The organism is Hymenobacter sp. DG25B, assembly GCF_000801315.1.
GTDB lineage: Bacteria > Bacteroidota > Bacteroidia > Cytophagales > Hymenobacteraceae > Hymenobacter.
The window spans coordinates 2869151-3791896 of the sequence record NZ_CP010054.1 but is presented as its reverse complement, the minus strand read 5'-3'; the positions used below and the strand labels follow the sequence as shown (position 1 = coordinate 3791896).

At 57.2% G+C, this 922746-nt stretch carries 777 protein-coding genes, 10 tRNA genes, 3 rRNA genes, 5 pseudogenes and 3 riboswitches (2 of these 798 only partly in view); of the genes and pseudogenes, 419 read left to right on the top strand and 376 right to left on the bottom strand.

What is annotated here, in order from left to right; all coding sequences use genetic code 11:
- From PK28_RS16285 to PK28_RS16275, 3 genes are all read left to right on the top strand, one after another.
- Positions 1-1336, top strand: partial view of a beta-helix domain-containing protein gene (locus tag PK28_RS16285; RefSeq protein ID WP_044515734.1) — the 3' portion only. It extends 86 nt beyond the left edge of the window; the window shows 1336 of its 1422 coding nt (coding positions 87-1422); the start codon falls outside the window, past its left edge; it ends in the stop codon at positions 1334-1336.
- Positions 1337-1489: 153 nt separating this feature from the next.
- Positions 1490-2383, top strand: coding sequence for a YicC/YloC family endoribonuclease (locus PK28_RS16280; RefSeq protein ID WP_044515731.1), 894 nt, complete (start codon positions 1490-1492; stop codon positions 2381-2383).
- Positions 2384-2716: 333 nt separating this feature from the next.
- A complete protein-coding gene (locus tag PK28_RS16275; RefSeq protein ID WP_044515729.1) occupies positions 2717-3259 on the top strand; it encodes a hypothetical protein in 543 nt (180 codons plus the stop codon).
- Positions 3260-3370: 111 nt separating this feature from the next.
- Here the strand turns inward: PK28_RS16275 and PK28_RS19600 are convergent, their stop codons facing one another.
- From PK28_RS19600 to PK28_RS16225, 10 genes are all read right to left on the bottom strand, one after another.
- On the bottom strand, positions 3371-4678 hold the full coding sequence (locus tag PK28_RS19600) for a M28 family metallopeptidase (protein WP_052430582.1): 1308 nt from the start codon (positions 4676-4678) through the stop codon (positions 3371-3373).
- A gap of 16 nt (positions 4679-4694) precedes the next feature.
- Positions 4695-5099 (bottom strand): VanZ family protein, encoded by a 405-nt coding sequence (locus PK28_RS16265; protein ID WP_044515727.1) that lies wholly within the window; start codon positions 5097-5099, stop codon positions 4695-4697.
- Between the two features lie 11 nt (positions 5100-5110).
- On the bottom strand, positions 5111-5491 hold the full coding sequence (gene gcvH / locus PK28_RS16260; protein WP_044515725.1) for a glycine cleavage system protein GcvH: 381 nt from the start codon (positions 5489-5491) through the stop codon (positions 5111-5113).
- A gap of 183 nt (positions 5492-5674) precedes the next feature.
- Positions 5675-13003, bottom strand: a complete 7329-nt coding sequence (sov, locus tag PK28_RS16255) for a T9SS outer membrane translocon Sov/SprA (RefSeq protein ID WP_044515723.1) — start codon at positions 13001-13003, stop codon at positions 5675-5677.
- A 24-nt stretch (positions 13004-13027) separates the two neighbouring features.
- A complete protein-coding gene (gene ruvA / locus PK28_RS16250) occupies positions 13028-13633 on the bottom strand; it encodes a Holliday junction branch migration protein RuvA (protein ID WP_044515721.1) in 606 nt (201 codons plus the stop codon).
- A 170-nt stretch (positions 13634-13803) separates the two neighbouring features.
- Positions 13804-16077: an NADP-dependent malic enzyme gene (locus PK28_RS16245; protein ID WP_197070433.1), complete on the bottom strand. Its 2274-nt coding sequence runs from the start codon at positions 16075-16077 to the stop codon at positions 13804-13806.
- A 346-nt stretch (positions 16078-16423) separates the two neighbouring features.
- The gene (locus tag PK28_RS19595; RefSeq protein WP_052430581.1) at positions 16424-18451 is read right to left on the bottom strand and encodes a LysM peptidoglycan-binding domain-containing protein; all 2028 of its coding nucleotides are present in this window, start codon (positions 18449-18451) and stop codon (positions 16424-16426) included.
- Positions 18451-19890 carry an Asp-tRNA(Asn)/Glu-tRNA(Gln) amidotransferase subunit GatA gene (gatA, locus tag PK28_RS16235; protein WP_044515719.1) on the bottom strand — a complete coding sequence of 480 codons (1440 nt, stop codon included), beginning with the start codon at positions 19888-19890 and terminating at the stop codon, positions 18451-18453. Before gatA ends, PK28_RS19595 begins: the two co-directional genes overlap by 1 nt.
- Before the next feature lie 10 nt (positions 19891-19900).
- A complete protein-coding gene (tatA, locus tag PK28_RS21240) occupies positions 19901-20251 on the bottom strand; it encodes a twin-arginine translocase TatA/TatE family subunit (protein WP_082017169.1) in 351 nt (116 codons plus the stop codon).
- Positions 20252-20260: 9 nt separating this feature from the next.
- Complete coding sequence (locus tag PK28_RS16225; protein ID WP_121235933.1) at positions 20261-20485, bottom strand: Sec-independent protein translocase subunit TatA/TatB; 225 nt, start codon at positions 20483-20485, stop codon at positions 20261-20263.
- Positions 20486-20761: 276 nt separating this feature from the next.
- Here PK28_RS16225 and PK28_RS19590 point away from each other — a divergent pair, with 276 nt between their 5' ends.
- Entirely contained in the window at positions 20762-21709 is a 948-nt protein-coding gene (locus PK28_RS19590; protein ID WP_052430580.1) for a GAF domain-containing DNA-binding protein, read from the top strand.
- A gap of 259 nt (positions 21710-21968) precedes the next feature.
- Here PK28_RS19590 and PK28_RS16215 read toward each other — a convergent pair whose 3' ends face one another.
- The 7 genes from PK28_RS16215 to PK28_RS16185 all read right to left on the bottom strand — a co-directional run bounded on the left by PK28_RS16215 (position 21969) and on the right by PK28_RS16185 (position 29889).
- Positions 21969-23267: a murein hydrolase activator EnvC family protein gene (locus tag PK28_RS16215; RefSeq protein WP_044515717.1), complete on the bottom strand. Its 1299-nt coding sequence runs from the start codon at positions 23265-23267 to the stop codon at positions 21969-21971.
- A 22-nt stretch (positions 23268-23289) separates the two neighbouring features.
- Positions 23290-24069: a lipoprotein insertase outer membrane protein LolB1 gene (lolB1, locus tag PK28_RS16210; protein ID WP_156126438.1), complete on the bottom strand. Its 780-nt coding sequence runs from the start codon at positions 24067-24069 to the stop codon at positions 23290-23292.
- Positions 24062-25873, bottom strand: a complete 1812-nt coding sequence (locus PK28_RS16205) for a tetratricopeptide repeat protein (protein WP_082017168.1) — start codon at positions 25871-25873, stop codon at positions 24062-24064. The genes lolB1 and PK28_RS16205 overlap by 8 nt, the downstream gene beginning before the upstream one ends.
- Before the next feature lie 89 nt (positions 25874-25962).
- Positions 25963-26973, bottom strand: a complete 1011-nt coding sequence (locus PK28_RS16200) for a sugar nucleotidyltransferase (RefSeq protein ID WP_044515711.1) — start codon at positions 26971-26973, stop codon at positions 25963-25965.
- A 60-nt stretch (positions 26974-27033) separates the two neighbouring features.
- Positions 27034-27468, bottom strand: a complete 435-nt coding sequence (dut, locus tag PK28_RS16195) for a dUTP diphosphatase (protein WP_044515709.1) — start codon at positions 27466-27468, stop codon at positions 27034-27036.
- 48 nt (positions 27469-27516) lie between these two features.
- Positions 27517-29025 (bottom strand): lipopolysaccharide biosynthesis protein, encoded by a 1509-nt coding sequence (locus tag PK28_RS16190; protein ID WP_044515706.1) that lies wholly within the window; start codon positions 29023-29025, stop codon positions 27517-27519.
- Between the two features lie 75 nt (positions 29026-29100).
- A complete protein-coding gene (locus tag PK28_RS16185) occupies positions 29101-29889 on the bottom strand; it encodes an enoyl-CoA hydratase/isomerase family protein (RefSeq protein ID WP_044515704.1) in 789 nt (262 codons plus the stop codon).
- A 222-nt stretch (positions 29890-30111) separates the two neighbouring features.
- Here PK28_RS16185 and mscL point away from each other — a divergent pair, with 222 nt between their 5' ends.
- The 3 genes from mscL (at position 30112) to PK28_RS16170 (ending at position 32155) form a co-directional block, all read left to right on the top strand.
- Entirely contained in the window at positions 30112-30534 is a 423-nt protein-coding gene (gene mscL / locus PK28_RS16180; RefSeq protein ID WP_044515701.1) for a large conductance mechanosensitive channel protein MscL, read from the top strand.
- An 88-nt stretch (positions 30535-30622) separates the two neighbouring features.
- A complete protein-coding gene (locus tag PK28_RS16175; RefSeq protein ID WP_156126437.1) occupies positions 30623-31615 on the top strand; it encodes a DUF3078 domain-containing protein in 993 nt (330 codons plus the stop codon).
- Positions 31616-31720: 105 nt separating this feature from the next.
- Positions 31721-32155, top strand: coding sequence for a hypothetical protein (locus PK28_RS16170; RefSeq protein WP_156126436.1), 435 nt, complete (start codon positions 31721-31723; stop codon positions 32153-32155).
- Positions 32156-32413: 258 nt separating this feature from the next.
- Here the strand turns inward: PK28_RS16170 and PK28_RS19265 are convergent, their stop codons facing one another.
- From PK28_RS19265 to PK28_RS19255, 7 genes are all read right to left on the bottom strand, one after another.
- A complete protein-coding gene (locus PK28_RS19265; protein WP_048826174.1) occupies positions 32414-32968 on the bottom strand; it encodes an OmpA family protein in 555 nt (184 codons plus the stop codon).
- Positions 32969-33062: 94 nt separating this feature from the next.
- A complete protein-coding gene (locus PK28_RS16160; protein ID WP_044515697.1) occupies positions 33063-33536 on the bottom strand; it encodes a lipocalin-like domain-containing protein in 474 nt (157 codons plus the stop codon).
- Positions 33537-33583: 47 nt separating this feature from the next.
- Positions 33584-34327: a hypothetical protein gene (locus PK28_RS19260; protein ID WP_048826172.1), complete on the bottom strand. Its 744-nt coding sequence runs from the start codon at positions 34325-34327 to the stop codon at positions 33584-33586.
- Between the two features lie 612 nt (positions 34328-34939).
- The gene (gene infB, locus PK28_RS16150) at positions 34940-37975 is read right to left on the bottom strand and encodes a translation initiation factor IF-2 (RefSeq protein ID WP_044515694.1); all 3036 of its coding nucleotides are present in this window, start codon (positions 37973-37975) and stop codon (positions 34940-34942) included.
- Between the two features lie 121 nt (positions 37976-38096).
- Positions 38097-39377: a transcription termination factor NusA gene (gene nusA / locus PK28_RS16145; protein WP_044515691.1), complete on the bottom strand. Its 1281-nt coding sequence runs from the start codon at positions 39375-39377 to the stop codon at positions 38097-38099.
- Positions 39378-39503: 126 nt separating this feature from the next.
- Entirely contained in the window at positions 39504-39974 is a 471-nt protein-coding gene (gene rimP, locus PK28_RS16140; protein WP_231576184.1) for a ribosome maturation factor RimP, read from the bottom strand.
- A gap of 124 nt (positions 39975-40098) precedes the next feature.
- A complete protein-coding gene (locus PK28_RS19255; protein ID WP_156126435.1) occupies positions 40099-43584 on the bottom strand; it encodes a DUF7948 domain-containing protein in 3486 nt (1161 codons plus the stop codon).
- Positions 43585-43701: 117 nt separating this feature from the next.
- On the opposite strand from PK28_RS19255, the gene PK28_RS16130 reads away from it, so the two are divergent.
- From PK28_RS16130 to PK28_RS19250, 4 genes are all read left to right on the top strand, one after another.
- Entirely contained in the window at positions 43702-44814 is a 1113-nt protein-coding gene (locus PK28_RS16130; RefSeq protein WP_197070432.1) for an endonuclease/exonuclease/phosphatase family protein, read from the top strand.
- A 102-nt stretch (positions 44815-44916) separates the two neighbouring features.
- On the top strand, positions 44917-46422 hold the full coding sequence (cysS, locus tag PK28_RS16125; RefSeq protein WP_044515685.1) for a cysteine--tRNA ligase: 1506 nt from the start codon (positions 44917-44919) through the stop codon (positions 46420-46422).
- A 44-nt stretch (positions 46423-46466) separates the two neighbouring features.
- Positions 46467-47489, top strand: a complete 1023-nt coding sequence (locus PK28_RS16120) for a M28 family peptidase (protein WP_044515682.1) — start codon at positions 46467-46469, stop codon at positions 47487-47489.
- A gap of 105 nt (positions 47490-47594) precedes the next feature.
- Positions 47595-48902 (top strand): alpha/beta fold hydrolase, encoded by a 1308-nt coding sequence (locus PK28_RS19250; RefSeq protein WP_082017165.1) that lies wholly within the window; start codon positions 47595-47597, stop codon positions 48900-48902.
- 3 nt (positions 48903-48905) lie between these two features.
- Here PK28_RS19250 and PK28_RS16110 read toward each other — a convergent pair whose 3' ends face one another.
- The 6 genes from PK28_RS16110 to PK28_RS16085 form a co-directional block, all read right to left on the bottom strand.
- Positions 48906-49808 carry a S66 peptidase family protein gene (locus PK28_RS16110; protein ID WP_044515679.1) on the bottom strand — a complete coding sequence of 301 codons (903 nt, stop codon included), beginning with the start codon at positions 49806-49808 and terminating at the stop codon, positions 48906-48908.
- Between the two features lie 123 nt (positions 49809-49931).
- Positions 49932-50813: a Cif family virulence factor gene (locus PK28_RS16105; protein WP_156126434.1), complete on the bottom strand. Its 882-nt coding sequence runs from the start codon at positions 50811-50813 to the stop codon at positions 49932-49934.
- A 153-nt stretch (positions 50814-50966) separates the two neighbouring features.
- Positions 50967-52238 (bottom strand): homoserine dehydrogenase, encoded by a 1272-nt coding sequence (locus tag PK28_RS16100; RefSeq protein ID WP_044515673.1) that lies wholly within the window; start codon positions 52236-52238, stop codon positions 50967-50969.
- Positions 52216-53247 (bottom strand): homoserine O-acetyltransferase MetX, encoded by a 1032-nt coding sequence (metX, locus tag PK28_RS16095; protein WP_044515672.1) that lies wholly within the window; start codon positions 53245-53247, stop codon positions 52216-52218. The genes PK28_RS16100 and metX overlap by 23 nt, the downstream gene beginning before the upstream one ends.
- 207 nt (positions 53248-53454) lie before the next feature.
- A complete protein-coding gene (locus PK28_RS16090; protein WP_044515671.1) occupies positions 53455-54837 on the bottom strand; it encodes an O-acetylhomoserine aminocarboxypropyltransferase/cysteine synthase family protein in 1383 nt (460 codons plus the stop codon).
- Between the two features lie 381 nt (positions 54838-55218).
- Positions 55219-55332: riboswitch (SAM riboswitch) on the bottom strand.
- Positions 55333-55532: 200 nt separating this feature from the next.
- The gene (locus PK28_RS16085; RefSeq protein WP_044515670.1) at positions 55533-55820 is read right to left on the bottom strand and encodes a LysM peptidoglycan-binding domain-containing protein; all 288 of its coding nucleotides are present in this window, start codon (positions 55818-55820) and stop codon (positions 55533-55535) included.
- A gap of 239 nt (positions 55821-56059) precedes the next feature.
- Between PK28_RS16085 and PK28_RS16080 the strand changes: the two genes are divergently transcribed.
- Positions 56060-56473 carry a hypothetical protein gene (locus PK28_RS16080; protein ID WP_048826162.1) on the top strand — a complete coding sequence of 138 codons (414 nt, stop codon included), beginning with the start codon at positions 56060-56062 and terminating at the stop codon, positions 56471-56473.
- Between the two features lie 92 nt (positions 56474-56565).
- Here PK28_RS16080 and PK28_RS16075 read toward each other — a convergent pair whose 3' ends face one another.
- Complete coding sequence (locus PK28_RS16075) at positions 56566-57645, bottom strand: lysylphosphatidylglycerol synthase transmembrane domain-containing protein (RefSeq protein WP_044515667.1); 1080 nt, start codon at positions 57643-57645, stop codon at positions 56566-56568.
- Between the two features lie 213 nt (positions 57646-57858).
- Here PK28_RS16075 and dxs point away from each other — a divergent pair, with 213 nt between their 5' ends.
- The 3 genes from dxs (at position 57859) to PK28_RS16060 (ending at position 64204) form a co-directional block, all read left to right on the top strand.
- Positions 57859-59802 (top strand): 1-deoxy-D-xylulose-5-phosphate synthase, encoded by a 1944-nt coding sequence (gene dxs / locus PK28_RS16070; RefSeq protein ID WP_044515664.1) that lies wholly within the window; start codon positions 57859-57861, stop codon positions 59800-59802.
- 263 nt (positions 59803-60065) lie between these two features.
- Positions 60066-61556 carry a T9SS type A sorting domain-containing protein gene (locus PK28_RS20190; protein ID WP_082017164.1) on the top strand — a complete coding sequence of 497 codons (1491 nt, stop codon included), beginning with the start codon at positions 60066-60068 and terminating at the stop codon, positions 61554-61556.
- Positions 61557-61996: 440 nt separating this feature from the next.
- Positions 61997-64204, top strand: coding sequence for an Ig-like domain-containing protein (locus PK28_RS16060; protein ID WP_082017163.1), 2208 nt, complete (start codon positions 61997-61999; stop codon positions 64202-64204).
- A gap of 1096 nt (positions 64205-65300) precedes the next feature.
- Here PK28_RS16060 and PK28_RS20780 read toward each other — a convergent pair.
- Both PK28_RS20780 and PK28_RS21160 read right to left on the bottom strand, forming a co-directional pair.
- The gene (locus PK28_RS20780; protein ID WP_197070431.1) at positions 65301-65513 is read right to left on the bottom strand and encodes a hypothetical protein; all 213 of its coding nucleotides are present in this window, start codon (positions 65511-65513) and stop codon (positions 65301-65303) included.
- Positions 65514-65783: 270 nt separating this feature from the next.
- On the bottom strand, positions 65784-65909 hold the full coding sequence (locus PK28_RS21160) for a hypothetical protein (protein ID WP_262489740.1): 126 nt from the start codon (positions 65907-65909) through the stop codon (positions 65784-65786).
- 247 nt (positions 65910-66156) lie between these two features.
- On the opposite strand from PK28_RS21160, the gene PK28_RS20775 reads away from it, so the two are divergent.
- Positions 66157-68664: an Ig-like domain-containing protein gene (locus PK28_RS20775; protein WP_197070430.1), complete on the top strand. Its 2508-nt coding sequence runs from the start codon at positions 66157-66159 to the stop codon at positions 68662-68664.
- A 139-nt stretch (positions 68665-68803) separates the two neighbouring features.
- On the top strand, positions 68804-69559 hold the full coding sequence (locus PK28_RS16045) for an alpha/beta fold hydrolase (protein ID WP_044515653.1): 756 nt from the start codon (positions 68804-68806) through the stop codon (positions 69557-69559).
- 37 nt (positions 69560-69596) lie between these two features.
- Here PK28_RS16045 and PK28_RS16040 read toward each other — a convergent pair whose 3' ends face one another.
- Both PK28_RS16040 and PK28_RS16035 read right to left on the bottom strand, forming a co-directional pair.
- Positions 69597-70088: an energy transducer TonB gene (locus PK28_RS16040; protein WP_082017161.1), complete on the bottom strand. Its 492-nt coding sequence runs from the start codon at positions 70086-70088 to the stop codon at positions 69597-69599.
- 39 nt (positions 70089-70127) lie between these two features.
- On the bottom strand, positions 70128-71123 hold the full coding sequence (locus PK28_RS16035; RefSeq protein ID WP_044517386.1) for an aspartate-semialdehyde dehydrogenase: 996 nt from the start codon (positions 71121-71123) through the stop codon (positions 70128-70130).
- A gap of 120 nt (positions 71124-71243) precedes the next feature.
- Here PK28_RS16035 and PK28_RS16030 point away from each other — a divergent pair, with 120 nt between their 5' ends.
- Positions 71244-73910 (top strand): lamin tail domain-containing protein, encoded by a 2667-nt coding sequence (locus PK28_RS16030; RefSeq protein ID WP_044515650.1) that lies wholly within the window; start codon positions 71244-71246, stop codon positions 73908-73910.
- Positions 73911-73983: 73 nt separating this feature from the next.
- On the opposite strand, the gene PK28_RS16025 is transcribed toward PK28_RS16030, so the two are convergent.
- Both PK28_RS16025 and PK28_RS16020 read right to left on the bottom strand, forming a co-directional pair.
- Complete coding sequence (locus PK28_RS16025; protein WP_044515648.1) at positions 73984-74859, bottom strand: transporter; 876 nt, start codon at positions 74857-74859, stop codon at positions 73984-73986.
- A gap of 15 nt (positions 74860-74874) precedes the next feature.
- On the bottom strand, positions 74875-76245 hold the full coding sequence (locus tag PK28_RS16020; RefSeq protein ID WP_044515646.1) for an Nramp family divalent metal transporter: 1371 nt from the start codon (positions 76243-76245) through the stop codon (positions 74875-74877).
- A gap of 152 nt (positions 76246-76397) precedes the next feature.
- Between PK28_RS16020 and PK28_RS16015 the strand changes: the two genes are divergently transcribed.
- Positions 76398-77393 (top strand): cation diffusion facilitator family transporter, encoded by a 996-nt coding sequence (locus PK28_RS16015; RefSeq protein WP_044515643.1) that lies wholly within the window; start codon positions 76398-76400, stop codon positions 77391-77393.
- Positions 77394-77414: 21 nt separating this feature from the next.
- On the opposite strand, the gene PK28_RS16010 is transcribed toward PK28_RS16015, so the two are convergent.
- The gene (locus PK28_RS16010) at positions 77415-79037 is read right to left on the bottom strand and encodes a T9SS type B sorting domain-containing protein (RefSeq protein WP_044515640.1); all 1623 of its coding nucleotides are present in this window, start codon (positions 79035-79037) and stop codon (positions 77415-77417) included.
- Between the two features lie 149 nt (positions 79038-79186).
- The gene (locus PK28_RS16005) at positions 79187-80584 is read right to left on the bottom strand and encodes a PQQ-dependent sugar dehydrogenase (RefSeq protein ID WP_052430576.1); all 1398 of its coding nucleotides are present in this window, start codon (positions 80582-80584) and stop codon (positions 79187-79189) included.
- Positions 80585-80715: 131 nt separating this feature from the next.
- Between PK28_RS16005 and PK28_RS16000 the strand changes: the two genes are divergently transcribed.
- From PK28_RS16000 to PK28_RS15990, 3 genes are all read left to right on the top strand, one after another.
- Complete coding sequence (locus tag PK28_RS16000; protein WP_044515637.1) at positions 80716-82392, top strand: amidase; 1677 nt, start codon at positions 80716-80718, stop codon at positions 82390-82392.
- 12 nt (positions 82393-82404) lie between these two features.
- Positions 82405-82869, top strand: a complete 465-nt coding sequence (locus PK28_RS15995) for a GNAT family N-acetyltransferase (RefSeq protein ID WP_044515634.1) — start codon at positions 82405-82407, stop codon at positions 82867-82869.
- A 92-nt stretch (positions 82870-82961) separates the two neighbouring features.
- A complete protein-coding gene (locus PK28_RS15990; RefSeq protein WP_044515631.1) occupies positions 82962-85412 on the top strand; it encodes a S9 family peptidase in 2451 nt (816 codons plus the stop codon).
- Positions 85413-85490: 78 nt separating this feature from the next.
- Here the strand turns inward: PK28_RS15990 and PK28_RS15985 are convergent, their stop codons facing one another.
- Complete coding sequence (locus tag PK28_RS15985) at positions 85491-86867, bottom strand: hypothetical protein (RefSeq protein WP_156126433.1); 1377 nt, start codon at positions 86865-86867, stop codon at positions 85491-85493.
- Positions 86868-87177: 310 nt separating this feature from the next.
- Here PK28_RS15985 and metK point away from each other — a divergent pair, with 310 nt between their 5' ends.
- A complete protein-coding gene (gene metK / locus PK28_RS15980; protein ID WP_044515628.1) occupies positions 87178-88440 on the top strand; it encodes a methionine adenosyltransferase in 1263 nt (420 codons plus the stop codon).
- A gap of 81 nt (positions 88441-88521) precedes the next feature.
- Here the strand turns inward: metK and hpf are convergent, their stop codons facing one another.
- The 4 genes from hpf to PK28_RS15960 all read right to left on the bottom strand — a co-directional run bounded on the left by hpf (position 88522) and on the right by PK28_RS15960 (position 91386).
- Entirely contained in the window at positions 88522-88821 is a 300-nt protein-coding gene (hpf, locus tag PK28_RS15975) for a ribosome hibernation-promoting factor, HPF/YfiA family (protein WP_044515627.1), read from the bottom strand.
- Positions 88822-88858: 37 nt separating this feature from the next.
- Positions 88859-89689: a tyrosine-type recombinase/integrase gene (locus PK28_RS15970; protein ID WP_316931944.1), complete on the bottom strand. Its 831-nt coding sequence runs from the start codon at positions 89687-89689 to the stop codon at positions 88859-88861.
- A 199-nt stretch (positions 89690-89888) separates the two neighbouring features.
- Positions 89889-90086 (bottom strand): 30S ribosomal protein S21, encoded by a 198-nt coding sequence (gene rpsU, locus PK28_RS15965; RefSeq protein ID WP_044517381.1) that lies wholly within the window; start codon positions 90084-90086, stop codon positions 89889-89891.
- 160 nt (positions 90087-90246) lie between these two features.
- Positions 90247-91386, bottom strand: coding sequence for an acyl-CoA dehydrogenase family protein (locus tag PK28_RS15960; RefSeq protein WP_044515624.1), 1140 nt, complete (start codon positions 91384-91386; stop codon positions 90247-90249).
- A 335-nt stretch (positions 91387-91721) separates the two neighbouring features.
- Between PK28_RS15960 and PK28_RS15955 the strand changes: the two genes are divergently transcribed.
- The 10 genes from PK28_RS15955 to PK28_RS15910 all read left to right on the top strand — a co-directional run bounded on the left by PK28_RS15955 (position 91722) and on the right by PK28_RS15910 (position 102769).
- A complete protein-coding gene (locus tag PK28_RS15955; protein WP_048826160.1) occupies positions 91722-92558 on the top strand; it encodes a polysaccharide biosynthesis/export family protein in 837 nt (278 codons plus the stop codon).
- Positions 92559-92619: 61 nt separating this feature from the next.
- Positions 92620-95097: a GumC family protein gene (locus tag PK28_RS15950; protein WP_048826159.1), complete on the top strand. Its 2478-nt coding sequence runs from the start codon at positions 92620-92622 to the stop codon at positions 95095-95097.
- Positions 95098-95187: 90 nt separating this feature from the next.
- Positions 95188-95871: a tyrosine-protein phosphatase gene (locus tag PK28_RS15945; protein ID WP_231576183.1), complete on the top strand. Its 684-nt coding sequence runs from the start codon at positions 95188-95190 to the stop codon at positions 95869-95871.
- Between the two features lies 1 nt (position 95872).
- Positions 95873-96892 carry an NAD-dependent epimerase/dehydratase family protein gene (locus PK28_RS15940; RefSeq protein ID WP_044515617.1) on the top strand — a complete coding sequence of 340 codons (1020 nt, stop codon included), beginning with the start codon at positions 95873-95875 and terminating at the stop codon, positions 96890-96892.
- 91 nt (positions 96893-96983) lie between these two features.
- A complete protein-coding gene (locus PK28_RS15935; protein WP_044515615.1) occupies positions 96984-98381 on the top strand; it encodes a tetratricopeptide repeat protein in 1398 nt (465 codons plus the stop codon).
- Between the two features lie 199 nt (positions 98382-98580).
- A complete protein-coding gene (locus PK28_RS15930; RefSeq protein WP_044515612.1) occupies positions 98581-99414 on the top strand; it encodes a phosphosulfolactate synthase in 834 nt (277 codons plus the stop codon).
- Between the two features lie 104 nt (positions 99415-99518).
- Positions 99519-100373 carry an alpha/beta hydrolase gene (locus PK28_RS15925; protein WP_197070429.1) on the top strand — a complete coding sequence of 285 codons (855 nt, stop codon included), beginning with the start codon at positions 99519-99521 and terminating at the stop codon, positions 100371-100373.
- Between the two features lie 136 nt (positions 100374-100509).
- Positions 100510-101157, top strand: a complete 648-nt coding sequence (locus PK28_RS15920) for a spermidine synthase (protein WP_044515609.1) — start codon at positions 100510-100512, stop codon at positions 101155-101157.
- A gap of 101 nt (positions 101158-101258) precedes the next feature.
- The gene (locus PK28_RS15915) at positions 101259-101933 is read left to right on the top strand and encodes a DedA family protein (protein ID WP_044515606.1); all 675 of its coding nucleotides are present in this window, start codon (positions 101259-101261) and stop codon (positions 101931-101933) included.
- A 95-nt stretch (positions 101934-102028) separates the two neighbouring features.
- A complete protein-coding gene (locus PK28_RS15910) occupies positions 102029-102769 on the top strand; it encodes a shikimate dehydrogenase family protein (RefSeq protein ID WP_044515604.1) in 741 nt (246 codons plus the stop codon).
- 197 nt (positions 102770-102966) lie between these two features.
- Here PK28_RS15910 and PK28_RS15905 read toward each other — a convergent pair whose 3' ends face one another.
- Entirely contained in the window at positions 102967-105534 is a 2568-nt protein-coding gene (locus tag PK28_RS15905; RefSeq protein WP_048826158.1) for a TonB-dependent receptor, read from the bottom strand.
- Positions 105535-106529: 995 nt separating this feature from the next.
- Between PK28_RS15905 and PK28_RS15900 the strand changes: the two genes are divergently transcribed.
- The 4 genes from PK28_RS15900 to PK28_RS15885 all read left to right on the top strand — a co-directional run bounded on the left by PK28_RS15900 (position 106530) and on the right by PK28_RS15885 (position 111700).
- Complete coding sequence (locus PK28_RS15900) at positions 106530-107111, top strand: RNA polymerase sigma factor (protein WP_044517375.1); 582 nt, start codon at positions 106530-106532, stop codon at positions 107109-107111.
- Positions 107092-108939: a hypothetical protein gene (locus PK28_RS15895; protein ID WP_044515602.1), complete on the top strand. Its 1848-nt coding sequence runs from the start codon at positions 107092-107094 to the stop codon at positions 108937-108939. Before PK28_RS15900 ends, PK28_RS15895 begins: the two co-directional genes overlap by 20 nt.
- A 186-nt stretch (positions 108940-109125) precedes the next feature.
- Positions 109126-111162 carry an excinuclease ABC subunit UvrB gene (gene uvrB / locus PK28_RS15890; RefSeq protein WP_044515599.1) on the top strand — a complete coding sequence of 679 codons (2037 nt, stop codon included), beginning with the start codon at positions 109126-109128 and terminating at the stop codon, positions 111160-111162.
- Between the two features lie 55 nt (positions 111163-111217).
- On the top strand, positions 111218-111700 hold the full coding sequence (locus PK28_RS15885) for a hypothetical protein (RefSeq protein WP_156126432.1): 483 nt from the start codon (positions 111218-111220) through the stop codon (positions 111698-111700).
- Between the two features lie 36 nt (positions 111701-111736).
- On the opposite strand, the gene PK28_RS15880 is transcribed toward PK28_RS15885, so the two are convergent.
- Together PK28_RS15880 and PK28_RS15875 are read right to left on the bottom strand one after the other, a co-directional pair.
- Positions 111737-112270: a DUF421 domain-containing protein gene (locus PK28_RS15880; protein WP_044517372.1), complete on the bottom strand. Its 534-nt coding sequence runs from the start codon at positions 112268-112270 to the stop codon at positions 111737-111739.
- A gap of 303 nt (positions 112271-112573) precedes the next feature.
- Positions 112574-113578, bottom strand: coding sequence for a chemotaxis protein CheB (locus tag PK28_RS15875; protein ID WP_071885162.1), 1005 nt, complete (start codon positions 113576-113578; stop codon positions 112574-112576).
- A 208-nt stretch (positions 113579-113786) separates the two neighbouring features.
- On the opposite strand from PK28_RS15875, the gene PK28_RS15870 reads away from it, so the two are divergent.
- The 3 genes from PK28_RS15870 (at position 113787) to PK28_RS19240 (ending at position 122779) form a co-directional block, all read left to right on the top strand.
- Positions 113787-116813 carry a CheR family methyltransferase gene (locus tag PK28_RS15870; protein ID WP_082017155.1) on the top strand — a complete coding sequence of 1009 codons (3027 nt, stop codon included), beginning with the start codon at positions 113787-113789 and terminating at the stop codon, positions 116811-116813.
- Between the two features lie 86 nt (positions 116814-116899).
- Positions 116900-119647: a PAS domain S-box protein gene (locus PK28_RS19245; RefSeq protein ID WP_048826155.1), complete on the top strand. Its 2748-nt coding sequence runs from the start codon at positions 116900-116902 to the stop codon at positions 119645-119647.
- A 111-nt stretch (positions 119648-119758) separates the two neighbouring features.
- A complete protein-coding gene (locus PK28_RS19240) occupies positions 119759-122779 on the top strand; it encodes a PAS domain-containing sensor histidine kinase (RefSeq protein ID WP_082017154.1) in 3021 nt (1006 codons plus the stop codon).
- Between the two features lie 101 nt (positions 122780-122880).
- Here the strand turns inward: PK28_RS19240 and PK28_RS15855 are convergent, their stop codons facing one another.
- Positions 122881-123078 carry a hypothetical protein gene (locus PK28_RS15855; protein WP_044515588.1) on the bottom strand — a complete coding sequence of 66 codons (198 nt, stop codon included), beginning with the start codon at positions 123076-123078 and terminating at the stop codon, positions 122881-122883.
- A 213-nt stretch (positions 123079-123291) separates the two neighbouring features.
- Positions 123292-123364 (bottom strand) — tRNA-Gly (locus PK28_RS15850).
- 178 nt (positions 123365-123542) lie between these two features.
- Here PK28_RS15850 and PK28_RS15845 point away from each other — a divergent pair.
- Genes PK28_RS15845 through PK28_RS15835 form a run of 3 tightly spaced genes read left to right on the top strand, consistent with a single transcriptional unit; the run spans position 123543 to position 125569 of the window.
- Positions 123543-123827 carry a hypothetical protein gene (locus tag PK28_RS15845; RefSeq protein WP_156126431.1) on the top strand — a complete coding sequence of 95 codons (285 nt, stop codon included), beginning with the start codon at positions 123543-123545 and terminating at the stop codon, positions 123825-123827.
- Between the two features lie 29 nt (positions 123828-123856).
- Entirely contained in the window at positions 123857-124393 is a 537-nt protein-coding gene (locus PK28_RS15840) for a GNAT family N-acetyltransferase (RefSeq protein ID WP_044515580.1), read from the top strand.
- 60 nt (positions 124394-124453) lie between these two features.
- Positions 124454-125569 (top strand): alpha/beta hydrolase family protein, encoded by a 1116-nt coding sequence (locus tag PK28_RS15835; protein ID WP_156126430.1) that lies wholly within the window; start codon positions 124454-124456, stop codon positions 125567-125569.
- Between the two features lie 9 nt (positions 125570-125578).
- Here PK28_RS15835 and PK28_RS15830 read toward each other — a convergent pair whose 3' ends face one another.
- Positions 125579-127849 carry a B12-binding domain-containing radical SAM protein gene (locus PK28_RS15830; protein ID WP_044515573.1) on the bottom strand — a complete coding sequence of 757 codons (2271 nt, stop codon included), beginning with the start codon at positions 127847-127849 and terminating at the stop codon, positions 125579-125581.
- Between the two features lie 104 nt (positions 127850-127953).
- On the opposite strand from PK28_RS15830, the gene PK28_RS15825 reads away from it, so the two are divergent.
- Positions 127954-128355 (top strand): hypothetical protein, encoded by a 402-nt coding sequence (locus PK28_RS15825; RefSeq protein WP_044515570.1) that lies wholly within the window; start codon positions 127954-127956, stop codon positions 128353-128355.
- Positions 128356-128367: 12 nt separating this feature from the next.
- Here PK28_RS15825 and PK28_RS15820 read toward each other — a convergent pair whose 3' ends face one another.
- A complete protein-coding gene (locus tag PK28_RS15820; RefSeq protein WP_044515568.1) occupies positions 128368-129870 on the bottom strand; it encodes a hypothetical protein in 1503 nt (500 codons plus the stop codon).
- A 106-nt stretch (positions 129871-129976) separates the two neighbouring features.
- Positions 129977-130549 carry an AraC family transcriptional regulator gene (locus PK28_RS15815; RefSeq protein WP_121235863.1) on the bottom strand — a complete coding sequence of 191 codons (573 nt, stop codon included), beginning with the start codon at positions 130547-130549 and terminating at the stop codon, positions 129977-129979.
- A 593-nt stretch (positions 130550-131142) separates the two neighbouring features.
- Between PK28_RS15815 and PK28_RS15810 the strand changes: the two genes are divergently transcribed.
- Positions 131143-131415: a hypothetical protein gene (locus tag PK28_RS15810; RefSeq protein WP_044515565.1), complete on the top strand. Its 273-nt coding sequence runs from the start codon at positions 131143-131145 to the stop codon at positions 131413-131415.
- 77 nt (positions 131416-131492) lie between these two features.
- Here PK28_RS15810 and PK28_RS15805 read toward each other — a convergent pair whose 3' ends face one another.
- Together PK28_RS15805 and PK28_RS15800 are read right to left on the bottom strand one after the other, a co-directional pair.
- Positions 131493-132581, bottom strand: a complete 1089-nt coding sequence (locus PK28_RS15805; RefSeq protein ID WP_044515562.1) for a YncE family protein — start codon at positions 132579-132581, stop codon at positions 131493-131495.
- A 24-nt stretch (positions 132582-132605) separates the two neighbouring features.
- Positions 132606-134552 carry a TonB-dependent receptor gene (locus PK28_RS15800; protein ID WP_044515560.1) on the bottom strand — a complete coding sequence of 649 codons (1947 nt, stop codon included), beginning with the start codon at positions 134550-134552 and terminating at the stop codon, positions 132606-132608.
- 159 nt (positions 134553-134711) lie between these two features.
- A riboswitch (cobalamin riboswitch) is annotated at positions 134712-134938 on the bottom strand.
- Positions 134939-135025: 87 nt separating this feature from the next.
- On the opposite strand from PK28_RS15800, the gene PK28_RS15795 reads away from it, so the two are divergent.
- Positions 135026-135625, top strand: a complete 600-nt coding sequence (locus tag PK28_RS15795; RefSeq protein ID WP_044515557.1) for a DNA-3-methyladenine glycosylase — start codon at positions 135026-135028, stop codon at positions 135623-135625.
- Positions 135626-135679: 54 nt separating this feature from the next.
- Here the strand turns inward: PK28_RS15795 and PK28_RS15790 are convergent, their stop codons facing one another.
- Entirely contained in the window at positions 135680-136870 is a 1191-nt protein-coding gene (locus PK28_RS15790; RefSeq protein ID WP_048826149.1) for a class I SAM-dependent methyltransferase, read from the bottom strand.
- 87 nt (positions 136871-136957) lie between these two features.
- The gene (locus PK28_RS15785) at positions 136958-137497 is read right to left on the bottom strand and encodes a hypothetical protein (RefSeq protein ID WP_044515554.1); all 540 of its coding nucleotides are present in this window, start codon (positions 137495-137497) and stop codon (positions 136958-136960) included.
- A 193-nt stretch (positions 137498-137690) separates the two neighbouring features.
- Between PK28_RS15785 and PK28_RS15780 the strand changes: the two genes are divergently transcribed.
- Positions 137691-138413: a DUF4397 domain-containing protein gene (locus tag PK28_RS15780; RefSeq protein WP_044515552.1), complete on the top strand. Its 723-nt coding sequence runs from the start codon at positions 137691-137693 to the stop codon at positions 138411-138413.
- A 112-nt stretch (positions 138414-138525) separates the two neighbouring features.
- Positions 138526-139836, top strand: coding sequence for an adenosylhomocysteinase (ahcY, locus tag PK28_RS15775; protein WP_044515548.1), 1311 nt, complete (start codon positions 138526-138528; stop codon positions 139834-139836).
- A gap of 63 nt (positions 139837-139899) precedes the next feature.
- On the opposite strand, the gene PK28_RS15770 is transcribed toward ahcY, so the two are convergent.
- Positions 139900-140460, bottom strand: a complete 561-nt coding sequence (locus PK28_RS15770) for a hypothetical protein (RefSeq protein WP_044515546.1) — start codon at positions 140458-140460, stop codon at positions 139900-139902.
- A 117-nt stretch (positions 140461-140577) separates the two neighbouring features.
- Here PK28_RS15770 and PK28_RS15765 point away from each other — a divergent pair, with 117 nt between their 5' ends.
- From PK28_RS15765 to nadD, 7 genes are all read left to right on the top strand, one after another.
- Positions 140578-141348 carry a glycosyltransferase family 2 protein gene (locus PK28_RS15765; RefSeq protein WP_044515540.1) on the top strand — a complete coding sequence of 257 codons (771 nt, stop codon included), beginning with the start codon at positions 140578-140580 and terminating at the stop codon, positions 141346-141348.
- A complete protein-coding gene (locus PK28_RS15760; RefSeq protein ID WP_044515539.1) occupies positions 141345-142385 on the top strand; it encodes a glycosyltransferase family 9 protein in 1041 nt (346 codons plus the stop codon). The genes PK28_RS15765 and PK28_RS15760 overlap by 4 nt, the downstream gene beginning before the upstream one ends.
- Positions 142386-142413: 28 nt before the next feature.
- Positions 142414-143712 (top strand): O-antigen ligase family protein, encoded by a 1299-nt coding sequence (locus PK28_RS15755; protein ID WP_044515537.1) that lies wholly within the window; start codon positions 142414-142416, stop codon positions 143710-143712.
- Between the two features lie 64 nt (positions 143713-143776).
- Positions 143777-144430, top strand: coding sequence for a sigma-70 family RNA polymerase sigma factor (locus tag PK28_RS15750; protein ID WP_044515535.1), 654 nt, complete (start codon positions 143777-143779; stop codon positions 144428-144430).
- Positions 144431-144448: 18 nt separating this feature from the next.
- The gene (locus tag PK28_RS15745; protein ID WP_044515533.1) at positions 144449-144739 is read left to right on the top strand and encodes a hypothetical protein; all 291 of its coding nucleotides are present in this window, start codon (positions 144449-144451) and stop codon (positions 144737-144739) included.
- Positions 144740-144748: 9 nt separating this feature from the next.
- On the top strand, positions 144749-145333 hold the full coding sequence (gmk, locus tag PK28_RS15740) for a guanylate kinase (protein WP_044515532.1): 585 nt from the start codon (positions 144749-144751) through the stop codon (positions 145331-145333).
- Positions 145330-145914: a nicotinate (nicotinamide) nucleotide adenylyltransferase gene (nadD, locus tag PK28_RS15735; RefSeq protein WP_044515531.1), complete on the top strand. Its 585-nt coding sequence runs from the start codon at positions 145330-145332 to the stop codon at positions 145912-145914. Before gmk ends, nadD begins: the two co-directional genes overlap by 4 nt.
- Before the next feature lie 83 nt (positions 145915-145997).
- Here the strand turns inward: nadD and frr are convergent, their stop codons facing one another.
- The 3 genes from frr to PK28_RS15720 form a co-directional block, all read right to left on the bottom strand.
- A complete protein-coding gene (gene frr, locus PK28_RS15730; RefSeq protein WP_044515529.1) occupies positions 145998-146561 on the bottom strand; it encodes a ribosome recycling factor in 564 nt (187 codons plus the stop codon).
- Between the two features lie 108 nt (positions 146562-146669).
- Positions 146670-147467: a UMP kinase gene (pyrH, locus tag PK28_RS15725; RefSeq protein ID WP_044515527.1), complete on the bottom strand. Its 798-nt coding sequence runs from the start codon at positions 147465-147467 to the stop codon at positions 146670-146672.
- A 62-nt stretch (positions 147468-147529) separates the two neighbouring features.
- Positions 147530-148030 carry an acyl-CoA carboxylase biotin carboxyl carrier protein subunit gene (locus tag PK28_RS15720; RefSeq protein WP_044515524.1) on the bottom strand — a complete coding sequence of 167 codons (501 nt, stop codon included), beginning with the start codon at positions 148028-148030 and terminating at the stop codon, positions 147530-147532.
- A gap of 96 nt (positions 148031-148126) precedes the next feature.
- Between PK28_RS15720 and PK28_RS15715 the strand changes: the two genes are divergently transcribed.
- From PK28_RS15715 to PK28_RS15455, 54 genes and pseudogenes are all read left to right on the top strand, one after another.
- A complete protein-coding gene (locus PK28_RS15715) occupies positions 148127-150718 on the top strand; it encodes a M1 family aminopeptidase (protein ID WP_044515520.1) in 2592 nt (863 codons plus the stop codon).
- Between the two features lie 254 nt (positions 150719-150972).
- Positions 150973-151055, top strand: a tRNA-Tyr gene (locus tag PK28_RS15710).
- A 76-nt stretch (positions 151056-151131) separates the two neighbouring features.
- A tRNA-Gly gene (locus PK28_RS15705) sits at positions 151132-151204 on the top strand.
- An 82-nt stretch (positions 151205-151286) separates the two neighbouring features.
- Positions 151287-151358, top strand: a tRNA-Thr gene (locus PK28_RS15700).
- Positions 151359-151522: 164 nt separating this feature from the next.
- A complete protein-coding gene (gene tuf / locus PK28_RS15695; protein WP_044515515.1) occupies positions 151523-152713 on the top strand; it encodes an elongation factor Tu in 1191 nt (396 codons plus the stop codon).
- A 116-nt stretch (positions 152714-152829) separates the two neighbouring features.
- Positions 152830-152903 (top strand) — tRNA-Trp (locus tag PK28_RS15690).
- Between the two features lie 50 nt (positions 152904-152953).
- Positions 152954-153148: a preprotein translocase subunit SecE gene (gene secE / locus PK28_RS15685; RefSeq protein WP_044515509.1), complete on the top strand. Its 195-nt coding sequence runs from the start codon at positions 152954-152956 to the stop codon at positions 153146-153148.
- A 12-nt stretch (positions 153149-153160) separates the two neighbouring features.
- Entirely contained in the window at positions 153161-153727 is a 567-nt protein-coding gene (gene nusG, locus PK28_RS15680; RefSeq protein WP_044515507.1) for a transcription termination/antitermination protein NusG, read from the top strand.
- 117 nt (positions 153728-153844) lie between these two features.
- Positions 153845-154288 carry a 50S ribosomal protein L11 gene (gene rplK / locus PK28_RS15675; RefSeq protein WP_044515505.1) on the top strand — a complete coding sequence of 148 codons (444 nt, stop codon included), beginning with the start codon at positions 153845-153847 and terminating at the stop codon, positions 154286-154288.
- 20 nt (positions 154289-154308) lie between these two features.
- Positions 154309-155004, top strand: a complete 696-nt coding sequence (rplA, locus tag PK28_RS15670; RefSeq protein WP_044515503.1) for a 50S ribosomal protein L1 — start codon at positions 154309-154311, stop codon at positions 155002-155004.
- A 20-nt stretch (positions 155005-155024) separates the two neighbouring features.
- Complete coding sequence (rplJ, locus tag PK28_RS15665; RefSeq protein ID WP_044515497.1) at positions 155025-155579, top strand: 50S ribosomal protein L10; 555 nt, start codon at positions 155025-155027, stop codon at positions 155577-155579.
- Between the two features lie 64 nt (positions 155580-155643).
- Entirely contained in the window at positions 155644-156021 is a 378-nt protein-coding gene (rplL, locus tag PK28_RS15660) for a 50S ribosomal protein L7/L12 (protein WP_044515496.1), read from the top strand.
- A gap of 224 nt (positions 156022-156245) precedes the next feature.
- A complete protein-coding gene (gene rpoB, locus PK28_RS15655; RefSeq protein ID WP_071885178.1) occupies positions 156246-160121 on the top strand; it encodes a DNA-directed RNA polymerase subunit beta in 3876 nt (1291 codons plus the stop codon).
- A 336-nt stretch (positions 160122-160457) separates the two neighbouring features.
- A complete protein-coding gene (gene rpoC, locus PK28_RS15650) occupies positions 160458-164810 on the top strand; it encodes a DNA-directed RNA polymerase subunit beta' (RefSeq protein ID WP_044515492.1) in 4353 nt (1450 codons plus the stop codon).
- A gap of 117 nt (positions 164811-164927) precedes the next feature.
- The gene (locus PK28_RS15645) at positions 164928-165263 is read left to right on the top strand and encodes a DUF3467 domain-containing protein (protein WP_044517358.1); all 336 of its coding nucleotides are present in this window, start codon (positions 164928-164930) and stop codon (positions 165261-165263) included.
- Positions 165264-165344: 81 nt separating this feature from the next.
- Positions 165345-166268 carry a putative nucleotide-diphospho-sugar transferase gene (locus PK28_RS15640; RefSeq protein ID WP_156126429.1) on the top strand — a complete coding sequence of 308 codons (924 nt, stop codon included), beginning with the start codon at positions 165345-165347 and terminating at the stop codon, positions 166266-166268.
- Between the two features lie 228 nt (positions 166269-166496).
- A complete protein-coding gene (rpsL, locus tag PK28_RS15635; protein ID WP_044515487.1) occupies positions 166497-166922 on the top strand; it encodes a 30S ribosomal protein S12 in 426 nt (141 codons plus the stop codon).
- Between the two features lie 84 nt (positions 166923-167006).
- Positions 167007-167474 (top strand): 30S ribosomal protein S7, encoded by a 468-nt coding sequence (gene rpsG, locus PK28_RS15630; protein ID WP_044515484.1) that lies wholly within the window; start codon positions 167007-167009, stop codon positions 167472-167474.
- 93 nt (positions 167475-167567) lie between these two features.
- Positions 167568-169712 (top strand): elongation factor G, encoded by a 2145-nt coding sequence (fusA, locus tag PK28_RS15625; protein WP_044515482.1) that lies wholly within the window; start codon positions 167568-167570, stop codon positions 169710-169712.
- 20 nt (positions 169713-169732) lie between these two features.
- Positions 169733-170038: a 30S ribosomal protein S10 gene (gene rpsJ / locus PK28_RS15620; protein ID WP_044515480.1), complete on the top strand. Its 306-nt coding sequence runs from the start codon at positions 169733-169735 to the stop codon at positions 170036-170038.
- A gap of 163 nt (positions 170039-170201) precedes the next feature.
- Entirely contained in the window at positions 170202-171482 is a 1281-nt protein-coding gene (locus PK28_RS15615; protein WP_197070428.1) for an O-antigen ligase family protein, read from the top strand.
- Between the two features lie 216 nt (positions 171483-171698).
- Positions 171699-172319, top strand: coding sequence for a 50S ribosomal protein L3 (gene rplC, locus PK28_RS15610; RefSeq protein WP_044515475.1), 621 nt, complete (start codon positions 171699-171701; stop codon positions 172317-172319).
- Positions 172320-172325: 6 nt separating this feature from the next.
- Positions 172326-172964: a 50S ribosomal protein L4 gene (gene rplD / locus PK28_RS15605; protein WP_044515469.1), complete on the top strand. Its 639-nt coding sequence runs from the start codon at positions 172326-172328 to the stop codon at positions 172962-172964.
- On the top strand, positions 172964-173251 hold the full coding sequence (gene rplW, locus PK28_RS15600) for a 50S ribosomal protein L23 (protein WP_044515468.1): 288 nt from the start codon (positions 172964-172966) through the stop codon (positions 173249-173251). Before rplD ends, rplW begins: the two co-directional genes overlap by 1 nt.
- A 40-nt stretch (positions 173252-173291) precedes the next feature.
- Positions 173292-174119, top strand: coding sequence for a 50S ribosomal protein L2 (gene rplB, locus PK28_RS15595; protein WP_044515466.1), 828 nt, complete (start codon positions 173292-173294; stop codon positions 174117-174119).
- A gap of 3 nt (positions 174120-174122) precedes the next feature.
- Positions 174123-174401: a 30S ribosomal protein S19 gene (gene rpsS / locus PK28_RS15590; protein ID WP_044515463.1), complete on the top strand. Its 279-nt coding sequence runs from the start codon at positions 174123-174125 to the stop codon at positions 174399-174401.
- Position 174402: 1 nt separating this feature from the next.
- Positions 174403-174738, top strand: a pseudogene (gene rplV, locus PK28_RS15585) (50S ribosomal protein L22); the annotation flags it as partial.
- A gap of 155 nt (positions 174739-174893) precedes the next feature.
- Positions 174894-175766, top strand: coding sequence for a 30S ribosomal protein S3 (gene rpsC, locus PK28_RS15580; RefSeq protein ID WP_044515460.1), 873 nt, complete (start codon positions 174894-174896; stop codon positions 175764-175766).
- A 39-nt stretch (positions 175767-175805) separates the two neighbouring features.
- Positions 175806-176231, top strand: a complete 426-nt coding sequence (gene rplP, locus PK28_RS15575; protein WP_044515458.1) for a 50S ribosomal protein L16 — start codon at positions 175806-175808, stop codon at positions 176229-176231.
- A 1-nt stretch (position 176232) separates the two neighbouring features.
- Positions 176233-176445: a 50S ribosomal protein L29 gene (gene rpmC, locus PK28_RS15570; protein WP_044515457.1), complete on the top strand. Its 213-nt coding sequence runs from the start codon at positions 176233-176235 to the stop codon at positions 176443-176445.
- A 2-nt stretch (positions 176446-176447) separates the two neighbouring features.
- Positions 176448-176741, top strand: coding sequence for a 30S ribosomal protein S17 (gene rpsQ, locus PK28_RS15565; protein ID WP_044515456.1), 294 nt, complete (start codon positions 176448-176450; stop codon positions 176739-176741).
- Position 176742: 1 nt separating this feature from the next.
- Entirely contained in the window at positions 176743-177111 is a 369-nt protein-coding gene (gene rplN / locus PK28_RS15560) for a 50S ribosomal protein L14 (RefSeq protein ID WP_044515455.1), read from the top strand.
- Positions 177112-177114: 3 nt separating this feature from the next.
- Positions 177115-177369 (top strand): annotated as a pseudogene (rplX, locus tag PK28_RS20180) (50S ribosomal protein L24); the annotation flags it as partial.
- 24 nt (positions 177370-177393) lie between these two features.
- Positions 177394-177954, top strand: coding sequence for a 50S ribosomal protein L5 (gene rplE, locus PK28_RS15550; RefSeq protein WP_044515450.1), 561 nt, complete (start codon positions 177394-177396; stop codon positions 177952-177954).
- Positions 177947-178216, top strand: coding sequence for a 30S ribosomal protein S14 (gene rpsN, locus PK28_RS15545; protein ID WP_044515448.1), 270 nt, complete (start codon positions 177947-177949; stop codon positions 178214-178216). The genes rplE and rpsN overlap by 8 nt, the downstream gene beginning before the upstream one ends.
- Positions 178217-178410: 194 nt before the next feature.
- Positions 178411-178809 carry a 30S ribosomal protein S8 gene (gene rpsH, locus PK28_RS15540; protein WP_044515446.1) on the top strand — a complete coding sequence of 133 codons (399 nt, stop codon included), beginning with the start codon at positions 178411-178413 and terminating at the stop codon, positions 178807-178809.
- Between the two features lie 20 nt (positions 178810-178829).
- Positions 178830-179384, top strand: coding sequence for a 50S ribosomal protein L6 (rplF, locus tag PK28_RS20175; protein WP_044515441.1), 555 nt, complete (start codon positions 178830-178832; stop codon positions 179382-179384).
- Positions 179385-179393: 9 nt separating this feature from the next.
- Positions 179394-179744 carry a 50S ribosomal protein L18 gene (gene rplR / locus PK28_RS20170; protein WP_044515439.1) on the top strand — a complete coding sequence of 117 codons (351 nt, stop codon included), beginning with the start codon at positions 179394-179396 and terminating at the stop codon, positions 179742-179744.
- A 6-nt stretch (positions 179745-179750) separates the two neighbouring features.
- Positions 179751-180359 (top strand): 30S ribosomal protein S5, encoded by a 609-nt coding sequence (gene rpsE, locus PK28_RS15525; RefSeq protein WP_071885161.1) that lies wholly within the window; start codon positions 179751-179753, stop codon positions 180357-180359.
- Between the two features lie 4 nt (positions 180360-180363).
- Positions 180364-180543, top strand: a complete 180-nt coding sequence (rpmD, locus tag PK28_RS15520) for a 50S ribosomal protein L30 (RefSeq protein WP_044515432.1) — start codon at positions 180364-180366, stop codon at positions 180541-180543.
- Positions 180544-180556: 13 nt separating this feature from the next.
- Entirely contained in the window at positions 180557-181003 is a 447-nt protein-coding gene (gene rplO / locus PK28_RS15515) for a 50S ribosomal protein L15 (RefSeq protein ID WP_044515424.1), read from the top strand.
- A gap of 12 nt (positions 181004-181015) precedes the next feature.
- Positions 181016-182332, top strand: a complete 1317-nt coding sequence (secY, locus tag PK28_RS15510) for a preprotein translocase subunit SecY (RefSeq protein WP_044515423.1) — start codon at positions 181016-181018, stop codon at positions 182330-182332.
- A 7-nt stretch (positions 182333-182339) separates the two neighbouring features.
- A complete protein-coding gene (gene map / locus PK28_RS15505; RefSeq protein ID WP_044515419.1) occupies positions 182340-183110 on the top strand; it encodes a type I methionyl aminopeptidase in 771 nt (256 codons plus the stop codon).
- A gap of 4 nt (positions 183111-183114) precedes the next feature.
- Positions 183115-183333, top strand: coding sequence for a translation initiation factor IF-1 (gene infA / locus PK28_RS15500; RefSeq protein WP_022822146.1), 219 nt, complete (start codon positions 183115-183117; stop codon positions 183331-183333).
- A 9-nt stretch (positions 183334-183342) separates the two neighbouring features.
- Positions 183343-183459, top strand: coding sequence for a 50S ribosomal protein L36 (gene rpmJ / locus PK28_RS19965; RefSeq protein ID WP_045688470.1), 117 nt, complete (start codon positions 183343-183345; stop codon positions 183457-183459).
- Between the two features lie 28 nt (positions 183460-183487).
- On the top strand, positions 183488-183865 hold the full coding sequence (rpsM, locus tag PK28_RS15495; protein ID WP_044515408.1) for a 30S ribosomal protein S13: 378 nt from the start codon (positions 183488-183490) through the stop codon (positions 183863-183865).
- 76 nt (positions 183866-183941) lie between these two features.
- Entirely contained in the window at positions 183942-184334 is a 393-nt protein-coding gene (rpsK, locus tag PK28_RS15490; RefSeq protein ID WP_044515404.1) for a 30S ribosomal protein S11, read from the top strand.
- A gap of 131 nt (positions 184335-184465) precedes the next feature.
- Positions 184466-185071 (top strand): 30S ribosomal protein S4, encoded by a 606-nt coding sequence (gene rpsD / locus PK28_RS15485; protein ID WP_044515402.1) that lies wholly within the window; start codon positions 184466-184468, stop codon positions 185069-185071.
- Between the two features lie 68 nt (positions 185072-185139).
- Positions 185140-186129: a DNA-directed RNA polymerase subunit alpha gene (locus PK28_RS15480; RefSeq protein WP_044515401.1), complete on the top strand. Its 990-nt coding sequence runs from the start codon at positions 185140-185142 to the stop codon at positions 186127-186129.
- A gap of 212 nt (positions 186130-186341) precedes the next feature.
- A complete protein-coding gene (gene rplQ / locus PK28_RS15475) occupies positions 186342-186899 on the top strand; it encodes a 50S ribosomal protein L17 (RefSeq protein WP_044515400.1) in 558 nt (185 codons plus the stop codon).
- Between the two features lie 552 nt (positions 186900-187451).
- The gene (gene eno, locus PK28_RS15470; RefSeq protein ID WP_044515392.1) at positions 187452-188723 is read left to right on the top strand and encodes a phosphopyruvate hydratase; all 1272 of its coding nucleotides are present in this window, start codon (positions 187452-187454) and stop codon (positions 188721-188723) included.
- Between the two features lie 78 nt (positions 188724-188801).
- On the top strand, positions 188802-189116 hold the full coding sequence (locus PK28_RS15465) for an FtsB family cell division protein (protein ID WP_044515381.1): 315 nt from the start codon (positions 188802-188804) through the stop codon (positions 189114-189116).
- A gap of 109 nt (positions 189117-189225) precedes the next feature.
- Positions 189226-193260 carry a CARDB domain-containing protein gene (locus PK28_RS15460; protein WP_044515377.1) on the top strand — a complete coding sequence of 1345 codons (4035 nt, stop codon included), beginning with the start codon at positions 189226-189228 and terminating at the stop codon, positions 193258-193260.
- Positions 193261-193429: 169 nt separating this feature from the next.
- Positions 193430-193855, top strand: coding sequence for a hypothetical protein (locus PK28_RS15455; RefSeq protein WP_156126428.1), 426 nt, complete (start codon positions 193430-193432; stop codon positions 193853-193855).
- On the opposite strand, the gene PK28_RS15450 is transcribed toward PK28_RS15455, so the two are convergent.
- Positions 193852-195054: an anhydro-N-acetylmuramic acid kinase gene (locus PK28_RS15450; RefSeq protein ID WP_044515372.1), complete on the bottom strand. Its 1203-nt coding sequence runs from the start codon at positions 195052-195054 to the stop codon at positions 193852-193854. The genes PK28_RS15455 and PK28_RS15450 overlap by 4 nt on opposite strands.
- A gap of 182 nt (positions 195055-195236) precedes the next feature.
- Positions 195237-197096: a Fe-S protein assembly chaperone HscA gene (gene hscA / locus PK28_RS15445; RefSeq protein ID WP_044515369.1), complete on the bottom strand. Its 1860-nt coding sequence runs from the start codon at positions 197094-197096 to the stop codon at positions 195237-195239.
- A gap of 422 nt (positions 197097-197518) precedes the next feature.
- Between hscA and PK28_RS15440 the strand changes: the two genes are divergently transcribed.
- The 3 genes from PK28_RS15440 to PK28_RS15430 all read left to right on the top strand — a co-directional run bounded on the left by PK28_RS15440 (position 197519) and on the right by PK28_RS15430 (position 201726).
- Positions 197519-199567: a DUF4331 family protein gene (locus tag PK28_RS15440; RefSeq protein WP_044515367.1), complete on the top strand. Its 2049-nt coding sequence runs from the start codon at positions 197519-197521 to the stop codon at positions 199565-199567.
- Between the two features lie 135 nt (positions 199568-199702).
- Positions 199703-201004, top strand: a complete 1302-nt coding sequence (locus tag PK28_RS15435) for a tetratricopeptide repeat protein (protein ID WP_044515365.1) — start codon at positions 199703-199705, stop codon at positions 201002-201004.
- Between the two features lie 32 nt (positions 201005-201036).
- Entirely contained in the window at positions 201037-201726 is a 690-nt protein-coding gene (locus PK28_RS15430) for a HupE/UreJ family protein (RefSeq protein ID WP_044515362.1), read from the top strand.
- Between the two features lie 71 nt (positions 201727-201797).
- Here PK28_RS15430 and PK28_RS15425 read toward each other — a convergent pair whose 3' ends face one another.
- Positions 201798-204170 carry a T9SS type A sorting domain-containing protein gene (locus tag PK28_RS15425; RefSeq protein ID WP_044515360.1) on the bottom strand — a complete coding sequence of 791 codons (2373 nt, stop codon included), beginning with the start codon at positions 204168-204170 and terminating at the stop codon, positions 201798-201800.
- A 385-nt stretch (positions 204171-204555) separates the two neighbouring features.
- Here PK28_RS15425 and PK28_RS15420 point away from each other — a divergent pair, with 385 nt between their 5' ends.
- Positions 204556-205296, top strand: a complete 741-nt coding sequence (locus PK28_RS15420; RefSeq protein ID WP_071885160.1) for a murein L,D-transpeptidase catalytic domain family protein — start codon at positions 204556-204558, stop codon at positions 205294-205296.
- Between the two features lie 66 nt (positions 205297-205362).
- Here the strand turns inward: PK28_RS15420 and PK28_RS15415 are convergent, their stop codons facing one another.
- The 3 genes from PK28_RS15415 to PK28_RS15405 form a co-directional block, all read right to left on the bottom strand.
- Entirely contained in the window at positions 205363-206430 is a 1068-nt protein-coding gene (locus tag PK28_RS15415; protein ID WP_044515356.1) for an Ldh family oxidoreductase, read from the bottom strand.
- Between the two features lie 186 nt (positions 206431-206616).
- Positions 206617-207573: a Ppx/GppA phosphatase family protein gene (locus tag PK28_RS15410; RefSeq protein ID WP_044515352.1), complete on the bottom strand. Its 957-nt coding sequence runs from the start codon at positions 207571-207573 to the stop codon at positions 206617-206619.
- 87 nt (positions 207574-207660) lie between these two features.
- Positions 207661-208548, bottom strand: coding sequence for a class I SAM-dependent methyltransferase (locus PK28_RS15405; protein WP_044517353.1), 888 nt, complete (start codon positions 208546-208548; stop codon positions 207661-207663).
- Positions 208549-208835: 287 nt separating this feature from the next.
- On the opposite strand from PK28_RS15405, the gene dapF reads away from it, so the two are divergent.
- The 23 genes from dapF to PK28_RS15290 all read left to right on the top strand — a co-directional run bounded on the left by dapF (position 208836) and on the right by PK28_RS15290 (position 235476).
- Positions 208836-209630, top strand: a complete 795-nt coding sequence (gene dapF, locus PK28_RS15400) for a diaminopimelate epimerase (protein WP_044515349.1) — start codon at positions 208836-208838, stop codon at positions 209628-209630.
- Positions 209631-209825: 195 nt separating this feature from the next.
- Positions 209826-210347, top strand: coding sequence for a GNAT family N-acetyltransferase (locus tag PK28_RS15395; protein WP_044515346.1), 522 nt, complete (start codon positions 209826-209828; stop codon positions 210345-210347).
- A gap of 104 nt (positions 210348-210451) precedes the next feature.
- Positions 210452-211675 (top strand): glycosyltransferase family 1 protein, encoded by a 1224-nt coding sequence (locus PK28_RS15390; protein ID WP_082017151.1) that lies wholly within the window; start codon positions 210452-210454, stop codon positions 211673-211675.
- Positions 211676-211730: 55 nt separating this feature from the next.
- Complete coding sequence (gene glf / locus PK28_RS15385; RefSeq protein WP_044515343.1) at positions 211731-212912, top strand: UDP-galactopyranose mutase; 1182 nt, start codon at positions 211731-211733, stop codon at positions 212910-212912.
- Positions 212913-213204: 292 nt separating this feature from the next.
- Positions 213205-214248, top strand: a complete 1044-nt coding sequence (locus tag PK28_RS15380; RefSeq protein WP_044515340.1) for an acyltransferase family protein — start codon at positions 213205-213207, stop codon at positions 214246-214248.
- Positions 214249-214413: 165 nt separating this feature from the next.
- The gene (secA, locus tag PK28_RS15375; protein WP_044515337.1) at positions 214414-217812 is read left to right on the top strand and encodes a preprotein translocase subunit SecA; all 3399 of its coding nucleotides are present in this window, start codon (positions 214414-214416) and stop codon (positions 217810-217812) included.
- A gap of 102 nt (positions 217813-217914) precedes the next feature.
- Positions 217915-218595: a deoxyribose-phosphate aldolase gene (gene deoC / locus PK28_RS15370; RefSeq protein WP_044517349.1), complete on the top strand. Its 681-nt coding sequence runs from the start codon at positions 217915-217917 to the stop codon at positions 218593-218595.
- A complete protein-coding gene (locus PK28_RS15365; RefSeq protein ID WP_156126427.1) occupies positions 218573-219121 on the top strand; it encodes a sporulation protein in 549 nt (182 codons plus the stop codon). Before deoC ends, PK28_RS15365 begins: the two co-directional genes overlap by 23 nt.
- A 9-nt stretch (positions 219122-219130) precedes the next feature.
- The gene (locus tag PK28_RS15360) at positions 219131-219526 is read left to right on the top strand and encodes a hypothetical protein (protein WP_044515334.1); all 396 of its coding nucleotides are present in this window, start codon (positions 219131-219133) and stop codon (positions 219524-219526) included.
- 46 nt (positions 219527-219572) lie between these two features.
- A complete protein-coding gene (locus PK28_RS15355) occupies positions 219573-220805 on the top strand; it encodes a M20 metallopeptidase family protein (protein ID WP_044515332.1) in 1233 nt (410 codons plus the stop codon).
- Positions 220798-221586, top strand: coding sequence for a porin family protein (locus PK28_RS15350; RefSeq protein WP_044515328.1), 789 nt, complete (start codon positions 220798-220800; stop codon positions 221584-221586). The genes PK28_RS15355 and PK28_RS15350 overlap by 8 nt, the downstream gene beginning before the upstream one ends.
- A 242-nt stretch (positions 221587-221828) precedes the next feature.
- Positions 221829-222272 (top strand): Hsp20/alpha crystallin family protein, encoded by a 444-nt coding sequence (locus tag PK28_RS15345; RefSeq protein ID WP_044515325.1) that lies wholly within the window; start codon positions 221829-221831, stop codon positions 222270-222272.
- A gap of 184 nt (positions 222273-222456) precedes the next feature.
- On the top strand, positions 222457-223959 hold the full coding sequence (locus PK28_RS15340) for a Do family serine endopeptidase (RefSeq protein WP_044515322.1): 1503 nt from the start codon (positions 222457-222459) through the stop codon (positions 223957-223959).
- A 179-nt stretch (positions 223960-224138) separates the two neighbouring features.
- On the top strand, positions 224139-225737 hold the full coding sequence (gene amaB, locus PK28_RS15335) for an L-piperidine-6-carboxylate dehydrogenase (RefSeq protein ID WP_082017150.1): 1599 nt from the start codon (positions 224139-224141) through the stop codon (positions 225735-225737).
- Positions 225738-226068: 331 nt separating this feature from the next.
- Positions 226069-226632: an RNA polymerase sigma factor gene (locus tag PK28_RS15330; protein ID WP_044515319.1), complete on the top strand. Its 564-nt coding sequence runs from the start codon at positions 226069-226071 to the stop codon at positions 226630-226632.
- 95 nt (positions 226633-226727) lie between these two features.
- Positions 226728-227483 carry a hypothetical protein gene (locus PK28_RS15325; RefSeq protein WP_044515316.1) on the top strand — a complete coding sequence of 252 codons (756 nt, stop codon included), beginning with the start codon at positions 226728-226730 and terminating at the stop codon, positions 227481-227483.
- The gene (locus tag PK28_RS19235) at positions 227480-228745 is read left to right on the top strand and encodes a hypothetical protein (RefSeq protein WP_048826139.1); all 1266 of its coding nucleotides are present in this window, start codon (positions 227480-227482) and stop codon (positions 228743-228745) included. Before PK28_RS15325 ends, PK28_RS19235 begins: the two co-directional genes overlap by 4 nt.
- Before the next feature lie 195 nt (positions 228746-228940).
- Positions 228941-229402 (top strand): PPC domain-containing DNA-binding protein, encoded by a 462-nt coding sequence (locus PK28_RS15315; RefSeq protein ID WP_231576182.1) that lies wholly within the window; start codon positions 228941-228943, stop codon positions 229400-229402.
- 118 nt (positions 229403-229520) lie between these two features.
- Positions 229521-230234 carry a DUF3857 domain-containing protein gene (locus PK28_RS15310; protein WP_044515312.1) on the top strand — a complete coding sequence of 238 codons (714 nt, stop codon included), beginning with the start codon at positions 229521-229523 and terminating at the stop codon, positions 230232-230234.
- Positions 230234-231466 carry a transglutaminase domain-containing protein gene (locus PK28_RS15305; RefSeq protein WP_044515309.1) on the top strand — a complete coding sequence of 411 codons (1233 nt, stop codon included), beginning with the start codon at positions 230234-230236 and terminating at the stop codon, positions 231464-231466. The genes PK28_RS15310 and PK28_RS15305 overlap by 1 nt, the downstream gene beginning before the upstream one ends.
- Positions 231467-231522: 56 nt before the next feature.
- Positions 231523-233517, top strand: a complete 1995-nt coding sequence (locus tag PK28_RS15300; RefSeq protein ID WP_044515307.1) for a DUF3857 domain-containing protein — start codon at positions 231523-231525, stop codon at positions 233515-233517.
- Positions 233518-233727: 210 nt separating this feature from the next.
- Positions 233728-234231: a PaaI family thioesterase gene (locus tag PK28_RS15295; protein ID WP_044515304.1), complete on the top strand. Its 504-nt coding sequence runs from the start codon at positions 233728-233730 to the stop codon at positions 234229-234231.
- Between the two features lie 153 nt (positions 234232-234384).
- The gene (locus tag PK28_RS15290) at positions 234385-235476 is read left to right on the top strand and encodes a 3-oxoacyl-ACP synthase III family protein (protein WP_044515302.1); all 1092 of its coding nucleotides are present in this window, start codon (positions 234385-234387) and stop codon (positions 235474-235476) included.
- A gap of 119 nt (positions 235477-235595) precedes the next feature.
- Here the strand turns inward: PK28_RS15290 and PK28_RS15285 are convergent, their stop codons facing one another.
- The 3 genes from PK28_RS15285 to PK28_RS15275 all read right to left on the bottom strand — a co-directional run bounded on the left by PK28_RS15285 (position 235596) and on the right by PK28_RS15275 (position 238783).
- Positions 235596-235949, bottom strand: coding sequence for a rhodanese-like domain-containing protein (locus PK28_RS15285; protein ID WP_044515300.1), 354 nt, complete (start codon positions 235947-235949; stop codon positions 235596-235598).
- A gap of 421 nt (positions 235950-236370) precedes the next feature.
- Positions 236371-237927, bottom strand: a complete 1557-nt coding sequence (locus PK28_RS15280; protein WP_048826135.1) for a DNA integrity scanning protein DisA nucleotide-binding domain protein — start codon at positions 237925-237927, stop codon at positions 236371-236373.
- A gap of 28 nt (positions 237928-237955) precedes the next feature.
- Entirely contained in the window at positions 237956-238783 is an 828-nt protein-coding gene (locus PK28_RS15275) for an energy transducer TonB (RefSeq protein ID WP_044515297.1), read from the bottom strand.
- A 117-nt stretch (positions 238784-238900) separates the two neighbouring features.
- Here PK28_RS15275 and PK28_RS15270 point away from each other — a divergent pair, with 117 nt between their 5' ends.
- From PK28_RS15270 to PK28_RS20545, 5 genes are all read left to right on the top strand, one after another.
- A complete protein-coding gene (locus tag PK28_RS15270) occupies positions 238901-239332 on the top strand; it encodes a RidA family protein (protein ID WP_044515295.1) in 432 nt (143 codons plus the stop codon).
- A gap of 27 nt (positions 239333-239359) precedes the next feature.
- Positions 239360-239860, top strand: a complete 501-nt coding sequence (locus PK28_RS15265) for a (4Fe-4S)-binding protein (protein WP_044515292.1) — start codon at positions 239360-239362, stop codon at positions 239858-239860.
- Positions 239861-239910: 50 nt separating this feature from the next.
- Positions 239911-241764, top strand: coding sequence for a MutS-related protein (locus PK28_RS15260; protein ID WP_231576181.1), 1854 nt, complete (start codon positions 239911-239913; stop codon positions 241762-241764).
- Between the two features lie 124 nt (positions 241765-241888).
- Positions 241889-242857 (top strand): bestrophin family protein, encoded by a 969-nt coding sequence (locus PK28_RS15255; protein ID WP_044517335.1) that lies wholly within the window; start codon positions 241889-241891, stop codon positions 242855-242857.
- A gap of 467 nt (positions 242858-243324) precedes the next feature.
- Positions 243325-243693: an STAS domain-containing protein gene (locus PK28_RS20545; RefSeq protein ID WP_156126426.1), complete on the top strand. Its 369-nt coding sequence runs from the start codon at positions 243325-243327 to the stop codon at positions 243691-243693.
- 125 nt (positions 243694-243818) lie between these two features.
- On the opposite strand, the gene PK28_RS15245 is transcribed toward PK28_RS20545, so the two are convergent.
- Entirely contained in the window at positions 243819-245882 is a 2064-nt protein-coding gene (locus PK28_RS15245) for a S9 family peptidase (RefSeq protein ID WP_044515288.1), read from the bottom strand.
- A gap of 108 nt (positions 245883-245990) precedes the next feature.
- Here PK28_RS15245 and PK28_RS15240 point away from each other — a divergent pair, with 108 nt between their 5' ends.
- A complete protein-coding gene (locus PK28_RS15240) occupies positions 245991-246890 on the top strand; it encodes a LysR substrate-binding domain-containing protein (RefSeq protein WP_044515286.1) in 900 nt (299 codons plus the stop codon).
- An 87-nt stretch (positions 246891-246977) separates the two neighbouring features.
- The gene (locus PK28_RS15235) at positions 246978-248006 is read left to right on the top strand and encodes a YeiH family protein (protein ID WP_082017148.1); all 1029 of its coding nucleotides are present in this window, start codon (positions 246978-246980) and stop codon (positions 248004-248006) included.
- An 82-nt stretch (positions 248007-248088) separates the two neighbouring features.
- Here PK28_RS15235 and PK28_RS19960 read toward each other — a convergent pair whose 3' ends face one another.
- A complete protein-coding gene (locus tag PK28_RS19960; protein ID WP_071885158.1) occupies positions 248089-248268 on the bottom strand; it encodes a hypothetical protein in 180 nt (59 codons plus the stop codon).
- A gap of 135 nt (positions 248269-248403) precedes the next feature.
- On the opposite strand from PK28_RS19960, the gene PK28_RS15230 reads away from it, so the two are divergent.
- Genes PK28_RS15230 through PK28_RS15215 form a run of 4 tightly spaced genes read left to right on the top strand, consistent with a single transcriptional unit; the run spans position 248404 to position 251672 of the window.
- Positions 248404-248649, top strand: a complete 246-nt coding sequence (locus tag PK28_RS15230; RefSeq protein WP_044515285.1) for a hypothetical protein — start codon at positions 248404-248406, stop codon at positions 248647-248649.
- A 48-nt stretch (positions 248650-248697) separates the two neighbouring features.
- A complete protein-coding gene (locus tag PK28_RS15225; RefSeq protein ID WP_044515284.1) occupies positions 248698-249432 on the top strand; it encodes a coiled-coil domain-containing protein in 735 nt (244 codons plus the stop codon).
- 53 nt (positions 249433-249485) lie between these two features.
- Complete coding sequence (locus PK28_RS15220) at positions 249486-250592, top strand: SHOCT domain-containing protein (RefSeq protein ID WP_044515277.1); 1107 nt, start codon at positions 249486-249488, stop codon at positions 250590-250592.
- 27 nt (positions 250593-250619) lie between these two features.
- Positions 250620-251672 (top strand): DUF3089 domain-containing protein, encoded by a 1053-nt coding sequence (locus tag PK28_RS15215; protein ID WP_044517329.1) that lies wholly within the window; start codon positions 250620-250622, stop codon positions 251670-251672.
- Between the two features lie 179 nt (positions 251673-251851).
- Here PK28_RS15215 and tsf read toward each other — a convergent pair whose 3' ends face one another.
- From tsf to recA, 11 genes are all read right to left on the bottom strand, one after another.
- The gene (gene tsf / locus PK28_RS15210; RefSeq protein ID WP_044515274.1) at positions 251852-252688 is read right to left on the bottom strand and encodes a translation elongation factor Ts; all 837 of its coding nucleotides are present in this window, start codon (positions 252686-252688) and stop codon (positions 251852-251854) included.
- Between the two features lie 150 nt (positions 252689-252838).
- Complete coding sequence (rpsB, locus tag PK28_RS15205) at positions 252839-253606, bottom strand: 30S ribosomal protein S2 (RefSeq protein ID WP_044515271.1); 768 nt, start codon at positions 253604-253606, stop codon at positions 252839-252841.
- A gap of 21 nt (positions 253607-253627) precedes the next feature.
- Positions 253628-254014, bottom strand: coding sequence for a 30S ribosomal protein S9 (rpsI, locus tag PK28_RS15200; protein ID WP_044515269.1), 387 nt, complete (start codon positions 254012-254014; stop codon positions 253628-253630).
- Between the two features lie 40 nt (positions 254015-254054).
- On the bottom strand, positions 254055-254507 hold the full coding sequence (rplM, locus tag PK28_RS15195) for a 50S ribosomal protein L13 (protein WP_044515266.1): 453 nt from the start codon (positions 254505-254507) through the stop codon (positions 254055-254057).
- A 106-nt stretch (positions 254508-254613) separates the two neighbouring features.
- On the bottom strand, positions 254614-254862 hold the full coding sequence (locus PK28_RS15190; protein ID WP_044515265.1) for a hypothetical protein: 249 nt from the start codon (positions 254860-254862) through the stop codon (positions 254614-254616).
- On the bottom strand, positions 254859-256079 hold the full coding sequence (locus PK28_RS15185) for a hypothetical protein (RefSeq protein ID WP_156126425.1): 1221 nt from the start codon (positions 256077-256079) through the stop codon (positions 254859-254861). Before PK28_RS15185 ends, PK28_RS15190 begins: the two co-directional genes overlap by 4 nt.
- A gap of 67 nt (positions 256080-256146) precedes the next feature.
- On the bottom strand, positions 256147-256860 hold the full coding sequence (locus PK28_RS15180) for an RluA family pseudouridine synthase (protein ID WP_044515263.1): 714 nt from the start codon (positions 256858-256860) through the stop codon (positions 256147-256149).
- A 61-nt stretch (positions 256861-256921) separates the two neighbouring features.
- Positions 256922-257992, bottom strand: a complete 1071-nt coding sequence (locus PK28_RS15175) for a sensor histidine kinase (protein ID WP_044515262.1) — start codon at positions 257990-257992, stop codon at positions 256922-256924.
- 136 nt (positions 257993-258128) lie between these two features.
- The gene (locus PK28_RS15170) at positions 258129-258827 is read right to left on the bottom strand and encodes a response regulator transcription factor (protein WP_044515260.1); all 699 of its coding nucleotides are present in this window, start codon (positions 258825-258827) and stop codon (positions 258129-258131) included.
- 140 nt (positions 258828-258967) lie between these two features.
- Positions 258968-259795 carry a DUF3108 domain-containing protein gene (locus PK28_RS15165; protein ID WP_048826128.1) on the bottom strand — a complete coding sequence of 276 codons (828 nt, stop codon included), beginning with the start codon at positions 259793-259795 and terminating at the stop codon, positions 258968-258970.
- A gap of 281 nt (positions 259796-260076) precedes the next feature.
- Positions 260077-261183 (bottom strand): recombinase RecA, encoded by a 1107-nt coding sequence (gene recA, locus PK28_RS15160; protein WP_044515257.1) that lies wholly within the window; start codon positions 261181-261183, stop codon positions 260077-260079.
- A 301-nt stretch (positions 261184-261484) separates the two neighbouring features.
- Between recA and PK28_RS15155 the strand changes: the two genes are divergently transcribed.
- Positions 261485-262537 carry a lipid A deacylase gene (locus tag PK28_RS15155; protein WP_156126424.1) on the top strand — a complete coding sequence of 351 codons (1053 nt, stop codon included), beginning with the start codon at positions 261485-261487 and terminating at the stop codon, positions 262535-262537.
- Here the strand turns inward: PK28_RS15155 and PK28_RS15150 are convergent.
- Positions 262534-263094, bottom strand: coding sequence for a GNAT family N-acetyltransferase (locus tag PK28_RS15150; RefSeq protein WP_044515256.1), 561 nt, complete (start codon positions 263092-263094; stop codon positions 262534-262536). The two genes, PK28_RS15155 and PK28_RS15150, sit on opposite strands and share 4 nt — an antisense overlap.
- 231 nt (positions 263095-263325) lie before the next feature.
- On the opposite strand from PK28_RS15150, the gene PK28_RS15145 reads away from it, so the two are divergent.
- Positions 263326-264216 (top strand): SDR family NAD(P)-dependent oxidoreductase, encoded by an 891-nt coding sequence (locus PK28_RS15145; RefSeq protein WP_044515255.1) that lies wholly within the window; start codon positions 263326-263328, stop codon positions 264214-264216.
- Between the two features lie 94 nt (positions 264217-264310).
- Here the strand turns inward: PK28_RS15145 and PK28_RS15140 are convergent, their stop codons facing one another.
- The 10 genes from PK28_RS15140 to PK28_RS15095 form a co-directional block, all read right to left on the bottom strand.
- Entirely contained in the window at positions 264311-264745 is a 435-nt protein-coding gene (locus PK28_RS15140; protein ID WP_044515254.1) for a hypothetical protein, read from the bottom strand.
- 72 nt (positions 264746-264817) lie between these two features.
- Positions 264818-265780 (bottom strand): AAA family ATPase, encoded by a 963-nt coding sequence (locus PK28_RS15135; protein WP_044515253.1) that lies wholly within the window; start codon positions 265778-265780, stop codon positions 264818-264820.
- A 94-nt stretch (positions 265781-265874) separates the two neighbouring features.
- The gene (locus PK28_RS15130) at positions 265875-267266 is read right to left on the bottom strand and encodes a peptidylprolyl isomerase (protein ID WP_071885157.1); all 1392 of its coding nucleotides are present in this window, start codon (positions 267264-267266) and stop codon (positions 265875-265877) included.
- Between the two features lie 218 nt (positions 267267-267484).
- Entirely contained in the window at positions 267485-269776 is a 2292-nt protein-coding gene (locus PK28_RS15125; protein ID WP_044515250.1) for a peptidylprolyl isomerase, read from the bottom strand.
- A 153-nt stretch (positions 269777-269929) separates the two neighbouring features.
- Entirely contained in the window at positions 269930-270340 is a 411-nt protein-coding gene (locus PK28_RS15120) for an ATP-binding protein (protein WP_044515248.1), read from the bottom strand.
- 24 nt (positions 270341-270364) lie between these two features.
- Positions 270365-270694 carry an STAS domain-containing protein gene (locus PK28_RS15115; protein ID WP_044515245.1) on the bottom strand — a complete coding sequence of 110 codons (330 nt, stop codon included), beginning with the start codon at positions 270692-270694 and terminating at the stop codon, positions 270365-270367.
- 14 nt (positions 270695-270708) lie between these two features.
- On the bottom strand, positions 270709-272799 hold the full coding sequence (locus tag PK28_RS15110; RefSeq protein ID WP_082017146.1) for a PP2C family protein-serine/threonine phosphatase: 2091 nt from the start codon (positions 272797-272799) through the stop codon (positions 270709-270711).
- A 257-nt stretch (positions 272800-273056) separates the two neighbouring features.
- On the bottom strand, positions 273057-274529 hold the full coding sequence (guaB, locus tag PK28_RS15105; RefSeq protein WP_044515243.1) for an IMP dehydrogenase: 1473 nt from the start codon (positions 274527-274529) through the stop codon (positions 273057-273059).
- A gap of 224 nt (positions 274530-274753) precedes the next feature.
- Entirely contained in the window at positions 274754-277291 is a 2538-nt protein-coding gene (hrpB, locus tag PK28_RS15100; RefSeq protein WP_044515240.1) for an ATP-dependent helicase HrpB, read from the bottom strand.
- 18 nt (positions 277292-277309) lie between these two features.
- The gene (locus PK28_RS15095; protein ID WP_044515237.1) at positions 277310-277633 is read right to left on the bottom strand and encodes a rhodanese-like domain-containing protein; all 324 of its coding nucleotides are present in this window, start codon (positions 277631-277633) and stop codon (positions 277310-277312) included.
- A 109-nt stretch (positions 277634-277742) separates the two neighbouring features.
- Between PK28_RS15095 and pnuC the strand changes: the two genes are divergently transcribed.
- The 4 genes from pnuC to PK28_RS15075 are packed head-to-tail and all read left to right on the top strand — an operon-like array spanning position 277743 to position 280213.
- Positions 277743-278366, top strand: a complete 624-nt coding sequence (gene pnuC / locus PK28_RS15090) for a nicotinamide riboside transporter PnuC (RefSeq protein ID WP_044515234.1) — start codon at positions 277743-277745, stop codon at positions 278364-278366.
- Positions 278363-278914: an AAA family ATPase gene (locus PK28_RS15085; protein ID WP_044515232.1), complete on the top strand. Its 552-nt coding sequence runs from the start codon at positions 278363-278365 to the stop codon at positions 278912-278914. The genes pnuC and PK28_RS15085 overlap by 4 nt, the downstream gene beginning before the upstream one ends.
- A gap of 2 nt (positions 278915-278916) precedes the next feature.
- Positions 278917-279789 carry an aldose 1-epimerase family protein gene (locus PK28_RS15080; RefSeq protein ID WP_044515231.1) on the top strand — a complete coding sequence of 291 codons (873 nt, stop codon included), beginning with the start codon at positions 278917-278919 and terminating at the stop codon, positions 279787-279789.
- Positions 279782-280213: a GNAT family N-acetyltransferase gene (locus PK28_RS15075; RefSeq protein WP_044515230.1), complete on the top strand. Its 432-nt coding sequence runs from the start codon at positions 279782-279784 to the stop codon at positions 280211-280213. Before PK28_RS15080 ends, PK28_RS15075 begins: the two co-directional genes overlap by 8 nt.
- Before the next feature lie 112 nt (positions 280214-280325).
- Here PK28_RS15075 and PK28_RS15070 read toward each other — a convergent pair whose 3' ends face one another.
- A complete protein-coding gene (locus PK28_RS15070; protein ID WP_044515229.1) occupies positions 280326-280571 on the bottom strand; it encodes a hypothetical protein in 246 nt (81 codons plus the stop codon).
- 207 nt (positions 280572-280778) lie between these two features.
- A riboswitch (TPP riboswitch) is annotated at positions 280779-280886 on the top strand.
- Positions 280887-280945: 59 nt separating this feature from the next.
- On the opposite strand from PK28_RS15070, the gene PK28_RS15065 reads away from it, so the two are divergent.
- Positions 280946-283384: a TonB-dependent receptor gene (locus PK28_RS15065; protein WP_048826120.1), complete on the top strand. Its 2439-nt coding sequence runs from the start codon at positions 280946-280948 to the stop codon at positions 283382-283384.
- Between the two features lie 159 nt (positions 283385-283543).
- Here PK28_RS15065 and PK28_RS15060 read toward each other — a convergent pair whose 3' ends face one another.
- On the bottom strand, positions 283544-285280 hold the full coding sequence (locus PK28_RS15060; protein ID WP_044515227.1) for an APC family permease: 1737 nt from the start codon (positions 285278-285280) through the stop codon (positions 283544-283546).
- Between the two features lie 202 nt (positions 285281-285482).
- Between PK28_RS15060 and PK28_RS15055 the strand changes: the two genes are divergently transcribed.
- Entirely contained in the window at positions 285483-286715 is a 1233-nt protein-coding gene (locus PK28_RS15055; protein WP_044515225.1) for an acyl-CoA dehydrogenase family protein, read from the top strand.
- Positions 286716-286789: 74 nt separating this feature from the next.
- Here the strand turns inward: PK28_RS15055 and PK28_RS15050 are convergent, their stop codons facing one another.
- The 3 genes from PK28_RS15050 to PK28_RS15040 form a co-directional block, all read right to left on the bottom strand.
- Complete coding sequence (locus tag PK28_RS15050; protein WP_044515222.1) at positions 286790-287152, bottom strand: hypothetical protein; 363 nt, start codon at positions 287150-287152, stop codon at positions 286790-286792.
- 132 nt (positions 287153-287284) lie between these two features.
- Positions 287285-287515 (bottom strand): hypothetical protein, encoded by a 231-nt coding sequence (locus PK28_RS15045; RefSeq protein ID WP_044515221.1) that lies wholly within the window; start codon positions 287513-287515, stop codon positions 287285-287287.
- A 71-nt stretch (positions 287516-287586) separates the two neighbouring features.
- Positions 287587-288048 (bottom strand): DUF4268 domain-containing protein, encoded by a 462-nt coding sequence (locus PK28_RS15040; protein WP_044515219.1) that lies wholly within the window; start codon positions 288046-288048, stop codon positions 287587-287589.
- Between the two features lie 143 nt (positions 288049-288191).
- Here PK28_RS15040 and PK28_RS15035 point away from each other — a divergent pair, with 143 nt between their 5' ends.
- Positions 288192-288494 (top strand): HIRAN domain-containing protein, encoded by a 303-nt coding sequence (locus PK28_RS15035; RefSeq protein WP_044515217.1) that lies wholly within the window; start codon positions 288192-288194, stop codon positions 288492-288494.
- A 159-nt stretch (positions 288495-288653) separates the two neighbouring features.
- Here the strand turns inward: PK28_RS15035 and PK28_RS15030 are convergent, their stop codons facing one another.
- Positions 288654-289640, bottom strand: coding sequence for a hypothetical protein (locus PK28_RS15030; protein WP_044515214.1), 987 nt, complete (start codon positions 289638-289640; stop codon positions 288654-288656).
- Positions 289641-290188: 548 nt separating this feature from the next.
- Here PK28_RS15030 and ruvB point away from each other — a divergent pair.
- From ruvB to queG, 6 genes are all read left to right on the top strand, one after another.
- Positions 290189-291235: a Holliday junction branch migration DNA helicase RuvB gene (gene ruvB / locus PK28_RS15025; RefSeq protein WP_044515211.1), complete on the top strand. Its 1047-nt coding sequence runs from the start codon at positions 290189-290191 to the stop codon at positions 291233-291235.
- A 123-nt stretch (positions 291236-291358) separates the two neighbouring features.
- Positions 291359-291916: a YdcF family protein gene (locus PK28_RS15020; RefSeq protein WP_044515209.1), complete on the top strand. Its 558-nt coding sequence runs from the start codon at positions 291359-291361 to the stop codon at positions 291914-291916.
- Between the two features lie 250 nt (positions 291917-292166).
- On the top strand, positions 292167-292796 hold the full coding sequence (locus PK28_RS15015) for a DUF4386 domain-containing protein (protein WP_231576180.1): 630 nt from the start codon (positions 292167-292169) through the stop codon (positions 292794-292796).
- A 64-nt stretch (positions 292797-292860) separates the two neighbouring features.
- Positions 292861-293265 (top strand): DoxX family protein, encoded by a 405-nt coding sequence (locus PK28_RS15010; RefSeq protein WP_082017144.1) that lies wholly within the window; start codon positions 292861-292863, stop codon positions 293263-293265.
- A 16-nt stretch (positions 293266-293281) separates the two neighbouring features.
- A complete protein-coding gene (locus PK28_RS15005) occupies positions 293282-293812 on the top strand; it encodes a GNAT family N-acetyltransferase (RefSeq protein ID WP_044515204.1) in 531 nt (176 codons plus the stop codon).
- A gap of 84 nt (positions 293813-293896) precedes the next feature.
- The gene (queG, locus tag PK28_RS15000; protein WP_044515202.1) at positions 293897-294856 is read left to right on the top strand and encodes a tRNA epoxyqueuosine(34) reductase QueG; all 960 of its coding nucleotides are present in this window, start codon (positions 293897-293899) and stop codon (positions 294854-294856) included.
- A 4-nt stretch (positions 294857-294860) separates the two neighbouring features.
- Here queG and PK28_RS14995 read toward each other — a convergent pair whose 3' ends face one another.
- The 5 genes from PK28_RS14995 to PK28_RS14975 all read right to left on the bottom strand — a co-directional run bounded on the left by PK28_RS14995 (position 294861) and on the right by PK28_RS14975 (position 298679).
- On the bottom strand, positions 294861-295058 hold the full coding sequence (locus PK28_RS14995; RefSeq protein WP_044515201.1) for a hypothetical protein: 198 nt from the start codon (positions 295056-295058) through the stop codon (positions 294861-294863).
- Between the two features lie 213 nt (positions 295059-295271).
- Positions 295272-296195 (bottom strand): ferritin-like domain-containing protein, encoded by a 924-nt coding sequence (locus PK28_RS14990; RefSeq protein ID WP_156126423.1) that lies wholly within the window; start codon positions 296193-296195, stop codon positions 295272-295274.
- A gap of 27 nt (positions 296196-296222) precedes the next feature.
- A complete protein-coding gene (locus PK28_RS14985; RefSeq protein WP_048826116.1) occupies positions 296223-296888 on the bottom strand; it encodes a ferritin-like domain-containing protein in 666 nt (221 codons plus the stop codon).
- A gap of 235 nt (positions 296889-297123) precedes the next feature.
- Positions 297124-297939, bottom strand: coding sequence for a ferritin-like domain-containing protein (locus PK28_RS14980; protein WP_044515199.1), 816 nt, complete (start codon positions 297937-297939; stop codon positions 297124-297126).
- 23 nt (positions 297940-297962) lie between these two features.
- Positions 297963-298679: a ferritin-like domain-containing protein gene (locus tag PK28_RS14975; RefSeq protein ID WP_044515197.1), complete on the bottom strand. Its 717-nt coding sequence runs from the start codon at positions 298677-298679 to the stop codon at positions 297963-297965.
- Positions 298680-298961: 282 nt separating this feature from the next.
- Between PK28_RS14975 and PK28_RS14970 the strand changes: the two genes are divergently transcribed.
- From PK28_RS14970 to PK28_RS14960, 3 genes are all read left to right on the top strand, one after another.
- Complete coding sequence (locus tag PK28_RS14970) at positions 298962-300494, top strand: BatD family protein (RefSeq protein WP_082017143.1); 1533 nt, start codon at positions 298962-298964, stop codon at positions 300492-300494.
- Positions 300495-300668: 174 nt separating this feature from the next.
- A complete protein-coding gene (gene aroC / locus PK28_RS14965; RefSeq protein ID WP_044515193.1) occupies positions 300669-301745 on the top strand; it encodes a chorismate synthase in 1077 nt (358 codons plus the stop codon).
- Positions 301746-301840: 95 nt separating this feature from the next.
- Positions 301841-302461 (top strand): NifU family protein, encoded by a 621-nt coding sequence (locus PK28_RS14960; RefSeq protein WP_044515191.1) that lies wholly within the window; start codon positions 301841-301843, stop codon positions 302459-302461.
- A gap of 76 nt (positions 302462-302537) precedes the next feature.
- Here the strand turns inward: PK28_RS14960 and PK28_RS14955 are convergent, their stop codons facing one another.
- The 10 genes from PK28_RS14955 to PK28_RS14905 all read right to left on the bottom strand — a co-directional run bounded on the left by PK28_RS14955 (position 302538) and on the right by PK28_RS14905 (position 312158).
- Positions 302538-302984: a CHRD domain-containing protein gene (locus PK28_RS14955; protein ID WP_044515189.1), complete on the bottom strand. Its 447-nt coding sequence runs from the start codon at positions 302982-302984 to the stop codon at positions 302538-302540.
- A gap of 104 nt (positions 302985-303088) precedes the next feature.
- On the bottom strand, positions 303089-304003 hold the full coding sequence (locus tag PK28_RS14950; protein WP_044515187.1) for a DUF5777 family beta-barrel protein: 915 nt from the start codon (positions 304001-304003) through the stop codon (positions 303089-303091).
- An 11-nt stretch (positions 304004-304014) separates the two neighbouring features.
- On the bottom strand, positions 304015-304572 hold the full coding sequence (locus tag PK28_RS14945) for a YceI family protein (protein ID WP_044515185.1): 558 nt from the start codon (positions 304570-304572) through the stop codon (positions 304015-304017).
- A gap of 24 nt (positions 304573-304596) precedes the next feature.
- The gene (locus tag PK28_RS14940) at positions 304597-304959 is read right to left on the bottom strand and encodes a c-type cytochrome (RefSeq protein WP_044515182.1); all 363 of its coding nucleotides are present in this window, start codon (positions 304957-304959) and stop codon (positions 304597-304599) included.
- Positions 304960-304989: 30 nt separating this feature from the next.
- The gene (locus PK28_RS20540) at positions 304990-306423 is read right to left on the bottom strand and encodes a porin family protein (RefSeq protein ID WP_156126422.1); all 1434 of its coding nucleotides are present in this window, start codon (positions 306421-306423) and stop codon (positions 304990-304992) included.
- On the bottom strand, positions 306398-306997 hold the full coding sequence (locus tag PK28_RS14925; RefSeq protein ID WP_231576179.1) for an RNA polymerase sigma factor: 600 nt from the start codon (positions 306995-306997) through the stop codon (positions 306398-306400). The genes PK28_RS20540 and PK28_RS14925 overlap by 26 nt, the downstream gene beginning before the upstream one ends.
- A gap of 159 nt (positions 306998-307156) precedes the next feature.
- Positions 307157-310147, bottom strand: a complete 2991-nt coding sequence (gene secDF / locus PK28_RS14920) for a protein translocase subunit SecDF (protein WP_044515177.1) — start codon at positions 310145-310147, stop codon at positions 307157-307159.
- Positions 310148-310255: 108 nt separating this feature from the next.
- Complete coding sequence (locus tag PK28_RS14915) at positions 310256-310633, bottom strand: hypothetical protein (RefSeq protein ID WP_044515175.1); 378 nt, start codon at positions 310631-310633, stop codon at positions 310256-310258.
- 180 nt (positions 310634-310813) lie between these two features.
- The gene (udk, locus tag PK28_RS14910; RefSeq protein ID WP_044515173.1) at positions 310814-311449 is read right to left on the bottom strand and encodes a uridine kinase; all 636 of its coding nucleotides are present in this window, start codon (positions 311447-311449) and stop codon (positions 310814-310816) included.
- Positions 311450-311576: 127 nt separating this feature from the next.
- On the bottom strand, positions 311577-312158 hold the full coding sequence (locus PK28_RS14905; protein ID WP_044515171.1) for a non-canonical purine NTP diphosphatase: 582 nt from the start codon (positions 312156-312158) through the stop codon (positions 311577-311579).
- 290 nt (positions 312159-312448) lie between these two features.
- Between PK28_RS14905 and PK28_RS14900 the strand changes: the two genes are divergently transcribed.
- The 5 genes from PK28_RS14900 to hemC all read left to right on the top strand — a co-directional run bounded on the left by PK28_RS14900 (position 312449) and on the right by hemC (position 316912).
- The gene (locus tag PK28_RS14900) at positions 312449-312697 is read left to right on the top strand and encodes a type B 50S ribosomal protein L31 (RefSeq protein WP_044515169.1); all 249 of its coding nucleotides are present in this window, start codon (positions 312449-312451) and stop codon (positions 312695-312697) included.
- Between the two features lie 184 nt (positions 312698-312881).
- A complete protein-coding gene (locus tag PK28_RS14895) occupies positions 312882-314126 on the top strand; it encodes a GlmU family protein (protein WP_044515168.1) in 1245 nt (414 codons plus the stop codon).
- 162 nt (positions 314127-314288) lie between these two features.
- The gene (locus tag PK28_RS14890; protein ID WP_156126421.1) at positions 314289-314597 is read left to right on the top strand and encodes a hypothetical protein; all 309 of its coding nucleotides are present in this window, start codon (positions 314289-314291) and stop codon (positions 314595-314597) included.
- A gap of 22 nt (positions 314598-314619) precedes the next feature.
- On the top strand, positions 314620-315750 hold the full coding sequence (locus PK28_RS14885) for a DNA polymerase III subunit (RefSeq protein WP_044515166.1): 1131 nt from the start codon (positions 314620-314622) through the stop codon (positions 315748-315750).
- Between the two features lie 223 nt (positions 315751-315973).
- Positions 315974-316912: a hydroxymethylbilane synthase gene (gene hemC, locus PK28_RS14880; protein ID WP_044515163.1), complete on the top strand. Its 939-nt coding sequence runs from the start codon at positions 315974-315976 to the stop codon at positions 316910-316912.
- A 56-nt stretch (positions 316913-316968) separates the two neighbouring features.
- On the opposite strand, the gene PK28_RS14875 is transcribed toward hemC, so the two are convergent.
- Positions 316969-317598 carry a DUF2238 domain-containing protein gene (locus tag PK28_RS14875; protein ID WP_044515161.1) on the bottom strand — a complete coding sequence of 210 codons (630 nt, stop codon included), beginning with the start codon at positions 317596-317598 and terminating at the stop codon, positions 316969-316971.
- A 177-nt stretch (positions 317599-317775) separates the two neighbouring features.
- Between PK28_RS14875 and PK28_RS14870 the strand changes: the two genes are divergently transcribed.
- The 5 genes from PK28_RS14870 (at position 317776) to PK28_RS14850 (ending at position 322635) form a co-directional block, all read left to right on the top strand.
- Positions 317776-318420 (top strand): peptidylprolyl isomerase, encoded by a 645-nt coding sequence (locus PK28_RS14870; RefSeq protein WP_044517302.1) that lies wholly within the window; start codon positions 317776-317778, stop codon positions 318418-318420.
- Between the two features lie 20 nt (positions 318421-318440).
- Positions 318441-319340 (top strand): SDR family oxidoreductase, encoded by a 900-nt coding sequence (locus PK28_RS14865; RefSeq protein ID WP_044515160.1) that lies wholly within the window; start codon positions 318441-318443, stop codon positions 319338-319340.
- Positions 319341-319502: 162 nt separating this feature from the next.
- Positions 319503-320510 carry a ComEA family DNA-binding protein gene (locus PK28_RS14860; RefSeq protein ID WP_048826113.1) on the top strand — a complete coding sequence of 336 codons (1008 nt, stop codon included), beginning with the start codon at positions 319503-319505 and terminating at the stop codon, positions 320508-320510.
- A 256-nt stretch (positions 320511-320766) separates the two neighbouring features.
- Entirely contained in the window at positions 320767-321654 is an 888-nt protein-coding gene (locus tag PK28_RS14855; RefSeq protein WP_048826111.1) for a hypothetical protein, read from the top strand.
- Positions 321655-321744: 90 nt separating this feature from the next.
- Entirely contained in the window at positions 321745-322635 is an 891-nt protein-coding gene (locus PK28_RS14850; RefSeq protein WP_044515158.1) for an SDR family oxidoreductase, read from the top strand.
- 73 nt (positions 322636-322708) lie between these two features.
- On the opposite strand, the gene PK28_RS14845 is transcribed toward PK28_RS14850, so the two are convergent.
- Positions 322709-324151 carry a hypothetical protein gene (locus PK28_RS14845; protein WP_156126420.1) on the bottom strand — a complete coding sequence of 481 codons (1443 nt, stop codon included), beginning with the start codon at positions 324149-324151 and terminating at the stop codon, positions 322709-322711.
- A 391-nt stretch (positions 324152-324542) separates the two neighbouring features.
- Here PK28_RS14845 and PK28_RS14840 point away from each other — a divergent pair, with 391 nt between their 5' ends.
- Entirely contained in the window at positions 324543-324734 is a 192-nt protein-coding gene (locus tag PK28_RS14840; protein ID WP_044515154.1) for a cold-shock protein, read from the top strand.
- A gap of 165 nt (positions 324735-324899) precedes the next feature.
- On the opposite strand, the gene PK28_RS14835 is transcribed toward PK28_RS14840, so the two are convergent.
- Together PK28_RS14835 and PK28_RS14830 are read right to left on the bottom strand one after the other, a co-directional pair.
- Positions 324900-325403: a gliding motility lipoprotein GldH gene (locus tag PK28_RS14835; RefSeq protein ID WP_044515152.1), complete on the bottom strand. Its 504-nt coding sequence runs from the start codon at positions 325401-325403 to the stop codon at positions 324900-324902.
- Complete coding sequence (locus PK28_RS14830) at positions 325400-326920, bottom strand: PSP1 domain-containing protein (RefSeq protein WP_044515150.1); 1521 nt, start codon at positions 326918-326920, stop codon at positions 325400-325402. The genes PK28_RS14835 and PK28_RS14830 overlap by 4 nt, the downstream gene beginning before the upstream one ends.
- Positions 326921-327229: 309 nt before the next feature.
- On the opposite strand from PK28_RS14830, the gene PK28_RS14825 reads away from it, so the two are divergent.
- The gene (locus tag PK28_RS14825) at positions 327230-328033 is read left to right on the top strand and encodes a M57 family metalloprotease (protein WP_044517292.1); all 804 of its coding nucleotides are present in this window, start codon (positions 327230-327232) and stop codon (positions 328031-328033) included.
- 228 nt (positions 328034-328261) lie between these two features.
- The gene (locus tag PK28_RS14820; protein ID WP_044515148.1) at positions 328262-329065 is read left to right on the top strand and encodes a M57 family metalloprotease; all 804 of its coding nucleotides are present in this window, start codon (positions 328262-328264) and stop codon (positions 329063-329065) included.
- A 64-nt stretch (positions 329066-329129) separates the two neighbouring features.
- Here PK28_RS14820 and PK28_RS14815 read toward each other — a convergent pair whose 3' ends face one another.
- From PK28_RS14815 to PK28_RS14790, 6 genes and pseudogenes are all read right to left on the bottom strand, one after another.
- On the bottom strand, positions 329130-330566 hold the full coding sequence (locus PK28_RS14815; RefSeq protein WP_156126419.1) for a T9SS type A sorting domain-containing protein: 1437 nt from the start codon (positions 330564-330566) through the stop codon (positions 329130-329132).
- A complete protein-coding gene (locus tag PK28_RS14810) occupies positions 330464-331777 on the bottom strand; it encodes a S8 family serine peptidase (RefSeq protein ID WP_082017142.1) in 1314 nt (437 codons plus the stop codon). Before PK28_RS14810 ends, PK28_RS14815 begins: the two co-directional genes overlap by 103 nt.
- A gap of 190 nt (positions 331778-331967) precedes the next feature.
- Positions 331968-333127, bottom strand: a pseudogene (locus PK28_RS14805) (zinc-dependent alcohol dehydrogenase).
- A gap of 217 nt (positions 333128-333344) precedes the next feature.
- Complete coding sequence (locus PK28_RS14800; RefSeq protein WP_156126418.1) at positions 333345-334301, bottom strand: hypothetical protein; 957 nt, start codon at positions 334299-334301, stop codon at positions 333345-333347.
- Entirely contained in the window at positions 334258-335043 is a 786-nt protein-coding gene (locus tag PK28_RS14795) for a UDP-2,3-diacylglucosamine diphosphatase (protein WP_044515142.1), read from the bottom strand. The genes PK28_RS14800 and PK28_RS14795 overlap by 44 nt, the downstream gene beginning before the upstream one ends.
- A complete protein-coding gene (locus tag PK28_RS14790) occupies positions 335018-335674 on the bottom strand; it encodes a LutC/YkgG family protein (RefSeq protein ID WP_044515139.1) in 657 nt (218 codons plus the stop codon). Before PK28_RS14790 ends, PK28_RS14795 begins: the two co-directional genes overlap by 26 nt.
- A gap of 161 nt (positions 335675-335835) precedes the next feature.
- Here PK28_RS14790 and PK28_RS14785 point away from each other — a divergent pair, with 161 nt between their 5' ends.
- From PK28_RS14785 to PK28_RS14775, 3 genes are all read left to right on the top strand, one after another.
- Positions 335836-336834 carry an alkaline phosphatase family protein gene (locus tag PK28_RS14785; protein ID WP_052430573.1) on the top strand — a complete coding sequence of 333 codons (999 nt, stop codon included), beginning with the start codon at positions 335836-335838 and terminating at the stop codon, positions 336832-336834.
- Between the two features lie 101 nt (positions 336835-336935).
- On the top strand, positions 336936-338042 hold the full coding sequence (locus tag PK28_RS14780) for a hypothetical protein (RefSeq protein WP_156126417.1): 1107 nt from the start codon (positions 336936-336938) through the stop codon (positions 338040-338042).
- Between the two features lie 139 nt (positions 338043-338181).
- Positions 338182-338616 (top strand): hypothetical protein, encoded by a 435-nt coding sequence (locus PK28_RS14775; protein ID WP_156126416.1) that lies wholly within the window; start codon positions 338182-338184, stop codon positions 338614-338616.
- 93 nt (positions 338617-338709) lie between these two features.
- Here the strand turns inward: PK28_RS14775 and ftsH are convergent, their stop codons facing one another.
- Positions 338710-340827, bottom strand: coding sequence for an ATP-dependent zinc metalloprotease FtsH (ftsH, locus tag PK28_RS14770; protein ID WP_044515134.1), 2118 nt, complete (start codon positions 340825-340827; stop codon positions 338710-338712).
- Between the two features lie 88 nt (positions 340828-340915).
- The gene (gene rsfS, locus PK28_RS14765; protein WP_044515131.1) at positions 340916-341302 is read right to left on the bottom strand and encodes a ribosome silencing factor; all 387 of its coding nucleotides are present in this window, start codon (positions 341300-341302) and stop codon (positions 340916-340918) included.
- A 15-nt stretch (positions 341303-341317) separates the two neighbouring features.
- Here rsfS and PK28_RS14760 point away from each other — a divergent pair, with 15 nt between their 5' ends.
- The 4 genes from PK28_RS14760 (at position 341318) to rlmB (ending at position 347236) form a co-directional block, all read left to right on the top strand.
- A complete protein-coding gene (locus PK28_RS14760; RefSeq protein WP_082017141.1) occupies positions 341318-342109 on the top strand; it encodes a biotin--[acetyl-CoA-carboxylase] ligase in 792 nt (263 codons plus the stop codon).
- A gap of 242 nt (positions 342110-342351) precedes the next feature.
- Positions 342352-342966, top strand: coding sequence for a T9SS type A sorting domain-containing protein (locus PK28_RS19230; protein ID WP_048826107.1), 615 nt, complete (start codon positions 342352-342354; stop codon positions 342964-342966).
- Positions 342967-343112: 146 nt separating this feature from the next.
- On the top strand, positions 343113-346109 hold the full coding sequence (locus PK28_RS14745) for a protein O-mannosyl-transferase family (RefSeq protein WP_044515128.1): 2997 nt from the start codon (positions 343113-343115) through the stop codon (positions 346107-346109).
- A 197-nt stretch (positions 346110-346306) separates the two neighbouring features.
- Positions 346307-347236, top strand: a complete 930-nt coding sequence (gene rlmB / locus PK28_RS14740; RefSeq protein WP_082017140.1) for a 23S rRNA (guanosine(2251)-2'-O)-methyltransferase RlmB — start codon at positions 346307-346309, stop codon at positions 347234-347236.
- Positions 347237-347437: 201 nt separating this feature from the next.
- On the opposite strand, the gene PK28_RS14735 is transcribed toward rlmB, so the two are convergent.
- Entirely contained in the window at positions 347438-348523 is a 1086-nt protein-coding gene (locus PK28_RS14735; protein WP_044515126.1) for a mannose-1-phosphate guanylyltransferase, read from the bottom strand.
- Between the two features lie 128 nt (positions 348524-348651).
- A complete protein-coding gene (locus PK28_RS14730; RefSeq protein ID WP_044515123.1) occupies positions 348652-349632 on the bottom strand; it encodes a KpsF/GutQ family sugar-phosphate isomerase in 981 nt (326 codons plus the stop codon).
- An 83-nt stretch (positions 349633-349715) separates the two neighbouring features.
- Here PK28_RS14730 and recQ point away from each other — a divergent pair, with 83 nt between their 5' ends.
- The gene (recQ, locus tag PK28_RS14725; RefSeq protein ID WP_044515121.1) at positions 349716-351917 is read left to right on the top strand and encodes a DNA helicase RecQ; all 2202 of its coding nucleotides are present in this window, start codon (positions 349716-349718) and stop codon (positions 351915-351917) included.
- A gap of 53 nt (positions 351918-351970) precedes the next feature.
- On the opposite strand, the gene PK28_RS14720 is transcribed toward recQ, so the two are convergent.
- Both PK28_RS14720 and PK28_RS14715 read right to left on the bottom strand, forming a co-directional pair.
- A complete protein-coding gene (locus tag PK28_RS14720; protein ID WP_044515118.1) occupies positions 351971-352708 on the bottom strand; it encodes a GNAT family N-acetyltransferase in 738 nt (245 codons plus the stop codon).
- A 123-nt stretch (positions 352709-352831) separates the two neighbouring features.
- Positions 352832-353254: a BrxA/BrxB family bacilliredoxin gene (locus PK28_RS14715; protein WP_044515115.1), complete on the bottom strand. Its 423-nt coding sequence runs from the start codon at positions 353252-353254 to the stop codon at positions 352832-352834.
- 311 nt (positions 353255-353565) lie between these two features.
- Between PK28_RS14715 and PK28_RS14710 the strand changes: the two genes are divergently transcribed.
- The 3 genes from PK28_RS14710 (at position 353566) to PK28_RS14700 (ending at position 357416) form a co-directional block, all read left to right on the top strand.
- Positions 353566-354594, top strand: a complete 1029-nt coding sequence (locus tag PK28_RS14710) for a tetratricopeptide repeat protein (protein ID WP_048826105.1) — start codon at positions 353566-353568, stop codon at positions 354592-354594.
- A 22-nt stretch (positions 354595-354616) separates the two neighbouring features.
- The gene (locus PK28_RS14705; protein ID WP_197070425.1) at positions 354617-356725 is read left to right on the top strand and encodes an OmpA family protein; all 2109 of its coding nucleotides are present in this window, start codon (positions 354617-354619) and stop codon (positions 356723-356725) included.
- Positions 356726-357098: 373 nt separating this feature from the next.
- Positions 357099-357416, top strand: a complete 318-nt coding sequence (locus PK28_RS14700; RefSeq protein ID WP_044515113.1) for a hypothetical protein — start codon at positions 357099-357101, stop codon at positions 357414-357416.
- A gap of 31 nt (positions 357417-357447) precedes the next feature.
- Here the strand turns inward: PK28_RS14700 and PK28_RS19225 are convergent, their stop codons facing one another.
- From PK28_RS19225 to PK28_RS20535, 4 genes are all read right to left on the bottom strand, one after another.
- Entirely contained in the window at positions 357448-358476 is a 1029-nt protein-coding gene (locus PK28_RS19225; protein WP_048826101.1) for an ABC transporter permease, read from the bottom strand.
- Complete coding sequence (locus tag PK28_RS14690) at positions 358473-359540, bottom strand: ABC transporter permease (RefSeq protein WP_082017137.1); 1068 nt, start codon at positions 359538-359540, stop codon at positions 358473-358475. Before PK28_RS14690 ends, PK28_RS19225 begins: the two co-directional genes overlap by 4 nt.
- Before the next feature lie 3 nt (positions 359541-359543).
- On the bottom strand, positions 359544-361268 hold the full coding sequence (locus tag PK28_RS14685; protein WP_082017136.1) for an ABC transporter substrate-binding protein: 1725 nt from the start codon (positions 361266-361268) through the stop codon (positions 359544-359546).
- A gap of 89 nt (positions 361269-361357) precedes the next feature.
- Complete coding sequence (locus PK28_RS20535) at positions 361358-361522, bottom strand: hypothetical protein (RefSeq protein WP_156126414.1); 165 nt, start codon at positions 361520-361522, stop codon at positions 361358-361360.
- Between the two features lie 579 nt (positions 361523-362101).
- Between PK28_RS20535 and PK28_RS14680 the strand changes: the two genes are divergently transcribed.
- Positions 362102-363373: a hypothetical protein gene (locus tag PK28_RS14680; RefSeq protein ID WP_156126413.1), complete on the top strand. Its 1272-nt coding sequence runs from the start codon at positions 362102-362104 to the stop codon at positions 363371-363373.
- Here the strand turns inward: PK28_RS14680 and PK28_RS14675 are convergent.
- Positions 363370-363732: a hypothetical protein gene (locus PK28_RS14675; RefSeq protein ID WP_044515105.1), complete on the bottom strand. Its 363-nt coding sequence runs from the start codon at positions 363730-363732 to the stop codon at positions 363370-363372. The genes PK28_RS14680 and PK28_RS14675 overlap by 4 nt on opposite strands.
- Positions 363733-363939: 207 nt before the next feature.
- Positions 363940-364653, bottom strand: a complete 714-nt coding sequence (locus tag PK28_RS19220) for a LytR/AlgR family response regulator transcription factor (RefSeq protein WP_082017135.1) — start codon at positions 364651-364653, stop codon at positions 363940-363942.
- A gap of 175 nt (positions 364654-364828) precedes the next feature.
- Here PK28_RS19220 and PK28_RS14665 point away from each other — a divergent pair, with 175 nt between their 5' ends.
- The 3 genes from PK28_RS14665 (at position 364829) to PK28_RS14655 (ending at position 372524) form a co-directional block, all read left to right on the top strand.
- Entirely contained in the window at positions 364829-365440 is a 612-nt protein-coding gene (locus PK28_RS14665) for a DinB family protein (protein ID WP_044515102.1), read from the top strand.
- Between the two features lie 260 nt (positions 365441-365700).
- Complete coding sequence (locus PK28_RS14660) at positions 365701-371886, top strand: alpha-2-macroglobulin family protein (protein ID WP_044515100.1); 6186 nt, start codon at positions 365701-365703, stop codon at positions 371884-371886.
- Positions 371887-372026: 140 nt separating this feature from the next.
- The gene (locus PK28_RS14655; protein ID WP_156126412.1) at positions 372027-372524 is read left to right on the top strand and encodes a hypothetical protein; all 498 of its coding nucleotides are present in this window, start codon (positions 372027-372029) and stop codon (positions 372522-372524) included.
- A 74-nt stretch (positions 372525-372598) separates the two neighbouring features.
- Here PK28_RS14655 and PK28_RS14650 read toward each other — a convergent pair whose 3' ends face one another.
- The 5 genes from PK28_RS14650 to PK28_RS14630 all read right to left on the bottom strand — a co-directional run bounded on the left by PK28_RS14650 (position 372599) and on the right by PK28_RS14630 (position 376197).
- A complete protein-coding gene (locus PK28_RS14650; protein WP_065814142.1) occupies positions 372599-372934 on the bottom strand; it encodes a 2Fe-2S iron-sulfur cluster-binding protein in 336 nt (111 codons plus the stop codon).
- A 121-nt stretch (positions 372935-373055) separates the two neighbouring features.
- Positions 373056-374069 (bottom strand): NAD(P)/FAD-dependent oxidoreductase, encoded by a 1014-nt coding sequence (locus PK28_RS14645; protein WP_044515095.1) that lies wholly within the window; start codon positions 374067-374069, stop codon positions 373056-373058.
- Positions 374070-374284: 215 nt separating this feature from the next.
- Positions 374285-374358, bottom strand: a tRNA-Arg gene (locus PK28_RS14640).
- A gap of 114 nt (positions 374359-374472) precedes the next feature.
- Complete coding sequence (locus PK28_RS14635) at positions 374473-375192, bottom strand: TVP38/TMEM64 family protein (protein ID WP_044515092.1); 720 nt, start codon at positions 375190-375192, stop codon at positions 374473-374475.
- 72 nt (positions 375193-375264) lie between these two features.
- Entirely contained in the window at positions 375265-376197 is a 933-nt protein-coding gene (locus PK28_RS14630) for a DUF2167 domain-containing protein (RefSeq protein WP_197070424.1), read from the bottom strand.
- 181 nt (positions 376198-376378) lie between these two features.
- On the opposite strand from PK28_RS14630, the gene PK28_RS14625 reads away from it, so the two are divergent.
- The 3 genes from PK28_RS14625 (at position 376379) to PK28_RS14615 (ending at position 379520) form a co-directional block, all read left to right on the top strand.
- On the top strand, positions 376379-377518 hold the full coding sequence (locus PK28_RS14625) for a cystathionine gamma-synthase (RefSeq protein ID WP_044515089.1): 1140 nt from the start codon (positions 376379-376381) through the stop codon (positions 377516-377518).
- Between the two features lie 131 nt (positions 377519-377649).
- Entirely contained in the window at positions 377650-378645 is a 996-nt protein-coding gene (locus PK28_RS14620) for an MBL fold metallo-hydrolase (RefSeq protein ID WP_044515087.1), read from the top strand.
- Positions 378646-378803: 158 nt separating this feature from the next.
- Positions 378804-379520, top strand: coding sequence for an SGNH/GDSL hydrolase family protein (locus PK28_RS14615; RefSeq protein ID WP_052430571.1), 717 nt, complete (start codon positions 378804-378806; stop codon positions 379518-379520).
- Positions 379521-379805: 285 nt separating this feature from the next.
- Here PK28_RS14615 and PK28_RS14610 read toward each other — a convergent pair whose 3' ends face one another.
- A complete protein-coding gene (locus tag PK28_RS14610) occupies positions 379806-380813 on the bottom strand; it encodes an OmpA/MotB family protein (RefSeq protein ID WP_231576178.1) in 1008 nt (335 codons plus the stop codon).
- Between the two features lie 175 nt (positions 380814-380988).
- Between PK28_RS14610 and PK28_RS14605 the strand changes: the two genes are divergently transcribed.
- From PK28_RS14605 to PK28_RS14585, 5 genes are all read left to right on the top strand, one after another.
- Complete coding sequence (locus tag PK28_RS14605) at positions 380989-382038, top strand: class I fructose-bisphosphate aldolase (protein WP_044515085.1); 1050 nt, start codon at positions 380989-380991, stop codon at positions 382036-382038.
- A gap of 148 nt (positions 382039-382186) precedes the next feature.
- Entirely contained in the window at positions 382187-383080 is an 894-nt protein-coding gene (gene accD / locus PK28_RS14600) for an acetyl-CoA carboxylase, carboxyltransferase subunit beta (RefSeq protein WP_044515083.1), read from the top strand.
- A 278-nt stretch (positions 383081-383358) separates the two neighbouring features.
- A complete protein-coding gene (locus PK28_RS14595) occupies positions 383359-384054 on the top strand; it encodes a YiaD family glycine zipper/OmpA-like lipoprotein (RefSeq protein ID WP_044517248.1) in 696 nt (231 codons plus the stop codon).
- A 262-nt stretch (positions 384055-384316) separates the two neighbouring features.
- Complete coding sequence (locus tag PK28_RS14590) at positions 384317-385024, top strand: YiaD family glycine zipper/OmpA-like lipoprotein (RefSeq protein ID WP_044515078.1); 708 nt, start codon at positions 384317-384319, stop codon at positions 385022-385024.
- A 133-nt stretch (positions 385025-385157) separates the two neighbouring features.
- Positions 385158-385922: an endonuclease III domain-containing protein gene (locus PK28_RS14585; protein ID WP_044515075.1), complete on the top strand. Its 765-nt coding sequence runs from the start codon at positions 385158-385160 to the stop codon at positions 385920-385922.
- Between the two features lie 36 nt (positions 385923-385958).
- Here the strand turns inward: PK28_RS14585 and PK28_RS14580 are convergent, their stop codons facing one another.
- Positions 385959-386447: a hypothetical protein gene (locus tag PK28_RS14580; RefSeq protein WP_044515073.1), complete on the bottom strand. Its 489-nt coding sequence runs from the start codon at positions 386445-386447 to the stop codon at positions 385959-385961.
- 114 nt (positions 386448-386561) lie between these two features.
- Here PK28_RS14580 and PK28_RS14575 point away from each other — a divergent pair, with 114 nt between their 5' ends.
- The 3 genes from PK28_RS14575 to PK28_RS20530 all read left to right on the top strand — a co-directional run bounded on the left by PK28_RS14575 (position 386562) and on the right by PK28_RS20530 (position 388715).
- A complete protein-coding gene (locus tag PK28_RS14575) occupies positions 386562-387545 on the top strand; it encodes a radical SAM protein (RefSeq protein WP_044515071.1) in 984 nt (327 codons plus the stop codon).
- A gap of 86 nt (positions 387546-387631) precedes the next feature.
- The gene (locus PK28_RS14570; protein ID WP_044515068.1) at positions 387632-388156 is read left to right on the top strand and encodes a gamma carbonic anhydrase family protein; all 525 of its coding nucleotides are present in this window, start codon (positions 387632-387634) and stop codon (positions 388154-388156) included.
- 106 nt (positions 388157-388262) lie between these two features.
- Positions 388263-388715, top strand: coding sequence for a hypothetical protein (locus PK28_RS20530; RefSeq protein ID WP_156126410.1), 453 nt, complete (start codon positions 388263-388265; stop codon positions 388713-388715).
- 72 nt (positions 388716-388787) lie between these two features.
- Here the strand turns inward: PK28_RS20530 and PK28_RS14560 are convergent, their stop codons facing one another.
- Positions 388788-390125 carry a hemolysin family protein gene (locus PK28_RS14560; RefSeq protein WP_044515058.1) on the bottom strand — a complete coding sequence of 446 codons (1338 nt, stop codon included), beginning with the start codon at positions 390123-390125 and terminating at the stop codon, positions 388788-388790.
- A 236-nt stretch (positions 390126-390361) separates the two neighbouring features.
- Between PK28_RS14560 and PK28_RS14555 the strand changes: the two genes are divergently transcribed.
- The 5 genes from PK28_RS14555 to PK28_RS19210 all read left to right on the top strand — a co-directional run bounded on the left by PK28_RS14555 (position 390362) and on the right by PK28_RS19210 (position 399050).
- Positions 390362-392575, top strand: a complete 2214-nt coding sequence (locus PK28_RS14555; RefSeq protein ID WP_044515055.1) for a protein-disulfide reductase DsbD family protein — start codon at positions 390362-390364, stop codon at positions 392573-392575.
- Positions 392576-392624: 49 nt separating this feature from the next.
- Positions 392625-393734 carry an isoaspartyl peptidase/L-asparaginase family protein gene (locus PK28_RS14550; RefSeq protein ID WP_052430569.1) on the top strand — a complete coding sequence of 370 codons (1110 nt, stop codon included), beginning with the start codon at positions 392625-392627 and terminating at the stop codon, positions 393732-393734.
- 509 nt (positions 393735-394243) lie between these two features.
- Positions 394244-394708, top strand: a complete 465-nt coding sequence (locus tag PK28_RS14545) for an Lrp/AsnC ligand binding domain-containing protein (protein WP_044515053.1) — start codon at positions 394244-394246, stop codon at positions 394706-394708.
- A gap of 288 nt (positions 394709-394996) precedes the next feature.
- The gene (locus tag PK28_RS19215) at positions 394997-397966 is read left to right on the top strand and encodes a T9SS type A sorting domain-containing protein (RefSeq protein ID WP_082017133.1); all 2970 of its coding nucleotides are present in this window, start codon (positions 394997-394999) and stop codon (positions 397964-397966) included.
- Between the two features lie 130 nt (positions 397967-398096).
- Positions 398097-399050 carry an energy transducer TonB gene (locus PK28_RS19210; protein ID WP_082017132.1) on the top strand — a complete coding sequence of 318 codons (954 nt, stop codon included), beginning with the start codon at positions 398097-398099 and terminating at the stop codon, positions 399048-399050.
- An 85-nt stretch (positions 399051-399135) separates the two neighbouring features.
- Here the strand turns inward: PK28_RS19210 and trxA are convergent, their stop codons facing one another.
- From trxA to dnaE, 4 genes are all read right to left on the bottom strand, one after another.
- Positions 399136-399465, bottom strand: a complete 330-nt coding sequence (trxA, locus tag PK28_RS14530; RefSeq protein ID WP_044515051.1) for a thioredoxin — start codon at positions 399463-399465, stop codon at positions 399136-399138.
- 234 nt (positions 399466-399699) lie between these two features.
- Positions 399700-399879 carry a hypothetical protein gene (locus tag PK28_RS21000; protein WP_231576176.1) on the bottom strand — a complete coding sequence of 60 codons (180 nt, stop codon included), beginning with the start codon at positions 399877-399879 and terminating at the stop codon, positions 399700-399702.
- A gap of 538 nt (positions 399880-400417) precedes the next feature.
- A complete protein-coding gene (locus PK28_RS14525) occupies positions 400418-401818 on the bottom strand; it encodes a hypothetical protein (RefSeq protein WP_044515049.1) in 1401 nt (466 codons plus the stop codon).
- Positions 401819-401995: 177 nt separating this feature from the next.
- Positions 401996-405718 carry a DNA polymerase III subunit alpha gene (dnaE, locus tag PK28_RS14520; RefSeq protein ID WP_410471229.1) on the bottom strand — a complete coding sequence of 1241 codons (3723 nt, stop codon included), beginning with the start codon at positions 405716-405718 and terminating at the stop codon, positions 401996-401998.
- A gap of 233 nt (positions 405719-405951) precedes the next feature.
- On the opposite strand from dnaE, the gene PK28_RS14515 reads away from it, so the two are divergent.
- Positions 405952-407073: a DUF4249 domain-containing protein gene (locus tag PK28_RS14515; protein ID WP_197070423.1), complete on the top strand. Its 1122-nt coding sequence runs from the start codon at positions 405952-405954 to the stop codon at positions 407071-407073.
- 83 nt (positions 407074-407156) lie between these two features.
- On the opposite strand, the gene PK28_RS19205 is transcribed toward PK28_RS14515, so the two are convergent.
- From PK28_RS19205 to PK28_RS14485, 7 genes are all read right to left on the bottom strand, one after another.
- A complete protein-coding gene (locus tag PK28_RS19205) occupies positions 407157-408116 on the bottom strand; it encodes a LysM peptidoglycan-binding domain-containing protein (protein WP_048826088.1) in 960 nt (319 codons plus the stop codon).
- Between the two features lie 29 nt (positions 408117-408145).
- Entirely contained in the window at positions 408146-410374 is a 2229-nt protein-coding gene (locus tag PK28_RS14505) for a LysM peptidoglycan-binding domain-containing protein (protein WP_044515044.1), read from the bottom strand.
- 140 nt (positions 410375-410514) lie between these two features.
- Positions 410515-413334 carry a TonB-dependent receptor gene (locus PK28_RS14500; RefSeq protein ID WP_044515042.1) on the bottom strand — a complete coding sequence of 940 codons (2820 nt, stop codon included), beginning with the start codon at positions 413332-413334 and terminating at the stop codon, positions 410515-410517.
- 104 nt (positions 413335-413438) lie between these two features.
- The gene (locus PK28_RS14495) at positions 413439-414086 is read right to left on the bottom strand and encodes an O-methyltransferase (protein ID WP_044515041.1); all 648 of its coding nucleotides are present in this window, start codon (positions 414084-414086) and stop codon (positions 413439-413441) included.
- 10 nt (positions 414087-414096) lie between these two features.
- Positions 414097-415329 carry a M16 family metallopeptidase gene (locus tag PK28_RS14490; protein ID WP_044515039.1) on the bottom strand — a complete coding sequence of 411 codons (1233 nt, stop codon included), beginning with the start codon at positions 415327-415329 and terminating at the stop codon, positions 414097-414099.
- A gap of 79 nt (positions 415330-415408) precedes the next feature.
- The gene (locus tag PK28_RS20520) at positions 415409-416800 is read right to left on the bottom strand and encodes a hypothetical protein (RefSeq protein ID WP_156126408.1); all 1392 of its coding nucleotides are present in this window, start codon (positions 416798-416800) and stop codon (positions 415409-415411) included.
- Positions 416801-416835: 35 nt separating this feature from the next.
- Positions 416836-417894 (bottom strand): glycosyltransferase family 9 protein, encoded by a 1059-nt coding sequence (locus tag PK28_RS14485; protein WP_044515036.1) that lies wholly within the window; start codon positions 417892-417894, stop codon positions 416836-416838.
- Between the two features lie 162 nt (positions 417895-418056).
- Here PK28_RS14485 and PK28_RS14480 point away from each other — a divergent pair, with 162 nt between their 5' ends.
- Together PK28_RS14480 and PK28_RS21235 are read left to right on the top strand one after the other, a co-directional pair.
- Positions 418057-419346 carry an aminopeptidase P N-terminal domain-containing protein gene (locus PK28_RS14480; protein ID WP_044515033.1) on the top strand — a complete coding sequence of 430 codons (1290 nt, stop codon included), beginning with the start codon at positions 418057-418059 and terminating at the stop codon, positions 419344-419346.
- Positions 419347-419685: 339 nt separating this feature from the next.
- Positions 419686-421164, top strand: a complete 1479-nt coding sequence (locus PK28_RS21235) for an OmpA family protein (protein ID WP_082017130.1) — start codon at positions 419686-419688, stop codon at positions 421162-421164.
- Positions 421165-421245: 81 nt separating this feature from the next.
- On the opposite strand, the gene PK28_RS14470 is transcribed toward PK28_RS21235, so the two are convergent.
- The 4 genes from PK28_RS14470 to PK28_RS14455 form a co-directional block, all read right to left on the bottom strand.
- Positions 421246-421818, bottom strand: a complete 573-nt coding sequence (locus tag PK28_RS14470) for a DUF4252 domain-containing protein (RefSeq protein ID WP_082017129.1) — start codon at positions 421816-421818, stop codon at positions 421246-421248.
- A gap of 56 nt (positions 421819-421874) precedes the next feature.
- Positions 421875-423389, bottom strand: a complete 1515-nt coding sequence (locus PK28_RS14465; protein WP_044515028.1) for a hypothetical protein — start codon at positions 423387-423389, stop codon at positions 421875-421877.
- A 94-nt stretch (positions 423390-423483) separates the two neighbouring features.
- The gene (locus PK28_RS14460; protein ID WP_316931939.1) at positions 423484-423894 is read right to left on the bottom strand and encodes an EVE domain-containing protein; all 411 of its coding nucleotides are present in this window, start codon (positions 423892-423894) and stop codon (positions 423484-423486) included.
- 552 nt (positions 423895-424446) lie between these two features.
- Positions 424447-424842 carry a hypothetical protein gene (locus tag PK28_RS14455; protein ID WP_044515026.1) on the bottom strand — a complete coding sequence of 132 codons (396 nt, stop codon included), beginning with the start codon at positions 424840-424842 and terminating at the stop codon, positions 424447-424449.
- Between the two features lie 127 nt (positions 424843-424969).
- On the opposite strand from PK28_RS14455, the gene polX reads away from it, so the two are divergent.
- The 5 genes from polX (at position 424970) to PK28_RS14430 (ending at position 428918) form a co-directional block, all read left to right on the top strand.
- Complete coding sequence (gene polX / locus PK28_RS14450) at positions 424970-426721, top strand: DNA polymerase/3'-5' exonuclease PolX (RefSeq protein WP_044515023.1); 1752 nt, start codon at positions 424970-424972, stop codon at positions 426719-426721.
- 4 nt (positions 426722-426725) lie between these two features.
- Positions 426726-427748 carry a glycosyltransferase family 9 protein gene (locus tag PK28_RS14445; protein WP_044515021.1) on the top strand — a complete coding sequence of 341 codons (1023 nt, stop codon included), beginning with the start codon at positions 426726-426728 and terminating at the stop codon, positions 427746-427748.
- Between the two features lie 68 nt (positions 427749-427816).
- Positions 427817-428128 carry a hypothetical protein gene (locus PK28_RS14440; protein WP_044515019.1) on the top strand — a complete coding sequence of 104 codons (312 nt, stop codon included), beginning with the start codon at positions 427817-427819 and terminating at the stop codon, positions 428126-428128.
- Entirely contained in the window at positions 428121-428642 is a 522-nt protein-coding gene (locus PK28_RS14435) for an OsmC family protein (protein WP_065814140.1), read from the top strand. Before PK28_RS14440 ends, PK28_RS14435 begins: the two co-directional genes overlap by 8 nt.
- Before the next feature lie 12 nt (positions 428643-428654).
- The gene (locus tag PK28_RS14430) at positions 428655-428918 is read left to right on the top strand and encodes a UBP-type zinc finger domain-containing protein (RefSeq protein WP_044515016.1); all 264 of its coding nucleotides are present in this window, start codon (positions 428655-428657) and stop codon (positions 428916-428918) included.
- A 72-nt stretch (positions 428919-428990) separates the two neighbouring features.
- Here the strand turns inward: PK28_RS14430 and serS are convergent, their stop codons facing one another.
- A complete protein-coding gene (gene serS, locus PK28_RS14425; protein ID WP_044515015.1) occupies positions 428991-430265 on the bottom strand; it encodes a serine--tRNA ligase in 1275 nt (424 codons plus the stop codon).
- A gap of 404 nt (positions 430266-430669) precedes the next feature.
- On the opposite strand from serS, the gene rho reads away from it, so the two are divergent.
- On the top strand, positions 430670-432700 hold the full coding sequence (gene rho, locus PK28_RS14420; RefSeq protein ID WP_044515013.1) for a transcription termination factor Rho: 2031 nt from the start codon (positions 430670-430672) through the stop codon (positions 432698-432700).
- A gap of 136 nt (positions 432701-432836) precedes the next feature.
- Positions 432837-433511, top strand: a complete 675-nt coding sequence (locus tag PK28_RS14415) for a DsbA family protein (RefSeq protein ID WP_071885156.1) — start codon at positions 432837-432839, stop codon at positions 433509-433511.
- A gap of 15 nt (positions 433512-433526) precedes the next feature.
- Here the strand turns inward: PK28_RS14415 and PK28_RS14410 are convergent, their stop codons facing one another.
- The 3 genes from PK28_RS14410 to PK28_RS14400 form a co-directional block, all read right to left on the bottom strand.
- Entirely contained in the window at positions 433527-434036 is a 510-nt protein-coding gene (locus PK28_RS14410; protein ID WP_044515009.1) for a hypothetical protein, read from the bottom strand.
- 198 nt (positions 434037-434234) lie between these two features.
- The gene (locus PK28_RS14405; protein ID WP_044515007.1) at positions 434235-435131 is read right to left on the bottom strand and encodes a UbiA family prenyltransferase; all 897 of its coding nucleotides are present in this window, start codon (positions 435129-435131) and stop codon (positions 434235-434237) included.
- 29 nt (positions 435132-435160) lie between these two features.
- Positions 435161-435946 (bottom strand): class I SAM-dependent methyltransferase, encoded by a 786-nt coding sequence (locus tag PK28_RS14400; protein WP_156126406.1) that lies wholly within the window; start codon positions 435944-435946, stop codon positions 435161-435163.
- 169 nt (positions 435947-436115) lie between these two features.
- Between PK28_RS14400 and PK28_RS14395 the strand changes: the two genes are divergently transcribed.
- The gene (locus PK28_RS14395) at positions 436116-438488 is read left to right on the top strand and encodes a transglycosylase domain-containing protein (protein ID WP_082017128.1); all 2373 of its coding nucleotides are present in this window, start codon (positions 436116-436118) and stop codon (positions 438486-438488) included.
- 22 nt (positions 438489-438510) lie between these two features.
- Here the strand turns inward: PK28_RS14395 and PK28_RS20515 are convergent, their stop codons facing one another.
- From PK28_RS20515 to PK28_RS14380, 4 genes are all read right to left on the bottom strand, one after another.
- Positions 438511-438957, bottom strand: coding sequence for a hypothetical protein (locus PK28_RS20515; protein WP_156126405.1), 447 nt, complete (start codon positions 438955-438957; stop codon positions 438511-438513).
- Positions 438958-439056: 99 nt separating this feature from the next.
- Positions 439057-439995 carry a TIGR01777 family oxidoreductase gene (locus tag PK28_RS14390; protein WP_044515002.1) on the bottom strand — a complete coding sequence of 313 codons (939 nt, stop codon included), beginning with the start codon at positions 439993-439995 and terminating at the stop codon, positions 439057-439059.
- Between the two features lie 65 nt (positions 439996-440060).
- The gene (gene folE / locus PK28_RS14385; RefSeq protein ID WP_044515000.1) at positions 440061-440717 is read right to left on the bottom strand and encodes a GTP cyclohydrolase I FolE; all 657 of its coding nucleotides are present in this window, start codon (positions 440715-440717) and stop codon (positions 440061-440063) included.
- Positions 440710-441117 (bottom strand): 6-pyruvoyl trahydropterin synthase family protein, encoded by a 408-nt coding sequence (locus PK28_RS14380; protein ID WP_044514997.1) that lies wholly within the window; start codon positions 441115-441117, stop codon positions 440710-440712. Before PK28_RS14380 ends, folE begins: the two co-directional genes overlap by 8 nt.
- 260 nt (positions 441118-441377) lie before the next feature.
- Here PK28_RS14380 and PK28_RS14375 point away from each other — a divergent pair, with 260 nt between their 5' ends.
- Positions 441378-442085, top strand: coding sequence for a nitrogenase component 1 family protein (locus PK28_RS14375; RefSeq protein ID WP_156126404.1), 708 nt, complete (start codon positions 441378-441380; stop codon positions 442083-442085).
- A gap of 86 nt (positions 442086-442171) precedes the next feature.
- Here the strand turns inward: PK28_RS14375 and PK28_RS14370 are convergent, their stop codons facing one another.
- The 11 genes from PK28_RS14370 to PK28_RS14320 form a co-directional block, all read right to left on the bottom strand.
- A complete protein-coding gene (locus tag PK28_RS14370; RefSeq protein WP_082017127.1) occupies positions 442172-442783 on the bottom strand; it encodes an inorganic diphosphatase in 612 nt (203 codons plus the stop codon).
- The gene (locus PK28_RS19200) at positions 442764-445775 is read right to left on the bottom strand and encodes a M1 family metallopeptidase (RefSeq protein ID WP_048826081.1); all 3012 of its coding nucleotides are present in this window, start codon (positions 445773-445775) and stop codon (positions 442764-442766) included. The genes PK28_RS14370 and PK28_RS19200 overlap by 20 nt, the downstream gene beginning before the upstream one ends.
- 162 nt (positions 445776-445937) lie before the next feature.
- Positions 445938-446309 (bottom strand): 50S ribosomal protein L19, encoded by a 372-nt coding sequence (rplS, locus tag PK28_RS14360; RefSeq protein ID WP_044514989.1) that lies wholly within the window; start codon positions 446307-446309, stop codon positions 445938-445940.
- Between the two features lie 94 nt (positions 446310-446403).
- Positions 446404-447144, bottom strand: a complete 741-nt coding sequence (gene trmD / locus PK28_RS14355) for a tRNA (guanosine(37)-N1)-methyltransferase TrmD (protein WP_044514986.1) — start codon at positions 447142-447144, stop codon at positions 446404-446406.
- A 3-nt stretch (positions 447145-447147) separates the two neighbouring features.
- Positions 447148-447729 (bottom strand): ribosome maturation factor RimM, encoded by a 582-nt coding sequence (gene rimM / locus PK28_RS14350; RefSeq protein WP_044514984.1) that lies wholly within the window; start codon positions 447727-447729, stop codon positions 447148-447150.
- A 111-nt stretch (positions 447730-447840) separates the two neighbouring features.
- Positions 447841-448386 (bottom strand): 30S ribosomal protein S16, encoded by a 546-nt coding sequence (locus PK28_RS14345; protein WP_044514981.1) that lies wholly within the window; start codon positions 448384-448386, stop codon positions 447841-447843.
- Positions 448387-448742: 356 nt separating this feature from the next.
- Positions 448743-449498 carry an acyl-CoA desaturase gene (locus PK28_RS14340; protein ID WP_044514979.1) on the bottom strand — a complete coding sequence of 252 codons (756 nt, stop codon included), beginning with the start codon at positions 449496-449498 and terminating at the stop codon, positions 448743-448745.
- 188 nt (positions 449499-449686) lie between these two features.
- On the bottom strand, positions 449687-450397 hold the full coding sequence (locus PK28_RS14335) for an RluA family pseudouridine synthase (protein WP_044514976.1): 711 nt from the start codon (positions 450395-450397) through the stop codon (positions 449687-449689).
- A 9-nt stretch (positions 450398-450406) separates the two neighbouring features.
- Entirely contained in the window at positions 450407-451873 is a 1467-nt protein-coding gene (gene creD, locus PK28_RS14330) for a cell envelope integrity protein CreD (RefSeq protein ID WP_044514974.1), read from the bottom strand.
- Positions 451874-451984: 111 nt separating this feature from the next.
- The gene (gene panB / locus PK28_RS14325) at positions 451985-452800 is read right to left on the bottom strand and encodes a 3-methyl-2-oxobutanoate hydroxymethyltransferase (RefSeq protein WP_044514972.1); all 816 of its coding nucleotides are present in this window, start codon (positions 452798-452800) and stop codon (positions 451985-451987) included.
- 124 nt (positions 452801-452924) lie between these two features.
- Complete coding sequence (locus PK28_RS14320; RefSeq protein WP_156126403.1) at positions 452925-455597, bottom strand: putative LPS assembly protein LptD; 2673 nt, start codon at positions 455595-455597, stop codon at positions 452925-452927.
- 197 nt (positions 455598-455794) lie between these two features.
- Here PK28_RS14320 and PK28_RS14315 point away from each other — a divergent pair, with 197 nt between their 5' ends.
- From PK28_RS14315 to PK28_RS14295, 6 genes are all read left to right on the top strand, one after another.
- A complete protein-coding gene (locus PK28_RS14315) occupies positions 455795-456613 on the top strand; it encodes an N-acetylmuramoyl-L-alanine amidase family protein (RefSeq protein ID WP_071885155.1) in 819 nt (272 codons plus the stop codon).
- Between the two features lie 64 nt (positions 456614-456677).
- Positions 456678-457721 (top strand): MlaD family protein, encoded by a 1044-nt coding sequence (locus PK28_RS14310; RefSeq protein WP_048826079.1) that lies wholly within the window; start codon positions 456678-456680, stop codon positions 457719-457721.
- Between the two features lie 104 nt (positions 457722-457825).
- A complete protein-coding gene (locus PK28_RS14305) occupies positions 457826-459454 on the top strand; it encodes an acyl-CoA carboxylase subunit beta (RefSeq protein ID WP_044514964.1) in 1629 nt (542 codons plus the stop codon).
- Between the two features lie 33 nt (positions 459455-459487).
- Positions 459488-459802, top strand: a complete 315-nt coding sequence (locus PK28_RS20510; RefSeq protein WP_156126402.1) for a hypothetical protein — start codon at positions 459488-459490, stop codon at positions 459800-459802.
- 454 nt (positions 459803-460256) lie between these two features.
- Positions 460257-460658 (top strand): hypothetical protein, encoded by a 402-nt coding sequence (locus tag PK28_RS14300; protein ID WP_044514961.1) that lies wholly within the window; start codon positions 460257-460259, stop codon positions 460656-460658.
- 22 nt (positions 460659-460680) lie between these two features.
- The gene (locus PK28_RS14295; RefSeq protein WP_044514958.1) at positions 460681-461145 is read left to right on the top strand and encodes a GNAT family N-acetyltransferase; all 465 of its coding nucleotides are present in this window, start codon (positions 460681-460683) and stop codon (positions 461143-461145) included.
- 38 nt (positions 461146-461183) lie between these two features.
- Here PK28_RS14295 and PK28_RS14290 read toward each other — a convergent pair whose 3' ends face one another.
- A complete protein-coding gene (locus PK28_RS14290) occupies positions 461184-461543 on the bottom strand; it encodes a DUF3703 domain-containing protein (RefSeq protein WP_044514956.1) in 360 nt (119 codons plus the stop codon).
- A gap of 256 nt (positions 461544-461799) precedes the next feature.
- Here PK28_RS14290 and PK28_RS14285 point away from each other — a divergent pair, with 256 nt between their 5' ends.
- Positions 461800-462684, top strand: a complete 885-nt coding sequence (locus PK28_RS14285) for a transglutaminase-like domain-containing protein (protein WP_044514953.1) — start codon at positions 461800-461802, stop codon at positions 462682-462684.
- Between the two features lie 218 nt (positions 462685-462902).
- On the opposite strand, the gene PK28_RS14280 is transcribed toward PK28_RS14285, so the two are convergent.
- Entirely contained in the window at positions 462903-463493 is a 591-nt protein-coding gene (locus PK28_RS14280; protein WP_197070422.1) for a redoxin domain-containing protein, read from the bottom strand.
- A 10-nt stretch (positions 463494-463503) separates the two neighbouring features.
- Complete coding sequence (locus PK28_RS14275; protein ID WP_044517217.1) at positions 463504-464166, bottom strand: 4'-phosphopantetheinyl transferase superfamily protein; 663 nt, start codon at positions 464164-464166, stop codon at positions 463504-463506.
- A 104-nt stretch (positions 464167-464270) separates the two neighbouring features.
- Here PK28_RS14275 and PK28_RS14270 point away from each other — a divergent pair, with 104 nt between their 5' ends.
- The 7 genes from PK28_RS14270 (at position 464271) to PK28_RS14235 (ending at position 475071) form a co-directional block, all read left to right on the top strand.
- Entirely contained in the window at positions 464271-465206 is a 936-nt protein-coding gene (locus PK28_RS14270; protein ID WP_044514950.1) for a WD40 repeat domain-containing protein, read from the top strand.
- Between the two features lie 84 nt (positions 465207-465290).
- Positions 465291-466307 (top strand): DivIVA domain-containing protein, encoded by a 1017-nt coding sequence (locus PK28_RS19585; protein ID WP_044514947.1) that lies wholly within the window; start codon positions 465291-465293, stop codon positions 466305-466307.
- Between the two features lie 460 nt (positions 466308-466767).
- Positions 466768-467136, top strand: coding sequence for a dihydroneopterin aldolase (gene folB, locus PK28_RS14255; RefSeq protein WP_044514941.1), 369 nt, complete (start codon positions 466768-466770; stop codon positions 467134-467136).
- Between the two features lie 213 nt (positions 467137-467349).
- Positions 467350-467694, top strand: a complete 345-nt coding sequence (locus tag PK28_RS14250) for a BlaI/MecI/CopY family transcriptional regulator (RefSeq protein ID WP_231576174.1) — start codon at positions 467350-467352, stop codon at positions 467692-467694.
- Positions 467691-470351 (top strand): M56 family metallopeptidase, encoded by a 2661-nt coding sequence (locus PK28_RS19190; RefSeq protein WP_048826075.1) that lies wholly within the window; start codon positions 467691-467693, stop codon positions 470349-470351. Before PK28_RS14250 ends, PK28_RS19190 begins: the two co-directional genes overlap by 4 nt.
- Positions 470352-470556: 205 nt before the next feature.
- Positions 470557-473181 (top strand): DUF5916 domain-containing protein, encoded by a 2625-nt coding sequence (locus PK28_RS14240; protein WP_197070421.1) that lies wholly within the window; start codon positions 470557-470559, stop codon positions 473179-473181.
- 84 nt (positions 473182-473265) lie between these two features.
- Positions 473266-475071 (top strand): M61 family metallopeptidase, encoded by a 1806-nt coding sequence (locus PK28_RS14235; protein ID WP_231576173.1) that lies wholly within the window; start codon positions 473266-473268, stop codon positions 475069-475071.
- 152 nt (positions 475072-475223) lie between these two features.
- Here PK28_RS14235 and meaB read toward each other — a convergent pair whose 3' ends face one another.
- The 3 genes from meaB to PK28_RS14220 all read right to left on the bottom strand — a co-directional run bounded on the left by meaB (position 475224) and on the right by PK28_RS14220 (position 478051).
- Positions 475224-476204, bottom strand: coding sequence for a methylmalonyl Co-A mutase-associated GTPase MeaB (gene meaB / locus PK28_RS14230; protein ID WP_044514932.1), 981 nt, complete (start codon positions 476202-476204; stop codon positions 475224-475226).
- A gap of 125 nt (positions 476205-476329) precedes the next feature.
- Entirely contained in the window at positions 476330-477412 is a 1083-nt protein-coding gene (locus tag PK28_RS14225) for a WD40 repeat domain-containing protein (protein ID WP_044514929.1), read from the bottom strand.
- 93 nt (positions 477413-477505) lie between these two features.
- The gene (locus PK28_RS14220; RefSeq protein WP_044514926.1) at positions 477506-478051 is read right to left on the bottom strand and encodes an NUDIX hydrolase; all 546 of its coding nucleotides are present in this window, start codon (positions 478049-478051) and stop codon (positions 477506-477508) included.
- Between the two features lie 141 nt (positions 478052-478192).
- Here PK28_RS14220 and PK28_RS14215 point away from each other — a divergent pair, with 141 nt between their 5' ends.
- Complete coding sequence (locus tag PK28_RS14215; protein ID WP_156126401.1) at positions 478193-478588, top strand: hypothetical protein; 396 nt, start codon at positions 478193-478195, stop codon at positions 478586-478588.
- A 297-nt stretch (positions 478589-478885) separates the two neighbouring features.
- Positions 478886-479710: a YitT family protein gene (locus PK28_RS14210; RefSeq protein ID WP_231576172.1), complete on the top strand. Its 825-nt coding sequence runs from the start codon at positions 478886-478888 to the stop codon at positions 479708-479710.
- A 90-nt stretch (positions 479711-479800) separates the two neighbouring features.
- Here the strand turns inward: PK28_RS14210 and PK28_RS14205 are convergent, their stop codons facing one another.
- Complete coding sequence (locus tag PK28_RS14205) at positions 479801-480610, bottom strand: M57 family metalloprotease (RefSeq protein WP_044514920.1); 810 nt, start codon at positions 480608-480610, stop codon at positions 479801-479803.
- Between the two features lie 572 nt (positions 480611-481182).
- Between PK28_RS14205 and PK28_RS14200 the strand changes: the two genes are divergently transcribed.
- On the top strand, positions 481183-481671 hold the full coding sequence (locus tag PK28_RS14200) for an ankyrin repeat domain-containing protein (RefSeq protein ID WP_044514917.1): 489 nt from the start codon (positions 481183-481185) through the stop codon (positions 481669-481671).
- 8 nt (positions 481672-481679) lie between these two features.
- Here PK28_RS14200 and PK28_RS14195 read toward each other — a convergent pair whose 3' ends face one another.
- From PK28_RS14195 to PK28_RS14170, 7 genes are all read right to left on the bottom strand, one after another.
- A complete protein-coding gene (locus PK28_RS14195) occupies positions 481680-483314 on the bottom strand; it encodes a T9SS type A sorting domain-containing protein (RefSeq protein ID WP_044514914.1) in 1635 nt (544 codons plus the stop codon).
- A gap of 418 nt (positions 483315-483732) precedes the next feature.
- A complete protein-coding gene (locus PK28_RS14190; RefSeq protein ID WP_044514911.1) occupies positions 483733-484470 on the bottom strand; it encodes a metal-dependent hydrolase in 738 nt (245 codons plus the stop codon).
- 55 nt (positions 484471-484525) lie between these two features.
- On the bottom strand, positions 484526-484969 hold the full coding sequence (locus PK28_RS14185; protein ID WP_044514907.1) for a hypothetical protein: 444 nt from the start codon (positions 484967-484969) through the stop codon (positions 484526-484528).
- 156 nt (positions 484970-485125) lie between these two features.
- On the bottom strand, positions 485126-485713 hold the full coding sequence (locus PK28_RS14180) for a hypothetical protein (protein ID WP_156126400.1): 588 nt from the start codon (positions 485711-485713) through the stop codon (positions 485126-485128).
- A 325-nt stretch (positions 485714-486038) separates the two neighbouring features.
- Positions 486039-486674: a DUF4145 domain-containing protein gene (locus PK28_RS19955; RefSeq protein WP_071885154.1), complete on the bottom strand. Its 636-nt coding sequence runs from the start codon at positions 486672-486674 to the stop codon at positions 486039-486041.
- 37 nt (positions 486675-486711) lie between these two features.
- On the bottom strand, positions 486712-488847 hold the full coding sequence (gene scpA, locus PK28_RS14175) for a methylmalonyl-CoA mutase (protein WP_044514897.1): 2136 nt from the start codon (positions 488845-488847) through the stop codon (positions 486712-486714).
- Positions 488848-488972: 125 nt separating this feature from the next.
- On the bottom strand, positions 488973-490754 hold the full coding sequence (locus PK28_RS14170) for a methylmalonyl-CoA mutase family protein (RefSeq protein ID WP_044514895.1): 1782 nt from the start codon (positions 490752-490754) through the stop codon (positions 488973-488975).
- A 154-nt stretch (positions 490755-490908) separates the two neighbouring features.
- On the opposite strand from PK28_RS14170, the gene PK28_RS14165 reads away from it, so the two are divergent.
- The 4 genes from PK28_RS14165 to dnaA all read left to right on the top strand — a co-directional run bounded on the left by PK28_RS14165 (position 490909) and on the right by dnaA (position 495831).
- Positions 490909-492198, top strand: a complete 1290-nt coding sequence (locus tag PK28_RS14165) for a hypothetical protein (protein WP_044514894.1) — start codon at positions 490909-490911, stop codon at positions 492196-492198.
- Positions 492199-492422: 224 nt separating this feature from the next.
- Entirely contained in the window at positions 492423-493175 is a 753-nt protein-coding gene (locus PK28_RS14160; protein WP_044514889.1) for a 5'-nucleotidase C-terminal domain-containing protein, read from the top strand.
- Between the two features lie 91 nt (positions 493176-493266).
- Positions 493267-494187: a bifunctional metallophosphatase/5'-nucleotidase gene (locus PK28_RS14155; RefSeq protein WP_044514887.1), complete on the top strand. Its 921-nt coding sequence runs from the start codon at positions 493267-493269 to the stop codon at positions 494185-494187.
- Positions 494188-494328: 141 nt separating this feature from the next.
- Positions 494329-495831, top strand: coding sequence for a chromosomal replication initiator protein DnaA (gene dnaA / locus PK28_RS14150; RefSeq protein ID WP_044514885.1), 1503 nt, complete (start codon positions 494329-494331; stop codon positions 495829-495831).
- A gap of 72 nt (positions 495832-495903) precedes the next feature.
- On the opposite strand, the gene PK28_RS14145 is transcribed toward dnaA, so the two are convergent.
- Both PK28_RS14145 and PK28_RS14140 read right to left on the bottom strand, forming a co-directional pair.
- A complete protein-coding gene (locus PK28_RS14145) occupies positions 495904-496392 on the bottom strand; it encodes a hypothetical protein (RefSeq protein WP_044514883.1) in 489 nt (162 codons plus the stop codon).
- A 101-nt stretch (positions 496393-496493) separates the two neighbouring features.
- Positions 496494-496925: an OsmC family peroxiredoxin gene (locus tag PK28_RS14140; RefSeq protein ID WP_044514882.1), complete on the bottom strand. Its 432-nt coding sequence runs from the start codon at positions 496923-496925 to the stop codon at positions 496494-496496.
- 178 nt (positions 496926-497103) lie between these two features.
- On the opposite strand from PK28_RS14140, the gene PK28_RS14135 reads away from it, so the two are divergent.
- From PK28_RS14135 to PK28_RS14110, 6 genes are all read left to right on the top strand, one after another.
- Complete coding sequence (locus tag PK28_RS14135) at positions 497104-498606, top strand: GH3 auxin-responsive promoter family protein (protein WP_044514881.1); 1503 nt, start codon at positions 497104-497106, stop codon at positions 498604-498606.
- 70 nt (positions 498607-498676) lie between these two features.
- Entirely contained in the window at positions 498677-499534 is an 858-nt protein-coding gene (locus PK28_RS14130; protein WP_044514879.1) for an endonuclease/exonuclease/phosphatase family protein, read from the top strand.
- Between the two features lie 8 nt (positions 499535-499542).
- Entirely contained in the window at positions 499543-499992 is a 450-nt protein-coding gene (locus PK28_RS14125; RefSeq protein WP_044514878.1) for a hypothetical protein, read from the top strand.
- 39 nt (positions 499993-500031) lie between these two features.
- Positions 500032-501201, top strand: a complete 1170-nt coding sequence (locus PK28_RS14120; protein WP_044514876.1) for a 1-deoxy-D-xylulose-5-phosphate reductoisomerase — start codon at positions 500032-500034, stop codon at positions 501199-501201.
- Between the two features lie 167 nt (positions 501202-501368).
- Positions 501369-502679 (top strand): RIP metalloprotease RseP, encoded by a 1311-nt coding sequence (gene rseP, locus PK28_RS14115; protein WP_044514875.1) that lies wholly within the window; start codon positions 501369-501371, stop codon positions 502677-502679.
- A 222-nt stretch (positions 502680-502901) separates the two neighbouring features.
- Positions 502902-503396, top strand: a complete 495-nt coding sequence (locus PK28_RS14110; protein ID WP_156126399.1) for a DUF6702 family protein — start codon at positions 502902-502904, stop codon at positions 503394-503396.
- Between the two features lie 175 nt (positions 503397-503571).
- Here PK28_RS14110 and PK28_RS14105 read toward each other — a convergent pair whose 3' ends face one another.
- Positions 503572-505569, bottom strand: a complete 1998-nt coding sequence (locus tag PK28_RS14105) for an OmpA family protein (RefSeq protein ID WP_052430604.1) — start codon at positions 505567-505569, stop codon at positions 503572-503574.
- 379 nt (positions 505570-505948) lie between these two features.
- On the opposite strand from PK28_RS14105, the gene lon reads away from it, so the two are divergent.
- The 6 genes from lon to PK28_RS14075 all read left to right on the top strand — a co-directional run bounded on the left by lon (position 505949) and on the right by PK28_RS14075 (position 517449).
- On the top strand, positions 505949-508348 hold the full coding sequence (lon, locus tag PK28_RS14100) for an endopeptidase La (protein ID WP_231576252.1): 2400 nt from the start codon (positions 505949-505951) through the stop codon (positions 508346-508348).
- 70 nt (positions 508349-508418) lie between these two features.
- Entirely contained in the window at positions 508419-509483 is a 1065-nt protein-coding gene (gene porQ / locus PK28_RS14095) for a type IX secretion system protein PorQ (protein WP_044514871.1), read from the top strand.
- A gap of 148 nt (positions 509484-509631) precedes the next feature.
- Positions 509632-511047 carry an ATP-dependent protease ATPase subunit HslU gene (hslU, locus tag PK28_RS14090; RefSeq protein WP_044514869.1) on the top strand — a complete coding sequence of 472 codons (1416 nt, stop codon included), beginning with the start codon at positions 509632-509634 and terminating at the stop codon, positions 511045-511047.
- A gap of 111 nt (positions 511048-511158) precedes the next feature.
- On the top strand, positions 511159-511887 hold the full coding sequence (locus PK28_RS14085) for an SDR family NAD(P)-dependent oxidoreductase (protein WP_044514868.1): 729 nt from the start codon (positions 511159-511161) through the stop codon (positions 511885-511887).
- Between the two features lie 720 nt (positions 511888-512607).
- Positions 512608-515883 carry a SusC/RagA family TonB-linked outer membrane protein gene (locus tag PK28_RS14080; RefSeq protein ID WP_044514866.1) on the top strand — a complete coding sequence of 1092 codons (3276 nt, stop codon included), beginning with the start codon at positions 512608-512610 and terminating at the stop codon, positions 515881-515883.
- A gap of 12 nt (positions 515884-515895) precedes the next feature.
- Positions 515896-517449: a SusD/RagB family nutrient-binding outer membrane lipoprotein gene (locus PK28_RS14075; protein WP_044514865.1), complete on the top strand. Its 1554-nt coding sequence runs from the start codon at positions 515896-515898 to the stop codon at positions 517447-517449.
- A 505-nt stretch (positions 517450-517954) separates the two neighbouring features.
- On the opposite strand, the gene prfB is transcribed toward PK28_RS14075, so the two are convergent.
- From prfB to PK28_RS14035, 8 genes are all read right to left on the bottom strand, one after another.
- A protein-coding gene (gene prfB, locus PK28_RS14070) for a peptide chain release factor 2 (RefSeq protein ID WP_156126398.1) occupies positions 517955-519032 on the bottom strand; the annotation gives its coding sequence in 2 pieces (ribosomal slippage) (positions 517955-518971 and positions 518973-519032; 1077 coding nt in all).
- Positions 519033-519143: 111 nt separating this feature from the next.
- Positions 519144-520208, bottom strand: coding sequence for a branched-chain amino acid aminotransferase (locus PK28_RS14065; RefSeq protein ID WP_044514861.1), 1065 nt, complete (start codon positions 520206-520208; stop codon positions 519144-519146).
- A gap of 53 nt (positions 520209-520261) precedes the next feature.
- Complete coding sequence (locus PK28_RS14060; RefSeq protein WP_044514859.1) at positions 520262-520810, bottom strand: cob(I)yrinic acid a,c-diamide adenosyltransferase; 549 nt, start codon at positions 520808-520810, stop codon at positions 520262-520264.
- A gap of 98 nt (positions 520811-520908) precedes the next feature.
- Positions 520909-521631, bottom strand: a complete 723-nt coding sequence (locus PK28_RS14055; RefSeq protein WP_044514857.1) for an ABC transporter ATP-binding protein — start codon at positions 521629-521631, stop codon at positions 520909-520911.
- Between the two features lie 11 nt (positions 521632-521642).
- A complete protein-coding gene (locus PK28_RS14050) occupies positions 521643-524702 on the bottom strand; it encodes a tetratricopeptide repeat protein (protein WP_156126397.1) in 3060 nt (1019 codons plus the stop codon).
- Positions 524703-524705: 3 nt separating this feature from the next.
- The gene (gatC, locus tag PK28_RS14045) at positions 524706-524993 is read right to left on the bottom strand and encodes an Asp-tRNA(Asn)/Glu-tRNA(Gln) amidotransferase subunit GatC (RefSeq protein ID WP_044514854.1); all 288 of its coding nucleotides are present in this window, start codon (positions 524991-524993) and stop codon (positions 524706-524708) included.
- A 28-nt stretch (positions 524994-525021) separates the two neighbouring features.
- A complete protein-coding gene (locus tag PK28_RS14040) occupies positions 525022-525879 on the bottom strand; it encodes a lysophospholipid acyltransferase family protein (RefSeq protein WP_082017121.1) in 858 nt (285 codons plus the stop codon).
- A gap of 79 nt (positions 525880-525958) precedes the next feature.
- Positions 525959-526537, bottom strand: coding sequence for an NUDIX domain-containing protein (locus PK28_RS14035; protein WP_044514852.1), 579 nt, complete (start codon positions 526535-526537; stop codon positions 525959-525961).
- 257 nt (positions 526538-526794) lie between these two features.
- Between PK28_RS14035 and PK28_RS14030 the strand changes: the two genes are divergently transcribed.
- Together PK28_RS14030 and rnhB are read left to right on the top strand one after the other, a co-directional pair.
- Positions 526795-527037, top strand: coding sequence for a hypothetical protein (locus PK28_RS14030; RefSeq protein ID WP_044514851.1), 243 nt, complete (start codon positions 526795-526797; stop codon positions 527035-527037).
- A 134-nt stretch (positions 527038-527171) separates the two neighbouring features.
- The gene (gene rnhB, locus PK28_RS14025; protein WP_044514848.1) at positions 527172-527747 is read left to right on the top strand and encodes a ribonuclease HII; all 576 of its coding nucleotides are present in this window, start codon (positions 527172-527174) and stop codon (positions 527745-527747) included.
- Between the two features lie 57 nt (positions 527748-527804).
- On the opposite strand, the gene PK28_RS14020 is transcribed toward rnhB, so the two are convergent.
- The 3 genes from PK28_RS14020 to PK28_RS14010 are packed head-to-tail and all read right to left on the bottom strand — an operon-like array spanning position 527805 to position 530253.
- Positions 527805-528254 (bottom strand): response regulator, encoded by a 450-nt coding sequence (locus PK28_RS14020; protein ID WP_044517195.1) that lies wholly within the window; start codon positions 528252-528254, stop codon positions 527805-527807.
- Positions 528255-528309: 55 nt separating this feature from the next.
- Positions 528310-529848: a sensor histidine kinase gene (locus PK28_RS14015; RefSeq protein ID WP_044514846.1), complete on the bottom strand. Its 1539-nt coding sequence runs from the start codon at positions 529846-529848 to the stop codon at positions 528310-528312.
- Between the two features lie 39 nt (positions 529849-529887).
- Positions 529888-530253 (bottom strand): CZB domain-containing protein, encoded by a 366-nt coding sequence (locus tag PK28_RS14010; RefSeq protein ID WP_044514843.1) that lies wholly within the window; start codon positions 530251-530253, stop codon positions 529888-529890.
- A gap of 262 nt (positions 530254-530515) precedes the next feature.
- On the opposite strand from PK28_RS14010, the gene gcvT reads away from it, so the two are divergent.
- Together gcvT and PK28_RS14000 are read left to right on the top strand one after the other, a co-directional pair.
- A complete protein-coding gene (gcvT, locus tag PK28_RS14005) occupies positions 530516-531622 on the top strand; it encodes a glycine cleavage system aminomethyltransferase GcvT (protein WP_044517192.1) in 1107 nt (368 codons plus the stop codon).
- A gap of 133 nt (positions 531623-531755) precedes the next feature.
- Complete coding sequence (locus PK28_RS14000) at positions 531756-532469, top strand: 2-phosphosulfolactate phosphatase (protein WP_044514841.1); 714 nt, start codon at positions 531756-531758, stop codon at positions 532467-532469.
- 21 nt (positions 532470-532490) lie between these two features.
- Here PK28_RS14000 and PK28_RS13995 read toward each other — a convergent pair whose 3' ends face one another.
- Positions 532491-532817: a nucleotide pyrophosphohydrolase gene (locus PK28_RS13995; protein WP_044514839.1), complete on the bottom strand. Its 327-nt coding sequence runs from the start codon at positions 532815-532817 to the stop codon at positions 532491-532493.
- Positions 532818-533039: 222 nt separating this feature from the next.
- Positions 533040-533492, bottom strand: a complete 453-nt coding sequence (dtd, locus tag PK28_RS13990; protein ID WP_044514836.1) for a D-aminoacyl-tRNA deacylase — start codon at positions 533490-533492, stop codon at positions 533040-533042.
- 59 nt (positions 533493-533551) lie between these two features.
- Here dtd and PK28_RS13985 point away from each other — a divergent pair, with 59 nt between their 5' ends.
- On the top strand, positions 533552-535096 hold the full coding sequence (locus PK28_RS13985) for a glycosyltransferase family protein (protein ID WP_156126396.1): 1545 nt from the start codon (positions 533552-533554) through the stop codon (positions 535094-535096).
- A gap of 7 nt (positions 535097-535103) precedes the next feature.
- Here PK28_RS13985 and mltG read toward each other — a convergent pair whose 3' ends face one another.
- Together mltG and PK28_RS13975 are read right to left on the bottom strand one after the other, a co-directional pair.
- The gene (mltG, locus tag PK28_RS13980) at positions 535104-536138 is read right to left on the bottom strand and encodes an endolytic transglycosylase MltG (protein ID WP_197070420.1); all 1035 of its coding nucleotides are present in this window, start codon (positions 536136-536138) and stop codon (positions 535104-535106) included.
- 62 nt (positions 536139-536200) lie between these two features.
- Entirely contained in the window at positions 536201-537685 is a 1485-nt protein-coding gene (locus PK28_RS13975; RefSeq protein ID WP_044514828.1) for a helix-turn-helix domain-containing protein, read from the bottom strand.
- Between the two features lie 209 nt (positions 537686-537894).
- Here PK28_RS13975 and aceB point away from each other — a divergent pair, with 209 nt between their 5' ends.
- Together aceB and aceA are read left to right on the top strand one after the other, a co-directional pair.
- Positions 537895-539526, top strand: coding sequence for a malate synthase A (gene aceB / locus PK28_RS13970; protein ID WP_044514825.1), 1632 nt, complete (start codon positions 537895-537897; stop codon positions 539524-539526).
- Positions 539527-539920: 394 nt separating this feature from the next.
- On the top strand, positions 539921-541201 hold the full coding sequence (gene aceA, locus PK28_RS13965; protein WP_044514823.1) for an isocitrate lyase: 1281 nt from the start codon (positions 539921-539923) through the stop codon (positions 541199-541201).
- 154 nt (positions 541202-541355) lie between these two features.
- Here aceA and PK28_RS13960 read toward each other — a convergent pair whose 3' ends face one another.
- A complete protein-coding gene (locus PK28_RS13960) occupies positions 541356-542525 on the bottom strand; it encodes a ribonuclease D (protein WP_048826065.1) in 1170 nt (389 codons plus the stop codon).
- A 203-nt stretch (positions 542526-542728) separates the two neighbouring features.
- Between PK28_RS13960 and PK28_RS13955 the strand changes: the two genes are divergently transcribed.
- A complete protein-coding gene (locus tag PK28_RS13955) occupies positions 542729-545752 on the top strand; it encodes a SusC/RagA family TonB-linked outer membrane protein (protein WP_044514821.1) in 3024 nt (1007 codons plus the stop codon).
- Positions 545753-545776: 24 nt separating this feature from the next.
- Entirely contained in the window at positions 545777-547228 is a 1452-nt protein-coding gene (locus PK28_RS13950; RefSeq protein WP_044514820.1) for a RagB/SusD family nutrient uptake outer membrane protein, read from the top strand.
- Between the two features lie 80 nt (positions 547229-547308).
- Here the strand turns inward: PK28_RS13950 and PK28_RS13945 are convergent, their stop codons facing one another.
- Both PK28_RS13945 and PK28_RS13940 read right to left on the bottom strand, forming a co-directional pair.
- Positions 547309-548220 carry a prohibitin family protein gene (locus PK28_RS13945; RefSeq protein WP_044514818.1) on the bottom strand — a complete coding sequence of 304 codons (912 nt, stop codon included), beginning with the start codon at positions 548218-548220 and terminating at the stop codon, positions 547309-547311.
- 106 nt (positions 548221-548326) lie between these two features.
- Positions 548327-548809 (bottom strand): hypothetical protein, encoded by a 483-nt coding sequence (locus tag PK28_RS13940; RefSeq protein ID WP_044514817.1) that lies wholly within the window; start codon positions 548807-548809, stop codon positions 548327-548329.
- Positions 548810-548999: 190 nt separating this feature from the next.
- Here PK28_RS13940 and PK28_RS19580 point away from each other — a divergent pair, with 190 nt between their 5' ends.
- From PK28_RS19580 to PK28_RS13930, 3 genes are all read left to right on the top strand, one after another.
- A complete protein-coding gene (locus tag PK28_RS19580) occupies positions 549000-549284 on the top strand; it encodes a hypothetical protein (protein WP_044514815.1) in 285 nt (94 codons plus the stop codon).
- A 112-nt stretch (positions 549285-549396) separates the two neighbouring features.
- Complete coding sequence (locus PK28_RS20990; protein WP_231576171.1) at positions 549397-549564, top strand: hypothetical protein; 168 nt, start codon at positions 549397-549399, stop codon at positions 549562-549564.
- Positions 549549-551954: a M14 family metallopeptidase gene (locus PK28_RS13930; protein ID WP_231576170.1), complete on the top strand. Its 2406-nt coding sequence runs from the start codon at positions 549549-549551 to the stop codon at positions 551952-551954. Before PK28_RS20990 ends, PK28_RS13930 begins: the two co-directional genes overlap by 16 nt.
- Before the next feature lie 71 nt (positions 551955-552025).
- Here PK28_RS13930 and PK28_RS13925 read toward each other — a convergent pair whose 3' ends face one another.
- The 4 genes from PK28_RS13925 to PK28_RS13915 form a co-directional block, all read right to left on the bottom strand.
- Positions 552026-552391, bottom strand: a complete 366-nt coding sequence (locus tag PK28_RS13925) for a hypothetical protein (RefSeq protein ID WP_044514814.1) — start codon at positions 552389-552391, stop codon at positions 552026-552028.
- 94 nt (positions 552392-552485) lie between these two features.
- Entirely contained in the window at positions 552486-553712 is a 1227-nt protein-coding gene (locus PK28_RS13920; protein ID WP_044514813.1) for an S-adenosylmethionine:tRNA ribosyltransferase-isomerase, read from the bottom strand.
- 37 nt (positions 553713-553749) lie between these two features.
- Positions 553750-553962: a hypothetical protein gene (locus PK28_RS20985; protein ID WP_231576169.1), complete on the bottom strand. Its 213-nt coding sequence runs from the start codon at positions 553960-553962 to the stop codon at positions 553750-553752.
- Positions 553959-554525 (bottom strand): class I SAM-dependent methyltransferase, encoded by a 567-nt coding sequence (locus PK28_RS13915; RefSeq protein ID WP_231576168.1) that lies wholly within the window; start codon positions 554523-554525, stop codon positions 553959-553961. Before PK28_RS13915 ends, PK28_RS20985 begins: the two co-directional genes overlap by 4 nt.
- A 558-nt stretch (positions 554526-555083) precedes the next feature.
- Here PK28_RS13915 and PK28_RS19180 point away from each other — a divergent pair.
- On the top strand, positions 555084-555650 hold the full coding sequence (locus PK28_RS19180; protein WP_048826063.1) for a hypothetical protein: 567 nt from the start codon (positions 555084-555086) through the stop codon (positions 555648-555650).
- 82 nt (positions 555651-555732) lie between these two features.
- On the opposite strand, the gene priA is transcribed toward PK28_RS19180, so the two are convergent.
- The 6 genes from priA to rpsF all read right to left on the bottom strand — a co-directional run bounded on the left by priA (position 555733) and on the right by rpsF (position 563825).
- A complete protein-coding gene (gene priA, locus PK28_RS13905; RefSeq protein ID WP_044514811.1) occupies positions 555733-558273 on the bottom strand; it encodes a replication restart helicase PriA in 2541 nt (846 codons plus the stop codon).
- Between the two features lie 220 nt (positions 558274-558493).
- Entirely contained in the window at positions 558494-560527 is a 2034-nt protein-coding gene (locus tag PK28_RS13900) for a thioredoxin domain-containing protein (protein WP_044517184.1), read from the bottom strand.
- Positions 560528-560587: 60 nt separating this feature from the next.
- Positions 560588-562507: a GSCFA domain-containing protein gene (locus PK28_RS19175; RefSeq protein WP_048826061.1), complete on the bottom strand. Its 1920-nt coding sequence runs from the start codon at positions 562505-562507 to the stop codon at positions 560588-560590.
- Positions 562508-562745: 238 nt separating this feature from the next.
- On the bottom strand, positions 562746-563189 hold the full coding sequence (gene rplI / locus PK28_RS13890; protein WP_044514809.1) for a 50S ribosomal protein L9: 444 nt from the start codon (positions 563187-563189) through the stop codon (positions 562746-562748).
- A gap of 2 nt (positions 563190-563191) precedes the next feature.
- On the bottom strand, positions 563192-563443 hold the full coding sequence (rpsR, locus tag PK28_RS13885) for a 30S ribosomal protein S18 (protein ID WP_044514807.1): 252 nt from the start codon (positions 563441-563443) through the stop codon (positions 563192-563194).
- A gap of 4 nt (positions 563444-563447) precedes the next feature.
- The gene (rpsF, locus tag PK28_RS13880) at positions 563448-563825 is read right to left on the bottom strand and encodes a 30S ribosomal protein S6 (protein ID WP_044514803.1); all 378 of its coding nucleotides are present in this window, start codon (positions 563823-563825) and stop codon (positions 563448-563450) included.
- A gap of 413 nt (positions 563826-564238) precedes the next feature.
- Here rpsF and PK28_RS13875 point away from each other — a divergent pair, with 413 nt between their 5' ends.
- From PK28_RS13875 to PK28_RS13785, 19 genes are all read left to right on the top strand, one after another.
- A complete protein-coding gene (locus PK28_RS13875) occupies positions 564239-565549 on the top strand; it encodes a cytochrome c3 family protein (RefSeq protein ID WP_231576167.1) in 1311 nt (436 codons plus the stop codon).
- Positions 565550-565652: 103 nt separating this feature from the next.
- Positions 565653-568685, top strand: coding sequence for a TAT-variant-translocated molybdopterin oxidoreductase (locus tag PK28_RS13870; RefSeq protein WP_044514801.1), 3033 nt, complete (start codon positions 565653-565655; stop codon positions 568683-568685).
- 73 nt (positions 568686-568758) lie between these two features.
- Complete coding sequence (gene nrfD / locus PK28_RS13865) at positions 568759-570213, top strand: NrfD/PsrC family molybdoenzyme membrane anchor subunit (protein ID WP_231576166.1); 1455 nt, start codon at positions 568759-568761, stop codon at positions 570211-570213.
- Positions 570206-570730, top strand: coding sequence for a DUF3341 domain-containing protein (locus PK28_RS13860; protein ID WP_044514800.1), 525 nt, complete (start codon positions 570206-570208; stop codon positions 570728-570730). The genes nrfD and PK28_RS13860 overlap by 8 nt, the downstream gene beginning before the upstream one ends.
- Positions 570730-571473: a c-type cytochrome gene (locus PK28_RS13855; protein ID WP_044514798.1), complete on the top strand. Its 744-nt coding sequence runs from the start codon at positions 570730-570732 to the stop codon at positions 571471-571473. The genes PK28_RS13860 and PK28_RS13855 overlap by 1 nt, the downstream gene beginning before the upstream one ends.
- Before the next feature lie 6 nt (positions 571474-571479).
- Positions 571480-572784 (top strand): hypothetical protein, encoded by a 1305-nt coding sequence (locus PK28_RS13850; RefSeq protein ID WP_044514795.1) that lies wholly within the window; start codon positions 571480-571482, stop codon positions 572782-572784.
- An 80-nt stretch (positions 572785-572864) separates the two neighbouring features.
- Positions 572865-573932 carry a cytochrome c oxidase subunit II gene (locus tag PK28_RS13845; RefSeq protein ID WP_044514792.1) on the top strand — a complete coding sequence of 356 codons (1068 nt, stop codon included), beginning with the start codon at positions 572865-572867 and terminating at the stop codon, positions 573930-573932.
- A 22-nt stretch (positions 573933-573954) separates the two neighbouring features.
- Entirely contained in the window at positions 573955-575814 is a 1860-nt protein-coding gene (locus PK28_RS13840) for a cytochrome c oxidase subunit I (protein WP_231576165.1), read from the top strand.
- A gap of 153 nt (positions 575815-575967) precedes the next feature.
- The gene (locus PK28_RS13835; RefSeq protein WP_044514791.1) at positions 575968-577044 is read left to right on the top strand and encodes a COX15/CtaA family protein; all 1077 of its coding nucleotides are present in this window, start codon (positions 575968-575970) and stop codon (positions 577042-577044) included.
- Positions 577045-577097: 53 nt separating this feature from the next.
- Positions 577098-577955: a heme o synthase gene (gene cyoE, locus PK28_RS13830; protein WP_044514789.1), complete on the top strand. Its 858-nt coding sequence runs from the start codon at positions 577098-577100 to the stop codon at positions 577953-577955.
- Between the two features lie 88 nt (positions 577956-578043).
- Positions 578044-578634: a cytochrome c oxidase subunit 3 gene (locus PK28_RS13825; protein ID WP_044514787.1), complete on the top strand. Its 591-nt coding sequence runs from the start codon at positions 578044-578046 to the stop codon at positions 578632-578634.
- A gap of 21 nt (positions 578635-578655) precedes the next feature.
- Positions 578656-579426 carry a cytochrome c oxidase subunit 3 gene (locus PK28_RS13820; protein WP_044514786.1) on the top strand — a complete coding sequence of 257 codons (771 nt, stop codon included), beginning with the start codon at positions 578656-578658 and terminating at the stop codon, positions 579424-579426.
- Between the two features lie 99 nt (positions 579427-579525).
- Positions 579526-579870, top strand: coding sequence for a cytochrome C oxidase subunit IV family protein (locus PK28_RS13815; RefSeq protein ID WP_044514784.1), 345 nt, complete (start codon positions 579526-579528; stop codon positions 579868-579870).
- Between the two features lie 3 nt (positions 579871-579873).
- On the top strand, positions 579874-580551 hold the full coding sequence (locus PK28_RS13810; RefSeq protein WP_044514782.1) for an SCO family protein: 678 nt from the start codon (positions 579874-579876) through the stop codon (positions 580549-580551).
- Positions 580526-581080 (top strand): DUF420 domain-containing protein, encoded by a 555-nt coding sequence (locus tag PK28_RS13805; RefSeq protein WP_044514781.1) that lies wholly within the window; start codon positions 580526-580528, stop codon positions 581078-581080. The genes PK28_RS13810 and PK28_RS13805 overlap by 26 nt, the downstream gene beginning before the upstream one ends.
- A gap of 52 nt (positions 581081-581132) precedes the next feature.
- Positions 581133-581390, top strand: coding sequence for a CAMCR motif-containing small membrane protein (locus PK28_RS13800; RefSeq protein ID WP_044514775.1), 258 nt, complete (start codon positions 581133-581135; stop codon positions 581388-581390).
- Between the two features lie 71 nt (positions 581391-581461).
- A complete protein-coding gene (locus PK28_RS13795; RefSeq protein WP_231576164.1) occupies positions 581462-581803 on the top strand; it encodes a DUF983 domain-containing protein in 342 nt (113 codons plus the stop codon).
- An 81-nt stretch (positions 581804-581884) separates the two neighbouring features.
- Positions 581885-585616 carry a sensor histidine kinase gene (locus PK28_RS13790; RefSeq protein ID WP_197070419.1) on the top strand — a complete coding sequence of 1244 codons (3732 nt, stop codon included), beginning with the start codon at positions 581885-581887 and terminating at the stop codon, positions 585614-585616.
- An 87-nt stretch (positions 585617-585703) separates the two neighbouring features.
- Positions 585704-589378: a DUF8818 domain-containing protein gene (locus PK28_RS13785; protein WP_044514770.1), complete on the top strand. Its 3675-nt coding sequence runs from the start codon at positions 585704-585706 to the stop codon at positions 589376-589378.
- An 81-nt stretch (positions 589379-589459) separates the two neighbouring features.
- On the opposite strand, the gene PK28_RS13780 is transcribed toward PK28_RS13785, so the two are convergent.
- The 7 genes from PK28_RS13780 to PK28_RS13750 all read right to left on the bottom strand — a co-directional run bounded on the left by PK28_RS13780 (position 589460) and on the right by PK28_RS13750 (position 598184).
- Positions 589460-591550: a beta-N-acetylhexosaminidase gene (locus tag PK28_RS13780; RefSeq protein ID WP_048826058.1), complete on the bottom strand. Its 2091-nt coding sequence runs from the start codon at positions 591548-591550 to the stop codon at positions 589460-589462.
- 88 nt (positions 591551-591638) lie between these two features.
- Complete coding sequence (locus PK28_RS13775; protein ID WP_156126395.1) at positions 591639-592991, bottom strand: DUF58 domain-containing protein; 1353 nt, start codon at positions 592989-592991, stop codon at positions 591639-591641.
- A gap of 48 nt (positions 592992-593039) precedes the next feature.
- The gene (locus tag PK28_RS13770; protein ID WP_082017119.1) at positions 593040-594098 is read right to left on the bottom strand and encodes an AAA family ATPase; all 1059 of its coding nucleotides are present in this window, start codon (positions 594096-594098) and stop codon (positions 593040-593042) included.
- A gap of 13 nt (positions 594099-594111) precedes the next feature.
- Entirely contained in the window at positions 594112-595392 is a 1281-nt protein-coding gene (locus PK28_RS13765; protein WP_044514768.1) for a DUF4350 domain-containing protein, read from the bottom strand.
- On the bottom strand, positions 595389-596195 hold the full coding sequence (locus tag PK28_RS13760) for a DUF4129 domain-containing protein (protein WP_082017118.1): 807 nt from the start codon (positions 596193-596195) through the stop codon (positions 595389-595391). Before PK28_RS13760 ends, PK28_RS13765 begins: the two co-directional genes overlap by 4 nt.
- Positions 596161-597198 carry a hypothetical protein gene (locus PK28_RS13755; protein ID WP_044514765.1) on the bottom strand — a complete coding sequence of 346 codons (1038 nt, stop codon included), beginning with the start codon at positions 597196-597198 and terminating at the stop codon, positions 596161-596163. Before PK28_RS13755 ends, PK28_RS13760 begins: the two co-directional genes overlap by 35 nt.
- A gap of 23 nt (positions 597199-597221) precedes the next feature.
- Positions 597222-598184 carry a stage II sporulation protein M gene (locus PK28_RS13750; RefSeq protein WP_044514762.1) on the bottom strand — a complete coding sequence of 321 codons (963 nt, stop codon included), beginning with the start codon at positions 598182-598184 and terminating at the stop codon, positions 597222-597224.
- Positions 598185-598317: 133 nt separating this feature from the next.
- On the opposite strand from PK28_RS13750, the gene PK28_RS13745 reads away from it, so the two are divergent.
- Positions 598318-599040 (top strand): RDD family protein, encoded by a 723-nt coding sequence (locus PK28_RS13745; RefSeq protein ID WP_044514760.1) that lies wholly within the window; start codon positions 598318-598320, stop codon positions 599038-599040.
- 92 nt (positions 599041-599132) lie between these two features.
- Here PK28_RS13745 and PK28_RS13740 read toward each other — a convergent pair whose 3' ends face one another.
- The 11 genes from PK28_RS13740 to PK28_RS13690 all read right to left on the bottom strand — a co-directional run bounded on the left by PK28_RS13740 (position 599133) and on the right by PK28_RS13690 (position 612501).
- Positions 599133-599855 (bottom strand): SDR family oxidoreductase, encoded by a 723-nt coding sequence (locus PK28_RS13740; protein WP_044514759.1) that lies wholly within the window; start codon positions 599853-599855, stop codon positions 599133-599135.
- A gap of 146 nt (positions 599856-600001) precedes the next feature.
- Positions 600002-601645 carry a bifunctional GNAT family N-acetyltransferase/carbon-nitrogen hydrolase family protein gene (locus tag PK28_RS13735; protein ID WP_082017219.1) on the bottom strand — a complete coding sequence of 548 codons (1644 nt, stop codon included), beginning with the start codon at positions 601643-601645 and terminating at the stop codon, positions 600002-600004.
- Between the two features lie 204 nt (positions 601646-601849).
- On the bottom strand, positions 601850-602506 hold the full coding sequence (locus PK28_RS13730) for a 3-oxoacid CoA-transferase subunit B (RefSeq protein ID WP_044514757.1): 657 nt from the start codon (positions 602504-602506) through the stop codon (positions 601850-601852).
- 24 nt (positions 602507-602530) lie between these two features.
- Entirely contained in the window at positions 602531-602911 is a 381-nt protein-coding gene (locus tag PK28_RS13725) for a four helix bundle protein (RefSeq protein ID WP_044514755.1), read from the bottom strand.
- Between the two features lie 95 nt (positions 602912-603006).
- Positions 603007-603702, bottom strand: a complete 696-nt coding sequence (locus PK28_RS13720) for a CoA transferase subunit A (RefSeq protein WP_044514754.1) — start codon at positions 603700-603702, stop codon at positions 603007-603009.
- A gap of 232 nt (positions 603703-603934) precedes the next feature.
- A complete protein-coding gene (locus tag PK28_RS13715) occupies positions 603935-604888 on the bottom strand; it encodes a bifunctional riboflavin kinase/FAD synthetase (RefSeq protein WP_044514752.1) in 954 nt (317 codons plus the stop codon).
- Positions 604889-604892: 4 nt separating this feature from the next.
- The gene (truB, locus tag PK28_RS13710) at positions 604893-605750 is read right to left on the bottom strand and encodes a tRNA pseudouridine(55) synthase TruB (RefSeq protein ID WP_044514750.1); all 858 of its coding nucleotides are present in this window, start codon (positions 605748-605750) and stop codon (positions 604893-604895) included.
- The gene (locus tag PK28_RS13705; RefSeq protein WP_044514748.1) at positions 605747-606538 is read right to left on the bottom strand and encodes an undecaprenyl-diphosphate phosphatase; all 792 of its coding nucleotides are present in this window, start codon (positions 606536-606538) and stop codon (positions 605747-605749) included. Before PK28_RS13705 ends, truB begins: the two co-directional genes overlap by 4 nt.
- Positions 606539-606844 (bottom strand): DUF3098 domain-containing protein, encoded by a 306-nt coding sequence (locus PK28_RS19740; protein ID WP_082017117.1) that lies wholly within the window; start codon positions 606842-606844, stop codon positions 606539-606541.
- Between the two features lie 93 nt (positions 606845-606937).
- Positions 606938-607831 (bottom strand): cell division protein FtsX, encoded by an 894-nt coding sequence (locus tag PK28_RS13695; RefSeq protein ID WP_044514745.1) that lies wholly within the window; start codon positions 607829-607831, stop codon positions 606938-606940.
- A 101-nt stretch (positions 607832-607932) separates the two neighbouring features.
- Positions 607933-612501 carry a translocation/assembly module TamB domain-containing protein gene (locus tag PK28_RS13690; protein WP_044514743.1) on the bottom strand — a complete coding sequence of 1523 codons (4569 nt, stop codon included), beginning with the start codon at positions 612499-612501 and terminating at the stop codon, positions 607933-607935.
- A 295-nt stretch (positions 612502-612796) separates the two neighbouring features.
- Between PK28_RS13690 and tsaD the strand changes: the two genes are divergently transcribed.
- The 4 genes from tsaD to PK28_RS13670 all read left to right on the top strand — a co-directional run bounded on the left by tsaD (position 612797) and on the right by PK28_RS13670 (position 615811).
- Positions 612797-613807, top strand: coding sequence for a tRNA (adenosine(37)-N6)-threonylcarbamoyltransferase complex transferase subunit TsaD (gene tsaD, locus PK28_RS13685; protein ID WP_044514741.1), 1011 nt, complete (start codon positions 612797-612799; stop codon positions 613805-613807).
- Between the two features lie 72 nt (positions 613808-613879).
- A complete protein-coding gene (locus PK28_RS13680) occupies positions 613880-614284 on the top strand; it encodes a thioesterase family protein (protein ID WP_044514738.1) in 405 nt (134 codons plus the stop codon).
- A gap of 90 nt (positions 614285-614374) precedes the next feature.
- Positions 614375-614848: an SsrA-binding protein SmpB gene (gene smpB, locus PK28_RS13675; RefSeq protein WP_044514736.1), complete on the top strand. Its 474-nt coding sequence runs from the start codon at positions 614375-614377 to the stop codon at positions 614846-614848.
- A 159-nt stretch (positions 614849-615007) separates the two neighbouring features.
- Positions 615008-615811 carry a C40 family peptidase gene (locus tag PK28_RS13670; RefSeq protein WP_044514733.1) on the top strand — a complete coding sequence of 268 codons (804 nt, stop codon included), beginning with the start codon at positions 615008-615010 and terminating at the stop codon, positions 615809-615811.
- Positions 615812-615937: 126 nt separating this feature from the next.
- Here PK28_RS13670 and PK28_RS13665 read toward each other — a convergent pair whose 3' ends face one another.
- A complete protein-coding gene (locus PK28_RS13665; RefSeq protein WP_044514729.1) occupies positions 615938-616357 on the bottom strand; it encodes a hypothetical protein in 420 nt (139 codons plus the stop codon).
- A 326-nt stretch (positions 616358-616683) separates the two neighbouring features.
- Between PK28_RS13665 and PK28_RS13660 the strand changes: the two genes are divergently transcribed.
- Positions 616684-617178, top strand: a complete 495-nt coding sequence (locus PK28_RS13660; protein ID WP_044517148.1) for an HNH endonuclease — start codon at positions 616684-616686, stop codon at positions 617176-617178.
- 164 nt (positions 617179-617342) lie between these two features.
- Here PK28_RS13660 and PK28_RS13655 read toward each other — a convergent pair whose 3' ends face one another.
- A complete protein-coding gene (locus tag PK28_RS13655; RefSeq protein WP_044514727.1) occupies positions 617343-618185 on the bottom strand; it encodes an alpha/beta fold hydrolase in 843 nt (280 codons plus the stop codon).
- A gap of 389 nt (positions 618186-618574) precedes the next feature.
- Here PK28_RS13655 and PK28_RS13650 point away from each other — a divergent pair, with 389 nt between their 5' ends.
- The 6 genes from PK28_RS13650 (at position 618575) to cphA (ending at position 626251) form a co-directional block, all read left to right on the top strand.
- A complete protein-coding gene (locus tag PK28_RS13650) occupies positions 618575-619639 on the top strand; it encodes a fatty acid desaturase family protein (protein ID WP_044514725.1) in 1065 nt (354 codons plus the stop codon).
- Between the two features lie 71 nt (positions 619640-619710).
- Positions 619711-620244, top strand: coding sequence for a hypothetical protein (locus PK28_RS20505; RefSeq protein WP_044514723.1), 534 nt, complete (start codon positions 619711-619713; stop codon positions 620242-620244).
- 67 nt (positions 620245-620311) lie between these two features.
- Positions 620312-620785, top strand: coding sequence for a carboxypeptidase-like regulatory domain-containing protein (locus tag PK28_RS19950; RefSeq protein WP_197070418.1), 474 nt, complete (start codon positions 620312-620314; stop codon positions 620783-620785).
- A gap of 159 nt (positions 620786-620944) precedes the next feature.
- Positions 620945-623068, top strand: coding sequence for a 30S ribosomal protein S1 (gene rpsA, locus PK28_RS13640; RefSeq protein WP_231576163.1), 2124 nt, complete (start codon positions 620945-620947; stop codon positions 623066-623068).
- A 219-nt stretch (positions 623069-623287) separates the two neighbouring features.
- A tRNA-Cys gene (locus PK28_RS13635) sits at positions 623288-623358 on the top strand.
- 253 nt (positions 623359-623611) lie between these two features.
- The gene (cphA, locus tag PK28_RS13630) at positions 623612-626251 is read left to right on the top strand and encodes a cyanophycin synthetase (RefSeq protein ID WP_044514720.1); all 2640 of its coding nucleotides are present in this window, start codon (positions 623612-623614) and stop codon (positions 626249-626251) included.
- Between the two features lie 110 nt (positions 626252-626361).
- Here the strand turns inward: cphA and PK28_RS13625 are convergent, their stop codons facing one another.
- Complete coding sequence (locus tag PK28_RS13625; protein WP_044514717.1) at positions 626362-627309, bottom strand: DUF8428 domain-containing protein; 948 nt, start codon at positions 627307-627309, stop codon at positions 626362-626364.
- A gap of 111 nt (positions 627310-627420) precedes the next feature.
- Here PK28_RS13625 and PK28_RS13620 point away from each other — a divergent pair, with 111 nt between their 5' ends.
- Together PK28_RS13620 and kdsA are read left to right on the top strand one after the other, a co-directional pair.
- Entirely contained in the window at positions 627421-628032 is a 612-nt protein-coding gene (locus PK28_RS13620) for a methyltransferase domain-containing protein (RefSeq protein ID WP_044514714.1), read from the top strand.
- Positions 628033-628049: 17 nt separating this feature from the next.
- Positions 628050-628874 (top strand): 3-deoxy-8-phosphooctulonate synthase, encoded by an 825-nt coding sequence (kdsA, locus tag PK28_RS13615; protein WP_044514711.1) that lies wholly within the window; start codon positions 628050-628052, stop codon positions 628872-628874.
- A gap of 95 nt (positions 628875-628969) precedes the next feature.
- On the opposite strand, the gene PK28_RS13610 is transcribed toward kdsA, so the two are convergent.
- The 3 genes from PK28_RS13610 to apaG all read right to left on the bottom strand — a co-directional run bounded on the left by PK28_RS13610 (position 628970) and on the right by apaG (position 631416).
- Positions 628970-629953 (bottom strand): hypothetical protein, encoded by a 984-nt coding sequence (locus PK28_RS13610; RefSeq protein ID WP_044514709.1) that lies wholly within the window; start codon positions 629951-629953, stop codon positions 628970-628972.
- Positions 629954-630147: 194 nt separating this feature from the next.
- Positions 630148-630978, bottom strand: a complete 831-nt coding sequence (locus tag PK28_RS13605) for an O-methyltransferase (protein ID WP_044514707.1) — start codon at positions 630976-630978, stop codon at positions 630148-630150.
- A 51-nt stretch (positions 630979-631029) separates the two neighbouring features.
- A complete protein-coding gene (apaG, locus tag PK28_RS13600; RefSeq protein WP_044514704.1) occupies positions 631030-631416 on the bottom strand; it encodes a Co2+/Mg2+ efflux facilitator ApaG/CorD in 387 nt (128 codons plus the stop codon).
- Positions 631417-631527: 111 nt separating this feature from the next.
- On the opposite strand from apaG, the gene PK28_RS13595 reads away from it, so the two are divergent.
- On the top strand, positions 631528-632193 hold the full coding sequence (locus tag PK28_RS13595; RefSeq protein ID WP_044514701.1) for a uracil-DNA glycosylase: 666 nt from the start codon (positions 631528-631530) through the stop codon (positions 632191-632193).
- 162 nt (positions 632194-632355) lie between these two features.
- Here the strand turns inward: PK28_RS13595 and lepB are convergent, their stop codons facing one another.
- From lepB to PK28_RS13560, 7 genes are all read right to left on the bottom strand, one after another.
- Positions 632356-633522, bottom strand: coding sequence for a signal peptidase I (gene lepB, locus PK28_RS13590; protein ID WP_044514697.1), 1167 nt, complete (start codon positions 633520-633522; stop codon positions 632356-632358).
- A gap of 112 nt (positions 633523-633634) precedes the next feature.
- Positions 633635-634354 (bottom strand): 4-hydroxy-tetrahydrodipicolinate reductase, encoded by a 720-nt coding sequence (gene dapB / locus PK28_RS13585; protein ID WP_044514695.1) that lies wholly within the window; start codon positions 634352-634354, stop codon positions 633635-633637.
- Positions 634355-634960 carry a DUF5683 domain-containing protein gene (locus PK28_RS13580; protein ID WP_048826050.1) on the bottom strand — a complete coding sequence of 202 codons (606 nt, stop codon included), beginning with the start codon at positions 634958-634960 and terminating at the stop codon, positions 634355-634357.
- A 114-nt stretch (positions 634961-635074) separates the two neighbouring features.
- On the bottom strand, positions 635075-635686 hold the full coding sequence (locus tag PK28_RS13575; protein WP_048826048.1) for a DUF5683 domain-containing protein: 612 nt from the start codon (positions 635684-635686) through the stop codon (positions 635075-635077).
- A gap of 10 nt (positions 635687-635696) precedes the next feature.
- Entirely contained in the window at positions 635697-636647 is a 951-nt protein-coding gene (locus tag PK28_RS13570) for a ParB/RepB/Spo0J family partition protein (protein ID WP_044514694.1), read from the bottom strand.
- Between the two features lie 202 nt (positions 636648-636849).
- Complete coding sequence (locus tag PK28_RS13565) at positions 636850-638592, bottom strand: PA14 domain-containing protein (RefSeq protein ID WP_082017116.1); 1743 nt, start codon at positions 638590-638592, stop codon at positions 636850-636852.
- Positions 638593-638844: 252 nt separating this feature from the next.
- Complete coding sequence (locus PK28_RS13560) at positions 638845-639651, bottom strand: ParA family protein (RefSeq protein WP_044514688.1); 807 nt, start codon at positions 639649-639651, stop codon at positions 638845-638847.
- 284 nt (positions 639652-639935) lie between these two features.
- Here PK28_RS13560 and PK28_RS13555 point away from each other — a divergent pair, with 284 nt between their 5' ends.
- On the top strand, positions 639936-641573 hold the full coding sequence (locus PK28_RS13555; RefSeq protein WP_082017115.1) for an ABC transporter substrate-binding protein: 1638 nt from the start codon (positions 639936-639938) through the stop codon (positions 641571-641573).
- Between the two features lie 207 nt (positions 641574-641780).
- Here PK28_RS13555 and PK28_RS13550 read toward each other — a convergent pair whose 3' ends face one another.
- From PK28_RS13550 to pyrG, 3 genes are all read right to left on the bottom strand, one after another.
- Entirely contained in the window at positions 641781-642338 is a 558-nt protein-coding gene (locus PK28_RS13550; RefSeq protein ID WP_156126394.1) for a DUF6438 domain-containing protein, read from the bottom strand.
- 114 nt (positions 642339-642452) lie between these two features.
- Entirely contained in the window at positions 642453-644276 is a 1824-nt protein-coding gene (yidC, locus tag PK28_RS13545; RefSeq protein ID WP_044514681.1) for a membrane protein insertase YidC, read from the bottom strand.
- Between the two features lie 314 nt (positions 644277-644590).
- Positions 644591-646240, bottom strand: a complete 1650-nt coding sequence (pyrG, locus tag PK28_RS13540) for a CTP synthase (protein WP_044514680.1) — start codon at positions 646238-646240, stop codon at positions 644591-644593.
- A 379-nt stretch (positions 646241-646619) separates the two neighbouring features.
- Between pyrG and PK28_RS13535 the strand changes: the two genes are divergently transcribed.
- The gene (locus tag PK28_RS13535) at positions 646620-647975 is read left to right on the top strand and encodes a D-alanyl-D-alanine carboxypeptidase/D-alanyl-D-alanine-endopeptidase (RefSeq protein WP_048826046.1); all 1356 of its coding nucleotides are present in this window, start codon (positions 646620-646622) and stop codon (positions 647973-647975) included.
- A gap of 47 nt (positions 647976-648022) precedes the next feature.
- Here PK28_RS13535 and PK28_RS13530 read toward each other — a convergent pair whose 3' ends face one another.
- From PK28_RS13530 to PK28_RS13520, 3 genes are all read right to left on the bottom strand, one after another.
- Positions 648023-648604: a hypothetical protein gene (locus PK28_RS13530; protein WP_044514676.1), complete on the bottom strand. Its 582-nt coding sequence runs from the start codon at positions 648602-648604 to the stop codon at positions 648023-648025.
- Positions 648605-648621: 17 nt separating this feature from the next.
- Positions 648622-650523 carry a phosphoglycerate dehydrogenase gene (serA, locus tag PK28_RS13525; protein WP_044514674.1) on the bottom strand — a complete coding sequence of 634 codons (1902 nt, stop codon included), beginning with the start codon at positions 650521-650523 and terminating at the stop codon, positions 648622-648624.
- Between the two features lie 344 nt (positions 650524-650867).
- On the bottom strand, positions 650868-651257 hold the full coding sequence (locus PK28_RS13520) for a VOC family protein (protein ID WP_044514671.1): 390 nt from the start codon (positions 651255-651257) through the stop codon (positions 650868-650870).
- Between the two features lie 177 nt (positions 651258-651434).
- Between PK28_RS13520 and PK28_RS13515 the strand changes: the two genes are divergently transcribed.
- The 3 genes from PK28_RS13515 to PK28_RS13505 all read left to right on the top strand — a co-directional run bounded on the left by PK28_RS13515 (position 651435) and on the right by PK28_RS13505 (position 655726).
- Positions 651435-652502, top strand: a complete 1068-nt coding sequence (locus PK28_RS13515; protein ID WP_231576162.1) for a transglutaminase-like domain-containing protein — start codon at positions 651435-651437, stop codon at positions 652500-652502.
- Positions 652503-652611: 109 nt separating this feature from the next.
- Complete coding sequence (locus tag PK28_RS13510; RefSeq protein ID WP_044514669.1) at positions 652612-654762, top strand: FUSC family membrane protein; 2151 nt, start codon at positions 652612-652614, stop codon at positions 654760-654762.
- 196 nt (positions 654763-654958) lie between these two features.
- Positions 654959-655726 carry a manganese catalase family protein gene (locus PK28_RS13505; protein ID WP_082017114.1) on the top strand — a complete coding sequence of 256 codons (768 nt, stop codon included), beginning with the start codon at positions 654959-654961 and terminating at the stop codon, positions 655724-655726.
- A 107-nt stretch (positions 655727-655833) separates the two neighbouring features.
- Here the strand turns inward: PK28_RS13505 and PK28_RS13500 are convergent, their stop codons facing one another.
- The 5 genes from PK28_RS13500 to PK28_RS13480 form a co-directional block, all read right to left on the bottom strand.
- Positions 655834-656784 carry an aldo/keto reductase gene (locus PK28_RS13500; RefSeq protein ID WP_044514666.1) on the bottom strand — a complete coding sequence of 317 codons (951 nt, stop codon included), beginning with the start codon at positions 656782-656784 and terminating at the stop codon, positions 655834-655836.
- A 112-nt stretch (positions 656785-656896) separates the two neighbouring features.
- A complete protein-coding gene (locus PK28_RS13495) occupies positions 656897-658243 on the bottom strand; it encodes an alpha-amylase family glycosyl hydrolase (RefSeq protein WP_052430565.1) in 1347 nt (448 codons plus the stop codon).
- Between the two features lie 108 nt (positions 658244-658351).
- Positions 658352-659794, bottom strand: a complete 1443-nt coding sequence (locus tag PK28_RS13490) for an alpha-amylase family glycosyl hydrolase (protein ID WP_044514660.1) — start codon at positions 659792-659794, stop codon at positions 658352-658354.
- Positions 659795-659923: 129 nt separating this feature from the next.
- Positions 659924-660337, bottom strand: coding sequence for a DUF983 domain-containing protein (locus tag PK28_RS13485; protein ID WP_044514657.1), 414 nt, complete (start codon positions 660335-660337; stop codon positions 659924-659926).
- Positions 660338-660428: 91 nt separating this feature from the next.
- Positions 660429-661325 (bottom strand): AraC family transcriptional regulator, encoded by an 897-nt coding sequence (locus tag PK28_RS13480; protein ID WP_044514654.1) that lies wholly within the window; start codon positions 661323-661325, stop codon positions 660429-660431.
- A 114-nt stretch (positions 661326-661439) separates the two neighbouring features.
- On the opposite strand from PK28_RS13480, the gene PK28_RS13475 reads away from it, so the two are divergent.
- Positions 661440-662171 (top strand): phosphatase PAP2 family protein, encoded by a 732-nt coding sequence (locus PK28_RS13475; RefSeq protein WP_048826044.1) that lies wholly within the window; start codon positions 661440-661442, stop codon positions 662169-662171.
- Here PK28_RS13475 and PK28_RS19170 read toward each other — a convergent pair.
- On the bottom strand, positions 662168-665254 hold the full coding sequence (locus PK28_RS19170) for a TIM-barrel domain-containing protein (RefSeq protein ID WP_082017113.1): 3087 nt from the start codon (positions 665252-665254) through the stop codon (positions 662168-662170). The genes PK28_RS13475 and PK28_RS19170 overlap by 4 nt on opposite strands.
- A gap of 152 nt (positions 665255-665406) precedes the next feature.
- Here PK28_RS19170 and PK28_RS13465 point away from each other — a divergent pair, with 152 nt between their 5' ends.
- Complete coding sequence (locus PK28_RS13465; protein WP_044514651.1) at positions 665407-665754, top strand: hypothetical protein; 348 nt, start codon at positions 665407-665409, stop codon at positions 665752-665754.
- Between the two features lie 68 nt (positions 665755-665822).
- Here the strand turns inward: PK28_RS13465 and PK28_RS13460 are convergent, their stop codons facing one another.
- Both PK28_RS13460 and ggt read right to left on the bottom strand, forming a co-directional pair.
- Positions 665823-666242, bottom strand: a complete 420-nt coding sequence (locus tag PK28_RS13460) for a hypothetical protein (RefSeq protein ID WP_044514647.1) — start codon at positions 666240-666242, stop codon at positions 665823-665825.
- Positions 666243-666259: 17 nt separating this feature from the next.
- The gene (gene ggt / locus PK28_RS13455; protein WP_231576161.1) at positions 666260-667996 is read right to left on the bottom strand and encodes a gamma-glutamyltransferase; all 1737 of its coding nucleotides are present in this window, start codon (positions 667994-667996) and stop codon (positions 666260-666262) included.
- Positions 667997-668135: 139 nt separating this feature from the next.
- Here ggt and PK28_RS13450 point away from each other — a divergent pair, with 139 nt between their 5' ends.
- Positions 668136-670184, top strand: a complete 2049-nt coding sequence (locus PK28_RS13450) for an alpha amylase C-terminal domain-containing protein (RefSeq protein WP_044514644.1) — start codon at positions 668136-668138, stop codon at positions 670182-670184.
- Between the two features lie 255 nt (positions 670185-670439).
- Here PK28_RS13450 and PK28_RS13445 read toward each other — a convergent pair whose 3' ends face one another.
- Positions 670440-670904, bottom strand: coding sequence for a YdeI/OmpD-associated family protein (locus PK28_RS13445; RefSeq protein WP_044514642.1), 465 nt, complete (start codon positions 670902-670904; stop codon positions 670440-670442).
- A 51-nt stretch (positions 670905-670955) separates the two neighbouring features.
- The gene (locus PK28_RS13440) at positions 670956-671924 is read right to left on the bottom strand and encodes a glycosyltransferase (RefSeq protein WP_044514638.1); all 969 of its coding nucleotides are present in this window, start codon (positions 671922-671924) and stop codon (positions 670956-670958) included.
- 180 nt (positions 671925-672104) lie between these two features.
- On the opposite strand from PK28_RS13440, the gene PK28_RS13435 reads away from it, so the two are divergent.
- Together PK28_RS13435 and PK28_RS13430 are read left to right on the top strand one after the other, a co-directional pair.
- Positions 672105-674531, top strand: coding sequence for a glycoside hydrolase family 31 protein (locus tag PK28_RS13435; RefSeq protein ID WP_231576160.1), 2427 nt, complete (start codon positions 672105-672107; stop codon positions 674529-674531).
- Positions 674532-674548: 17 nt separating this feature from the next.
- Positions 674549-675355: an outer membrane beta-barrel protein gene (locus PK28_RS13430; RefSeq protein WP_156126393.1), complete on the top strand. Its 807-nt coding sequence runs from the start codon at positions 674549-674551 to the stop codon at positions 675353-675355.
- Between the two features lie 58 nt (positions 675356-675413).
- Here the strand turns inward: PK28_RS13430 and PK28_RS13425 are convergent, their stop codons facing one another.
- The 3 genes from PK28_RS13425 to PK28_RS13415 are packed head-to-tail and all read right to left on the bottom strand — an operon-like array spanning position 675414 to position 678318.
- Positions 675414-676538 (bottom strand): esterase/lipase family protein, encoded by a 1125-nt coding sequence (locus PK28_RS13425; RefSeq protein WP_156126392.1) that lies wholly within the window; start codon positions 676536-676538, stop codon positions 675414-675416.
- A gap of 59 nt (positions 676539-676597) precedes the next feature.
- Entirely contained in the window at positions 676598-677446 is an 849-nt protein-coding gene (locus PK28_RS13420; protein ID WP_048826038.1) for a rhomboid family intramembrane serine protease, read from the bottom strand.
- Between the two features lie 56 nt (positions 677447-677502).
- Positions 677503-678318, bottom strand: coding sequence for a hypothetical protein (locus PK28_RS13415; protein ID WP_044514632.1), 816 nt, complete (start codon positions 678316-678318; stop codon positions 677503-677505).
- 128 nt (positions 678319-678446) lie between these two features.
- On the opposite strand from PK28_RS13415, the gene PK28_RS13410 reads away from it, so the two are divergent.
- The 3 genes from PK28_RS13410 (at position 678447) to PK28_RS13400 (ending at position 681009) form a co-directional block, all read left to right on the top strand.
- Positions 678447-678752, top strand: a complete 306-nt coding sequence (locus PK28_RS13410; protein ID WP_044514629.1) for a hypothetical protein — start codon at positions 678447-678449, stop codon at positions 678750-678752.
- A 29-nt stretch (positions 678753-678781) separates the two neighbouring features.
- Positions 678782-679021 carry a hypothetical protein gene (locus PK28_RS13405; RefSeq protein WP_044514626.1) on the top strand — a complete coding sequence of 80 codons (240 nt, stop codon included), beginning with the start codon at positions 678782-678784 and terminating at the stop codon, positions 679019-679021.
- Between the two features lie 188 nt (positions 679022-679209).
- On the top strand, positions 679210-681009 hold the full coding sequence (locus tag PK28_RS13400; protein WP_082017218.1) for a glycoside hydrolase family 10-like protein: 1800 nt from the start codon (positions 679210-679212) through the stop codon (positions 681007-681009).
- 1 nt (position 681010) lies between these two features.
- Here the strand turns inward: PK28_RS13400 and PK28_RS13395 are convergent, their stop codons facing one another.
- Positions 681011-681745 carry a hypothetical protein gene (locus PK28_RS13395; protein WP_156126391.1) on the bottom strand — a complete coding sequence of 245 codons (735 nt, stop codon included), beginning with the start codon at positions 681743-681745 and terminating at the stop codon, positions 681011-681013.
- Between the two features lie 113 nt (positions 681746-681858).
- On the opposite strand from PK28_RS13395, the gene PK28_RS13390 reads away from it, so the two are divergent.
- On the top strand, positions 681859-683040 hold the full coding sequence (locus PK28_RS13390; protein ID WP_082017111.1) for an acyltransferase family protein: 1182 nt from the start codon (positions 681859-681861) through the stop codon (positions 683038-683040).
- Between the two features lie 70 nt (positions 683041-683110).
- Positions 683111-683629, top strand: coding sequence for a DUF2059 domain-containing protein (locus PK28_RS13385; protein WP_048826036.1), 519 nt, complete (start codon positions 683111-683113; stop codon positions 683627-683629).
- Positions 683630-683710: 81 nt separating this feature from the next.
- Here PK28_RS13385 and PK28_RS13380 read toward each other — a convergent pair whose 3' ends face one another.
- The 4 genes from PK28_RS13380 to PK28_RS13365 form a co-directional block, all read right to left on the bottom strand.
- Positions 683711-685342, bottom strand: coding sequence for a 3-(methylthio)propionyl-CoA ligase (locus PK28_RS13380; RefSeq protein WP_044514616.1), 1632 nt, complete (start codon positions 685340-685342; stop codon positions 683711-683713).
- A gap of 252 nt (positions 685343-685594) precedes the next feature.
- Entirely contained in the window at positions 685595-686272 is a 678-nt protein-coding gene (locus tag PK28_RS13375; RefSeq protein WP_044514613.1) for a hypothetical protein, read from the bottom strand.
- 94 nt (positions 686273-686366) lie between these two features.
- Complete coding sequence (locus tag PK28_RS13370) at positions 686367-689537, bottom strand: glycoside hydrolase family 3 N-terminal domain-containing protein (RefSeq protein ID WP_231576159.1); 3171 nt, start codon at positions 689535-689537, stop codon at positions 686367-686369.
- An 86-nt stretch (positions 689538-689623) separates the two neighbouring features.
- Positions 689624-690640, bottom strand: a complete 1017-nt coding sequence (locus PK28_RS13365; RefSeq protein ID WP_044514608.1) for an alkaline phosphatase D family protein — start codon at positions 690638-690640, stop codon at positions 689624-689626.
- A gap of 224 nt (positions 690641-690864) precedes the next feature.
- On the opposite strand from PK28_RS13365, the gene PK28_RS13360 reads away from it, so the two are divergent.
- The 4 genes from PK28_RS13360 (at position 690865) to PK28_RS13340 (ending at position 697362) form a co-directional block, all read left to right on the top strand.
- Complete coding sequence (locus tag PK28_RS13360; protein WP_044514605.1) at positions 690865-692082, top strand: carboxypeptidase-like regulatory domain-containing protein; 1218 nt, start codon at positions 690865-690867, stop codon at positions 692080-692082.
- A gap of 641 nt (positions 692083-692723) precedes the next feature.
- Complete coding sequence (locus PK28_RS19165) at positions 692724-693755, top strand: hypothetical protein (RefSeq protein WP_156126390.1); 1032 nt, start codon at positions 692724-692726, stop codon at positions 693753-693755.
- A 356-nt stretch (positions 693756-694111) separates the two neighbouring features.
- Positions 694112-695392: a T9SS type A sorting domain-containing protein gene (locus PK28_RS19575; protein ID WP_052430564.1), complete on the top strand. Its 1281-nt coding sequence runs from the start codon at positions 694112-694114 to the stop codon at positions 695390-695392.
- Between the two features lie 167 nt (positions 695393-695559).
- Positions 695560-697362 (top strand): DUF885 domain-containing protein, encoded by a 1803-nt coding sequence (locus tag PK28_RS13340; protein ID WP_044514600.1) that lies wholly within the window; start codon positions 695560-695562, stop codon positions 697360-697362.
- Positions 697363-697442: 80 nt separating this feature from the next.
- On the opposite strand, the gene PK28_RS13335 is transcribed toward PK28_RS13340, so the two are convergent.
- The 3 genes from PK28_RS13335 to PK28_RS20500 form a co-directional block, all read right to left on the bottom strand.
- Positions 697443-697763 (bottom strand): hypothetical protein, encoded by a 321-nt coding sequence (locus tag PK28_RS13335; protein WP_044514597.1) that lies wholly within the window; start codon positions 697761-697763, stop codon positions 697443-697445.
- A 118-nt stretch (positions 697764-697881) separates the two neighbouring features.
- Positions 697882-699420 (bottom strand): HTTM domain-containing protein, encoded by a 1539-nt coding sequence (locus PK28_RS13330; RefSeq protein ID WP_044517103.1) that lies wholly within the window; start codon positions 699418-699420, stop codon positions 697882-697884.
- A 126-nt stretch (positions 699421-699546) separates the two neighbouring features.
- On the bottom strand, positions 699547-699897 hold the full coding sequence (locus PK28_RS20500; protein ID WP_052430563.1) for a hypothetical protein: 351 nt from the start codon (positions 699895-699897) through the stop codon (positions 699547-699549).
- A gap of 341 nt (positions 699898-700238) precedes the next feature.
- Here PK28_RS20500 and PK28_RS13320 point away from each other — a divergent pair, with 341 nt between their 5' ends.
- The 3 genes from PK28_RS13320 (at position 700239) to PK28_RS13310 (ending at position 702150) form a co-directional block, all read left to right on the top strand.
- Positions 700239-700652, top strand: coding sequence for a thiol-disulfide oxidoreductase DCC family protein (locus PK28_RS13320; RefSeq protein ID WP_044514594.1), 414 nt, complete (start codon positions 700239-700241; stop codon positions 700650-700652).
- 84 nt (positions 700653-700736) lie between these two features.
- Positions 700737-701744: a zinc-binding dehydrogenase gene (locus PK28_RS13315; RefSeq protein WP_044514591.1), complete on the top strand. Its 1008-nt coding sequence runs from the start codon at positions 700737-700739 to the stop codon at positions 701742-701744.
- Between the two features lie 154 nt (positions 701745-701898).
- Complete coding sequence (locus PK28_RS13310) at positions 701899-702150, top strand: hypothetical protein (RefSeq protein ID WP_044514589.1); 252 nt, start codon at positions 701899-701901, stop codon at positions 702148-702150.
- Between the two features lie 72 nt (positions 702151-702222).
- On the opposite strand, the gene PK28_RS19160 is transcribed toward PK28_RS13310, so the two are convergent.
- Together PK28_RS19160 and rfaD are read right to left on the bottom strand one after the other, a co-directional pair.
- Positions 702223-703587, bottom strand: a complete 1365-nt coding sequence (locus PK28_RS19160) for an FAD/NAD(P)-binding protein (RefSeq protein WP_231576158.1) — start codon at positions 703585-703587, stop codon at positions 702223-702225.
- A 251-nt stretch (positions 703588-703838) separates the two neighbouring features.
- Positions 703839-704807 carry an ADP-glyceromanno-heptose 6-epimerase gene (gene rfaD / locus PK28_RS13295; protein ID WP_044514581.1) on the bottom strand — a complete coding sequence of 323 codons (969 nt, stop codon included), beginning with the start codon at positions 704805-704807 and terminating at the stop codon, positions 703839-703841.
- Positions 704808-704897: 90 nt separating this feature from the next.
- Here rfaD and PK28_RS13290 point away from each other — a divergent pair, with 90 nt between their 5' ends.
- The 5 genes from PK28_RS13290 to PK28_RS20495 all read left to right on the top strand — a co-directional run bounded on the left by PK28_RS13290 (position 704898) and on the right by PK28_RS20495 (position 708999).
- Positions 704898-705815 (top strand): ABC transporter substrate-binding protein, encoded by a 918-nt coding sequence (locus PK28_RS13290; RefSeq protein ID WP_044514578.1) that lies wholly within the window; start codon positions 704898-704900, stop codon positions 705813-705815.
- 27 nt (positions 705816-705842) lie between these two features.
- Complete coding sequence (locus PK28_RS13285; RefSeq protein WP_044514575.1) at positions 705843-706853, top strand: FecCD family ABC transporter permease; 1011 nt, start codon at positions 705843-705845, stop codon at positions 706851-706853.
- 113 nt (positions 706854-706966) lie between these two features.
- A complete protein-coding gene (locus PK28_RS13280) occupies positions 706967-707386 on the top strand; it encodes a 6-pyruvoyl trahydropterin synthase family protein (RefSeq protein WP_044514572.1) in 420 nt (139 codons plus the stop codon).
- A gap of 64 nt (positions 707387-707450) precedes the next feature.
- A complete protein-coding gene (lpxB, locus tag PK28_RS13275) occupies positions 707451-708560 on the top strand; it encodes a lipid-A-disaccharide synthase (RefSeq protein WP_044514568.1) in 1110 nt (369 codons plus the stop codon).
- Positions 708561-708606: 46 nt separating this feature from the next.
- A complete protein-coding gene (locus PK28_RS20495; protein ID WP_156126388.1) occupies positions 708607-708999 on the top strand; it encodes a hypothetical protein in 393 nt (130 codons plus the stop codon).
- A gap of 127 nt (positions 709000-709126) precedes the next feature.
- On the opposite strand, the gene PK28_RS13270 is transcribed toward PK28_RS20495, so the two are convergent.
- From PK28_RS13270 to PK28_RS13240, 7 genes are all read right to left on the bottom strand, one after another.
- Positions 709127-710026, bottom strand: a complete 900-nt coding sequence (locus tag PK28_RS13270; protein ID WP_048826028.1) for a sensor histidine kinase — start codon at positions 710024-710026, stop codon at positions 709127-709129.
- A gap of 3 nt (positions 710027-710029) precedes the next feature.
- Positions 710030-710710 (bottom strand): response regulator transcription factor, encoded by a 681-nt coding sequence (locus tag PK28_RS13265; protein ID WP_044514565.1) that lies wholly within the window; start codon positions 710708-710710, stop codon positions 710030-710032.
- 57 nt (positions 710711-710767) lie between these two features.
- Positions 710768-713143, bottom strand: a complete 2376-nt coding sequence (locus PK28_RS20980; protein ID WP_052430562.1) for a SulP family inorganic anion transporter — start codon at positions 713141-713143, stop codon at positions 710768-710770.
- Positions 713144-713617: 474 nt separating this feature from the next.
- Positions 713618-714841, bottom strand: coding sequence for an ATP-dependent Clp protease ATP-binding subunit ClpX (gene clpX, locus PK28_RS13255; protein ID WP_044514563.1), 1224 nt, complete (start codon positions 714839-714841; stop codon positions 713618-713620).
- 233 nt (positions 714842-715074) lie between these two features.
- Positions 715075-715785 (bottom strand): ATP-dependent Clp protease proteolytic subunit, encoded by a 711-nt coding sequence (locus tag PK28_RS13250; protein ID WP_262489780.1) that lies wholly within the window; start codon positions 715783-715785, stop codon positions 715075-715077.
- 109 nt (positions 715786-715894) lie between these two features.
- Entirely contained in the window at positions 715895-717226 is a 1332-nt protein-coding gene (tig, locus tag PK28_RS13245) for a trigger factor (RefSeq protein WP_044514562.1), read from the bottom strand.
- Between the two features lie 146 nt (positions 717227-717372).
- Positions 717373-717454, bottom strand: a tRNA-Leu gene (locus PK28_RS13240).
- A 199-nt stretch (positions 717455-717653) separates the two neighbouring features.
- Here PK28_RS13240 and PK28_RS13235 point away from each other — a divergent pair.
- From PK28_RS13235 to PK28_RS13170, 15 genes are all read left to right on the top strand, one after another.
- Positions 717654-719861, top strand: coding sequence for a RelA/SpoT family protein (locus tag PK28_RS13235; RefSeq protein WP_044514559.1), 2208 nt, complete (start codon positions 717654-717656; stop codon positions 719859-719861).
- 138 nt (positions 719862-719999) lie between these two features.
- Positions 720000-720473: a Fur family transcriptional regulator gene (locus tag PK28_RS13230; protein WP_044514557.1), complete on the top strand. Its 474-nt coding sequence runs from the start codon at positions 720000-720002 to the stop codon at positions 720471-720473.
- Positions 720470-720817 carry an STAS domain-containing protein gene (locus PK28_RS13225; protein ID WP_044514554.1) on the top strand — a complete coding sequence of 116 codons (348 nt, stop codon included), beginning with the start codon at positions 720470-720472 and terminating at the stop codon, positions 720815-720817. Before PK28_RS13230 ends, PK28_RS13225 begins: the two co-directional genes overlap by 4 nt.
- Positions 720817-722088 (top strand): adenylosuccinate synthase, encoded by a 1272-nt coding sequence (locus PK28_RS13220; protein ID WP_044514552.1) that lies wholly within the window; start codon positions 720817-720819, stop codon positions 722086-722088. The genes PK28_RS13225 and PK28_RS13220 overlap by 1 nt, the downstream gene beginning before the upstream one ends.
- Before the next feature lie 540 nt (positions 722089-722628).
- The gene (locus PK28_RS20490; protein ID WP_156126387.1) at positions 722629-723063 is read left to right on the top strand and encodes a hypothetical protein; all 435 of its coding nucleotides are present in this window, start codon (positions 722629-722631) and stop codon (positions 723061-723063) included.
- 208 nt (positions 723064-723271) lie between these two features.
- A 16S ribosomal RNA gene (locus PK28_RS13215) occupies positions 723272-724784 on the top strand.
- Positions 724785-724891: 107 nt separating this feature from the next.
- Positions 724892-724965 (top strand) — tRNA-Ile (locus PK28_RS13210).
- Positions 724966-725002: 37 nt separating this feature from the next.
- A tRNA-Ala gene (locus tag PK28_RS13205) sits at positions 725003-725079 on the top strand.
- Positions 725080-725278: 199 nt separating this feature from the next.
- Positions 725279-728185: ribosomal RNA gene (locus PK28_RS13200) — 23S ribosomal RNA — on the top strand.
- An 80-nt stretch (positions 728186-728265) separates the two neighbouring features.
- A 5S ribosomal RNA gene (rrf, locus tag PK28_RS13195) occupies positions 728266-728377 on the top strand.
- Together the 16S, 23S and 5S rRNA genes with 2 tRNA genes alongside form the textbook arrangement of a ribosomal RNA operon.
- Positions 728378-728813: 436 nt before the next feature.
- Complete coding sequence (locus tag PK28_RS13190; protein ID WP_071885151.1) at positions 728814-730880, top strand: BatA domain-containing protein; 2067 nt, start codon at positions 728814-728816, stop codon at positions 730878-730880.
- Positions 730881-730930: 50 nt separating this feature from the next.
- Complete coding sequence (locus PK28_RS20760) at positions 730931-731464, top strand: DUF4199 domain-containing protein (RefSeq protein WP_197070416.1); 534 nt, start codon at positions 730931-730933, stop codon at positions 731462-731464.
- A 40-nt stretch (positions 731465-731504) separates the two neighbouring features.
- Complete coding sequence (locus tag PK28_RS13180; RefSeq protein ID WP_044514545.1) at positions 731505-732032, top strand: DUF4199 domain-containing protein; 528 nt, start codon at positions 731505-731507, stop codon at positions 732030-732032.
- A 4-nt stretch (positions 732033-732036) separates the two neighbouring features.
- Positions 732037-733011 (top strand): glycosyltransferase family 2 protein, encoded by a 975-nt coding sequence (locus PK28_RS13175; RefSeq protein ID WP_231576157.1) that lies wholly within the window; start codon positions 732037-732039, stop codon positions 733009-733011.
- Between the two features lie 37 nt (positions 733012-733048).
- The gene (locus PK28_RS13170) at positions 733049-734188 is read left to right on the top strand and encodes a glycosyltransferase (RefSeq protein ID WP_044514539.1); all 1140 of its coding nucleotides are present in this window, start codon (positions 733049-733051) and stop codon (positions 734186-734188) included.
- A 6-nt stretch (positions 734189-734194) separates the two neighbouring features.
- Here the strand turns inward: PK28_RS13170 and PK28_RS20485 are convergent, their stop codons facing one another.
- From PK28_RS20485 to purB, 3 genes are all read right to left on the bottom strand, one after another.
- Complete coding sequence (locus tag PK28_RS20485) at positions 734195-734503, bottom strand: glycosyltransferase family 9 protein (RefSeq protein WP_231576156.1); 309 nt, start codon at positions 734501-734503, stop codon at positions 734195-734197.
- Positions 734443-735303, bottom strand: coding sequence for a glycosyltransferase family 9 protein (locus PK28_RS20975; protein WP_048826023.1), 861 nt, complete (start codon positions 735301-735303; stop codon positions 734443-734445). Before PK28_RS20975 ends, PK28_RS20485 begins: the two co-directional genes overlap by 61 nt.
- A 70-nt stretch (positions 735304-735373) precedes the next feature.
- Positions 735374-736738, bottom strand: coding sequence for an adenylosuccinate lyase (gene purB, locus PK28_RS13160; protein ID WP_044514537.1), 1365 nt, complete (start codon positions 736736-736738; stop codon positions 735374-735376).
- 157 nt (positions 736739-736895) lie between these two features.
- On the opposite strand from purB, the gene PK28_RS13155 reads away from it, so the two are divergent.
- Positions 736896-739025 carry a biosynthetic peptidoglycan transglycosylase gene (locus PK28_RS13155; protein ID WP_156126385.1) on the top strand — a complete coding sequence of 710 codons (2130 nt, stop codon included), beginning with the start codon at positions 736896-736898 and terminating at the stop codon, positions 739023-739025.
- A 73-nt stretch (positions 739026-739098) separates the two neighbouring features.
- On the opposite strand, the gene PK28_RS13150 is transcribed toward PK28_RS13155, so the two are convergent.
- From PK28_RS13150 to hemG, 3 genes are read right to left on the bottom strand one after another with little or no spacing between them, the layout of a single operon-like run.
- Positions 739099-740067 carry a TerC family protein gene (locus PK28_RS13150; RefSeq protein ID WP_044514535.1) on the bottom strand — a complete coding sequence of 323 codons (969 nt, stop codon included), beginning with the start codon at positions 740065-740067 and terminating at the stop codon, positions 739099-739101.
- Between the two features lie 56 nt (positions 740068-740123).
- Positions 740124-740915, bottom strand: coding sequence for a polyprenol monophosphomannose synthase (locus PK28_RS13145; protein WP_044514532.1), 792 nt, complete (start codon positions 740913-740915; stop codon positions 740124-740126).
- A 19-nt stretch (positions 740916-740934) separates the two neighbouring features.
- Positions 740935-742272, bottom strand: a complete 1338-nt coding sequence (gene hemG, locus PK28_RS13140; RefSeq protein ID WP_044514529.1) for a protoporphyrinogen oxidase — start codon at positions 742270-742272, stop codon at positions 740935-740937.
- A gap of 73 nt (positions 742273-742345) precedes the next feature.
- Between hemG and PK28_RS13135 the strand changes: the two genes are divergently transcribed.
- The gene (locus tag PK28_RS13135) at positions 742346-742882 is read left to right on the top strand and encodes a D-glycero-alpha-D-manno-heptose-1,7-bisphosphate 7-phosphatase (protein ID WP_231576155.1); all 537 of its coding nucleotides are present in this window, start codon (positions 742346-742348) and stop codon (positions 742880-742882) included.
- A gap of 428 nt (positions 742883-743310) precedes the next feature.
- On the opposite strand, the gene PK28_RS20480 is transcribed toward PK28_RS13135, so the two are convergent.
- Both PK28_RS20480 and PK28_RS13130 read right to left on the bottom strand, forming a co-directional pair.
- Entirely contained in the window at positions 743311-743463 is a 153-nt protein-coding gene (locus tag PK28_RS20480) for a hypothetical protein (protein ID WP_156126384.1), read from the bottom strand.
- A gap of 91 nt (positions 743464-743554) precedes the next feature.
- Positions 743555-744955 (bottom strand): type III PLP-dependent enzyme domain-containing protein, encoded by a 1401-nt coding sequence (locus PK28_RS13130; protein ID WP_044514527.1) that lies wholly within the window; start codon positions 744953-744955, stop codon positions 743555-743557.
- A 360-nt stretch (positions 744956-745315) separates the two neighbouring features.
- Between PK28_RS13130 and PK28_RS13125 the strand changes: the two genes are divergently transcribed.
- The 16 genes from PK28_RS13125 to PK28_RS13050 all read left to right on the top strand — a co-directional run bounded on the left by PK28_RS13125 (position 745316) and on the right by PK28_RS13050 (position 769642).
- Positions 745316-746290, top strand: a complete 975-nt coding sequence (locus PK28_RS13125; protein ID WP_044514524.1) for an arginase — start codon at positions 745316-745318, stop codon at positions 746288-746290.
- 361 nt (positions 746291-746651) lie between these two features.
- Positions 746652-748445: an arginine--tRNA ligase gene (gene argS / locus PK28_RS13120; RefSeq protein ID WP_044514522.1), complete on the top strand. Its 1794-nt coding sequence runs from the start codon at positions 746652-746654 to the stop codon at positions 748443-748445.
- A 69-nt stretch (positions 748446-748514) separates the two neighbouring features.
- The gene (locus PK28_RS13115) at positions 748515-749096 is read left to right on the top strand and encodes an LOG family protein (protein ID WP_044514519.1); all 582 of its coding nucleotides are present in this window, start codon (positions 748515-748517) and stop codon (positions 749094-749096) included.
- Positions 749097-749215: 119 nt separating this feature from the next.
- Complete coding sequence (locus PK28_RS13110; protein ID WP_044514516.1) at positions 749216-749806, top strand: glutathione peroxidase; 591 nt, start codon at positions 749216-749218, stop codon at positions 749804-749806.
- Positions 749807-749944: 138 nt separating this feature from the next.
- The gene (locus PK28_RS13105) at positions 749945-750865 is read left to right on the top strand and encodes a 1,4-dihydroxy-2-naphthoate polyprenyltransferase (RefSeq protein ID WP_044514513.1); all 921 of its coding nucleotides are present in this window, start codon (positions 749945-749947) and stop codon (positions 750863-750865) included.
- A gap of 483 nt (positions 750866-751348) precedes the next feature.
- A complete protein-coding gene (locus PK28_RS19150) occupies positions 751349-753151 on the top strand; it encodes a cellulase family glycosylhydrolase (protein ID WP_048826019.1) in 1803 nt (600 codons plus the stop codon).
- A gap of 32 nt (positions 753152-753183) precedes the next feature.
- Entirely contained in the window at positions 753184-755160 is a 1977-nt protein-coding gene (locus tag PK28_RS13095) for a 7TM diverse intracellular signaling domain-containing protein (protein WP_044514510.1), read from the top strand.
- Positions 755161-755442: 282 nt separating this feature from the next.
- Positions 755443-757923 carry a beta-glucosidase family protein gene (locus tag PK28_RS13090; protein ID WP_082017106.1) on the top strand — a complete coding sequence of 827 codons (2481 nt, stop codon included), beginning with the start codon at positions 755443-755445 and terminating at the stop codon, positions 757921-757923.
- Between the two features lie 77 nt (positions 757924-758000).
- Positions 758001-761150: a SusC/RagA family TonB-linked outer membrane protein gene (locus tag PK28_RS13085; protein WP_082017105.1), complete on the top strand. Its 3150-nt coding sequence runs from the start codon at positions 758001-758003 to the stop codon at positions 761148-761150.
- A 61-nt stretch (positions 761151-761211) separates the two neighbouring features.
- Entirely contained in the window at positions 761212-762705 is a 1494-nt protein-coding gene (locus PK28_RS13080) for a RagB/SusD family nutrient uptake outer membrane protein (RefSeq protein ID WP_044514505.1), read from the top strand.
- 19 nt (positions 762706-762724) lie between these two features.
- Complete coding sequence (locus PK28_RS13075; protein WP_044514503.1) at positions 762725-763993, top strand: PKD domain-containing protein; 1269 nt, start codon at positions 762725-762727, stop codon at positions 763991-763993.
- Between the two features lie 28 nt (positions 763994-764021).
- Complete coding sequence (locus tag PK28_RS13070; RefSeq protein WP_052430561.1) at positions 764022-764897, top strand: glycoside hydrolase family 16 protein; 876 nt, start codon at positions 764022-764024, stop codon at positions 764895-764897.
- Positions 764898-764910: 13 nt separating this feature from the next.
- Entirely contained in the window at positions 764911-765729 is an 819-nt protein-coding gene (locus PK28_RS13065) for a sugar-binding protein (RefSeq protein WP_231576154.1), read from the top strand.
- Between the two features lie 8 nt (positions 765730-765737).
- Positions 765738-766634: a glycoside hydrolase family 16 protein gene (locus PK28_RS13060; RefSeq protein WP_082017216.1), complete on the top strand. Its 897-nt coding sequence runs from the start codon at positions 765738-765740 to the stop codon at positions 766632-766634.
- Positions 766635-766815: 181 nt separating this feature from the next.
- Entirely contained in the window at positions 766816-768261 is a 1446-nt protein-coding gene (locus tag PK28_RS13055; RefSeq protein ID WP_044514498.1) for a T9SS type A sorting domain-containing protein, read from the top strand.
- 118 nt (positions 768262-768379) lie between these two features.
- Positions 768380-769642 carry a sugar MFS transporter gene (locus tag PK28_RS13050; protein ID WP_044514495.1) on the top strand — a complete coding sequence of 421 codons (1263 nt, stop codon included), beginning with the start codon at positions 768380-768382 and terminating at the stop codon, positions 769640-769642.
- A gap of 81 nt (positions 769643-769723) precedes the next feature.
- Here the strand turns inward: PK28_RS13050 and PK28_RS13045 are convergent, their stop codons facing one another.
- Positions 769724-771298, bottom strand: coding sequence for a DEAD/DEAH box helicase (locus PK28_RS13045; protein ID WP_044517078.1), 1575 nt, complete (start codon positions 771296-771298; stop codon positions 769724-769726).
- 256 nt (positions 771299-771554) lie between these two features.
- On the opposite strand from PK28_RS13045, the gene PK28_RS13040 reads away from it, so the two are divergent.
- The 5 genes from PK28_RS13040 (at position 771555) to PK28_RS13020 (ending at position 781686) form a co-directional block, all read left to right on the top strand.
- Positions 771555-772295 (top strand): class I SAM-dependent methyltransferase, encoded by a 741-nt coding sequence (locus tag PK28_RS13040; RefSeq protein ID WP_044514493.1) that lies wholly within the window; start codon positions 771555-771557, stop codon positions 772293-772295.
- Positions 772296-772432: 137 nt separating this feature from the next.
- The gene (locus PK28_RS19140; RefSeq protein WP_048826011.1) at positions 772433-773209 is read left to right on the top strand and encodes a DUF3108 domain-containing protein; all 777 of its coding nucleotides are present in this window, start codon (positions 772433-772435) and stop codon (positions 773207-773209) included.
- Positions 773210-773234: 25 nt separating this feature from the next.
- On the top strand, positions 773235-774371 hold the full coding sequence (locus PK28_RS13030) for a CaiB/BaiF CoA transferase family protein (protein ID WP_044514490.1): 1137 nt from the start codon (positions 773235-773237) through the stop codon (positions 774369-774371).
- 448 nt (positions 774372-774819) lie between these two features.
- A complete protein-coding gene (locus tag PK28_RS19135; protein WP_048826009.1) occupies positions 774820-780540 on the top strand; it encodes a PKD domain-containing protein in 5721 nt (1906 codons plus the stop codon).
- Positions 780541-780804: 264 nt separating this feature from the next.
- Positions 780805-781686 carry a hypothetical protein gene (locus PK28_RS13020; protein ID WP_231576153.1) on the top strand — a complete coding sequence of 294 codons (882 nt, stop codon included), beginning with the start codon at positions 780805-780807 and terminating at the stop codon, positions 781684-781686.
- Positions 781687-781760: 74 nt separating this feature from the next.
- On the opposite strand, the gene trpS is transcribed toward PK28_RS13020, so the two are convergent.
- The 6 genes from trpS to PK28_RS19130 form a co-directional block, all read right to left on the bottom strand.
- Complete coding sequence (gene trpS / locus PK28_RS13015; RefSeq protein ID WP_044514488.1) at positions 781761-782738, bottom strand: tryptophan--tRNA ligase; 978 nt, start codon at positions 782736-782738, stop codon at positions 781761-781763.
- Between the two features lie 16 nt (positions 782739-782754).
- Positions 782755-783384, bottom strand: a complete 630-nt coding sequence (locus PK28_RS13010; RefSeq protein WP_156126382.1) for a hypothetical protein — start codon at positions 783382-783384, stop codon at positions 782755-782757.
- Between the two features lie 37 nt (positions 783385-783421).
- Entirely contained in the window at positions 783422-784189 is a 768-nt protein-coding gene (locus PK28_RS13005; RefSeq protein ID WP_044514483.1) for a queuosine precursor transporter, read from the bottom strand.
- A 94-nt stretch (positions 784190-784283) separates the two neighbouring features.
- Positions 784284-785219 (bottom strand): ribonuclease Z, encoded by a 936-nt coding sequence (locus PK28_RS13000; protein ID WP_044514481.1) that lies wholly within the window; start codon positions 785217-785219, stop codon positions 784284-784286.
- 161 nt (positions 785220-785380) lie between these two features.
- A complete protein-coding gene (locus PK28_RS12995) occupies positions 785381-785755 on the bottom strand; it encodes an STAS domain-containing protein (protein ID WP_044517066.1) in 375 nt (124 codons plus the stop codon).
- 71 nt (positions 785756-785826) lie between these two features.
- Positions 785827-786636, bottom strand: a complete 810-nt coding sequence (locus PK28_RS19130; protein WP_048826007.1) for a DUF4198 domain-containing protein — start codon at positions 786634-786636, stop codon at positions 785827-785829.
- Between the two features lie 182 nt (positions 786637-786818).
- Here PK28_RS19130 and PK28_RS12985 point away from each other — a divergent pair, with 182 nt between their 5' ends.
- Positions 786819-787847 (top strand): fasciclin domain-containing protein, encoded by a 1029-nt coding sequence (locus tag PK28_RS12985; protein WP_044517061.1) that lies wholly within the window; start codon positions 786819-786821, stop codon positions 787845-787847.
- Positions 787848-788017: 170 nt separating this feature from the next.
- Here the strand turns inward: PK28_RS12985 and PK28_RS12980 are convergent.
- Positions 788018-789846, bottom strand: a pseudogene (locus PK28_RS12980) (glycogen/starch synthase).
- A gap of 164 nt (positions 789847-790010) precedes the next feature.
- Positions 790011-791831: an alpha-amylase family glycosyl hydrolase gene (locus tag PK28_RS12975; RefSeq protein ID WP_044514479.1), complete on the bottom strand. Its 1821-nt coding sequence runs from the start codon at positions 791829-791831 to the stop codon at positions 790011-790013.
- Positions 791832-792095: 264 nt separating this feature from the next.
- Between PK28_RS12975 and PK28_RS12970 the strand changes: the two genes are divergently transcribed.
- Positions 792096-792497, top strand: a complete 402-nt coding sequence (locus tag PK28_RS12970; RefSeq protein WP_156126380.1) for a DUF6960 family protein — start codon at positions 792096-792098, stop codon at positions 792495-792497.
- 139 nt (positions 792498-792636) lie between these two features.
- Here the strand turns inward: PK28_RS12970 and PK28_RS12965 are convergent, their stop codons facing one another.
- On the bottom strand, positions 792637-793977 hold the full coding sequence (locus tag PK28_RS12965) for a YfcC family protein (RefSeq protein WP_044514473.1): 1341 nt from the start codon (positions 793975-793977) through the stop codon (positions 792637-792639).
- Positions 793978-794105: 128 nt separating this feature from the next.
- Between PK28_RS12965 and PK28_RS12960 the strand changes: the two genes are divergently transcribed.
- The gene (locus PK28_RS12960) at positions 794106-794318 is read left to right on the top strand and encodes a hypothetical protein (RefSeq protein WP_044514471.1); all 213 of its coding nucleotides are present in this window, start codon (positions 794106-794108) and stop codon (positions 794316-794318) included.
- A gap of 39 nt (positions 794319-794357) precedes the next feature.
- Here the strand turns inward: PK28_RS12960 and PK28_RS12955 are convergent, their stop codons facing one another.
- From PK28_RS12955 to PK28_RS12945, 3 genes are all read right to left on the bottom strand, one after another.
- A complete protein-coding gene (locus PK28_RS12955) occupies positions 794358-794714 on the bottom strand; it encodes a CZB domain-containing protein (RefSeq protein WP_044514468.1) in 357 nt (118 codons plus the stop codon).
- A 42-nt stretch (positions 794715-794756) separates the two neighbouring features.
- Positions 794757-796061 (bottom strand): PAS domain-containing protein, encoded by a 1305-nt coding sequence (locus tag PK28_RS12950; RefSeq protein WP_044514465.1) that lies wholly within the window; start codon positions 796059-796061, stop codon positions 794757-794759.
- Positions 796062-796178: 117 nt separating this feature from the next.
- Positions 796179-796640, bottom strand: coding sequence for a GNAT family N-acetyltransferase (locus tag PK28_RS12945; protein WP_044514463.1), 462 nt, complete (start codon positions 796638-796640; stop codon positions 796179-796181).
- A 155-nt stretch (positions 796641-796795) separates the two neighbouring features.
- On the opposite strand from PK28_RS12945, the gene PK28_RS12940 reads away from it, so the two are divergent.
- The 4 genes from PK28_RS12940 to PK28_RS12925 all read left to right on the top strand — a co-directional run bounded on the left by PK28_RS12940 (position 796796) and on the right by PK28_RS12925 (position 802073).
- A complete protein-coding gene (locus PK28_RS12940; RefSeq protein WP_044514461.1) occupies positions 796796-799018 on the top strand; it encodes a TonB-dependent receptor in 2223 nt (740 codons plus the stop codon).
- A 139-nt stretch (positions 799019-799157) separates the two neighbouring features.
- Entirely contained in the window at positions 799158-799868 is a 711-nt protein-coding gene (locus tag PK28_RS12935; protein ID WP_156126379.1) for a hypothetical protein, read from the top strand.
- 224 nt (positions 799869-800092) lie between these two features.
- Positions 800093-801184: a sensor histidine kinase gene (locus PK28_RS12930; protein WP_156126378.1), complete on the top strand. Its 1092-nt coding sequence runs from the start codon at positions 800093-800095 to the stop codon at positions 801182-801184.
- A 100-nt stretch (positions 801185-801284) separates the two neighbouring features.
- Entirely contained in the window at positions 801285-802073 is a 789-nt protein-coding gene (locus PK28_RS12925; RefSeq protein WP_044514456.1) for a LytR/AlgR family response regulator transcription factor, read from the top strand.
- 90 nt (positions 802074-802163) lie between these two features.
- On the opposite strand, the gene PK28_RS12920 is transcribed toward PK28_RS12925, so the two are convergent.
- A complete protein-coding gene (locus tag PK28_RS12920) occupies positions 802164-802799 on the bottom strand; it encodes a chloramphenicol acetyltransferase (protein WP_044514454.1) in 636 nt (211 codons plus the stop codon).
- 87 nt (positions 802800-802886) lie between these two features.
- On the opposite strand from PK28_RS12920, the gene PK28_RS12915 reads away from it, so the two are divergent.
- Positions 802887-803582, top strand: a complete 696-nt coding sequence (locus PK28_RS12915) for an HAD family hydrolase (RefSeq protein WP_044514451.1) — start codon at positions 802887-802889, stop codon at positions 803580-803582.
- 18 nt (positions 803583-803600) lie between these two features.
- Here the strand turns inward: PK28_RS12915 and PK28_RS12910 are convergent, their stop codons facing one another.
- The 4 genes from PK28_RS12910 to PK28_RS12895 form a co-directional block, all read right to left on the bottom strand.
- Positions 803601-804359 carry a LytR/AlgR family response regulator transcription factor gene (locus PK28_RS12910; protein WP_044514448.1) on the bottom strand — a complete coding sequence of 253 codons (759 nt, stop codon included), beginning with the start codon at positions 804357-804359 and terminating at the stop codon, positions 803601-803603.
- Positions 804360-804364: 5 nt separating this feature from the next.
- A complete protein-coding gene (locus PK28_RS12905; protein WP_044514446.1) occupies positions 804365-805399 on the bottom strand; it encodes a sensor histidine kinase in 1035 nt (344 codons plus the stop codon).
- 99 nt (positions 805400-805498) lie between these two features.
- Positions 805499-806443, bottom strand: a complete 945-nt coding sequence (locus PK28_RS12900; protein WP_048825998.1) for an alpha/beta fold hydrolase — start codon at positions 806441-806443, stop codon at positions 805499-805501.
- 43 nt (positions 806444-806486) lie between these two features.
- On the bottom strand, positions 806487-807332 hold the full coding sequence (locus PK28_RS12895; RefSeq protein WP_044514444.1) for a hypothetical protein: 846 nt from the start codon (positions 807330-807332) through the stop codon (positions 806487-806489).
- A gap of 182 nt (positions 807333-807514) precedes the next feature.
- On the opposite strand from PK28_RS12895, the gene PK28_RS12890 reads away from it, so the two are divergent.
- Entirely contained in the window at positions 807515-808186 is a 672-nt protein-coding gene (locus tag PK28_RS12890; RefSeq protein ID WP_044514442.1) for a hypothetical protein, read from the top strand.
- A 246-nt stretch (positions 808187-808432) separates the two neighbouring features.
- On the opposite strand, the gene PK28_RS12885 is transcribed toward PK28_RS12890, so the two are convergent.
- From PK28_RS12885 to PK28_RS12845, 9 genes are all read right to left on the bottom strand, one after another.
- On the bottom strand, positions 808433-808807 hold the full coding sequence (locus PK28_RS12885; protein WP_044514439.1) for a hypothetical protein: 375 nt from the start codon (positions 808805-808807) through the stop codon (positions 808433-808435).
- A gap of 68 nt (positions 808808-808875) precedes the next feature.
- Positions 808876-811017: a dipeptidyl-peptidase 3 family protein gene (locus tag PK28_RS12880; protein ID WP_044514437.1), complete on the bottom strand. Its 2142-nt coding sequence runs from the start codon at positions 811015-811017 to the stop codon at positions 808876-808878.
- Between the two features lie 92 nt (positions 811018-811109).
- Positions 811110-812240 carry an AMP-binding protein gene (locus tag PK28_RS12875; protein WP_048825996.1) on the bottom strand — a complete coding sequence of 377 codons (1131 nt, stop codon included), beginning with the start codon at positions 812238-812240 and terminating at the stop codon, positions 811110-811112.
- 46 nt (positions 812241-812286) lie between these two features.
- Positions 812287-812871, bottom strand: a complete 585-nt coding sequence (locus tag PK28_RS12870; RefSeq protein WP_044514434.1) for a hypothetical protein — start codon at positions 812869-812871, stop codon at positions 812287-812289.
- A 106-nt stretch (positions 812872-812977) separates the two neighbouring features.
- Positions 812978-813343, bottom strand: coding sequence for a DUF6370 family protein (locus PK28_RS12865; RefSeq protein ID WP_197070415.1), 366 nt, complete (start codon positions 813341-813343; stop codon positions 812978-812980).
- 124 nt (positions 813344-813467) lie between these two features.
- Entirely contained in the window at positions 813468-814292 is an 825-nt protein-coding gene (menB, locus tag PK28_RS12860) for a 1,4-dihydroxy-2-naphthoyl-CoA synthase (RefSeq protein WP_044514432.1), read from the bottom strand.
- A 146-nt stretch (positions 814293-814438) separates the two neighbouring features.
- Entirely contained in the window at positions 814439-816316 is a 1878-nt protein-coding gene (gene menD, locus PK28_RS12855) for a 2-succinyl-5-enolpyruvyl-6-hydroxy-3-cyclohexene-1-carboxylic-acid synthase (RefSeq protein ID WP_044514430.1), read from the bottom strand.
- A gap of 86 nt (positions 816317-816402) precedes the next feature.
- Positions 816403-817644 (bottom strand): chorismate-binding protein, encoded by a 1242-nt coding sequence (locus PK28_RS12850; protein WP_231576152.1) that lies wholly within the window; start codon positions 817642-817644, stop codon positions 816403-816405.
- Between the two features lie 8 nt (positions 817645-817652).
- Positions 817653-818096: a hotdog fold thioesterase gene (locus PK28_RS12845; protein ID WP_044514429.1), complete on the bottom strand. Its 444-nt coding sequence runs from the start codon at positions 818094-818096 to the stop codon at positions 817653-817655.
- 79 nt (positions 818097-818175) lie between these two features.
- On the opposite strand from PK28_RS12845, the gene PK28_RS12840 reads away from it, so the two are divergent.
- The 6 genes from PK28_RS12840 (at position 818176) to PK28_RS12815 (ending at position 823791) form a co-directional block, all read left to right on the top strand.
- The gene (locus PK28_RS12840) at positions 818176-818796 is read left to right on the top strand and encodes a histidine phosphatase family protein (RefSeq protein ID WP_044517049.1); all 621 of its coding nucleotides are present in this window, start codon (positions 818176-818178) and stop codon (positions 818794-818796) included.
- A gap of 144 nt (positions 818797-818940) precedes the next feature.
- On the top strand, positions 818941-820695 hold the full coding sequence (locus tag PK28_RS12835; protein ID WP_044514425.1) for a pyruvate dehydrogenase complex dihydrolipoamide acetyltransferase: 1755 nt from the start codon (positions 818941-818943) through the stop codon (positions 820693-820695).
- Positions 820696-820801: 106 nt separating this feature from the next.
- Positions 820802-821338: an ATP-dependent protease subunit HslV gene (hslV, locus tag PK28_RS12830; protein WP_044514423.1), complete on the top strand. Its 537-nt coding sequence runs from the start codon at positions 820802-820804 to the stop codon at positions 821336-821338.
- A gap of 134 nt (positions 821339-821472) precedes the next feature.
- The gene (locus PK28_RS12825; RefSeq protein ID WP_044514421.1) at positions 821473-822444 is read left to right on the top strand and encodes a deoxyhypusine synthase family protein; all 972 of its coding nucleotides are present in this window, start codon (positions 821473-821475) and stop codon (positions 822442-822444) included.
- A gap of 98 nt (positions 822445-822542) precedes the next feature.
- Complete coding sequence (locus tag PK28_RS12820) at positions 822543-822959, top strand: helix-turn-helix domain-containing protein (RefSeq protein ID WP_044514418.1); 417 nt, start codon at positions 822543-822545, stop codon at positions 822957-822959.
- A 70-nt stretch (positions 822960-823029) separates the two neighbouring features.
- Complete coding sequence (locus PK28_RS12815) at positions 823030-823791, top strand: SDR family NAD(P)-dependent oxidoreductase (RefSeq protein ID WP_044514416.1); 762 nt, start codon at positions 823030-823032, stop codon at positions 823789-823791.
- A gap of 492 nt (positions 823792-824283) precedes the next feature.
- Here PK28_RS12815 and PK28_RS12805 read toward each other — a convergent pair whose 3' ends face one another.
- Both PK28_RS12805 and PK28_RS12800 read right to left on the bottom strand, forming a co-directional pair.
- The gene (locus tag PK28_RS12805; RefSeq protein WP_044514410.1) at positions 824284-824742 is read right to left on the bottom strand and encodes a hypothetical protein; all 459 of its coding nucleotides are present in this window, start codon (positions 824740-824742) and stop codon (positions 824284-824286) included.
- A gap of 93 nt (positions 824743-824835) precedes the next feature.
- A complete protein-coding gene (locus PK28_RS12800) occupies positions 824836-825402 on the bottom strand; it encodes a 2'-5' RNA ligase family protein (RefSeq protein WP_044514407.1) in 567 nt (188 codons plus the stop codon).
- Positions 825403-825952: 550 nt separating this feature from the next.
- Between PK28_RS12800 and PK28_RS12795 the strand changes: the two genes are divergently transcribed.
- The 4 genes from PK28_RS12795 to PK28_RS12780 all read left to right on the top strand — a co-directional run bounded on the left by PK28_RS12795 (position 825953) and on the right by PK28_RS12780 (position 830870).
- On the top strand, positions 825953-828214 hold the full coding sequence (locus PK28_RS12795) for a hypothetical protein (protein WP_044514404.1): 2262 nt from the start codon (positions 825953-825955) through the stop codon (positions 828212-828214).
- Positions 828215-828216: 2 nt separating this feature from the next.
- Entirely contained in the window at positions 828217-828405 is a 189-nt protein-coding gene (locus tag PK28_RS21345; protein ID WP_044514401.1) for a DUF2256 domain-containing protein, read from the top strand.
- A gap of 99 nt (positions 828406-828504) precedes the next feature.
- On the top strand, positions 828505-830136 hold the full coding sequence (locus PK28_RS12785; protein ID WP_044514398.1) for an amidase: 1632 nt from the start codon (positions 828505-828507) through the stop codon (positions 830134-830136).
- A 158-nt stretch (positions 830137-830294) separates the two neighbouring features.
- Positions 830295-830870 (top strand): Riean_0653 family protein, encoded by a 576-nt coding sequence (locus PK28_RS12780; RefSeq protein WP_044514395.1) that lies wholly within the window; start codon positions 830295-830297, stop codon positions 830868-830870.
- A gap of 6 nt (positions 830871-830876) precedes the next feature.
- Here the strand turns inward: PK28_RS12780 and PK28_RS12775 are convergent, their stop codons facing one another.
- Complete coding sequence (locus PK28_RS12775; protein WP_044514392.1) at positions 830877-831416, bottom strand: hypothetical protein; 540 nt, start codon at positions 831414-831416, stop codon at positions 830877-830879.
- Between the two features lie 102 nt (positions 831417-831518).
- A complete protein-coding gene (locus PK28_RS20475) occupies positions 831519-831794 on the bottom strand; it encodes a hypothetical protein (RefSeq protein ID WP_156126377.1) in 276 nt (91 codons plus the stop codon).
- A 149-nt stretch (positions 831795-831943) separates the two neighbouring features.
- Between PK28_RS20475 and PK28_RS12770 the strand changes: the two genes are divergently transcribed.
- Complete coding sequence (locus tag PK28_RS12770) at positions 831944-833851, top strand: ABC-F family ATP-binding cassette domain-containing protein (protein ID WP_044514388.1); 1908 nt, start codon at positions 831944-831946, stop codon at positions 833849-833851.
- Between the two features lie 139 nt (positions 833852-833990).
- On the opposite strand, the gene PK28_RS19735 is transcribed toward PK28_RS12770, so the two are convergent.
- Entirely contained in the window at positions 833991-834488 is a 498-nt protein-coding gene (locus PK28_RS19735) for an REP-associated tyrosine transposase (protein WP_197070414.1), read from the bottom strand.
- A gap of 268 nt (positions 834489-834756) precedes the next feature.
- Here PK28_RS19735 and PK28_RS12760 point away from each other — a divergent pair, with 268 nt between their 5' ends.
- On the top strand, positions 834757-836088 hold the full coding sequence (locus PK28_RS12760) for a type IX secretion system plug protein (protein WP_071885150.1): 1332 nt from the start codon (positions 834757-834759) through the stop codon (positions 836086-836088).
- A gap of 34 nt (positions 836089-836122) precedes the next feature.
- Here PK28_RS12760 and PK28_RS12755 read toward each other — a convergent pair whose 3' ends face one another.
- The gene (locus tag PK28_RS12755; protein ID WP_044514383.1) at positions 836123-837340 is read right to left on the bottom strand and encodes a hypothetical protein; all 1218 of its coding nucleotides are present in this window, start codon (positions 837338-837340) and stop codon (positions 836123-836125) included.
- Positions 837321-838313: a DUF2157 domain-containing protein gene (locus PK28_RS12750; protein ID WP_044514380.1), complete on the bottom strand. Its 993-nt coding sequence runs from the start codon at positions 838311-838313 to the stop codon at positions 837321-837323. Before PK28_RS12750 ends, PK28_RS12755 begins: the two co-directional genes overlap by 20 nt.
- A 181-nt stretch (positions 838314-838494) precedes the next feature.
- Between PK28_RS12750 and PK28_RS12745 the strand changes: the two genes are divergently transcribed.
- The 3 genes from PK28_RS12745 to PK28_RS12735 all read left to right on the top strand — a co-directional run bounded on the left by PK28_RS12745 (position 838495) and on the right by PK28_RS12735 (position 842961).
- Positions 838495-839823, top strand: a complete 1329-nt coding sequence (locus PK28_RS12745; RefSeq protein WP_044514377.1) for a cation:proton antiporter — start codon at positions 838495-838497, stop codon at positions 839821-839823.
- A 127-nt stretch (positions 839824-839950) separates the two neighbouring features.
- Positions 839951-841414, top strand: a complete 1464-nt coding sequence (locus PK28_RS12740) for a M48 family metalloprotease (RefSeq protein ID WP_044514375.1) — start codon at positions 839951-839953, stop codon at positions 841412-841414.
- Positions 841415-841533: 119 nt separating this feature from the next.
- On the top strand, positions 841534-842961 hold the full coding sequence (locus PK28_RS12735) for a M48 family metalloprotease (RefSeq protein WP_048825989.1): 1428 nt from the start codon (positions 841534-841536) through the stop codon (positions 842959-842961).
- A 101-nt stretch (positions 842962-843062) separates the two neighbouring features.
- Here PK28_RS12735 and PK28_RS12730 read toward each other — a convergent pair whose 3' ends face one another.
- The 3 genes from PK28_RS12730 to PK28_RS12720 form a co-directional block, all read right to left on the bottom strand.
- Positions 843063-843827 carry an MlaE family ABC transporter permease gene (locus PK28_RS12730; RefSeq protein WP_044514373.1) on the bottom strand — a complete coding sequence of 255 codons (765 nt, stop codon included), beginning with the start codon at positions 843825-843827 and terminating at the stop codon, positions 843063-843065.
- Between the two features lie 224 nt (positions 843828-844051).
- Entirely contained in the window at positions 844052-845152 is a 1101-nt protein-coding gene (ychF, locus tag PK28_RS12725; RefSeq protein WP_044514371.1) for a redox-regulated ATPase YchF, read from the bottom strand.
- Between the two features lie 227 nt (positions 845153-845379).
- Complete coding sequence (locus tag PK28_RS12720; protein ID WP_044514368.1) at positions 845380-845712, bottom strand: DUF3276 family protein; 333 nt, start codon at positions 845710-845712, stop codon at positions 845380-845382.
- A gap of 264 nt (positions 845713-845976) precedes the next feature.
- On the opposite strand from PK28_RS12720, the gene PK28_RS12715 reads away from it, so the two are divergent.
- On the top strand, positions 845977-846891 hold the full coding sequence (locus PK28_RS12715; RefSeq protein ID WP_044514366.1) for a DUF58 domain-containing protein: 915 nt from the start codon (positions 845977-845979) through the stop codon (positions 846889-846891).
- A 103-nt stretch (positions 846892-846994) separates the two neighbouring features.
- Here PK28_RS12715 and PK28_RS12710 read toward each other — a convergent pair whose 3' ends face one another.
- The gene (locus PK28_RS12710) at positions 846995-847603 is read right to left on the bottom strand and encodes a DNA-3-methyladenine glycosylase family protein (RefSeq protein ID WP_044514364.1); all 609 of its coding nucleotides are present in this window, start codon (positions 847601-847603) and stop codon (positions 846995-846997) included.
- A 15-nt stretch (positions 847604-847618) separates the two neighbouring features.
- The gene (locus tag PK28_RS12705; protein ID WP_044514363.1) at positions 847619-848269 is read right to left on the bottom strand and encodes a metallophosphoesterase family protein; all 651 of its coding nucleotides are present in this window, start codon (positions 848267-848269) and stop codon (positions 847619-847621) included.
- Between the two features lie 117 nt (positions 848270-848386).
- Here PK28_RS12705 and nhaA point away from each other — a divergent pair, with 117 nt between their 5' ends.
- Positions 848387-849559 carry a Na+/H+ antiporter NhaA gene (nhaA, locus tag PK28_RS12700; RefSeq protein ID WP_044514362.1) on the top strand — a complete coding sequence of 391 codons (1173 nt, stop codon included), beginning with the start codon at positions 848387-848389 and terminating at the stop codon, positions 849557-849559.
- 16 nt (positions 849560-849575) lie between these two features.
- Here the strand turns inward: nhaA and ltaE are convergent, their stop codons facing one another.
- Entirely contained in the window at positions 849576-850595 is a 1020-nt protein-coding gene (gene ltaE / locus PK28_RS12695) for a low-specificity L-threonine aldolase (protein WP_044514359.1), read from the bottom strand.
- Between the two features lie 97 nt (positions 850596-850692).
- Between ltaE and PK28_RS12690 the strand changes: the two genes are divergently transcribed.
- Positions 850693-850989 (top strand): hypothetical protein, encoded by a 297-nt coding sequence (locus PK28_RS12690; RefSeq protein ID WP_044514357.1) that lies wholly within the window; start codon positions 850693-850695, stop codon positions 850987-850989.
- 83 nt (positions 850990-851072) lie between these two features.
- Here PK28_RS12690 and PK28_RS12685 read toward each other — a convergent pair whose 3' ends face one another.
- The gene (locus PK28_RS12685; protein ID WP_044514354.1) at positions 851073-851579 is read right to left on the bottom strand and encodes a metallophosphoesterase family protein; all 507 of its coding nucleotides are present in this window, start codon (positions 851577-851579) and stop codon (positions 851073-851075) included.
- A gap of 163 nt (positions 851580-851742) precedes the next feature.
- Between PK28_RS12685 and PK28_RS12680 the strand changes: the two genes are divergently transcribed.
- On the top strand, positions 851743-852444 hold the full coding sequence (locus PK28_RS12680; protein ID WP_044514352.1) for an NUDIX hydrolase: 702 nt from the start codon (positions 851743-851745) through the stop codon (positions 852442-852444).
- 17 nt (positions 852445-852461) lie between these two features.
- Complete coding sequence (locus tag PK28_RS12675) at positions 852462-852962, top strand: hypothetical protein (RefSeq protein WP_156126376.1); 501 nt, start codon at positions 852462-852464, stop codon at positions 852960-852962.
- A gap of 37 nt (positions 852963-852999) precedes the next feature.
- On the opposite strand, the gene coaD is transcribed toward PK28_RS12675, so the two are convergent.
- From coaD to PK28_RS12655, 5 genes are all read right to left on the bottom strand, one after another.
- Positions 853000-853470, bottom strand: coding sequence for a pantetheine-phosphate adenylyltransferase (gene coaD, locus PK28_RS12670; RefSeq protein ID WP_044514349.1), 471 nt, complete (start codon positions 853468-853470; stop codon positions 853000-853002).
- A 90-nt stretch (positions 853471-853560) separates the two neighbouring features.
- Positions 853561-854457 carry a DUF3822 family protein gene (locus PK28_RS12665; protein WP_048825986.1) on the bottom strand — a complete coding sequence of 299 codons (897 nt, stop codon included), beginning with the start codon at positions 854455-854457 and terminating at the stop codon, positions 853561-853563.
- Between the two features lie 166 nt (positions 854458-854623).
- Positions 854624-854752: a hypothetical protein gene (locus PK28_RS21155; protein WP_262489738.1), complete on the bottom strand. Its 129-nt coding sequence runs from the start codon at positions 854750-854752 to the stop codon at positions 854624-854626.
- Complete coding sequence (locus tag PK28_RS12660) at positions 854746-855129, bottom strand: NUDIX domain-containing protein (RefSeq protein WP_048825984.1); 384 nt, start codon at positions 855127-855129, stop codon at positions 854746-854748. Before PK28_RS12660 ends, PK28_RS21155 begins: the two co-directional genes overlap by 7 nt.
- 15 nt (positions 855130-855144) lie before the next feature.
- The gene (locus tag PK28_RS12655; RefSeq protein ID WP_044514348.1) at positions 855145-855747 is read right to left on the bottom strand and encodes a DUF4126 domain-containing protein; all 603 of its coding nucleotides are present in this window, start codon (positions 855745-855747) and stop codon (positions 855145-855147) included.
- 100 nt (positions 855748-855847) lie between these two features.
- Between PK28_RS12655 and PK28_RS12650 the strand changes: the two genes are divergently transcribed.
- From PK28_RS12650 to PK28_RS12615, 8 genes are all read left to right on the top strand, one after another.
- Positions 855848-856294, top strand: coding sequence for a PaaI family thioesterase (locus PK28_RS12650; protein ID WP_048825982.1), 447 nt, complete (start codon positions 855848-855850; stop codon positions 856292-856294).
- A gap of 522 nt (positions 856295-856816) precedes the next feature.
- On the top strand, positions 856817-860701 hold the full coding sequence (locus PK28_RS19115) for a M36 family metallopeptidase (RefSeq protein ID WP_082017097.1): 3885 nt from the start codon (positions 856817-856819) through the stop codon (positions 860699-860701).
- 216 nt (positions 860702-860917) lie between these two features.
- Positions 860918-862351 (top strand): ATP-dependent DNA helicase, encoded by a 1434-nt coding sequence (locus tag PK28_RS12640; protein WP_231576151.1) that lies wholly within the window; start codon positions 860918-860920, stop codon positions 862349-862351.
- A 190-nt stretch (positions 862352-862541) separates the two neighbouring features.
- Positions 862542-863081, top strand: a complete 540-nt coding sequence (locus PK28_RS12635) for a DUF1573 domain-containing protein (protein WP_065814138.1) — start codon at positions 862542-862544, stop codon at positions 863079-863081.
- A 262-nt stretch (positions 863082-863343) separates the two neighbouring features.
- On the top strand, positions 863344-865890 hold the full coding sequence (locus PK28_RS12630) for a type IA DNA topoisomerase (RefSeq protein WP_044514344.1): 2547 nt from the start codon (positions 863344-863346) through the stop codon (positions 865888-865890).
- A 10-nt stretch (positions 865891-865900) separates the two neighbouring features.
- Positions 865901-866173: a hypothetical protein gene (locus PK28_RS12625; protein ID WP_044514342.1), complete on the top strand. Its 273-nt coding sequence runs from the start codon at positions 865901-865903 to the stop codon at positions 866171-866173.
- 120 nt (positions 866174-866293) lie between these two features.
- Entirely contained in the window at positions 866294-867403 is a 1110-nt protein-coding gene (locus tag PK28_RS12620; protein WP_044514341.1) for a transglutaminase domain-containing protein, read from the top strand.
- Between the two features lie 93 nt (positions 867404-867496).
- Positions 867497-867727, top strand: a complete 231-nt coding sequence (locus PK28_RS12615) for a DUF2905 domain-containing protein (RefSeq protein ID WP_044514338.1) — start codon at positions 867497-867499, stop codon at positions 867725-867727.
- A gap of 3 nt (positions 867728-867730) precedes the next feature.
- Here PK28_RS12615 and PK28_RS19110 read toward each other — a convergent pair whose 3' ends face one another.
- The 3 genes from PK28_RS19110 to PK28_RS19105 all read right to left on the bottom strand — a co-directional run bounded on the left by PK28_RS19110 (position 867731) and on the right by PK28_RS19105 (position 872002).
- Positions 867731-869563: a prolipoprotein diacylglyceryl transferase family protein gene (locus tag PK28_RS19110; RefSeq protein ID WP_048825978.1), complete on the bottom strand. Its 1833-nt coding sequence runs from the start codon at positions 869561-869563 to the stop codon at positions 867731-867733.
- 261 nt (positions 869564-869824) lie between these two features.
- Positions 869825-871333: an SDR family oxidoreductase gene (locus tag PK28_RS12605; protein WP_044514336.1), complete on the bottom strand. Its 1509-nt coding sequence runs from the start codon at positions 871331-871333 to the stop codon at positions 869825-869827.
- 51 nt (positions 871334-871384) lie between these two features.
- Positions 871385-872002: a sce7726 family protein gene (locus PK28_RS19105; RefSeq protein WP_048825975.1), complete on the bottom strand. Its 618-nt coding sequence runs from the start codon at positions 872000-872002 to the stop codon at positions 871385-871387.
- Positions 872003-872812: 810 nt separating this feature from the next.
- Here PK28_RS19105 and PK28_RS12595 point away from each other — a divergent pair.
- Both PK28_RS12595 and PK28_RS12590 read left to right on the top strand, forming a co-directional pair.
- Positions 872813-873547: a putative nucleotide-diphospho-sugar transferase gene (locus PK28_RS12595; protein ID WP_156126374.1), complete on the top strand. Its 735-nt coding sequence runs from the start codon at positions 872813-872815 to the stop codon at positions 873545-873547.
- A 245-nt stretch (positions 873548-873792) separates the two neighbouring features.
- Positions 873793-875445 (top strand): ArnT family glycosyltransferase, encoded by a 1653-nt coding sequence (locus PK28_RS12590; RefSeq protein WP_044514332.1) that lies wholly within the window; start codon positions 873793-873795, stop codon positions 875443-875445.
- 208 nt (positions 875446-875653) lie between these two features.
- On the opposite strand, the gene lysA is transcribed toward PK28_RS12590, so the two are convergent.
- The 8 genes from lysA to PK28_RS12550 all read right to left on the bottom strand — a co-directional run bounded on the left by lysA (position 875654) and on the right by PK28_RS12550 (position 884700).
- Positions 875654-876799 carry a diaminopimelate decarboxylase gene (gene lysA / locus PK28_RS12585; RefSeq protein WP_044514331.1) on the bottom strand — a complete coding sequence of 382 codons (1146 nt, stop codon included), beginning with the start codon at positions 876797-876799 and terminating at the stop codon, positions 875654-875656.
- Positions 876800-877016: 217 nt separating this feature from the next.
- Positions 877017-878354 carry an aspartate kinase gene (locus tag PK28_RS12580; RefSeq protein ID WP_044514329.1) on the bottom strand — a complete coding sequence of 446 codons (1338 nt, stop codon included), beginning with the start codon at positions 878352-878354 and terminating at the stop codon, positions 877017-877019.
- A gap of 467 nt (positions 878355-878821) precedes the next feature.
- Positions 878822-879676: a mechanosensitive ion channel family protein gene (locus PK28_RS12575; RefSeq protein WP_044514327.1), complete on the bottom strand. Its 855-nt coding sequence runs from the start codon at positions 879674-879676 to the stop codon at positions 878822-878824.
- Positions 879677-879795: 119 nt separating this feature from the next.
- A complete protein-coding gene (locus PK28_RS12570; protein WP_044514325.1) occupies positions 879796-880206 on the bottom strand; it encodes a hypothetical protein in 411 nt (136 codons plus the stop codon).
- A 387-nt stretch (positions 880207-880593) separates the two neighbouring features.
- Complete coding sequence (locus tag PK28_RS12565) at positions 880594-882708, bottom strand: glycoside hydrolase family 97 protein (RefSeq protein WP_197070412.1); 2115 nt, start codon at positions 882706-882708, stop codon at positions 880594-880596.
- A 22-nt stretch (positions 882709-882730) separates the two neighbouring features.
- Positions 882731-883177 carry a DUF2750 domain-containing protein gene (locus PK28_RS12560; protein WP_044514321.1) on the bottom strand — a complete coding sequence of 149 codons (447 nt, stop codon included), beginning with the start codon at positions 883175-883177 and terminating at the stop codon, positions 882731-882733.
- 103 nt (positions 883178-883280) lie between these two features.
- Entirely contained in the window at positions 883281-884243 is a 963-nt protein-coding gene (locus tag PK28_RS12555; protein ID WP_044517028.1) for an MBL fold metallo-hydrolase, read from the bottom strand.
- A 19-nt stretch (positions 884244-884262) separates the two neighbouring features.
- Complete coding sequence (locus PK28_RS12550; RefSeq protein WP_044514319.1) at positions 884263-884700, bottom strand: GNAT family N-acetyltransferase; 438 nt, start codon at positions 884698-884700, stop codon at positions 884263-884265.
- A gap of 501 nt (positions 884701-885201) precedes the next feature.
- On the opposite strand from PK28_RS12550, the gene PK28_RS12545 reads away from it, so the two are divergent.
- Positions 885202-886377, top strand: coding sequence for an MFS transporter (locus PK28_RS12545; RefSeq protein WP_044514317.1), 1176 nt, complete (start codon positions 885202-885204; stop codon positions 886375-886377).
- Between the two features lie 177 nt (positions 886378-886554).
- Here the strand turns inward: PK28_RS12545 and PK28_RS12540 are convergent, their stop codons facing one another.
- The 8 genes and pseudogenes from PK28_RS12540 to bioB form a co-directional block, all read right to left on the bottom strand.
- Positions 886555-887919: a M28 family peptidase gene (locus PK28_RS12540; RefSeq protein ID WP_044514316.1), complete on the bottom strand. Its 1365-nt coding sequence runs from the start codon at positions 887917-887919 to the stop codon at positions 886555-886557.
- Positions 887920-888054: 135 nt separating this feature from the next.
- Positions 888055-889227, bottom strand: a complete 1173-nt coding sequence (locus PK28_RS12535; protein WP_044514314.1) for a beta-ketoacyl synthase N-terminal-like domain-containing protein — start codon at positions 889225-889227, stop codon at positions 888055-888057.
- Positions 889220-890542 (bottom strand): adenosylmethionine--8-amino-7-oxononanoate transaminase, encoded by a 1323-nt coding sequence (bioA, locus tag PK28_RS12530; RefSeq protein WP_044517026.1) that lies wholly within the window; start codon positions 890540-890542, stop codon positions 889220-889222. Before bioA ends, PK28_RS12535 begins: the two co-directional genes overlap by 8 nt.
- Before the next feature lie 200 nt (positions 890543-890742).
- Positions 890743-891363 (bottom strand): dethiobiotin synthase, encoded by a 621-nt coding sequence (gene bioD / locus PK28_RS12525; RefSeq protein WP_044517024.1) that lies wholly within the window; start codon positions 891361-891363, stop codon positions 890743-890745.
- A gap of 162 nt (positions 891364-891525) precedes the next feature.
- Positions 891526-892662: an aminotransferase class I/II-fold pyridoxal phosphate-dependent enzyme gene (locus PK28_RS12520; protein ID WP_044514312.1), complete on the bottom strand. Its 1137-nt coding sequence runs from the start codon at positions 892660-892662 to the stop codon at positions 891526-891528.
- A 135-nt stretch (positions 892663-892797) separates the two neighbouring features.
- On the bottom strand, positions 892798-893679 hold the full coding sequence (locus PK28_RS12515; RefSeq protein ID WP_044514310.1) for an alpha/beta hydrolase: 882 nt from the start codon (positions 893677-893679) through the stop codon (positions 892798-892800).
- A gap of 25 nt (positions 893680-893704) precedes the next feature.
- On the bottom strand, positions 893705-894004 hold the full coding sequence (locus PK28_RS12510) for a hypothetical protein (protein ID WP_044514309.1): 300 nt from the start codon (positions 894002-894004) through the stop codon (positions 893705-893707).
- A 225-nt stretch (positions 894005-894229) separates the two neighbouring features.
- Positions 894230-895233, bottom strand: a pseudogene (gene bioB / locus PK28_RS12505) (biotin synthase BioB).
- A gap of 413 nt (positions 895234-895646) precedes the next feature.
- Here bioB and PK28_RS12500 point away from each other — a divergent pair.
- A complete protein-coding gene (locus tag PK28_RS12500) occupies positions 895647-898379 on the top strand; it encodes a TonB-dependent receptor (protein WP_044514307.1) in 2733 nt (910 codons plus the stop codon).
- 100 nt (positions 898380-898479) lie between these two features.
- Here PK28_RS12500 and PK28_RS12495 read toward each other — a convergent pair whose 3' ends face one another.
- The 9 genes from PK28_RS12495 to PK28_RS12450 form a co-directional block, all read right to left on the bottom strand.
- The gene (locus tag PK28_RS12495) at positions 898480-898998 is read right to left on the bottom strand and encodes a GNAT family N-acetyltransferase (protein WP_044514305.1); all 519 of its coding nucleotides are present in this window, start codon (positions 898996-898998) and stop codon (positions 898480-898482) included.
- A gap of 100 nt (positions 898999-899098) precedes the next feature.
- The gene (gene rluF / locus PK28_RS12490) at positions 899099-900220 is read right to left on the bottom strand and encodes a 23S rRNA pseudouridine(2604) synthase RluF (RefSeq protein WP_044514304.1); all 1122 of its coding nucleotides are present in this window, start codon (positions 900218-900220) and stop codon (positions 899099-899101) included.
- A 117-nt stretch (positions 900221-900337) separates the two neighbouring features.
- Positions 900338-900685, bottom strand: coding sequence for a hypothetical protein (locus PK28_RS12485; RefSeq protein WP_044514302.1), 348 nt, complete (start codon positions 900683-900685; stop codon positions 900338-900340).
- Between the two features lie 85 nt (positions 900686-900770).
- Complete coding sequence (locus PK28_RS12480) at positions 900771-901553, bottom strand: hypothetical protein (protein ID WP_044514300.1); 783 nt, start codon at positions 901551-901553, stop codon at positions 900771-900773.
- A gap of 71 nt (positions 901554-901624) precedes the next feature.
- A complete protein-coding gene (locus PK28_RS12475; RefSeq protein WP_044514298.1) occupies positions 901625-902683 on the bottom strand; it encodes a proline iminopeptidase-family hydrolase in 1059 nt (352 codons plus the stop codon).
- A gap of 498 nt (positions 902684-903181) precedes the next feature.
- Positions 903182-904255: a serine hydrolase domain-containing protein gene (locus PK28_RS12465; RefSeq protein ID WP_048825973.1), complete on the bottom strand. Its 1074-nt coding sequence runs from the start codon at positions 904253-904255 to the stop codon at positions 903182-903184.
- Positions 904256-904458: 203 nt separating this feature from the next.
- Positions 904459-905193 (bottom strand): YebC/PmpR family DNA-binding transcriptional regulator, encoded by a 735-nt coding sequence (locus PK28_RS12460; RefSeq protein ID WP_044514296.1) that lies wholly within the window; start codon positions 905191-905193, stop codon positions 904459-904461.
- Between the two features lie 106 nt (positions 905194-905299).
- The gene (locus PK28_RS12455) at positions 905300-906163 is read right to left on the bottom strand and encodes an SDR family NAD(P)-dependent oxidoreductase (RefSeq protein ID WP_044514293.1); all 864 of its coding nucleotides are present in this window, start codon (positions 906161-906163) and stop codon (positions 905300-905302) included.
- A 44-nt stretch (positions 906164-906207) separates the two neighbouring features.
- A complete protein-coding gene (locus PK28_RS12450) occupies positions 906208-906639 on the bottom strand; it encodes a hypothetical protein (protein ID WP_156126373.1) in 432 nt (143 codons plus the stop codon).
- 92 nt (positions 906640-906731) lie between these two features.
- Here PK28_RS12450 and PK28_RS12445 point away from each other — a divergent pair, with 92 nt between their 5' ends.
- Both PK28_RS12445 and PK28_RS12440 read left to right on the top strand, forming a co-directional pair.
- The gene (locus tag PK28_RS12445) at positions 906732-907649 is read left to right on the top strand and encodes an arginase family protein (protein ID WP_044514289.1); all 918 of its coding nucleotides are present in this window, start codon (positions 906732-906734) and stop codon (positions 907647-907649) included.
- Positions 907650-907811: 162 nt separating this feature from the next.
- Entirely contained in the window at positions 907812-908615 is an 804-nt protein-coding gene (locus tag PK28_RS12440; protein WP_044514286.1) for a DUF4097 family beta strand repeat-containing protein, read from the top strand.
- Between the two features lie 270 nt (positions 908616-908885).
- Here PK28_RS12440 and PK28_RS12435 read toward each other — a convergent pair whose 3' ends face one another.
- Entirely contained in the window at positions 908886-909830 is a 945-nt protein-coding gene (locus PK28_RS12435) for an MBL fold metallo-hydrolase (protein WP_044514284.1), read from the bottom strand.
- 463 nt (positions 909831-910293) lie between these two features.
- Between PK28_RS12435 and hutU the strand changes: the two genes are divergently transcribed.
- The 7 genes from hutU (at position 910294) to PK28_RS12400 (ending at position 917013) form a co-directional block, all read left to right on the top strand.
- Positions 910294-912057: a urocanate hydratase gene (gene hutU, locus PK28_RS12430; protein ID WP_082017094.1), complete on the top strand. Its 1764-nt coding sequence runs from the start codon at positions 910294-910296 to the stop codon at positions 912055-912057.
- 419 nt (positions 912058-912476) lie between these two features.
- Positions 912477-913025, top strand: a complete 549-nt coding sequence (locus tag PK28_RS12425; protein ID WP_044514281.1) for an REP-associated tyrosine transposase — start codon at positions 912477-912479, stop codon at positions 913023-913025.
- Between the two features lie 216 nt (positions 913026-913241).
- Entirely contained in the window at positions 913242-913967 is a 726-nt protein-coding gene (locus tag PK28_RS12420) for an NADPH-dependent F420 reductase (protein ID WP_044514279.1), read from the top strand.
- A gap of 403 nt (positions 913968-914370) precedes the next feature.
- Positions 914371-914976 (top strand): cupin domain-containing protein, encoded by a 606-nt coding sequence (locus PK28_RS19570; protein WP_082017093.1) that lies wholly within the window; start codon positions 914371-914373, stop codon positions 914974-914976.
- A 179-nt stretch (positions 914977-915155) separates the two neighbouring features.
- Complete coding sequence (locus PK28_RS12410; RefSeq protein WP_156126372.1) at positions 915156-915506, top strand: hypothetical protein; 351 nt, start codon at positions 915156-915158, stop codon at positions 915504-915506.
- 138 nt (positions 915507-915644) lie between these two features.
- Positions 915645-916442 carry a helix-turn-helix domain-containing protein gene (locus PK28_RS12405; protein WP_044514277.1) on the top strand — a complete coding sequence of 266 codons (798 nt, stop codon included), beginning with the start codon at positions 915645-915647 and terminating at the stop codon, positions 916440-916442.
- A 76-nt stretch (positions 916443-916518) separates the two neighbouring features.
- Positions 916519-917013, top strand: coding sequence for an anthrone oxygenase family protein (locus PK28_RS12400; RefSeq protein WP_044514274.1), 495 nt, complete (start codon positions 916519-916521; stop codon positions 917011-917013).
- A gap of 110 nt (positions 917014-917123) precedes the next feature.
- Here the strand turns inward: PK28_RS12400 and PK28_RS12395 are convergent, their stop codons facing one another.
- Positions 917124-918245 (bottom strand): TlpA disulfide reductase family protein, encoded by a 1122-nt coding sequence (locus PK28_RS12395; RefSeq protein WP_044517017.1) that lies wholly within the window; start codon positions 918243-918245, stop codon positions 917124-917126.
- 275 nt (positions 918246-918520) lie between these two features.
- On the opposite strand from PK28_RS12395, the gene PK28_RS12390 reads away from it, so the two are divergent.
- A complete protein-coding gene (locus tag PK28_RS12390) occupies positions 918521-919600 on the top strand; it encodes a DUF5694 domain-containing protein (RefSeq protein WP_156126371.1) in 1080 nt (359 codons plus the stop codon).
- 144 nt (positions 919601-919744) lie between these two features.
- Here the strand turns inward: PK28_RS12390 and PK28_RS12385 are convergent, their stop codons facing one another.
- Complete coding sequence (locus PK28_RS12385) at positions 919745-920689, bottom strand: NmrA family NAD(P)-binding protein (RefSeq protein ID WP_231576150.1); 945 nt, start codon at positions 920687-920689, stop codon at positions 919745-919747.
- A 228-nt stretch (positions 920690-920917) separates the two neighbouring features.
- Between PK28_RS12385 and PK28_RS12380 the strand changes: the two genes are divergently transcribed.
- Both PK28_RS12380 and PK28_RS12375 read left to right on the top strand, forming a co-directional pair.
- Positions 920918-921283, top strand: a complete 366-nt coding sequence (locus PK28_RS12380) for a glyoxalase superfamily protein (RefSeq protein ID WP_044514269.1) — start codon at positions 920918-920920, stop codon at positions 921281-921283.
- A gap of 311 nt (positions 921284-921594) precedes the next feature.
- Positions 921595-922149: a GAF domain-containing protein gene (locus PK28_RS12375; protein ID WP_044514267.1), complete on the top strand. Its 555-nt coding sequence runs from the start codon at positions 921595-921597 to the stop codon at positions 922147-922149.
- Here PK28_RS12375 and PK28_RS12370 read toward each other — a convergent pair.
- Positions 922146-922746, bottom strand: the 3' portion of a protein-coding gene (locus tag PK28_RS12370; protein WP_044514265.1) for an ion transporter. 230 nt of this gene lie beyond the right edge of the window; the window shows 601 of its 831 coding nt (coding positions 231-831); its start codon lies off the right edge, out of view; it ends in the stop codon at positions 922146-922148. The genes PK28_RS12375 and PK28_RS12370 overlap by 4 nt on opposite strands.

Here is a 922746-nt window from a genome sequence, read left to right as displayed (position 1 = left end):
GGTGGTAGTAGACAATGGTACCCGCGACCCCCAGGGCCGGGTGGTGCTGGAAGGCGAAATCAAGACCAGCCGCACATTGCTGGCTACGGAGAAGTACCTGCTGAAAGGCTTTGTGTATGTGACCGAAGGCGTGACGCTGGAAATTCAGCCGGGCACGGTCATCTTCGGCGACAAAGACACGAAAGGCTCCCTGATTATTGAGCGCGGCGCCAAGCTGATTGCCAATGGCACGGCCGCCAAGCCCATTGTGTTTACCTCAGCCCAGGCTAAAGGCAGCCGCAAGTACGGCGACTGGGGTGGGGTGGTACTGGTAGGCCGGGCGCCTATGAACCAGCCATCGTCTACCAAGCTGGAAGGCGGTATTCGGGGCGAGTTCGGGGGCTCTGATGCCGCTGATAACTCCGGCAGCCTGCAGTATGTACGCATTGAGTTTGCCGGTGTGCCCCTCTCAGCCGCCGCCAACAGCGAAATCAACGGCCTGACTATGTACGGCGTGGGCTCCGGCACCAAGCTCGACTACATTCAGGTTTCCTACTCCGGCGACGACTCCTACGAGTGGTTCGGCGGCACCGTAAATGCCAAGCACCTGGTGGCTTACCGGGGCTGGGATGATGATTTTGATACCGACTTTGGCTACACCGGCAAGGTGCAGTACGCCGTTTCCCTGCGCGACCCGCAGATTGCGGACCAGTCGGGCTCCAACGCTTTTGAGTCAGATAACTTCAACCCCGGCACCAAGGCCGACGGCACCATTGGCGCCAACGAAGGCATGCCCCTCACGGCACCGGTGTTCAGCAACGTCAGTGCTTTTGTTACGGCAGGCACGCCTTCCAACGCCCAGCAGTCGGGCAGCGGCGCGTACCAGTCGGGTATGCACCTTCGCCGCAACACGTCTACCAGCATCTATAACACGGTAGTGGTAGGTTATCCGGAAGGGCTGCGCCTGGATGGCGGCCCTACCTGGGCCAATGCCCAGGCGGGTGGCCTCACTCTGAGCGGGGTAGTACTGGCCAATACCACCACGGCGCTGGTGGCCAAAAACAACACCGATGCCTTCACACTGGATCAGCTCACGGCTTGGTTTAAGGAAACCGGGAAAGGCAATTCCACGGTACTGGGGGCGGAGCTGAGCACGCTGGGCCTCAACCCGGCCACGTTCAACCTGTCGGCGCCCAACTTCCTGCCCGAGGCCAGCTCGCCGCTGCTCACCGGTGCTGGTTTCGAAGGCAAAGCGGCTGATAGCTTCTTCGATAAAGTGACCTACAAAGGTGCCTTTGGCACCGAAAACTGGGTGCAGGGCTGGACCAACTTCACCCCCGAAACGACCGATTACTAATAAGCTGGCCCCTAGGGCAGTTTGGCGAAAAGCCGGAGCTTAGGCTCCGGCTTTTTTATTATACCAAGGTGTGTCCGTAAGGCGGCGTACTAGTGCGGGTTGTTTGCCGATGCCGTACTTTTAGGGCCACTCACCCTTTGATGTGTCTGCCCCATGCTCCAATCCATGACCGGCTACGGTACCGCCACCCGCGAAACCGACCAGTATTCTCTCGTTGTTGAAGCCAAATCCCTGAACTCAAAAGGCCTGGACCTGAGCCTGCGCCTGCCGCGCTTTCTCAATGATAAGGAGCTGGAAATCCGCAACATGGTCACCCGGGCGCTGGGCCGCGGCAAAATCAACCTGAGCGTTGACTTCAGCCGCCCCCGTACCACGGCCTCCGTGCAGTTTGCCCTCAACCAGGAAGCCCTGGTGGCCGCTTATGAGGAGTTATCCCGCGCGGCGGAGCTGGTAGGCGCGCCCAAAACTGACCTGTTTGCTTTGGCCCTGAAGATGCCCGGCATTATTCAAAGCCCGTCTGAAGCCGCCCGCCCCGACGAGACCGAGGCCTTGTCCTGGGAGGAATTGCAGCCCGTGGTACAGGAAGCGCTGGATAAGCTTAATCAGTTCCGGCAGGATGAAGGCCAGACCCTGACCACCGAAATCCTGAGCTACATTGACCGGATCCGCATTCTGCTGGCCGATGTAGACCGCCACGACCCGGTGCGGGTAGACACCATCCGGGAAAAGCTACGGGCTCATCTGGCCGATTTAAGCACCTCTGAGCAGTTCAATGCCAACCGTTTTGAGCAGGAACTGCTCTACTACATCGAGAAGCTGGACATTGCCGAAGAAAAGGTCCGGTTGATCAGTCATTTGCATTATTTTAACGAAACAGTATTTCTGCCCGAACCCACGGGCAAAAAGCTGGCTTTTATCTCGCAGGAGATTGGGCGGGAAATAAATACTATCGGTTCCAAGGCCAACGACCCTGTGATTCAGCACTTAGTAGTGGAAATGAAGGAAGAGCTGGAGAAAATAAAAGAGCAAATCAACAATATTCTCTAAATCCAACTTGGCCCCAATTTCCGTAGATAGAGCACGCTAATAGAATTAATCCGATAACGAATGGGATATTAATTTTTAGTGAAAAATTGAACAATTTTAGGCTTGCCTATTTAAATCGTTCTTATATTTGCTCATCCAAAACGCTGAGTATCTCACTCATTGGTCTTTTCTACCACAAGTAGAGAGAATTGGTATCGGTGTCGCTAAAATATTTTTTGCGAAATACTTGCGACTCCGGATATTGTAAGTAAATTGTGTTATCCGAACAGTTGGATTTTTCTGCTGATACGGTCCTTTCCATAGATTGATTCCATCTTTTTTCTGCCTACGACTATGAAAAAAGCTCTACTCTTCCCAGTATTCAGCCTGATGCTTCTGCTCATGGCTGCCCGTCCTGCCGCAGAAGTTGAACTTATCAAGAAGCGCGTTCTAAGTGAGCGGGTTGAGATTCTTATCCCCAAAGGTTTTGAGGTGATGAGCGAGCAGCAGATGGACTTCATCTATGCCAAAGCCCAGAGCCGCCCCAGCGTTATTTATACCAACAGCAAGGAGGCCAGCATTTCCTTCACCTATACCGATAACACGGCGGATCAGGATATGATCCAAATGTACACGGACAACTTCATCAAGACCTACTCCAAGCAGTTTCCCGAAGCCAAGTGGTTTGGGAAAGGCATGAAGGACGTAAGCGGCCGCCACGTAGGCTACCTGGAGCTGATGAAGCCTGAGTTGGGCCACGAGGTATACAACCTGATTTTCTTCACCGATGTGGAAGGCAAACTGCTCATGTGCACTTTCACCTGCGCTGACCGTCAGAAGCCCGAGTGGGAAATGGTAGCCAAGCAAATCATGAACTCCCTGAAGTCGAACGGCTAAGCTTTCCCGCTTTTCGCTCTACCAGTAAACAATACGACTACCCCGGAATACGCTGACCTTAGGGCTGGCTGTTCCGGGGTAGTTTCGTTTTGTATTAGTCGGAGTGGTTTTTTAGTGCGCTAAACGGGTAAGGAATTGACTTAACAGCTGGAAAAGTGCTGCGTAGCGCGTCAGGGGCAGGGTTGCCGCTTTGTCATTCACATCGTGATAAGCAGCAATGCCGCCCCGGGTGTAGAGAAAGAAGGCTGGCACGCCTGCTTCGGAAAACGGAAAATGGTCGGAGTTGGCCGCTTTGCCGCGGGCGTTGATGGACCCCACGCCTGCCGGGCCACTGTTTAGTTGCTGTAGCAATTGAAATTCCAGTGGATGCAGCGTGCCGTTCACTACCGTGGCGCCGGTATCGCCGGTGCCCACTAAATCCAGGTTCAGCAGAAACCGGACTTTATCTAACGGAAATAGCGGATGCGCCGTGAAATAGCGGGAACCCAACAGGCCTGCTTCTTCCGCACTAAAACCAATAAATACCACGGTATAGCGCAACCGGTGGGCCGGTTGGCTGAGGTACCGGGCCAGCTGGAGCAGCATACTGGTACCGCTGGTATTATCATTGGCACCGGGGAAATAGTGGTGCCGGCCCAATTCGCCCAAGTGGTCGTAGTGCGCAGTTACTACCAGTAAAGAATCGGGGCGGGAGGTGCCGGGAAGGTACCCCAGCACGTTCTGCGTACGGTAGTTCTGCTGCAGGCGTGCGTCCAGCTTGAGCGTCACTTGTTTTGCTGCGGTTGGCCAGGCGGAAGTGGCTACCCGCAACCGGGACTGTGTTATTTGCTGCGAGGCGAGAGACGCCGTAAGCTTATCGGGAACAAGCGCAATCAGGGCGCGGGCTTCACCTAGTTTGTGCGCCAGCGCGGGCTGGGTTAGCACACGCCGGTAAATAGCCTGTGGCAGAACTAGGGCAGCCGTTTGCAGTGGCTGCGCTAGAAACTGCTGCCGGGCTGCGTCCTGCGCTAAGGCCAGCGAATCAAAATACACAACCGGAGCTGTGAAGCGGCCGCCGCCTGACTCAGGCGCCAGGATAAAATCCTGCCCAGGCTGCAGCTTGTGGCCATCAACGGCGAAGGCCAGCCGGCCCGGAAAGGTGTTGACGGTAAGCGGGAATGGCTGGGTATAGGTTGCGGCAGCGTCAAAAGGCAATAAGCCTAGGCGCTTAAAACTTTTCGCCAGGAAAGCAGCGGCGCGCTGGTCTCCCTGGTGCGTATAGCCGCGTCCGTGCAGGTGCCGGGAGGTGAGGTAACGCAACGTGCGGCGCACCTCGCGCATGTCCTGGCTTTGTGCCGGTTCAGCCGCAAGCGTGAGCAGGCAGGCGCTCAGGCCCAGCCATTGCAGGGGCCGCCGGGTTAGCTTCCAGAGTGCAAGCATAAGCTAACGGGTAAAATCAGGCGAAACGGCGCAGGGCCAGTTGGGCCATCAGCAGACCGGCCAGCGTGCCCAGGGCATCACTTAATATATCCGTCCACTCCGCATAGCGGCCCAGGTCCATCACCAGCTGGGCCAGTTCGATAAAAGAACCGAACAGCGTGCAGCCTACAAACAGCACGCTGATGGCGTGGGTGCGCAGCCAGGGGGAACGGGTTTGCCGCTGGGCCGAGAAATAGCAGAGGATAGCCAGCACCCAGAAAACAAAGGCATGTGCTGCCGTGTAAAAAGAGAACAGCTGCCATTGGGGCTCATGCGGCATATGGTCCTTGGGCGTGAGGGTAAGGACCAGAATGACCACCGCCCACGTTGCGGGCAGCGCAACATAGGCGCGGCGGCGAGACGTGGGCGGGGCCGGATACATCAGCAGAAAGTTTATGCGCCGATCAGCTCGCCGTAGGCTTCGGCCTTGAGCAGGTCTGCCAGCTCCGCCTGGTTGCCAATCGACATTTTGATCATCCAGCCGTCGCCGTAGGGGTCAGAGTTTACCAGCTCGGGGCTGCCGTCCAGCTTCTCGTTTACTTCCAGCACGGTGCCGGAAATAGGGCTGAACAGGTCCGATACAGTTTTTACGGCCTCTACGGTGCCAAATACGTCGTTCTGGGCTACCTCTTTGTCGAGGGTGTCAATGTCAACATACACAATGTCGCCGAGCTCTCTCTGCGCGTGGTCGGTGATGCCGATGTAGGCAACGTCACCTTCTACGCGAATCCACTCGTGCTCTTTGGTGTACTGCAGGTTGGCGGGCAAGTTCATAGTGCTGGGGAAAAGGGAAACGGATGGTGTTAGGCTAATTCAGCCTGTGTTCAAAAGTAAGATATAATGCTTGCAACGCCAGCCCCGGCGCAGAATATGCTGCCGGACATGGACCTTGGTAATCTGAAATCAGCTGCTGGCTCCTAGCTATACAAAGAACCGGGCGGCTGGTTTTCAAAAACCTTACTCCGAGAGGCTGTAGCGCAGCTGCAGGCCGCCTTCGGTGGCGGCGTTGCGGTAGCCGGAGTTACCACGCGGCTCGGAAATGAGACGCGTAAAGTAAAACTGCAGATTCAGCCGTTGGTTTAGAACGTAGTCGATGGTGGGGCGCAGCTGCACCTGGCGGCCGCCGTTGGTGGTGGTGCTGTTGGGCTGGCCGCGGTCAGTGTCCGATACATTATTAATGCGGCGCTGAATGGTGCTGTTGTCCCGAATAGACAAATCCAGGCGGGCCGTCAGCTCGTTGCGTAGTATCCGCTGCTCGCCGCCAATGCGGAACGGTAGCTTCAGCTGGTTGGTCACGTAGCCAAAGCCAATGACCATTTCCTCGGTGTGCACTTCCGTTACCTCGGCGTTGGTGGTGTTCAGGGAGAGGTTGCGCTCGGTGCGGTATTCTACGCGGCCGGTTACTTTCTCCAGGGTCTGGAAGTTGAGCCCCAGCAGCGGCGACATCCGCTCCAGAATACTCACCTGTCCCAGCACGAAGTAAGGAATAAAGTCTCCGTTGATATTCACTTCCGAGGCCAGCCCCTTTGGTTCCGCATCATACTGGGCCGAGGTAGAGTAGCTGCCTATGTTATAAGTAGAGGCGTAGGCGTGGGTGAGGGAAACCGAGCGGAAGAACCGCTGCATAAAGGGCAGCTCGCCCAGGCCATTATAATCAATGCGCCAGTTGGGCAGCGGCAGCATAGCAAACGGGTCAAACTTCTTGGATTTGTACCCATCAGAAGAACGGCCGCGGTAGGCATCCAGGAAAGCCGGAATCAATACATCCTGGGAGTTAAAGCCATAGTTGCCTGCGTTGGTATTGTCCGCACTTAGCCGTTCCCGAATAATCTGCCGGTTGGCTACGTACCGGTCAAAGGCTTTCGACTCGGTGCCGCCCCGGCTTTGGTCGCCGAACAGGGTTTGGATGGAAATGAAAGAGGTGCTGAACGAGCCCGTGCCCAGCGGCAGCTTATTGGCCAGCTGGAAGTTGCCATTACCGTCGCGGTAGCGCTCCAGCGTGAGGGAGTCTATTTTCCAACGGTAGAACTCCTCGCGGTTGCGCACCGTCAGGCGGGTAGCATCCAGCTGAATGTTGAAGTCGCGGAAGGGCTCCAGCGCGGTGCGCAGGTTCAGGTTAGTGGTTTCCAGGGAGCTGAGCGGCGTGTTCAGGTATTCACTGCGTTCAGTGTACCAGTTATTGCTCTGCGCCCGGTTGTAAAGCTCATTGAGCCCGTACTGCTGCCCCAGAATAAAGGGCAGGCCTGGCGCATCAAAATCACTGTTCATGCCCAGAAAACGGGTTTTGGGCAGATAGCCCGGCAGCAGCGTGCCCGCCGTGCGGGTATAAGTGAAATTGAGGCTCCGCGCCGTCATCAGGGAGCGAAGTACGCCTTTCAGCACGCGCAGCTCGGGCCCGGCCGTGGTATCGGCGGGGGCCTGGGCTACCGGGGCCTGTGGGTTGCGCTTGGCTTCCTCCGCGGTGGGGCGGCGCGGGGGCGGCGGGGCATTGTTGATGATGTTCAGAAAGCGCACTTTGTTGTAGAGCTTCACCAGGTCAATGCGGCCGTTGGCACTCAGCTCGGCGTTATTCTGAATGGTATTGCCCAGCTTTAGCTGTTGCGTGGTGGTATCCGACTCTGCCAGCGGGTTGAGCGGCACGCGCAGGGCCGTAGAGGCAGCCTGCCAGGAGTAGTTGGCGGCGTAGCGGGTATCGGCGCTCAGCCAGTCCGTGAGCGGGAACTTGTCCAGCGGCAGCCGGTAAGTAAACGCTATGGTCTGGTTGAAGTTGGTGGTGCGGCCCCCGCGCTTCAGGTTTTCCCACAGTTGCGCCCGGTTGCGGCGGGAAATATCATCGTCGCCGATGGTGCGGCCGGGACCTTCATCAATGGTACCGCGGTTGGCAGCCGTATAGTCAATGGCCAGACTCTTGGTCAGGTCCCACTTCAAATCATAAATCCGGTTGAAGAAGAAGCTTTTCTGGAACACGCCCGGAATACCCTCGGCCGAAGGCACCTGCCCCGGCAGTGTGGTGCGCTGCAGGAACCGCTCGTTGTAGCGACGGTCCAGGTCGGCGCGGAAGGCAAAGCGGCTGGGCAGGGGCGTGAAGTTCAGCTCCTGCAGCATCTTCAGGTACGGCGACTCCAGCGCCTTTACGCCCGCCAAGGGGGTGTAGCTTTTGGGCGTGGTCTGGTAGGTGTAGGCCAGCGCGGCATTAAAGGTTTTAGTGAAGTCCCGGTCCGTGCGGATATCGGTGTGCAGCTGCTCATTCAGGGAGTAGCTCAGCGCAAAGTTCTCGATATCATAGGGGCGCACTTTCTTTTCCGGGTTCACACGCTCCTTGCGCAGGTTCAGTACGCTGATGCTGCGGCTGCGCGTCTGGTCCGTTACCTCGCGGCGGTAAGCCGCCCGCTCACCATCGGTTTCAAACTTCTCCAAAGACTGTTTCAGCTCCACATCGGGGTCCAGCGGGTCGTAGCGGGGCGAGCGGGACTCCGTGCCGGCCTGCAGCAGCACCGGAATGCGCAGGCCCAGCTTGCTGGGCAGCAGCTTTTCGGCTGCCACGGTGGCATTCAGGTCGCCGCGGGCTACATCGTCCAGGGAACGTTGCTGCACCTTGTCCTGCAGGCCGCCAAAGCCCACCGTGAGGTAGCTGCCCGTGGCCGTTACATTAGCCAAGTCTGCCAGCTGCGTATTGAAGCGGGCCGTAGCGGCCCAGCCGGCGGTGCGGTCAAAGTCATCCACGCGCAGCTCATCGGCCCAAATACACACCGACTGCTCGGCGCCGTCATTAGTAGGGTTGAACACGCCAATCAGCACGCCCTGCACCTCCGAGAAATCGGGGTTGCCGACAATGGTAATGGTGCGGCCATCGGCCAGCTGCTTTACATACGGCACCTGTAGATTAGCACCACCCAGCACTTTGTAGCGCTCCATTTTGGCATCTACAAACTCCTGGAAAGCAATGTCAATGTTGTTGGCCGGGTCCCAGATTTCGGATTCGTTGATGCTGCCCTGCGGCGTAATTTTCAGCGGCAGCGAGTACTCATAGTAGTTCTGGGTATAGTCGGTGCCAATGCGCACGAAGGCGCGCACCTGGTCATTGCGCGTACCAGTTTCGCTTTCGGCGTGCAGGAACATGCGCAGGCGCTTGTAGCGCAGCATATTTATGCTCACGTTCTTGTAAGCGGCTTTGCCGTAGCCTTCGCGCAGGCCTTCCACGCACAGGCGCAGACTTTGTTCGTTCTGCTCCCGGTTTACGGTGCTGGAGCCAAACTCCCGGTCGCGGCGGATGCCGGGCGGCAGCACGTAAGGAATAGCATCCGTTACGGCATTGGTGCTGGAGCGGCCGTTTTCTTCCAGGCTCACCGTCGATACGGCAAAGGCGTCAGCGTCAGCGTCCGTATTCACGTTGGGCTTGCCGGGCTCCGCCACAGTACCCAGGAAACGGCGCCACTGGTTAGCCACAAACTGCATCTGCACAAAGCGCAGCACGGCAGGTTGCTGCCACTGCGTGAGATACAGCCGCATAAACCGGATAGACTTAAAGCCGAAGGGCTGACCATCAGGGGTGCCGCGCACGGCCGTGGGCTGGCGCACTGGCACCCGGAACTGGTACCAGGTTACGGCGTCGCCATTCACATTTTTGGAGACTTTGTCTACAATGAAGTTCTCGCCCACGCGCAGTTGCCCGGGCTTCAGCGAAATCTTGTATTCGTAGTAGCGCTCCGTGTCGGAAATAACGTTGTCGCGGTTCAGATCTTCCTTATCGGGCAGGGGCGTGGAGCTCTGCTGGCTGTTCTCGGGCGAGTTAGCCTCCATGCCATTATACTCCTTGTAGCGGCCCAGAATCTTTATGTCGCGGCCGTTGGAGTTGTAGTAGTCGTTCAGGTGGTGGCGGAAGTTATCCGCCGAGGGGTCATCCAGGGTGCTGTAAACGCCTTGAAAGAAGCTTTTTTCCTCTGAATCGTTCAGGCCATCCAGACCGATGTCCTGGCGGTTGCGGCCGCCGGGGGCGGTAGAGAAGGCATCGGTCAGGAATTGCTGGGTGCTCACGCGGCCCCACGCCGTACGCTCCGTGTCCCGGTCGGGGTTGGCTTCATCATCCGATAGGCCATTCTCAAACTCGTAGCGGCTCTGGTCCTTCAGCACATCTTCTGACACGGCCCCCAGGTTGAGGTACAGCTCGCCGCCAGTGGTATTGTTCACGGCCGGGTGCTCACTGTCGTCAATCAGGCCATTTTTGCCTTTAATGAAGGGGTCCATCAGCCAGAACTCCAAGTACTCCACGTTGGCGTTGTCGAAGTCCGTATCAAAGGTGATTTCGCGGCTGATGCCGGCGTAGTTTTTATCCGGTGTGGGCAGCGTTTTGCCATCGGCGCCTACGGCCGGGTTGTAGTTGTAGGGGCCACGCTCGGCGGGAAAATACGCTAGGTCCAGCGGGTACTCGTAGCCGTTGCCCAGGGTGCCGTTGTCGCGGTTGGGGAAGATTTCCGTGCGCGCAATGCCGCGGGTGTAGTGGTTCAGCAGGTCGGCGGCCCGGATGTTGTTGGGCTTGCTGGAGCCGTTGTTGTAGTACGACTGGTCAATGGTGTACCAGGCCAGTTTGGCGCGGTTGTAGGCCGTTTCCCGGTCGGTACCCTGCAGCAGCGGCAGGGGCGTGGCCGCCAGCCGCCAGGAGGTAATGGAGCTGATGCCGCTGAGCGTGTACGGCGTGCGGGCTCCTTCAAAGTCATCCAAGTAGGATACCCCGTTTTCGCCGCGGCCCAGCTTGGTTTTGCCCGGCACCAGCTGCGCAAACTCCCCGCTAAAGGCCACCGACGAAGGCGCCTTGGTTTCAATCAGCGGCAGCATATCCAGGTACTTGGTCAGTACCCGGGACTCGCGCCGCATATTCACGTCCAGCCCGTACATGGTGTTGTTGCCGGGCTCGTCGCCAATATTCACGCGGTTGATGCCCGGGGCCTGATTTTCCACCAGGTGCAGCACCGTGCCGCCAAAATTGATGTCATCGGTGAGGCGGTAATCAAAGCGCGCGCCCAGCAGGCGGCGGGGCTGCACCTGCACCAAGGCATCCTTCTCAAAGGCTACCCGCAACTCATTGGCCGCATTCAGATAAGCCGGGTTCAGAATTTTCACCTTGGCCTGATCATAAAACACCTGATAATCGGTGCCTTCCTGCAGCAGTGTGCTACCGGAATATACCCGCACGGAGCCCTCCGCCACCCGGATACCGGGCAGGCTGATTTCGTCGGTGGAGGTAGCCTGATAGCGGCCCTGCAGGTAGAATTTGTCTTTCTCCTGCCGCTGCTGCGCATCGCTCTGGGTCTGCTCGTAAAGCTCCTGGTACACGTATTTGTCTACCAGGTCTTTCTCGCTTACCGTATCAAACTTGCTCTTCAGGTAAGAGCCAAAGGGCTCCACTTCCGGGAATATGATGCGGCCCTGTTCGGGGTCCACGGTAATGCCGGAGAGAAAGTCGAAGTTGCCGTCGGCGGGCCGGTCGTTATTAGCGTTTACGTTGTCGAGGTTGAAAACCTGCACCAACGGAATGTTCTGTACTTTCTCGCCCTCCTTCAGCGAAATCAGGTCGATGCCCGACGCATCATCTTTGTAGATAATATCGAGGCGGAAATTGTCGCGGTTCAGCTGGTTGGCATTCAGGGAGTAGATGTTTTTCATCATCAAATCCCAGGTAGGGAACTGCAGCGCCGGGTTAGTGCTCTTCAGCATCTTCAGGAAAACCACTTCATCCTGCTGCACATCGGGGCCGTACTCATTTACGGTTTCGCCCACCTGATACACGCGGCCATTGTAGGTGTACTCGTAGGAAACGGCCAATACCTGCTCCGGCAGCAGAGAGGTGTTCAGGGAGAGGTAGCCTAACTGGGCATTAAAAGTATACTCGCGTGGGTCCAGGCGGCGGGCCCGCACGTGCTCATAGTCCACGGATTTTGAGAGGCCAATGGAGTTAAGGAAGTTATCCGTAGTGAGGTTGCTGCGGGCAGCCTGACCGCCCCCTAATACTGTCTGAAATTCCTTGTTGGCATCATTGGCAGCCGGGGTACGGGGGGGCAGCTGCTTGCTGAACAGTTCATTGCGGTATATCACGCGGGGCTCGCCCAGGTCCATGAGGCTGACCACGTTGCGCAGGTTGTCGGTGGCGCGGTTGTCGTTGGTCACGTACACCTCCAGGCGCCGGATTTCAATGCCCGACTGAATGGTGGGCAGGTTGCGCAGGGCAGCATCGTACCGGTCGCGGAAAAACTGCGACAGGAAGAAGTGCCGGTCCCGCTCGTACTGGCTGGCTTTAATCTCAAAGGGCCGGCTCTGGCCGCCGTTCTGCACGCGCACCTCATCGGCCTGGCCGCGCAGGGTAGCGGCCACGGCCGTTACGGCCAGCTTGCCAAACTGCAGCTGGGTTTTCACGCCAAACAGATTCTGCCCGCCCTGAATAAGCGAGTTATTGAGCGGCAGACTCACGTTGCCCAACTCAATCTTGCGGATGATATCGGTATCGAAGCCCGTGAAATCGAGCTTCATATTATTCTCAAAGTCGAAAGCCGCCTTCGTATCGTAGTTGAGCGTCACCCGCAGCTTCTCACCAATCTGGCCGGCGAGGTTCAGATTCATTTGCTGCTCAAAGTTGAAGTCGCCGGTTTTCTGCTGGCGCAGCGTGAGCGTGGGGTTGCGGTTGCGGTTGAACTTGGCGCCCGCGCGCACGGTAACCGAACCATTGGGGCGGATATCCACAAAGCTGCCGCCAAAAATACGGTCAGCGGCCGGGCCCAGGTAGATTTTGGGAATCAGGCGCTGGGCAACGGCCGGCGTGTTAGCCTCGCCGGCTACGCCACCAGCCGCCCTATTGCGGAAGTAGTTGCGGATGGTTTGCTGTTCCTGCCAGCGGGAATACTCCTCAAACGTCATCCGCGTGGGGTCGCGGTAGTTGATGCTGTCCCCCACAGTTTCCGACAGATCCACGCCCTGCAGGCTGTCGTCCACGGTCACGTTCAGGTTCACGTTGGAGGGCAGGTCCAGCAGCAGCGGCGACTCGCGGCGCTGCGGGCTCAGGCGGTTGCCCACCCGGTCGGCCGGGGCTACTTTGGGGCGGCGGCTGGGCCGGTAGCGGCTGGTATCGGCTGGCAACACCGTGCGCGGGGTATCCACGGCCAGCATTAACCGGCCTGCTGACCATAGGTCCTGAAATGCAAAAGCGCCGGCTCCGGTGGCCTCAGCCTGCGACCACCAAGCCAGTAGTGACGCAAAAACGACGGATACGGCGGTGAAGGAGTGCTTACCGGTATTCAATTGTCAGCAGGGACAGGGGGATTCCTAATGGGACTTAAGGGCAAATTTAATTAATTCTTCCACGCTCAGATCGTTGCCATGGCGGTGCTGGATCTGGTCTAATTGTTTCTCGGCCGCCGCCCGGGCAAAGCCCAGGGTAACCAAAGCTGCTAACGCTTCCGAGCGGTTGGTATTGTGCTGCCGGGCCAAAGGCACCGTATCATAACCGGCTTTAGCCAAAAGCTCTTCCTTCCGGAATTTATCTTTCAACTCCAGCACCACGCGCTGGGCCGTTTTGGGCCCCACGCCTTTAATACTCTGAATAGAGCGTACATCTTCCTGCACAATAGCCTGCCGGATTTCCCCCACCGACATGGAAGATACCATCACAATACCCGTGCCCGGCCCAATGCCCGACACAGAAATCAGCTGCATAAACAGCGACTTTTCGTTGGGGTCCAGGAAGCCGTACAGGGCCTGCGCGTCTTCCTTAATATGCTGATAAGTGTAAAGTTTCGCTTTTTCACCCTCGGCCGGCAGCTTTGAATAGGTGGCCAGGGATATTTTTACTTCATAACCCAGGCCGTTAAGGTCGATAATGGCCAGGGTAGGATCTTTATAGGCTAGTTTACCGTCGAGGTAGGCAATCATGCAGGGGTGGGTAGATTTAGAGAATCAGAGGAAGTAGGCTTTGAGCCCAGAAGGTACGCAACTAACACCAGAAAGCCGGTTTTCTATCCTGCAAACTGCACTTTAGGGCAATAAAATGGCCGTAACGCAACCCTCCGAAAAGCGTTGCGCTACGGCCATCAGTTGGTATACTACAGGCGGTCCTGCGGCTGTTGGGCATCTACCACCGCAATGGCGGCCATGTTCACGATTTCCCGCACGGAGGCGCCCAGCTGCAGAATGTGCACCGGCTTGCGCATACCCATCAGCACCGGCCCAATTACCTCGGCCCCGCCAATTTCCTGGATTACCTTGTAGGCAATGTTGCCGCTGATAACGTTGGGGAAAATGAGGGTGTTGGCGCCGCCTTTTTCGGCCAGCTCGGAGAAGGGATACTGCTCGCGCAGCAGCTCTGGGTTCAGGGCGGTGTTGGCCTGCATTTCGCCGTCGATAATCAACTCTGGATAGCGCTTCTTGGCCAGCTCGGTGGCCTTGCGGGCTTTGTCGGGCAGCTCGCCGGGGTTGGAGCCGAAGTTGGAGTAGCTGATAACCGCCACCCGGGGCTCGGCATCAAAAAAGCGCACGGCACGGGCCGTGAGGCCAATGATGTCCACCATCTCCTCAGCCGTGGGGTCGATGTTCACAGTGGTATCGGCAAAGAAGAATGGGCCTTTCTTGTGCTGAATGATGTACATAGACGCCACACGCTGCACGCCGGCTTCCACCCCAATCACCTGCAGAGAAGGCACAATAGACTTGCCGTAGTCCTTGCTGAGGCCGGTAATGAAGGCATCGGCCTCGCCGGTTTCCAGCATCATGGAGCCGTAATAGTTTCGCTCCCGCAGCAGGCGGCGGCCTTCATACAGTGTAATGCCCCGGCGCTGGCGCTTCTGGTAGAGCAGGTTGGCATACTCTTCCCGCTTCGCTTCCTGCTGCAGAATATCAATGATTTCGCACCCTTCCAGGTCCAGGCTGTTTTCGGCAGCCAGGCGCGCAATTTTGTTGCGGTTGCCCAGCAGAATAGGCTTGGCAATACCTTCTTCGCTGAGAATCTGGGCGGCTTTAAGGGTTTTGTAGCTGTCGCCATCGGCAAACACCACGCGCTTGGGGTTGCTGCGGGCGGCCTGCGTAATGCGGTTCATCAGCTTCTGATTGACGCCCAGGCGGCTGCGCAGCTCGTCTTCGTAGGCCAGGAAATCATCAATCTGAATACGGGCCACGCCGCTTTCCATGGCGGCTTTGGCCACGGCCGGGCTTACGGTGGTAATCAGGCGGGGGTCCAGCGGCTTCGGAATGAGGTAGGTGCGGCCAAAAGCCAGCGTGTTGTCCCCGTAGGCGCGGTTTACCATATCCGGCACGGCTTCCTTCGCCAGCTCGGACAAGGCTTTTACCGCCGCCAGCTTCATTTCCTCATTGATTTCCGTAGCGCGCACGTCCAAGGCTCCCCGGAAAATGTAAGGGAAGCCCAGCACGTTGTTCACCTGGTTGGGGTGGTCGGAGCGGCCGGTAGCCATTATAATGTCCGGGCGGGTAGCCATGGCCAGCTCGTAGGCAATTTCCGGGTCGGGGTTAGCCAGGGCAAACACAATGGGGTTGTCGGCCATCAGCAGGAGCAGCTCGGCGGGCAGCACATTGGCCGCTGAAAGACCCAGGAACACGTCGGCGCCTTCCATGGCCTCGGCCAGTTTGGTGATGGGGCGCTGGGTGGCAAACTGGAACTGCAGTGGGTCGAGCTCCGTGCGGCTGGAGTTGATAACGCCGTCCTTATCGAACACCACTACGTTTTCCAGCTTCAAACCCAGCGCCAGGTACAGGCGCAGGCAGGAAATGGCCGCCGCCCCGGCGCCGCTTACTACCAGCTTAATATCCTCAATGCGCTTGCCCACAACTTCCAGCCCGTTAAGCAGCGCCGCCGAGGAAATAATGGCGGTGCCGTGCTGGTCGTCGTGCATCAGCGGAATGTTCATCTTCTCCCGCAGCTCGGTTTCAATGCGGAAGCACTCCGGTGCTTTAATGTCTTCCAGGTTGATGCCGCCGAAGGTGGGCTCCAGGGCCTTTACAATCTTGATGAACTCGTCGGGGTCGGTGGCATCAATTTCAATATCAAAGCAGTCGATGCCGGCAAACTTCTTGAACAGTACGCCTTTACCTTCCATCACGGGCTTGGAGGCATCGGGGCCAATGTTGCCCAGGCCCAGCACCGCCGTGCCGTTGCTGATAACGGCGACCAGGTTTCCCTTGGCGGTGTACTTATAAACGGCGTCCTTATCGGCGGCAATTTCCTTACAGGGCTCGGCAACTCCCGGGGAGTAAGCCAGCGCCAGATCCAGCTGGGTACTGACGGGCTTGGTGGGAACAACTTCAATCTTGCCGGCGGGTGTGCGGGAGTGATAATCCAGCGCTTCCTGTTTATTTATTTTCAGCATGCGTGCAATGGTAGGGTGGTTCCTCGGGTGTGAGGCAAGAAGCAAGTTGGGGCGAATTTGCCCGGAATCAAAGTTTAGGCGGCATGCAGCGTAAACAGAGTCGCTCCGGAAAGAGGTGCGCCGGTGCCGGAAAATGCCTCAAAAACCAGTGCACTACTGGCACTTTAAATAGGAGAATGTGTCAGGCAAAAACTGACTGCTGTACCCTTTGTTGGAGTGGTTTAAACGCTTCGGAAATATGCCTTATTTGTCCGGGCGGGTTGTTAATTGAATCTGTGTAAACTGTAAAATAAAAAGGGAGCACCACAGTAGCGGTGCTCCCTTTTCATGCAGTACTAACTGAAAGTTAGCTCTGTACTATCAGCTTCTGGCCGGGCTTCACTTCATCGGAAGTAAGATGGTTGAGCTTGCGCAGCTGCTCCACCGTTACTCCCTGATAGCGCCGGGAGATATTATAGAGCGTGTCGCCGGGCTGTACTAAATGTACGCGGGCTGGCATGGGGGTAGGGCGGCCGGCCGTTTTAGTGCCTGCTGTAGCACGAGGCTCCTGGATTTTGGGACGAGCTTCGGCTACGACTTCTTCCGGGGCCGGCGCGTGCAGTACCAGCTTCTGCCCTGGCACCACCTGGCTTGATTCCAGGCGGTTCCAGGCGGTTAGCTGGGCAACAGTTACGCCTTGCTCGCGGGCTACTTTAGTCAGATAGTCGCCGGGGCGGACTACATATTCCGCGGGCAGGCTGTCATCGTCGGAGCTGGTAGCCGGGCGGGCTACGGGAGGCTCCGAAGTATTTTTCTCCGTGGCAACGGCAGCCACTGTGCGCGCCGGTGCCGGGCGTGGCGAAGGCTTCTCCGTAACCTTGCGGGTTAGAACGGCTACTTCCGGAGTCTTGGCTTGCATAAGCTCCTCCGCCGCTACCGGGGCCGGGACAGCAATTTGAGCTACTACCGTGGCCGTATCGGCGTCGTTTTTCGCCACTACCACCGGCAGCTTAGCTGGTGCGGTCCGTTTGGGCTTTACCGCTACCACCGCTTCGGGTTTCTCAACGGCTACCGGCACATATACATACAGTTGCTGCCTGGCCACCAATTTTTGTCCTTTCCGCAGCTTGTTCCACCGCCGAATCTGGCTGGGGTCTACGTCGTAGCGGTTGGCTACGCTGGCTACGGTTTCTCCCCGGCGCACCGTGTGGCGGGCCCGGCGGTAGCGGGGCTTCTCTGCCGGAATGGCTGGCTCGCTGGCGGCCACCATTGTATCGGTGGAATCAGCCCCGTTCAGCAAGGGATTAAGCGGGACGATGGGCGCCGGTGGGAGCAGCGTTACTTTGCAGTAGTCCAGCAGCGTGTTGCGGTCCTGGGCTACCAGCTCGGTACGCACGCAGCTGGGTACCTGCAGCGGGTAGTTGCGAAATGTCTCGGGGATGTAATGCTTGCGCAGCTCCGGGTTATAGCTGAGAATCGTGGTGGAGTCCAGCCCCATCGACTTCGCCAGCTTGTACAAATCCAGCGAGCGGCCGGAAATCAGCAGCGTATCCGTTGGCTCCGGGTAGCGGTAGTTCAGCGTTTCGGAATGCAGGCCGTGCTCTTTGGCGTAGTTGAGGGTGTAGAGCGTGGCCGTGAAAGTGGGTACGTAGTTGCGCGTTTCCTTGGGCAGGTAGTTGTAAATAGCCCAGAAGCTACGCTGCCCACCGGCCCGCCGGATAGCCTTGTTGATGTTGCCGCTGCCGTAATTATAGGCGGCCAGCACCAATTCCCAGTCGCCGAAGTAGCGGTACAAATCCCGCAGGTACTTGCAGGCTGCCTCCGTCGATTTCTCCGGGTTCATGCGCTCATCCACAAACTCATCGCGGCGCAGGCGCAGGTCGCCAGCGGTGGGGCCCATAAACTGCCACAGGCCCACCGCCCCGGCATGGGAGCGGGCCTGGGGCAAGAGTGCCGATTCCACTACCGCCAGATATTTCAAATCCTGCGGCAGATGGTACTTGGCCAGATACTTCTCAAACAGCGGGAAGTATAAGTTCTGGCGCTCCAGCACCCGCTGGGTATACGTGCGGTTGCGCACCGTGAAGTAATTCACGAAAGCCATCACCGTGTTATTGAACACCAGCGGCATGTCGGACTCGTAGCACGCAATCCGGTCGGCCACCAGGTCGCGCACAGCCGGTGGAGTTTGCCGCCACACCAGCAGGGCAGAGTCCGGCGAAAACACCGGCTCAGCTACCAGCGAGTCAGCGCGCAGCAGCTGTTGCTGGGCGCGCAGGGTATCGTCCGCACGGAGGGCGTCCGGTTTCAGTTCGGGCAGGGTTTGCCCCAAAGTAGGGCGCGCCACGGTGGCCAGGAAGAGAAGCAGGGCGGAGGTGCGGAACGATGGACTCATCAAGTAGCGGCCGGGGTTAAGGTTTCCGTGACGGACTTGGAAAAGGCAAACAGGTGCTCTTCGCGGAAGGCGCCGCTCAGAATCTGCAAGCCAATAGGCAGCCCGGCCGCGTCCTGACCAAAAGGAACAGAAACAGCTGGTACGCCTGCCAAAGAAGCCTGAACAGTAAAGATATCAGCAAGATACATTGCTAAAGTATCTTTTTTATTCTCCCCGATGCGGAAAGCAGTAGTGGGGGTAGTAGGCAGCACCAGGAAATCGTACTGGCGCAGCAGCTCATCGGTAGTTTCCTTGATGAGGCGGCGTACGCGCTGCGCTTTGGTATAGTAAGCGTCGTAGTAGCTGGCCGAAAGCACGAAGGTGCCCAGCAGAATGCGCCGCTGTACCTCGGGGCCGAAGCCCTGGGAGCGGGTTTTCTTGTAGAGCGACTCCAGATCAGTAGCGTCGGGGGCGCGGTAGCCAAATTTCACCCCGTCGTAGCGGCTCAGGTTGGAGCTGGCTTCGGCGGTGGTCAGGATGTAGTAAGTGGGCACGATGTAGTCGAGGTAGGGGAATTCTACCGCTTCCACCACGTGGCCCTGGCTGCGCAGCTGCTCCAGGGCATCTTCCGTGGCCGCTTTAATTTCCGGGTTCAGGCCCGGGCGCTCCATACAATCCCGAATGTAGGCAATGCGGTAGTGTGGGGCAGGCTCCAGCAACTGGCTGTAAGCCGGCACCTCGCGCTGGCTACCGGTGCTGTCGAAATTATCGGGGCCAGCCATCAGCTCCAGCAGCAGCGCCGCATCTTCCACGGAGCGGGTGAGGGTACCTACCTGGTCAAAAGAAGAAGCATAAGCAGAAAGTCCGTAGCGTGAGATGCGCGAATACGTAGGCTTGAAGCCAATAATACCGCAGAAAGCAGCCGGCTGCCGCACGGAACCGCCCGTATCCGTACCCAGCGAAGCCAGGCACATATCGGCCTGTACGGCCACGGCCGAGCCGCCCGAGGAGCCCCCGGACACCCGCTCCGGGTCGGCCTCGTTGCGCACGGGGCCAAAATAGGACGTCTCATTGGAGGCACCCATGGCAAATTCGTCACAGTTCTGGCGGCCGATGATGATAACATCTTCATCAAGGAGGCGCTGCACGGCCGTGGCCGTGTACAGCGACTTGAAGCCGTCCAGGATATGGCTGCTGCTTTGCAGGGCGTGGTCCTTGTAAGCCAGCACGTCCTTAATGCCTAGTACCATACCCGCCAGGCGGCCGGCAGTACCGGCCGCCAGCTTGGCGTCCACGGCATCGGCCTGGGCCAGGGCTTCATCAGTAAATACTTCCAGAAAAGCATTCAGGTCACTTTTCTGCCGGATATTATCCAGATAATACTCCACGAGCTGACGACAGGTCATGGTGCCTGCCGTCAGCTCGTGGCGAACTTCCGTGAGGGAGTTAAAGCGTCTCAAAGTCAGAGAATCAGTTGGTCGGTTGATCGAGGCGGGTTTGTTCTTCCGGCGTAGGCGGGGTAATGCCCCCATCCATGGGCGGTGCTACGTGCGTGGGTGCCACCGGAGGGGCCACCGGCTGCTGCGGCGCGGCATACTGCTGGTTGAATTGCTGCTGGTACGGCTGCTGCGGCTGCCCGGAGTTCTCAATCTCACTGCGGATTTCCCGCGAAGCATCCTTGAACTCCCGAATGCCTTTGCCCAGGCCCCGCGCCAGCTCCGGAATCTTGTTGGCGCCAAAGAAGATCAGGATAACCACCATGATCAGCATCAGCTCACCACCGCCTAGGTCACCCAGAAAAAGAAGAAATGGAGTATTCATGACAGAAAATTACTGACGTGGTTGCGTAGGATTGTTGGGGTTGGAAGGACCGTCCCGGTACTCGGGCTTTTCCTCCTTGGAGGCATCCTTAAACTCGCGGATACCCTGGCCCATGCCCCGGAATAGCTCCGGAATACGCTTAGCCCCAAAAAGCAGAATAATGGCCAGGCCGATAAGCAGAAGCTCAGTGCCTCCGAAGTTACCGATACCCAGTAGAAGTGTGGCGAATGTCATGGCACAAGGCCCTTGAGGGCCGGTTTTGAAGTTGAAATCTTGTATACGCACTTCGTGCAGCTACAGGATTGGCAAAGGTACCCTATAATTTCCAAATGCAGATTGAATGGCCAGGCTTGCTGTGCACATTTTGACAATCTGAATGGTGCGGTAACTACGTAGGTATTCGCCAATTAAACCAAGTCCTATGGGTTTACAACGGTTGAAATCCCACCTTCACCCAGTACTTTTGTTAAGAGCTTACTCTAAAGTAGTGGGCCAGTTGAACTTCCTGTTATGATTCCTTACAAAGCTTCCGCCTCCGAAACTGGTCTGCCAGCGGCTCCTACCATGAAAGTAGTGAGTGAAGAAGAGCGGTTAGAGGCTCTGCATAGCTATCAGGTGCTGGATACGCCACCCGAGCCTTCACTGGATGCCTTAACCCGGCTGGCTGCTATCATCTGCGGAACGCCAATTTCACTGGTTTCGCTAGTAGATGCCGAGCGGCAGTGGTTTAAATCTAACCTGGGCCTGGAAGCCACGCCGGAAACGCCGCGTAATATGGCGTTCTGCCAACACGCCATGTTCACTGAAAAGGGCGTTTACGAAGTGAATAATGCCACCGAAGACCCCCTGTTTCAGAACAACCCCCTGGTAACCGACGAGCCCAGCATCCGGTTTTATGCTGGGGCGCCGCTGCTCACGCCGGAAGGCATACCACTAGGTACGCTGTGTACACTGCATACTGAACCACACGCCCTTTCTGTTCAACAACGGGAGGCCCTCACTATTCTGGCCCGGGAAGTATCCATGCATTTGGAACTGCGGCGCACTCAGCTGTTGCTGGAGCAGGAGAAGCAGAAGCTGGAAGGGCTGTTGAAAATGGCCAACGACTCGGCGCAGGCTCTGTACATGAGCAGCCGCAATGAGATTTTCGTAAAGCACGAGCAGAAGCTGCAGCGCGTAAAAATCACCGATATCAATTTCATCGAAGCGCTGGGCGACTACGTGAACATTCACACCATCACTGAGCGCCTGACGATTTATACCACCATGAAGGATATTGAGTCCAAGCTACCGACGCGCACCTTTCTGCGGGTACACCGCAAGTACATTGTGCAGCTGGATAAAATTAACTCTATCGAAGCTGATGCGGTGATAATAGATGGTCCGAAAGGAGGCCTGGAGATACCCATTGGCCAGTCTTACCGGGCAGGTCTTATGGGACGCCTAAATCTTATTTGATAAATCCCAAAACTATGAAATGTCCTTTATCGTAAAATAAGGGAATACACCGAGAAAAAATACAGATTCGACGAAAAACCGCTGTTATAAACGACGGAATTTTCCTATCTTTCGCCTGTTATCGGGGGCATTCTCTGCCACTCGCTGCCGCCAGCGGTAGAGAATAGACTGATAGCTAAGTTTGTTTTCATAGCTCAGAAAGGCACCGTGCGCTGTACGGTGTTTTTTTTGTGCTATTTCCGGCCGGTTTCAGGGTACCTTATTTGCGGCCCAGCCAGTTTTCCGGATTCAGATTCGCGCTGTTGCGCCATACTTGGAATTGTACCTCACTGGTGCCCTCCGAGTCCGTGTACACGGTGCCAATGGCCTGCCGGGCCTCTACATGCTGGCCCTCGCTCACGCTCACGCTGCGCAGCTTAGCATACACCGTGAAGTATTCCCCATGCTGAATCATGACAATGTTGTTCATGCCCGCAATGCTGGCCACCGTCAGCACTTTGCCCTCAAACACGGAGCGCACCGTCTCGCCGGAGTTAGTTTGAATATCTACGCCCCGGTTTTCTACTACCACGTGCTTTAACACGGGGTGCGGGTGCTTCCCAAAGCGCTGGGCAATAAAGCCCCGGCCCACGGGCCAGAGCAAACGGCCCCGGTTATCCGCAAAGGAAGAAGAGAGCACCGCTGTTTCGGGGGTCAGCGTTACGCGGTCCGTGCGTTCCACCTCGGCCTCGGCCGGCGCGTTACGGGCCGTGCTGCCGGGGCTGCGCACCGGCGCATTGCCCCGGCTGGCCGCTGCTGCCCGCGCGGCTGCTTTGGCGGCCGCGGCGCGGGCAGCCCGGGCAATTTCCTCCCGCACGCGCTGCGCAATCAGGTTATCCAAGCGGCTCACGGCTTTCTGGCGGGTGGCCAGCTTCTGACGCAGGGTTTGCTCCTGGCGGCTGAGCTGCGTGACAACCTGGTCCTGCTGGGTTTTAATGGTCAGCAGGTTGCGGTTTTCAGTTAGCTGGGAAGAGAGCAGGCTCGATTTCTCCTGCCGTTTGGCGTGCAGCCCGGTTAGCTGCCGGTTCAGCTTTTCCTGGGTGTCGGTAATCTGGGCGGCCTGGGCCTTGCGTACCTCCGAGTACTGGCGCACGTACTGCAGGCGCCGCAGCATCTGGTTGAACGACTCCGAGGCGAACAGGAACATGATGCGGTTGTAGCTGTTAGCTGTTTTGGCCGAGGCATAAATCAGCCGGGAATATTCCTCCTTTAGCTGCTGCAGGGTATGCTGGGTCTGCTGCACCTGGGTTTCCGTCTGGCGCACGTCGGAGTCCAGGTATTTCAGCTCGCTGGAAATATTATTGATGACGTTCTGCTGGCCCGCAATTTTCTCTTTCAGCGCGTTCAGTTGGCCAATGGTGGCTTCCTTGCGCTGCTGGGTTTGCTGCAGAATACGGCTGGTCTCGCGAATATCGCGCAGGGCGTTGCGCTTCTCGCGCTCCAGCTGGGCCTTGGTGCGCCCCGTACGGCTGGTGCGCCGCGTCTGAGACATGCCGGAGAAGGCCAGCAGCACCAGCATCAGTAAAATGGCAAAACGTGCCCTACTTTTTCCGCACATAATCTGAGGGCACCGAGAACGGGAACGATAGACGCTCCTTATCCACGTCGATGTTACGGAAATTAATGGAAGCAGTGGAGGCCGGGCCGTTGGGTGGCTGAATCATGACCAGCAGCGCATTGGCGAACTGCTGCGGCTGGGGCAGCAGGGGCTTAAAATCGGAATAGTCTACCGTGAAGTTGGTTTTGCTGTTCTGGTCTTTTACGGCCAGCTTCTGCACCCGCTGCCGGGTTTGCTCAATCAGCTGCTCCACAAACAGCGAGGACTGCTGGTACTGCACTTTCTGCAGCGGCCCCTCAGTGCTTACCGTAGGCGGGGTATTCACATCAGAGGAAGGCACGTAGTTGCCCACCACCAGGGCCTGAATCTGCTGGAAAGTGACGGGCAGGTTGAAGCGCTGCCGCAGATACTCGAAGTTACCGGCGTAGTACTCCCGGTGCAGCTTATCCAGAATCTGCACGGAATCGGGGGTGAGGTGAGCACGCAGCACTTCCACACCTACCACCGAGACGGATACCCAAATAATGCTGTCTTTCCGCATGCGCAAGGACAGGTTAGCATTGGGCATTTTCTCGCCGTTGGTTTCAATCTGAGCTTTTCCCTTGGCCGAGAGAAACTTGAAATCCAGGTTATCGGCGTGTACCAGATCCACCACTTTGGGCACTTCCGTGGCGGCCGGGCGGGTAGGTACGGCTTTGCGGGTGCAGGCACCCAACAGCATCAGAATCAGCCCAAGCACCAAGGGTGCGAAGCGTCTATTCATACAATTTACGGTCTTTGAGCTTCCGGTCGAGGAGTTTGGAGGCCCCGCCCAGGCGCTTGGCTTGCTGCCATTGCGTATATGCGCCGGCAATATCGCCAAGCTGGAACAGAACGTCGCCGTAATGTTCGGTTACGGTGCCGTCTTTGGAGGACTTCAGCGCCTTCTCCAGGTACTGCCGGGCACCGGTATAGTCTTTCATTTTGTACAGCACCCAGGCATACGTGTCCAGGTAGGTGCCATTGTCGGGAAACTGCTTCACCAGTTTGCCCGACATTTCCTTGGCCTTGTCCAGCTTCTCACCGCGCAACGACAGGAAGTAGCTGTAGTTATTCAGCGCCTGAGCATTGTTGGCGTCAAACACCAAGGCCGCATCATAAGCCGCGTCTGACTTGGGGTAGTCCTTCAGCTCGTGGTAAGCATCGCCCAGCTGAATATCAAACTGTGCCTGCAGCTCGGGGTTGTCGGCGGCCAGCTTTTTGCCGTATTCCAGGGCCTTCACGCCCTTGGAGGCGCTTTTGTTCAGCAGATGCGCCGTGCCGTTATAAAACCAGAAAACGGCCTGGTTGGGGAACAGCTCCAGGGCGCGGTTGGAATGCACCAACAGAGAATCCGTCTGGTTCAGCTCGGCGTCAATTAAAACCACCTGCTGCCAGATCTGAAATTTGGAGTTATCCAGCTTCAGGGCTTTCAGGTAAGAAGTGCGGGCCTCTTTCTTGTGCTCCGTGATGGACTGAATATCGCCGGCCACGGCAAACGCCTTGGCTTCTTTGGGGTGAGCCCGCATAGTAAGGTCGGCCAGCTCCAGGGCGGGCTTTTCCAGCGCGGGGTTGGGCAGCTGCTTGATGTAGTCTACCAGAATCCGGACTTTCTGATCAATATCCAGGCCGGGGCTGCTGAAGGCCTGCTTTAAATGTACCTGCGACTCCGCGGGGTTGTTCTGCTGGCGGTATACGTCGGCCAGAATCATGTGCGCCTGGGGGTTGTCGGGGTCCTGCGCCAGCGCCTGGTTGGCCACCCGAATGGCATCGGGCAGGCGGTTGTTGGCGGCGTACATTTCGGCCTGGGCCAGCACGTAGCGCACTTCGTTAGGGTTAGCCGTAATCAGGGCCTCGCCTTCCTGCAGGGCTTTGTCGAGGTTGTTCTGGCGCAGGTAGATCTGCTGCTTCTTGAAGGATACCTCATCCAGCGGGCCAAACTGCTTTTCGGCCTGCTCCAGGGTAGCCAGGGCTTCCGGCAGCTTGTTTTGCGCCAGGTACAGGTCGGCCAGGTTAAAGAGGTAGTAGCCCGAGTCGGGCACGTCCTTAATGAGGGAGGTATACACCTGCGCTGCCTCATCAAACTGCTTTTGGGAGGCGTAAATCTGGGCCAGCAACAGGTAGTAGTAGGGGTTCTTGCCGTCCAGCTTCAGGGCTGCCGTAGCAAAGTTGGTGGCATCCTTCAGGTTGCCGGTCAGCAGGTTGGTTTCCGCAATCTTGTAGTTGATGGCGGCATTATTGGGGTTGATGCGGTAGGCGGCCAGCAGCCGTTCCAGAGACTTGGTGTAGTCCTCCAGCAGGGCATACTTCACGCCCTCCACAAAGTAAGACTCGCTGAGCTCCCGCTCTTTTTCCGTCAGCTCGTGCACCTGCTGGCGGGCCTGCTCTACGGCCGCGCGGTGCTTCAGCTCGCGCTTTTCTTTGCGCGTGAGCTTTTGGCGCTTGGCCGGTTTCTCCGTTTTGGCCGCGGGCTGCTGTGCCATAACCGGCCCAGCCCCCAGCCCTAATGCCAGAAGTAGCAGAACAACAAAAGCGGAAGAACGAGGCATAAACGGAAAACGGGGAGCAAACAAGATAATCGGCCGCGGCGTGCCACTGGTAATGCCAGAACAACGCCGCGGCCGAAAAGTGCCTTTTATCAAACGCGCACCACGTTGTAGTCGCCCAGGCTCAGGTCGTCGGGCTTGCCCGTTACCGTGGCGTGGTTGCCAATCATGGAGTTGGTCACGTTGGCGTGCAGTACCGTAGCCGACTGCTGCACGATGGTGTTGGAAAGCACGGAGTCGCGCACGGCGGTATTGTTGCCGATGGAAACGTGCGGACCCACCACGGAATTGTTGATGATGGCATTTTCGCCGATATACACCGGCGGAATTACCACACTGTTGGTGAGCTGGGCCGAGGAGGCAACCAGGTTTTCGCCGCGCTCCTGCAGGTATTCCAGGTAGCGCTGGTTAGTGTATACGGTGGCATCCTTGTTGCCGCAGTCCAGCCACTCGGTTACGCGGCCGGGCACGAACACGGTGCCTTTGTTTTTCATGTTCTCCAGGGCATTAGTGAGCTGGTACTCGCCTTTGTCCTTGATGTCGTTATCCAGCAGGTACTGCAGCTCGTCGCGCAGGTAGTCACCGTCCTGGAAGTAGTAAATGCCGATGATGGCCAGATCGGAAACAAACTCCTGAGGCTTCTCCACGAAATCCGTGATGTGGCCCTGCTCGTCCAGCTTCACCACGCCAAACGGCTTGGGGTCGTCCACGCGCTGCACCCAGATGGTGCCGGGCACGGAGGAATCCAGGGTAAAATCTGCTTTAAACAGCGTATCGGCGAAAGCCACTACTACCGGGCCGGTCAGAGATTCTTTGGCGCAGAGAATAGCGTGGGCCGTGCCCAGCGGCTCGTCCTGATAGTAGATGGAGCCTTTGGCGCCCACTGACTCGGCAATCTGCACGAGGCTTTTCTCTACTTCCGCCCCGAAACGACCCACAATAAAGGCTACTTCCTCTACCTGCTCGCCGCATACTTTAGCAATATCCTCTACCAGGCGTTGCACAATCGGCTTGCCGGCAATCGGAATCAGGGGTTTGGGAACAGTAAGCGTGTGGGGGCGCATGCGTTTGCCCATGCCGGCCATCGGGACAATGATTCTCATATCAGAAGGTCAGTTTTGGTATGGATGTGTAAGTAGTTAAATCAGCTATAAAAACCAGGGCTAGTGGACGCCGGTACTGCCGTAGCCACCCGCACCCCGACCCGTTTCGCTTAGCTCTGCTACCGGCTCCCACACAATAGTTTCGTGCCGGGCTACGATGAGCTGCGCAATTCGTTCCCCATCTTCCACCACAAACTCCTGGTCAGAAAGGTTAACCAGCAGCACCTTCAGCTCGCCCCGGTAATCGGCATCAATGGTGCCGGGGCTGTTTACGATGCCGATGCCATGCTTGTAGGCCAGCCCGCTGCGGGGCCGGATCTGGGCCTCATAGCCCACCGGAATTTCCAGGAAAAGACCCGTGGAAATCAGGGCGCGTTGCAAAGGTTTCAGCGTAACGCTTTCCGTCAGGTTGGCGCGCAGGTCGAGGCCGGCGGCGTGGGCCGTCTGGTAAGCAGGCAAAGGATGATGAGAACGGTTGATGATGGGAATCTGCATCGGAAACGGGAAGAACGCGGAGAAGTTGTGCGCAGGCACCAAACAAAGCTACGAAACCAGGGCGGCCCGCCGCCCCCGGATTTCCACCAGGTACACCAGCCCGGCAAAAGCCGCGCACAAAACCAGGTGGAACAAGTGGCGCAGCCAGTACCCTGCTACCGGCGTGTACCAGGAAACGGCTACCAGCCCAATGGCCAGCGCCAGCCAAAGCCCCAGGCGGAAAATAGGGTAAGGCACCGGGAAATGCCGGTTGCCCAGCCACCAGCAAATGGCTGCCATGGAGAAATAACAGGCCAGCGTGGTGAGGGCGCTACCCATATAGCCCAGCAGCGGAATCAGCAGGAAGTTAAGGGCAATGGTAAGCAAAGCACCGCCAAAACCAATGTACGTCCCGAAATACGTTTTATCGGTGAGCTTAAACCATACCGAAAGGTTGTAGTACATGCCCAGAAAGAGGTTGGCCAGCAGCAATACCGGCACCACCACAATACCCTCGCGGTACTCCGGCCGGCGCAGGAACAGCAGAGAGAAGTCCTCAATATTCACGCTGATGAGCACGAAAATCAGCGCGCAGCAGATGGTAAACCACTTCAGAATAAGGGCAAAAGTGGCCGGAGAGTTCTTGTTGGTGCTTTGCGAAAAGAAGAAAGGCTCGGCCGCGTAGCGGAAGGCCTGAATAACCAGGGACATGAAGATGCTGAGCTTGTAGCAGGCCCCGTAAATACCCACTGCCGCCAGGTTGGTCTTGCCCGGGTAAAAGCCTTGGGGTAGCCAGGAGCCCAGCAGAATCCGGTCCAGGGTTTCGTTTACCATGCCCGCCAGGCCCATGAGCATGAGAGGGTAGGCATAGCGCAGCATGGGTTTGAGTGCAGGCAAATCCAGGCGGAAGCGGAAGTCCGTCAGCTCACGCCACAGCAGGAGCAGCGTGAGGGCGCTGGCCGCCAGGTTAGAAAGGAACACGTAGCCCACGCCAATGCTGGGGTCATACAGCGGCGCGAGGATGGACTGTAGGCCAGGGAGGTATTTGCCGGCCAGCACATCGGGGCACAGCACCAGGAAAAACAGGTTCAGGCCTACTGTGAGCAGGATATTGACCAGCCGGATGGTGGCAAACTTACGGGCCTTGTTTTCCAGGCGCAGGCGCGCAAACGGAATGGCAGCCATGGCATCCAGGCCCAGAATCAGCGCAATCCAGACGGCGTAACGCTCATGGCCGGGCGGCAGGTGCATCAGGTTCATGAGCGGCGTGGCCAGCAGGGCCAGCAGACCGCTCAGCACCACGCTGCTAATCAGCAGCAGACTGAGTACCTGGCTGTACAGCGCTTTCCGGTCGGTATCGGGGCGGTTGGCGAAGCGGAAGTAGGCCGTTTCCATCCCGTAGGTGAACACCACGTTCAGAAACGAAACGTAGGCATACAGCGCCGTTACTATACCGTACTCGGCGGCCGCAAACCGGCTGGTATAAATGGGCACCAGCAGGTAGGACAGCACCCGCCCTACAATGCTACTAATGCCATACACGGCCGTTTGCCCAGCCAGTTTTTTCGCTACACTCAAAAGGTGAAGTGGTGAAATGGTGAAGTGATGAGTTAAATAGGCTAAGAACCAGTATTCAACTCAAGGTCAGGTTGCTTAGCGGCCCGTGAAAACGGCCGGGCGCTTCTCCAGGAAAGCCTGCGTGCCTTCATGGAAATCCTCGGAAGCGCAGCAGCGGCTGAAGGCATTGGCCTCCGTCTGGTAGCCGTGGCGCTCGGAGTCGTAGCCCGCGTTTACGCAGTCGATGATGAGGCCCACGGCCAGCGGCGCTTTCGTTAAGATGCGGCTCAGCAGCTGTCGGCAAAAGTCCAGCAGCTCGGTGCGGGTTACTACGTGGTTGACTAGGCCCAGCTGCAGGGCTTCCTCAGCATTCACCAGGTCAGCCGTCATGAGGAGCTCCAGGGCTTTGCCTTTGCCAATGAGCTGGGCCAGGCGCTGGGTGCCACCGTAGCCGGGCACCAGGCCCAGGTTTACCTCGGGCTGGCCAAAGCGGGCGTTTTCCGAAGCTACCCGCAGGTGGCAGGCCATGGCCAGCTCGCAGCCGCCGCCCAGCGCAAAGCCATTCACGGCCGCAATAACGGGCTTGGTGCTTTCCTCAATAGAGCAGAAAGCCTCCTGGCCGTACTCGGCCACGCGGCGGCCGGTTATTTCGGTCATCTGAGCCAGCTCGGCAATATCGGCGCCGGCCACAAAGGCCTTCTCGCCGCTGCCTGTCAGAATAATGCCGCGCACCTGGGCATCGTCCTGGGCCTGCTGCATGGCCGCTTTAATGTCGGTAATGGTAGCGGCATTCAGCGCATTCAGCTTGGTAGGCCGGTTGATGGTAATTGTCAGAATGCCGGAGGCGGGGTCCAGCTCATACAGCAGGTTGTCGAAAGAAGGCATAGGGCGTGGGTAGGTTGGGAACGGCGGCAAAGATAACGCAAAAGCCCTGCGCGGCGGGTGGTATTCCAGGCGGCCATTTTGCTGAATACAAGCCGGGGAAGTTGCCCACCACGCTGGTTAACGCCACAGGTATGAAAATACTGCTGTGATAGGATATAATAACGGTAATTGTATATTTACCCAGCTATACTTTCACTCTCCACCAACTTACCAGCACCGCTTATGGGTTTTGTATCCGAATTCAAGGAGTTCATCTCCAAAGGGAATGTGCTTGACCTGGCCGTCGGCGTTATCATTGGGGCCTCCTTTGGCAAAATTGTAGGTTCCCTGACCGATGATATCCTGATGCCTATTCTGGGCCTTATAACCGGCGGAGTCGATTTTAAGAACTGGTTTGTTTCGCTGGATGGCAAATCGTACCCCACCATAGAAGCCGCCAAAACGGCCGGGGCCGCTACCCTCAACTATGGCAACCTCATCAATGCCATTTTCTACTTCATCATCATTGCCTTCGCCATTTTCTGGCTGGTAAAGCTGGCTAACCGCTTTAAGAAGCCGGCTGAGGTAGTGGTTACGGACCCGCTGCCCACCAAAGACCAGGTATTGCTGATGGAAATTCGGGACTCGCTGCGTAGCCGCGTGTAACCAAACTTTCGTTTCAGGCTTCCAGGCCAGCTTTTTCTCCGGTAGTGAGCAAGAGCTGGCCTTTCTGCTTCTTCACCACTTCACTCTTATGAAACAGCTTTTACTTTCCGCTCTTACTTCCTGCGCACTAGTTCTGCTGCTCATGCTGCGGCCAGTCACTACTTTGGCACAAGTGCCCAACCGGGCCCCGGTACCGGCCGAGGCCTATAAAGTATCGGCGGAGGTAGATACCATGCAGGGCTGGCACCGTGGTGGGGCCGGCACGCTCAATTTTAGCCAGGTGAGCTTAAGCAACTGGGCCGCGGGCGGACAAAGCTCCCTCTCGCTGCTGGCCATCGGGAATGCCTATACGCACTATAAAGAGGGAGTGCACAGCTTCGATGCCGCCGCCGACCTGGTATATGGCCTGCTGAAGCCCGGCAAGTCGCGCCTGCGCAAAAACGACGACCGGCTGGAGCTGAACAGCCGCTACGGCCGGCAGTTTACTAACGTGCTTTCCTACGCCGCCCAGCTTAACCTGAAAACCCAGCTCACGCCCACCACTGATATAGAAAAGCCGGATTCGCTGCTGTCCCGCTTTTTCGCGCCGGCTTTTATACTGGCTTCGGTGGGTATTGAGTATAAGCCCACGGAACGGTTTTCCCTGTTCCTTTCGCCCGCCACGGGCAAGTTCACCATTGTAGGCGACCAGACGCTGGCCGATGCCGGCGCCTTTGGTGTGCGCGCCGCGCGCCGCGGCCCCGATGGCCTGCCCATTGCCGGCACCGGTGAGCGGCTGCGCGAGGAGATGGGCGCCTACCTGAATGCGCGCCTGCGGCAGCCCATCATGGAAAACGTAACGTATCAGTCCCGCCTGGAGCTGTTCAGTAACTACTTCCACAACCCCCAGAATGTCGATGTCAACTGGGAGAACCTGCTCGATTTCAAGATCAACAAGTTTTTTAGTGCCAACGTAGCCGCCACCCTGGTGTATGATGACGACATTCTGGTGCCCATTCGCCACACCGACCAGCCCGACACGCGCGGCAAGCGCATTCAATTCAAGGAAACCCTGGGTTTAGGGCTTACCTACAAATTTTAGAAAATGAACTACCTTAGCTAACCAGCCGTTTCGGCACCATAACCCCAGGAGTGTGGCACGGCATGTGCTTCAGAGGTGGCTACAGGTATTTTGCTTTTGATGGATATGAAGAAGTATATAATAGCCGCTGTATTGCTGGCGGTTACACTGGTTTCCACGGCCGCCGTAGCGCAAACGGCCCCGGCTGGTCCGGCCGGCCCCGTATTTGAAGCTCCTAAAAAGCAGGCAACGCCACGTAAGAAGAAAGCTTCTGCTGCGGACATTGCGCGCATGCAGCGCCGCATGAGCATGAACCCCAACGAAGTAAAGCGCGACCAGCAGATTGAAGTGCTGGAAGCCCGCGGCGGCGGAAACTCCAGCTACGGCAGCGGCTCGCGGGCGTTTGAGCGCGGCTCCGGCGGGTTTGTGGTAAAGCGCTTCCGCGATAAGCGCGGCAGTGCCATGCAGAAACGCGGCATGGCGCGCGCCGCCCGCGGCATCGACCCTGAAGGCAAGCCGCTGGTGCGCAAAACCAAGCGAGGATTTATCTACTCCAAGTAAACAGCCATAAAAAAGCCCCGGAACAGTGTTCCGGGGCTTTTTGCTTCTTCAGTAAAACCAGAGCCACCGTTCGCCTCCGGTTCGGCCAAAGAAGAAGCCTAGATATCATCTTTCATCTGAGGGTTCCGCCGGGGTGCCCGGCAGCCGGCACCAAGGCTGTGGCCCTGATGTAAAACGAAGGTACTAAGTTCAGCGTCAGCCTGTTGTTGCATCTTTAGAGGGGCGTTGACCTCTGCCGGTGCTTTATTATGGTTATATCTATATCTTAACGAGTTCCAGGCGCTGGTTCAGGCTGTCCAGTCCCGTGGTGGTGTCTGGTTCCAGCGGCCGAGTCTCGCCCAGTCCTTTGGTGGTCAGGCGCGCCGCCTCTACGCCACCCCGCACCAGCGCTACCCGTACTGCTTCTGCTTGCCGCTGCGAGAGTTTGAGGTTAGTGGCCGCGTCGCCTTCCAGCGCCGTATGCCCTTCAATGCGCACGCGCAGCTCCGGGTTATCAGTCAGCGCCCGCACCAGTGCATCAATCACGGGCTGAGACTCCGCCGTCATGGTGGCGGTGCCGGGCTCAAACTGAATACCGTGACAAACGATTTTGCCATCGGCCAGCAAAGAGCTGTAGTACTCCGAACCAGCCTCCGCCACCCGACGCTCTATGGCCGCCTCGGCTTTCTTATCCAATTTGTTCACGATTTTCTGAGCGGCTTTGTCCGCCAGCTTGTCCTCTACTCGCCACAGCAGCCCAAGCTGGGCCTGCGCGCCCAGTGGTAAAAAAATGACCAGCACCAGCGCCCAACGAAGATGATATAAGGTTTTCATAGAAGCGAATAGCCTAAAATGAGTTAAAGAATAAAACAGCTTGCCAGACAAAGCGCCCCGCCGTTTGCCAAAACTGCGGGGCGCTTTGCTAGCTTTATTTCTTGCGGAAAGTGGTAACCAGCGTGTAGGTTACGCCTTCTTCGGTTTCCTGCAGGCTAAGCTTCAGCTCCTCTTTGCTGAGGTTGACCACCGTGAAAGTCTGCGGCTCGCCGTCTTCCACTATCGTCAGTTTCTTATTGCCATCGGTCAGCGTCCAGGTGCCGGAGCTGGTGGTCTGTGGGTCCTCGTCTTCGCACTTGCTGGAACCCTCGTCGCCCTTAAAGGTGCCGTTCTTTTCAAAGCGCAGAAAGTCGTCTTTGGAGCAGCCGGGCATCCAGGCATACAGGTCGGATATGGGGCCGGCCTCCGTTTCCATAGCGGGGCTAATCTGCATAGCCGACATCTGCCAGTTTTTATCGACCAGTTGGTTTTCCGAAGCCGCTGGATTGGGGGAGGAGTCCTTGTCTTTATCACAGGCAGTAAGGGCAAGCAATAGCGCGGCAGCAACAAATTTCAGGTTGGTTTTCATAGGTCAGAAAGGAAGGAGGGAGTAGAAAGAATGAATTAGGGGTGTTATTAGAATTTGGCTGTCAGGCCCAGCTTCAGGTAAGACATATCATAGCCGGCTTCCGCAAAGGCGCCTACCTTATCAGAGAAGTAGTAGCGGCCCCCCACGAAAATGCCGGAGTGAGCATAAGCGCCACCGTAGCTGCTATTGTAATCGTTGCCGTAGTAAGTATCCTTCCAGCTTTCCAGGCGCAGGCCCAGGCTAATGCCGGCGTAGGTATCTACTTTGGGGTTTTCGGTGAGATTGTAGTGGTAAATGCCCCGGGCGGCCACATAGATATCCGTCCAGGTAGCTTTATAATCGGTGCCGGGGTAGTTGTAGCGGTAAGCTTTGTAGCCCACCAGGCCACCCACCGAAATAGTGCCGGGTCCGATGCCCTCGATAATGCCCCGCTCCACCGACAGGTTAAGCGCTGGTAAGTTGGCGTTGCCCAGGTAGTCATAACCCAACCCCAAGCCAACGCCCAGGTTTACGGCCATGGAGCCTTTGCCAAAGCCGGCAGTACCGGCAGTTGCTTTGGGTGCCACGGCTACCACGGTCTTGGCGGCGGGTGCTGGTGCCGCCGGGGCAACCTGCGCCACGGCCGCCGCTTTCACCGGGGCCGCTCCCTTGGCCGCTGGCTGAGCCGTGGTAACCCGGGCTGTAGCATTGCCGACTTTGCCAGCAGGACGTGGGGATGATTTAGTTTGCGCTTCCGCCGCACCGCTCAGGAGCAGCGCGCTAAAGCATAAAGAGGTAGCCAGCGTTTTCATAGCAGGTAGTAAGTAGGTTGGTTTAGGTTAGTGGGAACTGTTTGGCGTAAGAAGATTCAATTCCTTCAAGGCATGATGCAAAACTAGTTCAGGCGGGCAACAGGGTCAATCGCATGATGATGTGACCAAATCATCATACCACGCACTAAAGCCTACTTCCAATGCGGATCTTAGAGTTGGAGCCACCAGGAATGCTATTCCTGCCGGTTGCTGCTGTTGGGCGAGAGTGAAGTGTGTTCTACAACAAGTACAAGCCTCGTGTCAGAATACAATAGCTCTATGAAAACCCGCGCTAATAGCTTGTAAGGCGTTAAAGGGCCTCAGTTTTTTTCTGCAGCAGTAAGGCTGGCTACACTTGGTATCAGCTGGCTTTACTAAAGGAACAGCACGAAATCGGCTGGCTTATCTACCATGCAACCGCTCTGCCACAGGAATAAGCAGCCGCAATAGGTTACCCAATGATGTGAGAGCCGGCTAAGGGGAAATTGTTGATTTAGAACTTTCGTCTGAAATGTTTGCCTGAAAAGTGGCCTGACTGTTGGCAGGCCCTAAACGCACAACGCCCCGGCCTTTGCAGACCGGGGCGTTGTGTATTCGCTATTTGCTGGGCGCTTACAGCGTCCGTTTTACTTCCTGCTCTTCGAAGCCCTCAATGTTGTCGCCTTCGCGCAGGTCATTGAAGCCCTTAACCGAAATACCGCATTCGTAACCCTGGCGTACTTCCGACACATCGTCTTTGTAACGCTTGAGGTCCTGCACTTCGCCGGCGTACACCACAATACCGTTGCGTACCACGCGTACTTTGGTTTTGCGGGTGAAGCTGCCGTCCGTTACCATACAGCCGGCAATGGTGCCCACCTTGGTAATATTGAACACCTGACGAACTTCGGCGTTGGCCACCACTACTTCCTTCACCGTTGGAGCCAGCATGCCTTCCATGGCATCCTTTACCTCGTTGATGGCATTGTAGATGATGGAGTACAGACGAATATCGATCTGCTCCTGCTCCGCCAGCTTGCGGGCACTCTGCGAGGGCCGCACCTGGAAACCAATGATGATGGCATCCGAGGCCGAGGCCAGCAGAACGTCGCCTTCCGAAATGGCACCCACCCCTTTGTTGAGGATGTTTACGGCTACTTCCGGCGTGCTCAGCTTCAACAGAGAGTCGGCCAGTGCTTCCACTGAGCCGTCCACGTCACCTTTTACAATAACGTTCAGCTCTTTGAACGAACCGATTGCCAGACGACGACCAATTTCATCCAAGGTAATGTGCTTCTTGGTGCGCAGGCTCTGCTCACGCGAGAGCTGCTGCCGCTGCGTAGCCAGCTCCCGGGCTTCGCGCTCGGTCTCCATCACCTGAATCTTGTCGCCGGCCTGTGGCGCGCCGGTCAGACCAAGCACCTGTACCGGAGTAGCAGGACCAGCCGACTTCATCTTCTTACCGCGGTGGTCGGTCATGGCCTTCACGCGGCCGTAGTGCGGACCAGCCAGCACAATATCGCCCACGTTCATGGTACCGGTTTGCACCAGAATGGTAGTTACGTAGCCCCGGCCTTTGTCCAGCGAGGCTTCAATAACGGCACCCACAGCGTTGCGGTCCGGGTTGGCTTTCAGCTCGAGAATCTCGGCTTCCAGCAATACTTTTTCCAGCAGGTCGTCAATACCCAGGCCAGTTTTAGCCGATACTTCCTGCGACTGGTACTTACCACCCCATTCTTCTACCAGAATGTTGATGGCCGACAGCTCCTCACGGACCTTATCGGGGTTAGCACCAGGCTTGTCAATCTTGTTCAGCGCAATTACGATAGGTACCCCAGCCGCTTGTGCGTGGTTGATGGCTTCCTTCGTCTGCGGCATCACCGAGTCGTCGGCGGCTACCACAATAATGGCAATGTCCGTAATCTTGGCACCACGGGCACGCATGGCGGTAAACGCTTCGTGACCAGGAGTATCCAGGAAAGTAACGCGCTTACCCGACTGGGTCATTACATCGTAGGCACCAATGTGCTGCGTAATACCGCCGGCTTCGCCTTTGGCCACGCTGGCATTCCGGATATAGTCAAGCAGCGAGGTTTTACCGTGGTCAACGTGACCCATGATGGTCACGATAGGCGCGCGGGGCTGCAGGTCTTCTTCGTTGTCTTCGATGCCGAGGTCCGTTTCCTCTTCCTCCGCCGACAGGAACTCCACGTCATAACCGAACTCATCGGCAATAACGGTAATGGCTTCCGCATCGAGGCGCTGGTTGATGGATACAAACATGCCCATCGTGAGGCAAACCTTGATAACCTCGTTCACAGAAACGTTCATGAACGACGCCAGGTCGTTGGCCGAGATAAACTCGGTTACCTTCAGGATCTTGGCATCCAGCTCGTTTTGCTGGCGTACGGCTTCCCGATCTTCGGCAGCACCGGCCCGCTTGTCGCGGCGGTACTTGGCGCGGTTGGTCTGGTTGCCACCACGGCCGCCGCTGAGCTTAGCCAGCGTGGCTTTGATCTGCTCCTGAATCTGCTTGTCGTTCTGCTCAGGCGTAGCGGGCGTTACTGGGCGCTGGGCACCGCCCTGGCCGGGCCGCTGACCTGCATGCATGGAACGCTGCACCGGGCGGCTGTTCTGATCCGGACGGTTGTTCTGGCCGGGACCGGGGCGGTTGCCTTGCTGGGCACCACCCGGACCACCCTGACCGGTACCGGGCGTGGGAATACGCTGACGCTTTTTCTTGTTATCGGGCGCCAGACCGCTTTTCCGAACATCAGAAGAAGCAACCGGGCGGGCACCGCGGCCTCCCCGGCGCGAGGAATCCGTGGGCAGCTCAATCTTACCCAGAACCGTCAGGCCTTTCAGCTGGTCGGCTTTGGCAACGATGGTACCGGCGGGTTCTTCTGTGGAAGGAGTGCCTGCTTCAGATGCCGGGGCGGCGGCGGCCGGAACTTCCGGGGCCGCAGCAGCGGGTGATGCTGGGGCCTGTGCTGCCGGAGCAGGAGCAGGCGTGGGGGCCGGCGCTACGGGAGCAGGGGCTGGTTCTCCTTTAGGAACAGGCGGCGTTACCGGCGCTGCGGCCACGGGGGCCGGGGCGGGCTCTGCTTTAGGTGCCGGGGCCGGAGCGGGCGCAGGCTTTTCCTCCGCTTTGGGAGCGGGCGCAGGTGCCGGGGCTGGCGCCGCGGCTGCCGGAGCAGGCCGGGGTGGTACCGGACGACCTTTGGCATCCAGCTCAATTTTCCCCATCACCTTCAGGCCGGGTACTTTAGGCGCTTCTTCCGTAATGGCGGGGGCGGGAGCAGCGGCGGGATTAGCAGCAACAGGTGCCGGAGCGGGAGCAGCCGGAGCTGCTGGCTTGGGCTCCTCGGCTGGCTTGGGAGCCGGGGCAGGAGCGGCCACCTCTGCTTTCGGAGCGGTAGGCTCCGGACGCGGGTGTGCCTCCAACTCACTCTGGCGCTTGGCCTGGCTGAGTTTGGCTGCCTCGATCTTATCCTGCGCCGACGACTCAAACGCTTTGTTGAGCAGGGATACCTGCTCCGCCGTCAGCTTAGTCGTCGGTTTATTGTCGATCTGAATCCCTTTTTCCGCCAGAAAATCCACAATCGTGGACAATCCAACGTTCAGGTCTTTGGCTGCCTGATTCAGCCTCTTGGTTGCTGCTTCCGCCATTCTATGCTCGCGAACGATACTCTTATCCAGTTGCAAAGGTACTATATTAAATCTTGCCGGGCGGCGTTAAATCCAGCCCGGGGCCCGATTTAACGCCTTTGCCGTACCGGCCGCCACGCACTCATTGCGCGTCGCCGGTATTCGGTACTTCTTGTTCTTCTTCGTCTTCAAACTCCTGGCGAATCACGCGGAAGACATCTTCCACCGTTTCTTCCTCCAGTTCCGTCCGACGAACCAGGTCTTCCTTGCTGACAGCCAATACGGCGCGGCCCGTGTCGAGGCCGATTTTTTTCAGCTCGGCAATAACCCAGTCTTCAATTTCATCCTGGAATTCATCCAGGGCAATGTCCTCTTCGTAGTCGCCGGCTTCCCGGAATACGTCGATTTCCATGCCTACCAACCGCGAGGCCAGCTTGATGTTGGCACCACCACGGCCAATGGCCAGTGATACCTGGTCGGGTTTCAGGAACACCGAAACACGACCGGTTTGTTCGTTTATTTTCATTGAGCCGATTTTAGCCGGCGACAAAGCACGCTGAATGTAGAGCTCGAGGTTATCGGTGTAGTTGATGACGTCGATGTTCTCATTCTCCAGCTCGCGCACCACGGCGTGGATACGGGAGCCTTTCATACCTACGCAGGCACCCACCGGATCGATACGGTCGTCGTAGCTTTCTACGGCTACTTTGGCCCGCTCGCCGGGTTCGCGCACAATGTTCTTGATGGTGATGAGGCCATCATAGATTTCAGGTACTTCCTGCTCAAATAACCGCTCCAGGAAAGCCGGAGCAGCGCGGGAGAGGATGATTTTGGGCGTACCGTTGATGATTTCCACGCGGTGTACCACGGCGCGCACGGTGTCGCCCTTGCGGTAGCGGTCCTTGGGAATCTGCTCGGATTTGGGCAGTACCAACTCGTTTTCGTCCTTGTCCAGAATCAGAGCCTCGCGGCTCCAAACCTGGTACACTTCACCGGCAATGATTTCGCCTACCTGATCCTTATAGGTCTGGTAGAGGTTATCCCGCTCCAGGTCCTTCACGCGCTGAATCAGCGTTTGACGGGCCATGAGCACGGCGCGGCGGCCGAAATCTTCCAGCTTTACTTCTTCGGCTACCTGTTCGCCTACTTCAAAGTCGGCCTCAATTTTCTGCGCTTCGGCCAGCGGAATTTTGTCGAAATCCCAGATATCCTCTGAGTTATCGTCCACGATTTCGCGGTTGCGCCAGATTTCCAGGTCGCCCTTGTCCACGTTGATGATGACGTCGAAGTTCTCATCCGTCGTGTACTTTTTGCGAATCATCGTCCGGAACACGTCTTCCAGGATGCTCATCATCGTGGGACGGTCGATGTTCTTGCTCCGAGCAAACTCGGCGAACGATTCGATCAGAACGTGGCTGTTCATATTTTTTGAGCTTTTGACTGTGCGCTGCCGGCGGTTGGCTTACGTGGGGAAATTAGCCAGCAGACGAGACAGATGAAAGGTGAGCAGAACGAAAAAGCGGATGACCCGGGGCCATTCGCTAGTAAGTTATTTGAAAGAAATGACGACCCGGGCTTCCTTGATGTCCGTGAACGGAATAGAAACGGCGGGCAATACTTTCTTTTTGGTTTTCTCTTTAATGACTTCGGCCAGTTGAATGCCTTCGGCTTCGAGGGCTTCCAGCGTACCGGTTTTCTCGGTGCCGTCGGCCAGCTTCAGATTCAGGTCGCGGCCTACGTGGCGGGTGTACTGGCGCGGGTCGAGGAGAGGTTGGTCGGCGCCGGGGGAGGTAACTTCCAGCGTGTAGCTGGCATCTTCTCCGTAGGCTTCATCGATGCGGTGGGCCAGCCGGCGGCTAACTTTTGCGCATTCATCAATGCCCAATCCCTGCTCTCCGTCCAGAATAACCGTCACTTTAGGGCGGATAGCATCAGAGATAGTCAGGCCGACAACGAACAGCTCTGTGCCAGGCAGGCTGTCCTGTAGCATTTCGGCAATTCGTTCACGGTCAAATCTCATACGGCTGAACCTAGGGGATAAAAGAAAGAGGGGACTGCACGTCCCCTCCTCTTAACTTGTAGTTTGCAGGTGCAAAGATAGGACATATTCCGCCTAAATGCAATACCCCTTCTGGTATAGGCGCTTAGCGGCGCACCTCCACCCACCCTTTATATTGCTTGCCGTCGGTATCGCGCAGCAGAAAATAATAAATGCCATCAGCAAGCTTGTCGCCGGTCCAGTCATTATGGTAGTCGGCGGTGCTGTACACCTCATTGCCCCAGCGCGAGAATATCTTCAAAGAAACCGGCAGGCAGGTGAAGTGCTGCACAAAGGTGTCGTTGCGCTTGTCGTTGTTAGGGGTGAAAATGTTGGGCACGCTGGCCTTGCCTACTTCCACGGTCATAAAACGGGTGTCTACCTGGCAGCTACTATTATAGTAAGCAATACAGGTGACCGGGTAAGAGCCTGGGTTGGTGTACACGTGGGTGGGGTCGGGGTCGGTGCTATGAGGGCTACCGTCGCCGAAATCCCAGTCGTAGCTGGTAGCGTAGCGGGCGGGGGAGGTGAAGTGTACCGTGAGTGGGGCCAGGCCGGTTTTGCCGGGGTAGGCAGCACATTCAGGGATGAGGAGTGGCTCCTTATTCGTGTTGAGGGGCGCTATGACCACCTTTCGGAAGGCGGATTCGCTGCAGCCTTCGGCTCCTTGAAAAGTATAGGTAAGGCGAATGACCTGCGCCGTATCTACGGCAGGTGGAGGAGTAAACAAGCCACCCGGCGTAACGCCTACGCCGCTCCAGACCCCACCGGGCGGAGTAGCGCCCAAAAGCTGATAGGGCGTCAGTTGAAAGCTGCAAAGCGCTGAGTCAGGCCCGGCTTTTACGGTGGGTGCGGTTAGTACGGTAATGTTTTGGCTGGCCTGACCGCACTGCCCGGCGGGCAGGGTGTAGGTGATAGTATGAGTGCCGGTACCGGCCTGGTTCGGATTAAACTGATTGCCACTGACGCCGGGGCCGGAAAAAGTGCCCCCTGCGGGTGTAGCCGTCAGGATGATGCTGGATTGATTGGTACAGGCGCCTGTAACAGCGGGGAAGTCAACCGGTACCACCGGGTTTACCGTGAGGCTCAGCACGCTAGTGGTGATGCAGACTCCGGTAGAGGCTACGGAGTAAGTCAGCTTTTGCTCGCCTACTAAAGTGGCGCTGGGCGTGAAAAGGTAGCTACCATCTGCCCGTAGGGTTACGCCGGGGCCGGTCCAGGTGCCGCCGGCCGGGCTGCCGCCCAGCACAAAGGCATCATCATCGGCGCACACAATTCGGGCGGGGCCGGCCTGCGCAAAGTTCAGCCCGAAATCAATTTTAAACGCCGCGTTATTGCAGTTGCGGCTATTGTTACGGCTGGAGTAGGTATTGGCCCCGGGCGGCACCGGAAAGCCGGAGGTGCCGCCGCAGCCGCCGCACACGGCCTGGTACACGACGCCGCGCTTATCAAAGCGGCTGGTGCCACCGTCTACATGCTCGCCCCGGCCGCCATTCTCCCCAAAGAAAGTGGCGTACTCTACGCTCTTTGCGCCGGCCCCAAACTGAATCAGGTAGAAATCGGAACCATCGGTAGTGGGCTGGATGGCGTTGGAGGTTACCGGCAGCCCATCGGTGGAACCGCCTGTGTAGCCTTGGTTGACCCGGCCGCCCCAGCCACAGGCGTAAATCCGCTCACAGGCATCTACCAGGAAAGCCGTCAGAGACAGGTCCACGCCATTGCGGCCACTGCCGAAAACCACCGAGTACACCCGCGTGGCCAGCCGCGGGTCCATCTTCTGAATAAACTGCCCGCCGCGCTGCTTATTATTATTGTACAGGCCGGATGTTACGGGATACGCGCCAAACGTTTGCCCCAGCAGATACACATTGTCCAGCTCATCCAGCTGCAGGAAATAGGCCTGATCATACTGCGCGGTGCCCAGGTAAGAGGCCTGCACCAGGCTCGTGCCATCGGCGGAAATATGCGCCACAAATCCATCGGCATTGCCGGCCTTGCCGGGCTGATAGGAGCCGGTGGTGGTGGGGAAATCGGTGCTGTTGGTGCCGCCGGCCAGGTAAACGGAGCCATCTTTAGCCAGCTGAATGGAGTAGGCCGCATCGGCTCCGCGTCCGCCCAGGTAGCTGGACCACAACAGGCTGCTGAGGTCGGCGGGGAGCTTGGTCACTATGGCGTCGCTGCCACCACCGCCGTAAGTGCGGCCCAGACCATTGCGCACCGGAAAATCGGTGCTGATGGTATTGGAAGTGAGGTACACGTTGTCGGCGGCATCTACCGCAATATCACCCCGGAACGAGTCGCCGTAGTTCCGGGAGAGATAATCGTCCCCGGCTTTATCCGTATTGAGGCCGTCGTTGCCGTTGCCACCCAAAAAAGTGGAGGCCAACAACTGGCTGCCATCCGTTGATAAAGTGCTGACAATAATATCAGAGCCTTGGGTATAGTTGGAGCCGCTGAGGGGCGTGATAGAAGCGCCTCCGTTAAATTTCCGGTCGAAGGCGGTAGTGCTGGTCGGAAAGTCAGCGGAAGATGTAGTGCCCATAATCAGCAGCTCGCCCTTAGAGTTTACTACTAAGCTATGGGGCGTTTCTACGCTTTTGCCGCCCAGAAATGTTGCGTACAGGCGGGCGCCAGGTCCATTAACGCTGGTGTTATATTTAATGATGGCAATATCAATTACCTGATTAAAGCTCTGGTCGAAAGCCCCTGGGGAAACCGGATAGCCTGGACCGAAGGCCGTGCCGCCGGAATACAGGTGGCCTTCCTCATCATAAGTAGCCGTGTTGCCCCAGTTATCATCGGTAGCGCCGGTGAAGGAGGAAAAGATAACCGTGGGGTCAATAACGAGCGGGTATTTCCGCTGATAGCCCTGGGGCAGGCTGAAGGATACTTCCTGGCCGCGCAGCACAAAGGCGCAGGGCACGGGTACGCGGCGGCCATTAATATTCTGCCAGGCCCGCGGGGCTGTTTCCGTCACCTGGCCCACCGAGGTGCGCACTACCAGCACCCCTTCCTGCAGCGTGAGGCTTTCCTGCCCCTCGTAGCGCAGCCGGATGGCATCGGGCTTGCCGCCCGGCGCTACCAGGAAATCATACTCCAGCTGGCCGCCCACGTTTTCATACAGCTGCACATCGGTATTGGGGTACACCTTTTCATAGCGCAGCTGGCGGAAGCCGCGCACGTGGCGGGCCCATTGGCGGGAATCTTTCCCCAGAAAATAATTGCGCATACCGTCAGTGGGTTCCTGCGAGCTGATAGTGGCCGCGGCCCGCCCGCCCACAAAGGAGACGGTATAGGCGTGGCCGCGCAGGCGCTCCGGCGGAACGGTGGTGGTTTCGCTGCGGTCGTCGTGATGGTTATGCGCGCTCAGGTCCTGGGGCGAGTACAGCGTGTAGGTAAAGCCGGCAGGCTGCAAAAACAGGCGCCCGCCCGGAATATCAGCTGCAAAGCGTACCGGCTGAGGCCATTGGCCGCGGTTTTCCACAAACTCCAGGCTGCGCGTGGTAGGAGCCGCAGCATAGGTGGATTGTCCTGGCCCTAATAACAATGAAATAAAGCCCAGAAACAGGCAATAGTAGAGCCTTTGGTTCATAATAGCATAGCCGGCGAAATACAACCCTGAAATATAGTCTAAAGTAGGCACCGATTAATGCCATTGGCATCTAAACAGGCAGGATGTCGTAATTTGCCGCTGTCTTTCTTTGTATCTGTGCGACGTTCCTTTGCTTTTAAATGCACCCTGCTGGTGTTGGGATGGGTGTTGGTGGCTATTGCCGCTCTGCAGGTGCCGGCGCATCAGTTCTGGCCCGCCGCCTTTCTGGGGCTTTCTTTGCCCGTGGCGCTGGTGCTAACCGGCGGGCTGGCGGTATATTGGCTGCTGCGCAACTGGCGGGTAGCGCTACTCCCTATTCTGATGCTGGTGCTCATGTGGCCCCACGTGCAGCGGGGCTTTGCGCTGCACCCTTTGCATCTGGTGCCTTCAGGCGAAAAAGCGGCCGGCCAGAAAGTACAGCTCTTGAGTGCCAACGTGCGCATTTTCAACGTGTACGCACAGCTGCGAGACAAGAACTTTTCGTCATCCCGTAAGCTGATTAAGTGGTTGGCCGAGCAGCCGGCCGATGTTATCTGCCTGCAGGAGTTCTACAATGAGCCCCGGCCATCCCGCACAAATAAAGACGTATTCCAGTCCGTAAGGCGCATTGGGCCCGAGGCCCACCGCACGCCTTTCGTGTCCGTAACCCTGCGTAATGCCATTGGGGCGGAGTTTGGGCTGGCTATTTTCTCAAAGTTTCCAATTGTACACCGGGGCACCATTCACTTTGGCAAGCTCACGCAGAACCACGCCATGTTTGCCGACCTGCGCCTGCCCAGCGGCGACACCATCCGGGTGTACAACGCCCACCTGCAAAGCATGAGCATGGATGAGCGCGACATCGTGGACAGCTACTCCAGCAAGGACGGGCTGAAGGCGAAAGGCGTGGGGCTGCTGCGCCGGTTTAAGCGCGGGCTGGTGGCGCGCAGCCGGCAGGTAGATGAGCTGGTGCAGCACATGCAACAGTGCCGCTACCCCATTCTTTTTTGTGCCGATTTAAATGACCTGCCCTACAGCTATACCTACGACCAGCTGGCCGACCACCTGCAGAATGCCCACGCTACCATCGGCAATGGAATTGGCACCACCTACAACGGCCGCCTGCCTTTTCTGCGCATCGACCAGCAGTTTGCCAGCTCCCAGTGGGCCATTGATGACTTTGGCGTGCACTACGAAATTCCGTATTCTGACCACTTCCCTCTCACCGGCACGTATCGGCTTAAAAAATGAAATATGAAGAATAAAGAAGAGGGAATGAGCCCCGGCGACTGACAACATCCAGGCAATTCCTCCTGCTTCCTTCCTCATACTTCATTATTCTATCTTTGCTCCATGCACCACCCGCTCTCGCTCTACAACACCCTTACCCGCAAGAAGGAATCCTTCGAACCCCTGCACGCACCCTTTGTGGGGGTGTACCTGTGCGGCCCCACCGTGTACAGCGAAGCCCACGTGGGCAACGCCCGCGGCCCGGTGGTGTTCGATGTACTCACGCGCTACCTGCGCTATCTGGGCTACACCGTGCGCTACGTGCGCAACATTACCGATGTGGGCCACCTGGAAAGTGACGCCGACGAAGGGGAGGACAAAATCAGCAAAATGGCCCGCGCCCGGCAGCTGGAGCCCATGCAGGTGGCCGAGCAGTTTGCCAACCTCTACCAGCGCCACGTAGAGGTGCTGGGTTGCCTGCCGCCCGATATTCAGCCCCGCGCCAGCGGCCACATCACCGAGCAGATTGAGCTGATTCAGGAAATCATCAGCAACAAGTTTGCTTACGAGGTGAATGGCTCCGTGTACTTTGATGTGCCCGCTTATAACGCCGCCGGCCGCGGCTATGGCAAGCTTTCCAACCGGGTAGTAGATGAGCTGCTGGCCGGCTCGCGCGACAACCTGGCCGGGCAGGAAGAAAAACGCAGCCCCCTGGATTTTGCCCTCTGGAAAAAGGCCGATGCGCGTCATCTTATGCAGTGGCCCTCGCCCTGGGGCCAGGGTTTCCCCGGCTGGCACCTGGAGTGCTCGGCCATGAGCCGCAAGTATCTGGGGCAGATGTCGGACATCCACGGCGGTGGCCTGGATCTGATGTTTCCGCACCACGAGTGCGAAATTGCGCAGAGCCAGGGCAGCCACAGCCATACCGATGAGGCCCGGGTGTGGGTGCACCACAACATGATTACGGTGAATGGCGCCAAAATGAGCAAGTCGCTCGGTAACTTCATTACCATTTCCGAGCTGTTTGCGGGCACCAATGCTACGTTGTCGCAGGCGTACTCGCCCATGGTGGCACGCTTCTTCCTACTGCAGGCGCACTACCGCAGCCCCATTGATATTTCGGACGATGCCATGCAGGCCGCCCGCAAAGGCTACCGCAAGCTCATGAACGGGCTGCGCGTGCTGGATAAGCTGGTGTTGCCGGAAGGCACCGAGCGCGCCGCCGACACCACGGCCGCCAATGCCGAGCTGCGCAAGCTCACGCAGGACTGCTTCACCGGCCTGAACGACGACCTGAACACGGCCCGCTGCATTGCTTCCTTGTTTAACCTGCTGCGCAAGTTTAATGGCTACGCTGCCAACCTGGCCACGCTGGGCCAGGTGAGCGAAGCTGCTTTGCTGGAAGCTGCTACCACTTTCCGCACGCTGGTGCAGGAAGTACTGGGTCTGCAGGACGAGCCGCGGGCCAATGCCGAAGACCTGCTGGGCCTCACGCTGAGCTTTTATCAGGAAGCCAAAGCGGCTAAAGATTACGCCAAAGTAGATGTAATTCGGGCGGCGCTGAAAGAGCAGGGCATTGTGGTAAAAGACACTAAATCCGGTATCGATTGGGCTTACAGCGAAGAATAAGCAACCTCCGTTTCCTGACCGGCATACTCCCTCTTCCTGACTCTATGAACCTCCGCCTCTCTCATCTTAGCTCCGTTGCGCTGGCTGCCCTGTTGCTGGCTGCTGGCTGTACAGAGAAGAAAACCACCACCGAAACCACCGCCACGCAGGCCGAGGTGTCGCTGCCGAAAGCACCCGTCTTCAACGCCGACTCGGCCTATGCCTACACGGCCCGGCAGGTAGCCTTTGGCCCCCGCGTGCCCAACTCCGCCGCGCACGTAAAAACCGGCGACTGGATTGTGCGCACCTTCAAAAGCCTGGGCCTGGCGGTAAAGGAACAGCCGTTTGAGGCCATGGCCTTTGATGGCAAAATGCTCCGCTCGCGCAACATCGTAGCGCAGTATCAGCCCCAAGCCGCGCGGCGCATTGCCATCTTCACGCACTGGGACACCCGCCCCTTCGCCGACAAAGACAAAACCAGGAAAAATGCCCCTCTGGATGGTGCCGTAGATGGTGCCAGCGGCGTAGGCATAGCCCTGGAAATGGCCCGCGTGCTGGCCGCCCAGCCCGACAGCCTCCGTCCCAACGTGGGTATCGATTTTATTTTGTTTGATGCCGAAGACTACGGCTACGACGAATCGACGCAGAGCGAGTTGCGCAACCAACTGCCCGATACCGACAGCTGGTGCCTGGGCTCCCAGTATTGGGCCGAGCATATACTGCCCGCCGGCTACAAGCCCAGCTACGGCATTTTGCTGGATATGGTAGGCGCGAAAAATGCCAAGTTCAGCCGCGAAGGCGAGTCGCGCCAGATGGCCGCCGATGTGGTGGAAAAAGTGTGGAATACGGCGGCTAAAATCGGTTTCTCCGATTTCTTCCTGTTCCGCGACGGCCCCGCCCTCACCGATGACCACGTGTATACCAACAAGGCGGGGGTGCGCACCATTGACATCATTGACACGCTCCCCTTCGGCGAAGAAGTATTTCCCGCCTACCACCATACCACTGAGGATAATATGAACATCGTTGACCGGCGCACGCTCAAAGCCGTGGGCCAGACGGTGCTGCAGGTGATATACGGGGAGTAGCTTTCTTGCTCCATAACCCCGAAGAGCCCCGACCCTAGTATAGGGCCGGGGCTTTTTTTATGGGTTGATGCCACCTCTGCTGGAAGAGCAGGCTCTAACAGGCATATGCGAACTTCTCTCCTCATGTTGGTAGCCCTATTGCTGCCCCAAATGGCCTGGGCTCAGGCTGCTAAAGAATCTGTGGCTGACGGCCTGTTCCAGCGCGTGAGTGTGCGGGCTCATGCTGGTCGGCCTTACCGTTTATCGGCCCGGGCTATGGTAGATACTACCCGCTCGGATAAAGCTGATGCCTGGATTGCGGCCTCGGTGCTGGGACCGAAGGATAAGTTTTTAGGCGCGGCGCGCCTGCCCAAAAACATTGTGGAGAAGCAGTGGCGCACGTATACGGTGCAGGGCAAGCTCCCAAAAAACGCCGATACGCTGCAGGTAGTGCTGGGCTACTACATGAATGGCCGCTTTGCCTTTGATGATTTTAAGCTGGAAATAGAGCAGGCCAAAAACCAGTGGATAACGGTCCCGCTGCAAAATGCTGACTTTGAAACTTCTTTGCCACTGCTGGCGGGCAACCAAGGTTGGCGGGAGTTTCAGCAGGTTACGGGCTTCTCCCGGGAAATAGCCACGGATGCTGCGGGCAACCACTATTTGGCAGCCGCCGGGCAGCAGATTGTGCCCTATGGGCGGAACAGCCGCGCTGGCCACTATGCTACGGTGAATGGCGTGAAACTCTACTATGAAACCTACGGGCAGGGCCAGCCGCTGCTATTGCTGCACGGCAACGGCGAGTCCATCAGCAGCTTCCGGCAGCAGATAAAAACCCTGGCTCAGACTTATCAGGTTATTGCCGTGGATACCCGCGACCAAGGCAAATCGGCCACCACCCACGGGCGCCTAAGCTACGACTTGTTTGCTGATGACATGCACGCGCTGTTGCAGCACTTACAGATACCCGCCACCCACATTGTGGGCTGGAGCGACGGCGGCAACACGGGTCTAAGCATGGCCCTGCGCTATCCGGCCCAGGTGAAAAGCCTGGTAACCATGGGTGCTAACCTTTACGCTGATACCACCGCCGTAGATGCTAACCTCTTGAAAGAGATACGCCAGACCAAGCGGATCCTGACGGTGCTAAGGCCTTTCAAGAAACAGTGGCACAAGGGCTACCGCCTCAGTACCCTGCTGCTGAAATACCCCAATATGAAACCCGTTGAACTGCACGCCATAACGGCGCCGGTACTAGTGCTGGCCGGCGAAAAAGATGTAATTAAGGAAGCCCACACCCGCCTTATTGCACAGCACATTACCGGCAGCCAACTGGTTATCCTGCCCGGCCTCACGCACTACGCACCCCAGGAAAATGGCCCGCTATTTAATGAAACGGTGCTCAGTTTCCTGCGGCAGCACTCCGCAAACTAGCGGCTACACATATTCCACTCGTGCCCCGTTCGCATCCACCGTCAGGCTGGCCCGCCGGCCGCAAATCAAGGCCATATTCTCGGGCTCGTGGCCCACGGGAAAGCCGTAGGCTACCGGAAAATTATACCGCCGGGCATAGGTGTCAATGATTTCGTAGGGCGTTTGGCCGAAGGGCACCAGGTTGTCCTGGGGGTTGGAGAAGTGGCCCACCAGCAGCCCGGCCAGCCCGGCCAGCTTGCCGGTGCGGTCCAGGTGTACCAGCATCCGGTCAATGGCGTAGAGGTACTCATCGGTGTCTTCCAGAAACAGGATGCGCCCGGCGGTGGGGCAATCGGAGGCCGTGCCCGTCAGATTTTGGAGCAGGCTGAGGTTGCCGCCAATCAATTCTCCTTCCGCCCGCCCGAAACGGTTGAGGGGTTGGGGTGCTACGGTATACGTTATAGGTTCACCAAATAAAGCGCTGCGCAGGCTTTCCAGAGCGGCCTCGCCACCGGGCTGGTGGAAGAGCAGCGGCATCACACCATGAATACTCTCGTGGCCCAGGCGCAGCAGGTGGCAGTTGAGCGTGGTGATATCCGAGAAGCCGGCTATCCATTTGGGGTCCTCGGTGAAGTGGGAGAAATTCAGCTGGTCGATGATACGCGGGGTGCCGTAGCCGCCGCGCGCAATCAGAATAGCCCGAATGCCGGGGTCATCCAGCTGGCGCTGGAAGTCGCGGCGCCGTACTTCATCGTCGCCACCAAACTGGTGATGGGCAATGTTCGTGCTTTCACCCAGTACCACTTGCAGGCCCCAACCAGTGAGCGTAGCTACGGCGGCGGAAAGTTCTTCGTGCGAAGCTTTCCGGGCAGTACAGACAATGGCAACCCGGTCTTGCGGGCGAAGCGGAGCAGGAGCAGTAGGCATAGCGCAGCAAAAAGTACGAGCGTAAACCTACGGAACAAAACCCGGAGCACTGGCAGCAAACGGGTGCAAAAAGCCCCGGCAAAGGCCAGGGCTACGCTATTATACCTTTTGTAGCTAGATGGGTCAGATTACCCGCAAGCTGAGGACTTCCATGGTTAACTTCCACTGACCATCGGTGCGGCGCCATACGTGCAGGAACTGGCCGCGCTCGGGTAGCTGCCCAATATAGCCGATGGTGTAGCCCCAATCACCGGCCGCCGATACCTCCGTTTTTACAGGCTGCATGTGCAGCGGCTGAGTAGAGGTTTTAGTTAAGGCCCAGGCAGCTGTATTCAGGAATGGCGGCTCGCCTTCGCGCAGCAAGCGCAGCTCGGCCGTGGGCCCCAATACTGGCTGGTAGGCCTGGCGCAGACATTTGCTGGCCCGGCTGGCAAATTCTGCTTCTACCTGCCCCAACTCGGCCCGGCGGCTAGCCGTATCGGCCGGCGCTGAATCCTGCTTGAGGCCATATTTGGCCGGCCGAAGCTGCTGGGCGGCGGGTTTGGCGGGGGCTGCGTGGCTTATGCCTCCATCGTATACTGCCTCCCAGTCGCCGGCCGCTGTTTTGCGCCAGATGGTAGCAAAATTACCGAAACGTGTAGGCGCATCGGCCAGGGTATTGGGCCGAAACTCCCAGGGGCCGGTGGTAACGCCCAAGTCGCCGGAGGCGGCTATATCTGCAAACACCGGCCGCCAGACCAGGCGGCCGGGCTGCTCCGGGGCCTGAGCATAAATGTCACGGCCGCGCATAAACTGTCCCTTGTGCAGCAGAAAGGCATTGCTAAGGTATTTGCCGAAGGCATTTTGCACGGAATGCTCCTGACCGTAGGCAGCAAAGGTTCGCTCGGCTTCTACCAAGGTTTCCAGGTCGTTGCGTACGGTTTTATCGGGCCGTGCGGCCGGGACTGGCTGCGCGTACCAGCCAGTTAAGAGGCTGAAGAGGGGCAAAAGTAGAGCGGCAAGCATAGGGCAAGGCGGTAAAAACAAACAACACCTTTTGGGCCGAGGGAAATGCCTGAGCCATCTGGTTTTTCCATGATGAAAAACCTGGCCCGATTCCATACTGGAATATACACATTCCTAAGCTGGAATAAGTGCCCGCCTTACCTTTTGTCTGCCTTATTGCGCCAGCGCCGATTCAGTAACCTCCTGCGCTGCCTCCGTTACGCGCATAGCGCCAGTACGCACTATCAGGGCGCCGGCTTGCCGTAGGTTTTCCCGTTGCTCCAGTAAGGTAGCCAAGGTGGTGTAGCCTACGGCGAAATATCCCTCCGGCCCGTTGCCTTCCACTGAAATATCCGTTAGCGCCAAGTCGGCCAGCCCATTTTCCTCCGGCGTGCGCAAATAGATTTCTACCGCCAGTTGATTGGTGAAGGCCGGTGCTGCCTGCCGGAGCTTGGTATAAGTGTAAGTCTGTTGGCGTTGCAAAGCGGCCAGATCGGATAAAACGGCCGAACCCGTGGGGTGTCCGCCGGCTCCGCGCCCGCGCAGGAACTGCGCACCGGCAAATGCCGCTTCTACAGATACCCCATTAAACTCATGCTCAACGGTGTACAAGGGGGATTCGGCCGACACAAAGGTGGGCGCCACCAACGCCGTTACGCGGCCGTCGGGCAGCTGCTCCAGCGTGGCTACTACCTTTATTTTATAGCCTTGGGCCTGCGCATAAGCAATATCCGTGGGCGTTATGGCTTCAATGCCCAAGTGCAGTACCTGTTCCGGCTGGAGGAGGAGGCCGTAGGCATGAGCGGCCAGAATAACGGCTTTGGAACGCGGGTCGAAAGCGGCCATATCCAGGGTAGGGTCGGTTTCAGCGAAACCCAGGAGTTGCGCTTCGGCCAGGGCGGCGGCGTAATCGGTTCCTTCCTGCGTCATGCGCGTGAGCACATAGTTGGAGGAGCCATTCAGAATGCCACTAACTGAGCGCAGTGGTTCACTGCTGAAGTGAGCATCCAGGGTGCGCAGAATGGGGATACTGCCACACACGGCGGCTTCGTACAAAAGCGTGCCGCCAAACTGCTGCTGAAGCTGCACCAATTCCGGCAGATGGCGGGCCAGCATGGCTTTATTAGCCGTTATTACCCGACGGCCCTGCAGCAGGGCCGCCTTCACCAGGCGGAAGGCTTCGGCAGCATCATCAATTACTTCAACCAGCACGTCCAGATACGGGTCAGCCAGTAGGTCCTCGGCATGGTATTCAAAACGATGAGCGGGCAGGGAGCGGGGTTTGGCGGGGTTCTTTACCGCAATACGCCGCACCTCGGCCCCAAATTCCGGCAGCTGCTGCAGAATATCATACAGGCCCTGGCCTACGCAGCCAAAGCCTATCAGGCCAATACGCAGGGGAGAAGGAACGGGGCGCGGCAGGCTAATGTGCGAAGGTCTGGGCATGAAAACGTTCGAGAAAATGCGTGATTTGGTCGGTTTCAATCAGGAAGCCATCATGGCCAAAGCGGGACTCCATCTCAGCGTACATGGCTCCCGGAATATGGCGCGCCAGCAGGCGCTGCTCAGTTGGCGGAAACAGTACATCGGAACTGATGCCGATGATAAGCGTGCGGGCTTTAATGCGGCTTAAAGCCGTTTCAATAGTACCGCGGCCGCGGCCCAGGTGATGCGAGTCCATGGCTTTGGAAAGCACCACGTAGGTATAGGCATTGAAGCGGGCTACCAATTTTTCGCCCTGATACTGCTGATAAGCACTGGCCCGGAAGTATTCCAGCGTATCATCGCCCGGCTCGGCCTGGGTTTGGTGGTAAGCCTCGTAGCTGCGGTAGCTGAGCAGGGCCATGGCCCGGGCCGCTTTCAGTCCGCGCTGCCCACCCGAAGGTGTAGCCTGATGGTAGGTTTCATCGGCCAGAATAGCCAGCCGTTGAGCCTCGTTAAAGGCAATGCCCCAGGGAGAGTGCCGGGCATTCGTAGCCAGCACCACCAGATGCGCAAACACGCCGGGCTGCTCTACGGCCCACTCCAGTGCCTGCTGACCGCCCAGCGAGCCGCCAATAAGGGTATGAATCCGGGTTAAACCCAAATGCTGCCGCAACTGCTCATGGGCCGCCACCAAGTCCCGGATAGTAAGCAGGGGAAACGCCTGATACCAGGGCCGGCCGGTTTCTGGGTTCTCCGTGAGCGGGCCAGTAGAGCCGTAGCAAGAGCCCAGCACGTTGGCACACACAATAAACCAGTCGGCAGGGTCGAAATAGCAGTTCTCGCCAAACAACCCGGGCCACCAGGCCAGCACCTCGGCGTTGGCCGTGAGAGCGTGGCACACCCAGATGACGTTGTCGCGGGCTTCATTCAAGGTGCCGTAGGTGCGGTAGGCCACCTGAGCTCCGGGCAGCACGCCGCCACCTTCCAGCGGCAACGGTTTAGGGAGCGTAAAAACCAAGTCTTCGGGCATGATGTATTCGGCAGGGAATTCCTAATCGGCGCTGCCCAGGCGGGCAGCGCCGTGATAGAAAGGGTTGAGCCCAAAGGCCGGCGAGTCCTAGTCCCACCCAATAGACTCTTATAGTGCCGACGGAGCTCAACCCAGGTGTTGAGTTGCCGGTTGCCAGGATGGTTTTAAACGAATGGGCAACCGGCAACTCACAACTGGCAACTGAAATTAAACCTCCAGCGGCTGGGCATGCTCAGGCTTGGGCTCCAGCAGGGTAGTTTCTGTCTCCCCAAACTGAGGCACATCCTCGCGCACGGCTTCAAAAGCCTGTGCCAGGTCGGCGCGGATGTCTTCGAAGTGCTCGATGCCCACGGAGAGGCGCAGGAGGGTAGGCAGTACGCCGGCGGCCTGCTGCTCCTGCTCCGAAAGCTGTTGGTGCGTAGTAGCCGAAGGCTGAATAATCAGGGTTTTAGCGTCGCCTACATTGGCCAAGTGGCTGACCAGCTTCAGGTTATCAATAAAGCGCGTGGCCGTATCCTTGGAGCCCCGAATGCTGAAGGTGAGTACGCCGCCCGCGCCCTTGGTCAGGTATTTCTGCGCCAGCGCGTAGTAAGGGCTGCTTCTTAAGCCCGGGTAGTTTACCCGCTCTACCTGCGGGTGTTGCTCCAGCCAGGTAGCAATACGTTGCGTGTTTTCCACAGTGCGCTCCAGGCGCAGACTCAGGGTTTCCAGGCCCTGCAGCAGCAGGAAAGAGTTGAATGGGCTTTGCGAAGGGCCAAAGTCCCGCAGGCCTTCTACCCGGGCGCGAAGGATGAAAGCAATGTTGCCAAACGGCCCGTTCTTGCCGAAAACATCATTAAACACCAGCCCGTGGTAACCCTCGGATGGCTCCGTGAACTGCGGAAACTTACCGTTGCCGAAGTCATAGGTGCCGCCATCCACAATCACGCCGCCAATGCTGGTGCCGTGCCCGCCAATCCACTTGGTAGCCGACTCCACCACAATGTGCGCGCCGTGCTCCAGGGGGCGGAACAGGTAGCCACCGGCCCCAAAGGTATTGTCCACAATCAACGGTAGGTCATACTTGTTGGCAATGGCGGCAATACGCTCAAAATCCGGCACGCTAAAGCTGGGGTTGCCAATGGTTTCCAGGTACAGGGCCTTGGTATTGTCATCAATCAGGGCCTCAAAGCTCTCGGGGTTGTCGCCATCGGCGAAGCGCGCATCAATGCCCAGGCGCTTAAAGGCTACTTTAAACTGATTATAGGTGCCACCATACAGGAAGGAGGTAGAAACGAAATTGTCGCCGGCCTGCAGAATGTTGTTTAGGGCAATGAACTGTGCCGCCTGTCCCGAGGAAACGGCCAAGGCTGCTACGCCACCTTCTAATGCGGCAATGCGCTGCTCAAACACGTCGGTGGTGGGGTTCATGAGCCGGGTATAGATATTGCCGAACTCCTTTAGGGCAAACAAGTTAGCGCCGTGTTCGGCATTTTTAAATACGTAGCTGGTCGTTTGATAAAGCGGTACGGCGCGGGAGCCGGTTACGGGGTCGGGCTGCTGGCCGGCGTGCAACTGAAGGGTTTCGAAGTGCAGGTTCTGAGTAGACATAATAGGTCTGTATTTAAAGAAGAAGTTTTTGACTGGGGAAAGCGCAAAGCGCGCAAAATGGCCACGACGAAGCGTAGCGGAAACCCTCCTGAAACCGGCAAAAGCAAGCAAATTGCGGCGGTTAGGATGCGGCTTAGCCCACGGAATGCCAGCGGGCATTGCCAGTTAGGACCAAACAGGAAATGGGAGGAGGGGTGCTGGAGGGAGCCGGCTTTAAGCGGCTAGCAACAGCAACAACACGCGCTGCAACAGCAGCGCATTCGCATTCGCGTAGTGACGAAGGCGGAAACACAGACATCTGTTGAGGGGCCGGGACGCAGCAAGGCGGCCGGGGCAAGCGGATTTGAGCAGGCGAAAGCGAGGGTGTTTTCCATGGCACTCAACTTATATCTCCCGCCAGCAACAGCTGGTCTGGGCAGGAATTGGCACCTTTCGCGCGGTCGAAGGTTGCCAGCGGGTCACGGAGCCTGTTCTCTCGCCGCTTCTATATAAATCCTATGAAAACTGCCCCGCCGCGAGCGGGGGAGTACCGGGTTGGTGAGGGCAAATGTAAGCGCCAGATTCAGAACTCAAAATTTTAAGCGCAATTTTTTAACCGCTTTAGCTTAAAATGAAACAAGCTATACGCAGGTAAATGCACAAAAAAACGCCGCCCTGCGGAGCAGAGCGGCGTTTGGAGGAAGTAGCGTCGGAGACTAAATTTTTGGCAAATTCAATACCTGGCCTACTTCAATATGGTCGGGGTTGGAGCCAATGGTGGCTTTGTTGGCGTCGTAAATCTGGTGCCACTTGCTGGCGTCGCCGTAGTGGTGCTTGGCAATTTTAGACAGCGAATCACCGGATACTACGGTGTACGAATCGCCCTGCGTGGTAGCGGCCGGCTGGTTGGTATTGCCGAAGAAATCGGTGTTGCCGGTGGCGGGCTTATTGGCGGGCTGAACGGGTTTTTGTTCGCCTTTATTCAGAAAATCGAAGAGTCCCATGGGAGTGGTTAATTAGGAGTAGGAGAGGAGTGGAAGTACCGCATCGGCCTGATAGCCATGGTTATGTACTGCTGATCTTACGTGGCCTGCCGGATTTAGTTGTTATTCCGGGAGAGCATAGACTTATCCCAACTCTTTGTGCCGCCTAGCGTAAGAAGTGGCTATCTGCCGGAAAAAGCATGGCTCAACCGGCGGGTAGTTCACCTTGCAAGTTTCTCCCAACTTCTCATCCTTTCCCTATGAAACTGATGCCTTTCCCATTTCGCTATCTGGCCAGCCTGTTGGTGCTGGTGGCCCTGTTTGCTACCTCCTGTAACCAGGAAAATAAAGTAGGCGAAACCAATATGCTCTACGGTACCGACAGCAAAGTCTGGAAGACCGATAAGGAAACCACCGCCACCGGCGACAAAGTAGACCAGAGCAGCGCTGATAAGAAAACCGAGCTGCGCTTCTTCGCCAACGGCAATTTCAACATGACGTCGCCCTCCCAGACCATGCAGGGAACCTACACGTTCGACCAGACGGCTAAAAAAATTACGCTCACGCCCACCGGCAGCAGCAACACTTTGACGTTTGATGTCGTAAACCTCACCAAAGATGAAATTACCCTGCGCGCCCCCGATGGCTCGCAAATGATGCTGGAGGCCGACTAAGCTCCGGTTGAGAATTCGAAGTCTGAAAAAACACAAAAAAGCCTTTCTGCCAGCGGTAGAAAGGCTTTTTTGTGTTGATACAAGCTGGATATCTAGGAATGCATCAGTTTCTCGGCGGTGCGCCGGCCGTATATGCGGGCCACCCAGCGGGGTAGGAACACGGCGCCCAGCACCAGATACAGGTAGTACGTTACCATGCGGTAGAGCAGCACCATGAAGCTGGTCATGGTAGCCGTACCGATAAACTTGCCGAAAAACGTGGGGAAAGCGCCTTCCGCAATGCCCGCACCACCCGGCGTAATAGCTACCAGCAGAATGACTTTGTAAGTAATGTTGCGGGCAAACATCATGGTAAATTCCTGGGCTGATACGTTCACGAAAGCCGCAATCAGGCAGCCAATGACGAGGTAGCGCGCCGTCCAGACAAAGGCGGTGCTGAGGGCCGCCCGCAGCCAGTAGCCCGCGCCATTGCCGCGCAGCTGCGCTGAGGCCCACACTACTTCATTGCCGTGCTGATAGGCTTTGGCACGCCAGCGCCGCAGGCCGCGCAGGGAAAACAGCCGTACCAGCAGCCGCTTTACCGACATGGGGTTGATAAACAGCGCATACAGCATGAGACCGGAATACAGCGAAACCATCACGTAGCTCAGCCCAAAGGCTATTTTGAGCGTAGTCATGAATCCGCTCTGCAAGGATTCGGCCGGGTACAGCCCCTCGTGCGCCAGCCAGACCACCAGCGGTACCATCACCACATAATACAGGTTATCCAGCAGGGCCGTGACCATCACATACGCCACCGATTTGCCCAGCGTAATACCTTCCTTATGCAGCAGTATGGGCGCTACCGAGGTGCCACCCACGGCCGAGGGCAGAATGCAGGAAGCAAACTCCCAGATCATAATAATATCCAAGGAAGCGCGCCAGCTCAGCACCCGCTCCGATATTTCCCGGATTCTATAGACATAGCCAGCGTCGCGGGCTACCAATACCAGCAGGGAAATAAGGAGCCACATGGGGCTGGCGTTACTCAGGGGAGCCAGGTCGCCGGGCTTGTAGCTGCGCCAGAACATGAAGCCCACCACGCCCAGGCCAATAAGCACAGGCAGCACAATGCGCGAGGGCCGAAGCTTATCGAGCAGTTGCTGTTCCTCGGAGTCCTGGGTAAGCGGCATAAGCAAGCGGTGTGGTAGTGGCAAAAGTAGCCATTATTCGGCCAGAGCTGCGTAGGGAAGATACGAAGCGGAAAACCTGTACGACAGGGATAAACCGCTGCCCCGGAAAACTCGTACCTTTGCCCACTATGGGATGCTATCTGGTAGCGGCCCTTAACCTTTTCTAAGGTTATCTGTTGCCCTCTTAGTTCCTGCTATTTGTCCTGACCCAAGATGATTGTTGAACCCGGTGCCCTGCTGGCAGCTATTGACTCGCCTGACGACCTGAAAAAGCTCAGCCCGGACCAATTGGTTCAGCTAAGCCAGGAGCTGCGGCAATTCATCATTGATTCCGTGTCCATCTACGGCGGCCATTTTGGCGCCTCCCTGGGCGTGGTAGAGCTGACGGTAGCCCTGCATTATGTTTTCAACACCCCCTACGACCAGTTGGTGTGGGACGTAGGCCACCAGGCTTACGGCCACAAAATCCTGACTGGCCGGCGGGAGCAGTTTCCCACAAACCGCCGCTACGGCGGCATGTCGGGCTTTCCCAAGCGCAAGGAAAGTGAGTACGATGCCTTTGGCGTGGGCCACAGCTCCACCAGCATTGGCGCGGCGCTGGGCATGGCCGTGGCCTCCGACTATAAAGGCGAATTCGACCGGCAACACATTGCCGTTATTGGCGATGGTGCCATGACGGCCGGTATGGCCTTTGAAGCCCTGAACCACGCCGGCGTGGAGAAATCCAACCTGCTGGTTATTCTGAATGATAACTGCATGAGCATCGACCCCAACGTGGGCGCGCTCAAAGAATACCTGACGGACATCACCACCTCCCGTACCTATAACAAAGTGCGCGACGAGCTGTGGAATGTACTAGGCAAGCTTTCTAAGTTTGGCCCTAATCCGCAGCAGATTGCCAAGCGTGTGGAGCAGGCCATGAAAGCTACCTTGCTCAAGCAGGGCAACCTGTTTGAGGCCCTCAACTTCCGCTACTTCGGCCCGGTAGATGGCCACGATGTGCAGCATCTGGCTACCATCCTGCACGACCTCAAGAGCATTCCCGGCCCCAAGCTGCTGCACTGCGTTACGGTGAAGGGCAAAGGCTATGCGCTGGCCGAAAAAGACCAGACCCTGTGGCACGCTCCCGGCCTGTTTGATAAGGTAACGGGCGAAATTCATAAGAAAACCTACGCCACGCCGCAGCCGCCCAAGTATCAGGACGTGTTTGGGCACACCTTGGTAGAGCTGGCCGAGAAGAACGACAAGATCATGGGCGTGACGCCGGCCATGCCTTCGGGCTCGTCGCTGAACATCATGATGGAAGCCATGCCCGACCGCGCCTTCGACGTGGGAATTGCCGAGCAGCATGCGGTGGTTTTCTCTGCCGGGCTGGCCACGCAGGGCCTGGTGCCTTTCTGCAACATCTACTCCTCCTTCATGCAGCGCGCCTACGACCAGGTGGTGCATGATGTAGCCCTGCAGAACCTGCACGTAGTATTTTGCCTGGACCGCGCCGGTTTTGCCGGCGCCGACGGCCCCACGCACCACGGCTGCTACGACCTGGCCTATATGCGCTGCATCCCCAACATGGTGGTTTCGGCGCCTATGAATGAGGAAGAGCTCCGCAACCTGATGTACACGGCCTCCTTGCCCGAAAACGCCGGTCCGTTCAGCATCCGCTACCCGCGCGGCGAAGGCGTGATGCCAGAGTGGCGCAAGCCGCTCAAAAAGCTGGCAATTGGTACCGGCCGGGTTGTGCGCGAAGGAGAAGGTGTGGCGGTGCTCAGCATTGGCCATATCGGTAATTACGCTGTGAAAGCCACCCAAAAGCTTTTAGCTGAGGGCCTGAACCCCGGGCACTACGATATGCGCTTCTGTAAGCCGCTGGATGAGGAAATGCTCCATAACATCCTGCGCCAGTACAAAGCCATTGTAACCGTGGAAGATGGCTGCCTGCAAGGCGGCTTCGGGGCGGCCGTGCTGGAATTTATGGCCGACCACGGCTATAGCCTGCCCGTAAAGCGCCTCGGTATCCCGGACCGCGTGGTGGAACACGGCACTCAGGACGAGCTGTATAAAGAATGTGGTTTTGATGCTGATGGAATTGCCGCTGCTCTGCGCGAAATGAGTGGCAAGGTGGCAGCGACAGAACCCAGGACTACGGTATTGCTGTAAGATTCTTCAGCAATGGTTTTTAGAGCCAAAGTAGCGTTAGCTGCTTTGGCTTTTTTCTTTTTATAGCATGCTATAGAGTCTGAAATTTTTATCAAATAATGGAATCATTTTCAAAGTTGTGCCTACTGTTTTAATATATAGATCTTATATATATAGTTATATATGAGGTAAATAATATATTTTCTTCTATTGTACAGTCATTAGATGTAGAGCTTGCGTATTGCAGGAAATTCAGTTTTCGACCTCTTTGAAAAACCTGCAACATGAAAAATAAATACGCGTTTTTGACCTTCTTCCTGTTTTTAGTTGGTACCGTAACATCTGGCTACAGTCAGGGCCAGGGCCAAGCACCCGGAACCAGTGAAAACTGCTCTGGCCAATTTGATCTGACCTACCCTTCTGGTGCCGGAGTTACTACCAGGACCTTCAACAATGGTAATAGTAATCCGGTGGTAACGTATTGCCCAGATGGTACTGGTAGTATTGCTTTAACGGTAACGGAAACCTCTACTGGTGGATCGTTCACCGTTAAAAATGCTGCCGGTACTACTTTGTATACCAATGTTTTCCCAACTGCCCCGGCAACATTTACCTTTTCTTTACCAATATCGTCTCAAACAACTTACACGTTTATAAACACTATCAATTGTAATAATCCGAAAACAATTTCTGTTGAGTTAACCTTAGCCCCTTCGCTTGCTATTACTTCCAGTGCAGGTAATAATGCTGTTTGTCCGCTCACTGCTGTTACACTTACTGCTACCGGTGGTACTGGTACCTATACTTTAAGAGATGCTAACGGAGCAATTCTGGGAACTAATAACTCGGGTATCTTCACGGTATATCCAGGAACAACTACTTCATATACTATAGAAAACACCACTGCTGATTGTGGTGCAAACACAGTTACACAGCGCATCACGGTTGCTACCAATAATCTGACCCTAACCTCAAATGATGCCGATAATACGGTATCGTCAGGCACAGCGGTTATCCTTACAGCAGGCGGTGGTACTGCTGGTGGATACACTTGGACTGCCAGTGATGGTACTGCTATTACTTCAACTGGCTCCCAGGTAACGGTTAACCCAAGAGTAACTACTCAATATACCGTAAGTGGTCGGACTGCCATTGGTAACTGTCCAACTTCAGCTTCTTTGACTATCACCGTAAATGCAGTGATTCTGCCGGTAGAGTTTGCGAGCTTCACGGCAGTATGGGCCGGTAAAGCCCCACAGCTGAGCTGGGCCACGGCCTCAGAGAAGAACAGCGCCTCTTTTGTGATAGAGCGCAGTTTGGACGGGCTGACCTTTGCCGCCATTGGCCAGCGCGCCGGGGCTGGCAGCACCACCACCCGCAATGAGTACCAGTATTCAGATCTTAGCCTTTCTTCCTCGGTTGCGGGTACAGTGTACTACCGCTTGCGACAGGTAAACACCGATGGCACTTTCAGCTACTCGGCGGTGAAAACACTCCTGATTCCTACAGGAAAGGCCGGTTTCAAAGCTACGGCATTCCCCAACCCTTTTGAAACCAGTGTTTCAGTAGAAGTAGAGGCGCTGGGTGCCGGTGCCATTACCTATACAGTGCACGATGTGCTGGGCAAGCAGTTGCTGCTACGCACAGTGGCAGCCTCGGGCGTTGGCCTGCAGAAAATCAACTTACCACAAAGCGCTACTCCACGGGCGGGTGTGTACTACCTCACGGTGCACCAGGGTAATCAGCAGCAAGTGCTCAGGATCAGCCGCAAATAGATAAACTAACAAACCCCGAATTTGTAAAAAGCCCAGGCCGATGTCGGTCTGGGCTTTTTGTTGGTAGTTATCTGGCAGCGCAGCCAAATTTCAGTTGTAAGAGTCATTATATAGAAGGCTCTAAATCTATAGGGGTATCGGTTGGTAAAGACCTGATCTATCGGACAAAATCCTTTAAGGTAGGATTACGGGCAGCTAAGAGTAGTGGGGCCCATAGTGAAAACCTGCATCCCAATTTAAGAGCAATATCAGATCAAATTTACGGAGGATTTTATTGTACTTATTAAGTGCAAGTAAAATTGGTATTATTTGTATAGTGCTTATTAATAGCATTATATAGTATATTAAAAGATAAATAATGCTATTTAATTTGAAAGTTTCCGCTAAATGGTAAGTTTGTGCTGAATCGTGATGTTGTCACTAAACCTCTTCCTACCACTATGAAAACACTCTACAGTTTCTTAGCATGCCTGCTCATGCTTTTGGGTATTCCTTTAAAGGATTACGCGCAGTGTTCCAACCAGATTAACGTAACGTACTACAACTCTGCCGGGACTGCTACTACCCAAACAATTAACAATGGTCAGTCGGGGGGCGTTATTCCAGTCTGTCCTACGGCTGGGACCAACTTTGTTCTGAAAGCAACGTCTACTTCCGATGCCAACCTGTACTGGTATAAGGTAGTTGGTACTACGGAGACGTTGCTCACTACTGGAGCAAGGGCGGCGGGTTCAGAATTAATTCTGTCAACGCCCTTGAATACGACGACGGTGTTCCGTATTCGTTCACTGACCACAAAATGCGGTGGTAGCGGCACTTCCAGCAACTATGCCGACATTACGTTGCAGCCCTCGTTGACGCTTACTTCCAATGCTGCCAGCGTATGTACGGGCGGTACGGTCACGCTTACGGCCAGCGGCTCTTCGGGTACCTATACGTGGTATCAGGATGGGGTTCTGCAAAGCGAAACCGGCGCCACCATTATCCGCACAAATCTGTTGGCCACGACCACCTTTTTGGTAAGTGCTCCTACTACTTCCTGCGGTACCAGCTCCCAGGAGTTGGTGGTTCCGGTAAACAGCTTAACGCTGACACCAACCACGGCTACGGTCTGCTCCGGCGGATCGGCCACGTTTACGGCTGCATACACAGGAAGCAACGCCACTTTTAACTGGTACAACGCGGCGAATACGTTGGTGTATACTTCTATCGGAACTACTTCCTCTTATACGGATACCAACGTTGCGGGCAATACTTCCTACCGGGTAGATGCCGTAACTGCTGATTGTGGTACTACCCTTTCGCAGACAGCAAGTGTTACCATTGGCGCTCTTACGGCCGCTATTTCGCCCAGCGCCCCCACGGTGTGTGCGGGTAGTGCCGTTACCTTAACAGCGTCTTCGAATAACCCGAACGTAACCTATCAGTGGCAGTCACAGGGTGCTAACGGTAACTATTCCAACATTGCGGGTGCTACCAGCTCCACTTACTCGGTATTTACCGCTAGTAATAATACCAACCCTGAAAACTATCAGGTTGTGGTTTCCTCTACTAACTGTTCTGCCGTTTCTGTTCCTGTAACAGTAACCAAAGTTGCGGCGGCTATTAATTCGCTCAGTACCAGCCCCAGTTCGGCTACGGTCTGCGCTGGTTCTCCCGTAACCTTAACGGCCGCTTCCAATATTTCCAATGCCCGCTTTGTATGGTATACTACTGCCGGGCAGTCGCTTTCTACTTCCGCTACCTATTCACCCAGCCCCACTACTACTACTACCTATCAGGTAGATATTATCAGTGGCTGTGGTACGCAAACGCTGAGCTCAACCATAACGGTGAATCCCAAGCCTACCATTATGGTTACGCCGGGTAGTGCTTTTGTTCAGCCAGGTGGCTCAGCCGTTCTTACGGCCAGCGGCGCTACCGCGTACAGCTGGTCACCGGCAACGGGCCTGAATACCACTTCGGGAGCTAGCGTAACGGCTACGCCTTCTGCCACCACCACCTATACCGTGACCGGCACTAATGCCAATGGCTGCGTGAATACTTCTACGGTAACGGTAACAGTGGCGTCAGTTATCCTGCCGGTAGAGCTCGTAGAATTCAAGGCGGTTTGGCATGGTCAGTCACCCAAATTGACCTGGGCAACTGCTTTTGAGAAGGAAAATGCTATGTTCCTGATTGAACGGAGCTATGATGGTATTACATTCGAGGTAATTGGCCAGCAGCAAGGCGCTGGCAATTCCCAGAACCGTACCAGCTACCGCTACACCGATGGAGCCTTGCCAGTTTCTGCTTCTGGAACAGTATATTATCGGTTGCGGCAGGTAGATGTTACCGGCAGCTTTAGCTACTCCGATGTTAAAACGGTGCAGGTGCCTACCAAGCGTCGGAATTTCGCGGCTTCCGTTTACCCTAACCCATATGAGAAAGCCCTAACGGTTGAGGTAGAAACATTGGGCACCAATGATATTATCTGCACGGTGTATGATGTAGTTGGCAAGCGCCTGATAACCCGTAAAGTAGCTGCCAAGGGTACTATTACCCAAGAAATTGATTTCCCGGAAGCAGCTTCACTCCACACGGGTATGTACTACCTGCGTGTACAGCAAGGTGGTCAGTCCCAGGTGATTCGCCTGAATCGTAAGTAATAAGCCAGCTTATTATGGTCAATGGAAAGACCAGGTCCGTCAGGGGCCTGGTCTTTTTTGGTTTTAGCTAGCTTAATTCAGGGTCAGTACCGCCGGGCTACAGGCCTTATTTGTAACTCTACCTTGTATTCGTAAGCTAATTTGATAGGACAATTCCTTTATTTACTGTTTGCCATACAACTGTATAGCTTCCTTTTTCCGTGGATAAACAGTCCTATTTCCAGCTTATCTAAAACCACGTAAGCCTTAAGTACAGCGGCTGCATACGATTAAGGGTTATAAAAAGTTACATTTTTGGTTGTTTTTATATTTAAAATAATTATATAAAATAATGTTTTAATAATAATTATATATAAAAATTCCAATATGACATTATCAATAAAGCCCCTGATATGTTAATTGAATAATAATATTTTAATATATATTTCAGGGTTTCGTAGTACCTTTGAGTGTTGATTAAGGTGTTATTCACAAACTAAGGGTTCCTGTATATGAGGACATTGTACAAATTGCTGGGCAGTTTCGCGCTGTTCTTCTTCCTTCTGCCAACTGTGGCTTGGTCTTTACCAACGTGGGCCGGTTGTTCAGGACAGTACAGACTGGTTTATCCATCCGGAACCGGTACTGCTTTTACAGATATTAATAACGGTTCCGGTGCAGTAACCGCTACTTATTGTCCTAATGGTTCAGGTACGACCACTATTACGGTTACACCGGAATCTGAAAGTACTGTTTCGCTGATCCGTCAGTCTGATGGGGCTGTATTGGGCAGTCGCTATTTCACGGATGCAGAAGTGAATGCTAATACGTCCTATACGTTTACAGTAGCTGCGACTTCTCAAACTAACTATACAATCAATAGTGTTATTAATTGTAATAACACGAAGAGCTCCAATATCACATTCACATTAGCTCCTACCTTATCATTAACTGCCAGCTCTTTGGTAGTTTGTGCAAATGGTACGGTAAATCTGACGGCTAATGGGGCTACATCAACTACTGGATATACTTGGACGCAAACAGTAAATGGTGTTACTACCACTATTGCTGGCGCAACCGGGAGCACCCTCACGAGGACGGTAACTGCTACTACCGTTTACACAGTTAGTGCTGCCACCACTGGCTGCGGTAATGCTACACAGAGCATTACGGTAACGGTGCCTACTTTAGCTGTAACCCCTACAGCGGCCACAATCTGCTCAGGCGCTTCTACCACGCTAACCGCTACTTCCAATATCCCTGGTACTTCGTATACGATAACCAACAACGTAAATACTACTACTACTACGAACACTACAGGGGTTTTCACAGTAGCACCAACGGCCAATACCGCATACACCATAACAGCCTCAAACTCATCAGGCTGCTCAGGACAAACGGTAGCAGTTCCTATAACAGTAGCTACGCCCATTATTACGATTACGCCAGCTGCTCCTGTTATTTGCGCGGGTAGCTCTACTTCGCTTACGGCCAGCACTAATATTACTTCTGGTACTACAACCTACTCTTGGTCGCCCAGTACTGGCCTCAGTGGCGCTACTGGTGCTACTGTTACCGCTAACCCCACCACTACCACCACCTATACCGTAACTGCTACTAACTCAACTTGTGGCAGCAGTGCTACAAAAACGGTTACCGTTACGGTGGCCCCACTAGCCGTTACCGTTACTCCGGCCTCGGCCACTATCTGCTCTGGTGGTTCCACCTCTTTAGTTGCCAGTAGCAATATTACGGTCGGTACTATTACCTACAGCTGGTCTCCTGCAACAGGCCTGAACACACCCACTGGCGCAACTGTAACGGCTAATCCTACAGTTACTACAACATATACTGTCACCGCGACTAGTTCCTCTTGCGGTACGGCTACTAAGCAGGTTACCGTTACGGTAAATCCAACACCGGTAGTGTCGGCCCTGACGGGCACACCCAGTCCGATTTGCTCGGGCAACACTGTGACGCTGACGGCCACGGCCAGCAACGCGGCCAACTACACCTGGACGCGTACGCTTAACGGCACGACCACCACGCTGGCTACGACCACGACCAACACGTATAGCACCACCGCTCCTTCGGTTACCAGCCAGACCATCTATACTTATGGGGTGGTAGCCAGCAATACTAACTGCTCTTCCACCCAGCGTACGGTTGATGTGACGGTGAATCCGCTGCCCACTATTACGGCCATTACGTCTAATCCGGCTTCGCCTATTTGCCTTGGCACAGAAGTTACCCTCACTACCACTGGTACTAATGTTTCTGGGTATCGCTGGAGCTCACGTCCTGCAGGTAGCACTGGTAGCTATTTCATTATAACCGGGGAGACCTCTGCTTCGCTGACGGTTACTCCAGGTGAGAGCACCCAATACCAAGTTGTGGGACTCAGCAGCTTTGGCTGTGCTAATAGTGCAGTCCGAACACTCACCATTACGGTGAATCCACTGCCTACAGTTGTGGTGACGCCTGCTGCCCCGGCCATTTGTGCGGGTAGCTCGACGAGCCTGACGGCCAGCGGCGCTTCCACCTACACTTGGTCGCCGACCACGGGCCTGAGCGCCGCGACGGGCGCCACGGTAACGGCTAACCCGACCACCACCACTACCTACACGGTGACGGGTACCAGTGCCAGCGGTTGCACCAACACGACTACCGTTACGGTAACCGTCAATCCACTGCCCACGGTTGTGGTGACGCCTGCTGCCCCGGCCATTTGTGCGGGTAGCTCGACGAGTCTGACGGCCAGCGGCGCTTCCACCTACACTTGGTCGCCGACCACGGGCCTGAGCGCCGCGACGGGCGCCACGGTAACAGCTAACCCGACCACCACCACTACCTACACGGTGACGGGTACCAGTGCCAGCGGTTGCAGCAGCACGACCAGCGTTACGGTAACCGTCAACCCGCTGCCCACTATCATAATATCACCAGCTTCGCCCTCTGTTTGTGCAGGCGTAAATCGCCAGCTAACGGCTAGCGGTGCTACCACCTACAGCTGGTTACCGGCCACGAACCTCAGTGATGCGACCATTGCCAACCCCGTATTTAATTCTACTACGCCTGGCGACTATACCTATACGGTAACTGGCACAAACGCCAACGGCTGCACAAGCACGGCTACAGTAACAGTGACGGTGAACCCACTGCCCACGATTACGGCCATCACCTCAAATCCTGGTTCACCTGTTTGCAGTGGAACGCAGATTACACTCACTACCACTGGCACAGACGTGTCTAGTTACCGGTGGCGTAGCAGACTGGGGACTACAGGTGCCTTTACTACATTAACTGGAGAAACCTCTGCTTCGTTGACCGTGACCCCAAGCGCCACTACGCAATATGAGGTAGTGGGAATCAGCAGCTTCGGATGTAATCAAACTAATCCTCGGGTAATCACAATTACTGTGAATTCCTTGCCGGTAGTATCGGCAACTCCAGCTTCAGCCTCCATATGTGAGGGTAACTCTAATACCCTTACGGCTTCTAGCACAGGTGCTAACCCAGCTACTTCCTACACTTGGTCGCCGGCTGCGGGCCTGAACACAACGACGGGTGCCACAGTAATTGCTTCACCCACTACCACAACGGACTATACGGTTACGGGTACCAATGCCAACGGCTGCCAGAGCACCTTTACCGTAACAGTAACCGTAAATCCCAAGCCTGCTATTGAGGTAACGCCTGCGGATGCTACTATCAATAAAGGGTCATCTACTACTCTTACAGCTAGTGGTGCTGCTTCCTACTCCTGGTCGCCGGCAGATGGGTTGGACGTTACAACGGGCGCTACTGTAAATGCTAGCCCCACCGCTACAACTACCTACACCGTAACGGGCACTAGTGCTTCCGGCTGCCTCAACACACAGCAAGTAACGGTAACTGTATCGGCGCCTCTGCCAGTTGAGTTGACGAGCTTCACGGCTACCTGGACAGGTAAACACCCCACCCTCAACTGGGCTACGGCTTCTGAGCGGAACAGTGCCTACTTTGATGTAGAGCGCAGCCTGGATGGCGGCCGCACTTTTAAAGTTGTAGGTCAGGTGACCGGCGCTGGTACAGCAACTACCCGCACGGACTATAAGTATGATGACATGACGCTAACCCAAGCTACGGTGGGTACTGTCTTCTACCGCTTGCGCCAAGTTGATCTGGATAAGAAATCTGCCACCTCGGTTGTGCGTTCCGTGCAGGTTCCTGCAGCAGCGCATACCTTCCAGGCCGGTGTGTTCCCGAACCCGTACGAGAATACGGTAACGGTGCAGTTCAACACCCTGGGTGCGGGCCCGGTGTCCATCACCGTGCATGATGTACTGGGGCAGCGCCTGCTGCAGAAAACCATGACCTACAACGCGGCCGGTGAGCAGGAGCTGAAGCTACCGCAGGCCACCAGCTGGCCAGTAGGCGTGTACTACCTGACCATCCGCCAGGGGAATCAGCAAAAAGTAGTGAAGATGAGCCACCGCTAAACCAGCGCCTTATCTAAGCCAGAATAAAAGCCAGGGCCAGTAAGGTCCTGGTTTTTTTGTTTGCGGAAACCCACCATTACGGTCTCCCTAGATTGCCTACTTTTGGCTTCCACTATTATTACTACAAGGCCAGCAGTACATGTCTGATTTACATCCCACGTTGCTCTTCCTCCACGGCTTCGGCGAATCGCGCGAGGTCTGGACGGACTTTACCCGCGGCTTTCCGGACGAGTATCGTTTGCTCACCCTGAACCTGCTGGGCCACGGCACTAACGTGCACGATATTCGGGACTATTCCATGGAAGCGCAGGCCCGCTATGTGGCGGAGCAGCTGCGCCAGAAAAATGTGGAGAAAGCCCTGCTGGTGTGCCACAGCATGGGCGGCTACGTGGCGCTGGCCTTTGCTGAGCGCTACCCGGAAATGGTAGCCGGTTTGGTGCTGTTCCACTCCACCGCCCTGCCCGACCCGGACGAGAAGAAAGCTAACCGCAACAAGAACATGGACTTTGTGCGCCGCAATGGGGTGGAGAAATTTATGGAGTCCTTTATCCGGCCGCTGTTTGCGCCCGTGAACCGGGAACGGCTGCTGGAGCGCCGCGAGTTTCTGGAGGATATCGGCAAAGCCACTCCGCAGGAAACCGTACTAGGCGCCCTGCAAGCCATGCGGGACCGGCCCGACCGGACGCACGTGCTGCGCAATGCCCGGTTCCCGGTGCTGTTTATTGTAGGAAAAGAGGACGTGGCCGTATCGGTAGAGAGTATTCTGCCGCAACTGGCGCTGCCCGCCCAAAGCCATGCACTACTGCTTAGTAATGTAGGCCACCTGGGCTACTTTGAAGAACCCGAAGTGACCTGCCGGGCGGTAGTGGATTTTGCGGGCGGTGTGTTTAGTTGATTCATACCCAGCAACTCTGAGCTCAGGGAACAGATTTTTACTTATTGCCTGGCACTAAAGGAACTTGCTTTTGGGCACTCTCTACACTATCCCGGTACGCCAAAATCTGATCCAGATTAGGTGGCAGCACAAAACGAATGGGGATAGTGAAAGCAACCGGAACGGGGCGGCCCACTTGCTTGCCCGGAATAAAAGCCGGTAGGCTACTCACGGCTCTTACCGCTTCCGCATCAAGCAAAGGGTTATTGGCCTTGTTAACTTTAATGTTCGACGGCATACCAGTAGTGGCCACTACAAAAGTAACAAATACAGTTCCTGCTACACGCTGCCGCAAGGCCTCTGTGGGGTAAACTAACGTCTGGCCCAGGGTCTGAAATAAAGCCTGTTGCCCGCCGGGAAATACGGGCATCTGCTCAACATACGTATACACTGCATTCCCATCAGGGCCATTCTGACTTTGAGCTTGCAGCTGGGACGAACTTGCAAGAATAACGGCGCTCCATAGTAGCGCCCGGAATCCACGTAGCATAGTAAAGACGGCAATAGTTATTTAAATAAAAAAATGGGGCTACTTCAGTAGCCCCATTTTCAGCATTTTCTCCGCTATCTGCACGGCATTGGTAGCGGCACCTTTCCGCAGGTTATCAGCCACTACCCACAGGTTCAGGGTGCGGGGTTGGGACTCGTCGCGGCGGATGCGGCCTACCAGCACGGCATCTTTGCCGTGAGCATCTTTGGGCATGGGGTAGCGGTTCTGCGCTGGGTCATCTACTACTTCCACGCCTTCGGTTTTGGCCAGGATTTTATAGACGTCGGCCAGTTCGAATTCCTGCTCAAACTCCACGTTCACAGACTCTGAGTGGCCACCCATTACGGGGATGCGCACGGTGGTGGCCGTTACCTGAATGGAGTCGTCGCCCATGATTTTCTTGGTTTCCTTCACCATCTTCATCTCCTCCTTGGTGTAGCCGTTGTCCTCGAATACATCAATGTGGGGCAGCACGTTCAGGTCGATGCGGTGCGGATAAGCGGGGTTGGTTACCTCAGTGCCGGCGCGCTCCTGCATAAGCTGGTCCACGGCTTTTTTTCCGGTGCCCGTCACGCTCTGGTAGGTGCTTACCACAATGCGCCGGATGCGGTAGGCATCGTGCAGGGTGTGCAGGGCCAGCACCATCTGAATGGTGGAGCAGTTGGGGTTGGCAATGATTTTATCTTCGGGGGTGAGGGCTTTGGCGTTGATTTCGGGCACTACCAGTTTTTTGGTGGGGTCCATGCGCCAGGCCGAGGAGTTGTCAATTACCACGGTGCCCACTGCCGCAAACCGGGGCGCCTGCTCTTTGGACACGGAGCCGCCCGCCGAGAAAATGGCTACGTCCGGCCGGGCCGCAATGGCGTCGTCCATGCTCACTACTTTGAATTTCCGGCCCTGAAATTCGATTTCCTGACCCACTGATTTTTCCGAGGCAACGGGCAGTAGCTCGGTAACGGGAAACCGGCGTTCGGCCAGCACTTTCAGCATTTCGCCCCCAACCAGGCCGGTGGCACCTACAATTGCGACTTTCATAAAATCGTGCAGCAAAAAATGAAGCTTCGGGCAAAGCCCAAAACGTGGCAAATGTCGGGAAAAGCCAGTTACTTAGATGCATGATCCGGCATGTGCCCGGCCGGGTTGCCCCTTTCTTTTTTGTCAGTTTCCCTCGTGAACCACGTTTCCTCCGCGTTGGCGCCCCGTTTTGCGCATCTTTCTCTCCTTGCCGGCCTTCTTCTTTTTCTTATAGCAGGCGCTGTTCCAGCCCAGGCACAGTTAAGTGAGTCTTTCACCGATGGAAATTTCGTCGAAAATCCTGCCTGGACGGGAGACGTTGCCAGCTTTGAAGTAAACACCGCGCTGCAGCTGCAAAGCAACGGCCCCGCCGTAACGGGCACCAGCCTGCAGCTGGTCACGCCCAGCCTGGCTGTCTCCGGCACTACGTGGGAGTTCTACGCCAACCTGAAGCTGGCCACCAGCAGCGGGAACCTGGCCGATGTGTGGCTGCTCTCCGACCAAAACGACCTGCGGGCCACCACCAACCACGGCTACTATGTGCGCCTGGGCGGCACGCCCGATGAAATAAGCCTGTTTCGCAAAGATGCCTCCACCAGCGCGGCCTACGTGATAAACGGCCGCGACCAGTCCCTGAACTCCAGCAACAACAACGTGGTGCGCGTGCGGGTAACCCGCGCCGCCAATGATACCTGGACCCTGGAAACCGACCTGACCGGCACCGGCCAGAGCTATACCACCGAGGGTACTGCTACCGATGCCACCTACCACACCAGCAACTACTTGGGCATTGCTCTCACGTATTCCTCTTCTAACAGCCGCAGTTTTTACTTCGATGATTTCCGCGTCAGCGACCAGCAGGCGCCCCAGCCACTAACCGTAACGCCCACAGCGGCCCGACAGCTCGATGTGCAATTCTCCGAAGCCGTAACCGAAACCCAGCTGGCTTCCAATTATCAGCTAAAAAACAGCACTCCCTCTGTAAGTGCTGCCGTGCGCGACGCCACCGATAATACTCTGGTGCACCTGACCCTGGCCACCGACCTGCCACTGGGCACCAATACCCTAACGGTGCAGCAGGTAGCCGACCTGTTTGGCAATACGCTGGCCACGCCCGCGCAGGTGGAGTTTGTAAACAGCGGCTTTGCCGTGCAACCCGGCGTCAATCAGGTGCTCATCACTGAAATTCTGGCCGATGAGTCGCCGGTGGTTGGTTTGCCGGCCTCGGAGTATCTGGAGATTTTCAACCCAACCACCCAGGTTATCAGTCTGGCGGGCATCCGGTTGCTGAAGCTGGGCAGCAGCACAGTAGCCGTATTCCCGGCCGGTGCTTCCCTGCAGCCCGGCGAGTATGCGGTGGTATGCGGCAGCACCCGAGGCAGTTTGTTTGCCAGCTACGGAAAAGTATTTGCCCTGAGTAACTTCCCCAGCCTCAACAACAGCGGCGACCAGCTGGTGCTGCGTGCCCGCGACGGCAAAACCCTGTTTTCCGTCAGCTATTCGGATACTTGGTACAAGGATGGTGGAAAGAAAGAGGGCGGCTGGGCACTGGAAATGGTAGATACCACCAACCCGTGCGCCGGCATCGAGAACTGGACGGCCAGCAACGACGCCAGTGGCGGCACCCCCGGCAAGGCCAACTCCGTGCAGGCCACCAACGGCGACCATACCGCCCCGGTGCTGCAGAAAGCAGTGGCCATTAATGCCACCACCGTTCGGCTGTACTTTGCTGAGAAGCTGGATAGCGTAGCCGCTGCCAACCCGGTGCTGTACACGCTAACGGGCGGCCCCACCATTACGAAGGTAGTGGTAGCCTCGCCCGGTTTTCAGACGGTAGATCTGGAACTGAATACGGCCCTGCAGCCCAGCCAGCAGGTAACGGTGCAGGTGCAAAGCGCCACCGACTGCGTGGGCAATGCGGCCGGCCCGGCTACCTCTGCCACTTTTGCGTTACCCTCGGTAGCGGAGGTGGGAGATATAGTCATCAATGAAATCCTGTTTAACCCTCGCACCGGCGGCGTTGATTTTGTGGAGCTGCTGAACCGCTCCGGCAAATACCTGGACCTGCAGGAGGCTCAGCTAGGCAATATCATGGCCGATGGCGGTCTGGATGCCGAAACCATTAGCGAGGACACGTACGTGCTGGCTCCCGGCCAGCTGCTGGTGCTCACCACCCGCCCCGATATCGTGCAGGCGCATTACCCCACCCACGACCCCGCCGCCTTCCTGTTAATGACTTCCCTGCCGTCATTCCCCGATGATGCCGGCCAGGTAGTAGTGAAAACGGCACAGGGCGTGGTGCTGGATCAGGTAGCGTATAGTGCCAAGCAGCACCTGGCGGTGCTTTCTGATGTGAATGGCGTGTCGTTGGAGCGTATTCGGCCGGAGGGGCCCAGCACGGCGGCTAACTTCCACTCGGCCGCCGGCAGCGTGGGCTATGCCACGCCGGGGCGCCGCAACTCGCAGTATCAGGAGGACCCTAATGGCAGCAAGCTCTTTACGCTGGAGCCCGAAGTGTTTACCCCGGATGGAGACGGAGAGAAAGATTTTACCACTCTCAACTACACCCTCAATGAGCCCGGCAACCTGGCCAGCGTTACCATTTATGATGCCCAGGGCCGGTTGGTGCGCCGCCTGGTGCGCAACGAAACCCTGGCTACCAAGGGCTTTGTGCAGTGGGACGGCCTCACGGACCAGGGGCGAAAAGCTACCGTTGGGTATTACCTGCTCCATATTCAGCTGTTGCAGCCCAAGGGCGGCACGAAGCGGGAGTATAAGCGCACCGTAGTAGTAGGGGCTCGCCTGTAAGCAACTCATCGTTTGCCATTAAAAAAGCCTGCCTTTACATAAAAGGCAGGCTTTTTTATGGATTGTCCCGTGGTTAGCGTCGGAAGCTCAGGCCCAGAAACCAGCTGGCCGCGGTGGCATGGGTTAGCGGCAGATAGGTGCCGGCATCCAGCTGGGCATTTTCCCCCAGGCCCAGCGTGAGGCCGGTATCAAAGGTGGCCTGCCAGCTGGCGCTGCGGGTATCCCAGGTGGAGGAGACTTCGGCAAAGCCAGCCAGGCTTCTGTATATATCGTGGCCGGCCGTGATGCTGGGCGCCAGCTCCAGGAAATGCTCTTTGGCGTCCTCATCGTGCAGCAGGGACGCTTTTAGCTGCGAGCCCAGGGTCCAGTCGGCGGGAAGCTGCCAGACAAAGGGCGTAGCCAGGCCGCCTTCTACGGCTTTATCCCCTACCTCCTGGCCCATAGGCAGCGTAATAAAGGGCAGCAGTGCCAGGGCGGTAGTGCCGCCTTCATTGCCCCACACGTTGCGCTTGAGACGCAGGGTCAGGTCGCCGAAGCCTTGCCTGCGCTGCACCTCGCCGATGCTTTTATCTTTCTGCCAGGTGTAGGTTTCAATAACGGCCTCTATATCTGTTGTGCGGCTCAAACCCATTTTTAGGTTGATGTGGTTGAGGGCTATTTCCTGCTCCTGCAACCGGCCGTTCTCGCGCTGGCGGGTAAAGCGCAGTAGTTCGGATTCCAGCTGAAAATGCCCCGCATCCAGGGTATAGGCACTTTCCGTAACGTCGGGCCGGTCGGTGCTGAGGGGGCGCAGCAGGGCCGTGGGCGTGGGCCGCAGCAGGGTATAGCCGCGTTTCAGCTGGTGCAGGGAATCCGCCTCGGGTTTATTGGGCATGGTTTGGGCGGCCAGGGCAGGCGCAACCAGCAGGCCTGCCAGCAGAAGCGGCCAGGCTGAGAAGAATACAGACATAGCAGGTGGTGAAGCCTAGCCCCAGAAAGTCTGGACCAGCAGGTACACGTTGAGTAGAATAATAATGGCTGAAATAAGCCACGCCACGACCTGCACCCAGGGTTTGTTGACGAACACGCCCATTTTGGCTTTACTGCCCGTGAACAGCACCAGCGGCACTACGGCAAAGCTGAGCTGGAAGGAGAGAATAACCTGGCTGAGGACCAGCAGCTCGCCGGTGCCTTTTTCTCCGTACAGCAGCGTTACAATGAAGGCCGGTACCACCGCAATGCCGCGGGTAATTAACCGCCGCAACCAGAGCTTTAACTTCAGATCCAGAAAGCCTTCCATCACAATTTGCCCGGCCAGGGTACCCGTGAGGGTGGAGTTCTGACCGGAGGCCAGCAGCGCCACGGCAAATACCATACTGGCCGCGCCGGCGCCCAGTACCGGGCTCAGGAGCTGATGCGCTTCATTGATATCGGCCACGTTTTGGTTGCCTGTATTATGGAAGGCCGCCGCGGCCATAATCAGGATGGCGGCATTCACGAAAAAGGCCAGAAACAAGGCTAAAGTAGAGTCAATAGTAGCAAACTTGATAGCCATGCGCCGGCCGGCTTCGTTCTGCTCAATGGCGCGCGTCTGCACAATGCTGGAGTGCAGGTAGAGGTTGTGCGGCATTACGGTAGCCCCCAGAATACCAATGGCTACATACAGCATCTGGGGGTTGGTTACCACCTCTGGCTGAGGCACCAGGCCCTGCAGCAGGGCAAAATAATCAGGGTTTGAAACGATGATTTCGTACAGGAAACACCCGAAAATCAGCATAATCAGGCCGCCTACAATGCTTTCCAGCACCCGGAAGCCACGGCTTTGCAGCATCAGCACTACCAGCACGTCCAGGATAGTGAGCACTACGCCCCAGGTCAGCGGCAAGCCAAACAGCAGATTCAGGGCAATGGCTGAGCCGATGACCTCCGCCAGGTCGCAGGCGGCAATAGCAATTTCGCAGAGTACCCACAGCACCATGGCCACGGGTTTGGAGTAATGGTCGCGGCAGGCCTGGGCCAGGTCCCGGCCGGTTACAATGCCCAGCTTGGCTGCCAGGTGCTGGAGCAGCATGGCAAACAAATTCGAAATCAGAATAACGGAAAGCAGCGTATAGCCGTAGCGGGAACCGCCGGCCAGGTCGGTGGCCCAGTTGCCGGGGTCCATATACCCCACGGCCACCATCAGGCCCGGCCCCCAGAAAGCAAACAGCTTGCGCCAGAAGGAAGCGCTGGCCGGGGGCACTTTCACCGAGCCAAAAATTTCACCCAGCGAAGGCGCATGCCGGGGCCGCCGCCACCCGGTTAGCGGCGCTTCCTGAGGTGGTGCCGGAACAGGCGGCGGAACGGTGACTGGCATAGGGGCAGAGGAACTGGTTTCCACAAAGAACGGAATTTTAGATCAATCTAAAAATATTTTTAAGCCAGTATAAATACCCTGAATAAAGCAAAAGGTTTTAGCGGACCGGTTTCTTTCCGGACTTTTACACTTTAGCTCCCATTTTCTGCTTTATGTTGTCGTCGGTGAAGTTGCGGTTTGGTCTTTTGTCGCTGGTGGTAAGTCTGGCATTGGTGGGGGTGAAGTTTTATGCCTACTTCCTCACCCGCTCACAGGCGGTACTGACCGATGCCCTGGAGTCTATTATTAACGTGGCGACTAGCGGCTTTGCACTCTATAGTATTTACCTGGCCAGCCTGCCCAAAGACGAAAACCACCCCTACGGCCACGGCAAGATTGAGTATTTGTCTATCGGGTTTGAGGGGGCACTGATTCTCTCGGCCGGCTTTTACATCTTCCATTCGGCCATTCAAAGCCTGATGCACCCGCATGCGCTGGCCCGGCCCGACTGGGGCATGGCGCTGCTGAGCTTCACGGCCCTGGTAAACTTAGTAGTAGGCTTTTTGCTGATTAGGGCCGGAAAAAAGCACCATTCCGTGGCCTTAATTGGCGATGGACAGCACCTGTACCTGGATTCGGTCAGCACGCTGGTTTCGGTGGTGGCTCTGCTGCTGGTAGTGCTTACGGGCAATGTTCTTTTTGACTCTATTGCGGCCCTGATTCTGGGCGTTATCATTGTGGTGAATGGCTACCGTATGGTGCGCCGCTCGGTGTCGGGGCTGATGGATGAGTCGGATGTGACGACGGTGGAACAGGTTATTTCCGAGCTGAGCGCGCACCGGCAGCCCGCCTGGATAGACGTGCACAACCTGCGGGTGCTGCGCTACGGCGCCAATCTGCACATCGACTGCCACTTTACGCTGCCCTACTATTTCAGCCTAGAAGAAACCCACACCGAGCTGCACAATATAGAGCAGGTAGTGCGCGGCCGCTTTGATGTGGAAGTGGAAATGTTTGTGCACCCGGACCCCTGCACCTTTGCCGCCTGCTCTCACTGCCGCATGCCCGACTGCCCCGTGCGCCAGCACGCCTTCGACCGGGAAATTCCCTGGGTGATTTCCAACGTGGTGAAAAATGAGCGGCACCGCCTGGAGCAGGAGGCCGGCTAGGTTCTTATCAGCCTTTTGAGCTTACCGGATTAACTGCACCCAGCCTTTAGTAGCCGGGCCGGTGGGCGGCGTGAGAATGTAGTAATAAAGGCCAGTGGGCTGGCCGTCGCCATTCCAGTTGTTCTGGTAGCGGGTGTACCGGCGCACCAGGCGGCCCCAGCGGTTAAAAATCTGCAGCTGGCAGTCGTCGGGCAGGCTGTCAAACGCAAAGGTTTCGTTGCGGGCGTCGCCGTTGGGCGTGAATACATTGTAGCTGCCAAAGGGCTTAACCACTAAGGCGGGCACCACGCGCACCACTACCACTCGGTTTTGCACGGCCCGGGTAGGGCAGGCATTGTCTTGAATGCGCAGCGGAATCCGGAAAGTCTGGCCGATATAGCGGGCATCGGGCTGCAGCCGCAGCTGACCGATGGGGTGGCTGGTGTTGTTATCGGAAAGCGCCAGGGTGCCTACGGCCGAGGGCAGGAACTCCGGGTTGGAGAGGGTGGGGGAGCCGGGCGCCAGCTCGGGCATGGTTACCGTAAGCTGGTCGGTGGGGTTGGGGTCAGAGAAGTCAATGCGCGCCGTGGTCAGGCGGCCGGCGGGTACTTCTATCAGGGTAGAGTCGGTGTTGAGTATGCGGACGTCCGGGGCAGCCGGCGCACTGACGATGGGCGGGTTAGGCACCCGGTTTTCCTGGCAGTCCTGTACAATCACCAGCATGTCGCGCCGCACCAGACCAATCATTACCCATTCCCCCTCCAGGTAGCGGTACTCTTTAATCTGCACCACCAGCACATACTTATTCTGGGCCTGCTGGGCCGTCTCGGTTCCCGGGGTATATAGCGCCGGCCGGAAGGTAACGCTGCGGTTAAAATCGTTGATGCGGAAATCGGGCACTGCCAGGCTATTGCCGCCGGCGCAGGTGCCCGGCCGGAAGGACGGAATAGGAAAGCGGGCTGAGTACTTTCCGCCGGGGTCGATAACGCGGCACTGCGGGTTGGTATCATCAATGCTGCCGGGGTAGGTGCCCCAGCGCAGCGTCTCGCTGCAGCCATTCATTGCGTCGGCCAGGTCATACACCAGCGAGTCGCCGTCGGGCTCCGTAGCCGAGAAGGTAAGCGTGGTGGGCTGGCGCCAGCACACAAACGGCACCGGAATATCCTGTTCCAGAAACTGGGGCGAGGTATTCTGCAGGTCCGTAGTGCCCACCCGGGTGCGCAGAATAGCTTCAAAGTGCAGCGGCTCCACCTCCGAAAGGCCACCGGGCAGGTTGGCTACTTGCGGCCGGGAGGCAATGGTTACAAACAGGCGCCACTCCGCATTGGGCGGGAGGGTAAGCGTGGTCTGGTACTGCGCCGTTTGATAGTTAGTAGCCTGGCGGGGGCCGCAGGGCGGCTGCGTGCCCAGGGCCGTGCAGTAGGGGTTGCCCAGCGTAACAGCACCGGTTCGGGGTATCATCAGATAGCCACTCAGCGGGTCCAGATCCACGCAGCCGGTGCCGCTGGCGCGGTAGTCCAGCCGGACTTCATCGGGTAGCTTTTCGCCGGAGCAGTCCCGGAAAAAGCGGCACGTAATACGGTACTCATTGTTGCCGAGGGCCTCATAGGTAAGCTGTCCGCCCTGGGCGTGCGAGGCCCGGAGAGCCTGGGGCAGCAGGAACAAAATCAGAAGCAGCCATAATTTACCTGATGCGTGTAACGCTTTACCCATATAGCCGCTGCTGAAGTATCGAAAATGCCTCTTATACATTATAAGTCAGAAGACCAAAAGTACACGAGAAGCAGCGGAAGATAAACACCGGCCGAGGAGGGCTATTGAATGGTAAGGCGAACCACAGCTTTCTGTTGCGGGCTCTGTACCTGCACCGTGTACCACCCGGCACGCAGGTGGTGCAAGGGCAGCACCGCATGTGCCTGGCCCGCCGGTAGCATGGTGTGGCCTACTGGCCGCCCCAGCGCATCGTGCACAGTAACCTGGGCCGCTACCGGCAAGGGGGCCGCCAGGTGCAGCTCTACCTGGCTGGTAGCGGGGTTAGGCCAAACTGAAACTGCTAAAGGCAATGTTCCTGGAGTAGTGGCAGTAGGTACATAGGCTTTGTTCTGCAGCATCAGAATCTGGTCATCATTGGCAGTGCCTGCCCCGGAGCCGTCCCGGTTGCTGGTGCCCAAAAACACGCGGCCATCGGGGGCTACGCAAATAGCCCGCAGGCGCCCAAACTGCCGGTTGAAAATCAGGACCGGCTGGCTTTGCAGGCTAGCCCCATCGGCCTGCAATGGCAGTTGTAGTAGTTGACCGGCTTTCAGGCTATTCAGCAGCAAAGAGTTGCGCCACTCCGGAATGGCTGGGTGGTTATAATAAGCCAGCCCCGATACTGCCAGCGTGGGTGACCAGGCAAACAACGGCTCTTTCACGTTTTTATCAGTGCAGAAGGCTTTTTCAGCGGGCTCATCACAGAAGCCCTTCACCGTAGGCCAGCCATAATTCCGGCCCGCTTCTATCAGGTTAACCTCGTCATTGGAATCGGGGCCGTGCTCAGAGCTGTAGATGCGGCCATTAGGCCCCAGCGCCAGGCCCTGCGGGTTGCGGTGGCCCAAAGTGTACTGGTACTGGCCGGGCTGCGGGTTATCGGCGGGTACGCTGCCATCGGGGGCCAAGCGTAGCGTCTTCCCATTCAGACTGACGGTATTTTGTGGAGTGCTTTGGTCGGCGGCATCCCCCGTCGACATTAACAAATTACCATCGGGCAGGAACAGCAGGCGGGAGCCGCTATGAATGCGGGCGGCGGGTATTTCCGCAATCAGGGAAACCGGGGAGTTGAGCGTGCCGCCAGTATAAGTGTAGCGCACCAGCTTTTCCCTGATCTGGCCACTGGCTAAGTAGGTGTACACCACATACACGTAGGGTGAGGTAGCAAAGGCCGGGTGCAGAGCCATACCTAACAAACCGCCTTCGCCTTCCTCCGCCACCTCGGGCACCGTGAGTAACAAAGCTACTTCTCCCGTTGTCGGGTTTATCCGGCTGATGCGACCGGGGCGCTCCGTCAGCCAAAGAAAGTTATCAGGCCCCCAAAGCAGTTCCCAGGGCGTATCCAGCTGGGTGGCCAAAGTGGTTACCGTAACGGTGGTGTTGCCTACCTGCACAGTGCTGGGCTGCGCTATAGCCACCACTGCCAGCAGCCACAGCCAACCAAGGAGCAGGAAGCTTTTCATAGGGCCAGAAGTAAAGATGAATAAATGGCACCTGGTTAAGTTGGAAGATAACACTTTCGGGCAAGAAAGTGCCCCGGCTAATTTATAATCCTGTGTGCGGCGGCTGCCTGCTTGTCAGTATATTCACGCTGATGAAGAAGCTGTTACCCGCCTTGCTCCTGGGCTTTACTGGTCTGTTGGCTGGCGCCATGCTGCCCCGCCCCGCCGAGCTGCCGGACATTACTGTGCCCATGGTGCGCGCCGCCCAGCAGCTGATTGGGCTGAACTTTCCGGATGCGCAGCTGGACTCCGCCCGCCGCGACCTGCTAGACTACCGAAACAACTATCTGGCCGTGCGCCAGGTACAGTTGCCCAACAGCGTCATTCCGGCCGTCAGCTTCGACCCCCGCCCGCTGCGCCTGCGGGCCAGTTCTTCTGCCCCGCCCACGGACTTCCGGCGTCTGCCAAAAATGGGTAAAGTGGTGCTGCCCACCAACCGCGACGAGCTGGCCTATTACTCTGTGCGCCAGCTGGGCGAGCTGCTCCGCACCCGCCAAATCACCTCCGAAGAGCTGACCACATTCTTCCTGGCCCGCCTCCGGCGCTACAACCAGAAGCTGTTCTGCGTTACCTCGTTCACGGAGGAGCTGGCCCTGCAGCAGGCCCGCACCGCCGATGCCGAAATAAAGCGTGGGCGCTACCGGGGGCCACTGCACGGCGTGCCTTATGGTATTAAGGACTTGTTCAGCACCAAAACCTACCGCACCACCTGGGGCTCGGTGCCCTATAAAGAGCAGGTGCTGCAGGAAGATGCGGCCGTAGTTATCCGCCTGCAGGAAGCCGGCGCCGTGCTGGTGGCCAAATTTACTTTGGGCGAGCTGGCCATGGGCGACGTATGGTATGGGGGCAAAACCCGCACCCCCTGGGATATTACCAAAGGCTCCAGCGGTTCCTCGGCCGGCTCCGCGGCGGCTGTTTCCGCTGGCCTGGTGCCCTTTGCCATTGGTACTGAGACTTTGGGGTCTATTGTGAGCCCCAGCACCGCCTGCGGGGTAACGGGCCTGCGCCCATCCTTCGGGCGCATCAGCCGCTACGGCGCCATGGCCCTGAGCTGGACCATGGACAAGCCCGGCCCCATTGCCCGCTCCGCCGAGGATTGCGCCACCGTGCTGGGCGCCCTCACCGGACCCGACCCGCGCGACCCGGCTACCTTGCTGGCTCCCGCCGGCTTCCAATATGCGTTTGAGGGCAGCGTGAAAAAGCTGCGGGTTGGCTATCTGAAGACTGATTTCGCCCAGCTTTACTCCAACCAGGCCCACGACCAAACTACGCTAACAGTGCTGCGCCAGCTGGGCGTGGAGCTGGTGCCCCTGGAGCTGCCCGATTTACCCGCTGTAGACCTCACGTTTGGTCTCACGGCCGAGGCGGCGGCGGCGTTTGATGAGCTCACGCGCTCTGGCCAGGACCGCCTGATGGTGCAGCAAAGCCGCGACGCCTGGCCCAGTATTTTTCGTTCGTCGCGGTTTATTCCGGCCGTGGAGTATCTGCAGGCCCAGCGTGTGCGCACCCTGCTCATTGAGGAAATGGATAAGCGTCTGCTGGGGCTGGATGCCTACGTGGCGCCTTCGTTTGCGGGCGCTAACCTTATTCTCACCAACCTCACCGGGCACCCGGCCGTGGCCGTGCCCAATGGTTTTAATGCCAGTGGCCTACCCACCAGCATTACGTTCTGTGCACCGCTGTACGGCGAGGCCCGCCTGCTGGCGCTGGTGAAAGCCTACCAGGACGCCACGGACTTCGATGAAAAGCATCCGCCCCTTACTTTTTAATTTTTACGCGCAGTGACTCCCTATCAGGCCCAACATCCTTCCGGCTTTACCATCAGTACCGACGCCTCGCAGCTGGATGTACACGCCATTCACCGCTACCTGAGCGAGGATTCCTACTGGGCCAAGGACATTCCGTACGCTACCGTGGAGCGGGCCATTGCTAACTCCCTCAATTTTGGCTTGTATGCGCCCGATGGCCGCCTGGCTGGGTTTGCCCGCATCATCACCGACTACGCCACTTTTGCCTGGCTGTGTGATGTCTTCGTGCTGCCGGAATTCAGAGGGCAGGGCCTTTCTAAGTGGCTGATGGAAGTAGTGTGGGCGCACCCGGAGCTACAGGGCCTGCGCCGCCGGATATTGGCCACGCTGGACGCGCACGGCCTGTACACCCAGTTTGGGTTCGCGCCGCTGGCCGCCCCGGATCGGTTTCTGGAAATCCGGCAGCATAATCCCTACGGGGCACCCACCGCCAACTAAACGCCGGCCGTTTTTGCAACGCCGGGCGGCCGGGCCTTGTCATTGGCGCCCGAGGGTGTAGTTTGCAGTCTGTCTTTGCTTTTACCTGGTCTATGCGTTTTTCTGTTTTTTCGCTGCTGAGCCTGCTGCCTTTGGCCGGCCTGGCGCAAACTGCCCCTACAACCGGGCTGGCCCCGCTTACCGTTGAGAAAATCATGCGCGACCCAGCGCAGTGGCTGGGTAGCTCGCCTACCAATGTGTATTGGAGTGAGGACGGCCGCCGCATCTATTTCAACTGGAACCCGGAGAAAGCCCGCCGCGATTCCCTTTACGCAGTAGCGCCGGGCGGCGGCATGCCCCGCAAGGTCAGCTTGCGGGAGCAGCGCGAGCTGCCGGCGGCCACTGGCGCCTACAACCAGAACTACACGCGCAAAGTGTATGAAAAGGAGGGAGATATTTATCTACTGGAGCTGAAATCGATGAAGAGCCGCCGCGTGACGAACACGGCGGAGCGGGAAACAGAGCCCCGCTTTGCCCTGCAGGGCCAGCTGGTGAGCTACACGCGCAACGGCAACCTGTTTACCTGGGACCCCGCCACCGGCGAAACCACCCAGCGCACCGACTTCCGCCGCGGTACCAAGCCACCCGGCGCCCAGCCCACCGATAAATCGGAGAAATTCCTAAAGGCCCAGCAGCTGGCCTTGTTTGAGGTGCTGCAGCAGCGGGAGCAGGACGCCAAAGCCCGCGAGCGGCAGCAGAAGGCCCTAGCCCGTCTGCGCCCCAAAGCCATCTATCTCGGTACCAAAACCGTGGAGAATCTGCAGCTCAGTCCCGATGGCCGTTTTGTAACCTACACCCTGGTCCAGGAACCCGCCAGCAGCAAAGTGGCCGTGGTGCCCAGCTTCGTGACCACCTCTGGCTTTACGGAGGACTTATCCACCCGCACCAAAGTGGGCTCGGCCCAAACGGCCTACGAATTGGGGCTGTATGATATTGGGCGCGACACTACGTTTGTGTTGGGCTACCGCGACCTGCAGGGCCTGGACGAGCAGCCGGCTTACCGCAAGGAATACCAGCTTACTGCCAAAGCCCCGCAGCCTGCCGATTCCAGCAAAACCAAAAAAGAAAAGCCCGCCACCGAGCTGCGCCGCGTAATACCCTATGGGCCTTTCTGGTCGGAGAACGGGAAGCACGCATTCCTGGTCATTCGCTCCACCGATAACAAGGACCGCTGGATTGTAGCTCTGGACGCGCCCACCCAGAAAATAAAGCTACTGGACCGCCAGCATGATGATGCCTGGATAAATGGCCCCGGCATTGGCTACGAGGCCGGCGCCGTGGGCTGGCTGCCGGATAATCAGCATATCTGGTTTCAGAGCGAGGAAACCGGCTATTCGCACCTTTACACAATGGATGTTACCAGCGGCCAGAAAAAGGCCCTGACCAGCGGGACGTTTGAAATTCAGAATGCCCGCCTGAGCCGCGACAAGAAAACCTGGTACCTCACGGCCAACAAAACGGCCCCCGGCGAGCAGCAGGCTTACCGCATGCCCGTGCAGGGTGGCCCGCTTATCCAGCTCACCACGCGCCCCGGGGCCAGCGAAATTTTCCTCTCCCCCGATGAGAAAACCCTGGCCGTACGCTACAGCTACACCAACAAGCCCTGGGAGCTGTATGTGATGCCCAACAAGCCCGGTGCCTCCATGCGCCAGCTCACGCACTCTACCACTCCGGAGTTTGAAAGTTACGCCTGGCGCGACCCGGAGGTAATTACCATTCCCACCCGCGACGGCCAGCAGGTGTATGCCCGCCTGTACCGTCCGGCGTCACCGCAGGCGCAGGGGCCGGCCGTGGTGTTTGTGCACGGCGCGGGCTACCTGCAGAACGCCCACAAGTGGTGGAGCCTGTATTTCCGGGAGTACATGTTCCATAACCTGCTGGCCGACCAGGGCTACACCGTGCTGGATATTGACTACCGGGGCTCCGCCGGCTACGGCCGCGACGTGCGCACGGGCATTTACCGCTATATGGGTGGCAAAGACCTCACCGACCAGGTAGACGGGGCCAAGCTGCTGACGGAAAAGTACGGCGTCAGCCCCCAGCGCATTGGTATTTATGGCGGCAGCTACGGCGGCTTCATTACTCTCATGGCCATGTTCACCCAGCCCGAAGTATTTAAAGCCGGGGCCGCCCTGCGCTCCGTTACCGATTGGGCCCACTACAACCACGCCTACACCGATAATATCCTCAACGAGCCCTATTCCGATAGCCTGGCCTACGTGCGCTCTTCGCCTATTTACTACGCCAGCGGCCTGAAAGGTGCCCTGCTCATGTGCCACGGCATGGTAGATACCAACGTGCACTTCCAGGATATTGTCCGCCTCACGCAGCGCCTCATTGAGCTGAAAAAGGAAAACTGGGAGCTGGCCGTGTACCCTGTGGAAGACCACGGTTTTGTAGAGCCCAGTTCGTGGACCGATGAGTACAAGCGCATTTTAAAGCTTTTTGACACCAATCTGAAGCCTGCCGCCACGGCACCCCCGGCCGGGCAAACCAGCCGCTAAAATCATTGCTTTCTTTACAAAAACACCCCGGCGCCAGTAGGCGCCGGGGTGTTTGCTTTGGCATCTATACCAGGTTTCTCAATCGGTGTTTTTATTCAGCCGAAAGCCAAGGCTAAACACTGCCAGGTGGCTGCGCAGGTTGTATTCCCGGGTGCGGTACAAACTAAGGGCATTGGTCGACTTTTCTACCACTACTGACTCAATAGCCGTGCGGTCGTCCAGCAGGCCTTCCTGGTAGCGCCAGCTGAGCAGGGCAGTGAGGCGCTGCCACCGGTAGCCAATTTCCGCGTACAGGCCCACCTGCTCGTGCGGGTAGTCCAGCTGCACGCTTCTGCGCAGGGGTGTGCCGTTGTACGTGAGGTCGGTAGCACCCGGGTAGGCGCTTTCGTTTTCCTTTAGGGCATTAAAGCTCATGGCCAGGCCCAGGCCCGCCAAAAACTGCCCGGTTGGCAGGGGCCGCAGGGCCCGAATGCCTATCTGCAGGTTTGTCTGTGAGCCGCTCAACCGATAGGTCTTGGTTGGGTAGCCCGCTTTGCCCGTGGCAAACTCCTGTTGATAGTCCTGCATTTTCCGAAAGCTGGCGTCGGTGTGCAGGGCCAGGCGCCGGCCGGGAAACAGCACATCGGCATAAATGCCCACCACCGGGCGCAGCCCCTGTTCCAGCTTGGCATCAGACAGGTAGCGCTTCTCCAGGGGCAGTACCTCGTACTGCTGCGGTCCGGTTACGGAGGCGTACTGGTTATCGGCGGTTTTGCCATCCTTGGCGGTGGTGCTGGTATAGGCGGCGCCGGCCTGCACGCCCCAGTCCAGCCGCACGCGGTTCTGGCCTTTGGGCTTATCCCCGGTGTTTGGCGTAGCGGCTATGGTCTGGCCCAGGCAGGTGGTATTATACTGCTGCACCAGCCGGATTATGGCTTTCTCATCGTAGGGCAGTCTGCTGATACGGGGAGCTACCTCCGGGCAGGTGGGCAGGAAGCCCCGGAGCTGTTCACGGTAGTCATTCACCCGGCTGAGGTAGCGCCGCCCATCCGGGCCGGTGTACTGGTAGCGGCGGTCTACCAGCTCCAGGGGCTTCTGCCCGTCGCGCAGCAAAAAATAGTGCGGGGTAGTTCCCCGGAAAGCCGCCAGCAGCGTGATGGGGCCTTGCACCAGCACTTCCGTCACCAAGGTGTCCGTCACGAAGCGGGTGCGGGGCGCATCGGTTTGCAGGTAGGAGGGGTTGCTTTCCGCGGCGGCATCATACGTCAGGTATTGGGTGCGCCAGTGGCGCACGCCGCTCAGCCCAAATGCCTGTAAGGAGCGGGTAGACAGTGTTTGCAGGGCTGTTTGCCCCTGGTTTCGGAACCGGATAGTAGCGGGGGCATCCTGCCAGTAAGCGTTTTCCAGCTCTCCGCGCACGGTATCACCCGCGGCGCGTACCAAATATCCCGGCTGAAAGGTTTGGGCCCGGGCCATAGGCATTGAAATACCGAAGGCCAATAAGGTGATACAAGCTAAATAATAGAAGTGCCGGAGCATTGGGAAAGAAAGAATAAAGAAGGGAAAGGAATAAAGGGCGGAAGATACACGGATAATCAGGGAAGATACTATCCGGCAAACAGCCGGCTGGGGCCGCCAAGAGCAGGGAATATGCCGGCCCGGGCCTTTCTGATGTTTCTACATGCTTCCTGCCTTGCATAAAACTCGTAGCTTTGCGGCCCGCCCACCAGTGCTTTGGGCAGGGCAGGGGCTACCGGCCTCTCGCGCACTTCTATCTCATAAGCTGATGTCGTACCTGTTTACTTCCGAGTCCGTTTCGGAAGGTCATCCCGATAAAGTAGCCGACCAGATTTCTGATGCTATCCTTGACGAGTATTTGCGTCAGGACCCTGCGTCCAAGGTTGCCTGCGAAACCCTCGTTACCACGGATTTTGTGCTGGTAGCCGGCGAAATCAAATCCAAAGCGCACGTAGACGCCGAGCCCATTGCCCGCGAGGTAATCCGCCGCATTGGCTACAACAAGCCGGAATACCTGTTTAACGCCGATACCTGCGAGGTGATGAACCGCCTGCACGAGCAGTCGCCGGACATTAACCAGGGTGTGGAGCGCGCCAAAGACGAAGAGCAGGGCGCCGGCGACCAGGGCATGATGTTCGGGTACGCTACCAACGAGACGGAAAACTACATGCCGCTGGCCCTGGACCTTTCCCACCGCTTGCTGGAAGAGTTGGCGCGTATCCGCAAAGCCGGGCAGGAAATGACTTACCTGCGCCCTGATGCCAAATCGCAGGTGACTATTCGCTACGCCGATGATAACACGCCGCAGGCCATTGAAACCATTGTGGTGAGTACCCAGCACGATGAGTTTGATGCCTCGGAGGAGAAAATGCTGAAGCAGATATCCGAAGATATCCGCCACATCCTCATTCCCCGCGTGAAAGCCGGCCTCGGCGCGGAAGTGCAGCGCCTCTTCACCGACCAGATTACCTACCACATCAACCCCACCGGCAAGTTCGTCATCGGTGGCCCGCACGGCGACACCGGCCTGACCGGCCGCAAAATCATTGTGGATACCTATGGCGGCAAAGGTGCCCACGGTGGCGGGGCTTTCTCCGGCAAGGACTCTTCCAAAGTAGACCGCTCCGCGGCTTACGCTACCCGCCACATTGCCAAAAACCTGGTGGCGGCCGGCGTAGCTGACCAAGTTCTGGTGCAGGTGGCCTACGCCATTGGCGTAGCCCAGCCCGTGGGCCTCTATGTAACTACCTACGGCACTACCAAAGTGAAAGGCGCCAATGGCCAGCCCCTCACCGATGGGGAAATTGCCGAGAAGGTGAACAAGCTGTTCGATATGCGCCCCTATGCTATTGTGAAGCGCTTCGGCCTGCAGAACCCCATCTTTGGCGATACTGCCGCTTATGGCCATTTGGGTCGTCGCCCCGGCACCAAGCAGGTAACTATGCGCAACGGGGAGGTGAAGACGTTCGAAACCTTTACCTGGGAAAAGCTCGACTACGTGGATAAAATTAAAGCTGAGTTTGGGCTGTAATACTCGCCGTCTCCAGCAAATGAAAAGCCCCGCCTGAGCTATCAGACGGGGCTTTTTTTATGGCCAAATGGCAAGGGTGGGCTAGTGGCTCACCATTTTGTCTTTGTACCGGGTAATCTGCCGTTTCAGGCTATCGGCGGCAGCATCAGCGGCTGCTTCAAACGTACCCGCATCTTCCTGGGCAAACAACGTAGTGCCCGGCACGTGAACCTTAATTTCGACGGTCTTATTAGAAATACCATCCTTGTTATTCAGGCGCAGAATAACTTCACCTTCGGTCACACGGTCGTAGAAGGTTTCGAGCTTGTCGAGGCGCTTCTGGATGAAATCGAGCAGTTTCTGGTCGGCGTTAAAGTGCACCGATTGCGTCTGTACTTTCATCGATTGTGGGGTTTGGGAGTAAGAAAAAAGGAACAACTCAGGCCTTTGGATGGGCCTTTTCAAAAACCGCTTTCAGCTTATCAATAGACAAGTGCGTGTATACCTGCGTGGCCGCCAGATTGGCGTGTCCCAGCAACTCCTTAATAGCATTTAGGTCGGCTCCTTTCCCCAGCAGATGCGTGGCAAAGGAATGCCGCAGCACGTGTGGGTGCTGTTGCGAGGAAGCCGTGGTAATCTGCCCCAAATAGTGCTTTACGGTACGGTACACGAACTTTTCATAGAGCGGTTCTTGCTTATTGGTAACGAGCAGGACGCCGCGGGCGTTGTCGCCGCTGCCAAATTCGTGTTGCTTTAACGCTATATAGCGCTCCAGTACTTGTAACAGGGTAGGGTTGAGCGGCACCACCCGCTGCTTGTTGCCTTTGCCGGTTACGCGCACCGTGCGGGCCGGCAGACTTACATCATCGTGCCGGATGCCTAGTAGCTCAGAAAGGCGGATGCCTGTACCGTAGAGCAGCTCCATTATCAGCTGGTCGCGCACGCCTACAAAGGTGTCCGGAAACGCAAAGGAGTTGAGCAGGCCATTGAGCGAGTCTTCTGGCAGAAAATCGGGCAGCTTCTTGCCCACTTTGGGTGAGGTGATGCGCAGCATGGGGTTTTTGCTGATGACCCCGGTACGCAGCAAAAACTTATAGTAGGAGCGCAGGCAGGCTATTTTGCGGTTTACCGTGCGCGGGTCGCGCTGCTGCTCCATTAAAGTCACAATCCACGAGCGAATCAGGGTATGATCTGCCTGTGCGGGTTTTTCCAGCTCATAGGTGGTGTGCAGATATTCGGCAAACTGCCGCAAATCTGTTTGATAAGACACCAGCGTATGGGGACTGAAGCGTCGCTCGAACCGTAAATAGTCAAAAAATAATTCCATACGCGGGCTACTGCCAGCCAACGGGGCCGGACAACCAATGTATGGAATTATTTCGAAAAGTACGAACGCGAAAAAACCGTCTGATTCGCTCCAGAGAGCAAATCAGACGGTTTTTATGTTCCGTTCAACAGGGGCGGTTAGTTTAGTTAGCCGCCTCGTTGCCGTACATCGTCTGCTTATAGGCAGCCTTAATCTTCTGCTTGCGCTTCGTGATAGAAGGCTTCTGGAAGAACGTGCGACGACGCAGCTCTTTCAGCACGCCGGTGCGCTCAAACTTCTTCTTAAAACGCTTAAGTGCACGGTCAACCGACTCGTTCTCCTTGATTTGGACGATGATCATATATTCAGTGAGCTTGAAAACTATTCCTGGATTGAGGGGGGCAAAGATAAGCAGAGATTTCAATGATTTGAAATGATTCCACAGAATTTCCTGCGTGGTAAGTCGCGCTAGGGCTGTGCCAATCAGTGAAATCCGGCTAAAACTGGCCCAATCAAGGTTTCTACTTTAGCAAGGTGCGGGCAATTACCAGCTTCTGAATCTCAGAAGTGCCCTCGCCAATGGTGCAAAGCTTAGAGTCACGGTAGTACTTCTCGGCCGGATAATCCTTTGTATAGCCGTAGCCACCAAAGATCTGTACGCCTTCATTAGCCGCCCGCACACATACTTCCGAAGCATACAGCTTCGCCATGGCCGACTCACGATTCACGTTGAGGCCCCGGTCCTTCATATCAGCGGCGCGGTACGTGAGCAGCGCAGCGGCTTCAATTTCAGTAGCCATATCCGCCAGCTTAAAGGAGATACCCTGGAAACTGGAAATAGGCTGGTTGAACTGGTAGCGCTCTTTGGAATACTGTAGCGCGGCCTCGTAGGCACCCTGCGCAATGCCCAGGCTCAGGGCCGCAATGCTGATGCGGCCACCGTCCAGCACTTTCAGCGCCTGCACGAAGCCGTCGCCTACTGTGCCAATGATGTTTTCCTTGGGTACACGGCAATCAGTGAAAATCAGCTCCGTGGTTTCGGAAGCGCGCATGCCCAGTTTATCTTCTTTGCGGCCAGCCGCAAAGCCGGGCGTGCCACGCTCAATGATGAAAGCCGTCATGGCGCGGGAGTCGCCTACCTCACCGGTGCGGGCAATTACCACGGCTACATTGCCGCTTTTGCCGTGGGTAATGAAGTTTTTGGCGCCGTTCAGCACGTAATGGTCACCATCCTCAATGGCTACGGTACGCATATTGCCGGCATCAGAACCGGTGTTGGGCTCTGTGAGGCCCCAGGCACCAATCCATTCGCCGGAGGCCAGCTTGGGCAAATACTTGCGTTTCTGCTCCTCGGAGGCATGCTGCAGAATGTGGCCCGTGCACAGCGAGTTATGCGCGGCCATGGACAAGCCAATGCTGCCATCAATTTTTGATAACTCCGCAATGGCCGTTACGTACTCGGTGTAGCCAAAGCCGGAGCCGCCGTATTCCTGCGGTACCAGCACGCCCATCAGACCTAGCTCACCCAGTTTGTGAAACACCTCCACCGGGAATTCCTGGCTTTCGTCCCACTTCATCATGTGCGGCTTGATGTGGGTGGCACCAAAGTCGCGCACCATCTGGGCAATCATTGTCTGGTTTTCAGTAGCTACCAGTTCCATGTAGTAAATCGTTTGGGTGGGAAGTAAGGGGATAACCGAAAAAGGCCGGTTTTGGGTTTGCGAAAGTAGCTTTTTTACAGCAGCTATACTTGCCTCTGCCAAACCTGATCAAGCCTCTGATTTTGAAAGGGGCCGCAATTTCGGTAACTTTGAAGGTTTTTTAGGTGAAATTGCCTCTTTATTAGCTGCTTTCGGCATACGTTTCTATTCTTTCTTCACCGGCTTATCCAGCCTACATGCGCATAGCTTCTCTACGTTTTCTTGTTTGGGTTCTGTTGGTGCAAGGCGCTATACTCAGCTCCTGCTCTACCTCCAAGTCTTACAGGCAAAATATTATGTTCCGAACTACCGGCAGCAATGCTGTGGTGGACACCAGCCGCTTGCGTAACTTGGTAGGGCAGCTGAGCCGAAACTACGTTATCCGTCCCAACGACTACATTCAGGTAAGTGTGTATACCAACCGGGGTGAGCGGTTGCTGGACCCCAACGGCGAGCTGCGTTTTGGCACGCCCGGCAGCCAGTCGGTACAAGGAGGCAGCACATCGGGTAGCAGCGGTAACCAGACTGGCAGTAGTGGCGGTATTTCCCGCGGTGGGGAACTGGGCAGCCAGCCCGCCGGTGCCGCCCAGTTTCTGGTGCAGGCCGATGGCCGCGTGAAATTACCTATGGTAGACTATGTGAAGGTGAGCGGGGCTACGCTGCTACAGGCGGATAGTATTCTGCAACTAAAATATAATACCTATTATAAAGAGTCCTTTGTAAGTACCCGGGTCACGAACAGCCGTGTATTTGTGTTAGGAACGCCAGGCGGGCGGATTGTACCCATGTACAACGATAATATGAATCTGCTGGAGGTATTGGCTGCTGCAGGTGGCATTGATGGCGGCGGCGGCGCTAGCGGCGGTGGCGGGAGTAATGGCCGGCTAGGGAAAGCTTTCAACATCCGGCTGATCAGAGGTGACCTACACAATCCGCAGGTGCAGGTAATAGACCTTTCTACTATTGAAGGTATGCGCCGGGCCGACTTGCAGGTGCAGCCTAATGATGTGATTTATATTGAGCCGGTACGCCGGCCTTTCAAAGAAGCATTGGCGGACATAACGCCTGTTTTATCAACGCTCACGGCTGTTATAACCACCGTCTTTCTAATAGCCAACCTGAATAACAACTGAGCAGTGGATTTAACGTCAGTATTGCAAAAGATGGGCTTTCCTTTTTACCGCTAAAGCTGGAATGGCAAGTAACGAAAACGCTGAACTGGAAGACCTGATTCGCAATAGTTTAGGGAATCAACCTGCTGCAACTGCTATTGAACCTGATGCGGAAGCAGAAGGCGGCGGGCTGGATCTGGCTACGCTGGTCATGGTGGTTCGCAAGAGCCTACCCTGGATGCTCTTGTTCGTCCTGTTGGGTCTGCTGGCTTCCTGGACTTATCTGCGGTACACTAAGCCCGTCTATCGTTCTTCCTCTATTCTGAAAATAGATGAAAAACAAGAGGCAGGCTCATTGGGTCTGGGTGCCAATATAGCGGGTGGCGAGTCCGGTCTTACCCTTAACAAACTGTCGGGCGAGGTGGAACTGATTAAGTCCAACCTCATTTACCGCCAACTGCGCGATTCACTGGAGTTGGACGTGAACTACTACGCACAGGGAACGGTCCTGGAAAGTGAGCTTTATAAGACCTCACCCTTCCATGTGGAATATGTTATTGCTGATCCGAGTCTTTATGGAATTCGGTTTAATGTGCAATTTGTTGACAAGAATAGATTTACTCTTTCTTACGCGCTGAGGGGAGAGGAATTTGCCGGAGAATATACGGTAGGCACCAGTATCGCAAAGCCGGGTATTTCATTAACGCTTACTGTTAATCCTCAGGGAGGGACAGATATTATAGGTGGTAAATACCATTTTGTTATCAATAATAACGGAGCAATTAATCAGTACATTGATCAAAACCTGACGGTTGAAATCATCAATCCTGATGCCAGTACCATTGGTATTTCGTTTGCTGATCACAACCCGCGCAAAGCCCAGGATATCGTCAACCGGATTGATACAGTTTATCTGGTAGAGAAACTAGCCAAAAACTCTCTGGGGCAGCAGCAGACGCTTCAGTATCTGGACGAGCAGCTGGAAGTAACCCGGGATAGTTTGCAGAAGGCCGAGTTAGCGCTGCAGCGCTTTGTGAAGGCAAATAAAACCTATGACGTAAAATCCGATGTCGGTACGCTGACGGGCAAGTTGGACGAGCAGGAAAAGGAGCGCCTGGCCCTGCAACAGCGACTGGACTTACTAAATGGCGTGTCCCGTTTAGTACAGCGTGAGCAGCTTACCCGGGATGAAAATACCACCGTTGAGCAAAGTATCCCGGGCTTGGTAACGCTGCAGGATCCAGTGCTGACGCAGCAGATAAACGAGTTGAATATGGCGCAACAGGATTTGCGCCGCGTCCTGAGGTCTAATACCGAGGCCACAGAAGCCGTGCAGCAACGAAAGGCAGCTGTAGAATACGCGCAACGGAACGTGCAGGATGCGCTCCAGCAAAGCCTGCGGGTAGTCCGCGACCAGATGGCCGTCATTAATCAACAGCGCGGTCAGTTTAATGCCGCGTTGCAGGTATTACCTCAACGCGAAACAGAGTTGGCGCGCCTACGTCGTCCTTTCGAGCTATTCGAGAAAACTTATCTGATGTTGATGGATAAGAAGGTGGAGTTCAGCATTGCCAAAGCTGGAACCACGCCTGATTTCCAGATTCTTTCCCCGGCATCTGCGCCTTTGGAGCCTATATCTCCCGTGCGGATGATAGTGTATGCTATTGGCCTAGCTGGTGGTATTGTACTAGGGCTGGGCTTAGTAGCGGTGCGCTATTTTATGCACAATACTATTACCAGCAGCCGGGAGCTGGAAAACAATTGTATTGCCCCGGTTCTGGGTATCATTCCAACCTACGATAAAGAGAAGCTGGCAGTGTCCAAGCTGATTGTCGATAAAAACCCTAAGTCAGCCATTTCAGAGTCCATTCGCTCTATCCGGACTAACCTGGAGTTTATGGCGTCTTCAAAGAAGAAACGCCTGATTTCCATTACCTCTACGGTCAGCGGAGAAGGAAAAACGTTTGTGGCAGTAAACCTGGGGGGCATTATTGCACTATCGGAGCAGCGGGTAGTTATCCTGGATCTGGATATGCGCAAGCCAAAAGTCAATCTGGCTTTTGGGGCTGAGAATATCAAAGGCATCAGCACCATTCTGATTGAGCGGCATAGCTGGGAAGAATGTATACAGCACACTTCTATCCCAACGCTCGATTTCATTTCGGCGGGACCCACGCCGCCTAACCCTTCTGAGCTTATTCTGAGTCCCAAGTTTGACGAGTTGCTCGCCAACCTACATCAGCAATATGATGTCATTATGATTGATACCCCGCCGGTAGGATTAGTGACGGATGGTATCCTCATTATGCGCAAAGCCGACCTGCCGATTTACATTGTGCGGGCTAATTACTCGAAGAAAGCATTCCTGAAAAATATCAATAAGCTGATTCGGACGAATGGCTTTACCCGGCTGGCCACCATTCTGAATGATGCTCAGGCTTCTGGAATGTATGGCTATGGCTACGGCTACGGCTATGGCCAAGGCTACGGGCAGGGCTACTATGAAGAAGTGCAGCCAAAACTCAGCGTATGGCGGCGCTTGCGGCAGCGCTTTGCGTAACTTTCGAGTATGGCATCGTTCCTAAGTAAATTGTTTGGCAGCCGGGCCGCAGCGGTGGAGGCGGTCTCTTTAGGAGCGTTGGAAGTAGATATGCATTCCCATCTGCTACCGGGGCTGGACGATGGGGCCGAAACCCTGGAGCATGCCGTAGAGCTTCTGCGCGAGATGCAGACCCTGGGTTACCGAAAGCTGGTGATGACGCCCCACATTATGGGCGACTTCTACAAAAACACCCCGGAAGGCGTCCGCACTGCGCTTAACAACTTACAGCAGGCTGCTCAGGAGGCCGGTATTACCGGTCTGGAGCTGGAATGTGCTGCTGAGTATTATCTGGATGAGTGGTTTGCCCAAAAGCTGGAAGCTACTGAACCACTGCTAAGTTTTGGCGGCAACCAGAAGTATCTGCTTTTTGAGACTTCTTACATCAACGAGCCGTTCAACCTGCAGGAAACCATCTTCAACCTCAAGGCAGCCGGTTACCAGCCCGTAATGGCCCATCCAGAGCGGTATACTTACCTCTACGGGCGCTTTCAGGAGCTGGAAAAGATTCGGGAATCCGGAGTTCTGCTGCAGGTGAATCTGAACTCCTTGTCAGGATATTATTCGTCTGGAGCCAAGCACGTGGCGGAGAAGCTTATTGACGCGGGTATGGTAGATATGCTGGGCACGGATGCGCATCATCGGAAACACACCGAAACCCTCCGCACCAAAGTCCTTATGGCAGAGTATCTGCAGAAAGCACTGGCGCTGCCTTTGCTCAATAAATACCTGTAAAATGGTCTTCGTTACAGGTGGCAGCGGGCTTATTGGCAGTTTCCTGATTCCGGCGTTGGTGGCGCGTGGTCTGTCAGTGCGCGCCCTCTACCGTAGTCAGATTCCGGCCATCCCGATGGCTGAGCAGGTAGAATGGGTGGAAGGCGACCTGCGCGATTCGCTGGCTATGCAGCAGGCATTGGAGGGAATAACCCACGTATTTCACTGTGCAGGCTTAGTCTCTTATGCACCGCAGGATGAAGACGCCTTGCTGCAAGTGAATGTAGAAGGCACAGCGGTACTGGTGGATGCTTGTCTGATGCAGCCCGAAATTCGCTTGTGCCATGTATCCTCAGTCGCTGCATTAGGGGAGGCAGCGGCTGCCTCACCGGCGGTACTTGGAAGCCTGCAGGTGGTTACGGAAGAGGCCAAGTGGGATTTAGGAGCCAGCCACTCAGCGTACGCGGCGTCTAAATACCTGGGCGAGCTGGAAGTATGGCGCGGTATTTCCGAAGGATTGTCGGCGGTGATTGTGAATCCATCCGTAATCTTAGGCCCCGCCGACTGGAACCGCAGCAGTACCCGGCTGTTTCAGTATGCTTACAATGAACATCTTTTTTACACGCCCGGCAACATTAACGTGGTGGATGTGCGCGACGTGGTAGCCGCTATGCTGCGTCTTACGCTGGACCTGACGGTAAGCGGGGAACGGTTTGTGCTGAGTGCGGCCGCCCTGCCCCTGCATGACTTCCTGACGCAGGCCGCTAAATGCTTCGGCAAAAAGCCACCTACTACGGCTGTGCCGGACTGGGCCGCCGAAGCCATCTGGCGGGTAGAGCATGTGCGTTCCGTACTCACCGGCGCCCGGCCGCTCATCACTAAAGATACTGCCCGGGCGGGCCGCCGTTCCTTGGTGTATGAGGCCACCAAAGTGCAGCAGGCAACCGGTCTTATTTTCCGGCCGGTAGCCGAGACGATTGCCTGGTGCTGCACGGAATTACAACGGAACGTGCACGCCTCCGGTGCGGTTGTTGTATCTTAGTATACCCATTCTCTTTTCCCAGTAAAAGAAGAGAATCTGACCGCAAATGCTGCCGTTTTGGCGGCGCCCTGCTGATAGTAGTAGCATGAGAATGAACGAAAATTTTGAGGACCGGGACGAAGTGCTGGATACCGTGCGCCGCTTTGAGCGCATGCTGACCAACAACGAGCCGGTGTTTTTTGATCTGGGCGATTTTGAGAACATCATCGACCATTATACCACCCATACCCAGTACGATAAAGCCCTGCGGGCCTGTGAGGCCGCTATTGCCCAATATCCTTTCAGCACGGAACTGCTCATCGACCGGTCACAGGTGCTGGCCATGAAAGGCGAGTACGTGGAGGCTGCCGCGCAGATTGAAGACGTCGCCCTGCTCGATCCGGACAATCCGGACGTGGCTGTGACGCGCGGTATCATTGCTACGCAGAAAGGAGATTTCTCGGAGGCCGTAGCTTACTTCCTGAGTGCGCTGGAGCGCGCGCCCGACCGCGACGATATCCACTTCAACCTGGGCCTGGCTTACCAAAGCTGGCAGAAGTTTAAGAGCGCGGCCAAATACTACAAGCAAAGCCTGCGCCTGAACCTGGATAATGAGGTGGCCGTGCAGGAACTGCTGTATTGCCTGGAAGTATCAGAGCGCCTAGAAACGAACCTGGAGTTTTTCCGCCGCTTCACCGATGACGACCCATATTCGGCTTTAGCCTGGTACAACCTGGGGCAGGCCTACTTCCGCCTGGGCCGCTACGATGATGCCGTGGCCGCTTTTGAGTACGCTATTCTCATTGATGGCAAGTTTTACGATGCGCACGGCTACCTGGCCAGCACGTACGTAAACCAGGAGCTTTACCGCAAGGCCATTCTGGAGTTTCAGCTGAGCTACGAGAAGGACAAGCCAACAGCCGAGGCGCTCTGTAACATTGGCGAGTGCCACGAGAAGCTGGCTGAGTGGGACCAGGCGCGCCGCTACTACCAGAAGTCCATCGACCTGGATGAAACCATGGACGAGGCTTGGTTTGGTATCGGTATTGTACTGAGCGCGCAGGACCGCAACTTCGAGGCTATTCACTTTTTCCGGCGGGCGGTAAACCTGTACGAGGAAAGCGTGGAGTACTGGATGGCGCTGGCCACGGCCGAGTACCAGGTAGGCAACATCGTCAGCGCCATTGAGTGCTACGACAAAGCTACCCAGGTAGCGCCGGACAATAAAGACGCCTGGCTGAACTGGAGCATTATTCTCTACGAGCAGGGTAACTATGACGGCGCTATTGACTTGATGCGCAACGCCGTGGAAATTCAGCCCGCCGAGGCCGAGCTGCATTACCGCTTGTGCGCCTACCTGCTGGCCGCCGGCCGCTACCGTGAGGCTTATGAGTGCTTGGAAAATGCTTTGGTACTAGATTTCGACAAGCACCGCCTGCTGTTTGACTATTTCCCCGAGCTGGAGTCGCAGCGCGCCCTGGCCCGGCTGATTGATCAGTACCGCAAGTAAGCGGCTTCAACAGCCATTTAATACAAAGAGCCCGGGAGGTTTGGCTATAGGCCAGCTTCCCGGGCTTCTTTCTTTGCGGCCAATATTAAAACTGAACAGTACTTTTGCGGATCGGATTTACTTTTTCCGGGTGGCGGCCCCTGTATTGCCAGCGGCCCGCTTTTCACACCTTTCACACCTAAGTGCTTATTTCCTTCTGATGAACTACGACCTGAACCAAATTCCTGAGCGCACCGCCAAACCCCGCGAACAAGGCTTTACCATGGTAATGGACAAAGGCCTGAGCGTGCGCGAAGTAGAGGACTTTCTGGAAGTAGGCGCCTCCTACACCGATATTGTAAAGCTGGGCTGGGCTACCTCGTACGTCACGCCTAACCTCAAGCGCAAGCTGGAAGTGTACAAAGAAGCCGGTATTCCGGTGTATTTCGGTGGTACCCTGTTCGAGGCCTTCATCATTCGCAATCAGTTTGATGACTACCGCCGCCTGCTGGATACCATGGGCATGGAATACGCCGAGGTATCCGACGGTTCCATTGATCTGGACCACGAGCGGAAGCTGGAGTTCATTCAGACGCTGTCGAAGGATGTGCGCGTGCTGTCGGAAGTAGGCTCCAAGGATGCTGAGAAGATCATTCCGCCCTACAAGTGGATTCAGCAGATGCGCACGGAGCTGGAAGCCGGTGCCGAAAAGGTAATTGGCGAAGCCCGCGAGGCCGGCAACGTGGGTCTGTTCCGCAGCACCGGCGAGGTGCGCTCCGGTCTGGTAGAAGAAATTCTGACCCAGATTCCCTTCGAGAAAATCATCTGGGAAGCTCCCCAGAAAGCGCAGCAGGTATGGTTTATCAAGATGCTGGGCGCCAACGTGAACCTGGGCAATATTGCCCCCAATGAAATTATCTCGCTGGAAACCATTCGGCTGGGTTTGCGCGGCGATACTTTCACGCACTTCCTGGATATGGATAATGTGGCCGAAATGTTCAAGCCCGAAGCAAAGGCCCCCGGCAAGCCCGGAACCTCCATGCCAAGAGGCTAAATCAGACTTTCAAAAACCCGCTTCCCTGGCCGGAAGCGGGTTTTTTCTTGCCCATCTGTTTTCTAAGAGCTATGATTTTTCGCTTGATTCTTTCTGGGTGGCTAATGCTACTTTCGGCAGTAGCCATGGCGCAGGCTACGGGCCGCGTGGAGCACCTACCGGATTTCCCCTCCAAGTTTGTGCAGCCGCGTAATGTGGATGTCTGGCTACCCGAGGGCTACGCGCCCGGCAAAAAATACCCGGTGCTGTACATGCATGATGGCCAGAATCTGTTCAGCCCCAAAACGTCTTACGGCGGCGTGGCCTGGGAGGTGGATAGTGTGCTCACGCAGCTGCAGCGGGATAAAAAAGTTCCGGCATGCATCGTAGTAGGCATCTGGAACTCGCCCAAACGCTTTGCCGAGTACACGCCCGAAAAGGCGTTCAATCTTATGTCGGCCGAGCGGCAGGCGGCCATAAAGCAGGAACGGCAGTCAGAGTCGTTGGCCGATGCTTATCTGCGCTTCGTGGTAGAAGAGTTAAAGCCCTATATCGACCAGCATTATCAAACCCGGCCCGACCGGAAGCACACCTTCGTGATGGGCAGCAGCATGGGCGGGCTCATTTCCCTGTATGCCGCGCTGGAATACCCACGGGTATTTGGTGGAGCAGGCTGCGTTTCCACGCACTGGCCGCTGAGTTTGAAATCGAATACGCCGGACTTTACCGAGGCAATGGTGCAGTATCTGGCGCAGAAGCTGCCGCGTCGGCACAAGCCCCGTCTGTACTTCGATTATGGTACCGCCACGCTGGATAGCTGGTACGAGCCCCACCAGCAGCGCATTGATTCCGTGCTGCGCGCCCATGGCTACGATGCCCGCCACTGGCAAACCCGCCGCTTTGAAGGCGCTGCGCACAACGAAGCCTCCTGGCAGCAGCGCCTGGCAGTGCCGCTGGAATTCCTGCTGGGGAAGAAATAACAGTAGCGCGAAGCTCCGGCTTCGCGGACGAGCGCAGCGAGTAGCAGGCGTATGCTCAACGCGTAGGAACTCGCGTTGCTCGTACACGAAGCGGGAGCTTCGCGCTACTTTTTGCATTCCCGTTACCTTGCAGGCTATGAAGAAGGCATTGAGCTATCTGTACCCGTTCACGCGCAAAGTGCCCTCCACTTATAATGGCGAGCTGGAAATTAGCCTGTACCAGGGGCGCAAGGTGCTGGACTCGCGCACGGCCAACTACTCTTATGGCTCTTTGCAGCGGGTGCTGCGCTTTGGCTTGCAGCAGATTTCGCTGGGCGGCTGCCGGCGCGTACTGCTCCTGGGGCTGGGCGGGGGCTCCGTTATCCAAACGCTGCGGGAAGACTTCGATTACCAGTACCACATTACCGCCGTCGATTTTGACCCGGTAGTGATAGAGCTGGCGGCGCAGGAGTTTGGTATAGCGCCCGGCCCGCGCCTGCAGATTGTGTGCGCCGATGCCTTTGCCTACGTGCAGGATGCGCATCCGCCCTTTGACCTGGTCCTGGTGGATCTGTTTGTGGATAGCGCCATTCAGGAAGGCGTTTTTGCGCCGGCTTTCTGGCAAAATGTATTCCGGCTGGTGCGCCCCGGCGGCCACGTTCTGCTGAATACCCTGCAGGCCGCCGTGCCAGCCGGCGCGCTGCAGCAATTGCAGAATGCTGTGCAAGCTTTGGGCGGTACCGTCAGGCTGTTTCCGAAGGTGGAAAAGCTGAACCTGCTGGTGCTGGTGCAGAAGCCCGCATAAGCTGCGCGCTGGCCCGGCCGGAAATACTTTTCCTGCACTTTAGCGGCAGCCTGTTTTCTTTGTAGAAATTATTCCGCCGCTTTTTCAGTCGTTTGCGCCCTATGGAGATTATCAAAGACTTTTTTGACCTGGTTCTGCACCTGGATGTGCACCTCAAGGCCATGGTGCTGGACTATGGGAACCTCACGTATCTGATTCTGTTCCTGATTATATTCACTGAAACCGGCGTAATTGTTTTTCCCTTCCTGCCCGGCGATTCGCTGCTGTTTGTGGCGGGCACGCTAGCCGCACAGCCGATAGCTGCCGGCTCGCCGGAAACCTTGCTAAACGTGTGGTATCTAATGCCGCTGCTGTTTGCGGCGGCTTTCCTGGGCGACAACCTGAATTATTTTGTGGGCGACTACCTAGGCCCGCGCGTGTTCCGCGAGAACTATAAACTGCTCAACCGCAAGTATCTAGATCAGACGCAGGCATTCTATGCCAAGCACGGAGGCAAAACCATCATTATGGCCCGCTTTATTCCCATTGTGCGCACGTTTGCGCCCTTTGTAGCCGGCGTAGGCACCATGAAATACAGCTACTTCATCAGCTACAGCGTTGCCGGCGCACTGCTGTGGGTGGTTTCTCTCACCATGGCCGGCTATCTGTTTGGCAATATCCCGGTGGTGCGCGACAACTTTACGCTGGTCATTTACGGCATCATTCTGTTTTCTATTTTGCCGCCGCTCTTTCAATTCCTGAAAAGCAAGTTTGCTGCCCGGCCTACCAGTGCCTAGAAAAATAGGATTTACTAAAAAAACCGCCCGGCCGTCATAGGTACCGGGCGGTTTTTTTGTTGCTTTGGAAGTGCTTAGCTAGAAAAGCACTGCCTATGAGGGAATTTGGATTGATTGGTCGCTCCTTGGAGCATTCTTTTTCGCAGACGTACTTCACCCAGAAGTTTGAAAACCTGGGCCTGAGCGACCATCGTTACGAGCTGTTTGAGCTGTATTCTATTACGGAGCTGCCCCGGCTGTTGGCGCAGCATCCGGAGCTGTGCGGCCTCAACGTAACCATTCCCTATAAAGAGCAGGTGTGGACGTATCTGGATGAAATGTCACCCATTGCGGCGCGCATTGGGGCCGTAAATGTTATTGAGTTTGCTGCCGATGGCCGCCGCATTGGTCACAATACCGACTATATCGGGTTTCAGGAATCGATGCGGCGCTTTTACCCCACGCGCGGCGACGATGCCGGCGCGCTGATTCTGGGCACGGGCGGCGCGGCCAAAGCCGTAGAAACCGCCCTGCGCGACCTGGGCATCCGGTGCTGGCTGGTCTCGCGCAACCCCCTGGCTGCCGGCCTTACCTACGCCGACCTTTCGCCCTCCCTGCTGCAGGCGCATTCGCTCATCATCAATACCACCCCGCTGGGCACGTACCCCAACGTAGCGGAGTGCCCCAGCATCCCCTACGAGCACCTCACGGAGCGCCACTACCTCTACGACCTGATTTATAACCCCGGCGAAACCCTCTTCATGCAGAAAGGCCGCGAAATGGGTGCTCACACCAAAAACGGCTTCGAAATGCTCTGCCTGCAGGCCGAAGCCGCATGGGCTATCTGGAATAAGTAAGTTGCAGAAGCACAGTATAACAGTATAAAAAGAACTGTCATCCTGAGCAAAGCGAAGGACCTTATCACGCTAGAACAGTGGTCGAAACAACGACTCGTTTTAACGTGATAAGGTCCTTCGCTTTGCTCAGGATGACAGCTTTTTTATTTAACAGGTATAGTAAACAGGTATACTAAGCTGTTTTAAGCTTGAAGCTGCTACTGCTGCCCGTTGCCGCCGCTTTCGCCCTGCTTCTGGTCGTCGTTGCGGATGCTGCGGGCGGGGCGCTTGGGCTTGTTCTCCAGCTTGCCGAAGCGGTAGCTGAAGGCGGCGCGCACGCCCCGGTTATACACGTAAGTGGTATTGGTGGAGCGGGAACGGCCGTTGTCGAAGTCGTTATCCAGCTTGATGTAGCGGGAGAAGGGGTTGTCGGCGTTCAGCGTCAGATCGGCCTTGCCTTTCAGCATTTCCTTGCGCAGGCCAATGGAGTACATCTGCCAGGGCGAGTTTTTGCCTTGCAGCTGAATACGCGGCGAGTTCAGCATGCCGAAGAACTGTAGGCTGAAGCCCTTCTCAAACTTGTAGCCGGAGTTGATGTTGGCCGAATACACAAAACCCGAGTTGCTGGTGTTCAGCGCCTGGCTTTTCAGGAAAACGTAAAACAGGCTAATGTTGCCGCTGATGTCCCATTTGGGCAAGGGCTTTACTGAGCCGAACAGGTTGGTGCCGTAGGTCTGGTTGCGGGCTACGTTGCCGAAGGTGGAAACCACCCGGCCCTGATTATCGGTGCGATAAATGCGCTCAATGGCGTTGTTGGTCTGGCGGGAATAGGCCGAGATGTTGATGACGGAGCCCTTCACGAAGGTGTTCCAGTTCACCTCGTAATTGTCGGTGAATTCGGCGTCCAGCTCCGGGTTGCCCTCCGAAATGTTGCGCGGGTCGGTTTCGTTGCGGTAAGGGTTCAGATAGAAAATGCTGGGGCGCTGAATGCGACGCGAGTAGCTCAGGCGGATGGTGGAGCCTTGCTGCTTGAGGTTGCGCGTAAGGGCCACGTTGGGCAGCAGATTGGTAAACGTGAGGCTGAACGGACGGTCCTGACTGGCAAAGTCACCCTCCAGATCGGTGCGCTCCACGCGGGCCCCCAGGCGCACGTTGTACTTCTTACCCAGGCTGGTAGCGTAGGTAGCGTAGCCGGCCATTACATCCTGATCATAGGTGTATTGGTTGGTCAGGCTGGGCACTTCGGCAAACTCGCCGGTATTCAGATCGGTGCGGCTCACGCGGAAGTCACTTTCCACCCGCCGCTGAATCAGCTTACCCCCAAACTCCACCGTTTGCTTTTCGCCAATGGGGTGCACGTAGTCGGTTTGCAGGGTGTTTTCCTGGTTGCTGGCTACGTTGGGGCTATATTCCTGGAACGTAGGCGTGCTGCCCGTGTAGTCCAGGGGAAACTGGTCTACATCGTAGAAGCGGTTGTTGTTATTGCGGTTGTGCTGCGCCAGCACCGACCACTCGCGGCGGCTGCCCGGCCCGAAGGTGCGGGTGTAGGTGCCGGTCAGGTCGTAGCTCCGGATTTTAAACTCCTGATTATAGTCGCGGGTGTAGTTACCGAACAGCGGGTTGCTGTTATCCGGCTCGCCGGCATCCAGGGTGTAGGTGTTATAGATATCCGCGTTGTTGCGGTGCTGGAACATGTTGCCGTTCAGCGACAGGCTGAAGGTGTGGTTGGTAGCTGGCTCATATTCCAACCCGATGCGGGCATTGCCGCCACCACCGTTGGAGCGGCCTTCGTTGCGCTGCATCAGGCGGCCCGTGGTGGTAATGCCGTCGGCGCTTACCACGCCCCGGTCTTCGCGGTCTACTTCCTGCACGCCAGGGGAGTAGTGCATCCAGCCATTGGCCGAGGAGGAAAACCCAAACTTACCTTTGCGGGCGTTCAGGCTCAGGTTACCGTTGGAGTTGCGGGTACCCACGGCCAGGCCCACGTTGCCATTCACCCCCTGCAGGTTATTTTCCTTCAGGACAATGTTGATGATACCGGCTGAGCCTTCCGCATCATACTTAGCCGAAGGGGAGGTAATCACCTCCACGTTTTTAATCTGGTCGGCGGGCAGCTGCTTGAGGGCTTCGGCAATGTCGCCGGCCATTACGGAGGATGGTTTGCCGTTGATGAGCACGCGCACGTTGCCGGAGCCGCGCAGCTGCAGGTTGCCATCGGGGTCCACGCTCACCATAGGGGCTTTGCGCAGCACGTCGGCGGCGGTGCCGCCTTTGTTGGTGTTGTCCTGGGCGGCGTTGTACACCAGGCGGTCAGGCTTGCTTTCCACCACGGGCCGCTCACCCGTCACGGTTACTTCATTCAGCTGCTTCACTTGGGAGGTCAGGTTTACCGTGCCCAGGTCGAGGCTCATTTTGCCTTCTGCCAGGGAAATAGCCTGCACCTGGCTGCCGTAGCCAATAAAGCTGATGGACAAGCGGTAAGACCCGGCTGCCAGGCCTTTCAGCACGAAACGGCCTTTCTCATCCGCAACAGTGCCATCCAGGGGCTGCTCGCCCACAGGAGGCAGCACCGTAATGGTGGCAAACTCCACCGGCTGCTTGGTAGTGGCATCTAACACAGTGCCGCTGATGCGGCCGGTGCCTTTTGCGGCCGGAGCCAGCGTAATAGCCGGGGCTGTGCCCGCCGGGCGCGTTGCGCCGGTAGCTGCCGGGGGCGTGCTTTGCGCCGCAGCCATATGAGTAATGAACGTAGTGCCGACCAGCAGCAACGCGGAAAGGTGTTTCATAGCATGTTAGGTGTAAGCGCAGTTAGAGCAAGTGGCCTGCAGTGTATCTCCCGGATAATCTCAACAACTCCTGCACAGATGGCAAAACGCAGCTGTGGGTTGCATTCCACGGCTTTTATTTTGTGCTTCCTTCTTAACCGATGAGTTTAATTTTTTTCCGGGTGCAAAGGTACCGTTCTGGCTACCCGCTGCCTACTATCCCGCTAACTTTATCTTCCTAAGGGCCACCCAACTGCGGGCTGCCGGAAACCGGCCGCAGCATACCAACTCGGCCAGAGAGAACCCGCCACCAAAAAGAACAGCCCCCCGAAACCGGGCGGCTGTGTTGCAGGAGGTGTGCAGGTTATGAATAGGAAATGTAGCATTTCGCGCTTGATTTCCTAGCGGTTTAACCGGAATGTTTTCTCGGAAAACCGACACGCTGGTAGCCCCTTATTCATTCCTGTCAGCTCGCCTCAGCAGAAAATTAACCGAAAGTTTACAGGCACTTTTATCGAATGCTATAGGAAGCCGGCGACGCTGGCATAGCGCTTGGTTCCTTCGTAGATTATATCAAGAACACAGCCTTACCATAACCTAACTAATACACCTCAGCCTACCCGCGCCTGCATTTAATTGAATTACGCCAGGTTACTTAGATTATAAGCTGAATTTTGTAAATATATAGTTGGTAATAAGGTAAATAGCGCCTTCTTAATATATTTCTGCAAACGGCATGCAACGCTTGGCTAACCCGCTGTACTCTTCAGAATACAGGGCGGGAGTCAATTCCCTTTTATTCACTTTTTCCAGTAGCCCCAGCGTATGCCCCAGCCTAGCACCCGGAGCAATTTTAGTGGCTTTATACCTTCTATCTACCCAGTGAAGGGAGGCAGCCGTAGTGGTTGGTTAGTAGCATGAGCGCGCTATTACCTACCTTCGGCGGGTCGGTTCTGGACAACCTGCTTGCGCCGGTGGCCATTGCCGAGCCGATTCTCCGCCCTGCCACTGCCCCTGTGCGTCCTCTCTCCTCACCACACACCCTGAGCGAGTCTGAACTGCTTGATGCTTGCCTGGCTGGTAGCCGCCTGGCACAAAAGCAGCTTTACGACCGATATTCTGCCAGGATGATGGCCGTTTGCATGCGGTATGCCCAAACCACGTTTGAGGCCGAAGACGTACTGCAGGAAGGCTTTCTGACGGTGTTTAAAAATCTGCCAAAATTCAGGCGGGAATGCCCACTGGAATTCTGGATTCGCCGTATCATGGTGAATGCTGCCCTGCGCCAGCACCGGCGCAACGCGCACCTGGTAGCAGTAAGCGAAGGCGAATACCCCGAAGACCTGGCCGATGAAGAATTTACCTTAGCCAATTATGGCTTTGAGGAGCTTCTGACCCTGATTCAGGAGCTGGCCCCGCGCTACCGGATGGTGTTCAACCTATTTGCTATTGAAGGCTATAGCCACAAAGAAATTGGGGAGCTGATGGGCATTTCCGAAGGCACCAGCAAGTCGCAGTACGCCCGGGCACGGGTTATTTTGAAAAACAAACTAGAGCGCCTCGACGCTCACCGGACCAATGGAACCTTCAGCCGATAAGCCCACCTCCCCCCAGAAGGGCGACCTGGAGTACCTGTTTCGCCAAAAATTTGAGGAAGCTGAACTGCAGCCCCGGGCCAACCTGTGGGAGCAGCTGGACCATGAGCTGGTAGTACAGCAAAATGAAACCTTCCGCGAGCGGCTCCGGGTACACCGCTGGGTAGCGGCTGCCTGCGTGCTCTTTATGCTGGGTATGGGGGGCTGGTTTGCCCTGCACTTCACCAGCAACCACGAAGCCGAGCTGGCTGCCGGCCTGCAGAATTTTCAGGAATCATCTGAGAATGCAAACGGCAACTCTGGCCGCAAGCTGCAACTGGCCGCCCAGGCACCTGCTGCCAACAGCGCCCGCCCATCGGTATCCAGCAATGCAGCTGCTGCATCCGGTAATACAACTTCTGCCCGGCAAGCCGGCGCCACGGTAGCGGCTTCCGGTAGCTCCTCGCAACCTCTAATTATCAATGGTACCCCGAATGCAGCAGGCAAGGAAAGCTTAGCGGATGCCGGTGCGCCTAAGCGTACTGCTACGGCGGCCGTAACCGCCAGCAGCAACCGCGAACTGCCAACTAATACGCAGGCGGCCAACACGGCCTCCGGAACCACCACTGCACCTCAAACCGAAACGAATAGCCAGTCTGTCCAGGGTCGCAACTCCTTCCTGGGCTATGCTGCTAACGGCACCACCCGCCCCCAGGCTGAAGTGACCGGACAGCAAAATTCTGCTGCAGCCACTAATGCGGTACCGGCTACTGGTGCTGCGCTGGCTACTCTTAACCCGAATACGTCTGCGCCAACGGTGGCGTCAGTAACTGCACCAGCAGCGGCCAATTCCGCAGCCACCACCCCGGCCACCACTACGGCTATGCAAGCAACCGCTACGGAGCAGGTAAATGCATTGGCCCCCCGCCCGGCGGCGCTGGATAATGCTTTGGCGGCGCTGCCTGCTTCCCTGGAGCAAACCTACACGCCTACTGCCTTGGCCTGGGCCGATGAGCTGGCCGCGAAGGACGAAAAGAAAATAGCGCAAAAAGGTGGCTGGAGCTTTGGTGGTGGCCACAACCTGTCTTCCTTCAACCCTAACGTTAATTTCTCCCGGGGTCCGCTCAGCACGCCTACTTTTCAGAAAACTTCGGCTACGGCCCGCGTAAATGCCCAGACGTATGAAGAGGCTGCCACCGAGTATCGCCATAACTTACAGGCTGGCCTGGGGCAGCGGGTTGCTTTAATGGCCCGCAAGCGGCTGGCTGGCCGCTGGAGTGCCACGGCCGGGGTAGAGGCCGCCGAATACCGCGCTTCTTCCCAGACCTCCTATGCAGCCCTTGCACCTAATATGCCCGCCACTTTTACCGGTGACTTGCAGCAGAAGACCCGCATCCGGACCCAGATGGCTACGGACCTGACGGCGCTGGCAGAACCGCAGACAACGCATTACCGCTACCGCACGGCAGGCCTGCCGGTGTCGCTGCAATATAGCGCGGCCGATAAAATGGGCTGGTCGTTATATGCCCGCATGGGGGCGGCGGTAAACCTGCTGTTTAATAGCCGGCTGACCCCTGAAAACACCAACCTGATTGGTGAGAAAGCATATAAGCTGAGCTCCCCGGACTCGCCTTATCGGCATGTGCTGGCCTCGTTGCGGGGTGGCGCTGGAATGCAGTACCGCCCGGTGGGTGCTACCTGGCTGGTAGCCCTGGGGCCGGCCGCCGAAACCGGCCTGAACACCCTGAACAATGAGCCTACCCAATCTTACTGGCATCAGAACCGGCCTTACTCTGTGGGGCTGGAGGCCAGCGTAGAGTTTGGCTTGAAACCGGTGGTTGCCGCCCACTAGTACCAGCAGTTGCGTCAAGCCGTTTGCGCCGGCAGTTATTCTACTGAAAGGACATTCCAATCGAATTTTGCTTTTAACTATTCCCCGGCAGGTCAAATAGCCGGGGAATTTTTATGTTCGTAGAAACCCAAAACGCAGTTGCCGGGTTATTCCAGGCTATCCTTTTGCATTCCTCTCTCTTTCTGCATGAAGTACCAGCTTACCTCGGAGTTTGAACCCACCGGCGACCAGCCCCAGGCCATTGCCCAACTGGTGCAGGGCATTAATAGTGGCGAGCATGTACAGGTGTTGCTGGGGGCCACGGGCACCGGCAAAACGTTTACCATGGCCAACGTTATTGCCGAAACCGGCAAGCCGGCCCTGGTGCTCTGCCACAACAAAACCCTGGCCGCCCAGCTCTACGGCGAGTTTAAAACGTTTTTTCCCAACAATGCCGTCGAGTACTACATCAGCTACTACGACTACTACCAGCCCGAGGCCTACATTGCCAGCACCGATGTCTTCATCGAGAAAGACCTGGCCATTAACCAGGAAATTGAAAAGCTGCGGCTGCACTGCACGTCTTCTCTGCTGAGCGGGCGGCGCGACATCATCGTTATTGCCTCCGTTTCCTGCATCTATGGCATCGGCAACCCCGAGGAATTCGCTAAAAACGTCATCTACCTGGCACCTGGCCTGCGCTACTCGCGCAATAACCTGCTCTACCAGTTTGTGCAGATTCTGTACTCCCGTACCGAGGCCGAATTCACGCGCGGCTCCTTCCGCGTGAAGGGCGACACGGTGGACGTATTCCCGGCCTACGCCGACTATGCCTACCGCATTTATTTCTACGGGGATGAAATCGAAAGCATTCAGAAGATAGATCCGCAGAGCGGCAAGAAGCTTTCCGATGAGAAAGACGTGACGCTGTACCCGGCCAACCTGTTCGTAACCGGCAAAGACACGCTGAATCAGGCCATCAAGGAAATTCAGTTTGACATGATGCAGCAGCACGCTTACTTCGAGAAGGAGGGGCGTGATTCTGAAGCCAAGCGCATTATGGAGCGCACCGAGTTCGACCTGGAAATGATTCGGGAGCTGGGTTACTGCTCCGGCATTGAGAACTACTCGCGCTATTTTGATGGCCGGGAGCCCGGCTCACGGCCCTTCTGCCTGCTGGATTACTTCCCCAAAGATTTCCTGCTGGTGGTAGACGAAAGCCACGTCACCATGCCCCAGATCCGGGCCATGTGGGGCGGCGACCGGAGCCGGAAAGCAGCCCTGATTGAGTATGGCTTCCGGCTGCCTTCTGCCTTTGATAACCGTCCGCTCACTTTCAATGAGTTTGAGAGCATGTTCCGGCAGGCGGTGTACGTTTCGGCCACCCCTGCCGACTATGAGCTGACCCAGGCCAATGGCGTAGTAGTAGAGCAGATTATCCGGCCCACCGGCCTGCTGGACCCCGTTATTGACGTGCGCCCATCCGTTAATCAGATTGATGACCTGCTGGATGAGGTAGACAACCGTGTGAAAATGGGCGACCGGGTGCTGGTAACCACGCTCACCAAGCGCATGGCCGAGGAGCTGCAAAAATACATGGAGCGCCTGGGCATCAAGTCCAGCTACGTGCACTCCGATGTGAAGAGCCTGGACCGGGTAGAAATCCTGCGCCAGCTTCGCCTGGGAGAAATTGATGTACTCATCGGGGTAAACCTGCTGCGCGAAGGCCTTGACCTGCCCGAAGTAAGTTTGGTAGCCATTCTGGATGCTGATAAGGAAGGCTTCCTGCGCGACCAGCGCAGCCTCATCCAGACTATGGGCCGCGCCGCCCGTAACGACCGGGGCAAGGTAATTATGTACGCCGACCGGATTACGGGCTCTATGCAGCGGGCCATGGATGAAACCAACCGCCGCCGCGCCACCCAAATGGCCTACAACGAGAAGCACGGCATTACCCCGCAAACCGTGAAAAAGTCCAGGGAGGCTATTATGGGCCAAACGTCGTTGTCGGACTACCGCGTTATCGAGCCCAAAGCCTATGTAGGGCCCAGCGAGGAAACGGCCATGTCCCTGGCTGCCGAGCCCGTGGTGGCTATGATGACGAAAGTGGACTTGGAAAAGCTCATCAAGCAAACCGAAAAGCAGATGGAAGCCGCCGCCAAAGAGCTGGACTTCCTGCAGGCCGCCAAATACCGCGACGAGCTAGCGGCGCTGAAGCAAATGCTGAAGATGAAGCGGGATTAAGGAGACTGTCAGATAAATGGATAGGTTTGCTTATTCTAACCTATCCATTTATCTGATGAAATTGTCCGGCTCCCGTATTCTACTGGCTGTTATGTTATTGGTAGGCGCTTTCTCTGGCCGCCCCGCTCTGGCGCAGAAAGCCGGTACGCAGTACATGCAAATCTTTTATTCGGGCGCGCAAAACCCTATGGGGCCTGTTATCCGGTTTAGCCCAGAATTTAAAGGGCAGAAGGAAGTGAGTTTGGCTCAGCCGGATGAGTACATGAAAATGTTTTTTGGGGAAAGTGAGTACGTGGGTAAAGTGCAGGAAACCCGCGCCGATGGGAGTGTTTACATTGATGGGATAAAGCAGAAAGAGACTACCAGCCAGGAAAAGCAAGACAATGTCATGCGCATCATGTCAGAGCACATGGATAACGTTACTGGCTTGCTGAGCAAAGCGCTGAATGAGGCTGCCGCTGATGGCTGGGAAGTAGTGGAAATGGCTGCCCAGGAGAAGGGAGCCATGGTGTACCTGTTGCGCAAAGGCCGAAAGTAATTTCCCTGACCTCAAAATTCTTTCTGAATGTACGGGCTATGACTCCGGCGCCGAGCCGGTCTTGTCCGGGCTGTGCTTGCGCTTAATTACGCTGATGCGGCCGTTGCGCTCCAGCACCACCTTTTTGGCCTGTGCCACTACCTCCACGCCACCACTGTCGCGCAGACCTTCGGCCAGGTCGTTGCGGGAAATATTGGTGCGCCGCAGGTTTTGCTGATGTAGCTCCCCGTCTTCCACCAGTACCTGCGCTTTGCCTTTGATGAGCAGGCCAACAAAGTCGGAGTAGTAGGCGGCAATGGCCAGCAGCCGGTGCAGCACCACAAATGCGGTGGCCGCTGCAATGGTGGGCCAGAAGGGCGAGGCCGCTACAATGGCCCGGCTGAGCACGGCCCCCAGGATTATCTTCAGGACCATATCAAAAGCGCTACCGCTGCTGAAAGCGCGCGTGCCCGCCAGCCGGAGCAGGGCCAGGGCTACAAAAAAGATAACCACCGCCCGCATCGACATTTGCAGCGCCGTGATATCATCCGAATGCACGTGTAAGCCTAAAAGCTCATTTAGCTCTTCCATCAGGTAGAGGAAAGAAAAAATCAGAAAGGGTGCGGCCTTTGCCAAGGCTGGTTGCTGCCGCCAGCAGTAGGGCCGGGTAGGCTTATATACCCCAAAGCCAACTTGGGAGTTACCGCCCGCAGCGGCTGTTGTCCGGAATACCGGGTTCAGCCTAACTGAGCCTTTAAGCCAAGTAACGCAGCCGGAACCCACGGGCATTTGTCAACATCAAAAGGCCGGTCTGCAGAGCCGGTCGGCCTTTTGATGTTGGGTAGCTTGTAAGGATAAACCGGTGGCCCTTGCGCTGTGGGCACTGCGGGGCCATCAGCTGGCCTGCTCAGTGGCGGGGTTAAGCTCCTGGCCGGAGAGCAGGAACTCCCGCAGCCGGTTGATATGCAGCTTCATTTCCTGAATACGTTCTTCCTGGCGCAGGCTCAGGTTGCCCTGGCCCCGGCCCGCCATGCTGATGAGTAGGTTTTTGCGCTCCTCCATCATGCGCATGGCCACCCATAGGGTTTCTTCCAGGCCTTGCTGGCTGCTTTCCAGCAGGGCTTCCGCAGCATAGGCGTGGCCCGTATGGCACCGGAAGCGCAGTACCTTGCTTTGGTTCACCTTCCATAACGAGCCGCCGCAGTCCGGGCAGGTAAGGGGCACAGGGGTGCCTAAAAGGGCAATTGCTTCCGTATCTCCCACAATACGCTCCGCAATAGCGGCCTCCATTTTAATGTCCTGAGGAATAACGGTGGTCCCGGTACCGGGCATCTGTACCAGGCGCGTCAGTAAATGCCCCATTTCGGAGAGGGGCACCACGTAATCAATGGCTACGTTGCTGAGGGCACTTTCCGGCATACTGGAAAACTCGGCCTCCTGAGGGTCCTGCACCACGGCCTGCCCGCCGGCGCGCTTAATCTGTTCCAGGCCGGCGGTGCCATCGTGCAGCATGCCGGTAAGGATAACGCCAATAGTGGCCGCCCCGTAATGGGCTGCGGCCGAGCGGAAGAGGGCATCGGCGGCGGGCCGGTAATTGTTTTCCCGGGGGCCTTTGGTGACCAGCAGCTTCCCGTCCCGCACCAGCAGGTGCCGGTCGGGTGGGGCCAGGTACAGCGTGCCGGCTTCCAGCGCCTGGCCGTGCGTGGGCAGCACACAGCGCAACTGGGTGTGTTTAGATAGTCGCTCTACGAGGTGCTGGCCGGAAGAATCGGGGTCAAAGTGCTGCACCACCAACACGGCGGCTGGTAGCGTGCCGGGCAGGTTGCTGACTACGCGCGTAAGCGCCGGCATACCACCCGCTGAAGCACCAATGACAATAATATAAGCTGGGTCTTCCACGGGGTAGTCAGCAAAAGCGTGTCAAAAGGAGGACCAACAGCTTCAGGCCCCATCTTTTAACCCTACGCGGCACTTCTGATTCGGTTTAACTTTTGCGCGGGCTGCCCCAAAGCACTAAATCCATCTTAGTCGGACTAAAACGGGGTTTATGTGTACTTTTGAATAGAGGCGCTACTCCTTTTTACCGGGTAGCCCTCTGCCTGCTGCTATGCCTACTACCAACCCTGCCTCTCCGGAAGAGAGACTTCCTGCTGAGCCGGTTTCAGCCTCGCCACCACCCATTGATACCCAGGTGTCGCAGGCGCAGCTACGCCGGGTGCAGGCCCAGGAAGATAGCCGGGAGACGTTTCCGATTGTAGGTATGGGCGGCTCGGCGGGCTCTTTGGGGGCCTTTGAGCAGTTTTTTCGGCACATGCCCCCCCACAGCGGTATTGCCTTTGTCGTGGTGATGCACCTGGCCCCTAATCCAAACGGCGAGCTGGCCCAAGTAATGCAGCGCTTTACCGACATGCCCGTGCTGGAAGCGGCCGATGGCATGAAGGTGCTGCCCAACCACGTGTATGTGATTCCGCCGGACCGCGACATGAGCATTCTGCACGGTACGCTGCTGCTGTTTCCGCCCACGCAGCCCCGCGGCAAGCGCCTGCCTATTGATTTGTTTTACCAAAGCCTGGCCAAAGATGCCCGGGAGCGGGCCGTGTGCATCATTTTCTCCGGCATGGGTGCCGATGGCACGCTAGGGCTGAAGATGGTGATGGAAAACTTTGGAATGGTGATGGTGCAAACCCCGGAAACGGCCGAGTACGATTCTATGCCCCGCTCCGCCATTGCCACCGAGTTTGTGGACTATATTCTCCCGGCCGATCAGCTGCCGAATAAGCTCCTGGAATACCTGCACAAGCCCATCATGGAGCGGCCCCGCCGGGAACGGCCCGAGTCGGTTTCGCGCCCGGCTCATGCGCTGCAGAAAATCTTTCTGCTCATCCGGACCCAAACCGGGCACGACTTCAGCTATTATAAGCGCAACACCGTGTTCCGGCGCATTGAGCGCCGCATGAATTCGCATCAGATTAAGGAGTTCACGCAATATGTGCGCTACCTGCAGGAAAACCCCTCGGAGGTAGATGCCCTGTTTAAGGAGCTGCTGATTGGCGTAACCAAGTTTTTCCGGGATCAGGAGGCCTATGATTCGCTGAAAACGCAGCTGATTCCCATGCTGCGCCAAAAGCCCATTAACAGTGTTTTTCGGGTGTGGGCGCCGGGCTGTTCTACCGGCGAGGAAGCCTACTCACTGGCTATGCTGCTGCAGGAGTGTCTGGAGCAGATAGAGCCCGGCCACTACCTCAAAATTCAGATTTTTGCTACCGATATCAATCCTCAGGGTATTGATTTTGCCCGGGCCGGGCTGTACCAGGATAACATTGTGGCTGATGTATCCCCGGAGCGGCTGGAACGCTTTTTCATCAAACAGGAAATCGGCTACCAGATTCGGAAAGAGGTGCGGGATGCCGTCATCTTTGCCCTCCACGATATCAACAAGGATGCGCCGTTTACCCGGCTAGACCTGCTTTGCTGCCGCAACCTGCTCATCTATCTATCGGCGGAACTGCAGCGCAACCTGCTGCCTGTGTTCCATTACGCCCTGAACCCGGGCGGCCTGCTGTTCCTGGGGCCCAGCGAAAATATGACGGGCTTTCATGAACTGTTTAAGCCCCTGGACATTAAATGGAAAATTTTCCGCCGCAACGATGCGTCCTCGTCCGTAACCCGTCTTGCCAATTTCCCATTCGCTCTTACCCGTCAGCAAACGTCGGTGCCAGTGGCAGCCAGTAGTATGAATACTTCCTCTCCCCGCAAAGACGGGACCTTTGCCTCCCTGGTGCAGAGAGTTATGCTGCGCGCCTTCACGCCGCCGGCCGTGCTTATCAATGCCAAGGGCGAAATCCTGTATGTGAATGGCCGCACGGGCCGCTACCTGGAGCCGGCGCCCGGGCTGGGCGGCCTGAACATCTTCGAAATGGCCCGCGAAGACTTAAACTACGAAATCAGTGCCGTAGTACACAAGGCCAGTACCGCCAGGGAAAGTGTGGTGGCCGAAAATGTAAAGGTGAAAACCGATGCCGGCTATCAGCTGCTGCGCATCAGCGTTACTTACCTCACCGAGCCCGATGCGCTGGCTGGCCTGATGCTGGTGGCCTTTGAAGACCAACCCACGCCGCGCCGGGTGCGCACCGGCAAAGCCAGCCCGGGCTCTGATCTGAGCCGCGACACCGTAGTGGCCGCGCTGGAAAAAGAGCTGCAATACACCAAGCACCGCCTGCAAACCACCATTGAGGAAATGGAAAGCAGCGTGGAAGAGCTCAAAAGCACCAACGAGGAGCTGCAGTCGGCCAACGAGGAGCTACAAAGCACCAACGAGGAGGCCATGACCAACAAGGAGGAAATGCAGAGCCTGAACGAGGAGCTCATGACGCTGAACATGCAGTATCTGAGCAAGACGGAAGAGCTAAGCCAGGCCGCCAACGACATGAAAAACCTGTTGGACGCCACCGAAATAGCTACGGTATTTCTGGATAATGATATGATTATCCGACGCTTTACGCCTTCCGTGGGCCGCATTATGCACCTGCAGCCAGCCGATGTGGGCCGGCCTATTACGCACTTCGCCAGCAACCTGCGCTACGCCAGCCTAATTCAGGACATCAACCAGGTGCTGGAGCGCCTGGTGAGTACGGAATCCATTATTCAGACCACCACCAATGAGTGGTACGCCATGCGGATTCTGCCCTACCGCACCCTGGATAACTACATCAGCGGGGCTGTTATCACCTTCACGGATATCTCCGGCCTGAAGCACCTGGAAGAGGAGCTGCAAAGCAGCCGCCGCTACGCCGAAAGTATTGTAGAAACCGTGCGCGAGCCCATGCTGGTGTTGGACCACGAGCTGCGCGTGCTAACCGTTAGCCAGGCATTTACGGAAGCCTTTGGGCAGGAGCCGGCCAAAGGCCAGCCCCTGGCCGAACTCAATAACGGCGTGTGGCGGCAGCCCATTCTGCGCGACAACCTGATGGACCTGCTCAACGGCGTCAGCGTCGGTTTCGATGACCTGCCGCTTGCACTTTCTTCCTTGAACCGGGATGAGCCGCCCCGCCATGTGCTGGTGTATGGCCGCCGCATCCACAGCGAGGGCCACCCCACCGACCGTATCCTGATGGGCGTTAGATTCGTCTATTAGAATTCCAGGCCGCGCCCTTTGCCTGGCTTTTTATTGATATTGATACCAAGTGTTTACGTAAAAACAGAATCTATCCCAGCAAGGCTATGGAAGCTCCCGGCTTTTTGTCCTCCGCACCCCTCGACACACAGGCTGCCCTGCGGGAGTTGCGGCTGCGCGCCGAGCGCCGGCAGCTGGCTACGCAGAGCCTAGCGCCTGATACCGCGCCAGAGGTGCAGCGGCTGGTGCAGGAGCTCCAGGTGCATCAGATAGAGCTGGAAATGCAGTATGAGGAGCTGCTGCTGGCCCAGGCCGAAGCCCAAAGCTCCCGTGCGCAGTACGTAGACCTCTATGATTTTGCCCCGGTAGGCTACTGCACCCTGGCCGCCGATAGCACCATCCTGCGGCTGAACCTGCAGGCCGCTCAGCAGCTGGGTACCGTGCGCCAGCAGCTGCAAGGTCGCCGGCTGGCCTTGTTTGTAGCCCAGGAGTGCCGGCTGGCTTTCAGTCACTTTGTAGAGCAGGTGCTGGCTTCTGATTTCCGCCAGACCACCACGATGGAAATGTGCCGGGAAAATGGCACTGCCCTGTTTGTGCGCCTGGAAGGCAATGCCATTACTAATGCACTGGGCGAGCGGCACTGCCTCCTGGCTATGATAGATGTAACGGAGCAGCACCAGGCCACCCGGGCGCTGGAGCTGAGTGAGCGGCGCTTCCGCACTCTGTTTGAGCAAAACCACGACGGCATGCTGCTGCTGCGCGACAACCGGTTTGTGGACTGCAACCCCGCCACCCTGCACCTGCTGGGCCTCACCGATAAAAAACAATTGCTGGGACAGCATGCCTCGGCCTTCTCGCCTAAGTACCAGCCCAACGGTCGGATATCCACGGTGTGGGCCGATGAGCTGTGGGAGCAGGCCCTGCGGCGGGGCTACTGCCGCTTTGAGTGGTGCCGCTACCGCCACGGCACGGAAGAGTTCTGGGGCGACATCCTGCTCACGGCCATTCCGGACAACGGCGGCACCCTGGTGCATGCGGCCTGGCGGGATATTACGGAGGAAAAGCAAGCGGCGCACCGGCTGCGCGAAAACGAGGCCCGGCTGCAGGAAGCCCTCACGGCCACGGCCATGGGCATTACCGACTGGAACCTGACCGATGACCAGTTATACTGGGATGACCGGGCGCAGGAAATATTCGGCCACGTCTTCGATGCCAACCCTGTGCCTTCCAGCGTAGCGCTTAGCTGCATTCACCCCGAAGACCGGCCCCGTCTGCTGGAGAATATCCGGAAGCTGCGCCAGGGAAAGCTGGCCCTGGATACTGAGTACCGCATCATCAAGCCCGACGGGACGGTGAGCTATGTAGCCATGGTGGGCCGCGTGTTTACCGAGGAAGACCACTCGCACGGGCGCCTGCTGGGGCTGGTGCGGGACATAACCTCCCGCAAGGAGGCTGCTGAGGAGCTGAGCTACAAAAACCGCCTGCTGGAGCATATTCTGGCTAACCTACCGGTAATGTTAGGCCGTCTTTCGCCGGAAGGCCATTTCCTGGAGCTGGTGGGAGCTGGCCTGCACCGCCTGGGGCTGCAGGATAATGAGCTGGTAGGCAAGAGCGTGTTTGAGGAGTTTCCGGCCCTCACGGAACCGATGAAAAAATTACTGACCGGGGAACCGCTCATATTTTTGGAGTATGCGGAGTACCAGGGCGAGCCGGTCTATTTTCAGAACTACGGCTTCTTTGAGGCCCAGCGGCAGCAGGGTATTGTGTTTGCCATTGATGTGACAGACTCGGAGCGGATGAAGCAGGAAATTCAGCGGGAGCAGGAGTTCACCAAAAGCCTGCTCGATAATAGCGTGGACGTAATTATGGCCCTGGATGCCGACCTGCGCGTAACAGCCTGGAACCAGCGCGCCACCCGCCTCACCAATATAGCAGAGGCAGCGGCACTGGGCCGTCTGCTGCCGGAGCTGCTCCCGCAACTGGACGCTAACCCCGAGTTTCAGGCGGTACTGCACACTGCCCTGGCCGGCGAAGCCGGCCATCTGCTGAACTGGGCTGGTTTTTTGCCCCAGGGTGCCTTCGACCTGCACATACGGCCCTTGCACCAAAGCACCGGCACGGGCGTGCTCATTCTGGCCCGCGACGTAACGGAGCGCAATGCCTTAATGACGGAAACCACTCATTTAAAGCTGCGCCAGCAGCAGATAGTGCTTTCCGCCATTCTCAACACGCAGGAAGAGGAGCGCCGCCGCATTGCCGAGAGCCTGCACAATGGCGTAGGCCAACTGCTGTATGCCACCAAGCTAAACCTGGATATGCTGCCGGAGTCGGCCCAGAAGCTGGCGGCCCAAAATCTGCTGGGCGAGGCTATCCGGGCTACGCGTACCATTTCCTACGAGCTAACGCCCAGCGTGCTGGAAAACTTTGGCCTGAAGGTGGCGCTGCAGGAGTTGGTAAAGCTGATTCCCCGCAGCCTGCCGGTAGATCTGAACCTGACTGGCCTGGATGAGCCCCTGCCCCGGCAGCTGCAAACGGCCATTTACCGCATGGTGCAGGAGCTGCTCAACAACATTATGAAACATGCGCAGGCCCGCGAGGCCTTTGTCTCGGTAGCCCGGGAAGATAACTATGTGTATGTGAGCGTGGAGGATGATGGGGTGGGTTTTGATACCAGTACGCCCCGGGCGGACCACGGTATTGGGCTGGCCGGCATACGTACCCGCGTGGCGCTGCTGGGCGGCACGCTCAACATTCATTCCCGCCTGGGTCAGGGCACCACCATTTCGCTCACCCTGCCGGTATTGGAAGCTCTGCCTTTGCCAGCTGACCTTGATTCGATAGAAAAAAAGTCCTGAGCCGGCATGGTGGCCTTTCCGGTTCGGGAAGCTCATCGGCCCCCGGGCGAACTTTCCGCCGCTGGCTTATCTTACACGTGCTAGCCCGCCTGCATTCCGCCGCTCCCGTTTATGCCTGAATCCTCTGCCGCCTTGTCTATACCTTATTCCTCCCCCCAGGAACTGCTTCATACCGTACTGGAAGTCTCTTTAACGGCTATTCACCTGCTGCGCCCCCTTTATGGGCCGGCCGGCGAGCTAACCGACTTTGCGTTGGAGTACCTGAACCCGGCCGGCCAGCGCATGACGCAGTTGCCCGAGCAGCCAGGCGGCACTGTGCGTACCCGCTTTCCCGGTACGGTGCCTAATGGCGTGTATGATTTCTACTGCCGGGTATTTGAAACGGGCGAGGCTGGCCAATACGAGGTAAACTGTCAGGCAGATGAGCTGGATAACTACTTTCGAATAGCGGCACAGCGCAGCGGCCAATGGCTTGTCGTCAGCTTTACCGATACTTCTGATCATGAGCGCAGCCCCATAGAACAAGCCCTGCGCGAGAGCCAGGCCCGGGAAAAGACAGCCCGCGCCGAGACGGAAGAGCAGCGTGAGCAGCTGCGTACCATTCTGCATCAGGCGCCGGTGGCTTTCAGCTACGTGCAAGGCCCCGAGTTTACTATCATGAACATCAACCCCCTGGCCTGTACTGTGTGGGGGCGCACCGAAGAACAGTTGCTGGGGTTACCCTTGCTGCAGGCTCTACCCGAGCTGCAGGGGCAAGGCTTTGAGCAGATTCTGCAGGAGGTAATGGACACCGGCAAGCCTTATGTAGGAAAGGAGCAGGCCATTTATATGTGGCGAAACGGGCGCCTGCAGGAAACCTATTTTGATTTTGTGTACCAACCCCTGCACAACCAGCACGGCTCAGTAACTGGCGTTGTAGTAGTAGGAGTAGACGTAACCGAGCAGGTGCATACGCGCCGGAAGGTGCAGAGCCTGAACGCCGACTTGGCCATAGCAAACGAGGAGCTGGCGGCTACCAACGAAGAGCTGCACGCTTCCAATGAGGAGTTTCTGGCCAATAATATAGACCTGTTGAGCGCTCAGCTGCAGCTGCAGCTGCTAAATCGGGAGCTGGAGTCGCGGGTGGAAGAGCGTACCAGCCTTCTCCTGGTGGCCCAGGCCGAAGCCGAGCGGCAGAAGGAACGCCTGGAGAGCCTCTTCATGCAGGCCCCGGCCGCTATTTGCATCCTCAATGGGCCAGATCTGGTGTATGAGCTGGTCAATCCTAGTTATCAGCAGCTTTTTCTTAATCGGGAGCTACTAGGCAAGCCGCTGCTGGAGGCCCTGCCCGAGGTAAAAGACCACTCGGTATATCATACCTTCCGGCAGGTGTACGATACGGGCAAAACGCACGAGGAGACAGGGATTCTTATTCCTTTGGTGCGGGCGGATAATGGAGTACTGGAAGACCGCTACTTCAGTTTCATTCAGCAGGCGCGTTATAATGCCAGCGGCCAGATTGATGGCGTGCTGGTGTTTGCCTTTGAAGTAACCCAGCAGGAGCAAAGCCGGCAGCGCGCCGACCAGCTCCAGGCGGAGGCGCTGGCAGCCGCGCAGCAGGTAGTGCGTCAGCGCGAAATCTTCTTTCAGGTATTTGAGCAGACCCCGGCCAGCGTAGCCATTCTGCACGGCCCGGAGCACCGCTTCGATTACGTCAACCCCGGCTATCAGGGCCTTTTCCCGGGCCGCCAGCTGCTGGGCCTGCCCCTGGCTGAGGCCCTGCCTGAAACCGTAGACTATGGGTTCTTAGCCCTCCTGGACCAGGTGTATGCCACCGGCGAGCCATTTTTTGGTACAGAATTGCCACTGCAGGTGCGCGACCTGGAGGGCAATTTGCTGCCGGAGAAGTACTATACCTTTACCTATCAGGCCTACCAGGAAGAAGGCGTTACGATAGGCGTCTCCATTTTTGCGTTTGATGTAACGGAGCAAGTGCTGGCCCGCCAGCAGCGGGCCGCCCAGCAGGCCCAGCTGCAGGCCCTGTTTGAGCAGGCACCGGTGGCCGTAGCCATTTTTCGGGGGCCGGAGTATCTGGTGGAAGTAGCTAACCCCCGCGTCACGGCTATCTGGGGGCGCACCCCGGAACAGGTAATAGGCCGACCAATTTTTGAGGCGCTGCCCGAAGTACGGGACCAGGGCTATAAGGAATTGCTGGACCAGGTGGTGGCTTCTGGGGAGGCCTTTGTCGCACAGGAAGTTACTACCCTACTGGAGCGACAGGGGCAGCTGGAAACCGTGTACCTGAACTTTGTTTACCAACCGCTGCGCGATGCGGATGGCGCTATTACCAGCATAGCGGCGGTTGCTACGGAGGTAAGTGAGCAGGTGGCTGCCCGCCAGCAGGTGGCACAGGCCAACCAGCAGCTGCTGACTGCTAACGTCGCGCTGGATAACCTCAACCAGCAGCTCACGCGCACCAACGTAGACTTGGATAACTTCATTTACACCGCCTCCCACGATTTAAAAGCCCCTATTACCAATATTGAAGGGCTGCTGCAAACCTTGCAGGATGAGCTAACAGAGTCTACCCGAACCCGGGAAGTAAGCTACATTCTGGAGCTGATGCATGATTCTGTGAACCGTTTCACGCGCACCATTGAGCACCTGACCGATGTCTCCCGCCTGCAGAAGGAACATGAGCAGGCTCCCACCCAAGTGCAGCTGGCCGAGGTAGTAGAAGATGTGCTCCTGGATCTGGCCCCGCTTATTCAGGAAGTAGGTGCCCGCCTGCAGGTAGATGTGCAGGACTGCCCCTCCATTGCCTTCTCGGCCAAAAACCTCCGCTCCGTGGTCTTCAACCTCGTCAGTAACGCTCTCAAGTATCATAACCCGGAGCGCGACCCGCTGGTGATCCTTCGGTGCTTCCCGGTAGAAAAATATATGGTTCTGGAAGTGAAGGACAACGGTCTGGGCATCGAACTTGACCGTGAGCGGCAGCCTTTCCAGATGTTTCAGCGCTTCCACACGCATGTGGAAGGCTCCGGCGTAGGACTATATATGGTGAAGAAGATGGTGGAAAATGCCGGCGGCAGCGTAGCGGTAGTCAGCCAAGTAGGGGAAGGCTCTACCTTTACCGTGTACTTCCCTAAATAATGCTTTGAACCTGCCTATGACAGCAGTATTGCGGCTGATTTACAACAAGCAGGGCCGCATTTGTGGCCCCGTTTGCATGAGGTGAGATTTATGCCCGGCAGCTAGTACCAATCCGGGCTGCCCAGCTCCGCCGTGCGGCCTTGCTGCTGGCCCCGCACCTGGGGAGGAAGGTAGTTCTGGTCCTGCTCGCTGGGCAGGGGAAGCAAATCCTCGGAGTAATTATTGGGGTTGCGGACTATATCTGTGCTTTTCCAATCCTGCTGCCGCACACTGGTTTTGGAAGTGTTTTTACTCTTCATGGTAACGTCTCAGGAAAAGAAAGGAACCGTGGGAGGGAGTCGCTCTTCTTCAAACGTGTAATGCCATTCTGAGGATGGAAATATCGGCCCAGAATGCTGATTTTAAGTAGTTTTTGCCCCTGCTGCGAAAACCACTTACTCCTTCTAAAGCAACCCATGCCGCACGAAAAAACGCCACCTATCTGAGTCAGATAAATGGCGTTCTTCGAAATGAGCGAGAAACGAGGTTCGAACTCGCGACCCTCAGCTTGGGAAGCTGATGCTCTACCAACTGAGCTACTCTCGCAAAGAATGTGGTAAGGCAAAATTACACAGGTGAAATCAATTTGCAACTCGGCGTGTGACTGCCGGGAAAACGGAGGGGCCGAAGGTTTGCAGCCTGGGTTCCCGAAATTTCGTAGGAGAGCAGGAGTAACAGGCTGTTTTGCCGCAAAAGCTGTTTCTTGCACCAAAATCCTTCTGCTATGGCTTCTCCTGCCGGCCGGCGCCAATTCGGGTTACTATTGATGATTCTGGGTGGTATTGGGGCTGCCCTGATGCTGGTGCGTACCGTGACGCAACTCTATCTGAGCGGCCTGATTACGGGCGTCGGCGTGTTGCCGGATCAGCCTAATCAGCTGGTACCCGTGCAGGACTGGTTACTTACCCTGGCTACCTTTGCCGCTTTTATCATCATTATCCGCTACGGGCGCCGCATGCGGCGTGACGCGCGGATATCTGACGAGCCCGGCGACCATTCCATTTCCTGATATCTCCCGCGCCCCGGCGCTTTTTTTCTATGTCTTCCCCCCTGCAAATTGTAGTGGCCAAGCGCACCGCGGCCGTAGCAGCGCAGCTGGCCGAACTAGGCCGCCAGACGTTTCACGAAACCTTTGCCGCTGATAACAAGCCCGAAGACATGGTGGCTTACCTGGAAGCCAACTTTGGCCCGGAGCAGCAAATGGCCGAGCTGCAGAACCCAGCGGTGGTGTTCCTGCTGGCTTATATGCAGCAGGTGCCCGTAGGCTATGCTAAGCTGCTCATCGGCTCCGAGCTGGGTATTGCCGAAGGTAAATCCCCCGCCGACCGCCTGGAAATTGAGCGGCTGTACGTGCTTGAAGACTGGATTGGCACAGGCTTGGGTGCCACGCTGATGCGCCGCGCCATTGAAGAAGCCCGCCAGCAAAACTGCCGGAGCGTGGTGCTGGGCGTATGGGAGAAAAACGAGCGGGCTATTGAGTTTTACCGCCGCTTCGGTTTTAAAACTATTGGCGAGCATGCCTTCCAGGTAGGGACTGATATCCAGAACGACCTGATTCTGCGCAAAGGCCTGTAAAAGCGCTGCATGGCGCGCAAGCCGTACATTTGCCGTATTGTTTCCCTTTTTCTCTTCCTCGTGCCCGTAAACGGCTTTGTCTCTTTCCCTCGTCTGCTGTCCTGGGCTGCCCAGGGCCGGGCATTGGCGGTTGGCTGTCTGCTGCTGACGGCCTGCTCCGGAAAATCCGGCAAGCCGGCGCTGCCGCTACCCACCGGCCACTTTGAAGGACCGGTTACTATTCAGGGAACTGAGCTGCGGGCCGCTCTGGACTTGCGGGAGGTAGCGCCCGGCAAACTGCAGGCCGAGCTGTCATTTCCGGCCGTGCCCGGTATGGAAGTTCCGCTGAACGAGGTGCATTACACCGAGCCGCAGCTGCATTTCGAACAGCAGGGCGGTTTTCCGGGCCACGTTACCGTAAATGCTATACGGGAAGGTGACTTCCTGCGGGGCTCTTTCCTGCTGGATAGCCTGCGGGCCGAGTTTGTATGGGTGCGCCGTGGGCCCGCCGCGCCCCGCCAATACCAGGAGCAGGCCGTGCGGCTGCAAGCGGGCAATCAGCGCCAGATAGCTACCCTGTATTTGCCCGAAGACACTGTGGCCCGGCATCCGGTTATGGTAGTGCTGCCGGATTCGGTTACTTCTGCCGTTGGCCCGGCCCGTGCCGCCTGGCTGGCCCGCCAGGGCGTGGCTTCCCTGCTGCTGGCACCGGCAGCATCAAAAAATGCCCCTACTGATTCCTCGGCCCGGCAATGGGTAGAAGCAGCCTTTTCCGCCCTGCGCACAACCCCAACCATTGATACCGCCCGGGTGGCCCTGTGGGTGCGGGGCACCGCCGCCACGCAGGTAGTAAAAAGTGTTGCCCGGCCCCGGCCGGTAGGTATTATTCTGGAAGCCGTTCCGCTGGCCAGTGCCGCAGAGGCGCAAGCTTATAAAGCCCTGAGCCGCCAGCGGATTCCTACGCTGGCTCTGTATGCCGGCGCCGATGATGCAGTAGACGCCCGGCAGAGCGCACGCCGCCTGCGGAATGCCATTGGCTACGGGCGCGGCAACGCCGTGCAGGTGTACCTCAAGGCCAATGCGTATTTCCTGTTGCCTGGCAGCACCAATACGGCCGGCTTGTGGAGTTGGCCCTACTTTGCCCCCGGCTACGTGCAGGACGTGGAGCAGTGGCTGCAGCAGCGACTTATCAAGTAAGGGTAAAGGCTACAACACCAGTAGCCCTTTTTCGCGCAACGTAAGCCAGCCGGCGCTCAGCAGAAATTGCTCCCACTTCTGCCCACCCGCAGTAGGGAAGCTTTGGGCGGCATCTTTCAACAGCACTTTTGTGTCGTAATCTGAGGCCAAGCTGGTAAGCAACGTCTGCAGCCAGGGCCCAAGCGGCGCCGGTACTTTCACTTCGAAATCCTCCGCCTGCTCAAAAAAGGTCAGTACGGCTTGTTGCCCCTTCTTGCCTGCTTCGTAGCGTAGCTCCGGGGTGTTGCCCAGCCAGAACAGGCGGTTGTTGGGCCGGGCGGCATCCGGCTTGCCGGGTTCCTGCAGTGCCTGCTGAATGAGGTGGCGCGGTACCGTGGCGCGGGGCGTTTTGAAATCGAACCAGAAGCTGAGCGGCTCCTGCAGGGCCACGCCGTGCAGGTAGTTATATAGGGCTTTGGCCAGGCCGGGTCCGAAAGCTTCGTGGTCGGTGCCGGTGGGGTCTTCGTGCCAGAGGTCGTTCCAGGCAAAGGGGCCGGGCTCGGGGCCAACGGGAGCTACCTGATACTTGGCCGGGTTCTTACCCACGGGCGAGTGCGCCGTCATGGAGAAACGGTGCCAGTAGCCGCTTTGCACAATACCAGCGGCAAACAGCTGGCGCACTACCTCCAGGCTGTCTACCGTTTCCTGGGCGGTTTCGGTGGGGAAACCATACATGAGGTAGGCGTGCACCATAATGCCGGCCTGGGTGAAGCCATCCGTCACGCGGGCTACCTGGGCAATGGTGACGCCTTTTTCCATAAGAGCCAGCAGGCGGTCAGAAGCTACTTCCAGCCCGCCGCTTACGGCAATGCAGCCGGAGGCTGCCAGCAGCCGGCACAGGTCGGGCGTAAAGGTTTTCTCGAAGCGAATATTGCCCCACCACGTAATGGTTACGCGCCGCTTGAGGAGCTCAATGGCCAGGTCGCGCAAGGCCAGGGGCGGGGCAGCTTCGTCTACAAAGTGAAAGCCGGTTTGCCCGGTTTGCGCTATAATCTGCTCGATGCGGTCTACCAGCAGGGTGCTGGGCGCAGTTTCGTAGCGCGAGATATAGTCCAGCGTTACATCACAGAAGGAGCAGCGCTTCCAGTAGCAGCCATGGGCCACGGTCAGCTTGTTCCAGCGCCCGTCACTCCACAGCCGGTGCATGGGGTTCAGTACCTCAATCACGGAGAGGTATTCCGTCAGCGGCAAATCGGAGTAGTCCGGCGTGCCTACTTCGGCGTGGGGTATGTCTGGCTGGGGCGAGTTGTGGTATTCCACCTCACCCAAGGCATTGCGCAGGAAGGTGCGCTGCAATTGATGAGTTGCCAGTTGCCGGTTGCCAGTTGCCAGGTTGTTCTGGACTACATCTGCTAACTGTTCATTCTGGCAACTGGCAACCGGCAACTGGCAACTGATGGCCTCAAGCAGCCGTAGCCAGGGGCCTTCGCCATCGTCCAGGGTCAGGAAATCGATGTAGTCGAAAAAGCGGGGCTCCTGAATGGTGCGCAGCTCGGTGTTGGGGTAGCCGCCGCCCATCAGGGTTTTGGTGGCCGGGCTGATTTGTTTGATGCGGCCCGCCAGCCGCAGCGCGCCGTACAGGTTACCGGGGAAGGGGACGGAAAAGCCCACTACATCTGGCTGCACTTTGGCCATTAGCGCGTCTGCCAGCTCCAGCAGCATCTGGTCCAGCAGGTTAGGTGCGGCTTGCAGGGCTTCGTGCAGGGCATCAAACGTGGTAGCCGACATAGCCAGCTTCTCGGCGTAGCGTGAAAAGCCAAACTGTGGGCCCACGGTTTCTTTAATCAGGTCAGCCAGGTCTTCCAGGTAGAGCGTGGCCAGGTGGCGGGCCTGGTCGCTGAGGCCCATGGTGCCGAAGGCCGTTTCCAGATCGGCCACGTTATCAAAGCGGCTGGCTTCAGGCAGAAACCGGGAGTGACAGATGCGCGACGCCAAGGTGTTGTCCTTGTTTTGCAGGAAGCGGATAACGGGCTCAACAGTGTTCAGGTAGCTTTGCTTTAGGCGCAGCATGCGGCGGGCGTTGTCGCTCAGTTGATAAGGGCCGGCTTCAATTTCCGCAAATACCCGCCTGAGGCCTTCCTTCGAAAACAGCTTCAGCACCAGCTCCAGCCCCAGATCTGCCTGCGTAACGGTGTAGCCGCGCCCGCCCAAAAAGCCTTTTATATAGGCCGTAGCCGGGTAGGGCGTGTTCAGCTGCGTAAGCGGCGGCGTAATGAGCAGAATATGGGGCGAAGTAGACACGGCAACACGAAAGCAAAACGAACCGCAAAGATACAATGGCTGTTTGGCTATCCGGGCGAAACGCTGGTTACCCCACTCTACCTCCTGCCTTGATTTTCTTCTGTATGAGCGCCGGTGCCCTGCAACGTATTGGTATGTACCTGGCCCGCGGCTCCTGGCCCCGGCAGGCTGCCTATGTGCAGGAGTTTTGCCGCAAGGTGCAAATCCATTTTGCCTACGGCCATACGCCCGAGGCCGAAGAAATAGCCGAGGCACTAGCCTTTATTCACCAGTACCGCTCCCAGTCAGCGCGCCTGATTTTTGGCGAAGACAGCCCCCGGGAACTGGCCAGCCGTATTCGGGAACAGCGCACCCGCGCCCATCTGGCCCGCCTGCGCGAACGGCCTACTGATATCAGCCGTCCTTACCCGCAGTTCCGCCCCACGCGCCGCAACTGCTCCCATCAGGACTGCGGCTCCGCGGCCATGTATCATTCCGATTACTGCTACGACCACAACCCGGAGTAAGGCCGCCGGGCGCTACATTTTTCCCATCTTCATCAGCGAAGGATTCAGGCGCAGATACACCTGCGCCGAAACGGGCGTTTTGCCATACAAAGGCCGGATGAGCTCTTCCGGACGATACACGGTGCCCTGGGCGCCCAGCGTAAGGTCAGTATTGGCTACCTGCGCTACCCGGTAAGTAGCCCCCAACGTGAGGGCATGAATGTTGAACGGTCCTTCCTCAGGAGCGTCATTCGGTTGGAAGATTATGGTTTCCGTCTGCAGTTCCTCCGCCGACTTCTGCACAAACTCATAGCGCGCATACACGGCCGGCTTACCCAGCTGCACGTTGGTTTCGGCCAGCACGGAGTGGGAAGTGTGCGTGTGCTCATCCGAAATATTCTGGTTCATCCCCCACACCAGCGCCGAGGCTATATAGCGTCCGTTGCCCCATTGGTTGCTTTGTATAATGGAGGCCGTGGTGCGTTTCACGTCCTCGTTGGGGTGCAGCTCTTCCGGCTGCTTAAGAAAGGCCCGGCTTACCTGCAGGGCCAGGTTGCTGGTGGGATTCCAGTTCAGGCGCCCGGCCCAGGAGTCGGCGCGGGGCTTGTCGAAGCCGTAGCGGTGTTCGTCGGGCTCCCGGCCGGTGAAGTTGGAGCCTTCCAGCTTGAACTGTTTGTAACGCAGGCCCAGCGTGGCTACGCCAAAGGTGATGTGCGTGGCATCCTGCCAGTGGTGGCCCAGGGCGGCATCGGGGTTGGGCATGGCCGAAATGCGGTGCATGAAAGCTACCGGGCCAATGGCCGGCTCACCGGGGTAGCCCACGTAAGCAGTCAAGTCCACATCCTCCGAAAACGCGTGGGTGTAGCCGATGCTCAGGGCCGAGAATAAATCGTGGGGGTGCTGGCGGTCTACCAGCGGCCGGCCCTGGTACGCCTCGCCGCTCTGGAACAGCAGGGGGTAGCCGTTGCCGCCTTCCGTTAGGGGGTCAAGGGAAAACATGGCCGTCAGGTTCAGGAGACCTTTCTCGCCTACTTCCCGCTGGGCCATGGTCATAAACCAGTTGGGGGCATCAAAGGTGCTGCCGCCGCGCTGGCCGCCACTGCGCCCTATGTTCTGGTTGGTGTAGCGCAGGTTAATGGCGCCGTGGTTCATCACCATCCATTTGCCGTGGTGGCTCATCCACATGTACATGGGGGTTTGGTCGGGATTCCAGGCAGTGCCGGAACCGTTCCGGCTCATGGGTAGCTGGCGCGAGTAGGCGTGCGGCATAGCGTCCATATCCATACTGCCGTGGTCCATGCCCTGCATACCGCTCATATCATGACCCATGTGGTTCATGGGCATGGCGGGCTTTGCGGTATCAGCGGGGGCCATGCCGGGCATTTGGTGCTGGCTGTGGTCCATGGTAGCGGCCGCCGGGCGCCGGGTGGTATCGGTGGCAGCGGGCTGCTTCATTTGGTGCTGCTCGTGCTGGGCATAGCCGGGCGCGGCGCTTAGTAGCAGCAGGCTGAAGGCAAAGGGAAGGGAAGAGGCCATAAAAAAACAGGGTATCAGAGGAATTACCTCTAATACCCTGAATGGGGCCCGCCGGTTATACAGAATTCCGGCGGTGTAAGTACGATACTGTGGCTTGCGGCGGCCGTTACGCTATTTTATCCAGCGCCATGCGCTTGGGCATCAGGTCGCGGCGGAATTCGCTGACGGAGCGGCCGGTTACCTGGCGGAACTGGTTGCTCAGGTGCTGGCCGCTGCTGTAGCGCATTTGCTCGGCTATTTCGCCCAGGGTCAACTCGCCATAGCTGAGCAGCTCCTTCACCCGCTCAATCTTCATGCGAATCAGATACTTCTCAATGGTAAGATTAGCCGTGCGCGAAAACACCTTGCTCAAGTGAGAATAGGTGGCCGCAAAACGGTCCGTGAGAAAGGCTGAGGTGGTAAGGGGCATGCGCGCCGTACGCAAATGCTCCAGGTACTCGGCCAGGGCGGTCTTGATTTGTTCGGTGAGCTGTTCCGCCCGGTCCATTAATACATCGAAGCCTGCTTCGCGAAGCAGCGGTGCTACTTCTTTGGGGTCGGCAGGCGTGTCTTTCGCCAATACTGCTTCTCCGAGTGTTACCTGAGCCGGCCGATAGCCAGCCTGCTCCAGGAGGTGGCGCACGGCACTAACGCAACGTGGGCAAACCATGTTCTTGATGTGCAAGCGGGTTGTTTTCACAGTGTAGAAGGTAAGTTGGGCGTTAATGATTTTAAGGAGCCAACCGCGAACGGCTGGGTGTTTGTTTCCGCGGGGCAGCGGAAACAGTAGGGCGGCTACGGCGTGTAGGTGCAATTGGGGTTTTCTGCCAGCCCGCACCAAACCAGTTGCTGGCAGCCCAATTCACGAATGGCACAACAACGAGGAACGTTACGGCCAGGAGACAGAAAAGTACGAAAAAAGCAGCAGAAGTTCTGAACAAGAACGCATTACGAAAGCCAAAAACATACGCTACCAGTAGTACGGCTAAGAAAAGACTTATACCAGCTACCAAGGCGGCGTGTCGCAGCAAGGGGGAAGCAGGGCGGAACCTGGAAAGAGAGGAGCGGTGCTTCGGCATGAAACAAATATACCAGATTTGCCAAAGTCGGGTTGCATGGGTGTACGCACCACGGCCCACCAACGACTAAAAATGTGGGTGGTAATTGGCAGAAAACATTAGGTGGCTACCTCCGTTTTCCCCGGGCAACGGGCGCCACGTAAACCCGGCCAACAGGCAGCCGTAGGAAGCACTATACTTGCCTGTCTCACAACCCGCCTTACTATTTCGCCCTATGACTTTCTCCCTCCCATTCCTGCGCACGGCTGCCGGCGCGTTTCTGTTTGCCTTTACCCTGGTGGCCTGCGGCACCGGCAATAATACCGGCGACACCAACGTAGAACGCGGCGTAGATAAAAGCCACGACCCCACGGAGGCAAACCCCACTTCTACCGCCGCTTCTACCAACGGCACCAGCCAGGACACCACCCGCCGCCTTACCGGCAAAGAAATATACGACCGCGCTGGCCAGGCTAAAGACCGTAACAACGACGGTATCGCCGATTAACGCTTCAGTATCTTATAAACAAAGCGCCCTTCTATTTGCTATGGAAGGGCGCTTTGTTTGTTGGGCTATACCAGCGGCTACTGCCGGTAAAACACGAAGCTGTTAGCGCCCACGCCCACCGCAAAGGAGTCAATAGGCGTGCCGGTGCTTTGGTAGCGAATGAACTTGGTAGGCCCGCTGAAATTCTCCAGCGACCCATACAACGTATTGTCGCGCGGGTCCAGCCCTAGCCCATAAAACCGGCGCCGTATAATGGGCGTGGTGGGCAAAGCAGCATCGGTGGTATTCATGCGGAACACTGCCGCGCCATTGCTGAAATACAAGGTGGTGCCAGTAAAATCAATCAGCAGCTTTTGGGGCCGCACCTGGTTAGAGGCAAACGTACGGCGGGTCTGCGCAGTCGGGCTCTGCGGGTCAAAACTCACCAGAGAGCCGGGCGTGGTATGTTCATAGTCCTCGGTGTAATCGGGGTTGTAGGCAACCATACCGCTGTTTAAAACCCATACCCGGCCGGTGCGGTCCTGCACCAGGCTGGTAGGGGAGTCGCCCACGGTTACGGTGGCCGCCACCTCATCAGTCAGGGTATTAATGATGGTGAGGGTGTTTTCGCCGTTGTTGGCTACATACAGCTTGTTGCCTACCAGCAGCATAGTTTCCGGGGTAATGCCCGTGGTAATGGTTTTCAGAATGGTATTGGTTTTCAAATCGATGACGGCCACGCGGCCCGACACCCCAAAATCCACCCACTCTGTTACGTAGCCCTTATCGGCCGAGGCCGCTACAAAATACCGGGGTAGCTGCAGGCCCGTAACCGTAGCAACTTCCTTTAGATCAGGCATGGAGACTACCTCCAGCTTGTTGCTATTATTGACTACAATGTAGCCCCGGGTGCCCACAACCGTCATCGACTGTGCCACATCACCCAGCGGCCGGTTATTGGCCGTTTGAAACTGGTTTACATTCATCAGCTGCCGGCTGGCGGTGCTGAAGCTGCTGATGCCGGCATTGCCTTTATTGAAGCCGCCTTCATTCACAATAAATACATCGGCTGGCTGCGTGGGGTCGGGGGTATCCGTATCCGGGTCGCAGGCCGTTACAGCCATCAGACTTAGAAAAGCCAGCGCCGAGCGGGTAATGTAGGGAGGGAAGCGGGGAGAAGAGTACATAGAATATAGAAACAGGGAAAGAAGTTAGCGCCACGCCACCCGCAGACTAAGCTGCCCGTTGCGGGGCGGCATGGCCTGGGCGGCATAGCTGCGGTAAGACACATTGGTGAGGTTGTAGCCCTGCGCCAGCACTGTAAGGGCCCAGTTTTGGTGAGCTTTGATGGTGTAGCCCAAAGTGGCATTGGCCAGCAGGTAGGAGGGCAGAAAGTCTCTGGCGCCGGAATCGGTGTAGCGGAAGCCGGTGAAAGTGGCCGCGGTACCCAGCTGCCAGGCCCGCCACTGCTGGTTGGTAGTGAAGGCCACCGTATGCCGGGGCACATAGGGCAGCTGGCGGTAGGTGGGGTCCGCGTCATCGGCGTAGCCCCGCACTTTTTCCGAGCGGGTATAGGCATAAGCGGCCTGCACCTGTAGCTGGTAGTGCCGGGTTTTCCAGGCAAGCTGGCTGCTGGTTTCCTGGCCCCAGGCCCGTACGGTGCGCAGGTTGCGCGGGGAATAGTAGCCCGCATCAGCAGCAGGCAGCCATTGCACCCAGTTCTCTACCACCTGCCGGTAAAGGGTTGCTTCCGATTGCAGGCGCAGCTGGGAAGTGAGCTGCCAGCTGTGCTGCAGGCCACCTTCGTAGCCAAAACCCTGCTCTGGCAGGAGAGCCGGGTTGCCGCCTGGCCGCCAGTAACGCTCATTCAGCGTGGGCGCCCGGTAGCTGCGGGAGACGGATGCTTTCACCACCAGCTGCTGTTGAGCCCACGTGCCGGCCTGCCACTCCGCCCCAACCGTGGGCGCCAGGGGAGCCTTGCGGCCGGGAAGCACTGCCTGCCGCAGGTTGGCCGTAAGCCGGAGCCGGGGCTGTGGGTCATAGCGCACCAGGGCAAAGCCACTGAAGCGGTTTTCCGCTACCGGTCGGGCGTACCCGTCTACTTCGGCTGCAAAGTGCTGCGCTTCGGCGCCTACCTGCACGCTGGCGTGGGGGGCGAAGTTGAACGTGTGCTGCGCCTGCGTCTGCGTGGTGCGGACCCTTGAGTTGCTCTGAACTCCCGCAGCCTGGTAATCTAACACATCCTCAAACCAAGCCACCCGCCCCACCGATTCGTGGCGGGCGGCTACGTGGCGGTAGCCGGCCAGCAGGCGGCGGCTTTGGTCCCGCTCGCGGGCGTGGTTATTCACGGCTCCTATGGCCGGCTGAATGCCCCGGTCGGCATCGGTCAGCCAAGCGGCCAGCATGACTTCGCCTCGTTGGCCGGTGCGCACCGTTAAATCCTGGCTCATGCTCCACTGCGCCACATCGGCATTCGGCTGGCGGCGGGTTACGAGGCCCTGCAACTCCGGCGAAGAATAGGGGAAATCATTGCGGGCCGTGCGGGCCGAGGCCGCCACCCTGACGGCTACTTTCTGGTTGCTGAAACTGCTTTCGAGACTAGGTGCCCACAGATTGTAGCTGCCGTAGTTTAACTGGGCGCTGGCCTGCAGGCCAGCACCCCAGCGTACGGGGGCTGCCAGCAGAACCGTGCCGCCCACTGCCCCGGTGCCGTAGGTAGCGCCGGCCGGGCCGGGCTGCACCGTTACGCGGGTGGCCCCGCTGGTGGGCAGCAGGGCAAAGTCAGCCTCGCCTAAAGTGGGTAAGTTGATGTTCAGGCCATTCCACAAAACGGCCGTATGCCGCGCCGAGGTGCCACGCATAGCCATGGAAGCCAGCTGCCCGGGGCCATAGTTCTTCAGGTAGATACTGGTTTGGGCGCCCAATGCATCGGCCAGGGTCTGGCCCCGGTAAAGGGCCAGGGCAGCGGAGTCCAGCACCTGCAGGCGGCTGCCCACGGCAAACCGCTCCGGGCGGGTGGCTTCTACCCGCACGGCGGGCAACAGCAAGGCCGTATCCGGGGCAGCCGCGGCCACTGGCTGCTGGGCATGCGCGGCCAGCCCGGGGAGCACCCAAACAGCCAGCAAAAGCAGCAAAAAGTGAAAAGCACCGGTACGCATTCGATGAACCAAATTTTCAAAGCTGAAAATTCAGTTCAGAACTTCTGGGAGAACTGCCAAAAGCAGACCGCCACGAAGCCGAGGCCGAAAACAGGGTAAAAGACGGCCCTTTACAGGCCGCCACTGTATTCATTCTCCGCCCTTCCTCCGAAGGCGCTGAACTTAGGATGCGTAGGGGCAGGTCTCCTGGCTTGCTTCGGGCACGCCGCCTTCCCATCTCTCGGGTTTTCCAGTGGGAAAACCTTCTGCGAAACAGTGGCCGGGGGATTGGCGTGCCTGGTTATATGAAGCGTACAGTTGCGGGGACAGCTCCGGATTTTAACCGGATTCCCTTTTCAGCCGCGCCCCGCAATTGGGGTCTGGCCACCTCTACGGGGGTAAAGGTAAAGCATTTCTCCGGCAACTGGTAAGCCCGGGCAACCAGCTGCCTTAATTACGTATGGGTCTTTTCTGATTCAATGCTTTTCTGAACAATGAAACTTCCCGCTTCCTTTTACCAGCGCCCCGATGTAGTACAAATAGCCCGTGAGCTGATTGGTAAGCATCTTTTCACCCATTTTGATGGCGTGCTGACCGGGGGGCGCATTGTAGAAACCGAGGCCTACGCCCACATAAACGACCAGGCCTGCCACTCCCACCTGGGCCGCTACACCGCCCGCACCCGCATTATGTACGAGGCCGGCGGCGTGGCTTATGCCTACCTGATTTATGGCCGATACACACTCTTCAACGTCATTACCAATGAAGCCGGCAAAGCCGATGCCGTGCTCATTCGGGGCCTGGAGCCGCTGGTGGGCCTGGAGGAAATGATGCTGCGCCGGGGCCTGAGCACCCCCGCCCGCAACCTCACCGGCGGCCCCGGCTTGCTCACCCAGGCCTTGGGCATTGGCACCCGCCATTATGGTACTGATTTAGCCGGGCCGGATATCTGGCTGGAAGATCAGGGCGACGCAATTCCGCCCACGCAGATTATTGCCTCCCCGCGGGTAGGCATTGATTATGCCGGCGCAGATGCCGCGCTACCTTGGCGCTTTCGTCTGCAAGGCAGCCCCTGGACCAGCCCGGCTAAGTAGTCTTCAATAAAAAGCTCAGGATGACAGCTTTTTTATTGAAAGCCTTATTCTGGTTTACAGCTTCTCACATACCAGCACCATCAAACGGCCGCGCAAATCGGTGGTAGCAAACAGGTATAGCTCCCCACCTTCCCGAATCCCGGTGCGGTGGCGGAAGTCGGCTACGGAGTCGGGGAAGTTGCGGGTGGTGACGTGGGCGCGCACCTCCGGGCCCAGGTGGGCACGCAGAGCATCCCGGTCGTAGCGCTCGGCGGCCCTGATGCGGAAAATACGGCCGGGAAAGTCGGCCCGAAGTGTATCGGAGGTATATAGGTGGCTGTGCTGGTGCAGCTTCAGCAGCTCAAAAGCGGTGCCAATGCTACGGAACCCGCCTGCTTTCAGAATGGCGCTGTTGGGCTCGTAGAGGTATTGCTGAGCCTCAGCGTAGCGCGGAATGGCGCGAGCTTCCCGGGCGCGGTTGAGGCGGAATTCCTGCTGGGTGCCATCTCGCTTCATGTTAATGGTGAAGCGCTCCGGGTCAACGGCAGGCTCCTGACCCAGCTCGTATAATACCTCCTTACACTCATTATCCACGGCCACCACCCAGAGCCGCCGCACGTGCGCCAGCTCCTCCAGGGCCTGCTCAATATCCAGCATGGGTGAGGTTTTGAGCAGCACCCGGTCGGCTTTGTGCAGCAGCAGGGGCATCATGCGCAGAATATCCGGCTCACAATCCTGCAGCCGGAAGATTTTGCGGGCGGCGGTATCGCGGCGGGCCGGGTCCAGGTAGAGCCAGTCGAAGTGCTGGTCCGTGTTCCTTAAAAACTGAACGGCATCAGTAGCGTGGCACACCACGTTCTGAATGCCCAGCTGCTGCAGGTTGTACTGCACTACGGCTACCAGCTCGGGGTTGCGCTCTACGTAATGTACCTGCGTTACCTGGCTGGCAAAAAAGCTGCTGTCCACGCCAAAGCCGCCGGTGAGGTCGGCCAGGAGCGTAGCGCCGCTTACCAGGCTGGCTTTGAAAGCAGCCGTGCGGTCGGAAGAAGCCTGCTCTACCGAGAGGGCAGGCGGAAAGATTAAATCAGGGTTGGCGGCCCAGGCGGGGAGCTTGGTGCGCGCTTTCTGGCGGGCCTGAATCTGTCGGACCAGCTCCGGTACCGGCAAGTCCGGGTAGCGGCGGGCCTGCAAAGCCAGCTTGGCGGGGTCTTCGTGCAGGTTATCGGCTACGTATTGACGCGCCGCTTCAGGCAGCGGGAATTCCATAAATCGGGGCTAACATACAGAAAAAAGCCCATCCTTACGCAGGACGGGCCCTTTTGAAAGAAGGACGTATTAAATGCAGCGCTTAAACTAGCGCACCGACCAGCGCAAGGCCAGCTGCGGGTGCGTGCCTACTGCCGTAAGGCCTACGCCACTGGGAGCCAGCCGTTGCAAGGCACCCGTGCGGGCCGCCGGCTGGCCGGCATTATAGGCTTCTACCGTCCGCCGAAAATGCTCGTTGGTATTGCGGCTAATCAGCACATTGGCCAGCAGACTAAAGGCCGCCATGCCAATGGCGCCGCGCTGGGCCTGGCTGAAATACTGCTTCTCATCCTTGGCCAATACCTGCTGGCTATATAAGCTCAGGGAGCCTAAAAACACCAGCCGCTCGCCCAGATACAGCCATTTCTGCCGGCGGTAATGGTTCAGGTTTTTCAGCGCCTCCGGGTTAGCAGCCACGTAGGGGCGCAGCTTTTGACCAAAGAAACCAGCGTTCTGATATTCTTTTTCACTACCGGTAGCAAAGTAGAAATTTTTCTGGGGGCCGTTAAAGCCCCGGTCCTGATCTTCCGGGCTCAGCCGTATAACAGCCGGTGCCTGCTGCGCCCGAAGTGGAGCGGCAAACAGCACAAAAAGAAGAGCAAATAGGAAGGTTGCAGGCCGGTGCAGGCCAAGGCGTGTTAAGAGCATAATGCAAATCTAACGGTCTGCTCGACAATATATTGCCCACAGCAGATCAAAAAAATTTTATTTCTCAACTCAACAAAACGCAGCATGCTTACGTTTTGAGCACAAATCATTTCTTATCCTGATTGGTTCCCTTATGAAAACTACACTTCAGCATCTGTTCCGCCCTTTCCTATTCGCCTCCCTGGCTTTATCCACTGCGCTGGTTGGTTGCAGCGACGACAATGAGGACGTGGCACCCGTAATTGAGCAAGGGAAAGTACAAGTAGTACATGCCGCCCCCAATGCCAATGTAAAGGTGTCGGTGCTGGCTGACGACAAGGCGGTAAAAGACCTGAACTACGGCGAGAATACCGGCTACACCACCCTCAATGCGGGTACGCGGGTGTTCAAAGTAAATGTGTCGGGCACCACTACCACGGTGATAAACTCTTCCCAAACTGTAGCGAAGGATAAAAACTATTCCCTGTTTGCCTACAGCCCCACGGACCAGGCCAACTCCATTGCTCCGCTGTGGGTGGAAGATGACCTGACTGCCCCCGCGGCTGGAAAAGCCAAAATTCGGGTGGTGCATCTGGGCCTGGGGGCTGCTTCCCCCGTTAGCCTCTACCGCACCGAATCGACCGGCACGGCTGCCCTGCTGATTCCGAACATAACCTTCGGCACCGCTTCGGCCTTCACGGAAGTAGCGGCTGGCGCTTCCAACCTCTACCTGGCTAACTCCAGCAATGTGCCGGTTATCGTTCTTAACAGTAAAGACCTGGCGGCCGGCAAAATCTACACCCTGCTGGTGCGCGGCTCTGCAACCGGCCTCACCACCGATGTACAGGTAAAGGCTGATTTCATCGAAAATAAGTAAGCTGACTTATTCTGTAGCACTAAGCCCGACCAACCTGGTCGGGCTTTTTGTTGTGCCCAGGGCGCAACTTTTTGGCTACCTTTGCGGTTGATTCGCAAACATTTTCTGCATCATGGTTGAGACGACTTACGTTCCCTACAAAGTAAAAGACATGTCGCTGGCCGAGTGGGGCCGCAAAGAAATCCGTTTGGCGGAGGCTGAAATGCCCGGTCTGATGGCCCTGCGCGAGGAGTATGGCGCCAGCCAGCCGCTGAAAGGTGCCCGCATTGCCGGCTGCCTGCACATGACCATCCAAACGGCTGTGCTCATTGAAACGCTGATTGCACTGGGCGCCGACGTAACCTGGTCTTCCTGCAACATCTTCTCTACCCAGGACCATGCCGCCGCTGCCATTGCCGCCGCTGGCATTCCGGTATATGCTTGGAAAGGCATGAATGAGGAAGAGTTTAACTGGTGCATTGAGCAGACCCTGTGGTTTGGCGAAGAGCGCCAGCCCCTGAACATGATTCTGGACGATGGCGGCGACCTGACCAACATGGTGCTGAACCAGTTCCCCGAGCTGGCCGCCGGCATCAAAGGTTTGTCGGAAGAAACCACCACGGGCGTGCTGCGCCTGCTGGACCGTGTGAAGGCCGGCACCCTGCCCATGCCCGCCATCAACGTAAACGACTCGGTTACCAAGTCGAAGTTCGACAACAAATACGGCTGCAAAGAGTCTGCCGTAGACGCTATCCGCCGCGCTACCGATGTAATGATGGCCGGTAAAGTAGCCGTAGTAGCCGGATACGGCGACGTAGGAAAAGGTACCGCCGCTTCGTTGCGTGGTGCCGGTGCCCGCGTTATCGTAACGGAAATTGACCCCATCTGCGCCCTGCAGGCCGCTATGGACGGTTACGCCGTGAAGAAAATGGCCGAGGCTATTCCCCAGGCGGATATCGTGGTTACCGCTACCGGCAACTGCGACATCATCACCGAGGAGCACTTCCGCGCCCTGAAGGACAAAGCCATTGTCTGCAACATCGGCCACTTCGATGATGAGATTGATATGGCCTGGCTGAACGGCAACTACGGTCACACCAAAGACACCGTGAAGCCTCAGGTTGACCTCTACACCATCGACGGCAAAGAGGTAATCATTCTGGCGGAAGGTCGCCTCGTGAACCTGGGCTGTGCCACCGGCCACCCTTCGTTCGTGATGTCCAACTCCTTCACCAACCAGACGCTGGCCCAGCTGGAGCTGTGGACCAACACGGCTGCCTACGAAAACAAAGTATACACCCTGCCCAAGCACCTCGATGAGAAGGTAGCCCGCCTGCACCTCGCCAAAATTGGCGTGGAGCTGGAAGAGTTGAAGCCCAAGCAGGCCGCTTATATCGGCGTAGACGTACAAGGCCCGTTCAAGTCGGATCTGTACCGCTACTAGGCCGTTAGGTCAAATTAAACCACAATAAAAACGCCCAACTCACGCTTTGTGAGTTGGGCGTTTTTATTGTGGTTTGTCTGCGGTGGCGTTTGTTACCCCAAAACGAGTGACAATGACATTTTCAGGGTCAATGGAAGCGTATCGTAGCTGCAGGAGTTGATGATAATGAGTGCTGGAGTTAGTCCGTACTCGCTGTTTGTATAATTGACCTTGGTGTTGATACTCATAAATGGCATATCTCACGGAGCCTCCTTTGCGGTGTTCCATCTCGAAACCGGTTACATGCCCGTAGCCAGTTATGCCGTAGTGAGCTAATTGTTGTGCCAAACGCTTCTTGTGGAAGTCGTCTACAGCGCCGCAGAATAGTAAGAATAACCCGAAATAAACTAAAGTGGACAAGGCTTTGAGCAGATTGGAGCGCCACAAAGTGTCTATCCACAGCATGTAGAGCAAGACAATAGATAAAGTCGCGAAAAGCCACAGGGTGCTAGTAGAAATGATGCCAAAACGGTGTCCATGAAAAATATACCAGTAAGTTTCAGCCGCTAATATATTTCCAGCAACTACCGTGATAGTAATCTTTAGCCTTTGAGGTACTTGGAGGCTGGACTTAGATTTGGACATAGAGTAGGTGGCAAGGCAGGTGGTGCCACTTAGGGTAGTATGGCAAAGATAGATACCATGCTGATCGGGAACATACGACAGCGGTAAGCGAACCAAACTTCCGATATTTGCTCGCCTATGCCTGCTGTCCCGCTTTCCGTCGTTATCATTACCTACAATGAAGAACGCAACATTGCCCGCTGCCTCGAAGCGCTGGGTGATGTAGCCGACGAGGTAATCGTGGTCGACAGCTTCTCCACCGACCGCACGGTGGACATCAGTCGGCAGCACGGCGCCCGCGTTATCCAGCACGCCTTTGAAGGCTATGTGCAACAAAAGAACTTCGCTACCGCCCAGGCTCAATATGACCACGTATTGCAGCTGGATGCCGACGAAGTCCTGACGGATGAGCTGCGCCAAAGCATTAGGCAAGCCAAAGAAAACTGGCAAGGCGCCGGCTATACGCTGGCCCGCCTCACCAACTACTGCGGCAGCTGGGTGCGCCACGGCGGCTGGTACCCCGACCGCAAGCTGCGCCTCTACGACCGGCGCCTGGGCCAATGGGAAGGCATGCTCCTGCACGAGCGGTACGAAACCCAGCCCGGCCAGCTGGTAGGAGCTCTGAACGGTGACCTGCTGCACTACTCTTACGATTCCGTAGAGCAGCACGTAGCCCAACTCAACCGCTTCACCAGCATTGCCGCCGAGGAGCTGTGGCTGCGCGGCAAGCGCCGCGTTACGCTGTTTCACCTGCTGCTGAAACCCATCTGGAAGTTCGTGCACGGCTACTTTCTGCGGCTGGGCATGCTGGATGGTTTTGCCGGCCTCAGCATAGCCACCATTTCTGCCTGGGGTGTTTTCCTCAAGTTTGCCAAGCTGCGTACCCGGCGGCCCACCACTACTGTATGAAGACTTTCCTGGTCAGCCGTACCGATGCTATTGGCGATGTGGTGCTCACGCTTCCCGTATGTGGGCAGCTTAAGAAGCTGTTCCCGGGCTGCCGCGTGGTGCTGCTGGGCCGCACTTACACCCAGGCCATTGCCGCTGCCTGTCCCTGGATAGATGATTTTATAAACGTGGATGAACTGCGCAAGCTCACCCAGCCGGCGCAGGTGCAGGCATTGCAGCAACAGCAGGCCGATGTCTTGCTGCACATCTTCCCCGATAAACACCTAGCTTCCTTAGGCCGGCAGGCCCGCATACCCATGCGCATTGGCACGCGTAACCGGTGGTTTCACTGGCTTACCTGTACCCACCGGGTAGTCCTGAGCCGCCGCCATTCGCCCTTACATGAAGCGCAGCTGAATCTGGAGCTGCTGCGGCCCCTGGGCTATACTGGGCTTATGCCGCTGGCCGCCGTGGGTGAGCTGGTGCGGCTGGCACCTATCGAGCCGCTGGCGCATCAATGGCAGCACCTGCTGGCCCAGCGCCAGGCCGGGCAGCTCAACGTTATTCTGCATCCGCGTAGCCGGGGTAGTGCCCGGGAATGGGGGTTGGTAAACTTCGGGACGTTAGTGCGCATGCTGGACCAGGCCGGGCACCGCGTGTTCATCACCGGCACCGCGGCCGAAGGGGAGGAGCTACGCCCCTGGCTGACGGAGCACGCCCCTTTCCTGGCGGGTGATATGACCGGGCAGCTAACCTTGCCCCAACTACTGGCTTTCATTGGCACTGCTGATGGCTTGGTGGCCAATAGTACCGGGCCGTTGCATATGGCGGCGGCGCTGGGTAGGCAGGCCCTGGGGCTGTATCCACCTATCCGCCCTATGCATCCCGGCCGCTGGGCACCGCTGGGCCCGCATGCAGAATACTTGGTGTTTAACAAGCCTGATTGCCAGGAGTGCCGGCAGGCGCCGGCCGCGTGCTCTTGCCTGGCCGCTATTGAGCCTGTTGAGGTGCTGAACCGGATAGCTGCCTGGAATTCTTTGCCGCCTGCTGGTTTCTGACAGGCCCTCTGCGTTCTTTGCGGCTCCCATGGCTTTTTTACCTCTCCCTTCCTTTCGGCAGCTTTACCAGAGTGGGCGCCTGTCGCAGTACCTGTTGCTGCTGGCGTGCGTGGCCGGCGTGGTAGGTCTGCTGATGGCCCGGGCCCTGATTGCATTGAGCCCCGTGGTAGGTGTACTAGCCGTTGCGGCGCAGCCCAACCTGCGCCGACAGCTGGCCGGGTGGTGGAGTTTGCGCACCGCCTGGTTCCCGGCATTGCTGTATCTGTTCCTGGTGATAAGCGGCCTGTATACCGCGGAGTGGGCGGTATACAGGCACGAGCTTTTCCGCCAGTTGCCGCTTCTGGGTGTACCGTTGGTTTTTGCCGTAGCAGTTCCGCTCACCGCGCGCCAACGCCTGGGGGTGGGCAGCCTGTTTGTGCTGGGCGTAGCCGGGCTGGGGTTAGCTACGCTGGCCGAATATCTCATGAACGCCGCCCAGGCTAACAACGCCTTTGGCTCGGGGCAGAATATGCCGTCTGTTACGGGGGTATTTCACATCCACTTCAGCATTATGCTGGCCCTGGCGGTATATATCGGTATGTTACTGGCCCGCGAGAAGATAGTTGGTACTGCCTTGCGCTGGTTGTTGCGGGCAGCCAGCATCACCGCTTTGGTTGTGTTGCATGTGCTGGCGTATCGCACGGGCCTGCTGGTGTTCTATGCTACGTTGTTGCTGGATGTGGTTCTGGTAGTAGTTATGCGGCGCCAGTGGCGACTGGGCTTGGTATTGGCTGCCTTACTGGTGCTGCTGCCCTGGGGCGCCCTGCACACGCTGGTATCAGTGCAGCAGCGGTTGGAAGCCACGCACTTTGATCTGGAGCAGTTTTCTCTGGGGCACGATATCAATAACTACTCCCTTTCCAAGCGCCTGGCGGCCTGGCACACGGCCAATGTCATATTTCAGACGCATCCTGTGCTGGGCGTGGCCCCGGCTGATGTGCGGGCCGCTATGATGCAGCAATACGCCTGGCAGAGCTTTGGTCTCACCCCGGCCAACTGGGTAATGGTGCATAATCAATACCTGCACTATTTAGTAGGTGGCGGGCTGGTGCAGCTGGGCTTGTGGCTGTTGGTTTTGCTGGGCCCTTTGGCACAACCAGCCCAGCGCCGAAACCCGTATGTGATACACTGTATCTGGCTGCTAGCCATTGCTATGTTGACGGATTCGCTGCTGGAATTACAAATTGGATTTAATCTATTCGTCTTTCTATATGGTTTTCTCGTAGTGTCCACCGAACGACAAACTGCGGCCCGGGTGTGCAACACCCCTGGGAGTGGTACGGTATAATAGCTACATTTAAGCCACAGGCTGACCCACCAGGCAGCCCTGGCATCCGTAATTTTCTGCGCCCATGAGCGATTCTCCCGAACGGGTTTCTAAGCTGAGTAAGGAAGAGAAAGACCGCCGCTTTCAAGCGGAATTAATGCCGGTTATCGATTCCCTGTACAATTTTGCCTACCGCCTGACCCTGGATGAGGACGATGCCAACGACCTCGTGCAGGAGACTTATTTGAAGGCATATAGGTTTTTTGAATATTTTGAGCCGGGAACCAACGCCAAAGCGTGGCTGTTCCGCATCTTGAAAAACTCATTCATTAACGACTTCCGAAAGAAAAGTAAACAACCCGCCAAGGTCGACTACAGCGAAATTGAAGGGTACTACAATTCGGAGGACGTGGAGGCTGAGGGTGACGCAGGAAGTACCTCGTCCGATATGCGGCAGCAAGCCGTGCGCGACCTCATCGGCGACGAAGTGGCTCGGGCATTAAACTCGCTGCCGGTGGATTTTCGCACCGTCATTATCCTCTGTGACCTGGAAGGGTTTACGTATGAGGAAATGGCTAAAGTGCTGGATATCCCAATTGGTACGGTTCGTTCCCGCCTGCACCGGGCCCGGAACTTTCTGAAGGATAAGCTTGAGAAATACGCCAAATCCATGGGCTACGGCACCGATGATGAGGCCGACGATAACGATACCACCGATTCAGACGCAGACCACGACTAACACTCCAGCCGCACTAGTATGGAAACTACATCTACAAAAACCAACCAACCGGCTGCCGCTGCTCCTGAGACCGGCGCCGACTGTGAGCGTGTGAATACAATTCTCGACCAAATTATCGAAGGCCAGGCCCCCAGCATGGAAGACGAAGAATACTTTGTCAACCACGCCGAAGACTGCTCGCCCTGCTTCGATACCATTGATAAACAGCGCATTTTCGTCGACTTCCTGTCCCAGCATGTAGGTCGTAAAGGCGCCCCTGCGGTACTGTCGCAAACAATTCTTCAGCGCTTGCAAGCAGAAATGGCCTAATTTTGCCCGATGCAGGGTAAAATCATCGCCTTTTCGGCGCCTTCCGGCGCCGGCAAGACCACTATTGTGCACCGGATGCTGGAGCGTGTTCCGGAGCTAAGCTTCTCGATTTCAGCGTGTACGCGCGACCGTCGCGGCCGCAGCGAAGCCAACGGGAAAGACTACTACTTTATTTCCGTACAGGAGTTCCAGGAGAAAATCCGACAGGACGCCTTCGTGGAATGGGAAGAAGTGTACGAAGGTGCCTTCTACGGCACACTGAAGTCCGAGATTGAACGCATCTGGGAAAGCGGCAAGCACGCCGTGCTGGATGTGGACGTAAAAGGCGGCCTCAGCATCAAGGAATTCTACAAAGACCGGGCCCTGGCTATCTTTGTCAAACCGCCTTCCCTGGAAATTCTGGAGCACCGCCTCCGGGCCCGCGCCACCGATTCGGCCGCCAGCATCTCTTCCCGCCTCTATAAAGCCAACTTCGAACTCACCTTCGAAGACCGGTTTGATGTAGTGGTGGTGAATGATGATCTGGACGAGGCCACAGCGCACGCTGAAAAGCTGGTGCGCGACTTCATTACCGCTGAACCTGCCATTCTGTGAGTACCCCTAAAGTGGGGTTGCTCTTTGGCTCGTTCAATCCCTTGCATACCGGCCACCTTATTCTGGCCCACTTCATGGCCACGCATACCGATCTGGATGCGGTGTGGCTGGTGGTGTCGCCGCAAAGCCCTTTCAAAGTAGGGCAGGACCTGCTGCCGGAGAAGGTTCGCTTTGAGCTGGTGCAGGCCGCCATTGCCGACAATGCCCGCCTGAAGGCCCTGGACATTGAGTTTGGCATGGACCTGCCGAACTACACCATTGTTACGCTGGATGCCTTGCACCGGCAGTACCCAGACCACCGCTTTGTGCTGCTCATGGGCGAGGATAACCTCCCCGGTCTGCCGCGCTGGAAAGACGCCGCCCGTATTCTGGCCGAGCACGAAGTGTATGTGTACCCGCGGCCCGGGGTAGCGGCCTCCGAGGTCAGCACGCATCCGGGTGTACGCGTGGTGGATGCTCCCCTGCTGGATATTTCCGCTACGTTTATCCGGGACTGTGTCCGGGCCGGCAAATCTATCCGTTACCTGGTGCCGGCGGCGGTGGAAAAGCGCATTGAGGCGGAAGGCTATTGGCGCTCCTAGGCTAGCTTCAGATAAGTCAGACAACATAAAAAAAGCCCCGGTGAAACAGCTTCACCGGGGCTTTTTTTATGGCTTAAAAGCGCTTAAATCGTCATGATTTCGGCTTCCTTCTTGCTTACCAGGTCATCCACCTTCACAATGTAGGTATCGGTGAACTTCTGCACTTTGGCTTCCGCGTCTTTAATGGAGTCTTCGGAAGCGCCATCTTTCAGCAGCTTGCGCAGGGCTTCGTTCACATCCTTCCGGATGGCCCGAATGCGTACTTTGCCGCTTTCTGATTCATTTTTCACCTGCTTTACCAGCTCACGGCGGCGCTCCTCCGTCATGGCCGGGATGTTCAGGCGTACACCTTCTGCATCCGACTGCGGGTTCAGGCCTAGGTCACTATTCTTGATGGCCTTCGCAATTTCGCCTACCATGTTCTTCTCCCAGGGCTTAATGAAAAGCGTGCGGGCATCGGGGGTAGCAATGTTAGCCACTTGACTCAGTGGGGTAGGGGTTCCGTAGTAATCTACGCGCAGGCCATCAAGCATAGCGGGGCTGGCTTTGCCGGCCCGAATGCGGCCCAACTCAACGCCCGTGTGCTGAAGGGCTTTGCCCATCGATTCATCCGCGTCGCTCAGGTAAAACTGGATTTCTTCGTCCATTTGTTAAGGTGAATTAGAAATTGAGAATTAAAAACCAGGAAGGAAATGCCGGGTTGGCCCAGCCGCAGTACGTACTGGCCGGTACTGCTTCCTTAATTTTTAATTGATTCAGGCTTGCTCTGTGGTAGTGGTGGAGGTTTCTACGGCCGGCTGCAGGCCGCTGTGCTTGCCAGCGGGTTCAGTTTCCGGTTTGGTCCCGTTCATGGTTACCAGCGTACCTACGGTTTCGCCATCAATCAGGCGCTGCAGGTTGCCGGCTTTGTTCATATCGAACACAATAATGGGCAGGTTATTCTCTTTGCACAAGGTAAAGGCCGTCATGTCCATCACATTCAGGTTCTTTTCCATTACCTCATCAAAGGTAATCTGCGGATAGCGGGTAGCCGTAGGGTCTTTCTCCGGGTCGGCGGTATAAATACCGTCTACGCGGGTGCCCTTCAGCACAACGTCGGCCTCAATCTCAATGGCCCGCAGGGAAGCAGCCGAGTCGGTAGTGAAGTAAGGGGAGCCAATGCCAGCCCCAAAGATGACCACGCGGCCTTTCTCCAGATGGCGCAGCGCGCGGCGCCGGATGTAAGGCTCGCACACCCGCTGAATGGTAACGCCGGAAAGCAGACGGGTATTCACGTTTAGCTTTTCCAGGGCGCTCTGCAACGCCATAGAGTTGATAACGGTGGCCAGCATGCCCATATAGTCACCCTGTACCCGGTCCAGCCCAAAGGCTTCGGCCTGCACACCCCGGAAGATGTTGCCGCCGCCAATCACCACGGCTATCTGGGTGCCGGTTTCAGCGGCCGTCTTTATTTCCTGAGCATATTGCATCAGGCGCTCGGCATCAATGCCATACTGTTGAGCGCCCATGAGTGCCTCGCCACTGAGCTTGAGCAGAATTCGTTTGTACTTCAAAACGCGAAAATTTAGCGTGAGTGGGATATATCGAAGCGAAAACCTAAAAAAGCCAGGCGCAGTTAGCTAAACTGAATCAGCACCTGCCCTTTGGTCACGTTGTCGCGCAGGGAAACTTTAATGGCGCTTACCACCCCGTCGCCCGGCGACTTCAGAATGTTTTCCATTTTCATGGCTTCCAGCACCAGCAGCGGGTCGCCCTTTTGCACGGTTTGGCCAGGGGCCACGCGGATGTCTACGATCAGGCCGGGCATGGGGGCCTTCAGCTCGTTAATTTTATGGGCGGCTACGTCGCTCATTCCCAGCTTTTCTAGCAACAGGTCAAAGCGGTCCTTGGCGTTGAGGGTGATAATGCGGCCGTCCAACTTGAGCTGAATAGTTTTGGCCGCGTGCTCTACGCTGACAACCTCGGCGGAAAAAGAGCGTCCCTCGTGCAGGATATGGTAACGCCCATTGCCCAGCGGCGCCAGGTCCCAGGTAAACGTTTCACCATTCACGGTAATGGCGTCGGGTTGATATTCAACTTCCCAAACCTGGCTGGATCCGGTGTTTACTTGGAGCATTCTATCAAAGTTACGTTGGGCGGAAAAGGGCTTAAAGATAGGCCAAATCTCAAACTTATTTCGGAAATTGAGCCACAATACCCTATTGCCACTTGCATGAAATACCCGTTTATCGGTGCCCTAAGTTTGGTGCTGGCGTTGCCTCTGTTTGCACCTGCTCAGAGTGTTAAGCCTGATAAAAGCTCGCCGGCGAAGTCTTCCCGCAAGAAGCCCCAAGCTACTACGGATCCTTACGCCTCCGATGCGGCTTCCCCCACCATCGTGGTTCCCTCGTGGCTGCCTAGTACTACGCCAGAGCATGCTGCGGCCACTATTCTGACCGATGTCCTGCATACGCGGCTGGATGTGCGTTTCGATTGGGCCAAGCAACAGCTCATTGGTACGGCCACGCTCTCGGTGCGGCCCCACTTCTATCCGCAAAGCCAGCTGGTGCTGGATGCGAAAGGTTTTGATATCCGCAGTATCCGCCTCATATCGGTGGCTAATGGCAAGGAAAAGGAGAAGGCGCTTACCTATAGCTACGATAAGCGCAAGCTCACTGTTAACCTGGACCGGACCTACAGCCGCTCCGAGGCGTATCAGGTGCGGGTGAACTATGTGGCTAAGCCCAATGAGCTAACCACGGGCGGCAGTGAGGCCATTACCAGTAACAAAGGCCTGTTCTTTATTAACCCGGTAGGCGCTGAGAAGAACAAACCCCGTCAGATCTGGACGCAAGGGGAAACGGAGAACAACTCGGCCTGGTTTCCTACCATCGACAAGCCCAACCAGCGCATGACGCAGGAAATAGCCATGACAGTGGATGCCCAGTATAAAACTCTGTCGAACGGCCTGCTGATTTCCTCCAAGAAGAATTCCGATGGTACCCGTACCGATGTGTGGAAGCAAAGCCTGCCTGCCGCGCCTTACCTTACCATGATGGCCGTAGGCGATTTTGCCGTGGTTAGTGAGTCCTGGCGCGGAAAAGCCGTGGATTATTATGTAGAGCCCAAATTTCAGCAAACGGCGAAGGCGGTGTTCGGTAATACGCCCGAGATGCTGGAGTTCTTCTCCAAGAAGCTGGGCGTGGAATATCCGTGGGAGAAATATGCCCAGGTAGCTGTGCGCGACTATGTGTCGGGGGCTATGGAAAACACCTCCGCCACCATTCACGGCGACGGAATTCAGGCTACGCGGCGGGAGTTGCTGGATAAAAACTCCGATTGGGTTATTGCTCACGAGCTGTTTCACCACTGGTTTGGCAACTATGTCACGTGCGAATCATGGTCTAACCTGCCCCTGAACGAGTCGTTTGCCGATTACTCGGAGTATCTGTGGGCCGAGTATAAGTACGGTGCCGACGCCGCCGCCCTCGTCCAGCAAACTGCTTCCGACTTATACTTTCAGGAAGCGGAAGACAAGCGTGTTCCGCTCATTCGGTATAACTACGCCAACCGGGAGGATATGCTGGACCGCCACTCTTACCAAAAAGGGGGGCGCGTGCTGCACATGCTGCGCAAGTATGTAGGAGATGATGCCTTCTATGCGGCGTTAAACTTATATCTGACGCGCAACAAGCTCTCCGCCGTTGAGATAGATGAGCTACGGCTGGCTTTCGAAGACGTGACCGGCCAAGACCTGCGCTGGTTCTTTAACCAGTGGTTTATGCAGCGCGGCCACCCGGAGCTGCGCGTCACGCATAGCTATAACAACAGCCAGGTTACCCTGCATGTGCAGCAGCAGCAGGATTCCACCTTCACGCCCATCTTCCGGTTGCCGGTCACGGTTACCACCTGGGTAAACAATCAGCCCACCGAGCACAAGCTGACCATTACCAAAGCCGACCAGACGTTTGTTCTGCCGGTTGCGCAGCGCCCCAGTCTGGTAAAGTTTGATGATGAGGCCCAGCTGCTGGCCAAAATAGAAGAGGAGCGAAGCCAGGATGAGCTGCTCTATCAGTTCTACCACGCCCGCAACTACCTGCAGAAATACGAGGCTATTGAGGAGCTCCGCCCCAAAGTAGGTGACTTGGTGGTATCTGGTATGCTCCGTACAGCTCTCAATGATAACTTTTGGGCAGTGCGCACGGCCGCGCTCAGTGCTTTCCGGAAGTACAAAGGTCCGGAGGGTGGGGCTATTCGCAAAGAGATTCAGCATGCCGCCACCACCGATAAACGCAGCGAAGTGCGTGCCGCCGCTATGGCTACCCTGGCTTCCTTCCCCAATGAAGACTTTGGCTCCATCTACGAGGCAGGCCTGAATGACAGCTCCTATGTAGTACTAACGGCCGCCATCAATGCCCTCACCAAAGCACCAACGGCCAAAACGGCTGAACGCATTGCTAAACTCCAGGAAACGCCCAATAACAGCGTTATTAATGCCCTGGGCGGCTATTATGTGCTCAATGGCAAAGTGGATCAGTACGACTGGTACCTGCGCTATGTAGAAACGCTGGGGGACACCGACCTGTATACCTTCCTGCCTAATTTTGGCCTGTTCATGCAGCGCATGCCGCCCATTGAGCGCGAAAAGGGGCTGAAAAAACTGGAAATGCTGGCCAGAAATAACCCTTCTTCCTATGTGCGCCTGGGTGCCTATAAAGGGCTGGTGGCTGTTTCTGAGCGCAGCCCGGAGCTGAAGTCCGTTCTGCAGGACATCCGCGCCAAGGAAAAGGATGAAGGCTTAAAAGGAATGTATAACCTGCTTTAAGGGGTAAGAGTAGCAAAACCCAGCCGGCACTGAGAAAATATTCTGGTGCCGGCTGGGTTTTCAACCTCCTGAGAGGTAAATACCTACTGCGGATAAGGCCCGCTAGAAGGAAAAAATATTAGGTTGATTTCAGGCTAGCGCTTGACTTGCATCAGAAAGCCGTTAATTTTGCAACTCCTTTAGCAACCCACCCACTTCCGGCGAAGGTTATTAACGGAAAGCTTCTCTGCAGTCGGCTGAGAAAAACAACACCCGGGGAGGTTCCAGAGCGGCCAAATGGGACAGACTGTAACTCTGTTAGCGTAAGCTTTCGAAGGTTCGAATCCTTCTCTCCCCACGTAGTTGAGTGAATGGATGGTATAGCGAGAAGCAAGCAATTGCTTGGTAGCGGGCCATCCATTCATTTCTTCTCTGCGGGAGTAGCTCAGTTGGTAGAGCGGCAGCCTTCCAAGCTGCAGGTCGCGGGTTCGAACCTCGTCTCCCGCTCATTGTCAATCACAAATTGATGATGAAGAAAAGCAGTGGACAGCCATTGTGCCTTCTTTGTTGTAAATTTGCCCTTACATAAGCCGTTTTAGCTCAGTGGTAGAGCACTTCCTTGGTAAGGAAGAGGTCATGGGTTCAAATCCCATAAATGGCTCTGAATACGAGTACCACCGGGGCAGCGCGCCTGCACCGTTTGGACCTGCGAGAAAAGTAAAGCGACGTGCAGTCCCCACTAAGCGGAGCTGCGTATCGCTTTCTTGCAGTATAGTCAAGTCGCGTTTTCCCCTCCTTCACAAAATTCCTTTTAATCTCTTTACAATGGCCAAAGAAAATTTTGATCGTTCCAAGCCGCACGTGAACATCGGTACGATCGGGCACGTCGACCACGGCAAAACCACCCTGACCGCTGCTATCACAATGGTACTGGCGAACAAAGGTTTGGCCGCAAAGCGTGACTTCTCGTCAATCGACAACGCTCCCGAAGAAAAAGAGCGTGGTATCACGATTAACACTTCGCACGTAGAATACGCTACCGAAAACCGTCACTACGCTCACGTTGACTGCCCTGGTCACGCTGACTATGTGAAGAACATGGTAACGGGTGCTGCCCAGATGGACGGCGCTATCCTCGTAGTAGCTGCTACCGACGGCCCCATGCCCCAGACGCGTGAGCACATCCTGCTGGCTCGCCAGGTAGGTGTACCTCAGCTGGTGGTATTCATGAACAAAGTAGACATGGTGGATGACCCCGAGCTCCTCGAGCTGGTGGAAATGGAAATCCGTGAGCTGCTGTCGTTCTATGACTTCGACGGTGACAACATCCCCGTTATCCAGGGTTCGGCTCTGGGTGGCCTGAACGGCGACGCTGCTTGGGTTCCCAAAATCGAGGAACTGATGGCTGCCGTTGACAGCTACATTCCAATCCCAGCTCGTCTGACTGACCTGCCCTTCCTGATGCCAGTAGAGGACGTATTCTCTATCACGGGTCGTGGTACGGTAGCAACCGGCCGTATCGAGCGTGGTGTTATCAACTCGGGCGAGCAGGTTGACATCCTCGGCATGGGTGCCAAGCAAGGCCTGAAGTCGACGGTTACGGGTGTGGAAATGTTCCGCAAAATCCTGGACCGTGGCGAAGCTGGTGACAACGTAGGTCTGCTGCTCCGTGGTATTGAAAAGGACGATATCCGTCGTGGTATGGTTATTTGCAAGCCCGGCTCGGTAACTCCCCACAAAAAGTTCAAGGCTGAGGTTTACGTTCTCTCGAAAGAGGAAGGTGGCCGTCACACCCCATTCTTCAACAACTACCGTCCGCAGTTCTACCTGCGCACCACCGACGTAACGGGTATCATTACCCTGCCCGAAGGTGTTGAGATGGTAATGCCCGGCGACAACATCACCATCCAGGTGGAGCTGATCAGCGCCGTAGCTATGGAGAAAGGTCTGCGTTTCGCTATCCGCGAAGGTGGCCGTACGGTAGGTGCCGGTCAGGTGACCGAAATCCTCGACTAGTTTCTGCTAGCATAACACAATCCGCCCTCGATTTTTCGGGGGCGGATTTGTTTTGTGCCATCAGTTCAGTACATTTGCAGTCCCAATCCGGCTTTATAGTCGTTTGAAGCGCTTACACGGGCGTAGTTCAAGGGTAGAATAGAGGTCTCCAAAACCTTTGATGGGAGTTCGAATCTCTCCGCCCGTGCCATTTAGCCAGTTGCTGGCCCAGTTATTATCGCCAAAGCCCGTTTACGGATTATGAGCAAGCTGACAAAGTATTTCCGCGAGACTACCGAAGAGATGCGCTACAAAGTAACGTGGTCGTCTTTCGAAGAGCTGCAGAAGAGTTCCGGTCTGGTACTCATTGGCTCACTCGTATTTGCGGCAGTTGTAGGCTTGATGGACATCATCTTCAAAACGGGTCTGGAGGCATTTTACAACTCGTTCCGTTAAGCACAAGAATCGATGGGTGAGTTGAAATGGTACGTTGTTCGCTCGGTAAGCGGACAAGAGAAAAAGGCCAAGACGTATCTCGAAACCGAGATTGGTCGTCATGGCCTTTCGGATTTGGTGCCGCAGGTATTGATTCCGGTAGAGAAGGTTTTCGAAATGCGCAATGGCAAAAAGCGCGTGCGTGAACGGAATCTGTATCCTGGCTACATTATCATCCACGCTGACCTGACCCACGGCGAAGTAGACCACATTATTACCAGCACGCCTGGTGTAATTGGTTTCCTGAGCGATAAGGAAGGAAAAGCAGCCAACCAGAATACCAAACCTGTGCCGCTGCACATTTCTGAAGTAAACCGCATCCTGGGTGTAGTAGACGAAGCAGAAGAGCAGACGGCCCAGCTGGAAACCCCATTCGTGGTAAACGAACTGGTGAAAGTAGTGGATGGCGCCTTCAGCGGCTTCTCCGGTACGGTTTCTGAAGTGTTTGAAGAGCGGAAGAAGCTCAATGTAATTGTGAAAATCTTCGGCCGTAGCACTCCCATGGAGCTTAGCTACACGCAGGTCGAGAAAGAGTCTTAAAAGTAAATAGTACGTCGTCGGTTGTCCGCTCCGGGCCGGCGGTGCTTCCACCAGGAGCATTACATCATCTGAGGACTGTGTGAGTTACGTCACATCGTCCGAAGCCTTTCAATCCAAATGGCCAAGGAAATTAGAGGTTATCTGAAGCTTCAGATAAAGGGAGGCGCCGCGAACCCCGCGCCGCCGGTTGGACCTGCACTTGGTAGCAAAGGCCTTAACATCATGGAGTTCTGCAAGCAGTTCAATGCTCGCACCCAGGATAAGGCCGGCCAAGTTTGTCCTGTTCTCATTACCATGTACACCGACAAGTCGTTTGACTTTGTGGTGAAGACCCCACCGGCGCCGGTTATGCTGCTGGAAGCTGCTAAGCTCCAGAGCGGTTCAAAAGAGCCAAACCGTAACAAAGTGGGTTCGGTAACGTGGGACCAAGTTCGTCAGATTGCTGAAGTGAAAATGCCCGATTTGAATTCGTTCAAAATCGAATCGGCCATGAAACTGGTAGCTGGCACCGCCCGCAGCATGGGTATCACCATCAAGGGAGATTCTCCTTTCGCTGAATAATCTTAACGGAGAAGAATCAGATGGCAAAAGTTAGCAAAAAGCGCAAGGAAGCCCTTGCCAAGCATGACCTGACCCAGGTGCGCAACCTCATTGAGGCCGCCACTGTTGTTAAGGACATCACTTACACCAAGTTCGACGCTTCGGTTGATATCGACGTTCGTCTGGGTGTTGATCCCCGCAAAGCCGACCAAATGGTACGTGGCGTAGCCACTCTGCCTCATGGTACCGGCAAAACGGTCCGTGTTCTGGCTCTCGTAACTCCGGACAAAGAAGCCGAAGCTACGGCTGCTGGTGCCGACTACGTAGGTCTGGACGACTATATCTCGAAAATCGAGAAAGGCTGGACAGATATTGACGTGATTATCACGATGCCTGCTGTGATGGCCAAAGTTGGTCGTCTGGGCCGGGTACTGGGTCCTCGTGGCCTGATGCCTAACCCCAAGTCGGGTACCGTAACGACCGACGTTGCCAAGGCGGTACAGGAAGTGAAAGCTGGTAAAATCGACTTCAAAGTTGATAAAACCGGCATCATCCACACCAGCATCGGTAAGGTATCGTTCGATTCGCAGAAGCTGGCTGAAAACGCCATCGAAGTAATTCAGACTCTGAACCGTTTGAAGCCTTCGTCGGCAAAAGGCACGTACATCAAGAGCATCACGCTCTCGAGCACGATGTCGCCCGCAGTGCCGGTTGACACGCAAGTAACTTCCGCTTAAGGTATAACCAACACGACGATATGACCCGGGAAGAAAAACAAGCCCTCGTCGACGAGTTGAGCGAGAAGTTTCAATCGCACAACGCGTTCTACATCACCGACGCTTCGTCGATGACCGTGGCGAAAATCAACGAATTCCGTCGCCTGTGCTTCAACCGCGGCATGGAGTTCAAAGTGTATAAGAACACGCTGATCCGCAAGGCTCTCGACACCCTGGGTGGCGATACTTCGGAGATGGATGCTGCGCTGAAAGGCCAGTCGGGTGTTCTGTTCTCGAAAGAGTCGGGCAACGCCCCGGCCAAACTGCTGAAAGACTTCTACAAGTCGCAGAACTACGGTAAAAACGTACTGCCGAAGCCAGCCCTGAAAGGTGCTTACATCGATAGCGACGTGTACGTAGGTGCTGACCAGCTAGAGAGCCTCAGCACTATTAAAGGTAAAAACGAGCTTATCGGTGATATCATCGGTCTGCTGCAGTCGCCTGCCAAAAATGTTATTTCTGCTCTGTCGAGCGGTGGCAACAAACTGGCTGGTATCCTCAAAACGCTTTCCGAAAGAGAAGAGGTTGCAGGCTAACCGCTGCTCATCTTTTTCAAATTCAATTTCCTTCAACAACCCCTTTTTTTAACAATCTACAGAAATGGCAGATTTGAAAGCATTCGCTGAGCAGCTCGTTAGCCTGACGGTGAAAGAAGTAAACGAACTGGCTACTATCCTGAAAGACGAGTATGGCATTGAGCCTGCTGCTGCTGCTCCAGTAATGATGGCTGGCGGCGCTGGCGCTGCTGCTGAAGCTCCTGAGGAGAAGACTTCGTTTGACGTAATCCTGAAAGCCGCTGGCGCTCAGAAACTGGCTGTAGTGAAACTGGTGAAAGACCTGACCGGTCTGGGCCTGAAAGAAGCCAAAGAACTGGTTGACGGTGCTCCTAAGCCCCTGAAAGAAGGTGTTGCTAAGGACGAAGCTGAAGGCCTGAAGAAGCAACTGGAAGAAGCTGGCGCCGAAGTAGAAGTTAAATAACTCTGCGGCCCGCATTTTCTCTCTACAAATAAGGATAGGCCTGGCAACTAAGCCAGGTCTTTTCCTGTTTGTAGGCAACAAACTTTGCTAATGTCCTCATACGCGCCGCTTTGCGGCTTTTTGTGCCTAAACGCACAAGACAGAGGCAGGGTTTTCGATTGCATCCTCTCTGTGTCCATTTCCTAACCCCACATACATTGGCTACACCGAAAGCAAAGGCTGCGCTGGAAAGGCTGCAGGCCGCTGACGAGCGGATCAATTTCGCCAAGATTAAAAAGGTTATTGAGTACCCGGATTTCCTGGACGTGCAGGTTCGCTCGTTTATGGATTTCTTCCAGTTGGAGACGGCTGCTGAGAACCGCACCGATGAAGGGCTGTTCAAGGTATTCGCGGAAAACTTTCCGATTTCGGACTCCCGCGAAAACTTTGTTCTGACGTTCATCGACTACCACGTAGATCCGCCCAAGTATTCGGTGGATGAGTGCATCGACCGCGGCCTGACGTACTCTGTGCCGCTGAAGGCTAAGCTGCGTCTGGTCTGCAATGATACGGACAACGAGGACTTCGAAACCATTGAGCAGGAAGTGTTCCTGGGGAATATCCCCTACATGACCGAGAAAGGCTCATTCGTTATTAACGGCGCCGAGCGGGTTATCGTATCGCAGCTGCACCGTTCGCCGGGCGTGTTCTTTGCCCAAAGCAAGCATACCAACGGCACGAAGCTGTATTCGGCCCGTATTATTCCGTTCAAAGGCTCGTGGATTGAGTTTGCCACGGACGTGAACAATGTGATGTACGCGTACATTGACCGGAAGAAGAAATTCCCGGTTACTACGCTGCTTCGCGCTATCGGCTACGGCACCGACAAAGACATTCTCGACCTGTTCGGGCTGTCGGAAGAGGTGAAAGCCGATAAGAAAACGCTCAAGAAGGCCGTAGGCCGGAAGCTGGCTGCCCGGGTGCTGCGCACCTGGACGGAGGACTTCGTGGACGAGGATACCGGTGAAGTGGTATCTATCGACCGGAACGAAGTGCTGCTGGAGCGCGATTCGCCTATCGAGGAGGACGATATTGACACTATCCTGAATGCCGGAGCCAAATCGGTGATCCTGCACCGCGAGAACGTCAACATTGCCGACTTCGCCATCATTTATAACACGCTGCAGAAAGACAACTCCAACTCGGAGAAAGAAGCTGTAGAGCAGATCTATCGTCAGCTCCGTAACACGGAAGCTCCTGACGAAGAAACTGCGCGTGATATCATCCAGAAGCTGTTCTTCTCGGATAAGCGCTACGACCTCGGGGACGTAGGCCGCTACCGTATCAATAAGAAGCTGGGTATTGACACGAACTGGGAAGCCCGCGTGCTGACCAACGAGGACATTGTTCTCATCGTGAAATACCTGATTGGCTTGATCAACTCGAAGGCCATTGTCGATGACATTGACCACTTGAGCAACCGTCGTGTCCGCACGGTAGGGGAGCAGCTCTACGCTCAGTTTGGCGTAGGTCTGGCCCGTATGGCGCGTACCATCAAGGAGCGCATGAACGTGCGCGATAACGAGGACTTCAAGCCGGTTGACCTGATTAATGCCCGGACGCTGTCTTCGGTAATCAACTCGTTCTTCGGCACCAACCAGTTGTCGCAGTTCATGGACCAGACCAACCCGCTGGCCGAGGTGACGCACAAGCGTCGCGTATCGGCACTGGGGCCGGGAGGTCTGTCGCGTGAGCGGGCTGGTTTCGAAGTACGTGACGTTCACTACACCCACTACGGCCGTCTTTGCACAATTGAAACGCCGGAAGGCCCGAACATCGGTCTGATTTCGTCGCTGTGCGTGCACGCCCGCGTAAACTCCATGGGCTTCATCGAGACGCCTTACCGCACGGTTGAGAGCGGCAAGGTGGATATGACGGAGAACGTGAAGTACCTCACCGCGGAGGAAGAAGATACCCACCACATTGCGCAGGCCAATGCCCGTCTCAATGATGAGGGCCGCTTCATTAATGATTTGGTAAAAGGCCGTTTTGAAGGTGACTTCCCCGTGGTTGAGCCCGGTGAGTACACCTACATGGACGTGGCCCCGAACCAGATTGTATCGGTAGCTGCTTCGCTGATTCCGTTCCTGGAGCACGATGACGCCAACCGGGCCCTGATGGGTTCGAACATGCAACGCCAGGCAGTGCCGCTGCTGAAAGCCGAGGCTCCCATTGTGGGCACCGGTCTGGAAGGCCGCGTGGCAACTGACTCGCGTACGCTGGTTGTAGCGGAAGGTGACGGTTACATCGACTACGTGGATGCGAACCGCATCGTAGTAAAATATGACCTGACGGAAGACGACATCTTGGTAAGCTTCGACGCTGAGAAGATTTCCTACGACCTGATCAAGTTCCGTCGTACCAACCAGGATACCTGCATCAACCTGACGCCGCTCGTGAAGAACGGCGAGCGGGTGGTGAAAGGCCAGGTGCTGTGCGAAGGCTACGGCACGAATAAAGGTGAGCTAGCCCTGGGTCGTAACATGCAGGTGGCGTTCATGCCCTGGCAGGGTTACAACTTCGAGGATGCCATCGTTATTTCGGAGCGGGTTGTCCGCGACGACATCTTCACCTCGATTCACATTGAGGAGTTTGAGCTGGAAGTGCGCGAAACCAAGCGCGGCGAAGAAGAGCTGACCTCGGAAATTCCGAACGTGAGCGAAGAAGCCGTGCGCAACCTCGACGACAACGGTATTATCCGTCTGGGCGCTGAGGTGAAGGAAGGCGACATTCTGATCGGTAAGATTACGCCCAAGGGCGAAACCGACCCGACCCCGGAAGAGAAGCTGCTCCGCGCCATCTTCGGTGACAAAGCCGGTGATGTGAAAGATGCCTCCCTTAAGGCGCCGCCCTCCCTGCAGGGTGTGGTTATCGGTACCAAGCTGTTCTCCCGTCCTAAGAAAGACAAAAACCTCCGGGCCAAGTCGAAGAAGGAAGTAGAAGAGCTGAAGGACTCGTATGCCAAGGAGCTACGCGCGGTGAAAACCGTGATGGTAGAGAAGCTGGTGCAGCTGCTGGAAGGCAAAACTTCCCAGGGCGTGAAGCACAAGTTTGGCGACGAAATCCTGAGCAAGGGTGTGAAATTCGGGAAGAAGAACATCACGGAAGCGTTGTTCCCCGAAAAGAACCCCTACAAGGACGAGAGCAACTACGCCGTGCCCGAAGAGGTGAACATGTTCAAGGACCTGATCCTGGAGAACTGGACCGCCGATGAGCGCGTGAATGGAATGCTGACGGCACTGGTGAAAAACTACGCCAAGCGTCGTAACACCATCACGGCCCGCTTTAAGCGCGACCGGTTCACCCTGGAAGTAGGGGACGAACTGCCCGCCGGTATTGTGCAGCTGGCCAAAGTATACATCGCCAAGAAGCGTAAGCTGAAGGTGGGTGATAAAATGGCTGGTCGTCACGGTAACAAGGGTGTGGTAGCCCGCATCGTGCGCGATGAGGACATGCCTTTCCTGCCCGACGGCACCCCAATGGACATCGTGCTGAACCCGCTGGGTGTACCAAGCCGGATGAACATCGGTCAGATCTACGAAACCGTACTCGGCTGGGCCGGTCTGAAAATGGGCCGCACCTACGCTACCCCGATTTTCGACGGTGCTACCGAGGACGAAGTGGCTAAAGAGCTGACCGAAGCGGGCCTGCCCGATTGGGGCCGTGCTTACCTGCACGATGGTCTGACTGGTCAGCGTTTCGACCAGCCGGTAACCGTGGGTGTTATTTATATGCTGAAGCTGGGTCACCTTGTCGATGACAAGATGCACGCCCGTTCCATCGGCCCGTACTCGCTCATTACCCAGCAGCCGCTGGGTGGTAAGGCACAGTTCGGTGGCCAGCGCTTCGGCGAGATGGAAGTGTGGGCCCTGGAGGCTTTCGGCGCTTCTAACGTTCTCCAGGAAATCCTGACGGTGAAGTCGGATGACGTGGTAGGCCGTGCCAAGGCGTACGAGGCTATTGTAAAAGGCGACGTACTGCCCAAGCCAAATATCCCCGAGTCATTCAACGTACTCATTCATGAGCTGCGTGGTCTGGCCTTGGAAATCACGCTTGACTAATTTTTGAAAAGGGAGCTGCTGGTGTTTCGATGCTGGCAGCTTCCTCTTTCAAGTAATGCGCGGTTCGGGAAACCGAAAACATCCGCTGCCGGCGTCGTTCCGAGATATGGTCAGAACGGCATCAACTTCCGGGAGCAGGTGGCCGCAAAGTGGTTCGTGTTTGCCCAAAGACGAGCTGTTTATCATCCAGACTTGGTGAAACCTACTGCACGACGTACCTATCCGATCTGCAGAGCACTTTTGCCAAAGTCGAACTGTTAAAATTACTCGCGCTGCTCTTAAGAGGGCGGAGCCGTTCTAACAGCACACAAAGCCAACAGCTAATAGCTTCCACACATGGCGTTTGCAAAAAACAAAAAACTGGTACAGGACTTCTCGAAAGTCACTATCTCACTGGCCTCGCCCGAATCCATTCTGGAGCGGTCGAACGGTGAAGTAGTAAAGCCCGAGACGATCAACTACCGGACGTACAAGCCCGAAATGGGTGGCTTGTTCTGCGAGCGGATTTTCGGTCCCGTAAAGGACTGGGAATGCCACTGCGGCAAATACAAGCGGATTCGCTATAAAGGCATTATCTGCGACCGTTGCGGCGTAGAAGTGACCGAGAAGAAAGTACGTCGGGAGCGGATGGGCCACATCGAACTGGTGGTGCCCGTAGCGCATATCTGGTACTTTAAGTCCCTGCCTAACAAAATCGGCTACCTGCTGGGCCTGCCCACCAAGAAGCTGGATCAGATTATCTATTACGAGCGGTATGTAGTAGTACAGCCGGGCGTACTGGCTGAAGAAGGCGTACAGCAGCTCGACTTCCTCACCGAAGACGAGTACCTCGACATCATCGACAAGCTCCCCCGCGAGAATCAGATGCTGCCGAACGAGGACCCCAACAAATTCATCGCTCGCATGGGTGCTGATGCGTTGTACCTCCTGCTGGAGCGTATTAACCTCGACGAGCTGTCGTACTCCCTGCGTGACTCTGCCGCCCACGAAACTTCGCAGCAGCGTAAGGCTGAGGCGCTGAAGCGTCTGCGGGTTGTAGAAGCGTTCCGTGATGCCGCCACCCGCGTGGAAAACAAGCCCGAGTGGATGGTTATCCGCATGGTGCCTGTTATTCCCCCGGAATTGCGCCCACTGGTGCCGTTGGATGGTGGCCGTTTCGCTACTTCCGACCTGAACGACCTGTACCGCCGCGTTATCATCCGTAACAACCGCCTCAAGCGCCTGATCGAAATCAAGGCTCCGGAGGTGATTCTGCGGAACGAGAAGCGCATGCTGCAGGAAGCTGTTGACTCCTTGTTCGACAACTCACGTAAGGTGAATGCCGTGCGTGCTGAAGGTAACCGGGCGCTGAAGTCGCTGTCTGATATGCTGAAAGGCAAGCAGGGCCGCTTCCGTCAGAACCTGCTCGGTAAGCGTGTTGACTACTCTGGCCGTTCGGTTATTGTAGTTGGCCCTGAGCTGAAGCTGCACGAGTGCGGTCTGCCTAAGAACATGGCTGCTGAGCTGTTCAAGCCGTTCATCATCCGCAAGCTCATTGAGCGCGGTATCGTGAAAACGGTAAAATCAGCAAAGAAAATCGTTGACCGTAAGGACGCTGTGGTATGGGATATCCTGGAAAATGTGCTGAAAGGCCACCCAGTACTCCTCAACCGTGCTCCTACGCTGCACCGCTTGGGTATCCAGGCGTTCCAGCCCCGCCTCATTGAGGGTAAAGCTATTCAGCTGCACCCCCTGGTGTGTACGGCTTTCAACGCTGACTTTGACGGTGACCAGATGGCAGTGCACGTTCCCCTGGGACCGGCCGCTATCCTGGAAGCCTCCATGCTCATGCTGGCCTCGCACAACATCCTGAACCCAGCCAACGGCGCGCCTATTGCGGTACCGTCGCAGGACATGGTTCTGGGCTTGTACTACGTGACCAAAGGCAAGCGCACCACGCCGGAAGAGAAAATCGACGGTGAAGGCATGACTTTCTACTCCGATGAGGAGGTAGTTATTGCCATCAACGAAGGCATTCTGTCGAAGCACGCCTATATCAAGGTTCGCACCTTGGTTCGGGACGAGCAGGATAACCTGGTTACCAAGATCATCGAAACCGTAGCTGGCCGCGTGCTGTTCAACCAGCTCGTGCCCACCGAGGTAGGTTTCGTAGATGAGCTGCTGACCAAGAAAAAGCTGCAGCAAATCATTTCGCTGGTGTTCAAACGGACGGGCATGGCCCGCACGGCACAGTTCCTCGACGACATCAAGACGCTGGGCTTCCAGTCGGCTTACAAAGGTGGTCTGTCGATGGGTCTGGGCGACATCCAGATTCCGAAAGAAAAAGATGCTCTGATTGCGCAGGCACAGGCGGATGTTCTGGCGGTAACGCAGAACTACCAGATGGGTCTGATTACGGATAACGAGCGTTACAACCAGGTTATCGACATCTGGACGCGTATCAACAACCAAATCACTGAAACCCTCATGGGTCGCCTCGAAAAGGAGAACCAGGGCTTCAACTCGATTTACATGATGATGCACTCCGGTGCCCGTGGTTCGCGCGAGCAGATTCGTCAGCTCGGCGGTATGCGGGGGCTGATGGCTAAGCCACAGAAGTCGCTGCAGGGTTCGGTAGGTGAGATTATTGAAAACCCGATTCTGTCTAACTTCAAAGAAGGTCTGGACGTAATCGAGTACTTCATCTCGACCCACGGTGCCCGTAAGGGTCTGGCCGATACCGCTCTGAAGACGGCTGACGCCGGCTACCTGACGCGTCGTCTGGTAGACGTATCGCAGGACGTAATTGTAAACGAAAATGACTGTGGTACGCTGCGCGGCATCGAGACCTTCGCGCTGAAGGATAACGAGGACGTGGTAGAGCCACTGGCAGAACGTATCCTGGGCCGCGTGGCCGTGCACGATATCATCGACCCGCTGACGGACGAGGTTATCCTGACGGCCGGCGACGAAATCACCGAGGAAATCACGCGCCGCATTGACAACACCAGCATTGAATCGGTGGAAATCCGTTCGGTACTGACCTGTGAGTCGAAGCGGGGCATCTGCGCCCGTTGCTACGGTCGTAACCTGTCCTCGGGCCGCATGGTGCAGAAAGGCGAAGCGGTTGGTGTTATTGCTGCCCAGTCTATCGGAGAACCCGGTACCCAGCTCACGCTGCGTACGTTCCACGTAGGTGGTACAGCTTCTAACATTGCCGTAGAAGCCAGCATCCGTGCCAAGTTCGCTGGTGTGGTTGAGTTCGAAGATATCCGCACTGTAGAAACCGCTAACGCCGATGGCGAGCCGGTGAAAGTAGTGATGGGTCGCTCGGGCGAAGTTCGTATCGTGGAGAAGGGCACCGGCAAGGTGTTCATTTCAAACCATGTTCCTTACGGCTCGTTCCTGCTGGTGGAAGAAGGCCAGGAGGTAGAGAAAGGTCAGGAGCTGAACAACTGGGACCCTTACAACGCCGTTATTCTGGCCGAGTTTGATGGTGTCATTCAGTACGACGCCATTACCGAAGGCATCACCTACCGCGAGGAGTCGGACGAACAGACCGGTCACCGTGAGAAAGTGATTATCGAATCGAAAGCCAAGGATCAGAACCCCTCTATCATCGTGCGCCCCGGCAAAAAGGGTGACATGGAAGGCTCGAAGGGCTACAACATCCCGGTTGGTTCGCACTTGAACGTGGAGAACGGCGAGAAAATCAAGGCTGGTCAGATTCTGGCCAAGATTCCGCGTGCCGTGGGCAAAACCCGCGACATCACCGGTGGTCTGCCCCGTGTTACGGAGCTCTTCGAAGCCCGTAACCCCTCGAACCCGGCTGTTGTGGCTGAAATCGACGGTGTGGTAACCTATGGTACCGTGAAGCGTGGTAACCGTGAAATCTTCGTGGAGTCGAAAGACGGCGTGAAGAAGAAGTACATGGTGCCGCTGTCCAAGCACATCTTGGTGCAGGACAACGACTTCATCCGGGCCGGTATGCCGCTTTCCGATGGTGCTATTACGCCGTCCGACATCCTGAGCATTCAGGGTCCTGGCGCGGTGCAGGAGTACCTCGTGAACGAGATTCAGGAAGTATACCGCTTGCAGGGTGTGAAAATCAACGATAAGCACATCGAGGTGGTAGTTCGCCAGATGATGCAGAAAGTGGTTATCCTCGATGCCGGCGATACGACCTTCCTGGAGCACCAGGTTATCGACAAAATTGTGTTCATGGAAGAAAACGATACCATCATCGACATGAAGGTGGTAACGAATGCCGGCGACTCGACGAACCTGAAACCTGGTCAGATTGTAACGGCTCGTCGTCTGCGCGACGAAAACTCGAGCCTGAAGCGTCGTGACCTGGCGTTGGTAGAAGTACGGGATGCCCAGCCTTCCGTATCGCGCCCCACGCTGCAGGGTATCACGCAGGCCTCTTTGGGTACTCAGTCGTTCATCTCGGCCGCTTCCTTCCAGGAAACGACCAAGGTGCTGTCGGAAGCCGCCATCCGTGGCAAGGCCGACGAACTGCTAGGCCTGAAGGAAAACGTAATTGTAGGTCACCTCATCCCGGCCGGTACCGGTCTGCGCGAATACACGCGTCAGATTGTCGGCTCGAAAGAGGAGCTGGAGGCGCTGCAAGCGTCGAAGGCTTCGGAAGAGGTTGCTCCCGCAAAGCGTCCGGCCCGCGCTTCCCGTCGCGAATCGGTACAGGAGTAGTTCTTCTGGAGTAAATAAGTAGGAGAAGCCGACCAGAGAAATCTGGTCGGCTTTTTCTTTTTTGGTAGTTTTAACCTGCCGGGCAGAATGCACCTGCTGCGGCCTATCCATTCTGCTATGAATCAGCCCCCCCAAGACGCGAACATTCCCCACGACCCCAACGCCATTAATATCGAGCTGTCCGAAGAAATAGCCGAAGGCGAATACGCTAATCTGGCCATGATTGCGCACAGCAGCAGCGAGTTCGTCATTGATTTCATTCGCCTGATGCCGGGCTTGCCCAAAGCCAAAGTAAAAGCGCGTATTGTCATCACCCCCGAGCACGCCAAGCGGCTGCTGGCGGCGCTATCGGATAATATTGACCGGTTTGAGCAAGTGCATGGCACCATTAAGCAGCAACCCGATATGCCCAGCTACCCCATGAACTTTGGGGGCGCCATGGGCGAGGCGTAACAACAGATTTGTCTTTTGCATAAAAGCCGACGCACTTCCACTGGGGAGGAGCGTCGGCTTTTCCTTACTACCGGCTTTTTCATGCAACATCCCTCAGCGCCAGGTCAGCGGCAGAATTACCTTATCTACCTTTCCCATGGTTCGGCCGGAATCCGAAGTGAGGCGCTGTACAGCATTTTGTCTTATTATCAGGTGGCGCGCCACTCCCCGGAAACGTCCCGCCCCATTATTGTTATTTATACCGATGATGCGGCCAGCTTCCGGAAAGTATTAGGCTCACCAGCCGATATACTTTATCCGGAAATAGGAGAGGAGCAGTGGCAGCAGTGGCGAGGAAGTGTGAATAAAGTGTATCTGCTGAAAATAGGCGTGCTGCAGCATGCCGCTGCCCACTTCCCCGGCAACCTGCTTTTTCTGGATACCGACACCATCTGGCAAAAAGACCCTACTCCCATTTTCGGGGATATAGCCCGGGGAGTACGCTACATGCATATGGATGAAGGCGCCCTGGCAACGGGCAATGAGCTGAGCCGGAAAGTGTACCGGCACCTAAAAAACTTTCAGACCCGAATAGGCGGACTTCCACTCCGCATACAGCCTACCACCCGGCTGTTTAATTCCGGTGTTCTAGGGTTTAAAAGTGAGGATGCCGCCTTGCTGCCGGAGGTAATGCAGCAGGCTGAACAACTGTACGCTGCTTACAACAAGCACATGATGGAGCAGCTGGCCTTCAGCATGCGCTTTGCCGTGGATGGCGAGCCGGTGCGGGAAGCCGCAAGCTACCTGGTACACTACTGGAACCTGAAGGCCATGCGCCCCGTGCTGATAGAGTTGTTTGAGCGGTACGCCGGCCAGAGCTATGACGAGCTGTATGCGCGGGCCAGCCGCCTGCATATAGCCGATTTGCACAAGTCGGAGCAGGCGTATAGCCGCTTGCCCGGTTGGCGGCGGGCTATCCGGAAGGCCACGGGCCGCCGCTGGCGCTTACCCAGCTTCGACCTGTAAGCTGGATTCTGCCTCCCGGGGCTAGGCTGGCTGTATCATGAATTCGGGAACCACGCGCAGAAACAGGCTTATATTCAAGGGTGAACTAGGCCGCCGGGGTTCCGCTTTCATGCGGCTTCTTCTTCTAAAATTAACTAATTCAACCTGTTTGCTATTTCAAAAGCAAGTCTATACCTTTGCAAGCCTAATTTTTTGGGAGCGAACCCCCCTGGACAAACCAATCCGTAGATGCCTACCATTAACCAATTAGTACGAAAAGGCCGCGAGAAGCTGACGACGAAGTCAAAGTCGCCGGCCCTTGACTCGTGCCCGCAGCGCCGTGGCGTTTGCACCCGTGTGTACACCACCACGCCTAAGAAGCCGAATTCGGCCATGCGTAAAGTGGCCCGTGTGCGCCTCACGAACGGCAAAGAAGTTAACGCCTACATCCCTGGTGAAGGCCACAACCTGCAGGAGCACAGCATCGTGCTGATTCGTGGCGGTCGTGTGAAAGACCTTCCCGGTGTGCGTTATCACATCATCCGTGGCGCTCTGGACACCGCCGGTGTAAACGGCCGTCTCCAGCGTCGTTCGAAATACGGCGCTAAGCGTCCGAAGCCGGGCCAAGCCCCTGTAGGCAAAGGCGGCAAACCAGCACCTGGCAAGAAAAAGTAATTGAGACGAGTGTGGTAGTCCGAAGTGCTGGATAGCATATGGTTCTTATCCCACTCCTGGCTACCGCTACTCACATCTGAACCCATGAGAAAGTCAAAACCAAAAAAGCGTATTCTCCTGCCCGACCCCAAGTACAAGGAGACGCTGGTAACCCGCTTCGTTAACTACATGATGTATGACGGGAAGAAAAACCTGGCCTACACCATTTTTTATGATGCCTGCGAGCTAGTAGAGCAGCGCACCAAGGAAAGCGGCCTGGAAATGTGGCGCAAAGCCCTGAACAACGTTATGCCTACTGTAGAAGTGAAGAGCCGCCGCGTAGGTGGTGCTACCTTCCAGGTGCCAATCGAAGTTCGCGCTGACCGTCGTATCGCCGTAGGTTCTAAGTGGCTGATTCAATATGCGCGTCGTCGTGGTGAGAAAACCATGAAAGACAAGCTGGCCGGCGAAATCATTGCCGCCGCCAAAGGTGAAGGTGCTGCCGTGAAGAAAAAGGACGACACGCACCGGATGGCGGAAGCCAACAAGGCCTTCTCGCACTTCCGTTTCTAAACAGTTATTAGGCGTTAGGGTCTTAGGACTTAGTAGTGTTCTAAATACGTTACTAAGACCTAAGGCCCTACTTCCTAAGACCTCATAAAAATCATGGCTGTTAATAAAGATCTGCAATACCTCCGGAATATCGGGATTATGGCGCACATCGACGCCGGTAAAACCACCACGTCGGAGCGTATTCTCTACTATACCGGTAAGACCCACAAAATCGGGGAAGTGCACGAAGGTGCTGCCACGATGGACTGGATGGAGCAAGAGCAGGAGCGGGGTATCACCATCACTTCGGCTGCTACCACCACGTTCTGGAACTACCCAACCGATGCTAACGGTGACCCAACGGCGGACACCAAGCAGTATAAAATCAACCTGATTGACACTCCCGGCCACGTTGACTTCACCGTGGAAGTGGAACGTTCGCTGCGCGTACTGGACGGTGCTGTAGCCCTGTTCTGTGCCGTATCGGGTGTAGAGCCTCAGTCGGAGACGGTTTGGCGTCAGGCTGACAAGTACAAAGTGCCCCGCATCTGCTTCGTCAACAAGATGGACCGTGCCGGTGCTGACTTCTTCAAGGCTGTGGCCGAGATTAAGGACAAGCTAGGTGCTAACCCTGTACCGCTGCAAATCCCGATTGGTGCCGAAGATACCTTCAAAGGTGTTGTCGACCTGCTGACGGGTAAGGCCATCGTATGGGATGATGCAACCCAGGGCAAATCGTACCACGAAATCCCGGTTCCCGAGGATCTGGTAGAAACCGTAGCCGAGTGGCGTCAGAAGCTGGTGGAAAGCGTTGCCGAGTATGACGACGCCCTGCTGGAGAAATTCTTTGACAACCCCGACTCCATCACGCGTGAGGAAATGATGGTCGTTATCCGCCAGGCGGTTATCGACATGAAGTTCTCGCCCGTAATGTGCGGCTCTGCTTTCAAAAACAAAGGTGTGCAGTCGATGCTGGATGGCGTAATGGCCTACCTGCCTTCGCCGCTGGATATGCCCCCCATCATCGGTACCAACCCCGATACCGGCGAGGAAATCGAGCGTCACCCCGATAACAGCGAGCCTTTCACTGCTCTGGCCTTCAAGATTGCTACTGACCCCTTCGTAGGCCGTCTGTGCTTCTTCCGTTGCTACAGCGGTGTTCTGGATGCTGGTTCGTACGTGCATAACAACCGCACGAACAAGAAGGAGCGTATCTCGCGTCTGATGCAGATGCACTCCAACAAGCAGAACCCCATCGACAAGATTCAGGCCGGTGACATTGCTGCCGGTGTGGGTTTCAAAGACATCAAAACCGGTGATACGCTGACCGACGAGAAGTCGCGCGTAGTACTGGAATCGATGAGCTTCCCCGAGCCCGTTATCGGTTACGCCATTGAGCCTAAAACTCAGGCCGACGTTGATAAGATGGGTATGGCTATTGCCAAGCTCGTGGAAGAAGATCCTACGCTGGTAGTGCAGACGGACCCCGAGACGGGCCAGACCGTACTGAAAGGCATGGGCGAGCTTCACCTGGAAATCATCATCGACCGTATGCGTCGGGAGTTCAAGGTGGAAATCAACCAGGGTGCTCCCATGGTAGCTTATAAGGAGATTCTCACCAAAACGGTAGAGCATCGCGAAACTTATAAGAAGCAGACGGGTGGTCGTGGTAAATTCGGTGACATCGTATTCGAACTGGGTCCGAAACTGACCGATCCGGAGAAACCCGGTCTGGAGTTCGTAAATGACATCACGGGTGGTGTTATCCCCCGCGAATTCATCGCACCAGTTCAGAAGGGCTTCGAAGAAGCGATGAAGAACGGTCCGTTGGCGGGCTTCCCCATCGAAGGCATGCGTGTACGTCTGTACTACGGTTCTTACCACGATGTTGACTCGGACGCTCTGTCGTTCGAACTCGCGGCCCGTGGTGGTTTCCGGGAAGCCGGCAAGCAGGCTGGTCCAAAACTGCTCGAGCCCATCATGGCGGTAGAAGTAGTTTCTCCTGATGAGTACACCGGCTCGGTAACGGGTGACCTGAACCGTCGTCGTGGTATCATGAAAGGTATGGACACGAAAGGTGGCGCTAACGTTATCAAGGCTGACGTTCCGCTGTCGGAGCTGTTCGGCTACGTAACTACGCTGCGTACCATCTCGTCGGGCCGTGCTTCCGCTTCGCTGACGTTCTCGCACTACGACCAAGTGCCGACCAACCTTGCTGAAGCAATCATTGCCAAGCAAAAAGGTAACGCCATCCGCTAATCCGCTTTCAGATTACAGACATGAACCAGAAAATTCGCATCAAACTGAAATCCTACGACCACAACCTGGTGGACAAATCGTCGGAGAAGATCGTGAAGGCGGTGAAGGCTACGGGCGCTATCGTAAGCGGCCCCATTCCACTGCCCACTAATAAGGAGAAGTTCACCGTTCTTCGTTCGCCCCACGTGAACAAGAAGTCGCGCGAGCAGTTCCAGCTGTGCACTTACAAGCGTCTCGTTGACATCTACTCGACGTCGTCGAAGACCGTAGATGCGCTGATGAAGCTGGAGCTGCCGAGCGGCGTAGACGTTGAAATCAAAGTCTGAGGACCGATTTCCTGGTCTAGTTAAGAATAGCACCCCGTTGGTTTTTCGAAACCAGCGGGGTGTTTTCGTTTTATCCTGCCAACTTTATGGGGCGAAACCAACTTCGCCATAAAGTAGGAGGGCCTCCGCGCTATATCTTCCCATGCCGGTATCTGTCCCCCGTATGAATGCAGTGAAAGTTTCCGGGACACTTGTACACCGCTTACAACTGCTGGCCGTTTTCTGGTGCGGCTGTATCATACTGGGGCTTTTTACCGGCAATATCGTTCGGGTACTTTCCAGCCTGGGTATCATGGGGCTGGTAGCTACCAGTATTTTCTATGCCTACATGCAAAGAGGCGTTTCCCGCAGCCGGTTTACCCCGGCGTACTGGAGCCTGATGGGTGTATTCGGTATTCATGCAGTTTGGGGTGTCCTGACACAAGCCGGAAACTGGGACGAGTTTGCCCGGAGTATTCTACTGCAGTCACCATTTCTGCTGCTGCCCCTTGCTTTCTGGCTGCTGGCCGGGCTGCCCGGACGCTACCTGCGGGGGCTTTATCTGTTTTTTATCGGGCTGGTTACGGTATCCGCCTTAGGTAGCACGGGTTATTATTTGCTGCACACGGCCCAGATTCATAAGATGTATCTGCAGTCGCAGATTATGCCTACGGTACCGGACCATATTCGCTTTAGCCTAATGGTTACCTATGCCATTGCTATTGGAGTTATGCTGCTTTGGAAAAGGGCAGTCCAGCCAAAAGGGCGCAAGCCGTTATGGGCCGTTGTGGTATTGCTAATTATCTATCAGCATATGCTGGCAGTACGCAGTGGCTTGCTCACGCTCTATGTGCTGGCCGCCCTGGCTATAGTAGCCTTAGTGCTATGGGAGCGAAAGTATAAGCTGGCGGTGCTAGGGTTTGCTTTGATGTGGATTCTGCCGATGCTGAGCTATGCGGTGCTGCCAACCTTCCATAACAAGTTCTTGAATACGCAGGAAGATGTAGGCCGCGTAGAGCAGAGCGGGTCGGCGAACAACTATTCACTGGTAGGCAGAATATACTCTTATAAAGTGGCCCTGGAAATTGTAGAGGAACATCCGTGGGTAGGAGTGGGGCGCGCCAATATGGAACAGGCCATAGCGCGGGAATACAAGGCCAGCTTTCCGCAGATAACGCCCAAGGCATACATACTGCCGCACAACCAGTTTCTTTTTAACCTCGTGGCATTTGGGGGGATTGGCATTCTGCTTTTTACCGTACTTTTCTATTTTCCGGGCATACGGGTATGGCCGCGGCAGGCACCCCTGCTGCTTAGTCATTATCTGATTGTGACGTTGTCTTTTCTGGTAGAATATCCACTGGAGCTACAAGTAGGGCTTAATTTCACCCTGATCTTCCTGTTGCTGGCCCTGAATGGCCAGGAAAAACCTTCCGAATCTGATCTGACCTGGCGTCCCGTTTAAAGCAGTTGTTCTTCGCGCTGTTTCGCGGACAATTGGCTGGCTTCGACCCAAAGTATACGCCCGTAAAATGTGCGGTTTACAAAGGCTAACTAGGTGGTTCTGAAAATATTTCAGAATGGGGTTGGATTATGACGTAACAATTCCCTAGCTTTGCACTCCCTTTCCGAAAACGCCGCTCGGGTGTTTTCGCTGTGTCTTTTTATAAACCCCAATAGAATGCCTGGCATCATCGGTAAAAAAATCGGTATGACAAGCCTCTTCACTCCGGACGGGAAGAATATTCCCTGCACGCTCATTGAAGCGGGTCCGTGCGTAGTGACGCAGGTTAAGACAATCGAAAAGGACGGCTACACGGCCGTTCAGGTAGGTTATGGCGAGAAAAAAGCCAAAAACACTACCAAAGCACTGGCTGGCCACTTTGCCAAAGCCGGTACTACTCCTAAAAGAAAGCTGGTTGAATTTCGCCTTGCAGCGGAGTCTACCTATGCCGCTGGCGCTACCATCGACGCTACCCTCTTCGAGGAAGGCGAGTTTGTAGACGTAGTTGGTACCTCAAAAGGTAAAGGTTTCCAGGGTGTAGTAAAGCGCTACAACTTTGCTGGTGTGGGTGGTCAAACCCACGGTCAGCACAACCGTCTGCGTCACCCAGGTTCTATCGGTGCGTGCTCCTGGCCTTCCCGCGTATTCAAAGGAATGCGCATGGCTGGCCGGATGGGCGGTGACCGTGTGAAAGTGCAAAACCTGAAGGTGATGCGCGTGGTAGCCGACAAGAACCTAATCGTAGTAAGCGGTTCGATTCCCGGTGCCAAGAACTCTTACGTGGTCCTGGAAAAATAACGCGAGATGGAACTGTCAGTATATAACATCAAAGGCGAAGACACTGGCCGCAAGGTTACCCTGTCCGACGCCATCTTCGGCCTCGAGCCGAATGAGCACGTGATGTACCTCGACGTGAAGCAGTACCTGGCAAACCAGCGCCAGGGCACGCACAAGTCGAAGCAGCGCAACGAGGTGCAAGGCACCACGAAGAAGCTCAAGAAACAAAAAGGTACGGGCGGTGCCCGCGCCGGCAGCATGAAGTCGCCGGTTTTCATCGGTGGTGGTCGTGTATTCGGTCCTGAGCCCCGTGACTACGGCTTCAAGCTCAACAAAAAGACCAAGCGTCTTGCCCGTCTGTCGGCTCTCTCAAGCTTGGCGAAAGATGGTAAAGTAGCGCTGGTGGAGAACATCGTACTCGATGCTCCCAAAACCAAAGACTTCCTGAACATCCTGAACGATCTGAAGCTGAACAACGGCAAAAAGACCCTTCTGGTAACCGGTGAAGTAGACAAGAACGTGGTGCTGTCGGCTCGCAACATTCAGAAAGTGACCGTAGCAACGCCCGTAGCGCTGAACACGCACGACCTGCTGAACACTGACACGCTGCTGCTGTCGGAGGCCGGCCTGAAGTCGCTGGAACAACTCTATACCTCCGCAGAATAATGAGCACGCTGAAAAAACCCATCGTGACCGAGAAGGCCACGGGCCTGAACGAAAAAGGCCAGTACGTTTTCGAAGTGGAGCGCACTGCCAACAAGGTTCAGATCAAAAAGGAGATTGAGCAAATCTACGGCGTAACGGTAACCGGCATCAGCACGATCCGCACCAACGGCAAGCTCAAGTCCAAATCCACGAAGACCGGTCAGGTAACTGGCCGTCGTCCGCACGGCAAGAAGGCCGTGGTAACCGTGAAAGAAGGCGACGTTATCGACTTCTACAACGGTATCTAAGCCCATCTTTTCCGCAAAGAGCATTATCTAAGCTAGAGTAATGGCACTCAAAAAACTAAGACCAACATCACCGGGTCAGCGCTTCCGCATCGCCCCGGCCTTCGACGAGGTAACCACGTCGACGCCGGAGAAGTCGCTGTTGGCACCCCTGAAAAAATCCGGTGGCCGCAATGGAGCGGGTAAAATGACGAACCGCTATATCGGCGGTGGTCACAAACAGAAGTATCGTGTAATCGACTTCAAGCGTGATAAAGCTGGTGTTCCAGCCACGGTGAAGACGATTGAGTACGATCCTAACCGCACGGCGCGTATTGCCCTGCTCAACTACGCCGACGGCGAAAAGCGCTATATCATTGCGCCCGCTGGTCTGCAGGTTGATGCGGTGGTAGTTTCCGGCACCGGCGTAGCGCCAGAGGTAGGCAATGCCCTTCCCCTGCGCGAAATTCCACTGGGTACCATTGTACACAACATCGAGCTGATGCCCGGTAGTGGTGCTGCCATGGCTCGCTCGGCCGGAACCTACGCTCAGCTGGTAGCCCGCGAAGACAAGTATGCCACGCTGAAATTGCCTTCCGGCGAGATGCGCATGGTACTGGTAACCTGCATGGCTACCGTTGGTACCGTTTCGAATGGTGACCACATGAACGTACGTCTCGGCAAAGCCGGTCGTAACCGTTGGTTGGGTCGTCGTCCGCGTGTTCGTGGTGTTGCTATGAACCCCGTGGATCACCCAATGGGTGGTGGCGAAGGCAAGTCGTCGGGTGGTCACCCACGCAGCCGCAACGGCATCTTCTCTAAGGGTCAGAAGACGCGTAACAAGAACAAGTACTCTGAGCAGCTCATCGTTAACCGTAAAGGCAAGAAGTAAGCAATGGCACGTTCGCTAAAAAAAGGGCCGTACATTGACTTCCGGCTCGAGAAGAAAGTAACGGCAATGGAGGATTCCGGCAAAAAGTCGGTGGTGAAGACCTGGTCTCGCCGCTCGATGATTTCTCCGGACTTCGTTGGCCACACCTTCGCTGTTCACAACGGCAATAAGTTCATCCCGGTGTATGTAACGGAGAACATGGTAGGTCACAAACTCGGTGAGTTTGCCCCAACCCGGAACTTCCGTGGTCATATAGCCAAGAAAGATAAAGGCAAGCGCTAATATGGAAGCTACTGCTAAACTCCGTAATGTGCCTACCTCGCCTCGCAAGATGCGCATGGTAGCCAACATGGTCCGCGGTCAGAAAGTGACGCGCGCCCTGGGCTTGCTGAAGTTCGAGGCTAACTCGGGTGCTGAAAGAATCGAGAAACTGCTCCTGTCGGCTCTGGCCAACTGGCAGCAGAAGAACGAGGATGAGCGCATCGAGGACGCTAACCTCTACATCAAGGAAATCTTCGTGGATGAAGGTCGCCAGCTGAAGCGTCTGCGCCCCGCCCCTCAGGGTCGTGGCCACCGCATCCGCAAGCGTAGCAACCACGTGACGCTGATCATTGACACGAAAGTAGAACCACTGGGTAGCAAAGCTGCTGCTGAGAAGGCTGCTGAGAAAAAGCCCGCCGCTGCTACCGCAACGGAAGGCAAAGCCAAGACTACGCGTCGTAGCTCCTCGAAAAAAACCACTGAAACCAAGGCAGAAGCCACCGCATAAGCACTATGGGACAGAAAGTAAATCCGGTTGGCTTCCGTTTGGGCGTCATTAAAGGGTGGGACTCGAACTGGTACGGCGGTAAGGACTTTGCCGACAAGCTGGTTGAGGACGAAAAGATCCGCAAATACATCATGGCTCGTATCCCGAAGGGTGGCATTAGCCGCATCGTGATTGAGCGTACTCTGAAGCGCGTCACCATCACCATCAACACGGCTCGTCCGGGTGTGGTAATTGGTAAAGGCGGTGCAGAGGTTGATAAGATCAAGGACGAGCTGAAGCAGATTACCGGCAAAGACGTTCAGATCAACATCTTCGAAATTAAGCGTCCGGAACTCGACGCCAAATTGGTAGGTGAGAGCATTGCTCAGCAGCTGCAGGCTCGTATCTCGTTCCGCCGTGCAATGAAGATGTCTATTCAGGCTGCTATGCGCGTTGGTGCCGAAGGCATCAAGATTCAGTGCGGTGGTCGTCTGGGTGGTGCTGAAATTGCCCGCTCCGAGCAATACAAAGAAGGCCGTACCCCGCTGCACACCCTGCGTGCTGATATCGACTATGCCCTATCTGAAGCTCAGACCGTGTATGGTAAAATCGGCATCAAGGTGTGGATCATGCGTGGTGAAGTGTTCGGCAAGCCCGACCTCTCGCCCAACCAGCAGCCTACCAGCCCCGCTGGTGGCGAAGGTCGCAACGACCGTGGCCCACGCGGTGAGCGTGGTGACCGTGGCGGCGACCGTGGCCCGCGCCGCGACCGTAATGACCGTGGCGGTGACAACCGTGGTGGTCAGGGCGGTGGTGGACAGCGCCGTGGTGGTCCAGGTGCCGGCGGCCCTGGTGGCCAAGGCGGCCAGAACCGTGGTGGCGGCGCTCCGCGTCGCTAGTCCTTTTCCCTTCTTTCGAATTTCAATTCAAGATAAATCATGTTACAGCCGAAAAGGACCAAGTATCGCAAGATGCAAAAGGGTCGCGTGCATGGCCTAGCCTACCGCGGCAGCTCCATAGACTTCGGTTCCTTCGCTATTAAATCCCTGGAACAGGCATGGATTACGGCTCGCCAGATTGAGGCAGCCCGTATCGCCATGACCCGTGCCATGAAACGCGAAGGTCAAGTGTGGATCCGCATTTTCCCTGACAAGCCAATTACCAAGAAGCCTGCAGAGGTACGTATGGGTAAAGGCAAAGGCTCGCCCGAGTATTGGGTAGCCGTAGTAAAGCCTGGCACCATCATGTTCGAGTCGGACGGTGTTTCGCTGGAAGTAGCACAGGAGTCGCTGCGTCTCGCCGCGCAGAAGCTGCCGGTTAAGACTCAATTTGTTGTTCGTCGCGACTACGAAGAAAGCAAGTAAGATGAAGAACGCCGATATCCGCGCCCTTTCACTGGAAGACCTGAAAGCGCAAATCAAGACCGAACAAACCAATGGCCAGACGCTGCGCTTCGCGCACGCTATTTCGCCCCTGGAAAATCCGGTTCGCCTGAAGCATAGCCGCAAGAACGTAGCCCGTCTGCAAACCGAGCTCAACCGTCGCGAGAACGAGCAGGCAACCCAAACTGCTAAATAACGATGGCAAGCAACGAAGCACAGCAGGCAACGACCAGCGCACCCGAGCGCAACCTGCGTAAAGAAATCATCGGGCGCGTTTCCTCCTCCAAGATGGACAAGTCCATCACGGTTGTAGTGGAAAGCAAAATGAAACACCCCATCTACGGCAAGTTCGTTACCAAGTCGACCAAATTCATGGCCCACGACGAGAACAACGAATGCGGCGAAGGCGATACGGTTCGCATTATGGCGACCCGTCCGCTAAGCAAGAGCAAGCGGTGGAGACTGGTAGAAATTCTAGAGCGCGCTAAGTAAGATGATCCAGCAAGAATCCCGTCTGACCGTCGCTGATAACAGCGGCGCCAAAGAAGTGCTCTGCATCCGTGTCCTCGGTGGCACGGGTAAAAAGTACGCTAGCGTAGGCGATAAGATCGTGGTTTCGATCAAATCGGCTATTCCGTCTGGCAATGCTAAAAAAGGCACTGTATCCAAGGCAGTAGTAGTGCGCACGAAGAAGGAAATCCGTCGTAAGGACGGTTCTTATATCCGCTTCGACGATAACGCTGCTGTTCTGCTCAACAATAACGACGAGCCCCGCGGTACCCGCATCTTCGGCCCAGTGGCCCGTGAACTCCGCGAGAAGCAGTTCATGAAGATCGTTTCGCTGGCTCCTGAAGTTCTCTAAGCAATGGCAACGAAAACGAAAGCAGCGCCCGCGAAACTACACGTGAAAACCGGTGATACCGTACAGGTAATTGCCGGCGACGAGAAAGGCAAAACCGGCGTAATTAAGTCGGTAAACCGCTCGACGCAACGTGTTATCGTGGAAGGCCTCAACCTGGTTACCAAGCACAACAAACCCAGTGCGAAGAACCCCCAGGGCGGCATCACCAAGATCGAAGCTGGCATTCACGTGAGCAACGTGAAAGCAATTGACTCGAAAAACGCCTAATCCGGTACGACGACAATGGCTCGACTCAAAGACATTTATCTCAAAGAAGTAGTACCCGCGCTCCAGGAACAATTCCAGTTCAAGAGCATCATGCAGGTACCACGCATCACCAAGATCTGCATCAACCGCGGTATCGGCGCAGCAGTTGCCGATAAGAAACTGGTTGATAATGGCGTGGATGAGCTGACGACCATTGCAGGTCAGAAAGCCGTTCCTACCATTGCCAAGCGCTCGGTGTCGAACTTCAAACTCCGTGAAGGCATGCCCATCGGCGCCCGCGTTACCCTGCGCGGCGAGCAGATGTATGAATTCATGGACCGTCTGCTCACGGTGGCTCTGCCCCGCGTGCGTGACTTCAAAGGCATCAACGATAAAGGCTTCGATGGCCGCGGTAACTACACCCTGGGCATCAAGGAGCAAATCATCTTCCCAGAAATTTCGATCGATAAGATCAAGTCGATTTCGGGTATGGATATTACCTTCGTAACGACGGCCGAAAACGATGAGCAGAGCTACGAGCTGCTGAAAGCTTTCGGAATGCCGTTCGCTAACGCCAAGAAACAAAACAATGGCTAAGGAATCGATGAAAGCACGGGAGCGGAAGCGTATTGCTACCGTAGCTCGTTATGCTGAGAAGCGCAAGGCTCTGAAAGCCGCTGGCGACTTCGAAGGCCTGGACAAACTGCCCCGCAATGCCTCGCCCGTGCGTCTGCACAACCGCGACAAAATTGACGGCCGCCCTCGTGGTTATATGCGCAAGTTCGGCATTAGCCGTGTGCGTTTCCGCGAAATGGCTTTGGCGGGTAAAATCCCCGGCGTAACGAAATCCAGCTGGTAAATTACCAGAAGATGCCGGTATAGCCTCTATACCGCATCCTCTAACTTGGCAGGTTGCCGAGAGAAACCATTGACCGAGCCCCGAAAGCCGAGTCAAGAAGTCTTAACCGAAAATTTCGTCGCCGCTTTCCGTGGCGACGAAATTTTCATATCTTTGCGGCTCCCTAAAAAAGGGCGCTTCATTTCGACATCCCAATGAATACAGATCCAATTGCCGACTACCTGACCCGGGTTCGCAATGCCATCAAGGCAAACCACCGGGTAGTGGAGATTCCGGCCAGCAAGATCAAAAAGGAAATCACGAAGGTACTCTACCACAAAGGGTACATTCAGAGCTACCGTTTTGATGATGCAGCAGTACAAGGCACAATCAAGATTGCGCTGAAGTACAATCCTGCCACCAAGCAGCCCGCTATTACCAAGCTGGAGCGCGTAAGCTCACCTGGTCTGCGTAAGTACGCTCACGTAGAAAACCTGCCGCGTGTACTCAGCGGTCTGGGTATTGCAATTCTGTCGACGTCGAAAGGTGTGATGACGGAAAAAGAGGCGAAAGCCGAGAACGTGGGCGGCGAAGTGCTGTGCTACGTCTACTAATCTGAAAGGAAAACGAGACTATGTCACGCATTGGTAAACTGCCCATCAGCCTGCCCGACAACGTGCAGATTGAAGTGAGCAACGAAAACACGGTTACCGTGAAGGGCCCGAAAGGTACCCTCATCGTTCCGGTTGACCGCGACATTACCGTAGCTACCGAAGACGGCCAGCTGGTAGTGACCCGCCCAACTGAACAGAAACGCCACAAAGCAATGCACGGTCTGTACCGTTCACTGCTGAACAATGCCGTTAGCGGTGTTGGTCAGGGCCTGGAAGTGAAGCTGGAGCTGGTAGGTGTAGGTTACAAGGCCACTATGGCTGGTACTACCCTGGAGCTGTCACTGGGTTATTCGCACAACATCTTCCTGGCGCTGCCTAAAGAAGTTACTGCAACTGCCCTCACCGAGAAAGGTAAAAACCCTATCGTTACCCTAACCAGCATTGATAAGCAACTGCTGGGCCAGGTGGCCGCAAAGATTCGCTCGTTGCGCAAAGTTGAGCCCTACAAAGGCAAAGGCGTGCGCTTCGTGGGTGAGCAAATTCGTCGTAAGGCTGGTAAAACAGCTTCGAAATAACATCACACCATGGCTTTCGATAAAGCAACTAGAAGAAAACGGATCCAGCGCATCATCCGCACTAAGGTGGCTGGCACGTCCGAGCGCCCGCGTCTGTCGGTGTTTCGCAGCAATACGGGTATTTATGCCCAGATTATTGACGACACCACAGGGAACACGCTGGCGTCTGCTTCCTCGAAGCACGTTTCGGTGGAAGGGGGCAACGGAGTCGCCCTCGCTGCCGCAGTCGGCAAAGAACTTGCCGCCCGTGCTACAGGAAAAGGAATTTCGAAAGTGGTATTTGACCGTTCCGGTTATCTCTACCACGGCCGCGTAAAATCATTGGCAGAAGGAGCCCGCGAAGGCGGCCTCAATTTCTAAATCATCATGGCAGAATTTAACAACGGCCCTCGTGGTGGTAGCGGCGATAACCGTGGCGGTGGCAATGACCGTCGTGGTGGTGGCAATGACCGTCGCGGCAACGACCGTAACGCGGAGCAGTCGCGCACTGGCGATTCCGACCTGAAAGAAAAAGTGGTTGCTATCAACCGCGTAGCCAAAGTAGTAAAAGGTGGTCGTCGCTTTAGCTTCTCGGCCATTGTGGTAGTAGGTGACGGCAACGGCACCGTAGGTTTCGGCCTCGGCAAAGCCAACGAAGTAACCGACGCCATTGCCAAAGGCATTGACGACGCAAAGAAGAACCTGGTGAAAGTGCCGCTGTACAAGCACACTGTTCCTCACGTGATGGAAGGTAAATACTCCGGTGGTTATGTGCTGGTTCAGCCAGCTGCAGCTGGTACGGGTGTAATTGCCGGTGGTGCCATGCGTGCCGTGTTTGAAAGCGCTGGTATCAAAGACGTACTGGCTAAGTCGAAAGGCTCCTCGAACCCCCACAACGTAGTGAAAGCTACTTTCGACGCCTTGCTGAAAATGCGCGACCCGCTGCAAATTGCTCAGGCACGTGGTATCAGCCTCTCTAAAGTTTTTAACGGCTAAGCAGATGGCGCAGATCCATATCAAACTCGTGAAAAGCGTTATTGACCGCCCCGAGCGGCAGAAGCGCACGGTGCAGGCTCTCGGCCTCGGCAAAATCGGCAGCACCAAAGAAGTAGAAAACACTCCTCAGGTAGCTGGTATGGTGAATGCCGTGAAGCACTTGTTAGAAGTAACTGAACTCTAGGAATATCCCGACCATGAATCTCAGCAATCTCCAACCCGCCGCAGGCGCTACCCGCAATGAAAAGCGCGTAGGTCGTGGTACGGGTTCCGGCCGTGGCGGCACTTCAACGCGCGGTCACAAAGGTGCCAAATCCCGCTCGGGCTACTCTAAAAAGTCAGGCTTCGAAGGTGGTCAGATGCCTCTGCAGCGTCGGATCCCTAAGTTCGGCTTCAAGAACATCAACCGTGTTGAGTACAAAGGCATCAACCTTGATGTACTGGCTACTTTGACCGAAAATGGCGCTACTACTACGCTGGACAATGCATTCTTTGTGAATGCTGGTCTGGTGTCGAAAAACGCCAAAGTGAAAATCCTGGGCCGCGGTGAAATCACCAAAGCGCTGGAAGTACATGCCCACGCCTTCTCGAAGTCGGCTATTGAAGCCATTGAGAAAGCAGGTGGTAAAGCCGTGACTCTGTAAGTCTAGTTGGCAATGAACAAGTTCATCACCACGATTAAGAACATCTTTGCTATTGAGGATCTGCGTACGCGGATTCTCAATACGCTTTTTTTCATTGCCATCTATCGGCTGGGTTCTTACGTGGTGCTGCCCGGTGTAGATCCAAACCGGTTGAAGCAAGGCGCACAAGGACTGTTCGGTATTCTGGATACGTTGCTCGGCGGTGCTTTTAGCCACGCTTCGATCTTCGCCCTGGGCATCATGCCGTATATCTCGGCTTCCATCGTGTTGCAGCTGCTCACGATTGCCGTGCCTTACTTCCAGAAGCTCCAGAAAGAGGGTGAATCAGGCCGTAAGAAAATCAACCAGTATACGCGTATCCTTACTATTCCAATTGTGTTAGCTCAATCGGTTGGCTTCATCGCCACCATTAACGCTGAAGCAATTATGAATCCGGGGGTACTGTTTACGGTATCCACGATGATTATCATCACAGCCGGCACGCTCTTCTGCATGTGGCTGGGTGAGAAAATCACGGATAAGGGAATAGGCAATGGTATTTCCATGATCATTATGATCGGGATTGTATCGCGCTTCCCAGGAGCTATTATCGGTGAAGCTGCTGCTAAAGGCATCAACGGCGCCCTTATTTTCCTGCTGGAGCTGGTTGTTCTGTTCTTTGTAGTAATGCTGGTGATTGTGCTCACGCAGGCTGTACGCCGGATTCCGGTGCAGTATGCCAAGCAAATCGGTGGCACTACCCAGTTGAATGCACAGCGTCAGTTCATTCCCATGAAGGTGAATGCAGCCGGCGTTATGCCCATCATCTTTGCGCAGTCATTGATGTTCGTGCCGGCTATTGTGGCCTCGGTATGGCAGAATGATAGTGACATGGCCAGCTATATCGGAGTGAAATTCTCGGACTATACTTCCTGGCAGTACAATCTGGTGTTTGGAGTGTTGATTCTGTTGTTCACGTATTTCTATACGGCCATCAGTGTAAACCCTAATCAGATTGCGGATGATCTGAAGCGTAGCGGCGGTTTTGTTCCCGGTGTAAAACCTGGTAATGATACCTCCGAGCACATTGATGAGATTCTGACGCGTATCACGCTGCCCGGTGCTTTGGCTCTGGCTTTGATTGCCATTTTCCCGGCCTTCGCTTTGCTACTTGGCGTAACTCGTCCCTTCTCGGCTTTCTACGGTGGTACTTCCCTGATCATTATGGTAGGGGTAGTATTGGATACGCTAAATCAGGTGGAGAGCTACCTGTTGATGCGCCACTACGATGGCATGATGAAATCGGGCAAAGTTCGCGGGCGTACGCAGGACATTGCCATGGCTTCCTAATTCGGTCATGATATTTTATAAGACCGAAGAAGAAATTGAGCTTATCCGGGCCAGCGCGAAAGTACTGGCTCAGGCCCACGGAGAAGTTGCGGGCATGATAAAGGAAGGAATTACCACCCGCGAGCTTGATGCTCGGGCTGAGGAATTCATCCGGGACCATGGCGGACAACCTTCTTTCAAAGGCTATAACGATTTTCCTTACAGCCTCTGCATATCACCTAACTCAGTGGTGGTGCATGGTTTTCCGGGCGACTATACGCTGAAAAGCGGGGACGTTATTTCGGTTGACTGCGGAGTGCTGTTAAACGGCTATCATTCCGATAGCGCATACACCTACCCAGTCGGGGAGGTGGCACCGGAGGTGCTGAAGTTGCTGGAAGAAACCAAAAAGTCGCTTTACCTGGGCATTGAACAGGCAGTGGCGGGCAACCGGATGGGCGATGTGAGCTACGCCATTCAGAACCATGTTGAGAAGCAGGGTTATGGAGTGGTTCGCGAGCTGGTCGGTCATGGTATTGGCAAGAAGCTCCACGAGCGGCCTGAAGTCCCCAACTACGGTAAACGTGGTTCGGGGTTAAAGCTGCAGACGGGACTGGTAATTGCCATTGAGCCTATGGTGAATCTCGGCACTAAGCAGGTGGTTCAGGAAAAGGATGGTTGGACTATCCGCACCAAAGACCATAAGCCCTCGGCGCATTTTGAACATACCATTGTAGTAAGAAAGGACAAGGCAGAAATTCTGACTTCCTTCGAATACATAGAAAAAGCCTTACAGTAGCCTTATGGCCAAACAAACCTCCATTGAACAGGACGGAGTGATTCTGGAAGCCCTTTCCAATGCCATGTTCCGCGTGGAACTGGAAAATGGTCACCAACTGATTGCCCACATTTCGGGCAAGATGCGAATGCACTACATCAAAATCCTGCCAGGAGATAAGGTGAAGCTGGAAATGTCGCCCTACGATCTGTCGAAGGGCCGAATTGTGTACCGTTACAAATAACCCGACGACATGAAAGTTAAAGCGTCCGTCAAGAAGCGTAGCGTTGATTGCAAAATCATCCGCCGGAAAGGCAAACTCTACGTTATCAACAAAAAGAACCCCCGCTACAAGCAGCGTCAGGGTTAACAGCACCAGACTTTTTTAAAAAAAGCACATGGCTCGTATTGCAGGGGTAGACATCCCAGACAACAAGCGCGGCGAAATCGCGCTGACCTACATTTTCGGCATTGGTCGTGCCTCCGCTCAACAAATTCTTACGAAGGCCGGTATCGACCTGAGCAAGAAGGTGAAAGACTGGACGGAAGCTGAAGCCGGTGAAATCCGTAGCATCATTGCTGCCGAGTTCAAGACGGAAGGTGTTCTGCGCTCAGAAGTGCAGTTGAACATCAAGCGTCTCATGGACATCGGTTGCTACCGTGGTCTGCGTCACCGGAAAGGCTTGCCCGTTCGCGGACAGCGCACCAAGAACAACTCGCGTACCCGCAAGGGCAAGCGCAAGACTGTTGCTGGTAAAAAGAAGGCTACTAAATAAGGTTTAGCGGAAATCGACTCCGGGCCGGCGGACGGTACCGGAGTCAACACCTTCCGCAGTTTTTTGCGATAACCAAATGGCACAAAAAAGAAAAGACAAAGCCAAGAAGCGCGTTGTCCAGGTTGAGCAGGTAGGTCAGGTTCACATCAAAGCCTCCTTCAACAACATCATCATTTCCATCACCAATATGAACGGCCAGGTTATTTCCTGGGCTTCGGCTGGTAAGATGGGCTTCCGCGGTTCGAAGAAGAACACTCCTTATGCTGCTCAGATGGCAGCTACGGATGCCGGCAAAGTGGCTCATGATTTGGGCATGCGCAAGGCTGAAGTGTTCGTGAAAGGTCCTGGTTCCGGCCGTGAGTCGGCTATCCGTACCATCCAGAACGTGGGCATTGAGGTAACTACCATCCGCGACGTAACGCCGCTGCCCCACAACGGCTGCCGTCCGCCCAAGCGTCGTCGCGTCTGATATATTGAACTGGTAAGCCTTGCGGCTTGCCTCCTGTGTCGGGTTTCCGATGCTGCCTTTCACCCCTGCAAGGCGCGTCTGAGGAGCCCGACACGCGCGGTTCAACCCCTTCAAAACTCAACATCCCCGAAATGGCACGTTATACCGGTCCTAAAACCAAGATTGCTCGTCGCTTCGCAGAGCCGATCTTCGGCCCAAGCAAGGCGCTCAACAAAAAGAATTATCCTCCCGGCCAGCATGGTCGTGGCCGCCGTAAGAAGCAGTCAGAATATGCTGTACAGCTGATGGAGAAGCAGAAAGTGAAGTACATGTACGGTGTACTGGAAAAGCAGTTTGAAAACCTTTTCCACAAGGCAGCTGCTCTGCCCGGCATCACAGGTAACAACCTGTTGGCTTTGCTGGAGTCGCGCCTCGACAACACGGTGTATCGTTTGGGTGTAGCCCCTACGCGCCGTGCTGCCCGTCAGCTGGTTCTGCACAAGCATATCACCGTAAATGGTGAAGTTGTTAACATCGCTTCCTATAAGCTCCGTGCGGGCGACGTGGTGGGTGTGCGTGAGAAGTCGAAGTCGTTGGAAGCCATCACAACCAGCCTGAGTGTGCGTAACGCTCGTCAGTTCTCCTGGCTGGAGTGGGACGGCAAGGAAATGGTGGGCAAATTCCTGAATGCCCCCTCGCGCGAACTGATTCCGGAGAAAATCACGGAGCAGCTCATCGTCGAGCTTTACTCGAAGTAATCCGGGACCCGGCTACGGCCGGGCCCTTTCTTCGATTTATTCCTTGTTGTAAATTTAAAGCCCCATTTATGTCAATCTTAGCTTTTCAAATGCCGGAGAAAGTCGTGATGGAAAAGTCCGACGACTTCTACGGAACGTTTGAATTCAAACCGCTGGAGAAAGGCTACGGCGTCACGATCGGCAACGCTCTGCGCCGCATCCTGCTGTCGTCGCTGGAGGGCTATGCCATCACGTCGGTTCGCACTTCCAGCGTACTGCACGAGTTCATGACCATCGAGGGCGTGATTGAGGACATGTCCGAAATCATTCTCAACCTGAAGCAGGTACGCTTCAAGAAGGTGAGTGATGCTATCGAGGATAAAATCACAGTTCGTTTCAAAGGCAATGAAGTTTTCAAAGCCGGCGAAATCAACAACTTCACCACGGGCTTCCAGGTGCTGAACCCGGAACTGGTTATCTGCAACGTAGACCCCAGCAAAGAGCTGGAGTTTGAGTTCACGATTCAGAAAGGCCGCGGCTACGTTCCTGCAGAGGAAAACAAGCCAGCCGACCAGGTTTTCGGTCAGATTGCTATTGATGCCATTTTCACGCCTATTAAGAACGTGAAGTATAGCATTGAGAACACCCGTGTTGAGCAAAAAACTGACTACGAGAAGCTGCTCATCGAGATTCAGACGGATGGCTCCATTCACCCGGAGGAAGCGCTGAAAGGTGCTGCCAACATTCTGATTCAACACTTCATGCTGTTCTCGGACAGCACCATGACCTTCGAAACGGCTAAGGCAGAAGAAGAGGAAACCGTGGACGAAGAGACCCTGCACATGCGCAAGGTTCTGAAGACCCCACTGGCTGATATGGATCTGTCGGTGCGTGCTTACAACTGCCTGAAGGCTGCCGATATCAAAACCCTCGGCGACCTGGTGCAGCTGGACATGGCAGACATGATGAAGTTCCGCAACTTCGGTAAGAAGTCGCTGACCGAGCTGGAAAACCTCGTAGAGGAAAAGGGTCTGACCTTCGGGATGGATCTGGGCAAGTATAAGCTCGACGAGGAATAGTCTTCCTCTAGTGAAAATGTGCTGAAGGTGAGGAATGTACTACCCGTACATTTTCACTTCAGCACATTTTTTTTGTACAGGTATTCACTACCTTTGCACCCCATTCATCCAATTCACTGAGTGAGCCCCAAGGGACAACGGTTCTAATGTGATGGTAGCCTGGCTGCCTTCCGCCGTGGTCGTTGTTCGCAAGCCCACATTTTCCTTTTTTTATGCGTCACGGTAAAACCATCAACCACCTCGGCCGTACGGCCTCGCACCGCAATGCTATGTTGTCCAACATGGCATCGTCCCTGATTATGCACAAGCGGGTTACTACCACAGTTGCTAAGGCGAAAGCCCTGCGCAAGTTTGTGGAGCCGCTGCTGACGAAATCGAAGAACGATACCACGCACTCACGTCGTCTGGTATTCTCGGTACTGCAAAGCAAAGAGACGCTGAAAGAGCTGTTCGGCGAGGTTGCGGCTAAAATTGGTCAGCGCCCCGGTGGATATACCCGCATCATCAAGCTGAGCGACAACCGTCTGGGTGACAACGCCGAGATGTGCATCATTGAGCTGGTAGACTACAACGAAGTTCTGCTGGAAGCCAAATCGGCCGGCGAAGCCAAGGCTACAACCCGTCGCTCACGCAGCAAGAAGAAAGCTGCTCCGGCTGCGGCTGCTGCTCCGGCTGCAACGGATGCTGTAGTGGAAACTGCTGCTCCAGAAGATACTGCTACGGAAACCCTCAACGACGGCGAAACCCGCGAGGAAAAGGCTGCTGAGTAAGCACTTCCACTAGCATTACTGACTTCAGTAAAAAGGGCTGCACTAAAATGTGCAGCCCTTTTTTTGTTCTAAACGTTTTACAAAACCATTCTATAAATGGGTTTTTATGATTGAACAATGCTAAAAAAACTTTGAAGATGAGTTCTAAGCGGGATGATGCCACCTTATTAAAACAGATGAGCTGTATGGAAGAATTTAACGGCGTTTTAGTTTAGTCATCATCAACTTGCTCTAATCTTTTTGGAATGTCTTTCAGGAAGAAATAATTTTTACTCTATAGCTTCAGGAGTCTGCTACCTGTAGCCTGAGGACTGAATTAGAGCCCACGTGGCGGTTGCCTCAGTGGAGAGGCAGCAGGGTAGTGGGAGCGAAAGTGAGGCCGCTGCCAGTAGTTTTCTGTTGGCTTTTTGTAATGCTGACTTTGCAACTACTGCGTAAAGCGCTGCGCTAAAACCTTCAATTGAGTACCTTGCTGCTGCAAAGCGGCTGCGCTATTTACCGCGCCCACGCTGTAAGGAGTCTGCCGTTACCATCACCAACTTAACTTTTCCTATGAGCATTATCACCGCCATCCATGCCCGCCAGATCTTTGATTCGCGCGGCAACCCGACTGTAGAAGTAGACGTGACCACCGAAACCGGTACCGTAGGCCGTGCTGCGGTTCCTTCGGGCGCCAGCACCGGCAAGCACGAAGCCGTAGAGTTGCGCGACGACGACAAGTCGAAGTACATGGGCAAGGGCGTGCTACAGGCGGTGGATAACGTGAACAGCAAAATTGCCGAAGAACTGGTGGGCTTCTCCATCTACGAGCAGGGCCTGCTGGATAAGATTATGCTGGAGCTGGATGGCACGCCTAACAAGGGTAACCTGGGCGCCAATGCTATTCTGGGGGTGTCGCTGGCCGTGGCCCGCGCCGCCGCGCAGGATGCCGGTATGCCGCTGTACCGCTACGTGGGTGGGGTGAATGCCAACACGCTGCCCGTGCCCATGATGAATATCCTGAATGGGGGCTCGCACGCCGACAACAGCATCGACTTTCAGGAGTTTATGATTATGCCCGTGGGCGCTTCGTCTTTCTCGGAAGCACTGCGCTGGGGTACGGAAATTTTCCACCACCTGAAGAACGTGCTGAAAAAGCAGGGCTTCAGCACCAACGTGGGTGATGAAGGCGGTTTTGCGCCCAACATCAAATCCAACGAAGACGCTATTAAGATTGTACTGCAGGCCATTGAAACGGCTGGCTACAAGCCCGGCGACGACGTGATGATTGCCATGGATGCTGCCGCCTCGGAGTTCTATTCCGATGGCCACTACCACTTCAAGAAGAGCACCGGCGACAAGCTGACGTCTTCCGAAATGGTGAGCTACTGGACCGACTGGACCAAGAAGTACCCCATCATCAGCATTGAAGATGGCATGGACGAGGACGACTGGAGCGGCTGGAAGGCTCTCACCAACAGCATTGGCGCAACCACCCAGCTGGTGGGCGACGACCTGTTCGTGACCAACGTAAACCGCCTGCAGCGCGGTATTGATGAGCAGATTGCCAACGCCATCCTCATTAAAGTAAACCAGATTGGCACGCTCACCGAGACGATTGATGCCATAAACCTGGGCCGCCGCAACGGCTACAAGAGCATCATGAGCCACCGCTCGGGCGAAACGGAGGATAATACTATTGCCGACCTGGCCGTGGCCCTGAACACCGGCCAGATCAAAACCGGCTCCGCTTCGCGCTCCGACCGGATGGCCAAATACAACCAGCTGCTCCGCATTGAGGAAGAGCTGGGCGAAACGGCCTACTTCCCCGGCAAAAAGATGTAGTCGGGTATTGTACCAAATTCCTGAAAAAATAGAAGGCCGCCCTGCAACTGTGGGGCGGCTTTCTGTATCTTTGAGGCTATGCGTCTGCTAGATATCCTAAACCGGGTCCCGCATTTCCTTCGTAGTTTCTATTTCCTGACGGGCCTGGCCTTTCTGGTGTGGATGCTGGTGTTTGATGCCAACGACCTGCTGAAGCAGTATGAAATGTATCAGAAGTGGCACGAGCTGCAGACGGATAAGGAGTACTATCTTAATGAGATAGATAAGGTTAAAAAAGACCGCGCCGAGCTATTAAGCAGCCCTGAGCTGCTGGAGAAATTCGCCCGTGAAAAATATATTATGAAGCGCCCCGGCGAAGACGTTTTTATTCTGGTACCTCAGGAAGAGGAATAACTCCCATTTTCATTTTACCGGTGTCCTCGGTGCGCGATTATTCCGCCCCGGCCGGGCCTGATATACGCCTACTCCACCCATTACCTGCTTACCCTCCCAAATTTTCTCTATGAAGCACAATTACTCTAGTGCCCGCCGGCAGTATGGCTGGTGGATTATGTTTTGCTGGCTGCTGGCAGCGGGTATGCTCATGAGCCAGGGCGCTCAGGCCCAGACCTACTCCATGCCGGTTTCGGGTACCAGCTCTATTACGGCCTGTGAGGGAACACTCTATGATGATGGTGGCCCTAATAACAGCCCCAGCGCCAACTCCAACGGAGTGCTGACGATTAACCCCGGCGTAGCGGGCAATAAGATTAAGCTGGATTTTACCACCATTCAGCTGTACTACGAGCAAATATCCATATACGACGGCACCTCTACCGGGGCGCCGCTTATTGCGGAGTTCACCAGCGGCTCAGGCACCGGCACTGTGTATGCTACCAACAACACGGGGGCGCTGACGGTAAAGTTCACCTCCAACTATTACAATTATTATGGCTACCAGGGCTTCGCGGCTACTATCAGCTGCGTCACCTCGGTTCCGCTTGCAGATCTGGCCATTCAGGGGGCCTCGGCTCAGCCGCTTTCCATTGTGGCGGGCAATAACATGTACGTTACCTCGTCCATCTATAACCTGGGCGGCACCACGGCCAGCTCCAGCAACGTAGGCTACTACCTGTCTACCAACAATACGCTGGATGGCTCCGATGTGCTACTGGCTACTTCTACCGGTGGCTACCTGGCCGCGAAAGGCTCCAGCTACCGCGACCAGAACCTGACCATTCCGCAGACGACCAGCAGCGGCACGTATTATCTGCTGTTTGTGGCCGATAACCAGAATGGAGTAGCCGAGAGTGATGAGCAAAACAACGTGGTGAGCCTTTCCTTCAGCGTGGTGCCCCCCTCCGTGGATCTTAGCATTAACTCCACTTCGCTGTCTCCCACCTCCGTTATGGCGGGTAACTATGTCAGTATAAATGGCTATGTATCCAACCAGGGCAATGCCACGGTAAAATCGGTAACCGTCGGCTTTTATCTCTCGAAAGATGCGGTGCTGGATGGCAGCGACAAGCTGCTGACGAATTCCAATCTGGGCACCATTGACGCCAGTGGATACGCCTACTTTTATCCTTCCGCCACTATTCCATCCGGCACCACGCCCGGTAGCTATTACGTGCTGGTAGTAGCCGACTACCAGAACCAGGTAACCGAAACCAACGAGCAGAACAACCTCTCGGCCCTGGCCCTGACGGTGGAGGCACCCACCATTGACCTAACCATGCTGCAGGCCGGCCTGGGGGTCAATAAAACCACCGCCGGCAGCCAGATTTCGGCCTCCAGCTATATCTACAATCAGGGAAACAGTACGGCCAGCAGCTCTAACGCGGCTTATTATCTATCTACTGACAGCAAGCTGGATGGGCAGGATGTGTTGCTCGCCTCCTCAACGGGCGGCCAGCTGGGCGCCCAGCAGTACGACAGCCGGAGCACCACGCTTACCATTCCTTCCGGCACCAAAGCCGGTACGTATTACGTGTTGTTTGTGGCGGATTATCAGAATACGGTAGCCGAATCCAACGAGCAGAACAACGTGTCGGCCGTATCGTTGGCGGTAGAGGATCCTTACGTGGATCTGCAGGCATATTCAGTTACCACTTCTTCTTATTCAGTAGTAACCGGTGGCAAGCTGGACCTGTACGGCTACATCTATAACCAGGGCAATATGACCTCGGCTGCCACCAGCGTGGGCTTTTATCTGTCGAAAAATGCTACCTATGATGGCACGGACGTACTGCTCAGCAATAACACGCTAGCCAGCATTACCGGTACCAACAGCTACTACAACTATGGTTCGGTATCTTCTACCGTTACCATCCCCACGGGCACTGCCGTAGGTACCTATTACCTGCTGATGGTAGCGGATAACAAGAACAGCATAACCGAGTCTAATGAGCAGAACAACGTAACCTACACCAGCATATCGGTGGTGCAGCCCAGCGTAGATTTGTACATATCGGACGCTAGCCTATCGCGCTACAGCGTAGCGGCCGGCAGCAATTTTACGACCGGCTTCTATGTAATAAATCAGGGCAACACCAGCGCATCAACCAGCAATGCGCAGGTGTACCTGTCTTCCAATACCACCTTTGATGGTAATGACGTACTGTTGGTAACCTCCACGGGTGGAGCGTTGGGAGGAGGTTCGTACTCCTACCGCAATACCAGCGCTACAGTGCCTACAACTACTACGCCGGGCACTTATTATGTGTTGTTCGTGGCCGATGCTACCAATCAGGTAAGTGAGACCAATGAGCAGAACAATACCTATGGTGCTATTCAGATTACCGTAACGGCACCGTTCAAAGGTGTTATTGTCCCTGCTTCGGGTACCAACACCCTCACTACCTGTAACGCGGATATTTACGACAACGGCGGTACAGAAAATTATGCCTCTTACTCCGATGGGGCCCTCGTCATTAAGCCCGGCACAACCGGGGCCAAGGTACAACTGACGTTCTCGCAACTCTCGCTGGAAGTCTACTCCAACCTCTACATCTATGACGGTACCAGCACGAATGCTCCGCTCCTGGCTACTTACTACTACTACCAGAATTCTAACAATACGGTTCAGGCTACCAACAGTGAAGGCGCACTTACCCTGGTATTCAGCAGCGGCTATTACACTAGCGGCGGCTTTCAGGCCAAAGCCACCTGTATTCTGCCCGCTGACCTGACGGTGTCCGGCGTTTCGCTACAAACCAGCAGCACTACCCCGGGCTCTACCCTCACGGCCTCAGCTACTATCACCAACTCGGGCCAGGGTAATGCCACCTACAGCAATGTGGGCTACTACCTCTCCTCGGACCAGACTTTCAGCGTGAGCGACGTACCGCTGGCCACCGTAAGTGGCGGCACTCTGAATGCCGGCAGCAGCGCCACCCGCGGCGGTACCCTATCGGTTCCGGCCGGCACCAGCTATGGCACCTATTATGTTCTGTGCGTGGCCGACCCGGATAAGCAGGAGCCAGAATCAAACGAGAACAACAACGTAGCGGTAACTACCCTGAAAGTAGGTGATGCCGAGCCCAACCTCACGCTGGCCTCTGCTACCCTGCAGGCGGGTTCGGTGCTGAGCGGCGGCACGCTCACCAGCAGCGTGGTAGTGAAGAATGATGGTTCCGCTTCGGCTGCGTCCAGCACGCTGGGCTATTATCTGTCGGCTAATGCCACTTGGGAAAGCAGTGATGTGCTGCTGCAAACCGCAACCGGCGCCTCATTGGCGGCTTCCGGCACGGCCACGCGCACGGCTACCCTCACCATTCCGGCTACTACCACCGCCGGCAGCTACTACGTGCTGTTCGTGGCCGATCCTTCGGCAGCCGTAACGGAAAGCAACGAAACCGATAACGTGGCTTCCGTAGCCCTAACGGTAAACTCCGCTACCGTTTCCAAGCCGGACCTGGCCTTTGTAGCCGCCTCGGGCAGTGTTTCTCCCGCCAGCATTGTAGCCGGCAAGAGCCTCACGGCCAGTGCTACCGTCACTAACCTGGGCACCACTTCGGCTACCAGCGTTCCGCTCACCATGTATCTTTCCGCTGATAACAAGCTGGATGCTGCTGATGTGAAGCTGGGTGCTGCCACCGATGCCTCCCTAACCAATGGCCTGACGCGCGTGCAGCAGATTACCGCCGCCATTCCGACCACCACCAAAGCCGGCAGCTATTATGTGTTGCTGATGCTGGATGCGGAAACAACGCTTTCGGAAACCAGCCGCGCCAACAACCTGTACAGCCTGCCGCTCACGGTTTCGGTGGGAACGGCCCAACGCGAGCAAACGGCCGGCCTTACCATTAGCGTGTATCCTAACCCCACGCATTCTGCGCCCATTTCGGTGCATATGGATGGCGTAAGCACAACCAAGGGTGCGGCCACGCTTACGCTGTATAACAGCCTGGGCCAGCGCGTGGCGCAGCAGGTAGTACGCCGCCCCGGTAGCGGTGCCAAAGCTGAGTTTGATACCCGTACGCTGGCACAGGGAGTCTACATGCTCCACATTACCGGCGAGCAGTTGCACGTAGTACGCCGCGTGGTGGTAGACTAACGCTTCGGTAGTAATACAATCCGCATCGGCGGCACTTTGGTAGGCACACGCCCACCGGAGTGCCGCCGATTTATTTTCGCCCCGCGTGAGTCTTTGCGCCTTGTCCGGCGTTACCTCTAGGCAAGCCCAGCAACTTTCTATGCGACTTCCCCGGTTTTTGATTTTGGTTGTGCTCCTGTCCGGCCTGGTAGCAGGGCCCACAGAGGCCGTAGCCGCGCCGCCTTCCCAGATGCAGGTAGCCCGGCAGTTTCTGTTGGCGGTGTTGCGGGGTGATTATGCTACTGCCTACGGCCTGCTGGCCCCAGAGGTAACGCAGGCAGTGTCGCAGAAGCAGTTTCAGGCTGCGGCTCAATCTCTGTACCAGGCGGGGCAGCACTACCAGCCGGCGTTTGAGCTATACAAGTTTGGCTTGCGGGTAGGGGAGGGCGAAGATGTGCGCCGCTTTTATGCTTTCACTTTTAAAGCCGATACGCTGGCGGCCACCCCGCATGTGCAGTTGGATGTGTCGTTCCGGGATGCGGCCGCTACCCGGGTGCTGTTTTTTGGGTTGATTCCGATACCACCACCACCTACTTCGGCTGCTACGGGGCGCTAACCGGGCAAGGAAATTTTGCCGAGTGAAACCGCCGGTACCGCCTGGGTGCCAGAGCCAATGGTGCGGGGTTCCCCAACCAGCGTTTCGTTGGCCAGGGTGGCAAACAAAACCGCTTCTTTAGCATCAGGCTGAATCCCCAGCACGGCCGTGGAGCCCAGCCGGCAGAGCGGCAGCCGGGCCTGGAGTGCCGCTAAGAGAACGGGGTTGTGCAACCCGCCCCCGCTGATATAAATGGGCAAGGCAGGGTGCAGTCCTAAGCGCTGCCGCACGGCGCGGGCAATTCCTTCCGCGCTCAGGGCAGTCAGCGTAGCCAGCAAATCGGGAGGAGAGAGATGCTGCGTATGGCTGCGCTCCTGTGCGGTCCGCAGGTAGGCAAGACCAAACAGCTCGGGGCCGGTGGTTTTGGGCAGCTTGGCCTGAAAAAAGGAATGCTGTAGTAGCTCCGTTAGCAGGTTTTCCTGCACCGTTCCCTGGGCGGCCAGCATTCCATCGGCGTCATAGCTAAGGCCCGGGTAGTGCTGGCGTACCACGGCATCCAGCAGGGTATTGGCCGGGCCGGTATCCGTGCTGAATACGGCCGTGGCATCCAGCGAGCCGGGTAGATAGGTAAAGTTAGCAATGCCACCCAGGTTCAGCAGGAGCCGGTCTTCGCCGGGTTGCGAGAAAAGCAGATAGTCACCGTAAACGGCCAGCGGGGCACCTTCGCCCCCGGCGGCTACGTGCTTTTGCCGAAAATCACTCACGGTCAGAATGTCGGTGCGCACGGCCAGGTGGTCAGCGTCGCCGAGCTGCAGGGTAGCGTTAGGCCAATCGGGCAGTTGGTGCTGGTGGCGCGGGGCGTGAAAAACCGTCTGGCCATGGCTGGCAATAAGGTCTACTTCGGCTGGGGGCACCTCCCAACGCTGCAGGCATTCCAGCACCAGCTCCCCGTGCAACGTGCCCAGCCAGGCGTGTAGCAGGGTGAGGTGCTGCAGATCTACCTGCTGCCGGGCAAACACCTGCTGAATGCGCTGCCGGGTATCCGTTGAATAGGCTACCGTAGCAAACTGCTCTACCGTAATCTGCGTAGCCGGGCCATGACCCGTAAAACGGCACAACGCCACATCCAGGCCATCCAAAGAAGTGCCCGACATCAGCCCCACAATGCGCCGGGATGGTTGCTGCGCCAGGCGGCATAAGCGGGTGAGCTGGGCATTCATAGTTAATAGTTAACAGCGAATCTGAGGTTAGCGGTAGAAAAGTTTGTCATTCTGAGTTCAGCGAAGGACCTTCTCACGCATCAACGAGTCGTTTGTACGATTATCGTTCAGCCATAAGAAGGTCCTTCGCTGGGCTCAGAATGACAGGTAGGTTGGAGCTGGTGAAGCTATGCCTGCCTTCACTACTCAATCTTTTTTCCGGCCATGGCCTGCTTGATGGAGATGTTCATCACCCGTTCGGCGAAGGGGCGCGTCAGTTCCTCCAGCTCATCAACCGCCTTTAGAATGGTGTCTTTAGTGTTTGTAGCCAGGGCTTCCCGCAGGCGCTCGGTGGAAGCGGCCGTTTCGGTTATTTCTTCTTCCGTCAGGTGCTGGTTATTTTTCTCCACGAAGCGCTCCACCTGGTACAGCATCTGCTCGGCCACGGTACGGGCTTCAATCACCATGCGGGCGGCCACATCCTCGCGGGCGTGAGTGAGGGAGTCCATCAGCATCTGTTCCACCTGCTCATCAGTAAGGCCGTATTGGGGCTTGATTTCCACGGCCTGGCGGGTGTTGGAGCGCAGCTCAATGGCCTCCACTTTCAGAATACCATCGGCATTCAGAATAAAGTTTACGTCCACTTTAGGCAAGCCGGCGGGCATAGCCGGAATACCGCGCAGATCAAACTCAGCCAGCTTACGGTTTTCCTTTACCAGGTCACGCTCGCCCTGGTACACGGAGATTTTCAGGTTTACCTGCCCGTCTACGCTGGTGGTGTACTGGCGCCCGGCTTTGGTGGGAATTTTGGAGTTGCGGGGAATGATGGGGTCCATCAGGCCACCCAGGGTTTCAATGCCCAGGGTAAGCGGGGTTACGTCCAACAGCAGCACGTCGCGGCGGTTGCCGGCCAGAATATCCGCCTGAATAGCGGCGCCCAGGGCTACCACTTCATCGGGATTCAGGGAGTTGTTGGCGGGCTGCTGGAAAAACGCCGAAACTGATTCGTAGACCAGCGGCACGCGCGTGGAGCCACCAACCAGCAAAACGGCGTCGAGGTCCTGGGGCGTGAGTTTGGCATCGGTCAGAGCCTGACGGCAGGAAACGATGGTGCGCTCTACCAGCGGCTGGGCAAGCTCATTGAACTTGGCTTTGGTGAGCGGCAGCATGGTGCCGCCAAACTCAGCCTCAAACGTATCAGCCCCGCTTAACTGGCGCTTGGCCTGCTCGGCCAGCAGCCGCAGTTCCTGCTGGGCCATGGGGTTCTGAAACAGGAGGGTGGAAAGCTGATACTCACTGGCCCAGTAGTTATAAATCAGGCGGTCCAGGTCGTCGCCGCCCAGATAGGTGTCGCCGTTGGTGCTGAGTACTTCAAAAATGCCCTGCTGAATGCGCAGAATGCTAACGTCGAAAGTACCACCTCCCAAGTCATACACAGCCACGGTTTTCTCTTCTTCGGGCGAGAGGCCGATACCGTAGGCCAGCGCGGCGGCCGTGGGCTCGTTTACAATGCGCAGCACTTCCAGCCCGGCCAGGCGGCCGGCGTCGCGGGTGGCCTGGCGCTGAGAATCGTTGAAATAAGCCGGCACGGTAATAACGGCCTTGTTCACGGGCGTTTTCAAAGCGTGCTCGGCCCGGGCCCGCAGCTCCTTTAGAATCTCAGCCGAAAGCTCAATGGGCGAGTAGAACTGGTCGCCCACCCGGATTTTCACGAGGCCTTCGGAGTTATCATCAATTACCTTATAGCCCAGATCTTCGGCGTGCTCGCCCAGGTCACGGTAAGACTTGCCCAGCAGGCGCTTCACCGAGTAAATGGTGTTCTGCGGATCGGTGAGCAGGTATTCCTTGGCATCGGTGCCCACAATGGGCGTTTCTCCACCCTGAGGGAAGTGTACCACCGAGGGTACAATGGTGCCCCGGCCCATATCATTAATGGCCACTGGCTGGCGGGTTTCCGGATGAATGTAGGCTACCAGCGAGTTAGTAGTGCCCAAATCAATACCTACAATAATTTCTTCCTGCTGCAGACTCCCGGTAGAGAGGTTGATTGCGACTTTAGCCATAAGGTGCGGCGCGCCACAAAGGGCACAAGCGAAACGGGGGTGAAAAACAGATATCTGACAAACCGCTTCGGGGGCACAAAAGTAACGAAGAAATAGCGGCTGCCCCCTCCAGATGCGAGAGGAAGTGGTTTTGAAGGCAAGTTCAATTTTTTTTCAAAAAAATTGAACTTAACCAATCTGTTTACGGGCGCTTGCTCGTAAGTGAATTACCGCTAGAAGCAAGATTATATACTGAGCCTCAGTTTATACCCGGTTCTGAGCGGTATGCTGCTTTTGGTACCTGCGCCCCGCCTCTATCCCACCTCTGTTGTAACTGTTGTTTGCCTGGCCCATCCGTGGGCTGGCTGTCGTGTATTTTTTATTCCTCCCAAACCACACTGTGTATGAACATGATTACTCGTCCGCTTTTATCACTGTCCCTAATGGCAACAGGTGCGCTAGGCCTGGCCGTCTGGAGTGGGCAGACCACTACGCTGGAAGCCTCCAGCCACCGCGAAGCCCCCCTGATTGCCGATGATCCGCTGGCAGACAACACAGACTTATATGCGTTTCGCAGCCCCAATGCCCCGGAAACGGTAACTATCATTGCCAACTATATTCCGCTGGAGCTGCCGCAGGGCGGGCCAAACTATAACACGTTTGGGGAGAATGTGCGCTACGAAATCCACATTAAAAACAAGACCACTACTACGGGGGATGATATTACCTATCGTTTCACTTTCACCCGCGAAAATGAAGATCCTACCACGTTCTTCAACATCCGGCTGGGCAAGCAAAACCTGAAGACCACTTACAAATGTGAGATGAGCACGGGTGGGGCCGCCTTTACCACCTTGGTAGCCAATGGTAAGGTACCACCCACCAACATTGGGCCGCGCTCTATTGAAGATGCTACCGTAGGCCTGGGAACTACCTACGACAAGCTGATGAGTGATGCTATTGAAGAAGTAAGCGGCATGAAAATCTTCTGCGGCCCGGTAGATGATCCTTTCTTTGCTGATCTGGGTGGTATTTTTGATCTGGGAGGTATCCGTAGCGCCGCTGGTGCCCGCGACGGACTGGCCCGTAAAAACACCCACGCCATTGTGCTGCAAATCCCTATTGCCACGTTGCAAAAGGATGGCAAAGCAGTGGGTAGTGCCAAGAATATTCTGGACGCCGACTACGTAATTGGCGTATGGGCCTCGGCCAGCCGCCCCAAACTCCGCACGCTGAATGCCGATGGCACGCAAACGCATAGCGGTGACTGGGTGCAGGTATCGCGCCTGGGTATGCCACTCACCAACGAAGTAATTGAACCCATTGGTCAGAAAGACCACTGGAATGCTCTGACGCCCTACACCGAGGACAAAGCCACGGAAGAAAATCTGGTTAACCCGGAGCTGGCGCTGTACATGGATGACAGTAAGTTTGGCGGTGCCGTGCCCGGCCTGAAATCCTTGCGCATCCAAACGGCTTCTTTACAATCTTTCGATTTCCGGAATACCAAAGACGGGGTTTCAGCACTGCTGGGCAATGCTGCCACGGCTGGTACTGCTTTTGCCAAGTCTGCTGATGGTGGTTTTGGCGAGTACCTGCTGCGCGCCGGCAAACCCCGCTCGGTAGATATTCTGCCCATATTTCATACGGGTGTGCCTAATTTGCCCCCCTACCAGCTGGCTACTGGCAAACCGGCCCGCAGCCCCCTCTCAGCCGGCAAACCCTTCATCAACAATTTCCTGCCGAATACCGGAGCCAACACCACCGGTGGCGACATGCTTCGTCTGAACATGGCCGTGCCCGCTACCGCCCGTAACTCGGCCGACTTCAGCTCCGAGGGCCTGTTAGCCGCCGCCGTACTGGGCCTTACGGATGCTCGCTACAACAAGGATGCTTCCCTGCAGGCTATTCCTAACATGGATGGTTTCCCGAACGGACGCCGTTTGGAAGATGATGTAGTGCGGATTGAGCTGCAGGCTGTGGGAGGCATTGCGCTGGCAGCTATTGGCCTGTTCTATGATGACTACTCTGCCACCGCTACCAACCCTGTAACCCAGGATCTGCTGAATGTGCTGACTTTTACCACAGGAGTAGAGAAAAACGATGCGGAGTTTAAAACCGTGTATCCCTATGTACAAACGCCTTGGCGCGGTACGTCGGTGGGCAGTGACATAATAACAGCCAATGCAGCACCCGGCAGCTCCGGCTTAAACATGCAGGCGCCTCTCATGGCGCTGTCCCAGAACTACCCAAACCCCTTTGGCGGCAAAACCACATTCCTGTATAAAGTAACCGTGAAGGCTCCGGTCACGCTGTATATCAGCGACCTGACCGGTAAGCGCGTTGCTACTCTGTTGCAGGAAGAAGTGCGTAAGCCCGGCACGTATGAGCTGAAATGGGATGCTTCCTCGCTAAAGAAAGGCCTGTACATTGCTACAATGTCATCCGGCGGAGAAGTAATTCAATCCGTGAAGCTGTTGCACACGCGCTAAGCGAAATAGGGCTTATCAGTGGTTTTTTATGGTATGCCTTGGCAGCCGGGTAGTAAAATGCCCGGCTGCCAGTTTGCGTACTGATTTGGTAACGCTTTAAACGTTTGTGCTTTGCGAAAATATTTCTACCCTTCTTTGCTGCTTCTGTTTGTTGCGGCAGTGGCCGCTGTCTTGTTGCTGCGACGGTCTGAGCCGGTGCCGCACTTAAAAAACCGCCACGGAGATTTAGCAGTCGGCAGCGAATGGATTAACACCAAAAATGCGGTGGCCGGCTTACAGGCCCGCCTGCGCACCCACCCCGATGACTACGAAGCACAGCTGCAGCTGGCCCAGGCCTACATGCAGGAAGGTCGTGTAACCGGTGACCATGGGTATTATGATGCCGCGGCGGTAAAGTTGCTGAATCAGGTGTTTCAGGCCCAGCCCGAGAACTTTGAAGCGCTGTGCTGCAAAGCGTCGCTCAGCCTCACCCAGCATCACTTTTCAGAAGGCTTGGAGCTGGCCCGCCGCGCGCAGGCCCAAAACCCGTACAGCGGCTTTGTTTACGGCTTGCTGTGCGATGCGAATGTGGAGCTGGGCAACTACCCTGAAGCCGTACGGATGGCCGACAAAATGAATGCCGTACGCCCCGACCTGCGGGCTTATGCGCGGGTGTCGTACCTGCGGGAGATTCATGGTGACCTGCCCGGCGCTGTAGAGGCCATGCGCCTGGCTGTACAGGCGGGGTATGTAGGCCTGGAGCAAACAGAATGGGCGCGCGTGATGCTGGGCCATCTTTATGAGGAAACCGGTAGCCTCGATCTGGCCGATCAGCAATACCGGCTGGCTCTGCAGAACCGGCCATCCTATGCCTACGCGCTAGCGGGAATAGGGCGGGTAGAACGCGCCCGGCGCCAGTACCCGGCGGCAATTAAACATCTGGAGCAGGCCCACGCCCTGGTGCAGGACTACGCCTTTATGGAAGAGCTGACGGACCTTTATCGTTTGAATGGCCAACCAGAAAAAGCCACCGCTGCTGCCCGGGATGCTATTGCCCAGCTGGATGCCAGCTCCCAGGCTGCCGATGCCGACGAGAACGTTGGCCACTACGTAGATCGGGAGTTGGCCCTGGCCTACCTGAAAATCGGCGAACTGGACAAAGCGCTGGCACATGCCACCATTGAGTATAAGCGCCGCCCCGATAACCTTGATGTGAATGAAACCATGGCGTGGGTGCACTATAAGCGCGGCGAGTATGCGCAGGCCGCCAGATTTATGCAAACTGCCCGCCGAACTCATTCCCAGAACCCCACGCAACTGTGCCGCGCCGGCCTAATTGCTCTGAAAACCGGGAAGGAGGCCGTTGGCCAGCAGCTTATCCGCCAGGCGCTGGCCATTAACCCGTATCTGGAAACGGAATTAGCTACCGAGGGCCGTAAGCTACTGGCCATTCGCTAGCTCCTGCATAAACCTGTGCTGTGTTTGGATCGATGTTTCTTTCATGTACCAAAGCTGCCCAGTGGCGGCGGCTGGTACTTATTGGATTAGCGCTGTTTTTGCTGCCTCGGCTGGGCCAGGCGCATGTGCTGGATGTAGACCTGAGCAAACTATCCCGCACTGATATTGTGCTGACATATCTTCGGGTGGGGTTCACGCATATTCTGCCGCTTGGCCTCGACCACATTTTATTCGTGGTAAGCCTGTACCTGCTGGAGCCTCGGGTGCGGGCCGTGCTGTGGCAGGTCACCGCCTTTACAGTAGCGCACTCCATTACGCTGGGGCTGGCAATATATGGCCTCATTGCGCCACCTGCAGCCCTGGTTGAACCTATTATTGCTTTGTCCATCCTATTTGTGGCTCTTGAAAACATCATCATAGCACGCCTGAACCCGTGGCGGCTGGCAGTTGTGTTTGGATTTGGGTTGATTCATGGAATGGGTTTCGCCAGCGCCCTCACTTCTGTAGGACTTCCCCGAGCTTCTTTCCTGGAGTCTCTGATAGCCTTCAATGTGGGTGTGGAATTAGGCCAGGTATCCGTTATTTTACTGCTCTACCTGCTGATTGGGCGGTGGTTCGCGACCAAGCCGTGGTACAAGCAGCGTATTGTAATTCCGGCCTCTGTTGCCATTGGCCTTATTGCCGCCTACTGGACGGTAGCACGTATTTTTTTTCCGGCGTAGGCTCAATTCAATAAAAAAAGCTCCTTCCACTATTAGGAAGGAGCTTTTCTTTAGCCAAAAATCAGGCGGTTCTACCGCACCAGAACTTTGCTGCTGCGGTTCAGTTCGGGAACCGAAAGCTGATATACGCCGGCCGGCAAAGTCGTCACTTTCAGGCGCAGTTCATTAGAGCCGGCGTAAAGCTGCTCGGTCTGGGTATGTACTAGGCGCCCGGTCAGGTCATAGAGCCGCACGGTAACCGTACGCTCGGCCGGGGTTTGCACCGTAAACTCAATATGCCCGGCAGAAGTAGGGTTCGGGTACACGGAGAGGCCGGTAGTGAGGTCGGCCTTGGCTCCCTGCTCGTCGGTGGGGTTGGTGCCGCGGGCCGTCATGGAGCCTACCACGGCCGTGGGAGCTGTGTAAGTGGCTTTCACGAAGGCACGCTGGGCAGGGTTGGTGGTGCTGGCATTCTTCGCCTTCAGCGTAATCCAGCCGGCGGTGCTGGGCGTATACGTGCCGGTGAGGGTGCCCGTGCCGGTTTTGCTGCTTACCAGCGTACCGGCGCTGTTGTACAGCGCAATGGTCAGGCTGCGGGTAGCATCGGTGGGGTACAGTGTATAGGTAATAGTTTTGCTGGCTGCCGAATAAATGCGGCCGGCCGTGCGCAGCGCCGTAGAGGCGGCCGGCAACTGCCCGCCCTGCTTCAGGGAGGAGGCATGCGAGTCGCCCAGATCATCGGCCAACTCCCATTCCTGCGTGGTGCTGAGGGCGGCTTTGGTATAATTGGTGCCAATGCCGGTGGGCGCCCACACCGAGTAGCCGCGGCGGCCGCCGCTGGCCGTGCCGTTGCAGGGCGGCGTGTTGATGGCCACCGTCTGCGAGCCGCTCACGGTAACCGTGGCGGTGCCATTGGCGCCGGAGTAATCCTTCAGCACCGTGCCGGGCGCAAAGTCGCAGCTCACGGTGGTGTTCTGCCAGGTGCTCCAGTTATCGTTGATGCCGATAATAGCCTTGGTGCTGCGCTCAATCACAAGGTGGTCGGCAGCCTGGCCGCGCACTTTGTAGGCACCGTCCTTGAAATGCAGGTTCTGGTGGCACCAGATTAGGTTTTCCAGGTCGGAGCGGGTGGGCAGGTCGGTGGTGCTGGTGGGCTGGTGCACAAAACGCTTGCTGGTAGTGCCCACGTTGAACAGGTCTTCAAAGAAAATCTGGGGCGAGCCATCCAGCGCCAGCGCCGCGGCGTAGGCCGCCGAAAGGCGTCCATCGGAAGGGTCGATATGGGGCGCCAGTTCCGAGCCGGTGTTCCAGCCGGTGTAGTTACCGTTGGTATCGGTGGTGGGGCGGAAGGTGTCGTGGTTGTTCACGAAAGGCACCGTGCGGTGCACGTAGGTGCCCCCAATGTTAACCACGCGCGTGCCCTGCTGGTAGCCGGGCAGGCTGCCCAAATCAAAATTGCCGCCCTGGCTTACAATGTTGTAAATGCCATTGCGCAGGGAGAAGTCGAAGGTGCCGGCGCGATTCTGCACGTTGGCTACCCAGCCGTCCATCTGGGCGGAGGAGCCTACCCATTCGCCTACGGCAAACATAGTAGCGCCGCCATTCGCCCAGCCGGCGTTGCTTTGCATGTTGTAGAGGAAGTCCTCCATGGCAAAGTCGGGGAAGTGCTTCACGGCATCCAGCCGCACGCCATCAAACCCTACCTGCTTTTTATACCACACCAACCAGTCACGGGTGTTGTTGCGCATGTAGTCGGCGGTTTGCGTGGGGTTGTAGGTGGCGTTGGAGCTTTGGCCGTAAGAGCCGTTGTAGTAGCTCACATCGGGACCGAAGTACACGGCATTCCAGTCGCCGGAGGTGGAGTTGTTGCCGGGATTGGGGTTGAAGTTCTGCCAGTTTTTGGAGAAGCGGCCGTTGCGGGCCAGGTAATTAGCGGCGTCTTCGGCCGCAGCCGGCTTGGTGTAGCTCACATACCGGAAGTTTTTGTACTTGCTAGTCGTGTAGTCTTCCCAGGCCGCCGGGTCCTGGCCGCCCGCGCCAGACTGCGAGCCGGCGCCATCTACGTGGTTCAGGACAATATCCTGCACCACTTCAATGCCGTTGGCATGCAGAATGGCTACGGCGCGCAGCAGCTCATCTTTGGTGCCCAGGCGCGTACCTACAAAGCCTTTTTGGTACTTATCGCCCAAATCGTAGTTGTCGAAGGGGGAGTAGCCATTGCCCTGATTACCATTTTTAACCGATGGCGGCAGCCACACGGCATCAATGCCCATGGCTTTCAGGCGCGGTGCCAGCTGCGCAATGTAATTAGCCCAGCCGTTGGGGTAGTTGCTGTTCCAATAGTCCCACCAGAAACCCTGGAGGACAATTTTCTGGGCCTGGGCCGGGCGGTTGGCGCCAACCAGTAGGCAGCCAAGAAGACACAGGAGGGCAGCTGCCCTCCTGAAAGGAGTACGCGTGTGCATAAGCAGTGGGAATTGGGGAGTGGGAAAAGAGAGATTATTCCCAGATCGGGGGGTGGCCGATCTGGGGTTCTAAATTAACAAAATACTATTCTCTTATTGTGGATAGGAGCTATATAAAATTTGGATGGTCAAAACCCAAGTGCTTCTGATTTGAATTATAAGGCGGCTATATATGTTTAGCTCACTACCTACCCCTGGTACATCCCACCCATCAGCCGTTTTTTACGTATAGTCGGCATTACTTCTGCTTACACAGAAAGTACCTAACCCCGACCCAACCAGAATACCTGATATGGAAAAGCCAAGTGTTATTCGCCGGAATCGTCTGAAGCGCCGGGCGCGTCGGGCAGCACGTCGTATCCTGCCATTCGTAGCTTCGCTATTTATGGCTACTCCTTTGGCTACGCCCATGGGCTCTACCCAGGCTCGCGCTACTACTGCTGAACACCGTTTGCCAACCGCTGCTGAACTGCGGGCCAGCGCTTTTGCCCAGACTACCCGCCAGCTGTATAAAGAGCTGGGCGTAGAAGCCACCGGCCTGCGCTATGCGGTGTTTGAGAAGGCCCTGACGGGCTACCTTAATCTGAAAGGTGACGGTAAGCTAAGCGAAGACAAGCAACTGCTCACGGTCATTGACTTTGAGAAGCCCTCCACGGAAAAGCGCCTTTGGGTGCTGGACCTGGCCCACAAGCAGATTCTGTTTAATACGCTGGTGGCCCACGGGCACAACTCCGGCGAAAACGTAGCTACTTCCTTCTCCAACGAGAATGAGTCTAACATGAGCAGCCTGGGCTTTTATGTAACTCAAGGCGAGTATTACGGCAAGCACGGCCGCTCCCTGAAGCTGCAGGGCGTAGACGAAGGCTACAATGATAACGCCATGATGCGCTCCGTGGTTATGCACGGTGCCGACTATGTCAGCGAAGACTTTATTAAGCAGTTCGGCCGCCTGGGCCGCAGCCTGGGTTGCCCGGCCCTGCCTATGGATCAGTACTCCCAGATTATTGATACCGTGAATGGCGGCACCTGCCTGTACCTGAACGGCTCCGATACCTCCTTCAACTCCCGCTACCTCAATAAGGACGTAGCCATGGATACTTTCTTCAAGGAAGGCGCGTTGATTTAAGCTGCCCTTACCCCCAATAAAAAGCCCGCTTGCAGCAATGCAAGCGGGCTTTTTGTGTTTTAAGCTTTAAAGCGACAAGCCGAATTTCTTGCCTACCGTTTCCAGGTCCTGCACTACCGGCGTCAGCAGCGGAATACCATCCAACAGGCGGTGGGCGGCGGTTTCGCGCTCCGGGTCGCCAGGGATGAGCACCTGCTGGCCGGGCACGGCGCGGGCGTTGCGGAAGGTGGTAATCCAGTTATCCATGTGTGCTTTGAACTCGGCGGCGGGGCGGAAGGCATCTACGCGCATGGCGCCAAAGAAATGTCCGATGCCCTGGCCCACTGGGTCGGCGGGGGGCTGCAGGAAGGCTACGAAGGGCGGCACCCAGGGGCCGTAGTTAGCGCCGGAAAGCACAGCGGAGAAGATATCTACTACGCTGCCCAGGCAGTAGCCTTTGTGGGAGCCGGTTTCGCCGCCCAGGGGCTGCAGCGCGCCGCCGTCTTTCAGCTCGTTGGGGTTGGTGGATGTGTGGCCATCTTTGTCCTGAATCCATCCAGCCGGGGCGGGCTGATTTTTGCGCTGCAGGATTTCCAGCTTGCCGTTGGCGGCCGTAGTCGTGGCAAAATCGGCCACAAAATCAGGCTGGTCGCCGGCGGGAATAGCTACCGCAATGGGATTGGTACCCAGTAGCCGGTCCAGGGAGTGAGTGGGGGCTACCAGCGGCGAGGCGTTGGTCATGGCCAGGCCAATCATATCATGCGGCAGCGCCTTCATGGCGTGGTAGCCCGCAATACCGAAATGGTTGGAGTTGCGCACCGATACCCAACCCGTACCAGCCTGTTGCGCCTTCTCAATAGCCACCTGCATAGCCTTGGGGCCTACTACCAATCCCAAACCACCATCCCCATCCACCACGGCGGTGCTGGGCGTTTCGTACGTCACACCTACCCGCGGCGTAGCATTGATGCGGCCGGCTTCCCACAGGCGCACATACCCAATAAGGCGGGCTACACCGTGAGAATCAATGCCGCGCAAATCAGCCGAAAGCAGCGTTTCCGTAGCCAGTGTGGCGTCATCATCGGGGCAGCCCATGCTTTTGAAGACGGACTCAGTAAAAGAAAAGAGGTGGTTATAGGAGAAGGTTGAGGTCATAGAGAGAGTATTCAGAAATTCAGACAGATTAGACCGCCGCCCGTCATGCTGAGCGCAGCCGAAGCATCTCGCTAGTGTGGTGTTCAGTGATTAGCACTGCAACTCCAGCACGCGAGATGCTTCGGCTGCGCTCAGCATGACGTTCTGTAGCTGACAGCGTTATCAGCAAACGACATTCCCGTGGTACTACTGAGCCAGCATTTCGCTCAGCAAGCCTTCTTTCAAAGCATAAGTCGAGGCCGTGATAGAGCGGAAGTTGTAGGCGTTCAGCACAGAGTCAATCAGCACGCAGGCCACTACAATCATATCGGCGCGCAGGGGCGTCATGCCAGGCAGGTCCAGGCGGCCGGCGTGGTTGAGCGTGAGCAGCTGGTGGTAGCTGGTTTTGAAGCTTTCGTAGGCAATAAAGGTGGCCGGCTCGGCTTTGCCCACCAGTTCGGGTTGGCCGGTGCGGGCCGCCTGCAGGTCGCAGAGGGTATCGAAGGTGCCGCTGGCGCCTACCAGGCCCACGGGTTGGTACTGATGGATGGCGGAGGTGAGGGGCGCCAGCACTTCGGCCAGGTAATTTTGCTCAGCCTTGATGTCGGCCTCGGAAAGTGGGTCGTGGTTGAAAAACTTATCCAGCAGGCGCTGGGCACCAATCTCAAAGCTTTGCTTCCAGAAGGTGCGGTAAGCATCGGCAATAATGAATTCCACGGAGCCGCCGCCAATATCCATGAGCAGGTGGGGGGCATCACCCAGCGGCACCGCCTGCCGGATGCCCTTGGCAATGAGCTCCGCTTCCCGGTCGCCGGGAATGATATCCACTTTAATACCCGTTTGGTCGAAGATGTCTTCGACCAGGTCCGCACCGTTGCGGGCCACGCGCACGGCGCTGGTGGCCGTAGCGCGTACTTCCGTTACCTGGTGCAGCTCAATTTCTTCCTGAAAAGCGGCCAGCGTATGCAGGGCCCGGGTGTAAGCAGCGGGGGCAATTTCTCCATTGCTGATGCCGCCTTCGCCCAGCTTTACGCCCACTTTGGTACGCATCAGCACCACCGGCTCCAGATGGCGCGGCTCGGGCAGCTCCACAATCAGCAGATGAAAGGTGTTGGTGCCCATGTCAATCAGGGCGAGGCGGCGGTGTTTGGAAGGAGGGGTCATCAGGAAGTCAAATACAGGCCGCTAATTAGGAAACACCAGGACGCAATAGGTTACTGCTAGGCCGAAAAAATACGACTGAAGCGGCCGCTAAGCCGGGCTGGCAAACCGGCAGAACGTGCCCAGCGGCAGCTTGCGCGCCGCCTGGTCGTGCAGATAGATTTCCCCGATTTCGCGTGGGCCGGTAGTAGGCGGGAAGATGTCGGTTACGAGGTTATCCAGAATGAGAGCTGAAAAACCCAGGGAATACAGGTTGATGAGGAAAAAGTGGTCCTGCGGATCCAGCAGCTCTTGGCAGAGCTTCATCATTTCATTCAGCTCATCCTCCAATTGCCATTTTTCGCCGTTAGGCCCCCGGCCGTAGGCGGGTGGGTCCAGAATGAGGCCCTGGTATTTGCTGCCACGCTTTACTTCGCGCCGCACATATTTCATAGCATCTTCTACCAGCCAGCGTACCCCGTCCAGATTAGAGGCTTCCATGTTGTCGCGGGCCCAGAAGTTTACCTGCTTCACGGAATCCAGGTGCGTAACATCGGCACCGGCAGCGCGGGCGGCCAGGGTGGCGGCGCCGGTGTAGGCAAACAGGTTCAGCACGCGCGGCACGGCCGCTTTGCGCAGCTTGGTTTGCTGGTAGATAAAGCGCCAGTTGGGGTCCTGCTCCGGAAACAAACCCACGTGCTTGAACGACGACAGCCCCAGCCGAAACCGCAGCTTCAGCCCGTCCTGCTCGTAGTTAATCACCCATTGCTCGGGGGTGCCGGGCTTTATTTTCCACTGGCCGCGCTCCTGGCTGCCTTTTTCACGGGTGAAGGTAGCATGGGCCCGGTTCCATTCTCCCGCCGACAGCTTGGGGTCCCAGATAGCCTGGGGCTCGGGCCGGGCCAGGATATGCTGCCCAAATCGTTCGAGCTTTTCAAAGTTGCCCGAGTCGATCAGCTCGTAATCAGGCCAGTTGCCGGTGGTCAGGAAAGAATACATAGGATACGTGCGAAACCGCTCCGGGGCGGGCCGCCAAAGGTAGGGCATTGCTGGTTAAATGGCGGCAGAAGCAGCGTCGGCCGCCGCAGAGAAAAGGTATTTTCAGACGGCATTAATTTCCGTGGCTAACCTGTATCTTACTGGGTCTCCGGCTGCTGGTGCGGCCTGCTTTTCACCCCGGCCGGAAACGGCATATTCGCGGTAGCTTTGCAGCCGAAAAGCAGAGACGTTATTAGGAGGCCCACGCCTTGATTATCCACTCTGCTTATTCCTACCACACACCTATTATGAATCTGCATTTCCATAAATACCAAGGCACCGGCAATGATTTCGTGATGATAGACGACCGGGCCCGAAAGTTTGACGCGGCCAACCATGCCCTAGTGCGCCGCCTCTGCGACCGTCGCCTTGGCATAGGGGCGGATGGCCTGATTCTGCTGCGCAAGCATTTCGACTACGATTTCGAGATGGTGTATTTCAATGCCGATGGCTACGTGGGCTCTATGTGCGGCAACGGTGGGCGGTGCACCGTGGCTTTTGCGCAGTTTCTGGGCGTGATAGAAAATGCCTCCATCTTTCTGGCCGCCGATGGACAGCACGAAGCCCGCCTGGATGCCGATGGTACCGTACACCTGCGCATGCAGGATGTGCTGGGGCAGCAAGAGATAGAAGAGGACGGTATTTTTCTGGATACCGGCTCGCCTCACCTGGTGCGCTTTATGCCCCCTAGTACCTTGGCCGAGCTGAATGTATTTGCCGAAGGCCGCGCCATTCGCTACAACGAGCGGTTTCGGGAGCGGGGCACCAATGTCAATTTTGTGGAAGCTCCTTCCGGCCCGGCCCAGCCCTGGCAGGTGCGTACCTATGAGCGCGGCGTGGAAGACGAAACGTTTTCCTGCGGCACCGGCGTAACGGCCGTAGCCCTGGCCGCTTCCCGGCGTGGCGCCGCCAGCCCGGTGCATCTGCGCACCATTGGCGGCGACCTGCGCGTCACGTTTGAGGCCCACCCGGATGGCTCCTTCACCCATGTGTTCCTCAGCGGCCCCGCCACCCGCGTCTTCGAGGGCACGATTGAAGTATAGCGTGTATCAATACACACCATAGGAAGCACAAAACTTCTGTCATCCTGAGCTAGCGAAGGACCTTGTCACGTTAGCACGAGTCATTTTTACGCTTGTGGTTTAACCGTGAGAAGATCCTTCGCCAGCTCAGAATGACAAAGTGTTTTATTGCTGGTCTTATTACTTGTTCACTGAATTTCCGCCTGATATAAACCCATGCTCCGGAACGAACTGATTTTTCTGCGGGCGCTGGAAGCCGAAGACCTCGACTTTCTCTACAACCTGGAAAATGATGCGGCTTTGTGGGGCGTATCGGATACGCTGGCGCCGATATCACGGCACGTGCTGCGCCAGTACCTGGAGCACGCCGGCGCCGATTTTCAGGAGGTGAAGCAGCTGCGACTGGTAATTTGCGCACTGCCCGACGGCCGGCCCGTTGGTACGCTGGATTTGTTTGACTTTAACCCGCTCCACCAGCGGGCGGGCCTGGGCATTACGGTGCTGGCCACGGAGCGGCGGCGGGGCTACGCGGCGGCGGCGCTGCAGCTGAGCCTGCATTATGCCGATCAGACGCTGCGCCTGCATCAGCTGTATTGCACCGTTGAGGTATCTAATACGGCCAGCATGGCGCTTTTTCAGGCCGCAGGTTTTCGGCAGGTAGGCGTGCGGCAGCAGTGGCTGCGCACAGCGGCGGGGTGGCAGGATGCCGTAGAATGGCAGTGTATTCTGGCTGGATAAATTGCAGAATATCTTTTTGGAGGAGCTGTGCGTAGTACCATCAGATGCCGCCTGGTGTAGCCGGGGCATCTTGTGTATCGCTATTCAACTCTAGTTCTTCCTCTATGCCCTCTACTACAGCGGCAGGCACCCCCGTGCGTGCTTCTCAAGCCAGCTCAACCGATCCACAATCCACTCAAATTCCTTCTGCTTCTGCCGCTAACAACCTTCCTGATTTAGTTTGCTTTGCGCACCTGCACTGGGATTTTGTGTGGCAGCGCCCGCAGCATTTGCTTTCCCGCTTTGCCCGGCAAGGCCGTGTATTTTATGTCGAAGAGCCCTTCTACCACGCCGATGACCTGATTGAGCCGCACCTGGAAATTAAAGAACGGCAGCACGGCGTGAAGGTAGTAGTAGCCCACCTGCCGCACCGGCTGCGGGCTGATGAAGCCGCCGCTGACAAAGCGCAGGCTGAATTACTGACGCAGTTTTTTCAGGAGAATAACATTGCCGGCAACATTGCCTGGTACTACACACCCATGGCGCTGGCTAAATCCCGGCACTTGGCTGCAGCCCTCACCGTGTATGACTGCATGGACGAGCTGGCCGCTTTCAAGTTTGCGCCGCCCGTGCTGCGCGAGCGGGAGCAGGAGCTCTTCCAGAAAGCCGACCTGGTGTTCACGGGTGGCCACACCCTCTACGAAGCCAAGAGCCTGCAGCACCACGATGTGCACCCGTTCCCGAGCAGCATCGACAAGGAACACTTTGGTCAGGCCCGCCAACACATGCCTGAGCCCAAAGACCAGGCGGCTATTCCCTTGCCGCGCGTTGGGTTTTTTGGGGTAGTAGATGAGCGCCTGGATATAGAGCTGCTGGGCCAGCTGGCGGCAGCGTATCCGCAGTGGCAATTCGTCATCATCGGGCCCGTGGTAAAGATTGACCCCGCCACGCTGCCCCGCCACCAGAACATTCATTACCTGGGCGGCAAAGACTATAAGGAACTGCCGGGCTATTTACGGGGTTGGGATGTAGCCACCCTGCTATTCGCTGATAACGAAAGCACTAAGTTTATTTCGCCTACCAAAACGCCCGAGTACCTGGCGGCCGGTAAGCCGGTAGTAAGTACTCCCATCCGCGACGTGGTGCGCCCCTACGGCGACTTGGGTCTGGTGCACATTGCCTCTAATGCGGCGGATTTCGGAAAAGCCATTGAGCGCGCCCTGGAGCAAAACGCCGACGAAGATTGGCGCCAGCGCACCGATAACTACCTGGAGACCATCAGCTGGGACCTTACCTGGCAGCAGATGGTAGACATAATGAAACAGCGCCTGGCTACCCGGTCGGCCTAAAGCCCGTATACCCCTTTACCTACCTGTTCTACGCTTCATACCAAGACCCTATCATATGTTCGATTACCTCATCGTCGGAGCCGGGTTTGCCGGTAGCGTGCTGGCCGAGCGGCTGGCTACCAGATCAAACAAGAAAGTACTGATCATAGATAAGCGAAACCACATTGGCGGCAACGCTTACGACCACTATAATGAAGATGGTGTGCTGGTGCATAAATATGGCCCGCACATTTTCCACACCAACTCCCGGGAGGTTTTCGACTACCTCAATAACTTCACCGAGTGGCGCCCTTATGAGCACCGCGTGCTGGCTTCCGTGGATGGTCAGTTTCTGCCTATTCCCATAAACCTGGATACCATTAACAAGCTGTATGGCCTTTCGCTGAACAGCTTTGAGGTGGAACAGTTCCTGGAGTCTCTGGCCGAGAGCATTCCGGTGATTAAGACCTCAGAAGATGTGGTGGTGAGCAAAGTAGGCCGGGAGCTGTACGAGAAGTTCTTCCGCAACTACACCCGCAAGCAATGGGGCATGGACCCTTCGGAGCTGGATAAGTCCGTGACCAGCCGCGTGCCCACCCGTACCAACCGCGACGACCGGTATTTTACCGATACCTACCAGGCCATGCCGCTGCACGGCTACACGCGCATGTTTGAGCGGATGCTGGACCACCCCAACATCAGCATCATGCTGAACACCGACTACCATGATGTCGTGAGCTTTATTCCCTTTAAGGAAATGATTTTCACCGGTCCGGTAGACGAGTACTTTGATTTCAAGTTTGGCAAGCTGCCTTACCGCTCCCTGGAGTTCAAGCACGAGACCCTGAACTGTGAGCAGTTCCTGGCGGCTCCGGTGGTGAATTATCCCAACGAGCAGCCCTACACGCGCATCACGGAGTTCAAAGCCCTCACCGGGCAGAAACACCCCAAAACCAGCATCGTGTATGAGTATCCGCAGGCTGAAGGGGACCCCTACTACCCCGTGCCGCGCCCGGAAAATGCCGAGCTGTACAACAAGTACAAGAAGCTGGCCGACCAGACGCCCAACGTACACTTTGTAGGTCGCCTGGCCACGTATAAATACTACAACATGGACCAGGTAGTAGCCCAGGCCCTCACGCTGTACAAAAAGCTCACCACGGACAAGCCTACGGAGAAAGCGGCCACCACGCCGCCCATCACCGGCTCGGCTTCTATTATGGAAAAAATTCTCTCGCGGGACCCCGCTAAAGAATAGGTTGGCCCCAGTGGCTTATCGGTAACATCTCCTCGGCCGGTAACCCAATACACTTTCTGTCATCCAAAACTTACTCATCCTAACCTGCCGTGGCCTTTGGGCCGGCGCAGGAAACGGGCGGGTAGTTTTGGATGACAGTTTTGTTTTAAGCCGGATACCGGCCAAGTAGGAAGACCCACCGTGTAGCCGCTGCCCGGGGTTCATCTTCTAAGAAGTTAAGCCGGCAGGTTATGCTCGTGCCGGGAGTGAGGCGGGAACTGTATTTTGCAGCTTGATAGTCTACTCCCAATTCATGCAAAATAACTTCGATGCCGTGCGGCTGGGGCTGGCGCTGATAGTAGTCTGCTGCCATGTGGCGGTGCTGACCGCGCTGCCGGCTTTCCAGCCTTTGCTCACCTATCTGTCGGCTGATTTTGCGGTGAAAGGCTTTTTTGTGCTGAGCGGCTGCCTGGTTAGCCGCAGCTTCCTGAGCAGCGCCACCGGCTGGGAATACGCCCAAAAGCGCATCCGCCGAATTTATCCGGCTTATATAACCGCTATAGCAGTAGCCTGGCTGATTGGGCTGGCCGCCACCAGCCTGCCCGCAACGGAATTTCTCCGTTCGGCGGCAGCCTACAAATATTTGGCGGCTAATGCCAGCTTCCTCAACTTTCTGCAGCCCACCTTACCCGGGGTATTTGAGCAGCACCCGGTGCCGGTAATGAACGGCTCCCTGTGGACGATAAAGGTGGAGCTGTGCCTGTATGCCTGCCTGCCGGGGCTGGTATTCCTGTTCCGCCGACTAGGGCCTTTCCCGACGGCGGCCCTGGCTTTTGTGGTAGCTGTTTGCTGGGAATTGCTCCTGACTCACTGGCCCGCGCTTAGCCCGAAAATGGCGGCGGAGCTGGGCCGGCAATTTCCCGGCGCCCTGCATTTGTTTGCCTTTGGCGCTTTATACACAGTGGCAGAGCGGCGCCTGCGGCCCCTGTTGGGTTGGCTCACGCTGGGGGCTTTCCTGGCTTTTGTGCTGTTGCAGCATCATAGCCTCCGCATACTGGTAGAACCCGTGTGCTACGCGGCCAGCGTGCTATTCCTGGCAACCAGTTTGCCGGTGCAGCTGCCAGTGGGCAAGTGGGGTGATTTATCGTACGGCACTTATTTGCTGCACTTTCCGCTCATTCAATTGTTTATCCAGCTGGGCCTGTTCCGGAACAGCGCCTGGCTGGGGCTGGTTGCGTTGGTGTTTACCGTACTGGTAGCGGCATTGCTGCTCTGGCACTTTATAGAAAAGCCCTTCCTAAAGCGTAGTTCCCACTACCTTGCCCCCGAAGTAGGTGCCAAAACCGTGGCCTGCTGACGCCAGGCCTCAGGCCGGCCCGTGCAACAGCTACCATTGGCCTTCACTAGGCGCTACCCTTCTAAATCGGCCAGATTGGCGGTGCGTTACGGATTGGGGCGGTTTTGGATAGAAATCTTGTAAATTTGAGGTACGCCCCGGCGTTTTCAGTCAATATCTACCAGCATGTTTGATTTTTTAGGGAAGGCAGTTGCCAAAGTGTTCGGGACCAAGTCCGAGCGGGATTTGAAAGAGATTCTGCCGTATGTGGCCCTCATCAATGCCGAATATGCCAAACTGGCACCGCTCACCGATGACCAGCTGCGCCAGCACTCCAGCGAGGTGCGCGCCCGGATTGACGAGCGTCTGAAAGGCCTCGACGACCAGATTGGCGGCCTGCATCAGCGCATTGCCGCTGAGCCTAACCTGGATATCATCGAAAAAGAAAAAATCTTCGACCAGATTGACGCGCTGGAAAAGCAGCGGAACAAGGATCTGGAAGTAGTACTGCTAGAAGTATTGCCCGCCGCCTTCGCCACTGTAAAGGAAACCGCCCGCCGCTACAAGGAAAACGGCCAGCTGGTGGTTACCGCCACGGATTTCGACCGGGAAATTTCCCGCCGCAAGTCCAACGTAACCATTCAGGGCGACCAGGCCATCTGGAGCAACAAGTGGCTGGCCGGCGGCGCCGAAATCACCTGGGACATGGTGCATTACGATGTACAGCTGATTGGTGGCGTGGTACTGCACCAGGGTAAAATTGCCGAAATGGCCACCGGTGAAGGTAAAACGCTGGTATCCACCCTGCCTGCTTTCCTCAACGCGCTGGCCCGCCGCGGTGTGCACCTGGTTACGGTAAACGACTACCTGGCCAAGCGTGACTCCGAATGGAATGCGCCGCTGTTCGAGTTCCACGGCATCACCGTAGACTGCATCGATAAGCACCAGCCCAACACCGACGCCCGTCGTGCTGCTTACGCCGCCGACATCACCTACGGCACCAACAACGAATTCGGCTTCGATTACCTGCGCGACAACATGGCCCGCGAAACCGGCGAGCTGGTGCAGCGCAAGCACCACTACGCCATGGTGGACGAAGTAGACTCCGTGCTGATTGACGATGCCCGGACCCCGCTCATTATCTCCGGCCCCGTGCCGCGCGGTGATGTGCACGAGTTCCTCATCCTGAAGCCCCGCATTGAGCAGCTGGTAAACGAGCAGAAAAAGCTGGTGCAACAGTACCTGGTGGAGGCCCGCAAGCTCATTAAAGACGGCAACGACGGCGTGAAGGAAGGCGAAGGCGGCCTGATGCTGTTCCGCGCTTACCGTGGTCTGCCCAAGAGCAAGCCGCTCATCAAATTCCTTTCCGAGCCCGGCATGCGCGTGGTTATGCAGAAAGTGGAAAACCACTATATGCAGGATAACTCCCGCCAGATGCCGGAGGCCGACAAGCCCCTGTTCTTCACCATTGATGAGAAGAACAACCAGATTGAGCTGACCGAGCGCGGCATTGACCTGATTACGGCCCAGGGCGAAGACCCGCACCTGTTCATCATGCCCGACATCGGGATGGAAATTGCGGCCATCGAAAACAGCAAAACCATCAGCGACGATGACAAGCTGCACCAGAAGGAAAAGCTCATCAACGACTATCAGGAGAAGAGCGAGCGGGTACACACCGTGAGCCAGCTGCTGAAGGCCTACACCCTGTTTGAGCGCGACGACCAGTACATTCTGTCTGAGGATGGCAAGGTGAAGATTGTGGATGAGCAGACCGGCCGCGTGATGGAAGGTCGCCGCTATTCCGATGGTCTGCACCAGGCCATTGAAGCCAAGGAAAACGTGCGCATTGAAGACGCCACGCAGACCTACGCCACCGTAACGCTGCAGAACTACTTCCGCATGTACCACAAGCTGGGCGGCATGACGGGTACGGCCGAAACCGAAGCCGGCGAGTTCTGGGAAATCTACAAGCTGGATGTGGTGGTAGTGCCCACCAACCGCGGCATTGCCCGCAAGGACGAGCACGACAAGGTGTACAAGACCGTGCGCGAGAAGTACAACGCCGTAGCCGAGGAAATTCAGACCCTGGTGAAAGCCGGCCGCCCCGTGCTGGTTGGTACCACCTCGGTAGAAATTTCCGAGCTGGTGAGCCGCATGCTGAAGCTGCGCAACATTCCGCACCAGGTTCTGAACGCCAAGCAAAACCAGCGCGAAGCCGAGATTGTAGCCGGCGCGGGCCACCCCGGCACCGTAACCATTGCCACCAACATGGCTGGTCGGGGTACCGATATTAAGCTGCGCGGCACCGCCAAGGAGTCCGGTGGTCTGGCCATTATTGGTACCGAGCGCCACGAGTCACGCCGCGTAGACCGCCAGCTGCGGGGCCGCGCCGGCCGCCAGGGCGACCCGGGTTCTTCGCAGTTCTTCGTTTCGCTGGAAGACAACCTGATGCGTCTGTTCGGCTCGGAGCGTATTGCCAAGCTGATGGACCGCATGGGTCTGGAGGAAGGCGAAGTGATTCAGCACTCCATGATTACCAGCTCCATTGAGCGGGCTCAGAAGAAGGTGGAAGAAAACAACTTCGGCATCCGGAAGCGCCTGCTGGAGTACGATGATGTAATGAACGCCCAGCGCGAGGTGGTGTACAAGCGCCGCCGCAACGCTTTGTTCGGCGAGCGTCTGGAGCTGGACGTGTGGAACATGATTTACGATGTGTGCGAAAACATCGTGGCCGCCCACAAAATCACTAACGACTTCGAGGACTTCAAGCTGGCCGTTATCCGCCTGTTCAGCTACGATACGCACCTCACCGCCCAGGACCTGACCAGCCTGCCTGCCGCACAGCTCACTCAGAAGCTGTATGACGAAGCCCTGGGTTACTACGACGACAAGAGCCGCGTGATTGGCGAGCATGCCCTGCCGCTCATCAACGACCTGATTTCGCAGAACGCCCCCTACGAGAACATTGCCGTTCCCTTCACCGATGGCCGCAAGCAGATTCAGTCGGTAGTAAACCTGCGCCGCGCCCAGGCCAACAAAGGCCAGGAGTTGATTCGGGGCATGGAGAAGGTGGTAACGCTGTCGGTTATTGACACGGCCTGGACGCAGCACCTGCGCTCTATGGACGACCTGAAGCAGGTGGTGCAGAACGCCGTGTACGAACAGAAAGACCCGCTCTTGATTTATAAGTTCGAGTCGTTTGAGCTGTTTAAGCGCATGATTGGCAAAGTGAACGAGGATACGGTCCAGTTCCTGTTCCGCGCCGACATTCCGGGCCAGGCCGGCGAGGCCGAGCCGGAGTTCTACGTGGAAGATGAGCTGCCGCAGCCCGCGCCTCAGCCCAAGCTCAAAGCCCAGAAAGAAGTGTCTACCACGTCGCTGGGCGCTGGCCCCGAGGATCTGGAGCAGGATGGTGCTATGCCCCAGGTACTGGAAAAGCAGCAGCCGGCCAAGAGCCAGAAGATTGCCAACCGCAACGAGAAAGTAAGCGTGCAGTATATGGACGGCCGCATTGTGCGCGACGTGAAGTACAAGAGCGTGGAAGATGACGTGGTGAATAACCGCGCCGTCCTCATCGACTAAGCCTTTGGCTTCCTAACTGCGTAGTAAACCAGTGGCAGGTAAATTTTTACCTGCCACTGCTGTTTGCCCGCCATTTTGTTTGCTTGCCCTATGCCTATGCGTATGCCTTCCCCCGCTGAGTTAGCTGCCCGCATCGACCATACGCTGCTGCGGCCCGATGCCACGCAGGCCCAGATTGCGCAATTGTGCGCCGAAGCCGCGCAACACCGTTTTGCCTCCGTGTGTGTGCCGCCCGCTTTTGTGCGGTTTGCGGTGGAAGAGCTGTACGGTACCGGCGTGCCCGTTTGCACCGTAGTGGGCTTTCCGCTGGGTTATCAGATTGCCAAGGTGAAGTTCTTTGAAGCCCACCAGGCCCTGACCGACGGTGCCCGCGAAATTGACGTGGTGATGAACATTGCCGCCTTTAAATCGGGGCAGCTGGAAGAAGTGGAGGAGGAACTGGGCCAGCTCACGGAGCTGTGCCGGTTTAAAAATGCTCTGCTGAAAGTGATTATTGAAACCGCGCTGCTCAGCGAGGAGGAAATCATTACGGCCTGCCAGCTGTGTGCGGAAGCCGGCGTTGATTTCGTGAAAACCTCCACCGGCTTTGCCAGCCGCGGGGCTTCCGTAGATGATATTGTTTTGATGCGCCGCCATTTGCCGGGCCAGATTCGTATTAAAGCCGCGGGCGGCATTCGCACGCGCACGGCGGCTCTGGCCCTCGTGGCGGCCGGTGCCGACCGGCTTGGTTCTTCCAATAGTGTGGCTTTGCTGCAACCCGATGAAACACCTGCTACTTCGTAACGTGCTGCTGCTCGCTGCTCTGCTTAACCTGGGCGCCTGCGCCGCCACCACCCCCGGTGCTTCCACCTCCTCTGACTCTACGGCCCGCCGAAACGCCCCCGTAGAGGCGGCGGAGGACCTAAGCCGCTACCGGCCGGTCTTCACCCTGCCCAAAGCCCCGGCAACTCCGGCGCCCGCGGCCGTGCGGCCCAACATAACACCGGTAAACCAGGTAAATGCCCAGATAGAACAGCGCCTGCGCGACCAGGCCTACACCAACCAAAACGTAAAATATGCCCAGGGCTACCGCATTCTGGCTTACGTGGGCCTAGAGCGCGACCAGGCTATGGCTATTCGTCGGGCCGTTATCAGCCGCTACCCCGAGGAAACCGACTATTTAACCTTCAAACAGCCCGTGTTCCGCCTCTGGGTGGGCGACTACCTTACCCGCCTGGACGCCGAGCAGGCGCTGCTGCGTATTAAGCCCTTCGCGCCCAAAGCCGAGCTGCAGGCCACGCAGGTGGTGCTAAACAAAAGCACACTTTAGCAAAGCACTATGGCTTTTCTGCGGGAGTTGCAGTGGGATGAGCTGGAAGTGTTGCAGGCCCTGGAAGACGTGCCCACGGAAGGCGCAGGCGGCAGCCTGCACTACCGCGTGCAACAGCATGATCTGCAACTGCGCGTGTCCTTATGGCCGCAGCATGGCTTTGTAGATGTCCTGCTGATTCAGGCCGGTACGCAGGCCATTTTACTGGATATGACGTTGGCCGTGCGGGGCCGCATTCGCTACAATAATGATAAGCGCGGCGAATACCTGGAGCTGGCCGACTGCCTGGTAGTAAACCGCATGCTTTCCACCGATGAGCAGTTGGAAGCAGCTTTTAGCTCGAACACCCCCGGTCGGCCGCTTCTCCTCACGGTGCGCCCGCATCTGGGCGTGTTGTTTGAGTAAGCGCCCGCCTGTTATTCCCGGATATCTCTACCGTATCTTGCCCCCTATGCAGCATCTGATTTCCCGCCTTAAAGCCCTGGCCGCTGAGTCGGCCGCCACTACCGTTAGCTGGCGCCAGCACTTGCACGCCCATCCGGAGCTTTCCTTTCAGGAGTTTTCTACCGCCGCTTACGTCACCGAGCAGCTGCGCCAAATGGGCCTCAACCCGCAGCCCCTGGCCAAAACCGGCGTGGTAGCGCTTATTGAAGGCCGCAACCCCGGCAGCCGGGTGGTAGCCCTGCGCGGCGACATGGACGCGCTGCCCATTCAGGAGCAGAATGAAGTAGCGTACAAATCCACCAACCCCGGCGTGATGCACGCCTGCGGCCACGATGTGCACACGTCCTCTCTACTGGGCGTGGCCTATATCCTCACCCAGCTGCGCGAGGAATTTGAAGGTACGGTGAAGCTGATTTTTCAGCCCGGTGAGGAAAAGCTGCCCGGCGGTGCCTCCCTCATGATTAAGGAAGGTGTGCTGGAAAATCCCAAGCCGGCCAGCGTACTGGGTCAGCACGTATTCCCCATGCTGCCGTCCGGGCAAATCGGTATTCGGGCGGGCCGCTACATGGCCAGTACCGATGAGCTGTACCTGACGGTGCGCGGCAAAGGCGGCCACGGTGCCATGCCCGAGCAAAACCTGGACCCTGTGCTGGTGGCCGCTCATATCATTGTAGCGGCCCAGCAGATTGTGAGTCGGCGCGCCAATCCCAAAATTCCTTCTGTGCTGTCCTTCGGGAAGGTTGTTGCCAACGGCGCTACCAACGTTATTCCCAATGAGGTGTACCTGGAAGGCACCTTCCGCACCCTGAACGAGGAGTGGCGCCAGGAAGCCCACCAGCATCTGCGCAAACTCTGTGAGGGGCTAGCCGAAGCCATGGGCGCCACTTGCGAGCTGGAAATCCGACACGGCTACCCCTACCTGGAAAACGAGCCTCAACTCACGGCCCGTGTGCGCGCCGCGGCGGAAGAGTATCTGGGCGCAGAAAACGTAATTGAGCTGGACCAGTGGATGGCCGCCGAGGACTTTGCTTATTTCTCGCAGGCCGCTGATGCCTGTTTCTACCGCCTGGGCACTCGCGCCGAAGATGGCCGCTTTGCCTCCTCCGTGCATACCCCCACTTTCGACGTCGACCCCAAAGCCCTGGAAGTTGGCCCTGGCCTGATGGCCTGGCTAACCCTGCGCGAGCTGGCGGCCTGCACTACTACTGATGCGGCCACGGCCGAAACGGCTCATGCGTAAGATATTCCTTGTATTGCTGGCCGGCCTGTGCGCTGGTACTGCTCACGCTCAAACCCGCCGCGTGGGATATGACTTGGAGCTGTGGCCCGAACTGCAGGCCGAATATGCATTTACAAACCTGGGCTACGCGTTTCTGAGTGCGGGTGGCTTGCGCACCACAAACACGGACATTAACAACCCTGGTGGCTTTTACCGCAAGCAGCTGAAGGCCGGCTACGAAACCTGGCTGAATGAGCAATGGAGCCTGGGCGGCACTGCCCGGTACAGCTATTTGGAAGGCAGCAATGAGTTTTCGCCGGAAATTATGCTACGACACCGGAGTACTATTGGCGCCTTTACCCTCGGGCAACGTTTGGGGGCGGAATACCGCTTTGCCAATACGCCAGACCAGACCCGCGGGCTGACGCGTCTGCGGCTGGATGTGGAGCGGCAGGTGCCGCTGGGCAGTACCCTCATGCTGCGCCCGCGCCTGTCTTATGAGCTGGCCACGTACCTGCGCTTGCAGCGCGACGAGCAAACCCAACCTAAAGAGCGGGTAATTGATTTTGGCCTGCTGCGGGCTGAAATGGGCGTACGACTCTCGGACCACTTCGATTTCACCCCTTGGTTTGGCTACCTTACTTCCTATCAGTTTGTGCTCTCCCAAACCGATTCTGAGGGCAAACTTATTCCTGGTGGTCGCCGCAACTTCGTAACGCCGATGCTAGGGTTGGAAGCGCGGTTTACATTCTTATCAAAAACGCTGCTGACCCCGCGCAAACAGCTACCGACGCAGCATTAAGTAGACAGATACTTAATTTTTTAATGACATTTAGTCAGTGGTGTAAAATTGACTTACATGCGTTTTAAGTCGTTTTTGGGCTATTTTTAAAAGTGATATTCTGCATAGGAAGAAATAGGAATTGTAAACAAGACAAAATGGCTTGGAAAACTGGTCAAAGTGGTGCTGGTACAGAATTTATGGAATAGAGGTCAGAATCAATTAATGATTACTGTTCAACCTCAACATTCTCGTACCATACCATGGCCACGCTTTTGTATAACAATCTGCCTACCCGCCGTTCCCCCCGCGCTTTCAATACCGTATTGAATGAGCTGCTTCGCGAGGGGCTGCAACCACAGGATAAACCCGCTGCCAGCTTCGTGCCGCAGGCTGATATTCTGGAGTCGGAGCAGGGCTTTGAGCTGCACCTGGCTTTGCCAGGCGTAGCGAAAGAAGACCTCAAAATTGATTTTCAGGAAGGTCGCCTCATCATCAGCGGGGAGCGGAAAACGCCGGCAACGGAAGAAAACGGGCCGAAATTCCGCCGCATTGAAACCAGCTTTGGTACCTTCTCCCGCACCTTCCGCCTGCCCGAAACGGTTGATGTTACCGGTATTGATGCCCAACTGGCTGATGGCCTGCTCCGGGTTACGCTGCCCTTTGACAGTAAAAAGGTAAGCAAACACCAGATTGAAGTACGGTAGGCCCCGATTTTAGAAAAAAGGCACCCGGTTGGTGCCTTTTTTCTTCCCGTTGTGGTTATATACTTGCAACCGTATACAATCGGGAGTGCCTCTAACGTTAGGGGCAGGAGTGGTGTAAAGCATTCCGCCAGAACGAGTAACTTAGTCAGACTTCTTTTTTTCAACCTCATCTTTAGAATAACCCATGCAAGCCAAACAAATGATGCTCGGCCTCATGGCTTCCGCCGTTCTGGGCGGATCGGTGGCCGTGGGAGGTTATAAGCTATTGGAACCGGAGCGCGAACTATCGCCCCAGGCCATAGCTGCCGACCCCAACGTACGCTACACCAGTGAGCTGCGCAGCAGCACTTACGAAGTGCCCGAGGGCCTCAACTTCGTGGCCGCTGCCTCCGCCGTAACGCCCGCTGTAGTGCACGTTATGACGGAGTACGCCCCCAAAATGACGCAGAACGACGCTGTGCGGATGGATCCATTCCTGCGCCAGTTCTTCGGCGACGATTTCAATCAGGGTCAGCGGCCCCAGTCGGGCCCGCAGATTGGCTCTGGCTCCGGCGTTATCATTGCCGCCAACGGCTACATCGTGACCAACAACCACGTGATTGATAAGGCTGATAAGATTGAAGTAGTACTGGACGATAAGCGCAAGTACAAGGCTGAGCTGGTAGGCGCTGACCCCACCACCGACCTGGCCGTGCTGAAAGTACAGGCCGATAACCTGCCCTTTGTGCGCTATGGCTCCTCCGACGACGTGAAAGTAGGGGAGTGGGTACTGGCCGTGGGCAATCCCTTCAACCTGAACTCTACCGTTACGGCGGGTATTATCTCGGCCAAGGGCCGCAACATCAATATACTGCAGCGCGAAGACCGCATGGGCGTAGAAGCCTTCCTGCAGACGGATGCCGTGGTAAACCCCGGTAACTCGGGTGGTGCCCTGGTCAACCTAAAAGGCGACCTGATTGGTATTAACTCCGCCATTGCCTCGCGCACCGGCTCCTTTGAAGGCTACTCGTTTGCCGTACCCAGCTCCATTGTGAGCAAGGTGGTAGACGACCTGCTGAAATACAAAGTAGTACAGCGCGCCCTGCTGGGTGTCAACATCCGCGAAGTAGATGCCACGCTGGCCTCCGAAAAGAAGCTGGCGTCGTTGAACGGCGTATATGTGGTGGGCCTGAGCAAGAACAGCGCTGCTGCCGATGCCGGCCTGAAGGAGGGCGACATCATCACTGAAATCAACGGCGTGAAGGTCAACACGTCCTCGCAGCTGCAGGAGCAGGTAGCCCGCTTCCGCCCCGGCGACAAGATTAAGATTGCCTACCTGCGGGAAGGGAAGGAGCGCAATGCCGGCGCCACGTTGCGCAATGCCACGGGCACTACCGATGTCATTCGCGAAGAAATAGCGTCTTCTATTGAGTATGAGGGCGCCAAATTTGCGCCGCTCACCCGCCAGGAAATGAATAAGCTGGACCTGGAAGGCGGCGCCAAAATCTCCGGCGTGCGCGGCAGCAATTTTAAAGAGACGGGCATTGGTGACGGCTTCATCATCACCCGCATCGATAAAAACAAAGTAGCCAAGCCTCAGGACGTGAAGCGCTATCTGGAAGAAGCTAAAAACAACCAGGGCGCGCTGGTAGAAGGTATCTACCCCGACGGCCGCAAAGCTTACTATCCTATCGGACAGGCAGAATAACCAGCTTCTGACCGGCTGAATTCCAAAGCCTCCGCCACTCAGGCGGAGGCTTTTTTGTTAGCTTTGTGACAGAGGAACTGACTAAAATACCGCTGCTGCCCCTTGGCTGCTACCGGCCCCAGCAGGAATAGCAGCTCCCCAACCGCAAAGCCCAAGACCCAACTCACCCACCTATACCCATGAAACAAGCTTTTGAAGAAGCCTTGGCCACCGGCGACGCACCTGCCCACGCCGACCCGCACGGCATCCGTACTGTGCTGCGCGAGCTAGGCGTACAGGCCAACAACCCCGCCTATAGCACCGGCCTGATCTGGGGCGGCGCTGATAACAGCAACACCCGCACCATTACCTCGCCCGCCGACGGCAAAGTAATTGCCACCGTAGCCATGGCCACGGCCGAGGACTATGAGCAGGTAGTGCGCACGGCGCAGGCGGCTTTCCTCACCTGGCGCACCATGCCTGCCCCCAAGCGCGGCGAGATTGTACGCCAGATTGGCAACAAGCTGCGCGAGTTCAAGGAGCCTCTGGGTAAGCTGGTAAGCTACGAAATGGGCAAAATCATGCAGGAGGGCCTGGGCGAAGTGCAGGAGATGATTGACATCTGCGACTTTGCCGTGGGCCTGTCGCGCCAGCTCTATGGCTTCACCATGCACTCGGAGCGTCCGGCGCACCGCATGTACGAGCAGTATCACCCGCTGGGCCTGGTGGCCACCATTTCGGCCTTCAACTTCCCGGTGGCGGTGTGGAGCTGGAACGCCATGCTGGCCGCCGTATGTGGTGATGTAAACATCTGGAAGCCCTCGGAGAAAACCCCGCTGGTAGCGGTGGCCGTGCAAAACATCATTAAGGATGTGCTGCGCGAAAACGAGCTGCCCGAAGGTGTCTTCAACCTCATCATCGGGGATGCTGAAATTGGCGCTAAAATGGCCGCCGATACGCGTATTCCGCTGGTGTCGGCTACGGGTTCTACCCGCATGGGTAAGAAGGTAGGCGAAGTAGTGGGTGGCCGCCTGGGCCGCGCGCTGCTGGAGCTGGGCGGCAACAACGCCATTATCCTGACCCAGCACGCCGACCTGGACATGGCCATGCGCGCCGTGGTATTTGGCGCGGTGGGCACCGCCGGCCAGCGCTGCACCACCACGCGCCGCCTCATCATTCACGACTCCATTTTTGAAGATGTAAAGGCCCGCCTGCTGAAAATTTACCCCAACCTGCCCATCGGCAATCCGCTGAAGGAAGGCACGCTGGTGGGGCCGCTCATTGACGAGCAGGCCGTGCATATGTTTACCAAAGCCCTGCAGGAAGTGCAGGCCGAAGGGGGCAAGCTGCTGATTGGCGGTGAAGTATTGAAAGGGGAGGCCTATGCCAGCGGTACGTATGTAACGCCCGCCATTGTAGAAGCCGAAAACCACTACCACACGGTGCAGGAAGAAACCTTCGCACCTATTCTGTACCTGATTAAGTACAGCGGCAGCGTGGAAGCGGCCATTGAGCTGCAGAATGGCGTGAAGCAGGGTCTGTCATCCAGCATCTTCTCCCTGAACATGCGCGAAACGGAGACTTTCCTCTCGTATGCCGGCTCCGACTGTGGTATTGCCAACGTGAACATTGGTACATCCGGCGCTGAAATTGGCGGGGCTTTCGGTGGCGAAAAAGAAACCGGTGGCGGCCGCGAGTCCGGCTCCGATGCCTGGCGTGTATACATGCGCCGCCAGACCAACACCATTAACTATTCCACCCAGATGCCACTGGCGCAGGGTATTACGTTTGATGTGTAAAAGCCATAAAGCTTAAGATGCAAAAGGCCTGTCTCTCCTCTGAGACAGGCCTTTTGCATGTAACGCGAAGCTCCGGCTTCGCGGACGAGCACAGCGAGTTCCAACGCGTTGGCTCAACGTCAGCATACGTCAGTACTCGCTCTGCTCGTCCGCGAAGCCGGAGCTTCGTTCTACTTCTCATGCTTCTGCTCGCAACTTCTGCAGCGTGGTGCAACCTCTGGTATTTCAGTTTGTCTTTCCCATGCTTACCCGTCAGAGCTAGTAGCTTAGCTTAGAAAGTCGGATATTTACCGGTTACCGATTTTTTACCTTTTGCCAACCCGCGTACCGCATGGAAGCAGTAGCGTATACCGACATCAATGCCCCGCTCGTGGAGCGGTGCCGGCTGGGCGACCGTCGCGCCCAGGCCGAAATCTATAAACGGTACTCCCGCGCCATGTTTAATGCGTCGTTGCGCATTACGGGCGACTACGCGGAGGCGGAAGATGTGCTGCAGGAAGCCTTTCTGAGTGCTTTCCGCGAGCTGCACAGCTACAAGGGAGATTCTTCCTTTGGCAGCTGGCTGAAGCGCATCGTTATCAATAAATCTATCAACTGCCTGCGTAACCGCCGCCTGCAGCTGGTGCCGCTGGGTGAGCAGCATGACGGAATAAGCCTTGATTACGCGGAAACCAGCGCGGAGCTGGAAGAAACCACCTGGAGGGCTGATGTCGTACGACGGTGCGTACAGGAGCTGCCCGATGGCTACCGCGTGGTGTTGTCGTTGTACCTGCTGGAGGGCTATGACCACGCCGAAATTGCCTCCATTCTTAATATCACTGAATCTACATCTAAGTCGCAATACAGCCGCGCCCGCAAAAAATTGCTGGAGCTGGCCCGCAACCACGGAATGTAAAAGAGCCCGCTGCCATTTTGCCGAGGCACCCGCTCTCCGGATAAGGAATCCGGACTTACTCGGCGAAGGGACGAACTGTGCGTATAACCACCTGTATGAATAAGAAACCCACCGGACTTGAAGAATTCGTCGACCGCCACCGCGCGGACTTCGACGCCTTTGAGCCCCGCCCGGACCTGTGGGACAGCATCGAAGCCGAGCTTGATGCACCTGCGGGCACGGTAGAGCAACCCACTTTACGTTTGATTCCGGCCACCGAAGAGTCGGCTACGGTAATACCCATGGCCTGGCATAAAGGTGCCGGCCGCTATGGCCTGGCCGCGGTGCTGGCGCTTTTGCTGCTGGCCGGCGTGGGCTATAGCTCCCGCTTTGGTACCTCCGCCGCTTCTATTCCCTGGAAAAAGGCGGCGCTGGGGCAATGGGCTATGAAGGATCAGCTCAGCCAGCAGGTTTCAGAGCAGGAAGCCCTGCACCTGTACACGGGCCGCAGCCCGGTAGCCATGACCACGGCCGCCGTCGATTCGCCGCGCCAGGATATTGCGCGGGTAGTGCAGCGGATGGAGTCTTACTATGCCGCCCAGATTATAGAGCGGCAAAGTGAGCTGGTACAGCTGGAAAAGCAGACCAAGGCCGGCTCTCCCGCCGACTGGCACCGCGAGCTGGCCAGCCTGGACTCTACCTACCACGAGCTGAAAGTAGAGCTGACCCGTAACCCCGACCCCAACATGGTGCTGGACGCCATGAACCGGAACCTGCAGATTCGACTGGATATTTTGAACCAGCAGCTGCGCATGCGCGAGCAGATGAACGATTACCACGACGCGCCCACGCTTTACGCTGACAACCGATGAAAGCCGCTTCTACCTGGACTCGCCACTGGCCCGGTGCCCTCGCGCTGGCCGGCCTGCTGATGCTGGCTGCCCCCACCCAGGGGCAGATGGTAGTGGGTAAGCTCGTGAGCAGGTCCTCCACCGTTTATTTCACGCAACCCAGTGAGCCCGGCTCGGCGGGCTACCAGCCTACGCCTATAGAAATTGGCTGCCCGGATCAGACGGAGCAAACCTCGGGGCAGGGGCCGCAGCAGACGGAGTCCGTTGGCCCGGTAGTAGAGAAAAACCGCAAGCTGAGCCGCACCTTTGTAGCACCCATTACGCGGCCTTACGTGCTGAATACCCGCTATGGCCGTGTGCAGATCAATGTGTGGTCGCGCAAGGAAGTACGCACCGATGTGGATATTACCACGCGGGCCGAATCGGAGGAGAAAGCCCAGCAGCTGCTGGAAATGATTCAGGTTTCGTTGAAAAACAACGACCCCGAAGCCAACGGCGGTATCAGCGCCACTACTTCCTTCGGCACTATGCCCCGGGAGTGCTGGAGCAAGCACCGGCTGTATGAGGTAAACTACACCGTGTGGCTGCCCAAAAATCAGGCCCTGAAGGTGATGAATACCTTCGGCGACGTGAGCATTTCTGGCGACCTGAGCGGCCCCAGCCTGCTGGCCGTGGAATACGGCACGCTGCGTACCGGCCGGCTGGAAGGCGAGGACAACATCGTGCGGATAAAGAACGGCTCGGCCTCCGTAGAGTATGCCCGCAAAGCGGTGGTGGATGCCAGCTACGCCAAGCTGCGGCTGGATGGCGGCAATGCCGTGGAGCTGCGCAACAACTACTCTGATATTGATATTGGCACGGTTCAGAACCTGACCATCCACAGCAAGTACGGCGACGTAGCACTGGGCACGGTAAAGAATCTAGAAGGCACCTCCGGCTTCAGCAAGTTCAGCATTGATAAGGTGAGCGAGCGGCTGGACATGACGGTGCAGCACTGCCCCACCTTTGAGGTGCGCAATACCAGCCCCAACTTCCGCCAGATTAACCTGGACGGCGGCTACAGCACCATCCTGCTCAACTTCCCCGATGGTACCGGCTTCAACTTTGATGTAAACACCCAGAATGGCAAGCTGCTGGTAGACAAGCGCCTGGTAACGGTGCGCTCAGAAGAAAGCAGCTCCGCTTCCAGTGACATGCAGGGCCAGTTCGGCCGGTCGTCGCTGCGGCCTACGGGCAACGTGAACATCAAGACCAAGTACACCAACGTGAGCTTCAACAAATAGATCAGCCTACTTTGTTGAAATAAAAAAGCCGGTATAGCCGGCTTTTTTGTTGCTCCTAAACCCGCCGTGCAGGCCACCTGATTACCTTTGAACAGTATGCGTTTTTTAGTTTTTATGCGGGTTGTTTTTATCTTGATACTACTGCTGATGAGCGGGCAGGCTGCCCGGGCTCAAACAGCTCCTTCTTCTGCTTCTATGTCGGTTCCTGCGGCCCAGCCTTCTGCTATGCGTACCTACGCCCTGCGCCTGCGCCCGGGAGACGATTTGCGCCAGCAGCTGCTGGCTTTTGTAGCGCAGCACCACCTGAAAGCCGCTACGGTGCTTACCTGCGTGGGCAGCCTTACTACGGCTACGCTGCGTCTGGCTAATCAAGAAGGACCTACGGTGTACCAGGGGCATTTTGAGATTGTATCGTTGGTGGGCACGCTGTCGGTAAACGGCAGCCACCTGCACCTGGCTTTTGCCGATTCTACCGGCCGCACCGTGGGCGGGCACCTGCTGGATGGTAACCGCATTTATACCACCGCCGAACTGGTGCTGGGTGTGCTGGACGACGTAGATTTCCGGCGCGAAACCGACCCGGTATCTACTTACCAGGAACTGGTGGTGTGCCCGGTAAAGCCCGTCGGGAAAAAGCGCGCTTCGCCTAAAAAATAAAAGCCGCCGGCCGGATGAACTTCGCGGTGGCCGGCGTTATTATCGTGGGAACGGGCCCGGGGCAAACAGGCTGCTGTTTGGCCTCAAGCCCAGGTACTATTCTAGTGTAGGAAGCATCATGCATAGATTTTCTTATCGATATCTGCTGGTTGCGCTGCTGGTTGCCAGCAGCTTTACAGCCCGGGCCCAGCAACCCGCGCAGCTCCTGGCGCAGGCCCTGCAGCAATACCCCGGCGAAAAAGCCGTGTACCTGGACTACCGCCAGGACCTGACCGTGGAAATTGTGGGCGACTCGGTACAGGTGCTGGCACGCCACCATTATGATATGCTGCACCTGGAAGCCCAGACTTCCATGTATGCCGATGACCGGGTGTATAGCTCCCTGTTCAACCGTCTGCAGAAAGTAGAGGCCCGCACTATGGTGCCTAATGGCCGCGACTACCGCACGGTGAAGGTGACGGACTTTAAATCGAAGTTTGAAACCCAGCCCGGTATTTTCTACGACGATACCCGCGTGACGACCTTCAGCTTCCCGATGGTGACGCCCGGGGCGCGCACCGTAACGGACTACACCGTGCGCCACCCCGACTCGCGCTTTCTGCAGCCCTTCTTCTTTAGCTCCTACGTGCCCGTACGTCACGCCGAGCTGACCATTACGGCTCCGGCCGGCGTGAAAGTGGAGGGCAAGCTCTTCAACACCGACCAGGTGAAGGTGCAGTTCAGCAAGCAGCAGAAAGGCAACACGGTGGTTTACCGCTGGGCCGCCGACAACCTGCCCACGCCCCGCGCGACGACAACGGCCCGGAAAGCAGCTACTACCGCCCGCACCTGATGTACTACATTGAGGAAGCACCCGTGGCTGGGCAGTCGCGCAAGCTGCTTTCGGGCGTACCCGAGTTGTTCTCGCTCTACTCCAGCTTCATTTCCCGCATCGACCGCAAAAATAACCCGGCTCTCAAGCACACTGTGGACTCCCTGGTAGTGGGTGCCAAAACCGAAGAGGAGCGGGTACGCCGCATTTTCTACTGGGTGCAGGATAACGTGCGCTACATAGCCTTCGAAAACGGCCTGCGCGGGTTTATTCCCCACGATGCCGGCCTGGTGTACGGCCGCCGCTACGGCGACTGCAAGGACATGGCCAACCTGACCCACGACATGCTGCAGCTGGCGGGTATCAAATCCTACCTCACCTGGATTGGCACCCGCGACCTGCCCTACCGCTACTCCGAGGTGGCCACGCCCGGCGTGGATAACCACATGATTACTACCTACGAGGCCAAGCCCGGGCAGTACATTTTCCTGGATGCCACCAGCCAGCACACACCGTTTGGGATGCCTTCTTCCATGATTCAGGGCAAGGAAGCGTTGATGTCTATCGATGGCAAAACCTCCAAAGTGGTGAGCGTGCCGGTTATTCCGAAGGAGCAGAACAGCATTGCCGATGTTTCGACGCTGACGCTGGACGGGACGGGGCTGCGCGGCAAAGGGCAGCTGACGATGAGCGGCTACCCCAAAATTATGCAGTCTTACGCGCTGGATGGACTGGATGAAACCAACGAGCCCAGGTACCTGAAAAAACTGCTGGAGCGCGGCAACAACAAGTTTTTCGTGGACCGCTACACCATTCGTAACCGCGAAGAGCGCGACCAGCCCCTGGCCATCGACTACGAATACCACGTGCAGGACTACGTGCAGAAGCTAGACGACGAAATCTACGTGAACCTGAACCTGGAGCAGCCTTACGCCAACGACCGGATAGACCCGGCCAAGCGTCGCCTGCCCCGCTACAACGAATTCAACCACACCACCCATTCCCGCACCGAACTGGAAATTCCGGCCGGCTACGAGGTGGAATACCTGCCCGCCAATGCCTCCGTGCAGGACCCTGTGCTGGGCTTCACCATCCGCTACGAGCGCGCCGGCAATAAAATTGTGCAGGATAAGGAAGTCTACATTAACTACCTGCTGCTACAGCCCACGCAGTTTGCCCAGTGGAATGCCGTGGTAGATAAGCTCACGGCCGCCTACCGGGACGTGGTCATCCTAAAGCGAAAAAAAGCCTGATATTCCGCCCTTATGCTGCGGGCGTGCTGCCTGTAGCGCCTCCTTACCTCCGTTATATGCCTTCTATTTTCCGGATGCGGCTGCTTGCTGTGCTGCTGTTATTGCTGACCAGCACCGCGGCGGTGCTAGCGCAGTCGGTGGCTACGGCCGTGCCTTCTACTCTGCGCTATGCCAACTATAACTGGGAGGCGCGCCGCGGCCGGCTGCCCATTTCCGCGGCCGATGCTCAGCTGCCCGCCGTTATTCTGCGCCAGCTTATTGCCCACGAGTATGCCTACGATGCCAGCCACGAGAAGCTGGAGCTGTATACCACCGACCACCGCATCATCCGGGTAAACTCGGCCGATGCCATTGAGCAGTTCAACAAAATCTACATACCGATTCAGGATGGGGGCCAGCTGCTTTCCCTGAAGGCACGCACTATCAGCCCCCGGGGCGAGATAGTGGAGGTAGACCAGAGCAGCATCAAGGAGCTGCAGGATGATGAGCGCCGCTTCAAGATTTTTGCCCTGGAAGGCGTGCAGAAGGGCAGCGAGATTGAATACCTCTACACCCGCGCCCGCCCCTTCAACTTCTACGGTCGGGATTATCTGCAATCCGATATCCCGGCCCGCAACGTCACGTTTGAGCTGATTTCGCCGGAAACGCTGGTATTTGATACCCGCGTGTACCACGGCCCCAAGCCCGCCCCCGATACCCTGGTGGAGGGCAAGCACCTGATCCGGCTGCAGCTGGACAAAGTGGCCCCGGTGCGCGAAGAAGCTTTTGCCAACGTGCAGGCCGAGCAGATGCGCATTGAGTACAAGCTGGCTTACAACCAGGCCCGCGGCGAGGAGCGCCTGTTTACCTGGGACGATGCCAGCCAGTATCTGCACAGCAATATCTACTCTCTTACCAAGGACGAAGGTAAAGCGGTGGATAAGCTCCTGAAGCAGCTGAAAGTAGCGGCCAGCGCCAAGCCCGAGGCTAAAATCCAGGCTGTGGAGCAGTATATCAAAAGCAATTTCAACCTGGATCCGGCCGCCGAGGGCGACCTGACAAAGGTAATTGCCACGCGCAATGCCCCGGAAAGCGCCTTTACCAAGCTGTTTGCCGTGGTATTCCGGCGCCTGGGCCTGGAGCATGAGCTGGTGTTCACCACCGGCCGTGAGGAAGCGCCGTTCGACGAAACCTTCGATACCTGGAATTACCTCGACCACAGCCTGATTTACTTTCCCGGCACCAAGCAGTTTATGGCGCCTACCCGGCCCGACTACCGCTACGGCATGGTGCCCGCCGAGTGGACGGCCAACAAAGGCCTGTTCGTGCGCACCGTGAAGGAAGGCAAAACCGAAAGAGGCACCGGCAAAGTGCGCGACATTCCCACCCTCACGGCCGCCCAAAGCCCCAACGACCTCGACATTACCGTGCGCTTCTCCCCGGAAATGGACAAAGCCACTGTGGACATGCGCCAGACCTTTGGCGGCTACAATGCCCAGGCCATTCAGCCCTTCTACTCCTTTATTCCGGAAGACAAGCGCACCGAGGCCATGCAGGAGCTGGTGAAGTCCAACGTGAAGGATGCCACCATCAAGAGCCTGAAGGTTATCAATGGCGAGCAGGGCCTGAGCCCGCTCACCAAGCCCTTTATTGTGGATGCCACGGTGGAATCCGTGGCGCTGCTGGACCGGGCCGGGCCGCGCTACCTGTTCCACATCGGGGAGCTGATTGGGCCACAGTCGGAGCTGTACCAGACCACGGAGCGGCAGTTTGACGTGGAAAACGACTTCAACCGCAGCTACCACCGCGTCATTAAGTTTGAGCTGCCCGCCGGCTACCAGGTGCGCAACGCCCAGGATCTGAACCTCAGCGTGCAGGCCGGCCCCGATGCCAAGTCCCCCGTGTACTACTTCCGGTCCGGCTCCGAGCAGAAAGGCCAGCTGGTCACCGTCACCATTGATGAAGTCTACAACCAGATCCGCTGGCCCAAAAAGGATTTTGAGGCGTACCGCAACGTCATCAACGCCGCCGCCAACTTCAACAAAGTAGTGCTGGTACTGGAGAAAAAATAACCAGGTGCGGCGGCGAAAGGTGCTTACTGCCAGTTAAATGCCTTTTTCGGTGGAGTTGCTCGGCTTGCAGCGTATTCTTCAGGCTGATGTTGTTATCTTGCCGGCCGATAGGCTCTGCCACCTCCATTCTACGGAGCCTGATCTGCCCCACGCACTCCTTTTCTCGCTCCCACCCGCGACCCATAGCCTCCACTCTCCAACCCGTCTTTGATGGATAAGGCCGCGGCATTTCGCCAGACAATTTCGAACCCCGTGAAGCTGCGCCTGTTTATGCTGCGCAGCCTGCCCATGGCCTACCTGGCCGGGCTGCGCGTGGCCAGCATCACGCCGGAGCATGCTACCGTCACGGTGCCGTTCAAGTACCTCACTAAAAATCCATTCCGCAGCATCTACTTTGCCTGCCTGAGCATGGCCGCCGAAATGGCCAGCGGGGTGCTGGCCATGATGCACATTCAGGGCGCGGGCGTACCCGTGTCGATGCTGGTGGTGGGTATGGAGGCTGATTTTACCAAGAAAGCGGTGGGGCTGATTGCCTTCACCAGCACCAATGGCCATGAAATAGAGGAGGCCATTGCCGAAAGCCGCGCCACCGGCGAAGGCCGCACAGTGGTATGCACCAGCACCGGCCTTGATTTGCAGGGCGATGTAGTGGCCACGTTCCGCATCACGTGGTCGTTCAGAGCGAAAAAAAATCGGAGCGAAGCTCAGCAGTAGTCCCCCAGCTTTTCCCGACCTTGCGGCGCCGTGCGTAGCGCGGCCGAACGCCTGCTTCGGCGTTATCATTAAGTAGTTTCAACCCGGCTCTCCCGCGCATTTACACTGGTAGCACCCTGCTCCATACCTGAATCATCCCGCACAGCACGCGCCATGAGTAATACATTGTATTCGGTCATTACGGCCACGGGCAGTTACCTGCCCACCCGCGTTATTACCAATCAGCATTTTGTGAATACCGAGTTTTATGATGCCGGCGGCAACCGGCTGGATAAACCCGGGCAGGAAATAGCCGACAAGTTTGAGCAGATAACTGAAATCCGGGAGCGGCGCTACGTTACCGACGACCTTTCCACCTCCGACATTGGCTGCTTTGCCGCGCAGGCCGCTTTGGCTTCTTCTACCATTGATCCGGAAGAGCTGGACTACATCATTGTCGCGCACAACTTCGGTAACGTCTCGGCCACTAATAAGCGCACCGATATGGTGCCCAGCCTGGCCGCGCGCATCAAGGCCAAGCTCGGCATCAAAAACCCCCACACTGTAGCTTACGACCTGCCGTTTGGCTGCCCCGGCTGGCTGCAGGGCGTTATTCAGGCCGATTATTTCCTGCGCTCCGGTGATGCCAAGAAGATATTGGTCATCGGGTCGGAAGTGCTTTCCCGCGTGTGCGACCCGCACGACCGGGACAGTATGCTGTACGCCGATGGGGCCGGCGCGGTGCTGCTGGAGGCCCGGGCCAGCGAAACTCCCGTGGGCATTATTAAACACGGAACCCGCTCCGATACCGACCAATTTGCGCATCTGCTGCGCATGGGTACCTCCTCCAACCCGGAGTACACCGCCCAGGAGCTGTTCCTGAAAATGGACGGGCGCAAGCTCTATGAATACGCCCTGAAAACCGTGCCCCAGGCTATTAAGGCCTGCCTGGAAAAAGCCGGCGTACCCATTGAGAACGTCAGCAAAGTCCTGATTCACCAAGCCAACGGCAAGATGGATGAGGCCATTCTGAAGCGCCTCTACGCCCTGTACAACATGCAGGAGCCCCCGGCCGGGGTAATGCCCATGACGGTTTCCTGGCTGGGCAACTCCTCCGTAGCCACGCTACCCACCCTGCTGGACCTTATGCTGAAAGGCGAGCTGGAAAACCAGACTATTCAGCCCGGCGATACACTGGTATTTGCCTCTGTAGGAGCCGGTATGAACATTAATGCCGTGGTGTATAAAGTGCCGGAAGCAGCGTAAGAGCACTATTCAAGTAGCATATAAAAGCTAAGGCCCCACCTGACTAGTCAGGTGGGGCCTTAGCTTTTATGGTTCTCAGCCTGGAAGTAACTAAAAGCTACCAGGGTAAGAAACCGAGACTATTTGCGCAAAGTAGAGCGCCCCAGCTTACTGGGCCACTCCAGCATACCGCCGGCCAAGTTAAATACCTGCGTAAAGCCGGCCAGACCTAGTTCTTTGGCTGCTTTAGCGGATCGGGCTCCGCTGCGGCAATACACGTAGGCCGGGCGCTTGGTATCCAGGGTAGCAATACGCTGGGCGAAGTCGGGGTCAGAAACGTCCATGTTCAGCGCGGCCGGAAGGTGACCCTGGGCAAACTCATCGGGCCGCCGCACATCGAGTAGGATGGCACCCGTCTGGCGCATGCCTGCCCCAAACTGGGCAGATGAAAGATTGTGGTACACGGATGGGGCCGTTTTAAGGATACCGGACATGGATAGAGGAAAAAAGAATGAAAAAGAATTATTCTGAGGCCGCCGTGAAGCAGACTGATAGAGGCGTAAAAGGATATTACAATCAGATAATGGCTGGCAGCCAGATAATGAGATAAGTGCGCTAATTTCTAACAAGTAATACAACGGCGCCTGCTAACCGAGGGATAATAACTTTCGGAGCGAGCGAAGGTATCGGCGTTGTATTCTCTGGTAAACTTTGCTTTTAGAATTATTCAGCCCGCAATAAAAAGGGCCCGGTAATGGAGCAGTTGCTTAAGAGGCAACTGCTACAAAGGTAACTGTTCTTGTCAACGGGTAACGGCCCGCTTTAATTCCCTTATATTCTGATCAATAGCTCATCAAAATATTGCAGGCAGGAGAAATTTAGATTTTTGAGGAGCTAACGCGGCAATAAGTCGGGCTAATCCCCCAGGTTTTCCTTGGTAATCACATCCACCAAACCATCTTCGCTCACCACCACGGCCAAACAAGGATAAGGGCTGCTTTCTACGTAGCGAATGGCGGAGTTGTAGCGGGCGCCGCGGGTGCTGGTGCCGCGGCCGGTGGCTTTGCCATCCAGAATAACGCCAATAGAGTAGCAGTAGCCATCGGGGTCGAGGAGGACGGCGCCATCGATGGCGGTGATGAGGCGGGTGATGAGCGGGGTGAGCGGGACGGGCTCAATAAGGGTGCACTGCAGCTTGAGACGGTCGGCTTCGGCCAGGGCCTCCGTGGTAATAACCAGCAGGGTGCCGTGTTTCTGCCGGCTGGCTTCCATCATCACATCCCAGAGGCGCTCAATTTTGCCGGAGTCGGTGAGGCCGAACGTGTGGCGCAGCTCGCGGCGGAAATGGGTGCGGTTGAGGCGGGTGCGCGGCAGGCTGGGCGTGCCGTAGTTGGCGCGCATCAGCACCTGCCCATCGTGCTGAAACTCCCAGATGTAATGCTTCACGAAGTTGATGACAAACAGGTCTTCGCGGGCGGGGTCATAGTGGCCCACTAACCGGCCCAGGGCGTACACGTTTTCCCCATCGGCCAGCAGGCTGACATCGGCCGTAGCCATTTCCAGCAGCTTGCGCACGGCCCGGTAGTCGGTGAGCGGGGTAGGGCAGGTGAGGGCAAATACTTCTTCCAGGTTGGGGTGGCGGCGGCGGGCCAGCAGGAGCTTGCCCACGCCCTCGGCCCCTTCATAGCGCAGGGAGGAAATAGTGGTGCAGGTGGCAAACAGCTTGGCCAGCGTGGGGTCCAGGTCCAGGTCCTGGGCCGGCGTATCCATAAACAGGCGGCCGGCGGCCCGAATCAGCTCCTCCGTGTCGCGCGGGCGAATGAACAGGCTCAGACCGGCTTCCGGCTCGTTGAGTGCCTTCCAGCACTCTTCATGGAAGCGGATGATAACGGCCTGAATGAGAGACGTAGCCAGCGGCCGACCATCGGTGTAATACCGCTCCGGCTGCAGGGCGGCATAGCGCTTCACTACTTTGGCATTCAGCTGCAGCACCGTCAGCACAAAGTGGTTGTGCACCAGCACGGGCATGCCCACGTAGCTGATGCGCTTGTGGCTGGCGGGGTCAGCGTCGAACACTTCCTGCACGGCCCGGCGCAGCGATACGCCTTCCTGCCGCCACTGCTCATACCACTCCGATACCACCTCGTAGCCCCGGAACGGCCAGGGCTCTTCCTGCTGCAAAGCCAGGCCCCGCTGCCGCACCCCCAGAAACCGCTCCCGGTCGGGGAAGGCATCCAAGGGTTCCAGGCTCACATTAGGATCAGAGCCGGCCGTGGTGGTGGCCGGAATGCCCAGCAGGAGCACCGTGGGGTTCAGTTCCTCATCCAATGCATCAAACACGCTCTGGGCGCTTTGCTGGGCGCCCTGCCGGAAACGGGCCTGATGCGGCCACATGGCCAGCGGGCCTACTACGGGCTCGGGCGCAATGGGCTGTACAGGAGGGGCGCTCAGTAAAGGAAGCGGGGCAAGCATCAAATCAGGCATAAAAATTCAACGAGGGCTATAGCTGGAATACAACCGGCAACACCATCTTTTGCTTTATGGGTTGGCCTTTATAGCTGGCGGGCGCCCATTTGGGTGCCGCTTTCAGCAGGCGAATGGCTTCTTCATCAAGGCCGGACCCCAGGCGCTTTACCGGCTTAATATCGGTCAGGGAGCCATCTTTCTGCACAATGAACTCCATAATCACCCGGCCTTCAGTTTTGCGCTGGCGGGCCAGAGCGGGGTATTTCTGGTTTTGCTGAATCCAGGCAAAAAACGCTTCCGTGCCGCCTACGGGGCGGGCGGGCTGGTCGGGGGCAATAACGGTGGGCGTAGCCTTTTCAGCTGGCACGGGGGCCTGGGCAGCGGCCGGCGCGGCAGCTGCAGCGGGTGCCGGGGCAGCCGTAGTGGCGCTGCCGGCATCAGCCGGAATCTGGAAAGTAATAGGAATGCTCATGCGCTGCCGCACTTTGGCTCCTTTGTGCATGGCGGGCGTCCACTTAGGGCCGGCTTTCACGGTGCGCACGGCCTCGGCGTCTAGGTCAGGGTCGCCGGGCTGGATGGGAGCTACTTCGGTCAGGTCGCCGGATTTTTCGATGACGAAGGAAACCGTAACGGTGCCTTGCACGCCGCGCTGCAGCGCGGCGGTAGGATAGTTCTGATGCTCGGCCAGGTATTGCCCGAAAGCCTCCAGGCCGCCTGCCGGCGTGGCCGGCTTTTCTACGGCATCATATACCTTATCTTTCTCCGGCTTGGGGTATTTTAGTTTTTTCTGAGCGTGAGCGGGAGCGAGGCCAACGGCCACCAGGCTGAGCAACAGCACCAAACGGGAAACAAAGCGCATCATAGCTATCAGTAAGGTTTAAAGAAACCCGGCACCGCCGGCACCGCATCCTCAACGGTGCAAGCCGCCCTGTGGGTTCAGGATATATGCAAAGAGTCGAATTTCAATAGATTTGACCTTATGAAAGCCGATGAAACTTCCAGCGCGCACAACTCCAGCCGCGCCCCCGAGCCCGTGGGCCTGTATCCGCATGCCCGCCGGGCCGGCAATTTATTGTTTCTTTCCGGCGTAGGCCCCCGCCAGCGCGGCCAGAAAAACGTGCCCGGGGTAGAGCTGAATGCCGATGGCAGCATCCGGACTTACGACTTCGAAAGCCAGTGCCACGCCGTTTTTCAGAATGTTCGCTATATTCTGGAAGAAGCCGGGGCCCGCTGGGAAGATTTGATTGACGTAACGGTGTTCCTGACGAATATGAAGGACGACTTCGCGACCTACAACCGCCTCTACGCCGAGTATTTTGCCTCCAGCCAGCCCTGCCGCACCACCGTCGAAATCAACTGCCTGCCCACGCCCATCGCCATTGAGCTGAAGTGCATAGCCGTAGTAAGCTAGCGCCTTGTTCTGCCCGCTGATATAACTATGGATACCCCCGGTCCCCAGCACAAACCCATTGTAAAGCACTACTCCAACGGCAACGTAACGGTAGTGTGGCAGCCGGCGCTTTGTATTCACTCGCGGCATTGCGTGCGGGGCCTGCCGGAGGTATTCGACTTTGAGCGCCGCCCCTGGATAGACCCCACCGCCGCCGCCAGCCCGGAAATTATGCGACAGATAGAGCAGTGCCCCTCCGGCGCGCTCAGCTACTTCCGGAACCAGGAAGCCCCGGCCACCGCCCCCGACGACCAGAAAACCACCGCGGCCGAAGCCATGTCCGCCACTACCATTCGGGTAGAGGTAAGCCCCGGCGGCCCCTTGCTCATTAGTGGCCCGGTAGTGGTACGCACACCCGATGGGCAGGAGCATAGCCACCCGCGCACTTCCCTGTGCCGCTGCGGCCACTCGAAAAACAAGCCGTACTGCGACGGCTCGCACCGCGACCTGCCGCCCGGCTGGGACCAGCCGGGGGCCAATCCGGCGTAGGCGGCAGCGCCACAGCGCGTACCTTCGCGGTTCCTGAAACCTCTACCGCCGTGGCCGCCGCTTCTCCCTTCCGCCCGCTTACCATTTCGCCTGCTGACCTCTTCACCGAAAACCTGACGGCCCATGCCGCCCGGGAGCGACATTTCGCGGCCCGGCACCAGGCCGTGGCTTGGCTACGGGTAGCGGTATTTTTGGGCGGCGCGCTGGCGGTATATCTGCTCCTTAACCGCCAGCAGTATGCATTTGGCTTTGGCGTGCTGGCGGCTGCTTACCTGGTGTTTGTGCTGGTGATGCGCTGGCATAGCCGCTTGGGATACCAGCGCGACCATTTCCGCCTGCTGGGCCAAATAAACCAGGAAGAGCTGGACCGCCTGGCCGGCCGCCTCAGTGGCTTTGATGCCGGCTTGCCCTACGTGGATGCTCAACACCCCTACACCGCCGACCTGGACGTATTCGGTCCGCATTCCGTGTTTCAGCTGCTGAGTCGCGCCACCTCCCGCTTGGGGCAGGACCACCTGGCGGCCTGGCTGCAAACCGCTGGCACCCCGGCCCAGCTAATTGCCCGGCAGGAAGCCGTAGCCGAGCTGGCACCCGATGTTACCTGGCAGCATGAGTGGCAGGCCCGCGCCCGGCATTTTTCCAAGCAGGCCGATGACCCGCGCCGCTTTACGAAGTGGCTGCGCGCCCCCGATTTTTTTGCCGATAAGGCCTGGCTGAAAATATTGCTCTTCGTGTTACCGCCCCTGGCTCTGGGTAGCGTAGGGCTCTGGCTAAGCGGCTACTCCTTGTGGGTAGTGGCGCCTTTCCTGTTGCTGATGGGCGCTATCAACCACCACTACCAGGCCGCCCGCGACGCCTACTTCGACCACAGTGAGAGTATGTACGATGTGCTGCGTGCCTACCGCGACCAGCTGGCGCTGCTGGAAGAGCGCCAGGTGCAGGCCCCGCGCCTGCTGGAGCTGCACCGCACGCTGTTTGCCGCCGCCGATGGCACCCCGGCTTCCCGGCTTATTGGCCGCCTTGCCTTGATTGTGGAGTACTTCTCCATGCGCCAAAGCACGCTGGCGGCGTTTTTTGCCAACAACCTGCTCTTCTGGGATTTCTTCTGGATGTGGCGGCTGGAAGGCTGGAAGAAGCGCCTCAGTGGCCACCGCCTGGATGCGGTGCTGGAAGTAGTAGCCGAAACCGAAGCCTTGGTGAGCCTGGCCGCCTTTCAGTTTGCCAACCCTAAGTATGCCGTGCCGGAGCTGAGTGCTGCGCCGCTGGAGTTCACCGCTGAGGGTATGGGGCATCCGCTCATCTTCGCTACGGAGCGCATCACCAATGATTTTAGCACCGTGGGGCCGGGCAGCACGGGCGTGGTCACGGGCTCCAATATGTCGGGCAAAACCACCTTTCTGCGCACGGTGGGCTTAAATATGGTGCTGGCTTTGGCCGGAGCGGCCGTATGTGCCCGCCGGCTACGCGTGAGCCCGGCGCAGGTATATACCGCCATGCGCACCCAGGATAATCTGGCCGAAAGCACTTCTTCCTTCTACGCTGAGCTGAAGCGCCTGCGCCTGCTGCTGGAGCTCACGGCTACCGGGCAGCCGGTTTTCTATCTGCTGGATGAAATTCTGAAAGGCACCAACTCCCGCGACCGGCACCGCGGCGCCCGCGCCCTCATCCATCAGCTGCACCGCCGCCCGGCCAGCGGCCTGGTTAGCACCCACGACCTGGAGCTGGGCGAGCTGGCCGGGGAGTTGCCCGGCTTCGTCACCAACTACAGCTTCAACAGCACTTTCAGCGGCCAGCAGATTCACTTTGACTACCGCCTCACGCCCGGCGTGTGCCGCTCCTTCAATGCCAGCCAGCTGATGCGTTTGATGGGCATTGCGGTGGAGGAGGATGAAGTGACGGAGTAACCGCTCTTTCGGAAAGTAGTACTGCTGAACCAAATATGTGCGCTGGGCAATATTTACCGGCTCGGCGGTGTCCCTGCGGCGGGTTAGCTACGTAGTAGAACGGCAAAAGCCCGCCTTCTTTCCTATGTATGTTCGTAATAATATCCGCTGGTCGCTCATCTGGCGGGTAGCCAGGGTAAACCTGCTCATTTTCACGCTGTATGCCCTGCTGATTTGTGTGGTTTACGGGCCTTTTAACTTTCATTCTTTAGCCATACCCTGGCAGCCGGTAGCCACGCTGGGTATTGCCGTATCCTTCTACCTGGGCTTTAAAAATAACGGCTCCTACGAGCGTTTCTGGGAGGGCCGTAAGCTGTGGGGCGGGGTGGTGAATACCAGCCGCACCTGGGCGGTGCAGGTGCTGGAATTCATTACCTCCCGCGTAGATGCCCCGGATGTGGAGGCGCCCGCCGCCTCAGCCCAGGAGCTCTCGGAGCGCCACCGCCGGCTGGTGTACCGCCACATTGCCTGGTGCAATGCCCTACGCATTCAACTGCGCCGTCAGCCCGAGCAATGGGATATAGCCGTGGCGCCGTTTCTGGAAGCGGCCGAAGGGGAACGTATGCGCCAGTACGGGAACCCGGCCACCCACCTGGTGCGCCAGCAGGCTGCCGACCTGCGCCTGCTGCGCGAAGAGCGCGGCCTGCTCAACGATTTTCAGCACGTAAGTATGATGCGCAGCCTGGAGGAACTGTACAACCTGCAGGGTGGCTGTGAGCGAATCAAAAACACGCCTTTCCCGCGCCAGTATGCCTTCTTCAGCTACGTGTTTGTATGGCTGTTTGCCGGCCTGCTGCCGTTGGGCCTCATTGGCGAGTTTGCCCAAATGGGCCCCGACCACATCTGGCTGACGGTGCCTTTTTCCGTGCTGGTATCGTGGGTGTTCAATACCATTGAGATAGTGGGGCACACTAGCGAAAACCCCTTCGACAACCAGGTGAACGATGTGCCCATGACGGCGCTGTGCCGCTCCATTGAAATAGACCTGCGCGAAATGCTGGGCGAAACGAACTTGCCACCCCGTATAGAGCCCCACAACGACGTGCTGTATTAGGCGGACATCTATAAAAAATGGCCCTGCTGCCCGTGCTTACGTCGCTCCGAAAAAAACTATAGCCTCCTGTTATGGCAATCCAAAATTAGCGCTATCTTACAGACCCTCTGATTTATAGGGGTAACGTTTATTGAAATTTTAACGAGTCATCAAAAATCCCAAATAGGATTGTTTCAGCCTGCGAAGCCTGATAGAAAGAATTAGCAGTATTAAATATTTAAATTTTCTATTAGTAGCTGCACGGGAGAAACTAACCATCGTCGATATCCGGTTAAGTTGCCGCATATCAACTTTTTACAGGATACGTACAAAGCAAATAGCTGATATGTGTTTAGGATGCAGTAGAAAAGGAAGCTCAGCTCAGCATTTGCGCTCAGAGAGCATTACCGCTACTGGCTTCCTGGAAGTTTATTACTTGTCTTGATACCGCTCTGCCCACCACCGAAACGCTTAGCTGCTTTATTTTTATGGAAGTTTACCGAGAGATATTACCTGAGAGCTACTTGCTGATTCTGGCTAATGATGTGCCGGAAACTCATCAGGATGCCAATGCTTTGGATTGGGCCTTGCGTCGGGCTGCGCGTAGCGGAAAATCGAGCGTGTGGGTAGATTGTAGTCATCTGGACCATTTGCCCCCCAATGCCGCCGAGCTGCTGACTTTTTACTACCATAAGCTTCATAAGCACGGCATGAACCTGGTGCTCTGCCACGTAAGTCAAGCCGTGCAGCAGGAGCTGGATAGCCTGGTGCCGGCGCTGCGCCCTCCCATTGTCAATAACCTTCTGGATGCCGAGCTGTTCTGTCAGCAGGAGCATTCTACCCGGCGAACTGCCTGATTTCACCTGAGCCAGAAAGTAGCGCTGCCTGCAAGCGGCATGTTACAGGCTGCTTTTCTGAACAGTAAAACGCCCGGCTACGGTGAGGTAGTCGGGCGTTTGTATGCCAGGCGGATACGGCCCGCTTATTTGCCGGTAGTAGGCGCGGCGCCGGGCTGCAGTGTGCGGCCCAGCCAGTCAAAGAACACCCGGTTCCAGAGCACAGCATTTTGGGGCTTCTGAATCCAGTGGCCTTCGTTGGGGAAGTACAGGAAGCGGCTGGGAATGCCGCGCAGCTGCGCTGTGCCAAAGGCTTCCATGCCCTGGCTCTCGGGTACCCGGAAGTCTTTGCCGCCATGAATCACCAGAATGGGTGTATCCCAGTTGCGGGCAAACAGCTGCGGGTTGAACTCCTGATAGGTGCGGGGCTGGGGCTCCTGCCACGGCGCGCCGCCCAAATCGTGGTTGGCGAAGAACATTTCCTCCGTGGTAGGGTACCAGCTTTCCAGGTTGTAGAGGCCGGCGTGGGCAATAAACGTCTTGAAGCGCCCCTGGTGGTGGCCCGCCAGGAAGTATACTGAGTAGCCGCCGTAGGAAGCGCCCACGCAGCCGCGCCGGTCCTTATCCACAAAGGGCTCCTGGCTCACGGCATCAATGGCGGAGAGATAATCTTTGATGGGCTGGCCGCCCCAGTCGGTGGAAATGCTGTTGTTCCACTCCGTGCCAAAGCCCGGCAGGCCGCGGCGGTTGGGCGCCACCACAATATAGCCGTTGGCCGCCATCAGCTGGAAGTTCCAGCGGTAGCTCCAGCTCTGCGTGATGGGGCTTTGCGGGCCGCCCTGGCAGTAGAGCAGGGTAGGGTATTTTTTACCGGGGTCGAAGTCCGGCGGGTAGATGACGTACACCTGCATTTGCTTGTTATCGGTGGTGGTCACCCGGCGGTCTTCTACTTTGCCCATTTTCACGCCCGCCAGCTCCTGCTGGTTTAGGTGCGTAAGGGCGGTTTCACGGCCGTTTTTCAGGTCTACGCGCACCAGCTCGGCGGGGCTGCTGATGGTAGTTTTATTGACGATGGCTGCGTCCTTGCCGGCCAACTCAAAACTGTTGTAGTTCTGCGGGCCTTTGGTGAGCTGCTTAATCTTGCCGCCTTTGCCGGGAATCGAGAAAATCTGCTCGGTTCCCGCCAATACGCTCACAAAGTAGATGGTTTTGCCATCCTGGCTCCAGCGGATGTTGCCGGCCGCCTGTTCTGAGCCTTTGGTGATATCCTCCCGCTTGCCGGATTTCAGGTCCAGCACCACAATGCCGTTGCGGTCTGACTCAAACCCGGGCGTGGCCATGCTCAGCCAGGCTACTTTGCTGCCATCGGGCGAGAAGCTGGGCTCGGTATCGTAGCCGCCCAGGCCTTCGCTGAGGTTGCGCGTTTTGCCCGAGCGTACGTCGTAGAGGTAAATATCGGAGTTGGTGCTTTCGGCTTCGGCCTTGCCCGTGAGCTTGCGCGAGGTGTAAGCCAGCAGGTAGCCATCGGGGGAAAAGGCAATTTGCTCGGCACCGCCAAAGGGCTGCAGGGGGGCATCAAACTTTTCCCCGGCCATTATATCTTTTCCGTAGCCGGTAAGCTTGCCATCGTCCCCGATGGGCTGGAAAAACACGTGGTTTACTTTGTAGTCGTCCCAGGCGTTCCAGTGGCGGTAATTCAGGTCGTCGATGATGCGGGCATCGGCCTTGGGCAGGTCGGGGTACCAGTCTTTCACCTCTTTGCCGGTTTTCACTTCCTGCGTGTAGAAGATAAACTTGCCGGTGGGAGCGTACTTCAGGTTGGCAATACCTTCTTCTGGGAAAGCACTCAACTTCTGCAGGCCGGAACCATCGGGGTTCATCTCATACAGCTGGTCGGAACCACCTTCCGCGCTGATGAAGGTGAGCTTTTTGCCATCGGGGCGCCAGTTCAGGTTGCCTTCGCTGCCGGGCGTGTTGGTGAGCTGCTTCACGGCCCCGCCGGTGGCCGGCATCACAAAAATGTCGGCGTTGCCTTTGTTGTCGGCCAGGTTGTAGCGCGTAACGGTGAAGGCCACCTGCTTGCCGTCCGGCGACACCTGCATTTCACCCAGCCGGCCCATTTTCCAGAGTAGCTCCGGCGTGAGTACGCCTTGTTGGGCCAGGGCTGCCAGCGGCAGGCAGAACAGCGCCGATAGTAAGGTTTTTTTCATCAGAGAAAGGAATGGGATTTTGTGCACAAGGTAACCAGGATGCCGTAAAATGTGCCCAATGCCTTAGCTTGCCGGCCCGCTCCGGCAACTAGCTTTAACCTGTAGTGCATGCCCGATTTCCGTCTTCGTGTTTTTCAGAGCGTGGCCCGGCATCTGAGCTTTACCAAGGCCGCGCAGGAGCTGTTTATCAGCCAGCCCGCCGTTACCAAGCACGTGCGGGAGCTGGAGCGCAGCTACGGGCAGCGCTTGTTTGAGCGGCGTGGCAACCGCATTGCCCTTACCGCCGCCGGCCACCTGCTGCTCGCCCATGCCGATACCGTGGAAGCTCTCCATCATCAGCTCACCGACCAGCTCTACGCCCTGCACCACGAAGCCGCCGGCCGCCTGCGCCTGGGGGCCAGCACCACGCTGGCGCAGTACATGCTGCCGCCCATTTTACCCGCTTTTCAGGCCCGCTACCCGCATATTGAGCTCACCATGCTCAATGCCAACTCTGAGCAGATTGCCGAAGCCCTGCTGCACGGCCACCTGGACCTGGCCTTTGTGGAAGGCCGCAGCAAAAACCGCGACCTTCACTATGAGCTCCTGCTGCAGGATGAGCTGGTAGCCGTGCGCCGCAGTACGGGCAGCCTGCCCGTGGCCATGCCCTTGGCCGAAGCCCTGCAGCACCCGCTGGTGTTGCGGGAGCGGGGCTCCGGCACCCTGGAGGTGCTGGAGTTTGCCCTGCGCGCCCAGCAAATCCGGCTCGACCAACTCAACGTGGCGCTCTACCTCGATAATACGGAAGGCATCAAATCCTACCTGGAAGCGGCCCCGGCCTGTCTGGGGTTTGTGTCGCAGCGGGCTGTTACGCGCGATGTGCAGGTGGGCCGTCTGGAAATTGTGCCCATTCCGGAGCTGCGCCTCTCGCGGCAGTTTGAAGCCGTGTGGGTGCAGGGGCAGCCTTTTTCGGCGCAGGCACAGCGTTTCCTGGCGTATGCGCGGCGCCAATTGATGGACGAAGTATAACCTTAGGTTATTCTTGATAATCTTTTTTGATTATCGATAGGAGGAGGTGGCGCGTAAGTTTGGGGTACTGTTTGTAGTGCCCCGTTTATGAAAAGTGCCCATCCTTTGTCCACTCCTAGTGGTAAACCCGATATTACTGCTGACCGCTTCGCCGCGTTTCTGGCGCACCGCTGGGAGGTAGCGGGGCTGGCCGTTACGCCGCGGATGCTGCTGTTCGGGGTAGCGCTGCTCATTTGCCTGTCGCCGTGGGGCTCGCCCCCGCTGGCTCTGGCGTTGGGACTAGTCGTTGCGCTGGTGATTGGCAACCCGTTTCCGGCGCAAAGCCGGCGCTACACCAGCAAGCTGTTGCAATGGTCCGTCATCGGGCTGGGGTTTGGCATGAATGCCCAAACGGCTCTGCAGGCCGGGCGCGAGGGGCTGCTGTTCACCGTAGTTTCTATTCTGGGCACGCTTACGCTGGGGTTTCTGGTGGGCCGCTGGCTGGGCATCGACCGTAAAATTTCCCATCTGATTTCCAGCGGCACCGCTATTTGCGGGGGTAGTGCCATTGCGGCCGTGGGGCCGGTTATTCAGGCCGAGGAAGGACAGATGTCAGTGGCGCTGGGTACTGTGTTTATTCTGAACTCGGTAGCCTTGTTTCTATTCCCGGCGGTGGGCCATGCCCTGCAGATGAGCCAGAACCAGTTTGGGCTGTGGGCCGCCATTGCCATTCACGATACCAGCTCCGTGGTGGGGGCCGCCAGCCACTACGGCGACCAGGCCCTGCAGATTGCCACCACCGTAAAGCTGGCCCGCGCCCTCTGGATTATTCCCGTGGCCCTGGGCACCGCTTTCTTCTTCAAAACCAAAGGGGCCAAAGTGAAGCTGCCTTGGTTTATTCTCGGGTTTGTGGGTGCCATGCTGCTCAATACCCTGGTGCCGGCGCTGCAGCCGTTTAGCCCGGCATTGGTAAAGTTGGCGAAGCTGGGCCTCACCGTAACGCTGTTCCTGATTGGGGCCGGGCTTTCCATGGAGGTGCTGCGCTCCGTGGGCGTGCGCCCCTTTGTGCAGGGTATTTTGCTCTGGAGCGTCATTTCGGCCGCCTCCCTGTGGGTTATTCTACACACGGTGGCGTAGCGCAAGCTTACCCATTCTATCCATAAAAAAGGCCGCCCTGCTAACAGGGCGGCCTTTTTTAATGGGCATTTATGGGCATTAATCAGGAGGATTTACGGCCCGAGCCGCTTTTCTTCCCGCCACCATCATGTTTGTTAACGGTGGCCCAAGCACGCTTCTCAGCTTCTTCGTCCGAAACACCGCGCTTTTCGTAGCTTTCTTCTATGTGTTCAGCCTGCCGCTTTTGCTTGTCGGTGTAGGCTGATTTATCTCCTCTAGGCATAGCTTTAAACTAAAAGGTGAAACCATAGGGTATAGCCCGTATACGTCACTAAGTAAGAGCTGTTTCCATCTTATCCGGCTTTTCTCGCTGCCGGCTGGCTATCTTCGCCCGTCAAACCACTTACGTTCCCTGCGTATGCGTCACGTTGCCGATATTCCGCATTCAGAGGCTAAAATCACCTTGTTTTCCTGGAATGGTAAATACCTCATCAAGCTGGAAAAAGGCGACCTGGAGCAAACCTATAAAGTGAGTGAGCTGGACATCACCGGGGAGGAGGACGTTTTTGCCCTCCTCGACGAAGAATTTCTGCAAGCCGCCATCCGGCGCTTTGCCCTCATGCGCGCCGATTTGCAGGCTTCCTTCGACCGGCACGGTCTGTGATATGGCAGCAGCGCCAAAATCAGGTTTCTACCCCTATTGACATTTCTTATGAACTCATTTTTTCGCTTTCTGTCCGTTGCGCTGCTGGTGCTGGCCAGCCTGAGCGCCCTGCCCGCCACGGCTCAACTTTACGAAGTGCGCCCCGGTACTACCAGCTTTGAAAAGCGCGAGCGGGATGCTGTGAAAGTACAGGTAGACGGCACCGCCCAATGGACGCGCGACTTCTGGCAGTCCTGGCTGAAAGACAACTACAACATCAAGCTGAAAGGCAGCGGCGTGATGGGCGTAGGCAAGAAAGACGTGCTGGAAGCCCGCCAAACGCCTATTTCCAGTGTTTCGGGCAAGCTGATGGATCTGTTTGCCACCGTTACCTCGCCTTCTGACAGCACCTCGGAGCTATCCGTATTTGCTTCTACTGGGCCCGATGCTTTTCTGAACCCGGACAAAACGCCTTCCGAATATGCTGCCCTGCGCAATATGGTGCAGTCGTTTGCCGTAGCTGCGCGCCTTAAGGCCTATAAAGACCAGGTGGACCAGGCGGAAAAGCAGCTGAAGGATTCGGAAAAGGAGAAAGACCAGCTCAACAAGGACATCAAGAATGCGCAGGCCAATACCAGCAGCAACTTGGAGCGAATTGAGGCTCTTAAAAAACAGAATATGGAGAATGTGCTGAAGGTGCGCCAGGATTCCGTGAAGCTGCTGGATAATGCCCGCCAGCTGGAGCTACGCAAGCTACAGCTGCAGCGCCGCAAAGACCGCCTCTCCGCCCTCGACCGTAAATAAAGCTCCCGCTCACCGGCGCGCCCGCTTGGGCGTAGCGCGGTACCCATTGTGCCATGCCCCAAGATCCTTCCCCGCTCGACACCCTGCGCCAGCTCAAAGAGTGGCTCGATGCCGGCACCATCACCCAGCAGGAATTTGATACCCTGAAGCGCAAGCTGCTGTTCAGCGAAGGCAATGCCGCCGAGCCTGCCGCCCCGGTTAAGGAACCCACGGAAACCAGCATTCCGGTACCCGTGGAGGACCCTTTATTGCGCCCTTTCGTGCTAGGTGAAGAGCCCACGCCGGTAGCGCCTCTGCCGCCGCAGGCACCCGCTACCCCGGCCGAGAGCTTCAACCACCCCATTATTGCCGGCCGGCCCGGGACTTCACCTACCGCCGAAAACCCCTACGAGCCTACTACGGAGCTACCGGTTGATAACAGCCCGGAAACCACGCCGCCGCGCAACCCGCTGGCGCTGGTGCTGATTATTGGGGGAATTGTGGCCCTGCTGGGCTTGGTGCTGTATCTGGCCATGGGCTCCCGCGAATCAGAGCACCTGACCAGCATTTCCCAAAGCCCCGCCGATTCCGTAGCCGTGCACCCGGAAGAAGGACCCCAGGCCGAGCAGATTGAGCTTCCGCCGGCAGCAGCGCCGGAAACCGTGCGGGTTGTGCCGGCCACTCCACCGCCGGCCGTTACTACTGCTGCTGATTCGGTGACGCAACCGGCCACGCAACCCACCCCCACGGCCTCACCAGCGCCTGCTGCTGCTCCCGTAGATGCCGATTTGCGCACCCAGGTACAGAGTGCCTTAAACGCTTATTACGAGGATTTGAAAGCGGCTCCGTTTAATGCTTCTCAGCACTTTGCCGGGCAGGTAGAGCGGTTTTACACCCAGCAGAATACTACGCCCGCCGCCATTGAGGCCGAGCTGGCCAAATCTCACTTTCCCGAGTTTCAGGAAGCTGAAACCATCATCGAGCCGGGTACCCTGCAGATTGGGCCCGAAACCAACGATGGTAGCCGCGTGGTAACCTACCGCGAGAAAAGTCGGGCCTTCCGGGTGTCGCGGCAGCAGCACCAGCAAACCACCGCCCAGGTGCGCGTACGCTTCAACCGCAACCTGAAAATTGTATACCTGCGCCAGGAACGGCTGCTGGAAAACACCTTCACCGACTAACCGCCGGTGTTGATTTCACGCTTCTCTATGCGCTTGCTTTTACTTGTTAAGCCCGCCCGGGTGGCCGTCGCGCTGTTGCTCCTGGCCAGCGCCGGGTGCATCAAAGTCATTCAGCCGGGCAAAAGCTTTGCGGCCTACACGCCGCCCGCCTCGCCTGATTATTCTCTGCCTGCTAACTGGGCTGCCCTGCCCGAGCGTCGTGACTCCGCTGATGCTGTGCCCAAAAACAGCGGCTTGCGCGACGAGCAGGCTCAGGCCACGGCCGATGTGTTTTTCGTGCACCCCACCACCTATTTCCGGCGCGGTTCCTGGAATGCGGATATCACGAATGAGTCATTGAACCGCTTTACCGATAACAGCACCATCCGGAAGCAGGCCAGTGTTTTCAACGCCGCGGGCCGCATTTATGCACCGCGCTACCGGCAAGCCACGCTGTTTTCGTTTTTTGATACGCAGGATACCAATGGAGAGCAGGCCCTCAACCTGGCGTATACCGATGTGAAGACCGCGTTTCAGTATTACCTCGCGCACTACAACCAGGGTCGGCCTATCATTATTGCCAGCCATAGCCAGGGTACCTTTCACGCCACGCGGCTGCTGCATGAGTTTTTTGATACCAGCCCACAGCTCCGCAAGCAGTTGGTAGCCGCTTATCTGGTAGGATATAAGGTAAAGGAAAACGAGTATCAGGCTCTAAAACCCTGTGAAGACTCCACTCAAACCGGCTGCTACATCAGTTGGAATACTGCCGAGTGGGGCAACGAGTATGAGCCCTTCCGCGGCTCCACCGCCGTAAACCCGCTTACCTGGACGCGTGACACCGTAACGGCCCCCGCCAGCCTGAACAAAGGCGGCGTACGCTTCGACTTCGATAAGATAGACCCACAGGTAGTAGATGCCAAAGTGCACGATGGCATTGTGTGGGTGCACGCGCCCAAACCCATTGGCTACCCGCGCTTCCTGCTGCCCGGCCGCCCGGAGCTGCGCCATTCCTTCCACATTGCCGATTACAGCTTGTTCTACCTAAACGTGCGGCAGAATGCGGCGGCGCGGGTGCAGGCGTTCCGAAATAGCCAGTAGTAAGTAGTAGCGCGAAGCTCCGGCTTCGCGTACGAGCAACGCGAGTTCCTACGCGTAGACCATACGTCAGCATACGCCTGTTATTCGCTGCGCTCATACGCGAAGCCGAAGCTTCGCGCCACACAAAAAAGCCCCGCCGGCAGATGCCAGCGGGGCTTTTTTAACTCTAAACTCAAAGCTTAGGCACCAATAGCCACCCGCTTGAAGTCCGATACGGTCATGCCTTTCGACGCTTTGTCGAGCAGCTGAGCGATGGTCATCGAGTTGTCTTTCACGAACTCCTGGTTCAGCAGGGTATTCTCCTTGTAGAACTTGTTCAGCTTGCCTTGGGCAATTTTCTCCAGCATAGCCTCGGGCTTGCCTTCGGCACGCGCCTGCTCTTTGCCGATTTCAATTTCGCGCTCAGCAATAGCCGAATCCACACCGTCTTTGTCAACGGCAACGGGCTTCATGGCTACAATTTGCATCGCTACGTCGCGGCCCAGCGCAGCGGTATCAGCGCTACCCACGTTCTTCAGGCCTACAAGTACACCTTTCTTGCTGTCTGAGTGGATGTAGGAAGCTACTTTCTCAGCAGTGAGGGTAGCATAGGTCAGGTCCAGCTTCTCGCCGATTTTGCCCATCAGGTCGGTGATGTGCTCCTGAATGGTCAGGCCATCCTCTTCCTTGGTAGCCAGCAGCTCTTCTTTCGAAGTAGCGTTGGTACGCACGGCGGCGTCCAGAATGCGCTGAACCAGCTCGCGGAAGTTCGCCACTTTCGCCACCGATTCGGTTTCGCAGGCCAGAGCTACCAGTTTGCCGTTGGTGCCATCTTCGCTTACGTTCACGGCTACAAAGCCTTCCGACGTTTCGTTTTCAGCACGCTTGTCAGCAATTTTCTGACCCTGCTTACGCAGAATGTCACGAGCAGCCTCGAAGTCGCCATCGGCTTCGGTCAGGGCTTTTTTGCAATCCATCATGCCCGCGCCAGTCATGGTGCGGAGCTTGTTCACGTCTGCGGCAGTAATTGCGGCCATTGTTGTGAGTTGTATGAGGGTGAGATGAGTAATTCCGGGGTAGGAGGGGTGCCACCAATCAGGCGGGCAGTGCCTCCGGAGTTAAAGAAAAAGGGAACACCGGAGCCAAGTGCTTCGCATGTTCCCCTCTTCTCAATTATCTACAGAAGCCTATTCTTCGGCCGACTGTTTTTCTTTGATGCCTTCATCTTCCGACTGCTTCTTGTCGGCTTCCTCTTTGTCCACCTTGCGCTCCGACAGGCCTTCTTCCATGGCCTTACCCATTACGCTCACGATGAGCTGGATAGACTTAGAAGCGTCGTCGTTAGCTGGGATTGGGAAGTCTACGAGCTCGGGGTTCGAGTTGGTGTCGCAGATAGCGAATACCGGAATGCCCAGTTTCTGAGCTTCTTTCACGGCAATGTGCTCACGCTTCACGTCAATTACGAACAGAGCAGCGGGGAGGCGGCTTAGATCGGCAATGCCGCCCAGTACACGCTCCAGCTTCTCCCGCTCACGGGAGAGCATCAGACGCTCACGCTTAGCGAGAGCGGCGTAGGCCGTGTTTTCCTTCACCATTTTGTCAATGGTGCTCATTTTCTTCAGGGACTTGCGAACCGTAGCGAAGTTAGTGAGCATACCACCCAACCACCGGTCGGTAACGAATGGCATTTTCAGGCGCTTAGCCTCTTCGGTTACAATTTCCTGCGCCTGCTTCTTGGTAGCTACGAACAATACTTTCCGGCCGCTCTTGGCGATGTTGCGGATAGCATTGGACGCCTGCTCCAGAGAAACCAGCGTTTTGTTCAGGTCAATGATATGGATGCCGTTCTTCTCCATGAAGATGTACGGCGCCATTTTCGGGTCCCACTTGCGCGTAAGGTGACCAAAGTGGGCACCGGCGTCCAGCAGTTCTTTATATGTGGTGGTCTGAGCCATGATAGGGGTTCCTCTGGAAGATTAGCGTTTCGAGAACTGGAACGAACGACGAGCTTTGCGCTTACCGAATTTCTTACGTTCCACCATGCGCGGGTCACGGGTCAGGAAGCCTTCTTTCTTCAGCGCGGGGCGAGCCTCCGCGTTGTCGCCCACCAGGGCTTTCGAGATGGCCAGACGGATGGCTTCAGCCTGAGCCGAGATGCCACCACCGCGCACGTTCACCTTCACGTCGTACTGCCCGAGTTGCTCGAGGGTAGCGAAAGGCTGGTTCACGATGTTTTCCAGGAGTTCATTGCCAAAATAGGCTTTCATTTCCCGGCCGTTGATAGTGATATTCCCTTGCCCGGCTTGCATGTAAATGCGAGCCACCGAGGTTTTTCTTCTACCAGAGGTGTTGGAGATTTCCATTAATAGAAAGGTTAGAGAAAACAGTGAAGCCTGTTACGGCTTAGAGGTTCGTCAGTTCAACAGCTTTCGGCTGCTGGGCTTCGTGTGGGTGTTCAGCACCGGCATACACGAACAGGTTGCGGAATTGCTCGCGGCCCAGGCGGTTGCCCTGCAGCATGCCCTTCACGGCGTGCTCAATCACGCTGGCCGAGTTTTTGGCTTTCTTATCACGCAGGTTAATGCGCTTCTGACCGCCGGGGTAGCCCGAGTGCGAGATGTAGATTTTGTCGGTCATCTTTTTACCAGTCACGCGCAGCTTGTCGGCGTTGATAACGATGACGTTGTCGCCGCAGTCGGAGTTGGGCGTGAACGATGGCTTGTGCTTGCCACGCAGCATGTTGGCAATCTGGCTGGCCAGACGGCCCAGCGGCGCAACACTGGCATCAACCACAACCCAGGCCTTATCGGCGTTGGCTTTGTTGACGGATACCGTCTTGAAGCTCAGATGATCCATTGGGGAAGGGGGTAAGCGTTTGGAAATGAGAAGGAAACCGAACACGGTCCGGCAAAAACGGACACAAAGTTACCGCCTTTCAGGCAAAATGCAAGCCGTTGGCTAATTATTGTCCCTGAAACACTTGGCCGGTGGAATTAACTTGGTCATACAACGCCAACCGCTCCGTAATACGCCAGTGCTGCAGCAGCTCCGCGTTCAGCCCCGAGGCATTGGCATCCGTAATCGGCTGCCAGGCCATAACGGGGCAGCTGGCCGGTAAATGTTCTACCGGGGCCTGGCTGCCGGCCAGCTGCTGCAGGGCCGCCCGCTCACAGGTGTTATTCTCATTCAGCCGGATCTTATCGGCGTTCATAAAAATACCCCGAATACCAGCACCGCCCCGGCATACCAGGCTTTGGCCCGGGCCGGCAGGTAAGTGAGCAGGTAATAGGAAGAAATGCCATAGAAAGCCACCAAAGCCAGAATGACGGGGAGCACGGTATCCCGGCGGAGCAAATAGGGGCGGTACACGCGGTAGCCGCCCAGCGGCAGCAGCAGCACATAGCCCAGCGCAAACCAGCCCACCCAGCGGAGCACCATCCGCAGGTGCCGGGCCGCCGCGTGGTCCGGTAAAAAGCGCTTGAGCAGTTGGTTGTTGAGCAGGCAAAAGAGCAACAGCAGGGGTAGTCCCAGCTTGCCCGTTACCTGATAGAAAACCCCCAGCGGCAGTAGTTTATAACGCTCCCACAGAGTGGGGCCGTCCACCGGATTTTCGGAATTGTTGCGCCCAATGTACAGGGAGTACAAACACAGCAGCCCGAAAAAAAGCAGCAGGCCCATGCCCCGGCGCCCACCCAGGCGGCTGACAATGGCCGATGCAGTACCCCCGGTAAAGAGATGATAGCCGGCGCCCACCAGTATCATAATGCCCAATACCACGATGGCGCCGGGAATGACGGGCCCGTTGAAGGCCAATACAATGGCCATCAGCCCCAGCACGACTACCTGCAAATCAGTAAACGGGCCAACTGTATCATTGCCCACCGCTGCCCGGAAATAAGGTAGCAGCCAGAATAGCAGCAGCACGAGCGGAAAGGCGTAAAAGCAGGTGTAGGTGATAGAATGGTCGATAATACCCATCTGGCCATTATAGCCGGCACCCTGGAACAGCGGCACCCACAGCGCGGCCGCCAGCCAATAACGCGCGTAGCGCTGGCTTTTGGTTATGGCCTTGCTATACTGCACCAGCACGTACAGCAAAAGTGCCTGCGTGAGGGTTTTGAATAGGGCCGCTGCCGCATATACGCTGTCAATGGGCGACAGGAAGGCCTGCAGCCAGAGCGGTACGTGCCGGAAATAACCTGATAGCAGCGCGTGGGCGAAATACCGGTTGGGCGCCCCGTAATGGGCGTTCTGCGTGAAGGCGGCCCAGCCAAATGGGTCCTGCAGCACGCGGGCATAGCCCGGGCCGGGCATCACAATGGCGGCTAAGTCGCCATCCAGGGGCAGCTGGTAGTTCTGTATAAAGGAGTAAACCAGGTCTGCCAGCACAAACAAGGCCAATACCCAATACCCAGCGCGTAGCCGCATAACACGAAAAATAGGCTCCCGACTAATCAGCTAGCGGGTAAAAATAGAAAGGAGGTCTGGTAGCAGCTTAAGCGTACTGCCGCATGGTATCCACCAGCACGCGGAAGTCTTTGGGGTAGGGGGCTTCCACCGTGATGCTTTCCCCGTTGAGGCGGGCAAACGTGAGGTTAGCGGCATGCAGGGCAAAGCGCTTGATAAAGGGCTGCTCTTCCTCGCCTTCCTTCATGTTGAATTTCTTCTTGAGGGAGGAAAGATAGAAGTCGTCGCCGCCGTACATGGTATCGCCCACAATGGGGGCCTGCAGGTACATCAGGTGCAAGCGGATTTGGTGCATGCGGCCCGTAATGGGCTGGCACTCCAGCAGGGTGTGGCGGGCAAAGGTTTCCAGGGTGCGCACCAGCGTAACGGCGGGCTTGCCCTTAAAGGCCAGCCGGGCTTTGCCTTTGGTGGTGGTTTCAATGCTGCGGTCTACGCGCAGGCCATCGTACTGGTGCACGCCCCAGGCCACGGCATGGTACACCTTTTTCACCTCGCGGTTTTCAAACTGCATGGCCAGGTGGCGGTAGGCTTCGGGGTTTTTGGCCAGGGCCAGCGCGCCGCTGGTTTCCTTGTCGAGGCGGTGGCAGGCCTGCACATCGTCGTACACCTCGCGCGCCAGGCGCAGGATGTTGGGGGCGCCGCCAAACCGCTCATCCAGCGTGGCTAAAAACGGGGGTTTGTTGATGACGACGAAGTCCTCGTCCTCAAACAAAATCAGATCCTTGAAATTGGGTAGCTTCATAACAGGCCCCAAAGGTACGGCAATGTTCGCGAAGCCCTACCGTGCTGGCCACGGGTATTCCTTACTCCTCCTTTTGCAGGGCGGCGGCTTTCCGGGGCTTGGGCAGCTTAAACTCCAGCGCTGTGCCCTGGCCCACCTCGCTGTGCACCCGAATGCTGGACTTGTGTGCCTCCACAATGTGCTTGCTGATGGCCAGCCCCAGGCCGGAGCCGCCGGAGTCGCGGGAGCGGCTTTTATCAATGCGGTAGAAGCGCTCAAAAATGCGGTGCTGGTGCTCTTTGGGGATGCCGGCGCCGTCGTCGCGCACTTCCAGGCGTACATTTTTACCGCTTTCGTGCAGGCTCACTACCACGTGCCCGCCCTCCCGGCCGTGCTTTATGGCGTTATCAATCAGGTTGATGAGCACCTGCCGGATGCGGTTGCGGTCGGCGAGCACGCGCAGGCCGCCCGGTGGAGTAATGGGCGGAAACAGTTCCAGGCGCACATGCCGCTCGGCGGCTTTCTGCTCCAGCAACTCAAATAGCTCCTGTACCAGCTCTACTACATCAAACACCTTGCGGCGCATCCGAATAACGCCTTTTTCCAGCTGCGAAATAGTGACGAGGTCCTGTACCAGGCCATCCAAAGCATCCAGGCTATTGGCTGCTTTGCGCAGAAACTTGTCCCGGATGAACTCGTCCATCTCGCTGCCTTCTTCCAGCACAGTGTGCACAAAGCCCTGGGCCGCGAAAATGGGGGTTTTCAGCTCGTGCGATACATCGGCCAGAAACTCCCGGCGGAGCTCCTGCAGGCGGCGCAACTCATCAATTTCGCGCTGCTTGCGCTCGGCCATCTGCAGAATTTCGTCCCGCATGCGCTTCAGCGGCTCCGGCCGGAACAGGAATTTGTTGGAGAGGCGGCGGAATTCCTTGCGCTTAATGAGCTCCAGCCCGGCGTAGATGTTGTTGACTTCTCGGAAAATCAGGGCTTCAAACGATAGATACACCAGCAGAAAGCAGGCCGCTACCGTAATGCCGGCACCCAGAAATGCCTCCCGAAAAGGTAGGGTGGGCGCAATCCAGGCAAAGGCAGTGAGCACGCCCCCCACCAGCAGGGCAATGATGATGGCAATTGAGCGTGATGAGAGGTCCATGAGAGAAATTGCCTTCAACAATAGCCGCCGCAAGCCTCTATTAGTCAATAAACTAAAAGGAGGCGGGTAGTGGCGCCACTAAAATAAGAAGCCGCGGCCAGGCGGGCTACCGCTCCCGGTGCAGGAACAGGAACTACTAGTCCAGGTTGAATTTGTAGCCGACGCCTTTAATGGTCTGAATATGATGGTCGCCTACTTTCTCGCGCACTTTGCGCACGTGCACATCCACGGTACGGGCCAGCACAAAGACGTCGTTGCCCCAGATGTTCTGTAGTAGCTCGTCGCGGTTGAACACCTTGTGGGGCGCGGCCGCCAGGAAGGCCAGCAACTCAAACTCTTTCTTGGGAAGGCTGATTTTTTTACCATCCTGGTACACGGCAAAGCCAGTACGGTCGATGGTAAGGCCGTTTATCTCAATGGTTTCCGACTGATGCTGCGGGTCCTTGTCGCGGCGTACAAAGGCAGCCAGACGGCTGAGCAGGGCGCGCGGCTTAATGGGCTTGGCAATGAAGTCATCGGCCCCTGCCTCAAAGGCCGCTACTTCCGAAAATTCCTCGGCGCGGGCCGTCAGGAAGATGATGTATGTGTCTTTAAATTTGGGCATGCTGCGCAGCTGCCGGCAGGCCGCAATGCCATCCAGGTGGGGCATCATTACATCCAGCAGGATGATATCGGGGCCGAACTGTGGGGCTATTTCCAGGGCTTTGCGGCCATCCGGAGCACTGGCTACCTCATAGCCTTCCTTGCGGAGGTTGTATTCCAGCAGCTCTACAATATCCGGATCATCATCTACCACCAGAATTTTGTAGGCATTGGGTTGAGCGGGCGTATGCACAGCAGGGGAGGGTTAGAGCGGAAAAGAATGCGCGAGGACAAAAGTATACCGGGCCGGCGCTTACTACGTGTTACCTTTTCGTGAACAAACCCGCGGCAGGTATAAAAAAAGCGGCCCGAATGGGCCGCTTTCGTTGGAGGTCAGTTTTTGGCTACCACATTCAGCCGGTTTTTCAGCCCCTGATACTTGTACATGTCCACTTTCACGGACCCGACAAACATTTCGGCCTGAATCAGGACCGGAATCTTGTTCCGGTCGTCAGAGAGATACACGGTTATGGCGTTTTCACCGCTGAAGAGCTTGTTCTTCGGCATTTTGGGTATCAGCTTAATGGCCCGGATGCTGCCGGCTTTGGTTTCCACCGTTTCGCGGCCTTTGTACACCACATCCATATCAAACACCTGGTCGTCGAAGAAGCCTTTCACGGCAATTACTTCGCCGGGCCGGCGCTGATCAAAGTTGACGGTGCGCAGGAAATAAAATCCGCTCACCACGTCCTGAATGTTATCCGGCACTTTATAGGTACCGCGCTTGGGGGCATCCTTTTCCTTTTTGCGGCTCTCCACCTTAGCCATGTCGCGCTCATGGTCGAAATCGATAGTCTCCTTTTTGCGGTAGTTGCCCTCCTCAATATTGCGGAAGAACTTCTGGGGCAAAATGCTGGTAGTATCGATATAAGAGCGCCACGTGTCGCGGATGCGCAGGAAAAAGTCGAAGGAGCCGGTGGTGCGGCCGGTAACGGTGGCCTTGTAGCAGGGCCGCTCGTTCACGCGGTGCAGGTCGTCGGAGAGGACGATGGTGGCTTCGGCCGCATTAATCAGGCCGTAGTGCACTTTGTAGTGGAGGGATTCTCCTTTGGTAAAGCTGGAGTTGGGCACCGTGCGTACGGTAGCCTCCGGCCGGGCAGCCAGCAGTCCCACAGTAGCCAGCGCAGAAAGAGTAGAAAGTATAAACCAGCGGCGAAACATATGATGCGTCAGTTGAAGCGAAATGGCTGGCCCTATTCAAATGCGGTGCCAGCAAATATAAGCAACCCACAAAGTACTTGCCTCAGTCCATTTGTTCCGTACGAACGAAAAAGCCTGAAAGGAGTTGACAGGAGCAACCTGGAATGAGTTAGATATTGCTGAAGTGCAAAAAGAGCAGAACCAACCCTAGCAATTTACGGAAAGTGTATCGGGAAAACCATAGTACAACAAAAAAGCCCCTCCAATAGTTGGAGGGGCTTTATCTTTAGCAAAGAACGAGCTTATTCTTCGTCAGCGTCTTCGCCGTGCGCATCTACGGTGCGGTCTTCAGGAATAGCGGCCAGGGCAGCTTCGGGTTCCCCTTTCACCATAGCGCGGATTTGCGCTTCAATCTTATCGGCCAGCTCTGGGTTGTCCTGCAGAATGGTTTTTACACCCTCACGGCCCTGGCCCAGCCGGTCGCCGTTGTAAGAGAACCAGGAGCCTGACTTGGCAATGATGCCCATATCCACGCCCAGGTCCAGGATTTCACCCACTTTGGAGATGCCTTCGCCGTAGATGATGTCAAACTCCACCACCTTGAAGGGCGGGGCCACTTTGTTTTTCACCACCTTCACCTTGGTGCGGTTACCGGTTACGTTGTCCTTGTCTTCCTTGATCTGGCCAATGCGGCGGATATCCAGGCGCACGGAGGCGTAGAACTTCAGGGCGTTACCACCGGTGGTAGTTTCGGGCGAGCCGAACATCACGCCGATTTTCTCGCGCAGCTGGTTAATAAAGATGCAGCAGCAGCCGGTTTTGTTGATGGTACCGGTCAGTTTCCGCAGGGCCTGCGACATCAGACGGGCATGCAGACCCACTTTGGAGTCACCCATGTCGCCTTCCAGTTCGCCTTTCGGCACCAGCGCCGCTACGGAGTCAATTACGATGATATCAATGGCACCGGAGGAAATCAGCTGATCGGCAATTTCCAGGGCTTGCTCGCCATTGTCGGGCTGGGCAATAAGCAGGTTGGTGGTATCGATGCCCAGCTTCTCGGCATACGATTTATCGAAAGCGTGCTCGGCATCGATGAAAGCCGCCAGGCCGCCTTTTTTCTGTGCTTCGGCAATGCAGTGCAGCGTCAGCGTGGTTTTACCCGAAGATTCCGGGCCATAAATCTCAACGACACGGCCGCGTGGCAAGCCGCCGATACCCAGAGCAATGTCCAGACCAAGCGAGCCAGTGCTGATAGCCGGAATATCGACCACCTTGTTGTCGCTCAGTTTCATGACGGTGCCCTTACCGTAGGCTTTATCCAGCTTGTCCATGGTAAGCTGGAGGGCTTTCATTTTTTCGGCAACGGGGTTCGAAGCAGTTTTCTCAGCTTTATCAGAGGTTGCAGCCATTAGGGAGGGGTTAAGTAGAAATGCTTAGGTTTGGTGAATGTAGGCGTTTTGAGCGGGCTGACCAACCGGGCCGCCAGCTTTTCAGTACCGGGCAGCAAGGCCATTTGGGGCTGGCTCATGATAACGCAGCTGAGCTATATTTTGTCCCCGCAATGCTAAAAAAATTCGTTGGTTTTAGGATGTTTTTTCTGTGCTAAATTTTTTAGGAAAAGACCCGCTTCGTTACCTTCTGATCCTGATAGCGCTAGGCTGGCTGGGCAGCACTAATCCCGCCTGGGCTCAGCTGGATAACCGGGCCTTTTTGCATCCGCTCCCGCTTGGCCCCAAGTACGAGCGGCAGCTGCGCCTGGATGTGCAGGGCTTTCTGTTTAACAAGGACAACGAGTATTTCAATAAGATAGACCCCGGCCGCACCTACTTTGGTGCCCACCTGGCCCCGCGCCTGGTTTACTTCCCGGCCGCTAACCTGCGCCTGGAGGCCGGCGTGTTTCTGTGGAAGGACTACGGCACGCCGCGGTTTAAGCAAATCCGGCCGCTGTTCACGCTCAAATACCGCCACGGCCCGCACAACCTGCTTTTTGGCAACCTGGAAGGCAACCTGCACCACGGCTACATTGAGCCCCTGTACGACTTTGAGCGGGTGATGACCAACCGGCTGGAGGAAGGCATCCAGTACCAGTTCCAGACGCCCCGCACCACCCTGGATGCCTGGGTAAACTGGCAGCGCCAGCAGTACCGCTTCAGCAATTTTCAGGAGGAAGTAGCCGGCGGCCTCACGGCCGAGCGCCAGCTCCTGGGCGACTCTACGGGCTGGCTGGTGAAGCTGCCCTTCCAGTTCACCGCCACGCACCACGGCGGCCAGCTCGATACCATAGATGTACCGCTGCAAACCCTCTTCAATGTAGCCGCCGGGGTGCGGGTACGGCGCGCGCTGCCTTCCAACCTGATAAGCGCGGTGCATTTTGATGGGTACGCCACGTATTTCAACGACTACTCCTTTACTGAGGCGCTGGCTTTCAAAGACGGCACCGGCTTGTACCTGAATGCCGGGGCTGATACGCGCCTTTCCAACCTGCAGGTGGCCTACTGGCATGGCAACGGCTACATCTCCCCGCTGGGCGGGCGTCTGTACCAGTCGGTATCCTCCTCGCCGGTAGATCAGGACTACGTGGAGCGGCGGCGCCAGCTCCTGATTCTGCGCGTACTGCGCGACTACCAGCTGCCCGGCCACCTCACGCTTACCACGCGCTTTGAGCCGCTGTATGACCTGAACAACGGCCTCTTCGATTTCTCCTTTGCCCTGTACCTCAATTTCAACCAGAGCTTCCTGCTGACTACGCTGCGGCCCGACTAAGCCAGGGAAGCCGGCATATCCTCACGCTTGAAGAGGAAGTACTGAATTACATCGGTGCGCAAGGGCCGCATCGTCCAGGCACGGTGGCGCGGGGGCAGCAGCTGAAAGCCCACCGACTCGGCCACGGCGCAGCTTCGGGGGTTATTGGCGCGGCACCGGATCAGGAGCCGGTCGGCGCGCATCGTTTCAAAACCAAACGCCAGGGCACCGCGCACGGCTTCGCGGGCGTAGCCTTTGCCCTCGGCCCCAGCATCCAGATAGTAACTGATTTCCGCCGTGACCTTGGTTCCCCCATTGGGCTTGAGGCTAATGTCGCCGATGTAGCAGGCGGTGGCCTGTTCCCATATGCCAAACACATATAGGTGCCCGCTGCGCCAGTCTGCGGTAAAACCATACAGCACCTGTTGAGCATCGGCCAGGGTTTGCACGGCCGCTACCCGGGTGGGAAAAGCCGGCTGCAGGCGCTGGCGGTTTTCATCCAGCAGCTGAAAGAAGGTGGCGGCGTCGCTGGGTCGGTAAGGACGCAGCTCCAGCCGCGCGGTAGTAAGCGGCGCCATGGCAGGGGCAGGCAGGGGCGGGCGAGAGGTAACCATAATCAGGAATACACCAGCTTATACGGCTCTTACAGCTTATAAAGCCGATGGATAGGGTAAAGTTTAGGCATCTGGTAACTCCCCCCGACTACCATCGTTAAGCCAGTACGTCCGGTTGCGCGCTATGCCAGCGGGTGAGCCGGGCGTATTGCTAACTGCTATAAGCTGATTTACCCACAACCAACACTTTCTAAGATGACCAGACGATTGGAAAATAAAGTAGCCATTGTAACCGGCGGTGGCTCCGGTATTGGCGAGGCCGTGGCCAAACGCTTTGCCAAAGAAGGAGCCGCCGTGGTGGTGGCTGGTTTCGCCGAAGACCCCGTGCGCGAAGTGGTAGAAGAAATACTCCAGACCGGCGGCCGGGCCGTGGCTTTTACCGGCGACATCTCCTTGCTGGCCACCGCCGAGGCCTGCGTGCAGCTGGCCGTGAAGGAATATGGCAAGCTGGATATTTTGATTAACAATGCCGGCGTGTTTCCTACCACAGCCACCCTGGATGAATATCCGGTGGAGGCGTTTGAGTATATGATCAAAAACAACATTTACTCCGCCTTCATGATGAGCCGCGCCGCCCTGCCGGAGCTGCAGAAGACCCGCGGTAACATTGTTTCGGCCGGCTCCGAGTCGGGCCAGATGGGCCTGGCCAACAATACCCCGTATGGCGGTACCAAAGGCTTTATTCACTCTTTCATGAAAGGTGTGGCAGTAGAGCAGGCCCCGCAGGGCGTGCGCGCCAACTGTGTTTGCCCCGGCCCCATTGATACCGCCTGGACGCACAAAGAAACCGGCCCCATGACCTCTAAAATGGAGAAAGGCCTGATTTCCGGCACGCCCATGGGCCGCCGCGGTACTACTGAGGAAGTAGCTAACGTGTACTTATTCCTGGCTTCCGATGAAGCCAGCTACGTAACCGGCTCCCTGTACTTTGTAGATGGCGGTACCACTGTATCCAAAGGCCCCCACGGCGACGACGTGCCCAGCGACCTGAAAAAGGAGCCCGAAGGCAGCTTAAATGTGCTGCACGCCAAAGACGGGCACACCAAAATTCGTCCGCAGGATGCCGGTAGCATGGTGGCGGAGTAAATACGAAGCCAATAGGTAAACCGCAGGCTCTGCTGTCGGGCTAAACAAAAAAGGCCGCTCTTTCCAGAGCGGCCTTTTTTGTTGCTATTTATTTCTACCGGGCTACGGCCGTGCCAGGTACTTGGTATTGCGTGGGGCTGCCCAGGGCACTTTGCGTACGCATGACATTCACCTGCCGGGCGGCTTCATTAAAGAATTCCAAACGGCGAATCAGCATTTCCTTGGTGAGTACGCGGCCTTCCGGCGTGCGCATAAACGACTTTTTATCGTCCAGAATGCGCTTCATTTCAGCTTCCGTTTCCGACTCATGCTGCATGTACTGGCGCTGAAACTCCTCTACGCGGGCCAGGCCCTCCGTGGTCAGCGTGAAGTGGGCGCCGCCTTGGTTCAGTACTTCGCAGAGAACATATATTTCCAGTGGCAGCGAGGTACCCAGCGCTGTGGTGCGCAGATCAAGCCCGGCCTGAATAGCATCCAGGATAATTTCAATATTGCGCTCAAACTGCTGGTAGTAAGCGGGAACTTCCATGGTAGGTTACTTCTGAATGCTGCGTGATGAAACTGAAAGACTCCGAGTAGGAACGGTTAATTCAGCTATACCTTAAAGGATTTCTTTTACGATTTGCTCCACCGAGATGCCTTCGGCCTCGGCCTTGAAGTTGCGCACCAGGCGGTGCCGCAGAATGGGCAGGGCTACGGCTTTCACATCTTCAATATCGGGGGAGTATTTGCCGTTGAGCAGGGCGTTGCACTTGGCGCCCACAATAAGGTGCTGGGAGGCCCGGGGGCCGGCACCCCATTCCAAGAGCTGCGTGGCGCGGGCGGCGCCCCGCTCGGTGTTGGGGCGGGTGCGGTGCACCAGGCCTACAGCGTACTCCACCACGTTATCGGCTACGGGCACACGACGGACCAGGTGCTGAAAAGCCTGAATCTCGTCGGCGTGCAACACTTTCCGCACGGTGGGCTTGTGGTCGGAGGTGGTGTTTTTTACGATTTGCAGCTCCGCCTCGTAGCTGGGGTAGTCCAGCTGAATGTTGAACATGAAGCGGTCCAGCTGGGCTTCCGGCAGGGGATAAGTGCCTTCTTGCTCAATGGGGTTCTGGGTGGCCAGCACAAAGAACGGGCGGTTGAGCGGGTAGCGCTGCCCGGCCACCGTAACGGCGTATTCCTGCATGCTTTCCAGCAGCGCAGCCTGGGTTTTGGGCGGCGTGCGGTTGATTTCGTCGGCCAGCACGATGTTGGCGAAAATCGGACCCTTCACAAACTGAAAATCCCGCTGCTGGGTGAGTGTTTCAGAGCCTACAATGTCAGAAGGCATCAAGTCCGGCGTGAACTGAATGCGGTTGAACGACAAATCCAGCGAGTCGGCAATGGTTTGGATGAGCAGCGTTTTGGCCAGGCCTGGCACGCCTACCAGCAGGCAGTGGCCCTGCGAAAACACGGCCGTAAGCACCAGCCGCACCACCTCATCCTGCCCGATAATGACTTTGCCGATTTCCTGACGCAGCGTTTGATAGGACTGGGCCAGCGCATCGGCGGCTTCTTTATCGGAGGCGAAGGGCATAGATAGGTTTTTAGTTGGTGATTGATACGCAAGGGCAGCAATTAGTGGCCTTATACGGAGGCAAAAACCGCCGCAGCCACTACCCCATCAATCTTTAATTCAGGGGTTCCAGCAGCTTGCAGCCGGCGTATTCCGGATCCACTTCAATAAACACGTTGCCGCGGTTTTTGAGGAACCAGTCGTCCAGGGCTTTGTTTTTCTTCTCCGTGAGCGCAGCCTGGGCTATTTTCTGGTAGTCATCGTTGAGGTTGGCCTGGTGGGGCGGCGTGTTCGATTTCAGCCAAATAATGCGCATGGCGTCCTTACCGTCGTCGGTGCGGTAGGGCAGGGGCTTGGTAATGCTGCCCACCTTCATGGTATCAATGGTGAAGAAGATGGCGGGGTCCAGCTTATCCAGCGGCAGGTAAGTGGTGCCGGTTTGCTGGTTCTGCAGCAGGCCGCCGTTGGCGCCGGAAAACTTGTCGTCGGAAACGTCTTTGGCGGCTTTGGCAAACGTGATACTGTCGCCCAGAATACGGGCGCGTACTTTGCTGAGCGCCTCGGCGGCTTCGTTCACGTCGGCGGTACCGGTGCTGGGCTTCAACAGAATGTGGCGGGTAGAGAAACTGTCCCCCTTGCGCTCAATCAGCTGAATAATGTGAAAACCGAACTGGGACTCTACTACCGGAGAAATCTGTCCGGGCTCCAGGCGCAGGGCAGCCGCTTCGTACTCCGGAACCAGCTCTTTGCGCTTGAAGAAGCCCAAGTAGCCGCCTTCTTTGCCGGAACCGGGGTCTTCGGAATACTGCTTGGCCAGCGTAGCAAAATCCTCACCGCCCACAATTCGGGCACGGATATCGTTGAGCTTGGCCATGGTTTCCTGCTTGGCCTTGCTGTTGGTTTTCGCCAGCTTCACAATCTGCCCTACTTCTACCTCGGTAGAATAGTAGGGGAGGCTGTCTTTAGGCGTGCGCGAAAAGTACTGGCGCACCTCGCGGGGCGTCACGGTTACTTTGCCGGCAATAATCTTCTGCATTTCCTGCGTTACCAGCTGCTCCTTTACCTGGGCACGCAGTTCCTCTTTCAGCACCCGGATGGGCTTGTTGTAGTATTCCTCCAGCTTTTTCTCAGAGCCAATCTGCTGCACAAAGTAGTTCATGCGGCGGTCCAGCTCGTCACGCACGCGGCTGTCTTCCACCACTACGGAGTCCGTTTCGGCCTTGGCCAGCATTAGCTTGTTGAGTACAATGCTCTGCAGAATTTCGCAGCGAATGTTGGGAGAAAGGGGCTTGCCGTTGGCCTGGGCCTGTTCCTGCAGCAGAATGTTCTCCAGGTCCGAGCGCAGCACAATCTGGTTGTCTACCTTCACAATGATGCCGTCAATCACCCGCTTGGGGGCGGCGTTGCGGGAAACACCCAGCTGCGCGTAGCTAGTGGCAGTGGTGCCCGCCAATAAACCGGCCACCAAAAGGACCACACGGGCCGACGAACCAAAAAAATCAATCATGAGATGCTGATAAAAGCCTGCCGGGTCAAGGTTGCGCCAGAGGCTGTTTGGCAAGGAGAACGTTCCAAGCCGCCCGTAAATTTCAGGATAATTCCTTTCTCCGGCAAAACACGCACCGAAGCCTCTGCAAGGAGTCGGGAGAAGTGCCGGGCGTTGCACGGTCGCCCAAGAAAAAGCCCCGGCTGTTTCACGGCCGGGGCTTTACGAAAGGTACGGGTTTACTTCGTAACCAGCTTGTCAACCTCGGCCTGGTTTATCGTAACCGGGTACTTGGCCCGCAGTTCGGCAATCCACTGTTTTTCGAGGAAGTTCTGGTAATCGGCCGTGGCCTGCCCACGGGCTTCGGCCAGGGTTTTGGGGCCGGCGGGCAGCACCTGCTCAATGCGCACAAAATAGTAGCGGCCATCCAGCTGGGCATTGTAGGTACCGGGCTTTTGCGGCAGGCTGTCCACCACTTTGCTGTCACCTTTGGGGTAGCCGCGCTGCTCAGCTTTCACGGCCAGCGGGTTTTGCTCGTTTAGAGCTTCTTCCAAACCGCTCAGGACGGTGGTGTTGATATCAAACTGCACGCTGCTGGCCACGGGGCGCGGGGCCACGGCGGTGCTCAGCTGCTGAGCGCCCACCTGCTTGCTCTTTAGGTAGTCTACCACGCGGGTAGCGCGGCGCTGGGCCAGGCTGGCAGCTTCGCCCCGCTTGATCTGACCCACTACGCGTACCGTAATAGCAGTGTCATTATTCAGGCTGATGGCCAGGCGGTCCAGGGCATCCTGGCCGGCTTTGGTAAGGGTGGTAGAGCCAGTTTTAAAGGTGGCGCTGGTGGGCAGGCCGCGCTTTACAGGGTATTTGCCGGCTGCCAACAGCTGCTGGGCGCGGCTGAGCAGCTGCGGCGAGGCAGCACTGATAACCGTGGCCTGCACGCGGGGCTCCCACTGGTAGTTAGCCTGGTGGTCTTTAAAGAACTTCTGAAGGCCGGCGGTGTCTTCCACGGCCTTCGACCATACTTTCTCATCCATCAGCTGGAACAGGAGAATACCGTCGCGGTACTCGTGCACCAGCATGCGGTAGTCTTCGTATTTCTGCTCCAGGTTAGCCTTTTCGAAATCTATGAGGCTTTGATTTACATACTGATCATAGAGCAGCTGCATGGTGTGGCGGGTATCGGCGCCGGGGCGGGGCTGCTGGTTCTGCTGCACGTAAGCCAGAAAATCCTTTACTAAGTAAGGTTTGCTCTTAATGGTAAATAGCGGGCTTTCATCCGATGCGTAGCCTTTGGCGACTCTGATAGTAGCAGGTGCGGTGTACTTAAAGCGGCCGTTGGTGAGGGAGGTATCTGCCTTGCTGAAGGCGTAGTCTACGGCCGCTTTATTTTCCGTGAACTGATTTTCGGTGCGGATGCGCTTGAGGAAGGCTTCGCGGTTCAGCTCTGAGCGGGAGTCCTTGGCCACCTTGCTTTTCAGCATGGGCTCCATATCCGTGAAGCTGGGCAGCGTTTGCTTGCCAATGAGCTTGATGATGTGCCAGCCATAGGGGGTTTGCACCGGTGCCGACAAATCACCCGGCTTCTGCAGCTTGAAAGCGGCTTCTTCAAAGCTGGGAATCATGCGGCCGGTACCAAAGGGAGGTATCTCGCCGCCATTGGTGGCGGAACCGCCATCCTCGGAGAACTGACTTACCAGCTTCTCCCAGTTCTCGCCGCGCTTCAAACGGCTATACAGGGCATCAATCTTCTTCTTAGCGGTTACGGAATCGGCGGCGGGCATACCGGGCGTGGCCCGAATCATGAGGTGGGCCACTTTTACCTCACCCTGCGCCGGCCGCGCATCGGTTACTTTAATAATGTGGTAGCCGTAGCGCGTGCGCACCGGCTGCGACACCTCGCCCACGGGCGTTTTGTAAGCGGCCGTTTCAAACGGATACACCATTTGCAGGGCCGTGAAATAGCCCAGCCGGCCGCCGTTTTCCTTCGCCGAAGGGTCTTCCGACGTCTCGGCCGCTACTTTAGAAAAGTCTTCGCCGCCCGTCACGCGCTGGCGCAGGGCCAGGGCCTTCTGGTAGGCAGCCAGGGTGTCTTTGGGGTCGGCATCCGGGGCCATGCGCACCAGAATGTGGGCGGCGCTGATTTCCTTGCTCAGCCGGTCGTAGGCTTCGCGCACCAGCTGGTCGGTTACGCTTTTCTCCGTGAGGTAGGGCTGGGCCAGCTGCTGCTTGTAGCCGTCCAGCTCGCGCTGAAAGGCCTGGGTCGTATCCAGCCCGCGGCTTTCGGCTTCCAGTACCTTCAGCTTGAAGTTGGTATAGAGGTCCAGATACTCCGCTACGCTGGCCTTGGTGCCGGCCTCGGGAGTGCCGCTGTTGTTTTTGCGGTACACATAGGCAAATTCCGAGGCGGGAACCTCATGCGTGCCCAGGGTTTCCAGAACGGGCTGTTTGGCGGAAGAAGGAGTCTTGGACGTCTGGCAACCGGCCAGCAGTACCGTGGCTACGGCCCCGGTCAAAAGAATGCGTCTGCGCATACAGTAGGATAGAAGGCAAGGAAAGTCGGCGGCGGGGTAACGCCCCGGGGTGGCTGACTAGTGCAATTTTACGGATTTTTTTCTGCCCATCCAGCCCATAAAAAAGCACCCTGCGGGGAGCAGGGTGCTCAACACGGCCCAGGCGGTGTAGCTTCAGGCCAGCGTCTTGTAAAGCCGGCAGATATTGTAGTTGCCGCTGTGGGTAAACTCCACCCGATCCATAATGCGGTTAACCAGCGTCATGCCCACGCCGCCCTTCTTGCCGGTGCGGATGTGCTCCAGCAAATCCGGCTCCAGATAGGTGCTGGGGGAGTAGGAAATGCCCTGGTCGCGCAGCTCAATGGTGAAGGTTTTGTTGTGCATATCCAGCCGGATGTCCAGATACTGATTGGCATCTTCGGCGTTGGCATGAATAATCAGGTTGGCTACCACCTCATCTATGGCCAGAATAATCTGATTTACCTGCACAGCATTCTGGCCATACTCTACTAAGTACCCGGACACGAAGTCGCGCACCACTTTCAGATTGCTTCGGTTGCAACTGATTCGGATTGCGTTCTTCATTTCAGAGGCGTTAGCGGGTAAGAATTATAAAGCAACTGCCTCAGCTTCTGATGGTACAATAGTCATCAGACTATCCAGCCCCAGAATTTCGAAAACGTTGTGCACCTTCTCCTGCATGTTAAAGAAGGCCAGCTTAACGCCAGCATCCTGAAAACGCTGCAGGTGGGAGATGAATACGCCCAGACCAGCGGAAGAAATATAATTGAGCCGCTGGCAGTCAATCAGCACCTTTTTATTGTTCAGAATATCGGGCTGCGAGAGCTCCGTATCCAGCAGAACGGATGAACTGGCATCCAGTTCGCCGTCCAGCGTAAGCGTGAGGGTATTTTCCGAAGTCTGTTGAGTTATTTTCATAACACTTCTTTACGTTAGGGGTGAGTGCCTGGTTGAGCGGTTTTGAATTTGATTACCAGCAGCGTCTGGTCGTCGTGAATGGGCTGCCCGTAGCTGAATTCGCCTAAATCCTCCAGAATGGCTTCTTTGATTTCATCCGCCTGCAGGTAGTATGTCTTTTCCAGCATCTGGCGCAGGCGCTCCTCGCCGTATTCTTCCTGTTCGGCGTTACGGGCCTCCACAATGCCATCGGTGTAAATCACCATCACGTCGCCGGGGTTGTAATCGTAGAACTGGTTTTTAATGTACTTATCGTACGTCTCGTTGCGAATGATGCCCAGACCCAGGCCTGCCGAGCGGAAAAACGCCACTTCTTCTTTTAAAGAGTGGTAATACAGCGTGTGGCAGTGGCCGGCGCGGGCAAACACAAAGCCCCCGCTTTCATACTCCACAATGTAGAGCGTAGCCGTAATAAAGGAGGAGCGCTCCAGGCAATGCACCAAGGCGCGGTTGGCCATAGCCATAAACTTACTGGGCAGCGGGAAACGCTCCTTTTCGTCCTTGGCCAGCGGGTTTTCCTGCATCAGCGCATGAAAGATGCCCTTCATTTGCGCCATGTGGAAAGCCGCCGTAATACCCTTGCCCGATACGTCGCCAATCAGAATAGCCAGGCCCTTACCAGGCAGGTGCAGAAAGTCGTAAAAATCGCCCCCAACTTCCTTAGCCGCTAAGGCATGGGAGCTGATTTCAAACCAGTTATCAGTAGGAAGTGTTTTGGGAATAAGACTTTCCTGGACGGAGCTGGCAATTTTTAGCTCCTCTTTGTAGCGCTCATTCTGAATGGAGTCCTGCAGCAGGCGCAGATTCTCGATGCTGAGGATGGTCTGGCTGGCAAACGTCTGGAGCATGCTCAGGCTTTCCCGATCAAAGCCCTGGCGGGTTTGGCGCAGCAGGTATAAGTCGCCGTAGGTGTGTTTGGCGGAGCGCAGGGGCAGCACCAGCAGGGAGCCAAACGGCAGGTCCAGGGCCCGGAAGCCGCTGCTGCTGGGTAAGTCGTTGTTGAGGTATTCTATGCCGCTGATGTTGTAATCCTTCAGCAGGCCTTCCATGGCCAGGCTCTGCGCCTCAGTTACCACTTCCAGGCGGCTGTAGGGTTCACCTTCCAGGCTATTAATCCGCAGCCAGGCGGCTTCGGCATTCACCGTCTGGCGGGCGGCATCAAAAAAGGAAGTATAAATCTCTACTTCTGACTGCCCGCGCTGAATTTGCTGCGTGAGGCGCTGCATGGTCATGATTTCCTCGCGCTTCTGCTCAAATACGCCGGCCGTGGGCAGGTTGAAGAGCGTAACGAGCAACCCCATCAGGGCATAAAACGCGGCGAAGAATACCGTGAGCAGCAGGAACGCATGCTGCGGTTGAGGCGCCACCAACTGCGGATCGTGGCGAATACGCAGGAAGTAGATAGTGAAAACGCCCAGCGCCAGCAGTACCCCCAGTTGCAGCAGAATAACCTCCCACTTTTGGCGGCGGTTGAGGTAAGCTACCCAGCGCTGGTGGCTGCTGAGATAAGCGCCAAACACCCCCAGCGCCCCTAGAATAATACCGGCTGCCAGCAGCGGTAACTGCAGGTTTACTAGCCGAAGCAGCAAGGTGCTACCCAGCAATACCTCAAACCAAGCCCACTGCTTATGTACGGTAGGCGAAGCGCGAAACAGCACCAACGACCGCCACGTGTAGCAGGTATGGGCCAGAAATAACACAAACAACCCCAGATTCAGGGTGTAGATGATGGCAAACAGGGTGCGGTCGGCAATGCCCAGCTGAAACTGCAGCAGCCGCTCCAATAAGTGCAGGCCTACGCAAATGCTGGCCAGCAACCCCGGTCCCATAATCAGCCGGCGCAACACCCCCACGAAATCCGTGCCGCGCAGTGGGTCGGGCTGGTAGCGCTGGTGCAGGAAAACACTGCCCACAAAAACTCCCTGGGCCAGCAGTGTGAGCCAGGCCGGCAGTTGTACCGCTAGGAGCGTAGGATTAGCCCGCAGCAGCGTGGTGAGCAGCAAAGCAACCCAGCTTACTAATGCCAGTGGCAACGCCAAGGACTTCAATGGCTGCGTTTGGGGCATGAACAGGGAATAGAAATACGCCGAAGCGGAAGTAAGCGTGGAGTAAAAAACAAAGGCAAATTACCGTAAACACGGTAAAATAAGCCTGCACCCGCCAAAAGGGCTGGCGCCGGCAGGGCAATATACAGCCGTTTCGGCCACTACGCCGAAGTAGCTGCGCTAAAATGTATAGCCCGGGAAAAACCAGCCGGCTACTAACCACAACCGGCAGCCCATTTGGGCTGCCGGTTGTGGTTTCTTTAAAAGGCTATAATAGCCTAGCGGCTACTGTAGTTAGGCGACTCACTGGTAATTTGTACATCGTGGGGGTGCGACTCCCGCAGGCCGGCGCCGGTGATGCGCACCATGCGGGCCTCCTGCAATTTTTCTATGGTACCCGCGCCGCAGTAGCCCATGCCGGCGCGCAAACCGCCGGCCAGCTGGTACAGCACCTCGCCGGCGCCGCCCTTGTAAGGCACGCGGCCCACAATGCCTTCCGGCACCAGCTTTTTGATATCATCTTCGGCATCCTGAAAATAACGGTCCTTGGAGCCGTCTTCCATGGCTTCTACCGAACCCATGCCGCGGTAGCTTTTGAATTTGCGGCTTTCATAAATGATGACCTCGCCGGGGGCCTCCTCAGTGCCGGCCAGCAGGGAGCCAATCATGATGGAAGAGGCACCGCCGGCCAGGGCTTTCACCACGTCGCCGGAGAATTTCACGCCGCCATCCGCAATCAGCGGTACGCCGGTGCCCTGCAGGCCACGGGCAGCTTCCATCACGGCCGAGAGCTGCGGAACCCCAATACCGGCAATAATACGGGTGGTGCAGATAGAGCCGGGCCCTACGCCCACCTTCACGGCGTCGGCGCCGGCATCGGCCAGGGCGCGGGCGCCTTCGGCGGTGGCCACGTTGCCGGCAATAACTTCCAGGTTAGGGTAGTGGCGCTTAATGTTGCGCACGGCATCCAATACGCCTTTGCTGTGGCCGTGGGCCGTATCTACGCTCACCACGTCTACGCCGGCTTCTATCAGGGCCTTCACCCGGTCCAGCAAGTCGGGCGTTACGCCCACGGCCGCGCCCACGCGCAGGCGGCCGAACTCATCTTTGCAGGCGTTGGGTGTGCGGCGGCGCTTGCGGATGTCTTTATAGGTAATCAGACCCACCAGGCGGCCTTCGGTGTCTACTACCGGCAGCTTTTCTACTTTCGATTCCTGCAGAATGTCTTCGGCGCGGGCCAGCTCGGTGCCGGCCATGGCCGTTACCAGCTTCTCTCGGGTCATCACCTCCGATACAGCGCGGGTCATATCCTTCTCAAAGCGCAGGTCGCGGTTGGTCAGAATGCCTTTCAGGCGGTGCTGGCCGTCCACAATCGGAATGCCGCCAATTTTATTGTCGCGCATCAGCTTGCGGGCATCCCCCAGAGTGGCTGTTTCCGTCAGCGTAAACGGGTCCATAATCATTCCGCTTTCCGAGCGTTTCACGCGGCGCACCAGCTCGGCCTGGGCCCGGATGCTCATGTTTTTGTGGATGACGCCAATGCCGCCCTCCTGCGCCATAGCAATGGCCATTTCGGCTTCGGTCACGGTATCCATGGCCGCCGAAACGAAGGGGAGGTTCAACCGGATGTTGCGGGTCAGCTGCGTGCTGGTGTCGGCGTCGCGGGGCAATACCTCCGAATAGGCAGGCAGCAGCAGAACGTCGTCGTAAGTAAGCGCCTCGAAGGCAATTTTGGCAGCGTAGTCGGCCATGGCAACAAGAAGATTAGGTGGTTCTTATTGCCGGATAAAATTACGACGAAAAGTTGGGTTGCGCGTTATCAGGCCCGTGGGTTTGTCGCTGCAAACAAAGCTTAACCGTCACAGTAAAGTCAAAATAAACCGTTTTTAACGCTGCAGAGCCACTTCTGTCATTGTTTTCAGTGATTTAACAGCAACCGCCCGGAAGTCAGGATAAAAACGTGCGGCAGGAGATTTTACAGGCCGTTCTGCTTTTTGGTGCCGCGGGTAGGAGGCGCTTCCAGGGGGTTATCAGGCCAATAATGCTTGGGGTAGCGGCCCCGCAAATCCTTGCGCACCTCAAAATAGCCGGTGGCCCAGAAGCTGCGCAGGTCGCGGGTAACCTGGGCCGGGCGGTAGCCGGGGGAAAGCAAATGCAGGGTAAGCGGTACCTGCCCATTATACACGGTAGGCGTATCCAGCAGGCCAAATACTTCCTGCAGGCGCACGGCCAATACGGGCGTGGCGGGGTCAGCATAGTCCAGCCGGATGCGGGTGCCGGTGGGCACTTCCAGGTGGGAGGGCGCCAGCCGTTCCAGTGTCTGGCGCTGCGGCCAGCCCTGTGGCAGCCAGTTCAGCAGGGCCTCGCCTAAATCAATTCGTTGGATTTCAGCCCAGGAGCGCACATTATCCAAAAACGGCCCCAGCCATGCCGGCAGCGCGGCCAGCAAGGCCTCGTCCGAGACATCAGGCCACTCCGCGGGGCTGTGGTGATGCAGGAAAGCCAGCCGCTCGCGCAGCTGCGTAGCGGCTTCTGACCAGGGCAGACGGGCAATGCCGGCTGCCTGCAAAGCCTCCAGCAGCGCCTGCCGCATAATTTCGGGGGCGGGGTTAGTCAGGTTGGATTCGCTCAGGCGAAGGGCCCCCAACTGCCGCAGCCTGCGCGCGGTAACGCGGCCCGTGGCTTCATCCCAGCGCACTTCCTCGGTGGTCGTAATCTGGTCGGCGAAGTACTGCTCCAACTCGGCCTTATCCAGAGGCGCCGCTAGTCCGGCCCGGGGGTTGGTAGCAGTACCATCCAAATGCGCCACGGCAAAAAACTGGTCAGTCTTGCTGAAATACTCATCCGGCAAGGCGGCGCGCTGGCCCGTAACCAGCCGCACGCGCTCCGGCGTTTCGCGCTGGGCCAGCCGGTCGGGGTAGGCCAGGCCCGCCAGCAAACCAGCTACGTCCGGCTCTATGGCCGATGAACTTACACCAATGCGGGAGCGGAGCATGCTGGCTGCCTCGCGCACTCGTCGCAGGGCCGCCGCGTCGGGATGCAGGCCCGGCAGCGGGGCGCGGCCACTGGCCAGGACTTCCAGACGCAGGCGCAGGTCGGGCGGGCCAAAGGAGCCATCGGCGGGGCGCAGAATGTCGCGCTCCGTGAGCAGGGCGGCCAGGGCGCAGGCCGTGGCCCCGTGGCCCGCTTCTTTGCCGCGCACCACCAAATGCGCCAGGCGGGGCGCCAGGCCCAAGCCGGCCAGCGCCCGGCCGTGGGGAGTAGGCAGCGTATCGGTATTAACGGCCTGCAGGCGGAGCAGGAGTTGGCGGGCCTGGGCCAGGGCGGGGGCAGGGGGCGTATCCAGCCAGCGCAGGCTAGTCGCGTCGCGGGTGCCCCAAAGGGCCAGTTCCAGAGCCAAAGAGCTGAGGTCGGCCGTCAGGATTTCGGGGGGCAGGTGATGGGGGCGGTGCTGCTGCTCGGCTGCGGTCCAGAGGCGGTAGCAGGTGCCGGGGCCCAGGCGACCGGCTCGTCCCCGGCGCTGGTCGGCGGCGGCCTGGCTCACGGGCACGGTGGCCAGCGTGGTAAGGCCCGTGCGGGGCTCAAACTGCGGCACGCGGGCAAAGCCACCATCTACCACAATGGTGACGCCCTCAATGGTGAGGCTGGTTTCGGCAATGCTGGTGGCCAGCACAATCTTGCGCCGGCCGGCGGGGGCGGGGCGCAGGGCGGCATCCTGCTGTTCCAGGGGCAGCTCGCCGTGCAGCAGATGGATGTCAATGGTAGCAGCCAAGGTAGGCGTCAGGCGCTCAGCCACCCGGCGCTGGTCAGCCAGGCCCGGCAGAAAAACCAGCACATCGCCGGTGGGGTGGTGCGCCAGGGCTTCGCGGATGATGACGGGGGCCAGATCCTGCAGCAGCTCATGCGGGCGGCGGCTGGCCGCTGCCGCCCGGGCCGGCGACAGGTAATTGGTTTCGACGGGGAACATGCGCCCCAAACTGCTGACCACGGGTGCGCTCAGCCACCGGCCCAAACGCTCGGCATCCAGGGTGGCACTCATCACCAGAATCCGCAGATCCGGCCGCAGTACGGCCTGGGCATCCAGGGCCAGGGCCAGCCCGAGGTCGGCCTGCAGGTTGCGCTCATGAAACTCGTCAAACAGCACTGCTGCTACGCCTTCCAGGGCGGGGTCGTCCTGCAGCTGGCGCGTCAGAATAACTTCCGTTACTACTTCGATGCGGGTGCGGGCCGATATTTTGCTTTCCAGGCGCATGCGGTAGCCCACAGTCTGGCCTACCGGCTCGCCCAGCAGCTGGGCCATGCGCGTGGCCGCCGCCCGGGCCGCCAGGCGGCGGGGTTCCAGCACAATGATGCGGCCGGTGGGTGGCATCCAATCAGCGTGCAGCAGCGCCAAAGGCACTATCGTGGTTTTGCCGGCGCCGGGCGGGGCCTGCAAAACCACGCACGGATTCTCCTGCAGGGCGGCCAGCAGCTCGGGAAGGGCAGCGCGAATGGGTAAATCAGGGAGTTGCACGCAGGGCAGGAAAGAAGGTTAGTATACCGGCACGGAAGGATCTACGCGCAGGCTCCAGGCGTGAATGCCGCCGCGTAGGTTGAGCAGGTTGGTCAGGCCGTGGCGGTGCTGCAGGTAAGCCAGCGCCTGCATGGAGCGCACGCCGTGGTGGCAGATCAGCACTACCTGCTTATCGGTAGCCAGCTCTGCCACGCGGCCGGGCAGGTCGCCTAAGGGAATCAGTAGGCTGCCTTCGATGCGGCAAAAGTCGTATTCTTCCGGCTGACGGACATCTACGAGCTGCACGGCGGGGCCTTCCTGCAGGCGGGTCTGGAGCGCTTCGGGGGTGAGTTCGGGGAGCATAAAAAGTAGTTATCCGGCAGGATGACTACTCACCCTGATCCGCAAAATTAACCCCGGACTTTCTACCTTCGGTTCGTTTATGTGTGTTTACCGGTTTTTCGCCTGATTTGTGACTGTTGCTGAAGTGTGGTCGGCGGTGCTGGCCAGTAGCCCGATTGAAGTGGCTGGCGTACTCACGGGCATTGCCTGCGTGTGGCTGGCGGCCCGCAATTCCATCTGGAATTTCCCGGTGGCCATTGTCAGCTGCCTGCTATATGTGGTGGTGTTTCTGCAGGCCCGTCTGTATTCTGACGTGGGCCTGCAGGCGGTTTTTATCACCTTGAGTGTGTATGGCTGGTATGAGTGGCTGCACGGCGGGCCCCAGCACCGGGAGCTGCCCGTAACGCGCACCAACAGCCGGCTGTGGCTAGGACTTAGCGTAGTCGGGCTGGCGTATGCGGTGGGCGCGGGCTTTCTGTTTCAGCAGTATACCAATGCCGCCATTCCTTATTGGGACAGCACCACCACGGCCATCAGCCTGGTAGCGCAGGTGCAGCTTACCCGCAAAAAAATTGAGAACTGGATACTCTGGGTGCTCGTAGATGCGGCCTACGTGGCCATGTACTGGCACAAAGATCTGTACCTCACCAGCGGCTTATACCTGGTTTACCTCTTTCTGGCCGCCTATGGCTACTGGCAGTGGCGCCAGCTGATGCTGCGCCGCCCGGTCGCCGAACTTACCTTGTCCGCATGATTCGCGTTTCCCTGACTGGCCCCGAATCCACGGGCAAAACCACCCTCAGCCAGCAGCTGGCCGCGCACTACCAAACCACCTGGGCCCCCGAGTACGCCCGCGCCTACCTGGAAAAACATGGCCCCCAGTACACGCTGGCGGACCTGGAAGAAATAGCCCGCGGCCAGCTGGCTGCCGAAGAGCATGCCGCGGCCCAGGCTTCCCGCGTGGTGTTCTGCGATACGGACCTGCTGGTAATCAAAATCTGGAGTGAGCACGCCTTTGGGTACTGCCCCGAGTGGATTCTGCAGGAACTGCAGCGGCGCCGCTACGACCTGGTGCTGCTCCTGAACGTAGACCTGCCCTGGGAGCCCGACCCACTGCGGGAGCACCCCAACCTGCGCCAGCATTTCCACCAGATGTACCGCCGCGAGCTGGAGGAAAGCATTTCCCCGTTCGCCGATATCAGCGGCACGCCCGCCCAACGCCTGGAGCAGGCTTGTTTTCTGGTGGATGAGCTGCTGGCTGCCCCGGCCGCCCAAGCCGCGTATTCCATAGCTAAAGTCTAACGATGTATATTCTCGAAAACGAGCTGAGCCGCGTAACCGTGCAAGCCCACGGCGCCGAGCTCAGTAGCTTTATCCGCAAAGACCTCGATAACCTGGAATACATCTGGCCCGCCGATGCCGCCATCTGGGCGCGCCACGCGCCGGTGCTGTTCCCCATCGTGGGCCGCCTCCCGCAGGATACCTACACCTACCAGGGCCAAAGCTACCAGCTGCCCCAGCACGGCTTCGCCCGCGACCAGGAGTTTACTCTGGTGCGCCAAACAGCCGCCGAGCTGGTGCTGGATCTGCGCCCCAACGAAGCCACGCTGGCCCGCTATCCTTTCGATTTCCGACTCATCATCAGCTACCGGCTGGCCGGCCCCATGCTCACTATTGGTTGGGAAGTGCACAACCCCGGCCGCGGCGAGCTGCTTTTCAGCATTGGCGCGCACCCGGCGTTCCGCTGCCCGCTACTGCCCGAAGTGAAGTTTGAAGATTATTATTTTGAGTTCGACCACCCCGTTACGCTGGAGAGGCACTTGTTGGAAGATGGCTTGCTGAATGGGAAAACGGAACCGCTGCTAAATCAGCAACAGCAGTTGCCCCTCAGCTATACGCTGTTTGAGCAGGATGCCGTGGTGCTGAAGCATTTCGATTTCACGCACCTAGCCCTGCGCAGCCGCCGCTCAGAACGGGCGGTGCGCTTGCGCTTTGATGGGTTTCCCTACCTGGGGTTGTGGACCAAGCAGGCCGGAGCGCCTTTTGTATGTATTGAGCCCTGGCACGGCATTGCCAGCTCCGTAGGCGACTCCGGCGAGTTAGCCGATAAAGAAGGACTTCTCACGCTGGGCCCCGGGCAGGAGTTCGTTACCTCGTACAGCATCACAGTTGAATAAGTCAGAAGCGGTTGAGGTCGGCATCCGCCAGGTAAATGCTTCTGAGACGTATGCCTTGCGCCATGCGGTACTCTGGCCCGATAAGCTGCCAGCCTACGTTGCTTTACCCGATGATGCCGCAGGACAGCACTTCGGCGCTTTTCTGCCCGCGGGTGAATTGGTGGCCGTTATTTCTCTTTTCGTTTCCGGCCCGGAAGCGCGCTTCCGCAAGTTTGCTACCCATCCCGCATATCAAAAGCGAGGCATTGGCAGCCAGCTTCTGCAACACGCTATAGTGGCGGCCCGGTCTGCCGGGGCCAGGCAGCTGTGGTGCGATGCGCGGCTGGCGGCGCTACCGTTTTATCAGCGGTTTGGAATGCAGGCGGCTGGCGGTGTTTTCCATAAAGGGCCGGTGGCCTATTCCCGCATGGAGCGTAGTCTGTAGCAGTTTTCAGCGGAAAGCAGAAATGAAAAACGGCTCCTAAGAGCCGTATGCTGTCTAAGGCAGCCGGTAAGGCTGTAGCAGAAAGTCAGGAAAGCCAACAGTATTGCTGCCGTCAAATAATCATGGGTTGATTGGGGCGCACCGGGGTGCGGGGCCGGCGGTTATAGTCGGGTTCCCAATCATTGATGGGGCGGGTAATGCCGGGCGGGAGGTCCAGGTCCGGTAAACCATCGTCCAGTGGTTCGCCCCCGTCGTCGTCGTTATCGGGAAAGGGGGGGCGCTGAAACCGGCGGCGTGGCATCACCATAAAGTAAGCCAGAATACCGAGTACCACGAGCGTATAGACAAGGCTGATCATGGCGGGGAGACTTAGGTGTAACGCACAAAAAGACCAGAGCTTTTACTACGCTAACGAACTCGCCTATTGCCTGGTTCTCGCTTGCCCGTATTTTGTATCTGCCCGTTCTTTCTACCTTAAGTTACTTGATTTTCAGGCGAAAGTAAAGCCGATGCGTGCTTTGTGTTCTGCGGGTTTGGAACTCGGCGCCGGGCGCTCTAGTTTTGCCTCACAGTTTAGGGGTGCCCCATGCCGGGAGTGGCAGCGGGGCTGAGATCATACCCATTGAACCTGCCCGGGTAATGCCGGCGAAGGGAACAAACGATCCGCGAGCGAAAAACCGTTAGGTGCCGACCCCTGGCATCCGGTCCGTTCCACTATTTCTTTTTTCATCCTTGAAAAATTTTCTGATGACCGGCGCGGCGCTTCTGGCGCTAACCGGTACGGCATGGGCGCAAGGTCCCGTGTCCGGCTCCGTAGCCGATGCCCGCACGGGCGCCGGGCTGCCCGGCGCCACCATTCTGCTGGATGGCCAGGCCACCAGCGCCGCCGCTGATGCCACGGGCCGCTTTCTGCTCCCGGCCGTGCCCGCCGGCCCGCACGAACTGCGCATCACTTTTGTAGGCTACCAGCCGCTGGTACGCAGCGTGCAGGGCCGCGCCACGCCGCAGGAAGTACGTCTGGCCCTGCTGCCGGCCGATGTAGTGACGGGCGAAGCCGTAGTTACGGCTACCCGCGCCAACGAGAAAACAGCCACTACCTATACCAACGTCAGCCGGGAGCAGCTGCAGGCCCGCAACTTCGGCCAGGACCTGCCTTACTTGCTGGATCAAACTCCTTCCGTAGTAACTACGTCTGATGCCGGTACCGGCGTGGGCTATACCAGCCTGCGCGTGCGCGGCACCGATGGCACCCGCATCAACGTAACGCTGAACGGCGTGCCCGTGAATGAGGCGGAGTCGCACGGGGTATTTTTTACGGATATACCGGATCTGGCCTCTTCGGTACAGAGCATTCAGGTGCAGCGGGGCGTGGGCACCAGCACCAATGGCTCCGGCGCTTTCGGCGCCAGCGTGAACATAGAAACCCTGGGCCTACGTACGCAGCCTTATGCCGAGGTAAACAACTCAGCAGGCTCTTACGGCACCTGGAAAAGCACGGTAGCGGCCGGTACAGGCCTCATCAACGGACATTTTACGCTGGATGCACGGGCTTCCCGGCTGCAGTCAGAAGGCTACGTTGATAACTCGTCTTCGCGGCTACGCTCCTTGTATGTAGCAGGCACGTATTCCGGCAAAAACACGCTGCTGCGGGCTATGGTGCTTACTGGCTTCGAGAAAACCGGCCAGGCCTGGTACGGCTTGGCCGACTCGCTGCTGCACAAAAACCGCCGCTACAACGAAGCCGGCACCGACTACGGCCAGCACCTGCCCGCCTATAAAAACCAGACGGACAACTATCAGCAGGATTACTACCAGCTGCTGGTTTCGCACCAGCTCACACCGGGCCTTAATCTGAGCGTAACCCCATTCTGGACGCGCGGCGGCGGCTATTATGAGGAATACAAAGTAGGCCAGGATTTCGCCAAATACGGCATTGGGGCCGGGCCAGTGTATGTACCCAACGCGGCGGGCTCCCTGGATACTATTACCAGCACGGACGTGATTCGGCGGCGGTGGCTGAAAACGGATTTATACGGCGCTACCTACGCGCTGCAATGGCGGCCGGCGGCCGGGCACCTGACGGAAGCCACGCTGGGCGGGGCAGCTATTGGCTACCGCGGCCAGCATTTTGATGAGTTGACCTGGGCCCAGTACGGGCAGAATATTCCAGAGTCGGGCACCCGCTATAACGATGAGCCGCTGGCGCACAAAACCGATGTAAACGTGTACGGCCGCGCCAACTTCGACCTGACAGATAAACTGAGCTCCTTTGCCGATTTGCAGTTCCGCCACGTGTACTACGCCTTTTTTGGGCCAAATACTGCGGGCAGCAAAAGCCAGCAGGCGGTGCGCTTCAACTTCTTCAATCCCAAAGCCGGCCTCACGTACCAGCTGCGCGAAGGGCTGAACGCCTACGGCTCCTTCGCCGTGGCGCAGCGCGAGCCCACCCGCACCGACTACACTGATACCCCCGCCGAGCGGCGGCCTACCTCCGAGAAGCTCTATAACACGGAAATTGGCGTGCGCCGCACCACGGGCCAGGTGCAATGGTCGGCTAACTACTACCTGATGCAGTACCGCAATCAGCTGGTGCTTTCCGGCAAGCTGGATGATGTGGGCAACCCCATTCACACCAATGTGCGCGACTCTTACCGCACCGGGCTGGAGCTGGTGGCGGCCACGCACCTGCTGCCCCAGCTGCTGTGGAGCGCCAATACCACCTTCAGCCGCAACAAAATCAGGAACTACACCGATTACCTGGCCGACTACGACAACGGCGGCGAGCAGGGCACAGCCTTCAAAACCACCGATATTTCCTACTCGCCAGCCGTAGTAGCGGCCAATACCTTTGAGTATGAGCCGGTGGCCGGCCTCAAGCTGACCCTGCTCAGCAAATACGTGAGCCGCCAGTACCTCGACAACACCAGCACGAAAGACCGCAGCATCGAGGCTTATTTCGTGAACGATGCCCGCGTGCGCTACCTCTGGGCGCCCACCAAACTGGGCGTGCGGGAGGTAGAGCTGGCCCTGCAGGTGAATAACCTGCTGAGCACGGAATACGAGAACAACGGCTACACTTACGGCTATATTTCCGGCGGCGCCCAGTACTTCACCTACCATTACCCGCAGGCTCCGCGCAATTTATTGGCTTCCCTGAACCTGCGCTTCTAAACCAACGATTGGACGGATGTTGAGCAGATTTCACGGATTTTGTGGAAGATTAAATGCAACAAAAAAGCCTCGCAGACCGCGAGGCTTTTTTGTTGTCTGGCGTGGGATTGGAAGTAGTCCAATTCGTTCAGCATCCGTCCAATCGGTAGTGTGCTTGATTCAAATAATCAGCCGCACGCCGCCCAGCTCGGAAATATGATAGGGGAACCGGTCGCCGGGTGAGCCGATGAACATGAAGTTTTTGGGAATATTCCACTCCCGGGATAATTCGTCTATCAGGGCGGGGCCAAAGTGGCCTTCACGGCACACAAAGTCGATGTCAATGTCGCCGTAGGCGCGGTCCAGTACCCGGACATCCGTGAGAAGCTCCGGGGGGACACTTTCGCCCTTCTGCAACAGGGTTACGATTTTGAGGCGGTGCGTAAACTCGTTTTCCTGCACGTAGGCCAGTACTTTGTTCAGGTTTTCCACGTTGTCGCCCTTCGTGAAAAACACGAATTCCTGATTATTCAACTCCCGCAGCATGCGGCGGATAGACAGCCGGGCCAGGCGCGATATGCGGGGCGAATGCTCGGCTATGGATTTAGCCGCGGCCAATACCAGGTTCAGAATTGCAATGCGGTTGAGCATGATATACACCAGCGCCATAGCTGGGATAAAATACTGCAGAAAAACCACCAGGTAATCGGGGTGTATTTTAATGTTGCCGTAGAGCGCAATAATAACGCCTGCCAGGGCCAGGAGTACCGTTAGAATGCTGGCGTATACGGGGCGGGGCAGCTGGGGCCGCTTGCTCTTCAGCAGAAAGTTGCCCAGGGCAAAGAAGGCCATTACCGACAGGAAGGAAATAGTATACACACCCGCCAGGGGGCCCAACTCGCCGTTGGTAATCAGCAAAACGGATATGCAGAGCAGGAAGAAGGTGATGAGGATGATATAGTTGCTGTTGCGGCGGTTTTCTTTGAGAAAGAACTGCGGCAGAATCCGGTCCAGGGTCATGCGCTTCATCAGGCCGCTTACGCCCACAAAGGAGGTGAGCACGGCGCCGCTCAGCACCGCCACAGCATCAACAGAAATCAGAACGCCCAGCCAGCGGCCCCCGGTGGTATCGCCCAGGTGGGAGAGCAGGGTTTCCGTATGGGCGCCTACCTCGGTGAGCGGCAGGGCGGCAATGGCCAGAAAGGCAATAACCGGGTTAAAAAAGCTCACCACCACCCACATGTTGCGCAGGGTTTTGGCAAACACGCCGGGGGCCTGCTCTTCCACAAAGTTGGCGGAGCTTTCGAAACCCGAAATACCCAGCATGGCTGCGCTAAAGCCAAAGAACAGAGCTGTAGTCAGACTGCCTTTCAGCGGCACATGAAAGTTTAGCGAGAGGGCGTCCGCGCCGTGCGAGAACAGGTACCATATAGCCACCAACACCAGGATGCTGAGCGTAGCTATGTGGGTGAGAAAGATGATGACGGCCACCTTTGCCGACTCCGACATGCCCAGCAGGGTAAGCACCAAAAACAGCCCCAGCAGCCCCATCGTAGCCGTAATAATGGGCAGGCCGTGCCAGAGCGTGTGCAGGTAGTGCATGGCCTCGGAGGCTGAAATAACGGCCGTGGCCATGTAGGACAGAATAGTGAGGCAGGCGGCCAGGGCGGCGTTGCGCTTGCTGGTGGTGTTCAGCAGCACGTTGTAGGCGCCGCCATTCAAGGGTAGCGCCCCTACTACCTCGCCATAAATTTTGCGGAACAGAAACAGCACGGCTCCTACCAGGAGCAAAGCCACAAAGGCATACTGGCCGGCATAGGCAATGGCCAGCGCCGACACGTACAGGCAGGAGGAGGAAATATCGTTGCCGCAGATGGCAGTGGCTTCCAGCTCGCTCAGCTTTTTAGGGTGGCTCATGGTGGGGAAAAAGAATGGGTAGAATTATTCTGGGAGGAAGTTTACGGTAAAATCTGCTGGAGTACATACGGGAGCCAGGAAATCCGGTCGGTTTTGATGGGGTTGCCCCGTGGCCAGCCGCCCGAACCAAGCCGGCCAAGTGCCTGTTCACCATCTCAGAATCCCTATCTTTGGGCTACACATTCCCACCCATCTACGCATTATGTCTTCGCAAGCTGACGTTCTTTCCCCCAAGGCCAAAGCCTCGAATCATCACGGCTCTACCAACGCCGCCGGCTTCACTGATTACTTCGACCTCGACGGTCTGCTGACCGAGGAGCACAAGCTCATCCGCCAGAGCATCCGCGACTTCGTGAAGAAGGAAATCAGCCCTAACATTGAGAAATGGGCGCAGGACGCGCACTTCCCCTCGGAAATCGTGCGCAAGTTTGGCGAGGCTGGTGCATTCGGCCCCACTATTCCCGTGGAGTACGGCGGCGGCGGCCTGGACTATATCAGCTACGGCCTGATTATGCAGGAAATTGAGCGCGGCGACTCCGGCATGCGCTCCACCGCCTCGGTGCAGGGCTCTCTGGTGATGTACCCCATTTACGCCTACGGCTCGGAGGAGCAGCGCAAGAAATACCTGCCCAAGCTGGCCTCCGGCGAGTGGCTGGGCTGCTTCGGCCTCACCGAGCCCGACCACGGCTCCAACCCCGGCGGCATGACCACCAACATCAAGGACATGGGGGATTATTACCTGCTGAATGGTGCCAAGCTCTGGATCAGCAACTCCCCCGAGTGCCAGGTGGCCGTGGTGTGGGCCAAGGACGAGAATGGCCGCATCAAAGGCCTGATTGTGGAGCGCGGCATGGAAGGCTTCACCACCCCCGAAATTCACAACAAATGGAGCCTGCGCGCTTCCTGCACCGGCGAGCTGGTGTTCCAGGACGTGAAAGTGCCCAAGGAGAACCTGCTGCCCAACATCGACGGCCTTAAAGGCCCGCTGGGTTGCCTGGACTCCGCCCGCTTTGGCATTGCCTGGGGCGCCATTGGCGCGGCTATTGATTGCTATGAGTCGGCGCTGAAGTATTCCATGGAGCGCATCCAGTTCGGTAAGCCCATTGGTGGCTTCCAGCTGCAGCAGAAAAAGCTGGCCGAAATGCTCACGGAAATCACCAAAGCCCAGCTGATGGTGTGGCGTTTGGGCGTGCTCAAAAACGAAGGCAAAGCCACCTCGGCCCAGATTTCGATGGCCAAGCGCAACTCCGTGGAAATTGCCCTGGAAATTGCCCGAGAAGCACGCCAGATTCACGGCGGCATGGGCATCACCGGCGAGTACCCCATTATGCGCCACATGATGAACCTGGAGTCAGTAGTGACTTACGAAGGCACCCACGATATCCACCTGTTGATTACAGGTGCCGATATTACCGGTATTCAGGCATTCAAATAAGCAGTAGCTACCCATAGAAAACGGCCGTTCTGGAAGCAGAGCGGCCGTTTTCTATTCTAGTAATGCACGTATTGCTAGGGCTTGTACAGTAAAAAAGTCTGGGAAATCATAATATCAGGACCTAATGATGGAATTCTGGTATTAGCCACGGGGGTGTTGGCGGCCTGCATCTGCACCACCTCCCAGCCCTGGGCGCGCAGCTCATTCAGCTTTATCAGGGTTTGGGCCTGATAGGGAGCCGGGCCGTCCAGTTTGCGGTCGAGCGTAAGCTTGGCCTGCTCCCCAGTAGGCGAGATAGTTACCAGCGTGGCCCGCCCCGTAACCGGCACTTCTAAGGTAAGCATCATGTAGCCCGGCTCAGCCGCATTTTTCGGATAGAAAGCCCAGCAGCCAACAGCTACCAGCAACAGGGCGAGAACTGGGAATAGCTTTTTCATGAAGTCAATAAAAGCATAATATTCCTCACGGTAGTCGCCCGTACTTTGTGATGGTATGATTAGGTATTCAGCACATAAAAAGGCCGCTCCTGAGGAAGCGGCCTTTTTTATGTAAAAGCAGAACGCAGAAAATTAAGCAGCGCCGGAAGTGTTACGGCCCAGCAAATAGGCGCGGTACTTCTGCACGACAAACGTCAGGCTAAACAGTATTATAAAATAAATACTGGCGGTAGAATGTCGAAACCAGTCGGTAGCAAAGGCAAACAGACCCACGCCTGTTAGCCACGCCAGCAAAGCAATTAGTACGGTAGCCTTGGTAGGCACTTTCTTGGTTGGCTTTTCAAGCGGGGCAGATGAGTTCATAGGAAAGAGTTGGGTTTCTTTCGGTTAAAGTATATAATATGAAGTGAGCTAGGTAAAAAACTGTGGGATTTTTACCGCAGCTCATCAAACGCATACTGCCCGGTGCTCCAGAACTCATCCAGCGCAATTAAACGCGGCTTGAAAAACGAAATCAGCCGGGGCCAGTCGTCGCGGTTGAAGAGGTTTACGGGCGCCAGCTCCTGGTAAATGCGGCCGATAGGCTGGCCGTTGGCATCCAGTGTATCAGCCTCCCACTGCCAGGTTTCGCCCAGGGTTTCTTCCAGCATGGTTTTTAGGGCCCTAAACTGCTCAAAATACAGCTCGCGCAACTCCGCGTCCGGGTGCGTGAGTTCAATGCCGATACTGGCCCGCTTGCCATCAGCCTGCAGGCGGAAGTACACGTGCTTAAGGCCGGTTTTATAGTTTATCCAGTTGGCAGGCAGGCCTTCGGCCGAAGGCACGGGCTGCATATACTGCCCAAACGTGGTCCAGAAGGCCTGGCGTAGCTGGGTTACTTCGGTTTTGCTGTACATAGAAATCAAAAATACCAGCGGAGTTCGGGAAACTATGGTTTAGGAGGAGCAGGGCACATGGGCAGTTTTACCAGCCGGCGTGTTATTATTACACCTTCATTGGTTGTCACATTCGCTTTATGGCCGCAGCTTCTGCCCTTGTTTTGCTTGAATGTCTGATTGCAGGCACCACCCACCGCGAAGGTCTGGCGGCCTATGAGCCCCGCCTACAAATCGGCCAAGCCCTCACCCTGCAGCGGGAGCCCGACAGCGCCTACGACGACTGGGCCGTGCGCGTACTCACCGCCGATACGCCGCCGTTCTGGCTGGGCTACCTGCCCGAAGGCCGCAACGAAACCATTGCCCGCCTCCTCGATGCCGGCTTCCACCTCAGCGCCCGCCTCACGCACAAAGCCTGGGAAGACGACTGGCTGCACCTGGAGATTGAAGTGCTGCTGAATCAGTAAAAACAACGAAGCTATTGAGCAATTCGCTTTTGTGTCACCTGTCATCCTGAGCCTGCGAAGGACCTTCTCACCGCTGAATGAACAGCTTAACAACGACTCGTGCTGATGTGACAAGGCCCTTCGCAGGCTCAGGATGACAGGATTGTTGAATAACTTCAATTAAAGCGTTTCCGTCAGGCCAAATATTTCCTGGCGGGCCTGCTGAATGGCGGGTTCCTCGCCAAACTCGCGTTGCACCCATTGCGTGAAGCTGGCCACCAGCGCGCCCACGGCCTGCCGGCTGCTGCCGGACGTGGCATCTGGATTGGCGCCTGCCTCGGGCATCGGCATGGCGCCTTCCAGCCCCAGGCTACTAAGCACATCCGACACAAATACCAGCCCGCAGACATGCATGGCCTGGTATAAAACGGTCAGTTCGGATAGGGAAAGAGGTAGGCGTTCTTCCGCCGTAATATGGCCCAGGCGCGCCATAAGCGGCTCTACCGCCGTGGGCTGCAGGTGCGGCAGCGTGGCCACCGCTTGCAGGAATGGATGTTCGGCCTCCGTTTGCGGCAGGCTCTGCACCAGCAGCAAGGCCAGCCGAAGCATCTGCAGTCGGGCCTCATCAAACCCTAATGTTACAATGGCGGGAGCCGGCGGTACCAGGCTGGGGCTGTGTGTATCAAACAGCTGTTGCAACTGCTGCTGGCGGTGGCGCAACGGGGCCAGCGCGGCCGCACCGCTGGGGCCGGCAATAAGCTGCTCCAGGGCGTTTTCCAGGGCTGCCGTCAGCCCCAGGCAATAGTCCCAGAGCACCGTCAGCGGCTCGCCTTCCACCTGCATTTGTTGGCGTAGAAAATGGTGTACCGGCGCGGCCAGCGGGCTGTGCAAAGCGGCGCGGCCCACCAGCACCAGGTTATACAGCTGCAATGGGCGGGTATTTAACAGCTCCTGCAGTGCCTCGGTAGATTGAATTGCATTCAGCTCCGCTACCGTTGCGGCATTCAATCGGGTAAGGCTGGTCACGGCACCGGGCAGGGGAGATGCTTCGGTGGCAAATAGCTGCTTACAGGCCATCCCCAGCAGGGAAAGTGCGGGGGAAAGCTGCGAAAAAGCGTGAGGAGGAAGCTGCTGGAGCGAAGCGCCCGTGGGAGTGAAATCATACATGATGCAAGGGAAGAGGCCACAAAAGTAAGGCATTGCGGTTCTATCTACGCCTTGTCGGGGCGGTATGAACTGGCAAGGATTCCGGTTGAAACCAGAACTTCCATATCTCAAAATAAGACCGTCATGTCGAGCAAAGCCGAGGCATCTCGCGTGCTGATGTTGCCACCCTATCTGTCATCCTGAGCTTGCGAAGGACCTTATCACGCGAGAAAGAGGCGTTACAACGATTATCGTTCAGCCGTGATAAGGTCCTTCGCAAGCTCAGGATGACAGGCATGGCGGTAGAGATGCTTCCGCTACGCACAGTATGACGGCCTTTTTGCTCTGCATCACCTGCCTTTCTCAACAACATCAGCACGCGAGATGCTTCGCTGGCGCTTTGCATGACGGCCATCAAATTCCGAAACAGATCATTTCTGTTAATTGCTAATTTAATTGGTAAAATATAGGCCTCCTAGCAACTTTTTGCTAAAAAATTTGCTAAACCTGGGCACATTTCCCCGGCCTCAGGTGTTATCTTGCCACTCAACTTTCCGCTTCTTTTGCATATGCGTGAATCTTATCTGACCGGTGGCGCCGACAATATGGACGCCACCGAAAAAGACATTGATAAAGCCCTGCGGCCCTTAAGCTTTGCTGACTTTGCGGGCCAGGATAAAGTGGTGGAAAACCTGAAGGTATTCGTGGGCGCAGCTAAGCAGCGCGGTGAGGCCCTCGACCACGTGCTGCTGCACGGCCCTCCCGGCCTGGGCAAAACCACCCTCTCGCACATTATCTCCAACGAGCTGGGCTCCGGCATTAAAATGACCAGCGGCCCCGTGCTGGACAAGCCCTCCGACCTGGCCGGCCTGCTCACCAACCTGGAGCCGCACGATGTGCTGTTCATCGACGAAATTCACCGCCTGAACCCCGTGGTGGAAGAGTACCTGTACTCGGCTATGGAGGACTACCGCATCGACATCATGCTCGATTCGGGCCCGAATGCGCGCTCCGTGCAGATTTCGTTGTCACCGTTCACGCTCATCGGGGCTACCACCCGTTCCGGTCTGCTTACCTCGCCGCTGCGGGCGCGCTTTGGTATCAACTCCCGCCTGGAGTACTACGATGCCAAACTGCTCACCAGCATTGTGCAGCGCTCCGCCGAAATCCTGAATACGCCCATTCATGAGGATGCGGCCTACGAAATTGCGCGCCGCTCGCGCGGTACGCCGCGTATTGCCAACAACCTGCTGCGCCGTACCCGCGACTTCGCCCAGATGAAAGGCGACGGCACCATCACGCAGGCCATTGCCCACTTCGCCCTCGGCGCGCTGGACGTAGACGCCCGCGGCCTCGATGATATGGACAAGCGTATCCTGCTCACCATCATCGACAAGTTCAAGGGTGGCCCCGTGGGCCTGAGCACCATTGCCACCGCCTGCGGCGACGAAGCCGAAACCATTGAGGAAGTGTACGAGCCATTCCTCATCCAGGAAGGCTACATCAAGCGCACCCCCCGCGGCCGCGAAGCCACTGAGGCCGCTTACCAACACCTGGGCCGCACCATGCCGCAGCATTTGCGTGGGAATACGGCCACGGGGGAGTTGTTTAGTTAGGGTTTTAGCTACTCTTGTGCAGAAAGCGGCGGGAAGCAGCACCTTGTGTGGGCTTTCCGCCGCTTTTTTGCTGGTCTCAGCAACTGTTGATGAGGAAAGAATAAATAAGCAAGTAGCTATTCTATGAATCTGCACCGAACTATAAAAGCCATCCTTTCAATTTTATTCCTGTGGATAGTACTTCATATAATTTACTCGACAGTTGATGGCTTATCTGACTCAGGAAAATCTGCTGATGTAGCGGTGATATTAGGCAGCAAGGTGAATGAAGATGGCTCCCTTTCTCTAAGACTACTCCAAAGGCTAAGATGCGGATTGCAGCTCTACCAAAGCGGAAGAGTCAAAAGCTTAATAGTTAGTGGAGGCCTTGGCAAAGAAGGGTTTTATGAAGGAGATAAAATGAAAGCATATTTATTGAAATCTGGTGTGCCGAGCGAAAGGATATTCGTTGATAATAAAGGTGATAACACAATTGCGACAGTAGAGAATACGCTCAGGCTAAATGATAGTCTTCATTACAAAAGCTTGCTTATCGTTTCTCAGTACTTCCATATTACCAGAACTAAGATGCTTTTTAAGAAGCGTGGTTTTCAGAATGTATATGGGGTAAGCCCTAAGTATTTTGAATTAAGGGATATCTATTCCATTCTTAGAGAATTTGCCGCTTATTATGCTGAATAATGCTTGGCTTTATGAAGGAACGGAGGTTTAAAAAGCATATGCCTTGATGTTATTCTAGGAAAGTGTAAATAGGCAGCAGTCAGTGCATTATTATTTATATAGATTGGCGCGAATATTAAACTATAGCATCCTCCCAAAGCCTATGCCAGTGCAAACGGTTACGCAGCAGGTTGAAACTACACCCCAGCCATATACCCGCCTCGCCGGCGCCGCCTACCTGCTCATCATCATTGCCGGCCTATGCGGGGAGATGTTCATCCGGGGTAAAATCATCGTTTCCGGTGATGCGGCGGCTACGGCCCACAATCTTATAGCATCTGAGGGGTTATGGCGCGCTGGCATTGCCGGCGACCTGCTGATGCACCTGTTAGACATCCTAGTGATGCTGGTGTTTTACCTGCTGCTGCGAACGGTAAATAAAAAGCTGGCCTTAATGGCGCTGCTCTTCAACCTGATTCAGACCGCCGTGTTGGTCGCCAATAAAATCACCCTGCTGGTCCCGTTATTTTTCCTGGGCAACGCGGCTTATCTAAAGGCGTTCAGCCCGCAGCAATTGCAGGCGCTGGCCTACACCTCCATCAAAGCCCATGATTACGGCTTTGGTATTGGCCTGATTTTTTTCGGGTTTACGTGCCTGCTGAATGGGTACCTGATTCGCAATTCCGGCTTTCTTCCACGGTTCATCGGCAGTCTGATGCAGATAGCCGGCGCATGTTATTTAATAAATAGCGTTGCGCTGATTTTGGACCCTTCTCTCGCCTCCCGGCTATTTCCCTTCATCCTGCTGCCGCCCTTCGTGGCCGAACTCATCTTTTCCCTGTGGCTCCTAATTAAAGGGATAGACATAGCGAAGTGGCAGGAAAAAGCCAGCCGCTGGTAGGGTATAGTATGGCCGCGTAGCGGTATATCCGTATATATTCGCCGCCGCTACTAACCCAGATACCATGCGGCCGTTCCCGTTTCTTCCTTTAGCCCAAACACTGGTGGTGCTGCGCGTGGCCACGGCGTTTATATTTTTTGCGCACGCCGCGGTTCGGGTGTCCAATGGCACCATCGGCCAGTTCGGCGACTTCCTGAATGCTAAGGGCCTGGTGTACGGCCTCCCCATGGTGTGGGGCATTACGGCTTTCGAATTGGGGGGGAGCGTGCTGCTGGCATTGGGCTATTTCGTGCGGTCCTTGTCGGCGGGCTTTATAATGATGCTGCTAATAGGCATTGTGCTCATTCATGCTTCGCTGGGCTGGTTTGTGGGCGAGCATGGCACCGGCGGCAGTGAGTACAGCTTCCTGCTGATTATAGTGCTGTGGGTGTTGGCCGCCACGGCTGAAAAGCACCCGGCCACCCTATAACCCCACCCAGTAACTCATGAACAAACAAGCCTATACTATCCGGAATGCCACACCCCATGAGTTTGCGGAGATAGGGCAGTTATTGGTAGAGGTGTACGCACAGCTGGAGGGCTTCCCGCAGCCAGCGGAGCAACCTGACTATTATGCTTTTCTGGCCAATATTGGCGACATCACGCAGAAGCCCGGTGCTGTGTTGTTCGTCGCCCAAGCGGAAGGAGAGAAGCGCATTGCTGGAACGGTGGTGTACGTAGGCGATATGCGTTACTACAGTCCGCTGGGCATTGCGGCCGGGGAGCAGGATGGCGCTGGTTGTCGGCTGCTGGCCGTGGCGCCCTGGGCCCAGGGGCAAGGCGTGGGCCGCCAGCTGACGGAAGAATGTATCAGTCAGGCCAAAAAGCAGCAAAAAGCCCAACTGATTTTACATAGCACCCAGGCTATGCAAGTGGCCTGGAAAATGTACGAGGCCATGGGCTTCAAAAGGGCCGAAGAGCTGGACTTCCTACAAGGAAATCTGCCGGTTTTCGGATTCCGGTTGCCGCTGGCCTGAGCCTTCGGCCATTTACCGGGCTAAAACAGAAAGTGGGAAGGGGAACAGAATGCCGTATTTTTGTAGTTCCCTACTCTAACCGCCATGCTGCCTACCGCCCATTATACTGCTTTCATTAAACGCCGGGCGGCGGAGCTGGGCTTTATGTACTGCGGTATCTCCAAGGCTGAATTTCTGGAAGAAGAAGCGCCGCGCCTGGAGAACTGGCTGAACCGCCAGATGAACGGCCAGATGGGCTACATGGCCAACCACTTTGATAAGCGCCTGGACCCGCGCCTGCTCGTAGAAGGGGCGAAATCCGTCATTTCCCTACTGCTGAACTACTATCCCGCCCAGGAAGACCAGCAGCCCGACGATACCCTCAAAATCAGCAAATACGCCTACGGCCGCGACTATCACTTCGTCATCAAAGACAAGCTGAAAACGCTGCTGCAGGATATGCAGGAGGAAATAGGGGAGGTAGGCGGCCGCGTGTTCGTAGACTCGGCCCCCGTAATGGATAAAGTGTGGGCCAAAAAGAGCGGGCTGGGCTGGGTAGGCAAAAACTCCAACCTCATTACGCCCGGCATCGGCTCCTTCTACTTCATTGCCGAGCTGATTGTGGACGTGGCGCTGGATTACGACGGGCCCATAAAAGACTACTGCGGCACCTGCACCAAGTGCATGGATGCCTGCCCCACGCAGGCCATTACGGAGCCTTACGTGGTAGACGGCAGTAAATGCATCAGCTATTTCACCATTGAGCTGAAGGACCAGATACCGCGGGAAGTGGAAGGCAAGTTGGGAAACTGGGTGTTTGGCTGCGACATCTGCCAGGATGTGTGCCCCTGGAACCGCTTTGCCAAACCCCACCAGGAGCCCCAGTTCAACCCGCACCCGGGGCTAAAGGACCTCCGCACCACCGACTGGCAGGAAATAACGCACGAGTTATTCTCGGAGCTATTCCGGCAGTCGGCGGTGAAACGGACGGGCTATGCGGGCCTTACCCGTACTATTCGGTTTGTAACGGGGGAAGAAAATAACGCGGCCGAAACCGCCGGGTAACGGGCTAAACTGCCGGGCTGAACTGCGCGAACACGCGGTTCAGGATATTCTGATAAATACGAGCAAATTTCTGGTAGCACCAGGTCTTCAGCTGGTGCAACTCCTCGCTCCCTAGCATACGCAGGGCCTTCCGAAGCTCTTTCTCAAAAAGGATTTTATCGAAGCTAACTTTTGTCAAGATTGTTTTGGCGTACTCCAGCATGGAAAATGCGTTTTGGATAGTGCGGAGTGAGAAAATTGGGTAAGTAGGGGCGTATACGCAGCTAATGAAAAAAGACTGCGACCGAGGATCCGTAGATGGTTTATTTGGAGAAATATACAACTAAAAACCCGATGGATGCAAGTATAATTCCTGGTGCAATAAAAAAGGAATGGCTTTCACCATTCCTTTTTAACTAGTGTTGAGCTTAGAAAGCTAGTAAGTGAAGATTGCCACAATAGCGCTGGCCTGCTCCGTGGTTACGGGCTCATCAAAGGCTTCCTGCACGGCCCGCTGCAGGCGGGCGCTATCGGTGCCAAACACCGGCGCCAGCGTAGTTAGCTCCGAGAAGGTAACCTTGCTTAAGTTGGAAATGGGCTGAGTCAGCTGGTCTTCGCCGGCATAGGCCAGGTCGGTTTTGCCGGGCAGGGGGCTGCCGCTGGCGCCGGGGCCTACGCAGCTGCGAATAGCATCGGGGGCGCCGGCCGCCTGGCGCTGGCGCCGCAGCGTGCGAATGTGCGAGGCGTGGCGGGCTTCCACGGAGTGAATGCGCACGCCGGCTTCCAGTATACCATTATCACTCTGCAGGGCGGTTACCTGGCCTTTGTAGGCGCGCACGCCGGCATCTTCCAGAAACTGCGCTACTGCCAGAAAGGTATCCAGGTTGGTAAATACATCCGGGAACAGCGCCGACTGTGAGCCGTTGTGGCTGCCGGTATAATCAAAGGTGGGCTTGGCAGCGGGCACACCACCGGAGCTGGTAATGGCCTTGGTCAGGAAATCTACGTGCTGCTGCTCGTGCTCCTGAATGGTCACGAAATCGGGGCGCACATCGGCCGGGATAAAGCCGGCCGGTACTTTAGTGCCATCAGCCTTGGCCAGCAAGCCCAGTGCGGTGCGGTAAAAGTCGTTTTCCAGGTGTTCCAGCACCAGGGCAAACTGCAGCACATCCAAAGGAGTGCTGCGGGCCTGCGCCGGCGTAGCAAACAGCAGGCTGCCGGCGGCCAGCGGCAGGCTGGTAGCCGCCACTTTGGCGCCCATAGAGCCCAGGCGGCCCAGAATAGCACGGCGCTGACTGGCCTGCTCGTATACTGCGGGGTTCGCCTCGGCCAGCTCGGCCAGAAGTTGAAGAATATTCATGCTATACAAAGAGAAAAGCCGCGAGAATTAAGCCGTGGGCAGCTCCGCGCCCGAAATCTGAATGACGGAGAACTTATTTACCTCTACCAGCACCTGCAGAGGCGTTTTGCTGTCATCAAGGCCGGCCAGGTCGCCGGAAGTGGCTACCACATCAGCGCCGGCAAACGAGCCGGGCTGGAGCAGGTCGCGCACCAGGGCAGCATGCCGGGCTTCCACGGAAGAAATTTTAGCCAGGGCAGTGAGCAAAAGCGGCGTGTTCATGAGCTTGGCAGCGCCATTGTAGGCAGCTACGCCCAGGTCTTCCAGCTGCTGCGCCGCCTCCAGTACGCCGGCGCGGGTGCTCAGCGGGAGAGTGGTAAACGAGAATTCCAGATTGGCCGGCGGCGTATTACCCAAAGAAGTAAGCACCTGCCCTAGGTATTCCCGGTGCAACACCTCGTGCTCGTAAAGCTGCTGGAAAATGGCTTTTTCCTCGGTGCTGAAATCAGTAGGCGGCGCGGCAACTACCTTCTGATAGAATGCGGCTTCCAGCTGCTCCAGAATATAAGCGTAGGTGAGGACGCCTTTCTCGCCGCTTTCCAGCGCCAGTTTGGGCTCGGTGGGCGTTACAGTATTGTCTTTGCAGCCTGCCAGCAGCAGGGCCGAGGTTGCGGCGGCCGCCCCGGCCACCTGAAAGAAAGAACGACGCTGCATTGCGCGCGTCAGCAAAGAAGTAGCTCCAGAATCAGACATTGGCATTGAACACCAGCCAGCAAATGCCAGCCACCACACGGGGCCGGATAAAACAAAGGTAACCCGATAAACCGGGACGCCCAACCACAGGAGTCGCGCTGCCCCGGTAACGTTGCAAACCGCCTACTGCACAAAAAAAGGCTGCCCAGGAGAGCAGCCTTTTTTTATAACAGAAGGTAGGATAACTATAGCAGTCTTATGACTGAATGAAGGGTCCGGCAATGCTTACTACCGTTTCCTGATCCAGGCCTTCATCGAAGGCTTCGCTTACCTGCTCTTTGGTATAGCCCAAAGTGGTCAGGTCTACGCCGCCCTGCATTACGTTGGCCTCAGAAGGGAAAGTAGTAGCTGGTTTTCCGGGGCCATATACGGCGGCCACGGCGCCGTTGGCTTCGGCATTGGTAATCCAGTTGGCCTGCATTACGCCACTGGCACGGCGCATAGCACGAATGTGCGAGGCGTGACGGGCTTCTACCGAGTGAATCTGCAGGGCCACGGTGAGGTAGTCGTTCGGGTTACCGGCATCCTTAATTTCGCCGGCTTTGCCTTTATAGGCCCGTACGCCGGTGTCTTCCAAAGACTGGGCATAGGCCAGGAAGTTGGCATAGGTATCGAAAGCAGGACCGAAGTCGAAGCCTTTTGGCCGGGGGTTGGCCTTAGCACCCAGCGCACCTTTCAGCAGCGCTACGTGGGCAGATTCGTGCTTTTTAATCAGCTGAATGGCACCAGTGGCCGCGCCGGCGGGAATCAGGCCGCTTTTGTTCAGAGCCTGGGCATAGAAGTCTTCTTCCAGATATTCCAGCAACAGGGCATAGTTAAAAACGTCAAACACGTCTTTGGTGCCGGCCATGGCCTTGTTGAAGGCCGAGCCAATGGCAATAGGGGCAGCAGCCAGAGCGGCTTTCTTGCCCATAGAGGCCAGGGAGGAGAAGATGTCGCGACGCGAGTTCAGCTTCGCCATCGTTTCAGGCTCTACTTTCTCCAGTTCAGATAGGATATGAAAAAGATTCATGGGGTTCGTTTTTCAGGGGTGAGTTATTTACCTACGTTGCTTCCGCTGATGGTTTCTTTGATGAAGGGCTGAGCAGCCTTCAGCACATCCGCCACTTCCATGGCTTTGTCGAGACCCGTAGCCGGATCCACGATATCATCAGAGGCGAAGTCCCCGTTATTGATCAGGTCACGGATATAAGCTGCGTGGCGGGCTTCTACCGATACAATTTTACCGGCCAGCAGCAGGTAGGTATTGTCCTTGATGAGCTTGCCGGCGCCGTTGTAGGCCGCTACACCCAGGTCCTCGAAGGTCTTGGCATAGGTGAGCACCGAAGTGCGGCTCTTAAAATCAATCTTGCTGAAATCGGGGGTCAGGCCCTTAATGGCTTTGCTGCCGAGCGCCGCTTTGAAAAAGTCGCGGTGAATGGCCTCATGCTTGGCAATGGCCGTCATGAACTTGGTTTCGTCCGCACTGATGCTGTCGTAGGGGCTGGCAATTACCTGGGCGTAGAAAGCAGCTTCGAGCTGCTCCAGAGCATAAGCGTAGTTTAATACGCCGATATCACCCGTGCCCAGGTCAACCGTGCCGTCGGCTGGAGTCATGTTGTTATCTTCATCATCATCACAGCCCGATAAAGCCAGCGCTGCAATACCAACGGCGGCACCACTGTACATCATGAAGGAGCGGCGTTGAATCGGGGCGGTCAGGGGAGCGGCAAAACCTGCTTCCTCCTCACCGGAATGGAGTACTTTTGACATGAGTGTTGGATAATTGGATGATGAATAGGAAACTTCAGGCAATACAAAGTCAGCACACGCTAGAAGCCTGTTTTTCAGTGCTAAACCCGAGAAATCCTGAATCTGACCTCACTTACGACCTCCTCAGCAAAGTGGATTGCCTAAAGCCTGAATTTTGTACACATTAGCTGCGGTATAATCTAATATTTGCTTGTAATTCTTCTGTAAAATGCTGATAGAGAGTATAGGAAAGCGTTCCGCAAGCTTTTATGTAGCTTTGACGTTCTGCTTTGCTGGCGTGGTATGATATCCGGGTTTCGTTGGTTGTGCTTGAGTTTTGCCTTGCTGCTGCCGCTGGTGGTGGGGGCGCAGCCTACTACGCCGCCTGCCACGGCTCCTCCCGCTACGGCGGTTCCTGCCCCAGCCGCATCAGCCACCCCAAGCGGCACCGCCACCCTTGTGCTGGGCCCGGCCGCCTTTCCCATAAATGAGTATTTCACCATCAGCTTTAAGCTGGCGGGGGCACCACTGGAGCGGTATTCTGCTTTCCCGGATATCGAAGGCTTCAAGAAAAGCGGGAAGTCCAGCACCACTACCACGCGCATCATCAATGGCCAAACCACCACGGAGCTGACCATTAGCCAGCGCTACGCGGCTTTTAAAGAGGGCGAGTTTGTGCTGAATCCCTTTTCGCTCACCATCAATGGGCAGGCGGTTCGCTCGGCGGGCGCCACGCTGAAAGTGCTGGCCCAGCAGGCGGCCTCCGCGCCCCCGCCCGGCGGCGTGGCCCCCGGCATCGGTCTGCTGGATCAGCTCTTCGGCAAGCCCAAGCCCCAGGACTTTGTGGAGCCGCGCGACAATGCCTTCCTGGCCGTGGCCCCCGATAAAACCAGCGTGTATGTGGGCGAGGGCGTGCACGTGGGCCTCTATTTCTACCTGACCCCCGCCGACCAGGGCCTGCTCAACTTTTATAATTTCTCCAGCCAGCTACCCGGCATTTTGCGCCAGCTGCGCCAGCCCACCGTGTGGGAAGAGCCCTTTGATGAGCAGGAGGTGCTGCCCGAAGCCACCGTAGTAGGCGGCAAGCCCTATCTGCGCTACCGCCTCTACGAGGCCCAGTATTACCCCCTTACGCCCCGCGCCCTGCAGCTGCCCGCCGTGGCCCTGCAAATGGTAAAGTATAGGGTGGCCAAAAAGCCCGAGCCCGGCCTGGATAACCGGATGGAAGGGCTCAAAACGTTTTTCTCCCTGCCGCGTACCGTGGCCGTGAAGCCCCTGCCGCCGCACCCCCGCCGCGACGAAGCCGTGGTGGGTTCCTACCGGCTCTTGGAGTCTATTGATCGGACCAACTTCCGCACGGGCCAGGCCTTCACTTATACCCTGCGGATAGAAGGTGAAGGCAACCTGACGGCCATTCAGGCCCCGGCGCCGGCGCCCCGCCCCGGGCTGGAAATATATGGCCCCGAGGTGCAGCAGGAAACTACCCGCTCGGGCGGCCGCGTGGGTGGCCGCAAAACGTTCCGCTACCGCCTCATAGCCCGCCAGCCCGGCCCCGTGCCGCTGGATAGCCTGTTTTCTATTCTGACTTTTGACCCGGTGGCCGCGCGCTATGCTACGCTGCGCCCCGAGCTGCGCGTAGTGGTAAAAGGGGCGCCGCGCCCGTTGCGCACCCTCAGTGCCCGCACCACCGACCCTTACTATGAGTCGCGGCTGTTTACTTATGATAATACGCTGCGGCCCCTGCACACCCCCGACTTTGTGCGCCGCTACGCCAACCTGTTGCTGGTTGGCCTGTTCCTGCTGGCGGTAGTAGGCTGGTGGCGCGGACAGAGGTGAGATAGTGAGGAGGTGAAATGGTGAGTTTGCCGTTCCGTCTGCACAACTTGCGCCATTTGAGCCACCGGTACCGCAAATCCAACAGCTTCATAGTTTGAGGTGCCCCCATGATTGTGCCATTTGTACAAGCACCCCGTCAAACTCACTATATCACCACCTCACATATTTTACCCTATGAACACCTACGGACGCCTGTTTCGCATTACCACCTTCGGCGAATCGCACGGGCCCGGCATTGGCGTTATCCTGGATGGTTGCCCGGCGGGGCTGGCCGTGAGCACCGATGAAATCCAGGCCGCCCTGGACCGTCGTCGCCCTGGCCAGAGTGACCTGACCACGCCCCGCAAAGAGGCTGACCAGGTAGAGGTGCTGTCCGGCCTGTTTGGCGGCTACACCACCGGCACGCCCATCAGCCTGCTCATCCGCAACCAGGACCAGGCCAGCCACGACTACTCCCACATTGAGCACGCCTACCGCCCCTCGCACGCCGACTATACCTACGATCAGAAATACGGCCGCCGCGACTACCGGGGTGGGGGCCGCAGCTCAGCCCGTGAAACTGCCGCACGCGTGGCTGCCGGAGCCATTGCCGCCGCTTTCCTGCGCCAGCACGGCATTGTGGCCCAAAGTTATGTATCACAAGTAGGGGCCGTGCAGGTGCCGGTAGGGCACGAGCAGCTGGACCTGGGGCTTATTGACAGCAACCTGGTGCGCTGCCCCCACCCGGAAACCGCTGAGCGCATGGCTGAGCTCATCCGTCAAACCCGCGACCGGCACGACACTGTAGGTGGCGTAGTAACCGGCGTGGTACACGGCGTGCCCGCCGGCCTGGGCGAGCCGGTGTTTGATAAGCTGCACGCCGAGCTGGGCAAAGCTATGCTGAGCATCAACGCCGTAAAGGCTTTTGAATACGGCTCCGGCTTTGCCGGTACGCTGCTGTTCGGCTCGGAGCACAACGACCAGTTTTACACCGATGAGGCCGGCGCTGTGCGTACCCGCACCAACCACAGCGGCGGCATTCAGGGCGGCATCAGCAACGGGCAGGAAATTTATTTCCGGGTAGCGTTTAAGCCCGTGGCCACCATTCTGCAGCCCCAGGCCACTATTAACGATCAGGGCGAGGAAATTACCCTGGCCGGCCGGGGTCGCCACGACCCCTGCGTGCTGCCGCGCGCCGTACCCATTGTAGATGCCATGACCAATTTAGTGCTGGCCGATATGCTGTTGCGGGCCCGCGCTAACCGGGTATAAGCTCTTGCTGCGTACCTTTGTAACTTCTGCCGCCGGTTCCTTGTTGTACTGCCGGATCTACCAGTTTCCGCTGATTCCTAAGCCTTCCTTTTCTTATGAATACTACTTCCCCCACTGCGCCGGTTTCCATCTACGCCGAAGCCTCGCCCAACCCGGAGTCCATGAAGTTTGTGCTTAACGCCACGCTGGTAAGCGAAGGTGTAAGCGTAGACTATCCTAACGTAGAAGCCGCCGCCAATTCGCCGCTGGCCCAGGAGCTGTTTAACTTTGATTACGTGGGCCGCGTGTTTATCGCGCAGAACTTCGTAACCATCACCAAAACCTCCGAGCACCAGTGGACGCAGCTTATTCCCGAGCTGCGCACCTTCCTGAAATCGTACGTAGAGGCCGGTGGCCCCATCTTCACCGTAGACCCCACCGCTGAGCACAAAGCGGCCCAGACGGCCGCTGCCGGCGACTCTTCGGAGCAGGACCAGCAAATCAGCCAAAAAGTAATTGACCTGCTGGAAAACTACGTGCGCCCCGCCGTGGAGCAGGATGGTGGCAACATTACCTTCCGCAGCTATAAAGAAGGTGTGGTAACCGTAAACCTGCAGGGTTCCTGCTCCGGCTGCCCCTCCGCTACCGTTACGCTGAAATCAGGCATTGAAAACCTATTGAAGCGCATGGTACCCGAAGTAACCGAGGTGGTAGCCGAAGGCATTACGGCTCACTAAGTATTCTGAAGCAATTCAGCAAAAAGCCCGGCCAGAAATGGCCGGGCTTTTTGCATGTAAGGGCTGCTGAGGGCTATTATTCCGCGGTGATGTTGCCTCTGATTTCACCGCTCGGGTAAGCAGGCGTATGCAGGTTAGCATAGGTTTCGCCTGCCAGCAGCTTGGCGCCATTTTCTGCTGAAAGGGTAGCGGAGCCGGTAATGGGGGAGGCGCTTACATCGTCAAAAGGAACCATAATGGGCCCGCTTGCCCCCGGAGCGGCCTGGTGAATATGCCCGGCCGTGGGGGTGATTCCCTGATACGTAACTGTGTAGGTGAGCAGGCGCGTGTTCTTATCGTAAGTGCCCGTGAGGCTTCCGGTGGCAGCAGAAGGCGTGGCGGGCACCTCCTGAGCTCCGGTTAGGGTGGCTTGCACCTGCACGGTGGTGTTATTATTCAACTTGGTATCTTCATCATCGTCGCAGGCGGGTGTAGTAGCCGCTAGGGCCAGTAGCAAGCCAAATCCATACAAGGAAGTTTTCATGAGCGTAGGAGATTAGGGGTGAGAAAAGAAGGCAATAGAGTTTGCTGCGGGCAAAAGCCCGGCATTTTCAATAGCACATGCTCAGATAGTTCTTCCCCAGGTACTTACCACTTGCGGCCTGGCTCGCCGCCCAAGGCAAAGGCCCGGGAGATATTAAAGCCGAAGAAGATGTCCCCATCAAAGAAATTGCCTGTTGTACGGGGGATAAACAGCGGCTCAATCATGCCCTGGGCGTTGGTCACGTGCAGCTGAAACACGTGGCCGCCGGTTTCAATATCGAAGCCCAGCGCCAGGGAATTGCGGAAATCAGTGGCCGTAGCGCCGGGCAAAACATAGTAGTATTCGGCGGTGAAGGCCACCCGTTGGGTTAGCTTCTGGCGTCCGGCCACACCCAGCGCCCACACGTCATTCTGGTCATGAGGGGTGTCCACCAGGTTGCGGTGCATAAAGGTGGGCATCAGTTGTAAGGAAAGCCCATTCGAAATTTTGCGGGCCACCAGCGCCTGCCCGGTGTAGGCCAGGCGCGTGCGGAAAGGCCGTTCCGGCCCGCCGTAGCGCAAGCTGGTGAGAGCCGTAGTGCCCAGCAGCGTAACCGAAACGGGCATGGAGTGGGAACCGGTTTGCTGCCGCAGGAGTCGGTATTTCGCAAATCCATCAAAAGTCTTTTCCAGGGAGCTGCGCCCAATCCCTACGGCCAGCCGGTCAGTAATGCCGTATTCCAGTCCCAGCCGGATGGTGGCCTGATCTAGCCCAAAAAAGTTGTAAGCGCCACTATTCAGCGGACCAAAGCGGTGAGAAATCAAAAACAGCAAAACGTGCGCCCGGGGTGTTTCTACAGATTGCCCGTTGATAACGCGCGTCCCTTTAAACGTGGCCGCTACCGGCGCGGCACTATCGGCGGGCACTTGCTGGTTGAGCTGCCGCAGCAAGTCGCTGTTCGTATCCTGCGCCCGGCTGCGGAAGGAAAGCAGGGCTGACGTGAGGAGAACCAGAAGGGAAAACACATACCGACACCGCATAGCAGCATAGCTTAAGGTTGAGGAACTGGCGGACAAAGCATATTCACGGTTACCTCCACCGACTTGGCAATATGCTCGCGCACCAGCCGGGGGATTATAATATTGTAATCGGCGGGCGCCACGTTAAACTTTGCCTGTAGCTGCAGGCCATTGCCGCGCAGCTCCAGCGTGCCGGGCACCCGTACCCGGTGCGTTACGCCATGAATGGCCAGGTCGCCTTCGGCCTGCACTGGCTGTGGGCCACTGGTTGGCAGGGTGGCCGCATTAAAGCCCAATAGCTTTCCCACAAAGGTGGATTTGGGGTAGCGGTCCGATTCCACGTAGTTCTCATTGAAGTGCTCCTGCATCAGTCCGTTGGGGAATACAAAGGATTTCATGGGAACGGAGAAGGCCAGCTGGCCGGTGCTGAGGTCGATGACGCCGCCGGCCTGTTGGCTCTTCGCCTCAATATCTTCCAGCGGCGCCGAGGAGTAAAAGCTGATATGCCCGCTGTGGGTCATGTACCGCTCCTGCCCTAAGCCCACCAGCGGTAGCAGAAACGAGAGAAAAACAATGCCGAGAAGTCTCATAGCTGCAAGGGAAAGAGTGAGAGGCTAATTATCCGGCGCCCCGGCGGCTACCCAGGCCCGAATGGCCTCAATGTCGCAGGCGCTTAGCTGAGGGGCATCTTTAGGCATGGCTGGAAAGCCTGGAGCGTGCGTCACCACGCCTAGCAGGGTACCATGCTCGGCCAGGTGCTGTACCTCGTGCGCCTCTTCCAGCACAATGCCACCTTCGGCCGTGGCGCTGCTGTGGCAGGAAAGGCAGTTGGCTTGCAGAATGGGCACAATAGTGCCCTGGTACGTAACGGCGGAAGTGTTGCAGGCGGGCGCCGGGAAAAGCTCTTCTGCGTTATCATAGGCGCAGCCGCTGACCAGGCTGAGCGCCCCGCCCAGCAAAAACAGTCGGAGTAACATAGAATAAAGGATTTATATAAGGTGGATAGTCTACTTCACCTGTAAGGCGGGCGGCAGCAAACGGTACTGCACCGAGAAAAGCACGCCGGCGCTGCTCAGCTTCACCTTGCCATAGCCCACACCGCCCAACGGAACTTTGATAAACGGCTCCGCCCGAAGGCCCCAGCGCGCCTGCACCTGCCGCTCATACCCGGCCGAGAAGTTCAGGATACTTAGCGGATGATTGCTGCCATTTACTATCTGCCTGGTGCGGCGCACCGGCTCGTTAGCATAGGTATACCAAAGCTCATATTGCTCGTCGCGCATGAGTAGTGACGAGAGACCCGCGCTGGCAAATACCTGGTAAGTGGGCCGGTAAAGCAGCGCGTAACGGAGGTTTAAGGGAATATCCAGCATGCCGCACACGGCATACACCCGGTCCAGGGGCGCTTTGCCGTAGGCCATGTGGTAGTCAGAGCCGCGGGTTTCGTAGCGCTTCACGGCGTGCAGCAGGCCAGTGTTCAGGCTGAGGCGGGGCGTAAAAAAGTATTCCAGCTGCACACCCACGTCCCGGCCGGTTTTTTCTATCTCAGACACGCGCACGGCACTTACCTCCGGCGCATATTGCACTGCCACACCCAGGCGGTAAGTAGGCCTTTTACGCAGTTTCGGAAGGAGATTAGTGGTAGCCTGAGGGGCCACAGCAACCAATGCGGGCGGCGCGGACGCCACAGTTGAGTCTGTAACGGATGGCGCGGAAACGGTTTCCGCTGATGGGAAATCAGACGAGGCCGCAGGCGGTTCTGGTGGAGTTGAAGGAAGCACAACGGCAGCGGCGGGCACCGAAACCACTGCTACATCTGATGCAGACGCATAGGAAGCGGAAGTGGGCGGCAAGCCGAGGAGAAGCGTGCTACTGGCCGAAAGGGAATGTAATACGTCTGATTTTCCCGAGGCTTCCTGTCTGGCTTTTGTTCGTTTTCTGGTATCCAATCCAGCTATAAAAACGCCATTAGCAGGCAACGAGGAGTGGCGCAGCATTGCTTTTCCCAAAGACGTTACCGCACCCGGCTGGGTCACCTGCGTTATTGGACCTAAGGAAAGCTGCGGCTGGGTTTTGCTCCTGGTATCAGCTGCTTTCGCCCGGGCAGAGGGCCGGAATAAGTGATGCGAAGCTTGCCAGGGCCGGGAATCATTGGCAGCTGGCTTCGGCCGGCTTCCGGCAGCCGAAGCCGCAGACGGGGCCGTGGGCGCCTGTAGGCGCGGCAGGTACGTAAACCAGCCTACTAACAGCAGGAAAATCAGCCCCAGCTCCGCCACAAACCAGCGCACCACCTGCCGCATAGCCCGCTGATAACGCACCAGGCCGTTGAGCTGCGGCTCCATGCGCTGCCAGCCCTCCGTGGCGTCTGCCGCAGGGTATGCCACGGTAGTGCGCCGGAACAGCGCATCCAGCTCGTCATCCGATAGATTCGGCGTGGGCATAGTGATTGGTGCGTTGCAAAAACTCCCGTAAATGACCCCGGGCTTTGGAAAGGTTTGATTTGGAGGCGCCCACCGAAATGCCCAGCTGCCGGGCTATTTCCTCGTGGGTGAAACCATCCAGCACGTATAAATTAAATACCGTGCGGTAGGCGGGTGTGAGCTGCTGAATCAGGGCGGTCAGGTCTTCGTAGGCCAGGTTGTCCAGCGGAGTGGGCGCGGCATCGGCGCGGGCGTAGGCCGCTTCTTCCAGGGCTAGCTGCTGCTGTTGCTTTACCTGAGCCCGGTAATAATCAATGGCCGTGTGAATCATGATGCTCTTCAACCAGCCCTGAAACGAGCTTTGCAGCTCGTAGCGGCCCGGGTCGAAGCGCCCGATGTCGCGGAATAGCTTCATGAATCCATCATTTACCACTTCCATAGCGGCCTCCCGATGATGGGCATAGCGCAGGCAGATGCTCAGGGCATAGCTGTAGAACCGGGTGTAGAGCTGCCGCTGACTGGCGCGCTCCATACGGCGGCAGCCCGCCAGCAAGGCGGGCAGCTGTTCCGGGTCTATAGGAGGCTGCGCATTCACGGGAAAGGCTTTTTTTAGGTAGCTCGCAGAAAGCGGGTCGATGGTTGCCTGCCTACTATAAGTTATCAGAAAATCAGAGCAATACCTGCGGTGGAGCTGGCCTAAAAGCAGAAAAGCCCGGCCATAGGGCCGGGCTTTTCAAAAAGGAAGTCGGATAGACTATTGAACCGTCGTCGAGAGCTTGGGGGCGCCGGCATCGGCAATTTCCGTGGTGTGCTCCACACCCCGCTCGCGGGCCTCTTTGCGGCCGTACGTGTCCAGAATAATAGGCGTGGCAATGAACAGCGACGAGTACGTGCCGAAAATTACCCCTACAATCATGGCGAAGGAGAAGGAGCGCAGCGTTTCGCCCCCGAAAATGTAGAGTACCAATACCACCAGGAATACCGTAGTGAAGGTAATCATGGTACGGGAGAAGGTGCTGTTCAGCGCCGGGTTTACCACCTGGGCAAACGTGAGGTGCTTGTTCTCGTGCAGATACTCCCGGATACGGTCATAGATAACCACCGTATCGTTCATGGAGAAGCCGATAACCGTCAGCACAGCCGCCACGAAAATCTGGTCCATCTCATAGTTCAGACCAAACAGACGGGCAATGGGGAAGGCCGCAATTACCAGCAGGGCATCGTGGAACAGCGCCACTACGGCCGCCATCGAGTACTGCCACTTCTCAAAGCGGAACAGCACGTACACAAAAATACCCAGCAGCGTGAGGCCCAGGCTCAGAATCGAGGTCTTCTTGATGTCGTCGGCAATGGTAGCGCCTACTTTGGAAGTGCTCTTGATCTGGGGCTGGTCGGCGCCGTATTTCTTCAGGCCGTTCAGCAGGGCCTGCTCTACTTTCTTGTCCGCTCCTACGCTTTCGTCATCAGCCAGGTAGCCGGTAGTGATGCGCAGACGGTTGGGTGAGCCAAAGGTTTTTACCTCGGTACCGGCACCTTGGAAGTCTTTCTCCAGGGCAATGCGCACGTCGGAAGCAACCTCAGCTTTGTTGAAGTCAACGATGTACGAACGGCCACCGCGGAAGTCAACACCCAGGTTTGGACCACCCTGGAAGTACATCAGCACAAAGCCGATAACAATGAACACCGTAGAGAAGGTATAAGCGTACTTGCGCTTGCCCACAATGTCAAAATTCAGGTTCTGGAACAGGTTCCGCGACAGGAACGTGGTGAACTGAATCTTGCTCGTGTCCTTGCCTTTGGTCAGATACTCAATGATCAGACGCGACACGAATACGGCCGACAGGAACGAGGTGAGTACGCCAATGCCCAGCGTTACCGCAAAGCTCTGTACCGGACCCGTACCGAAGAAGCCCAGAATCACGGCAATCAGCATCGTCGTTACGTTGGAGTCGAAGATGGCCGAGAAAGCGCGGGCGTAGCCTTTGTTAATGGCGTCCTTCAGGTGCAGACCGTGGTTGAGTTCTTCCCGAATACGCTCGAAGATCAGTACGTTGGCATCAACCGACATACCGAAGGTGAGCACCAGACCGGCAATGCCGGGCAGGGTAAGGGCCGTACCAAACTGCGCCAGCACACCCATAATCAGGAAGCCGTTGAAGAGCAGAGCCGCATCAGCCACCAGACCCGCACGACCATAGTAAGCGGCCATGAAAATCATGATGATAGCCAGACCAGCCAGCGAGGAGAACAGACCCTGGTTGATAGCCTCCTGACCCAACGACGGACCTACTACGGCTTCTTCCACGATGCGGGTAGGAGCGGGCAGTTTACCGGCCTTCAGTACGTTGGCCAAATCCTGCGCTTCTTCAATGGTGAAGTTGCCCGAAATGCTGGAGTTGCCACCGGCAATTTCCGACTGCACCACGGGGGCGGAGTACACGTTGTCATCCAGTACAATAGCTACCTGACGACCAATATTGCTGGCCGTGAGACGCTGCCACTTCTTGGCGCCCGAGGGGTTCATCTGCATCGAAACCTCGGGGCGGCCGCCCTGGTCGTAATCCTGGCGGGCATCCGATACCACGTCGCCACCCAGCGGGGCCGTCGCCTCGCGGGTTTTGCGGATAGCGTACAGCTGCAGGTACTCCTGGCCGTCGATTACGCTGGGCTTCACATCCCACAGGAAGGTGAGGTTGGAGGGCAGTACGGCGCGCACTTCGGGGCTGCGCATCAGGGCATTCACGCGGGCGGTGTCGCGCACATTAGAACCCAGGGCGCCGGGCATGGTGAACAAACGCGCCAGCTGGCTGCTCTGCTGCGCGGCAGCGGTGTCAGCAGTAGATTTGGTGTCTTTTTTCTTGGCCAGCTGGCTGGCCAGGGAGGTAGAGTCGCCGGCGGCAGTGGCCGAGGTACTGTCCGTAACGGTAGCAGCCGTAGAGGTTGTAGCGGTGGTTTTGCCGGCCGCTTCCTGCGCCGTCAGAACTTCGTTCAGCTGGTTGAAATACGGGGCGAATTCATCCGTGCGCCATACTTCCCAGAACTCCAACTTGGCTTGGCCCTGGAGCAGCTTGCGGATACGCTCGGGGTTATCTACACCGGGCAATTCAATCTGAATGCGACCGGTGCCTTTCACCCGCTGAATGCTGGGCTGGTTTACGCCGAACTTGTCTACGCGGGTGCGCAGGATGTTGAAGGAGCGGTCAATGGCTTCTTCCTCTTCCTTATCAATAGCAGCAATTACCTTCTCATCGGAAGAGTTGAAATCGATACCACGGCTCTTGTTGGTGGTGTTAGCGAAAATGCGGGCCAGCCGGTCGCCGGGCGCCACCTCGCGGAAGCTCTGCGCAAACAGGGCCGTGAAGGGCGTAGTAGGGTTGGCCTTCTGCAGCTCCTGAGCACGCTGAATAGCCTTATTGAACTTGGGGTCTTTGGAGTTGCCGGACATAGCGCGCACAATCTCCACCGGCGATACTTCCAGCGTTACGTGCATGCCGCCCTTCAGGTCAAGGCCGAGGCCCAGCTCCTTCTCGCGAACATCACGATAAGTGAGGGGGCCGAATACCGGCGCCCGCCATACGGAGTCCAGATAGTGCTGCCGCTGCTGCTGATCTACGCGCCCGTTGCGGGTGGCATAGTTCACGGCTTTCTGCTGCACGTTGCGCGAGACAAACGTGAGCATCAAAAAATAGGCACACAGCACGGATACAATAACCGTGAGCGTGATAATGAGTCCTTTATTACGCATTAACTAGGAAGAAAAAGTAGTCTAAAAAACGAGGGGAGTGCTGGGCGCAGCCCGCCATGCGCTACCGCAACAGCAGGCCACCAGACACGGCAGCAGAAGCCAGGGCCGCTAGGGGGCGTGCGGCGAAACCGACGTGCCCAGCAGCCGGGTGCAGAACGTGCTGCTAACAGCCGGCGCACGTGCAGGAACAGGCAGCAACGAGGCCGCTGCCAGGGGCCAGCCCACCAGGGGGCGCACAACCGGCAGCCAGGCATCGGTGGCCGGAGCCAGCCAGGTGCCCAGCGGCGCCGTGGCTTCAAAGCTTACTTTCTGCTTCACCACCGCTGCCCGGGGCGTAGCGCCTACGCGGGCAGCCCGTGCCGCCAGCGGCTCCGGCAAGCGAAGCATAGCTACCGCCTGATGGTTCAGCCCCAGCACCCACAGCAGAGTGAAGGAGAGCAGCATCAGGCGCAGGCGCGGTACAAACGTGGTGATAGTCAGCGTCATCAGAAAATCAGGAGTGCAAATATAGCCAAATCAGCCGCTTGACGAAAGCCGCCGGGAAAACTAGCCTGCTTTTCCGGCCTGCCAGCCCCAAATCAGGATTGTCGCCAGCCCCGGCCGGCCATAAAAAAACCGAGCAGCCCGGATAGAGCTGCTCGGTTTTAATGGATTAAACTAAGCGCCTTAAGCGGACTGTGCGCTGGCGGATACTTTGGTTTTCAGAAACGAAACCAGCACGTCCAGGCCCTTATCAAAGTGGCGGTTGTTGGGAATAATGATGTCGGCGTCCTGCTTGAAGGGCTTGATGTACTTCTCGTAGGTGGGGGCCACGTGGTGCGTGTAGCGGTAGAGCACGTCTTCCAGATCATAGCCCCGCTCGTCCCGGTCGCGCACAATGCGGCGCAGCACTTTCACGTGTTCTTCGGCATCGATGTATACTTTCAGATCCAGCAGCTTGGCTACCTCCTCAAAGTAGAAAACGAAAATGCCTTCCACTACCACAATAGGAGCCGGCGTAAACACCAGCTCTTTCGGCGCGGCCCCGGGGTTGTTGAAGGTGTACTCCGGGCGCCGCACTTCCAGGCCCTTGCTGATCTGCAGCACATCAGCCGCGTAGGCCGCCGAGTCAATGGAGGAAGGCAGGTCGAAATTGGTGACGCCGTTGCTGTCTACCGTCTGCGTTTCGCGCGGGTGGTAGTAGTTGTCCTGCGAAATGAGGCAGATTTCCTCTTTAGGAAAAGCCGCCAGCAAGCGGCGCAGAAAGGTGGTTTTGCCGGAGGCGCTACCGCCCGTGATACCGACAATATAAGGATGTTGCATGGGGTGGGTTGGAGGCCCGTACCGGCAGGGCCAACCCTGCAAAAGTAGGCATTTTGCCGCTTAGCCCCGGCAGCCTCCCAAAAGATTACCTCCGGCCGCGTCCGTTTCCCCGTTAGAAGTCAGCCTCTTATAATTCTTCCCGCAGGAACGCAACCAGCTTTTCTACGGCCCGGGCCCGGTGGCTCATGGTGTTTTTTTCGGCCAGCGGCATCTCCGCAAAGGTGCGCTGGTGCTGCTCCGGCCGGAACACCGGGTCGTAGCCAAAGCCGCCTTCGCCGTGCAGTTCTTCGGTAATCTGGCCTTCCACGGCGCCTTCAAATACGGGCCGGCGGCCATCGGGCAGCACCAGGGCCACCACCGTGCGGAACTGAGCCCGTCGGTTGGGCTGGCCCTGTAGTTCCTGCAGCAGCAGAGCCACATTATCGGCCGCATTGCGCTGGGGGCCGGCATAGCGCGCCGAGTACACGCCCGGGGCACCGTTTAGCGCTTCCACTTCCAGGCCGGTATCATCGGCGAAGCAGGCCACGCCGTAGTGCTCCCACACGTATTCAGCCTTCTGGCGGGCGTTGCCTTCCAGTGTTTCCTGGGTTTCGGGCAATTCTTCCGCGCAGCCAATGTCGGCCAGACTGAGCAGTTCTACGCCGGCCGGCAGCAAAGGCCGGATTTCGTCCAGCTTATGGGCATTGTTGGAAGCAAAGCAAAGGCGCATGGCAGTACTGTAAGTAAAGGAAGAAGGTAAAAGACGAGGGACGAAGGTAAAGCCAATGCAGATCTTCAGGCAAAAAAAGCATCCAAGCCACAGAAACTAACGGTGGTTTATACATCTTCTTCCCATTGGTTTTCAGGATAAAACGCCCGATTAGGGAAGAAGAAGGCGGGAACCTGCGCAAAAACCGGAAAAAGCAAGCCTTTGGTTTTGAAATCCGCCGTTAGGATGTACCTTTGCACTCCCTTCCGCAAAATCGGCAGGCAGACTAGATTTTAACGGGTATCCCCATCATGAAAAAAGACATCCACCCCCAGTATCGCGAAGTGGTGTTTCAGGACACGTCGAGCGACTTCAAATTCATCACCCGTTCGACGATGAGCTCGAACGAGACCATCACGATGGAAGATGGCAAGACGTACCCCGTCATCAAGGTGGAAGTTAGCTCGGCCTCGCACCCCTTCTACACCGGCAAAAACGTGTTTATCGACACTGCTGGCCGCGTAGAGAAGTTCCGCAACCGCTACCAGAAGAAAGCCTAACGAAACTTACCGGCGCCGGCCCCGGGCCTGGCGCAGTGGTTTTGTTGAGAAAATTTGAGAAACTCCCCTCAGTTGCTGAGGGGAGTTTTTTATTTGCCAATTTTGAAGCTGAAAGTATGTGCTGGCTGACGTTCCCGGTGGTTTGCCGCCATCAGCCAGCAGCTACCAGCCAAAAGCTCCTCCCATGACTGTTCTTTTCTTCGACGACCCTGCTATTCGGCCGCACCTGCTGCCCTTCACCTTCACGCGCCCGGTGGCGGCGCTGCGCTGCGGCATTCTCACCGTAGCCGAAAAGTGGCAGCATCGCCTGAAGCTGGAAGAAATCTATTACCTCACCGAGGCTTACCTACAGGCCAAGTTTCCCGCCGCACCCGTTACGGATGGACAGGCACTGCTCATCAACGGCGCCGTGTGCCCCGATGACGTGCTGGCAAAGCAGGTACAGAATCTGCAGCCCGGGCAGGCCCTTATGTGCGATGATACCCTAGTAGCCGCCTGCGTGGAAAACAGCACTTCCCTGACCGAGCTCTACGAAAAGGGCTTTCCCAACGTGGTGAATGTGCTGGAGCCCGTAACGGTGCTGCGCCACCCCTGGCACCTGTTCCTGCGCAACGGCAGCGAAATCCGCCGCGACTTCGCCCTGCTCACCGAAGGCCGTGAGTCGCAGCCCGTGGGCGATGCGCATACCATTGTGTACGGCGCCGAAAACATCTTCATTGAGGAAGGTGTGAAGATCAGGGCCGCTATTCTGAACGCGGAAAACGGCCCGATTTACCTGGGTAAAAGCTCGCAGGTGCACGAAGGTGCCATTATCAGCGGCCCCATGGCGCTCTGCGAAGGTTCCCACATCAACCCCGGCGCCAAAATGCGCGGCGACAATACTGTGGGCCCGCACTGCAAAGTGGGCGGCGAAGTAGGCAACAGCATCCTGCTGGGCTACTCCAACAAAGGCCACGATGGCTACCTCGGCAACTCCGTGATTGGCGAGTGGTGCAACCTGGGCGCCGATACCAACACCTCCAACCTCAAGAACAACTACGCCCCGGTAAAAATCTGGAGCCATGCCGTGGGCCGTTTCGTGAACACCGGCCAGCAGTTCTGCGGGCTGATGATGGGCGACCACAGCAAGTGCGGCATCAACACCATGTTCAACACCGGCACGGTGGTGGGCGTGGCAGCCAACATCTTCGGGGCTGGCTTCCCGCGCACGTTCATTCCCAGCTTCAGCTGGGGCGGCCCGGCTGGCTTCGAAACCTTTAAGCTGCCCAAAGTGGCGGAAGTAGCTGAGCGCGTGATGGCACGCCGCCAGCTGCCTTATGATGCCGTTGAGCAGGGCATTATGCTGGAAGTGTACGGCGCCACGGCCAAAGACCGGGTGTGGGAGCGGGCAGTACTACCTACTGAACCGCAAACCAACGTGGAGCTATAAACAAGTAGTGTGCGCGGGCCGCAACAGTGCACTCTTATCAGGGTATTCTTAAGTCAGTATAAACACCAGTAGTAATTTGCTATGAAACAATACGGACTCGTTTGCTTACTGCTATTCTGCGGGCTTCCTGGTTTCGGGCAAGGGCGGGACACAGTGTTTGCAGTGCATAAGCTGTTTGCGCAAAAGCGCGGCAGCGGCGCGGGTTGGGTAGCTACCGGCGCAGAAGTGGCTTACGATGAAAGTGTAGGTTGGCGGGCCATTGGGTCAAAATCGGAAAAGGCCACAGCGGCCATAGTACATGGCGGTGTACCGACGGTGGTAGGTACTTGGCAGATGCTGCGCTTTAGCGCCGAGAGGGAAGCCGCCGTTATTAAAGGCTACCAAGAAGGTTGGTCGATTCCGGCTGACATCCGCAGTAGGCTGCGTCGCAAACACTTCCGCCTAACCGCCCGCGACCTAAGCAGGCTTTAGATTTCAAGAGCATAACTAAACAATGCGTTTTTCCGAAATTCCTGGTCAGCAAGGCGTCAAGCAACTGCTGCTGCAGAGTGTACAGCGCCAGCACGTAGCCCATGCGCAGCTGTTTCGCGGGGCGGAAGGCTCGGCAGCTATGGCGCTGGCCCTGGCCTACGCTACCTACCTGAACTGTGAAAACCAGCAGCCCGAGGATTCCTGCGGCCGTTGCCCCAGCTGTCAGAAAATCGACAAGCTGATTCACCCCGACCTGAACTTCATTCTGCCCGTCACCACTACCAAAACGGTGGCTAAGGATGCCGTAAGCAGCAAGTTTGCCGCCGAGTGGCGCGCCTTTGTGCTGGAGAACCCCTACCAGGGCCTCAACGACTGGATGCAGCACATTGGGGCTGAAAACAAGCAGGGCAGCATCTCCAAGGAAGAAAGCCTGCAGCTGCTCAAGCTGGTGTCGCTGAAAGCCTTCGAGGCCAAATTTAAAATCGTAATTATCTGGCTGCCCGAGCTCATGCACCCGGCCGCGGCCAACGCTGTGCTCAAGCTGCTGGAAGAGCCGCCACCCGCCACCGTGTTTCTGCTGGTGAGTCACGCGCCGGAGCAGCTGCTGCCCACTATCATCAGCCGGGTGCAGCCCGTGGTGGTGCGCGCCTTATCTGAAGACGAGCTAACCGAGTGGCTGCGCGACGCGCACCAGGTGCCCGAGGTGAAAGCCCGGCAGATTGCCCAGCTGGCCGAAGGCCGCCCCGGCCTGGCGCTAACCCTGCGCGAAGCCGCCACCGACCAGGACTACTTCGAGTTTTTTGTGGCCTGGATGCGCATGTGCTTCAGCTACAAAGTGAATGACATGCTGGCTAAAAGCGACGAATTCCAGAAGCTGGGCCGCGAGAACCAGAAGGAGTTTTTGCACTACGCCCTGGTGGTGCTGCGCAAAGTGCTGCTCTTTGGCATTGATGCCCAACTGGTGCCGCACCTGGCCGGCAAGGAAGAGCAGTTCATGAAAGGCTTCAGCCGCTTTGTAACGCCCCGCAACGCCGACCTGCTCACGCGGGAGCTGAACGACGCGCACTATCACATTGAGCGCAACGCCAACCCAAAGATGGTGTTCCTGGATACCTCTTTGCGGGTGGGAGAGCTGCTGAAAACCGCCTCCTGAGCGTGTTACGGCAGAAAAATACAGATTGGTAAATAACTATAGTAGCTGCTAAACCAGCTATAGGTGAAGCCCAAAAGCACGGCATTGTACCTTTGCCGGGCGCAAGAAAATGAAAATCCATTGTCCGGCTTCCGTAGCCGGAAAAGTTTTTTCAGCAGCGCCGCCGCAGCCCATTATCTACAGGCTGTTGGCGAAGAATTTTTAACCTGATATCGAGGAATTGATGAAGCCCATCCGCATAGGTACCCGAGGCAGCAAGCTGGCGCTGTGGCAGGCCAACCACGTAGCCGACGAGCTGCAGAAAGCCGGCCTGGCCACCGAAATAGTCATCATCACCACTAAAGGCGACATAGTGCTGGACCGCTCCCTGGATAAGATTGGGGCGAAAGGTGTGTTCACCGAGGAGCTGGAGGAAGGCCTGCGCACGGGCCACGTAGATATTGCCGTGCACAGCGCCAAAGACGTGCAAAGCTCTATTCCCGAAGATCTGGAGCTGCTGGCCTTTATGCGCCGGGAGCGGGTGAATGACGTAGTGGTGAGCTTCGATACCACCTTCGATATTCACCGCCCCGACCTGATTCTGGGTACCAGCAGCACGCGCCGCAAAGCCATGCTGCAGCGCTTTTACCCTAACGCCACTACGGCAGAGTCACGCGGCAACCTGCAAACCCGCCTGCGCAAGTTGGAGGAAGGCCAATACCATGCCCTGGTGCTGGCCTACGCCGGCGTGCACCGAATGGAGTATGATGGCCTGATTCGGCACGTACTGCCCGAAACGCAGTTTGTGCCGGCCACCGGCCAGGGCAGCGTAGCCATTGAGTGCGCCCGCAGCCTAAATGCTGACTTGAAAGCGCAGCTCAAGGAAGCGCTGGACCACCAGGCCACGCACATTTGTCTGCTGGCCGAGCGCGCTTTCCTGCGCACCATGGAAGGCGGCTGCAGTATTCCGTCGTTTGCTTTGGCCACGTTTGGGCTGGAAGGCGTGTTGCAACTGCACGGGGGCCTCATCAGCCTCAACGGCGAGCATTATATTGATGAAAAGCTCACCACCGCCAACGCCCAGCACGCCGAAGAGCTAGGCGTGCGCGTGGCAGAAAGCGTGCTGAGCCGGGGCGGCCAGGAGATTCTGGCCGCTATCCGGCAGGAGAGAAGTGCAGAATAAATCTAGAAAGCTAAAAAGCTATTTCTCCTCCTCAGATGAGGAGGGGAAATAGCTTTTTATATCTCATTACTGTTGGTCACCCGGTACAGCAACAGCGCCAGAATAGCCCCGCTGGTATCGGCCAGCATATCTTTCTGCGCGTCCCAGATGTCGCCCTGGCTGCCCAGGAAGGCGGCGCCGGCCGTGCCGCCGGCCGTTACGGCATAGATCCACTCAATAATTTCGTAGGCCATGGCCACGGTACCAATCACGCAGAGCGGAAACAGATAGCTGATAATGCGGCTGCTAATGAGGTGGCGCCGGTCGGTGTACTCAATGAGAGCATAGGCGAAGAAGCCTACCGAGACGTGCGCCACCCGGTCGTACATGTTCCGCTTGAAGCCAAATAGCTGATTAAACCAATCGAAGGGCACTTTTTCGAAGGTATAATGCCCGCCCACCGTGTGCAGGAAAATCAGCACGCTCATGAGGGCATAGGCCAGATTGGAGAACTGCACGCCGCGCAGGTACAACACCACCAATGCCACTACAATCAGAAAAATGGGCAGGTTCTCGGCCCACCAGGTGCCGCGCTCGGCCGGGCTAATACCCAGTACCACAAATTCAATCAGGTAAATCGCTAGCAGCAACTTGGGAAACCAGGAAGTGTTGCGCGTGGCGGTGAGAGCGGGTAGGACGTGGTCCATAAAGAAGAACTAGGGGAGAGAGGCCAGCAAGGCGTGTGTCCGGCGGGGAAAGTAGATATCTTGCCACCAGATTTCAGCCCTTTACTCCATGTGGATGCCTCGGGTTACTTTCCGGCCGGAACCGCACCCCGGGCGGCCCCGTAGGCCTTGGGCAAGTGTACCTCTTTTACGCGCTATATGAATACTGTTTCTCGCCGGGCCCTGCTGATTGGGCTGTTTCTTTTGATGATGGCGGCGGCCGTGCAGGCTGCCAAAAAACCTAAATCCAGTAAAAAAGATGAGCTGGTCACCATCAGTACCTCCCAGGGAGATATCCGGCTGGTGCTGTTTGACGTGACGCCCGCCCACAAGGCCAACTTCCTGAAACTGGCCAAAAGCGGCTTTTATAACGGCACTACCTTTCACCGCATTATTCCGCAATTCATGATTCAGGGCGGCGACCCGAACACGAAGGACAGTGACCCCAGCAACGACGGCATGGGCCCGGCTGGCGAGAAAACCATTCCCGCCGAAATCCGTCCCGAGCTGCACCACAAATACGGCGCGGTAGCCGCCGCCCGCCAGGGCGACTTTGCCAACCCCACCAAAGCCAGCAGCGCCTCGCAGTTCTACATTGTGCAGAACCACAACGGCACGCCCCACCTCGATGGCAATTACACCGTGTACGGCCAGGTAATCAGCGGCCTCGACGTCATTGATAAAATTGCGCAGCAGCCCAAAGATGAGCGTGACCGGCCCCTGACCGACATCAAAATGACGGTGAAAGTGGAGAAGCTCAAGAAGAAGAAAATTACCGAGCTCTACGGCTATCAGTACCAATAAACACGAGCACAGCTAGCGGTATGCGCATACTTATTACGGGCTCTAATGGCCTGCTGGGGCAGAAACTAGTAGCCCTGCTCCGGCAGCAGCCCGGGGTTGAGCTCATAGCTACCTCGCGCGGCGCCAATAAGCTGGCCTCGCTCTATCCTGAGGTGCGGTTTGTGCCGCTGGACGTAACCAGCCAGGAGCAGGTGCAGCAGATCCTGACGCAAGAGCGCCCCACGCACCTGATTCACACCGCCGCCATGACCAACGTGGATGAGTGCGAGCTGAACCAGGAAGCCTGCTGGCAGCAAAACGTAACGGCGGTAGAATATCTGGTAGAAGCCTGCGCGCAGTTGGGAATCCACCTGCTGCATGTGAGTACCGACTTTATTTTCAGTGGGGAAGAAGGCCCCCTGAGCGAAGAAGCCGTGCCGGCGCCCGTCAATTTTTATGGGGAAAGCAAGCTGGCGGCGGAAAAGCTGGTGCAGGCCAGCCCCGGACCGTGGGCTATTCTGCGCACGGTGCTGGTGTATGGCACCGCCCACGACTACGGCCGCACCAACATCGTGCTTTGGGTGCGCGACTCGCTCCGGGCCGGCAAAACCATTCAGGTAGTAGATGATCAGTTTCGCACGCCCACACTGGCCGAGGATCTGGCCCAGGGCTGCTGGCTGGCCGCCCGGCAGAATGCCACCGGTATCTTTCACATCAGTAGCGAGGAAGTACTCACGCCCTACCAAATGGCCATCCGCGTGGCCGACTACTTTCAATTGGATAAGTTACTCATTCAGAAGGTAGATGCCAGTCTGTTTACGCAGCCGGCCCGCCGCCCGCCGCGCACGGGTTTCATCATTGCCAAGGCCCGGCAGGAGCTGGGCTACCGGCCCCACACTTTTGAGGAAGGTATTGCGCTGCTGGCCCGGCAAACAGCTTAAATTGAATTTTACCCGCTTGAAATAATGAGCGGCGGAAGCAGTGTAAAAACCCTGGATTTACCTCCTTCGTTCTTTATCATTTCTCGCGCTATTTCTCTATTGCTACTGATAGCTCACACCGATTGGTAGCTGGTTGATTGTTAACGTTATTATTCCTGTGTTGTGACTAACAAGCGCCCTAGTGGAGCCCTGAAGCGGGCTATCCGCCGGTATTTTGGCTTTTCCCGTGCGGAAACCAACGGGTTTCTCTTTCTACTGGCACTGATGGCCTTGTGGCTTGCGCTGCCTTATTTGCTGCAGCCCGCCCTGTCGGAGTATGATGCTACCGCCGACCAGCAGGAGCTAAACCAGGTAGCCGCCAAGCTGGCTGCTAATCGTGAACCCCGATTTCGGAAAACGTGGCCCCAGCGGCCCCGGTATGCCCGGCCTTCGGTAGCGCACGTGGCGCTGGTGCCCTTCAATCCCAATACGCTTACCGCCCCGGACTGGGAAGCCCGCGGCGTCCCGGGCTTTGTGGCCACCCGGTTGGTGCGCTACCGGGAGGCAGTGGGTGGCTTCAAAGCCAAGTCCCAGATTCAGAAAGCCTACGGGCTGGAGCCGGCCGTGTATGCGCGGCTGGCGCCCTATATCCAACTCCCGGACCAGGAACCGCCCCGCACTAAAACGGCATGGCCCAGCCGCCCTGATTATCCGGCGTGGAAAGACAAACCCGGCAGTGCTAATGGCGGTTTGCCAGCGGCCACCCGCTACGCCCGCAAACCCCGTAATCTGGCACCCTTCGATTTAAATGCGGCGGACACAACGCAGCTCCAGCAAATCAGGGGAGTGGGGCGGCGGCTGGCAGCACGGGTAGTGGCTTACCGGGAGCGGCTGGGTGGCTTTGTGCGGGAAGAGCAGCTGGCAGAGATATTTAACCTGGCCCCCGACCTGGTAGACAGCCTGCGCAAGTACACGTTTGTGAAGGAAGGCTATACGCCAGCTTCCTTAAACATCAATCAGGCGGACTTGGCGGCGCTGCGCGACCACCCCTACGTGGGTCTGCGGCTGGGCCGCGTGCTAATTGCCTACAGAGAGCAGCATGGCCCTTTCCGGCAAGCCGATGATTTGCGCCCCATCCGCGTTTTAGATGCGGCCACTCTGGAAAAGCTGCGGCCTTACCTGCGCTTTTAAGCAACCTCAGCGCTACGCTTCGGGCTGTTGGAGGAAGGCGTTCAGAGCGGCTTGGTTCTGCCGTGGCCCTTTGGTAGTCAGTGCTTCACCAGTTATTTGAAAGTAGGAGGGAGGATGCGGCCGGCCACTAGGGTAAAAACGGATTAGACGTTTTGCTGTGATAAATCGTGACAAAATTCAACTAACTGCGTATGGTTGGGCGAGGAGAGTCTGGCGCGAAGCTGGGCTCCTGCATGGTGAGACTAAAACCGCGTTTATGCTCTTCTTTTATCTGCGCGACCGGCTGGCTCCGCTTGCCTTTTTTCTGCACGCGTTGATGTGCGGCTGCAGCTCTGATACCGGCTATGGCAAGTTTGAGAAAGTAACGGCATCCTATGAAGTAAAAAAGGCGGGCCTGATGCACCGGGACGACGTGGTGGAAAGCTCCGGCCTGGCCCTGGTAAACGATAACGGCGACTTATGGACGCACGGCGACGGCGGCAATACCTCCATTCTTTATAAAGTAACCGCGCAGGGCGACCTGCTCCAGCGCCAGCGCATCCCCGATGCCAATAATATAGATTGGGAAGATCTGGCCCAGGACCGAAAGCGCGGCTATTTGTTTATTGGTGATTTCGGCAACAACGGCAACAAGCGCCGCGACCTGCGCATTTACCGCCTGCACCCCTCCGATTTCAAGAAGGTGGATACCATTTCCTTCCGCTACCCCGATCAGAAGCTGTTCCCTCCGAAAAAGCCAAACCGCAATTTCGACTGCGAAGCCTTTTTCTACCACAACGATTCCCTGTATCTGTTCACCAAAAACCGCGGCGAGGGCAAGTGGGTGAAAGAATACGTGCTGCCCGCCCGCCCCGGAAACTACGTGGCCACGCTGGCCGACAGCATCCGCATCAGCAGCTGGATTACCGCCGCCGATATCAGCCCCGATGGCCGACAGGTAGCGCTGCTTGGCTACGGCAACGTGTACCTGTTTGAGGGCGAGCCGGGACGCCGCCTCTTTCAGGGTAAAAAATATTGCCTGCCGGTGGAAAAAACCGGGCAGGCCGAAGGGCTGGTCTACCTCAGCAATCAGGATTTTGTCATCAGCAATGAGAAAGGCCGGCTTTTTCACGTGAAGCGCCGCCCTGATGTAGCCATGCCTTAGCTTAACCGCGGCCCTGCGTATAGCCTTATGGCCATCTCAGCTGTTAAGCTGCTAACCAAAACCTCTGTTCATCTCTAGCCAAGCACTATTATGTCGCACACCATTCTGGTTACCGGGGCTACCGGCACCGTGGGCTCCGAAGTTGTGAAGGCCCTGTCTAACTGTGGGGTTACCGTACGCGCCGGGGTGCACTCCCTCATTAAAGGCGACCGGCTGAAGACGCTTAATCCTGCCGTGCAGTTGGTGGAAATGGATTTTGCCGATCCGCAAACCTTGGTAGTAGCCCTTACCGGCGTAGACAAAGTAGTATTGATTACGCCGTTTGATGAGCATCAGGTGGAGGAAACCAAGCAGCTGGTAGATGCTGCCCGCCAGGCCGGCGTACGATACATTCTGCGTCTGTCTGTGCTGGGCGCCGAGCAGGAGCCGGGCATTTTGCTGGGGCGCTGGCACCGCGCTGCCGAGCAGTATATTGAGCAGAGCGGCTTGGCCTATACCCTGCTGCGCCCCAACAGCTTTATGCAGAACTTCCTGGTGTATTATGGCGACGCTATCCGGGAGGAAGGCCGTATCTATCTGCCACTGGGCGAGGGCAAAATCAGCTACGTAGATGTGCGCGATATTGCTTCCGTGGCCGCCACCATTCTCACCGCCCAGGATGAGCAGCAGCACTACGGCAAATCCTATACCCTTACCGGACCGCAGGCCCTGAGCGTAGCCGAGGCGGCCCAGGCCATTAGCCAGGCCACGGGCCGGCCCGTGCAGTATGTAGATGTACCGGAAGCAGCCGCCCGCCAGGGTATGCAGGAAGCGCAAATGCCCGCCTGGATGGTGGATGGCATGCTGGAGCTGCATAGCATTGGCAAGGCCGGCTACGCAGCGGCTGTTACCAGCACCGTGCAGGACCTCACGGGGCGGGCGCCGCACACATTTCAGCAGTTTGCGCAGGACTTTCACCCACAGTTCTCACCCGCATCATAATTTACATTGAAGGCCAACAAAAAGGCTCCTCACATAGTGTGAGGAGCCTTTTTTGCTGAACGGTAGCTACCGCTTAGCGGTCTTCATCATCGCGGCCGCGGTTGCGGCGCGGGGCCGAGCCATAGTCGCTGTCATCATCTTGCTGGCTGCGATACTGCGAGCGACGGTCGGAGCCGTAGTTGCGGCTCTGGCTGTAGCTGTCATAATCGCCGCGGGAAGGAGAGCCACCGCGCATGTCGCGGTTACCAGAGGAATACTCGTCATTATAAGAACCGCCCCGGGAGCCGAAGCCTTCGCGGGAGCTACCACCATAGTTGGAATTGCTGTAGCCACTGCGGGATTCGTACTGGTCGCTGGGCCGGTCGGAGTAGCCGCGGTAGTTGCGCTCGTTCCGGTCCCGGCTGCCGTACTCATTCCGGTTCTGGTGCTGCTGCTGGGAGTCCCACTCATTGTGGCGGTTGCCGCTGCCCTGCGAAGGACGATAGTCCTCGTTCTGGTTGCGGTACTGGTTGCCAAAGCTGCTACGGCCCTGGTCGTAGCCATGGTTCATGCCCTGGCTATTGCGGTCCTGGTCGCTCATCCAGTTGCTGCCGCGGTTCATGCTGCTGCTCATACCACTGTTCGTGGAAGAGCGGCCGTAGTCCTCGCTGTAGCCCCGGTCGCGACCCTGGCGCGAGCCATTGTCGTTCAGGTGGCTGCTGCTGCCGCCGCCCCAGCGCTGCTGGTCATCCTGCATGCGGCTGCCGCCATAGTTGCCTTGGCGGTTGTAGTCCTGCTGGTAGCCGCGTTCCTGATAGCCGTAGCTGTCGCGCTGGCCATAGCCGCCCTGCATGTTGCTCTGGTTCATGTTGCCTTGGTTCATATTCCCCTGGTGCATATTGCCTGGGTTCATGTTGCCGCGGCCGTCATAATCCTGGTAAGAGCTGGAGTGCTGGCTGTAGCCGCCGGCGGGCTGGTTGCTACCGTAGTAGCCACCACGGTTGTCGCCGTAGTTGCGGTCGTTCTCGCGGTACTGGTTGCCGTAGCCACCTTGCGTGTTGCCGTAACCATGGCTGCCAAACTCGCCCCGGCCGGCGCCGCTCTGCATATTCTCGTTCCGGTCACGGTCCTGGTAGCTGCCTTCCATGCTGTTGCCAAAGTTGCCACCGTAGTTGCCGCTGTTCTGCTGATTCTCCTGCTGGCCTCCCACCATATCCTGCGAGCCTTTAGACGAGCGCGAAGAAGTAGAGGAAGAGGAGGATTTTTTGGCAGTAGACGACCCGGTGCGCGAAGTACCAGAGGTGCTGGCCGAGCCCGTGGGCTTGCTACTACTGCTGGTACTACGCTTGGTATCCGTGGCTTTTGCCGAAGTGGTTTTGCCCGCCTGGCTACCGGTCTTTGATTTATCAGTACCGCCTGCACTCATAGCAGATGAACCCGAGGTTTTATTAGCGTTGCTACCAGACTGCATGCTTCCGCTGGTACTTCCCATACCACCGGGGGTGGAGCCGGTGCCCATAGAGGAAGAAGAGCCCATAGAAGAAGTACTGCCAGTACCAGAAGAAGTACCTGAACTCATGCTACTGCCCATGCCAGTACCACCGATACCAGTAGAGCTTTTCGCTGACGAGTCAGACGAAGGGGAATTGCCACTCTGATTTTTAGGGTCGTTGTTCATAAAGCTAGTTTTTAGGGTGGGAAAAAGAAATTATAATACTTTACCTATACGCTCCTAAAAAGCCCTAGTTCAATTATCACCACCTAAAAACTGTGTAACTTCTTGGGATAAAAGCTTGACTATATAGGAGTTTGTGGATAATATTGCTTGCAACAAGCACGAGCTAAACAGTATAATTCTCGCCAGACTTGAACTTAACTCATAATAAACAGTAGCTTTACCGCCTAATTTACCTACAACCAACGCCATTATGAAAACGGGCAAAGTCAAATTCTTTAATGAGTCCAAAGGGTTTGGATTCATCATTCAGGATGAGAATTCGCAGGAAATCTTTGTTCACCAGACCGGTCTGGTGCACGAAATCCGGGAAAACGACCGGGTTTCCTTTGATGTCATTGATGGCAAAAAAGGCCTGAACGCCGTGAAAGTAGAGCGCATCTAGCTCCTGATTTCTGATACGCCTATTGCCTGTTCCCGCCTCCTGTATTTCAGGGGGCGGGATTTTTTTTCCAGAGAATAAAAGGGCCATAAAATAAAAAGCCCCTCTTCTACTCAGAAGAGGGGCTTTTTGCGTGGCAACTGAAGCAGCCGGAAACCAGGACAAAGGTTATTCAGCGGTAGCCTTTTTTGCCACGCGCACCCCCACCGACATAATGCCCGGCAAGGCATCCTGGCGCATGTACTGCTCCAGCGTAATCTTATAAGTACCTGCCTGGTGAAACTGCTGCGCCGGCAGGGCCAGAAACGCATGATCGAAAATATCCCCGGCACCTTTGCCGCGCGGCTCACCGGTTTTAGGGTCCATCAGCAGCATCTGGTGCAGCAGCGTGGATAATACCTGCCCGTTGGGCGCCGTGAGCGTGTGCTTCATGTACAGATTATAATAGCCGTAGGAAGAAGCGTTGCGCACGTTGAAGTATACATCATACCGCTGCGTGGTATCAGTTATATTGAACTCAAACGTCGGCTTTTCCTGCACCACCCATACATAAGGCTGGCCGGCAGTATCCTTCAGATCAATATTTTTTTCGAATACCTGGTTGGGGTCGCAGGCACTCAGGCCCAGCAGCAGAAACCAGGCGGCCAGTAGGGCAGAGGGTTTTATATTCATACAGCAGATGGTGGTGTTGCATCCTGACCACCGCCATTGCGGCGGCCCCCGCCGCGCCGGCCCCCGCGACCCTGGCGCTCAGAGCGGTTTTCAGATCCGCCGCCGGTGGGCGGTGTACCACCCTCGGGGCGCGCCGGGCGGCTTTCCCCGGCCTCGCCCGAGGGGCGTGGTGGGCGGTGCCGGCGGTTGGCCGGCTTAGCGGCCGCCCCCCGGGGGCGACCATCACTGCGGGAAGATGCGGCCGCAGCGGTGCCCGTAGCATCCGGCGCCTGCTCTGGGCGTTCCGTGCGCTCTGGGCGGGCAGGCCGCTCCTGGCGTTCGGGGCGCTCTGAACGCTCTGAGCGTTCCGGACGGCCGGCATGGGTGTTAGTGTCCGAAGAAGCTTCCGGCTTTTTCTTTTTACGCTTGGTGCGCTTGCCGGCTTTTATCTTGTCGTCGAGGCGGTCGAGGTTGCCTTCCACAATGGCCGATACTTCGGGCTGGCGCTCTTCTTCTGTCACCGGGGGCAGCAGGGACTCAGGCTTTTCGCCGCGCTTATTCATGTCCTGAATTTCGCGCACCCGCTCCGTGGGCAGCATTACCCAGTTATTATCGCCCCGGAAAGCAAACCACATCTTCTTTTTAAAGATATCGGTCTTCTGCAGGAAGGCGTCGCCTTTTTCCGTTTGCAGGGCGCGCTGCACCTGCGGAATATCCTTCAGGGCCTGCAGGTAGGTATCCAGCTCATAATTAAGGCAGCACTTGAGGCGGCCGCACTGCCCGGAAAGCTTGGCCGGGTTCAAACTCAGATTCTGGTAGCGGGCGGCCGTGGTGCTCACGCTTTTAAACTCCGTGAGCCAGGTAGAGCAGCATAGCTCGCGCCCGCAGGAGCCAATACCGCCCAAGCGGCCGGCCTCATGGCGCAGCGAAATCTGCCGCATTTCTACCCGCACCCGAAACTCTTCGGCCAGGCGCTTAATCAGGTCCCGGAAATCCACCCGGTCTTCAGCAGAATAAAAGAAGGTAGCGCGCGAGCGGTCGGCCTGGTACTCTACATCGGAGAGCTTCATTTTCAGACGCAGCTCATCAACCACGGAGCGGGCCCGGAACATAGTGCCGGTTTCCAGGTCGCGCACGGCTTCCCAGCGCTCCACGTCCTGCGGCGTAGCCACCCGCAGGATGGGGCGGATGTCCTTGGAGTCAAGCGGGACTTTCTTTTTGCGCATTTGCAGGCGCACTAGCTCTCCCTTTAAGGAAACGTGGCCCAGGTGCCAGCCATTGCCGGCGGCTTCTACTACTACGGCGTCGCCGGTAACCAGGGGCAGGTGCTCGGCATTGCGGAAAAACTCTTTTCGGCCGCCTTTAAATCGTATTTCTACTATGTCGAAACCCTTAAAGTCGGCGGGCAGGTCCAGGTCCTGCAGCCAGTCGAAGACGTTGAGGCGGTTACAGCCGCCGGAGCTGCAGCTCCCTTTGGAGCCGCAGCCGGCAGCAGTGGTGGAGCAACCCCCACCGGAAGAACAAGATGAACAAGCCACGGCTTGAGAATATATATAGTGAGGCGGCCGGAAGCCGCACGAAATCGGTTTCAACAAAGATAAGCATTTCGGAAAGGGTGGCTTGCCTGCCGAAATCAGCCGCCGAAACCCGTAGCTCCCGCTTTTACAGAGTGAGACGGGCTAGCAGGAACCCCGGGGTACTTTGCATTAAGGAATACCAAGTTTACAATATTATAAACAAAATTTTGTCATTATGTCAAAAATGAATGGGATTAATTTTGTTCTAGTATATCAAAATCCTACATTTTGAAACTCTTTTACATTTTCACCTTCACCCCAACTATTTTGATGAAGTTTTCTTTCCTCTCCGCTAAAGTGGGCGCTCTGGCGCTGGCTACCGTTGTTTTTGCTTCGTGCTCTGAGAAGACCGAAGTAGCGAAAGACCAGGTTTCGCCTGAGGCTATTTCCAAAATTCAGGCCCTGGGCTTCAGCACGCAGAACATCCAGCGTGATGGTGATGCTTACGTAGTAGAAGGTGACATCCGTCTTTCGGACCGCGACCTGGCTGGTGCTTACAGCAACGGCAAGCTCCTGCGCGTAGGTGAGGCTGAGCAGTATCGCACCACTGAGCTGGTGGCTGGTCCTCGCAACATCACTCTCTCTTTGTCGAACAAAATGCCTTCTTCGTACGCCGCCGTTCTGGACGAAGTAGCACGTCGCTATAATGCGCAGGGCATCAGCCTGACCTTCTCGCGGGTAGCTTCCAATGGTAACATTGTGCTGAATACAGCTAACGGCAGCTACCTGGCTTCGGCTGGTTTCCCCACCGGGGGCAATCCGTATAACTCGGTGAAAGTAAATACCCGCGCTATCGGCACGGTTTCCACCACCGCGCAAATCAACTACGCGGCAACCATCATTGCTCACGAAGTGGGTCACTGCATCGGCTTCCGTCACACGGACTATATGGACCGAAGCTACAGCTGCGGCGGTTCTTACTCGAACGAAGGTGCCAGCACCGTGGGCGCTATCCTGATTCCCGGCACGCCTTCGGCTGCTGACCCCAACTCCTGGATGCTAGCCTGCATTGGCAGCGGCCAGAACCGTTACTTCAATGCCAACGACGTAACTGCTCTTAACTACCTCTACTAAGCCGCCGTTTGGCTGCGTAAGCAGAGTTAGTAGAAGATACCCTGGCCAATTTGGTCAGGGTATTTTTTTGTGCCTCTTGCTAGAGGACAACATTTGAAAGCAGTTGGACAAAAACTAATACTTTGTATTTTAGCCAAATAATGCAAATTAATTTTGATTTTATTTAATATTATAATAAATAGATAAGAATATCACTCATTCCCATCACCCCAATCCACGCTAATCATTATGAAAACAACTGCCTTCTCTTCCACTCTCGGCGTGCTGGCTTTGGCCGCACTGCTGCTCACCTCCTGCTCTGAAAAGACCGAGGTAGCCAAAGACCAGGTTTCGCCCGAAGCACTGGCCAAAATTCAAGCCCTGGGCTTTAGCACGCACAATGTGCAGCGCGATGGGGATACCTACATTGTAGAAGGCGACATTCGCCTGACGGACCGCGACCTGGCCGGAGCTTATAGCAATGGTAAGCTGCTGCGCGTAGGGGAGGCAGAACAGTATCGCACTACTAACCTGGTGTCAGGGACTCGCACGATTAAAATCTCACTGTCGTCAAGAATGCCGGCTTCCTATTCAGCAGTGATAGATGAAGTGGTGAAGCGTTACAATGCGCAGGGCTTGAGACTGACCTTTGCGAAGGCCGGCTCTAATGGTGACATTGTGCTGAACACGGCTAACGGCAGCTACCTGGCTTCGGCTGGTTTCCCCACCGGGGGCAATCCGTATAACTCGGTGAAAGTGAATACCCGCGCTATCGGCACGGTTTCCACCACCGCGCAAATCAACTATGCGGCGACTATCATTGCCCACGAGGTAGGCCACTGCATCGGCTTCCGCCATACCGATTACATGGACCGAAGCTACAGCTGCGGCGGGGCTTATTCCAATGAAGGCGCCAGTTCCGTAGGTGCTGTCCTGATTCCCGGTACGCCTAGTGGCCCTGATTCCGGCTCCTGGATGCTGGCCTGCATTGGCAGCGGCCAGAACCGTTACTTCAATAAGAATGACATAACGGCCCTTGGCTACCTCTACTAAGCTATAAAAAGTGTTATTTATTAACCATAAAACGCCCCGATCGTCAGGTCGGGGCGTTTTATGGTTAATAAATGGTTAGATGCCGCGTCCACTGCCGGCCGTTCTCGGCTTGCACGCGCAGTACATAATGGCCAGGCTTTAAATTCCGGGTGTTGAGCTCGTTGATAACTCCGTCTGCGGTGTTTTCCTGCTGGAGCTTGCCAATACCATCATAAAGCCACCAATGCAGAGGGGCGGCATCGGGGGTAGCTATTTGTAGCACCTGGCCTGCTTGTACCGGGTTGGGGAAAACGGCCAGGTCCTTGCTGGCCAGCGAGAATACCCGTTCCGGGCGGCTGTCAATAGCCTGGCCGGTGGTGGTGAGCAGCCGCACCCGGTACAAAGTGCTGCCGAGCATGGGAGAGGCATCGGTGAAGTGCAGCTGGGTCTGGGTAACCGGCGAAATGGTTTGCAGCGCTACATAGCGGCCGGAGGCGTCCTGCCGCTCCAGTGTGGCTGATATTAGCTGGTAGGTGCTGGCCAGCAACACCTCAAAATCGATGGGCTGCGACGTAACCAGCTGGCTTGGCAGAAACGATATGAAGTAGCAGCTGGTGCCCTGCTGGTAGTTGAGCAGCTGACTGTGTAAGCCCGGTTTTCCCTGTACCAATGGCGCTACGGCATAGTAGGGGCCGGGGCTGTCGGCATCAGAAACCAGGAGCGTCGTATCGGAAATAACCCGCAATGGCTGGAGGTAGGCGCCCCGCAGCGTATACAGCTGGTAGTCGGTTACGCCCGGCAGTGCCGGCCAGGCCAGCAGCGCATCCGGGGGGCAATAATACACGGTGCGGGCCTTCACCTCCGGGCTTATCATAAACTGCTCCGTAGTCAGATTGAGGCTGCCCGCCTGCAGCCGCAGATAAACCTGCGCGGCGGTATCGGGTGGGGCCCAGGCGTAGCTTTGCTGCTGCAGATTGATGTCGGTGGCCACCGTATTCCAGGTGGTAGCGCCTTCGTAGCGGTATTGTAGCATGGCGGGCGTGGCGGCCCCAAGCCATTGCCAGCGTACATAAGCAGGCTGGCCAGCTTCCACCTGACTGCCCTGCACGGGCCAGCTCCACTGGAATGCCGGCTCCAGTTCATAGGCCACGTAAAATGGCTGCGGCCCAGCCGTTACGGCATAGCCGCGCACCAGCACCTGGTACTGCCCGGCGGGAGGAGCGGCCAGGGTAATCTGTTCGGCGTTATTCAGGTGGTCGGAAGTGCGGCGGGCGGCTTTGTTAAGGGAATCAAGGCGGGGGGCGGAGCTGAGCACCCAGGGCTTCCATTTGCGGCCGGTGGAGGTTTCCACGAGCTCCAGGTCCAGGTCGTTGATCAGAGCCTGGGGGGCGTTGGCCGCCGCGGCGGGGTCCAGCCAGGTCAGGGTGCACTTGAGCCGGGCATTGCCGGCCGGAACGTTAAGCGTGAACGTACTGGTGGCGGCCTGGCTGGCCGTGCCGCTGAACAGGCGTTTCTGCTGCACGGTTTGCACGGCCCCCGGGCGTCCAGCTGTCCGTAGCCGGTCCGGAAATCGGGCCCGGCAGCATCTATATCATCCGCAGAGTTTAAAAGCACGGCTTTTACCAGCGCCGAGGAAGGCAGCTCGCCCGCATATTGCTCGCGGTAGGCCTGCTGCACCAGCAGGGCCGCCCCCGATACCAGGGCGGCGGCATCGGAGGTGCCCCCGGCGCCGTAGGCCACCAGCTCCGGCTTCAGGCGGCCATCGTAGGCCGGGCCGCGGGAGCTGCGCGGCGTCAGCTCACTGATGCCGTTGGTGGCCCCCACGCTCAGGGTGTTCTTCGACTGCTTAAACTGGCCGGTCAGGTTGGCTACGCCGGTCAGGCCGGCATAGGGGCCATCGGTGGGTGTTTGGTCGCCGCTATTGCCGGAGGAGAAAACATGCAGAAGTGTGGGGGCCTGCGCCGCTTGCTCATCATAAGCTTTAGACTCCAAGCCATAGTAGTTTTCCACCCCCACGCCGTAGGAATGGTTTTGCACCGATACCTCATCGGCCTGCAGGCCGGCCAGGTCGTCGGGGAGCAGGTTGGCGAAATCAGAAGAGGTAAGCCGGGCGGCCCGCGCCGCGCCGCGCCCCTGTGGCCCGGTATTGCCGGCGCCGGCTATGAGCGTAGCCATTTCCGTGGCGTGGCGCGAGACAAAGTGCCCAATCAGGGAAAAAGGCAGAGAGCGGCCCCGAATGTCAAGGTCTGTAGTATCAAAGGCCTCTTCCTTGATAGAAGCGGTGAGGCCGGCACCGGTTAGTTCCGGAAACTGGTACCAGACTGCGGCCAGGGTGTTTAGAGTGAGGTCGGAGGAGGGAATGAGGCGCTCCGCATGGGCGCGGCGGTTGGGTACATCCACAAAATCTACCCAGGGGCTGGCGGCCAGCTCAGTTAGCTGATCCGCCTTCAAGTTTGAAATTTGATACAGGTGCCCGGTAGGTCCTAAATTCTTGAGTTTGGCCTGGGGCAGATGCTCCCGGAGCCAGCTGCGAAATTGCTGCGGCTCCCGCACGCTTACCCGCCACTGCTGGTACTTAGCGGGTGTAGGTGTGCGCAGGCCAGGTGCGAGTTTCTGCTGGGCCTGCCGCTCTTGCTGCGGGTTTGCCGATGTGCTTTGCGCCTGACTTGTTCCACTCCAGAGTAGCACCAAAAACCAACATGATACAGCGGAGCGGCAGAAAGATGGGCGCATGAACAGGGAACGTTAACGGGCAAAAAACAGCAGACATTCAGGCCAGAGCACGAATCTCAAATGTAGCCAAATGCCGGCTCTTGCGTGGAAGGGCGAGCGGGACAGGAAAACAGCTTGCCATACGAGCAAAAAGCAAGACCTGCCGAAGCCGGCAGGTCTTGCTTTAAAAGTAAATGAGACAAAAGCAGGGTTAGGGTTTGAGCACCACCTTCACGCAGTTGTCTTTTTTGTTGCGGAAGATGTCGTAGCCGTGGGCGGCCTGGGTAAGGGCAGGCGGTGGGTGATGATATCATCCAGCTTCACGCGGCCATCTATCACATACTGCAGCAGCTTATCAATGTGCTTGTGCACGGGAGCCTGGCCGCCCCGCAGCACAATGCCTTTATCAAAGAACTGACCCACGGGGAAGTTGTCGTAGTAGGCCGGATACACGCCCAGCACGGATACAATACCGCCGCGGCGCACGGCACTCATGCAGGTTTCCATCACCTTCACGGAGCCTTTTTCAAAGTTGACCACGGCCTTGGCCCGGTCCAGCAGGTCACGGTCGGGCTCAAAGCCCACGGCATCCACGCACACATCGGCGCCGCGGCCTTCACTCATATTGCGAATCTCTTCCAGCACCTGTTTCTGCGACTCCCACAGAATGGTTTCGCAGTTCGCGGTTTGCCGGGCTTTGTCCAGGCGGTACTTCTGCGTGTCTACAATAACCACGCGGGCCGCACCCCGCAGCCACGCCGATTTAGCCGCCATAATACCCACCGGGCCCGAACCGAAAATGGCCACAAACTCGCCGCCTTTCACTTCGCCCCAGTCAATGCTGGAATAGCCGGTGGGGAAGATATCCGTCAGGAACAGGGCCTGCTCATCGGTGAGGGAATCGGGAATAATGCGCGGGCCAAAATCAGCGTAAGGCACGCGCACATACTCGGCCTGGCCGCCATTGTAGCCCCCGTACAAATCGGTATAGCCAAACATGCCGCCCCCTTTCTGGGTGAGCACGCCGCCTTCCGGGCCATAATGCTCGGGGTTGGAGTTTTCGCAGTGGCCGGGCAGCTGGTGGTTGCAGAAAAAGCAGGTGCCGCAGGCTACCGGAAAGGGCACTACCACCCGGTCGCCGCGCTTGAGGTTGGTTACGCCTTTGCCTACTTCCTCAACAATGCCCATAAACTCGTGCCCCAGCACCATGGGCACCGGTTGCGGGAGCCCACCGTTATACAGGTGCAGGTCGGAGCCGCAAATGGCGGTACTGGTTACGCGGATGATGGCGTCGCGTGATTCTTCGATCTGGGGGTCGGGTACGTTATCGACGCGGACGTCTTTCATCCCATGGAACACGAGTGCTTTCATACGAATAGTGATGAGGTAGAGAAATAGGACAACCGCTTACCCGAGCTGAGCAGGTATTTTCAGAAGCGGATATTGGATAACGGGCTATTGTTGAGATGGTTTGCGGGCTTCAAGCTGATAATGGCAGGTAAGTATTTGATAGAGAGTAAATTGAAAAGGCATGGACAAAATTTTGTCCATGCCTTTTGCTGATGTGATGCGGAAAGAGAAACCTACCCTAAAGTCGATACACCTGCACACTGTTGGGCAGCAGCAGGTAAATATATTGCTCGCCAAACAGCACTTGCGTAGTGGCTTTGGCCAAAGCAGCAGGCAGGGGTACCACTCGCTCGGTAAGGGTGTAAAGCTGGAAGAAATGCAATGCCCCGTTGGCTACATAATACAGCTCGTCGCCGCGGAACCCTATGTAGCTCAGGCCGGGGAAAGGCAGCTTTTTGCGGTAGGTACCCAGGTTGTCGAACACGTAGATGCCGCTGGTATAATCTATCAGATAGAGGTTGTTTTGATAGTGGCGCATAAACCGGAAATCGGGCTTGGTGCGGCCCAGCAGCACATCCAGCGGGGTAGCGGCTACTAGGCGCTGGGGTGTGGGGTCAAACTGACGCAGGGTCAGGTCACTCTCATTCAGCAGCCAGATTTTATTGTCGGGTGCCAGCGTGACGGTGCGGATCTGGCCGTCAAGGAACTCGGGGAGATGCACCTGCGTGATGGGGGCCAGGAAACGGTCGAGGAGCAGAATCTGCTGCTGGTCGTCGTAGAAAGCCAGAATCTTGGTCAGGTTCCAGGCCTCCAGTTGGGCAATGTGGCCGGGCAGCGGGGCCGAGTAGGTATTGAGTGGCTGCCCATCGGCCGCATACTGATGAATGTTGTTCTGCGCATCGGCTACGTAGAGCGTGCCGCGCCGGTCCAGAGAAGCATGAGCGGGCGCGGCCAACGGAATGGTGCGCACCAGCGTCCAGCCCAGACTATCGGGGGTGTTTGGGCCGGGCTTGCTGACTACCGGGGCCGTTTTGGAGGGTGGCGAAACGGAGGCAGCCGCCGGCACACCGGTTTGGGCCTCACTGGCCTGGAAAAGCAGGCAAGTAAAGCACAGCAACAGCAGCCAGGTTTTGCCGGCCGTGTGCCGCAGACTATGCCTGCTCAAAATGCTGCAGCGCCAGTTCAGTGCCATCATATACCGCGTAGGAGCAATAATTGACCCATTCGCCCAGGTTCACGTAGCGGCTCTGGGGCGTAACGGGTACATCCAGCGGCAGGTGCCGGTGCCCAAATACGTAATAATCGTGGTGGAAACGCTGCTCCAGCTCCCGGCAGTACACCAACAGCCATTCTTCGTCGCCGAAATACTTCTCATCGGCGGCCGCGTTTTGCAGGCGACTGTGGCGGCTCCAGCGGTTGGCCAGCCCAATACCAAAGTTAGGGTGCAGCCGCGCAAACAGCCACTGCGCCACCGGCGAGGAAAACACCCGCTTCAGCACTTTGTAGGTATGGTCTTTCGGTCCTAGTCCATCACCGTGCCCAATATGAAACTCCTGCCCGCCAATGCGCTGGCTAACGGGGTGGCGCAGAATGGGAATATTGAGCTCCTTGGTGAAGTAGTCGAACATCCACATATCGTGGTTGCCGGTGAAGAACGTAACGGGCAGGCCGGCGTCCGTCAGCTCGGCCAGTTTGCCCTGCAGCCGGATAAAGCCGCGCGGAATGGCGTGCTTGTACTCAAACCAGAAGTCGAAAATATCGCCCAGCAGGTAAATGGCGGCGGCATCCTGGGCAGCCATATCCAGCCAGCGCACAATGCGCCGTTCCCGCTCCAGGGAGCGGGCGGCATCGGGGGCACCCAGGTGAAAATCGGAAGCAAAGTACACCTTGCGGCCGGGCGGCAGCGCCAGGTCAGGCAGTCGGTTCGGGGGCGTCATCCAGTAAAAACAGGGCAATGGCGCGGGGGCCGTGCGCCCCGAGAACCAAGGTTTTTTCAATATCGGCCGTGCGGCTGGGGCCGGTGGTCAGGGAAAACATAGAAGGCAGCTTATCGGCGCCGTAGCGGGCGCGCATCCCCTGCAGGGCATCGCCAATATCAGTTACTACCTGCGAGGTGCGGGCAAAAACCAGGTGCTGCTCGGGGTAAATGCTCAGGCGCCGGCCGCTGCTGGTAGCGCCGCTCACCAGCACGCTGCCGGTGCGGGCCACCAGGGCTTCGCAGGTGGTAAGGGCAGCATCGGCTTTCTGCAGGAAGTCGGCTTCGTCGCCGTTGAACACCAGGCCACCGGCGTGGAGCAGTTTTTTCAGCTCCGGCTCCCACACGTACAAATTCTCCAGGCCCTTCTCCTTTTTATAGAGAAACAGCTGGTCATAGAAATGCTCCACGGACTCGCAGTAATAAAACGCGCCGCCCACCCGCCGGAAGCTTTGGGCAAAGGCCACAGCCAGGTCTTCGTCGGTAGTGGGGTGCAGGGGCGCCGTGAAGTCGGGCGCAGCCGGCAGGGGAGCCGGCTTGGCCAAGGACTCGCGGATGCGGCGCAGCATAATGTCGCGGGAGGTCTGAGACATAGCGCAAAGGTAACAGAGTAGGGCCATGCACCACCGCGTTGGGAAAGTGGTAAGCACGGGTGGTTATTTTATAGATTGATAGTTAGGAATTTATCGTCCATCGTCAATTTGCTAACGTAGAATATCGAAAGCAAGAACTGCTTGGTATTCCACTTAGCACCATGCCCTTTCCAGCAACCTTCGGGCGGCGGGGCCGCCTTTCTTCTGGCACCGGTTGGCTGAACTATGCCCTGGGCTTTGTGCTTTTGCTGCTGTTTTCTTTTGCGCCGGTGCCCCCGGGGGCGGCCAAAAAGAAGCTCAAAACCCGCAACGTTATTATTGTAGTCATTGATGGCCCCCGGTACTCAGAAACCTGGGACAGCACCAGCATGATTCCGAATATGGCTACGCGCCTGAAGCCCAGGGGCGTATTCCTGCCTAACTTTTATAATAACGCCTTTACCTACACCAACTCCGGGCACGTGGCCATCACCACGGGCATTAACCAGCCCATTGATAACTATGGGGAGGAGTTGCCGCAGCAGCCCTCTATCTTTCAATACTGGCGCAAAGCCACCGGCAAACCTGCTACGGCGGCCTGGCTTATCACCAGCAAAGACAAGCTGCATATTCTGGGCAATACCCTGAACCCGGAGTGGAAAGACCAGTTTATGCCTTCTATGGATTGCGGCGTGAGCGGCCCCGGCAGCGGCTACCGCTCCGATTCCCTGACCCTGGTAGCCGTAAAGCACATTCTGACGGAGTACAAGCCCAATCTGGTGCTCATCAATTTTATGGAGCCCGATGGCTACGCCCACGCCGGCAACTGGGCCTATTACCTGCGCGGGATTTCACGAGACGATTTGTACGTAATGCAACTCTATGATTTCCTGCGCAAAACCAAGGCCTACCGAAACAACACCACCCTGCTCATTACCAGTGACCATGGCCGCCACCTCAACGGCATCAGCACGGGTTTTGTAGACCATGGCGACAACTGCGAAGGCTGCCGCCACATTAGTCTGCTGGGTCTTGGCCCCGATTTCCGGGTGGGCCAGACTGTAACGGAGCAGCATACCTTGGTAGACATCCCCGCTACCGTGGCTTATTTGTTGGGCTTTCCCATGGCGCAAGGCGAGGGCAAAGTCATGCAGAGCATGTTCAAGCGCCAAGCGCTTTAGCCTCGCGCCCTGAGAAGGCGGAGCAGATTTTTGCCGCCCTGCGGCACGTTGCCCTCAGCGTAAACCGGCTGAAGCGCCGGAAAAACCCACCTCCAGCTGTGATGGTACGGGTTCTATACTTACTCGCCAGCCTCGGCTTACTACTGGGGTATTCTCCCGGGGTAGTTCAGATTAGCCCGGAGAAGGAGCACGCCAGTGGGGTGCAAAGCCCGGCCAAACCCGGCGAAAACACCTTCTTTACCAAGGAAAATGAGCAGCCGTTTACGCTGGTATTGCCGCTGGATCGGGTCTTAAAGGACCGGGGCGATAAACCCGGCTGGCATGCGGCCTCCATTCTTTATCAGGATGAAGCGGGGGTATCCCAGTCTGTGCCCGTGCTGATGAGAGTGCGCGGGCACCGGCGGAAAGACCCCACAGTTTGTACGTTTCCACCCCTGCTGATTCGGTTTCCCAAGGGCGCGCCGCAAAACAGCATCTTCGGGCAAGTAGAGGAGCTGAAACTGACTACCCATTGCCTGCAGGATAAGTATGTATTGCGGGAATACCTGGTGTACAAGCTCTACAATGTACTGACGGACATGAGCTTTCGGGCGCGGCTTTGCCGGGTGACTTATCAGGATGCTAACGGCCAGCGCAAAGGCTCCGTGCACCAGGCATTTTTGCTGGAGGATGCCAAGGCCATGGCGCAGCGCAACCAGGCTGCCGTGGTGCCAAACCGCCTGGCGATTGGCATGGAAAACACCGACCAGCAGGCCATGGCTCAGCTGGCATTCTTCCAGTTTATGGTCGGCAACACGGACTGGTCGGTGCCCTACCGGCACAATATCCGCCTGCTGATGCTGGACCGGCGTACCCCGCCCATTCCCGTACCCTACGACTTCGATTATACTGGCCTGGTGATGGCGCCCTATGCCGAACCACCCGAGCAGTTGGGCATTAGCTCGGTGCGGCAGCGCCTCTTCCGGGGCGGCAGCTTTCCGGAAGATATTTACGCGGAAATGCGCACTCTTTTCAACGCCCGGCGGGCCGCCTTCAATAACGTATACCTCTCCTGTGAATACCTCAGCCAGGACGAAAAAGAGTTTGCTATCAGGTTTCTGGATGGGTTTTACGAAACGCTAAACAGCCCCAAGGACTTTGAGCGGAGCATTGTGCGGGTGGGGCGCCGCAACGAGAAGCAATACATCAGCATCAAGGGCCTGGAGTAGGCGGGGTACTGCGTATAGTCGCGGCACTCAACCCATGAGCGGCTTTTACCCGGTTGCAAATGGGTATAGCCCCGGCTGTAGGGCCGGATAGTATTTCAGATAGTTGGTATCTTACAGCAAAATTTTATTTCAGAATCTTATGAAACGTCTATTTCCACTTGCTATGCTGGCGTTGCTAGGTGTGGCTTTACCCAGCTGTGATGAGGAGTCGACTCCTACGCCCAACGGAGCATTCAGCCCGGTTGAAATCAATTACAGCCTTACCATGAAGGGCCTCAGCGGCTCAGAAACGCAGGGGATGTTCGGTGTAGCGGCGACGGAATCCGAAGCCCAGACCGCAAAGGGAACCTTGCTGTCCGGCTCCATTAACTGGTTGGATACCAAAGGCGGCAAAGAAGCCAAGACCTTTACGTTGCCTAACCGCGCCAAAGGGGAGAAGCTCTGGGTTTTCGTTACCACAGATGAGCCGCTTACCAGCGGGCAGTCGGTTTCCGTTGCCTGGGGCGTCGACAAAACCCTAACGCTGGATGCTTCTTCGCCGGCAGTAGTCGTTAAAGAATACACGGTGCAGTAAGCCAGAATTGCTTTCTGTTCCGTCCGTCTTCAATACCCGGACATAAAAAAAGCCAGCCCATCAGGGCTGGCTTTTCTGCTATAAAGCTGAAGGCTAAACCGGCGTAACGGTAGTGCCGCTGGGTACCTCCGCCGACCCATTAGAGCCGGTGGTATTATCATCTACACCTGGCAGGTTGATTTCGGGCAAATCGTTGCCCAAGGCCACCGGGTGCTCTTCTTTCACCTCGCTCAGCGTCTCGGAGCGGTCGGTGCCGGCCATGTGGGCCTGGTAGCTGGTCTGGGTGTCGTAAGGGCGCTTGCCTACCAGCCTTTCAAGATCGTCCTGCAGCAGTACTTCCTTTTCCAGCAGCTCCTTGGCTATAATTTCCAGCTCGTGGCGGCGCTCCGTCAGCAAATCCTTGGTGCGGATGTAGGCATTCTCAATGATGGTGCGCACTTCCTCATCAATCATCTGGGAGGTAGCTTCGGAATAAGGCTTAGAGAAGCCGTACTCATTTTGCCCCTTGGAATCATAGAACGAGACATTACCCAGCTTGGCGTTCATACCATACATGGTTACAATGCTGTAGGCCATCTTGGTAATCCGCTCCAGGTCGGAGAGGGCGCCCGTCGATATTTTGCCGAACACTAACTCTTCGGCGGCGCGGCCACCTAAGGCCATGCACATTTCGTCGGTCAGCTGCTCGGTGTTATATAGGAACTGCTCGCGGGGGAGGTACTGCGCGTAGCCCAGCGCGGCCACGCCGCGGGGTACAATGCTCACCTTCACCAACGGGTCAGCGTGCTCCAGGAACCAGCCGGCAATGGCGTGGCCGGCTTCGTGGTAAGCCACAATACGCTTCTCACCGGGGCTGATGATTTTGTTTTTCTTCTCGAGGCCCCCGATTACGCGGTCCACGGCATCGGTGAAATCCTGCATAGTCACCATCTTCTTGTCGCGGCGGGCGGCAATGAGGGCGGCTTCGTTGCAGACGTTGGCAATTTCAGCACCGGCAAACCCAGGGGTTTGCGCCGCCAGTTTGCGGGCATCCACATCAGGGCCCAGCGTCAAGGGCTTGAGGTGCACCGTGAAAATCTGCGTGCGGCCGTTGATGTCTGGCTTGTCAATGCTGATCTGCCGGTCGAAGCGACCGGGACGTAGCAAAGCGGAGTCCAGGGTATCGGGGCGGTTGGTAGCGGCCAGGATAATAACCCCGGAGTCGGTACCGAAACCATCCATTTCCACCAGCAGCGAGTTTAGCGTGTTTTCCCGTTCGTCGTTGCCACCAGGCATGTTGCCGCGGCTGCGGCTGCGGCCAATAGCGTCAATCTCATCAATGAAGATGATACACGGCGCTTTGGCTTTAGCCTGCTTAAACAAGTCCCGTACCCGGGCCGCGCCCACGCCCACAAACATCTCCACAAAGTCGGAACCTGACAGGGAGAAGAAGGGAACATCAGCTTCGCCGGCTACGGCTTTGGCCATAAGGGTTTTACCGGTGCCGGGAGGGCCTACCAGCAAAGCGCCCTTCGGAATTTTACCACCGAGCACCGTGAACTTAGAAGGGTTGCGGAGGAACTCCACAATTTCTTCTACCTCCTCTTTAGCTTCTTCCAGGCCGGCCACGTCCTTAAACGTCACCTTCACCTTATCACCACCTTCGAAGAGGGCAGCGCGGCTTTTGCCAATGTTGAAGATCTGACCGCCTGGTCCGGCTCCGCCGCCCATACGGCGCATCAGGAACCAGAATGCCACAATCAGAATAATCATGAAGCCCCAGCTGGTGATAAACTCACCGTAGCCCTGGCGGGTATCTACCTCCAGGCCTACCTGCTGCTCCCGGGGAATGGTAGCGCGCAGCTTGTCGTAGTCTTCCTTGAAAGACTTGCCATCAATAACCCGGAAGGTATACTGCGGGCCGGCATCAATGGCCAGCATGCCGCGACGCTGCAGTTCCGCCTGATATTCCGGCTTACGAACAGCGGTTGGTTTGAGGGTTACCTCCACGGCCCGGTCATTAACCAGAGTGAGGCGGCTTACATCACCGGCCAGCAGCATTTGCTCAAACTTCTGCTGCGTGGTCTCAATAGCCGAATTGCTTCGGTTGAAATACAGCAGCCCAAAGATGAACACCACCAAACCGGCCAGTACCCATAGCTGCATACCCGGCCGCGGGGGCGGGGTGGGCAGCAAAGGTTTTTTCTTTTTTAAAGGAGTCTTATCAGACATGGATAAGCAAAAAGGCTAAAACAAAAATCAAAGGCTAAACCCACCATGAGCGGGTTTGTTGCAGAGACGCAGCCAACGGCTTTTTACTTTAAACGGCGGAGGTAGCTTCCTCCACATATTTAATATTGGCATCGCCCCACAGCTCTTCCAGCGCGTAGAACTGGCGCCGGTCGCGCAGGAAAATGTGCACTACCACGTCCACATAGTCCAGCAGCACCCATTCGCGCTGCATGCGACCTTCCGTTTGCCAGGGGCTCTGGCCGGTGAGCTTTTCAACTTCTTCTTCTACTGAGCGGGCAATGGCATCCAGCTGCGTATCGGAGGAGGCGGAGCAAATCACGAAGTAATCGGCCACCGCATTTTTAAGGTCTTTCAGGTCGAGTACCACGATATCGGCAGCTTTCTTTTCCTGCATGCCGCGTACTACTACTTCTGCCAATCTGTCCGAATCCTGCCGAATCAGGGTACTTTTCATGTGGTATTATTAGGTTTGAACGTACAAAGTAGCGAAAATCAGGTGGAGGCACTATCCCCCAAAACCCTCTTCACGGGCCAGCAAGTGATTTGGCTGGCCGAATGTGCCTCCACGAACACGGAGGCGCAACAATTACTTCTCAAAAGCCGCGCCACGGAGGGCTGTACCGTCATAACAGACAAACAGACCGCCGGCCGCGGGCAGCGAGGCAATAGCTGGGAAGCTGCCCCCGGCGAGAACTTAACCTTGTCGGTGGTGTGGCGACCTACGTTTCTGGCCGCCTCGCGTCAGTTTCAGCTGAGTATGGCCGTTGCCTTGGCCGTACTGGACTGGGTTTCCACGGTGCTGGGACCAGATCCGGCCCTGCGCCTGAAGTGGCCCAACGATGTGTATTACCACGACCAGAAGCTGGGCGGTATTCTCATTGAGAACACACTTAGCAGCGTAGGAATTCAATCCAGTATTGTAGGGATTGGAATAAATATTAATCAATTGGAATTTGGGGTGCCCACGGCTACCTCCCTGGCCCGCCTTACGGGCCGGCACTACGCCTTGCCCGCCCTGGCCGAGCGCCTGTTGGAATGCCTGGAGCGCCGGTATCTGCAGCTGCGCTCCGGCCAGACCGAGGCCCTGCGCCACGCCTATTTACAGGTGCTGTACCGCTTTCAGGAATGGCATCATTTTGAAGTAGAGGGCCGGCGGCTCACCGGGCAGATAGTGAGCGTGGAGGAAACCGGCCGGCTGGTGGTGGAAATAAACGGACAGCTGCAAAGCTTTGGGATGCAGGAAATAAAGTTCTGCCAGTAGCCGCTTATTTTTTCGGAGGAAGGCAACCCTTTTGCTTTAATATTCGATTGTTCTAATAGAAGGCTGCAGCGGAGAATATAAGCTGTGACCCTGGTGCAACGGTTGCCAGAAGAATGGTATCTGGTAGTTAGAAACCGGCCGGCAAAGTCAGGCACGGTGCTTGTCATAGACTATAGACGGCTCGCCCCAGGACAAGGAGCAGAGCCGGTGTATTTGTCCTTTCATCCTTTGTCCCCTAAGCCATGAAAACCTTTACTAAGTTTTGTATTGCCGCAACCTTGTTACTGGCGCAGCTGGCAGCAGTGGCCGCCAGCCATACGGTGAAGGTCAGGAACTTTGCGTTTGATCCGCAGTTTCTCACCATTAACCCCGGCGACGAGGTGAAATTTGAGTGGGAATCGGGCACCCACCCGGTGGTGTCGGATAACAGTGCTTTTGCGGCCTTCACCATGGCCTCGGCTACTCCCACCGCTTCCCGCACGCTGGCCACCGCTGGTGTGTATGGCTACCACTGCACCCTGCACGGCAGCCCCGGAAATGGTATGTTTGGCACCATCACCGTAAATGCGGCTACCCCGGTAATAGGTGCTAAGCTGACCGCGCCGGTTCTCACCCTGTATCCCAACCCTTCCCGGGGCATGGTAATGCTCACGGTTAACCAGAAGCCAGGAGCCGACTACAAGCTGCGGATTTCCAACATTATTGGCCGCGAGGTGCGCGCCATTACCCTGAAGCCGGAGCTAACGGATGCCGGCCTGCCCCTGAATCTTTCTGATCTGCCGGCCGGGATGTACATCTGCAATCTGGTCCTGAACGATAAGGTAGTGGGCACCAAGCGCCTGATTCTGCAGAACTAACCCGTTTTTCTTCTCGCAAATTCTTTCCAAAGCAGCCGGCAACCCCGGCTGCTTTTTTTGCATCTGTGGCCTTATGGGCCGGTACTGGAAGGTGCGGTGCGGCCGGATTTATTCTCTACTTTTGGCCCTTCTCTGATTTCGTTTCTATGCGTAGTTACAAAAGCTTAAATAATCTGGTGGGCTGGCTGGTGTTTGCCGTGGCCACGCTCACGTATCTGCTCACGCTGGAGCCCACGGCCAGCTTCTGGGACTGCGGCGAGTTTATTGCCTGCTCCTACAAGCTGCTGGTGCCCCACCCTCCCGGAGCGCCTACTTTCCTGCTGCTGGGCCGCATTATGTCGCTGCTCTCCTTTGGTGATGTGACCAAGGTGCCGATTCTGGTGAATATGCTTTCGGCGCTGAGCAGCTCGTTTACCGTGCTGTTCCTGTTTTGGATTATTACCATGCTGGCCAAGCGCATTGTGCTGCACCAGGCCGGCCACCCGCACCGCCACCGCACCGTAGAGCCCACCCGCGGGGAGGCGCTGCAGATTCTGGGCAGCGGCCTGGTAGGCGCGCTGGCCTTTGCCTTTTCTGATTCGTTCTGGTTTAACGCCGTGGAGGCCGAGGTATACGCCATGTCGGCGCTGGGCACTGCCTTTGTGGTGTGGGCCATGTTGAAGTGGGAAAACCGCGCCGATGGTCCCGATGCCGACAAATGGCTGATTCTGATTGCCTATGCCATTGGCCTTTCCATTGGGGTGCACTTGCTGAACCTGCTTACCATTCCGGCTCTGGGCCTGATTTACTACTACCGCAAAACCCAGCAGCCCACGTTCTGGGGCGCCGTGCTTACCCTGGTTATCAGTAGCGTAATTGTGGGTGTTATTCTGGTGGGTATTATTCCCGGGCTGCCTTCGCTGGCAGGTAATTTTGAGGTGTTCTTCGTGAACAGCGTGGGGCTGCCTTTCAACTGGGGTATCATCATCTTCCTGCTGCTGTTTGGGGCGCTTATTTACCTGGTGTTCCGGCATTCCTTCCGCACCGGCAACCGGGCCCTGAACACGGCTATTCTCAGCCTGATATTTATTCTGATTGGCTACTCTTCGTATCTGATTGTACCCATCCGGAGCAGCTACCAGCCTACCATCAATGAAAACAACCCGGAGGATGTCCTGTCCTTTGTGAGCTACCTGAAGCGCGAGCAGTACGGCGACCGGCCCCTGCTCTATGGCCCGCAGTTTAATGCCCGCCCTACTGGCTCTAAAGAAGGCGCCGCCCGCTACGTGCGCAAAGGCGACAAATACGTGAAGGGCCCGGCCCGCATTGAGTATGAGTATGATGACGCGGATAAAATGCTGATTCCGCGCATTTACAGCGCCCAGCCTGAGCATATTTATCAGTACAAAAAGTGGGTTGATATCCGCGAGGATAAGAAGCCCACCATGGGCCAGAACCTGGCCTTCATGTTCCGCTACCAATTCGGACACATGTTCTGGCGCTATTTCCTCTGGAACTTTGTAGGCCGCGAAAGTGACATTCAGCAGGCCGGCGTAATCTGGCCCGTAGATAGCAAGAACGGCCTGCCCGAGCGTATTGCCGAGAGCAAAGCCTACAACAATTTCCTGGCCTTGCCCCTGATTCTGGGCCTGGTGGGCCTATTCTTCCAGGTGCGCAAAGACAGCCGCAATGCCCTCATTGTAGGCCTGTTGTTCCTGTTCACTGGCCTGGCCATTACCTTCTACCTCAACCAGCCGCCCATAGAGCCGCGCGAGCGGGACTACACCTTCACCGGGGCGTTCTTTGCTTTCTCCATCTGGATTGGCCTGGGCGTGCTGGCCTTGTCTGATGCCCTACGCAACTTGGTGAAAGCCGATGGCGCCCGCGCTGCTGTAGCCACGCTGATATGCTTAGTAGTGCCCGGCATCATGGCCGCCCAAGGCTGGGACGACCACGACCGTTCCGACCGCTACAACTCCACCGACTCGGCTAAGAACCTGCTGAACTCGCTGGCGCCCAACGCCGTGCTGTTCACCAACGGCGACAACGATACCTTCCCGCTCTGGTACGCCCAGGAAGTGGAAGGCGTACGCACCGATGTGCGCGTGGCCGTGCTCAGCTACCTGAACACCGACTGGTACATCGACCAGATGAAGCGCCGCGCCTACAAGTCGCAGCCGTTGCCCATTTCCATGGAGCGCAGCAACTATGTAGAGGGCACCAATGATTACCTGCCTTTCGTGGCTAATCCCGCGGTGAAGGAAGTAAACCTGAAGGAGTTTGTGTCGCTGGTGAAGCAGAACAGCCCGCTGCTGCAGGTAAGCTACGGCGAAGGCGGCCCCAGCCTGCTATCCTTCCCCACCACCAAATTCTACCTCCCCGTTGATACCGCCGCCGTGCTCAAAACCGGCATTATTGCGCCCGAGCGCCGCAACCAGGTAGTATCGCGCATGGAGTGGGATATGGGCAAAGGTGCCATTGAGAAGAAAAACCTGGCCATTCTGGATATGCTGGCTACCAACAACTGGGAGCGGCCCATTTACTTCTCCAGCACCGTAAATAGCCAGGATTACATGGGCCTGCAGCCTTACTTCCAGCTGGAAGGTATGGCCTACCGCGTGCTGCCCGCCCGCGACCCCAACTACAACCCCCGCAGCGGCGACGATGGCTACGTGGTGAAGGATCAGATGTACGACATCATGATGCATAAATTTGCCTACCGCAACCTCGACGATCCCAGCGTATTCTACGACGAGAACAACCTGCGCTTCCCGGCCAACTACCGGGATAAGTTCGGGCGCCTGGCTAACGAATACCTGAAGGCCGGCAACCTGGCCAAAGCCAAGGAAGTAGCGGATAAAGCGCTGGCAGTGATGCCGGATAAGTCAATTCCCTACGACTACTATACCCCGCAGCTGGTAGAAACCCTGGTGAAAGCCGGCGAAACCACCCGGGCTAATCAGATTATGGATGTGCTGACCAACCGTGCCCAGCAGGCGCTGGCTTACTACAGCACGCACAACCCGGCCCTCCACGACCAGGATATGCAGCTGAGCCTGGTAGCGCTGCAAAGCGTGTACCGTGCCGCCGCCACTATAAAAGACGAAGCGCGCGCCACCAAAGCCATGCAGATCCTGCAGCAGTACTATCCGCAGCAGGAGTAGTAAGCCTTCAGCAGGATGGCAAATAAAAAGCGGCTCCCCACGGAGCCGCTTTTTTTATGCGGTATAACAAGGCCGGGAGAGGCTGGCAAAGAACAGCCCGCGCAAGCTGCCATAAACCCAGTACCTTTGTAGCTGAACCCTATAAGAACAGGTGCGCCGCTCCGAGTATGAACTCTCTGCCAGGCCGCCATGGAGCAATGGAGAAAAGGACTGACCGCCCCGACCGGCCGCAGAATGAGCGCCGCACTTATTACGATGCCGAAAACCGCCCCGTAGGCGGCGACAACCGGCCTGCCCGTCGCCCGGAAGGGGACCGGGGCGAGGGCCGCGAGCCGCGCGGCGACTTCAAGCCGCGCTACCCCCACCGCCCGGCCGCCGACCGCAGCATTGATATGCTGTTTGGCCTGCGCCCCATTCTGGAAGCCCTGAATGCTGGTCGTACGCTGGAGAAAATCTATCTGCTACGCACCACCAAAAACAGCATCACGCAGGATATTACGGCCCTGGCCAAAGCAGCTAACATTCCGGTATCCCTGGTGCCGCTGGAAAAGCTGGACGGCCTCACGCGCAAAAACCACCAAGGCGCGGTAGCCTTCGTTTCGCCCATCGATTACCAGCCGCTGGACAGTATTCTGGCGGGCCTGTACGAAGAAGGTAAAAACCCGCTCCTGCTCATTCTGGACCGCATTACCGACGTACGGAACTTCGGTTCTATTGCCCGTAACGCCGAGTGTATGGGTGTGCACGCCATTGTAGTGCCCAGCCGCGGTGCCGCCCAGATTAATGGTGATGCCCTGAAAACCTCCGCCGGCGCCCTGAACCTGATTCCGGTGTGCCGCGAGCCGAATCTGAAAGAAACCATTGACTTCCTGAAGCAGTCCGGCGTGCAGGTAGTAGCCTGTACCGAGAAAGCCGATGCCAGCCTGGAAACCGAATCGGTGGACCTGACCGGGCCGGTAGCCATTCTGATGGGCAGCGAGGAAGACGGCATTTCGCCCGAGTACCTCCGCTTGGCGGACCACAAAGTGCGGATTCCTATGGCCGGCCAGATCAGTTCCCTGAACGTATCAGTAGCCAGCGGCATCATGCTGTTTGAAGTGCTACGCCAGCGGTTGGTGAAAGCCTAACTTCAGACAAGTAGGTACGTGTCATGGCGAGGCACAAGCCGAAGCCATCCGTCCTCTCATATGTGACCAACGTCCTTTTACCAGAAAGCCCTTGACGTGCAGTATGTCAAGGGCTTTTCATTTTCAGGGCCTTCTGCATTTCAGAGGACGGATGGCTTCGGCTTGTGCCTCGCCATGATACGTGACTCCTTGCAATGCCAATCAATTGTACCCGGTGCCTTTTTTAGACTTTACATCGGCCACGAAGTCCTTCACGCGCTGCTCTTCCGTGCGCTTGCAGATGAGGAGCACGTTGTCGTACTCAGCCACAATGTAGCCGTCCAGGCCCTGTACTACTACCAGGCGCTCAGATGGGGTTTTGATGACGCACTCGCGGGTGTCGTAGAGCAGGGCGTTGCCGTCCACCACGTTGTCTTCGGCGTCGTGGTGGCCCATGCGGTGCAGGGAGTCCCAGGTACCCAGGTCGCTCCAGCCAAAGTCGGCGGGGAGCACAAACACGTTGTCGGCCTTTTCCATCACCCCGTAATCAATACTGATGTTGCGGCAACGGGTGTAGGCGCGGGAAATGAAGTTATCCTCCAGCACGGTGTTCAGCATAGTGCTGCCTTCGTCAAACACTTCGGCAATGTCGCTTAGGTACTGATGGAAGGCTTTGATGATAACATCGGCCCGCCACACAAACAGGCCGGAGTTCCAGAGGAAGTCGCCGCTGTCCACGAACATGCGGGCCAACTCCAGATTGGGCTTTTCAGTAAAGGTTTTTACCTTTTTCAGGGGCCCAATGGAAGAGGCTTCCTCGTCCAGGAACTGAATGTAGCCGTAGCCGGTATCGGGGCGGGAAGGCTGAATGCCCAGCGTAATCAGAATATCGTGCTGCCGGGCAGCGTCTACTGCCTGCTGAATCACGCGCCGGAACTCGTCCTCGTGTAGCACGGCGTGGTCAGCGGGCGTCACCATAATTACGGCGTTGGGGTTGCGCTGCGCAATCCGGTAGCTGGCATACGCAATGCAGGGAGCGGTATTGCGCCCAATAGGCTCGCCCAGAATCTGCTCGGGCAGCAAATCCGGCAAGTGCTGCTGCACCAGCGGAATATAGTCACGGTTGGTGACTACCAGTACGTTTTCCATGGGGCAGATACCCTTAAACCGGTCTACGGTGAGCTGCAGCATGGAGCGGCCTACGCCCAGTACATCGTGAAACTGCTTGGGATGCTGGGTGCGGCTGAAGGGCCAGAAGCGGCTGCCAATGCCGCCAGCCATTACTACCAAAAAGGTATTAGAGTTCATAAGCAGACGGGCTGCGAGCGTGAGCAGTGGAAAGAGACGTAGACCGGATAGTAAGATAGGAAATTGTGGGCTTCAATAAAGAGAGTGCAAAAAGATACTGCCCTCGCCCAATAAACTTACTGTTTCTGTTATACCAATCCTTCACGAAGCAAATCGTGCAGATGGATGAAGCCGCTGAACTTACCGTTTTCCGTGACTACCAGCTGCGTGATGTTGCGGTTTTGCATCCGCACCAGGGCCTCGGCCGCAAAATCCTCGGTTTCAATGGTCATGGGCGAAGGCGTCATGATGTCCTGGGCGCGGACATCTTCCAGGCGGCCGGCAAAGGTGGAGAGCATGCGGCGCAGGTCGCCATCGGTAATAATGCCCAGCAACGGGCCTTCCGCAGCTTGCAGTACGGCGGTGGCACCCAGGCGCTTGCCCGATATTTCCAGGATAATTTCCTTCAGCTGCGCATCGGCCAGCACCTGGGGCTGCTGGTTCTGCCGGCTTAGGTCGCCTACTTTCAGGTAGAGCTTTTTGCCCAGCGTGCCACCGGGGTGGAGGCGGGCAAAATCGGCGGAGGTGAACTCGCGGCTCTCCAGCAGGCACACGGCCAGCGCATCGCCCAAGGCCAGCGCGGCCGTGGTGGAGGTGGTAGGAGCCAGGTTATGCGGGCAGGCTTCGCGGGTTACGGGGGCGTGCAGAACGTAGTCGGCCTGCACGGCCAGGTAGGAGTCGGCGTTGCTGACCAGGGCCGCCAGCGGCACGCCTTTGCGTTTGAGCAGGGGCACCAGCACTTTTATCTCCGGGGTGTCGCCGCTTTTACTAATGGCCACTACAAAATCTTCGGCCTGAATCATGCCCAGGTCGCCGTGAATGGCATCGGCGGCGTGCATAAACAGGGCAGGCGTACCCGTTGAGTTTAAGGTAGCCACGATCTTTCCGGCAATATGTGCACTTTTGCCGATTCCGGTGACGACCACACGCCCACGAAGGGAAAGGATGGCGGCAACACAGAGCGCAAAATCAGGTGTCAGGGCAATGGCTTCCGCCACGCCCCGAATGGCATCGGCTTCTTCGAGAAGCACTTTTTTTGCCAGCGAGTTGGTATCGTTCAGCGGTTTCAATCTAAATTTGTCTAGATTGAGTAGACAACACGCGGTGTTGCTGCTCAAGTCTGCATACCCCCAACCGAGAAGTGAGGAAGTCCATGCCAGCCGTAAAAAAAGCCGTTGTCACACAGCAGGCTGATCTGAAGGGCAAGTTAAAGGAAGTTTTCGGGTACGGCCAGTTTCGCGGCACCCAGGAGGCCATCATTCAGAACGTCATCGAGGGCCATAACACGTTTGTGATTATGCCCACGGGCGCTGGTAAGTCCTTGTGCTACCAGCTGCCAGCGTTGGTGCTGCCCGGCACCGCTATTGTTATTTCCCCGCTCATCGCCCTGATGAAAAATCAGGTAGATCAGCTGAATGCGTTTGGGGTAAACGCGGCCTTTCTGAACTCGACGCTGTCGAAATCAGAAATGAACAAGGTGAAGAAGGACGTCATTAGCGGCGAAGTGCGCCTGCTGTACGTGGCCCCGGAGTCCCTGACCAAGGACGAAACCATTGAGTTTCTCAATAAAGCCACCATTTCGTTTGTGGCTATTGATGAGGCGCACTGCATTTCGGAGTGGGGGCACGACTTCCGGCCGGAGTACCGCAAAATCCGCAGCATTATTGACGGCCTGGGGGTGCAGGTGCCCATTATTGCCCTCACGGCCACGGCCACGCCCAAGGTGCAGCTGGATATCCAGAAAAACCTGCAGATGGACGAGGCCTCGGTGTTCAAGACCTCCTTCAACCGCACCAACCTGTATTACGAAGTACGGCCCAAGCACCAGACCAAAAAGCAGCTGATTCAGTACGTAAAGCAGCGCAAAGGTCTGGCGGGTATTGTGTATTGCCTCTCCCGCAAGAAGGTGGAGGAAATTGCGGAGCTGCTGCGCGTGAATGACGTGCGCGCGCTACCGTACCACGCCGGCCTCGACCCGCATGTGCGCATGGCCAACCAGGACGCCTTCCTCAACGAGGACTGCGACGTCATTGTGGCCACCATTGCCTTCGGCATGGGCATCGACAAGCCCGATGTGCGCTTCGTGATTCACTACGACACGCCCAAGAGCATTGAAGGCTACTATCAGGAAACCGGCCGCGGTGGCCGGGATGGCATGGAGGGTGACTGCCTGATGTTCTACAGCTACGATGATATCGTGAAGCTGGAGAAATTCAACAAGGATAAGCCCGTAACCGAGCGCGACAACAGCAAGCAGCTCCTACAGGAAATGGCGAACTACGCCGACTCGGCCGTGTGCCGCCGCAAGCAGCTGCTGCACTACTTCGGCGAGGAGTTCGAGAAGGACTGTGGCTTCTGCGATAACTGCCGCCACCCGCGCGAGAAGTTTGAAGGCAAGGAGTTTGTGAAGCTGGCCCTGGAAGCTGTACAACAGACCAATTCCCGCTTTGGCATCGACCACCTGACCACGGTACTCACCGGCCTGACTAACCCGCACGTGGAAAGCTACGGGCACTTTAAGCTGCCCGTGTATGGCAAAGGCAAAGACCACGATATTGCCTTTTGGCACTCCGTGGTGCGCCAATGCATGATTGCCGGCTTCCTGGGCAAAGACATTGAGAACTTTGGCGTAATTAAAATCTGCCCCAAAGGCGAGGAGTTCCTGCAGGCTCCCTACAACATCAAGCTCTCCAAAGACCACGACTACGAGAAGGAGGTGCAGCAAAAGGAGGAGAAGGAAGAGGTGCAGCAAGCCGCCGGCCACGATGCCGCGCTGTTTGATATGCTGAAGGCCCTGCGTAAGAAGCTGGCGCACCAGAAAAACCTGCCACCTTACGTGCTCTTCCAGGATCCGTCCCTGAAGGAAATGGCCACCACCTTCCCCACCAAAATGGAGGACCTGGCCCATGTTTCGGGCGTGGGGCACGGCAAGGCGCAGAAGTTTGGCAACCCATTCCTGGACCTGATTAAAAAGTACGTTGAGGAAAACGACATTATGACGGCCGCCGATGTGGTGGTAAAATCAGCTGTTAATAAGTCAAAAATCAAAATCTACATCATTCAGCAGATCGACAAGAAGATGGACCTGGAGGAAATTGCTTCCTCCAAGGGCATTGAAATGCGGGAGCTGATGGAGGAGATTGAGCACATCTGCTACTCCGGCACCAAGCTCAACCTGGATTATTATATTGACTCGGTACTGGACCAGGAACGCCAGGAAGAGATTACCGACTACTTTATGAGCTCCAGCACCGATAACATTGCGGTGGCGCTCAAGGAGTTGGGTTCTGATGACTACACGGAGGAAGACCTGCGCCTGATGCGCATCAAATTCCTGAGCGAGTACGCCAACTAAGCCGCCCGGCTACCAACCAAAAGGCCCATTCCTACTATAGGGATGGGCCTTTTTTATGGGGTCTGGATTTCCTGCAGCCAGAGATGGTACAAGTGCTCTTCACGGACCAGTTCGAAACCCATGTGCTCATAAAACCGGCAGGCACCCTGGTTGTCGAGCTGGGTAACGGATACCAGCTTGTGCCGGCCCCAAGCCAGGGCCCGCTGCCGGGCCCCTTCCACCAGCAAGGTGCCGATACCCTGGTTTTGCGAGCCGGCATCTACGGCAATCAGTCCGATTTCTACGTGCTCAGGGCGCAGGCAGAGGGTAAGCATGCCGGTTTCGGGGCTGTTGTGGGTACTGCGAAATACTAGTACATCGTGGGCCATTTCTCCGCTGAGGGAGTTGGCTATCCAATGGGCATACAGCTGCTCGTACACGCCATTGGCAAAGTGCGGATCAAGGCGAAAGCGGGACTGTTGCCCACTCTGCAAGGCCAGATCCATGATGGCGGGCGAAAGCTGCACGGTGGAGGACACGCCTACCGGCAGCGGCTGGGGCAGGCCTTCGGGAAAAGTCAGCGCATAGTGCCCGCGCCGGTCGGTCACCTGAAGGCGGTTGCCCTGCGCGGCTGCCGTGGAGTCTGTATCATTGGGGTCTGCCATCCAGTACAGCAGAGCCCAGCCATCATCGTGCGCAGCCTGTAGCGTATCGCGCAGCTCCTCAGTAGTGAGGTGGGCGCCCTGTAACCGTCCTACCGGAAACCCCAGAAAGCTGGAGTCCCAGGGCAGCGGCAGGATGTGAGTAGGCATAGCAGCAGGAAAAAGGAATAGGATATGGAAGATACAGAAAAGCAAAACCCCTGGCAACGTGCCAGGGGTTTTGCTTACGCCTGCCCTTAAACGGGGCAAACAGGCTGCTTGTTCAGCCCATAATTAGCAATACTCTGCGAAAGCGCCCTGCAGGTTGTCTACAATGCGCATCATGTCGTTGCCTTCAATGTGGTAGCGCTCAATCATGTGCACCAGTTCACCATCCTTAAACAGCGCAATGCAGGGCGAGGAGGGGGGATAGGGCAGCATATGCTCCCGGGCCTTGGCTACGGCTTCGGTTTCCATACCGGCAAATACCGTTACCAGCTTGGCCGGCTTTTTATCGGTGCTGGCCAGAGCCATTTTCAGAGCCGGGCGGGCCTTGGCGGCGGCGCAGCCACACACCGAGTTTACGGCTACCAGCACCGTGCCCTCCGCGGGAATCAGGGCCTGGTCTACCTCCTCGGGCGTCATCAGTTGTTCAAAGCCAGCTTCTACCAGGTCCTGCCGGATAGGAGCCACCATGTATTCGGGATATGTTGCCATTTTTTGAAAAGGCTGAAGTGAGAAAAATCGGGTGTGAAAACGAATGCAAAAATACGGAATCTAAAAGCGTCAAGGACCTCAAAAAGTTTTGTGGGTCCCTCCACTCGCGCTGTTTGTTGAGCTGGATTATTTATCCCCTATTTTCAACTAATAAAATGCTGATACCTATTGCTATAGTTCAATTGTATAGAAAGGTTTTGGCAGATGTTGGCAGTGTTGGGAAAGGAAAGTACATTTAACCCGGGCCGGTGCACCAGCACGGCAAATGGGCTATGATGACAAGATTTACTGCTTTACTGCTTGTGGCAGGTATGGGCTGGCTGGCTGCCACGCCCGCCCGGGCTCAGGTAGATACCGTGCGGGCCAGCACCCTGCCGCCGGCTCAGCTGGCCGAGAAATACTATAACAGCGGGGTAGCCAAGTTTGCCGATAAAAGCTACCGCTCGGCCATTCAGGAGTTCGATAAAGCGCTGGCGGCGAAGCCTGATTTCGCCAAGGCTTTCTACAACCGCGCCACCACGCGCTACGAGCTAAAGGAGTATGAGCAGGCCGTGCAGGACTACGACCAGGCCATTAAGCTGGAGCCTACGGGCTTTACCTCCTATTTTGGACGGGGCCAGGCCCGGCAGGCGCTCAACCAGACCGATGCCGCCGAGCAGGACTACACCAAAGCTGCCGAAACCAAGCCGGATTACGCGCCCAGCTGGTACTACCGCGGCGACCTGCGCTTTGAAAAAGGTGACTTTAAAGCGGCCTTAGCTGATTTTACCGCCGCCATTAAAGCCGACCCCAATTATGCCTACGCCTACCATGACCGGGCCAGCACCCAGCGCCAGCTGGGCAACTTTGCCGCCGCCGTGCAGGACTACGACCAGGCCCTGAAGCTGCAGCCCGAGCTGGTTTCGGCGCTGCTGAACCGGGCCAGCGCCAAGCGCCGCCAGGGGGATGTGAAAGGCGCCCTGGCCGATTATTCCGCCTACCTGGCCAAGCGCACCGACAATGCCGTGGCCTATAACAACCGGGGCAGTGCCCGCTACGAGGCCGGCGACTACAAAGGCGCCGTGGAGGATTTCAGCCAGGCGCTTTCCCTGAACCCGGGGTATGCCTTTGCCTTAAATAACCGCGCCGCCGCTTACCTCAAGCTGGAGAACTACAAGCAGGCCGCCGATGATGCCAGCAAGGCTATTAAGCTGAACGGATCCTATGCGGAGGCCTACCTGAACCGCGGCCACGCCCGCGAAATGCTGCGCGATGCTGACGGTGCCTGCCAGGATTGGCGCAAAGCCGCCGAGCTGGGCCTGGAAAGTGGTACGGCTTACGCCAATGCCTCCTGTGAATAAGCGCCGCTTTGCCCTGCTCCCCATGAAAACAAACTATACGCTCACCGCCTCCGTGTTATCCCGTAGTATTGCGCGGCTTACCGGCCCATTGCGGCCGGCGGCCCTGGTTCTTGCTCTCTTAGCGTCCTCAAACTATGCGCTGGCGCAAAGTGTGGAGTTCAGCAAAGACCGGTTCGGCGACAACAAAGAAGGTCTGAAAGAAGCCCTGCGCGACATCAAAGCCGGCGACCAGTGGTACAACGCCGACCCGCCTAAGTATGAGCGGGCGCTGCCGCATTACCTGGAAGCCCAGAAGTTCAACCCCAACAATGCCCAGCTGAACTTTAAAATCGGCGACTGTTACCTGAACTCCGGCTTTAAGTCCCGCAGTCTGAGCTATCTGCAAAAGGCTTTTGAGCTGGATGCGGAGGTAGACCCGCGCATGCACTACCTGCTGGGCCGGGGCCTGCACCTGAACGCCAAATGGACGGAAGCCATTGCCGAGTACAAAAAAGCCATGCCGCCGGCCGGCGCCAAAAACGGCTTGGTTCTGCAGCAGGAGCTGCGCAAAAAAATAGCGGAGTGCGAATCGGGCCTGGCCTTGATGAAGAAGCCTACGCGGGTATTTATTGATAATGCGGGCCCTGGCGTGAACTCTCCCTTCCCGGATTACAGCCCGGTTATCTCCGCCGATGAATCCGTTATTATGTTCACCTCGCGGCGCGACAACTCCACGGGCGGCCAAACCGAGCCGGAAACCGGGGGCTTTTACGAGGATATCTACCAGTCCTCGCGCTCCGGCAAGCAGTGGGGCCCCGCCCGCCCGCTAAATGAGCCCGTGAATACCGATGGCCACGATGCCACCGTGGGCCTGGCCCCTGATGGCCAGCGCATGCTGATTTACGTGGAAAACAACGGCGGCGACCTGAACGAGTGCGACCTGCGCGGCACCAAATGGAGCAAGCCGCAAACCCTCGGCCGCCGCATCAATACCAACGCCCACGAGTCCTCGGCTTCTTACTCCCCCGATGGCCGCTTCCTGTATTTTGTGAGCGACCAGCCCGAGGGCAGTCTGGGCAGTCGGGATATTTATAAGGTGGAGATTGAGGGCAAGGGCAAAGCCGTAAACCTGGGCCCCGGCATCAATACACCCTACGGCGAGGAAGGAGTGTTTATGCACCCCGACGGCAAAACCATGTACTTCAGCTCGGAAGGGCACAACTCCATGGGCGGCTACGACATCTTTAAATCGGTGTACGAAAACGGCAAGTGGAGCAAGCCCGAAAACCTGGGCTGGCCCATCAACACCCCCGATGATGACGTGTTCTTCGTGATTTCGGCCTCGGGGCGCCACGGCTATTATTCTTCCATCCGGGAAGATGGGCAGGGTGGCAAAGACATCTACCAGATTACCTTCCTCGGTCCCGAAAAGCCGCCCATGCTCAACACCGAGGATCAGTTGCTGGCCTCGCGCGTGGCCCCGGTAAAGGAAACCGTACTGGCCGCGGCCGTGCCCATTTCCACTGCGCAGGTAACCATTCTGAAAGGTGTGGTGACGGATGCCGAAACCAAGCAGCCCCTGGAAGCCGCCATTGATGTGGTAGACAACCAGAAAAACCTGGTTATTGCCTCCTTCCGCTCCAACTCCCAGTCGGGCCGCTATCTGGTTTCACTTCCCTCTGGCATTAACTACGGTATTGTAGTGCGGCAGGATGGCTACCTGTTCCACTCCGAAAACTTTGACGTACCGGCCGGCGCGGCTTATTCCGAAGTAGTGAAAGACATTGCGCTGCAGCGCCTGGACGTGGGCGTGAAAGTGGTGCTGAACAACATCTTCTTCGACACGGATAAGTCAACACTGCGCAAGGAAAGCACCGGCGAGCTGGAGCGGCTGGTAGCGCTGCTGAATGAAACGCCCAAGCTGCGCATCGAAATTTCCGGCCATACGGATAATGTGGGCAACGCCGCCTATAACCAGCAGCTCTCGCAAAACCGCGCCAAGGTGGTAGTAGACTACCTGGTGACTAAAGGCATTGATAAAGGCCGCCTGACCTTTGCGGGCTATGGCATGACGCAGCCGGTAGCGCCCAACACCACCAAGCAAGGCCGGCAGCTCAACCGCCGCACCGAGTTTAAGGTGCTGGAGAAGTAACCACCGGAACTGCGTGTTGCATCCGGAAAGCTCCCGGTGCCAGGCTAAACAGCCGGCACCGGGAGCTTTTTTCTGGAATTATGGGAAGGCTGAAACGCAGAAAAGCCGTGGACATGATCCACGGCTTTTCTACACACCTATTGCAACAATTCTAGTTCTGTCCTAACGAGTAAGAGTCGAACCAATTTCTTTTTTCAATTCACTTTAAATTTCACCTTCACGGAACAACGCAGCGAGGAACTTCCGGCTTGGCCACCAGTAAGCTGCCTATTAGAATGGCGGTTCCATCCCGTAAGGCATCATCTCCCTGCTGCCGTGTTATTAAGTCGCCTTCCGGAGTGAAGTAAGCTTGTTCAGAAGGAGGGTGAGCTGTATGTTGCTTCAGCAGACGAAGCAACAGGCAGCGCATCACAAATTCCTGATGGCGCTTGATATACCGGGGAGGCATAATACGGTAAGCGAAGAGATGAATCGGAGTAGCTTAGATAAGCTGGCTGATCCTTTTCGCTATACAATGATACGGCAGCCTTACCCGGATGGAAAGGAAGCTTATGGTGCTTTTGTGACGTCAGATTTAGGCAGGCGTAAGCAGAGCTTTAATAAATATCACCAGCCTGAAGCTGGTTTAACAGAGAAAATAGCAGAAAATAGACCGGAAAAGTATCTGGCAAAGCAATGCAGTGCTGAATAAATCAGTCAAAAACGTGACATTGCTACATTGCTTATTTAGGAGTTGCAGCGGAAAAAACCTGCTTTTGCGTTAGAAAACGCAGGCTGATGATGGTGCAAACCAGGCTAAATCCCGGGAAAACGATAAGCCACCAATTACCGGGCGCCAGTCGGGCCGAGCTTAGCAGGTGCCCCCAACTGGCGGTTTCCGCCGGCAGTCCCACCCCAAGAAAGGAGATGGTAGTTTCGGTGGTAACAATCAGGGTGAGGTAAAAGGGGAAGGCCGCCCGTACTACCGGCCAGATACCGGGCCATACATGGCGGCTGACAATGCGGCTATTGGGTAGCCCCAGCGCCCGGGCCGCTTCTATGTAGGGCAGCTGCCGAATACGCAGCGCTTCTGCCCGCACCAGGCGCATCATGCCCGGCCAGCAGGTAATGCCCAGCAGCAACGGCATCGAAACAAATGACAAGGGCAGAATGGCCGCCACGGTTAGCACTAAAATGAGGCGGGGCACGGAGCCCAGCAAAGCCGCCGCGCCCAGCACTACGGTATCAACGGGAAAAGCTGCCGGCTGCTGTCCCCAGCCAGACAGCCGCAGCAATACCGCCAGCCCCACACATATTCCCGAGGCCAGCAGCCATTGCAGGTAAGCCGCTGCATTCCCGCCGCCGAGCAGTGGGGTATAGGCCAGCGTGCCAACCAGCCAGAGGGCCAGCGCCAGCCAGTATGCTCTGGCCATTTTTAACCCCACTCCCCCAAAATAACCGGCGGCGCTGCCTAACACAATACCAACGAGAGTGAGTAGTACGGCCGCCGGTAAACTCACCAGTAGCAGGGTGCGGCAGCCAAATACCAGCTCGGTGAGTACATCCCGGCCCAGGGCATCGGTACCAAGCCAGTGGACGGCAGCCATAGCGGAGCCAAGTTGCGGCGGTGTGCTCAGCGCCAGCGCATCGGAAGTAGCGGGTGGGTAGGGCAGGGGCAGCCACGGGGCAAAAGTGCCCAGGCACGCTACCAGCCCAAGCCAGCCCAAAGCCAGCGCCCGTTGCCACGGAGTAACCGGTTGTTTGGTTTTCATGCGGCTGATTTCTGCAGGCGGGGGTCGGCTAGCCGGTAGGCCATATCAGCCAGAATATAGGCGGCCAGCCGGGCCACCAGTATCACCAGCAAGGCGCCCATTAAAACCGGGTAGTCCCGGGCGGTGGCCGCATCGGAGAGCAGTTGGCCCATTCCCGGCAGTGCAAAAACCACTTCCACCACCACCGCCCCGGCTAAAACGGCCGGGAGCAAATCGGCCAGCAGGGTAAGCAGCGGGAGCAGCGCATTGCGCAAAGCATGCCGCCGGATAATCTGCCGGCTGGATAGGCCCTTGGCCCGGGCCGTGGTGATATAGTCCAGGGCCAGTTCCCGCTGCAGGGCGGCCTCCAGCTGCACCGTAAGGCCCGGCAGGGTAACCAGGGTCAGGCTGAGGGTAGGCAGCACCAGATAATAAGCGGTATGCAGCAGTTGGTTCCAGCCCGAGGCTCCATTGGCCTCGCCCACCCCATAAGCCGGAAACCAGGTTAGCATATCCGGATTGGCTAACAGCAGCAGTAGGAGCAGCGCCAGCAAAAACAGCGGGATGCTATCCAACACCAGCAGCAGGTTGATAACTGCCGCCCGCCACAAGGGCCGGGCTGCCAGCCGCGTAGCCAGCAGCAGGGACACAGCCACGGCCACCAGGGCCGCAGGTAGCGTAAACTGTAGGGTGCGCGGTAGCGCAGCGGCCAGTAAAGCCGTAACCGGCGTGCCGTTGCGGTAGGAAGTACCCATATGGCCCCGGGCTAAGCCCCGTATCCAGGCATGGTACTGGTTTTGGGTTCCGTGCCAGGCAAAGCGGGGCAGCAATACCCGGGCGCGGGCCGGTGGGGCCTGCAGGGAGAAGTAAAACAAGGGCTGGCTGAGACCGAGCCGGGTGCGTAGCTGCTGGCGGGCCGCCTGCTGCTGCGCGGCGGTTAACGCAGTAGTGGCCGGCATATTCTCCGTTAATCCAAACTGCTCCCCATCGGCCGGGCTCATACTCCGGCTAAGTAGAAAAATGATGGAGGCAATAATCCACGCCAATAGGGTGGAAGAAAGCAGCTGGCGCAGCATTAGAGGCATAGCTTATGGCTGCGGGTGCCCCGTAAAGCGGGTGGCCTCATAGCCCGGCGGCAGCCCGGACAGCCCCAGATTGGTAAAGCGACGGGAAACGGCCAGTGGGTTCCGTTTAAAATACAATACCGTGAGGGGGTTCTGCTGCTGCAGAACGCGCTGTAGCTTACGCAGCAGCTGTTTCTTTTGCACGGTGTCCTGGGCGGCGGCCAGCTCCGTCAGGAGAGCATCGGAGCTGGCGCTGCCAAACCCGGTGTAGTTGCCGCCTTGCGTGCCGGTGCTGCCGGAGTGCAACAAAGGCAGAAAGTTGTGCGCAAATGGATTGCCGATCAGGGAGCGGATATATAAATCAAAAGCCCCTGCCTGCAATTGTTGCGTCAATACGCTGCTCTCCGTAGGGCGCAGGTTAATAGGGATACCCACCTTGCCCGCAACAGTGCGCAACTGCAGTGCAATAAACTCATAGGCAGCATCGCCGGCGCGGTAGCTGATGGTAAGCGCCAGCTGCTGCGCCGGACCAGAGCGGCTGGGTCGCTGCCATGACTTATCAGGCTGTTGCTGCCAGCCGGCCTGGGCAAGCAGCTGTGTAGCCAGGGCAGGGCTATAGGCTACCGGCGCCAGACTATCGTTATAATAGTGCTTATCGTGGGGGCTGATGAGGCTGGCGCTGGGATAAGCCAAGCCGTGCTGGGTAGCTTTTATGAGGGTAGGGATATCAAAAAGGTGGCTGATGGCCTGGCGGGTTTTGCTGTCGGCCAGCGCTGGTTTTCTGGTGTTGAAACCTACGGTTACTGCCTCGTAAGAATCCGGGGCATACAAGGCTATCCGTTTCTGGTCGGTGGCTGACGAGGCTAGCCGCTGATAGTCGGTGGCGGGCAGGCTGCCATACACGTCAATATCTCCCCGCCGCAACGCCAGCAAAGCCGTGGTCTGATCCGGAATAATGTGAAAGGAAATCTGATTGGGGCGGGCCAGGAAGGTGGCCGGGGTAGGCACTACCTGGTCGCCCCACCAGGGTTTTTTGCGCGCAAACACCAGCTGCTGACCCGATTGCCAGCTTTTCAGCACATAAGGCCCGCTGCCATATTTCCCCGGCGACTGTTCCAGCCGCGCTTTGGAAAATTCTTTTACAAACTGCTTCACCGCCGGCAAGGTGGCGCCCACTGAGTCCAGGCGGCCCAGGGAAAAAGCCCGTAGCTGATGCCCGGGGTCCAGCAGATGCTCCGGCAGCACGGCAAAATCTCCGGAAGTCAGCACGTAATCCGGCGCAAACTGGTCGCAAACCAGCGTAAACTGCCGGGTATCGGTGGAATCAAGCTGTACCGAACGCACAAAACCATACGTAGCACGCATCCGCTCATTAGGCAGATCCGGGCAACGCATGGTTTTTAGTGTAAAGATTATGTCCTGGGCCGTTATGGGCTGCCCATCGTTCCAAGTGGCCGCCGGCCGGATGCGGTACGTGAGGTAGGAGGTGTTCCCTGCCCGCCGTACTACCGGTAGTGCCTCTGCCAGCCACGGCACAATGCGCTGTTGGGGCGCATCAATAGCCAGCAGACTCTGGTACGTGAGGTTAATGGCCTGGATGGCTAACGCATTGGCCAGCGTGTGGGGGTGCAGTGTTTCCGGGTCGCGGGGCCATCGTATGCGGACGTTATACGTCCGCTGCGCTTCCTGCTGCCGACATCCCAGCAATAACAACAATACGACCCCACAAGTCGACAAATAACGGTTCATCGGAGCTACACCTCTTGGTACGTTGCCGGGCAAGTTAGCCAAGTTTTAGTACCGGCAGCAAGAGGAGGAGCTAACAGCCTCCCTATAACCTAGTGACCTTCACCCCAAGTACCTCCACCCGTATTGGTGTTGGTAGGAGTAGAAGCAGGAACAGTTTCAGTGGCAGCAGTGGCAGTGGTAGCAGGCTTAGCAGCGTTGGGTGAATTGAAGAGCGTAGCGAGCTGAAGAAGGATGAGGGCGATGAGTTCTAACATGACCTGGGGCGTAAGGAATGGTGAGATGAAGCTGTTAAGCGTCCCGAAGTTCCTCTAAAATTTCTGTTTGCAAAAGGAAGTAAGCGAAGAATAAGTGACTTGTATATTATTAGATAAAGATATAATGGAACGAATTTATATGGCTTATTAACTTCAATTTAAGGTAAAAATTACCATAATAATTGGCTGAAATATCTATTATTGTGACATGTATTCAGTACGGTTAGACTAATGAAAGCATTTGGAATATGCTATTTCTTTTGAAACTCTGCAATCTGATCTGATACTATAACAAGAATAAATTCGCAGGTATTCGTTAGCTCCCACTGATAAGATTTCGCCAAGATGAAAGAAGTAAGTTCAGTAGCACGCATTGTAACCAACCGCCGGCAGAAAATACTGCCTTTACTGGACTTTACGGCGAAAGCAGCAAGAGGCAAGGAAGTGCAACTACTCAGTCTGCTACAATCAAAGGACAGCTTAACCAATATTCAGGCGACCAAAGAGTTATATGGCGGTAATAGTGCTGCGCACCAGACGGCACTTCGCAAACTTAAATCCCGGTTGCAGCATAAGCTGTTGAACCACCTTTTTTTTCTGGACCATACCGATACGCGGCATCCGGTGTACCGGCAGTATGAGCAGGAGTGTCTGGATCTACTTTATCAGGCTGGCGTACTCCTGCGCGAAGGGGAGTATACCATGTCGGAGAAGTTATATGGCAAGAGCCTACGGCTAACAGTGGAAGGAGAATTTACCACCCATCAGGTCACGGCTTTGCACGGGCTACGGCAAATTTATGCCGAGCAACGGCAGACGGTCAAGTTCAAGGCCATATGCACGCAGCTATGTAAGGCTGAGCAACTTTTGCAGATAGAGTTGGAAGCTGGTCACCTTTTCTGGGAGGCAAAGATGCTGATGGCGGAGCAGGTAAGGGTGCGCCAGACCCTGCTGCAGAAGCTGCCGGAACTAATGGCAAAAATGGAGGGGCATTACCGGAAGAATCCCACTTTCCGGATTTATGACTACCTCTATAAGCTACGGCTGATGCAACAGGAGCTGGTAGGGGATTACGAAGGTGTGATCCGGACTACGGCAGCATCGGAAAAACTGTACCAGCAGGGAAAGCTAAATGCCAGACGCTTTGACCGGCGGTACAATATGTACTATAGTGTGTACGCCTACTTTCAGGCCCGGCGGGTACACCCGGGCTTAAAACTAGCGCAGGAATACCTGAATGCATTTCACCGCTCTTCCGGCAACTGGTTTGTATTTCTGGAGCTGTACCTCCTGCTGGCTATGCACGCCGGTGACTACCGGCACGCCAATGAACTGCTCTCCATGGCCTTTCAAAACCCGTTCTACGCTCAGCTGCGCGACTCCGCGCATCAACGCTGGGAATTGTACCGGGCCTATCACCATTTCATTGACCCCGAAAACTCGCCTTTGCGCGGCCTGCACTTCACGCAGTTTATGCAAACGCTGCCCGACTATAGCCGGGATAAGCAGGGGCTAAATGTTGCCATTCTGATTCTGCAGTTTCTGCACTACCTGCGCCTGCGCGATGTAGAAGCCTTATTGCCGCGCCTGGAAGGACTGCGCAAGTACGCCAGCAATCATTTGCGCAACCCCGCTGCCCAGCGCACGCGGTTGTTTTTCCGGCTGCTGCAGCTCACAGTGAAAGAGAATTTTGATGTGCGGGCCAGTACCCGTAAAGGCCAGGCGCTGCTCACCCGGCTGGAACAAACGCCCATGCCGGGTGAAGCTTTTGCGGGGGTAGAAATTATCCCCTACGAGAACCTGTGGCAGCAAACACTGCAGATTCTGCAGCTGCCTACCGAAGGGCGCTAGGGCTGGGCGGGGGCAGATGCATCAGCCAGCAGGTTGATGGCCAGATTGGTGTAGCGGGTAAACTGGGCTTCCGTGAGCACGGTTTTCAGCTGAGCGGCAAACTCTGCTTGCAGAGCTTGCTGCTTCTGGTCGTGCACGGCCTTGTCATCGGCGTATTGGGTATCTATCTCGGCCGCCTGTACCAGGTGCTCATACACCAGGCGGCGCATTTGCAGATACCGGCCTTCATCCAGCGCTAATTGGTCGGTGAGCTTACGGGTAAGCTCATTGGCATGCTGGCGGGTAACCTCTCCGGTGGGTGCCGCCGAGCCTGTCAGCGAATAAGACAGGAGAAAGGCGAAAAGAATAGCTTTTTTCATGACAATAGGGTAGTTAGTAGTAGTACAGGACGAACAAATAAAGCAAATAAATATATATAAAGTACATTATTATTAAAATTATTTATCTGAGTCTAATTATAAATATGCTTTATCAAAGAAAATCGAATTATGTCAGGAAATGGTGTGCTATAATACTGATGCAATAACTTCCCAACTCAAATCCCCCAGCCACCGGAAAAGTGAAGCTTACAGCGCACCTAACTCATGCCGCACACGCTTGAGGTACGTGCTGCCAATGGGAATCTGCTTATGCGTGATGGTAATGGTATTTCTCTCCAGGCCCTGTACCCATTTGGTATTGATAATATAGGAGCGGTGCACCCGGAGAAAGAGCGGATTGGGAAAACGCTGCTCCATGGCCCGCATGGTGCCATGCACCAGTATTTTGCGCTGCCCCGTGATAATATGGACATAGTCGCTGAGGGCCTCCACGTAGCGCACCTCATCAAATACCACTTCCAGCAACTGCTTTCCTTGCTTAATAACGATAAAATCGTTGTTGTTGGGCGTGGGCAACGATTGAAAGACCGGTTGCAGCCGCATTTCCAGCGCCTTTTGCGTGGCTTTCAAAAAGCGAGGGAAGTGCAGCGGCTTTTCAATGGCATCGGCCACGGGCCAGGGCAGGGGCCGCGCCTGATCCGGCACTTGCGCCAACAAAATTACAACCGGCGGCTCAGGCCAGGCTCCCAGGGTAAAGTCCGGTTGCTGTAGCAAAGTGGCTTCGTCCAGCACTACAAGGGCGGGAGGCGGGCCCGCTTGGGCCTGGGCAGCGGCCAGGGAGGAATAGCTGCCCAGGCATTGGAGCGAAGGAGAAGTAGCGAGAAAACCCTCGGCTTGCTGCGCCAATAAGGCATCAGCCGCTATAATAAGGCAAGGCAGAGGTAAAGTAGCTTCCGACATAGGCTAAATATAAGCAACTGCATTATAGAATGGAAGGGTTGGATATTTTGCGGGATGCGGCCAGTGGAATTTAGCTATAAGTACTTTTTCGGCATCTATTTGCGCCTATCGTCTAGGCTTAGGTTGGCCAAACGCCCCGAGTAGTGTACCTTGGCACCACCTAGGTAATACTTGTATGGACGCTACTCCCACCCGAACCGCAGACTTTCTGGCACACCTGGAGCAAGTGGTGCAGCGTGCCCGCACCATCAATAACCAGCGCTTTCGTCCGCTGGATGTGCAGGAGCTGAACATGCGCCCCGGGCCGGGAAAATGGAGCGTGGGCCAGTGCCTGGAGCATTTAAACATCATTGGCGGGCACTACCTGCCGGACATGATGCGCCGGCTACGCCTGGCGCGGCAGCGCGGCAGCAAGCCCACCGACCTGGTAAAGCGCGGCTTCATTGGTAATAAGCTGACCGAAGCCATGCGCACCCCGGCTAGTGTAAAAGCCCTGACATCGCCCCAGAAATATGCCCCCAGCGGCAGCCGCCTGCCGCGCACGGTAGTGGAGGTGTTTGGCCGCCAGCTGGATGAGCTGCTGCGCATTATTGAAGTAGCCCGCGAGGTAAATGCCAACCGCGTGCGTATTCCCAACCCCATTATTCCCCTGCTGCGCCTGCGCCTCACCGACCAGCTGGAGTTCCTGGTGGTACACCTGGAGCGCCACCTGGCCCAGGCCGAGCGGGTGCTCGACGGCCGGACATCCGCCACACCGGCCCGAGAAACCCCCGCCGATACAGAATAAAAAAAAGCCCGGCGCTGCTACCAGCGCCGGGCTTTTTTACTGAAAGCAGCCGCCACTTTCCGCCAGCAACTTTTTAATTGGGTATTGAAATGAGCGGGCCGCCAACCCGGAATCGGACGCCGGATTCTGCTTTGTAGAAAAAAATCAGCAGGGCCGTAAGCTTTTGGCCGGGCAAGTGCATCTATAGAGTAGTTACCTCCTTTCCTTCCTCCTGAGCCTGGCTTATGCGTGCCTGTTTGTTTGTCTGTTTTCTTCTGCTGATGCTCTTTTCCAGTGGTTCTTCCGCGCCCACGCCACCCGCGGGCCCCAACCCCAAAAAATGGAAGCAGATAGATGCCCTGCTGGCGAAAGACCAGACCGCCTCCGCCAAAAAGCTGGTGGAGGAAATCTATCAGCAGGCCCGCCAAAAGCAGGATACGCCCGAATATCTGCGCGCCCTGCTCTACAAGCTGCGCCTGCTGGAAGCCAAAGAAGAAGAGGCGGATGTGAAAGCCATTGCGCTGGTAGAAGCCGATTTGCAGCAGGCCAAATTTCCCGCCCGGCCCATCCTGCATAGTCTGCTGGCGCAGCTTTATGCCACTTATTACCAGGAGCACCGCTACCAACTCTACGACCGCACCCAGGGCGCGGGCCAGAACGCAACTCCCATCGATACCAGCGCCGCCGACCTGCGCACCTGGGATGCCGCCCGCCTCGGCAGTGCTGTGGTACAGCACTACAAAGCTTCCTTAGCCGATGAGCCGCAGCGTCAGCAACAGCTTCTGTTAGCGCAATTGGGCTACGCCATTCGCGGCGGCGATGCTGAAGGTCGCGCCCTGCACCCCACGCTCTATGACCTGCTGGCCCATCGCGCCGTAGATGGCCTGAGCAACGACGAATACTACATTACGCGCCCCGCTGCCCAGTTTCAGCTGAAACAAACCGCGCTGTTTGGCCCGGCCGCCGAGTTTGCCCAACTCAAACTCACCGCTCCTAAAGCCGATTCGCTCAACGGCCAATTTCATGCCCTGCAGGCACTACAGCAGCTCACCGCCTTCCGTCTGCAGGATGCTAAAAACCTGGCAGCCCTGGCCGACGTGGACCGTAAGCGGCTAGCCTTTGTGAAGGAGCACGCCGAAATGGCGAAAGAGGATTCGCTGTATCAGGCCGCGCTGGCCAGGGAAGCCCGCACGTATCAGACGCTGCCTATCAGCACCGAGTTTCTGGCCGAGTTGGCGGATCAGCTGGAAGAAACCCAGCCCGCCAAAGCCCGGGAAGTGGCCCTGGAGGTGGAAAAGCGTTTCCCTAAATCCCGGGGCGCTCAGCAGGCAAAAGCCATTCGGCAGCGTGTGGAAGCCGTGGAGCTGCAATTCACCACCGAAGAAGTATTGCTACCCAACCAGCCCTGGCTGCTGAAGCTGGACGTGCGCAACGTGATGAAGCTGTATGCGCGGGCTTACCGCATCAGTACCGCGCAGGCCACGCGCCGGCTGGAAGTTAATAATAGAGGCGAAGAACAGCCCTTGCAGAAGCGCTATGCCCGTGTGCTGGCCGGCAAGCCAGCCGCAGTCTGGCCCCTGAATGTGCTTGGCACGCCGGACTATAAAAGCCACTCCGTGCAGCAGGCCGGCGTAGCCCTGCCCCTCGGGCGCTATCTGATTATCGTCAGCACGGCGTCGGAAGATCCTGCCAAAACCCGCCCCAGCGTAACTACGGCCACCGCAGAGGTAAGTGTGAGCGAACTAAGCCAGGTGCGCCGCGCCGCCGCAACCCAGGACGGCCCCGAGCTGCTGATGCTGCACCGGCAAAGCGGCCAACCGCTGGCCGGCGTAAAAGCGCTGCCCTTCTTTCAGTATTACGATCAGCCAAGCCGCACATACAAACAGCGCCGCGGCGAGGTGCAAACCACCAACGCGGAGGGTCAGACCCAGCTCCCGATAGGCTCGACCACCGAACAAAATATCCAGCTACAGGCGGTTCTGCTTTCCCAGGGTCCCGACTCCCTACTGGTAACCGAAGGCGGCTACTATGGCCCGCGCCGGCAGCGCACGTCCGAAGCCGAACAGCCCGAGCGTCGCACTTTTCTGTACACCGACCGCGCCATCTACCGCCCCGGCCAGACACTCTATTTCAAAGGGATCCTGACTGAAAGCCTGGCTGGCAAAGCCCGACTTCTGACCAAACAATCCATTTCCGTACGCTTGGTCGATGTGAATGGCCAGACGGTAAAAACCCTGTCCTTCACCACCTCCGACTTTGGCTCCTTTAACAGCTCGCTGGTGTTGCCCACGAGCCTGCTGAATGGCGACATGAGCCTGCAGACCGACCATGGCGGCGTGAGCTTCGCGGTAGAAGACTACAAGCGCCCCACGTTCCAGGTCACGTTTGAGCCGGTACGCGGCACGCCCGTATTGGACAAGCAAGTGACCGTGCGCGGCAAAGCCACCGCCTATGCCGGCCAGCCCATTGATGGCGGCACGGTGCAGTACCGCGTGGTGCGCCGCACGGTGTGGCCGCTGTATATGCCGTATGCCAGTGGCCGGGGAAAAATTGGCTACCCTGGTCCCGGTAGGGGCGGAGAAATAGAAATCCTGAACGGCACCACTCAGACCGACTCAGCCGGCGGTTTTGCCGTTACGTTCCTCGCTCAGGCCGATGAAGAAATGCGGCGCGGGCGTGGCGGCTGGGGGCCGGGCTATATTTTTGAGGTAACGGCTGATGTGACGGATGCCGCCGGCGAAACCCGCACCGGCCAGCAAAACGTGAGCCTGGGTACCACAGCCCTCAACCTGCGCTTAGAAATACCGGAACTGCTGAACCGCGACCAACTGCCGGCCCTGCAGCTCTTCAGCACCAATGCGGCCGGCGAGCCGCAACCCGCGCGCGGCCAGCTGCGCCTCTACCGCCTCACCCCGCCCGCCCGTGCCCTGCGCCCCCGCCTCTGGGAGCGGCCCGAGCGCGAAGCCCTGAGCCGGGAGGAGTTCAAGCGGCAGTTCCCCCTGGATGCTTACGGCCAGGAAGACAACGACAGCACCTGGGCCCGCACCCTGGTACTCACTCAGGATTTCGATACCGGAAAAACTCCGCAGCTAACGGCGCTGGCTACCCAACTGCAACAGCAGGCGCCCGGCCGCTATGTGTTGGAGGCTACGGCCACCACAACCACCGGCACACCGGCTAAAACGGAGCGGGCTTTTACGCTGTTTTCACCCACGGCCAAAGAGCTGTCAATTCCTACCCCGGATTGGTTTGTTGCTCTGCAAGACAGCGTAGCACCCGGACAAACGGCCCGTTTTCTGGTGGGGAGCAGTGAGGCCGGTGCCCGCATCCTGGTGGAAGCCGAGGCCAAAGGCAAAACCCTGCGCCACGAGTGGCTTACGCTGAACGCCTATGAGCAGCGCCTGGTGGAAATAGCAGTACCGGCTGCCCTCGGCGAAACCCAGCTCTACCTGCACGCCACGCAGGTGCGCGACAACCGCCTGTACACCCACACGGCCCCGGTGCAGGTTGCCACGCCGCCCGCGCCGCTGGTGCTCAGCATTGCCACCTTCCGCGACAAGCTCCAACCCGGCCAGAAGGAAACCTGGCGCGTTACCATCCATAATGCCGCTGGCAAACCCGCCGATGCAGAGCTGATGGCCAGCCTGTATGATCAGTCACTGGACGTCTTCCGGCCGCACTCCTTCATGCCGCTGGAATTTCCAAAGCCGTATTTCCCGGCTACGCTGGCATGGAATGGGCAGTTTGAGGTGGAGGATTCCAGAATACTATTAGCTGGTCAGGAACCAGGAATTTCCGTGAGCGAAGTTGCATTTCCCGAACTAAACCAGTGGGGATTTTTAGAAGAAGGGGCGGTAGTATATGGGGTTCGCCGCGAGACTAAAGTAACAATTAGCGGAAACGTCTCAATCCGAATGAATCAGCAAGCCATGGCAGCTCCGGCTATGGATATGGCTATGTCAAAGCAGGCCTTAAGTGAAGTAGTCGTAACAGGACTGGGCGCGGAAGCCACCAAGCCCGCGCCAAAGGTTGACCTATCCGCCATCCAAGCCCGCAAAGATTTCCGCGAAACTGCCTTCTGGCTGCCTGACCTGCGCACCAACAGCAAAGGCGAAATGGTGCTGGAATTCCAGATGCCCGAAGCCGTAACGCGCTGGCAACTGCTGGCCCTGGCCCACGATCAGCAGCTGCATACCGGCCTGCTGCGCCGCGAGCTGGTTACCCGGAAACAGCTGCAGGTAACGCCCAATGCCCCGCGCTTCTTCCGGGAAGGCGACCAGCTGCGCCTCACCGCCAAGCTCAGCAACCTCACTGATCAACCCATGAGCGGCACCGCCCAGCTGTTTCTGCTGGATGCCCGCACCCAGCAGCCTATTGACAGTAAGTTGCTGAAAGGTGCCGCCCAGCAGAAGTTCACCCTCAGCGCCAACCAAAGCAGCGCCGTGGGCTGGGAGCTGCAAATCCCGGAAACGGCCGAAGGCGAGCTGCCACTGGAAGCCATAACCTACCGCGTGGTGGCCCAAACGGAGGCCCCGAAACAGTCGAAGCGCAAATCCAAAAAGCAGCCGGTAGAAACCTATTCCGATGGCGAGGAAAACACACTGCCGGTGCTGCCTAACCGGTTGCTGGTTACCGAAAGCCTGCCACTGCCTATTGTAGGGCCGGCCACGCGGGAGTTTGAGTTGAAAAAGCTGACCAGTACCACGTCGCCCACGCGCCGGAATTACTCGCTCACGCTGGAAATGACCGAAAACCCCGCGTGGTATGCCGTGCAGTCCCTGCCGTACCTGATGGAGTACCCCTACGAGTGCTCCGAACAGGTGTTCAGCCGCCTGTATGCCAACCTGATAGCCGCGAAGATCCTGCAAAGCAACCCGCGTCTGAAAACCATGCTGGAAGAGTGGAAGCGTGCCGCGCAAGCCGGCGACAAAACTGCCCTCACCAGTAAGTTGGAGCAAAACCAGGAGCTCAAAAACCTGCTGCTGCAGGAAACCCCGTGGGTGCGCGACGCGCAGAATGAAACCGAGCGGATGCGCCGCCTGACGGAGCTGTTTGACGAGTCGCGCGTGAAGGCAGAAACTGCCCGGGCCCTCACCAAGCTGGCCAAAATGCAGCATCCCAACGGCTCCTTCCCCTGGTTTGAGAAGATGCCCGATGACCGGTACATCACCCAGCTCATTATTGCCGGCTTCGGGAAGCTGCAGAAGCTGGGCGCTTTTGATGCCCTGCAAGATGCCCAGGCCCGCCCGTTGCTGGAAAACGCCCTGCGCTACCTCGATGAACAGCTGCAGCGCGACTACAACGAGCTGCGCAAGCAGAAAGGTGTAGACCTAAAGCAGCAGCATGTTTCGGATATTCAGATTCAGGCGCTGTATGCCCGCAGCTTCTGGCGGAAACAGGCGGTTGCTAAATCAGCCCAGCCCGCCGAAGCCTATTATCAACAGCAGGCCGCTACCTATTGGAAAGCGCAGACGCGCTACCTGCAGGCGCAGACCGCCCTGGCCCTGCATCGGCAGAAAAGCCAGCCGGCAGCCGTAAAGGATATTCTCACGGCCCTTTCGGAAAATGCCCTGCACTCCCCGGAACTGGGCATGTACTGGAAAGAAGTGCGCGGCGGCTACTACTGGCGCGAGGCGCCCACCGAAACCCAGGCCACGCTTATCGAAGCCTTCGATGAAGTGCGCAACGACCAGAAATCAGTGGATGAAATGAAGCTGTGGCTGCTGAAGCAGAAGCAAACCCAGAACTGGGAAAGCACCCGGGCCACCGCCGATGCCTGCTACGCCCTGCTGCTGCGCGGCTCTGACTGGCTCCAGCCGACCAAACCCATTCAGGTAACGGTAGGAGGGGAGACCGTGAAGCCCGGCACGCAGCAGGCCGGCACCGGCTACTACAAAACCTCCTTCCCCATAGCGCAAATCAAGCCCGCACAGGGCAAGGTAACGGTACAGAAGACCGATGCCGGCGTAGCCTGGGGGGCGCTCTACTGGCAGTATTTCGAGCAGATAGACAAGATAACCCCGGCTGCCACGTCCCTGAGCCTGGAGCGCCAGCTCTTCCGCGAGCAGCGCACGGCCGGCGGCCCCACCCTGGAGCGTCTCACCGCCGCCACGCCGCTGCGTGTAGGCGACGTGCTGGTGGTGCGCCTCGTGCTGCGCTCCGACCGCGACCTGGAATACGTGCATCTGAAAGACCAGCGAGCCGCCGGTCTGGAGCTCATCAGCCAGACCTCGGGCTACCGCTACCAGTCCGGCCTGGGGTATTATGAAAGCCCCCGCGATGCGGCCACCAACTTCTTCATCGGGTTTTTTCCGAAGGGCACGCACACCTTTGAGTACCGCCTGCGGGCCGCCCAAAGCGGTGACTTTTCGGGTGGTCTTTCGCAGCTGCAATGCCTGTACGCCCCGGAGTTTACCAGCCATTCGGCTGGCTCGCGGGTGCAGATTCAGGCAATGGCAGGAAAGTAGGGTGAAATTGCATTTTTAATTTCGTTATCGGGGTCCAAGCGCTGCAAAATGGCTTTTGCAGCGCTTGGGTGCGGGTGTGGTTTGCTATTCGATTCAGGATCTGGTACTTTTGCCACCCTGTCCACCGAAAAGAGTAGTACATGCGCACTATTTTCCTTCTAGTCGGACTGCTGTTGAGCAGTGCGGGAGTGTTTGCCCAGGGTAAGAAAAAGGCGGCCCCAGCCCCCCCAATTGACCACGATGGCAAGGTGGCCGTGCCGGTAAAACCGGCCCTGCCGGGCGAAGAAAAACTATCGGCCCGGGAGCGGGTAGAGCGGGATTTCCTGATGCCCGTTCGCCGCAAGCAGTCCGTTTCCAAGGCGGAGTCTGTGGCCATACCGTCGCCCAGTATGACGGCCCGCAACATAGAAACCGCCCGGGAGGCGGAGGCCGAAGCAGCCGCTAAAGTTCCGGAGAAGCTCGTGGCAGAACCGGTTGCTGCCAGCACTGCTAAGCGCACCAGCGCGCGTACGGCGTCCGCCACCCGCACCAGCCACAAGGCAACCTCCCACAAAACATCAGCGGCGCGCAAGGCCGCGGCCAGAAAGAAAGCCGCTGCCTTAGCTCAGAAGAAAAAGACCCGCCGGCACCGCCGCTAAGGATACGCCAGCCATAAAAAAGGCGCTACCGAAACCCGGTAGCGCCTTTTTTATGGCTGATGTGGTTAAGCACCTTAGGTACCCTGGGGCATAAGGCGCACTACCAGCCCATCCAGGCGGGCGTTGAGGCGTATCTGGCAGGAGAGGCGGCTGCCCTGCGTCATTACGGGTAGGCTTTCCAGCATGGCCAGCTCATCGTCGCCGGGCTCGGGCAGCTCCGGGCCAGCCAGCACTTCCACGTGGCAGGTACCGCACAGCGCCATTCCGCCGCAGGTAGCCTGAATATCATAGCCATCGGCTTTCAGCAGCTCCATCAGGCTCAGGCCCATATCAGTAGGGCCTACCACCTCGCGCCGGTGGCCGGGCTCTTCCTCTACATATACTCGAACTTCGGTAACATCCAGGCTCATATCACAGCGTCAGTAAAACTATCAAAACAAGGGCGCCAGATTTCCGGGCCGGGGTGCAAAGAAAAGAAGAGGCAGGCAAACCCACCTCTTCTTCTTGATAATATCCGGAAGGATAACGCTACTAGAGCGTGGGTACTCCGTTTACGGTGGTGTACTTCAGTACATATTTCTTATCCGGGTTGATGTACTTGAAAGCCCCCTGGGCCATGAGCGCAGCCTCGTGGAAGCCACAGAGGATAAGTTTCAGCTTGCCGGGGTAGGTGTTGATGTCGCCAATGGCAAATACACCGGGCAGCGAGGTGGAGTAGTCCAGAGTATTCACCTTCACGGCATCATCTTGCAGCTCCAAACCCCACTCGCCAATGGGCCCCAGCTTAGGCGTGAGGCCGAACAGGGGAATGAAGTGGTCCAGCGGTACGGATTCGGTTTCGCCGTTGTTGGCGGTGATGGTAACGGCCTCCAGCTTGCCGTTGCCGTGCACGTGGGTTACGTTGCTGCTCAGCACCAGGCGTACTTTGCCGGCCTCGTGCAGCTTCTGTACTTTCTCGGCCGAGTCGGCGGCGCCGCGGAAGGTAGTGCCGCGGTGTACCAGGGTTACTTCTTTGGCCACGTCGGCCAGAAAGATGGTCCAGTCGAGAGCCGAGTCGCCGCCGCCGGCAATAACCAGGCGCTGGTCGCGGAAGTTTTCCGGGTCGCGCACCATATAGTGCACGCCGCGGCCGCCTTCAAATTTCTCCAGATCCTCAATAGCTGGCTTGCGGGGCTCAAAAGAGCCCAGGCCGCCCGCAATGGCAATGGTCTTGCAGAGAATTTCGGTGCCGTCGGTGGTGAAAAGCTGGAACGAGCCGTCGTCGAGCTTGGCAAAGCGCTCTACCCGCTCACCCAAAGTGAAGGTGGGGTGGAAGGGCTCAATCTGCTGCATGAGGTTGCGCACCAGGTCGCCGGCCAGGATGTTGGGAAAGCCCGGAATATCGTAGATGGGTTTCTTGGGATATATCTCCGAGAGCTGCCCGCCCACCTGTGCCAGAGCGTCTACCACGTGGCAGCGCAATTTCAAAAGTCCGGCCTCAAATACGGCAAACAGGCCCACCGGGCCAGCCCCAATGATGCAGATATCGGTGGAAATGGTATTCATACGCAGCAAAAGATTCGCGAAAAGGTTGCTCTCGTAACAAGAAAACTAGGCAAAACGTTGGCCGCTCCCGGCAAACGGCTGCAAAGGTACGCGTTGTAAGCGAGCGGGTTGATGCTGCCTCAACAATTTGCTGCCTCTACGGCAGCCACCCCAAGGCAGCCTGCAGAGCAGAGTAAAAGGAAAAAGCCCCTCAGCGCGGTGCTGAGGGGCTTTTGTGGTCGTGTAAGGAGTCGAACCTTAAACCTTCTGATTCGTAGTCAGATGCTCTATCCAATTGAGCTACACAACCATTTCCCTTTTGAGGAGCACAAAGATAACAGCTAAATATTTTGTCTGGCAAGCCGGTGGGCGGATTTTCTGCTGAAAAAACGAATTGCCGCGCGCAAGAAGCTGAAAGTCAGTTTTAATTTTTTTGCGTCTCGGCTGCGTTTTTACTTAATGCCCGCTTCAGGGCCCGGTTAAACAGGTAATACAGCCCGAATAACGATACCACAATGAGCACCAGCACCAATACTTTGCCGCCCGTGCCGGTGTCGGGGTTATTAAGCAGGGCCAGCGCATCCTGGGCCTGGGTGCCCAGCCAGTAAAAAAACAGGCTGCGCGGGAGCATGCCTACCACCGAGGCCAGCAGAAATTTATGTCGGTTTACGCGCATCACGGCCAAAACAAACGTCATGAGCGCAAAGGGCAGCACCGGCGAAATGCGGGTGAGCACAATCAGCTGCCAGCTTTCGTGGCGCAACTCGCGCATTACGGCATCGGCCTTGGGAAAGTGGTGCAGAAACTGCAGCATGCGGCCATGATCCAGCGAAGCCGCAATATGGTAGCCAATGAAAGCGGCCAGCGCATAGGCCAGCACCATGCCGGGTAAGCCCACCCAGCCCAGATAAAACCCCGTTACAATGGCCACAAACGTGGTAGGCGTAAGGGCAAAGGCCATGGTGAAGGCAATGACCACGAAGTAAAATACCGCGCCGCCCAAGCTCAGGTTCTGGAGCAGTTCCTGGTTACGGTACAGAAAATACGTGAGCGAGGAACTGCCCACTACCGGCATGGCCACCAGCAGCAGCATGGAGAGCAGGGTGGCGGCGTTTTTTTGAAAAAGCTCTTTAACGAAAGCCATAGGCAGTAGCAAACAAACGGGCCGGCACAAAGGGCCGGCCCGAAGATATGAACGTAAGTAATGACGATAAGGCTACACCTCATAGGGTAGGGTTTCCTCAGTTGCTTCCAAAGCGGGTTCCGCCTCCTCGGCCTCTTTGCCTCCAAAAAAGCGCCTGATAACCGACCAGCCTCCTGCTGCCAAGGCCAGTAGTACTTTCCAGAATTTGAGGATAAGTGCGAAAAAGCCCACCTTAGCCAGCACCTTACCCGCTACTAGGCCGCCAATACCATACGCGGCTACTTGGTCCAGATCGGGCTGAAAATCGGCGTAGCGAAGGCCATTGGCAAAGGTGACGCTGGGAATAACGTTTGGAATAGAGCTACGTACCTCCGGCAATTGCGAGGTATTGCCTACTGCATTCAGGATAAGCACGCCTTTCCGGCCCAGTAAGCGCACATTATAATTGAGCGTATTTTCGGTAGCCTCCCCAAACTTCAACTCCTGCGCCCAGTGTAGTACGTTCAGCTTTTTGTCATAATAGGGCTGGGCAGCCCACCCAACGAGGGTAACAGGCTCATAACCGGCTTCTACCCGCCCTTTGTTTTCCTGCTCCGTGTCTTCCTGCATTTCCTTCAGCAGGTCATCGTAGTTTATTTCATCGGCATCATCATCCTTCACGTAGCCCATATCTTCATACTGGAGTACAAAAGCCCAGTTATTGTCACTCAGGGGGCCACGGTCAGCGGGTAGTAGCATGCCTAGCGACTCCCCCTGCGGATTTCCCCACACTTCCGTGAGTAACCGCTTGCTTTGGTCCGAATCTAGGTAGCGAAATCCGGCGGGCACGGTTAAGTCGCCCAGGCTCTGGGGCAGCGCAACTTTACCGGTCTGGTAGTGAAAGGTGGCATTTACGGAATCAGCATACGCTTTTTCGCGGGCCGTACGCTCGGCCACTTCCGGTGTAGTGGCGGCGGCGCTCAGCTGTAGTAAGCCGAGAACTGCCAGGAGTAAAAATTTTTTCAAGTAGATAAAATAAAGGTGAATTGTATTTTCCCAACAAGTTAGGTAGTTCACTAGGAATGGCAAAGGGCTGCTGAAAAAACAGTTAGTAAAGCTATAAACCCAGCAGACCGAGGATACTTACACTTGCCTACCTTTGCGCCCCAAGTCTTCCGCGTTTGCCCCCACTCCAAGAACGTTCTACATGAAATTCGGAACCAAAGCCATCCACGCCGGCGTGCATCCCGACCCCGAAACCGGGGCTATTATGACGCCCATCTACCAGACCTCGACCTACGTGCAACGCTCCCCCGGCGACCACAAAGGCTACGAATACTCCCGCACCCACAACCCCACCCGCACCCAGCTGCAAAATGCCCTGGCCGCGCTGGAAAACGGCCAGCACGGCCTGGCCTTTGCCTCCGGTATGGCCGCCATCGACTGCATTATCAAGCTCCTGCAGCCCGGCGACGAAGTGATTTCCACCAACGACCTGTACGGCGGCACCTACCGCCTTTTCACCAAGGTTTTCGCCAACTACGGCATCAAATTTCACTTCGTGCCCATGCACGATATGAAGGCCGTAGAGGAAAAAGTAACCGCCAACACCAAGCTTATCTGGGTAGAAACGCCTACCAATCCGCTGCTCAATATTATTGATATTGAAGCTGCCGCCGCCGTAGCCAAAAAAGCCGGGGCGTTGCTGGTGGTAGACAATACCTTCTCCACGCCCTACCTGCAAACTCCGCTGGATCTGGGCGCCGATATGGTGATGCACTCCCTCACTAAGTACATGGGCGGCCACTCCGATGTGGTCATGGGCGCCGTGATTGTGAAGGATGATGCGCTGCACGAGCGGCTGCGCTTCCTGCAGAACGCCTGCGGCGGCACGCCCGGCCCTCAGGATTGCTTCCTAGTGCTGCGCGGCCTCAAAACCCTGCACATTCGCATGCAACGCCACTGCGAAAACGGCCGCGCCGTAGCCGAGTACCTCCAGAACCATCCCAAAGTAGAAAAGGTGTTCTGGCCCGGCTTCCCGGAGCATCCTAACCATGCCATTGCGGCCCGGCAAATGCGTGGTTTTGGCGGCATGATGTCGTTTGTATTGAAAGGCGACCGGATGGAAGATGCCGTGGCCGTCCTGGAAAAATTTGAGCTGTTCTCGCTGGCCGAAAGCCTGGGCGGCGTAGAAAGCCTCTCGGGCCATCCCGCATCCATGACGCACGCCAGCATTCCCGCCGAGGAGCGCCGCAAATCCGGCCTCTCCGATTCGCTTATCCGCCTGAGTGTAGGTATTGAGGATGCGGAAGATTTGATTGAGGACCTGAAGCAGGCCATTGGGTAAAATATCCGTTGCCAATTCTAAAACCGCCCGGCCATTTGGTCGGGTGGTTTCGTTTTTAGGAGATGCCGTTAAAGTAATTCGGTCCGCTCACCCGTCATCTCCCAAACGCGCACTAATGCCGCGTACTTCCTATGAAAACACCTTCCCGGTTCAACGGCAAAAAGTATCTGAACACTATTCCCACGGGCATGTCGGGGGAGTATGGGCGCATGGCGCGCCGCTGGCTGACGGGTAAGGAGGAGCGGGAGCCGCAACAGCCGCTGGGGCCTTTTGCGGCCGATGCCGCCGCGCTGGCGCAGCCTGTGCCGGCCGATGCGCTGCGCGTTACCTGGTTCGGGCACTCATCCACGCTGATTGAGCTCGATGGCAAGCGGTTTTTGACGGACCCCGTCTGGCGGCAGCGGGCATCTCCCAGCACCTTGCTTGGCCCCCGGCGGTTTTTTGACCCGCCGCTGGCTTTGGCCGAACTGCCCCCGCTGGACGGCGTCCTCCTTTCCCACGACCATTACGACCACCTCGATAAAGACGCCATTCGGGCACTGGGCCAAACCGGCGTACCGTTTTATTGCCCGCTGGGCGTAGGCAGCCACCTGCGCCGTTGGGGTATTCCTGCGGAGCTGATTACCGAGCTGGACTGGTGGCAGGAAGTGAAAGTGGGCAACACCCATACGCTGGCTGCCACGCCCGCTCGCCACTTTTCGGGCCGCACCCTTACCCGCGACAATACGCTGTGGGCCTCCTGGTGCATCCTCGGCCCCACACACCGCGCTTTCTTCGGCGGCGACTCCGGCCCGTATGAAGCCGGGTTCCGCGAAATAGGAACTGCCTACGGCCCTTTTGATCTGGTAATGCTCGAAATAGGGGCGTACGATGAAATGTGGGCCGATATCCACATGGGGCCCGACCATGCGCTGGCGGCCTATCGGGCGCTGGGTGGCGGAGCATTGCTGCCCTTGCACTGGGCCACCTTCAACCTGGCCTTTCATAGCTGGCATGAGCCCGCCGACCGGCTGGTAGCTGCGGCCGGACCGGAAGCGCAATTGCTCCTGCCGGCTCCCGGCCAGCGCGTAACGGTGGCAGACGGGCCGTTGCCGGGCTACTGGTGGCATGTTTACCGCGGGAAATAACCATGGCACTTTCGAAATATGAAAAGGCTTTATGCTTCTAGAGAAGAGCATTTGGCGGAACATGTCAAGGCAAGATAGTGCGCTCAATAAGCCGCCATCAATCTGAAACTTTGGCTTAGGCGTACATGCAGGCGTTTACCTTCTACTGAATTTTCTGCATGCGTATTCTGCTGTTTATCCTGATGATATTGGGCTTTGGTTGTGCCAAGCCTACCGTGGAGCCCGCGCCAGCCAGCGGGCCGAGTACCACGCCTATCCCGCCACCTTCCGGCCCGGCCATCAGTTTCCTGTCCCTAGGCGATTCTTATACCATTGGGGAGGGCGTGCCGGCCACCGACCGGTGGAGCGTGCAGCTGGCCCGCATGGCCCAGGCGCAGGGCCTCAACCTGCAAATGCCCGATATTATTGCCCGCACCGGCTGGACCACGGGTGAGTTGCAGGCTGCCATTCAGGCAGCCAACCCACCGAAAAACTACGGGCTGGTGTCACTGCTTATCGGCGTAAATAATCAGTATCGGGGCCTGCCCCTGGCTTCTTACCAAACGGAGTTTCGCGAGCTGCTGCAAAAGGCTATTCAGCTGGCCGGCGGGCGGCCCGGCCGCGTGTTTGTGCTGTCTATACCCGATTGGGGTGCCTCGCCCTACGCCCGCGGCCGTGACCAGACTAAAATTGCCGCAGAAATAGACCAGTTTAATGCCGTAGCCAAACAGGAGTGCCAGCAGGCGGGCGTAGCCTTTCTGGATATAACCGGCTTTACCCGCAACGCCGCCGGCGACGCCTCCCAGTTTACCATGGACGGGCTGCATTACTCAGGCAAGCATATGGCCTTGTGGGCCAACGCGGCCGTGCCGGTAGTGCAGGGATTAGTAAAGTAGAAGCAGCCGTTTCATAGTGCCCGGCACGTAGATAGCCGATATTAACCGTCATGCTGAGCGCAGTCGAAGCATCTCTACCGCTTCGGCTGGATAGCATGGCAACGAAGCGGTAGAGATGCTTCGGCTGCGCTCAGCATGACCCGTTCATTTATGACGGTCTTTCCCAACAGAGTCAGCACGCGAGATGCTTCGCTGTGCTTAGCATGACATTAATGTTATAGTCGAAAGCAAAAAGAGCCGGCACTAGTATAGTGCCGGCTCTTTTTGCTTTGGAAGAGATGCTGCTTACTTGCCGCTGGTAGAGTTGGAGTCCAGAATCTTGAGCAGCTCGTTGAGCTTGGGCGTCAGGATGATTTCCGTGCGGCGGTTCAGGGCTTTGTTAGCGGGGCTGTCGTTGGGGGCAACGGGGATATACTGCGCGCGGCCGGAAGCCGTGACGCGCTCCGGCTGAATGCCGCCAACGGTGAGCAGGCGGGCAATTTCGGTGGCGCGCAGCACGCTCAGGTCCCAGTTATCCTGCAGGCCGGCCGTGCCCCGGGCAATAGGCACATTATCGGTATGGCCCTCTACTACCACGTTCACATCGGGCTGGGTTTGGAGCACGGTGGCCAGCTGCTTGAGAGCTTCCTGGCCTTTGGGGTCAACTTTAGTAGAGCCCGATTTGAAGAGCAGCTTCTCCGAGAGTGAGACGTACACTTTGCCGTCCTTCATCTTTACTTCCAGATCGGTGCCCTGGAAACCGCGCAGGGCGTTGCTGACGCTGGCGCGCAGGTCATTGACGGCTTTGTCTTTTTCGGCCAGGGCTTTTTCCAGCTCAGCCATGCGGGCTTCCCGCACTTTCAGGTCGGCGTTGAGCTTATCAATGGCGGTTTTGCTTTTGTTGAGCGAGGTTTCCAGCTCGCCCAGCTCGGCCTCGCGGCGGGCCAGGTCGCGGGCTACTTTGTTATAGTCGGCGGATTTATCAGCCATAGCCCGGTCTGAGTTCTTCAGCAGCTTATCGTAGCTATCCGTGAGCTGGGTGTAGAGGGAGCGGGTGCGGCGCAGGGCGTTGCCAGTCTGGGCGGAGTCGTCGGCGAGGCGGCGGTTCTGCAGGCGCATTTCGGTCAGCTCATCGGTGGTTTTCTTGAGCTCGGTTACGGCCTGGCGCTGCTGGCGCTCCGCTTCAGTTTTGGCCTGCTCAGTGGCGGCCTGGCGGGCGCGCAGATCGTCGTATTTTTTGGAGGCTACGCAGCCGGGCAGCAGGGAAGTGGTAGCCACGGAAGCGGCCAGCAGCAGGAGAGAGGATTTTTTCACAACCGGAACATGGGTAAACACAACGAAAATGCGCACACGGTCCGTAAGCCGTATACTCCGGCCAAGGTAGCTACTTCGGGCCGCACGGTGCAAACTACCGGGTAGCACCCACTCGTTTTCGGTCTATATTTGTTTTCCTGCCTTCCTGGTTTTGTTCCACCCAAATTCCTTGCAAATGGCCACCGTTCTTCCCCAAACTGCTGAAATGGATGCCCTTCTTCAGCACCAGTGCACCACCATCAGCAAAGAGCAGCTGCACGTGCCCGGCCCCGATTTTATGGAGCGCTGCTTTGTGCCCTCCAGCCGCCCACCCCAAGTGCTGCGCAGTCTGGGCCAGCTCTACGGCCACGGCCGCCTGGCCGGCACCGGCTATCTGAGCATTCTGCCCGTTGATCAGGGTATTGAGCACACGGCCGGCGCTTCCTTCGGGCCCAACCCCATGTACTTCGACCCCGAAAATATTATTAAGCTGGCGCTGGAAGGCGGCTGCAATGCCGTGGCCACTACTTTTGGTACGTTTGGCACGGTGGCCCGCAAGTATGCCCACCGTATTCCGTTCCTGGTTAAAATCAACCACAACGAGCTGCTGACTTACCCCAATAAGTTCGACCAGATTATGTTTGGCTCGGTGGAGGAAGCCTGGAACCTGGGCGCCACGGCCGTGGGGGCTACTATTTACTTTGGCTCCGAGGAGTCGAACCGGCAGATACAGGAAGTGGCGCAGGCGTTTGAGCGGGCGCACGAGCTGGGCATGGCCACGGTGCTGTGGTGCTACACGCGCAACAATGCCTTTAAAACCGCCGACAAAGACTACCACGTTTCCGCTGACCTCACCGGGCAAGCCAACCACCTGGGCGTTACCATCGGGGCCGATATCATCAAGCAGAAGCTACCCGAAAACAATGGTGGCTTTGCGGCCCTGAAATTCGGCAAAACCCACCCGGCCATGTACGATAAGCTGGCCTCGGATAACCCCATTGACCTCACGCGCTACCAGGTGGCCAACTGCTACATGGGCCGCATTGGCTTAATCAACTCCGGCGGCGAGAGCAAAGGCGCCACCGACCGCGACGAGGCCGTGCGCACCGCTGTTATTAACAAGCGTGCCGGTGGCCAGGGTCTCATTTCGGGCCGAAAAGCCTTCCAGCGGCCATTTGCCGAGGGCGTAGACCTGCTAAATGCCATTCAGGATGTGTACCTGGATAGCGCCATTACGCTGGCCTGAACCGGCCGGCAAGCGAGAAGAAGCACGCCGTGTAGCACACATATTCCTTTTTTGCCTAAATTCAATGTTACCTTTGCTGGCAGGCCCACCGGAGTAAGCCGGCCAGGCCCCTCTGCACCTGTCAGCCATTCACTTTTCATAGTTTATCATGTCTTGGTTTAAGCGCGTCGAAAAAGGCATCGTCACTCCCACAGAGCAGAAAAAGGAAACGCCCGATGGCCTGTGGTATAAGTGCCCCGAGTGCAAAACCGTAGCCACCATGGCCGAGCACAAGCGCCTGCTTTTCACCTGCGCCAAGTGCAACTACCACGACCGGATTGACTCGGCCGAGTACTTTGAAATTCTCTTCGATGGCAACCAGTTCACCGAACTCGACGCCAACTTGTCCTCCGCCGACCCGCTGAAGTTTGTGGATACCAAAGCGTATCCGCAGCGGGTGGCGGCCACGCAGCGCAATACGGGCCTGAAGGATGCCGTGCGCAGCGCCCACGGCAAAATGAACGGGGTGGAGCTGGTAGTTGCCTGCATGGATTTCAAATTCATTGGCGGCTCCATGGGCTCGGTGGTAGGCGAAAAAATTGCCCGTGCCATTGACTACGCCCGCCAGAACCGTTTGCCGTTCCTGATGATCAGCAAATCGGGCGGGGCCCGCATGATGGAAGCCGGCTACTCGCTGATGCAGATGGCCAAGACCTCGGCCAAGCTGGCTTTGCTTTCCGAGGCAGGTCTGCCTTATATATCCATGCTCACGGACCCTACTACGGGTGGCGTTACGGCTTCCTATGCCATGCTCGGCGACTTCAATATCTCGGAGCCCGGCGCCCTGATTGGCTTTGCCGGCCCGCGGGTTATTAAGGAAACCATTGGCAAAGACCTGCCCAAGGATTTCCAGAGCGCGGAGTTTGTACTGGAGCACGGCTTCCTCGATTTTATCGTGGACCGCAAAGATTTAAAGCAGCGCCTGGCCGATTTGCTGCGCATGCTTCAGCCCAAAGCGGAAGCCGCTGAGGTTGAGGTGCCTGCCAACATCTCGCGCCTGTAAGGGCCTGTTGCTTTGCCCGTGCCGGGCGAAAAAAAGCTGAAATCCCCCGCCATGGTGCATACCGCGGCGGGGGATTTTCGCGTTCAGCAGGCGAAATAGTGGAGCTTATTTTCTGCCCAGCATAGGTCTGGCTCTATATTTGCCAAACATTTTTGCGTTGAAATCAGTAAGCATCTCCAACTCTCAAATTCTCCCTTTTCCCAGTTCTTTTCCTTTCACCAAGTTTCATTCCGATGAATTCTCCCAAATCGATTCTCTCCCTTTTTCTGGCCTTTATCATGTTCCTGGGCTCGTGCGCTTCGAGCAAGCCTGCCAGCGACGGCAGCCTGCCCAGCGACAATGGCTCAGGTGCCCGCAAGACCGGCATGAGCAAAACGGCTAAAGGCGGCCTGATTGGCGCCGGTGCCGGCGCTGCTGCTGGTGCAGTACTGGGCCGCGTAATTGGTGGCAAAAACGGCACCGCTGCTGGTGCTATTATTGGTGCTACCGTTGGTGGTGCCGGTGGTGCTCTCATTGGCCGCAAAATGGACAAGCAGGCTGAAGAGTTGCAGCGTGATATGCAGAACGCTAAAGTAGAGCGGGTAGGCGAAGGCATCAAAATCACCTTCGACTCTGGCATCCTGTTCGATACCAACAAGTCGGACCTGCGCGCTGCTTCCATGACGGAAATTCAGAAGATGGCCGCTACGCTGAAGAAGTATCCTGACACCAACGTACTGGTAGAAGGTCACACCGACAACACCGGTTCCGATGCCATCAACCAGCCCCTGTCCGAGCGTCGTGCCCAGGCAGTTGCTAACTACACCATCTCGCAGGGTATAGATGCTGCCCGTGTTACTTCTAAAGGCTATGGCTCGACCCAGCCTATTGCTGACAACACCACGGCTGAAGGCAAGCAGGCTAACCGCCGCGTAGAAATTGCCATCTTCGCCAACGAGAAGATGAAGAAAGCTGCCGAAGAAGGCCGCCTGTAAGCTGCCCGCTTGCAGCAATACATACAAGAAAAAGGCTGCCCGATTGGGCAGCCTTTTTCTTTTAAACGGGGTATAGAAGTAAGGCTTGAAAGTTTTTTTGTCCATGTAAAATCTTGATTTAGCGCCCGTAAGCCCGGTTTTTCTGACCTATGGAAACCTTCATTGGATTTTTGGCAAGGTGGTTGCAAAATGCCAGACAACCGACCGGATGCCAGGAATTACAAAGGCCTCCTTTTTTTCCAAGACACAACAAGCACAACCCATGAAAAATCTTCGTTCTCCCTTCGCCATTCTCATGGCTCTGGTGATGCTGCTGAGCAGCACCCTGACGCAAGCACAAACCACCACTACCAAGAAGCCGATGAGTAAAACGGCTAAAGGCGCCATCTTCGGTGGCTTGGGTGGAGCTGCCGGCGGTGCCGTACTGGGCCGCGTAATTGGTGGCAAAAAAGGCACCGCTAAAGGCGCCATCCTGGGCGCCGTAGTAGGTGGCTCAGCTGGCGCTCTGATCGGTCGCCGCATGGATAAGCAAGCCGAAGAGTTGCGCCGCGAAATGGCTGGCGCTACCGTAGAGCGGGTAGGCGAAGGCATCAAAATCACCTTCGACTCCGGTATCCTGTTCGCTAAGAACTCCTCGGCCCTTACCTCTACGGCTCAGACCAACATTGATGAGCTGGCTAAAACCCTCATTAAGTACGGCGACACCAACGTGATTGTAGATGGCCACACCGATACCTCCGGTAACGATGCCATCAACGACCCGCTGTCTTTGCGCCGGGCTCGCGCCGTGGCCAACTACACGCAGCAGCAAGGCGTAGATGCCTCCCGCTTCCAGGTGAATGGTTACGGCTCGCACCAGCCCGTGGCTGATAACTCTACTGAAGCTGGCCGCCGTGCCAACCGCCGCGTGGAAATTGCCATCTTCGCCAACGAAAAGCTGAAGAAAGCTGCTGAGCGCGGCGACATCTAAGCCCTCTTTTTTCCGCTAGTATTCTCTCCCGTCCGGCGGTACCTGCTCTCAGGTGCCGCCGGATTTTTTTGTGCTTGGCTTCACCTGAGTGCGCTGGGCGCAACCCCGGCAAGTTGGCGCCGGTACAAGGGACATGCCTACCTCCACTACTACGGTAACTTATACTTCTCCACCCGAGCAAAAAACCTGGCAGAACCACTTGGTGCTGGATGCCTTTTACGGGCCGCTCTCCACCGTGCCCCGCCGCACGCCCATGCGGGAACTGATAAGCACGGTGCTTTCGCACCGCACCACCCACGCCGATGAGGAGCTGGCCTACAACCGAATGTTGGAAGCCTTTGGCGACTGGGCCGGCGTGCTGGCGGCCCCCACCGCGGAGCTGGCCCACGCCATCCGTACCACCCGCTGGCCCGATACGCAGGCGCCCCGCATCCAGGAAATTCTGCGCCGCATTCAGGCCGAACAGGGAGATTTTACCCTGGATTTTCTGGCCGACTGGCCGGTAGAGAAAGGCATGGAGTGGCTAACAGCCATGCCGGGTATTGGCTGGAAAACGGCTTCCCTGGTATTGCTGTTCAACTTTCAGAAACCCGTGCTGCCCGTGGACACGCACGTGCACCGCGTGGCCCAGCGCGTGGGCATGATCGGGCCCAAAGTCTCAGTAGAAAAGGCACACAAGCTGCTGCTGGATCAATTACCCAAAGACCCGGTGGTGCTCCTGAACTTTCATAAGCACAACTACTGGCTGGGGCAGCACATCTGCTTTTTCACGAAGCCGGATTGCGCCCGCTGCCCGTTGAAAAGCTTCTGCAACTATTATCTGGAGCACTTTGGACCAGCCACGGCAGAAGCGCTGGCCGCTACGCCCCACCAGTGGGGAGGTGAGAAGCTGCACTAGCTGTACCAGTGCAAGCAGACCTCCCCAAGCCCCCAATTACTGGAGGCTTGTAATCTTTGCGTCGAGTTCGTCAGCAAAAGCATGGAGATAAGTGGGTAGATTTCCTTTTTGCCGGTCAATCAGCCAAAACTTTCGCTCGCCTTTTGTGCTTACTTCCACATAATAGCCGCCGCCATCGGCAAAATCGGGTGAGCCGATGACGAGGCCACTGGGCTGGGTGAGTAGCTGCGCGGGTAGCTGCTGCGGCAAGGTTTGCACCTGGTTATATTGGGCTTGGCTCTTTATGACATACGTTCCCTCATAAGGCGTAGTGCCCGCAGGATTTTTATCCTGCGTATCCTCATACAATTGGGCTGACTGGGTATCAATCTTAAAGATTTCAATGCAGCTTTCGCCCTGGCATTCATTATGATACCAGCCAAAGACGACGTAATCCTGCGCGGGAGCAGCTTTTTCCTCTTTGCAGCCTGCAAGCAGAGTACCCGTGAGGGTTATGCCTAATAACAGACTTTTGAAGGATTCCATACAGTAGATTTTAGGTAAGGGGATATTTACCAAGAGACACTGCTGGTCTGCCACGTTGCACAGCACACTAATTTTGGTCAAGCGGCCTCTCGTTATTATTTACCTTTACTGCCTATGCGCCTTGTTAAACATCCGGTTCTGTGCAATTACTACGTCACGTATCGGTGCAATGCGCGGTGCTCTTTCTGTGACATCTGGGAGAAACCTTCGCCCTACATTCAGCTCTCGGATGTAGAGCAGAACCTGCGCGATTTAAAGAAACTGGGCGTATCGGTGGTTGATTTTACCGGCGGTGAACCGCTGCTGCACCGCCAGATCCACGAGTTTGTGGGCTTGGCACACGATATGGGCTTCATTACCACGCTCACCACAAACTGCCTGCTGTACCCTAAGTACGCCGAGCGGCTGCGCGGGAAAGTAGACATGCTGCATTTCTCCCTGGACTCTTCCGAAAAGGAAGTGCACGACCATGGCCGGGGCGTGGCCTGCTACGATTTTGTGCTGGAAAGCATTAAGGTGGCGCGGGAGCTGGGCGAGCGGCCGGATATTCTATTCACCGTGTTTCGGGAAAACCTGGACCAGCTGGAAGCCGTGTACCGCAACATTGCGCAGCCCAATAAGCTGGTACTCATTCTGAACCCAGCCTTTGAATACAACACGGTGGATACCGGCGAGCAGCTGACCCCCGCCGAGCTGGATTACCTCTCCGAGTTTGGCAAGCGCAAAGGCGTGTACCTGAACGAGGCCTTTATTGCCCTGCGCCGCGACGGCGGCAACCACATAGCTGCCCCCGTATGCCGGGCCGCCAGCACCACCCTGGTTATCTCACCCAGCAACGAGCTGGTGCTGCCGTGCTACCATCTGGGTGAGCAGAAATTCCCCATCGAAAACCGCTTATTCGACCTGTATAACTCGGCGGATGTGCAGAGGCTGGCCGCTTTGGAGGGCCGCTTGCCGCAGTGCGAGGGCTGCACCATTAACTGCTACATGCAGCCCAGCTTTGCGGTGGAAACCAGTAAATACTTCTGGCAGGCGCTGCCCAGTACCCTGAAATACAATTGGGAAAAAGGTACCTGGAAACGGATGCTTATAAAGTAGAATGGTGAAATGGTGAGTTTGTCGTTCTTTATGGCGCCGTCTTCCGGATACTCAACATCAAACTCACCATCTCAATACCTCACCTCATGCCTGCTCTCATTCTTCCCGTTAACGGTATTCTGCCCCGGCTGGGGGAGAATTGCTTTGTAGCTGATAATGCCACCATTGTAGGCGACGTAACGCTGGGTGCGCAGTGCACCGTGTGGTTTAACGCCGTTATCCGCGGCGACGTCAACCAGATTCGCATCGGGGATAAAACCAATATTCAGGATGGGGCGGTGCTGCACTGCACCTATCAGAAGGCGGCTACCACGGTGGGGGCCCGCGTGAGCATCGGCCACAAAGCCATTGTGCACGGCTGCACGGTGGAAGACGACGTGCTGATTGGCATGGGCGCCATTGTGATGGACCATGCCGTGGTGGGGCAGGGGTGCATTATTGCGGCCGGCGCCGTGGTGCTGGAAAACACGCAGTGCGAGCCCGGCTACCTGTATGCCGGTATTCCGGCCCGCAAAATCAAACCCGTGACGGAGGAGCAGCGCGCTAACATGCTGCGCACGGCTGATAATTATGTGATGTATGCGGGCTGGTTTTCACAGCCTACGGAATAGAAATAATTTTTCAGCAGGATAGAATTTTTCCTAATTTGTGCGGCTTTTGCAGAGCCTGTAATGCTATGCTGAGTGGTACTATTATCCTTGTCTTTCTTATTTCTGTATGAAGAAAAATTACTCATTTCTAACAGCCACTTTGGCTACCACTTTATTACTGGGAGGCTGTAACCGCGCAGAATATGCGTTTCGTTCTGGTGCACCAGCTTACACGTCAACAGTTGAATCAGTCGCCGAGTCGATTAGTGCAGCTGATGCGGCAACTGCGCAGGCTGGTACTATAGAAGCTGTACCGGTTCAGGTTACAACTCCTGCCCAAACTGCTGCAAGCGCTTTAGCCGGCACGCGGGCGGTGCAGCCTGCTTCTGTCTCAACGCACCTGAACGAAACTACGGTTTCGGTGGCGGAAGATGCAGTAGTGGAAAAGCAAACTGCCACGGCAGCGCAGCCGGTTAAGCGGCGCAAAAGCAAGTCAGGAAAAACGGTCTGGATTATTGTAGGGGTTGTAGTTGTATTGGCGGTGCTCCGCGTAATTATAGCATCCGGTAAATCGGAATAGCTTTTTAAACCTTTTACCAAAAAAGCCCTCCATGGAGGGCTTTTTTGTGCATACTACAGAGAGTTAATCAGCTTATAAAGCCGGTAAATTCTCCTCGTTAAAAGAGGGGTTTTGCTCCTGCGTAGTAGTCACGCGCAGCTGCACCAGCTCCACGGAACGTTTGGAGCGTTGTAGCACACGGAACTCATAGGGGTCGAGTACGGCCACGTCGCCTACTTCCGGGATGTTGCCGTAAATCATGTTCAGCAGGCCGCCCACGGTTTCGTAGTCTTCGCCCTCGGGCAGGGGGAAGGGGAGGAATTCGTTGGCGTCGGGAATGGCGGTGGAGGTGTGTACGCGGTATTCCAGCTCGGAAACCTTCTCTACCACGGGCACTTCGTTGTCGTACTCATCCTGGATTTCGCCTACCAGCTCTTCCATAATGTCCTCAATGGTGACAATGCCGGAAACGCCGCCAAATTCATCCGAGACAATGGCAATGTGCATGTGCTTGCGCTGAAACTGGCGCAGCAGGCGGTTGATTTTCTTGGTTTCGGGCACGAAATAGGCCGGCCGCATAATGCGCGAAAGCTCAATGTGCTCATTAAGACGCACAATGTTGAGCAGGTCCTTCACGTACAGAATGCCTACTATGTTATCAATAGAGCCTTCGTACACCGGAATCCGGGAATAGCCTTCGCTCTGTACTATTTCGAAGATTTTATCTTCCGGCGAGTTTACATCAATGGCTACAATCTTGGTGCGGGGCACCATAATTTGCTTCACCATCCGGTCGTTGAACTCAAAGACATTCTCAATCAGCTCGTGCTCAGAGTCCTGGATTTCGCCGCTTTGCTTGCTCTGGTCCAGCAGAATGCGGATTTCCTCCGTGGTGTGGGCTGCCTCGCCGTGCAGGGCTTTCACCCCAAATAAGCCCAGCGTGAGGTTGCTGAGGCGGTCGAGCAGCCAGATGAAGGGCCGGCCAACGAAATAGAAAATCTTGAGCGGCCAAGCCACCAGCAGACTAACCGATTCCGAGCGCTGCAGCGCCAGTACTTTGGGTGCCTGCTCGCCAATAACAATGTGCAGGGTGGTAATGAAGGTGAAGGAAAGCCCGATGGAAACCCAGTGCATCCAGGTTGGATCCAGCGTCAGATTGACCAGGTCCAGGAACCCGGTAATGACTTTCTCGGCCACACTTTCCCCAATCCAGCCCAGCAGCAGCGAGGCCACCGTGATACCCAGCTGACAGGCGGAGAGGTAGGCGTTAAGGTTATGCAGAATACCCTGAGTGATGCGGGCCATGCTGTCGCCGCTCTGGGCGCGCAGGTCAATTTGCGAGGCCCTGACCTTTACTAAAGCAAATTCGGCGGCCACGAAAAACCCATTCAGCAATACAAGCAGAAGGGTAAGCAGTATCTGTAAAACCATAGTTGCGGAGTGGGGCTCACGCGGCCCGTTACTCCTAAGTAGTGCAAAAGTACGAGAATCCGGGCAAGCGGTTGGCTTTTCCCTTGCCGGCCGGGCGTGGTGGGTGCCGGCAAGTGGGCGTGAGGCCGGCAACCCTTGGGCAGTTTGTGTGTTGTGTTAAGATATTTGTGCTACTTCCTGCCGTTCTTTGTTTGGTGCTGAGCTACCGTTCAGCTACTGTCCTGTCTTGTTGTTCTATGTCTGTTGCTTCCCGAAAACTGCTTCTGCCGCTGCTGCTCCTGGCTTTACTGGTTCAGAGTGCGGTAGCCCAGGTGCTCACGCCTACCAAGCTCGCTACCACCATCAGTCAGCCCGCCGCCAAAGTGGGCGAGGAGCTGGATCTGATTGTGAATGCCCGCATGCAGGATACCTGGCACCTTTACGCCACCGATTTCGACCCCGACCTGGGCCCCACGGTTTTCACCTTCACCTTTGCCAAAAGCCCGGCTTACGCGCTGGTTGGCAAGCCCAAGTCCATCGGCGCCAAAAAGAAGTTTGATGATGTCTTTAAAGGCGACATCTCCTACTTCGAGAAAACCGGTCAGATCCGGCAGCGCATCCGGGTACTGCAGCCCGGTCCGCTCACCATTAAAGCAGATGTAGAATACCAAACCTGCACTGATGTAGATGGCCGCTGCGTGCCCGGCGAGGAAACCCTCAGCTTTGGCCCCATTGAAGTAAGCGGCACTGCCGCGGCAACAACGGCCGCCACCCCTCCGGCAGCGGCCGCAACCAAAGCCCTAGCTGCTTCGAAAACGGAAGCTCCTGCCGTAGCCGTTGCGCCAGCTACAGCACCAGTTCCCGCCTCAGACACCAGTTCTGCGGCCACGGCCGCCGCAAGCCCAATGGCGTCGGACACCAGCGCCCGGCCAGCAACCACGGCGGTAACGGCCGGCGGCACCGCCGCCACCGTAGCCGCCGCTCCGGCTACCTCGGCTGAGTCTGGTGGCCTGCTGAGCTTTGCGTTGCTGGCTTTCTTCTCCGGCCTGGCGGCTCTGCTCACGCCCTGCGTATTTCCCATGATACCCATGACTGTATCCTACTTCACGGGCGGCACCGACACCCGGGCGCAGGGCATTCTGAAGGCGCTGGTTTACGGCCTGTCCATCATTGTCATCTACACCATTCTGGGCGTGATAGTGGCCCGGCTGCTGGGCGAGGATGGCCCCAACTTCATGGCCACGCACTGGCTGCCGAATCTGCTGTTTTTCGTAGTGTTTGTGGTGTTTGGCCTCTCGTTTCTGGGCTTGTTTGAAATCACGCTGCCGCATAATCTGGTGAATAAAGCCGATGCGCAGGCCGATAAGGGCGGCTGGCTGGGCGTGTTTTTTATGGCTTTCACGCTGGTGCTGGTATCTTTCTCCTGCACCGGCCCCATTGTAGCTACCATTCTGGGCTTGTCGGCGCGGGGCGAAACCATCATGCCGGTTATTGGGATGCTGGGCTTCTCGCTGGCGTTTGCCCTGCCCTTCACGCTGTTTGCTATCTTCCCTTCCTGGCTGAAAAGCCTGCCCCGCTCCGGTGGCTGGCTGAACACCGTGAAAGTGGTGCTGGGCTTTGTGGAGCTGATGCTGGCGCTGAAATTCCTGAGCATGGCCGACCTGGCCTACCACTGGAACCTGCTCTCCCGCGACCTGTACCTGGTGCTCTGGATTGTGCTTTCCGCGTTGTTGGGCGTGTATCTGCTGGGCAAGTTCAAGCTCTCCCACGACAGCGACCTGACCCATCTGAGCGTAGGCCGACTGCTGATGGCGGTGCTCTCGTTCAGCTTTATGGTGTACCTGATTCCGGGCCTGTTTGGTGCGCCACTGCCCTTGCTGGCCGGCTACCTGCCCCCGCAAACCAGCCGCGACTTTTCCCTGGCATCCGCTGTGGCAGCCCCCGGCAGTGCCACCCGCAACACCCTGTGCGAAGTCCCACGCCACGCCGATTTTCTGGAGCTGCCGCATGGTTTGCAGGGCTATTTTGATCTGGAGCAGGCCAAGCGCTGCGCCCGCGCCCAGAACAAGCCCATCTTCATCGATTTCACCGGCCATGCCTGCGTCAACTGCCGCAAAATGGAAGCCAGCGTCTGGAGCGACCCGCAGGTGCTGCGCCGCCTGCAGGAAGACTTTGTAGTGGTGGCTTTATATGTGGATGATAAAACCGAGCTGCCCCAGAAAGAGTGGTACACTTCTAAGCGCGACGGCAAAGTGAAATCTACGCTGGGCAAGCAGAACGCCGATTTGCAGGTAACCAAGTACGGCGTAAACGCCCAGCCCTACTACGTGCTCCTGAACCCCAACGACCCTGCTGATAAGCCCCTGGTAACGCCCGTAGCCTACGAGGCCAGCGTCAGTAACTTCGTTAAGTTCTTGGATGCCGGGCTGGCCCAGTATCGGCAGCAGGCCCAGCCGGTAGCGGCCCGGTAAGTTTCTGTTTCGCAGTTTCTCCCTTTCATCTGCTTTCCCTGTCGTCTGTATGAAAAAGCTATTGTTTTTGCTGAGCACGGTACTGCTGCTGAGCCCGGCCGTTAGTCAGGCGCAAACGGCCGCGCCCGACCCCAGCCGCATTACGCTGGTTATCCACGGCGGTGCTGGTACCATTACCCGGGCCCTGATGACGCCGGAAAAGGAAAAAGCCTATCAGCAGGTGCTGGACCAGGCCCTGCAAGCCGGCTATGCTATTCTGAAAAAGGGCGGCACCTCGCTGGATGCGGTAGAGGCTACCGTGCGGGTAATGGAGGACTCTCCCTTATTTAATGCCGGCAAAGGCGCCGTGTTTACCCACGAGGGCCGCAATGAGATGGACGCCGCTATTATGGAAGGTCAAACGCTGAAAGCCGGTTCGGTAGCGGGCGTCACCGTCATCCGCAACCCCATTACCGCCGCCCGCGCCGTAATGGAGAAGTCGGAGCACGTGATGATGGTAGGGCCCGGCGCCGAAACCTTTGCCAAGGAAAAAGGATTGGAAATAGTGCCGGCCCAGTATTTCTACACCGAGGCCCGCCACCAGCAACTGCAGAAAGCGCTGCAGGAGGAGAAAACCGCCGGCACGCCCGACCAGCTGAATGCCCCCACCAAAGCCGCGGAGGCGCCTAAAAAAGTCAAGATGAAAATGAAGGCCGGCAAAGCGCAGGGCAGCCTGCCGGAGAATAATATCTTCACCGAAGGCAAAAAATACGGTACCGTAGGCGCCGTGGCGCTGGACCAGTTCGGCAACCTGGCCGCCGCCACCAGCACCGGTGGCATGACCAACAAGCGCTACGGCCGCGTGGGCGATGCGCCCATCATTGGGGCCGGTACTTACGCTGATAATAACTCCTGCGCCGTGTCGTGCACGGGCTGGGGCGAGTACTTTATCCGGGCTACGGTAGCGCGGGATGTAGCCGCCCGGGTAGAGTATCAGCAGAAGCCGCTGGCCCAGGCCGCACAGGCTACCATTGATAAAGTAGGCAAAATGGGGGGTGATGGTGGCCTGATAGCCCTGGACCGCCAAGGCAACTTGGCAATGCCCTTTAACTCCGAAGGCATGTACCGCGGCTTTATTAAAGCCGATGGGAAAAGCCAGATTCTGATATATAAAGATTAGCGCTGCCCGCGCCATGCAACCAAAAGCCCCGCCAGCTACTCTGATGCTTGCGGGGCTTTTTTCTGTGGCACGTGGCTTTTGTACCGGAAAAAAGGGACCTTTGCAGCATTTTTCAGCGGGGAGCTTTTGGCTGGGGTACAAAAAGAAAGGCTGCACCCACCCAGATGCAGCCCTCTAGAAAAGAACGCACCCACCCAGATACGTTCCCATGTTAATCCCACACATAATCCACCTAAAAGATGTTGCTGTAGAAGGAGGGCTCGAACCTCCACGGAGTAGTTAGCCGGCCGCCGGACCAGTTTTTCCCGAATCTCCACCCCCGAGAGAGGAGGGTATGTCTGCCAATTCCATCATCCTACAATATGATCAACGCCGCTTGCGTTTGATTATGACAAATGTAGGTACTTGCTCTTAATAATAAAATTATTGCAGGTAATCAGATTAAAATTTACACTGTTTTTATATAAACAGTTAGTTTGTTAAAAATTTCTCAATCATACATTTCAAAAATGGCTCGTAATTATGAACTTGATGAGACAGATCGAAAGATTCTGGCTCTGCTTATCGACGATGCGAAGATGCCATACACTGAAATTGCCCGGAAGGTGCATGTATCAGGCGGAACCGTGCACGTACGCATGTCCCGCATGGAGGAGCTAGGCATTGTGAAGGGCGCTACCCTAAACATCGACTATGCCCAGCTGGGCTATGATATCAATGCCTTCCTGGGCATTTATCTAAACAAAAGCTCCGTGTATAACAGCGTAGCCGAGCAGCTGAAAGCCATTCCCGAAATCCTGAGCATCTACTACACCACCGGCAACTATAGCCTGTTTGCCCGCATCATATGCCGCGACACCAACCATTTGCGCGAAGTGCTGCACGATAAAATTCAGCTGATTGATGGCATTGAACGTACCGAAACGCTCATTTCCCTGGAAGAAACCCTGAACCGCCCTATCCAGCTGGTGTAACATATTGCAAACCAATTTACTAAAGCCTGATATGGCGCTACGGCGCCATATCAGGCTTTTTCTATGTTCTGGCAGCAGTTGCAGCTGATTGTACTTTTTCGGAATGATATAAATGTAATAATAATATCAAATTATTTACTTATTTTTATTTTGATGGAGAAAAAATATACATATTATTACATCAAATAGCCTTTATCCCAGCTGTTAGTGAATTTAGGGAATAAGGTTGTTCCGTCTGCTACTGAAGTAGGCGCTATTGGAGTTTTCTCATCCTTATTCACTATTTCCATGAATGCTACTTCTACTTCTCGGTTGGGTCGTGGGCTGATGGGGTTGGCTCTGCTGCTTCTGGGGCATACTGCCGCCTTCGCCCAAAATATTGGCGAATACCGTTCTTCCATTTCCAACAACCAGTCGGATTTTCTGAATACCGCTGGGTGGGAAGTGTATACCGCAACAGGCTGGAAACCGAATGGTACTACGCCCCTCAACCTCACAAAAACCTTTACTCTGCGCCATACCAAGACCTATTCTGATAACAGTAATAGCCTTGCTTTTGCGAAAATCATTGTGAAGAAGGAAACCAGCTCTCTGGTAGGCCAGCTTACTGTAACCGGAAAGCTGAATTGTACTAATGTGGTGGTAGATGGCGTTGGTGCAACCCTCTCCATCGACACTAAATTTGCCTCCTTCGGAACTACTTCCTTGCAGAATGGTGCCTTGGCTGTGCTGAAAAATTCTTCCGCCTTGGGCAGTATCAGCCTCAATTCAGCAGCTACTTTGCAAGTAACGGGAGTAAACCAGGGTATTGTGGCAGGGCCTATATCCGTGAGTGATGATGCCGAGCTTTCCATAACAGGAGCAGGCGCTTCTTTTTCTGACGTAACCGTAAATAGTGGAGGCCTGCTTACCATCCAAGCTGCTGCTACGCTTGCGGCTACGCACATTCTGGAGGGCGGCCTTATTCAACGCACTTCTCCGGCCATTTTAACTATTGCTGATAAAGCGGGGGTGGTAGATATGGAGCTGGATGGCCAGTGGATTGATAATGCTACCGCTACAGATATAGTAATGAACAGCGGCGCTACCATGGCAGTAGGGGCCACGGGGTACTACGTGTATGCCGCTAACGGCGGCAAGCTGCCACTGGCTACCTGGAATCCGACTTCCACGCTGGAAATAAATGGTATAAAGAACGTAGCAAAGTTTGCGGGGAATGATGGCCAGGCCTTCGGCAACATCATCTGGAATACGCCCAACTTTGCTGTAAGTAGCTCAGTTAATGTGTTTCTGCTCAATTCTTCCAACAACATGAGTATTGCCGGCAAGCTCAGTGTGCGTAGTACCGGGCAGGGAGAGCTAGAGCTGTTGGCTCCCAAAAACAGTCAGAATAAAACCATGAATATTGGTAGCTATGAGCAGTTGGGAGGCATTGTGAACGTGTCGTTAACGGGCTCATCTGCCGGTAGCCAAACAGTTAAGGTAGCCGGGGATTTTGACCTGAACGGGACCTTTAAAATTGCTAATTCCACTTCTACCGGTCCCGGTACCTTAATTGTAAGCGGCACTACCCACCTGCGTAGCAGCGCCAAGCTGATTGTAAGCGGCGGCGCCTCCAGCACCGATGCTGCCACCGGCGAGCTGCATGTACGGGGCAACCTGGTGATGGATAATAATAGCTCGCTGGAAGAAACAGCTTCCATCAGTAATGCCTCCACGGTGGCAAGCCTCATTTTTGATGGCGGAAAGCAGCAGGACTACATCAATACCAATAACAATGCTACCATACGGGGCCGGGTGAATGTTTCGGTTAATGCCGGGACTACGCTAAATATGGGTACTTATGAATTGCTGACGAACTCTACAACCACCGGTGGGAAATTTAACCTGAAAACGGGTGCTACGCTCATGATTGGCCATACGCAGGGCATCGCGAAGACTGGCAGCAAAGGCAATATTCAAACTACCGGCATACGCACCTTTAATGCCGGAGCTACCTATATCTATACCGGAGCTGGAGGTGCCCAGGTAACTGGGAGCGGCCTACCCAACAACCTGACCACCAATGGGGAGCTGGTAATAAACAATCCGGTAGCTAACGTTACGCTTAGTGAAGCCTTAACTATTCAGGGTATGCTTAGCCTGAAAAAGGGTAATCTGATAACGAATGGTGAGGTGCTTACGCTGGGAATTCAGGGTGCCTGGCAGGACGCCAGTGACAACAGCTATGTAGATGGCGCTATGCGTCGGGATGTTGGCAACTCTGCTACCATGTATACATTCCCAATTGGGAACACCGATGGGCTGCAGATAGCAGGCGTACGGCCGGAAAACACGGAGGTAGCCACGTTTGAGATGAATACCTATCGTTTTTCGCCACCTTCTTCTTCTTCTTTCGCAACCGGTTCCGGCCTGATGAAGGTAAGCAAGCAACAGTACTGGAATGTGCGCCGGGTAGCCGGTACGGGCAACGCCTTCCTGCGGCTCTACTATACCTTGCCTTACAGTGACATATCCGAAACAGCCGATGCTCAGAAAGATCTGCGCGTGGCCGGGTTCGATGGGTCATTCTGGCAGAGCTACGGCCAGGAAGCATTGCCCAATACCGTGGAGCGCTACCTTACCTCTGGTTCAGCCCTGCCCATTACCGCAGCCTTTACGCCCGTTACGTTTGGTAGTGGCTCCATGCGTAACCCCCTGCCCATTGAGCTGATCAGCTTTAAGGCCCGGCTGCTGCCTAACCAGAATGTGCAATTAACGTGGCAAACCGCCCAGGAGCGGGACTGCAAGAAATTTGAAGTGCAGGTTTCTACCGATGGTCGCACCTTCCAGGCCATTGGCACCTACCAGGCCCGGGGCGCCGCCACTTCTATTACCAGCTATGCGCACGTAGACAAAAATGCCTTCCTGGGCACGGAAACCACGCGCTACTACCGCCTGGAGCAGGTAGATAATGATGGCTCTGTTTATCAATTTCCGGTGGTAACAGTACATAGTGCCGCCCGGAATGTGCAGCTAACGGCTTGGCCGGTACCTGCTTCTGACCAGCTGACGGTTAGCTTCCGGGCGGTGCAGCCGCGCACGGCTATCCGCATTCTGGATGCTGCCGGCCGCTTGTGTGCCGAGCAGATAGCCGCTACCGAGACCAATACTACCACAGCCGTGCCCTTATCAGTAGCCAGCTTGCGGCGCGGTATATACTTAGTGCAAATTACTAGTGCTAACGGACTAGAACAGTTCCGCTTCGTGAAAGAATAAAACCGCTTTTCCGCCTTGCCGGGCCTTCCGGCAAGGCGGAAAACTTATTTTTGTGGTATCAGTATAAATCCATAAGCTGTGTTTAATACAATTTTGTATATTTAAGGGTTTCGTACTTAGCTGGGCGGCCATGAGAGCAATTATTACGGTCTTAATCATCTGGCTGCTGCCGCAATGGGGGCATAGCCAGAGTATGCCGGCCGTTTATCTCAATGACCAGGACGAGGAAACCATTCCCGACAGCGCCACCCACTACCGTATTATTGAGCGAAAGACAGAAGCCGGTTATGCCATGCGGGATTATGCCCTGAATGGTGTGCTGCTCCTGCGCGGCACCTTTCTCAGCACCGAGCCGCCCCTGCGCAATGGCATCTTCACCTGGTATCATCCCAACGGCTCCAAAGCCAGCCAGGTGCACTTTCATGATGATGAGCCCGAAGGCGTTTACGTGGCCTGGTATGACAACGGCAAAGTAAGTGAGCGGGGCCAGTATGAAGAAGGTCAGCGCGTAGGCCGCTGGGTAACGGTGCACCGGAACGGGCAAAAGCGCTCGGAGGGCCGCTACCTCTACGGCCGGCCGGTAGGCGAGTGGCGCTACTATTATAGCACCGGGCAACTGAGCTCCATTGAGTTGCTGGACCGCAGCAAAGGCCCCGCCCTCATCTTCTTTAACACCGATGGCTCCCCTTACGTAGGCAAGCTGCAGCGGCACGTAAAACCCGAATTCCCCGGCGGCGAAACCGCCCTGCTGGATTTCCTGGCCCGCAATACCAACTACCCCCGCGACACGCGCCGCAAAGGCATTTCCGGCAAAGTATACGTTTCCTACACGGTGGATGAGGACGGGCATGTAGGGCAGGTGCGCGTAGTGCGCGGTCTGGCTCCTGAGGCCGATAATGAGGCCCGCCGCGTGGTGGCCAGCCTGCCGCAGTTTCGGCCCGGCCGCGAGTACAATGTGCCCACGGCCGTTACTTACACGGTGCCTATTTCCTTTGCCCCCAACTTTAACCTGTTTGGTGGGGCACACCCGCCGCGCATTCTCCCAACCGAGGCGCAGGCCGGTTTCCCGGGGCCGCATTATTAAAGGATACCGAAAATGCCTGCCAACAAAAAGCCCTGCTCCGGAGAACGGAGCAGGGCTTTTTGTTGGTAGTGGATAAGGAAACAGCTTACGCCGTTACCTGCGCATCCAGCTTCTGTGCCAGTACGTGCTTTGGTACAGCACCTACCTGCTTATCTACTACCTGGCCGTTTTTGAACACCAGCAGCGTAGGAATGCTGCGGATGCCAAATTTGGCCGAAGTCTGCGGGTTTGCGTCTACGTCTACTTTGCCGATAACGGCTTTGCCTTCGTATTCCCCGGCCAGCTCTTCTACTACCGGACCTACCATGCGGCATGGGCCACACCACTCGGCCCAGAAATCCACGAGCACGGGTTTGTCGGAGTTGATGATCTGGTCGAAGTTGGCATCGGTAATTTCGATGGCTTTATGTCCCATGATAAAAGGGGTTTGTTGTGGTGACGTTGAAAATGCTTCTTACGAAGCTTAGGTCTGCAAGGTAGCAGATTGCGGTTCAAACAAGGAGCGCGCCGGAAAGTTCAGTCGGCCAGTTTGGCAGCCGGTCTACTGGAGTAAACAAGATTATCAACTCCTATATACCATGTCTAGCTGGTGTTCGGGCAAGGAAGCCAGTCGATGCAAGTCAAGATAACCAGCTTACATAGTTGATGATTATGCTGAGAAAAGCTGGATAATAATCACTGTTAACTTATATAATGCACCCAAAACCACCAAAAAAGCAACAATACCTAGTGCTGGGCTAACAGGAAATAGAACCAGACCTAGTACCGTAAAAATGGCTATGGCGGCTAAAATACCTATGATTTTTAAGCTTATGAATACGATATTCAAGGCGAAAGCAGACGGAGAAACGCGTTTCTGAATAGCTAAGTGTTTTCTAGTATAAGTATGTGTGTTCTTGGATGCGGCAACAGCAGGTGCTAAATATTTGCTATAAGCTTGTATTCTTTTAGCCGGTATCCTTTTGCGTGAGGCGGGCTGCACTTTCTGGGCTACTGGCAGATTTGAATCCGACAAACTATGGCGCCCGGAAAAGCAGATGGCCGCATCTGACTTAAATGAGTAGAGGGGAGTGGCGCCCTTTAACAATATTGGAGGTGTAGAGCGGCAACTGACTAGTCCGCAGCTTAACGTTATGGCAAACACACTGAATAATAGGGTAGCAAATTTTAGCATTATACTATAAGTTACGAAGCCATGAATGGCGTAATTACTTACATTTTGCAAGTGTTTACGCCATTCATGGCTCTCATAAGCAAGCCTAAAATCAGCTGGCAGGCCTCAATTTCCATTTCCCCGCTGATGGTAATGCGTATAGCTTCTGAGGTAAAATCAGCCGAGGCTATTATCTGACCGGAAGTCAAAGCGCTTATCTGGATGGAGCCACGTGAAGCTTGTCCAGGGCGTTAAGGTCAGCTTCGCCTTGATTGCTCGTTATCCATTGCCAGGTAGGCGAACCATAGGTGGTCGCAACAGAAATTTTCAGATAGTTGGGCCGGGCCGCGTCCGGCACCAGCAGCTGACAAGTATTAGCAACCGGCAAACCCATACAGAGCTGCATCATGCGGGCATAATAGGGCCACCGCACCTGCAGGTATTCATTGGGGCGTAGCTGGCCCACTTCTTTGCCTTCCAGAAATATGGCAACCGGTTCCACTGAAGTATCAGCCTGGCGGTAGATATACACGGAGGCCGTATCGGCGCGGGCGGGGTAGGGGCGTAACGGGTCCGGAAAGGGGGCAAGCTGGCCCGTGCGCATATCAAGGGCAAAAGGCATTGGTTCGCCGGTGTGGTCTGAGGTACTCATGGTGGCTACACCAAGTACTCCTGTGCGGGCATAAGCCTCTGTTCTGGCACGCTGATAGCCCACATCCAGTGGCTTTTCGCCAATAAGGGTGAAGAAACTGCCTTGCCTTGCCAACGGAAAATACTGCTTTCCCTGCTGCACATACATCTGTTGGCCATCCGAAAAGCCCCACACCATTTTATCAATGGACAGACGCTTGCCTCGGCTATCAGTGATTTCCGCCCGAATCCGGGCTACACCCTGCCACAGTCCCCGCGCGTTGACGCCGGGCAAGCGCGGCGAAATGGTGTCTGTGCGCACAAATAGGGTAGTATCGGGAAGGTTGGCCAGAAACTGTTCGAAGTTGTAATACACGCCCCGCCGCGGCGCCTTCCGTAAAATGGCTGGCAATGACTGTTTCTTTCCCGTAGGCTGGATAGCCACCGGATTATCGGTGGCCAGTTGTGCGAGGGAGCGGGCCGCCGATAGTCTGGCGTGGGCCCAGTCCGAGGAAGTTAGTTGAAAAAGGCAGTTCTGAAGCAGCCGGGAAATGTGCACTGCATGCTGGGCGGTGGTTTCCATGGCCCGCGCAGAGGTGCGGGCTGCCACGCTCCGCACAAAATGGTAGCCATCGGGCAGGTGCTCGTACACATCGGCCGCCAGATCGGCGCTGGCTACTTCTGACATTGCCTTCTCTATTTGTTCACTAACCCGAAGCTGGCGCAGACATAGTACCACGGCATGGTCGCCGGGGCGGGCAGGCAGTTGCTGCTGTAAAAAAGCCGTTAGTTCCGTTTCCAGGCCCTGCCGGAAGAGTACGGCCGCTACCCGGTTATTCAGGCCACGGTGTACCAGACCAATGGGTGGGCGCCCGGGCCGCCCGTCTACCACCTGCTCTACTTGTAATTGCCGCTCCGGCAGCAAAAGCTGTTGCCCATTCAGATCTAGGTAATACACCTGCGCCTGCACACGGCCGGCAAGCAAGCAGCAAAGAGTTAAGGGGAACACATACCGCCAAAATCGCACAGACAATAGCATCAGCTAATAAGTAGAGTAGGATAGAGAAAAAAGTAAAATAAGCCTGCTAAGTACATTAAAAGCGGCTTGCGAACCATGCTCACAAGCCGCTTTTGCTATAAAAAATGCAGTGGTGCGAAAACGCTAAATCAGCTGGCAGGCCTCAATCTCCATTTCCCGCATCTTCCGGATAAACTCTTTGGGCTCGATGCGGTAGCGGCGCGAGTACATATCCACGGTCATATGTTCGTGGGGCTCGGCAAACTTAATTTCCAGCTTCTTGGAGCCCGCACAGCCTTCCACAGCCTCCATAAAACGGTCCATAAACGGCTCCGTAATGGTGCGCAGGTCCAACTGCACGCGCACGCCGTTGGCCAGCTTTTCGGCCACGTTAAACAGCGGCTCCATGGTCAGAATCTTGAATTCAAACTGGTCGGAGTCGCGGAAGCGCTGGGCGTACTTGCCCCGGATATACATGGGCGGCACCTGCTCCTTGTCGTAGTTGCGGGGGTTAATGATGCTGCTGAAACGGGTATAATCGTCGCGGAAGAGCGCCAGGTTCAGGGAGGATTCGTAGTCTTCCACCGTGAACGACACAAAGGGCTGACCCGTCTTGGTGGTCTTGAACAGCACGTTGGTAATCAAACCCGCCACCGTTACCTCGCGGTTTTTGTAGCTCTCCACTTTGTCCAGCCCACAGGTGCAGTAGGAGTCAATTTCCAGCTTAAAGTCATCCAGCGGGTGGCCCGAGAGGTAAAAGCCTATTACCTCCTTCTCGCGGCGTAGTACCTCGGTGGCTGCCCAGGGCTCCATGTCGGCCACTTTGGGCAGCGGCATGGCTACGGCCCCAAAGGCACCACCGCCAAACAGGCTTTGCTGCGCCGAGTCCTGGTCGGCCTGGAATTGCTGGCCCATTTTTACCGCCTTTTCAATCAGGTTCTGGTCGCCGGCCGGCGCTTCCAGAAACTGCCGGCGGTGGTAGCGCTCAAACGAGTCAAAAGCACCTGATAAAGCCAGGCTTTCAAACGTCTTCTTATTCACAGCCCGCAGGTTCACCCGCTTCGAGAAGTCGAAAATATCTGTGAACGGGCCCTTTTTGCCACGCTCCTGCACAATGCTTTCAATGGCTGCTTCGCCGGCGCCCTTCACCGCCGCCATGCCAAAACGAATCTGCCCCTGCTTGTTCACGTTGAACTTCAGGATAGATTCGTTCACATCGGGACCCAGTACGGGCACGCCCTGCTTGCGGGCTTCCTCAATAAAGAACGTCACCTTCTTGATGTCGCCCATGTTATTGGTGAGCACCGCCGCCATGTACTCGGCGGGGTAGTTGGCCTTCAGGTAGCCGGTCTGGTAGGCCACCACGGAGTAGGCAGCGGAGTGGGAGCGGTTGAAGCCGTAGGCCGCAAACTTCTCCATCACGTCGAACACCTCAGAGGCTTTCTTGGCGGGGATGTTGTGCAGCTTCTTGGCGCCTTCCACAAACTTTTCCCGCTCCTGGGCCATCTTTTTCATATCCTTCTTACCCATGGCGCGGCGCAGCAAATCGGCGCCACCCAGGGAGTAGCCGGCCAGAATCTGCGCGGCCTGCATAATCTGCTCCTGGTACACCATAATGCCCTGGGAGTAGTTCAGAATGGGCTCCAGCAGCTCGTGGGGGTATTCCACCGCTTCGCGGCCGTGCTTGCGGTTAATGAAGTTCGGGATAAACTGCATGGGGCCCGGCCGGTACAGGGCGTTCATGGCAATCAGGTCCTCAATGTTGGTGGGCTTGAGGTCCTTGAGGTACATGCGCATACCCTCCGACTCGAACTGGAACGTACCAATGGTATCACCGCGCTGGTACAGCTCGTAGGTTTTCGGGTCGTCAATCGGAATTTCGTCGATGTCGATTTTGATGCCGTGGTTCTGCTCAATCAGGTTGATGGCATCCACGATGATGGTCAGGGTTTTCAGCCCCAGGAAGTCCATCTTCAGCATCCCGGCACTCTCAATCACCTTGCCATCGAACTGCGTCACCAGCAGGTCCGAGTCCTTGGAAGTGGAAACGGGAATGTACTTGGTGATGTCGTCGGGGGCAATGATAACGCCCGCAGCGTGAATGCCGGTGTTGCGTACTGAGCCTTCCAGCTGGGTGGCCAGGCGCAGAATCTGGCCGCGCAGGTTATCCGGGGCCTCGTCGCGCCGGATCATATCCAGCTCCTGGTTTTCGGCAAAGGCTTTAGTCAGGGTAGTGCCTACCTGGTCGGGCACCATCTTCACCAGGTCGTTGGCCTGGGGCAGGGGCAAATCCATGGCGCGGGCCACGTCCTTAATGCTGGACTTGGCGGCCATGGTACCGAAGGTGATAATCTGGGCCACCTGCGTTTTGCCGTACTTATCCACCACATAGTCAATGACTTTCTGACGGTTCACGTCGTCAAAGTCAATATCAATATCGGGCATGGACACCCGCTCCGGATTCAGGAAACGCTCAAACAGCAGCGAATACTTTATCGGGTCGATGTTGGTGATGCCGATGCAGTAGGCCACCGCCGAGCCCGCCGCCGAGCCCCGGCCCGGGCCCACGGCCACGCCAATGTTGCGGCCGTGGTTGATAAAGTCCTGGGTGATGAGGAAGTAGCCTGCGAAACCCATGGTTTCAATCACGCGCAACTCGTAGTCCAGGCGCTCCTCAATTTCCGGCGTGCGCTCCGAATAGCGCCGTTTGGGGCCTTCAAAAGCACCTTTATAAGTGAGGTAGCGCAGGAAAGCGTCGGCCGTGGGGTGCTCCGGAGGCAGGGGGAAGTTGGGGAGCAGAATATCACGCTGCAGCTTGGGCGGCGTGATTTTATCTACAATTTCATTGGTGTTGTCTACGCTTTCCGGCACGTCCCGGAACAGGCGGTTCATTTCCTCCTGGGTCTTGAAGTAGAACTGGTCGTTGGGGAAGCCGAAGCGGGCGCGGGGCTTGGGCATCTGGGCTTCCTCATCAATACGCATCAGCTGCCGCCGAATCTGGTCGTCGGAGCTGGCCAGGGGGCGCAGGTTGTCCAAGTGGTCATACAGCACCTTTTTCTCCTGCGACATCAGGCGGAAATACTTGGTCTGAAAGTCGCCTACCGGAATGCTGTGTTCCTCGCCGGTATTCACGCACAGCAGAATATCGTGCGGGGCAAAGTCGGTCTGCTCCACGTAGTGGGAGTCGTTGGTGCAGATAACCTTGATGTTGTATTTCTGGGCCCAGCGCAGCAATACCTGGTTGAGGTCTTCCTGACTTTTGCCGGTGTTGTCGATGTTCTTGAGCCCGTGGCGCTGAATCTCCAGATAGTAGTCGTCGCCAAACACATCCAGCCACCACTGCAGCATTTTCTCCGCTTCTTCTTCTGATTTCCAGAGCAAAGCCTGCGGAATCTCAGCGCCAATGCAGCAGGAAGTAGCAATCAGGCCCTCATGGTACTGCAGCAGCAACTCCTTATCAATACGCGGATACTTACTGTACACGCCTTCAATAAAGCTCATGGAGCAAAGCTTGGCCAGGTTCTGGTAGCCGGCCTGGTCCTTGGCCAGCAGCAGCTGGTGATGGCGCACATCCCGCTCACCCTTTTCCCGGCTAAAGCTCTTTTTGTGGCGGTCTTCTACCAGGTAAAACTCGCAGCCCACAATGGGCTTCACGTTGTACTTATTCGCCTCGGCCACAAAGTTGAAGGCGCCAAACATGTTGCCGTGGTCAGTGAGGGCCACGGCAGGCATCCCATCGGCCTGGGCCTTCTTCATCAACGCCGATATGCTGGCCTGACCATCGAGAAGGGAGTATTGCGTGTGGCTGTGGAGGTGCGAGAAAACGGGCATGGGCAAGGTGTTTTCCGCCATTAGGGCGGGAAGCATCAGGTAAAGTTACCACTGGCGCGTGGGAAAGGAAAGTTGGAAAATCAGTGCTTTTTCCGTAATCACAGTTGCCCACGCCAATTGCCATAGTCCCAGAACTATGGCTTGGCAAGCACCTCATGAAGTAGTTGCCTTTGTGGAAGAGGAGCATACTATATTTGGCAGTCGTTTTAAGATTTTCCCCGATGTGTAGACTGGGCCTATTGCGCTGGTATTCTGCTTGCTTGCTATTAGTGTGTTTAACAGGATGCCTGGATCCATTTGAGCCAGATGTGAAAGGCGGCCAGTCGCTTTTGGTGGTAGATGGGCATATCAATAGCCAGGGCGTAACCACCATCCGCCTTTCCCGCAGCATAGATCTGGCGCAGAAAAGCGCGGCTCCCGTAGAAAGCAATGCTACGATGTACATTGAAGATGAAGCGGGCACGCGGTACCTGCTGCGGGAGACCAAACCGGGTACGTATGCATCGGACACCCTGGACCTGCCCGCCCGCCAGCGGGTACGGCTGCATTTTACCACGGCCAAGCAGCGGGAATATGCCTCGGACTATACCCCGGTGAAAACTACCCCCGCCATCGATTCTGTCTCCTGGCGTCTTGCCAATGGGGGCGTACAAATAGCTGTGAATACCCATGATGACACCCAGCAGTCGGGCTATTACCGCTGGGATTATGAGGAAACCTGGGAGTTTACGTCCGCTTTTGTTTCGCGCATCGAACTCAAGGCCGGGCAACTGACCACGCGCTTCGAAGACATTTACCACTGCTGGGCCACAGAAAACTCCCCGGCTATCAAGCTGGGCTCTACCAAAAAGCTGAGCCAGGATGTAGTCTCCGAGCTTCCGCTCACGCTCTTACCCAGCAACTCAACCAAGCTGCAACGGAAGTACAGCATTCTGGTGAAGCAATATGCCCTCACAGCCGAGGAATACGGCTATTGGGAGCTGTTGCGCAAAAACACGGAAAACATCGGGACTCTGTTTGACCCCTTGCCTTCCCAGCTCACGGGCAATGTGCATTGCCTGACCGATGCTTCCGAAATCATCATTGGTTTTGTAGGAGCGCAGACAATGAGTGAGCGTCGTATTTTTATCGATACCGGGCAGTTACCGCGCAACTGGTCTTTTGCCACCGGTTATGAAACGTGTGTGCTGGATACCTTGTACCGCCCCCATGAAAATCCCCCGCCCAAGATAAAACCTATTCCAACGCAGTTTTTTGCTAATGTGAGCTATACACCTATTGAAGAGTACTATATCGATGGGGACCCTTACGTCTATTATTTGTACTCATCTACTGATTGTGTGGACTGCCGCAAGCGCGGCACAAACGTAAAGCCCAGTTTCTGGCCATAAGTCAGGCAAGTTTTAATAAACGAAAACCGCCCACCAAAGCCCTAGAGGGAATTGGTGGGCGGTTTTGCCTTAAAGGAACAGTTCTATAAAACAGCGTTGATCAGTAACACTTCCCCAATCTTCACGCCATCCTCCGTTTTATGATTCCAGGCGCGCATTTGCGCGGGTTTCACATGGTACTGCCGGCAAATACCAAACAGCGTCTCGCCTTTCACTACGGTATGCCGCTTTACTACCGGCATAGAAGTAGCAGCAGGAGTACTGGCAGCAGTGTTTAAAACGGCCGGTTTAGTTGGCGCTTCCTGGGGCGCGGCCGTGGCTTTCACCGGCGCGGCCTTGGTGGCCACTGGCTTAGTGCCGGCCGCATTGGTGGCAGTAGGTTTAATAACAGCGGGCGCAGTTTGCTGAGCTTTCGGCACGGGGTTAACGGCAACCCCGGACTTGGGGGGGGCGGAAACAGCTGTAGCTGCTTTCACCGGCGCCGGTGCGGTGGCGTTAGCAGTAGCCGCCACTTTGGGAGCGGGCGCAGTGGTGGGTGCAGTCAGGTTAGCGGCTGCCACGGCTGGTTTGGCAGTGCCCATGAAACCGGCGGCCTGCAGCCGCTCAAAGGCGGTTTTAAGGGCCGGGTTTTTGGCTGCTCTTGCGTTGAAATCCCGGTACTGGGGGCTGCGCTGCAGGGTTTGGATCTCCACCTGCCAGGGCTGCTGGCGCAGGCGCTGGGCCAGTAGGTGCTGCTGCTCGCGGGGCAGGCTGGCGGTGTAAAAGCTCAGGCGCTTATTCAGGGCAGGCACTTCTACCAAAGCGGCTTCAATCAGCTGCACCGCGCGGGCATCATTCGGCTCAAAATAAATATTGTGTAACTGCCGCACGCTGGTCTGCACCAGTCCCGTCATCACACGCACAGAGTCTTCGGAGAGGGCCGGTAAAGTAATTGGGGCCGCCACCGAAGGAGCAGAAGCCGGGGCCGGCTGCTGGGCCTGCGCCGACAGCGTAGCCGCCGACAGACCAGTAAAAAGCAGAAAGAAGCGGGGAGAAAAACGCATGATAACAGTAGACAGCCGCCAGATGCAGCTTATTTGGCAGGCTTAATTTCCAGCTTATCGCCGGGTTTTACATTGAAGTCAGGCTTGTTATTCCACTCCATAATCTGCTTGATGGTGACGCCGTACTTGCGCGAAATGCTGTACATCGACTCCCCCTTAACCACCGTGTGCTGTACTGAGGGCACCACGGCCGGAGCCACGGCGGCTGTTTCCGAAGCCGTCACAACTTCCTGATCGGTAGCGGGTGCTACTACACGCAGCGTCTGGCCAATGCGCAACGAGGGATTCTGAGGCAGATTATTCCAGGTAATGAGCTCCGCCGGGCGCAGGCCGTAGCGCCGTGCCACACTGTACAGGCTTTCTTTGGGCTGCACCACGTGCATACCATTGGCCGGAACCGGCTCAACCGCCGCTGGGGTTTGCGCCGCTGTGGGGGGCACCACGGCAGCAGTAGGCGTGGCAAGCGGAACTGGCTGCGCCGCCGGCTGAGGGGCTGGAGTAACAACGGGAGCCGGTGCCGTAGCCACCGGAGTGACGGCTATTGCTTCCTGCGGAGCCGGGGTGGCTGACTGAACAGCCTCCTCTTCTACAGGTGTTGGCTCATCGGCTACCGGGGCAGACGGCGGCAGGTTGCGCTCATTCTGCGTGCCGGTATAAATGGTGCGGTTTACTGGGGCAGGCTTGGGTGCCGGAGCAGGCGCCACTACGGGCGCCTCAGCAGCTTCTTCGGCTACGGCCTCCTTTTTCTTGATAACCGCAGGAGGAGAAGCCTTGGCGACAGGCTTGCCGGTCGGCCTTTTAAGCAGCCGGCTCAGGCGCGAAGTAACCGAGGTGCTGTCGGTTTCCTCTTCGGCATCGGGGCTGTCGTCGAGCACGCGCTGGCCGGAAGCGGTGCGGCCGCTGTATACGTCGGTGTTATCCTCGCGGGGCGAGCGGGCCGGCGCTGCGGCAACTGCCGGAACGGCCGACTGCTCAAAGGCTGCCAGGGCCGCCGGGTTATTCACGGGCAGATATTCTACCGCCGTTTCGCGGGGGCGGGTGTGCTGCAGCCAGAGCAGACGGCCGGGGCGCAGCTCTTCGTTGCGGGCCATGCGGTTTTTGCTCCAGATGGCTTTGGAGCGCACGCCATACTTCTGCGATACGGCCGCTACCGTCTCGCCGGGCTGGGCTATGTGATATTCCACCGCCGCTTTGTCGCGCTTTTTCTGCACGAAATAAGCCTGGCCGGGCGTGATGTTATCGAACAGGAACAAGTCGTTGTACTGCATCAGCTTGCGCACCTTCAAGCCGGCGCGCTTGGCTAGGCTTTCCTTGGTGTCGCCGGGCAGGGCAATGAGGGCCCGCAGCCCGTTGATACGAACAAAATCCGCGTTTTCCGGGTCGGTCTGGGGCTTGTGAATCAGCTCGGTGGCCACCTGCTTTTGCTGCACGGCCATGGCCGTCAGCTGGAGCGGATCGGTGACGGGTACCACGAGCGTGTAGCTGCGGCCGGCGGGCACGGTGGCGCCGGCCAGCAGCCAGCGGTTATGGCGGGCCAGCTCCTCGGGGCTGGTGTGCAGCAGCTCTGCTACCTGGGCCAGCTGCTGACCGGCTACGGCCGGAAACTCCTGCAGCTGCAATGCCGGCTTGGGGTTTTGTCCGCAGGCAGGCTCATAGGCCACTTTGTGGGCCAGGAAAGTGAGAATATACGGGTGCGTCTTCTCCGAAACTTCCATTTCGGTGGCCCCGGCATCGGTGGGCAGCGTGTAGGGGCGGGCGCCACTCAGGCCCAGGTTATAGCTCAGCAGGGCATTCAGCCAGTTACGGTAAGTGCCGTTGCTGCGCACCAGGTACTTGGCGGCGGCCCGGGTAGCGGCCAAAATGTGCTTGCGCTCATCTACCACCTCGTTCACCAGCAGCCCAAAATCCTGCGCCGATTCGCGCTTGAACTGCCAGTAACCTACGGCATCATGAATACTTTGCGCATCACCCTGCAACCCACTTTCCTGCAGGGCCAGAAAGTGAAAATCCAGCGGAACTCCTTGCTCCTGCAGGGCCCGGTCAATCAGCGGGAAATACGCATCGGCCAGGGCTACGCGGTTCTGGAAGGAGGTGGTGTGGCGGCGCAAGGCGTCTACTTTCTGCTGCACCACGGCACGGCCACCGTCGGTCAGGCGCACGTGTAGGCCACCCAGGTATAAATCGGCCGGAACCGGAACAGTTTGCGCCTGCAGGAGGTGGGGCAGCAGGCAGATTAGAGCGAGTAATAGTTTTTTCATCGGCAAAAAGAAGGCTAGCAACGCCTGGTCTGCATAAACAGCCCACGTTGCTAGCCTCCAAAATAGGCGAAATATCCCGTTTTCGGGGAATTTGCTCCACAAATGCAACTATTCCCGGCTTCTGTACCGCGGCGCGCCCGTTAGGGCCGGGCCGGCGCCGGGCCGCGGCCGGTATTGCGCAGGTTGTAGGTAAACATCAGCATGAAATACCGCTGCAGAATATCGGTGCGCACGTCCTCAATATAGGTTTCCGTAGTATTGCGCTGAATGCTGCGGTTCTGGCCCAGCAAGTCGAAGGCGTACAGCTTCAGCTCACCCTGCTGTTTGGCAAACAGCTTTTTGCCCAGGCTGGCATTCCAGAGCACATACTGCTGGTTGAAGCCGGCCGTCAGTCCCCGGTTGGCCTGGTGCGTCACGTCGGAGGCCACGGTAATGCCATTGCCAATAATCCAGTTCAGGCGGGCCCGCGAGTTCTGCACAAAGTAATTGGTGTTCAGCTGCTGCTGCAGGGTGTTGCGCACAAAGCTCAGGTTGGAATTAGAGGACAAAGTGAAGTCCAGCTTCTCGCTGATGTTGCTGCTGAGTACCACGCCCGCGCCCAGGGCCGGCGTTTGCGCGTAGTTGAGCGCCCCATTAATCAAGCCCGGCGTGCGCGAATACGTGGCCGAGGCGTTCAGATTCAGGTTGGATTTGATGACGGTCAGCGGCACGCCGTAGTTCAGGAAGGAGCGCAAGGAGAACTGCCTGTCCAGGTTTACGGGGCGCGTAAGCTGGGCACCGGCCGGCAGCGTTACGCTTTCATTCAGCACACTGTCCCGGGTAGAAATAAGCGTGCTGTTACTGATGGGGTTTTGCGTGTACGATCCGCCAATCAGCGCAAAGAAGTTGGTGGATTTCTCGGGTTTTGCTGCCGAATAGCGCAGGAACAGGTTGTGCTGATACTCCTGCTTCAGGGCCGGGTTGCCGGTAGTGAGCTGCAGCGGATTCGCATTGTTCACTACTTCCTGCAGCTGGCTGATGCTGGGTGGGGAAGTGTTGGTGCGGTAGTTCAGGCGCAGGTTTTTCTGCTGCGTGAGCTTGTACTGCAGCATGGCCGTGGGCAGAGCGTTCAGGAAGGTATACTTCCCGGTGGAAATTAGCGGAAATTCCTGGTCGCGGCTAAGCGTGGCCCGCTGCACGGATACGCCCACCATGGCCTGAAACTGCTTGGTCTGGCGGCGGTAGCTGGTGCCCAGTGCCTGCGTGAGGTAGGCGTTGGTAAACACGTTGCTCAGGGCCGTATCGGGAATAGTATAGCTCTGGCTGTCCTCGTTCAGGTTATAGGTGCGCTTGTCGGAGTTGCTGGGTGCGTAGCGCAAATCGTAGCTGGCCTGCAGGAAGTCCTGCCTGGTAAGCGGCTCGGAATAGTTGATGCTGGAAGCCAGATTCCAGCCGCTCTGTGTGAGGCGGGAGAACTGGTCCAGGTTGGCATCGGCTAGCGTGGAGTTGGTAGTAACAAGGGTGCTGGTGCCATTCTTATCGTTGTAGCCCGTGCCAGCGCTAATGGAAAGCGTGCGGCCGGGCTTGCCAAAGCGGTGGCGAAACAGCAGATCATTGTTGAAGTTGATGCCGTTGTATTTAGAGCCATAATTGCTGGTGAGGTTGCTCACCGGCGTTTCACCGTTCAGCGTCTGGCCCAGCAGGTTGTTGCGGCCATCGTTAAGCTGATAGGAGAAACGCGGCCGCCACAGCAGCGAGTTCATGGAGTCAATCTTGTAGTCCAGCCGGAAGTTGAGCCGATGGTTGGTGTTGTGGCTGTTGCTGATGGAGTTTTCCGTGTAGTTCTGGTCGGCGGCCGAGGGAAGAATATATTGGCGGAAGGTGTTGCTGCCCAGGTCGTTGTTGTTGCGGTTGAAAAAGTAGCTGCCGGTTACTTCCAACTTCTGGCCCCATTTATCGGCGTAGTTAATGCCCAGCGCGTGCGTGGTATTGATGCCGTTGTTCTGGTTGGTCAGAAAGTCGTTGGCGCCGCCACCGCCCTGGCCTCCGCGTCGGCCACCCCCACCGCCCCGGGGGCCCCCACCGCCACCGCCGCGCCGGCCGCCCTGCTGGGAGTTGCCCACCACGCCCAGCAAATCCTCGGTGCCAAAGTTCTGCTCGTTCACGTTATTGGACTGCGCCACCACGGAAATGCGCCGGTCGCCCTGGAAGGAGTTGATGTTGCCGCTGGCCCGGTACCGCTCCGGTCCGCCGCCCACGCTGATGCGCCCAAACTGCCCGTTGCGGAATTCCGCCTTGGTGACGATGTTGATAGTTTTGGCCGCGTTGCCATCATCAATACCCGAGAACTGGGCCTGCTCGCTTTTCTTGTCGAAGACCTCAATCTTATCAATTACCTCGGCCGGAATATTCTTGAGCACGGCGCTGGCATCATCGCCAAAAAACTGCTTGCCATCTACCAGCACCTGGCGCACGTCTTCGCCCTGCGCCTGCACCTTGCCATCTACCACCGTTACGCCGGGCATTTTGGTAATCAGGTCCTGGGCATCGGCATCGGGGTTGGTTTTAAAGGCCTTGGCGCTGTACTGGGCGGTATCGCCCTTTTGCACGGCCGCGGCGGCCCGGCCCACTACCTCCACATTTTTAAGCGTAATGCCCCCGGCGCGTAGCACCACCGGCCCCAGCACCACCGGCTGGCTGCCTACCTGCACGGTGCGGCGCAGCGTTTGATACCCCAGAAAAGAGGCCGACAGCACATAAGGGCCCGGCGCCACATTAGCCAAAGTGAAATTGCCGCTGGCATCGGCGGCGGTGCCTTGTTTTACGGAATCGGGCAGGTGAATTAGCACCACGTTAGCCCCGCCGAGCGGCGTTTGGTCGGCGCCATCTACTATGCGCCCGCTCACGGAGCCGGTTTGCGCAAAAGCCGTAGTGAAGGCGGAAAAAACAAGAACTAGAAAGAGGTAAACAGATTTTTGCATTGCATCAGGAACAGGCCACATGGGATACAGACACGGGAATTCGGGTTCCGTTTAACGGATCCGGTAAAAAATGGCTAAGTATCAGAATGCCAACGATATAAAAATCAGCGCTTCCGAATCATCAGAATTCCGTCGCGCACGGGCAGCAGCACGTTTTCCACCCGCTCATCCTGCTGCACTTTGTCGTTAAACAGGCGCAACGCCTGGGTATCCTTGTCCGAGGGGCGCACCTGATGGGAGGGTAGCACTTTGCCACTCCAGAGCACATTGTCTACCAGAATGAAGCCCCCCGGCCGTACCTGCGGCAACACCAGCTCATAGTAGGCATCGTTGTTAATCTTGTCAGCATCAATAAACACCAAATCCCAGGTTTCGGCCAGCATAGGCAGCACCTGTAGCGCCTCGCCAATGTGCAGGTGAATGCGCCCGGTCAGGCCCGCTTCCGCCACGTAGCGGCGTATCCGGTCTTCCAGCTCGGGGTTTTGCTCAATGGTGTGCAGCTCGCCATCGGCCGTCAGTCCTTCGGCCAGGCATAGCGCGGAATAGCCGGTGTAGGTACCCAGCTCCAGCACGCGGCGGGGGCGCACCATGTGGCTGAGCATGCTCAGCAGCCGGCCCTGCAGCTGCCCCGAGAGCATGCGCGGAGCCAGCACCTGCACATGGGTTTCGCGGTTGAGGCGAGCCAGCAGGGGCGTTTCGGGCGAGGTATGCTGGTCGGCGTAGGCCTGCAGCTCGTCGGAGAGGAAGTCCATAAATGCGAAATTACTCCGGCAGGTACTGCAGCATGCTCAGGTTGTCCTCGCGCAGGATATCATTGGCCAGCTCCTGCAGCTCCGTGGACGTTATGCGCTTTACCCGCTCAAAAATTTCATTGAGCGACTCCACGCGGCCCAGATCCAGGGTGCTTTTGCCCAGGAGCTGCATCAGGCCGCCGTTGCTTTCTTCGGCCATGGCCAGCTGACCCATGAGCTGCTCTTTGGACGTGTGCAGCTGCAGGCCGCCCAGCGGCGTGGTGCGCAGCTTCTTCAGCTCTTTCTGAACCAGGGAAATGGTGCGGTCTACCTGCTTTTTCTCGGTGCCGAAGTAGATGCCGAACAGGCCGGTATCGGTGTAGGGCGAGTAGGTAGAGTCGATGGTATACACCAGGCCGTATTTCTCGCGCACGGCCAGGTTCAGGCGGGAGTTCATGCCGGGGCCACCCAGCAGGTTGCTCAGCATGAAAAACGGAATGCGCCGCTCGTCTTCAATAGCATAAGCCGGGCCGCCAATCAAGCAATGGGCCTGCGTAATGGGCTTGCGCTCCACCCGGTCGATGCGCTGGTAGTGGCCAAACGGGGTGCGGGCGTGGGTGCCCAGCTGCGCCTGCAGCGGCGCCAGGTATTTATCAGCCAGCCGCTTTACTTCCTTGAAAGGCAGGTTGCTGACGGAGCTGAAGATAAGCCGGTTGGTGCGCACATTCTGGCCCAGAAACTCCCGAAAATCACCTTGCTGAAAACCACTCACGCTTTCCTTGGTGCCCAGAATATTGTGGCCCAGGGAATGATTGCCAAACACCACGGCGTCGAAATCATCGATGATGGCGTCTTCGGGGGCATCGTGGTACATGGCCATTTCTTCCAGAATCACGCCGCGCTCTTTCTCAATTTCTTTTTCCGGAAAAACGGAATGAAAGGTCAGGTCCGTCAGTAGCTCAAAAGCGCGCTCAAAGTGGGTGCTGAGCAGGGAAGCGTAAAAGCAGATTTTCTCCTTGGTGGTGTAGGCGTTCAGCTCGCCCCCCACGGTTTCCAGCCGGTTCAGGATGTGGAAGCTTTTGCGCTTTTCAGTGCCTTTGAAAGCCATGTGCTCCCAGAAGTGCGCCAGACCCTGCTGCTCCGGCTTTTCATCGCGCGAACCGATATCCAGCAGGAAGCCGCAGTGCGCAATTTTGGTGTGCAGAACTTGTTTATGCAGAACCCGGATGCCGTTAGGCAGCTCGTACAGGTCGTAATCAGACATTATTAAAGAGCTTTTGAAAAAAATGTAATGTGAAATATATATTATTAAATATTAATTTATTTGAATATATAAAATGTTGTTAATCACATTTTTTTGTGGCTTGTATATTTGATGAGCCTGTTTTAAATGAATAAGGTTTATTAGATATAGGTAGGATGGTTTTTAATACTGAGTTAGTTGCTTTTGTTGTTAAATTTATTGAGTTTATAGTTAATGGAATTTTAGAGTCATTTGATGCGCAGCTTTTTGGATTGCTGGATTTAACCTTAATTACTCTAAAGCTGATTGGGACCCCGCCATTTATGGGTGCCATCAAATTGCCCAAGAAATAACGATATAATCCCTGTGTATTCAATAATCTTCCATAATCAGCAGTCCATTTTCCATCAGGGTTCATTTCTATGCAGCTAGCATTTTCAGGTTGTGAATTGATGTTAAATTCAGTATAATATAGACCTTGTGGTAATATAGTGTTATTTACATAATTAGGGCTTTCGCCAACCATTCCAACAGTACCATTCTCTGATACATATACTCCTCCCGTACGTGTAAATAATCCGGCAATCGACAGGGATTTAAGAAGATTAAGTTCTCTGTCTAAATGAATAAATAATGAATTATCACTATCTGATATAGCTATAGAGTTGTCTTGCATTGCAAATATTTTAAAATTAATTCTTGAAAAGTTTACGTAAGGTTCGTTAATTGTTATTTCGATATTTTTAACGATGTTCTGTTGATTTAATTCGGTTAAAATAATTGTTTTGTTTGTATTTGATAGAGTTCCTCCTAAAACTAATACATTGCCATTTTTTAATTGCGCTGAAGAAATTGGATTCCCTGGGTATTCATATGAGTTCAAGTATTCGATTTTACCTTGTGAGTCAACTTTTCCCGAAACTAAGAAGCGTTTTTCTGATTTTTCGTCAAATTCAGTACAAGTTATAATGCAGCCGTTGTCAATAGTGGAATGTATGGAATTATAAAGGACTCCTTGCCCATTGTTATCATTTGTTAAAACATGACTATTATCAACAACTCCATTAGCATCTAAATGAGATAAAATACCATACCCAGCAATCCAGCAGCCACCATCAGGAGTAGCTGCTAAATCAGTTGTAAAATTAAATAACGATTTGGTTGTCAGTACTTTGCCGGTTGTATCAACACGCGTTAAAAGAGCAGTGTACCCCGAAGCATTTTCATTTAGTCCTATCCAAAAAGGTTGATCAGTGCCATAGCTACTGAAGGCAAATTGCTTTGTGCCTACTAAACCTGCTGCTCCAGGTACTGCAGTAGGCTCTGAGAAAACAGCGCGAAACCCTGATACTTTTTCAGTAATCTTTGGAGCATTCGGTTGAGGATTTGCTGCTTTCTCATTGCAGCTAACGCATACAATTAATGCTGTGTATAACAGTAAAATATGAAAATAGTTAACACAGATATTTCGCTCTTCAGTTACTACTGGCATAAAATGGTTGAATTATATTTTTTTTGTAAAAAATATTACTTGTCGCAAGCTAATAAGTGAATTGAATTATGAATCTCCGCTTCGGCCAGCACAGCCAGCAGCTGGCTGGTCTGGATGCCGTGCGCGCAGTGGAAGTGGTTGAGCGGGCACTTGCGGTGGCCATGCAGGCCGCAGGGTTGGCAGGCCAACTCTTCCTCCAGCATCACCACCCGCGCAAACGGGCTCAGCGGCCCAAACCCGAAGTAGGGCACCGTGGAGCAGTACACCGCGCAGGTAGGAGCGCCTACCGCCGAGCACAGGTGCATGGGTGCCGAGTCGTTTACATAGTTGAGCATGGCCCCGCGCATGAGGGCGGCGGAAGCCAGCAGGGAAAGCTTGCCGGCGGTATTATATACGTGTGGCCGGTTGCTGCGCTCCAGCAGCTGCTGGCAGGCGGCTACATCAGGTGGGCCGCCCAGTAGAAACACGGTATAGCGGGGTGGCAGCGCGGCCAGCAGCTTTACCCACTGCTCCTCCGGAAACTGCTTGGTAAACCAGACGGAAGTAGGGGCAATACAGATATAAGGACTGTCCCCGGCCAGGCTGGCCACCTGGGTGGCGGCGGCTTCATCGGCGGCGGTAGGGTAGAGGCGGGGGGGCGTAAGCGGACCTTCGTAAGCCGGGTCCAGCAGGTGCAGGTTGCGCGATACTTCATGGATGCCGGCCCCAATCAGGTGCGGAATGGCCATGGTAAAGCGGGAGCAGAACGGGTTTTTATCGAAGCCGATGCGCTGCGGAGCCCCCGAGAAGGCCGTGAGAAAACCCGTGGAGGCAAAGCGCTGCAGGGTAATAACCCGCTCGTACTTCGTCTGCCGGATTTGCTTCAGCAGCTGCCACAGGCCACGGTATTTGGCTTTTTTCTTATCCCACACCAGCACGTTGCGCACGTGCGGGTGGTTTTGCACCAGACCCTCATTGCCTTTGCGGACCAGAAAATCTACCGGCGTGTCGGGCTCCGTTTGGTGCAGGTGCTCCAGCAGGGCCGTGGCCAGAATGACGTCGCCGATAAAGGCAGTCTGAATCAGCAGAACAGCACGGGAAGAGGCGTCGGACATCGATAAAGTGCAAGAAAGCAGGCTGCAAAGATACAACTAAGCTATTGTTTTTGCGGCAGCCGCCCAAGCCCGGGGCTCTTCATTGTGCGCGTCATTCTTCTAACTTGCAGCCCCCGCCTTCGTGGCACGTCTTTGTAGCTCTTTTCACTATTCCGCCCTCCTATGCGTTACGGCTCCATCGATCCGCAGCTTTTCATCCAGAACCGCCGCAATTTTACCCTACTGCTGCCCCCGGCATCGATGGCCATTTTTCAGGCCAATGATGTGATGCCGACCAATGCCGACGGCACCATGCCGTTCCGGCAGAACAACGACTTGTTTTACCTGTCCGGGGTAGATCAGGAGGAAAGCATTCTGCTGCTGTTCCCGGATGCCACGCTGCCCCAGCACCGCGAAATTCTGTTCCTGAAGGAAACCAGCGAGCATATTCTGGTGTGGGAAGGCTATAAGCTGACCAAGGACGAGGCCCGCGCGCAGTCCGGCGTGAAGTCCATCATGTGGCTCGACTCTTTTCCCTCGGTGCTGATAGCCCTGATGAACGAGGCCGAAAACGTGTACCTGAACACCAATGAGCATATCCGGGCCGTGGTGGAGGTGGAAACGCGTGATGCGCGCTTCGCTAAAAAAATCAAAGCAGATTATCCGCTGCACAATTACCGCCGCGCGGCTCCGCTGATGCACCGCCTGCGGGCCATTAAGAGCGAGGAAGAAATCCGGCTGATGCGCCAGGCCTGCAACATCACGGAAAAGGCCTTCCGCCGCCTGCTGGGCTTTGTGAAGCCCGGCGTGATGGAGTATGAAATTGAGGCCGAGCTGTACCACGAGTTCCTGCGTAATGCCTCGCGCGGCCCGGCCTACGGCAGCATCATTGCCTCCGGCGCCAACGCCTGCATTCTGCACTACGTCAGCAACGACCGGCAATGCAAAGACGGCGACGTCATCCTGCTGGACTTTGGTGCTGAGTACGCCAACTACGCCGCCGACCTGTCCCGCTCCATTCCGGTCAACGGCACCTTCACCAAGCGCCAGCGCCAGGTGTACGATGCCGTGCTGCGCGTAATGAAGTTTGCCACCTCCCAACTGGTAGCCGGCAACAACATTGAGGACTACCACGCCGCTGTGGGCCGCACTATGGAGCAGGAGCTCATTAAGCTGGATTTGCTGAACGAACAGGACGTGCGCAACCAGGACCCCGCCGCCCCGCTCTACAAGAAGTACTTCATGCACGGCACCTCCCACTATCTGGGCCTGGATGTGCACGATGTAGGGTTTAAATATCGCCCCTTCGAGGCCGGCATGGTGTACACCTGCGAGCCTGGTATTTATATCCGGGAAGAGGGCCTGGGTATTCGCCTGGAAAATGATATTCTCATTACCAAAACCGGCAATGAGGACCTGATGAAAAATATCCCGCTGGAAGCCGACGATATTGAGCGCCTCATGCGCCGCTAATCCTGGGCTTACCAGAAGAATATTAAGCCTAAATCACCCCTGGAAGACGCTTGTAAGTACAAGCGTCTTCTTTTTTTATCATTTATTTTTATTGACTTTCTACGGGATTGAATTTACCCTTGGAAATAACAGTGCAATCAACCGTTCTTCAATTATTTTAAATATAAAATGTTGAATATGTATGGATTGAGGGCCGAATAATGCCCGGTATAATGGTGTTTGGCCACCTCGGGAGCAACTTTATTTGGCAAGGAAGGGTATAGGCGGATAGTTCGGATATGCTATACCCAAACGGTGGCGGCTCCCGCCTGTGCAATTCTTCCACCTAATTTCGCCCCTATGAAACACATTTTAGCAACCTCAACTCTCTTGGGTCTGACGCTCCTGGCGGCTGCCCCCAAGACCGAGGCGCAAACAGCCGACCGAAAGACGGCTATTGGCCTCAACGTCAGCGCCATGCAGTACAAAGGTAACTTCGGTTCCGACTACTGGAAGTTCGGTGAAAACAAGTACGCGCCCGGCCTCACCATTAGCCGCTACCTGACCCCCGGTCTGGACCTGCAGCTGAGCGGTAACTACGTAGAGTTCAAGAAGACGGCTCCTGCCGGCCCTAACCTCTACGGCAGCACTTTCGCTACCAACGTAGTAAACGTGAATCTGGGCCTGAAGCTGAAGCTGAACAACGGCTGGGCTATGAAGGAAGATTCCCCCATTCAGCCCTATCTGCTGCTGGCTCCCGGGCTCACGTACCTGAGCCGCGAAGGCACCATCAACCGCGACAACCAGGTTATTAATACGGCCGAAGACAAGAACCACTTCGATGTGTTCGGTGCCGCTGGTATCAACTTCCAGCTGGGTGAGTCGGTAGGTTTGTTTGTGCAGACCGGCCAGCACTTCCCGCTGGGCGCCAACATTGACGGCGACCCTTCCCGCGACGATAACAAGATTGATGACCGTTTCCTACAGCACACCGTGGGCCTGAACATTGCCCTGGGCAAAGCCAAGGATACTGATGCGGATGGTGTTCCGGACCGGAAAGATAAATGCCCCGGCACCCCCGCCGGTGTAGCCGTAGATGAAGCCGGCTGCCCCCTGGATGGTGACAAGGATGGTGTACCGGATTACCAGGATAAGTGCCCCACGGAAGCCGGTACGGCTGCGCTGGAAGGCTGCCCCGACCGTGACAACGACGGCGTGCGTGACTCCGAAGATGAGTGCCCCGACCAGGCCGGTACCGCTGCTCTGCGCGGCTGCCCCGATGCCGATAACGACGGCGTAGCTGACAAAAACGATAAGTGCCCCGATACCCCCGCTGGTACGCAGGTAGACGCCGAAGGCTGCCCCCTGAACCTGGATAAGGACGGCGACGGTGTGCCAGACAACCGTGATAAGTGCCCCGGCACGCCCACCGGTGCCCAGGTAGACTCTACCGGCTGCCGCGTAATTGACCCCGCTCTGTTCAATAAGGTGAAGCCAGTGCAGTTTGAAACCAACAGCACGGTTATTAAGCGCAGCGCTTACCCCACCCTGGACAACATGATTAAGATTCTGGAACTGTACCCTGAGTACAGCCTGCGCATCTCGGGCCACGCCGATAGCCGCGGTACCGATGAGTACAACCAGGGTCTGTCGGAGCGTCGTGCAAACTCGGCCAAGCGCTACTTCACCAACAAGAAAGTAGATCCAAACCGCGTAACCACGGAAGGCTTTGGTGAGTCGATGCCAGCTGCGCCGAATACCTCGGCGAAGGGCATGGCGAAAAACCGCCGCGTAGAATTCAAGTTTGAGTTCTACATCCCCAGCCAGCCACAGCCCTAACCGGCCCGGCTAAACAGAAAAAGCGGTGAACCGAAAGGCTCACCGCTTTTTTTATGGGGTGTTGGGAGCAAATGCTTCCGGTTACTTGGCTATCTGGTCTACCGCACCGGGCAGAATTTTTAGCAGTTGCTGCAGCTGGTCCTGGGTGAAGTTGCCGGATATGGCCAGCAGCACAAAGGAATCGGGTACATTTTCTACTTTGCCGGTGCCTACCACTTCCTGCACCCGGTCGCCGTCCTGGCGCACGGAGAAGTTGTATTGGGTGGAAGCATCGGCGGCGGCGGCTACGGGCAGAGGCTGGTAACGCTCGCTCTTCAGCAAACCGGTTACTTCCTCATTCAGGCCCCGCTCTACCAGGTTGCGTGCGCTGCTAGCGGTGGGCGTAAAGGTCAGCACGCGCACACTGCGCAGCGCCGCCACGGCGGAGGTAATGTCGTTTTCTCCACCCAGGCGGCCAAGCTGGCCCAGCAGCAGGCGGGTTGTGAAATTGGCTTCAATGGTCTGAGCCTTGAAGCCGGGGCGGGCTTCATACTTGCGGAAGAACTCGGCCACGGTGCGGGCCGGTTTTTCGGGGCCAGCGGCCGTACGGCAGGAGGAGGCGGTGCCCAGCAGCAGGCTCAGCAATAGCAGGAGGAGTGATGAATAGTGGCGCATAGGAGTAGAAAATTTTGCCCCAACATACGCACGCCGGCTCAATCCATCGGCAACTATTACTCAAAGGCAAGGCTGTTCAGGAAGAATACATTGCGGCTTTCGCCCTTATCCGGGCGCACATGCTGGTAGCCAGACACCAGAAACCGGCTGCCAAACCAGGGCAGAACTTCTTCCTGCTGAGTATCGGTCAGCTTCTCCCTTAGGTCACTCAAATTACTGCGCACAGGCACCTGCAAGTCATTAGGGGCGGCAGTAGTGCGGTCAATAATCTTGTAATGGATCTTGTGGTCAATGACGTAGGCCAGGGCCAGGCGGCCATCGGGCAGCAGCCGCTCCCGCACTGTGGGCGCCAGGTCATAGCTCCAGTTGTCTTTTAGAACAAAGGTATTGTCCCAGAGCAGGTTGCCTTGTTTATCAAATCCGCAGGCTATGGCATGCGTGGTACGGTAGCCTTCAAACTGGCGGGAGTTAGAAAGCGCGAGAGCTGTATTGGCATTATTTACATTGTCGTACCGATAACGAGGGTAATAGACTTCGGCCACCAAAACATAGCCCTCCGGGGTGGGCAGCATGTCATGCATCAGGAGCCGGTAATGCAGGCGCATGGGCGTGCCGGCCGCCTTGCGCCGGGCACCCCGCTGCCGCAGCCGGGCTTCCCGCACGGGATTCATAAAATCAAAGAAATGTTTGAATGCCAGGAAATCATAAAACCGCAGCGACTTGCGGGCGCCGGTGGCCGTGACGCCCGCAGTAAGGTCGGTGGCAAAAAGGCCCTGGGAATACTGCAGGTCGCGCAGGGTGTAGGTGCCGGCCAGGATGCGGGAGGTGCTGTCGCCGGGGCTGATTTGGGCGGAAATCAGGTTTCGGTCGCTCTCCGTCTGCACAAACTCCGTGCGCAGCAAGTTGCCGTGGGGGGAAAGCTGCTTTACCTGCAGCCGGGATTTTAAGCCATTGGTCTGCGTTAAAATTACCTCGGCGCGCTTAGTGACGGAATCAGCCAGGAAGGTGAACTGCGCGGGCAGGCTCTCATATACGGAGGGCAGAAACTGGAACTCACCGGTATCCGGGTTGATGTGCAGAATGGTAACGTGCTGCGAAACCAGCGTGGTGACGAACACCCGGCCGGCTAATACCTTCAGATCAAACAAGTCCCGGGAAACGCGGGTGTCAATCTTTACCATGCGGCTAGTCCCCCGGTTGCCATCCAGATGCACCAGCAGCAGGCGGTCGGGCAGGTAGTTACTCTGAAACAGCACGTATACCTGATTGCCCTCGGTGCCGCTCAGTACCTCCTGATATTGGGTTTCCACCTTAATGGAATGCTGCCAGCGCTCCTGCAGCCTGGCGTTCAGCTTATGGAAGGTATAGTTGTCCTGAGAGCTCAGAAAAGCATCTTTACGCACCAGCAGTACCGCCGAGCTATCGGGGAGGGGGAATACGGTTACATCACTGTTGCTGGGGGTAAGCGCCAGCTCAAACCGGGCCGCTTGTACCGGTGTCTGGCCCCAGGCGCGCGGGGTGCTGCCTCCCAGCAATACCAGAAAGCAGTAGGCGTAGAACAGGTAGCGCATAGACTTGAGAATGTAAAATCAGGATATACTCCTAATATACAACACCCCACGCACAAATGCACCCCGGGTGGCCCGGAAATACGGCCGGCAGCAATCAGCTGCCCAGCTCCAGAATAGCGTCAAACTCCTCCGGCCGCAGGTTCATAACCGAAAGCCGGGACTGGCGCAACAAGCCGATGTTATTCAATCGAATATCTTGTTTAATTTGCGCAAGAGAGACCGGCTGGGCCAGGGCCTGTTGCGGACGTAGCTGAACGGCTATCCAACCGCTGTCAGGCGCGGCCGTAGCATCGGGGGCAGCAGGCTGGGCCACTTCGGCCACGCCCACCACTTGCTTGTCGGTCACGCTATGATAAAAGAGTACCAGGTCGCCGGGCTGCATCAGCTGCAGATAGTTGCGTGCCTGAAAGTTGCGTACGCCGGTCCAGTCGGTGTGGCCGTCCCGGGTAAAATCTGCCCAGGAATAAGCCGCCGGTTCAGATTTGACTAGCCAGAAATTCATCATGTGTGTTGCGTAATTCGGAACTGAGGAGTTTGGGAGGAAAGGGTTGCTTTATCTAAACCCGCCGAAAGGTCGAAAAAGAATTTCGACCTCCTCTCTTACTTCAGCGGGCCTGCGAGCTACCCACCTGCCATCGAGCCACCACCCCGGTACCCATGGCAGGGTCTCCCAAACTCCTCAATTCCACATATCAAGGAACACGCTGCACACGCAATTCTGCTATAGTCTTAGCTAAGAACAAACTGCCTGCACACAGGCTGCCGGTTCTCAGTGGTAAGAGGCCTCAGCACAGCAGGAAGTTGCATGAGGAAATAAAAAATATTTCGTGGTCTTCTCCATTCAACCGTAAAGGCCGAATTTTGTTGAAATAAATCCTTGATAATATGAATGTTGTGTGATAATGCGTGAAGGTTGATTCAATAAAAATAATATTGCTCAACGGGTGTTGGCCGCTGATTTTTTAGTCAGCGGCAGGCAGAGAAGGACAGAAAGATTGAGGGAATGCGAGGCAACGCACGACGCATAATGCCGGGCCATTGCCGTTAGATTTCGGTTTTAGTCCACCCGCCGCACTTTCAATAGCCCGGGCTCCAGGGAAATAATTTCCAGATTATAGTCGGGCTGGGAGTGGTCTTCCAGGGAGATGTGGAGCGTATTTTCTTTTACTGCCTGCCACTGGCCTTTGTGCCCTTCCAGCCCATCGGTGGGTGCAATATCAAACTGCGTAAACAGGCCATTGTGCTCAAAGGCCATGCCCGTGCGGCCCCGTGAAGGCGGAAAAGCATACGTATTGGGCCGATAGACATGCACATCACCCTGGTCTTCCTCATGCGCATGCAGCCACGTCTGTTCCAGCAGCTGCAGCTCCGGGTTGCCGCGGCGCGGGTCCGGGGTGCAGGTATTGGCCATCAGAAGCAGGCAAAGGCACACAAGCAGGGCGGAAATACGCATAATAGCAGGGGGCAAAGGCTAAGGGGCCGGAACAGGAGTAAAACGAAAGTACGACTTTGACAGTGGCTTTCCCGTACTTTTACGGCCCCCTGGGTTTACTGATACATTCGTTTAGCGCTACTTCTCCGTGGATAACCGTGCTCTTATTCGTGCCTTCCGGCTGGCCGCCCAGCTCATGGAACTGCACGATGAAAACCCCTTCAAGATTCGTGCTTACGAAGGCACGGCTACCGCGCTGGAGCAGCTCAGCTTTCCGGTAGCCGACGTAGAGCGCACGGGCCTGCCCGACCGCACCGGCCTCTCGAAAACCGCCGCCGCCCGCGTGGCCGAAATGCTGGATACCGGCTCGTTTGAGGAGCTCACGCGCCTGCTCAGCATCACGCCCCCCGGCGTGGTAGAGCTGCTGAAGGTGAAAGGCATCGGCCCCAAAAAGATCCGGGCCCTGTGGCGAGAGCTGGGCATTGAAAGCCCCCAGCAGCTGCGCGAGGCTGCCGAGCGCGACGAGGTAAGCAAGCTCAAGGGCTTCGGCAAGAAAACCCAGGAAACCATTCTGGCCGCGCTGGAATTTACCCAGCAAAGCCAGGGTAAGCTGCTGTATCCCCAGGCCGAGCAGCTGGCTGAGGAACTGGCCGCGCAGCTCCGCACCGCCCTGCATACGGAGCAGGTAGCCGTGGCCGGAGAAGTGCGCCGCCGGCTGGAAATAGTAGAAAATGTGCAGCTGATAGCCGCTACTGATAAGCCCTGGAAAGCGCACCAGGTGCTCGATAAGCTGGAAGGCCTGGTGCCGGATCCAGCCCGCTCGGGTCCGTTTGCGTGGCGCGGCACCACGGCCGCTTCCGGAGTAGGGGTAGAGGTGCTGTTTACTACCAAAGAAGAATTTACAAAGGAGCTTTTTCTGCATTCCGCCAGCGAAGCGCACTTATCCGAAGCCTTAGCCGGCACGGCGCCCGGGCAGCCCGCCTCGTTGCGGCAGCTGGTGAATAAGGAGCGGTTTTATCAGGAAGCCGCCGTCTATGAAAAAGCCGGTCTGCAGTATGTGGAGCCCGAAATGCGGGAAGGCCTGGGCGAGCTGGCCCTGGCCAAAGAGCACAAGCTGCCCAAACTCCTGGAGGAAACGGACCTGCGCGGCTCCCTGCACAACCACAGCACTTATTCCGATGGCGCCCACTCCCTTCGGGAAATGGCCACTTTTCTGCGCGATAAAGGCTACGAGTACCTGGGTATCTGCGACCATTCACAGGCTGCCCACTACGCCAATGGCCTTAGCCCCGAGCGGGTACGCCAGCAGCACAAGGAAATAGACCAGCTCAATCAGGAACTGGCGCCTTTCCGCATTTTTAAGGGCATTGAGAGTGATATTCTCAGCGACGGCGCCCTGGACTACCCGCCCACGGTGCTGAATACCTTTGATTTTATTGTAGCCTCCGTGCACAGCAACCTGCGCATGGACGAGCAAAAGGCCACTACGCGCCTGCTACGGGCTATTGAAAACCCCTATACCACCATGCTGGGCCACCCCACCGGCCGCCTGCTGTTGCGCCGCGAGGGCTACCCCATCAACCACAAAGCCGTTATTGATGCCTGTGCCGCGCACGGCGTCATCATCGAAATTAACTCCAACCCCTGGCGGCTGGACCTGGACTGGCGCTGGGTACACTACGCCCTGGAAAAAGGCGTGCAACTCAGCATTAACCCCGATGCGCACCACACCGATGGCTACGCCGATATGCGCTACGGCGTGATGATGGGGCGCAAAGGCGGCCTCACCAAGGAAATGACTTTCAATGCGAAATCAGCGGAAGAAGTAGCGGCCTACTTTGCCCAGCGCAAAGCGGGTATTAAAGCGCCGCTGGAGTTTAAGGATTCCCTGTTTGGGTAAGCGCATGAAAATTCTGGTGCTGCGCTTTTCTTCCATTGGTGATATTGTGCTGACTACGCCCGTAGTGCGGGCTATAAAGCAGCAGGTGCCCGGGGCTGAAGTGCACTTTGCTACCAAGCCCGGCTATCGTAGCCTGCTGGAGGCCAACCCCTACGTGGATAAGGCGCACTACCTCACCGGCTCCCTGCGGGAACTGGTGCAGGAGCTGCGCGCCGAGCAGTTTGATTTCATCGTGGATCTGCACAATAACCTGCGCACCAGCCTGATTAAGCTGCAGCTGGGCGTAAAATCGGCAGCGTTCGATAAGCTGAACTGGCGCAAATGGCTGCTGGTCAATCTGAAAATCAACACGCTGCCGGAAGTACACATCGTGGACCGCTACCTGGTGGCAGCCGCGCCGCTGGGGGTGCGGAACGATGGGCAGGGACTGGACTATTTTATTCCCGCCGCGGCCGAGGTAAGTCTGGCTACGCTGCCTGCCGCTTTTCAGCAGGGTTATGTGGCCTTCGCTATTGGGGCCCAGCACGCCACCAAGCGCCTGCCGGTAGAGCGGATTATAGAGCTGTGTGCGTTGCTGCACCAGCCGGTAGTGCTGCTGGGCGGGCCGGAAGATGCCGCCAACGGGAAGCTGATAGAAGCACATTTTTCAAGCCGTACCGCAGAGAAAACGCAGCCCCAAATTCTGAACGCCTGCGGCCAGTATTCGCTGAACCAATCGGCCTCGCTGGTGCGGCAGGCACAGTTTGTTATCAGCCACGATACCGGGCTGATGCACATTGCCGCGGCGTTTCAGAAGGAGGTTTACAGCGTATGGGGCAACACGGTGCCGGCCTTCGGGATGTATCCGTACCGCACTAAGTATCATGTATTGGAGGTGCCAGGGCTGGAGTGCCGTCCGTGTTCTAAAATAGGGTACGAAAAATGTCCGCGCGGTCATTTCAAATGCATGCGTGATATCCGTTTTGAGCCGTTCTTTCCGCCGGCTCCGGGCACACCGGTGCCGGTGTCTGACGCACGGTTGGGGTAGAGCCCGGCCGAGCAGCAAAAGAGGAGAAAAGCTGCTATCTTAAGGGGTATTCTCTACGCTAACAGGCCATGGCTGCACAACACTACGATACCGTTTTACAGGCCGTGCGCGACCTGCAGAAACGAGGCTACCTGGTAGATTTCAATATTCAGGATGGGCATTTGGTGTGCTCGGGGCTGAATCTGCGGCTGCACCCGGAGCAGTTTCAGGTGCGGGAGTTTCACCGGTTTGAAGGCACCTCCGACCCCGGTGATGAAGATGTTGTGTATGCTATAGAATCGGCGGAAGGCGTGAAGGGCTTGCTGGTTAGCGCCTTTGGGCCTTACTCTGAGCCGGAAAATGATGCCTTAATGCACAAACTACAAATGCCCCGTGCCTGATAACCCAAACATTACCGCCCCGGAATTTACCGTGCGGGTGCATGTAGGAGCCACGGCACTGCTGGCCGAGGTGCGTGCCGGGCGGCATACCTTTTTCGTGGATGAGCCGGTGGAGGTAGGCGGCCAGGACCAGGGTCCTACGCCCTATGATATGCTGCTGTCGGCGCTGGGTACGTGCACGGCCATTACGCTGCGCCTGTACGCCAGCCGAAAGCAATGGCCCCTGGAAGCCATAGAAATAGGGCTGCGCCATCAGCGGGTGCACGAGCAGGATTGTGAGCACCCCGAGGAGCCCGGCTTTATGCTGGAGGAAGTGCACAAGGAAATCAGGCTGCTGGGGCCGCTTACGAACGAACAGCGGCAGCGCCTGCAGTTGATTTCCGAGAAGTGCCCCGTCCAGAAAACCCTCACCAGCGGTACTTTGCGCATTGTAACCACCGTCGTGGATGAGCAATCAGCCAGCGCTGCCCTGCCATTGATTACACCCACTTCCGGCACTTCCACTATCCACTAAAATTTGCTGCAAATGAGCCTCTGCACCCATCTGTCAGCGTTAGAAACCATTGTTCCGGCCAGCCACCATACCTGCCCGGAGTGTGTGGCTTTGGGTGATAAATGGGTGCACCTGCGCGTGTGCCAAACCTGCGGCCACATAGGCTGCTGCGACTCTTCCAAAAACAAGCACGCTACCCAACACTTCCGGGCCACCCAGCATCCGGTAGTGGTATCAGCGGAGCCCGGTGAGCAATGGGCCTGGTGTTATGTAGACGAGGAAATGGCAGAGTACTAACGCACCTGGTCACATACAAAAAGCCCCTGGTGCCGGCGGGCACCAGGGGCTTTCTACAAGGAGGACTTACGGTTAGCCAATCTGGCTGAAGCCGCAGTAACTGTGCAGCACAGCCGGCAGCTTGATGCCTTCTTCCGTCTGGTTGTTTTCCAGCAGGGCCGCCACAATGCGGGGCAGGGCCAGCGCCGAGCCGTTGAGCGTGTGCAGCAGCTGCATTTTGCCGTTTTCGGCGCGGTAGCGCAGCTTCAGGCGGTTGGCTTGGTAGGTTTCAAAATTAGAAGCGGAGCTAACTTCCAGCCAGCGCTGCTGGGCGGCGCTCCACACTTCCAGGTCATAGGTCAGGGCGGAGGTAAAGCTCATGTCGCCGCCGCAGAGGCGCAGCACGCGGTAGGGCAGCTCCAGCTTCTGCAGCAGGCCTTCAATGTGGGCCAGCATTTCTTCCAAGATGGCGTAGCTCTGCTCGGGCTGGGCAATCTGCACTATTTCCACCTTATCGAACTGGTGCAGGCGGTTGAGGCCGCGCACGTGGGCGCCCCAGGAGCCCGCCTCGCGGCGGAAGCAGGGCGTGTAGCCCGCATTGCGGATGGGCAGCTTCTCCACCGGCACAATTTCGTCGCGGTAAAGGTTGGTGATGGGCACCTCCGCCGTCGGAATCAGGTACAGGTCGTCGGCGGTGGCGTGGTACATCTGGCCCTCTTTATCGGGCAGCTGGCCGGTGCCGAAGCCGCTGGCCTCGTTTACCAGAATAGGCGGCTGAATTTCAGTGTAGCCGGCTGCGCGGGCTTCATCCAGAAAGAAGTTGATGAGGGCGCGCTGCAAACGGGCGCCCTGGCCTTTGTATACCGGGAAACCGGCGCCGGTAATTTTGTTGCCCAGCGCAAAATCAATGATATCATACTGCTCAATCAGCTCCCAGTGGGGCTTGGCCGTGGCGGGCAGATCAGGCTTCTGACCCACCTCGCGCACCACTTCGTTTTCCTCCGGCGTGCGGCCTTCGGGCACGCTGCTGTGGGGCAGGTTAGGCAGCTTATACAGGATTTGCTGCAGCTCCTTTTCTACTTCGGCCAGCTCCTCGCTGTGGGCTTTGGTTTGCTGCTTTAGCTCGGCGGTGCGGGCCTTCAGCGTTTCGGCTTCGGCTTTGTTGCCGGCCTTCATCAGGCCACCAATCTGCCGGGCCAGCTCATTGGCTTCGGCCTGGGCCTGGTCGTGGCCGGTTTGCAGTTCCTTCCGGCGCTGGTCTAGCGAGAGAATGGCCTGCACATCAGCTTCGGCGGTTTTATAGTGTTTTTTAGCCAGCCCGGCCAGCACCGCTTCGGGGTGCTCTTTCAGAACGGAAACTTGCAGCATAAGGCAGAAAACGCGAATTAGAACAAAACAAAAGTAGGGAGAACAACCGGATACGCGGGCTTTTCACTATCTTCCCCTGGGAGTTGCCCGCCGTCTGTTCGGCTAATCGATAGCTAAGGCAAGGATAGGGGCTAAAATTCCGATATCCAATTTGGTAGTTCAAGCGTATTACGCTAACATTGCGCTAATAAGCCGGTAGCTGATGCCGGGCCCGCGGGTACTTTTTTGCTGTGCGTACGGTCCGTTTTTTGCCAGCGCCTTCCCGTTTATAAAATCCACCCTTCGTTTAGACCTTCCAGTAGTTGCGCGCCGTTTCACGGCCGTCCGTTGGTGCCTCCGATTGGTTTGTGCTGTCCGGTTCACGACGTTGCGCCGCGCGTTTCCCCCCCCTTCCAGTTTACTCTATGTACACTATTGACGAGTTAAAAGACCGCCTGCTTTCTGAGCTTAAAGAAATTGCTGAAGAGTTGAAGGTTGGAAACTTTAAGAAACTCAGTAAGCAGGATCTTGTCTATAAGATTCTGGATCAGCAAGCTGTAACCCCGCTGGAGCAGCTTCCGCAAAAAACCAAGCCCAGCAGCCCGAAAGCAAGCAAAAATGCCCCCGCCGCAGAAGTGGTAGCGGCAGAAGCCCCGGCCGCTATGCAGCCGGTGGAAGCGCCCGCCGTAGAGGCCGTTTCCGGAACGGAATCAACCAACGAAGCCACGCAGATTGACACTGCCGTGCGCCCCATTAAACCCTACCAGCGGCCGGAGCGCCGGGCTCGTGGGCAGGAGCGCCCCCCGCGCGGTGTTCAGGCCCTTAATGGAGAACTGCTGCCCTTAGATGCTGTGGCGCTGGATGTTCCGGAGGCCGACGTGCTGCCGGAAGCACCGGCCGTAGCACCTGCTCCCCCTGAGCCGGCGCCCGAAACGGTAGCCGCAGAAGCTCCTGCTGTAGCGGCCTTAGCGCCGGTAGTACCCGGAATCCCGATGCCTTCGCCGGGCGCCGTTATCATCCCGCAGCCTGGCCGCGGCGAACGGCTGCGCGATGGTTCCCGCGACCGTGACCGGGGCCGCGACCAGCAGCAAGGATCCCGCGAGCTGCGGACGGATGTTCCGCGCGGAGAATTCTCCCGCGACCAGCAGCGCCCCTTGCGCGACGACCAGCAGCCCCGCCCCCTGCGCGACCGGGAACAGCGCGACCAGCAGCGCCGCGAAGAACGGTTTGCCCGGGACCAGCAGCGCCGCGAAGAGCGCAACAACCGCCCGGTAGGGGATGTGGCCGTTCAGGGTCAGAACCCCAACCAGAACCAGCCGCAGCGTACCCGCCCCGATTTTGATATCACTATTCCCGGGGAAGGTACCTTGGAAATGATGCCCGATGGCGGTTACGGCTTCCTGCGCAGTCCTTTCTACAACTACCTTGCCTCGCCCGATGATATTTACGTGGCCCCGCAACAGGTAAAGCAGTTTGCCCTCAAAGCCGGCGACACCGTAAAATGCACCATTCGTCCGCCCCGCGAAGGTGAAAAATACTATGCGCTGGTAAGCGTGGAACTGGTGAATGGCCGCACGGTGGAAGAAGTTCGGGACCGGGTGCCGTTTAACCACCTCACGCCGCTCTTCGCGGAGGAGCGTCTGAAGCTCTCCACCAAGTCTACCCAGTACAGCACCCGCATTCTGGATTTGTTTGCGCCTATCGGCAAAGGCCAGCGGGGATTGATTGTGGCGCAGCCCAAAACCGGTAAAACGGTATTGCTGCAGGAAATTGCCAACGCCATTTCCGAGAATCACCCCGAGGTATATCTCATTATTCTGCTGATTGATGAGCGCCCCGAAGAAGTAACGGACATGGCCCGCTCGGTGAAAGCCGAAGTGCTCAGCTCTACCTTCGACGAAACTGCTGACCGTCACGTGAAAATTGCCAGCATAGCGCTGGACAAAGCCAAGCGCCTGGTGGAATGCGGCCACGATGTGGTAATTCTGCTAGACTCTATTACTCGTCTGGCCCGTGCCTATAACACGGTGCAGCCTGCTTCCGGCAAAATCCTCTCCGGTGGTGTAGATGCTAACGCCCTGCACAAGCCCAAGCGCTTCTTTGGTGCCGCCCGCAACGTGGAAGACGGCGGCTCGCTCACCATCATTGCCACCGCCCTGATTGATACCGGCTCTAAAATGGATGAGGTAATCTTTGAGGAATTCAAAGGGACCGGCAACATGGAACTGCAGCTGGACCGCAAGCTGGCTAACCGCCGCATCTTTCCCGCCATCGACGTACCCGCTTCCGGCACCCGCCGCGAAGACCTGCTGATGAGCAAAGATGAGCTCAGCCGCATCTGGGTGCTGCGCAAGTTCATGTCGGATATGACGCCCGCCGAGGCCATGGAATTCCTGAAGGACCGCATGAAAGGCACCCGCGACAACGACGAGTTCCTAGTATCCATGAATGGCTAATGCTATTCAGCTTAAGTACAACAAAGGGCCCGTATGTTAGCATGCGGGCCCTTTGTTGTAGTTGAAAATTGAAGAATTAGCTTTATCCTAAGCAGTTTGTATAAAACACTGACCAACTTACCCACCACGCTGACCAATGGAAACGACCGTTCCTGACCTGCCCGAACTACTTTACCTCTATGATCCGCTCTGCGGGTGGTGCTACGCTACTACGCCCGTTATCCAGCAGATACAGCAGGCGTTTATGGGCCGCTTACAGGTTTCCATATTAAGTGGCGGCATGATGATCGGGGAACAGGTAGGCCCTATTGGCGAAGACTGGTCGGCTATCCGGTTGGCCGCCCGGCAGGTAGAGCAGGCCACTGGGGTTGCGTTTGGGGAGGCTTTTTGGCAGGCAGGGGAGGAAGGCAAGCGCGTGCAGGATTCGGAGCCGCCCAGCCGGGCACTATCCGTGTTTCGGCAGCTGGCCCCCACACAACAGGCGCTCGATTTTGCGCACGCCCTACAGCTGGCCTGGTTTCAGGAAGGGCAGAATATGAATGCTCTGGCAACCTATGAAGCCCTGGCTGGCCGTTTTGGGATGGATGTAGCGGAGTTCAGGCGGCGCTATCAGGATCCGCAAACTGCGCAAGGGGTGCGCCAGGAGTTTGCGGCCATTTCCCGAATGGGTATTCAGGGGTTTCCCACTATCCTGTTGCGGGTGGGGCAGCAGGGGTATGTAGTTGCCCGCGGCTACCGGCCGTATGCGGTTTTAGCGGAAGGCATAGAGCAGGCTCTGCAGCAGGCCGCTGAAGAAGCAGGGCAGGAGTAGCCCGCCCAGCGGCGGCTAGCCACCATAGCTGGCTACCCGCACCACCTGCCGGCGCTTAGGCGACCAGGCAATTTTGCGCCGGTCTTCCTTGCCCAGTAAGTACACAAAGCCCACGGCGTCTTTCTGGCGGCGCAAATCCTCCCAGGCAGCTTTGTCCAGGGCGCCGCCGGGCTGGTAAGTATCCTGCGGGCTAAGCGCGGGGCGCACAAAGTTTTTGTCGGCGAAGAACTCCTGCAGCCGCTTGCGCACATAGGCTTCGCGCTCAGCCGGGGTAGCGGTTGGGGTTTTCATCTCATACACCATGGCCGCTTCCAAATCAGATACCGGAAACGTTTCACGGAATATTACTTGGTTATCGGTGCCACTGGTAATGGTAAAGGTCAGCTCGCCGGTAAGCAGCGTTTTGCCCCGTAATACCAACGCAAATTTGTCGGGCTTTCCTGTTTGGGAAAACTCGTGCAGCTTCTGCACCTGCTGCAGCGTGTCGGCCAGGGCTGTTACGCCGGGTGGGCGCAGCGTATCCATGGGTTCGGTAGCGGCCGACTCTGTGGCACTAGCGGCTGGCTTCTGTGCGGTTTCTGCTTGCTCGGTGTTAGGGCCGGAACAGGCGTTTAACATCATCAGAGAACTTGTCGCTAACAAAAGGAATAAGGAACGCATAGCAGTGAGCAGGTAGGTGAAGCTGGTGATACGGAGGCATCCGCTCTTCTGTTGAACCTCAATTTAATAGCGGAGCCAGTTGAAATGCTGGAAAAGCAGCATGGCCACAAAAGCCGCACTCAGGCACAGCGACGATACCTGATTCATGCGCATGGTATGCTCAAAATCGGCGGCGGCGGGGTTGCGCCATACCTGCCACACCCAACGGCTGAACAGCCAGACCACCGGGCCGGTGGCTACTAGGAAAAGCAGCAGGTTCTGGGTTTCGTGGCGCTGGAGGTAGGCGGCAGCCAGCACGGCGGCACCGGTCAGCAACCCCAAAGCAGCAAATATAAAAGTGCCCCGGATGCCCAGCCGTAAGCTCAGTGTCTCGTCGCCGCGCTGGCGGTCTTCCTGATGCTGATACACCTGCGTGAGCGGGTAGGAGCCACACAGAAAAAGGGTGCTGACCAGGGCCAGCAGCAGGTTGTCGGGCGCCTGAATGGCCGCCGTGGATGCGCCCACGCCCACCTGCGTCATAAGGAATGTGAAAGCTCCCTGAAATAATACCACCACCAGCGTACTGATAAGGGGGTACTTCTTCAGCCGGATACCATCGTAGCTGTAGGCTTTCGAGATAAGCAGATACACCGCCACCCAGCCCGCAAACGCCACCGACAGCAGGCTGGCGCCCACAATAGCCAGCACATCAAACAGCCAGACCAGGTGCAGCAGCTCGGGCGCTACTTTGGGGGGCTGGCGCAGGCCGCCGATGCTGCCTTCGTCCCGGTCGTAGTAGGAGTTGTAGCCGTTGGATGCCGGATAGGCCAGCACATGCAGCACCACAAAAACGCCCACCGCCCGCCACATGCTGAAAGGCTCACGCAAAGCGCTCAGCCCAAACCAAAACACGGGCATCAAATACACCGAAAACGGAATGCGCAGCAATGGAAAAACGCGGCGGTAAGCGGCAAAGGCCATAAAAACTCGAATAGAAAACAAGAAAAAGGCTAAGCCGGCCAGCCTACGAGGTACGTAACTTCCGGCCCCCAGCTATGCCGCACCTTGCCGGCCCGCCATTGAAAGCGGCCGGCTGGGTCGGCCTGGCGGGCCAGCGCCAGCAAGGCCTCGGGCGGGTACATACGCAGAATAGATACGGTGCCGTCCCAAATGGTACACAAGGGAATCAGCGGAATCAGGTACGTAAACACGAGCCGGCTAAGGCGAAATGGCCGGATAAAGGGGGTGATGAGCAGCTGCGCCACGGGCAAAACCGTCCAGGCCAGCAGAATTTCCAGCCAGTGCTTGCCAGCGCCCTCAAACACGCCAATGCCGGTTCCTTGGCGCACGGCATCGGCCAGAATAGCCTGCGCTACCGCTGGCGGGAAGTGGTGAAAAGCGGAAAAAACGGTGCGAAACCCCTTCAGTTCGGCCGGCACGTGGGTGGCGTCAATGGCCGCTGACTCGTAGCGCAGGCCGCCCTGGGTGCGTTTCTCTAGCAGTTGCCACGCTTCGGGCTGCGGGTACAGGTCGGTGAGGGTGATGTGCAGATTACCATGGCCCCTGGTGCGTAAGGTCTGCAGAATGCCTTCGGTGCCACCGCCCGCGCCGGCACAAAGCTCTACAATATGCGGCTGCCCGGCTTGCTGTAAGGCTTCCTGCAGCAAAGGCACAATAGGCTGATACGTGCGCAGCAGGCTGATCATGAACCGTAAATAATCCATCATTCCCGCCCGAACTACGGCCGGAAACCAGGGTAAATCCTCAAATTCGAATAGTTGAAGGCGAAGGCGCACGGGCAAAGAGAAGCTGAACCGGCAAATAACGGATTCCCGCGCACATTGGCCGGGCTGATTACCTTACGGCCGTTCCTGCAATTTAGCGCGGCGCTGAGCCGCCGCTAACTGGTATATTTGCTTTCCCAACGCCAGGCATTGGCCCTGACTTGGCCCCAACACGCGCTGCATGTCTGCTTCTAATTCGTCTAAATCCCCCGTTAAAACAGTTCCCCGGCGGCGCTGGCCCAATATTCTGACCCGGGCTATCTGGGGCTTCTTTGTTATAGGGCTGGGGGTGTTTCTGCTGTATCCTATTCTGGTCGGCACTAATTTTCTGTTCTTGTTTGGCAAGTCGCCGAGCCTGGAGGAACTGGAAAACCCCAAAGTGGAGCAGGCCTCGGAGCTGTATACCTCCGATGGGGTGATGATAGGCCGGTATTTCCGCGAAAACCGCGTGCCGGTGGCGTACAGCAAAATGTCGCCTATGCTGGTGAAAGCCCTGATTGCCACCGAGGACGTGCGCTACTACCAACACTCCGGCATTGATGCCCAGGCTTTGCTGGGCACGGTGTACGCCGTGGTGCAGGGCGATAAGCGCGGCGGTAGCACCATTACGCAGCAGCTGGCTAAAAACCTGTACAAAACCCGCCGCGGCGAAACCCGCGGCTTGCTGGGTTACATCCCGGTGGTCAGTACCGTCATCAGCAAAACCAAAGAATGGCTAACGGCAGTAGAGCTGGAAAAGCGCTACACCAAGGAAGAAATTCTACGGATGTATCTGAATACCGTGGATTACGGCTCCAGCTCCTTCGGTATTAAAGTAGCCGCCAAAACCTTCTTCAGCACCTCCCCCGACAGCCTCAAGCCCGAAGAAGCCGCCATGCTGATTGGGGCCGTAAACGCGCCTACTACCTACAATGCCCGCTTCCACCCGGAAGCCGCTTTGCGCCGCCGCAACCTGGTGCTGGAGCGCATGGGGCAGGCCGGTTTTCTCTCTGCTGATAGTGTGAAAATGCTGCAGCAGCGGCCCATTGTGCTGCACTACCAGGTGGAGCGGCACGTAGATGGGCCGGAGAATTACTTCCGCGGGGCCGTTAGCCAGTTTGTGAATAAGTGGTGCGAGAAGAACGGGTACGATATGTACCGCGACGGCCTGAAGATTTACACCACCATCGACTCCCGCATGCAGGCCCATGCCGAAGAGTCCCTGCAGAGCCGGATGAAGGCCTTGCAGCGCTCCTTCGATAACTTCTGGCGCAACCGGGGCTCAAACCCCTGGGTGGATGAGGATGGCAAGGAAATTCCCAACTTCATTGAAAACCAGATGAAGCGCACCGACCAGTATAAGCTGCTGGCCGCCCGCTACAAAGGCCGTCCGGATCTGCTGGACTCGGCCCTGCACCACAAGCGCCCCATGAAGGTGTTTACCTGGAAAGGCGACGGCGACACTACCCTGGTGCTTTCTCCGCTCGACTCGCTGGCGTACTACAAGCACTTTTTGCACGCCGGCATGATGACCATGGACCCCTTCAGCGGCCACGTGAAGGCCTGGGTGGGCGGTATCAACTTCCGCTTCTTTAAGTACGACCACGTGAAGCAGGGCAAGCGCCAGGCTGGCTCTACCTTCAAGCCCTTTGTGTACCTCACCGCCATTGACAATGGTTACTCCCCCTGCGACCGGATCCGGGACCAGCGCGTGACCATTAAGTACGTGGAAAACGGCAAAAACATGGAGTGGAAGCCCGATAACGTAACGCGCGAATACACCGGCATTAACATGACGCTGCGTACGGCCATGGCCCGCTCCATCAACTCCGTAACGGCCCAGCTAACAGAACTGGTGGGCTGGGAAAACGTGGTGAAATACGCCCATAAAGTAGGCATCACCAGCCCGCTGCTGCCGGTGCCCAGCATCGGGCTGGGCTCGGCCGGTGACGTAAGTGTGTATGAGATGGTGGATGCTTATAGCACCTTCGTAAACACCGGCTTCCGCACGGAGCCTATGTATATCACCCGCATCGAGGACCGCAACGGCAACGTTATCAAGCAGTTTGACCCCGTGCAGAAGCGCGTAATTCCGGCCGAAACGGCCTGGCTGATGCTGTATATGCTGCGCGGCGGCATGGATGAGCCCGGCGGCACCTCCCAGGCCCTGTGGGAGTATGAGCTCTGGAAGAAAAACAACCAGATAGGCGGCAAAACCGGCACCACCTCCAACTATTCCGATGGCTGGTACATGGGCGTGACCAAGGATCTGGTAACCGGCGTGTGGGTAGGGGGCGAGGACCGTAGCATCCACTTCTTCCGCTCGCAACAGGGCGAAGGCGGCCGCATGGCCCTGCCCATCTTTGGCACCTATATGGAAAAGCTCTACCAGGACCGGGACCTGGATATTACCATGGGGCCCTTCCCCAAGCCCACGGTCAAGATTTCCAAGAAATACGTTTGCTACACCGAAGACCCCCGCCCCAAGCGCGCCGAGCCCGTGGACAGTATTGTGGTGGATAACCTGCTGGAGCAAATCAACAGCGGGGCTGTGGCCGTGCCGGATAGCCTGTAAGGTAGACGTTACTGTGGATTGCTTATCTAGCTTTTCCTTTCAACTGATACCGCACTCCATTTAGTAACAGCCCAGTAGGAAGTACCCGAAGTGAATAAGTTGGTTTAGCAGCACTGGAATCAGGAACCAGTATCCCGCGCTTCACTTGTTCTTCAAAAGATAATGATGAATTGCTATCTGCTGGATTAATATAGCGGTAGCTCACTACCATAGCATAGTCGCTATCAGTAAGTCTCATTTTTGCTAATAGAGAATCTGTTTCCCAAACTAACCTTCCCTTATAGGTTAGAAACCCACCATCTGAAGCTGAATACTGCTTGCCTCTTCGTTTAGTAAAGACGACCGGTACGCTTTCCAATGAGCAGTTTGTTCCGTTTACCACAAATGTGTTTTCGTGGTACCATCGGTCTGTTAAATCATGGGGAGTAATATCATCTTTACTAGAGGCGCCGTAAGGCTCCAAGCCCACATAAACGCCAGATATGGGTAGTTTTTGAGTAGACTGTGCACAAGCGCAGGTACTAAAAAACAGAAGAACGAGGATAGAAGTTATATTCCTTCTCATTTTCTATTCATCGTCGCCGTAAAAAGACTCCAAGGCTTCCTGCAGGTGCGGGTACTCAAAAGTGAAGCCTTCGTGCATGATTTTCTCGGCGCTAACGCGCTGCGAGGCCAGCACAATTTCGCTCATCTCGCCCATCATCAGCTTCAGGCCAAACTCCGGCACTTTCGGGAGCACCAGCGGCCGGTGCATGACCTCGGCCAGCATCTGGGTGAATTCCTTGTTGCGAACGGGGTTAGGCGCTACGGCATTGTAGGTGCCTTCCCAATGGCCTTCCTCCATCATCTGAATAATCAGGCGGCAAAGGTCATCCAGATGAATCCAGGACATAAACTGCTGGCCCGAGCCCAGCGGCGCGCCGGCCATGAGCTTCACGGGCCGGGCCATGGAGGGCAGGGCGCCGCCCTGGTCGCTCAGTACAATTCCAATGCGGGAAATAACCGTCCGTACGCCCAGCGCCGCGGCCTGCTCGGCGGCCAGCTCCCACTGGTGGGCCACATCGGCCAGGAAATCTTTGGAGGAAGCCGGGGGCGTTTCTTCGTTTACTATTTTGTCGCCGGCATCCCCGTAAATGCCAATGGCAGAGGCGGAGATAAAAGCCCGCACATGGTTAGCACGCTCGCGCAGCTCCCGTACCAGCAGGTTGGTGCCGCCCAGGCGGCTTTCCATAATATCGCGCTTGCGCTCATCCGTCCACTTGCCATCCGAAACGCTGGAGCCAGCCAGATTGATAATGTAGTCGGCGTAGGGTACGGCGGCTTCGTCAATGGTTTTGGCGCGCAAATCCCAGCGGAACCGCCGGTAGTGCGAGGCGCCGCCCTGGCGGCTCACGTGGGCCACATCATAGCCTGCATCAATCAGCATTTCGCTTAAGCGCGTGCCAATCAGACCGGTGCCGCCCGCAATAAGAACCTTGCGGGCCGATTCATTCGTGCTAGTAGCCATAGGCCGGAAGCTGGGTAGAAATTTGGGCGCGCAAGCTACAACCAAAAACCTACTTGCCGCAGTTGTTATTTGCCGATGAGGCGCAGGAACTCAGTTCGATAGTGTTCCTGCTGCAAGAAAATGCCGGAATATTCGGCCGTAATGGTGCTACTGCTGGTATCATTCACGCCCCGGCTCATCACGCATAAATGGTCGGCTTCAATCAGTACGGCCACATCATTGGTGTGCAAGGCGTGCTTCAGCTCCTCGGCAATCTGGCGCGTGAGGCGCTCCTGCACCTGGGGGCGGCGCGCATAGTATTGCACTACGCGGTTGAGCTTGCTCAGGCCTACCACTTTCTCGCCGGGCATATACGCCACGTGCGCCTTGCCAATGATGGGCACAAAGTGGTGCTCACAGCAGGAAAACAGCGTAATGTCGCGCTCCACCAGCATCTGGTGGTAGTGGTAGCGGTTTTCAAACAGGCGCACCTCCGGCTGATGCTCCGGATTGAGCCCCCGGAACCATTCCTGCACATACATTTTTGCCACCCGGCGGGGCGTGCCGGCCAGGCTGTCGTCGGTTAGATCAAGCCCCAGCAGGTTCATGATTTCCCGAAAATGGGGTTCAATAGCGGCAATTTTCTCCTGCTCGGAAAGCGCGAAGGCATCAGGCCGCAGGGGGGTGCGCAGATCTTGGGGCAGGTGGGCGTCGGCCTCAGGGCCGGGCACGGAGTTATCCATGGTATTCAACAAAGTTGCGCTCGGTCTCGAACAGGGTGACCGATAAGCCCAGGGGGGCTGCCAGGTGCGGACGAAGGCGTTGCCAGATGACCACGGCAATATTTTCGGCCGTGGGAATCAGGTTCCGGAAATCAACCGTGTCCAGATTCAGATTTCGGTGGTCAAAGGTATCCAGAATCTCGGTTTTAATCAGAGAGCTCAGGTGCTTCATGTCATACACGTAGCCCGTATCCGGATCTACCTCCCCGGTTACGCGTACCACCAGCTCATAATTGTGCCCGTGGTAATTCACATTGGCACAAGGGCCAAATACCTCCGCATTGCGCGCATCCGTCCAGGCCGGATTGTACAATCGGTGGGCTGCGTTAAAGTGTTCCTTACGGCAAACGGTAACTTTCATAGTCGCTTTTTAACTACTGGAGGGTGCTAATGTTTGCCGATAGTGAGGGAATTTGCCTGTGAAAACAACAATATTTTTGGTTTAATATAATTTATAATAGTTGAAATTGTGTTTGTATGATAAAATGGTGATAATAGGAAAAAAATAGAAGCTCAGCAGAAGGAAATGCCTAACCTATAGTTAAATTTGATGAGTCGGTTTGCCACCACGGGCGCCACTTCTGACCTATTGCATTTAACTTCTTTTTAACACTTTCATCTATGAAACCAGGCTTACTCTTAACCCTGCTTTTGATGTTTGTACTAACGGTGACTGGCTATGCGCAGAAATCGCCGGTGGACGAAACCGAAATGGCCATCAAAGGCATCCCGCGCAAAGGCCAGCGGGTAACTATTCAGCTCGACAGCAAGCGCGTCGATGACTCATGGCAGAAGTGGATCAACGAAAAAATCGGCAAAGTAAAAGTCGATAAAGGCATTTACACCATGGATGGCGTGGTAGTAGAAGCTATTTCGAAGACTCCAATCCGTATCATCAGCAAAGTAGACGCTACGCCTACCGGTACTACCGTTTGGTGGTCTATTGACCTGGGCAATGCTTACCTGAGCAAAGACGCTACGCCTGTACAGTGGAAGTCCAGCGAGCAGTATCTGAAGGATTTCGCCCGCATGCTCTACCGCGAAGACCTGGCCCTGCAGGTAGCCGAAGCCGAAAAGGCACTGGTGGCTTCTCAGAACAACCACAACGCGGTTATTGCCAAGTCAGATGCTATCCGCAAGGACATCGAGAAGAACAAGGTTAAGAAGCTGGAGATTCAGCAGCAGCTGGTGCAGAACGCTGCCGAACTGCAGCAGTACAACAACCAGATTGACATGAACCTGAAAGAGCAGGAAGCTGCCCGGGCCGACATTGTTAACATGCGCGTATCGCTGGAAGCAGTGAAAGAGCGCATGAACAAAATCGAGTAGTCGTTTCGCAACGCCTTTCTCCTATACAAAAAGCCCCGCCAGATTCCTGGCGGGGCTTTTTATTTGTGCCTTTGGTAAGCGGCCGGCTACATAGCACCTTTCACGGCCTGCTCGGCTGCCCGTTCATCCTTCCAGCTCACTATCCGGATTTCGCCGGCCCGGCCCTGATGCTGGTACCACTGGCGCACCGCTTCCCGCACACTTGGGTATTGCCTTGTCAAATCCTGCCAGGATTCCACTTTGGGCAAAATCTGCTGACTTGGGCGGGCAGGAGTGGTAACCACAATATTTTTCAGCGTGCCATTGTCATCCAGCGTAAGCAGCGCCAAAGGGAGCACCTCCATAATAGTGCCCTGCGCCTGGGTTTCTGCCAGCACCAGGGACTGCATGGGCAACTCGGAGCCCGCTGCCCGGGTGCCCGGTATAAAGCCCTGATTACCGGGACAGGGGAGGTATTCCACTACCTGCTCTAAGCCCGCCCGGTGCATGGCCCGGAATTCCTGCGTAGCCGGATCAAAGTACTGCAGGTGGTTAGTGCCGGCCGGCACCTCCACTACTACCTGCAGCAGCTTGCGCTCCGCCGAGAAAGTAGGCAGGTTAGCATAGTCCGTACCGCAGCTGCTGGCAGCGCCGAGGAGCCCTGCCAGCAGCATTAGGGAAAGCAGGCGTTTGCCCGCGCTATTTGGCCAGTTGCTCATCCAGGATCCGGAAGGGGTTCAGGCTTTCCAGATGGAAGACAAACCGAATGTTATCGGTGAAGTCTTTGCGGCTGCCGGGCAAGCCATTCTCAAACTGTGAGCCCGCCACCGGCAGATAAAACTGGAGGCGGCTGCCGAACAAAGGCACGACCAGGCCGGCATCGTAAAACAGCCGCTGCGCCCGGCGGCCTTCTACTACTGTCACCTTATTCTGCATGGCGCCCAGGTCTACAAAGGCCTTGAGTGAAGTTACCGGCAAATCGGCCAGGACGTTCAGCGAAGCCAGCCATTTGGTGCTGGCGGCCGGAATATACGCTTTGAAAGCACCGTCACGGTCGTCGGTCTGGTGGCGTTGGGCCGCAAACGCGGGCGAAATCTGCTGGCGGTCCAGGAAAGCCGTCTGGTAGCGGTAGTCGGGGCTGCCACTCAGGCCCAGCACGTAAGGCTGGGGAACGTCGCGCTCGGCCAGTAGCGAGTCGCTGGCCTGTGCCGAAATGTTGGACAGGAAGCGCCCACCAAACAACCGAACCTGAATGCTCTTTTTGGGGCTGTAGAAATGCTCCAGGGTAGCGCTGGCACGCAACAGGTTCGCATTCCGGTCGTCCAGTTCCCGGTTACGCGTGAGCTTGTTAAACTCCACATCAGCATTCCAATGCCGGCGGGCATCACCGCCTTTCACGCCGTACTCTATGGTCTGAATGCTGCTGGTTACCTGCTCATCCTGCAGGTAAATGGAAGCCGTTGCGAACTTCACGCGGTGCTGGGGCGCATTAAAGCCGGTAGCGGGCAGCAGGAAGGTAATGCTGGGCTCTACTTTGCGGTAGCGCTCAAAACGCTGCAGCAGCACTCCGGTCACAATCTGGCGGGCATACCGGTCGGGCAGCACGTTTACATTCAGCATCCCAATGCCATTCAGCTCTTTCTGGTTGAAGCTGTACATGGGCATGGCCACGTAGCTGAGACGCTGCAGCACGGCCGGGCTGCTGTAGAAGGCCGCGCCCACCATCAGCTTATCCGACGAATTGGCCCCCACTACCGGCGTAAAGTTGACAACGGCCCGGTCCCAGCGCTGGATGCCCAGCAGGGGCTGCAGCCGGATGGGCTCTACGCGCCGGAAGCTGCCCTGCGTTTTCATCCGGTCGTCGCGGCGGTTGAGTTCCGGCGTCAGATAGGTAGGATCAATAACCACGGCTGCTACATTTTCGCGGCGGAAGTTGAGTTGGGTTTCGCTGTCTTCATCCTGCACGCCCAGCACCGGCGTCCACTGGGTTTCCAGCACGCGACCCTGCGCATCCAGCGAGGCCACTGGCACGGCAAACGGAGCGGGCGAATCGTTGCGCACCAGCACTTTCACGGTGTCGGTGGCTTGTACGTCGCTCACGGAGGCATTGTAAGTGCGGGTATTGCTCAGCATATCCTGAAAAAACCAGCTCAGCTTCTGGCCCGCAGTTTCTTCGAATACCGCCTGTATATCCTCGGGGTAGGGGTGACGGAACTGCCAGCGCTGATAGTAGGCCTGCATGGCGGCGTCAAACTTATTCTGCCCTAAGTAGGAGGCCAGGTATTTGAACTGCGCCGGTGCGGCCATGTACAGGGCTACGCCATAGTTGGTATTGCTGAAGGTAGCGGAGGTATTGCTCGGCGCCTGGTACAGCCCGCGGGTAGCCAGCGCCTGATACGGAATATGGGTGGCGGCCTGGGCCGTAGCGGCATCTACGCCCAGGAACTGCGCGGCCTTTTTTAGCGGGCCGGCCTTCGTCATTTTAGCGAAGGTATTGTTCGCCGAATCCAGCGCCAGCACGCGTTGATGGTAGTAAGTATTTACGCTCTCGTCCATCCACGGATGGTCCCGCTCATTGGAAGCTAGAATGCCATAGAACCAGTTGTGGCCTACCTCATGCACCACCGCATCAGCGGAAACCTGGGTTACCGTCACCATCGGATACTCCATGCCCGCACCGGCACTCAGGGCGCCATCCACGGCCGTGGCGGCGGAGTAGGGGTATTCGCCCACCCATTTGGAGTAGTTCAGCAAGGCGCTGTTCACATTGTCCAGGGCTTTAATCCAGCGTACCGCGTCCTTATTCAGGAACATCACCCAGGAGGTTACCTGGCGGCCCGAAGGCAGCGTGACGCCGCTTTTCAGCACGTTAAAGCGCTTATCGGCAAACCAGGCAAAGTCGTGCACTTTATCCTGCACGTAGCGCAGGGTTTTGGTTTCGGGGCTGGATGCCGGAAAGGACTCATCGTCGCCGAAATCCTTGCTGGTTTTCTTAAGGGCGGTAGCCGCTGCCAGCTGGTCCAGCCGGGTCTGCTCATCGGCATTCTGCAGCACGCCGGTAGCGCCCACGGTATAGTTGGCGGGCAGCGTGATGCGCACATCAAAAGAGCCAAACTCGGAGTAGAACTCGCCGTTGGTCAGGTACGGCATCTGGTGCCAGCCTCTGCGGTCGTATACAGCGGGCTTAGGGTACCATTGCGTAATCTGGTACGACTGGCCCAGGTGGCTCAGGCGGGAGTAGGACTCCGGCAGCTTGACGCGGAAGGGTGTGGTAATGGTGATGGTAGCGCCCGGGGCCAATGGCTGCGGCAGCACCAGCTTGGCCACGTCCGGATTTTCGGAGTCGAAGTCCAGGCGGGCGGGCTGGCCGTTTACTTTGAAATCCAGTTGATCAATAAAGCCGCGCTGCTCGGGTTTGGCAAATTCAAACTTCAGGTCGCCGTTGCGGCGCAGCTGCTTGGCCAGGGCGGTGTTGTTGTCGCGGTAGGCGTTGGGCCAGAGGTGAAACCAGATAAAGGGTAGCTGGTCCGGGGAGTTGTTGGTGTACTGTAGCTCTTCTTTGCCCGTCAGCATATGCTGTTGGTCGTCCAGCACCACATCAATAGAATACTTGGCCTCCTGCTGCCAATAGGCGGCCGGAGTGCTCGTGGACTGCGCGTAGCTAAGCAGGGGAGAGAGAGCCAGCAGGCAGCCACTCAGAAATTTTCTCATATAACTCATATAAAAAGGGAATAGAGGAAGATACCGGCGCGAAAATACGGTTTCATAGCTGAACTGTTGCCAGAGCTTCGCCAAAGGACTAAACGCCAAAAAGCCGGCCTCCTCAGAAAGAGAAGACCGGCTTCCGGTAATATTGCGCGAGGCAGAAGCTGCTTAAGCTGTTACCGTGGTGTTGCGACGCTCTTTGATACGAGCGGCTTTGCCCGACAGGCCACGCAGGTAGAACAGACGAGCACGACGTACTTTGCCGCGACGTACCATTTCAATTTTTTCGATGTTAGGCGACAGCAGCGGGAAAATACGCTCGGTGCCGATTTGGTTCGAAATCTTCCGTACGGTGAAGGTCTCACCGTTCGAGTTAGAATTCTTACGCTGGATTACCACGCCCTGGAACTGCTGAACACGCTCCTTGTTGCCCTCACGGATTTTCACGTGCACGTTGATGGTGTCGCCGGCGGCGAAGGTGGGGAAGCTGGCGCGGCGCTCCTGGGATTCCTGGTTGATGAAGTCGAGAAGTACGCTCATGGTTTTGGAAACTATAATGGACGGCCGCGCCGTCTTGGATTTCTATTAAAGAGGCGCAAATATAGCCCTCTGATTTGGAGATTACAACCCGTACTCAGGCTTTTTTACCAGCACCGCGGCGTGCAGGCTTAGAAGCGGGTTTTTCGGAGGCAGCAGGCTCCTCCGGAAGCAGGTCGGGGCGGCGCAAACGGGTGCGTTCTACGGCTTGCTCGTGCCGCCACTCTTCAATTTTTGGCGTGTTGCCGGAAAGCAGAATCTCCGGTACCACGTGGCCGCGCCATTCGGCGGGCCGGGTGTAAATAGGGGGCGCCAACAGGTTGTCCTGGAAAGAATCACTCAACGCCGACTCTTCATTGCCCAGCACCCCGGGCAGCAGGCGCACCACGGCATCTACCAGAATAGCGGCCCCCAATTCGCCCCCGCTCAATACATAGTCGCCCACACTGATTTCATGGGTGATGTACTCCTTGCGGATGCGCTCATCCACACCCTTGTAGTGCCCGCAGAGAATCAGCAGGTTTTCGGCCAGGGAAAAGCGGTTTACCAGCGGCTGGCGCAGGGTTTCACCGTCGGGCGTCATGTAAATCACGGCATCGTAGGTGCGCTGGGCCAGCAAACCGTCCAGGCAGGCCGCAATGGGCTCTACCCGCAACACCATGCCGGCACCGCCACCAAACACATAATCATCAATCTGCCCGTGCTTGTTGATGGCGAAGTCCCGCAGCTGGTGCAAATGGATTTCGGCCAGCCCTTTTTCCTTAGCCCGCTTCACAATGGAATAGGCAAACGGGCTTTCCAGCAATTCCGGCTGACAGGTGACAATGTCGATGCGCATATACTAGGGCTCTACCACCTCGTCGGGCTCGTCCCGCTCGCGGGAGGCCGGCGTCATGTACACATCCAGCAGGCCCTCGGGCAGCGTAACGTGCAGCTGGCGGGTTTCCTCATCGGCGTGCGACACCAGCTCGTCAACCACCGGAATCAGCACTTCCTGGCCTTTGTAGCGCATGCCCATCACATCCTGCTGCGGCAGCTCATAGAAGGCCTCCACGGTGCCCAGCTCGCCCAGCTTTTCATCGATGACGGTGTAGCCGATGACATCGTGGAAGTAGAACTGGTCTTCGTCCAGCTCGGGCAGGTCGGCGAGGGGGCAGTAGAGCTGGCCGTTGCGCAGGGGCTCGGCTTCTTCTATCCGGTCAATGCCTTTCAGCTTCAGCAGGGCGCGGTCCTCGGTCTGGGGCTGCACCTTTTCCACGGTGTAGGCGGTGAGCTTGCCGGGGGCGGCCGGCATCTCCAAGTACACCGTTTTCAGCTTGCGGTAGTCGTCCAGGTCGTCCACGTCCATAAACGCCACCACAAAGCCTTTCAGGCCATGGGGCTTTACAACGGAACCCAGCAGGTAACACTCTTCAGGCTTCATGGGAATGAGAAGTTGAGGCGGATAAAAAAGTTGAGAGTTTAAAAGCTGCCCGGGACGAAATTCGCCGCCTCGCAACTCCTAAACTCTCAACCTGGAAACTCCGGAAAGGGCTTAAGCGCCGGCTTCCTCGGTGGTTTCAGCCGTAGCTTCAGCCTCAGGGGCTTCGGCTTCAGCAGCCGGAGCGGCGGCAGCCAGCGCAGCAGCCTGCTTGGCGCGCTGTGCTTCGGCACGGGCTTCTTTCACCTTGGTTTCAGCAGCAAGCTGCTCTTTGCGCTTCTCATCTTTGGCAGTGCCCAGTGAGGTACGCTTGCCTTCGATTTTGGCGTCTTTCTGCTCTTTCCACTCGCTGAAGCGCTGGTCGGCAGTGTCCTGCGAGATGGCGCCTTTAATTACGCCAAGCTGCAGGTGCTTGCGGTACAGCACACCACGGTAAGAGAGCATAGCACGAACCGTATCGGTCGGCTGGGCACCTTTCATCACCCAGTCAAACGCCTTGTCACCATCGAAGTTGATGGTAGCGGGGTTGGTCTGGGGGTTGTAGGTACCGATTTTCTCGATGAAGCGGCCGTCGCGGGGCGAGCGGGAATCGGCAACAACGATGTCGTACTGAGCGGCCTTTTTGCGGCCGCGGCGGGCGAGGCGGATTTTAACTGCCATAAACCGGTTTGGTTAAGCGACGCATCTCGTGCGTCTTGTTGAAAGTGAGGCGCAAAGGTAGGGAATTAATGAGCAAGGAGGAAGGTGAAGTTTCGTTTATTATCAAAGCTGGTCATTCATAATGTCCAAAATTATCATTCATCAATATTCAAATCTGTCATCCTGAGCTGGCGAAAGACCTTCTCACCTAAGAACGACTAGCAGAACAACGGCTCGTTTTGACGTGAGAAGGTCCTTCGCCAGCTCAGGATGACAGGTATGTGATGGAGGACGGATTAAGTTAAGAGGCAGTGACGAAGGGATATAAAGAAAGGCTGCTCCTTATCGGAACAGCCTTTTCATTATTCTTTTAAAAGCTAAGCGGCCATCGGAATGGCTTCCTGCCATTTGCGCTTCACTTTGATGACGCGCATTTTATCCATCGTCCAGATGAACATATACGTGGGGTCAAACTCCCACCACTTCACGCCGAAGTTGACGCGCATGGGCAGTTTGTGGTGGTTGTTCTGGAACAGCTCACCGAAGGCCAGGAAATCCAGGGCCAGCGTGTTCTTGCTGTGGTCGTGGTTGTCGAAGTTCTGGTAGCCGTATTTGTGGCCGCCCCAGTTTACAATAGCGCCGTGGATAGGACCCATCAGGAAGTGGATGGGCAGCAGCAGATACTGCCACCAAGCGGTAGCAAACTGCACATAGAACAGCACATACAGCGTGCCCCAGGCTAGGCGGGAGTACCACTTGTCGCCGATGTTCTCAATCAGGCTCCACTCCGGATAGTCACCCTCAAAACGCTCGGCCTCAGCATAATTGTGGTTCAGCACGGCGTTGTAGATGTTCTTGGTCTTCCACATCATGCTAAACGCATTGGAAGAGAACAGCGGAGAGTGTGGATCCAGCTCGGTGTCGGAATAGGCGTGGTGCATGCGGTGCAGCAAAGCATACGCCCGGGGCGAGAGGAACGAGGAGCCCTGACAGATGTAGGTGAACAGGAAGAAGAATTTCTCCCAAAACTTGTTCATGGTAAACATCTTGTGGGCGGCGTACCGGTGCAGGTAGAACGTTTGCGTGAACAGCGACAGGTAATAGTGGGCAACGAAGAAGATAAGTATTGGCATGGCCAGAAATGAAATGAAACCGACTGCAAGGGCAGGCACACAGGTTGCCCGCATAAACCCAGTAATTGGCCTTTAGTTCAAAGACAAGTACAAAACTACGGTCAGGGTGGGCCCTGTTCAATAATTCGTCCAAAAGGACAAAATATTATTCAAGTGCCGAAATACAGCCGAAAGCAGGGGTATGGGTTCTATTGATAAAAAGGTTGGGCAGCTTCCCAATGTGCAATGTCCGGCAGCGGCGCATTGAAACACATTTCCTCTTTGGTGACCGGGTGCTGAAACTCCAACCGGCGCGCGTGCAGCGCAATGCTCACATCGGGCAGGGGCGCCAGAAAACCATACTTCACATCACCCACAATAGGCGTGCCCAGCCCGGTAGCCAGCTGCACCCTGATCTGGTGCGGGCGGCCCGTAATGGGGTTTACCTGCACCAAAAAGCGGTTACCGGCCTGGCCCAGCACCTCATAATCCAGCTCCGATTTAAGGCCCTGGGCGTGGCGCTCGGTATAGGCTTTGGTGGTGTTGCGGATAGGGTCTTTTACCAGCCAGTGCGTGAGGTGGCCCTTGGGTGGCTGCGGGCATTTGCCTACCAGCGCCCAGTACGTTTTGTGCACCTTATTGTCGCGGAACATTTCGTTCAGGCGGCTGAGGGCTTTGCTGGTTTTGGCCAAGGCTACTACGCCGCTTACCGGCCGGTCCAGGCGGTGTGCTACGCCCACAAAGGCGGCGCCGGGCTTTTTGTATTTAAAACGCAGGTATTCCTCCGCCTTGGCGGAGAGGGGCTCATCACCGGTAGCATCGCCCTGCACAAGCAGGCCGGCCGGTTTATTAATAATGAGCAGATGATTGTCTTCGAACAGAATTTCTTTCCGTTCCGACCACAGATTCGGACGATTCACGAGGTAAAGTTAAGCAACTGAATTTTCGGCGGGCGCATCTGGGTTTTCATACCAATTGATACGCCGCGAGAGATACATCACGGTGGCCAGCACCAGCAGCAGACCCAAGCTGCCAATGAGGAGGGCATAGTCCTGCAGTTGTAGCACCACAAACACAAAGCCGTACACCAGCACCAGCACGCCGGCAGTAATCAACGTAAGGCGGCGCTGCCGGAAAATACTAGCCGCATAGGCCGTTACCAGCCCAATGATGGCCAGCCCGGCCAGGGTGTAAGCCGCATTGAAAGACATGTGTTCGGAAAGGGCAAGCAGCAGTACGTAGAAAATAACCAGCCCCAATCCCACCAGAATATACTGAAAAGGATGGATACGCTGGCGGTTCAGCACTTCCACGAAAAAGAAAATGAGGAAGGTGAGCGAAATAGGCAATAAGGCGTACTTGGCGGCCCGCATGTTTTTCTGATACTCATCTACCGGCACAATCAGGCGGGTGCCAAAGGCAGAACCATCTACATCGGGGCGGAAGTCGGGGGTGCGCCAGCGCTGGGGGTAGCTACGGTTGAGGTGCAGCACCCGCCACGAGGCCTGGAAACCCTGGGGCGTTACGCTGTGCTGGCGCGGCAGGAAAGCACCGGCAAAGCTGGGGTCGGGCCAGGGAGCCTGCAGCTGCACCCGGGTTTCGCGGCCCAGTGGTGCAAAGAACAGTGCAGAGCTGCCATTTAGTGCCACGCTAAATGAAAAGGTGTGTTTCCGGGCTAGCGCGGCAGCATCCGGCAACAAGACCGGCGCACTCATGGCCTCGGTGGCCGGCCCCGCACCCGTTATATCTGCCTCGACCGCTCCTGCATACCGCTGGGCATTTTGCACCTCGGCTATTAGCGAACTGAACTGAGGTGCCGTAGAAACGGGCATGACATCGGGGGAGGGTACGCCGGGCTCGAAAGCAATGGGCTGCCCATCCCAGCGCAGGGAAATGCCGTTGCGGATACCTTTCATATCCGACAGGCCCACGGCCACAAACGCTTCGGGCCAACGGATGTCGGCTGGGTTTATGTTCCAATCGGCCAGGGAGGCTGTCTGAAAAGTGCCCTGTACCTGCAGCTGCGAGCTGTATACCACTACCTCATAAATGCCGCGCCGGCGCCGCTCCGGGGCCAGGGAGCCTTTTATCGACAAGGTGTCGGGCAGGAAGCAGGCGTAGGCAGTACTTTCCAGCAGGCGGTTTTTATCGTCGCGCTCCAGGCGGCGGTAGGGCACTACCAGCACCGGGCCCGTGAACTGCTGCGGCCCACCCCACTTGGCGCTTACCTCGGCCGTGGCCAGGTCGCGGGTATTGGCGCGCTCCTGCACCAGGTTTTCCACCATGGAGGCCGGAATCAGCAGCAACAGTATCAGGATGCCGATAGACAGCAGCTTGATGGTAACGGAATGCCGAACCCAGGAATTAATCCGCTCAAAAGTAGAAGGCGAGGACATAGCGCAGCGGGCTTCGGGAGAAGGATGGTAGCAGCCGGGAGCTGGATTCTTTATCCGGAGAATCGCAATGAAAAGTCAGCCCCAAAGAATGAGGCTGGCTTTCTGGTGGTATTAATAGGCTTCCTCCTGAGTGGGGAAGTCACGGTTTTTTACATCAGCAATGTAGCGTTGCACAGCGTCGTTCATTACGTCGCCCAGCTCGGCGTAGCGGCGCAGAAAGCGCGGCTTAAATTCTTTGGTAATGCCCAGCATATCGTGCACTACCAGTACCTGGCCGTCCACATCGGGGCCCGCGCCAATGCCGATAACCGGAATGCTCAGCTTTTCGGCTACCTGCTTGGCCAGGCTGGACGGAATCTTTTCCAGTACCAGCGCAAAGCAGCCCAGTTCCTGGAGCAGCAGGGCGTCTTCAATCAGCTTCTGCGCTTCGGCTTCTTCCTTAGCCCGCACCGTGTAGGTACCAAACTTATAAATACTCTGTGGGGTAAGGCCCAGGTGACCCATTACCGGAATGCCGGCCGTGAGAATGCGCGTAATGCTGTCCTTGATTTCGGCGCCGCCTTCCAGCTTAATGCCGTGCCCGCCCGATTCTTTCATAATACGAATAGCAGAGCGCAGGGCTTCCGAGGAATTGCCCTGGTAAGAGCCAAACGGCATATCCACTACCACAAAAGCCCGCTTCACGGCGCGCACCACACTTTGGGCGTGGTAAATCATCTGGTCCAGGGTGATGGGCAGCGTGGTTTCGTGGCCCGCCATAACATTGGAGGCCGAGTCGCCGACGAGCAGCACATCTACGCCCGCGCCGTCCAGAATGGTGGCCATGGAGAAGTCGTAGGCCGTGAGCATCGAAATTTTTTCGCCCCGCTGCTTCATAGCCAGCAGCTGGTGAGTGGTTACGAGCTTAACTTCTTTGTGCTGCGACATGGGATTGGGAAGTATGGGGGTCTGGAAAGCAAAGTCAAAGCTGCTGAATTTCCGGCAAACGTGGACCGCTTATCCGTGGGAGATAGTGCTGGGAAGAAAGTAAAACCACCCCGGCCGCCAGCGGCTAGCGGTTGTAGAAAGAGCGGTTACGGCTCAGTTTCAGGTCCTGCAGCAACGATGATTTGGCCGCAATAGTAACGTTGTAGCCCTGGCGCTGCCCAAACGGAATCCAGCTGCCGCTGATTTCCCAGCAGTGCAAATCCCGGTAGAAATCCAGGGAGGTATAGCTTACTTCTTTGTGGCGGAAATCGTAGCCGCTGCTGTAGCCAAAGCGGAGCTTATCAGTGAGCTTTACGGTGCCGTTAACGCTGAGAGTAACCGTAGTAAGGGAAGAGGTGCGCTTCTCGCCGGCGCGGGGCAGCACCGGAGGCTGGTTGAAGTAGCTGGCCGAGAAAGAGCTGTTCAGCGTCCAGGGAATGCTGAAATCAACGTACTCCTCGTACGGGGTAGCATTTTGCGGCTGGCCCAGCACGGGGGTGTTGTTGGGGGCCAGGTTGCTCTTCTGATTTGATTTCCGCTGCTCGGGATTAAATTGATAGGTAATGGACAGGTTGGCGGCCGTAATGCGCGCCAGCCGCCATTTGTTCTGGTTGAAGAGGAATTCATTCAGGCGGCGGTTGGCGCTGTCGCGCTGGTAGGCATCAAAAATACCATCCATCTGAAAGTTCAGCTTGCGGGCAATCTGGGTGCGGAAAGTACCCCGGATCAGGCCCAGCTTGAATTCCGGGGCTTCAAAGTCGTAGGTAGTAGCAAAGTCCAGCCCGTCAATCAGGCTAACTTTCTCAAACGGGGTGTTGCCGGTAGTATCTTTTTTGGCCTTTACTTTCATTTCCACCTGGTTCTGGAGGCGGAAGGAGAGCAGGTTGGAGGTTCGGCCGCCGGGCACGCCCGCGCCAAAGCCCTGAAACCGGGAGATGGTTTGGTTACCCAGGAGCCGACCATTGCCATCCCGCAGGTCCAGGAAATCCGTGTTCCGATCATACAGGATGTCGCTGCTCAGATAATCGGGGGAATGGCTGTAGCTGACAGAGGGCGAAATTTTGTGCCGAATGGCTTCCACCTTCTTGCCCTTAATGACATACAAGCCATAAATATTAGTAGAGGCCGAAGCGCCGGCGGAGAAGTTATACACGCGGCCAAAGCCGGCGGTATCAATGCGCACGGCCCGGGCCAGCGGGTCATAAGTGTAATCGAGGCGCTTGGTGTACCAGGTTTCCCCATAGCTGACGGAAGGGGAGAGGCTGATGTGCTTGAGTACGGTGTAGCTGCCCAGGGAAATGCCAAAGTTGTGGCGCACGCTGGTTTCCGCGTTGCGGAACAGGTTGCCTACATTACTCAGGTTAACCGGAATGCGGCGACCCTGGTTGGTACCGCCAATCAGCGGGATGCTGGTGCCGTCTACCGTCAGCTGGCGGGCCTGCTCCACGTTGGTCAGGCGGTTTTGGCCCTGCAGGTCGTAGCTCAGGGAGAACTGCTCGTAGAAGCGGCCGCGGGGCGCCAGGCCAAACCATTCGTAGGGGTACTGCCGCGCCACGCCCAGGGTAAAGTCGGGCAGCGTCACGTTCATTTCGCCGGTGCCGGTGTTCTGGCTTTGGCTGGCCTGAATGGAGTAGTTGAAGGGTGAGTTGCGAATCACCTTGGAATAGCCAATGTTGGACTGGTAGGTAGAGGAAAGGTAGCGTTGGGTATCAAAGCTGTTGAGCACGTTATAGGCCTGGCTACCCAGGCTCACGCTGGCCCGAAACTGCCCGCCGCCTGGGCGCGCCTGCGGCGAGTGGTTCCAGCTGATCCAGAAGGTGCGCGGCGAGGGCGGGCGCACATACGGCTGGTCCAGGCTAACGGACGAGGAGCGCAGAATCTGGCTTTCCGGCCGCTGGCTGAAGCTGGCATTAAAGGAGCCGGTGTAGGAATAGCGCTTGCGGTATTGCACATCGGCGGTGGCGCCCCAGCCGCCAAACTGGTCGGCGGCGCCGGAGTAGATTTCCCCCGTCAGGCGCACGCCCACATAGTCACTGGCGGCCCAGTAGTAGCCGCCGTTACGCAGGAAAAAGCCCCGGTCGGTGGTTTGGCCAAAGGTGGGCAGAATCAGGCCCGAGGCCCGCTTTTTCCCGGGCGTGGGAAAGTAGCCAAACAGAAAGCCCAGGGGCGTGGGAATGTCGCCAATAACCAGGTTAAAGGGCCCCGTCACCACTTTCTCCCGGGGAATCACCTTCATCTTGCTGGCATTGATGTAGAAGTGCGGGTGCTCCAGGTTGCAGGTGGTGTAGCTGCCGTTGCGCCCGAATATTTCGTTCAGGTCGTTTTTTTTGACCACCTCGGCGTGCACGTAGCCCTCGCCCTGCTGGGTTACGGCCTCGGCAATCTTGCCTTTCCTGGTTTTGAAGTTGTAGGCAATGCGCCCGGCCTGATAGGTCTGGTCCTTGTCTTTGAAAATGGGCCGGTCCTTTATTTTGCCGGTAGAATCGGGCGCGCCTTCCGCCGTGAGCAGGTTCTTGTTGTAGTCGATGGAAATACGGGCGGCTTCCAGGGACAAGGTGCCGTAATCAATCTTGGCTTTGTTGTACAAATGCGCCACCCGCTCCTGCACATCAAACCGGATAGAATCCTTGGCTACGTAGTGGACGGTGGTTTCAATATCTCCTTTGGGCGCGGCTGACAGGCGCAACGAGTCGGCGGTGGTGGCCGTACGGACGGTATCCAGTGCCACCTGCGTGGGCCGCGGCACGGACTTTGTCAAAGGCCTGCGCTGACCCCACGCGTTGCCTGCCAGCCCCAGCCACAGGCCCAGAAGCAACAGAAGGGGCACTACGGAGCGCTCAACCTTTGGAATAAAGCGGGAGTTATAATGGATAGCTGTCGGGGCCACGTAGTTTTTTCGTTTATTTTGTGGCAGTATGCAAAGGTAGCGCGTTGCTCCTCCAACTAACGAACTCTGTGCGGAATATTGTCGCTCTTGGTACTCTAGGCCTGATGCTCCTCACCGGCAGCCCGGCCCCATCCGCTTCTTCCTCGTTTCCAGCCTCGGCCAGCCGCCACACGCAGCGCTACAAGCTGCGCACCGTGGTGCTGGATGCCGGGCACGGCGGAAAAGACCGGGGCTGCGCCGGCGTGAAAGCCCGCGAGGCCGATGTTTCGCTGAAGCTGATTCTGGAGCTGGGCCGGCAGATAGAAGCCAATATGCCGGATGTAAAAGTAGTATACACCCGCAAAACCGATGTGTTTGTGGAGCTGTCCGACCGGGCCGGCATTGCCAATAAGCACAATGCCGACCTCTTCATCAGCATTCACTGCAATGCCGGGCCTTCCGTAGCGCACGGCACGGAGGTCTGGACGATGGGGCCGCACAAGACCGATGCCAACCTGGGCGTGGCCAAGCGCGAAAACGCCGTAATCCTGCAGGAAGACAATTATCAGGAGCGCTACAATGGCTTCGACCCGCACTCGCCGCAGAGCCATATTCTGTTTTCGCTGTTCCAGAGTGCTTATATGGTCAACAGTATTCGCTTTGCGCAGAAAGTGGATCAGCAATTTCGCACGGCGGTGCGCCGGCCCAGCCGGGGCGTAAAGCAGGCGGGTTTTCTGGTGCTCTGGAAAACGGCTATGCCCTCCGTGCTCATTGAGGCGGGCTTCCTCACCAACCCCGGCGAGGAGCGGTATCTGAACGATAAATCAGGACAGTCGTATATGGCCTCAGGTGTTTACCGGGCCTTCAAAGAATACAAACAGGAGTTGGAGGCCACCACCGCCGATTAATTGCTTTTTTGCAGTTTAATCCCTGTTTTTCGCCTGCCCACGCTCCCAATACTACCTTACCAACGTGTCGAAAGAAATTAAAGTAGCCCTGCTGGCCATTGCGGCCCTAGCGTTGTTGTATGTGGGGTTCAGGTTCCTGAAAGGCAGCAATATTCTCTCCTCTAACCGCACCTACTACGCCAAGTACGACAACGTAGATGGCCTGACCGTGGGCAACCCGGTGTTGCTGAATGGCATTCAGGTAGGCCAGGTGAAGGAAATGCAACTGCTGCCGGCCGAAAAAAACCACATCAAAGTAGCCATAGAGCTAGGAAAGAATATTGTAGTCGGCGACTCTACCGTGGCCAGTCTCTCGGGTTCTTTGCTGGGCTCCAAAACCATTACCCTGTTCATGGGTAATAACTCGAAAGTGTACGATGGCGGCGAGGAGCTGCGCTCCTACACGGTGGCCAGCATTACCGATGCCTTCCAGGCCCGCGCCCTGCCCGTACTGGGTACAGTAGACTCCACGCTCATCAAAATAAACAGCTTCCTGAACAAGGATGCCAAAAAGAGCCTGCAGGCGACGCTGCTGAACGCCGAGGGCACCTCCGCCGAACTGCAGAAAATGCTGGTGGCCAACCAGGCCAACATCAACCAGATTACCAGCAACATGGCCCAGCTAACGCAGGCTCTGAACGTTACCTCCCGTAAAATTGACCGGATTGCGGCTAACTTCAGTCAGCTCAGTGACTCCCTGCGTACCGCGCCCGTAGGCCCCGCCCTGCGTAACCTGAACGCCACCGTTACAGAGGCACAAACCGCCATGAAGTCCCTGAATCAGTCCCTGAGCGAGTCTAAGGGCTCCCTGGGCAAGCTCATCAACGACGATTCCCTGTACACCAACCTGAATGCTACCTCGGCTTCGGCCAATGCCCTGCTGGTAGATCTGAAGGCCAACCCCAAGCGCTACGTGCACTTCTCCGTGTTTGGTGGGGGGGGCAAGGAGAAAACCAAGAAGGAAATTGAACGCAAGCCCGATGGCGAGCTGAAAGTGGAAACCAAAACCGTAGGTAGCTCCGCGCAGCCCCTGGCACCTTCCGATACGGCCACAACGCCTAAAAACTAAGCTGTCTGTCATTTTTGACTACTTTTGAAATCCGCCTTCGGGCGGATTTTTTTCGTTTCTCCCCGCCCGTTTTCGCTTCTCTTACCTCCCCACTTCCCACCCGCATGAATCTGGAATTCAACAAAAACGAAGACCTGGTTAAACAACTCACCTTCCAGCTGCGCCAGCGCCTGAAAAAAGTAGCCCTGGGCGGCGGCGAAAAGCGCATTGCCGCCCACAAAGCCAAAGGCAAGCTCACGGCCCGCGAGCGGATTGATTATCTGCTGGATAAAGACGCCGAGCAGGTTGAAATTGGTGCCTTTGCCGGCGAAGGCATGTACCAGTCGGAAGGCGGCTGCCCCGGCGGCGGCGTGGTAGTGGTAATAGGCTACGTGAAAGGCCGGCAGTGCATTGTAGTGGCCAATGATGCCACTGTAAAGGCTGGCGCGTGGTTTCCCATCACGGCCAAAAAGAACCTGCGGGCCCAGGAAATCAGCATCGAAAACAAGCTGCCCATCATTTACCTGGTAGACTCGGCCGGGGTGTACCTGCCCATGCAGGATGAGATTTTCCCCGATAAGGAGCATTTCGGCCGCATTTTCCGCAACAATGCTGTGATGAGCAGCATGGGTATCGTGCAGCTATCCGCCATTATGGGCCCGTGCGTGGCCGGTGGCGCCTACCTGCCCATCATGTCGGATGAAGCCATGATTGTGGAAGGAACCGGCTCGGTGTTCCTGGCCGGCTCTTACCTGGTGAAATCCGCCATTGGCGAAACCATTGACAACGAAACGCTGGGCGGCGCCACCACGCACTCCGAAATTTCGGGCGTGACTGACTACAAATTCCCGAACGACGAGGAGTGCCTGGACCACATCCGCAACATCTTCGATAAGATGGGCGCTACGCCCACCGCCGGTTTCAGCCGCACGGAGCCCGCGCTGCCCCGCGAAAAGCAGGAGGAAATCTACGGCCTGCTGCCCTCTGACCGGGTGAAGCCCTACGATATGATGGACATCATCAACCGTTTGGTGGATAACTCCGAGTTTGAGCCCTACAAAGACCTCTACGGCCAGACACTGCTCTGCGGCCTGGCGCGCATTGATGGCTGGGCGGTAGGCATTGTGGCCAACCAGCGCAAGATTGTGAAGACCAAGAAGGGCGCCATGCAGATGGGCGGCGTTATTTACTCCGACTCCGCCGACAAGGCCGCGCGCTTCATCATGAACTGCAACCAGAAGCGCATTCCGTTGGTGTTCCTGCACGATGTATCCGGCTTTATGGTGGGCTCGCAGAGTGAGCACGGCGGCATTATTAAGGACGGCGCCAAAATGGTGAATGCCATGGCCAACTCCGTGGTGCCCAAGTTCACCGTCATCATCGGCAACAGCTACGGGGCCGGCAACTACGCCATGTGCGGCAAAGCCTACGACCCGCGCCTGATTGTGGCCTGGCCCACCGCCCAGCTGGCCGTGATGAGCGGTGCCGCCGCCGCCAACACCCTGCTCCAGATACAAGTGGCCTCCCTGAAAGCTAAAGGCGAAGTCATCACGCCCGAAGCTGAAAAGGAGCTGCTGGACCGCATCAAAGCCCGCTACGAAGAGCAGCTTTCCCCTTACTATGCTGCTGCCCGCCTTTGGGTAGATGCCATTATTGACCCGCTGGAAACCCGCAAAGTCATTTCCCAGGGTATTGCCGCCGCCAATCATGCGCCGATTGAAAAGGCGTACAATGTGGGGGTTATTCAGGTTTGATGGGGAGTTAAATAGAATAATAACTCAAAGAATATGAACCTTGAGATAATAGATGATCTAATAGCGACAGGAAAAGATTTTAGTTTCAGAACTAACTCATACCACAGTCAATATGGGAGTGCATATAGCCGTGCTTCAGATAGCCTATTGAGTTGGATTGCAACTGTTGAAGACTTTATTATGAACAACTATGGAGAGGAAAGTTCTCCATTTAAATTATATCAAACTTTCGAAAGAAATAAGCTAAATGGGTTTGAGCAAGATGAATTTGATAAGCAGATAACTATACTAATTGGTGCACTGAAGGCGTGTAAATCAATTCCTTTCAGAAAAAAAAATATATCATGATGACCATCCAATAATAAATCTTTTAAAGAATACATATTTCTGGACAGTTATTGTTTTGATTGCTGGAGGCGCATTTACGCTAGGTAGCTATTTTGGTTCCTCAAAATTTGATAAGGATAAAATTGAAATATATGAAGAAAATAGGCAGCTAAAAATTGAGTTATTGTCAAAGAATAGGACACTTAAAGAAAAAGATATTCTGATAAATCAGATGAGAAAATAGTCGGTAAAGTGCTTTTAATAAAGTAATTATACTAGTGCATATAGATAATGTATTTCTAAAAATAGCAGATATCAGCAAACGTGCGCAAAATAACTGCTGGAACGCAGTGGCTACTCGACACACCCGTGCGATTGTAATGAGAGGTGAGTTCTTATGCTGTTCAGCTCAGGTAAATTACTCTAGTAAGGGAGCTTGAAATATTCGCTAACATTGGCGCACAAACCCAAGTCGATGAACACAAAACTTGTCATGACCCTGAGCGCAGCAGCGCTTATCCTGGCAGGCCTCAGCCTGACGTTTCTGCCCAATGAAATAGCCCGGCTGAGTGGTGTTGGCCAGGCCCCAGTTCTAAATGTTCTGCTACAGACACTGGGCGCTCTTTACTTCGCCTTTGCCATGCTGAACTGGATGACGAAGGGCAGCCGGATTGGTGGTATCTACAACCGACCTATTGCGCTGGCCAACTTCGCGCATTTTTTTATGGTGGCGCTGGCGTTGCTGAAAGCCCTAATGAGCAACCCGCAGCTGCCTGCTGGTCTGTGGCTGGTAGCGGGCGTTTATGCTGTTTTTGCAGGGCTTTTCAGCCTGATATTATTTCGGCATCCGCTGGCCGAGCCGGAAGTTTCCGTGTAACGCAACGCATTAAAACCTGCTGATGATTACCCTACGTCGAACAACCTCTGATAACCCCGATTTCCGGGAGCTGGTGGCGCTACTGGACCACGATTTAGCTGTGCGCGACGGCGACGACCATGCCTTCTATGCCCAGTACAACAAGCTGGTGGCCATCAACCACGTGGTGGTAGCTTACCTGGCTGATAAAGCAGTAGGCTGCGGCGCTTTCAAGGAATATGAAGCCGGGCAGGTAGAGGTGAAGCGCATGTTTGTGCGCCCGGAATACCGGGGCCAGGGCATTGCCGGTGCCGTGTTGGCTGAGTTGGAACAGTGGGCCCGGGAGCTAAACTACGCCGCCTGCGTGCTGGAAACGGGCAAGCAGCAGCCCGAGGCCATCCGCCTCTACGAGAAAAGCGGCTACGCCTACATCCCCAACTACGGGCAGTATGCAGGCGTGGACAACAGCGTGTGCATGAAGAAAGGGCTGGCTACGGCGCAGGTTTAAGCTTTAGGCCGTCAGGAGGCTGAACTCCCATTGCCGGATTAATCTAGCCGCAGCCATGCTTCCAGATCGGCAGGAATAGGCATGGGTTGTTCGGCGGGCACGTTGGCGCCGCCCGTGTTGCCAATGGGTACCCGACCCACTAAAGAACCCAGAAAGCCCAGCATAACCCGCGGAATCTGGCCCAGCACTTCGCGCCTGCTGCCGATGCGCAGGCCATGGCGCAGCATCAGCAGGTGCACCTGGGTGTGCGGGAAAGCCCACCGCTGCCCCAGAACATGGGCACGCTCCAAATGATGAAAGGCCGTGGCTGGTTCCTGGCGCAGATAAGCGGCGCGGGCCGCTGCAAGCTCGGCGTAGTAGGGAGGCCGCAAAACGGCGGGGAGAAAGAGTGTAGCCATACAGAAGGCAAGTTGTAGGCAGAAGACCAGCTTTTGAGGCCGCCGGTTGCCCGGGTAATGGGGTAGAAGTAGTTTCACCCGCAGCAGGTCAACTGTTGATTCTTCAGCTGGGGAAATGCAGAAAAAGTGAACATTCGGCAGCTTCTGCCGTGTTACAAGCTGGCAGCTGGCGGTAGAAACCCGCGCCGGTTGCGTTAATTTGTAGCTCCTTATGCTATTTCTACTCCGCCGCTCTACAGCCCCTACGCCCTAAGCTTTGACGAACAAAGAAATAAAAGCGCTTATCTCCCTGCTCGACGACCCGGAAATTGCGCCCGATATTCAGGCCAAAATCCAGACCCTGGGGGAGAGTATAGTCCCGTTTCTGGAAGAATCGTGGGAGGAGACCCTGGACCCGGCCCAGCAGCAGCGGATTGAGGACCTGATTCATCACCTGCAGTTTGAGGGCTTGCAGCAGCGCCTGCGCGTGTGGCGCGACTCCGGCGGTGAGAACCTGCTGGAAGGTATGTGGCTCCTCAACAGCTACCAGTACCCCGATGCCGACCTACAAGCCCTGAACCGCGCCATTGAACAGCTGCGCTTTGAGGCCTGGACCATGATGAAGCCCAATCTGCACCCCGCCGACCAGGTGCAGGTGCTGAACTACGTGCTCTTCAAAACCCACAAATTCGCGGCCAATACCCAGAATTTCCACTCGCCGGCCAACTCCATGCTGCACCTGGTGCTGGAAAGCCGGCGCGGCAACCCGCTCACGCTGTGTGTTATCTACCTGCTGGTGGCGCAGCGACTGCACCTGCCGGTGTATGGCGTGAATCTGCCCAACCTGTTTGTGCTTACGTTTCAGCCCACGCTGCCCGCCATTGAGCCGTTCTACATCAACTGCTACAACCGCGGCCTGATTCTGTCCCGCACGGATATTGAGCACTACATTGCCCAACTCAACCTCACGGCCAATGACATGTTCTTTGAGCCCTGCTCGCACATTGATATTGTGCGCCGGGCCTTACGGAACCTGGCCGTAAGCTTTGAAAAGATGCAGGAGCCGCGCAAAGCTGGCGAAGTAAGCCAGCTGCTGGCCATCCTGCTGGAAGAAGATAAACAGTCCATTGACTCTGAGCCCGAAGAAGGCGAGCAGGAGTAAAAACCGTCATTGCAAGCAAAGCGAAGCAATCCGTCCTCTGAAAGGTGACAAGACCTAATAAAGCAGAAAGCCCTTGACGTGTAGTACGTCAAGGGCTTTCTGGTAAAAGGAAGTGTCTAACTGCTTAAAGGACGGATTGCTTCGTCGTGCCTCCTCGCAATGACACACTAGTTTAATTCCTCAACAGGAAAGCTTTAGTTTTTCTTGATTAGACAACCCTAGGCGCGTTGGTTAGCTACGCCGGCGGGGCGGCCGGCCGTGATGTTTGCCAACACTGTGCCTAGGTAGTTTTGCTTGACGTAGGCTTCCATTTGGGGGTTATCGTCGATGGCGCCTTTGTAGCGCACCACAAAGCCATTGCCGCTGGGTTGCAGCACCACGGCCTCGGGCGTTTTGGTGGCGCCCAGTAGGCTGCTCACCTTCTGGCTGTCGTCGCGCAGATAGGTCAGGTTATTGGCGCTGCCCGATTTGATTTTGAGCTTCTCGGTTTCTCCCTCGGCCGTGCTGGCTTCCAGGTTAATGGGGGTATCAATAAACAGAAATTCCACGCCCTTGCTGCCGTAAGTGGTAGCCAGCTTGCTCAGGCGGTCCTGGTAGAGCTTGGAGAACGGGCAGCTTTGGTTGATGAAAACCACCACCACCGCTTTGCTGTCGGCGTAGCTGCTGAGCTTTACATCGGCGTTGGCGGCATTCTTCAGAGTGAAGTCGGCCACGGTACTGCCCGCAGACTGGGCCCGAACGGTACCCACGGTTACCACTCCAAATAAGAGAGCAGCGGCCAGAGCCAAAGAAATACGGCGGAAAGACATGGCAGATAATTTAAGGAAGGGGAGAGGCATCAAGGGTGTATGTGAGTACATACGCAGAAGAAAGGCGCTGGTATTGAATCTGGTGTTGGCTGCGGAAGTTTTCTGCGAGCAGGTGCCCCGTCAAAACACCGGCCTCCCGCAGCCCAAACGGGTCGAGCTGAATATGCTCCTTAAACACCAGAGCGCGGCGGCTATGCAGTTTGTACAGGGTTTCCTTGGCACTCCAATAGAGACTGTGCTTCACTACATCGTCGCCGGCATCGGCCCGTTCCGCTTCCGATAGAAACCTGGGAGCCAATTGTTGCGCTTTAGGGCGTACCTGCTCAACATCTGTGCCAACGCGCCCGCGGGTGGAAAGCAAAGCGGCCACCCACTCCCCGGAATGGGAAAGAGAAACCGCCAATTCGGGCCGTTCCGGGAAGAAAGGGCGCCCGTTGGCATCGTTCAGCAGCACCATAGAAGGGGCCAAAGAAAATTCAGCGAGCAGGCGGTGGGCCAGTGCCCGGCCCGCCAGCCATTGCTGGGCGCGCCCGGCATCGCGGCCGGCCGGTAGCAGCTCCTGATAAGGGGCCGGCTGGGGGAGGGCTTGCCATAATTCCTCTGCCGGCTCCGTGAGGTGCCACAAACCCAGCAGGGTGCGCTCATCAACGGGTTCCAGGGAGTGCAGCGGCATAGCAGAAAAAGCAGTGGTTACGTTAGATTCAGAACAGCACAGGAAAAAGCGGTGCCAGCTGCTGCTGGCCAAAACTGCCGTAATTTCGCCCCAAATCCAATGGTATGTCCACGCTTTTTAGACCGCAGGCCGAGAAACTAGCCACCCTCACCGGGCACCGCGACTGTGTGTACGCGCTGGCCGGCGCGCTTGATTCCACCGCCATCTACTCCGCCGGCACCGATGGCTTTGTGGTGGAGTGGGACCTAGAAAACCCCGAGCGTGACGGCGAACTGGTGGCTCGGGTAACCAACTCCGTTTACGCCCTGAAATATATTCCTGAGCGGGCACTGCTTCTCATTGGCCATAACTTTCAGGGCGTGCAGGCCATTGATCTGAAAGCCCGCCAGCTGCTCTTTGCCACGGCGCTGCCCCCGGCCGCCATTTTTGATATAGCCTATTCGGAAGCCCGGCAGCGGGTGTACGTGGCCCTGGGCAACGGTACCCTGGCCGTGCTGCACGCCCACAACCTAAGCCTGGAGCACCTGGTGCCTCTTTCCCACAAAAGCCTGCGCTGCCTGAGCCTGCTCGAAGCGCGCAATGAGCTGGCCGTAGGCGGCTCCGACCACCTGGTATATATTCTCGATCTGGACACGCTCACCCCCAAGCAGGGGATTCCCGGCGCTACCAACTCCGTGTTCAGCGTCTGCTACTCGCCCGATGGCCGCTACCTGCTCACGGCCGGCCGCGACGCCCACCTGCGCGTGTGGGATGTGGCCGCGGGCTACACCGAGCACCTGAGCGTAGTAGCCCATTTATTCGCCATAAACCACGTAACGTATAGTCCCGATGGGCGCTTTGTGGCCACCTGCAGCATGGATAAATCCATTAAGCTCTGGGATGCCGCCGGGTTCCGGCTGTTGCGCGTGCTGGACCGCGCCCGGCACGCCGGCCACGGCACTTCCGTGAACAAGTTATTTTGGTCAGCCCATCGAAATAGGCTAGTTTCGTGTAGCGACGACCGCACCCTGGCCGTATGGCAGATACAGGCTGATAGCTAGTAGCTATTGGCTTTTTGCCTTTGTTCGCATTCTTCCATTGTTACGAAAAGCTAACAGCCAACAGCTGTCAGCTATCAGCTTAGTATGAAAATTACCGCTCTCGATATCCGGCAGAAAACCTTTGAAAAATCCTTTCGGGGAGTAGACAAAGATGAAGTTCAGGCATTCCTGCTCCAGCTCTCCCAGCAGTGGGAGCGAATGGGGGATGAAAACCGGGAGTTGCGCATGAAGCTGGACCATGCTACCCAGGACGTGCAGAAGATGCGCGAAGTAGAATCGTCCCTGTACCGCACCTTGAAAACGGCCGAGGACACCGGCAACAGCATTACGGAGCAGGCCCAGCGCGACGCCGAACTGCGGATTCGCGAAGCCCAGCTGAAGGCCGAGCAGCTGCTGGCCGATGCCCGTCAGAAAGCCCGCTCCGTGGTAGATGAAGCCTACAAGCAAGCCGAAAAAACCGTTGCCGACATGCAGGCCGAGGTAAGTGCCCTGGGCCAGGAGCACCAGCGCCTGGAAGGCGTGCTGGAAACCCTGGTGCGCGACCTGCAGCACCTGGCTACCGATGCCCTGGAGAAAGTGGAGAAAAGCCGCAACCGGCCAAAATCCTCCACTGCCGCCATCCTTTCGCGGGCGGCAAGCGTAAAGGTGAATCGACCCGATTCATCCTCCGAAAGCGCTACTCCTATGTTTGTGAATACATCAGCTACATCCTCAGCGGCGGCCGTAGGCAGTCCGGCAGCCCGCCCGGCCACCGTTAGCGGCGGCGGCGACGCCTCCTCAGTGGCGGCCCGCCCCGCTTCGGCGCAGCCCGGCAGCTATAACCCCAAGCCCGGTCAGCAACCCGACCCCGGTGCTCCGGCCCAAACGCCCGGCCCCGATATCAGACCAAATCCGGCGCCGCACGAAAACCCGGGCATCAGCGACCCATCCCGCATTTACCAGCCTGAGCCCGCCCGGGTACCGGACCCCACCGGCCCCCGCGTAGAACCCACCGCCCCGGATATCCGCCCGGTTTCGCCTGACCATCCGGAAATCACCCAGCCCTCGCCTTCGCGGCACTCGGCCTCGCTAACAGAGAAGTCCTTCTTCGACGAAATCTAAACCACGGATTCAGCCGGATTTTTCGGATTCCACGGATTTTGTGAATGGACTAAAGCCTGCCCAATCGGGTGGGCTTTTTCTTTTTGCTTGCACGAGTGCACCAATTGCCATTCCTCCTTCCTGTCATCCTGAGGCGGTAGCTGAAGGACCTTCCTCGCCTTGGTGATGCAGTTAATTAAATGTTTAAAGCCCTTTGCCGGTTGCGCGGTGAAAAGCTTTGTGCATTTCATGAGCGTTTTGGGCTATAAGAGGAAGGTCCTTCGCAAGCTCCGGATGACAGTAAAAGGAAAAGGAAAAGTAAGAAGATCAAATAGTGAGTATAACCGCCTGCGAAATGCATGGCTGTGCTTTCTATACCAATAGGGTTAGTAGTTTTTTAGCACCCCATACCCCAACCCGGCTTTTCATTTCAGAAATTGCCGCTCCCATTTCACTACTCACCATTTCACCACCTCACCACATGGGCCAGATTGCACTGGAAGGCATGGAGTTTTTCGCGTTTCACGGCTACTACGACGAGGAGCAGAAAATCGGCAATAAGTATGGCGTAGACCTGTACATAAAGACGGATCTGTACGCAGCCGGCACTTCGGATAAGCTGCACGAGACGGTGAATTACGAAGTGCTCTACCGGATGGTGCGCGAGGAAATGCAGGCACCGGCGCGGCTGCTGGAGCACCTGGGCCACCGCGTTATAGACCGGGTGCTGGAAGAATTCCCCCACGTGCTGTCCGTGAAAGTGAAGGTGGCCAAGTTTAACCCGCCGCTGGGCGGTATCTGCCGGCGCGCCCAGATTACGTTGGTGCGCAAGCGGGCCGGGCAACGCTAGCCAGCTTTTGCTGGTCTTTGCTGAAAAATCGGTTTTATAGGCTGATTTTCTGTTGGATAAAATATTGTACGAAAAATATCGTAGATAAAACTTGATTCTACGAATTCATTCGTATATGTTTGATGTACGAACTGCTTCGTACGACCAACCTTTCTGAGCTATGAGTAAAACCCCGCCCCCAAGCCTACCGAATCGGAGCTGGAGATTCTGCAGGTGCTGTGGCAGCACGGCCCCAGCACCGTCAGGTTTGTGAATGATGACCTGAGCCAACACCGGGAAATAGGCTACACCACCACCCTGAAGCTATTACAGCTGATGCTGGACAAAGGCCTGGTGCTGCGCGATGATGCCACCAAGACCCACGTGTACCGCGCTGCCGTGCGCCAGGAAGAAACCCAGGGCCTGCTGCTGGACCGGTTTGTGGAAGCCACTTTCGGCGGCTCGGCCCTGAAGCTGGTGATGCAGGCCCTCGGCAACCGCAGCACCTCCCGCGAAGAGCTGGACCAGATCCGGACGCTACTGGACGAAATCGAAAACACTAAAGGCGAAGCACAATGAACTGGCTCGAAACCCTTTTAACCCCCGCGCTGGTGCGTGCCTTAGGCTGGACGCTGGTGCATTCTCTGTGGCAGGGCGCGGTTGTAGCCTTGTCGCTGGCCGGTTTGTTGCTGCTCCTGCGCCGGCATAGTGCCCAAATTCGCTACGGGGCCGCTGCGGTGGCTCTGGTGGCCATGTTGGCGCTGGGCATAGTTACGTTTGGCCGCTACTACTACGCGGAGCAGGCTGCTCAGGCGCAGCCCCAGGTATTGCCACTCCGCGCGTTGCCGGCTTCGCTGTCGGGGGCGCAGGTTATTCTGGCCTCGGTTAATGCTAATACTTCGGCGGAGGCGGCGCTGGCGGCGCCATTGGCAGAAGAAGAGGCATCGGTATCTATGGCCCATTCCTGGCTGTCGTATTTTGACCGCAACCTGCCTATTCTCGTCACCATCTGGCTGCTGGGTTTGCTGGCCATGACCCTGCGCATGCTGGGCGGCCTGGCCTACGTGCAGCGCCTGCGGCATTACCGGGTGCGCCCCCTCAGCGAGGAGTGGCAGGCCCGCCTGGCCGAGCTGGCCGCCCGCGCCGGTGTTTCACAGTCGGTTAGTATTCTGGAATCGGCGCTGGTGCGCGTGCCGTTGGTGGTAGGGCATTTGCGACCCGTAATTCTGCTGCCGCTGGGCACCGTAACCGGCCTCAGCCAAAACTACCTGGAGGCCATTCTGGCGCACGAGCTGGCGCACATTGCCCGCCGCGACTACCTCATGAACCTGCTGCAGTCGGTAGCGGAAATCCTGTTCTTCTACCACCCAGCGGTGTGGTTTATTACGGCCACGCTGCGCAACGAGCGGGAAAACTGCTGTGATGACGCCGCTACGGCCCTGGTTGGGGGAAACCCTATGACCCTGGCCCGCGCCCTGACGGCGCTGGCTGAGCGCTGCCTGCAGCCCCACGCTACCCCGCGCCTGGCGCTGTCGGCGGTGGGTACCGATGGCTCTTTGCTGGGCCGCGTGCGCCGGTTGGTGCAGGGCCGCAGCGCGCCCACCTTTACAGAAGGCTTTATGGCGGCCTGCGTGGTACTCACGGGCATAGTGCTCCTGACTACGGCCGTAGCTATGGCCGGCCCACGCCCAGCCGGGCAGAAGTCCCGGCTACAGGAAACCCTGGCTGGCGCAACCCTATACCAGCCAGATACATCCAAAGCAGTAGCCAAAACCAAGGTTGATTCCAGTGCTGTATCCACTCTAAGCACTGATACCAAAGTGCCCGCCATAATGGAGCGTGAGGTGGAAGAAACGGCTGAAATGGCGGTGGCAAATCAGGATGATGAGCCGGGCAAGGTCAAAATCAAACCCAAGAAGGATAAAGACCACAAAGGCAAAAAGGTGGAGCAGGTAGTGGTGGTGGAGCAGGGCGGCCGCGGCCGGCGCAACGCCCCCGGCACGGTAATTATTCAGAAGGATAAAAAAGGCCGCGTAACAGACGTAATAGTTGATGGCCAGCCGGTGGTAACCAGCGGCAAAGGCAAGAAAGGGGAGAAGCAGGTAGAAGTAATTCGGGTGCGGCCCAACGGCATGGTTTTCCGGAACGACTTTGATGAGCAGAGCTTTAACCGCAACTTCAACCGGTCCTTTTCCTTTGGGGGCAACGCCGACCGGCGTACCATGGTGGTGCCCAGCCCGGAAGAGCGCATCCGCATTCGGGAGGAGGCGCGCCGCGCCGCCCGGCAGGGCCTGCAGGTGCAGCGCGAATTGCGCCTGCGTGGCAATGAGGAAGACTTCGACTTTGATTTCAACGGCCTCGATACGGACCGAATAACGGCTGATGCCTTGGTGCAGGCCGAACGGGGCCTGGACGCGGCCGAGGAAAATGCCACTACCGAGGACGAACGGGCCCGCATTCGGGAAGAGCGGGACCGGCTGCGCGAGCGGCGTGACGAAATGCGGGAGCGGCAGCAGGAAATAGTAGAACGCCGCCATGAGCAGCAAGACCAGGCGCGGGAAGCCGACGAGCTGCGCCGTGAAGCCGACCGCCTCCGCCGCGAGGCTGACCGCCTGCAGCGCGAAGCGGACGGTGCCTCCCGTTCAGCAACACGCGCCGCCAACAACAGCCACCGCCTGACGGATGAGCTGCTGAAAGACCGGCTGATTTCCAGCTCCCGCAACTACACGTTTGACCTAAGCTCGAAAGCGCTGACGGTAAATGGCAAGCAGCAGCCGGAAAAAATGCGCCAGAAATACGCCACACTGTATAAGGAACTCAATGGCCGCTCCCTTACCAGCAGCAACCGGTGGCGCGCCGAGGTGAATGGTACCGTGAATACCGATGCGCCCCGACCACCCCGCCCGCCCCGCGCCCCGCAGGCGCCGCGGGCCCCACGCCCGGGCAGTGGTAGCTACCTGGCCCCGCCTGCGCCACCGGCCGGCGTACCAGCTGTGCCGCCGGCACCGCCCGCGCCACCCCGCCTGAATACCGATAAAATTCGGGCCGAGCTGCGCAAAGACGGGCTGCTGGATGCCGGTGCTAAAGGCTTCCAGCTGCAGCTGACCGGGAACGAAATGAAAGTGAACGGCAAAACGCAGTCGGCAGAAATGGCCCGCAAATACCGCCGCCTGTTGAAAATGCCCGAAGACGGTAAAAACTCGAACAACACCGTGCAGATTTCTATCACCGATTAAAAATCGGCAAATAAAAAACCGGCTCCTGGTACAGTGAGTCGGTTTTTTATGACTTTTTCTTTAGCGCTAGGCAACGATTCCTGCCCGGATAGCATCTATGGTTTCGTGCCGGAAGAGGCCGGGTAGATGCGCCGCCCCGGTCCCGGCACTTTTGCTGCCCTGCCAGCTTATCCGCCGTTTGATTATCCCCCGCTTATTTTCTGATTTGCCCCACTTTTCCTTTCTCACCATGTCCCGCATCAGGCTATTCCTGCTGTGCTGGCTGAGCGTAGCTTTCTCTTTGCAGGCCGCCGCCCAGTCAGAACCTACTACTTCCACTTCCACTGCCAAAGCCGCAGCTGCACCCGTGTTGCACCGTCAGCTGCAGGCCGTGCGCATCACGGAATCCATTAAGCTGGACGGGTCGCTGGATGAAGCTATCTGGCAGCAGGCAGCCATTGCCACCGATTTTATCCAGGTGCGGCCCAACCCCGGCGTGCACGAAAAGCAACGGACTGAAGTGCGCGTGCTTTACGACGACGCCAACCTCTACATCGGGGCTATTATGCACGATGTATCGGCGGACTCTATTATGCGCGAGATGGGCCAGCGCGACGACCTGGGCAACACCGACTTCTTTGCCATCTTTCTGGATACCTACCATGACAAGCTCAACGGCTACGGCTTCTGCGTAACCCCCTCGGGGGTGCAGCTGGACGCGCGCTACTCCCCGGCCGGCGGCGAAGACTGGAACTGGAACGCGGTGTGGGATTCGCGCACCTCCATTCAGGGCACCGACTGGGTGGCCGAGATGCGCATTCCGTACTCCGCCATTCGCTTCAGCAAGGCCCCCGAGCAACTCTGGGGGCTGAACTTCATGCGTATGCGTAAGCGCGATAACGCGCAGTATACCTGGAATGAGGTAAAGCCGTCCGTTGATGGCTTCGTGAACCAGTGGGGCGAGCTGCATGGTCTGCAGAACGTGCAGCCGCCGCTGCGCCTCTCGCTCACGCCCTACATTTCGGGCTATGTAAACCACAACCCGGAAAGCCAGGCCGGCACCAAACGCACTACCACCAGCTTTAATGGCGGGGCCGATGTGAAGTGGGGCATCAATGAAAGCTTTACCCTGGATGCCACCCTGGTGCCCGATTTTGGCCAGGTGCAGAGCGACAACCAGGTGCTCAACCTCTCGCCCTTCGAAGTAAAGTTTAACGAGAACCGGGCGTTTTTCACTGAGGGCACCGAGCTCTTCAACAAAGGCAACCTGTTCTACTCCCGCCGCGTGGGTGCCACGCCCATTGGCTTCTACAATGTGAGCGGGCAGCTGCGGGGGCGCTACCAGGAAGCCGATGGACAGTGGCACAAGGGCGAGTTTGTGGTGCGTAACCCCGGCACCACCCGCCTGCTGAATGCTACCAAAGTATCGGGCCGCACGAAAAACGGACTGGGCGTGGGCATATTCAATGCGCTCAGCAACGATGTGTACGCCACGCTGCAGGACAGTACTACCGGCGCCCAGCGCGACGTGCTTACGCAGCCTTTCAGCAACTACAGCATTGCCGTGCTGGACCAGTCTCTGAAAAATAACTCCTACGTTTCGCTCATCAATACCAACGTCACGCGCTGGGGCAGCACCTACGATGCCAACGTGACGGGTGGCCTGTTCCGCTTTGCCAACAAGAAAAACTCCTACGCCCTGGATGGCCGCGTGGTGTACTCCCGGCGGCGTGGCAACGTGTTCGGCTCGGAGCAGAAGATTAATGACCAGGATGGCTACAAGTACCAGTTGGGCCTGGGCAAAATCAGTGGCAACTGGACCTGGAGCCTTAATCACAGCATCGAGTCTGATACCTACAACCCCAATGATTTAGGTATTCTGTTCGGGAACAACAATATCTCACAGGAGCTGCAGGTGCGGTATAACAAGTTTAACCCCTTCTGGAAGGTCAATAACCTGTCTACCTACCTTGGGACCTATTATGGCTTGCTGTATTCGCCCACTCTGTATCAGGCCATGAATGTGTATGGCGGATTCAATACCACGTTCACCAAGAATTTCCTGAGCACAGGCTTTAACTTCGAATTGTACCCGGTAACGCGTGATTATTTCGAGCCCCGGCAGTACCCCTTGGGCGACTACTTTGTCCGGAAACCGGCCTACGCTGTGTTGGGTAGCTATATTTCTTCGGATTACCGGAAAAAGCTGGCTCTTGACGTTAATGTAAACCTGGTGCCCTATGCGCAGGACGAGCGGCTGCCGCGTCCGGCCCGCCTGGATGTAGGCCTGGGCATCTCGCCGCGCTACCGGGTAAACAACCAGCTGAATTTCCGCTACAGTATTGACTGGAGCCTGAACCGCAACCAGATTGGCTACGTGAACGGGGGAATGAGTACCAGCGAGCCGCTGGATCAGCCATTCCTTGGACAGGTGGTTTTGGGCCGCCGCGATGTGGTGACGGTATCCAACGTGCTGCAGGCTGCCTACACTTTCACCAACCGTATGTCGTTTACCCTGCGCACGCGCCACTACACCAGCAATGTGCGCTACCGCGACTTCGCGCGCCTGAGCCCGGGCGGCGACGAAGAGCTGGTAGACTACCGCCGTAACCGCAACAACACCTACAATGCCTTTAATGTGGATGCGGTGTACTCCTGGTGGTTTGCGCCCGGCTCGCAGGTAAGCATCGTGTGGAAGAATGCCGGCTACTCTTTCCTCAACGCTGAGCAGGCCACCCCGCTGTACTTTGATAACTTATCGAACACCATTAACACGCCGCACAATAATTCTTTGTCGGTGAAGGTGCTGTACTACCTGGATTATCTCACGCTGCGGCGCAAACGCGCCTGATACGCAGGCAACCCTTGGTGCGCCCCGGCCGTCTCTGGCCGGGGCGCATTTGCTTCCTCCGGTTTTTCCCTCCTTTCCGTTTCTATGAAATCCTTTCTGTACGGCGCCCTGCTGGCTGCCTTCATGCCTCTTTCGGCGCTGGCCGCTTCCGAGCTTACCTACACCGTTAACATTGACCCGGCCGTTTCCACCGATGAGTTTCAGGTGCGGCTGCAGCTGCCCAAAAAGCTGAAAAAAGATCAGGCCATTTACCAGTTTGCCTCCACCGCGCCCGGCACGTACCAGGTAATGGATATGGGCCGCTTTGTGCGCAAGTTTGAGGCCTTTGATAAGAAGGGCAAGCCTCTGGAGGCCAAACAGATTTCCACTAACCAGTGGCAGCTGGCCGACCCCGAGAAAACCCGGGAAATTCGCTACACCATTGCTGAAACCTGGGACACGCAGGTGCAGGAGCACCGCATCTACCGCATGTGCGGTTCCTCCCTGGAAGCCGACCACGCTCTGCTGAACGGGCAAACCATTCTGGGCTACCCCCAGGGCATGCAGAACAAGCCGCTGCGGCTCAAAATAAACTACCCCAGCGGCTGGAAGGCCGGCTCGGCCCTCACGCCCGATGCTAAAGGCTACTACCACGCCAAGGATTACGACCAGGCCGTAGACTCGCCCATTCTGCTGGGTCGCCTCACAGAAGCCACCACCAAGCTCGGCGACGCCGAAGTGGCGCTGTACTGCTACTCCAAAACCGACGTGGTGAAGGCTGAGCCCCTGCTGGCCGACATGCAGAAGATGCTGGGTGCCGCCAAGAATTTCCTGGTGCAGCTGCCCGTAAAGCGCTACGCCTTCCTGTACCACTTCGAGGACCAGAGCCAGGGCGCCTGGGAGCATTCCTACAGCTCCGAGTACGTACTGCGCGAGCAGCCCCTCACCCCGGAGTACGTGCAGAGCATCACGGATATGGCCGCGCATGAGTTCTTCCACATCGTAACGCCCCTGAATATCCATTCGGAAATCATTGAGCATTTCAACTTTGTGCAGCCCACCGGCTCGCAGCACCTGTGGCTGTATGAGGGCACCACGGAGTGGGCGGCCCACATGATGCAGCTGCGCAGTGGCCTGATTTCCTTGGATGATTACCTGAGTACCCTGCAGAGCAAAGTACGCTACGACCACCTGGCCGCCGATACCACGTATTCTCTGAAGCGTCTGGGATTGAACTCCTTCCAGGATGAAGGCCAGCAGCAGTACGGCAACATCTACCAGCGCGGCGCCATGACGGCCGCCCTGCTGGACCTGCGGTTGCTGGAGCTTTCCGGCGGTAAGCGCGGCCTGCGCGAAGTCCTGCTGGAGCTGGCTAAAAAATATGGCCCCAGCAAGCCAGTAAGCGAGAAGGATTTCTTTGATGACTTCGCGAAGATGACCTATCCCGAAATCCGGGACTTTTTCACGCGCTACGTGGAGAATGCCGAGCCGCTGCCCCTGCAGGAGTACTACGCTAAAGTGGGTATTCGCTACGATGCCAAGCTGAACACCGGCCGTAAAGTAGGGCTCATTCCCATGGAGGGTCTGGGCTTCCGGCCCGGTCAGGATGGTATTCTGTTCAGCAACGTGCCCGCCAACCTCCAGGCCCAGGGCGTGCAGCCCAACGATAAGCTGTTAGCCGTGGATGGGGAAGCCGTCACGCCGCAAAACCTGCGGCAACTGCTGGCTGCCGTGCAGGCCCGCAAGCCCGGCTCCGATTACACGCTCACCATCAGTCGCAACGGCACTGAGCAGAAAGTGCTGGCCCGCACCTTGGTGCGCGACGAGGTGAAGGCCTACAATTTTACTTTGAATCCGCAGGCCACGCCCGAGCAGCTGGCTCTGCGCAAAGCCTGGCAGACCAATCTGTAGGCTGACCAATAGCGTCTGCCTTTTTTAAACCGTCATGTCGAGCGAAGGCGAGACATCTAGCTAGTGTGGTGTACAGTGATTAGCACTGCAACATCAGCACGCGAGATGTCTCGCCTTCGCTCGACATGACGGTTTTTTGCTGGTTTCAATTACTACTTCATTCCTAGTAGCTCCGCCGCCGCCGCAAACGCCGACTTGCGCCCATCCAGCACCTGCTGACGGATGGCGGCCAGGTGGGTCTGTACCTCGGGGCGGGCATAGAACTGATCTTCCAGGCCCTGCCGGATAGTTTCGTGCAGCCAGTGCAGATGCTGCTCCTGCCGCCGCTGCTGAAAGTAACCGCTGGCCTGTGTTTGGGCGCGGTAGGTTTCCAGCAGCTGCCATACTTCCGGCACGCCGGCGCCGGTTAAGGCCGAGCTGGTAGCTACTACCGGGCTCCAGCCGGAAGGCGCCAGCGGAAACAGATGCAGGGCATTCTGGTACTCGCGGCGGGCACGGCGGGCAGGTATTTGGTTGGCGCCATCGGCTTTGGTAATGACCACGGCATCGGCCATTTCCATGATGCCTTTTTTGATGCCCTGCAGCTCGTCGCCGGCACCGGCCAGCATCAACAGCAGAAAGAAGTCTACCATGCCGTGCACGGCGGTTTCGCTCTGGCCTACGCCCACCGTTTCTACAAAAATGACATCGTGCCCGGCGGCTTCGCAGAGCAGCATAGCTTCGCGGGTGCTGCGCGTAACGCCACCCAGAGAGCGGCCGGCGGGAGAGGGGCGAATGTAGGCGTGGGGGTGCGCGGCCAACTGGTTCATGCGGGTTTTATCGCCCAAAATGCTGCCGCCGCTGCGCTGGCTGGTGGGGTCTACGGCCAGCACAGCCAGGCGCTTGCCCTGCTCCGCTACCAGGTGCATACCCAGGGCCTCGATAAACGTACTTTTTCCTACGCCCGGCACGCCGGTAATACCTACCCGCACCGAGCGGCCGGTGTGCGGCAGCACGGCATCCAGCACCTGTTCAGCCAGGCGCTGGTCGCTGGGTAGGGTGCTTTCTACCAGCGTAATAGCGCGGCTGAGCAGCATGCGGTTGCCGGCCAGAATGCCATCAGTGTATTCGGAAACGGAGAAGCGCTTGGCCAAGGGAAAAGAAAAAGTAGCGTAAGCCGGAGCTGGTGGAGGCAGCCGTTGTACCGGAGAAGTATCCGGTACAACGGCTGCGCAAGCTAAGGCTTACGCTACTTTTTTAGGCAGGATGCCGGCTGGAACTACCGCAGAAAGTTGGGCAGGCCCAGCTTGCTGCGCTTGGCGCCCAGGTTAAAACCATCGTCCACGTACTGGCAGGCAGCACCCGCCGCGTTAGGGTTCTGAATAACGCCCAGATAGGGGTTGTCTTCGCGGGCCACGTAGATTTTGCCATCGGGGCCGAGCTGCAGGGTGCCCACTTTGCGGTTAGCCGACTTGCCCACTCTTTCCGCCTTGCCCGTGCGCAGGTCAAACTGGGTGATGGTGGCGTCGCCACCACCGGCGCCGTTACTGGTGCCATAGAGCTTGCTGCCATCGGGCGAGAACTCCACGCCGTAGGCTTCTTCATAAGGCCCAAACTGCTGGGGGTTGCTGATGACGCCGGTGGTACGGTCAAAATCGAAGAGCTCAAACTTATTGCTTTCCCGCCACAGCGCGGCGGCCAGCTTCCGGCCATCGGGCGAGAATTTGATGCAGCCAATGGCATTGCGGCCGGGGCCCGCGTGCATGCTGCCTACGTTGCTCATTACGGGCATACCGGCTACGCCTTCGGCTGTTACCAGGTAGGAAACAAAGGCGTTGGAATTCCAGCGGTGCGCTACCACCCATACGTCGCGGCCGTTGGCGTGGCGCACGGCCACCAGCTTTTCGGCTACCGGGGTAATGAGCAGCATATTGGCGCGGGGCACGTCGCCGAAACCGTTGTCGCGGGTCATATCTACCACCGAGTAGCGCAGGCCGTTGCCGCGGCCCTGCAAGTCGGTGGTGAAAATATAGAACACGTTGCCGCTGCCGGGGTCGGGCACAATAACGGCGCTTTGTGTGCTGCTGGCGTCACCCATAAGGTGGCGGCCGTTGGGCATTAGCTTATGCTGGCGGTTCCACACGCTTACGCCGTTGGTGTAGAACAGCAGCTGACCCTGGGCGTTGGTAGCCACTGCCGAGCCCTCATAGGTGTTCATCTTACCATCCGACAAAGCTACCGGCTGGCCGGTGGCAAAGCTGATGCCGGCCTGGTTGCCGAAATACCAGATGCTTTGCTCGGCCTGCGCCCAGGCATTGATGGTGGACAGGCAGGCAAGTGCTAAGAACAGGAGTCGTTTCATATGCGAAAAATGCCAGCTATTGCGTATCGAAACCCGCCGGCACAGCTATGCAACGTAATTTCGTGCCAAACTGTGTTGCTGCTCGGTTAAAGCTTAGATAGGCCATTCTCCGGCTAACAGGCGGGGCAGGAGTGGCTGCACAATGCGGTAGCTGGCGCCCCACAAAGCATACGGCCCCACGCGGTAAAAGGAAATGGGGCGGGGGCTGGCCCAGCCCGGCAGCTGCCACTCCTCGGTGGTATGAGCTTCCGGTGCCAGTAGCTCAGCTACGTCTACATCCAGCACCTCGGCTATTTCAGAGGACTGCAGCAGCCAGCGGGCCGGCGGATGAATGTGCCCCAGAAACGGCGTGATGCGGAAGCTGGAAACCATGGTAACAATAACCGGCAGCTTAGTCAATACCTGCACCTGAGCCACGGGCAGGCCTACTTCCTCATGGGTTTCGCGCAGGGCAGTGGCCTGCAGGGAAGTGTCCTGCAACTCCCGCTTGCCGCCCGGAAAGGCCAGCTGCCCGCCGTGGATGCCTCCCTCGCCGCGGCGCACCAGTACCAGGCGCAGGCGGCCGCTGGCATCCCGGTACACGGGTACCAGCACGGCGGCCTCGCGCAAGGGGGGAAGTAGACTCTCGAAAGCAGGCATAAGGAGTAGAGCGAAGAGAAACGTAGCAGGCGGGCCCAGTGATTTGCCGGCAGCGCATAGCCACCATTGCCTTGGCAAAATTAAAACATCATCCTGCCGACTGCGTTACCCCTGAAAGGTATTCGCTTTTCTCCCGCTTCCGTGCCAGCCTTATTCGCCGCTTTGTTTTTCCCGCGCTGTCGGCAGTTGGTGCTACTGCTGCTGAGCACGCTTTGGGCCACTCTATCCCTGGCTACACCCGCCCAGGCAACAGCAGGCGGGAAAGTGCCTTATGTGCTGCGCCCTGCCACTAGCCATGCTGGCGCCACGCCCGCCCAGCAGTTGGCGACCACCCTGCGGCTGTACCAGGAAGCCCTGGCACCTGCCACCCCGGATGTGCCGCACGGCCTTGGGCCCGCCTGGCTAAGCCACAGCGCCGCCTGGCAGCACCTGGCCGTTTTGGCCACAATTTGTCCGGCACGCCACACCACGGCGGAGGGAGAAGCTATACTGCGGGCCAACTGCCTTTTAAGTGATATTGCCCCCAACGCGCCTTAGCGGCTTTCAAAAACCTAGAAAGGGGCCGTTTGGGTAACTTACCCAAACCGGCTGCCCGCATCAGCCTTTTGGCTACCCCCAGGCTAAGTAGCAGTGGGAGGAAGTTAAACGGCCATTTTCTGAAAGCTAACCGCCTGCCAAATGCTTTTGCAACAACTTATTTTAGAGCGAATTAAAAAGAGGAGAGAAGCGGCGCAGCCGTCGTATATTCCTGATCTGCCTTACCCTGGCGCAGAGCATAGTGCGCCAGGCCCCGCCGCCTTTAGCCGTGTAAGGCGGGAGCTGCTGCACGCCGCTATGCTCCTGGCCGGGGTATTTTCGGCGGCGTTGGGCCTGAAGGGCTTTTTGCTGCCCAATGGCTTTATTGATGGCGGCGTAACCGGTATTTCCCTGCTGACCACGGAGCTGACGGGTATCTCCCTGTCTTTGCTGATTGTACTCATCAACATTCCCTTTATCATTCTCGGGTATTTTCAGCTGGGCCTGGGCTTTGCGTTGCGCACCTTGGTTACCATTCTGGCGCTGGCGGTAGTACTCTTACTGGTATCCTTTCCCACGCTCACGCAGGATAAATTGCTCATTGCCGTGTTTGGCGGGTTTTTCCTGGGGGCTGGCATTGGGCTGGCCGTGCGCGGCGGGGCCGTGCTGGATGGTACCGAGATTCTGGCCGTGTACATCAGCAAGAAAACCATGCTGTCAGTAGGAGATGTCATCCTGATCATCAACATCTTCATCTTCAGCATTGCGGCCTGGCTGCTTTCCGTGGAAACGGCCCTCTACTCGGTGCTGGCCTACCTTTCGGCCGCTAAAACCGTCGATTTCATTATTGAAGGCATTGAGGAATACACGGGCGTTACCATTATTTCAGCGCGCAGTGAGAGCATCCGGCAGATGGTGACGGAAAAGCTGGGCCGGGGTGCCACTATGTATGTAGGAAAAGGCGGCTACGGCTCGCACGGACAGCATCCCGGGCAAATTGATATCATCTTTACGGTGGTAACGCGCCTGGAAGTAACCCGTCTTACCGATGAGATTGACCGCATCGATCCGCAGGCCTTTGTGGTGATGAGCAGCGTGCGCGACACCAAGGGTGGCCTGGTAAAGAAACGCCCCCTTCATTAGGCTTGGCTACCGTCATCAACCAATGCTGACTACAGAAAAAAGCCCCCTGCCACAATTGGCAGGGGGCTTTTTTAGGGAAACAACCGGGGCTTAGTAGAGATAGTTAAGCGCGGTGCGGTCGTTGGTATTGAAGGGGCGGTTTACACCGGTGCCCACGCAGGCCAGCATCCAGGAGTTGGGGTCGGCGGAAGAAGGCGTACCGGGAATCAGGATAGCGCCCACGGTGCTGGCACCTTCATTGGTGTAAGCCCCACCGCAGCTATACGCCCGGTTCATGTAGTCGGTGTGGCGGAAGCCGATGCAATGGCCCATTTCGTGCGAGAGAATGGTGGCCAGGTAGTTGGTGCCAGGGTTAGAGCCCAGGTACGTAGAATTTACCAGAACCTGGTTGTAGGGGTTACCAGCAGACGTTGGGAAACCAGCTGAGGCCAGATAGGAGGCGTTGGTTGGTGCTTTCGTCAGCAGAATGTTGTAGCCCGAGGATACGCGCTGGAAGCGGATACGCAGCCCTTCCGCGTTGTAGCGACGGATAGCTTCATCGGTAGCCGTGGCGTAGGCTGAGGGCAGCGAAGTGCTGACGGCCACATAAATGGTGCGGGTAGTAGAGCCTACGCTTACCAGGTTGGTGGTGCGGTACTGCTCCTCTTCGCCAACCCGCAGGAATTTGCCGTCAGCTTTGCTGTTCAGGTCGTGGGCCGAAAGGCGGATGTCACCTTCTACCACATACTCGTTGCCGTCGCGCTTTACATCGTGCGTGCTGAAGCCAAGCGCCTTAATTTGAGAAAGGGTATCCTCGCTAATAGCATTTTTGGAAGCTACATCTTCCTGCTTGCTGCAGCTGGAGAAGAAAGTGGCGCCCATCAATAGAAGCGCGGAGGCAAATAGTTTAGTTGTTTTCATAAAAATGTGAAGGGTTATTGGGGTGGTGTTTGAAATTGTTTTCGAAAAGTAGGTGTAATTTTAATAGATTATCAAAATGTCAAAATTTTGCACCTTTTCTGTACGATTCAAATACGGAACATTCTGCCTGCTTTGTGACACGCTGAAAATGAAATATTATTGATATCTAATTGCAGCTGAAATTCTTTGTCCTGTCCGGTGCCAAGCTGCTTTTTCTGCTGCCCGGACAAAACAAAGCAGCCTGCCCATTTGGACATGCTGCGTAAAAAAACGCCTAAAAAGCAGGGTGAAAAAGACAACGCAAATCAGCCCCCGCAAAAGGGTGACATAGAGGTTCTTGCTACCACATAGGTGCAAAAATTCAACCGCCTGAGTCAGCTGTTATCAGCAGATTATCAACAGATTAAAGTGGATAAGTCTGCTTCTTTATCGGGTGCCGGCAGGGCAACAGGCCGCCACCAACAAATTTTTATTCCACCAGGCCGAAAACTCGCCGCCCGAAACACGATAACCGGCCCGCGCTTTTGCGTATGGCTGGTACGTTCCCCTGTTAACCCCTCAGCCTGCGTCGTATGTCCTTTACCTCCAATCGTCCCGAAGACCTGCTGTTTGATGCTGCCCGCAAAGGAGACGTGGCGTATCTGCAGCACCTGCTGGATCAGCAGATAGATGTGAATACCCAGGATGCCAAAGGCTTTACCCCGCTGATTATAGCCGCCTATGATGAGCACGAGGACGCCACCAAACTGCTGCTGGCCGCCGGCGCCGACCCCAACGTGCAGGACCGCGCCGGCAACACCGCCCTGATGGGCGTGTGCTTTAAAGGCTACCCCGATATTGCCCGGCTGCTCATTGCCCACGGTGCCGACCTGAACCTGCAGAACGGCAACGGCGGCACGGCTCTCATGTTTGCCACCCTGTTCGGCCGCAACCAGCTGGTGCAGGTCATGCTGGAAGCCGGCGCCAATACCACCCTGCGCGACGTGCGCGGCCTCACGGCCTATGATCTGGCCGTGCAGCAGGGCAATGAAGAAGCCCTGCAACTAATGCAGGCCGGGTAGGGCCGGGGCTACTCCACCGTCACGGTTTTGGTGAGCAACTGCCCGTTTTGCTTGAGCCGCAGCACATACAGGCCGGGCGGTAGCTGCGAGGTGTCGAAAACGGTTTCCAGCTTGCCGGTGGCGTTTTGCAGCGTTTTCTCGGCTATGGGTATGCCTAACTGGTTGTAGAGCACGGCCTGTAGCACCTGGTTTTTCTCCCGACTATCCAGCCGCAGGGTAAACTGCTCATGCGCGGGCATAGGGTAAACGCTGGCCGTAAGCGCCGCCAGCATGCCCTGGCTGCCCGAGCGCACCGTTTTCCAGCTGCCATACCGGCCCAGGTAGTAGCTGGTAAATGCGCTGGACAGCGTGAAAGGCCCAAACTGCGCGGTACCCGTGAAAATGCCGCTGTTGTAGAGGTTGTCATGTCCAGCCAGGGCAATGGCAAAGCCGGAGCTGGTGCCCGGCCCATCCACCGATTCCACATGCTTTACCTTGCCATTGGGCTGCAACAGCGCAATAAAGGCCTGGAAATCGGAAGTGATGCTGCGGATCCCGGTGAGGTATATTTTGCCATTTTGGGCATCCACGGCCATGTCCTCAGGATAGTTGTAGCCGGGACCTTCTCCCGGCAGGGCCGTGGCCCACTCCGGCTGACCCTGGCTGTTGTAGCGGGCCACAAAAATATCGGGGTTGCCGGTACTGCGCAGCGTGGTTTTGCCAAATGCCACGGTGCCCGTAAACTGCCCCGCCCGATATACATGTCCCTTGCGGTCTACGGCCAGGGGGCCTTCCGTGCCTTCCGGGTCCTGGGCCCACCGCACCTGGCCCTGGCTCAGGTTAAACTGCGCCAGAAAATCATTGTAGAAGGCGCTGGCTGGCACGTTGGCACCTCCCAGCGTGAAGCTGCCGCCGTAAAAGCTCCCACTCATGTAGCCTTTCCCCCTGTCATCAACGGCCAGGTGCACGCCTTCACTGCGGGCCGCATCGAGACCGGTAGCTACGTTGGCCCAGCGCAGGGCGCCCTGCGGCGAATAGCTGGCAATAAAGGCCTGCCCCGTTCGGTTGGAGAAGGTGCGGCTGCCAAACTGCACGGAGCTGCCGCTCACGCTGCCCGTTAGGTAGCTGTTACCGATGGCGTCTACCGCTATGGCCCGGCTGGTGTTGGTGGGTTCCCACTCGTCGCCGGAGGGGATGCTGCTGATCTGCCGGAGCCAGCGCACCGTGCCGTTCGGGGCCAGTTTCAGGGTCATGATGTCCTGCCCGCCACCTTCGGGGGCGGTGTTGCTGGTGGCCAGTACCTCGTTGCCCAGGCGCAGCGTGCCACTGAATACGCCCGTTATGTAGCTGTTGCCCAGGTTATCTACCGCCAGGCTGGCCGGAAAAGCTGTGTTGCTGACCTGGAGCTTAGTGGCAAATACCAGCTGGCCGGCCGGCGTGAACTTGGCCACATACAGGCAAAGGCCGGGGTTGCTAAGCTGCGTACCGCCCAGCTGGAGAAAACCCGTAAAGGTGCCGGTTGCATACAGGTTGCCAAACGCATCGGCGGCAATATCTTCCAGTGGGTTGCTGCCTTCCACGGGCTGTACCCAGTTCCATTGAGCGGGCTGGGCCTGCGTGGTTAGGCTACATAAGAGTGCTACTGCCAGGAAAAAGTGTTTCATAGCTACAGGCTGTAATGGTAGAATAGATAAATAGCCGGCCCGTAATGCTGGCTACCCGCCCGCTCACGACCCGAAATAAAAAGCCAGCCCAACCGATGGCCGGGCCCCGGAACCGAAACCTGGGAAGGGAAACCGGGTGCCACACCCGCTTACACATACCACACTTATATCATCATCAGCCAATAGCCGGGCTAACCCCGACTACCAGACAGCTCCGTTTCCGCTATTTTCTACCGGAGCCCTCCCTGTTTAGTGTTCGAAAATAAGAATTTACTTAATTAAAGTCAATTTAAAATAAATAAAAGTATATAATAAGGCATAATTTTGTTCTGCCTGTTAGCTGACCAAAGTAAGCTGGGTGCCTGTTGGTTGTCCGCTTCCCGGCTTGTGCCAGGGGCTGAATGTCAGCCGCTTTGCTTTACAGGAATTGGCTTAAGTCCAGGGTTTCGCCGGCTTGCAGCGCCTGGAGGGTAATGCCATCGGCTGGCTGGAGGAAGGACTGCAGCTGCTCCGGAGTGCCCGTTAAGGAAGGAAAGGTGCCGTAGTGAAACGGTACTACCAGCGGCACCCCTAGCAGGCGGGCGGCATAAGCGGCTTCCCGCGGCCCCATGGTGTACCGGTCGCCGATGGGGAGCAGGGCCACGGTGGGCTGGTAGAGGTCGGCGAGCAGGCGCATGTCGCCGAACAGGGCGGTGTCGCCGGCGGCGTAGAGCACCGTGTTATCGGAAAAGCGCAGAATGTAGCCCACGGCCTCGTGCGGGACGGCGGTGGAGCCATCCGGCAGGTCGATGTGGGCGGGATGGACGGCGGCCGTCATGGTCAGGCGCAAGCCTTCCGGCAGGTCAACGCTGCCGCCTATGTTCATGGGCTCGCACTGCGGCGCGGGCACGCCCTGCTCCTGCAGGTAAAACCGAATCGGGGCGGGCGCCGCTACCCGGGCGCCGGTGCGGATGAGCAGGGCGGGGAGGTCGAAGTCGAAATGGTCGCCGTGGCCGTGGGTGACGAGCACCAGATCCACCTGCTCCGGCTGCCAGGCATAAGTAGGCGTGAACTGCAGATTGGTGTACCAGGGGTCGATGAGAATAACCCGGCCCTCGGGGGTAGTAATCCGGAAGCTGGCGTGACCCAGAAATTGGAGCTGTGTAGTGGCAGGCATAGAAATTGGCATAGCTACAAACCAAGCCGACCCGCTACTGGCGGGCCGATGGTACTTATAAGATGGTGGAAATATCCAGTGCGGTTTGCTGCGCCACGGAAGCCGGCAGCTGGGTTCGGCTCAGCAGCGTGGCTATGTGTTTGGGCAGCTCCGCCACCGTAAGTGGCCGAACGGGCCGGGCCACCACATAATACCGCGCATCAGCCCGGTTGTGCAGCCGGGCCTTGGCGAAGGAAAACAGGCCCCGGTGCGCATAGCGGGCAAAACCCTGAAAGTGCGCATCCTGCTCCGCACCCGCTTCCAGCGGCACCGCCTCCGCCGATTCTGCTTCCGCCAGCGTCAGGAAATACTGATGAAGCTCGAGCAGCACTTCCTGAGAAGCGGCTACGGATTCAGGCAGGACTCCGCCGCCGGAGGCTATGTGCAGGATATGGCCGTTGCTATCCGTGGCAAACCAGTCGATGTCGGCGTCTTCCTGGTCTATTTCTTCAATGCGCATGGGCAAGTCTGGTTTCTATCTACAAAAGTGCTTTTACGCTTATCAATCAATTTTTACCGGAACTACATTGGGAACAAGTAGCTGCCTATAATTCTCGATAAGAATCCATATCACAGAAGTGCTCAGCGTCAGTAGTGCAATTACTGCTACTTGCTATCAGCTGTTGAGTTTCTGCTTATAGAGGGAAAGCAGGAGCACACCCTTTGACACCAGGTATAACACCGCTGGCCGGATATAACCGTACAGCACCAGACCTATTACACACAGTAGAAGACCAATAATAGTGGGCAGCACTCCCCCGAATGTATAGGTCATGCTAAGCACAAAGCCGAGCAGGCACTCGGGCCGATAAATCGGGAATAAAAAAGCCACCATTAATAGTCCTAGCATCAGCATGCCCGCAAGGTCCGTCTGGCCTAAACTGAATAAAACAGAGAGTAAAGTCCCAAACAGTAAGCCGCCTAGAAACCCCCAGAATTCGCGCCGGAGGAAGTCAGGGGACTTGGCATACTCTTCATTAGGGTCGTAATTCTTCTGCTTGATGCGATAAAGAAGAAACCAGGTAAGCAGAGGGAGCAGCACGCCACCCCACCAGTTAGAAATGGCAGGCATTTCTTCCCTGGCCAAAAAATGGTGGCTCGGCACTCCGCCATGGAAATAGTCCCAAGCCAGGAGGGCCCAAATACTGATAGCTACAACGGCGGTGAAATACAGGCTGTTCCGGGAAAAGGCCTTCTGGTTCATATACTCCTTGGTTTCAAGAATAGTAGAATTCATTTCCCAACCATTCTTGGTTGCTTGAACGTCGGTAATATAGGTAAATGCTTATATGGAGCCTTATATCTGCACTCCAGATTCAGGTTTCTACTAAAACCTTGCTGGGTCTCACTGACGCAGGTTTAGCGCAACGGAAATACTGATGCAGTTCCGGCAGCACTTTCAAGTTAAGAAGCTACGGATTCAGGCAGGACTCCGCCACCGGAGGCTACGTGCAGGATATGGCAGTAGCTATCCGTGGCAAACCAATCGATGTCGGCGTCTTCCTAGTCTATGTCGTCGCTGCGCATTCTTAAGAAGTTTTGCTTACTGAACTGAGTGCATCAGCCTTACCACGTTCTATTCTTGCAGGTAGAACGAATAAAAACTCTCCAAGAGCTTGGGTAAATTTTATTACACGTTGTGCGTCTGCTGTATCTGGCAGAGAAGCATTTTGATCTGCGTGACGTTGGTCATTAGCATCTAAGCGAACTTCATGAGCCCACTCTTTCATGGCTTCAGTGATAAGATGGTCTTTTGCAGCTTGATCAATCCTTGAGTATAGGCTACCTTTTAAATACCCTTTTTCTTTTAACATTGAATCTACTGAACTGGCACAAAGCATAACAGCTCCAGCCGGAGCATTAATGCTGTTAATGGCTTGTGAGAGATATACTTTAGCTGTAGATGGTATGGCATCATCTACTACAACAGGTACTGGATAAATTTCTGTTACACTTTGCGCTGCATTATTAGGAGTTGCTGCTGTAACTAGGCCCCCGCATCTTGCGCATTTATAGACACGCCAAAATCTGAGATTATTACCAGTAATATCTCTTGTATCAATAGGCCCGTTCGTGTTTCCTATGATAAGACCATTCAGAGTTGGTGCATCAACTCCGCAATGTGGGCAACGGTCAAGTATTAATTGTTGAGCTAGAACAGCCATATAGTAACAGTAAAGAATCAGGTTAAAGTTATCTGGCTTACTCCCCCAACTTCTCCAATATCTCCTGCGCGGCCACGGCAATAACCGTCCCCGGGCCATACACACCGGCCACCCCGGCATCATACAGGAACTGGTAATCCTGAGCCGGAATCACGCCGCCGGCAATAACGAGGATGTCTTCGCGGCCCAGCTTCTTTAGCTCCTCAATAAGCTGGGGAATGAGGGTTTTGTGGCCAGCGGCGAGGCTGCTGACACCTACCACGTGCACGTCATTCTCCACGGCCTGGCGGGCTACTTCCTCGGGCGTCTGGAACAGGGGCGCAATGTCCACGTCGAAACCTACATCGGCGAAGGAGGTGGCAATGATTTTGGAGCCCCGGTCGTGGCCGTCCTGACCCATTTTGGCCACCATCATGCGGGGGCGGCGGCCTTCGTTGCGGGCAAAGGCATCGGCCGCGTCGCGGGCTTTGGCAAATTCCTGATCGTAGTCCATTTCGGCAGAATACACGCCTGATATGGCGCGAATGGTGGCCTGGTGGCGGCCGTATACTTTCTCCAGGGCATCGGAAATCTCGCCCAGCGTGGCGCGGAAGCGGGCGGCGTGCACGGCCAGCTCCAGCAGGTTGCCCTGGCCGGTGCGGGCAGCTTCCGTCAGCACATCCAGCGCGGCCTGCACCGAGGCGTTGTCGCGCTCGGCCTTAATCTTGTTCAGGCGCGCAATCTGCGACTCGCGCACGGCGGCGTTGTCAATGTCCAGCACCTCAATCTGCTGCTCGTTGCCTACCGTTTCCTGGCTGGGGCGGTACTTGTTCACGCCCACAATAATCTCCTTGTGCGAGTCGATGCGGGCCTGCTTGCGGGCGGCAGCTTCCTCAATGCGCATTTTGGGCAGGCCGGTTTCAATGGCTTTGGCCATGCCGCCCAGCTCTTCCACTTCCTGCATCAGAGCCCAGGCTTTGTCGGCCAGCTCTTTGGTGAGGCTTTCCACGTAGTAGGAACCGCCCCAGGGGTCTACCACCTTGGTAACGTCCGTCTCGTGCTGGAGGTAAAGCTGGGTGTTGCGGGCAATGCGGGCCGAGAAGTCGGTGGGCAGGGCAATGGCCTCGTCCAGGGCATTGGTGTGCAGGCTTTGGGTGCCACCCAGTACGGCAGCCAGCGCCTCCACGCAGGTGCGGGCCACGTTGTTGAAGGGGTCCTGCTCCGTGAGGGAGTAGCCCGAGGTCTGGCAGTGCGTGCGCAGGGCCAGGCTTTTGGGGTTGGTGGGGTTGAACTGCCTGATGAGCTTGGCCCAGAGCAAACGCCCGGCGCGCAGCTTGGCAATTTCCATGAAATGGTTCATGCCAATGGCCCAGAAGAACGACAGGCGCGGGGCAAACTGGTCAATGGTCATGCCGGCGGCCAAACCGGCCCGCACGTATTCCAGGCCGTCGGCCAGGGTATAGGCCAGCTCAATATCGGCGGTAGCGCCGGCCTCCTGCATGTGGTAGCCCGAGATGCTGATGCTGTTGAAGCGCGGCATGTTCTGGGCGGTGTAGGCGAAGATATCGGCAATGATGCGCATGCTGGGCGCGGGCGGATAGATGTAGGTATTCCGCACCATGAATTCCTTCAGAATATCGTTCTGAATAGTGCCCGACAGCTTTTCCGGCGTTACGCCCTGCTCCTCAGCGGCCACAATGTAAAACGCCATAATGGGCAGCACAGCCCCGTTCATGGTCATCGACACAGACATCTGATCCAGCGGAATCTGGTTGAAGAGCACCTTCATATCCTCCACCGAGTCGATGGCGACACCGGCCTTACCCACGTCGCCCACCACGCGGGGGTGGTCGGAGTCGTAGCCGCGGTGCGTGGCCAGGTCAAACGCTACGGAAAGGCCCTTTTGCCCGCCCGCCAGGTTGCGGCGGTAGAAAGCGTTGCTTTCCTCGGCCGTGCTGAAGCCCGCATACTGCCGGATGGTCCAGGGGCTTTGCACGTACATGCTGGCGTAGGGCCCGCGCAGGTACGGCGCCTGGCCCGCGCCAAAGCCCAGGTGGCTGATGCCCGCCAAATCATCGGCCGTGTAAAAACTGTGCAGACTGATGCCCTCCGGCGTGCTGGTTTCCGTGGCCTCCGCGGGAATAGTAGGCAGCGGCGCGGCGTTATAGGGTATCTGGGCGAAGTTGGGTTTCATGACAAAAGTGAAGTTGTGAAATGGTGAAATTGTGAGTTTGGCAGGCCGTGAAAAGTGGGTCTTGTTCAGATAGCACAGCTTTGCGCCGGCAGAACGTCAACTCACCATTTCACAACCTCACAATTTCACCTTCCCTGCAGGCGGGCCAGTACGTCTTCGGTGCTGTAGCCCTGTACGGTAAATTCCTGGAAGCCGTAGAGGCGCACGCCTTCCTGCAGGGTAGCCAGGTCGCCGGTGAGCAGGGTGGGCGGTACAAAGGTGTCGTCGGAGGGCTCTACGCGGTAGACCACCCGCGCCAGCTCCCGGAACTGGGTGGGCGTGGCGTACATCAGCGTTACTTCCTCGGGAGAGGAAAACAGCACGGAGAGCGTGCCTTCCGGGTGGGCGGCATCCAGCTCCGGCCGCTCGTGGTGCGGTAGGGTGCGCAGGAACGATTCCAGAATCAGCTGGTTGGTACCCGGACCCAGCAATACCACGGCGGCGCGCTTGTTTTTCTTCTCGCGGCGCTCAAAGTGCAGGGCGGTGGCCAGGCGCAGCACCTCGGTGGGGTAAGTAGCGCGGGTGCTGTCGAAGTTTTTGCTGCGCAGGAGCTTTTTGGGGTTGAAGTCGAACTTCTCCTGGGGGTTCTGGAAGCGGTTGGTGCCTACTACTACCTGCTCGCCGGTGGCAATGCGGTGGAACTGGGCCTGGGCCGCGCCGTGCAGCTCCAGGGCCACCATACTGGCCGCGGCGGGCAGCCCGCCTTCCACTTCTACTTTCTGAAAAAGGCCCCAACCTTCGCTGGCCAGCTTATCCGTTAGGGTTTCGAGGTAGTAGGAGCCGGCGGCGGGGTCGGCTACGCGGCCCAGAAAGGCCTCTTCGCGGAGCAGAATAGGCAGGTTGCGCGCCAGCCGCTCCGCAAACTCATTGGGCTCATGAAACACGCTGTCGAAGGGCGTCACGCTCACGGCATCGGCCCCGCCCAGCACGGCGGCCATGGTTTCGGTAGTTACGCGCAGCAGATTGGTGTGCGCATCCAGCGTGGTCTGGCTCCAGGAAGAGGTAGTAGCAAATATGGGCAGGGCTTCGGCTATCTGTGCCGGCACGCCATACGCGTGCAGCAGCGTAGCCCACAAACGGCGGAGGGCGCGCAGCTTGGCCATTTCCGGGAAATAAGAGGGGTTGAGGCCCACCTGCACCTGCATGGCTTTGGCCACATCGGCTACGGATAATAAACCCGAAGGCAGTTCGCTCAGGTACGCAGCGGCAGCGGCCAGCAAAAAGCCCAGCTGTTGGGTAATAGTGCCGCCGCGGTTGGCAAAGTAGGCGCCATTGAGGGCCAGAGCATGAAATCCGGGGTGAGGATGCGTGAGGGCAATGGCTTTGCGCAGGGAAATCAGCTGCAGGCTCAGGTCGGGCGCGTGGTTGGTAATTGGGTCACAGCTCAGGAAGCCCTGCAGGGAAGAAGTACCGGTTACCAGGAGGCGCTGTACCAGCTCAGAGGGATTCTGGTGCACCGTATAGCCCACATACGTAGCGTGCAGGGGCAGCTGCTGGTGCAGGTAGTCTACATCAAAACCGGAGGCATCAGCCAGCACAAAATGCGCGCCAGTAGCGCCCAGAGTAATAGCGGCAGCGGCGCGGTCGATGGCGGCATGGCCGTTTTCTTTGGCGGGCACCTGGTAGGTGGGCACGTTGCGCCAGCCTTCGGGGGCGGTGTGCAGCAGCGGTGGGAGAGGCCCACCGAGCACTTCCAGCGCCTCGCGGTGGTAGAAAGGCTCCATGGTGAGGCCGTCCGGGGTGTGCCATTGCAGCGTGGCCAGGTCGGCTCCTTTCAGGTCGCGGCTCAGGCGCTGCTGCCACTGCGCGGTGGTCACGGGTTCAAACTCAGTGAAAGAAACGGGCACGGGGCGCGGAGAATCAGCCATACGGCAGCAGGGTGGGGTGAGAAATCAAGCCTCGAAAAGCGGCCTAAAGATATCGGTTCGGGCGTAGATAATATTTACTGATAAAACCGCCCGGGGATACGCTGTGACTGTACCTTTACCTGCTTTTTATCTTTTCTACTCACTTCACTAGTGCATGAAACAACTTTTACTGAGTTCCATTTTTATCTTTTGGACTAGCCTCCTATTTGCTCAGACAAATTTTCAGCCGGGCTATGTAGTAACTACCAGCGGCGACACCCTGCGGGGAGAAGTGGCTTCACGGGGTGCCCAGCGCAATGCCCGGCTGGCGCGTTTTCGGGCGTCGGCGGCCACCGAAGCCAAAGAGTATTTTCCCGGTCAGCTGCGTGGATATGGTTTTACAGGCGACCAGGTATATGAAACCGGCATAGTTACCCTGGCCGACTCCGGCCGCACGGCTTCCCTGGTAGACGCGGTAATGGATTCTGTGCGCGGCCCCCGCTTTTTAGAGGTGCTGGTGCAGGGGCCGGCCAGCTTGCTCTACCTGAGAGACCTGGCAGAAAAAGACCATTACTATGTCCGCATTCAGGCTGATGGACCCGTGCGGGAATTAATCAGCAAAACCAGTGTCAGCAACGTGAATGGGGTTAACTACCAGCAGAATTCTAACGAATATAAGTTCACGCTGGCTTCTGCTATGCAGGCTTGTCTGGCAGTGCAGCCGGCTATTGCAAAGGCCAAGTTTGCAGAGGCAGAATTTATCCGCCTGGTGCAGCTCTACAATAAGTGTGTAGGGGCACCGGAGGAAGCTAATGCGGTACTGGGCCGTAAAACGCAGTTCAGCCCCGCCATTGTAGTAGGCGGCCAGCAGAATCGGTTTGAGTACTACCAGCCGGGCAAAGCGTCCGGCCCCAGCGCTTACGGCACGCAGGCCGCTACCACTCTCAATCCGGTAGTGGGCCTGGCCCTGCGCGTAACTCCGGCCCGCATTAACCCTAACCTCGAGCTGAATTTCAAGGTTTTATATATCCATCAGACGTTTTCAGCTGAATATGATGTGAAAACGGGCTATGGGAATTTACGGGAGCAATTCAAGCTGAATACTACCAGCCTGTATTTTCCCGGCCTGGTTAGCTACACTTTTATGAAAGGGAAGGTGCGCCCCTTTATTCAGGCAGGCTATACCATCATGGTGCTGCTGCAGGCTGATGGCGAGTACCGCAACCGCTACACTACGGGTTCCTTTGCCCGGGACGAGTACCAGGAAGAAGGATACATTACTTCTGGGAAAGAGACACTTGGAGGGGTGATTGTGGCAGGAGCCGGCCTTCGCATCAAGCGTTCCGCCACCAAAAACATCAACCTGGAGCTCATCTATGCGGATCGAACAGACGTGTATAATGCCGGTTATGGTAAGAGTAAAGGCCAGCTCAATCTGCTGCTGGGCTACGAGCTGGGCAAATAGCCCAGCCCCGGCAGCCTGATTTCCAACAGCTATAAAAAAGCGCAGCCTACAGACCGATTTTCCTGCCAACACAAACCTGAAAAGCCTGTTACGGTATAGTAACAGGCTTTTTCATGGCTTGGCTATTCTCTCTCAGGTAGAAGCTAAGAGCTGGGAAAGGCCAGGCGGTAAAGGAACATGACACCAATGCGCCGTACCTTTGTAATTCTCCAGTTGCATGACGTATGAATCGCTCCTTTTCTAATGTACTCTTTGCCGCGCTGCTGACTTTGGGAGCCGGCTCGGCTTGCCAGCGGGCCCCTTACCAGGCCACGGCGCAGCTGCCCACCGTTACCGCCCAGCCCGTTAGCAAAGCCCTGCCCGCCGACCCCCAGGTGGAGGCCGTTATTGCGCCCTATCATCAGAAAGTAGAAGAGCAGATGAATCAGGTGCTGGGCACGGCCCCGGTAGCTATCAAAAAGAATCCGGGCGAGTCGCCGCTGGCTAACTTTGTGGCTGATCTGCAGCGCGAGCGGGCCTCTGCCGCCCTCAAAGAGAACATTGACCTGGGCGTAATGACCAACGGCGGGCTGCGCGCTGAGCTGCCGGCCGGCAACATCACCCTGGGCTCCGTGTTTGAGCTGATGCCTTTCGAGAATGAGCTGGTGGTGCTGGATGCGCCCGGCAGCGTGGTGCAGCAGCTGTTCGACTATGGAGCCCGCGTGAAAATGGCCTTTTCCAACGCCACCTATACCGTCTCGCCCGATGGTAAGCCCACCGATATCCGCATCGGCGGCAAACCCTTCGATGCCACGCGCACTTATACCATTGCCATTTCCGATTACCTGGCCGGCGGCGGCGACCAGATGACGTTTTTCAAGACCATTGTGCCCCGCAAAACCGGCGTGCTGCTGCGCACCGCCATTGCCGAGCACATTCAGGCCCTCACCAAGCAGGGCAAGCCGGTAGTGGCCAAGGTAGAAGGACGAGTGAAGTAAGGAATTTAAAAAGCTGAATGAAGAGCTCTGAATGCGTGTTGCACAAACACGCTCCCCCAGACCTCCGCCTTCCAAACAGATACTGCATACGATGAACCGCCGCGACTTTCTAAAAAACAGCGCCCTGGGTGCTGCCAGCCTGAGCCTGCTGGGCCTGAGCCTCCCGGCTGCCGCCGCCGATGCCTCGCGCCTCGTGATTCTGCATACCAACGACATGCACTCGCGCATTGAGCCCTTCCCCGATAATGCCAGCCAGTGGGCCGGCATGGGCGGTATGGCCCGGCGCGCGGCGCTTATTGAGCAAATTCGCAAGCAGGAGCCGCACGTGCTGCTGCTGGACTCCGGTGATATTTTCCAGGGCACGCCTTACTTCAACTTCTTCGGGGGGGAGCTGGAACTGAAGCTGATGACCCAGATGGGCTACGAAGCCTCCACCTTGGGTAACCACGACTTCGATAATGGCCTGGAAGGCCTGCAGAAGCAGCTGCCCAACGCGGGCTTCCCCTTCCTCATTGCCAACTACGACTTCTCCCAAACCCCGCTGGCCGGGCGTTTCCAGCCCTACAAGGTATTTGAGAAAGCCGGCCACCGCATTGGCGTGTTCGGCATCGGCATTGAGCTGGCCGGGCTGGTTTCCGACCGCAACTTCGGCGCTACAAAATACCTGGACCCAGTAGCGGTATCGAAGGAAATGGTAGCCAAACTGCGCGGCGCGGAAAAGTGCGACATGGTTATTTGCCTTTCGCACCTGGGCTATAAGTACGAAAGCAATAAAATTGACGACCGGAAGCTGGCCGCACAGGTCAGCGGCATCGACCTGATTCTGGGCGGGCACACGCACACCTTCCTGGATGCGCCCGACCCCGTGAAGAGCCCTGACGGCCGCGCAACGCTGATTAACCAGGTAGGCTGGTCCGGCATTAACCTCGGCCGGCTGGATTATACCTTCGAGCGGGGTACGCGCCGGGCCAGCGTAGCGCAGGCTTCGGTGCTGCCCGTGCACACCGCCTGATAAACGCAAGCAGAAGTCAGTTTTTTTCTCTGCTGACTTTTCCACATTTTTGTCTCCCTCAAAAAAATGGCCCTATCGGGGACAGGCCTTTTCATCTCTTCTTATTTGCTCTAACCCAGCGTTTTTGCTCTAGTTTCATTGATGTTGAAGGATTGCCGTACCGTCTGGGCCAACTGTCTTCGCATCATCAGGAGCAGCATTGGGGAGCAAAGCTTCCGCACCTGGTTTGAGCCTATAGTGCCCATTGAGCTGCAGGGCAACGTGCTGATCATTCAGGTGCCCAGCCAGTTTTTTTACGAGTGGCTGGAAGAGCACTATGTAGAAGAGCTGAAGCGCGGTATTTACCAGGAGCTGGGCCCGGAAGGCCGCCTGGAATACTCTATTGTAGTAGACCAGGGCAACAGCCAGAACAAGCCCCGCACCGTTAATATTCCTACGGCCCGCAAAGCCGCCGCGCCCACGCAGGCTGCCTCACCGGCTGGTTCACTGGCCGTAGGGGCCATGACGGCCAGCGCCCGCAACGTGGCCGCTGCCGCGGCCGCCCCGGCCCAGCAGCAGCTGCGCAACCCTTTCGAGGCTGCCAAGGGCATCGACCGTAATTACCTGCATTCGCAGCTCAACAATACCTACTCCTTCGAGAATTACATTGAGGGAGACTGCAACCGCCTGGCCCGCTCGGCTGGCTTGGCAGTGGCCAACAAGCCCGGCACCACGTCCTTCAACCCGCTCATGATTTATGGCGGCGTGGGGCTGGGGAAAACCCACCTGGTGCAGGCCATTGGCAACCACATCAAAGCCAGCAACTCCGACAAGTTTGTGCTCTACGTGTCGGCGGAGAAGTTTACCAATCAGTTTATCGAGAGCCTGCGCAGCAACGCCGTGCAGGACTTCGCCAACTTCTACCTGCTGGTAGATATTCTGATTCTGGACGACGTGCAGTTTCTGTCCGGCAAGGATAAAACACAGGAAATGTTCTTCCACATCTTCAACCACCTGCACCAGGCGGGCCGGCAGATTGTGATGACCTCCGACCGGCCGCCCCGCGACCTGGTGGGCCTGGAAGACCGGCTGCTCTCCCGCTTTAAGTGGGGCCTTACCGCCGACCTGCAAAGCCCCGACTTTGAGACGCGCATGGCCATCATCCAGAATAAAATGGAGCAGGATGGCATTGATATTCCGCCGCAGGTGGTGGAATACCTGGCATACTCCGTGGACACCAACGTGCGGGAGCTGGAAGGCGTACTCATTTCCCTGATTGCCCAAAGCAGCCTCAACCGCCGCGAAATTGACCTGGAAATGGCCAAGCAGGCGCTTCGTCATATTATCGAAGACGTAGAAGCCGAGGTAAACCTGGACTTCATTCAGAAAACGGTGGCCGAGTTCTTCAGCATTTCCGTGGATTTGCTGAAAGACAAAACCCGCAAGAAAGAAGTGGTAACTGCCCGGCAGGTGGCTATGTACTTTGCCAAGGAGCACACCAACCACTCCCTGAAAAGCATTGGCTACCACTTTGGTGGCCGCGACCATAGCACCGTTATTCACTCGGTGCAGACGGTTTCCGACCTGATTGACTCCGATAAGCAGTTCCGGGGGCAGATCCAGGATTTGCGCAAGAAGTTTACCAACGGCAAAACCGGGAAGTAGCCTGCTTAACTTCTCATCAACAAAAAAGCCTGCTCCGGTACCGGAGCAGGCTTTTTTGTTGATGTATGATACTTACGCGGCCGGCTGAACGTCGCGTAGCGGGATGTTATGCTGGGTGGCAAAGTTGCGGACCTGGTCGCGCATGAAGCGCTTGCGCTTTACGCCGCGCACTTCGCGCAGGCTGAGCATATGCGTGCCACCATCCTGCAGCTGCAGCCGCAATTGCTGCGGGGCCAGATCCAGACTTTTAATGCTTTCGGCCGGAAAGGCCTGCTTGGCCCGAAACAGCCCGGCCTTATGCACAATGTAGGCCGGCGTGAACTCCAGGTAGCTTTGGGTGCCAAAAATAGGGGCATTGTGCACCAGCACATAACCCACATACACCAGGCTGAAGACCAGGAACACATAATGCAGGAAATGCATATCGTTCAGGCCACTGTCGGTCACAATAAGGGCAATGGTATAAGCAATCCAGAGCAGGCCAAAGCCGATTTGCCCCCAGAAAGGAAGGCGCGAGTTATTGGCGGGCTGCAGGCGGATTCGGGTAGTTTTTGGCGGCATAAGGGCGGGTTAGTCTTTTCAGACCTACAAAGTAAATGAAAAACCGGCAACGCTGGGAGCGAAGCCGGTTTAACTAAAGGCTTTCTGGTACTAAAAGAAGGTTAGCTCTTCAGCGTAGCCGAGGTCAGCTCCATTTCGGGCACGGCCTGCAGCAGCTGAGAAATAGGGCAGTTCTGCTTGGCAAACTCTGCGTGCTTCTGAAACTCTTCCTGGGTAATGCCTGCCACTTCGCCTTCGGTCGTCAGGGAGATTTTTACCACTTTCGGAATGTCACCGGAGGTATCCAATGATACCTTAGACTCCGTGCGCAGCTGCTTTACCTGGGCGCCGGCTTTGGTTAGCTGGCCCGTGAGAAACATGGTGTAGCAGCCCGCGTGGGCCGCCCCAATCAGCTCTTCCGGGTTGGTGCCTTTCTGGCCTTCAAAGCGCGCGCCTACGGAGTAAGGCGCTTTTACCAGCCCGCTTTGGGTAGAAACTTCGCCGTTGCCTTTGATGTCGCCGTTCCAAACGGCATTGCCACGTTGATTGATCATAATCGTGAAGTAGTGAGTTTGTGAAGTTGTATGTTGGTACGGTGCCGGGTAAAGAAAGGATAGCACACACGGTGGGCGCTTGGGTTTGTCCGGAAGCGTACCTTTGAAAAAAGGGAGGAAGGCGGCCAGCCAAAAAAGCAGGCTGTTTCCCAACTTCATCCTTTCAAAACTTCACTACATGGGTCTGAAATCTGTTCTTAGCCGCCCTTTTGCTGCCTACATCTACCACCAGTACCAGCAGTGGCAGCGCAATCCGGTAGCCACTCAGCAGCGCGTATTCAAGCAAATTGTGGAGCAGGCTTCCCAGACTGCTTTCGGGCGTGACCATGCGTTTGCGGCCATAAAGACACCCGCCGACCTGGCCCGGCAGGTTCCGGTGCGGGACTACGAAGGATTGGCGCCCTACTTCAAACGCCTCAAGCAAGGCGAAGCCAATGTGTTCTGGCCAGGCAAACCCTTGTATTTGGCTAAATCCAGTGGTACCACCTCGGGGGCCAAGTATATTCCCATCACGCAGGCCAGCATTTCCAATCATATCAATGGCGCCCGCGACGCCCTCTTGCATTATGTGCATGCCACTGGCCGCAGCCAATTTCTGGATGGCAAGCTGATTTTCCTCACCGGCTCCCCGGTTTTGGAAAACGTAGGGGGCATACCTACCGGCCGTCTTTCCGGAATTGTCAACCACCATGTACCAGCCTATCTGCGGCGCAATCAGCTGCCCAGCTATGCTACCAACTGTATTGAGGATTGGGAGACAAAGCTGGACCACATTGCCGATGAAATGCTGGGCCAGCACCTTACCCTTATTTCCGGTATTCCGCCCTGGGTGCAGATGTATTTTGATAAGCTTGTGGCCCGCACGGGCCGGCCGGTAGGAGAGGTATTTCCTGATTTTAATCTGTTCGTGTACGGTGGCGTAAACTTTGAGCCCTATCGTAAAAAGCTGTTCGAAACCATTGGGCGCCCTATCGACCACCTGGAGCTGTTTCCGGCCTCTGAAGGTTTCCTGGCTTTTCAGGATGAGCCGGGCAATCCGGGCCTGTTGCTACTGCTCGATACGGGCATTTTTTACGAGTTTATTCCCGCCGAGCGCATTTTTGAGGCGAACCCGCCCCGCCTGACCCTGGCCGATGTAGAGCTGGACAAGCAGTATGCCCTGGTGCTCAATTCCAATGCCGGCCTCTGGGGCTATAGCATTGGCGACACCATACGCTTTGTGAGTCTTGCGCCTTACCGCGTGGTGGTTACTGGCCGCATCAAGCATTACCTGTCGGCTTTTGGAGAGCATGTAATTGGGGAAGAGGTAGAGCAGATTCTGCGCGATGCTATGCAGCAGCACCCGGAGGTAGAAGTAGTAGAATTTACCGTAGCCCCTCACATCAGCGACAACCCCTTGGTTGACTCCTACCATGAGTGGCTGATAGAGTTTGCGCATCCCCCCCAAAACATGGCCAGTTTTGCCGCAGCCCTGGATGCTGGCCTACGCCAGCGCAACGTGTACTATAATGATTTGATAAAGGGCCGTATCCTGACCCCTCTCCAAATCACCAGCTTGCCACTGGGGGCATTCCAACGCTACATGAAGAGCCTGGGCAAGCTGGGTGGGCAGAACAAAGTGCCGCGCCTGAGCAATGATAGGAAGGTGGCGGAGGGGCTGCTGAGTATCATTGAACTCTAAGACCTGTTGGGGTACCTACTTTCCATTTTGGCTCAGCCTTGTAGAATGCCTCTTTAAACCCAATATAAATATGCGCCCATTCGTTCTTTTACTCCTGAGCCTGCTGCTATGCTGCCCCCTCATGGCCGCCCCCAAAAAGGCGGTACCGTTGCGGGTGGCCACCTATAATCTGCGTTTGAACATTGCCAGTGATGGGGCTGATGCCTGGCCGCTGCGCAAGGAAATGGTCAAAAGCCTGGTGCGCTACCACGATTTTGACGTGTTCGGCACGCAGGAGGGTTTTCGGGGTCAGCTAGCGGATGTGGCGGAGCTGCCGGAATATGCCTTTGTGGGCCACGGCCGTGATGATGGCAAGGAAGCCGGCGAGCATTCGGCCATTTTCTACAAGAAAAGCCGGCTGCAGCTGCTGCAAACGGGGGATTTCTGGCTGAGTCAAACCCCGGATCAACCGTCTAAAGGCTGGGATGCCACCTGCTGCAACCGCATCTGCACCTGGGCCAAATTCCGGGACGTGCTAACCAAAAAGGAGTTCTTCTTTTTCAGCGTCCACTTTGATCATCAGGGCGTGGAAGCCCGCCGCCAGTCGGGCCGGCTGATGGTGCAGAAGATTCAGGAAATAGCCAAAAATGCCCTCGTCATCTGCGTCGGCGACTTCAACTCCACCCCCGACACCGAGCAGATTCAGACCATGCAGACGTTGTTGCGTGACGCGTATCAGATAACCGAAAAGCCCGCATACGGCCCCGTGGGCACCTTCAACGCCTTTAAGCTGGATGCTCCGCTCACGGACCGCATTGACTACATCTTTGTGAGTCAGGGCATTTCTGTGCTTGACTATGGCGTACTGACCGACTCCCTGCGCGGGCATTATCCCTCCGACCATTTTCCGGTGGTCGTCACTGTGACCTTGCCGGGAAAAAACAGATAGCCAGAAAAATGCCTCTGAAAACTCAGCTCCACGCCGCCTGTCAAGCCTATGTTCAGCAGCGCATCGAAGCCTGCCAGCACGCTATGCAGGCCGCGCAGGAATCCGCCAACTCCGAAACCAAAAGCAGCGCCGGCGACAAGTACGAAACCGGCCGCGCCATGGCCCAGAACGAGCGGGACCGGAATGCCGTGCAGCTCCAGCAGGCCAAACAGCTACAGGGTGAGCTGGACCGAATTCAGTCCGAAAAGCCCTGCGACACCGTGCGCCCGGGCGCGCTGGTGCATACCAGCATGGGTCGTTTCTACATTAGCATCAGCGCGGGTAAAGTTTCGGTGGAGGGGCTGGATTATTTTGCCGTGTCGGCAGCTGCGCCGGTGGCGGCCGCGCTGAGCGGCAAGCGGGCGGGAGAGCAGGCCTTGTTCAATGGCAAGCCCGTTCAAATTCAGGGGATAGAATAAGCATAGTGGGCAAAGCCCCGCTACGCACTACTTTTGTATATGCCCTCAGCTTCCCCCAAACGCGTTACCCTGCTTGGCTCCACCGGTTCCATCGGCACGCAGGCGCTTGACGTTATTCGCAGCCACGCCGATAGGTTTACCGTCACGGCCCTTTCCGCGCACTCCAACGCCGATTTGCTGGTGCAACAGGCCCGGGAGTTCCGGCCCGCCGCCGTGGTGATTGGGGATGAAAGCAAGTACGCAGCGGTTCGGCAGGCGCTGGCCCAGCAGCCCGAAACCGAGGTGCTTGCCGGGGCCGCCGCCCTGGCCGATGTGGCCGGCCGCGAAGATACCGATGTGGTGCTGACGGCCATGGTGGGCTACGCCGGGCTGCTGCCCACGGTGCGCGCTATTCGGGCCGGGAAAGCCATTGCCCTGGCCAACAAGGAAACGCTGGTGGTAGCTGGGCAACTCATTACGGAGCTGGTGAAACAGCACGGCGTGGGTTTGTATCCGGTTGATTCGGAGCATTCCGCCATTTTTCAGTGTCTGGTAGGGGAGGAGCGCAACCCCATTGAGAAAATCATTCTCACAGCGTCCGGCGGGCCTTTCCGGGGGCGCACCATGGAGGAGCTAGCGCAGGTAACCAAAGCGCAGGCCCTGAAACACCCCAACTGGGACATGGGCGCCAAAATCACCATCGATTCGGCATCCCTGATGAATAAAGGGCTGGAGGTAATTGAGGCCAAATGGCTCTTCAATCTCACCGATGACCAGATTGACGTGGTAGTGCACCCCCAGAGCATTATTCACTCCTTAGTGCAGTTTCAGGACGGCTCATTGAAAGCCCAAATGGGCCTGCCCGATATGAAGCTGCCCATTCAGTACGCGCTGGGATACCCCGAGCGGCTGCCGTCCGACTTTCCCCGCTTCTCGTTTCTGGATTATCCGCAGCTCACCTTTGAGCAGCCCGACCGAACCACTTTCCGCAACCTGCCGCTGGCGTTTGAAGCCATGCGCCGGGGCGGCAACGCGCCCTGCGTACTTAATGCAGCCAATGAAATTGCCGTAGCCGCGTTTCTGCGCGACCAGGTAGGCTTTCTGCAAATGCCCGACATCGTGGAGGAGTGCCTCGCGCGGGTTTCGTACCTTGCCGAACCTTCGCTGGATGACTATGTTTACACCGACCAGGAAACCCGCCGCGTGGCGCTGGAACTGGTCAAAATTTAGTTTTTGGTTGTTAAAACGCCATGCTGAGCGCAGCCGAAGCATCTCGCTGGTGTGGTAAATAGTTACTACCACAACAGCAGCACGCGAGATGTCTCGACAAGCGCGACATGACAGTTCAACCAAAAATCTAAAACCGACACCCAACACCTGACAACTCAACAAACTGAATGGATATTTTAGTAATGGCCGGCCAGCTCATTCTGGGGCTGACAATTCTGGTAGGCGTGCACGAAATGGGGCACATGCTGGCGGCCAAATGGTTTGGAATGCGCGTAGAAAAATTCTCTATCGGCTTTCCGCCTAAGGTTTTCGGGAAGAAAATAGGCGATACGGAATACATGCTGGGCGCGGTGCCGCTGGGTGGTTTTGTGAAAATCACGGGCATGGTAGACGAGTCCCTGGACACGGAGAGCCTCAAGCAGGAGCCGCAGCCCTATGAGTTCCGCGCCAAGCCCGCCTGGCAGCGCCTGATTGTGATGCTGGGCGGTATCATCGTGAACGTTATTACGGGCATCATCATCTTCTCGCTGCTGACTTTTAAGTACGGCGAAAGCTACCTACCTGCCTCGGAGGCCCGCTTTGGCGTGGTGCCGAATAAGCTGGGCAAGGAAATTGGCTTCCAGACCGGCGACAAAATTGTGAAGATCAACGGCCGCCCCTTCACCGAGTTCAACGACGTGTACGGCCCCGATGTGGTGCTGGGCTCGGGTAGCTACTACACCGTAGAGCGCAACGGCCAGCTGGTGGATATTTCCGTGCCTCAGAACTTCATGGACCGCCTCGCCGACCAGGACCAGTCCTTGTTTGTGGTGCCGCTGGACCCCTTTGTGGTGGGTGAGGTAGTGCCTGGCCAACCCGCTTCCAAAGCAGGCCTGCTGGCCGGCGACCGTATTCTGAAAGTGGCTGACAAGCCCATTCAGTTCTTCCCTGAGCTGCAGCAGGCCCTGAAAGACAATGCCGGCAAGGCAACCCCGCTGGTAGTGGAACGCAACGGCCAGCCCGTTACCCTTAAGGTGAACGTGGATGAAGACGGCAAAGTAGGCTTCCGGCCCAAGTCCTTGCTGCAGTATGCTACCCGCCAGTATAGCCTGGTGGAGTCGGTGCCGGCGGGCACCAAGCAGGCCTTTGGCATCGTCACCACGCAGGTGAAAGCCTTTGGTAAGATTTTCCGCGGCGAGGCTTCGGCCCGCAAGTCCTTGGGCGGGCCTATGGCCATTGCGCAGCAGTACGGTGCCACCTTCGACTGGCTGAAATTCTGGACCCTGACCGGCATGCTTTCCATGGTGCTGGCCTTTATGAACCTGCTGCCCATTCCGGCCCTGGATGGCGGCCACGTGCTGTTCCTGACCTACGAAATGGTATCGGGCCGCAAGCCCTCTGATAAATTCCTGGAAAACGCGCAGAAAGTAGGCATGGCCCTGATTCTGTGCCTCATGGTCTTCGTGATTTTCAACGACCTGTTTAAGTCGTTGTTTTAAGCCCCTTTGTCATTTCGAGCGCAACGAGGACTCTGGATAACTGACTGCTCAGATTCCTCGCTGCGCTCGGAATGACACATAGCTGATCTGAACCGATTGCTCCCCTTCTGCGGTTGGTAGGCGCGGGCTGGTCTGATTGTTGAATAGCGCGCTGTTCAGCTTTCAGCTCTCACCCAAAGCCCCGCTCCCGGAAGGGGAGCCTGTTTTTTTAGCCTACTCGTTATGCGTCGTCTTGTTTTCTTATTGATTGGCCTGAGCATCAGTCTGGCCGCCATGGCCCACGCCTACCATGCCAGCATCATGGATGTGCGCTATAATGCCCAAAAGCAGCAACTGGAAATTGCCCTGAAGGTGTTTACTGATGACTTTGAAAAGGCGCTTTCCCAGGGGCAGCCCAAGCCCATCAGCCTGCTGCAGATGCCCGCTACCCAAACCAAGCCCATAACGGCCGCTTACCTGGCCCGCACGTTACGCTTTGGCACCAAACCCGGCGAAACCCTGCCGCTCACCTACCTGGGTATGCAGCACGAGGGCGACGCGCATTGGCTGTATTGCACGGTAAAGCTCCCCCGCGCCCTGAGCAGCCTCACCCTGCACCACAAGCTCCTGCTGGACCAGTTTCCGGATGAGATGAACATCGTAAATCTGGAAGCCGGCGGCAAGAAGCAAAGCACCCTGTTCCGGGGTGGGGAAGAAGAACAAACGTTTACCTGGTAAAACACCTGTCATTGCGAGGACGAAGGACGAAGCAATCCGTCCTCTACGCAGCCAGTCACGCTCTTAAACCAGAAAGCCCTTGACGTACTACACGTTAAGGGCTTTCTGGTTTAAGACAATTCACTACTTTTTAAAGGACGGATTGCTTTGTGCCTCGCAATGACAACTGACGACACTACCAGCCGGAGCCTCCGCCGGCGTCCTTCTTGTTGTCATCGGGGCGGATGAGGCGGAACTCAACGCGGCGGTTGGTGCGGGCGTCTTCCTCGGTGGCTTCGTCCTGTTTCAGGGGGCGGGTAGAGCCGTAGCCGAAGCTGTCGATGCGGTTGGGCTGAAGCTTCCCTTTTTGTTCTATGTAGCGCCGGATGGCCTCGGCGCGGTCCTGCGAAAGTTTCTCGTTGAAGTCCGGGTCGCCTTTGGAGTCGGTGTGGCCGGTAATGCTGAGGCGGTAGGTGGGGTGGTCTACCATAAACAGGGCAATGCGGTCCAGCACCGTATACATGCTGGGGCGGATGCTGGCCTTATCCTGATCAAACTCGATGTTCTTGAAAATCATCGGGATGCCGTACTGGAAGGAGTTGGTCATGAGCTTCATCACCGTGTCGCCCTTCAGCTCCAGCTTTTTCTCCACGCTGAAAAAATCGGGGCTTTGGATGAGCAGCACGTAGTGAGAGCCCTCAATCAGGTCGAAATCAAAGCTGCCATCTTCCCGCAGGTACTTGCTGGCTACCTCAATGCCATCATCGGTGTCAATTACGCTCACAATGCCGCCCAGGGGCTTGCTGGATACCGAGTCTACCAGGGAGCCCTCTACGTGCGTGGTGGCCAGCGGCTGGGCTTCCATGGGCAGCGGGAAAGAGTAGAGGTCCAGGTTTTTCATGTCCTTCTGCTCGGAGCGGGCATAGTACAGATTCCTGGAGTCGGCATCAATAGTGAAGTAATACTCGGGGCCTTTGCCGTTGACCAGGGGGCCAATGTTGCGCGGCTCCTGCCAGCGCCCGCGCACCCGGTAGGTTTTGTAGATATCGAAGTCGCCGAAGTTGAGCAGCTGCCCGCGCGAGCTGAAGTAGAGCACGTGGTAGAGCGGGTGGTAAAAAGGGCTCACCTCACTTTCGCGGGTGTTTACAATGGGCCCCATATTCTCCGCCTTCGACCATTCCCCATTCTTGAGCTTGTGGGTGTACCAGATATCGGACAGCCCGAAGCCGCCCAGCCGGTCAGAAGCGAAGTATAAGGTATCCTCGCCGGGCGAGAGAGTGGGTTGGGAATCCCAGGCAGGCGAGTTAACGTCGGTGCCCAGGCTCTTGGGCACGCTCCATTCGCCGTCTTTAAAGTTGGCGGTATACAGGTCGCAGTTGCCGTGGCACTCGGTGCATTCGCAACGAGCAAAGAAAATGGTTTTGCCATCCTTGGTCAGGCACGCTGAGCCCTCATTGAAGGGCGAGTTGATGGGCTTGGGCAGCGGCTCAGCATCTGTCCAGTACTCACCCTCGCGGCGGGAGAGGTACAAATCCTCGTCTACCACGCCATGAATGCCGCGCATTTTGCGCTTCGAGGAAAAAATAAGCGTGTTGCCGTCGCCGGTTACGGCCGGGCCGTAGTCGGGCGCATCAGAATTGATGCCGGTACCCATGCTGGTGTACACGCCCTTGGGCGGGTGGAAGGTGGCAATGTTTTTCCGGTACTCTACCAGGGCATAATATTCCTGCAAAGGCACGTACAGGTCCATGTCCTTTTTCTCCAGCGAGTCGTAGTAGAGCTGAATTTTGCGCACGTCCTGGCGGTGGTGCTTCAGGGCCAGGCGGTAGTAGGCCTTGGCTTTTTCTTCCTGCCCGTTTCGCTCGCAGAGCTGGCCCAGGCGCCAGAGCATGTTGGTATCCCGGTAGAAATTCTCAATGCCGAACTGGGCAACGTATTGCTCCAGCAGCGTGCGGGCCAGCTTCCAGTTTTTGCGCTTTTCGGCCTGCTGAATGGCCTTTAGGTCTTTCTTATTGTAAAAGAAGGGCACCCGGTTTACGTTGGCAAATTCCGGGGTGCCATCGGGCCGCAGCCGTAGCTGCCGGATTTTTTTAGCGTTTAACGGGCGCACCTTTAGCGCCGACTGCGCTTGGGCGGCCAATAGGCTCCCGGCCAGAGCCAGCAGCACCAGAATAGCACGAATAGAACGAGGCATAGAATACAATACCGGCCAGGTGGGAGCCGCGGGGAAATAGGGTAGCATCAAAAATAGGAGTTTTTCTACGTTTCCGGGTATGAGCGCCGTATCTAAAGCCAGATAGCCGGCCCGCACTGCCGCCCCGGCAGCAGCAGGTGCCAAAAATGACACTCTACAGGCATGGCACGGCACTTGTCAAAGCCGTACCTTCGGTTGAATCTCCGCTTCTGACTGTGGTCCATGCCCTATTGGCTGTCAATCTGGCACCGCAACTCCCTCCGTCCTTTCTATGAGCCAAGATAATTCTTCGCATAAGCCTCCTTTTGCCCCTGTGCTGCTTCTCGCCGATGATTCCGAAGAGGTGGTGTCTATTGTAGCCACTGACCCCGAGCAGCCCATGCCGGAAAGCGAGATGCCGGAGGTGCTGCCCCTGCTGCCGGTGCGCAATACCGTGCTCTTTCCGGGCGTGGTGCTGCCGGTTACCGTCACGCGCAAAAAGAGCATCCGGCTGGTGCGCAAAGCTTATCGGGGCAACAAGCTGGTGGGCGTTATCGCGCAGAAAAATACCCAGAGCGACGACCCGGCGCTGGCCGACCTCTACACGGTAGGTACCCTGGCCCGCATTCTGAAGCTGCTGGTGCTGCCCGATGGCAATACCACCATTATCATTCAGGGGCAAAGCCGCTTTCAGGTGGAAGAGCAGGTGCAGGAAAGCCCGTATCTGACGGCCCGCGTCAGCTATTTCCCCGAAACCTTTCCGGCCAAAAGCTCCAAAGAGGTGAAAGGTCTGGTGGCCTCACTGAAAGACGCGGCGGCTAAAATGCTGAAGCTGAACCCCGAAATTCCGCAGGAAGCCCAGGTGGCGCTGGATAATATCGACTCGCCGGCTTTCCTCACGCACTTTCTTTCTTCCAACATCAATGTGGAGGTGGGCGTGAAGCAGAAGCTGCTGGAAATCAGCGACGGTGTGCAGCGCGGCACCCAGCTGCTGGAGCTGATGCTGAAGGAAATTCAGTTGCTGGAAATCAAGCGCGACATCCAGACCAAAGTTCACATCGACATCGACCAGCAGCAGCGCGACTATTTCCTGCGCCAGCAGATAAAAGTGCTGCAGGATGAGCTGGGCTTTGATGGGCCTGATCAGGAAATTGACAAGCTGCGAGCCCGCGCCAAAACCAAAAACTGGCCCGAGCCGGTAGCCAAGCACTTCAACAAAGAGCTGGACAAGCTGGGCCGCATTAACCCGCAGGCTGCCGAGTTTCCAGTGAACATGAACTACGTGGAGTTCCTGCTGGATCTGCCGTGGAACGAGTACACCAAGGACAACTTCAACCTGAAGCGCACCCGCAAAATCCTCGACCAGGACCACTACGGCATGGAAAAGGTGAAGGAGCGCATCATAGAGTATCTGGCCGTGCTCAAGCTCAAGCAGGACCTGAAGGCCCCCATTTTGTGCCTGTACGGCCCGCCCGGCGTGGGCAAAACCAGCCTTGGGCGCAGCATTGCCAAGGCGCTGGGGCGCAAGTATGTGCGCATGAGCCTGGGTGGCGTGCGCGACGAGGCCGAAATCCGCGGGCACCGCAAAACCTACGTGGGCGCCATGCCCGGCCGTATTATTTCCCAGATCAAGAAGGCCGGCGCCTCCAACCCGGTTATCGTGCTCGACGAAATCGATAAGATTGCCTCTGATTTCCGTGGCGACCCGAGCTCGGCGCTGCTGGAAGTGCTGGACCCGGAACAGAACTCCACCTTCACCGACAACTACCTGGAGGTGGAGTACGACCTCTCCAAGGTGCTGTTTATTGCCACGGCCAACTCCCTGGATACCATTCAGCCCGCCCTGCGCGACCGGATGGAAATCATAGACCTGACGGGCTACACGCTGGAAGAAAAAACCCAGATTGCCAAAAAGCACCTGTGGCCCAAGCAGCTGACCGAGCACGGCCTGAGCACGAAGGACGTGAATATCACTACGGCGGCTTTGCAGCGCGTTATTGATGACTATACCCGGGAAAGTGGGGTGCGCAGCCTGGAGCGCAAGCTGGGGGCCGTTACGCGCAACATTGCCAAGCACAAGGCCATGAAGGAGCTATTCCCGGAAACGCTGGAGCCCAAGGATGTTGCCAAAATCCTGGGCGCCGCCATCTACGACCGGGATATTTACCAGGATAACGATACCGCCGGCGTGGTGACGGGCCTGGCCTGGACCTCCGTGGGCGGTGACATTCTCTTCATTGAAAGCCTGCTCAGCCGGGGCCGGGGTAAGCTCACGCTTTCCGGCCAGCTGGGCGACGTGATGAAGGAGTCGGCCGTAACGGCCCTGAGCTACCTGCGCAGTCGCGCCGATGAGCTGGGCATTGATTACCGCCTTTTCGACCAGTACGACCTGCACATTCACTTCCCGGAGGGCGCAGTGCCCAAAGATGGGCCCAGCGCCGGAATTGCCATTTTCACCAGCATAGCCTCCGTATTTACCCAGCGCCGGGTGCGCAGCCATCTGGCCATGACGGGCGAAATAACGCTGCGCGGCAAGGTGTTGCCAGTGGGGGGCATTAAGGAAAAGATGCTGGCTGCTAAGCGGGCCGGGGTGCTGGATATTATTCTGTGCAGCAAAAACCGCAAAGACATCCAGGAAATCCCCGCCGAATACCTCAAGGACCTTACTATTCACTATGCCGACCGGATAGATGATGTCTTGAAAGTGGCACTGCTGGATGAGCTGGTGCCGCACCCCATAAAGTTGGTGGTACGGGACGAAACGCCTGTCGCCCTGGGCCCCAGCGTGGAAGTGCAGTAATCCCAAAAGACCAACTCATACCAAGCTGCCAACTCATGCCTGCTCTTGTAAATTCGGCTACTTTAGGAAGATGAAGCAAGGGCACCGCATTGGGATACTGCTGCTCAGTCTGGCCCTGGCCGGCCTGCCGGGCTTTAGCGCCCGGGCGCAGATAGGTGGTCAACATGCTTTTGAGTTTCTTACCCTGCCCGCCAGCGCCAAGCTGGCCGGGCTGGGGGGCGTAAACGTAAGCGCGCGGGATGCTGATGGCACCATGCTGCTGGGGAACCCCGCCCTGCTGAACGAGGAAATGGATGGGCGCGCCTCTCTTACTTACATTGATTATCTGGCCGATATCCGCCAGAGCACGGCTACCTATGTGTTTAATTCCAGCCAGCTGGGCCGCATGGGCGTGGGCCTCACGTACCTGAACTATGGCCGGTTTGAGCAGTTTGATGCCGCCGGCAACAGCTTAGGCGAGTTTTCAGTGAATGAATATGCCCTAGGTATTACCAAGGCAGTAACCACGGGCAACTTCACGCTTGGCGGCACCGCTAAGCTGGCGGTTTCGGGTATTGCCGGCAACCATTCCGTGGGCACCGTGCTGGATGCGGGCGGGCTTTTCAAACATCCCACTACCGATTTTACCGTGGCCCTGGCCGTGAAGAACCTGGGCTACCAGCTGCGGCCGTATGCCGGCTCCGGGCGGGAGCCGCTGCCGCTGGATGTGCAAATGGGCGCTACCATCAAGCCGGAGCACATGCCGCTGCGCTTCTCGCTCACGGCGCATCATCTGCAGCAGTTTGATATCGTATATCTGGACTCCACCCAGCGCGGTAAGCTGGACGAGAACAACGAGGAAATCAAACCCAAAAAATCAGTAGGCGACAAGATTGCCCGGCATTTTGTGGTGGGAGGGGAGCTGGTGCTGAGCAAGAATTTTCAGGTGCGCGTGGGCTACAACCACCTGCGCCGCCGCGAGTTGCGGCTGGATACCCGCTCGGGCGGTGCCGGCCTGAGCTTTGGCGTCACGTTTAAGCTAAGCCAGTTTCAGATTGACTATACCCGGGCGTATTACCACGTAAGCGGGGCCAGCAACTACTTCACCCTGGCCCGCAGTCTGGATTCCATTTTCAAAAAAAACAGCGGCAGTTGAATCTGCTTTTCCCGCCGGCTGCGTAAACCGAGCCGCTGCGTTCCTTTTGCGAACTGGTTTAGGGGCCAGACAACCTTTTGGCCGCCATTGCTATCCTACTGTTTACTACAGGCCGCCTTCCAGGCCTGCTTTTCATTTTTCTACGGTTATGCTGAATTCCACTACGTTTCTGACGCCCACGCAAATTGTGGCCGAGCTGGATAAGTACATCATCGGGCAGCACGAGGCCAAGCGGCACGTGGCCATTGCCCTGCGCAACCGCTGGCGTCGGCTGCACGCGCCCCTGGACATGCAGCGTGAGATAGTGCCCAATAACATTCTGATGATTGGCTCCACGGGCGTGGGTAAAACCGAAATTGCGCGTCGCCTGGCCAGCATTGCCGATGCGCCCTTCACCAAAGTAGAAGCTTCCAAATTCACGGAAGTAGGCTACGTGGGCCGCGACGTGGAAAGCATGGTGCGCGACCTGGTAGAGCAGTCGGTGAACATGGTGAAGCAGCGACGCAAGGAGGAAGTGAAGGCGCAGGCCGCGCAGGCCGTGGAAGATTTGATTCTGGATGCTTTGATCCCGCCCATCAGCGGCACGCCGGCTACCCGCCCGGCGGTGGGCTACGCCGGCAGCAGCGAGGCCAGCACCATACCCGAATCCGACTACGAGCTGAATGAGCGCACCAGGGAGCGGTTCCGCGAGAAAATTCGTTCCGGCGAGCTGGATGACCGCAAAATCGACATTAAAGTGCAGCAGAATTCTACGCCCGGCCTCGGAGTAGTGGGCGGCCCCGGCGGGCTGGACGATGCTTCAATGGCTGGCTTGCAGGATATGCTGGGCAGCATGCTGCCCAAAAAAACCCGCAAGCGCAAAGTCACCATTGCCGAGGCGCGCAAGATTCTGCTGGACGAAGAAGCCGCTAAGCTCATTGATATGGATGAGGTGAAGGATGAAGCCATTCGGCAGGCCGAAAACGCCGGCATTATCTTCATTGATGAAATAGACAAAGTAGCCAGCCGCAGCAGCAAAGGCGGCGCAGGTGGCCCCGATATAAGCCGGGAAGGCGTGCAGCGCGACCTGCTGCCCATTGTGGAAGGCTCGGCCGTGAGCACGAAATATGGCGTCATCAACACCGACCATATCCTGTTTATTGCGGCCGGCGCGTTTCACGTAGCCAAGCCCTCTGACCTGATTCCGGAGCTGCAGGGCCGTTTCCCCATCCGCGTGGAGCTGCAGAGCCTCACTAAAAACGACTTCTACCGCATTCTGAAGGACCCCAAAAATGCGCTCACCAAACAGTATGAGGCTCTGCTAAAAGCCGAAGAAGTGGAACTGTCGTTTGATGACGCCGCGCTGGAACGCTTGGCCGAAATTGCCTTTGAGGTGAACGAGGAAGTAGAAAACATTGGCGCACGCCGGCTGCACACCGTGATGAGCCGGCTGCTGAACGAAATCCTGTTTGACGTGCCGGACCGCATCGGCCCCAACGCGCACATCCTGATTACCCGCGAGCTGGTGGAAGAGCGCCTGCAGAGCATGGTGCGCAACCGGGACCTTTCCCAGTACATTCTGTGAGCCGGATAAGAAGATAGAACATAAAAAGAGGCAGCCTTGGCTGCCTCTTTTCTTTTTCCCTCGTACTTTTTGCTGTTCCCATCCCACTTCACCACCAGATCCTGCTCTTCTATGCACTACTATATTATTACCGGACCCAGCCGTGGCCTGGGCAAAGCCCTGGCCGAAGCCGTGCTGCAGCAACCCGATACCGTGGTCATTGGGGTGTCGCGCCACGCTACCCTGGAGCATGACCGCTACCACCACCAGCCGCTTGACCTCTCCGATATGCTGGCCGTGCAGAACAACCTCCACAAAGTGTTTCCGGAGTGCGGCCAGGCCAGTAGCATCACCCTGATTAATAACGCCGCCGTGCTGGGCGAAATAGGCTACGTGGGCGAAGTGCCCAATGAGCATTTTGAGTTTGTGTTTGATGTGAATGTGGTGGCGCCTGCCATGCTCATGAACACCTTTATCAACCGCTACGCCGAACTGCCCATTCCGCAGACCATTCTCAATATTAGCTCCGGTGCTGCTAAACGCCCTGTAGATGGCTGGGCGGCTTATTGTGCCTCCAAAGCCGCACTGGACATGTTTTCCCGTACCGCACAGCAAGAGCAGCAACAGCGTGGCCGGGACCTGCGCATCAGGAGCCTGGCACCCGGCCTGGTTGATACCAGCATGCAGGAACAGATCAGAACGGCCGATGAAGCCCAGTTCAGCCAGGCAGCCACTTATACGGCGCATCATACAGAAGGGAATCTGCAGCACCCTGAGCAGGTAGCGCGCCGGATTATAGTATGGCTGCTACGCCCGGTGGCTATGGATGAGGACGTGGTATTGCGTATCACGGACATATAGCCTCATATCTTAGTGCATAACAGAAGACTACCTTGTGGCCTTCTGTTATGCACTAAGTAAATAAGTCTAGGCCCCTATTTTAGTTAGGGGCCTAGACTTATTATAGGTAAAGTAGAAAAACCAGCCGAAAAATGTAAGAGTACTGGTTTCTAATCTTTTAATATATAGCGTAATATGCTGGATGCGTATGGAATTTCCAGAAGCTTCGCATCAGACTTGTAACGTGTATGATCTTACCAGTGCTAATTCACCAGCTAAACGAAAAACACTATTTTCACTACTGCCAGACACCCTCTTATTATAGAGAAACGGCTTTTATGTAGCCAGGTGATTGAATATCCTGATATAACCACCTACTATGTAAGATATAATAAGACAATGTTTTACTATATCTTTCACTCAAGAAGGCTTCGCATTAATCTTGGCCATAATTTATAGTTTTCAATAAATGGTTATACAGTTCTTCAAAAAAATAGCGGTATATTTCTAACGAGCTGATTGGGAAGATACAGCAGGGGAGATGCTTATGATATGGCAGACAGATATAATAAGCCTAAGCAAAACAGAGGTCAAAACACGTTTTTTTCAGATGTAACCCAACTTATATCAGTTGGATTATGCCTTTTTTACATCTATACTTGCCAAATGTAACCCTACTTCCATCACACTTTTTCACCTTTTACTCACCATTCACTTTTTCACTCACCAAATCAAAAGCACATGAAAAAATTATTATTCATGTCCATTCTGTTGATGGTAAGCCTGTTGCAGCAGGCCTACGCGCAGGATAGGGCCATTTCAGGTCGGGTAACCGACCGGGCTAATGGTCAAGGATTGCCTGGTGTCACTGTACTTGTAAAGGGTACAACAATTGGCGCTTCGACGAATTCGGACGGAACTTTCAACCTGAGCGTACCAGCCTCGGCTACCACGCTTACCTTCTCTTCTATCGGTTACACCTCAGTTGAGCGGGCTATCGGTAATGCTTCCAGCATTGACATCAGCCTGGCCTCCGACACCAAAACCCTTGGTGAAGTAGTTGTTACCGGTGCTCTGGGTATTCAGCGCCAGCAGCAGCAGGTAGGTTATGCTACAGCTACGCTTGACACCAAAGAACTGACCCAGGCTCGTGTTACCAACGTAACCAACGGTCTGGTAGGTAAAGTATCGGGTCTACAGATTTCGACCCTGAACAACGGTGTGAACCCTACCCCCCGCGTAACGCTGCGTGGCAGCCGCTCTTTGACGGGTAACAACGAAGCCCTGATCGTAATTGATGGTGTTATCTCCACCAACGACGTTCTGGGTGCGCTGAACCCCGATGACGTAGCTTCTATCGACGTACTGAAAGGTGCTAACGCCGCTGCTCTCTACGGTTCGCAGGCGTCTAACGGTGCCTTGATCATCACCACCAAGAAAGGCAGCACCACCTCGCAGGTTACTTTCTCGCACACTTCCCAGTTCGAGTCTATTTCGTTCCTGCCTAAGTTCCAGACCGAATTCGGTCCTGGCTCGCCTGACTGGTTCACCAACTCAGGCTTTGAGGCTTTCAAAGAGTTCGATCCAGCTAACCCAGCCGATGGTATCGATGAAGGCTACGAGCACCAGTATCAGGGCTTCGAAAACCAGCAGTACGGCCCCCGTTTCGATGGCCGTTTGGTGCCTTTCGGCCAGGCTCTGGCTGATGGCAGCGCTCAGGTTATCACTTACGAAGCTCGTCCAAACGAGCGTAAGAACTTCTTCAACACGGGCTACCAGATGCAGAACGGCGTTTCGTTCTCCGGTGGCGACGAGAAGACCAAGTTCTTCACCTCTTTCCAGAACTTGAAAAACAACGGCATTATCCCCAAGGATAAGTTCGACCGTAACAGCTTCCGCTTCAACGCCTCGCGCGAAATTGGTCGCTTGAACGTTGGTTTCAACGCTTCGTACTCGCAGTCAGTTGCCGATGTTTCGTCTAACCTGGGCCAGTCTACCTCCATCTACTGGAACGTGTTCAACACGTCAGTACTGGCTCCCCTGACCTCGTACAAAGACTACAAGAACGATAAGTATTCGGAGCCGAACTACGGTTACTACAATGCTTATTACTACAACCCTTACTTCATCCTGGATGCCAACCGCACCAAGGACCGTCGTAACACCATCCAGGGCGATGTAAACCTGACCTACAAAATCATGGATGGTCTGAAGGCTAACTACCGTATCGGTACTACCAGCATCGGCCAGGCTAACCTGACGACCCAGAACAAGTTCACGCTTGCCAATGGTTCGCCCAAGCAGATTGCCAGCTACCCTGGCTACGTGCAGGACCTGACCAGCAGCCTGACGCGCCTCAACTCTGATCTGTTCCTGAGCCTGGATAAAACCTACGGCGACTACAGCGTGCAGGCCATTGTTGGTAACAATATTCAGCAGCTGGACAGCCGCTTCAACTACGTAGCATCTACCGCACTGGCCGTACCAGTAGAGGGTGATGGCTTCAACCTGGCTAACCGCGTAGGTAACCTCGACGGTTTTGATGGCCGTGCCCGCACTCGCCTGTATGCCTTCTACGGCGACCTGACCCTGGGCTATAAAGATTTCATTTATCTGCACGGCTCCGGTCGTAACGATAACATCTCTATCCTGGACCCAGACAACCGTAGCTTCTTCTACCCTGCAGTAGACGCCTCGTTCGTCTTCACCAATGCCATTCCAAGCCTGAAGGATGTTTCCTGGCTGGACTATGGTAAGGTTCGCGCTGGTATCTCGAAAGTGAGCCAGGTTAACCTGGGTGGTGCAACCGGTACCGGTGTTTATAACAACGGTGGTGCCTATGCCCTGCAGTCTACTTACGGTCTCGGTGGTGGCTTCCCCTTCGGCTCGTTGCCTTCCTTCACTGCCAACGGTGGTCTGGTTCAGCCCGGCCTGAAGCCTGAGGATACCCGCTCTATTGAAACCGGTCTGGAACTGAGCTTCCTGCAGCGTCGCCTGTCGAGTGCCGTAACCTACTATAAGCAGAAGAGCACCAACCAAACCGTTGCAACGGGTATTTCGGGTGCTTCCGGCTACCAGTCTTTGTTGCTGAATGCTGGTGAAGTACAGAACGAAGGCGTTGAAGTTGACCTGAACATCACCCCCATCAAGACCGAAAATGGTCTGACCTTCACGGTGGGTGGTAACTACAACTACAACCAGAACAAGGTAGTTTCGCTGCCAGAAGGCGTTTCTCAGCTGCTGTTGGGCGGTAGCAACAGCACCAGCGGCAACGCAGGTCTGTATGCAATTCCCGGTCAGCCGTTCCCCGTTCTGCAGGGCTCTTACTACCAGCGCACCGATGATGGCCGCGTGAAAATGGGCGTAACCGAAGATCCTTACTCCGGCGAAACCCGTTACTTCCCGCTGAAGGCTTCCGATAACAAAATCTTCGGTAACACGCAGCCTAAGAACCGCTACGGCTTCAACTCCAGCCTTTCCTTCAAAGGTCTGACGCTGGCTGGCCAGGCTGAACTCCGCACGGGCTATGTAGTTTACAACGCCATTGGCGAAGACCTGGACTTCACCGGTGGTGGCCAGCGCAGCGCCCAGTACGGCCGTAAAGACTTCGTGTATCCTAACTCTGCTATTCCTCAGGAAGATGCCAACGGCAACGTTACTTATGTAGCTAACACCGAAGGCCTGACCCCAGGTGGCTCCGAGTTCTGGGCTAATACGCCCGCCTGGAACCGTTCTGTAGCCGAGAACTATGTTACCTCGGGTAAATTCTTCAAGATTCGTGAAGTATCGCTGAGCTATGCTCTGCCAACTTCGCTGGTATCTAAAGTTGGTCTGGTGAAAGGTGCTTCCGTGAACCTGTTCGGTCGTAATATCTTTACCTGGGTTCCCAAGGAGAATATCTACACCGACCCCGAGTTCAGCGGCACCGCTGTTGGCAGCAATGCAATTGGTATTAACACCTTCCTGCAAACTCCCCCCACCAAATTCTATGGGGCTACTCTTAACGTAACCCTCTAATCTGATCTACTCATGAAAGTAATTTTTAGAGTCCTGCTTGCAGCGTCCCTGGTGACGGCTGCAACTGGGTGCGAGTCGTTTCTCGACATTAATGATAACCCTAACCAGGCTACCTCGGTAAACGCCGATGCACTGCTGGCTAATGCCCTGACGGTTACGGCTGCCAACTACCATGGTGCTGCTACCAATTACAACAGCTACTCCAGCTTTGCAGTAGGGCAACTGGCGAAGTCAGGTACTGTCAGCGGTTTTTCGGAAGAGCGTACGTATAACTATACGAATACGTATTATCAAAACCTCTTCAATGCTACCTACGACAATCTGAATGATTATAACCTGATTGAACAGCAGGCTGCTGCGTATCCAAAGCAAGCAGCTATTGCCAAAATCATGAAGGTATATAACTTCCTCCTGTTGGTAGATCAGTACGGCGACATTCCGTACACCAACGCGCTGAAAGGTATTGCTGACATTACGCCTTCGTACGACAAGCAGGAAGATATCTACAAGGATTTCATCGTTCAGCTGAAAGCCGTTATCGGCGACATTGATGCAGCTACTGAAGGGGAAACTACTGTTATTACACTTCCTGAAGACGTTGTTTTCAAAGGCAACATGACCCGCTGGAAGCAGTTTGCCAACAGCCTGCGTCTGCGTATCCTGCTGCGCGAGTCTGAGGCTGTAGATGTGAAGGCAGAAATGGCTCTGCTAGAAGCTGAGCATGATGGCTTTATTGATCGGGATGTTCAGGTACAGCCTGGTTATGCCGGCAACACTGGTCAGCAGAATCCTTTCTACAACCGCTACGGTTTTGCGGCTGGCGCGGTGCGTACTACTTCGGAGTACAGCTTTGTAGTTCCTACCGAATACATCGTTTCGCAGTACGTGGATAACAATGACCCCCGCATTACGCAGCTGTATGTGAAGACCAAGCGTGATGACAAACCTGCTTACGTTGGGGCTGATCTGGGCGCTGCAAACATTCCTACGTTTGCTGCCGCCAACCCAACCATCCCTGGCCGCTTCCTGATTGGTGGTACTTTCCTGCGTGGTGCTAACGCTCCTACGGTACTGATGCTGCTGGCTGAGCACTTGTTCTCGAAGGCGGAAGCTGAACACCGTGGCTTGCTCTCCGGTGGCGAAGCAGCCGCTAAGGTTGACTTTGACAATGGTATCAAAGCTTCGTTCATGCACACGTTCCGTCCGGCTACTACTGCCCCAGCTACAGTAGCTTCTGCTACTGATGCTACCCCAGGCATTCCGGAGTACAACCAGTACATTGCTGCTAACCTGGCCAATCCGTTGGTCAACTATGATAAGGCTGGAGGTAAAGAACTGGAAGTTATTCTGACGCAGAAGTACATTGCTGAGAACATTGTGGCCAGCACCGAAGCGTGGGATGATTTCCGTCGCACGGGTCTGCCCAAGTTTAAGGTTTCACTGCAGGCTGCAGGCCCGGTTCCGAACCGTCTGTTCTACCCGCTGGCTGAAACCAACACCAACGCGGCAAACCTGCCAACCGGTGTTACGCAATACACTAAACTCTTCTGGGACGTTAAGGACTAGTCCTTTCCAGTAGATGGAAACAGAAAGGGCTGCCCAATCGGGCAGCCCTTTTTTATTGTTTTGAAGTGGGTGGCAGTATCAAACAAAGAGTATAGTAACTGCGCTGCCGGTACGAGTAAAGCCCGGAAGCGTAAACGCAGGGGCGTTTATCGATTGAATAATAAAAGGCCCGTCATGCCGAGCAGCCAAAGCACGTGCATACTTTCCCTGTCATCCTGAGCCTGCGAAGGACCTACCTCATTACCACCACAAAAGTTCTTTCAATGTACAAAGCCCTGCACCACAAAAACGGCAAAGGGGGTTGAACATGAAAGGACTTCATCATAAAGGGGAGGAAGGTCCTTCGCAGGCTCAGGATGACAGGTGTAGCAGGTGCGAGTTGCTTCGCTAACCTTTGGTGCGGCTCCGCTCAGCATGACGACCTTAGTACAAAACATTAACTGGCAAAATGAGTCGGCATCTTCCTGCAGCCATATGATGCGTTTTTTGGCTGCCGGGCTACACCCTAACTCTGCATCAGAAACCCTTTGATAAACTCATCCAGGTCCCCATCCAGCACGGCTTGCACATCGGTGCGCTCTATGCCGGTGCGGAGGTCTTTAATGAGCTTGTAGGGGTGCAGCACGTAGTTGCGGATCTGGGAGCCGAAGTCAATACGCTTTTTGCCCGCTTCCACCTTGTCACGCTCGGCGTTGCGCTTGTCTATCTCAATCTGGTAGAGGCGGGATTTCAGCATGCGTATTGCATGCTCCTTGTTCATCAGCTGGCTGCGCTCAATCTGCACGGCTATGATGATGCCGGAAGGAGCATGGGTAAGGCGCACGGCCGTTTCTACCTTGTTCACGTTCTGGCCACCCGCGCCTCCTGCCCGGTACGTATCCCAGGTTATATCCCCCGGGTTCACCTCAATGTTAATGGTGTCGTCTACCACGGGGTAAGCAAACACGGAGGCAAAGGAGGTATGGCGCCGGCCGCTGCTATCAAAGGGGGACATGCGTACCAGACGGTGCACGCCAATTTCGCTTTTCAGATAGCCGTAGGCAAATTCGCCATCTATCTCCAGGGAGGCAGACTTAATGCCGGCACCTTCGCCGGGCTGGTAGCTTACCTGCCGCACCGTGAAGCCGTGCTTCTCGCCCCACATAATGTACATGCGCATCAGCATCTCGGCCCAGTCCTGGCTTTCGGTGCCACCGGCGCCGGGGTTTATTTCAATGATGGCCGAGAGCTGGTCTTCTTCATCAGAGAGCATGCGCTTAAATTCCAGTTCCTCCACGGCCTTTTCCGCCGTTTTAAACTCGCGCTGCATCTCTTCTTCCGAAACGTCGCCTTCCCGGTGGAATTCGTAGAGCACCTCTACATCGTCCACGGCTTTGGTTACGGCCTCAAAGTCATCGGTCCATACTTTAATGGATTTCAGCTCTTTCAGGGTGGCTTCGGCTTTTTTAGAGTCGTCCCAGAAGTTGGGAGCGGTGGTGAGCTTTTCGATTTCAGCTACCTGCTCTTTGCGGGCATCGTAGTCAAAGGTACCTCCTCAGGGCCTCAGCGCGGCCCTTCAATTCCTTCACCTGGTCGTTGGTCATGGAGTAAAGTGAGTAATGTGTGGGGCAAAGGTAGTAAACCACAACGCCCGCAACCGGCAAAAGCCAATGGCGGGCGTTTAAGCTTTAAGCTAAAAGAAGGAAACTGGCTATTTATACCTGCACCATCCAGCCGTGTACGTCAGGGGCAGCGCCGGTGCGGATTGCATCCAGCTCAGCAGCCACCCGCCTAGAGAACGACGCCTCCGAGGTAGCGGGCAAGGTGTAATCCTGCCCATGCTGACCAATAACGCTGATGGGTGCAATGGTAGCGGCGGTGCCTACCCCAAACGCTTCCTCCAGCGTACCATTAGCTTGGGCCTCCAGAATTTCGCGGGCCGATACTTTACGTTCTTCTACCGGCATATCCCAGTCGTGGGCCAGCTGCAGCACGCTGCGGCGCGTGATGCCATCCAGAATAGAGCTGCTGAGCGCGGGCGTGATAAGGCGGCCATCAATGACAAACATGGCGTTCATGGTACCCGATTCTTCCACATAGCGGTGTTCGGAGGCATCCGTCCAGATAAGCTGGTTGTAGCCTTCCTGCTGCGCCAGCTTAGTGGGGTACATGGCAGCACCGTAGTTGCCGGCATTTTTGGCGAAGCCCGCCCCACCTTCCGCGGAGCGTACATATTTCTCCTCAAAACGAACCCGTAACGGCTTATTATAGAAAGCGGCTACCGGGCAGGTAATAATCATGAAGCGGTACGTATCGGAGGGGCGCACCCCCAGCATGCCATCGGTGGCAAACATAAAGGGCCGGATGTAGAGCGACATGCCCGCTACATTAGGTACCCAGCCGGCATCAAGGCGAATCAGCTGCGTGAGGCCCTGCATAAACAGCTCCTCGGGCAGAGTAGGCATGCACATGCGCTCCGCCGAAGCGTTCAGCCGGTGCAGGTTGTCGGTAGGGCGGAACAGAGCTATGTCACCCTGCTCGTTTTTGTAGGCTTTCATACCCTCAAAAATGGACTGCCCGTAGTGCAGCGCCGAGTTGGCGGGGCTAACGCTCATGTCGCCGTAAGGCACAATTTGCGGCTCCTGCCACTCCCCATTGCGGAAATCAACCACAAACATATGGTCGGAGAATACTTTGCCGAATTCCAGGTGGTCGAGGTCCAGCTCCGGCAGACGCGAGGCAGAGGTGCGCTGCGTCCGGATGGTGAGGGTGTCAAGCATACAAATGGTGGTAAATACGGGTGGGTGGGGAATAGGTCTTCTAACGAAATAAGTTACAGGCGGGGTTTCCAGGTAACTTCTTCAGCGTGCAGCTCCTGGGCCATAGCCCGGCTGAGCACAAATAGAAAATCGGAAAGGCGGTTGAGGTAAATAGCCACCAGGTCGGCCACGAAAGCGTCTTCGCCCAGGGCTACTACCAGGCGCTCGGCCCGGCGGCATACGCATCTGGCCACGTGGGCAAAGGAAACCGCCTGATGGCCGCCGGGCAGAATAAAGGCCCGCAGCTCCGGCAGGGCCTCATTCATACGGTCCATTTCCTGCTCCAGCAGGGCAATATCTTCGGCGCGCAGGTCCGGAATTTTCATCCGGGATTTTTCCGGGTCGGAGGCCAGGGAGGAGCCGATGGTGAACAGGCGGTCCTGAATTTCTTTTAGCAGGTCGCGGCGGGCGGCATTCACTTCCTGGTCGCGCACCAGCCCTATATAAGAGTTTAGCTCATCTACTGTGCCGTAGCACTCAATACGCAGACTGGATTTCGGCACCCGGGTACCACCGATCAAAGAAGTAAGGCCCTGGTCGCCGGTCTTGGTATATATTTTCATGCAAGGAGAAAAGGTCGGTGCCTAATAACAGGCCTCTATTCTTCTGGTTGCAGCAATAGAAGAAGAAAAATGCTACCGCCAGTAAATCAGTCAACTAACTATTGAGCTGATAAATGATGATGGGAAGTCACGTTGAGGTTGGGCTGGTCGCTTTCTACCAGGCCGTCGCGCATGCGCACCACGCGGTGGGCGTAGTGGGCAATGTCCTCTTCGTGGGTTACCATAATAATGGTATTGCCCTTCACGTACAGCGCCTCAAACAGCTCCATAATTTCGTAGCTGGTCTTGCTGTCGAGGTTGCCGGTGGGTTCATCGGCCAGAATAATGCTGGGGCTGTTTACCAGCGCCCGGGCAATGGCCACGCGTTGGCGCTGACCGCCGGAAAGCTCGTTGGGGCGGTGCTTGGCGCGGCTTTCCAAGCCTACGCTGCGCAGCGTTTCCATGGCCTTCTCCTGCCGTTCTGATTTGCTGTAGCCCGCGTAGATCAGCGGTAGCGCTACATTATCCAGCGCCGTGGCGCGGGGCAGCAGGTTGAAGGTTTGAAAGACAAACCCAATTTCCTTATTGCGCACCTCCGCCAGCTGGTTGTCACTCATGTGGCTGACATCTTTGCCATTGAGAATGTATTGGCCGCCGGTAGGAGTATCCAGGCAGCCAATAATATTCATAAGGGTAGACTTACCCGAGCCGGACGGGCCCATAAAGGCCACGTATTCGCCGCGCTGAATGGTAATAGTAACGGAGCGAAGGGCATGAATACGTTCGGTGCCCATCTGGTACACCTTCGATATGTCGTGCGTTTCGATAACTGGAGTCAACATACGCAAAGGGGCTAGCGCCAGGGGGCAGGGGCAGGTGTGGGTGCACCCCGCCGATGGTTATACTGTGTATGAAAGGTAATATATTCTGCGGGTGAAAGCAATGCCTTCAGCTTGGCCAGCGGCCCGGTGGTATAGTCCGGCAGGCCGGACTCTAACGCGGCCAAAATATAGGCTTTTAACACCGGTATTGACTCCGGGTTATACTCCAGCCCGCGCAGCAGCACGTTATATGTCTGTTGCGGTTGCTGCTGCTCCGCAAAATGCTGAGCGGCCGCCAGCGTGGCCTCTTCCAAATAAGGCGCCCGCTGCATCAACTGTTGGTACAAACGGCTGGCCTGCGCCGGAGAGGCAGCCGTAGCAGCCCGGAAATACAGCTGGTAGGCCTGTTCCGGCACAGCAAAGTACGCCCGGGGCAAAAGCTGCCGCAGCACTTCGGTTTGGCCAGAAAGCAAGGCATAGCGCCCGCGCAGCACATTCCAGCGGGAGGCCGCCGCCGTGCGCGCTCCTGTGGCCGGGGCATAGGCTTTCAGCAGGGCTGCTACCTCGGTAGGCTGCCGGGCCCGCAAAGCGGCCTGCGCCTGCGCAAAAGCACCGGCTGGCCGCAGCCCGGCAATACTAATTGACTCAAAGAGCGCGCCGCGCTGCGCCGGGGTAAGCCCGGAACCAAGCAGCGTCAGATACATGACTTTAGCAGAATCCGGGGCAGAAGGAGCTACAATATCCGCATAAGAAGCCCGCAATACAGGCAGGAGCTGAAGGGCCTGCGCCGCCATGGGCTTGTCGGCAGTGGCTACGGCAACCGCGGCCGCCCGGCGGGCAGAATCCGGCTGCCCGGCTAGCGCCAGGGCATACGCCCGGGCCAGCGCGGCATCCGGCTGGCCCAGCTGTTGCGCCTGCGCCAAATAGCTGGCGGCAGTGGAAGCAGCTCCCTGCTCCAGCAGCCATAAACCCAGCAAATGCTGATAATAGGCGGCGCTGGGGCTCTGGGCGGTGGTAAGCGGCAGCAGCGTGTTTTGGGCAGCCACCAAATGGCCCCCGTAATACTGCGTCAGGGCGCGGAGGAAAGTAAGCTGCTCCACGTATGCGTCGTTGCCGGAGTATTGTAGCAGGTTAGCCAACGTCGGCAGCAGAGTGGTGTCGCGGCGGGTGGCGCGCAGCAGGCCTTCGTGATACAGGCGGGTGAAAGCCGGTAAGGTGAGCACTGTATCCGTAGGTGCTCCCGGCAGCGTGGCCATTTGCGGGTTGCGTAGGGCCGCCAGGAGCAGCGCGTTGCTTTGCCAGGTATCTGAAGCAGGAGCTTTGGACTGGCGGGTAAGCGCTTCGGCCGCGGACCATTGCTGCTGTTTGATCTGGAAAGCCAGTTGGTTGCTCTTTACCACGGCATTGTTGCCGTCCAGTTGGGCTGCGCGCTGCTGGTAAAAGGTAACCGAATCGGTAAGGGCGGAGCGGGTGTACAGCTGGGCCAGGTCATTGGAGAGGCGGGCGCTGCCGGGCGTACTATGCAGGGCCTCCTGCAGAATACGCTGGCGGTCAAAGAAATCCTTGGGCTGGTCAAATAGCGCCGCCAGCCGCAGGGAAATCTTCTCGGAGGCAGCCCGAATCAGGGCCCGGCGTAAGGCATTTATCTCATTCTGACGCTGTCCGCGGGCATGATACAGGGCGGCGCGGCCCAGGCTGGCTTTATGATTGAAGCGGTCCAGCGCGTCACTCTCGGCGTAGTAGCGCTCGGCCAGCAAAGCCAGGGCATCGGCCGTAGGCTGCAGCTCGCTCTGGTAGCGGGTGAGGTCGCCCAAGTTATTGTAGTAGCCGGCCTGGGCCTGGTTATACAAAAACAGGTTATTCCGAATTAGCACGCCAGCTAAGGCGCCCAGTCCAATAACAAAGGCGGCGTACAACGGAAAGCGGCGGGGCTCAAACACCACCCGGTATACGCGCAGCCGCTGCCGGATAAGCGGCGCAAAATTCAGCAGAATATACAACAGAAAAACTGCACCCAACAGCAGGAAAGTCAGCACCGTAAAGTCGCGGGTGGCGGTAAGGAGCGGGTCGTTAGCGGTGCCAAAAGCATAGCCTAATGACGCCAGGGCTAAGGCTGCCAACGTGCCGTAGAGGTGCGCGGCGCCGGGCCAGAAGGCTACCGTACCACCGTAGCTTGCCGCCCGTTGGCGCAGACCTAAACCACCGATAGCAATGGCCGTGAGCAGAAAGATAAATGGCTCCAGGCGCAGCCCGGGCACGATTTCTACTGCCCCATCGGAGAAAAAGTACAGCGCCAACAAGCCCAGGTACAAAGCACTGGTCAGGAGAAAAGGCAGTAGACCAAAGCGGCTGCCGGGGTTTTCGGCCTGGGTGTTCAACCAAAGCAGGCCCCTGATATTTTCGATGCTGACCCACAGCACCAGCATAGCCAGGGCCGCAGTACCCGCCAGGGTACCATAGCTGGCCAGATGTAAAGCCGTTTGGGCGGCGGGCACGGGGCTGCCCAAAAAGAGCAGAAGCCCAAGTCCGCCAATCAGCAACCCAAAAAGCAGCAGCCGGCGGCCCAGCGAAACCCCCGGCCAGAAAGCGTGCAGCGCATAAGCGGTGCCGCCCAACAGGGCCAGACTCAGCATCAGAAAATACTGCTCCTGACTGTTGAAGACGCCCAGCAAATCGGCGTTGAGCGACATCATCAGGAAAATAATCAGGGCCATGCCGCCTATAAAGGCTGGGCGGGCCAAGGTACTTACCACCGCCACCCAGTAGGTAAGGCAAACCCCCAACACCACTACCCAACCCAGTGCCAGCCAAGGCCGAATAATGGGGCCGATGGTGTTGTACGTTTCGGTCAGTAGGTAGCCATTGGCACGTACCGGCAGCGTATGCAGGCCCACTGGCACCTGCGCCACGGTGGTGGGCACGTCTGTGAGTTGCGGAACGGTGACCAGCGGAATGGTGGCATCGGTGCCGGTGGCATATTGCCAGAGGGCGGCTACGGCCACGGCCGCCACCAGTAACAACAAAGGCCACAGCGTGGCCCGCTGCCACAGGGCGGCGGGCTTAGTCGAGGGGGGAAGAACAGGCTTAGGCACCAATTACTCGAGTACTTTCGGTACGCGGAAGTAATCGGAATCTTTACGGGGCGCGTTGCGCAAACCCTCCGCGTGCGATACGCTGTTTACCGCTTCATCGGGCCGCAGCACGTTTATCTCGTGCGACAAATGAATGAGTGGCTCAACGGAAGTGGTGTCAAGCTGGCGGAGCTGGTCTACCCAATCCAGAATTTTGTTCAGGTCGCCCAGCATCTGCTGCTCTTTATCGGGCGTAAGCTCCAGGCGGGAGAGGTGGGCTATTTGGCGGAGGGTAGCAAGGTCGGTGCTCACAACAGAAAGGCGTTAGGGAGAGGCAAAATTACGATTTGTGCAGACTTAACTCCGCATCGGGCTCAATGGCTTCTGGCTGCGGAGCTGCAGCGGCGGCCGCCGGCTTGGGCAGGCGAAAGTGAGAAGGCGCCGGAATACCGGCGGCCTCGGGCAAAAAGCCGCTGGCAATAGCCTGATAAGCCTGTTGGGCCAGGGCAGGGGCATCGGCCGCGGTAAGGCCGGTGGTGGGAATGGGCGTGTGCAGGGTAATGCGCAGCGGCGAGTAACGCACCCGCAGCTTGCCATCCAAATCGGGCAGGAAGCGGTGGTTTAGCGGCATGGAAACCGGCACAATGGGCACCCCGGCCGCAATGGCCAGCTGAAAGGCGCCGTTTTTAAAAGGCCCCATTTCCTCGCCGGGTTTTTTGGAGATGGTGCCCTCCGGGAAAATAACTACCGAGCGGCCCGCTTCCAGGCTTTTGCGGGCCTCTATAATGGAGCGTGCCCGGCTGACGGCACTTTCCCGGTTTACGGTAATGTATACCCGCCCAAACAGCGGGCCCCACAGAGGTACCTTGGCCAGGGTGCTTTTGCCCATAATGTTCAGGTAGCCCGGAATGGCCTTAAACAGCACCGGAATATCAATGTAAGAGCTGTGGTTGGCCACGTACACGCAGGGCTGCGAAGCGGGCAGCGGTTTTTCGCGCACTACCTGCACCGGCATGCCCCACATACGCAGGGAGAAGATAGACCACCCCCGGTTAAAGCTATGCAGGTGGGGGTACCAGGCCGGGCGCTTTCCCAGCACCCACATTACGGGATACGTAACCACAAACGGCAGTACAAACCAGAAAGTACTCCAGGTAGTGTAGAGCCGATGAGCTAAAACACGCAGTAGATGACGCATACGCTAAGAAAACGAAGTGATAACCTAAACATGTCGGCGGAACCTAAACCACTTCCGGCCCGGAAATAGTTGCCGGCTGCTACGCCCGGCTTTGTAAATATCGTTCGGCTTTCAGCAGGCCGGCCACACTGATAGCATCGGTAATCCGGTCATTCATCACCATTTCCACGGCTTCGGCCAGCGGGAGCTTCCACAGGTGAAGTACTTCGGTTTCCTCGGGGGCCACGGCGCCGGGCGTGAGGTCTTCGGCCAGGTACACGAAGCCTTCCTCATCGGTAACGGAGTTGGAGGTGTGCAGGCGGGCAATGCACGTCCAGCGGGCGGCCGTGAAACCGGTTTCTTCCTGTAGCTCCCGTTGGGCGGAGAGCAGAATATCTTCTTCCACCGGGCCGCCGCCCATCGGAATTTCCCAACTGTACTCATTCAGGGGGTAGCGGAACTGGCCCACCAGCCAGGTGTTGCCCTCGGCATCAACCGGTACTATTCCCAGTGCTTTGTTCTTCATGGATACCACGCCATAAATGCTGGGGCTGCCGCCGGGGTTAATCACCTGGTCTTCGCGCACCCGGATCCAGGGGTTCTGGTAGACTACTTCAGAAGACAGCACCTGCCAGGGGTTGTGTGTTTCGTCGGGAGCAGGGGAGGAGGAAGAATGCATAGTGGATACGGATAGTGCCAACCCTGCAAAGGTACGGCAGGATTGGGGCACGCCCTATCTCCGGCCCAAGGCTTAACATAATTATGGCCGAAGATCAGGCGTTTTTCCGCCCTAGGGATTTGACAGGCGGTTTTTTAGGCTGATTTGTACCCGATGACCCAGCCCGCCAAGCCCAACAGTAAGTTAACCTCCCGGTTTGCGTTGCCGTACCAAGGGAATGGCTGGCCGTCCACATTCCGGCCGCTTTTTTTGCATCTATGGCCAATCAGTCTAAAAAGCCGGACACACCAAAACCCGGCGACCCACTTTTCAATCTAAAACATGCACAGGCCGAAGCCGAGCTGGCGGAAAAAACCGGCGGCCTTGGTCCCGTTACCAATGTGTACCTCACCACAGAAGAGGAAGATAACATTGACGAAGGCCCCCGCGACAGCCAAGGCTTCCGGCGGGGCGAAACTGAGCCGCCCGTAATTGGAAGCAACGCCGGCGACCATAAATAGCGCGCTGGCCGACAAGCCCTTGTCTGTAATTCGTAACCAAAAAGGCTTTCCCCGCGGCAGTATAGTCCGTAGGGAAGGCCTTTGGGCTTTCTAGGCGGCTCACAGTACGTTGGTCTGCGTAGTTTTGCAGCTGTATGCTTCTTCCTTCTTTTACCCTCCAGCCCCTGGAAGCCGGCCTCGATGAAGCCGGCCGGGGCTGCCTGGCCGGGCCGGTATTTGCCGCCGCCGTAATTCTGCCGCCTGATTTCAGCTGCGCTTATCTCAACGACTCCAAGCAAATGACGGCCCGGCGCCGGGAGCACGCCCGCGCCGAAATATGCCAACACGCCGTGGCCTGGGCCGTAGCGGAAGCCTCCCCGGAAGAAATTGCGAGTATCAATATTGCCAATGCCAGCTACCTGGCCATGCACCGTGCCGTGGCCCAGTTGGCCGTTACGCCCGTGCATCTGCTGGTAGATGGCAACCGGTTTCGGCCTTACGCTGGCATAGAGCACAGCCTGCATATTGGCGGCGATGCCACCTTTCAGAGCATTGCCGCGGCCTCGGTGCTGGCCAAAACCTTCCGCGATGAGCGGATGCAGCAGCTGGCGGAGCAATATCCGCAGTATGGCTGGGAGCAGAACGCGGGCTATCCTACGCCAAAACACCGGGCGGCCATTCGGGAATATGGGCCCACGGAGCACCACCGCATGGGTTTCCGGCTGCTGTAGCAGAGCCAGCGTTTAGTGGCTGGCCGATCTGCATTCATATATCGAGCCCAGCAGTGGCTATCTTTTTTCTTTTAGCTGAAGCAGGTCCAGAAATAGGCTGAAGCCATCAACGGTAGAGCCGCCTTCGCCAAACTTATCAAAGTTGAGGGGCTTAATAATGTAGCCGCTTACGGCCAGGTCGCGGGCTTTGAGGCGGTCGGTTTCCAGGTCGGAGGTGGTCATAATGAACACATTCAGGCCTACAAACTCGGGGTCGGAGCGCAGAATTTCCAGCAGCTCCAAACCATTCAGCTTCGGCATGTTAATGTCCAGCATTACCACGCTGGGCTTGGCAATTTTCTCCTGCCCGTTTTCGCCCCGCAGCTGATTCAGTGCTTCGCGGCCATTACGAGCTATGTGCAGCGGAACCTCTACGGCATGTTTGCGCAGTTCACGCTGCACATTCATGATATCCATTTGGTCGTCTTCAACAAGCAGAATACTGGGCTCTGAGGCAAATATTGACATAGCAAAAAAAAGCGCCATAAGGCGGGTTGGGAAACAGATGTTGACGACTATACGGCTAGCGGGAAAGAATGGCTGAAGCCAGGCCGGTGGCCGGTTCCGGCACCGGGGCGTGCGGCTTGGGCCAGGTAAACGTAAAGGCCGCTCCTTTCCCTTCTTCCGATTCTATCCGAATGGTGCCGCCCTGCCGCTCCACCAGCTTTTTCACAATGGCCAGGCCCACGCCGGTGCTCTCCAGCGTGTCGCGCTCCGTCAGGGTCTGGAAGATGATGAATATCCGCTCATGGTAGGCTGCCGCAATGCCCGGGCCGTTGTCTTTCACCGTGAAGGTATAAAACTGACGGTCCTCGCTGAAGCGGATGCTCACGGTGCCCTGCTCCGGCTGGTGGTGGTACTTAAATGCGTTGCTGATAAGATTGGCAAACACCTGCTGCAGCTCTACCCGGGAAGTAGTAATAGTAGGAAGGTAGGCCGGCAGCTTCAGCTGAAAGCCTTCCGGAGGGCTGAGCATATCCATGGTTTCGGTCAGCAGCTCGCGCACGTTCACGCGCTCCTCGGCCTGGGGCGTGCGGCCCACGCGGGCCAGCTCCAGAATACCGCTAATGAGGTTTTCCATGCGGTGCACCCGGGTGCGCATCAGCAGCAGGAACTCCTGAATGTGGGCGGGCAGCGCCTGGCCCATGTCTTCTTCTATCCAGCGGGTGGCGCTTTCAATACCCCGCAGGGGCGCTTTCAGGTCATGGGAAACCACGTAGGCAAACTGGTCCAGCTCCAGGTTGCGGCCTTCCAGCTGGGTTACGGTGGTGTTGATGGTATTGGACATGACGTTGAGCGAGGAAGCCAGCTCGCTCATTTCATCCCGCTCCGAGTCCATAATGCGGGTGGTATAGTCGCCGCCGGCAATGCGCGTGGCCAGGGACACCATGGAGGAAATGCGCCGGGCAATGAGGCGGGTGATGTACGTGGCCCAGAGCAAGCCCAGAATAAAGGCCAGCAGAGTAATAACAATGGAAAGCAGGCGCGTCTGGTTCACGCTTTCGGCCAGCTTCTCGCGTAGCTCCACGCGGGCTTCATCCTCGGTCAGCTCAAAGCCGCGGAACAGGGTCCGGATTTCATCGGTGATTTTCTTGCCCGAAAGATCCTCCATCAGCCCGCGGTGCTCCACCTGGGTGAGGCCGGTCTGGGCGGGCGTTTTGCGCAGAATGGCCCGCTTCTCGCTGATCAGCAGGTGCGAATAGTCCGACCATTGGTTATAGAGGCGCTCGGCCCGCTGAATGCGGGCATACTGTGGGCCGGCGGGGTCCAGGAGCTCCTTCATGCGGGAGAACCGGTCAATCAGCTTCCGCTCACTCTGGTAGTAGGGGGTAAGAATGGTTTCATTGCCCACCAGCATAAAGCCGTAGAACCCGGATTCCATATCCACAATGTTGCGCACCAGCGAGGTGGCATCGGAGGTAATGCGCTGGGACTGTTCTACGCGCTCCAGATTGCGCAGCACCTTGCGGGAAAGCTGATAGTTAACGGCCACTACGGCCGCAAACAAAATCAGAATGGCCAGAAAACCAGCAAAAAGCTTGGTGGCGAGGTTTAATTTCATGCAAGGGCGAGCTACAGGCCCCTGAGAGCCCGGCCTGAATTAGGCGCCGTTACGCAGCTTTTGCTGCATGGTTTGGAGCAGTAGCACTATTTTCTCCGAAACTGCTTCAATTTCGGCAAAACCTGCCAGTGCCTCCTCAGAGCGGCCGGCCAGCTTTAAATCCATTAAGCGGCTGGCTACCTGATGCACCAGCCGATGCTGGCGGTCCAGCTGCTGGGTTTCGCGCAGCTGCCCATACACCGGCAAACCATGGTTGCGGATCCACTGGCCCAGCAAGCATACTTCCGGGTCCCGGATAGGGGCTTCATCCGTGTTGGAACCATGCAGGAAAGAGCGCAGCTTCGATTTAAAAAGCAGATGCTTTACGGTAGCCGTCTCAAAATCCTGTTTCAGTTCGTTGCTCATAGGTAGTTAGGTAGGCTTGCTGATCGGTAGCCGGAAAGGAGGAATACCGCGGGAGAAGCGGCCAAAACAAAGCGGCCAGGCTGTAGGTAGGTGGGTTCAGCAGATGGAAGAACAAGCCGACTGCCGGGCCACAAAGATAATGCCTTCCCTGAAAAGCTGCCTGGCCCGCTACTTTTGGCTAATTTTACCCCGGCTTTTGCCGGGCCGCCGGCAACCCCCCATATCCTCCCCCGATTCCTCACCCACCTTCTTCTTTTCCCGAATGGCCGAAGATCTGAAAACCGTTGCCCTCAATGATGTGCACCAGCAGCTGGGCGCTAAAATGGTGCCCTTTGCCGGCTACAACATGCCCGTGCGCTACTCCTCCGACCTCGAAGAGCATCATACTGTGCGCCGGGCCGTGGGCATTTTCGATGTGTCGCACATGGGCGAGTTCCGGGTACACGGCCCCCAGGCCCTGGACCTGATTCAGCGCGTAACCAGCAACGACGCCAGCAAGCTCACGCCCGGCAAAGCCCAGTACTCCTGCCTGCCCAACAACGAAGGCGGTATTGTAGACGACCTGCTGGTGTATAAGCTGGCCGAGGAAGACTACCTGCTGGTGGTAAACGCTTCCAACATCAGCAAAGACTGGAACTGGATTCAGCAGCACAACACCAAAGGCGCCGAGATGGAAAACCTCTCGGACGAAATGAGCCTGTTTGCCGTGCAGGGTCCCAAAGCCATTGCCGCGCTGCAGTCCCTCACCGACACCGACCTGAGCAGCATTCCCTATTACTCCTTTGTGAAGGGCACGTTTGCGGGCGCTCCTGACGTCATCATCTCGGCCACGGGCTACACCGGCGCGGGCGGCTTTGAGCTGTATATTCCCAATGAGCACGCCAAGCAGGTGTGGGACAAAATCCTGGAAGCCGGCCAGCCTTACGGCCTGAAACCCATTGGCCTGGGTGCGCGCGACACGCTGCGTCTGGAAATGGGCTACTGCCTCTACGGCAATGATATTGACGACCACACGTCTCCCCTGGAAGGCGGCCTGGGCTGGATCACCAAGTTCACCAAAGATTTCACCAATTCCGCTGCGCTTAAGCAGCAGAAGGAGCAGGGCGTGCAGCGCAAGCTGGTAGGCTTCCTGATGGACGGCCCCGGCATTCCGCGCAGCCACTATGAGCTGGTGAACGAAGCCGGTGAGAAAGTAGGCGAGGTTACCTCCGGCACCCAGTCGCCTTCGCTCAGCAAAGGCATTGGCCTGGGCTACGTGAAGACCGAGCTAAGCGCGCCCGGCAGCAAAATCTTCGTCCAGATTCGCGGCAAAAACCAGCCCGCTACCGTGGTAAAGCTGCCCTTCGTGCCCGGCACGGAAGAAGCATAGGCTTCATTTCTTTTTCTCTGTCATCCTGACGAAGGAAGGACCTTATCCCCGCAGAACGAAACGCTAATCGTTCTTGCGGGATAAGGTCCTTCCTTCGTCAGGATGACACTTTTTTATTTCTTGATACGCCCGTATGCCGACCCTTGATATTTGCTTTTCCCCGGAGCTGCTGCCCTTGTATGATTTGAAAGGCCGCGTGGCGGTGGTGGTGGATATCCTGCGCGCTACCTCCAGCATTGTTACGGCGCTGGCCAACGGCGTAACGCACCTGGTGCCGCTAAGTGAGCTGCCGGAATGTCAGGCCATGGCCGCGCAAGGCTACATCACGGCCGCGGAGCGCGACGGCCGGCAGGCCGAAGGCGTTGATCTGGGTAACTCGCCCTTCGGTTACCTCGATGGGATAGTACCCGTGCAGGGCCGTTGCGTGGCCATTACCACCACCAACGGCACCCGCGCCCTGCAGCTTTCCCGCCCCGCCGATGCCGTGGTAGTAGGCGCGTTCCTGAACCTGGAAGCTGTGGCCGATTTTCTGCGCCGGCAGCAGAAAGATGTGGTAGTAGTATGCGCCGGCTGGAAAGGCAAGTTCTGCCTGGAAGATACCATTTTCGGGGGCGCCCTGGCCGAGCGGCTGGCTGATTCCTTTGACGTAAGCAGTTCCGATGCCACCCTGGCCGCCCTGGACCTCTGGCAGGCCGCCAAGCCCGATGTAGCCGGTTACCTGCTTAAATCAGCCCACGTGCGCCGCCTCAATAGTCTGGAGTCGCACAAGGATATGGAGTTCTGCGTGCGCCAGGATGAATACGCAGTGGTGCCGCTCTTCCGTGATGGTCGGATTGTGGTGGACTAAGTACCGACCGGAACAGCTGGCTTAGTGCAGCTTTTCGTTTTGCTGATGGCGGATAGCGTCGCGCTGGGTTTTCTTTTCCAGGTTGCGTTGCAGGGCCTCGGTCAGGTTTACGCCGGTCTGGTTGGCCAGGCAGATAACCACGAAAAGCACATCGGCCAGCTCGTCGGCCAGCACCTTGTCTTTATCCGATTCCTTGAACGACTGTTCGCCGTACTGCCGGGCAATGATGCGGGCCACTTCGCCCACCTCTTCTGTAAGCATGGCCATGTTGGTCAGCTCATTGAAATACCGCACGCCGGTGGTCTGAATCCAGGTATCCACGGTTTTCTGCGCTTCTTCGATAGTCATGATTGAGGGAGATATTGGAAGTGAGAAATTTAAAACCCACTTGTCATCCTGAGCAAAGCGAAGGACCTTCCTCGCCTTTGTGATGCAGTTAAATCAATGCACCAAACTCTTTACTAGTCCCGTGGGAAGGGTTTGTGCGTTGAAAGGGCTTTTGAGGTAGTAGAGAGGAAGGTCCTTCGCTTTGCTCAGGATGACAGGTGGGTTTTTGATATAAAAGCATTATTAATTGGCCGCAGGCGAATCCAGCACAATAGTTACCGGGCCATCATTGAGCAGGCTGACCTGCATATCGGCCCCAAACTCGCCGGTGGGCACGGGCTGGCCCAGGAGGTGCTCCAGCATTTGCACAAACTGCTCGTAGAGCGGAATGGCAATGGGCGGCGGGGCGGCGCCAATGTAGCTGGGGCGGTTACCCTTGCGGGCATCGGCCAGCAGCGTAAACTGACTGACCACCAGAACCTGGCCGTTTATGTCCTGCACGCTGCGATTCATCTTGCCTTCCTCGTCGGAGAAAATGCGCAACTGCACCAGTTTGCGGGCCATCCAGTCCAGGGAGCGGGTGTCGTCGTCGGGGGCGAAGCCGGCCAGTACCAGCAAGCCCGGCCCGATTTCGCCGGTTACGCGGCCTTCTACCGTCACGCTGGCCTGCCGCACCCGTTGAATAACTGCACGCATAAGAAAGAGGGAAGTGGTTTGTTTTGCGTATTTCGTGGGCAGATTTCAACCTGACGGCCATGCCCGACGCGAAAAACGACAAATTCTCCCCGAAAACCTTGCTTTGGCTGCTGCCTGCCTTACTGCTGCTGGCCGCCACCCGCTTGCACGGCCTGCCCCAAGCCGCTTTACCCGACTATGACTCCGTGCGCAACTGGCAGATTGTGCAGGAAGTGGCGCAGGGCAATCTGCGGAATATCTTTCATCATGCCAGCCCCGGCTTCTACCTAGTCTTTGCCCCGGTGGCCGCCCTGCAGCCCGATTTTCACTGGTTTCTGTATCTGAATGCGCTGCTGGCCGTGGTAGCCGTGGGGCGCCTGGCAGCTTTTGTAGCGCGCTATGCCCGGCTGCGGGGCTTCGAAACGGCCTTGCTGGTCCTGCTCATCGGTACCTGCACCACGCTCACCTTTTCCGGCCGCGACTTCACCATGAGCTCGGCCAGCCTACTGCTTTTTGGCGAGCTGCTGCGCGCCTATTACGAACGGCTGCAGCAACCCAGCCGGCAGGCGCTGCTGCGAGTGGCGCTGTGGTTGGCTGCCGGCTTGTGCATCAACTACAAATTCCTGCTAACGTTTCCCATTCTGGGGGCCTTTGAAATACTGCAGGCCGATGGGTTACTCTGGCAGCGCGGCAATGCCTGGCGCGTAATGGCCATTCTGGCGGCGCCTTTTCTGGTGCTGGGCATCCTGGTTACGGGGCTTACTATTCTGCCCTGGTACCGCTGGCTGGCCACCTATGCCGGTATCCTGTGGCCCTCGGCCATGAATGAAGCCGGCCGCGCTGGCAATGTGCGCCTGGATTTATGGTACTACCCCCGGCTGCTATTGCAGTTTGAGTCGCCGTTACTCATGGCGGGTTTGCTGCTGACACCGGTAGTATTCTGGCCGGAGCTGCGTGCCTGGCGCAAGGGCCTTACGCTGTCCGTGTATCTGCTGATCTGGGCCTGGCTGTTTCTGGGTGGTATGTCTTTGATTCTGAAGGCGCCGCGCGGGTTGCTGTTTGCTTATGGTCTGTTTGCGGCCCTGGGTTTTCTGGTTCTGCGGCATCTGTTGAGCTCCGCCATCATGCAGCAGCGGTTAAGCGTGGCGGTAAGGGCCGGAATTTTGGTAGGGCTTTCGTTGCTGGTCATCGGGGGGAATCTGCTGCGGTTGCAACACCATATCTACCGCTATACTCCTACGCAGTACCAGCAGGTAGCGCATTGGCTGCAGGAACACGGGCAGCGGCGGGTGGCCAGCACTGTCAGCAATGCGCTGCTGCCATTCGCGGCTCCGGCGGGCATTCAGGTGGAGGTCATCAGCAACGAAAACCAGCTGCCAGCCCTACGGGCGGCTGGCGTGCAGTATGTGGTGCTGGATGGCTACCGGCTGGTAACCGGAATCAACAACTTTTCCGGGCTGGAAAAGCTGCCGGCTGCAGCGGAGTTTACCGAGCCCCTGCTGTTGTCGCCGCTACTGTTTCTGGAGCATTCCGAGTTTACCGGCCTGGGCTATGAAGAAACCCTGCGCCGCCAGCAACTGGCCCTGAAAATGGGCCCTTCCCTGCGCATTGTGCGCATTCCGTAAAACCGAGTTAGCGCAGAATACGGAGGCTATCCAGCATGTGCTGGTAGCGGCGGGCGTTGTACTTATGCTGCCCAAAGGTTTCGGCGAAGTCGGAAAAGCCGCTGCGGTCGGGGCGGGCGCAGAAGAACAGGTAGCGGTGGGCAGCCGGCTGCAGCACGGCATCCAAGCTCTGGCGGTTGGCAGAGGTAATGGGGCCAGGTGGCAGACCTTTGTGCTTGTAGGTGTTGTAGGGCGAGTCTACCAGCTTATCCTTGTTCAGGACGCGCTTCACACCAAAATTGCCAATGGCCCAGAGCAGGGTAGGGTCGGCCTGCAGGCGCATACCGCGGCGCAGGCGGTTGAGATACACCCCGGCAATAACGGGTTTGTCTTCCTTCTTAGCGGTTTCGCGCTGCACAATGCTGGCCAGCACGTGCACCTGCGCCGGGGAGAGGCCCAGCGAATCGGCCTGCTGCTGGCGGCGGGGCGTCCAGAACCGCCGGTGCGTGGCGGCGGCTGAATCCAGAAACTGCCGGGCCAAGGTATTCCAGACCAGCCGGTAGCTGCCGGGCAGAAACAGGGTTAAGATAGTAGTAGTATCGAGCTGATAGGTGCGCTGCAAAAACGCATTATCGGCCAGCAAAAGGCGCAGGCTGGCGGAGTCGGCTTCCAGCTGGCGGCTGATCTGGCGGGCCAGATGGGGCTTATATTTGAACGCATTGAGCTCGAACTCCAGCGTATCCTGGTGGCCGCTGAGCAGCATATCGAGCAGCTTCTTATTGCTTAGCTCCGGCGTGAGCAGGTAGCGCCCCGGCCGTACCTGCACCGGGTAGCCCCGCCGCACGGCCAGCCACCGAAACGTAGCAGTATCCTGTAGCAGGTCCTGCCGGGCCAGGGTATCCATTACCTCCCGAAACGTAGCGCCGGTGCGGATAAACAGGTAAGCCGGACCCTCCGCTGAAGGCTTTACGTTTGGCTGCCACCACACGCGCCAGCCTTGGTAGCCCGCCCAGCTACCGGCCAGCAGCGCGAAAGCCAGCACCACCCAACCCAAACGTCTCAAAAAAGCCCTCAATACCTCAACTGTTACCTGTTACCAGGCTATAAAGATAAGCCGAAGTCTGCTTAGCCGGCGTTTACCAGGTTGGAAATGGCCTCGCGCAACTGCTCGCGCCGTTCGCGCCGCTCTACCTCCACTGGCGGAGCCGCCCGCACTTCGCAGTCCGGAATCTGGCACCGCTCGCAGGTTTCGTTTACGCGCTTCTGCACAATGGCCGGGTCATCCAGGAACCGGACTTTATTGCGCAGGTTATCGTCGCAGAGCAAACCTACCGTTACGCTCACGGCGGGTTCTACGGCCGTGCCGGCGCGGGCCAGCGTGAGGCACAGGTACTCGTCCTCGTTGGGGTAGCGGGAGCGTTGGGCTCCAATGCTGAAGGCGGGCGCCTGGCGCAGGGCCACGCTCCGGCATTCATGAATGAGGCGCAGGGAAATCCAGCGGCGGCAGTAGTGCTCGTGCAGCTCGTTGCCGTGGGGGTTGTGCAGGCGGGAGAGGTGCAGCTCCTTGGTCAGCACATAAGGCGCATTGGCCTTGGCTTGGTCGAAACGCAGGAAAAACAGGCTTTGCAGCCCAAAATGGCGGGGCAGCAGGTTGGTGATGCGCTGCATGAACATCTCCGGCGACACCCCATACTTGGTAAGCAAATCCAGCAGGCGGTTGGGGTCCCAGTGGTCGGCGGCAAAAAACTGCTGCACGTCGCGCACCAGGCTGTCTTCCTCCATCAACAGGGCGCTGGCAAAATAAGATGCCTTAAAGTTGTTCAGCACTTCATCAAAAGAGCGCACCAGAAAGTTGGCATTCACGTTGGGCCGCTCCTTCAGGCTGAGGTAGTTGAAAGCCACCTCCCGGCCCAGCACAAACGACTCCTGGGCCCGCGTGAGGCCGGGGCGCAGCAACAGGCGGCTCAGCTTGGGCTGATACACCGAGCGCAGGCGGCCCAAAGAGCCATAATCGCCCAGGGTGGTGCGGTCAATGGTATAGCCGTATTTCTCCACCAGCACGCGCTCCAGCTGGGTGGTATCAAAGGGCGCAACAGAGCTTAGCTGCTCTTCTACAATGAAGGTGCGCACGTCCTGCTCCAGCTCTTCAAAGTAGTTGTCGTGCATTTCCTGGTAGGAGCGCAGCGCGGCCAGGAAAAAGTTTTCCTGGCGCAGCTCGTAGTTGCGGGCTATTTCGAAGAGCGTGCTGATGAAGGCATTCATCTTGGCCGGCGCATCGGCAATGAGCTCCACAATGCGAATGGGCTCCAGCCCGAACATCTCCAGCGGAAACTCCTTCAGCACATCAGACTGCAGGAGTTGGGAAATGGGCTCCAGGCGGCGGCTTAGCGTAAGCGAGGTCAGCTGATCGTAGCTCACGCCCAGCACCTTGCTCATGCTGAGAATCTTATCCGCCTTAGGGTACTTCTTGCCCTTCTCAATCTCATTGAGGTACGACACGGAAACGTCGCAGGCCCGGGCCAGCTCGGCGGGGGTAAAGCCGCGTTCCTGACGCAGCTCGCGCAGTTTAAGACCAAAAATCAGGCGAACAACCTGGCCGTGACTAAGCATAGGCGAAAGAAAGAGGAGCAGAAGTACGGAGGACTAGCCTGCAAGTAACACGGATTTTAGAACACCGTCTCAGCCTAGCACCTAATAACCCTCAAAATTAACAGGATTTAGCGATTCAATATAATTAGCGAATATTCGCTTGTTTGTAAAAATTCGCTTTCGTATGTTTGGTCAGTTCCTCAACTGTCTCACTTTCAAACTCCCCGCATATGTCGCCCTTTGCTGAACCCCAGACAGTAGCACCCGAGTCTGTTTACCTTACGCCGGAGCGCGTACGGGTAACCGGAGCCTTCAAGCCGGAGTATGCGGCCATCCTCACGCCCTCGGCGCTGGCCTTTGTGGCCGAGCTGCACCGACGTTTCGACCCCACGCGCCAGCATTTGCTGGCCCGCCGGGAAGCGCGGCAGCTGGAGTTTGAGGCCGGCAAGCTGCCCGACTTTCTCCCGGAAACCCGCCTGATCCGGGAAAAGCCCTGGACGGTAGCGCCCATTCCGGACGATTTGCAGGACCGCCGCGTGGAAATTACCGGCCCCGTAGACCGGAAAATGATGATCAACGCCCTGAACTCCGGCGCCAAGGTGTTTATGGCTGATCTGGAAGATTCCAACGCGCCCACCTGGGAGAATGTAGTGGAAGGCCAGCGCAACCTGCGCGACGCCGTGCGCCGTACCATTAGCCTGAGCACGCCGGCTAAAGAGTACAAGCTGAATGAGGAAACCGCCACCCTGGTAGTGCGCCCCCGCGGCTGGCACCTGGTAGAAAAACACGTGCTGGTAGACGGTGAGCCCATTTGCGCCTCTTTGTTCGATTTCGGCCTGTACTACTTCCATAATGCCCACGAACTGTGCGCCCGCGGCAGCGCCCCATATTTCTACCTGCCCAAAATTGAAAATCACCTGGAAGCACGCCTGTGGAATGATGTGTTCGGGTTTGCGCAATGGTCGTTGAAGCTGCCTAAGTGCAGCATTAAGGCTACCGTGCTGATTGAAACACTGCCCGCCGCTTTCGAGCTGAACGAAATCCTGTATGAGCTGCGCGAGCACAGCGCCGGCCTCAACTGCGGCCGCTGGGACTATATCTTTTCCTACATCAAGCGGCTGGGCTTGAAGCCCGAATTCCGCCTGCCCGACCGTGCCCAGGTAACCATGGCGGTGCCTTTTATGGCCGCCTACTCGCAGCTGGTTATCCAGACCTGCCACCGCCGCGGGGTGCACGCCATCGGCGGCATGGCGGCCCAAATTCCCATCAAAAACAACCCCGAGGCTAACGAAGCAGCCCTGGAGAAAGTACGCCTGGATAAAGTGCGCGAGGCCAAAAACGGCCACGATGGCACCTGGGTAGCACACCCTGGGCTGGTACCGGTGGCCCTGGATGTGTTTAATGAGCTGATGCCCGGCCCCAACCAGATTGACAACAAGCGCGAAGACGTGCAGGTAACAGCCGCCGACCTGGTGCAGGCCCCCGAAGGCACCATCACGGAAGAAGGCCTGAAGCTGAACATCGACGTAGCCATTCAGTACATTGAGTCCTGGCTGCGGGGCAACGGCTGCGTGCCGATATATAACCTGATGGAAGACGCCGCCACCGCCGAAATAAGCCGGGCGCAGGTGTGGCAGTGGGTGCACACGCCCGGTACCACGCTCACCGATGGCCGCGCCGTAACCCTGGATCTGTACCGCTCCCTGGTGCCGGGTCAGCTGGAGAAAATTAAAGCACTGGTAGGAGAGGAGCAGTTTGAGAAAGGCCGCTACCTGGAAGCCGCCCGCCTGTTCGACCGGCTGGTAACCAGTGAAAAGTTTGTGGAATTTCTGACCATTCCCGCCTATGAGCAGCTGGCTTAAGTGCGTGAGAATTGATGAAAAACTCGTTTTAGTCATGTCGAGCTTATCGAGATATCTCGCATGCTGACGTTGCCCCACTATCTGTCATCCTGAGCTGGCGAAGGACCTTACCCTGGCTGCCCGACTCACGGAATAACTACTTGTTCCGGCGGGAGAAGGTCCTTCCTTCGTCAGGATGACAGCCGAAGCGGGTGAGATGTCGGGCTACCCCTCTGCAAGCCTGTTCAGCTAAACAACGACTTTACTGCCCCGCCCTGCGGGCACCCCTCCTTAAAAAGGAGGGGAACCAGGGTTCCAATTCCCCTTTTCGCTTTGCATAAAAAATGCCGCCCACGCGCCGGTCGGGCAGCGCCTTGCCTTTTCCTAACCCTTTTCATTCCCAACCCAACTCCCCATGAACAAGCAGGAACGCATTGCCGCCATTACCCAGGACTGGGCCCAGAATCCCCGCTGGAATGGCGTGAAACGCCCCTACACCGCCGAGGATGTAGTAAAGCTGCAGGGCTCCGTGAAGATTGAGTACTCGCTGGCCCGCCAGGGGGCAGAGCGCCTGTGGCAGCAGCTGCATACCCAACCCTACGTGGCCGGCTTAGGCGCCCTCACCGGCAACCAGGCCGTGCAGGAAGTACAGGCGGGACTTAATGCCATTTACCTGTCTGGCTGGCAGGTGGCCGCCGATGCCAACGGTGCCGGCCAGATGTACCCCGACCAAAGCCTGTACCCCGTAGACAGCGTGCCCAGCGTAGTGCGCCGCATCAACAACGCCCTGCTCCGCGCCGACCAGATTCAGAACCTTTCCGGTGATGGGGACGTGCACTGGATGGTGCCTATTGTGGCCGATGCCGAAGCCGGTTTTGGCGGCAACCTGAATGCGTTTGAGTTGATGAAGATGATGATTGAGGCCGGGGCCGCCGGCGTGCATTTTGAGGATCAATTGTCATCGGCCAAGAAGTGCGGCCACCTGGGCGGCAAGGTACTGGTGCCCACCCAGGAAGCCGTGCAGAAGCTGGTAGCCGCCCGCCTGGCCGCCGATGTGTTGGGCGTGCCCACCCTCATTGTGGCCCGCACCGATGCCGATGCCGCCGACCTGCTCACGGCTGATGTAGACCCCCGTGACAAGCCTTTCGTGCTGCAGGAGGCGGAGCGCACCAGCGAAGGTTTCTACCGGGTGCGCTGCGGCGTGGAAGCCTGCATTGCCCGCGGCCTGGCCTATGCCCCCTACGCCGACCTGATCTGGATGGAAACCTCGCACCCCGATCTGGAACAGGCCCGGCAGTTCGCCGAAGGCATTCATGCCCAATACCCCGGCAAACTGCTGGCCTACAACTGCTCGCCATCCTTCAACTGGGCTTCTCGGCTAAGTGTGGAACAGATGGAGACGTTCCGGGAAGAGCTGGCGGCGCTGGGCTATAAATTCCAGTTCATTACGTTGGCCGGTTTCCACGCCCTCAATACCAGTATGTTTGAGCTAGCGCAGGCGTACCGGGAGCGGGGCATGGCCGGCTACTCCGAGCTGCAGGAGCGGGAATTTGCTCTGCAGAAGCACGGCTTCAAAGCCGTAAAGCATCAGGCTTTCGTAGGCACTGGTTATTTCGATGCGGTGCAGAATGTGGTTTCCGCTGGCAAAAACAGCACGGCGGCTTTAGTAGGCAGCACAGAAGCTGCTCAGTTCTAAGCCACGGATTTTGTGAGTGAATGGGCGTTGTTCTCCCACTTAAGGAACACACGCACACAACAAAAAAGCCTCGCAATCTGCGAGGCTTTTTTGTTGTGTTGACCCGGAGTTGAAACATCAGTTTAATCCGTTCAACAGCCGTTCAATCGGTGGTCTAGAAGGGCAGCGCCACCAGGTCGTAGTCCAGGTTGTGGCGCTGGGCGGTTTCGCGCAGAATGGTTTTCTGCCAGGGCCGCAGCACGTGCTCCGCACCCAGCTCCACTATGTCGGCTACCAGGCGGTTGGAGAGCACCAGATTGGCCACGTAGCTGTTTACGTCTTCCGTAATGTGGTTCTTCAGTTGAAGAAGCAGCTGCTCGCGGGCATCGGCGCGGGCTGCTTTTTCCCCGTTGAGACGGCGGCGGAAAGGAAACCGGCGGCCCTCGGCGCTGGGCGCCGGCTCGGGCGTGGGCACAAAGTTGTGGGGCGAAAGGGCCGACAGGCGCTCCAGATAGGGCGCCCGCTTCAGATCCGGGTGCAGGCCGCGGGCCGATTTCCAGTCACTCTCACTGCGCGGGGTGTCGCGCACCAGCTCGGCCAGCCGGTCGTTGGCGAAAACCATGTAGGGCGGGCGGTCCAGCTGCCGGGCCATCTGGTCGCGCACCAGGTACAAGTCGCGGAAGAGCGGCATTTCATCGGGCTGAATGCGGTATTTGCCCGCCACGCGCAGGTACGGCCGCTCGTCGCGGGTGTAGCGCACTTCTTCCAGCGCGGCGTTTTCCTGGGCTGCCCAGTGCGTGCGGCCCAGGGCAGCCAGCTTGGCGGCCAGGCGGTCGGCCAGCTCAAACAGGTAGATGACATCATTGGCGGCGTACTCTTTCTGCGCCTCGGTAAGTGGGCGCTTCAGCCAGTTCGATTTCTGCTCGCCTTTGTCTACTTCCAGGCCCAGCTCAGCCTGAATCAGGCGGCCCAGCGAAATGTTGTTGTCGGCCTCGGCCAGCAGGGTATACTGCACGCTGGTGTCGGTGATGTTGCGAACATGCACGCTGTAGAGTTCATCCAGCAGCAAAATATCCGACTTGCAGCTATGGAATACCTTTTCCACGGCCGGGTCGCGCAGAATGGCCCAGAGGGGCTCCAGCTCGTGGCCCGGGTTAGTGAGCGGTAGCGGGTCAATCAGGTAAACGGTTTGGCCGTCAAAAATCTGAATCAGGGCCAGGTTGCGGCCGTAGCGGTGGCGCATATCATCGAATTCCAGATCGATGCCAATGCGCGTGCACGTTTGAAGCGCCTCGGCGGCGCGCTGAATGGCCACGTGGGCCGTGAGGTACTGAATCTGTGGCATAAAGCTAAGTTGCTGCAAATAAACAGGGTTTTTTGCTGTGCATTCTGATTCTTGTCTGCATCAGCAAAATAGGCAGTCAAAGTCCTAAACACTGTTGAAATCCTGCATAATTGTTTAGTATTGCCAAACGCATTAGGGAAGGGCATTTTTAAACTGTTCTAACCAGGTTTTTCTCACTTAATCAGGCCGTGAGGTCATTTACCATGAAACACAGACTACTCCTTACCCTGGTGCTCTATTTGGTGCTGGGGGTGGCAGCCTGGGCACAAACCCGTTCCGTAAGCGGGCGGGTTACGGCCGCAGGTGATGGATCAGGGCTACCTGGTGTAACCGTGCTGGAGCGCGGCACCACCAATGGCACCAGCACCGATGCCAGCGGCAATTTCACGCTGACCGTGCAGGAAAACGCCAGCCTGGTATTCAGCTCCATTGGCTATACTGCGCAAACTGTGGCAGTGGCCGGGCAAAGCAACATAACGGTGCGCCTGCAGTCCAACGAAACGCTCTTGGGCGAAACCGTGGTTATCGGCTACGGCTCACAAGCCAAGCGGGAACTCACGGGCTCTGTTACCCAGCTCAGCAGCAAAGAGGTAGAAAACGTGCCCACCGTTAGCTTTGAGCAGGCCATTCAGGGCCGCACGCCGGGCGTGCAAATCAACCAGGGCTCGGGCAAGCTGGGTGCCGGCGTGCAGATCCGCGTACGCGGCTCATCGTCGGTAACGGCCTCTAACCAGCCGCTGTATGTAATTGATGGTATTCCGGTAACCTCCCAGGATGTAGGCTCCGCCAACTCGGAGCCCATTAACCCGATGGCCGACCTGAACCCGAACGACATCGAGAGCATCACTATTCTGAAAGATGCCGCCGCCTCGGCCATTTATGGCTCGCGCGCATCCAACGGCGTTATTCTGGTAACTACCAAAAAAGGCCGCGCCGGCGAAACCCGCGTAAATGTGGGCGCCTATTATGGCCGCAGCGAAGCTACCCGGATCCGGAAATTCCTGAATGCTGATCAGTATAAGGAACTCTTCTCGGAGGCCATTCTGAACTCCGCCAAGAACCCCGATGGCTACATCAACTTTTACTATGGCGAAGACCCGGATTTGGCGGAAGTATTTTCAGAAGAAGGTGGTCTGGATCTGAACTCCACGGAAAACACCCGCTGGGGCGACCTAGCTTTCCGGAAAGGAAGTGTACAGCAGTACGATGCCAACGTATCGGGTGGTGATGCCAAAACCCGCTTTTTCATCAGCACCACCTTCAACGACCAGACGGGTATTATTATCCGCAACCGCTACCGTCGGGGCTCTATCCGCACCAACTTCGACCACTCCATTTCGGATAAACTGAAGCTGGGCCTGAACCTGTCCTTCACCCGTTCCGTGAACGACCGGGTATCCGATGATAATGCCTTTTCAAACCCCGTACAGCTGAACGCCTTGCCGCCAATTCAGGCACAATATGACGCTAACGATCCAACGGGGCTGAACCGGAATACTTTGTATTACAATGGCTTGGTAGACGTGGATAACGCCTCTAACCGGGCCGGCACCTACCGTTCTTTTAGCACGGCTACCCTGGGCTATGAGCCCATTAAAGGGCTGATGCTGCGCACCGAAAACGGTGTTGACTTCCTGAACCTGAACGAGAGCCTCTACTACGGCAGCCTCACCGAAGACGGCGCCCCAACGGGCTATGGTTACCAAAACCAGCTACAGGGTACCAACTTCACCTCCAACAACACGGCTACCTGGCTGAAAACCTTTAACGAGGTTCATAACCTGGAAGTGCTGGCTGGTATCTCTTATCAGCGCTACAACGAGCAGTCTAACTCCTCTCAGGGGCAGGGCTTCCCGAACGATCAGTTCAAGAAAATTGCCTCGGCTGCCCGTATCACGGGTGCCAGCAGCTCCGGTAACGGCTACAGCTTCCTGTCTTACCTGGCTCGTTTCAACTACACGTTCCGCAATAAGTACCTGGTTTCGGCCAGCGTGCGTACAGACGGCTCCTCGCGCTTCAGCGAAAATAACCGCTACGGTACCTTCCCGGCCGGCTCTATTGGCTGGGTAATTACAGAAGAGGATTTCCTGAGCCAGAATGGCATTTTAAACTTCCTGAAGCTGCGTGCCAGCTACGGCCTCACGGGTAACGCCGAGATTGGCAACTTCGCCTTCCGGCGCCTGTACTCGGCTATTCCTTACGCCGACGTAGCGGGCATTCAGCCTACGGGCCTGGGTAACCCTGATCTGACTTGGGAAAATACGGCTCAGGCCGACTTGGGTCTGGAATTCGGCTTCCTCGATAACCGCATCTCCGGTGAGGTAGACGTGTACGAGAAAAAGACCACCGACCTGCTCCTGAACCTGCAGCTGCCCTACACCGGTGGTTACCCATCGGTAACCCGGAACGTAGGTTCGTTGCAGAACCGCGGCATAGAATTTAGCCTGAACACGCGCAACATTGATGGCGAATTCAAGTGGTCTACCAACTTCAACATCTCGGCTAACCGGAACAAAATTACCGAGCTGCCCGGTGGCGAAATCATCTCTGGCGGCCGTAACCTGGGCCGCGTGCGGGAGGGTGAACCAATTGGTGTATTCTGGGGCGTGAAATACGCCGGCGTAGACCCCGAGAATGGCGATGCGCTGTACTATGCTGAAGATGGCACGAAAACCAACGATTATGGTTCCGCAGCCTCGCAAAAACTAGGTGATCCTAACCCAAAGTTCACGGGTGGTTTAACTAACTCCTTCAGCTTTAAGGGCGTTGACCTGAGCATTCTGAACCAGTTCACCTACGGCAACGACATCTACAACATTGGTGGGGTGTTCCAGTCAGTAAACGGTGACTACTTCGATAACCAGACGGTGGACCAGCTAAAGCGTTGGCAGAAGCCCGGTGACATCACCAATGTGCCCCGCGCCAGCTTTGCTGATGGCAACGGCACGGCTCCTTCCTCTCGCTGGATTTCGGATGGCTCGTTCTTCCGCTTCAAAAACGTAACGCTGGGCTATACCATTCCGGCCGAAATTGCCAAGCGTGGCTTCATGAAGTCGGCGCGGGTGTATGTAACGGGTCAGAACCTGATTACTATCACTAACTACGATGGCTACGACCCCGAAGTAAACACCACTACGTTTGGCCGCCCCAGCTACCTGCTCGGCCACGATTTCTACACCCCACCACTGGCTAAAACCTGGCTGGTAGGTGTGAATGTGGGCTTCTAATTTCTCTAAACTCTGATTTTCGCCATGAAATATACATTGTTACGTCGCTCAGCCGCCTCGCTAGCCTTCCTGCTCACGCTGGGGCTCACGAGCTGCGACAAGCAGCTGGACATTACGCCGCAGCAATCCGTAGATGCTGCTACGGCTCTCAGCACCCCACAAGGGGTAGAAAGTGCCATTATTGGGGCCTATGCGCGGCTGGATTTGCCTCAGTCTTATGGGACCAACCTGGTTTTGCTGCCAGATTTGCTCGGGTCAGATCCGGGGTATCTCACCTGGCAGGGTACTTTCCAGAGCTACCGGGAGGTGACTACCAAAAACATGACTTCTATTAACGTAGAAGCCGACCGGACCTGGAACCAGAACTACCAGACCATCAACCTGGCTAACCTAGTGCTGGAAGCTGCGCCGGTGGTAACGGATGAAGCGCAACGGAGCCTGATTGAAGGCGAAGCCCACATGATTCGGGGTATGCTGTTTTTCGATTTGGTGCGCCTCTTCGCGCAGCCGTATCGGACGACTGGCCCGTTCTCCAATACTGCGGACGGTGTGCCGGACCCTGCCAGCACACCTGGTATTCCACTTACCCTCACGGCCAACAAAACAGAAGAGCAGGCCAGCGTAAAGCTGACGCGCGCCAGCGTAGCTGATGTGTACACGCAGGTAATAGCTGATCTGACTACGGCCATGGATATGCTGCCGGACCCCAACGAGGGCACCGACGTGCGCCGCTTTGATTTGTATGACGCCAAGGCTATGCTGGCCCGCGTTTACCTACAGCAAGGGGAGTATGCCAAAGCCTTGGAAATGGCTGATGACGTTATTCAAAACAGCGGTGCTTCGCTGAACGCCTCCGTTATTTCCACCTTCACTAACAAGAACTCTTCCGAAGTACTGTTTGAAATTCAGCAGAACGACCAGAACAATGCTGGGGCTTCTAACGACGGCCTGGCTACGTTCTACTCCAGCAACATCCGGGGCTTTGGTGGCCGGGGTGATGTACGGGTATTGGAAGCCTTTGCAGCTAAGTATGAGGAAGGTGACCAGCGTGGTGCTGCCGACCAAATTGGTGCCGCTCTTATCTACACTGGTGATGGTCGTCGGGCCGGGCGTCTGCGCTCTTATAAGTGGAATACATCTTCGCAGAACATTCCCATTCTTCGTCTGAGCGAGATGTACCTAATTCGCGCTGAGGCTAACTATCGTCTGAACTCACAGGTAGGGGCTACGCCACTGGAGGATATCAATACCCTGCGCAGCCGGGCCAAGGCGCCGCTACTGGCTTCCGTTACGCTAGCTAGCATCCTGAATGAGCGTGACCTGGAGCTGGCTTTCGAAGGCTTCCGTTTACATGATTACAAGCGTACCGGCCGTTCTATTGGTGACTTCACTGCATCCAGCCCTGAACTGGTAATGCCTATTCCGCAGTACGAAATTAACCTGGGTAATGCCCTGCCCCAGAACGAAGGCTATTAATAAACCAGCCTGACTAGCTGTAAAAAAGCCGCTCCGATGTTCGGAGCGGCTTTTTGCTTTGTGTTGAATTGGTAAAGAACTTATTTATCAGAAAGCAGCAGCTGGGGAGAAGCGCTGCGGCCGCTGCCCATGATAATAACCTTACTATTAGGCGAGGTAGCTATTTCTTTGTTGGCCTTAATCATTTCGTACTGCAGGAGCTTGTCGCTGAGCTGGTTGCTGAGGATCTTCTGGTAGTCGGCAATGCCCTGGGCCTCTACGCGCTTCCGCTCGGCTTCCTGCCGCTCTTTCTGGAGCACAAACTGCATCTTCTGGGCGTCCTGCTCGGCGGAAATCTTGCTTTCAATGCTGGCTTTTACCGAAGAAGGCAACTGAATATTGCGGATCAGGAGCTGGTCCAGCTGCAGACCGTTTCTTCGGAAATCAGTTTCGATGGTCTTGTAGATGCGGTTCTGGAACTCGTCGCGGCGGGTGGAGTACAACGCCACGGCATCGTAGTACACGGCATTGTCGCGGATGCGGGTGCGGGCAATGGGCCGCACAATCTTGTTCTCGTAGTCGGTGCCGATGGTGGAGAGGATGCGCGGAGTTTCGGCCGGTATCACGTGGTATAAGGCCGTCAGGTCAATCACCACTTCCAGGCCATCGGCGGAAAGCACCCGTATGGCATCGTCGCCCTGCTGCTGCCCTTCCTCGTGCAGCGCCGACATGGTGTAGTTTTGGGTCCGGGTATCGAACCGGGTGACTTCTACCAACGGGTTAACCAGGTTGAGGCCGCTGGTGAGAATGCGCGGCTGCACCTTCCCAAAGAGCGTTTGCACGCCCACATTGCCGGCTTCTATCTGCACAATGGTGCTGAGGGCCAGCCCCAGCACGGCCAGCAAAATCCCGCCAAAAATCAGCAGACCCCGAAACCGCTCAAAGGCAAAAGAGATTTTAGCGGCATTCAGCCCCAGAATCAGCAGCACCACTCCCAGAAAGACAAGCGTCATAACCGTAACCGTAAGAGGCTATAAGTCAGCCCGGCAGATTTGCCAGCCCGAAAACGCCGAAAAGGTAGTGGTTTGCTGCTAATCTGAAGCAGGAGAGGCCGCCGACTTATTCTTCGTCCTCGTCTTCGTCGTGGTGGTGGCTGAAGTCCAGCTCGGGCAGCAGGGCCAGGGCCTCGGCCATTACTTCATCCATGCGCTGTTTGGAGTCGGCATCCAGCGTCATTTCAAACAGCTGCAGCAGCAGCTCGCCTTCCTCATTCACATACAGGTTGGTGTAAAGCCGCTCAAAGGCCTTGGCATCGCGCGTAATAATGGCATCAATGTCGGTGGCGGAGCGGGCCCGCAGCGCGCGGTGCAGCACATCCAGCACGCGGCGGCTTTCCTCATGGTCGCCCAGCTCGGCCAGCAGTTTCATCAGGCTCATGGCCACGCCCAGGCGCACCCGCTCAAACCGGAACGCCTGGTCGGCTTTGGGGGCGTGCTCAAACGCGGCGTAGGCCGAGGTGTCGGGCTCCGTGAGGTAGCGGGCGGCATCGGCATCGGTGCGGAAGGCTTCGCGCAGCAGTTGTTCGTAGGCAAGAGCACTCATAAGCAAATATCGTAAAGCCGTAGCAGTCAGTAGAAAGTGGTGCCGCCAGCGCCAAACTTCCGCAGGAAATATGGGCGCCGTGTAACCTCCGCCCGCAAAGGTACGATTGCACAGATAAGGCCGAATGGTTCCTGCCACACCCGGGCATACGTAGTTCGGCGCTCTTTTACACATTTTAACCTGTTGAGGTATGACGACGCACAAAACAAAATGGTTGGTATTTGCTCCCTCGGGGCTTATTGTAATTGGTTTGGGTGCCTGCCTTATCCAGTGGGCCACGGAAATGAAGCAAAAAGGTGCGCCCACCGGTGAGTGGGTAGGGGCTGGCACCGTGGCGCTGGGCGTTTTTAATGCGGGCATTAGCCTTTTTGGGCGGGGCGTGGTAGAAAAGGTATTGCACGAGGTGCGGGAAAAAGGCCCCTCGGCTATCATCACGGAGCCTATTCCTCAGGCCGATGATGTTGTTTCGGCCTAAAAGCATTTAAGTAAGTCGGCAAAGCAATAGAAAGGTGTGGGTTTGGCTTTGGGTTCTGATGGCGGGTTGTATTTTCGCTGATTCCTTTCCCGCTCACCCTTATCTGTTTCGCATGAAGATTAGCCGTTGGGCAGCGTGGCTGCCCCTGTTGCTTTGGCTGGTGCTGCCAGTTGCCGCTCAGGCCCAGCAGGCCGCTGGCCCGCTGCAAACGCCCGCGCAATTTCTGGGTACCCACTGGGCAGCCGCTTTACAACGCACGCCGATTTGCTGCGCTACGTAGACCACGTGGTGAAGGCCTCGGGGGGGCGCATGCAGCTGCAGCGCTACGGCGAAACCTATGAGCACCGCCCCCTGGAAGTAGTGCAGGTAGGCACCCCGGATAATATTGGTCGGCTGGAAGAAATCCGGCGCAACAACCTGCGCCTGGCCGGGCTGGAAACCGGCGCCGTGCAGCGCCAGCAGCCGGCCATTGTGTGGCTGAGCTACAACGTGCACGGCAACGAAGCGGTGTCGTCGGAAGCGGTGATGCTGGTGCTGTATGATCTGGCCAACCCCGGCAACGAGCAGGTGCAGAAGTGGCTGCAGAATGTAGTGGTGGTGGTAGACCCCTGCATTAACCCCGACGGGCGCGAGCGGTATGCGCAGTGGTACAACCGGGTACGTAGCCAGTCGCCGGACGCCTCGCCCTATTCCTGGGAACACCACGAGCCCTGGCCCGGTGGCCGCTACAACCATTATTATTTCGACCTGAACCGGGACTGGGCCTGGCAAACGCAGCAGGAAAGCCGCCAGCGCCTCACGCTCTACAACCAGTGGCTGCCCCAGGTGCATGCCGACTTCCACGAAATGGGGGTAGATGAGCCCTACTATTTCTCGCCGGCCGCCAAGCCTTTCCACGCCGATATTACCCCCTGGCAGCGCAACTTCCAGAACATCATCGGCGACTACAACCGCAAGGTGTTCGACCAGAACAACTGGCTGTACTTCACCCGCGAAACCTTTGACCTGTTTTACCCCAGCTACGGCGATACCTACCCGTCCTTCAACGGCGCTATTGGCATGACCTACGAGCAGGGCGGCTCGGGCAGGGCCGGCGTGCGCATTGCCAAGTCCGATGGGGATACGCTGACGCTGGAGCAGCGCATTTCGCACCACTATGCCACCAGCCTGGCCACCATTCAGGCCACCGCCGACCGCCACGAAGAGCTGGTAAAGAACTTTCAGCAATACTACGATGACGCCCGCACCAAGCCCAAAGGCGAGTACAAATCCTTTGTGCTGGCCGGTAACGGCGACCCAGGCCAGCTGAAGGCCCTCACCCAGTACCTGGACCGGCAGCAGATTCGCTACGGCTACGCGCCCAAGCGCGTTAAAACAAAAGGCTTCAACTACACCTCCGGCAAAACCGAAAACGTGCAGATTGAGCCCCGCGACGTGGTGGTGAGCATGTATCAGCCCAAATCTACGCTGGTGAAGGTGCTGTTTGAGCCGCAGCCCGCGCTGGAGGATTCTCTCACCTACGATATTACTTCCTGGGCCCTGCCGTATGCTTTCGGGCTGAAAGCCTACGCCGTAAAGCAGCGGATTGATAATTCGGGTACGCCCGCCGCAGCGGCCACGGTAAAGGGCACGGCTACGGCCGGCGCGGCGCCTTACGCCTATGTGGCCCGCTGGAATAACCTGCAGGATATCCGCTTCCTGAGCCGGCTGTTGCAGCAGAAAGTGAAAGTGCGCGTGGCCGCCCGGCCGTTTGAGGCCGAAGGGCAGAAATACGCCTCCGGTACGCTGGTTATCACGCGCAACGGCAATGAAGGCTTAGGTCCGAAATTCGACCAGCTGGTTCGCTCGCAGGCCGATTCCTCCGGCGTGGTGGTGCAGGCCGTTAGCTCTGGTTTTTCTACCAGCGGGGCTGATCTGGGCTCCGGCTACGTGCGGTTTGTCAACAAGCCCAACGTAGCCGTGCTGGCCGGTGACGGAGTGTCGCCCACGGCGTTTGGCGAGGTATGGCACTTCTTTGAGCAGCAGATTGGCTATCCGGTTACTGTTTTAGGGTCCGACTATCTTAGCAGTGTGCCGCTGGCTAAGTTTGATGTGCTGATTCTGCCCGATGGCAACTACGGCGACATTTTCCCCGAAAAAGGGCTCGAAAATCTGAAAGCCTGGGTGCGCGGCGGCGGCAAAATTATTGCCATGGAAGGCGCTGCCGCTTTCCTGGCCGGCAAAAAGGACTTCGACCTGAAAGTGAAGCCCGCCGATAGCGCCGGCACCAAAAAGAACGACCCCTACCGCCAGCTGCGCCGCTACGCCGACTCGGAGCGCGAGCAGCTGCAGGAATTGGTGCAGGGCAGCATCTTCCGGGTGCAGCTGGATAACACGCACCCGTTGGCCTTTGGCTACGGCAGCACCTACTATGCCCTCATTCGGGATACGGTAAACTACCAGTTCCTGGGCCAGGGCGGCTGGAACGTGGGGGTTCTGAAAAAGAACAACTATTCCTCCGGATTCACTGGCTCCAAAGCCCGCCGTAAACTCACGGATACGCTGGTGCTGGGCACGCAGGATATGGGCCGCGGCCAGGTAGTTTACCTGGCCGATAATCCCCTGTTCCGGGCCTTCTGGCAGGGTGGCAAGCTACTCTTTGGTAATGCCATTTTCTTTGTGGGCCAGTAATAAACGCCCGGCATAAAAAAGCCCCCGATACCATGTGGTATCGGGGGCTTTTTTATGTTTGATGAGGATGTTTAGTCTACTACATCTTTAGCGGTGTTTTTCACGGCTCTGCCGGCTTTCTTCGCGCCGTGGGCCGTTTTCTGAGCACCGCGCTTCGCTACGTGGCCGGTTTTGCGGGCGGCTTTTTTAGCGAACCGCGCCGATTTCTTGCTGGCGTCTTTTACATCGTCGCCGGTATTCTGAATTATCTCGCCGGCTTCGGTGCGGCCGGTGCGGGTTTCGGTTTCCATTTTCATGGTGCCGTTGTCGCGCACGTCCACCTCAGTAGTGGTTTTAGCACCCGTTACCGGGTCTTTGGTTTCGGTTTTGGTTTCTGTTTGCGCCGAGGCGGCCGTGGAAATGGCTGCAAATGCGAGCAGCAATACTATCTTTTTCATGGCTGAGTTCAGTTTAGGGATAATAATTCAGCCTTATACGGAAGAAGAGGAGAAGCACCCATAAAAGCGTAGAAAAATCCCCTGTAAACCCTACTTAAGGCAGCAGTAAGGAACTGTCGCCGTAGCTCAGAAACCGGTAATCATTACTTAGCGCATGCTCATATAGCTGGCGCCATTGGGGGCCTACCAACGCCGCAACCAGCAGCAGCAGGGTGCTTTCCGGCTGATGAAAGTTGGTGATAAGCCCCTGTGCAAGGCGGAAGCGGTAACCCGGCGCAATGAGCAGCTGCGTGGTAGCGTGCAGTACATCGGCGCCGGTTTTTTTCAGATAGTGCAGCAGCGCCTGCAGCGCCTCTGCGGCGGGTATTTCCGAGCCCGGCTCGTAGGGCTGCCACTGGCTCACGTGCAGGGGTGCATCAGCCGAGCTGGGGTCCTGGAGCAGCTGCACGCCCAGCCAGTAGAGGCTTTCCAGCGTGCGCAGGCTGGTGGTGCCTACGGCCAGCACCGGCCCCTTGCTATGCATCAGCAGCTGCCGCAGAAAAGCAGGCGTTACACTGATGGGTTCGGCATGCATGGGGTGCTCGGCCATCCGGTCGGCCTTCACGGGCTGAAAAGTGCCGGCACCTACGTGCAGCGTGACGTGCGCGGTTTCTATTCCCCGGGCCTGAAGCTCCTGTAGCACGGTTTCTGAAAAGTGCAGGCCGGCCGTAGGGGCTGCTACTGCGCCTTCCTGCGCGGCATACACCGTCTGGTAGCGCACGGCATCCACGTCCGTATCGGGGCGGTTGAGGTAGGGGGGCAGGGGCAGGTGGCCCGCGCCGCGCAGCACCTCGGCAAAAGGCAGCTCCGCTGGCTCCCAGCTAAACCGAATCAGGGAATAGCCATCGGCCACTTCCTGGCGCTCGGCCGTGAGGGTGGCGGGCTGACCCTGGGCCATAAACTCCAGCAGTACCGGGCCGCTTTTCCAGCGTTTGCCATTGCCCACCAGGCATTTCCACACGCAGGAACCGGTTTGCTGCATGGCCGGCTCAATAGCGCGGTGCGGGGCCACGGGCTCCAGGCAGAATAGCTCAATAATGCCGCCCGTAGGTTTGTGCGCAAACAGCCGGGCGCGCACCACTTTGGTATCGTTAAACACCAGCAAGGAGCCGGTGGGTACCTCCGTCGGCAGCTCGTAAAACCGACGGTCCGTCAGCTCACCCTCGCGGTACACCAATAGCCGCGACTGGTCGCGCTGGGGTAAAGGCTCCGGAGCTATGCGCTCAGGCGGGAGCTGGTAGGTAAAATCGTGGATGGAAAGCAGGCGCGGATTGGCATTCATAGCCGGCAAAGGTACGGCCAGCCGGCCGCAAAATGCGCTAGCGGGGCCGCCGGAAAATGAGCAGGTGCTGCTGGGGGAGCTTGTCGATATTCTCTACGAACTCCAGCCCGGCATCTTCCAGCTCCCGGCGGGCCTGCTCCATACTCATCTTATGAATGCGCTTGATGGGCACCTGTGGGTCCTCGGCCCGATATTCTACCAGCGCCACCCGGCCACCGGGTCGCAGGGCCTCGTGTACAGCCAGCATCATTTCGCGGGGTGGTCAAACTCGTGGTAAGCGTCCACCAGCAAAACCAGGTCTACGCTATTGGGCGGGAGGTTGGGGCTTTTGGTAGTGCCCAGAATAGGCTCCACGTTGGTCAGCTTGGTCCGGGCTTTGGTGCTCTCAATGGAGCGCAGCATTTCGGGTTGGATATCCACAGCCAAAACACGGCCTTGCGGCACCAGTGGGCTGATGCGGAAGGTAAAGAACCCGGTGCCGGCCCCTAAGTCGGCCACCACATCGGTTGGCTTTAGCTGCAGAGCCCCGAGCAGCAAATCGGTGCGCTCTTCCTCAGCCCGGTTGGGGCGCTCCAGCCAGTCAGACCCCTCATGGCCCATGACGTGCGCAATTTGCCGGCCGTGGTAGTATTTACTGATGCCATTGGGGTCCTGCGGCGGTTTGGTTTCATAGCCGGTACTATCTCTGGCGTGCGCATACGCGGCCACGGCCCGGCTTTCGGCGGGGGGCTGCGTGCAGGCAGGCGCTATTAACAAGGCGCCAAGGGCCAGCAGGTAATAACAGTACAGGAGATATGAGGTACTATGATGCATATAAAACGAAAGTGCTCAACCTATTCTTAACAGCTAGCATGCAGCAGCATGGCACGTATGCCCATGCTGTAAGAGCCATTAGGGCCTAAAATGTTCCTTGCTCTTCTATTCAACGCATTTTTATCGGAACAAGTGTGTGGTGAATGCTTAAGACAGTAGCCGGTACTTATCAGTTGCCGGTGCATAGTTTAATGTCTTTTAGCTACGCGTGAAAAAATAGCCTGGGTATGCTTCTGCTCTAAAACAACATCTGCGTAATAGGCTGAAAGCCATTTTGCTGCCTCAGATGGTGCTGCTTTTCATGGGCAGAAGCCGCCTGCCTGCTTCTCTCTGGCACCCGGGCCAGACAGCTGTAGACAAGGAGTAAACGCTAACCAAAGGCATTATGAAAGGCGGGCTACATAACAATATTGCGGGAAAGTAGAATTCTCTTTCTGTTGCCTTGGGAATTTTATTAGCTATAATTGCAGTAAGCAAAGGCACTGACATCTCCGATGATGGCTCCTTACTCTCACCGCTTACTCCCGAAATTTTCTTTTTCACCTTTCCCAAACTCCTATGAAACAACATTTCCACTACCTGCGCCAGAGCCTGGCAGCTCTGGTTGTTGTAGCCGCTGGCCTAAGTAGCTGCAGCCGCGCTGAGTATGCCATGCTGCCCAAAACTACGCCTTACCACGGTACTGAGCGTGTAGCAGCCGCTAAGCCTGCTCCCGTAGCGGTAGCCGCCGAAGAAGTAGCTGTAGCTGCACCAGCTTTGGAGGCTGCTCCAGTAGCTGCGGCTCCCAAAGCAGCACCCGCCACTACCGCCGAGGCTGCCCGGGCTGCTTCGCACGCCATGGCTACTGCTTCGCCCAAGAAAATGAGCACCCTGCAGAAAGTAGCCGTGGGCAAAGTAGCCAAGCAAATGACCAAGCTGGCGCAAAAAGCACAGGTGAAAACCCACAGCGACACGGCCAAGGCTGATGCGTTGAGCGGCAACATCCGCAAGGGTATCATTCTGTTGCTGATTGGTTTGCTGATTTCGCTGTTCAGCGGTATTAGCGCCATCTTTGGTATCCTGGGCGGCATCATTGCCATCATTGGTATCATCTTCATCATCCTGGGCCTGCTCGACGAGGTATAAGTCTGACGCAACCCCTGGTATGCCAAAGCGCCCCGGCCATGATATGGTCGGGGCGCTTTCTTTATGGTTGTTGATAAAGGAGTTACATCGGGTCTACATCGGCCACAAAGCGCGCCTGCTTGTATTCCTTCTGGTCCTTCACCGCATTAATGGCCGCCAGAATATCCGCCTTGGCCGATTTCAGCACCGTATGCTCGCGGCTGAGCTTGATGGTAATCTCCTGCAGGTAGAAGTTGCGGATGCGGAAGATGTACGGCGCTTCCGGCCCCAGCACGGCCTCGCGGCCCAGCCGGTCTACCAGCTCATTGGTCAGCAGAATGGCGGCGCCCTCAGCCAGGTGCTGGTCCATGTGCTTTACCGTGAGCCGAATGACGCGCATAAAGGGCGGAAAACCGTACTCGCGCCGCTGCAGAATTTCGTACTCGTAAAACTCGATATAGTCGTTACGGATGACCTTGTCGAAAATCACCTGCATAGGGTCGCCGGTCTGAATGATGACCTTGCCTTTTTTTCCCTTGCGCCCGGCACGTCCGCTCACCTGCACAAACATCTGAAAGGCCCGCTCGTGTGCCCGGAAATCGGGGTAGTGAATGATGCTGTCAGCGTTGATGATGCCCACCAGGCTCACGTTGGCAAAGTCCAGCCCCTTGGTCACCATCTGGGTACCCACCAGCACGTTGGTCACCTGCTTCTCGAAGTCAGAAATAATCTGCTGATAGGAGTTTTTGGCGCGGGTAGTGTCCAGGTCCATGCGCTGCACGTTGGCCTGGGGCAGCATGACTTTCAGGTCGTCCTCAATCTTTTCGGTGCCGAAGCCCACCGTTTTGAGGTTGCGGGAGCCACAGGCCGGGCATTCCACCGGCATCCGGTCGTGGTAGCCGCAGTAGTGGCAGCGCAGCTCGTGGGCGTGCTTGTGGTAGCTGAGACTCACGGCGCAGTTCTGGCACTTCGGAATCCAGCCGCAGTCGAGGCAGTTGATGAAAGGGGAGTAGCCGCGCCGGTTCTGAAACAGGATAATCTGCTCTTTCAGGGCCAGCTTCGTCTCCATTTCCGTCATCAGCTCGGGCGTGAAGTGGTTGTGCATCTTCTTTGCATCCCGCGACTTGCGCGTATCCACCAGCACAATTTCTGGCAGGCCGGCCTCGCCAAAACGCTTGCTCAACGTAACCAGCCCATAGCGGCCGGCGCGGGCCTGGTAATAGGTTTCCACCGCCGGCGTGGCCGAGCCCAGCAGGGTTTTAGCCCCCTGGAAGTTGGCCATCATCAAAGCCACTTCGCGGGCGTTGTAGCGCGGGGCCGGGTCGTACTGCTTGTAGCTGGATTCGTGCTCTTCGTCCACGATAATCAGCGACAGATTATCAAACGGTAGGAACACCGCGGAGCGCACACCTACCACCACCTGAAAGCGGCCGGAAAGCACGCCGTTCCACACTTCCACCCGCTCGTTGTCGGAGAATTTGGAGTGATATACGCCCAACCTTGTGCCAAATACGCGCATCAGGCGGGTTACAATCTGGGCCGTGAGGGCAATTTCGGGCAACAGATACAGCACCTGTCCGCCGCCTTCCATGGCCTTCCGAATCAGGTCGATGTAGATTTCGGTTTTGCCGGCGCCCGTTACGCCGTGCAGCAGCACAATGTCTTTCTCCCCGAAGTGCTGCAGCACTTCGTCGCGGGCCGTGGTCTGGGCTTCGCTGAGGGTGAAAGTAATCTTGGCTTCCGGCGAATCATCCAGCGGAAAGCGCGACACAATCACGTCAAACTGCTCCAGCACGCCGTTCTTGATCAGCGTATTGACGGCCGAAGCCGAAAGGTGCGGTGCGCTGGTGAGGTAGGCTTTTTCGATGCCCTGGTGGTTGCGGTGCTCGTTCTGGTACACGGGCACCTTCTGCAGGTAGCGCATCAGCACATCCAGCTGCTTGGCCCGGGTAGCCAGCTGCGCAAACAGGCTTTCCAGTGCCGCCTCAGCCACAAAATGGTGGGCCAGCCGCACCTTCTTCACCACTTTAGGCGAGTATTTATCGGCTAAGTGCTCAAACAGAAAGATGACGTCTTTCTGCATCAGGGACTTGATGACCCGGTGAAACGAGGTGATGCCAAGGATTTCACCTACATCCGTAAAGGTAAGTGACTTACCTTCTTCCCCAGTGTTCAGGGCGTCTACTACTTTTTGCTCCTGCTCACTGAGCGGGTAGGGGCTTTCCTCGGCCACAAAGGCCGGATGCAGCTGCACGCGGCTTTCCGAGCTGAGCTTGAGGGCGGAGGGAAGGGCCGCATTAATGACCTCGCCCAGCGTGCACATATAGTAGTCGGCCATCCAGCGGAACAGCTTCAGCTGAGGCTGCGTCACTACGGGCGCATCGTCAATAAACTCCAGAATGTACTTGGCCTGGTACTCCTTGGGCGGATTTTCATGCACGGCCGCCACAATGCAGCTGAGCGTTTTTTTAGCACCGAACTGCACAATCACGCGGCCACCCACCACAACCTGGTCGTTCAGCTCGAAGGGTACGCGGTAGGTGTACAGCTTGGGCAGCGGGAGCGGCAGAATCACGTCGGCAAACAGCGTGACGCGGTCTACGGCCGCCGGCTCGGGCTGAACAAAGTCAAAAGAAAGGCTCAAAGGAAAATCAGACTGGAAGCGAAGAGTAAAGATAGCAGGTTGCAGCGCTGACTTTGTAATGGCCCCTCGCTAAATAACAGTAGCGCGCATCGTAGCCCAACAAGTAGCGCGAAGCTCCGGCTTCGCGTAGGAGCGCAGCGAGTTCCTACGCGTTGCGCATACGTCAGCATACGACTGCTACTCGCTACGCTCGTTCGCAAAGCTGGAGCTTCGCGCTACTTTACAGCTGGGCCAGCAACTCGGCTACGGTGTGTACCGGCAGCTGGCAGGCGCGATTAAAGCACAAATACAGCGTGGTTTCGCCATTTCGCGCCGTACGGCCCTGCAGCAGCGGCAGCGAACTGGAATGCTTGGCGCCAGCCAGCACGGCATTGGGTAAATAGTGCCGGCTGAGTTCCTGCCGACGTACTTCGGCCTCCGGGCCCACCACCACCAGCTCGGCCGTAGGCCGCAGCAGCGCGGCATAGAGGGAGGCCCAATTGGTGAGATGTTGTGGCTCCCGCACTACCAGATCCTGCACCCGGCGCAGCATGGCAGCGGCCAGCTCCGTGTAGCGGGCATTGTCCAGGTGCAGGCCCAGCCGGTGCAGGTTGTGGGCCATCAGGGAGTTGGAGGCGGGAATTACATTGTCAAATAGCTCCTTTTTGCGGGCAATAAGCGCTTCGCCGGTGGCATCGGTATAGAAAAACTGCTCTTCAGTAGGGTCGAAGAAGTTGGTCAGCGTGTATTCCGTGAGCTGTTCCGCTTCGCGCAGCCAGCTTTCATCAAAGGTTGCTTCGTAAAGGCTGATGAAGGCCTTGATGACAAGAGCATAATCTTCCAGAAACGCACTGATAGTAGCCCGGCCATTTTTGTAGTTGCGGAACAGCCCGGCACCATGGCGGAGGTTTTGCTGAATGAACTGCGCGTTGCGGAGCGCCAGGCCCAGAAACTCAGTTTCCCCAAAGGCCCGGTAGGCATCTATCAGCCCCTGCAGCATCAAAGCATTCCAGCCGGTCAGGATTTTATCGTCTAGCCCGGGACGGATGCGCGTTTCGCGCACGGCCATCAGCTTCTGCTTCCAGCCCCGCACCATATCAGCCAGCACGCCCGGCGTGAGCTGGTGGGCCTGGGCAAATTCGGCGTCGGACTGGCGGCGGTGCAGAATATTGCGGCCGTGTTCCCAGTTGCCGAGGGCCGTGCAGTTGTAGTAATCCGAAGCCAAGGGTTCTTCGTCGCCCAGAATTTCGCGCAGCTCGTCTTTGGTGAAGACGTAGAACTTGCCTTCTTCGCCTTCGCTATCAGCATCAAGCGAGGAGTAGAAGCCGCCTTCCGGGCTCATCAGCTCCCGTTGCACGAAGTGGATGGTATCGTACACTACCTCCCGAAAAAGCACGTCCTGTGTTACCTGGTAGGCTTCGGCGTAAAGGCTCACCAGCTGCCCGTTATCATAGAGCATCTTCTCGAAGTGGGGCACCAGCCATTCGGCATCCACGGAATAGCGGGCAAAACCGCCGCCAGCCTGGTCGTAGATGCCGCCCCAGGCCAGTTCCCGGAGCGTGAGCAGGGTTTGGTCCAGCACGGCTTGGCTGCCGGTGAGCTGGTGGGTGCGCAGCAGAAAGCGCCAGATGCTGGGCATGGGAAACTTGGGGGCGCGGTTCATGCCGCCCCGCTCCCGGTCGAAGTTCTTCGCCAGGTTATACACCAGCAGCTTAAACTGCTCATCGGATAAGCCTTCGGCAGCTTGCGGAATGCGGTATTTGTCCAGGTCGCTGGCTTGCAGCACCTGCGCAAACTGCTCGGCGGAGGCGTCCAGCTCCTTGCGCTGGTCGCTTTTATAAGCCTGCCCGATGCTTTCCAGCAGCTGCGTCCAGTTGCGGGGCGGGAAATAGGTGCCGCCGTAAAAGGGCTTGGCTTCGGGGTTGAGAAACACATTTAAGGGCCAGCCGCCCTGCAGCCCCATGGTGTGTAGGGCATCCATATATACCTGGTCCACATCGGGGCGCTCTTCCCGGTCTACCTTAATGCACACAAAATGCTGGTTCATCACCTCCGCAATGCGCGCATTCTCAAACGACTCCCGCTCCATGACGTGGCACCAGTGGCAGGCCGCGTACCCTATGCTTACAATGATGGGCTTTTGTTCCGTGCGGGCCCTGGTGAGGGCTTCCTCACCCCACGGGTACCAGTTTACCGGGTTGTGAGCATGCTGCAGCAAATAGGGGCTCGATTCCTGGGCCAGGCGGTTAGTATGGGTGGGATTAGCCGAGTTCATAGCGTAAGGGAAATAGGTAAGAATAACAAAACCCGGCTGGAAGGGGGCCGGGTTTTGCATTTACGAATTCTGAGGGGCTTCGTCCGGGCTGACCGGCTTTTTTCGGGGTGGCCGGCCGCGCTTTTTAGGGGCGGCAGGTTCTCCCGAATCGGAGGCCGGTGGAGAGGGCGCAGCCACCGCTTTAGGTTTTGGCGGTGGTGGCAGAGCCTTCTTTTCTTTAGCAGGTGTTGCGCGGCGGGCCGGTCGTCTGGCTTTCGGCTTGGCCGGTACTTCAGAAGCAGCCTGAACCGGTGCCGGTTCGGGAGCAGGAGAAGCAATGAATGGCGCTACCGGGGCTGCCTCAACCGGGGGCGCAGGAGTTGCCGGCGCAGCAGCCTCTATAGGCTGTTCCGGGCTGGTGGTGCTTTTAGCCGGGCGGCGAGGCTTGCGGTTGGCCGAGGCCCGTACCTGGCTGGCCGTACGCCGGGCCGGGCGTTTGTTTGTCGCCGGGGTAGGCTCTGCCGGCACCAATTGCTCTTCTACCGGCGGCACTTCTCCGGGTCCAGGGGCGGCTAATACAGCTGGTATAGCTTCCTGCGCCGCTGCCTTGCGGGAGGCCTCGTACATGGCCGCTGCTTTGGCTACGGCCGGCGGCAGGGCCGGGTGTGGTGCCGGGGTAGGAGCAGAGGGAGCAGTAGGCTCCGGTACTTCCGCAACGGGCTCTGGGGTTTCACTGATAACAGCTTCGGCCGGCGCGGCCAGGGCCGCCAGCTGGGCAGCTTTCTTGTTTTTGTTGCGCTTGGCGCCGCCACGAGTACGGCGCTTCTTTTTGAATGGTACTTCCGGCGTAGCTGCCTCGGTGGCAACGGGCATTGCGGCTGCGCTGCTAACAACTTCCTCAGCCGGCTGGCGGGGCTCTTCTACCGGAGCCAGGCTAACTACCTCAGCTTCGCCGCCCACATCAATGCGCTCCTCATCATCCTCCACTTCGGGCTCGGGCAGGGGCTGAATCTTTGGCGGCGGAGGCAACTGGACAATCTGCTTGTGTAGCTGGCGGATTTCGGCGCGCAGATCTACCTGGCTGCCCAGGCGCTGCATACGCTCCAGGGTAGTTTCCAGGAAATGCCGGTGCTCCGGCGAGCCTTCGTACAGCGGGCGGTGGGCCAGGGCCTGCCGCACCGATTCCCACTCTTTCTTAAACCGGCCGAAGTTGGCATCGAAATACGTGCGGCTAAACTTCTCCCAGATATAGTCCTCGGCCACAGCCGACGGATGGAGCATATCGGAAGCGTAGAACCGGTAGTCGCGCAAATCATCCAGCAGCAGCTCGTAGGCCGGGAAATAGCTCACATCGGGTAGCAACTCACTCAGGTAGTGGCAGGCCACGCGCAGCACCGATTTGCTGACCGAGTTCAGCGGGAGCGTATCCTTCAGGTGGCGCACCGGGCTTACGGTGAGTACAAACCGCAGCTTAGGGTTCTTGCGCCGCAGGTAGGCATGCGTTTCGGCTACCGCATTTATAATCTCATCCGGCGTGAGCATTTCCTTCTCAAAGCGCTCCGCCGGCAGCTTGTGGCAGTTATTAACCAGCTCCTGGGTTTCTTTCAGGCGGTAAGTAAAGGCCGTGCCCAGCGTCAGCATCACCACATCAGCCTGGGCCAGAAAGGCGCCGGTGCGTTGCACTACGTCTTGTATTTGCTGCAGCAGCACTACCGGCGAAGCCGCCCCAATGGAGGCATGCAGGTCGTAGCTCTGCCAGCGGCCGCGGGCCTCCACCAAATGCTGCTGCCAGTCCATATCCTCGCCGGCGGCCGCGCGCAGCAGCTGACACGCTACTACGGGGTTGAACACCGTGCCGAAGGGGTTAACCAGCGTAGATACTTTAAAATCGGTGAGGCGGCTGCCAATGGTTTCCGAAAAACAGGAACCTATGGTTAATACCCGCGCCGAAAGGGGCAGTTGCTGAGGATGAGGCGTAAGCGGGAGTTCAGTACGGAACATCAGAATAAGTTCGACCCAAGATGGGCCGCGGATAAAGGACGGGCCCCTGCTTGCCATTACAAGCAGGCAGCACTGGGGCCAGCCAAAAGATACGACCGAAACAGAAAGATAAAGTTGTTTGGGCCTGTACAAAGGTAACAGCCCGTCTCACTTCCTACCTACTGGCTGCGCTATTGGTTGTATGTAATAAAAAAAGCCCGTCCACAGTAGCGGACGGGCTTTTTTCAAAACGAAGTGCTTACTCAGCTACTACGTTGAAGCGAACCTGGTGCTTCACTTCTTTGTGCAGGTTGATGGTAGCGGTGTACTCACCGGCTACGGATGGCTCCTGGTCAAAAGAAATGCGCTTACGGTCAACGTCGATACCCTTGTTTTTCAGGGCCTCAGCCAACTGCAGCGTGGTAACACGGCCAAAGATTTTGCCGCTTTCACCCACCTTAGCGGGGATATCCAGAACTACAGCACCGATTTTGTCGGCAATGGCCTGCGCGTCGCCTTTTACTTTGTCAGCTTTGTGGGCTGCCTGGCGTACGTTCTCGGCTACGATTTTCTTGTTGGTCTTGTCGGCCAGAATAGCCAGACCCTGCGGCAGCAGGTAGTTGCGACCATAACCGGGCTTTACAGTAACGATGTCGTTCTTGTAGCCGAGGTTCTTAACGTCGTCTTTCAGAATTACTTCCATGTCTATTTCAGCGAGTCAGTTACGTACGGCATGAGGGCCAGGTGACGGGCTTTTGCCACGGCCTGAGCCACTTTGCGCTGGAATTTCAGGCTGGTGCCGGTGATGCGACGGGGCAGGATGCGGCCCTGCTCATTCACAAATTTCAGCAGGAAGTTCGGGTCTTTGTAGTCCACGTACTTAATGCCGGCTTTCTTGAAGCGGCAGTACTTGGTACGCTGCTCCTGCTTGTGGATTCTTTCGTTTGCGAGGCTCATGGTCTTACTGGGCTACGGCTTCGTTTTCTTTTTTGGCTTTCTGCTGGTTCATCTCACCTTTCCGGCGACGCTCGCTGTAAGCTACAGCGTGCTTGTCCAGAACGGTGGTCAGGAAGCGGATAACCCGCTCGTCACGACGGAACGCAATTTCCAGCGTATCCACGATGTTGCCCGAGCCAGTGAACTCTACCAGGAAGTAATACCCGGTGTTTTTCTTCTGAATCGGATAAGCCAGCTTGCGCAGGCCCCAGTTTTCCTGGTTGATAATGTCGGCGCTATTTTCCTTAAGCACCTGGGTGAACTTCTCGACCGTCTCTTGCACCTGGCTCTCGTTCAACACGGGAGTCAGAATGAAGACCGTCTCGTAATTTCTTACTTCCATTACGACGGGGTGAAAATTGTGGTGAAAAAACTAATGAGGGCGCAAAGATACTCTTTTTCAACACAAGCCTATTATAAGGAGTTGTTTTATTCCTTCTGAGCTGGAAAGAATTAGCTGATAATCAGATATCCATAAACATTGAGGTAGTAGAGGCAGTAGTACCTGTGGTTCTATGATGTTTGTCAGGAATGAGGAGGCGAAGATTCTGGCACATTTTCCATCCTTATATAGAAGAGGCACAGGCGAATGTTTTTTAGAACTATTCTACACAAGCTGCAAATGGCGAAAATTAGCCTACGCAGGTTTGTTCTAAACCATTCGCGACCTACATTTGTGGCCTTGAAGCCCCCCGCGTTTCCTTTTTCCAGTCAACCTGTGCTATGGATAGCATCCGACTTCGTTCCCTTCCCCATTTGTTTCTTGCTCTCTTACTGACGTTTGTCACCTTATTCAGTGCTTCGGCGCAGGATGTAGGGTCGGCGCCAGCCGTGAGTAAAGAAGGTGTGGTGCCCGGCGCTACGGCCGCGGCTGCCCCTGCTGCTGCGGCAGGTGCCACCACCGGTGATGCCGCTGCAATTGCCGCCGGCGACGCCCTTTTCAAAGGCAACTGCGCCCAGTGCCACGCCATTAATGAAAAAGTAGTGGGCCCGGCCCTGGCAGGTATTGCCAAGCGCCGCCCCATGTCCTGGATTATTCCATGGGTGAAGAACTCCAGCAAAGTAGTGGCCAGCGGCGACGACTATGCGGTGAAGATCTTCAACGAGTACCAGAAGCAGCAGATGCCCAGCTTCCAGCTGTCGGATGCTGAAATTACTTCTATCGTTTCCTACATCACCGCGGAGGAAAGCAAAGCCCCCGCAGGTGGTGGTGCGCCAGCGCAAGTAGCCGGTGCTGACGGTGCTGCTGGTGGTGCTACTGCCGCTGCAGGTACCGAAGCCGGTGCCGGTAAGTACGTAGACCTGCTGCTGATTGTATTGGTAGTGGTGCTGATTGTACTGGTGGTAACGCTGGTCATCATTGCCAACATCATGAAAGATGTGCTGCGTGGCCGCAAAGACCTCGACGGTCGGGATGTGGAGCTGCTGGAACAACGCTTCGACTGGTCGCAGCTATACAAGTCTAAACTGATCCGGGGCCTGGCGCTGGGTATTTTTGTACTGGTAGTACTATATGAGTCGGTGCAGGGTGTTATGGCCATCGGTCTTAACCAGGGTTACCAGCCTACGCAGCCCATTGCCTTCTCGCACAAGCTGCACGCTGGTCAGCACCAGATCAACTGCGCCTACTGCCATACCTCGGTGTACAAGAGCAAGTCGGCTAATATTCCTTCGGCTAACATCTGTATGAACTGCCACTCGCAGATCAAGACGGAGTCGCCGGAAATCAAGAAAATCTACCGGGCAATTCAGAAGAACCAGCCCATTCAGTGGGTGCGGATTCACAACCTGCCTGACCTGGCTTACTTCAACCACTCGCAGCACACCCAGGTGGGCGGCATTGAGTGCCAGACCTGCCACGGTCCTATCCAGAATATGGACGTGGTGTACCAGTACTCGGCTCTGACCATGGGCTGGTGCATCAACTGCCACCGCGAAACCCCGCTCAACACGAAGGGCAACGCCTACTACGATAACCTCGTGAAGCTGCACGACAAAGAGAATGGCGCTGTGCCGTTCACGGTGTCGTCCAACGGCGGCACGGAGTGTTCGAAGTGCCACTACTAAGAAAGGTTTTGGGGAATGGGTTTCAGGTTTTGATCTGAAACCCTTTCTGCTCCCAAATAGCCAATACCCAACCCCAATACCGAATACCACAATACCCCACACGATGCAAGAGTCGCCTAAGTACTGGAAGGGAATTGAGGAACTGGAGAATTCGCCGGAATTCGTGAAGGATGCCTTCTCGGAGTTTGCAGATTATCTGCCGGTGAAGGAATCCTTTGGCTCTTCCGACGCCACGGTTGCCCCGCGCCGCGACTTCCTCAAGCTGATGGGCTTCGGCATTGCCGCGGCCACCCTGGCCAGCTGCGAAACGCCGGTCCGCAAAGCCATTCCTTATCTGAATAAGCCGCAGGAAGTAGATCCGGGCATTGCCAACTTCTACGCCTCTACCTATTTCACGGGTCAGGATTATAACAGTGTGCTGGTGAAAACCCGCGAGGGCCGTCCAATCAAACTGGAAGGCAACCCGGAGTCGCCTATCACGCGTGGTGGCCTGTCGGCCCGGGCGCAAGCCTCGGTGCTGAGCCTCTACGATGGTGGCCGCCTGCAGCACTTCGCCATCAAAGGCCAGAGAGCTGAGAAGGACCGCGTAGACCAGGAAATCCGGGCTGCGCTGGCGGCTACCACGGGCAAAATTGCCATTGTGTCGCCTACCATTATCAGCCCTTCTACCAAAAAGGTAATTGCTGAGTTTGCTTCGCGCTACCCCAGCACGGAGCACGTGATGTACGATGCCAACTCGGCATCGGGCCTGCTGCGCGCCAATGGTGGCGTAGTTCCCGCTTATGACTTCGGCAAAGCCGACGTGATTGTAAGCCTGGGCGCCGATTTCCTCGGTACCTGGCTCTCGCCGGTGGAGTTTGCCCGTCAGTACGTCTCCAACCGCAAAGTATCCAGCGACAAGAAGACCATGTCGCGCCACTTCCAGTTCGAGTCAGCACTGTCGCTGACGGGTTCCAACGCCGACGTACGCGTGCCGTTGAAGCCCTCAGAACTGGGTGCTGCTACCCTGGCGCTGTATAACGAAGTAGTAGGCGGTGGCGCCGGCTCCTCGTACAACAACGCTCAGTTGAAGAAAGCTGCCGCTGAGCTGAAAGCTGCCCGTGGCCGTGGCCTCGTGGTGTCCGGCTCCAACGACCCGGCAATTCAGACGCTGGTAGCTGCCATCAACAGCAGCCTCGGCTCTACGGCCGTTGACCTGGCTAACCCTTCCATGATCCGTCAGGGCGACGACGCCCGCATGACGCGTCTGGTGAATGAGCTGAAAGCCGGTTCCGTAGGCGCGGTGATTTTCTACAACGCCAACCCGGTGTACGACCACCCGATGGGTGACGTGGTGAAGGCTGCTCTGCCCAACGTAAAGCTCACCATCTCTCTCAACGACCGTCTCGACGAGACTGGTTCGCTGTGCACTTACTCGGTTCCGGATCATCACTATCTGGAGTCGTGGAATGACTACGAGCCTAAGCGCGGCTTCCTGAGCCTGGCTCAGCCCGCTATTTCGCCGCTGTTTGCTACCCGTCAGGCACAGGATTCGCTGCTGACCTGGGCCGGCAATCCTTCCAGCTACTACAACTTCCTCCGCAACCAGTGGAAAGGTCTGCTGGGCGGCAACTTCCAGAAAGGCTGGGATAAGGCCGTGCACGATGGTGTGGCGCTGGGTACGGCTTCGGCTGCACCGGCTGCTCCGGTAGCACCCGCCATGGGTGTGAGCGAAGCTGTTTCAGCTATCAACTCCGCTCCTAAGGGCTCGGGCGTTGAACTGGCTATCTACGAGAAAGTAGGTATCGGCAACGGCTCCGAAGCCAACAACCCCTGGCTGCAGGAACTGCCCGACCCGGTATCGAAAGCTACCTGGGGCAACTACGTAGCCGTGCCGCGTGCTATGGCCGTGGCCCAGAAGTGGGAGCAGGGCGACGTACTGAAGGTGACGGCGAATGGTAAATCCGTAGAGTTGCCCGTGCTGATTCAGCCCGGCCAGGCTGCCGGTTCCGTGAGCATTGCTCTGGGCTATGGCCGCCAGTTGGCGGGCAAAGTAGGCAACAACGTGGGTGCCAACGTGTACCCCATGGCTACGATGCGCAATGGCGCTGTTATCTATGCCAACAACGTAACGCTGGAAAATACTGGTGCTAAGTCACCAATTGCCCAGACGCAGACGCACCACACCATCATGGACCGTAAGTCGGTGGTGCAGGAGTCTACGCTGAAGCAGTATATCGAAAACCCCCGCGAGGTTACCGAATACGAGAAGATTTCGACTCCCGATGGTTTGGAAGCGCCCGCCAAAGTATCTCTGTGGCAGGACTACGAATACAAGAACCACCACTGGGGTATGGCTATCGACCTCAACTCGTGCATTGGCTGCGGCTCGTGCGTGATTGGGTGCCAGGCGGAAAACAACGTAGCCGTAGTAGGCAAGCAGGAGGTTATCAACCGCCGCGAAATGCACTGGATGCGTATCGACCGCTACTACAGCTCCAGCGCACACAAGACTGATTTCGATACCAAAGGCAAGCTGGATACCTACGCGGCCATGGAAGACCCCTCCGAGAACCCCTCGGTTATCTTCCAGCCCATGATGTGCCAGCACTGCAACCACGCCCCCTGCGAAACGGTGTGCCCGGTACTGGCTACCACGCACAGCTCGGAAGGTCTCAACCAGATGACTTACAACCGTTGCGTAGGTACCCGCTACTGTGCTAACAACTGCCCGTACAAAGTGCGTCGCTTTAACTGGTTCTCGTACACTTCCAATGAGAAGTTTGAGAATGTAAACGGCCACATGTTCACGGATCTGGGCCGCATGGTGCTGAACCCGGACGTAACCGTACGGGCCCGTGGCGTGATGGAAAAGTGCTCGATGTGCGTACAGCGCATTCAGCTGGGTAAACTGGAAGCCAAGAAGCAGAAGCGTCGTCCGCAGGATGGCGAGATTGTGACGGCCTGTGCTCAGTCCTGCCCAACTCAGGCTATCGTATTCGGTGATATGCGCGATGCGGACTCCCGTATTGGTAAGCTGCTGCGCCGTGAAGACGGTGAGCGGGCCTTCCATGTACTGGATGCCATCAACGTGCAGCCGAACGTCACGTACCTGACTAAGATTCGCAACACGGAGAAGTCAGAGTTTAACGCCTAGAAAATGAGCTCCTTGGGAAGCAGTAGTACATCAGCACCAGTGTTTTCCCCATTACCAATTTAAGTCCAAAACTATGCAGCACGTATCGCCTGTACGGGAGCCGCTCGTAACCGGGGGGAAATCGTACCACGACGTCACCCAGGACGTGTGCCGCCAGGTAGAAGCCAAGCCGAATATTCGGTGGATGGCGGCCCTGAGCGTTGCCCTCTTTTTCCTCGGCATTTTCTTCTACTCCGTGTATCGCACTTTGTGGTACGGTATCGGGGAGTGGGGGCTGAACAAAACCATTGGCTGGGCCTGGGACATCACCAACTTCGTGTGGTGGGTAGGTATCGGCCACGCCGGTACGCTGATTTCGGCTGTACTGCTGCTGTTCCGTCAGAAGTGGCGTACCTCCATTAACCGGGCAGCTGAGGCAATGACCATCTTTGCCGTAATCTGCGCCGCCATGTTCCCGGTACTGCACATGGGCCGTCCGTGGCTGGCTTACTGGGTATTCCCCCTGCAAAACACGTTTGGCTCGCTGTGGGTGAACTTCAATTCGCCGCTGCTGTGGGACGTATTCGCTATTTCGACCTACTTCACGGTATCCCTGGTATTCTGGTACACGGGTCTGGTGCCGGACTTCGCTACCATCCGTGACCGTGCTAAAGGCCCGATTGCCAAAGTAGCTTACTCACTGCTGAGCATGGGCTGGAAAGGCTCGGCCAAGCACTGGTCGCGCTACGAGACGGTGTCCCTGATTCTGGCCGGTGTTTCTACGCCGCTGGTACTGTCGGTACACACCATTGTATCCATGGACTTTGCTACCTCGGTAGTACCGGGCTGGCACACCACCATCTTCCCGCCTTACTTCGTTGCTGGTGCTATCTTCTCCGGCTTCGCTATGGTACTCACGCTGATGCTAATCACGCGGGTAGTATTTAAGCTGGAAGACTACATTACGCTGGAGCATATTGCCCTCATGAACAAAATCATGATGATTACGGGCTCTATTGTAGGTGTTGCTTATATCACGGAGTTCTTCATTGCTTGGTACTCGCAGGTAGAGTTTGAGCAGTACGCCTTCATCAACCGCGCTACCGGTCCTTACTGGTGGGCTTATGCGGCCATGATGACCTGCAACGTAATTACGCCGCAGCTGGTATGGATTCGTCGGGTGCGTTACAGCATCCCCGCCACGTTCATCCTGTCCATCATCGTGAACATCGGTATGTGGTTCGAGCGTTTCGTAATTATCGTAACCTCCCTGCACCGCGACTACCTGCCTTCAAGCTGGGCTATGTTCTCGCCGACTATCATCGATATCGGTATCTATGTAGGTACGCTGGGTTTGTTCTTCACCCTGTTCCTGCTCTTCGCCAAGTTCTTCCCCGTGATTAACATGGCGGAAGTGAAAGCAGTCCTGAAATACACCGTGGATAACGGCCCGACCTACACCGGTCATGACCCGCACCACGCTGCTCATCAACCCGCCACCCACGGGGTTCCGGCTTCGGCTCCTGTAAACTACGATAAGCATGACTAAGCGCTTCGCCCTCGGTATCTTCGACGACGAAGACGTGCTGCTGCACGCCGTTGAAAACGTCCGCGCAGCGGGCGTTAAGATCTACGAAGTTTTCACTCCGTTCCCGATTCACGGCATCGATGATGCCATGGGCATCGAACGTTCACGCCTTCCCATTGCCGCATTCTTCTACGGCATGACGGGCCTGGCCTTTGCTCTCTGGCTTCAGATTTACACCCTTGGGGTAGACTGGCCGATGATTATTGGTGGCAAGCCGCACATTGCGCTGCCGGCCTTTATCCCGGTTGCCTTTGAACTGACGGTGTTCTTCTGCTGCCACGGCATGGTAATCACCTTCTATGCCATCAGTAAGCTGTATCCCCGCTGGAAAACTCCGGTACTGGATGTGCGCTCTACCGATGACAAGTTTGTAATGGCTATTGAGCTGAAAGAGGGTACGGATCTGGGCCACCTGACCCAGCTGCTGCGTGCCAACGGTGCTTCGGAAGTGAACGAAAAAGAAATGTCTAAGTTCTAATGACGCATTCGCTGAAACTAACTCTGCAGGCGTCGGCATTGCTGTTCGCCGCGGTGGCCTCCACCGCCTGTAATCGGGCCGATGATCCGGGCATCGAGTATGCGCCGCAGATGTACGAGTCCATTCCGTACGACCCGCTCCGTCAGGTTAATGCCAACACGGTAAACCCAATGGGCATTAACGAGCGCACCCCCGTGGTGGGCACTGTTCCCCGGGGCAAGCTGAACTACTACGACCACATCGGCAAAGACAGCGTGTCTATTGCTGAGAAGACGCTGAAGAACCCTTACGCTTATACCAAAGCAAATCTGGAGGAAGGCAAGGTATTGTACCTGCGAAACTGCCAGCATTGCCACGGGGAGCAGGGCGACGGCCAGGGTCTGGTAGGGCAGAAGTTCAAGGGGGTGCCGAGCTACTCGACCGGCGCTTATAAGACCATGAACGAAGGCCACGTGTACCATGTAATTGAGTGGGGCAAAGGCCGCATGATGCCACATGGCTCGCAGGTAAACCCCGAGGAGCGCTGGAAAATTGCCATGTACGTCCGCGTACTGCAGCAAGGTAAAGGCCCCGATGGACTGGCGGACATGGTGAAAGCTGGTAGCGCTACCGCTGACGTTCCTACGGCCGACTCACCCATGAACTCCGGCGATATGAACGAGAATATGACTCAGGCTGGCTCGCGTAAAGCTTCCGAAACGCCTGGTCAGGGTGATACTGCAACTAACGGCAAGGCTAACTAATCCACTATGGCAACTCTGACGCATTACGAAAGCGCCACGGCTGAATACCTGGAGGTGTCGCCGCGCACGAATAGAAAGTTCCTCCTGATCTTAGTTGCCGGCGTGCTTCTGCTGGCTATTGGTCTGATTCTGTCTGCCATGGGTATAGGGGCGCATCACGAAGCTGCTGGTGCTGCCGCGCACGGAGCCGGGCACGCCCAGGCCGAGGGTTCTCCCATCTGGCTGAAGCGCCTAATTGTAAGTATTTGGCATAGCAACGTATTCTTTGTAGGGGTATCCGCCATTGGTACGTTCTTCGTGGCCCTGCAATACGTGTCGTATGCTGGCTGGTCAGTATTGATTAAGCGCATCAACGAGGCCATGAGCGCCTGGATTCTTCCCGGTGCTATTATTATGGTAGTAGTGTTCTTCCTGGGTCGTCATGACCTGTTCCACTGGACGCACGAAGGCATCATGGACCCCAAGTCGGAGCACTACGATGCTATTATTGCTGGCAAGAGTGGGTTCCTGAACATGCCTTTCTATGTAATCCGCATGCTGGTTTACCTGGGCATCTGGTGGTTTTTCTCCCAGCAGCTGCGCAAGCTGTCTTTAGCAGAGGACCTCAATGGCGGCACGGAGTACTTTCATAAGAGCATCAATGTATCGGCCCTGTTCCTGGTGCTGTATGCCGTTTCCTCGTCGATGTCGGCTTGGGACTGGGTGATGTCCGTGGACGTACACTGGTTCAGCACCATGTTCGGCTGGTATGTATTTGCTTCCTGGTGGGTTACGGGTATTGCCGCTACTACGCTCACGGCTATCTACCTGAAGCAGGCCGGCTACCTGCGTTTCCTGAACGCCAGCCACCTGCACGACCTGGGCAAGTTCATCTTCGGCTTCAGCATCTTCTGGACCTATGTATGGTTCTCCCAGTTTATGTTGATCTGGTACGCTAACCTTCCTGAAGAAGCCGTTTACTACAACCAGCGCCTGGGTGGCTTCAACGGCCAGTATACCTGGATTTTCTTCTTCAACCTGCTGATAAACTTTGCTTTCCCCTTCCTTGTTCTAATGACCAGGGATGCCAAGCGTCAGATGATCATGCTGAAAATTGTCTGCATTGCCGTTATCATCGGTCACTGGTCAGACTTCTATCTGATGTTTATGCCGGCAACCATGAAGGGGGATAGTGGATTCATCATCGAGATTGGCGTGGCCCTGATTTTCCTGGGTGCCTTCCTGATGTTATTTACCAAGCGTTTGTCACAAGCTTCGCTGGTTCCGGTACACCACCCGTTCCTGGACGAAAGCGTACACCATACCACCTAATTTTTAGCAGCTGGGAGCTGGAAGCCAACGGTTTACACCGGCTTCTGCCTCCCAGTTGTTAGCTTCTAACTCCTTAAACCATGACAGTTCTTGGTATTCTGCTGGTACTGGTGTTGCTGTTGGTCGTGTTCGGCCTGCTGTTCCGCCTCCAGATCCTGACCTCTATTTTCTCGGGAAGCTTTGTGCGCGATGTGGGCATGAGCAACCGCGTGAATGGTATTCTGATGATTCTTTTCATGGTCCTGGGTGGGGCGGCCTTTGCCTGGTCGTTCATCGACAGCTTTGATAAGATGAACCCACCCATTGCCTCAGTTCACGGCCACGCCACCGAGCGCATGTTCTGGACTACGATGATCATTCTGGGCATCGTGTTCGTGATTACGCAGGTTGCGCTGTTTGTGTACTCCTACAAGTACCAGCACAAAGAAGGCCGCCGCGCTTTCTTTTTCCCGCACAACAACAAGATTGAAATTATCTGGACGCTGATTCCCGCCATCGTAATGGCCGGTCTGGTTTTCGCTGGCTGGAAAGAGTGGTCTAAAATCACGGGCCCGGCTCCCAAAGATGCCGTAGTGCTGGAAATCATGGGCAAGCAGTTTAACTGGCTGGTGCGCTACCCGGGCCGCGACCAGAAACTGGGCGTGGTAAACTACCGCTTGATTGACGCCACCAACGAATTTGGCTTTGACCTGAATGATCAGGCCAGTCTGGATGACTTTGTGGCCGGTGAGATTCACGTGCCCAAGGGCCACCCGGTATTGCTGAAAATCCGCTCCCGCGACGTGCTGCACGCTGTTTATATGCCGCACTTCCGCGTGCAGATGTATGCCGTACCTGGTATGCCAACCAAGTTCTGGTTTACGCCTACCAAAACCACGGATGAGATGCGTGCGCAGTTGGGCAACCCGGCTTTCAACTACGAGTTGGCCTGCAATCAGATTTGCGGCCGTGGCCACTTCGCCATGAAACTGGCTATTGTGGTAGATGAACCAGATGACTACGTTGCGTGGTTTGCTAAACAACAGTCCTTCTCTTCTCAGAACCCGGATTTACTGGCTACCTTTAAACAGAAGGCTGGCAACCTGGTTGAACCAGTAGCTGCCCCGGCGGCCGCTGTCGTAGTTCCTGCCGCCAAGGCTTCGCTGTAACTTCTTAATCGCACGCTCTTTTATGGCTGCTAATCTTCCTACCCAAGCGCAAGTGCAAGGTGGCATCGGGGCAACCGAGACGCACACCGAACACGACGAGCACCTGCATCATGACGAGCATCATGAGCAAAGCTTTCTGGAGAAATATGTCTTCAGCACTGACCACAAAGTCATTGCCAAGCAGTTCCTCATTACCGGTATTTTCTGGGCTATTCTGGGGGGCACGCTCTCCAGCCTGTTCCGTCTGCAACTCGGCTGGCCGGAAGCTACCTTCGAATGGCTCTCGCCTTTCCTGGGTAAGTGGATTGAAGCCGGTAAGCTGAACCCGGAATTCTATCTGGCACTGGTAACCATGCATGGCACTATCATGGTGTTCTTCGTGCTGACGGCCGGTTTGTCGGGTACGTTCTCCAACTTCCTGATTCCGCTGCAGATTGGTGCCCGCGACATGGCTTCGGGCTTCATGAACATGCTTTCGTACTGGTTCTTCTTTGTATCCAGCGTTATCATGTTCATCTCGCTGTTCATTGAAACCGGTCCTGCTTCGGCTGGCTGGACAATCTATCCGCCGCTGTCGGCGCTGCCCCAGGCCATTCCCGGCTCGGGCCTGGGCCAGACGCTCTGGCTGGTTTCCATGGCGCTGTTTATTGCCTCACAGCTGCTGGGTGGTGTGAACTACATTACCACGGTTATCAACCTGCGTACCCGCGGCATGAGCATGAGCAAGCTGCCGCTGACCATCTGGGCCTTCTTCCTGACGGCTATCCTGGGTCTACTTTCGTTCCCGGTTCTGCTGTCGGCCGCTCTGTTGCTGATCTTCGACCGTTCTTTCGGTACGTCCTTCTTCCTGTCTGACATCTACATTGCTGGTCAGGCGCTGCATAACGTAGGCGGTTCACCTGTTCTGTTCCAGCACTTGTTCTGGTTCCTTGGTCACCCCGAAGTATACATCGTTATTATGCCCGCTATGGGTATGGTATCCGAAATTCTGGCCACCAACGCCCGTAAGCCTATTTTCGGCTACCGCGCTATGATTGGCTCGCTGCTGGGCATTTCGTTGCTGTCGTTCGTAGTGTGGGCTCACCACATGTTCGTAACCGGCATGAACCCGTTCCTTGGCTCGGTCTTCATGTTCCTGACGCTGATTATTGCGGTGCCTTCGGCCGTGAAGACCTTTAACTGGCTGGCTACGTTGTGGCGCGGTAACATTCGCTTCACCTCGGCCATGCTGTTCTCCATTGGCTTCGTGTCGTTGTTTATCTCGGGTGGTCTGACGGGTATCGTACTCGGTAACGCCGCGCTGGATATTCAGATGCACAACACCTACTTCGTGGTAGCTCACTTCCACCTGGTAATGGGTAGCTCGGCCTTCTTCGGTCTGTTTGCTGGTGTGTACCACTGGTTCCCCAAGATGTTCGGCCGCATGATGGACGAGAAACTGGGCTATGTGCACTTCTGGCTTACTTTCCTGGGCGTGTATCTGGTGTTCCTGCCCATGCACTACGTAGGTATTGCCGGCTTCCCCCGTCGTTACTACGCTTGGACTGGCTTTGACATGTTCTCGCAGTTTGCCGACCTGAACCGCTTTATCTCTATTGCGGCTATTCTGGCCTTCTTTGCGCAGTTCATCTTCCTCTTCAACTTCTTCTACAGCATCTTCCGTGGCCGTCGTGCTACGCAGAATCCGTGGAACTCGACGACGCTGGAATGGACGGCTCCTATTCAGCCCGGCCACGGCAACTGGCCTGGTGCTATCCCCGCCGTATACCGCTGGCCCTATGACTATAGCAAGCCCGGTGCTGCTGAGGACTTCATCCCGCAGAACATCCCATACTCGCAGACGCAGTCGTCCAACCTGCCTTACGAGCGTGAAATGGAATAACGGCCTCGTGGCCTGATTGCCTAGAAACGGGCCGCTGTACTTACGGCGGCCCGTTTTTTTATGGACTTTTGCCCCAGCGTAGACGTCTTTTTCTCCTGCCGAGTGGTTTAGTTTAAGTAGCTGGGTCACATCGGCCCAAACAGTGTTTTTCTTATGAATACACCTGCCTATAGCCGCCGCTTTCGGGTGGTTGGTATCCTTACGGTGGTGGCCGTGTACCTGCTGATTCTGGTAGGAGGGATAGTGCGTAGTACCGGTTCTGGCATGGGCTGCCCTGACTGGCCCAAATGCTTTGGCTCCTGGGTGCCGCCTACGCACATTAGTCAACTGCCCGCCAACTACAAAGAAGTATACACAGCGCAACGGGTGGCCAAAAACAAAAAACTGGCGGCCACGCTGGAGCGGCTGGGATTCCGGCAGGTAGCCAGCGACATCTTTGCCCACCCCACGCAGTACCTGGAAACCGACTTCAATCCCACCAAAACCTGGATTGAATATGTAAACCGGCTATTAGGCGCTCTGATTGGCGTACTGGTGTTCCTAACCGTATTGTTTGCCTTGCCATACTGGCGCCGGGACCGGGTGGTTTTCTGGCTGGCGCTGGGTAGCTTTCTGCTGACCGGCGTTCAGGGCTGGCTGGGCTCATTGGTGGTTTCCACCAACCTGCTGCCCATTATGGTGACCATTCATATGGGGCTGGCGCTGTTGATTGTGGCCATGCTGATTTACGCTGTGAACCGTGCGCAGCAGGAAACCAACACGACGCCAGTGGCCATGGCGCAAGGCCTCACGGGCTGGCTCTGGCTGACTATTTTGCTCACCTTTGGCCAGATAGTACTGGGCACGCAGGTGCGCGAGCAGATAGACATTGTAGCCTTTGCCGCGCAGTACCTCGGCCGGGAAAACTGGGTGGAGCAGCTGGGCGGGGCCTTCCGCTTTCACCGCACCTTCTCGGCGGTATTGCTGCTGTTGAACGTGTATGTGGCGTTTCGGCTGTACGCTGTGCCTTCGCGGCCCCTGCAGCGCGCTGCCATAACTGTGGTAAGCGTGCTGCTGGCGGAAATTGTGGCCGGTATTGTGCTGGCATACTGGGCATTTCCCGCCTCGGTGCAGCCGGTGCACCTCACACTAGCTACCGTATTGTTTGGCGTCCAGTTTCTGGCGCTGGTAATATACCGGCGGGCAACGAAATTGATGGGGCAGGCCACTATTCCGCGCGTTGTTGCGTAACTTTGCGGCCCGTTCGGGCGGGAGTTTTCCCGTTTTCTCTGTTATTCCTTTTGATGACTAAAGTCAGGGCATTCTTTCAGCTGCTTAAGTTCCGTCTCTCGCTAACCGTGGCCTTCTCCAGCGCCATTGGCTACCTGCTGGGAGCAAAGGAGCTGGACTGGAGCCGGGCGTTGCTGGTGATGCTAGGCGGGCTGGCCGTAACGGGCGCCGCCAATACCATCAATCAGATTTTCGAGAAAGACCTCGATAAGCTGATGAAGCGCACCGCCAAGCGCCCGCTGCCGCAAGGCGTGCTGTCGATAACGGAAGCCTGGGCTTTTGTGGCCGTGATGGGCATTATCGGGCTGGGTATCCTGACCTATTTCTTCAACCCACTGGCGGCGGCCCTTTCGCTGGTTTCGCTGATTCTGTATGGCTTCATCTACACTCCCCTAAAGACCATTTCGCCCATTTGCGTGGCCGTTGGCGCCATACCTGGCGGAATGCCCCCGCTCATTGGCTGGGTAGCGGCTACCGGAGTGCTGAGCGCCGAAGGCTGGATTCTGTTTGCCATTCAGTTTATGTGGCAGTTTCCGCACTTCTGGGCCATTGCCTGGGTGCTGGATGATGACTATAAGAAAGCCGGCTTTAAAATGCTACCCACCCCGGGAGCTAAAGACCTGCGCACGGCCATGCAAATCATGACTTATACCCTAGTCCTGATTCCGCTGAGTTTGCTGCCGTTTTACTTTGGCATGACCAATACCACCTACCCTATGGTGGCGGCTATCTGCGGCGTGCTGTTCCTGATGCAGACTTTTTACCTGATGCGCACCGTGAGTAAAAAAGCGGCCATGCGCATCATGTTCGGCTCATTCCTGTATCTGCCCATTGTGCAGATAGCCTTGGTAATGGATAAAATCAAAATGTAGTAAAGCAGGTTGTAATAGTGGGAGAGAAGCTCGTGTTATAAAAGCGCAAAAGGCTCACCTACTCTTAATCCAGTAACTGAAAAAGCATATGTATTCTTCTGTTGAACCCCTCACCGATAAAGAACCCGGCACCGGTATGCACCCGCTGCGTCTGTTGCTGTGGCTGATGATGGTCAGTAGCACCATGATTTTTGCGGCGTACACCAGTGCCTATATTGTGCGCCGGGATGAAGGCAACTGGCTGGAGTTTGCCCTGCCCGCCAGCCTGCTCACCAATACCCTGATTATTCTGCTGAGCAGCGCTACGGTACAGTGGGCTTACTTTTCAGCCAAAAAAGACAACCTGAAGAGTGTAAAGCTGGGGCTGCTGCTGACCATAGCCCTGGGCCTGGTATTTGTGGCCGGGCAGTACAACGTGTGGGGTGAGCTGGTACGTAACAAGATTCACTTTGGCGGCGTTGATGCTAATCCATCGGGCTCTTTCTTGTATGTGCTGATGGGCGTACACGCTTTTCACCTGCTGTTCGGCCTGATTTTTCTGCTCAAAGTATTGCGTAAAGCCTTTAACTATCAGGTGCATTCGCGCCAGATGCTCTCCATTGGGAATGTAACCATCTTTTGGCACTTCCTGGGGGGGCTTTGGTTGTACCTGTATTTGTTCCTACTTTTGAACCACTGATTTCGACTTACCACGCACGCAATGTCCACCACAACCACGACACAGACCATTCCGGCTGCTGCCCTGCCTGAGCCCCGCAGCGGTTCCTGGGACGGAGGCAACGAACCATTCAAGGCTAGCTATGGCAAGCTGATGATGTGGTTCTTCCTGCTGACGGATGCTTTCACGTTCGCGGCTTTCCTGACCACGTATGGTCTGATGCGCCAGCGCCACCTGGCTTACGTTGGCGCGCCGAAGGATTTTTCCTTCTCTACGGCCTATTGGCCCATTCCGGAAAAGGTATTTAATTCTTTCCCCGGCCTGCACGGCATGGACATCCCGCTGGCCTTCGTGGCCCTGATGACCATGATCCTGATTTTCTCGTCGGTAACGATGGTACTGGCCGTAGAAGCCGGCCACCGCATGGACAAGAACGATGTGCAGAAGTGGCTGTTGTGGACTATCCTGTTTGGTAGCATGTTCATCAGCTGCCAGGCGTGGGAGTGGCATCACTTCATCACCGGCAGCGAGCATGGCCTGAAGATGGTAGACGGCAGCACGATTTTTGGTGCTTCCCTCACGCAGAATGAATACGGCCCGGTACTTTTTGCTGACCTGTTCTTCTTTATCACCGGCTTCCACGGTTTCCACGTATTCTCGGGCGTTTGCCTTCTGATCTGGTGCTTTATTGCCACCACCAACGGCACCTTCCACAAGCGTGGTCACTACGAAATGGTGGAGAAGATTGGCCTGTACTGGCACTTTGTGGATCTGGTGTGGGTATTCGTCTTCACTTTCTTCTATCTCATTTGATTTGTGAAAGGATGAGTTTGTGAAATGGTGAGCTCAATAGCCTGAGGCTTACTGTTTAATACAAATCACCACTCACTATTTCACCATATCACAGCCCCTATGGCTCAATCTGCTCAAAATTTCGACCCCTCGGTAGAAGCACATCACGCCAAGCCCAACACGCGCCCCATCTTTATTGCTCTGGCGTGGATCGTGGGCATCACCACACTCGAATTTGCTATTGCTTTTGCTCTGCCACACACCATGGCAACGCTCAAGAACAGCATCTTCATTGTGATGACTATTCTGAAAGCCTTCTTCATTGTAGGCGAGTTCATGCACCTGAAGCATGAAACCAAAGGCCTGATCTGGACTATCCTGATTCCGATGGCGCTGCTGGTTTGGTTGCTGGTTGCCTTGGTAACCGAAGGCTCCTACATCGGCGAGGTGATCTTCAACCGCTAGTCAATGCGGCCCAAACAAGTACTCCTGTTGGGCCTGCTACTGCTCGTTCCGGTACTGGCGTTTTTGTTTCTCAAAACCTTCGGTACCAACCGTTACGCGCTGCCAACTTACTTACCCGACCGCATCGATTCTGTGCGGGTAGGGGAGAAGTGGCAGCGCGATACTGTTTTTCACCCCATAGCCAACTTCCGGCTGCGGGCTCAAACAGGCCGCATGGTAAGCGGGCAGGAGCTGGCGAAAAATGGCCTCTATCTGGCCAGCTTCTTTTATACCACCTGCCCGGGTGCCTGCCCCCAGGTGAATGCGCAGTTGCAGCGCGTGCAGGAAAAGTACCGCCATGAGCCCCGCGTACGCCTGGCCTCCTTTACGGTAAACCCTCAGCAGGACTCAGTGGTTGTACTGGAGCGCTATGCCGAGCAGATGGGTGCTATAGCCGGCAAATGGTTTTTCCTCACCGGTAACCAGTCTGATATCTATCAGCTGGCGGAGAAGGAATTTCGCCTGCCTCGTCCCTCAGGCATAGCCCCCGGGCTGGTGCATAGCCAGCTGGTATTTTTGGTAGACCGCGACCAGCACGTGCGGGGCATCTATGATGGTACCAAACCGCGGGATATAGAGCGCCTCATTACTGAAATCAGCGTATTGCTGTACATGTATGACCACGACCAACCTCGCCGCTAACCCCGGGCAGCATACCAAATACAAACTCATTCTGGGCATCCTGGCGGCCGCGGTGCCGCTGGTAGTAGCTGTGCTCTACTACTTCCCCGAAGCTTTCCGCATCCCCGGAGCCCAAGTGAAATTCCTGCCCGCCGTAAATGCCGTGCTGAATTCGCTGACGGCATTGTGCCTGCTCATTGGCTTTTACTTCATCCGCAACAAGCAGGTGGCGCAGCACCGGGCCATGATGGGCACGGCTTTTCTGCTCTCCTCACTGTTTCTGGTGTCGTATGTGATTTACCACTCCCAGGTGCCTTCCACCAAGTTTGGAGGAGAAGGCCTGGTGCGGACGGTATATTTTGTATTGCTGCTCTCCCACATTTTGCTGGCTATTGTAACGGTGGGGTTGGTGCTGTTCACGCTATACTTTGCCCTCACGGAGCAGTTTCAGAAGCACCGCCGCATTGCCCGCTGGACCTTCCCGGTGTGGCTGTACGTGTCGGTTACGGGCGTCATTGTGTATTTCATGATTGCCCCGTATTATACCTGAAGCAAAGCCTAGCTGCAGGAAACTTTGCCCGTGTGCGGGTGTTTAAGAAGATATGAAAAAGGTACTTGCTTGGGGAATACTGGCCTTGCTGCTGAGCTGCGGGCTGAGTCTGCTGCCGCTTAGCGCGCAGGCACAATGCACCATGTGCAAAACACAGGTGGAAGCCTCGCGCACGGAGAAATCCGGCTACGATACCACCGGCCTGAACAAGGGCATCCTGTATCTGATGACCATCCCCTATGTGCTGATTGGCACAGTGGGCTTTTTCTGGTACCGCAACTCGCAGAAGAAAAAGCAGGCGCTGCACTAATGGCCGCCGGCTCCCGCTCTGTTTTGCTGGCTATCCTGGCGCAAAAATGCCCTCGTTGCCATCAGGGGCCTTTGTTTCTGCATCCGGCTTACAACCTGAGTAAGTTTGATGAGATGCCCGCGAAGTGCCCTGTTTGCGGGCAGCACTATGAGCCGGAAGTGGGCTTTTACTGGGGCGCCATGTACATCAGCTACGGCCTCTCCGTGGGTGTGGTGGTCATGGTGGGGCTGCTGTTATATTTCTTGGCCCACGATCCGCCGGTTTGGGTGTATGTGGCCGCGGTTTCCATAACAATGCTGGCCCTTACGCCGCTGTTATTCCGCTACGCCCGCACCCTGATGCTCTACTTGTTTGGGGGCATTCGTTACAATCCTACGGCGGCGCAACTGCCCGCCCCCAACCCAAAATACTAGGAAATGCCGCCGAATGGCGGCATTTTTGTTAGCAACCCCTGCTATCTGCCCGTTCAGCTCCGGCTGCTTAGCTATTTATACTTGAAGCTACCTCGTCATTCTCCGCTGGTTTTGCTGCTGCTGGCAGCCCTATGCTTTTTGGGCGCCTATCTGGGTAACCATTACGGGCTGGCGTCTGATGTGCTGCTGCGGGCCGAAGCGGGGCAGCTGCAGGCTGTGCTGCACGAGGCCGAGCGCACGGCGCAGGCAGATGCCGAAAATATAGCGGCGGAAGTGCAGCACGGGGCCGTTACCTTCACCTCTCTACTGCGCAGTACCACCTACCCCACCTTTATTTATCGGGGTACGCAGCTGCTATATTGGTCCGATCATACCACCCGGCCCGACCCGGACAACATCAGTCAGAGCTTCCACGAAAAGCTTTTGGATGTGAAGTTTGGGCGGTATCTGGTGCTGCGCCGGCAAGCCGGGGCATACAGCATTCTTACCTATATCCCGCTGGAGCGGCGCTACGGCATCAGCAACCGCTATCTGCGTGAGGGCGCTGAGCGGGCCTTGTTCCGCGGGCTGGACCTACGCATTGTTACCGCCAATGCCCGCGCCAGCCTGCCCCGGCTTTATTCCGCCGACGGTACCTATCTGTTTTCGCTGGAGAGCGTGCATCCTAACCCCATTACGGGGAAATATGTGCCGCTGGGACTGCTGCTCCTGGGGTTTGGCTTCTATCTGGCGGGTTGGGGCAAGCTGGCGCGCGGGCTGTTTCAGCAGCGCCGCCTGCTGGCCGGCGCGGCGGCTGTGGTGCTGCCCTTATTGGTATTCCGGGCGGGGCTGCTGTACTGGGGGCTGCCTTTTTCCTTTATCGAGCTGGAGCTGTTTAACCCCCGGGTGTATGCGGCCTCCTGGCTTTCTCCCTCCCTCGGCGACCTGCTCATTAATGCCCTGCTACTGGTGCTGGTGGTGTCCTACGCCCTGCGGCTATTCCGTCGGTTTGGCGTGGTGCGCCGCGTCTGGCACCTGCGCGACTGGCGGGAGCGGGCTGGCCTGGGTACTGCCACTATCCTGCTCTTCTATGCGCTGCTGCTGACCTTGTATGAGTTCTACGCCAGCACCTTCACCAACTCCCAGCTGGTGCTGGATATCACCCAGAGCATCGATTTGTCCGGTTTCAAGCTGCTGCTGCTGCTGGCTATTGTGCTGCACACGGGCAGCTACCTGCTGGTGTTCTACATGCTGTCACAGGTATTTAGCGCCATTATGCGGCCGGCAACTAAAAAACTGGCGGTGCTGCTGCTGGCCGCCAGTGCGCTGGTGTGGCTGCTGTTGGGCCTGGCTCTGGATGTTCCTTCGCTGACTTTACTGGGGCTCACGCTGGCTTTCTTCTTTACCCTGCGCCTCACGGGACTGCGCCAGCTCTCGGCGGTGGTGCCCTACCAGCTATACTTATTTGTGTTTTTGATGGTGGGCCTGAGCGCCACGGTGGGCGCCCTGGCACTCTACCAGCACTTCGACCGCCAGCTGATTCAAACCAAACAAAAGCTGGCGGGCAATCTGCTGCTTGATAACGACCTGCAGGGCGAGTTCCTGCTGGCGGAGCGCGCCCGCGAAATGGCCAGCGACCCGCTCCTGCAGGCTAAGCTGGCCAGCCCCTTCGATAACCAGGAAGTGGTGCGCCAGAAAATAACCAAGTACTATCTGCGGGACTACTTTGATAAGTATGAGTCCACGGTGTGGCTGTTTGACCCTACCGGCCGGCCCATTGGCGAGGATAGTCTGGCGGTGCCGCTCCGCCGCAAGCGGTGGCGGCTGCTGGCCGGTGCTATGTCCACGGACCAGCCCAACCTGTACCTGATTCATAACGGAGCCACGTTCAGCTCCCGGCGGTACGTGCTGTTTGTGCCGGTAGCGGTAGCCACCGGGGCCGGCAATGCCACTATTGTGCTGGAGCTGGTGCTAAAAAAGCTGACCACTAATAGTCTGGTGCCTGAGTTATTGGTAGATGAGAAGTTCTTCCAGCCTGGTCTGGGCCCGGAGCTGAGCTACGCCGGCTACCAGGGCAAGCGGCTGGTGTATAGTGAAGGGGATTTCGACTACGGGAATAATCTGAAGCCGGAACTCCTAAACGACCCCCACCTGTATACCAACGGCATTACGGTGGCCGGCACGCACCACTTGGGCATCACCGGCTCCCAGGACCGAACTATTGTGGTGAGTACGCCCAAGTATTCCTTCCGCAGTTGGTTTGCCAATTTCTCCTTTCTGTTTTTGCTGCATACCTTCTTTGGGCTGCTGTGCATTGTGGCGTATCTGCTGGCCAAGGGGCGCTACCCGCATATGCTGCGCACCAACTTCAGCACCAAGATTCAGCTGTTTCTGAACCTGGGCATTCTGGTGCCGCTGCTGGTGGTAAGCGTGGCCATTGCCAGCCAGGTTACCTCCTCCTACAAGCACGACCTGCTGCATGCCTATGAGCGGCGTGGCAAAGCCGTGCAGGACAACCTCCTGAAAGACCGCGCCCTGCTAGCCGATTCCACCGGCCGCGAAAAGCTCACGGACGTCGCCGAAATAGTAGCGAACCTCACCGAAACCGACCTCAACCTCTACGATGAGCACGGGCAGCTGCTGGTTAGCAGTCAGCCGCTGATATTTGAGAGTGGTGTGCTGAGTCCGTTGATGAATCCGCAGGCTATCAGGGCACTCAATGAGCGGGGTCAGCCCCGGATTTTGCTTTCGGAGCAGGCCGGGAGCCTGTCGTTCAACGCCTTGTACCTGCCGTTGCGCATGCCCTCCACCAAGCCGGGGCTGGGCCCGGTCATCGGCTACGTGGGCATACCGTTCTTTGACTCGGAAAAGGAGCTGGATACCAAGCTCATTGAGTTGGTAGATACCATCCTGAACATCTTCACGGTGATGTTCATCCTATTTCTAGTGCTCACTTTCGTGGCCTCCCGCATCCTCACTACGCCGCTCAAGCTCATCACCGAAAAACTCAAGCACACCACCCTCACCGGGCAGAATGAGTTGCTTTCCTATGAGTCTTCGGATGAAATTGGCCTGCTGGTGCGCGAGTACAATGGCATGCTATTGAAGCTGGAGGAAAGTAAGCAGGAGCTGGCGGCGCAGGAAAAGGAAGCCGCCTGGCGCGAAATGGCCCGGCAGGTAGCCCACGAAATCAAAAACCCACTCACGCCCATGAAGCTGAGCCTGCAGTTTCTGCAGAAGGCCATTGCCGAGCGCCGGCCCAACGCCGAGGAGCTGATTGGTAAAATTTCCCAGACGCTCATCACCCAGATTGATGTGCTCTCGGACATTGCCACCTCCTTCAGCACCTTCACCAACCTGCCCGCCATGCGCCCCGAGCGCCTGGATGTGGTGCCCATTTTACGGCGCTGCGTAGCCCTTCACCAGGATAGCGCCACCGGCGGCAAAGTGCAGTTTACGCTACCGGAAGGCATAGAGGAAGCGGGATTCTTGGTCTTCGCCGACGAAAACTTATTGGTGCGCACTTTCAATAACCTGCTCATCAATGCCATTCAGAGCGTGCCGGAAGGCCGACGCCCGGAAATTAAAGTGCTGCTGGAGCAGCCCGCTCCCGATAAAGTGCGCATCTGCATCAACGACAATGGCGCGGGCATTCCCCTGGCTGTGCAGGAAAAGATATTCGTCCCCAACTTCACTACCAAGGTTACGGGCTCGGGTATTGGGCTGGCCGTGGCCCGGCGCGGTATTGAGAGTGCCGGCGGCAGCATCTGGTTTGAAACCCAGGAGGGCAACGGTACCACATTCTATATTGAGCTGCCATTGGCCCCGACCTGACCCCCGGGCGCCGCCTGTTTCCCGGGCACGAATATTCCCGTACTTCGCGTTCTACGGCCTGTTACCGCTGCCACCCAACCCGCGCTTATGACCCGCCGCTTTCCGCGTTGCTTTCTGCTTCTGGGCTGGTGGCTGTTGCTGCTGGGGCCGCTGCAAAAGGCATTGGGCCAGCAACGGGCAGAGGCCGTGCCCAGCTCCCGGCGCTGCCAGTGGGTGCGGCTGCTGCCCGCGCAGGATACCACCCTGTTTCAGCTGCCTGACACGCTCACGGTAGTTCCTGCCTCGGTAAGCATCAACGGCCGCTCCGTAGCTTACAATGCCCGCACCGACCAGTATCGCTTTATCCGGGAACGGACGCGCTACCCGGCCCTGAATCCCGGCGAGCCGGATATTGTGCTGCCCAGCCCGCGCCTGGACTCCGTGCTGGTGTGCTACCGCGTGCTGCCGCTGCGGCTGGCGGCACCCCGGTTTCAGCGCCCCCGCAGCCTCATGGATAGCATCAGCTTTCCGCGCCGGCCGTTTGGCTACGATGATTTTGCGGTAAAAGAGCAGATCCTGGCCACGCCGGGCATCAACAAAACCGGCAACCTGAGCCGGGGCATATCCTTTGGCAACACCCAGAACGTGTTTGTCAATTCCTCGCTGAATTTGCAGCTGGAAGGCCAGCTCACGGACCAGGTACAGCTCACGGCGGCTATTTCCGACCAAAATGTGCCTTTTCAGCCCGAAGGCAACACCCAGCAGCTGCAGGAGTTCGACCGGATTTATGTGACCCTGACGCACCCACGCTGGAACCTGACGGCCGGCGACGTGGTGCTGCGCAGCAAGCCCGATTACTTCCTGCGCTTCTACAAAAACATTCAGGGCGCGGCCATTGAAGCCAATTTCGGCAAGCTGCCGCTGGGTGTGGCCGGCCGCAGCGCCGATGTTTCCGGCAACAGCACCATTCCCGCGCAGGCTGCGCCCGCCACGGCTACCACCTCCTCGGTGCTGGGGCGCGGGCGCTTCGCTACCACCAGCGTAGCGGCGGGCGTGGCCAAAGGTAAGTTTGCCTCCATTGAAGTGGCCCCCATTGAAAACGTGCAGGGTCCGTACCGCCTGCGCGGACCCAACGGCGAGCAGTTCATCATTGTGCTGGCCAACTCCGAGCGGGTATACCTGGATGGGCAACTGCTCACTCGCGGCTTCGATTTCGACTATGTTATCGACTACAACCAGGCCGAGGTAACGTTTTCGCCCAAGCACCTTATCACGCGCAACTCGCGCATCCGCATCGATTTTGAGTATTCTGATTTCAACTACGCCCGCTCGCTCACGCACCTGAGCCATTACCAGCAGCTGGGCCGCCTGAGCGTGCACGCCAACTACTACCGCGAAGCCGACAACCCCAATAATTCCCCCAACCTGGACCTGAAAGACGATGAGCGGGAACTGCTGCGCAACGTGGGCGAAAACGTGAGCATTGTGGACGTGCCCGGCGGCGATTCTACGAAGTACGACCGGCGCCAGGTGCAGTACAACCGCACCATTTTAACCGATACCATCACCGGCCAAAGCACCGCCATCTTCACTTACCCGCCGGACTCTACCCGCGGCGTGTACAACGTGCGCTTCACCAACGTGGGCAATAATCGCGGCGACTATGTGCTCAGCGCCACGGCCGTAAGTGCCAATGGGCGAGTGTTTGAATATGTGGCGCCCATTAATGGTGTGCCGCAGGGCAACTACCAGCCCGTGCGCCGCCTGCCCACGCCGCTGCAAAAGCAGGTAATATCGGCGGGCGTTAGTTTCCGGGTGGATTCGACGGCCACGGTGTTTGTGGATCTGGCTTCCTCTCAGCTGGATCTGAACCGCTTTTCGCCCCAGGCGGACCAGGGCCGGGCGTTCCGGGTGGGCTATGCCGTGGTAGACCGCCCCCTGAACCTGCCGGTGCTGCAGAACTATAAGTTCCGCAGCACTATGGACTATGAGTACACCAGCAAGCTGTTTGCTCCGATTGACCGGTACCGGGATATTGAGTTTGACCGCAACTGGAGCACCACCAGCACCGTGCGCGGCAACGGCACGCAGCGCCCGCCCCGCGAAGACAACATCTTTAATTTCTCGGCCGGGGCCGTGAAGGATACCGACAACCAGTTTACCTACCGCCTAAGCCGGCGCTACCGCGCCGGCGAGGTAAACGGCGTGCAGCACTGGCTGGATGTGGCCCGCGAGGTAGGCGACGTAGAGCTGCGCACCGCCTTGTTTGTGCTGAGCTCGGATGTAGGCCGGAGGCGCTCCAGCTGGGCCAGGGGAGAGGCGCAGGCCCGCTACACGCACGGCGCCCTGGTGCCGGGCTACGCCTACCGATTCGATAAAAACCGCGTGGCCCTGCCTTCCGGCGACTCGTTGACCTCGGCCAACTACTTCGATGAGCACAACCTCTTTCTGCAAAGCCAGGACAGCGCCCGTACCCGCTTCCGGCTGGACTACAGCTACCGCCGCGACCAGACGCCTAACCCGGAGCAAACCCACCTGCAGGAGCGGGGCCGCGCCCAAACCTGGCAGGGCAGCCTCACCACGCGCCTGGGCAAAAAACAGGACCTGAGCCTGCTGGCCACCTACCGCGACCTGGCCTCCCGCGACTCCGCCCGCCAGCGCACCGTGCTGGGCAAGCTGGACTGGAACGCCAGCCTACTGCAGAATGTGCTGCGCTCCGAGTTGAGCTACAGTGTAGCCTCGGGCCGGGAGCTGAAGCGTGACTATTCCTTTCTGCCCGTGCCCAACGGCCAGGGCACGCACTTCTACGGCGGCGACGCCAACAACAATGGCCGGGAAGACAAAGAGGAGTTCTTTGAAGCCCAGACGCCCGATGCGCAGTACCGCACGCACATCAAGGTGTTTTTGCCGACGGATGATTACCTGCTGGCCTTCACTAACCGCTTCAGCTACCGCCTGAACACCACAGCCCCGGCCAGCTGGCGGGAGCAGTCGGGTTTACGGAGCTTTGCGGCCCGTTTCTCGGCCCTCACCTCCGTCACGCTGGACCGCAAAACCACGGATAAAAGCCTGAGCTCGCGCCTGAATCCGTTTGCCCTGCAGACCGAAGCGCTGTCGTTGCTAAGTTTGAACAAGCTGCTGCGCAACACGCTGTACTTTAACCGATCCAATCCTATTTTTGGCGCCGAGTTTACGGTGCAGCAAACCCAGCAAAAGGTACTGCTGGCGCAGGGGACGGATATTCGCAACCTGGCCAGCCAAAGCCTGCTGCTGCGCCGCACGCTGGCGCAGTCGTTCACCGCGCGGGTGGTTACGGCCCGCAGCATCCGGGAAACGGCTTCTGATTATCTGAGTGCGCGCAACTACCGGCTGCTGCTGTATGAATTTGCGCCCGAGTTGAGCTATCAGCCCAGCAACACGCTCCGCTTTACCGGTACCTATTTGCACACCACCAAGCAGAATACCCTGGCCGACGGGCCCGACCCGGACGCGCGCGGGGTGTTTGATGAGTTGGGCATCGAGACTCGCCTAAGCCAGGTAGGAAAACGCACCGTAACGGCGGCCACGCGCCTGGTGCGGGTAGGTTTTGAGGGTGAAATATCCTCCGTAGTAGGCCTGGAAATCCTGAATGCGCTGCGCCCTGGCAACAACCTCACCTGGAACCTGAACGCCGAGCAGCGCCTGAGCAACGGCCTCAACCTGACGCTCAGCTACGATGGCCGCAAGCCCAATGGTCTGAGCCCGGTGCACACCGGCCGCATGCAGGTTTCGGTGTTGTTTTAAAGGCCTAGCGGCCAGATCTATTTTCAGCAAATAGCCCCGCCACAAACATGATTGTGACGGGGCTATTTATTTAAAGTGGGATTATTGACTTAACAGGCGTTTGATAGGATCCACCACTACCAGTTCGGTTTGGCCGGCCGGGGCCTTGGCGGCATCCAGCTGCTTTTGCAGGGGTGCCAGCCAGCCAGCAGGTGGCTGCTGGCCTTTCTCCAGCTGCGCCAGGCGAGCCAGGCCGATAGACGCTACCTGGGCCAGGTGCGTGGAAAGGGGCGCGTATTCGCGCAGGCTGGGTGATGTTTGCAGCAGCGGCTGCACGCGCACCTCGTTTAGCTGCCAGGTTTGCAACTGACTGCGCAGGCCATTGAACACGCGGCGGGCCGATGGAGTCCGGGGCAGCTTGCCCTGGTTGGCCTTGACCAAAGCCAGCAGGCTATCCACCTGCACCCCAAACATGCGGGCTTTTTCTGATTCGGCGGGGGCGGCATCTACCAGGCGGTTTAGCGGGGTTTGCGGCGTGTAGGTGAAACCCTGGAAATGCCGCTTGTACTCCTTCACGGGTTCCAGCACTTCGGCCAGGGTGCGCAAGGCCGTTACATCGGGAGAGCCGGCCAGCTGTTGCAGGATCTGCTCCGGCGCCTGGCGGTGCTGTAGCCCCAGGGTTTCCAGCTGAGCTGATACCGCGGCCAGGCGACGGTACATGTCCGGAACATCGGTAACCGTACTAGCAGACCACAGACGCTCGGCCACGGCGGCGGCTCGGGGCCAGATGCGGCTGTCAATGATATGGGCGTCGGCAAACTCACTCCACATGGTGGCTTCGCCGCCCAGAATCAGTTTCTTCTGGGCTTCCGTGAGGGGGGCATCGACTGGCAGCGGATCAGTGAGATAGTGAGAGGCGGCGGAGTAGTTCAGGTCGAGGTAATAGCCATTGGAGAGCAGGGCCGGGTGGCCTTCTTTTACGGCATCGTACAGGCCTTTCTTGCCGCGCCAGCTTTGGATAACGGCATCAGGCGGCAGGCCCGGGCCCAGAATTTCATCCCAGCCAATCATCTTCTTGTTGTACTTCTGCACAATGGTAAGCACCCGGCGGTTGAACTGGGTCTGCAACTGGTGCTTATCGGGCAGGCCTTTGGGGGTGAGCATGCCCTGGGCGCGCATGTACTGGGCAATGCGCGGGTTGCGCCGCCACTGCCGGCCGTCGTTTTCGTCGCCGCCAATGTGGAAATACGGGTCGGGAAACAGCTGCGTCATCTCCGCGAATAGGGAGTCGATGAAGGTATAGGTAGTTTCGCGGGTAGGATCCAGGGCAATATTGGAGGTGCGAAAGCTCTGATAGGGCGTGTAAACGGTATCAATAGAAGCCAGGCGTGGATAGGCCACCAGCCAGCTGGTAGCATGGCTGGGAACATCGAACTCGGGAATCACCCGAATGCCCCGCGCGGCGGCATAGTCCAGGACTTCCTTAATCTGAGCGCGGGTGTAGAAGCCGGGCGTAGTGCTGCCGGCCTGATGCAGACGCGGGAACACCCGGCTTTCTACCCGGAATGCTTGGTCATCGGTGAGGTGCCAGTGCAGCACGTTCAGCTTCACGGCAGCCATAGCATCCAGGTTGCGCTTGAGCACGGGCACCGGCATAAAGTGCCGGGCGGCATCAATCAGCAGGCCGCGCCACGCAAAACGGGGCCGGTCGTGAATATCGGCCTCCGGGAAATAAAAGGACTTTTTCTCTACGGTGAGTAGCTGCTGCAACGTAGCCAGCCCGCGCAGAATGCCCAGGCTGGTAGGCGCTTCCAGCACCACGCCAATGGGCGTTACGCGCAAGGTGTACGACTCATCTTCGCCTAGCAGTACTTTGCCGGAGCGGCCATACCGGATACTTAGCTCGGTGGGCTGGGTGGGCTGACTTTGGGCAAACGCCAGGCTGGGGCGCCCGGTGCGCTCAATCAGCCAGAAGTTAAAGTGCTGCACCGCGGCCGTTACCGCAGAATCTGCCGGGGCAGAGGGGAGCAGTACGCGCCAGTGCTGCTTAACTACAAAACGGCCTTTTCCCCATTTCAGCTCGGCGGGCACCGGCATCAGGTTGCGGGTGGCCGTAGTAGGCTGCGCCAGAAGAATAACGGCCGGAAAAAGAAAAAGCAGGGAAAGAGCAAAGAAGCGGAGGCGCAGAAGCATAGGGCTACACGAGGGAACAGAAGCGCTGAAAGATACGGGCCAGCGCGGTTTTGGGTAGCCCTTCGAACTTCATGCCAGCCTGCCGGGCTTAAATCAGCCCGCGGGCTTTAAACTCCAGATACCGGTTGATGGTATTGGCCGTGAGGTGCTGCGGGGCGGTAAGTAGTGCATGAATGCCGTAGCGCTGCAGCTCCAGCACAATCTGCCGCTTCTCGTGCGCAAACTGCTCAGCAATAGTTTGGTTATAAACCTCTTCGGTAGTTTCCGCCGGGGAATTCAGGAACTGTTGCAGTTCAGTGTTCTCAAAGAAAACCACCAGCAATAAGTGGTCTTTGGCCAGGCGGCGCAGGTAGGGCAACTGGCGGTGCAGGCCGTTCAGGGTTTCGAAATTGGTAAACAGAATAAGCAGGCTGCGCTGCCGGATTTTGGACCGTACGGTGGCGTAAAGCAGCTCGAAATCAGTTTCCAGGTACTTGGTTTTCTGGCGATACAGCACCTCCAGCAGCTTCAGCAGGTGGCCGCTGCGGCGGTCGGCGGGCAGCAGGGCGCCGGGGCGGTTGGAAAAGGTGAACAGGCCGGCTTTATCATGCTTGAGCAGGGCAATGTTGCTGACCACGAGCGTGGCGTTAATGGCGTAGTCGAGCAGGCTGAGGCCTTCAAACGGCATGCGCATTACCCGGCCCTTATCAATCAGGCAATACACCTGCTGGGCACGCTCGTCCTGAAAGTGGTTTACCACCAGGGCATCGGTGCCGCCGGTGCCGGCGCGGCGGGCCGTGGCTTTCCAGTTGATGGCGCGTGGGTCGTCGCCGGGCACGTAGGGGCGCACCTGCTCAAACTCCATGCTGTGGCCCACCCGCCGGATACGCTTCACGCCCACATCGGTGAGGCGGTTGTGAATGGCCAGCAGCTCGTACTGGCGCATCTGCAGAAACGAGGGGTACACCGGCACCGTCTGGTTCTGGCTAAAGCGAAAGCGCCGCCGCACCAGCCCCAGCGGGGAGGCAACGTACACGTGCACGGCCCCAAACTGGTATTCGCCGCGCTTTACGGGGCGCAGTCGGTAGTGAATGGCCTGCGTTTCACCCGCCGCCAGGCTTACCTGAAACAGCACATCGCGCCGCTGAAACTGATGCGGAATCTCATCAATGGTTTCCGTTTGGATGGGGAACCGGTAGTGGTTTTCCAGGTAAATGGCCACGTCGTTATCGGAGCCGTTGGCCAGCTTCTCGCCCAGCACGCGCCGCCCGAAGACCTGGCCCGCGCCGTTGGCGCCTGGTAGGTAGAGCAGGGCCACATCCAGCAACGTCAACAGGAATAACAGTCCCAACGCCACTTGCATGGGCGCCAGCAGCACAGGCCAGAAAAACGCCACCACCAGCCCGGCTATCAGGGCGGCCAGCAGCAGAAAAAGGCGCTTAGTAAGGAAAAAGGACTTCAAGAGCCAGAAAGCAAAGCGGGTGAGAAGGCAGAATGGAGCGGCTACAGCCTAGCGGGGTACTTCAATCTGCTGCAGAATCAGCTTCACTACCTCATCGGGTGTGGTGCCTTCCATCTCGCGCTCCGGCGTGAGCAGAATGCGGTGGCGCAACACGGCCGGGGCTAGATACTGTACGTCTTCGGGTGTTACAAAGTCGCGGCCGCGCAGGGCAGCCAGGGCTTTGGCACCGTTCAGTAATGCCAGGGAGGCACGGGGAGAAGCCCCCAGATACAGGGACTTATGCGCCCGCGTCTGGCCCACAATGCGGGCAATATATTCCAGCAGCTTGGGCTCTACGTGCTGCTGCTGCACCTGTTGGCGCAGCTGGGCCACCTGCTCGGCCGTGAGCACGGCCTGTACCGCCGAAAGCATAGCGCTGCCCCGGCCCGCATGGTGGCCCTGCAGAATAGAAACTTCCTCTTCCGTGGTGGGGTAGCCAATATGAATCTTAAATAAGAAGCGGTCCAGCTGGGCTTCCGGCAGGCGGTAGGTGCCTTCCTGCTCCACGGGGTTCTGGGTGGCCAGCACCATAAAGGGCTCCTGCATGGCGTAGGTCACGCCATCCTGGGTTACATGGTGCTCCTCCATCACCTCAAACAGCGCCGACTGCGTTTTGGCGGGCGCGCGGTTGATTTCGTCAATCAGCACCACGCTGGCGAAAATGGGACCGGGGCGGAATTCAAACTCCGCTTTGTTAGGCCGATATATGGAAGTCCCCAGCACATCGGAAGGCATCATGTCCGGGGTGAACTGAATGCGGCTGAAGGGCACATCCAGGGTGCGGGCCAGAAGTTTGGCCGTGAGGGTTTTGGCTACACCCGGCACGCCTTCCAGCAGCACGTGTCCATTGGCCAGAATAGCCGTCAGCAGCAGCTCAATCAACTCCTGTTGGCCCACAATAATGCGCCCCAGCTCCTGCCGGATGGCAGCGGCAGCGGTTTGCAGCTGATTGAAATCGGTGCGGGAGCCGAAGGATGTTTCCGCTACGGGCGGCGCCGGCTCGGTTTCCGGGAGCGGGGGCTGAGCGGTGGTTAAATCGGAGGCGGGGGAGGAGAAATCAGAAGTCATGGCGGAAAGGTAGTTAGCGGGCGTCGCGGCGGAAAGCGGCCAGCGTTTGGCTGAGCAGCAGCAGCTCTGTGTCGGAGACGGTGGGAGCTGTGCGGGCAAAATGAATCCGACGAATCAGCTCGTCGATGCGGGGGCGGGGCATGCCGGCTTTCTGCGTCAGCCGTTCCCGGAAGGCTTCGTCGTTGAGGTCGGGGGAAGTTTCCTGGAAGCGGTTGCGCAGGAACTCCAGAAACAGGTTGATTTTCTTCTCGGCGATGCGCTCATGGTTGCCGCCCTGCCGGTACAAAGAAGCCACCGTGCGCGTAAACAGTAAGGTGGTGTTAGGCAAGGGCTTCAACACCGGAATAACGCGCTGCCGGCGGCGGGCCTCTACTATCATAAACAGCAGCAGGCTGGCCATCAGCAGGTAAAAGGCCCAGCGCAGCGCCTCATGGCTCATCACTACCCGCAGCAAGGACTGCTCACCCAGGGGGCCTTGCTTTTGGTACTCGTCCCAGAAAATGGGCCGCGCCGGCAGGTAAGACAGTGCCGAAAACCCGAAGCCCGCCGTGGCGGGCCGGAGCAGAAAGTAATTGCTGAAAGCGGCCGGGGTGGAACTCAGGAATAAGGAGCCCCGGCCGTAGGGCACGCGCACCAGTACGGGCTGCTGGTGGTCGTTCAGGGCCAGCACGGTGGCCTGGCAGGCACTATCGGGCTTAAAATACTGGTTGGCCTGCGCGGTAGGAAAACGGAAGCGGGCGTGTGCGGCAAAAGCCGGGTTCAGGAGCCGGAGGGTGGTGCTGTCGGTGTTGGTTTGGCGGGTAGCCAGCCGGCCGGCGCGGCGCTTCACGCTCTCGGAAATGCTGACCATCTGCAGGCGGAGGGTGTCGGCGAGCAGGTCGTCGAGGTTTTCGGTGGCAATGAAGGCGTGATTACCGCGGGCCACGTAGCGCAGCAGGGCGTCCCGATCTAGCCGGCTGAGCGAGAAAGTGTGGTTTACAAACAGGTAGTTGGCCGGGGTGCGCAGTACCCGGGCAGCGGGCGCACCCACCGGCAACACCGTATCGGGGTGGGAAAACTCCTGCTTGCCCAGGCTGGGCAGCAGCTGGTTGGCAATGGGCTGGCGCACGGTACTTACGCGCTGCCCAAAAAGGTCCGGCAGCAGATCAAAGAGCACATAGGTGCCGTAGGGAATTTTGTGGCGGTTCTGGTAGGTAGGCTTCCAGTTGGTGGGCTCGGGCTTAAAGTATTCCACGGCCACAAAGCCCGCAAATAATACCACCAGCCCCAGAAGATAAGCGCGGAATCGGGTCATGAGGCGGCGCGGCGGGTCAGGTCGGTCAGAAACTGCTGCCGGGCGTCGCGCACGGTAGCATAGCTTAGTGGCGTAAGGGTTTCCTCGCCATACCACACGTACTCAAACTGGCGGGTGAGCTGGCCGAAGCCTGGCAGCCAGGACGTTCCGGCCAGTTCCTGCAGGTAGTGGTGGTTGGTTTTGTCTGGCTGCCAGTTTATGAGGTGGCGCGCAGCCAGGGTGTGCAATACCAACAGGTAGCCCAGCCGCACGGCCAGCCGGTAGTTGCCAGAAGCTTCGGCCTCTTCCAGGCGGGTTGCAAAATCGATGTTATTTATGTCTTCCGGTGCCGCTTCGTAGCTGAGCGGCAAGGAGCGGCTGGACCGCCCGAAGGCGCTGGTATAATCCAGCCGCAACAGGCGCAACAGCACATACAGAAAGGCGGCCCCGAAAGCAGCATACACCACATAGCGTCCCCGGCTCTGGTAGCCTGGCCCGGACAGCAGCTCGCCCAGCCACTGCCAAAAGCGCCGCCAGAACAGACTCATGGTGCTGGTTTCAGCGGGCACTGGCTCCACATATCGGAACTCACGCTGTTGCCGGAGCTTGCGCAGCCGGGCCGCTGGCAGGGGCCGCTGGTTGGGGGTAGTACGGTCAGTAGGCAGGTGAATAGCGGCGCGTGCGGCTTTAGAACGGACCGGAATGGCCGGGGTGGCCGCAGTTAGAATCAGGAGCAGTACGGAAAGCACGGCTACTGGCAGCCACCGCCGGTGGTAGAGCGCCGGGCGGCTAGTATTCGCCCTCATCATCGGGCTGGTAGGCATGGGAAGCAGGGGCGACTTCAGGCTGGGCGCCGATAGTACCCACCAGCGCGTGCAGCCCCTGGCCTTCCTTACGCTCTACCAGGTTGAAATACTGGAAGGCCAGGGCCAGAAACAGCAACGGGTAAAGGGCCATCATCGACACTGAATTCAGGCACGCTGCCACTACGGACATGACCCGGCCCAGGGCCGTTTGTGCCTGCTCAGGGGTAGCCGCAAACGGGCTGCTGATCAGGGTAGTAATTGACAAAACCACAATGGCCAGCACCCCTACCAGCAACATCATAATGAAAATAAGTCCGAAGGTAGACCACCACTTTCCCCATACCAGCGAGAAGCAGCGGCCAATGGTGGCAAAAAAGCCCTTCCGCTCCCGTAGCTGAATAATGAAGAACAAGCTCAGCGCCACCATAGCGTAGCTTATAACCCCGTAAACTGTGAAACCCATTAAAAACACCATAAAGAGGTTCCCTCGCAGCATAGAAGTAGCAAAGCCTATTACTATGCCTACCGCCAGCGCCCCAAGAATTACAAAGAACACAAGGCCGAAAAACGAGGCTAAGGTGCCGGCAAAGCGCCGCTTAACTACCGCCCATACTTCTTGCACCGTAACCGGCTCCAGCGGGTCCTGCTTTTCCAGGCGCAGCACCACATAGCCATATACCGTCAGGATGAGCAGGGTATAAGAAAACAGACTACCCAGGATGGCTACCCAGTACTCCGGCCCACTCACCAGGTTGGAGAGGCGCTGTAACGACTCGGCCTGATTACCAGCGCCGCCCCGGGCCATCATGGTCTGCCAGGTATGAAGCACGCCGCCCATGCGGGCCTGCAACAGCCCGCCAGCAATGCCCTGCAGCAGGAGCAGTGGCAAAACAATGTATACTAAGCACTTGCCCAGCGGGCGAAAGTGGGCCCGGATGAAGTCAAATGAGGCTTCGATTTTGCGGCCAAATTCCCGCTCGCGCAGAAAATCGGTGGGGCGGGTAAAGGGCAGATGAGCCATAGCGGGGAGGTATAAAGCAGGAATCAGAAAACAGGAAAAGCAGCGGCCTGCCGTTGGCGCAGCCGCCGCGGATACAGAATAAAGTACCAGATAATAAACCCCGCCGAGCTGCCAATAATGAGCAGGCTGGCTGCCAGTGGCATCTCCGTATGGCGCGTTACAAAGCCTTCCAGAAAGCCAGCCAGAATGAAGATGGGTACCAGGCCCAGCACCAGCCGCATGCCGTCGCGGGCGGCCCGGCGAAAGGACTCGCGCCGGGCGTAGGTTCCCGGAAACAGAATGCCCCGGCTCATGACCAGCCCCGCGCCGCCGGCCAGCACAATAGCCGATATTTCCAGCGTGCCGTGAATCCAGATGGTGAGCAGCGAAGGCAGCAGCACGCCTTTCTGGTAAAAGAAATACTGAAACGAGCCCAGCATCATGCCATTGCGGAAAAGAATAGTGCCGGTGCCCAGGCCCGGCAGCAGCCCGCTGGCAAAGGCCAGCAGCGAGACTTTGATGTTGTTCAGGGTGATGTAGAGAAACATCACGCTTTCATTCCCGCCCTTATATACCGCCATGGGGTCGCCGCGCTCTATGTTGGCCAGCGTCTGGTTCACGTACTCGTCGCCCAGCACCACGCGCACAAAGGAGTCATCGAGGGCAGCAGATAAAGCCCCCAGGGCGGTGCAGAGCGTAAAAAACAATAGGGCAATGGCCAGCGTGCCGTGGTGGCGGGCCACCAGCAGGGGCAACTCGCGCCGCCAGAAATGTACAAACCGGCCCTGCTCCAGGCTTTTGTTTTTGTACAGTGCCTGGTGTAGCTTGCCCGTTAGGGTGTTCAGATATGCGGTGGTGCTGGAGTCCGGATAGAAGGTGCGGGCGTACGATAAATCGTCGGTGAGTTCAATAAAGCGGTTGGCCAGCTCATCGGGCGTGCGGGCCGGGGTATTTTCATACTGCTGCCACTTTGCCTGGTTCTGACGCAGAAATATAACTTCGCGCATACGGCGCCGAATCCACGGAAATAGAGCTAATCGCTAATAGCAGCGTCTGACAAATATATAAAAATACCCTGCTCCGCCCCGGAGTATTTCCCTTATTGTTCAATTTTGCCCTGATTATCCAAAACGCTTTTTCATGAGTACGATTCACGTGCAGACCGCCCAGAACGTGGCGCTGGAGTATGAAGTAGCCAGCGTGGGCGACCGGATCCTGGCGCAACTGCTGGACTGGCTGGTGCTGGTGCTTTTTTCAGTAGTGGTTAACTTCCTAATAGAAAAGGCTACCAACTCTCAGGATGAGCGCCGCATTCTGCAGCTGATGCTAATAGCTTTACCCTGGCTGCTCTACCACCCCCTCTGCGAGATATTCTTCAATGGCCAAAGTATTGGCAAGCGGGCCCGCCAGATAAAAGTAACGCGGCGCGACGGCCTGCGGCCCCACGCCGGCGACTACCTCCTGCGCTGGCTGTTGGGCCTGGTGGAAGTAAGTGCCTCTTTTGGGAGCATTGCCACCGTAGCCGTACTGCTCAACGGCCACGGCCAGCGCCTCGGCGACATGGCTGCCAATACCATGGTAGTAAGCCTGCGCCCGGTCCCCGCCACCGGCCGCCTCCCGCTTGCCGAGCTGCCCGCGGGCTACATGGTGGTGTTTCCCCAGGTCAGTACCCTCTCTGATCAGGATATCAACCTGGTACACCGCCTCATGCACCAGGCCCTGAAGCGCAATAATTATATGTTGTTGAACGAAGTAGCCACCAGAGTAAAGTCGCTGACCGGCATTCAGACTGATTTGCAGGATGAGCCCTTCCTGCACACCATTATCCGGGACCATGCCCACCTGGCTGCCACCCACGGCTAGGACATTAGAGTAGAGGTAAAAAGAAAAGCGGCGACAGGCCAACAGGCGTGTCTCCGCTTTTTGCGTTCGAGGGGTTCAGGTTTGCCAGCTGCTTACCACGGCACCGGCTCGCCGCGCCAGGTAACAAAGCTGCCGTTTTCCTCGGCGTGTAGTTGTTCTGCCAGCCGGATAATGCCTTTGGCCGAGTCGGAAGGGGGCAGGGTGGCACCGGCGCCACCCATATCGGTGCGCACCCAGCCGGGGTCTACCAGGATACATATCAGGCCCTGGTTGCCAATTTCAGCTGCTAATGCGCGCATATACATATTAAGCGCGGCTTTGCTGGCGCTGTAGTGGTAAGGGTCGCCGGAGGCTTTCCACGTGAGGGAGCCCAGGCCCGAAGACAGGCTGATAATGCGGCCTTTGTGGCCGGCTCTCAGCAGCCCCAACAATTCCTGCGAAACCATGAGCGGCCCAATAGCATTGGTTTTCAGAACCGTTAGGGCATCTTCCACCGTAAGGGCGCCCAGGCGCTGGGAGGCGGCCTGCCCATCGGCCCCGGCGCCGGGGTAAATGCCAGCGTTATTTATCAAAACTTCCAGACCATCGGTAACCTCTTCCACGGCTCTGCGGGCAGCATTAATGGAAGCGGGGTCCGTAACATCCAGGGCAACCAGGGTCAGCCGGTCGGGGTACTGGGCCCGCAGGGTACGCAGCTCGGTAGCCGCATCAGGTGTGCGGCTGGCAGCAAACACTTGGTCGCCGCGCTCCAGGTATTGGCGGGTAAGCTCCAGGCCCAGGCCCCGGTTGGCACCGGTAATGAAAATGCGTTTCATAGGGTGGTGTTTGAATGCGTATAAAGGCCGATGACATCGGCCCCGAAGTTTACAGAAATATCCGCAGGTGTGGGGCTGGGCTGAAATGTCAACGTCCGCCGTTAACAAACAGCGGACGTTGGAAATCGGGAAATGAAACTGTGGAATTACCCGGCCGCAATAGCCTTGCGCTTGCTAATGCGAGGCAGGCGCTCCTCACCCTGGGAGAGCAGCTCTTCGTCGCGGTCCGATTTTTTTACCGTCCAGCTGAGGGAGTACAGGTCCTTGCGCCGGTCGCGGAGGTTACGCACCGCCCCACTGGTATTCAGGTCCTTCAGCAGGTCCAGGTCCAGGTCGGCAATGAGGGTCATTTCCGTGTTAGGCGTGGCTTCGGCCACAATGGCATCGTGGGGGAAGGCAAAGTCCGAGGGGCTGAACACGGCACTCTGCGAGTACTGAATGTCCATGTTTTCTACGCGCGGCAGGTTGCCCACCGAGCCGGTAATGGCCACGTAGCACTCATTCTCAATGGCCCGGGCCTGGGCGCATATGCGCACGCGCTGGTAGGCGTTTTTGGTATCGGTCCAGAACGGTACGAACAGGATTTTCACGCCCTCGTCGCTCAGCATGCGCGCCAGCTCGGGGAACTCCACATCGTAGCAAACCAGAATACCAATTTTGCCGAAGTCGGTATCAAAGCACTTGAGCTTATCGCCGCCGCGCATGCCCCAGTAGCTGGCTTCGTCGGGGGTTACGTGCAGCTTATATTGCTCATCCACGGTACCGTCGCGCCGGCAGAGGTAAGCCACGTTGTGCAGCTTGCCATCCTCGTACACCGGCATGGAGCCCGCCACAATGTTGATGTTATAGCTCACGGCCAGCTCCATCATCTTCGCCTTAATGGGCTCGGTGAAGGCCGCCATGGCCCGGATAGCCACCGAAGGCGAGTCCTCGTTGGTGAGGGCCATGAGCGGGGCGTTAAAGAACTCTGGAAACAGCACGCAGTCGGACTTGTAGCCTGAAACGGTATCCACGAAAAACTCAATCTGCTGCATCAGGTCTTCCAGGGAGCTGGTGGCGCGCATCTGCCACTGCACAATGCCAATGCGCACGTTGCTCTTCGTGTTACCGATGAGCTTGTCTACATCCTCATCGTAGTACACGTTAATCCACTCCAGGAGCGTCGCAAAGGCTTTGGACTCGGAGTCATAGGGTAGATACCCGCGGATGATTTTACGAACGTGGAATTCGTTGGAAAGCTGGAAGGTGAGAATGGGGTCCGTCAATTCTTTGTTGCGCACCATCTCCACATACTTGGCAGGCGTCATCTCATTGGCGTAGGCGGCGTAGCCGGGAATGCGTCCGCCGGCCACCATGGCGCGCAGGTTCAGGTTCTCACACAGCTCTTTGCGGGCATCGTAGAGGCGGCGGCCCAGGCGCAGGCTGCGGTACTCGGGGTCCACAAATACGTCCACGCCGTACAGGGTGTCGCCATCGGAGTTATGGGTGTCAAACTTGCCGTGGCCGGTAATTTTGGCGTAGGTGTGCCGGTCGCCGAAATCAGAGTACTGCACAATAATGGCCAGCGCGGCGGCTACCACCATCCCATTATCTTCGATGCAGATCTGGCCTTCGGGGAATTTGCGAATCAGGTTGTTGTACTCATCCTGCGCCCAGGCGCCTTCCATATTGGAATACACTTTGTCCATAATGTCGCGCACAGCTTTGTAGTCGCCGCGGCGGAGGGTGCGCAGCACCAGTTTGTGAGCCGGTACCGCCGTGGGCGTGAGCAGTTCCGGCACAGAAGGCATGCCGGGCAGGGTTGATTTTTTGGCGTGGCTGCCGCCGGTTTTATTGTTGGAAGAAGAGGGCATAGGTCAAGCGTAGTTTAAACAAAGGTACGGTGGGAGGCGGCCTTGTGTTGGAAAGTAGGAAAACCCCTAACGCATTCCGCCCGGCGCAGAAGCTGAACCGGGCGGAAATACAACAGCTAAGCTGCCTAAAAAAATTCTGGCCTACAGTACCATTTCCGGTACCCCGCCTTCGGGTATAACCAGCCGGCCGGCCGTAGCCGCCTGAATTTGCTCCACCGATACACCCGGCGCCCGCTCGCGCAGCACAAAGCCATCTGGAGTTATATCCAGCACGGCCAGCTCGGTTACTACCTTTTTCACGCAGCGCAGGCCCGTAATGGGCAGGGTGCAGCTGGGCAGCAGCTTGCTGCTGCCGTCTTTGGCCACGTGCTGCATGGCTACAATAATGTTCTTGGCGGAGGCCACCAGGTCCATGGCGCCGCCCATGCCTTTCACCATTTTGCCGGGAATCTTCCAGTTGGCAATGTCGCCGCGCTCCGATACTTCCATGGCGCCCAGAATGGTCAGGTCCACGTGCTCCCCGCGTATCATCCCAAAGGAATCGGCGGAAGAGAAGAGGCTGGAACCGGGCAGCGTGGTCACGGTTTGCTTGCCGGCGTTGATGAGGTCGGCGTCTACTTCGGCGTCGGTGGGGAAGGGGCCCATGCCCAACAGCCCGTTCTCGCTTTGCAGCACCACATTGATGCCGGCGGGAATATAATTGGCCACCAGCGTCGGAATGCCGATGCCCAGGTTGACGTAGTATCCATCGCGCACTTCCTGCGCAATGCGTTTGGCGATGCCGTGTTTATCTAGCATGGGTAGGGCTTAGGGTTTAGGGACTTAGGGCTTAGGCACTGCTGTCCCGATGCGCTTTTTCAGGGTTTGGATAAATTGAGTCAGCATTTTGCGAATGGCCGTTAGCTCATCTACCGCAGATTGCCAATGTGGCGGCAACAGGTAGCCCAGTTCGGAGGCCAACAGCAACTGGTAATCCAGCTCACTGGCAGAACCGGCCGCAATAGTTAGAAACCGAACCAGTTCCGCATCTGAACCACGGCCACAGCCTTCCGCAATGTTGGTGGGAATGGAAGAAGCGGCGCGCCGCATTTGACTAACTAAACCGAATAATTCCTCGCGTGGAAACTCTTTGGTTTGGGCGTAAACCACTAGCGTCAACTGGTGGCTGCGTTGCCAGATTTGCAAAGAGCGATAATCGAGCATGTGGGATAGGGATTAGGTTTTAGGAACTTAGGTTTTGGAAATTAGAAATATGCTGGAGCATGAGCATTGCCCCCTAAACCCTAAAACCTAAGTTCCTAAGCCCTAACAGTTCTCTGCTCAATGCGCTTCTCGTAGTTCTTGCCTTCGAAAATGCGCTGCACAAAAATGCCGGGCGTATGAATCTGGTTGGGGTCCAGCTCGCCGGCTGGTACCAGCTCCTCCACTTCGGCCACCGTAATTTTGCCGGCCGTGGCCATCATGGGGTTGAAGTTGCGGGCCGTGCCTTTGTAGATAAGGTTGCCGGCCGTGTCGCCCTTCCAGGCTTTCACAAAGGCATAATCCGCCTTCAGCCAGGTTTCCAGCAAATACATCTTGCCGTAGAACTCGCGGCTTTCCTTGCCTTCGCCTACCTCCGTACCGTAGCCGGCCGGGGTAAAGAAAGCCGGAATGCCGGCTCCGCCCGCGCGAATGCGCTCGGCCAGCGTGCCCTGCGGAATCAGTTCTACTTCCAGCTCACCAGACAGCAGCTGGCGCTCAAACTCGGCATTCTCGCCCACGTAGCTGGAAATCATCTTGCGTACCTGCTTGGTTTGCAGCAGCAGGCCAATGCCAAAGTCATCGACGCCGGCATTGTTGCTGATGCAGGTCAGCTCGCGCACGCCCCGGCGCAGCAGTTCCTGAATGGAGTTTTCGGGGATGCCGCACAGGCCAAAGCCGCCGAGCATCAGTGTCATGCCGTCCTCAATGCCCTGCAGGGCCGCCTGAGCATCGGCTACAACTTTATTGATCATGGATGGGTGGTAAGGTTGGGAGCGGAAAGGTAAGTAGAAGTGCGATATGAGCCAGCAGAAGGAAACCCGGAGTGCTAAAACCGGCCATAAAAACACTGTCATCCTGAGCTTGCGAAGGACCTTGTCACGTTAGAACAAGTCGTTGTTACGCGAGTCGCTCTGCGGTGATAAGGTCCTTCGCAAGCTCAGGATGACAAGTGTTTTAGGTAGCGTCTTTGGGCTATTAAATCAACTAGCCGCCTATCAAATGCTGGCGGGCGGCCTGGGCATCCAGGGCCAGCTGTGCTTTCAGGGCTTCCAGACCATCAAACTTCTGCTCATCCCGCAGGCGGGCCACAAACTGCACGGTCAGGGGCTGGTCGTACAGGTCACCGTCGAAATCGAGCAGGTGCGCTTCTACGGTCTGGGTTACATCGCCACCCACGGTGGGGCGCACGCCAATGTTGAGCATGGCCGGGTGGTGCGTGCCAGCGGCCGTAGTGGCCATAACGGCATACACGCCCCGGGCTGGCACCAGCTTCAGTGGCTCCTGGGTGTAGATGTTGGCGGTAGGCCAGCCAATGGTGCGGCCCAGCTGCTTGCCGCGCACCACGGTACCCGTTAAGGGATAATAATAGCCCAGGTGCCGGTGGGCGGTTTGCACGTCGCCGGCCTGCAGGGCTTTGCGGATGCGGGTGCTGCTCACGCCCACAGCATCCACGTCTTCGCGCGGAATCTCCTCTACTTCCATGCCGTAGCGGTTGGCATTCTGACTGAGGTACTCAAAGCCGCCTTCGCGGTTTTTGCCAAAGCGGTGGTCGTAGCCGATGACAAGCTTTTTGGTGCCAACTGTCTTCAGCAGAATCTGCTGAATGTATTCTTCTGAGGTCAGCTCGGCAAATTCGCGGGTGAAGGGGATAATCAGCAGGTAGTCAACCCCAAACTCCCGCAGCTTTTCAATGCGTTCCTCCAGCGTGTTCAGCAGGTGCAGATCCAGGGGCTGGGGATGGGAGAGGGGTGGGGCCAGCACTAGGCGCGGGTGCGGCCAGTAGGTGATAACCACTGATGGGCCACCACTCTGCCGGGCTACTTCCAGGAGCCGCTGCAGGATTTTCTGGTGCCCCAGATGCACGCCATCGAACGTACCGCTGGTAACCACGGCCTGGCCGAGAAACGGAAACTGCGCGGGGTCCCGAACGACGAGCATAAGCTTAGGAGTTGGTGGCGGATGAATCCTGATCAGGGGCGGGCGACCCGGCCGCAGCGGCCTGCTGGGCCGCAAAATACTCCAGCCCGGCCCGGGGCGGGCGAGGGCGGCCACCCCGCTCAGCGCGCGGGCGCGCATTTTCGGAGCCGGCGGGGCGGGGCGGGGCCAGGGCTTGCAGCTGCTCCATGTTCAGGGCATCTTCCAGCCGGTACTCGCCAATGCGGGTGCGCACTAGTTTGGTGAGGTGGGCGCCACTGCCCAGGGCCGCTCCAAAGTCGCGGGCCAGGCTGCGGATGTAGGTGCCTTTGGAGCAAACCACCCGAAAGTCTACCTCGGGCAGGGCAATGCGCGTCAGCTCAAAGGCTTTGATTTCGATTTGCTTGGACTTGATTTCGGCTTCTTCGCCGCGGCGGGCTACTTCGTAGGCGCGTTCCCCGTTCACCTTCACCGCCGAAAACAGCGGTGGGGTCTGCTGAATCAGGCCCACAAACTGCGCGGTGGCAGCGCGTAGCTCGGCCTCCGTGAGGTGTTCGTAGGGCAACTCAGCATCCACGGGTGTTTCCAGGTCGAAGCTGGGCGTAGTCTGGCCCAGGCGGAAGGTGCCGGTATATTCTTTTTCCTGAGCCTGAATGAGGTCAATCTGCTTGGTTTTTTTGCCGGTGCAGAGAATGAGCAGGCCGGTAGCTAAAGGGTCCAGGGTGCCGGCGTGGCCGATTTTCTTGATGCGCAGCGTGTTCTTCACTTTGCGCACCACATCAAAAGAGGTCCAGGTAAGTGCTTTGTCAAATAACAGCACTTCGCCGGCCTCAAAATCAAAACCGGTAGCGGCCGACGTGGTGGAATCGGGAAGGTGCGTGCTCATATCAGCTGCAGGTTAATGCCCAGGCCCAGCATAATCAGAATGATGGCCCCAACCAGGATACGGTAGAAACCGAAGGCACGGAAACCATAGCGGGTAAGAAAATTTACGAAAGAGCGCACGGCCAGCATAGCCACCGCAAAGGCCACGGCATTGCCAAACAGCAGCATCTTCAGCTCATCCAGGGAAAGTGGGTTAGACTTATAGCCTTTCAGCAGTTGATAGCCGGTGATAACCACCATGGTGGGCACGGCCAGCAGGAAAGAGAAGTCAGCCGCCGAGCGGCGGTCGAAGCCCTGCGCCAGGCCACCCACAATGGTAGCCGCGGAGCGTGATACGCCCGGAATCAGGGCAATGCACTGGTACAAGCCAATGCGGAAAGCCTGCTTGTACTTGGGCATAGAAACGTAATGCGGCTTCTTGTTCTTGAACATGCGGTCCACGAACAGGAGCACAATGCCGCCCAGCACCAGAGCCCAGGCTACCACTGCCACGCTTTTCAGCAGCTGCTCAATCACATCCTTCAGCAGGAAACCTAGGAAGCCGAACGGCAGAAAAGCTACTGCCAGCTTCATATAAAAGCCAGTGCTTTGCAGAAACCGCCGCCAGTACAGCACCACTACGGAAAGTATGGCGCCCAGCTGGATGCCGGTAATATAGGTTTCAGTGTAAGGTAATTGGCCAATTCCCAGCAGGTTAGCTACAATAACCATGTGCCCCGTGCTGGAAACGGGCAAAAATTCCGTGAGCCCCTCTACTACGGCGAGGAGCAACGCGTGCCAATAATTCATTTAGGAACGCTTGTAAGTAGGGCGCGGGGCCGCCGTAGGCGGCACCGGCTGAAATTGGTCAACAGTAGTGGCTGTAGTGGTAGTCGTTTCGGCTACCGGCTCGTCGCCGGATTTAGCCATAATGGCGAAGAACTCCACCACAAAACCGGCTACCAGCAGCAGCGGGCCCAGCGTAATGCCCAGGAAGCCTTCACCGTAGTCGGCCGTGTCCAGCGTCATGGTGATAAAGCCAGCGGCCAGCAGGGCCACGCCCAGCAGCATCAATCGGTAGTTACGCCGCCCAAAGGCGAATTTAGTAGCAGCCATTGTGTTTTGGTTAGTTGTAGTTGGTTATTGGTCAGCAGCCTGCAAAAGGATGAAAAGCCAGCAGCTAACAGCCAATAGCTAACGGGTCAAGGATTAATACAGCTCATCCAAAGACATGCCCAGGTATTTGCGCACGGCCCGGTAGGAGCTGATAAAGCCAATAAAGCTGCCCAGTGCTACCAGAATCAGTAGCAGCACCACCAGCAGGCGCTCATCGCGCAGCAAGCGCAGCTCGTCTATTTCCAGGTAGGCGTATTGCAGGAGCACCAGCAGCAGCAGCGCGGCCAGCACCCCGCTCACAAAGCCCTGCCAGGTAGCCCGCCGCAAAAAGGGCCGCTGAATAAAGAAGGAAGTAGCCCCCACCAGCTGCATGCTCCGGATCAGGAAGCGCTGCGAGAACAGGGCCAGCTTAATAGTATTGTTGATGAGTACGACTACCACAAAGGTTAGCACGGCCGCAAAACCCAGCAGAATCAGGCTAAGCTTGCGCACATTCTCATTAATGGAGGTAATCAGGCTTTGCACGTACTGCACCTCAAATACGCCGGTTTCCGCTTTCAATTCCTGCTCCACCTGGCGCAGATGCTGCGTGTCGGAGTATTCGGGGTTGATTTTCAGGATGTAGGCGTCGCGCAGGGGGTTGTCGCCCAGAAACTGCTGAAAGTCTTCGCCGGTCTGCTCCACAAACTGGCGGGCCCCTTCTTCCTTGGAGAGAAACCGCACCTGCGGCTGGTTATTGCGATAGGCTATAAATGGCTTGCTGGAAAACGTTTGCTGCAGGCGCAGCAGCTGGGCCTCGGGCAGGTCGCGCTCCAGATACACCTGCATTTCAATGTTTTCCTTTACTACCTCCGAGAGCTTGTGCGCGTGGAGCAGCAGCAACCCAAACAGCCCAATAACCAGCAGCGCCAGCGTAATGCTGAACACTACCATGGCGTGCGGATAGTTGCCAAGCTTCTTTTTACGGGTAGGACGGGCTGGAGGCATAGGGGGCAAAGGTAGCTTTCAGTTGCCAGTTGTGAGTTGCCGGTTGTCAGTTTTTCCTGGTTTCAACAAGTTCTGGCAACCGGCAACTCACAACTGGTAACTCAATTAATAACGGTTCGGGGGTCGTCGTCGATGTTCAGCTGCTCGCGGGCCTTGCGGCGGGCTTCGTCGCGGCGGTTTAGGCGCTTGCGGGCAAAAAGCTCGTGCAGGGAGTTAAACTGCTCCGTGTGCAGCACGCTTATCCCGGCCCGCGACTGGTTGGCATAGGTATTCAGCTGGTTGAAGTCGCGCGGGGTGGTTTCGTAGCGCAGGCGCACGCGCAGCTTCCCGTCTTCGCGCAGGAAATATTCCACGCTCAAATCACCCAGCAGAGACGACTGGGTAGTGAGGCCGGTTTGCGTAGAAGTGGTGGAATTACTGAAGCCGCCTTCCCGCGTTACGCGCAGGCGGCCACCCATCAGGTTGTAGCTCAGGCGCACCTGCAGGGCCTGCAGCTCCTCCGGCGTTACGCCATTAATGTTGAAGGCAATTTCCAGGTTAGGGTCAATCTGCGCGGTGAGCAAACCCAGCTGCGTGGAAATAATCTGCCCCAGGCTGTTGCCAAACGCATTATCCTGCCCCGAAAACTTGGTAACCGAAGCCAATGACCCCGGCGAGGCCAGCTGCCGGAATACAATCAGACTAAACACCTGCCGGTTCAGCTCCTGCTCATCGTTGCGCAGGGAGGCAATAAAGGAGTTGATTTCGCCTTCCGCCGTGGAAGGAATATCATTGAATTCCAGGTTCAGCTGAATCACGGGCAGCAGCAGCGGGCCGGTCAGGTTCATCACGGCCGTAACGGGCACGGTGGCGTTGCTATTGGCCACAATGGGCTGAATGGAAGTGCGTTGGGTGTAGGTGCCCGTCACGTTCAGCTGCCCGTCAAGGGGGTTGCCGTTCCAGCTGATGGTGCCGCCCGGCCGCACCTGAAACTCCTTGTTCACCAGCCCCTGCAGGGTAAAGTTGTAGAGGCCGCGCACAATCTCCACCTGCCCAAACATGTTGAACTCGCCCCGGGTATCAATATTCAGGCGCAGCTGCCCGGCAGCCGTGCCCCGAATTACGTCGCCGGTGCTTTCATCCAGCAGAATTTCGATGTAAGCGTCTGGAGTAATATCGAGGTTGAAATTCAGCCGCAGCCCCGATAAGTCTACCTGGCCGGTGGTAGCTACTGGCACCTGCACGGTAGCCGTATCGGGCAGGTTGCGGTTTACAAACTTGATGTAGTTGGCTTTTTCGGCCTTGGCCGCGTTGTCCAGGGGCAGGGAGAAGCGGGTGCCGTCTTCGCTGCGGGCCGTCACGTTCACCACCAGGTCGTCGGTGGGGCCGGTTATGTGGGCTTCACCGGTAGCGTAGGCGGTGCCGAAGTACAGGTCGTTGTCCTTGCGGGTAGTGTTCAACACCTGCAGCTTGCGGAAGGTGGCGTGCAAAGCCAACGACATATCCTGGAAGCCCCGGTGAAAGATGTTGCCGTTCAGCGTGCCGGAGTTGCCCAGCGGGTCGCGCAGCCGAATGTTGCGGAAGGCTATCCGGTCCTCGGCAAACCGAATCCGGTCGGAGAAGGTGTAAGTAGTGCCCAGGTAATCGAAGGTGAGCTGGCCATCCGTTACATCCAGAGAGCCCACCAGATTGGGTGCCGCCAGGCGTCCGGTCAGGCGCAGGGTGCCATCGGCAGTGCCGCCCATGTTGCTGAACAAGGTATTGAGCAGCGGCTCAGCCAGCTTCACGGGGGCCTTATCGAGCACGGCCGTCACGTTCAACTGATTGATTTCCTCGCTGGGCTTGTAGGTGCCGGCCAGGGCTACCAGGCGGGCGCCGTCGCGCAGCACATTGGCGTTCAGGCGTAGTAGCTGGGAGGGGTTGTCCCAGTCGGCCACGCCGGCTACGTCCCCAATCAGCACGTTGTCAAATACCAGCGAATCAACATCCAGGCGGGCATTGGCTACCAGGTTGCCGTACACGGCGCGCATATCGCCCACGGCATTCACGCGGCCCGTAATGTTTTGCTTGGTGATGGAGTTTAGCGTGCCCAGCTCAAAGTTCTGCACGGCCAGGCGCAGCAGCTTGGTGGGGTCGCGCGAAATCTGGCCTTGGGCGTTTACGCTTTGCTCGCCGTTGGCCAGGTTCAGGTTCTGAATATCGATTTCCTTGCCACCCCCGGAAATCACCACCGAGTTTTCGGCCGCAATGCTCCAGTCCCGCCCCAGCAAATTCACGCCCGACTGCCGGAACACAATGCGCACGGCATCGGGCAGGAAGGACAGGGCCCCGTTAATCTGGGCACGGTTGGTGGAATTGGTCTGCGCCAGGGAGGTAGAGAAGTTAATTTTCTCCTGGTCCCACACGCCTTCCACGTAAAAATTCTCCGTAGCGCCCAGAGCCGGCAGGTGCTGACTTTCGGAGGTGATGTTGGCCTGCGCCAGCACTTCCGGCTGGTAGGGCAGCTTGGAGGTAGTAAAGTCGAATTCCGTGTTCTTCGTCCGCACGCTGTCGTACTGCAGCGCATCAAAGTGCCCGCCCAGCGAGAAAATGGAGGTGTTGCCGTTACGGAAGGAGCCGTCAACCCGGGAGTAGTCGGAGAGGGTGAGGCCGGGTACAAATACCTTCAGCGCCGGGTTAGGGTGCTTCAGATACAGGTTCAGCTGAATGGCATAATCGGGGGTAGGCTGGCGGCGCTTGCGGCGGTAGTAGGCGGCCGTGGCAGCTTCGTCACTCTCAAAGTTGAGGCGATATTCTTCCAGCAGCACGTTCACATCGCGCAGCACGCGGGTGAAGTCGAAGTTGCCCACTGCCGTGAGGTCGGCCAGTTCCGAGCGGATGGCCAGGCGGCGCTGCCCGTCCGGGTCGCGGCGGGAGAAAACGTCAAACGTATCAATAGCTACCACGCGGCCATTGTAGCCCAGGCGCGAATCACGCAGCACAATAGTACCCAGTAGGTTGTCCAGCTTCAGGCCCTGAAAGCGGACATCGGCGGTGGTAGAGAGTGTAAAGTTCTGCTTGGTGAGGCCAATGGCGCGCAGGTTGGCGCGCTGCACCTTGGCTCGCAGGTCAAAGGCCTGCCGGGCCTTGTTCAGGTCGATGCTGCCGTCGGCGGTGGCGCGCAGGTTGGGGTCATCAATGGAAAGCTTGCCTTGAAAGGCCTGCTTCCGGAACTGGCCGTTGGTGACGATGTTGCGGTAGCGGTAGCCCTGCAGCCAGATGCTTTGCACGGTGGCCTTGGCCGTGAGGCGGGCGCCTTCCGGCGTAAAGCCCACGCCTTCCACGCGGCCATTCATGGTGATGTCGCGCACGGTGCTTTCGTCGCCCAGCAGCTTACCCAGCTGGAAGCCCGTGGTTTTCACGTTGCCCTCGTAGCTGGAGTAGCGCGGGTCGGTCTTGAACTTGAGGTTGACGTCGGACACCACGTTGCCCAGTGCGGTCTGGAAAGCGCCGTTGGCCACAAAGTCGTTGTAGAAGCCCTGGAACTCGCCCTTGAGCTTCACCGTGCCCAGGCGCTGCACATACGGCCAGCCGGAGTCCGGAATGTAGCGGCGAATATCGCGCCCATCGATAACCGAAGGCTTCAGGCGCATATCCACGAAGCTCTCCTTCAGGTTGGGCAGGCCTTCCACGCCAATATCACCCAGCACATGCGTGTTTTTGCCGTAGCGCACGTCCAGGTTTTTGGTGTGGAAATCGTGCACGTAGCCCTTGGCCTCTCCCGAGAGCAGCACGGTTTCGTGCAGGTCGCGGATTTCGGGTTGGGGCGCAAACTTGGCAATATCGTCGGAGTAGATGCGCGTGGGGGAGAGGCGGGCCGTGACGCGCACCGAGTCGTTGAAGTCAGTGAAGTTGAGGAAGTGCTTGTAGTCGAAGCGGACGTAGTGCTGCAAATGGCTGCGGCCTATGCGCAGGTCGGTTTTATCGAACTCCCAGAATGTGGGGGCGAAAACCATGTCGGTGCTCAGCTTCTGCAGCCGGGTGCGGGAGGGCGTATCCACGGCCTTCAAATCCCGTACCTCACTCATTATAGTATCACCGCGCAGCTTAATGGCGTTGAAGTCGCCGTAAATGCTGTCGATGCGCAGGTGGGCGTAGTCCATGGTGCGGCCGTAGTACGGCTCGCGGGCCACGTTGCGGCGGTCCAGCACAAAGCGGCCGTTGCGCAAGCCAATGGCATCAATCTTAAAATCGAAGGGCTTGGAAACTTTGGTGGTATCGGTAGGGCCAATGAGGCGCTTCACGGCGGCCAGAAACTCCGAAAGGTTGGTGCTGTCGGGCTGGTTGGCGTAGGTAATCATGGCGAAGCGCGGCTCCTCCAGCGTGAGCTTGCCCACGTGCAGATGGGTGGGGTCGAACACCGAAAACAGCTTGATGTCGGCATCGGCCCGGCCAATGTTGAACAGCTCATTGCCGCGGCGGTCCAGCACCCGCACTTCTTCTAATAATACCCGGGAAAACGGTCGGATATCTACGCGGCCCACCATTACTTTATGGCCCAGGCGCTTGGTAAGCATGGTGGCCGCCTTCTGCGCCAGGTGGGTTTGCACGCCCGGCAACCGCAGGGCTACTAGGGTGCCACCCAATACCACGGCCAGCAGCACAACCAGTGCCAGCAGGGTTTTGAGCAGGATGGCAACGAAGCGTGGCACAGGTGGAAGAAACGCAGTGGGAGGGTGGCGGAGTAGCGAAGATACAGGGTTCGGCCCAACCGTTGCCTACAATGAGGTATTTCGGGCACAGCCCCCAAACGTACGCGGGGCTGTTGAGGTTAAACAAGAAGCCTGCCTGACCAAGGCCAGTTAGGCGCATACTGCTTTTACAACGACCTTTGCAGGGAACATATTGAGTTGCCCGTAGCGTGTTTCCAGTTGCCAGGCTGATCAGGATTAATTTCTGAAGCCGTGCGCTGGCCACCGGCCCCGGGCAACCGGCAACTGAAAAAACATGAATGCACCCGTAATCCTGGCTATTGAATCGTCCTGCGACGATACCTCGGCTGCCGTGATGGTGGGCGGCGAAATCCGCTCCAACGTGGTAGCCACCCAGCAAGTGCACGAGCAATATGGCGGCGTAGTGCCCGAGCTGGCTTCCCGCGCCCACCAGCAGCATATTATTCCGGTAGTGGAAGCCGCACTGCAGCGCGCCGGCATCCACAAAACCCAGCTGGATGCCGTGGCCTTTACTCAAGGGCCTGGCCTGCTGGGCTCCCTGCTGGTCGGCAGCATGTTTGCCAAAAGCCTGGCACTGGGGCTTGATAAGCCGCTGATTGCCGTGAACCACATGCGGGCTCACATTCTGGCGCACTTTATTCAGGAGCCCCGGCCTGCGTTTCCCTTTCTGTGCCTCACGGTAAGCGGCGGCCACACCCAGTTAGTAGTGGTGCGCAGCCCCCAGGAAATGCAGGTCATCGGCCAGACGATTGATGATGCCGCCGGCGAGGCCTTCGATAAAACGGCCAAGCTGTTGGGGTTGCCTTATCCCGGCGGCCCCCACCTGGATAAGCTGGCGCGGCAGGGTAACCCCACGCGCTTCCCCTTCCCGGTAGGTGCCATGCCTGGCTACGATTTCAGCTTCAGCGGCTTGAAAACGGCGGTGATGTACTTCCTGAAAAAGGAAACTGCCCAAAATCCTGCCTTCATCCAGGAAAACCAGGCTGACCTCTGTGCCAGCATTCAGCACACCATTATCCAAACCCTGCTGCGCCAGCTGCGCCGCGCCGCCCACGACCAGGGCCTGACACACATTGCCCTGGCCGGGGGCGTGGCGGCCAACTCCGGCCTGCGCGAAGCCCTGCAGCAGGAAGCCCTGGCGCAGGGCTGGGAAGTGTTTATCCCGGAATTTCAGTACTGCACCGATAATGCCGGCATGGTGGCCATGACGGCCCATTTCCAGTATCTGGCCGGCGACTTCACCACCCAACTCACCAGCCCCGACCCACGGTTGAAACTCTCCTGAGTTGCCAGTTGTCGGTTGACAGTTCGTTCAACAGACACTTATAAAACTGACAACTCGCAACTGGCAACTGAAATGAAAAACCCCTTTCTCCCCGGCGACGTCCGCACGTATTCCATCCAGGTAAAGCCTTCGGATTTTGCCATGCTGGATGGCAAGCTGATTCATGCCGTGCTCAGCACGTTTGCGCTGGGGCAGGCCCTGGAGTGGAGCAGCCGGCAGTTTGTGGAAGAAATGCTGGAAGAAGGCGAGGAAGGAATTGGCACCATGCTCCACATAAAGCACCACGCGCCGGCTTTTGAAGGCGAAACCGTGGAATTTCAGGCTACTTTTGAGCATCTGGAAGGCCAGGAGCTGACCTGCCACGTAGAAGCCCGCGTAGGCGAGCGGCTGGTGGCTACCGGCCGCACCGGCCAGCGCATTGTAGACGGTGCCCGGCTGGCCGCCCGCTTTGCGTTGTTGCGCGAGTCGGCGGATTAGCGGTTTCTCCCGTTCTTTCTGCGGGCCGCGCAACCTTACCGGGCCAATCTGCGAAGTCTGCATTACCCGCCCACCGGCGGCAAACCCCTCATGGCAAAACAAAAAGACGATACTCCCAAGCGCATCAGCATTCTGAACCGCCGTGCCAGCCACGAATATGCGTTTCTGGTGAAGTATGATGCGGGCATGATGCTGCAGGGCACCGAAATTAAAAGCATCCGCGACGGCAGCGTGAACCTGCAGGACGGTTTCTGCACCTTTCACTCCGATGGCAGCCTGTGGGTGCACAATCTGAGCATTGCGCAGTACGCCCTGGGCACTTACAATAACCACGAGCCCAAGCGCGAGCGGAAGCTGCTGCTTAATAAGCGGGAGCTGCGCCAACTGGCCGATAAAAGTCAGGAGCAGGGCCTCACCATTATTCCCATCCGCCTGTTCGTTACCGATCGGGGCTTTGCCAAGCTGGAAATAGCCTTGGCCAAAGGCAAAAAGCTCTACGACAAGCGCGAAGACCTGAAAGCCAAGGACCAGAAGCGCGAAATGGACCGCCTGCGGGACTATTAAGTGAAATAGTGAGTTTGTGAAATTGTGAGTTTTAGAGCGGATATTTGCCGCATTGCTTACAGGCACAAGCTCAGGTATTACTTTACTGCTGAGGTTGCTTAACGGGAATGCGCGTTGCTACCCAGCCATTCACAACTTCACACCTCACAATTTCACCTTTTGGAATACGGAATCTGCGCGTTGAGCGCCGTGCCGGTACGCGCCGAGCCTACCGATAAAGCCGAGCTGGTAACGGAGTTGATGTTTGGCGAATGCTATACCATTCTGCAGACGCAGGGCCAGTGGCACCAGATCCGTATTGCCGCCGACCAGTACGTGGGCTGGCTTGATTTTAAACAGCACACGCCCGTCACCAGCGAGTATTTCACTGCCTGGCAGCAGCAGGACCACCCCCGCAGCCTGGATGTGGTGCAGATAGTAAGCGAGAGCAAAAGCCGCATTCCGGTGACGCTGGGCTGCCGACTGCCGTTTTTCGATGGCATGACGCTGCGCCTGGGCCAGCACCAGTACTTCTACAACGGCGCGGCTACCAACCCCCAGAACGGCCACGGCCCCCAAGGCCCTCAGGACCAGCGCTTGCGCCTGCTCATCAAAATTGCCCAGCTCTACCTGAAAGCGCCCTACGTGTGGGGGGGCAAAAGCATCTTCGGGCTCGACTGCTCCGGGCTGGTGCAGCAGCTCTACGGCCTGATTGGGGTGCCGCTCCCGCGCGATGCCCGCCAGCAGATAGACCACGGCCAGACGGTGCACTTCGTGGCCCAGTCCCGCCCCGGCGACCTGGCCTTCTTCGATAACGCCGACGGCAACATTGTGCACGTAGGCCTGATCCTCGACGACCAGACCATCCTCCACGCCCACGGCGAAGTCCGCATCGACCCGCTCGACCATAACGGCATCTTCAACCGCGACCGGCAGAAGTACTCCCACAAGCTGCGCCTGATTAAGCGCCTGCTGGCCGACTAAGTCTCTTCCGTAATCCACCAAAAAAACGCCCCCGCTTGCTGCAGGGGCGTTTTTTTATGATAGCAATTCGAATGATGGATGGCTATAGCGAATACGATAAACAGGTAGCGGATATCGGGGCGGCGGTTAGCGAAGTTTGTTGGTGGGGCGCAGTACTACGCTGGCAGTACTTAGGTCGGTGGTGCGGTGGGTTTCGGTTTGCAGCTGCAGGGTATACCGGTACTGCTGCGGGCCCACGCGCACTACAATGGCATATTGTCCATCGGGCAGGCTTTGTACGTTCAGCTTTTGGCCAAACGTAGCTTTGGCGCTGTTTTCCTCATACAGCACCACACTGTCGGAGAGCCGCACCAGCTGCAGACGGGCTTTCTGCAGGGCCGGGTTGCTGATGCGCACCAGGTAGCGGAAGGTATCTACCCGCTCAATGCCCACGGGCTGGGGGCTGGTTTCTTCTGCGCGTTGAGCAAAAACAGGTTCGGCCAGACATAGGGCTGCCAGGGACAGCAGCGGCAGCAGCTTGCGGGAGGTTGACAGGAAGGGTTTCATAGACTTCGGTAAGGGTGGCTGATTCTTTTTCACTTGGATATCCGACACAAAGGTGAAGGCCGCGGCCGTAGGAAAGAGCAGCTTAATATTACCCTTCCATCAAGAAACTGTGACGTGGACCCGCCGCCCGGAAACCGCCCTGCCCGCAGCGGAAGCGGCAGCACGCGGCGGAGCCAACCCCGGGGCCTTTTCCGCGCTCAACGAAATGAATACTACTGCCCTTACAAGGCCGGTTTTTCCCTCGAACTAAACGTGGTAGCTATTGTTAATGCGCTTAGAATCATCTAGCTTTCGTTACTCCTCAGATGATTCTTGCCACCGTGTATATGGACCAGAAAGTGCTTGTGCTAAACGGCGACTACACCGCCATAACGCTCTGCAGCGTGCAGAAAGCGTTTGTACTGCTCTTCCTCGACAAAGCCGAAATGATTGCCAAGTCGGAGGGTGGTTTTCTGCGCACTATTTCAGAGGCTTACCCCAAGCCCAGCATCATCCGGCTGCAGCGCTATGTGCGCGTGCCCTACAAAGGCATTGCCCTGAGCCGGCACAACATCATGAAGCGCGACCATTTCGAGTGCCAGTACTGCGGCTCCACCAAAAACCTGACGCTGGACCACGTGCTGCCCCGCAGCCGCGGCGGCGACTCCAGCTGGGGCAACCTGCTCACGGCCTGCTCCCGCTGCAACCACGCCAAAGGCCACCGAACGCCCCATGAAGCCGGGCTCACCATCAGGCAACAGCCCAAAAAACCCACACTTTCGGGTTTCCTCAAGCTCAGTGCCGGTACCATTGATGAAAACTGGCACGCCTATCTACACTAACGGCAGCAAGCTCTAAAGCTCGCTGCCGTTTTTCGTTGGTAGAAAATTGTCATTCCGAGCGCCAGCGAGGAATCTGAAGGAAGAGGTTGCCGGACTGCCCACAGACGCTGTTTCCGCAAGCTGGTCATCAAACTCAGATTCCTCGCTTTCGCTCGGAATGACACTTACGCTTTGCCGGCCGCAAAAGCCATGATATCCTCATTCAGCTTGTCCTTTTCCGTGATGAAAAGGCCGTGGGGTGCTCCTTTGTACACTTTATAGGTAGCGTGCGGCACAAACTCCTGCATGCGGGCGCCGCTTACTTCAATCGGTACGGTCTCATCCTGGTCGCCGTGGATAACCAGGGTTGGTACTTTAATAGTCTTTAGGTCCTGACGGAAGTCGGTTTCGGCAAAGGAGTGGGCGCAGGCTTCGGTAGCGCGCGGTGAGCCCAGCATCACCAGAGACTGGTTCCAGTCCAGGGTAGCGTCGCTCACGGGGTGACTGATGAGGCCCACACCGTAGAATTTCTTGGCGAAGGACCGCATGAAATCGGGCCGGTCTTTTTCCAGGCCTTCAAATATGCCGGTAAAGGCTGATTCCGGGGCGCCATCCGGGTTGTCGGCGGTTTTCAGCAGGAAAGGTGTTACGGCCGAAACAAAGGCCACCCGACTCACGCGGGCGCCGCCGTGCCGGCTCATGTAGCGGGCCACTTCGCCGCCGGCCATGGAAAAGCCCACCAGCGTTACGTTCTGCAGGTTCAGCTCGTCCAGTACGGCTTTCAGGTCGTCGGCCAGCGTGTCGTAGTCGTAGCCGTCCCAGGGCTTATCGGAGTTGCCGAAGCCCCGGCGCGTGTAGGCAATAACCCGCACGCCGTGCTTGGGCAGCTCTTTCAGCTGATACTCCCAGGATTCGTGGTTCAGGGGCCAGCCATGAATCAGGACGATGGGGGCGCCCTGGCCCAGGTCGGTATAGTGCAGCTTTACGGGGTGGCCATTGGCGTCGGGGCCGGCTTTGATGTAGCTCATATCAGGTACAAATGCAGTAAAAATGAAAGAACAGTGTGCCTACATACGCGGCACTCCGGGTGCCGGACCGTGCGTGCCAATATGTTGTACATGAAGCCGCTCAGCCATTTTCCTCGTATAGCTGTTACCTACCTGTCGAGCTAAGCACAACGCTTCCGCTTACCAGCCTTTTACCGCCACCGGAAGCCCGCAGGCTGCCCGTGGCGGCGCCCCACTTCTGAACCATTCTACTGCTGAGCCTGTCCTGAAAGAGTATAAAGCCCTTCGGCCGTGCCCCACATCAGACTGGGAGACACCCCTGACTTATAAAATCCGGCTTTTTTACGGCTTACGCGGCGTTAACGCAGCAGTTGGCGGTACCTTTGTCGCCATTCTTTTTTCCCATTTCAATGCAAGCACCCAAATTTGCCGCGTCACGCTCTTTCCACCAGGAGCTTAAGCGCCGCACCAATGCCTATTTCGCCGAGGCGGGCACTGCCCCCACCGGCAATAAAAGCCTGTACTTCAAAGCCATTCTCCTCACGGCTTCCTTCGTAGCCGTGTATCTGCACATTGTGTTCCTCACGCCGCCTGCCTGGGTTGCCGTGCTGGAATGCGCCTTGTTGGGTGGTATTGGCGCCGCTATTGGCTTTAACGTAATGCACGACGGCGCCCACGGCTCCTTCAGCAAATCCAAGTGGCTGAACCAGTTTGCCGCCTTCACCCTGAACGTAATGGGCGGCAGCTCCTTCATGTGGAATGCCAAGCACAACCTCATTCACCACATGTACACCAACGTGGAAGGCGTAGACGATGACCTGAACGCCCAGCCCTGGCTGCGCCTCAGCCCCGACCAGCCCCGCCGCATGCTGCACCGCTTCCAGCACCTGTACTTCTGGTTTTTCTACGCCCTGCTGTTCATTGCCTGGATTTTCTACATGGATTACCAGAAGTATTTCCAGCGGAAAATAGGGGAGATGCCCATCAAGAAAATGACCGCCACCGATGAGGGTGTGTTCTGGGGCTTTAAGGTGTTGCACCTGGGCCTGTTTGTGGCCTTGCCTATTTATATGGTGGGCTTCCTGCCCTGGCTGATTGGCTTTGTGGTGTTTGCCTGCGTGGCCGGCTTCTCGCTCAGCATTGTATTCCAGCTGGCGCACACCGTAGAGCACACCAGCTTTGTAGTGCCCCACGCCACCACTAACAAGATTGAGGACGAGTGGGCCATTCACCAGATTAAAACCACCGCCAACTTCGCTACCGACAGCAAAATCATCAGCTGGCTGGTAGGCGGCCTCAACTTCCAGGTAGAGCACCACCTCTTCCCCACCATCTCCCACGTGCACTACCCGGCCCTGAACAAGATTCTGCGCCAGATGTGCCTGGAGTTCGGGATTGAGTACAACGAGTATCCGAACATGCGGTATGCCGTGGCTTCACACGTAGCGCACTTGCGGCAGTTGGGACGCCGGTAAGAACTTGAGCCGGAGAGCATAAAAAACCTCGCATATTTGCGAGGTTTTTTTATGCCTCATTTTTTAAGATTATGAAAAACACGTTTTTGTATTTTGTCATTTCATTACTGCTTATATCATGTGGAGATGATCAGCACAGGTCAAAAATTAAAAAGAAAATAAATTTAAATAAAGTAATGAATGAGGTTAATTATATTTTAAGTGAAGACACAGTGAAGGCTGTATTGCTTAGTTATATAAAAAGAAATCCTCCTGAAGGACATACAGTCTATCATATCGATGTAGATAATACCGCAGATGATATAGTTATTAAAATATCATCAATGATTTATGCCACCAGTTTAGAGGAATCTAATTTTTGTAAAATAGACAAGCTATTCGAAAACTATTTCATCATAACATCTAATGAATGCCAAAATACTGGCCAGGATGATGCAAATTATAAAAAGGTGTATGGCATATTAGTCGATGATTCTAAAAACAAAAATGATGATATAAAAACAGGTGAACATGTTATTGAAGAAAGAGTTTTTTATAATCCTGAAATCACTCAGGTGTATTATTCGAAAAGAAGAAGGGCTTTCCATGTTTATGAGAATATTTAAGTTTCTATATACAAAATGCTTGCAATACCTTATGCAAAGTCTTCTAATTAGTGTTCTTCTATTGCTGATGAAAATCACTTGCGGTTTTAGCCAAACCGGAACATTAAAAGGACGACTTTTTAATCAAGTAGAACATAAGGGATTTGCAGGTAGAGCTACAGTATGGTTTCCTGATTTAGGAATTGGTACTACCACAGATAGCACTGGTTTCTTTGCAATTGATGAGGTGCCCATAGGGACCCATCGACTTAAAATTGAATGCATTGGTTATCGGGATACGACAATAACACAGGTTGATATTCCACCTTGCCAAATAACAGCCCTGAATATCAACTTCCCCATTGGCTGTCATGTGCTAAATCATAGAGGAAAAACCTGCCCTGTTTGTATGAAAGAGGACCAGGTAATTCCTATAGTCTATGGCCTGCCTAGTAAGCGGATGATGGAGCGCGCAAAGAATAATAAGATAAAACTAGCAGGCTGCCAGATAACGGGTTGTGACCCTCAATGGTATTGCAAAAGAGATGAGCGAGAGTTCTAGCCAGAACTTACTGTAAACACAAAAACTCTCCCCCAAACTCCTTATCTTTGCGCCCCCGCCAGGGTGGCGGGCCGGCGCTTTTGCGCTGTGAATCAAACAAAAACGCGTTTCGGAGGCGGGCCCTGCGCCGGACGTGTACAAAAGGGCCAACCATAACACATGGCAGAAGTAGTAGACAACTTCGACTGGGACAACGTTGGAGCCAGCGGCTTTGGTGGTAATTATACCGCCGAGCAGCGCGCCGAAATGGAGCAGATGTACGGTGAGACCCTCACCACAGTACAGGAAGAAGAAGTAGTAAAAGGCACCGTGGTAGGCATCACCGACCGCGACGTAATCCTGAACATCGGCTTTAAGTCCGATGGTTTGGTGCCCCTCTCCGAATTCCGCGACCTGACCGACCTCAAAATCGGTGACCAGGTAGAGGTATTCATCGAGGACCAGGAGGATTCCAACGGTCAGCTGATCCTGTCGCGCAAGAAGGCGAAGATCAAGCAGGCTTGGAAAGCCATTTACGATGCACTGGAAAATGACACCATCCTGGAAGGCGTTGTAAAGCGTCGTACCAAAGGTGGTCTGATCATGGATCTGGACGGCGTAGAAGCCTTCCTGCCCGGCTCGCAGATTGATGTGAAGCCCATCCGTGACTTCGACATCTATGTTGGTCGTCGTATGGAAGTGAAAGTGGTGAAAATCAACGCCGCTTTCGACAACGTGGTAGTTTCGCACAAAGTCCTGATCGAGAAAGACCTCGAGAAGCAGCGCGAAGCCATCCTCAACAACCTGGAAAAAGGCCAGATCCTCGAGGGCGTTATCAAGAACATGACCAACTTCGGCGTGTTCATCGACCTGGGCGGCGTAGACGGCCTGCTGCACATCACCGACATCTCGTGGGGCCGTATCGCGCACCCGAGCGAAGTGCTGCAGCTGGACCAGAAGCTGAACGTAGTAGTTCTGGATTTCGACGAAGCCAAGAAGCGTATTTCGCTGGGCCTGAAGCAGCTGACTCCTCACCCATGGGATTCGCTGCCCCAGGACCTGCAGCCTGGCTCGAAAGTGAAAGGCCGCATCGTGAACGTAGCCGACTATGGCGCGTTCATGGAAATTGTACCTGGCGTAGAAGGCCTGATCCACGTTTCAGAAATGAGCTGGAGCCAGCACCTGCGCAACCCGCAGGACTTCATCAAGCAGGGCGACGTAGTAGAGGCTCAGATCCTGACCCTGGACCGCGAAGACCGCAAGATGAGCCTGGGTATCAAGCAGCTGAGCGAAGACCCATGGACTCGTGGCGACTTCGGCACCAAGTACGCCGTAGGTACCAAGCACAACGGTCTGGTGCGTAACCTGACCAACTTCGGCCTGTTCGTAGAGCTGGAAGAAGGTGTGGACGGCCTCGTACACGTGTCTGACCTGTCCTGGACCAAGAAGGTGAAGCATCCTTCGGAAGTAGTGAAGGTAGGCGACCGTCTGGACGTAGTAGTGCTGGAGCTGGACGTTACCAACCGTCGTCTGGCCCTGGGCCACAAGCAGCTGGAAGAAAACCCCTGGGATACCTTCCAGACGGTATTCACCCCCGGCTCGGTGCACAAGGCTACCATCACGGAGAAAAACGACCGTGGCGCTGTTCTCGAGCTGCCTTACGGCATCGAGGGCTTCGCTTATCCCAAGTCTCTGGTGAAGGAAGACGGCTCGCAGGCTGAAAACGGCGAGCAGCTCGACTTCCGCGTGGTAGAATTCTCCAAGGAAGATCGTCGCATCGTACTGTCGCACACTGCTGTGTTCAACCAGCAGCAGGAAGAGGACAGCCGCGCTTCGAAGTTCACCAAGAAGAAGACCACGGGCGGTGCTGCCGGTGCTCCCGCACAAGGCGAAGGCAAGCTGAGCGACCTGAAGAAGCCCGCCACGGCTGAGAAGTCGACCCTCGGTGACCTGGATGCTCTGTCCGCGCTGCGCGACAAGATGATGGGCAACGAGCGTGAGGCTGGTGAGCAGAAGCTGAAGACCAGCGCTGCTCCTAAGAAAGCCGCTAAAGCGGAGGCTGCTGAAACGACCGAAGCTCCCGCAGCTACGGAAGAAGAAGGTGGCCTGCTCGCCACTATCACTGATGCTGCTTCGGCTGCTTTGGATAAAGCCAAAGAAGTTGCTGGTGACGTGGTAGAAGCTGCTTCGCACACGGCTGCTTTCGAAAAAGCGAAAGAAATTGCCGGTGATGTAGTAGACAAAGCCAAAGACCTGATTGCCGGCGACGAAGCCGACGACAAGAAGGACGAAGAGAAAGCCTAAGCTTTTCTCAAGCTGAGTAAAGAAAGCCCCGGAGCAATCCGGGGCTTTTTTGTTGGCGGTTACATTGGGTCGTAGATGAGCAATGACTGGCTTAAAAACCAGCTGGTAAGCCGTTCTGCCATCTGCTCAGAATGCCAGCAACTTAGCGCCGCTGAAGCGAAAAAGTGCCTCTGAGTTTGGCAGAAGCCAGATAATGGTGTATGTTTGCGTCCCCAATCCGGTGACGTGACCGAGTGGCTAGGTAGAGGTCTGCAAAACCTCCTACAGCGGTTCGAATCCGCTCGTCACCTCTTTTACAATTCCTGTTTTCTATTGCCTAGTGCCCCAGCCGATTAGCCCCGGCTGGGGTTTTGGCTTTTTAGACATTCTGGGAAAGACTTTGGCTGGAAGCAGAGGAAAAATGCCGACCTTCCGGCAAGGTAGTCAGCCGCTTAGCGGTAGCGTGCGTAAAAAAATGGAGGTAAGCTCCTAAAGTGCCTATCCAAGCGCCGCATTGCTCCGTAGAACTGCGCACGAAGCACCAATACCCACCCTAATCCCTCTATGAAAATTGTAGAACTGCGCACCATGCGCGGACCGAGTTACTGGTCGGTCAAACATCATAAACTCATTGTTCTGAAGGTGAACCTGGAGGAGTTTGCCGGCAAGTGGTCGAATGAGTTTCCGGGGTTGGATAAGCGGCTGACGAAGTTACTGCCGGATCTGGGGCAGGAAAAGACGCATACTTCTTATACTCAGCAACAAGCGCTGAAGCACCCGCCCCTCACGCAGGAAATGCTGGCCGATGGGGAGCCGCTGGGCCACATCATTCAGCACGTAGCCTTGGAGCTGCAGCGCCTGGCGGGCATGCCCGTGCATTGGGGCAAGTCCTACCCGGCACACGAGCCCGGCGTGGAGTACGTGGTGTTCTGCTACCAGGAAGAGCGCGCCGGACGTCGGGCCGCCGAAGCAGCTGTGGAGGTGGTGGAGTCGCTCTGCAAAAAGCAGAAAGTCAATATCAAACCCATTATTGACGAGCTGCACGATATCCGGGAAGAAGAGTTCTTCGGCCCCAGTACCTACAGCATTGTGGCCGAAGCGGCTTCGCGCAATATTCCCTACATCAAGCTCAAAAACAGCAATATTATTCAGCTGGGCTACGGGGTTAACCAGAAGCGCATCTGGGCTACTACTACCAGCTATACCTCGCACGCCGGGGTAGAGGTGGCCGGCAATAAAAACCGCACCAAGGCCCTGCTGCATGATGCCGGTGTGCCCGTGCCCCGCGGTACCACCGTGTACTCGCCCGACGGGCTGCGCGACGCCATTGAGGAACTGGGATTCCCCATTGTAACCAAGCCCCTGGATGGTAACCACGGCAAAGGCGCCAGCATCAACATTACTAACTGGAAAGATGCGCTGGCGGGGCTGAAAGCCGCCCAGGTATATTCCCGCGCTGTTATCGTGGAGCAGTTTGTGGTGGGCCACGATTACCGCCTGCTGGTGGTAAATGGCAAGCTGGTGGCCGCCGCCCGCCGCACACCAGCTAGCGTAACCGGCAACGGCAAAAGCACCATTCAGCAGCTGATTGATGAGGTGAACAAGGACCCGCGCCGCGGCGTGGGCCACGAGAAGGTGCTCACCCAGATAAAAGCCGATAAGCACACCGTTGATTTGCTGAAGGCCCAGGGACTCACGGTAAAATCGGTGCTGCCGGCCGGCGAGGTGATGTACCTGAAAAGCACGGCCAACATCAGCACCGGCGGCACCGCCACTGATGTAACCGACCAGGTAGACCCCTACAACGTACTGCTGGCCGAGCGGGTAGCGGGCATTGTAGGCCTCGATATCTGCGGTATTGATCTGCTGACCACGGACATTGCCATTCCATTGAACGAAACCCGTGGCGCCGTGATTGAAGTGAATGCCGCGCCCGGCTTCCGCATGCACATTTCGCCTACCGAAGGGCTGGCGCGCAATGTGGCCGCGCCCGTGGTGGACATGCTGTTTCCCCGGGGCAGCACCTCGCGCATTCCTATCATTGCCATAACCGGTACCAACGGCAAAACCACCACCACCCGCCTGATTGCGCACATGGTGTCCTCGCGGGGGTACAAAGTGGGCTTTACTACTACTGATGGCATCTATATTCAGGGCCGGCAGCTGCAGAAAGGTGACTGTACCGGCGGGCAGAGTGCCGAGTTTGTGTTGAAAGACCCTACCGTAAACTTTGCGGTGCTGGAAACCGCCCGTGGCGGTATGCTGCGCTCCGGCCTGGGCTTCCATACCTGTGATATTGCCGTGGTAACCAACGTGGCCGCCGACCATCTGGGCATGCGCGACATCAACACCGTGGAGGAAATGGCACAGGTGAAAGGTGTGCTGCCCCGCACCGTGCGCAAAAGCGGCTGGGCCGTGCTCAATGCCGACGACGACCTGGTGTATGCCATGCGCGAGAAGCTGGATTGCCGCGTGGCCCTGTTTAGCATGAACGAGCATAGCCCGCGCATTCTGGAGCACGTGGAGAATGGGGGAGTGGCCGCCGTATTTGAGGAAGGATACATCTCTATCTACAAAAACAGCTACAAGCTGCGCATAGACCGGGCCGCCGAGTTTCCCATTACGTTTGGCGGCCGCGCCCGCTTCAACATTGAAAACTCCCTGGCTACGGCCCTCACGGGCTACTTGTGCGGCTTTGAGCGCGACGATATAAAAACCGCGCTGCGCACCTTCGTGCCATCGGCCAGCAAAACGCCGGGCCGCATGAACGAGTACAAGTTTCCGAAGTTTGATGTTATTGTGGACTACGCCCACAATACGCACGGCATCGGCAAGTTTGCGGAGTTCTTGAATGAAACCCCGGCCACCCGTAAAATTGGTATCGTATCGGGCCTGGGTGACCGGCGCGAAGAGGATACGCTGGGCTTTGCCCGCATTGCCGGCCAGATCTTCGACGAGATAATTCTGCGGCAAGACCGGGACCTGCGCGGTAAAACCGCCGAGGAGCTGCGGGAGTTGATGACCCGCGGCCTGCGCCTGGACAAGCAGGAACTGCCCATCACGTACATTGAGGATGAAATGGAAGCCATTGACCATGTCCTGGCCAATGCCCCGGAAGGTGCCGTAGTGGTACTGTTCACCGAAAATATAGCCGGTGCCGTAACCAGACTGGAGGAGTACGAATCGAGCCTCAACAAAATGTAAGAAGTCTCGCAGAGTCTTCACTTCATTAAAAAAAGCCCCGCTACAGAATGTAACGGGGCTTTTTTAATGAAGTGAAACCGGAAGAGGTAGGCTTCCGGGTCGTGTTTCGTTTACTTCAGCGTGAATTTGGTGGTGCCAATCAGGTAACCATCGGCATACAGCTCTACGGTATGCACGCCGGGCTTATACTCCGTGCCTTTGGCGTACACAAACTGCACGTTCTGCTTGGTGTTGTCGAACACCATGTCCTGCTTGGCGGTGTAGAAGGCTTCGGCACCATCTACCATAAACGTGCCGCCACCAGTGCTCAGGTTGTACAGCGCCGAGCCATCGGGCTCAATCAGGCGCATCATGATTTGCTTGGTTTCCTTCGGGGCCACGTCGTTGCGGGCCAGGTTGAAGGCAACTTTCACTTTCTCTACGCGCTTGGCCTTGAAAACGTCATCGTCATCGTCCTTCTCCTTACCGCGGCTGTTGATAACGTTTACCCGAATGTTTTCCGCCTGCAGCCGAGACGCAATGTTTACCTTCTCGTTCAGCTCCTGATTGGTGCGGGCAATGGTGGTAATGGTGTCAGTGAGCTTGTTCTGGCGCTCTTTCAGCGTGGTCGTCTCGGTGTACAGCGCTTCGTTATCCGACTTCAGCTTGGCAATTTCCTCGTCTTTCAGCTTTAGCTGGCGCTCAAAGTTGCTGGCCCGGTCGCGGAAACGCTTCTGCTCCGAGAGGGTAAAGCTGCCGGCCCGGAAGGAGCGCAGCTTCAGCAGGTCGGCATTAATTGATGCAATTTTATTTTCCAGCGAGTCGTTGGCCAGGCCCATAGACTGAACTTCCTGGCTCTGGCGCTCAAAATCGGCTTTCAGGGCTTCGTACTGCTTGATTTGCTCTTCCAGCTTGGCGTCTTTGGCTTGCACGTCAGCCGTGAGCTGCTCATTTTGCTTGCCCTTTTGCTGGTTCATGTAGAAAAGGACGCCGTTGATGCCCAATAGTACCAGTATGAGGGCTACTATCAGCAGCACACGGCTGTTATTCTTGGGCTCCGGATTTTGGGCTTGTTCCATTAGAAAGGGGTTAAGTTAAACCCGGACAATCCGGGCTGTGCGTTACCTTTGCGCACAAAAATAAAGGGATTGGCTGCCCACGCAAGAGGGTGCCCGAAAATACATACTTCTATGCAAGTTGCACCAACCCTCGATGCGTCCTATTGGCGCAACCGCTATGAGGCCGGCCGCACCGGCTGGGATACGGGTACTATTACCCCGCCGCTACAAGCGTATTTTGAGCAGCTGACCGGCCCCGATGACCGCCGTATTCTGATACCGGGGGCCGGCCGGGCCTATGAGGCCGAGTATCTGCACCGGCAGGGGTATACCCAGGTGTGGGTGGCCGATGTGGCTCCCGAGCCGCTGCAGGAGCTGCGTAGCCGCGTGCCGGATTTCCCGGCAGAACACCTCCTGCTACAGGATTTTTTTCAGTTGGAGCCTCAGCCCGCCTTTGATCTTATAGTAGAGCAAACGTTTTTTTGCGCCCTGCCTCCCAGCTTGCGGCCCGCGTATGCGGCACAATGCGCCAATTTATTGGTGCCGGGCGGCACGCTGATGGGCCTCCTGTTCCAGAAAGATTTTGGCGCTTCACCCGAGCCGCCGTTTGGCGGCACCCCGGAAGAATACCGGGGCTACTTTGCTCCTTATTTCGATTTTCATCATTTCGACACGGCCTATAACTCCATTCCGCCCCGCCAGGGCGCGGAGTTGTTTATCTGCCTGAAGAAAAAAATCAGCTGATCTATTTTAACCTGCATATGCTCACCACTCTCGCCAACCACCTGCCGCATTTCCGGAATACCAATTCCGGCCAGTTCTTTCTCATGGCCGGCCCCTGCGTTATTGAAGGGGAAGACATGGCCCTGCGCATTGCGGAGCAGGTGCGGCGCCTCACCGACAAATACCAGATTCCCTACATCTTCAAAGGCTCCTACCGCAAAGCCAACCGTTCCCGTCTCGATTCCTTTACCGGCATCGGCGACGAAACGGCGCTGCGCATTCTGCAGAAGGTAGGCCGCGAAATGGGCGTGCCCACCGTCACGGATATTCACGAATCGGGGGAGGCCGCTTTTGCCGCGGAGTACGTGGATGTATTGCAGATTCCCGCTTTCCTGTGCCGCCAGACCGATTTGCTGGTAGCCGCTGCGGCCACGGGCAAAGTAGTGAACATTAAAAAGGGCCAGTTTCTGAACGGCGAGGCTATGCAGTTTGCCGTGGATAAAGTGCAGCAAACCAGCAGCTCGCCCGTTATCCTCACCGACCGGGGTAATTCCTTTGGCTATTCCGACCTGGTAGTCGATTTCCGGAACCTGCCCGCTATGCGCGCTTTTGGGGTGCCGGTAGTGATGGACGTAACTCACTCCCTGCAGCGCCCCAACCAAAGCAGCGGCGTAACCGGCGGCCAGCCCGCCCTCATCGAAACCATTGCCAAAGCCGCCATTGCCGTGGGTGCCGACGGCCTGTTCATTGAAACCCACCCCACGCCCGCCACGGCTAAGTCGGACGGGGCCAACATGCTGCCCCTGGACCAGCTGGAGGCCTTGCTGGTGAAGCTGACGCGCGTGCGGGAGGCTATTCGTTAGCTCAGCGTTCAAGCCATAGAAACACAAGAAACCCGGCCGCAACCTATAGGTTGCGGCCGGGTTTCTTGTGTTTAGGAGAGAGAAGGGGGAAAAGCTTAAGGATGATCCTGATGCACCGTAGCGGTATTGTTGTTGCCCGTCTGCAGAATTGCGCTGGTCTGCCCGTTGCTGCCCTGCCAAACCTGCGCGGAATTAAACTCGCCCACCTGCACCTGCGCTGCCAGGTTGTTATTGCCATCCTGATCTATCATGGCAACGTTAGCCATTCCTTCCTGGTATTGCAGAGCCAGGTTTCCGTTGCCCCGTTGGTCAATACTAGCTTCGTTGCCATTGCCTACCTGCATCTGAAGAGACGCATTAGTATTGCCAACCTGCGACAGCGAAGCTATGTTACTAGCCCCCTCCTGAGACTGCAAGCCAATATTATTATCTCCTTCCTGATAAATATCCGCCCTGTTTTCACTTCCCGTTGCCTGATACTGAGCGGACAGGTTGCCATTGCCTAGCTGGGTGCTGCTAGCCCGACTTGACAACTCGTGCTGTTCCTGATAGGCGCTGTTATTATTGCCTGTGGAGCTAATAGTTGCTACCCCAAAGTTGCCTAACTGCCGCTGCTCGCTGTAGTTCTGGTTGCCGGTTTGCTCGGTAGAAGCTTCATTTGCCCGACCATACTGGTACTGAATAGCGTTATTTTTATTTCCGGTTTGGGTAGCTATTCCCACGTTGCCTATTACCTTTTGGGTCTGGTCAATCTTGTTTTCATTGCCGGTTTGTGTGGCCTCCAGCCGATTGACTAAGTCGGCGCCATCGCCCAGCTGCTGCTGAGTAATAAGGTTAGAATTTCCTCTCTGCGTAGCTTTTACCTTAGAAGAAATCTGCCCGTCTTGCAACTGATCAATGGTGTTTTTGTCACCGATCTGCTCCGCGGAGGCCTGGTTTCGTTCGCCTACCTGCGTAACGGTCGTCAGGTTGTCGTTGCCGGTTTGCGCCACCGTGCTGGTGTTTTCCTGCGCCAGGGCTGTTTGGGCTGCTACACATAAGGTGGCCAGCAGCAGGCCGCGGGTTATATAATGGGTCATAATAAAGGGTATAAAGGGTTTGAAATTGATTTAGTTGAATTTAATATTTTAATAATTACAAAAAATGCAACTTTTTAATAAGATTATGACCTGTAATACCTGGTTCCTGGCTGGGAAACAGAGTAATCTGTATAGCCAAAAAAGCCCGGCAGTAGACGGGCTTTTCAAGCAGTACTAACCAAAAAAGGAGCACATCAGGCCGATAAGCGGCGGGTACTTTCCAACAAGTTATCCAGGGGACTATCGAAGCGAAGCGTGAAATGCTGCTTGGGCTGCTTGCGCCGAAAGAATACCAGCCCCACGTGAAACAGGTCGATAGTGAGCTGCACCTGCGGGTGAGCCTGAATAGCAACCCAGGCGCGTTCCATCTCCGCCGACCAGTGAATATCATCAAACACAAAAACGCTTTCCTCCGTGCAGCGCGCCAGGCACTGCTCAAAATAGCGCATGGTGGGCTCGTAGCGGTGGTTGCCATCGAAAAAGGCAAAGTCCAATGGTTCTGGCAGCGCCTTAAGGGCCGGTTCCAGCGTCTCATCCAGGTTGCCCAGTACCAGCTCTACATTCGGTAAGGCTAGCTCCTCGAAAGTCTGGCGTGCCACGCTGGCGGTTTGGGGGCAGCCTTCAAAGCTGATTACGCGGGCCCGCGTGTTGGCGGCGGCCAGATAAGCGGTGGTCAGGCCCAGGGAAGTGCCCAGCTCCAGCACCGTGCGGGGCTGAAAATGATTCACCAACCGAAACAGCAGCTGCGCCAGGGCCGCAGGCTTGGCGGCGGTGCGGGCTATGTCGCGCACGGGGCGCTGCCGGCCGGCCCCGGTATGCGAGCCGGCGCCAAAGTCGCGCACTGTCAGGACTTGCGGGCTTTGGCGTAGCGCCTGCCGCCGGGCCTCAATGGCCCCAAAAGCGGCAAATGCACCCCGATGATTAATAACGTGGGTATAGAGACCAAAAACGAACGGGGAATGCAGACCGTGCGCATTCCCCGAGCGGAGCAAAAACTGGAAGTAACTGATTGCCTGATGCAGCAAGGAAAAAATTCTAAGGGGAAAGTATCGGCTTCAGGAGGCCAAAAGTAGGCGTTAGTTCAGGCGGAAAGGCACCACTAAGGTAAATTCGGGAATCTCCACATCAAAGCGGCTGCCATCTACCAGCCGCTCCATCTGATAGGTGCCGCGCATTTTGCCCATGCCGCTCTTGAGGTTACAGCCCGACACATACTGGTGCGCCTCGCTGGGCTCTAAAACGGGCTGCTGGCCTACCACACCTTCCCCTTCCACTTCGCGCACCACACCGTTGGCATCGTAAATGAACCAGTGGCGGCGCAGGAGTTTCACGGTATATTCGCTGTTATTGCGAATATCAATTTTATAGGCAAACACAAAGTGCTCCTGGGTGGGGCTGGAATAATCTGGTAGATAGTTGGTCGTAACACTCACGGTTACTCCCTGCGTAGTGGTCGTATTCATGACTCCTGAGCTATGCGGTGAAGAACGTAACACCCGGCGGCGAAATATGGTTTATGTACGCAAATCCGGGCCGTCTTGGCTTACCAAAACTTCAATAACTGCTTTTCTGGTATGAATGTAAAGATAGAAGAAAGCTGGCGTAAGGTACTCGCCTCTGAGTTCGAAAAACCATATTTTCAGCACCTCACAGCTTTTCTTCGGGGGGAGTATGCCACGGCTACCGTGTACCCGCCCGGCCCGCAGATTTTTCATGCCTTTGAGGCCTGCCCTTTCGATAAAGTGGAGGTAGTGATTCTGGGGCAGGACCCGTACCACGGCAAAGGACAGGCCCACGGGCTGGCTTTCTCCGTAGCCGAGGGCGTGCGCACGCCGCCTTCTCTGCAAAACGTTTTTAAGGAGCTGCAGGAAGACATTCCGGACACGCCCCCCGCCCCCAACGGCAACCTCGACCGGTGGGCCCGGCAGGGCGTGCTCCTGCTCAATGCCACGCTTACGGTACGCGCCGGAGAGCCCGGCTCCCACCAAAAGAAAGGCTGGGAACAGTTCACTGATGTGGCTATTCAGAAAGTATCGGAGCTGAAGAAAAACGTGGTATTTATTCTGTGGGGCGCCTATGCGCAGAAAAAAGGAGAAATCATTGATACCAGCAAGCACCTGGTGCTGAAAGCCGCCCACCCGTCTCCCTACGCCGCCGACCGGGGCTTCTTCGGTTCCCGGCCCTTCAGCAAAACCAACGAATACCTCATAGCCCACGGTAAAAAGCCGATTCAGTGGTAGCATGTCATGGCGAGCGAAGCCATCCGTCCTCTAAAAAGTAGCAAGCCCCAATAAACCAGAAAGCCCTTGACGTACTACACGTCAAGGGCTTTCTGGTAAAAGGAAATGTCTGACTGCTTAAAGGACGGATTGCTTCGTCGTGCCTCCTCGCAAGGACGGCGGCTAATCAATCAGATGGAACAGGCGGCTCCACCGGATTTTGCTGAAGAAGTTGGGTGCGAAGGGGTCTACTGACAGCCAGATGAGTACTGCTTTGCCTACAATGTGGTCGGCGGGTACAAAGCCCCAGTAGCGGGAGTCCTGGGAGTTGTGGCGGTTGTCACCCATCATGAAGTAGTAGTTCTGCTTGAACGTGTACTGCGTCACGGGCTTACCATTCTGATAAATGGTATCGTCCTGCCAGGTTACGCCTTTGTTGTGCTCATACTGGGCAATGATTTTAAAGTAAATCCCTGCGTTTTCGGGCGTAATGGTCACCGTCTGCCCTTCCTTAGGAATCTGGAGGGGCCCATAATTATCGGCGTTCCAGGGGCGGGTGGTGGCGCTGAGCGGCGTAGGCGAGGGGAAGTCTACCGTGTTGGGGAATACGCTGGGGTCCGGAATGCCGGCGGGCAGGCGTTGCTCCGTGAGGCGCCGCACGTAGGGCTGTTCCCGCAGAAAGGCCGCGGCTTCGTTGGTAAGATGCACCGTGTAAAAGGCGGTATCGCCCTGAAACAGCGGCTGCGGAATGCCCATATGGTCGTAGTCCACCACGCTGTGCTCCCGGAAGATATCATCCCGGATAGGGGCATCCGTGGCCAGCTCGTAGCTGGTTTGCAGCTTGGGCGGATTTTGGGCAGGCTTGCCGTTGATATACACCTGGCTCTGGCGCACCTCAATCTGGTCGCCGGCTATGCCAATGCAGCGTTTGATGTAGTTGGTGCGCAGATCGGCGGGGTACTGCTTCTCGAAAGGCACGTTAAACACCACCACATCATTGCGCTTCACCTCGGAAAAGCCCGGCAGGCGGTGGGAGGTAAGCTGAATGGCGTCGGAAAAGCTGGGAATGTTGGTACCCCAGATGGTTTGGTGCGTGAGGGGCACCTGCAGCGGCGTTTGGGGCGTGCGGGGCCCGTAGTGCAGCTTGCTCACAAACAGGTAGTCGCCTACCAGCAGGGAGTTTTCCATGGAGGGCGTAGGAATGGTATACGCCTCGAAGGTGGCCCAACGAATAAGCGTAGCTGCTACTACCGCAAACAGGATAGCATCACCCCACTCACGCGCTACGCTTTTGGGTTTTTTGGGGGTGGTTTCCGTCGCGGGGTTTTTCTCCCAGAATTTTACGGCCATGAGTCAGGTCAGCAGATAGCAACTAGAACGGGAAAGCCTCGCTATGGGAGAGGAGTTCCTGATAAACGGCGGAATATCCGACTAATTATGCGAATGTGGAATATGCTTCGGCTTACAGGCCCAGCAGGTCTTTCATCCCGAATACGCCCTGGTGGCCGGGCAGCCATTCGGCGGCCAGCAAAGCCCCTTGGGCAAAGGCATCCCGGCTGTGGGCTTCATGCTTCAGCTCAATGGTATCGAGGGCAGAAGTATAGGTGACGATGTGCGTGCCCACTACTTCGCCTTCGCGCTCGGAGAGAATGGCCAGCTCCTGCTCATTAGCGGTAGCTTCGTTGCGCCAATGGGTTTTAGAGGGGAAATGGCGCAGAATGCCTTCGGCGGTGGTGAGGGCCGTGCCGCTGGGCTGGTCTACTTTGTGCACGTGGTGTATTTCCTTCACCTGCACATCGTAGCCGCCAAACTGATGCATTTTGGCGGCCATGTATTCATTAAAGTGAAAGAACAGATTCACGCCCACGCTGAAGTTGGAGGCGTAAAACAGCGAGCCGTCGGCTTCCTGACACAGCTCGCGGGCTTCCTCAAAGTGGTGCAGCCAGCCCGTAGAGCCACATACCACCGGAATGCCCTGGCGCAGGGCCGTGGATACGTTCAGGAAAGCCGAATCAGGGTGCGTAAACTCAATGGCTACATCGGCCGTGGCCGGCGTAAAATCGGTAATGCGGCTTTCCGGCCGGGAAGGATCTATAATACCGGCAATACGGTGGCCCCGGGCAATAGCCTGCGCTTCCAGCGCGTGGCCCATTTTACCGTAGCCAATCAGCAGAATATTCATTCAACGCTTAGATTTCAATTGAAAAGAGAAAGCGACGCCGGGAGCTAGGCCGGAAGTAGGCACGCGCAGTACACTAGGTTCCCAGTGCAGGCTTAGGTCGTCGCTGATATCAAAGTCGTGCAGGTGGGCATCCACCAGCGCATCCACAATGTTGAGGGTGTAGGCTACCGCCGTATAAGCAATCCAGGTGTCCCGGTGGGCCCGGTAGAAAACCAGGCCGGCTTTGGCGGCTTCGTCCGTGGGTTCCAGGCCGGAGCGTGGGCCATTATCTATAGTAAGTGAATCACCATCTGTGCGGGCCCGGTAGCCTTTAGAGTACTCTTTATAACGTTTCTGGTAGAAAATTTCTACAGCCAGCGTACCGCCAATGGCCCCATACACCAGCGGTAGCTTCCAGTATTTACGGTTATAAATCTGGCCGGCGCCGGGCAGCACGGCGGATAGAATAGCAGCTTTCTTGGGTCGCGTCATGCGCCAGCCCAGCAGCCGCTCAGTACGGCGGGTAGTGTCTGGTGGGGTAGGTGGGGTGCTAACCTTTGCCGAGTCTGGCCCGGCGGTGACCACGGTTTGCGCCTGTACTGAACCGGCCAGCAGCAGGGCTGGCATCAAAACCAGCAGTATCGTACGCAGCCGGCTTTGCGCGGTGTTACTTGCCCATGCAGTGCCCTGGGCTTGTGGCAAGCCTTTTCTGGTTCTGTATCCATTCAGCAGAACATTCATTCAACGGTTGGATTTCAGATGAAGAGAAAAAGCAATACCGGGCGTGGGAGCTGCTGTGGGCAACTGCAGCATACTGGGCTCCCAGTGCAAACTCAGGTCATTACTGATGTCGAAGTCGTACAGGTGGGCATCCACCAGCGCGTCTACAATATTAAGAGTGTAGGCCAGGGCAATACCACCTATCCACTGGTCACGGGAAGTTCGATAGGACTTGAGAACAGCATATACGTTGTCATCTGAGACTTCCTGCCCGGAGTGCTCCCCTTTGTCAATGGTTTTTGGGTTGCCATCCATGCGGGCCTCATAGCCCCGCGTGTATTCTTGGTAGAGGCGCTGATAATGCTGTTCTCCGATAATAGCACCCCCAATAGCTCCGTAGACCAACGGGAGCTTCCAGAATTTACGATTGTAGATCTGACCCGCACCCGGTAGCACCGCTGAGAGGAGAGCGGCTTTCTTCGGCCGCGTTACCTGCCAGCCCAGCAACCGCTCGGTACGACGAGTTGAATCACGCGCTAAAGGACTGGCGGTAACGGCTTGCGCCCACCCCTGACTTGCCAGCAAAAGGGCTGGCAAGGAAGTCAGGAGAATAAGACGCAGCCCGTTTTGCATAGCCTGGTGCTTACGCAGGTTGTAGAATATGCAGAATACGCTGCATGTCCTCCACAGAGTCAAAAGCAATTTTGATTTCGCCACGGCCCTGTGGCCCGGGCTTCACCATTACGCGGCTGCCAAAACGCTCGGAGAGGTGACGCTCGGTCCGGCGCAGCTCGGCCACGGGTACCTGCACGTTGGTTTCCTCTACCTGTTGGGCACCGGGGGCATCGGCGGGCTTAGCCGCGCCGGCTCCGGCGCGTACCAGCTGCTCTACCCGGCGCACCGACAGTTCCTCAGCTACAATGCGGCGGAACAAGGCCAGCTGCTGCTCGGCATCTTCAATGCTGATAAGGGCGCGGGCGTGGCCCATGCTGATAACGGCATCGCGCAGGCCAACCTGAATATCGGGTGGGAGCTTGAGCAAGCGAAGGTAGTTGGTTACCGTAGAACGGTTTTTGCCTACCCGGTCGCCCAGCTCTTCCTGCTTCAGGTTACACTCACTCACCAGGCGCTGGTAGCTGAGGGCAATTTCAATGGCGTTAAGATTCTCGCGCTGGATGTTCTCAATCAGCGCCATTTCCAGCATTTGCTGGTCATCGGCCTTGCGGATGTAGGCGGGAATCGTATCCAGCCCGGCCAGCTTGGAGGCCTGCAAGCGCCGCTCCCCGCTGATGAGCTGGTAGGCGTTGGTGCCCGTCTGGCGAACCGTTACGGGCTGAATGATGCCTTGAATGCGGATGCTTTCGGCCAGCTCCTGCAGCGCTTCCTGGTCGAAGTGCGTGCGGGGCTGGTAGGGGTTGGCCTCAATGTGCGCCACGGGAATAAAGCCCACCGAGTTGACGGGGTGCGACACGAGCCGGTCGCTCTTCTTTTCGTAGCTGCCTTCAATCAGGGCATTAAGCCCCCGGCCCAGACCACCTATTTTACGCTTGGGTGCCGCCGCTGGCGTAGATTTCTCTTCGGGTTTCTCTGACATACCTGCAATAGGCTTCTGCCCAACACCGGGCAAAAGCAGGATTCAAAAATACACAAACGCCGGGGAAGGATGGGAAATTTTGTTGGCGAGCGGAATCCTGGGCCAGCAGACTCCCGGAACAGCCTGCTCTTCAATAAAAAACGGCCAGCGTTATCTTATCGATAACGCTGGCCGGAAGGAAATTCTCAGGCAGAGGAGCGGACTATTCGCCCGCGCTGGCCTCCGGAGTTGTTGCGCTGGGCTTGCGCAGCTTCAGCGAATGGCGGGTAGTGGTAGTGCCTACCGTGAGGTGCAGGTAGTAGTCGCCGGGGGGGAGGTCGGTGAATTCCAGCGTCTGAAGCTGGATGCCCACCGTGCGGCGGCGGTAGTCCGATACACGTACCACGGCGCCATTCTGGTTATACAGCACCCAGCCCACGGGCAGTTCTTCCGGCAAACGATACGTCAGCTGCACCACTCCGTTGCTGGGGTTGGGATACAGGCTCATACGGTTCGCGCCAATGCCGGGCCGCTCTACAGCGGCCTGCAGCAGCTCCCGGTTTTGGTTAGGTACCACTTTGGTCAGCTTCCAGTCCTGGGTTTCATTATCCTTAAAGCGCCACTGTACAATGCCCGTATCGGTAGAGTCGCGGGCGGTAAGGGCTTTTTTGCTGTGCTTGGCTACAATTTTATAGTAGCCGTCTTCCGTCAGCTCAATGTTCCACTGCTGGTTGTTGCCGCTGTAATAGGGCCACAGGTTCAGGGCGGCGCCATTGGAGGTTGAGCTCCCCAGTACTTCCAGCACGCGGTTGTTGCCGGGCACCATCAGGCGGTAGAATCCATCATTCTGCTGCTCAATGCGCCAATGCGTCGTTTCATTTTGAGGTGTGGCTGCCGTGCCGCCCGAGGGCACGGTCTGGTAAGCCCGCATATTGGGGCGGCTGGGGTCCTGTACCTCCAAGGGCCGGCCAGTGGCGCGCGACGTAATAATGTATACGGCGGGCTCTACCCGGGCAGGTGCTTTAGGGGTTGCTGGCTTTGGCGCCGCCGGAGTGGGCTTGGGCGTAGCGGCAGCTACCGGAGGCTTTGGTTTTGTAACCACCTTTTCTGGCTTAGCCGCTTTTTTACTTGGCTCAGCCGGAGCCGCTGCCACAGCCTTCTCTTTCGGGGCTGGTTTAGGGGCCGCGACTGGTACGGCCGCCGGTTTGGGCGCTGGCGCGGCAGGTTTTGCTACTACTGGTGCCGGGGCAGGAGCCGCAGCAACGGGTTTAGGCGCTACCGGTTGAGCAGGGGCGACTTTTGGAGCCGGTGTGACCGGAGTGGGCGTAACCGGAGCCGGAGCCGGTGCCGGCTTCACCACGGCTGCGGCAACAACCGGAGCAGTGGCCGGGGCGGGGATAATACTGGAGCCCAATGGATAAAGATTCTCCATGGGAATAATCTGCAGGCCCTTGCCAGGCGCCAGCCATTGCAGCTGCAGATGGGCTTCGCCATCAGCATCTACATACTCCAGCTTAATGCTGGTTTTCTCATTGGCAGCCAGCTGCACAAAGGCGTTGGAGTTGTCCTCGCGGCGGCCGTCCCAGGTGTCCAGCACCTTTTTGCCATTTACCCACAGCCGGATTTCGTCGTTGGTGGGCACCTGAAAGCGGTAGGTGCCAGTGGTGGGAGCCACCAGCAAACCCTCCCAGCGAACCGAGAAGTAATCCGTAGGTAAGTCTTTAGATGGAGCGCCCAGGCCCCAGTTAAAATCTACGGAGGCATCAACGCGGCGCAGAACGGGCGCTCCGGCAAAAGTACCATTTGGGTAGTAGCTGGCCGTAAGCCCGTTCTCAACCACCACGGTGGTGGGGCGGGCTGAAACGGAAGAGTTACTGGTGGGACCAGCCCAGGCGTGGGTGCGGCCGGGCGTAGCGCCAGTCAGGACCAGGCCAGCCAGCAGGGAATAAAACAACGGATACTGCACAGGAAACGAAATTTGGGTGTTGTTACCGATTATACACCAAAAGAAGCCATGAATTTACACCTTCTGCGTTTGCCGCGCCAATCGGGGAGGTGTAAAATTTGTACTTACCCCGTAGGGTGTTTTGGAAAAACCGGTTTAGGAAGCTGCAAGGCCGGTTTTTAGGTGGATAAAAATTCGGTGAATTTGTGCTGCCGAGATAAGGCATAAAAAAAGCCCTCAACAAGTAAGGGCTTTTCTTTTAACTGCTATGGCTTAGGCCGCACTGTCTTCGGCGGCTTCCGGGGTGGCATCTACCGCATTCTTCTCCACAATTTCGCGGGCCAGATTCAGGTAGCTGATGGAGCCTTTGCTTTCCGCATCGTGCAGAATAACGGGAATGCCAAAGCTCGGCGACTCCGACAACTTTACGTTACGCGGAATGATAGTATCGAACACCAACTGCTGGAAGTGCAACTTTACTTCCTCCACTACCTGGTTGCTCAGGCGCAGGCGCACATCGTACATGGTCAGCAGAATGCCTTCAATTTCCAGCTCCGTGTTCAGGCGGCTCTGAATAATTTTGATGGTATTCAGCAGCTTGCCCAGGCCTTCCAAGGCAAAGTATTCGCACTGCACCGGAATGATAACCGAGTGGGCAGCCGTGAGGGCATTCACCGTAATCAGACCCAGGGAAGGCGAGCAGTCAATGATGATGAAGTCGTACTGATCGGCCAGGGGGCGCAGGGCTTCCTTCATCCGCTCTTCGCGGTTAGGCAGGTTAATCATCTCCACCTCAGCGCCTACCAAATCAATGTGGGAGGGCATCAGGTCGAGGTGGGGCAGTACGTGGGTGGTCAGGATAATATCCTGGGCATTAATGCCATCCACCATGCACTCGTAAATGCTGTTCTGAATGTCTTTGGGGTCGAAGCCGACGCCAGAGGTGGCGTTAGCCTGAGGGTCGGCGTCTACCAGCAAGGTGCGATATTCCAGCGCCGCCAGCGAGGCCGCGAGGTTAATCGAGGAGGTGGTTTTGCCCACCCCGCCTTTCTGATTGGCTACCGCAATAATTTTTCCCATTTGCTTGCACTATTAGCCGTTGGCTGCCAGCTGTTTGGTAAGAGGATGTCGCAAAGAAAGCCGATAACCAGAGGCATCAGCCAACTGCTAGTTTATGACAAAATAAGGGTTTCACCAAGGCGCCGCAGCACAGATTCTCCTCAGGCAGGAGAGGCAAGTGCGGTGGGCCAACGGAGAAAAGCTGCTGGCCAAAACACAATGGCTAACCCCTGAACCCTTACACTTGCACAAATATACACGCTTTCGCCTTTCCCATGATTCCGTTTTCGCGTTGCTTTTCCCGGATGGTCTTTCTGCTCGTTCCTGCCCTGGCGGGCTGCGGCGGCAGCGAGCAAGCCACCGATGCCCGACGCGTATTCCGCTACAACCAGCCCGAGGCGCTTACCTCCCTGGACCCCGCCTTTGCCCGCAACCAGGCCAATATTTGGGCCACCACGCAGCTCTACAATGGGCTGGTAGAGCTGGATGAGCAGCTAAAGCCGGGCCCCTCTATTGCCCGCCGCTACAGCATCTCGCCCAACGGTCGCCAATATACCTTCACGCTGCGCCCCAATGTGTTTTTTCACGATTCTGATGTGTTTACCAACGGCAAAGGCCGCCGGGTAACGGCCCAGGACTTCGTGTACAGCTTCCGCCGCCTGCTGGATGCCCCCACCGCCAGCCCCGGCGGCTGGATTTTCCGGGGTAAGGTGCTGGAAAATGCCCAGGGCGAACCATCCGATACCTGCTTTGTAGCCGTGAACGACTCCACCCTGCGCATTCACCTGCAGGAGCCCTTTATTCCCTTTCTGGGGATCCTGACCATGCCCTACGCTTATGTAGTGCCCCGGGAGGCGGTGCAGCGTTACGGTAAGGATTTTCGGGAGCACCCGGTAGGCACCGGGCCTTTTGTATTTAAGGAGTGGGATGAAGGCAATGCCATTGTGTACCACCGCAACCCCCGCTACTGGAAAAAGGATGCCCAGGGTAAGCAGCTGCCCTACCTAGATGCCGTACAGATCAGCTTTATCCAGGACCGCAAAACCGAGTTCCTGACCTTTATGCAGGGCCGCCTGGATTTCCTGAGCGGCATCCGGGCCGGCTCCCGGGACCTGATTATGCACCCCGATGGCACCGTGCGTGAGGACTTCAAAGGCAAATTTCAGCTGCAGAAAGTGCCTTACCTCAACACGGAATACCTCGGCCTGCAGCAGGACCCCACCAACCTGCGCGGGGAGGCCGCCAACCCGGCCTTGCGCGACAAGCGCGTGCGTCAGGCCCTGAGCTACGCTATTAACCGCCCGGAGCTGCTGGCTTATTTTCTGAATAATGTGGGGGTGCCCGGCACCTCCGGCTTTGTGCCGGCCTCGCTGCCCTCCTTCAGCCAAAAGCTGGTGCCCGGTTATACCTATCAGCCGGAAAAAGCCCGGGAGCTGCTGCGGGACGCCGGTTTTGGTCCCGGCAAGCCGCTGCGCCTGCGCCTGACTACCGTGGCCGAGCGCAAAGAAGTGTGCGAATACCTGCAGAAGAACTGGGCCGATGTGGGCGTGCAGGTCGAAATCGATGTCAATCAATCGGCCGCGCAGCAGGAAATGGTGGACAATGGGCGCGCCGCCTTTTTTACCAAGTCCTGGCTGGGCGACTACCCCGACGCGGAAAACTACCTGGCCCTGTTCTACAGCAAAAACTTCTCCCCGGCCGGCCCCAACAAAACGCACTTCAAAAACGCCACCTACGACAAGCTCTACGAGCAGGCCAAGCTGGAGCAGGACCTCAACAAGCGCTACGACCTCTACCGGCAGATGGACCGCATCATCGTGGAAGAATGCCCCGTCATTACCCTGTATTACGACGAAGTGGTGCGCCTTACCCAGAACAACGTGCGCGGCCTCATGCCTAACCCCATGAACCAGCTGGTACTGGAACGGGTGCGGAAAGAGTAGAAGGACTTACAAGGGGAAAGTAATGTCGAGCTTCATGAAGCCCGTCATGTCGAGCGCAGTCGAGACATCTCGCTAGTGTGGTATACCACTGCAACGAAGCGGTAGAGATGCTTCGACAGGCTCAGCATGACAATACTATTGCAACGTCAGCACGCGAGATGTCTCGACTTCGCTCGACATGACGTTCTTTATTATTACACTACACCCCTACTTAGTTGGCGGCAGGGCTACTTTCATAATCTGCTCGTGAACGTACAGCAGCAGCTTATTCAGCTCTTCCGGGGCGCCTTCTTCTACGCGCACTTCCTTTAGGTTACAGTCGGGCTGAAGGATGGAAAGGTAGGTGGAGGGTAGGTCGGAGGTGTTTTGGGAATACACGCCCTGCAGCCGGGCAAAGCCGATGCGTTGGGCTTCTTTCAGGATATGATTTACGGTAGCAGCGGGCAACTGCAGCTCATGTTGGCCCAGCAGCGGCACGTTGCTCAAACCTTCGTAGCTCAGGTGGCCGTTGCGGTAAACGGTGGCTTTGTAGGCCGGGCAGCGGCCAAAGCAGGGTGTTTTCTCGAAAATCAGTACCGGCAGCTTTGCACTGGCCTGGGTTTTGGGGGCAACCACCGGAGTATCCAGCAAAACCTGGGGAGCCGATACCGCCGGTTTGGTCTTGGGCGGGGTATAGCGGATGGGCTTGTTGGTGGAGCCCTGCTGCGCACGGGCGGGCGGGAAGGAAAAGCCCATCAGCAACAGAAAACCGAAAAGTAAACGCATGGCAGGTGGGGCAAGGGTGAGAAGGTACGCTGCTGCCGTAACAAGGAGCAGAAAATAAAAATGCCTTTCCGCGCATCGGCGGAAAGGCATTTTACTTAGCGGGAAGCGCCGACGTTACTTTTTCTTCTTGCCTTCCTTGCGGGCATCCGACTCACGCTCCTGCGTGGCCTTCATGGCCTCGGCCAGGCGGGCCTGGAAGCCGCTGGGCTTTTTGTCTTTGTTTTTCACCTTGTTAGCCTCCAACTGCTGCCGAATCTTGGAGTCGTCTACAAAGCGGCGGGTAATGGCCTGCTGCGCGAAGGTGACGATGTTCGACATGAAGTAGTACCAGGTAAGACCGGCCGAGAAGCTGTTCAGCACGAACATGAAAATAACCGGCATCAGGTAGCTGTACATTTTCATGGGGCCCTGCATGGCCGTGTTCATCTGGTTACTCTGCCAGGTCATCAGCAGCGTGGAAAGGGTCATCAGCAGGGTAAACATGCTCACATGGTCGCCGTACCATTTCACGTAGAAGGGAAGCTTAATGAACACGTCGTAGGTGCTCAGGTCCTTGGCCCACAGGAAGGGCTGCTGGCGCAGCTCAATGGCGTTGGGGAAGAACTGGAACATGGCAAACAGAATCGGAATCGTCAGCAGCATGGGCACGCAGCCACTGAGCGGCGAAACGCCCATACTCTGATACAGCTTCATCGTTTCCGACTGCTGCTTTACCTGATCATCGGCGTACTTTTCCTTGATCTGGTCAATCTCCGGCTTCAGCACCTTCATGCGCGCCTGCGACACGTAAGTTTTGTAAGTCAAAGGCCAGGTTACCAGCTTAATCAGTACTACCAGAATGGCAATGATGATACCGTAGGAGCTGATGAACTGCTCCAGCACGTGGAACACGGGCAGCACCACAAAGCGGTTTACCCAGCGGAACAGGCCCCAGCCCAGGTACACGTTCCGGTCGAAGCCGGGCGCTACGTCCTTCAGCAGGCTGAAGGAGTTAGGACCGAAGAAGAACCGCATCTGCGCCTTGCCCTGCTGCACATCGGCGGCGGGAATGGTAAGCGTAGTGCTGAGGGTTTTGATGAAGGTGGAATCGGCCAGGTTCACATTCGACACAAACTTACCGGTGGCGAAGGTGGAGTTGGCAATAATACCGGCCACGAAGAAGTCGTGCTTGTGGGCGGCCCATTTCAGGGGCTCGTTCACCACCAGCTCCTCGGGCTTCTCGCTGGCCTCGGCCAGGGCGCCGTGGTCGTCGTTGGCCAGGTAGTGGTTGATAGTGGAGTGGTTGCGGTTCTGCTGCTTGTCCTGCTCGGTCTGGCGCACGTGGTCCACGAAGGTGAACGTGAGCGGCTGCTGCGCTACCACCGTGTTCAGGCCATTCAGGCGCAGGTCGTAGCCTACTTCATAGCTGTTATCGAACAGGGTATAAAGCTGCTGGATAGTGCCACCGGCCACACTGGCCGTGAAAGCGAGCTGCTGGCCTTTTTTGTTGTCTACCGTAACGGGCTGCACCTGCGTGGGCTGGAAATACAGGTCCGAGAACTTCACCGTGCGCCCGTCGTTGGTGCGCAGGCTCAGGTCCATCTGGGCGCTCTGCTTATCAAACAGGAACAGCGGCTGCCCGAAGAAGGTCTTGTACTCATTCAGTCGAACGGCTTCAATCCGGCCGCCTTTCGTAGAGAAAGACATAGCCAGACGGTCGTTCTTCAACTCTACCTGCTGGGCAGTGCCTTGCGCGGCGGTAGCAAAGGCACCCAGCGTGCGCACGGCCGTGGCCGAATCCAGCGGGGCGCTTACCGTGCTATCGGCCACTACTTTGGCCGAGGCAGTGGTAACGGCTTTTTCGGCAACTGGCTCCTTCGGCGTGGGCCGGAAGAAAAACAGGTAGGCGAGGAGCATGGCCGAAATTAAAAACAGGCCGGTTGCTTGATTTCTATCCATTAGAGGAAGAGGTGAGGGCAAAAAAAGAGTTGCAGCAGGAAAAGCCGCCCAACAAATGCCAGGCAATGCGGGCACAAAGGTCGCAGTTCTCCGTGAATATTCAGTTGTGATATATCAGAAGCCAGTTGTCCGTTGTCCGGAGGTGGGTCATGGCGAGCCCCGCGAAGCCATCCGTCCTCTCATATGTGACCAACGCTCTTTTACCAGAAAGCCCTTGACGTGCAGTACGTCAAGGGCTTTTCACATCTCAGGGTTTTATACGTTTCAGAGGACGGATGGCTTCGCGGGGCTCGCCATGGCACGGCCTCCAGCGCCTAAAACTGACCCTTGTGGTACTGAATGGCCGCTTTCACAAAGCGCACAAATAGCGGGTGCGGGTTTTGCACGGTGCTTTTAAGCTCCGGGTGAAACTGCCCGCCCACAAACCAGGGGTGGTTGGCCAGCTCTACCACTTCCACCAGGCCGGTGTCGGGGTTGATGCCCGAGGCCAGCATGCCGGCCTGCTCAAACTGCTGCAGGTACTCGTTGTTGAACTCGTAGCGGTGGCGGTGCCGCTCACTGATGTGGTTGCGGGCGTAAGCTTTGGCGGCTTTGGAGCCCTTGCGCAGCTCGCAGTCGTAAGCGCCCAGGCGCATGGTACCGCCCTTCTGGGTGATGCTTTTCTGCTCCTCCATCATGGCAATGACGGGGGCACTGGTGTGCGGGTCCATCTCCGTAGAGCTGGCATCTTTCAGCCCCAGCACGTTGCGGGCAAACTCTACCACGGCGCACTGCATGCCCAGGCAAATGCCGAAGAACGGAATGCCGTTTTCGCGCACATATTTAATGGCCGCTACTTTGCCCTCAAAACCCCGCTCGCCAAAGCCAGGGGCTACCAGCACGCCATCTACGCCGTGCAGCAGCTGGGCCACGTTATCGGCGTTAATGTTCTCGGACTGAATGCTGCGTACGGTCACTTTGCACTCGTTCTGCGCGCCGGCGTGCACAAAGGATTCGTTGATGGACTTGTAGGCGTCGGGGAGCTCCACGTATTTGCCTACCAGCGCAATGGTTACTTCCTCAGTGGGGTTTTTCAGGCGGCCCAGGAAGTCTTTCCAGGCTTCCAGATCGGGCAGCGTAGTACCGCCGGTCAGCTTCATTTTCTTGATAACCCGGTCGTCGAGCTGCTCCTTCAGCATCAGCAGCGGCACCGAGTAGATGCTGTCCGCATCCAGACTCTCGATAACAGAGTTGATTTTGACGTTACAGAACAGCGCAATTTTGCGGCGCATTTCGGCCGGAATGGGGTACTCCGAGCGGCACACCAGAATATCGGGCTGCAGGCCGGCTTCGCGCAGGTCGCGCACGGAGTGCTGGGTGGGCTTGGTTTTCAGCTCGCCGGCCGCTTTCAGGTAGGGCAGCAGGGTGAGGTGAATCACCAAAGAGTCATTCGGTGGCAATTCCCAGCGCAGCTGGCGTACGGCCTCCACAAAGGGCAGGCTCTCAATGTCGCCAATGCAGCCCCCGATTTCGGTGATAACCACGTCGAACTTATCGTCCTGACCCAGCAGCAGCATGCGCCGCTTAATCTCATCGGTGATGTGCGGCACCACTTGCACTGTCTTGCCGAGGTAGGCGCCTTCGCGCTCCTTGCTGATGACGTGGTTGTAGATGCGCCCCGTGGTAACGTTGTTGGCCTGGGAGGTAGGTACGTTCAGAAAACGCTCGTAGTGGCCCAGGTCCAGATCAGTCTCGGCACCGTCGTCGGTCACGTAGCATTCCCCGTGTTCATAGGGGTTCAGCGTGCCGGGGTCGATGTTGATGTAGGGGTCGAACTTTTGGATGGTGACGCGGAAGCCGCGGGCTTGCAGCAGCTTGGCCAGGGAGGCCGAAATGATGCCTTTGCCCAGCGAGGAGGTCACTCCTCCGGTTACGAAAATGAACTTGGCCGTTGCAGCCGTGGGGGGGAGAATTCGGTCTGGCATAACGGGAAACAAAGGTAGGGTAATAAGTGGAAGGCCGACGGACCGGAAACACATTTGCCGGAAAAAAACACCTTCCCTTGTTTCCGCCAACAGGGTAGGGGAGGCAGTTAAAGTCGGGCAGTAATAGGCTCCGTGGATTAGTTTTCTGAGCCGTTGCAAATGCTTTTAAAAGGCCTGTCACACCCCATCAAACACCTTGAAAATAAATTAAGAAGTACAAGTGTAAAAATATTTTATTGCTTAAGTATCTGATTAACAGAAGTAAGCAGTAGTATTGTGAAATTGATGCTTGACATTGCATTAAAGTAATGCTTTAATTAGGTGCTGTTACCTCTTACGTAATCAGCGCTGAAAGCAAAATTGCAGGCGCAAATAGCCTATGCACCGCAAACTTTACTTCCTGCTACTTCTGCTGGGCTTTGGTGTAGCTTTTCAGGCTGCGGCCAATGATGAAGAGGAGGCGGCCGAACTGGCTTTATTCGGTAAGAACGGCCCCCATTGGCTGTATAAGCTGGTGGCACACTCGCCGGTCCTCCGGCAGCACCATGTAGGCCTTAGTATTACCGATGCCGCCACGGGGGAGCGGCTGTTCAGCTACCGCGACGAAGAATACTTTGTGCCGGCCAGTACCATGAAGCTGTTCAGTTTGTACGCCGGCCTGCATCTGCTGGGTGACTCCCTGCCCAGCCTGCGCTACGTGGTGCGCCAGGATTCCCTCATCTTCTGGGGCACCGGCGACCCTACCCTGCTGCACGGCGACGTGCCTTCCCGGGCCGCTTTTCAGTTCCTGCAGCGCCGCCCCGAAAAGCTGTTCTACGCCCAAATTCCCTGCGTTGAGCCCTTCGGACCCGGCTGGAGCTGGGACGACTACAACTACTATTACCAGCCGGAGCGCGGCCCATTTCCCATCTATGGCCACACCGTGCGCTTCTACGCCCGCGCCGGTAAAGCCCAGCCCCTGGTGCTGCCGCAGGTATTCACGGCCAGCATTGAGCCCGCCCCCTCGGGCTACCTCAACCGTTCCGACCATGTGCGACGGGCGGTGCTGGAAAATAAGTTCTTCGTGATGCCCATCCAGAAAAATTGGGTGGATGAAACCCCTTTCCGCACCAGCCCGGCTCTGCTGATGTCGTTGCTGCAGGATACCCTGCACCGGCCTATCCTGCCCGCGCCGTGGCAGGCGCGGGCACAGGAGCAGGTGCACACCCTGGCCGGCCTGCCCGTCGATTCCTTGTACCGGCGCATGATTCAGGTGAGCGACAACTTCCTGGCCGAGCAGCTGCTACTGATGTGCTCCAGCCGCCTGGGCCCCGATTCCCTGAATACGGCCCGCACCATTCGCACCATGAAACAGCGGTACCTGCATGATTTGCCCGATGCACCCGTGTGGGTAGACGGCTCCGGCCTCTCCCGCCAGAACCTCATCACCCCCCGGGACATGACCGTGCTGCTGCTGAAGCTGCACCAGGAAGTGCCCGAGCAGCGCCTGCTCAGCCTGCTGGCCGCCGGAGGCGGGCACGGCACGCTCCGCCGCCTCTACCACGACCAGCGCGGCCCCTGGGTGTGGGGCAAAACCGGCACCCTTTCCAACACGCACAACCTGGCCGGCTACCTGCGCACCAAAAAAGGCCGCTTACTGGCCTTCAGCTTCATGAATAACAACCACGTGCAGGAATCCAGCGCCATCCGCCAGGAGATGCAGAAGGTGCTGGCTCAGGTGCGGGAGCGGATGTAATATGAATCTTACCTGCTAGTACTGAATTTCTAAGGAGTAAGCAGCTACTAGCTGTCTTTCCACTTAGAATCAATCTGAGCGAAATATTTATCCAGCAGAGCATAAGCTGCTTGTACAGTAAATACTTCGTCCTGTAAGGCCAAATCATGAGTAGTTAGATTGCTGTTGCGCTGCAAAAGAGCGGTTATTGAAGCTTTGACCTGCTTAGGCTCAAATGGGCCTTTCATTGCTTTTATTACATAAACGCACGCAAGCGTAGCTTCATCAGGGTCATCATATTGTAAAAGGAAATCAATAAAAAAATCTAAGTACTCCGTGCAATCATATTTAATGCAAGGCCAGATGAATGTAGCTCTATAATTAATGTTTTCAGGAGCTCTTGCAGCCGCTAATAACAGTGGAACAACCGTTGCATCCTTAGCATGAGCAAAAGCATCAGCTACAAAAAAATGGATAACTCGGTCGTACAAAGGCGTCAATAAAGCAGCAAGTTGAAGTACACTACTTTTCTCCTTCCAAAAGGACAAAACCTGAGTTAAAGCATTCAACTGAGCATTATCACCAGTAGCCTTCGCTTCACGGATGCTTTGCCGAAGACTGCTTAAGTGCTCCTTTTTTGTCAGATTCATAGCCTAAAAACAACCCTCTAGTACAGCACCCGAAACTTAATAGTGTGCTCCACCTTGCGCAGCTCGCCAATTACCTCCTGCTCGTACTCCTTGTCGATATCGGTAATTACATAACCGATGTGCTCGTTGGTTTTGAGATACTGGCCGAGAATGTTCACGGAGTGGGCGGCCAGCACGTTGTTGATGCGGGCCAGCACGCCGGGCACGTTGTGGTGAATGTGAATGAGGCGGTGAGCCTGCTGTACCGGCAGCTGAATGTTGGGGAAGTTGACGCTCTGCTGGGTGTTGCCGGTGTTCACGTACTGCATCAGGCGCTCGGGCACAAACTCCGCGATGTTGCGCTGGGCCTCCGAGGTGCTGCCGCCAATGTGGGGCGTGAGCAGCACGTTGGGCAGGCCGCGTAGCTCGCTTTCGAAGGTTTCGTGATTGGTTTTGGGCTCGTAGGGGAAAACATCTACGGCCGCGCCGCCCAGGTGGCCCGAGCGGATGGCATCGGCCAGGGCGGGCACGTCTACCACGTGGCCGCGGGCATTGTTGAGGAAGATAGTGCCGGGCTTCATAAGCGCAAACTCCCGGGCCCCGATGAGGTTGGTGTTTTCCGGGCGGCCATCCACGTGCATGGTTACAATGTCAGCCTGCTGCAGGAGCTCGTCCAGGGTGCGGCACTTTACGGCATTACCCAGCTGCAGCTTTTCGGCAATATCAAAGTAAAGCACCTGCATGCCCACGGCCTCGGCTACCACCGAAAGCTGCGCGCCAATATTGCCGTAGCCGATGATGCCCAGCTTCTTACCCCGGATTTCAAACGCACCCTTGGCGGACTTATCCCACTCACCCTGATGCATTTTGGGGTTCTTTTCCGGAATGCGGCGCGCCAGTACAATGATTTCGCCCAAGGCCAGCTCTACCACGGAGCGGGTGTTGGAGAAAGGAGCGTTGAATACAGCCACGCCTTTTTTCATACACTCCGTAAGGGCTATCTGGTTGGTGCCGATGCAGAAGGCGCCAATGGCTATGAGGCGGTTGGCGGCTTCCAGCACGCGGGGCGTCACCTGCGTTTTGGAGCGAATGCCCAGAATGCTCACGCCCTCAATGCGCTCCACCAGCTCGTCTTCATCGAGGCCGCCGGGCACCAGGTCTACCTGGTAGCCTTCCTGCCGGAACAGCTCGGCCGCGCGCGGGTCGGGGTTTTCAAGGAGCAGGACCTTAATGCGGTTTTTGGGGTAGGAGAGCGTCATGGGCAGTTTATTCTGGTAAAGAAATTCGTCGAAAGAGGGTAGGACTTCATCGGCGCGGGACACCACGGCCTCGCGGCTGACGTTTTCCGTGAAGGCGTAGAAACGGTTGGCCAGGCCCGCTTCCCGAATCTGGTAGTCGGTGTAGCCGTCGCCGAGCACGTACACGTCGCCCTCCAGGTCCAGCTGGCGCAATTGCAGGATTTTGCCGCCGTTCTGGCTGAGCACGTTTTCGGCGTCGAAGCCGGTGATGCGGCCTTCTGCGTCGTAGGTGAAGGTGTTGGCCAGCACGAAATCGGGGCCGATGCCAAACTCGGCCACTACCGGCTCAATAAACTCCCGGAAGCCGCTGCTGACCACGTAAATGCGGCCGGCAAACTGGTGAAAAAACGCCTGGTTGCGCCGGATGCTTTCGGAAACCAGCCCTTTCAGCCGCTCCACCAGCTGCCCGATATGCTCGCGCCGGGCCGGCAGCAGCGCCAGCCGTTGCTGCAACGACTCCGCAAAACTCAGATTGCCACTCATGCCCTGGTCCGTAAGGGCCCGGATTTCGCCCACAATCCTTTCCCGGTCGGGGCTGCCCTGCAGGGCAATGTCGGCCAGCTCATCCAGCCCTTCAACTTGGGTAAAAGTGCTGTCGAAATCAATAATAAGATAAGGAAGTGGTGGCGACGACTGAGGCATAGTGGGGGCAAGGTAGGGCGGAACCGCCAATAACGGATAGGCGGGGAGGGCAGGTTCTGCATTTCCAACAAAACAAAGCTACCGCTGGGTACAACGTAACGGAGGCGGTTAGGTCCCACTGAAAAACGGATATCTGTGAAACTGTTTTCCTCGCCTTATGCCTTTCTCCTTGGTACATGCACCGGCTGGCGCGCAGCATATCAGGGCAACTCCGGATGCACGAAACCGTACATTCGGAGGCATACCATGCAAGCCCATTTGGCCGCTTCGCGCGGCCAGGTGGATGCCACAATGCCCCGGCCTAACGGTCGGGGCATTGTTTTTATAAGTGGTTTCCCCGGCCCTCAGACCTCATAAAACTCTAGCGGCAGCCCATCCGGGTCCTCAATAAACGTGAAGCGCCGCCCCGTGAACTCATCTACCCGAATGGGCTCCGAGGCGACATCGTGCGCATCCAGTCGGTGAATGGTAGCCTCCAGATCAGCCACGGCGAAGGCCAGGTGGCGCAGGCCGGCGGCCTCGGGGCGGGTGGGCCGCACGGGCGGTGCCGGAAACGAGAACAGCTCTATAATGTATTCGCCGCCCAGAGATAGGTCCAGCTTCCAGGAGTCCCGGTCGGCCCGGTATACTTCCCGCAGGGCACACAGGCCCAGTATCTCGGTGTAAAACCGCTTCGAAACGGCGTACTGGGTGCAGATAATGGCGATATGATGAATACGAAGTAGCGGTAGCATAGCAAGCGGATAAGGGTCAGGCCGGCAATATCGGTAAATGCCCTATTTATAGGCGAAGCACCCGCCGGCCGCCGGCACCATCTTAAATATGAGCGTACCTTTGCCCCCTATCAGGGCGCGGGAAAGCGAGCATATCCAGCCTGATTTCACGCCCACCCGCTTCTTAATTCTACAGCCTTGCTGAAATTCCGGAGTCTTTTGTTGGGGCGCCTGCGCCTGCCCCGGTTGCTGCCCGTGCTGGCCTTGCTGCTGATGGCTGGCGGCGCTATGTTTGCCCGCCCCGGAAACCCGACTGAACCCATGCGCACCCGCCATTTTACCTTTGAGTACTCCACCACGGTGCACCCGGCCCCGCAGGGCGCGCAGGAGCTGAACCTATGGCTGCCCATGCCGCATTCCGATACCTGGCAGGATATTGATCAGCTGGAAATTACTTCCCCTTATCCGTACGAGATACTGCCCGCCCAGCACGGAAACCGGGTGCTGCACCTGAAATTACTGAGTCCCCCGGCGGCAGATTTTACCGTAACCATGCGTTTTAGTGCCGTGCGCCGGGAGCACCGCAACCCGCTGCAGGCCTCGTTGCCGGCCCAGGCCCGCAACCCGGTACCGCCCGCCGATGCCGACCTGGCCCGCTGGCTGGCCCCCGACCACCTCGTGCCCCTGGACGGCCAGATCCGGCAGTGGGCGCAGGAAGTAGTGAGCAAGGCGCACGCCACTACGCCGCTGGCCAAAGCCCAGGCCATTTACAACCACGTGGTATCCACCGTGAAATACGATAAAACCGGGCAGGGCTGGGGCCAGGGAGATATTTACTATGCCTGCGACGCCCGCCGCGGCAACTGCACCGATTTTCACGCCGTGTTCATTGGTTATTGCCGGGCCGTGGGCATTCCCGCCCGCTTCAGCATCGGTTTCCCGCTGCCCGCCCAGCGCGGGGCCGGAGAAATTAAGGGCTACCACTGCTGGGCCGAGTTCTATACTCCGGAAACCGGCTGGGTGCCCATTGATGCCTCCGAAGCCGCCAAGGACCCGGCCCGCCGCAACTACTTCTTCGGGGCCCACGATGAAAACCGCGTGGAGTTTACCCGGGGCCGCGACCTGACCCTGGCCCCCAGCCAGCAAGGGCAGCCGCTGAATTACTTCATCTACCCATACGCCGAGGTAGATGGCCGGCCCTTCACAGCTCTGGAAAAGCAGTTTCGCTACGCGGATGTTAGCCCGGTAGCCAGCCCCACCCGCTAGCAGCGGCCCCGGGCATTTCCGACAGCGCGGCCATCATTACCTTGGTTTGCTACGTAGGAGTTGCGTATTTAAGCCGCTGCAAAAGCCCACGCCGGCCCTTTCCTCGCTGATGACCTTTGACACCCGCCGCCTTCAGTTTTTTCTCTTCGGGCAGGACCTGGCCGATGGCCTCCGCGTTACGCTGCTGGTACTGATTCCGGGCCTTATCTGTGCGTATCTAAACCAGCTGGAGGCTGGCTTTATTCTTTCCCTGGGAGCTCTGAGCGTAAGCGTAACCGATATTCCCGGGCCCACCCTGCACAAGCGCAACGGCATGCTGGCCTGCGTGCTTTGTATGCTGCTGGTGGCGCTGGTCACGGGCTTTGCCCGCCTGAATGTGTACGTGCTGGGCGCTGAAATCCTGCTGTTCAGCTTCTGCTTTACTATGCTGATGGTATATGGCATCCGGGCTGGCGCCGTGGGCACGGCCGCGCTGCTGGTTATGATTATCATGATGGACCAGCCCCTCACACCCCGGCAGGTGCTGCAGTATGCGGCCCTGGTGTCGGTGGGTGGGCTGTGGTACACCGCTGCCAGCCTGCTTACCCGGCAGGTGCGGCCCTACCGCCCGGTAGAGCGGGCCCTGGGCGAGTGCATGCATGCTATTGCCAAGTTTCTGGAGCTGAAGGCTGATTTCTATGAGCCGGAGAAAGACCTGAATACTGCCTACCGGGTGCTGCTGGCTCAGCAGGTAGTGGTAAGTGAGCGGCAGGATGCCATGCGGCAGCTGCTGTTCAAAAGCCGCCAGCTGGTAGAAGATTCCACCGGCATTGGCCGGGCCCTTATGTTTGCTTTTATTGAGGCTATAGACCTGTATGAGCACATAACGGCTACGTATTACGACTACGCCGCCCTGCGTCAGCGCTTTGGTGCCACGGGCCTGCTGCCCGATATGGCCCGCCTGATTCGGAAAATGGCCGCAGAGCTGGATGAAATTGGTCTGGCCATCCATTCCAACCGCGCCTACCACACCCGCCCCGACTGGACCGCCGAGCTGGACCAGCTGAAGGCCCGCATTGATGCCCTGGCCGAACAGGAATCCGGCCTGAGTGTGCTGATGCTGAAAAAGGTGCTGGTGAACTTCCGCAACATGCAGCAGCAGCTCCAAGCGCTGGTGCAGTACTTTGACCCCACCTCGCCCACGCGCCGCCGGGATGTGGGTCCGGTGGAGTACCGCCGTTTTGTAGCCCGCGAGAACCTCTCCCCGGATTTGCTGCTCAACAACCTCACCGTAAAATCATCGGTGTTCCGGCACGCCGTGCGCATGGGGCTGGCGTGTTTGTTTGGCTTTGGGGTGGCTAAACTGGTTTCCTTCGGGCACCACAGCTACTGGATTGTGATGACCTGCGCCTTCATGCTGAAGCCGGGTTTCAGCCTCACCAAAGAGCGCAACTATCAGCGCGTGCTGGGCACCATTGGCGGCGGTTTGCTGGGTGTAGTGCTGCTGTGGCTGATAACCGACACCACCTTGCGCTTTGTACTGATGGTGCTGCTGATGATAGGCACTTACAGCTTCCAGCGCCGCAACTATGTGGTTTCGGTGTTTCTGATGACGCCCTTCCTGCTCATTATGTTCACTTTCCTGGGGCTGGGCTTTCTGCAGCTGCTGGGTGAGCGGGTAATTGATACCCTCTTGGGCTGCGCCATTGCGCTGGCGGCAGGCTACCTGCTGTTTCCTACCTGGGAGGCCAACCAGCTGCGCCATTTCATGCGGGAGGTGGTAGAAGCCAATCTGCGCTACCTGCAGCAGCTGGCCGACCGGCTGGCGGGCCGCCCCCTGCAGCTCACGGAGTACAAGCTGGTGCGCAAAGCCGTGTACATCAGCTCCGCCAACCTCTCGGCGGCATTTCAGCGTATGCTTTCTGAGCCCGAGAGTAAGCGGCAGCACAGCGAGGAAGTGCAGCAGTTTGTAGTACTCAACCATATCCTTTCTTCCAACATTGCCACCCTGGGCGCTACCCTTACCACCCAGCCCGGCGCCACGGTGCCCCCGGAGCAGCAGCGCCCCTTAGGCCAGGCCATGGCCGCCCTCAGCACCAGCCTGCGCCGCCTGGACCCCGCCACGCCCGCGGCCCCGGCCACCCCGGAGTCAGCCCCGGCCCAGGCCCCCGCGGCGCCCGCCACCCGCACCCCCGACGACCAGATTCTCACCGAGCAGCTTGCCTTCATCCGGCAGCTCAGCCAGGACATCAGCAAAGTGACGGAAGCCGCTCTGGCCTGATTAAACCAGACTTGCAATACACACGGCTGGCGGGTGCTGGTACTTCGGACAGGAAGTTGAACTATCTGAATATTAGTGCTTAACCATACTGGCTACATAATTTGGGCCATCCGGTAGAAAGCCGGCCCCGGCGGAAACAGGCAGGAAAAAGGAGGCGTACACCCTTCTTTATCATTCACCTTTAAAGCTGGTAGTTATGTATCATCACGTGAAGAAGCTAATGTATACGGTGCGCGTAGGCACCCCCGATCCTCGGTTTGGCAATATGCTGCTGGAGCAGTTTGGCGGCGCCAATGGCGAGCTGGCCGCCGCCATGCAATACACCATTCAGGGCCTGAACTGCGACGACCCAGGTCGCAAGGATTTGCTGATGGATATTGGTACCGAGGAGCTCAGCCACCTGGAAATTATTGGCACCCTGGCCCGCCTGCACCTCAAGCCCACCAAAGAATCCCGGGAGCTGGCTGAGGCCGATCCGCTGGTAGCTATTGCCGGCGGCGGCGGCGTTAACCTCTTCAACTCCCAGGGCAACCCCTGGACGGCCGACTATCTGAAGATTACCGGCGAGCTGGACGTGGACCTGCGCAGCAACATTGCCGCCGAGGCCCGCGCCAAAATCGTGTATGAGCGCCTGATAAATTTCTGCGACGACGCCGGCACCAAAGATGCCCTGCAGTTCCTGATGACGCGCGAAATCACCCATATGAAATCCTTTATGCTGGCCCTGGACAGCATGGGCAAAGACCCGCTGGAAGTGGGCCTGCTAACCCCCACGCCCGGCGTGGTAGATAAGTACTTCAATGCCTCCACCGGCCCCGGCCAAAACGGCGACCGGGACGTGCGCGGCCCCTGGAATGAAGATACTTTCTTCAACTTTGTAGAGTCGCCGATGAAGCCTGCCAAAATGGAGGACCAGGTAACGCACAAAGACATTGAGCGCGAAATCCATCGGTCCGTCCGGTAACCCGGTAGCTTCAGTCAAACGCCAACCAAACGGCCTCCCCAAGCACTAATCAAAGCTTGGGGAGGCCGTATTTTTTCTGGATTACCCACCCATGACGGGCGGCTGATTTATGCGCTGGCTTTATCCAGTGTCGCTAAATCCTCGGCGGAGAGCTGCAGCTGCAAGGCCGGCAGCATCTCATGCACTTGCGCCACGCTGGTGGCACTGGCAATTGGGGCCGTGAGGCCGGGCTGGGCCATAATCCAGGCCAGGGCTACCTGGGCAGGTGTTGCCTGATGGCGGTCGGCTACGGCATCAAGCCCTTTTAGAATGCGCAGGCCCTTCTCGTTGAGGTATTTCTGGCCCACGCCGCCGCCGCGGGGGCTTTTCTGCAGGTCGGCTGCTGAACGGTATTTACCCGTGAGAAAGCCGGAAGCCAGCCCGTAGTAAGGAATTACGCCGATGTTCTCCTGCCGGCACAGCGGCAGCAGCTCCTGCTCAAACTCGGTGCGGTCATAGAGGTTATATAGCGGCTGCAGGCTCTGGTAGCGCGGGAAGCCGTGCTTCTCACTGGCCGCCAGCGACTCGCGCAGCCGTGCCGCCGAGAAATTGGAAGCCCCAATGGCCCGCACCTTGCCTTCTTTCACCAGCTGGGCATAGGCTTCCAGGGTTTCCTCCACCGGCACAGTGGGGTCGTCCTTGTGCGACTGGTACAGGTCGATGTAGTCGGTTTGCAAGCGCTTGAGGGAGCCTTCTACGGCGCGCAGAATGTAGTTTTTGGCGAGGCCTTTGTTTTCAGCATTCACCTCCCAGCCTACTTTGGTGGCAATCACCACGTCGTCGCGGCGGCCGCGCTGCTTCAGCCACTTGCCAATCACGGTTTCCGACTCGCCGCCTACGTGGCCCGGCACCCACACAGAGTAGCCATCGGCGGTGTCAATGGCATTGCCGCCCCCGGCTACAAAAGCATCCAGAATTTGAAAAGAAGTAGCTTCATCGGCCGTCCAGCCGAAAACATTGCCGCCCAAAACCAGCGGGGCTATATGCAGGCCGGAGCAGCCCAGTTCACGTTGTTGCATGCAATAATGAGTTTAGGAAGACAGGTTGGAATATCCGGTAGTAACCGGTAAGTGGGTGGGCTGGTTGTGAGGGTGCTGAAATACAGCACCGGTTGGGCACCCGGAGCCAGATTTACTGCCGGGTTAGTATCCGCCAGCCGTATGCGGACACCGTCAGCTTTTCATCAGGCCGCAACAAAACCATTTCATCCCGAAAAATATCCATCCAGGCGCCTTCTGCGGCAGGAGGCAAGGCCAACTCACGGTCGGCCGGGGCCCGGTTGATAACCGTGAGCACAGCCGCCGGGCCTTTCTGCCGGATAAAGGCATACACTTCCGGGGCGCTTTCCAGGGGCTGAAAATGGCTGGTCGTGTCGCCGTTGCGCAGGGCAGGGTGGTGGCGCTTGAGCTGGAGCAGACGCGTGTAGAAATCCTGTAGCGGGAAATCCTGCCAGTCAATGGGGTCTTTATCGAAGAAGGCCAGGCGCTTGCTCAGGGCGGCTTCCTGACCGGAATACACCAGCGGCATGCCGGGCAGTAGCACCGTGAGCACGGCAAAGGCCAGCGCCAGTGGGCCCAGTCGCTCATACTCGGTGCCGTCCCAGGTATTCACATCGTGGTTGCTGGTGAAGTGCATCAAATACACCGAGGGCGGGTATTTGGCCCGCTCGGCGGCCAGGTAAACAGCAATGTCACTGAGTGGCTGCTTGTCTTCGGCAATGTGGTCGAGCAGGTAGTGCAGGCGCAGGCCGAAGGTCATGTTGAAGGCGTTTTCCAGCAGCCTGGTGTCACTGTTGAAGTCTTCCCAGCTCAGGCCGCCGGAGGGGTACAGCTCGTCCCACTCGGCCAGCATAAACAGCGGCTTTACTTGGTCCAGCTCTTGTCGGGCTTCGTCCCAGAAATCGGTGGGCACCAGGCCAGCCACGTCGCAGCGGTAGCCGTCAATATCTGCCTCGCGCACCCAGTACAGGAGCACATCGGTCATGTAGCGGCGCAGCTCCCGGTTTTGGTAATTCAGCGCTACCACGTCGGTCCAGTCCGGCACGGGCGGAAGGAGCTGGCCGGCGGCATTGCGCTGGTACCACTCCGGATGCTCCAGTACCAGCGGGTTGTCCCAGCTGGTATGATTGGCCACCCAATCCAGCAGCACCTGCATACCCAGGCCGTGCGCGGTTTGCACCAGGTGGCGCAAGTCGTCCAGGGTGCCAAACTCCGGGTTCACCCCTAAATAGTCGCGCACGGCATACTGGCTGCCCAAAGTGCCTTTGCGGCCGACCTCGCCAATGGGGTGAATGGGCATCAGCCATACAATACTGACGCCCATTGCCGCCAGCCGCGGCAGGTGCTCCTCAAATGCCCGAAAAGTGCCTTCCGGGGTATATTGGCGTAGATTTACCTCGTAAATAGTAGCATTAGCCGCCCACTCCGGGTGGCGAACCTGAAAGCGGTGGGCATCGGGGTGGGCAGCGTAATCAGACACAGGCAAGAGAAGCTACAGATACACAAGAAACTCCGGCCGTGTACGGGAAAAGCAGCGGCCGGGAATGGGCCACCGTCAGCTTAACAATATCAGCCCACAGAAAACCCGTTACCACAAGCCGTCCCGCGGCGGGTCAGGCAGTTGCTCATACACGCGGTAGCCGTATGGCGGCACCATTACCTTAGAGCCGGAACCCAGCCGGAGCACCTGCCCGCTGAATACCTCCCGGTACACGCCCGGCCCCAGGGTAGCCAGGGTCAGTTGATGCGGCTGCGCGTCCATGTTCACCGCCGTAAGGACGCCGCTCTTGCCCTTGCGCCGTAGAAAAGCAAAGGTTTTGGCGGGCGAAGCCAGGCGGGTGAACTGGCTGCACGGGTCGCCATTGTGCAGGGCGGGGTTGCGTTTTTTGAGCTGCAGCAGTTTGGTATAGAAATCCTGCAGCGGAAAGTCGTTCCACGGAATGGTATCCTTATCGAAGAAGCGGAGTCGTTTTTTCATAGCGGCTTCCTGGCCACTGTATACCATGGGAATGCCGGGCAGCAGGGCCGTGAGTACGGCTTGGGGCAGGGCGTTTTTGCCCAGTCGCTCGTACTCCGTGCCGTCCCAGCTGTTAATGTCGTGACTGGTGGTGAAGTACATGAGGTAGGTAGTGGCGGGGTAGCGGGTGCGCTCTACCTGCAGGTACTTATCCAGGGCCACTACGGGCTGCTGGCCCCGGCTGATGCTATCCAACAAATAGCGCATGCGCAGGGCGTAGGTGGCATCGAAGGCCTTTTCCAGCATGCCGGTGTTGGAGTTGAATTCGCCTTTTTTCAGGAAGGGAGGGTTATGCAGCTCATCCCACTCGGCCAGCATAAACACCGGTTTCTGCTTTTCCAGCGTCTGGCGGGTCTGGTTCCAAAAATCCATGGGCACCAGCCCGGCCACGTCGCAGCGAAAACCGTCCAGGTCGGCTTCCCGCACCCAAAAGGCCATGCTTTCCGTCATGTAGCGGCGCAGGGCCGGTTTGCTATAGTCCAGGTCGATGACGTCCTGCCAGTCGGAAACGGGTGGTACAAACTGGCCGTTGGGGCCCTTGGTAAACCACTCCGGATGCTCTTTCGCCAGCTTGCTGTCCCAGCTGGTGTGGTTGGCCACCCAGTCCAGAATAACGTGCATGCCCCGCTTATGGGCTTCGGCCACCAGGTGCCGGAGGTCGTCCATAGTACCAAACTCCGGATTGACGGCCCGGTAATCCTGAATGGAATACTGGCTGCCCAGCGTGCCTTTGCGGTTGAGCCGGCCAATGGGCTGCACCGGCATCAGCCACAGAATACCCACGCCCATTTGCTGCAGGCGGGGCAGGTGGGCTTCAAAGGCCCGAAAAGTACCCTCCGGCGTGTACTGACGGATATTCACCTCATAAATGCTGGCCGAATCGGCCCAGGCGGGGTGCTTGATGGTGTACTGCGGCGGGGCGGCCGGGGCACAGTCGGTTTCAGTAGAAGAGGAAGTGCAGGCTACGAGCAAGCTCAGCAGGCCCGCCAGCAGCGGCAGACGAAGGGTGACCATGCGGGAAATTATCAGTTTTCAGGCAGTAGCGCCCATGCGGCAGGCCCGGGAATATCTAAAGCGGTTTACCCCAGCCCTTTGCCATTCTGCCGGCTACAGGCTGGGGTAAAAGCAGGACGCAAACCGAACTTATAAAGGCCTGGTAGTACGCGTGGCCGAAGCCGTATAGTTGGGGTCATAATTTGCACCGCCAAACAGATACAGCATAATAGTGCGGGAGTAGCGCAGGGAAAGGGGCGCAAACAGCACCGTAACCACGGCCACCGAGAGAATATATACCCACACATCGGGGTCGTGGAGCAGATGATACACCAAAAAGCCCACCACCAGCATAATTCCGGTAGAAAAGCCAAAGCTGATATACATGGCGCCCCAGTAAAAGCCGGGCTCCGGCTCGTAGCGCTGCCCACACACGGGGCAGGCCTCGGGCATATCAGTGAGCTTGCTCAGGTTCCAGACGCTATGGTTAAATAAGGGGCCGGTATGGCAGCGCGGGCACTTCTGCGCCAGCATGGCCAAAGGCGTAGATTCTATTTTCTGCATGAAAAGCGGTGCGCAAGCGCATTGAACAATACAAAGCTACTACGATAGAAAGGCACCGGGAAGATGCGTTTGCGGGTTTGTGCGGTACAAATCAATGCTGAGGCGCCGGTGCGTCCTTCTGCTCGGCTTTCCGGTACTGCTCCGGGGTGCGGGCAGTGTGCTTGCGGAAGTAGCGGCCAAAGTAAGAAGCATCTTCAAAGCCCAGCGCATCGGCTATCTGGGCCACCGTTTGGGTGGAGTACGAAAGCAGACGCTGCGCTTCCAGCACCACCCGCTCCTGAATAAGCATGCTGGCCGTTTTGCTCAGATGCCGCCGACACAAAGCATTCAAATGGTTGGGGCTGATGTGCAGCCGCTCGGCGTAGTACTGCACGGTGCGGCTTTCCCGCAGATGCTGGTTAATCAACAGGCCAAATTCCCGCAGTAGCTGCAGACTGTGCGGGTGCTCTTCCGGCGCTTCAACCGCCGTAGCCGGGTAGTGCCGGGCCGCCAGCTCCAGAAAAATGTGCAGGTAGGAGCGTATTACTTCCTCCTGCTGCGGAGCTGGGGAGGAGGCCTCGCGCCACATCTGCTCTACCACGGGCCGCAACTCATTCTCCGGACTGGCCAGATGCAATGCCGGTGGGTGAAGTGGGTTAAAAAACGGGTAGTCGAAGAGCCGGTTGCCGGGGTAGCGGAACAGGTAAAAATCGGGACTAAAAAAGATAATGTAGCCCTGCGCATCCTCGGAAAGCTGCCAGTGATGCACCTGCCCGGGCGTCATAAAAAACACGCTGCCCGGCTGAAGTGCATACGTCACCAGGTCAATAGTATGGGTGCCGTGCCCCGCCGTGACGTAGAGCAGCAGGTAAAAATTATGCGTGTGCGGCGTGCTTACCACGGGGAAGTTGGCCACGTGCCGGTCCAGGCGCTCCAGGTAGTAGGCCCGCCGGGCGGGGCGCTGCGGAAACGAATCAAGGGCCAGAACCGGGACGCCGGGTTTTTTCATAAGCAGGAGGGAGTAGCCGCTACAGCAGGAATGGGCCGACCAAGGGCCGGGAAATAAACAAACAATTGGCCGGAAAGCCAGTACAGTAGCTTTAGTTCACCCTGCCCGTATACGATGCTTGCCAAACTGCTTCTGCTGCTTCGCCGTTTTCTGCACACACATTGGGTGCTGCTGGCCCTGCTGCTGTTCAGCTTCGTGGGCCCCTGGATCATCTTTGTGGAAGTGGCGGAGGATATCTGGGAATCGGGCGGTTTCATTGGCGACAAAGCTATTCTGGAGTTTATTCACGGCTTTGCCACGCCCACGCTGGATAAAATAGCCCTGGCGCTAACCAATGCCGGTGGACCGCCGCCCATGCTCACTGCCGGCTTTGTGCTCACCGCCGGCTTGTTTCTGGCGCGCCGCCGTACCGATGCGCTGTTTTTCGCGCTTTCCACGGGTGGGGCTATTCTGCTGAATCTGCTGGTGAAAACCGTATTTGGCCGGCCCCGGCCCGCTTTATGGGATACGCTAGCCACCGGAATTTATTACAGCTTTCCCAGCGGCCACGCTATGGGCTCTATGGCGCTGGCGGCGGCCATCGGCTTTCTGGTGTGGCGCAGCTCCTGGCGCTGGCCCATCTGGATTCTGGGCGGGCTGTTTGCACTGGGAGTAGGCCTTTCGCGCATGTACCTGGGTGTGCACTATCCTTCCGATGTGCTGGCCGGTTGGGTAGGCTCCCTGGGTTGGGTAGGCGGCCTGCACATTTTGTTCTCACCCGCTTTTGAGCAGCTGCGCGACTGGTGGCACCTGGGCGAAGCCTACTGGCAAAAAGGCCGGGATTACCTCAAACGGAATGGCCATTAGCGCAGCAGCACCAGCCGCTGGTGCTGCCCCGCCATTTCAACCCAATACACCCCGGCGGGCACCGGTTCGCCCTGGCCGTTGTTGGTGTTCCAGGTTATGGTGTGCGGGCCGGCAGTGGTTTCAACCGGCAAAGTTTTTACGATTTCACCCGCTGCGTTTTTGATGACCAGGGGATATTGGCCGGGCTGAAAGAGAGTATACCGCAGCTGCACGCTACCGGTGAAAGTGCGGTTATTGGGCGCTTCCAAAGCCAGCACCTCAGGTGCCAGATCAGCGGCCGGCGTGGTGTTGAGCTGCAAACCCAGAATCGAAATAATAACCGGCTGCTTGCCCAACGGGAAGCGCAGCAGCAGGCTCTTCTTGACGGCATCGTACTGCCAGGCCGTGGCCGCCTGCGCTTCATTATTGAGCAACACGGCCCCCGGCATGGCTGCTACGCGCGGAATCAGCAGCTCTACCGTACGCTGGTTGGGCGCACCGGGGTAGGTGCCGCGCACCGCCGCGCGCAGGCTGGTGCCGCGGGCATTCACGGTACCTTCAAAAGCTATGAGCTGATACGCGTTTTGCTGCTGCGCCTGCGCTGATTTTCCATCATCTTCATACATCGTGAAGGAAGAGGTCTTCACCGCTGGGTCAGCATAAAAGCGCACGCGCAGCGTATCCGTGTGGTAGCGGGCGGTGGTGTTTACGTAGGGTGCCAGGGGCAGTATGGCGCCGGCGCGTACCAGCACCGGAATGCGGGCCAGGGGCGCCGGGCGGGCCACCGTCTGGCCGCCGGGCAGGGTTTCGTGGGTGTGAAAATCAATCCAGCTACCGGCCGGCAGCACCACATTGCGGCGGCGCTGATTGGGCTGCAGAACCGGCGCTATCAGCAGGTTGGAGCCCAGCAGAAACTGGTCGTTGATATTGGCATACTGTGGCAGGTTTTGTGCCGCAAAACGGCGCTGCTGCCGCTCACGCAGTAGGCTGCCGCCCCAGTTGCTGGTAGCGCGGCTATTCCAGCTCCAGGTCAGTTCAGGCCTGCTTACAGCCGGCCATACTGTGTCTGGTTTAGCATCTTCTTCGCTAAATCCGGCTGCCTTCTCCTCGTCAGATAGTGCTTGATGAGGATCTAATTCAAACTCTGCGTAGGCAAAGGTTTCCCCATAATTAATGGGCCGCGTGAGGGGCGTGCCGGTCAGGCTATTCTCCCAGGCCAGGGTATAGAGGTAAGGCAGCAGCTCGTAGCGCAGATGAGTGAAGTTGCGCACCGCACTCTTGTACGGTTCCGGAAACCAGTAGGGCTCCGGAGGCACGCCGGAACCATGCGGGCGCAGAATAGGTCCCAGGCTGGCCATTTGTAGCCAGCGGGTATATAATTCAGGGTCTACGGTATTGCCCGCAAACCCGCCCGCATCGGAATGCATGTAGCCCACGCCGCCCAGGCCCATGCTCAGCATAATGGGCACCTGGGCCTGCAGTCCGCCCCAGGACCGGCTTACATCCCCCGACCACGGAAATACACTGTGGCGCTGCATGCCCGCCCAGCCCGAGCGGCCCAGGTTAAACAGCCGCTCCTGCGGGTATTGCCGGGCATAGCCTTCACTGATAATGCTGGCCCAGGCCTGTCCGTAGGCATTGTGAATTTGGCGCGTGGGGCCGGCCTCATAAAACATATCTACGGGTTGATTTTCCGGCTCGCCTAAGTCACTCCACCAGCCGCCCACGCCGTCCTGCTTTAGCCGGTCGTACTGCTGCCACATCCACTGGCGGGCCTGGGGCCGGAACATATCCAGTAGCGTGGCGGGCCCGGCCCAGAAAGATTCCACCGTGTAGGGCTGACCGTTTTTATCCCGCCCCACCAGGCCCTGGCGGCGCACCAATGCATCGTTGCGGGAGGTGCGCATAATGTAGGGCTCGGTAATCAGGAGGGTTTTTACGCCCGCTGAGTCCAGGCGGCGCATCATACGTTTGGGGTCAGAAAAGTTGGGCTGCTTCCACTGAAAGTCGCCCTGCCGGGTGGTGCCGCCAAACCAGTACAGGTCCAGCACCAGCGCATCCAGCGGGAAACCTTCGCGGCGCATACGGCCCGCCACCCGGTACATTTCCTGCTCGCTCTGATACCCAAACCGGCTTTGAATCAGGCCCAGGGCCCAGCGGGGCGGCAGGGGCTGCCGGCCGGTAAGCCGGGTATAGCGGCTCAGGATTTCGGCATAGGAGTTACCTGCTATAATGTAGTAAGCCAGATTGGTAAGTCCCTCGCCGCGGTACTCCAGGGTGTTTTTATCGGTAGCGCCCAGGTCCAGCGTGCCCGCCGCGTGATTATCGAAAAACAGCATGTAGCCCCGGCTGCTGAGCACGGAGGGGAGACTGACGTTCAGGGTAGGCTCGCCATTCTGGTAGCCGTAGTGGGCCTCGTTGTAGAGGGTGAGCTTGCGGCCGCGGCGGTCTAGGGGCAGGGCCCGGGAGCCGGTGCCATAGAGGTGTTCGTTGGGAGAAAGGCGGAACGAAACGCCCGCACCACCCGGCGTTTTATCCGGGTTGTCGTACCGAAATACTCCTGCAGCGGAAGCGGCTGTCACCACTTCGTCATCTCTCATATAGCGCACCCGCAGCGGGTACTTGTCAATGACCACTTCGCCGGGGCAGCCTGTGCGCCAGGAAAAGGAAGTCTTGGATTCTAAGATGCCAACACAAAACAGCGGCCCGTATTTCGCAATGATATCCTGGTCTGCCGGTCCGTCACAACCCGGGCGGCAGCTGTTGGGAAAAACCGGGTCCTGTTCCTGCACAACACTGATGGAAGCAATGTTCTGCACGGGCTGGCCGGCCGGAAAGTATTCTATCCGTACTACGCCTTCTGCCCAGGGCCGCACCCGCAACGTGCTGCCGTCAGTGCTTTTAATCGTTAGGGTTGACTCACCGTTTTTACCGTCAGCATATATATGACTTTGGTAGTTGCCCAGCGCCTTAATCCGCCCCGGAATTTCGCTTGGGCCGAACGGGTCCTGCGTGGGTGGCCCGCCGCCCGCCCGCTGGCCCAAAGCCGTAAGAGAACCAGACAATAGCAGCAAAGGCAACGTGTGACGTAAGCAACGGAGCATGGCAACAAAGCTTAATGAGCCGGGCAAGTTACTGCCTCGGGCAAGGCAAAGCCAGCGTATCTAAAAAGAGCCCGCCAGCGCCAGCACAACAGCATGCCGCTTCCCGGCGTAAAGAGGTGTCCTAGTTTTCACTCCCACAACTCCCTAGCTCTATGGAAAGCCACGCCGAACACCTCGAAAGCACCATCATTGCCCTCACCGATGGTATTAACCATGGCCTGCACTCCCACCTCGATCCGGCCCTGGAAAGCATTGATGGCTGGATTAACACCCTGCAAAACAACAACGGTAGCGCCGCCATGGTAGCAGAGCTGCAGAGCCTGCGCGGCTACCTGCAAAACGGCGACACCCTGGAGCTAAGCCAGTCCTTACAGCGCCTGGGCCAGGAAACCTCCCTCATGGCTGCCCACCTCCACAATAACCTCGGCGACCAGCTCCGCCACCTGGGTCAAACGCTCATTGCTGCTGCCGGCAATATGAGATTGTCAGCCACCAGATAACTAACGGCATATTCTAAAAGAAAAAGGCCACCCTGCTGCAGGGTGGCCTTTTCTGTTATTCGAATGAATCAAAATAGTTCTACCAGCTTCAGGCATCCAAGCCCGACTAATCCCAGCACGATAATACCAGCTACGGCGCAGCCTACCTTGAATAATTTATCTGACCAAGCATTGCCATTTTCTATCTCCGCAGCCGGCTTGCCATACGGCTCTACATAAATTAGTCTCACCTCGCTGGATTGGTCAATCCAAGACACATTTGTCTGCAGAGAAATGGAGGTTATGTTGGGTGTATCTTTCGCTTCCTCCAGTTGAGCTGCCGCTGATAAGAGGCTTGATGCATAAAGCCGCAAGCCCGCACTATTTGCCTTTATGCAGCAGTATTCTTCATCGACAATATTAGGGATTTCGAAAATTCCAAAATACGCTGACTCAGAATCAGTAACGGACAACTGGTCAATGATTGGCTGTAAGTCAGACGGCTGCATGGGTTCGTTAGTTACTGTCAATACCCCTGCGCCGAGTCATCCCCGCGCGGGTCAGCGCCGCCTTCCAACTGGCCACCGGGCAGCACCCGGATAATATCCAGGCGGCCCCAGCGGCCACGCGGGTTCAGGTGGTAGCCCCGGGCGCGGAGCGTGTCCTGCGCAGCGGGCAATAGCGCGTCATTTTCCATGTCAATCACGTCTGGCAACCACTGGTGGTGCAGGCGTGGGGCGGCCACGGCCTGCTGGGCGTTCATTCCATAATCCACAATGTTCAGAATGCTTTGCAGCACTGAGGTGATGATGGTGCTGCCGCCGGGGGTACCGGTCACCAGCTCCAGCTTGCCATTCCGGGTCAGGATGGCCGGCGTCATGGAAGAAAGCATGCGCTTGCCGGGCTGAATGGCATTGGCGGTGCCACCCACCAAACCATAGGCATTAGGCGTGCCGGGCTTGCTGCTGAAATCGTCCATTTCATTGTTCAGCAGAAAGCCGCCTCCCGCCACTACTACTTTGCTGCCGTAGCCGCCATTGAGCGTGGTGGTGCAGCTCACGGCATTACCCTGGGTATCTACAATGCTGTAGTGCGTGGTCTGGTCCGATTCGTATCCGGGCAGGCCCGGGCCGGCGGTTACATCTTTGCTGGGCGTGGCGCGGTAGGGCAGGGTGGTGGCCATGCGCTGCTTATTGTAGCTGGCGGCCAAAAGCTGCGGCACGGGCACGCGGCCAAAGTCCGGGTCGCCGAGGTAGGTGGCGCGGTCGGCGTACACGCGGCGCTCGGCCTCCGTAATCCAATGCACGGCCTGCGGGGAGTGCCAGCCGGCTTCGCCCAGATTGTAGGGCTCCAGCATCTGCAGCATCTGCAGTAAGGCCACGCCTCCGCTGCTGGGTGGCGGGAAGGTGAGCACCTGATGGCCGCGGTACTGCCCGTGCAAGGGCGTGCGCCATTTGGCCTGGTAGCTGAGCAAATCTTTTTTGGTGATAAGTCCTTTGCCCTGCTGCATTTCGGCCACAATGCGGGTGGCCGTTTCACCCTCGTAAAAACCCGCCCGGCCCAGGTCCCGAATGCGGCTGAGTGTGGCGGCCAGCTCGGGGTAGCGGATAAGGTCACCGGCTTTCCACTCGCCCTGCTCACGCACGTAAGCAGGTAGGTGGGTGGCGTTGAATTTCCGGAAAGCTTCCTGATTGCCGTTGAGGCCGGCAGCTTCTTTTTCGGTTAGTTTAAGACCCTTGGCAGCCAGATCCACGGCGGGCTGCACCACCTCTTGCCAGGGCAGCTTGCCCAGCTTTTTGTGGATTTCTACCATGCCGGCCACGGTGCCGGGCACGCCCACGGCCAGGTGGCCCAGGGTGCTGCGGTCGGGTACTACGTTGCCCTGCGCATCCAGGTACATATCCCGGGCCGCGGCCGCCGGGGCCGTTTCCCGGAAGTCCAGCGCACCTTCGGTGCCATCGGCGCCGCGGTAAAGCAGGAAGCCGCCGCCGCCTATATTGCCCGCGGCCGGCAGGGCCACGGCCAGCGCAAACTGCACGGCCACGGCCGCATCATAGGCATTACCGCCCTTTTGCAAAATCTCCACGCCAATGCGCGAGGCCTCCGGGTGCGCCGAAACTACCATGGCTTTGGCCGTAATTACGGGCGTAGCGGCGGGAATGGGCGCCGCCAGGGAAGGCGCCGCCGCTGTGGTAACCGGCGTCTGGGAGGTGGTGCAGGCAAAGAAAGCCGCCAGAGAAAGCGGCAGGAAATATCGTTTCATACCCGGCGAAGATAAGAGGTGAAACGTCTACGCATAGGCCGGTGCCTTGGGATTATGGGAAACAAAAAGATGGCCTCTTTCCAGAAAGCGCTACCATAATTCCCCGCTCCTCGTAGTTTTGACCCAAACCCGACCTGCCATGACCACGGAAATAACTGATATAGCACCTTCCACTCCGCACCTGCCTCTGGTGCAGCAGGATGCCTGGCTGGCCCCCTATGAGCCCGTGCTCCGGGCCCGTTTAGAGCGCCTGGAGCAGCGCCTGCAGGAAATAAACCAGCAGTATGGCTCCCTGACCAAATTTGCCTCGGCGCACCAGCGGCTCGGGCTAAACTATGACTCGCGCCGCCGCGGCTATTGGTTTCGGGAGTGGGCACCGGCCGCGCAGGGCCTGTTTCTGGTAGGTGATTTCAACCAGTGGGACCGGCAGGCCACGCCTTTGCAGCGCGGGCAGGACGGCGTGTGGGAGATATTTCTCAGTGATAAGGAATACGGCCAGCGCCTCACGCATGGCAGCCGCTACAAGGTGCACGTGGTAACGCAAAAAGGTGGCAAAGACCGGCTTCCCGCCACGCTACGCCGCGCCGTGCAGGACGAGGAGTCCAAGGATTTTGCCGCCCAGGTGTGGCGCCCGGAAGCCCCGTTCACCTGGACCGACCAGAAATTCCGCATCCCCAATTTTGTGCGGGAGCCCTTTATTTATGAGTGCCACGTGGGCATGGCCACCGAGGAAGGCCGCACGGGTACTTACCTGGAATTCGCCGAAAATATTCTGCCGCGCATTCAGGCCCTGGGCTACAACTGCATTCAGCTGATGGCCGTGATGGAGCACCCCTATTACGGCTCCTTCGGCTACCACGTAGCCAATTTCTTTGCTGCTTCCTCCCGCTTTGGCACCCCCGAGGAGCTGAAGCACCTCATCAACGAAGCCCATAACCGGGGCATTGCCGTGCTGCTGGACGTGGTACATTCCCACGCCGTGAAAAACGAGGCCGAAGGGCTGGCGGATTTTGATGGCTCCGGCGGGCAGTATTTCCACGAAGGCGAGCGAGGCAACCACCCCGGCTGGGATTCCAAGCTATTTAACTACGGCCGGCCCGAGGTGCAGCAGTTCCTGCTCAGCAACCTGCGCTACTGGCTGGAAGAGTTTCACTTCGATGGCTTCCGTTTTGATGGCGTAACCAGCATGCTCTACCACCACCACGGCGAAGGGGTAGGCTTTGGGCACTATGACCAGTATTTCGGCCCCGAGGTAGATGATGATGCCATTCTCTACCTGCAGCTGGCCACCACCCTGGTGCACGACTGCAAGCGCAGCGCCCTGCTCATTGCCGAAGACATGAGCGGCATGCCCGGCCTGTGCCGCCCCATCAGCGAGGGCGGCGTGGGCTTTGATTACCGCCTGGGCATGGGCATTCCGGACTACTGGATTAAGCTGCTCAAGCACACCCGCGACGAAGACTGGAACCTGCACGACCTCTGGTATGTGCTCACCAACCGCCGCGCCGGTGAGAAAACCGTGGCCTACGCCGAAAGCCACGACCAGGCCCTGGTGGGCGACAAAACCTTGGCCCACTGGCTGATTGACGCCGCCATTTACACCCACATGCACAAGGACGACCCCGACCCGGTGGTGGCCCGCGGCATGGCCCTGCATAAGCTCATCAGGATGCTCACGCTGGCGCTGGGCGGCGAGGCATACCTCAACTTCATCGGCAACGAGTTTGGCCACCCCGAGTGGGTGGACTTCCCGCGCCAGGGCAACGAGTGGAGCTATCAGTTTGCCCGCCGCCAGTGGAGCCTGTCTACCAACCCCGAGCTGAAATACCAGTACCTGCTGGCCTTCGATAAAGCCATGGTGACCACGGCCCGCAACCGGCGCCTGCTGGCCGCCGGCCCGGCCCACGAGCTCAACATCGACAGCAACAATCAGGTCCTGATTTTTGAGCGCGCCGGGCTGCTATTCGTCTTCAGCTTCCACGTAGACCGGAGCGTGTTCGATTACCGCTTCTTCGTGCCCCAGGCCGGCCGCTACCGCATCATCCTCAATTCCGATGATGCCCAGTTCGGCGGCTTCCAGCGCGTAGATGATGGCCTGACCTATGAGACTTTTGTGGAAGATGGCGTAAACAAGCTGAGCCTGTACGTCACCAACCGAACGGCCTTGGTGCTACAGCGCATCGGGTAAAAACGAAGCTCCTGCAGTACTCAAAACTCCTGTCATCCTGAGCTGGCGAAGGACCTTGTCACGCTTGCACGAGCCGTTGTTACGCTAGTCGTTTAGCCGTGATAAGGTCCTTCGCCAGCTCAGGATGACAAGGGTTTAAAATATTGAGTAGCTTCAATACAAACTGTCATTCCGAGCGAAGGCGAGGAATCTGGGTATGGCCATACTGGCTTCCTCAGATTCCTCGCCTTCGTTCGGAATGACAGGGTAAAAGTTCTACGGCTTGCGGCCGGAAGCAATCCGGTCCAGGGCGTCCTGCACGCGGCGGGCGCGGGTTTCGGCTTTCTTGGCTCGCTCAATGCCTTGTGCAAACTCTTTGCGGTGGGTGTAGGAAAGATCATCAAAGCGCTGGCGCAGGCCGGCGCGGTCCAAGGCCATGGCTAGCTCCTCGGGCACGGTTACGGTGCGCTCTTCGGTGTCCCGGGAGAGGGTAATGTGCACCGACTGGCTCCAGGATTTGCCAATGGCGTTGCGGATTTGCTTCTGTACCAGCAGGGCGTGGGTACCATCGCCAATGGGGGAGAGGCTGCCGCGATACGGGAAACCATCTATAGTAGCGCGCACAGGCAACAGGCCGCGCACGCCATACGTGGCTTCTACACTGAAGGGAACCAGGACGAAAACGCCGCCGGTTTCGGCATCCAGCTCCAGGGGGGCGTCAAAAGTGTGTTCGGGAGTCAATAGGGTATGGGTGATTTGGTATGACGATGACGCAGGCACTGCCAGCAGGTGCTACAGCAGGGCCTGTAGGGCGCGGGAAACCTCTTCGGCGTTTACCTCGCCGTGTTGCACGCGGGTGCGGTGCAAAGGTATGTTATAGAGTTGGCGCACGCGGTGGCAGAGCTCCTCCGAGTCTAAGATGATTAAATCGGCCCGCCGCAGGGCCAGGCGCTCCAGCTCCTGAATCCAGCCCCGGTCGTCAGTGGTGTTGCGGTCGGAGCAGAGAGAGTGCACGTGCAGCACCAGCGGCCGGCCCGTGCGCTGCCTGATTTCCATGGCAGCCAGCCAGGTGGGCCATTCGGCGGCGTAAATCACCTCAAATGGCTTATCGGCCACGAAGGGCGTGGCAAAGCGGGCGTATTGTATCACCCGGAAATTGAGGCCGGCCTCGTCGTCTATTTCATTATTGAGCACGGCCAGCGCGTGTTGGGGCGTAGTGCGCTCGGCGCTGGCAGGCAAAAAGCTGCGGACTTCTGCCGGCAGGGCAAAATTAACCGCTGGCTCCAGCGGCATGTCTTCGTCCAGCGCATTGGCTTCGGCGGCGCTGGGCTCGCCGGCGCTTTCCTCTTCCTCCAGCAGCGAAACGGGGCGGAAAGTGCTGCCTGAAGCTTCGGCCGAAATGGCTGCTGATGGGCCTGCCGCAGGAACCCTGGCTTGCAGAGCCGGACTTGAAGCCGCTTCTTCGGCCGGCGTAGCGCCCAGGTAGGGCGCCGCCGGTGTTTTCCAGGCGGCTCTTGCTGTAACGGCACTGCGCGATTGGTCTACGGCGGCCTGCAGTTCTTCGGCTGATAGGTTGCCAATAGCCGTTACGTCTACGCCGGCTATGGGAGCCGTGGAGGCTGGCAGCGTGGGCAGTACTACCGTGAGCTGGCTGTGGGCTGCCAGCGTGCGGGCCAGCCCTAAAGGGGCCGCTGGCGGGTGTTGCGTGGGGTACGTATCATCCCAGCCTAGCAGTAATACCTTCAGGTTAGGAGTTTCCATGGCGGGGCGTTTGAGGGGGCGGGAGAAAAGTAAAAAGCCGTTGAATATACGGGGAAGCGGCTTTTTGGCAATCTACGATTAATGATAGGCAAAATTCCTATGAATCGTTTTTACCTTGCGTAACGAAGCTCGTCTGTCCGGCCCGGTCGGACATTTTTTTTGCCCCGCATACACACCTTCATGGCTGATACAATCCAGGATAACAATTACATGATCAACGACCTGGTGTCGCGGAAGCAGGAGCACTTCCCCGGCAAGGTCATTTCATCTAAAACCACTGACGAAGGTTTTCTTTTCTCTTGTGATAATGGCGTGCAGCTGATGCTGTACGTGGTAACCGATAAAATTCTACGCTTCCGCTACGCGGCGGAAGGTCGTTTTGAGGCTGATTTCAGCTACGCCGTACCCGCCGACCAGCCCCGCCGCGAGCTGGAATTCCTGGAGTTCAAGGAAAAGCCCGACCACTACCGCATCACCACTGAGCGCCTGATCTGCACCATCAGCAAGGATAACGCGGCGGTACGCATCCTGGACCGCTCGGGCACGCTGCTCTCCGCCGATGAGAAGGGCTTCCACTGGGAGTACGACTACGAAACCGGCAACGACATCGTGAAGATGAGCAAGCAGGTGCAGAGCGGCGTGCACTACTACGGCCTCGGCGACAAGCCCGATAACATGAACCTGCGCGGCAAGCGCTTCCAGAACTGGGGTACCGATACGTACGGCTACGTAAAAGGCTCCGACCCGCTCTACAAGAACATCCCGTTTTACCTGGAGCTACACCAGAAAATTGCCCACGGCATTTTCTTCGATAACTCCTTTAAGTCCTTCTTCGACTTTGCCGCGGAGCGGGCCGATGTCACCAGCTTCTGGGCCATGGGTGGCGAGATGAACTACTACTTCATCTACGGCCCCACGCTCATGGAAGTAACCCAGGAGTACACGCGCCTCACGTGCCCGCCCGAGCTGCCCCCGCTGTGGGCCCTGGGCTACCACCAGTGCAAGTGGAGCTATTTCCCCGAGAGCAATGTAAAGGCCATTGCCCAGGGCTTCCGCGACCGGAAAATCCCTTGCGACGCGCTCTACCTCGATATTGACTACATGGATGGCTTCCGGTGCTTTACCTGGAGCCCCACGCACTTCCCCGAGCCCAAGCGCATGGTGCAGGAGCTGGCCGAGGATGGCTTCAAAACCATTGTCATCATCGACCCCGGCATTAAGATTGACCCCAACTACCCGGTGTATACCGAGGCGCTGGAAAAGGACTACTTCTGCCGCCGCGGCGACGGGCCCCTGATGAAGGGCTCCGTGTGGCCCGGCCTCTGCAACTTCCCCGATTTCACCCACCCCACCGTGCGTGAGTGGTGGGCCGGCCTGTTCAAAGGCCTCATTGAGGAAACCGGCGTGAAGGGCGTGTGGAATGATATGAACGAGCCCGCTGTGTTCGAAAAAGGCACTTTCCCGGATGATGTACGCTTCGATTACGATGGCAACCCCGGCACGCACCGTAAAGCCCACAACGTGTACGGCATGCAGATGGCCCGCGCCACCAACGAAGGCGTAAAGCGCTTTGCCTACCCCAACCGGCCCTTCACCATCACGCGCAGCACCTACGCCGGCGGGCAGCGCTACTCCTCCGGCTGGACCGGCGACAACATTGCCTCCTGGGAGCACCTGTGGCTGGCCAATATTCAGTGCCAGCGCCTCAGCATCTCGGGCTTCTCCTTTGTGGGTTCCGATGTGGGCGGCTTTATTGACACCCCCGATGGCGAGCTGTACGTGCGCTGGGTAGCCCTGGCGGCCTTTCACCCGTTCTTCCGCACGCACAGCTCCGGCGACCACGGCGACCAGGAGCCCTGGTCGTTCGGGCAGGAGTTCTGCGACTTGGCCAAGTCATTTATTGAGTTGCGCTACCGCCTGCTGCCTTACATGTACACCACTTTCTGGCAGTACGTGCAGGAAGGTACGCCCATGCTGCGCCCCCTGGCCTTCCTGGACCAGAACGACACCGACACGTACCTGCGCATGGCCGAGTTTGCCCTGGGCGACCACCTGCTGGTGTGCCCCATTACGCAGGCCGGTGCCGATGGCCGCTGGATGTACCTGCCGCGCGGCAACTGGTTCTACTACTGGACCGATGAGCCCAAAGGCGGCGGGGCCGAAGTGTGGGCCAGCGCCGGCCTCGACCGGATTCCGCTGTTCGTACGCGCCGGAGCCGTTATTCCGTTCTACCCCGTGATGCAGTACGTGGGCGAGAAAGTGGTGGAGCAGCTTACCCTGCACGTGTACTACACCGAAGGCGAGGAGCTAAGCGTGCTCTATGATGACGGCGGTGAAGGCTACGGCTACGCCAAAGGCCAAAGTACCACGCGCCATTTCCGGGTCCGCGGCAACGATAACAGCTTCAGCCTGAAGCAGGAAATTACGGGGCCGTATGTGCCTACCTACGAAACCTACAGCGTAGTGCTGCACGGCTTCCCCTTTGCGCCCACTACGCTAACCGTAGATGGCCAGCCGGCAGAAGCTGCCCAAGGCGTAACCGAAGCCGGCCTCACACTCCCCCACGTTATTGTATCAGCAGGCTTTGGGGAGCTGGTTATTCAGTAATCAGTCCCAACCTATTTTTGAGTGAAGGCAACAGCGCCCGACCAATGGCCGGGCGCTGTTGTTTTGGGTGGTTGGATTGGCACACAGGTTTTTTTATTGCCAGTATAGAAGTCCAGCACTATAATTTATTTCAAGTAGCTAATATTGGAAGTCAATCAATATCCTATATGAAATATCCTTTACTGAAAATAGCCGTCGTAGCAGGGTTGTGCGCTGGCGCTGGTACGGCTTCGGCGCAAACAGCAGACTCTTCAGCTGCCTCCGGGCGTTGGTATGTAGGAGCCGGGGCCGGTCTTCATCATTATTACTCTATCAATCGGCCCTACAATCAGTTAAAGCCGGCTTATGTCCAGGTCGGGTATACCATCAAGCCCCGGGTAGCCCTTCAGGCTGAAATTCAATACGGTCGTCGGCTCCAGGAGAACCGCGAGAGTGGGGAGGTGGATGGGGAGTTGTATGACTTCTATTATAAAGAGGATACCCGGAGCACTGCCGTAACGGTAATGGCCCGTTTTAGCCGCAGCCGGCCGCAGCGGCACCTGCAGTTTGACTGGCTGCTGGGCCTGGCCGTTGTGCGGGGCACCGTCCGGGAATCTTCAACCCGAACCTCTGCTACCCAAACAGATACTTACAATTATCACCCCATCACGGCCACGGAGCCGCATCTGGTAGGTGGAATAGGGCTCCGTTACCTTATGGGCCCACATTGGGCAATAGGTACGGAGATATTGGTCAGTAAAAACCTTCAAATTCCACCGATAAGCATATGGGGGCTAGCTCCGGGCGCTGGCGCAAATATTGGTGTCAGTTATTTGCTGAAGTAGCAGTGGTTTCTGAATACGCCGGTAATCCTGCCTGAGGTATACAGCCGGCGGCTTCCGCTCACATATTCTCCCGCAGATACTGATACACCTCCTCATTGGAAAGCAGGGTGCCGTGGTGCTGTTGCGCAAACGTACGCGTGCTAACCTGCACATCGGGCGGCAGGGCCGGGTCGCCGAAAACGGTGCCTACGGCACTGCCGGCGCCTACCAGTCCATCACCGAAGTAGTGCGCTAGGGCCGAGGCCGTGGTTTTCAGCAAAGAACCCACCAGCATATGGTAGTGCACGCCGGGCAGCGGCGGTACCAGCGTGCGCGGGGGGAGCAGGTCGTTGGCCTGGGGGTGCTGCCAGTCCTCATCCACCAGGCGGGCGTGGCGCAGGTCTTTGATGCCGTTGCTGCGACGGTCCATTAACTCGCTGATGAAGCGGGTGGGGCGCAGATTTATTTTGCGCAGGGCCATGGAGGTGAGGTAGCTGTTCTGCTCCAGAAAAGAACCCTCATTGGGTACGCCCAGCAGAAAAACCGTTTTTAAATGCCTTACCCAGGCAGCAGCAGGCTTCCCTTCTGCTGACGCAGACACCGGAGCTGCGGTGGCAGTAGCTGGTGCTGCATAATATCCGGCGGAGCGAATTACCAGCCCGCCCATGCTATGGCCCAGCAGCACCAGCTCCCGGGTAGCTTCAGGATATGCGGCCACCAGCTCCGTGAGCAGCTGGCTGAGCAGGCGGCCATTTTCAGAAATGTGCAGGCCGGAGTTGTAGCGCACATACAGACAATGTACGGGCAGCTCCTGCTGCAGAAGCGGCCCGTAGCGCGGCGTGGCCCCGGCGCCGGTTTGCCAGATCAGCTCGTCGCCCATTAGCCCGTGCAGAAACACTACGGTTTTGGGGCGGTCTGGGGAGAGGTGTAGGTGCGCCACGGGTACGTCGGCGCCGTGGCGGCGGAAGCTCATCTGGATAGTGCGCGGGTCATGGCGCTCGGCCAGCTGGTCGCCGAAGGCGCCGTTGAGCACCGGTAGCGTGAAGTGCCGGTTGGCCAGGTGTGTCTGATACAGGTAGCTTAGGCCCGTAGCGGGCAGGCCGGCGGCCCGGCGGGCTGCCGCGCCCAGTTTCTGCCAGCGGGAGGGCGGCGTGGGCGCCGAGGCATCATCGGCAGGCGGAAGGGAGGGAGGTGTATCAGGCACGGCAGCAGCGGTATAAAGCAAATTTACGGCGGAAATGCCTGGCATCTTTTCCCAGCGGCTCAGGGAGTGACGGGCGCGGGAAAAAGCCGGCTCCAGATGCCCAGTACCACACCCGCAACCAGCCCCAGCAGCAAACCGCCCAAATGGGCCGCATTGTCTACGGTAGGTTGCTGCAGGCCGTAGGCCAGGCTGGTGGCGGTTATGAAAAGCGTATTCACCAGCAAAGCCAGCCGCTGGGGGCGCGTGAGGTGGCGGGCTTCCGTGGCTACCAGGGCCAGCAGCAGGCCATAGAGCCCAAAAATAGCCCCGGAAGCGCCCACGCCATTTACGCCCCTAGTGTGCCACCACAAACTAAGCACATTGCCGGTTACGCCACTCAGCAGGTACACCAGCAACAGCCGCCAGCGGCCCACCAGCGGCTCGGCCAGCACCCCAATAAACACCAAAGCATAGCTGTTGAGCAGCAAGTGCGTAATGCCGCCGTGCAAAAAGCAGGCTGTAAACAGCCGCCACCACTGCCCGTGCAGCGTGAGCGGGGAGAAGTTGGAGCCCCACCGGATAAGGTCGGGGCCGGCCGGGTGAAGCACGTTGGTTCCCTGTACTACCATCAGCCCAAAAACTGCCAGATTCAGCAACAGCAGCAGGGGCGTGATAAAGTAGCTGCCGCCGGGCCGGAACACCCGGCCGACCAGGGCCCACCAGGCCGGCTCCGGCCGCCCCGGCTGCGAGGTGGGGGCCGCGGGCGGCGCCTGCGGTAGCTCGTCCGGAACCAGACCGCGCCGCTGCAGCTCCTGCAAAGCCGCTTGGCCTAACGCCGGCGGGTAGCGCCGGGCATGCTGCGCCAGATACAGTAACTCGGCATCACTGAGGCGGGCAAAATCGGTGGGCTGGTCTTCGGCAGGAAGCATAGAGGTAGAGAACAGCGTGGCTTGCCGAAGGTTGATATTGAAGCGGGGCGGTTAGGTTATTTGCCCAGCGACACGTGCAGAGTGGTGGCTTTGCCCTGCAACTCGGCCAGCAGCTGGGGCACGGGAGCCATTGTAATGCGCACCTGCTCGTTCAGGGGCGGGTTGCCCAGCTGGTAGTTGCGGCGCATCTGGCCCAGGGCCGTCATTTCGCGCTGGGCCACGTCCTGCATCAGGTCTACGCGGGCTTGCATAATGGGCTTCAGGTTGTGGTTATACACCAGCACACTGGTGAGCTTGCGCCACTCCTGGTAGGTTAACTCCACCTGGGTGGGAAAGGTGGAGTCGATGCGGGCAGTGGTAACTTCTTTGGCCAGATAGGCTGATTGATGCTCGGCGTTCCAGAACCGCTCCGCCAGAATCAGGTATTTGCGGGTGGCCTTTTCGTCTCGGCGGGCTGCGGCGGGCAGCAGCTGTTTCATGCGCTGCACGCTGGCCTTAGTTTGGGCGGTAAAGTTGGGAATGGGGCGCGAGGCCACGGTTTCCAGCACGGCTGGACCGGGGGCGCCATCGGGGCCGGAGCCGTGTTTGGCCGGCATGTGCCACCAATAAAGAAAGGCGCCGCCAATGAAGAGCAGTATAGTCAGCACGGCGGGCCAGTTGATGCGCGAGCCGGAGTCGGTATCCCATTCTATCTGGGGTTCCCGGGAATCAATAATGGCCTGGTGCGGATTAATGGCCCGTTGGCGGAGCTCCTGCTGGGCGGCGGTTACTAAGGTATCGTGGTATAAGCTGGGGTTACGAATCAGAAATAGAAGCTCATCGGTGGTTTTCTGGCTCAGGAAATCAGACCCAGAAGTACTGGAAGTAGGCATTGGGGCAAAGAATAGTAAAGAGATAAAAGGTAAAGCAGCAAGTTACAGGGAAACCCGCGCTCAACCACCCGGCGCAGGGCGCGTATAGCCGGAAATACTTAGGTCTCACTTCTAGCCCGATAAGCCCTATGCAACCCGACGAAACTCCCCAGCCGCCCCTCGATCAGGAAACCAGTGACCAGGAGCGGGCCCGCAACTTCCAGCCGGAAGGCCGGCAGGCGCCCGGCTCCGGTGATGCGCTGCGCGGCCTCAACGCCGATGACAGCTCCGGCAGCGGCGGCTCCGTGGGCGGTCAGCCCATCAAAGGCAAAGATGTGAGCCGCAGCACCCAGTACGACACCCCTGGCAATGCCGACGAGGGCGACGTAGGCGGGGCCACCACCAGCGGCGGCACCGGCGTATCGGGCGGCGAAGGCGGCCAGGTTACCCTCTAAACTCCACTACACCCCAAAGACTATTCCCCATGCAGAATAACCCACAGCCCACCGACAGCGCCCAACCAGAAAAGCCACAGGACTCAGCTAAGCCCAACGCCGGGCAGCCCACCGAAGGCCAGGCCCTGCCCACCAGCACCCAGGAAGATATGGGTGATGGGGAAGGCATCCGGGGCGGCTACGGCAACTCCGACCAGACCAACGGCATGGAAGGCGGCGAAGATCCGCAGCCCCACAACGACCTCACGCGCCGCGGCGTAGGCGACTAACCTCGGCGCCATAGTGTATGAATGATGCTAACAGCCTCAGACCGAGTAGGGTCTGAGGCTGTTGTGTTTTATAATCCTGTACGGGTAAAGTTGTTTTCAGCGCTGACAGGGAGACATTTAAGTGTAATTTTTTCGGGTAAACCAACACAGGCTGCGTAATTTCGGGGCCTATTACTCGTTTGGTGCTGATGCTTGGATTCTCTACTGTTGGTCGTGTTGTTCTGTTTGGTTGGATGTTGGTGTGGGGGCTCACAACCGGTAGCCTGCGGGCCGATGCCCAGGGCATGCCGCCCAAGCGGGAGTTGCGCGGCGTCTGGATTGCCTCGGTAGAAAACATAGACTGGCCCAGCGCCCGCACCCTCACTGCCGACCAGCAGCGCCGCGAATACCAGCGCATGCTGAATGCCGAGCAGCGGGCCGGTATCAATGCCGTGTTTGTGCAGGTGCGCCCCGCTTCCGATGCCTTTTATAAATCGGAGCTGGAGCCCTGGAGCAAGTGGCTCACCGGCCAGCAGGGCCGCGCCCCCAGCCCCGACTACGACCCCCTGCCTTTCCTCATTGACGAAGCCCACGACCGGGGCATGGAGTTTCACGCCTGGTTTAATCCCTACCGGGCTTCGCTGGATTCCGTGACGCGCCGCCTGGCGCCCAACCACCAGTTCCGGCAGCACCCGGAGTGGTTTATCCGCTACGCCGGCAAGCTGCTCTACAACCCCGGCCTGCCAGAAGTACGCAACTACATTACCCAGGTAATTCTGGACGTGGTGCGTCGCTATGATATTGATGGCGTGCACTTTGATGATTATTTCTACCCGTACCCCGAGCCCAAACAGGTTATTCACGACGAGGCAGCCTTTGCCCGGTATAACCCGGATAACCTGACGCTAGCCGATTGGCGCCGCCAGAACGTGAATCTGCTCATTCAGCAGGTGCACGACTCCATTCGCAGCACCAAGCGCTGGGTGAAGTTTGGCGTCTCGCCTTTTGGCGTCTGGATGAACAAATCCGGCCACCCCGAAGGCTCCGACACCCGCGCCGGGCAGCCCAGCTACGCTAATCTGTATGCCGATACCCGCCTGTGGCTGCAGCAGGGCTGGGTAGACTACATAGTGCCGCAGCTCTACTGGAGCAGCAATTTCCGGTTGGTGCCCTACGCTACTATTCTGGAGTGGTGGTCGCGCAACCACTACGACCGGCACCTCTACATTGGGCAGGGCGCCTACCGCATGCTGGAAAACACCCGCTCCGATACCACCTGGCGCAACCCGCGCGAGCTGCCCCGGCAGGTACGCCTCAACCGCTCTTTCCCTACTGATGTAAGCGGCAGCGTGTTTTTCTCGGCCAAGTCCATCATGGCCAATCCGCTGCATACTACGGATTCCCTGCGTCTGAATCTGTTCCGCTATCCGGCCCTTATCCCTACTATGCCCTGGATGGATGCCGTGCCGCCGCGCCCGGCCCAGAACCTGATGCTCACCCGCGCCGGCGGCCCCGTTACGCTGCGCTGGCAGGCCGGCCCCCAGGCGGCTGATGGCGACGACGCCCGCTACTTTGTGGTCTACCGCTTCGCCGAAGGCGAAACGCCTGGCCCCGACGACCCGCGCCGTATCCTCACGCTACTGCCCCGCCGCCCCGATAAGCCCCTGGTGTGGCAGGACACAACCGCCCGCCCCGGCCAGGAGTATGCCTACTACGTAACGGCGGTAGACCGGCTGCACAATGAAAGTGCGCCCATCCGTGTAACAACCCTGAAAACCGAGCCGGAAGTACTGGTGGCCGAAACCCCGGCGCCGCCGGTTGCCGTGCCCACTACGCTGCCCGAGCCGGCTCCGGCGGCCACGCCGCCCGTAACGGCCCGGCCGCCGGCCCGCCCTATGCCTTCCCGGCCCACCATCGGCAGCCGCCCATCGTCCACGGCCTCCAAAACCAAAGTCAAAATCAAGCATAAGCGCCGCCAGGGCCTGTTTGGGCGGATATTTGGCGGCTAAACTATTGTTCCGGGTAGCCGTGGGCTTCCAGCCATCTGATTAAATAGCTGGGAGAATCGGCCCGGTAGTAATACAGACTATAGCTCCGGGGTGTGCTGGTTTCAAAAAGCCACCGGTTGCCGCCAAATCCCTCAAAGACACTGGGGCTGATGTAGTATGGAGAGTAAGTTTCCGGAAACTGGCTCGTCATGTTATACCACTGGCTTTTACTGAGGTCATACCGGCAGGTGTACTCAACGGTTGGAGGGCGTTGAAGCCACTTCCTTTCGGCCTGCTCGTTAGAAGATAACACAGGGGGCGGAGCCTGAGGCCCGCCCAGATTGGAGTGATGGTTGAGCGCCTGCACCAGCAGAAAAGGACCTTTCTCATCTACCTGAAAGGTGAAGAGCTGTACTGGATCAGAAGCGCTATGGCGCAAAGCCCGAAAAATCGGTTTGGGAAGCGGGTAATTAGACAGTACCGGCGCCCCGAAGTAATACAGCTCGCTGCTCAGGTGCCGGAAGTCATCCTGAATTTGCCTAGCTACCCCAGCCTCCACATGGGGCTGTTTGCTGATATAATCGGGTAAATGAAAGTAATCCGTCAGCGTGTCCCGCGGGTGGCCCGCGGCATCCGAAATGCTGGGGTTTTCAGGAAACGGGAAGTCAGGCGCCTGCTGCTTAGATTGACAGCTGATAACGCCCGCCCACAGGAAAAGGGCTCCTGCAAATCGGAAACGGTGGCGACTGGCTGACATAACGAAGTAGTAGCAAAAAAGCACCCGGGATATAAAGTAGGTAATTCCCGGCGGCAAGCGCAGCATGACTAATTTACCCAATATTTCCCCACTCCCGCAGTAGTCAGCTTCCCATGCAAAGCACCACCCAAGCCGCTTTAGCCACCACCGGTATGCCGCCGTTAGCGGAGGCCTCGCAGCCCGGCCGCCTTATCTCCCTGGATGTGTTCCGGGGCATAACGGTGCTGGTGATGCTGCTGGTAAACCACCCCGGCGACTGGGGCCACATCTACGCGCCGCTGGCCCATGCCGAGTGGCACGGCTGCACCCTGGCCGACCTGGTGTTTCCCTTCTTCCTGTTTATAGTCGGCGTTTCGGCGGTATATGCGCTGGATAACAGCCGCCACGAGGCCGCCCGGCGCCGCACGGCCATGCGCCGAGTCCTGCGCCGGGCGGCACTCATCACTGCGCTGGGTATTCTGGTGGCCCTGCTGCCGTATTTTGAGTTTGCCACCGTGCGGCTCCCGGGCGTGCTGCAGCGCATTGGGGTGGTTTTTGGCGTGTGCGGGGTCTTGTTTTTGTACACCACCCGCCGTCAGCAGATTGGGCTGGTGCTGGGGTTGCTCATTGGCTATTCCCTGCTGCTGCAGGTAGTACCCGTGCCGGGTTTCGGACCGGCTAACCTAGAGCCCGCCACCAACTTGGGCGCGTGGCTGGACCGGCTCATCTTCACCGAAAACCACCTCTGGAAGCTCAGCCGCACCTGGGACCCGGAAGGCCTGCTGGGTACCCTGCCCGCGGTGGCCACCGGCCTGCTGGGCGTACTTACCGGTGAATGGCTACGCCGCCCGCGCCTGGAGCCTGCTGTGAAAGTAGTCTGGTTATTGATTGATGCCGGCCTGCTCATAGTGCTGGGCTTGATCTGGAGCCACTGGTTTCCGCTCAACAAAAGCCTGTGGACCAGCTCTTATGTGCTCTACACAGGCGGCCTGGCCATAGCGGTGCTGGCTACGCTGTACTGGCTTTGTGATGTGCAGGGCTGGCGGCGTTTTGCGTTGCCGGCCCAGGTGGTAGGCGTAAATGCCCTGCTGGTATTTGTGGGTTCTACGCTGGTGGCCCGCACGCTCAATCTGTGGCAGGTGGCGGACCCGGCTGGTATGTCTGTCAGCATGAAAGACTGGCTGTACGCCCAGTTTTTCGCGCCTTACTTCGCTTCGCCATATAATGCATCTTTGGCCGGTGCCGTAACGTGCCTGCTGATCTGGTATGCGGTGCTGTGGGTGCTATACCGCCGACATATTATCGTGAAGCTTTAGCCGGCGCTTTTAGGTAGGTTATTTTCCGGAACTTACCGTATTCATATCCATTCCTGATCATCCGAAGTAAATGTTGTATTCGTTCCATTCCTGGGCTTCCCGCTGCGGTGGCGTATTCCTGGCCGCTGGTTTATTGCTGTTGGCCCCGGTCGTAAAAGCCCAAAACACTACCGCAGCGGTGGTGGCTCCCACATTAATCTCCGCCGCGCAGCGCAAAGCCGCCGAATCTTTGCTGGAAGTAATGCAGTCGGAAAAAACCATTAACCAGAGCATCGACATGACTCTGGCCCTGCAGATAGAGCAAAACCCCAACCTGAAAAAGCTGGAGCCCGAAATGCGCGCCTTCATGAACAAATACATGAGCTGGACCGCGCTGAAAACCGAAATGGTAGACCTCTATGCCCGCGAGTTCACGGAAAAAGAGCTGCGCGACCTCACCAAATTCTACCAGTCCCCGACGGGCCAGAAATACGTGAGCAAGCAGAACGTGCTGCTGCAGGCGGGTATGCAGCTGGGCCAGCGCCGGGTGCAGGAAAACCTGCCGGAGCTGCAGCGCATGCTGGAGGAGAAAATGAAAGCGCAGGAATAGCTGGCTTTTCAGGTAAAAGTAAAGGCGCTGCCCCAAATTGGAGCAGCGCCTTTTTATTGGGCTGCGTGGCAGAAGCACATGTCACCCACCCAGTACATAACCATCAAAATCCTTGCGCAGCTGGGTTTTGAGGAGCTTGCCCGTAGCGGTATGCGGCAGCTGCTCCACAAATTCCACGGCATCGGGTTTCCACCAGCTGGCTACTTTACCCTCATAGAAGGCCAGAATCTCCTCGGCGGTTAATTCATGGCCGGGCCGCACCACTACCACCAGCAGAGGCCGCTCGCTCCATTTTTGGTGGGGCACGCCAATCACGGCGGCCTCGGCCACAGCGGGGTGGCCCACGGCCAGGTTTTCCAGCTCTATACTGGAAATCCATTCCCCGCCTGATTTGATAACGTCCTTGCTGCGGTCCGTAATCTGCATGAAGCCGTTGGGGTCGATGGTGGCTACGTCGCCGGTGCGGAACCAGCCGCTTTTGGTTAGCTCGCCAGGCTCCCCGGCCCGGTAGTAATCGGCCACAATAAAGGGGCCGCGCACCAGCAGGTCGCCGAAGGCTACGCCGTCGTGGGGTAGCTCCTGGCCTTCGTCGTCCACAATCTTCATATCTACCCCAAAAATGGCGCGGCCCTGCTTGCTTTGAATAGCAAACTGCTCCTCGGGGCTGAGACTAAGCTGCTGGCTTTTTAGCGTGCAAACGGTACCCAGTGGGGAGGTTTCCGTCATGCCCCAGGCGTGCCGAATCTGCACACCCAGCTCTTCATCAAAGGCCTTGAGCAGGGCGGGCGGGCAGGAAGCGCCACCTACAATCATCTTGTTGAGCGTGCTGAACCGCCGCTTTTTGTCGCGCATGAATTGCAGCAGCCCAAACCAGATGGTAGGCACGCCAGCCGAAAATGTTACGCCTTCGTTTTCAAACAGCTCATACAAACTAGCCGCATCCAGGCCCGGGCCGGGCAGTACCAGCTTGCAGCCAATCATGGGAGCCAGGTAGGGAATACCCCAGGCATTGACATGGAACATGGGCACTACGGGCAGAATTACGTCGCGGGCCGAGCAGTTAAAACAGTCGGGCAGGGCAGCGGCGTAGCTGTGCAGCACCGTGGAGCGGTGGGAGTAGAGCACGCCCTTGGGCTGGTCGGTGGTACCGGAAGTATAGCACAGCGAGGAGGCGGTATTTTCATCAAATACCGGCCACGTAAACTCTTCGTTGTGGGCGGCCAGCAGGTCTTCGTAGCAGCGCACTTCGCCGGGCAGGGCGGTGGCCTCCGGCATGTGTGCGCGGTCGGTCATTAGCACCCAGGCTTCTACCGTAGGGCATAAAGGTGCCAGGCGCTCCACCAGCGGCAGAAAGGTGAGGTCGAAGAAAATCAGCCGGTCTTCGGCGTGGTTGATGATGTAGACCAGCTGCTCTGGAAACAGACGCGGGTTGATGGTGTGGCACACGGCTCCCATACCCGATATGCCGTAGTAGAGCTCAAAATGCCGGTGCGTATTCCAGGCCAGCGTGCCCACCCTCTCGCCCCAGTTAATGCCTAGCTCCTTGAGGGCATTAGCCAGCTGCTTGCTGCGGCGGTGCGCGGCGGCATAGGTGTAGCGGTGAAAGCCACCTTCTACCAGGCGCGTGACAATCTCGGTATCAGCGTGCCACTTGGCGGCGTGCTCTATGAGCCCGGCAATGCGCAGGGGCTCCTGCATCATCAATCCTAACATATAGCGGTGGGTTTGGGGATAGAAGGCCTTAAGCTAAATAGAAACCCCAACACATTGTACTTTCTCGCTTTGTTGCTTGCGCCCTGCATTTGGGGTTCCTTTTCGCTGCCTTCATGGAAAGCTACTCCCAGCCGGGTACGGATTGGGAGTTGAAAAATAGGATAAAGCACGGTTGAGCTATCCGGCTTGCAGTAACGGATCTGGGAAGGAATATTATCAGAAATGGTGCAGTATGAAGCGCGTAGGATTTGCTTAAGGCAGCCGATACCACAACGTATTGCCTTCTACAAACCCAACCACCCCGTAGCCCTTTGCAAAATAAACAAGCCGGGCTGGCCGGGCGCGTGGATGCACTGTGGGTAAGAAGGATAATTCGTTATAAATCCGCCATACCGGCCCATAATCAATGTCGCTCAGCCGCAGATTAGGCAGCAACTGCCGGGTAGTATCGGCCAGTTGGTTTTCCGGGAGTTTCTGATCTAGTGGAAGAGAACTACCAAAGCCGATATCCCAGTTTAGGTAGGTGATACTGCGATACTCATTGGCTCCCATGCTAATCAGAGTGCTGGAGGATAAGTCAGGTACCGAATCTGGTTGTGCAGGCGTGCTTGTAGGGGTGCGCACGTAGCGGAGCGTATCGGTACGACGGGCGTACACATCAAGCTCCTGAGCCTTTATCTTTTTGGGAGGCCCGAGATAAACCATTGCATTTCCTCCAACGGAATACTCATGAAACTGCACTTTTACTTCTGTGATAGTAAAAGTGCGCACTTTGCTGGTATGGGCCTGGCCAAAGCGCAGCTGGTCCCCGGTCTTATAGGGCTGCCAGGCAATTTGCTCAGCTGAAAGCTTATATTCTACAGGAGGGTTTGGGCCGCAACCAGCACCTAAGAGCAACGCACCGCACAGAAACAAAGAGACATTCTTCATCAGTAGATCGTTATTATAGGAAGAGTCACTTCCTGCTAGGTGGGTTGCAGGTCAGCCTATCTTATTCTGCTTATTCTGTGTAGGTAGCGGCCGCTTAATTCTCCTGCGGCACCGTGCTTTCCACTTCCAGATGCCGGGGCTTGCGAATGGCGTCAATGGCCAGCTGCTGAATTTGGGTGCGCACGTTCAAATCGGAGAGCTTGTTGTTGCGGCGCGTGGGGTTCACCCGGTTGGAAAGGAAGATATACGTCAGCTCATACTGCGGATCAACCCAGAAATACGTGCCCGTGAAGCCGGAGTGGCCGAAGCTGCCGGGGCTGGCATCGTGGGCGGTGTTGCCGGCCGGGGGCGTACTGGGCTTGTCGAAGCCGAGGGCGCGGCGGTTCTGGGGGCAGAACTGGCAGCGCGTGTACTCGGCCAGCGTGGCTTCCTTTATGAACTGCTGCCCGCCGTAGCGGCCACCGTTGGCGTAGAGCTGCACCAGCTTGGCCAGATCGGTAGCGGAGCCAAACAGGCCCGCGTGGCCGGAAATACCACCTAGCAGGGCCGCGCCTTCATCATCCACGGTGCCGTGCAGCAGCTGCCGGCGAAACAAGGAGTCGTATTCCGTGGGCACCAGGCGGCTGAGCGGGAAGCGGCGCGTGGGGTTGAAGCCTAAGGTAGTGGCGCCCAGCGGCCGGTAGAAATTCTCCTGCAGATACTGCTCAAACGGCTTGCCGCTAAGGCGCTCCACCAGCGCCGGGTACAGGTAGAACGACAAATCAGAGTACACATAGCCCGGCTTTGCATTCAGCGGCGACTTGCCAATGGCCTTGATAATGCGGCGGGGCAGGTCGCGGCGGGCCCACTCGTGGCGGGCAACCTGCAGGGGGAACAGGGCAGAGGAGTCTCGGCGCACGTACCACCATTTTAGCTTGCCGTTTTTGCGCACGTAGCTTTTCCAGAACGGAATCCAGGCCTGCAGGCGGGCCTGGTGGGTGAGCACGTCCCGCAGCTTCAGGTTGGCTTTATTGGTCTTGCGCAGCTCGGGGAAATAGTCGCCCAGGGTTTTGTCGGGACTGAACTTGCCTTCATCCTGCAGCTTCATGAGGGCCGGCAGCGCGGCGGCAACTTTTGTGAGGGAAGCCAGGTCGTAGATATCGGTATCCTGCACCGGGCGGGCCGCTTTTCCGGCCTCAGCATAGGTTTGGGTGCCGTAGCTTTTGCGTAGCACCACCGTGCCGCGCCGGGCAATGAGCACCTGCGCCCCCGGGGTAGCGTGGGCGGCCAGAGCCTGCGCCATAACAGAATCTACGCGGGCTTCCAGGCGCGGATCCATCTCCACATCTTCGGGAGCCCCGAAGCGCAGCCGGGCACCGCCCTGCGTAGCGAGGCCTTTGCCGTAGCTGTATTTCTCTGAAACCGTAACGGGTAGATTTCCTTTGGCATCAAAGCCGCCAAAAATCAGTTCCGCAACCTTTTCCTGGGCATTCCGGCTTTCCTGGTAGGCTACAACCACTGCTTCGGCGCGGTCTAAGTCCCGCACTTTGGCTACGGCGTAGGCCGTGCCAAATACGCTGACAATCATGCGCTGCTTGCCGGCGCCCAGCTCGCGCAGGAGCACGTTGGTTTCCGGCGTAATGCCAAAATTGGTGGCGGGTTGGCGGCCCAGGTTGCTGAGGGCCACCAGCACGGTATTGTAGGGCCGCAGAGCTTCGCGCATCTGCACCAACTCGTCCAGGGTAGGCGTGGCCGGCAGCCAGAAGTGGCGCACCGGCGCGTAGGTGGCCACCATGCGCTGAAAATCGGTGGTGTCTTTTGTACCGATGGTGAGCGTGGCCAGCCGTAGGGTATCTAGGCGGGAAAGGGGCAGCAGGTTTTTCTGGTTGCGCAGCACGGTGATGCTCAGCTCGGAAAGGTGGCGGCTGAGGTACTGGGCGTGGGCGCCGTTCAGGTCCTGGTAAATATTTTTCAGGCTGATGGGCTGATACTTGTCCAGGCCGGCCCACTGCTTCAGGGCCAGTACTTTGCGGCAGCGGCGGTCAATTTCTTCCTGGGTTAGCTCGCCGCGGTTAATGGCGGCGCGCACCATTTGCAGGGCCAGCGGTATGTTTTTGCTGAATTCCAGAATATCGTTGCCGGCCAGCAGGGCGCGCACATCGGCCTCGCCGGGCGGGTACTTGCTGATGACGCCCTTCATATTCATGGCATCGGTGAAGATGATGCCTTCAAAGCCCATTTTGCGCTGAACCAGGTCGGTTACAATGGGGCGGGAAAGGGTGGAAGGCGTGCCGGTGCTATCGAGGGCCGGAATGTTGAGGTGGGCAATCATTAGGCCGCCCAGGCCACGCTGCATGAGGCTGCGGAAGGGGTATAGCTCCAGGGTATCGAGGCGGCGGCGGTCTACGCGCACCAGCGGCAGGGCCAGGTGGGAGTCGGTATCGGTGTCGCCGTGGCCGGGAAAGTGTTTGGCCACGGCCAGCACGCCGGCATCCTGCATACCCTTCATGTAGAGGTCGCTTTTCTCCGTTACGTTCTGGCGGTCCTCGCCCCAGCTGCGGAAGCCAATAACCGGGTTGGCGGCGTTGTTATTGACATCAACTACCGGCGCAAAATTGACGTGCATGCCCAGCCGCTTAAACTGCGCTGCTACTTCCTCACCCATGTCATAGAAGAGCTGGTTGTCGTGGATGCCACCCATGCTCATCTGGAAGGGGAAGCGCACCACGCTGTCCAGGCGCATACCCACGCCCCATTCTGCATCCATGGCCACCAGCAGGGGCACGCGGCTCTGACTTTGGTAGCGGTTCAGCAGCCGGCTCTGGCGCACGGGCCCGCCCTGAAAGAAAATCAGCCCGCCAATGCCGTATTGCTGAATCAGCGCTGACACAGAGTCCTCATCAATGCGTTTGCGGTTGGAGTAAGCCGCCACCATAAACAGCTGGGCTACTCGCTGGTCGGGCGTCAGCGTCTGCATTACGGAATCTACCCAGCGGGAGCTGCTGAGCTGTGCGGCAAACGGTACCGGTAACTTACTAGGCTGCCCGATTACGGGCTTGGCTACCGCTAATGCTACTGGCTTGACCTTGGGTGTCTGCACTACCGGTTTCGGCCGCGCTACTACTTTCGCAGCGGGGCGGCTGCGGCGTACAGGCGCCCGACGCGCCACCTTACGGCTGGTTTTTTGGCGAGCAGAAGATTTCTTCCGGCGCTGCGCCGACATATCCGTCGGGCTCAGGAGCAGCAGGGCCAGCAATAGCAAAGAGAGGTGGCGGAACAACGACAAGCGACTGGGGCGTAGGTTGAATTGCGAAGTTAGGGGAATGTGCTGCTTTTACCGGGCGAGCATTTTGACAACCCGCCAAGCTCCGGCTACTTTATTTCGATGTTCTCGGTGTAAAACACCTTGCCTTCATCCCCCTTCAGGGCCGCCGAAACCAGCAGCTTGCGGTGCTTCTGGCGGAAGCGGAACAGCGCATAATGCTTCTGATTCACCAGCGGCCCCACGCGGTACTGGTTGGGCTCGCCGGTATTCTGGGTGGCCGGGTGGGTAAGGCCGCTGGAGGTTACCTCATAAATGGGCTGTTCCAGACCCGGGAGCGTCATTTTGGAAATCTCGCCAATGTGCCGGTCGCCGCTGATGAGCAGCACACCCTTGGTTTTGGTGGAAACCAGCAAATCCAGCAGGCGCTGGCGGGACTTGGGGAAGTTGGCCCACTTCTCATACACGTGCTCCTGAGGCAGAAACTGAATGCCGGAGGCAATGATATGGGCATCGGCATCGGAGTTGGTGAGCTGCTGCTCCAGCCACTTCCACTGGGCCTCGCCCAGAATGTCGCCGGTCAGGTTGGGGTGGTATACTTTGTTGGCGTCGCGGTACAGCGTGTCCTGAAAGTAGCGGTCATCCAGCAGAATCACTTTCACCTTTTTGCGGCCCGCTTTGTACTCGTAGGCGGCATAAATACCTTCCTGCTGGCGGCGCGGACTGGCGGCTGGCTCCTGCAGAAAATCCAGGGTTACCTGCTGACTCTGCTTCTTGAAGGGGTAGTTCTTGTCGCCGTCGTTGCGGCCGTAGTCGTGGTCGTCCCAGGTACCGATGACGGCCGTGCCCTGCTCGCGCAGGTGGCGGTAGCCTTCCTGGTTGAACTGGGCATCGTACTTCTGGCGCATCACCTGCATGTCGTCGGTGTCGCCGTAAATGTTGTCGCCCAGCCAGATCCACACCTGCGGCTTGTCTTGGGCAATGTCGTCCCAGAGGGGCTGGGGTAAATCGTGGCGGTTACAGGAGCCAAAGGCAATGCGCAGCTCTTTTTTATGCTGGGCCAGCGCGGGCGTCTGGGTACCTATATATAAAGAAGTTAGGGCTGCAAGAAGGAGAGAAGCTTTCATTAAGGGAGGGCTAAGACGTGAGGTAACCGGCAACAAAGGAAAAGCAAAGATTATCTTTCTGCGTAGGATAGTTGGTTTGACCACTATCCGGTTCGTTTTTTGTGAATGCTACATATGCCGGCCGTTAGCGCAGGCGTTTACGGTTTCTCAATCTTCACACTTCAATCCTGGCTGTTTTGATTTATCGGTCTTCGCTTTTTTTTCGCCGTTCTTTTTCCGGGGCCATGCGCCCATTTTCTAAGGCCCTGGGGCTAATGGTGGCTTTTTTGCTACTCACCCAGCTTGCCCAGGCGCAGGTCATGCTGCGCGGCACCGTTATCGATAAAGATACCCGCGAGCCGCTTCCTTTTGTAAGCATTGGCGTGAGCGGCACCACGTTGGGCACGGCCAGCAACGAAAACGGCGAATTCTCCATCAACGTGCCATCCTTGCCGCGCACCCTGGTTTTCTCCGAGCTCAGCCACCAGCGCGACACCGTGCGGGTTACCTCCGGGGCCGAGCCGCTGGCGGTTTCCCTGGCCTCGGCTACAATTACGCTGCCGGAGGTGAAAGTAGGCAGCTATGCTTTTCGGTTGGTAGACCGGGCCTACCAGCGCCTGCAGAAAGAATATGACCAGAAATTCTACGGCAAAGCCTTCTACCGCCAGATTACGCGCATCGGGGGCGAGCCCACGGAGCTGCAGGAAGTTATCTGGAATGTGAAGTCCAATAACTCCCGCATAGAGGGCACGGCCATTGCGCAGGGCCGCTACGCCGGCAAGCAGGCTGTAACCAGCTTCAGCAACTTCTCGCTGTATACCCGCTCCTTTGGGTTGTTTGATCCGCGCATGGATAGCACTAAATCCCTGGCGCTGCTTAGCCCCAACACCTTCAAAAACTACCTGCTCGAAATAAAGGGCATTGTGGCCGGCCCCGATTCTACCAAGGGTGGCGTGGCGGAAATTACCTTTGAAACCCGCCCCGAGCTGGAGAAATATGAATCGAAGGGCACTATCTGGGTTGATACGGATACTTACCAGGTGCTGCGCTACCAAATGACGACGCCTAACTTCACGGCCACCTCCACCAATCCCAACCAGAAATTTCGCAACCCCCAGCTGCGGATAGAAATGGCTTTTCAGGATGCCGCCGGTGCCACCGGCCCCACGCCCTTATCCTATATGAAAACCAGCCTGCAGGCTGAGCTAACCAGCGCCGGCAAGGCAGCCACGCCTATTAATGTGCAGTCGTTCACGTTCTTCTACGATACCACGCCCACACCTACGGCCATTAAATACGCCCGGGTAAGCACGAAAGACCGTGACCTGGATGCCATTCGCAGCATTAAGTATGACCCGGAGTTCTGGGCCAACAACCCCGTGGTGAAGCGTACGCCGGTGGAGGACGAAGTAATTGCTGCCTTCGAAAGAAAAGGCGCTTTTGGCACGATGGTCAAAAAATAACCATCACTCCGTTTCTGTAAAAAAGCCCGCTGGTATTCGCCAGCGGGCTTTTTTATGCCTTTTCGGGTGGGAATGTGCCGTCTGTTAAGCCGTGTCGAGTGCAGGGAGAAAAACAGGAGCTGGAAAAACATGCTGATGAAGGCGGAAGATGCCGGTGGCCTCACCTTTCAAAACTTGAGTAAATGCTCCCTAACCGGCTACCGGGAAGTAGGCTACGCAGTTTTGTTTATTATCGTTATAGGTATAAATAATATAATAATATAACAAAAACACTTGCTACGGGTAGAGTTAAGATTTATATTATATGAAAATTCAATTAAATAATTGAACCATAAAGTTGGAATGTGATGAAAGCAACTCTACGCTCCTTTTTGCTATTCATGGTAGCGCTGTTTAGCGCCTTTACCAATGGATACGGGCAGATCTACTACTACAGTACCGCTTCGGCAGCCTTGCTACCCGGTGCTGCCTTGCAATGGAACGCCGCCGCCTCCTGGACCAGAAGCAGCAGCCCTGCCGGACTGACTATGCCAGATTTTCCTACCTCTGGGTGGAATAATGTTGTAACGATAGATCGTAAAGTCGAACTGACTGATAACTATGTTGCAGGAGGAAAAGATGGCAAAATTGCCATAGGTAGTTTGGGTGAATTAGTTGCAACAGGAAGGACGCTGAAGTTTGTAGAGCAAACTAATAAAGTCGTCCAACGATTATCCATTGCCAGTGGCGGCAAGATAACGGCTGCAACCCTGGAGTTCTATAAGTCGGATGCCTCTATCAGATCAGCCACCACGCTGGACTGCAATCTGCTACTCAGTAATCAATCCACCTTCGCTATTTCCTCTAATGTAGTAGTGAAAGGCGACCTGATTGTGTATAACGGCAATACCGATACCGAAGCCACTAACCCGGATATTGACCAAGGCTTGAGCGGGGCAAGCTTAACGGTTGAAGGCGCAGTGCTGAGCGTGAATAACGGCCCCTTAAAAGGGTTATTCTCCGATGCCGTTGTGGTATGTGTGAAAAGAGGTGGGGGCTGTGGGCGGAATACCCTGGATAGCAAGCTGCAGGTGAACACCGCCGTGGAGATTCCCAACAACGGCTGTCCGCCACCCTCTCTGCCCGTGGAGCTGAATAGCTTTACGGCCCACTACGTAGGGGGTAAGGTACAGCTAAGCTGGACCACGGCGCTGGAGCGGGCCTCCGCCAATTTCACGGTAGAGCGCTCCACCGATGCGCATGTGTTCAAACCTATTGTGAGCGTACCCGCTGCCGGGCATACCAGTACCCTGCAACAATACTCCGCTACTGATGCCGAGCCGGTTACGGGTACCAACTACTACCGGCTGCGCCAGACGGATACCGACGGTACGCAGGCATTTTCGTCGGTGGCGGTAGTGCAGGCCACGGCCATCAAGGCGGAACTCTTGGCTTACGGGCAGGCAGGCAACGCCGCGCAGCTGGTGGTAGAAGTGCATACCCCCGGAGAGTGCAAGCTACTGCGCGTGCTTGATAACCTGGGGCGTGTAGTATACAGTGAGGCATTTACGGCGGCTACCCGGGGAAATCTTCAGCGCCAGATCCAACTGGGACAGCGAAGCTTGGGTATTTATACGGTGCAGGCCATCACCACCACTGGTTTGCTCACGCAGCGCCTGCTGTTAAAAGAATAAGCTTTCTGGTTGCCTGCCCAGCACAAAGGGCCCCGACAGATTTGTCTGTCGGGGCCCTTTGTGCTGGGTAACACGTGGCAAAACGTAAACACAAAAAGGAAATTCAGGAACGTTTACATGAATTTTTTTGTCTCATTCTTAGAATAGTTTGTAAAATAAATGCAGTTTTTGAAGTGGTTTTTAGCGCATTAAAGCACATTACGCCAGGATAAATTCATTTTGATTCAATTAGAATATTTATATATATAAGACCAGTTATAAAATTTTTTTGCTCGTTGTTGATGATCTAAAGATAAGTGTTGTCGTATAAATATCAAGCTTTTAAGATAAAAAGTTTGACCTTAACTACGACGAACATGAAAACCTATATACTTCCTTTTGTCCTGTTTTTGATCTTGAGCTGCGGGCTCAAAACAGGAGCGGTAGCGCAAACAGTTTACACTACTACGGCCACCGGGGGCGCCTGGAGCAGCCCGGGTACCTGGGTGGTATCCGGCACCCCTAATGCCAATCCAGTGCCTACCAATAAAATGGTAAACGGGCAGGACGTCAGCAACAACATCATCATCATCAACGCCCCCGTTCAGCTGGATCAGGATTATACGGTAGCCGGCAATAATGGGGTGTTAATGATTGGAACAAACGGCTCCATTACCGAAGCTGCCACCACCCCCGGCCGTACGCTAAGCTTTGGCCAGCAAACCGGGCCCGACAAGCAACGCTTACTGGCTAATGGCAGCGTGGAGGTTACTTCCCTAAGCTTTCTGAAGGCCGATGCCCTGATTAATGCGCCCCTTACCGCCACCTGCAGCATCACCATTGCCAACCAATCTACCCTCACAGTTGCCTCCGAGGTGAATATAGATGGTGACCTGATTGTAATGCAGGGCAACCCCAGCCTGGAAGGAACTGGTGCCTTGGCAATAGATGGCTGCGTACGTACGCAAAGCCGGGGCAAGCTGAATGGTTTATTTGGTCCCAACCTGCGCGTATGCGTGCTGGGCCAGGAAACAGCCTGTACCTCCACCACCGACCCCAGCCTGGAGTGCAACCCCAATGCCCTGGAGGCTATTGCCATTAATGGCTGCGGCCCCCTGCCGGTTGAGCTGATCAGCTTCGCGGCTAAGTATGTGAATGAGCAGGTAGAGCTGAGCTGGGCTACGGCCATGGAACGGGCTTCCGCCAATTTCACGGTAGAACGCTCCCAGGATGGCCGCCAGTTTGAAGCCGTTTCCGTGGTGCCGGCCGCGGGTCAGTCGTCCACTACTCGCTCTTATTCTTTCGTTGATAGAACGCCCCGCGCGGGCATCAGCTACTACCGCCTGAAGGCCACCGATACCGATGGCACCTTCAGCTACTCCAACGTGGCGGTGGTGCAGGCCGGAAAGGGCACGCAGGCCCTGGCCGTGTATGGCAACCTTTCTTCGCTGAATGTGGATTTGCGCAGCCCCGGCACCTGCCGCGCCATTCGGGTGCTGGATAGCATGGGCCGGGTAGTGTACACCGAGCAGCTTTCTTCTGAAGCCTCCGGCACTTTCTCCCGCACCATTCCGCTGCGGACCTCGGTAGCCGGTATCTATATTGTGCAGGCCATGACCTCTACCGGCATGATGAGTCAGAAAATACTGCTGAACTAGGCAGGCAATAATTGTGGAAAAGAGTGCGGCCGTGCCAATGAAGACAAGCTTCATTGGCACGGCCGTTTTTGGTGAAACCCACCGGCTGTATTTGTACCCGGAAGTACTGCCTTTCGTCCTAAAATCTGCTAGCTTTCGTTTCCGTTCATCCAATCAACTCTCCCTAAATGAAACACGTAACCTTAGCGGCTTTGCTGGCTGGCACCCTGTTGGGAAGCTGTAGTCAGCAAACGCAACCACAGGAGGCCGGCGCTACGGCCAGCACGGCTACCGAAATGAAAGATATGGCCACACTTTTCGATCAATACTGGGAAGAAAACAGCCGGCTTTTTCCCCTGGATGCCACCGCGCAGGGCGATAACCGCTACAACGACCAGCTGCCCAACGACGGCACCCGGGAGTTCCGGGAGAAGCTGCGCACTACCTACCAGTCTTACCTAAGCCAACTGGCGAAATACGACCGGGAGAAGCTCTCGGAGAATGATAAAATCAGCTACGATATCTTTAAATACGACCTGGAAACCAAGCTGGAGGGCCTGCAGCTGAACACTTGGATGATGCCTTTTCAGCAGTTTTGGGGCCTGCCGCTTACCATGGGCCAGTACGGCTCCGGCGAAGGCAACCAGCCGTTTAAAACGGCGCAGGACTATGATAACTGGCTGGGCCGTGTGCGGGGCTTTTCCGTGTGGGCCGATACCGCCATCAGCAACTTCCGCCAGGGCATGAAAGCCGGCGTGGTGCTGCCCAAAGCCCTGGTGGTAAAAATGATTCCGCAGATGACGGCCATGGTAGTCACGGACCCCACCAAGAGCCTGTTCTACGGCCCCATCAATAAAATGCCACAAGGCATAGCGGAGGCTGATAAAAAGCGCATCACGGAGGCATATAAGCAAGCCATTCTCACGGAGCTGGTACCCACCTACAAAAAGCTGGGCGATTTTCTCAAGACGGAATACCTGCCCAAAGCCCGCACCAGCACCGGCATTGCCGCCATTCCGCAGGGCGCCGAGCTGTATCGCTACGACGTTAAATACTGGACTACCACCGATAAAACGCCCGAAGAAATATACCAGACCGGCCTGAGCGAGGTAAAGCGCATTCGCCAGGAAATGGAAAAAGTGAAGACGCAGGTAGGCTTCAAGGGTGATTTGCAGGCCTTCTTCCAGAGCCTGAAGACAGATAAAAAGCTGATGCCCTACAAAAAGCCGGAAGATGTGCTCAACGCCTTCCGCGCCATTCAGGCCACCATCGACCCCAACCTGAAGAAGATGTTTGGGCGCACGCCCAAAACCCCGTTCGAAATCCGGCAGACGGAGGCCTTCCGCGCCGCCTCCGCCTCGGCCGAATACAACCAGGGCAGCCCCGATGGCTCGCGCCCCGGGGTGTTCTACATTCCAATTCTGGATGCCACCACGTTCAATATCACTTCCGGCATGGAGTCGCTGTTTTTGCACGAGGCTATTCCGGGGCACCACTACCAGATTTCGCTGCAGCAGGAAAACACCAGCTTGCCCAAGTTCCGCCGCTTTGCCTGGTACGGCGCCATGGGCGAAGGCTGGGCCCTGTACACGGAAAGCCTGGGCAAAGAGCTGGGCCTCTATACCAACCCCTACCAGTACATGGGAGCTTTGGGTGATGAAATGCACCGCGCCATCCGGCTGGTTGTAGACGTGGGCATGCACACCAAAAACATGACCCGTGAGCAGGCCATCAAGTACATGATGGAAAACGAAGCCATTAGCGAAGACGGCGCTACGGCCGAGATTGAGCGCTACATGGCCATTCCGGGCCAGGCGCTTTCCTACAAGGTGGGCGCCCTCAAAATCAGGGAACTGCGCACCAAGTATGAGCAGCAGCTGGGCGCTAAGTTCAGCCTGAGCAACTTCCACGATGAGCTGCTGAAGGATGGCGTGATGCCCCTGGCAGTGCTGGAGCGCAAAATGGACGCCTGGGCCGCTACCCAGAAATAACTACTCCCGGAATTCAGATTATCACTTACAAAAAATAGCCCGCCAGATATTCTGGCGGGCTATTTTGTAAAGGTAGTTGGCTACTCTTCGCGGGTAGAGGCCTGCTGCTCGGTAGACTGGCTGGGCATGCGCTGTACCGGCGAGTTGGGGTCGTTGGGGGAACCCTTGATGGCCGCGTCGGTAGAGGTTTTCATATCGGCAGCGGAGCCGGTGCCAATGGGCGTTTGCGCGTCCTGCTCTTTGCTTACGCTGTCCAGGTTCGTGTCGGTAGAGCGGGCGGGTGGGGCATCGGTAAAGTCCTGGCTAAACTGCGGGTCTTTGCCCGGGCTTTTGCTTCGGTCGCAGGACGAAAGCGCGGTGGCCGCTACCAGGGCCAGTACTATATGGGGCAGATGTTTCATAGGAATGATAACTGAATGAACGGGATATTGGGGCTTTGTATACGGCAGTACGAGCCCGGAAGATGGCGCTGCCTGATTTTTGCTGCCAATTATTCAGCCGTCTTATCAGCCTAAGCCCTTACGGCTTGGCCGGTACAGTAGGGGCGCAGGTGCACAGCACTTCCCGCGTAGGAGGCGCCACCTGATAGTTGGGCAGGGAAACTTCCTTCATATACACGACATCCAGCTGCCGGATGGGGGTAGTGGGCAGCCTTTCCTGCCAGATGCGCAGCAGATAGTTGCAGTAGTAAGGCCGCATATAAGCATTGTTAATAAACAGGTAATTCTCGGAGTATTTACGCCACCGGTCGTTGGGAGACAGGCTGACCACGGAGGCTGGCTTGCGGTAGTTTACCGGGGCCGCCCCACGGTTTAAATCCAGGCGCCGCCCCCTGGCCGTGGTGGCCTCCAGAATATACCAGCCATCATCCTTAAACACCGTGGGCGCAAACATGCCCCAGTGCTGATCCAGCCGGAAGAGGTAGCCCAGCCAGCGGCTATGGTCTGAAAACAGCCGGCGGGTGGGCGCCACGCTATCCACATTCCACCAGCAGATATACACCAGCAGGCCCAGCACCAGCCCCTCGCGCAGGCTCCGCAGTAACTGCCGGCTACCCCGGTGGAGCTGCCAGGTAGCTTCCAGGCGCAGGGTAATCGGGCGGGGCCACTGGTCAATTCGGTTCCGCCAGGCAGTGGTGTGGAAAGTGACCCGCTGTTGCAGGCGTTGCAGCGGCGGCAGTCCGTGGCGTTCCAGCACGGCCAGCGCAGAAGCCGGCAATAGAGCCAGTAGAGAGGCAAGATTGATCAGGTAGAACAGCCCCACAAATAGCGTGAGGCTGATACCGATATGAAACAGGAAAAGCACCGTTATAAACACCATGCGCCACCAGGCTACCCGAAAAGGGATAAACAGCACAAAGGGCAGCAGCATTTCAGTATAGTAGGCCCCAAAAGTGAGCAGGCGCAGCAGCTCGCTATGCGGGTACAGCAGCCGGCCTACGGGCATCAGAATCTGGTCCAGGCTAAGCGCATAGTATAGGGCAGTGCCATCCTGGGTCCATTCCGGGCCGCTTTTTAGCAGCGCCGTGCACCAGTATAGCAGCGCCAGCTGCACGATATACGCCACCGTAGCGGCACTGAAATACGTGAAGGAAGCCGGCACAGGCTTGCGCCCCGCATCCAGCGAGTAGCAGCGGCCCCAGGGTAAAAAAATGCCCCAGAAGAGTAGCATCCGCAGTAAGTCGTCGCCGCCCTGCAGAATAAGCGGGTTGCGGTTTTGTAGGGAAACCAGCATCAGCCAGGATAGCACCGTCATCAGGCGGGTGTGGTAGCCCAGCAGCAGGGCCCCGGCAAATCCGGCCGCCACTAAAAACAGAATAGCCTGCACCTGCCACAACCCGCTCATGGTGTGCAGGGAGAACTGATAGGGCGTCCAGCAATTGGCAAACAGCACATGCAGGGGCAGCACGCCCATGTTAGCATAATGCGCTTCCAGATCAGTACTGCGAATAGCTAAGTCAGTCAGCAGCACCGCCGCCAGCGCCATGCGCAGGAGCCCCAGTGCCCGCAAATCCAGCGCAAACGGATTCTGTAAGAAAGCAGCGGCACCACGAGGCATAGAAAGCCAGGGCAAAAGGCGGGAGGGGAGAAAAAACGCAACGCGGCAGCCCACCAGAATGTCCTGCATTCCGATAAGCTGCCGAGCTAACTATGATATAAGGGCGGCTAGGCTATTCAACGTGCGCTAGCGGGTGGTAGAGCCACTGGTGGTGCCCGAGGTAGTACTGCTGGTGGTAGAGCCAGTAGTAGAGCCGGTGGTTGTCATACCCGTAGTGGAACCCGAGGTAGTGCCCGAGGTAGTTCCTGTGGTGGTGCCGGTAGTGGTACCGGATGTAGTGGTGCCCTCCATACCCGTAGTGGTACCGGTGGTACTGCCGGAGGTAGAAGTGCCGGACGTGGTACTCATATCAGTGCCGGTGGAGGGAGAAGTGCCCGTGTCCGTCGACATGTTTCGGTTGCACGAGCTTAAGGACAGGCCGGTGGACAGCGCGAGTACGGCTGCCAGCATAGCCACGGAGGCAAAAGGCTTTTTCATAAAAAGGATTCGGTTAGTGAAGAGAAAAACTTGCACTGAGCGCCGACTGGTAGTGGGCAAGCGTCCAACCAGTTGTATACTAATAGTAGGGAATAAAGTAGCCCAGTTATACGTACCGTTGAGCCGGATGATTCACTTTTATTCTTGAATAAATACTGATTATTGGGAATAAGTCTGCCAGCGCCTCCGTATTTTTAACGAAACAGATTTTTACTTGTCAGGATAGTATAGTAGCAGAAGGCTTGCCAAGGCAGCCTAAAAGAACCTTTGGCTTTATTTCAGGCCGAAACGTATGCATCAGCCAAGACATAGACTTAACAAAATATTTCCTCGTTTGCAGCATGTCAGTTTCCCCGGCTCTTGTATTGTTTGATGGCGTCTGCAACCTGTGCAATGGGTTTGTGCAGTTTGTGATTCAGCACGACCCCACCGGCCATTTCCGGTTCGCATCTCTGCAGTCGCCAGAGGGCCAGGCAATGTTAGCAGCCCAGGGCCACGCCGTACCGGCCGGCGAGCCGGACTCGGTGTTGCTGCTGGAGAATGGGCAGCTGTATACCCATTCCACGGCGGCTTTGCGCATTGCCCGGCAGCTTACCTGGCCCTGGCGCTGGAGCTACGCCGCCATCTGGCTGCCGAAGGCCCTGCGCGATGCCGTGTACCGCTGGGTTGCCCGCCACCGCTACCAGTGGTTTGGCAAACAGGATGCCTGCTGGCTGCCCACCCCGGAACTGCGCGCCCGTTTCCTTGCCGGCTAGCCTGCCGTTTACATTTTTTGTTATTTGCCCTGCCAGCACCCGTATTCAACGGCGCGTTTTATTTCCCACCCCATACCCTCCCGCATGCAAGCCCTAGTTCTCGACGGCATCGACCAGCCCCTGCAGCTCCGTGATGTTCCTACTCCCGCAGCCGGGCCCGGCGAGATGCTTGTGCAGCTGCACGCCGCCGCCCTCAACCACCGCGACGTCTGGATTCAGAAGGGCCAATATGCCGGCCTCCGGTTTCCCTGCATTCTGGGCTCCGATGGGGCCGGTCTGGTTTCGGCCGTAGGGGAGGGCGTTTCGTCGGACTGGCTGGGCCAGAAGGTGCTCATCAACCCCGGGCATAACTGGGGCGAAAACCCCCGGGCTCAGGGCAAGGCCTTTGCTATTTTGGGCTTGCCCGAACAGGGTACTTTTGCCGAATACCTGCGGATGCCGGCCCAATATGTACATCCCATACCGCCCCACCTGAGCTTTGCCCAGGCGGCGGCCCTGCCCCTGGCTGGCGTCACGGCCTACCGGGCCGTCTTCACCCGGGCCGGTCTGCAGCCTCATGAGCGGGTATTGGTAACGGGCATTGGTGGTGGCGTGGCCCTGCTGGCCATGCAAATGGCCGTGGCCCGCGGTGCGCAGGTGTGGGTAACCTCCGGCTCCGAGGAGAAAATAGCCCGGGCCGTTGCTTTAGGTGTCCAGGGCGGCATCAACTACAAAACCGAGGGTTGGGCCATGGCATTAGCTAAAGAAGCCGGCGGCCCCTTCGATGTCATTGTGGATAGTGCCACCGGGCCCGCCTTTGCCCAGCTGGTGGATGTAGCTGCTGCGGGTGGCCGCATTGTGTTTTACGGCGGTACGCTGGGCACTATACCCCAACTGGCACCGGCCAAAATCTTCTGGAAGCAGCTCTCCATCCTGGGTTCTACCATGGGCACCGAGCAGGATTTTGCCGAGCTGTTGGCTCTGGTAACCGAGCACCAGCTGAAGCCGGTGGTAGATGAAGTGCTGCCGCTGTCTGAGGGCGAAACCGCCCTGCGTCACATGGATAATGGACAGCAATTCGGCAAGATTGTACTTCAGATTACCAACCCATAAAACAAACAAAAATTAATAGCTGATTCCATTGTAATTTATTAAAAATCAATAAATTACAATGGAATCAGCTATGTCGAAAAACACACCAAAAAGGAATGAAACAAGGGTGCTTTCTGTTATAAAGCGTACGATAATTAACACTCTTCTTCCTTCTATGAAAGCACCTGCTGATTACCTCAATGCGCCGGTTTTCTACCTTACGTATCCAACGGGGGAGGAAGCAGAATCGGCTCCGGTTGTGACCTACGATGATGCCTTGCGGGCCGTGGAAGCTGCCCTGGCCGATGCCGAGCAGTACCGCTACCTGCTGATGCGGGCCCTGCGCCGCAATACCCAGGAAGAGCCGGCCGCTACGCCGGTGTTGCCTATGGTGCCGTTCTACTCCGAAGACGATATGGCCGCCTAGGCGCGTATCTTCCCATATCAAACGCCACTGCTGAGCCTGTTTCAGCGGTGGCGTTTTGCATGTACGCCGCCTTTACCCCACCACTCGCTCGCCCAGCAATTGCGCCAGCGCTACGGCCTGTTGCCGCAACTCCGGCACGGCTGTCGATTCAAAATAGGCGGGCCGGCGGCTGGGTCCCAGCGTGAAAAACACCGGAGAAACGGTTCCGGCCACATTGCGCAGGGCCCCGTGCGCATCGGTTTCCATCCCCAGGCGCAGCACATCGGGCACCAGCTGGCCAGCTGTCCGCAGGCTTTGCACCAAGGGGTCCTGAATGCGGGTATAGTCCAGCAGCGGCCCGGTGCAGGAAACCACGTGTTGCGCCGTAAGGATGGTGGTGTTGCTTTTCTGCCGCACGTGCACCGCCAGCTCCGCGCCCTGGGCTTCCAGGTGGCACACCCGGCCCCGGTGCATCTGGACCTGGCCGGCAGCCATCATGCTTTCTATGATGGCGGCGTTCTGGGGCGGGCTCCGGTGGCGGATAGTGGTCCACAGAGACGATACATGGCGGAGGAAGCGGGCCTGCTCCGGCAGGGGCCAGTTTGCCCATATCCGGCCCAGATCGGGCCGGAGCGAGTCAATCACCGGGCGCCAGTCTATGCCCTGGGCGGCCGCTGCCTGCACGTGCCGGCGCACCGCGGCTATTACTTCGCCCACGGTAGTTAATTCCTGCAGCTCGGCGGCGTAGAAGCTGGGATACGCAGCAGCCAGGGGGCCGTGCGTGGTAGGCCAGCGCCCATGCCCCGATACCACGGTAAGGGGGGCGCGGTGCCCATCGGCACGCAGGCCCAGCAATACATCTACGGCAGTCAGGCCGGAGCCAATCAGCAGCACGGAATCGTCCAGACCAATAGTGCGCAAGGCGCCCTGCGTCCAGGGGTTGCCATGAAAACCGGGATGGGCGCTGTAGCCCTCGGCCGGGCGGGTAGGGGGCAGGGGCGGGAAATTACCTAGCGCCAGCACCACATAATGGCTGGACAAGCGCGTGCCATCCGCCAGCTCCACCACGGCCGAGTACCCATCGGGGGCCAGGGCGGCGGCGGTGGCGGTGGTGTTGTGGGCCATAACCCGCATGCCATTGGCCGCAGGCTGGCTTACTACGCTGGCAATCTGTTCCTGGATGTAGCGCCCATAGGTTTGGCGGGAGCAGAAGTCCTGCGCACAGGCGGGTGCGTTGGTGCTTTGTAGCCAATCGAAAAAGTGCCCTGGCTGATCGGGAAAGGCGCTGAGAAAGGCACTGCGCACGTTCAAGAGATACTCCGGCCGGCGGGCCGTATAAGCCAGGCCCGGCCCAAGTGCCGGTCGGGGCTCTACTAAATGAATATCACAGGCAAATGGCCCGCCCGGTAAATGGGCCAGCTGCACGGCCAGCATCGAGCCCGAAAATCCCCCGCCCAAAATTGTTATGGTCTTCCGTTGCACTGAGGTGGGGTCAAAAAAGAGAGGTGGGAGAGTTTGGGACGATAAAATGGAATAAAAAATTCTTACTAAAAAATCGGGGAATAAAAACAGATAAGCGAAGTGTGGACCTAAGCCATTACATCGTCTGCCCTAAAACGAACTGCCCAGCTTGGCGTTGCGCACAGCTGGGCAGTTCGGAAAGAAAACAGGGATGTAGACGAGTTAACCCTTAGATGGGCACTGCCCGCTTAATAATAGGCGCCCGTGGCTAGGTAGTTGCGCACGTAGTCCTGAATACCATCTTCCAGGCGGGTGAAGGGCCGGTCATAGCCTATGCTGCGCAGCTTGCGCATATCGGCCTCCGTGAAGTACTGGTACTTATCACGAATGTCTTCCGGCGTGTCTTTGAACTGGATGTCGGCCGTCATATCCAGGGCGGCAAACGTGTTCAGGGCTAGGTCCAGGAATGTGCGCGCCTCGCCGGTGCCCAGGTTGTAGATGCCGGAATGCTGGCGGTGGTGCAGCAGGAAATAGCATACTTCCACCACGTCCTTCACATACACGAAGTCGCGCATCTGGCCGCCGTCGGTATAGTCGGGGTTGTGGGAGCGGAACAGCTCCATGGAGCCTGTGCGCCGGATCTGCTCAAACGCGTGCAGAATGACGGATGCCATGCGGCCCTTGTGGTATTCGTTGGGGCCGTACACGTTAAAAAACTTCAGGCCCGCCCAGAAAAACGGCTTTTCTTCCTGCTCCACGGCCCAGTTGTCGAAGTCGTTTTTCGACTCGCCGTAGGGGTTCAGGGGGCGGTACAGCGGCAGCAGGGCATCATCCTGGTCTGAGTAACCCAGCGTGCCCGAGCCGTAGGTAGCAGCTGAGGAGGCGTATACCAGCGGTAGCTGATAGCGCACACAGGCCTGCCACATCTGCTTGGAGTAGTTCAGGTTGAGCAGGTCCAGCACGGCACGGTCCTGCTCGGTGGTATCGGTGCGGGCGCCGAGGTGGAAGATGAACTCCACTTGCTCGTGGTTTTTATCGAGCCATTCAAAAAACTCGTTGCGGTCTACATACTCGCGCAGGTGCTTGCCTTTGAGGTTGGCCAGCTTGCGCTCCACTGAGAAATTATCCACCACCACAATGTCGTTGAAGTTGGCGGCATTGAGGCGGGTTACAAGGCAGCTGGCAATAAAGCCGGCCGCTCCGGTCACAACTATCATAGGGCTGAAATTTTGCCTAAAAGTAGGCATTATCCGGCGTCTGCTTTTCCTCAGCCGACGAGTACTTGACTTGGCACGCTACCTTTGCCCATGCCTCAGTTATTTCTACGCGTGTTTCGGGCGCTGCCTTTGCTTGGTTTGCTCGCCTGCCAGCCTGATAAACAGCCCGCCGCTACCGAAAATGCCGCCCGGCCCCAGCAGCTGACCGACGACCTGGGCCGCCGCCTCACCGTGCCGGCCCGGCCGCGCCGCATTCTGGCGCTGGCCCCGTCCATGACGGAAATGCTGTACGCCGTAGCCGACACCGCTACCATTATAGCCCGCACCCAGGCCTGCGACTTCCCGCAGGCCGCTCTGCGCAAGCCCATCGTCAACAGCTACCCGCTGGACCTGGAACGCCTGGTAGCGCTGCAGCCCGATGTAGTCTTTACTATGGAAGGCATTACCTCGCAGGATGATGCTGCCCGCCTCGAAAAGCTGGGCATTCCGGTGTATTATCAGCGCTACAACACGGTAGAGGATATATTTAAAGGCCTGCAGGACCTGGGCCGCATTCTACACCGCGAGCCGCAAGCCCGCCACCTCACCGATTCGCTCCGCACCGCGCTGCGAGCCATAGCTACTACGGCACCGGCCGGGCCGCGCCCCCGCGTGCTGGCCATTACCTGGCAGGACCCTATTTATGTGTATGGTCAGAATACCCTGTTCACCGATAAAATGAGGCTGGCCGGCGGGCAAAATTCTGTAGTTGAGTCTTTCCCGCAACCCTACCCGGCCCTTACCCGCGAGTATATTCTGCAACTAAACCCGGATGTGCTGCTGGGTGGCCGCTTTGGGCAGCTGGACAGCACCTTTTTCAAGAACTACCCCGAGCTGCGCCGCATCAAAGCCTACCAAAACCGCCGCGTGTTTGCCGTGACTGGCAACCTGATGGAGCGCCCCAGTCCCCGCGTGGTTGAGTCTATTCAGGAGCTGCAGCAATTATTGCAGCAGCCGGCTGCCCGGTAATTCCGCCCGCTGGTGTTACTTCACGCTATGAATCAACGTGCCGCTTTGTGGCTAGTGCTGGGTTTGGTGCTGCTGGTCGTGCTGCTGGCGCTGGGTTTGCGTGTGGGCAGCTACTCAGTAGATTATGCCCTGGTGCGCCGCGCCCTGCTGCACTACAACCCCGCTGACCCCGCCCAGCTGGTACTGGTAGAGCTGCGCCTTCCCCGCCTGCTACTGGCGGTGTTGGCCGGTGCGGGCCTGGCTGTGAGTGGCTACCTCATGCAGGCTATGGTAAACAACGCCCTGGCTGATCCTTATTTACTAGGCACGGCCTCCGGCGGAGCCTTAGGCGCTATTCTGTGTTTTTCTTTTCTGCCCAGTGTATTCCTGGGTGGGTTCTACCTGCCGCCGCTGGCCGCCCTGGCCGGCGCCCTGGGTACTACGCTGATAGTAGTGGTGCTGGGGATGCAGCAGGGCCAATTGCGACCAGCCCAGTTGCTGCTGGGTGGCGTGGCTATCGGCTCCCTGACTACCGCCATCGGCGGGTTACTCACCTTTCTATCTGATACCCAGGAAAAGCTGCGCTCGGTGGCCTTCTGGGCCATGGGCAGCTTTGAGCGGGCCGGCTGGGAGCTATTGCCCTATCCGGCCGTGGCGCTGGCCGTGGTGCTAGGGCTGTTTCTGTTCCTGCAGAAAGACCTCTCCATTTTATTGCTGGGGGAGGAGCGGGCCCAGGCCCTGGGTATGCACGTAGGCCGCACGCGCTGGCTGCTGGTTATTGCGGCCTCCGGGCTTACGGGCTGTGTAGTAGCCTTATGCGGGCCTATTGGGTTTGTAGGGCTCATGATTCCGCACATCACGCGCTGGCTGCTGGGGGTTACGGGCCGGGCCAACCTGTGGGTGTGCGCGGTGCTGGGCGGCAACTTTCTGCTGGCCTGCGACCTGCTGGCCCGCGTACTCTACCCACCGGCCGGCTTACCGGTAGGCATTGTCACAGCCCTGTTTGGCGTACCGTTCTTCGTATATTTGCTGCGAAAAAAAGAAGGATTCAGGGTGTAGGGGTTATAAGCAGCATGTATTGGTGTTGCGCATTTCTTACCGCACTACCTGTTTTGGCTGGCCGCTAATGCCTGCTTGCAGGGCCTGAGTTCTACCACTCAATACCCCACAGAATGATTTACGTTAGCCGGCAGGAACACTTCAACGCGGCCCATAAACTATACAACCCTAACTGGAGCGAAGAGCGGAACCGGGAGGTTTTCGGGCCCTGCGCCAATACCAATTGGCACGGTCATAACTTCGACCTTATTGTAACGGTGAAAGGCAAGCCCAGCCCCGAAACCGGCTTTGTGGTTGACCTCAAGCAGCTCAGTCAGCTGATTCGGGAGCATATTATTGCCCAGGTAGACCACAAAAACCTGAACCTGGACGTGCCCTTCATGGCCGGCAAGCTGGCCAGCACGGAAAATCTGGTACTGGCGTTCTGGGAAATTCTTCAGCGCCAGCTCCCCACTATCACCGATGCCCAACTGCACTGCATCAAACTCTACGAGACGCCCCGCAACTTTGTGGAGTATTACGGCGAAGCTTAGTTCTGAAGTTGAGTAAGCCCACAGGCTTTGTTCAACCTCCGAATTCATCATTCAGAAGCAACCAATGAAGTATTACCTGATAGCCGGGGAGCGTTCCGGTGACATGCACGCCGCCAACCTCATGCGTGAGCTGAAGCAGCAAGACCCGCAGGCTGAGTTCCGGGCCTGGGGCGGCGACATGATGGCGGCCCAGGGCGCGGAGTTGGTGCACCACTACCAGGAAATGGCCATTATGGGCTTCCTGGAAGCGGCTACCAGCCTCCTGAAATTTCGCGGCTATCTGAAGGAGTGCGAGCGGGATTTACTGGCTTACAAGCCGGATGTCGTGATTCTGGTAGACTATGGCGGCTTCAATATGCGGGTGGCCAAATTTGCCAAAGCCGCCGGCCTGAAAGTGTTCTACTACATTTCGCCCAAAATATGGGCCTGGAACCAGAGCCGTGGCCACAAAATCAAGCAGCTCGTTGACCGGATGTTTGTCATTCTGCCCTTTGAGCAGGAATTCTACAAGCGCTTCGAGTATAAGGTAGATTATATAGGCAACCCTACTGCCGATGTAGTAGCCGACCACCAGCCTTCCCCCGATTTTTATCAGCGCAATAACCTGGACCCCAACCGGCCCATTATTGCGGTATTGCCCGGCTCGCGCAAGCAGGAAATCGAGGAAATGCTCTTTGAGATGACGGCCATTATTCCGCCGTTCATGGACTATCAATTCCTTGTAGCCGGCGTTGATAACCTTGATGCCAACTACTACGCCAACTTCGAGCGCAACAACGTCCGCATCCTCTTCAACCAGACCTACGATATCCTCAGCCACGCCAAAGCGGCTATGGTCACCAGCGGTACCGCCACCCTGGAAACCGCGCTGTTTGACGTGCCACAGGTAGTGTGCTACCGCACCAGCGCCGTGTCTTACGTCATCAGCAAGGCCGTAATTAAGGTGCCTTACATTTCCTTAGTCAATCTTATTGCTGAAAAGGAAGTAGTAAAAGAGCTGATTCAAGGCGAATTCAACTCCCGCAAACTGGTGCAGGAGTTGAAAAAGATAACGGCCGATGAAGTATTTATCGCCAGGCAGAAAGCAGATTATGCGGAACTGCGCGAGAAACTGGGCCGCAATAACTCCGCTAAGAAAGCAGCGGAGTTGATGGTGGGATACCTGCAGAATTAGGACTGAGAAATAATGTGCTTGTTTTTATAATATCAGGAGTGTATCTATGAAATTATTATTTATTTTCTTCGCTTTTAATGCATTGCTTTTTAACTGCTTATGGTCTAGAAATAATTATGATGAAGCTGTGATCTGTAAAATTGATAATGATTGGGTATTAAAAATTAAGCGTCGTCAATTTTATAATGTACACGACCCCCTGTCTCTGCTCCTCAGAGAAAAATATAATGACAGTGTTTTGTTTAAAATACCCGATCCTACAATAAAGCGACTAAATGGTGCTGAAATAAAGGTGCCTGCTGGGCAATACGGTTACGCTGGTTATATAGATTTAGGCGAAAAAAATACTAATGTTAATCTGTTATATGTAAATTCAGATGATAACAGATTTGATAAAACCGAGTGGAATGGAGCTTATAGGTTGAAGAGAGCGTATTGATAATAATTTAAGAGCTTTTATTCACTCTATTCTTAACATAAATAAAAAGACCCGACAGATTTATCTGTCGGGTCTTTTTATTTACGCTGACTGTAATTATGCTGTAATATCTATAAAGATCTTGCCGCTACTGCAGCGGCAACCGCACAACAAAAGCCGAGCCCGGCTCCGACATTACTTCTATAATACCCCGGTGCAGCTGCACCACGCGCTGCACCAGCGCCAAACCCAGACCGTGGCCGCAATAAAGGTGTGCATTAGCTCCCATGAAGAAGGGCTCAAAAATGCGCGGCAGCTCGGCGGGCACCACACTAGGGCCATCATCCACAAACCGCAGAATGGCATGGTGTGCATCAAGGCCCAGGGTGGCGCGCACCTGGTTGTGGGGCGAGAACTTGCAGCCATTTTCCAGCAGGTGCAGACACAATTGTTCCAGCAGCTCCGCATCACCGGGAACGGTGAGCGGACCGGATAGCTCCGCCAGCTGAGGGTCGAACTCAAAATGAACCTCATAGCCGGGGCGGCGGGCTTTCAGCCGGGCGCTGGCCTGGTAGAGCACGTCGTCAAGGGCCACGGGGTGCGGCGTGAGGTGGGCGGCACGCAGGTGGGCCAGCGTCAGTAAATCGGCGGAAAGCAGGTTGAGGCGGGCTATATCCTGCAGCACCGAGCGGCAGGTTTCTTCGTGGTGTGCTACGCTGCGCGGCTTAATCAGCGTTACCTCCAGCTGCCCCCTGATGCTGGTGAGCGGGGTGCGCAGCTTGTGCGCCGCCTGCACCACAAACCGGCGCTGGTCCTCAAAAGCCGCCTGCCGCCGGGCCAGTAGCTGGTTAAGCTGCCGCACGAGCGGCGCGGTATCGGCGGCAGCGGCCGGGGTTACAAGGCGCTGCTGATAATCGTCCAGGTCCAGGGTCTCCACTTGCCGGGTGAGGTGGGCGAGGACGCTCCGTCTAAGGCGGCGCTGCCACCAAACCGCACCGCCAAACAGGGCCGCGCCCATCACAAAACCCAGGAGCAGATACCACACCATACGCTAGGCCTCGCGCTCCTCCAGAATGTAGCCGATGCCGTTAAGCGTATGAATCAGCTTGGGGGTGAAATCCTTGTCAATCTTTTTGCGCAGGTAGTTCACGTACACGTCCACCACGTTGGTGCCCGTGTCAAACGACAAATCCCAGACCTTATCCACGATTTCCAGGCGGCTGAGGGCGCGGCCCTGGTTGTGCATGAAATATTCCAGAAGCGCCAACTCCCGCATGGTCAGGTCAATGCGCTTGTCGCCGCGCTTCATTAGCTTGCTTTGGCCATTCAGCTCCAGATCGGCCACTTTCAGCACGTTTTCTTCCGTGGTTACGGCATATCGGCGGTGCAGCGCCCGCAGTCGGGCCAGCAGCTCGTTAAACTCATAGGGCTTGACCAGGTAGTCATCGGCCCCGGCATCAAAGCCCAGCAGCTTATCGTCGGTAGAGCTCATGGCCGTGAGCATGAGCACCGGCAACTTGGGGTAGCGCTGGCGAATAACGCGGCATAGCTCCAGCCCGCTCATCTCGGGCAGGTTTACGTCCAGCACTACGGCGGTGTACTCGGTGGCGGCCAGCAGGCGCTGGGCCGAGGTGGCATCCAGGGCTACGGCCGCTGCCAGCCCGTAGTCTTCCAGTCCGCTTTTCAGAAAAGTGGCAACTTTCAGCTCATCCTCTACAATCAATATTTTCATCACAGCTTGGGTTGATTTTCGGGCTTTGGTTTCTGTAGCGAGCAGGGGGACGAGGGGTTACGGCACCCCCAGCGGATTATCGTAGTCGAAGGGGGGAATGGCAATGATGGGCGTGCGGCCTTGCCCGGCGCTCATGGAGTAGATAGAAGGGGCCTGGTACAGCTCCCCGGGCAGGCGGCGCAGCCCTTCCGGGGCCACCTGGTAGCGGAAAATGGCATCGTACTCGGCAAAGTCGCGGCGCACGTCTACCTCCAGGTCGCGGATAATGCCGCCGTGGATGTCGTACACCCAGCCATGCAGGTGCAAGGGGGCCGATTTCTGGTAAGCATTCTGCACGGTAACAGTTTGGTGCAGATTGTAAACTTGCTCAATGACGTTTAGTTCAACCAGGCGGCGGTAGCGCTCTTCCTCGGTTTCCAGCTCGCCCAGCTCGTGCTGGTGGCGGTGCATCACGTCGCGCACGCTGGTCAGCCAGTTACTGACCACGCCCGCGTCCACGCTTTGCATGGCCGCCTGCACGCCCCGGCAGCCGTAGTGCCCGCACACAATAATGTGCTGAATCTGCAGCACTTCCACCGCGTACTGCAGCACCGACATCAGGTTCAGATCGGTGCTAACCACCAGGTTGGCCACGTTGCGGTGCACAAATACCTCGCCCGGGGCCGTGCCCGTCATCTCACTCACGGAAACGTGGTTGTCGGAGCAGCCAATGAACAGGAACTTGGGAATTTGCTGGGCCGCCGTTTCGAAGAAGCGCGGGTTGCGCCGCAGCTTTTCGGCCACCCAGTTGCGGTTGTTCTGAAAGAGCTTGTAGTAAGCCTCAAAGTCGGCCTCCTTGCTGGTTACGTGGGGCTGCTTGGCTAGATTCTGGGCGTATTCCTCGCCCTTACGCAGAAACACCAGCTGAATATTGCGCTGCCGGGCGGTTTCGCGGAAATTCTCGATGGCGCTCAGCACGTCCCGGTCGATGAAGGCGGAATTGGTGCCGTCAATTTCCACCGTGGTATCGGCCGGAATATCCTTGAGGACCGTCATAATGCTAGCCTTATTCAGAAATGACACATGCTCGCCCAGACTGATGCGCAGATGATCCTGCCCCTGCACCGAGTAGCTGTGGAAAAAGTGGGCGTTCTTATAGGTTTCGCGCAGGATGAAGAACATACCTGCCGCTGCGCCCACGCCAATACCGATCAGCAGATCCGTCAGCAGAATGGCCACGATAGTGACAATGAAGGGCAGGAATTCCATAATGCCAGCCTGGATATGCTGGCGGAAGATGCTCACGCGGGCCAGCTTATAGCCCGTTACCAGCAGAATAGCGGCCAGCGCGGCCCACGGAATCATGTTCAGAAGGCGCGGGAACAGCACCACGCTCAGCAGCAGAAAGCTGCCGTGCATCAGGGCGGCCAGCTTCGTGCGCCCGCCGGCGTTAATGCTCACAGAGCTGCGCACAATAACCGAGGTGAGGGGCAGCCCACCCAGCAGCCCACTGACCAGGTTGCCGGCGCCCTGGGCCTTCAACTCGCGGTTGGTGGGGGTTTTGCGTTTCAGCGGGTCCAGTTCGTCGGTGGCCTCTATGGCCAGCAGGGCCTCCAGACTGGCCACCAGCGCAATGGCAAAGGCGGTGGTATACACCTTGGGGTTGGTGAGCTGGGAAAAATCGGGCAGGGTAAACAGGCCCGCAAACTCGGCCATGCTGTGCGGAATGGGTAGCTGCACCAGGTGCGTACCCGTCAGCGCATAGGCGGGGTAGAGCAGGTAGGCCAGGGCATTCAGTCCCAGCCCCAGCACAATCACCACCAGCGCCGCCGGAATTTTGGCCAGCACCGGATTGGCGCGGAAAAAGGGCCGTTCCCAGACCAGCAATACCGTCAGGCTGGCCAGCGCAATAACCAGCGCCGTGGGGTTAAACTCCTCTATGGCGTGCGTCAGCAGCGCCCTTATGTTGCCGCCCGTCCAGGGAAACAGCGCCAACGACTCTACCGCATCGGCATCGTAGCCCAGAATATGCGGAATCTGTTTTAAAATGAGAATGATGCCGATAGCCGCCAGCATTCCTTTAATGACCGAGGAGGGGAAGAAGTTGCTGATGATGCCGGCCCGCAACAGGCCCAGAATTACCTGCATCACGCCCGCCACGCAAATAGCCAGCTGCAACACCTCAAACGAACCCAGTACCTCCAGCCCGCTCAGCACCACCATAATCAGGCCTGCTTCCGGCCCCGATATACTCACCGCCGACCGGCTGAGGGCACCCACCACCAAGCCGCCCACAATACCGGCAATAATGCCGGAAAAGAGAGGTGCGCCCGAGGCCAGTGCTATGCCCAGGCACAGCGGCACCGCCACCAAAAACGATACGAGGCCACCCTGGAGGTCACTTTTGAAGTAAGAAAAATCCCAGGTGCTGCGTTTTTCAGTTGTAGTAGACATAGGCTTTGAAAATGGCATGAGGATTCCGGCGCTGCCAAAAGCAGCGAAGCGGTAAAACGGCAGGCAGGAAGAGCAGCCCCGACCAGCGGCGTAGCGCCGCCCGTGCGCGAAGCAGAGGCTTCTAGGGCAATTCCGCGGGCAGCAGGTGCTTCGGAATCATGAGGTTATTTTTCTGCTACAAAGGTAGAGCCCAACCCAATGGCCGGAATTAAAGCCAGATTATAAGCTTATTAGATTTTGGTTAAAGAGATATTAGAAAACGATTAGAGCTTAATCTGGCTATAAACAGCCCATAGGATGGGCTGTTTATGCTTGTTATCGAACTTCGGACGTCATACAGAGTAGTGCGAAACATGACGTGCTTTGGGCTGCTTTTGCACAACGGTCCGCAACCCCCTTCAGGAAAGACCATTAAAAAGGAAAGCCCCGGCAGAATAATCTGCTGGGGCTTTCCTTTTTAATTCTATAACCAGTTTACGCTGCGCGCAATTGCTTCAAAGGTGAACTTTCAAACTTGCTGCGGGCATATTCCACGTCAATTACCAGCTCTTTCACGCCTTCTTCCGAAGGCATATCGAACATGGCATCCGTCATGATGCTTTCGCAGATGCTGCGCAGGCCGCGGGCACCCAGGCGGTACTCATCGGCTTTCACCACAATATACTCCAGGGCTTCTTCCGAGAAGGTGAGCTCCACGCCTTCCATCTCAAAGAGGCGCTGGTACTGCTTCACAATAGAGTTCTTGGGCTCCGTCAGGATTTTGCGCAGAGTGGCGTGGTCCAGCGGGTTGAGGTGCGTGAGCACGGGCAGGCGACCAATCAGCTCCGGAATCAGACCGAAGGCCTTCAGGTCCATGGCCGTTACGTAGCGCAGGAAGTTGTCGGTATCAATCTTCTCTTCCAGCTGCGTTTTGGCAAAGCCCATGGGCTTCGTGTTCAGACGGCTTTTGATAATGCGCTCAATGCCTACGAAGGCGCCGCCGCAGATGAACAGAATGTTCTCAGTGTTCACCGTAATCATCTTCTGCTCGGGGTGCTTGCGGCCGCCGTGCGGGGGCACGTTTACGGTGGTGCCTTCCAGTAGCTTCAACATAGCCTGCTGCACACCCTCGCCGCTCACGTCGCGCGTAATGCTGGGGTTGTCGCTCTTGCGGGCAATCTTGTCGATTTCGTCGATGTAGACGATGCCGCGCTCCGCGGCTTCTACATTATAGTCGGCGGCCTGCAGCAGGCGCGTCAGAATGCTTTCCACGTCTTCGCCTACGTAGCCGGCCTCGGTCAGTACCGTGGCATCGGCAATGCAGAAGGGAACCTGCAGAATGTTGGCCAGCATGCGCGTGAGGAAGGTTTTGCCGGTACCGGTTTCACCCACCATAATGATGTTAGATTTCTCAATCACCACATCATCCTTCTGCGGTTTCTGCATCAGGCGCTTGTAGTGGTTGTACACAGCCACGGACATTACCTTTTTGGCTTCGTCCTGACCCACTACATACTGATCCAGGTACTCCTTCATCTCGCGCGGCTTCACGAGGTTGAACTTCGGCGCTTTCGAGTTCGACCGAATCTTATTCTCCTCGTTCAGGATTTGCTGGGCCTGACCCACACACCGCTCGCAGATGTGGGCGTTAATGCCGGAAATCATGACCGAGACGTCTTTTTTGCTCTTACCGCAGAAGGAGCACGTGATATCTGCCATTGGTTGAAGGACTCTCAGGATAGGGGGATAGTTTGCTCCGCTTTTCAGGGAGCAGGCCCAAAGGTACGAAAACGGAAACGCCCTCTGCACGAAAAAAAGTGCCGACTCAGCACCTTTCTACTATAAAGAAAAAAAGCCCACCATTGGTTTTCAGGCCAATAGCGGGCTTTTTTTATATAGTCTGGGTCTGATACAGGAGGAAAAAGCCTCTCATACAGGTGATGAAAATCAGCTTACGCAGCCGACTTCTTCTCCAGCACTTCGTCAATCAGGCCGTACTCCTTGGCTTCGTCGGCGCGCATCCAGTAGTCACGGTCCGAGTTGTCGTGAATTTCCTGGTAAGTTTTGCCGGTGTGCTGCGCCAGAATGTCGTAGAGCTCTTTCTTGAGCTTCAGAATCTCGCGGGCCGTAATTTCGATATCCGACGACTGGCCCTGCGCACCACCTGAGGGCTGGTGAATCATGACGCGGGCATGGGGGAGGGCCGAGCGTTTGTCTTTGGCACCGCCGGCCAGCAGTACAGCACCCATAGAAGCCGCCAAGCCAGTGCAGATGGTAGCCACGTCGGGGTTCACATACTGCATGGTGTCATAAATACCCAGGCCGGCATATACCGAGCCACCGGGCGAGTTGATGTACAGCAGGATGTCTTTCTTGGCATCCACGGACTCCAGAAACAGCAGCTGGGCCGTAATGATGTTGGCAATATAGTCGTCCACGGCCGTACCCAGGAACACGATGCGGTCCATGATCAGGCGGGAGAAAACGTCAATTTCAGCAAAGCGCGTGGGGCGTTCCTCAATTACGGAGCGGGTCATGCCCGTAGGCATAATCAGGCCGCCGCGCACCTGGCCTTCCACGTGTTGCAGATATTGGTCAACACCCAGGCCGCTGAGGCCCTGGCCCTTCACGGCAAACTTGCGGAATTCTTGTTTATTCAGCATGATAGAAAAGAGGGAAGTAGATGTGTTAAAGCGAAACCGACGGGCAACAAAAAAGCCCATACGGCAAGTAAGGGCTTTTTTGTTGGTTTGAAAACCGGGCGGTGAGGGATTAGCTCGCTGCCTGATTGCGGAAGTCCTCAGCCGAAATCGGTTTGTCGTTAACAACAACTTTGCCGCGGAGGTTTTCAAGTACTTTCTCTGCCAGAATGGCTTCGTACTCGTTTACGTAGTTTTTGCCGTTTTCCTGACGCAGGTAGTTGTCAGCGAAACCACGCATCGACTCGCGCATCTCGTCGGTTACCTCGGGCAGGTTAAACTGGCCCATGATTTTCTCCAGGGTGCGGTCAATGATTTCGTCGTTTGAAACCTTCAGGCCCTGTTCCTCAACTACTTTGTTGCGGATCATGGACCATTTCAGCTCGCGCTCATAGTCATTGTAGTGCTCTTCCACCTGCTCGGCGGTCAGCTTGCCTTCGTTGGCACGCAGCAGCCACTTCTTGAAGAATTCCTTGGGTACTTCAATAGAAACCGAATCAATCAGCTTGTCGATGATCTGACGGTTCACCAGATTGTCCGACTCCCGGTCGTAGTTTTCCTGCACCGTGCCGCGCACTTTCGCGTCGAAATCTTCTTTCGAAGTCACCGCGTCTTTGCCGAACACTTTGTCGAACAGGTCCTGGTTGTGCTCAGCGTGGGCCGTGCGCGTGATTTTCTCCACGTTCAGCACGTACTCGCCGCTTACTTCCTTGGCCTCATCCTTGGTCATGCCCGAGAAGTTGGCAATAGCCGAAGCATCGCCCCCGAAAGCATCTTTCAGATCAAAGGTGATAGAGTCGCCGGGCTTTACGCCTACAAACTTGTCAGCACCGTTGGTTACTTTATTGATGGGCAGCAGCACGGCGCGGCCTTCACCTTCCTCATCAGCCTTCTTCAGCTTACCAAACAGGTAGTCGCTGGCTTCGGATGACTCGGGGTTGGTGGTTTCGCCAAACTGGCGGCCAATCTGGTCGTAGGTTTCCTGCAGGGTGGCCTCGTCGAGGTCTACCTTGTGGCGGTCTACGGAAATAGCCTGGTCGGCGGGCAGCTCGAAATCGGGCAGCAGGCCCAGCTCGAAGGGGAATTCAAACTCTTTCTGGGAGTCGAAATCTACGTTCGTAGCTACGGGCAGGGGCTCGCCCAGAATTTTGATGTTGTTCTCCTTGATGTAGCCGTCTACCGCTTTGCTCAGCATGCTATTCAGCTCATCGGCCAGAATGCTCTTGCCGTACATCTTGCGTACCAGCGCAACGGGCACTTTACCCGGGCGGAAGCCTTTGATCTGCGCTTTTTTGCTGTATTCCTTCAGCTGGCTCTCTACGGCGGGAGCATAGTCAGCCTCCGTGAGTTTTACTGTCAGGATGGCACTCAGCTGGTCGTCGTTCTTGTTAAGGGTAATGTCCAAAACGGTCGTCGGTTAAGGGTAAACGTAAGAATGCGTAAGCTTCAGCCTGGTCAGACGTCCGTTCCTACGCATGCAGGACGTCCTTGAAAAACAAACCCCCAACTGGTTGGGTTGAGGGTATGAGAGGAGGGAAGAAAAATACTTTGTGCGGATGGAGGGACTCGAACCCACACGCCTTGCGGCACCAGATCCTAAGTCTGGCACGTCTACCAATTTCGCCACATCCGCGTGCGAGGCCGTTTGCCTCGGGGCCGCAAAGCTACGCAAGCTGGTCGGAAATTCAAACGCTTTCGGTAAATGTGTGCGTAGTATGTACAGATAGCGGCAAAGGGCCCTATTTCAGCCGGTTGCCGCCCGAAACCCGGCTCCGGATTCGTACTTTCGCATTCCTAGTCTTTCCGCGGTGCCCCGGTACCGCTCCGCATACATGGCCACTCACATAGACCCCGAGGTAGAACGCAACGAAATTCTGCGCGCCTACCGCCGCCTGCTTCGCACCGCCAAACCCTATTTGCACGGCAACGATGCCAAGCTGATTAAAAAGGCCTTCAATACTTCCCTGGATGCCCACAAGGACATGCGCCGCAAGTCCGGGGAGCCTTATATCCTGCACCCGCTGGCCGTAGCGCAGATTGTGGTAGAGGAAATCGGGCTGGGTACTACCAGCATTGTGGCGGCGCTGCTGCACGATGTGGTAGAGGATACTACCTGGGAAATTGCCGACGTAGAGCGCGAGTTCGGCAGCAAAGTGGCCCGCATTGTAGACGGCCTCACCAAAATTTCGGGCGTTTTCGAGTATGGCACCTCCGAGCAGGCTGAAAACTTCCGCAAGATGCTGCTCACGCTCTCGGAAGATGTGCGCGTCATCCTCATCAAAATAGCCGACCGTCTGCACAACATGCGGACGCTCGACTCGATGCCGCGCCACAAGCAGCTTAAAATTGCTTCCGAAACCATTTACCTCTACGCGCCGCTGGCCCACCGCCTGGGCCTGTACGCCATTAAAAGCGAGCTGGAAGACCTGTATCTGAAATACACCGATACGGAGGTGTACAACGAGCTGGTGACGAAGGTGCGCCAGAGCCGCAGCGCCCGCAACCGCTTTATTAAGGAGTTTGTGATGCCCATTGACGACGAGCTGAAAGCCCAGGGCTTCAGCTACGAAATCAAAGGCCGGCCCAAAAGCATCTATTCCATTCTGAAAAAGATGCGCAAGCAGAACATCACCTTCGATGAGGTGTATGACCTGTTTGCCATTCGAATTATTCTGGATGTACCCTTTGAGCAGGAAAAAGCGGCCTGCTGGCAGGTATACTCCGTGGTAACGGATTTTTACCAGCCCAACCCCGACCGCCTCCGCGACTGGGTGAGCACGCCCAAAGCCAACGGCTACGAAAGCCTGCATACCACCGTTATGTCCCGCACGGGCCAGTGGGTAGAAGTGCAGATCCGCTCGCGCCGCATGGACGATATTGCCGAGAAAGGCTACGCCGCCCACTGGAAATACAAAGACACCGGCTCCATATTGCCCGAGTCGAGCTTGGAGGCCTGGATAAATAAGGTGCGTGAGATGCTCGAAACCAATAACTCCAGCGCCCTGGAGTTCATGGACGAGTTCCGCCAAAACCTCTTCGTGAAGGAGGTTTACGCCTTTACGCCCAAAGGCAAGCTTATCATCCTGCCCGATAAAGCCACGGCGCTGGATTTTGCCTTTGATATTCACACGCACATTGGCTTGCAGTGCTTGGGTGCCAAAGTAAACCAGAAGCTGCAGCCGCTCAGCTACCAGCTCCACAACGGCGACCAGGTAGAAATCCTGACTTCCCAGAAGCAGCGCCCTACTGAGGAATGGCTCAAATACGTCATTACCTCCAAGGCCCGCTCCAAAATCAAGGATTACCTCCGCGACGACAAGCGCAGCAAATCCGAAGACGGCCGCTTTCTGGTAGAAAAGCGGCTGGAAATGCTCGGTATCGAATCCACGCAGGACAACCTGAACCGGCTGCTGGCGCATTTCAACACCTATAACCTACAGGATTTCTACTACCGCCTGGCCATTGGACAGATTGACGGCCGCGAAATCAAGGAAAGCATCTTCGACCCGGCCGTAGAGCTGCCGCGCGTGCCTTCCATGCTGGAGCCTAAAGCCTTCGACCACGAAGTGCAGAAAATCCGGGGCGTAAATGCCAACCTGCTGGTTATCGGAGAGCAGACCGAGAAGTTCGACTACACCATCGCGCCCTGCTGCAACCCCATTCCCGGTGATGATGTGTTCGGCTTTGAAACCGAAAAAGGCATCGTTATTCACCGCACTTCCTGCCCCAAAGCCGTGGAACTGATGTCGAACTACGGCAACCGCATTGTGCGCGCCAAATGGACGGACCAGCTGGAGTTGGCTTTCCTGGCCGGTATTCGCATCAAAGGCTCCGATAGGGTAGGACTGGTAAATGACGTTACCAAAATCATTTCCAACTCCCTGAAAGTGAATATGCGCTCCATCACCATCGACTCTGATGACGGTCTGTTTGAAGGGCAGATCATGGTTTTCGTGAACGACACCGACCACCTGAACAAGCTAATGCAGCGTCTGGCGAAGGTAAACGGCGTTTTGCAGGTGGAGCGCTTTGCCTCGTAGTATAAAACAGTATTCAGAGTTTAAATGAGTATAAGAAGTATAAGAATTGACGAAGTAGCTCTGGGCTTGCCTTGTTTGAAGCCGGGCGCATCCCGTGTTTACTCCGTACTTTTGTTACTCCTTATATATAGGTAGCGCATGCTGGATCGGGAGAAGTTTGAAGAAGTGAAGAAAATCTTCACAGCTTACTTAGAAAACAAAGGCTTGCGGAAGACCTCCGAGCGGTATGCTATTCTGGAGGAAATCTACTCCCGCACCGGCCACTTCGATGTAGAAGAGCTTTTTGCCGGCATGAAAACCCAGGGCCTGCAGGTAAGCCGGGCCACTGTATATAATACCCTGGATTTGCTGGTAGAGCACGGCCTGGTCAGCAAGCATCAGTTTGGCCGCAACCTGGCCCAGTATGAAAAAAGCTACGGCTACCGCCAGCACGACCACGTCATCTGCACCGAATGCCATAAAGTAGTTGAGTTCTGCGACCCGCGCATCCACGGCATCCAAACCATGGTCGGCGAGTTACTCAACTTCCATATCTTGCATCACTCTTTAAATCTGTACGGTGTGTGCGGCGACTGCCGAGCCCAAGCCGCCGCCCGTTCTCAAGCTGAATGAAAACTGAAGCCGCCGTCCAGAACGGCATCCTCTACGTGCGCCTTAGCGGCGACCTGATCGGTTCACCCGACACCCAGCCCCTCCTCCAAACCATCAATGACCACCTCGGCGACGACATCATCCTCTGCGCTGTAGACCTGTCCAACGTGCGGTTTATCAACAGCACCGGTATTGGAGTCCTGGTATCCATCCTCACCAAATTTCGCAATCAAGGCGGCGAGTTGGTCCTGATTAACCCTTCCGAGCACATCCAGAAGCTGTTGGTCATCACCAAACTCAACGCCATTTTCACTATTGCAGCCTCCGATGCGGAAGCCGCCGAACAATTGAAAGCCGTAAGCTAATGCCAGTTGACGTACTAGTCGGATTACAGTGGGGAGACGAAGGAAAAGGTAAAATTGTAGACGTACTAGCGCCCACCTATGATGTGGTGGCCCGCTTCCAGGGCGGCCCAAATGCCGGCCACACGCTCACCTTCGATGGGATTAAGCATGTGCTGCATCAGGTTCCATCGGGCATTTTTCATCCGCACATCCTTAATGTAGTCGGCAACGGCGTAGTGCTGGACCCCGCCGTTTTCCGGCAGGAGCTGCAAAAGCTCACCGACCGGGGCGTTGATTGGAGCCAGAACCTCTACGTTTCTAAAAAAGCCCAGCTGATTCTGCCCTCGCACCGCGCCCTAGACCGCATCAGCGAGGAAGCCCGTGGCGGCAGCAAAATTGGCTCCACCCTCAAAGGCATCGGCCCCACGTACCAGGACAAGATTGGTCGTACCGGCCTGCGCGTAGGCGATATTCTGTTGGCTGATTTTCAGGAGCGCTATCAGGAAACCGTAGCCCGCCACGCTACCTTGGCCGCTTTCCACGGTAAAGAGCTGGAAATTGAAGCCTTTGAGGCTGATTTCTTCTCTGCCGTAGAGTTCTTGCGCACCCTGCAACTCACCGACACGGAGTATCTACTAAATAAGCTGCTCAGCGAGGGCAAGAACATCCTGGCTGAAGGCGCCCAAGGCTCTTTGCTGGATATTGATTTCGGCACTTATCCCTTCGTCACCTCTTCTAGCACTATTGTGGCCGGCGCCTGTACTGGCCTGGGCATTGCCCCGCGCCATATAGATAAGGTATACGGCATCAGCAAAGCCTATTGCACCCGCGTAGGTAGCGGCCCATTTCCTACGGAGTTGCTGGATGAAGTAGGAGAGGAGATTCGCAAAGCTGGCCGCGAGTTTGGCGCTACCACCGGCCGGCCGCGCCGCTGTGGCTGGATTGATCTGCCCGCCCTACGCTATAGCATCATGCTAAACGGCGTCACCGAAATCCACCTGATGAAGGCGGACGTACTCGATGAGTTCGACGAAATCCGGGTTTGCACGCATTACCAAACCCCCGATGGTCAGCAAACCGACCGCTTCCCCGACTTTGGTGAACTACAATACATGACACCTGTATATGTAAGTATGCCCGGCTGGCGTACCGTTCTGCAGGATATCACCGATCCTGCAGCGCTGCCCGCCGAGTTGAAAGCCTATATCCAGTTCTTGGAGCAGCAATTAGATGTTCCCATCCGTATCGTCAGCGTCGGACCAGATAGGGTAAGCACCCTGCATCTTAACTAAGACCTTCTGAAAGGCGAGTATTGTAAAGCGCAATACTCGCCTTTTTCATTAGCTCCATGTACACCTTATATATAAGGAGTGCGAAGCGGCCCTATATATAAGGTGAATTCCTTCTTATAAACGGCAGGACCTTAATGAAGATAGAGTGCTTATCTATTAGTTAGAGTAGATAGGTTAACCGGAAATCGAAGTATTGCCCGCTTAATCTCTTGTATTAAGCAATGCTATATAAGGTCTGTTTATCGACCTCAGAGCCATGTTAGCGGCATTTTCAATGTTGATAAGCGAAAGGTCAAAGTTTTTTTGGAAAGATGGTGAACTAAAGAAGGCCGTCAAACAGTTAGGCCTCAGCGCGGTAGCGAAAGCCCGTCAAGCCCTGCCAACCTAACTTCGGATTTCTTCGGAAGGGAGTTTGGAAATCAAGGAGAAGAGTCGCACTTTTGCACTCCCAAACCGGAACGCGGCGGGGCCAAGAGCTGCGAGGCGGCTGGAGAAAGTTTTGAAAAAGAAGTTGGAAATCTGGGAAAGGTTCTACTATCTTTGCAGCCCGCTTCAACCGGAAGCCGGGCCGGATCCGAAAAAAAAGTTGTTTTCGGGTTTGCAAACGAAGAAAAGAAAGCCTTACCTTTGCCACCCGCTTCCATCGGAAGTCAGCCAGCAGCACGGAAAAGTTCAAAAAAGAAATTTTCCACTTCGCTTGCGAAACGAAAAAAGCGGCTTACCTTTGCCACCCGCTTCAACCGGAAGCGCTTCGAGCTGAACAAACCCAACCCGCTTCGAAAAAAAACTTCGAAACCGGATTTGGAAAGCAGCAGAAAAGTTACTTACCTTTGCATCCCGCTTCAAACGGAAGGGGAAAACAAGTCAGGCAGACGAAAACGAAAGCTTCAAAATTATTTCGCCTTTCGCTTGTCACTTCAAAAAAGGTACTTACCTTTGCATCCCGCTTCGAACGGAAGCCGGGAAACGAAATGAAAAACACGGCTAGCCTGGCTAGCGCACGGTTCTCGAAACGACGAGAGCACACGTTCTTTGAATGATTGGAATTGACAAATTTGGTAAGCGGTTTTCGAGCTTCGGCTTTAAAACCAACCAAGCGTAACAAACGAATAATAGCTCGTCAATACGGGTCGGATCAGCACTCGACATGGCTCTCTTTTCGAAGAGAGTAGCAAGTAATTTTACAATGGAGAGTTTGATCCTGGCTCAGGATGAACGCTAGCGGCAGGCCTAATACATGCAAGTCGAACGGGTGTAGCAATACACTAGTGGCGCACGGGTGCGTAACGCGTAACCAACCTGCCCTTGACTGGGGGATAGCCCGCCGAAAGGCGGATTAATACCGCATAAACCAACAGCCTGGCATCAGGCAATTGGTAAAGATTTATTGGTCAAGGATGGGGTTGCGTGACATTAGCTAGTTGGCGGGGTAACGGCCCACCAAGGCGACGATGTCTAGGGGACCTGAGAGGGTGATCCCCCACACTGGCACTGAGATACGGGCCAGACTCCTACGGGAGGCAGCAGTAGGGAATATTGGGCAATGGGCGAGAGCCTGACCCAGCCATGCCGCGTGCCGGATGAAGGCCTTCTGGGTTGTAAACGGCTTTTCTCAGGGAAGAAAAAGACCATGCGTGGTACACTGACGGTACCTGAGGAATAAGCACCGGCTAACTCCGTGCCAGCAGCCGCGGTAATACGGAGGGTGCAAGCGTTGTCCGGATTTATTGGGTTTAAAGGGTGCGTAGGTGGCCTTGTAAGTCCGTGGTGAAAGCCTCTCGCTTAACGAGAGAACTGCCATGGATACTGCAAGGCTTGAGTCCAGACGAGGTTGGCGGAATGGATGGTGTAGCGGTGAAATGCATAGATACCATCCAGAACCCCGATTGCGTAGGCAGCTGACTAGGCTGGTACTGACACTGAGGCACGAAAGCGTGGGGAGCGAACAGGATTAGATACCCTGGTAGTCCACGCCGTAAACGATGGATACTCGTTGCTAGCGATATACAGTTAGTGACTTAGCGAAAGCGTTAAGTATCCCACCTGGGGAGTACGCCCGCAAGGGTGAAACTCAAAGGAATTGACGGGGGCCCGCACAAGTGGTGGAGCATGTGGTTTAATTCGATGATACGCGAGGAACCTTACCTAGGCTAGAATGCGCGTGACCGGTTCAGAGATGAACCTTTCCTTCGGGACACAAAGCAAGGTGCTGCATGGCCGTCGTCAGCTCGTGCCGTGAGGTGTTGGGTTAAGTCCCGCAACGAGCGCAACCCCTACATTTAGTTGCCAGCGGATTATGCCGGGGACTCTAGATGGACTGCCTGCGCAAGCAGTGAGGAAGGCGGGGACGACGTCAGGTCATCATGGCCCTTACGCCTAGGGCTACACACGTGCTACAATGGACGGTACAGAGGGTCGCTACACAGTGATGTGACGCCAATCTCAAAAAACCGTTCTCAGTTCGGATCGAAGTCTGCAACTCGACTTCGTGAAGCTGGAATCACTAGTAATCGCGTATCAGCAATGACGCGGTGAATACGTTCCCGGGCCTTGTACACACCGCCCGTCAAGCCATGGAAGTCTGGTAGACCTGAAGCTGGTGCTCGTCACAGAAGCCAGTTAGGGTAGAACAGGTAACTGGGGCTAAGTCGTAACAAGGTAGCCGTACCGGAAGGTGCGGCTGGATCACCTCCTTTCTGGAGCGGTCCGACTCGTGAGTTATTGCTCGCGTTACCTTTGGACTATCAAATTTGTCATTCCTTCATTCAAGATATTCACGGATTCGATGCCCTCATCGAAACCCGGGCTTGTAGCTCAGGTGGTTAGAGCGCTACACTGATAATGTAGAGGTCCCTGGTTCGAGTCCAGGCAGGCCCACTGTTCACAGTTGGGATTGCCAACGGAACACGGAAATGGGGGATTAGCTCAGCTGGCTAGAGCACCTGCCTTGCACGCAGGGGGTCAACGGTTCGAATCCGTTATTCTCCACCAACAAGAAGTATGATCAATCGGATCAGCTTTGGTGAGAATACCAACATATAGTAGTGTTTCTGGCAACAGGACAGTACTACGTTGTTTTCCAATAGGGAAAACAAACGTTCTTTGACGTAGTGTAACGAGTAAGAAAAAGTAACAAAGAGTGATTAACCTATGGTTAGTCACCCGAGCCCTCTCTAGCAATAGAGAGCTACAAGAAGTAAGCAAGGGCACACGGGGGATGCCTAGGCTCTCAGAGGCGATGAAGGACGTGATAAGCTGCGATAAGGCCAGGGGATGGGCACATACCAATTGATCCTGGCATTTCCGAATGGGGCAACCCCTTACAGTGAAGCTGTAAGACTTCGTGCATTTAGCACCAAGGGCAAACCCGGGGAACTGAAACATCTAAGTACCCGGAGGAAAAGAAAATAACTAATGATTCCCCAAGTAGTGGCGAGCGAACGGGGACTAGCCCAAACCAGGGTGGTTACGGCCACCGTGGGGTTGTAGGACCACAACATCTGATTATCTAATCTTAGCTGAACGACGTGGGAAAGTCGGCCATAGACGGTGAGAGCCCGGTAAGCGACCTGATTAGGTACGGTAGTGGATTCCTGAGTAGGGCGGGACCAGAGAAATCCCGTCTGAATCCAGCGGTACCATCCGCTAAGGCTACATACTCCTGAGAGACCGATAGTGAACTAGTACCGTGAGGGAAAGGTGAAAAGAACCGGGAATACCGGAGTGAAAAGAACCTGAAACCGTGTGCTTACAAGCGGTCGGAGCCCTTTAGTGGGGTGACGGCGTGCCTTTTGCATAATGAGCCTACGAGTTACTCCTCTCTGGCAAGGTTAAATGCGTGGACGCATGGAGCCGCAGCGAAAGCGAGTCTGAATAGGGCGCAGAGTCAGAGGGGGTAGACGCGAAACTTTGTGATCTACCCATGGGCAGGGTGAAGGTTGGGTAAAACCAACTGGAGGCCCGAACCAGTTTCCGTTGAAAAGGATTTGGATGACCTGTGGGTAGGGGTGAAAGGCCAATCAAACTGAGAAATAGCTCGTACTCCCCGAAATGTATTTAGGTACAGCGTCGAGGTGAAGTTTCCAGGAGGTAGAGCTACCGATAGGACTAGGGGGTGTCACAGCCTACCGAATCCTGACGAACTCCGAATGCCTGGAAATATACTCGGCAGTGAGGCTTGGGGTGCTAAGGTCCCAGGCCGAGAGGGAAAGAACCCAGACCATCCGCTAAGGTCCCTAAATTCGGACTAAGTTGAACAAAGGAGGTCCAGTTGCTTTGACAGCCAGGATGTTGGCTTGGAAGCAGCCATTCATTTAAAGAGTGCGTAACAGCTCACTGGTCGAGCGACAGGGCATCGATAATACGCGGGCATCAAGTCCGGTACCGAAGCGATGGATTCATACTATGTATGAGTGGTAGGGGAGCATTCTAGCAGCGGTGAAGGTATCCTGTCAGGGGTGCTGGAGCGGCTAGAAAAGCAAATGTAGGCATGAGTAACGATAAGGCAGGTGAGAAACCTGCCCGCCGATAGACTAAGGTTTCCTGCTCAACGCTAATCGGAGCAGGGTTAGTCGGGACCTAAGGGTAAGCCGAAGGGCGAACACCGATGGACAGCTGGTTGATATTCCAGCACTTATTGAGTAGAGTGATGCAGTGACGCAGAAGTGAAAGTACCGCGGGCGGACGGAAGTGCCCGTTAAAGTGCGTAGGTATTAGGACAGTAGGCAAATCCGCTGACCTAGCTGAAACATGATAGTACCCCACGGCTTCGGCCACGGGGATAGTGTACCTAATCAGACTGCCAAGAAAACCTGCTAAGCGTTTACTGCTCGATAACCCGTACCGCAAACCGACACAGGTAGTCAAGGAGAGAATCCTGAGGCGCTCGAGTGAATCATGGCCAAGGAACTCGGCAAAATGGTCCTGTAACTTCGGGAGAAGGGACGCTTCCTTGCAGCAATGCAAGAAGCCGCAGTGAAAAGGCCCAGGCGACTGTTTAACAAAAACACATGGCTTTGCGAACGCGCAAGCGGAAGTATAAGGCCTGACACCTGCCCGGTGCCGGAAGGTTAAGAGGGGAACTTAGTCGCAAGGCGAAGGTTTGAATCGAAGCCCCGGTAAACGGCGGCCGTAACTATAACGGTCCTAAGGTAGCGAAATTCCTTGTCGGGTAAGTTCCGACCTGCACGAATGGTGTAACGATCTGGGCGCTGTCTCAGCCATGAGCTCGGTGAAATTGTAGTCTCGGTGAAGATGCCGAGTACCCGCCACGGGACGGAAAGACCCCGTGCACCTTTACTATAGGTTGACATTGACGCTGGGTAACACATGTGTAGGATAGGTGGGAGGCTATGAGCCCGCGGCGCCAGCCGTGGGGGAGCCAACGTTGAAATACCACCCTTGTGTTGCTTGGTGCCTAATCTTGAAAGGGAGACAGTGTCTGCTGGGTAGTTTGACTGGGGTGGTCGCCTCCAAAAAAGTATCGGAGGCTTTCAAAGGTCCGCTCAGTACGCTTGGTAACCGTACGCAGAGCGCAATAGCAGAAGCGGGCTTGACTGTGAGGCCTACAAGCCGAGCAGGGTCGAAAGACGGATATAGTGATCCGGTGGTTCCGCATGGAAGGGCCATCGCTCAAAGGATAAAAGGTACGCCGGGGATAACAGGCTGATCTCCCCCAAGAGCTCATATCGACGGGGAGGTTTGGCACCTCGATGTCGGCTCGTCACGTCCTGGGGCTGGAGAAGGTCCCAAGGGTTCGGCTGTTCGCCGATTAAAGTGGCACGCGAGCTGGGTTCAGAACGTCGTGAGACAGTTCGGTCCCTATCTGTGGTGGGCGTTGGATATTTGAGAGGACCTGTCCTTAGTACGAGAGGACCGGGATGGACCAGCCGCTAGTGCACCGGTTGTGGCGCCAGCTGCAGCGCCGGGTAGCTACGCTGGGATGAGATAAGCGCTGAAAGCATCTAAGTGCGAAACTCACCTCAAGATGAGATATCCCATACTAAGAGTCGTGGTAGATGACCACGTTGATAGGCACTAGGTCTAAAGCTAGAAATAGCACAGCCGAGGTGTACTAATGACTCGAACGCTTCTTGTCAGTAAGCTCAACTCCTTTTTCTTACCCGTTACCTGCGTCAACGATTTGACAGTTTGCGTTTCACGTATTACTGACACCTTAATGGTGGCTTTAGCACGGGTGTTCACCTCTTCCCATTCCGAACAGAGCAGTTAAGCCCCGTAGCGCCCATGGTACTGCCTTCACCGGCGGGAGAGTAGGTCGCCGCCAACCTTATTTTTCGATACCCCTCCTGCGACTTTGTGCTGCGGGAGGGGTATCGTCGTTTTACCACTTCTCCGTGCCCGCGCCCGGCCACCAGGAAAGCGCCCGGCGTCTTTGTCAACTCTTCCCTTTTCAGCTATTGTTCTTGGAGACCCAAAGGCCAATGAGCTATGCAGCAAGCTATGGCCAAAATATAAAGCGCCCACGGACCTTCGTTTTCGTGGGCGCTTTAGTTTAAGACTACAAGGGTTATGTTACTTCAAGGCTTACCTATATTAATGTACTTTGGGTTTAGGTAGTCCAGAATGTATTTACTTCATTCCTTTGTATTTGTATTGAGCTTTGTTTCGTTGTTACCCTCCAAAGTTAATGGTACTAGGGTGCTTCTAACAACGGGAAGCTCAGCCCTAATTTGTGTCTCTCTTTACCCTAAGATTCGATTCTTATGGCTTTAGTATATCCTTGGTTTTTAATAGGTCTGCTTTCGTTAGCCATTCCTATAGCTATACATTTCTTTGAACTTCGGCGGGTTCAACGTATTGCTTTTACCAATGTTAGCTTCATTCGGGAAGTAAAGCTTATTTCTGCGCGACAACGAAAGCTTCGGCATCTCTTGGTCCTTCTGGCCAGGCTTAGTTTTTTATTTTTTCTGGTTCTACTATTCTGCCAACCTTTTATTCCAGCCCCTGAAAGGGTGACCATAGATTCTACCTCTATTGGTGTTTTAGTAGATACTTCCCCTAGCATGCAGGCGCACACCATCGGGGATGCGCTTTTATTGGATAAAGCAGTTGAACTTGGTAGTAGTTTGACTTCGGCTTTGTCGCCAACTGCTCAGTTTTATCTTCCTTCTGTAAATTCTCAGCCTCTTAGTCCAACTTCATATAAGGAGCAGATTGAGAAGTTGGCTATTTCGGGTCACAACTTAGGTTTAACAACGGCTATAAATCAAACCCGGCGAGGACATTCGGCTTATAAGCAACTATTTCTTTTCTCCGATTTTCAGAAGTCTTCTTTAGCACCGAATTTCCTGGCTTCAGTTGATTCTACTCAGCAGGTATATCTGGTTCCCATTCGGCATCAGGCATCAGCTAATGTTTATGTAGATAGTGTCATTCTGGAGGATGCCTTCGTTCGGACAGGCGTTGATATTCCTATCAAAATCCGACTGAGAAATGGAGGGAGTGAAGGTGCGGTGGGTGTCCAGGTAAAAGTATTCATTGGGCAGCAGCAGGTTAGTGCGTATCAGGCTGATATACCGGCTGCGGGTATGGTCATTAGCACAGTTCGGGTTCGACTTAAAACTACGGATATACAGCAGTGCAGAATTCAGTTAGATGACGAGCCTATTTCCTTCGACAATACATATTACTTCACGCTACAGCCTTCTACCCGGATTCGTATTGTCGATATAGCTGCTAGGCAAACGCCGACCCAACAGGTATATGGCAATGAACCGCTCTTTGATTACTCTTTTTCCTCCTCCGATAGAATTAACTATCAGGCAGTTGCTGGTGGCAATTTGACGGTGGTGCAGGAGCTGACGCAGGTTCCCAGCGGATTGGTGGCAGCCCTTAAGCGCAATGTTTCGCAAGGTGGTAGTGTGTTGATTATCCCTTCGGCAGACGTTAAGGCTCGGGCTTCTTATGACCGTTTGTTTCGCGAGCTGGGTGTTGGCTTCATTCAGTGGAACTCGGGTTCAGCGGGAACACCTGTTCAACGGGAGCTAGCCGCGCCAAATCAGCAGAATCCGTTTTTTCGGGAGGTGTTTGCCAAGCAGAGCCGCCCGGGCAGCATGCCGAAGGCAGCGCCGGTACTGCGTTGGGCTCGTTCCGGGCAGGATATTCTTAAAATGCGGGACGGGGATGGTTACCTGGCGGAATTTCCAAGTGGAGCAGGCAAAGTATACGTACTGGCGGCACCGCTGCAGGGAGGTTTCTCTGACTTTAGCAGCCATGCTTTATTTGTGCCGGTGATGTATCGGCTGGCAATGCAGAGCTATCAGGCTACCCAATTACCGGCCTATCGGCTAACGCAGGGAAGTGTGACGCTGCCGGTTCCGACTGCGTCAAGAACGAATATAGCAGATAAGGCCATATTCAAGCTGCAGCAGGATAGTAATACGTTTATTCCCACGCAGCGTGTACAAGCGGGTGAACTGGTGCTGACAGTGCCGGCCGGCATGAAGACGCCTGGCTTTTATACTCTTACCCAACAGGGCCGGCCGGTTACTACGCTGGCTTTCAATCAGGATAAGCGCGAATCGGAACTGGCCAGCTACTCCGTGGAAGAACTGCGGCAGCTGATAGGAACTACGCATCCGAATATACATTTATACGATGTAAACGAGGGGCAGTCGGTAGCGGCGCAGTACAAGGCACAGCGGGTGGGTACGCCTCTGTGGCAATATTGCCTGGCAGCTGCCTTGGCCTCTCTGCTCTTGGAGGTGTTGCTATTACGCTTTTGGGGCAAACCAAAGGAAGCTGCTGTGCAGCCTGTATCCGTAGCCTAGATGCCGTATTTGCGGAAAAGCCTCTATCTTTCCGCTTTCCGTATTTGCCCGTGTCCACTACGCTTTCTTTTTCCCAGCGCATTCTGCGTACCGCCCTGCTTTTTGGCGTAGGCGTAGGGTTGCTGTCTCTGCTTTGGTTGTTATATCTGTATGTAGCCGGGCATAATCCGTACGGGCCTAAACGGCTGATGTCTACGGTGTTGCTGCCTTTTGCCGCCGTACTGTGCCAGTGGTATGTGCGGCGTTATTTCCAGCCTAACGGCCCTGGGCTGGTGCGGGCGGTTTTAACGGGTATTATAACCGTAGTATTAGCATCTGGTATTTCCGCAGTAGGGCTGTATGGTTTCGCCCGCTCAGCCGGGCCGGAGTTGATTGAAAAAAATGGGGCTGAAATGCGCGCTATTTTGCAAGCCGGGAAGGGTATTTATCTAAAGCAGCGGGATGGTGCCAGGCGCTTTGCCTTGGAAGAAAAAGCTTTGCAGCATAACCCCCAGCCCAGTGAGCTGGCCCTGGATGAGTTTTACAAAAAGTTGATATTAGGAGTATTGTTTGTATTGCCGGGAGCCGTTTTCTTCCGGAAATAAGTGCGCATTCCTTTCTTTCTCTCCTCACCAAAACCATCTTATGGAAAACACTGCTACTACCGTTACCCCTGCTTCCGTTGGTATTCGCTATGGCGTATTAACGGGCCTGGTGTCCATCATCTACTCCTTCATTCTGCTGGTTGCCCATCAGGAAGGAAACACGCCACTGGGGCTTCTGGCCTTTGTAATTTGGATTGGTGGTATCTGGATGGCGCATAAGTATTTCAAAGCCAACAACGAAGGCTTTATGTCCTACGGCCAGGGCCTGACCATTGGCATAGTTCTCTCGCTGGTATCTGGCATAATGGGCGCTATTTTCCGCTACATCTACATGGAGTTTATTGACCCCGCTGCTATGCAGCGCGGCATGGACTTAGCCCGCACCAAGCTAGAAGCACAAGGCAACCTGAGCGACGAGCAGATCGATCAAGCCGTTGCCATGTCGCAGAAATTCAGCGGTGGCCCCATGGGATTGGCCATAGCCATTGTGAGTGCCGTGGTTATTGGGCTGATTCTTTCCCTGATTATTTCTGCCATCACTAAAAATACCCGTCCCGAGTTTGAGTAAGCGTTTGCCGCAGCATTTCCCCGTTGAGCTGTCTATTGTTATTCCCCTGCTCAACGAAGCCGAGTCATTGCCGGAACTCACGCGGTGGATTCACCGCGTGCTTTCCATGCATGGGCTCACCTATGAAGTTATTCTGATAGATGATGGCTCTACCGATGCCTCCTGGGAGGTAATCGAGGACCTGTCGCAGGATGACATTCACTTGCGCGGCATTCGCTTCAACCGGAACTACGGTAAGTCGGCGGCCCTGAATGTGGGCTTTAAAGCTGCCGTAGGCCGCGTAGTATGCACCATGGACGCCGACCTGCAGGACTCGCCGGAAGAGCTGCCCGACCTGTACCAGATGATTACCCACGATGGGTACGACCTGGTAAGCGGCTGGAAGAAAAAACGCTTCGACCCGCCCAGCAAAACCATTCCCACTAAGCTCTTTAACGGCGTTACGCGCTGGATTTCCGGCATTCAGCTGCACGACTTTAACTGCGGACTGAAAGCCTACAACTACCGCGTGGTGAAGGCTATTGAAGTGTACGGGGAGATGCACCGCTACATTCCGGTAATTGCCAAATGGGCCGGTTTCCGGCGCATTGGCGAGAAGGTGGTGCAGCACCAGGAGCGCAAATACGGCGTCACCAAGTTTGGCCTGGAGCGGTTTGTCTACGGCTTCCTGGATTTGCTCAGCATCACCTTTGTGAGCCGGTTCCGGAAGCGGCCCATGCACTTCTTTGGGACGGTGGGCATGCTTTCGTTCTTAACGGGTATTCTGATTACGCTCTGGCTGGTGGGGGAGAAGGTGTACCTGGCATCCCAGAACCTGAAAGCCCGCGACGTCACGGATCAGCCTCTGTTTTTTCTGGCTCTGGCCGCCGTTATTGTCGGCGTGCAGGTGTTTGTGGGTGGGTTTCTGGCCGAAATGGTGCAGCTAAACGGCCCCCGTAAGAACCAGTATCTGGTGCGGGATAAACTGAATCTGGAATAGCTAAGCCAGGGTAATTTATTGACCTGAGGGTGTGCTTATGAGAGTCGTTATCATCGGTCCTGCCTATCCGTTGCGGGGTGGTTTGGCCACCTACAATGAGCGCCTGGCGCGGGCTTTCCGCGAGGCCGGCGACGAGGTGCGGCTGGTAACGTTTTCCCTGCAGTACCCCAACTTTCTGTTTCCCGGCCAAACGCAGTTTAGCACCGAGGCGGGCCCCGCCGACCTGGATATTGATGTCAGCATTAACTCCGTAAACCCGCTTTCCTGGCTGCGGGTAGGCGAGAAGCTGCGCCGGGAAAAGCCGGATCTGGTGATTTTTCGGTTCTGGCTGCCCTTTATGGGGCCCGCGCTGGGGTTCATTGCCCGCCGCATCCGCCGCAACCGGTACACGCGCATTGTGGCCATTACCGACAACGTAATTCCCCACGAAAAGCGCCCCGGCGACCGGCCCCTCACGCGGTACTTCCTCTCCGCCTGTCACGGCTTTGTCACCATGTCGCGGGCCGTGCTGGCCGATTTGCGCCTGCTGCATTTCAAGCAGCCCGCCCGCTACCAGCCGCATCCGCTCTATGATAACTTCGGCCCCCTGAAATCCAAAGCCGAAGCGCTACGGGCGTTGGGGCTGGATGACAAGTTTGGCTATCTGCTGTTTTTTGGGTTTATCCGCGCTTACAAGGGGCTGGATATATTGCTGGAAGCTTTTGCCGATGAGCGGCTGGCGCGCCTGCCAGTGAAGCTGATAATAGCCGGCGAGTTCTACGAGGACTCCGCACCCTACGAAGAACTCATTCAGAAACATAACCTGGCCAGCCGCCTCGTGCGCGCCACTGATTTCATTCCCAATGAGAAGGTGGTAGACTACTTCTGCGCGGCCGATATGGTGGTGCAGCCCTACAAAAACGCCACCCAAAGCGGTGTCTCGCAGATTGCCTATCACTTTGAGCGGCCCATGCTGGTAACGGACGTGGGCGGCCTGGCCGAGCTGATTCCCAACGGCGAAGTGGGCTACGTGGTAAAGCCCACGCCCAAAGCCATTGCCGATGCGCTGGTAGATTTTTACGAAAACCAGCGCGAGGCCGAGTTTACCACGGGAGTTTGGGAGCGGAAAAAGCAGTTCTCCTGGAGCGAGATGGTGCACGCCCTGAAAGACGTGGCAGAAGTCAGAGCTGTTGGCTGAAGGCTATCAGCTGATGGCTTTTCCGGCCGGCAAGCTCGCCCTCACCGCTTCAAACACCTTGTCCGCCGGTAAGTCCTCCATGCAGCTGGTGCCCAGCTTACACGTTCCCCGGTAGAAACAGACGCACTTGCGGTCAGGCTGCACCAGCTGGCCGCGGCCATAGAGGTCGAATTCGTAGGGGTTGAAGATGTTGTTCATGAGCACCGTAGGCTTCTGCAGGGCTATGCTGATGTGCATGGCCATGGTCACCTGCGTTACAATGAGGTCCATCTGTTGCATGAGGTTGATGAACTGCTCCAGTGGGAATGTGCCCATGTAAGTAGCGCCGGTAGTAGCCTGTAAGCGCCGGTTGCGCGCATCTTCGGCAGTGCCCCCAGCAGCACCGGGGCGTAGCCAGCCTGCTGCAAGTGGGTTATCAGCGTCACCCATTTCTCATCTGACCACAGGCGCGTGGTCCACCGGTCGCCGCAGCCGGTGTTCAGGCCGATGCGGGGCTTGCCCGTGGGCAGCGCCGACCAATCGTAGCCTTTGTCCTGGTGGTTGTCGAATACATATTCTTCGCCCCGGAATTCGTAGCCGCACAGCTCAAAAATCTCCTGCACGTAGGGCTTCTGATTCTGTTGGCTGAGCTCATCAAACACGCCGGTGAGGAACTTATGGTTGGCCAGCGTATTGCCGGGCCAGGCCACGCCATTAGGGTGCAGCGTGTACCCAAATTTCTGTGTAGCTCGGATAGAGTCGTGCAGGGCGCAGGCCTCTTTGTCTTTGTCGAGGTTAAATAGAATATCAAACTCCCGCGCCTGCAGATGCAGGACGGAGGTCAGCTCCAGCTTCAGCACCTCATCAATTTCTCCCTGGGGCAGAATGGCCGGCGTGAGCGTGAGCCAAGTGATTTTGGCCGCCGGATATTCCTGCCGCAGCCGCCGCAGCAGGGGCGTGGTCCGGATAACGTCCCCAATGGCCCCCAGCTTGATAATCAGAATGCGCTGCAGCACGGGCGCGTACACGGGGCAGCTGCCGCACTGATAGCCGTGTTCTTTATTCGGGCGGCAGGGAATATCACCGCGAAAATGGCGGCAGTCGGGATGAACGGTGATGCCGTTAAGCTCGGGCATTGGGAGAGTATTTTGGGCTGAAAGGAAGCCCTACTTATCAAAGGGAGGGAAGCCGACTTTTACCAGGGGGCTAGATGCCCACGTAGTTCAGCGGCGTAATAGCGCGCAGCTCCGCTTTCACCGCATCACTCACATTCAGCGTGCCGATAAACTCGCTGATAGTTTGCTGCGTGATGGGGCCGTGCGTGCGCGTGAGGGCCTTAAGGGCGTTATAAGGGTCAGGGTAGTTTTCGCGACGCAGAATGGTCTGGATGGCCTCGGCCACTACCGGCCAGTTGGCTTCCAGGTCGCGGCGGAGGGCTTCCTCGTCCAGCGCCAGTTTATCCAGGCCGCGCTGCAGAGCCGTGAGGGCAATAAGCGTATGGCCCAGCGGCACACCTAGGTTACGCAGCACGGTGGAATCGGTCAGGTCGCGCTGCAGGCGGCTGATGGGCAGCTTGGCCGCCAGGTGCTCCAGCACGGCATTGGCCAGACCCAGGTTGCCTTCCGCATTTTCAAAATCGATGGGGTTCACCTTGTGCGGCATAGCCGAGGAGCCCACTTCGCCGGCTTTAATGGTCTGGCGGAAATAACCCATGGAAATGTATTGCCACACGTCCCGCGCCAAATCAATAAGAATGGTGTTGAGGCGCTTCAGGCCGTCGCAGAGGGCGGCTAGGTGGTCGTAGTGCTCAATCTGGGTGGTGGGGAAGGAGCGGTGCAGGCCCAGCCGGTCCTGCACGAAATGCTGCCCAAACGCATGCCAGTCGATGTTGGGGTAAGCTACGTGGTGGGCGTTGAAATTGCCGGTGGCACCACCAAACTTGGCCGCGAAGGGCACCTGGGCCAGTAGATCTACCTGGGCATCCAGGCGGGCTACAAATACCTGTACTTCCTTACCCAGGCGGGTAGGGGAAGCCGGCTGCCCGTGGGTGCGCGCCAGCATAGGCACGGTGGCCCAGGAGGTAGCCCGGTCAGCCAGCTGGTTGCGGACGTTGGCGTAAGCGGGCAGCAGCACCTTCACTACGGCGTGCTGCAGGCTGAGCGGAATGGCGGTGTTGTTGATGTCCTGGGAAGTGAGGCCGAAGTGAATGAACTCCACGTATTGCTGTAGGCCCAGTGACGAGAATTTATCCCGCAGGAAGTATTCCACAGCCTTCACATCGTGGTTAGTTACCTTTTCGTGGGCTTTTACGGCCTCGGCATCCTCAGCCGAAAAATCAAGGTAGATCTGGCGCAGGGCCCCGATAACTTCCTCGGAAATCGACTCCAGCTGGGGCAGCGGTAGCTGGCGCAGCGCAATAAAGTACTCCACTTCCACCAGCACCCGGTAGCGAATCAGGGCCAGCTCAGAAAAGAAGGCGGCCAGCGGCGCTGTTTGGCGACGATAGCGCCCATCCAGCGGCGAAACGGCGGTGAGAGCGGAGAAAGAAGTCGTATCGGTTGAGGCAGACATGCGTATAGAGAAGTTGGACCGGTAGGCCAAAGGTAAGGAATGCCCGCTCTGCCCGACAGGGCACGCAATGCTTTTCACTACCTTTGTCCTCCGAGCGGCACCGGGTTCGGCATGAATCTGGCTAGCCCGGTCGCAACTTCTCTCCTCATGTTTGCGCGTGACTTCAACTACGAAAAAAAGAATAGCCATTGCCCTGGGTAGCCTGGTGGTGCTGTTAGCATTGGCTTTGGGTATATTTCTTCTCAAGCGCCAGGAGCTGTTGCAGTATGCGCTGCGGCAGGTAAAAGCCAAGGTGGAAGCCAAGTACCCCGTTACGCTGGCCCTGGGCCCAGCCCGGTTTGTGGACCTGAATACCGTGCAGATTGATGGCGTGAGCCTGGTGCCCACGGCCCGCCCTGATACGCTGCTGCAGGCCCGTCGCATCAACGCTTCTATCAGCTTGAAGTCACTGTTTGCCCGGCGCCCCGTGTTTAGCGGCCTGCAGATTGACAGCGCCCGCCTCACGGCGCACAAAACCGCTACGGCGGATAACTACTCCTTCCTCTTCAAAAAACAGAAGACCACCGTGAAGCGGGATACCACGCAGGGCGCTAACTATGGCCTGATGGTAAACCAGCTGCTGGAAACGGTTTTCGACAATATTCCCGGCGAAGCCGACTTCCGCAGCTTTCTGGTGACCTACCGCAGCCCGGAGCATACGGCAACCATCACTATGCCGCGCTTCGCTATTGAAGACGGAGACCTGCAGGGCCAGCTGACGGCGGATATCGACTCCGTGGTGAACCGTTTTGGCCTGCAGGGCCACGTAGAGCCCGGTGATTATTCCCTCACGGCCAATGTATATGGCTTGGATGGGCGCCCGGTGGTGATGCCCTACGTGCAGCGCCGCTACGGAGCCCGGGTTCAGTTTGATACCGTGCGCGTGAGCCTCACGGGCAAAGACCTGAACAATGATGAGCTGACGGTAAAAGGCACGGCCTGGGCGCGCAACTTTGTGGTGCACCACCCCAAGCTGGCCGACCACGATGTGCGCTTCCCCCGCGCCGGCATTGATTATGTAGCCACGCTGGGTAAAGCCTACGCCGCGCTGGAAAAAGGCACTAAAGTAACCCTGAACCAGATGGAAGTTTTCCCCCAGCTGAGCGTGCGTAAGCTGCCCCGCAACAAGCGGGTAATTGGGGAAAGCAATGGCGTGAAGTCGCGGGATGAGATGCTGGCCGGCCTGCAGGTGAAAGCCCTGATTGAGTCCGGCGAAACACCCGCCAACGACTTTTTCAATGCCTTGCCGGAAGGCATGTTCAGCACCCTGGAAGGCATGCAGGGCGAAGGCACCTTGACTTACCGTCTCAGCGCAGATCTGGACATGAATAAGCTGGACAGCCTCAAGTTCAATTCCTCGCTGAAAGGCAAAAACTTCCGGATTACGCGCTTTGGCCGCGAAGACCTGAGCAAGCTGAATACGCCTTTTTGGTACACCGCCTACAATGATAAAGGCGACTCCATTAAGACCTTCCAGGTAGGCCCGCCCAATCCCAAGTTTGTGCCTTTCAATCAGGTAGCACCTACCCTGAAATATGCTATTCTGACGGCAGAAGACCCGCGTTTCTTCACGCACAAAGGCTTTATGGAAAAGGCTTTTGTGAAGTCCATTATTCAGAATATTAAGGAGAAGCGTTTTGCCCGGGGCGGCAGTACGCTTTCTATGCAGCTGGTGAAAAACGTGTTTCTGACCCGTCAGAAAACCGTGACGCGTAAGATTGAAGAAGCGCTGATAGTGTGGCTGATTGAAAACACGCACATCTCCACCAAAGAACGGATGATGGAAGTGTACCTGAACATTATTGAATGGGGCCCCAAGATTTATGGGGTGAAAGAGGCCGCGCAGTTCTATTTCGACAAGCAGCCGGCTAATCTGAGCTTATCCGAAAGCCTGTATCTGGCCAGCATTATTCCACGGCCCAAGTACTATAAAAACGGCTTTAATCAGTACGGGGAGATGATGAGTAGCGCCCGCTACTTCCACCGCCTCATTGCGCAGCTGATGGCCCGCAAAGGCTACATCTCGCAGGCAGACTACGAAGGCCTGGGTTACCACCTGAACTTCAATGGCCCGGCCCGTAAATATATTGTGCGGGCCGTGCGGGACACCGTACGCACCGTATCGCCCGCCGACTCGGCGCAATTTGAGCCGCTCAACCTGATAGACCTGCTGGGCGGCGGCCAGGACGAGGGCGTGAATACCAACGTGCCGGAAACTACGGAGCCACCGGCCCCGCCCAAGCAATAGCCAGCGTACATACTTCATAAAAAAGCCCCACCGGCCATGGCCAGTGGGGCTTTTTTATGAAGTATGGTTTGGGTTACAGGCTGGAATCATCCGCCGAGTCATCGGCCGTAGGTAGCTGCAATTCTTCCTTGGCCTTGGGCAGCAATAGCGACAGCACCACCGACATCAATAAAATAAAGCCCACCACCCCGAGAGAAATGGCCATGGGCAACTCGTAGAGCTCCGATATCAACAGCTTCACCCCGATAAAAATGAGGATTAGTGACAGGCCATAGTGCAGGTAGTGGAACAGACGCATGAGGCCTTCCAGCGCAAAATAAAGTGCCCGCAGGCCCAGCAGGGCAAACACGTTAGAGGTAAACACAATGAACGTGTCGCGCGAGACGGCCAGGATAGCCGGAATGGAATCGGCCGCAAAAACTACGTCGGTAGTTTCTACCATCACCAGCACCACAAACAGAGGCGTGGCGAACAGCAGCTTTTCCTTGCGCACGAAAAACTTGCCGCCCTCCAGCTTGCTGGTAATGGGCAGGTGGCGGCTGAGAAATTTCACTACCGGGTTAGCATCGGGGTCAATTTCCGGCTCCCCGGCCGAGGTGGCCATTTTAACGCCGGTGTAGACCAGAAAAGCCCCCAGCACATACAGCAGAAAGTGGAACTTGGCCAGCAGGGCCGCCCCGGCCAGAATAAAGACGGCCCGCAGCACCAGCGCCCCAATAATACCCCAGAACAGGATTTTGTGCTGGTATTCCTGCGGTACCCGGAAGTAGCTGAAAATGAGTAAAAAAACGAAAAGGTTGTCGACGCTCAGCGACTTTTCAATGAGGTAGCCGGTGAGAAACTCCAGGGCCGGCTGCTTGCCCATGGTGCGCAGCACCAGGTAGTTGAACGACAGGGACAGCAGGATCCAGAAGGCACTCCAGCCCAGGGCCTCGCGCATTTTTACTACGTGGGCCTTGCGGTTGAACACGAGCAGATCGAGCAAGAGCATTGCCAGCACAAAGGCAACAAAGGCAACCCAAAACAGGGGAGTATTTTCCATGCAACGGCATCAGGAACCACACAAGAGAGAACCCCTCGGGTAAGGGGGTAAAGCCCCTACCGTGTTTCGGGCGCGGAGGTTGCGGCCGTAGCCGAAACGGGGAGGGCGGGCGCGGGGTAACGGTCGAAGCGGCGGAACCAGCTGCTCACCTTCATTTGAATTACCCCCAGCAAAGCTTCCTTAAAGATACCCTTGCTCATTTTAGACGCGCCCCGGGTACGGTCGGTGAAGATAATGGGCACTTCCTGAATGCGGAAGCCATATTTGTAGGCCAGCCACTTCATTTCAATCTGGAAGGCATAGCCGATAAACCGGATCCGATCCAGCGGAATAACCCGCAGCACCTGCGCCGTGTAGCACTTGAAGCCGGCCGTGGCATCCATAATAGGCATGCCCGTAATAAAGCGCACGTAGGCCGAGGCAAACCAGGACATAAGCACCCGGTTCATGGGCCAGTTTACCACGTTCACGCCGTGAATGTAGCGGGAGCCAATGGCCATATCCTGGCCCTCCTGGGCGCAGGCCTCATACAGGCGGATCAGGTCTTCGGGGTTATGCGAGAAGTCGGCGTCCATCTCAAACAGGTAGGCATAGCCGCGGCTAAGCCCCCATTTAAAACCGTGCAGATACGCCGTGCCCAGGCCCTGCTTGCCGGCGCGCTCCTCCAGAAACAAACGTCCGGGAAACTCGGTCTGCAGGTCGCGCACAATCTGAGCGGTGCCATCGGGCGAGCCATCATCGATGATGAGGACATCGAATGGCTTGGGCAACGAAAACACTTTGCGAATAATGAGCTCAGCGTTTTCCCGCTCGTTGTAGGTCGGTATGATAACGAGCGAGTCGTTCATATTGGTCAAATATAGCAGTTCAGCGGGTTTTGCCCGCCGAAATCTTTTCGGCGGTTTGGCGGGCGTAGCGGATGCAGTCGGGCACGGATACCCCCGCCTGCCAATTAGACACCACCTCTACCCCAAATGTTGCCAGCCGGGCCGCAGCTTCGCGGGCTGGCAGGATGCGCTCATCAAACTGCGGAATAGCCCGTTCCCACACAAAGCGCCGCTGCCACTGGGGCCGCTCGGCCCGGATGCCGTATAGCCGGCGCATTTCCTGGTGTACTTTCAGCAGCATCTCGGTTTCCGGCTCGTGGGCCGCTTCCTGGGAAAGAGCTCCGCCCACAAACGTGGTAAACAACACCTCGTCGGCGGGGCAGCGGTCCGGGAAGAGGGAACTGCTCCAGATGCTGCCGGCTGCGTAGGCGCCCTCTATTTTGGGATGCAGGGCCCCAAACCCTTGCAGCGGATGCTGCACATCGGCCCGGCGGTAAGCAGTATGCACGGCACACATGGTGGGGTAATAAACCGGGCGAATGGCCGCCGCCTCCGTGGGAAACAGATTTGCCAGAATATCCGCCGTAACGGCCGTGGGCAGGGCTATTATCACCCGGTCGTAGGCGCGGTCGGAGAAGGCGCCGCTGGGCGTGTCCACGTGGAAGCGGCCGTCGGCGTCGCGGGTGATTTCCCGCACGGGCTGGTGCAGGAACAGATGGCCGGCCAGCTGGGCCGCCAGAGCATTGGTGAGAGTATTCAGGCCATTGCGGAGCGAAATGGTACGGCGGCGCTGGCCGGTGCCGGTTTTGGCCAGGCCGCGCAGCACGGAGCCATACTGCTGCTCCAGCTCGGCCAGCCTGGGAAAGGTAGCCTGGAGGAGAAGCTGGTCCGGGTCGCCGGCATAAATGCCTGATACAAATGGATTAACGGCGTAATCAACGATTTCCTGATTGAAGCGGCGGCGAAAAAAGACGGCAATCGTCTCCCGGAGGTTTATGGGGCCCGCCGGCCGGAACAGCTCCTGCAAAATTGCCAGTTTGGCTTTCAGGCTGAAAAAACCAGACAGCAGCAACCCCTGGGGTGAGCCGGGCAGCTTACGGTAGCGCCCGCCGCGCAGCACGTAGCGGTTGGCGCTGGTGGCGGCCGGTTCCTGTATTTGGGAGGTGAGGTTAAGGTCCTGTAGTAGCTGCTCCAGCTCGGGGGAGAGCAGCAGGGAGTTAGGCCCCAGCTCTACCAGATAAGGGCCTTCGCGGCGGGTGCGCATAGTACCGCCCGGGTCGTCATTGGCCTCAAACAAATCAAACGAAATGCCTGCCCGGTGCAGGTAGTAGGCAGTGGTGAGGCCGGTGATACCGCCACCCAGGATTGCGATGCGCATATTCAGAAAAACAGACTCGGAAGGAGGCCGCAAATTACGCCCATACCCCGCAGGAATCAGTAGTTTTGACCCAATGAATGAGATGAAAACTTCGCCTATTACCCTTAACAAAGCCGTGTTCCTGGACCGCGACGGAGTCCTGAATGCCGAAATAGGCCACTACGTATGGCGCCCGGAAGAATTTGTGGTGCTGGCAGGGGTACCTGAGGCCCTGGCGCGGCTGAAAGCGGCGGGCTACTATTTAGTAGTAGTTACCAACCAGGCTGGTATTGCGAAGGGCCTGTACACGGCCGCTGATGTACATGCCTGCCATCAGAAGCTGCAGGACGCCTGCGGCCACCTGATAGATGCTTTTTACTTTGCCCCGGGGCACCCATCAGTTTCGGAATCGTTGATGCGAAAGCCGGATTCTCTGATGCTGGAGAAGGCTATGGCCCGGTTTCAGCTGGACCCTGACCAGTGCTGGATGGTAGGAGACAGGCTGCGTGATATAGAAGCCGGCGCCCGCGTGGGAGTGGCGGGTATTCTGATTAACGACACCGAGCAGGTAGAATACACCCGCGCCGCGCCCAACTTATTAGCTGCTACTGACCTGATTCTGGCCCAATAGGATTCAGCTTTCATAACAGGCCCGGCTACAAAGGTAAAGCCGCCTTCCGGGTTACGGAGAGGCGGCTTCTCTTATATGGGGGTAGATGCAGCTATTGCTGCTCTGAAGGAGGAAGCTGGCTGGTGGCGGCCACCGGCGAAGCTACCTGCGTGGCAGGCTTAACTTCCGAATAAGCCGGGCATTTGGTCTTGCATGACGCCAACCCCGCTAATCCTACAACTGTCAATAGCAAAACTTTTTTCATGCTTAAGTGCAAAAAAAGAATGAATGGATAAAGGCTTAATATGCGTGGAAAGCGCCTCTTAACTCAAAGTAACGCAAGATTTTGCTTTCAAGTATGTAGTTGGCTCATTATCTAAAAAAGTCAATAAAAAAGCCGGTTTCCTGAATACACAGGAAACCGGCTAAAAATTCCAGTTATAGAAAAATTACTGGTGGCTAACGGGGGTAGCAGTGCTGGCCATAATGGGAGATGAAACGCGGTTGGCAGCTTTCGTGCTGCTATAGGCAGGGCACTTGCTTTTATTGCAGCTAGCCAGGGACAACGTGGCTACCGAGGCCAGCAGTAGTAATTTTTTCATAACGAAGAGGCAGAAGTAGAAAAATGGAGAAAACGAAGATACCAAAAGTACAGCTTAGCGGCGGCCGTACCAACAGCCGCCGCAGAATTGCTTACGAGGTATAGCCCAGAATACGCATCATCGACTCGCCGGTTTGCTCCTCGGCAAACACGTAATCGGTGAGGGTGCCGTCCTCGGCGCGGTCCAGAATTACCATTTTAGGAGCCGGAATCAGGCAGTGCTTCACGCCGCCGTAGCCGGAAAGGCTTTCCTGGTAGGCACCCGTATGGAAAAAGCCCACGTACAGGGGCTTTTGATCCACGGGTTTACGCTCGGGCAGGAATACCTGGTATATGTGCTTTTCGGCATTGTAGTAATCCTGCGAGTCGCAGGTGAGGCCGCCGAGCTGAATTTTCTTGTACTTCTTCTCCCAGCCATTCACGGCCAGCATAATAAAGCGCTGGTTCAGGGCCCAGGTATCGGGCAGGTTGGTGATGAAGGAGCCGTCAATCATATACCACAGCTCCTTATCATTCTGCAGCTTCTCATCCAGAATAGAATAGATAACCGCCCCTGACTCACCCACGGTGAAAATGCCAAACTCCGTGAAGATATCCGGCTCCGGCACACCTTCTTCCTGGCAGATGCGCTGCACCGTGCGCAGCACTTCCTCAATCATATAAGGATAGTCGTACTCCGGCTGCACCGAGGTCTGGATGGGCAGGCCGCCGCCAATATCGATAGTAGTGAGCGTAGGGCACACCTTGCGCAGCTCCGTGTACTTATGCACAAAGCGGCTCAACTCCGACCAATAATAGGAGGTATCCTTGATGCCGGTATTGATGAAGTAGTGCAGCATGGTGAGCTCAAAGCGCGGGTCGTCTTTGATTTTCTGCTCATACAGCGGAATAGCATCGGCGTAGCGGATGCCCAGGCGCGAGGTGTAGAACTGGAAGCGCGGCTCCTCATCGGAGGCCAGGCGCATGCCCACGTTGCACTTTTCGCGCACGTTGTCGTGGTAGTAGTCGGCCTCGTTGGGCGAGTCCAGAATAGGCATGCAGTTCACAAAACCATCATTAATGAGGCCCGTGATTTCGCGCTTGTATTCTTCCGTTTTGAAGCCGTTGCAGATAATATAGGTATCCTTCGAGACCTTACCCTTCTTGTGCATGGCCCGGATGATGCTGATATCGAACCAGGAAGAGGTTTCGATGTGTACATCATTCTTCAGCGCTTCTTCTACTACAAAGCTGAAGTGCGAGGCCTTGGTGCAGTAAGCATAGGAGTAGCGGCCTTTGTAGCCGGTTTTCTCAATGCCGTCGGCAAACCACTGCTTGGCGCGCTGAATCTGGCTGCTGATTTTGGGCAGATACGTGAGGCGCAGCGGGGTGCCGTGCTTCTCAATCAGGGCCATCAGGTCAATGTCGTGGAAGCGCAGCTCGTTGCTTTCCACATGAAACTCGGGGGTGGGCCAGTCAAAGGTCTGGCTGATGAGGTCGTGATAAGTATCCATTCAGGGAAGGAGGGAAGGAAAGAGGCGTTGAGTAAGTGGTGTCTGTCAGCCTGCGAGCGGAGGACTTTAGCGCGCCGGAGCGGTTAATACCTGGTGGTAAAACCAGCCATTAAAAGTCTTTCGCCTGCTTCGGCTGACAGATAAAAAATAGGAAGCATTAATGTTCAGCTTGACTATTTCTTAACATGACAGCTTTTGCCGAACTTGCGTGGGCAAAGATACCCCGCCCGCGGGGTTTTGGTTGTGCTTTGTTCGTTGGTTGCGCCGGAAGGCCCGCGCGCGTCAAGCCTGAGAGGAATTCCCACCCGCTCAATCGGCAAGCATTAAAACCACTCTAAACCCTTTTCCTGCCCATGTAATATGCGACGCATAAAGCTTCTGGAAGTACGCTCCGAACTGGGAGCCGGTACCCGTGGCGCCAGCCTGGGGGTAGATGCCCTCAAAGTGGCCTGCCTCAACAAGGGGTCCGATTACTTTCGCCGGTTCAACTCCGTGGCCATCCCGGATCTGAACCACGTGCTCTTCGACAAAAACCACTTTCCGAAGGCTAAGCACATCGATTCTATTTATACCGTGCAAAAAGGCATTGCCAACACGGTGGAGCAAACCCTGCGCTTCGGGGAATTCCCGCTGGTGCTGGCCGGCGACCATAGCAGCGCCGCCGCCACTATTGCGGGCATTAAAGCGGCTTATCCGCACAAAACGCTGGGCGTAGTCTGGGTTGATGCCCACGCCGATATTCACTCCCCCTACACCACGCCTTCCGGCAACATGCATGGCATGCCGCTGGCCATTAGCCTGGGCGACGACAACCTGGAGTGCCAGCGCAATGTCATTGAGCCGGAAACCGAGTTCTTCTGGAAGCGCCTCAAAGATCTGGGCGAGCCCGGCCCCAAAATCACTGCCGACCACCTGGTGTACGTGGTGGTGCGCGATACGGAGGCTGAGGAAAACGCCATTATTGAGCGCTTGGGCATCAAAAACTATAAGCTGGACGAGGTAAAAGCTAAAGGCACCCGTCGTATAGCCCGCGAAATCTATGAGCGGCTGCGCTTCTGCGACATGGTGTACATCAGTTTTGATGTAGACTCCCTGGATTCACGCTTCAGTAAAGGCACCGGCACGCCCGTAGTAGATGGCCTGAACGTGGAAGAAGCCATTAGCCTGTGCCGCGCCCTGCTGGAAAATGACCGGGTGGTGTGCTTTGAAATGGTGGAAATCAACCCTACCCTGGACTCCGAAAACACCATGGCCACCAATGCCTTCGATATTCTGGAAGCCGCTACCGATGCTATCCAGAATCGCCTCCGCATGGAGGAAGTGACGAGCCGCTAAGGCTGATAAAGCCCTTCCGGTCGAGCTTCTAAAAGACTGTCCTGTCGAGCGCAGTCGAGACATCTCGCGTGCTGATGTTGTGGTAGTATTGTCATGCTGAGCTGGCCGAAGCATCTCTACCGCTTCGTTGCACTGGCAGTAAGTACCACACTAGCGAGTTGTCTCGACTGCGCTCGACAGGACGTTCTTCAAAAATTAAGCAGGACACGGTTAAGGGAGCACCAAAGTCCATAATCTGGCTTCCCACGCCGGTTCATTGCCTGGCCAGTTGGTCCCCGGCGTGGGTTCCGCTACTTTTGTTGCTTCATACTTACGCTGTCCACTCCGGAGCCGATGGGTCGGTTCCTTTATTCCGCACCCCGTGCAACAACTCGAACAGTCGATTAAAGCCGCTCTCAGCACCGCCATTCAGCAAGCCTTTGGGGCTTCGGTAGCGCCGGACCAACTCACCATTCAGCCTACCCGCAAGGAATTTGCCGGCTCGTTCACGCTGGTAACTTTCCCGCTGACCAAAACTCTGGGCAAGGGCCCCGAGCAAATTGGGCAGGCGCTGGGCGAGTGGCTGGTGGCCAATGAGCCCAAGGTGAAAGGCTTTAACGTGGTGAAAGGCTTTCTGAACCTGGAAATTGCCGATGCCCAGTGGCTGGCCCTGTTCGAGCAGCTCCGCCAGCAGCCCGATGGCGCGCCGGTACCCACTGGCGGCCCGCAGGATGTGGTGGTGGAGTATTCCTCGCCCAACACCAACAAGCCCCTGCACCTGGGCCACCTGCGCAACAACTTCCTGGGCTACTCCGTGGCCGAGATTCTGAAGGCCACCGGCGCCACCGTTACTAAAGCCAACCTGGTCAATGACCGGGGCATCCACATCTGCAAGTCGATGCTGGCTTACCAGCGCTTTGGGCACGGCGAAACCCCGCAATCGGCCGGTATCAAGGGCGACCATCTGGCGGGCAAGTACTACGTGCTGTTTGAGAAGCACTACCGCGAGGAGATAAAGCAGCTGGAAGCCGAAGGCGTGGCTACTGATGTGGCCAAGAAGCAGGCTCCGCTGATGCTGGCGGCGCAAACCATGCTGCAGCAGTGGGAGCAGGGCGACGAAGAAGTTATCCGCCTCTGGAAGCAGATGAACGGCTGGGTGTACGAAGGCTTCGACGAAACCTACAAAAGCATCGGGGTTGATTTCGACCAGTACTACTACGAATCCGAAACTTATCTGCTGGGCAAGGAGCGCGTGGAGGAAGGCCTGCAGAAAGGCGTATTCTTCAGGAAGGAAGACGGCTCCGTGTGGGTGGATCTGAAAGAGGAAGGCCTCGACGAAAAACTGCTGCTCCGTGCCGATGGCACCTCGGTGTACATCACCCAGGACCTGGGCACCGCCGAGCTGAAGTACCAGGACTACCACTACGACCTCTCGGTGTACGTTATTGCCGACGAGCAGAACTACCACATGCAGGTGCTGAAGGCGGTGCTGCACAAGCTGGGCAAGCCCTACGCCGAGGCCATCCATCACCTCAGCTACGGCATGGTAGACCTGCCCTCCGGCAAGATGAAGAGCCGCGAAGGCACCGTAGTGGACGCCGACGAGTTGGTGCGCGAAGTAGTGGAAGCTGCCAAAGCCGCCACCCTGGAGAAAGGCAAGACCGAAGGCCTGACCGAGGAGCAAGCCGAGCAGCTCTACCACATGCTGGGCCTGGGCGCTCTGAAGTATTACCTGCTGAAGGTGGACCCCAAGAAACGCATGCTCTTCAACCCCGAGGAGTCCGTGAGCCTGGAAGGGCACACGGGGCCGTTCATTCAGTACTCGCACGCCCGTATTTCCGCCATCCGCCGCAAGGCCCTGGAGCAGGGCGTGTCGGAAAGCACGGATCTGAGCACACTCAGCAGTCTGCACGAAACCGAGCAGGAGATGGTGCAGGAGCTGGGCCGCTACGCCGCGGTAGTGGCCGAAGCTGCCCGCAACTTCTCGCCGGCCGTGGTGGCGCAATACGCCTACGACATTGCCAAGGCCTACAACCGCTTCTACACCGAGGTACCCATTTTTGTGGAGTCAGACCCGGTGAAGAAAGCCTTCCGCGTGGCGCTGTCGGCGCAAACGGCCCGTACCATTAAGGCCAGTATGGGCCTGCTGGGCATTGCGGTGCCTGAGCGCATGTAAAACAAAAAACTCCCCGGCTAGCCAGCCGGGGAGTTTTCATTTAATACTGTTTCTCAAAAACTGACTGATATGAAAAGCGTTGCCGTGTACTGTGGGGCAAGCTCCGGTTTCAATGAAATTTACCGCCAGCAAGCCGACCTGATGGGGAAGGAGCTAGTGCGGCGTGGCATCACGCTGGTGTACGGCGGCGGCCGCGTAGGCCTGATGGGCGCCGTAGCCGACAGCGTTATCCGGAATGGCGGGAAGTCTATTGGCGTTATTCCTGATTTCCTGGCCGATAAGGAGCTGGCGCATATGGGCCTCACGGAGCTGCACGTGGTGAAAAGCATGCACGAGCGGAAGCTGCTGATGGCCGACCTGGCTGAAGGTTTTATTGCTATGCCGGGCGGTTTCGGCACGCTGGAGGAGTTGTTTGAAGTGCTGACCTGGGGCCAGCTGGGTTTGCACCAGAAGCCCAGCGGCGTGTTCAACGTGCAGGGCTTCTACAACCACCAGCTGCAGTTCCTGGATAAGATGGTGGACGAGGGCTTCTTACGCCCCGAAAACCGCGCCCAGCTGCAGCAGGATGATACGCCCGCCGGCCTGATTGATAAGATGCTGGCCTACCAGCCCACCAACCTGGAGAAATGGCTGACGGTGCCACGTACCTAATGCTTGCCCAACCATAAGAAGCCCTGTTCTTTCCCTGGAAAAAACAATAACTTGCTGTTGCTGGTTGGCGGAGAGAACAATTCCCATCCACGTAGAACTGTCCCGAATTTCCTGTCCGTATGAAAGCTTTTTTCTTAGTTGTGCTGGGCGGAATGGCCGCCTGTGGTTTCTCCTCATCTACTGCGTCTAAAACCGCAACTACCGCTCCCGCTACCATGACCGAAGCTACCGCGCAAGGAACCGTGTATGATTACACGGTGAAGGATATCAATGGCAAAGACGTTAGCCTCAGCCAGTACAAAGGCAAGAAGCTGCTCATTGTCAACACGGCCTCGGAGTGCGGCTACACGCCCCAGTACAAGGAGCTGGAAGAGCTGAACAAGAAGTACGGCGACCGGGTAACCGTGCTGGGTTTCCCCGCCAACAACTTCGGGGGACAGGAACCGGGCACCAACCAGGAAATTGCCACCTTCTGCGAGAAGAACTACGGCGTAACCTTCCCGCTTTTCTCCAAGGTTTCCGTGAAGGGCATCGACACGGATCCGCTGTTCAAGTACCTCGCTGATAAGTCGAAGAACGGTGCGGTAGGGGAGGCGCCTACCTGGAATTTCTGCAAATATCTGGTAGATGAGCAGGGGCACGTTCTTAAGTTCTACCCTTCCAAAGTAAAGCCCATGAGCGAAGAGCTGGTGGCCGATATTTTAAAGTAGATCTTCGATTAATTTCGAACGTCATGCTGAGCGAAGTCGAAGCATCTCTACCGCAGGTAATTTAAATTACTATTGCAGGCGAGATGCTTCGACTTCGCTCAGCATGACGTTCTTTTTTTGTTCTGTACATTCCTTGTTTTGAGCTCTTCTGCTTCTATCAGCCCGGCCCAGGCCTGGGTTTCGGCATTCCGGCCGCGCACCCTGCCGCTGGCGCTGGCCAGCATTTTCATGGGCAGCTTTCTGGCAAAATCCGTCGGCAGCTTTAGCTGGCTGGTGCTGGCACTGGCCGCTCTAACCACCATTCTGCTCCAAATACTAAGCAACCTGGCCAACGACTACGGCGACTCCCAGAACGGTGCCGACAGCGTGCACCGCGAAGGCCCGCAGCGGGCCGTGCAGAGCGGCACCATCACCCCGCAGCAGATGAAGCGCGGCATGGCCGTATTTGGCGCAGCCTCTTTGGTGGCAGGCGTGGCGCTATTGTGGGTGGCGCTGGGCACGGCGGGGGCCTGGGTATTCCTGGCCTTCTTCGTTATGGGGCTGTCCGCTATTTGGGCGGCCGTGAATTACACGGCCGGCTCCAGGCCCTACGGCTACGCCGGCCTCGGCGACTTGTCCGTATTTATCTTCTTTGGGTTGGTGGGCGTGTGCGGCACTTATTATCTGCATACGCGCACCCTGCCGCTGGCCGTATTGCTGCCCGCCGCCGCGCTGGGATGCTTTGCCACCGCGGTGCTCAACGTCAATAACATCCGGGATATCCGTTCTGATGAGTTGGCCGGCAAAATTACCGTGCCCGTGCGGCTGGGCCCGGTGCGGGCGCGCCGCTACCATTGGCTGCTCTTATTGCTGGGATTCAGCTGTGCGGTGTTGTTTGTGGCTTTCACGTATCACTCGCCCTGGCAGTGGCTATTTCTGCTTTCGCTGCCGCTGTTCTTCTTCAATGCCCGCCAGGTGTGGCTGCGGCAGGAATCGATGCAGCTTGACCCGTTATTAAAGCAAATGGCCATGAGCACGCTGGCTTTTACCCTGCTGTTTGGGCTGGGGCAGATACTGTAATTGAAACAGCTTACGTCGCAAAAAAACAATGCCGTGCCCCACAGCGCGGCATTGTTTTTTATCAGCCCACCCTGGCGGGCAGCAAAGCAATAAAAGCGGCGAAATAGGCTGATACAGTAGATAGGGGTTGTGCCTTACGTGTATAAAAAGTAATGGTGATGTAAGTGTAAATGCCTTTTCAAGGGGCTATCGGCTGATTTTTACTTGTATTTCCCGCACACAGGGTGTTAAATTTGGTTGCTGCCCTTACCGGGTAGCTGCCTGGCTTTCCCCCTGTAGCATTCCACTAACAGAAGCCAGTGGCAGCAGCTTACCCGGTAGCGGAACTCTCCTTATTTCCAGTTTCTCCTTAGCTACGGGTACTTTATCAGCCCCCACTCAGGATACGTTTGCCGATGCCAGGCAAAGACCCGAACCGATATGGCCTTCTGCAATTATTTATCTGAGGATCCATTAGGCTTTCGTTGTCGGGTGGGTTGCATTATGGGTATCTGGCTGCTGAGCCTGTTCCTAGGCAGCGCTACGGCCCAGCAGTTCCTGCGGGCCGAAGGTCCGGATATGGTCAATGCTGCCGGCCAGAAGGTAGTGTTGCGGGGCGTAAACGTGGGTGGCTGGCTTTTGCAGGAAAGCTATATTCTGGGTACCGATACGCTGAATTCCCAGGGCCGCATACAGGCCGCGCTGCTGCGTACCATGCCCGCCAAAAAGGTAGAACAATTTTACCGCCGCTACCGGTCCCGTTTTGTTTCCAAAGCAGATATTGATTTTCTGGCTGATCAGGGCTTTAACTGTGTGCGCCTGCCACTGCACTATGATTTATTTCTGACGCCTAAGCAGCGCCTCATCCGTTTCCGGGCCCTGCAAAACCCGGCTGCGGTTACGGCCTACGCCGATTCCCTGGCTGCCTGGAACGACCGGAACCAGCTGTTTACCAACCGAAATCTGGAAGGCTACCGCCATATAGATGATGTGCTGCGCTGGTGCGGCGCCCGCGGCCTGTATGTGGTGCTGGACCTGCACGCCGCCCCCGGCGGCCAGGGCACCGACCGCAACATCAACGATAATATGGTGCCGCTGGACCTGTGGAAGCGCCGGGATGCCCGGGGCCGCCTGGTATACCAGGATGCCACCGTGCGCCTGTGGCAGCAGCTGGCAGCCCGCTACCGCACTGATGCCCGCGTGGCTATGTACGACCTTATCAACGAGCCCCACAACCTGAATGCGGCCCACGGGCTAAGTAACGATAACCAGGAGCTGCGCAGCTTGTATGTGCGGCTGCTGCAGGCGGTGCGGGGCCAGCAGGACAACCACCTGGTGTTGCTGGAGGGCAACGGCTACGGCAACGAGTATACTAACCTCACGCCCGATAAACTGCCCGCCGAGCTGCGCCCCAACCTGGTCTATAATGCCCACCGCTACTGGTGCTCCAACAGCCCCGATGCTTCTGACCCCAACCCCAATCAAATTAACCTGATCCATAACCTGGCAGCCTTCCGCGACCAGCACCAGGTGCCCGTTTGGGTAGGCGAAACCGGCGAAAACTCCAACGACTGGTTTGCCACCGCCGTGCAGGGCCTCAATAACCAGAATATCGGTTGGTGCCACTGGAACCTGAAACGGGTAGATGCCGCCAGCGGCCTGCTGCGCGCCAGGCCCTACGGCAGCATCCTGACGGCCGCTGGCCGGCACAAGCTCCTGCAGCAGGTGCAGTTCCGCCAGTGCCAGATTAACAAAGACGTGGTAGCCGCCCTCACCCGGCCGGCCGATGCCCGTACTCCCTTTTCTACGCTGGGCATTCCGGGCACCCTGCACGCGGTAGACTATGATATGGGCCGGGCCGGCGTTGCCTATCAGGATTCTTACGCCGCCCGGACTGATTACCGCAACACCGCCCCCGTGAACCAGGGCGACGCCTACCGCAACGATGGGGTAGACATTGAGCGTATTCCCGATCAGCAGTCCAATGGCTACGCGGTGAGTAGCCTGGCACCGGGAGAATGGCTGCGCTATACGGTAGAGGTTGCCACAGCCGGGTCCTATACTCTGCAGGTACGGCTGAAGCCCGCCACCACGCCGGGCCGGCTTACTTTCCGCCTGAATGATGCCGTAATAGCCACCGCCGTAGTGCCTGCGGCCAGCGGCTCCCCCGTCTGGACTACCATAGCACTTACCACTTCTTCTATCCCGGCGGGGCAGCATACGGTGCAGCTGGTGGTGGAGCAGCCGGTGGAGCAAATAAGCTGGCTGCGGTTCCTGGGAGGCAACTCCGCTGCGGCCGTGGAATAGGCTGATCAGGTGTTTTCTTATCTTGGAAGTCCATGCACGGCATTCAACTCTATCTTTCTTCCTTCACGCGGCGCTGGCTTTTCGGTAGTGGGCTGGGCTTGCTGCTCCTGCTGGCATTAGCTCCGGTCAGCCCGGCGGCCGCCCAAATCAACCCTCTGCGAGTGCGCACCGGCCTGGAAGAGCTTTATGTGGATCCGGTGTGTTATGGCGTGCTGGAAGACCCTACCGGGGAGCTCACGCTGGCCCAGGTGCAGCAGCCGGCCAATGCCCGGCGGTTTGTGCGGGGCGATAAAACCGCCACCAACATAGAGCACACCAACTCTGCCTATTGGTTGCGGTTGCAGGTGAAGGCAGAGGGAGCAGTGCGGCGGCATTGGTACCTGGAGCTGTTTGACTCGCACATTAATGAGGTGGCTTTCTTTCCGGTGGCCGACCCCACGCTGGTGTCCTATACCGGCGCCGACCTGCCGCTGGCCACCCGCAAGCTGCCCTATAAAAACTTTCTGTTTTTTCTGCCGCTGCAGGCCAATGAAACCCAGACCTACTACCTGCGGCTGAAGTCAACGTCCAAAACCAGCTTCCTCAGCCGGCTGCGCACGGAGCAATCCTTAGCCGACCATTTTCAGGCTGAGTACGGCCTGCTGGGCGCTTTCTATGGGGTGCTGCTGATTATGGTTATCTATAATCTGTGCATCTACCTGTTTATCGGCGAGCAGACCTACCTGCGCTACGTGCTCTATGTGGGAAGCTGCAGCCTGCTTTTCCTGTCCGAAGACGGGTTAGGATTTCAGTACCTCTGGCCTAATCAGCCCGAACTAAACCAGGTGGTGATTCTGGGGTCCCCGATACTGCTGCTGCTCACCTTCAGCTACTATGCCCGGCAGTTTCTGGATGTGCCGCAGCGCCTGCCCCGCTATGATAAGTGGCTGCGCGTCGTGGTGCTGGTGAGTGTGTGTGTATTGCTGCTAGATGCCATCTGGCTGCATCTGGGGTGGGGCTTCTGGCTGTACCTGATTCCCTATGGTATGCTATACTACGCGGCTTTTCGGGTATGGCGGATGGGCATGCGGGCCGCCCGCTTTTTCCTGTTGGCGCATGCGCTGGTAGCGCTTAGCGTAGGCTTTCTGATTTTGCGCAAGCTGGGTATCAATACCTTCACCAATACCGCCACGGTATACAGCATGAATGCGGCCTTCGTGATAGAAGTGGTGGTGCTGTCCTATGCCCTGGGTGAGAAAATCAAAGCTATTAAGGATGCCACCATCCGGGCGCAGGCCAAGCTGGTAAAGCAACTGCACAAAAAGCACCAGGCCCAGGACCGGTTGGTGGAGCAGCTGCGCCAGAATCAGGAATTGAAAGACCAGCTGAACACTGAGCTGGAAGGGGAGGTGGCCCGCCGCACCGAGGAACTGCGCCGACAGAGTGATACCATCAGTGCGCAAAACCGCGAGCTGCTGCAAGCCAATGGGCTGCTGGCTTTGCAGTCGGCCGCCATTGAAAAGCTGAACACCGACCTGCAGCGCGACTTACACCAAAGCCAGACGGCCCGGGTGCTATCCAAAGAAGTGGATTTTGGCGAGTTCAGCCGCATTTACCCCGATAAGGAGGCCTGCCTGGTGTACCTGGCCGATCTGAAATGGGCACGGGGCTACCATTGCCGCAAATGCGGCCACGAGAAGTTCTGCGACGGGCGGGAGCCGTATTCCCGCCGCTGCACGCGCTGCCGCTACGTAGAGTCAGCCACGGCCTACACGCTGTTTCAGAAGTGCAAGTTCTCCATTGTGAAGGCTTTGTACGCTGTGTTTCTGATTCATACCCATAAAGGCAACTACTCCTCACAGGAATTGTCGCGGGTGCTGGACCTGCGGCAGGCTACCTGCTGGAGCTTTCAGCAGAAAGTACTGGATGCAATGCAGCGGCGGCGGCAGGTTCCGGACTATGATGTGAACGAGGGCTGGACCCACGTGCTATTGGATGACTCGGTGCCGGTAGAAGAGGAGCAGGACTAAAAAAGAACGAAGACTGTGCTGCTTAGGACTGTGCGAGAATAAAACATTAAAAATTTGGGCAATTGCCGACTTTTTTTGATTGTTTTTTAGCCGTGCTGCCTTTAGCCAGGAAACGCAGCTAACGCGTCATTTAAACGAAAAAATGGGTAAGTAAGCGTGTGATATAAGCGTAACGATTTTTTGTGATGTAAACTAAAAAACCCTGTTTCTGGCTTGATTAGAAGGTTTTAGGGCTTGCATTTGCCCAACAAGCTCTGGTATATTTGGTCATCCCACCTATCTATGAAGCCTTCCTTGACTCCCCACAAGTCAGTGCTTTGGAGTAGCCGCCGGCTTTCGTCGGGCGTCCGCTCCCACCTGCACACCTCTTCCCGGTATCTACTCGCCGTGGCACTTTGCACCGGCGGGTTGTGGGCATGCCAGCGGCCCGCCGTTCCGGCTACTGCTACCGCTATACCCAGCTCAGCTACTGCTTCCGTGAACACTCCGGCCGCTGCTCCTCAATGGAGCCCCCGCGTGCAGCAACTGCTGAGTCAGATGACGCTGGAGGAGAAAATTGGGCAGATGACCCAGCTTGCCAACACGGTTATTAATACTACCGGGGTGCAGCGGGATGTGGTGCTGGATTCGGCCAAGGTAACGGCGCTGGTCCGGCAGTTTCATATTGGCTCTTTCCTGAACGGGGAAGCAGTACCGGCCCGGCAGTGGCTGGCCTATTCTGCAGCCCTGCAGCGGATAGCCATGCGGGAGTCGCGCCTGCACATTCCCATTATCTACGGTATCGATCATATGCACGGGGCCAGCTACGTAGCCGGCACCGCCATCTTCCCGCACAACCTCAACCTGGGCGCATCTTTCAACCCTGAACTGGCCCGGCAAACGGCCCGCGCCACGGTGCTGGAGTCCGCCGACCTGGGCCACCACTGGGTGTTTGCGCCGGTGCTGGATTTGGGCGTGAATGCTTACTGGCCGCGTTTCTACGAAACCTACGGCGAAGACCCCTTAGTGGCTTCTGCTATGGGCGCAGCCTTTGTGCGGGAGCTGCAGGAAAACAAGGAAATCCTCCCCTATAAAGTAGGGGCCTGCGGCAAGCACTTCCTGGGCTACTCCGATCCGCGCAATGGCTGGGACCGGACCAACGCCATGATTTCCGACCAGCGCCTGCAGGAGTTTTTCCGCCCTTCGTTTCAGGCCGCTATGGATGCCGAACTGAAAACCATCATGATTAACTCCGGCGAAATCAATGGCGAGCCGGTGCATGCTTCCAAAGCCATCCTTACTGACTTGCTGCGCACGCAAATGGGCTTTAAGGGCGTAGCCGTTACCGACTGGGAAGACATTATCCGGCTGGTGCGGATACAGAAAGTAGCCGCCAATGAGAAGGAAGCCACCTTTATGGCCGTAGATGCTGGCGTGGATATGGCCATGACGCCCTATACTACTACCTTCTGCCGCCTGGTAAAAGAGCTGGTGCAGGAAGGACGCCTGACGGAGGAGCGCATCAACCTCTCGGCCGGCCGTGTACTGCAGCTGAAGGATGATTTGGGCTTGTTTGAAAACCCCATGCCCCGCGCCGACCGCCTCAATCGTATCGGCGACCCCGCCCTCAAGCAACAAGCCGTTGCTGCGGCTACGGAAACGTTTGTGTTGCTCAAAAACGAGCAGAATACGCTGCCCTTAAGCAAGGAAAAAGTGAAGCGCCTGCTGGTAGTAGGCCCTTCCGCTGATTCCCGCGCCAACCTGGCTGGTGGCTGGACGCTGGCCTGGCAGGGGCGCCCCGAAAGTGAATACCCGCGCGAGGTGCAAACGATTGTGGGCGCCCTGCAGCGTGAATATCCGAGTGCAAAGGTGGAAATGGTACCGTACCGCAATGCCAAAGGCCAGCTGCAACTGGCGGGCATTGCGGCGGCGGCCCGCCGCGCCGATGCCGTAGTAGTAGCCATTGGCGAGAAACCCTACACCGAGGGCCTGGGCAACACCAGCGACCTAACCCTGCCCGAAGATCAGATACAGCTGGTGCAAACCACCCAGGCCAGCGGCCGTCCCACCATATTGGTGGTTATCGGTGGCCGTCCCAGCATCATTCGGCCGGTGGCCGAAAAGGCGCGGGCCATTGTGTGGGGCGGGCTTCCGGGCTTTGGTGGGGGCGAGGCTCTGGCCGCGCTGCTGAGTGGCCGGGCCAATTTCAGCGGCAAGCTGCCCTTCACCTATCCGCAGTTTGCCGGTCACATCTCCAACTACCACCACGACAACAACGAGAATAGCCTGGAGCTGAGTGACTTTGGCGCCGGCTTTGAAAACCGGGGGCCTAAGTACCAGGCCGCCATGCTCACGGAGTTTGGCCAGGGCCTGAGCTATACCACCTACCAGTACAGCAACCTGCAGCTCTCCGATACGCTGATTAGCGCAACCGGTACCATCCGAGCCCAAGTGACGGTAACCAATACAGGCACGATGCCCGGTAAGGAAGCCGTGCTCTGGTTTCTGACGGATGAGGTGGGCCGCATCACCCGCCCGGTGAAGCTGCTAAAACATTTTGACAAGCAGGAGTTTACACCTGGACAGAGCCGGGAAATGAGCTTTATCATCAACCCCATACAGCACCTGAGCTACCCCGATGCGCAGGGCCGCCCCCAACTGGAAAATGGCTACTTCACTTTGCGCGTAGGCGACCAGACGGCCCGCTTTCGCTACACAGAGCCCGCCGCCCGCGCTTCCGCTCCGGCGGGCCCGGTTCCCCGGGCCGGCTCCACGGCTAACTAGCACTTCCAAGTGCTGCCCGGCCCCGACCGGCATGCTTGTTTTTTTGATTTTCCCTTACCAATCCCAAACCCACGTAAATGTCCCAACCCTCTACTTCTTATCTGCTGCTCCGGCGAGCCGCTCTGGTGGCCGCCTGCGGGTGGCCCACCCTGGTAGTGCCGGCCAAGGCCGCACTACCTGCCAGCCTAAGCCCAATGGCGCTGGTGCAGGCATCGGCGGCCGATGTGACCGTGGCCGGACGCGTAACCCAGCCTAACGGCGACGGGTTGCCCGGCGTAACGGTAGTTGTGAAAGGCACCACCCGCGGCACCTCCACCGATGCCAACGGTAATTATTCCATTTCTGTCCCCGAGGGCAGCACGCTGGTGCTGAGTTACGTAGGGTTTCAGCGCCGGGAGGTGCCCGTTATGGGCGCTACCACCAGCCTGAATGTGACTTTGCAGGAAGACACGCAGGCCCTGAATGAAGTAGTGGTAGTGGGTTACGGCACGCAGGAGCGCGCCACGGTTACGGGTGCCGTTTCTTCCATTTCCGGAAAAGACATTGCCTCGCAGCCCGTAGCTGACCCCACGCAGGCCCTGCAGGGCCGCGCGGCCGGCGTTACGGTTACCCAGAACTCCGGCGCCCCCGGGGGAGCCGGCGGTACGTCGGTTCGGGTGCGCGGTATTACCTCGGCCGGCAACAACTCGCCGCTGTATGTCATTGATGGCTATCCGCTGCCTTCCAGCGACGCCAACGGCAACAGCATTGAGAACCAGCTGAACGCCATCAACCCCAACGACATCGAGAGCATTGATGTGCTGAAGGATGCGTCGGCCACGGCTATCTATGGTCTGCGGGCTGCCAACGGCGTGGTTATCATCACCACCAAGCGCGGCAAGGCCGGTACCTCTAATGTAAACCTGGATGTGTACCGGGGCGTGCAGGAAGTTTGGCGCAAGCTGGATTTGCTGAACGCCGAGGAGTATGCCGTTATCAACAATGAAAGCCGCCTGGCCAAAGGCGACGCCACGCTGCCGGCCCTGCGCAACCCGCAGGCTCTGGGCGAAGGCACCGACTGGCAGGATCAGGTGTTCCGCAAAGCGGCTATCCAGAGCTACAACCTGTCGGCTTCGGGTGGCAGCGAGAAGGCGCGCTACTCCGTAGCGGGTGGCTATTTCAAGCAGGATGGTACGCTGAACGGCTCCCACTTCGACCGGTTTACGCTGCGCGTGAACGGGGATGTGCAGCTGAACAAGATTCTGAAAATCGGCAACAGCCTGTCTCTGACGCACCTCACCGACCGGCAGGTAGATACCGGCGGCAGCGAGTTTGGCGTGCTCAGCAATGTGCTGCAGGCTCCGCCTACCATTCCGGTGTACAACGAGAATGGCACCTGGTATGAGCCCACGGCCACGGCCGACAACTACGTGGAGCCTAACCCAGTGATGCAGTCCCTGATTACCAAGTCGAAGTTTGTGCGCAACCGCGCCCTCACTACCTTCTTTGCTGAGCTGGAGCCGCTGAAAGGCCTGCGTTTCCGCACCAACGTGGGCGCCGACCTGGTTTTCGACAACTACAATGCCTTCACGCCTTCGGCAGGCGCTAACTCGCCCCGCTACTCGGTGGCCGGCGCTGCGGCTTACAACAACTACAACCCCAGCTACCTGATTGAAAACACGCTTACCTATGACCGGCTGTTTGCCGATAAGCATCAGGTAACGCTGCTCTTGGGCCAGTCGGCGCAGGAGTTCAACTACAGCACGCTGTCGGCGGGCCGCTCCGGCTACCTCAACAATACGCTGCAGCAAATCAACAACGGCCCCATTAATGCGGCCTTGGGCAACGGCGGCACCAGCAGCCAGAACCGCCTGGCCAGCTACTTTGGCCGGGCCAACTACGACTACGCCGGCAAGTACCTGCTGTCGGCTACGCTGCGCCGCGATGGTTCTTCGGCGTTTGCGCTGGGTGAGAAATTTGGCTGGTTCCCCGGCGTTTCAGCTGGCTGGAGACTGTCAGAAGAGGATTTCGTGAAGGATATCCGCACCATCAGCAACCTGAAGCTGCGTGCGGGCTGGGGCCGCGTAGGTAACCCCCTGAACGCCGGTCAGTTTGCTTATCTGGCGGGCATCAACTCGGGCATTACTTATGTATTTGGTCCCGACGGAACCGTAGTGGCGGGTGCTGCCCCAACGCGCCAGCAGAACACGCAGCTGAAGTGGGAAAACAACGAGCAGACCAACCTGGGCGTAGACCTGGGCCTGTGGGATAACCGCGTAGAAACCAGCATCGACGTATACCGCCGCAAGTCGCCGAACCTGATCAGCTCCGTGCCGCCTTCTTTGGTATCGGGTACGTATGAGTCGGTGCCTACCAACGCCATTTCGGCCGTAAACAAAGGCCTGGACGTGTCCATCACCACCCGCAACTTCAACGGGGGCGAAACCGGCCTGACCTGGACCAGCTCCCTGATATTCTCTACCTACCAGAGCAACATTGAAGACCTGGGCGTGGCTATTCCGTTCAACGGCCTCAACAACCGCCTGGGCTCCCCCATTGTGCGCTATGATGTAGGCCAGCCCTTCGGCTCCTTCTATGGCTACGTGGCCGATGGCCTGTTCCAGAACCAGGAAGACGTAAAAGGCCACGCTACGCAGAACGGTGCCGCCCCCGGCGACATCCGCTTCAAGGACATCAGCGGCCCGGACGGTGTGCCGGATGGCATTATCAACGATGCTGACCGTACCTTCATCGGCAACCCCAACCCGGACTTTACTTACGGCCTGAACAACACGCTGACCTTTAAGGGCTTCGATTTGAACCTGTTCATTCAGGGCGCGCAGGGTAACGACATCTACAACCTGAACCGCTTCTACACCGAAGGTGGCCTGTACAGCAACGGTAACTCCAGCACCCGCGTGCTGGGCCGCTGGACGGGCGAGGGCACCAGCAATGATGTGCCCCGCGCCATTGCCGGCGACCCCAACCAGAACCTGCGCGTGAGCAGCTACTTCATCGAAGATGGCTCTTACCTGCGCATTAAAACGCTGACGCTGGGCTACAACCTGCCCAAAACGGTGCTCAGCCGTATTGCTTCCCAGCAGATGCGGGTGTACGTATCGGCCCAGAACCTGCTGACGCTGACCAAGTACACGGGCTTTGATCCGGAGCTGGGGCAGGCAGGTGTTGACCGGGGCATTTATCCTCAGTCGCGCGTGTTGCTGGCCGGTCTGAACATCGGTTTCTAACCTTTCCCAATCTGGGCCGCCTGCCCCGGCAGGCGGCGCACTCCCCTCAAAAATCACCCTGATGAATACTTCTAAAAACGTACTTGGCGCAATGTTGCTGGCAGGCATGCTGGCGGGCTGCGGCGAGAGCTTCCTGGATGAGTCGCCGCGCGACCAGGTTACCACGGAAAATTTTTACCAGACTGAAACCGACGCTATTCTGGCCGTGAATGCGGCTTACGCCGAGCTGAGCCGCGGCGGTCAGTACAACTACGCCCTGTGGGGCATCGGCGACATTATGTCGGACAACTCCTTCACCGGTGGTGGGGGGGGCGGCGACGGCGCCGAGCAGCAACAGCTGGATAACTTCAACATCCCCACCAGCAACCCGCTGACCACCCGCTTGTGGGGCGGCTGCTACGTGGGCATTGGGCGCGCTAACCTGGTTTTGCAGAAGGTGCCCGGCATTGCCAACATGAACGAGGGTATCCGGAAGCGCTGCCTGGGTGAGGCCCAGTTCCTGCGGGCCAAGTACTACTTTGACCTGGTGCGGGCCTACGGCGATGTGCCGCTGGTAACTGTGCCGCCCACCAGCCCCGCCGACGTGAACATTCCGCGCACGCCCGCCGAGCAGGTGTATGCGCAGATTGAAAAGGATTTGACCGATGCCATCGGTAACCTGCCGGAAAGCTATAGCGGCGCTGATCTGGGCCGCGCTACCAAGTGGGCGGCCACCGGCCTGCTGGCCAAAGTGTATATCACGCGCGGCAACAAAACCGCCGCCGCCCAGCGGGCGCTGGAAGTGATTAACGGCAGCGGCAAAAGCCTGTGGGCCAACTACGGCGACAACTTTAAAGTGGCCAACGAGAACGGCAAAGAGTCCATCTTTGAGGTGCAGTACATCAACGGTAAGAACGAATATACCTTCGATGGTCTGGGCTTTGTGGGCAATGAGTTCTTTGGCCCCCGTGGTATGGGCCTGGTGCCCCAGGGCGGCTACGGCTTCAACATTCCCGAGAAAGAGTTTGTGGATGGCTACGAGGAAGGCGACAAGCGCCGCGACGTGACCATCTGGAAGCCCGGCGACGCGTATCCGGCCGGTAGCGCCGTGGCCGCGCAGCCAGACCAGCTGGTGGGCTCGCCCTACGGCTACAATGTGAAGAAATGGTTTGTGGGCAAGGTGAACACCAACGTGTGGGATTCGCCGCTCAACATTCCGGTACTGCGCCTGGCTGAGGTGTACCTGATTTACGCCGAAGCAGTGGGCCCCACGGCCGATGGCTTTAAGTACCTGAACATGGTGCGCCGCCGCGCTTTTGGGGAGGCTATTGATGCGCCTTCTTCCCACGACCTGACGGCCGCCAATACCTCCAACTTTGAGGATGCCGTAATTCGGGAGCGTCGGTATGAACTGGCTTTCGAAGATGACCGTTGGTTTGACCTGAAGCGCACCGGCAAGCTCCTGACCCTGCCCGCTCTGCAGGCCAAAGGTGTGAAAGCCTTTAACGTACTGCTGCCCATTCCGCAGGCCGAGCGCGACGCCAACCCGAACCTTACTCAAAACCCCGGCTACTAAGCCGTATTCGACCTACATAATGACTCAGATTTATAACCATATCACGGGGCGGCGCCTGCTGGCGCTGCTCGTGGCGGCCCCGCTGCTGCTGGCTTCCTGCGAAAAGGAAGACTATAAGCTGGAAGGGCCCGTGCCTACCGCCGATTTTACGGCCGAGGTGAACACCACCGAATATCCTTCCGTGGTCACCTTCAAGAACAACAGCAAAGACGCCTTCCTGTACCAGTGGGACTTCGGCGACGGCTCGCCGCTGGTCTCGGGCCAGAACGTGACGCACACTTACAAGCGCCCCGGCACTTTTAAAGTGCAGCTGGTTACGGCTGGGCGCGGCGGCACGGGCGTATCGCAGCAGAAGGATGTCGTTATTCCTTCCGCTTCTGATAATACTGCTTTCGTAGGCCTCACCAACAGCACCACCACCGGCAACCGCGCCTGGGTACTCACGGATAAGGCCGGCGCCATTACCAAGCTGGCCGCCAATGGCACCACGGTGTTGTCTACCTCGGCAGCCGGCAGCCTGCCCGCCTGCCAGGCCGATGATGAGGTGACGTTTACCAGCACCTTTACCTACAGCTACAATGCCGGCGACGGCACGTACGTGAACGGCGCCTGCGGCACAGCTAAAACCACTACTTCAGACTTCATTTTCCGGCCCACCGGCGCCACCGGCGGCCAGATTGTGCTGCAGCGTAATGGTGCCTTTATTGGTGTGGCTGATTCCGTAAAAAACAAGACCTACGACATTCTGGAAGCCACCGCAACTACCCTGAAGCTGCGCGGCGAAAATCCGGATGGCACCTTCACGGTGCTCACTTACATGCCCCAGCTATCGGCGCTGGATATGGTGAAGCAGCTGCTCACGGGCGGTAGCTCCAAAACCTGGCTGCTGCAGAATGATGTGGATGCTCCCATTATTGTGGGCACCGAGGGCAACCCCAGCCAGTACTTCCCCGGCGTGAAAGCCGGCGAGCTGCCTGCCTGCCAGTCAGACGACGAGTACACCTTCTCCGATGCCAACGTATTCACTTACAACGCCAAGGATCAAACCTTTGTGGCCGGCGACTACACCTGCCAGGCGCCGCGCTCGGGCACTTCCAATTTCTCCTTCGGCCCCGCCGATGGCGCTGGTCTGGCGCAGTTTGAGTTCAGCAAGCCCGGCACCTTTATTGGCGTGACCGATGCGCCCGACCTGACGTACCGCATTATCTCCATTGATGAAACCCACATGGTGCTGCGGGCCGGCAAGCCCAGCGGCACGGTGTTCCAAATGAAGCTGGTAGCGAAATAACCCGCCCGCATTCCTTTACCCAGTACCTATGACAGTACCATTCAATATTACCCTGCGGGGACTATGGATCGGGGCCAGCGTTTCGCTGGCCCTGACTTCCCTGGCCTGCACGGAGGAAAAAGCCAAAGTAGTGCCCAAGCCCACGCCCAAGCCCACGGAGGTAAATGCCGAAGCCCGCGACTACGCGCAGTATACCGAGCTGGTGTGGGGCGACGAGTTTGAGGCCGGTGCCCTGGACCAGACCAAGTGGACGTATGAGCTGGGCGGCGGCGGCTGGGGGAACAACGAGCTGCAGGCCTATACCAACTCCAACGAAAACGCCTTTCTCACGGGCGGTAATCTGGTGATTGAAGCCAAAAAGCAGCAAAGCGGCACCAACCCCTACACCTCGGCCCGCCTGATTACCAAAGGCAAGCAGAGCTTCACGTTTGGCCGCATAGATGTGCGCGCCAAGCTGCCAAAAGGCAAAGGCGTGTGGCCCGCCATCTGGATGCTGGGCTCCAATATTGACCAGGTAGGCTGGCCGGTTTGTGGCGAAATTGACATTATGGAGCTGCGCGGTAGTCAGCCTAACAAGGTGCTGTCTACCATGCACTTCGGCAACAGCGTTGCCGACCACCGCTATAAGTCGAGCGCGGACCAGGTACTGGCTTCCGGTACCTACGCCGATGACTTTCACATTTTCAGCGTAGTGCGCAGCCAGGACCAGATTCGGTTCTTCCTGGATGGCAGGCAGTACTACACTTTCACGCCTTCTGATGCCTCGCCATACCCGTTCAACAATCCCTTCTTCATGATTCTGAACCTGGCCATAGGGGGCGACTTTGATGGCAACCCCGATGCCGGCACGCAGTTCCCGCAGCAGATGACGGTGGACTACGTTCGTTTTTATCAGTATAAATAAACCAGCCAAAGCAGTGAGTGACCGTAACCGGCCGGGAGAAGAACTAGGCATCAATACAAAGCATAGCGGCTTCACCCGGCTGGCCTGGTTAGTGGCCATAGCTTTGTTGTGTACGGCCGCCTATATGCTGCTGCGGCAACCGCCCCGCCCCGAGTATCAAGCTCCCCGGGCGGCGCAGGCTCCGGTAATTGACGGGCAGGCGACGGACGCCTGCTGGGCGGCGGCGCCCTGGCGCCCGCTGGACCAGCGCTGGGTAGGCGGCCCCACCAGTCCCACCGATTTTTCCGGCCGCTACAAGGTGGTCTGGACGCCGCAGCGCCTGTATGTGCTGGCCGAAATTACCGACGACGTGGTGCAGGACACGCACCCCGACCCGCTGGTGACCTGGTGGGATGATGATTGCCTGGAAATATTTGTGGACCCGGACCAGTCCGGTGGCGACCATCAGTACAACTACAATGCCTGGGCCTACCATGTGGCCCTCAATGGCCATGTAGTAGATATGGGCACCGATCAGAAAGGCCATTTGTACGATGGCCACGTGCAAAGCCGCCACACCCAGCGCGGCAACATCACTACCTGGGAAACGTCGGTGGCTTTATACCCCGATACTTACAATGAACAGAACCCGGCCGCTAATCAGCCGCAGCTTATCCGCGCCAACGTACCCATCGGCTTTGCCCTGGCATACTGTGACAACGACGGCAGCGCGGAGCGCGAAAACTTCTTCGGCAGCGTGCCCGTGGCCGGCACTGATAAAAACCGGGGCTGGATTGATGCCTCCATTTTTGGAACACTGCTGCCGGTAGAGCCGGCCACGGGTAAGCCTTAATGCATCGTATGAACCATCCCCCGCTTTTCATCGGGCTTTCGCGCTCCACGGTACTGGCCGCCGGTCTGCTGCTGGGGGCCTGCACCTCAGCCCACCCGCCGCAAACCTCTTCGGGTGCCGCTACCCAAGGTGCTACCGCCAAGCCGCGCTACAGCTTTAAAGAGCTGACCTGGCAGGATGAGTTCAACAAGCCCGGCCTGCCCGATTCCACCAAATGGACCTATGATGTAGGCGGCACGGGCTGGGGCAACCACGAGCTGCAGTACTATACCAAAGCCCGCCCGGAAAATGCCCGCGTAGAGAATGGCAACCTTATTATTGAGGCCCGGCGCGAAGCCCTGTTTCCCGGTAACCCCTACACCTCCACGCGGCTGGTGTCGCGGGGCGGCCCGGGTAAGGGTGGCAGCCAGACGTATGGCCGCTTTGAGATACGCGCCCAGCTGCCCGCCGCCCGCGGCACCTGGCCCGCCATCTGGATGCTGCCCGACGACTGGAAGTACGGCGACAAAAGCTGGCCCGATAACGGCGAGATTGACATTATGGAGTATGTGGGCTACCGCCCCGGCGTGGTGCAGGCCTCCACGCACTGTCACAAATACTACTTCCGCACCAACAACCAGAAAACCGACTCCATTCGGGTGGAAGATGCCACCCAGGCCTTTCACGTGTATGCCCTGGAATGGACCCCCGAAACCATTACGGCTTTCGTGGATGACAAGCTCTACTTCACCAGCACCAACGAGCACACGGGCTGGGAAGCCTGGCCCTGGGACCACCCGTTCCATTTGCTGCTGAACGTGGCCGTGGGCGGCGACTGGGGCGGCAAGATGGGGGTGGATGAAACCGCCTTTCCCCAGCGTATGCTGGTGGATTATGTTCGGTTTTATAAGCTGAAATCCAACTAATCATTGCTCAGGGAAGATAAGCTGTAGCCAGCTGATTCCCTGATTCTGCTTCCGTTCGGGCAGTGTTTGCACTGCCTGTCCGGTTCCGGGGGCCGGCCCAGTTTGTAAGGGGAGTGGGTCGGCCCTTCTGGAATTTTTGTACTTAGCAACGTTTATTTCTTTCCTCACTTAACCCGCTTGCATGATGAAAACTTCTACGCGAATTCTCCTGACAACCGGCCTGCTGGGGCTGCTGGGCCACGCTGCCGCCGCCCAAACGCTGTATGATGATTTTGAGCAGGTGCGGCTGGTAGCCTATCCCAATGTACAGGGCGTGCTGACGCAGGATGTGGCTAACCCCGCCAAAAACAGTGTGAATGGCAGCGCTACGGTAGCCAAATTCGAGCGGGCCGCCGCGGAGCAATATGCCACCATCAGCATTGCGCTGGCCGATGCCTCGCGCCGACTGCAGGATGTGACGCCTTATACCTCCGGCACCAAGAAAATCAGTTTAAGCTTCTATAGCCCTATGGCCGGGGTGCCGGTGCAGCTGGTGCTGCAGAACAAGGCCAAGGCGGCGGCCACGCCCTATGTGTACCCCCAGGGCAACTACGCGGGCACCTTTAACGCCACCACTACAGTAGCCAATGCCTGGGAAACCCTCACGTTCACCTTCACGCCGGGGCCTGGTAGCAGCGACGCCAGCGTGACGGCCACTGACATCGACCAGCTGGCCCTGCTCATCAACCTGGGCAATAAGGATGGCAGCACCTACTATTTCGACGACCTGAAGGGCCCCGAGCTGACGGATGGCACGCCCGTTGACCCCAAAGTGCCCTTCCTGTACGATAATTTCGAAGACACCCGCCTGGTGCTGTACCCCGCCGTAGAAGGCGACTTTGAGCAGGGAGCTGCCAACCCGGCCAGCAGCGCCGGCAACAACAGCCCTAAAGTGGGCAAATACACCCGGGCTGCCGGGGCGCAGTACGCCGTTATTACGCTGGCTCCCAATGGCCCCAAACGGTTTGCCGACGTGAGCAGCTACCTGGCCGGTACTTCCAAGATTTCGATGAAATTCTACAGCCCGAAGGCCGATGTACCGGTGCAGCTGGTGCTGCAGGACAAAACCAAATCGGCCACCGGCTACCCCAATGGTAATCTGGGCGGCACTTTCGATGCCAAAACCACCGTGGCTAATGCCTGGGAAACCCTCACGTTTCAATACAATCCCGGCGCCAACGACCCCACGGTACTGCCCACCGACGTTGACTTGCTGGTGATGCTGATTGCCCCCGGCACGAACAACGGCGATACGTACTATTTCGACGACCTGACGGGGCCTGCTTTCGCGGTAGTGCAGAGCACCAAAGCTTTCCGGGCTTCCGTGGGCGCGCTGGCTCCGCTGTGGCCCAACCCGGCCAACACCCAAAGCCACCTGGAGTTTCAGCTCGTGAAAGCCGGGGCCGTAACCATTTCCGTTTTTGATTTGCAGGGCCGGCGCGTAGCCACCATCCTGCAGCACGCCCTTCGGGCGGGCGGCCGCAACCTGGTAGATATCCCCACGGCCCAGCTGGCGCCCGGCCTCTACCAGGTAAGGCTGGAAATGGCCGGACAAACGGTTAGCCGGCCCTTCAGCGTACAACACTAGTAGAAAAACCAGGAGAGGAGTTACATTAGCTCAGCCAAACTGCCAGCCAGTAGTTGGGCGGCTTCTGTAACTCCTCGGTTGTTTCTACTCATTTTCTGCTCCTTTTTCCCCGTTCCGAATGGCCTTTTCCTCTGCACCCTCTGTTACTCCTCCAGGCTTAGCCGCTGCCCCTGGCGAGCAGCCGCGCTACACCTCAGCGCTGGCCTCGCTGACGGTGCTGTTTTTCATGATGGGCTTTATCACTTGTCTGAACGACATTCTGATTCCCTACCTGAAAGCCATTTTCCAGCTGAGCTACACGCAGGCTAACCTGATTAACCTCTGCTTTTTTGGCGCATACTTCGTGATGGGCATTCCGGCCGGTAAAGTAGTGCAGCGCATCGGCTACAAAGGCGGTATGCTGCTGGGCTTTCTGGTAGCGGCATTGGGTTGCTTCCTGTTTTACCCCGCCGCCGACAGCCGCTCTTATGGCTTGTTTCTGGGTGCCCTGTTCGTGCTGGCCACGGGCGTAGTGCTACTGCAGGTAGCCGGCAACCCCTATGTAGCTATTCTGGGCCCGGCTAAGTCGGCCCCTGCCCGCCTCACGCTCACGCAGGCGTTCAACTCCCTGGGAACCACCGTGGCCCCGCTGCTGGGTGCGGCCCTCATTCTGTCTAACCTGCCGGATCTGGACACGGCCGCTTCCGCGGCAGCCATTGATGTAAAGGCTGTGCAGGTGCCTTACCTGGTTATTGGTGGGGTGCTTATCCTCATCAGCGTGCTGCTGGGCATGCTGAAGCTGCCAAAGATTGAACATGCTCCGGATACCGATACTGCCCGTTCCAAGCCGTGGCACTACCGCCACCTGGTGCTGGGTATGGTGGGCATCTTTGTATACGTAGGTGGGGAAGTGGCCATTGGCTCCCACATTGTTTCCTACCTGCACCTGCCCGATGTCATGAACCTGGCACCCAAAGCGGCCGGCTCCATGGTAGCATATTATTGGGGTGGCGCTATGGTAGGCCGCTTCTTGGGCGCTTACCTGCTGAATAAAGTAAACCCCGGGCGTCTGCTGGCCTTCAATGCCCTGGGCGCCGTACTGCTGGTGCTGATTTCCATGAACACGCACGGCGAAATTGCCATGTGGAGCCTGCTGGCCTTGGGCCTGATGAACTCCATCATGTTCGCCACTATTTTCACGCTGGCAGTAGCTGGTTTGGGCCGCCACACCGAAGAAGCTTCCGGCCTGCTGAACGTAGCCATTGTAGGTGGTGCGCTGGTGCCCCTGCTCTTTGGAGCCGTGGCCGATGCCAGCACCCTGCGCATGGCCCTGATTCTGCCGGTGCTCTGCTACCTCTACATTATGTGGTACGGCCTGAAAGGGCACGTGCGCGCCGCATAAGGCTAGGTAAAAAGTAAAAGAGAAGCCCTCCGTAGCAGCTGCTGCGGAGGGCTTCTCTTTTATGGGTATTGCTGAATGTGCCTACTCGCCGCTTGGTGCTACCGGCGTGGTTTGCGGGGCCTCTGCGCCGGAGCCTTCCGGACGGTTGCTGCGGTTCCGGTTGCGGCCGCCACGCTTGCGGCGTCCCTGGCCTTCGCCTTTGTCGCCCTCGGCGCGGGGTGGTCGTGCCTCACCTTCCGGCCGGGGTTCCCGCGGTGCGCGGGGCGCACGGGCTTCGCCCTCGGGGCGCGGCTCGCGCGGTGGGCGCTGGTAAGGCTGGGCCGGGGCCTGGCCGGCATCCAGCGCGGCCAGGGCGGCGTTGGCCTTGGCAATGCGCTCCTGGTGCTTGGGGTCTTTCGGGTCGTGGGCGTCGCGGCGGTTGCCGTCGCGGCCACCGCTGCCTTCGGTGCGCGGGCCCCGGTCGCGGCCTCCGCCACCACCGGAGCGGCTGCCACCGCCAGAACGGCCACCACGCTCGGGGCGGCCACCAATTTTACCGTGCAGGCCGGCAAAGCGCTTGGGGTCAAACTCGGGAGCTTCGCCCAGGCCCAGCTCCTCGGTAACGTTCTTTTTCTCCAGCTCGCGCTCAATCAGCTTCTCAATCTTCACCACCCGGTCCTGGTCCTGGTCGGAAATGAAGGTGATGGCCGTGCCTTTGGTGGCGGCGCGGGCCGTGCGGCCAATGCGGTGCACGTAATCCTCGGCGGCGCGGGGAATATCGTAGTTCACCACGTGGCTGAGGGAGTCGATGTCAATACCGCGGCTCAGAACATCGGTGGCTACCAGAATAGGAAACGCCTTGTTTTTGAAGTCGCGCATGATCTGCTCCCGCTCTTCCTGGGTGCGGTCGGAGCTGATGCCCTGCGCCACGTAGCCCAGCTTGTTGATGGAGCGCACAATGCCACTAACGGCCGCTTTCTGCGAGGTAAACAGCACCATGCTCTGCACGTTCTGGGTCTTCAGAATGTGCTCCAGAATGTAGATTTTCTGGCGGTCGAAGGCCATGTACAGCTGCTGGTCGATGCCGGCGGCGGGCTTGGACACGGCCAAGCGAATTTCCTCGGGCTCGTTGAGAATCTGCTTGGAGAAGTCCCTGATTTTGTTGGGCATGGTAGCCGAGAACAGCAGCGTTTGCCGCTTTTTGGGCAGCTGGCGCACAATGTTCAGGATATCATCCGAAAAGCCCATGTCCATCATCTTGTCGGCCTCATCCAGCACCAGATACTTCAGGTCCTCGAACTTCACATAGCCCATTTGCATGTGGGCAATGAGGCGGCCGGGGGTGGCAATGATGATATCGGCGCCGGAGGTGAGGGCGCGCTTCTGCTGCTCCCAGCCCTCGCTCTTGCCCCCGCCATAAATGGCAATGGAGCTGGCTTCTACAAAGTAGCCGAAGCCGGTTACCTGCTCATCAATCTGGGTAGCCAGCTCGCGCGTGGGCACCAGAATGAGGGTGGAGGTGGTGCCGTGCTTGGCGTGCGAAATCCGGTCGAGGAGGGGAATGAGGTAGGCAGCGGTTTTGCCGGTGCCCGTCTGGGCGCAGGCAATCAGGTCTTTCCCTTCGATGATTTTGGGGATGGCCTGCTCCTGAATAGGGGTGGCCTGGAGGTAGTTCATGGCATCCACGCCGGCCAGCAGGTCGTCGTGGAGGTTAAATTCGTGAAACGTCAAGGTTCAGCGAGTTAGAATGATACATGGCTGACCTTCATTTCCTGGTCAGCAAAACGGCTGTGTTGAGGTAAAGATAAGGCATTTTAGCCGGGCTTGCCGTTTTGCTTTCCGGCTAACGCCCGCTGGCCGGGCCTTCTGCCACCCACCGGCAAGCTCAACTGTATAAATCCATAACACAGCCATTATTTCTTTCTTTACCGCTATGCCCATCCTCGACCGATTTTCTACCCAGGCGAAGCTGTACGCCCAATTCCGCATCGACTACCCCGCGGCCCTGTACGAATGGCTGCTGGCCCGCGTGCCCGGCCGCCACCGCGCCTGGGACTGCGCCACCGGCAACGGCCAGGTGGCCGTGGTGCTGGCCCGGCACTTTGCCCAGGTAGAAGCCACCGATATCAGCCAGGCGCAGCTGGCCCAGGCACCGCCGCGGCCCAACATCAACTACCAGCTAGCCCAAGCCGAGCACACGCCTTTCCCGGACCAGCACTTTGACCTGGTGACGGTGGGGCAGGCTGTGCATTGGTTTGAGCCGGCGGCGTTCAACCAGGAAGTGCAGCGCGTGCTGCAGCCGGGTGGCGTTATTGCGGAGTGGGGGTACAGTTTAGTGGAGGTCAACCCCGAACTCGACCCCATCATTCAAACCTTTTACGCCGAAACCTTGCACGCCTATTGGGATGCCAACCGCTGGCATATTGATGATGAGTATGCCCGCCTGCCGTTTCCGTTTGCGGAAGTAGAAACGACCCGCTTCACGGAAGCCCGCCGCTGGACGGCCGCGCATTTCCTAAATTACCTGCGCACCTGGTCCAGCGTGGCTAACTACCAGCGCCAGCACCAGCAGGATGCCGTGCTGCTTATTGCCGAAGAAGTGACGCGGCTATGGGGCGAAGGGGAGCGGGAAGTGCGCTTCCCGGTGTTTTTGCGCCTGGGCCGGGCGCGGTAAGAAAAGCAGGTATCGTATTTAATTGGCTGCGAAAAGGTTACTGCTTAGCGGGGTATATTTCAGTCAATATATATAGTACTACGGGCAACCAGAGTCCGTCAGGCCGTGTCAGAAGGGGAAATTCAACTTTCTGACCTATGAAAAAGCTAGCCTCCCTGCTCTTGCTGGCCGCCTTACCCATGTGCGGCATGGCCCAATCCGTGGACACCATTCGCAGCTTCACGCCCAGGCAGCTGCGCCGCCTGAAGCCCGGCACCCGGGAATACCTGGTGTTCCGGCAGCGCACCGAGCGGCCCCAGTACAACACCTCGGCCGTGTGGGTGCGCGAGGTGGCCGTTGATGAGAAAAAGCAACAGATAGCCGTGCGCCAGCTCTGGTATGCCGGCGACACTCTGAGCAACCGCCAGGTTTATTCCCTGAACAGCCTGCGCAACTTCCTGCCCCTCTACCACCGTGCCCAAACCCGCCGCTCCGGCCTGGATGCCTTTAATTTCCTGCCCGACAGGGTAGTTGGCGCCGATTCCGTGGCCGATAATAAACAGGCCGGCTTCTCTATGCCGCACACCGCGCCTACTTTCAACTGGGAGCTGGACCTGGAAACTCTGGAGCTGCTGGACTACGCACCCAACAAGCAGTTCGTCATCAATTTTTACCACCCGGGCAGTAAAACGCCGCCGCAGTGGTACGAGTACCGGGTGGTGGGCAAGGAGAAAATACCTGTGCTGGGCGGGGGCCAGGAAGAATGCTGGCTGCTGAAAATCAACTACAGTGAGCAGAACTACGGGCAGTTCTGGGTATCGGTCAAAACCCGGGAAGTACTCAAAATGGAGGAGCTGTTTAATGGCGTGATGCGCTATAAAGTGAAGCTGAGCACGCCCGCCATACCGCTGAGTCCGCGCAAGCCGCTTATTTAGCGGCTGGTTCTCCTGCTTCTCTGCTATGTCTGCTGCCCCATCTGCTGCTTTGCCGCTCCACGGCCTCTTCGTTCTGGAATTGGCCTCGGTGCTGGCCGGCCCGCAGGTGGGGCAGTTTTTTGCCGAATTAGGTGCCGAAGTGCTGAAAGTGGAAGCCCCGGCCGGCGACGTTACCCGCACCTGGAAAACCGGCGCGGAGGATGTGAATACCGATGTATCGGCCTATTTCAGCTGCGCTAACTGGGGCAAGCAATCCGTGGTTTTGAACCTGACTACCCCGGCCGGGCAAGCCGCCGTGCACCAGCTGGCCGCCCGTGCCGATGTGGTGCTGGCCAGCTACAAGCCCGGCGACGCCGAAAAGCTGCGCGTAGACTACGCCACTCTGCGCCAGCTTAACCCGCGCCTGCTCTACGGCCACATTACCGGCTACGGCCCCGCCGTAAACCGCGCGGGCTATGATGCCGTGCTGCAGGCCGAAACCGGCTTTATGTACCTGAACGCGGCCGGCCCCGGCCAGGCGCCCCAAAAAATGCCTGTGGCCCTGATTGACCTGCTCACGGCGCATCAATTAAAAGAAGGCCTGCTGACGGCTTTGTACCGCCGCGAGAAAACCGGCGAAGGCGCCCTGGTGCAGGTATCGTTGCGGGATAGTGCGCTGGCCTCCCTGGCCAACCAGGCCGCCACCTGGCTGGTGACCGGGCAGGACCCGCAGCCGCTGGGCTCGGGCCACCCCAGCATTGTGCCCTACGGCACCGTGTATACCGCCCAGGATGGCGTGCGCCTACTACTGGCTGTAGGTGCCGACCGGCAGTTTCAGGAGCTGTGCGCCGTACTGGAGCGCCCGGAATGGGCCACTGATGCCCGCTTTGCCACCAACCCCGCCCGCGTGGCGCACCGCGCCGCATTGGAACAGCACCTGCTTGAGCGGATAGCGGCTATCAGCGGGGCAGAGTTGCTGAGGGAGTTGGAGAAGCGGGCGGTGCCGGCCGGTGCAGTGCGCACTGTGGGCGAGGCCCTAGGGCTGGAATCGGCACAACGTATGCTGCTGCCGGCTACGGCTGAATTTCCCCATGCGGGGCTGCGCACAGTGGCTTTTCAAAGCCCCGCGTGGCCGGTGGCCCCGGCACTGTCTGCGCCGCCCCACCTGGGTATGGCTGAGTAGCCAGGAATACGGCTTCTCTATTCTTTATCAGGTTTTTAGCTGAAATCTGGCTCTGCAGAAGAGCTGGTGGAAGCTTATGTCCTAGGAATTCTTTGAACTGGACAATTGACTTTTAAATTATTATATTTTATATTAAAATAATACATATTAAATTGGCCCACGGGGTACGACTTCAGATTTGCCCAATAGTGGCAATTAATGTCTGAAGCACTTACCCGGCCGGGAGCGGGAAAGCCGCCCCTGCGTGTACACGAACACTAAATCCACCGGGAAAACAGATACTTCACATTCTCAACATCAGTAAAACGGCTCTTTTTTCGAAAGGAGAAGGCGGGCAGCAGGAGGCTGGCAGGGAGTAATAGCCGGCAGCGTATCCCGGGCATCAGTGTATGTACCGGTTGGTAGAGTGAAGATGATAACGTGGTTCCTATTCCTATCAGCACCGATAATGAAAAACCGTTTCTCGCTTCTTTTCCTTTTTCTGGCGCTTACCTATTGGCAGCCGCTGCTGGCCCAGGCGCCGGTTAGCGGCTTTACCTCAACCACGCTTTCCACCGGCTGGGATGAGGCCGTGGGGCTGACGTTTAATAAGTCGGGCAGCCAGATGTTTGTGTGGGAGCGGCCCGGCCGGGTGTGGGTGGTGGAGAACGGGCAGAAAAGCCTTATGCTCGATATTCGGGAGGAAGTGGGCGCCTGGAACGACCACGGCCTGCTGGGCTTTGCCCTGCATCCGCAGTTTGATACCAACGGCTATTTCTACGTGTTTTATCTGGTAGACCGGCACTACCTGATCAACTACGGCACCAGTAACTACAACCCCACTGCCAACGACTACCTGAGTGCTACCATTGGCCGGCTCACGCGCTTCAAGGCCACCAAAACCGCCTCCGGCTACACCGTAGACCCCGCCAGCCGCAAGATGCTCATTGGGTCCACCAAAACCAACGGGCTGATTTCCACGGCCCGCGGCCACGTAACCGGGTCCCTGGTATTTGGTACCGATGGCACGCTGCTGGTGTCAACCGGGGACGGGGCCAGCGGCTCTACTACGGACTTCGGCAGCGCCTCCAATACCTACTACACTCAGTCGCTGGCCGATGGCACCATGCGACAGAAGGAAAACGTGGGCTCCTTCCGGGCCCAGATGGTAGACTGCCTGAGCGGCAAAATCCTGCGCATTGATCCGGAAACCGGGGCCGGCATCCCCAGCAACCCCTATTATGATGCCAACGACCCCAATGCGCCGCGCTCTAAAGTGTGGGCCTTGGGCATGCGCAATCCCTTCCGGATGAGCCTGCGCCCCGGCACCGGCAGCACCAACCCCGCCGACGCCAACCCCGGCACCCTGTATGTGGGCGACGTGGGCTACATGACCTGGGAAGAAGTGAGCGTGGTAGACAAGCCCCGCACCAACCTGGGCTGGCCGCTGTATGAGGGCCTGACGGTGCACGACCCCTTCATGAACAACAAAATTTCTAATCCTGATGCCCCGAACCCTCTCTACGGCTCGGGCGGCTGCACGCAGCAGTACTTCTTCTTCCAGGACCTGCTAAAGCAGGCTACGCCCACGGGCACGGCCACCTTCCCCAACCCCTGCAATACCAGCCAAACCATTCCCGCCACCATTCCCACCTTTGTGCACACCCGGCCGCTGGTAGACTGGAACCACAATGCTGCCGGGCCCTCGCGCACGGGTACGTTCAGTGGCTCCACGGCCACCACGGCCAATATCGGGGCGTCCGGCTCGCCCGTTTCCGGGCCGCAGTTTGGGGGTTCGTCCGTCTCCGGGGGCGTTTTTTATCCTTATACCGATTTCCCGGCGCCGTACGCCAACAGCTATTTCTTTGGCGACTATGTAAGCGGCTGGATGCGCAATATGACGGTGGATGGCAGCAACAAGCCCAGCGCCGTGGGCAACTTTGTAAACAGCAACTGCGTGGTGGTGTACATGGCCACCAGCCCGGCGGAAAAGGGGTTGTTCTACGTGAATTTCTACCCTTCAGAAATCCGGAAGATTACCTATAACGGCGCCAACCTGCCACCCGTAGCCGTAGCTTCTTCCGATAAAGCCTACGGCCCCAGTCCGCTGGCCGTGCAGTTCACCGGCAGCAACTCCTCGGACCCCGAAGGCCAGCCGCTTTCCTATCTGTGGACGTTTGGGGATGGCACTACCAGTACCCAGGCCAACCCCAGTCATACCTTTACCGCGCCCAGCAGCGCCCCCACCAAGTTCAGCGTTACACTGAAGGTAACCGATGCCCAGGGCAACACGGCGCAAACGGCCTTAACCATTTCGCCCAACAACACCCCACCGCAGGTTACCATTACCAGCCCGCCTGCCGGTACTTTATATCCTCTTTCCGGCAATACTACCTACCAGCTGCGGGCCACCGTGACGGATGCGGAGCATAGCAGCAGCAAGCTCTTCTATCAGTGGCAAACCTTCCTGCACCATGCCACGCACGAGCACCCCGAGCCTATAGATACCGCTCGTGAAACCACCACCACTGTAGAGCCGCTGGGCTGTGTAGACGAAGAATACTACTACCGCATTGAGCTTACCGTAACAGATGCCGCCGGCCTGGCCACGAAGAAAGAAGTACGGCTGAATCCGGATTGCAACTCGGGCACCAACAATACCCTGGTAGCATACGGAGCTACCTGGAAGTACCTGGATAATGGTTCTGACCAGGGCAGCAACTGGCGCGCTAGCAGCTATGATGATGCCAGCTGGAAAAGCGGGCCGGGCCAGCTCGGCTACGGCGACGGGGACGAAGCTACCGTGGTCGGCTACGGCCCCAATGCCAGTGCCAAGTACGTGACTACCTATTTCCGCAAAAGCATCAGTATTGCCAATGCCGATAACTTCACTTCCTTCACCGGCAACCTGAAGCGGGATGATGGGGCGGTAGTGTACGTGAACGGCACGGAAGTTTACCGCACCAACCTGCCCACCGGCGGCATTACCTACACCACCCGCGCCGCCGGGGCTACCGACGACGGGGCCACGGCCCAGACGTTTACCATTCCCGTATCGGCTTTCGTGTCCGGCACCAACGTCATTGCGGTGGAGGTGCACCAGTCCGACCCGGTTAGCTCGGATATGTCCTTTGACTTTTCCCTGACCGGGATTAGTCAGAGCGGGACTACAAATCAATTGCCGGTGGCCAATGCCGGGGCGGATAAGTCCATTACCCTGCCGGCCAGCAGCGTTACGCTGGATGGCTCGGCTACGGATACCGATGGCAGCATTGCTTCCTATAGCTGGACCCAGGTGAGTGGCCCGAATACCGCCACCTTCTCCAGCAAAACGGTGGCCGCGCCTACGGTTAGTGGGCTGGTGGCCGGCAGCTACGTCTTCAGCCTCACCGCCACCGATGATAAAGGCGGCGTCAGCCCCGCAGACCAGGTGAGCGTTACAGTGAATGGCAGCACCTCATCCAATACTATAGTGGCATACGGAGCTGCCTGGAAATACCTGGATAATGGCACTGACCAGGGCAGCAACTGGCGCGCTAGCAGCTATGATGATACCAGCTGGAAAAGCGGGCCGGGCCAGCTCGGCTACGGCGACGGGGATGAAGCTACCGTGGTCGGCTACGGCCCCAATGCCAGTGCCAAGTACGTGACTACCTATTTCCGTAAAAGCATCAGCATTGCCAATGTAAGTGTCTACAGCTCCTTCTCTGCCAGCATCAAGCGGGACGATGGGGCCGTGGTTTATGTCAATGGCACGGAAGTTTACCGCAGTAACTTGCCTACTGGCACCATCAGCTACAATACGCTGGCCCCCATGCAGGCACCCGATGACGGGGCCACGGCCCAGACGTTTACCATTCCGGTGTCAGCCTTCGTGTCCGGCACCAACGTCATAGCGGTGGAGATGCACCAGAACGATGTAGTCAGCTCGGATCTGTCGTTTGACTTCTCCCTGACCGGCACGGGCTCTGGCGGAACAAGCAATCAATTGCCGGTAGCCAATGCCGGGGCCGATAAGAGCGTGACGCTGCCTACCAGCAGCGTGGTGCTCGACGGCTCGGCTACCGATGCCGATGGGAGCATTGCTTCTTATGCCTGGAGCCAGATTAGTGGCCCCAATACGGCTACATACTCCAGCAAAACGGTGGCTACGCCTACTGTAAGCGGTTTAATAGCTGGCAGTTATGTCTTCAGCCTCACCGCCACCGACAACCAGGGCGGTGTGAGTGCGGCTGATCAGGTAACCGTGACCGTAAACGGAACCGCCGCTCCGAGTGGTCTGGTAGCCTTTGGGGCCACCTGGAAATACCTGGACAATGGTTCTGACCAGGGCAGCAACTGGCGCGCTAGCAGCTATGATGATACCAGCTGGAAAAGCGGGCCGGGCCAGCTCGGCTACGGCGACGGGGATGAAGCTACCGTGGTCGGCTACGGCCCCAATGCCAGTGCCAAGTACGTGACTACCTATTTCCGTAAAAGCATCAGCATTGCCAATGTAAGTGTCTACAGCTCCTTCTCTGCCAGCATCAAGCGGGACGATGGGGCCGTGGTTTATGTCAATGGCACGGAAGTTTACCGCAGTAACTTGCCTACTGGCACCATCAGCTACAATACGCTGGCCCCCATGCAGGCACCCGATGACGGGGCCACGGCCCAGACGTTTACCATTCCGGTGTCAGCCTTCGTGTCCGGCACCAACGTCATAGCGGTGGAGATGCACCAGAACGATGTAGTCAGCTCGGATCTGTCGTTTGACTTCTCCCTGACCGGCACGGGCTCCTCCGGCAGCACGAATCAATTACCCGTGGCTAACGCCGGGGCGGATAAAAGCATCACCTTACCCACCAGCAGTGTTACGCTGGATGGCTCGGCTACGGATACCGATGGCAGCATTGCCTCCTATAGCTGGACCCAGGTGAGTGGCCCCAACATCGCTACCTTCTCCAATACGTCGGTGGCCGCGCCCACGGTTAGTGGGCTGGTGGTCGGCAGCTACGTCTTCAGCCTGGTGGTAACCGATAATCTGGGAGCCGCCAGCGCCGCTGATGAGGTAAGCATTACCGTAAATACGCAGGCCAGTAATCAACCACCAGTAGCTAATGCTGGCACAGATCAGACCATTACCCTCCCGACCAGTAGTGTGACGCTGGCTGGCTCCGCTTCCGATGCCGATGGCAGTGTGGCCTCCCTGGCGTGGAGTCAGACGAGCGGGCCCAATACGGCCACGTTCAGCAACAACACCGAAGCGTCCCCAACGGTGAGCAATCTGGTGGCCGGCAGCTATGTTTTCAGTCTGACCGCTACCGATAATGAGGGTGCCGGCAGTACTGCCGATGAAGTGACCATCACGGTGAACTCTGAGCCCGTCAGCAGCTCGCTCATTGCCTTTGGGGCCACCTGGAAGTACCTGGACAATGGCACCAACCAGGGCAACAAATGGAAGGCGAAAAACTTTAATGATGCCAACTGGAAAAGCGGCCCCTCGGAGCTGGGTTACGGCGACGGTGACGAAGCCACGGTGGTTAGCTACGGCCCCAATGCCAGCAATAAGTACATCACTACCTATTTCCGCAAAAGCATCAGTATTGCCAATGCCGCTGCTTTCAGCTCCTACACGGCCAGCCTGAAGCGCGACGATGGCGTGATAGTGTACGTCAATGGCACGGAGGTGTACCGCAACAATATGCCGTCGGGTAGAATCTACAATACCTCGCTGGCGGCGGTAGCCACTGATGATGGTGCCACGCCCATTACCTTCTCTATTCCCGCTTCAGCTTTTGTGAACGGCACCAACGTAATAGCCGCCGAGATACACCAGGAAAATGGCAGCTCCTCCGATATTTCCTTTAATCTTTCCCTTTCCGGGGTTAGTGCGGCCGCCAGAACGGTGGCCAGCCTTACCACCAGCCACGCTACCGCCGCCTCGTCAGCGGGCATCAGCGTGTATCCCAACCCATCGGCCGATGGCCGGTTTACGATTGGGCTGACGGAGCCGCTGCAGGGGGAAGTTGTTTACACGTTGCTTTCGCCCTTGGGAGCCCGCATTGCCACCGGCCGCCTGCAGCTGGCCGCCCCCACGGCTACCCTCTCCTTTGACTTCTCGCATGAAATGCCGGCGGTGGGCATGTATTACCTGCAACTGGGGAACGGCCGGAAGCTGAAAACTCAGCTGAAGCTTTTGCGGCAGTAAGCCCTACCTGATGCGGTTTGCCATAAAAATAGCCCGGGCTGCCCAACCTGATCAGGAAAGGCGGTTCGGGCTATTTTTCAGATGGATAGGGCGCGTTTGCCTCGGCTGGAAAGGGGAGAAGCGGATAAGCTGCCAGCGCTTGGGCGGCCATAATCGTCCGGTTTTTCGTACATAGTAGGCTTTAACCTGCGCCGTTTCCTCGCGTAGGATACAAGTCTCACCCTAGCAGGCGCTTCCCTCTGCCTGCCCACCTACGTTGCACGCATGGCCAAACGCACTTCTAAAAAGACCGCGCCCGAGGCGCTGACCGAAAATCCGCCAATTGATCCGGTAGTAACGGCCCCCACGCCACCAGCCCCAGTGAAAGCCAGGCAGCTGGTCCCCAAGAATAAGGCAGATACCAGTGGCAAGTCGGAAGCCCTTCAGCATATAGATTCCATTACCCCGGAGGCCGTAAACGAGCGTTTACAGCTGATTTTTGAAGGGCTGCGGCAAAAATCTACTGCCAAGCAGGCCATTTACCGTAACACGCTGGATGCTTTTGAGCTGCTGCGCAAGGTTTCGCGCGAGCTGGTAGTGGAGCTGAGCGGCAAGCTCACGCCGGTAGACTCCAGCGTGGCCATTGAGTATGTGCCGGTCAATGAAATGGAGTTTCACATCCGGTTTTCCGGCGACCTGCTCATTTTCGTGCTGCACTCCAACATCGTCACCTTTCCCGATGATTACGGCCCCATGCGCACCGACTACGTGGAGGCGGATTTTCGGCGACGCTTTTTCGGGCATATCATGGCCTATAACTTCATGGCCGACAGCATCAAGTACCAGCGCATGAATGACCCCGGCTACTTGGTAGGCCGCCTGCTCATCAACATAGACAGTCATTACTTTCTGGAGGGCGTGCAGCAGCTGGAAATGCCGGATCTGGATATGTCCGATAACTTGGTGACTTCCGACGCCATGAAGCTGTTTGTGGAAAGCGCCATGATTGCCGCTGTCAACAACGACCTGATTGCGCCGCCGCTGCCGGAAATCCAGAAGATTACCGTTAAGCAAAAAATAGAAAACCAGCAGGTAAGCCGCGGCAGTAAAGTGGGCTTCAGCTTCTCCCACCAGCAGCGTCCCGGCGTAGATGGCCTGATATACTAGCCGGGCCCAAACAACCAAAAAGGCCTTCCCGCACGGGAAGGCCTTTTTGGTTAAGGAAGCTAGCAAAAACAGGCTTAACGGCGCAGATAGCCCACTTTCTCGCGCACTTTATTCAGCACTTCGGAGCCATAGGCCTGCGCCTTACGGGCGCCCTCCGCCAGGCGGGCATCTACCTCGGGCAGGTTGTTCATGTAGAAGTTGAACTGCTCCCGCTCGGTGGCAAAACGCTGCATAATCACCTCAAACAGGGCTTGTTTGGCGTGGCCGTAGCCGTAGCCGCCGGCCAGGTAGCGCTGGCGCATATCGTCCGTCTCGGCAGGCGTAGCCAGCAGGGAGTATAGCTTGAAGGTGGTATCGGTGTCGGGGTTTTTGGGGGCTTCCAGCGGGGTACTGTCGGAAACAATGCTGCGCACGGTTTTCAGCAGGGCTTTTTCCTCGGCGAAGATATCAATGATGTTGCCGTAGCTCTTGCTCATTTTGGCGCCGTCCAGGCCGGGCACCAGCATCACTTGCTCATCTACGCGGGCCTGGGGCAGCACAAAGGTCTCGCCGTAGCGGTTGTTGAAGGCGGCGGCAATGTCGCGGGCTATTTCCAGGTGCTGAACCTGGTCTTTGCCCACGGGCACAAACTCGGCATCGTAGAGCAGAATATCGGCCGCCATCAGTACCGGGTAAGTAAACAGGCCCGCATTCACATCAGAGAGCCGGTCGCTTTTGTCCTTGAAGGAGTGGGCATTGGCCAGCATGGGGAAGGGCGTGAAGCAGGAGAGGTACCACGTCAGCTCCGTTACCTGTGGCACATCCGACTGCCGGTAGAACAGGTTTTTCTCCGTGTCGAAGCCACAGGCCAGCCACGCGGCCGCCACCGCGTAGGTGTTTTGCCGTAGCGTTTCGGCATCGCGCACGGTGGTGAGGGAGTGCAGGTCAGCAATGAAATACAGGGAGTCATTGGCCGTGTTTTTTGACAGCTCAATGGCCGGAAGAATGGCCCCCAGCAGGTTGCCTAAGTGCGGACGGCCGGTACTCTGGATGCCGGTTAGAATTCGGGACATATGAAAAGGGAAACGACTACTTAAAGGAGAGGCCCGTATTAAGAGCACGAATAAAGGCAAACAGGTTGCCTTCGTAAATTTGGCCATCGGCCAGCAGTTTGGCCAAATCTGGCCGTTGCGCAACATAGGGGCTCAAGGTAGCCTGAAGGGCAGCTTTCGCTTTAGCGGAGTTGCCGCCACTGACTACGGCAGGTGTGCTATAGCTCTTGGCACCCCGGATCAGGTATACTTCCTGCGGAAAGCCGCCACCGCCCATCATAGCGCCCCCGGCTCCCACGCGCATAGCCGAGCCGGAAATGTAATCGTAGCGCATCAGCAGCACCTTCCCGCTATCCAGCAGAGTCACGAAAACCTCATCTATAATCTCCCCTGAAAACCCGGACTTTATTTCAAAGCCGCTGGCTGTCCTGTACCGCTGTTGCTCAATCCGGAAGCTGTAGATGTCTTTCGGCGTCAGTTTGAGGGTTTCCCCATTGGCGTCTTTCGCAACCAGGAGCTTGTCGCTCTTCAGCTTCAACTGTGCATCATGCCGTGTCTGCCGGCTTTTATCCAGGATGTAGGATCCGGCCTTAAAGGAATTAAACTGGGCCACTACCAACTGGGGTAGGAATAGAGCAAGCAGAGATGAAAGTATACCTATACGCATTCGGAATAACAGAAAAGAACCCTTGACTTAAGAGTTGTTACACACTCACATTAGCCGCGGCTTCCTGTTGCAGCTCGGTGGTTTCTTCCTGGCCCAGGTACCGGTCAATCAGGAAGTGGGCCAGGTACAACAGCGGGGTAAGCAGAACCGCCGCCGCGAATTTATACCAGTAATTGGTGTTTGCCACCCGCAGCACCTGCGCAAAAGACCAGTTGCCGAACAGGTAGAACGCCACAAACAGCACCACAAACGAATCCACCAGCTGCGAAACCAGCGTGGAGCCGGTAGCGCGCAGCCACACCATGCGGCTGCCCGTAATACGGCGCAGGGCCTGAAATACAGTGGCATCCAGTACCTGGCCAATCAGAAAGGCAATGATGGAGCCCGTGATGATGCCCAGGCCCTGCCGGAATATGCTCTGGTAGGCAAAATTAATATTGAAAGGGCGGCCCTGCGCATCCACCTTATTCACATCCAGCCAGAATGCCGCCGGGGGCAGGTGCGTGGTTAGCAGAATAATGAGGAAGGCATACAGGATAAGCGCCACCGTGAGAAAGCTGACGCGCAGCACGCCTTCCCGCCCAAAGTATTCATTAATGATGTCGGTGGTGATGAACACCGCGGGCCAGATGAGCACGCCGGCCGTCAGGTCGCCAGGAATGGCGGCGGGGATGCCCAGCAGGGCATTAGCCGAAAAAATCTTTACCCCAATAATTTCTGCCAGCAGCGCATTCACCACAAAAATGCCGCTCAGAACCAGATACAGCTGCTGTTTTTTGCGGGCAAAGGAGGAAACAGGCAACATAGGCAGTTGGGTTAAGGTGTGATTCCGAGCAGAACAGGGAATCGGGCTATGTGTTACCCGGATTCTCTGATCTGCCCGGAATAACACCAGATTGTTAAGCCAGAATAGCGGTGGTGGGCACACTTACAATGGTGCCTTCCAGGGCCAGCTGCGTGTTGGAAAACTCCGTGCGGGCTTCGCGCAGCAGGGGCTCCAGGTCGCGGTAGCGAGAGGAGAAGTGCCCGATGAGCAACTGCCCCACCTCCGCTATGCGAGCCAGCTCGCCGGCCTGGCGGGCGGTGGAGTGCAGCGTAACGGCGGCCCGCTCCTTCAGGTCTTCCAGAAAGGTGGCTTCGTGGTACAGAATATCCACTTTGTGCACCATCTCAGCCATGGAAGGGGTAAATACGGTATCGGAGCAGAAGGCGTAGCTGCGGGCATGTTTGGGCGGGCCGGCCACCTCGGCGTGGCGCACCAGCACGGCCCCGTTGGCTTCATCCAGCACGTCTTCACCCTGGGAAAGCTGGTGCAGCTGGGCTGGCGTGAGGCCGGCGGGCAGCAGCTCCCGCACCAAAGAGCGGCGGCGCGGCTGCTCCCGGAACAGGTAGCCGCAACACGGAATGCGGTGGTGCATGGGCATGGTATGCACCGTTACGTTGCGATCCTCATACACCAGCAGATGCTGGGTAGGGTCTACCAGCGTGTATTCCAGGTCAAAGCCCAGCTCAGTGCCGGAGTGGCGAAACTGCGTGGTCAGGACCTCATCCAGGCCGGCGGGTCCAAACAGGCGCAACGGCTCGGTGCGGCCCTGCAGGTGCATGGTGCCCAGCAAACCAAACAAGCCAAAAAAATGGTCGCCGTGCAGGTGGCTGATAAAGATGACCCGGAGGCGGTGGGGGCTGATTTTGTGCTCCAGCAGCCGTCGCTGCGTACCCTCGCCGCAGTCCAGCAGATACAGCATGTTGCCCACGGTCAGTACCTGGGCCGTGTGATGACGGTTGGGAACCGGCGTGGCCGAACCACTGCCTAGTATTCTTAGCTCAAACTCCAAAATCAGCTACTGGCTATCAGCCGGAGGCTGCTAGCTTTTTTTAGGTGAGAAAATCCAATGGGCAGATTCGGTAATACCGGCAAAAGAAAAAGCTGTTAGCCGGTAGCTATTAGTCCGGAAAACTAACAGCTAACAGCCAACAGCCAATGGCTTTCAAAAAGCTATTCTTTGCTCGTCAGGTCACGCTCAATGGCGTGCAGAAAAATGCGGTCAATGCCTTCTTCCACCGTGGGCAGAATATTCAGCACCGATTCCAGTTTGCTGATGGTGATGAGCTTCATCACGTGGTCCTGCAGGCCGGTGAGAACCAGCAAGCCGCCGGTGGAGTTGCACAAGCGGTTGGCAATCAGGATAGAGCTCAGGCCCGAGGAGTCCGTGTACTTCACGTTGGTGAGGTCCAGGATCAGATTGTTGATCCCCTCGGCATTCAGTTTCACAAACTCCGATTTCAGGTCAGGCGCAACGGTGGTGTCGAGCTTCTTCTCATCAATCGTGATGATTGTGTAAGTTTCTTTTTTATCAATCGTGTACTTCATGCCGTCGGGAAATTCGGTGGTTACGGGAGTTGCGAAGGTAGTAAAAAAAATGGTTGTATAAAGCGGCCGGATCACCGGCGGCCTGACTTCCCCAGTCCGAAGGTAAGGCTGGCCCAGGCACTTTGCCAATCGGCCGTTTTGGCGTTCGGATGCGGGTGCATGCGCACGGTCGTTAGCAATACTTCTACCGGCGTAGGGGGCAGCCGCACCAGCACGCGGCCCTCCCCGGAGGTATATACATTCTGCACGGTGGCCGGCTGATTGGCCGCCCCGGCTTTCAGCCAGATATGCACCAGCTGGCCGCGGGCGGGCTGACCGTTTTCCAGCACCCGCACCGTAATAGAAGTGCCGGGGCGCAGGGCATAGGGGTTTTGCTCGGGTACTAATTCCAGGGCCTGGCCCAGCACCGCATTAAAAGAGCCGGCGGTGGCCGTACCCACCTGCACCAGGGTTTTGGCGCAGCGGCGGTACGCTTCCCGGGCCGGCTTGTCCAGCTGCTTGCGGCGTTGCCGCGTCAGCAGCACCTGGTCCAGACCTTCGGCTTTCAGGTAGGTGTTGAAATCGGAGGCCGTCTGAGTCAGGCTGGCTTCCGTGCTGGTGAAGCCGATAAGGTGGGTGCCCGCCTCATTCAGCGCCAGGGTGGTTTGCAGCGTGTCCTGCTGGGTAGCCACCTGCGTGAGGTCTACGGTATCGTTGGGGGCGTAGTGCAGCAGCTGCGCCACCCGCTGGCTATTGCCGGTCCACCGCTCGCCCTTAAACTGCTGGCCCATGAGCCGGTGCACATACACCGTAGCGCCCGGCGAAACATGGTATTGACCGGGGCGCAGCCAAAAGTCGTTGCCCAGCGCCACCTGGCCCAGCAAAAAAGCTGCACAGAGCATCGAAACCTTAGAAAAACGAGGGCAGGCAGGCATGCGGAAAAGCGGGCTGGCAGGAAGCTGAAAGATACCACCAAAGTACAAGATGATGGCATTTTCGAAAAAATATCAGCTTGCCTTTAACAAGTGGGCATACGCAATAGTATTACGATTGTTTAATGTTCAACCATAAAAAGTTAAACAAAATGCGCAAATCATCCTTCTCCTTCCGATCCTGGGCGCCTTTGCGCTTGCTCATTCTGGGGTTATGCGGTGCGCTTAGCCTAAGCCTGAGCGCCTGCAACGACGATGACGACGATGCGCCCGCCGCTCCCTCGCAGAACATTGTGCAGGTGGCGCAAAGCAATGCCGACTTCAGCACCCTGGTGGCAGCTGTCGTCAAGGCCGACCTGGCTACAACGCTGAGCGGGGCGGGGCCTTTCACGGTGTTTGCGCCTACTAATGCGGCGTTTGCCAAACTGGCGCCGCCTTTCAACAGCGCCGCCAGCATCTCGGCTATTACGGATGCCGCCCAAATCAGCCAGCTGCGGGGTATTCTGCTCTACCACGTGGTGGGCGCCAATATTAAGGCCGCTGATATTGCCGCCGGCGCCAGCAGCGCCACTACTGCCCGCCCGGCCAGCATGGTGGGCGGCACTTCCACCAACGACAATACCCTGTACCTGAGCAAGAGTAGCGCGGGGGTATTTCTTAATGGCAGCACGCAGGTAACGATGCCCGATATAAGTGCCAGCAACGGCACCATTCACGCCATCAACAACGTACTGATGCCGCCCACGCAGACCATTGCGCAGCTGGTAACTACCAGTGCCAGCGCTGCCACGCCGGAGTTTACGTATCTCTTGCAGGCTTTGGAGCGCCCTGCCGCCGCAGCGGTTCTCACCGCTGCCGCCGACCCCAGTGCCAACGTAACCGTATTTGCCCCCACCGATGCTGCCTTCCGGGCCCTGCTGGGCTCCACGCCGCTAAGTGCAGTTTCCGATGCGGATCTGCTTGCCATTCTGAGCCTGCATGTGGTGGGCTCGGGCCGGGTATTTTCCTCTGACTTAGCGCCCGGTACTGTTTCCACCCTGGGCGGCAACATTACTGTAGCGTCAGCGGGCGGCGGCTATACTCTGAAAGGCGGTAGCGGTGCCGCTGCCAACGTGGCTATGGCCAATATACTGACTACCAACGGAGTGGTTCATGTTATCGATCAGGTTATTCAACCTTAAGGCCGGTAGTTCTGCTTTACAAAAAAGGCTGGCCGTGCTTACACAGCCAGCCCTTTTTGTTGCGCTATCGGAACAGGCGGCGGTTAGCACCTGCCGCCAGGCCGCTGCCCGCGTGGGCCTGCCGGGTATTGCAGGCAGGATAAGTGCATTGAGACCCTGTAGCGGGTGGCCTAGCTGCGTTCCAGGGCCAGCTCGTAGGCACGGTCGTAGTACACGCGCAGGTATTTCCAGTCAAACATCTCGGAGGAGCTTTCCACCTTGTTGCGCTGCATAATCCGCTCCCGGCGGCTTTGCAGCACAAAATCCCAGAGCACGGAGGTTAGCTGCTCGGCGGCCTCATCAAAGCTGCGCTCCTTGCGCTCAATCACATAAATGCCTTTGTCCTCGTTATCGGGCACGTTTTGCATCACGTAGTCGCCAAAGCCGGAAAGGTCGCTGGTGATGGCCGGTACGCCGCGGGCCACACACTCAAGGGGGTATAGCCCCAGGGCTCGTAGTAGCTGGGGAAAATGCCCAGGTGGCAGCCGCGCACAAACTGTCCGTACTCCATGCCAAACAGGGGCGAGGTAGGCGACACGAAATCCGGATGATACACGATTTTCACCCGGTCGTGGCGGTTATTCACCAGGTTGGCGCGCCGCACAAAGTCCAGAATATCGTCGTTGTGGTCGTCTATCAGGTTATGGGTGATGACCGGGGGCAGGCTGGTGGTTTTCCAGCTTTGCAGGGTGCGGCGGTAGCGCAGCTTCCAGTAGTCATCCACCATGGCGGTGAGGTCGGGCAGGCGGTGGTCGGTGCTGGCGGCGGCGGCGTAGAACATCCGCTCGCCCACTTGCTGCTCAATGGCCTGACAGGTTTCGCGCACCTCGTTCAGAATAGCCCGGCTTTGCAGCACCTGCGGATTAATGCTGTGGAAAGGCCGCTTGGTGATAAAGAACATTACCACCTGCCCATCTATCCCGCTTTCCTGAATGCGGTGGTTGAGGCGGGCCAGGGCTTCCAGGGTTAAATCAAAGCCCTTGTTGTGGTACTCGTAACGCCCCGAGGTGAAGAGGTAGAGTGTGTTATCGAGGTCAAACGAATAGCTCTGAAAGAAGTGCGCCATCACGAACTCGTGAATCTTGGCTTTGTACTGCTGGTGCAGGTTCTGGAACTCGTGCAGGGCCACAAACCGCTCAATGTTGAGGCCGTTGGGTAGTACCGCGTCCGGAATGCGGTCCAGCAGGTAGATGCACTCCCGCACGGTCAGCTCGCTCACCGTGGTGAAAACGTGGGCGCCGTGGGCGGCAGCCCGCTCAATGCGCACGGCAGTTTCAATGTTGAAGTTGCGCGCCTCCGCCTCCCAGTTCACCTGCATGAGGTGGTCGTAGAAGTTGGGGTCGTTCATGGCCAGGTAGCGGCCCAGCAGGGTAGCGTGCGTGGTAAAGAGCAGGTGGGCCGGCGTTTGCTCCCGGCGCAGGTCCGGAATGGCTACGCCCGTCATCCATTCATGAAAGTGCACCACCACTTTCTGCTCCTCCACCTCGGCCGTGAGGGCCTGGATATACTCCTTGGCCAGCAGGCCAAAGGCTTCTACCTGATGCAGCAGGTCATCATTATCGGGCGTTGGAATGCCGTGGTGCTCCCACAGGTCGCGCTTGATGTCGCCCAGGCGTGGATAGGCCTGGAAGGGGTTGAGCAGCACCGCCCGGGGGCGGCCCGTAATCAGCCATACGCCATACTGCACGTCGTAGCCGGCGGCGCGCATGCGGCGCACGGCCCGGGCAAACGGGTCGCGGGCGGCGGCCAGCTGCGTTTCCGATAAAGGCTCGAACTCGGCCTGAGCCTGCTGCGGGAAATAAGGCCCCAGCAGGCAGTACCGGTCCTGCCAGCCCTGCACCGTAGCGGGTACTTTGGAGCGAATTACGGTGTAAATGCCGCCTACCTGATTACAGACTTCCCAGGCTACTTCAACCAACAGGGCTTCGGGCGCAACGATATCGGGGGTAGAATGAGGCACTTGCACAGAATACGGTGGAGAAGGTGGTGGGGGAGCAGCGTAAGGTAAGCGGGATACGGGTACTTCAGACTGGAATTAGCAGAAAAAAAATGGCCCCACCGTAACGGTGGGCTATTTTTCTGCCAAAAAGCAGCAGCACTAAGCGCGAGAAGGTATCCTGCCTTTTATGGTTCCTGGGAGATAATCAGCACGGAATAAGGAGCCAGACCAAAGCTGGCGTGCTGCGGAAAACCGTCGTATTCGCCTTCTTCCGTGAGCGTATCCAGGCTTTCAAAGTTGCCGAACTCCTCGTCGTAGCCCTGCCAGTCGCTGTTGAAGCGCACGCGCCAGTGGCCCGCTGCGGGCAGCCCAATGGTGTAGGACTCCTGGGCGCGGTCGGCGAAGTTGCACAGAACCACGGTGGTGTCGCCGGGGCCGCCGTCGCCATCGGCCCAGCGCCTGAAAGCCACCGTTTTATCTTCGTTGTTGATGTGAAAAACCTCGAGGTGCTGGCCCGTGAGGCCGCGCGTGTGGCCCTCCAGGTTGCGCCGCAGCCGGATCAGGTCACGGTACAGGTGCACCAGCCCGCGCATGTCTTCGGCCCGCTGCCAGTCCAGCGGCAGTTCATCGGAGAAGAAGCCATCGGCCAGAAACTCCTGTCCCTGAAAAATCATGGGCACGCCCGGCGAGGTGAATACCAACGCCGCACCCAGGGTGGCGCGCTTCTTGGGAAACCAGGTGTGCGCTTCGCCGGGCATAATCTCCTCCGGCACCCGTGCCTTCCCGTTGGCTACCTCATCGTGCGACTCGGTATAAATAACCCGCTGAAACGCATCTTCATTATACCGGTTGCTAATAGCGGCCGCTACAGTTTCCATATCCCGGTCATCATCGGAGTAGGCGGTGAGGGCTTCGCGGATGGGGTACACAAAGCCGGCATCCCACTGGGCCGAAAAGCCCTGGCCATCCTCCTCCGGAGCGCGGGTGATGTACTCATTGCCCAATAAATCTTCAGCAATGGTGATTTTCCAGGGCATCTTTTCCCGGATTTCCTCATTTACCCACCGCATCAGGCTCCAGCCATCGGGCAGGTCGGAGTTGGGGTCGTTTACGCCGTGCACGTTGCGGATGTGGGCAATGGCGTCGCAGCGGAGGCCATCTACGCGGAAATCCTCCAGCCACATCAGGGCATTGTCGCGAATGTACTGGCGCACTTCGGGGCGGCCGTAGTCGGGGCGGTTGTGGCCCCAGGGCGTTTCGGCGCGCCAGTCGTTGTAGAAGTAGATGCCGCCGCCGTCGTTTTCCTGCCAGCCATCAAACTGCCAAAGGTCCAAGTCGCCGGGGCCGAAGTGGTTGTACACCACATCCAGAATAATGGCAATGCCGTGCTCGTGGGCGCGCTTCACCAGCTCCTTAAAGGCCTGGGGGCCGCCGTAGTCTGTTTCCAGCGCAAAGGGGTGCGAGGGGTTGTAGCCCCAAGAACGGCCGCCGGGAAACTCCGTGGGCGGCATTATTTCAATGGCATTGATGCCCAGGTCCCGCAGGTATTCCAGCCGCTCAATTACATCCAGAAACGTTCCGGGCTGGCCTTCGGTGGTGGTATGGAAGGTGCCCACGTGCAGCTCATAGATGACCAGCGTGTTCCAGGCGGGCATCTCGAAGTGGTTGTCGCCCCAATCAAAATCCAGGTGGGGAACCACGGAGTTGCCGGCGGAGTGGGTTACCTCGCGGGCGTAGGGGTCGTTGCGGGTAAACTCGCCGGTGGGCGTTTTCAGCCAGAATCTATATTCGGCACCCACGGCTACACCCGGCACATCAATAGCCCAATAACCGCCTTCCTCGGTGGTTAAGGAGTGTTTTTTGGGGTTCCAATCGTTAAAGTCGCCCACCACGGAAACCGCTTCGGCGTGGGGTGCCCACACCCGAAAGGTGGTGCCGTGGGCATGCGGAATAGCGCCCATGCCCGGTTGTGGCACAGGGGCGGAAACAGTAGTAAAATCAGGCATGCTTGTAGAAGAAAATCAGCACAAAAGCTCAACAGCTGCTGCTTTTACTGTCTGTATAGTTGTTAGGTTATATTTTATGGATAGTAGCCTGACCGTAAGCCAGGTAGCGGGTGGTAGGGTAAAGGAAGAGGCGCCAGAAATACGGGGAACACGCCCTTTAGCCAACAAATCAGCCGGAATTCAACTTTCTAATTGCCCGAACACTGCCCGCCCGGTTGCGTAGCTTTGCGGGTACTCTCCGCTTTTACCTTTTGTATTGCTGCTGTGGCTCGTCCTGTTCCCGTAGTTTTTGGCTTGTATTCCTGGACGCCTGATTATGGCCTCCGCTACATTCATCCGGCCAACCGCCGCACTTTTGAGTGGCTGGAGCCGCTGGGCAAAGTGTTTGAAAAAATTGGTGAAAACGACGACTGGATGCTGCTGCGCTACGACGAGCAGCAGTTTAAGGTCAGCCCGGAGCTATTTAAGGAGCTCTACGAGAAGCCCGCCTTCAGCTTTGGAGACGTGGTGGAAGAGGTAAACCCGGCCCCCGGTAAACCCGCGCACCGTGGCCTGATTTCGGATGTGTACTGGGATGAGAAGAACGATACCGCCCGCTTTCAAATAGTGGAGCGCAAGCGGAAGCTGCCGCGCATTTTTGAGGCCGAAGAACTACGGCACGTGTAAGGGGCAGCAGGCATAGGAGCGGGGTAGAGACGCAATATTTTGCGTCTCGTCGTTGAACGACCGGTTTTGCGCAGGTGAAACAACATCAGCAACGACGAGACGCAAAATATTGCGCCTCTACCCCGTTCAATGGCGCCTACTATACGCCTACCGCAATACCGATAACAATGGCTACCACCGCCAGCAGCAGCAGCAGCAGATACAGCGGCAGCACAAACTTCCACCACTGATCAAACCGCACGCCGCAGGCCGTTACAATAGCCACCAGGGCGCCGTTGGTGGGCGTAATAATCTCGCAGAGGCCGGCACCGTACTGGTAAGCCAGCACCGTAACCTGCCGGGAAAGGCCGATGAGGTCGGAGAGGGGAACGAGCAGGGGCATGGTGAGCACAGCCTGCCCGCTTACGCTGGGCACCGGCAGGTGCAGGGCCGTGTGCACGCCCACCATGCCCAGTGCCGAAAGCGTAACCGGCAGCCCGGCCAGCGGGGCCGAAAGGCCATTTACAATGGTATCTACTATTTGGCCCTGCTCCAGCACCACAAAAATGGCGCGGGCAAAGCCGATGAGCAGGGCAGAAAAAGCAATATCCCGGAAGCCATCAATAAAGCCGGAAGCGGTACCCGTAAGGCCCAGGCCGCCCACCAGACCGGCGGCTACGCCCAGCCCGAAGAACAGCGCGGCCATCTGATCAAAATCCCACTCCAGCTTCAGCACCCCGTAGGCAAAGAAGGCAAAGGTGAGAAATAGCAGCAGCAGCACCAGGCCGTGGCGGCCTACGCCCGCAGCCTCGCCGGGAACTTCATCTACCTCCGGCGCTATGCGGTGGCGCATGGCAAAGCGCACGGTTCCGCCTATCCAGATGGCCAGGGCCAGGGCCAGGAAAATCATGCGGAAGCCACCGCCGGAAAGCAGCGGCAGCTGGGCCAGCTTTTGGGCAATGCCCACCTGAAACGGGTTGAGGGGACTGAACGCCGCGCCCACTGCCGCCGAGCCAATGCTGACGGCCGCTGCAATAATGGGTGGGTAGCCAATGCGGCGCATCAGAATGAGCAGCACCGGAATGAGGGGCACAATTTCCTCCTGCATGTTTTCCAGGGCGCCCATGGTGGCAAACAGCACGCAGATAATGGGGATAACCACGGCCTCCCGGCCCCGAAATTTATCCAGCAGCCAGTCTACGCCGCGGCGCAGGGCCCCGGTCTGGTCTACCACCGTGAAAGCGCCGCCCGCCAGAAACACCAGGAAAATAACCGAGGCCGCTTCCGTCATGCCTTTCGGGATATCCACAATGGCCTGCAGCGGATGCACCGGCGAGGCCGGCACCCGGTGGTAGGAGCCGGGCACTACCACGTCGCGGCCGGTGGCGGCATCGGGGTGGCGCTCAAATACGCCGGCCGGCAATAGGTAGGTGAGCAGCGTAGCCAGCAGGATAAACCCAACCAGCAGTACCAGCGGGTGCGGAAAGCGAATGGTTTTCATGGCGTGAAAGTAGCACGGCTAAACGGTTCTGCCGCCGGGCTTAGGTAAGGGAACTGCCCGCAACTTTGTATCTTCGGCAAAGACCTTGTGCTGTTCGGATGTATCTCACTGCTTTTAAACAACTCCCCATGGGCCAGCAAACGGAGCGCCTGCTGCAGGCGGGCCACCATCTGGCCGACCGCGCCGAGTACGGCTGCCGCCTGCAGCTGTATGCCCTGGGCGACTTTTATGCCGAGCTATGGCGGCTGGCCGGCGAGGAGCGGGTGCTGTTTATTAATCTGTTTCAGAACCCCGCCCAGCTGCACCCGTGGCTGGAGGCGGTGCAGCTGCCGGATGTATAGTAAGAAAAAAGCCGCTTCCTGAATTCAGAAGCGGCTTTTTTATACTTGGGTGTGTTGTTCCAGGGTTTGCAGCAGGGCCTCAATCCGGTCGGAATAGGCATTGATTTTATCCAGCCCGGCGCGGGCTTCCTCTATGTACCCGCGCTTGTATTGGGTGGAAAGCTCGTAGCCGGTATCCAGCATTTGCTGAATGGTGCGCTCAATTTCGCGCACTTCGGGGCGCAGGCTGTAGCGGGGCTTCACTACGGTGCGCAGCCACTCGCCCAGGGGGTTATGATACAGGGAAAACAGCGTGTCATCGGCCTCGCGCACCCCGTAGAGCACGGAGCGCAGCCTCGATTTGAAGAGCACCTGTTTGATCCTGGCTTGTTGAAAATCCAGGCGGTTTATGTCCATGATAGCGCGGCTAACTGTCGGATAATAAAGGAGAAATCCAGCTTACCGGACAGTGGAATCGGGGCGCTCCAGAGCCTGGCGGGCCAGCACCAGATCCGTTACATCAAAAGCAAAAACCGTGATGCCGGCTTTTTCACTGCCTTCCATGAAAAGTTGATAGGTGAAGTTGAGGTAGCTGCGCTGCAGCTGCCCGCTGCCGTCCCGGTCCAGCATAATATCCAGCTCGTTGCCGACAAAGGCTTCGCCGGTGTCGTACACATTGTCCAGCAGCGTAATAAACCCTTGTTCAATTACCTCGGGCAGCACTTCGGCCACTGTTTTGCCGATGAGCTGGCGGTGCGGAAACAGCTTCTGGTACTCCGGGTTCACGAACTCGAAGCGGTGCTCCGGGCCGCGCAGAATGCAGATCATGGCCGGTGTCTGCATAAACAGGTTGTAGAACGTCTCGCGCTGGGTTTCGGCCAGCTGATAGGCCTGGTAAGCCTGGTCGGAGAGTAATGCCTGCTGCTCATTGGTTTCCAGTAGCTCCTGCACCATCTGCTTCTGGTCCTGAATATCGGTACCGCCACCTACCCACATGGTAATTTCGTGCTGGGCGTTGTAGTGGGGCAGGGCACGCATCAGCACCCAGCGATACTGACCATCGTGGCGGCGCAGGCGGTATTCTACCTGATAGGGCTGGCCGGTGGCCACGCTTTCGTTCCATTGCTGTTGTACCCGGGCCTGGTCATCGGGGTGGATGTTGTGGATCCACTGGTTGTTAAGCTCCGCTTCCAGAGGGCGGCCGGTAAACTGCAGCCAGCGGGAGCTGAAGTAGTCCCGGTTACCATCGGGCTGGGCCGTCCAGACCAGAATGGGCAATGATTCCAGAATAAAGCGGTTGCGCTCCTGTTGCTCCGCCAGCTCCTTCTTCACCAGCTCGGCGCGCTGTTCGGCGTGGTATTGCTCGGTTACGTCCTGGGTGCGTTGCAAAATATACTGCAGCTTGCCTTCCGCATCCAGAATAGGATAGTGAGTAGCCTGCCAGTACAGCTCTTCCAGACCACCGCCCTGCGCCTGCGGGCGCTGCAAATCGTAGCGGATGAGCGGCATGGTATGCGGCTCCAGGTGGCGGCGCACATGTTCATGCGATTCCCGGATTACCGCCGCCGATTTCTCATCGGTGGCCGGATAGGCTTCGAAAAAGGCCTTTCCTACCACTTCATCCCGACTTTTCATTGATACCGCTACGTGGCTATTGGTATTATCAATGATAGTGGCGTCGGCATTGGGGGCAATGAGCAGAAAGTTCTCCGGCAGGGCGTGGAACAACTCCTGATAATTGACGGGAAAAGCAGAAACAGGCATAACGGTAGTAAAAACGGATTCAAGCGCTACTCAGCACCAACTCGCAGGCAGGCAAAGCTACAACCTGGCTAATGCCGGTGAAAGCACTCTTTCAAAAACAATGTAGCTACACAGCTACTACGCCTGGCTGGCGGAGCGCACCATATGGATATGGGGAATATTATCTTCCAGATACCCTTCGCCCACCTGCCGGAAACCAAAGTCTTCATAAAACGCCTGCAGGTAACTTTGGGCGCCAATCTGGATAGGCTGCGCGCCGTCCAGCGCCTCTACCGCCGCAATAGCCTGGCGTAGCAGCTCCCGGCCCAGCCCATAGCGCCGAAACCGCGGGCTTACCACCACCCGCCCAATACTGGCCTCGGGGTAGCAGATGCCCGGACCGAACAGGCGGGCATACGCGGCCAGCTCGCCCTCGGGCGTGTATCCCAGCAGGTGCCAGGCGCCCTGGTCCTGCCCGTCTATATCCTGAAACGCACACGTCTGCTCCACCACAAATACCTCGCTGCGCAGCTGTAGCAGGGCATAGAGTTCGGCCAAGGTAAGTTCGGCGAAGGGTTTGGTGGTCCAGGTAAGCGTCATGGGAAGGCCAGTGAAGTATGGGGCAAAGGTAGCAGTCCAATTTTCCTTCGGATACCTCAGGCTACACTTCATCCGCCTGAAATAGCACTTCAGCAACCTAAAATTTCAGCGGCGGTAGCAGCCGGGCACCTTTGGTACATCATTCTGCTACTGCTATGAAACGACTGCTACCTCTGCTGCTCCTGCTGGCCACCACGCTGCAACTGGCCGCCCAAACGCCCACCACCCTCAGCGGCACCGTGCGCGACAACGCCGGCCACCCGCTGCCCGGCGTAAACGTATTCCTCAAAACCACCTTCGATGGAGCCAGCACCGATTCGCTGGGCCACTTCCGGTTCAGTACCCGCCAGACGGGCACGCTGCCGCTGGTGGCCACGCTGCTGGGCTATCAGCTGCAGGAACAACCCGTTACGCTGAACGGCAGCCCCCGGCAGCTGGCGCTGGTGCTCCGGCCGGTGCGCAACCAGCTCGGCGACGTGGTCATCACCTCCGGCACGTTTGACGCCAGTGACGACAAGCGCAAAACAGTGTTCACGGCCCGGGACGTAGTAACCACGGCCGGCGCCTCCGCCGATGTGGCGGGCGCTTTTAATACCATGCCCGGCACCACCCGCAACGGCGAAGAGGGCAAGCTGTTTGTGCGCGGCGGGGCCGCCGGCGAAACCCGGCAGTACCTGGATGGTGTGCCGCTGCAAAGTCCCTACAATGCGGCCGTTTCCGGGCTGCCGGCGCGGGGGCGGTTTTCGCCGATGTTATTCAAAGGCATGGCCTTCAGTACGGGCGGCTACTCAGCAGAGTACGGGCAGGCTTTGTCGGCGGTGGTAGCGCTGAACTCCGAGGACCTGGCGCCGGAAACGCAGACTGGCATTTCGCTCTTCTCTTTGGGTGGACTAAGCCTGTCGCATCAGCAGCGCTTTGAGCGGTCCTCGGTAGCTGTAACCGGCGACTACATGAACATGCGGCCCTATTTTGGGCTGGTGCCCCAGCGCATGCTCCGGGCCTATGAGTCGGGCGGCGGCTCGGTGGCTTTGCGGCAGAAAACCGGCAGCATGGGTATGCTGAAGGCCTACGGGGCTTTCACCAAACAGCACATTGAAGCCCTGCAGCCCGATGCCGAATGGGAGGGAGGCCGCCCCGTAGGGCTGCGCGCCGGCAACGCTTACATGAACACCACGTTCCGCAGCCCGGTGGTGCGGGGCTGGTCGGTGCAAACCGGCGTGGCCGCCACCCGCGACCAGCAAACTGCCCGGGTGGCTACGCAGGAAGCGGCCGGCCAGGAAATGCGCGAGCTGGAGCAGTCGGTGGTCAGCCGACTTGTGCTTACCAACGACTCGGCCAGTGCCTATTGGAACCTGAAGCTGGGCATGGAAGGCCTGCTGCAGCATAATGAGCATCGTTACCTGGCGGCTCAGCGGGATACGGCCTTTCAGGTGCAGGAGCAGCGCGCCGCGGGCTTCGCCGAGTCAGATATTGCCTTCAGCAACCGGCTGGTGGGGCGCGTGGGCGGCCGGTTGGAATATTCAGGGGTGCTGCACCGTTGGAATGCCGCGCCGCGCCTGGCCCTGGCGTATCAGCTGAATGAAAAAACGCAGCTGTCGGGGGCGTTTGGCTATTTCTATCAGAACCCGGCTACTGATTTGCTGTTGCGCGCCGCCCAGCCGGAGCAGCTCCGCTTTGAGCGCGCCCGCCACTGGCAGCTTACCTATTTCCGCAGCTATGCCAACCGCACGCTGCGCGTGGAGGCCTACGCCAAAGCCTACGCCCAGCTGGTGCGCTACAACCCCAGCGCCAATCCCAACCCCCTCACTCCCTTCGACCCGGCCACCTACCGCAGCACCGGCACGGGCTACGCCCGCGGCGTAGATGTGCTGTGGCGCGACAAGAAAACCTTCAAAAACACCGACTATTGGATTAGCTACGGCTTTCTGGATACCCGCCGGCAGCAGCGCCAGGACCCCGTGCTGGCCGTGCCCACCTTCGCGGCCCGGCACAACCTTTCCCTGGTAGGCAAATACTGGCTAAGCAAAGCCCACACGCTGGTGGGCGCCACCTACACCTACAACAGCCCGCGCGCCTACTTCAACCCGAACGAGCACGACGGCTACAACCAAGGCCGGCTGCCCAGCTTCCAGGATTTCAGCCTGAACGCCAGCTACCTCACCACGCTGTGGAAGAACTACACCATTGTGCATGTGTCGTGCACCAATGTGCTGGGGCGCCAGAACGTGTTTGGCTACCGCTATGCCGCCACTAAAGATGCTAACGGCCAGTACCCCGGTGTGGCCGTCATGCCCTCGGCCCCGCGCATGGTGTTCGTGGCCTTGCTGATTTCCATCAACAAAAAACGCCTGGCTAACACCGACGAGGCACCCGAATAACAGCCGCCGTTTTCCACGATTCATCCGGCTTATCCTACGCTTCAGCCACTTTAAGTTTCAGGCCGCTGGGTTGCCGGCCACCTTTGCTGCATACTCTTTCACTTCCTTTCAAACCAATCATTTTAACTCTTCTCCTGCCATGAAAAACGCCCTGTTTGTTCTCGCCCTCGCTGCCTGTTCATTCTCCGTCGCCGCTCAACCGTCGGCCGCTAAAGCCCCGGCCGCTGCTACGGCAGCCCCGGCTGGTTATACCGAGATGATGGCCGCCACCATTGCGGAGCTCAACAGCACCGGCGACCCGGCCAAGCTCCTGGAAATTGCCAGCAAATTTGAGCGGGCCGCTGCCGCTGCCCCCACTGATTGGCTGCCCCAGTACTACCAGGCATATGGCCGCATGCTGGCCAGCTTCACCAGCAAAGAAGACGGTGACGTGAAAGACAAATACCTCGACCAGGCGGAGGCTTCGCTGGCGCAGGCCCGCAAGCTGGGCGGCGACGAATCGGAGCTGCTGGCGCTGCAGGGCTACCTATTCCAGGGGCGCCTGATGATTGACCCCATGAACCGAGCGCAGGTATATTCCGGCCGGGCTATGGAAGCCGCCAGCAAAGCCAAAGCCCTGAACCCCGCCAACCCGCGCGCCTACCTGGTGCTGGGCAACAATCTGTATTTCATGCCCGAAATGTATGGCGGTGGCAAGGCCGCTGCCAAGCCCCTGTATGAGGAAGCCAAAGCCCGTTTTGCTACCTTCAAACCGGCCAACAGCCTGTCACCCAACTGGGGCGAAAGACAATTGCTCGGCCGCCTGAAGGCCTATGAGCAGGCAGGCCCCACGCAGGCCACCACGAAGTAAATCCCAAACAAGCCCTGCGAAGAACTTTTGCAGGGCTTGCTTGGCTTGCGGCCGATGAAACCCAGAGGGCCTTTGCGGCCGAAGCTGGTGGCTTCATCCATTTCATAAAGCAGTTACTTGCCAGGAGCTATGCTGTTTCCGGCGTGCTCTACGATTTATCCTCAATTTCAGCCTGTATCTTGCCGGGCCTGTTCGGCCGCCACGGGCTGTGGCCGGTTTTCCTTATGTCTGCTTCTGCTTTGCGTCTGCCTGAAACTACGTTGCCACCCCTGCTTGCTCCGCGCACCTGGCTGCGCGTGCTGATGCTGTTGCTCCTGTTATCCGTAGTTATCACGGCATTTTCCTGCACCCAGTGTTGGGGAGACTGGGAGCGGCTGCTGATTACCTTCATCATCACCTTCGCCTACAGTACCGGGTTGTGGCTCACCAATGGCTTTGCCGTAGATTGGCTGAACCGCTATGCCAGCTGGAAAGAAAACCTGACCAGGCGGCTGGTGCTCACGCTGCTGGTATCGTTAGGGGGTTCGTTGCTGGTTATTGTGGCCATTAACGCGGCGTACCGGATAATTCTGATGGACGCTACCCTGGCCTCCCTGGTATCAAAGCCAGAATGGAATGGATACGCTTTTCCTTTGCTGATTACCGTAATCTGCTCGCTGATCATGCACAGCCGCTCCTTTTTGCTGAGCTGGCGCGAAGCCCTGGTGCGCAACGAGCGGCTGCAGAAGGAAATGGCCCAGGCTGAAGCCGAAACCCTGCGCCAGCAGCTGGACCCGCACTTTCTCTTCAATTCCCTGAACGCCCTTACCTCCTTGGTGGAAGAGGAGCCGCAGCTGGCCGTGCGCTTTATCCGGCAGCTTTCGCAGGTGTACCGCTACGTGCTGGATGCCCGGGGCCGGGAGGTAATTTACCTGCGCGATGAGCTGGAATTTGCGGAGTCTTTTCTATTCCTGCAGCGCATCCGCTACGGCGAGGCGCTGCAGGTAACGCTGCCCCCGCTGAACAGCATTTCGCCCCAGGCCGTGGTGCCGCCGCTCAGCCTGCAGCTGCTCCTGGAAAACGCGCTGAAGCATAACGTGGCTACCCCCAGTCAGCCCCTGCAGGTTTCTATTGAGCTGGATGAAGCCGGGCGGCACCTGCGCGTGCGAAACTCCCTGCGCCCGCGCCGGGTAGCGCCCGGGGAGTGTGCGGGCATCGGCCTGCCCAATCTTACAGGCCGCTACCGCCACCTCACCACCGAGCCCGTGCAAATAGCCTCCGGTGCTGAGGAATTTGTAGTCATTCTGCCCGTGCTGCAGCTGGTTAATTCTGAGTAAGACCAAGAACATATTTGGAAATTTTCATGTCTCGACTTCGCTCGACATGACGACCTTACACCCCCCTCATTCAGCATTCAAAACTCACCATTCCCAAAGCATGAATGCTTTCATCATTGAAGATGAGCCCCTGGCAGCCCGCCGCCTCACCGACCTGCTACGCCGTCAGGAGCAGCCCGTAAACGTGCTGGCCACCGCCGATACCGTAGAGGCTGCCGTGGTGCTGCTGGAAACCGCCCCCACGCCACCCGATGTGCTGTTCCTGGATATCCACCTGGCCGATGGCCTGAGCTTCGAGCTGTTTGAAAAAACGCCGGTGCGCTGCCCGGTCATCTTCACCACTGCCTATGATCAATATGCCCTGCGCGCCTTTAAGGTGAATAGCGTTGACTACCTGCTCAAGCCCATTGATGCCGAAGAGCTGGGCGCGGCCCTGCAAAAGCTGCGCAGCCTGCGCGGGGCCTCCTCCGCCGCTGCTCCGGCTCCCGCCTTCGATGCGGCCCTGCTCACGCAGGTATTGCAGCAGCTACAACCCCAACAGCAACAGTACAAAAAGCAGTTTGTGGTGAAGGTGGGCGAGCATCTGAAGGTGATTCCCGTGGAGCAAATCAGCTACTTCTTCAGCCAGGAAAAAGCCACCTTTCTGCAAACCCGCGAAAACCGCCGGTTTGTGCTGGATCAAACCCTGGAGCAGCTGGAAAAGCTGCTGGACCCCCGCCAGTTTTTCCGCCTGAACCGGGCGTATTTCGTGCAGCACGATGCCATTCAGGACATCATTCACTACACCAACAGCCGCCTGAAAACCACCCTGAAGCCAGCCAGCCCCGAGGGCGACGTGCTGGTAAGCCGGGAGCGGGTACCTGCCTTTCGGGCCTGGCTGGAAAGGTAGAGACGCAATATTTTGCGTCTCGTCGGTGCTGATGTTGTTTAATCTGCGCAGTTTCGGCCGTTCAGCGGCGAGACGCAAAATGTTGCGTCTCTACGAGAGGCCGTCCAGCTCCCGCTGAAACGCTTCCAGAAACAAGCCCACGTGGTAGCCATCAGCCAGGCCGTGGTGTACGTTTACGGCTACGGGCATGAGCAGCTTCTCGCCCTCGCGGCGGTAGCGACCTACGGATATTTTCGGCACGCTGTCGGGGTGGGCAAAGTGGCGGGCGTGGGTGAGGCCGGTGAAGGCAATCCAGGGCAGGGCGGAAAAGTGAATGACATCGGGCCGGGCGGCGGAGTCGCTCAGCCGCAGGCCGGTAGAGGCGGCTACGGCTTCCATTTCCTGGCGTAGCCCTACAGTAAAATCAGCCAACCGCTCGGCGTAGGGTATAAAGGAGAAGGCGAAGGTATTGTCGGCGCGGGTGAGAGTAGCCGAAACGTTGATCTGCTCATACAAATACACCTGGCCGTCTTCTATGCGGTAGCGCAGGGCCTCTACCTGGTTCACGGCCCGCAGGGCGGCGTGCAGATAGTGCTGGAAAAACGACTCATTGGCTGCCTTGGCGCGCTGGTAGGCGCGGGCGCCATCTACCTCGGCCACCACCCCAAAAAAGGGCTCATTGAAGGCGGAGAAAAATTCGAAATGCTCGCGGCGGTTCCAGGTAGAAAGATCAATCAGCTGCTTCATGGGCGGCAAGTTCGGTAACTTTGCGGGCCTTTTTCGCCCCTGCTGCTGCCACAAAACAGTATGGCGGGCCCCTTATCTGCTTTCCGTATGCCTGCTCCCGTGCTTATTGCCTTCGATGCCGACGATACCCTGTGGCCCAATCAGCCGCACTTTGACTATGCCGAGGCACAGCTGTATGAGCTGCTCACGCACTACGCCGATGCTACCACCCTGGGCAGCCGTTTCTACGAGGTGCAGCGCCAGAATATGCACCTATTCGGCTACGGCGCCAAGTCGTTTATGCTTTCGATGATTGAAACCATCATTGAGCTGACCGACGGCACCGTAACCGGCACTGAAATTCACCATATCCTGACCGAAGGCAAACGCCTGCTTGACTTTCCCATTGAGCTGCTGCCCGGCGTGCCGGAAGTGCTGAGCACCCTGCGCCAGCAAGGCCAGCGCCTGATGCTGCTCACCAAAGGCGACCTGTTCGACCAGGAAAGCAAGCTGGCCCGCTCCGGCCTGGGCGACTACTTCGACCACGTAGAAATTGTCAGCGAAAAGAACGAGGCCACTTACCAGCGCATCCTAAGCCGCTACCAGGTGTTGCCGGAGAATTTCATCATGATCGGCAACTCCCTGAAGTCGGATATTCTGCCGGTGGCGCGCCTGGGTGCCCGCGCCGTGCACGTGCCCTACCATACCACCTGGGCCATGGAAGAAGTGCCCGCTGAGGAGCTGGCCGGCGTGCAATTTCATCAGGTTACAGCCTTATCAGAAGTGCTGGGGTATCTGAAATAGAAAAGGATAAGCCGGCCTTTAGCCACCTTCCAGCCAACTTTTCACGGCCCCGGCTTTTTCGCGGCTTACCAGCACCTCCTCTGCCGGAGCGGGGTGCAGGTCCAGCTTCAGCTTGCCGTTGAAATGCGGGTGCAGGCGCTGCACAGCCGGCAGATGGGCAATAAACTGGCGGTTGAGGCGAAAGAACTGGCGGGCATCCAGTAGCTGCTCTAGCTGCTCCAGGGTATAGTCTACCAGGTAGCGCTGGCCGCTGCGGGTAACCAGGGTCACGGTTTCGTGGCGGCTCTGAAACCAGGCAATATCGGTGGCATGAAGGGGGAGCAGCTGTTCGCCCTGGCGCACCAGAAAGCGGGTTTTGGGCGTTGGGCTGGTGGTATTCAATAGCGGCTGCAACTGCTGGGACACTTCGGAGGCGGCCGGGCGGTGCCACTGTCGCAGCTTTTGCAGGGCTGCCTGCAACTCCGTCAGCTTTATGGGTTTCAGCAAATAGTCTACGCTGTGCGTTTTAAACGCCTGCAGGGCATACTGATCATAGGCGGTGGTGAAGATGACGGGGCTGGAAACCACCAGCTGATCAAACACATCCAGACTGATGCCATCGGCCAGGTGAATATCGGCCAGAATCAGGTCGGGGGCGGGGTGGGTTTGCAGCCACTCCACGGCGCCGGCCACGGTATCCAGCTGGGCCGCAATTTGCGCTTCGGGCGCGGCCTGACTAAGCAGGCGCTGCAGCCGCTCGGCGGCCGGATATTCATCTTCGAGAACTAAAATGCGCATAGAAATTATGCTGTGCCGGCCAGGGAGGGAGTAGGCGACGATGAAAGCAGGGGCAAATGAACGGTGAAGTCGGTGGCCGTATCGGCCACCTGCACGGGAAGCTGCGGGGCCAGCAGCGCATACCGCTCCCGGATGTTGCGCAGGCCCATGCCCGTGCCGGGGGCCAGGGTAGTGCGGGAGCGGCGTGCGTTGTGCACCACCAGCCAGCCATCGTGCGCCGTAACCTGCACCTGCAGCGGGTACTGGCGGGAGGCCTCGTTGTGCTTTAGGGCGTTTTCAATGAGCAACTGCACGCTTAGGGGGGCTACCTGCAGGTCCAGCAGGTGGGCAGGCACCTGAATATCAACCAGGAAATTATTGCGTAGCCGGGCTTTTTGCAGTGCAACGTAGGCCTCCACAAACGCCAGCTCGTCGCGCAAGGGTACCGTGCGCTGCTCCCTGCTCAGCAGCACGTAGCGGTAGACATCGGCCAGCTGCTCCACAAATTGCTGGGCCGGCTCATTCTCGGGCTCAATAAAGGCGGAGAGAGTATTGAGGGAGTTAAAGAGAAAGTGTGGGTCCAGCTGCTGCTGCAGAGCTTCCAGCTGGGCCCGCTGACTGGCACTTTGCAGCTGCTCGGCGCGGCGCACGTTTTCCTCCCATTGGCGGAAAAAATTCCAGCTTTCGTAAATCAGCTGCACCACCACCGTGGGTACCATGTTCAGCCCAAACTCCCGGAGGAAAGAGGGTAGATCAAGCTGCCCGCCATGGGTATAGGCTTCAATTGACCCTAAAACCAGCGTAACGGCGGCCGTAATCAGGGTGTTGATGATGGCCAGCAGCCACAACCGCTGGCGCGTTTGCTCTACCCGCGGATAGCGCCGAAACAGATACCGCCACAAAGCCCGCCCCGTCAGCCAGAAGCAGGTGGTAAACCCCATAGATATGGGCCAGGCTATCAGAAACTGCGTGAGGGAAGTGATGTGCAGCAGGCCCCGCGGCAGCATGACCAGAATCGAGAGAATGGGGATTCCCAGGAGCAGAAAGCGGCGGTCATTCATACCGGCAAAAGTAGAAGAATATGGAAGCTGCGCCAGGTGCTCTTTGAGGATGACTTACTGTTACTAAATCGCGCGTCATGACAGGCGATTTAAAAACTGCTAACGGCGGGGCAGCTTGCGCACAAAGCCCTGCACGGCTTGGTTAAACTCTTTGGGGTTATCGAGGAAGGGCATGTGCCTGCCCGGCAGTACCACCACGCGCTGCTGCGGGAATAGGAAGGACTTATAATGCTCGGGTCCGGTTATGTAATCCTGCTGGCCAGTGAGCACCAGTACAGGCATGGTGAGGGAGGCCGTGGCCGGGGTGAAATCCTCTACGTAGCGGCCGGGGGCTTTGAATAGATTGGCGGCGAAGTCGTGGTTGCTGGTCTGGCCTTGCATCAGGCGGCTCACCCGGGCTGCAGTGGAATCGGAGGCGTATTGCAGCTGGTTATAGAGCTTTTGCTGCTGCAGCATGGCCGATACCATGAAGTAGCGCTGGGGCAGAGGCATGGCGGAGTCCAGCGGTGGGCGCGTGGTGGCGGGCAGCAGGCTGTAGCCGTAGGTGATGGTGCTTTCCATAGCCGCCGGCAGGTTCAGAATACCATTGGCCAGAATAAGCGCCTGCACGTGCTGGGGGTACTTCTGCGCGTAGGCCGTGGCAATGATGCCGCCGAAGGAGTGCGCCATCACCACCCATTTTTTCAGGTGCAGCTGCTGGCGAATTTCCTCCAGGTCCTGGACCTGCCGCTCCAGAGAATAGTTGAGCTGCGCGTGGCTGGCGGAGCGACCACTGCCGCGCTGATCCACATAAATCATCTGCAGCTTTTCTTCCAGGGGCTGGCCGGCCAGCTTCTCAAACCCGTAGCTGCCGGTGCCGGGGCCGCCGTGCACAAATACGCAGGGTGTGCCGTGGCCCGCCACCCGCACATACAGTGCCACGCCATCGGAAGTAGTGAGGGGCATAGTACCGTTGGGTAGGGCGGTGGCCTGCAAGTGCAGGGGCTGGCTGAGCAGGAACAGCAAACCAAACAAAGCCAGGACGGAGCGGAAGAGAGACGTCATAACGGAGAAACAGGAAAGTAGAAGGATAGAAGGAAGAAGACGTTTAGCGAAGCGCAATGAAGGGCTGACCGTGGAGGGCCTGCACAAACAGGAAGGCCACTAGCCCGGCATAGCCGGCTGCCCCCAGCCAGGTAAGTAGCACGGCGCGCCGGGGGAGGCGCCGGGCCAGCCACCAGCCCAGCAGCGGCACTACTTGCAGGGCATGCAGGCCCAGGAAATGAGCCAGGCGCAAGTCGCCGGCACGGGTGCTCCAGCCCAGGCCCGGCAGGCCAGGGCCACCATCGGGGGCGCCCACCGTGTGCTGGTTCAGGTGAATCATCATACCGCCCAGCACACTGCCAATGAGAAACAACAGCAAACCCAGGCGCACGCCCCACACATAGCCGGCCGGGCCATAGGGGCGGTACCGCCACACCAGCCACACGGCCGCAACTATGGCCAGCGTGTTTACCATAATCATGATGCCCATCACGCTGAATAGGATACCGTCGAAGGCGGTGGCGGCGTTGAAATGGGAGGAAGTGCCCCGGGCGGCCTGCAGGTAGATGCAGCCAATTTCCAGCACCATGCTCAGGGCCACTGCCCAGCTGATGCGGCGCACGGCCCGTTGGGCCGGAGCCGGTAGATCGGCCAGCAGCCAGCCCAGCGTCCAGACATAGACAATAACCGACAGGCAGAATTTGATGGGCTTTACCCAAACCGGCAGGCCGGTTACCGTGCGGCCATCCAGTGGCAGCAATACCACGGCCAGCAGCAACAGGACCACGTTTGCCCAGCCTACCCAGGACAAAACCGGATTTACCTGGTGCAGCACCCGCAACCCCTGGCGCACCTGGCCAGGAAGGGTTGAGGTATTTACCGGCGAGTGGGAAAAGGAAACCGTCGTCATGGCCGTGGGCAGTTAGTGGCTGTTGATTGAATCAAAACTATGCAGCCAACTGCCCCGGCAGAACCGGAAAAAGGGTGAACCGCCGGCAAACCCGGGCGAACCGTAAAGGCCGGCGGGCGAAGTGTAGGTATTGCCGCCCGGCATGCCACATGCCCGGCAGGGCTGCGTACCTTTGCGGCGTTATGAAGAGAGTATGGTGCAGTCTGCTTTTCCTGCTGTGGGCCGGGGCCGCGCAGGCCGGCCCCGGGGCCGATAGCAGCCAGGTGCGACAGGCCCACCGGCGCCTAGTATTCCAGTTCGACCAGCGGTTTTCCCTGCTCAACCAGAAGGTAGTAGGTATCAATGGCCTGAAGCTGGGCGTGGAATGGCGCGGCCGTCTGCGCACCGGCCTGGGCTTTTACATGCTCAGCGGGGGCGTGCCCACCCGCGCGCCCCTGCCGCCCAATATGCCCGCGGGTACCCGCGACGAGCTGCGCTTCCGCTACGGCGTAGCCTACGCCGAGTATGTATTAATCGGGACGCCGCGCTGGGAGCTCAGCACGCCCACCCAGCTGGGTGTGGGCCGCTACTACGCCCGCTACCAGCAGCCCGATGGACAGGTAACCCGCACGCCCAAACACAATATCTTCATTGTAGAACCTTCTCTGGCCGGGCACGTGCGCGTGTTCCGCTGGGTGGGGCTGGGCGCCGGCGTGGGCTACCGCCAAATGGTGTTCATTGATGACGAGCTGGAAAACGAGCTGAGCGGCCTCATCTTCTTCGGCCGGGCCAAGCTTTTCCTCGGCGACTTCTACAAAATCGTGCGCGGCCGCCAGCCGCTGTTCACGCAGGAAGGATTGAAGCGGAAGCGGTAGGGGAATTGAAAATCCAGGGATTTCAAGAAATAAAAAAAGCCCGCCGCTCTTATGAGCAGCGGGCTTTTTTTATTAAAAGTTATAGCTCGTCATGTCGAGCGCAGTCGAGACATCTCGCTAGTATGGTATACCACTGCAACGAAGCGGTAGAGATACTTCGACGGGCTCAGCATGACAATACTATTACAACATCAGCACGCGAGATGTCTCGACTGCGCTCGACATGACAGAGTGAAGGGAAAATCCTTAATTCCCTCGTGCGGGGCGGCGCAAGACGAATAGCGTGCGCACCGGCTCCTTGTTCACCTTCGGTTGCTGATACATCTGCACCACTTCCCAGCCCAGCTTGCCCATATAGGTAAGGGCGCTGACGTGAGTGGCAAACACCTGCAGCTTGCCGGCCTCGCGCTGAGACAAAGTGCCGCCGCCCAGCTTCTCAAAACCATAGCCGAAATCCACGTAGATGTCGCCGGCTTTGTCGTCGGTGGTGGAGAATAGGTTGTCGGTGGTGAGCATTTCGCAATACTCGAAGCGGCCGGCGGTGGTGTTGGTAACCTGGGCCGTGGCGCGCAACGTGCCCAGGGCCAGCACCAGCGCTGTCAGGAGTAATAGTTTTTTCATGAAAGGCAAAGTGGAGAGTTGCAAAATAAAAAAGGCCGGCTGTTGATTTCAGCCGGCCTTTTTAAGGATTAGTTATGCAGCGGCAGGAAGGAATATTTGCGGCCATACTCCAGCATCTGCTGGGCAAAGTCGGAGGGGTATTCCACCTTCACATCTACTATTTTGCCTTCCTGCATCACGGGTACCAGCTTGGGCTGAATGAAGCCCGCGTAAGGGGCAATGTTCAGCTTGGCGTAGCGGGCCAGCACTTCCTTGTGCAGCGTGGGGTCTACTTTCACGCCGTAGGTTTCAATCAGGTTTTTGGCGGCGGCGTAGTCGCCTTCACTTGTCAGGCGCTGGGTTTCGCGCAGCAGTTGGCCGAAGAGGGCACGCAGCTTGGTGTAGTCGTTGATGTGCACGTAGGTTTTGCCGTCGCGCGTTACCATTTCTACCACTTTGTCTTTCTTGCCTTTCTCATACACCCATTTGGCCACCATCTGGCGGTTGCGCATGTGGGCTTCCTCCACAGTTTCGCCGGGGGTAAGGCGCACCAGCTGGGTCATCAGGCCGTTGCGCATGTAGTTATCGTACTCGGCTTTGCCTACTTCCAGGCTCGGCATCACGCCCAGCTCCACCAGCTTATTATCCATCAGGTAGTACAGGGCTACCAGGTCGGCGCGGCCTTCCTCAATGGCGGAGGCGTAGCTTTTCAGGGTTTCCTTGGTGGTGCCCACGCCGGGGTTTATCTGCCCCGATGCGTGCCCGATTACTTCGTGCATATCGGTGTGCAGCTTGCCGGCCAGGGAGCCGTACTGGCGGGCCCGGTTTTTCTCGGCTTCATCGTAGGCAAACTCATCCAGCATGCCACCCGCGTTGGCGCGGTCGTAGGCATCTACAATATTGCCCAGGCTTACGGATTTAGAGCCGTGCTCTTTGCGAATCCAGGTGGCATTGGGCAGGTTAATGCCGATGGGGGTGGAAGGAGCTGCGTCGCCGGCTTCTACCACGGTGGTAATCACCTTGGCCGTGATGCCCACTACGTTTTTCTTCTTGTTCTCGGGCTTAATAGGTGAGTTGTTCTCGAACCACTGGGCCTCATCGCCAATAGCCTTAATGCGCTTGGTGGCTTCCAGGTCCTTAAACGATACCACCGACTCATAGGAAGCGCGGTAGCCCAGCGGGTCGCCGTACACTTCAATAAAGCCATTCACCACATCCGTTTCCGACTGGGTATCGTGTACCCAGGCAATGTTGTAGGCATCCCACAGCTTCAGGTCGCCGGTGCTGTAGTACTGAATGAGCTTGGTGAGGGCGGCGCGCTGCGCGGGCGTTTCGGCCACATCCAGCGCCTTGTTCAGCCAGTAGGCCACCTGCGTGAGGGCCGGGCCGTACATGCCGCCCACTTTCCAGGGCATCTCCACAATGTTGCCCCGCTTGTCCTTCATCAGCTTCGAGTTGAGGCCGTAGGAAATAGGGCGCGTGTCTTTTTTGTTGATTTTCTTGGCGTAGTAGGCTTCTACTTCGGCCTGTGTAACGCCTTCGTAAAAGTTGTTGGCCGAGGTAGCTACCAAATCCTTGCCGGCTTCCTGATTGACGCGCTTGGCGGCCAGGTTCGCATCAAACAGAATAGGCGTCATGGTGGCCACAAACTTGGCTGGCGTTTCGCCGGGCATTAAGGGCAGGGCCTGCTCGTTTACGCTGTACACCAGATCCTTGAAGTACTCCGGCGTAAACTCCGGCACAAACTTGCGGGTGGAGTAGTGGTGATGGATACCGTTGGAAAACCACACGCGCTTGGCGTACACATTAAAGAGCGTAGCCTGCTCTACCTGCTGGGTGTTGGTAGAAGCGGCCAGGCGCTCCTGGTTGGCATCCCAGAGGGCTTCCAGGGTGCGGCGCACCCGCAGGTTTTCCTTGTAATTCTGGTCGTATATAATATCACGGCCACTAAGCGCCGCTTCATATAAATAGTACAGTAGCTCTTTTTGCTGAGGCTCCAGCTTCTCAAAACCGGGCACTTCATAGCGCAGAATGCGCAGGTCGGCAAACTGCTCGCTTACTACCTGAAACGGCGTGGCTTCGGGTGTGGCAGGCGCAGCAGCTGGGGTAGCGGCCGTGGCCGGAGCCGTGGTAACTTCGGGGGTGGTAGTAACGGTGGGCGATGAGCTGGCACAGCCGCTAAGCTGAGCCGCTACCAAAAAGGCCGCGGCCGAAAGGAGAGGACGGGACATAGGGATAGTAAAGGGAGAACGAACAAGCAAACAGAGGGCTGGCTTAGCGCAAAGCAACGCATTCCAGCACCCGAAAACAACCAGCCAGGGGCCTAGCGCTGCGAAGGCGGCGCCGGGCTCAGGGAGCGAATGGTGCTGAGCCGGTCCAGCTTGCCGGAGGCCGTGGTGCGGAACTGCGAGGCATATACCACGGCGCGGGGCCGCTCGTAGCGGTCCAGTCGCTCGGTGAGCAGCGTGAGCAGCTGTTTCTCCTGGGCGGCAGGCAGCGGCTTTCCTTCCACAAAGGCCGTAACCTGCTCGCCCAGGCGGCTATCGGGCTGGCCCGAGACGAAGGCCCGGCGGCCACTGATACCCAGCTCCATCAGGGCTACTTCCAGTACTTTCTCCACCTTCTCGGCCGGCACTTTCACGCCCCCGGAGTTTATCACGAAGTCGGCGCGGCCCAGCCACTCAAAGGTGTGCTCATCCAGGAAATGCACCCGGTCGTTGGTGGTGATGAGCACGTCGTTGGTTACGTCGGCGCGCACGGTGAGGCAGCCGCGGGAATCCTGGCCTACGCCAATACCGGAAAGCACCCGGTAATACGGGGAGGCATCGGGGCCGTTGAGGCGGCGCAGGGCAATGTGGGAGGCAGTTTCCGTCATGCCATAGGTGAGATAGACGGGCACTTTCAGCGTTTGCAGGGCCTTTTCCAGGCTGGTTTCCACGGTAGCGCCGCCCACCAGAATGGCTTTCATTTTATCCAGCCGATGGGCGTGGCCGGCTTCCAGCACGGCGCGCAGCTGCAGGGGCACAAAGGAGGCAAAATCGAACTGGGCCGTAGCGGGCACCAGGGCCAAGGGGTCGGCGTGGGGTTCTACTATGGTGAGGTGCATGCGGCGCTCAAAGGCGCGTACCAGCATCATCAGCCCGCCCACAAACTCGCAGTTCAGGCACACCAGCATCCGGTCGCCGGGGCCCAGGTCAAAGTAGTCGCCGGTGCGGTTAGCGGAGGCGGCCAGCTGCCGGCGCGACATGGTCACCAGCTGGGGCTTGCCCGTGGAGCCGGAAGTGCGCAGGCCAAACTCCTGGGCCCCGTTCAGCCACTGGCGGCAGAAGTCCAGCACCTTGCCTTCGTAGCCGTTCAGGTCGCTGGGTACGTTGGTGGGGTATTGCTGAATATCGGCGTAGCGGAATTCGCGGCCGTTGAGCAGGAGGGAGTCGGGGAGGAGCGGTGCTGACATACCGCAAATCTACTCCATTAGCCGCACCAGGGTTGGGTTTTGCAGGTTACTTAAGAATGATGCCTGCTTTAATACCCGCATCAAAAATCCTTTCCGGGTAATGCTCCTGCTCTATTGTCCAGAGTCCATGCAAATTCAAATACGGGTTAATTGTGAAGGCAAATCTGTCAGAAACATGGATGTCGGTTCCCAGGCCCAGCCCGGTGCCCAGCCCGGTCTGGCTGCTGATATATTTATTCTTGCTGAGGTCTACGTCCGCTAATAGGCCACCATTCAGATAGAAATACTTAGCCAGGTTAACCTTCAAAAAGAGCGGGACATACAGCAGGCGGATATCATAATACTGCGGAGCCATTTCCCAGCCGGGATAAAAGGCAGGGGTTACCTTTAGCTCATTGGCATGCAGAAAAACGCCGCTTTCAAGATTGGTTTTCGGCGTTATGGCCCGGTAATAATTAACGCCGAAATCGAATCCCCGACCCATTTCATAGCTGGGGCCACCATCTAATTGTCTTTGGGCAATAACCGGCGCGCCAATGCCCGCCGATAAGCCGAAGCGGTTCTTATGCAGAGTCTGGGAATAGCCGCTGAGCGAGAGGGTTAAAAAGCCCAGCAATAGGATATTTTTCATGGGTAAGAATAAGGGGAAGTAAAAGCAAAGGCATGATACAAAGAAAGAGCCGGTACAAGCAGTACAGGCTCTTTCTGGCAGGGTAGTTACCCGCTGTTTTTAGGAGCTACTTATCCTTCTGGGCTACTTCCGGAAGCAGCTCAAAATACGTTGCCTTGAAGCGGTTATCCACTAAATCGCCCTGCACTTTCGCCTTCCGGATAGCATTGCATAACCCGTCCTTCGCGTGCGCGTCGCCGTGCGAATCCACCGTGGTGCCATCCACAAAATAGGCCTTCCCATCCAGGCGAATGGCCAGGTCACAGCTTTTGCCTTCCAGGCCCAGGCGGCATTGGCCGCAGGCGGCATCAACCAGGAGTATTTCCTTACCTGCATCCGGCCCGGGCACACTGGCGGAAGCCTTGGTGGCCTGCGCTTGTGTGCCGGAGGCGCTGGCAATGCCCAGGGTGAGGATCAGGAGTAAACGCTTCATAGATCAGCTGGTTTAGAAGGGGAGATGCAGGCGGGATGGTTGAAGAATGGAAAGTACAGAAAAAACCACTGCCTGCCCATACAGGGCAGGCAGTGATGTATCAACTATCTTTTGTTCTGGTGCCCTACGGGAACTTAGGATACTTGTCGAAATCCGGCTTGCGCTTCTCCACAAAGGCATTGCGGCCTTCCTTGGCTTCTTCGGAGAGGTAATAGAGCAGCGTGGCGTTGCCGGCCAGCTCCTGAATACCGGCCTGCCCATCCAGCTCCGCGTTAAACGAGGACTTGAGCATGCGCAGGGCCAGGGGGCTTTTCTCCAGAATTTTGTGGCACCAGGCTACGGTGGTTTCTTCCAGCTTATCCAGCGGCACTACCTTGTTCACCAGGCCCATATCCAGGGCTTCCTGGGCATCGTACTGGTCGCAGAGAAACCAGATTTCGCGGGCCTTTTTCTGACCCACGATGCGGGCCAGGTACGAAGCGCCAAAACCACCGTCAAAAGAGCCCACTTTAGGGCCCGTCTGCCCGAAACGAGCATTTTCGGCGGCAATGGTCAGGTCACACACCACGTGCAGCACGTGGCCGCCGCCAATGGCCCAGCCGGCCACCATGGCAATGACGGGCTTGGGAATGGAGCGAATCTGCTTTTGCAAATCCAGTACGTTCAGGCGGGGCACGGTGTCTTCGCCCACGTAGCCGCCGTGGCCCCGCACGCTCTGGTCGCCGCCCGAGCAGAAGGCTTTGCCGCCCTCGCCAGTGAGAATAATCACCCCGATATCGGTGCGGTTGCGGCAGATGTCCATGGCTTCAATCATCTCCTGCACCGTGAGGGGCGTGAAGGCATTGTGCACGTGCGGACGATTGATGCTGATTTTGGCAATGCCCCCAGCCTGCGAGAAGATAATCTCGCGGAATTCTTTAATGGGAGTCCAGATGAGTTGTTCGGCCATAGATTAGAAGTTGAAGAAAAAAAGCAAAAACGCCTGTCATCCTGAGCCCAAGCGAAGGACCTTGTCACGCTAGCACGAGTCGTGGTTACGATTATCGTTCGCAGTATGTAAGGTCCTTCGCAGGCTCAGGATAACAAGGGCATATGTTACGCAAAAGCAGTTTTTACCGCCGTGCGGTAGTGTTCAAAGAAAGCCGCGTTGGTGGCACTGTCCGTAGTAACTTCCAGCAGGGCCGCACTGTTTCCGGGTGCAAAGAAAACCGGCAGTACCGATTCTAATTCAGCCAGACTACGGGCCGTGAAATAACCCAGGTTAAAATCCCGGGCCGTATTCTCGGCGGTGAGGGGCTGATGGGTTTCGAAAAACTCTTCCAGCTCCGGCTGCTGACGAGGCCCGTCAATCAGCCGGAAAATGCCGCCCGCGTGGTTGTTGAAAAGGACCACGCGCAGGTTAGTCGTGGGGTAGTTCTGCCAGAAGGCGTTCCGGTCGTAGAAGAAAGCCACGTCGCCGGTGAGTAATACCACCGGGCGTTCCGGCTGGGCCAGGGCCGCGCCCACGGCCGTACTGGTACAGCCATCAATGCCGCTGGTGCCGCGGTTGGCAAATACTTCCACGGCCTGGGTGGCGGGCAGGCCCAGGATATTCACATAGCGCACGGCCATGCTATTGGCCAGGTGCAGCGCCGTGTGTTGGGGCAGGAAACGCAGGGTGTGATAGAAGGCCGAAAACTCATTAAACGGCTGCTGCGGCTCCTGAAAAAACTCCTGCAGGAAACTCGTAGCCCAGCCTTCCGCTTTCTGCCAGGGTGTGGCAAATGAGTTGCGCACCGATTCTTCATCCCCCAGGGCCCAGCCTGCTTTCGGCCAAGTCAGGCGCACCGTGCCCGTGGGCTTCGCGGGCCGCGCCACGCGGGTGGCATCGGCCGGCATTTCGTGCGGATTGGCCGGCGCCAGCTCGTCTTTTTCAGAAGTCGTTATAGTGCCTGTCTCTGAAAGCAGAGCCGCAAAAAACGCGGCCGGCTCCATCCGGATAATGCGCGTGAGGGAGCGGAAGGTATCGGCCACGGGGCCGGCGGCCTGGATATGCCAGTGCTGCTGCGGCGCGTATTCGCGCAGGTACAGCTTCAGGGCTTTGGAAATAAGCGACTGGCCGAAGGTGATGAGCAGGGTAGGGCGCAGCGCTTCTTTCAAACCTTTTTCCGGCACGGCCAAAAATACATCCTGCCGGCCAATGGGGGCGGCGCGCAGGTCGTAGGTTGGGCCCACGGGTTGGTGCAGGTTGGCAATAACATCCCCCACCACCGGCACCTGGTATGCCGCCGAAAACTGCCGCAAGGCCAGCAAAAGCTCATTTTCATGCCGATGCTGGCCACCTACTACCAAGGTCTGCGGGGTCTGGCGGAGTTGGGCGCGGAGGCTGGCCAGCTCCGCAGCCGGCAAAGTTGATTGCCCGGCCTGCTCCCGTATCACCTTCACTTTATCATACTGCAGCGGCTGGCCGGCTTGGGGATAGAAGGGCTCCCGCAGGGGCACATTTACCTGCACCGGACCGGCCGGAAATTGCTGGGCCAGGTTAATGGCTTCGGAAACCAGCCGCTCCGCGTGCCAGCGGGCATCAGCATGGGAAGTTTCGGCCGGGAATTCAAAGGTGCCTTTGGCGTGGGCGCCGTACAGGTTGCTTTGCCGAATGGTTTGCCCATCCAGTTGGTCAATCCATTCCGGGGGGCGGTCGGCGGTGAAAACCACCAGCGGAATCTGCTGAAAGTAGGCTTCGGCCACGGCCGGGGCGTAGTTTAGGCCGGCCGTGCCGGAAGTACATACCAGCGCTACGGCCCGTCGCTGGGCCTGGGCCAGCCCCAAGCCAATAAACGCCGCGGCCCGCTCATCCGGCACCGTGCGCACCCTTATTTCAGGGTGGCGGGCAAAAGCAATGGTCAGCGGCGCGCACCGGCTGCCCGGCGACAAAACCACGTCCGTAATGCCGTGCCGGGCACAGATTTCAGCAATGTTATAAACCGACTGCATAGCTTTTAAATTATGAGGTATAAATGCTGAATTATGAATGGGAATACGGGGCCAATACATTGCCATTCAACATTTAGCATTCACCATTAGGTAAGAATAGCGCCGGCGGTTGTCAGCTTCAGCTCGGTTTCCTGCCATTCCTTGGCGGGGTCAGAATCAGCGGTTAGACCGGTACCCGCGTAGAGAATGGCTTCCTGCGGGCGCACTTGAAAACAGCGCAGGTTTACAAAGAGTTGGGTTACACCAGGAGCGGGCAGGTTTACTGGGCCCAGAAAACCGCTGTAATACGCCCGGTCGTAGCCTTCGTGCTTCTGCAGAAACTCCAGGGCCGCCTGCCGGGGCATACCGCCCACCGCGGAGGTGGGGTGCAGCAGGCGCAGCATATCGGTGGCCAGGGTAGGGAAGGGCACGGCGCGCAGGTTCACGGAAAAATCGGTGCGCAGGTGCAGCAGCTCGCCGGCTACCACGGTGCGCGGTCCGGTTTCCTCGTACTCGCGCAGCCGCAATTGCTTAAAACAGCTCACGATGTAGCGGGCCACCAGGGCCTGCTCCTCAATTTCCTTTTGCCGCCAAATAGCATGCTGGGGCTGATGATCGGGCGGCAGGGGCTGGGTGCCGGCCAGGGCCATGGTGCAGAAGCGGCCATCGGCCGTAAGCTCCACCAGTACTTCCGGCGTGGCGCCCAGCCACGTACCCGCGCCCGGCGCACTCACCAGAGATACAAAGGCACGGGGGTAGCGCTCCTGCAGCGCAGTGAAGGCAGCCAGGGCATCAAAGTCAGCCGGCAGAGGCCACCGCGCCGCTCTGGACGATACCACTTTCTGCACTTTGCCTTTTTCAATAGCCCGCACACCTCGCTCAACCAGGGCAGTATATTCTTCTTGCGTGGCGGCATGCGGAGCCGGCTGCGGACTTACGGCCCAGGGTAGAATTGGGCTGCTGGCTGCTGTATTTTGGCTGCTGGCAAGATACTCCCGCAGTTGCGGTAGTATATCGGGGGCTCCGGCCGCGGCCTCCTGCACGCGCAGCTCGTTGGGCCGGGCGGCGTCAAACAGAACATCAGCCGGTAGAAAAAGAGCCGGGTTGTGGTCGGAGTCGCGGAAGGGAAAAAAGGTAAAGCCAGCGGGGGCGGTAGCCTCCAGCGCGGGTGGCAGACCTGTGAGGGCAGCCTCGGCGGAGAAGCTCAGGCAGAGTTGCGGGGCCGTGGCGTTGGGCAGGCGCCACAGCGCTACCGGCAGCTTATGCAGCAACGCAAAGGCCACCAGCTGGCGCAGACGCTCCGGCACAGCCTGCGCCGGGTTGGGCCAGCGCAGTACATTTCCTGGCAAGGGCGTACTCACGTGGTTTTCTCCTTTTTGCCGGGCAGGTCTATCACCGCCATGGTAATGCGGCTGATGCATACCAGCGCCCCAGTTTCTTCGTGGGTAATACGGATTTCCCATACCTGGGTGGTGCGGCCCACGTGCAGGGCCGTAGCATGGCCTACCACGTAGCCGGAGTGTACGCCTTTCAGGTGATTGGCATTGATTTCCAGCCCCACGCAGGCTTTTTTGCTTTGGTCTACCTGCAGAAAAGCGCCGATGCTGCCCAGTGTTTCAGCCAGGGCCACGGAGGCGCCCCCGTGCAGCAGCCCCATGGGCTGGTGGGTGCGGTGGTCTACGGGCATGCGGCCCGTAATGCTCCGCTCGCCCACGGCGGTAAGCTCGATGCCCAGGTGCGCGCCCAGGGTATTCTGGCACCACTCGTTGAGCTTAGCCAGGGAATGAGGAGTATTTTCCATGCAGAAACAAACCAGAAAGGACGTTTTTTGCCCTAAAAATCCTACTTTCGAGGTAGCAAACAGCAAAGCTAGGGCTAAAGTGAGCGTCAAAAAAATATACCTTATCCGCCACGGACAGACGGACTTTAACGTGCGCGGCATTGTGCAGGGCAGCGGCGTAGATTCCAGTCTGAATGAGGCCGGGCAGCGACAGGCGGCGCGGTTTTTCGCGGCCTACCAGCACGTGCCCTTCCATAAGGTATATACCTCCACGCTGCAGCGCACGCACCAGTCGGTGCACGATTTTCTGCAGCTCGGCCTGCCGCACGAAGTGCACGCCGGCCTCAACGAAATCAGTTGGGGCGACCGGGAAGGCACGCGCATTACCCCGGACGAGGATGAAGAATACCACGGCGTGCTGCAGCAATGGAAACGGGGCCAGACCAGCGCCCGCCTGCTGGGCGGCGAAAGCCCCGATGAAGTGGCGGCCCGCCAGCGCCCGTTTATTGAGCTACTGAAATCCCGCCCCGAGGAAGAAAACGTGCTGGTGTGCATGCACGGGCGGGCCATGCGCGTGATGCTGTGCCAGTTATTAAACTACCCCTTGGCCTGCATGGATGCATTTGAGCACCATAACCTGTGCTTATATAAGCTGCACTACACGGGCAGCATGTTCACCGTACGCAACTTCCTGGACGTCCGCCATCTGCACGCGGTATAGCGTTTCGCAGCCGGGCAAAAGCCGGGGAACGGCAGCCCTAACCGTCTGCCCGGCGAAATTTCGCGTAGCAGAGGGGAATAACTCTCGTTTGCGCCCCCGGATTTTCGGGCTAATTTTGACCCCACAACTCAACCGAAGAAGCAGATGGCCGAAATCATAAAAATGCCCAAAATGAGCGACACCATGACCGAAGGGGTCATTGCGTCGTGGCTCAAGAAGGTAGGCGACACCGTTAAGTCCGGAGATATTCTGGCAGAAGTGGAAACCGATAAGGCCACGATGGAGCTGGAGAATTACGAGGATGGCACCCTGCTCTACATCGGCCCCAAAGAAGGCGAAGGCGTGCCCGTAGATGGCCTGCTGGCTATTGTAGGCAAAGCCGGCGAAGATATTTCCGGCCTGCTGAGCGGCGCTCAGGGTGGCGCGGCTGCTCCGGCACCGGCCGCTGCTCCCGCTCCTGCCCCTGTTGCGGCGGCGCCTGCTGCCCCAGCTCCGGCACCTGCCGCAGCACCCGCTCCTGCTCCTGCACCAATCCCAGCCCCCGCGGCCCCGGCTGGCAACGGCAAGAAAGCTACCGTTATCCGGATGCCGAAAATGAGCGACACGATGACGGAAGGCACCATTGCCTCCTGGCAGAAAAAAGTAGGAGATAAAGTGAAGTCCGGCGACGTGCTGGCCGAAGTGGAAACCGACAAGGCCACCATGGAGCTGGAAAACTACGACGACGGTACCCTGCTCTATATTGGTCCGAAAGAAGGCGAAGCCGTAGCCGTAGATGGCATTCTGGCCATTATTGGTGAAGAAGGTGCTGATATTCAAAGCCTGCTGGGTGGCCAGTCGGGTGGTGCGGCTCCGGCCGCTGCCCCGGCGCCAGAGGCTGCTGTGGAAGCCGCCCCGGCACCAGCTGCTGCCGCTCCAGCCGCCGCAGCACCTGCATCCTCGGCAGTAGCTGTAGCCCCCGCCCCAACCGGTGGCCGCCTGCTGGCTTCGCCGCTAGCTAAGCGCATCGCCAAAGAAAAAGGCATCGACCTGAGCCAGGTGAAAGGCAGCGGCGACAACGGCCGCATTGTTTCCCGGGATATTGAAGGCTTCCAGCCCGGTACGGCTCCGGCCACCCAGCCAGCCGCAGCGCCTGCTGCGGCTCCCGCCCCGGCCCCAACTGCTCCTTCAGCAGCAGCACCGGCTCCGGCCGCTGCTTCCGCCCCAGTTGCGGCCGAGGGTACCTACACTGACACGCCGGTTTCGCAGATGCGCAAGGTTATTGCCCGTCGCCTGTCGGAAAGCCTCTTTACGGCCCCTCATTTCTATCTCACGATGGAAATTCTGATGGACCGTGCCATGGAAGTGCGCACGCAGCTGAACACTCTTTCCCCGGTGAAGCTGTCGTTCAACGACCTGGTGATTAAGGCGGCCGCCGTGGCGCTCAAGCAGCACCCGGCCGTAAACTCCTCATGGCTGGGCGACAAAATTCGCCAGAACAAGGTGGTGAACATTGGTGTGGCCGTGGCCGTGGACGAAGGTCTGCTGGTGCCCGTAGTGCGCAACGCCGACGGCAAAGGCCTGTCTACCATTGCCACGGAAGTGAAAGAGCTGGCCGGCAAAGCCAAGAGCAAGAAGCTGCAGCCCGCCGAGTGGGAGGGAAGCACCTTCACCATCTCCAACCTGGGTATGTTCGGCATTGAAGAATTCACGGCCATCATCAACCCCCCGGATGCCTGCATCCTGGCCGTGGGCGGCATCAAGCAGACGGCCGTGGTAAAAGACGGTCAGCTGGCCATTGGCAACGTGATGAAAGTGACCCTAAGCTGCGACCACCGCGTGGTAGATGGTGCTACCGGCGCCGCTTTCCTGCAAACGCTGAAAAGCCTGCTGGAAGACCCCATGCGCATGCTCATCTGATTTTTGCGTTGCTGGTTTTTGGTTGTCAGTTGTCAGTTCGTTTCGACCCGGCAGCTGACAATCTTTTTTCTGACAACTGATAACCTGAAACTGATTCACTACCGATATGAAAATACGCTCCACTACCGTACTGGGGGTGCGCCACAACGGGCAGATTGCCCTGGGCGCCGACGGCCAGGCCACTATGGACAAGCACGTGGCCAAGAGCAACGTGCGCAAAGTGCGCAAGCTGCACGATGGCAAAGTAGTAACCGGTTTTGCCGGCTCTACAGCCGATGCCTTTATGCTGCTGGATAAGTTTGAGGAGAAGCTGGGCAGCTACAACGGCCAGCTGCGCCGCGCCGCCATTGAGCTGGCCAAGGAGTGGCGCAAAGACCAGTACCTGCGCAAGCTGGAAGCCATGATGGTGGTAGCCGATAAAGACGAACTGCTCATCATTGCCGGCACCGGCGACGTGCTGGAGCCCGACTCCGACGTGGCTGCCATTGGCTCCGGCGCCATGTACGCCCAGGCCGCCGCGCTGGCCCTGAAGAAGCACGCGCCCCACCTCACGGCCCGCCAGATGGTGGAAGAAGCCTTGCACATTGCGGCCGACATCTGCATCTATACCAACCACAACCTCATGATTGAGGAGCCGGTATAGAGGGTTTTAGAGCGGCAAGCCGTAAGGCTCAAGCTGCAAGCTTTTTCGCCCGTATCAGTTCCCTCGTTACCTCTTTTTCTCCCTAATGCCAAAAGCTTGCTACTTGCAGCTTGAGGCTTGAAGCTCAAACCAATATGCAAATCACCAACTTCCTCAAGCACCACTACCGCCACTTCAACGCTGCTGCCCTCATTGATGCCGCCGAAGGCTACAACAAGCACCTGGCCGAAGGTGGCAAGATGATGATTACCCTGGCCGGTGCCATGAGCACCGCCGAAATGGGCATCCAGCTGGCCGAGCTGATTCGGCAGGACAAAGTGCAGATCATCAGTTGCACCGGTGCCAACTTGGAGGAGGATATCTTTAACCTAGTAGCCCACGACTTCTACGAGCGGGTACCCAACTACCGCGACCTGACCCCCGCCGACGAGCAGGCCCTGCTGGAGCGCCACATGAACCGCGTAACCGACACCTGCATTCCCGAGGAAGAGGCCATGCGCCGCCTGGAGCATTCGGTATTGAAGTTCTGGGAGAAGGCCGATAAGGCCGGCGAGCAGTACTTCCCCCACGAGTTCTTCTACCAGATTCTGAAGTCGGGTGAGCTGGAGCAGTACTACCAGATAGACCCCAAGGATAGCTGGATGCTGGCTGCCGCCGAGAAAAACCTGCCCATCATCTGCCCCGGTTGGGAAGACTCTACGCTGGGTAACATCTTCGCCGGCCACGTTATTTCGGGCGACATCAAGAACGTGCACACCGTGCGCACCGGCATTGAGTACATGATTTACCTGGCCGGCTGGTACACTGAGCAGGCCACCGAGCAAAGCAAAGTAGGCTTCTTCCAGATTGGTGGCGGCATTGCCGGCGACTTCCCCATCTGCGTGGTGCCCATGCTGCACCAGGATCTGGGGCGCACCTCGGTGCCGCTGTGGGGCTACTTCTGCCAGATTTCGGACTCCACCACCTCCTACGGCTCGTACTCCGGTGCCGTGCCGAACGAGAAAATCACCTGGGGCAAGCTGGGCCAGGACACGCCCAAGTTCATCATCGAGTCGGATGCTACCATTGTAGCCCCGCTGGTGTTTGCCATGGTGCTGGGGCAGTAATTGCCTTTTGACGCTTGCATAAAAGCCCGCCGCTGAAGTCAGCGACGGGCTTTTTCATAAATTAGGAAACAGACCTCCTACTTTTTGGTATTGACATTATGCCCACGTCCATTCCCAAGAAAATTCTGGCCCGCCAGCACGAAATAACGGCGGAGTTTCTGCGCGAAGTAGATCAGCACGTGGCCGACGTGGAAGCCGGCCGCGCCACGGAAATGCTGGAAGTGCGCGACCTGGCCGACCGGCTGCACATTCACCCCACGCACCTGAGCAATACCATCAAGCTCACCACCGGCCACTCGCCCTGCCATTTCTTTGAGCAGCGCATTCTGGAAGTGGCGCAACGGCTGCTGCAGGACCCGGCGCTGCCCATTGCCGAAATAGCCGCCCGCCTCACCTACGATCCTTCCAACTTTACTAAGTTCTTCAAGCGCTTTGCCGGCACCACGCCCAAGCAGTACCGGGAGCAGCTATGGGAAGCACTGCGAACTGAAAAAACGGAAACTGTCACCATTTAATCGGAGCTTCTCACCAGAACATCATCGGCACCATAGATGAACTTTGCAGCATCAACTAAGCAAAGAACCGATGAGCACAAACAAAATAGCCCTCGTAACTGGTGCCAGCCGCGGACTGGGCAAAAACACCGCCCTCCGCCTGGCGCAAGCCGGCCATGACCTTATCCTGACCTACCGCAACAAGGAGGCAGAAGCACAGGCCGTAGTGGCCGAGATTGAAGCGCTGGGCCGTCAGGCCGTGGCGCTGCCGCTGGATGTAAGCCAGAGCGCCTCCTTTCCGGCTTTCAAAGAGACTATAGCCCAACATCTGCAGCAGAAGTGGAACCGTGAAAACTTTGATTTTCTGGTAAACAACGCCGGCCACGATGCGCCTTCACCCTTTGCGCAAACCACGGAAGAGTCTTTCGACCACCTGATGAATGTGCACTTCAAAGGCGTGTACTTTCTGACCCAGAACCTGCTGTCCTTGCTGGCTGATGGCGGCGGCATTGTGAATTTCTCCACTGGGCTGGCGCGCTTCACGGCCCCCGGCTACGCGGCGTATGCCTCCATGAAAGGCGCCGTGGAAATCCTGACGCGCTACCTGGCCAAGGAATTGGGCAGCCGCGGAATCCGGGCCAATGTGGTGGCGCCGGGCATCATTAAAACCGATTTTACGGCTGCTGCCCGCCAGGCGCACCCGCAATTGGAGGGCTATATGGCTTCTCAAACAGCGCTGGGCCGCATTGGTGAGCCGGAAGACATTGGCGGCATTGTGGCCTTCCTGTGCTCAGAAGATGCCGGTTGGGTAAATGCCCAGCGTATAGAAGCCTCCGGCGGCTACTCGCTTTAAACTCTACGGATCTAAAAAAGGCCCGCTACCTGAAGTAGCGGGCCTTTTTTAGATCCGTAGCCTGCGGCATCAGGCAGGTTTGGAACGGGTTATAGGGCTGGCTTCCCGCTGCATGTCCAATAGGTTTTGGCGCAGCACCGCTAACATAAGTGTATAGGAACGGGCATCCTTGTGCTTTTCCAATTCCCTGATCCGAACAACCATGTGTTGCTGGAACTCCTCGGGGGAATACCGGGATTTAGTAACCATGATGGATAGAGAGACTGGCAAGGATTAGAAGAGAAGCTACAAAAGGCACTTTGCAGCAATATATTACTGCTGTATACGGGGGGGCTAAAGATAGGGACATTGCTTATAATTATAAACAGATAATATATCTTATAAAATATATTTAGTGCGTTGTTTTAAATGCAACTACCTGAAAAACAAAAGAGTTCTGCGCAGTTGAAACTGGCAGAACTCTTGGTAAGCGGCCACGAAATATACTATTTGCTAAAAGCGGAATAGTGGGCGGGCCGGGTTCCAGATGCCCCACGGAATCATCACCAGCACCAGCAGCAGCGCAATCAGAAACCAGGTGAAGGCCTTCTTGTGCTTCAGCACGGGGTCGGTGGCTTTTTTGGAGAGCGTCCGGCCCACCTGCGCGCAGATGACGGCCAGCAGCATGCCTACCAGATGCTCTACGGCCCAGAAACGGCTGCCGGGGTCTTTCATCACGGCGCTGCCCGCTTCAAAAGCTTTCATGCCGAGGGGGCCAGTGATGTACAGAATCAGGCCCAGGAGCAGCTGCAGGTGCATGGAGCCCACAAAAGAGGCGCCCATGCCATTATCGGCCCCGGTCCAGGGGCGGCGGCCCTGCCAGCCACCCAGGGCACGGAAAATAGCAATCAGGCCAAAAATGAGCACCAGCCAGCGCGTCCAGGAGTGCAGCAGAAGTACGATTTGATACATAGAGAAGAGAAAGGTGGTTGGAGCGGGTAAAGGTCGGAGGGGAGGGGCAGATTACCGCAGCCGGGCGGCAAAATCTACCGGACTTGTGTGGTTTTAAAACAGCAGCGGCGTTTTATGCTGCTTGTGGCCGGCAAAGGAAAAGTTTTTTTCCTGCACAAATAAGTCGCCTTCCTGCCGCAGAATGGTGAGGTTGTTAATGGTGAGACGCAGGTTGAAGGTTTGCTGATTGAGGTACTGCAGCACCGGGCCCAGCAAATCGGGGGTGGTATCGTGCAGGGCCAGGGAAATATGCGGTAGCCAGCAGTCGGGCCCGCTGAACTTATCGGTGCGCAGGCAGAGCGGCGCGGTGGCTTTTAAGATGCGCCGGTGCAGGTCGTTGAGGGCATCGCAGCGCAGCACCGGAATGTAAATAACCGGGTTAGGGCCCGGAAACACGCCTAGGCCGGTGGTGAAAGCGGAAAAAGGCTGGGTATGGCGGGCTACGTCCTGCAGCACCGCTTTCAGCATAGACAACTTGCGCACTCCGGCCAGCTGGTAAGTAATGTGGGGGTCGGGCGTGGCCTGCACGTCATCCAGCCCAAACTCCGCCTCCAGGCTTTTGATGATGGTATTGATGCGGGCCGCGCTTTGCGGGTTTAGCAGGGAAGTTATGGCGAGCATCGGGCGGTTGGCGGCAGCGGAGGGAACTGCCGGCGCCTGTTTAGAACGTCTTTCCTGCCAGGGAGTTGGAACTGAAACGGCCATTAGATTCGGAGCATACACAGAATTCAACAATCGAATAAAAGCAACAATAAGGCAATATGCAGCGCTACGGATAATTAAAACTTGCGGGGAGCAGAATTGTGCTGCCGGAAGTTCATCCAGCCTTAGGCAGCATACGGCTGGGCGCGGCGGCCGCTAAAGAAAAATTAAGACCGTGTGCGCCAGGCCCGGTTTCCGGCTTCCACTAAAACCGCTGCCTGCCCGGAATGGTATAAGCCGGGTGCTGCCTGAGTGCTAAGGTAGGCGTTGCGGCGTGGCAAAGCGCAGCATTGCCCTGCCGGTAGCGCCAGGCAGTGCCGGCAGGGCTTCCCGCGGGGCGCCAGGGCAGGCCGGGCGTAAGCGCAACGTGCTGGGTGCAAACCTTCAGGCCTTCCTTTCGTTGATTACCTGCCGCTGCCGGCTAGTGCCGGGGCTTTGTTTTCGACTCTCTGCTGCCGGTCCGTTATCTGTGTTTGATTCTGCCCCTGTATTTCTGAAAAATACCCCCGCGCCCAGGCCGGCTGAGCCGCGCCGCCGCTGGGCATGGTGGCAATGGCTGGGACTGATTCTGGTGGTGCTGGCAGTGTTAGTGGGCATTCTGCTGCTGGCCCTGGACCCCTGGTTACGCCGCAAAGCCGAGCAGGAAGTAGCCGCCCGCACCCACGGCCGCTACCAGCTGCACATCAACACTCTGCACACTAATCTGTGGCACGGCGTGCTCGATGTGCAGGGCATTCGGCTGCGCACCCGTACGGCCGTGGCCAGTAAGCTGCCCGTCCTCACGCTGGATGTGGGCCGGGTGCGCGTGGCCGGCGTGGGCCTCTGGCAGCTGCTACGCCGGCAGCAGGTGCCCATAGATAGTTTGCTGATTAGCGCGGTGCGGTTGAATTCGGGTGCCTGGCCCGCGTCAGAACAGGCCGCTGCGTCAATGCATACCCGTTTGCCCACGCGGGTGCCGGGGCTGCGGCTGGGCTACCTGGGTTTACAACGGGTGCAGCTGGCGTACCAAATCAGCCAACAGGACTCCATCCATTTAAAAAGAGGCGACTTTTCGGCCCGGGATATTCTCCTGAGCCGGGCCGGCGCGGCTGATACGCAGCGCATTGGCTACGCCGCCCAGCTTGCGCTGCAGCTGGTCGGCCTGCAGGCCCGCGCAGCCGGGCACCGCGTGCAGGTGGCCCATACCCGGTTTACCTCCCAAACCCAGCAGCTGCAGGTCGATTCTGTGCGCATTATCCCCTTGCAGCCCATCAGCAACCAACAGAGCCGCACAGCCCGCATAGCGCTGCAGCTGCCCCAACTGGTGCTCACGGGGCTGCAGGCTGCCCAACTAGCCCGGCAGCAGTTCCAGGCCGATACGCTGCGGCTCATGCGTCCCGAGGTAGTAGTGGTAGCGCCGCGGGTTTCTCCCGCGCCCTTGCACCAGCTGCTGTCGGCGCTTACCCGGGTTTCGCTGCAAAGTCTGGTGGTGGCCGGCGCCAAAGTGCAGGTAAAAGGCCTGGCAACGGCACCACAGGCCAAAAACGTGTCGCTGCAGGGCAAGGCTATCCGGGTAGATGCGGCCAGTGCCCGCAACCCCGCGCGGGTGCTGTATGCCCGTTCCTGGCAGCTCAGCACCGGGCCGGGCTCGGTAGCTATTGATGCGCCTTATTACAAGCTGACTTATCAGGGGCTGACGCTGAACACGGCGCAGCAGCAACTGACCATCACCCGTACAAAACTGGCTCCTACCATGCCGCTGGCTGCTATGGCCCGGCGCAAAGGCCACCAAGTGTCGCACATTACGGTGCAGGTGCCGGTGGTGCGCGCCTCGGGGCTCAACTTTGCTGCCCTTCAGCACCAGGGCGTGGTGCGCGCCCGCAAGCTGGTGGTGCAAAACCCGCTGCTGCACCTGGCCGGTGATGGGCGCTACCCTATCAGCCAAAAACCGTCGCTGGTAACGCCCGAAAAACTAAAGGAGCTGCCCTTCCCCCTAGATATCCGGCTGCTGCAGCTGCAGAAAGGCAATTTGTTTTTTGTGTACCGGGCCCTGCGCAGCCCGCAGCCTTCGCGCACCAGCGTTACCCAGCTCAATGGCACTATTCGCAACCTTAACACTGTAGCCGGCTCTGGCCGCGCCGCGCAGCCCGCTGTAGTGCAGGCCAGTGCGTGGTTTCAGCGCCGCAGCTTTGTGCGCGCCACGGCCTATGTTCCCTTGCTGCAGCCCAATGGCCGCCACCGCATTGTAGGTACGTTTGGTCCGGCACCATTTAGTATTCTGAACTCGATTACCGAATCATCCCGCTCACTCAAATTTTCCAGTGGCCGCGTAAAGCAGGTCGATTTTGCCATGGTGGTGGACCGACAGGGGGTGGAGGGTACCATGAAAGCGGCTTACTCTGATTTAAAAGTGGCTTTTTTATCTCTGAAAGGAGGGGAGGCCCACTCCACGTTGGTAACCAAAGTTGGCTCTAAGGTGGCCAATGCCCTGGTTATCCGGGACAATAACCCCCGCCAAAGTAATGAGGCCCTGAAGCCCGGCACTATCCAATCGAAGCGCAACCTGCGGATGTCGGTATTTGCTATCTGGCAGCAGGGGCTGGTGAGTGGTATGCTGAACAGCATGGGCGTGCCGGACAAGCTGGCCAAAAAGATGAGTGAGGCCACCCCCGCGCCGAAAACAATGCCCGCCATGGGCAAGGGAGGACAGCCGGTGGAAAGCAAACGGGTATCGTTAGAAGGCAGTAAATAACCATGCCCAAAGCCCGCAGTAAAAGCGACCTGCCCACTAAAATATGTGTAACCTGTGGCCGGCCCTTTGCCTGGCGCAAGAAGTGGCAGGCTAGCTGGGAAGCGGTAAAATACTGCGGGGAGAAGTGCCAGCGCAATCGTCTCAAACCGCCAGCAGATAGTGCCGGCAGCGGCCTGCCCAAGCGCCAGTAGCAAGCCGCACAGCAGTAGATTTTTCCTGGGTCTTTTATTCCTGCTAAAACGCTGGAAAAGTCCAATGTACAGGGCTAACTTACCAGCAAAAATCGACCAATGAACCGAAGAATATTTCTGCGTAATAGCGGCCTGGCCAGTGTAGCCCTTTCCACTTTCTCGTTGGGTGCCTGCGCCCCGGAAACCAAGGAAAAAAAGGCCGGCGCCCCCGACGCGGCCGACAACGCCGCCGATAGTTTTGAATTACAGGAAGCCACCATCAACGACCTGCAGGAGAAGATGGGCAGCGGCCAGCTCACTTCGCGGGGAATTACGGAGCTGTATCTGAAGCGCATTGAGGCCATTGACCGCAGCGGCCCCACGCTGCGCTCCGTGCTCATCACCAACCCCGATGCCCTCAAAATTGCTGATCAGATGGACCAGGAGCGCAAAAACGGCAAAGTGCGCGGCCCTCTGCACGGCATTCCAGTGCTGGTGAAAGACAACATTAACACCGCCGACCAGCAGCCCACCACCGCCGGGGCCCTGGCACTGGCCGGCCACAAAGCCTCGCAGGATGCCTTCATTATCAAGAAGCTGCGCGAAGCCGGGGCCGTAATCCTGGGCAAAACCAACCTGAGCGAGTGGGCCAACTTCCGCTCCACGCGCTCTACCAGCGGCTGGAGCGCAGTGGGTGGCCAAACCCGCAACCCGTATATTCTGGACCGCACCCCCAGCGGCTCCAGCGCCGGCTCGGGCGCGGCGGCCTCTGCCAACCTCTGCGCCGTAGCCATTGGTACCGAAACCGACGGTTCCGTAGTGTCGCCGTCTTCCTGCAGTGGCCTGGTGGGCATTAAACCTACGGTGGGCCTGCTCAGCCGCACGGGCATCATCCCCATTTCTGCCAGCCAGGACACGGCCGGCCCCATGACGCGCACCGTCCGCGACGCCGCCATTCTGCTCTCCGCTCTGGCCGGCCCCGATGCCGCCGACCCCATAACCCAGCAAAGTGCCGGCAAGCTGCAGGCCGACTATACCAAATTCCTGGATGCCAACGGCCTGAAAGGCAAGCGCATTGGGGTAGAGAAAAGCCACCTGACCGGCACCAACGATGCCGTAGCGCTGCTGAAAGAGGCGGTAGAATTCCTGAAAGCGCAGGGAGCCACCGTGGTAGAAGTAGAAGTGCAAAAGCAGACCGATCCGCTGGGCTCCGCCGAGTACGACGTGCTCTTGTATGAGTTCAAAGACGGCGTAAACAAGTACCTGGCCACTGCCGGGGCTCCCGTGAAAACCCTGGCCGATGTTATTGCCTTCAACAAGCAGAACAAGGACAAATCCATGCCTTTCTTCCAGCAGGAAATTCTGGAAGCCTCGGAGAAGCTGGACGGTCTGGATAGCCCCAAATACAAAGCGGCCCTCAGCAAGTCGCAGAACGGCTCCCGCAAGGCCCTGGACTCTATCCTGCGCGACAACAAGCTCACTGCCATCATCGGCATTACCAACGCCCCCGCGCCCTGCATCGACCTGATAAACGGCGACTACTGGCCCGGTCCGGGCTTTTCCGGCCCGGCCGCCATGGCTGGTTACCCGCACATTACCGTGCCCATGGGCCACGCCCACGGCTTGCCGGTTGGGCTGTCGTTTGTGGCCGGCGCGTATCAGGAGCCGGCCTTGCTGACTCTGGCGTATGCTTATGAGCAGGCCTCCAAGAAGCGGGTGGCCCCAGAGTTTCGCAAGCCGTTTGTGGGCTAATGTGGCCCTGTATTTCTGCGATTCATATCATCTTGGCACTATTTACGCACTTTGAAAGTGCTAGGCCGCAGAAATGAAAGCCTGCGTCTGCTGTTCCCATACGCTGCGTTTACTTCGTAGCGTATGGGAACAGCGGGCACCTGGTTCAAATCACCGCTATGAAAATCCTGCCTTACCTTGTTCTGCTTGCTGCACTGCCCTTCCAGAGCTGCAAAAAATCAGGCGCTGACCCTAAGGCTGAGCTGCCGGCGGCTACCACTACCGGCGCCGAGACGCTGGGGTTCCGGGTGTTTGGCGGGGTGTGGGTACCGGCCGGCCGGGTGTGCGGCATCTACGGCTGCGCCGATAACCAGGTAGAGGCCTCCGCATACCGCAACCCCGATGGGACGCTGAATTTACAGATCAGTGCCTACCGCACCGGCACCCGCCTAAATCAGGCGTTTGTACTTACGGTCGATTCTCTCGGGGGACCAGGGGTATATCCGGCCCGGCTGGCAGTGCCAAAAAGCAACGGCGGGCACGTAAATAATCAGCTTTCCTTCACTGATAATGAATTCGGCGGGGTTGCGTACCAGAGTTTGCTCAACGGGGCTACTACCATCACTATTACAAAAATAGATACCGTGCAATCCATCGTATCCGGTACGTTTGAAGGCCGCCTGGACGAAACGACGAATGCCGGGCGCACCATCGAGCTAACAGATGGCCGCTTTGATGTGCTCTACAACCGCTAGGCTGGTTTAAGGAATATACTGCTCCGTCAGGCTGGTTACTACGCCTTGCTTTGTTTCGATGATAAAAGGCGTGGCGCTGAGCAGCTCCGGGTTTCTGGCCTGTAATTGAGCAGGCGTTATCGTGGTCTGCTGCAATTCGGTAGTACGGTCCCAGAGAGTGATAACGGCCTGCTCGCTGAGCGGAAAAGTGCGCTGGCGCGCATCGTCATTCACGATGTAGTAATCGTTGAAAATGGCATAGGTAGTGTCACCGTTCTGTACAGTCAGCTCAGCGTCGCCTTTGCGTCTGGCGGCGGCTATGGCCGCTTCGCCGTTCAGGAACTGGATGTAGTCCGCAGTGACGTAGTAGCGGCCTTTGTCCTGATAAAAGCGCTTGATGTAGGCGTGGTTGCGGCCGGTTTCGCCTACGGTTTCGGTGGTGGAAACTTCGCCCTTCACGGCGGCGGGTACGGTTTCCGTAGTGCCGCCATTGTCTGATTCCTGTTCTGTAGAACGGCAGCTGGCGAAGGTGAGTAGGAGGGGGAGCGGCAGGAGGTATTTATACATGAAAAACTATAAACAAAGTTGCGTTTTCATAACGCGTGCCTAACTCAATATCCACAGTGTTAGGAATACAGGCTATCGACCGAATTTTGTTAATAAGACGATTTAACTAAAAAAATAGCTTTTAATGATGCTTATTATGAAGCCTAAAACAGAAATAGTTATATATTGTCTTACAAACATAATAACTGCAATGCCAAAAGGGGGGCTTGGGGTAATATATTGATTCAAAAGATCATCAAATTCTCCTTCATTCATGTTCTCAGATAAGGCTAATGCAGTTGCCTGCTTGAACTGTTTTTTTCGAGAGAAATAAGCAGTTATATATACTAGTATTACATCTAAGGTAGAAAATATACTAGGAGCTACTAAATATTTCATGAGAGGTGGGATATTTAGAAACCCAATACATATTCCCTCAATAAGAGTCCACATAGGTTATTGCATGACGATTAAACAGTAGCCAAAGTTAGCCTAGTTGCTTCAATCTACAAACCCGTACCTTTGCGGCCTGATACCTCGCAAAGTAGATGATTTCCATTTCTGACCTCGATTTTCACTTTGGCTCGCGTACTCTGTACGACAAGGCCAGCCTTCATATTAAGCCCAAGGATAAGATTGGCCTCATTGGGCTGAACGGCCGGGGTAAATCTACGCTGCTGCGCATTCTGGTGGGCGAGTACAAGCCCGACGGCGGCAGCATTTCCATGAGCAAGGACGTGAGCCTGGGCTTCCTGAACCAGGATTTGCTTTCCTACGACTCGCACGAGCCCATCCTGATTGTGGCCATGCAGGCCTTCGCCGAGGCGCTGGACGTGCAGAAGAAGATTGATGAGGTGCTGCTGGAGTTTGAAAACAACTACACCGACGACCTGGTAGACAAGCTGGCCGCGCTGCAGGAGCGTTTTGAGGCGCTGGGCGGCTACACCATGCAGGCCCGCACCGAAGAAATTCTGGAAGGTCTGGGCTTTACCACCGAGGAGCTGCAGAAACCCCTGAAGCTGTTCTCCGGCGGCTGGCGCATGCGCGTAATGCTGGCTAAAATCCTGCTCCAGCAACCCTCTTTGCTGCTCCTCGACGAACCAACCAACCACCTGGACTTGCCCTCCATTAAGTGGATTGAAAACTACCTGGCCGGCTACGAAGGCGCCGTTATCATTGTATCGCACGACCGGGAATTCCTGGACCGCACCACCAACACCACGGTGGAGGTAACGGGCGGCAAGCTGGTGCCCTACGCCGGCAACTATAGCTTCTACCTGGAAGAAAAGGAGGAGCGCAACGCCATTCAGAAAGGCGCTTTTGAAAACCAGCAGGCCCAGATTAAGCAGGCCGAGCGGTTTATTGAGCGTTTTAAAGCCAAAGCCTCCAAAGCCAAGCAGGCCCAGAGCCGCGTGAAGGCCCTAGACAAGCTGGAGCGCATTGAGGACGTGGCCGGCGACGACGCCAAGGTGAACATCAAGTTCAACTTCACCGTCACGCCCGGCCGCCACATTCTGCGCATGGAGCACGTGAGCAAGAAGTACGGCGAGAAAATCATCTTCCGCGATACGCACGTGCACATTGAGCGGGGCGACAAAATTGCCCTCATCGGCGCCAATGGTAAGGGTAAATCTACTCTGATGCGGCTGGTGGCCGGCTCGGAGGCGCCCACCAACGGCAACCACCAGCTGGGCCACAACGTCATCATGTCGTTCTACGCCCAGCACCAGCTGGAAAGCCTGCGCATCGATAATGAGATTCTGCAGGAAATGGTGGAAGCCGGCTCCAAGCGCTCCGAAATGGAGTTGCGCTCGGTGCTGGGCTCCTTCCTGTTCACCGGCGACGAGGTATACAAGAAAATCAAGGTGCTATCCGGCGGCGAGAAAAGCCGCGTGGCCCTGGCCAAAACCCTGATTTCGGAAGCCAACTTCCTGCTGCTGGACGAACCGACCAACCACTTGGACATGCAGTCGGTGAACATCCTGATCCAGGCCCTGTACCAGTATCAGGGCACCTACATCGTCATTAGCCACGACCGTTTCTTTGTGGAGAACGTGGCCAACAAAATCTGGTACATCGAGGATTTCCAGCTGAAGGAATACCCCGGCACCTACGCCGAGTGGGAGCAGTGGATGGAAGACCGCGAAAAAGCAGCCAAAAAGGCGGCGCTGAATGCACCGGCACCCAAAGCCGCCCCCAAGCCCACGCCCAAAGCCGACGCCGGCCCCGCCAAAACTCCCTCGCCCGACCAGAAAAAAGCCCTGCGCGAGCTGGCCGAGGTAGAAAAGAAAATTGAGGAGCGGGAAAAAGAGCTGGCCCAGTACGAAGCCCAGCTAGCCGACCCCCAGATTTACCAGAACGCCTCCCAACTGAAAGACACCACGCTCAAGTTTGAGCAGGTGAAGAAAGAGCTGGCCCAGTTGAACGACCGTTGGGAAATGCTGGCGGAGATATAAGGCCGAGTTAGATCAATTAAGATAGTAGCGCGAAGCTCCGGCTTCGCGTACGAGTGCAGCGAGTAACCACGCGTCAGCCTACGCCTGGAACTCGCGTTGCTCGTACGCGAAGCCGGAGCTTCGCGCTACTATTTTTGCGCTACTCTTCCTTCCAGTACGAATGGGGCCAGATTTGCCAGTCATCTACTAAGCCTGCTTTTACGGGGTTTTCCAGCACGTAGCTTATTACCCGTTCCATTTCGGCAGCATCACGCACCAGGTGGTCGTAGCTTTCCCGCTGCCAGAACTGGCCAGTGCGTTGTAGCAGTAAATTAGCTTTGGCAGCCGTATAGCTTTTGATGGATTGTAGCGTGCGGGCCAGGGGCTGCGCATCATCGGGTAGCGTAATGACCAGATGGACATGATTGGGCATAACGCAGTAACAGATCAGCCGATACGCCCGGTCATCATAATAGTGAAGGGCCTCGCGCACTGCTTCTGCCACTGTAGGCTCTGAAAGCCAGATTGGCCCGTGGTCGGCCTGATCAAGGAGATGGTCAAACCTGCCGAAGTAGCGCTTCTGCCGAGCATAGGCCTCACTTTCATCAGCATCTTCCTGAGAGAGAAGATTCCATTCATCCCGCAGTTGGTCAAGCACAACACGTGGCAGGGAATCAGCCAAACGAAAAGTTATAAACAGGTTAGTGCCCGGTGGTAAAATATGGGGCAAGTTGCGCCGGTATTGAATCAGGTCTGAACTAGCCATAAGCCGACTTACTAAGTTAAAAGTAGCGCGAAGCTCCGGCTTTGCGCACGAGCAGAGCGAGTTTCTACGCGTAAGCTATTCGTCAGCGCCAGCTTGCTACTCGCTTCGCTCGTACGCGAAGCCGGAGCTTCGCGCTACTATTCATATTACATTCGCGCTTATGCATCACCGTTTCGCACCCGCTCTGCTTTTCCTCGCCACCGCCTGCGTGCCCCTGGGTACGCCAATAACCGACCCTAACGCTGCCCGAACGGGCCAGAGCAGCCCGGTGCAAACGCCGAAGGTGGCACTGCGCTACCAGGACTATATCTACTCCAAAGATGTGCAGTCGGTGCAATGCTACGTAGGCTCCGGGCAACCCACCGAGGTGTTTGAGCCGCCCGTAGTGCCGCTGGCCCAGGCGCAGCCTGTGGTGCTGGAGTTTGACGTATTGGGCCAGCAAAGCCAGCGCCTCACCGCTAAGCTGGTGCATTGCAACGTGGACTGGACGCCCTCCATTCTCACCGATATTCAGTTTCTGAGTGACATCAACGAGTTTCTGCTGACGGATTACCGCACCTCCGTGAATACCCGGGTGCCGTATTTCCACTACCGGTTGCGGGTGCCGCGCGTGAAAATCAGCGGTAACTACCTGCTGGTGGTGCAAAACGGGGCGGGCACGCCGCTGCTTTCGCGCCGGGTGCTGGTGTACGAAGAGCAGGTGCGCACCTTCCTGCAGCCGGGCCCGCTGGCCGCGGGACAGGAGCGCTACACCATGCAGCAGCTCAACTTTGGCATTAGCTACGGGGGCGTGAACCTGGTAAACCCGGCGCAGGAAGTGAAAGTGGTATTGCGGCAGAATTTCCGGTGGGACAACGCCCATTATAACCTGCGCCCCACCTTTGTGCGCGATGCGGAACGGCGGCTGGAATACCAATATTTTAACTTTGAAAATGCCTTTCTGGGTCTGTCAGAGTACCGGTTTGTGGATTTGCGCAGCTACCGCGCCTTGGGCGTAGGGGTAGCCAAGCTAAATGCCGAGGCCACCCCGCGCGCGGCCCTGCTGCAGCCCGAAGCTACCCGCCGCGAGCAGGCCTACACCCAGTACGAGGACGTGAATGGCCAGCGCGTGTTCGAGAGCCGCGACTACGGCAACGGCGCCACTAACGCCGATTACCTGGACGTTACTTTCCGGCTACGCGCCCCACAAGCCGCTCCTGGCCCGGTGTACGTGCTGGGCGCTTTGTCTGACTGGCAGCTAAAAGAGGAGTTCAAACTGACGTACGATGCTGCCCAGCAGGAATACACGGGCCACGCGCTGCTGAAGCAGGGCTATTACAACTACTCCTTTGCCGTGGGCGGAGCCGCCGTTCCCAACGAAGCCTACTTTGAAGGCAGCCACCAGGAAACCGAAAATGAGTACGACCTGCTGGTGTATTACCGCCCGCCGGGCTCCCGCGCCGATTTGCTCATTGGCTACCAGCGCACCGCCGTGAACGGGCGCCGGCCGTAGCCCGGAAAATCAAACGCCAGACTCTTGTGCTTGCTTAATATTCCCCAACGGCGCCACCACCACCCGAAGAGCCACCGCCAAACTGAAAGCCCCGCTCCGGTACTTTCAGGCTGTGTTCAGTGAGGTGAGAGGTAACCAACGCTTCCAGGTTCAGGTGCGCAAAAGCGGGGCTGTTGGCTGGCTCGGAGGTGAGGCCGTGGCGGGCGGGTCGCAGGTAGCGCAGTGCCCAGCCCGCTACCAGAATAAGCGCCGCGCCGCCCAGGGTAAGCGCCACTTCCAGGGGTAACACCTGCCGGTAAAACCGAATGGTATACAGAGAAAATGCCAGGGTAAGCAGGCCAGTGTGCAGAAAAATACGGTCGGCGCGCCGCAATGCCGTGTAGAGGTACAGCAGGGGAATAGCTGCCGTGAAAAAGTAAAAAAGCGGCGCGAAGCTGATTTGGGTGGAAACCGGCAGGTTATGGAGCAGGGCGTTGCCTTCGCGCACTATCAGGTAGTTGCCGGCCAGGTAAAAGCATGCTATTGAAAGGACTTTTGTGGTCAGCAGGCTGGTGTGGTAGTAGGCATCGGGACGACGAGAGAGGTGCTTTACGGTGTAGTAGCTACCACCGGCAGCCAGCATCAGCACAAACGGCAGTAGCGCTTTGCCCAGCGTGAACTGCAACGTAAAGGTGGCCACAATTGCCAGGTACGTTGCCAGGCTTGCAGTCGCTACCACAGGGTCGGCGTAGCGCAGCACCGCTGCCAGCAGTACAAGCCAAACGGGCAGCAGTAGCTGCCACAGCAGCCCGCGGGCAATTAATCCTTCCGCCTGCATGGGGCCCGGTAGTACCAGGCTGTACAAGAGCCACAGAGCGGCCACTAGAAAGCTCAGGCCGAGGTAGAGCAAGGCATTATCGGGACCGGAGCGGTACAGCCTATCATTAGCAATTACTACTCCCAGAAAAAAAAAGGCACCTAAGCCACAGAGTACAGAGCCTGCGATAAACAGCTGTTCTTCCTGCAAGCCATACTGCGAGAAGGAGCCAACCATCAGGAACACGAACAGCGCTGCCCCAAAAGTGCCAATACAGGTGAGGATGAAGAGCGCAATTTTTGTAAGCAGGTGCGGGGCATAGTGGTCATCGGGATACGCCAAGGTTATTGACTTCACTTGCTCCGCTGATAGCAGATTGAGTTTGTTCCACCGCCGGGCGGCTTGCTGCACCAGTCCATTGAAAATCCTCTGTTCGTTATACGCCTTTGCTTTCATGGATTCCCATAATCTTTTTCAGGTTGAAGAGCAGCCGAATGGCTCCAATTGTGGAAAGCGGAAAATACAGGAAGGCTAATGTTATGTTGATGGAGCTGTGCAGCTGAAAGAAAAGGTAGGTGAAGGCCATATACCCGTACAGCGCCCCCAGCAGCAGAAAAACGTAGGAGTGGCTCCGGCGGGCGTACCAGTACAAGCCCCCACTCAGGGCCAGAATCAGCAGTGCCGCCAGCACCGGGGGTAGAAAGCGCAGCTCCGCGGCATCATGCCACAAGGTGCTGCTGGCGGCCACTAGGGCCAGATTACTGCCCAGCAGCAGATAGGAGTAGGCGAAGTGCCTTTTGCGGTCCTCATGTTCAGAAAACAGCCCTACTGCGCACAGTAACAGCCCCAAGCCAAGCGCAGCATAGCTCAGGTGGGGGAGGGCATAGTTGTTTTGGGTGAAAACCGACAGGGGCGCTATGGTTACGCCCACCCAGGCGGCCAGCCCGGTAATGGCCATAGACAGCACCCCGCGGTGGTCGAAGCGGTAGGCGCAGTAAAAGAACACGAGGGTGGGCAGCAGCACCAGCAGGCCGTAGCGGCTGCCAAACAGGTTATACTGGTACTGCAGGTAACCTACCAGCGTGAGAAAGGTGAGGCAGGCCAGCAGTAGGGCGTAGTCGGCGCCGGTAGTAAGGGTGGGGTTGGTCTGCCAGGTAAACGGCTGCCGCTTCCGGTAGGCGTAGGCAAACGCCCCGGCGCTAAGCAGCGCTATGCCCGCCACTATAAAGCCATGGCCAATGCTGTCAATATGCTGATAAATCAGCAGGCCCAGCCCGGTGCTCAGCAGCGTGACGCCCAGCGCGAGTAGTGCCCGCAGCTCGTAGTAGAGCGCAAAAGGCTTGGTCTGCTCGTAGGTGGTAATAGCCGCAGCCTGCTCCGCCGATACCAGCTTTTGGGCCCGCAGGGAGGCAAGAATCTTCTCTGTCATAATAGGCCGGGCAGCGGGCTACTGCTGCCAGGTAAACATAGCATTTTTCCGGTACCGGACGGCAGGCACCGCCCGGCGGTTTTTGAAATTTAACCTCCACTTCCTCCAGCAACGCGTGGTAGCCAAAAGCGGCGCACTTGCGTAAGCGGTACTTACTTCTGCCTCTCCTCACCTCCGTTGGATGTCGCTCTACAACTTGGCTTTGGTAGTAATGGGTATAGCCATTCTGGCTGTAGCCTGGCTGCCTTCCCTGCTTCGCAAATATCCGCTTTCGTACCCCATTCTGTTTGTAGGGCTGGGGGCGTTGGTATATTCCTTGCCCCTGGGCCTGCCCAACCCGGATCCTGTCCGGTATGCGCCTTTCACCACGCACCTCACGGAGCTGTGCGTGATTGTGGCCCTCACCGGTACCGGCCTCAAGATAGACCGGCCGTTTTCGTTCTGGCGCTGGCGCGTGCCCCTGCAACTGGTGCTCATTCTCATGGTGGTATCCATTGCTGGCTTTATGGTGGTGGCCTGGCGTCTGGCGGGCCTGCTGCCGGCCTCAGCGCTGCTGCTGGCGGCCACCCTGGCTCCCACCGACCCCGTACTGGCCGGCGACGTGCAGGTGGGCAACCCCGGCGAGGGCCGCGAAGACAATGTGCGCTTTGCTCTCACGGGCGAAGCTGGCCTGAATGATGGGCTGGCCTTTCCGTTTGTGTACCTGGCGCTGGCGTTGCTGCCCTCTACGCTGTCTATTTCGGAGCGGCTGCTGGAGTGGGCCTGGATGGATATGCTCTACCGACTGGGGGCGGGCGTAGTAGGCGGCTGGATGGCCGGCAAAGTCTTGTCATTCCTGATTTTTGACCTGCCTCACCGCATTCGGATCAACCCGGAGGCCTATGGGTTTGTAGCGCTTTCTGTTACACTGGTGGCCTATGGGGTTACGGAGATGCTGCACGGGTATGGTTTCCTGGCAGTTTTTATTGCCGCCATTACGCTGCGCGCCCACGAGCGTAGCCACGAGTACCATACCGAGATGCACGAATTCACGGACCAGCTGGAGCGGCTGTTCATTGTGGTTATTCTGATTCTTTTTGGCGGCGCCCTGGCGCGCGGGCTGCTGGCCCCGCTCACCTGGCGCGGCGCGGGGCTGGGGCTTTTTGCGCTGTTTCTGCTGCGGCCGTTGGGCGGCATGCTAACGCTGTGGCGCAGCCGCATTTCGCGCCTCAATTTCCCGGAGCGACTGGTTATTTCCACCTTCGGCATCCGGGGTATCGGCTCCTTCTTTTATCTGGCTTTTGCCGTCACCAAGGCCGATTTTCCGCAGATGCGGGAGCTGTGGGCTATTACGGGCTTCACGGTGCTTACCTCCATCATAGTACACGGTATGCTGGCTACGCCCGTCATGAACTGGCTGGACCGGTGGCACGGGCGCCCCACCACCGTAGAGCTGGAAGATCAGCAGCTGGCGGAAGCCGAGCAGGAAGATGAGGAGAAATCAGAGGAGCAAAGCCCCAAACCAGCCTAACGTAACCTCTACCGGAGCATTGCGTTGCAAGGGCTACCCGTTGCGGCATGGCCTTTGTCTACTATAAGGAGGCTTTGCCCCGGCGGGATGCCTGTTCCGCTCTTCTTTCCCACCAATTCTCCCTCCCATGAAAATACGTCCTTTCCTGTTAAGCAGCTCGGTTGCGGCCGCGCTGTTCCTAAATGCCTGCGCTACCAACCCCGTCACCGGCAAAAAAGAAGTGATGCTGGTGTCGGAAGGGCAGGAGCTGGCCATGGGTCAGCAGTCGGACCCCGCCGTGGTGGCCCAGTTTGGCTTGTATCCCGATGATAAGCTGCAGAAGTTCATCAATGAAAAGGGCAAGCAGATGGGCGCCATCTCGCACCGCCCCGAGCTGACCTACAACTTTCGCATTGTTGATTCGCCCATTATCAACGCCTTTGCCATTCCCGGTGGCTACGTGTATTTCACGCGCGGCATTATGGCCCACTTCAACAACGAAGCGCAGTTTGCCGGCGTGCTGGGTCACGAAATTGGCCACGTAACGGCCCGGCACTCCGCCAAGCAGCAAACCAGCGCCATTATTGGGCAGGTGGGTTTGATGGGGGCCATGATTGCCTCACCCAAGCTGGCGCAGTTTGGCGAGCAGGCCATGCAGGGCATGCAGCTGCTGTTCCTAAAGTTTGGCCGTGATGATGAGCGGCAGTCCGATGAGCTGGGGGTGCAATACTCCTCCAAAATTGGGTATGATGCTTCCGAAATGGCCGATTTCTTCCAGACCCTTGCCCGGGAGCAGGCCCAGAGCGGTGCCGAAGCCATTCCCGACTTCCTCAGCACGCACCCTAACCCCGAGGACCGCTACAACACCGTAAAACAGTTGGCTGCCGACTGGAAGCAGAAAAACGGCAACCCCAAGTTGGCCATCAACCGCGACCAGTACCTGCGCATGATTGACGGCATTGTGTACGGGGAAGACCCCAAGCAGGGCTTCGTGGAAAACAACGTGTTCTACCATCCCGAGCTGAAGTTCCGCTTCCCCGTACCCCAGGGCTGGAAGTACCAGAATACGCCCCAGCAATTCCAGATGGCCGACCCCGCCGGCAAGGCGCTGCAAATGCTGATGCTGGCCCCCGGCAACTCCCTGGAGGAAGCCGCCCAGAACCTGGCCAAGCAGCTCAGCCTGCAGCCCACTGATTCTAAGAAAACCACCATCAACGGCTTTCCCGCCCTGGCTTTCGTAGCCGACCAGGTGCAGCAGGACCAGCAAACCGGCCAGCAGGTGGCCGGCGTGCGCACGCTCACTTACCTCATTCAGGATGGTAAAACCATCTTCGCCCTCATCGGTGTATCTGCCCCGGCCGATTTCCCCAGCTACGCGCCCCAGTTTACCAGCGTAGCCGAAGCCTTCCAGCGCCTCACCGACCCCGACAAGCTGAACCGCAAGCCGGAGCGCGTGCGCATCAAGACCCTGAAGCTGCGCAGCAACCTGGCCGCCGCCCTGCGCTCCTACAACGTACCTGAAAAGCGCCTGGAGGAAATGGCCATCCTGAACGGCATGCAACTGAACGAACAGGTAAATGCTGGCTCCCTCATTAAAGTAGTGGAGAAATAGGCCGGAAAGGTTTGGCCCGAAATTGGTCTATACTCTGCCAAATGCCTGCTGAATGGTGCCTTGGTGCTGTTTGGCAGGCCATCCGGCCACTGTTGGCCTGATTTTCCTATTGTACTCCCATGAAAAAGTCTCTCTTTCGAAACCTCAGCGTGGGTGCTTTACTGGCACTCCTGCCGCTGTTAAGCTCCTCCACGGGCGCTACCGTAAATGCTGCTGCCCCGGTGCAGGGCGCCCAGCCCGACCCTCAGGTAGTGGCCATGTTTGGCCTGCTCAATAACACGGCCCTGCAGCAGTTTATGGACCAAAAAGGTAGCGCCATGGGCCGCGTATCCGACCGCCCGGCCGATGTAAAAGGCTTCACTGTGCTGGATTCCCCCGTTATCAACGCCTTTGCTACTCCTGATGGTCACGTGTATTTCACGCGTGGTATTCTGGCTTATTTCAATGATGAAGCCCAGTTCTCCGGCGTACTGGGGCACGAAATTGGCCACATTACCGCACACCATGGACAGAAGCAGCAAACCCGCAGCACGGTGGCAGGTATTGGCTTTCTGTTAGGCTCTATTGTCGCTCCCCGCCTTATGCAGTCGGTGGGTGGGGTGGCGCAGCAGGTGGTAGGTCTGGGCATGCTGAAATATGGTCGCGGTGATGAAACCGAAGCCGACCAGCTAGGCGTGAAGTACTCCACCAAAATCGGGTTTGATGCCTCCCACATGGCCGATTTCTTTCAGACGCTGCAGCGCACCGAACAGGCCAGCGGCGCCGCTAGCATCCCCACGTTCCTCTCTACCCACCCCAATTCCGCCGACCGCTACACCACGGTGAAAAAGCTGGCCGCCCAGGCCAAGCAGAACGTGGGCGGCCGCCAGCTGGCCGTAAATCGTAACCAGTACCTGCGCCGCCTCGATGGTCTGGTGTATGGCGAAGACCCGCGCCAGGGCTACGTGGAAAACAGCGTGTTCTACCACCCCGAAATGAAATTTCAGTTTCCGGTGCCTCGTGGCTGGAAAAGCCAGAACTCGCCCCAGCAGTTTCAGATGGCAGAGCCCAATGGCAAGGCTGTTCAGATTCTGACGCTGGCCCCGGGCAATTCCCTGGACGAAGCCGCCCAGGTGCTGGCGAAACAGCTTAATCTGCAGTCGCCGCAGGCCAGCCGCACCACCATCAACGGCTTCCCTGCACTGGCTGTGCAGGGCGACCAGGTGGGCCAGCAGGGCGTATCGGCCAGCACGCTCAGCTACCTCATTCAGGATGGGCAAACCATCTATGCCCTTATTGGCCTGTGTGCCCCCCAGACGCTGAACTCGTACGGCCCCACTTTCCAGAACACGGCCCAGGGCTTCCGTCGCCTCACCGATGCCGCTAAAATCAACAAAGCCCCGGAGCGCATTCGCATCCGCACGGCCAAAGCCGGCCAGACGCTGGCCAGCGCCCTGGCCGCTAACGGAGTTCCTTCCCGCCGCTACCAGGAAATGGCTATTCTAAACGGTATGCAAACTTCCACCAAGCTGTCCTCGGGCATGCTGTTTAAGGTGGTGGGTAAGTAAAAACTGCCCTGATATGTAATTGAGCCCCTGCGAATTCCCGATATAGGAAGCCGCAGGGGCTCAATTATTTACATCGATTGTGAGAAGCAATACCGGGCGGGCTAATTATAGCCCAAAAGGGTGCTGATTTGGACGGCCAGCAAATCCAGTACAAAAATCACCAGCGACGACACCACTACGGCCGAGTTGGCGGCACGGCCCACTCCCTCCGTTCCTTCCTGGCAGTAGTAGCCCTTGTAACAGCCAATGATGCCAATGGCGAAGCCGAAAAAGAAGGTTTTCAGTAAGGCCGGCAGCACGTCGCCAAATGTGAGGGGCTTCAGAATGTCATTCGTGAACATCAGCAGGGGAGTTACTGTGTGCATATTCACGCCCAGGTAGGCCGCATACAGTCCAATAGTTGCCGCCAGAATAGAAAGTATAGGCATCATAAGGGTGGTAGCCAGTACCCGCGTCACTACCAGATACTTAAAGGGGTTAGAGCCTGATACTTCCATGGCATCAATCTGCTCTGAAACGCGCATGGCGCCCAGCTCAGCGCCCATATCTGAGCTGACTTTACCGGCTACCATTAATGCGGAAATCAGTGGCGCCACTTCGCGGATGATGGTGAGCCCGGCCATGGCCGGAATCCAGGACTCCGCTCCAAACGTGACCATAGTAGGGTGGAGGCGCAGCGTGAGTACCAGCCCCATGATAAAACCCGTGATGCTGACCAAGGGCAACGACTGGTAGCCCACCACATAGCACTGGTACAGAAACTCCTGCACCTCATAGCGCGGACGGAACACCTCCCGGAAAAAGCGCCACACAAAGCGGGCCATTCCCCCGGTTTCAGCCAGAAAATGATGCTTGGATGCCGCCATGAAAGCCCGGATAAAGAATACCTGGCAGGTAAGGCGCCTGCCTCTCCTACATCTTGTTCTATACGGCAGATAGCCAGGCCGGGACATGGGCAGGGGTAAGATTTGCGCCCCAGCGTTTGGAAAGAGTGCAGTGTATCAGCCTATATACCACAAACGCCCCGCTCGGCATCCGGGCGGGGCGTCTGTAGTACTATAATGCTTCGACAATCTGTGTCGAAAGTCTACTACACGTTAAAGCGGAAGTGCATAATGTCGCCATCCTGCACCACGTATTCTTTGCCTTCCACGGCCATCTTACCGGCTTCCTTGATTTTCACTTCGGTTTTGTATTCCTGGTAATCGGCCAGCTTAATCACCTCGGCGCGGATGAAGCCTTTCTCGAAGTCGGAGTGGATGACACCGGCGGCCGCGGGGGCTTTGTCGCCGCGGTGAATGGTCCAGGCGCGTACTTCCTGTACGCCGGCGGTAAAGTAAGTAATCAGGTTCAGCAGCTCGTAGCTGGCCCGGATGAGCTTGTTCAGGCCTGACTCCGTGAGGCCGTACTCGCCCAGGAACATTTCCTTTTCCTCAGGGTCTTCCATGTCCGCAATCTGCGCCTCAATAGCAGCCGAAACCAGAACTACCTGCGCATTTTCAGCCTTCACATGCTCCCGCAGGGCATTTACGTGCTTGTTGCCATCGGTGGCAATGCTGGCCTCGTCCACGTTGGCCACGTAGATAACGGGCTTAATGGTGAGCAGCTGCAGATCAGCCACGGCCTCCAGCTCATCTTCGCTGGCCGTTACGGCGCGGGCATTCTGCCCGGCTTCCAGCGCAGCTTTAAAACGCTGCAGCACCACTACTTCTTTCTTGGCTACGGCATCACCGGCTTTGGCGCTGCGCTCTGATTTGGCCAGCTTCTTATCGATGCTTTCCAGATCCTTCAGCTGCAACTCCGTGTCGATAACGTCCTTATCGAACACGGGGTCTACACCGCCCGCCACGTGCACAATGTTGGGGTCATCAAAGCAGCGCACCACGTGAATGATGGCATCTACCTCCCGGATGTTGGCCAGGAATTTATTGCCCAGACCTTCGCCTTTGGAAGCGCCTTTTACCAGCCCGGCAATGTCCACAAATTCAATAATGGTGGGCAGCACGCGCTTGGGGTTCACCAGTGCTTCCAGAATCTGCAGGCGCTCATCGGGCACGGTAATCACGCCCACGTTGGGCTCAATGGTGCAGAACGGGTAGTTGGCCGATTCGGCCTTGGCGTTCGAAAGAGCGTTGAACAGCGTGGATTTGCCCACGTTCGGCAAACCGACGATACCGCAGCGAAGACCCATGGTTTTAATTAGTAATGAAGAATTAAGAATGAGGAATGAAGTCCATAACGCCATTCCCGGGGCAAAGGTAGGGCGTTTTGGGCGGCTTTGCTGCCTGTTTTAGAAAACAGCCCACCAGCCGGTCAGAACCTAACAAAGCGGCGCGCCACGGTAAAACCGGGCGCGCCGCTAAAAGGGGGTTGCAAATGAAATGAGGAGAGTAAGCAGTGCTTCGCTAGGCGGTGGGGTTAAAAGTTGTCTTCGCTGCGGTTAAATGAGTCGCCTTCGTACTGCCGGGGGCGGTCCAACTCGGCTACTTCTTCCTCGGTCAGCAGCTCTTCCCGCACATAATCCACGGCGTCCTGCAGGGCATCGACAAACTTGATAAAATCTTCTTTATATAGGAAGATTTTGTGTTTCTCATACGAGAAAGTATCGTCGTCGCGCAGCTTGCGTTTGCTCTCCGTAATGGTGAGATAATAGTCCTGTCCGCGGGTGGCTTTCACGTCGAAGAAGTACGTGCGCTTGCCGGCTTTAATACGTTGAGAGTAGATTTCTTCCTGATCGTGACGGTCTTCCACGGTGGCTACAATAGAGTTGATTTATTCCAAGATGTTTGAATTTCAGGACAAAGTAACCACTTATCTGTAGATATAAAAATTTTAAGTCGCGCTTTTCCTATAGCTGCCTACTGCCCGGGCCGTTTGTAAGTAGCAGGGCCAGAAGAAAGAAGCCTGCCGGGCAGCATCGCACGCAGCTTTTGTGGGGCTTATGCGTTGATGAAATAAGGCAGACATACTCCGGCTGCCTATCTTTCGCTTTTGACTGATTTTAATGCCTGACCCATGGCCCAATCCATTGACCTAGCTGCTATCCGCTCTTTTGAGAACCTGGAATTTCTGGCCCGGCAGCTGGTAGAAGGCTTTATTACGGGCCTGCACCAGTCGCCCTACCACGGCTTTTCCGTGGAATTCTCGGAGCACCGGCTCTACAACCCCGGCGAAAGCACCCGTCACCTGGACTGGAAAGTATTTGCCCGCACCGATAAGCTCTTTGTGAAGCGCTACGAAGAGGAAACCAACCTGCGCTGCCACCTGCTGCTGGATGTAAGCCCCAGCATGTACTACCCCAGTCCCGGCCACGACAAGCTGCGCTTTTCCGTGCTGTGCGCGGCGGCCCTGGCCACGCTCCTGCAAAAGCAGCGCGACGCCGTGGGCCTCGTCACCTTCGCCGACCAGGTGGAGCTGCAAACGCCCGTGCGCTCTACCAGCACCCACCGGCACACCCTGCTGCTCACCCTGCAGCAACTCCTGGAGCGCCCCGTGCAGCGCCGCCCCACCGATGTGGCTGGCGTGATTCACACCATCGCGCAGCAAATCCCGAAACGCTCCCTGGTTATCATTTTCAGCGATATGCTGGGCCGCGCCCCCGAGGAGCAAACACAGGCTCTAGCCGCCCTGCAGCACCTGCGCCACCAGCAGCATGAGGTGCTGCTATTCCACGTGATGGACCGCGCCACGGAGTCGGACTTTGCCTTCCAGGACCGGCCTTACCTGTTTGAGGACGTGGAAACCGGCGAAACCATTAAGCTGCAGCCGGCGCAAGTGCGGGAGCAATACCAGGCCGCCATGCGGCGCTATGAGCAGGAGTTGGCCCTGCGCTGCGGACAGTTTAAGATTGATTTTGTGCCGGTGGATATCCGGGAGCCGTTTGATAAAGTGCTGTACGCCTACATGATGAAGCGGGGTAAGGTGAGATAGTAAAATGGTGAGGTGGTGAAATGGTGAGTTTGTTGTGCAATACGCGCGGTTTGCGCAAGCGGAACGTCAAACTCACCATCTCACCACTTCACAAGCTCACCTTTTACTGATTATCCAACGACTGCCACAAATACTTGCTGGCCAGGGTGCGGTGGGGGCGCCAGGCCTCGGCAATTTGCGTCATGCGCTGGTGCAGGGCCCGGCCGGTTTCCTGCAGGCCGTAGTGGCGGCGCATGGCGTTTTGGATGCCCAGGTCGCCTTCCGGAAACACATCGGGCTGGTCCAGGGCAAACATCTGCAGCATTTGCGCCGTCCAGCGGCCCACACCTTTTATCTGGGTCAGGTGTTGGGTAAAGGCATCGGCATCCAGCTGGCTGAGGTAGCTGTGGTCGAGCTGGTCGCGCTGGGCAAACTCGGCAATGGCCCGCAGGTAGCCGGCCTTCTGGCGCGAGATGCCCGCCGCCCGCAAATCCTCATCCGACATGGCCAGGATGGCGGCCGGCTCGGGGTAGCCATCGGGCGGGAACAGGGCCTGCACCTTGCGCCAGATGGCGGCCGCGGCTTTGGTGGAAATCTGCTGAGACACAATGGCTCTGAGCAGCGCCAGGTATAAATCCTCGTGGGCGCTGGGCGCAATGGGCCGCCCCTGCCGGATCAGGCCCGCCAGCACCGGATCGGCCTGGGAAAGATGGTGAATAGGGTCAGCAGCCATCAGCAACAAGTAGAATCAGCCAACGTCGGCCTGGTGAGTGGGTACGAAGATAGTTTCCAGCTGCTGGCCGGCGGCGCTGATCCGCACGGCCGAGAGGCCCTGCCCAAAACAGGCCCCGGTATCAATGTAAAGCGCATTGGCCTTGGCATCAAACGCAGGCGCACCCTTAGTGGGCGTGTGGCCAATGACCTGCAGCTTGCCCACGTTGCGCAGGGGGCCGCGGCGCCAGAGAATCCCGTCGGGGTTGTTCTCATTCATGGGGTCGGGGGTATCGGCCAAGCCGGCATGGCTGACCAGCACCTGCTCATTCTCCCAGAACAAGGGCCGCTCAGAAAGCCACGCCAGGTGCGGGGCCAGCCAGCCCGGATGCAGTTGGTACTGCTGCTTGGTGGAGCGGCCGCCCCAGCTCAGCCAGTTGGGGTGGGGGCCGGTAGGGCCATAATGCAGCAGCATGCCCGCTTCGTGGTTGCCTTTCAGGAATACAGTCTGCGCCGGGTACTTCTCGCTTAGCTCCAGGGCCACCTGCACGGTTTCCGGCGCGAAGCGGCCACGGTCTACCAGGTCGCCTACCTGAAGCAGGAGCTCCTCCGCTGGTTTCCAGTGCTGCAGCACCTCCAGAAAGCTGTAGTAGCAGCCGTGCACATCGCCCACAATAAACAAGTTCATACGGCTGGCAAGTAAGGAAAAGATTCCACATGGAAATAACACCGCACCCGTTAGGCGCCTGCTGCCGGCCCTCCGGACTCCTGTCATAATTTAGGGCAGGAGTAGTAATTTGCGCTCATGAAGTTTTTTACGCGTGGCATTCCACTACAGGCGCTGGCAGAAGGTGGCCGTCTTTCCGGTTTACTCCTGATAGGGGCTACTATTCTGTCGTTGGTGCTCAGCAATACAGCGGTGGGCCCGGCCTATATTGGTTTCTGGGAACATGAAATAGGGCCGTCCTTTCTGCATAAATCCATCAGCCACTGGATAAATGATGGCCTGATGACCATCTTCTTCTTTTTGGTGGGGCTGGAAATCAAGCACGAGCTGGTGGATGGCGAGCTGACCGAGCCCCGCAAAGCCATGCTGCCGGCGGTGGCGGCGGTGGGTGGCGCGGCTATGCCCGCGCTTATCCATTTTCTGTTTACCCGGGGCACACCGGCTGCCGCCGGCTGGGCCATTCCTACCGCTACTGATATTGCGTTTTCCCTGGGTATTCTGGCCCTGCTGGGTTCGCGCGTGCCGGCTGGTTTGCGCGTTTTTCTCACGGCGCTGGCCATCATTGATGATCTGCTGGCAGTGGTGGTTATCGCTATTTTCTATACCCACACGCTGCATATGCTTTATCTGGCGAGTGCCGCGGGGCTGGTGCTGGCGCTTTATCTGCTGGGCCGCTGGCGGGAGGACTGGGTATGGGTGGTAGCCATCCTGGGGTTATTGCTCTGGTTCTGTATGCTGAAATCGGGGGTGCATGCCACGGTGGCGGGGGTACTGTTGGCCTTCGTTACGCCAGTTAAACAGCTCAGAAGGGTGTATCATGCCCTGCACGACCCCGTGACGTTTGTTATCCTGCCCCTGTTTGCCCTTTGCAATACGGCCATCATGCTAAAGGGCGGCACGGGCGTAGACATTGTGTCGCCACTAGGGCTGGGTATTATGCTGGGTTTGGTAGTGGGCAAGCCCGTGGGCATAGTGCTCAGTGTATGGGTGCTGGTGCGCAGCGGGCAGGCCATGTTGCCTACCGGCGTTAGCTGGCTGCAGATGCTGGGGCTGGGATTTACAGCTGGCATCGGCTTCACCATGGCCATTTTTATTGCCACGCTTTCCTTCCATCAACCGGAGTTAATAGATCTGGCCAAGCTGGCCGTACTGGCTGGTTCGGTAATGGCCGCCAGCATTGGGGCTGTTATTCTGCTGCGAAGCCCGCAGCCAACTACGGCCGGACCGGAATTAGCTTCCGCCCAGCCGTAGTCGGCTGTGCTATGGCTTAGCGCAGGTTGCCGAGGGCCTCTGTTACGCGGGCCAGCATGTCGTCTGTCACATCCAGGTGGGTCACAAACCGAATCATTTGTGGGCCGAAGGAGGAGGCAATGATGCCGTGCTGCTTCAGGTAATCCAGGAATGCGCCGGCGGGCTGCTCATCCCGCAGCCGGAAAATAACCAGGTTGGTTTCCACAGGCAGTACCTCAGCCACATAAGGCTGGGCAGCCAGCGTTTCGCCCAGCTGCCGGGCCCGGCGGTGGTCATCGGCGAGGCGCTCTACGTTGTTTTCCAACGCATACAGGCCTGCCGCGGCCAGATAGCCCGCCTGCCGCATGCCGCCACCCATTACCTTGCGAATGCGCTTGGTTTTATGAATGAAGGCCTTGCTGCCCAGCAGCACCGAGCCTACCGGCGCCCCCAGCCCTTTGGACAGGCACACGGAAATGGTATCAAACAGGCGGCCATACGCCCGGGCATCCTGCCCGGTGGCTACCAGGGCGTTGAAAATACGGGCGCCGTCCAGGTGCAGCGGAATGCCGTAGCGGCGGGCTACTTCCGCAATGGCTTCCATTTCTTCCAGCGCATAGCAGCTGCCCCCGCCCCGGTTGTGGGTGTTTTCCAGGGAAATAAGCTGGGTGATGGGATAATGCACGTTATCATCGGGACGGATGGCGGCTTCTACCTGCGCGGCCGTGAGGCGGCCCCGGTTGCCGGGCAGCAGCGCCACCGAGGCGCCCGAGTGAAACGCAATACCACCCACTTCCCAGAGGTAGATATGCGAAGTCTGCTCGCAGATAACCTCCGACATGGGCTGGGTATGGGCCTTAATGGCAATTTGGTTGGTCATGGTGCCGGAAGGGCAGAACAGGCCGGCCTCCATGCCAAAGCGGGCGGCAGCGGCTTCTTCCAGCGCTTTTACCGTGGGGTCTTCTTCATACACATCATCGCCCACCCGGGCCTGAAACATGGCTTCCAGCATGGCTGGGGTGGGGCGGGTTACGGTATCGGAGCGTAAATCAATCATGAAAGGAGCTAATGAGTTGAGGATGGAGGTTTCGGGATTCAAAAATAAGACTTACTTTTGCCCCTCCTTTACTAAAACGACTTTAACCGACCCGGATATGAGCGTCACCCGACTGAAGCGGAAGCACCGCAAGAACATTGCCCGTCAAAACAACAAGCAGCGCATCATTAAGCAACTGCTCCTCACGCCCGTTCTGAAGAACGTGGACATCGAAGAGCTGAAGGCCCGCTTCAATGGCGGTGCTGCTGCGCCAGCTGCTGCTAAGTCGGAGAAAACCGCCAAGGCTACCGTAAAAGCCAACGCCGAAGCATTTGACGATGCCGAAGCCGTGACCAAGCCAGTTAACGCTGATGGTCAGGAAGGTGAGCACCCCAAGCCGGAAATTGCCCTGTAAGTAAGTCCGCCGCCGGTGTCGGTCGGCATACATAGTTGTTGAAAAGCGCCTTTCCTGGATGGGAAAGGCGCTTTTTGCGTTTGTTACCGCTCCGTAGTGCGCGGGCCCAGTTCAATGGCCTGCAGCTGCTGCACCTGCCCGGCTTCTACCTGAAAGCGCAACAGCGTGCGCACCTTATGAAAGCCATGGCGGCCGGCCGCGCCGGGGTTCAGGTGCAACAGCCGCAGCCTGGGGTCGGGCATCACCTTCAGAATATGGGAGTGCCCGCTGATGAACAGGCCCGGTCGGTGCTGTTGCAGCAGGGGGCGGGCAGCGGGGCTGTAGTGGCCGGGGTAGCCGCCAATGTGCGTCATGAGCACGCGCAGGCCCTCTATTTCAAAGGCCTGCACCAAGGGCTGAGTCAGGCGCACGTCGCGGCCGTCAATGTTCCCGTATACGCCGCGTAGGGGAGCTACCGTAGCCAGCTCCTCGGCCACGGCCGCCGTGCCAAAGTCGCCGGCATGCCAGATTTCGTCGCAGTCCCGCAAATGATACAGGATTCGTTCGTCCAGGTAGCTATGGGTATCGGAGAGAAGACCGATTTTTTTCATGCCGGCAAGGTAAACACTAGTTGAGTGCTGAGGGCAACGTAACCCGATACAACTCGTATCTTGCCCGGCCGGCGGTATTTCCGTTTCACGATATTTATGTTGTGTTTTGCAACGGACGCTGGTGCCCCAATTGATTTTTTTGCCTCCTCCACATTACCCCGCGATGAACGTTTTCATCAATGATATTCCGCTGATCATCAAGAAGACCAGCGAAAAAGTGTACAAGCACCGCTACGACCTGATCCTGAACGCGGAGGACGAATTTACCTCCAAAGACCTGATAGGCGACGTGCTGGTGCGCGACGTGACCGACGCATTCCTCGACCGTTTGCTACGGCTGATGGAGGTGAAAAAGCTGAAGAAACTGACTTCCCTCACCCTGATGGCGCGGAAAAAAAAGCGCCTCATTCTGCACCTCAAAGACCAGTTCCGCATTGCCAAGGCCGCCGGCGGCCTGGTGGTGAAAGATGGTCTGGTGCTGATGATTTACCGCCTGGGCAAATGGGACCTGCCGAAAGGCAAGCTGAAGAAGGAGGAAGACCCGGCCGAAGGCTCGCTGCGCGAGGTGGAGGAAGAGTGCAACATCAAGATTGAGCTGGGCGAATCACTGCCCAGTACCTGGCATTCGTACGCCTACAACGGCAACAAAATGCTGAAGAAAACCAACTGGTACATCATGCGCTGCGTGGATGACTCCCTGATGAAGCCCCAGGCCGAGGAGTACATTGAGGAAGTGCGCTGGATGACGCCCCAGGAAGCCCTGGCCGTGCTACCAGACACGTACGCCTCCATTGCGCTGGTGGTGCGCCACTACCTGAGTGAGGTGGCCGGCGTGGCCGAACCCGTAAAAGAACCCGCCAAATAATGTTTACCCGGCCCGTTATGCGTGTACCTATTCTCTTGCTGGCCGGATTAACACTGGGTTTTCTGGCCGCCTGCTCCCGTTCCCAAACACCATCGGAAACGGAAGCGCCGCAGCAAAGCCAGTCCAAAACGGCCCAAACCGCCTCAATTGATCTGCCGGAATTAGTAAAGCATAACATCGACTATCTGCGCCGCCAGCTGGGCCCCCCGCAGGAAGCGGCCGATGAGGTGATTGGGGCCGACCCCACGGCTGCCCAGCTGCGCGCCACCAAAGGCGAAGGCTGGATTAACACCTTCCGGCGGCAGGGTTCCACGCTGATAGTTACGTTTAATGCCCGCACCCGCAAGGTGAGCGACATTGTGCTGATGGGCACCAACGAGGAAGATCTGATGCGACTGGGCAACCTCAGTACCACCGCTCCCAATTACATTGTTCTCTCCATTCCGGAGCCCGGCCAGCTGAACAAGGTGCGCGGAGTACGCATTGTGCCCAGCCAGCGGAAAGAAACGAGCCAGTAAGGCTTTGAGAGCTTAATACAGCTATTTTGGCTGGCTACTAGGCTTCCGGCGGGTGCGCTGGCAGGCGGAACGGCACAAAGTCGTCTACGTTGCCCCCAAAGCGGTGAATCTCCCGGATGATGGTGCTGCTGATAGCGGCCAGCGGGGGAGAAGTAATCAGAAACACCGTTTCCAGCTGCGGATTTACGTGCCGGTTGGCCTGAGCAATGGTGTTTTCGTACTCGAAGTCGGTGGTGTTGCGCAGCCCGCGCAGCAGGAAGCGGGCCCCGGTTTCGCGGGCAAAATCTGCAGTTAAGCCTTTGTAAGCCTGTACCTCTACCTGGGGCTCATCGGCAAAAACCTCCGATATCATGGCCGCCATTTGCTCTACCGGCAGATAGCGGCTTTTGCTGCTATTGTTGCCAATGGCAATAATGATTTTATCGAATAGGGAGGTGCCGCGCCGCACTACATCCAGGTGGCCGTTGGTGAAAGGGTCGAAGGAACCGGGAAACAGGGCTATGCGCATAAACGGGAGGTGGTGATATGGTGAAATGGTGAGTTGAGGAACTGGCAAGTCAGGATAAGACTCGCCATTCCATCCCTTCACCTGGCTCACCTATTCGCAAAGATGCAGGCTAAACAACTCAAAGTACCGGTACTCGAACACGTCGTTCAGGCGGTAGCTGTAGCCTATATCGAAGGGGCGGTTGCCGAAGCGGATGTTGCGGATGTATTTGCGCAGTACGGTGAACAGGGCCGAGTCGTGGAACAGGTCGCCCCACACCATTACGGCGTCCTGGTCGGGGTTTAGCTGCAGCTCCTGCATCACCAGAATGGTGTAGTAAATTAGGTCTTCGGGGGTGGTGAAGCTGAAGACGTTGCAGAACTCCGGCCGCTTGTCCCGGATAACTACCACGGTGAGCTCCTGGTGGCCAATGCTGAGGTAGCAGCGGCGGGGGGCTCCCCGGTCGCTCTGGTGAACCAGCCCCTGCAGCAGCGCGCTGGTCTGGTGCAGCAGCTGGCCAGCGGGGTAGGTGCGCCCAAACCACTCGGTCAGGGCTTTTTCGGCCGCAAATACATTCACCATTTCCAGTGAAGCATGCGAGTAGCTGCGCACCGCCTCGTGGGCCGGGTCCAGGTGGTGGTGCAGCTGCAGATAAGCGGCTTCATCACCGGCCCGGAACAGGGGCTTGGGCAGAAGCGTGAAACTCCGGTTTTGCACCGAGAGCCGCACCCGGTTCCAGCCCGTGCGGCCTACTAAATCATGCTGGGCAGCCAGGCCCTGGAGCTGGCCGGAAAGGGAGGTAGCGGGCTGCAGGGAGTAGTCTTCCAGCACCACAAACTTGTTGCGGCGCACATCGGCCACCCCCACGCGCACGCCGGCTGCCCCTACGGAGAGGTACAGGTTATACGCCGTCAGGTTGTCAGGGTCCAGGGTTTCGTCGCGCAGGCGCGGCAGAATACCCGAGAGGGTGGGAGTAGGCAGGGTAGGAACAGAAACAGAGTCAGACACAGGCAAAAAGACGACTAGGGCCAAATCAAGCCCCTAAAGTTACAGAAAGACGCGGCCGTTTTGGTCACGCCGGCGGTGGGGCGGCGCAGAGAAACTGATTTTCAAGCGGCGCTTTTATATGTTCAACCCTCAAGACCCGGTTATATAGCACCGGGGGCGGCGGGCGCTATTTAAACAGCTGCTGGGGAATGTACACGTCATCGGGGCTGAGGATGAGGCGCAGCACCGGGTGAACCTGCAACACGGGCATCGAAACCAGCTGGCGGGGCGTAAAGAACGCCAGCTTGGTCAGCACCTGGCCTTCGGGCGTGTGCTCCGGGTCGGAGCCAAGGCGCGGGTAGCCGTGGGGTCCAGCGGCTTCACCTCAAAAAACAGTTCCAGGGCCTGCAGGTCATTGTCCATAAACTCGTGCAGATGCAGGAAGCGGCCCACTTCTACCTGCAGCCCGGTCTCCTCCTCAAACTCACGGCGCAAACAGGCCCGAATGGTTTCGCCAAACTCCCAGCCCCCGCCGGGCGGCGACCAGAACGGTACTTTATCGGGTAGCAGACCCCGGTGGGCCGCCAGCAGAATAGCGCCATTCTGCACCAGCAGCCCGCCCACGCGCACGCGCACCTGGCCGGTGTAGGCCTGCAGCAGAGAATCAGAGGGATTAGCAGTAGAGTGTGTCATAGGGAGAAAGTCAGATCAGGTGCCCGGGGGCGAAGTAGCCGCCTGCGGGCGAGAAGAGCGGCGCACCTGCCGCCGGATACGGCCCGCAAGATACAGCACCAGAACCAACGCCAGTCCGGCCATAATCAGGGGCAACAATAGCCCCAGCAGAGAGCCCACCACGGCCAGCATATTTTCAAGGGTAGCCAGCACCGGATTGCCCAGCCCGCCGGTGGTAACGGTGGAGCCGGCCCGCAAAACAGCCGTGCCCGTTTGCACAAGGCCCGCCGCGCCGCCGCCTACCAAAACCCCCAGCCCCCAGCGCATAACCGGGCTCATTTCGGGGAGGGCAGAGGTCATCAGGAGCGTGCCGGCAATAAAAGAAGCGGGCGTGGTCAGCGTATCCAGCAGGTTATCAACTACTGGTACATAATAAGCCAGCATTTCGGCCAGCGTGGCTGTGGCCAGCACGGCAAAGGCTACCCAGGTGCCCAGCCAGGCAAACCCGGGGGAAGGGGTGAGGTAGCCGGAAAGGTAAGCTACGTTGGCTGCCAGCAGCGGCACAAACACCCGAAACCCGCTGCAGGCCGCCAGGGCCAGCCCCAGGGCACCAGGTAGAAGGAAGTCGGTGGGATGCATACGGAGTAAAGCCAGGGGCCCGCTGGGTTGCGGCCGCGGCCAAAAGGTACGCAACTCCTGCATTTGGTGCACCTCTTCGGAAGGCGGTATCTTTGCCGCAATGTCTGATGAACTTACTTCCCCCGTTGCGGCCGCTCTGGAGCCGCTCGAAACCCGGATTCGCCGCAAGCTGGAGCGCCAGTACTTCATGCACCTCATTGGGGCCAACCTCACCCTGATTGAGCCTGGCCGCGTGGAAGCAGAGCTAACCCTGGCCCTGCAGCACCAGCAGCAGAAGGGCTTCGTGCACGGCGGCCTCACCGCCACCATGGCTGATCTGGTAGCCGGCTTTGCCGGCGTTACGCTTATCCCGGATAACCACGGCATGGTAACGGTGGAGCTGAAAACCACTTATCTGCACCCCGGGGTAGGGGAAAAGCTGCGGGCTATTGGGTGGGTATTGAAGGCCGGCCGTCGCCTGCATTTCTGCGAGGCGGAGGTGTGGTGTGATGACCTGCTCATTGCCAAGGCCACGGCTACCATGGCCGTGATTGAGCCGGTAGTATAAATAAGGCTTGTTGAGGAAGGCGGCGTTGGCCTGAGTATAATTTTTCGGCCCCGTCTTCCCGCCAGCATAGGAATCTGAAAATCCTATGCTGGCGGGAAGACGGGGTATATTTTTGGTGTTTAAATAAGAATATAAAATGGGAGTTAGGTATGGTGTGTAGTGTTCTTTGTTTTTGTTTATTATTAATATTATTATATAAATAGTTAAATTATTGAATTGAATACTATATAAATTTCAAGCCAAAATATTGTTAAATTATTCATAAAACACAGATTAGGTTGCCAATTTCATGTTTATTAGGTCGAAGGGTCAAAAATATCATTGGGATAAATATTGAAGTTGGATTGGGATAATTAATTATCCCAATAAGGTTAATTCAATAGGGATTATTAAGTGTGATTTGTACTTTGCGAGCTTGAGTAGCAGCTTCAGTGCTAAAGCTCATGGTTTTTAGATGCTAAGGCTGAGGCCTGCACTTAACACCACCCCGCCCTGCTTCATCACCTTTGTAACCTATTGCGCATGAGTAAAACCTCTACTCTACTCTCTGTAAGTTCCGTTGCCCTTGGTTTGCTGCTGCCGTTGCAAGCCTCACTCGCGCAGTCAATGAATGCGCAGGAGGGCCTGAAAAGGGCCCTTCAAACGCGGGCCCAGTGGGCCAGTGCCGGACTTACTAATGCCCAGATGCGCGTATCGAGCGCGCACTCCGATGCCCTTAGCCACCTGGACTATGTGCACGTGCAGCAAATGCACCAGGGCATTCCGGTATACAACCGGGTGCTGGCGCTGGCTTTCGTAAAAGATAACCTGGTGCACCACGCCGGCAGGTTCCTGGCCGATACCGAGCTGGAAGGGCTGCCCGCCACCCCCAGCATTCCGGCCGGAGCTGCCGTAGCACGGGCCATTCAGATATTGCAGCTGAGCGGCACGGTTTCCACTTCACCCCTGACCGGCCCTACCGGCCCTGAGGCCCAGCAGACGTTTGCTGGCGGCAATGTGGCGCGGCGGGATATAACGGCCAGTCTGGTATGGGCCGAGGATAAAAATCAAAAACTGCACTTGGCCTGGAATGTCAACATTGATGTGCAAAGCTCCTCCGATTGGTGGAACGTGCGCATAGATGCTACTACCGGGGAATTTGTGGATAAAGACAATTGGACGGTACATGAGCGTAACCGTGCCAGCCAGCCGCGCACGGCTGAACTTAGGGCGGCGGTGCTGGAGCGCCCTTCGCTGCCGGCTGCGCTGGTGCAGCCTATGCTGTTGCCCCCGCCCACAACCACCGCCTCCACGTATTACGTTATTCCCTATCCTAGGGAAAGCCCCACTGGGAATACCCTGCGCACCGAGTCGGACCCGTGGCTGAAAGCCGGGAGCAGCAATAACGCCACCACACACGGTTGGCATTTTGACGGCACCACCAACTATGCGTATACCCGGGGCAACAACGTGCAGGCATATGAGGACCGGGATGCTAATAACTTACCCGCTACTACGGGCAATGGTTTAACCAGCTATGCCAGCTCCTCTACTACGGGCTCTTCGCTCACGTTCAATTATGTGCCGGACTTCAGCCTTGCGCCTACCACCACCACAAACCAGAAGGCTGCCCTGGTAAACCTGTTTTACTGGAACAATATCACCCACGATGTGCTGTACCAGTATGGCTTTACGGAAGCAGCCGGCAACTTTCAAAAAGACAACCTCACCCGTGGCGGTACGGGTAACGACCATGTATTAGCCGAAGCGCAGGATGGCAGCGGTACCGACAATGCTAACTTCAGCACCCCCGTTGATGGCACCAGTGGCCGCATGCAGATGTACTTGTTTGCGGCAGCATCGCCCAAAATGCAGGTTACGGCGCCTACCGCCATTGCCGGGCAGTATTACATGGCAGAAGGCAGCTTCAGCACGGCTAATAAGCTGGCAGACAAGGGCCCTGTTTCCGGCCAGGTAGTGCGCTATGATGATGCCGGCTCCAGCCCACTTACCCACCAGGCGTGCGGCACACCGGTATCAGCAGCAGCTCTGTCAGGTAAAATTGTAATGATTGACCGGGGCACGTGCGACTTTGTAACCAAAGTAAAAAATGCCCAGACAGCCGGTGCTAAGGCTGTTATCATGGTCAATAACATCACCGGTTCCCCCTTCACCATGGGCGGCACGGATAATACCATCACCGTTCCTGCCGTGATGATATCCATGGAAGATGGCGCCCTGTTAATTGGCGAGCTGGCCAACGGCGTGTCTGTAACCCTGCCCAAGCCTTCGGCTACGGATCCGCAGCTGGACGGTGACCTCGACAACGGAATTGTGGTGCATGAGTATGGCCACGGCGTTTCTACCCGCCTGACCGGCGGCCCGGCCAACAGCAGCTGCCTGAACAACGCCGAACAGGGTGGCGAAGGCTGGAGCGACTATTTTGCCTTGATGCTGACCACTGACTGGCAGGCAACGCTGGTCACGGACGGCACCAAGTCGCGCCCCATGGGCAACTATGCCGTGGGGCAGCCGACCAATGGCAGTGGTATCCGCCGCTATCCTTATAGCACTTCTATGAGCATCAACCCGCTCACGTATGCTGATGTTGCTCTCGACACCGAGGTGCATAACATTGGTGAAGTCTGGTGTGCTGTGCTCTGGGATATGACCTGGAATATCATTCAGCAGCAAGGCGCCATTGAGTCTAACCTCTACAACAGTGCCAGCACCGGCGGCAATAACGTAGCCATGCAGCTGGTTATTCAAGGCCTGAAACTGCAACCCTGCAACCCCGGCTTCCTGGATGCCCGCGACGCCATTCTGGCCGCTGACCAGCTGCTGTATGGTGGTAAGTACCGCTGCGCTATTTGGAGTGCCTTTGCCCGTCGCGGCATGGGCGTTGATGCCAAGCAAGGCACCTCCACCAGCGCTACCGACCAGACCGCTGGCTACAATGTGCCCTCCAGCGTAACGTTGAAGAAAGCAACGGCGGCCTTGTCAGGCAATTCCTTCAGCATTGCGCTTACCGCCACCTGCGACTGCGCCGTTCCCGCGGCCACTTACAAGCTCACCGATGATCTGCCCGCCGGCCTGCAGTATATAAGCAGCACGGGCGGCATGCTCAGCGGCAGCACCGTTACGTTTTCCAATGTCAAGTTCACGGCCATCAACCAAAGCCTGAGCTTCAGCATCAATGCCCAAACGGCCAAGGATGCTGGTTGCGTTACTGCCTTGGCATTAAATGAGAATGCCGATGCAACCCCCACTTCCTTCACCACGCCCAAAGACGGCAATACGGCCTGGGGTACCAGTACTACCTACGCCAAAAGCGGTACCAAATCCTGGGCATCCGGCTCGCCTACTCAAACCAAAGATTTTAGCCTGATTTCGGGTTCAGTTACGCCCACTACGGCTTCTACGCTTTCCTTCTATCACTTCTATAGCTTTGAGTCCGGCTATGACGGTGGAACCGTAGAGATTACCTCGAATAACGGTACAACCTGGACGGATGCCGCACCCTACTTCATATCCAATGGCTATAACTCTGCTTTCAGTGCCAGCGGTGTGCCCTGTTTTACGGGGATATTAGCCGCTAATGCTGATGGGTCCAAGTTCACCAAAACAGTCATCAACCTTTCCTCCTTCAATGGCAAAGCCATCAAAGTGAGATTCCGGGTGCGCTCCGACAGAGGTACCGGGAATGAAGGCTGGTTTGTAGATGATATTCAGGTGACCAATGGCTGCGGTGGCGACCAGGTAGTAAAGCTGACGGATACGAGCACGAACAGCCTGGTATCCACTACCTCCATTGCTACTTTCCTCGCCCCGCCGGCACCGGTTGCTTTGCCCGTAACCCTGATGCAGTTTGATGGGCGCTGGCAGCCTGCCGGGGCGCAGCTGAACTGGGCTACGGCTTTTGAGGAAATGGCCGACCGGTTTGAGGTGGAGCGTAGCCTGGATGGAATCAATTCTTGGACTACCGTAGGCCAGGTGAAAGCCGCCGGCACCAGCACAACTCGCCACGATTATCAGCTGCTGGACGCCGCGGCACAAAACCAGCCCGCCGGCTTGCTCTACTACCGCCTGCGGCAGGTGGATACCGATGGCAAAGCCCGCTATTCAGTGGTGCGCACGGTGGCCCGCCCCGGTGCTGGTAATATGGTGCAGCTGGTAGCGCAGCCCAACCCCTTCGGCTCCGATGGCCTGCGCCTCACGCTGCGGGTTCCGGCGGCCCAGTCGCGCGCCTACCTCACCCTGCACGATGCCGCTGGCCGGCAGATGCTGCAACAAACCCTGACGCCGCTGGCGGCGGGTGCCACTCCGGTGGTATGGCCCCAGGCGGCCGGCCTCCCGGCTGGTTTGTATCTGGTGCGCCTGCAGCTGGCCAACGGGCAAAGCACCATGCTGCGCGTAGTACGGGAATAGCCTGCTTTCTACCTGTTTTATAAAAAGGCCCGCTGAGATTCAGCGGGCCTTTTTACTTTTCCTGCTGCTGCGTTTTCACCTCTTGCCCCTGTTGCCTTGGCGCTAGGCAGCAGCGGTTTTCCTTGGGGTCAGGCAGGCTGATCAGGTAAGAAAACCAGCCGCATGGTTTCCTGCGCAATATCCTTTGCAAGCGCAGGACCTGAATCCGGCGTAACTTTGTTGCATAGATTTCCCTGCTATGCTCTCCGTAAGAACCCCTCCGTCCGCGACTTTTTCCCCTATGAGCCCACGCAGGACCAGGCCACGCTGTTTTTTCAGCTGGATGAGTTTCTGCGCGATGAGCTGCCGGGCCGCAAGGTGTTTGTGCTTCGCGGCTACGCCGGCACCGGCAAAACCACCGTGGTAAGCGCCCTGGTGCAGTGGCTCTACAGCCGCCAGCGCAAGTATACCCTTATGGCGCCTACCGGCCGGGCGGCCAAGGTAATGGGCACTTATTCCGGCGTGGCAGCCAGCACCATTCACAAGAAAATATACCGCCAAACCAGCGGCACGCCTTCGGAGCGGCTTTCCTTCCAGCGCCAGCCCAACCGCACCGCCGATATGCTCTACATCGTGGACGAAGCCTCCATGATATCAGACGAAAAAGCCTTCGGCGAAAACGGTCTGCTGGATGATTTGATGGGCTACGTGTTCGAAAAGCCCACCAACCGCCTGCTGCTTATTGGCGATACGGCCCAGCTGCCGCCCGTGGGCCAGCTGCTGTCCCCGGCCTTGGACCCTGAGTTGCTGGCGCACCGCTTCCGGGCTACCGTCAGCTCCGTGGAGCTGCGCCAGGTGATGCGCCAGGCCGAGGCCTCGGGTATTCTGATGAACGCCACCACGTTGCGGGAAGAGCTACGGGAGGAGCATCCCAACATTCAGTTCCACACCAAAGGCTACCCCGATATCTTTAAGATGAACGGCGACAAGCTGGAGGATGGCCTGCGCTGGGCCTACAAAAACTACGGGCACGAAAACACCACCATCATCTGTCGTTCCAACAAGAACGCCAACCAGTACAACCAGTTTATCCGCCGTATTCTGTTTGATGCGGAAGATGAAATCGAATCCGGCGACTACCTGATGGTGGTGCGCAACAACTATTTCTGGCTGCCCAAGGACTCGGAAATTGGCTTTCTGGCCAACGGCGACTTTGTGCAGGTGGTCAAAATCATCCGGCGCACCGAGGAATTCGGCTTCCGGTTTGCCGATGCCCGCGTGCGGCTGGTAGACTACCCGGACGAGCCCGATATTGAAGTAAAGCTGCTGCTGGATACCCTGCACACGGAAAGCCCGGCCCTGCCCGCCGACCGCAGCAACGCCCTCTACCAGGCCATCAATGCCGACTACGCCCACCTGGAAAAGAAAAAGGACCGGGCCGCTGGTCTGCGTAAAGACCCCTTCCTGAATGCCCTGCAGGTGAAGTTTGCTTATGCGCTTACCTGCCACAAGGCGCAGGGCGGCCAGTGGCAGGCCGTTTTCGTAGACCACGGCTACCTGAAGGAAGATATGGTGAATTCTGAGTTTGCCCGCTGGCTGTATACCGCCGTCACCCGGTCCTCAGAGCAGCTGTTTCTGCTGAATTTCAACCCTAAAATGCTGGCGGAGTAAGCAGCTGCTACCTGTGGGAGCATGTCAGTAGTGGATGCCTGTTAATTCTTTCCCGGCCAATTATGCATTGCTGCGTACAAACCAGTAACTTATAAGTCATAATAAATACCCGGAAAACTGGCAGGATAATTGGCCTGCCCGGCAAAACCCGTATTTTTGATTAATTCAACTTCACAAACTATCCCCAGTCATGAAAAAAGTACTTGTTCTGGCCTTGTCGCTCACGCTGGGCGGTTTTGCGGCCCACGCGCAGACTGCCGCAACGGCGCCCGCTCAGGAAAAAGTGGCCGGCCCGCTGATTCAGTTTGAGGAAATGAAGTACGATTTCGGCGTTATCAAACAAGGCGACATCGTAGACCATACCTTCAAGTTCAAGAACACGGGCACCGCCCCGCTCATTATCTCCAACATTGGCGTAAGCTGCGGCTGCACCACCCCGGACTGGACGCGGGAGCCCATCATGCCCGGCAAGTCCGGCACTATCACGGCCAAGTTCAACAGCATGGGCAAAATGGGCATGCAGAACAAAGTGCTGACCATTGAATCCAACTCCTCGGCCGGCAACACTATGGTGGCCCTGGTAGGCGAGGTAAAAGATGCCGCCAGCATGACGCAGGCCTCGGCCGCGCCCGCCAAAACGGATGTATCTACCTCTGCTGACGTGGACGCCAAGCAAAAGACCAAGCTCGGCGACGCTAAAATCAAAGCCAAGCACAAGAAGAAATCCTAAAAACCTGTCATTCCGAGCGCAGCGCGGAATCTGGGGTAATTCTTACATAAGAGAAACTCAGATTCCGCGCTGCGCTCAGAAAAGGATTCCTTATACAAAGCGGCTCGCCTTGGCGAGCCGCTTTTTTGTGACCTGCTGCCCGTGTTTTTCCGATGTTGCGGTAGCAGCTTTAAACGGACTTTTTATCCGGTTATCTTTGTTGATTCCCCACTGAGCTTGTCTGTGCGGGCTCAGCGTCATCATCCGTGAGAATCAGCGAATAGTGAAAGTTTGTATTGCCGAAAAACCCAGCGTAGCCCGCGAAATTGCCCATGTGTTGGGTGCCAGCCGCAAAATGGATGGCTATTTTGAGGGCAATGGCTACCAGGTAACCTGGACGTTCGGGCACTTTTGCCAGCTGCGCGAGCCTGAGGATTACCGCCCCGAGTGGAAGCGTTGGAGCATTCATGATTTGCCCATGCTGCCCGAGTCGTTCGGCATCAAGCTCATGCGCCGCGACGACGGGGTGGTGCGGCAGTTCAACGTCATCAAAAACCTGCTGGCTTCTGCCGAGGAAGTCATTAACTGCGGCGATGCCGGCCAGGAAGGGGAGGTAATTCAGCGCTGGGTGCTGATGGAAGCCAAATACCGCAAGCCCTTCAAGCGCCTCTGGATTTCATCTTTAACGGAAGAGGCTATTCGCCAGGGCTTTGCCAACCTGCGCGAGGGCTCGGAGTTCGACAACCTGTACCAGGCCGGTAAAAGCCGTGCCGCCGGCGACTGGCTGCTGGGCCTGAACGCCACGCGCCTGTTTACGCTGAAATATGCTCCCGGCCAGCGCCAGGTGCTTAGCATTGGGCGCGTGCAAACCCCTACGCTGGCCCTGCTGGTAGACCGCTACCACGAAATCCGCAACTTCAAGCCGGAGCCGTATTGGGTGCTGCGCACCGAGTACCGGGGCACCCTGTTCAGCCACGTAGCGCCCGTTAAAAAAGGCAAGGCCGAGGACGATGAGCCCGATGAAAAAGCGCGCCTGAAGGCCCGCGGCTACTTCGTAAGTCAGGAAGAGGCCGATGTGGCCATGGCCGCCGTAAAGGATGTGCCGCTTACCGTAACGGGTGTCGAAATCAAGAAAGCGCTGGAAACGCCGCCTTCCCTCTTCGACCTGACTTCCCTGCAGGTGCAGTGCAACAACCAGCTGGGCCTCTCAGCCGAAGACACGCTTAAAACCGTGCAGAGCCTCTACGAGAAGAAAGTGGTCAGCTACCCGCGCGTAGACACCACCTTCCTGCCCGATGATCAGTATGCCAAAATACCCGGTATTCTGCAGGGGCTGGGCGCCTACCGTAGCCTCACGCAGCCGCTGCTGGCCAACAAAATCAAGAAGAGCACCAAGGTCTTCAACAATAATAAAGTAACCGACCACCACGCCATTATTCCCACCGGCGCCAGTGCGGGCGGTTTAGGCAGCTTCGAGCAAAGCGTGTACGATATCATTGTGCGGCGCTTTCTGGCGGCTTTTTACCCCGATTGCGAAGTGTCCAACACTACGGTGCTGGCCGAAGCAGCCGGGTATCTGTTTCGGGTGCGGGGCCGCCAGATTCTGAACCCGGGCTGGCGCGTGGTATATGGCAACCCGGAGGAGCAGCAGGCGCCGTCCACGCCCAAAGCCGCCACCGAGGGCGACGATGATGTGGTGAATACCGTGCTGCCCGCCTTCGAAAAAGGCGAAAGCGGCCCGCACAAGCCCCGCCTGGATCAGAAAGTAACCCAGCCCCCGCGCGAGTACACCGAAGCTATGCTGCTGCGCGGCATGGAAACCGCCGGCCGTAACGTAGACGACGAAGAGCTGCGCCAGGCTATGAAGGAAAACGGTATTGGGCGGCCCAGTACCCGCGCCGCCATCATCGAAACGCTGTTTAAGCGCGGCTACATTGTACGGGAGAAAAAGCGCATTGTACCCACCGCTACCGGCGTAGAGCTCATTGGCCTCATCCGCAACCCCACCCTGAAATCGGCGGAGCTGACGGGACAGTGGGAGCGGAAGCTGCGCCAGATTGAGGGCGGCCAGCTGGACGCCGGGCAGTTTCTGGATGAGCTGAAAGGGCTGGTGCGGGAAATGGTGCTGGAAGTAAAGCAGGATGGCTCGGGCCGCGGCATCAGCATCCATAAGACGGAGCTGGCCGATTTAACGGGACAGAAGGCCGGAGCCGCCGCCAAGGCTAATCCGCCGAAAGCCGCCGCCACGCCGGCTATTCCCGGCGCGCTGGGGGCGTGCCCGGCCTGCGGCAGCGGCCACGTACTGCGCGGCAAAACGGCATTTGGCTGCTCTCGCTTCCGGGAAAACTGCCTGTTCCGCCTGCCCACCGAGTTCGAAGGCAAGAAGATTACCGATAAGCAGGTAGGTGACCTGCTCAAAAAAGGCCGCACGCAGGTGATGAAAGGCTTCCTGGATGAGGCTGGCAACAAGTTCGACGCTGCCATCCGCCTCACGCCCCAGCGCACCCTGGAGCTGGCCCGCGCCGCCGAAAACAAGCCCACCACCGCCACCGACCCCGGCCAGATTCCGTGCCCCGTGTGCCGCCTGGGCACTATGCTGAAGGGCAAAGCGGCCTGGGGCTGCTCGCGCTTCCGCGAGGACTGCCAGTTCCGGGTGCCGTTTGAGTGGGGCGGTAAAACCCTGAGCGATACGCAGATGAACCAGCTGCTGCGCAAGGGCAAAACCGGTGTTATCCGGGGTTTCGTTTCCGCCAAAACCGGCAACCGCTACGAGGCTGCCTTGCAGATAGGAGCCGAAGGCCGGATTGAGCCCGTATTCGAGAAAAACTAACCACCGCGTTATGCTAACCAACTTATTTACTGCCCGACTGCTGGGCTACCTCGTGGGATTGTTGCCGCTGCTGGCTTTGCTGCTGATGTTCCGGCAGCTGCTGCCCACCCAGGTGGCGCTGGCTATAGTTTTTATCGGCTTCATGGCGTCCGTATGGGTGCAGCAGCGCATCGGGCAGCGCTTCCCGTATGATTTCCGGCAGCGGGCCGAATGGTGGGCGCTGGGGGCGTATGTGCTGATAGTGGTGGCGGTAACCGTGGTGTTTTTCGCCTTGCTTGGCTAAGCCTGAGGCAAATTGTTTTGCCCGGCTCCAGGCTACAAGGCCAAAGAAATCCTGACCCCCGAGGCAACGATTTTCGAATTAAGGTCCTCTATGCGGCTAAACCTATATTTCATAATCCGCATGAAACCTCTTTTGCTGTATGGCCTGCTGCTAGCTAGTGGCACTGCCGTTGCGCAATCTGCCACCTATCAGGGGCTGCCCGTCATCAAAGCGCACCAGCCGCAGGCCGACTACCGCCTGGGCCAGGATTGGGTGAAAGGCGAATGGCGCATAGCCCCCGAAACCAGCCCTGACGTGCTACCGCTGACCCTGCACGCAGCCAAAGAATCCGTGGTATTCCGCACCGACCAGGACTCTATTCGCTATACGCTGAAGCCCGGCACTACCCAACGCTTTTACGTTCTGCTCGATGATGGCCGCTACGCACTGACGGAGCTGCGCGCCACCGGCTTTGCCGTGGAGCCGCTGCGCTTTGACAAAGCGCGCCCGGCCGCGCCACTCACAATTCGGTATGAAGCCGGCCAGAATAATACCTTCCTCACCCAGCTGCGCCAACAGTACAACCTGGATGCCGTGGTGCAGGGCGCCCAAAACGACACCGAGCGGGCGCTGCGCCTGCTGCACTGGGTGCATCAGCAATGGGACCACAACGGCAGCAACCAGCCCACTAAAAACGATGCGCTTACCATTCTGGAAGAAGTGAAGCTGGGCAAGCAGTTCCGCTGCGTGGAGTACGGCATTGTAGCCACCTCCTGCCTGAATGCCTACGGGCTGAAGTCGCGGGTGCTGGCCCTGAAAACCAAGGACGTAGAAACCACCGAAAGTGGGGCCGGCCACGTGCTGCTGGAAACCTGGCTGCCCGACCAGCAAAAATGGGTGCTACTGGATGGGCAGTGGGATGTGATGCCCGTGCTGCGCGGTAAGCCGCTGAATGCGGTGGAGTTTCAACAGGCCATTGCCCGTAATTATAAAGACCTGGAAATCAGGAGCCTGTCGGGTGTCAGCAAAAGGGGCTACGTAAACTGGATTGCGCCCTACCTGTACTATCTGGATGTGAAGTTTGACAACCGCGAAGGGCAGGGGCTAGAGCGCACCAAGATAAACGGCAAGGGCAGCCTCATGCTGGTGCCCGCCGGCGCCAAAGAGCCCACCATTTTTCAAGTGAACAATCCTATTAACTACTGCCTGTACACCCGCTCGTTAGAGGCTTTCTACGCCAAACCTGAGTAGTCAGCCGCTAGGCAACGGCCCAATAGCCTTCAGTAGATGCACCCGTTTGGCGCGCCCTGCGTACGAAGCGGGTGCATCTGCTTTTCACCATCTATGTCTCCTCAAATCGGTAAGCTCTTCGTGATGCTTGGTCTGGGCCTGGCGCTGCTGGGTGCTTTTATCTGGCTGGGCGGTGGTAGTGCGCTGAACTGGTTTGGGCGCCTGCCCGGTGATATTCGGGTGGAGCGGCCGGGCTTCCGGTTCTATATGCCGCTGGCTTCTATGCTGCTGGTGAGCTTATTGATCAGCCTGATTATGTGGCTGGTGCGCCGGCTGGGCAGCTAGCCGTTATTGCCCAAAGCGGCGGCTAAGCTGAATGCCCACCTGCCGCTGCTGCCGGTTGCCAAACAACGTAAAGGCCCCCGCGCTCCAGTGCAGATCCACTTGCCCCCGCGCCTCCGCAAATCCCGACCAGCGGGTAGCGCCCGGCATCATATCGTAATCCTTGGACCGGGCACCCCCGGCCAGCAGGCGCCAGCGCGTGCCGCCAAAGCCGGTGCCCAGCCCTATCCGGTGCTGTGGGTTTGCCATGCCATAGCCCAGGTAATTATAATCGGCCTGCGCAAATACAGACTGGCGCGAACCCACACGAGCGGAAAACTGCACATCCAATACACTGAACTCATCGCCGGAATTAATCTTATGGTAGCCCAGGTTGCCGAGAAGCATTCCGACTCCCAAACCGTAATAGCGCCGGTCGCCTTGCCAGTAAGGATTAACGGCGAAGAGAAAAGTGCGCTTTTTGCCGGTGTAAGGGGCATAGAGCGAATCGGTGTAGAGCTGAGTTTGCTGGTCGGCGCCGGCGTGCAGGCGCAGCCCCCAGGTGGTTTCTTCCTTTTGCATCTTGCCCGCCGCATTGAGGACGGGCAGACTGGTATGGGATGCGTCCAGGGTGGCGGTGGTATACTGATGCTGGTACGGCAATAGTGGGCTACTGCCCCCGCAGCCACCATTGATATTCTGCTGCCGCTGAAAGGTACCATGGCTCCAGGCCGCCGACAAAGTGTAGTACTTATTGGGAGCGGTGTGGGCTGAGTCAATGGGAATCTGACTGGTAAGGAGAAATACGGAGCCCGCCAGACCCAGCGGCCAGGCTACGCGGTAGGGGCGTAGGGTCCCAGAGGCACCCAGCAGCAGGGCGCTGCCTTCCATTGCCAGCACGGCCAGCAGCAATGCCTTTACTACCAATATCTCGGGCAGAGTAAGCGCCCACTGGCCCAGCCAGGCGGTGAGAAGCAGCAGGCCGGCCACAGCCAGCAGGTTGCGCACGGAATGATTAACAGGCACCCGCTCGGGCTGGGCCGCCCTGCGAATCAGCAGCGCCCAAATGCCCAGCAGCAGCGGGGCAAGCAGCAGTAGCACCCATTGTACCTGTTTGAGGGCCAGGCCACCGTGCGTCTGAATAGCAGCTCCCACCTGCTCGCCGGCTGGGTTGCGCCAGAACTCGATAAGCAGGCGGCCTGCCAGCAGCAGGCCCAGGTGCAGCAGGCGGCGGCTGCCGCCAGGCCAGGGCCGGTGCCGGGTAACAATCAAAACTACCCCCACCACACCGCAAAGTACCAGAGAATATAATTGCGTAGGGTGCACGGGCAACGAATGGGCGGCCCCGGCAGGAATCAACCCCCGGGAAACCTGCCACAGATACGGCAGGGTATCGGGCGGGTAGGTGAGGCCCCAGCTGCCGTGCGTCAGTTCGCCAAAGCAGCAGCCCGTGAGCGTGCAGCCCACACATTGCACCATAAGCGCCGCGCACATGGGCAGCGTAAAGGCATCAAACACGTGCCAGCTGAACCCAAACGGGCGGCGCAAAAGCAGGAGGGTGAGCGTGCCGGCCATGGCGCCGCCCAACACGGTGCGCGCCTCCGAGTCGGGCCAGTGCCCGGTATGCAGCAGGGCCCGCCACTCCGGTCCGGAAAAGGCCAGTAGCTTGGTACCCAGAATAAACATGAGGGTGGTGCAGGCCAGCAACACCAGCCAGGCGCGTTGCGGATAGCCGCGCCGCCGCCCTTCCCAAACCAATAACCCCAGATTCAGCCCAAAAGCCAGGACATAAAATAGCGTATAGAAGTCAAATTCAGGATGCGCCGGAATGGCCCATTGCAGGGAGTAGATAGGGCTCATAAATAGAATCTCGACAGTGATACAAGGACGTAACCAGCTTGCCAGCGGCCTAAAATCCGGATTGCCGGTTGCTACAAGCGCTAAATCCTGCTATCAAGCCGAATCAATGATAAGGCAGATACGGTTAATTGCTATTCTGAAATTTAGACTCTTCTGACTCTATACAGGTAGGGTGTTTTGATGTAAGTATTTGATTACTTAATAATTATGGGTGATTAATTAGACTTCTATTATTAATCAGCACGCACAGATTTCCAGGGCTTATCCTTTTGCTGACGGGGAAACGCCCACGCCAAGAGCAGCTTTCGGCTTCCTGGCCGGTGCCTCATATTCCACAATATTCTCCACCATGCCTTTGAAGATAATGGCGTGAAACGGCAGCATGGCATACCAGTACAGGCGCCCGGCCAGGCCGTAAGGGCGGAAGGCGGCCAGCTGCTCCAGGGTGTGCGAGCCATCCGGGCTGTCCAGAATGCGGAACTGCAGCCAGGCCTCACCAGGGAGCTTCATTTCGGCGTAGAGCAATAGGCGGCGGCCTTCCTGGTCGGCTACCAGCACGCGCCAGAAATCCAGCGGGTCGCCGGCGCGCAGGTCGGTGGGGGAGCGGCGGCCCCGGCGCAAACCCACGCCGCCGGCCAGCTTGTCCAGCAGGCCGCGCACCTGCCACAGCCAGTCTACCTTGTACCAGCCCCGGTCGCCGCCAATCTGCCAGATGTTGCGGCGTACCTGCTCCGCGTCGCGGGTGAAGCGTAGCGTTTGGCGGTCCTGCTGCATGCCGTGCTGGGGTATCTGAATGTGGTCCATGTAGTTGCGGGGCATCACGCCGCTGCTCAGGGCATCACTCCAGCTGCTGAGTACCTCGTTTTGCTCAATGCGTTGGAAAGCCAGTTGCAACGCTTCGCGGTACGTCATGCAAACGTGCGGCACTACTTCCTGAATGCTGCGCTTAGGGTCTACGATGGTATCGTTCCGCAGGCTTTCTACCAGACTTTGCGCCAGGGAAAACGTGGTGCTGGTAACAAGAAACAGCCACCACGACGACAAACGCGGGGTGAGTACCGGTACCGTGATGATGTAGCGCCGGTAGCCGCGCACTTCGGCCAGACCCAGCAGCATTTGCCGGTACGTCAGCACATCGGGCCCGCCAATATCAAAGCTGCGCCCCAGGCAGGCCTGGTTATCGAGCACGGCCGTGAGGTAGAACATGACGTCCCGAATGCCAATGGGCTGGCAGCGCGAGTTCAGCCAGCGCGGCGTTACCATCACGGGCAGCTTTTCCACCAAATCCCGGATAATCTCAAACGAAGCCGAGCCGGAGCCAATAACAATGCTGGCCCGCAGTACCGTGAGGGCTGCCCGAGCGGTTTTCTTCAGCTCCTTTTCCACGGCCCGGCGGGAGCGAAGGTGGGTGCTCAGGGCTCTATCATTGGCAATGCCGGAGAGGTAGATAATCTGGCGGGCGGTGGTCTGGTTGAGCGCGGCGGCAAAGTTTTCCGCCGACTGCTGTTCGGCCCGGAAAAAATCCTTGGTGTGGCCGCTCATAGAGTGCACCAGGTAGTAGGCAGCATCCAGATCAGCGGGGAAAGTGGCCAGCGTTTCCGGCTTCAATAGGTCGCCTTCTATTACCGTGACGTTATTCTGTTGGGCGGCGGGCAGTTGAAACCGGCGGGCATCCCGCACTAAGCACACCACCTCATGGCCCGCGGCCACCAAAAGTGGCAGCAGGCGCTGACCAATGTAGCCGGTAGCGCCGGTGAGTAGGATTTTCATGGGGCAAGTGCGCAGTTGAACAATAAGCTAACCAGCAAGTGGTTGCATAGTTCAGCGCTGCTTGCGGCGCGTGTGCGTGGGACGGCGGCGCTTGCGGGCACCGCGCTGCGCCCGTTCGGCTTTGCGCTCCGCCCGAATGGCCAGTCGCTCTTCCATGCGGCCCATCAGCCGCTCGCGCACGTGCCGGGCCAGATCAGAGAGCAGCACCAGGCGGGTGGTGCGCAGGAAATTAAGGATTTCGCGGCGGCGCAGGGTGCTTACGCCGGGCAGGCCCTGGGCCAGCAGAAATTGCTTAATTTCTTCAACCCGCAGCAAGCCCGCTACGGCCGGACGCTCCACGGTGGCGTTGTAGCCGGCCGGCCGTACCTCGCGCAGCCCTTCCGCCGATGCCACCAGCACGCCTACCCATTCCGGCACCAGCGGCAGCAGCTTGGGCAGATGCTTTTCAGTGATGACGAACGTGACGAAATCGTAGGCTTTGCTGTAGCAGGGCAGCTGTTTGGCCACGCGCTGCAGGGTATCGGCGTCGCCTTTCAGCTCGTAGCCGTGCATGAAGTGCTCCGTAATGTGCACCACATCGGCGCGGGTGGTGCCGGTGGGCAGCTCATCCACGTACAGTCCGCCCTGCAGAAGCGGGTATAATAAGGCGCGTATTTCGGGGTCGTTCAAGAGACAGATTCCTATAATTAAATTAGTTGTATATTCTTATGGAGGGTTGGTGCACGGGTAAAGATAGCTGGGCTCTTTTACGACTGGCCACGGACGAATTCGTGCAGGGTCATGCCCAGGCCTAGCAGGGTCTTCAAACATTTGGCGTAGTTATAAGCTAGCAAAAAGGCTTGTAAGTATTCCTTGATTTCGTCTGTACTCTAGAGGGACTCAGTTAATTGGTTAAGTTAGTTTTATGAACGCAGACCGCACGTTGTTGACCAATACAATGAGGAAGGAGTCTCGATCTGCTCTTCTTCAAAATTGACGTGCAAATAGCGGAAGGGATAATCCTTATTTCTTTATCGGCTGGCTTTGCCCTCTTCGTTCAGAGACAAGCAGCGGTGCAGCACCGGACGCTGGAGTTGCGGAATCGTAGCTTGCAGGGCGTACAAGCAGTCATTCCGGGAAGAGAGTATGGCGCCGATAGGCTACGGTCATAGCTTCTTCTTCGGACGTGAGCACCGTCGAGGCCGGTGGGACCCAGCCGGGCTACTTGGACTGTAGGGCGTTTGCGCCATTTGGCCACTGTTTTTGGGTTGATGCCTTAACGGATGACCAGTGCTTGCAGCTTCTCTGACTATGCTGGATAGCGCGCCGTACGGCCGCTGTTACATTGGCACTGCCGTGGATTATCTGTCCTGTAAAGTTGTGCGAAATACCAGCCTAAAAAATACACTGCTATATACTGGGACTATAGAACTAAAACTTTAAAATACACGTCACGTATGGTATACTTTGCAGATCTTTGCACTAAACAAACACACCTCTTTGAATAAAATTTACACTTCTAAAATAATGAAGATTGAGAAGACGTTCGTTTTTAGCATCGCCTTAGGGGGGTATGCTTTGCTGTTTCGCAAGTGCATTAATTCCCATAAGGAATATTGCCAAAAATATGGATATGAGTACAAAATCATTGACAAATCAAAAGAGGATTTGACTCCTTCTGCCGCGGCATGGTTAAAAATCGTAATGATTATTAATGCTCTGGAGAGTGGGTACGAATCTGTATTTTTCATAGATGCTGATTGCTTGGTTAGGTCACATACACCTCCGGTTGAGGATGTCTTTACCGAAGGCCAAAGCATCTATATGGCGAATGGTCATTCCGGTCGCCTTAACTCAGGAATAATCATCGTGAAGAATACTCCTGAAGCTTTGGATTTTTTTAAAAATGTGTTGAATAACTGTGAAAAACCCGTTCCGGATGAGGATTTTGCTATCTACGAAAACGGACATATGATTCATTATGGTAAAACGAACCCTGCGGTTGGAGTTATACCTTATGAGCTGTGGAACAACACTGTAGCAATAGATGAGAGAAGCTATATTCAGCATTATAGTGGAGGAGGACTCCGAATTACTTATTTGGACGAAAACAATTTGCGGTGGTTTAATCGATGCCTTATTATGTTTAAAAAAATAAATAAACCAAAGCTTAAAGTGGCGCTGAAACAGCGTATGATTGAGTTGAAAAATGATTATTCCTTATCATTAAACTAAGTTCAATCTGCCTGAAAATAATTTGACATACAATATATTATAAAAAATGGCCAGCGCTTCATTATGAAGTGCTGGCCATTTTTTATAATATATTGTATGTCAAATTATAATATACTAATATATTTATTTGAAAAGTTATTGTGCCTGATTTAAATATTAATTATTTTAAATATTATATTTTTCTATTGTGAATTAATAAACACTACGGCAGTATCTTCGCCGAAGTCCGTTTTTTTATTTGCGTTATGCCGCTGTCCATTACTTCTCGCACCTGGCTCTGGTTGTTTCTGGCCGCCCTTGGGCTGTCGTTTCTGATTGGCCTGGGCGCGTGGGGGCCGCTGGAAAGCAGCGAGGCCCGCTACGCCGAAATTGGCCGCGAAATGCTGGTGGGGCAGGACTGGCTACACCCGCGCCTGCTGGGAATTCAGCATTTTCATAAGCCCCCGCTCACGTACTGGCTTACGGCCGCCGGCTTGGGCTTATTCGGTGAAAACACGCTGGGCGTGCGGGTGCTGCCGGTGCTGGCCGTGCTGCTGCAGGTGCTGCTGGTGTACGGCCTGGGCCTCCTGCTTTTTCAGCAGGACCGCGCCCGCGCGCTGGCGGCGGCCGTGGTGTACGGCACGCTGCCCGTGGTGCTCATCTCGGCCCTCAACGTGACGACGGATGCCTATCTGGCCACGCTGGAGCTGGCCTCCGCCTACGGTATTCTGCGCTACTACCACCGGGGCGGGGCGCGGTGGCTGTATCTGTTCTGGTTAGGTTTGGGGCTGGCCTTTCTCACCAAGGGTCCGGTAGGTTTCATTCTACCGCTGATGGTAGTTATCGGGCATTATTTCAAACAGAAACAGTCCCGGCAGCCCTTCACGCGGCATCATGCTATAGGGATACTCGCTTTTTTGCTGGTGGGTCTAAGCTGGTATCTGTATCTGATGGCCGAAAACCCGGCTTTCCTGCGCTATTTCCTGTTCGAGCATACGGTGGAGCGTTTCGCCAATGCGGCCACTTTCAACCGGGCCAAGCCGTGGTGGTTTTATCTGCTGCTGGCCCCGGCCACCAGCCTGCCCTGGTCAGTAGCCTTGATTACGCAGGCCGTGCGCACGCGCTGGAGTACCGTGCCGCAGCAGTGGCGCAACGTGCTCATTTTCTGGGTGGTGGTGCCGTTGTTGTTTTTCTCGATTTCAAAGTCCAAGCTGCTGCTCTACGTGCTGCCGGTGTTCCCGGGTATGGCTTTGCTCACGGTGCATTACCTCGGCCGCCTGACGGATGGCGTGCTGCACCGCTGGTACGTGGGCTTTCTGGCGTTCTGGGGCTTACTGCTGGGGACGCTGTGCCTGCTGCCCATTCTAGGACTGGATGCCCGCCTCCCGGTGGAGGCCGGTATGCTCACGGCGGGTATGGCGGCCGGTGGCATTGTCCTGCTGGTGTTGCTGCTGAATTTCTGGGACGAGATACGTGTGGTACCGCGCCTGTTGGTAGCCGCTGGCTTGTTCACTATCACGCTGCTGCTGGCCGCTAAACCGCTGTTGCAGCAGAACGAGCTGGCCTTCAACGGCAGCCGCCCGCTGGCAGAATTCCTACGCCACCAGCAACTGCAGCAGCGCCAAGTGCTGGTATACAATGAGCTGCTGCCGTCGCTGGCGTTTGAGTCGGGCAAGATTCCGGTGTCTCTTTTCGATGGCAACCACGCCCTGAGCCGGGAAACGCAGTTCGAGCCGAATGACACCTGGAAACGCACCCTCATCAACCTGCAAAACCCGCAGGAAGAACCCTATTTAGGTAGCCTGCTCCTGCGCCAGCCCGTGCTGCTGGTGAAAGGCGAATTGCCCGCCGAAAGGCAATGGATGCTCCGCTATTTCAAGCAGCAGGATAAGCTGGGGAAGTGGACCGTGTGGTGGTAGTTGGCAGTGAGATAGTGAGATGGTGAATTTGTCATTGCGAGGAACGAAGCAATCCGTCCTCTAAAAAGCACTGAATTTTCTTTTACCACAAAGCCCTTGATGTATGGTACATCAAGGGCTTTTCACTTCTCAAGGCATTCTGCGTTTCTGAGGACGGATTGCTTCGTTCCTTGCAATGACAGATGGCTTCTTCACTATCTCATCGTTTCTATAAAGAATACACCGCCTCCACCTTTTCCCGCAGGTTGTAGCCCGATGACATCACCTCGCCGTAGGCCCCGGCGGAGCGGATAACCACAACATCCCCACGCTTTGTCTCGGGCAGCAGCACCTGCCGGCCAAAGGTATCCGACGACTCGCAAATGGGGCCCACTACATCATACGGCTGGGCCGGGCCCTGGCTGGTGAGGTTCTGGATAGCGTGGTAGCTGCCGTACAAAGCCGGGCGAATCAGCTCCGTCATGCCCGCATCCAGAATGGCAAAATTGGTTTGCTGGCTGCGCTTCACGAAGAGTACTTTGCTGACCAGCGAGCCGCATTGCGCCACTACGGAGCGGCCCAGCTCTACGTGCACCTGCTGGTTGGGGCGGCGCACGAGATACTTTTCAAAAACCCGAAAATACCGCTCAAACTCCGGAATGGGGTTGGTGTCGGGGGCGTGGTAATCGATGCCGAGGCCGCCGCCCACGTTGAGGTGGGGGAGAAAGTGGCCCCGGTCTTCCAGCCAGGTTTGCAGCTCATTCAGCTTGTGGCTGAGCTTCTCGAACACCGTGAGGTTGGTAATCTGGGAGCCGATGTGGGTGTGCAGGCCAATCAGCTCCAGGTTCGTCAGAGTTTCAAACTGGTCGATTACGCCGGGTAAATCAGAGATATTGATGCCGAACTTGTTGGCATCCAGCCCGGTGGTAATGTGCGGGTGCGTGTAGGCATCCACATTGGGGTTGATGCGCAGGGCCACGCGGGCCTTGCGGTTTTGCGCGCCGGCCAGTTCATTCAGCACTGCCAGCTCCTCCACCGATTCGGCATTGAAGCACCAGATATCCGCCGCCAGCGCCAGGTTCATTTCCGCATCTGATTTGCCCACGCCGGCAAATACAATGTGGTCGGGCTTGAAGCCGGCGGAGAGGGCGCGCTGCACCTCGTTGCCGCTCACGCAGTCGGCGCCCAGGCCGTGCTCCCGGATGTGGGCCAGCAGTGGGCCGTTGGTGTTGGCTTTCAGGGCGTAGTGCACCTGAAAGCCGCGCGGCCGGGCGGCGCGCTGCAGCGCCTCCAGCGTCTGGTCCAGCAGCGCGAGGTCGTAGTAGTAAAAAGGAGTGGAGCGGTCGAGGACGCCCGCGGGCAAGGTGAAAGCCATGGGTGCAATAGAGGCAAGGAGGCCGACGTCAGGGCTATTTCCTGACGCTGGTAAGACAGGTTAAATCAGCGAGAAGCAGGGCTAAACTTATAATTGGAACTTGTCATGTCGAGCGAAGTCGAGACATCTCGCGTGCGGTCGTTGTGGGAGTAATTATTGGTTACCACACTAGCAAGATGTCTCGACTCCGCTCGACAGGACGAAGCCCCAACACGCTCTATGCTACGGCCTCGGCTTTGCGGCGGAACAGGCCTTCGTTCAGCGCCGTGAGGGCCCGCACTTTATCCGGCGTGTTAATCAGGATGCTGATGTTGTTGGGTGAGCCGCCGTAGCTGATCATGCGCAGCGGAATGTCCTGCAGGGCCTCAAATACCTTAAATGCGGCGCCGTGGTTTTCCTGAATGAGGTTGCCCACCAGACAAATAATCGTCTGATTTTCATCGGTTTCCACGGTGCCAAAGCCGCGCAGCTCTTCCAGTATTTCGGGCAGGTGCGTGGAGTCGTCGATAGTGAGCGACACAGCCACTTCCGAGGTGGTAATCATATCAATGGGGGTGCGGAACCGCTCAAACACCTCGAACAGACGGCGCAGGAAACCGTGGGCCAGCAGCATGCGGCTGCTACGCACTTTAATGGCCACCAGACCATCCTTCGCGGCTACGGCTTTAATGGCTTCCGAGCCGGTTTTGGCCGAAATAAGCGTGCCGGGCGCCTCAGGTTGCAGGGTGTTCAGCAAACGCACCGGAATGCCGTGCTGGCGGGCCGGCAAAATGGAGCTGGGGTGCAGAATCTTCGCCCCGAAATACGCCAGCTCGGCGGCTTCATCAAACGACAGCTCCCGGATAGGATACGTGTCCTTCACCACGCGCGGGTCGTTGTTGTGCAGGCCGTCGATGTCGGTCCAGATCTGGATTTCCGCCACGCGGGCCGCGGCGCCAATCAGGGAAGCCGAGTAGTCGGAACCGCCGCGCTTGAGGTTGTCAATGAGGCCCTGCGCGTTGCGACAGATATAGCCCTGCGTGATGAACAGCTTCTGGCCGGGATGCTCGGCCAGCAGCTGCGTGAGGTGCTCCTGAATGTAGTCGGCGTCGGGCTCCTCGTCTTTGTCCAAGCGCATGAAGTCCAGGGCGGGCAGCAGCACAGCCTCGCGGCCCAGAATATCCGTCACGTAGCGGTGGAAAAGCTGGGTGCTCAGCAGCTCGCCCTGGGCCAGAATCAGCCGCTCGCCCACGGGCGTGAGGGGGTTGCGCATCAGGTCAAAGATGGCCCGAAAGCAGCTGTCCAGCTGGCTAATGGTGGCCGCGGCCACCTCGGCCTGGGGCAGCAGCTCGCGGGCTACCATCAGGTAGTGCTGGCGCAGAATTTCCGTCTGGGCCGTAGCAGCCGTCACCTCGCCATCATAGAGCAGCCGCGCCACCGTAACCAGCGCGTTGGTAGTACCCGACATGGCCGACAGCACCACAATGCGCGGCTCCTCAGCGTGAATCAACTCCGCTACGGTGCGCATCCGCTCCGCCGTTCCGACGGACGTACCGCCAAACTTTAAAACTTTCATATGCTATTCAGGTGTGCTTATTCAGGTACGAAGGAAAGGCCGGTGAGTGCAAAAAAAAGCGCCGGTCTGGGAAGACCGGCGCGTGTAGTTCAAGGCTGAAAGTTTCGAACAGGGGCGACGGTCATGCCAGGAGGCATTTCTTATGTTTTTTGACCATCTTCTTTGCTGCTGAAGCGCCCGCGCCCACACCCCCGGCAGCAGCCAGCGGCAAAGTATTAGAAATAGGACGAAGCACGGTAACAGACATCAGTAGCTATGTAAACTCTCTGGCAGGGAGAGTAGTAGTTCGGGGCAAAAATAAGGCATTGACAAGAAATTCGATGCTTTACTGGTAAAAATTTATTTAAGCGCCGGCTTGCTTAGTAAATGTATATTGGATTTAATATAGTTGCTGCTGGCCTAAATGTGGTAGTGGGCAGGCCGGGCCATTGCCGCCCGGTTTTTCAATAGCAGCCGCATTTGGTTCATTACTGCGCGTTTGCCTGCTCCGGAATGCCCAGGAGGTGGGGCGGTAGCTGCAGGTTTGGGCCGTTGGCCTGCAGGCTTTCTTTTACCCGGTTCATCACGCGGCTTCGCAGTTCCTGCACACCGCGGCGGTAGTCGGCGGTATCTGTCCAGAAATAAACTTTCACCTGAACGGCGGTACCCGAAAACTCATCGATAACGGCAAACGGCTCGCGGCCTGCCACCTTGCTGGCTTCCGGCTCCTGCCGCACCTGCTCCAGCATCAGAGCAATGGCCGCGTCCGCGTCCTTGTCGTTCTGAATGGACACTATAAACTCCTGCCTAATGAAACCCGTGCGGGTGAAATTGATGAGCGGCTCCTTGAGCACAATGGAGTTGGGAATGGTAATGTCACGCCCATCAAAGGTGAGTATTTCCGTGGAGCGCAGGTTGAGCTTGGTTACGCTCCCAAACAACTCTTTAATCTGAATGGAGTCATGGATGCGGAAAGGGCGGTTAAAGGCCAGGATGATGCCGGCCAGAAAGTTCTCGGCAATATCCTTGAAGGCAAACCCCACAATGAAAGCCGATACGCCGGCTGCCCCCAGCAGGCCGCCTACAATGCGGGAAAATCCCAGAATATTGAGGGCCACTACGGCACCCAGGCCCACCAGCAGCCAACGACCCACTTCTGTCAGAAAGTCAGTCAGCAGTGGGTCGTCGGCACGGGTGGCAAACTTGGCCGCCAGCCAGGAGCGCAGCCGTCCGCCCCCCACCACGGTGGCCGCCAGCACTACGGCCGCAATCAGCAGGCGGGGCAATAAATAAAGAAACTGCATCCAGTAGGAGTGCAGCACATCCGTAAACTCTTGAAACATAATCGGGAAAATGCAATGATCTTCCTTGGTTTACGAAAGCCTACGGCCGGGGTTAAGCTGAATGGAGTTGGCCAGGGGGATTTTATGGGTGCACCCATGGCCCTTTTCCACAGACAGCTCTATTTGATTTTCTGGTCCAGAAAAGCATAGTTCCGGGCAAGCAGCGCTTCCAGACACGCTACTGCATCCTGCCGGGTTTGGCCCGTTTTGTCGGTCACGTACGCCTTGTCCATTTCAGAAAACAACCCAAAAAAGTAAGAGCGCCGCTTGGGACGGATGTAAAAAATATAATACTCGTACTCATCGGGCATGCCGGCAACTGAAATGGATACGATGTGGTGGGTTTCGATATGCTCGATATCCAGGTAAGGGGAAGAGTGGATTTCCCGCCCATTGGGAGCTTCCATCTGCCGCAGAAAATCGGCCCATGGTACTTTATCGAAAGCATCGATAACCTGATCCGCGGGAAGCTCACCAAGCTCCATAACATCAGGGTCAAAAGGGTTGCCGAAAGATGCGCGAAAGGCCATATAAAGTGAGGGTAATATGGGAGCAAAGACGCTGACTACGTAGCCGCATTTAAGCAGGCGGCTTTCTGATTGCCCACTGAAGCCAGGAGGTGGTAGTAAGTAAAACGGTTATGCAGAAGCGCAGTTGAAGCCTCTCGCGTGCTGATGTTACCGCACTATGTGTGTCATCCTGAGCGTGCGAAGGACCTTATCCCGTCTGCCCGATTCGCAAAACAACGACTCGTTTTAGCGGAATAAGGTCCTTCGCACGCTCAGGATGACAAGCGGAGCGAGAGAGGCTTTGGCTGGCTCAGGGCGCCATATACTCAGCAAGACAGTCACCATCACAACATCAGTACGCGAGAGGCTTCACTGCCGCACTGCATGTCGTTGCGTTACCAGGGGGTACTACTTCTCCACCGACTTAATACTGACCGCCGTGCCGCCACCCGCGGCCATTTGGAGCTTCAGCGCTGATTTGCTGTTCACCTTCAGCTTCCGAATCTGGTAGGCCATGGGGTTTTTGTCCCAGGAAGCGCCTTTGCCGTCGGCGTAGATGGTGGCTTCGTAGCGCTGGCCGGGCTTCAGGAAGTCCAACTTCACGGTTTGGGTGCGGGCGTTTTCGTCGGTGATGGCGCCGAGGTACCACTCGTCTTTGCCTTTGGCCTGGCGGGCTATGGTGAGGTAGTCGCCGGGCTCGGCGGCCAGGATGCGGGTGTCGTCCCAATCCACGGGCACGTCTTTAATGAACTGGAAAGCATCCAGGTGCTTTTCGTAGGCTTCGGGCAGGTCGGCGGCCATTTGCAGGGGGCTGTACATAGTTACGTACAGGGCCAGCTGCTTGGTGAGAGTGGTGTGCACCTGCCGGCCTTTGTTGCGCTCGGGGTTCCAGCTTTCCAGCTGAATCTGGAAGATGCCGGGCGTGTAGTCCATGGGGCCGCCCATGAGGCGGGTGAAGGGCAGAATGGTTTCGTGCTCGGGCGGGTTGCCCTCGCTCCAGGCGTTGAACTCGTTGCCGCGGGCAGCCTCATTAGCCAGCCAGTTGGGGTAGGTGCGGTGCATACCCGTAGGCCGCACCGATTCGTGCATGTCCACCATAATCTGCTGGCGGGCCATGTGGTCGGCGGTGCGGTTGTAGTGGTTTACCATCCACTGGCCATCGTGGTGCTCTCCGCGCGGGATAATGCGGCCCACGTAGCCGGTTTTCACGGCATCGTAGCCATTTGCTTTCATGAAGCGAAACGCCTCGTCCTGGCGACGCTCATAGTTGGTCACGGAGCCGGAGGTTTCGTGGTGCATAATGAGCTTAATGCCCTTGCTGGCGGCATATTGCTGCAGCTCCGCCACATTGAAATCGGGGTAGGGGGTCACGAAGTCGAACACCTCTTCTTTCCAGTTTCCGGCCCAGTCTTCCCAGCCCACGTTCCAGCCTTCTACCAGCACACTCTGCAGGCCGTGTTTGGCAGCAAAATCGATGTAGCGCTTCACGTTGGCGGTGTTGGCGCCGTGGTGGCCGTTGGGCTTCAGCTGGCTCCAGTTGGTGTCGGCCAGCTTGAGGTTGCCGGTATCGGAGTAGTTCCAGCTGGATTTGTTCACGTGCATTTCCCACCACACGCCTACCATTTTCTGGGGCTTAATCCAGTCCGTGTCGGTGAGTTTGGTGGGCTCGTTCAGGTTCAGGATGAGCTTGCTGGCCAGCACTTCGGGCGCTTTGTCGCTCACCACAATGGTGCGCCAGGGCGTGTGCTCGGGCGTTTGCAGGTAGGCGGCAGCACCCGTAACGCTGGGTACCAGGGTGCTTGTTAGACCGAAGGTCTGCCGGTTTACGGTCAGCATCATGGCCGGGTAGTTCACCAGCGCGGCCTCGTGAATGTTGAGGTACAACCCGTCGTCAGCCTTCATCATGAGGGGCGTCTGCACGCGGTCCGCCGCAGATTTTTCCTGGATGGGCGTAATGGCGGCGGCATCTATCTCGCTCAGACGGGTGGTTTTATAGGCGTACTCGTTGGAGTCGTAGTCGCCGGGAATCCAGAAGGTTTTGTGGTTGCCGCTGAGGTTGAACTCCGTTTTCTCCTGCTGCACCGTGAAGTAGGTGAGGCCGGGCTGCTCGGGAAACTCGTAGCGGAAGCCCAGGCCGTCATCATAGAGGCGGAAGCGCACCACCATGCGGTGCCCGTTTTGGCCCGACTGCGCCAGCGTGACGGCCAGCTCTTTGTAGTGGTTGCGGATCTGCTTCACCTCGCCCCACACCGGCGTCCAGGTATCGTCGTGCTGACTGGAATCCGTTTGGGCAATGGTAAAGCCCTGGTCCATGCCCGGCTGGCCCTGCAGCAGCATGCCCAGCTTGCTGGGCTTCAGCACGGGCTTCGTGCCGAATAGCAGCTGGTAAGTCGGCTCCCCGCTCGGGCTCAGGCGGAAGTTCAGCGTGAGCTTGTTGGAAGGGGAGTGGACGGTTTGGGCCTGGGCGAAATAGCCGCTTAACGCTAATAGCGTTACAGGCAGCAAAGATTTAACAGATATCATTCTCTTCATATATAGCCTAGGCTTAGGATTTGCTTAAGATTTGTTGAATCTGTTCTTTAAAGTCTTCAGAACTTTCATACTTGCTCAACTTCAGCGGTTTTTTATATTTATTCATTTTCGAAATGATATCAAGGATTAGTTGCAAGGGTTCAATTTCCTTGCAGAACATGTTGGAATCCATGTTGGTACCTATTAATCCGTTGTCAATATGAATTCCAACGCACCAGTTTTCAAGAAACTCTACTAGTGGTATTTCGGCTGGAGTATAATCCGACCACTCATTTTTAGCGCATGCAGCCGCATATGCCCTATCAGACCAAAAGGGTATCAACTCTGTGTTATCAAACTCATTGGATTCGGAAATAGCCCAACCATTGAGGCTTTTTAATCCCCATACAATCTCAGAAACACAGATTCTATCAATGAATTTTTGATGTTTGGCATCTACAGTTGCAGCGTCCTGAATCATATTAAAAAGTGTTTGCGTTTTTTGCTTCCATCCTGTTACTGCGGCCGGTTTTGTTTGAGCACTAGCAGTCGTAAAATTCCTCGGTGCAGCACTGAACAAAAAGCTAAAACTCCAGCCGCTCCCCCTGCTCCGGAAATACAAACTTCACCTGCAGCTTATTAGCGTCATTCAACTGCTTCTTAATGGCCGCTTCATTGCCCGCCGTAGGCTTAATGTGGGTAATAACAACCGGAAAACCCCGCAACGCTTCCGCGCCGGTAAGCTGTCCAAGCTCTGCCAGCTCCTGCAGCAGTAAAGCAGGCGTCAGGTGGCCAAAAAGCTGGTTGGCGGGCTGTTCATTCGGGTAAGAAACCTCTATGAAAATAGCTTTGAGCTGGCGGGAAACCACCAGCGGCTGAATGGCTTGCCAAAGCGCCCGCAAGTTGTGGGTTTTTTCCTGCTTATCGGCGCCCGTATCACCCAGGTACAACAGGTAGCTGTTCTGGCTTTTCAGCAAAAAGGCCGCGCTCTGGTGCGGGGCAGCGTGGCTTAAGGGGAAAGCCCGCATGCTCATGCCGGTGCCGGCCACGGCGGTTTCCTGGCCGGTTGTCAGCCGTTGGTACTGGTATTTGCTCAGGGCTGGTTGGGTGCCCTCGTTCCCGAAATTCGGCCAGGCCTGCCAGTTGAAATAGCTGGCTTGCAGCGCGGCAATGCACTCCGGCAGGGCATAAATAGGCTTGGCGGCATCATCGGGGGCATGGAGCAGCAGGCCGGCCACATGGTCGAGGTGGGCGTGGGAGAGCAGGTAGGCGCGGATGTATTGCCGTAGTATGGTATCAGGGGTAGTAGAGAAGACCTTGTTGGCAATGGCTTTTTCAATGCCCAGCTGCAGGCTGCCCGCATCCAGGCAGGCGTAGGCGTTAGAGCCCGCCGGAGCCACCAGATAGGCGGAGAGGTTACTTTCGTCGAGGCCACCTTTCACGCCCAGCGGCACTACGGAAAAAGCAGGCTGCTTACCTGATTGGGCCCGAGCCTGATGGACGGAAAAAGACAGCAGCAGAAAGAGAATCCGGGCTGAAAAACGCATAACGGGTTTCACAAGCATCTTACAAGATATGGCTTGGCCAGGCGCACATCTCAAACCGCACCTCACCACTCCTAGTGCGGCCGGTTTCCTGCCAGCCCTGGCGGCGGTAGAATTCCTCGGCGCGGGTGCTGGGCGCGGTGCTGAGCCACACGGTTTCGGTGGTCTGGCGGAAATACCAGTCCAGCATGAGCTGGTGCAGCTGTTTGCCAATGCCCCGGCCGTCAAAATCGGGATGCACGAACAAGGCCCAGATGTTGTGGTCCTGTAAATCAGCAATGGCAAAACCAACTACCTGGTTTTCTACCGCACACACCCAGCCCTGGCCACGCTGCGTGAGGTACTCCACATAGTGCGGGGCCGTTACCCGGGTAGGGTCTGAAAGCCGGTTTTCGCGCACTGCCAGCCGCACTACCATCATCTGCGGAATATCATCGACCTGCGCTTCTCGGAAAATCATGGCTGCTGAGGGTAAATTGGCGCCCTAAGTTGAGATGATGATGAGCGGGATGCAAATGTGCCGTTGCAAAACCCCGGAACGTCATGCAGAGCTGCCGCGAAGCATCTCGCGTGCTGACTCTGTTAGGAGCAACTCAGCATAAAATGAACCGGCCATGCTGAGCCTGCCGAACCGAAGGTCAGCGGAGCTAAGCATCTCTACCGCTTCCCCTGTCATCCTGAGCCTGCGAAGGACCTTCTCACCAAAGAACGACCAGCATAACAACAACTCGTTTCGACGTGAGAGGGTCCTTCGCAGGCTCAGGATGACAGGTACTGTGATAAGACCACGCGCGAGCTGTCTTGATCCGTTGCTTGAGTTCCAGAATGCTCGACATGACGGGCTTCCCTGACAGCAACTTCACCACACAACCCGCGCCGCACTTCCTCGTACCTTGCAGCTGTTTTTCTAACATCAGAGGCGCTTCGCTAAAATTCCCACGGCCTTGCATCCTCGTATTGTATGACAACTCCTCAACGGAGCCGCGCTGCTGTAAGCGCGCTATTTTTTCTTAGTGGCCTGTGCTTTGCCAGCTGGGCCTCCCGCATTCCGGATATTCGCTTACATCTGGGTCTGTCCGAAGGGCAGTTGGGTCAATTGCTTTTGGCTATGCCGGTAGGCTCGGTGGCCGCTTTGCCACTGGCAGGCTGGCTGGTAGATACCTACGGCAGCCGACGGGTAGTGCAAATTGCGGCGGCCATGTATGCCCTGGCCCTGCCGCTGCTGGGCTGGGCTCCCACCGCCTGGACGCTGGCCGCCGGCCTGGTGCTGTTCGGCAGCGGCGGCAACCTGCTGAATATCTCCGTGAATGCCCAGGCCCTGGAAGTCCAGAAAGGCTACGGCGAGAAAGTCATTATGGGCTCGTTCCACGGCATCTGGAGCCTGGCGGGTTTTGTAGGGGGCGTGGTAGGCGCGTGGCTGGTGGGCTGGCAGCAAACGCCGCTGGTGCATTTCATGGGCATTAGCGCCGCGCTGCTGCTTCTGCTGCTGGTGGTGCGGGGCAGCTTGCCACAGTCCACGGCGCACGCGGCGGGTTCCGGCCTGGTGTTGCGCATGCCCGATGGCTACCTTTTGCGGTTGGGCCTTATTGCCTTGTTTGGCTTGCTTTGCGAAGGCTGCATGTTTGACTGGAGCGGGGTGTACTTCCAGCAGGTGGTGCACGCCGATAAAGCCTGGGTTACCAGCGGCTACGTGGCCTTTATGAGCACCATGGCCCTCGGCCGCTTCGGCTCCGACTTCCTCACCAGCCACCTGGGCGTGGCGCGGGTACTGCAGCTCAGCAGCGCGCTTATCTGCCTGGGTTTGCTCATGGCGGTGCTGTTGCCTGGTCTGCCCACGGCGCTGCTGGGCTTTCTGCTGGTAGGGTTTGGCACCTCGTCGGTTATTCCCCTCACGTACAGTGCCGCCGGGCGGGTAAAGGGCATGTCGCCGGGCATAGCGCTGGCGCTGGTATCAACGGTGGGGTTCTTTGGTTTTCTGGCCGGCCCACCTCTAATTGGATTGCTGGCGCAGGTTTCCAGCCTGCGGCTTTCCTTTGCTTTTGTGGCTTTGATGGGCGCTGTCATCGGCCTGCTCACCATTGGCATGACCAATAGCAAGGAAGTGCTGGAGCCGGTACCGCTGCCGTTGGAAGGGTAAATTCCAACGGTTTGTCATCCTGAGCACAGCGAAGGACCTGCCTCGTCTTTGTAGAACGCTCAACTAAATGTAAAGCCCTTTTCCGGTTGCGCGGCGAAGGGCTTTGTGCATTGAATACGCTTCTGTGGACTATTTGAGGCAGGTCCTTCGCTGTGCTCAGGATGACAGACCAATGACTTACCGCACGGGGTTAGGCAACACTGGCAGGCTTTCGTGGCCTTCGGCATCCACGGATACCACCCCGAAGATGAAGTTATCCTTGCTGTAGGGTAGGTCGGCTTTGGTGTCAGTTACAAAAAAATTCTTTTGCCACTGCGGCGCGCTGGTTTCGCGCATCAGCACATAGTAGCCGGCCGGCCGCTCGCCCAGCTTGGGAGCGTCCCATTTCAGCTGGGTGCGGTTGGTGAGGTCGGCGGTGAGCACGCCCACGTTTTCCGGGGCGGCCGGGGCCAGCGCCAGAGAGGCCATGGTAGACAGATTCACGCCGGTGTTCTTGCGCAGGTACTCGTAATCCACACCTTCGGGCGTGTCGCCGTACGCGCGGCCGTTTTCGGTGCGCAGGTCCTGGTGCTGGTGCGTGAAGTCCTCATTCATCTCCGTGAAGCGCACCGCCGTGAAACCTAGCTGGTTGAACGGGGTATGGTCGCCGCCGCGCAGGAACCGGTCGGGCCGGTATTCCAGCACCACCTCGTGCTCGGGCAGGTATTGCTTGGCTACGGTTTGCGCGTAGCGGGCCAGCCCGCGGGAGGGGGAGTCGTTTTCATTGCTGAGGGTGCGGCGCAGCTTAGCCTGCTCGGGGGTTTCGTTGGCCGGCACGCCCTCACTGAACACGCGCAGGTGCGTGGCGTCTTTAATTTCGGGGTCGTGGCCGGTGGAATTGCCCACAATATCATTGTTAAGCATGGCAATAAGGTTCCAGCCTTCCTTTTTAGCCCGCTGAGCTAAGTGGGTAGAACCATAAAGCCCCTGCTCTTCGCCCTGCACGGCCACAAATACCAAGGTAAAAGGGTATTTCTCCTTCGACATAACCCGGGCCAGCTCCATCACGGCTACCGTGCCGGAGCCGTCGTCGTTGGCGCCCGGCGCATCGGCCGTAGCGTTCATCACATCCGATACCCGGGAGTCTATATGCCCACTCACAATTATTACGCGCGTGTCGGTGGGGTCAGTGCCGGGCAGCGTGGCCATAACGTTAGCCATCAGCACGGGCTGGTTTATGCGCCGACCATCTGGCTTGATGGTGAAGGTGTCCTGCGTTACCTGCAGGCGGCCGCCGCTGGCCTTGCTGTATTTCTTAAACTCCTCTTCCACCCAACGCCGTGAGGCGCCAATGCCGCGCTTTTTGCTTTTGGTATCAGAAAGGGTGTGCCGGGTACCGAAGGATACGAGCTTACGGATGTCGGCTTCCAGATTTTTGGCTGAAACCTCGCCCACCATTTTCAGGATGAGCGGATCAGGGGTGGTAGGGGGAGTGGCGGTTTGCGCGGCCAGCGTGAGCGGCAGAAAAACAGAAACCGGCAGCAGGAGGTGGAATAGCTTCATACAGCAAGTTAGAACCGGAATTCATTTCTTGCTATACAAATTTTAGCGCGTGTATCCGGCCGGCCAAAACCACAAGAATAAGAAGGGGAGTAGCGGCAGCAAACCTGGTACACTCGGCCCGCAGATAGCAGCTTGCTATTCGGCTACCGAAACCAGGGCGCAGGCCGCGTTGCCCCCAAACCCGGCAGCATTTACCAGCACGCGCCGCAGGCGGGCCGGGGCCGGGCGCTCATTCAGCCAACTGGAAAATGGCAGCGGGTTCGGCGCAAATCGGCCCTCCAGCATCTGCAGAGCAAAATCCAGACTGAGGGCGCCGGAAGCGCCCAGCGTGTGGCCTACCAACCATTTGTTGGAGGTGCAGGCCGGCAGATTTTCACCAAATACTTCCTGCAGGGCGCAGCGCTCGGCCGCATCACCGGCGGTAGTGCCCGGACTGTGCAATACCACAAAATCTACCTCGGTGGTAGTGCGCCCCGCCAGCGCCAGCGCTTGCCGCATAGCGTGCTGAAAATGCTGCCCGTTGGGCGTGAGGCCAGTTTTGGTGCCGGTGGCTTCAAAGCCAAACCCCACGCTTTCCAGCAGCAGGCTGCCCGACTGCACGGCCGCGGCGGGCACGGCTTCCAGCGCAAACACGGCAGCGCCTTCCCCCAGCACAAAAGTAGAGGGGCCGCCCGCGCCCGGCCGGCATGGAAACGCATCCGCCGACAGGCCGGAGTAAATACCCAAAGCCTGCATTTGAGCCAGTGTGAAGGGGGTAAGTGGGGCCTCGGTGCCGCCTGCTACAAAGCGGGGAACCAGACCGGCCCGCAGCCATGCCATAGCATTGCCCAAAGCCTGCAGGGCCGTGCTGCACGTGCTGCTGTGGCTGATGGCGCCCCCGGTAGCACCCAGGCTGTCGGCTACCCAGCTGGCCACGTTGCCCAGCGTGGTGAGCGGGGAAGTGGGGGTAGGGGGCAGGCCGGTGCGCAAAAACTCGGAGTGGAAGGCCTCCAGCCGCTCCGTAGCTCCGCGGGAAGAACCCAGGCTGACGGCAGTGGAAAGTCGGTTTTCCTCTGACCAACCAGCCTGCTGCACGGCTTGCCGGGCGGCGTGTAGGGCCAGCAGCACGCTGCGGTCCAGGGCACGGTAGGCGGGGCGGCTGCGGCGCAGTTCCTGCAGGGCCGCTTCGGCGGCCTCCGGCAGGGCCGCCACGGGCAGGCCTGTAGCGGAGTCCAGCCGAAAAGCCGGGCCCGGAAACGCTGCTAATGCCTCCGTACCCAGCGCCGAAATACGGCCTCGCCCCCGAATAACAATGCGGAAATCAGTCATGCAGATACTCGGGCAAATTAGCGGCTGGAATATGGTTTAATACCAGCTCCCGCATGCGGCGCAGCACCGCGTACAGCAGTTCCAGCTCCTCATGGGTGGTGCAATACGGCGGCAGCAGATACACCACATTGCCCAGCGGCCGCAGTACCACGTGGCTGTCGATAGCCAGTTGATAGAACGTGTCGCGGAGGCGGCTGAAGTAGCTGGTGCCTTCGCCGGGGTCGTACTCTACGGCCAGAATGGTGCCTTGCTGGCGCACCTGCCGGATGCCGGGCAGCCCATCCATTTCCTGGCGGAAAGCGGCGTGCGCGGCGGCTATGCGCTGGCGCTGGGCAGTGCATCCTTCGGTGCGCGTCAGCTCCAGGCTGGCCAGGGCAGCGGCGCAGGCTACAGGGTTGGCGGTGTAGGAGTGGCCGTGAAAAAGGGCCTTCATCTTATCGTCGCTCAGGAAAGCGGTGTAGATGGGCGCGGCGCAGGTAGTGAGGCCCATGGCCAGGGTGCCACCCGTCAGGCCTTTGGAAAAACACATCATGTCGGGCTGTTCCGTGAGCAGCTCACTGGCGAACAGCGGACCGGTCCGGCCAAAGCCCGTCATCACCTCATCGGCAATGCACAGCACCCCGCGCTGGTGGCAGCGCCGCAGCATCTCGCTCAGTATTTCCGGCGCGTACATCACCATGCCGGCAGTACCCAGCACCAGGGGCTCAAAGATGAAGCCGGCTGCCTCCGGGCGGGCGAGGGCAGCATCTAATTGAGCCAGAACTTCCGCCTCGCGGCCGGGTACAGGCACATCAATAAACTCTACGTCAAACAGCAGCGGCCAAAAGGGCTGCGTGAAGGCCCCGCGGCTGCTCACGGCCATAGCCCCGAAGGTGTCGCCGTGGTAGGAGTCGCGGAAACAGAGGAAAGTGCGGCGCTCTGGCTGGCCTTGGTTGTGGAAGTATTGCAGCACCATTTTTAGGGCTACTTCCACGGCCGTAGAGCCGTTATCGGAGTAGAAAACCCGGGCCTGGTTTTGAGGCAGGATTTCTAGCAGCTGCTCGGCCAGCTCTACGGCGGTGGGGTGTGTGAAGCCCGCAAAAAGTACGTGCTCCAGTGTGCTGAGCTGCTCGCTCACGCGCCGGGCTATGTGCGGATGCGCGTGCCCGTGCAGGTTCACCCACCAGGAGGAAATACCATCCAGGTAACGGGTGCCGTCCTCGGCAATCAGCCAGGAGCCTTCGCCGCGCACAATGGGAATGGGAAGTGGCGCGGTTTGCATTTGGGTGTAGGGGTGCCACAATACGGCGTGGTCCCGCTCGGCGAGTGTTGGCATGGGTGGTAAACAGAAGAGGCGGGCAAAGGTAAGGCAGTAGCTCCGCATCAGCCAGTAGCGCGACAAGTAGCGCGAAGCTCCGGCTTCGCGCATGAGCGCAGCGAGTTCCTACGCGTAGGCCATACGTCAGCATACGCTTGCTATTCGCTGTGCTCATGCACGAAGCCGGAGCTTCGCGCTACTTGTCGTGACTTACCGCGCTATCGGGTAAACCATGCCCGAAACGCTGCCGCGTACTGGCTTACAACTTCCGGTGTTACCTCCGCCTCGGGCAGGATGCGCGGCATAATGGGGACGCCGGAATGCTGCGTTATAAAGTCCTCGGTGGCGGAGTTTGGCTCACCATTGAATACCAGCCCGCGCACCCGAATGCCGCGCAGCTGCAGGGCTTCCAGCGTGAGCAGGGTGTGGTTGATGCTGCCCAGATAATTCCGGGAAACTACCACGGCTTCCAGCCCAAACTGCTGCAGCAAATCGGCTATTAAAAAACCCGGCGCCAGCGGCACCAGCAAGCCGCCGGCACCTTCCACTACCAAATGGTTTGAAGTATCGGGTAGCTGAAAATCAGCGGGGTACAGTTGGATGCCTTCGGCCGCCGCCGCTGCGTGAGGCGAAACCGGCATTTGCAGCCGAAACCGCTCGGGCCAAAACCTGCTAACCGGGTTCTGCACTAGGTGGCGCACCGTGCCGGTATCTGTAGCCGGCTCCAGACCGGCCTGTACCGGTTTCCAATAATCAGCCTGCAAAGCTTCGGTTATGATGGCCGAAGCCAGGGATTTGCCGACATCGGTACCGATGCCAGTGATGAAAAGACGTTCCAAGGGGTGAAATAATGCTTTCGATTTATCAATGTATGTCATCCTGAGGCGGTAGCCGAAGGACCTTCGCACGCTAGCACCAATCGGAACCCCGACTTTCGTTCAGCTGGCAGAAGGTCCTTCGGCTACCGCCTCAGGATGACACGGATTTCATTTTCGTTGACTTCAATTTTCATTCAATGCTCGGGCTAACGAATCAATTTCCGCCGCGGTGTTGAAGGAATGGGTAATCAGTCGCAGCCGCTCAGTGCCGGCCGGCACCGTGGGGGCTACAATAGCGCGCACATCAAACCCCGCCTGTTGCGCTTTTTCAGCCAATTCGCGCACGGCAGCCGGGCCTGGGTTTCCGGTGAAAAAAACCGGGTGAATAACGTGGCTGTTCAGCGGCACCTGTAGTCCCGGCACCGCATTAAGCGTGGACTTTAAGTAGTCAGAAAGGGCAAATAGGTGCTGGCGCTCGGCCGCCAGATCTGGCAGCAGCACATACACCGCAGTGAGAGCGGCAATAGTCAGCGGCGGCAGGGCCGTGGTGTAAATAAACGGCCGACTGAAGTTCAGTAGATAGTCGCGCAGCACGGCGGGGCCGGCAATGGCGGCGCCCTGGCTGCCCAGGGCTTTGCCAAAGGTGAGGATGCGGGCAAATACCTGGTTTTCCAGCCCCAGCTCTACCACCAAACCTTCGCCCGCCGGCCCATACAGCCCATTGGAATGCGCCTCATCTACTACCAGATACAGGCCGTGCTGCTGACAGAATGCGGCCAGCTCCGGCAGCGGGGCCATGTCGCCATCCATGGAATACAAGGATTCTACGGCCACAAACACCGCACCCGTGGCCCGCTGTAGCTTGCGCTCCAGATCAGCCAGATCATTATGCCGGAAGCTGTAGGCCGTGGCAAAGCTGGCCCGGATGCCTTCCTTCACGGAGGCGTGGCTGGCTTCGTCGTACAGAATGGTGTCGCCGCGGCGCGGTACGGCGCTAAAAAAGCCCAGATTAGCGGTGTAGCCCGAGTTGAACAGCAGCGCGGCCTCGGCGTGGTGAAACTGCGCCAGGTGGGTTTCCAGGGTTTCGGCCGCGGCCGAATTGCCGGTGAGCAGGCGCGCGCCGGTACTGCCGGCGGCCTCGTGCAGCGCCTGGTGTAAAGCCGCCAGCACCGCCGGGCGCCTACTCAGGCCCAGATAATCGTTGGAGCTGAAATCAACCAGGCCAGGGGCACTAAGCTTAAGCTGACGGAGGGTGCCAGCGGCGGTGCGCTGGGCCAGCTGGGCGGCTAACCGCTGATGAAGCAGGGAGGAAGCTGGCATTAAATGGAGGCAGCAGAAATCAGCAATACAGGAATCAGTAATAAACAAACGCAACCAGAAATCGGGTAATAAAAAAGGACTGGTTAGCCCGGTCCTTTTTTGTGATGATGCTTTAGGCTTCTGTTGCCGAACCGGTTAAGGCTGGGTAAGGGCATTGGCCTGCAGCACACGGTGCAGAAACAGCACATGGTAGGGCAGCGAGTTCTGCCAGTACTCCCAGGTGTGGGCGCCCGGGCGCTCGGTGTAGTCGTGCGGGGTGCCGTTGTACACCAGGCGCTGGTGCAACTCGCGGTTGGGCGTAATCAGAAAATCATCCACGCCGCAGTCAATAATCAGGGGCAAGCCGTTGGCTTTCAATTTATCGGCCAGGGACAGCACCATGTAGCTATTTAGGTAAGTATCCGGAGTAGCCGGAACCGGGCCCAGAATGGGTTCAAACATAGCAGCCGTGCGCTTGGCATCTTCCGGATTTAGCTTCCATTTGGCCGTATTGATGTCCACGGCGCCGCTCATGCTGCCGGCGGCGCAGAACAAATCGGGGTGGCGGGCCGAGAGGTAGAGCGCGCCGTGGCCGCCCATGGAGAGGCCCGTAATTACGCGGCCTTTCCGGTCGTGCACGGTACGGTACGTTTGGTCAATTTTCGGAATTACCTCCTTTGTGATGTACGTCTCAAACTGACTTTCCTTATTTACCGGGCTATCAATATACCACCCAAACGTTTCGCCCTCCGGCATCACAATGATGATATTATACTGGTCGGCCAGGCGGTGCACCAACTGCTTGTCGGGCGTTTTGGCCAGCCAGTCGGAAAAGTGACCGTAAGCGCCGTGCAGCAGGTACAGCACCGGAAAAGTGGCTTTTTTCTGCTTGGCGTAGGCGGCCGGCAGCACCACGTTGGCCCTGTACGCTTTGTGCATCACCACGCTGGGAATAGCCAGCGTATCCACTTTGGCCCCGAACGAAGTGCCCGCGCAGGCAAGCAAGAGCGCAAGGAAAAGTAGGCGAAGGTTTTTCATCGACATTAGATGCTGTGGGAGTTAATCATATTTTATAATACTTATATTTTATTTTCCTGCTCTTTAAGTTTAGTATTAATAAAAGTCTTAGATGATCTTTTTTGCTAATATTATTGAGGTTATAAAAACTTACGTCATCATTCTTCAACTGAAAAATTAAATCAAATTTGACTTCATTATCAATAACTTTTATCCACCATATTTTTTGTAAGATTTCTTGATTGTTTTTATCACCTATTATTTTAGAAACGGCGTCTTTTTCATCTTCTTCACTTATTAGTCTTATTGATAACTGATGAAATCTGACATCGTCTAGCTTTAGCACGATGTTAATGCATTCTTCCTTGGGATTGAAACTTGGAGTGAAACTAGTCGTTAATAATATTATTATTGCCGAAATAAATTTTCATTTTAATGGTGTTTTAAGACGACAACGCTGAGTCCTGCTGAGCTGGCCGAAGCATCCCTACTACTTTGCATATCATTTGATAAGCGAGAAGTAGCGATGCTTCGGCCAGCTCAGCAGGACTGCCTGCATCAGAAGGAATAACTACGCTTCTACCGAAGCTTCTTTGCCCAGCACCATGGCGCCTTCCGGCACGTCTTTAAACGACTTGCGCGGCTTCAGGCCCAACAGCGCGAACATCTGCTTGTCGGCGTCGAAATCGGGGTTGGGGGTAGTCAGGAGCTTCTCGCCTGAGAAGATGGAGTTAGCGCCGGCCAGGAAGCAGAGGGCCTGCTCGGTTACGGGCATTTCCTGGCGGCCGGCGGAGAGGCGCACCATGGTGTTGGGCATGAGAATGCGGGCCGTGGCAATCATGCGCAGCATTTCCCACACGCTCACGCGGGGCTGGTCGGCCAGGGGCGTACCTTCTACCGGTACCAGCGCATTTACGGGTACCGACTCGGGATGGGCAGGTAGCGTGGACAGCGTGTGCAGCATGGCAATCCGGTCCTCATCGGTTTCGCCCAGGCCAATAATACCACCGAGCACACCGAAATACCGGCTTTGCGCACGTGCTCCAGCGTGTTCAAACGGTCGTCGTAGGTGCGGGTGGTGATGATGTCGTCGTAATGCTCGCGGCTGGTGTCCAGGTTGTGGTTGTAGGCATACAGGCCGGCCTGCTTCAGGCGCTCGGCCTGGTACTCGTTCAGCATGCCCAGGGTGCAGCACACTTCCAGGCCCAGGCCGTTTACCTGCTCTACCATGCCCAATACCCGGTCAAAGTCCCGGTTGTCCCGGATTTCGCGCCAGGCGGCGCCCATGCAGAAGCGGGTGCTGCCACTGTCTTTGGCGCGCTGGGCCGAGGCCAGCACTTCGGCATCGGGGAGGAGCTTGTGGGCCTGCACGCCGGTGTGGTAGCGGGCCGCCTGGGGGCAGTAGGCGCAGTCCTCGGGGCAGCCGCCGGTTTTCACGCTCAGCAGCGTGCATACCTGCACTTCGCCGGTGGCCTGGGTCTGGGCATGAATGGCGGCGGCCTGGGTTACCAGCTCCAGCACGGGCTGGTTATAAATAGCTTTTACTTCGTCGAGGGTCCAGTCGGTACGGAGCATACGGGCGGTCTGAAGGGCAGTGAGTAGGGTGGAAAAGGAACTGCTGGCCGCAATTTTCGGAAAATCACCGCGGCAGCGGGCGGCAAGATACATGAGAAGCGGATTATCTCCGGCCCCACCGGCCGTTTCCAGCAGAGAAAACCACAGAGCGGCGGAAGCGGGAATAGTAGCTTTAAATTGAAAAATTATTATAAATGGAAGTTGCTACTAACGGGTGTCGCGGCAGGGCGAGGCGGGTTGAACGGGCGGTTTCCCTGGTTTAACTTATAGCAGGGGCTTTTCGACGAATTCAAATTGTTATGCATGTAGCCGTACCTAGCTTTGGGGTGTACTGATCTATAATACCACACCGCCCCATGCAACAAGGTTACTCTGCCTTGCTTGTAGCAGCCCTGCTACAAGCCTCACCTCTTATGGCCGCTCCTGCGCGCAGCGGCAAAGCCCACCTGCGGGCCACTAAGGCCAAAACCAGCGCTACCGCTGCTCCCGACCCTACCGAACGCACCCTGGGCGGCACGGTGCTCACCAGCACCGGCGAGCCCCTGCCCGGCGCCACCGTCTTCATCAAAGGCACCTACATTGGTACCAGCACCAACCAAATGGGCAAGTTCAGCCTGAACGCTTCCTTTGAGGCGGGTCCGGTAGAGCTGGTGGTTGCCTATGTGGGCTACGAGTCCCAGGTAATTCAGCTCCCGCAGGCCGATAACCTGCTGAGCATTACCCTGGCACCCAGCGTCAACCTGCTGAACGAAACCGTAGTGTCGGCCTCGCGGGTAGAAGAAAACATTCTGCGTGCTCCGGTTACCATTGATAAGGTTTCGGGCCGGCAGATTGAGCGCATCAGCACGCCGGAAGTGCTGGCGGGCCTGGGCCAGCTGGCCGGGGTGGATGTAAACTCGGCTTCTATGCTGTTCACCAGCATTAGCACGCGCGGCTTTAACACGGCCAAATCGGAACGCGTGATTCAGCTGGTTGATTACATGGATACGGCCCTGCCTTCCCTCAACCTGAGCCCCGGTAACCTGGTGGGTATCCCGGAGCTGGACATGGAGAGCATCGAAATTATTCACGGCCCGGCCTCGGCCCTGTACGGCGCCAATGCTTTGAGTGGCGTTATCCTCTTCAACTCCAAGGACCCATTTGTATATGATGGTCTGAGCGTGCGCCTGCGCGGCGGCGAGCGGAGCCTGCTGGACGGGCAGCTGCGCTACGCCAAAAAGCTGGGCGAGAAGTTCGCCATCAAGCTCAACGCCAGCGGCTTTCAGGCCAACGACTGGATTGCCAATAACTTTGCCGCCGCTGGCTCCTCGGTAAACCCCGTTGGTTCCACGCTCGGCTACGATGCCGTGAACCGCTACGGGGAAATCAGCAATGTGTACACGCCCTACCAGGACAACCCCGCCTACGGCTACAAAGTAAACCCCGAGCTGTACGGCAAAACCGTGTACATGCCCGGCTTTACGGAGCAGGAGCTGATCGGCAACGACCAGAAAACCCGCTCTTACCGTCTGCAGGGCGCTGTTTCTTATCTGATTAAGGATGATTTAAAGCTGACCCTGGAAGCCAAGCGTGGCGTGGGCACCTCCACCTATCAGAACCTGAGCCGCTTCCGCATCAAAGGCCTGGGTACCAACCAGTACCGCGCCGAGCTGAAAAACTCCAAGGGCTTTATCCGGGCTTACTCCACCGAGGACTTCACCGGCAACAGCTACGAGCTAACCCAGCTCAGCGCCCAGATTATGAACTCGCCCACCACCGAGGGCGGCTCCGTGAAGTACTACCAGCAGTACTTCTTTGTCTACAACCAGGCCTACAACCAGGCTCGCGCAGCTAACCTGAGCGTGGAGCAGGCCCAGGCGGCGGCTCAGGCTGCCGCCGATGCCACCCAAGTGAAAAGCACCGATGCCCGCTTCACCACCCTGCGCGATAAAATCTCGACGGATGACCAGCCCGGCCGCGGCGCGCAGCAGAATTTCAACTCCTTCCTCAACGACCTCAGCGCCCAGCGCAGCTTCAACCTTTCTGATAAGGGTACCGACCTGATTGTGGGCGGTGCCTACCGCGAGTATCGCCTGGGCTCGGGCGGCAAGCTGTTTGCTGATACCGACGGCAAGCGCATTGCCAACCGGGAATACGGGGCCTACGGTCAGCTGACGCAAAACCTGCTGGACGAGCGCCTGAAGCTGGCGTTTGCCGGCCGCGTGGACTTCTTCAAGAACTTCGATGCCTCGTTCTCGCCCCGCGCCTCGGCCGTGTATTCCCTCGGCGAAACCAAGCAGCATAACTTCCGCACCAGCTACGGGCAGGCGTTTCGCAGCCCCTCGCAAACCGACCAGTACCTGCGTTCCGATGTAGGCACGTTTATTCTGCTGGGCAATGTAGGCAACGGTTTCCAGGGCTACAGCTTCACAAACGCCGCCGGCCAGCCTTACACGCCGGGCACGTCGCTGGAGGGCTACGAGCTTTCATTGGATAAGCTACGCCTGGAGCGCGTAAACACGTTTGAAGTTGGCTATAAAGGTGCCATTCTGCCCAACGTGTACGTAGATGCCAGCTACTTCCGCAGCCGCTACAACGACTTCATTGGTGGCGTAGCCTTCGTGGGCAATGTGGATGGCACGCGCCCCACGCCGCAGCAGGTAAACGCCGGCCTGGTTTCCGGCTTCACCGATGCCAGTGCCTCGCCGGCCCGCATTATTTTTGCTTCCTACAACAGCGCGCAGGAAGTACGCACCCAGGGCGCCACGTTCAGCCTCACGTACTACCTCACCAAAGCCCTGAACCTGGGCGGCAACTACTCCCTGAACGTACTGGATAGGAGCAATCTGCCCACGGGTTTCCGCACGTTCTTCAACACGCCCCGGCACAAGTTTAACCTGAACGTGGGTGGCACCGTGCTGCACAATCTCACATATTCCGTGAATTACCGTTGGGTAGAGGGCCACACGCAGGAAATGCCCTTCGCCACCGGCCGGGTACATACCTACCGCACCACCGATGCCTACCTGGGTTACACCGTGCCTAAGCTGGCTGCCACCTTCCAGGCTGGCGTTTCCAACATGTTCAACACGAATAACATCCAAATCATTGGCGGTCCGCAAATCGGCCGGCTGGCGTACCTGGGCGTGCTCGTGAACGTGAAGTAACCGGAGCAACGCTTCCCTAAAGGCTACAAACCATGCCTGTTAAGTAAAAAGGCCCGTGTCTCAGTTGACACGGGCCTTTTTCTGTTAATGCATTTTGCGGTTACCGCTCCTGCTGGTACCAGTGGTGCGGAATACCGTCTAAATCAAAAGTTTCTACAAAACGCAGCCCTGCTTTCTGCAAAACCTGGTTAGAGGCCAGATTTTGGACATCAGCAATGCCGCATATCATAGGTAGCTGCATTGTATCGAAGCCATACTGCACGGAGGCGCGGGCTGTTTCGGTGGCATAGCCCCGGCCCCAGTAGCGGCGCAGAAAACGGTAGCCCAGGTCGTAGTAATTGGTGCGGCCATTGGTAGGGCCTGCCACCAGTTTCAGGCCTGACCAGCCCACAAAGGCACCGGTTTCTTTTTCTACCACCGCCCAGCGCCCAATTCCATTATCCACGTACTGCTGCCGTACAAAGGCAATCAGCTCCCGGCTCTGCGCCATGGTGTGCACCGGCTTATTGCCCAGGTAGCGGTGCACCTCGGGGTCAGAATCCATTTCGAACATGCCCGGCGTATCGGTCGGCAGCAGTTCGCGCATCAGCAGGCGGTCCGTTTCGACGAAGATTTGCATAGCAATTTACTAAATAAGACCTCTCTACGTCGCCCGGCACAGTCTGATGTTGAGTTACTTTTCTCTTGCCATGGGAGCTGATAACATGCGCTGCCGGCTGCTACTTGCGGCCTGCGCCCCGGGTACCCCGGCTGCTGGTTTTGCCTTTGGGCGCCGAAGCAGGGCCCCGGCTGGCTCCCGTACTCCGGCCGGCCCCGGTACCACGGGTACCCGCCGGACGACCCGGTTTGCCGGGAGTGGCACTGCCCGGGCGCGGGCCCACCGGCCCGGTAGGCCGGCCAGAGCCAGCCGCGCGGCCGGCCGTAGCCAGACCCTTAGGGGAGGAAGCCTTGCGCCCAGGCGTGGGTTTTTCTACCCAGGCCCCGGCATCGGGCTTGCTGCGGACGGCGCGCGGCGCTTCGCCTTCCGGCGCGTGGGTGCGGGGCTTGGCGGTTTTGCGGCTGGGGCGGTCGGCCCACTGCTCGGCGGTGGAGGTAGATTTCCGGCGACGCGGCAGGGCGCCGTCGTCGGTGCCGCGGGAGTCCTCCAGCATCTCAAACAGCACTTTCAGCTCCTTTTCCTTTAGCTCGCGCCACTCGCCCAGGCCCAGGCCTTTGATGTTGATGTTCATCACCCGGATGCGCTCCAGCTGCACCACTTCGTAGCCGAAATGCTCACACATGCGCCGGATCTGGCGGTTCATGCCCTGAATAAGCGTGATGCGGAAGATGTAATTGGTTTCCTTTTTTACCTCGCATTTCTGCGTCATTACCCCCATAATGGGCACGCCCTGGGCCATGCTCTCAATAAAGAGGTCGGTAATGGGCTTGTCCACCATCACAATGTATTCCTTCTCGTGCCGGTTGCCGGCGCGCAGGATCTTGTTCACGATGTCGCCGTTGCTGGTCAGCAGAATCAGGCCCTGCGACTCCTTATCCAGGCGGCCGATGGGGAAGATGCGCACCGAGTGCTTAATGGCCCGAATGATGTTGTCCTTCACGCCGGTATCGGTGGTGGTGGTGATGCCGGGCGGCTTGTTGTAGGCAATGTACACGGCATCTTCCTCGGCGCGGGGCTCAATGAGGTTGCCGTTCACCACCACCCGGTCCTTGCCGGATACCTGGTCGCCGATGTTGGCGCGCTTGCCGTTCACGAACACGTTGCCCTGCTCAATGTGGCGGTCGGCTTCGCGGCGCGAGCAAATGCCGCTTTCGCTGATGTATTTATTGAGACGAGTGGCCATAGAGCAAGGAAATCGAGAAGCAGGAGAAATGAACTTGGAACGGCCAGCAAACAACGTGGCCCGCCGGAGCCTAAGCCACGCAGCGAGCCACAAAGATACGGGGTTAGGAAGGTAGCGCTACAATGCCTGCAAATACGCGGCAATGGCTCGGGTTAAATCCTCGGGCAGTTCTGCCGGGTTCTGCACGCGTAATTCCTGTCGCTGACCAGTTTCCTGGTCAGTATAGGTGCCGGTTTCGGTGGTAAATTGAAGCTGACCCTGCTGAAAAGTGCGCTCCTGCAAAGTGGGCTGTGAGTTCATGGAAACAAAAGCCTGCTTTTGTAGCTGCTGGGTTTTCTTATCGAAGCGCAGCCAATGATACACCTGGTCGGGGTTCTGCTCACCAGGTAAGTCGGTGCGCTTTATCTCGACGAGGCTGATGGAGTCGTTTTCGAGGAAGAAAAGTGGACGGTAGGTAATGGGCATAAAGAGTATAAGAGTAGAAGGAAAGAAGCTCGCGGTACCAGTGAGAAACATCTAATTCAGTCCGGCTCAGAGGCATTCAGGCGAATTAATATGTAAAGGTGCGCTTCTCAATTAGTACCCTCTTGCCATCGAAAATCTGGTATAGGTGCGTCCATGGGCCCTTTGGCGAATAACCGTATTCGAATTTGAGTTCATTCCCCAAAAAACTTTCTGTCCAAAAAATGGCAGGATCTGTTGGTGACGGCATGGGGCTTACTTTAGTCAGGCCGCCGTGCGCATCGTACTGATAAACTAAGCTAGTGATGTTAGGTCCTTTCTCTCCGTTTTCGGTATTGAGGTAGCTGGTTAGTAGCTCGGCTGCGTAGATGGTTTCGGTTAGGGAATCCACCTTGCGACTCCAACCCTTAGCCTTCGTAAACTTGGTTGGGTGGTTGTTAGCGTCAAATTCTAGGTAATGGAAAACATACATAGTATCCGTACCAGAGAGGCCCACTTTGTGGAGTAGGCGCGTTGAATCGGTATTATAAAAATAGGTATAGCTGAAAGTTTGGGTCTGCGGATCTTTACCTGACTTTGTAATTCTTTCCTGTTGCAGTTTATTCCGGCGCGTAAAGAAATACTGCTCGGTGCTTAAGTGCTGCCTACGATAGTAGCTCCGGCCCTCCGTGGCCCGCCCCTGCTCATCAAGCTTATACTCTGCCCAAAAGCCCGCTGGACCTTGGTTGAAAGACTCCACCCGTACGCGCTTAGCTCCGCGGAATTGCTCGTTCTCCACATCAATTTCCTGGCTAAATGCTGTCAGGGACTGGAAGTGAAGCACCCCTGTTAGCAGAAGCAAGGACCTCAGCTTGAAAAATGGTAGTTGCATAGAATAAAATAGAAGGGCATGAGCAGTTGTATTGAAGCCAACAGCCCACGCCCGAAAGTTGCGGCAGCTGCTTACAGCGTCACCTTTTTCTCGCCCTTATCCACCCCTAGAATCCACTTCGTCAGGCCGCTCATGTACGTCTGCTGGTCGTCGTAGAAGCTCATGTGCGAGCCGTTGGGGCAGATGAGGGCGGTGCCGTTCTGTACTTTCTGGGCCACCATGCGCATGTGTTCGGGGTCCATGGTATCGTACTTGCCGCCGATGCTGAGCACGGGTACTGTGAGCTTGGGCAGATCCGGCACGCGGTTCCAGTTCAGGAGCTTGCCCGATACGCCAAACTCGCTGGGACCCTGCATAGTCACGTACAGGGACTGGTTCATTTTGCTGAAGGAGCGGTTTATCGGCTCGGGCCACTGATCCAGGGGAATGCGGCAGATGTGCTCCACGTAGAAGTTAGGCATCAGCAGCTCCATGTAGCGCGGGTTCTGGAAATCCTTGCGGGCTTCAATCTCCCGGATTTCCTTCAGTACTTCCGGCTTCATTTGTTTAGCCAGCACATTATCGGCGTACTTGCCATAGTCCGGAATGCTCATCATCATGTTGCTGATGATGAGTCCTTTCAGGTTTTGCTGGTATTTGAAAGCGTACTCGGCGGCTAGAATACCGCCCCAGCTATGGCCCAGCAGGTAAAAGTTATCCTTGTTCAGGTTGAGGGCCTGGCGTACCTGCTCTACCTCTTCTACGTAGCGGGGCAGGCTCCACATGGCCGTGTCCTTGGGGTTATCGGAGTTGCCGCAGCCCAGCTGGTCGTAGTAAATAAACTCGATGCCGTCTTTGGGCAGGAAGCTTTCCATGCACTCAAAGTACTCGTGCGTGGCTCCGGGCCCGCCGTTCAGCAGCAGCACCTTCATTTTGGGGTTATTGCCGAAGCGCTTGGTCCAGACGTTGAACTTGCCCTTGGGCGTGGTAATGGGAATCATCTGCACGCCACCGTCCTGCACGCCGGTTTCCTCGCTGGTGAAGTAAGTGGCGAGGGTAGCATCAGTGGTGGTTTCCTGCTTTTGCTGCGTGCAGGAAACGCTGGCCAGGGTGAAGCCTATTAAAGTGACGGCAAGTAGATTTTTTTGCATGTTGAGAGAGGGTGAGTACGAGGGGGAAAATATAGTACTTAAAAACGTCCCGTCATGCTGAACAGGAACGAAGCCTCTCCCGGTGTGCGGTTGTGTAAAAAGAACGACCTGTCGAGTAGGTGGCGCATCCAGCCAGGGAACGAGACATCCCGCGTGCTGAGGTTGTTGGAACCATAACATTATGCCACTAGCCCGTCATGTCGAGCGCAGTCGAGACATCTCGCGTGCTGATGTTTTTGGGAAACGAACAATTAAAAAAGACCGTCATGCTGAGCTTGCCGAAGCATCTCTACCTCTGGCTAACTCCTTACATGAAGAGCAAAGCAGTAGAGATGCTTCGGCAAGCTCAGCATGACGGTTACTTTGGCAACCTCAGCACGCGAGATGTCCCAACTGCGCTCGACAGTTACCATTGCAACATCAGCATGCGAGATGCCTCGGCTGTGCTCAGCATGACGGTCTTTCTGTAGTCTACATACCGCACTTTTCCCTGTCAACTTACTTGTCCTCGGCCAACCACTGCAGGGCCTTATAGTCACCGGGGCCGCACAACAGGCGCAGCACGTCATCCGCTATTTTTAGCCCATTAGCGCTGTTGGTCAGAAACAGGAGGGTTTCGTCGCGGTCAGGAAACACCATGAAAAAGCCCTCGAAATCATCGTTGGAGCCCCAGTGCCAGAGGGCGGGGCCGTGGCTGGTGGTGGCCAGCCCCAGGCCGTAGGCCCAGGCAATGTTGGCATCGGTGGGGGTAAGGGGGCGGCCGCAGCGGTTGGCCTCGGAGGCGGGCTGCAGGAGTAGCTGGTGCGTGGCGGGCTGCAGGCCGGTGCCCTGCAGGAGAGCTTGTACAAACCGGTTATAATCGGGGGCCGTGGAAAGCAGGCTGAAGCCCGCGTTGGGCTCCGAAAACCGGCGAATTTCGGTGGGCTTACCCGCCTTATCATGCCCGGTGGCGGCGTTTTTGGCAAAACGCGGCTGCCATACGTAGCTGCTGTGGGTCATTTTCAGAGGAATAAAAACTTCCTCCTGTGCCAGCTGCTCCCACGACTTGCCGGTAATATGTTCCAGCGTTTTCTGCAGCAGCACGAAGCCCTCTCCGGAGTAGTTCCAGCAGCTATCAGGCGCAAACTTCAGGTTTAGGGCCGATGTTTTCCAGCTTTCGGCCAGCGGGTTATCGGCCCAGTTGGGCAGGCCGCTGGTATGCGTGAGCACCATGCGGGCCGTAATTCTGTCGGCGCGGGGCTCGTTGTGCAGGCGCGGATAGGGGTAATAGGAGAGCAGGGGCTTATTCAGATCGAGCTTGCCCTGGTCGTGCAGGCGCAGGGCCACGTAGGCCAGCACCACTTTGCCCAGCGAGGCCGCCTGCATGGTAGAGCGGGCCGTCAGCGGCTGTCGGGTATTTGCCTGGCGGTAGCCGAGCGTGTAGTTGGTTACGTGGTTGTTCTTCGTGTGCACCAGCTGAATGCCGGTTACGTGCTTTTCGCGAAGCAATGCGGCCAGCTCTTTTTGTTGGGCGGAGGCTTGAAGGAAGCCCAGCAGGAACACAAGTAGGATAAGGTAATTTTTAGAAGGCATGCAGCCTAGGGCAGAAGTGGCAGGAAAGAAGACTGACTGGCAGATGCCGGACGGAAGCGGGTGGTTGCCTAAGGGGCAAACAAAAAGCGGGCTGCCCCAGGAAGGAGCAGCCCGCTTTTTGTCATTCCGAGCGAAGCGAGGAATCTGGGGTAAGTCGTTGAAGCAGTGAACTCAGATTCCTCGCTTCACTCGGAATGACAGTTCTAGCCGAGGGTGTGGTACACGGCCTGTACGTCGTCGTCCTCTTCAAACTTTTCTATCAGGTTCATTACCTCTTCCAGCTCGTCGCCTTCCAGGTGTACGGTGGTGTTGGGCACGCGCTGCAGCTGGGAGGAAAGCACGGGCAGGCCTTTTTCGTCGAGGGCTTTCTGCATCATGCCGAAATCGGGGAAGGCCGTTTCCACCACAATGAGGTCTTTCACATTGCCGTGCTCGTCCTCGTCCTGGGCGGTGTACACGTCTTCGGCGCCGGCGTCAATCAGCTCCAGCTCCAGCTCGTCCAGGTCCAGGCCTTCGGCGGCCAGCTTGAACACGCCTTTGCGTGTGAAGGTGTAGTCGGAAGAGCCGGCCGTACCCAGCGCGCCGTTGCCGCGGTTGAAGTACATGCGCACGTTAGCTACCGTGCGGGTGGGATTATCGGTAGCGGTTTCAATTACGATGGCCACGCCGTGGGGCGCGTAACCCTCATATACCACTTCCTGGTAGTCTTTTTCTTCGCGCGAGCTGGCGCGCTTAATGGCCGCATCTACCCGGTCTTTGGGCATGTTCACGCCTTTGGCGTTCTGCATGGCGGTGCGCAGGCGGGAGTTGGTATCGGGGTTGGGGCCCGATTCCTTCACGGCCATTACAATTTCCTTCCCGATGCGGGTAAAGTCCTTGGACATCCGGTCCCAGCGCTTCATTTTGCGGCCTTTGCGGAATTCAAACGCGCGTCCCATCTATGGTGAGTTTGTGAAATGGTGAATGGTTGAGTGCCCTACCGGCATGGGTGGAGCTGAAAGGGCCGCAAGTTAGCAGAAAGCCCGGCCGGGCGCAACGCAGAAACTAGGGGCGGGCCGGCGCCAGCCCTAAACTACGCCCCAGCAGCCTATCCAGCACCCGGGCAGGCAGTAACCGGGGCACAATCCAGGCTCGAAACACCTCGGCGGCAATGGTGTAGCGCACTTTGGGCCGCGGGGTTTCCATAATGTGCACCAGCTTAGCCGCCACGTACTCCGGCGTGAGGCCCGTTTTGCGGGTGCGGTTGATGAATTTCACAAAGCGCTGCGCCGGCGCATAATACGGCGTGTCATGATACGGCTCTAAATCAATGCCTTTATCCCAGATGGGCGTTTGGGTAACGCCCAGACCAATGAGCACCATAGGTACTCCAAACAGCTGTAATTCCCGGCGCCAGGAAGCCGTAAGGCCTTCCAGCGCATGCTTGGCGCCCACATACGCCCCCATAAACGGCGCGGCCACCTGCCCACTCACCGAGCCAATGACCAATACCCGGCCCGGCTGCCCCTGAAAACCTACGCGGGCGCCCAGCATGGGTAAAAATGCCTGCGTCACCTGCACCACCCCCAGCACATTCACCTCAAAATGCTGCCGGATTACCTCAACGGGCTGATAGAGTAGGGGGCCGCCAAAGGCTATGCCGGCGTTATTGATGAGCCCGCGGAGCGGCTCTCCGTTCAGGATGCGCTCCACTTCCGCGGCAGCGCGCCCAATGGCAGCGGCATCGGTAACATCAAACAGTAGGGGCACAAAGGCTTCGCCCAGCTCCGCACGCAGGCGCGCCGCATCTGCTTCCCGCCGCACGCTGCCAAACACGCGGTAACCCCGCCGTAGAAAAGCCTGGGCCGCGGCCAGCCCCACGCCGCTGGATACGCCCGTGATAAGCATGGAAGGAATAGTAGTCTGCATAAGCCGGTTGCCTGAAATATTTTGAAAATAGGCCTTAGCCTGCGCTATTGCTGACGCAGGGTGTACACGCTCTGGTTGGTAGCCGGGTAGCCCTGCAGCGTAATGGTAAGCACGCCATTCAGCAGCTGAAAAGTGCCTTCATCGGTGCGGGGCTGGCCTTTTTTATCGGTATAAGAAAAGCTGATGCGGTTACCGGTGAACGTGAAGCGGCCATCCTGATCAAAGGGCATGGTGGTGCCGTTCATGGCCAGGGTGAGGTGCTTCTGATAGGTGCCGTCGGGGCGGAGGAGAAGCGTGCCACCTACGCCGCGGGCGGGCATGGGGTCGGGGCTGGTGGCTTTATCAACTATGGAATAGCTGAGGTAAGTATAGGTGGTAAAGAAGGAGGGCGTGGGCCGGGCCACGTACTGGGGGGCTTTAGTAGTAGGCTTCTGCGCTTGCGCCGAGGCCAATGAACAAACGAGCAGAAGGCTCAAAAATGGAAGTAGGAAGCGCATCATACCCAAAGATAGTGCGCCCGCCCCCGGGATGTAGCATCAGGCGCGGCACGGCTTGATATCTTTGGCGTATGCCCACTTTTCTCCGTGAACTTATCCGCCCCGCCGCCGAGCTGCCCCAGGCCGACGTCTGCCTGGTAGGCCTGCCCCTCGATTTTGGTACTGTGCTGGAAGGCGGCCGCGCCGGGGCTGCTGGCGCCCCCGATGCCATTAGGCGGGAGCTGCGCCGCTACCACAAAACCTACAACCTGGAGCACCACATTTCGCTGGACCACCTGCGCCTGGCCGATGCCGGCAACCTGTCCCTGCGCCATGTCAGCCATACGGATAACCATGAAACCATCCGCCAGGGGCTGGCCGAATTACTGCGCCGGTACCCGGTGGTAGTGGTGCTGGGTGGCTCCCACGATGGCACCTATAGCACCGTGCGCGGCCTTTATGATGCTGAAGGCGGCAAGCCCCTGGGCGGCATTAACCTGGATGCTCACGCCGATGTGAAGCACCGGCCCGACCTGATCAGCAGCGGTACGCCCTTCGGGAAGCTGCTGCGCGAAGGCCAGTTGGAGGGCCCGCGCTTTACGGAGCTGGGTCTGCATTCCAACCTGAATACGCTGGCGGATATAGATTTTCTGCGGGCTCAGATGGCGCACATCACGCCCCTGGCCCAGGTGCAAAAAGCCGGGATGGAGCCCGCCATGCTGGAAGCCCTGCACCAGGCCACCGCCACCGGCCCCGCATTCGTGAGCTTTGATATAGATGGCGTGGCCGAAGCCTATGCGCCGGCCGTGTCGGCGCCCAGCGCCGATGGATTTACCCCGCGTCAGGCCGTAGAAGCCGCTTTCCTGGCGGGCCAGAACCCCTTTGTGCGCCTGTTTGAAGTAGTTGAGCTGAACCCCGTTTTCGACCGCGACAACCAGACTGCCCGCCTGGCCGCTACCATCATCACGGCTTTCCTGACGGGAGTAGCCGGCCGGCTGGAGAAACCCTAGCAACGGAGGGCAATGGCTCGCGCCGTGCGTGTTTTCCTTTTATCACCCATAAAAATTCTGATAAAAATGAAAGCGGAGGCAACGATTTAAGGGCGGCCGCAATCTATAGCAGCGAAGTCTCCTTCCGGGGCTTTTTTGTCTCACCCCACTTCTATGCCTGCTATGAAAACTACCTGCTTTGCTCTGTTCCTCAGCTTGGCCGCCTTCTCCGCTACCGCCCAAACGGCGCCGGCCTTTACCAGCACCTGCCACGAGCGAAATTCCTCCGGCTCCAACAAGCATTTCTGCGAAACCCGCGACCTGAATATGGCCGCTCCCGCCGCCTCCGGCACCCTAACCATTGATGGGCGCGCCAACGGCGGCATTACAGTGCGCGGCTGGGATGGCAGTGAGGTGCGCGTGCGGGCCATAGTAACGACCTGGGCCAAATCGGAGCAGGAGGCGCGCCAGCGGGCTTCCGCCATCAGCATCAGTACTAAAAACGATAAACTGCGCGCCGAAGGCCCTTCCAGCCCGCTGGGAGATAACTGGGCCGTAAGCTATGAGGTGCTGGTGCCCCGCCAAACCGCGGTGGCCATGAATACCGTGAATGGCGGTATCAGCATTGATGGGATGCAGTCCAACATTAAGTTTGATGCGGTGAATGGCGGGGTTTCCCTAGCCAATGTAGGGGGCTATGTAAAAGGCAGCACCACCAATGGCGGCCTGCACATTAAACTGGCCGGCGCTAAGTGGGAAGGCAAAGGGCTGGATGTAGCTACCACCAATGGGGGCATTACCTGGGAGCTACCCAAAAACTACTCGGCCCGGCTGTACACCAGCACTAATATGGGCGGTATCAGCGGCGACCTGCCCGTTACCAAAACCGGCATGATGAGCAAGGAAGTAACCGCCAGCCTCGGCCAAGGGGGCGCCCCGGTGAAAGCCGTAACTACCAACGGCGGTATCAAAGTCAACCAGCAATAAGCCTCCTATTACATGCTGGCGGGCCAACCTTCAGGAATTAACCTGATATAGGCTCCGCACAGCAGGAAATAATTTATTTCTCCTTTGTCATCCTGAGCAAAGCGAAGGATCTTATCATGATAGAACGAGTCGTTGTTACACATGTCGTTCAGTCGTGATAAGGTCCTTCGCTTTGCTCAGGATGACAGAGGGGTTTTGACAAAAAGCTTCATAGCCTGATAAACCAAAAGCAAGGCCCGCCGGAATATTCCGGCGGGCCTTGCTTTTGGTTTACAGTGCCCACTCGTGTTGCGTGGTTCGCACGCGGCGGTGGCGGGAGCTCCACCACCACACGGCCGTGGCTACCAGGGCGGCCACCCCACCCACCAGGGCCAGTTGGGCGGGCAGGGTATCGGGTGGGGCCGGAGGGAGGTATTCTACCCCGTTTTCATCGGTGCGGGCGGGGTGATGCACGTAGCGGCCGTGCTTGGGAATGGGAAAGTGGGTGGAGAGTTCCAGCAGCTGCTCGGCCACATGGGGGCCGCGCATGACCGGGCCGTGTCCGCAGCCAATGGCATTAGGCCGCAGGTGCGCCAGCTCCGCTACCGATTGCCAGGTTTGCTGCCAGTTAAAATTGAACGGCGTACCGGCCCGGCTGATGCGCGGAATGCCCAGCAGCACCGCGGGCACGGAGTCGTGCTCAGTGGTGGCAAAGGCATCGGCCCCCAGCAGGGTAGCGTCTTCGTGGCGGAAAAAAGCTACCTGGCCGGGGGCATGGCCGGGCACGTGCAGGCACTGCCAGCCGGGCATAAAGGGCGGCTCGTGCAGGTCGGGCACCAGCGCCTGCACATGGCCATCAAACTGAAACGACTGGGGCGGGAAAAACCGGGAGACAAAGGCCAGGGAGCCGCCCACAGTGGGGTCGGAGGGTGGGTAAACGGCCCGGCCCGTGAGGAAGGGCAGCTCCAGCGCGTGGGCATGAATGGGTACCTGCCAATACTCGGCCAGGGCCAGGGCAGAGCCGGCGTGGTCCAGGTGCCCGTGCGTGAGAAAAATGGCTTTGGGCCTGCTCTCGGCGCCAAATAGCTTGGCGGCGGCTTTCTTAATGGTGTCCTCGCTGCCGGGCAGGCCGGTGTCAATCAGCACCCATTCGCCCGGCTCGCCGGCTTCCACAAAATACAGATTAACGAAACGCTGAATGCGAAGCTGGGTAATGCCAGTGGCTACCTGATCCATGGTTTTTGGGGTGAGTTGGTTCGTGTAACTAGCAGTACGCAGATTTCAGGGTTGGGATTTACTCGTGGGGCAATGGCACGTCATCGGAAGCCTAATAAATTATCTGCTTTCCAGAGCCGCCCGGCCCGTCCTATCGAGTTCATACATCGTCATGTCGAGCGAAGTCGAGACATCTCGCGTGAGGTCGTTGGGGTGGTAATGTCATGCTGAGCGCAGCCGAAGCATCTCTACCGCTTCGTTGGAATGTTATTGATTAGCCAGAGGTAGAGATGCTTCGGCTGCGCTCAGCATGACGGTATGATTTTTCCAGACCGGCCCGGCCTTGCCGTACCCACGTCATAAGGTCCTTCGCCCGCTCAGGATGACAGAGTAGGGGTAGCATACGGTAACATGTAAAAACCACTTCAGGTGAAAGGCAAAACCAATAACTTCGCCGCTCCCCAACCCTGAAAAAAGCCCACCCATGCCGCACTCTGCCCTGGAAACCCCCGAGCTCAACCTCGAAGCCAACAGCCAGTCTTCCGCCGCCAAGCAGCCCACCACCCGGCCCATGTACTACGAGTACAAGCCCACGGAAACCGTGAAGGCCAAGCACGGCACCGAGCTGCGCTGCAAAACCTGGGAAGCCGAGGCAGCCCTGCGCATGCTCGAAAACAACCTCGACCCTGCCGTGAGCCTGGTGTACGACGAGCTGATTGTGTACGGCGGTGCCGGCCGCGCGGCCCGCAACTGGAAGGAGTACCAGACCATTGTTAAAAGCCTGAAAGAGCTGGAAGCCGACGAAACCCTGCTGGTGCAGTCGGGCAAGGCGGTGGGCGTGCTGCGTACCTGGGCCCACGCCCCGCGCGTGCTCATTGCCAATAGCAACCTCGTGCCTGCCTGGAGTACCCAGGAGTACTTCGACGAGCTGGACCGCATGGGCCTGATGATGTACGGGCAGATGACCGCCGGCTCCTGGATTTACATTGCCACCCAGGGCATCCTGCAGGGCACCTACGAAACCCTGGCCGCCGTGGCCGACAAGCACTTCGGCGGCACGCTGGCCGGCACCGCCACCGTTACGGCCGGCCTGGGCGGCATGTCGGGCGCGCAGCCGCTGGCTGTGAGCATGAACGACGGTGTGTGCCTGGTCATCGAGCCCATCGATGCCCGCGTAAAGCAGAAGGTGCGCGAAGGCTACGTGGACGAGCAGGCCCGCGACCTGGACCACGCCCTGGAGCTGATGGCCCAGTACAAAGCCGAGCGCAAAGGCTGGAGCATCGGCCTCACCGGCAACGCCGCCACCGTGCTGCCCGAGCTGCTGGCCCGGGGGTATAAGGCCGACATCGTGACGGACCAAACCTCCGCCCACGACCTGATGGACTACATTCCCGAGGGCGACATCACGCAGGTATTGGAGCTGCGCAAAGACAATCCCGAGGAATTCAAGCGCCAGGCCCTGGCCTCCATCGTGAAGCACTGCCAGGCCATCATCGACATGCAGGCCGGCGGGGCCGTGGCCCTCGACTACGGCAACAACCTGCGCGGACAGGCCGAAAAAGGCGGCCTCAAGGTGCGTGACGAAAACGGCCAGTTTCTCTACCCCGGCTTCGTGCCCGGCTACATTCGCCCGCTGTTCTGCGAGGGCAAAGGTCCCTTCCGCTGGGCCGCCCTCTCCGGCGACCCGCAGGACATCCTGCGCATCGACCGCGCCCTGCTCGAAACCTTCCCCGACAACAAGATGCTGGCCCGCTGGATCGAGAAGGCCCAGGCCAAGGTGCCCTTCATCGGCCTGCCCGCCCGCGTGTGCTGGCTGGGCTACGGCGAGCGGGAGAAGTTCGGCCTGGTTATCAACGACCTGGTGGCCCGTGGCGAAGTGTCGGCCCCCATCGTCATCGGTCGGGACCACCTCGACTGCGGCTCCGTAGCCTCGCCCAACCGCGAAACCGAGGGCATGAAGGACGGCTCCGACGCCGTAGCTGACTGGCCCCTGCTCAACGCCCTGGCCAACACCGCCTCCGGCGCCGACTGGGTTTCCCTGCACAACGGCGGCGGCGTGGGCATCGGCAACAGCACCCACTCCGGCATGGTCATCGTGGCCACCGGCACCCCCGAAAAAGCCGAGCGACTGCGCCGCGTGCTCACCACTGACCCCGGCATGGGCGTGTTCCGCCACGCTGATGCCGGCTACGAGCTGGCGCAGCAGGTAGCCCAGGAGCGTGGGGCGAAAATTCCTAGAGTATTATGAGCAAGAAAACTTGGGAAATTATAGGAGGCATTGGACTAATAGTAGGTGACTTCCTCTTATTTCTGGTCTGCTTTTCTGAGCCTTCTGTTCCTAAGGTTTTGGCCACAATATCATGGATAACGTTTTTCCCCTTAATATTTCTAGGGGCTTACCTAATTGGCCGAAAGCCCACTTCAACTCGTCAGTAGTAATTGCCTTGGCCGGCTCCATTCTCAAATGCTAGCAATACTGTACTCTGTAATCAGATATGTTCCTTGCTAGCGCGCGTTTCTAACGCGTGCTGATCGGTTTCGCGTTTGTGACGCGAAGAAGGCGCACCGTCCACTGAGAGCATCCCAACCATCCGCGCCAGCGTGTGAAATCGGTAGGCACACGTTAGAAAAGTGCACCACCAGCGCAGAGAATTGTCAACCTTTGCTATGTCCGATAAATACCAGCCTAGTGACCCTGCGGGCATTTACTTCTTGACCATGACGGTCGTGGATTGGGTGGACCTGTTTACCCGGGGTAGCTATAAAACTATCATTGTGGATAGCCTGCGCTACTGCCAGCAGCACAAGGGACTGGTACTGTACGCGTGGTGCCTGATGCCGAGCCATCTGCGCCTGATTGCAGCAGCGGCTCCAGGCCATAGCCTCTCGGCTTTCCTGCGCGACTTCAAAAAGCATACGAATCGGGAGCTGCTGCACGGTATTCAGCACGAACCGGAAAGCCGCCGCGAATGGCTGCTACACCGCTTCGCCTTTCATGCTGCTCAGACGCGGCGCGTGCAGGATTACAAGCTGTGGCAGGATGGCAGCCATGCCGTACAATTGCTCACGCCAGCCTTTGCCAGGCAAAAACTCGCTTACGTGCATCAGAACCCCGTCGCGGATCTGACAGTGGCCGAGCCGGAACACTATGTATACAGTTCAGCGGCGGCTTATGCCGGGCTGCCGGGCTTGTTGCCGGTAGAACTTCTGGACTAGCTATAAGCCGACACATGCTGACGCGCGGATAGCTGGGGTACTCTTGGCAGACGGCGCGCCTTCTTCGCGTCACAGACGCGAGACCGACCAGCACGCGTTAGAAACGCGCGCTAGCAAGGGCACTACCACCGAGAAAAAAGCAATTTGCCCCCATAGCTGTTTAACCACCTGCGGCGGTGCAGTGCCGGCGCGCAAACCTTACAAACTATCCCAACTATGAACATCGGAATCATTGGCGCGGGCCATATCGGCAGCGCCCTAGCTGTGCGGCTGACGGGCCTCGGCCACCACGTATACATTGCCAACTCCCGTGGGCCCGAAACCCTCAAAGACGTGGAGCAGAAAACGGGCGCCCAGGCCGTGACGGCAGAGGAAGCCGCCCGGCGCGGCACCGACCTCATCGTGGTAACCATCCCGCTCAAGAACATTCCCAACCTGCCCAAGGACCTGCTGGCCAGTGTGCCCCGCGAGACGCCCATCATCGACACCAGCAACTACTACCCCATGCTGCGCGACGGCAAGATTGCGGAGCTGGAAACCGGCAGCCTGACCGAGAGCGAGTGGGTGCAGCAGCATTTGGGCCGCCCGGTGGTCAAGGTGTTCAACAACATTTACGCCCACCACATCGTGGAGAAAGGCCAGCCCAAGGGCACGCCCGGCCGCATCAGCCTGCCCGTTGCCTCCGACGATGCCGCCGCCAAGCAGAAAGTAATGCAGCTGGTGGACGAGCTGGGCTTCGACGCGGTGGATGCCGGCACCCTGCACCAGTCGTGGCGGCAGCAGCCCGGCACCCCTTCCTATGGCGCCGATATGCCGGCTGATAAGCTGCGCGAGAACCTGGCCAGCCTCGGCACTGAGCGCACCGAGGCCCAGCACGCCGAGTACAAGGCCAACCACGCCCAGCAGGAGAAAGCCATGGCGGCGCAAGGCATCAAGCTGTAATAGTGAGCTGGAAGACCCGGCTACCCAGGGCTTTCTGAGTGCAGCAGTTCAGCGCAGACCTGGTTGCAGGAGCCTGGCATAAGGCCTTCGTAATATCCTGGTAGGTTTTCCCTCTTGAAAGGTGTCATCCTGAGCTGGCGAAGGACCTTCTCACGCCAGCACCAGTTGTAAAAACGATAGTCGTTCTGCTGTCATAAGGCCCTTCGCCAGCTCAGGATGACAGATGGGTTTTCTGCTATGAGCTTCTGGCAGGACCTGACTAATTGTAAGTACTACTTCGACAGCTGCGCCGCCTGAAAAACTCAGGCGGCGTTTTTCGTTTTGGTGGGGCAATCCATCTTGCTGCTTTGTACCTTAATGCTGCGTCAGGGCAAACTATCTGGTGTGGTACACCACAAGCGCAATGGAAGAACTTCTAAGCACCCGTCGTAGGGTATTACAACTGCTGGCTGCTACTATGGCGGGCAGCGCGGTGGCGCCCGTGGCCGGCTGGGCCGCGCCTGCGCCTTTGCCCCCGGGACCGAAGCCCGTTTTTATTGCCCCGGGCGCTGGCCGCAAGGGGCATATCTCCGTGAACGAGGTAGTATTCAAGCTCAGCAAAGACCAAACGTCCGGTAACTTGGGCAGCGCCGAAACTACCCTGCTTCCCGGCTATATGGGTGCTCCGCCCCATCGCCACCAGCACTTTGATGAGGTATGCCGAGTGCTGGAAGGCACCTTATCTATTTTGGTAGGAGAGGAGGTGTACACGGTGCCCGCGGGCGGCTGGCACCTGCGGCCCCGGGGCATAGTGCACAGCTTCTGGAACAGTGGGCCAGTGCCCGTAAAGTTCATTGAGCTATACCTGCCCGGCGGCCACGAAGCATACATGCAGGAGCTGACCACGCTTTTTGAAAATGGCCGCACGCCCCAGCCCAGCGAGCTAGATGCCGTGGCCCGCAAGTACGACATTGAGTTTTTCTGGGACCAACTGCCGCCTCTTCTGCAGAAGTACCAGGTGCGTTTGTAGGGCGGGCAGATGTTATCTGAGGATTCTGGTTGCTGATAGCAACTGACAATAATGCCGTGGTGGAAACCGGTTTGTTGCTGGCCGTTGCGGGGCAGATCTTCACCGGTGTGCGTCTGGTGTGGGCGAGCCGTAAGGAGCCGTAATGGCCATGGGCGCGCCGGGTGCAGATTTTCTCCGGCTTGTACCTGGCTTTTTTCCTGCTGGTGCATACCGGCGTGGTGCTCACGGGGCGGGCCTGGTTTGGGCGGAATACCAATCTGTACTTTGCGGCGGCGGGCATCAATACCTTTCCATTTAGCCTATTCTTCATCCCGTATTACTTCCTGGCGGTGGTGGCCGTGTTTGGGCACGTTGCCAGCCTGCACTACCAAAAAGGAACCCGACTTTGGGGAGAGGCCAGTGCGCGTAGGCAGGCCCTGGGAATTGGCAGTGCGGGTGTGCTGGTGGCGTTGCTCATTCTGTTTGCCATAACTAACCACCCGCAAGGCCTCCCCATTCCCGCGCGCTACCGGCAGACGCTGGGAAAATAGCGCAGGTTATTCGTCAGCGCAGTAGCCAAACGCACCCGTAGCAAGCGCTTAGCCGGAACATGCCGGCTCCTGCTTATATTAGCTAAGCAGAATGTTCGTGCAGAATTCATTACGTGTCTACCCCAAGGCCGCTGCCTGATGGAAGCTCATTACTATTCCTGCGCCCAAACCAGGGTAGCGCCCTACGTAACGGCTATGTGGCAGGTGCAGGGGATGCCCGCGCATCAGCAGGAAACCATTCTGCCCAAAGGCATCATCGAGCTTATTTTCAGCTTCGCAGACCCTTTGCAGCTGCGCTTAAACCCGGAAGCCGAGGCGCAGACTACGCCGGCGTGTTTTATCAGTGGGCTTACCACTAAGCCCATGCAGCTGCAGGCTCCGCCGGCGCAAGCCTTGTTTGGGGTGCAGCTTACGCCACTAGCGGTGCGGAGGCTGTTGAAAGTACCGGCCGGGGCGTTTTTAAACAGCCTGATTGACGTAAGGCTGCTGAATCCGTCCTTTGAAACCCTGGCGAACCAGCTGGCGGAGGCGGCTACGTTTCTGCGGCGGTGTGTGCTGCTGGAAGCCTGGGTGCAGCAACGGCTGCAGCAGGTACCGGCGCAGGAAGCGGTGCTTTCGGCTTATCTCAGCGGCGCGTCGGTAGCGGCGGGGTCGGTGGCGGAACTGGCCGATAGAGTGTGCTACTCGCCGCGGCAGCTTAGCCGTAAGGCCCACGAGCTGTTTGGCCTTTCGGCGGAGGCGTTGCTGCGCTACCGGCGCTACGTGGGCGCCCTGCCGGCGCTGCATGCGCCCGGTAAAAGCCTGACGAGTGTAGGGCTTGAAAATGGCTTCTACGACCAGGCGCACTTTGTTCGGGATTTCCGGCACTTCACCGGGCTTACGCCCAGCCACTACCGGCAGCAACTAAGTGAGCGGCCCGGGCATCTGTTCCGGTAAAACTTGTCCGATACATACAATTTTCCGGGGGCCCGGCGGCGGAACTTTGTGGAAACAAACAACCTAACCTGCCGCTATGAAACGCCCCTTCCTTTTCGCCTCGCTCGTGGTTGCCTCGGGCCTCATGCTCACCAACATCTACAGCTCCATAGTAGATGCGCCCTCCTGGGGAAATAACATTCCCTATTCCATGGATGTAGCCCGGGAGTACTACAAAGCTTCAAATCCCGGCAATTTCTTCCGGATATTCTCTCCTCTCAACCAGGGGCTGGGGCTGCTGTGCGTGGTGCTGTTCTGGAAAAGTGGGCGCAAAACCCGCCGGTTTCTTATCGGGGCGTTTCTGCTGTATTTTCTGGCCGAAGGAATCACGTTCCAGTATTTCTACCCCCGCAATGCCATCATGTTTGAATCCGGCACCACGGATCAGGTGATGCTGAAAAATGTGTGGCAGGAGTGGAGTACTACCAACTGGCTCCGGACGCTGGTGGTAGCCGCCGGCGTGGTGTGCTCCGCTTTGGCCCTGCACCGCACCTATACTGCCCCAAAGCAGGCCGAGCTGGCCGGCGCATAGCTTAGGAAACGGCTACCGGCGGCCTGCCGGAGCAACGCAACGGGCCTGCCGAACTAAATCCGGCAGGCCCGTTTGGCGTGGTAGCAGTATGTTGCCGCTACTGGTTGGGCTTACTTGATAAACTGCGCCAGCGTTGTCTTCAGCGCATCGCCGCGCAGGTTGGTGGCCACTATTTTGCCGCTGGGGTCAATCAGGAAATTCTGCGGGATGCCCTGCACCTGATAGAGCCGGGCGGCCTCGTTCTGCCAGCCCAGCAGGTCCGATACCTGCGTCCAGGTCAGGTGGTCCTCCTCAATAGCTTTTACCCATTTGTCGCGGGCATTATCTTTGTCGAGGGATACGCCCAGGATATCGAAGTTGCGGCCTTTATATTCGTTGTACACCTTGGTCACGGCCGGGTTTTCGGCTCGGCAGGGGCCGCACCAGGAGGCCCAGAAATCTACCAGCACGTATTTGCCGCGGTAGTCGGCAAGGGATACGATTTTGCCGTCGGGCGTTTTCTGGGAGAAGTTAGGCGCCTGGGCGCCAATGGCTACCAATTTTATGCGCTGTAGCATCTCGCCGTACTGGCGGGCAGGCGCGCTGTTCTTCAGTGCCGGACTGAGCGCCTCAAAGAGCGGGGCCACCTGCGCATACTGCGGCTGCTGAACCTGCAGAAGCGTGTTCAGGCTTACCCAGGAAGCCGGGTTGGCTTTGATGAAGGCCAGATGCGCTTGTTCGTAATCCTTGAAAATAGCGGCTCCCTTCGCCTGCATCCGCTCCTGAAATTCGGGCGTTTGGCGCTGCTGTTCCGTGGCCTTACCGTATTCGGCTCCCATGGCTTGTATTCTGCTGATCAGCGGTTTCCGGCTGACTTCCAGCCGCTGAAAGTCCTGGTTTACCGCGCCCCCTTTCACGGTGGCATGCACCAACGAATCGGGGCTGGTGAGCACCACGGGAGCCGCCTCCAGATATACCCGTTTGCGGTCAGTGGAACCGGAAAAGGCATTGCTGAGCCGGCCGTTCCGCTGCACCACCAGTTCGGCTTCTCTCGGAATATCAGTAGTGCCCTTCAACTCAAATGCCCCGTTGCTAAAGGTGGTGGAGTCCATTACCAACGTGCCCCGGAGCAGGTAAATTTTAGCCGGGGCAGAGAGCTTCCCAATCTTGCCTTTGAGTGTGTAAGGGACGGGGTTTTGGGCGTACGCCAGAAAGGGGGCGGCGACTAAAAGCCCCAGCAGAATTTTCTTCATAGATAGAAAGTAGAAATAAGGGAAATAACCAGCGGAAATGTAGCCCATTATCACCTTCCAAAGAACAAAGCAGAAAGAAAAAGCCCAGCCCATGCAGGTAGCATTGCTTTCGAACCAAAGCATTCTGAGAGCCGATCAGTCAAAACCCGATGTAGCAGAATAATAAGCTGACTGAAATGCAGCTAGCGGTGCAGCTTGGGTAACCACAGCAGGATTATATCCCTATCATTGGTCCATCAAACGTGTTTAAAATCTCATTTCCTACATCACTATTCATGTATAAATGCTTATTCCTTCTCTGGTTAGTACTGTGCGGCGCGGCCAGCCCGCTGCTTGCCCAAAGGCCCCTGGAAGTGCTGCTGGTGGGTACTTCCCACTACAATGGCGACCCCGACTCCGCGTATCGGCCCATTATTAACAAGCTGAAAGCCTACCGACCCAGCATGGTGTTTGGAGAGTATCTCTCTGCTACCGATGCGCAGCAGGCCCCAGCCGGCGAATATGTAGGGGTGCCTTTCCAGCGCCGCCCGCAATACATGAAGCGCCGGGAGCTAACTACTGCACCACTCACAGCGAAAGTAGCCGCTACGGCCCGACGCCAGCTGCGCAAAAAGCCGCAGCTCCACCACCAGCGCATTGATCTGGCCCGTCACTACGCCTTCACCAACGACCGGGGCAACACTGAGTACCAGCTGTTTTTGCTGGAGCAAACCTTCAAAAATGACCTCAGCCCCGCCGACCAGGCTTACTACCTGCAGGCCTTTGGCTCTGCTGATTCCCTGCGGAAAGCCGCCAAAATGGTGCGTCCGCTCACGGAGTACCACAAAATCTTCTTCCCATTGCTGCAGGAGCTGGGGCAGGACTATATCTATGCCATGGATTGCCAGCGCTACAGTGAGCCCTTTGAGGAAGCCTCCGGCAAGGCATACACCCAGTTTATGGCTTTGCAGGCCGCCTTCAAGCAGGATTCTACTACCGCGCAGGCCGCTACCTTTCGCCGGATTGCCGCCATTAAGCCGGCCTATTTTGCCTATCTGGAGGCCCCGGCCACCCAGGAGGCCACTTACCGGGCCATGAACATGCCCGAAATGGGCACGCTCTCGGATCAGCTGAATTTCTTTGGCGATGAGCCCCTGTACGGCGCGCCGGGCTTTCCTACCCAGGATGTGCAGGCCATGAAAGCCCAGTGGACACTGCGCAACCAGGGTATGTGTGATAATATCGTGCGGCAGGCGCGGGCCCGGGGGGCCAGCCGGGTGGTAGTGGCCGTGGGCTCAGCGCATACTATGGTGATGCAGCGCTTACTGCAAAACATGCCCAAGGTGCGCGTAATCACCTATAACGATCTGCCGTAAGGAAACAGCTGGTTGTCCGGCTATAGTAAGAAAGGCCCGCCCGCATCTATAATGTGGGCGGGCCTTTCTTACTATAGCCAATTGGTGGGCTTATCCACTGCCACTGATAGGAAATAGGAGAGAAGCTAACTTCGCAGCAACTGCCTATGCGCTGGTTTTTTTGGCCAGCACCTCACGCACCGAAGTCCACCGGATATCCGGGTAGCGGGCGTTATCCAGCGGCTCCAGCTTGGGCAGGCCGCTGAACATGTTGTGCAGGTATTGCATGCCCTGCCAGGGTGGGAATACCTCGTTGCTGGCGGGCATCAGGGTTTTGGTTATTTTGATGACGGTACCAAAAGCACCCAGGCTCCCCACGCGGAACAGCTTAAACGGCTGGCCGGTTACGGCGCTGGCGGTGGCTTGCAGGTCCCGGATGCTGGCTACTTCCCCGGCTACGCGCAGGAAGCGGGGCGTGGCGGCATCCAGGGCAGCCGCGGCGGTAAACTCGGCGGTGTTCTGCATGGTGGTAAAGTCCAGGGGCTGGTCGGCATTGCCCCAGTACACCACGCGCTTCGGGCCAAACAGAATAACGGAGGCCTGGCCGGTGAGCAGATCCGTGAACATGCCGTTGAGAATGGAGGTAGCCCGGATAGGGGCTTTATCGAGGTGCCGCTGAAACTCCCGGCGCAGGTCCAGGTTCCGGTTAGAGCCATCGGGCAGCTTCGTGAAATCAATGCAGTAATCGGAAGGAATAAAGCGCGGTACGCCGGCTGCCACGGCCGCCTGCAGCAGCCGCGTTTGCGCGTCCACAATTACCTCGCGCAGCCCGGAAAGCGCCGACACCACGCAACTGGCCCCCGCGCAGGCCTGCGTGAGAGCCGCTACGTTCTGGTAATCCGCTTCCACCACCGAAACGCCCTGCAACCGAAGCGAAGTGGCCTCGGCGGTGGCGCTGGATTCCGGGCGTACCAAAGCCCGCACCGTGGCTCCGCGCTGGCGGAGGAAGTGGGCAATGAGCAGGCCCAGGGCGCCGGTAGCGCCGGCCAGCACAATGGTGGTGGGCGCGGAATAGGTGCCGTGTGGAGTGGTGGTTTGCTGCTCGGCCAAAATCAGTGCTTTAAAATTTTGTGAGATATATCTGTGTGTCGGGGCGAAGAAGTTGATGCTCCATTGGCCAACTCAACTTAGCACCACCGCAAAAGTTAGGGCCTTTTGTAAAATTGTACACCGGCTTTATGAATGGGCCAGCCAAAAGACCTTTGTTCCCGGAAGTCTTCTTTTCTCATTCCCGGCCGGAGGCAGGCTCACTTAAAAAAGTTCTTTACTTTGGGCGCTATGCCTACACTAGTTCCCATTCTGCGTATTTTCGATTACGCTAAAGCCATGGAATTCTACGTCGATTGGCTCGGCTTCGCAGTAGACTGGACCGATCAGCCGACCAATGCTCCGGCATATGTACAGGTGTCGTTAGCGGGCGTGGCGCTGAACCTCTCGGAGCACCACGGCGACTGTAGCCCCGGTGCCCGCATTCGGGTAATAGAATTTGCGGGGCTGGCGGAGTATCACCAACAGCTGCTGGAAAAAGACTACCGCTATAACCGCCCCGGCCTGCGCGTGCCCGCCTGGAATGCCCGGGCACTGGAAATGGAAGTCATAGACCCCTTCGGAAACCGGCTAACTTTTACGGAGGTGCCTGGTTAAGCCAGTAGCTGTGCGGGTGTGCTCATTCCGGCCATTTCTCCGGGCCTGTTTATGGGACGTGCCGCGCCGGTGGGCCGCCGGTTTGTATCTGATTTTTGTAGCGGCGCTGGTAACTTATTTTTTCCTGGGACAATCCTATGCTGCAATGGCAGTCTACGGGCAGCAGCGTGGGTTTTTTGCGCTAACCAGCTCGTCTGTAGTGGGTTTATCGCAGTAGCCCAGGTATAGTAATATACCATTAGGTGTGTGTTTGCCAGGTTTAGAATTGGTATATTAACCCTGCTATGAACCCATACTAAACGCCCAATGGTATGAACGATACTCAAACTGAAACCGCCCGCATTACCGCCCTCAAACGCTACGACATTCTGGACACCCCCGCCGACGGCACCTTCGACCGGATGACAGCCCTGGCCGCAAAGGTGTTCAACATGCCCATCGTCATCATCAGCCTCGTCGATACGGACCGCATCTGGTTTAAATCGCACCACGGCGTAGACGTGCAGCAGATAGACCGGGTACCCGGCTTATGCGCTTCCGCTATTCTCTCCGATGATCTTTATATCGTAGAGGATGCCCGCCAGGATCCTCGCTCTCTGGTAAACCCGCTGGTGGCCGGTGAGCTGGGCCTGGGTTTTTATGCCGCCGCCCCACTTACCACCCACGATGGCCACCGGCTGGGCACGTTCTGCATCATCGACCAAAAACCACGCTACCTGACCGAGGCCCAAAAGCTGATGCTGCAGGATATGGCCGCTATTGTGATGGATGAAATAGAGCTGCGCCTGGCCGTGCGCACGGCCATCGGCGAAAATGCCCAACGCACGGCCGAGCTCCGGAAATTCAGAGAAATCACGACTTCTTAAAGTTTCTCGCCGCAGTGCCAGCAATAGGCAGCGTCCGGGCGGTGCCCGTCGGCCTGGCACACAGGGCACCGTTGCTGCTTGAAAGCGGCCGGGGCCGGGGCTGGCAGGGCCATGTGCGCCGAGACGATACCCGTGGGCACGGCTATAATGGCGTAGCCCATAATCATGAGCACCGAGGCCAGCGTTTGGCCCAGCACAGTTACGGGCGAAATATCTCCGTAGCCTACTGTGGTAACGGTTACTACGGCCCAGTAAATGCTCACAGGAATGCTGGTGAAGCCATTCTGCCCGCCCTCAATCACATACATTAGGGTGCCCACCACAATAATCAGGGTAAATACCGCCGTCAGAAATACCAGAATCTTGAAGCGGCTGGCCTTGAGGGCGGCCGTGATAAATTCGCCCTCGCCCACAAAGCGGCCCAGCTTAAAAATGCGGAATACCCGCAGGAGCCGCAGCGTGCGGATAACCAGCAGATAGCGGCTGCCCGGCACCAGTAAGGATACCAGCGTGGGCGCAATGGCCAGAAAATCAATAATGCCCAGCCAGCTCAGGGCGTAGGAGAGGGGCCGCCGCACTACCAACAGCCGCATAATA

Coding starts and splice junctions, on each gene's coding strand:
- PK28_RS16280 (WP_044515731.1), top strand. CDS start 1,490: ATGCTCCAATCCATGACCGGCTACGGTACCGCCACCCGCGAAACCGAC.
- PK28_RS16275 (WP_044515729.1), top strand. CDS start 2,717: ATGAAAAAAGCTCTACTCTTCCCAGTATTCAGCCTGATGCTTCTGCTC.
- PK28_RS19600 (WP_052430582.1), bottom strand. CDS start 4,678: ATGCTTGCACTCTGGAAGCTAACCCGGCGGCCCCTGCAATGGCTGGGC.
- PK28_RS16265 (WP_044515727.1), bottom strand. CDS start 5,099: ATGTATCCGGCCCCGCCCACGTCTCGCCGCCGCGCCTATGTTGCGCTG.
- gcvH (WP_044515725.1), bottom strand. CDS start 5,491: ATGAACTTGCCCGCCAACCTGCAGTACACCAAAGAGCACGAGTGGATT.
- ruvA (WP_044515721.1), bottom strand. CDS start 13,633: ATGATTGCCTACCTCGACGGTAAACTAGCCTATAAAGATCCTACCCTG.
- PK28_RS16245 (WP_197070433.1), bottom strand. CDS start 16,077: ATGCTGAAAATAAATAAACAGGAAGCGCTGGATTATCACTCCCGCACA.
- PK28_RS19595 (WP_052430581.1), bottom strand. CDS start 18,451: ATGAGTCCATCGTTCCGCACCTCCGCCCTGCTTCTCTTCCTGGCCACC.
- tatA (WP_082017169.1), bottom strand. CDS start 20,251: ATGAATACTCCATTTCTTCTTTTTCTGGGTGACCTAGGCGGTGGTGAG.
- PK28_RS16225 (WP_121235933.1), bottom strand. CDS start 20,485: ATGACATTCGCCACACTTCTACTGGGTATCGGTAACTTCGGAGGCACT.
- PK28_RS19590 (WP_052430580.1), top strand. CDS start 20,762: ATGATTCCTTACAAAGCTTCCGCCTCCGAAACTGGTCTGCCAGCGGCT.
- PK28_RS16215 (WP_044515717.1), bottom strand. CDS start 23,267: ATGCTGGTGCTGCTGGCCTTCTCCGGCATGTCTCAGACGCGGCGCACC.
- lolB1 (WP_156126438.1), bottom strand. CDS start 24,069: ATGAATAGACGCTTCGCACCCTTGGTGCTTGGGCTGATTCTGATGCTG.
- PK28_RS16205 (WP_082017168.1), bottom strand. CDS start 25,873: ATGCCTCGTTCTTCCGCTTTTGTTGTTCTGCTACTTCTGGCATTAGGG.
- PK28_RS16200 (WP_044515711.1), bottom strand. CDS start 26,973: ATGAGAATCATTGTCCCGATGGCCGGCATGGGCAAACGCATGCGCCCC.
- dut (WP_044515709.1), bottom strand. CDS start 27,468: ATGCAGATTCCCATCATCAACCGTTCTCATCATCCTTTGCCTGCTTAC.
- PK28_RS16185 (WP_044515704.1), bottom strand. CDS start 29,889: ATGCCTTCTTTCGACAACCTGCTGTATGAGCTGGACCCCGCCTCCGGC.
- mscL (WP_044515701.1), top strand. CDS start 30,112: ATGGGTTTTGTATCCGAATTCAAGGAGTTCATCTCCAAAGGGAATGTG.
- PK28_RS16175 (WP_156126437.1), top strand. CDS start 30,623: ATGAAACAGCTTTTACTTTCCGCTCTTACTTCCTGCGCACTAGTTCTG.
- PK28_RS16170 (WP_156126436.1), top strand. CDS start 31,721: ATGAAGAAGTATATAATAGCCGCTGTATTGCTGGCGGTTACACTGGTT.
- PK28_RS19265 (WP_048826174.1), bottom strand. CDS start 32,968: ATGAAAACCTTATATCATCTTCGTTGGGCGCTGGTGCTGGTCATTTTT.
- PK28_RS16160 (WP_044515697.1), bottom strand. CDS start 33,536: ATGAAAACCAACCTGAAATTTGTTGCTGCCGCGCTATTGCTTGCCCTT.
- PK28_RS19260 (WP_048826172.1), bottom strand. CDS start 34,327: ATGAAAACGCTGGCTACCTCTTTATGCTTTAGCGCGCTGCTCCTGAGC.
- infB (WP_044515694.1), bottom strand. CDS start 37,975: ATGGCGGAAGCAGCAACCAAGAGGCTGAATCAGGCAGCCAAAGACCTG.
- nusA (WP_044515691.1), bottom strand. CDS start 39,377: ATGAACAGCCACGTTCTGATCGAATCGTTCGCCGAGTTTGCTCGGAGC.
- rimP (WP_231576184.1), bottom strand. CDS start 39,974: ATGAGATTTGACCGTGAACGAATTGCCGAAATGCTACAGGACAGCCTG.
- PK28_RS19255 (WP_156126435.1), bottom strand. CDS start 43,584: ATGAACCAAAGGCTCTACTATTGCCTGTTTCTGGGCTTTATTTCATTG.
- cysS (WP_044515685.1), top strand. CDS start 44,917: ATGCACCACCCGCTCTCGCTCTACAACACCCTTACCCGCAAGAAGGAA.
- PK28_RS16120 (WP_044515682.1), top strand. CDS start 46,467: ATGAACCTCCGCCTCTCTCATCTTAGCTCCGTTGCGCTGGCTGCCCTG.
- PK28_RS19250 (WP_082017165.1), top strand. CDS start 47,595: ATGCGAACTTCTCTCCTCATGTTGGTAGCCCTATTGCTGCCCCAAATG.
- PK28_RS16110 (WP_044515679.1), bottom strand. CDS start 49,808: ATGCCTACTGCTCCTGCTCCGCTTCGCCCGCAAGACCGGGTTGCCATT.
- PK28_RS16105 (WP_156126434.1), bottom strand. CDS start 50,813: ATGCTTGCCGCTCTACTTTTGCCCCTCTTCAGCCTCTTAACTGGCTGG.
- PK28_RS16100 (WP_044515673.1), bottom strand. CDS start 52,238: ATGCCCAGACCTTCGCACATTAGCCTGCCGCGCCCCGTTCCTTCTCCC.
- metX (WP_044515672.1), bottom strand. CDS start 53,247: ATGCCCGAAGACTTGGTTTTTACGCTCCCTAAACCGTTGCCGCTGGAA.
- PK28_RS16090 (WP_044515671.1), bottom strand. CDS start 54,837: ATGTCTACTCAGAACCTGCACTTCGAAACCCTTCAGTTGCACGCCGGC.
- PK28_RS16085 (WP_044515670.1), bottom strand. CDS start 55,820: ATGGGACTCTTCGATTTTCTGAATAAAGGCGAACAAAAACCCGTTCAG.
- PK28_RS16080 (WP_048826162.1), top strand. CDS start 56,060: ATGAAACTGATGCCTTTCCCATTTCGCTATCTGGCCAGCCTGTTGGTG.
- PK28_RS16075 (WP_044515667.1), bottom strand. CDS start 57,645: ATGCCGCTTACCCAGGACTCCGAGGAACAGCAACTGCTCGATAAGCTT.
- dxs (WP_044515664.1), top strand. CDS start 57,859: ATGATTGTTGAACCCGGTGCCCTGCTGGCAGCTATTGACTCGCCTGAC.
- PK28_RS20190 (WP_082017164.1), top strand. CDS start 60,066: ATGAAAAATAAATACGCGTTTTTGACCTTCTTCCTGTTTTTAGTTGGT.
- PK28_RS16060 (WP_082017163.1), top strand. CDS start 61,997: ATGAAAACACTCTACAGTTTCTTAGCATGCCTGCTCATGCTTTTGGGT.
- PK28_RS16045 (WP_044515653.1), top strand. CDS start 68,804: ATGTCTGATTTACATCCCACGTTGCTCTTCCTCCACGGCTTCGGCGAA.
- PK28_RS16040 (WP_082017161.1), bottom strand. CDS start 70,088: ATGCTACGTGGATTCCGGGCGCTACTATGGAGCGCCGTTATTCTTGCA.
- PK28_RS16035 (WP_044517386.1), bottom strand. CDS start 71,123: ATGAAAGTCGCAATTGTAGGTGCCACCGGCCTGGTTGGGGGCGAAATG.
- PK28_RS16025 (WP_044515648.1), bottom strand. CDS start 74,859: ATGTCTGTATTCTTCTCAGCCTGGCCGCTTCTGCTGGCAGGCCTGCTG.
- PK28_RS16020 (WP_044515646.1), bottom strand. CDS start 76,245: ATGCCAGTCACCGTTCCGCCGCCTGTTCCGGCACCACCTCAGGAAGCG.
- PK28_RS16015 (WP_044515643.1), top strand. CDS start 76,398: ATGTTGTCGTCGGTGAAGTTGCGGTTTGGTCTTTTGTCGCTGGTGGTA.
- PK28_RS16005 (WP_052430576.1), bottom strand. CDS start 80,584: ATGAAAAGCTTCCTGCTCCTTGGTTGGCTGTGGCTGCTGGCAGTGGTG.
- PK28_RS16000 (WP_044515637.1), top strand. CDS start 80,716: ATGAAGAAGCTGTTACCCGCCTTGCTCCTGGGCTTTACTGGTCTGTTG.
- PK28_RS15990 (WP_044515631.1), top strand. CDS start 82,962: ATGCGTTTTTCTGTTTTTTCGCTGCTGAGCCTGCTGCCTTTGGCCGGC.
- PK28_RS15985 (WP_156126433.1), bottom strand. CDS start 86,867: ATGGCCCGGGCCCAAACCTTTCAGCCGGGATATTTGGTACGCGCCGCG.
- metK (WP_044515628.1), top strand. CDS start 87,178: ATGTCGTACCTGTTTACTTCCGAGTCCGTTTCGGAAGGTCATCCCGAT.
- hpf (WP_044515627.1), bottom strand. CDS start 88,821: ATGAAAGTACAGACGCAATCGGTGCACTTTAACGCCGACCAGAAACTG.
- rpsU (WP_044517381.1), bottom strand. CDS start 90,086: ATGATCATCGTCCAAATCAAGGAGAACGAGTCGGTTGACCGTGCACTT.
- PK28_RS15960 (WP_044515624.1), bottom strand. CDS start 91,386: ATGGAACTGGTAGCTACTGAAAACCAGACAATGATTGCCCAGATGGTG.
- PK28_RS15955 (WP_048826160.1), top strand. CDS start 91,722: ATGTTCCGAACTACCGGCAGCAATGCTGTGGTGGACACCAGCCGCTTG.
- PK28_RS15950 (WP_048826159.1), top strand. CDS start 92,620: ATGGCAAGTAACGAAAACGCTGAACTGGAAGACCTGATTCGCAATAGT.
- PK28_RS15945 (WP_231576183.1), top strand. CDS start 95,188: ATGCATTCCCATCTGCTACCGGGGCTGGACGATGGGGCCGAAACCCTG.
- PK28_RS15940 (WP_044515617.1), top strand. CDS start 95,873: ATGGTCTTCGTTACAGGTGGCAGCGGGCTTATTGGCAGTTTCCTGATT.
- PK28_RS15935 (WP_044515615.1), top strand. CDS start 96,984: ATGAACGAAAATTTTGAGGACCGGGACGAAGTGCTGGATACCGTGCGC.
- PK28_RS15930 (WP_044515612.1), top strand. CDS start 98,581: ATGAACTACGACCTGAACCAAATTCCTGAGCGCACCGCCAAACCCCGC.
- PK28_RS15925 (WP_197070429.1), top strand. CDS start 99,519: ATGCTACTTTCGGCAGTAGCCATGGCGCAGGCTACGGGCCGCGTGGAG.
- PK28_RS15920 (WP_044515609.1), top strand. CDS start 100,510: ATGAAGAAGGCATTGAGCTATCTGTACCCGTTCACGCGCAAAGTGCCC.
- PK28_RS15915 (WP_044515606.1), top strand. CDS start 101,259: ATGGAGATTATCAAAGACTTTTTTGACCTGGTTCTGCACCTGGATGTG.
- PK28_RS15910 (WP_044515604.1), top strand. CDS start 102,029: ATGAGGGAATTTGGATTGATTGGTCGCTCCTTGGAGCATTCTTTTTCG.
- PK28_RS15905 (WP_048826158.1), bottom strand. CDS start 105,534: ATGAAACACCTTTCCGCGTTGCTGCTGGTCGGCACTACGTTCATTACT.
- PK28_RS15895 (WP_044515602.1), top strand. CDS start 107,092: ATGGAACCTTCAGCCGATAAGCCCACCTCCCCCCAGAAGGGCGACCTG.
- uvrB (WP_044515599.1), top strand. CDS start 109,126: ATGAAGTACCAGCTTACCTCGGAGTTTGAACCCACCGGCGACCAGCCC.
- PK28_RS15885 (WP_156126432.1), top strand. CDS start 111,218: ATGAAATTGTCCGGCTCCCGTATTCTACTGGCTGTTATGTTATTGGTA.
- PK28_RS15880 (WP_044517372.1), bottom strand. CDS start 112,270: ATGGAAGAGCTAAATGAGCTTTTAGGCTTACACGTGCATTCGGATGAT.
- PK28_RS15870 (WP_082017155.1), top strand. CDS start 113,787: ATGCCTACTACCAACCCTGCCTCTCCGGAAGAGAGACTTCCTGCTGAG.
- PK28_RS19245 (WP_048826155.1), top strand. CDS start 116,900: ATGGAAGCTCCCGGCTTTTTGTCCTCCGCACCCCTCGACACACAGGCT.
- PK28_RS19240 (WP_082017154.1), top strand. CDS start 119,759: ATGCCTGAATCCTCTGCCGCCTTGTCTATACCTTATTCCTCCCCCCAG.
- PK28_RS15855 (WP_044515588.1), bottom strand. CDS start 123,078: ATGAAGAGTAAAAACACTTCCAAAACCAGTGTGCGGCAGCAGGATTGG.
- PK28_RS15845 (WP_156126431.1), top strand. CDS start 123,543: ATGGCTTCTCCTGCCGGCCGGCGCCAATTCGGGTTACTATTGATGATT.
- PK28_RS15840 (WP_044515580.1), top strand. CDS start 123,857: ATGTCTTCCCCCCTGCAAATTGTAGTGGCCAAGCGCACCGCGGCCGTA.
- PK28_RS15825 (WP_044515570.1), top strand. CDS start 127,954: ATGAGCGCCGGTGCCCTGCAACGTATTGGTATGTACCTGGCCCGCGGC.
- PK28_RS15820 (WP_044515568.1), bottom strand. CDS start 129,870: ATGGCCTCTTCCCTTCCCTTTGCCTTCAGCCTGCTGCTACTAAGCGCC.
- PK28_RS15810 (WP_044515565.1), top strand. CDS start 131,143: ATGACTTTCTCCCTCCCATTCCTGCGCACGGCTGCCGGCGCGTTTCTG.
- PK28_RS15805 (WP_044515562.1), bottom strand. CDS start 132,581: ATGTACTCTTCTCCCCGCTTCCCTCCCTACATTACCCGCTCGGCGCTG.
- PK28_RS15800 (WP_044515560.1), bottom strand. CDS start 134,552: ATGCGTACCGGTGCTTTTCACTTTTTGCTGCTTTTGCTGGCTGTTTGG.
- PK28_RS15795 (WP_044515557.1), top strand. CDS start 135,026: ATGAAACTTCCCGCTTCCTTTTACCAGCGCCCCGATGTAGTACAAATA.
- PK28_RS15790 (WP_048826149.1), bottom strand. CDS start 136,870: ATGGAATTCCCGCTGCCTGAAGCGGCGCGTCAATACGTAGCCGATAAC.
- PK28_RS15780 (WP_044515552.1), top strand. CDS start 137,691: ATGAAAACTACACTTCAGCATCTGTTCCGCCCTTTCCTATTCGCCTCC.
- ahcY (WP_044515548.1), top strand. CDS start 138,526: ATGGTTGAGACGACTTACGTTCCCTACAAAGTAAAAGACATGTCGCTG.
- PK28_RS15770 (WP_044515546.1), bottom strand. CDS start 140,460: ATGTCCAAATCTAAGTCCAGCCTCCAAGTACCTCAAAGGCTAAAGATT.
- PK28_RS15765 (WP_044515540.1), top strand. CDS start 140,578: ATGCCTGCTGTCCCGCTTTCCGTCGTTATCATTACCTACAATGAAGAA.
- PK28_RS15760 (WP_044515539.1), top strand. CDS start 141,345: ATGAAGACTTTCCTGGTCAGCCGTACCGATGCTATTGGCGATGTGGTG.
- PK28_RS15755 (WP_044515537.1), top strand. CDS start 142,414: ATGGCTTTTTTACCTCTCCCTTCCTTTCGGCAGCTTTACCAGAGTGGG.
- PK28_RS15750 (WP_044515535.1), top strand. CDS start 143,777: ATGAGCGATTCTCCCGAACGGGTTTCTAAGCTGAGTAAGGAAGAGAAA.
- PK28_RS15745 (WP_044515533.1), top strand. CDS start 144,449: ATGGAAACTACATCTACAAAAACCAACCAACCGGCTGCCGCTGCTCCT.
- gmk (WP_044515532.1), top strand. CDS start 144,749: ATGCAGGGTAAAATCATCGCCTTTTCGGCGCCTTCCGGCGCCGGCAAG.
- frr (WP_044515529.1), bottom strand. CDS start 146,561: ATGGACGAAGAAATCCAGTTTTACCTGAGCGACGCGGATGAATCGATG.
- PK28_RS15720 (WP_044515524.1), bottom strand. CDS start 148,030: ATGCTCCAAGTAAACACCGGATCCAGCCAGGTTTGGGAAGTTGAATAT.
- PK28_RS15715 (WP_044515520.1), top strand. CDS start 148,127: ATGAAATACCCGTTTATCGGTGCCCTAAGTTTGGTGCTGGCGTTGCCT.
- tuf (WP_044515515.1), top strand. CDS start 151,523: ATGGCCAAAGAAAATTTTGATCGTTCCAAGCCGCACGTGAACATCGGT.
- secE (WP_044515509.1), top strand. CDS start 152,954: ATGAGCAAGCTGACAAAGTATTTCCGCGAGACTACCGAAGAGATGCGC.
- nusG (WP_044515507.1), top strand. CDS start 153,161: ATGGGTGAGTTGAAATGGTACGTTGTTCGCTCGGTAAGCGGACAAGAG.
- rplK (WP_044515505.1), top strand. CDS start 153,845: ATGGCCAAGGAAATTAGAGGTTATCTGAAGCTTCAGATAAAGGGAGGC.
- rplA (WP_044515503.1), top strand. CDS start 154,309: ATGGCAAAAGTTAGCAAAAAGCGCAAGGAAGCCCTTGCCAAGCATGAC.
- rplJ (WP_044515497.1), top strand. CDS start 155,025: ATGACCCGGGAAGAAAAACAAGCCCTCGTCGACGAGTTGAGCGAGAAG.
- rplL (WP_044515496.1), top strand. CDS start 155,644: ATGGCAGATTTGAAAGCATTCGCTGAGCAGCTCGTTAGCCTGACGGTG.
- rpoC (WP_044515492.1), top strand. CDS start 160,458: ATGGCGTTTGCAAAAAACAAAAAACTGGTACAGGACTTCTCGAAAGTC.
- PK28_RS15645 (WP_044517358.1), top strand. CDS start 164,928: ATGAATCAGCCCCCCCAAGACGCGAACATTCCCCACGACCCCAACGCC.
- PK28_RS15640 (WP_156126429.1), top strand. CDS start 165,345: ATGCAACATCCCTCAGCGCCAGGTCAGCGGCAGAATTACCTTATCTAC.
- rpsL (WP_044515487.1), top strand. CDS start 166,497: ATGCCTACCATTAACCAATTAGTACGAAAAGGCCGCGAGAAGCTGACG.
- rpsG (WP_044515484.1), top strand. CDS start 167,007: ATGAGAAAGTCAAAACCAAAAAAGCGTATTCTCCTGCCCGACCCCAAG.
- fusA (WP_044515482.1), top strand. CDS start 167,568: ATGGCTGTTAATAAAGATCTGCAATACCTCCGGAATATCGGGATTATG.
- rpsJ (WP_044515480.1), top strand. CDS start 169,733: ATGAACCAGAAAATTCGCATCAAACTGAAATCCTACGACCACAACCTG.
- PK28_RS15615 (WP_197070428.1), top strand. CDS start 170,202: ATGAATGCAGTGAAAGTTTCCGGGACACTTGTACACCGCTTACAACTG.
- rplC (WP_044515475.1), top strand. CDS start 171,699: ATGCCTGGCATCATCGGTAAAAAAATCGGTATGACAAGCCTCTTCACT.
- rplD (WP_044515469.1), top strand. CDS start 172,326: ATGGAACTGTCAGTATATAACATCAAAGGCGAAGACACTGGCCGCAAG.
- rplW (WP_044515468.1), top strand. CDS start 172,964: ATGAGCACGCTGAAAAAACCCATCGTGACCGAGAAGGCCACGGGCCTG.
- rplB (WP_044515466.1), top strand. CDS start 173,292: ATGGCACTCAAAAAACTAAGACCAACATCACCGGGTCAGCGCTTCCGC.
- rpsS (WP_044515463.1), top strand. CDS start 174,123: ATGGCACGTTCGCTAAAAAAAGGGCCGTACATTGACTTCCGGCTCGAG.
- rpsC (WP_044515460.1), top strand. CDS start 174,894: ATGGGACAGAAAGTAAATCCGGTTGGCTTCCGTTTGGGCGTCATTAAA.
- rplP (WP_044515458.1), top strand. CDS start 175,806: ATGTTACAGCCGAAAAGGACCAAGTATCGCAAGATGCAAAAGGGTCGC.
- rpmC (WP_044515457.1), top strand. CDS start 176,233: ATGAAGAACGCCGATATCCGCGCCCTTTCACTGGAAGACCTGAAAGCG.
- rpsQ (WP_044515456.1), top strand. CDS start 176,448: ATGGCAAGCAACGAAGCACAGCAGGCAACGACCAGCGCACCCGAGCGC.
- rplN (WP_044515455.1), top strand. CDS start 176,743: ATGATCCAGCAAGAATCCCGTCTGACCGTCGCTGATAACAGCGGCGCC.
- rplE (WP_044515450.1), top strand. CDS start 177,394: ATGGCTCGACTCAAAGACATTTATCTCAAAGAAGTAGTACCCGCGCTC.
- rpsN (WP_044515448.1), top strand. CDS start 177,947: ATGGCTAAGGAATCGATGAAAGCACGGGAGCGGAAGCGTATTGCTACC.
- rpsH (WP_044515446.1), top strand. CDS start 178,411: ATGAATACAGATCCAATTGCCGACTACCTGACCCGGGTTCGCAATGCC.
- rplF (WP_044515441.1), top strand. CDS start 178,830: ATGTCACGCATTGGTAAACTGCCCATCAGCCTGCCCGACAACGTGCAG.
- rplR (WP_044515439.1), top strand. CDS start 179,394: ATGGCTTTCGATAAAGCAACTAGAAGAAAACGGATCCAGCGCATCATC.
- rpsE (WP_071885161.1), top strand. CDS start 179,751: ATGGCAGAATTTAACAACGGCCCTCGTGGTGGTAGCGGCGATAACCGT.
- rpmD (WP_044515432.1), top strand. CDS start 180,364: ATGGCGCAGATCCATATCAAACTCGTGAAAAGCGTTATTGACCGCCCC.
- rplO (WP_044515424.1), top strand. CDS start 180,557: ATGAATCTCAGCAATCTCCAACCCGCCGCAGGCGCTACCCGCAATGAA.
- secY (WP_044515423.1), top strand. CDS start 181,016: ATGAACAAGTTCATCACCACGATTAAGAACATCTTTGCTATTGAGGAT.
- map (WP_044515419.1), top strand. CDS start 182,340: ATGATATTTTATAAGACCGAAGAAGAAATTGAGCTTATCCGGGCCAGC.
- infA (WP_022822146.1), top strand. CDS start 183,115: ATGGCCAAACAAACCTCCATTGAACAGGACGGAGTGATTCTGGAAGCC.
- rpmJ (WP_045688470.1), top strand. CDS start 183,343: ATGAAAGTTAAAGCGTCCGTCAAGAAGCGTAGCGTTGATTGCAAAATC.
- rpsM (WP_044515408.1), top strand. CDS start 183,488: ATGGCTCGTATTGCAGGGGTAGACATCCCAGACAACAAGCGCGGCGAA.
- rpsK (WP_044515404.1), top strand. CDS start 183,942: ATGGCACAAAAAAGAAAAGACAAAGCCAAGAAGCGCGTTGTCCAGGTT.
- rpsD (WP_044515402.1), top strand. CDS start 184,466: ATGGCACGTTATACCGGTCCTAAAACCAAGATTGCTCGTCGCTTCGCA.
- PK28_RS15480 (WP_044515401.1), top strand. CDS start 185,140: ATGTCAATCTTAGCTTTTCAAATGCCGGAGAAAGTCGTGATGGAAAAG.
- rplQ (WP_044515400.1), top strand. CDS start 186,342: ATGCGTCACGGTAAAACCATCAACCACCTCGGCCGTACGGCCTCGCAC.
- eno (WP_044515392.1), top strand. CDS start 187,452: ATGAGCATTATCACCGCCATCCATGCCCGCCAGATCTTTGATTCGCGC.
- PK28_RS15465 (WP_044515381.1), top strand. CDS start 188,802: ATGCGTCTGCTAGATATCCTAAACCGGGTCCCGCATTTCCTTCGTAGT.
- PK28_RS15460 (WP_044515377.1), top strand. CDS start 189,226: ATGAAGCACAATTACTCTAGTGCCCGCCGGCAGTATGGCTGGTGGATT.
- PK28_RS15450 (WP_044515372.1), bottom strand. CDS start 195,054: ATGAATGCCCAGCTCACCCGCTTATGCCGCCTGGCGCAGCAACCATCC.
- hscA (WP_044515369.1), bottom strand. CDS start 197,096: ATGGCTAAAGTCGCAATCAACCTCTCTACCGGGAGTCTGCAGCAGGAA.
- PK28_RS15440 (WP_044515367.1), top strand. CDS start 197,519: ATGGCAACAGGTGCGCTAGGCCTGGCCGTCTGGAGTGGGCAGACCACT.
- PK28_RS15430 (WP_044515362.1), top strand. CDS start 201,037: ATGTTTCTTTCATGTACCAAAGCTGCCCAGTGGCGGCGGCTGGTACTT.
- PK28_RS15425 (WP_044515360.1), bottom strand. CDS start 204,170: ATGCACACGCGTACTCCTTTCAGGAGGGCAGCTGCCCTCCTGTGTCTT.
- PK28_RS15420 (WP_071885160.1), top strand. CDS start 204,556: ATGGCTACTCCTTTGGCTACGCCCATGGGCTCTACCCAGGCTCGCGCT.
- PK28_RS15415 (WP_044515356.1), bottom strand. CDS start 206,430: ATGACCTCAACCTTCTCCTATAACCACCTCTTTTCTTTTACTGAGTCC.
- PK28_RS15410 (WP_044515352.1), bottom strand. CDS start 207,573: ATGACCCCTCCTTCCAAACACCGCCGCCTCGCCCTGATTGACATGGGC.
- PK28_RS15405 (WP_044517353.1), bottom strand. CDS start 208,548: ATGTATTCTTTCCTGACCACCGGCAACTGGCCTGATTACGAGCTGATC.
- dapF (WP_044515349.1), top strand. CDS start 208,836: ATGAATCTGCATTTCCATAAATACCAAGGCACCGGCAATGATTTCGTG.
- PK28_RS15395 (WP_044515346.1), top strand. CDS start 209,826: ATGCTCCGGAACGAACTGATTTTTCTGCGGGCGCTGGAAGCCGAAGAC.
- PK28_RS15390 (WP_082017151.1), top strand. CDS start 210,452: ATGCCCTCTACTACAGCGGCAGGCACCCCCGTGCGTGCTTCTCAAGCC.
- glf (WP_044515343.1), top strand. CDS start 211,731: ATGTTCGATTACCTCATCGTCGGAGCCGGGTTTGCCGGTAGCGTGCTG.
- PK28_RS15380 (WP_044515340.1), top strand. CDS start 213,205: ATGCAAAATAACTTCGATGCCGTGCGGCTGGGGCTGGCGCTGATAGTA.
- secA (WP_044515337.1), top strand. CDS start 214,414: ATGTTTGATTTTTTAGGGAAGGCAGTTGCCAAAGTGTTCGGGACCAAG.
- deoC (WP_044517349.1), top strand. CDS start 217,915: ATGCCTTCCCCCGCTGAGTTAGCTGCCCGCATCGACCATACGCTGCTG.
- PK28_RS15365 (WP_156126427.1), top strand. CDS start 218,573: ATGAAACACCTGCTACTTCGTAACGTGCTGCTGCTCGCTGCTCTGCTT.
- PK28_RS15360 (WP_044515334.1), top strand. CDS start 219,131: ATGGCTTTTCTGCGGGAGTTGCAGTGGGATGAGCTGGAAGTGTTGCAG.
- PK28_RS15355 (WP_044515332.1), top strand. CDS start 219,573: ATGCAGCATCTGATTTCCCGCCTTAAAGCCCTGGCCGCTGAGTCGGCC.
- PK28_RS15350 (WP_044515328.1), top strand. CDS start 220,798: ATGCGTAAGATATTCCTTGTATTGCTGGCCGGCCTGTGCGCTGGTACT.
- PK28_RS15345 (WP_044515325.1), top strand. CDS start 221,829: ATGGCCACGCTTTTGTATAACAATCTGCCTACCCGCCGTTCCCCCCGC.
- PK28_RS15340 (WP_044515322.1), top strand. CDS start 222,457: ATGCAAGCCAAACAAATGATGCTCGGCCTCATGGCTTCCGCCGTTCTG.
- amaB (WP_082017150.1), top strand. CDS start 224,139: ATGAAACAAGCTTTTGAAGAAGCCTTGGCCACCGGCGACGCACCTGCC.
- PK28_RS15330 (WP_044515319.1), top strand. CDS start 226,069: ATGGAAGCAGTAGCGTATACCGACATCAATGCCCCGCTCGTGGAGCGG.
- PK28_RS15325 (WP_044515316.1), top strand. CDS start 226,728: ATGAATAAGAAACCCACCGGACTTGAAGAATTCGTCGACCGCCACCGC.
- PK28_RS19235 (WP_048826139.1), top strand. CDS start 227,480: ATGAAAGCCGCTTCTACCTGGACTCGCCACTGGCCCGGTGCCCTCGCG.
- PK28_RS15315 (WP_231576182.1), top strand. CDS start 228,941: ATGTCGGTTCCTGCGGCCCAGCCTTCTGCTATGCGTACCTACGCCCTG.
- PK28_RS15310 (WP_044515312.1), top strand. CDS start 229,521: ATGCATAGATTTTCTTATCGATATCTGCTGGTTGCGCTGCTGGTTGCC.
- PK28_RS15305 (WP_044515309.1), top strand. CDS start 230,234: ATGTACTACATTGAGGAAGCACCCGTGGCTGGGCAGTCGCGCAAGCTG.
- PK28_RS15300 (WP_044515307.1), top strand. CDS start 231,523: ATGCCTTCTATTTTCCGGATGCGGCTGCTTGCTGTGCTGCTGTTATTG.
- PK28_RS15295 (WP_044515304.1), top strand. CDS start 233,728: ATGGATAAGGCCGCGGCATTTCGCCAGACAATTTCGAACCCCGTGAAG.
- PK28_RS15290 (WP_044515302.1), top strand. CDS start 234,385: ATGAGTAATACATTGTATTCGGTCATTACGGCCACGGGCAGTTACCTG.
- PK28_RS15285 (WP_044515300.1), bottom strand. CDS start 235,949: ATGTCCGGTATCCTTAAAACGGCCCCATCCGTGTACCACAATCTTTCA.
- PK28_RS15280 (WP_048826135.1), bottom strand. CDS start 237,927: ATGCTTGCCCCGCTTCCTTTACTGAGCGCCCCTCCTGTACAGCCCATT.
- PK28_RS15275 (WP_044515297.1), bottom strand. CDS start 238,783: ATGATGCGCTTTGTTTCCCGTTTGGTGCTGTTGCTCAGCCTGGTGGCC.
- PK28_RS15270 (WP_044515295.1), top strand. CDS start 238,901: ATGAAAGCCGATGAAACTTCCAGCGCGCACAACTCCAGCCGCGCCCCC.
- PK28_RS15265 (WP_044515292.1), top strand. CDS start 239,360: ATGGATACCCCCGGTCCCCAGCACAAACCCATTGTAAAGCACTACTCC.
- PK28_RS15255 (WP_044517335.1), top strand. CDS start 241,889: ATGTATGTTCGTAATAATATCCGCTGGTCGCTCATCTGGCGGGTAGCC.
- PK28_RS20545 (WP_156126426.1), top strand. CDS start 243,325: ATGGAAGTTTACCGAGAGATATTACCTGAGAGCTACTTGCTGATTCTG.
- PK28_RS15245 (WP_044515288.1), bottom strand. CDS start 245,882: ATGAAAAAAACCTTACTATCGGCGCTGTTCTGCCTGCCGCTGGCAGCC.
- PK28_RS15240 (WP_044515286.1), top strand. CDS start 245,991: ATGCCCGATTTCCGTCTTCGTGTTTTTCAGAGCGTGGCCCGGCATCTG.
- PK28_RS15235 (WP_082017148.1), top strand. CDS start 246,978: ATGAAAAGTGCCCATCCTTTGTCCACTCCTAGTGGTAAACCCGATATT.
- PK28_RS19960 (WP_071885158.1), bottom strand. CDS start 248,268: ATGCCTAGAGGAGATAAATCAGCCTACACCGACAAGCAAAAGCGGCAG.
- PK28_RS15230 (WP_044515285.1), top strand. CDS start 248,404: ATGCGTCACGTTGCCGATATTCCGCATTCAGAGGCTAAAATCACCTTG.
- PK28_RS15225 (WP_044515284.1), top strand. CDS start 248,698: ATGAACTCATTTTTTCGCTTTCTGTCCGTTGCGCTGCTGGTGCTGGCC.
- PK28_RS15220 (WP_044515277.1), top strand. CDS start 249,486: ATGCCCCAAGATCCTTCCCCGCTCGACACCCTGCGCCAGCTCAAAGAG.
- PK28_RS15215 (WP_044517329.1), top strand. CDS start 250,620: ATGCGCTTGCTTTTACTTGTTAAGCCCGCCCGGGTGGCCGTCGCGCTG.
- tsf (WP_044515274.1), bottom strand. CDS start 252,688: ATGGCCGCAATTACTGCCGCAGACGTGAACAAGCTCCGCACCATGACT.
- rpsB (WP_044515271.1), bottom strand. CDS start 253,606: ATGGCTCAGACCACCACATATAAAGAACTGCTGGACGCCGGTGCCCAC.
- rpsI (WP_044515269.1), bottom strand. CDS start 254,014: ATGGAAATCTCCAACACCTCTGGTAGAAGAAAAACCTCGGTGGCTCGC.
- rplM (WP_044515266.1), bottom strand. CDS start 254,507: ATGGATCATCTGAGCTTCAAGACGGTATCCGTCAACAAAGCCAACGCC.
- PK28_RS15190 (WP_044515265.1), bottom strand. CDS start 254,862: ATGAACGCCGATAAGATCCGGCTGAATGAGAATAACACCTGTGAGCGG.
- PK28_RS15185 (WP_156126425.1), bottom strand. CDS start 256,079: ATGCGGCTACGCGCTGGGTATTGGGTATTGGCCTTGTTTGTGCTGGCA.
- PK28_RS15180 (WP_044515263.1), bottom strand. CDS start 256,860: ATGAAGCTACCCAATTTCAAGGATCTGATTTTGTTTGAGGACGAGGAC.
- PK28_RS15175 (WP_044515262.1), bottom strand. CDS start 257,992: ATGGACCTCTCATCACGCTCAATTGCCATCATCATTGCCCTGCTGGTG.
- PK28_RS15165 (WP_048826128.1), bottom strand. CDS start 259,795: ATGTTTCGCCGCTGGTTTATACTTTCTACTCTTTCTGCGCTGGCTACT.
- recA (WP_044515257.1), bottom strand. CDS start 261,183: ATGGCTGCAACCTCTGATAAAGCTGAGAAAACTGCTTCGAACCCCGTT.
- PK28_RS15150 (WP_044515256.1), bottom strand. CDS start 263,094: ATGGCGCCGCTTACTACCGCGCGGCTGGAGCTGCGTCCTTACCGACCC.
- PK28_RS15145 (WP_044515255.1), top strand. CDS start 263,326: ATGACCAGACGATTGGAAAATAAAGTAGCCATTGTAACCGGCGGTGGC.
- PK28_RS15140 (WP_044515254.1), bottom strand. CDS start 264,745: ATGGAAGTTCCCGCTTACTACCAGCAGTTTGAGCGCAATATTGAAATT.
- PK28_RS15135 (WP_044515253.1), bottom strand. CDS start 265,780: ATGCCCTTCGCCTCCGATAAAGAAGCCGCCGATGCGCTGGCCCAGTCC.
- PK28_RS15130 (WP_071885157.1), bottom strand. CDS start 267,266: ATGATTGATTTTTTTGGTTCGTCGGCCCGTGTGGTCCTTTTGGTGGCC.
- PK28_RS15125 (WP_044515250.1), bottom strand. CDS start 269,776: ATGCGCAGACGCATTCTTTTGACCGGGGCCGTAGCCACGGTACTGCTG.
- PK28_RS15120 (WP_044515248.1), bottom strand. CDS start 270,340: ATGAAGAACGCAATCCGAATCAGTTGCAACCGAAGCAATCTGAAAGTG.
- PK28_RS15115 (WP_044515245.1), bottom strand. CDS start 270,694: ATGAAAATAACTCAACAGACTTCGGAAAATACCCTCACGCTTACGCTG.
- PK28_RS15110 (WP_082017146.1), bottom strand. CDS start 272,799: ATGCCCCAAACGCAGCCATTGAAGTCCTTGGCGTTGCCACTGGCATTA.
- guaB (WP_044515243.1), bottom strand. CDS start 274,529: ATGGCCGACTACGCTGCCAAAATTGCCTTCGAGGCGCTTACTTACGAC.
- PK28_RS15095 (WP_044515237.1), bottom strand. CDS start 277,633: ATGCTCCCCGAACTCACCCCCGAAGCGCTCCAGACCCGCCTGCAGGAA.
- PK28_RS15085 (WP_044515232.1), top strand. CDS start 278,363: ATGATTCGCGTTTCCCTGACTGGCCCCGAATCCACGGGCAAAACCACC.
- PK28_RS15080 (WP_044515231.1), top strand. CDS start 278,917: ATGTATATTCTCGAAAACGAGCTGAGCCGCGTAACCGTGCAAGCCCAC.
- PK28_RS15070 (WP_044515229.1), bottom strand. CDS start 280,571: ATGATCAGCCTTGTCTATACGCTCGTGGTACTCGGTATTCTGGCTTAC.
- PK28_RS15060 (WP_044515227.1), bottom strand. CDS start 285,280: ATGAGCCACCCTAAAAAGCTGAGCGAGCTGGAAGCCACTGCCATCTGC.
- PK28_RS15055 (WP_044515225.1), top strand. CDS start 285,483: ATGTCTTCGCAAGCTGACGTTCTTTCCCCCAAGGCCAAAGCCTCGAAT.
- PK28_RS15050 (WP_044515222.1), bottom strand. CDS start 287,152: ATGAAAAAGCTATTCCCAGTTCTCGCCCTGTTGCTGGTAGCTGTTGGC.
- PK28_RS15045 (WP_044515221.1), bottom strand. CDS start 287,515: ATGAACTCATCTGCCCCGCTTGAAAAGCCAACCAAGAAAGTGCCTACC.
- PK28_RS15040 (WP_044515219.1), bottom strand. CDS start 288,048: ATGTACAGCAAAACCGAAGTAACCCAGCTACGCCAGGCCTTCTGGACC.
- PK28_RS15030 (WP_044515214.1), bottom strand. CDS start 289,640: ATGTATGATTTCACTCCCACGGGCGCTTCGCTCCAGCAGCTTCCTCCT.
- ruvB (WP_044515211.1), top strand. CDS start 290,189: ATGCGTGAATCTTATCTGACCGGTGGCGCCGACAATATGGACGCCACC.
- PK28_RS15020 (WP_044515209.1), top strand. CDS start 291,359: ATGAATCTGCACCGAACTATAAAAGCCATCCTTTCAATTTTATTCCTG.
- PK28_RS15015 (WP_231576180.1), top strand. CDS start 292,167: ATGTTCATCCGGGGTAAAATCATCGTTTCCGGTGATGCGGCGGCTACG.
- PK28_RS15010 (WP_082017144.1), top strand. CDS start 292,861: ATGCGGCCGTTCCCGTTTCTTCCTTTAGCCCAAACACTGGTGGTGCTG.
- PK28_RS15005 (WP_044515204.1), top strand. CDS start 293,282: ATGAACAAACAAGCCTATACTATCCGGAATGCCACACCCCATGAGTTT.
- queG (WP_044515202.1), top strand. CDS start 293,897: ATGCTGCCTACCGCCCATTATACTGCTTTCATTAAACGCCGGGCGGCG.
- PK28_RS14995 (WP_044515201.1), bottom strand. CDS start 295,058: ATGCTGGAGTACGCCAAAACAATCTTGACAAAAGTTAGCTTCGATAAA.
- PK28_RS14990 (WP_156126423.1), bottom strand. CDS start 296,195: ATGAATATTCTTCAACTTCTGGCCGAGCTGGCCGAGGCGAACCCCGCA.
- PK28_RS14985 (WP_048826116.1), bottom strand. CDS start 296,888: ATGCAGCGTCGTTCTTTCTTTCAGGTGGCCGGGGCGGCCGCCGCAACC.
- PK28_RS14980 (WP_044515199.1), bottom strand. CDS start 297,939: ATGAATCTTTTTCATATCCTATCTGAACTGGAGAAAGTAGAGCCTGAA.
- PK28_RS14975 (WP_044515197.1), bottom strand. CDS start 298,679: ATGTCAAAAGTACTCCATTCCGGTGAGGAGGAAGCAGGTTTTGCCGCT.
- PK28_RS14970 (WP_082017143.1), top strand. CDS start 298,962: ATGATATCCGGGTTTCGTTGGTTGTGCTTGAGTTTTGCCTTGCTGCTG.
- aroC (WP_044515193.1), top strand. CDS start 300,669: ATGAACACCTACGGACGCCTGTTTCGCATTACCACCTTCGGCGAATCG.
- PK28_RS14960 (WP_044515191.1), top strand. CDS start 301,841: ATGAATACTACTTCCCCCACTGCGCCGGTTTCCATCTACGCCGAAGCC.
- PK28_RS14955 (WP_044515189.1), bottom strand. CDS start 302,984: ATGAAAACTTCCTTGTATGGATTTGGCTTGCTACTGGCCCTAGCGGCT.
- PK28_RS14950 (WP_044515187.1), bottom strand. CDS start 304,003: ATGCGGTGTCGGTATGTGTTTTCCCTTCTGGTTCTCCTCACGTCAGCC.
- PK28_RS14945 (WP_044515185.1), bottom strand. CDS start 304,572: ATGAGACTTCTCGGCATTGTTTTTCTCTCGTTTCTGCTACCGCTGGTG.
- PK28_RS14940 (WP_044515182.1), bottom strand. CDS start 304,959: ATGTTACTCCGACTGTTTTTGCTGGGCGGGGCGCTCAGCCTGGTCAGC.
- PK28_RS20540 (WP_156126422.1), bottom strand. CDS start 306,423: ATGCCCACGCCGAATCTATCGGATGACGAGCTGGATGCGCTGTTCCGG.
- secDF (WP_044515177.1), bottom strand. CDS start 310,147: ATGCGTAATAAAGGACTCATTATCACGCTCACGGTTATTGTATCCGTG.
- PK28_RS14915 (WP_044515175.1), bottom strand. CDS start 310,633: ATGACGCTGACTATCACCACGTTTGTACCGCGCCTGCGCCTGATGCTG.
- udk (WP_044515173.1), bottom strand. CDS start 311,449: ATGCAACATCCTTATATTGTCGGTATCACGGGCGGTAGCGCCTCCGGC.
- PK28_RS14905 (WP_044515171.1), bottom strand. CDS start 312,158: ATGCGCCTTTGCTTTGCTTCCAACAATGCCCATAAGCTGGACGAAATC.
- PK28_RS14900 (WP_044515169.1), top strand. CDS start 312,449: ATGAAAAAAGACATCCACCCCCAGTATCGCGAAGTGGTGTTTCAGGAC.
- PK28_RS14895 (WP_044515168.1), top strand. CDS start 312,882: ATGACTGTTCTTTTCTTCGACGACCCTGCTATTCGGCCGCACCTGCTG.
- PK28_RS14885 (WP_044515166.1), top strand. CDS start 314,620: ATGCGTTTTTCCGAAATTCCTGGTCAGCAAGGCGTCAAGCAACTGCTG.
- hemC (WP_044515163.1), top strand. CDS start 315,974: ATGAAGCCCATCCGCATAGGTACCCGAGGCAGCAAGCTGGCGCTGTGG.
- PK28_RS14875 (WP_044515161.1), bottom strand. CDS start 317,598: ATGGACCACGTCCTACCCGCTCTCACCGCCACGCGCAACACTTCCTGG.
- PK28_RS14870 (WP_044517302.1), top strand. CDS start 317,776: ATGAATACTGTTTCTCGCCGGGCCCTGCTGATTGGGCTGTTTCTTTTG.
- PK28_RS14865 (WP_044515160.1), top strand. CDS start 318,441: ATGCGCATACTTATTACGGGCTCTAATGGCCTGCTGGGGCAGAAACTA.
- PK28_RS14855 (WP_048826111.1), top strand. CDS start 320,767: ATGCTCTTCTTTTATCTGCGCGACCGGCTGGCTCCGCTTGCCTTTTTT.
- PK28_RS14850 (WP_044515158.1), top strand. CDS start 321,745: ATGTCGCACACCATTCTGGTTACCGGGGCTACCGGCACCGTGGGCTCC.
- PK28_RS14845 (WP_156126420.1), bottom strand. CDS start 324,151: ATGGGCTCTTCTTCCTCTATGGGCACCGGCTCCACCCCCGGTGGTATG.
- PK28_RS14840 (WP_044515154.1), top strand. CDS start 324,543: ATGAAAACGGGCAAAGTCAAATTCTTTAATGAGTCCAAAGGGTTTGGA.
- PK28_RS14835 (WP_044515152.1), bottom strand. CDS start 325,403: ATGAATATAAAACCCTCTGCCCTACTGGCCGCCTGGTTTCTGCTGCTG.
- PK28_RS14825 (WP_044517292.1), top strand. CDS start 327,230: ATGAAGTTTTCTTTCCTCTCCGCTAAAGTGGGCGCTCTGGCGCTGGCT.
- PK28_RS14820 (WP_044515148.1), top strand. CDS start 328,262: ATGAAAACAACTGCCTTCTCTTCCACTCTCGGCGTGCTGGCTTTGGCC.
- PK28_RS14810 (WP_082017142.1), bottom strand. CDS start 331,777: ATGCGCCCATCTTTCTGCCGCTCCGCTGTATCATGTTGGTTTTTGGTG.
- PK28_RS14800 (WP_156126418.1), bottom strand. CDS start 334,301: ATGATGGCACTGAACTGGCGCTGCAGCATTTTGAGCAGGCATAGTCTG.
- PK28_RS14795 (WP_044515142.1), bottom strand. CDS start 335,043: ATGACGCCCCCGAACCGACTGCCTGACCTGGCGCTGCCGCCCGGCCGC.
- PK28_RS14790 (WP_044515139.1), bottom strand. CDS start 335,674: ATGTCTCAGACCTCCCGCGACATTATGCTGCGCCGCATCCGCGAGTCC.
- PK28_RS14785 (WP_052430573.1), top strand. CDS start 335,836: ATGCCCTTTCCAGCAACCTTCGGGCGGCGGGGCCGCCTTTCTTCTGGC.
- PK28_RS14780 (WP_156126417.1), top strand. CDS start 336,936: ATGGTACGGGTTCTATACTTACTCGCCAGCCTCGGCTTACTACTGGGG.
- PK28_RS14775 (WP_156126416.1), top strand. CDS start 338,182: ATGAAACGTCTATTTCCACTTGCTATGCTGGCGTTGCTAGGTGTGGCT.
- ftsH (WP_044515134.1), bottom strand. CDS start 340,827: ATGTCTGATAAGACTCCTTTAAAAAAGAAAAAACCTTTGCTGCCCACC.
- rsfS (WP_044515131.1), bottom strand. CDS start 341,302: ATGAAAAGTACCCTGATTCGGCAGGATTCGGACAGATTGGCAGAAGTA.
- PK28_RS19230 (WP_048826107.1), top strand. CDS start 342,352: ATGAAAACCTTTACTAAGTTTTGTATTGCCGCAACCTTGTTACTGGCG.
- PK28_RS14745 (WP_044515128.1), top strand. CDS start 343,113: ATGCGTAGTTACAAAAGCTTAAATAATCTGGTGGGCTGGCTGGTGTTT.
- rlmB (WP_082017140.1), top strand. CDS start 346,307: ATGGAGAAAAGGACTGACCGCCCCGACCGGCCGCAGAATGAGCGCCGC.
- PK28_RS14735 (WP_044515126.1), bottom strand. CDS start 348,523: ATGAACTCTAATACCTTTTTGGTAGTAATGGCTGGCGGCATTGGCAGC.
- recQ (WP_044515121.1), top strand. CDS start 349,716: ATGCCAGCCGTAAAAAAAGCCGTTGTCACACAGCAGGCTGATCTGAAG.
- PK28_RS14720 (WP_044515118.1), bottom strand. CDS start 352,708: ATGCCTACTCACATCCTGCCGCTGCCCTGGGACTCCAGCTTTCTGGGG.
- PK28_RS14715 (WP_044515115.1), bottom strand. CDS start 353,254: ATGGCAACATATCCCGAATACATGGTGGCTCCTATCCGGCAGGACCTG.
- PK28_RS14710 (WP_048826105.1), top strand. CDS start 353,566: ATGGGCTGGCTGGCTGCCACGCCCGCCCGGGCTCAGGTAGATACCGTG.
- PK28_RS14705 (WP_197070425.1), top strand. CDS start 354,617: ATGAAAACAAACTATACGCTCACCGCCTCCGTGTTATCCCGTAGTATT.
- PK28_RS14700 (WP_044515113.1), top strand. CDS start 357,099: ATGTTGCTTCAGCAGACGAAGCAACAGGCAGCGCATCACAAATTCCTG.
- PK28_RS19225 (WP_048826101.1), bottom strand. CDS start 358,476: ATGAAAACCAAACAACCGGTTACTCCGTGGCAACGGGCGCTGGCTTTG.
- PK28_RS14690 (WP_082017137.1), bottom strand. CDS start 359,540: ATGCCTCTAATGCTGCGCCAGCTGCTTTCTTCCACCCTATTGGCGTGG.
- PK28_RS14685 (WP_082017136.1), bottom strand. CDS start 361,268: ATGAACCGTTATTTGTCGACTTGTGGGGTCGTATTGTTGTTATTGCTG.
- PK28_RS20535 (WP_156126414.1), bottom strand. CDS start 361,522: ATGTTAGAACTCATCGCCCTCATCCTTCTTCAGCTCGCTACGCTCTTC.
- PK28_RS14675 (WP_044515105.1), bottom strand. CDS start 363,732: ATGAAAAAAGCTATTCTTTTCGCCTTTCTCCTGTCTTATTCGCTGACA.
- PK28_RS19220 (WP_082017135.1), bottom strand. CDS start 364,653: ATGTCGGAAGCTACTTTACCTCTGCCTTGCCTTATTATAGCGGCTGAT.
- PK28_RS14665 (WP_044515102.1), top strand. CDS start 364,829: ATGGACGCTACTCCCACCCGAACCGCAGACTTTCTGGCACACCTGGAG.
- PK28_RS14660 (WP_044515100.1), top strand. CDS start 365,701: ATGCTCTTTTCCAGTGGTTCTTCCGCGCCCACGCCACCCGCGGGCCCC.
- PK28_RS14655 (WP_156126412.1), top strand. CDS start 372,027: ATGCGCACTATTTTCCTTCTAGTCGGACTGCTGTTGAGCAGTGCGGGA.
- PK28_RS14650 (WP_065814142.1), bottom strand. CDS start 372,934: ATGAGCCTGGATGTTACCGAAGTTCGAGTATATGTAGAGGAAGAGCCC.
- PK28_RS14645 (WP_044515095.1), bottom strand. CDS start 374,069: ATGAATACCATTTCCACCGATATCTGCATCATTGGGGCTGGCCCGGTG.
- PK28_RS14635 (WP_044515092.1), bottom strand. CDS start 375,192: ATGGCTTTCGTTAAAGAGCTTTTTCAAAAAAACGCCGCCACCCTGCTC.
- PK28_RS14625 (WP_044515089.1), top strand. CDS start 376,379: ATGAAATTCGGAACCAAAGCCATCCACGCCGGCGTGCATCCCGACCCC.
- PK28_RS14620 (WP_044515087.1), top strand. CDS start 377,650: ATGAAAACACCTTCCCGGTTCAACGGCAAAAAGTATCTGAACACTATT.
- PK28_RS14615 (WP_052430571.1), top strand. CDS start 378,804: ATGCGTATTCTGCTGTTTATCCTGATGATATTGGGCTTTGGTTGTGCC.
- PK28_RS14605 (WP_044515085.1), top strand. CDS start 380,989: ATGGCCACCGTTCTTCCCCAAACTGCTGAAATGGATGCCCTTCTTCAG.
- accD (WP_044515083.1), top strand. CDS start 382,187: ATGTCTTGGTTTAAGCGCGTCGAAAAAGGCATCGTCACTCCCACAGAG.
- PK28_RS14595 (WP_044517248.1), top strand. CDS start 383,359: ATGTTCCTGGGCTCGTGCGCTTCGAGCAAGCCTGCCAGCGACGGCAGC.
- PK28_RS14590 (WP_044515078.1), top strand. CDS start 384,317: ATGAAAAATCTTCGTTCTCCCTTCGCCATTCTCATGGCTCTGGTGATG.
- PK28_RS14585 (WP_044515075.1), top strand. CDS start 385,158: ATGCCTACCTCCACTACTACGGTAACTTATACTTCTCCACCCGAGCAA.
- PK28_RS14580 (WP_044515073.1), bottom strand. CDS start 386,447: ATGGAATCCTTCAAAAGTCTGTTATTAGGCATAACCCTCACGGGTACT.
- PK28_RS14575 (WP_044515071.1), top strand. CDS start 386,562: ATGCGCCTTGTTAAACATCCGGTTCTGTGCAATTACTACGTCACGTAT.
- PK28_RS14570 (WP_044515068.1), top strand. CDS start 387,632: ATGCCTGCTCTCATTCTTCCCGTTAACGGTATTCTGCCCCGGCTGGGG.
- PK28_RS20530 (WP_156126410.1), top strand. CDS start 388,263: ATGAAGAAAAATTACTCATTTCTAACAGCCACTTTGGCTACCACTTTA.
- PK28_RS14560 (WP_044515058.1), bottom strand. CDS start 390,125: ATGGTTTTACAGATACTGCTTACCCTTCTGCTTGTATTGCTGAATGGG.
- PK28_RS14555 (WP_044515055.1), top strand. CDS start 390,362: ATGTCTGTTGCTTCCCGAAAACTGCTTCTGCCGCTGCTGCTCCTGGCT.
- PK28_RS14550 (WP_052430569.1), top strand. CDS start 392,625: ATGAAAAAGCTATTGTTTTTGCTGAGCACGGTACTGCTGCTGAGCCCG.
- PK28_RS14545 (WP_044515053.1), top strand. CDS start 394,244: ATGGCTCGTAATTATGAACTTGATGAGACAGATCGAAAGATTCTGGCT.
- PK28_RS19215 (WP_082017133.1), top strand. CDS start 394,997: ATGAATGCTACTTCTACTTCTCGGTTGGGTCGTGGGCTGATGGGGTTG.
- PK28_RS19210 (WP_082017132.1), top strand. CDS start 398,097: ATGAGAGCAATTATTACGGTCTTAATCATCTGGCTGCTGCCGCAATGG.
- trxA (WP_044515051.1), bottom strand. CDS start 399,465: ATGGGACATAAAGCCATCGAAATTACCGATGCCAACTTCGACCAGATC.
- dnaE (WP_410471229.1), bottom strand. CDS start 405,718: ATGCTTCCCGCCCTAATGGCGGAAAACACCTTGCCCATGCCCGTTTTC.
- PK28_RS19205 (WP_048826088.1), bottom strand. CDS start 408,116: ATGCGTTTTTCTCCCCGCTTCTTTCTGCTTTTTACTGGTCTGTCGGCG.
- PK28_RS14505 (WP_044515044.1), bottom strand. CDS start 410,374: ATGAAAAAACTATTACTCGCTCTAATCTGCCTGCTGCCCCACCTCCTG.
- PK28_RS14500 (WP_044515042.1), bottom strand. CDS start 413,334: ATGCAAAAATCTGTTTACCTCTTTCTAGTTCTTGTTTTTTCCGCCTTC.
- PK28_RS14495 (WP_044515041.1), bottom strand. CDS start 414,086: ATGGACTTCCTCTCCGACGAGCTGCAGGCCTACGCCGACCAGCATACC.
- PK28_RS14490 (WP_044515039.1), bottom strand. CDS start 415,329: ATGTCTGATTACGACCTGTACGAGCTGCCTAACGGCATCCGGGTTCTG.
- PK28_RS20520 (WP_156126408.1), bottom strand. CDS start 416,800: ATGCCAGTAGTAACTGAAGAGCGAAATATCTGTGTTAACTATTTTCAT.
- PK28_RS14485 (WP_044515036.1), bottom strand. CDS start 417,894: ATGTCCGACGCCTCTTCCCGTGCTGTTCTGCTGATTCAGACTGCCTTT.
- PK28_RS14480 (WP_044515033.1), top strand. CDS start 418,057: ATGCGTTACGGCTCCATCGATCCGCAGCTTTTCATCCAGAACCGCCGC.
- PK28_RS21235 (WP_082017130.1), top strand. CDS start 419,686: ATGAAACACATTTTAGCAACCTCAACTCTCTTGGGTCTGACGCTCCTG.
- PK28_RS14470 (WP_082017129.1), bottom strand. CDS start 421,818: ATGCGCCACTATTCATCACTCCTCCTGCTATTGCTGAGCCTGCTGCTG.
- PK28_RS14465 (WP_044515028.1), bottom strand. CDS start 423,389: ATGCGCTACCTGTTCTACGCCTACTGCTTTCTGGTATTGCTGGGAGGC.
- PK28_RS14460 (WP_316931939.1), bottom strand. CDS start 423,894: ATGATGAATTTCTGGCTAGTCAAATCTGAACCGGCGGCTTATTCCTGG.
- PK28_RS14455 (WP_044515026.1), bottom strand. CDS start 424,842: ATGCGTATTTCCGCCCTGCTTGTGTGCCTTTGCCTGCTTCTGATGGCC.
- PK28_RS14445 (WP_044515021.1), top strand. CDS start 426,726: ATGAAAATTCTGGTGCTGCGCTTTTCTTCCATTGGTGATATTGTGCTG.
- PK28_RS14440 (WP_044515019.1), top strand. CDS start 427,817: ATGGCTGCACAACACTACGATACCGTTTTACAGGCCGTGCGCGACCTG.
- PK28_RS14430 (WP_044515016.1), top strand. CDS start 428,655: ATGAGCCTCTGCACCCATCTGTCAGCGTTAGAAACCATTGTTCCGGCC.
- serS (WP_044515015.1), bottom strand. CDS start 430,265: ATGCTGCAAGTTTCCGTTCTGAAAGAGCACCCCGAAGCGGTGCTGGCC.
- rho (WP_044515013.1), top strand. CDS start 430,670: ATGTACACTATTGACGAGTTAAAAGACCGCCTGCTTTCTGAGCTTAAA.
- PK28_RS14415 (WP_071885156.1), top strand. CDS start 432,837: ATGGAAACGACCGTTCCTGACCTGCCCGAACTACTTTACCTCTATGAT.
- PK28_RS14410 (WP_044515009.1), bottom strand. CDS start 434,036: ATGGATACGCTGCGCCCACCCGGCGTAACAGCCCTGGCCGACACGCTG.
- PK28_RS14405 (WP_044515007.1), bottom strand. CDS start 435,131: ATGGCCTTTGCCGCTTACCGCCGCGTTTTTCCATTGCTGCGCATTCCG.
- PK28_RS14395 (WP_082017128.1), top strand. CDS start 436,116: ATGTCTGCTTCTAATTCGTCTAAATCCCCCGTTAAAACAGTTCCCCGG.
- PK28_RS14390 (WP_044515002.1), bottom strand. CDS start 439,995: ATGGCTACTAGCACGAATGAATCGGCCCGCAAGGTTCTTATTGCGGGC.
- folE (WP_044515000.1), bottom strand. CDS start 440,717: ATGGATAACTCCGTGCCCGGCCCTGAGGCCGACGCCCACCTGCCCCAA.
- PK28_RS14380 (WP_044514997.1), bottom strand. CDS start 441,117: ATGAAAGTTACCGTTTGCCGTAAGGAACACTTTAACGCAGCCCACCGA.
- PK28_RS14375 (WP_156126404.1), top strand. CDS start 441,378: ATGAAACCAGGCTTACTCTTAACCCTGCTTTTGATGTTTGTACTAACG.
- PK28_RS14370 (WP_082017127.1), bottom strand. CDS start 442,783: ATGAGCAACTGGCCAAATAGCGCGGGCAAACGCCTGCTTTCCCTAATG.
- PK28_RS19200 (WP_048826081.1), bottom strand. CDS start 445,775: ATGAGAAAATTTCTGAGTGGCTGCCTGCTGGCTCTCTCTCCCCTGCTT.
- rplS (WP_044514989.1), bottom strand. CDS start 446,309: ATGAGCGTACTTCTCGACTTCATCAACCAGGAATCCCAGGAGCGCCGC.
- trmD (WP_044514986.1), bottom strand. CDS start 447,144: ATGCGCATCGACATTGTCACCTGTCAGCCGGAATTGCTGGAAAGCCCG.
- rimM (WP_044514984.1), bottom strand. CDS start 447,729: ATGAAGCCTGAAGAGTGTTACCTGCTGGGTTCCGTTGTAAAGCCCCAT.
- PK28_RS14345 (WP_044514981.1), bottom strand. CDS start 448,386: ATGGCAGTTAAAATCCGCCTCGCCCGCCGCGGCCGCAAAAAGGCCGCT.
- PK28_RS14340 (WP_044514979.1), bottom strand. CDS start 449,498: ATGCCAATACTTATCTTCTTCGTTGCCCACTATTACCTGTCGCTGTTC.
- creD (WP_044514974.1), bottom strand. CDS start 451,873: ATGTCCTCGCCTTCTACTTTTGAGCGGATTAATTCCTGGGTTCGGCAT.
- panB (WP_044514972.1), bottom strand. CDS start 452,800: ATGTCGCAGCACAAAGAAGTTAAGCTCGTAACCACTCACCAGCTGCTG.
- PK28_RS14305 (WP_044514964.1), top strand. CDS start 457,826: ATGAATCTGGAATTCAACAAAAACGAAGACCTGGTTAAACAACTCACC.
- PK28_RS20510 (WP_156126402.1), top strand. CDS start 459,488: ATGAACCTTGAGATAATAGATGATCTAATAGCGACAGGAAAAGATTTT.
- PK28_RS14300 (WP_044514961.1), top strand. CDS start 460,257: ATGAACACAAAACTTGTCATGACCCTGAGCGCAGCAGCGCTTATCCTG.
- PK28_RS14295 (WP_044514958.1), top strand. CDS start 460,681: ATGATTACCCTACGTCGAACAACCTCTGATAACCCCGATTTCCGGGAG.
- PK28_RS14290 (WP_044514956.1), bottom strand. CDS start 461,543: ATGGCTACACTCTTTCTCCCCGCCGTTTTGCGGCCTCCCTACTACGCC.
- PK28_RS14280 (WP_197070422.1), bottom strand. CDS start 463,493: ATGTCTTTCCGCCGTATTTCTTTGGCTCTGGCCGCTGCTCTCTTATTT.
- PK28_RS14275 (WP_044517217.1), bottom strand. CDS start 464,166: ATGCCGCTGCACTCCCTGGAACCCGTTGATGAGCGCACCCTGCTGGGT.
- PK28_RS14270 (WP_044514950.1), top strand. CDS start 464,271: ATGTCCACGCTTTTTAGACCGCAGGCCGAGAAACTAGCCACCCTCACC.
- PK28_RS19585 (WP_044514947.1), top strand. CDS start 465,291: ATGAAAATTACCGCTCTCGATATCCGGCAGAAAACCTTTGAAAAATCC.
- folB (WP_044514941.1), top strand. CDS start 466,768: ATGGGCCAGATTGCACTGGAAGGCATGGAGTTTTTCGCGTTTCACGGC.
- PK28_RS19190 (WP_048826075.1), top strand. CDS start 467,691: ATGAACTGGCTCGAAACCCTTTTAACCCCCGCGCTGGTGCGTGCCTTA.
- PK28_RS14235 (WP_231576173.1), top strand. CDS start 473,266: ATGAAATCCTTTCTGTACGGCGCCCTGCTGGCTGCCTTCATGCCTCTT.
- PK28_RS14225 (WP_044514929.1), bottom strand. CDS start 477,412: ATGAAACGACTCCTGTTCTTAGCACTTGCCTGCCTGTCCACCATCAAT.
- PK28_RS14220 (WP_044514926.1), bottom strand. CDS start 478,051: ATGCCTGCTTTCGAGAGTCTACTTCCCCCCTTGCGCGAGGCCGCCGTG.
- PK28_RS14210 (WP_231576172.1), top strand. CDS start 478,886: ATGCTCCTGGCCGGGGTATTTTCGGCGGCGTTGGGCCTGAAGGGCTTT.
- PK28_RS14205 (WP_044514920.1), bottom strand. CDS start 480,610: ATGAAAACAACTAAACTATTTGCCTCCGCGCTTCTATTGATGGGCGCC.
- PK28_RS14200 (WP_044514917.1), top strand. CDS start 481,183: ATGTCCTTTACCTCCAATCGTCCCGAAGACCTGCTGTTTGATGCTGCC.
- PK28_RS14195 (WP_044514914.1), bottom strand. CDS start 483,314: ATGAAACACTTTTTCCTGGCAGTAGCACTCTTATGTAGCCTAACCACG.
- PK28_RS14190 (WP_044514911.1), bottom strand. CDS start 484,470: ATGCCTGCCACTACACAGCTCCAATTTCTGGGTCACGCCAGCTTCCGG.
- PK28_RS14185 (WP_044514907.1), bottom strand. CDS start 484,969: ATGCGCATTGAAGAAATAGACCAGGAAGACGCCGACATCGACTGGTTT.
- PK28_RS14180 (WP_156126400.1), bottom strand. CDS start 485,713: ATGAACCAGAAGGCCTTTTCCCGGAACAGCCTGTATTTCACCGCCGTT.
- PK28_RS19955 (WP_071885154.1), bottom strand. CDS start 486,674: ATGGCTGTTCTAGCTCAACAATTAATACTTGACCGTTGCCCACATTGC.
- scpA (WP_044514897.1), bottom strand. CDS start 488,847: ATGAAACCCAACTTCGCCCAGATACCCTATAACGCCGCGCCGCTGCCT.
- PK28_RS14170 (WP_044514895.1), bottom strand. CDS start 490,754: ATGGCTGATTCTCCGCGCCCCGTGCCCGTTTCTTTCACTGAGTTTGAA.
- PK28_RS14165 (WP_044514894.1), top strand. CDS start 490,909: ATGAAACAACTTTTACTGAGTTCCATTTTTATCTTTTGGACTAGCCTC.
- PK28_RS14160 (WP_044514889.1), top strand. CDS start 492,423: ATGAATCGCTCCTTTTCTAATGTACTCTTTGCCGCGCTGCTGACTTTG.
- PK28_RS14155 (WP_044514887.1), top strand. CDS start 493,267: ATGAACCGCCGCGACTTTCTAAAAAACAGCGCCCTGGGTGCTGCCAGC.
- dnaA (WP_044514885.1), top strand. CDS start 494,329: ATGTTGAAGGATTGCCGTACCGTCTGGGCCAACTGTCTTCGCATCATC.
- PK28_RS14145 (WP_044514883.1), bottom strand. CDS start 496,392: ATGCCGCCAAAAACTACCCGAATCCGCCTGCAGCCCGCCAATAACTCG.
- PK28_RS14140 (WP_044514882.1), bottom strand. CDS start 496,925: ATGATCAATCAACGTGGCAATGCCGTTTGGAACGGCGACATCAAAGGC.
- PK28_RS14135 (WP_044514881.1), top strand. CDS start 497,104: ATGGGTCTGAAATCTGTTCTTAGCCGCCCTTTTGCTGCCTACATCTAC.
- PK28_RS14130 (WP_044514879.1), top strand. CDS start 498,677: ATGCGCCCATTCGTTCTTTTACTCCTGAGCCTGCTGCTATGCTGCCCC.
- PK28_RS14125 (WP_044514878.1), top strand. CDS start 499,543: ATGCCTCTGAAAACTCAGCTCCACGCCGCCTGTCAAGCCTATGTTCAG.
- PK28_RS14120 (WP_044514876.1), top strand. CDS start 500,032: ATGCCCTCAGCTTCCCCCAAACGCGTTACCCTGCTTGGCTCCACCGGT.
- rseP (WP_044514875.1), top strand. CDS start 501,369: ATGGATATTTTAGTAATGGCCGGCCAGCTCATTCTGGGGCTGACAATT.
- PK28_RS14110 (WP_156126399.1), top strand. CDS start 502,902: ATGCGTCGTCTTGTTTTCTTATTGATTGGCCTGAGCATCAGTCTGGCC.
- PK28_RS14105 (WP_052430604.1), bottom strand. CDS start 505,569: ATGCCTCGTTCTATTCGTGCTATTCTGGTGCTGCTGGCTCTGGCCGGG.
- lon (WP_231576252.1), top strand. CDS start 505,949: ATGCCGGAAAGCGAGATGCCGGAGGTGCTGCCCCTGCTGCCGGTGCGC.
- porQ (WP_044514871.1), top strand. CDS start 508,419: ATGAAGCAAGGGCACCGCATTGGGATACTGCTGCTCAGTCTGGCCCTG.
- hslU (WP_044514869.1), top strand. CDS start 509,632: ATGCTGAATTCCACTACGTTTCTGACGCCCACGCAAATTGTGGCCGAG.
- PK28_RS14085 (WP_044514868.1), top strand. CDS start 511,159: ATGCACTACTATATTATTACCGGACCCAGCCGTGGCCTGGGCAAAGCC.
- PK28_RS14080 (WP_044514866.1), top strand. CDS start 512,608: ATGAAAAAATTATTATTCATGTCCATTCTGTTGATGGTAAGCCTGTTG.
- PK28_RS14075 (WP_044514865.1), top strand. CDS start 515,896: ATGAAAGTAATTTTTAGAGTCCTGCTTGCAGCGTCCCTGGTGACGGCT.
- PK28_RS14065 (WP_044514861.1), bottom strand. CDS start 520,208: ATGCTTGACACCCTCACCATCCGGACGCAGCGCACCTCTGCCTCGCGT.
- PK28_RS14060 (WP_044514859.1), bottom strand. CDS start 520,810: ATGAAAATATATACCAAGACCGGCGACCAGGGCCTTACTTCTTTGATC.
- PK28_RS14055 (WP_044514857.1), bottom strand. CDS start 521,631: ATGTTGACTCCAGTTATCGAAACGCACGACATATCGAAGGTGTACCAG.
- PK28_RS14040 (WP_082017121.1), bottom strand. CDS start 525,879: ATGCGTCATCTACTGCGTGTTTTAGCTCATCGGCTCTACACTACCTGG.
- PK28_RS14035 (WP_044514852.1), bottom strand. CDS start 526,537: ATGCATTCTTCCTCCTCCCCTGCTCCCGACGAAACACACAACCCCTGG.
- PK28_RS14030 (WP_044514851.1), top strand. CDS start 526,795: ATGGCCAATCAGTCTAAAAAGCCGGACACACCAAAACCCGGCGACCCA.
- rnhB (WP_044514848.1), top strand. CDS start 527,172: ATGCTTCTTCCTTCTTTTACCCTCCAGCCCCTGGAAGCCGGCCTCGAT.
- PK28_RS14020 (WP_044517195.1), bottom strand. CDS start 528,254: ATGTCAATATTTGCCTCAGAGCCCAGTATTCTGCTTGTTGAAGACGAC.
- PK28_RS14015 (WP_044514846.1), bottom strand. CDS start 529,848: ATGAAATTAAACCTCGCCACCAAGCTTTTTGCTGGTTTTCTGGCCATT.
- PK28_RS14010 (WP_044514843.1), bottom strand. CDS start 530,253: ATGAGCAACGAACTGAAACAGGATTTTGAGACGGCTACCGTAAAGCAT.
- gcvT (WP_044517192.1), top strand. CDS start 530,516: ATGGCCGAAGATCTGAAAACCGTTGCCCTCAATGATGTGCACCAGCAG.
- PK28_RS14000 (WP_044514841.1), top strand. CDS start 531,756: ATGCCGACCCTTGATATTTGCTTTTCCCCGGAGCTGCTGCCCTTGTAT.
- PK28_RS13995 (WP_044514839.1), bottom strand. CDS start 532,817: ATGACTATCGAAGAAGCGCAGAAAACCGTGGATACCTGGATTCAGACC.
- dtd (WP_044514836.1), bottom strand. CDS start 533,492: ATGCGTGCAGTTATTCAACGGGTGCGGCAGGCCAGCGTGACGGTAGAA.
- PK28_RS13985 (WP_156126396.1), top strand. CDS start 533,552: ATGCCCGACGCGAAAAACGACAAATTCTCCCCGAAAACCTTGCTTTGG.
- PK28_RS13975 (WP_044514828.1), bottom strand. CDS start 537,685: ATGCTTAGTCACGGCCAGGTTGTTCGCCTGATTTTTGGTCTTAAACTG.
- aceB (WP_044514825.1), top strand. CDS start 537,895: ATGTCGCCCTTTGCTGAACCCCAGACAGTAGCACCCGAGTCTGTTTAC.
- aceA (WP_044514823.1), top strand. CDS start 539,921: ATGAACAAGCAGGAACGCATTGCCGCCATTACCCAGGACTGGGCCCAG.
- PK28_RS13960 (WP_048826065.1), bottom strand. CDS start 542,525: ATGCCACAGATTCAGTACCTCACGGCCCACGTGGCCATTCAGCGCGCC.
- PK28_RS13955 (WP_044514821.1), top strand. CDS start 542,729: ATGAAACACAGACTACTCCTTACCCTGGTGCTCTATTTGGTGCTGGGG.
- PK28_RS13950 (WP_044514820.1), top strand. CDS start 545,777: ATGAAATATACATTGTTACGTCGCTCAGCCGCCTCGCTAGCCTTCCTG.
- PK28_RS13945 (WP_044514818.1), bottom strand. CDS start 548,220: ATGACGCTTGTCTTTCTGGGAGTGGTGCTGCTGATTCTGGGGCTGAAT.
- PK28_RS13940 (WP_044514817.1), bottom strand. CDS start 548,809: ATGAGTGCTCTTGCCTACGAACAACTGCTGCGCGAAGCCTTCCGCACC.
- PK28_RS19580 (WP_044514815.1), top strand. CDS start 549,000: ATGACGACGCACAAAACAAAATGGTTGGTATTTGCTCCCTCGGGGCTT.
- PK28_RS20990 (WP_231576171.1), top strand. CDS start 549,397: ATGAAGATTAGCCGTTGGGCAGCGTGGCTGCCCCTGTTGCTTTGGCTG.
- PK28_RS13925 (WP_044514814.1), bottom strand. CDS start 552,391: ATGAAAAAGATAGTATTGCTGCTCGCATTTGCAGCCATTTCCACGGCC.
- PK28_RS13920 (WP_044514813.1), bottom strand. CDS start 553,712: ATGAATGCCAATCCGCGCCTGCTTTCCATCCACGATTTTACCTACCAG.
- PK28_RS20985 (WP_231576169.1), bottom strand. CDS start 553,962: ATGATGCTGGCTGTACACGAGGCCCTGCGACCCGGTGGCCGGGTGGCG.
- PK28_RS13915 (WP_231576168.1), bottom strand. CDS start 554,525: ATGCATCATAGTACCTCATATCTCCTGTACTGTTATTACCTGCTGGCC.
- PK28_RS19180 (WP_048826063.1), top strand. CDS start 555,084: ATGAAACAACATTTCCACTACCTGCGCCAGAGCCTGGCAGCTCTGGTT.
- PK28_RS13900 (WP_044517184.1), bottom strand. CDS start 560,527: ATGAACTCGGCTAATCCCACCCATACTAACCGCCTGGCCCAGGAATCG.
- PK28_RS19175 (WP_048826061.1), bottom strand. CDS start 562,507: ATGTTCCGTACTGAACTCCCGCTTACGCCTCATCCTCAGCAACTGCCC.
- rplI (WP_044514809.1), bottom strand. CDS start 563,189: ATGGAAGTAATTCTGAAAGACGACGTTAAGAACCTCGGCTACAAGAAC.
- rpsR (WP_044514807.1), bottom strand. CDS start 563,443: ATGAGCCTCGCAAACGAAAGAATCCACAAGCAGGAGCAGCGTACCAAG.
- rpsF (WP_044514803.1), bottom strand. CDS start 563,825: ATGGAAGTAAGAAATTACGAGACGGTCTTCATTCTGACTCCCGTGTTG.
- PK28_RS13870 (WP_044514801.1), top strand. CDS start 565,653: ATGCAAGAGTCGCCTAAGTACTGGAAGGGAATTGAGGAACTGGAGAAT.
- nrfD (WP_231576166.1), top strand. CDS start 568,759: ATGCAGCACGTATCGCCTGTACGGGAGCCGCTCGTAACCGGGGGGAAA.
- PK28_RS13860 (WP_044514800.1), top strand. CDS start 570,206: ATGACTAAGCGCTTCGCCCTCGGTATCTTCGACGACGAAGACGTGCTG.
- PK28_RS13855 (WP_044514798.1), top strand. CDS start 570,730: ATGACGCATTCGCTGAAACTAACTCTGCAGGCGTCGGCATTGCTGTTC.
- PK28_RS13850 (WP_044514795.1), top strand. CDS start 571,480: ATGGCAACTCTGACGCATTACGAAAGCGCCACGGCTGAATACCTGGAG.
- PK28_RS13845 (WP_044514792.1), top strand. CDS start 572,865: ATGACAGTTCTTGGTATTCTGCTGGTACTGGTGTTGCTGTTGGTCGTG.
- PK28_RS13840 (WP_231576165.1), top strand. CDS start 573,955: ATGGCTGCTAATCTTCCTACCCAAGCGCAAGTGCAAGGTGGCATCGGG.
- PK28_RS13835 (WP_044514791.1), top strand. CDS start 575,968: ATGAATACACCTGCCTATAGCCGCCGCTTTCGGGTGGTTGGTATCCTT.
- cyoE (WP_044514789.1), top strand. CDS start 577,098: ATGACTAAAGTCAGGGCATTCTTTCAGCTGCTTAAGTTCCGTCTCTCG.
- PK28_RS13825 (WP_044514787.1), top strand. CDS start 578,044: ATGTATTCTTCTGTTGAACCCCTCACCGATAAAGAACCCGGCACCGGT.
- PK28_RS13820 (WP_044514786.1), top strand. CDS start 578,656: ATGTCCACCACAACCACGACACAGACCATTCCGGCTGCTGCCCTGCCT.
- PK28_RS13815 (WP_044514784.1), top strand. CDS start 579,526: ATGGCTCAATCTGCTCAAAATTTCGACCCCTCGGTAGAAGCACATCAC.
- PK28_RS13810 (WP_044514782.1), top strand. CDS start 579,874: ATGCGGCCCAAACAAGTACTCCTGTTGGGCCTGCTACTGCTCGTTCCG.
- PK28_RS13805 (WP_044514781.1), top strand. CDS start 580,526: ATGACCACGACCAACCTCGCCGCTAACCCCGGGCAGCATACCAAATAC.
- PK28_RS13800 (WP_044514775.1), top strand. CDS start 581,133: ATGAAAAAGGTACTTGCTTGGGGAATACTGGCCTTGCTGCTGAGCTGC.
- PK28_RS13785 (WP_044514770.1), top strand. CDS start 585,704: ATGACCCGCCGCTTTCCGCGTTGCTTTCTGCTTCTGGGCTGGTGGCTG.
- PK28_RS13780 (WP_048826058.1), bottom strand. CDS start 591,550: ATGCTTCTGCGCCTCCGCTTCTTTGCTCTTTCCCTGCTTTTTCTTTTT.
- PK28_RS13770 (WP_082017119.1), bottom strand. CDS start 594,098: ATGACTTCTGATTTCTCCTCCCCCGCCTCCGATTTAACCACCGCTCAG.
- PK28_RS13765 (WP_044514768.1), bottom strand. CDS start 595,392: ATGACCCGATTCCGCGCTTATCTTCTGGGGCTGGTGGTATTATTTGCG.
- PK28_RS13760 (WP_082017118.1), bottom strand. CDS start 596,195: ATGCCTACCAGCCCGATGATGAGGGCGAATACTAGCCGCCCGGCGCTC.
- PK28_RS13755 (WP_044514765.1), bottom strand. CDS start 597,198: ATGGCTCATCTGCCCTTTACCCGCCCCACCGATTTTCTGCGCGAGCGG.
- PK28_RS13750 (WP_044514762.1), bottom strand. CDS start 598,184: ATGCGCGAAGTTATATTTCTGCGTCAGAACCAGGCAAAGTGGCAGCAG.
- PK28_RS13745 (WP_044514760.1), top strand. CDS start 598,318: ATGAGTACGATTCACGTGCAGACCGCCCAGAACGTGGCGCTGGAGTAT.
- PK28_RS13740 (WP_044514759.1), bottom strand. CDS start 599,855: ATGAAACGCATTTTCATTACCGGTGCCAACCGGGGCCTGGGCCTGGAG.
- PK28_RS13735 (WP_082017219.1), bottom strand. CDS start 601,645: ATGCCTTCTGTGCCGGAACTGCTCACGCCCACGGCGGTACCGGCTCAC.
- PK28_RS13730 (WP_044514757.1), bottom strand. CDS start 602,506: ATGCTAGATAAACACGGCATCGCCAAACGCATTGCGCAGGAAGTGCGC.
- PK28_RS13725 (WP_044514755.1), bottom strand. CDS start 602,911: ATGCTCGATTATCGCTCTTTGCAAATCTGGCAACGCAGCCACCAGTTG.
- PK28_RS13720 (WP_044514754.1), bottom strand. CDS start 603,702: ATGATCAATAAAGTTGTAGCCGATGCTCAGGCGGCCCTGCAGGGCATT.
- PK28_RS13715 (WP_044514752.1), bottom strand. CDS start 604,888: ATGCTCGTCGTTCGGGACCCCGCGCAGTTTCCGTTTCTCGGCCAGGCC.
- truB (WP_044514750.1), bottom strand. CDS start 605,750: ATGAGCACGCACCTTCCCGATTCCACCACGTCGGCCGCTACCGGTTTT.
- PK28_RS13705 (WP_044514748.1), bottom strand. CDS start 606,538: ATGAATTATTGGCACGCGTTGCTCCTCGCCGTAGTAGAGGGGCTCACG.
- PK28_RS19740 (WP_082017117.1), bottom strand. CDS start 606,844: ATGGCTGCTACTAAATTCGCCTTTGGGCGGCGTAACTACCGATTGATG.
- PK28_RS13695 (WP_044514745.1), bottom strand. CDS start 607,831: ATGCCTCCAGCCCGTCCTACCCGTAAAAAGAAGCTTGGCAACTATCCG.
- tsaD (WP_044514741.1), top strand. CDS start 612,797: ATGAATGCACCCGTAATCCTGGCTATTGAATCGTCCTGCGACGATACC.
- PK28_RS13680 (WP_044514738.1), top strand. CDS start 613,880: ATGAAAAACCCCTTTCTCCCCGGCGACGTCCGCACGTATTCCATCCAG.
- smpB (WP_044514736.1), top strand. CDS start 614,375: ATGGCAAAACAAAAAGACGATACTCCCAAGCGCATCAGCATTCTGAAC.
- PK28_RS13665 (WP_044514729.1), bottom strand. CDS start 616,357: ATGAAACCCTTCCTGTCAACCTCCCGCAAGCTGCTGCCGCTGCTGTCC.
- PK28_RS13660 (WP_044517148.1), top strand. CDS start 616,684: ATGGACCAGAAAGTGCTTGTGCTAAACGGCGACTACACCGCCATAACG.
- PK28_RS13655 (WP_044514727.1), bottom strand. CDS start 618,185: ATGAGCTACATCAAAGCCGGCCCCGACGCCAATGGCCACCCCGTAAAG.
- PK28_RS13650 (WP_044514725.1), top strand. CDS start 618,575: ATGCAAGCACCCAAATTTGCCGCGTCACGCTCTTTCCACCAGGAGCTT.
- PK28_RS20505 (WP_044514723.1), top strand. CDS start 619,711: ATGAAAAACACGTTTTTGTATTTTGTCATTTCATTACTGCTTATATCA.
- PK28_RS19950 (WP_197070418.1), top strand. CDS start 620,312: ATGAAAATCACTTGCGGTTTTAGCCAAACCGGAACATTAAAAGGACGA.
- rpsA (WP_231576163.1), top strand. CDS start 620,945: ATGGCAGAAGTAGTAGACAACTTCGACTGGGACAACGTTGGAGCCAGC.
- cphA (WP_044514720.1), top strand. CDS start 623,612: ATGAAAATTGTAGAACTGCGCACCATGCGCGGACCGAGTTACTGGTCG.
- PK28_RS13625 (WP_044514717.1), bottom strand. CDS start 627,309: ATGGAACAAGCCCAAAATCCGGAGCCCAAGAATAACAGCCGTGTGCTG.
- PK28_RS13620 (WP_044514714.1), top strand. CDS start 627,421: ATGCAAGTTGCACCAACCCTCGATGCGTCCTATTGGCGCAACCGCTAT.
- kdsA (WP_044514711.1), top strand. CDS start 628,050: ATGCTCACCACTCTCGCCAACCACCTGCCGCATTTCCGGAATACCAAT.
- PK28_RS13610 (WP_044514709.1), bottom strand. CDS start 629,953: ATGACCCATTATATAACCCGCGGCCTGCTGCTGGCCACCTTATGTGTA.
- apaG (WP_044514704.1), bottom strand. CDS start 631,416: ATGAATACGACCACTACGCAGGGAGTAACCGTGAGTGTTACGACCAAC.
- PK28_RS13595 (WP_044514701.1), top strand. CDS start 631,528: ATGAATGTAAAGATAGAAGAAAGCTGGCGTAAGGTACTCGCCTCTGAG.
- lepB (WP_044514697.1), bottom strand. CDS start 633,522: ATGGCCGTAAAATTCTGGGAGAAAAACCCCGCGACGGAAACCACCCCC.
- dapB (WP_044514695.1), bottom strand. CDS start 634,354: ATGAATATTCTGCTGATTGGCTACGGTAAAATGGGCCACGCGCTGGAA.
- PK28_RS13580 (WP_048826050.1), bottom strand. CDS start 634,960: ATGCCAGCCCTGCTGCTGGCCGGTTCAGTACAGGCGCAAACCGTGGTC.
- PK28_RS13575 (WP_048826048.1), bottom strand. CDS start 635,686: ATGCAAAACGGGCTGCGTCTTATTCTCCTGACTTCCTTGCCAGCCCTT.
- PK28_RS13570 (WP_044514694.1), bottom strand. CDS start 636,647: ATGTCAGAGAAACCCGAAGAGAAATCTACGCCAGCGGCGGCACCCAAG.
- PK28_RS13560 (WP_044514688.1), bottom strand. CDS start 639,651: ATGGGAAAAATTATTGCGGTAGCCAATCAGAAAGGCGGGGTGGGCAAA.
- PK28_RS13555 (WP_082017115.1), top strand. CDS start 639,936: ATGGTCTTTCTGCTCGTTCCTGCCCTGGCGGGCTGCGGCGGCAGCGAG.
- PK28_RS13550 (WP_156126394.1), bottom strand. CDS start 642,338: ATGCGTTTACTTTTCGGTTTTCTGTTGCTGATGGGCTTTTCCTTCCCG.
- yidC (WP_044514681.1), bottom strand. CDS start 644,276: ATGGATAGAAATCAAGCAACCGGCCTGTTTTTAATTTCGGCCATGCTC.
- pyrG (WP_044514680.1), bottom strand. CDS start 646,240: ATGCCAGACCGAATTCTCCCCCCCACGGCTGCAACGGCCAAGTTCATT.
- PK28_RS13535 (WP_048826046.1), top strand. CDS start 646,620: ATGCACCGCAAACTTTACTTCCTGCTACTTCTGCTGGGCTTTGGTGTA.
- PK28_RS13530 (WP_044514676.1), bottom strand. CDS start 648,604: ATGAATCTGACAAAAAAGGAGCACTTAAGCAGTCTTCGGCAAAGCATC.
- serA (WP_044514674.1), bottom strand. CDS start 650,523: ATGCCTCAGTCGTCGCCACCACTTCCTTATCTTATTATTGATTTCGAC.
- PK28_RS13520 (WP_044514671.1), bottom strand. CDS start 651,257: ATGCTACCGCTACTTCGTATTCATCATATCGCCATTATCTGCACCCAG.
- PK28_RS13510 (WP_044514669.1), top strand. CDS start 652,612: ATGACCTTTGACACCCGCCGCCTTCAGTTTTTTCTCTTCGGGCAGGAC.
- PK28_RS13505 (WP_082017114.1), top strand. CDS start 654,959: ATGTATCATCACGTGAAGAAGCTAATGTATACGGTGCGCGTAGGCACC.
- PK28_RS13500 (WP_044514666.1), bottom strand. CDS start 656,784: ATGCAACAACGTGAACTGGGCTGCTCCGGCCTGCATATAGCCCCGCTG.
- PK28_RS13490 (WP_044514660.1), bottom strand. CDS start 659,794: ATGGTCACCCTTCGTCTGCCGCTGCTGGCGGGCCTGCTGAGCTTGCTC.
- PK28_RS13485 (WP_044514657.1), bottom strand. CDS start 660,337: ATGCAGAAAATAGAATCTACGCCTTTGGCCATGCTGGCGCAGAAGTGC.
- PK28_RS13480 (WP_044514654.1), bottom strand. CDS start 661,325: ATGAAAAAACCCGGCGTCCCGGTTCTGGCCCTTGATTCGTTTCCGCAG.
- PK28_RS13475 (WP_048826044.1), top strand. CDS start 661,440: ATGCTTGCCAAACTGCTTCTGCTGCTTCGCCGTTTTCTGCACACACAT.
- PK28_RS19170 (WP_082017113.1), bottom strand. CDS start 665,254: ATGCTCCGTTGCTTACGTCACACGTTGCCTTTGCTGCTATTGTCTGGT.
- PK28_RS13465 (WP_044514651.1), top strand. CDS start 665,407: ATGGAAAGCCACGCCGAACACCTCGAAAGCACCATCATTGCCCTCACC.
- PK28_RS13460 (WP_044514647.1), bottom strand. CDS start 666,242: ATGCAGCCGTCTGACTTACAGCCAATCATTGACCAGTTGTCCGTTACT.
- ggt (WP_231576161.1), bottom strand. CDS start 667,996: ATGAAACGATATTTCCTGCCGCTTTCTCTGGCGGCTTTCTTTGCCTGC.
- PK28_RS13450 (WP_044514644.1), top strand. CDS start 668,136: ATGACCACGGAAATAACTGATATAGCACCTTCCACTCCGCACCTGCCT.
- PK28_RS13440 (WP_044514638.1), bottom strand. CDS start 671,924: ATGGAAACTCCTAACCTGAAGGTATTACTGCTAGGCTGGGATGATACG.
- PK28_RS13435 (WP_231576160.1), top strand. CDS start 672,105: ATGGCTGATACAATCCAGGATAACAATTACATGATCAACGACCTGGTG.
- PK28_RS13420 (WP_048826038.1), bottom strand. CDS start 677,446: ATGCTTCCTGCCGAAGACCAGCCCACCGATTTTGCCCGCCTCAGTGAT.
- PK28_RS13415 (WP_044514632.1), bottom strand. CDS start 678,318: ATGCCTACTTCCAGTACTTCTGGGTCTGATTTCCTGAGCCAGAAAACC.
- PK28_RS13410 (WP_044514629.1), top strand. CDS start 678,447: ATGCAACCCGACGAAACTCCCCAGCCGCCCCTCGATCAGGAAACCAGT.
- PK28_RS13405 (WP_044514626.1), top strand. CDS start 678,782: ATGCAGAATAACCCACAGCCCACCGACAGCGCCCAACCAGAAAAGCCA.
- PK28_RS13400 (WP_082017218.1), top strand. CDS start 679,210: ATGCTTGGATTCTCTACTGTTGGTCGTGTTGTTCTGTTTGGTTGGATG.
- PK28_RS13395 (WP_156126391.1), bottom strand. CDS start 681,745: ATGTCAGCCAGTCGCCACCGTTTCCGATTTGCAGGAGCCCTTTTCCTG.
- PK28_RS13390 (WP_082017111.1), top strand. CDS start 681,859: ATGCAAAGCACCACCCAAGCCGCTTTAGCCACCACCGGTATGCCGCCG.
- PK28_RS13385 (WP_048826036.1), top strand. CDS start 683,111: ATGTTGTATTCGTTCCATTCCTGGGCTTCCCGCTGCGGTGGCGTATTC.
- PK28_RS13380 (WP_044514616.1), bottom strand. CDS start 685,342: ATGTTAGGATTGATGATGCAGGAGCCCCTGCGCATTGCCGGGCTCATA.
- PK28_RS13375 (WP_044514613.1), bottom strand. CDS start 686,272: ATGAAGAATGTCTCTTTGTTTCTGTGCGGTGCGTTGCTCTTAGGTGCT.
- PK28_RS13365 (WP_044514608.1), bottom strand. CDS start 690,640: ATGAAAGCTTCTCTCCTTCTTGCAGCCCTAACTTCTTTATATATAGGT.
- PK28_RS13360 (WP_044514605.1), top strand. CDS start 690,865: ATGCGCCCATTTTCTAAGGCCCTGGGGCTAATGGTGGCTTTTTTGCTA.
- PK28_RS19575 (WP_052430564.1), top strand. CDS start 694,112: ATGAAAACCTATATACTTCCTTTTGTCCTGTTTTTGATCTTGAGCTGC.
- PK28_RS13340 (WP_044514600.1), top strand. CDS start 695,560: ATGAAACACGTAACCTTAGCGGCTTTGCTGGCTGGCACCCTGTTGGGA.
- PK28_RS13335 (WP_044514597.1), bottom strand. CDS start 697,763: ATGAAACATCTGCCCCATATAGTACTGGCCCTGGTAGCGGCCACCGCG.
- PK28_RS13330 (WP_044517103.1), bottom strand. CDS start 699,420: ATGCCTCGTGGTGCCGCTGCTTTCTTACAGAATCCGTTTGCGCTGGAT.
- PK28_RS20500 (WP_052430563.1), bottom strand. CDS start 699,897: ATGAAAAAGCCTTTTGCCTCCGTGGCTATGCTGGCAGCCGTACTCGCG.
- PK28_RS13320 (WP_044514594.1), top strand. CDS start 700,239: ATGTCAGTTTCCCCGGCTCTTGTATTGTTTGATGGCGTCTGCAACCTG.
- PK28_RS13315 (WP_044514591.1), top strand. CDS start 700,737: ATGCAAGCCCTAGTTCTCGACGGCATCGACCAGCCCCTGCAGCTCCGT.
- PK28_RS13310 (WP_044514589.1), top strand. CDS start 701,899: ATGAAAGCACCTGCTGATTACCTCAATGCGCCGGTTTTCTACCTTACG.
- rfaD (WP_044514581.1), bottom strand. CDS start 704,807: ATGATAGTTGTGACCGGAGCGGCCGGCTTTATTGCCAGCTGCCTTGTA.
- PK28_RS13290 (WP_044514578.1), top strand. CDS start 704,898: ATGCCTCAGTTATTTCTACGCGTGTTTCGGGCGCTGCCTTTGCTTGGT.
- PK28_RS13285 (WP_044514575.1), top strand. CDS start 705,843: ATGAATCAACGTGCCGCTTTGTGGCTAGTGCTGGGTTTGGTGCTGCTG.
- PK28_RS13280 (WP_044514572.1), top strand. CDS start 706,967: ATGATTTACGTTAGCCGGCAGGAACACTTCAACGCGGCCCATAAACTA.
- lpxB (WP_044514568.1), top strand. CDS start 707,451: ATGAAGTATTACCTGATAGCCGGGGAGCGTTCCGGTGACATGCACGCC.
- PK28_RS20495 (WP_156126388.1), top strand. CDS start 708,607: ATGAAATTATTATTTATTTTCTTCGCTTTTAATGCATTGCTTTTTAAC.
- PK28_RS13270 (WP_048826028.1), bottom strand. CDS start 710,026: ATGGTGTGGTATCTGCTCCTGGGTTTTGTGATGGGCGCGGCCCTGTTT.
- PK28_RS13265 (WP_044514565.1), bottom strand. CDS start 710,710: ATGAAAATATTGATTGTAGAGGATGAGCTGAAAGTTGCCACTTTTCTG.
- PK28_RS20980 (WP_052430562.1), bottom strand. CDS start 713,143: ATGTCTACTACAACTGAAAAACGCAGCACCTGGGATTTTTCTTACTTC.
- clpX (WP_044514563.1), bottom strand. CDS start 714,841: ATGGCAGATATCACGTGCTCCTTCTGCGGTAAGAGCAAAAAAGACGTC.
- PK28_RS13250 (WP_262489780.1), bottom strand. CDS start 715,785: ATGCTGAATAAACAAGAATTCCGCAAGTTTGCCGTGAAGGGCCAGGGC.
- PK28_RS13235 (WP_044514559.1), top strand. CDS start 717,654: ATGGCCACTCACATAGACCCCGAGGTAGAACGCAACGAAATTCTGCGC.
- PK28_RS13230 (WP_044514557.1), top strand. CDS start 720,000: ATGCTGGATCGGGAGAAGTTTGAAGAAGTGAAGAAAATCTTCACAGCT.
- PK28_RS13225 (WP_044514554.1), top strand. CDS start 720,470: ATGAAAACTGAAGCCGCCGTCCAGAACGGCATCCTCTACGTGCGCCTT.
- PK28_RS13220 (WP_044514552.1), top strand. CDS start 720,817: ATGCCAGTTGACGTACTAGTCGGATTACAGTGGGGAGACGAAGGAAAA.
- PK28_RS13190 (WP_071885151.1), top strand. CDS start 728,814: ATGGCTTTAGTATATCCTTGGTTTTTAATAGGTCTGCTTTCGTTAGCC.
- PK28_RS13180 (WP_044514545.1), top strand. CDS start 731,505: ATGGAAAACACTGCTACTACCGTTACCCCTGCTTCCGTTGGTATTCGC.
- PK28_RS13170 (WP_044514539.1), top strand. CDS start 733,049: ATGAGAGTCGTTATCATCGGTCCTGCCTATCCGTTGCGGGGTGGTTTG.
- PK28_RS20485 (WP_231576156.1), bottom strand. CDS start 734,503: ATGGGCACATTCCCACTGGAGCAGTTCATCAACCTCATGCAACAGATG.
- PK28_RS20975 (WP_048826023.1), bottom strand. CDS start 735,303: ATGCCCGAGCTTAACGGCATCACCGTTCATCCCGACTGCCGCCATTTT.
- purB (WP_044514537.1), bottom strand. CDS start 736,738: ATGTCTGCCTCAACCGATACGACTTCTTTCTCCGCTCTCACCGCCGTT.
- PK28_RS13150 (WP_044514535.1), bottom strand. CDS start 740,067: ATGGAAAATACTCCCCTGTTTTGGGTTGCCTTTGTTGCCTTTGTGCTG.
- PK28_RS13145 (WP_044514532.1), bottom strand. CDS start 740,915: ATGAACGACTCGCTCGTTATCATACCGACCTACAACGAGCGGGAAAAC.
- hemG (WP_044514529.1), bottom strand. CDS start 742,272: ATGCGCATCGCAATCCTGGGTGGCGGTATCACCGGCCTCACCACTGCC.
- PK28_RS13135 (WP_231576155.1), top strand. CDS start 742,346: ATGAATGAGATGAAAACTTCGCCTATTACCCTTAACAAAGCCGTGTTC.
- PK28_RS20480 (WP_156126384.1), bottom strand. CDS start 743,463: ATGAAAAAATTACTACTGCTGGCCTCGGTAGCCACGTTGTCCCTGGCT.
- PK28_RS13130 (WP_044514527.1), bottom strand. CDS start 744,955: ATGGATACTTATCACGACCTCATCAGCCAGACCTTTGACTGGCCCACC.
- PK28_RS13125 (WP_044514524.1), top strand. CDS start 745,316: ATGCGACGCATAAAGCTTCTGGAAGTACGCTCCGAACTGGGAGCCGGT.
- PK28_RS13115 (WP_044514519.1), top strand. CDS start 748,515: ATGAAAAGCGTTGCCGTGTACTGTGGGGCAAGCTCCGGTTTCAATGAA.
- PK28_RS13110 (WP_044514516.1), top strand. CDS start 749,216: ATGAAAGCTTTTTTCTTAGTTGTGCTGGGCGGAATGGCCGCCTGTGGT.
- PK28_RS19150 (WP_048826019.1), top strand. CDS start 751,349: ATGGGTATCTGGCTGCTGAGCCTGTTCCTAGGCAGCGCTACGGCCCAG.
- PK28_RS13095 (WP_044514510.1), top strand. CDS start 753,184: ATGCACGGCATTCAACTCTATCTTTCTTCCTTCACGCGGCGCTGGCTT.
- PK28_RS13090 (WP_082017106.1), top strand. CDS start 755,443: ATGAAGCCTTCCTTGACTCCCCACAAGTCAGTGCTTTGGAGTAGCCGC.
- PK28_RS13085 (WP_082017105.1), top strand. CDS start 758,001: ATGTCCCAACCCTCTACTTCTTATCTGCTGCTCCGGCGAGCCGCTCTG.
- PK28_RS13080 (WP_044514505.1), top strand. CDS start 761,212: ATGAATACTTCTAAAAACGTACTTGGCGCAATGTTGCTGGCAGGCATG.
- PK28_RS13075 (WP_044514503.1), top strand. CDS start 762,725: ATGACTCAGATTTATAACCATATCACGGGGCGGCGCCTGCTGGCGCTG.
- PK28_RS13070 (WP_052430561.1), top strand. CDS start 764,022: ATGACAGTACCATTCAATATTACCCTGCGGGGACTATGGATCGGGGCC.
- PK28_RS13060 (WP_082017216.1), top strand. CDS start 765,738: ATGAACCATCCCCCGCTTTTCATCGGGCTTTCGCGCTCCACGGTACTG.
- PK28_RS13055 (WP_044514498.1), top strand. CDS start 766,816: ATGATGAAAACTTCTACGCGAATTCTCCTGACAACCGGCCTGCTGGGG.
- PK28_RS13050 (WP_044514495.1), top strand. CDS start 768,380: ATGGCCTTTTCCTCTGCACCCTCTGTTACTCCTCCAGGCTTAGCCGCT.
- PK28_RS13045 (WP_044517078.1), bottom strand. CDS start 771,298: ATGAACTACCTCCAGGCCACCCCTATTCAGGAGCAGGCCATCCCCAAA.
- PK28_RS13040 (WP_044514493.1), top strand. CDS start 771,555: ATGCCCATCCTCGACCGATTTTCTACCCAGGCGAAGCTGTACGCCCAA.
- PK28_RS19140 (WP_048826011.1), top strand. CDS start 772,433: ATGAAAAAGCTAGCCTCCCTGCTCTTGCTGGCCGCCTTACCCATGTGC.
- PK28_RS13030 (WP_044514490.1), top strand. CDS start 773,235: ATGTCTGCTGCCCCATCTGCTGCTTTGCCGCTCCACGGCCTCTTCGTT.
- PK28_RS19135 (WP_048826009.1), top strand. CDS start 774,820: ATGAAAAACCGTTTCTCGCTTCTTTTCCTTTTTCTGGCGCTTACCTAT.
- PK28_RS13020 (WP_231576153.1), top strand. CDS start 780,805: ATGGCCAAACGCACTTCTAAAAAGACCGCGCCCGAGGCGCTGACCGAA.
- trpS (WP_044514488.1), bottom strand. CDS start 782,738: ATGTCCCGAATTCTAACCGGCATCCAGAGTACCGGCCGTCCGCACTTA.
- PK28_RS13010 (WP_156126382.1), bottom strand. CDS start 783,384: ATGCGTATAGGTATACTTTCATCTCTGCTTGCTCTATTCCTACCCCAG.
- PK28_RS13005 (WP_044514483.1), bottom strand. CDS start 784,189: ATGTTGCCTGTTTCCTCCTTTGCCCGCAAAAAACAGCAGCTGTATCTG.
- PK28_RS12995 (WP_044517066.1), bottom strand. CDS start 785,755: ATGAAGTACACGATTGATAAAAAAGAAACTTACACAATCATCACGATT.
- PK28_RS19130 (WP_048826007.1), bottom strand. CDS start 786,636: ATGCTCTGTGCAGCTTTTTTGCTGGGCCAGGTGGCGCTGGGCAACGAC.
- PK28_RS12985 (WP_044517061.1), top strand. CDS start 786,819: ATGCGCAAATCATCCTTCTCCTTCCGATCCTGGGCGCCTTTGCGCTTG.
- PK28_RS12975 (WP_044514479.1), bottom strand. CDS start 791,831: ATGCCTGATTTTACTACTGTTTCCGCCCCTGTGCCACAACCGGGCATG.
- PK28_RS12965 (WP_044514473.1), bottom strand. CDS start 793,977: ATGAAAACCATTCGCTTTCCGCACCCGCTGGTACTGCTGGTTGGGTTT.
- PK28_RS12960 (WP_044514471.1), top strand. CDS start 794,106: ATGGGCCAGCAAACGGAGCGCCTGCTGCAGGCGGGCCACCATCTGGCC.
- PK28_RS12955 (WP_044514468.1), bottom strand. CDS start 794,714: ATGGACATAAACCGCCTGGATTTTCAACAAGCCAGGATCAAACAGGTG.
- PK28_RS12950 (WP_044514465.1), bottom strand. CDS start 796,061: ATGCCTGTTTCTGCTTTTCCCGTCAATTATCAGGAGTTGTTCCACGCC.
- PK28_RS12945 (WP_044514463.1), bottom strand. CDS start 796,640: ATGACGCTTACCTGGACCACCAAACCCTTCGCCGAACTTACCTTGGCC.
- PK28_RS12940 (WP_044514461.1), top strand. CDS start 796,796: ATGAAACGACTGCTACCTCTGCTGCTCCTGCTGGCCACCACGCTGCAA.
- PK28_RS12935 (WP_156126379.1), top strand. CDS start 799,158: ATGAAAAACGCCCTGTTTGTTCTCGCCCTCGCTGCCTGTTCATTCTCC.
- PK28_RS12930 (WP_156126378.1), top strand. CDS start 800,093: ATGTCTGCTTCTGCTTTGCGTCTGCCTGAAACTACGTTGCCACCCCTG.
- PK28_RS12925 (WP_044514456.1), top strand. CDS start 801,285: ATGAATGCTTTCATCATTGAAGATGAGCCCCTGGCAGCCCGCCGCCTC.
- PK28_RS12920 (WP_044514454.1), bottom strand. CDS start 802,799: ATGAAGCAGCTGATTGATCTTTCTACCTGGAACCGCCGCGAGCATTTC.
- PK28_RS12915 (WP_044514451.1), top strand. CDS start 802,887: ATGCCTGCTCCCGTGCTTATTGCCTTCGATGCCGACGATACCCTGTGG.
- PK28_RS12910 (WP_044514448.1), bottom strand. CDS start 804,359: ATGCGCATTTTAGTTCTCGAAGATGAATATCCGGCCGCCGAGCGGCTG.
- PK28_RS12905 (WP_044514446.1), bottom strand. CDS start 805,399: ATGAATGACCGCCGCTTTCTGCTCCTGGGAATCCCCATTCTCTCGATT.
- PK28_RS12900 (WP_048825998.1), bottom strand. CDS start 806,443: ATGACGTCTCTCTTCCGCTCCGTCCTGGCTTTGTTTGGTTTGCTGTTC.
- PK28_RS12895 (WP_044514444.1), bottom strand. CDS start 807,332: ATGACGACGGTTTCCTTTTCCCACTCGCCGGTAAATACCTCAACCCTT.
- PK28_RS12890 (WP_044514442.1), top strand. CDS start 807,515: ATGAAGAGAGTATGGTGCAGTCTGCTTTTCCTGCTGTGGGCCGGGGCC.
- PK28_RS12885 (WP_044514439.1), bottom strand. CDS start 808,807: ATGAAAAAACTATTACTCCTGACAGCGCTGGTGCTGGCCCTGGGCACG.
- PK28_RS12880 (WP_044514437.1), bottom strand. CDS start 811,017: ATGTCCCGTCCTCTCCTTTCGGCCGCGGCCTTTTTGGTAGCGGCTCAG.
- PK28_RS12875 (WP_048825996.1), bottom strand. CDS start 812,240: ATGTCAGCACCGCTCCTCCCCGACTCCCTCCTGCTCAACGGCCGCGAA.
- PK28_RS12870 (WP_044514434.1), bottom strand. CDS start 812,871: ATGAAAAATATCCTATTGCTGGGCTTTTTAACCCTCTCGCTCAGCGGC.
- PK28_RS12865 (WP_197070415.1), bottom strand. CDS start 813,343: ATGAAGCGTTTACTCCTGATCCTCACCCTGGGCATTGCCAGCGCCTCC.
- menB (WP_044514432.1), bottom strand. CDS start 814,292: ATGGCCGAACAACTCATCTGGACTCCCATTAAAGAATTCCGCGAGATT.
- menD (WP_044514430.1), bottom strand. CDS start 816,316: ATGCAGTCGGTTTATAACATTGCTGAAATCTGTGCCCGGCACGGCATT.
- PK28_RS12845 (WP_044514429.1), bottom strand. CDS start 818,096: ATGGAAAATACTCCTCATTCCCTGGCTAAGCTCAACGAGTGGTGCCAG.
- PK28_RS12835 (WP_044514425.1), top strand. CDS start 818,941: ATGGCCGAAATCATAAAAATGCCCAAAATGAGCGACACCATGACCGAA.
- hslV (WP_044514423.1), top strand. CDS start 820,802: ATGAAAATACGCTCCACTACCGTACTGGGGGTGCGCCACAACGGGCAG.
- PK28_RS12825 (WP_044514421.1), top strand. CDS start 821,473: ATGCAAATCACCAACTTCCTCAAGCACCACTACCGCCACTTCAACGCT.
- PK28_RS12820 (WP_044514418.1), top strand. CDS start 822,543: ATGCCCACGTCCATTCCCAAGAAAATTCTGGCCCGCCAGCACGAAATA.
- PK28_RS12815 (WP_044514416.1), top strand. CDS start 823,030: ATGAGCACAAACAAAATAGCCCTCGTAACTGGTGCCAGCCGCGGACTG.
- PK28_RS12805 (WP_044514410.1), bottom strand. CDS start 824,742: ATGTATCAAATCGTACTTCTGCTGCACTCCTGGACGCGCTGGCTGGTG.
- PK28_RS12800 (WP_044514407.1), bottom strand. CDS start 825,402: ATGCTCGCCATAACTTCCCTGCTAAACCCGCAAAGCGCGGCCCGCATC.
- PK28_RS21345 (WP_044514401.1), top strand. CDS start 828,217: ATGCCCAAAGCCCGCAGTAAAAGCGACCTGCCCACTAAAATATGTGTA.
- PK28_RS12785 (WP_044514398.1), top strand. CDS start 828,505: ATGAACCGAAGAATATTTCTGCGTAATAGCGGCCTGGCCAGTGTAGCC.
- PK28_RS12780 (WP_044514395.1), top strand. CDS start 830,295: ATGAAAATCCTGCCTTACCTTGTTCTGCTTGCTGCACTGCCCTTCCAG.
- PK28_RS12775 (WP_044514392.1), bottom strand. CDS start 831,416: ATGTATAAATACCTCCTGCCGCTCCCCCTCCTACTCACCTTCGCCAGC.
- PK28_RS20475 (WP_156126377.1), bottom strand. CDS start 831,794: ATGAAATATTTAGTAGCTCCTAGTATATTTTCTACCTTAGATGTAATA.
- PK28_RS12770 (WP_044514388.1), top strand. CDS start 831,944: ATGATTTCCATTTCTGACCTCGATTTTCACTTTGGCTCGCGTACTCTG.
- PK28_RS12760 (WP_071885150.1), top strand. CDS start 834,757: ATGCATCACCGTTTCGCACCCGCTCTGCTTTTCCTCGCCACCGCCTGC.
- PK28_RS12755 (WP_044514383.1), bottom strand. CDS start 837,340: ATGAAAGCAAAGGCGTATAACGAACAGAGGATTTTCAATGGACTGGTG.
- PK28_RS12750 (WP_044514380.1), bottom strand. CDS start 838,313: ATGACAGAGAAGATTCTTGCCTCCCTGCGGGCCCAAAAGCTGGTATCG.
- PK28_RS12745 (WP_044514377.1), top strand. CDS start 838,495: ATGTCGCTCTACAACTTGGCTTTGGTAGTAATGGGTATAGCCATTCTG.
- PK28_RS12740 (WP_044514375.1), top strand. CDS start 839,951: ATGAAAATACGTCCTTTCCTGTTAAGCAGCTCGGTTGCGGCCGCGCTG.
- PK28_RS12735 (WP_048825989.1), top strand. CDS start 841,534: ATGAAAAAGTCTCTCTTTCGAAACCTCAGCGTGGGTGCTTTACTGGCA.
- PK28_RS12730 (WP_044514373.1), bottom strand. CDS start 843,827: ATGGCGGCATCCAAGCATCATTTTCTGGCTGAAACCGGGGGAATGGCC.
- ychF (WP_044514371.1), bottom strand. CDS start 845,152: ATGGGTCTTCGCTGCGGTATCGTCGGTTTGCCGAACGTGGGCAAATCC.
- PK28_RS12715 (WP_044514366.1), top strand. CDS start 845,977: ATGGCCCAATCCATTGACCTAGCTGCTATCCGCTCTTTTGAGAACCTG.
- PK28_RS12710 (WP_044514364.1), bottom strand. CDS start 847,603: ATGGCTGCTGACCCTATTCACCATCTTTCCCAGGCCGATCCGGTGCTG.
- PK28_RS12705 (WP_044514363.1), bottom strand. CDS start 848,269: ATGAACTTGTTTATTGTGGGCGATGTGCACGGCTGCTACTACAGCTTT.
- nhaA (WP_044514362.1), top strand. CDS start 848,387: ATGAAGTTTTTTACGCGTGGCATTCCACTACAGGCGCTGGCAGAAGGT.
- ltaE (WP_044514359.1), bottom strand. CDS start 850,595: ATGATTGATTTACGCTCCGATACCGTAACCCGCCCCACCCCAGCCATG.
- PK28_RS12690 (WP_044514357.1), top strand. CDS start 850,693: ATGAGCGTCACCCGACTGAAGCGGAAGCACCGCAAGAACATTGCCCGT.
- PK28_RS12685 (WP_044514354.1), bottom strand. CDS start 851,579: ATGAAAAAAATCGGTCTTCTCTCCGATACCCATAGCTACCTGGACGAA.
- PK28_RS12680 (WP_044514352.1), top strand. CDS start 851,743: ATGAACGTTTTCATCAATGATATTCCGCTGATCATCAAGAAGACCAGC.
- PK28_RS12675 (WP_156126376.1), top strand. CDS start 852,462: ATGCGTGTACCTATTCTCTTGCTGGCCGGATTAACACTGGGTTTTCTG.
- coaD (WP_044514349.1), bottom strand. CDS start 853,470: ATGCGCATAGCCCTGTTTCCCGGTTCCTTCGACCCTTTCACCAACGGC.
- PK28_RS12660 (WP_048825984.1), bottom strand. CDS start 855,129: ATGACACACTCTACTGCTAATCCCTCTGATTCTCTGCTGCAGGCCTAC.
- PK28_RS12655 (WP_044514348.1), bottom strand. CDS start 855,747: ATGCATCCCACCGACTTCCTTCTACCTGGTGCCCTGGGGCTGGCCCTG.
- PK28_RS12650 (WP_048825982.1), top strand. CDS start 855,848: ATGTCTGATGAACTTACTTCCCCCGTTGCGGCCGCTCTGGAGCCGCTC.
- PK28_RS19115 (WP_082017097.1), top strand. CDS start 856,817: ATGAGTAAAACCTCTACTCTACTCTCTGTAAGTTCCGTTGCCCTTGGT.
- PK28_RS12635 (WP_065814138.1), top strand. CDS start 862,542: ATGAAAAAAGTACTTGTTCTGGCCTTGTCGCTCACGCTGGGCGGTTTT.
- PK28_RS12625 (WP_044514342.1), top strand. CDS start 865,901: ATGCTAACCAACTTATTTACTGCCCGACTGCTGGGCTACCTCGTGGGA.
- PK28_RS12620 (WP_044514341.1), top strand. CDS start 866,294: ATGAAACCTCTTTTGCTGTATGGCCTGCTGCTAGCTAGTGGCACTGCC.
- PK28_RS12615 (WP_044514338.1), top strand. CDS start 867,497: ATGTCTCCTCAAATCGGTAAGCTCTTCGTGATGCTTGGTCTGGGCCTG.
- PK28_RS19110 (WP_048825978.1), bottom strand. CDS start 869,563: ATGAGCCCTATCTACTCCCTGCAATGGGCCATTCCGGCGCATCCTGAA.
- PK28_RS12605 (WP_044514336.1), bottom strand. CDS start 871,333: ATGAAAATCCTACTCACCGGCGCTACCGGCTACATTGGTCAGCGCCTG.
- PK28_RS12590 (WP_044514332.1), top strand. CDS start 873,793: ATGCCGCTGTCCATTACTTCTCGCACCTGGCTCTGGTTGTTTCTGGCC.
- lysA (WP_044514331.1), bottom strand. CDS start 876,799: ATGGCTTTCACCTTGCCCGCGGGCGTCCTCGACCGCTCCACTCCTTTT.
- PK28_RS12580 (WP_044514329.1), bottom strand. CDS start 878,354: ATGAAAGTTTTAAAGTTTGGCGGTACGTCCGTCGGAACGGCGGAGCGG.
- PK28_RS12575 (WP_044514327.1), bottom strand. CDS start 879,676: ATGTTTCAAGAGTTTACGGATGTGCTGCACTCCTACTGGATGCAGTTT.
- PK28_RS12570 (WP_044514325.1), bottom strand. CDS start 880,206: ATGGCCTTTCGCGCATCTTTCGGCAACCCTTTTGACCCTGATGTTATG.
- PK28_RS12565 (WP_197070412.1), bottom strand. CDS start 882,708: ATGATATCTGTTAAATCTTTGCTGCCTGTAACGCTATTAGCGTTAAGC.
- PK28_RS12560 (WP_044514321.1), bottom strand. CDS start 883,177: ATGATTCAGGACGCTGCAACTGTAGATGCCAAACATCAAAAATTCATT.
- PK28_RS12555 (WP_044517028.1), bottom strand. CDS start 884,243: ATGCGTTTTTCAGCCCGGATTCTCTTTCTGCTGCTGTCTTTTTCCGTC.
- PK28_RS12550 (WP_044514319.1), bottom strand. CDS start 884,700: ATGATTTTCCGAGAAGCGCAGGTCGATGATATTCCGCAGATGATGGTA.
- PK28_RS12545 (WP_044514317.1), top strand. CDS start 885,202: ATGACAACTCCTCAACGGAGCCGCGCTGCTGTAAGCGCGCTATTTTTT.
- PK28_RS12540 (WP_044514316.1), bottom strand. CDS start 887,919: ATGAAGCTATTCCACCTCCTGCTGCCGGTTTCTGTTTTTCTGCCGCTC.
- PK28_RS12535 (WP_044514314.1), bottom strand. CDS start 889,227: ATGACTGATTTCCGCATTGTTATTCGGGGGCGAGGCCGTATTTCGGCG.
- bioA (WP_044517026.1), bottom strand. CDS start 890,542: ATGCCAACACTCGCCGAGCGGGACCACGCCGTATTGTGGCACCCCTAC.
- PK28_RS12520 (WP_044514312.1), bottom strand. CDS start 892,662: ATGCCAGCTTCCTCCCTGCTTCATCAGCGGTTAGCCGCCCAGCTGGCC.
- PK28_RS12515 (WP_044514310.1), bottom strand. CDS start 893,679: ATGAAAAACCTTCGCCTACTTTTCCTTGCGCTCTTGCTTGCCTGCGCG.
- PK28_RS12500 (WP_044514307.1), top strand. CDS start 895,647: ATGGCCGCTCCTGCGCGCAGCGGCAAAGCCCACCTGCGGGCCACTAAG.
- PK28_RS12495 (WP_044514305.1), bottom strand. CDS start 898,998: ATGCAAATCTTCGTCGAAACGGACCGCCTGCTGATGCGCGAACTGCTG.
- rluF (WP_044514304.1), bottom strand. CDS start 900,220: ATGGCCACTCGTCTCAATAAATACATCAGCGAAAGCGGCATTTGCTCG.
- PK28_RS12485 (WP_044514302.1), bottom strand. CDS start 900,685: ATGCCCATTACCTACCGTCCACTTTTCTTCCTCGAAAACGACTCCATC.
- PK28_RS12480 (WP_044514300.1), bottom strand. CDS start 901,553: ATGCAACTACCATTTTTCAAGCTGAGGTCCTTGCTTCTGCTAACAGGG.
- PK28_RS12475 (WP_044514298.1), bottom strand. CDS start 902,683: ATGCAAAAAAATCTACTTGCCGTCACTTTAATAGGCTTCACCCTGGCC.
- PK28_RS12465 (WP_048825973.1), bottom strand. CDS start 904,255: ATGCCTTCTAAAAATTACCTTATCCTACTTGTGTTCCTGCTGGGCTTC.
- PK28_RS12460 (WP_044514296.1), bottom strand. CDS start 905,193: ATGGGACGCGCGTTTGAATTCCGCAAAGGCCGCAAAATGAAGCGCTGG.
- PK28_RS12455 (WP_044514293.1), bottom strand. CDS start 906,163: ATGCAGACTACTATTCCTTCCATGCTTATCACGGGCGTATCCAGCGGC.
- PK28_RS12445 (WP_044514289.1), top strand. CDS start 906,732: ATGCCCACTTTTCTCCGTGAACTTATCCGCCCCGCCGCCGAGCTGCCC.
- PK28_RS12440 (WP_044514286.1), top strand. CDS start 907,812: ATGAAAACTACCTGCTTTGCTCTGTTCCTCAGCTTGGCCGCCTTCTCC.
- PK28_RS12435 (WP_044514284.1), bottom strand. CDS start 909,830: ATGGATCAGGTAGCCACTGGCATTACCCAGCTTCGCATTCAGCGTTTC.
- hutU (WP_082017094.1), top strand. CDS start 910,294: ATGCCGCACTCTGCCCTGGAAACCCCCGAGCTCAACCTCGAAGCCAAC.
- PK28_RS12425 (WP_044514281.1), top strand. CDS start 912,477: ATGTCCGATAAATACCAGCCTAGTGACCCTGCGGGCATTTACTTCTTG.
- PK28_RS12420 (WP_044514279.1), top strand. CDS start 913,242: ATGAACATCGGAATCATTGGCGCGGGCCATATCGGCAGCGCCCTAGCT.
- PK28_RS19570 (WP_082017093.1), top strand. CDS start 914,371: ATGGAAGAACTTCTAAGCACCCGTCGTAGGGTATTACAACTGCTGGCT.
- PK28_RS12405 (WP_044514277.1), top strand. CDS start 915,645: ATGGAAGCTCATTACTATTCCTGCGCCCAAACCAGGGTAGCGCCCTAC.
- PK28_RS12400 (WP_044514274.1), top strand. CDS start 916,519: ATGAAACGCCCCTTCCTTTTCGCCTCGCTCGTGGTTGCCTCGGGCCTC.
- PK28_RS12395 (WP_044517017.1), bottom strand. CDS start 918,245: ATGAAGAAAATTCTGCTGGGGCTTTTAGTCGCCGCCCCCTTTCTGGCG.
- PK28_RS12390 (WP_156126371.1), top strand. CDS start 918,521: ATGTATAAATGCTTATTCCTTCTCTGGTTAGTACTGTGCGGCGCGGCC.
- PK28_RS12380 (WP_044514269.1), top strand. CDS start 920,918: ATGCCTACACTAGTTCCCATTCTGCGTATTTTCGATTACGCTAAAGCC.
- PK28_RS12375 (WP_044514267.1), top strand. CDS start 921,595: ATGAACGATACTCAAACTGAAACCGCCCGCATTACCGCCCTCAAACGC.